The 922,746-nt window shown below is 40.7% G+C and carries 783 protein-coding genes, 13 tRNA genes, 3 rRNA genes, 2 other RNA genes, 8 pseudogenes, 2 CRISPR repeat arrays, 8 riboswitches and 1 other annotated feature (2 of these 820 running past the window's edge); of the genes and pseudogenes, 382 read left to right on the forward strand and 427 right to left on the reverse strand.

All coding sequences use genetic code 11. From position 1 onward, the window contains the following. Window positions 1-2,250, reverse strand: partial view of a bifunctional aspartate kinase/homoserine dehydrogenase I gene (gene thrA, locus F542_RS03365; RefSeq protein ID WP_025266898.1) — the 5' portion only. It extends 207 nt beyond the left edge of the window; the window shows 2,250 of its 2,457 coding nt (coding positions 1-2,250); it begins with the start codon at window positions 2,248-2,250; its stop codon lies off the left edge, out of view. A gap of 517 nt (window positions 2,251-2,767) precedes the next feature. On the opposite strand from thrA, the gene F542_RS03370 reads away from it, so the two are divergent. Beyond that, window positions 2,768-11,938: a YadA-like family protein gene (locus F542_RS03370; RefSeq protein ID WP_025266899.1), complete on the forward strand. Its 9,171-nt coding sequence runs from the start codon at window positions 2,768-2,770 to the stop codon at window positions 11,936-11,938. A 290-nt stretch (window positions 11,939-12,228) separates the two neighbouring features. After that, window positions 12,229-12,870, forward strand: a complete 642-nt coding sequence (gene sodA, locus F542_RS03375; RefSeq protein WP_015432932.1) for a superoxide dismutase [Mn] — start codon at window positions 12,229-12,231, stop codon at window positions 12,868-12,870. Between the two features lie 57 nt (window positions 12,871-12,927). Here sodA and upp read toward each other — a convergent pair whose 3' ends face one another. From upp to rpmE, 3 genes are all read right to left on the reverse strand, one after another. After that, on the reverse strand, window positions 12,928-13,554 hold the full coding sequence (gene upp, locus F542_RS03380) for a uracil phosphoribosyltransferase (RefSeq protein ID WP_015432931.1): 627 nt from the start codon (window positions 13,552-13,554) through the stop codon (window positions 12,928-12,930). Between the two features lie 61 nt (window positions 13,555-13,615). Further along, window positions 13,616-14,503, reverse strand: a complete 888-nt coding sequence (gene ilvY, locus F542_RS03385) for an HTH-type transcriptional activator IlvY (protein ID WP_015432930.1) — start codon at window positions 14,501-14,503, stop codon at window positions 13,616-13,618. A 47-nt stretch (window positions 14,504-14,550) separates the two neighbouring features. Beyond that, complete coding sequence (gene rpmE, locus F542_RS03390) at window positions 14,551-14,763, reverse strand: 50S ribosomal protein L31 (RefSeq protein ID WP_015432929.1); 213 nt, start codon at window positions 14,761-14,763, stop codon at window positions 14,551-14,553. A gap of 255 nt (window positions 14,764-15,018) precedes the next feature. Here rpmE and tkt point away from each other — a divergent pair, with 255 nt between their 5' ends. Continuing rightward, a complete protein-coding gene (tkt, locus tag F542_RS03395) occupies window positions 15,019-17,016 on the forward strand; it encodes a transketolase (RefSeq protein ID WP_025266900.1) in 1,998 nt (665 codons plus the stop codon). 47 nt (window positions 17,017-17,063) lie between these two features. Here tkt and ruvX read toward each other — a convergent pair whose 3' ends face one another. The 4 genes from ruvX to F542_RS03415 are packed head-to-tail and all read right to left on the reverse strand — an operon-like array spanning window position 17,064 to window position 19,413. Next, window positions 17,064-17,480, reverse strand: coding sequence for a Holliday junction resolvase RuvX (gene ruvX / locus F542_RS03400; protein WP_015432927.1), 417 nt, complete (start codon window positions 17,478-17,480; stop codon window positions 17,064-17,066). Continuing rightward, window positions 17,480-18,040, reverse strand: coding sequence for a YqgE/AlgH family protein (locus F542_RS03405; RefSeq protein ID WP_144084227.1), 561 nt, complete (start codon window positions 18,038-18,040; stop codon window positions 17,480-17,482). The genes ruvX and F542_RS03405 overlap by 1 nt, the downstream gene beginning before the upstream one ends. Next, complete coding sequence (rsmE, locus tag F542_RS03410; RefSeq protein WP_025266902.1) at window positions 18,031-18,768, reverse strand: 16S rRNA (uracil(1498)-N(3))-methyltransferase; 738 nt, start codon at window positions 18,766-18,768, stop codon at window positions 18,031-18,033. The genes F542_RS03405 and rsmE overlap by 10 nt, the downstream gene beginning before the upstream one ends. A gap of 57 nt (window positions 18,769-18,825) precedes the next feature. Continuing rightward, window positions 18,826-19,413, reverse strand: a complete 588-nt coding sequence (locus F542_RS03415) for a YajG family lipoprotein (RefSeq protein ID WP_025266903.1) — start codon at window positions 19,411-19,413, stop codon at window positions 18,826-18,828. 86 nt (window positions 19,414-19,499) lie between these two features. On the opposite strand from F542_RS03415, the gene F542_RS03420 reads away from it, so the two are divergent. Both F542_RS03420 and F542_RS03425 read left to right on the forward strand, forming a co-directional pair. After that, window positions 19,500-19,811 (forward strand): BolA family protein, encoded by a 312-nt coding sequence (locus F542_RS03420; protein WP_025266904.1) that lies wholly within the window; start codon window positions 19,500-19,502, stop codon window positions 19,809-19,811. A 105-nt stretch (window positions 19,812-19,916) separates the two neighbouring features. Continuing rightward, window positions 19,917-20,006: transfer RNA gene (locus tag F542_RS03425), tRNA-Ser, on the forward strand. Window positions 20,007-20,177: 171 nt separating this feature from the next. Here the strand turns inward: F542_RS03425 and F542_RS03430 are convergent. Together F542_RS03430 and F542_RS03435 are read right to left on the reverse strand one after the other, a co-directional pair. Continuing rightward, complete coding sequence (locus tag F542_RS03430) at window positions 20,178-20,552, reverse strand: copper resistance protein NlpE (protein WP_025266905.1); 375 nt, start codon at window positions 20,550-20,552, stop codon at window positions 20,178-20,180. A 1-nt stretch (window position 20,553) separates the two neighbouring features. Next, window positions 20,554-20,895 (reverse strand): DciA family protein, encoded by a 342-nt coding sequence (locus tag F542_RS03435; RefSeq protein WP_015432921.1) that lies wholly within the window; start codon window positions 20,893-20,895, stop codon window positions 20,554-20,556. 108 nt (window positions 20,896-21,003) lie between these two features. Here F542_RS03435 and secM point away from each other — a divergent pair, with 108 nt between their 5' ends. From secM to F542_RS03500, 13 genes are all read left to right on the forward strand, one after another. Next, a complete protein-coding gene (gene secM, locus F542_RS03440) occupies window positions 21,004-21,315 on the forward strand; it encodes a secA translation cis-regulator SecM (RefSeq protein ID WP_025266906.1) in 312 nt (103 codons plus the stop codon). A 103-nt stretch (window positions 21,316-21,418) separates the two neighbouring features. After that, complete coding sequence (secA, locus tag F542_RS03445; protein WP_025266907.1) at window positions 21,419-24,139, forward strand: preprotein translocase subunit SecA; 2,721 nt, start codon at window positions 21,419-21,421, stop codon at window positions 24,137-24,139. A gap of 69 nt (window positions 24,140-24,208) precedes the next feature. Then, entirely contained in the window at window positions 24,209-24,616 is a 408-nt protein-coding gene (gene mutT, locus F542_RS03450; RefSeq protein ID WP_025266908.1) for an 8-oxo-dGTP diphosphatase MutT, read from the forward strand. A 114-nt stretch (window positions 24,617-24,730) separates the two neighbouring features. Next, window positions 24,731-26,281, forward strand: coding sequence for an anthranilate synthase component I (gene trpE / locus F542_RS03455; RefSeq protein WP_042365584.1), 1,551 nt, complete (start codon window positions 24,731-24,733; stop codon window positions 26,279-26,281). Window positions 26,282-26,378: 97 nt separating this feature from the next. Continuing rightward, entirely contained in the window at window positions 26,379-26,969 is a 591-nt protein-coding gene (locus tag F542_RS03460; RefSeq protein ID WP_025266910.1) for an aminodeoxychorismate/anthranilate synthase component II, read from the forward strand. After that, window positions 26,962-27,348 carry a tautomerase family protein gene (locus F542_RS03465; RefSeq protein ID WP_025266911.1) on the forward strand — a complete coding sequence of 129 codons (387 nt, stop codon included), beginning with the start codon at window positions 26,962-26,964 and terminating at the stop codon, window positions 27,346-27,348. Before F542_RS03460 ends, F542_RS03465 begins: the two co-directional genes overlap by 8 nt. Before the next feature lie 18 nt (window positions 27,349-27,366). Then, complete coding sequence (gene trpD / locus F542_RS03470) at window positions 27,367-28,371, forward strand: anthranilate phosphoribosyltransferase (protein ID WP_025266912.1); 1,005 nt, start codon at window positions 27,367-27,369, stop codon at window positions 28,369-28,371. Window positions 28,372-28,428: 57 nt separating this feature from the next. After that, window positions 28,429-29,295, forward strand: coding sequence for a DUF808 domain-containing protein (locus F542_RS03475; RefSeq protein WP_025266913.1), 867 nt, complete (start codon window positions 28,429-28,431; stop codon window positions 29,293-29,295). Then, window positions 29,288-30,046, forward strand: a complete 759-nt coding sequence (locus F542_RS03480; RefSeq protein WP_025266914.1) for a class I SAM-dependent methyltransferase — start codon at window positions 29,288-29,290, stop codon at window positions 30,044-30,046. The genes F542_RS03475 and F542_RS03480 overlap by 8 nt, the downstream gene beginning before the upstream one ends. A 236-nt stretch (window positions 30,047-30,282) precedes the next feature. Further along, window positions 30,283-31,920, forward strand: coding sequence for an ABC transporter substrate-binding protein (locus F542_RS03485; protein WP_025266915.1), 1,638 nt, complete (start codon window positions 30,283-30,285; stop codon window positions 31,918-31,920). Window positions 31,921-32,260: 340 nt separating this feature from the next. After that, entirely contained in the window at window positions 32,261-33,184 is a 924-nt protein-coding gene (gene oppB, locus F542_RS03490) for an oligopeptide ABC transporter permease OppB (protein ID WP_025266916.1), read from the forward strand. Window positions 33,185-33,193: 9 nt separating this feature from the next. Continuing rightward, the gene (oppC, locus tag F542_RS03495) at window positions 33,194-34,111 is read left to right on the forward strand and encodes an oligopeptide ABC transporter permease OppC (RefSeq protein WP_025266917.1); all 918 of its coding nucleotides are present in this window, start codon (window positions 33,194-33,196) and stop codon (window positions 34,109-34,111) included. Window positions 34,112-34,120: 9 nt separating this feature from the next. Then, window positions 34,121-35,716 (forward strand): ABC transporter ATP-binding protein, encoded by a 1,596-nt coding sequence (locus F542_RS03500; protein WP_025266918.1) that lies wholly within the window; start codon window positions 34,121-34,123, stop codon window positions 35,714-35,716. A gap of 120 nt (window positions 35,717-35,836) precedes the next feature. Here the strand turns inward: F542_RS03500 and plsB are convergent, their stop codons facing one another. Continuing rightward, window positions 35,837-38,281 carry a glycerol-3-phosphate 1-O-acyltransferase PlsB gene (gene plsB / locus F542_RS03505; RefSeq protein WP_015432907.1) on the reverse strand — a complete coding sequence of 815 codons (2,445 nt, stop codon included), beginning with the start codon at window positions 38,279-38,281 and terminating at the stop codon, window positions 35,837-35,839. Window positions 38,282-38,494: 213 nt separating this feature from the next. Between plsB and lexA the strand changes: the two genes are divergently transcribed. From lexA to F542_RS03525, 4 genes are all read left to right on the forward strand, one after another. Continuing rightward, window positions 38,495-39,127: a transcriptional repressor LexA gene (lexA, locus tag F542_RS03510; protein WP_015432906.1), complete on the forward strand. Its 633-nt coding sequence runs from the start codon at window positions 38,495-38,497 to the stop codon at window positions 39,125-39,127. A gap of 193 nt (window positions 39,128-39,320) precedes the next feature. Beyond that, window positions 39,321-39,629 (forward strand): iron donor protein CyaY, encoded by a 309-nt coding sequence (gene cyaY / locus F542_RS03515; protein WP_025266919.1) that lies wholly within the window; start codon window positions 39,321-39,323, stop codon window positions 39,627-39,629. Further along, window positions 39,629-41,452, forward strand: a complete 1,824-nt coding sequence (gene recQ / locus F542_RS03520; protein ID WP_025266920.1) for an ATP-dependent DNA helicase RecQ — start codon at window positions 39,629-39,631, stop codon at window positions 41,450-41,452. The genes cyaY and recQ overlap by 1 nt, the downstream gene beginning before the upstream one ends. A gap of 9 nt (window positions 41,453-41,461) precedes the next feature. Beyond that, a complete protein-coding gene (locus tag F542_RS03525) occupies window positions 41,462-42,307 on the forward strand; it encodes a glycosyltransferase family 2 protein (protein WP_015432903.1) in 846 nt (281 codons plus the stop codon). 81 nt (window positions 42,308-42,388) lie between these two features. Here F542_RS03525 and F542_RS03530 read toward each other — a convergent pair whose 3' ends face one another. Both F542_RS03530 and eno read right to left on the reverse strand, forming a co-directional pair. Then, window positions 42,389-42,799 (reverse strand): DUF2251 domain-containing protein, encoded by a 411-nt coding sequence (locus F542_RS03530; protein WP_025266921.1) that lies wholly within the window; start codon window positions 42,797-42,799, stop codon window positions 42,389-42,391. A gap of 63 nt (window positions 42,800-42,862) precedes the next feature. Next, window positions 42,863-44,173 (reverse strand): phosphopyruvate hydratase, encoded by a 1,311-nt coding sequence (eno, locus tag F542_RS03535; protein WP_025266922.1) that lies wholly within the window; start codon window positions 44,171-44,173, stop codon window positions 42,863-42,865. A 201-nt stretch (window positions 44,174-44,374) separates the two neighbouring features. Here eno and lolD point away from each other — a divergent pair, with 201 nt between their 5' ends. Both lolD and lolE read left to right on the forward strand, forming a co-directional pair. After that, the gene (gene lolD, locus F542_RS03540) at window positions 44,375-45,064 is read left to right on the forward strand and encodes a lipoprotein-releasing ABC transporter ATP-binding protein LolD (RefSeq protein WP_025266923.1); all 690 of its coding nucleotides are present in this window, start codon (window positions 44,375-44,377) and stop codon (window positions 45,062-45,064) included. Beyond that, on the forward strand, window positions 45,061-46,305 hold the full coding sequence (lolE, locus tag F542_RS03545; RefSeq protein WP_015432899.1) for a lipoprotein-releasing ABC transporter permease subunit LolE: 1,245 nt from the start codon (window positions 45,061-45,063) through the stop codon (window positions 46,303-46,305). The genes lolD and lolE overlap by 4 nt, the downstream gene beginning before the upstream one ends. Window positions 46,306-46,355: 50 nt before the next feature. On the opposite strand, the gene F542_RS03550 is transcribed toward lolE, so the two are convergent. Both F542_RS03550 and htpG read right to left on the reverse strand, forming a co-directional pair. After that, the gene (locus tag F542_RS03550) at window positions 46,356-48,656 is read right to left on the reverse strand and encodes a Tex family protein (RefSeq protein WP_025266924.1); all 2,301 of its coding nucleotides are present in this window, start codon (window positions 48,654-48,656) and stop codon (window positions 46,356-46,358) included. A gap of 162 nt (window positions 48,657-48,818) precedes the next feature. After that, complete coding sequence (htpG, locus tag F542_RS03555) at window positions 48,819-50,699, reverse strand: molecular chaperone HtpG (protein WP_015432897.1); 1,881 nt, start codon at window positions 50,697-50,699, stop codon at window positions 48,819-48,821. A gap of 241 nt (window positions 50,700-50,940) precedes the next feature. Between htpG and F542_RS03560 the strand changes: the two genes are divergently transcribed. Genes F542_RS03560 through F542_RS03570 form a run of 3 tightly spaced genes read left to right on the forward strand, consistent with a single transcriptional unit; the run spans window position 50,941 to window position 52,799 of the window. Next, on the forward strand, window positions 50,941-51,351 hold the full coding sequence (locus F542_RS03560) for a nucleotidyltransferase substrate binding protein (RefSeq protein ID WP_015432896.1): 411 nt from the start codon (window positions 50,941-50,943) through the stop codon (window positions 51,349-51,351). Next, a complete protein-coding gene (locus F542_RS03565) occupies window positions 51,344-51,670 on the forward strand; it encodes a nucleotidyltransferase family protein (RefSeq protein ID WP_015432895.1) in 327 nt (108 codons plus the stop codon). The genes F542_RS03560 and F542_RS03565 overlap by 8 nt, the downstream gene beginning before the upstream one ends. Before the next feature lie 52 nt (window positions 51,671-51,722). After that, window positions 51,723-52,799 carry a metallophosphoesterase gene (locus F542_RS03570; protein WP_015432894.1) on the forward strand — a complete coding sequence of 359 codons (1,077 nt, stop codon included), beginning with the start codon at window positions 51,723-51,725 and terminating at the stop codon, window positions 52,797-52,799. Between the two features lie 25 nt (window positions 52,800-52,824). Here F542_RS03570 and folK read toward each other — a convergent pair whose 3' ends face one another. The 3 genes from folK to dksA all read right to left on the reverse strand — a co-directional run bounded on the left by folK (window position 52,825) and on the right by dksA (window position 55,331). Then, window positions 52,825-53,298 carry a 2-amino-4-hydroxy-6-hydroxymethyldihydropteridine diphosphokinase gene (gene folK / locus F542_RS03575; RefSeq protein ID WP_015432893.1) on the reverse strand — a complete coding sequence of 158 codons (474 nt, stop codon included), beginning with the start codon at window positions 53,296-53,298 and terminating at the stop codon, window positions 52,825-52,827. Beyond that, entirely contained in the window at window positions 53,295-54,821 is a 1,527-nt protein-coding gene (gene pcnB, locus F542_RS03580) for a polynucleotide adenylyltransferase PcnB (RefSeq protein WP_172635302.1), read from the reverse strand. The genes folK and pcnB overlap by 4 nt, the downstream gene beginning before the upstream one ends. Window positions 54,822-54,884: 63 nt before the next feature. Then, on the reverse strand, window positions 54,885-55,331 hold the full coding sequence (gene dksA / locus F542_RS03590; protein WP_025266926.1) for an RNA polymerase-binding protein DksA: 447 nt from the start codon (window positions 55,329-55,331) through the stop codon (window positions 54,885-54,887). A 358-nt stretch (window positions 55,332-55,689) separates the two neighbouring features. On the opposite strand from dksA, the gene aspA reads away from it, so the two are divergent. Next, window positions 55,690-57,114, forward strand: a complete 1,425-nt coding sequence (gene aspA / locus F542_RS03595; protein ID WP_015432890.1) for an aspartate ammonia-lyase — start codon at window positions 55,690-55,692, stop codon at window positions 57,112-57,114. A gap of 48 nt (window positions 57,115-57,162) precedes the next feature. On the opposite strand, the gene F542_RS03600 is transcribed toward aspA, so the two are convergent. The 6 genes from F542_RS03600 to argG form a co-directional block, all read right to left on the reverse strand. Continuing rightward, a complete protein-coding gene (locus tag F542_RS03600) occupies window positions 57,163-58,086 on the reverse strand; it encodes a glycosyltransferase (RefSeq protein ID WP_015432889.1) in 924 nt (307 codons plus the stop codon). 77 nt (window positions 58,087-58,163) lie between these two features. Beyond that, complete coding sequence (locus F542_RS03605; protein ID WP_015432888.1) at window positions 58,164-58,982, reverse strand: MetQ/NlpA family ABC transporter substrate-binding protein; 819 nt, start codon at window positions 58,980-58,982, stop codon at window positions 58,164-58,166. A gap of 101 nt (window positions 58,983-59,083) precedes the next feature. Further along, window positions 59,084-59,911 carry a MetQ/NlpA family lipoprotein gene (locus F542_RS03610; RefSeq protein WP_015432887.1) on the reverse strand — a complete coding sequence of 276 codons (828 nt, stop codon included), beginning with the start codon at window positions 59,909-59,911 and terminating at the stop codon, window positions 59,084-59,086. A 28-nt stretch (window positions 59,912-59,939) separates the two neighbouring features. Then, window positions 59,940-60,629 carry a methionine ABC transporter permease gene (locus tag F542_RS03615; protein WP_015432886.1) on the reverse strand — a complete coding sequence of 230 codons (690 nt, stop codon included), beginning with the start codon at window positions 60,627-60,629 and terminating at the stop codon, window positions 59,940-59,942. Continuing rightward, window positions 60,619-61,653: a methionine ABC transporter ATP-binding protein MetN gene (gene metN / locus F542_RS03620; RefSeq protein ID WP_015432885.1), complete on the reverse strand. Its 1,035-nt coding sequence runs from the start codon at window positions 61,651-61,653 to the stop codon at window positions 60,619-60,621. The genes F542_RS03615 and metN overlap by 11 nt, the downstream gene beginning before the upstream one ends. Before the next feature lie 267 nt (window positions 61,654-61,920). Next, the gene (gene argG / locus F542_RS03625; protein WP_015432884.1) at window positions 61,921-63,252 is read right to left on the reverse strand and encodes an argininosuccinate synthase; all 1,332 of its coding nucleotides are present in this window, start codon (window positions 63,250-63,252) and stop codon (window positions 61,921-61,923) included. Between the two features lie 166 nt (window positions 63,253-63,418). Here argG and F542_RS03630 point away from each other — a divergent pair, with 166 nt between their 5' ends. Continuing rightward, window positions 63,419-64,435 carry a glycosyltransferase family 9 protein gene (locus tag F542_RS03630; RefSeq protein ID WP_015432883.1) on the forward strand — a complete coding sequence of 339 codons (1,017 nt, stop codon included), beginning with the start codon at window positions 63,419-63,421 and terminating at the stop codon, window positions 64,433-64,435. On the opposite strand, the gene F542_RS03635 is transcribed toward F542_RS03630, so the two are convergent. Beyond that, window positions 64,432-65,187 carry a glycosyltransferase family 2 protein gene (locus F542_RS03635; RefSeq protein WP_025266927.1) on the reverse strand — a complete coding sequence of 252 codons (756 nt, stop codon included), beginning with the start codon at window positions 65,185-65,187 and terminating at the stop codon, window positions 64,432-64,434. The two genes, F542_RS03630 and F542_RS03635, sit on opposite strands and share 4 nt — an antisense overlap. 123 nt (window positions 65,188-65,310) lie before the next feature. On the opposite strand from F542_RS03635, the gene yhbY reads away from it, so the two are divergent. The 12 genes from yhbY to lpxA all read left to right on the forward strand — a co-directional run bounded on the left by yhbY (window position 65,311) and on the right by lpxA (window position 76,882). Further along, on the forward strand, window positions 65,311-65,625 hold the full coding sequence (gene yhbY / locus F542_RS03640; RefSeq protein WP_081601339.1) for a ribosome assembly RNA-binding protein YhbY: 315 nt from the start codon (window positions 65,311-65,313) through the stop codon (window positions 65,623-65,625). 61 nt (window positions 65,626-65,686) lie between these two features. Further along, window positions 65,687-66,412 carry a phosphatase PAP2 family protein gene (locus tag F542_RS03645; protein WP_025266928.1) on the forward strand — a complete coding sequence of 242 codons (726 nt, stop codon included), beginning with the start codon at window positions 65,687-65,689 and terminating at the stop codon, window positions 66,410-66,412. A 4-nt stretch (window positions 66,413-66,416) separates the two neighbouring features. Further along, the gene (gene nagK / locus F542_RS03650) at window positions 66,417-67,334 is read left to right on the forward strand and encodes an N-acetylglucosamine kinase (protein WP_015432879.1); all 918 of its coding nucleotides are present in this window, start codon (window positions 66,417-66,419) and stop codon (window positions 67,332-67,334) included. Between the two features lie 13 nt (window positions 67,335-67,347). Next, the gene (gloB, locus tag F542_RS03655; RefSeq protein WP_025266929.1) at window positions 67,348-68,055 is read left to right on the forward strand and encodes a hydroxyacylglutathione hydrolase; all 708 of its coding nucleotides are present in this window, start codon (window positions 67,348-67,350) and stop codon (window positions 68,053-68,055) included. Between the two features lie 209 nt (window positions 68,056-68,264). Then, window positions 68,265-68,957 (forward strand): polyprenyl diphosphate synthase, encoded by a 693-nt coding sequence (gene uppS / locus F542_RS03660; protein WP_231504957.1) that lies wholly within the window; start codon window positions 68,265-68,267, stop codon window positions 68,955-68,957. A 14-nt stretch (window positions 68,958-68,971) separates the two neighbouring features. Then, window positions 68,972-69,841 (forward strand): phosphatidate cytidylyltransferase, encoded by an 870-nt coding sequence (locus F542_RS03665; protein WP_015432875.1) that lies wholly within the window; start codon window positions 68,972-68,974, stop codon window positions 69,839-69,841. 9 nt (window positions 69,842-69,850) lie between these two features. Then, window positions 69,851-71,170, forward strand: coding sequence for an RIP metalloprotease RseP (gene rseP / locus F542_RS03670; protein ID WP_025266930.1), 1,320 nt, complete (start codon window positions 69,851-69,853; stop codon window positions 71,168-71,170). A 51-nt stretch (window positions 71,171-71,221) separates the two neighbouring features. After that, window positions 71,222-73,603 (forward strand): outer membrane protein assembly factor BamA, encoded by a 2,382-nt coding sequence (gene bamA / locus F542_RS03675; RefSeq protein ID WP_025266931.1) that lies wholly within the window; start codon window positions 71,222-71,224, stop codon window positions 73,601-73,603. An 86-nt stretch (window positions 73,604-73,689) separates the two neighbouring features. Further along, the gene (locus F542_RS03680) at window positions 73,690-74,541 is read left to right on the forward strand and encodes an OmpH family outer membrane protein (RefSeq protein WP_015432872.1); all 852 of its coding nucleotides are present in this window, start codon (window positions 73,690-73,692) and stop codon (window positions 74,539-74,541) included. Beyond that, window positions 74,541-75,566 carry a UDP-3-O-(3-hydroxymyristoyl)glucosamine N-acyltransferase gene (lpxD, locus tag F542_RS03685; protein ID WP_015432871.1) on the forward strand — a complete coding sequence of 342 codons (1,026 nt, stop codon included), beginning with the start codon at window positions 74,541-74,543 and terminating at the stop codon, window positions 75,564-75,566. Before F542_RS03680 ends, lpxD begins: the two co-directional genes overlap by 1 nt. Before the next feature lie 88 nt (window positions 75,567-75,654). Further along, complete coding sequence (gene fabZ, locus F542_RS03690) at window positions 75,655-76,062, forward strand: 3-hydroxyacyl-ACP dehydratase FabZ (protein ID WP_231495171.1); 408 nt, start codon at window positions 75,655-75,657, stop codon at window positions 76,060-76,062. Between the two features lie 25 nt (window positions 76,063-76,087). Next, complete coding sequence (gene lpxA, locus F542_RS03695) at window positions 76,088-76,882, forward strand: acyl-ACP--UDP-N-acetylglucosamine O-acyltransferase (protein WP_015432869.1); 795 nt, start codon at window positions 76,088-76,090, stop codon at window positions 76,880-76,882. Window positions 76,883-76,987: 105 nt separating this feature from the next. Here lpxA and pntB read toward each other — a convergent pair whose 3' ends face one another. After that, on the reverse strand, window positions 76,988-78,391 hold the full coding sequence (pntB, locus tag F542_RS03700; RefSeq protein WP_015432868.1) for a Re/Si-specific NAD(P)(+) transhydrogenase subunit beta: 1,404 nt from the start codon (window positions 78,389-78,391) through the stop codon (window positions 76,988-76,990). A gap of 10 nt (window positions 78,392-78,401) precedes the next feature. Continuing rightward, the gene (gene pntA, locus F542_RS03705; RefSeq protein ID WP_025266932.1) at window positions 78,402-79,943 is read right to left on the reverse strand and encodes a Re/Si-specific NAD(P)(+) transhydrogenase subunit alpha; all 1,542 of its coding nucleotides are present in this window, start codon (window positions 79,941-79,943) and stop codon (window positions 78,402-78,404) included. A gap of 251 nt (window positions 79,944-80,194) precedes the next feature. On the opposite strand from pntA, the gene F542_RS03710 reads away from it, so the two are divergent. The 8 genes from F542_RS03710 (at window position 80,195) to msbA (ending at window position 89,147) form a co-directional block, all read left to right on the forward strand. Then, complete coding sequence (locus F542_RS03710; protein ID WP_015432866.1) at window positions 80,195-81,247, forward strand: rod shape-determining protein; 1,053 nt, start codon at window positions 80,195-80,197, stop codon at window positions 81,245-81,247. Window positions 81,248-81,337: 90 nt separating this feature from the next. Continuing rightward, window positions 81,338-82,369 carry a rod shape-determining protein MreC gene (mreC, locus tag F542_RS03715; protein WP_025266933.1) on the forward strand — a complete coding sequence of 344 codons (1,032 nt, stop codon included), beginning with the start codon at window positions 81,338-81,340 and terminating at the stop codon, window positions 82,367-82,369. After that, window positions 82,369-82,857, forward strand: coding sequence for a rod shape-determining protein MreD (gene mreD / locus F542_RS03720; RefSeq protein WP_015432864.1), 489 nt, complete (start codon window positions 82,369-82,371; stop codon window positions 82,855-82,857). Before mreC ends, mreD begins: the two co-directional genes overlap by 1 nt. A 5-nt stretch (window positions 82,858-82,862) precedes the next feature. Continuing rightward, window positions 82,863-84,200 carry a replication-associated recombination protein A gene (locus F542_RS03725; RefSeq protein ID WP_015432863.1) on the forward strand — a complete coding sequence of 446 codons (1,338 nt, stop codon included), beginning with the start codon at window positions 82,863-82,865 and terminating at the stop codon, window positions 84,198-84,200. 94 nt (window positions 84,201-84,294) lie between these two features. Further along, the gene (locus F542_RS03730; RefSeq protein WP_025266934.1) at window positions 84,295-86,214 is read left to right on the forward strand and encodes an ATP-dependent DNA helicase; all 1,920 of its coding nucleotides are present in this window, start codon (window positions 84,295-84,297) and stop codon (window positions 86,212-86,214) included. Between the two features lie 4 nt (window positions 86,215-86,218). Next, a complete protein-coding gene (locus tag F542_RS03735; RefSeq protein ID WP_042365595.1) occupies window positions 86,219-86,599 on the forward strand; it encodes a CidA/LrgA family protein in 381 nt (126 codons plus the stop codon). Beyond that, complete coding sequence (locus F542_RS03740) at window positions 86,596-87,270, forward strand: LrgB family protein (RefSeq protein WP_025266936.1); 675 nt, start codon at window positions 86,596-86,598, stop codon at window positions 87,268-87,270. The genes F542_RS03735 and F542_RS03740 overlap by 4 nt, the downstream gene beginning before the upstream one ends. A gap of 95 nt (window positions 87,271-87,365) precedes the next feature. Next, on the forward strand, window positions 87,366-89,147 hold the full coding sequence (msbA, locus tag F542_RS03745) for a lipid A ABC transporter ATP-binding protein/permease MsbA (protein WP_025266937.1): 1,782 nt from the start codon (window positions 87,366-87,368) through the stop codon (window positions 89,145-89,147). 129 nt (window positions 89,148-89,276) lie between these two features. On the opposite strand, the gene gyrA is transcribed toward msbA, so the two are convergent. After that, window positions 89,277-91,952: a DNA topoisomerase (ATP-hydrolyzing) subunit A gene (gyrA, locus tag F542_RS03750; protein ID WP_025266938.1), complete on the reverse strand. Its 2,676-nt coding sequence runs from the start codon at window positions 91,950-91,952 to the stop codon at window positions 89,277-89,279. Window positions 91,953-92,127: 175 nt separating this feature from the next. On the opposite strand from gyrA, the gene F542_RS03755 reads away from it, so the two are divergent. The 5 genes from F542_RS03755 to tyrA all read left to right on the forward strand — a co-directional run bounded on the left by F542_RS03755 (window position 92,128) and on the right by tyrA (window position 96,591). After that, window positions 92,128-92,790 carry a Bax inhibitor-1 family protein gene (locus F542_RS03755; protein ID WP_015432857.1) on the forward strand — a complete coding sequence of 221 codons (663 nt, stop codon included), beginning with the start codon at window positions 92,128-92,130 and terminating at the stop codon, window positions 92,788-92,790. An 86-nt stretch (window positions 92,791-92,876) separates the two neighbouring features. Next, the gene (locus tag F542_RS03760) at window positions 92,877-93,212 is read left to right on the forward strand and encodes a TusE/DsrC/DsvC family sulfur relay protein (RefSeq protein WP_015432856.1); all 336 of its coding nucleotides are present in this window, start codon (window positions 92,877-92,879) and stop codon (window positions 93,210-93,212) included. Between the two features lie 13 nt (window positions 93,213-93,225). Further along, a complete protein-coding gene (locus F542_RS03765; RefSeq protein WP_015432855.1) occupies window positions 93,226-94,260 on the forward strand; it encodes a glycosyltransferase family 9 protein in 1,035 nt (344 codons plus the stop codon). Between the two features lie 41 nt (window positions 94,261-94,301). Then, a complete protein-coding gene (locus F542_RS03770) occupies window positions 94,302-95,366 on the forward strand; it encodes a 3-deoxy-7-phosphoheptulonate synthase (RefSeq protein WP_015432854.1) in 1,065 nt (354 codons plus the stop codon). A 100-nt stretch (window positions 95,367-95,466) separates the two neighbouring features. Beyond that, entirely contained in the window at window positions 95,467-96,591 is a 1,125-nt protein-coding gene (gene tyrA / locus F542_RS03775; RefSeq protein ID WP_015432853.1) for a bifunctional chorismate mutase/prephenate dehydrogenase, read from the forward strand. Window positions 96,592-96,651: 60 nt separating this feature from the next. On the opposite strand, the gene bamE is transcribed toward tyrA, so the two are convergent. After that, the gene (bamE, locus tag F542_RS03780; RefSeq protein WP_015432852.1) at window positions 96,652-96,984 is read right to left on the reverse strand and encodes an outer membrane protein assembly factor BamE; all 333 of its coding nucleotides are present in this window, start codon (window positions 96,982-96,984) and stop codon (window positions 96,652-96,654) included. Window positions 96,985-97,025: 41 nt separating this feature from the next. Beyond that, window positions 97,026-98,030, reverse strand: coding sequence for a nucleoid-associated protein YejK (yejK, locus tag F542_RS03785; protein ID WP_015432851.1), 1,005 nt, complete (start codon window positions 98,028-98,030; stop codon window positions 97,026-97,028). Window positions 98,031-98,149: 119 nt separating this feature from the next. Here yejK and F542_RS03790 point away from each other — a divergent pair, with 119 nt between their 5' ends. The 6 genes from F542_RS03790 (at window position 98,150) to lptD (ending at window position 104,214) form a co-directional block, all read left to right on the forward strand. After that, the gene (locus tag F542_RS03790; protein WP_015432850.1) at window positions 98,150-98,539 is read left to right on the forward strand and encodes a RidA family protein; all 390 of its coding nucleotides are present in this window, start codon (window positions 98,150-98,152) and stop codon (window positions 98,537-98,539) included. Window positions 98,540-98,581: 42 nt separating this feature from the next. Then, window positions 98,582-99,322, forward strand: coding sequence for a peptidoglycan editing factor PgeF (gene pgeF / locus F542_RS03795; RefSeq protein WP_015432849.1), 741 nt, complete (start codon window positions 98,582-98,584; stop codon window positions 99,320-99,322). An 85-nt stretch (window positions 99,323-99,407) separates the two neighbouring features. Further along, on the forward strand, window positions 99,408-99,980 hold the full coding sequence (gene yihI, locus F542_RS03800; protein WP_025266940.1) for a Der GTPase-activating protein YihI: 573 nt from the start codon (window positions 99,408-99,410) through the stop codon (window positions 99,978-99,980). A gap of 10 nt (window positions 99,981-99,990) precedes the next feature. Then, entirely contained in the window at window positions 99,991-100,452 is a 462-nt protein-coding gene (locus F542_RS03805) for a DUF2489 domain-containing protein (protein WP_015432847.1), read from the forward strand. A gap of 6 nt (window positions 100,453-100,458) precedes the next feature. Next, window positions 100,459-101,826: an oxygen-independent coproporphyrinogen III oxidase gene (gene hemN, locus F542_RS03810; protein ID WP_015432846.1), complete on the forward strand. Its 1,368-nt coding sequence runs from the start codon at window positions 100,459-100,461 to the stop codon at window positions 101,824-101,826. Between the two features lie 51 nt (window positions 101,827-101,877). Then, a complete protein-coding gene (gene lptD / locus F542_RS03815; protein WP_025266941.1) occupies window positions 101,878-104,214 on the forward strand; it encodes an LPS assembly protein LptD in 2,337 nt (778 codons plus the stop codon). Between the two features lie 97 nt (window positions 104,215-104,311). Here lptD and yfbV read toward each other — a convergent pair whose 3' ends face one another. Continuing rightward, entirely contained in the window at window positions 104,312-104,749 is a 438-nt protein-coding gene (gene yfbV, locus F542_RS03820) for a terminus macrodomain insulation protein YfbV (protein ID WP_015432844.1), read from the reverse strand. 120 nt (window positions 104,750-104,869) lie between these two features. Here yfbV and F542_RS03825 point away from each other — a divergent pair, with 120 nt between their 5' ends. From F542_RS03825 to fadD, 9 genes are all read left to right on the forward strand, one after another. Further along, window positions 104,870-105,610, forward strand: coding sequence for a hypothetical protein (locus tag F542_RS03825; RefSeq protein ID WP_025266942.1), 741 nt, complete (start codon window positions 104,870-104,872; stop codon window positions 105,608-105,610). Window positions 105,611-105,617: 7 nt separating this feature from the next. Then, a complete protein-coding gene (locus tag F542_RS03830) occupies window positions 105,618-106,181 on the forward strand; it encodes a septation protein A (RefSeq protein ID WP_025266943.1) in 564 nt (187 codons plus the stop codon). Next, the gene (yciA, locus tag F542_RS03835) at window positions 106,168-106,614 is read left to right on the forward strand and encodes an acyl-CoA thioester hydrolase YciA (protein ID WP_025266944.1); all 447 of its coding nucleotides are present in this window, start codon (window positions 106,168-106,170) and stop codon (window positions 106,612-106,614) included. The genes F542_RS03830 and yciA overlap by 14 nt, the downstream gene beginning before the upstream one ends. A 20-nt stretch (window positions 106,615-106,634) precedes the next feature. Continuing rightward, complete coding sequence (locus F542_RS03840) at window positions 106,635-106,931, forward strand: YciI family protein (protein ID WP_025266945.1); 297 nt, start codon at window positions 106,635-106,637, stop codon at window positions 106,929-106,931. A 46-nt stretch (window positions 106,932-106,977) separates the two neighbouring features. Then, window positions 106,978-109,881, forward strand: coding sequence for a bifunctional [glutamate--ammonia ligase]-adenylyl-L-tyrosine phosphorylase/[glutamate--ammonia-ligase] adenylyltransferase (gene glnE, locus F542_RS03845; protein ID WP_025266946.1), 2,904 nt, complete (start codon window positions 106,978-106,980; stop codon window positions 109,879-109,881). Window positions 109,882-109,884: 3 nt separating this feature from the next. Beyond that, window positions 109,885-110,274 (forward strand): hypothetical protein, encoded by a 390-nt coding sequence (locus F542_RS03850; protein ID WP_025266947.1) that lies wholly within the window; start codon window positions 109,885-109,887, stop codon window positions 110,272-110,274. Between the two features lie 133 nt (window positions 110,275-110,407). Next, complete coding sequence (locus tag F542_RS03855) at window positions 110,408-111,367, forward strand: MucB/RseB C-terminal domain-containing protein (RefSeq protein ID WP_042365600.1); 960 nt, start codon at window positions 110,408-110,410, stop codon at window positions 111,365-111,367. An 11-nt stretch (window positions 111,368-111,378) separates the two neighbouring features. Then, on the forward strand, window positions 111,379-111,804 hold the full coding sequence (locus F542_RS03860) for a SoxR reducing system RseC family protein (RefSeq protein ID WP_025266949.1): 426 nt from the start codon (window positions 111,379-111,381) through the stop codon (window positions 111,802-111,804). 9 nt (window positions 111,805-111,813) lie between these two features. Continuing rightward, window positions 111,814-113,499 carry a long-chain-fatty-acid--CoA ligase FadD gene (gene fadD, locus F542_RS03865; protein WP_025266950.1) on the forward strand — a complete coding sequence of 562 codons (1,686 nt, stop codon included), beginning with the start codon at window positions 111,814-111,816 and terminating at the stop codon, window positions 113,497-113,499. A gap of 90 nt (window positions 113,500-113,589) precedes the next feature. Here the strand turns inward: fadD and rsmA are convergent, their stop codons facing one another. From rsmA to hemA, 12 genes and pseudogenes are all read right to left on the reverse strand, one after another. After that, window positions 113,590-114,456 carry a 16S rRNA (adenine(1518)-N(6)/adenine(1519)-N(6))-dimethyltransferase RsmA gene (rsmA, locus tag F542_RS03870; RefSeq protein ID WP_025266951.1) on the reverse strand — a complete coding sequence of 289 codons (867 nt, stop codon included), beginning with the start codon at window positions 114,454-114,456 and terminating at the stop codon, window positions 113,590-113,592. 99 nt (window positions 114,457-114,555) lie between these two features. After that, window positions 114,556-115,497 carry a peptidylprolyl isomerase gene (locus F542_RS03875; protein WP_025266952.1) on the reverse strand — a complete coding sequence of 314 codons (942 nt, stop codon included), beginning with the start codon at window positions 115,495-115,497 and terminating at the stop codon, window positions 114,556-114,558. Between the two features lie 61 nt (window positions 115,498-115,558). Then, on the reverse strand, window positions 115,559-116,986 hold the full coding sequence (gene hldE, locus F542_RS03880; RefSeq protein ID WP_025266953.1) for a bifunctional D-glycero-beta-D-manno-heptose-7-phosphate kinase/D-glycero-beta-D-manno-heptose 1-phosphate adenylyltransferase HldE: 1,428 nt from the start codon (window positions 116,984-116,986) through the stop codon (window positions 115,559-115,561). A gap of 534 nt (window positions 116,987-117,520) precedes the next feature. Next, window positions 117,521-117,814, reverse strand: a complete 294-nt coding sequence (gene cas2 / locus F542_RS03885; RefSeq protein ID WP_015432829.1) for a CRISPR-associated endonuclease Cas2 — start codon at window positions 117,812-117,814, stop codon at window positions 117,521-117,523. A 44-nt stretch (window positions 117,815-117,858) separates the two neighbouring features. Beyond that, window positions 117,859-118,872 carry a type I-C CRISPR-associated endonuclease Cas1c gene (gene cas1c, locus F542_RS03890; protein WP_015432828.1) on the reverse strand — a complete coding sequence of 338 codons (1,014 nt, stop codon included), beginning with the start codon at window positions 118,870-118,872 and terminating at the stop codon, window positions 117,859-117,861. A gap of 452 nt (window positions 118,873-119,324) precedes the next feature. Then, a pseudogene (locus F542_RS03900) lies at window positions 119,325-119,588 on the reverse strand (CRISPR-associated protein Cas4); the annotation flags it as partial. After that, a complete protein-coding gene (cas7c, locus tag F542_RS03905; protein ID WP_025266956.1) occupies window positions 119,589-120,431 on the reverse strand; it encodes a type I-C CRISPR-associated protein Cas7/Csd2 in 843 nt (280 codons plus the stop codon). It lies immediately after the preceding pseudogene. 27 nt (window positions 120,432-120,458) lie between these two features. Next, window positions 120,459-122,465, reverse strand: coding sequence for a type I-C CRISPR-associated protein Cas8c/Csd1 (gene cas8c, locus F542_RS03910; protein WP_025266957.1), 2,007 nt, complete (start codon window positions 122,463-122,465; stop codon window positions 120,459-120,461). Next, window positions 122,462-123,202, reverse strand: a complete 741-nt coding sequence (gene cas5c / locus F542_RS03915; RefSeq protein WP_025266958.1) for a type I-C CRISPR-associated protein Cas5c — start codon at window positions 123,200-123,202, stop codon at window positions 122,462-122,464. The genes cas8c and cas5c overlap by 4 nt, the downstream gene beginning before the upstream one ends. 11 nt (window positions 123,203-123,213) lie before the next feature. Then, complete coding sequence (locus F542_RS03920; RefSeq protein ID WP_025266959.1) at window positions 123,214-125,676, reverse strand: CRISPR-associated helicase/endonuclease Cas3; 2,463 nt, start codon at window positions 125,674-125,676, stop codon at window positions 123,214-123,216. Window positions 125,677-125,923: 247 nt separating this feature from the next. Beyond that, a CRISPR array of direct repeats spans window positions 125,924-127,489; the repeat unit is 32 nt; unit sequence GTTTCAACTCACAGCTACGCGTACGTAGCTGG. Between the two features lie 269 nt (window positions 127,490-127,758). Further along, window positions 127,759-129,276, reverse strand: a complete 1,518-nt coding sequence (gene der / locus F542_RS03925) for a ribosome biogenesis GTPase Der (protein WP_025266960.1) — start codon at window positions 129,274-129,276, stop codon at window positions 127,759-127,761. Between the two features lie 319 nt (window positions 129,277-129,595). Further along, window positions 129,596-130,909 carry a glutamyl-tRNA reductase gene (gene hemA, locus F542_RS03930; RefSeq protein ID WP_015432820.1) on the reverse strand — a complete coding sequence of 438 codons (1,314 nt, stop codon included), beginning with the start codon at window positions 130,907-130,909 and terminating at the stop codon, window positions 129,596-129,598. Between the two features lie 298 nt (window positions 130,910-131,207). Here hemA and relA point away from each other — a divergent pair, with 298 nt between their 5' ends. From relA to ispC, 3 genes are all read left to right on the forward strand, one after another. After that, on the forward strand, window positions 131,208-133,418 hold the full coding sequence (gene relA, locus F542_RS03935) for a GTP diphosphokinase (RefSeq protein ID WP_015432819.1): 2,211 nt from the start codon (window positions 131,208-131,210) through the stop codon (window positions 133,416-133,418). A gap of 8 nt (window positions 133,419-133,426) precedes the next feature. Next, a complete protein-coding gene (locus F542_RS03940; protein WP_015432818.1) occupies window positions 133,427-134,347 on the forward strand; it encodes a glycosyltransferase family 2 protein in 921 nt (306 codons plus the stop codon). 82 nt (window positions 134,348-134,429) lie between these two features. Further along, the gene (ispC, locus tag F542_RS03945) at window positions 134,430-135,620 is read left to right on the forward strand and encodes a 1-deoxy-D-xylulose-5-phosphate reductoisomerase (protein WP_015432817.1); all 1,191 of its coding nucleotides are present in this window, start codon (window positions 134,430-134,432) and stop codon (window positions 135,618-135,620) included. A gap of 73 nt (window positions 135,621-135,693) precedes the next feature. Here the strand turns inward: ispC and F542_RS03950 are convergent, their stop codons facing one another. The 3 genes from F542_RS03950 to F542_RS03960 all read right to left on the reverse strand — a co-directional run bounded on the left by F542_RS03950 (window position 135,694) and on the right by F542_RS03960 (window position 138,963). Then, on the reverse strand, window positions 135,694-136,467 hold the full coding sequence (locus F542_RS03950) for a hypothetical protein (RefSeq protein WP_025266961.1): 774 nt from the start codon (window positions 136,465-136,467) through the stop codon (window positions 135,694-135,696). Window positions 136,468-136,626: 159 nt separating this feature from the next. Beyond that, window positions 136,627-138,036 carry a basic amino acid/polyamine antiporter gene (locus tag F542_RS03955; protein WP_015432815.1) on the reverse strand — a complete coding sequence of 470 codons (1,410 nt, stop codon included), beginning with the start codon at window positions 138,034-138,036 and terminating at the stop codon, window positions 136,627-136,629. 12 nt (window positions 138,037-138,048) lie between these two features. Next, entirely contained in the window at window positions 138,049-138,963 is a 915-nt protein-coding gene (locus tag F542_RS03960; protein WP_015432814.1) for a homocysteine S-methyltransferase family protein, read from the reverse strand. Between the two features lie 279 nt (window positions 138,964-139,242). Here F542_RS03960 and metK point away from each other — a divergent pair, with 279 nt between their 5' ends. Further along, window positions 139,243-140,397: a methionine adenosyltransferase gene (gene metK / locus F542_RS03965; protein WP_025266962.1), complete on the forward strand. Its 1,155-nt coding sequence runs from the start codon at window positions 139,243-139,245 to the stop codon at window positions 140,395-140,397. A 247-nt stretch (window positions 140,398-140,644) separates the two neighbouring features. Here the strand turns inward: metK and F542_RS03970 are convergent, their stop codons facing one another. Further along, entirely contained in the window at window positions 140,645-141,799 is a 1,155-nt protein-coding gene (locus F542_RS03970; protein WP_015432812.1) for a hypothetical protein, read from the reverse strand. 145 nt (window positions 141,800-141,944) lie between these two features. On the opposite strand from F542_RS03970, the gene F542_RS03975 reads away from it, so the two are divergent. Continuing rightward, window positions 141,945-144,077: a TonB-dependent receptor gene (locus F542_RS03975; RefSeq protein ID WP_025266963.1), complete on the forward strand. Its 2,133-nt coding sequence runs from the start codon at window positions 141,945-141,947 to the stop codon at window positions 144,075-144,077. Window positions 144,078-144,143: 66 nt separating this feature from the next. Beyond that, window positions 144,144-145,934 carry an ABC transporter ATP-binding protein/permease gene (locus tag F542_RS03980; RefSeq protein ID WP_015432810.1) on the forward strand — a complete coding sequence of 597 codons (1,791 nt, stop codon included), beginning with the start codon at window positions 144,144-144,146 and terminating at the stop codon, window positions 145,932-145,934. A 109-nt stretch (window positions 145,935-146,043) separates the two neighbouring features. Here F542_RS03980 and frr read toward each other — a convergent pair whose 3' ends face one another. Further along, window positions 146,044-146,601, reverse strand: coding sequence for a ribosome recycling factor (gene frr / locus F542_RS03985; RefSeq protein WP_015432808.1), 558 nt, complete (start codon window positions 146,599-146,601; stop codon window positions 146,044-146,046). A 144-nt stretch (window positions 146,602-146,745) separates the two neighbouring features. Here frr and lpcA point away from each other — a divergent pair, with 144 nt between their 5' ends. Beyond that, the gene (lpcA, locus tag F542_RS03990; RefSeq protein ID WP_015432807.1) at window positions 146,746-147,330 is read left to right on the forward strand and encodes a D-sedoheptulose 7-phosphate isomerase; all 585 of its coding nucleotides are present in this window, start codon (window positions 146,746-146,748) and stop codon (window positions 147,328-147,330) included. 40 nt (window positions 147,331-147,370) lie between these two features. Here the strand turns inward: lpcA and F542_RS03995 are convergent, their stop codons facing one another. Together F542_RS03995 and purR are read right to left on the reverse strand one after the other, a co-directional pair. Next, window positions 147,371-147,970, reverse strand: coding sequence for a DedA family protein (locus F542_RS03995; RefSeq protein WP_015432806.1), 600 nt, complete (start codon window positions 147,968-147,970; stop codon window positions 147,371-147,373). 9 nt (window positions 147,971-147,979) lie between these two features. Next, entirely contained in the window at window positions 147,980-148,990 is a 1,011-nt protein-coding gene (gene purR / locus F542_RS04000; protein WP_015432805.1) for an HTH-type transcriptional repressor PurR, read from the reverse strand. Window positions 148,991-149,267: 277 nt separating this feature from the next. On the opposite strand from purR, the gene mnmC reads away from it, so the two are divergent. Then, window positions 149,268-151,271, forward strand: a complete 2,004-nt coding sequence (gene mnmC / locus F542_RS04005) for a bifunctional tRNA (5-methylaminomethyl-2-thiouridine)(34)-methyltransferase MnmD/FAD-dependent 5-carboxymethylaminomethyl-2-thiouridine(34) oxidoreductase MnmC (RefSeq protein ID WP_015432804.1) — start codon at window positions 149,268-149,270, stop codon at window positions 151,269-151,271. Window positions 151,272-151,357: 86 nt separating this feature from the next. Here mnmC and F542_RS04010 read toward each other — a convergent pair whose 3' ends face one another. From F542_RS04010 to prfB, 4 genes are all read right to left on the reverse strand, one after another. After that, window positions 151,358-152,422, reverse strand: a complete 1,065-nt coding sequence (locus F542_RS04010; RefSeq protein WP_015432803.1) for an acyl-CoA dehydrogenase family protein — start codon at window positions 152,420-152,422, stop codon at window positions 151,358-151,360. Window positions 152,423-152,592: 170 nt separating this feature from the next. Then, window positions 152,593-153,906 (reverse strand): NCS2 family permease, encoded by a 1,314-nt coding sequence (locus tag F542_RS04015; RefSeq protein ID WP_015432802.1) that lies wholly within the window; start codon window positions 153,904-153,906, stop codon window positions 152,593-152,595. 179 nt (window positions 153,907-154,085) lie between these two features. Beyond that, window positions 154,086-155,273, reverse strand: a complete 1,188-nt coding sequence (gene metC / locus F542_RS04020) for a cystathionine beta-lyase (RefSeq protein ID WP_015432801.1) — start codon at window positions 155,271-155,273, stop codon at window positions 154,086-154,088. Between the two features lie 13 nt (window positions 155,274-155,286). Further along, a protein-coding gene (prfB, locus tag F542_RS04025; protein WP_131928121.1) for a peptide chain release factor 2 occupies window positions 155,287-156,385 on the reverse strand; the annotation gives its coding sequence in 2 pieces (ribosomal slippage) (window positions 155,287-156,309 and window positions 156,311-156,385; 1,098 coding nt in all). Window positions 156,386-156,662: 277 nt separating this feature from the next. On the opposite strand from prfB, the gene F542_RS04030 reads away from it, so the two are divergent. Then, complete coding sequence (locus F542_RS04030) at window positions 156,663-156,908, forward strand: DNA translocase FtsK (RefSeq protein WP_015432799.1); 246 nt, start codon at window positions 156,663-156,665, stop codon at window positions 156,906-156,908. A gap of 53 nt (window positions 156,909-156,961) precedes the next feature. On the opposite strand, the gene F542_RS04035 is transcribed toward F542_RS04030, so the two are convergent. Beyond that, the gene (locus F542_RS04035; RefSeq protein WP_015432798.1) at window positions 156,962-157,660 is read right to left on the reverse strand and encodes a virulence RhuM family protein; all 699 of its coding nucleotides are present in this window, start codon (window positions 157,658-157,660) and stop codon (window positions 156,962-156,964) included. A 155-nt stretch (window positions 157,661-157,815) separates the two neighbouring features. Between F542_RS04035 and F542_RS04040 the strand changes: the two genes are divergently transcribed. The 6 genes from F542_RS04040 to cobB all read left to right on the forward strand — a co-directional run bounded on the left by F542_RS04040 (window position 157,816) and on the right by cobB (window position 164,391). Continuing rightward, window positions 157,816-158,562: a PP2C family protein-serine/threonine phosphatase gene (locus F542_RS04040; protein ID WP_015432797.1), complete on the forward strand. Its 747-nt coding sequence runs from the start codon at window positions 157,816-157,818 to the stop codon at window positions 158,560-158,562. Window positions 158,563-158,624: 62 nt separating this feature from the next. After that, window positions 158,625-159,455 (forward strand): SIR2 family NAD-dependent protein deacylase, encoded by an 831-nt coding sequence (locus F542_RS04045; RefSeq protein ID WP_015432796.1) that lies wholly within the window; start codon window positions 158,625-158,627, stop codon window positions 159,453-159,455. A gap of 66 nt (window positions 159,456-159,521) precedes the next feature. Further along, the gene (locus F542_RS04050; RefSeq protein ID WP_015432795.1) at window positions 159,522-160,883 is read left to right on the forward strand and encodes a DUF262 domain-containing protein; all 1,362 of its coding nucleotides are present in this window, start codon (window positions 159,522-159,524) and stop codon (window positions 160,881-160,883) included. Between the two features lies 1 nt (window position 160,884). Continuing rightward, window positions 160,885-162,801: a DUF262 domain-containing protein gene (locus tag F542_RS04055; protein WP_015432794.1), complete on the forward strand. Its 1,917-nt coding sequence runs from the start codon at window positions 160,885-160,887 to the stop codon at window positions 162,799-162,801. Between the two features lie 214 nt (window positions 162,802-163,015). Then, complete coding sequence (locus F542_RS04060) at window positions 163,016-163,567, forward strand: LbetaH domain-containing protein (RefSeq protein WP_015432793.1); 552 nt, start codon at window positions 163,016-163,018, stop codon at window positions 163,565-163,567. Window positions 163,568-163,668: 101 nt separating this feature from the next. Then, window positions 163,669-164,391 (forward strand): Sir2 family NAD+-dependent deacetylase, encoded by a 723-nt coding sequence (cobB, locus tag F542_RS04065; protein ID WP_015432791.1) that lies wholly within the window; start codon window positions 163,669-163,671, stop codon window positions 164,389-164,391. A gap of 56 nt (window positions 164,392-164,447) precedes the next feature. On the opposite strand, the gene F542_RS04070 is transcribed toward cobB, so the two are convergent. Further along, a complete protein-coding gene (locus F542_RS04070) occupies window positions 164,448-165,089 on the reverse strand; it encodes a curli polymerization inhibitor CsgI-related protein (protein WP_015432790.1) in 642 nt (213 codons plus the stop codon). 140 nt (window positions 165,090-165,229) lie between these two features. Here F542_RS04070 and corC point away from each other — a divergent pair, with 140 nt between their 5' ends. The 4 genes from corC (at window position 165,230) to F542_RS04090 (ending at window position 168,968) form a co-directional block, all read left to right on the forward strand. Then, a complete protein-coding gene (gene corC / locus F542_RS04075) occupies window positions 165,230-166,120 on the forward strand; it encodes a CNNM family magnesium/cobalt transport protein CorC (RefSeq protein ID WP_015432789.1) in 891 nt (296 codons plus the stop codon). Further along, window positions 166,117-167,637 carry an apolipoprotein N-acyltransferase gene (gene lnt, locus F542_RS04080; RefSeq protein WP_015432788.1) on the forward strand — a complete coding sequence of 507 codons (1,521 nt, stop codon included), beginning with the start codon at window positions 166,117-166,119 and terminating at the stop codon, window positions 167,635-167,637. The genes corC and lnt overlap by 4 nt, the downstream gene beginning before the upstream one ends. A 129-nt stretch (window positions 167,638-167,766) precedes the next feature. Further along, a complete protein-coding gene (gene rpoE / locus F542_RS04085) occupies window positions 167,767-168,342 on the forward strand; it encodes an RNA polymerase sigma factor RpoE (protein ID WP_015432787.1) in 576 nt (191 codons plus the stop codon). A gap of 26 nt (window positions 168,343-168,368) precedes the next feature. Continuing rightward, the gene (locus tag F542_RS04090; RefSeq protein WP_015432786.1) at window positions 168,369-168,968 is read left to right on the forward strand and encodes a sigma-E factor negative regulatory protein; all 600 of its coding nucleotides are present in this window, start codon (window positions 168,369-168,371) and stop codon (window positions 168,966-168,968) included. A gap of 45 nt (window positions 168,969-169,013) precedes the next feature. Here F542_RS04090 and F542_RS04095 read toward each other — a convergent pair whose 3' ends face one another. After that, the gene (locus F542_RS04095; RefSeq protein WP_015432785.1) at window positions 169,014-169,715 is read right to left on the reverse strand and encodes a 3-deoxy-D-manno-octulosonic acid kinase; all 702 of its coding nucleotides are present in this window, start codon (window positions 169,713-169,715) and stop codon (window positions 169,014-169,016) included. 114 nt (window positions 169,716-169,829) lie between these two features. Between F542_RS04095 and folE the strand changes: the two genes are divergently transcribed. From folE to ruvC, 5 genes are all read left to right on the forward strand, one after another. Then, window positions 169,830-170,486: a GTP cyclohydrolase I FolE gene (folE, locus tag F542_RS04100; RefSeq protein ID WP_015432784.1), complete on the forward strand. Its 657-nt coding sequence runs from the start codon at window positions 169,830-169,832 to the stop codon at window positions 170,484-170,486. Next, on the forward strand, window positions 170,486-171,271 hold the full coding sequence (truA, locus tag F542_RS04105) for a tRNA pseudouridine(38-40) synthase TruA (RefSeq protein WP_025266964.1): 786 nt from the start codon (window positions 170,486-170,488) through the stop codon (window positions 171,269-171,271). The genes folE and truA overlap by 1 nt, the downstream gene beginning before the upstream one ends. A 1-nt stretch (window position 171,272) precedes the next feature. Next, window positions 171,273-171,710: a dihydroneopterin triphosphate diphosphatase gene (gene nudB / locus F542_RS04110; RefSeq protein WP_015432782.1), complete on the forward strand. Its 438-nt coding sequence runs from the start codon at window positions 171,273-171,275 to the stop codon at window positions 171,708-171,710. A gap of 42 nt (window positions 171,711-171,752) precedes the next feature. Next, window positions 171,753-172,493 (forward strand): YebC/PmpR family DNA-binding transcriptional regulator, encoded by a 741-nt coding sequence (locus F542_RS04115; RefSeq protein WP_015432781.1) that lies wholly within the window; start codon window positions 171,753-171,755, stop codon window positions 172,491-172,493. 77 nt (window positions 172,494-172,570) lie between these two features. After that, window positions 172,571-173,149, forward strand: a complete 579-nt coding sequence (gene ruvC / locus F542_RS04120) for a crossover junction endodeoxyribonuclease RuvC (RefSeq protein WP_025266965.1) — start codon at window positions 172,571-172,573, stop codon at window positions 173,147-173,149. A 34-nt stretch (window positions 173,150-173,183) separates the two neighbouring features. Here ruvC and ubiH read toward each other — a convergent pair whose 3' ends face one another. Both ubiH and selD read right to left on the reverse strand, forming a co-directional pair. Continuing rightward, window positions 173,184-174,377: a 2-octaprenyl-6-methoxyphenyl hydroxylase gene (gene ubiH / locus F542_RS04125; RefSeq protein ID WP_015432779.1), complete on the reverse strand. Its 1,194-nt coding sequence runs from the start codon at window positions 174,375-174,377 to the stop codon at window positions 173,184-173,186. Window positions 174,378-174,394: 17 nt separating this feature from the next. Beyond that, window positions 174,395-175,438 carry a selenide, water dikinase SelD gene (selD, locus tag F542_RS04130; protein ID WP_081601338.1) on the reverse strand — a complete coding sequence of 348 codons (1,044 nt, stop codon included), beginning with the start codon at window positions 175,436-175,438 and terminating at the stop codon, window positions 174,395-174,397. 113 nt (window positions 175,439-175,551) lie between these two features. Between selD and F542_RS04135 the strand changes: the two genes are divergently transcribed. Next, the gene (locus tag F542_RS04135; protein ID WP_015432776.1) at window positions 175,552-175,986 is read left to right on the forward strand and encodes a type II toxin-antitoxin system RatA family toxin; all 435 of its coding nucleotides are present in this window, start codon (window positions 175,552-175,554) and stop codon (window positions 175,984-175,986) included. Continuing rightward, the gene (locus F542_RS04140; protein ID WP_025266967.1) at window positions 175,976-176,263 is read left to right on the forward strand and encodes an RnfH family protein; all 288 of its coding nucleotides are present in this window, start codon (window positions 175,976-175,978) and stop codon (window positions 176,261-176,263) included. The genes F542_RS04135 and F542_RS04140 overlap by 11 nt, the downstream gene beginning before the upstream one ends. Here F542_RS04140 and F542_RS04145 read toward each other — a convergent pair whose 3' ends face one another. Continuing rightward, complete coding sequence (locus tag F542_RS04145; protein ID WP_015432774.1) at window positions 176,264-176,815, reverse strand: methylated-DNA--[protein]-cysteine S-methyltransferase; 552 nt, start codon at window positions 176,813-176,815, stop codon at window positions 176,264-176,266. It abuts the gene before it with no gap. 59 nt (window positions 176,816-176,874) lie between these two features. Beyond that, window positions 176,875-178,149 (reverse strand): porin, encoded by a 1,275-nt coding sequence (locus F542_RS04150; protein WP_015432773.1) that lies wholly within the window; start codon window positions 178,147-178,149, stop codon window positions 176,875-176,877. A gap of 235 nt (window positions 178,150-178,384) precedes the next feature. Between F542_RS04150 and F542_RS04155 the strand changes: the two genes are divergently transcribed. The 12 genes from F542_RS04155 to F542_RS04210 all read left to right on the forward strand — a co-directional run bounded on the left by F542_RS04155 (window position 178,385) and on the right by F542_RS04210 (window position 186,670). Continuing rightward, window positions 178,385-178,669: a YfcZ/YiiS family protein gene (locus F542_RS04155; RefSeq protein WP_015432772.1), complete on the forward strand. Its 285-nt coding sequence runs from the start codon at window positions 178,385-178,387 to the stop codon at window positions 178,667-178,669. A gap of 124 nt (window positions 178,670-178,793) precedes the next feature. Beyond that, window positions 178,794-179,240 (forward strand): Fe-S cluster assembly transcriptional regulator IscR, encoded by a 447-nt coding sequence (gene iscR, locus F542_RS04160; RefSeq protein WP_015432771.1) that lies wholly within the window; start codon window positions 178,794-178,796, stop codon window positions 179,238-179,240. 22 nt (window positions 179,241-179,262) lie between these two features. Beyond that, window positions 179,263-180,483, forward strand: a complete 1,221-nt coding sequence (locus F542_RS04165) for an IscS subfamily cysteine desulfurase (RefSeq protein WP_015432770.1) — start codon at window positions 179,263-179,265, stop codon at window positions 180,481-180,483. Between the two features lie 116 nt (window positions 180,484-180,599). Beyond that, window positions 180,600-180,983 (forward strand): Fe-S cluster assembly scaffold IscU, encoded by a 384-nt coding sequence (gene iscU / locus F542_RS04170; RefSeq protein ID WP_025266968.1) that lies wholly within the window; start codon window positions 180,600-180,602, stop codon window positions 180,981-180,983. Between the two features lie 109 nt (window positions 180,984-181,092). Continuing rightward, window positions 181,093-181,416: an iron-sulfur cluster assembly protein IscA gene (gene iscA / locus F542_RS04175; protein ID WP_015432768.1), complete on the forward strand. Its 324-nt coding sequence runs from the start codon at window positions 181,093-181,095 to the stop codon at window positions 181,414-181,416. A 9-nt stretch (window positions 181,417-181,425) separates the two neighbouring features. Beyond that, on the forward strand, window positions 181,426-181,947 hold the full coding sequence (gene hscB / locus F542_RS04180; protein ID WP_015432767.1) for a Fe-S protein assembly co-chaperone HscB: 522 nt from the start codon (window positions 181,426-181,428) through the stop codon (window positions 181,945-181,947). A gap of 131 nt (window positions 181,948-182,078) precedes the next feature. Further along, on the forward strand, window positions 182,079-182,714 hold the full coding sequence (locus F542_RS04185) for a DUF2625 family protein (RefSeq protein WP_015432766.1): 636 nt from the start codon (window positions 182,079-182,081) through the stop codon (window positions 182,712-182,714). A gap of 76 nt (window positions 182,715-182,790) precedes the next feature. Next, complete coding sequence (gene hscA, locus F542_RS04190; RefSeq protein ID WP_025266969.1) at window positions 182,791-184,644, forward strand: Fe-S protein assembly chaperone HscA; 1,854 nt, start codon at window positions 182,791-182,793, stop codon at window positions 184,642-184,644. A gap of 131 nt (window positions 184,645-184,775) precedes the next feature. Continuing rightward, entirely contained in the window at window positions 184,776-185,141 is a 366-nt protein-coding gene (locus F542_RS04195; RefSeq protein ID WP_025266970.1) for an Imm51 family immunity protein, read from the forward strand. Between the two features lie 17 nt (window positions 185,142-185,158). Further along, entirely contained in the window at window positions 185,159-185,500 is a 342-nt protein-coding gene (gene fdx, locus F542_RS04200; protein ID WP_015432763.1) for an ISC system 2Fe-2S type ferredoxin, read from the forward strand. Beyond that, window positions 185,500-185,694, forward strand: coding sequence for a Fe-S cluster assembly protein IscX (gene iscX / locus F542_RS04205; RefSeq protein WP_005711410.1), 195 nt, complete (start codon window positions 185,500-185,502; stop codon window positions 185,692-185,694). The genes fdx and iscX overlap by 1 nt, the downstream gene beginning before the upstream one ends. Before the next feature lie 94 nt (window positions 185,695-185,788). Next, window positions 185,789-186,670, forward strand: a complete 882-nt coding sequence (locus F542_RS04210; protein ID WP_025266971.1) for a D-alanyl-D-alanine carboxypeptidase family protein — start codon at window positions 185,789-185,791, stop codon at window positions 186,668-186,670. A 51-nt stretch (window positions 186,671-186,721) separates the two neighbouring features. Here the strand turns inward: F542_RS04210 and efp are convergent, their stop codons facing one another. Next, entirely contained in the window at window positions 186,722-187,288 is a 567-nt protein-coding gene (gene efp, locus F542_RS04215) for an elongation factor P (protein ID WP_015432760.1), read from the reverse strand. 167 nt (window positions 187,289-187,455) lie between these two features. On the opposite strand from efp, the gene F542_RS04220 reads away from it, so the two are divergent. Beyond that, a complete protein-coding gene (locus F542_RS04220; protein ID WP_025266972.1) occupies window positions 187,456-188,052 on the forward strand; it encodes a hypothetical protein in 597 nt (198 codons plus the stop codon). 60 nt (window positions 188,053-188,112) lie between these two features. Here F542_RS04220 and F542_RS04225 read toward each other — a convergent pair whose 3' ends face one another. From F542_RS04225 to msrB, 3 genes are read right to left on the reverse strand one after another with little or no spacing between them, the layout of a single operon-like run. Beyond that, window positions 188,113-188,541 carry a PNPOx family protein gene (locus F542_RS04225; protein WP_025266973.1) on the reverse strand — a complete coding sequence of 143 codons (429 nt, stop codon included), beginning with the start codon at window positions 188,539-188,541 and terminating at the stop codon, window positions 188,113-188,115. Beyond that, window positions 188,542-189,105 (reverse strand): UbiX family flavin prenyltransferase, encoded by a 564-nt coding sequence (locus F542_RS04230; protein WP_038443141.1) that lies wholly within the window; start codon window positions 189,103-189,105, stop codon window positions 188,542-188,544. Between the two features lie 4 nt (window positions 189,106-189,109). After that, window positions 189,110-189,502, reverse strand: a complete 393-nt coding sequence (gene msrB / locus F542_RS04235) for a peptide-methionine (R)-S-oxide reductase MsrB (RefSeq protein WP_015432756.1) — start codon at window positions 189,500-189,502, stop codon at window positions 189,110-189,112. Window positions 189,503-189,735: 233 nt separating this feature from the next. On the opposite strand from msrB, the gene gapA reads away from it, so the two are divergent. Then, entirely contained in the window at window positions 189,736-190,755 is a 1,020-nt protein-coding gene (gene gapA, locus F542_RS04240; protein WP_015432755.1) for a glyceraldehyde-3-phosphate dehydrogenase, read from the forward strand. Between the two features lie 60 nt (window positions 190,756-190,815). Here gapA and ispA read toward each other — a convergent pair whose 3' ends face one another. Then, window positions 190,816-191,709, reverse strand: a complete 894-nt coding sequence (gene ispA, locus F542_RS04245) for a (2E,6E)-farnesyl diphosphate synthase (RefSeq protein WP_025266975.1) — start codon at window positions 191,707-191,709, stop codon at window positions 190,816-190,818. Beyond that, the gene (gene xseB, locus F542_RS04250) at window positions 191,709-191,933 is read right to left on the reverse strand and encodes an exodeoxyribonuclease VII small subunit (protein WP_015432753.1); all 225 of its coding nucleotides are present in this window, start codon (window positions 191,931-191,933) and stop codon (window positions 191,709-191,711) included. The genes ispA and xseB overlap by 1 nt, the downstream gene beginning before the upstream one ends. Before the next feature lie 81 nt (window positions 191,934-192,014). On the opposite strand from xseB, the gene F542_RS04255 reads away from it, so the two are divergent. Further along, window positions 192,015-192,809 (forward strand): MOSC domain-containing protein, encoded by a 795-nt coding sequence (locus F542_RS04255; RefSeq protein ID WP_025266976.1) that lies wholly within the window; start codon window positions 192,015-192,017, stop codon window positions 192,807-192,809. Window positions 192,810-192,816: 7 nt separating this feature from the next. On the opposite strand, the gene ffs is transcribed toward F542_RS04255, so the two are convergent. Further along, window positions 192,817-192,915: signal recognition particle sRNA small type (gene ffs / locus F542_RS10880), an RNA gene on the reverse strand. 184 nt (window positions 192,916-193,099) lie between these two features. Between ffs and F542_RS04260 the strand changes: the two genes are divergently transcribed. The 3 genes from F542_RS04260 (at window position 193,100) to F542_RS04270 (ending at window position 195,977) form a co-directional block, all read left to right on the forward strand. Then, window positions 193,100-193,954 carry an acyl-CoA thioesterase gene (locus F542_RS04260; RefSeq protein ID WP_025266977.1) on the forward strand — a complete coding sequence of 285 codons (855 nt, stop codon included), beginning with the start codon at window positions 193,100-193,102 and terminating at the stop codon, window positions 193,952-193,954. A 54-nt stretch (window positions 193,955-194,008) separates the two neighbouring features. Next, window positions 194,009-194,974: a tRNA 5-methoxyuridine(34)/uridine 5-oxyacetic acid(34) synthase CmoB gene (cmoB, locus tag F542_RS04265; protein ID WP_015432750.1), complete on the forward strand. Its 966-nt coding sequence runs from the start codon at window positions 194,009-194,011 to the stop codon at window positions 194,972-194,974. A 268-nt stretch (window positions 194,975-195,242) separates the two neighbouring features. Then, the gene (locus tag F542_RS04270; RefSeq protein ID WP_015432749.1) at window positions 195,243-195,977 is read left to right on the forward strand and encodes a glutathione peroxidase; all 735 of its coding nucleotides are present in this window, start codon (window positions 195,243-195,245) and stop codon (window positions 195,975-195,977) included. An 81-nt stretch (window positions 195,978-196,058) separates the two neighbouring features. On the opposite strand, the gene ppc is transcribed toward F542_RS04270, so the two are convergent. Together ppc and prmB are read right to left on the reverse strand one after the other, a co-directional pair. Next, on the reverse strand, window positions 196,059-198,692 hold the full coding sequence (ppc, locus tag F542_RS04275) for a phosphoenolpyruvate carboxylase (protein ID WP_015432748.1): 2,634 nt from the start codon (window positions 198,690-198,692) through the stop codon (window positions 196,059-196,061). A 207-nt stretch (window positions 198,693-198,899) separates the two neighbouring features. After that, entirely contained in the window at window positions 198,900-199,847 is a 948-nt protein-coding gene (gene prmB / locus F542_RS04280; protein ID WP_015432747.1) for a 50S ribosomal protein L3 N(5)-glutamine methyltransferase, read from the reverse strand. Window positions 199,848-199,935: 88 nt separating this feature from the next. On the opposite strand from prmB, the gene smrB reads away from it, so the two are divergent. The 8 genes from smrB to F542_RS04320 all read left to right on the forward strand — a co-directional run bounded on the left by smrB (window position 199,936) and on the right by F542_RS04320 (window position 210,193). Continuing rightward, window positions 199,936-200,463, forward strand: a complete 528-nt coding sequence (gene smrB / locus F542_RS04285) for an endonuclease SmrB (protein ID WP_015432746.1) — start codon at window positions 199,936-199,938, stop codon at window positions 200,461-200,463. A 74-nt stretch (window positions 200,464-200,537) separates the two neighbouring features. After that, the gene (locus F542_RS04290; RefSeq protein WP_015432745.1) at window positions 200,538-201,401 is read left to right on the forward strand and encodes an EamA family transporter; all 864 of its coding nucleotides are present in this window, start codon (window positions 200,538-200,540) and stop codon (window positions 201,399-201,401) included. Window positions 201,402-201,412: 11 nt separating this feature from the next. Next, entirely contained in the window at window positions 201,413-203,641 is a 2,229-nt protein-coding gene (locus F542_RS04295; protein ID WP_015432744.1) for an ATP-binding protein, read from the forward strand. Between the two features lie 182 nt (window positions 203,642-203,823). After that, on the forward strand, window positions 203,824-205,962 hold the full coding sequence (pnp, locus tag F542_RS04300) for a polyribonucleotide nucleotidyltransferase (RefSeq protein ID WP_015432743.1): 2,139 nt from the start codon (window positions 203,824-203,826) through the stop codon (window positions 205,960-205,962). A gap of 64 nt (window positions 205,963-206,026) precedes the next feature. Beyond that, window positions 206,027-206,944, forward strand: coding sequence for a lipoprotein NlpI (nlpI, locus tag F542_RS04305; RefSeq protein WP_025266979.1), 918 nt, complete (start codon window positions 206,027-206,029; stop codon window positions 206,942-206,944). Between the two features lie 245 nt (window positions 206,945-207,189). Further along, the gene (locus F542_RS04310) at window positions 207,190-208,971 is read left to right on the forward strand and encodes a DEAD/DEAH box helicase (protein ID WP_015432741.1); all 1,782 of its coding nucleotides are present in this window, start codon (window positions 207,190-207,192) and stop codon (window positions 208,969-208,971) included. Window positions 208,972-209,024: 53 nt separating this feature from the next. Next, window positions 209,025-209,552: a tRNA adenosine(34) deaminase TadA gene (tadA, locus tag F542_RS04315; protein ID WP_015432740.1), complete on the forward strand. Its 528-nt coding sequence runs from the start codon at window positions 209,025-209,027 to the stop codon at window positions 209,550-209,552. A gap of 95 nt (window positions 209,553-209,647) precedes the next feature. Next, window positions 209,648-210,193 carry a carboxymuconolactone decarboxylase family protein gene (locus tag F542_RS04320; protein WP_025266980.1) on the forward strand — a complete coding sequence of 182 codons (546 nt, stop codon included), beginning with the start codon at window positions 209,648-209,650 and terminating at the stop codon, window positions 210,191-210,193. Window positions 210,194-210,241: 48 nt separating this feature from the next. Here the strand turns inward: F542_RS04320 and odhB are convergent, their stop codons facing one another. Then, window positions 210,242-211,468 (reverse strand): 2-oxoglutarate dehydrogenase complex dihydrolipoyllysine-residue succinyltransferase, encoded by a 1,227-nt coding sequence (gene odhB / locus F542_RS04325; RefSeq protein ID WP_015432738.1) that lies wholly within the window; start codon window positions 211,466-211,468, stop codon window positions 210,242-210,244. An 88-nt stretch (window positions 211,469-211,556) separates the two neighbouring features. Continuing rightward, window positions 211,557-214,364 (reverse strand): 2-oxoglutarate dehydrogenase E1 component, encoded by a 2,808-nt coding sequence (sucA, locus tag F542_RS04330; protein ID WP_015432737.1) that lies wholly within the window; start codon window positions 214,362-214,364, stop codon window positions 211,557-211,559. 358 nt (window positions 214,365-214,722) lie between these two features. Between sucA and F542_RS04335 the strand changes: the two genes are divergently transcribed. The 6 genes from F542_RS04335 (at window position 214,723) to queF (ending at window position 220,806) form a co-directional block, all read left to right on the forward strand. Further along, on the forward strand, window positions 214,723-215,955 hold the full coding sequence (locus F542_RS04335) for an aromatic amino acid transport family protein (protein WP_015432736.1): 1,233 nt from the start codon (window positions 214,723-214,725) through the stop codon (window positions 215,953-215,955). 121 nt (window positions 215,956-216,076) lie between these two features. Then, on the forward strand, window positions 216,077-217,456 hold the full coding sequence (locus F542_RS04340; protein ID WP_015432735.1) for an L-serine ammonia-lyase: 1,380 nt from the start codon (window positions 216,077-216,079) through the stop codon (window positions 217,454-217,456). 117 nt (window positions 217,457-217,573) lie between these two features. Next, window positions 217,574-218,731, forward strand: coding sequence for a radical SAM family heme chaperone HemW (gene hemW / locus F542_RS04345; RefSeq protein ID WP_015432734.1), 1,158 nt, complete (start codon window positions 217,574-217,576; stop codon window positions 218,729-218,731). 130 nt (window positions 218,732-218,861) lie between these two features. Then, window positions 218,862-219,335 (forward strand): thioredoxin-dependent thiol peroxidase, encoded by a 474-nt coding sequence (bcp, locus tag F542_RS04350; protein WP_025266981.1) that lies wholly within the window; start codon window positions 218,862-218,864, stop codon window positions 219,333-219,335. Beyond that, window positions 219,328-219,873 (forward strand): D-glycero-beta-D-manno-heptose 1,7-bisphosphate 7-phosphatase, encoded by a 546-nt coding sequence (gene gmhB, locus F542_RS04355; RefSeq protein WP_015432732.1) that lies wholly within the window; start codon window positions 219,328-219,330, stop codon window positions 219,871-219,873. The genes bcp and gmhB overlap by 8 nt, the downstream gene beginning before the upstream one ends. A 90-nt stretch (window positions 219,874-219,963) precedes the next feature. Further along, window positions 219,964-220,806 carry an NADPH-dependent 7-cyano-7-deazaguanine reductase QueF gene (gene queF / locus F542_RS04360; protein ID WP_015432731.1) on the forward strand — a complete coding sequence of 281 codons (843 nt, stop codon included), beginning with the start codon at window positions 219,964-219,966 and terminating at the stop codon, window positions 220,804-220,806. Here queF and F542_RS04365 read toward each other — a convergent pair. Beyond that, a complete protein-coding gene (locus tag F542_RS04365) occupies window positions 220,781-221,836 on the reverse strand; it encodes a glycosyltransferase family 9 protein (RefSeq protein ID WP_015432730.1) in 1,056 nt (351 codons plus the stop codon). The genes queF and F542_RS04365 overlap by 26 nt on opposite strands. A gap of 68 nt (window positions 221,837-221,904) precedes the next feature. Here F542_RS04365 and F542_RS04370 point away from each other — a divergent pair, with 68 nt between their 5' ends. Genes F542_RS04370 through murQ form a run of 4 tightly spaced genes read left to right on the forward strand, consistent with a single transcriptional unit; the run spans window position 221,905 to window position 226,006 of the window. Next, complete coding sequence (locus F542_RS04370; RefSeq protein WP_015432729.1) at window positions 221,905-222,948, forward strand: hypothetical protein; 1,044 nt, start codon at window positions 221,905-221,907, stop codon at window positions 222,946-222,948. Next, on the forward strand, window positions 222,938-223,969 hold the full coding sequence (locus F542_RS04375) for a glycosyltransferase family 9 protein (RefSeq protein WP_015432728.1): 1,032 nt from the start codon (window positions 222,938-222,940) through the stop codon (window positions 223,967-223,969). Before F542_RS04370 ends, F542_RS04375 begins: the two co-directional genes overlap by 11 nt. After that, a complete protein-coding gene (locus F542_RS04380) occupies window positions 223,969-225,084 on the forward strand; it encodes an anhydro-N-acetylmuramic acid kinase (RefSeq protein ID WP_015432727.1) in 1,116 nt (371 codons plus the stop codon). Before F542_RS04375 ends, F542_RS04380 begins: the two co-directional genes overlap by 1 nt. Before the next feature lie 4 nt (window positions 225,085-225,088). Further along, a complete protein-coding gene (gene murQ / locus F542_RS04385) occupies window positions 225,089-226,006 on the forward strand; it encodes an N-acetylmuramic acid 6-phosphate etherase (protein ID WP_015432726.1) in 918 nt (305 codons plus the stop codon). On the opposite strand, the gene F542_RS04390 is transcribed toward murQ, so the two are convergent. Both F542_RS04390 and glnD read right to left on the reverse strand, forming a co-directional pair. After that, window positions 225,990-227,228 (reverse strand): hypothetical protein, encoded by a 1,239-nt coding sequence (locus F542_RS04390; RefSeq protein WP_015432725.1) that lies wholly within the window; start codon window positions 227,226-227,228, stop codon window positions 225,990-225,992. The two genes, murQ and F542_RS04390, sit on opposite strands and share 17 nt — an antisense overlap. Beyond that, window positions 227,225-229,816 (reverse strand): bifunctional uridylyltransferase/uridylyl-removing protein GlnD, encoded by a 2,592-nt coding sequence (gene glnD / locus F542_RS04395; protein ID WP_025266983.1) that lies wholly within the window; start codon window positions 229,814-229,816, stop codon window positions 227,225-227,227. Before glnD ends, F542_RS04390 begins: the two co-directional genes overlap by 4 nt. A gap of 170 nt (window positions 229,817-229,986) precedes the next feature. Between glnD and dnaB the strand changes: the two genes are divergently transcribed. From dnaB to F542_RS04435, 8 genes are all read left to right on the forward strand, one after another. Further along, a complete protein-coding gene (gene dnaB / locus F542_RS04400; RefSeq protein ID WP_025266984.1) occupies window positions 229,987-231,441 on the forward strand; it encodes a replicative DNA helicase in 1,455 nt (484 codons plus the stop codon). Between the two features lies 1 nt (window position 231,442). After that, window positions 231,443-231,733 (forward strand): YcgL domain-containing protein, encoded by a 291-nt coding sequence (locus F542_RS04405; protein WP_025266985.1) that lies wholly within the window; start codon window positions 231,443-231,445, stop codon window positions 231,731-231,733. After that, window positions 231,723-232,217, forward strand: a complete 495-nt coding sequence (locus F542_RS04410; RefSeq protein ID WP_025266986.1) for a dihydrofolate reductase — start codon at window positions 231,723-231,725, stop codon at window positions 232,215-232,217. The genes F542_RS04405 and F542_RS04410 overlap by 11 nt, the downstream gene beginning before the upstream one ends. A gap of 175 nt (window positions 232,218-232,392) precedes the next feature. After that, window positions 232,393-233,997: an L-lactate permease gene (locus F542_RS04415; RefSeq protein ID WP_015432720.1), complete on the forward strand. Its 1,605-nt coding sequence runs from the start codon at window positions 232,393-232,395 to the stop codon at window positions 233,995-233,997. Window positions 233,998-234,101: 104 nt separating this feature from the next. Then, on the forward strand, window positions 234,102-234,833 hold the full coding sequence (locus tag F542_RS04420; protein WP_015432719.1) for a (Fe-S)-binding protein: 732 nt from the start codon (window positions 234,102-234,104) through the stop codon (window positions 234,831-234,833). A gap of 1 nt (window position 234,834) precedes the next feature. Then, a complete protein-coding gene (locus F542_RS04425; RefSeq protein WP_015432718.1) occupies window positions 234,835-236,244 on the forward strand; it encodes a LutB/LldF family L-lactate oxidation iron-sulfur protein in 1,410 nt (469 codons plus the stop codon). A 13-nt stretch (window positions 236,245-236,257) separates the two neighbouring features. Further along, a complete protein-coding gene (locus tag F542_RS04430; RefSeq protein ID WP_015432717.1) occupies window positions 236,258-236,962 on the forward strand; it encodes a LutC/YkgG family protein in 705 nt (234 codons plus the stop codon). 208 nt (window positions 236,963-237,170) lie between these two features. Then, entirely contained in the window at window positions 237,171-239,531 is a 2,361-nt protein-coding gene (locus F542_RS04435; protein WP_025266987.1) for a molybdopterin guanine dinucleotide-containing S/N-oxide reductase, read from the forward strand. Between the two features lie 81 nt (window positions 239,532-239,612). Here F542_RS04435 and queA read toward each other — a convergent pair whose 3' ends face one another. The 4 genes from queA to F542_RS04455 form a co-directional block, all read right to left on the reverse strand. Next, entirely contained in the window at window positions 239,613-240,701 is a 1,089-nt protein-coding gene (gene queA / locus F542_RS04440) for a tRNA preQ1(34) S-adenosylmethionine ribosyltransferase-isomerase QueA (protein ID WP_025266988.1), read from the reverse strand. 73 nt (window positions 240,702-240,774) lie between these two features. Continuing rightward, window positions 240,775-241,689, reverse strand: coding sequence for a gluconeogenesis factor YvcK family protein (locus F542_RS04445; RefSeq protein WP_015432714.1), 915 nt, complete (start codon window positions 241,687-241,689; stop codon window positions 240,775-240,777). Further along, complete coding sequence (locus tag F542_RS04450) at window positions 241,686-242,753, reverse strand: AI-2E family transporter (RefSeq protein ID WP_015432713.1); 1,068 nt, start codon at window positions 242,751-242,753, stop codon at window positions 241,686-241,688. Before F542_RS04450 ends, F542_RS04445 begins: the two co-directional genes overlap by 4 nt. A gap of 58 nt (window positions 242,754-242,811) precedes the next feature. Further along, entirely contained in the window at window positions 242,812-243,567 is a 756-nt protein-coding gene (locus F542_RS04455; RefSeq protein WP_025266989.1) for a class I SAM-dependent methyltransferase, read from the reverse strand. Window positions 243,568-243,712: 145 nt separating this feature from the next. On the opposite strand from F542_RS04455, the gene F542_RS04460 reads away from it, so the two are divergent. Then, window positions 243,713-243,925, forward strand: coding sequence for an alternative ribosome-rescue factor A (locus tag F542_RS04460; protein ID WP_015432711.1), 213 nt, complete (start codon window positions 243,713-243,715; stop codon window positions 243,923-243,925). Between the two features lie 36 nt (window positions 243,926-243,961). Here F542_RS04460 and metF read toward each other — a convergent pair whose 3' ends face one another. From metF to F542_RS04475, 3 genes are all read right to left on the reverse strand, one after another. After that, a complete protein-coding gene (gene metF, locus F542_RS04465) occupies window positions 243,962-244,846 on the reverse strand; it encodes a methylenetetrahydrofolate reductase (protein WP_015432710.1) in 885 nt (294 codons plus the stop codon). A gap of 191 nt (window positions 244,847-245,037) precedes the next feature. Next, the gene (locus F542_RS04470; protein ID WP_015432709.1) at window positions 245,038-246,591 is read right to left on the reverse strand and encodes a diflavin oxidoreductase; all 1,554 of its coding nucleotides are present in this window, start codon (window positions 246,589-246,591) and stop codon (window positions 245,038-245,040) included. A 75-nt stretch (window positions 246,592-246,666) separates the two neighbouring features. Then, entirely contained in the window at window positions 246,667-247,095 is a 429-nt protein-coding gene (locus F542_RS04475) for a PAS domain-containing protein (RefSeq protein ID WP_015432708.1), read from the reverse strand. A gap of 272 nt (window positions 247,096-247,367) precedes the next feature. Here F542_RS04475 and citC point away from each other — a divergent pair, with 272 nt between their 5' ends. The 9 genes from citC to F542_RS04520 all read left to right on the forward strand — a co-directional run bounded on the left by citC (window position 247,368) and on the right by F542_RS04520 (window position 259,489). Beyond that, window positions 247,368-248,375 carry a [citrate (pro-3S)-lyase] ligase gene (gene citC / locus F542_RS04480; protein ID WP_015432706.1) on the forward strand — a complete coding sequence of 336 codons (1,008 nt, stop codon included), beginning with the start codon at window positions 247,368-247,370 and terminating at the stop codon, window positions 248,373-248,375. A gap of 10 nt (window positions 248,376-248,385) precedes the next feature. After that, the gene (gene citD / locus F542_RS04485) at window positions 248,386-248,673 is read left to right on the forward strand and encodes a citrate lyase acyl carrier protein (protein WP_015432705.1); all 288 of its coding nucleotides are present in this window, start codon (window positions 248,386-248,388) and stop codon (window positions 248,671-248,673) included. Between the two features lie 8 nt (window positions 248,674-248,681). Beyond that, entirely contained in the window at window positions 248,682-249,557 is an 876-nt protein-coding gene (citE, locus tag F542_RS04490) for a citrate (pro-3S)-lyase subunit beta (protein ID WP_025266990.1), read from the forward strand. A gap of 1 nt (window position 249,558) precedes the next feature. After that, entirely contained in the window at window positions 249,559-251,067 is a 1,509-nt protein-coding gene (gene citF, locus F542_RS04495; RefSeq protein ID WP_015432703.1) for a citrate lyase subunit alpha, read from the forward strand. Between the two features lie 100 nt (window positions 251,068-251,167). Then, window positions 251,168-252,532, forward strand: a complete 1,365-nt coding sequence (gene citG, locus F542_RS04500) for a triphosphoribosyl-dephospho-CoA synthase CitG (RefSeq protein WP_025266991.1) — start codon at window positions 251,168-251,170, stop codon at window positions 252,530-252,532. Between the two features lie 10 nt (window positions 252,533-252,542). Continuing rightward, complete coding sequence (locus F542_RS04505) at window positions 252,543-253,982, forward strand: anion permease (protein WP_015432701.1); 1,440 nt, start codon at window positions 252,543-252,545, stop codon at window positions 253,980-253,982. Between the two features lie 171 nt (window positions 253,983-254,153). Beyond that, on the forward strand, window positions 254,154-255,401 hold the full coding sequence (gene icd / locus F542_RS04510) for an NADP-dependent isocitrate dehydrogenase (RefSeq protein ID WP_015432700.1): 1,248 nt from the start codon (window positions 254,154-254,156) through the stop codon (window positions 255,399-255,401). 111 nt (window positions 255,402-255,512) lie between these two features. Then, window positions 255,513-258,116: a bifunctional aconitate hydratase 2/2-methylisocitrate dehydratase gene (gene acnB, locus F542_RS04515; RefSeq protein ID WP_025266992.1), complete on the forward strand. Its 2,604-nt coding sequence runs from the start codon at window positions 255,513-255,515 to the stop codon at window positions 258,114-258,116. Between the two features lie 92 nt (window positions 258,117-258,208). After that, window positions 258,209-259,489: a citrate synthase gene (locus F542_RS04520; protein WP_015432698.1), complete on the forward strand. Its 1,281-nt coding sequence runs from the start codon at window positions 258,209-258,211 to the stop codon at window positions 259,487-259,489. An 82-nt stretch (window positions 259,490-259,571) separates the two neighbouring features. Here F542_RS04520 and F542_RS04525 read toward each other — a convergent pair whose 3' ends face one another. From F542_RS04525 to mazG, 5 genes are all read right to left on the reverse strand, one after another. After that, on the reverse strand, window positions 259,572-260,342 hold the full coding sequence (locus F542_RS04525; protein ID WP_025266993.1) for a Nif3-like dinuclear metal center hexameric protein: 771 nt from the start codon (window positions 260,340-260,342) through the stop codon (window positions 259,572-259,574). A gap of 9 nt (window positions 260,343-260,351) precedes the next feature. After that, the gene (locus F542_RS04530) at window positions 260,352-262,271 is read right to left on the reverse strand and encodes a MacB family efflux pump subunit (RefSeq protein WP_025266994.1); all 1,920 of its coding nucleotides are present in this window, start codon (window positions 262,269-262,271) and stop codon (window positions 260,352-260,354) included. Window positions 262,272-262,354: 83 nt separating this feature from the next. Beyond that, complete coding sequence (gene cpxA, locus F542_RS04535) at window positions 262,355-263,740, reverse strand: envelope stress sensor histidine kinase CpxA (protein WP_025266995.1); 1,386 nt, start codon at window positions 263,738-263,740, stop codon at window positions 262,355-262,357. An 88-nt stretch (window positions 263,741-263,828) separates the two neighbouring features. Then, entirely contained in the window at window positions 263,829-264,545 is a 717-nt protein-coding gene (locus F542_RS04540; protein WP_015432694.1) for a response regulator, read from the reverse strand. 226 nt (window positions 264,546-264,771) lie between these two features. After that, window positions 264,772-265,563 carry a nucleoside triphosphate pyrophosphohydrolase gene (gene mazG, locus F542_RS04545; RefSeq protein WP_025266996.1) on the reverse strand — a complete coding sequence of 264 codons (792 nt, stop codon included), beginning with the start codon at window positions 265,561-265,563 and terminating at the stop codon, window positions 264,772-264,774. A 176-nt stretch (window positions 265,564-265,739) separates the two neighbouring features. Between mazG and ppx the strand changes: the two genes are divergently transcribed. The 5 genes from ppx to F542_RS04570 are packed head-to-tail and all read left to right on the forward strand — an operon-like array spanning window position 265,740 to window position 270,277. Continuing rightward, entirely contained in the window at window positions 265,740-267,245 is a 1,506-nt protein-coding gene (gene ppx, locus F542_RS04550; RefSeq protein WP_025266997.1) for an exopolyphosphatase, read from the forward strand. A 9-nt stretch (window positions 267,246-267,254) separates the two neighbouring features. Continuing rightward, a complete protein-coding gene (gene yaaA / locus F542_RS04555; protein WP_015432691.1) occupies window positions 267,255-268,034 on the forward strand; it encodes a peroxide stress protein YaaA in 780 nt (259 codons plus the stop codon). Further along, window positions 268,027-268,605 (forward strand): ABC transporter ATPase, encoded by a 579-nt coding sequence (locus tag F542_RS04560; protein WP_231504950.1) that lies wholly within the window; start codon window positions 268,027-268,029, stop codon window positions 268,603-268,605. The genes yaaA and F542_RS04560 overlap by 8 nt, the downstream gene beginning before the upstream one ends. 5 nt (window positions 268,606-268,610) lie before the next feature. Next, a complete protein-coding gene (locus F542_RS04565) occupies window positions 268,611-269,522 on the forward strand; it encodes a cation diffusion facilitator family transporter (RefSeq protein WP_015432689.1) in 912 nt (303 codons plus the stop codon). Beyond that, complete coding sequence (locus tag F542_RS04570; RefSeq protein ID WP_015432688.1) at window positions 269,507-270,277, forward strand: Zn-ribbon-containing protein; 771 nt, start codon at window positions 269,507-269,509, stop codon at window positions 270,275-270,277. The genes F542_RS04565 and F542_RS04570 overlap by 16 nt, the downstream gene beginning before the upstream one ends. A 279-nt stretch (window positions 270,278-270,556) precedes the next feature. On the opposite strand, the gene F542_RS11000 is transcribed toward F542_RS04570, so the two are convergent. The 6 genes from F542_RS11000 to rplY form a co-directional block, all read right to left on the reverse strand. After that, window positions 270,557-270,724, reverse strand: a complete 168-nt coding sequence (locus tag F542_RS11000; protein ID WP_155800246.1) for a hypothetical protein — start codon at window positions 270,722-270,724, stop codon at window positions 270,557-270,559. A gap of 10 nt (window positions 270,725-270,734) precedes the next feature. Continuing rightward, window positions 270,735-271,214 (reverse strand): hypothetical protein, encoded by a 480-nt coding sequence (locus tag F542_RS04575; protein WP_015432687.1) that lies wholly within the window; start codon window positions 271,212-271,214, stop codon window positions 270,735-270,737. A 15-nt stretch (window positions 271,215-271,229) separates the two neighbouring features. Next, entirely contained in the window at window positions 271,230-271,712 is a 483-nt protein-coding gene (locus F542_RS04580; protein WP_015432686.1) for a hypothetical protein, read from the reverse strand. Window positions 271,713-271,727: 15 nt separating this feature from the next. Beyond that, entirely contained in the window at window positions 271,728-272,231 is a 504-nt protein-coding gene (locus F542_RS04585; RefSeq protein WP_025266998.1) for a hypothetical protein, read from the reverse strand. 15 nt (window positions 272,232-272,246) lie between these two features. Beyond that, the gene (locus F542_RS04590; protein WP_015432684.1) at window positions 272,247-272,729 is read right to left on the reverse strand and encodes a hypothetical protein; all 483 of its coding nucleotides are present in this window, start codon (window positions 272,727-272,729) and stop codon (window positions 272,247-272,249) included. A 335-nt stretch (window positions 272,730-273,064) separates the two neighbouring features. Further along, on the reverse strand, window positions 273,065-273,352 hold the full coding sequence (rplY, locus tag F542_RS04595) for a 50S ribosomal protein L25 (RefSeq protein ID WP_015432683.1): 288 nt from the start codon (window positions 273,350-273,352) through the stop codon (window positions 273,065-273,067). 280 nt (window positions 273,353-273,632) lie between these two features. Between rplY and F542_RS04600 the strand changes: the two genes are divergently transcribed. Further along, a complete protein-coding gene (locus F542_RS04600) occupies window positions 273,633-276,146 on the forward strand; it encodes a glycogen/starch/alpha-glucan phosphorylase (protein ID WP_015432681.1) in 2,514 nt (837 codons plus the stop codon). Window positions 276,147-276,246: 100 nt separating this feature from the next. Here the strand turns inward: F542_RS04600 and F542_RS04605 are convergent, their stop codons facing one another. The 3 genes from F542_RS04605 to zapB form a co-directional block, all read right to left on the reverse strand. Next, window positions 276,247-277,011: an FNR family transcription factor gene (locus F542_RS04605; RefSeq protein WP_025266999.1), complete on the reverse strand. Its 765-nt coding sequence runs from the start codon at window positions 277,009-277,011 to the stop codon at window positions 276,247-276,249. Window positions 277,012-277,226: 215 nt separating this feature from the next. Continuing rightward, window positions 277,227-277,805 (reverse strand): thymidine kinase, encoded by a 579-nt coding sequence (locus tag F542_RS04610; RefSeq protein WP_015432679.1) that lies wholly within the window; start codon window positions 277,803-277,805, stop codon window positions 277,227-277,229. A 62-nt stretch (window positions 277,806-277,867) separates the two neighbouring features. After that, window positions 277,868-278,086, reverse strand: a complete 219-nt coding sequence (gene zapB, locus F542_RS04615) for a cell division protein ZapB (RefSeq protein ID WP_015432678.1) — start codon at window positions 278,084-278,086, stop codon at window positions 277,868-277,870. A 221-nt stretch (window positions 278,087-278,307) separates the two neighbouring features. Between zapB and F542_RS04620 the strand changes: the two genes are divergently transcribed. The 4 genes from F542_RS04620 (at window position 278,308) to F542_RS04635 (ending at window position 281,881) form a co-directional block, all read left to right on the forward strand. Continuing rightward, window positions 278,308-278,712 (forward strand): DUF423 domain-containing protein, encoded by a 405-nt coding sequence (locus F542_RS04620; protein ID WP_015432677.1) that lies wholly within the window; start codon window positions 278,308-278,310, stop codon window positions 278,710-278,712. Continuing rightward, the gene (rlmM, locus tag F542_RS04625; RefSeq protein ID WP_015432676.1) at window positions 278,702-279,781 is read left to right on the forward strand and encodes a 23S rRNA (cytidine(2498)-2'-O)-methyltransferase RlmM; all 1,080 of its coding nucleotides are present in this window, start codon (window positions 278,702-278,704) and stop codon (window positions 279,779-279,781) included. The genes F542_RS04620 and rlmM overlap by 11 nt, the downstream gene beginning before the upstream one ends. A gap of 91 nt (window positions 279,782-279,872) precedes the next feature. Further along, a complete protein-coding gene (gene dapB, locus F542_RS04630) occupies window positions 279,873-280,685 on the forward strand; it encodes a 4-hydroxy-tetrahydrodipicolinate reductase (RefSeq protein ID WP_015432675.1) in 813 nt (270 codons plus the stop codon). An 89-nt stretch (window positions 280,686-280,774) separates the two neighbouring features. Continuing rightward, on the forward strand, window positions 280,775-281,881 hold the full coding sequence (locus F542_RS04635) for a methionine biosynthesis PLP-dependent protein (RefSeq protein WP_025267000.1): 1,107 nt from the start codon (window positions 280,775-280,777) through the stop codon (window positions 281,879-281,881). A 55-nt stretch (window positions 281,882-281,936) separates the two neighbouring features. On the opposite strand, the gene cmoA is transcribed toward F542_RS04635, so the two are convergent. Genes cmoA through yjgA form a run of 3 tightly spaced genes read right to left on the reverse strand, consistent with a single transcriptional unit; the run spans window position 281,937 to window position 283,552 of the window. Beyond that, window positions 281,937-282,659 (reverse strand): carboxy-S-adenosyl-L-methionine synthase CmoA, encoded by a 723-nt coding sequence (gene cmoA, locus F542_RS04640; protein ID WP_015432673.1) that lies wholly within the window; start codon window positions 282,657-282,659, stop codon window positions 281,937-281,939. Next, the gene (locus F542_RS04645; RefSeq protein WP_015432672.1) at window positions 282,660-283,004 is read right to left on the reverse strand and encodes a SirB2 family protein; all 345 of its coding nucleotides are present in this window, start codon (window positions 283,002-283,004) and stop codon (window positions 282,660-282,662) included. A 17-nt stretch (window positions 283,005-283,021) separates the two neighbouring features. Then, entirely contained in the window at window positions 283,022-283,552 is a 531-nt protein-coding gene (yjgA, locus tag F542_RS04650; protein ID WP_015432671.1) for a ribosome biogenesis factor YjgA, read from the reverse strand. Between the two features lie 161 nt (window positions 283,553-283,713). On the opposite strand from yjgA, the gene pmbA reads away from it, so the two are divergent. Continuing rightward, complete coding sequence (gene pmbA, locus F542_RS04655; RefSeq protein WP_025267001.1) at window positions 283,714-285,063, forward strand: metalloprotease PmbA; 1,350 nt, start codon at window positions 283,714-283,716, stop codon at window positions 285,061-285,063. Window positions 285,064-285,130: 67 nt separating this feature from the next. Here the strand turns inward: pmbA and F542_RS04660 are convergent, their stop codons facing one another. The 4 genes from F542_RS04660 to F542_RS04675 form a co-directional block, all read right to left on the reverse strand. Then, window positions 285,131-286,780: a putative transporter gene (locus F542_RS04660; protein ID WP_015432669.1), complete on the reverse strand. Its 1,650-nt coding sequence runs from the start codon at window positions 286,778-286,780 to the stop codon at window positions 285,131-285,133. Between the two features lie 115 nt (window positions 286,781-286,895). Beyond that, a complete protein-coding gene (locus tag F542_RS04665; protein ID WP_025267002.1) occupies window positions 286,896-287,276 on the reverse strand; it encodes a YacL family protein in 381 nt (126 codons plus the stop codon). Between the two features lie 77 nt (window positions 287,277-287,353). Next, window positions 287,354-289,003, reverse strand: coding sequence for a bifunctional UDP-sugar hydrolase/5'-nucleotidase UshA (gene ushA / locus F542_RS04670; RefSeq protein WP_015432667.1), 1,650 nt, complete (start codon window positions 289,001-289,003; stop codon window positions 287,354-287,356). 34 nt (window positions 289,004-289,037) lie between these two features. After that, window positions 289,038-289,400 carry a diacylglycerol kinase gene (locus tag F542_RS04675; protein WP_015432666.1) on the reverse strand — a complete coding sequence of 121 codons (363 nt, stop codon included), beginning with the start codon at window positions 289,398-289,400 and terminating at the stop codon, window positions 289,038-289,040. 209 nt (window positions 289,401-289,609) lie between these two features. On the opposite strand from F542_RS04675, the gene sstT reads away from it, so the two are divergent. The 3 genes from sstT (at window position 289,610) to polA (ending at window position 296,238) form a co-directional block, all read left to right on the forward strand. Further along, on the forward strand, window positions 289,610-290,821 hold the full coding sequence (sstT, locus tag F542_RS04680) for a serine/threonine transporter SstT (RefSeq protein WP_015432665.1): 1,212 nt from the start codon (window positions 289,610-289,612) through the stop codon (window positions 290,819-290,821). Window positions 290,822-291,099: 278 nt separating this feature from the next. Next, entirely contained in the window at window positions 291,100-293,325 is a 2,226-nt protein-coding gene (locus F542_RS04685) for a DNA internalization-related competence protein ComEC/Rec2 (protein WP_015432664.1), read from the forward strand. Between the two features lie 75 nt (window positions 293,326-293,400). Then, window positions 293,401-296,238 (forward strand): DNA polymerase I, encoded by a 2,838-nt coding sequence (gene polA, locus F542_RS04690; protein WP_015432663.1) that lies wholly within the window; start codon window positions 293,401-293,403, stop codon window positions 296,236-296,238. 60 nt (window positions 296,239-296,298) lie between these two features. On the opposite strand, the gene F542_RS04695 is transcribed toward polA, so the two are convergent. Continuing rightward, window positions 296,299-297,489, reverse strand: a complete 1,191-nt coding sequence (locus tag F542_RS04695; protein ID WP_172635301.1) for an amino acid aminotransferase — start codon at window positions 297,487-297,489, stop codon at window positions 296,299-296,301. A 209-nt stretch (window positions 297,490-297,698) separates the two neighbouring features. Between F542_RS04695 and F542_RS04700 the strand changes: the two genes are divergently transcribed. After that, the gene (locus F542_RS04700; protein ID WP_015432661.1) at window positions 297,699-297,971 is read left to right on the forward strand and encodes a GNAT family N-acetyltransferase; all 273 of its coding nucleotides are present in this window, start codon (window positions 297,699-297,701) and stop codon (window positions 297,969-297,971) included. A 59-nt stretch (window positions 297,972-298,030) separates the two neighbouring features. Here F542_RS04700 and F542_RS04705 read toward each other — a convergent pair whose 3' ends face one another. Genes F542_RS04705 through rhlB form a run of 3 tightly spaced genes read right to left on the reverse strand, consistent with a single transcriptional unit; the run spans window position 298,031 to window position 301,212 of the window. Further along, window positions 298,031-299,518: a helicase HerA-like C-terminal domain-containing protein gene (locus F542_RS04705; RefSeq protein WP_015432660.1), complete on the reverse strand. Its 1,488-nt coding sequence runs from the start codon at window positions 299,516-299,518 to the stop codon at window positions 298,031-298,033. Window positions 299,519-299,572: 54 nt separating this feature from the next. Next, window positions 299,573-299,980: a hypothetical protein gene (locus F542_RS11110; RefSeq protein ID WP_015432659.1), complete on the reverse strand. Its 408-nt coding sequence runs from the start codon at window positions 299,978-299,980 to the stop codon at window positions 299,573-299,575. A 5-nt stretch (window positions 299,981-299,985) separates the two neighbouring features. Continuing rightward, a complete protein-coding gene (gene rhlB / locus F542_RS04715; protein ID WP_015432658.1) occupies window positions 299,986-301,212 on the reverse strand; it encodes an ATP-dependent RNA helicase RhlB in 1,227 nt (408 codons plus the stop codon). A gap of 261 nt (window positions 301,213-301,473) precedes the next feature. On the opposite strand from rhlB, the gene argF reads away from it, so the two are divergent. The 3 genes from argF (at window position 301,474) to F542_RS04730 (ending at window position 304,223) form a co-directional block, all read left to right on the forward strand. After that, window positions 301,474-302,499: an ornithine carbamoyltransferase gene (gene argF / locus F542_RS04720; RefSeq protein WP_015432657.1), complete on the forward strand. Its 1,026-nt coding sequence runs from the start codon at window positions 301,474-301,476 to the stop codon at window positions 302,497-302,499. Window positions 302,500-302,611: 112 nt separating this feature from the next. Further along, window positions 302,612-303,877, forward strand: coding sequence for a serine hydroxymethyltransferase (glyA, locus tag F542_RS04725; RefSeq protein WP_015432656.1), 1,266 nt, complete (start codon window positions 302,612-302,614; stop codon window positions 303,875-303,877). Window positions 303,878-303,947: 70 nt separating this feature from the next. Next, window positions 303,948-304,223: a DUF1294 domain-containing protein gene (locus F542_RS04730; protein ID WP_015432655.1), complete on the forward strand. Its 276-nt coding sequence runs from the start codon at window positions 303,948-303,950 to the stop codon at window positions 304,221-304,223. On the opposite strand, the gene F542_RS04735 is transcribed toward F542_RS04730, so the two are convergent. Further along, a complete protein-coding gene (locus tag F542_RS04735; RefSeq protein ID WP_015432654.1) occupies window positions 304,212-304,838 on the reverse strand; it encodes a histidine phosphatase family protein in 627 nt (208 codons plus the stop codon). The two genes, F542_RS04730 and F542_RS04735, sit on opposite strands and share 12 nt — an antisense overlap. 88 nt (window positions 304,839-304,926) lie before the next feature. On the opposite strand from F542_RS04735, the gene F542_RS04740 reads away from it, so the two are divergent. Then, the gene (locus F542_RS04740) at window positions 304,927-305,571 is read left to right on the forward strand and encodes a TIGR01621 family pseudouridine synthase (protein WP_015432653.1); all 645 of its coding nucleotides are present in this window, start codon (window positions 304,927-304,929) and stop codon (window positions 305,569-305,571) included. On the opposite strand, the gene F542_RS04745 is transcribed toward F542_RS04740, so the two are convergent. Beyond that, window positions 305,572-305,832 (reverse strand): DinI-like family protein, encoded by a 261-nt coding sequence (locus F542_RS04745; protein ID WP_015432652.1) that lies wholly within the window; start codon window positions 305,830-305,832, stop codon window positions 305,572-305,574. It abuts the gene before it with no gap. A gap of 251 nt (window positions 305,833-306,083) precedes the next feature. Between F542_RS04745 and F542_RS04750 the strand changes: the two genes are divergently transcribed. Beyond that, on the forward strand, window positions 306,084-306,752 hold the full coding sequence (locus tag F542_RS04750; RefSeq protein ID WP_025267004.1) for an OmpW/AlkL family protein: 669 nt from the start codon (window positions 306,084-306,086) through the stop codon (window positions 306,750-306,752). 50 nt (window positions 306,753-306,802) lie between these two features. Here F542_RS04750 and guaA read toward each other — a convergent pair whose 3' ends face one another. The 10 genes from guaA to efeO all read right to left on the reverse strand — a co-directional run bounded on the left by guaA (window position 306,803) and on the right by efeO (window position 321,701). After that, the gene (gene guaA / locus F542_RS04755) at window positions 306,803-308,371 is read right to left on the reverse strand and encodes a glutamine-hydrolyzing GMP synthase (protein WP_015432650.1); all 1,569 of its coding nucleotides are present in this window, start codon (window positions 308,369-308,371) and stop codon (window positions 306,803-306,805) included. Between the two features lie 61 nt (window positions 308,372-308,432). Beyond that, on the reverse strand, window positions 308,433-308,858 hold the full coding sequence (locus F542_RS04760; RefSeq protein ID WP_015432649.1) for a hypothetical protein: 426 nt from the start codon (window positions 308,856-308,858) through the stop codon (window positions 308,433-308,435). Between the two features lie 82 nt (window positions 308,859-308,940). Beyond that, window positions 308,941-310,404 carry an IMP dehydrogenase gene (gene guaB / locus F542_RS04765; RefSeq protein ID WP_015432648.1) on the reverse strand — a complete coding sequence of 488 codons (1,464 nt, stop codon included), beginning with the start codon at window positions 310,402-310,404 and terminating at the stop codon, window positions 308,941-308,943. Between the two features lie 214 nt (window positions 310,405-310,618). Then, window positions 310,619-312,052, reverse strand: a complete 1,434-nt coding sequence (gene glgA / locus F542_RS04770; RefSeq protein ID WP_025267005.1) for a glycogen synthase GlgA — start codon at window positions 312,050-312,052, stop codon at window positions 310,619-310,621. 91 nt (window positions 312,053-312,143) lie between these two features. Next, window positions 312,144-313,424, reverse strand: a complete 1,281-nt coding sequence (glgC, locus tag F542_RS04775) for a glucose-1-phosphate adenylyltransferase (protein ID WP_015432646.1) — start codon at window positions 313,422-313,424, stop codon at window positions 312,144-312,146. Between the two features lie 31 nt (window positions 313,425-313,455). After that, the gene (glgX, locus tag F542_RS04780) at window positions 313,456-315,444 is read right to left on the reverse strand and encodes a glycogen debranching protein GlgX (protein ID WP_025267006.1); all 1,989 of its coding nucleotides are present in this window, start codon (window positions 315,442-315,444) and stop codon (window positions 313,456-313,458) included. Window positions 315,445-315,450: 6 nt separating this feature from the next. Further along, window positions 315,451-317,742 carry a 1,4-alpha-glucan branching protein GlgB gene (gene glgB, locus F542_RS04785; RefSeq protein WP_015432644.1) on the reverse strand — a complete coding sequence of 764 codons (2,292 nt, stop codon included), beginning with the start codon at window positions 317,740-317,742 and terminating at the stop codon, window positions 315,451-315,453. Window positions 317,743-317,927: 185 nt separating this feature from the next. After that, window positions 317,928-319,628 carry an FTR1 family iron permease gene (locus tag F542_RS04790; protein WP_025267007.1) on the reverse strand — a complete coding sequence of 567 codons (1,701 nt, stop codon included), beginning with the start codon at window positions 319,626-319,628 and terminating at the stop codon, window positions 317,928-317,930. Window positions 319,629-319,670: 42 nt separating this feature from the next. Beyond that, a complete protein-coding gene (efeB, locus tag F542_RS04795; protein ID WP_025267008.1) occupies window positions 319,671-320,882 on the reverse strand; it encodes an iron uptake transporter deferrochelatase/peroxidase subunit in 1,212 nt (403 codons plus the stop codon). 6 nt (window positions 320,883-320,888) lie between these two features. Then, the gene (gene efeO, locus F542_RS04800; RefSeq protein WP_015432641.1) at window positions 320,889-321,701 is read right to left on the reverse strand and encodes an iron uptake system protein EfeO; all 813 of its coding nucleotides are present in this window, start codon (window positions 321,699-321,701) and stop codon (window positions 320,889-320,891) included. 212 nt (window positions 321,702-321,913) lie between these two features. Here efeO and F542_RS04805 point away from each other — a divergent pair. Then, window positions 321,914-321,989: transfer RNA gene (locus F542_RS04805), tRNA-Gly, on the forward strand. Between the two features lie 16 nt (window positions 321,990-322,005). Further along, window positions 322,006-322,079 (forward strand) — tRNA-Cys (locus F542_RS04810). 131 nt (window positions 322,080-322,210) lie between these two features. On the opposite strand, the gene glnS is transcribed toward F542_RS04810, so the two are convergent. Beyond that, entirely contained in the window at window positions 322,211-323,884 is a 1,674-nt protein-coding gene (glnS, locus tag F542_RS04815; protein ID WP_015432640.1) for a glutamine--tRNA ligase, read from the reverse strand. A gap of 190 nt (window positions 323,885-324,074) precedes the next feature. Between glnS and glpX the strand changes: the two genes are divergently transcribed. The 5 genes from glpX to infB all read left to right on the forward strand — a co-directional run bounded on the left by glpX (window position 324,075) and on the right by infB (window position 330,100). Further along, window positions 324,075-325,094, forward strand: coding sequence for a class II fructose-bisphosphatase (gene glpX / locus F542_RS04820; RefSeq protein WP_025267009.1), 1,020 nt, complete (start codon window positions 324,075-324,077; stop codon window positions 325,092-325,094). Window positions 325,095-325,188: 94 nt separating this feature from the next. Then, window positions 325,189-325,265 (forward strand) — tRNA-Met (locus F542_RS04825). A 294-nt stretch (window positions 325,266-325,559) separates the two neighbouring features. Continuing rightward, complete coding sequence (gene rimP / locus F542_RS04830; protein WP_025267010.1) at window positions 325,560-326,021, forward strand: ribosome maturation factor RimP; 462 nt, start codon at window positions 325,560-325,562, stop codon at window positions 326,019-326,021. Between the two features lie 75 nt (window positions 326,022-326,096). Then, the gene (gene nusA, locus F542_RS04835) at window positions 326,097-327,629 is read left to right on the forward strand and encodes a transcription termination factor NusA (RefSeq protein ID WP_015432637.1); all 1,533 of its coding nucleotides are present in this window, start codon (window positions 326,097-326,099) and stop codon (window positions 327,627-327,629) included. 11 nt (window positions 327,630-327,640) lie between these two features. Further along, the gene (gene infB, locus F542_RS04840) at window positions 327,641-330,100 is read left to right on the forward strand and encodes a translation initiation factor IF-2 (RefSeq protein ID WP_125134842.1); all 2,460 of its coding nucleotides are present in this window, start codon (window positions 327,641-327,643) and stop codon (window positions 330,098-330,100) included. 141 nt (window positions 330,101-330,241) lie between these two features. Here the strand turns inward: infB and F542_RS04845 are convergent, their stop codons facing one another. After that, complete coding sequence (locus tag F542_RS04845) at window positions 330,242-330,871, reverse strand: LysE/ArgO family amino acid transporter (protein WP_015432635.1); 630 nt, start codon at window positions 330,869-330,871, stop codon at window positions 330,242-330,244. 83 nt (window positions 330,872-330,954) lie between these two features. Here F542_RS04845 and udk point away from each other — a divergent pair, with 83 nt between their 5' ends. The 3 genes from udk to clpB all read left to right on the forward strand — a co-directional run bounded on the left by udk (window position 330,955) and on the right by clpB (window position 335,171). Then, entirely contained in the window at window positions 330,955-331,605 is a 651-nt protein-coding gene (gene udk / locus F542_RS04850; RefSeq protein WP_015432634.1) for a uridine kinase, read from the forward strand. Window positions 331,606-331,613: 8 nt separating this feature from the next. Beyond that, the gene (dcd, locus tag F542_RS04855) at window positions 331,614-332,198 is read left to right on the forward strand and encodes a dCTP deaminase (RefSeq protein WP_015432633.1); all 585 of its coding nucleotides are present in this window, start codon (window positions 331,614-331,616) and stop codon (window positions 332,196-332,198) included. A 405-nt stretch (window positions 332,199-332,603) separates the two neighbouring features. Then, window positions 332,604-335,171, forward strand: coding sequence for an ATP-dependent chaperone ClpB (clpB, locus tag F542_RS04860; RefSeq protein WP_025267012.1), 2,568 nt, complete (start codon window positions 332,604-332,606; stop codon window positions 335,169-335,171). A gap of 102 nt (window positions 335,172-335,273) precedes the next feature. On the opposite strand, the gene F542_RS04865 is transcribed toward clpB, so the two are convergent. Together F542_RS04865 and rdgC are read right to left on the reverse strand one after the other, a co-directional pair. Then, window positions 335,274-336,512: a multifunctional CCA addition/repair protein gene (locus tag F542_RS04865; RefSeq protein ID WP_015432630.1), complete on the reverse strand. Its 1,239-nt coding sequence runs from the start codon at window positions 336,510-336,512 to the stop codon at window positions 335,274-335,276. After that, the gene (gene rdgC / locus F542_RS04870; protein ID WP_015432629.1) at window positions 336,513-337,415 is read right to left on the reverse strand and encodes a recombination-associated protein RdgC; all 903 of its coding nucleotides are present in this window, start codon (window positions 337,413-337,415) and stop codon (window positions 336,513-336,515) included. A gap of 75 nt (window positions 337,416-337,490) precedes the next feature. Here rdgC and proC point away from each other — a divergent pair, with 75 nt between their 5' ends. The 6 genes from proC to F542_RS04900 all read left to right on the forward strand — a co-directional run bounded on the left by proC (window position 337,491) and on the right by F542_RS04900 (window position 344,017). Further along, window positions 337,491-338,309 carry a pyrroline-5-carboxylate reductase gene (gene proC / locus F542_RS04875; protein ID WP_015432628.1) on the forward strand — a complete coding sequence of 273 codons (819 nt, stop codon included), beginning with the start codon at window positions 337,491-337,493 and terminating at the stop codon, window positions 338,307-338,309. After that, a complete protein-coding gene (locus F542_RS04880; protein WP_015432627.1) occupies window positions 338,306-339,478 on the forward strand; it encodes a 3-phenylpropionate MFS transporter in 1,173 nt (390 codons plus the stop codon). Before proC ends, F542_RS04880 begins: the two co-directional genes overlap by 4 nt. 89 nt (window positions 339,479-339,567) lie before the next feature. After that, window positions 339,568-340,107 (forward strand): adenine phosphoribosyltransferase, encoded by a 540-nt coding sequence (gene apt / locus F542_RS04885; RefSeq protein ID WP_025267013.1) that lies wholly within the window; start codon window positions 339,568-339,570, stop codon window positions 340,105-340,107. A gap of 143 nt (window positions 340,108-340,250) precedes the next feature. Next, a complete protein-coding gene (gene dnaX / locus F542_RS04890; protein ID WP_015432625.1) occupies window positions 340,251-342,290 on the forward strand; it encodes a DNA polymerase III subunit gamma/tau in 2,040 nt (679 codons plus the stop codon). Window positions 342,291-342,346: 56 nt separating this feature from the next. After that, the gene (locus F542_RS04895) at window positions 342,347-343,249 is read left to right on the forward strand and encodes an ABC transporter ATP-binding protein (RefSeq protein WP_015432624.1); all 903 of its coding nucleotides are present in this window, start codon (window positions 342,347-342,349) and stop codon (window positions 343,247-343,249) included. Window positions 343,250-343,252: 3 nt separating this feature from the next. Further along, window positions 343,253-344,017 (forward strand): ABC transporter permease, encoded by a 765-nt coding sequence (locus F542_RS04900; protein ID WP_015432623.1) that lies wholly within the window; start codon window positions 343,253-343,255, stop codon window positions 344,015-344,017. 67 nt (window positions 344,018-344,084) lie between these two features. On the opposite strand, the gene cpdB is transcribed toward F542_RS04900, so the two are convergent. Both cpdB and F542_RS04910 read right to left on the reverse strand, forming a co-directional pair. Further along, complete coding sequence (cpdB, locus tag F542_RS04905; RefSeq protein WP_015432622.1) at window positions 344,085-346,058, reverse strand: 2',3'-cyclic-nucleotide 2'-phosphodiesterase; 1,974 nt, start codon at window positions 346,056-346,058, stop codon at window positions 344,085-344,087. Between the two features lie 65 nt (window positions 346,059-346,123). Continuing rightward, complete coding sequence (locus tag F542_RS04910; protein WP_015432621.1) at window positions 346,124-346,633, reverse strand: peptidylprolyl isomerase; 510 nt, start codon at window positions 346,631-346,633, stop codon at window positions 346,124-346,126. Between the two features lie 146 nt (window positions 346,634-346,779). Between F542_RS04910 and cysS the strand changes: the two genes are divergently transcribed. Both cysS and F542_RS04920 read left to right on the forward strand, forming a co-directional pair. After that, window positions 346,780-348,165, forward strand: a complete 1,386-nt coding sequence (gene cysS / locus F542_RS04915) for a cysteine--tRNA ligase (protein ID WP_015432620.1) — start codon at window positions 346,780-346,782, stop codon at window positions 348,163-348,165. A 10-nt stretch (window positions 348,166-348,175) separates the two neighbouring features. Then, window positions 348,176-349,090 carry a DUF5672 family protein gene (locus tag F542_RS04920; protein ID WP_144084229.1) on the forward strand — a complete coding sequence of 305 codons (915 nt, stop codon included), beginning with the start codon at window positions 348,176-348,178 and terminating at the stop codon, window positions 349,088-349,090. Window positions 349,091-349,290: 200 nt separating this feature from the next. Here F542_RS04920 and ilvN read toward each other — a convergent pair whose 3' ends face one another. Next, a complete protein-coding gene (ilvN, locus tag F542_RS04925; protein ID WP_015432618.1) occupies window positions 349,291-349,782 on the reverse strand; it encodes an acetolactate synthase small subunit in 492 nt (163 codons plus the stop codon). Next, window positions 349,775-351,496, reverse strand: a complete 1,722-nt coding sequence (locus tag F542_RS04930; RefSeq protein WP_015432617.1) for an acetolactate synthase 3 large subunit — start codon at window positions 351,494-351,496, stop codon at window positions 349,775-349,777. The genes ilvN and F542_RS04930 overlap by 8 nt, the downstream gene beginning before the upstream one ends. A gap of 378 nt (window positions 351,497-351,874) precedes the next feature. Between F542_RS04930 and F542_RS04935 the strand changes: the two genes are divergently transcribed. From F542_RS04935 to F542_RS04960, 6 genes are all read left to right on the forward strand, one after another. Next, a complete protein-coding gene (locus tag F542_RS04935; protein ID WP_025267015.1) occupies window positions 351,875-354,148 on the forward strand; it encodes an NADP-dependent malic enzyme in 2,274 nt (757 codons plus the stop codon). A 209-nt stretch (window positions 354,149-354,357) separates the two neighbouring features. Next, window positions 354,358-356,112, forward strand: a complete 1,755-nt coding sequence (locus tag F542_RS04940) for a ShlB/FhaC/HecB family hemolysin secretion/activation protein (protein WP_025267016.1) — start codon at window positions 354,358-354,360, stop codon at window positions 356,110-356,112. Between the two features lie 50 nt (window positions 356,113-356,162). Continuing rightward, the gene (locus tag F542_RS04945; protein ID WP_025267017.1) at window positions 356,163-367,739 is read left to right on the forward strand and encodes a two-partner secretion domain-containing protein; all 11,577 of its coding nucleotides are present in this window, start codon (window positions 356,163-356,165) and stop codon (window positions 367,737-367,739) included. 8 nt (window positions 367,740-367,747) lie between these two features. After that, complete coding sequence (locus F542_RS04950; protein WP_025267018.1) at window positions 367,748-368,209, forward strand: hypothetical protein; 462 nt, start codon at window positions 367,748-367,750, stop codon at window positions 368,207-368,209. A 165-nt stretch (window positions 368,210-368,374) separates the two neighbouring features. Beyond that, on the forward strand, window positions 368,375-368,602 hold the full coding sequence (locus F542_RS04955; RefSeq protein WP_015432613.1) for a hypothetical protein: 228 nt from the start codon (window positions 368,375-368,377) through the stop codon (window positions 368,600-368,602). Between the two features lie 478 nt (window positions 368,603-369,080). Continuing rightward, window positions 369,081-370,289, forward strand: a complete 1,209-nt coding sequence (locus tag F542_RS04960; protein ID WP_025267019.1) for an aromatic amino acid transport family protein — start codon at window positions 369,081-369,083, stop codon at window positions 370,287-370,289. A 93-nt stretch (window positions 370,290-370,382) separates the two neighbouring features. Here the strand turns inward: F542_RS04960 and F542_RS04965 are convergent, their stop codons facing one another. Together F542_RS04965 and hpt are read right to left on the reverse strand one after the other, a co-directional pair. Continuing rightward, entirely contained in the window at window positions 370,383-372,446 is a 2,064-nt protein-coding gene (locus F542_RS04965; RefSeq protein WP_015432611.1) for a transglycosylase SLT domain-containing protein, read from the reverse strand. A gap of 94 nt (window positions 372,447-372,540) precedes the next feature. Then, on the reverse strand, window positions 372,541-373,080 hold the full coding sequence (gene hpt, locus F542_RS04970; protein ID WP_025267020.1) for a hypoxanthine phosphoribosyltransferase: 540 nt from the start codon (window positions 373,078-373,080) through the stop codon (window positions 372,541-372,543). Between the two features lie 149 nt (window positions 373,081-373,229). Here hpt and asnS point away from each other — a divergent pair, with 149 nt between their 5' ends. After that, complete coding sequence (gene asnS / locus F542_RS04975; protein ID WP_025267021.1) at window positions 373,230-374,633, forward strand: asparagine--tRNA ligase; 1,404 nt, start codon at window positions 373,230-373,232, stop codon at window positions 374,631-374,633. A 63-nt stretch (window positions 374,634-374,696) separates the two neighbouring features. Here asnS and F542_RS04980 read toward each other — a convergent pair whose 3' ends face one another. Continuing rightward, entirely contained in the window at window positions 374,697-377,849 is a 3,153-nt protein-coding gene (locus F542_RS04980; protein ID WP_015432608.1) for a type I restriction endonuclease subunit R, read from the reverse strand. Between the two features lie 516 nt (window positions 377,850-378,365). Between F542_RS04980 and F542_RS04985 the strand changes: the two genes are divergently transcribed. Continuing rightward, window positions 378,366-378,875 (forward strand): transposase, encoded by a 510-nt coding sequence (locus F542_RS04985; protein WP_015432607.1) that lies wholly within the window; start codon window positions 378,366-378,368, stop codon window positions 378,873-378,875. Window positions 378,876-379,050: 175 nt separating this feature from the next. Here F542_RS04985 and F542_RS10885 read toward each other — a convergent pair whose 3' ends face one another. The 3 genes from F542_RS10885 to F542_RS05000 form a co-directional block, all read right to left on the reverse strand. Next, window positions 379,051-379,692: an abortive infection family protein gene (locus tag F542_RS10885; RefSeq protein ID WP_015432606.1), complete on the reverse strand. Its 642-nt coding sequence runs from the start codon at window positions 379,690-379,692 to the stop codon at window positions 379,051-379,053. Next, window positions 379,689-381,014 (reverse strand): restriction endonuclease subunit S, encoded by a 1,326-nt coding sequence (locus F542_RS04995; RefSeq protein ID WP_025267023.1) that lies wholly within the window; start codon window positions 381,012-381,014, stop codon window positions 379,689-379,691. The genes F542_RS10885 and F542_RS04995 overlap by 4 nt, the downstream gene beginning before the upstream one ends. 167 nt (window positions 381,015-381,181) lie before the next feature. Continuing rightward, complete coding sequence (locus F542_RS05000) at window positions 381,182-382,975, reverse strand: class I SAM-dependent DNA methyltransferase (RefSeq protein WP_144084230.1); 1,794 nt, start codon at window positions 382,973-382,975, stop codon at window positions 381,182-381,184. A gap of 129 nt (window positions 382,976-383,104) precedes the next feature. Here F542_RS05000 and glmU point away from each other — a divergent pair, with 129 nt between their 5' ends. The 11 genes and pseudogenes from glmU to topA all read left to right on the forward strand — a co-directional run bounded on the left by glmU (window position 383,105) and on the right by topA (window position 396,300). Then, the gene (gene glmU / locus F542_RS05005) at window positions 383,105-384,469 is read left to right on the forward strand and encodes a bifunctional UDP-N-acetylglucosamine diphosphorylase/glucosamine-1-phosphate N-acetyltransferase GlmU (RefSeq protein ID WP_025267024.1); all 1,365 of its coding nucleotides are present in this window, start codon (window positions 383,105-383,107) and stop codon (window positions 384,467-384,469) included. 263 nt (window positions 384,470-384,732) lie between these two features. Continuing rightward, window positions 384,733-385,449: a 30S ribosomal protein S2 gene (rpsB, locus tag F542_RS05010; RefSeq protein WP_015432602.1), complete on the forward strand. Its 717-nt coding sequence runs from the start codon at window positions 384,733-384,735 to the stop codon at window positions 385,447-385,449. A gap of 99 nt (window positions 385,450-385,548) precedes the next feature. Then, on the forward strand, window positions 385,549-386,400 hold the full coding sequence (gene tsf, locus F542_RS05015; RefSeq protein WP_015432601.1) for a translation elongation factor Ts: 852 nt from the start codon (window positions 385,549-385,551) through the stop codon (window positions 386,398-386,400). Window positions 386,401-386,530: 130 nt separating this feature from the next. Continuing rightward, complete coding sequence (gene pyrH, locus F542_RS05020; protein ID WP_015432600.1) at window positions 386,531-387,244, forward strand: UMP kinase; 714 nt, start codon at window positions 386,531-386,533, stop codon at window positions 387,242-387,244. A 304-nt stretch (window positions 387,245-387,548) separates the two neighbouring features. Beyond that, window positions 387,549-387,692: pseudogene (locus tag F542_RS11160) on the forward strand (hypothetical protein); the annotation flags it as partial. Window positions 387,693-388,043: 351 nt separating this feature from the next. Continuing rightward, entirely contained in the window at window positions 388,044-388,988 is a 945-nt protein-coding gene (locus F542_RS11115) for a sigma 54-interacting transcriptional regulator (RefSeq protein WP_231504958.1), read from the forward strand. Beyond that, on the forward strand, window positions 388,985-390,649 hold the full coding sequence (locus tag F542_RS05030) for an ABC transporter substrate-binding protein (RefSeq protein ID WP_015432598.1): 1,665 nt from the start codon (window positions 388,985-388,987) through the stop codon (window positions 390,647-390,649). The genes F542_RS11115 and F542_RS05030 overlap by 4 nt, the downstream gene beginning before the upstream one ends. After that, window positions 390,649-391,611 (forward strand): ABC transporter permease, encoded by a 963-nt coding sequence (locus F542_RS05035; RefSeq protein ID WP_015432597.1) that lies wholly within the window; start codon window positions 390,649-390,651, stop codon window positions 391,609-391,611. Before F542_RS05030 ends, F542_RS05035 begins: the two co-directional genes overlap by 1 nt. Further along, window positions 391,601-392,491, forward strand: a complete 891-nt coding sequence (locus F542_RS05040; RefSeq protein WP_015432596.1) for an ABC transporter permease subunit — start codon at window positions 391,601-391,603, stop codon at window positions 392,489-392,491. The genes F542_RS05035 and F542_RS05040 overlap by 11 nt, the downstream gene beginning before the upstream one ends. A 9-nt stretch (window positions 392,492-392,500) precedes the next feature. Then, window positions 392,501-393,538, forward strand: a complete 1,038-nt coding sequence (locus F542_RS05045) for a peptide ABC transporter ATP-binding protein (protein WP_015432595.1) — start codon at window positions 392,501-392,503, stop codon at window positions 393,536-393,538. 146 nt (window positions 393,539-393,684) lie between these two features. Further along, window positions 393,685-396,300, forward strand: coding sequence for a type I DNA topoisomerase (gene topA / locus F542_RS05050; RefSeq protein WP_015432594.1), 2,616 nt, complete (start codon window positions 393,685-393,687; stop codon window positions 396,298-396,300). 50 nt (window positions 396,301-396,350) lie between these two features. Here the strand turns inward: topA and F542_RS11245 are convergent, their stop codons facing one another. The 7 genes from F542_RS11245 to hflD form a co-directional block, all read right to left on the reverse strand. Beyond that, window positions 396,351-396,764: a hypothetical protein gene (locus tag F542_RS11245; RefSeq protein WP_231504952.1), complete on the reverse strand. Its 414-nt coding sequence runs from the start codon at window positions 396,762-396,764 to the stop codon at window positions 396,351-396,353. After that, window positions 396,715-397,125: a transposase-like zinc-binding domain-containing protein gene (locus F542_RS11250; protein ID WP_015432592.1), complete on the reverse strand. Its 411-nt coding sequence runs from the start codon at window positions 397,123-397,125 to the stop codon at window positions 396,715-396,717. Before F542_RS11250 ends, F542_RS11245 begins: the two co-directional genes overlap by 50 nt. 76 nt (window positions 397,126-397,201) lie before the next feature. Beyond that, window positions 397,202-397,287 (reverse strand) — tRNA-Leu (locus F542_RS05060). A 117-nt stretch (window positions 397,288-397,404) separates the two neighbouring features. Continuing rightward, window positions 397,405-398,289 (reverse strand): 4-hydroxybenzoate octaprenyltransferase, encoded by an 885-nt coding sequence (ubiA, locus tag F542_RS05065; protein WP_025267026.1) that lies wholly within the window; start codon window positions 398,287-398,289, stop codon window positions 397,405-397,407. Then, entirely contained in the window at window positions 398,290-399,051 is a 762-nt protein-coding gene (locus tag F542_RS05070) for a DeoR/GlpR family transcriptional regulator (protein ID WP_015432590.1), read from the reverse strand. It lies immediately after the preceding gene. Window positions 399,052-399,128: 77 nt separating this feature from the next. Continuing rightward, entirely contained in the window at window positions 399,129-400,499 is a 1,371-nt protein-coding gene (gene purB / locus F542_RS05075; RefSeq protein WP_015432589.1) for an adenylosuccinate lyase, read from the reverse strand. 19 nt (window positions 400,500-400,518) lie between these two features. Further along, complete coding sequence (gene hflD, locus F542_RS05080) at window positions 400,519-401,148, reverse strand: high frequency lysogenization protein HflD (RefSeq protein ID WP_015432588.1); 630 nt, start codon at window positions 401,146-401,148, stop codon at window positions 400,519-400,521. Window positions 401,149-401,316: 168 nt separating this feature from the next. Here hflD and lon point away from each other — a divergent pair, with 168 nt between their 5' ends. The 3 genes from lon (at window position 401,317) to serS (ending at window position 405,710) form a co-directional block, all read left to right on the forward strand. Further along, window positions 401,317-403,731, forward strand: coding sequence for an endopeptidase La (lon, locus tag F542_RS05085; protein WP_025267027.1), 2,415 nt, complete (start codon window positions 401,317-401,319; stop codon window positions 403,729-403,731). Window positions 403,732-403,874: 143 nt separating this feature from the next. Then, window positions 403,875-404,351, forward strand: a complete 477-nt coding sequence (smpB, locus tag F542_RS05090; RefSeq protein WP_025267028.1) for an SsrA-binding protein SmpB — start codon at window positions 403,875-403,877, stop codon at window positions 404,349-404,351. Between the two features lie 54 nt (window positions 404,352-404,405). Then, entirely contained in the window at window positions 404,406-405,710 is a 1,305-nt protein-coding gene (gene serS / locus F542_RS05095) for a serine--tRNA ligase (RefSeq protein WP_025267029.1), read from the forward strand. 40 nt (window positions 405,711-405,750) lie between these two features. On the opposite strand, the gene fdhE is transcribed toward serS, so the two are convergent. Next, window positions 405,751-406,674: a formate dehydrogenase accessory protein FdhE gene (fdhE, locus tag F542_RS05100; protein ID WP_025267030.1), complete on the reverse strand. Its 924-nt coding sequence runs from the start codon at window positions 406,672-406,674 to the stop codon at window positions 405,751-405,753. 379 nt (window positions 406,675-407,053) lie between these two features. Between fdhE and F542_RS05105 the strand changes: the two genes are divergently transcribed. The 5 genes from F542_RS05105 to torA all read left to right on the forward strand — a co-directional run bounded on the left by F542_RS05105 (window position 407,054) and on the right by torA (window position 415,375). Beyond that, entirely contained in the window at window positions 407,054-408,775 is a 1,722-nt protein-coding gene (locus F542_RS05105; protein WP_081733478.1) for an ABC transporter substrate-binding protein, read from the forward strand. Between the two features lie 258 nt (window positions 408,776-409,033). After that, window positions 409,034-410,149, forward strand: coding sequence for a NapC/NirT family cytochrome c (locus F542_RS05110; protein ID WP_025267032.1), 1,116 nt, complete (start codon window positions 409,034-409,036; stop codon window positions 410,147-410,149). A 209-nt stretch (window positions 410,150-410,358) separates the two neighbouring features. After that, complete coding sequence (locus F542_RS05115) at window positions 410,359-411,336, forward strand: putative oxygenase MesX (protein ID WP_015432579.1); 978 nt, start codon at window positions 410,359-410,361, stop codon at window positions 411,334-411,336. A gap of 67 nt (window positions 411,337-411,403) precedes the next feature. Then, the gene (locus F542_RS05120) at window positions 411,404-412,435 is read left to right on the forward strand and encodes a methionine synthase (protein WP_015432578.1); all 1,032 of its coding nucleotides are present in this window, start codon (window positions 411,404-411,406) and stop codon (window positions 412,433-412,435) included. Window positions 412,436-412,623: 188 nt separating this feature from the next. Then, a riboswitch (molybdenum cofactor riboswitch) is annotated at window positions 412,624-412,756 on the forward strand. A 147-nt stretch (window positions 412,757-412,903) separates the two neighbouring features. Then, window positions 412,904-415,375, forward strand: coding sequence for a trimethylamine-N-oxide reductase TorA (gene torA / locus F542_RS05125; RefSeq protein ID WP_025267033.1), 2,472 nt, complete (start codon window positions 412,904-412,906; stop codon window positions 415,373-415,375). A 79-nt stretch (window positions 415,376-415,454) separates the two neighbouring features. Here the strand turns inward: torA and nth are convergent, their stop codons facing one another. From nth to proB, 3 genes are all read right to left on the reverse strand, one after another. After that, the gene (gene nth / locus F542_RS05130; RefSeq protein ID WP_015432576.1) at window positions 415,455-416,090 is read right to left on the reverse strand and encodes an endonuclease III; all 636 of its coding nucleotides are present in this window, start codon (window positions 416,088-416,090) and stop codon (window positions 415,455-415,457) included. Window positions 416,091-416,164: 74 nt separating this feature from the next. Continuing rightward, on the reverse strand, window positions 416,165-416,929 hold the full coding sequence (locus tag F542_RS05135) for a TSUP family transporter (protein ID WP_025267034.1): 765 nt from the start codon (window positions 416,927-416,929) through the stop codon (window positions 416,165-416,167). 10 nt (window positions 416,930-416,939) lie between these two features. Then, window positions 416,940-418,037, reverse strand: a complete 1,098-nt coding sequence (gene proB, locus F542_RS05140; RefSeq protein WP_025267035.1) for a glutamate 5-kinase — start codon at window positions 418,035-418,037, stop codon at window positions 416,940-416,942. A 324-nt stretch (window positions 418,038-418,361) separates the two neighbouring features. On the opposite strand from proB, the gene F542_RS05145 reads away from it, so the two are divergent. The 5 genes from F542_RS05145 (at window position 418,362) to F542_RS05165 (ending at window position 428,521) form a co-directional block, all read left to right on the forward strand. Further along, window positions 418,362-418,943 carry a TetR/AcrR family transcriptional regulator gene (locus F542_RS05145; RefSeq protein WP_025267036.1) on the forward strand — a complete coding sequence of 194 codons (582 nt, stop codon included), beginning with the start codon at window positions 418,362-418,364 and terminating at the stop codon, window positions 418,941-418,943. A 25-nt stretch (window positions 418,944-418,968) separates the two neighbouring features. Continuing rightward, the gene (locus tag F542_RS05150) at window positions 418,969-420,186 is read left to right on the forward strand and encodes an efflux RND transporter periplasmic adaptor subunit (protein ID WP_025267037.1); all 1,218 of its coding nucleotides are present in this window, start codon (window positions 418,969-418,971) and stop codon (window positions 420,184-420,186) included. A 12-nt stretch (window positions 420,187-420,198) separates the two neighbouring features. Continuing rightward, window positions 420,199-423,312 carry an efflux RND transporter permease subunit gene (locus F542_RS05155; protein ID WP_015432569.1) on the forward strand — a complete coding sequence of 1,038 codons (3,114 nt, stop codon included), beginning with the start codon at window positions 420,199-420,201 and terminating at the stop codon, window positions 423,310-423,312. A 252-nt stretch (window positions 423,313-423,564) separates the two neighbouring features. After that, a complete protein-coding gene (locus F542_RS05160) occupies window positions 423,565-425,415 on the forward strand; it encodes a site-specific DNA-methyltransferase (RefSeq protein WP_015432567.1) in 1,851 nt (616 codons plus the stop codon). A gap of 121 nt (window positions 425,416-425,536) precedes the next feature. Further along, a complete protein-coding gene (locus F542_RS05165; RefSeq protein WP_015432566.1) occupies window positions 425,537-428,521 on the forward strand; it encodes a type III restriction-modification system endonuclease in 2,985 nt (994 codons plus the stop codon). A gap of 55 nt (window positions 428,522-428,576) precedes the next feature. On the opposite strand, the gene F542_RS05170 is transcribed toward F542_RS05165, so the two are convergent. Beyond that, complete coding sequence (locus F542_RS05170; RefSeq protein WP_015432565.1) at window positions 428,577-429,359, reverse strand: alpha/beta fold hydrolase; 783 nt, start codon at window positions 429,357-429,359, stop codon at window positions 428,577-428,579. A 107-nt stretch (window positions 429,360-429,466) separates the two neighbouring features. Here F542_RS05170 and seqA point away from each other — a divergent pair, with 107 nt between their 5' ends. The 4 genes from seqA to aroC all read left to right on the forward strand — a co-directional run bounded on the left by seqA (window position 429,467) and on the right by aroC (window position 435,974). Beyond that, the gene (gene seqA, locus F542_RS05175; protein WP_025267038.1) at window positions 429,467-430,027 is read left to right on the forward strand and encodes a replication initiation negative regulator SeqA; all 561 of its coding nucleotides are present in this window, start codon (window positions 429,467-429,469) and stop codon (window positions 430,025-430,027) included. Between the two features lie 9 nt (window positions 430,028-430,036). Continuing rightward, window positions 430,037-431,449 carry an o-succinylbenzoate--CoA ligase gene (gene menE / locus F542_RS05180; protein WP_025267039.1) on the forward strand — a complete coding sequence of 471 codons (1,413 nt, stop codon included), beginning with the start codon at window positions 430,037-430,039 and terminating at the stop codon, window positions 431,447-431,449. 61 nt (window positions 431,450-431,510) lie between these two features. Next, complete coding sequence (mscK, locus tag F542_RS05185) at window positions 431,511-434,747, forward strand: mechanosensitive channel MscK (RefSeq protein WP_015432562.1); 3,237 nt, start codon at window positions 431,511-431,513, stop codon at window positions 434,745-434,747. A gap of 144 nt (window positions 434,748-434,891) precedes the next feature. Continuing rightward, a complete protein-coding gene (aroC, locus tag F542_RS05190) occupies window positions 434,892-435,974 on the forward strand; it encodes a chorismate synthase (RefSeq protein ID WP_015432561.1) in 1,083 nt (360 codons plus the stop codon). A gap of 68 nt (window positions 435,975-436,042) precedes the next feature. On the opposite strand, the gene priC is transcribed toward aroC, so the two are convergent. Beyond that, window positions 436,043-436,552: a primosomal replication protein PriC gene (gene priC / locus F542_RS05195; RefSeq protein WP_038445745.1), complete on the reverse strand. Its 510-nt coding sequence runs from the start codon at window positions 436,550-436,552 to the stop codon at window positions 436,043-436,045. Between the two features lie 497 nt (window positions 436,553-437,049). Here priC and F542_RS05200 point away from each other — a divergent pair, with 497 nt between their 5' ends. Continuing rightward, window positions 437,050-438,093, forward strand: coding sequence for a porin (locus F542_RS05200; protein WP_025267042.1), 1,044 nt, complete (start codon window positions 437,050-437,052; stop codon window positions 438,091-438,093). A gap of 68 nt (window positions 438,094-438,161) precedes the next feature. On the opposite strand, the gene ispF is transcribed toward F542_RS05200, so the two are convergent. Genes ispF through ftsB form a run of 3 tightly spaced genes read right to left on the reverse strand, consistent with a single transcriptional unit; the run spans window position 438,162 to window position 439,611 of the window. After that, the gene (gene ispF / locus F542_RS05205; RefSeq protein ID WP_015432558.1) at window positions 438,162-438,638 is read right to left on the reverse strand and encodes a 2-C-methyl-D-erythritol 2,4-cyclodiphosphate synthase; all 477 of its coding nucleotides are present in this window, start codon (window positions 438,636-438,638) and stop codon (window positions 438,162-438,164) included. Then, window positions 438,631-439,326, reverse strand: a complete 696-nt coding sequence (gene ispD, locus F542_RS05210; RefSeq protein ID WP_025267043.1) for a 2-C-methyl-D-erythritol 4-phosphate cytidylyltransferase — start codon at window positions 439,324-439,326, stop codon at window positions 438,631-438,633. The genes ispF and ispD overlap by 8 nt, the downstream gene beginning before the upstream one ends. A 9-nt stretch (window positions 439,327-439,335) precedes the next feature. After that, the gene (gene ftsB / locus F542_RS05215; protein WP_015432556.1) at window positions 439,336-439,611 is read right to left on the reverse strand and encodes a cell division protein FtsB; all 276 of its coding nucleotides are present in this window, start codon (window positions 439,609-439,611) and stop codon (window positions 439,336-439,338) included. A 163-nt stretch (window positions 439,612-439,774) separates the two neighbouring features. Here ftsB and pckA point away from each other — a divergent pair, with 163 nt between their 5' ends. Continuing rightward, window positions 439,775-441,385 (forward strand): phosphoenolpyruvate carboxykinase (ATP), encoded by a 1,611-nt coding sequence (pckA, locus tag F542_RS05220; protein ID WP_025267044.1) that lies wholly within the window; start codon window positions 439,775-439,777, stop codon window positions 441,383-441,385. A gap of 120 nt (window positions 441,386-441,505) precedes the next feature. Here the strand turns inward: pckA and F542_RS05225 are convergent, their stop codons facing one another. After that, window positions 441,506-442,471 (reverse strand): asparaginase, encoded by a 966-nt coding sequence (locus tag F542_RS05225; RefSeq protein WP_015432554.1) that lies wholly within the window; start codon window positions 442,469-442,471, stop codon window positions 441,506-441,508. A gap of 369 nt (window positions 442,472-442,840) precedes the next feature. On the opposite strand from F542_RS05225, the gene aceE reads away from it, so the two are divergent. From aceE to yciH, 15 genes are all read left to right on the forward strand, one after another. Further along, on the forward strand, window positions 442,841-445,504 hold the full coding sequence (aceE, locus tag F542_RS05230) for a pyruvate dehydrogenase (acetyl-transferring), homodimeric type (RefSeq protein WP_025267045.1): 2,664 nt from the start codon (window positions 442,841-442,843) through the stop codon (window positions 445,502-445,504). 77 nt (window positions 445,505-445,581) lie between these two features. Then, window positions 445,582-447,486: a pyruvate dehydrogenase complex dihydrolipoyllysine-residue acetyltransferase gene (gene aceF, locus F542_RS05235; RefSeq protein ID WP_025267046.1), complete on the forward strand. Its 1,905-nt coding sequence runs from the start codon at window positions 445,582-445,584 to the stop codon at window positions 447,484-447,486. Window positions 447,487-447,609: 123 nt separating this feature from the next. Continuing rightward, complete coding sequence (lpdA, locus tag F542_RS05240; protein WP_025267047.1) at window positions 447,610-449,034, forward strand: dihydrolipoyl dehydrogenase; 1,425 nt, start codon at window positions 447,610-447,612, stop codon at window positions 449,032-449,034. A gap of 181 nt (window positions 449,035-449,215) precedes the next feature. Next, the gene (locus F542_RS05245; protein WP_015432550.1) at window positions 449,216-449,641 is read left to right on the forward strand and encodes a universal stress protein; all 426 of its coding nucleotides are present in this window, start codon (window positions 449,216-449,218) and stop codon (window positions 449,639-449,641) included. 203 nt (window positions 449,642-449,844) lie between these two features. After that, window positions 449,845-452,472, forward strand: a complete 2,628-nt coding sequence (alaS, locus tag F542_RS05250; RefSeq protein ID WP_025267049.1) for an alanine--tRNA ligase — start codon at window positions 449,845-449,847, stop codon at window positions 452,470-452,472. 51 nt (window positions 452,473-452,523) lie between these two features. Beyond that, a complete protein-coding gene (gene csrA, locus F542_RS05255) occupies window positions 452,524-452,706 on the forward strand; it encodes a carbon storage regulator CsrA (protein WP_015432547.1) in 183 nt (60 codons plus the stop codon). 43 nt (window positions 452,707-452,749) lie between these two features. Continuing rightward, on the forward strand, window positions 452,750-453,637 hold the full coding sequence (galU, locus tag F542_RS05260) for a UTP--glucose-1-phosphate uridylyltransferase GalU (RefSeq protein ID WP_015432546.1): 888 nt from the start codon (window positions 452,750-452,752) through the stop codon (window positions 453,635-453,637). 44 nt (window positions 453,638-453,681) lie between these two features. Next, window positions 453,682-454,716: an outer membrane-stress sensor serine endopeptidase DegS gene (gene degS / locus F542_RS05265; RefSeq protein WP_025267050.1), complete on the forward strand. Its 1,035-nt coding sequence runs from the start codon at window positions 453,682-453,684 to the stop codon at window positions 454,714-454,716. 8 nt (window positions 454,717-454,724) lie between these two features. After that, the gene (cmk, locus tag F542_RS05270; protein WP_025267051.1) at window positions 454,725-455,393 is read left to right on the forward strand and encodes a (d)CMP kinase; all 669 of its coding nucleotides are present in this window, start codon (window positions 454,725-454,727) and stop codon (window positions 455,391-455,393) included. Window positions 455,394-455,486: 93 nt separating this feature from the next. Further along, window positions 455,487-457,133 carry a 30S ribosomal protein S1 gene (rpsA, locus tag F542_RS05275; protein ID WP_015432543.1) on the forward strand — a complete coding sequence of 549 codons (1,647 nt, stop codon included), beginning with the start codon at window positions 455,487-455,489 and terminating at the stop codon, window positions 457,131-457,133. Window positions 457,134-457,196: 63 nt separating this feature from the next. Beyond that, window positions 457,197-457,478, forward strand: a complete 282-nt coding sequence (locus tag F542_RS05280) for an integration host factor subunit beta (RefSeq protein ID WP_015432542.1) — start codon at window positions 457,197-457,199, stop codon at window positions 457,476-457,478. Between the two features lie 37 nt (window positions 457,479-457,515). Beyond that, window positions 457,516-457,803: a LapA family protein gene (locus F542_RS05285; protein ID WP_200867167.1), complete on the forward strand. Its 288-nt coding sequence runs from the start codon at window positions 457,516-457,518 to the stop codon at window positions 457,801-457,803. Then, window positions 457,804-458,988, forward strand: coding sequence for a lipopolysaccharide assembly protein LapB (gene lapB / locus F542_RS05290; RefSeq protein ID WP_015432540.1), 1,185 nt, complete (start codon window positions 457,804-457,806; stop codon window positions 458,986-458,988). A gap of 14 nt (window positions 458,989-459,002) precedes the next feature. Further along, complete coding sequence (gene pyrF, locus F542_RS05295; protein ID WP_025267053.1) at window positions 459,003-459,695, forward strand: orotidine-5'-phosphate decarboxylase; 693 nt, start codon at window positions 459,003-459,005, stop codon at window positions 459,693-459,695. 31 nt (window positions 459,696-459,726) lie between these two features. After that, window positions 459,727-460,038 carry a stress response translation initiation inhibitor YciH gene (yciH, locus tag F542_RS05300; RefSeq protein ID WP_015432538.1) on the forward strand — a complete coding sequence of 104 codons (312 nt, stop codon included), beginning with the start codon at window positions 459,727-459,729 and terminating at the stop codon, window positions 460,036-460,038. A 27-nt stretch (window positions 460,039-460,065) separates the two neighbouring features. On the opposite strand, the gene bioD is transcribed toward yciH, so the two are convergent. Together bioD and F542_RS05310 are read right to left on the reverse strand one after the other, a co-directional pair. Further along, window positions 460,066-460,785: a dethiobiotin synthase gene (bioD, locus tag F542_RS05305; RefSeq protein ID WP_015432537.1), complete on the reverse strand. Its 720-nt coding sequence runs from the start codon at window positions 460,783-460,785 to the stop codon at window positions 460,066-460,068. Between the two features lie 141 nt (window positions 460,786-460,926). Then, window positions 460,927-462,129 (reverse strand): ROK family protein, encoded by a 1,203-nt coding sequence (locus F542_RS05310; protein ID WP_025267054.1) that lies wholly within the window; start codon window positions 462,127-462,129, stop codon window positions 460,927-460,929. Between the two features lie 203 nt (window positions 462,130-462,332). Here F542_RS05310 and rnd point away from each other — a divergent pair, with 203 nt between their 5' ends. The 4 genes from rnd to dld all read left to right on the forward strand — a co-directional run bounded on the left by rnd (window position 462,333) and on the right by dld (window position 469,065). Continuing rightward, window positions 462,333-463,463 carry a ribonuclease D gene (gene rnd, locus F542_RS05315; protein ID WP_025267055.1) on the forward strand — a complete coding sequence of 377 codons (1,131 nt, stop codon included), beginning with the start codon at window positions 462,333-462,335 and terminating at the stop codon, window positions 463,461-463,463. A gap of 271 nt (window positions 463,464-463,734) precedes the next feature. Beyond that, window positions 463,735-464,934, forward strand: coding sequence for an acetate kinase (locus F542_RS05320; RefSeq protein WP_015432534.1), 1,200 nt, complete (start codon window positions 463,735-463,737; stop codon window positions 464,932-464,934). Between the two features lie 124 nt (window positions 464,935-465,058). Further along, a complete protein-coding gene (gene pta / locus F542_RS05325; RefSeq protein WP_015432533.1) occupies window positions 465,059-467,194 on the forward strand; it encodes a phosphate acetyltransferase in 2,136 nt (711 codons plus the stop codon). 176 nt (window positions 467,195-467,370) lie between these two features. Further along, entirely contained in the window at window positions 467,371-469,065 is a 1,695-nt protein-coding gene (dld, locus tag F542_RS05330; protein WP_025267056.1) for a D-lactate dehydrogenase, read from the forward strand. A gap of 36 nt (window positions 469,066-469,101) precedes the next feature. Here dld and aroA read toward each other — a convergent pair whose 3' ends face one another. Together aroA and hisC are read right to left on the reverse strand one after the other, a co-directional pair. Further along, on the reverse strand, window positions 469,102-470,397 hold the full coding sequence (gene aroA, locus F542_RS05335; RefSeq protein ID WP_015432531.1) for a 3-phosphoshikimate 1-carboxyvinyltransferase: 1,296 nt from the start codon (window positions 470,395-470,397) through the stop codon (window positions 469,102-469,104). 44 nt (window positions 470,398-470,441) lie between these two features. Further along, a complete protein-coding gene (hisC, locus tag F542_RS05340) occupies window positions 470,442-471,539 on the reverse strand; it encodes a histidinol-phosphate transaminase (RefSeq protein WP_015432530.1) in 1,098 nt (365 codons plus the stop codon). 187 nt (window positions 471,540-471,726) lie between these two features. Between hisC and purC the strand changes: the two genes are divergently transcribed. The 9 genes from purC to purK all read left to right on the forward strand — a co-directional run bounded on the left by purC (window position 471,727) and on the right by purK (window position 481,379). Next, window positions 471,727-472,437 (forward strand): phosphoribosylaminoimidazolesuccinocarboxamide synthase, encoded by a 711-nt coding sequence (gene purC / locus F542_RS05345; protein WP_015432529.1) that lies wholly within the window; start codon window positions 471,727-471,729, stop codon window positions 472,435-472,437. Between the two features lie 89 nt (window positions 472,438-472,526). Next, entirely contained in the window at window positions 472,527-474,008 is a 1,482-nt protein-coding gene (purF, locus tag F542_RS05350; protein WP_015432528.1) for an amidophosphoribosyltransferase, read from the forward strand. After that, window positions 474,001-475,020: a phosphoribosylformylglycinamidine cyclo-ligase gene (purM, locus tag F542_RS05355; protein WP_015432527.1), complete on the forward strand. Its 1,020-nt coding sequence runs from the start codon at window positions 474,001-474,003 to the stop codon at window positions 475,018-475,020. Before purF ends, purM begins: the two co-directional genes overlap by 8 nt. Before the next feature lie 156 nt (window positions 475,021-475,176). Then, a complete protein-coding gene (gene purN / locus F542_RS05360) occupies window positions 475,177-475,743 on the forward strand; it encodes a phosphoribosylglycinamide formyltransferase (protein ID WP_015432526.1) in 567 nt (188 codons plus the stop codon). A gap of 57 nt (window positions 475,744-475,800) precedes the next feature. After that, window positions 475,801-477,399 carry a bifunctional phosphoribosylaminoimidazolecarboxamide formyltransferase/IMP cyclohydrolase gene (gene purH, locus F542_RS05365; protein WP_015432525.1) on the forward strand — a complete coding sequence of 533 codons (1,599 nt, stop codon included), beginning with the start codon at window positions 475,801-475,803 and terminating at the stop codon, window positions 477,397-477,399. 186 nt (window positions 477,400-477,585) lie between these two features. Continuing rightward, window positions 477,586-478,845, forward strand: a complete 1,260-nt coding sequence (gene purD, locus F542_RS05370; RefSeq protein WP_015432524.1) for a phosphoribosylamine--glycine ligase — start codon at window positions 477,586-477,588, stop codon at window positions 478,843-478,845. Between the two features lie 314 nt (window positions 478,846-479,159). After that, window positions 479,160-479,744, forward strand: coding sequence for a hypothetical protein (locus tag F542_RS05375; protein WP_015432523.1), 585 nt, complete (start codon window positions 479,160-479,162; stop codon window positions 479,742-479,744). An 11-nt stretch (window positions 479,745-479,755) separates the two neighbouring features. Further along, a complete protein-coding gene (purE, locus tag F542_RS05380; protein WP_015432522.1) occupies window positions 479,756-480,250 on the forward strand; it encodes a 5-(carboxyamino)imidazole ribonucleotide mutase in 495 nt (164 codons plus the stop codon). Next, complete coding sequence (purK, locus tag F542_RS05385) at window positions 480,243-481,379, forward strand: 5-(carboxyamino)imidazole ribonucleotide synthase (RefSeq protein WP_015432521.1); 1,137 nt, start codon at window positions 480,243-480,245, stop codon at window positions 481,377-481,379. The genes purE and purK overlap by 8 nt, the downstream gene beginning before the upstream one ends. Window positions 481,380-481,431: 52 nt before the next feature. Here the strand turns inward: purK and F542_RS05390 are convergent, their stop codons facing one another. From F542_RS05390 to mepA, 5 genes are all read right to left on the reverse strand, one after another. Beyond that, a complete protein-coding gene (locus tag F542_RS05390; protein ID WP_015432520.1) occupies window positions 481,432-482,649 on the reverse strand; it encodes a DUF711 family protein in 1,218 nt (405 codons plus the stop codon). 57 nt (window positions 482,650-482,706) lie between these two features. Beyond that, a complete protein-coding gene (gene serC / locus F542_RS05395) occupies window positions 482,707-483,789 on the reverse strand; it encodes a 3-phosphoserine/phosphohydroxythreonine transaminase (RefSeq protein ID WP_015432519.1) in 1,083 nt (360 codons plus the stop codon). Between the two features lie 508 nt (window positions 483,790-484,297). After that, on the reverse strand, window positions 484,298-485,614 hold the full coding sequence (pepP, locus tag F542_RS05405; protein WP_015432517.1) for a Xaa-Pro aminopeptidase: 1,317 nt from the start codon (window positions 485,612-485,614) through the stop codon (window positions 484,298-484,300). Between the two features lie 42 nt (window positions 485,615-485,656). Continuing rightward, complete coding sequence (locus F542_RS05410) at window positions 485,657-487,564, reverse strand: DNA topoisomerase III (protein ID WP_015432516.1); 1,908 nt, start codon at window positions 487,562-487,564, stop codon at window positions 485,657-485,659. 89 nt (window positions 487,565-487,653) lie between these two features. Then, window positions 487,654-488,478, reverse strand: a complete 825-nt coding sequence (gene mepA, locus F542_RS05415) for a penicillin-insensitive murein endopeptidase (protein ID WP_015432515.1) — start codon at window positions 488,476-488,478, stop codon at window positions 487,654-487,656. A gap of 200 nt (window positions 488,479-488,678) precedes the next feature. Then, window positions 488,679-488,868, forward strand: a riboswitch (Lysine riboswitch). Between the two features lie 96 nt (window positions 488,869-488,964). Here mepA and lysC point away from each other — a divergent pair. Continuing rightward, the gene (gene lysC / locus F542_RS05420) at window positions 488,965-490,317 is read left to right on the forward strand and encodes a lysine-sensitive aspartokinase 3 (RefSeq protein WP_015432514.1); all 1,353 of its coding nucleotides are present in this window, start codon (window positions 488,965-488,967) and stop codon (window positions 490,315-490,317) included. Between the two features lie 64 nt (window positions 490,318-490,381). Here the strand turns inward: lysC and tsaB are convergent, their stop codons facing one another. The 8 genes from tsaB to rlmE form a co-directional block, all read right to left on the reverse strand. Beyond that, on the reverse strand, window positions 490,382-491,074 hold the full coding sequence (gene tsaB, locus F542_RS05425) for a tRNA (adenosine(37)-N6)-threonylcarbamoyltransferase complex dimerization subunit type 1 TsaB (RefSeq protein WP_015432513.1): 693 nt from the start codon (window positions 491,072-491,074) through the stop codon (window positions 490,382-490,384). Between the two features lie 141 nt (window positions 491,075-491,215). Beyond that, window positions 491,216-492,289: a 3-deoxy-7-phosphoheptulonate synthase AroG gene (gene aroG, locus F542_RS05430; protein ID WP_025267058.1), complete on the reverse strand. Its 1,074-nt coding sequence runs from the start codon at window positions 492,287-492,289 to the stop codon at window positions 491,216-491,218. Window positions 492,290-492,405: 116 nt separating this feature from the next. After that, a complete protein-coding gene (ypfJ, locus tag F542_RS05435) occupies window positions 492,406-493,263 on the reverse strand; it encodes a KPN_02809 family neutral zinc metallopeptidase (RefSeq protein WP_015432511.1) in 858 nt (285 codons plus the stop codon). Window positions 493,264-493,501: 238 nt separating this feature from the next. Further along, the gene (locus F542_RS05445) at window positions 493,502-496,333 is read right to left on the reverse strand and encodes a DNA translocase FtsK (RefSeq protein WP_015432510.1); all 2,832 of its coding nucleotides are present in this window, start codon (window positions 496,331-496,333) and stop codon (window positions 493,502-493,504) included. A 9-nt stretch (window positions 496,334-496,342) separates the two neighbouring features. After that, entirely contained in the window at window positions 496,343-496,825 is a 483-nt protein-coding gene (lrp, locus tag F542_RS05450) for a leucine-responsive transcriptional regulator Lrp (RefSeq protein WP_015432509.1), read from the reverse strand. A gap of 155 nt (window positions 496,826-496,980) precedes the next feature. After that, window positions 496,981-498,189 carry an aromatic amino acid transporter gene (locus F542_RS05455; protein WP_015432508.1) on the reverse strand — a complete coding sequence of 403 codons (1,209 nt, stop codon included), beginning with the start codon at window positions 498,187-498,189 and terminating at the stop codon, window positions 496,981-496,983. A 166-nt stretch (window positions 498,190-498,355) separates the two neighbouring features. Beyond that, the gene (ftsH, locus tag F542_RS05460) at window positions 498,356-500,215 is read right to left on the reverse strand and encodes an ATP-dependent zinc metalloprotease FtsH (RefSeq protein WP_231882699.1); all 1,860 of its coding nucleotides are present in this window, start codon (window positions 500,213-500,215) and stop codon (window positions 498,356-498,358) included. 145 nt (window positions 500,216-500,360) lie between these two features. After that, window positions 500,361-500,987 (reverse strand): 23S rRNA (uridine(2552)-2'-O)-methyltransferase RlmE, encoded by a 627-nt coding sequence (gene rlmE / locus F542_RS05465; RefSeq protein ID WP_015432506.1) that lies wholly within the window; start codon window positions 500,985-500,987, stop codon window positions 500,361-500,363. A gap of 209 nt (window positions 500,988-501,196) precedes the next feature. Between rlmE and F542_RS05470 the strand changes: the two genes are divergently transcribed. Next, entirely contained in the window at window positions 501,197-501,979 is a 783-nt protein-coding gene (locus tag F542_RS05470) for an SDR family oxidoreductase (RefSeq protein WP_015432505.1), read from the forward strand. Window positions 501,980-502,146: 167 nt separating this feature from the next. Continuing rightward, window positions 502,147-504,123, forward strand: a complete 1,977-nt coding sequence (locus F542_RS05475; protein WP_025267061.1) for an exoribonuclease II — start codon at window positions 502,147-502,149, stop codon at window positions 504,121-504,123. A 47-nt stretch (window positions 504,124-504,170) separates the two neighbouring features. Here F542_RS05475 and F542_RS05480 read toward each other — a convergent pair whose 3' ends face one another. Next, window positions 504,171-506,543: a TonB-dependent receptor gene (locus tag F542_RS05480; protein ID WP_025267062.1), complete on the reverse strand. Its 2,373-nt coding sequence runs from the start codon at window positions 506,541-506,543 to the stop codon at window positions 504,171-504,173. Between the two features lie 161 nt (window positions 506,544-506,704). Between F542_RS05480 and F542_RS05485 the strand changes: the two genes are divergently transcribed. From F542_RS05485 to greA, 6 genes are all read left to right on the forward strand, one after another. Continuing rightward, window positions 506,705-507,973, forward strand: coding sequence for a hypothetical protein (locus tag F542_RS05485; RefSeq protein ID WP_015432502.1), 1,269 nt, complete (start codon window positions 506,705-506,707; stop codon window positions 507,971-507,973). 56 nt (window positions 507,974-508,029) lie between these two features. Then, on the forward strand, window positions 508,030-509,445 hold the full coding sequence (locus F542_RS05490; RefSeq protein WP_015432501.1) for a surface lipoprotein assembly modifier: 1,416 nt from the start codon (window positions 508,030-508,032) through the stop codon (window positions 509,443-509,445). Window positions 509,446-509,517: 72 nt separating this feature from the next. After that, window positions 509,518-510,333, forward strand: coding sequence for a bis(5'-nucleosyl)-tetraphosphatase (symmetrical) ApaH (gene apaH, locus F542_RS05495; RefSeq protein WP_015432500.1), 816 nt, complete (start codon window positions 509,518-509,520; stop codon window positions 510,331-510,333). 87 nt (window positions 510,334-510,420) lie between these two features. Continuing rightward, window positions 510,421-510,497 (forward strand) — tRNA-Val (locus F542_RS05500). Between the two features lie 132 nt (window positions 510,498-510,629). Further along, window positions 510,630-512,141: a nicotinate phosphoribosyltransferase gene (locus F542_RS05505; RefSeq protein ID WP_025267063.1), complete on the forward strand. Its 1,512-nt coding sequence runs from the start codon at window positions 510,630-510,632 to the stop codon at window positions 512,139-512,141. A 109-nt stretch (window positions 512,142-512,250) separates the two neighbouring features. Beyond that, on the forward strand, window positions 512,251-512,727 hold the full coding sequence (gene greA, locus F542_RS05510) for a transcription elongation factor GreA (protein ID WP_015432498.1): 477 nt from the start codon (window positions 512,251-512,253) through the stop codon (window positions 512,725-512,727). Window positions 512,728-512,755: 28 nt separating this feature from the next. On the opposite strand, the gene xseA is transcribed toward greA, so the two are convergent. Beyond that, window positions 512,756-514,219, reverse strand: a complete 1,464-nt coding sequence (xseA, locus tag F542_RS05515) for an exodeoxyribonuclease VII large subunit (protein WP_025267064.1) — start codon at window positions 514,217-514,219, stop codon at window positions 512,756-512,758. A 124-nt stretch (window positions 514,220-514,343) separates the two neighbouring features. Here xseA and dmsD point away from each other — a divergent pair, with 124 nt between their 5' ends. The 5 genes from dmsD to F542_RS05540 all read left to right on the forward strand — a co-directional run bounded on the left by dmsD (window position 514,344) and on the right by F542_RS05540 (window position 519,735). Next, a complete protein-coding gene (gene dmsD, locus F542_RS05520) occupies window positions 514,344-514,949 on the forward strand; it encodes a Tat proofreading chaperone DmsD (protein ID WP_015432496.1) in 606 nt (201 codons plus the stop codon). A 1-nt stretch (window position 514,950) separates the two neighbouring features. Continuing rightward, a complete protein-coding gene (napF, locus tag F542_RS05525) occupies window positions 514,951-515,496 on the forward strand; it encodes a ferredoxin-type protein NapF (RefSeq protein WP_015432495.1) in 546 nt (181 codons plus the stop codon). A 250-nt stretch (window positions 515,497-515,746) separates the two neighbouring features. After that, window positions 515,747-518,182 (forward strand): DmsA/YnfE/YnfF family dimethyl sulfoxide reductase, encoded by a 2,436-nt coding sequence (locus F542_RS05530; protein WP_025267065.1) that lies wholly within the window; start codon window positions 515,747-515,749, stop codon window positions 518,180-518,182. A 10-nt stretch (window positions 518,183-518,192) separates the two neighbouring features. Beyond that, window positions 518,193-518,813: a DMSO/selenate family reductase complex B subunit gene (locus F542_RS05535; protein WP_015432493.1), complete on the forward strand. Its 621-nt coding sequence runs from the start codon at window positions 518,193-518,195 to the stop codon at window positions 518,811-518,813. A gap of 1 nt (window position 518,814) precedes the next feature. Next, a complete protein-coding gene (locus F542_RS05540) occupies window positions 518,815-519,735 on the forward strand; it encodes a DmsC/YnfH family molybdoenzyme membrane anchor subunit (RefSeq protein WP_025267066.1) in 921 nt (306 codons plus the stop codon). Between the two features lie 71 nt (window positions 519,736-519,806). Here F542_RS05540 and F542_RS05545 read toward each other — a convergent pair whose 3' ends face one another. From F542_RS05545 to F542_RS05555, 3 genes and pseudogenes are all read right to left on the reverse strand, one after another. Then, window positions 519,807-521,726: an ATP-dependent nuclease gene (locus F542_RS05545; RefSeq protein ID WP_025267067.1), complete on the reverse strand. Its 1,920-nt coding sequence runs from the start codon at window positions 521,724-521,726 to the stop codon at window positions 519,807-519,809. Window positions 521,727-521,788: 62 nt separating this feature from the next. After that, window positions 521,789-522,991: pseudogene (locus tag F542_RS05550) on the reverse strand (ATP-binding protein). A 113-nt stretch (window positions 522,992-523,104) separates the two neighbouring features. Further along, window positions 523,105-524,007 (reverse strand): helix-turn-helix domain-containing protein, encoded by a 903-nt coding sequence (locus F542_RS05555; protein WP_015432488.1) that lies wholly within the window; start codon window positions 524,005-524,007, stop codon window positions 523,105-523,107. Between the two features lie 159 nt (window positions 524,008-524,166). After that, window positions 524,167-524,296: riboswitch (molybdenum cofactor riboswitch) on the forward strand. Here F542_RS05555 and moaA point away from each other — a divergent pair. From moaA to trmJ, 3 genes are all read left to right on the forward strand, one after another. Continuing rightward, entirely contained in the window at window positions 524,285-525,301 is a 1,017-nt protein-coding gene (gene moaA / locus F542_RS05560; RefSeq protein ID WP_015432487.1) for a GTP 3',8-cyclase MoaA, read from the forward strand. Its footprint overlaps the riboswitch before it by 12 nt. Window positions 525,302-525,661: 360 nt before the next feature. After that, entirely contained in the window at window positions 525,662-526,138 is a 477-nt protein-coding gene (gene moaC / locus F542_RS05565) for a cyclic pyranopterin monophosphate synthase MoaC (protein WP_015432486.1), read from the forward strand. After that, window positions 526,138-526,860, forward strand: a complete 723-nt coding sequence (gene trmJ / locus F542_RS05570) for a tRNA (cytosine(32)/uridine(32)-2'-O)-methyltransferase TrmJ (RefSeq protein ID WP_015432485.1) — start codon at window positions 526,138-526,140, stop codon at window positions 526,858-526,860. The genes moaC and trmJ overlap by 1 nt, the downstream gene beginning before the upstream one ends. Before the next feature lie 35 nt (window positions 526,861-526,895). On the opposite strand, the gene F542_RS05575 is transcribed toward trmJ, so the two are convergent. From F542_RS05575 to F542_RS05585, 3 genes are all read right to left on the reverse strand, one after another. Beyond that, window positions 526,896-527,855: an ABC transporter substrate-binding protein gene (locus F542_RS05575; protein WP_025267068.1), complete on the reverse strand. Its 960-nt coding sequence runs from the start codon at window positions 527,853-527,855 to the stop codon at window positions 526,896-526,898. A gap of 170 nt (window positions 527,856-528,025) precedes the next feature. Then, window positions 528,026-528,442 (reverse strand): ClpXP protease specificity-enhancing factor, encoded by a 417-nt coding sequence (locus F542_RS05580; protein ID WP_015432483.1) that lies wholly within the window; start codon window positions 528,440-528,442, stop codon window positions 528,026-528,028. Then, window positions 528,442-529,083: a glutathione S-transferase N-terminal domain-containing protein gene (locus F542_RS05585; RefSeq protein ID WP_015432482.1), complete on the reverse strand. Its 642-nt coding sequence runs from the start codon at window positions 529,081-529,083 to the stop codon at window positions 528,442-528,444. Before F542_RS05585 ends, F542_RS05580 begins: the two co-directional genes overlap by 1 nt. A gap of 215 nt (window positions 529,084-529,298) precedes the next feature. Here F542_RS05585 and F542_RS05590 point away from each other — a divergent pair, with 215 nt between their 5' ends. Next, window positions 529,299-529,589, forward strand: coding sequence for a DUF496 family protein (locus F542_RS05590; RefSeq protein WP_015432481.1), 291 nt, complete (start codon window positions 529,299-529,301; stop codon window positions 529,587-529,589). A 66-nt stretch (window positions 529,590-529,655) separates the two neighbouring features. Here F542_RS05590 and F542_RS05595 read toward each other — a convergent pair whose 3' ends face one another. From F542_RS05595 to rbfA, 3 genes are read right to left on the reverse strand one after another with little or no spacing between them, the layout of a single operon-like run. Further along, on the reverse strand, window positions 529,656-530,747 hold the full coding sequence (locus F542_RS05595; RefSeq protein WP_015432480.1) for a lytic murein transglycosylase: 1,092 nt from the start codon (window positions 530,745-530,747) through the stop codon (window positions 529,656-529,658). Beyond that, window positions 530,740-531,678 carry a tRNA pseudouridine(55) synthase TruB gene (truB, locus tag F542_RS05600; RefSeq protein ID WP_025267070.1) on the reverse strand — a complete coding sequence of 313 codons (939 nt, stop codon included), beginning with the start codon at window positions 531,676-531,678 and terminating at the stop codon, window positions 530,740-530,742. Before truB ends, F542_RS05595 begins: the two co-directional genes overlap by 8 nt. Continuing rightward, window positions 531,678-532,076, reverse strand: coding sequence for a 30S ribosome-binding factor RbfA (gene rbfA, locus F542_RS05605; protein ID WP_015432478.1), 399 nt, complete (start codon window positions 532,074-532,076; stop codon window positions 531,678-531,680). Before rbfA ends, truB begins: the two co-directional genes overlap by 1 nt. Before the next feature lie 170 nt (window positions 532,077-532,246). Beyond that, window positions 532,247-532,337, forward strand: a riboswitch (TPP riboswitch). Window positions 532,338-532,408: 71 nt separating this feature from the next. Here rbfA and F542_RS05610 point away from each other — a divergent pair. The 7 genes from F542_RS05610 to F542_RS05640 all read left to right on the forward strand — a co-directional run bounded on the left by F542_RS05610 (window position 532,409) and on the right by F542_RS05640 (window position 538,498). Next, the gene (locus tag F542_RS05610) at window positions 532,409-533,146 is read left to right on the forward strand and encodes an ABC transporter ATP-binding protein (RefSeq protein WP_025267071.1); all 738 of its coding nucleotides are present in this window, start codon (window positions 532,409-532,411) and stop codon (window positions 533,144-533,146) included. Beyond that, entirely contained in the window at window positions 533,143-533,904 is a 762-nt protein-coding gene (locus F542_RS05615) for an ABC transporter permease (protein WP_038445750.1), read from the forward strand. The genes F542_RS05610 and F542_RS05615 overlap by 4 nt, the downstream gene beginning before the upstream one ends. 13 nt (window positions 533,905-533,917) lie before the next feature. Further along, window positions 533,918-534,859, forward strand: coding sequence for an ABC transporter substrate-binding protein (locus tag F542_RS05620; protein ID WP_025267073.1), 942 nt, complete (start codon window positions 533,918-533,920; stop codon window positions 534,857-534,859). A gap of 61 nt (window positions 534,860-534,920) precedes the next feature. After that, window positions 534,921-535,715: a hydroxyethylthiazole kinase gene (thiM, locus tag F542_RS05625; RefSeq protein ID WP_015432474.1), complete on the forward strand. Its 795-nt coding sequence runs from the start codon at window positions 534,921-534,923 to the stop codon at window positions 535,713-535,715. After that, a complete protein-coding gene (thiD, locus tag F542_RS05630; protein ID WP_015432473.1) occupies window positions 535,708-536,511 on the forward strand; it encodes a bifunctional hydroxymethylpyrimidine kinase/phosphomethylpyrimidine kinase in 804 nt (267 codons plus the stop codon). Before thiM ends, thiD begins: the two co-directional genes overlap by 8 nt. Window positions 536,512-536,535: 24 nt before the next feature. Beyond that, window positions 536,536-537,213, forward strand: coding sequence for a thiamine phosphate synthase (gene thiE / locus F542_RS05635; protein ID WP_015432472.1), 678 nt, complete (start codon window positions 536,536-536,538; stop codon window positions 537,211-537,213). Further along, window positions 537,200-538,498 (forward strand): MFS transporter, encoded by a 1,299-nt coding sequence (locus F542_RS05640; RefSeq protein ID WP_015432471.1) that lies wholly within the window; start codon window positions 537,200-537,202, stop codon window positions 538,496-538,498. The genes thiE and F542_RS05640 overlap by 14 nt, the downstream gene beginning before the upstream one ends. Before the next feature lie 114 nt (window positions 538,499-538,612). Here the strand turns inward: F542_RS05640 and lysS are convergent, their stop codons facing one another. The 3 genes from lysS to fdhD form a co-directional block, all read right to left on the reverse strand. Next, window positions 538,613-540,115, reverse strand: a complete 1,503-nt coding sequence (gene lysS, locus F542_RS05645) for a lysine--tRNA ligase (protein ID WP_015432470.1) — start codon at window positions 540,113-540,115, stop codon at window positions 538,613-538,615. A 124-nt stretch (window positions 540,116-540,239) separates the two neighbouring features. Beyond that, complete coding sequence (locus F542_RS05650) at window positions 540,240-542,786, reverse strand: DNA gyrase subunit B (RefSeq protein WP_025267074.1); 2,547 nt, start codon at window positions 542,784-542,786, stop codon at window positions 540,240-540,242. An 86-nt stretch (window positions 542,787-542,872) separates the two neighbouring features. Further along, a complete protein-coding gene (gene fdhD, locus F542_RS05655; protein ID WP_025267075.1) occupies window positions 542,873-543,685 on the reverse strand; it encodes a formate dehydrogenase accessory sulfurtransferase FdhD in 813 nt (270 codons plus the stop codon). Between the two features lie 175 nt (window positions 543,686-543,860). On the opposite strand from fdhD, the gene fdnG reads away from it, so the two are divergent. Genes fdnG through F542_RS05675 form a run of 3 tightly spaced genes read left to right on the forward strand, consistent with a single transcriptional unit; the run spans window position 543,861 to window position 548,510 of the window. Next, window positions 543,861-546,935: a formate dehydrogenase-N subunit alpha gene (gene fdnG, locus F542_RS05665; protein WP_144084232.1), complete on the forward strand. Its 3,075-nt coding sequence runs from the start codon at window positions 543,861-543,863 to the stop codon at window positions 546,933-546,935. Between the two features lie 2 nt (window positions 546,936-546,937). Further along, window positions 546,938-547,837, forward strand: a complete 900-nt coding sequence (fdxH, locus tag F542_RS05670) for a formate dehydrogenase subunit beta (protein WP_015432465.1) — start codon at window positions 546,938-546,940, stop codon at window positions 547,835-547,837. Then, window positions 547,830-548,510 carry a formate dehydrogenase subunit gamma gene (locus F542_RS05675; protein WP_015432464.1) on the forward strand — a complete coding sequence of 227 codons (681 nt, stop codon included), beginning with the start codon at window positions 547,830-547,832 and terminating at the stop codon, window positions 548,508-548,510. Before fdxH ends, F542_RS05675 begins: the two co-directional genes overlap by 8 nt. 51 nt (window positions 548,511-548,561) lie before the next feature. On the opposite strand, the gene cydC is transcribed toward F542_RS05675, so the two are convergent. The 7 genes from cydC to rplM form a co-directional block, all read right to left on the reverse strand. Beyond that, complete coding sequence (cydC, locus tag F542_RS05680; RefSeq protein ID WP_015432463.1) at window positions 548,562-550,226, reverse strand: heme ABC transporter ATP-binding protein/permease CydC; 1,665 nt, start codon at window positions 550,224-550,226, stop codon at window positions 548,562-548,564. After that, window positions 550,227-551,966: a heme ABC transporter permease/ATP-binding protein CydD gene (cydD, locus tag F542_RS05685; protein ID WP_015432462.1), complete on the reverse strand. Its 1,740-nt coding sequence runs from the start codon at window positions 551,964-551,966 to the stop codon at window positions 550,227-550,229. It lies immediately after the preceding gene. Between the two features lie 58 nt (window positions 551,967-552,024). Beyond that, complete coding sequence (tamB, locus tag F542_RS05690) at window positions 552,025-555,996, reverse strand: autotransporter assembly complex protein TamB (RefSeq protein WP_015432461.1); 3,972 nt, start codon at window positions 555,994-555,996, stop codon at window positions 552,025-552,027. A gap of 22 nt (window positions 555,997-556,018) precedes the next feature. Further along, window positions 556,019-557,758, reverse strand: coding sequence for an autotransporter assembly complex protein TamA (gene tamA, locus F542_RS05695; protein WP_025267077.1), 1,740 nt, complete (start codon window positions 557,756-557,758; stop codon window positions 556,019-556,021). 82 nt (window positions 557,759-557,840) lie between these two features. Beyond that, window positions 557,841-559,109, reverse strand: a complete 1,269-nt coding sequence (gene envC, locus F542_RS05700) for a murein hydrolase activator EnvC (protein WP_025267078.1) — start codon at window positions 559,107-559,109, stop codon at window positions 557,841-557,843. Between the two features lie 128 nt (window positions 559,110-559,237). Next, window positions 559,238-559,633 (reverse strand): 30S ribosomal protein S9, encoded by a 396-nt coding sequence (gene rpsI, locus F542_RS05705; protein ID WP_015432457.1) that lies wholly within the window; start codon window positions 559,631-559,633, stop codon window positions 559,238-559,240. Between the two features lie 16 nt (window positions 559,634-559,649). Beyond that, complete coding sequence (rplM, locus tag F542_RS05710; RefSeq protein WP_015432456.1) at window positions 559,650-560,078, reverse strand: 50S ribosomal protein L13; 429 nt, start codon at window positions 560,076-560,078, stop codon at window positions 559,650-559,652. 298 nt (window positions 560,079-560,376) lie between these two features. Here rplM and F542_RS05720 point away from each other — a divergent pair, with 298 nt between their 5' ends. Further along, window positions 560,377-560,862, forward strand: a complete 486-nt coding sequence (locus tag F542_RS05720; protein WP_038442900.1) for a YhcB family protein — start codon at window positions 560,377-560,379, stop codon at window positions 560,860-560,862. A 94-nt stretch (window positions 560,863-560,956) separates the two neighbouring features. Here the strand turns inward: F542_RS05720 and F542_RS05725 are convergent, their stop codons facing one another. Further along, window positions 560,957-561,475 carry a single-stranded DNA-binding protein gene (locus F542_RS05725; protein WP_015432453.1) on the reverse strand — a complete coding sequence of 173 codons (519 nt, stop codon included), beginning with the start codon at window positions 561,473-561,475 and terminating at the stop codon, window positions 560,957-560,959. Window positions 561,476-561,723: 248 nt separating this feature from the next. Between F542_RS05725 and uvrA the strand changes: the two genes are divergently transcribed. After that, window positions 561,724-564,552, forward strand: a complete 2,829-nt coding sequence (gene uvrA / locus F542_RS05730) for an excinuclease ABC subunit UvrA (RefSeq protein ID WP_015432452.1) — start codon at window positions 561,724-561,726, stop codon at window positions 564,550-564,552. Window positions 564,553-565,035: 483 nt separating this feature from the next. On the opposite strand, the gene nrdB is transcribed toward uvrA, so the two are convergent. The 4 genes and pseudogenes from nrdB to F542_RS05750 all read right to left on the reverse strand — a co-directional run. Continuing rightward, complete coding sequence (gene nrdB / locus F542_RS05735) at window positions 565,036-566,166, reverse strand: class Ia ribonucleoside-diphosphate reductase subunit beta (protein ID WP_025267081.1); 1,131 nt, start codon at window positions 566,164-566,166, stop codon at window positions 565,036-565,038. 26 nt (window positions 566,167-566,192) lie between these two features. Then, window positions 566,193-568,463: a class 1a ribonucleoside-diphosphate reductase subunit alpha gene (gene nrdA, locus F542_RS05740; RefSeq protein WP_025267082.1), complete on the reverse strand. Its 2,271-nt coding sequence runs from the start codon at window positions 568,461-568,463 to the stop codon at window positions 566,193-566,195. A 368-nt stretch (window positions 568,464-568,831) separates the two neighbouring features. Further along, window positions 568,832-569,392: a hypothetical protein gene (locus F542_RS10765; protein WP_025267083.1), complete on the reverse strand. Its 561-nt coding sequence runs from the start codon at window positions 569,390-569,392 to the stop codon at window positions 568,832-568,834. 342 nt (window positions 569,393-569,734) lie between these two features. Continuing rightward, a pseudogene (locus tag F542_RS05750) lies at window positions 569,735-570,063 on the reverse strand (UvrB/UvrC motif-containing protein); the annotation flags it as partial. Window positions 570,064-570,155: 92 nt separating this feature from the next. On the opposite strand from F542_RS05750, the gene F542_RS05755 reads away from it, so the two are divergent. Then, on the forward strand, window positions 570,156-570,383 hold the full coding sequence (locus F542_RS05755; protein WP_015432447.1) for a hypothetical protein: 228 nt from the start codon (window positions 570,156-570,158) through the stop codon (window positions 570,381-570,383). A 128-nt stretch (window positions 570,384-570,511) separates the two neighbouring features. On the opposite strand, the gene F542_RS05760 is transcribed toward F542_RS05755, so the two are convergent. From F542_RS05760 to gdhA, 4 genes are all read right to left on the reverse strand, one after another. Continuing rightward, entirely contained in the window at window positions 570,512-570,817 is a 306-nt protein-coding gene (locus tag F542_RS05760; protein WP_025267084.1) for a hypothetical protein, read from the reverse strand. Beyond that, the gene (locus F542_RS05765; protein ID WP_025267085.1) at window positions 570,810-571,166 is read right to left on the reverse strand and encodes a hypothetical protein; all 357 of its coding nucleotides are present in this window, start codon (window positions 571,164-571,166) and stop codon (window positions 570,810-570,812) included. Before F542_RS05765 ends, F542_RS05760 begins: the two co-directional genes overlap by 8 nt. 13 nt (window positions 571,167-571,179) lie before the next feature. Then, window positions 571,180-573,198 (reverse strand): excinuclease ABC subunit UvrB, encoded by a 2,019-nt coding sequence (gene uvrB, locus F542_RS05770; RefSeq protein WP_015432445.1) that lies wholly within the window; start codon window positions 573,196-573,198, stop codon window positions 571,180-571,182. A 124-nt stretch (window positions 573,199-573,322) separates the two neighbouring features. Next, window positions 573,323-574,672 (reverse strand): NADP-specific glutamate dehydrogenase, encoded by a 1,350-nt coding sequence (gdhA, locus tag F542_RS05775; RefSeq protein WP_015432444.1) that lies wholly within the window; start codon window positions 574,670-574,672, stop codon window positions 573,323-573,325. A 280-nt stretch (window positions 574,673-574,952) separates the two neighbouring features. On the opposite strand from gdhA, the gene ubiG reads away from it, so the two are divergent. Further along, on the forward strand, window positions 574,953-575,675 hold the full coding sequence (gene ubiG / locus F542_RS05780; RefSeq protein WP_015432442.1) for a bifunctional 2-polyprenyl-6-hydroxyphenol methylase/3-demethylubiquinol 3-O-methyltransferase UbiG: 723 nt from the start codon (window positions 574,953-574,955) through the stop codon (window positions 575,673-575,675). Between the two features lies 1 nt (window position 575,676). On the opposite strand, the gene F542_RS05785 is transcribed toward ubiG, so the two are convergent. Continuing rightward, the gene (locus F542_RS05785) at window positions 575,677-575,907 is read right to left on the reverse strand and encodes a YceK/YidQ family lipoprotein (RefSeq protein WP_025267086.1); all 231 of its coding nucleotides are present in this window, start codon (window positions 575,905-575,907) and stop codon (window positions 575,677-575,679) included. Window positions 575,908-576,033: 126 nt separating this feature from the next. Between F542_RS05785 and leuB the strand changes: the two genes are divergently transcribed. Then, window positions 576,034-577,110, forward strand: coding sequence for a 3-isopropylmalate dehydrogenase (leuB, locus tag F542_RS05790; protein ID WP_025267087.1), 1,077 nt, complete (start codon window positions 576,034-576,036; stop codon window positions 577,108-577,110). A 185-nt stretch (window positions 577,111-577,295) separates the two neighbouring features. On the opposite strand, the gene F542_RS05795 is transcribed toward leuB, so the two are convergent. Then, on the reverse strand, window positions 577,296-578,375 hold the full coding sequence (locus tag F542_RS05795; protein WP_015432439.1) for a zinc-dependent alcohol dehydrogenase family protein: 1,080 nt from the start codon (window positions 578,373-578,375) through the stop codon (window positions 577,296-577,298). Window positions 578,376-578,734: 359 nt separating this feature from the next. Between F542_RS05795 and F542_RS05800 the strand changes: the two genes are divergently transcribed. The 3 genes from F542_RS05800 to F542_RS05810 are packed head-to-tail and all read left to right on the forward strand — an operon-like array spanning window position 578,735 to window position 582,182. Next, the gene (locus tag F542_RS05800; RefSeq protein ID WP_015432438.1) at window positions 578,735-579,742 is read left to right on the forward strand and encodes a TAXI family TRAP transporter solute-binding subunit; all 1,008 of its coding nucleotides are present in this window, start codon (window positions 578,735-578,737) and stop codon (window positions 579,740-579,742) included. 3 nt (window positions 579,743-579,745) lie between these two features. Continuing rightward, window positions 579,746-580,252 (forward strand): DUF1850 domain-containing protein, encoded by a 507-nt coding sequence (locus F542_RS05805; RefSeq protein WP_025267088.1) that lies wholly within the window; start codon window positions 579,746-579,748, stop codon window positions 580,250-580,252. Beyond that, window positions 580,218-582,182: a TRAP transporter permease gene (locus F542_RS05810; protein ID WP_015432437.1), complete on the forward strand. Its 1,965-nt coding sequence runs from the start codon at window positions 580,218-580,220 to the stop codon at window positions 582,180-582,182. The genes F542_RS05805 and F542_RS05810 overlap by 35 nt, the downstream gene beginning before the upstream one ends. Before the next feature lie 66 nt (window positions 582,183-582,248). Here F542_RS05810 and F542_RS05815 read toward each other — a convergent pair whose 3' ends face one another. The 5 genes from F542_RS05815 to F542_RS05835 form a co-directional block, all read right to left on the reverse strand. Then, window positions 582,249-582,479: a sulfurtransferase TusA family protein gene (locus F542_RS05815; RefSeq protein ID WP_015432436.1), complete on the reverse strand. Its 231-nt coding sequence runs from the start codon at window positions 582,477-582,479 to the stop codon at window positions 582,249-582,251. After that, window positions 582,479-582,991, reverse strand: a complete 513-nt coding sequence (locus tag F542_RS05820) for a hemerythrin domain-containing protein (RefSeq protein WP_015432435.1) — start codon at window positions 582,989-582,991, stop codon at window positions 582,479-582,481. Before F542_RS05820 ends, F542_RS05815 begins: the two co-directional genes overlap by 1 nt. Then, window positions 582,984-584,135 (reverse strand): tRNA guanosine(34) transglycosylase Tgt, encoded by a 1,152-nt coding sequence (tgt, locus tag F542_RS05825; RefSeq protein ID WP_015432434.1) that lies wholly within the window; start codon window positions 584,133-584,135, stop codon window positions 582,984-582,986. Before tgt ends, F542_RS05820 begins: the two co-directional genes overlap by 8 nt. Window positions 584,136-584,374: 239 nt before the next feature. Then, a tRNA-Arg gene (locus F542_RS05830) sits at window positions 584,375-584,451 on the reverse strand. Window positions 584,452-584,491: 40 nt separating this feature from the next. Beyond that, a tRNA-Pro gene (locus F542_RS05835) sits at window positions 584,492-584,568 on the reverse strand. Window positions 584,569-584,792: 224 nt separating this feature from the next. On the opposite strand from F542_RS05835, the gene folD reads away from it, so the two are divergent. Beyond that, the gene (folD, locus tag F542_RS05840; RefSeq protein WP_015432433.1) at window positions 584,793-585,644 is read left to right on the forward strand and encodes a bifunctional methylenetetrahydrofolate dehydrogenase/methenyltetrahydrofolate cyclohydrolase FolD; all 852 of its coding nucleotides are present in this window, start codon (window positions 584,793-584,795) and stop codon (window positions 585,642-585,644) included. A 43-nt stretch (window positions 585,645-585,687) separates the two neighbouring features. On the opposite strand, the gene dapA is transcribed toward folD, so the two are convergent. The 6 genes from dapA to mepM form a co-directional block, all read right to left on the reverse strand. Further along, the gene (gene dapA, locus F542_RS05845; protein ID WP_025267089.1) at window positions 585,688-586,575 is read right to left on the reverse strand and encodes a 4-hydroxy-tetrahydrodipicolinate synthase; all 888 of its coding nucleotides are present in this window, start codon (window positions 586,573-586,575) and stop codon (window positions 585,688-585,690) included. Window positions 586,576-586,691: 116 nt separating this feature from the next. Next, window positions 586,692-587,507: a pyridoxal phosphatase gene (locus F542_RS05850; protein ID WP_025267090.1), complete on the reverse strand. Its 816-nt coding sequence runs from the start codon at window positions 587,505-587,507 to the stop codon at window positions 586,692-586,694. A gap of 62 nt (window positions 587,508-587,569) precedes the next feature. Continuing rightward, window positions 587,570-588,424: an OmpA family protein gene (locus tag F542_RS05855; protein ID WP_025267091.1), complete on the reverse strand. Its 855-nt coding sequence runs from the start codon at window positions 588,422-588,424 to the stop codon at window positions 587,570-587,572. Window positions 588,425-588,552: 128 nt separating this feature from the next. Then, window positions 588,553-590,271 (reverse strand): single-stranded-DNA-specific exonuclease RecJ, encoded by a 1,719-nt coding sequence (gene recJ, locus F542_RS05860; RefSeq protein WP_025267092.1) that lies wholly within the window; start codon window positions 590,269-590,271, stop codon window positions 588,553-588,555. A 111-nt stretch (window positions 590,272-590,382) separates the two neighbouring features. Further along, window positions 590,383-591,066 carry a bifunctional protein-disulfide isomerase/oxidoreductase DsbC gene (gene dsbC / locus F542_RS05865; RefSeq protein WP_015432428.1) on the reverse strand — a complete coding sequence of 228 codons (684 nt, stop codon included), beginning with the start codon at window positions 591,064-591,066 and terminating at the stop codon, window positions 590,383-590,385. A 16-nt stretch (window positions 591,067-591,082) separates the two neighbouring features. Continuing rightward, entirely contained in the window at window positions 591,083-592,654 is a 1,572-nt protein-coding gene (gene mepM / locus F542_RS05870; RefSeq protein ID WP_015432427.1) for a murein DD-endopeptidase MepM, read from the reverse strand. A 137-nt stretch (window positions 592,655-592,791) separates the two neighbouring features. On the opposite strand from mepM, the gene znuC reads away from it, so the two are divergent. From znuC to F542_RS05885, 3 genes are all read left to right on the forward strand, one after another. Continuing rightward, window positions 592,792-593,592, forward strand: coding sequence for a zinc ABC transporter ATP-binding protein ZnuC (gene znuC / locus F542_RS05875; RefSeq protein WP_025267093.1), 801 nt, complete (start codon window positions 592,792-592,794; stop codon window positions 593,590-593,592). An 8-nt stretch (window positions 593,593-593,600) separates the two neighbouring features. Continuing rightward, complete coding sequence (znuB, locus tag F542_RS05880) at window positions 593,601-594,386, forward strand: zinc ABC transporter permease subunit ZnuB (RefSeq protein WP_015432425.1); 786 nt, start codon at window positions 593,601-593,603, stop codon at window positions 594,384-594,386. Between the two features lie 113 nt (window positions 594,387-594,499). Then, the gene (locus F542_RS05885; protein ID WP_025267094.1) at window positions 594,500-595,300 is read left to right on the forward strand and encodes a class II glutamine amidotransferase; all 801 of its coding nucleotides are present in this window, start codon (window positions 594,500-594,502) and stop codon (window positions 595,298-595,300) included. Between the two features lie 106 nt (window positions 595,301-595,406). Here F542_RS05885 and mltA read toward each other — a convergent pair whose 3' ends face one another. The 7 genes from mltA to parC all read right to left on the reverse strand — a co-directional run bounded on the left by mltA (window position 595,407) and on the right by parC (window position 603,128). After that, on the reverse strand, window positions 595,407-596,513 hold the full coding sequence (gene mltA / locus F542_RS05890) for a murein transglycosylase A (protein WP_015432423.1): 1,107 nt from the start codon (window positions 596,511-596,513) through the stop codon (window positions 595,407-595,409). A gap of 185 nt (window positions 596,514-596,698) precedes the next feature. Continuing rightward, window positions 596,699-597,679, reverse strand: coding sequence for a galactose/glucose ABC transporter substrate-binding protein MglB (gene mglB, locus F542_RS05895; RefSeq protein WP_015432422.1), 981 nt, complete (start codon window positions 597,677-597,679; stop codon window positions 596,699-596,701). Between the two features lie 73 nt (window positions 597,680-597,752). Next, complete coding sequence (locus F542_RS05900) at window positions 597,753-599,657, reverse strand: GNAT family N-acetyltransferase (RefSeq protein ID WP_025267095.1); 1,905 nt, start codon at window positions 599,655-599,657, stop codon at window positions 597,753-597,755. Then, window positions 599,657-600,148: an rRNA maturation RNase YbeY gene (ybeY, locus tag F542_RS05905; protein ID WP_025267096.1), complete on the reverse strand. Its 492-nt coding sequence runs from the start codon at window positions 600,146-600,148 to the stop codon at window positions 599,657-599,659. The genes F542_RS05900 and ybeY overlap by 1 nt, the downstream gene beginning before the upstream one ends. 16 nt (window positions 600,149-600,164) lie before the next feature. Next, window positions 600,165-600,617, reverse strand: a complete 453-nt coding sequence (gene moaE, locus F542_RS05910; RefSeq protein ID WP_025267097.1) for a molybdopterin synthase catalytic subunit MoaE — start codon at window positions 600,615-600,617, stop codon at window positions 600,165-600,167. Next, a complete protein-coding gene (gene moaD / locus F542_RS05915) occupies window positions 600,618-600,863 on the reverse strand; it encodes a molybdopterin synthase sulfur carrier subunit (RefSeq protein ID WP_025267098.1) in 246 nt (81 codons plus the stop codon). It abuts the gene before it with no gap. A gap of 18 nt (window positions 600,864-600,881) precedes the next feature. Then, window positions 600,882-603,128, reverse strand: coding sequence for a DNA topoisomerase IV subunit A (gene parC / locus F542_RS05920; protein WP_025267099.1), 2,247 nt, complete (start codon window positions 603,126-603,128; stop codon window positions 600,882-600,884). Between the two features lie 180 nt (window positions 603,129-603,308). Here parC and accD point away from each other — a divergent pair, with 180 nt between their 5' ends. Both accD and folC read left to right on the forward strand, forming a co-directional pair. Continuing rightward, window positions 603,309-604,205 carry an acetyl-CoA carboxylase, carboxyltransferase subunit beta gene (gene accD / locus F542_RS05925; protein ID WP_015432416.1) on the forward strand — a complete coding sequence of 299 codons (897 nt, stop codon included), beginning with the start codon at window positions 603,309-603,311 and terminating at the stop codon, window positions 604,203-604,205. Continuing rightward, window positions 604,205-605,503, forward strand: a complete 1,299-nt coding sequence (folC, locus tag F542_RS05930; RefSeq protein ID WP_025267100.1) for a bifunctional tetrahydrofolate synthase/dihydrofolate synthase — start codon at window positions 604,205-604,207, stop codon at window positions 605,501-605,503. The genes accD and folC overlap by 1 nt, the downstream gene beginning before the upstream one ends. 47 nt (window positions 605,504-605,550) lie before the next feature. On the opposite strand, the gene F542_RS05935 is transcribed toward folC, so the two are convergent. From F542_RS05935 to sbcB, 4 genes are all read right to left on the reverse strand, one after another. Continuing rightward, window positions 605,551-606,369 (reverse strand): PHP domain-containing protein, encoded by an 819-nt coding sequence (locus F542_RS05935; RefSeq protein ID WP_025267101.1) that lies wholly within the window; start codon window positions 606,367-606,369, stop codon window positions 605,551-605,553. Beyond that, complete coding sequence (locus F542_RS05940) at window positions 606,366-606,959, reverse strand: DNA glycosylase (protein WP_025267102.1); 594 nt, start codon at window positions 606,957-606,959, stop codon at window positions 606,366-606,368. Before F542_RS05940 ends, F542_RS05935 begins: the two co-directional genes overlap by 4 nt. A gap of 31 nt (window positions 606,960-606,990) precedes the next feature. Continuing rightward, window positions 606,991-607,986, reverse strand: coding sequence for an SAM hydrolase/SAM-dependent halogenase family protein (locus F542_RS05945; protein WP_025267103.1), 996 nt, complete (start codon window positions 607,984-607,986; stop codon window positions 606,991-606,993). Window positions 607,987-608,108: 122 nt separating this feature from the next. Continuing rightward, window positions 608,109-609,665: an exodeoxyribonuclease I gene (sbcB, locus tag F542_RS05950; protein ID WP_015432411.1), complete on the reverse strand. Its 1,557-nt coding sequence runs from the start codon at window positions 609,663-609,665 to the stop codon at window positions 608,109-608,111. Window positions 609,666-609,793: 128 nt separating this feature from the next. Between sbcB and lolB the strand changes: the two genes are divergently transcribed. The 8 genes and pseudogenes from lolB to F542_RS05985 all read left to right on the forward strand — a co-directional run bounded on the left by lolB (window position 609,794) and on the right by F542_RS05985 (window position 615,326). Continuing rightward, window positions 609,794-610,426: a lipoprotein insertase outer membrane protein LolB gene (gene lolB / locus F542_RS05955; RefSeq protein ID WP_025267104.1), complete on the forward strand. Its 633-nt coding sequence runs from the start codon at window positions 609,794-609,796 to the stop codon at window positions 610,424-610,426. Next, a complete protein-coding gene (gene ispE / locus F542_RS05960) occupies window positions 610,426-611,268 on the forward strand; it encodes a 4-(cytidine 5'-diphospho)-2-C-methyl-D-erythritol kinase (RefSeq protein WP_015432409.1) in 843 nt (280 codons plus the stop codon). Before lolB ends, ispE begins: the two co-directional genes overlap by 1 nt. Before the next feature lie 18 nt (window positions 611,269-611,286). Further along, window positions 611,287-612,237 carry a ribose-phosphate pyrophosphokinase gene (locus tag F542_RS05965; protein ID WP_025267105.1) on the forward strand — a complete coding sequence of 317 codons (951 nt, stop codon included), beginning with the start codon at window positions 611,287-611,289 and terminating at the stop codon, window positions 612,235-612,237. Between the two features lie 114 nt (window positions 612,238-612,351). After that, entirely contained in the window at window positions 612,352-613,380 is a 1,029-nt protein-coding gene (gene pyrD / locus F542_RS05970) for a quinone-dependent dihydroorotate dehydrogenase (RefSeq protein WP_015432407.1), read from the forward strand. A gap of 6 nt (window positions 613,381-613,386) precedes the next feature. Next, window positions 613,387-613,707 (forward strand): annotated as a pseudogene (locus F542_RS10890) (IS1595 family transposase); the annotation flags it as partial. 102 nt (window positions 613,708-613,809) lie between these two features. Further along, on the forward strand, window positions 613,810-614,496 hold the full coding sequence (locus F542_RS05980; protein ID WP_231504922.1) for a hypothetical protein: 687 nt from the start codon (window positions 613,810-613,812) through the stop codon (window positions 614,494-614,496). A gap of 13 nt (window positions 614,497-614,509) precedes the next feature. Next, window positions 614,510-614,626: pseudogene (locus F542_RS10895) on the forward strand (HI_0552 family protein); the annotation flags it as partial. Window positions 614,627-614,674: 48 nt separating this feature from the next. Beyond that, window positions 614,675-615,326 (forward strand): annotated as a pseudogene (locus tag F542_RS05985) (IS1595 family transposase). Between the two features lie 93 nt (window positions 615,327-615,419). Here the strand turns inward: F542_RS05985 and mukB are convergent. The 8 genes from mukB to F542_RS11150 all read right to left on the reverse strand — a co-directional run bounded on the left by mukB (window position 615,420) and on the right by F542_RS11150 (window position 625,063). Continuing rightward, the gene (gene mukB, locus F542_RS05990) at window positions 615,420-619,880 is read right to left on the reverse strand and encodes a chromosome partition protein MukB (protein WP_015432403.1); all 4,461 of its coding nucleotides are present in this window, start codon (window positions 619,878-619,880) and stop codon (window positions 615,420-615,422) included. Continuing rightward, a complete protein-coding gene (gene mukE, locus F542_RS05995) occupies window positions 619,880-620,611 on the reverse strand; it encodes a chromosome partition protein MukE (protein ID WP_025267108.1) in 732 nt (243 codons plus the stop codon). Before mukE ends, mukB begins: the two co-directional genes overlap by 1 nt. 73 nt (window positions 620,612-620,684) lie before the next feature. After that, the gene (gene mukF / locus F542_RS06000) at window positions 620,685-622,019 is read right to left on the reverse strand and encodes a chromosome partition protein MukF (protein WP_025267109.1); all 1,335 of its coding nucleotides are present in this window, start codon (window positions 622,017-622,019) and stop codon (window positions 620,685-620,687) included. 115 nt (window positions 622,020-622,134) lie between these two features. Then, on the reverse strand, window positions 622,135-623,040 hold the full coding sequence (locus tag F542_RS06005; protein ID WP_015432400.1) for an ATP-grasp domain-containing protein: 906 nt from the start codon (window positions 623,038-623,040) through the stop codon (window positions 622,135-622,137). 7 nt (window positions 623,041-623,047) lie between these two features. Further along, entirely contained in the window at window positions 623,048-623,833 is a 786-nt protein-coding gene (gene mtgA / locus F542_RS06010; protein WP_015432399.1) for a monofunctional biosynthetic peptidoglycan transglycosylase, read from the reverse strand. Further along, window positions 623,820-624,128, reverse strand: a complete 309-nt coding sequence (gene trpR / locus F542_RS06015; RefSeq protein WP_015432398.1) for a trp operon repressor — start codon at window positions 624,126-624,128, stop codon at window positions 623,820-623,822. Before trpR ends, mtgA begins: the two co-directional genes overlap by 14 nt. 91 nt (window positions 624,129-624,219) lie before the next feature. Then, on the reverse strand, window positions 624,220-624,867 hold the full coding sequence (gene lolA / locus F542_RS06020; RefSeq protein WP_015432397.1) for an outer membrane lipoprotein chaperone LolA: 648 nt from the start codon (window positions 624,865-624,867) through the stop codon (window positions 624,220-624,222). Between the two features lie 64 nt (window positions 624,868-624,931). Beyond that, complete coding sequence (locus F542_RS11150) at window positions 624,932-625,063, reverse strand: hypothetical protein (RefSeq protein ID WP_015432396.1); 132 nt, start codon at window positions 625,061-625,063, stop codon at window positions 624,932-624,934. A gap of 73 nt (window positions 625,064-625,136) precedes the next feature. On the opposite strand from F542_RS11150, the gene F542_RS06025 reads away from it, so the two are divergent. From F542_RS06025 to F542_RS06045, 5 genes are all read left to right on the forward strand, one after another. Further along, entirely contained in the window at window positions 625,137-625,706 is a 570-nt protein-coding gene (locus F542_RS06025) for a DUF1439 domain-containing protein (RefSeq protein WP_015432395.1), read from the forward strand. A 98-nt stretch (window positions 625,707-625,804) separates the two neighbouring features. After that, window positions 625,805-626,014: a cold shock domain-containing protein gene (locus F542_RS06030; protein ID WP_015432394.1), complete on the forward strand. Its 210-nt coding sequence runs from the start codon at window positions 625,805-625,807 to the stop codon at window positions 626,012-626,014. A gap of 84 nt (window positions 626,015-626,098) precedes the next feature. Beyond that, window positions 626,099-626,794 (forward strand): carbonate dehydratase, encoded by a 696-nt coding sequence (gene can / locus F542_RS06035; protein ID WP_015432393.1) that lies wholly within the window; start codon window positions 626,099-626,101, stop codon window positions 626,792-626,794. 100 nt (window positions 626,795-626,894) lie between these two features. Next, on the forward strand, window positions 626,895-627,110 hold the full coding sequence (locus tag F542_RS06040) for a YejL family protein (protein ID WP_015432392.1): 216 nt from the start codon (window positions 626,895-626,897) through the stop codon (window positions 627,108-627,110). 7 nt (window positions 627,111-627,117) lie between these two features. Next, the gene (locus tag F542_RS06045; RefSeq protein WP_015432391.1) at window positions 627,118-628,833 is read left to right on the forward strand and encodes a DUF3413 domain-containing protein; all 1,716 of its coding nucleotides are present in this window, start codon (window positions 627,118-627,120) and stop codon (window positions 628,831-628,833) included. A 211-nt stretch (window positions 628,834-629,044) separates the two neighbouring features. Here the strand turns inward: F542_RS06045 and F542_RS06050 are convergent, their stop codons facing one another. The 4 genes from F542_RS06050 to pheS all read right to left on the reverse strand — a co-directional run bounded on the left by F542_RS06050 (window position 629,045) and on the right by pheS (window position 633,509). Next, the gene (locus tag F542_RS06050) at window positions 629,045-629,587 is read right to left on the reverse strand and encodes an NlpC/P60 family protein (RefSeq protein ID WP_015432390.1); all 543 of its coding nucleotides are present in this window, start codon (window positions 629,585-629,587) and stop codon (window positions 629,045-629,047) included. Window positions 629,588-629,641: 54 nt separating this feature from the next. After that, complete coding sequence (locus tag F542_RS06055) at window positions 629,642-629,938, reverse strand: integration host factor subunit alpha (RefSeq protein WP_015432389.1); 297 nt, start codon at window positions 629,936-629,938, stop codon at window positions 629,642-629,644. A gap of 10 nt (window positions 629,939-629,948) precedes the next feature. Further along, complete coding sequence (gene pheT, locus F542_RS06060) at window positions 629,949-632,336, reverse strand: phenylalanine--tRNA ligase subunit beta (RefSeq protein WP_015432388.1); 2,388 nt, start codon at window positions 632,334-632,336, stop codon at window positions 629,949-629,951. A gap of 189 nt (window positions 632,337-632,525) precedes the next feature. After that, window positions 632,526-633,509 (reverse strand): phenylalanine--tRNA ligase subunit alpha, encoded by a 984-nt coding sequence (gene pheS, locus F542_RS06065; RefSeq protein ID WP_025267110.1) that lies wholly within the window; start codon window positions 633,507-633,509, stop codon window positions 632,526-632,528. A gap of 254 nt (window positions 633,510-633,763) precedes the next feature. Here pheS and F542_RS06070 point away from each other — a divergent pair, with 254 nt between their 5' ends. The 3 genes from F542_RS06070 (at window position 633,764) to F542_RS06080 (ending at window position 636,404) form a co-directional block, all read left to right on the forward strand. Beyond that, window positions 633,764-634,444 (forward strand): TIGR00153 family protein, encoded by a 681-nt coding sequence (locus tag F542_RS06070; protein WP_015432386.1) that lies wholly within the window; start codon window positions 633,764-633,766, stop codon window positions 634,442-634,444. 11 nt (window positions 634,445-634,455) lie between these two features. After that, the gene (locus F542_RS06075) at window positions 634,456-635,718 is read left to right on the forward strand and encodes an inorganic phosphate transporter (protein WP_025267111.1); all 1,263 of its coding nucleotides are present in this window, start codon (window positions 634,456-634,458) and stop codon (window positions 635,716-635,718) included. Window positions 635,719-635,798: 80 nt separating this feature from the next. Further along, a complete protein-coding gene (locus tag F542_RS06080; protein WP_015432384.1) occupies window positions 635,799-636,404 on the forward strand; it encodes a TIGR04211 family SH3 domain-containing protein in 606 nt (201 codons plus the stop codon). Between the two features lie 288 nt (window positions 636,405-636,692). Here the strand turns inward: F542_RS06080 and F542_RS06085 are convergent, their stop codons facing one another. The 4 genes from F542_RS06085 to nrdD form a co-directional block, all read right to left on the reverse strand. Continuing rightward, window positions 636,693-637,730: an extracellular solute-binding protein gene (locus tag F542_RS06085; protein WP_025267112.1), complete on the reverse strand. Its 1,038-nt coding sequence runs from the start codon at window positions 637,728-637,730 to the stop codon at window positions 636,693-636,695. A 185-nt stretch (window positions 637,731-637,915) separates the two neighbouring features. Continuing rightward, entirely contained in the window at window positions 637,916-639,391 is a 1,476-nt protein-coding gene (gene rng, locus F542_RS06090; RefSeq protein ID WP_015432382.1) for a ribonuclease G, read from the reverse strand. Between the two features lie 94 nt (window positions 639,392-639,485). Then, on the reverse strand, window positions 639,486-639,965 hold the full coding sequence (gene nrdG / locus F542_RS06095; protein WP_015432381.1) for an anaerobic ribonucleoside-triphosphate reductase-activating protein: 480 nt from the start codon (window positions 639,963-639,965) through the stop codon (window positions 639,486-639,488). 12 nt (window positions 639,966-639,977) lie between these two features. Further along, entirely contained in the window at window positions 639,978-642,104 is a 2,127-nt protein-coding gene (gene nrdD / locus F542_RS06100; RefSeq protein WP_015432380.1) for an anaerobic ribonucleoside-triphosphate reductase, read from the reverse strand. A gap of 292 nt (window positions 642,105-642,396) precedes the next feature. On the opposite strand from nrdD, the gene ycaO reads away from it, so the two are divergent. Next, window positions 642,397-644,160, forward strand: a complete 1,764-nt coding sequence (gene ycaO, locus F542_RS06105; protein ID WP_015432379.1) for a 30S ribosomal protein S12 methylthiotransferase accessory factor YcaO — start codon at window positions 642,397-642,399, stop codon at window positions 644,158-644,160. Between the two features lie 36 nt (window positions 644,161-644,196). On the opposite strand, the gene epmB is transcribed toward ycaO, so the two are convergent. The 25 genes from epmB to F542_RS06230 form a co-directional block, all read right to left on the reverse strand. Continuing rightward, entirely contained in the window at window positions 644,197-645,207 is a 1,011-nt protein-coding gene (gene epmB, locus F542_RS06110; RefSeq protein WP_025267113.1) for an EF-P beta-lysylation protein EpmB, read from the reverse strand. Between the two features lie 51 nt (window positions 645,208-645,258). Further along, window positions 645,259-645,343 (reverse strand) — tRNA-Leu (locus tag F542_RS06115). Window positions 645,344-645,357: 14 nt separating this feature from the next. Continuing rightward, window positions 645,358-645,681: a preprotein translocase subunit SecG gene (gene secG, locus F542_RS06120; protein WP_025267114.1), complete on the reverse strand. Its 324-nt coding sequence runs from the start codon at window positions 645,679-645,681 to the stop codon at window positions 645,358-645,360. A 188-nt stretch (window positions 645,682-645,869) separates the two neighbouring features. Further along, window positions 645,870-646,751, reverse strand: a complete 882-nt coding sequence (nanA, locus tag F542_RS06125) for an N-acetylneuraminate lyase (protein WP_015432375.1) — start codon at window positions 646,749-646,751, stop codon at window positions 645,870-645,872. A gap of 77 nt (window positions 646,752-646,828) precedes the next feature. Continuing rightward, complete coding sequence (locus F542_RS06130; protein ID WP_025267115.1) at window positions 646,829-647,695, reverse strand: MurR/RpiR family transcriptional regulator; 867 nt, start codon at window positions 647,693-647,695, stop codon at window positions 646,829-646,831. Beyond that, the gene (gene nanQ / locus F542_RS06135) at window positions 647,696-648,169 is read right to left on the reverse strand and encodes an N-acetylneuraminate anomerase (protein ID WP_025267116.1); all 474 of its coding nucleotides are present in this window, start codon (window positions 648,167-648,169) and stop codon (window positions 647,696-647,698) included. Window positions 648,170-648,339: 170 nt separating this feature from the next. Next, window positions 648,340-649,143 carry an exodeoxyribonuclease III gene (gene xthA, locus F542_RS06140; protein WP_025267117.1) on the reverse strand — a complete coding sequence of 268 codons (804 nt, stop codon included), beginning with the start codon at window positions 649,141-649,143 and terminating at the stop codon, window positions 648,340-648,342. Between the two features lie 64 nt (window positions 649,144-649,207). Beyond that, a complete protein-coding gene (locus F542_RS06145; protein WP_025267118.1) occupies window positions 649,208-650,578 on the reverse strand; it encodes a Na+/H+ antiporter family protein in 1,371 nt (456 codons plus the stop codon). Between the two features lie 50 nt (window positions 650,579-650,628). Then, window positions 650,629-650,765 (reverse strand) — a sequence feature (His leader region). Window positions 650,766-650,865: 100 nt separating this feature from the next. Continuing rightward, window positions 650,866-651,789: a tRNA 2-thiocytidine(32) synthetase TtcA gene (ttcA, locus tag F542_RS06150; protein ID WP_025267119.1), complete on the reverse strand. Its 924-nt coding sequence runs from the start codon at window positions 651,787-651,789 to the stop codon at window positions 650,866-650,868. Window positions 651,790-651,808: 19 nt separating this feature from the next. Beyond that, window positions 651,809-653,176 carry a YdgA family protein gene (locus F542_RS06155; RefSeq protein WP_025267120.1) on the reverse strand — a complete coding sequence of 456 codons (1,368 nt, stop codon included), beginning with the start codon at window positions 653,174-653,176 and terminating at the stop codon, window positions 651,809-651,811. Between the two features lie 26 nt (window positions 653,177-653,202). Further along, a complete protein-coding gene (locus F542_RS06160) occupies window positions 653,203-655,347 on the reverse strand; it encodes a 3-hydroxyacyl-CoA dehydrogenase NAD-binding domain-containing protein (protein ID WP_015432367.1) in 2,145 nt (714 codons plus the stop codon). An 8-nt stretch (window positions 655,348-655,355) separates the two neighbouring features. After that, window positions 655,356-656,660 carry an acetyl-CoA C-acyltransferase gene (locus tag F542_RS06165; RefSeq protein WP_015432366.1) on the reverse strand — a complete coding sequence of 435 codons (1,305 nt, stop codon included), beginning with the start codon at window positions 656,658-656,660 and terminating at the stop codon, window positions 655,356-655,358. 452 nt (window positions 656,661-657,112) lie between these two features. Further along, window positions 657,113-657,487, reverse strand: a complete 375-nt coding sequence (locus F542_RS06170; RefSeq protein WP_025267121.1) for a hypothetical protein — start codon at window positions 657,485-657,487, stop codon at window positions 657,113-657,115. Then, entirely contained in the window at window positions 657,480-657,809 is a 330-nt protein-coding gene (locus F542_RS06175) for a hypothetical protein (protein WP_025267122.1), read from the reverse strand. Before F542_RS06175 ends, F542_RS06170 begins: the two co-directional genes overlap by 8 nt. After that, the gene (locus F542_RS06180; protein WP_025267123.1) at window positions 657,794-658,333 is read right to left on the reverse strand and encodes a hypothetical protein; all 540 of its coding nucleotides are present in this window, start codon (window positions 658,331-658,333) and stop codon (window positions 657,794-657,796) included. The genes F542_RS06175 and F542_RS06180 overlap by 16 nt, the downstream gene beginning before the upstream one ends. Continuing rightward, window positions 658,317-658,667: a hypothetical protein gene (locus F542_RS06185; RefSeq protein ID WP_025267124.1), complete on the reverse strand. Its 351-nt coding sequence runs from the start codon at window positions 658,665-658,667 to the stop codon at window positions 658,317-658,319. Before F542_RS06185 ends, F542_RS06180 begins: the two co-directional genes overlap by 17 nt. Continuing rightward, window positions 658,667-667,900, reverse strand: a complete 9,234-nt coding sequence (locus tag F542_RS11125) for a two-partner secretion domain-containing protein (protein WP_025267125.1) — start codon at window positions 667,898-667,900, stop codon at window positions 658,667-658,669. The genes F542_RS06185 and F542_RS11125 overlap by 1 nt, the downstream gene beginning before the upstream one ends. 227 nt (window positions 667,901-668,127) lie before the next feature. Further along, window positions 668,128-668,622 (reverse strand): CvpA family protein, encoded by a 495-nt coding sequence (locus F542_RS10965; RefSeq protein ID WP_015432362.1) that lies wholly within the window; start codon window positions 668,620-668,622, stop codon window positions 668,128-668,130. 9 nt (window positions 668,623-668,631) lie between these two features. Beyond that, entirely contained in the window at window positions 668,632-670,218 is a 1,587-nt protein-coding gene (locus F542_RS06200; RefSeq protein ID WP_015432361.1) for an FAD-binding protein, read from the reverse strand. 38 nt (window positions 670,219-670,256) lie between these two features. Continuing rightward, window positions 670,257-671,063, reverse strand: a complete 807-nt coding sequence (locus F542_RS06205; protein ID WP_015432360.1) for an ABC transporter ATP-binding protein — start codon at window positions 671,061-671,063, stop codon at window positions 670,257-670,259. Continuing rightward, entirely contained in the window at window positions 671,060-673,024 is a 1,965-nt protein-coding gene (locus tag F542_RS06210) for a dipeptide/oligopeptide/nickel ABC transporter permease/ATP-binding protein (RefSeq protein ID WP_015432359.1), read from the reverse strand. Before F542_RS06210 ends, F542_RS06205 begins: the two co-directional genes overlap by 4 nt. Further along, window positions 673,024-673,977: an ABC transporter permease gene (locus F542_RS06215; protein ID WP_015432358.1), complete on the reverse strand. Its 954-nt coding sequence runs from the start codon at window positions 673,975-673,977 to the stop codon at window positions 673,024-673,026. The genes F542_RS06210 and F542_RS06215 overlap by 1 nt, the downstream gene beginning before the upstream one ends. Before the next feature lie 139 nt (window positions 673,978-674,116). Then, on the reverse strand, window positions 674,117-675,706 hold the full coding sequence (locus tag F542_RS06220) for an ABC transporter substrate-binding protein (protein WP_025267126.1): 1,590 nt from the start codon (window positions 675,704-675,706) through the stop codon (window positions 674,117-674,119). A 193-nt stretch (window positions 675,707-675,899) separates the two neighbouring features. Then, the gene (rnhA, locus tag F542_RS06225) at window positions 675,900-676,358 is read right to left on the reverse strand and encodes a ribonuclease HI (protein ID WP_015432356.1); all 459 of its coding nucleotides are present in this window, start codon (window positions 676,356-676,358) and stop codon (window positions 675,900-675,902) included. Between the two features lie 342 nt (window positions 676,359-676,700). Then, entirely contained in the window at window positions 676,701-677,102 is a 402-nt protein-coding gene (locus F542_RS06230; protein ID WP_015432355.1) for an H-NS family histone-like protein, read from the reverse strand. A gap of 220 nt (window positions 677,103-677,322) precedes the next feature. Beyond that, a riboswitch (Lysine riboswitch) is annotated at window positions 677,323-677,491 on the forward strand. A 115-nt stretch (window positions 677,492-677,606) separates the two neighbouring features. Between F542_RS06230 and F542_RS06235 the strand changes: the two genes are divergently transcribed. Beyond that, entirely contained in the window at window positions 677,607-679,151 is a 1,545-nt protein-coding gene (locus F542_RS06235) for a Na+/H+ antiporter NhaC family protein (RefSeq protein ID WP_015432353.1), read from the forward strand. Between the two features lie 90 nt (window positions 679,152-679,241). Here the strand turns inward: F542_RS06235 and radA are convergent, their stop codons facing one another. Continuing rightward, complete coding sequence (gene radA, locus F542_RS06240) at window positions 679,242-680,621, reverse strand: DNA repair protein RadA (protein WP_015432352.1); 1,380 nt, start codon at window positions 680,619-680,621, stop codon at window positions 679,242-679,244. Window positions 680,622-680,795: 174 nt separating this feature from the next. Between radA and ppdD the strand changes: the two genes are divergently transcribed. From ppdD to yacG, 6 genes are read left to right on the forward strand one after another with little or no spacing between them, the layout of a single operon-like run. Beyond that, entirely contained in the window at window positions 680,796-681,242 is a 447-nt protein-coding gene (ppdD, locus tag F542_RS06245; protein ID WP_025267127.1) for a prepilin peptidase-dependent pilin, read from the forward strand. 57 nt (window positions 681,243-681,299) lie between these two features. After that, window positions 681,300-682,697 carry a GspE/PulE family protein gene (locus tag F542_RS06250; protein ID WP_015432350.1) on the forward strand — a complete coding sequence of 466 codons (1,398 nt, stop codon included), beginning with the start codon at window positions 681,300-681,302 and terminating at the stop codon, window positions 682,695-682,697. Next, on the forward strand, window positions 682,690-683,886 hold the full coding sequence (locus F542_RS06255; RefSeq protein ID WP_025267128.1) for a type II secretion system F family protein: 1,197 nt from the start codon (window positions 682,690-682,692) through the stop codon (window positions 683,884-683,886). Before F542_RS06250 ends, F542_RS06255 begins: the two co-directional genes overlap by 8 nt. Beyond that, window positions 683,883-684,548: a prepilin peptidase gene (locus F542_RS06260; protein WP_025267129.1), complete on the forward strand. Its 666-nt coding sequence runs from the start codon at window positions 683,883-683,885 to the stop codon at window positions 684,546-684,548. The genes F542_RS06255 and F542_RS06260 overlap by 4 nt, the downstream gene beginning before the upstream one ends. Before the next feature lie 29 nt (window positions 684,549-684,577). Then, window positions 684,578-685,195: a dephospho-CoA kinase gene (gene coaE, locus F542_RS06265; RefSeq protein ID WP_042365646.1), complete on the forward strand. Its 618-nt coding sequence runs from the start codon at window positions 684,578-684,580 to the stop codon at window positions 685,193-685,195. Between the two features lie 2 nt (window positions 685,196-685,197). Next, complete coding sequence (yacG, locus tag F542_RS06270) at window positions 685,198-685,404, forward strand: DNA gyrase inhibitor YacG (RefSeq protein ID WP_015432346.1); 207 nt, start codon at window positions 685,198-685,200, stop codon at window positions 685,402-685,404. 59 nt (window positions 685,405-685,463) lie between these two features. Here the strand turns inward: yacG and F542_RS06275 are convergent, their stop codons facing one another. The 8 genes from F542_RS06275 to F542_RS06310 form a co-directional block, all read right to left on the reverse strand. Beyond that, the gene (locus F542_RS06275) at window positions 685,464-686,018 is read right to left on the reverse strand and encodes a hypothetical protein (protein WP_025267130.1); all 555 of its coding nucleotides are present in this window, start codon (window positions 686,016-686,018) and stop codon (window positions 685,464-685,466) included. A 134-nt stretch (window positions 686,019-686,152) separates the two neighbouring features. Further along, window positions 686,153-687,337, reverse strand: a complete 1,185-nt coding sequence (locus F542_RS06280) for an FAD-dependent monooxygenase (protein WP_025267131.1) — start codon at window positions 687,335-687,337, stop codon at window positions 686,153-686,155. A gap of 1 nt (window position 687,338) precedes the next feature. Further along, complete coding sequence (rapZ, locus tag F542_RS06285; RefSeq protein ID WP_025267132.1) at window positions 687,339-688,202, reverse strand: RNase adapter RapZ; 864 nt, start codon at window positions 688,200-688,202, stop codon at window positions 687,339-687,341. Then, window positions 688,202-688,720 (reverse strand): PTS sugar transporter subunit IIA, encoded by a 519-nt coding sequence (locus F542_RS06290; protein WP_015432342.1) that lies wholly within the window; start codon window positions 688,718-688,720, stop codon window positions 688,202-688,204. Before F542_RS06290 ends, rapZ begins: the two co-directional genes overlap by 1 nt. A gap of 54 nt (window positions 688,721-688,774) precedes the next feature. After that, window positions 688,775-689,500 (reverse strand): LPS export ABC transporter ATP-binding protein, encoded by a 726-nt coding sequence (gene lptB, locus F542_RS06295; RefSeq protein WP_015432341.1) that lies wholly within the window; start codon window positions 689,498-689,500, stop codon window positions 688,775-688,777. A gap of 9 nt (window positions 689,501-689,509) precedes the next feature. Beyond that, entirely contained in the window at window positions 689,510-690,022 is a 513-nt protein-coding gene (lptA, locus tag F542_RS06300; RefSeq protein WP_015432340.1) for a lipopolysaccharide transport periplasmic protein LptA, read from the reverse strand. Window positions 690,023-690,035: 13 nt separating this feature from the next. Next, entirely contained in the window at window positions 690,036-690,641 is a 606-nt protein-coding gene (lptC, locus tag F542_RS06305; protein ID WP_015432339.1) for an LPS export ABC transporter periplasmic protein LptC, read from the reverse strand. Between the two features lie 77 nt (window positions 690,642-690,718). Then, on the reverse strand, window positions 690,719-691,330 hold the full coding sequence (locus F542_RS06310) for a SanA/YdcF family protein (protein WP_025289231.1): 612 nt from the start codon (window positions 691,328-691,330) through the stop codon (window positions 690,719-690,721). Window positions 691,331-691,631: 301 nt separating this feature from the next. Here F542_RS06310 and metX point away from each other — a divergent pair, with 301 nt between their 5' ends. Next, window positions 691,632-692,720 carry a homoserine O-acetyltransferase MetX gene (metX, locus tag F542_RS06315; RefSeq protein WP_015432337.1) on the forward strand — a complete coding sequence of 363 codons (1,089 nt, stop codon included), beginning with the start codon at window positions 691,632-691,634 and terminating at the stop codon, window positions 692,718-692,720. Between the two features lie 17 nt (window positions 692,721-692,737). On the opposite strand, the gene recO is transcribed toward metX, so the two are convergent. The 16 genes and pseudogenes from recO to F542_RS11210 form a co-directional block, all read right to left on the reverse strand. After that, entirely contained in the window at window positions 692,738-693,460 is a 723-nt protein-coding gene (gene recO, locus F542_RS06320) for a DNA repair protein RecO (protein WP_015432336.1), read from the reverse strand. Between the two features lie 51 nt (window positions 693,461-693,511). Next, the gene (era, locus tag F542_RS06325; protein ID WP_015432335.1) at window positions 693,512-694,411 is read right to left on the reverse strand and encodes a GTPase Era; all 900 of its coding nucleotides are present in this window, start codon (window positions 694,409-694,411) and stop codon (window positions 693,512-693,514) included. Window positions 694,412-694,607: 196 nt separating this feature from the next. Next, on the reverse strand, window positions 694,608-695,279 hold the full coding sequence (gene rnc / locus F542_RS06330; RefSeq protein ID WP_015432334.1) for a ribonuclease III: 672 nt from the start codon (window positions 695,277-695,279) through the stop codon (window positions 694,608-694,610). 48 nt (window positions 695,280-695,327) lie between these two features. Further along, window positions 695,328-696,290 (reverse strand): signal peptidase I, encoded by a 963-nt coding sequence (gene lepB, locus F542_RS06335; protein ID WP_025267134.1) that lies wholly within the window; start codon window positions 696,288-696,290, stop codon window positions 695,328-695,330. A gap of 140 nt (window positions 696,291-696,430) precedes the next feature. Continuing rightward, the gene (gene lepA, locus F542_RS06340) at window positions 696,431-698,224 is read right to left on the reverse strand and encodes a translation elongation factor 4 (protein WP_015432332.1); all 1,794 of its coding nucleotides are present in this window, start codon (window positions 698,222-698,224) and stop codon (window positions 696,431-696,433) included. A 172-nt stretch (window positions 698,225-698,396) separates the two neighbouring features. After that, window positions 698,397-699,845: an alanine/glycine:cation symporter family protein gene (locus F542_RS06345; RefSeq protein WP_015432331.1), complete on the reverse strand. Its 1,449-nt coding sequence runs from the start codon at window positions 699,843-699,845 to the stop codon at window positions 698,397-698,399. 187 nt (window positions 699,846-700,032) lie between these two features. Beyond that, window positions 700,033-701,025 carry a nickel/cobalt transporter gene (locus F542_RS06350; protein ID WP_015432330.1) on the reverse strand — a complete coding sequence of 331 codons (993 nt, stop codon included), beginning with the start codon at window positions 701,023-701,025 and terminating at the stop codon, window positions 700,033-700,035. Then, complete coding sequence (locus tag F542_RS06355; RefSeq protein ID WP_081601335.1) at window positions 701,022-701,657, reverse strand: DUF1007 family protein; 636 nt, start codon at window positions 701,655-701,657, stop codon at window positions 701,022-701,024. The genes F542_RS06350 and F542_RS06355 overlap by 4 nt, the downstream gene beginning before the upstream one ends. A 54-nt stretch (window positions 701,658-701,711) precedes the next feature. Beyond that, window positions 701,712-702,101: RNase P RNA component class A (rnpB, locus tag F542_RS10830), an RNA gene on the reverse strand. A 99-nt stretch (window positions 702,102-702,200) separates the two neighbouring features. Next, entirely contained in the window at window positions 702,201-702,884 is a 684-nt protein-coding gene (locus tag F542_RS06360) for a 2,3-diphosphoglycerate-dependent phosphoglycerate mutase (protein WP_015432328.1), read from the reverse strand. Between the two features lie 137 nt (window positions 702,885-703,021). Further along, window positions 703,022-703,097, reverse strand: a tRNA-Ile gene (locus F542_RS06365). 85 nt (window positions 703,098-703,182) lie between these two features. Beyond that, on the reverse strand, window positions 703,183-704,238 hold the full coding sequence (modC, locus tag F542_RS06370; protein ID WP_015432327.1) for a molybdenum ABC transporter ATP-binding protein ModC: 1,056 nt from the start codon (window positions 704,236-704,238) through the stop codon (window positions 703,183-703,185). Then, a complete protein-coding gene (gene modB / locus F542_RS06375; RefSeq protein ID WP_015432326.1) occupies window positions 704,238-704,924 on the reverse strand; it encodes a molybdate ABC transporter permease subunit in 687 nt (228 codons plus the stop codon). Before modB ends, modC begins: the two co-directional genes overlap by 1 nt. An 82-nt stretch (window positions 704,925-705,006) precedes the next feature. Further along, a complete protein-coding gene (gene modA, locus F542_RS06380; protein ID WP_015432325.1) occupies window positions 705,007-705,762 on the reverse strand; it encodes a molybdate ABC transporter substrate-binding protein in 756 nt (251 codons plus the stop codon). 87 nt (window positions 705,763-705,849) lie between these two features. Beyond that, window positions 705,850-706,161: a helix-turn-helix domain-containing protein gene (locus F542_RS06385; protein ID WP_025267136.1), complete on the reverse strand. Its 312-nt coding sequence runs from the start codon at window positions 706,159-706,161 to the stop codon at window positions 705,850-705,852. 1 nt (window position 706,162) lies between these two features. Then, window positions 706,163-706,620, reverse strand: a pseudogene (locus F542_RS11210) (type II toxin-antitoxin system RelE/ParE family toxin). A gap of 201 nt (window positions 706,621-706,821) precedes the next feature. Between F542_RS11210 and F542_RS06395 the strand changes: the two are divergent. Continuing rightward, the gene (locus F542_RS06395) at window positions 706,822-707,586 is read left to right on the forward strand and encodes a TOBE domain-containing protein (protein ID WP_025267137.1); all 765 of its coding nucleotides are present in this window, start codon (window positions 706,822-706,824) and stop codon (window positions 707,584-707,586) included. A gap of 79 nt (window positions 707,587-707,665) precedes the next feature. On the opposite strand, the gene trpA is transcribed toward F542_RS06395, so the two are convergent. The 5 genes from trpA to F542_RS06420 form a co-directional block, all read right to left on the reverse strand. Further along, complete coding sequence (trpA, locus tag F542_RS06400) at window positions 707,666-708,478, reverse strand: tryptophan synthase subunit alpha (protein ID WP_015432321.1); 813 nt, start codon at window positions 708,476-708,478, stop codon at window positions 707,666-707,668. Next, window positions 708,478-709,668 carry a tryptophan synthase subunit beta gene (gene trpB, locus F542_RS06405; RefSeq protein WP_015432320.1) on the reverse strand — a complete coding sequence of 397 codons (1,191 nt, stop codon included), beginning with the start codon at window positions 709,666-709,668 and terminating at the stop codon, window positions 708,478-708,480. Before trpB ends, trpA begins: the two co-directional genes overlap by 1 nt. Before the next feature lie 126 nt (window positions 709,669-709,794). After that, window positions 709,795-710,892 carry an iron-sulfur cluster carrier protein ApbC gene (gene apbC, locus F542_RS06410; RefSeq protein ID WP_015432319.1) on the reverse strand — a complete coding sequence of 366 codons (1,098 nt, stop codon included), beginning with the start codon at window positions 710,890-710,892 and terminating at the stop codon, window positions 709,795-709,797. Then, window positions 710,892-712,445, reverse strand: coding sequence for a peptide ABC transporter substrate-binding protein (locus F542_RS06415; protein WP_015432318.1), 1,554 nt, complete (start codon window positions 712,443-712,445; stop codon window positions 710,892-710,894). The genes apbC and F542_RS06415 overlap by 1 nt, the downstream gene beginning before the upstream one ends. Further along, the gene (locus F542_RS06420; RefSeq protein ID WP_015432317.1) at window positions 712,445-713,095 is read right to left on the reverse strand and encodes a YchE family NAAT transporter; all 651 of its coding nucleotides are present in this window, start codon (window positions 713,093-713,095) and stop codon (window positions 712,445-712,447) included. Before F542_RS06420 ends, F542_RS06415 begins: the two co-directional genes overlap by 1 nt. A gap of 364 nt (window positions 713,096-713,459) precedes the next feature. On the opposite strand from F542_RS06420, the gene rsuA reads away from it, so the two are divergent. The 4 genes from rsuA (at window position 713,460) to leuD (ending at window position 717,768) form a co-directional block, all read left to right on the forward strand. Beyond that, entirely contained in the window at window positions 713,460-714,152 is a 693-nt protein-coding gene (rsuA, locus tag F542_RS06425; protein ID WP_015432316.1) for a 16S rRNA pseudouridine(516) synthase RsuA, read from the forward strand. Beyond that, window positions 714,152-715,345 (forward strand): Bcr/CflA family multidrug efflux MFS transporter, encoded by a 1,194-nt coding sequence (locus F542_RS06430; protein WP_015432315.1) that lies wholly within the window; start codon window positions 714,152-714,154, stop codon window positions 715,343-715,345. Before rsuA ends, F542_RS06430 begins: the two co-directional genes overlap by 1 nt. Window positions 715,346-715,661: 316 nt before the next feature. Next, window positions 715,662-717,068, forward strand: a complete 1,407-nt coding sequence (gene leuC, locus F542_RS06435) for a 3-isopropylmalate dehydratase large subunit (protein ID WP_015432313.1) — start codon at window positions 715,662-715,664, stop codon at window positions 717,066-717,068. A 94-nt stretch (window positions 717,069-717,162) separates the two neighbouring features. Continuing rightward, the gene (gene leuD / locus F542_RS06440; protein ID WP_025267138.1) at window positions 717,163-717,768 is read left to right on the forward strand and encodes a 3-isopropylmalate dehydratase small subunit; all 606 of its coding nucleotides are present in this window, start codon (window positions 717,163-717,165) and stop codon (window positions 717,766-717,768) included. Window positions 717,769-717,830: 62 nt separating this feature from the next. On the opposite strand, the gene F542_RS06445 is transcribed toward leuD, so the two are convergent. The 5 genes from F542_RS06445 to F542_RS06465 all read right to left on the reverse strand — a co-directional run bounded on the left by F542_RS06445 (window position 717,831) and on the right by F542_RS06465 (window position 721,010). Further along, window positions 717,831-718,583: an SDR family oxidoreductase gene (locus F542_RS06445; RefSeq protein ID WP_015432311.1), complete on the reverse strand. Its 753-nt coding sequence runs from the start codon at window positions 718,581-718,583 to the stop codon at window positions 717,831-717,833. Window positions 718,584-718,592: 9 nt separating this feature from the next. Then, on the reverse strand, window positions 718,593-719,057 hold the full coding sequence (locus F542_RS06450) for a YcgN family cysteine cluster protein (RefSeq protein WP_015432310.1): 465 nt from the start codon (window positions 719,055-719,057) through the stop codon (window positions 718,593-718,595). Continuing rightward, window positions 719,057-719,374, reverse strand: coding sequence for a YbjQ family protein (locus tag F542_RS06455; RefSeq protein ID WP_015432309.1), 318 nt, complete (start codon window positions 719,372-719,374; stop codon window positions 719,057-719,059). The genes F542_RS06450 and F542_RS06455 overlap by 1 nt, the downstream gene beginning before the upstream one ends. Window positions 719,375-719,384: 10 nt before the next feature. Then, complete coding sequence (rdgB, locus tag F542_RS06460; RefSeq protein ID WP_015432308.1) at window positions 719,385-719,981, reverse strand: RdgB/HAM1 family non-canonical purine NTP pyrophosphatase; 597 nt, start codon at window positions 719,979-719,981, stop codon at window positions 719,385-719,387. 87 nt (window positions 719,982-720,068) lie between these two features. Then, complete coding sequence (locus F542_RS06465; RefSeq protein WP_015432307.1) at window positions 720,069-721,010, reverse strand: Kdo(2)-lipid IV(A) acyltransferase; 942 nt, start codon at window positions 721,008-721,010, stop codon at window positions 720,069-720,071. Between the two features lie 176 nt (window positions 721,011-721,186). Here F542_RS06465 and hpf point away from each other — a divergent pair, with 176 nt between their 5' ends. Beyond that, complete coding sequence (gene hpf, locus F542_RS06470; RefSeq protein WP_025267140.1) at window positions 721,187-721,474, forward strand: ribosome hibernation-promoting factor, HPF/YfiA family; 288 nt, start codon at window positions 721,187-721,189, stop codon at window positions 721,472-721,474. A 51-nt stretch (window positions 721,475-721,525) separates the two neighbouring features. Here hpf and F542_RS06475 read toward each other — a convergent pair whose 3' ends face one another. Together F542_RS06475 and aspS are read right to left on the reverse strand one after the other, a co-directional pair. Further along, window positions 721,526-722,443 (reverse strand): glutaminase, encoded by a 918-nt coding sequence (locus tag F542_RS06475; RefSeq protein WP_197017006.1) that lies wholly within the window; start codon window positions 722,441-722,443, stop codon window positions 721,526-721,528. 111 nt (window positions 722,444-722,554) lie between these two features. Then, window positions 722,555-724,321 (reverse strand): aspartate--tRNA ligase, encoded by a 1,767-nt coding sequence (aspS, locus tag F542_RS06480; protein ID WP_015432304.1) that lies wholly within the window; start codon window positions 724,319-724,321, stop codon window positions 722,555-722,557. A gap of 160 nt (window positions 724,322-724,481) precedes the next feature. Here aspS and grpE point away from each other — a divergent pair, with 160 nt between their 5' ends. From grpE to hrpA, 4 genes are all read left to right on the forward strand, one after another. After that, window positions 724,482-725,057: a nucleotide exchange factor GrpE gene (grpE, locus tag F542_RS06485; protein WP_015432303.1), complete on the forward strand. Its 576-nt coding sequence runs from the start codon at window positions 724,482-724,484 to the stop codon at window positions 725,055-725,057. A 96-nt stretch (window positions 725,058-725,153) separates the two neighbouring features. Then, complete coding sequence (locus F542_RS06490) at window positions 725,154-725,423, forward strand: CCDC90 family protein (protein ID WP_015432302.1); 270 nt, start codon at window positions 725,154-725,156, stop codon at window positions 725,421-725,423. 60 nt (window positions 725,424-725,483) lie between these two features. After that, window positions 725,484-725,936, forward strand: coding sequence for a DUF441 domain-containing protein (locus F542_RS06495; RefSeq protein ID WP_015432301.1), 453 nt, complete (start codon window positions 725,484-725,486; stop codon window positions 725,934-725,936). Beyond that, window positions 725,936-729,928 carry an ATP-dependent RNA helicase HrpA gene (gene hrpA / locus F542_RS06500; RefSeq protein ID WP_025267141.1) on the forward strand — a complete coding sequence of 1,331 codons (3,993 nt, stop codon included), beginning with the start codon at window positions 725,936-725,938 and terminating at the stop codon, window positions 729,926-729,928. Before F542_RS06495 ends, hrpA begins: the two co-directional genes overlap by 1 nt. A 219-nt stretch (window positions 729,929-730,147) precedes the next feature. On the opposite strand, the gene F542_RS06505 is transcribed toward hrpA, so the two are convergent. Then, window positions 730,148-730,585, reverse strand: a complete 438-nt coding sequence (locus F542_RS06505) for an NfeD family protein (protein WP_015432298.1) — start codon at window positions 730,583-730,585, stop codon at window positions 730,148-730,150. A 36-nt stretch (window positions 730,586-730,621) separates the two neighbouring features. Then, entirely contained in the window at window positions 730,622-731,545 is a 924-nt protein-coding gene (locus F542_RS06510) for an SPFH domain-containing protein (RefSeq protein ID WP_015432297.1), read from the reverse strand. Between the two features lie 123 nt (window positions 731,546-731,668). Between F542_RS06510 and alr the strand changes: the two genes are divergently transcribed. Further along, window positions 731,669-732,793, forward strand: coding sequence for an alanine racemase (gene alr, locus F542_RS06515; protein WP_015432296.1), 1,125 nt, complete (start codon window positions 731,669-731,671; stop codon window positions 732,791-732,793). Between the two features lie 581 nt (window positions 732,794-733,374). Here the strand turns inward: alr and F542_RS06520 are convergent. Further along, complete coding sequence (locus tag F542_RS06520; RefSeq protein ID WP_015432295.1) at window positions 733,375-734,781, reverse strand: YcjX family GTP-binding protein; 1,407 nt, start codon at window positions 734,779-734,781, stop codon at window positions 733,375-733,377. A gap of 87 nt (window positions 734,782-734,868) precedes the next feature. On the opposite strand from F542_RS06520, the gene F542_RS06525 reads away from it, so the two are divergent. Continuing rightward, window positions 734,869-735,708, forward strand: coding sequence for a CYTH domain-containing protein (locus tag F542_RS06525; protein ID WP_015432294.1), 840 nt, complete (start codon window positions 734,869-734,871; stop codon window positions 735,706-735,708). A gap of 51 nt (window positions 735,709-735,759) precedes the next feature. On the opposite strand, the gene F542_RS06530 is transcribed toward F542_RS06525, so the two are convergent. From F542_RS06530 to F542_RS06540, 4 genes are read right to left on the reverse strand one after another with little or no spacing between them, the layout of a single operon-like run. Further along, window positions 735,760-736,224, reverse strand: a complete 465-nt coding sequence (locus F542_RS06530) for a hypothetical protein (RefSeq protein ID WP_025267142.1) — start codon at window positions 736,222-736,224, stop codon at window positions 735,760-735,762. Then, entirely contained in the window at window positions 736,225-736,380 is a 156-nt protein-coding gene (locus F542_RS10900; RefSeq protein WP_015432292.1) for a YoaH family protein, read from the reverse strand. Window positions 736,381-736,397: 17 nt separating this feature from the next. Next, window positions 736,398-737,126, reverse strand: a complete 729-nt coding sequence (truC, locus tag F542_RS06535; protein ID WP_025267143.1) for a tRNA pseudouridine(65) synthase TruC — start codon at window positions 737,124-737,126, stop codon at window positions 736,398-736,400. Between the two features lie 49 nt (window positions 737,127-737,175). Then, on the reverse strand, window positions 737,176-737,484 hold the full coding sequence (locus F542_RS06540; protein WP_025267144.1) for a YqcC family protein: 309 nt from the start codon (window positions 737,482-737,484) through the stop codon (window positions 737,176-737,178). 51 nt (window positions 737,485-737,535) lie between these two features. On the opposite strand from F542_RS06540, the gene trpCF reads away from it, so the two are divergent. Further along, window positions 737,536-738,951, forward strand: a complete 1,416-nt coding sequence (gene trpCF, locus F542_RS06545; protein ID WP_015432289.1) for a bifunctional indole-3-glycerol-phosphate synthase TrpC/phosphoribosylanthranilate isomerase TrpF — start codon at window positions 737,536-737,538, stop codon at window positions 738,949-738,951. A gap of 138 nt (window positions 738,952-739,089) precedes the next feature. On the opposite strand, the gene F542_RS06550 is transcribed toward trpCF, so the two are convergent. The 4 genes from F542_RS06550 to F542_RS06565 form a co-directional block, all read right to left on the reverse strand. Next, window positions 739,090-739,165: transfer RNA gene (locus F542_RS06550), tRNA-Asn, on the reverse strand. 69 nt (window positions 739,166-739,234) lie between these two features. Continuing rightward, window positions 739,235-739,993, reverse strand: a complete 759-nt coding sequence (moeB, locus tag F542_RS06555) for a molybdopterin-synthase adenylyltransferase MoeB (RefSeq protein ID WP_015432288.1) — start codon at window positions 739,991-739,993, stop codon at window positions 739,235-739,237. A 19-nt stretch (window positions 739,994-740,012) separates the two neighbouring features. Further along, the gene (gene moeA, locus F542_RS06560) at window positions 740,013-741,242 is read right to left on the reverse strand and encodes a molybdopterin molybdotransferase MoeA (protein WP_015432287.1); all 1,230 of its coding nucleotides are present in this window, start codon (window positions 741,240-741,242) and stop codon (window positions 740,013-740,015) included. A 15-nt stretch (window positions 741,243-741,257) separates the two neighbouring features. Then, a complete protein-coding gene (locus F542_RS06565; RefSeq protein ID WP_025267145.1) occupies window positions 741,258-741,878 on the reverse strand; it encodes a MarC family protein in 621 nt (206 codons plus the stop codon). 78 nt (window positions 741,879-741,956) lie between these two features. Between F542_RS06565 and F542_RS06570 the strand changes: the two genes are divergently transcribed. Continuing rightward, complete coding sequence (locus F542_RS06570) at window positions 741,957-743,879, forward strand: ABC transporter ATP-binding protein (RefSeq protein WP_015432285.1); 1,923 nt, start codon at window positions 741,957-741,959, stop codon at window positions 743,877-743,879. Between the two features lie 86 nt (window positions 743,880-743,965). On the opposite strand, the gene F542_RS06575 is transcribed toward F542_RS06570, so the two are convergent. From F542_RS06575 to atoD, 6 genes are all read right to left on the reverse strand, one after another. Then, a complete protein-coding gene (locus F542_RS06575) occupies window positions 743,966-745,354 on the reverse strand; it encodes a GntP family permease (RefSeq protein WP_015432284.1) in 1,389 nt (462 codons plus the stop codon). A 102-nt stretch (window positions 745,355-745,456) separates the two neighbouring features. After that, the gene (locus F542_RS06580) at window positions 745,457-746,215 is read right to left on the reverse strand and encodes a 3-hydroxybutyrate dehydrogenase (protein WP_015432283.1); all 759 of its coding nucleotides are present in this window, start codon (window positions 746,213-746,215) and stop codon (window positions 745,457-745,459) included. Between the two features lie 35 nt (window positions 746,216-746,250). Next, entirely contained in the window at window positions 746,251-747,432 is a 1,182-nt protein-coding gene (locus tag F542_RS06585) for an acetyl-CoA C-acetyltransferase (RefSeq protein ID WP_015432282.1), read from the reverse strand. A 125-nt stretch (window positions 747,433-747,557) separates the two neighbouring features. Next, window positions 747,558-748,901: a TIGR00366 family protein gene (locus F542_RS06590; protein ID WP_015432281.1), complete on the reverse strand. Its 1,344-nt coding sequence runs from the start codon at window positions 748,899-748,901 to the stop codon at window positions 747,558-747,560. Window positions 748,902-748,911: 10 nt separating this feature from the next. Beyond that, window positions 748,912-749,571, reverse strand: a complete 660-nt coding sequence (locus tag F542_RS06595; RefSeq protein WP_015432280.1) for a 3-oxoacid CoA-transferase subunit B — start codon at window positions 749,569-749,571, stop codon at window positions 748,912-748,914. 18 nt (window positions 749,572-749,589) lie between these two features. Continuing rightward, window positions 749,590-750,237 carry an acetate CoA-transferase subunit alpha gene (gene atoD, locus F542_RS06600; protein ID WP_015432279.1) on the reverse strand — a complete coding sequence of 216 codons (648 nt, stop codon included), beginning with the start codon at window positions 750,235-750,237 and terminating at the stop codon, window positions 749,590-749,592. Between the two features lie 358 nt (window positions 750,238-750,595). Here atoD and F542_RS06605 point away from each other — a divergent pair, with 358 nt between their 5' ends. Beyond that, window positions 750,596-751,504, forward strand: coding sequence for a LysR family transcriptional regulator (locus tag F542_RS06605; protein WP_025267146.1), 909 nt, complete (start codon window positions 750,596-750,598; stop codon window positions 751,502-751,504). A 1-nt stretch (window position 751,505) separates the two neighbouring features. Further along, on the forward strand, window positions 751,506-752,477 hold the full coding sequence (menC, locus tag F542_RS06610) for an o-succinylbenzoate synthase (protein ID WP_015432277.1): 972 nt from the start codon (window positions 751,506-751,508) through the stop codon (window positions 752,475-752,477). Between the two features lie 77 nt (window positions 752,478-752,554). On the opposite strand, the gene F542_RS06615 is transcribed toward menC, so the two are convergent. From F542_RS06615 to F542_RS06630, 4 genes are all read right to left on the reverse strand, one after another. Then, complete coding sequence (locus tag F542_RS06615; RefSeq protein WP_015432276.1) at window positions 752,555-753,334, reverse strand: TPM domain-containing protein; 780 nt, start codon at window positions 753,332-753,334, stop codon at window positions 752,555-752,557. Next, window positions 753,331-753,780, reverse strand: a complete 450-nt coding sequence (locus F542_RS06620) for a TPM domain-containing protein (RefSeq protein WP_015432275.1) — start codon at window positions 753,778-753,780, stop codon at window positions 753,331-753,333. Before F542_RS06620 ends, F542_RS06615 begins: the two co-directional genes overlap by 4 nt. Window positions 753,781-753,829: 49 nt before the next feature. Next, window positions 753,830-754,426 (reverse strand): LemA family protein, encoded by a 597-nt coding sequence (locus F542_RS06625; RefSeq protein WP_015432274.1) that lies wholly within the window; start codon window positions 754,424-754,426, stop codon window positions 753,830-753,832. A 77-nt stretch (window positions 754,427-754,503) separates the two neighbouring features. Continuing rightward, a complete protein-coding gene (locus F542_RS06630) occupies window positions 754,504-755,538 on the reverse strand; it encodes a YcjF family protein (protein WP_015432273.1) in 1,035 nt (344 codons plus the stop codon). A gap of 242 nt (window positions 755,539-755,780) precedes the next feature. Between F542_RS06630 and F542_RS11215 the strand changes: the two genes are divergently transcribed. Beyond that, window positions 755,781-755,912: an SEL1-like repeat protein gene (locus F542_RS11215; protein WP_081601351.1), complete on the forward strand. Its 132-nt coding sequence runs from the start codon at window positions 755,781-755,783 to the stop codon at window positions 755,910-755,912. Between the two features lie 141 nt (window positions 755,913-756,053). Here F542_RS11215 and F542_RS06640 read toward each other — a convergent pair whose 3' ends face one another. From F542_RS06640 to hemC, 18 genes are all read right to left on the reverse strand, one after another. Further along, entirely contained in the window at window positions 756,054-756,353 is a 300-nt protein-coding gene (locus F542_RS06640; RefSeq protein ID WP_015432272.1) for a nucleotidyltransferase family protein, read from the reverse strand. Beyond that, window positions 756,334-756,774 carry a nucleotidyltransferase substrate binding protein gene (locus tag F542_RS06645; protein ID WP_015432271.1) on the reverse strand — a complete coding sequence of 147 codons (441 nt, stop codon included), beginning with the start codon at window positions 756,772-756,774 and terminating at the stop codon, window positions 756,334-756,336. The genes F542_RS06640 and F542_RS06645 overlap by 20 nt, the downstream gene beginning before the upstream one ends. Before the next feature lies 1 nt (window position 756,775). Then, window positions 756,776-757,744: a tRNA dihydrouridine(16) synthase DusC gene (dusC, locus tag F542_RS06650; RefSeq protein WP_015432270.1), complete on the reverse strand. Its 969-nt coding sequence runs from the start codon at window positions 757,742-757,744 to the stop codon at window positions 756,776-756,778. 13 nt (window positions 757,745-757,757) lie between these two features. Beyond that, window positions 757,758-758,603: a co-chaperone DjlA gene (djlA, locus tag F542_RS06655; protein WP_015432269.1), complete on the reverse strand. Its 846-nt coding sequence runs from the start codon at window positions 758,601-758,603 to the stop codon at window positions 757,758-757,760. A gap of 125 nt (window positions 758,604-758,728) precedes the next feature. Beyond that, window positions 758,729-759,208, reverse strand: coding sequence for a peptidoglycan-associated lipoprotein Pal (pal, locus tag F542_RS06660; RefSeq protein ID WP_015432268.1), 480 nt, complete (start codon window positions 759,206-759,208; stop codon window positions 758,729-758,731). A 21-nt stretch (window positions 759,209-759,229) separates the two neighbouring features. Next, the gene (tolB, locus tag F542_RS06665; protein ID WP_025267148.1) at window positions 759,230-760,516 is read right to left on the reverse strand and encodes a Tol-Pal system beta propeller repeat protein TolB; all 1,287 of its coding nucleotides are present in this window, start codon (window positions 760,514-760,516) and stop codon (window positions 759,230-759,232) included. A gap of 18 nt (window positions 760,517-760,534) precedes the next feature. Then, window positions 760,535-761,803, reverse strand: a complete 1,269-nt coding sequence (tolA, locus tag F542_RS06670) for a cell envelope integrity protein TolA (RefSeq protein WP_025267149.1) — start codon at window positions 761,801-761,803, stop codon at window positions 760,535-760,537. A gap of 17 nt (window positions 761,804-761,820) precedes the next feature. Further along, entirely contained in the window at window positions 761,821-762,261 is a 441-nt protein-coding gene (tolR, locus tag F542_RS06675; RefSeq protein ID WP_015432265.1) for a colicin uptake protein TolR, read from the reverse strand. Window positions 762,262-762,321: 60 nt separating this feature from the next. Further along, window positions 762,322-763,002, reverse strand: coding sequence for a protein TolQ (gene tolQ, locus F542_RS06680; protein ID WP_015432264.1), 681 nt, complete (start codon window positions 763,000-763,002; stop codon window positions 762,322-762,324). A gap of 33 nt (window positions 763,003-763,035) precedes the next feature. Beyond that, on the reverse strand, window positions 763,036-763,425 hold the full coding sequence (gene ybgC, locus F542_RS06685; RefSeq protein ID WP_015432263.1) for a tol-pal system-associated acyl-CoA thioesterase: 390 nt from the start codon (window positions 763,423-763,425) through the stop codon (window positions 763,036-763,038). Window positions 763,426-763,566: 141 nt separating this feature from the next. Further along, the gene (gene ybgE, locus F542_RS06690) at window positions 763,567-763,854 is read right to left on the reverse strand and encodes a cyd operon protein YbgE (protein WP_025267150.1); all 288 of its coding nucleotides are present in this window, start codon (window positions 763,852-763,854) and stop codon (window positions 763,567-763,569) included. 13 nt (window positions 763,855-763,867) lie between these two features. After that, a complete protein-coding gene (locus tag F542_RS10910; RefSeq protein WP_081601334.1) occupies window positions 763,868-763,966 on the reverse strand; it encodes a cytochrome bd oxidase small subunit, CydX/CbdX family in 99 nt (32 codons plus the stop codon). Window positions 763,967-763,977: 11 nt separating this feature from the next. Continuing rightward, window positions 763,978-765,114: a cytochrome d ubiquinol oxidase subunit II gene (gene cydB, locus F542_RS06695; protein ID WP_015432261.1), complete on the reverse strand. Its 1,137-nt coding sequence runs from the start codon at window positions 765,112-765,114 to the stop codon at window positions 763,978-763,980. A gap of 12 nt (window positions 765,115-765,126) precedes the next feature. Next, complete coding sequence (locus F542_RS06700) at window positions 765,127-766,677, reverse strand: cytochrome ubiquinol oxidase subunit I (protein WP_015432260.1); 1,551 nt, start codon at window positions 766,675-766,677, stop codon at window positions 765,127-765,129. A gap of 379 nt (window positions 766,678-767,056) precedes the next feature. After that, entirely contained in the window at window positions 767,057-768,322 is a 1,266-nt protein-coding gene (locus tag F542_RS06705) for a heme biosynthesis protein HemY (RefSeq protein WP_038445773.1), read from the reverse strand. 13 nt (window positions 768,323-768,335) lie between these two features. After that, the gene (locus tag F542_RS06710) at window positions 768,336-769,730 is read right to left on the reverse strand and encodes a uroporphyrinogen-III C-methyltransferase (RefSeq protein ID WP_015432258.1); all 1,395 of its coding nucleotides are present in this window, start codon (window positions 769,728-769,730) and stop codon (window positions 768,336-768,338) included. Window positions 769,731-769,748: 18 nt separating this feature from the next. Further along, a complete protein-coding gene (locus F542_RS06715) occupies window positions 769,749-770,507 on the reverse strand; it encodes a uroporphyrinogen-III synthase (protein WP_015432257.1) in 759 nt (252 codons plus the stop codon). 5 nt (window positions 770,508-770,512) lie between these two features. Next, window positions 770,513-771,436: a hydroxymethylbilane synthase gene (gene hemC, locus F542_RS06720; protein WP_015432256.1), complete on the reverse strand. Its 924-nt coding sequence runs from the start codon at window positions 771,434-771,436 to the stop codon at window positions 770,513-770,515. A gap of 155 nt (window positions 771,437-771,591) precedes the next feature. Continuing rightward, window positions 771,592-771,677, forward strand: a riboswitch (glycine riboswitch). Window positions 771,678-771,679: 2 nt separating this feature from the next. Beyond that, a riboswitch (glycine riboswitch) is annotated at window positions 771,680-771,797 on the forward strand. A 103-nt stretch (window positions 771,798-771,900) separates the two neighbouring features. On the opposite strand from hemC, the gene F542_RS06725 reads away from it, so the two are divergent. After that, entirely contained in the window at window positions 771,901-773,268 is a 1,368-nt protein-coding gene (locus tag F542_RS06725; RefSeq protein ID WP_015432254.1) for an alanine/glycine:cation symporter family protein, read from the forward strand. Between the two features lie 63 nt (window positions 773,269-773,331). Here the strand turns inward: F542_RS06725 and rlmC are convergent, their stop codons facing one another. From rlmC to F542_RS06750, 5 genes are all read right to left on the reverse strand, one after another. Next, window positions 773,332-774,507 (reverse strand): 23S rRNA (uracil(747)-C(5))-methyltransferase RlmC, encoded by a 1,176-nt coding sequence (gene rlmC / locus F542_RS06730; RefSeq protein ID WP_025267151.1) that lies wholly within the window; start codon window positions 774,505-774,507, stop codon window positions 773,332-773,334. After that, complete coding sequence (gene nagZ / locus F542_RS06735; RefSeq protein WP_025267152.1) at window positions 774,500-775,537, reverse strand: beta-N-acetylhexosaminidase; 1,038 nt, start codon at window positions 775,535-775,537, stop codon at window positions 774,500-774,502. The genes rlmC and nagZ overlap by 8 nt, the downstream gene beginning before the upstream one ends. Window positions 775,538-775,602: 65 nt before the next feature. After that, window positions 775,603-776,274: a DNA mismatch repair endonuclease MutH gene (gene mutH / locus F542_RS06740; RefSeq protein ID WP_025267153.1), complete on the reverse strand. Its 672-nt coding sequence runs from the start codon at window positions 776,272-776,274 to the stop codon at window positions 775,603-775,605. A gap of 95 nt (window positions 776,275-776,369) precedes the next feature. After that, window positions 776,370-778,043: a DNA repair protein RecN gene (recN, locus tag F542_RS06745; protein WP_025267154.1), complete on the reverse strand. Its 1,674-nt coding sequence runs from the start codon at window positions 778,041-778,043 to the stop codon at window positions 776,370-776,372. Window positions 778,044-778,131: 88 nt separating this feature from the next. Continuing rightward, a complete protein-coding gene (locus F542_RS06750; protein WP_025267155.1) occupies window positions 778,132-779,322 on the reverse strand; it encodes a BaiN/RdsA family NAD(P)/FAD-dependent oxidoreductase in 1,191 nt (396 codons plus the stop codon). Window positions 779,323-779,371: 49 nt separating this feature from the next. Here F542_RS06750 and F542_RS06755 point away from each other — a divergent pair, with 49 nt between their 5' ends. The 4 genes from F542_RS06755 (at window position 779,372) to groL (ending at window position 783,433) form a co-directional block, all read left to right on the forward strand. Beyond that, a complete protein-coding gene (locus tag F542_RS06755) occupies window positions 779,372-780,310 on the forward strand; it encodes a DMT family transporter (RefSeq protein WP_025267156.1) in 939 nt (312 codons plus the stop codon). A gap of 33 nt (window positions 780,311-780,343) precedes the next feature. Further along, a complete protein-coding gene (locus tag F542_RS06760; protein WP_015432247.1) occupies window positions 780,344-781,228 on the forward strand; it encodes an NAD(+) kinase in 885 nt (294 codons plus the stop codon). Between the two features lie 133 nt (window positions 781,229-781,361). Next, window positions 781,362-781,649: a co-chaperone GroES gene (locus F542_RS06765; protein ID WP_025267157.1), complete on the forward strand. Its 288-nt coding sequence runs from the start codon at window positions 781,362-781,364 to the stop codon at window positions 781,647-781,649. 140 nt (window positions 781,650-781,789) lie between these two features. Next, complete coding sequence (gene groL / locus F542_RS06770; protein WP_025267158.1) at window positions 781,790-783,433, forward strand: chaperonin GroEL; 1,644 nt, start codon at window positions 781,790-781,792, stop codon at window positions 783,431-783,433. Between the two features lie 53 nt (window positions 783,434-783,486). Here the strand turns inward: groL and F542_RS06775 are convergent, their stop codons facing one another. Both F542_RS06775 and F542_RS11220 read right to left on the reverse strand, forming a co-directional pair. After that, the gene (locus tag F542_RS06775) at window positions 783,487-784,425 is read right to left on the reverse strand and encodes a substrate-binding domain-containing protein (protein WP_015432244.1); all 939 of its coding nucleotides are present in this window, start codon (window positions 784,423-784,425) and stop codon (window positions 783,487-783,489) included. Beyond that, the gene (locus tag F542_RS11220; RefSeq protein ID WP_015432243.1) at window positions 784,422-785,120 is read right to left on the reverse strand and encodes a hypothetical protein; all 699 of its coding nucleotides are present in this window, start codon (window positions 785,118-785,120) and stop codon (window positions 784,422-784,424) included. Before F542_RS11220 ends, F542_RS06775 begins: the two co-directional genes overlap by 4 nt. Window positions 785,121-785,291: 171 nt before the next feature. Here F542_RS11220 and F542_RS06785 point away from each other — a divergent pair, with 171 nt between their 5' ends. Continuing rightward, complete coding sequence (locus F542_RS06785) at window positions 785,292-785,507, forward strand: YdcH family protein (RefSeq protein ID WP_015432242.1); 216 nt, start codon at window positions 785,292-785,294, stop codon at window positions 785,505-785,507. A 43-nt stretch (window positions 785,508-785,550) separates the two neighbouring features. On the opposite strand, the gene rplI is transcribed toward F542_RS06785, so the two are convergent. The 19 genes from rplI to F542_RS06875 form a co-directional block, all read right to left on the reverse strand. Then, complete coding sequence (gene rplI, locus F542_RS06790; RefSeq protein ID WP_015432241.1) at window positions 785,551-786,000, reverse strand: 50S ribosomal protein L9; 450 nt, start codon at window positions 785,998-786,000, stop codon at window positions 785,551-785,553. A 15-nt stretch (window positions 786,001-786,015) separates the two neighbouring features. Then, window positions 786,016-786,243, reverse strand: coding sequence for a 30S ribosomal protein S18 (rpsR, locus tag F542_RS06795; protein WP_005598105.1), 228 nt, complete (start codon window positions 786,241-786,243; stop codon window positions 786,016-786,018). Window positions 786,244-786,253: 10 nt separating this feature from the next. After that, window positions 786,254-786,592 carry a primosomal replication protein N gene (gene priB, locus F542_RS06800; RefSeq protein WP_038443097.1) on the reverse strand — a complete coding sequence of 113 codons (339 nt, stop codon included), beginning with the start codon at window positions 786,590-786,592 and terminating at the stop codon, window positions 786,254-786,256. After that, on the reverse strand, window positions 786,567-786,944 hold the full coding sequence (gene rpsF / locus F542_RS06805) for a 30S ribosomal protein S6 (RefSeq protein WP_025267160.1): 378 nt from the start codon (window positions 786,942-786,944) through the stop codon (window positions 786,567-786,569). Before rpsF ends, priB begins: the two co-directional genes overlap by 26 nt. 187 nt (window positions 786,945-787,131) lie before the next feature. Further along, window positions 787,132-788,388 (reverse strand): NRAMP family divalent metal transporter, encoded by a 1,257-nt coding sequence (locus F542_RS06810; protein ID WP_015432237.1) that lies wholly within the window; start codon window positions 788,386-788,388, stop codon window positions 787,132-787,134. 281 nt (window positions 788,389-788,669) lie between these two features. Next, window positions 788,670-788,939, reverse strand: coding sequence for a sulfurtransferase-like selenium metabolism protein YedF (gene yedF / locus F542_RS06815; RefSeq protein ID WP_015432236.1), 270 nt, complete (start codon window positions 788,937-788,939; stop codon window positions 788,670-788,672). 33 nt (window positions 788,940-788,972) lie between these two features. Continuing rightward, window positions 788,973-790,190 (reverse strand): selenium metabolism membrane protein YedE/FdhT, encoded by a 1,218-nt coding sequence (yedE, locus tag F542_RS06820; protein WP_015432235.1) that lies wholly within the window; start codon window positions 790,188-790,190, stop codon window positions 788,973-788,975. A 350-nt stretch (window positions 790,191-790,540) separates the two neighbouring features. Continuing rightward, complete coding sequence (locus tag F542_RS06825) at window positions 790,541-790,765, reverse strand: hypothetical protein (RefSeq protein WP_038445952.1); 225 nt, start codon at window positions 790,763-790,765, stop codon at window positions 790,541-790,543. Between the two features lie 16 nt (window positions 790,766-790,781). Further along, window positions 790,782-791,078 carry a hypothetical protein gene (locus F542_RS06830; protein ID WP_025267161.1) on the reverse strand — a complete coding sequence of 99 codons (297 nt, stop codon included), beginning with the start codon at window positions 791,076-791,078 and terminating at the stop codon, window positions 790,782-790,784. Then, window positions 791,056-791,409: a DUF596 domain-containing protein gene (locus tag F542_RS06835; protein ID WP_025267162.1), complete on the reverse strand. Its 354-nt coding sequence runs from the start codon at window positions 791,407-791,409 to the stop codon at window positions 791,056-791,058. Before F542_RS06835 ends, F542_RS06830 begins: the two co-directional genes overlap by 23 nt. 10 nt (window positions 791,410-791,419) lie before the next feature. After that, window positions 791,420-792,217: a hypothetical protein gene (locus F542_RS10770; RefSeq protein ID WP_025267163.1), complete on the reverse strand. Its 798-nt coding sequence runs from the start codon at window positions 792,215-792,217 to the stop codon at window positions 791,420-791,422. A 26-nt stretch (window positions 792,218-792,243) separates the two neighbouring features. Further along, window positions 792,244-792,399 (reverse strand): VENN motif pre-toxin domain-containing protein, encoded by a 156-nt coding sequence (locus F542_RS11225; RefSeq protein WP_407636805.1) that lies wholly within the window; start codon window positions 792,397-792,399, stop codon window positions 792,244-792,246. A gap of 251 nt (window positions 792,400-792,650) precedes the next feature. Next, window positions 792,651-793,016: a hypothetical protein gene (locus F542_RS06845; RefSeq protein ID WP_025267164.1), complete on the reverse strand. Its 366-nt coding sequence runs from the start codon at window positions 793,014-793,016 to the stop codon at window positions 792,651-792,653. An 11-nt stretch (window positions 793,017-793,027) separates the two neighbouring features. Beyond that, window positions 793,028-794,110 carry a DUF637 domain-containing protein gene (locus F542_RS11060; RefSeq protein WP_197017015.1) on the reverse strand — a complete coding sequence of 361 codons (1,083 nt, stop codon included), beginning with the start codon at window positions 794,108-794,110 and terminating at the stop codon, window positions 793,028-793,030. 105 nt (window positions 794,111-794,215) lie between these two features. Continuing rightward, the gene (locus F542_RS06855; RefSeq protein ID WP_025267166.1) at window positions 794,216-794,425 is read right to left on the reverse strand and encodes a hypothetical protein; all 210 of its coding nucleotides are present in this window, start codon (window positions 794,423-794,425) and stop codon (window positions 794,216-794,218) included. Between the two features lie 26 nt (window positions 794,426-794,451). Next, on the reverse strand, window positions 794,452-794,655 hold the full coding sequence (locus tag F542_RS06860) for a DUF637 domain-containing protein (RefSeq protein WP_015432230.1): 204 nt from the start codon (window positions 794,653-794,655) through the stop codon (window positions 794,452-794,454). Between the two features lie 51 nt (window positions 794,656-794,706). Further along, window positions 794,707-795,069, reverse strand: coding sequence for a hypothetical protein (locus F542_RS06865; protein ID WP_025267167.1), 363 nt, complete (start codon window positions 795,067-795,069; stop codon window positions 794,707-794,709). A gap of 10 nt (window positions 795,070-795,079) precedes the next feature. After that, complete coding sequence (locus F542_RS10775; protein WP_015432229.1) at window positions 795,080-799,054, reverse strand: two-partner secretion domain-containing protein; 3,975 nt, start codon at window positions 799,052-799,054, stop codon at window positions 795,080-795,082. 11 nt (window positions 799,055-799,065) lie between these two features. Further along, complete coding sequence (locus F542_RS06875) at window positions 799,066-800,781, reverse strand: ShlB/FhaC/HecB family hemolysin secretion/activation protein (RefSeq protein ID WP_015432228.1); 1,716 nt, start codon at window positions 800,779-800,781, stop codon at window positions 799,066-799,068. 163 nt (window positions 800,782-800,944) lie between these two features. On the opposite strand from F542_RS06875, the gene F542_RS06880 reads away from it, so the two are divergent. The 5 genes from F542_RS06880 to pfkA all read left to right on the forward strand — a co-directional run bounded on the left by F542_RS06880 (window position 800,945) and on the right by pfkA (window position 805,011). Beyond that, entirely contained in the window at window positions 800,945-801,295 is a 351-nt protein-coding gene (locus F542_RS06880) for a DsrE/DsrF/TusD sulfur relay family protein (RefSeq protein ID WP_015432227.1), read from the forward strand. Beyond that, entirely contained in the window at window positions 801,295-801,966 is a 672-nt protein-coding gene (locus tag F542_RS06885) for a thermonuclease family protein (RefSeq protein ID WP_015432226.1), read from the forward strand. Before F542_RS06880 ends, F542_RS06885 begins: the two co-directional genes overlap by 1 nt. Next, window positions 801,963-803,159 carry an aminotransferase class V-fold PLP-dependent enzyme gene (locus F542_RS06890; protein ID WP_015432225.1) on the forward strand — a complete coding sequence of 399 codons (1,197 nt, stop codon included), beginning with the start codon at window positions 801,963-801,965 and terminating at the stop codon, window positions 803,157-803,159. The genes F542_RS06885 and F542_RS06890 overlap by 4 nt, the downstream gene beginning before the upstream one ends. After that, the gene (locus tag F542_RS06895; RefSeq protein WP_015432224.1) at window positions 803,147-803,950 is read left to right on the forward strand and encodes a Rossmann-fold NAD(P)-binding domain-containing protein; all 804 of its coding nucleotides are present in this window, start codon (window positions 803,147-803,149) and stop codon (window positions 803,948-803,950) included. The genes F542_RS06890 and F542_RS06895 overlap by 13 nt, the downstream gene beginning before the upstream one ends. Window positions 803,951-804,045: 95 nt before the next feature. Next, window positions 804,046-805,011 (forward strand): 6-phosphofructokinase, encoded by a 966-nt coding sequence (gene pfkA, locus F542_RS06900; RefSeq protein WP_015432223.1) that lies wholly within the window; start codon window positions 804,046-804,048, stop codon window positions 805,009-805,011. 85 nt (window positions 805,012-805,096) lie between these two features. Here the strand turns inward: pfkA and thiI are convergent, their stop codons facing one another. The 4 genes from thiI to gpt form a co-directional block, all read right to left on the reverse strand. After that, a complete protein-coding gene (gene thiI / locus F542_RS06905) occupies window positions 805,097-806,545 on the reverse strand; it encodes a tRNA uracil 4-sulfurtransferase ThiI (RefSeq protein WP_025267169.1) in 1,449 nt (482 codons plus the stop codon). Between the two features lie 93 nt (window positions 806,546-806,638). Then, window positions 806,639-808,036 carry a toxin/drug exporter TdeA gene (tdeA, locus tag F542_RS06910; RefSeq protein ID WP_015432221.1) on the reverse strand — a complete coding sequence of 466 codons (1,398 nt, stop codon included), beginning with the start codon at window positions 808,034-808,036 and terminating at the stop codon, window positions 806,639-806,641. Window positions 808,037-808,153: 117 nt separating this feature from the next. Beyond that, window positions 808,154-808,777, reverse strand: a complete 624-nt coding sequence (gene gmk, locus F542_RS06915) for a guanylate kinase (protein ID WP_015432220.1) — start codon at window positions 808,775-808,777, stop codon at window positions 808,154-808,156. 102 nt (window positions 808,778-808,879) lie between these two features. Next, complete coding sequence (gene gpt / locus F542_RS06920; RefSeq protein ID WP_015432219.1) at window positions 808,880-809,359, reverse strand: xanthine phosphoribosyltransferase; 480 nt, start codon at window positions 809,357-809,359, stop codon at window positions 808,880-808,882. Between the two features lie 167 nt (window positions 809,360-809,526). On the opposite strand from gpt, the gene F542_RS06925 reads away from it, so the two are divergent. The 3 genes from F542_RS06925 (at window position 809,527) to F542_RS10920 (ending at window position 812,381) form a co-directional block, all read left to right on the forward strand. Then, window positions 809,527-810,981: an aminoacyl-histidine dipeptidase gene (locus F542_RS06925; protein ID WP_015432218.1), complete on the forward strand. Its 1,455-nt coding sequence runs from the start codon at window positions 809,527-809,529 to the stop codon at window positions 810,979-810,981. 279 nt (window positions 810,982-811,260) lie between these two features. After that, on the forward strand, window positions 811,261-811,485 hold the full coding sequence (locus F542_RS11230) for a helix-turn-helix domain-containing protein (protein ID WP_407636806.1): 225 nt from the start codon (window positions 811,261-811,263) through the stop codon (window positions 811,483-811,485). Next, a complete protein-coding gene (locus F542_RS10920; RefSeq protein WP_407636813.1) occupies window positions 811,479-812,381 on the forward strand; it encodes an IS3 family transposase in 903 nt (300 codons plus the stop codon). The genes F542_RS11230 and F542_RS10920 overlap by 7 nt, the downstream gene beginning before the upstream one ends. 46 nt (window positions 812,382-812,427) lie before the next feature. Here F542_RS10920 and F542_RS06935 read toward each other — a convergent pair whose 3' ends face one another. From F542_RS06935 to F542_RS07005, 14 genes are all read right to left on the reverse strand, one after another. Then, window positions 812,428-812,607 carry a YegP family protein gene (locus tag F542_RS06935; protein ID WP_015432215.1) on the reverse strand — a complete coding sequence of 60 codons (180 nt, stop codon included), beginning with the start codon at window positions 812,605-812,607 and terminating at the stop codon, window positions 812,428-812,430. A 446-nt stretch (window positions 812,608-813,053) separates the two neighbouring features. Beyond that, window positions 813,054-813,458, reverse strand: a complete 405-nt coding sequence (locus F542_RS06945; RefSeq protein ID WP_025267171.1) for a hypothetical protein — start codon at window positions 813,456-813,458, stop codon at window positions 813,054-813,056. 35 nt (window positions 813,459-813,493) lie between these two features. Then, window positions 813,494-813,898 carry a hypothetical protein gene (locus F542_RS06950; RefSeq protein ID WP_015432212.1) on the reverse strand — a complete coding sequence of 135 codons (405 nt, stop codon included), beginning with the start codon at window positions 813,896-813,898 and terminating at the stop codon, window positions 813,494-813,496. A gap of 433 nt (window positions 813,899-814,331) precedes the next feature. Further along, window positions 814,332-814,447, reverse strand: a 5S ribosomal RNA gene (gene rrf, locus F542_RS06955). Between the two features lie 163 nt (window positions 814,448-814,610). Then, window positions 814,611-817,505 (reverse strand): 23S ribosomal RNA (locus F542_RS06960). A gap of 280 nt (window positions 817,506-817,785) precedes the next feature. Next, window positions 817,786-817,861, reverse strand: a tRNA-Ala gene (locus F542_RS06965). Window positions 817,862-817,901: 40 nt separating this feature from the next. After that, window positions 817,902-817,978, reverse strand: a tRNA-Ile gene (locus F542_RS06970). Between the two features lie 74 nt (window positions 817,979-818,052). Further along, window positions 818,053-819,592 (reverse strand): 16S ribosomal RNA (locus F542_RS06975). Together the 16S, 23S and 5S rRNA genes with 2 tRNA genes alongside form the textbook arrangement of a ribosomal RNA operon. Before the next feature lie 336 nt (window positions 819,593-819,928). Further along, a complete protein-coding gene (locus F542_RS06980; protein ID WP_025267172.1) occupies window positions 819,929-823,021 on the reverse strand; it encodes a molybdopterin-dependent oxidoreductase in 3,093 nt (1,030 codons plus the stop codon). Window positions 823,022-823,202: 181 nt separating this feature from the next. Next, complete coding sequence (locus F542_RS06985) at window positions 823,203-827,198, reverse strand: NACHT domain-containing protein (RefSeq protein ID WP_015432209.1); 3,996 nt, start codon at window positions 827,196-827,198, stop codon at window positions 823,203-823,205. After that, window positions 827,195-828,412: an ATP-binding protein gene (locus F542_RS06990; protein ID WP_015432208.1), complete on the reverse strand. Its 1,218-nt coding sequence runs from the start codon at window positions 828,410-828,412 to the stop codon at window positions 827,195-827,197. The genes F542_RS06985 and F542_RS06990 overlap by 4 nt, the downstream gene beginning before the upstream one ends. Window positions 828,413-828,590: 178 nt before the next feature. Continuing rightward, window positions 828,591-829,688 (reverse strand): NrfD/PsrC family molybdoenzyme membrane anchor subunit, encoded by a 1,098-nt coding sequence (nrfD, locus tag F542_RS06995; protein ID WP_015432207.1) that lies wholly within the window; start codon window positions 829,686-829,688, stop codon window positions 828,591-828,593. A gap of 1 nt (window position 829,689) precedes the next feature. Beyond that, the gene (gene ttrB, locus F542_RS07000) at window positions 829,690-830,415 is read right to left on the reverse strand and encodes a tetrathionate reductase subunit TtrB (protein ID WP_015432206.1); all 726 of its coding nucleotides are present in this window, start codon (window positions 830,413-830,415) and stop codon (window positions 829,690-829,692) included. Between the two features lie 172 nt (window positions 830,416-830,587). Beyond that, window positions 830,588-831,544 (reverse strand): helix-turn-helix domain-containing protein, encoded by a 957-nt coding sequence (locus tag F542_RS07005; protein ID WP_025267173.1) that lies wholly within the window; start codon window positions 831,542-831,544, stop codon window positions 830,588-830,590. Window positions 831,545-831,676: 132 nt separating this feature from the next. On the opposite strand from F542_RS07005, the gene F542_RS07010 reads away from it, so the two are divergent. The 5 genes from F542_RS07010 to cas2 (F542_RS07030) all read left to right on the forward strand — a co-directional run bounded on the left by F542_RS07010 (window position 831,677) and on the right by cas2 (F542_RS07030) (window position 838,658). Next, a complete protein-coding gene (locus tag F542_RS07010) occupies window positions 831,677-833,332 on the forward strand; it encodes a sensor histidine kinase (protein WP_015432204.1) in 1,656 nt (551 codons plus the stop codon). A gap of 125 nt (window positions 833,333-833,457) precedes the next feature. Continuing rightward, entirely contained in the window at window positions 833,458-834,045 is a 588-nt protein-coding gene (locus F542_RS07015) for a response regulator (protein WP_025267174.1), read from the forward strand. A gap of 189 nt (window positions 834,046-834,234) precedes the next feature. Next, complete coding sequence (cas9, locus tag F542_RS07020; protein WP_015432202.1) at window positions 834,235-837,372, forward strand: type II CRISPR RNA-guided endonuclease Cas9; 3,138 nt, start codon at window positions 834,235-834,237, stop codon at window positions 837,370-837,372. Window positions 837,373-837,424: 52 nt separating this feature from the next. Beyond that, window positions 837,425-838,339 (forward strand): type II CRISPR-associated endonuclease Cas1, encoded by a 915-nt coding sequence (gene cas1 / locus F542_RS07025; RefSeq protein WP_015432201.1) that lies wholly within the window; start codon window positions 837,425-837,427, stop codon window positions 838,337-838,339. Next, complete coding sequence (gene cas2, locus F542_RS07030; RefSeq protein ID WP_015432200.1) at window positions 838,332-838,658, forward strand: CRISPR-associated endonuclease Cas2; 327 nt, start codon at window positions 838,332-838,334, stop codon at window positions 838,656-838,658. Before cas1 ends, cas2 (F542_RS07030) begins: the two co-directional genes overlap by 8 nt. A 258-nt stretch (window positions 838,659-838,916) precedes the next feature. Then, window positions 838,917-839,744: direct repeats of the CRISPR family, unit length 36 nt; unit sequence ATTGTAGCACTGCGAAATGAGAAAGGGAGCTACAAC. An 11-nt stretch (window positions 839,745-839,755) separates the two neighbouring features. Here the strand turns inward: cas2 (F542_RS07030) and pdxR are convergent. Continuing rightward, window positions 839,756-841,156, reverse strand: coding sequence for a MocR-like pyridoxine biosynthesis transcription factor PdxR (pdxR, locus tag F542_RS07035; RefSeq protein WP_025267176.1), 1,401 nt, complete (start codon window positions 841,154-841,156; stop codon window positions 839,756-839,758). A gap of 97 nt (window positions 841,157-841,253) precedes the next feature. On the opposite strand from pdxR, the gene pdxS reads away from it, so the two are divergent. After that, a complete protein-coding gene (gene pdxS / locus F542_RS07040; RefSeq protein ID WP_025267177.1) occupies window positions 841,254-842,126 on the forward strand; it encodes a pyridoxal 5'-phosphate synthase lyase subunit PdxS in 873 nt (290 codons plus the stop codon). Beyond that, window positions 842,126-842,692: a pyridoxal 5'-phosphate synthase glutaminase subunit PdxT gene (gene pdxT, locus F542_RS07045; RefSeq protein ID WP_025267178.1), complete on the forward strand. Its 567-nt coding sequence runs from the start codon at window positions 842,126-842,128 to the stop codon at window positions 842,690-842,692. The genes pdxS and pdxT overlap by 1 nt, the downstream gene beginning before the upstream one ends. 42 nt (window positions 842,693-842,734) lie before the next feature. Here the strand turns inward: pdxT and srlR are convergent, their stop codons facing one another. The 7 genes from srlR to srlA form a co-directional block, all read right to left on the reverse strand. Beyond that, complete coding sequence (gene srlR / locus F542_RS07050; protein WP_015432196.1) at window positions 842,735-843,496, reverse strand: glucitol operon DNA-binding transcriptional repressor SrlR; 762 nt, start codon at window positions 843,494-843,496, stop codon at window positions 842,735-842,737. Between the two features lie 26 nt (window positions 843,497-843,522). Continuing rightward, the gene (hxpB, locus tag F542_RS07055; protein ID WP_025267179.1) at window positions 843,523-844,167 is read right to left on the reverse strand and encodes a hexitol phosphatase HxpB; all 645 of its coding nucleotides are present in this window, start codon (window positions 844,165-844,167) and stop codon (window positions 843,523-843,525) included. A 61-nt stretch (window positions 844,168-844,228) separates the two neighbouring features. Beyond that, complete coding sequence (locus tag F542_RS07060; RefSeq protein WP_025267180.1) at window positions 844,229-844,585, reverse strand: transcriptional regulator GutM; 357 nt, start codon at window positions 844,583-844,585, stop codon at window positions 844,229-844,231. 48 nt (window positions 844,586-844,633) lie between these two features. Then, window positions 844,634-845,413, reverse strand: coding sequence for a sorbitol-6-phosphate dehydrogenase (gene srlD, locus F542_RS07065; RefSeq protein ID WP_015432193.1), 780 nt, complete (start codon window positions 845,411-845,413; stop codon window positions 844,634-844,636). A gap of 13 nt (window positions 845,414-845,426) precedes the next feature. Continuing rightward, a complete protein-coding gene (gene srlB / locus F542_RS07070) occupies window positions 845,427-845,792 on the reverse strand; it encodes a PTS glucitol/sorbitol transporter subunit IIA (RefSeq protein ID WP_015432192.1) in 366 nt (121 codons plus the stop codon). A gap of 9 nt (window positions 845,793-845,801) precedes the next feature. Further along, window positions 845,802-846,800 (reverse strand): PTS glucitol/sorbitol transporter subunit IIB, encoded by a 999-nt coding sequence (gene srlE, locus F542_RS07075; protein ID WP_015432191.1) that lies wholly within the window; start codon window positions 846,798-846,800, stop codon window positions 845,802-845,804. A gap of 28 nt (window positions 846,801-846,828) precedes the next feature. Further along, the gene (gene srlA, locus F542_RS07080) at window positions 846,829-847,383 is read right to left on the reverse strand and encodes a PTS glucitol/sorbitol transporter subunit IIC (RefSeq protein WP_025267181.1); all 555 of its coding nucleotides are present in this window, start codon (window positions 847,381-847,383) and stop codon (window positions 846,829-846,831) included. Between the two features lie 200 nt (window positions 847,384-847,583). Continuing rightward, window positions 847,584-847,628, forward strand: a riboswitch (PreQ1 riboswitch). A 2-nt stretch (window positions 847,629-847,630) separates the two neighbouring features. Here srlA and queC point away from each other — a divergent pair. The 3 genes from queC to F542_RS07095 all read left to right on the forward strand — a co-directional run bounded on the left by queC (window position 847,631) and on the right by F542_RS07095 (window position 849,443). Beyond that, window positions 847,631-848,293: a 7-cyano-7-deazaguanine synthase QueC gene (gene queC, locus F542_RS07085; protein ID WP_015432189.1), complete on the forward strand. Its 663-nt coding sequence runs from the start codon at window positions 847,631-847,633 to the stop codon at window positions 848,291-848,293. Next, on the forward strand, window positions 848,286-848,708 hold the full coding sequence (queD, locus tag F542_RS07090; protein ID WP_015432188.1) for a 6-carboxytetrahydropterin synthase QueD: 423 nt from the start codon (window positions 848,286-848,288) through the stop codon (window positions 848,706-848,708). Before queC ends, queD begins: the two co-directional genes overlap by 8 nt. A gap of 120 nt (window positions 848,709-848,828) precedes the next feature. Further along, entirely contained in the window at window positions 848,829-849,443 is a 615-nt protein-coding gene (locus F542_RS07095) for a 7-carboxy-7-deazaguanine synthase QueE (protein WP_015432187.1), read from the forward strand. A 78-nt stretch (window positions 849,444-849,521) separates the two neighbouring features. Here F542_RS07095 and gorA read toward each other — a convergent pair whose 3' ends face one another. The 19 genes from gorA to F542_RS07190 form a co-directional block, all read right to left on the reverse strand. Further along, window positions 849,522-850,892 (reverse strand): glutathione-disulfide reductase, encoded by a 1,371-nt coding sequence (gene gorA / locus F542_RS07100; RefSeq protein WP_025267182.1) that lies wholly within the window; start codon window positions 850,890-850,892, stop codon window positions 849,522-849,524. 78 nt (window positions 850,893-850,970) lie between these two features. Then, the gene (locus tag F542_RS07105) at window positions 850,971-851,498 is read right to left on the reverse strand and encodes a TIGR00645 family protein (protein ID WP_015432185.1); all 528 of its coding nucleotides are present in this window, start codon (window positions 851,496-851,498) and stop codon (window positions 850,971-850,973) included. Between the two features lie 151 nt (window positions 851,499-851,649). Further along, window positions 851,650-852,288 (reverse strand): nitroreductase family protein, encoded by a 639-nt coding sequence (locus F542_RS07110; RefSeq protein WP_025267183.1) that lies wholly within the window; start codon window positions 852,286-852,288, stop codon window positions 851,650-851,652. A gap of 50 nt (window positions 852,289-852,338) precedes the next feature. Beyond that, on the reverse strand, window positions 852,339-853,133 hold the full coding sequence (locus F542_RS07115) for a peptide ABC transporter ATP-binding protein (RefSeq protein WP_015432183.1): 795 nt from the start codon (window positions 853,131-853,133) through the stop codon (window positions 852,339-852,341). 79 nt (window positions 853,134-853,212) lie between these two features. Then, entirely contained in the window at window positions 853,213-854,022 is an 810-nt protein-coding gene (locus F542_RS07120) for a 5'-nucleotidase, lipoprotein e(P4) family (protein WP_025267184.1), read from the reverse strand. A gap of 80 nt (window positions 854,023-854,102) precedes the next feature. Further along, window positions 854,103-855,182, reverse strand: coding sequence for a class II fructose-bisphosphate aldolase (fbaA, locus tag F542_RS07125; protein WP_015432181.1), 1,080 nt, complete (start codon window positions 855,180-855,182; stop codon window positions 854,103-854,105). A 195-nt stretch (window positions 855,183-855,377) separates the two neighbouring features. After that, window positions 855,378-856,550, reverse strand: a complete 1,173-nt coding sequence (locus F542_RS07130; RefSeq protein ID WP_025267185.1) for a phosphoglycerate kinase — start codon at window positions 856,548-856,550, stop codon at window positions 855,378-855,380. A 130-nt stretch (window positions 856,551-856,680) separates the two neighbouring features. After that, the gene (locus F542_RS07135; RefSeq protein ID WP_015432179.1) at window positions 856,681-858,072 is read right to left on the reverse strand and encodes a DASS family sodium-coupled anion symporter; all 1,392 of its coding nucleotides are present in this window, start codon (window positions 858,070-858,072) and stop codon (window positions 856,681-856,683) included. A gap of 75 nt (window positions 858,073-858,147) precedes the next feature. Further along, window positions 858,148-858,342 (reverse strand): heme exporter protein CcmD, encoded by a 195-nt coding sequence (gene ccmD, locus F542_RS07140; RefSeq protein WP_015432178.1) that lies wholly within the window; start codon window positions 858,340-858,342, stop codon window positions 858,148-858,150. A gap of 9 nt (window positions 858,343-858,351) precedes the next feature. Then, window positions 858,352-859,089, reverse strand: coding sequence for a heme ABC transporter permease (locus tag F542_RS07145; RefSeq protein ID WP_015432177.1), 738 nt, complete (start codon window positions 859,087-859,089; stop codon window positions 858,352-858,354). 62 nt (window positions 859,090-859,151) lie between these two features. Next, window positions 859,152-859,814 (reverse strand): heme exporter protein CcmB, encoded by a 663-nt coding sequence (gene ccmB / locus F542_RS07150; protein WP_025267186.1) that lies wholly within the window; start codon window positions 859,812-859,814, stop codon window positions 859,152-859,154. 5 nt (window positions 859,815-859,819) lie between these two features. After that, on the reverse strand, window positions 859,820-860,455 hold the full coding sequence (gene ccmA / locus F542_RS07155) for a cytochrome c biogenesis heme-transporting ATPase CcmA (RefSeq protein ID WP_015432175.1): 636 nt from the start codon (window positions 860,453-860,455) through the stop codon (window positions 859,820-859,822). Window positions 860,456-860,457: 2 nt separating this feature from the next. Further along, on the reverse strand, window positions 860,458-861,174 hold the full coding sequence (hda, locus tag F542_RS07160; RefSeq protein ID WP_015432174.1) for a DnaA regulatory inactivator Hda: 717 nt from the start codon (window positions 861,172-861,174) through the stop codon (window positions 860,458-860,460). 91 nt (window positions 861,175-861,265) lie between these two features. Next, window positions 861,266-861,973, reverse strand: coding sequence for a nicotinamide riboside transporter PnuC (gene pnuC, locus F542_RS07165; RefSeq protein ID WP_015432173.1), 708 nt, complete (start codon window positions 861,971-861,973; stop codon window positions 861,266-861,268). Window positions 861,974-862,103: 130 nt separating this feature from the next. Beyond that, window positions 862,104-862,724 (reverse strand): YfgM family protein, encoded by a 621-nt coding sequence (locus F542_RS07170; protein WP_015432172.1) that lies wholly within the window; start codon window positions 862,722-862,724, stop codon window positions 862,104-862,106. A gap of 54 nt (window positions 862,725-862,778) precedes the next feature. Next, entirely contained in the window at window positions 862,779-864,065 is a 1,287-nt protein-coding gene (gene hisS / locus F542_RS07175; protein ID WP_015432171.1) for a histidine--tRNA ligase, read from the reverse strand. A 130-nt stretch (window positions 864,066-864,195) separates the two neighbouring features. Then, a complete protein-coding gene (gene ispG / locus F542_RS07180) occupies window positions 864,196-865,305 on the reverse strand; it encodes a flavodoxin-dependent (E)-4-hydroxy-3-methylbut-2-enyl-diphosphate synthase (RefSeq protein WP_015432170.1) in 1,110 nt (369 codons plus the stop codon). A 10-nt stretch (window positions 865,306-865,315) separates the two neighbouring features. Then, complete coding sequence (locus F542_RS07185) at window positions 865,316-866,293, reverse strand: RodZ domain-containing protein (protein ID WP_025267187.1); 978 nt, start codon at window positions 866,291-866,293, stop codon at window positions 865,316-865,318. 126 nt (window positions 866,294-866,419) lie between these two features. Further along, window positions 866,420-866,959, reverse strand: a complete 540-nt coding sequence (locus F542_RS07190) for a hypothetical protein (RefSeq protein WP_015432168.1) — start codon at window positions 866,957-866,959, stop codon at window positions 866,420-866,422. 80 nt (window positions 866,960-867,039) lie between these two features. Here F542_RS07190 and F542_RS07195 point away from each other — a divergent pair, with 80 nt between their 5' ends. From F542_RS07195 to F542_RS07220, 6 genes are all read left to right on the forward strand, one after another. After that, window positions 867,040-867,894, forward strand: coding sequence for a thymidylate synthase (locus F542_RS07195; RefSeq protein WP_015432167.1), 855 nt, complete (start codon window positions 867,040-867,042; stop codon window positions 867,892-867,894). 142 nt (window positions 867,895-868,036) lie between these two features. After that, on the forward strand, window positions 868,037-869,605 hold the full coding sequence (locus tag F542_RS07200) for an ABC transporter substrate-binding protein (RefSeq protein WP_015432166.1): 1,569 nt from the start codon (window positions 868,037-868,039) through the stop codon (window positions 869,603-869,605). Between the two features lie 145 nt (window positions 869,606-869,750). Beyond that, window positions 869,751-870,695, forward strand: a complete 945-nt coding sequence (locus tag F542_RS07205; protein ID WP_025267188.1) for an ABC transporter permease — start codon at window positions 869,751-869,753, stop codon at window positions 870,693-870,695. Beyond that, on the forward strand, window positions 870,688-871,473 hold the full coding sequence (locus F542_RS07210) for an ABC transporter permease (protein WP_015432164.1): 786 nt from the start codon (window positions 870,688-870,690) through the stop codon (window positions 871,471-871,473). Before F542_RS07205 ends, F542_RS07210 begins: the two co-directional genes overlap by 8 nt. A gap of 93 nt (window positions 871,474-871,566) precedes the next feature. Then, window positions 871,567-872,970: an ABC transporter ATP-binding protein gene (locus F542_RS07215; RefSeq protein WP_025267189.1), complete on the forward strand. Its 1,404-nt coding sequence runs from the start codon at window positions 871,567-871,569 to the stop codon at window positions 872,968-872,970. 24 nt (window positions 872,971-872,994) lie between these two features. After that, window positions 872,995-873,699: a YwiC-like family protein gene (locus tag F542_RS07220; protein WP_015432162.1), complete on the forward strand. Its 705-nt coding sequence runs from the start codon at window positions 872,995-872,997 to the stop codon at window positions 873,697-873,699. Window positions 873,700-873,735: 36 nt separating this feature from the next. On the opposite strand, the gene ychF is transcribed toward F542_RS07220, so the two are convergent. The 7 genes from ychF to F542_RS07255 all read right to left on the reverse strand — a co-directional run bounded on the left by ychF (window position 873,736) and on the right by F542_RS07255 (window position 879,293). Beyond that, window positions 873,736-874,827: a redox-regulated ATPase YchF gene (ychF, locus tag F542_RS07225; protein WP_015432161.1), complete on the reverse strand. Its 1,092-nt coding sequence runs from the start codon at window positions 874,825-874,827 to the stop codon at window positions 873,736-873,738. Between the two features lie 138 nt (window positions 874,828-874,965). Further along, window positions 874,966-875,550: an aminoacyl-tRNA hydrolase gene (pth, locus tag F542_RS07230; protein WP_015432160.1), complete on the reverse strand. Its 585-nt coding sequence runs from the start codon at window positions 875,548-875,550 to the stop codon at window positions 874,966-874,968. A 64-nt stretch (window positions 875,551-875,614) separates the two neighbouring features. Continuing rightward, a complete protein-coding gene (locus F542_RS07235; protein WP_015432159.1) occupies window positions 875,615-876,547 on the reverse strand; it encodes a glycosyltransferase family 2 protein in 933 nt (310 codons plus the stop codon). A gap of 56 nt (window positions 876,548-876,603) precedes the next feature. Beyond that, a complete protein-coding gene (gene srmB, locus F542_RS07240) occupies window positions 876,604-877,926 on the reverse strand; it encodes an ATP-dependent RNA helicase SrmB (protein ID WP_015432158.1) in 1,323 nt (440 codons plus the stop codon). 55 nt (window positions 877,927-877,981) lie between these two features. Then, window positions 877,982-878,416: a ribosomal protein S18-alanine N-acetyltransferase gene (gene rimI, locus F542_RS07245; RefSeq protein ID WP_015432157.1), complete on the reverse strand. Its 435-nt coding sequence runs from the start codon at window positions 878,414-878,416 to the stop codon at window positions 877,982-877,984. A 50-nt stretch (window positions 878,417-878,466) separates the two neighbouring features. Continuing rightward, window positions 878,467-878,853 (reverse strand): hypothetical protein, encoded by a 387-nt coding sequence (locus F542_RS07250; protein WP_025267190.1) that lies wholly within the window; start codon window positions 878,851-878,853, stop codon window positions 878,467-878,469. A gap of 17 nt (window positions 878,854-878,870) precedes the next feature. Then, window positions 878,871-879,293, reverse strand: a complete 423-nt coding sequence (locus F542_RS07255) for a DNA polymerase III subunit psi (protein ID WP_015432155.1) — start codon at window positions 879,291-879,293, stop codon at window positions 878,871-878,873. Window positions 879,294-879,515: 222 nt separating this feature from the next. Between F542_RS07255 and rsmC the strand changes: the two genes are divergently transcribed. Next, complete coding sequence (gene rsmC / locus F542_RS07260) at window positions 879,516-880,502, forward strand: 16S rRNA (guanine(1207)-N(2))-methyltransferase RsmC (RefSeq protein WP_015432154.1); 987 nt, start codon at window positions 879,516-879,518, stop codon at window positions 880,500-880,502. A 40-nt stretch (window positions 880,503-880,542) separates the two neighbouring features. Here the strand turns inward: rsmC and grxD are convergent, their stop codons facing one another. The 6 genes from grxD to F542_RS07290 form a co-directional block, all read right to left on the reverse strand. Then, a complete protein-coding gene (grxD, locus tag F542_RS07265) occupies window positions 880,543-880,869 on the reverse strand; it encodes a Grx4 family monothiol glutaredoxin (RefSeq protein WP_015432153.1) in 327 nt (108 codons plus the stop codon). Between the two features lie 50 nt (window positions 880,870-880,919). Further along, window positions 880,920-882,590: an energy-dependent translational throttle protein EttA gene (ettA, locus tag F542_RS07270; protein WP_025267191.1), complete on the reverse strand. Its 1,671-nt coding sequence runs from the start codon at window positions 882,588-882,590 to the stop codon at window positions 880,920-880,922. Between the two features lie 159 nt (window positions 882,591-882,749). After that, entirely contained in the window at window positions 882,750-897,479 is a 14,730-nt protein-coding gene (locus F542_RS07275) for a YadA-like family protein (RefSeq protein ID WP_025267192.1), read from the reverse strand. Between the two features lie 344 nt (window positions 897,480-897,823). Continuing rightward, the gene (locus F542_RS07280) at window positions 897,824-898,024 is read right to left on the reverse strand and encodes a YnbE family lipoprotein (RefSeq protein WP_025267193.1); all 201 of its coding nucleotides are present in this window, start codon (window positions 898,022-898,024) and stop codon (window positions 897,824-897,826) included. After that, on the reverse strand, window positions 898,021-900,750 hold the full coding sequence (locus F542_RS07285) for a YdbH family protein (protein ID WP_081733479.1): 2,730 nt from the start codon (window positions 900,748-900,750) through the stop codon (window positions 898,021-898,023). Before F542_RS07285 ends, F542_RS07280 begins: the two co-directional genes overlap by 4 nt. Beyond that, window positions 900,750-901,574, reverse strand: a complete 825-nt coding sequence (locus F542_RS07290) for a hypothetical protein (RefSeq protein ID WP_025267195.1) — start codon at window positions 901,572-901,574, stop codon at window positions 900,750-900,752. Before F542_RS07290 ends, F542_RS07285 begins: the two co-directional genes overlap by 1 nt. Window positions 901,575-901,656: 82 nt before the next feature. Between F542_RS07290 and gloA the strand changes: the two genes are divergently transcribed. The 11 genes from gloA to F542_RS10780 all read left to right on the forward strand — a co-directional run bounded on the left by gloA (window position 901,657) and on the right by F542_RS10780 (window position 915,347). Continuing rightward, window positions 901,657-902,064, forward strand: coding sequence for a lactoylglutathione lyase (gloA, locus tag F542_RS07295; protein ID WP_025267196.1), 408 nt, complete (start codon window positions 901,657-901,659; stop codon window positions 902,062-902,064). Window positions 902,065-902,138: 74 nt separating this feature from the next. Further along, complete coding sequence (gene rnt, locus F542_RS07300) at window positions 902,139-902,786, forward strand: ribonuclease T (protein ID WP_025267197.1); 648 nt, start codon at window positions 902,139-902,141, stop codon at window positions 902,784-902,786. Between the two features lie 305 nt (window positions 902,787-903,091). After that, window positions 903,092-904,840, forward strand: coding sequence for a transferrin-binding protein-like solute binding protein (locus F542_RS07305; protein ID WP_025267198.1), 1,749 nt, complete (start codon window positions 903,092-903,094; stop codon window positions 904,838-904,840). Window positions 904,841-904,917: 77 nt separating this feature from the next. After that, the gene (locus F542_RS07310; RefSeq protein WP_025267199.1) at window positions 904,918-907,713 is read left to right on the forward strand and encodes a lactoferrin/transferrin family TonB-dependent receptor; all 2,796 of its coding nucleotides are present in this window, start codon (window positions 904,918-904,920) and stop codon (window positions 907,711-907,713) included. A 246-nt stretch (window positions 907,714-907,959) separates the two neighbouring features. Next, the gene (gene potA / locus F542_RS07315; protein ID WP_015432141.1) at window positions 907,960-909,072 is read left to right on the forward strand and encodes a spermidine/putrescine ABC transporter ATP-binding protein PotA; all 1,113 of its coding nucleotides are present in this window, start codon (window positions 907,960-907,962) and stop codon (window positions 909,070-909,072) included. Further along, window positions 909,059-909,919 (forward strand): spermidine/putrescine ABC transporter permease PotB, encoded by an 861-nt coding sequence (potB, locus tag F542_RS07320; RefSeq protein WP_025267200.1) that lies wholly within the window; start codon window positions 909,059-909,061, stop codon window positions 909,917-909,919. The genes potA and potB overlap by 14 nt, the downstream gene beginning before the upstream one ends. Beyond that, complete coding sequence (gene potC, locus F542_RS07325) at window positions 909,919-910,686, forward strand: spermidine/putrescine ABC transporter permease PotC (RefSeq protein ID WP_025267201.1); 768 nt, start codon at window positions 909,919-909,921, stop codon at window positions 910,684-910,686. Before potB ends, potC begins: the two co-directional genes overlap by 1 nt. A 130-nt stretch (window positions 910,687-910,816) precedes the next feature. Then, entirely contained in the window at window positions 910,817-911,422 is a 606-nt protein-coding gene (ruvA, locus tag F542_RS07330; protein WP_025267202.1) for a Holliday junction branch migration protein RuvA, read from the forward strand. Window positions 911,423-911,431: 9 nt separating this feature from the next. Further along, on the forward strand, window positions 911,432-912,436 hold the full coding sequence (gene ruvB / locus F542_RS07335) for a Holliday junction branch migration DNA helicase RuvB (protein ID WP_025267203.1): 1,005 nt from the start codon (window positions 911,432-911,434) through the stop codon (window positions 912,434-912,436). Window positions 912,437-912,440: 4 nt separating this feature from the next. Then, window positions 912,441-912,746, forward strand: a complete 306-nt coding sequence (locus F542_RS07340; protein WP_025267204.1) for a DUF4298 domain-containing protein — start codon at window positions 912,441-912,443, stop codon at window positions 912,744-912,746. Window positions 912,747-912,914: 168 nt separating this feature from the next. After that, the gene (locus tag F542_RS10780) at window positions 912,915-915,347 is read left to right on the forward strand and encodes an Mbeg1-like protein (RefSeq protein ID WP_025267205.1); all 2,433 of its coding nucleotides are present in this window, start codon (window positions 912,915-912,917) and stop codon (window positions 915,345-915,347) included. 61 nt (window positions 915,348-915,408) lie between these two features. Here the strand turns inward: F542_RS10780 and F542_RS07350 are convergent, their stop codons facing one another. Next, entirely contained in the window at window positions 915,409-916,395 is a 987-nt protein-coding gene (locus F542_RS07350; RefSeq protein ID WP_025267206.1) for a TrmH family RNA methyltransferase, read from the reverse strand. A gap of 214 nt (window positions 916,396-916,609) precedes the next feature. Between F542_RS07350 and suhB the strand changes: the two genes are divergently transcribed. Together suhB and dxs are read left to right on the forward strand one after the other, a co-directional pair. After that, window positions 916,610-917,419: an inositol-1-monophosphatase gene (gene suhB / locus F542_RS07355; protein ID WP_015432133.1), complete on the forward strand. Its 810-nt coding sequence runs from the start codon at window positions 916,610-916,612 to the stop codon at window positions 917,417-917,419. A 64-nt stretch (window positions 917,420-917,483) separates the two neighbouring features. Continuing rightward, a complete protein-coding gene (gene dxs, locus F542_RS07360) occupies window positions 917,484-919,352 on the forward strand; it encodes a 1-deoxy-D-xylulose-5-phosphate synthase (protein ID WP_025267207.1) in 1,869 nt (622 codons plus the stop codon). Window positions 919,353-919,486: 134 nt separating this feature from the next. Here dxs and fis read toward each other — a convergent pair whose 3' ends face one another. The 4 genes from fis to glpE all read right to left on the reverse strand — a co-directional run bounded on the left by fis (window position 919,487) and on the right by glpE (window position 922,390). After that, window positions 919,487-919,783, reverse strand: a complete 297-nt coding sequence (gene fis / locus F542_RS07365) for a DNA-binding transcriptional regulator Fis (protein ID WP_015432131.1) — start codon at window positions 919,781-919,783, stop codon at window positions 919,487-919,489. Between the two features lie 15 nt (window positions 919,784-919,798). Next, the gene (dusB, locus tag F542_RS07370) at window positions 919,799-920,755 is read right to left on the reverse strand and encodes a tRNA dihydrouridine synthase DusB (protein WP_015432130.1); all 957 of its coding nucleotides are present in this window, start codon (window positions 920,753-920,755) and stop codon (window positions 919,799-919,801) included. A 236-nt stretch (window positions 920,756-920,991) separates the two neighbouring features. Continuing rightward, entirely contained in the window at window positions 920,992-922,047 is a 1,056-nt protein-coding gene (gene sohB / locus F542_RS07375; protein ID WP_015432129.1) for a protease SohB, read from the reverse strand. 16 nt (window positions 922,048-922,063) lie between these two features. Then, entirely contained in the window at window positions 922,064-922,390 is a 327-nt protein-coding gene (gene glpE / locus F542_RS07380) for a thiosulfate sulfurtransferase GlpE (RefSeq protein WP_025267208.1), read from the reverse strand. 223 nt (window positions 922,391-922,613) lie between these two features. On the opposite strand from glpE, the gene exbB reads away from it, so the two are divergent. Continuing rightward, window positions 922,614-922,746, forward strand: the 5' portion of a protein-coding gene (gene exbB / locus F542_RS07385; RefSeq protein WP_015432127.1) for a TonB-system energizer ExbB. The gene runs 311 nt beyond the window's last position; the window shows 133 of its 444 coding nt (coding positions 1-133); it begins with the start codon at window positions 922,614-922,616; its stop codon lies off the right edge, out of view.

A 922,746-nucleotide genomic window follows, 5' to 3' on the forward strand; every position in this document is an offset into this window, starting at 1 on the left:
ATCAATTGAACCAACATAGCGTAGCACTTTGCCACAAGCGGTCGCTTTTGCCACTTTTTCTGCAAAATCAGCATCTAAACTCGGCAACATGGCTAAAAATTCTGCGGTAGATTTGCCTTCGCTAAAGCCCTGTGGCAACACACCTTCTACCTCAATATCACTTAATTCCAAGCGTAAACCACATTCACGTGCAAGAATTAACAATTTGCGAGCGACGTCTTGCCCAGATAAATCATCACGAGGATCAGGCTCGGTAAAACCTTTTTCTTTGGCGTTCAAGGTAGCTTCAGAAAGTGTTGCACCTTCTTCTAATTTACCGAAAATATAGGAGAGTGAACCAGATAAAATCCCTTCAAAACGTTGCACTTCATCGCCAGCAGCAAGCAGATTTTGTAAGTTTTCAATCACAGGTAAGCCTGCTCCAACATTCGTTTCATACAGGAATTTATGGCTACTTTGGCGAGCATTTTCACGCATTAACTGATAATACTCATAGCTACCTGTATTGGCTTTTTTGTTTGGGGTGATCACGTGGAAACCTTCTTTTAATGCTCGCGCATAAAGGTTGGCTACCGATTGGGCGGTGGTACAATCCACAAATACAGGGTTTACAACATGATGCAATTTAATGAAAGAGAGTAACACATCAAAATCAGAAGGCTGAGTAGCGTTTGCTAAATCTTCACGCCAGTTATCCAGATTTAAACCGTTTTCATTGAGCAACATTTTGTTGGAATTTGCCAAGGCACAGACACGGATTTCAATATCCTTCTTTGCAAGATATTCCTTTTGCTGTTTTACTTGCTCAATCAGTTCGCCGCCAACACCGCCAACACCAACTAAAAACATATCCACCACTTTTTTGTTGTTGAATAGCATTTTGTGGGTCGATTTTACGGCTTCGATTGCTTTATTTTGTGGCACAACGGCAGAGATTGAACGCTCGGAAGAGCCTTGTGCAATGGCAGTAATACTGATATTGGCTTGAGCCAGTGCCGAGAAGAAACGAGCGGAAATCCCTTTAGAAGTTCTCATACCATCCCCCACCACAGAAACGATAGAGAGATCTTTTTGCATCTCAATTGGATCAAGGGCTTTTTCTTTTAATTCTTGAGCAAATTCCGTATTCAGAGCAGTAAGGGCTTTCTCTGCGTGCTTAGTGAGCACACAGAAACTAACGCTGTATTCAGATGATGATTGAGTAATCAAAATGACCGACACATTTGCTTTTGCCATGGTGGAGAAAATGCGAGCTGCCATTCCCACCATACCTTGCATACCAGAACCTGACACGTTAAACATCACGACATTATCTAAGTTAGTAATGCCTTTCACTTTTAAGCCATCAGTCGCGACATTACCATCAATGATTGTGCCTTTGCCGTCTGGATTGCCTGTGTTTTTGATTAAGCACGGAATGTTAAGCGGCACAAGAGGCCCGATGGTGCGAGGATGGATCACTTTTGCGCCGAAGTAAGAAAGTTCCATCGCCTCTTGATAGCTCATTGATTCTAAGCAGATCGCATCAGGTACCAGACGTGGATCGCAGGTATAAACACCATCTACATCAGTCCAAATTTCGCAAACATCCGCTTTTAAGCAAGCAGCTAAACAAGCGGCAGAGTAATCAGAACCGTTACGTCCTAAAAGCACTAATTCTCCATTCTCATTTCCTGCGGTAAAGCCTGCCATTAACACTACATTCTGTTTTGGAATTGAGCCTGCATCAACACGTTTGGTAGATTCTTCAATATCCACCGATGATTCTAAATAGCTGCCGTGAGCTAATAATTTTTCAACAGGATTAATACGAGTAACTTGATAACCTTTGGCTTCAAACCAACCCTGCATCATCGCAATTGAAAGTTTTTCACCACGACTATGCACTGTTGCACTGATATTATCTGGGCAGAATTTATCCGTTGCGGCTTGTTCTGCAATCTTGAGAATATCGGCAAGTTCCGTTTGAATAAAAGTGTGCAGACCATCTCGATCAAATTGAGGATTGGCTTGATGTAACCCATTGATAATGTTGTTAAAAATGGTGTTTGCGTCGTCTAAATGGGCTTGGAAATCGTCACCGCTTTGGGCTTTTTCCACAATGGCGACTAAGTGATTGGTAATTTTGGCGGGGGCAGAAAGCACAGCTGCTGCTTGGTCGCTTAGATGGGCTTGTTCGATGATGCTTGCTGCTTGCATAAAGCGTTCGGCATTGGCAAGCGATGTGCCGCCAAATTTGAGTACTCGCATAGGTTGCTCCTGTAAATTGTGATTTTGCAAATTTTTATACAAAAAAACCCGCTTGTATCAGCGGGTTTTCAGTTATTCCTTTCGTTTTACAGCCAACGCTTACCCGCACTATGTTGGCACATAATGGTAGTAATCATCGTGGTGGTCATCATTGTAAAACGGTTCATAGAGATTTTTTGTGTTTGATAGTAAAACGGCTTAGAGCATGCGCGAAAATAGATTTTTTGTCAATCATTTTTTGCCTAAATCATTTGTAGCTAAAAAAACTTACAGATATAAATATTTTGGTTTTTGGTATGAAATTTACATATCTTTACAATTAATTTGTTGCGTTTTTTTTTTTTTTTTTATGATAGGTAAGATTTAGTAAAAGTCTGAGCTGTTTTACTGATTTTTACTAAATCACAAAAATAATCAAAGTCTTATTCATTAATACCCTTTGGGCAATCTATTGATTGCCTATTTTTTTAGGGTTTAAGAATGAGGTTGGAATGTTACATATATAGGTATGTCGGCTATGAACAAAATTTTTAAAGTTATTTGGAATTCAGCAACTCAAACATGGGTGGTGGTTTCTGAATTAGGCAAAGCCAAAGGGAAAAAATCCAAATTAAATAAGCAGATACCATCTTTAAAGTTAACGATGGTATTGAGCTCAGTGGGTTTTTCTTTAATGTCAATAGATGCGCTAGCGGCTGCTGCGGTTTATATTGGTGATGGTGCAGTATTAGGTAAAGATACACAAGCACAAGCACAAGCACAAGCACAAGCATCAATAGTGATAGGTAAAGATTCTTCAGCTAAATCTCCAGAGGGGAATAGTGCCAATGGAGCTTTAAATGCGATAGTTATCGGTAATAATGCTACGGCTAAATCAAATGCAAATATAGTAATTGGGGACAGTGCTAATGTAGATGGAGCCTATAGTATTGTTATTGGAAGAGGGGCAACAATAACACCAGTAAATGGAAAAATAGTAAATAATGCTCTTGTAATAGGGAAAGATGCTAAAGCAAAAGCACAAGGCGCAATTAGCTTAGGATTAGAATCAGAGGCAAATGGTGAAAGGGCTATAGCAATAGGAGGAAAAGTTGGTAGTGTAGCTGGGACTGTTGCAAATGGGAGTGATTCTATTGCTTTTGGTATTAGAGCTTCTACTTCAGAGAAGGGGCAACATGCAATTGCTTTTGGAGTAAATTCAACAGCAAAAGAGGTTAATGCGATGGCATTAGGAACAAATTCCTCATCTGCAGGTTTACAAAGTTTGGCTGTTGGTGCTTTTGCTAATGCATCAGAACTGAATTCAATTGCTATAGGGACTTCTGCCATTTCTAGCGCAATTGCAGCTAATGCGTTAGGCTACAATTCAAAAGCAGCTGGTGCTTATAGTACATCATTAGGATCTTTGTCTAAAGCTTTAGGTGAAAATGCCACTGCTTTAGGGACGAATGCAACAGCGAAAGAAAAAGGGGGGGTTGCAATTGCAACTAACGCTACTTCTACAGGAAAAGAGACTATTGCTATTGGATTTGCAGCAACAGCAACACACATTACAAATCTCAAAGATCCTGAGGGTGATTATATTACCGATTCAATAGGAGTAGAGACTGGTAATATGTTAGTACCATCAATTGCAATTGGTTCTCGCTCTAATGCGACATCGGCAAATGCAATATCTATCGGTACAAACTCTAATGCGACAGGTAATCGTGCTATTGGGTTAGGTTCTGGTACTAATGCAACGGGTAATCGTTCGGTTGCTTTGGGGTGGTTATCAAGAACAGAGGGTAATCGTAGTAGTGCTGTGGGCGCAGGCACTAATGTGACAGGTAATTATTCTAGTGCTGTTGGTACAGGTTCGATTGTTAATGGAACAAGCTCTGGAGCATTTGGGGCATATTCTAACGTAACTGGTAATAACACTTATGTATTAGGTTCCAATGTGAGTGTGGCAACAGATGGTTCTGTTATTTTAGGTAATAGCTCTGCTGCTTCTCAAGCTATGGCTGTTAATACTGCAACAATAAATGGCATTACCTATAATAAGTTTGCAGGAAATACTAATATTGCGGTTGGTGACTATGTAAGTATTGGCTCATCTGGTCAAGAGCGACAAATTAAGAATGTTGCTCCGGGAAATATTTCACTAACGTCAACGGATGCTATTAATGGTTCGCAACTGTATTTAATTGCAGTTGAAGCAGCAAAAAACAACACAGTGACTTCAGCTGATGGTTCAGTCATTATTACAACCTCTCCTCATGCGAACGGTTCTATTAATTATGATTTAAAAGTTGTCGGAAGTAGTGTAGTTGTTCCTAGTGTGCAGGCTGGAAATCATACTAAAGTAAGTACTACAGTCAATTCAAATGGATCTACAAATTATATTGTAGATGCAGATAATACTATTGTGACCTCAAGTGATAGGAGCGTCTCTGTTACAGCGACATCCAAATCTAACACCGATGGTTCGCTAACTTATACTTACGATTTGGCAGTTCCAGACTCAGGTACAGGTCGGTTAAATAATAACCCAGATGGTAAGGTTCAATCGGACGATTCCACTGGAAAACTTGCAAATGTGGCAGATGTCGCCAATGCAATTAACAAAAGTGGTTGGAATACCACTTTAAGTAATGGTAATCAGGCTCAAATCAATCCTGGTGATACTCTAAATTATGTAAATGGTAACGGTACGAAAGCTGTTGTCACACAGGATTCGTCTTCCCCAAATATATTTAATGTTAGCTTTGATGTGAGCAACGCAAATCCAACTAGTGTAAATGCGAATGGAAGTCTTGCTGTTCCAGAAGATGGTTCAAGTTTTGTGAACGCGACAACTTTAGTGAATTCGATTAACAAAGTTGGATGGAACGTATTTGAAGAAAACGACCAAAGCACTAACTTAAAAGATCGAGTAACAGCAGGTGATAATATTGTATTCGCGAATGGTACTAATACATTAGTAAATGTCTCGAATATAGGAAATACTACAACCATTACATATAGCGTAAAAGCAGGTAAATTAACTCACAATGCAGATGGTACCGTAAGTTCAGAGAATACTGATGGTACTGTTGCAACAGTAGAGGATGTTGCAACAGCAATTAACAGCAGTGGCTGGAATACTACATTAAGCAATGGCGATCAAGCTCAGATCAACCCAGGTGATAGCTTAAACTATGTTAATGGTAACGGTACAACTGCAGTTATAAAACGAGATCCTCATAGTTTAAATATATTTAATGTGAGTTTTGATGTAAATAATGCAGGAGAAACTAGGGTAACTGGTGGCAAAATTGAGCTGCCGAATGAAATAGATGGTGCGAAGTATGTTAATGCAACAACTTTAGTGAATGCTATCAATAAAGCAGGCTTTACCTTAAAACACTCTGCTACTGATGGGGGTGAAAATTTAGGTGGTGATTCTGAGTTAATCAATGCAGGTGATACGGTTGAAATGATCGCAGGTAAAAACTTATCTGTGAAACAAGGTGCGAACGGTACAATCACTTACGCAACCAAAGAGAATGTGAGCTTTAGCAACGCACAAGTAAACAGCACATTCAGCATTGGGAACAATACCACTGATAACCCGACAGTAAACTTTAATACGACTGCCGGCAGCCCAACCAATGTGACCAACAATGGTGGCGAGAGCACAAGCCCTACTGCCTTAAACTTAACAGATAGCGAAGGCAACCCAGTACAAATCAAGGGTGTAGAATCTTCATTAACTGTAAACCAATTACCAACTAATGATGGTAACGGTACTACAGACTCAACAAACTTACTAAACCTCACCAATGCAGATCCAAATTCTGCTGTAACTGTAGGTGATTTACAAAACTATGGTTGGGTGGTTTCAACGCCTGATAACCAATTCACACAAGCGGTGAAAAACGCGAATGAAGTTAAATTCACTGGCTCTGATGGCATTAAAGTCGCGGGTGCAGTAGATAGCACAGGCGTTTACAACATTACTTTTGAAGTGAATGCAGGTGAACTAAAACCAAATGCTAACGGCACTATTTCGACTTTAACTACAAACGGCACTGTAGCAACCGTGGGCGATGTGGCAAACGCAATTAACAACAGCGGTTGGAACACCACATTAAGCAATGGCGATCAGGCTCAAATCAACCCAGGTGATACCTTAAACTATGTTGATGGTAACGGTACGACTGCAACTGTAAAACAAGATCCAAACAATCCTAATGTGTTTAACGTCAGCTTTGATGTTAACAATGCTAACCCAACTACCGTAAATAATAATGGTAGCCTTGCAACACCTGCTGGCAATGAGGGCGCAAACTTTGTCAATGCAACCACGTTAGTTGATGCAATCAATAAAGCCGGCTTTACGTTGAAACACTCAGCGGTAGATGGTGGCGAAGATTTAGAAGGTGATGCAGAACTGATCAACCCAGGTGATGTGATTGAAATGATCGCAGGTAAAAACTTATCTGTGAAACAAGGTGCGAACGGTACAATCACTTACGCAACCAAAGAGAATGTGAGCTTTGACAATGTGCAAGTAAACAGCACATTAACCGTAGGTAACAATACTGCGGATAACCCAAGTGTTACCTTCAATACTGAAGCAGGTAGCCCTACCAATGTCACTAATAATGGTGGTGATACAACAAATCCTACTGCCTTAAACTTAACGGATAGCGAAGGTAAACCGGTACAAATCAAGGGGGTAGAATCTTCATTAACTTTACGACAAGTGCCAACAGCGGATAAAGATGGTTCGAATGCAAGCAATGTAAACTTAATTGATCTTGCTAATGCAACTGATCCAAATTCTGCAGTCACAGTAGGTGATTTACAAAACTATGGTTGGGTAGTTTCAACACCGGATAATGCATTTAAACAAGCCGTTAAAAATGCAAATCAAGTGAACTTTGTTGGTTCTGAAGGTGTAAATGTTGAAGGCTCTGTTTCTGAAGAAGGCGTATATAACGTTACATTTGGCGTTAAGGCCGGTGAGTTTACTTCTAATCCAAACGGCACTGTTTCAGCACAAACAAATAACGGCACTGTAGCAACCGTGGGTGATGTGGCAAACGCAATTAACAACAGCGGCTGGAACACCACATTAAGCGATGGCTCTTCAGCACAAATCAACCCAGGTGACACCTTAAACTATGTTGATGGTAACGGTACAACTGCAGTAGTAAAACAAGATCCAAGCAATCCAAACGTGTTTAACGTTAGCTTTGATGTTAATAATGCCACCCCAACAACTGTAGATAACTCAGGTAAACTCAACACGCCTGATGCAGAAGAAGGTAAAAACTTTGTCAATGCAACCACGTTAGTTGATGCAATCAACAAAGCCGGCTTTACGTTGAAACACTCTGCAACATCAGAGGGTAAAGATGAAGGCGGTGCGGAAGAGTTAATCAACCCAGGTGATGTGATTGAAATGATCGCAGGTAAAAACTTATCTGTGAAACAAGGTGCGAACGGCACAATCACTTATGCAACCAAAGATGATGTGGTATTTGAGAATACCGTTGTAAACAGCACATTAACCGTGGGCAACAATGCAAATGGTAATCCAAGCGTAAACTTTAATACCGAAGAAGGAACAGCAACGAATGTAACTAGCAACGGTACAGAAAACTTAACACCAGCAGCATTGAATTTAACCGATGTTAATGGTGAACCTGTACAGTTGAAAGGTATTGAGTCTTCATTAACCTTACAACAAATCCCAACAGCAGATAAAGATGGCAGCAACCCAAGCAACGTCAATTTAATCAACCTGACGAATGCTAACCCGAATGCGGCTGTCACTGTGGCAGATTTACAAAACTATGGCTGGGTAGTAGCAACACCGGATAACCAATTCCAACAAGCGGTACGCAATGCAAACCACGTTAATTTCGTGGCAGGCACAGGCGTAAGCGTTGAAGGTGCAGTAAGCAGCGATGGCGTATATAACATCACCATTGCAACCAACGTATCTGATATTACCGGCAGCGTTACACCAAACAACAACGGTACTGTCACCGCGAATAACAGCACAGGCAATGTAGCAACTGTGGGTGATGTGGCAAACGCAATTAACAATAGCGGCTGGAACACCACATTAAGCGATGGCTCTTCAGCGCAAATCAACCCAGGTGATACCTTAAACTATGTTGATGGTAACGGTACGACTGCGGTGGTAAAACAAGATCCAAGCAATCCAAACGTATTTAACGTCAGCTTTGATGTTAATAATGCGAACCTAACTACTGCAGATGATTCAGGCAAACTGAAAACGCCAGATGCAGAAGAAGGTAAAAACTTTGTAAATGCAACCACATTAGTGGATGCTGTAAACAAAGCAGCTTGGAATGTTGCTTCTAAAGCGGTAGATGGAACAAATGGTGAAAATGAATACTCTGTGGATGCTAACTCAAGCATTCATGCTGGGGATACTGTAAATATTGATGCAGGTAAAAATATCAAAATTACCGGTCAAGGCGATACGATTGAAATTCATACTACAGATGACGTGGTATTTAACACAGCCCAAGTAAACAGCACTTTGAATGTAGGGGGCGCAGATGGCGTAACCATTTACGGTAACGGCACGATTGGCATTAACGGTAAAGACGGTATTCCGGGTAAAGATGGCCAACCAGGCATGAATGGTTCTAATGCAACCGTAACAGTAGTTGAAGGCACCCCAGGTATCAACGGCAAAGACGGCGAAACGCTAACACGTGTGGTTTATACCGATGCCAACGGCACAACGCATGAAATTGCTACCTTAGACGACGGATTGAAATTCAAAGGCGACACAGGTGAAGTGATTGCGAAGAAACTGGGTGAAACGTTAGAAATTATCGGTCGTACAGACGTGAATGCGAATGTGACAGATAAAAACTTACGTGTTGATAATGAAGAAGGTAAGTTAGTGCTGAAAATGGCGAAAGAGTTACAAGAAATTAACTCAATTAGCAACAATAACGGCACAACCATCACCTTAGGTGATGCCAATAACAACAACACCGTGAATATCAACAACGCGACAATCAGCAATGTTGCACCGGGTGTAAATGGCACCGATGCAGTGAATGTTGATCAGCTAGAGAAAGTCAATGCCACAGCAAATGCGGGCTGGACGATTACCACAAACGAAGGTAACGCGACTTACAATGTGAAACCAAATGCAACAGTGGATTTACGTAATGCAGATGGCAACATTGTGATTAGCCAAGACAACGGCAACATCACCTTTGACTTAAACAGCACCTTAACCATTGGTGGAAAAGATGGTAAAGATGGTCAAATGGGCGTAGCCGGTAAAGATGGCGCAGATGGCGTAACCATCTATGGCAACGGCACAATTGGCATTAACGGTCGTGATGGAGTCGATGGCAAACCAGGTGCGAACGCTTCAGTCACAGTGATTGAAGGCACCCCAGGTATCAACGGAAAAGACGGCGAAACGCTAACCCGTGTGGTTTATACCGATGCCAACGGCACAACGCATGAAATTGCTACCTTAGATGACGGCTTGAAATTCAAAGGCGACACAGGTGAAGTGATTGCGAAGAAACTGGGTGAAACGTTAGAGATTATCGGTCGTACAGCAGAAACTGCGAATGTGACAGATAAAAACTTACGTGTTGATAATGAAGAAGGTAAGTTAGTGCTGAAAATGGCGAAAGAGTTACAAGAAATTAACTCAATTAGCAACAATAACGGCACAACCATCACCTTAGGTGATGCCAATAACAACAACACCGTGAATATCAACAACGCGACAATCAGCAATGTTGCACCGGGCGTAAATGGCACCGATGCAGTGAATGTTGATCAGCTAGAGAAAGTCAATGCCACAGCAAATGCGGGCTGGTTTATGACGACAAATCATGGTGACAAATCCTTTAATGTGAAACCGAACGCAAGCGTAGACTTGAGAACGGCAAATAACAATCTTGTTATCACCCAAGAGGATGGCAATATCACCTTTGGCTTGAGCAATAACCTGAACCTAACATCAAACGGCTCAGTCACTGTTGGTAATACAACGATTGATAATAGTGGTTTAACCATTAAAGATGGTCCAAGTATTACCGAAAATGGTGTAGATGCCGGTGATAAGAAAGTGACGAATGTTAGCAACGGCACAATCAGCGCAGAGAGCAAAGACGCCATCAACGGCAGCCAGCTCTATGCAGTGAAACAAATCGCAGAAGCCGGCTGGAACTTATCGGTAAATGAGGGAGAAGACGCAGGCAATGTGGCACCGGGTGCGAATGTTGATTTGCGTAATAGTGACGGCAATATCGTGATTAGCAAAGACGCGAATAACGTCACCTTCAATTTAGCGAAAGACATCAAGGTAGATACCTTAAAAGCGAACACAAGCGTCACCGTGGGCAATGGCACCGTTCATACTTCAATCATGAACAATGGCATCACAGTGAAAGGTGAAAATAGTACCGTAATCCTAACCGATAAAGGTTTAGATAATGGCGGCAACAAAATCACCAATGTTGCAGCAGGAACGAATGCAACAGACGCAGTGAATGTCAGCCAATTGAACAGCACGATTGCAGGCGTTCAATGGAAACTGACCGGTAACAATGACAATGCAAACGCAACAACCGTAGGCAGCCAAACCGTCAGCTTCAACGACAGCGAATCGGTGAAAGCTAATGTGGATGGCGTGAATGTCAGCTTCAGCGTAAAAGCCGGTGAGCTTGGCAATGAAGCAGGTAAAGTCACCAGCAACAGTACAAATGGTACCGTTGCGACAGTGAAAAACGTTGCCGATGCGATTAACAACTCAGGCTGGAACATCGCCTTAACAGATGGCAGCAATGAGTTAGTGAAACCAGGCGATATCGTTAAGTTTGTCAATGGCTCAGGCACAACGGCAAATGTGGCGAAGAACGCAAACGGCGGTGTTGAAGTGAGCTTCAATGTAAACAACGCAGAAGCACCAAAAGTCAACGAAGATGGCTCAATTAACGTGCCAAGTTCGGAAAACGGCGGTAGCCACTACGTGAATGCAACGACTCTTGCTACCACGGTGAACAATGCAGCTTGGAATGTTGATTCTAAAGCCGCAGGGGGCACGGTAATCAACGTCGTCAATGAAAAACGCGTAGATAGCCAAGCGGCAACCAAAGTGAAGGCAGGTAACACAGTCAATATCAATGCAGGTAATAATATAGAAATTACCCGCAGTGGCGCAGACATCACAGTTGCCACCTCAATGACCCCAACGTTCAACACAGTTCAAGTGGGCGGTAAAGAAGGTGTAACCCTTGGAAGCTCAACCGCGAAAGACGGCGTGAAAGAATTAAGCGTCGGCGCTCGTGGAGCGGAAGCACGTATCACAAACGTTGCACCAGGCATTGCAGATACAGATGCAGTGAATGTAGGGCAGTTAAAACAAGGCTTCGGCAATGTTCAGAGTCACATTAACAAAGTGGACAGAAACCTCCGTGCAGGTATCGCCGGTGCCAATGCAGCAGCAGGCTTACCACAGGTTTATATCCCGGGTAAATCAATGGTTGCAGCATCAGCAGGTACCTTCAAAGGTCAAAGTGCAGTTGCCGTGGGTTATTCACGTGCAAGCGACAACGGTAAAGTTATCTTGAAACTACAAGGTAATGCGAATACCCGTGGAGACTTTGGTGGTTCTGTTGGTGTAGGTTATCAATGGTAATCTCGCCAAAAGAAGATAAATAAGCGAAAACGGAGAGCCTTGGCTCTCCGTTTTTTATGGGCGGTATAATCGATATTCATGCCAGTATGGCTGTACAAGCGGTCTAAAAATGAAAAAATTTTGCAAATGGTGTTAAGAGAAAGGGCAGGAGCGGGAGAGGGAGGTTAAATATGAAAACCTTATAAGTTTTTGAGCGAGATCAAAAAAATATGCTTTTAACGAAATTTCTTGTTAGAATATCCGCTGAGTTTTTACTCATATTTAACCTATTATTTTTTGAGGATTTAACTATGGCATATACATTACCTGAATTAGGCTACGCTTATGATGCGTTGGAGCCGCATTTCGATGCAAGAACAATGGAAATTCACCATTCTAAACACCACCAAACCTATGTAAATAATGCAAACGCAGCATTAGAAGCTCATCCTGAGTTATTAGAAAAATGTCCAGGTGCATTAATTAAAGATTTAAGCCAAGTGCCTGCGGATAAACGTGTTGCTGTGCGTAACAATGTTGGTGGTCATGTAAACCATACACTATTTTGGAAAGGTTTAAAAACAGGCACTACATTACAAGGTGCATTAAAAGAGGCGATCATTCGTGATTTTGGTTCTGTTGAAAATTTCCAAGCAGAATTTGAAAAAGCTGCAACTACTCGTTTTGGCTCAGGCTGGGCGTGGTTAGTTTTAAATGAAGGAAAATTAGCGGTAGTTTCAACTGCGAACCAAGATAACCCATTAATGGGGGTGGAAGTCGCAGGCTGTGAGGGATACCCTATTTTAGCGTTAGATGTTTGGGAACACGCTTACTATTTACATTATCAAAACCGTCGTCCAGATTACATTAAGGCATTCTGGAATGTAGTAAACTGGGATGAGGCTGCCCGTCGTTTTGAAGATAAAGTGGCAACTTGTGGTTGTGCAAAATAAGCATATTGTAGCAAGCTAAACGAAAGGCGGAATTAAATTCCGCCTTTTTTGTTAGAACTATTTGGTTCCGAAAATTTTATCACCTGCATCGCCTAAGCCAGGAATGATGTAGCCGTTTTCATTTAAGTGGCTGTCGATTGATGCGGTATAAAGCTCAATATCTGGGTGTGCCGCTTCTAATGCCTTAATCCCTTCTGGTGCAGCAACTAGAACTAATACCTTAATATGTTTGCACCCCGCTTCTTTTAACAGATCGATAGTTGCGATCATTGAGCCACCAGTTGCCAACATTGGATCAACCACAATCGCTAAACGCTCGCCAACATCGTTCGCTAATTTTTTGAAGTATGGAACAGGTTCTAACGTTTCTTCGTTACGGTAGATCCCCACTACACTAATTCTTGCGCTTGGGATGTGTTCTAGAACTCCGTCCATCATACCTAAACCCGCACGTAAAATTGGCACAACGGTTACTTTTTTCCCTTTAATTTGTTCAACTTGTACTGGGCCATTCCAACCATCAATGGTAATTTGTTCTGTTTCTAAATCTTTGGTGGATTCATAGGTGAGTAGGCTACCTATTTCAGTAGCTAATTGACGGAAATCTTTAGTGCTGATATCACCCGCTCTCATTAAACCAATTTTATGTTTAACCAGAGGATGTTTAACTTCAATAACTTTCATTTTTATCTCCTATTGGGGCTGGGAATATCGTATTATTTTATCAGAAATTCAGGCTGAGAGTTTAATCCAGATCAGACAAAATTGACCAAAATGCATTAATAATTGGCTCTTGCAAGCGACGTTGTTGTAGCAAAATGCCGAGTTCAAAAGATTCGATAGGCTGCTCAAGATGGAAAAAAGAAACTTGGTTATTTACAGGGCTATGCTGCGCAACGACATCAGGTAATAAAGCAACGCCACAACCAACAGCCACCATGGGTAGAATTGCTTCGTGTCCTTCCACGCTTGCATAAATTTTGGGCTGTTTAATTTTTTGCATTTTAAACCAAGCATCGATCCGCTTACGAGCAGGGCCATCAACTGGTAGGATAAATGGTACTTCGTTCCAATTAATCTCTTTTTGTTGCAGTAATTGTGTGGCAGGGCAGGCAATCCTAGGCACAATAAGAGAAAGGTGAATATCATCAATATAGTGAAATTCAATATTACTAGGTAAATGCTCCGGCTTGCCGGCGAGAGAAATATCAACTGACAGTGATTGGACATTATGTAATGCCTTTGCTGGATCACCAGTGCTAAGTTGAATATCAATTCTGGGGTATTTGCGCCGGAACTTATCCAAAATTCTGGGCAAATGGCTGTAAGAAGCGGTGACAGAACAAAATAGTTTCAGCTCACCCTCTAATTCGGTCGTTTTGGGGGATAGTCGATGTTGTAGTTCTAACCATTCTGCCCATGATTTTTCAGCAAAATGGCGAAATTTAGTACCAGCCTCAGTTAAATGTACTTGACGATTATCACGTAAAAAAAGCGGCTGGCCCAGCTCGTCTTCCATTCGTTGGATATGGCGAGAAAGGGCAGATGGACTAAGATGGTTTTTCTCTGCAGTTCGGGCAAAATTGCGATTTTGCACAATATCAAGAAAAAGCTTAAGGCTTTGAAATTCCATAAAGATACAAGATAAACAAAACCCCACAAAATTGTGGGGTTCGTAAATTATTTGATGCCTGGAATGCTGAAGCGTTTGTTGAAACGTTCTACACGACCACCAGTATCAACAACACGTTGTTTACCAGTGTAGAATGGGTGGCAGTTACCACACACATCAAGGTTTAAGTTTTTACCTACTGTAGAACGAGTTTTGATTACATTACCACAAGAACAAGTTGCAGTAATTTCAGTATATTCTGGGTGAATACCTTGTTTCATTATAGAGAACCTCATAAGAGACCATATCGCCACTAGCCGAGCGAGATAAGCAGTTCCGACTAGTACCATATGTATTAAAAAACACCAGGCCGTAGCCTAGCACCAAAAGAGCGCGTATTCTACGCTAATTTAAATTTGATTTCAACAATTCAATTCTGTGATTGAGATCACATTTTCTACTGATATTTTCCATTTGAAAGTGGAAAAATAGTGTAAAATCAGCGTACTTTTCACTTTGTTTTTTTAGGAGAAAATATGACAGAACGTAAAGTGTTAGCCAATGCGATCCGTTTTTTAAGCATGGACGCGGTGCAAAAAGCAAATTCAGGGCATCCCGGTGCACCAATGGGAATGGCTGATATTGCAGAAGTATTATGGCGTGATTTTTTATCGCATAATCCAACTAACCCTGCATGGGCAAACCGCGACCGTTTTGTGTTATCAAACGGACATGGCTCAATGCTGATTTATAGCCTATTACATCTTTCTGGCTATGACCTTTCTATCGATGATCTCAAACAATTCCGTCAGCTACATTCAAAAACGCCTGGCCACCCTGAATATGGCTATACTCCTGGTGTAGAAACGACCACCGGCCCGTTAGGTCAAGGGATTACCAATGCAGTTGGCATGGCAATTGCAGAAAAAACTTTAGCAGCACAATTTAACCGAGAAGGTCATGAAATTGTAAATCACTACACTTATGCATTTTTAGGTGATGGTTGTTTAATGGAAGGTATCTCACATGAGGCTTGTTCATTAGCAGGTACTTTAGGCTTGGGTAAATTAATCGCATTTTACGATGATAATAATATTTCAATTGATGGGCATGTTGATGGTTGGTTCTCTGACGATACTGCTCAACGTTTTGAAGCTTATGGATGGCATGTTATCCGCAATGTTGATGGTCATAATCCAGAACAGATCCAAGCTGCAATTGAATACGCTCAAGAAGAGAAACACCGTCCGACCTTAATTATCTGTAAAACCATTATTGGCTATGGTTCACCAAACAAATCAAATTCACATGATTGTCACGGGGCTCCATTAGGTGATGCGGAAATTCAAGCTGCACGTGAATTTTTAAATTGGGATTACGCGCCATTTGAAATCCCTACAGAAGTTTACGCGGCTTGGGATGCTAAAGTACGTGGTCAGCAAGCTGAAGCAGAATGGAATGCTAAATTTGCGGCGTATCAAGCTGCTTACCCAGATCTCGCGGCAGAATTTACACGTCGTGTAAATGGTGATTTACCAGAAAACTGGGCGAAAGATAGCCAAGCGTTCATTGAACAGTTACAAGCAAATCCAGCTACTATTGCTAGCCGTAAGGCGTCACAAAATGCGATTGAAGCTTATGCTAAATTATTACCAGAGTTTTTAGGTGGTTCTGCCGATCTTGCAAGTTCAAACTTAACCTTATGGTCTGGCTCTCGCCCAATTCGTGCAACCGAAAACCAAGATGGCAACTATATCAACTACGGTGTACGTGAGTTCGGTATGTCTGCGATTATGAATGGTATTGCCCTACACGGTGGTTTCATTCCTTACGGTGCAACCTTCTTAATGTTTATGGAATATGCGCATAATGCAGTGCGTATGGCAGCATTAATGAAACAGCGTGCATTATTTGTTTATACTCACGATTCTATTGGCTTAGGTGAAGACGGCCCAACTCACCAGCCTGTAGAGCAAACTTCAGCGCTACGTTTAATTCCAAATCTTCAAACTTGGCGTCCGTGCGACCAAGTGGAATCTGCGGTAGCATGGAAAGCCGCAGTTGAGCGTAAAGATGGTCCATCAGCATTAATTTTCACTCGCCAAAATCTTGTGCAAATGGAACGTACAGCAGAACAATTAGCTAATGTGGCTCGCGGTGGTTATGTCTTAAAAGATTGTGCAGGTACACCTGATTTAATCTTTATAGCGACAGGTTCTGAAGTAGAATTAGCTGTAAAAGCTGCCGAACAATTAACTGCAGAAGGCAAAGCTGTACGTGTGGTTTCAATGCCAAGCACTAATTTATTTGATGCGCAAGACGAAGATTACCGTGAAAGCGTATTACCAAGTTCTGTAACCAAACGTGTTGCAATTGAAGCAGGTATTGCAGATTTCTGGTATAAATATGTTGGCTTTGGCGGACGTATTGTGGGTATGAATAGCTTTGGTGAGTCAGCACCAGCGGGAGAACTATTCAAACTCTTCGGCTTTAGCGTTGAAAATGTAGTTGCGAAGGCAAAAGAGATTTTATAATCATAACGCTTAAAAAAAACAACCGCTTGTAAACAAGCGGTTGTTTTTTATAGATTATTTTCAAACCAACTTTCTAAAATTAGGCAAGCAGAGATAGAATCTACTTTACTTTTTTTCAACGCACGGAATCCTCCTCGCTCAAAAATTTCACTGCGTGCTTCGACAGTGGTTAGACGTTCATCTTGCAGCGCGATCGGAATATTAAAGCGTCCGTTTAAGCGATTAGCGAATTTTTTAGCACGTTGAGTTAAAGGTTGTTCCGTTCCATCCATATTCAGAGGTAAACCAACAACTAATAAATCTGGTTGCCATTCTTGAATCACATTACCAATTATTTCCCAATTGGGGATGCCATCTTGAGCTTTAAATGCTGGTAAGCCTTGAGCAGTGCCGGTAATACTTTGTCCTACTGCACAGCCAATGCTATTGGTGCCAAAATCAAAGGCTAAAATTGTTTGACTCATTATGCGCGACCTGCCTTTGCGGGGATAGTGTTAAAACCTAGTAAATCATAGGCTTTAGCCCAACGATCAAGATAGCCGGTTTCAAAAAGAATTTGTTCATCAGCTTCCCCGACTAGCCATAAATTACGTGCTATTTCTTGCTCTAATTGCCCAGATTTCCAAGTGCAGCACCCTAAGCATACTATAAAATGCTCTGGTGAATTATCTTGTCCAAAGGTATCTAAAATATCGCCTGAAGTAGTTAATACGATATGTTCTGTAACAGGGTAACTGTGTAAAAATGCATTTGTTGTTGGGGTATGTAGAATAAAGCCTCGTTCTTGTGCAACAGGCCCTCCACTAAGCACTAGCTGATCCTTGCTATAACTTCGTTCATTTGCCATTAAAAAATCCATTTTAGCAAGTAACTCCATCACGGAAAGATCCGTGGGTGAGTTAATCATTAGTCCCATTGCACCTTGCTCGTTATGGTCGCAGATATAGATGACAGCACGATCAAAATAATTATCGTCCATATCTTGAGTGGCGATTAATAGTTGCCCCTGTAAATTCATTCGCAGAGATCTCCGTATAATGTTTGCAAAGCGCTAATTGTTGCGAGCGAAGCCGTTTCTGTACGTAATATTCGCTTACCAAGGAGCACTTCGGTAAAGCCTTGTTGTTCTGTCATGATGATTTCTTCTGCGGATAATCCGCCCTCTGAGCCAATAAGTAAACGCACGCCTTCTTTTGGCATATTTGGTAAGGATTTCAAGGTATATTTAGCGCGCGGATGAAGATTTAATTTTAGCATCGCATCTTGCTCTTTACACCAATCACTGAGTTTCATGATTGGGCGAATTTCTGGTACAACATTGCGTCCGCATTGTTCACAAGCTGAAATAGCAATTTTCTGCCACTGTTGTAATTTTTTATCTTGGCGCTCACTATCAAGTTTTACGCCACAGCGCTCAGACCATAATGGTGTGATAGTTGTTACACCGAGTTCAACCGATTTTTGAATGGTAAATTCCATACGATCGCCACGAGAAATCACTTGCCCTAGATGGATTGGTAGTGGACTTTCACGATCATCAAACTGTGAATGGTGGATGATAACTTCAATGTATTTTTTGCTGATAGTTTGAATAGTGGCATTAAAAATGTGGTTTGAGCCATCAAATAGAATTAACTCTGCGCCTTCACCCATACGTAAGACGCGCCCAACATGGTTGGCAGCATCATCGCTTAAAATACAGTGGCTTTGGTTGGCGAGGGGAGTTGGATGATAAATTCTTGGTATTCTCATAGTGAATGTTAAGCGGTCGATTTTGCAAAAATTCTGCAAAATTAACCGCTTGTTTGATTATTTTAAGTAGTGGATTGCTTGGGTTAATTCATTATCGTTGTAGATCGATTGAATTATTTCGCTATAGGTTTGATTTAATACCTTACGGATACCATTATTATCTGCGCCAAATGCGCCTTCATAAGCACGAGTAGTATTAAAGTTTTTGGTAAAGTTGCCTTTTGCTCCTTGCACTTGTACTTCCAAAGCAATTTCAGAAGAAATTTTGTGACGTAAATTGCCTTGTTCGACATTAGCAAAGAATTTTTTTACATTTACCACTAAATTCACATTGCCATTCGCAGGTACGACACCAAAACCTTTACTATTAAGATTCTGTTGCATGGCTTGCTGAAATAACTGACGTACATCAGGCACAGCAGTGAGTTTTTTCACATTACCGGCAGTGGTATAGCTCGCGACTTCAGCAGAGTTACGCAAATCATATGTCGTGACATTAACTGCAGCCGTTTGATTTTGAGTATTAAAACTGGCTGTTGGAACAGGAGTCGTGAACAAAATTGTATTTGACTGGCTTTGGCAGCCGGCTAATAGCGCTGCTCCAAATAGCGTTAAAACACAAAAGGATTTTTTTGAAAACAACATAGGCTTTCCTTAATCTGTTAGGGTAAAATTTTGTGACAAAGTATAGTATTATTCACGCCAAATTGCCAAAAATTCAAGGAGAAATTATGTCTGTTGAACAAACGATTGTAAGCAAACTGCATGAGCGCTTTAGCCCAACAGTGTTACATATCGAAAACGAAAGTCATCGCCATAGTGCTGGGCGAGGCGCAGAATCCCATTTTAAAGTAGTACTCGTTTCTGACGTTTTTAATGCTATGCGGGCAGTTGCTCGTCATCGTGCGGTGTATGAATGCTTAGCCCAAGAGCTGGAAAATGGAGTACATGCCCTAGCTTTGCACCTTTATACTTTAGCTGAGTGGGAAGAAGATGGTGAAGCAATTCCAGCTTCGACCAATTGTGTTGGACATGGCAAATAGATTTATTTTATTTTCTAAAAAAATTGCTTGCCTTGACAACGAAAAGTCAGTATAGTTCGCCGTATCTTTCAAATGTGCATTTAAATGCACATTTTTTATTGATTCGGTGAGATGTCCGAGTGGTTGAAGGAGCACGCCTGGAAAGCGTGTATATGCGAAAGTGTATCGGGGGTTCGAATCCCCCTCTCACCGCCATTCAGTAGAGTGAAAGAATCTCCTTACTGTTTTCATAGATATTTCCTTGGTTAAGTTAAAGTAGTTAATACTTTATTTCTTAAAGTAGCCCAAACTTTTTGTTTGGGCTTTTTTTTTATCCTGTTTTAAACAAAAAGCTACAGAGCAATGTCGCTGTAGCTTTTTCGGTTATTATTTAGCAATTTTCTGTAATCGGTAATCTGATTTCCCTTGTACGGGCTTACCATCAGGGCCACATAATTCGGCATGGGTTTCGCTGATTAAAACGGCTAAATTCTCCGAGTTTTCTAAACGAACCACATTAGGATTTTGTTTGTCCCAGCTATATTTTCCTTTGTCGGTGAATGGATATTCTTGTCCGCGTTTATAATAAACTGTGTGATATTCATAGCTATTATCTTGGTTTAAAGTTAATTCTGCTTCAATTTTTTCGCAGTCGGCGCAAGGTAAGGTGCCTTTGAATACGCCTGAAACGCCTTTTTGTGGGGCGAAGCTTGAACAGGCGCTCAATAGTGTTGCTAACGCAAGAAATGCCATTTTTTTCATATTAAAAGTCTCCTCGTTGAGTAAAATGAATGGATTCAGTTAGTTTAAAATTAGGATCCACACGAATATTTAATGCATGTACCTGTGGCAAATCCTGTTGAATAAGTTTTAATAATACCCCTTGTTGTAGCAGTAAACCTTGACGTATAGTCGCATTTGGCACTTCCAACACAAGTTGATTATCAGCTAAATTACGAATACGGTAGAGTCCACGGTAAATACTAGGCAATGATTGTTGTATTTTATCATTTAAGCTATTTAACTCAGTGGCACGTTGGACTATGCGATGCAACGCAGAGTTCTGCAAAATTTCACTAATATTTTTAGTTGTTGAATTTTTCATCGTGTTAGCTCATTTTCCCTTGTTTTTGGCGTCAATCACCCCAATAAACCGACCTATTCTATAAAAATTATCGTATAATCAACACAATTTTTTTGAATTAAACCACGAATGACTCTCTTTTCTCGTTTCACAAAACCGACTTTTTGGACGCAATTCTTCTTTGGGATCGTTGCGATTTTGGCGTTACCTGAAGTTTCACATAGCGAAAGCCATAACACAGATAACGTGGCTGAGCAGCAAGTGTTGAATGTTGTTCCGACAATCAAACAAGCTGATAGCGAGCAGATTTTTCTACAGCAAGCACGTACGAGTGTGCAGCAGCCGATAAAACAAGCGGTTGAAATTTGTATTTTTTCTGCAAAATACTACCGCTTGGAATGTCATCCTAATCCACCGATTCGGGCGGGGCCTGTTGCTTAAATTTTTCAATTTTTATGGGATAAGGTTAAACGTATTCCAATTCTGTCAGAAATGAGCAAATGCTCATTGCACATAGTGATTTTATCTTTTTAATGGAATTTTTATGTTTTCAAAATTAGCCACAGCGATCTTTGGCTCAAGCAATGATCGCACTTTAAAGCGTTTAAATAAACGAGTTGCACAAATTAATAAATTAGAACCTGAGTTTGAAAAATTAAGTGACGAAGCATTAAAAGCGAAAACCGCGGAATTTAAGCAACGCCTTGCCGATGGTGCAAGTCTGGATAGTTTATTGCACGAAGCGTTTGCGACAGTGCGGGAAGCAAGTAAGCGTGTATTAGGTATGCGTCATTTCGATGTGCAATTAATTGGCGGTATGGTGCTGACTAACCGTAATATCGCAGAAATGCGGACAGGAGAAGGCAAAACCTTAACCGCAACCTTACCTTGCTATCTTAATGCGCTTACCGGTAAAGGCGTACACGTAGTAACAGTCAATGATTACCTTGCTCGTCGTGATGCAGAAACCAATCGTCCACTATTTGAATTCTTAGGTATGACTGTTGCGGTAAATATCCCAGGCTTATCAGGCGAAGCTAAACGAGCTGCATATGCTGCTGATATTACTTATGCGACTAATAGCGAATTAGGCTTTGACTATTTACGTGATAATCTTGCTCATAGCAAAGAGGAACGTTTTCAACGCCAATTACACTATGCGTTAGTCGATGAAGTAGATTCGATCTTAATTGATGAAGCACGCACACCGCTAATTATTTCAGGTCCATCAGAAAATGCCACGGAAGTTTATCAAGCGATTAATACGATTATTCCGCATTTGATTGCTCAAGATAAAGAAGATACTGAAGAGTATACTGGTGATGGCGACTTTACGTTAGACCTTAAAAATAAACAGGCAAGTTTAACCGAACGTGGTCAGGTTAAAGTGGAGCAATTATTGGTACAACTTGGTTTGATGCACGAAAATGAAAGTTTATACCAACCTTCTCGTATCGCCTTATTACATCATGTTTATGCCGCCTTGCGTGCACATAAATTATTCGAAGTGAATGTAGATTACATTATCAAAGACGGTGAAGTGGTGATCATTGATGAACATACGGGGCGTACAATGGCGGGACGTCGTTGGTCAGACGGTTTACATCAAGCGATTGAAGCAAAAGAAGGGGTAACGATTCAAGGTGAAAACCAAACAGTAGCCTCTATTACCTATCAAAACTATTTCCGCCTTTATGAGAAATTAGCGGGAATGACGGGCACAGCGGATACTGAAGCTTTTGAATTCCAACAAATTTATGGTTTAGATACCGTTGTTATCCCAACTAATCGCCCAATGATTCGTGATGATCGTACTGACTTAATGTTCAAAAGTGAGCCTGAAAAATTTGCAGCGATTATCAAAGATATTCAAGATTGTATGGCTCGCCAACAACCTGTGTTGGTCGGGACAATATCCATTGAAAAATCAGAGGCACTTTCTGCGGCGCTGAATAAAGCAGGTATTGCTCATAATGTATTAAATGCAAAATTCCACGCCCAAGAAGCAGAAATTGTCGCCGAAGCAGGTCGCCCTGGTGCGGTAACCATTGCCACGAATATGGCTGGTCGAGGCACGGATATTGTACTTGGTGGAAACTGGAAAGCGGAAGTGGCGAAATTAGAAAATCCAACTGATGAGCAAGTTGAAGCAATCAAAGCAGAATGGCAAAAAAATCACGATATTGTGATGCAGGCAGGTGGTTTGCATATTATCGGCACGGAACGTCATGAATCTCGCCGCATTGACAACCAGTTGCGAGGTCGTTCAGGTCGTCAAGGTGACCCAGGTTCATCTCGTTTCTACCTTTCATTAGATGATGCCCTAATGCGTATTTATCTGAATGAAGGCAAGCTCAATATGATGCGTAAGGCCTTTACCGAAGAAGGCGAAGCGATGGAATCGAAACTTTTAACTAAAGTAATCGCTTCAGCACAAGCCAAGGTAGAAGCGCATAACTTTGATGGTCGTAAGCATTTGTTACAGTATGATGATGTGGCAAATGAACAACGTAAAGCGATTTATGAGCAACGTAACTATCTACTTGAAACCGATGATATTTCAGCGATGATCGAAACTATCCGTAGTGATGTTTATAATGCGGTTATCGATCAATATATTCCACCGCAATCTATCGAAGAAATGTGGGATGTGCCGGCGTTGGAAACTCGTTTAAAACATGAGTTTGGTTTGGATTTACCGCTAGTAAAATGGCTTGAAGAAGATAACAATCTGCACGAAGAAACTTTGCGTGAACGTATTATTGCCATTGCAACAGAGCAATATCAAGCTAAAGAGGCAGTTGTTGGTGCGGAAGTCATGCGCAGCTTTGAAAAAGGCGTAATGCTACAAAACTTAGACGAACTTTGGAAAGAGCATCTTTCTGCAATGGATTACTTGCGCAAAGGGATTCATTTGCGTGGTTATGCTCAGAAAGATCCAAAACAAGAGTACAAAAAAGAGTCATTTGCAATGTTTACCGAATTGCTTGACCGCTTAAAAATGAATGTGATCAGCATCTTAAGCCGCATTCAAGTTAAAAGCCAAGAGGAAATTGAACGCGAACAACGCTTAATGACAGAAGCACAACAAGCGGCAGAAAATGGTGAACAGGGTGGATTTGTCGCTGGCGATGTTAATGAAAATAAAACAGTGCTAAGTGATGAAGATTTTAAAAATCTGAATATCAGCCGTAATGACCCTTGCCCTTGTGGTTCAGGTAAGAAATATAAGCATTGCCACGGCAATAAAGCAAAATATGCGTAATTAAAACAAGCGGTGCGTTTTTGCAAAAAATCGGCAAAAACACACCGCTTGCCTTTAAGAGAGAATGCTATGACTAAACCGATAATCCAAGTTGCTGCAGGCATTATTCGTAATGAATTTGGGCAACTTTATTTGACTCGTCGTCAAGATGGGCAAGATTTTGCGGAATCTTTAGAATTTCCTGGTGGGAAAATTTCACAAAATGAAACGCCAGAGCAAGCGCTTAGCCGAGAACTTGAAGAAGAGATCGGTATTCATATTCTTGGCGCATTTCCTTACGAAAATTTCCGTTTTGAATATCCGACAAAAATCATCGAATTTTTCTTTTACTTGGTTGAAGAGTGGGTCGGTGAACCTTTCGGGCGAGAAGGGCAAGAAGGATTCTGGATTGCCCAATCCGAACTCGAAGAAGGATTATTTCCGCCGGCAAATTTGGAGCTGATTCGTAAATTAAAAGCGGAAGTAAATGCAGGATAATGAAAGGCTGATACATTAGTATCAGCCTAATTTTTATCCATAAAATAGAATAATACTTGACGAATTACTTTTGTACTAGTTTAATAGTGCAAAATTTCTTTCAAGGCATTGAATATGGTTCAAGTTCATCAAACACAGCTTCCTTATTATCAAGATACTACCGCACTGTTTCACTATCTTTGTGGTGCTTGTCCGCATACGCTGTTATTAGATAGTGCGGAAATTCAAAGTAAAAATAGCACGAAAAGTTTATTATTTGCAGTTTCTGCGGTGCAGATAAATTGTGATGGGAATACCGTAACCTTTAGTGCATTAACGGAAAATGGGCAAGCCATTTTGCCGAACATTCAAACCGCATTAAATCAATTAAATCCTACCCCAATTTGCACTTTTTCGGCGGAAAATCACCACTTGCAGGCGGTTTTTCCTGAAATTTCCGCAGAGCTTGATGAAGACAGTAAACTTAAAACCACCACAATTTTTGATGGTTTGCGTTGTGTGCAACGTCTGTTTGCAGGCAGTGAAAGCCCTGTCTATGTAGGTGGTTTGTTTAGCTATGATTTAGTCGCGCAATTTATGCCAATGCAGGGGATTGAATTAAAAGATGATGGATTAACTTGCCCTGATTTTAGTTTTTATCTTGCCGAGCAGTTGATTTTTATTGATCACCAAACGGAAACAGCAACCTTGCATTCGTTCTGTTTTAGTCCTGAACAAGCGGAAAATATCCAACAACAAGCGGTGCAAATTAGCGAAAAATTGGCAAAACAGCAACATCAACCATTAGCGCTTGAAACCCAATCAGTGCAAGGTGAAGCGGTGGCAAATTTAGATGATGATCAATTCAAAGCGATTATTCGTCAGCTAAAACATCATATTCATATTGGCGATGTGTTCCAAATTGTGCCATCTCGCCGTTTTAGCTTGCCTTGCCCGAATACGCTCGCGACTTATCGTCAGCTAAAAATCAACAACCCAAGCCCGTATATGTTCTTTATGCAGGGGGAAAATTTCACCTTGTTTGGGGCATCGCCTGAAAGTGCGTTGAAGTATTGCCATCAATCTCGCCAGTTAGAAATTTACCCAATTGCCGGTTCTCGCCCTCGTGGCTTTGATGAGCAAGGCAACATTGATCCCGAATTAGATAGCCGTTTGGAATTAGAATTGCGTTTAGATCAAAAAGAGTTAGCCGAGCATTTGATGTTGGTGGATCTTGCTCGTAACGATGTGGCTCGTGTGTGTGAAAGTGGTTCTCGCCGTGTCGCCGATTTAATGCAGATTGATCGCTATTCTCACATTATGCACTTGGTTTCCCGAGTGGTGGGGACACTTCGCACCGATTTAGACGCATTACACGCCTACCAAGCTTGTATGAATATGGGGACACTTACGGGGGCACCGAAAATTAAAGCTATGCAGTTGATTTATCAATTTGAGCAACAAAAACGCCATAGTTACGGTGGCGCAGTGGGCTATTTAACTTCCGATGGCAGCTTGGATACTTGTATTGTGATTCGCTCCGCCTTTGTGCAAAATGGTATGGCTTATGTCCAAGCAGGTTGTGGCGAAGTGCTGGATTCCGACCCGCAAATGGAAGCCGATGAAACACGCCATAAAGCAAGGGCGGTATTGAAGGCGATTGAGCAGGTTAATTGTTCGCAATAATAAGGTAGGGGCGAACCGATGTGTTCGCCCGAATATCCCACGAAATCAATGGGCGGACACATCGGTCCGCCCCTACACAAATAAAACAAGGCAACATATGGCAAACATTCTTTTCGTTGATAATTTTGATTCTTTTACTTACAACTTGGTTGATCAATTTCGCCAATTAGGGCATTCGGTTACGATTTTCCGCAACGATTATCCTTTACAGGCTTTTTTAGACAAAGCTCGCAGTACGCCAGATTGCATTGTGGCGTTATCTCCCGGCCCCGGTAATCCAAGTGAAGCGGGTAACCTTTTGGCGATTATTCGTGAATTGCAAAATGACGTGCCATTGATAGGCATCTGTTTAGGGCATCAAGCCATTATTGAAGCCTTAGGTGGGGAAGTGGTGCATACTGGCACGGTGCTACACGGTAAAGTCTCTAAAATTGAACACGATAATCAGGCAATGTTTGCAGGCATCAACAACCCAATGCCAGTGGCTCGTTACCATTCGTTAATGGGTGATAAATTGCCCGAAGCATTAACGGTCAATGCCAAATTTGGTGAGATTATTATGGCAGTGCGTCATAAAACCTTACCGATTTGCGGTTTTCAATTTCACCCAGAATCTATTTTAACGGTGGAAGGGAGTAAGCTATTGAAACAGTCAGTTCAATGGCTATTGGAGGCAAAAAATGATTAGTGTTTACGGATTAAAACACACACTTGCACCACGCCGAGCTCTCATTGCAGACATTATTTTTAGCTGCCTTGAGGTCAATTTAGGCATTCCTAAGCAACGGCACGCTTTACGGTTTGAGTTACTTGATGATGAGAATTTTTATTTGCCTGTAAATCGTAGTGACAATTTTTTAGTGATTGAAATTAATTTAATGCAAGGGCGTTCAGAGCAACTCAAAAAACGTTTAATTAAAGGCTTATTTAGTGCGTTGCATTCAAAAGCTGGCATTATGCCGATGGATGTCGAGATTACGATTAAAGAACAACCCGAACATTGCTGGGGATTTCGTGGAATGACAGGTAATGAAGCCACAGATTTAGAATATCAAGTGCATCGATAAGACAATAAGGAAGAAAATATGCAACACGAACAAATTTTAGAAAAACTCTTTAGTCATTGTTTGCTATCTCAAGCCGAAAGCCATTATTTATTCAGCCAAATTATGCAAGGACAATTATTACCAGAACAGCTTGCGGCAGCATTAATTGCCTTGAAATTACGGGGGGAAACCATTGAGGAAATTAGTGGTGCAGTGGTTGCAACGCTCGAAAATGCTCAGGCTTTTCCACGTCCTGATTATGCCTTTGCGGATATTGTCGGCACTGGGGGAGATGGGCAAAATACGATTAATATCTCAACCGCAAGCAGTATTGTTGCGGCAACGATGGGTTTTCCGATTGCGAAACACGGTAGCCGTGGGGTATCAAGCCCAACGGGGGCGAGCGATGTATTATCAGCATTAGGTATTAATGTCGCAGTTTCGCCTGAAACCGCTCGCCAAGCATTAGACGAGATCGGTTTATGTTTTCTGTTTGCGCCAAATTACCACACGGGCTTTAAACATGCTATTCCTGTACGTCAAGCATTAAAAACGCGCACACTTTTCAATATTCTCGGACCGCTCGTAAATCCTGCTCGCCCAAGACATCAGCTATTAGGTGTTTATTCTCCAGAGTTGTTAAAAATCTATGCCGAAACGGTAGCTAACTTGGGACATAAACATACAATCGTTGTGTATGGTGCAGGGCTAGATGAAGTGGCGGTACACGGTGAAACGCAAGTGGCAGAGATTGAAAATGGCAAGATTCGCTATTACCGCTTAAGCCCTGAAGATTTTGGCATTACTCGTCATTCTATTGAGTCGCTAAAAGGCGGTGAGCCTGCTGAAAATGCAGCAAAAATTACCGCTTTATTACAAGGTAAAGGCGAGATAGCGCATATTGATGCGGTAGCGGTGAATGTTGCACTACTCATGAAATTATTTGGCAAAACGGATTTAAAAGCCAATGTTATGCAGGTAAAAAATGTGCTTGAAAGTGGAAAAGCATTTGAAACTTTGCAGAAATTAGCGCAATATAGCTAACCGAACTCTTCTCAACCTAAAGCCCACTTTGTGTGGGCTTTCTTTATTGGATAAATTATGGCTGGAGCATCTCTTTTTACACTTTTAGATGATATTGTCGCAGTGTTAGACGACATTGCATTAATGACCAAACTTTCTGCCAAGAAAACCGCTGGGGTAATTGGTGATGATTTGGCATTAAACGCCAATCAAGTAAGTGGCAAAGATATTCGTGCAGAACGAGAATTACCTATCGTTTGGGCGGTGGCGAAAGGTTCATTACTAAATAAAGTGATTTTAATCCCCCTTGCTTTGCTGCTCTCAATTTATCTGCCGTGGTTAATTAATCCGCTATTAATGATTGGCGGGGCTTACCTCTGCTTTGAAGGGGTAGAGAAATTACTGCACAAATTTTTGCATAAAAATCATGAAAATGCACCGCTTGTTGAACGTTCCGAAAATGAAAAAATCAAAGGGGCGATTCGTACCGATTTTATTCTTTCGGCAGAAATTGTGATTATCGCGTTAGGCGTGGTTCAAGGTGCGGAAATGATGACGCAAATTATTTCACTGTCATTAGTTGGTATCGGTATTACTATTTTTGTTTATGGGCTGGTCGGCTTAATTGTTAAGCTAGATGATATTGGTTTATGGCTGATGAAAAAGCACAATGTGACAGCACAAGCCCTTGGAAAATCATTATTATTTGCTATGCCAAATTTAATGAAAGCGCTATCAGTGATAGGCATGGTGGCGATGTTTTTTGTTGGGGGCGGTATTTTTAGCCATAATTTACCGATATTACACCATTTCATCGAGAGCCTTGCGCTACCAAGTTCGTTAGCCTTTTTGGTTGATCCGATTGTCGGTGTGATTGTGGGGATTATTGCTTGTGTGATTATCCTGCCACTCATGAAGATTTTTGCAAGTGGTAAGCATGACTAAGCAGAGTATTTACGATAACCCCATTTTCTTTGAACGCTACAAACAGTTGCGAGGTAACCCAGTTAGCTTAAATGAAGTGGTAGAAAAGCCTACTATGTTTTCGCTTTTACCCGATATTAACGGCAAAAAAGTCTTAGATTTAGGCTGTGGTGCTGGTGGACATTTATTGCATTATTTAGACCGAGGAGCAGTAAAAGTCGTTGGGCTGGATTTATCGCAAAATATGCTTAATCAGGCACAAGTTGATTTTGATACCTTGGGAATAGACAGTGAAAAATACGCATTTTACTGTTTGCCAATGGAGCAGATTGAGCAAATTCCTGATGCCAGTTTCGATTTAGTCACCAGCTCTTTTGCCTTTCACTATGTGGATAATTTCCCTGAACTTTTGGCAAAAATTTCCGCTAAATTGACCGCTTGTGGCACGCTGATTTTCTCACAAGAACACCCGATTACCACCTGCTATAAATCGGGCTATCGTTGGGAAAAGAACGAACAGAAACAGCAAGTTGCTTATCGTTTGAATTATTATCGAGATGAGGGCGAGCGAGAGCGGAATTGGTTTCAACAAGCCTTTAAAACTTATCATCGCACAACAGCAACGATTTTAAATAATTTAATTCAGGCAGGGTTTGACATTGAGCAAGTTGAAGAGCCGATGCTTGCTGAAAAGCCCGAATGGCACGATGAATTTAAAGATCTGCAACATCGTCCTCCACTGCTATTTGTGAAAGCGAAAAAAAGGGTTTAAGTTATTCACATTGGCTGTGGATAATGTTGTGAATTAGCTTAGAGTAACAAGGGTAAAAAATCCAGAAAGCCTGTATTGTCAAGCTTGGGCTATTCTCATTACTTGATTGATTAGAAAATAGCGGCTTGAGTTTGTCGAATAAGCCACAAATTTAAAATTTCTCCTGCTGACTCTCTTTACAAATCTATACTTTTGTTGATTAATAACGGTATTCGTTACGTAAGTAGGAGTAAATTATGCAATTGAAATTATCTTATACCCTCGTGGCAACCCTCGTTGCGTCTGGATTGTCTAGTCAAACTTGGGCGGCGAAAGTACCTGAAGGTACATTGTTAGCTGAAAAGCAGCAAATTGTGATCAACAATGGTGCAGAGCCCTCCAGTTTTGATCCACACAAAACCGATGGCTTACCTGAAGCTCAAATTTCATATCAATTACTTGAAGGGTTAGTCACCAAAGATAGTGATGGCAATGAACAACCAGGTATGGCGGTGTCGTGGGAAAGTTCGTCAGATTTCAAACAATGGACGTTTAAACTTCGCCCTGATGCCAAATGGTCGAATGGTGAACTTGTCACTGCCCACGATTTTGTCTTCTCTTGGCAACGCTTAGCCACTCCAACTACTGCCTCTCCTTATGCCAGCTATCTAGATTATCTCAAAGTTGAAAATGCCCAAGATGTGATTGAAGGTAAAAAACAACCGAGTGAACTTGGGGTAAAAGCCCTTGATGATTTGACTTTCCAAGTAACGTTAAGCGAACCTGTGCCTTATTTAGTGGGAATGACAACGCATCAATCAATGCTTCCTGTGCCTAAATCAGTAGTAGAAAAATATGGTGATGCGTGGGTGAAAGTTGAAAATTATGTGGGCAATGGTGCCTATAAATTAGCAAAACACGTTATTAACGAAAAAATCGAATTTGAGCGTAATCCAAATTATTGGAACGATAAAGAAACAGTAATTGAAAAAGCGACTTTCCTTGCGATTCCGAGTACCAATACGGATGTACAACGCTATCGCGCGGGAGAGATCGACATTACTAACTATGGATTATCACCAGAAATTTTCCCAAAACTGAAAGCGGAAATTCCAGATGAGCTGTTTGTGGTGAAAACCCTCAGCACCTATCTTTATGAAATTAATAACCAGAAAAAACCATTTGATGATATTCGTGTGCGTAAAGCACTGAATTTATCGTTAGATCGCACGATTATTACCGATAAAGTATTAGCACAGGGACAAACTCCAACTTATGTCTTCACTCCGCCTTATATTGATGAAGGTGAGCAAATTCAACAGCCAGCTTATTCCAACCAGCCGATGGCAGAACGTAATGCACAAGCGATTAAATTGCTTGAAGAAGTGGGTTTTAGCAAAGCTAATCCGCTCAAATTTACGATTTTATATAACACTAATGAAAACCATAAAAAAGTGGCGATAGCTGCTGCCAGTATTTGGAAAACAAATACCAAAGGTTTAATTGATGTGAAGTTGGAAAATCAAGAATGGAAAACTTTCTTAGATACTCGTCGCCAAGGTAAATCAGAAGTGGCTCGTGCAGGTTGGGCAGCAGACTACAACCAAGCAACAAGCTTTATTAATTACTTCTTATCAAATTCTAGCAACAATACGGCTTTTTATAAGAGCAAAGCCTACGATGCTGCTGTGGCGGAATCTTACCAAGCTAAAGATGCCGCAGGACGGGCGAGTGCTTATGCAAAAGCAGAGGCTATTCTTGCTGAAGATGCTGCAGTTGTGCCAGTCTATAATTACGTAAATACACGTTTGGTAAAACCTTATGTGAAAGGCTATACCGGTAAAGATCCGCAAGATGATATTTTGCTGAAAAATCTTTATTTAATTAAACATTAGTATTGCAAGCGGTTGAATTTCCAAAATTTTTTGCAAAATTTTGTAGCAATTTGACCGCTTGTTTTGTTCTTTTTAAATGTTAATTGGCTGGATATGTTGAAATTCCAATAATCTAGCTCCCTCTTTTAGAGGCACTATCAGGTTCTGTGAATGCTTGTATGTAGGGGCGTACTGCGTACGCCCTAACCTTGTATTTTCTACATTTAAATGTTGGAATTGACATCATTACGGGCGTACGTAGTACGCCCCTACACGAGTATTATCTTCGTTAAACTTAATTTTTCAGAACTTGCTCCCTCAATCCTCAACGAGGGGAACTATCTTCGATAGGACTTAGCATATGTTGAAATTTATTATCAAACGGCTGTTGGAAGCAATTCCGATCCTGTTTATTTTGATTACCTTCTCTTTCTTTTTAATGCGCCTTGCGCCGGGTAGCCCGTTTACCTCTGAAAAAGCCTATCCACCAGAGGTCATGGCGAACATTGAAGCCAAATACCACTTAAACGAACCGCTGTATAAACAGTACGGTATCTACTTAAAAGATCTCTCACAGGGCAATTTCGGGCCATCATTTAAATATAAAGACCAAACGGTAAATGATCTGGTTGCCTCTGCGTTCCCTGTCTCACTTAAACTCGGGATTATTTCATTTATTTTTGCGGTGATTATCGGTGTGTCTGCCGGTGTGATCGCAGCACTCAAACAGAACAGTAAATGGGATTATCTGATAATGAGTTTTGCAATGACGGGGGTGATTATGCCGAGCTTTGTGTTTGCGCCGTTGCTCGTCCTCTTCTTTGCGATTTATCTGAAATGGCTGCCGGCAGGTGGCTGGAATGGTGGGCAACTCTACTATATGGTGTTGCCGGTGCTATCGCTTACCATCGGTTATGTGGCGGGGATTGCCCGTATCACTCGTGGCTCAATGATTGAAATTTTCCACTCCAACTTTATTCGTACCGCAAAAGCAAAAGGTTTGCCGGTGCGTAAAATTATCTTCAAACACGCTTTACGCCCTGCGTTAGTGCCGGTGATTACTTATCTTGCGCCCGCTTTTGTGGGGATCATTACCGGTTCAATGGTGATCGAAAGTGTCTTCGGTTTACCGGGGCTAGGGCAACTGTTCGTAAACGGTGCATTAAACCGTGACTACTCGCTGGTGCTGAGTTTGACTATTCTAGTCGGCACACTCACCATTTTGTTTAATGCGATTGTCGATATTTTATATGCGGTTATCGACCCGAAAATTCGTTATTCATAGGAGTGTGAGATGTTAGCAAACAATAAAACCCAACAATTGGCGGAGAATTTAGCCGACAGCGCCGAGCAAATGGCGGTGGAGGGACGTAGCCTGTGGCAAGATGCACGCCGCCGTTTCTTTCGCAATAAAGCGGCAGTAGCAAGCCTGATTACACTCTGTCTGATTATTCTGTTTATTACCTTTGCCCCAATGCTAATGCCGTTTAGCTTTGATGATACCGACTGGAATATGATGGGGATTGCGCCGGATTTTGAGAGCGGTCACTACTTCGGCACCGACACTGCAGGGCGTGATCTGCTTGTGCGTGTAGCAATGGGCGGCCGAATTTCCCTAATGGTTGGAATTGCGGGGGCGATCATTGCCGTGATTATCGGCACACTCTACGGCACAATTTCCGGCTATTTGGGCGGTGCAACCGACAGCATTATGATGCGTATTGTTGAAATTCTCGGTTCGTTCCCGTTTATGTTCTTCGTGATTTTATTGGTGACATTCTTTGGGCAGAACATTCTGCTGATTTTTGCGGCTATCGGTATGGTGGCGTGGTTGAGTCTTGCCCGTATTGTGCGTGGGCAGACGTTAAGCCTAAAAAATAAAGAGTTTGTTGAGGCCGCGTTAGTTATCGGTGTGCCTCGCCGTCAGATTATCTGGAAGCATATTGTGCCAAATGTGTTAGGTATTGTGGTTGTGTATGCCTCACTGGAAGTACCATCGCTGATTTTATTTGAATCTTTCCTCAGCTTCTTGGGATTAGGTACGCAAGAGCCGATGAGTAGCTGGGGCGCACTGTTAAGTGATGGTGCAGCCAATATGGAAACCCACCCGTGGTTGCTTGCCTTCCCTGCATTTTTCCTCTGCTTAACCCTGTTCTGTTTTAACTTTATCGGTGATGGCTTGCGTGATGCGCTCGATCCAAAAGATAAATAGGTGGTCAAAATGAAGTTATTAGAAGTTAAAAACCTTGATGTTTATCTGAAAACCGATGAAGAGTTGGTTCACGCTGTGAAAAACAGTTCGTTTACGGTGGAAAAAGGACAAACATTGGCGATTGTGGGCGAATCTGGTTCGGGAAAATCGGTCACGTCAATGGCAATTATGCAGTTACTGCCAAAAAACATTGTCAGCTATGGCAAAAATTCCTCGATTTTGTTTGAAGGTCACGAAATTTTAAGCTTAACAGAACGTGAATTACGCGCAATTCGAGGCGATCGGATTGCGATGATCTTCCAAGAGCCGATGACCTCGCTCAATCCTTATCTGCCGATTGGCGATCAAGTTGCAGAGGCAATGAGTACCCATAATTCGCAAATGAGTGAAAAAGAAGCTCTGCAACACGCCCTTGAAATGTTGCAGAAAGTGAAAATTCCTGATGCCGAGAAAAAACTGAAATGCTATCCGCACGAATTTTCCGGCGGCCAGTTACAGCGGATTATGATTGCGATGGCGATCATCAATAAACCGGATCTGCTGATTGCCGATGAGCCGACCACCGCATTAGACGTGACGACCCAAGCGGAAATTCTGGATTTAATGCTGGAACTGCAACAGGATATGGGAATGGCGATCATCTTGATTTCACACGACCTACGCCTCGTGAAAAAATACAGCGATGAGGTGTGTGTGATGCAATACGGTGAAATTATCGAACGGGGTAAAACCGATTATGTGTTTAATAACCCGCAACACCCTTACACCGTAGAACTGCTCACTCCAATTCCAAATAATCATAAAGTGGAGTTGAGTGACAATACTCCAACCCTGATTAATGGTGAAAAACTTTGTGTGGATTATGTGCTGAAACGCTCATTGTTTGGCAAGCCGACCAAAGTCTTCAATGCAGTAAAAGAAATTTCACTTCATTTGAAGCAGGGCGAAACGCTCGGGATTGTGGGGGAGTCCGGTTCGGGAAAATCCACGCTCGGGCGGGCGATTATGCAAATCCTCGATTATCGGGGCAAACTTACCTTTAACGATAAAGAGATTGCTAACCTTTCCAAAGCCGAACGCCAATTACTGAAAAAAGATATGCAGATGGTGTTCCAAGATCCGTTTAACTCACTCTCACCACGTTTGACGGTGGGGGAAATTATCGGTGAAGGCTTGGCAGTGCATTATCCGCAAATGAGCAAAGCGGAGCGCCGCCAAAAAGTGGCGAAAATGTTGGAAGAAGTCAATTTATCGCCTGCGATGATCAACCGTTATCCGCACGAATTTTCCGGCGGACAACGCCAGCGGATTGCGATTGCCCGTGCAATGATCTTAGAGCCGAAGTTTGTGTTACTCGATGAACCGACCTCAGCGCTCGACCGCTCAACCCAGATCACGGTAGTCGAACTGCTGAACAATCTGCAACGTAAATACGGGCTAAGCTATATTTTCATTAGCCACGATTTAGCAGTGGTACGGGCATTAAGTGACCGTGTGATCGTAATGAGTCAAGGCGATGTGGTGGAAAGCGGTAGCGTAGAGAGTGTGTTTCAAGCCCCTCAGCATGTTTATACCCAACGTTTAGTTGCAGCTTCGAATCTCTAAGTGGCTTCTGAGCGCATTTGTAGATTTTTGATAAAAATCGACCGCTTGCATACTCATTTAGCAATATAAAATGGGGTAAAGCTTTTCTGGCTTTACCCCATTGTGATTTAACTAACTGATTTAAACAGAGTGTTCTTCTGCTTTTTCTAGCTTGGTCATTGCCCCTTGAATGGTATGCTGCACCTCTAGTGAGATTAGCGCTCGTAGCAGTGCTTGGCAATCTTGGACTTTTTCTGCAACCGCTTTACCTTCATGGTCGAAGTAGCCTTCTGCTTTTAAGGTATTACTGAATGTTGAGAAGAGCGCTTTATCAAAGAATTCTGGTGCATTAATGCCATGTAACACTGAAAGGCGTTGAGCGATAGAACGGCTCTCTTGCTCTAATTCCGCACGGCTACACTCAGGCTGTTCTAATAAAATGCTTAAGCTAATGTAATAACGTTGTAGCAATTCACGTACTCCAGCAGAGTAAAGCTGCAATGAGCGAATTTGGCTACGGTTGATCATAAGCATCTCGCTTTCATCTTTAATTAAAGTTTGGCGGCTAAACTCATGAATAATCGCTTCAATTGTTTGGCGGAGTTCGCTCTCATCAAAATGCATAAACAGTTCCGCTTTTAAGAACGGATATAGACGTTGTACACTTTGAATCACTAAGTCTTTGGAAATCGCTTCATGGTGTAAGACAATATTGGCAACCAGCGAAGGTAAGACAAATAAATGTTGAATATTATTGCGGTAATAGGTCATTAATACCGCAGATTCACGATCTAAGCGAATCAACTCACCAAAATTATCTTTTTCCGAAATTACACCGGAGCGCGGTAGCGTAATGACATGATTTAACATTGTCTCAACATCATCGCTTGGTAATGTGATATCTGCAGTATAAGGCACATTTTTAAATAATTGCATCATACTGCTCATTTGCTCAAGTAATTGCTCACGACTTAACGCACGTTGGCGTGAAGCTAATAAAATTGAGCCAATTAAGTTTTTTGCATTAACTGCTGCAGCATTATTGATATTCACCATTACTTGCTTCGAAACAGCTTCCACTGCTTCATTAAACCATTTTGGACGGCTATTTCCATCTTCAATCGGCTCTTTCCATTCAGGATAATGTTGATTGAGGTAGTGGTTTAGCGCAATTGGCTCGCCAAAGTTTACATAGCCTTGTCCAAGGTTTTTCAATTTTTTGATCACTCGTAATACTAAGCCCGCGTTCTCTTTCTCTTTTTCTGCTCCACGCAATTCTTTGGCATAGGTATCTACTTCTAAGACATGCTCATAGCCAATATAAACAGGCACAATGCTAATTTGGCGAGTTAAACCACGTTGTAGAGCTTGTAGTGTCATCGACATCATACCTGTTTTAGGTTCAAGTAAGCGTCCTGTGCGAGAACGGCCACCTTCAATAAAGTATTCCACGGAATAGCCACGATAGAAAAGTTCTGCAAGATATTCACGGAAAATTGTAGAATAAAGACGGTTACCTTTAAAGGTACGGCGAATAAAGAACGCCCCCCAGCTACGGAAAATCGGACCAGCAGGGAAGAAATTCAGATTAATGCCTGCCGCAATATGTGGGGGCACTAAACCTTGATGGTATAAAATATAAGATAATAATAAATAGTCCATATGGCTACGGTGACAAGGCACATAGACAATTTCTTGTCCTTCTAGAGCAAGTTTACGCACTCGATCGGCGTATTGCACATTGATACCTTGATAAAGCTTATTCCATAGCCAACTCAATACTCTGTCGGCTGCACGCAAGCTTTCATGGCTCACTTTAGCAGCAATTTCATCCATAATTTTTTCTGCTTCTTTACGCGCTTTTTCTGGTGAGCTTTTTGGTTTTTTCGCTTCGTCTTCAATCGCTGCTAGAATGGCTGGTGATTGTAGTAATTTATTAAACATGGCTTGGCGATCAGGGAGGCGAGGGCCTGTTGCCGAATAGCGCTGTTTTGCAAAGTGCATTTTGGCGACACGTGCGAGTTTTTGTGCAATATTCGTTTCCGCGCCATGAGTTTCTACCATATAACGTAATGAAACAGCTTGTGAGAAACGTATAAAGTTGTCTCGTCCAAACCAGAGCATAGTCATAATACGTTGAAAATAGCCAAGTAGCTTTAATACCGGTAAACCACCTTTTTCTTTACCAGGCGCACGCCCCCATAGTACGGAAACCGGAACCACTTGAACATCAAGATCTGAGTTGTTTTTATGCAGGTCTAAATAGCGATAGAAGAGATTTTCAGTTTCGCTTTTTGCACCTTTCGATTTAAAGAAACGGCGACCTTCATCTAAGAAAACAAAGCGTGGTAATGTTTGGCCATCGATCTCATTATGCCCAAGAGGATCAGGCAAATTTAGGGCAAGGCAGTTTTTTTGCAGAATTAAGAGATCGGTTTGAGAGGTGTAAGGAAGAACATAAATAATAGGCTGCTCAATTTTAAGTGATAATTCATTAATTGGATCTGTTGGAATTGAGCGAGATTTGACTAACAAAGAAAGTGGTAGGTTTAGTACCTGACGATAAACATTAAGCAATGCAGACATTTTTCTATCCCTTTTAGTAATTATACTTTGGACTAAAACGGAGCAAGTTTAGCATAAAATATGAATTTTCGCGGCAGATTATCGCTAAATCGCGCAACAAGCGCTGGGTTTTGGTAATAAATTTGCATAAAAAGTAAAAAATCAGGTTACAAATTTAGATTAACTGTATATAATGCCAAAGTTTTCTGTATATAAAGACAGTGGGGTTATTTTATGGCAAGACAGCAACATTTAACCGCTCGCCAACAAGAAATTTTTGATTTCGTTAAACAACATATTGAAACGACAGGTATGCCTCCAACGCGTGTTGAAATTGCACGTGAAATTGGTTTTAAATCGCCTAATGCTGCAGAAGAACATTTGAAAGCACTTGCGCGTAAAGGCTATATTGAAATGCTTTCTGGGACTTCGCGTGGTATTCGAATCTTGGTTGAAGATGAGGCAGCAAATGATGATGAGGGGCTACCTTTAGTTGGTAAAGTTGCTGCAGGTATTCCAATTGAGGCGATTGAGCATATTGAAACTCATTATCCAATTAAAGGAGATATGTTTTCACCTGCTGCGGATTACTTATTACGCGTAGATGGTAACTCAATGGAAAAAATTGGTATTTTAGATGGTGATTTGCTCGCAGTACATAAAACAAAATCGGTGCGTAATGGACAAGTAGTTGTTGCCCGTGTTGATGACGAAGTAACGGTTAAACGCTTTGAACGTAGTGGCGATTTAATTTACCTTTTACCAGAGAATGATGATTTAAAACCGATTGTTGTTGATCCAAAGGTTTCTTATATTGAAATTGAAGGATTAGCGGTCGGAGTGATTCGCAGTAACTCTTGGATGTAATTATTTGAATTAAATTCAAATTACGCGAATAAATATAAGTAGTGAAACCGGAAGGCTTTAGCTATTTTCTTTGCTCAAGGAAGGAAAGTAATAAATTTGATGCTTTAAAGAATATTTAGATAAAAAAATATTGAAAAGCGGAGAATAACCTTTCAGAATATGTAATTTTTATTACAGAATTTAAAGAGAAATTATGAATATTGCGGAATTTCACCAAGAAATTGAACAAGTGTGGGAAAAAATTGAAGAGCGACTTGATGAACAAGGTTGTGATATAGATTGTGAGATTCAAGGTGCGGTAATGACGCTCACTTTTGATGATGATTCACAAATTGTGATTAATAAGCAAGAAGCCATGCTTGAACTTTGGTTGGCAAGTAAATTAGGTGGTTTCCATTTCGCTTTTCGTGATGGGGAATGGCTAAGCAATGAAAATCGTTCCTTCTGGTTACATCTTGAAGAAGCGGTAGCTCGTCATGGAGAAACAGTATCGTTTAGCTAATGGCAATCTCTACCCCTTCTCCTCTTGCAAAAGCCAAAGAGGTTCTACATAACGTTTTTGGTTATCAGTCTTTCCGACAAGGTCAGGAAGAAGTGATTCAGGCAATTCTGTCAGGACAGGATTGCCTTGTCATTATGACTACTGGTGGTGGAAAATCGTTGTGTTATCAAGTGCCCGCCTTATGTCTTTCTGGCTTAACTATCGTGATTTCGCCTTTGATCTCGTTGATGAAAGATCAAGTTGATCAGCTATTGACGAATGGAGTTGAGGCAGGTTATCTCAATTCTACGCAAACCTTAGAAGAGCAGCAGCACGTTGAACAGAAAGCTATCGCAGGACAGCTCAAACTGCTTTATCTCTCTCCTGAAAAAGTGATGGGCAGTAGCTTTTATCACTTTATCTCATTATGTAAGATTAGCCTTATCGCTGTTGATGAAGCGCACTGTGTGTCTCAGTGGGGGCATGACTTTCGCCCTGAATATACTTTACTTGGTGGTTTGCGAAAAACTTTCCCAAATATACCGCTTGTTGCGCTTACAGCAACTGCAGATCCTACTACCCGAGCGGATATTATTCAGCATTTAGCTCTCAATCAGCCACATACTTATTTGGGTAGCTTTGACCGTCCAAATATTCGCTATACGGTGCAAGAAAAATTTAAACCGTTTGATCAGTTGCTTAAATTCATTCAGACACAGCAAGGTAAAAGTGGCATTGTGTACTGCAATAGTCGTAAAAAAGTGGAAGATATCACTGCTAAACTCGCTGCACGTAGAATTTCTGTGATGGGCTATCATGCTGGGATGAGTATGCAAGAACGAGAGACGGTACAAAATGCTTTTCAACGTGACAATATTCAAATTGTGGTCGCAACCGTTGCTTTCGGTATGGGGATTAATAAATCGAATGTGCGATTTGTGGTGCATTTTGATTTGCCAAGAAGCATTGAATCTTACTATCAGGAAACGGGTAGAGCAGGACGTGATGATTTACCTTCAGAGGCGATGCTACTTTATGATCCTGCTGATTATGGCTGGCTACATAAGGTATTATTGGAAAAACCAGAGAGTGAACAACGTCAAATTGAGCAGCATAAATTACAAGCAATAGGCGCATTTGCAGAGTCTCAAACTTGTCGCCGATTAGTGCTGCTTAACTATTTTGGGGAATCGCGTCAGAAAAATTGTGGCAATTGCGATATTTGCCTTTCGCCACCTAAAAAGTATGATGGTCTAGTTGATGCACAGAAAGTGATGTCGGTGATTTATCGAACAGGGCAACGCTTCGGTTTACATCATGTTATTGCTGTCTTGCGAGGTTTAAATAATCAGAAAGTAAGGGATTTCCAGCATGAGACGCTTTCGGTTTTCGGCATTGGCAAAGAGAAATCGCAAGAGCATTGGATAAGTGTTACTCGTCAGCTTATCCATTTAGGATTTGTTCGGCAAAATATCACGAACCACTCAGCATTACAGCTCACAGAACAGGCCCGCCCTATATTACGTGCAGAGCAGGGGCTGGAATTGGCGATGCCAAGATTAGGTTTTTCTGCAACTGCATATGTGCAAAAACAGGTTAGTCGACGTAATTATGATAAGGATCTATTTGCTCGTTTGCGTTTTTTGCGCAAGCAAATTGCAGATAAAGAGAATATTCCACCATTCGTGGTATTTAATGATGCAACTTTACAAGAAATGGCAGAGTTTTTACCAACGGATGAAAACGCACTGTTGAATATTAACGGGGTGGGAGAACGTAAATTGGATCGTTTTGGTGAGCTATTTTTAAATTTAATTCGAGAACACTTACATAATCGAACGTAAGGATATTGTATGCAAAATATGGAAAAACTAACAAAAAGTGTTGCAGTCATCACTTCAACTATTGGGCGAGCAGAGTTAGAAAGAGCAATTCAAAGTGTGCAAAATCAGACTTATCCTGCCAAGCATTATATTTTTGTCGATGGTGATAAATACCATGATAAAGCGCGGGAAATTTTGGTGAAGTATCCTGAAGTGATAGTGACTTATTTACCTATGAATACCGGTGCAGGCGGCTGGACAAATAGTGCAATTAATGCGATAGCACCTTATTTGATCAAAGAAGATATTTTCTGTTATTTGGATGATGATAACTGGTATGAGCCTAATCATATTGAAAGCTGTGTTAATACATTAATTGAAACGGGGGCTCCTTATGTTTATGCATTACGTAATTTATATACACAGAAAAATGAGTTCATTTGCCAAGATATTGTAGAATCAATAGGTTTTTATCGTAACCTTGTACAATATCCAATTACGGTACCAATTAATGAGACAGTAAATGCAGACTACTCTAAAAACAAATCCTTCCATATTGATACTAACTGTTATGCTATGTTGCGAGATGTCGCGCTTCAAGTTGCACCGAGTTGGTATAGTGGCAAAAATAATGATACCAATGTTTTTCATCGCTTAGTTCGTTTGAAATTAGAAGGTAAATGTACTCATTATTTTAGTGTGAATTATGTGATTGAACCTGCGAAGCAAAGTAACTTGCCACCAATTTTATTAGAGATGGATCCCGATGAACTAGTTGAATTTTATAGTGATATTTTTAAATTAGAAAATCGGCTACAAAAACAGGCTTATGAAGATAATGGCGGTGGTAATAAATTTTGGGAGTTTAAAGCTTAATTAGTAGCTGAGTATTAGCGTTTACAGATGTAATAGAGATTTCCTTTTATGTAAAGGACGCACTATAGTGCGTCCTTTCATTTATCTTAACCATTTCTCCACTAATTCATTAGTCGTTTCTTTATGCACCCATATACTGCCAAGTTCTGGCATTGGGAATTTGGTGTGGTTGTAGCCGACAAATTGACGGAAATCGAATACTGCGTGTGGATAGCCGTTGATCAGTAAAAAGGCTTGATAACCATCTTCACTCCAACAAATTTCTAAACGGCGGGGTTCTTTTAATGAATGTTGCTCAATATCACTCACCCGAAACACAAATAAACTATCCACCACTGGTTGTTCGGTTTGATGTAAGTCCATTGCATAAAAATAGCCGCTTTCTTCATCAATCTCAAACATCACCACTAAATGTTCGTGTTGGGTAGAATGCGCTCCATTGCGGTAAGGTTCGTTTAATAAAATATGATCAGTTAAAACAGAATAGAGCATTGAAGTATCCTTATAAGCAAAATGCCACTGATTTCTCAGTGGCATTTCAAGATTTTCGAGCGATTATGCTTGACCTTTAATCTCTTTACGACCGTTGAATGGAGCAGGTGTTCCCGCTGCTGCCAAACGTTCTTCGATACGGATTAATTGGTTGTATTTAGCAACACGGTCTGAACGGCTCATTGAACCGGTTTTGATTTGACCTGCTGCGGTACCTACTGCTAAATCTGCAATGGTTGCATCTTCAGTTTCACCGCTGCGGTGAGAGATAACAGCTGTGTAACCTGCATCTTTCGCCATTTTGATTGCAGCTAAGGTTTCAGTTAAAGAACCAATTTGGTTGAATTTGATTAAGATTGAGTTTGCAATACCGTTTTCGATACCACGAGCTAAAATTTTGGTGTTGGTTACGAATAAGTCATCGCCTACTAATTGTACTTTATCGCCCAATACTTTAGTTTGGTATGCAAAACCTTCCCAGTCAGATTCATCTTGACCGTCTTCGATAGACACGATTGGGTACTCTTTGCATAAGCCTTCTAAGTAGTGAGTGAACTCTTGTGAAGTAAAGGTTTTGCCTTCGCCTTTCATATCGTACACATTGCGTTCTTTATCAAAGAACTCAGATGATGCACAGTCCATCGCTAAAGTTACGTCTTTACCTAACACATAGCCTGCTTTTTCAACTGCTTCTTTGATACATGCTAAAGCGTCTGCATTTGAAGCTAAGTTTGGTGCGAAACCACCTTCATCACCTACCGCAGTATTTAAGCCTTTTGCTTTTAATACTTTCGCAAGATTGTGGAACACTTCAGCACCGATACGGAGAGCTTCTTTTAAGGTTGAAGCGCCAACCGGTTGAATCATAAACTCTTGAATATCTACGTTGTTGTCTGCGTGCTCACCGCCATTGATGATGTTCATCATTGGTAATGGCATAGAGTATTGACCTTCAGTACCGTTTAAGATTGAGATCCACTCATATAATGCTTTACCTTTAGATGCTGCAGCTGCTTTTGCATTTGCTAATGATACGGCTAAGATTGCGTTTGCACCGAAGTTAGATTTATTTTCAGTACCGTCTAAGTCGATCATAATTTGGTCGATCTCAGCCTGTGCAGTTGCATCCTTACCCACTAATGCGTTAGCAATCGGGCCATTTACCGCTTCAACTGCTTTTAATACACCTTTACCTAAGAAACGACCTTTGTCACCGTCACGTAATTCTAATGCTTCGCGAGAACCGGTAGATGCACCAGATGGCGCAGCCGCCATACCCACAAAGCCACCTTCTAAGTGAACTTCTGCTTCTACAGTTGGGTTACCACGAGAGTCGATAATTTCACGACCAAGCACTTTAACGATTTTTGCCATTTTAAAGTTCTCCATTAAGAGTTAAGTTGAAATAAAACTGGACGGGATTTTAAAGGGATTTTGCCTTTTTGTCTTGTAAAAAAGTGATCTGCTTCACAAAATCTAAAAGGAATTTGATCGAAAGGGGTTATTCAAGCAAAATAGTATTTGGATTTGCCGACAAGCGGTCGGTTTTGGCAAAAAAATGCAAAATAGATGACAATGAAAACAACAGAACTCTTACGCTGTGAAAATATCAGCAAATTTTATCAAGAAGGTGAAAATCAGGTTCAAATCCTGAAAAATGTTAATTTCTCAATGAAGAACGGTGAATTAGTGGCGATAGTTGGTAGTTCTGGTTCGGGAAAAAGCACATTGTTGCACACCTTAGGGGGGCTAGATCAAGCCAGTACCGGTGAAGTGTTCATAAAAGGGCAATCATTACAACGATTAAGCAATAATGCCCTAGCCAAACTGCGTAATGAGCATTTAGGTTTTGTTTATCAATTTCATCATCTGATGGCAGATTTTTCTGCGTTAGAAAATGTGATGATGCCAATGTTGATTGGTAAGCAAAATAAAAATGAAGCAAAAGATCGCGCAGAGGATATGTTACGCTCAGTTGGTTTAAGTCATCGCATTACGCATCGTCCTTCAGCACTTTCTGGTGGTGAAAGACAACGTGTGGCGATTGCCCGTGCTTTAGTGAATAATCCTGCTTTGGTACTTGCTGATGAACCAACGGGAAATCTCGATCAAAAAACCACTGAAAGCATTTTTGACTTAATTAAGCAATTAAATGCTGAACAAGGCATTGCTTTCTTGCTAGTCACTCATGACTTAAATTTAGCCGCTAAACTCAATCGTACGCTAACAATGCGTGATGGCGTGTTAATGGAGAATCACAAATGAATACCCCGTTTTTTATTAGTTGGCGTTATCAAAAAGGTAAGCAGAAAAATCGGTTGGTTTCTTTGATCTCTCTTTTTTCTAGTATTGGTATTGCGTTAGGTGTTGCGGTACTCATTATCGGTTTAAGTGCAATGAATGGCTTTGAGCGCGAGTTGAATCAGCGTGTTCTTTCGGTGGTACCGCATGCCGAAATTCAAGGCTATGGCAATGAGAACATTATTCAAGCGGGGCAAAATTTAGAAAAAATTGCAAAAAAAATTGAAGGAGTTCAAGCTGTATCGCCTTTTATTACGTTTACTGGACTAATTGAAAATGGCACGCAGCTTAAAATTGCTCAGGTGCGCGGCATTGATGCAGAGAAGCAAGAGCAGGTTAGCCAACTGGCACAATTTGTTCCTAGCGAACAATGGCAAGCTTTTAAACAGCATGGCGGGTTAATTTTAGGTGCAGGGATTGCGCGTGATTTAGCAATTGAGGTGGGAGATGAAGTCACACTACTTCTTCCAGAACCAACAGAAGACGGCAAGTTAGCACAGCCATTGCGTTTTAGTCTTGAGGTCACAGGTATTTTGCGTTTAGATGGACAGCTTGATCACAGCTATGCGCTACTGCCGTTGCAAACGGCGCAAGAATTGCTTGAGTTGGATAAAAATCACTATTCTGGTATTGAGCTTTCTGTCGCAAAACCGTTTGAAGTACGACAGCTCCGTTTTGATGCCCTACAGCATTTTCCGCAGCCACTTTATTTGCAAACGTGGATCGACAAATTTGGTTATATGTATAACGACATTCAGTTGATTCGGACTGTAATGTATATCGCGATGGTTTTGGTAATCGGTGTGGCTTGTTTCAATATCATTTCAACACTTGTAATGGCGGTAAAAGATAAACAAGGTGATATTGCGATTCAGCGAACATTAGGTGCGAATGATCGTTTTATTAAGCAAATTTTCCTCTGGTATGGCTTACTTTCAGGAATGAAGGGAGCGGTTATTGGCGTGTTGATAGGGGTAATACTCTCTCTAAATTTAACGCATATTATCAAATTCGCTGAGAATCTGTTTGGCGTAAAATTATTATCTGGTGGTATCTATTTTATTGATTTTTTACCAAGTGAAATTCATTGGCTGGATATTGTCTGGGTACTGCTTGCGACTATTATTTTAAGTCTTGCCGCGAGCCTTTACCCCGCGATGCGAGCCGCAAAATTAGAGCCGGCAAAAGTGTTAAGCGGGCATTAAAAACTGGGCGGAAGATTCCGCCCAAATTATTTGTCACTTTCACTATAGTGTTATTTCTTCCAACCTTTTAGTGCATCGGCAAAAGCATTATTCACGAAAGATTGATTTTGGCGAGGTTTTTGCTCTGTACGATCCGTTTTGCGATTTTTTTCACGATTTTGACCGCTTGTACTCTCCGTCGGTTTATCTTCTAAACGCATCGTTAAAGCAATCCGCTTACGAGCTACATCTACTTCCAGCACTTTCACTTTGACTACATCACCTGTTTTCACCACTTGATGCGGATCTTCCACAAAGCTGTTAGACAGCATAGAAATATGCACTAAGCCATCTTGGTGTACGCCAATATCCACAAATGCGCCGAAGTTTGTCACATTCGTTACTGTGCCTTCTAAAATCATACCGACTTTGAGATCAGAAATTTCTTCCACACCGTCCATAAAGGTCGCCGTTTTAAATTCCCCACGTGGATCTCGTCCCGGTTTTTCTAACTCTTTAAAAATGTCGTTTACCGTTGGTAAACCAAATTGGTCGTCCACAAAATCTACGGCGTGTAGGCGATGAATTTTGCTCTCATTGCCCATTAACTCCGCAAGGGTTGATTGCGTGGCTTGCAAGATTTTCTCTACCACAGGATAAGCTTCTGGGTGAACCCCTGAGGCATCGAGCGGATTTTTGCCGTTGGAAATTCGCATAAAGCCAGCACACTGTTCAAAGGCCTTCGGCCCTAGACGAGGCACTTTTTTCAATGCTGCGCGAGATTCAAAACGCCCATTTTCATCACGATAGGCAACAATGTTTTGCGCTAATGTTTTGGTCATACCCGCAACTCGAGCAAGCAATGGTGCAGAAGCGGTATTTAAATCTACCCCCACCGCATTCACACAATCTTCCACCACCGCATCTAATTTACGTGCCAATTGGCTTTGATTGACATCATGTTGATATTGCCCTACGCCAATGGCTTTCGGCTCAATTTTTACCAATTCCGCAAGCGGATCTTGCAAACGGCGAGCAATAGAAATCGCCCCGCGCAAGGAGACATCTAATTCAGGAAATTCAGCCGCTGCCAGTTCAGAAGCGGAATAGACCGAAGCCCCAGCCTCACTCACCACGACCGTTTGCGGTTTCCAATCGGTTTGTTTAATCAGATCTTTGGCAAAACGTTCGGTTTCTCGAGACGCGGTACCGTTACCAATCGCAATTAAATCCACATTATGCTTTTTGCCCAACGTATAGAGCGTTTGCATTGCCTGAGCGGTTTGCCCTGTGTGGGGATAAATGGTGGCAGTATCCAGTAATTTTCCTGTGTTATCTACGACGGCGACTTTTACCCCTGTACGCAAACCAGGGTCTAGCCCAATGGTATTTCTTGCACCAGCGGGAGCAGCCATTAACAAGGCGGATAAATTACGTGCGAATACGTCAATCGCTTCATCTTCGGCTTTTTCACGCAATGCCGACATCAATTCCGTTTCTAAATGCAAAGCGGCTTTAATTTTCCACGTCCAGCTAATCACTTGTGCACGCCAGCTATCCGCAGGTTGGTTATTTAAAATAATGCCCAAATGCTCACGAATAATCTCTTCACAATAGGATTTTGCCCCTTCTTCATTATTAGGATCGGCATTTAAAGAGAGAGACAAAATTCCCTCATTTCGCCCACGAAACATCGCTAAGGCTCGGTGTGAAGGCACGTTTTTCAGCGGCTCGCTATGGGCAAAATAGTCGCTAAACTTCACGCCCTCTTCTTCCTTGCCGTCCATCACTTTACTTTCTAAGGTTGCGTAAGCGGTCAAATGTTGGCGTAATTTTGCAAGCAGTTCGGCATCTTCTGCAAAACGCTCCATCAAAATATATCTCGCCCCATCTAAGGCACTTTTCACATCAGCCACATTTTCATTTAAATAGCCAAGTGCTGCCGTTTCTGGCGTTTGACTTGGATCGTTCCAAAGCAATTCTGCCAATGGCTCAAGCCCATTTTCAATCGCAATTTGCCCACGAGTACGGCGTTTGGGTTTATAAGGCAAATAGAGATCTTCTAATTCAGTTTTGCTTTCCGTTTGCTCGATTTTTAGGCGTAGCTCATCGGTCAGTTTGCCTTGCTCATCAATGGATTTCAAAATGGTTTGACGGCGATCATTAAGCTCACGCAGATAAATTAGCCGTGTTTCAAAATGGCGTAATTGGGTATCGTCTAATCCCCCCGTTACTTCTTTACGATAACGAGCGATAAATGGAATGGTATTGCCTTCGTCTAAAAGTGTCAGTGCGGCAAGAATTTGTTTTGGCTGTACGCTCAGTTCAGCGGCAATGATTTGGGAAATTTGGGAATTGAGAGAGTCACTCATTTTCTATCCTGTCTGTATATGAGAATGTAGGAGAAGTTGTCCTATATTGGTTAAAAATCTGCAAAATCTTACCATAAATCCTGTTGTCACGCTGTAAGCGGTCTGTTTTTCCTGAAAGTTTGCAAAAAGAAAGGCGAAATCTAAAGATTCCGCCTTTCATCATTAGCCTAGTAATTTATTCATTCGTTTAATAAACGCGGTTGGGTTTTCTAAGGTGCCTCGTTCAGCCAGTAATGCTTGTTCAAACAACAGTTCAATCCAGTCGTTAAACTCATCATCACCTGCAATATCCGCCACTTTTTTCACCATTGCGTGATCAGGGTTTAACTCAAAGGTATATTTCACTTCTGGTGCGGTTTGCCCCATTGCGGCAAAAAGTTTCGCCATTTGCGTGGTCATTTCATCGCTCCCCGTAGAAACTACCGCAGGCGTGTCGGTTAAGCGATGGGTGAGTACCACATCTTTCACACGTTCGCCAAAATAACCTTTGGCACGTTCTAAGAATGAACCAAATTCTTCCGTTTGAGCTTTTTTGCTCTCTTCATCTTCTTTATCTGCCAGATCGCCTAAATCTAAATCTGATTTTGTGATGCTTTGCAGTGGCTTGCCGTCAAACTCGGTGAGATAGCTCAACATCCATTCGTCCACACGATCAGAAAGTAGCAACACCTCAATGCCTTTTTTGTTAAACAGCTCTAAATGTGGGCTATTTTTAGCCGCTGTGTAGCTATCCGCAGTGAGATAATAAATCGCTTTCTGCCCCTCTTTCATTCTTGCAATATAATCGGCAAAACTCACCGCTTGTTCGCTGGAATCCGTATGAGTTGAGGCAAAGCGGAATAATTTTGCAATTTGCTCTTTATTGGCAAAATCTTCGCCCACGCCCTCTTTTAACACCAAGCCGAATTCTTTCCAGAATTGTGCATATTTTTCACTGTCGTCTTTTGCCAATTTTTCCAATAGCTGCAAGGCACGTTTAGTTAATGCGGTGCGAAGAGATTGGGTAACACGATTTTCTTGTAAAATTTCACGGCTCACGTTAAGCGGTAAGTCGTTTGTGTCTAACAAACCACGCATAAAACGCAGATAATTCGGCATAAACACTTCGGCATCGTCCATAATAAACACACGTTGCACATAAAGTTTTAAACCGTGTTTTTGTTCACGTTGGAACAGATCCCAAGGGGCTTTGCTTGGCACATAAAGTAAGCTGGTATATTCCTGTTTACCTTCCACTTTATTGTGCGACCAAATCATCGGATCGGCAAAATCGTGGCTGATATGTTTATAGAACTCTTTATATTCGTCATCAGAAATTTCATTTTTTGAACGAGTCCACAACGCTTGAGCTTTATTGATTTTCTCCCATTTTGTGCCCGTTTCTTTCCCCTCATCATCGTACTCTTTGCTTTGAATTTCCACGCTCAGTGCGATGTGGTCGGAGTATTTTGCGATAATTTCACGCAAACGCCATTCACTTAAAAAGCCTTTTTCATCTTCACGCAAATGAAGCGTAATTTCTGTACCACGATCTTTTTTCTCAATATCGGAAACAACGTATTCCCCTTCACCTGCGGATTCCCACAGCACACCGTTTTCTGCACTCTCGCCAGCGGCACGGCTTTTCACCGTTACCTTATCCGCCACGATAAACGCAGAATAGAAACCGACCCCAAATTGCCCGATAAGTTGGCTATCTTTTGCCTGATCTTGCCCGAGATTGGCGAGAAATTCTTTTGTGCCTGATTTTGCAATCGTGCCTAAATTATCAATAATCTGCTCACGGTTCATACCGATACCGTTATCCGAAATGGTAATCGTACCTAGCGTTTCATCTACCGACACACGCACACGCAATTCCCCATCGCCTTCATATAAAGCAGGTTCGGAAAGGGCTTTAAAACGCAACTTATCCGCCGCATCAGAGGCATTAGAAATCAACTCACGCAGGAAAATTTCTTTGTTGGAATAGAGAGAGTGGATCATCAGTTGTAATAACTGTTTGACTTCTGACTGAAAGCCACGAGTTTCTTGATTTGACATTCTTTTTCCTTATTAACATAAAAAAACGCCCCCTAGATGGGGGAAGTTTGGAAAATTTCAAGTAAACAAGCGCTGTATTTAGCGTATAATTTTGCAAAATTTCAAACGCTTAAAAATGACCTTAGAGACAGGGTTTATCTCGTCTATAAAAACGGACAAACTATGATAATGAGCCGGTATAAAGCCTCTCTCTACAAAAAATTATGCGTATAATTTAACAAAATAAAAAAGGAATAATGCCATGAATCCCCCTGATATTTCACCACTACAAAATGCCGTCAATCGCTTACAAGAAGGGCTGGCTCGTTATGAAAGGGACATTAGTGATGATCAAATTAGAGATGGTTTAATTCAACGCTTTGAATTTACTTATGAATTAAGCCATAAAATGCTTAAACGCTATTTAGAATGGACATTGCCAAACCCTGCTGAATTGGATGAGATGACTTTTCAACAGCTAATTCGTACTGGCAATGAACAAAATCTATTAAAAGGGAACTGGGACATGTGGCGGAAATATCGGGATATGCTTTCACGCACCAGTCATACCTATGATGAACAAACAGCATTATTGGTTGTTGCCGGTATTCCTGAATTTTTAAGCGAGGCACAATTTTTATTACAGCAATTATCGGGGCGGCTAAATGGTTAAACTTGCCTTAACAGAACAAGAGAAAAGTATCGTTTTAGCCATTTTACAGCAACATATTCCAAGCCGAGAAGTGTGGGCATTTGGCTCAAGAGTGAAAGGCACTCATAAGCCTTTTTCAGATTTAGATTTAGCCATTATAGGTAATCAGCCGCTTTCATTAGATGAACACGCAATACTTGCCGAAGCCTTTGATGACGCACCGCTGAATTTTAAAACCGATATTTTAGACTGGGCGATAACCAGCGAGTCTTTTCGCCAAATAGTGCAACAAAAGTATGTTGTCTTACAAAAACCAAATGCTGAATTAGATAAACAATGAAATTCTCATTTACCGTATAATTTAACAACCTTAAAAAAACATTAGAGAAATCATGGAATTCCGCTATATCATCATCAACATCGTTGCGATTACTTCACTACAACTGCTGATTTTTTGCTTTGTTCGTACACTAAGTTGGCTATTTGGTTGGCAGAAAAGCACTCGTAAAAAAGTCGGCTGGACACTTTATTTAGGCATTAACAGCATTTTGCTTGTGCCGTTTTTAACGCCTTATAAAATCTTCCGCCCAATGGCGTTTATTTTGGTGTTTTTATGGTTTGCTTTTTTAATTAGCCTTGCCACACTCACATTAAATAAATTGAGTGGTTGGCGATTAAACGCTCTGCTGAGAAAGGTGTATCCCGTTGCTTATTTGGGTTTAATTGGTTTTGCCTTATTTAATGCTTATGTGCCACAAGCGGTACATTTTTCGGTAAAAATTGATAAACCGTTGAAAGAGCCAATCCGTATTGGTGTCGCAAGTGATACCCATCTAGGCATATTGTTTGGGGCAAAGCAGTTAGATAAATTGGCTGAGATTTTCCAACAAGAAAAGGTGGATCTGATTTTAATGCCGGGGGATATTATGGACGATGATACCCTTGCCTATGAAGCAGAAAATATGCAATCCTCGCTGTCAAAACTGGCAGCTCCACTTGGGGTGTATGCCACACTGGGCAATCACGATTTCTTTGGGCAACAACAAGCCATTTATCAATCGATTGAGCAAGCAGGGATTAAGGTGTTGTGGGATCAAGCGGTAGAAATTGACGGAAAATTTGTCATTATTGGTCGTAATGATGATTTATACCGAAACCGTCCAACCGCAGAGCAGATTTTGCATAATGTGAATACCGCATTACCCGTTTTTTTAATGGATCATCGTCCAACGGATATTGTCGCTCATAGCCAATTGCCGATTGATATTCAGGTCTCAGGGCATACCCATAATGGGCAAATTTTCCCTGCAAACTTTATTGTAAAAATGCTTAATCGTTTAAGTTATGGTTATGAAAAAATTGGCTTGGGACACTATTTTGTGACATCAGGTTACGGTTTTTGGGGCGTACCAATGCGTTTAGGCTCTCGTTCGGAAGTGTTTATTATTGATGTGGAAGGGCAGAGATAATATAAGGGGCGTCAGCCCCTTTCTATTAGTTAAAAATGTGCATCTGATGCTCTTTAAATACTTGATAAAGTGTATAGAGTTGTTCGCCATTCGGTAATACCAAATCCGGATTTAATTCATACAATGGCACAATCACAAATTCACGATTTTGCATGTCATAGTGCGGTATGGTTAAACGCTCGTTTTGAATTATTTCATTGCCGTAGAGCAGAATGTCCAAATCAAGCGTTCTTTCTCCCCAACGGCGTAGGCGGACACGCCCTTGTTCATTTTCGATACTTTGTAGCCAATTGAGTAGTTCAAGTGGAGCAAGGTCAGTATCAAATTTTACCACTGCATTGACATAATCGGGCTGATCTTGTGGACCGAGAGGTTTTGAACCATAAAAAGAGCTCACTTGTAGATTTTTTGCCGATTTTTGTAAAGTTTCGACCGCTTGCTTCAGTTGAGCAAGCGGATTTTCTAAATTCGAGCCGAGAGCCACATAAACGGTTGTCATGCGATTTCTCCTGTTAGTGCTTTTTTCTTACGATAAACACGGCGGCGTGGTTTACGTTTTTTCTTTGGTTGCTCGTCTTTAAAAGAGGGAATATGTTTCACGTTTTTGAGCTGTTCAGCACGCTGGGCTTCGTTGCTGAATTGGAACTCATGCCACCACGCACTTAATTCCACTAAATCGCCTCCTTCAATTTCCGCACGCATCACCAATAAATCAAAGCCTGCACGGAATTTGATATGTTCTAGCGTTTGCATTGGACGTTTACCTGTGCGTTTTGGGAATTGAAACTGCAACTGCCAAATATCACGAATAACTGCTGTATGACGGCGATGCAACGCTACGGCTTTACAACTTTCAGCGAGAATATCATTTGCCGCAAGTTGCATGGCATCATAAGGGTTTAAGCCACCTTCATTTTTGAGTTCGTCAATTTTTTCTCGCAGTGGATACCAAAGCAGTGCAGCAAATAAAAAGGCAGGATTGACTCGCAAATTATCGCGAATACGATCATCGGTAGATTGTAGCGCTTTGCTAATCATTCTCTCTGCATTGCTATCTTGATGCTCAGTGAAAAATGGCGTTAAAACAGGGAAAAGCTGTTCAAATAGACCATATTGGCGTAATAATTCATAAGTTTTGAAGCCCGCGCCTGATTGTAATAATTTAAGCGATTCTTCAAATAAGCGGGCAGCAGGGATGTTCCCCAGTAAATATGCCATTTTTTTGATGGGGGTATCACTTGCTTTATCCAAGAACATATCCAATTTTGCCATAAAACGGATCGCACGTAGCATACGGACAGGGTCTTCTTGGTAACGTTGTACAGGATCACCAATTAAACGCAGATGTCCTGCTCGAATATCGTCGATACCATTAAAAAAATCAAAAATCAGATTATGCTGTAGATCGTAATAGAGTGAATTTACGGTAAAATCTCGACGTTCAGCATCTTCGCGTAGAGTGCCGTAAACGTTATCACGTAGAAGCATTCCTTCTTCGCTTGTTTTAGAAATTTTGTCGTTCGAGCTTGACTGATGGTTGCCGCGGAAAGTGGCAACTTCATAAATTTCACGACCGAACACAATATGCGCTAAGCGGAAACGTCGGCCGATGAGGCGGCACTGTCTACCAAAAATTTTTTGGATTTCTTCAGGGCGAGCATTAGTGGCAATATCAAAATCTTTGGCTTTATGTTCAAGTAACATATCGCGTATGCAACCGCCGACTAAGTACGCTTGGTAGCCGTTTTGTGTCAATTTATTTACAATGGCTACGGCATTTTTAGGGAAATCTTTAGGACTAATATCATAATAACTCGCATCTTTGGCAAATTTTTTGTATTGGATATGCGGGCTATTAGAATCTTTATTATTTTTCTTTTTAGGCGCCCCTTTGCTAGCACTTTGTCGTTTTTCTGAAAATGCTGGAGCAGTGCGGTGCTTTTTGCCGTCTGGAGACTTAAGTGCTGTCGTATTTTTCTTAGCTGACTTTTTAGTAAACAGCGATTTAATATAATTAAAAATAACTCACCTCGTTCAATAGAAAGGGCAATGAATTTCATTGCCCATTTTTTATATGTATGTTGGTTATCTGCCCATTTGTTTTTCGCGGATTTCAGCAAGAGTCTTGCAATCTACGCAAAGTTCTGCTGTTGGGCGAGCTTCTAGGCGTTTTAAGCCAATCTCAATCCCACAGGTATCGCAATAGCCATAATCGCCAGAATCTAACTTAATTAATGTTTGTTCAATGCGTTTTAGTAATTTACGTTCACGATCTCGGTTACGTAACTCTAAACTGAATTCTTCTTCTTGGGTTGCTCGGTCAGCAGGGTCGGCAAAGTTGGTTACATCATCTTGCATTTGTGCTTTAGTGCGCTGTGCTTCTTCCATAATTTGCGCATGCCACGCTTTTAGAATTTTACGGAAATGCTCAATTTGAGCATCGCTCATATAATCTTCATCTTTACTTGGTTGATAAGGTGTGACACCTGCAATTGCTAATAAACTGAGAGAAGTAGGCTGTGCCGCAGACATTTTTGCTCCTGTTGTTTTCATCGTATTTCTAGCCTGTAAGAATAAAGGCTCTATTTTTAGGGGTAATTCAAAAGCGCGTATAAATAGCAGAAGTTTTATGATTTGGCAAATAAAATTTAGTAAGCTACTGATTTTTTGCTGGTGAAATCAGCAGTTTTTTCTATAGGCTTGATGCTTTTTAACACAATCAAACCATTCTCTTGCTGTTACAGCGCATATTTGCATAAAAAAAACTAATCTGAACCGATAATTTATATCGGTTATTTACGTTTGAAAATATGAGCCAGATCACATTTTTCTTTGTTTTTCCTCGCTATCATATAAATAGATTTTAAATCTCTACTTAGGAGGACATGTTATGCAAGACTATCGTATTGAAGTTGATTTATTAGGTGAACGTAAAGTACCAAACGATGTTTATTGGGGCATCCACACATTACGTGCGATTGAGAATTTTAACATTTCTAAGAATGTCATTTCAGATGTGCCTGAGTTTGTCCGTGGTATGGTTATGGTTAAAAAAGCGACCGCGTTAGCAAATGGTGAACTTGGGGCAATTCCGAAAAAAATTGCTAAAGCAATTGTACAGGCATGTGATGAAGTATTGGTAAATGGACGCTGTATGGATCAGTTCCCATCAGATATTTATCAAGGCGGAGCAGGAACATCTGTCAATATGAATACTAACGAGGTTATTGCTAACCTAGCATTAGAAATTCTAGGCCATAAAAAAGGTGAATACAGCGTTCTTGATCCTATGGATCACGTCAATGCAAGCCAATCTACTAACGATGCTTACCCAACAGGATTTCGCATTGCCGTATACAATAGTGTGATGCACTTAATTTCAAAAATTTTATATTTGCAACAAAGTTTTGAAAATAAAGCAAATGAATTTGCTAATGTGCTGAAAATGGGGCGTACCCAATTGCAAGATGCGGTACCTATGACTGTTGGGCAAGAGTTTAAAGCTTTTTCAGTTCTATTAGATGAAGAAGTACGTAATTTAAAACGCACAGCAGAGTTGCTGCTTGAAGTAAACTTAGGCGCTACTGCAATTGGTACTGGGCTAAATACGCCTGAAGGCTATGCCCCTTTAGCGGTAAAATACCTTTCTGAAGTGACTCAATTACCTTGTACTCTAGCTGGCAACTTAATTGAAGCAACCTCCGACTGTGGCGCTTATGTTATGGTGCATGGTGCATTAAAACGCACAGCGGTTAAGTTATCTAAGGTGTGTAACGATTTACGTTTACTCTCTTCTGGGCCACGAGCAGGCTTAAATGAGATTAACCTACCAGAATTACAAGCGGGTTCTTCAATTATGCCAGCAAAAGTAAACCCTGTAGTTCCAGAAGTTGTGAACCAAGTATGCTTTAAAGTAATGGGGAATGATATTACTGTCACAATGGCAGCAGAAGCGGGGCAATTACAATTAAATGTGATGGAGCCTGTGATAGGGCAAGCAATGTTTGAAAGTATTGATATTCTTGCCAATGCATGTGTGAACTTACGAGATAAATGTATTGATGGCATTACCGTAAATAAAGAGATTTGTGAAAACTTTGTCTTCAACTCTATTGGTATTGTGACCTACCTCAATCCATTTATTGGTCACCATGAAGGTGATATCGTTGGTAAAATCTGTGCAACAACAGGCAAGGGCGTGCGTGAAGTTGTGTTAGAACGAGGTTTATTAACAAAAGAGCAGCTAGATGATATTCTTTCCGTTGAAAACCTAATGCACCCAACTTATAAAGCCAAACGTTTTGAAGAGGAATAAAAGCCTTGGAGTTAAAAGCCAGATCTATGATCTGGCTTTTGTTTTACGTTATTCTTGCGGTATGGCGACATTATGTTCTTGGAATAGTGCTTTTGCCGCCAATTTAAGCTGAAGATTTAAATTGAGATAGAATTTTTCATAAGCATAGCGATAAGTGCTATTAATCATTTTTTCGATCATCTCCGCTTTATCAGGAGAGGCTGCTAGTCGTTGTTGTTTTTGCTTCATGATCTTACAAGCGGTCAAAATGTCTTGAAATCCTGCAAAATTATCTTTTTTCAAGGTGCTACTTTGCGCGTTTCTACGGTAAAGATAAATATAGTTTGGAAAATACAGCACTTTTACTTCATACATCAGGAAACAGTCGATCATAAAAAGGTTATCTTCAGAAATACTGACTCTTTCATCAAAATAGATCTGATGTTGGCGCAGAAACTCAGTACGGTAAAAACCAAGCCAACAACAAGTAAAGCCACAGCTTTCCTGCATTGCTCTAAAATATTGTGCTCCATTAATAGAGGCTGCAGGGTAAGTCGTGTTGAGCGATTCTGGCTTTCGTTGATATCCTATCGTGTTGTCTAACTCTTGTTCAACGACCAAGCCTCTTAAAATATCACAAGCATTCATGTCACAAAAGCGAATCAAACCATAATAGTGTGTATAGATAATGCGATCATCTGCATCGACAAATTGGATATAACGACCTTTAGCCTGTTTGATACCCTGATTTCGCGCACTTGAAACACCTTGATGAGCTTGCCGGATAATTCGTATTTCGGCGTGTAGCTTTGCGTAAGCTTCTGCAATCTCGAGTGAATTATCACTAGAGCCATCATCAATAATGATAATTTCTTTGTCCACGTCAGTTGCTAAAATACTATTTAAACAAGAAGTGAGAAAAGGTTCTGCATTATAAACAGGAATAATAAAGGAGATATCGCAATTGTTTGCGATTAGAGTTGCTTCAGCCATTTTGAGAAAATAAGAAAAATATATATTGATTATACCAATTGAGGGAAATATAAAATCCCCCTTGCGGGGGATATATTTTACCAACCTTTTACAATTCCACCTGGGAAGTGTTTTAATGCTTCTTGGTAAACTTCGTCTGTTTGGAAAGCTTTTACGTAATCTTGGATTAACGGATTGTCTTTATTGTCTTCGCGAGAAACAATTAAGTTTACGTAAGGAGAATCTTTGGCTTCCACGATAATGCCATCTTTTTCTGGATTTAAACCCGCTTGCCCTGCATAGTTATTATTGATAATAGCAAGATCCACATCATCTAATGCTCGGGTGAGTAGTGCGGTATCAATTTGAGTTATCGACACATTTTTCGGATTTTCAACAATATCTAATTCAGTTGAATAAAGATTTGTTGGATCTTTTAATTTGATTACGCCATTAGCCTGTAACAACAAAAGAGAACGACCTACAGTGCTTAACTCATTTGAAATAGCGATTTTAGCATTTTCAGGTAGAGCAGCGATATTTTGAATTTTCTTGGAGTAAGCTGCGATTGGAAAGACAAAGGTATTGCCTTGAATCACAAATTTGTAGCCACGTTCTTGCATTTCACGGGTTAAAAATGGACCTGATTGGAAAGCATTAATGTCCAAATCACCTGCATTGAGCGCAATATTAGGCTGAGTATATTCGTTAAACTCGACCAATTTTACTTCGAGATTGTATTTTTCTTTCGCAATACGGGCTGCCACTTCATTTACTTGTGCTTCAGGGCCTTGCATTACGCCAACAACTAATTTGCGTACGTCTTGCTGAGTTGCATTTGCTTTTTGTTCTTCTTTACAGCCGGTTAATGCTAAGGCTGAAAGTAAAGCGATGCTGAGAATTTTTTTGAAGTTCATTTCACGTTCCTTGTTTTTTTGTATTAAAAATAGCGGTCTTTTTTTCAAAAATTTTGCAAAATTCTAAAAAAACTAGACCGCTTGATACTCGATAAATGTGATTACCAGCCTTTCACTACACCATCTTTAAAGTGTTTTTGCGCTTCTTGGAACACTTCTTCAGTTTGGTAGGCTTTGACAAAGTTTTGTACGGCTTTGCTATCTTTATTGTTATCACGAGCTACAATGATGTTCACATATGGAGAATCTTTATCTTCTACAAAAACACCATCATTAGCACTTAAACCGACTTGACCTGCATAAGTATTGTTTACCACTGCTAAATCCACATCATCTAATGCACGAGCGGCAACAGAGGTATCCACTTCTTGGATTTTGATGTTTTTTGGATTTTCAACAATATCTAATGAAGTAGAGAAGAGGTTAGTATTGTCTTTTAATTTGATTAAACCTTGTTTTTCTAACAAGATTAATGCACGCGCAAGATTGCTTGGGTCATTTGGTACTGCAACTGTTGCGCCATCCGCTAATTCACTGACGTTTTTGATTTTTTTCGAATAACCCGCTAATGGATAAACGAAAGTATTGCCCACGATTACAAGATTTTTTAAGCCTTTAGCATCGCTATCTTTATCTAAATACGGCTTGTGTTGGAATGCATTCGCATCTAAATCACCATTGCTGGTGGCGGTGTTTGGCAATGCGTAGTCATTGAATAAAACAAATTCAACGTCTAAACCATATTTTTCTTTAGCAATAATGGCCGCAACTTCAGCCACGCTATGTTCAGGCCCTGCCATTACCCCTACTTTGATTTTTTGTGTTACTGCTGGTGCAGCAGGTGCTGCTTCTGCTTTTTTCTCTTCTTTGCAGCCTGTTAAAGCAAGCGCTGAAACAATGGCTAAGCCTAGTAATTTTTTGAAACTCATAAACAGTCCTCTTAAGAGTGGATTTATATTAACGGTGATCATTGCGATCGGCGATTTTGTTACCGTATTTTTCCGATAACATCACGAGTGCAACAATAATAATCGTTGCCACCCATTTTACGGCTTCCATATTACGATGGACACCGTAAGAAATTGCAGTATTTCCTAAGCCGCCTCCGCCTTGTGTACCAGCCATAGCTGAATAGCCAATTACACCGACTAAGGTTAGTGTGATTGCTTTAATGAGCGCGGTTTTAGCCTCTGGTAAGTAGAATTTGGTAATGACTTGCCAATTTGTTGCGCCCATAGCTTTAGCAGCTTCAGTCAGCCCTTTTGGCGTTTCTGATAGCGCATTGGCTGTTAAACGTGCAAAAAATGGCAATGCGGATGCGCTTAATGGAATAATTGATGCGGTTGTACCAATAGTTGTGCCAACCAGTGCACGGGTAGTATCCATTAATAACAATAAGAGAATAATAAATGGAATAGAGCGCCCTACATTAATGAAAATATTCAAAGTGCGGTTGAGAAATTTATTTTCTAAAATCTCCCCCTTTTCGGTAATAAAGGTCAATACGCCTAGGGGCAGACCAAATAATACCGCGAAAGCCGTAGCGACAAGGCTCATATAGATGGTTTCGTAAGTTGAACGCCCAAGCAATTCCCAAATTGTTGGGGTTAGCTGGGTATTAATTGCGTTGATGATACTATCCAACATAGCCAAGTACCTCCACTTTGACATTATTATCAATTAAGTAAAAACGAGCTTCATCGATTTTTTCTGCTTCGCCCTCAACTTCTGCAACCACAAAACCGAATTTTACGCCACCAGCGTAGTCAATTTGTGACATCAAAATACTGAAATCAATACCAAATTTTTTAGAGGCATGTGACAGTAATGGCGCATCAACTGAGTTGCCGGTAAACTCAAATTTGATGATCGGTTTACTGTTTGCTGTTGGCGAATTTGAAAGTTGCTCGGTATATTCTTCAGGTAATTCAAAATGGAAAGTTGATTGAATAAATTCTTGAGCCAATTCAGTTTTTGGATTAGCAAAAATTTCACTTACGGTGCCTGTTTCGACTAAACGACCTTTATCAATGACAGCAACGCGATCGCAGATTTTTTTTACCACATCCATTTCATGGGTAATCAACAAAATGGTTAAACCAAGACGCTTATTGATCTCTTTGAGCAATTGTAAAATAGATTTAGTCGTTGCAGGATCCAATGCACTGGTAGCTTCATCGCATAATAATACTTGTGGATCGCTTGCTAACGCGCGGGCGATTGCCACACGCTGCTTTTGTCCGCCAGAAAGGTTACTTGGATAAGCAAGATGTTTATCAGCAAGACCGACCAATTCCAATAGCTCAGTAACCTTCTTCTTGATTTTATCTTTGGGCTCATTGCTGAGCTCTAATGGCAATGCGACATTGTCAAAGACAGTGCGTGAAGAGAGTAAATTAAAATGCTGGAAAATCATTGCGATTTGGCGGCGAGCGACAATTAATTCTTTTTCGCTGAGCGTAGTTAAATCCTGCCCATTAACAATCACTTGCCCAATAGTTGGACGCTCTAGCAGATTTACACAGCGAATAAGGGTGCTCTTACCTGCACCAGATGAACCGATAACCCCATAAATTGTGCCTTGGGGAACGGTTAAATTAACATTATCTAGGGCTGTGATTTTTTGCCCTTTGACCTCAAATTGTTTGCTGATCTGTTTCAGCTCAATCATAAATTATTATCCGTACTATTTTAGAAAATTAGCATAGCATTCTAGACGTCTAGAACTCTATGTCAAGTGTAGGTAAAAACTTTTTTATGCAGAAAAGGAATACGGAATAAATTTTTGATGATAAGAAAGCAAGCGGTAGCTTTTTGCCGATTTTTTACAAAAATAAAAAGGACTAAGTCCTGTGGCGTACAGAACTCAGTCCTTGAATTAAATGAGTCTAACTTTTTGGGGTCAGATCATTATGCGTCCTTAAGATAGCAAGATAAATTATTTACTTCCGAGTTGCGGCACAACACCATTGGTTGCGGAAATTAAGCCAGTGCTGGTATAAACCCCTAATTTCTCACGAGTATCTTTGATGTCTAAGTTACGCATAGTGAGCTGGCCAATACGATCTGCTGGGGTAAATGGCGCATCTTCCACTTTTTCCATACTTAAACGTTCCGCTTCGTAGGTTAAGTTTGGTGATTCAGTGTTGATGATGGAATAATCGTTACCACGGCGTAATTCAAGGGTTACAATACCCGTGATCGCTTTTGCCACCCAGCGTTGAGCGGTTTCACGTAACATTAACGCTTGTGGGTCAAACCAACGACCTTGATAGAGTAAACGACCTAAACGTAAGCCGTTGATGCGGTATTGTTCAATGGTATCTTCGTTGTGAATGCCAGTTACTAAACGTTCGTAAGCGATATGTAATAACGCCATTCCCGGTGCTTCATAAATCCCACGAGATTTTGCTTCAATGATACGGTTTTCAATTTGGTCGGTCATACCTAAACCGTGTCTGCCGCCAATACGGTTCGCTTCTAAAATCAGCTCAACGGCATCATCAAAGCGCTTACCATTTAACGCAACAGGCACACCTTCTTCAAAGGTTACCGTAACGGTTTCAGGTTTGATTTCAATAGATTGATCCCAGAATGCCACGCCCATAATTGGTTTAACGATGTGCATCGTGGTGCTTAATTCTTCTAAATCTTTGGCTTCGTGAGTTGCACCAAGCATATTTGAATCGGTTGAGTACGCTTTTTCTACTGACATTTTGTAGTCAAAACCGTTTTCAATTAAGAATTGCGACATTTCAAAACGTCCGCCAAGCTCGTCAATAAAGACTTGGTCTAACCACGGTTTGTAGATTTTTAATTTTGGATTGGTTAATAAGCCGTAGCGGTAGAAACGTTCAATATCATTACCTTTGAAGGTTGAACCATCGCCCCAAATGTTTACATCATCTTCTTTCATTGCAGCCACAAGCATGGTGCCAGTTACTGCACGACCGAGCGGGGTGGTGTTGAAATATGGCATACCGCCAGTGGTAATGTGGAATGCACCACATTGAATGGCTGCGATCCCTTCGTGAGCTAATTGCTGGCGACAATCAATTAAACGGGCATTTTCTGCACCATATTGCATCGCTTTTTTAGGAATTGCATTGTAATCATCTTCATCTGGCTGACCTAAATTAGCCGTATAAGCATAAGGTACCGCACCTTTTTTACGCATCCATAATAACGCAGCGGAAGTATCTAAACCGCCAGAGAATGCAATACCGACTTTTTGACCTTGTGGGAGAGTTTCAAGAATTGTGGCTGACATATTTTTTCCTATTATTGAATAATCATTGCAGAGACATAACGCGATAGGCGTACAAGCTAGGCATTCTAGCTTAAATCAAGCAACTTTTCATCTGAAAAATAATGGAATGCTTGGGCTTTAATGATTAGAATGCTGATCATTTTGCGACTAAATAGGAATTTCTATAATGACCAAAAAATTGCTTGTTATTCGAAATGATAAAATCGGCGATTTTATGCTCTGTTTCCCCGCCTTCGCGATGCTTAAGCAATCCGCGCCAGACTTAGAAATTACGGCACTTGTCCCCCAATATACGGCTGAACTTGCTAAACTTTGCCCTTCAATTGATCATATTATCATTGATAATAAAGATGAGCAGACTTTACAAGCGGTTAAAAACGGTGGATTTTCTGCAAGTATCACTTTTGTCTCTGATTGGTATAACGCTAAACTCACTTGGCAAAGTGGAATTAAATATCGCTTAGCCCCTGCAACAAAACTATTTCAGTTTCTCTACAATCAACGTCTAACTCAGCGCCGTTCTCGTTCTGAAAAGGCGGAATTTGAATACAATTTAGAATTGGCACGTCGTTTCTTATTCGATCACGCTTATGCAGTGGTTGAGCCGAAAGAGCCTTATCTTGCCTTTTCGTCTGAGCAAATCGCAAAAAAACGGACGGAATTGAGCGCTTGTTTAGGGCTTGATGAATGCAAGAAATGGCTATTTGTGCATAGTGGTACAGGTGGATCAGCGACTAATTTATCGTTAGCGCAATATGCGCAATTAGTGCAAGGTATTCGGGCAGAAGTGGATTGCCAAGTAATTTTGACGGCAGGAAGCTTAAATGAGGCAGAGAATGCAACAAAGCTTGCAGAAATGATAGCCTTACCTAATGTAGCTATTTATGCTAAAAATAATGGCTTAGGGGATTTTGCTCTGGCTTTAGCCTGTGCGGATCTTTTTATTGCAGGCTCAACAGGACCGTTGCATATTTCTGGGGCATTAAATGTGCCAACCGTAGGTTTTTACCCAAGCCGCCTATCGGCAATACCTCGCCGCTGGCGACCGATCAATCAGGCAGACAAACATATTGCCTTTTGTCCGCCAACGGGTAAAGCAACGGAAAAGAATCTAACCCTGATTGATATTAGCCTTGCTTTGCGTGAGATTGTGCCATTTGTCGAAAAAATGTGGCGAGCTTAACGGGTTCTATCCCATAAATCGGCATATTTCACGAAAGTGGAGTGTGCCGATAAAATAGCGAGTAACAAGCCTTGTTTTCCATCTAAAAAACCCGCCTTTAAAATATACATTTTGAAAAAACAGCTAAGTGCATGGCTGATACCTTGCCCAATTGATGCTTTTTTTCCTTGAGATGCACGTTGCATTGCCCATGCTTTGGCATAACTTGCTGATTTCACCAAATAATGGTGAATATCTTTATAAGTGAAATGCAGTAAATCGCCACTTAATTTTATTACTTTTGTGCCAGCAGGATAATGCACTTTCTCATGCACTAATTCATCGCCATATTTTGCTAATTTCTTTGGGTAAAGGCGCACAACATAATCTGGATACCAACCAGAATGGCGAATTTGTCGCCCAAAAATTTCACTTAAGCGGGCAAGCTGATACACGCTATCTGCTTTATTTTCCTGTACAGCACGTAAAATAGACTGTTTCAATTCTGGCGTTACTCGCTCATCTGCATCCAACCATAGTACATAGTCACTCGTAACATATTGCTGAGCCAATTGGCGTTGTTTGCCAAATCCTTGCCAATTGAGGTTCTCGTAAAATTTTGCCCCATATTCTAGGGCAATTTGTTTGGTGCTATCCGTGCTTCCACTGTCTAAAATGACGATTTCATCTACCCAGTCTTTGACGGTTTCTAAACAGGCTGCGAGATCTTGCGATTCATTTTTGACGATCATCGCTACACTTAAGCTTGGCATAGGCTTTCCTTTGAGTTGAAAATCAAATTTCGGCATTTTAGCACAACCAATTCCGACTTTAAAAACTTTGCAGTTTGTGCTATTTTGAACACGTTTTTTACTTATTTTTGGAAAGGCAATTCAATGTCCATGACTTTAACCACGAAACAAAGACAATTTTTAAAAGGTTTAGCGCACCACCTGAGTCCTGTTGTGATGCTTGGCGGCAATGGCTTAACGGAAGGCGTGCTAGCTGAAATAGAGAATGCGCTAAATCATCATGAATTAATTAAAGTGAAAATTGCAGGTGCAGATCGCGAGACCAAACAGCTTATTATTCAGGCGATTGTGCGTGAAACCAAAGCCACCGAAGTTCAAACTATCGGGCATATTTTGGTGCTATATCGTCAAAGTGAAGAGAAAAAAATCAGCTTACCTAAAGCGACGAAAACTGTTTAATTTGCATTTTTTTTATTAAAAATAACCGCTTGTTTTGCAAGCGGTTTTTTATAGGATTTCTATGTTTCAGCGACTGACTTTTTACACTTTTTTAATGTTACTTGTTCCACTTGCCGCTTGGCTAACAGGTTGGTATTGGGCAGGAGATGCTCATTTTATTCCAACTCTAGATTATCCTCTTTGGTTTATCACTGAAACAGGCTCTGCACCCTACGCGCTAATTCCTTGTGTATTATTAATGCTTTGGCTAATGAAACTTGCCCATAAACGCTATTCTTGGCTTTTGATTGGTGCGGTTTGTGCAGGTTCCGTGATAGGAACTCAAGCGATAAAAAGCGTAGCAAAATTTGGCTTTGCAGAGCCTCGCCCTTATGTGGTGCAAATGATGGGCGAGCAGAACGAGCAATTTTATGAACTTAAACGCCCCCAGCGTGCGGAGCTGGTTTCTGAATATTATAAAGATAGTGCATATCCGTTGATTGTGCAGCACCGTATGAATGAAACGGGCTATTCTTTTCCATCTGGGCATACAATTTTTGCAGTTTCATGGTTATTGGTTTTTGTGGGCATATTGCATGGTATGCATGGTCAAGCGGTTGTATTTGCCAAATATTTTGCAATGGTGTGGGCGTTGTTAATGCTGATTAGTCGCTTACGTTTAGGAATGCATTATCCCATTGATTTATTTGCAAGCACACTAATTGCATGGTTTTTTCATTTGGTACTATTTATTTGGATTGTGCCGATCTTAGAAAATTGGCAGTTTTTTAGGTTAAAAAAGGAATGATGAGATGGCTTACTACTACGGACTAGATATTGGCGGCACCAAAATGGAGCTAGCGGTATTTAATGAAAAATTGGAAAAATTACATACTGAACGAGTGCCAACCCCTCAGACAAGTTATGAGGATTGGTTACAAGCAGTGGAAAATTTAGTGAAAAATGCCGATCAAAAATTTGCAGCAAAAGGTACAGTCGGAATTGGCGTTCCTGGCTTTGTGAATCGTGATAATGGTATTGCTGAAATTACGAATATTCGAGTTGCGGATGGTAAACCGATTGGTAAAGATCTGGAAATGCGTTTAGGGCGAGAAGTGCGGATTGAAAATGATGCCAATTGTTTTGCGCTATCTGAAGCATGGAATAATGAAAATCAGCAGTTTCCGATGGTTTTAGGTTTAATCATTGGCACCGGATTTGGTGGTGGTTTAGTGTTTAATGGCAAAGTCCACTCTGGGCAAATTGGTATGGCGGGCGAAGTTGGCCATATGAAATTAAATTATCACGCACTGAATATACTTGGCTGGGATAAAGCGCCAATCTACGACTGTGGTTGTGGCAATCGAGCTTGTTTAGATACTTATATTTCTGGGCGTGGTTTCGAGTTGCTATATCGTGATTTGGTTGGAGAAAGCCTATCAGCAAAAATGGTGATTGAACGCTTTTACCAACAAGATCCTAAAACAGTGACTTTTGTTGAGAAATACATTGAGCTGATGGCCGTGAGTATTGCTGATCTGGTCACGGTGCTTGATCCTGATATGATTGTCTTTGGCGGTGGGTTATCCAATTTTGATTATATTTACCACGCATTACCTAAAGCGCTACCTCCTTATTTGATGCGCAGTGCAAAAGTACCAGTAATTAAAAAAGCCGTTCATGGTGATTCAGGCGGAGTACGAGGTGCGGCTGCACTCTTTTTGAAATAAGATCGAGGTTTTCATGGTTCAAATAACACCCATATCAGCGTTAAGTGATAATTATATTTGGTTCATTCAAGAACATAACCAAGTGATTATTGTTGATCCCGCTGAAGATCAAAAAGTGCTTGAGGTTCTTAAACAGGCAAATTTAACCCCTGTGGCAATTTTACTGACCCATAATCACAGTGATCACACTGCAGGTGTGGCAGGGATAAAACAGCGCTATCCAGAATTGATAGTATATGGATCTTGTGAAGTCAGCGAGTTTGCCGATCGAATTGTATATGATGGCGATCGCATTGAATTGTTAGGGCATCAATTTGAAGTGTTTGAAACTGCCGGACATACTGCTCATCATATTAGCTATTTAATGGATCTGGAGCATTTATTCTGTGGCGATAGTTTATTTTCTGCCGGTTGTGGCAGAGTATTTACAGGGGATTATCAAGCACAGTTTGCAGCGTTACAACGCTTTAAAAGCTTGCCGGATATTGTGAAAGTTTATGCGGCACATGAATATACGCTAACTAACCTTAAATTTGCCGAAACGGTACTGCCTATCAGCTGTAGTTTTGTGGAATACCAAGAATTAGCGCAAATAAAAAGAGCGCAGGGTAAGCCAACGTTACCGAGCACAATTGGCATTGAAATGCAGATTAACCCATTCTTAAAATCGGAAAATTTGCAAGAATTTATTCGATTAAGAAAACTACGAGATAATTTCTAGGAGCTGTTAAAACCAATGGGGTATAAATTGAGTTAAATAGTAGCAGCTTGCAAGCGGTGCAAATTTGTAAAATTTTTGCAAAATAGCACCGCTTGGTTTTTTATTGTAACTTTCGTAAAAGCTGCCCTTATGGTATAGTTGCGACTATTTTTATTGAGCATCAACCCCTTATTGAAAGAGAGTTTAACGTGAAGTTTGATCCTGAAAATATGCCGCGACACGTTGCGATTATTATGGACGGCAACGGTAGATGGGCGAAACAGCAAGGCAAATTGCGAGTTTTCGGGCATCAAAATGCGGTGAAAGCGGTTCGTCGAGCGGTAAATTTTGCCGCTAAGCAGGGCATTGAGGTATTAACCTTATACGCTTTTAGCAGCGAAAATTGGCGTCGTCCGGAAAGCGAAGTGTCTGCTTTAATGACACTATTTATGAAGGTGCTAAATTCTGAAGTGAAAAAACTGCACCAAAATAATATTCGTTTGAAAATTTTAGGCGATATTTCTAAATTCAGCCCAAGTTTACAAGAAAAAATTCAAGCTTCAGAAGCATTGACAGCAGAAAATCGTGGTTTGACTTTGAATATTGCTGCGAATTACGGCGGTTACTGGGATATTACTCAAGCAGCACAAAAATTAGCCATGAGTGTGCAGGCGGGAGAATTAGTCGTAAATGAAATTACACCAGAGCGATTGCAAAATGCATTAGTGACAGGCTCGCAGCCACAAGTTGATTTGCTAATTCGCACCAGTGGAGAACAGCGGATTAGTAATTTTCTACTTTGGCAAATTGCTTATGCAGAACTGTTTTTTACCCCTGTATTGTGGCCAGATTTTGATGAAGAAACCTTTAGCGAGGCAATTGCTGCATTTCAAGGGCGTGAACGTCGTTTCGGTGGTTGCTAATTAAGGAAAAGAATATGCTAAAAGAACGAATTTTATCTGCTATCGTGATGATTTTAGTGGTCGTTGGGGCGCTATTTTTACTCTCTCCATTGCCTTTTACGATAGCACTTGCAACATTGATTGTTATTGCAGTGTGGGAATGGGCACAATTTGCTGGTTTTAAACGAGCGATTGCGCGGGCGATAGTGGCCTTTGTTGCGACATGTTTGTTTATTTTTCCTATTATGGCGGCAACTAATCAGATTCAGGCTAGCCGTTTTTTAACCGATGAAACTGCGCCTTTGCTATTTATTGGTGTGATTTGGTGGGTTGTTGCACTTTTTTTGGTGATAGGTTATCCAAATTCTGCGCGTTTTTGGGCAAAATCGGTAAGTGCTAAATTTATTTTTGCTTTTTGTACCCTAGTGCCTTTCTTTATTGGTACGCTAGCGCTGCGTTTCTATCAATATAATACAGACCAATACCAAGGGCTATATGTCTTGCTATATGTCTTTTTGCTTGTCTGGGGAGCGGATTCAGGGGCTTATTTTGTTGGTAGAGCGTTGGGTACACACAAATTAGCGCCTAATGTTTCTCCAGGAAAATCAATTGAGGGCGCGATAGGTGGTATTTTCTCATCAGCAGTGATCGCTTTACTTTTCTTAAAATTAACCCCTGAAAATGTATTTGGACGCGAACTTGAAATGATTCCGTTTTTAGTCTTATCCGTTTTAACCGTTGCTGTGTCAATTTTAGGTGATTTGACAGAAAGCATGTTCAAGCGCCAAGCAGGAATTAAAGATAGCAGTAATCTTATTCCTGGGCATGGTGGGATTTTAGATCGTATTGATAGCCTAACGGCTGCAGTTCCTGTTTTTGCTACAGGTTTTTTCTTCTTTCTATAAGGAATAATAGTGACTTCATTCCTCGCATTTTTCATTCTCATCTGTGTATTGGTATTTGTCCACGAGTACGGACATTTTTGGGCAGCACGGCGTTGTGGGGTAAAAGTTCTGCGTTTTTCTATTGGTTTTGGTAAAGTACTGTGGCGTAAAACCGATAAGCATGGTACGGAATTTGCTTTTTCTCTGATTCCGCTCGGTGGTTATGTACAGATGTACAATGGGGAACCAGAGTTCCATGCGGCTTCTTCGCAAGCACTTAAAAATAAAAGTCTGTTACAGCGTACTTTTGTGGTGATCGCAGGGCCAGCAGCTAATTTTATTTTCGCTATTTTGGCTTACTGGGCTGTCTTTGTTATTGGGATGCCAACGGTAAAACCAGTGGTTGGAGAGGTATTACCAGAAACAATTGCAGCGAGTGCGGGCTTAACGCCAGAGCTAGAAATTAAGAAAATTGATGGGCAATCTGTGCAAGATTGGGAAGAGGTCACTTTAAGCTTAATTGGCAAAGCAGGGAAGTCTTCAGTAATACTAGAAGCTAACCATGTTGATGAAAATATCACCCAGCAATTTTCGCTTAATTTGAGTCATTGGAATATTGATGGGACGAAAGAAAACCCATTAACTACTTTAGGGGTTCGCCCAAAACGTGCAAGCGTGGAACCTATTATCCATGCTGTAGTCGAACAGTCCGCTGCAGAAAAAGCAGGTTTACAACCCAATGATAAAATTATTACGGTAAATCATCAGCCTATGGATTGGCAATCGTTGGTTGAAACGGTGCAGACAGGTAAGACATTGGAATTAGAATTAGAACGTGACGGACAGCGTTTGAATGTGATGCTACAGCCAATTTTTTCAGCGAAAAATCAGCAGTATCTTATCGGTATTCAACCGACAGTTCAGCCCTTAGCTGCAAAGTATCGAACTGAATTAAAGTATGATATTCTTAGTGCTTTTTGCAAAGCTCTTGAGAAAGTTGCCAGTCTGGTAAAAAACATTATACAGTTTGTGTTTAGCCTAATTACAGGTGATATCTCTTTTAAAAATGTCGGTGGGCCAATTGCGATAGCAAAAGGTGCGGGATTAACCGCAGAAATTGGCTTGATTTACTATCTGAGCTTTATGGCATTAATCAGTGTTAATTTAGGGGTTATGAATTTGTTCCCTATTTTACCATTGGATGGAGGACAGCTCGTTTTATTGGCTGTTGAGGCTATTCAACGTAAGCCATTATCTGAGAAAATTCAGTTAAGGTTTCAGCAAATCGGTGTAGCTTTTGTACTGACTCTGATGGTTTTTGTCTTATTTAATGACTTAATTCATTTCTGATAACAAGCGGTCAGAAATTCAAATAATTTTACAAACTAATAGGATCTTTCAATGAAAAAACTATTACTTTCTACGTTATTAGCAGCGAATGGAGTAGCTTTCGCTGCGCCTTTTGTTGTTCAAGATATTCGTGTTGATGGGGTGCAACCTGCAACAGGCGAAGCAATAATTGCTAATATTCCTGTTAAAGTTGGACAACGTGCTACCGATAATGATGTTGCCAATGTGGTACGCCAATTATTTGTACAGAATTTATTTGATGATGTGCGAGCAACTCGTGAAGGCAATACTTTAGTGATCAAAATTACGGAGCGCCCGATTATCAATAAAGTGGATATCGTCGGTAATTCCGCTATTCCCAAAGATCCTTTAGAGCAAAACTTAAAAGCAAACTTAATTAATAAAGGTGAAGTGTTTGATGCTCAACGCTTATCTGCATTTAAAGAAGCATTATTAGAGCATTATCACTCTATGGGGCGCTACTCTGCGCAAATTGATACTCAAACTGTGCGTAATGAAAATGGTGGAGTTGATATTAAATTAGATATTAAAGAAGGTGATGTTGCTTACGTAAAACGGATTAATATTGAAGGAAATCAAGCGTTTAGCAGCAAAGAATTGATCAAAAGGCTTGATATTCAACCGGATGTTTCTTGGTGGAACATTTTCCAGAGTAGTAAATTTGAGCAACCTGCGTATAACCGTGATTTAGAAAATCTACGTGATTTTTATTTAAATCAAGGCTATGCGAAATTTGCTTTAACTGGAACAGATGTGCAGTTTAGCGATGATAAAAAAGAGGTGGATTTAACCTATAAAATTAGCGAAGGTCTTCCGTATCATATCAGCGCAATGCAAGTGGTTGGTAATACTGGGAAATTAGATAAAGAATTGAGTGGCGCATTGAAGGGCTTTGAAGCAGGACAATTATTCCGTAAAAGTGATTTAGTGAAGATAGAAGAAGAACTCAAAGAGATTTTAGGCAGAAATGGCTACGGCGCGGCAAAAGTTGATCTTTACCCAGTATTTGATGATGAAAATAAAACCGTTCGGATTAATTTCGTCGTGGATGCCGGAACACGTATGTACGTGCGTAAAATTCGCTTTGAAGGCAATGATGTCACTGCAGATTCAACGTTACGCCGTGAAATGCGTCAGCAAGAAGGTGCATGGCTATCGACTTCAGCAGCAGCTTTAGGTAAATCTCGTCTAGAGCGTACTGGCTTCTATGAAAGCGTTGATTTAAGCTACCCTGTGGTAGAAGGTACGGATGATCAAGTGGATTTGGTATATAAAATCCGTGAGCGCAATACAGGTAGTATCAGCTTTGGTATTGGTTATGGAACAGAAAGTGGTATTAGCTATCAAGCTGGGATCAAGCAAGATAACTTCTTAGGTATGGGGTCAACGATTAGTCTGAATGGTACACGCAATGACTATGGTACAAGCGTGAGTTTAGGCTATACCGAACCATACTTTACTAAAGATGGCGTAAGCCTTGGTGGAAACGTATTCTATGAAGATTACGACAACTCAAAAAATGACAATGTAGCGAGCTATAAACGTCGTACTTATGGGGTAAATGGGACTTTAGGTTTCCCTGTTGATGAAAATAACTCTTACTACTTAGGGTTGGGTTATACGCACGATACGATTAAAAATGCACGTCGTGAATATAACCGTGAGTTATATGTACGTTCAATGAATTATCCGATTGATGACAATTCGGATTATTACCCAAGAATTAAGGCAAATGACTTCGATTTTTCATTTGGTTGGAACTATAACAGTCTTAACCGTGGTTACTTCCCAACAGAGGGTAGCGTAGCATCCATTGGTGGTCGTGTTACAATTCCTGGCTCTGATAATAAATTCTATAAAATCAGTGCAGATTTCCGTAACTACTATCCATTAAACCGCGAACATAAATGGGTACTGTCCACAAAAGCAGGGGTATCTTATGCAAATGGCTTTGGCGGTAAATTATTACCGTTTTATCAAAATTATAGCTTAGGTGGTATCGGCTCTTTACGAGGCTTTGCTTACGGCGGGGTTGGGCCATTAGCAATTTATCGTGGTGATAATGGTGAATTCACCCATGTAAATGGCGATGTTGTTGGCGGAAATGCGATTGCAACAGCAAGTGTAGAACTTATTGTGCCAACGCCATTTGTGAGTGAAAAATTCCAACATAATGTAAGAACTTCGTTCTTTGTTGATGCTGGTAGCATCTGGAATACGAAATGGAAAAAAGATGTTTACCCAGGTTTAGATAATTACAAAGATTATAAACGTGTGCGAGCATCAGCAGGGATTGCGTTCCAATGGAACTCTCCAATCGGCCCATTGGTATTTTCTTATGCGAAACCGTTTAAGAAATATGAACGAGATGAGCTAGAACAATTCCAGTTTAGCATTGGTGGCTCATTCTAATTCTTGCAAGCGGTGTAATATTCAGGATATTTTGCAAGAATATTTCAAACTCACCGCTTATCTCTTTTATTTATTAAGGATGTTTTATGAAGAAATTATTTAAATTAGCAGCAATTAGCAGTGCATTAGCATTCGGTGCAAATATCGCTCAAGCAAGCGATAAAATTGGTTTTGTTAATAGTGGTTTTTTAGTGCAAAATCACCCTATTGCGGTGGAAGCAGAGCAAAAATTTGCTGCTTTTATGCAAGAAAATCAATCAAAATTTGAAGCGGAAAGCAAAGCTTTAGCAGAGGAAGAGCAAAGCCTGATTGCAGAGCGCGATAAAATTAATGCAAAAGATCGAGCGTTAGCTGAAGAAGGGCAAAAATTTGAAGCTGAGGTGCAAAAATTCCAAAAAGATCAAACTGCGTTAGAAAGTGCAATCAAATCTAAAATGGCAGAATTAGATAAAAATACGCGTTTATCAACCAAGCAAAAAAATGCAGAGTTAGAAAAAGCGTTAGGCAAGCGCATGAAAGATATCGAAAATCGCGGTAAAGCATTGCAAAAACGCCAAGCAGATTTTGCTAAAAAAGCAGAGCCTTTCCAAAAAGAAGCGGCAGATTTCCAAAAGAAAGGTGAAGCTTTTGAACAAAAAGCTCGAGCTTTCCAAGAGCGTATTGAACAAGCAAATAAAGATGCAGGAGGTTTATCACCTGTAGAAGTACGTCAAAATGTTGCTAAAAGCATTGATAATGCAATTAAAAAAATTGCTAAAGATAAAGGTTATACCATCGTACTTCCATTAGAGGCGTCTGCACCAATTTACCTAGCTGATGAAAAGGCAGATTTAACCGAAGCTGTATTTTTAGAAGTGGGGGGAAAATTACCTTTGGAACAACCGAAAGCTGAAGAGAGTAAAGCAGAAGAAACTAAACCTGAAGAAGCGAAAAAATAATGAAGATATTCCGTTTAGCAGAGCTGGCGGAGCAGATCGGCGGTACTCTTAAGGGTAACGCCGATTTGGCTATTCAAAGCATTAGCGCATTGTCTAATGCAACAGCCCAGCAGATAACTTTTATTTCTAATATTAAATATCGTTCACAGTTGTTTGAAAGCCAAGCTGGGGCGATTATTGTCACTCAAGGCGATGTTGAGTTTTGTCGAGCAGATCAAAATCTCATTATTGTAGATAATCCTTATCTTGCTTATGCTCAATTGGCACAATATATGGATAATACGCCCAAAGCTGCGCATGGCATTGCATCTAGTGCTGTCGTATCTCCTGATGCCAAATTAGGGCAAAACGTTTCGATTGGGGCAAATGCTGTGATTGAAAGCGGTGTGGAAATTGGCGATGATGCAGTAATTGGTGCCGGTTGTTTTATTGGCAAAAACAGTAAAATTGGGGCGAGAACTCAACTTTGGGCAAATGTATCCATTTATCATCACGTACAGATAGGTACTGATTGCTTAATTCAATCATCAGCTGTGATTGGTAGCGACGGTTTTGGTTATGCTAACGATAAAGGTCAGTGGATTAAAATTCCGCAAACAGGTGGTGTTATCATTGGTAATCGAGTTGAAATTGGTGCTTGTACCTGTATTGACCGAGGTGCTTTAGATCCAACGGTGATTGAAGATAATGTCATTATTGATAACCTTTGCCAAATTGCTCACAATGTACATATCGGTTACGGCACAGCAGTAGCTGGTGGGGTGATTATGGCTGGTAGCTTGAAAGTAGGGCGTTTCTGCCAAATTGGGGGCGCAAGTGTGATCAACGGTCATATGGAAATTTGCGATGGTGCAATTATTACCGGTATGGGTATGGTAATGCGTCCAATTACTGAAAAAGGTATCTACTCATCAGGTATCCCATTGCAGCCTAATAAAGAATGGCGCAAAACTGCAGCATTAGTAATGAATATTGATGAAATGAATAAGCGTTTAAAGATGCTTGAAAAACGTTTAAGTGAATAATTTTTCTTAATTTTGAAGAGGTTTTACAGTGACAACGGAACTACAAACAGAAAATCGTGAGCCGAGAATTATCGAAGTAACCGAGATTATGGAAATGCTACCGCACCGCTATCCATTCTTATTAGTGGATCGAGTGGTGGATTTTGAAGAAGGACAGTGGTTACGAGCCGTAAAAAATGTGAGTGTTAATGAGCCATGTTTTACAGGTCATTTCCCGAATACACCGATTTTCCCAGGCGTATTAATTTTAGAAGCTATGGCACAAGCCACTGGTGTACTAGCGATCAAAAGCTATGGAAAATTAAAGGAGAATGAGCTTTACTATTTTGCTTCTATTGATAATGCCAAGTTTAAACAACCCGTTGTACCAGGCGATCAAATGGTTATCGAGGTAAACTTTGTGAAAGAAAAACGCGGCATTACATTATTTACAGGCAAAGCATTAGTGAATGGCAAAGTTGCCTGTGAGGCAGAATTGAAATGTGCTCGCAGATAATAGACCTTAGGTTCCGGGAGGTAATATGCAATTAATTGATCCTACAGCCAAAATTAGCCCGCTTGCCGTGATTGAAGAAGGTGCGGTTATTGGAGCTAATGTTGAAATTGGCGCTTTTTGTGTGATTGGTAAAGACGTTAAAATTGGCAAGGGTACAAAAATCCATTCGCATGTTGTTATTCAAGGCGATACTGAAATTGGTGAATACAACCAGATTTTCCAATTTGCCAGCATTGGTGAAATTAACCAAGATTTGAAATATAACAATGAGCCAACAAAAACCATTATTGGTCATCGAAACCGTATTCGAGAGAGTGTAACTATTCACCGTGGTACAGCACAAGGCGGTGGTGTAACTCAAGTAGGCGACGATAATTTATTTATGATTAACTGCCATATTGCACACGATTGTAAAATTGGTAATCGCTGTATTATTGCTAATAATGGTACGCTGGCAGGGCACGTGACACTTGATGATTTTGTGATTGTTGGTGGAATGTCTGCTATTCACCAATTTGTGGTCATAGGTTCGCATGTGATGCTTGGTGGAGGCTCGATGGTAAGTCAAGATGTCCCACCTTATGTGATGGCGCAAGGCAACCATGCCAGACCGTTTGGTGTAAACTTAGAAGGGTTAAAACGTCGTGGGTTTGAAAAAGCGACTATGCACGCCATTCGCAATATCTATAAATTGATTTATCGCAGCGGTAAAACAATCGAAGAAGTGCTTCCTGATATTGAACAGTTTGCTAAAACAGAAGCCGCTGCTAGCTTGTTCCTTGATTTCTTTAAACGTTCAACTCGAGGCATTATTCGTTAATAGCAAGCGGATAGTTTTTAACTAAATTTTGCAAAAATTTATTAAACTCAGTGTTTGTAAATCTTAAAAAGCCGCATCTTGATGCGGCTTTTGCATTTAAGTAATTTACAGCGCTTTCAAAATATCGTCCACACGTTCTTTGGCATCACCAAATAACATTTGGGTATTTTCTTTAAAGAACAGTGGATTTTGAACACCTGCATAGCCTACTGCCATTGAGCGTTTAAACACGATAACGTTTTGTGCTTTCCACACTTCTAACACTGGCATACCTGCAATTGGGCTTGATGGATCGTCCATTGCCGCTGGGTTTACCGTATCATTTGCCCCGATAACCAATACTACGTCAGTGTCCGCAAAATCGTCGTTGATTTCGTCCATTTCAAGCACCACATCGTAAGGTACTTTTGCTTCTGCCAGTAACACGTTCATATGCCCTGGTAAGCGACCAGCCACTGGGTGGATGCCAAAACGCACATTTACCCCACGTTCACGCAATTTCGCTGTGATTTCTGCGACTGGATATTGTGCTTGAGCCACAGCCATACCATATCCTGGTGTGATAATCACAGAGCTTGCATTTTTGAGCATTTCAGCCACTTCTTCTGCGGTGGTTTCACGGTGTTCGCCGTAGTCTTGCTCTGAGCCTGAAGCTTGAACTTCTGTGCCGAAACCGCCAGCAATCACGCTGATAAATGAGCGGTTCATCGCTTTACACATAATGTATGAAAGAATTGCACCAGATGAACCCACTAATGCACCAGTTACGATAAGCAAATCATTACTTAACATAAAGCCAGCCGCTGCTGCTGCCCAACCTGAATAAGAGTTCAACATTGACACCACTACTGGCATATCCGCACCACCGATAGAAGCCACTAAATGCCAACCGAATAGCAGTGCGATCGCTGTCATCACTAATACAGGGAAAAGATTTTCAGGTTTGTTGATAAAGACGATCATCAACAAGGCAGAAACCACTAATGCCGCTAAATTCCATTTATGTTTGTGTGGAATGTTTAATGCTGCAGAGGAGACTTTTTTTCCTAAGAATTTACCGCTTAATTTACCGTATGCGACTAATGAGCCTGAGAAGGTTACCGCACCGATAAAGATACCTAAGTAAACTTCCACATTGTGGATGGTTTGCATTGCGGGTTCTAAATCGTGAGCAAGTCCATAGCTATTAAAGCCAACCAGCACTGCGGCTAAACCTACAAAGCTGTGCAGGATTGCCACAAGCTCTGGCATTTCGGTCATTTCCACTTTTAACGCTTGGCGGATACCGAGATAGCCCCCAATCGCCATTGCGATTAAGATAAATAAAATGCCTGAAAAGCTTGATGTGGATTCTGGCCCGAAAATCGTTGCGACTAAGGCAATGCCCATACCGACAATACCATACCACGCCCCAGCTTTGGCGGTTTCGTGTTTGGAAAGCCCTGCAAGGCTCATAATGAAAAGAATTGCTGCGATGATGTAGGCAGCTTGTACTAAACCAAATGACATTGTTGCCCCCTTAACCTTTTCTGAACATCGCTAACATTCTTTGGGTCACTTTAAAGCCACCAAAGATATTGATACTTGCCACTAAAATCGCAATAAAGGCAAGAATACTGATAAAGAAATTACCGCCTTGTGCAATTTGTAGTAAAGCCCCCACGATGATAATGCCCGAAATCGCATTCGTTACCGCCATTAATGGGGTGTGTAAGGCGTGGCTAACATTCCAAACTACATAATAACCGACCACGCAAGAAAGGACGAAAACGGTAAAGTGAGAAAGGAATGCCGCAGGTGCGACTGACATAATGAGTAAGAAGGTTAAAACCCCCGCACCTAATAAGCCATATTTCACTTTTGGATTTGCAGGTTTTTCTGCTTTTTCAACCGCTTGTTCAACAGGTTTTGCTTGTTGTTGCGGTTGAGCAGAGACTTGAATTGGTGGGGCAGGCCAGGTAACTTCACCATCACGGATCACGGTTACACCACGTTGAACCACATCTTCAAAATCAATGAAGATATTGCCATCTTTCTCTTTGCAGAGCAGTTTAAGCAAGTTCACTAAGTTTGTGCCGTAAAGTTGTGAAGATTGAGTTGGTAAACGGCTTGGGAAATCGGTATAACCAATCACTTTCACTTGATTTTCAGTGGTGACTACTTTACCTGCTTCGGTATAGTCGCAGTTACCGCCCGTTGCTGCCGCTAAGTCCACAATTACCGAACCTGGTTTCATTGAATCTACCATCTCTTTGGTAATTAAGCGTGGTGCTTGTTTACCCGGAATAGCTGCAGTGGTGATAATAATGTCAACCTCTTTGGCTTGTTCTGCATAAAGTGCCATCGCACGTTTATTGAACTCTTCCGACATCACTTTGGCATAGCCATCGCCACTACCGCCTTCTTCTTGGAAATCAATTTCCAAAAACTCAGCACCCATGGATTGCACTTGCTCTTTCACTTCTGGGCGAGAGTCAAAGGCACGCACAATCGCACCTAAGCTATTTGCCGCCCCGATAGCTGCAAGACCTGCCACACCAGCACCAATCACAAGCACTTTTGCAGGTGGTACTTTACCTGCGGCGGTAATTTGCCCAGTGAAGAAACTACCAAATTCGTGAGCGGCTTCAATGACGGCACGATAGCCTGAAATGTTTGCCATTGAACTGAGTGCATCAAGAGATTGAGCACGAGAAATACGAGGGACAGCATCCATCGCTAACACGTTAATTTTTTTCGCAGAGAGTTTTTCCATTAACTGCGGATTTTGTGCAGGATAGATGAAAGAGATAAGGGTGGCCCCTTCTTTGATAAGCGCAATTTCATTATCGTTGGGTGCATTCACTTTTAAAAGAATGTCCGCAGCCCACACTTCTTCTGCTTTGCCGATTTTAGCACCTGCTTGTGCAAAAGCACTATCTTCAAAGCTGGCTTTAAAGCCGGCATCGTGTTCTACGATTACCTCAAAGCCCAATTTTAAGAGCTGTTGAACCGTCTTTGGCGTTGCCGCTACGCGACTTTCGCCATTCAACAATTCTCTTGGTACACCTATAAGAAGCATAAAAACTCCTATTGGTTAAAATGAGAACGGGTTGTAAAAAGAGCTTAACTGTACCATTTATTTTTATGGTTGGGTAAAATTTTTCTAATCAATTCAGGAAATCTGTCGTGAGTGGGCGAAATAAAAAAATTCTCACTGATTTTCAATTTAATGTTTGGTGTTATAAACGCTTTTTTGTTATATTTACGCCAATTTTTGCCCCTGTTTAACAGGGGATAATTTTATAGCAAGTTTGATTTACGGATTTCTTTATGTTTAAAAAATTTTTAGGACTTTTCTCTAATGACCTTTCTATCGACTTGGGTACAGCTAATACGCTTATTTATGTAAAAGGACAGGGTATCGTGCTTGATGAACCTTCTGTCGTAGCAGTGCGCCAAGATCGTATTGGTTCAGCTAAAAGTATCGCAGCCGTTGGCTCTAATGCAAAGTCAATGTTAGGTCGCACACCGAAAAGTATCGTGGCTATTCGCCCAATGAAAGATGGTGTAATTGCTGATTTCCATGTGACTGAGAAAATGTTGCAGCACTTTATTAAGCAAGTTCATAGCAACAATTTTATGAAACCTAGCCCACGTGTTCTTATTTGTGTTCCAGCAGGTGCTACCCAAGTAGAGCGTAAGGCAATTAAAGAATCGGCAATGGGAGCAGGAGCGCGAGAAGTTTATCTAATTGAAGAGCCAATGGCTGCCGCTATTGGTGCAGGTTTGCCAGTAACAGAAGCTGCGGGATCTATGGTGATTGATATCGGTGGTGGTACAACAGAGGTTGCGGTGCTTTCTTTAAATGGTATTGTGCATTCTTCTTCTGTGCGTATTGGTGGTGATAAGTTTGACGAGGCGATTATTGCTTATGTGCGCCGTCACTATGGTTCTGCAATTGGTGAAACAACGGCTGAGCGCATTAAGAAAGAGATTGCTACAGCAGTTATCCAAAGCGAAGATGAAATTAAAACGACAGAAGTACATGGCCATAACTTGGCAGAAGGTGCGCCACGTACCTTTGAATTAAATTCAAAAGACGTGTTAGAAGCGATTGAGCAACCATTATCAGGCATTGTTGAAGCGGTTAAAGGAGTATTAGAGCAATGTCCTCCAGAGCTAGCAGCAGATATCTTTGAGCGAGGCATGGTTTTGACAGGTGGTGGTGCATTATTGCAAAACTTAGATGTATTGCTTTCTAATGCAACAGGTGTTCCGGTGATTGTTGCTGAAGATCCATTAACTTGTGTAGCACGTGGTGGTGGTAAAGCATTAGAGATGATCGATACTCATGGTGGCGATCTATTTAGTGACGATAACTAAATTTATTTGAGATAGATAGCGCCAAATGGACAATAAGTTTTTATTGTCCATTTCATTTTTTCCTTCCATTACGATTTTAGTGAAATTCAGATGAAGCCTATGTTTGCAAAGACTCCTTCGCTGGGGGTTAGATTTTTTTTAGCAGTTACTATGTCTATTGCATTGATTTTGCTTGATGGAAGAAGCAATGCAATGATTCAGATGCGTAACGTGCTAGAAAGCGCGGTGAGCGGGCTTTATTATTTTTCAAATACACCAAGAACGGTTTTGGATGGGGTGAGTAATAATTTCATTGGTAGCCAAAAACTACAGTTAGAGAATCAAGCCTTAAAGCAACAACTTTTAGAAAAAAATAGTGATTTATTATTGCTTGATCAACTCAAGGTTGAAAATAATCGTTTACGCTTATTGTTGAGCTCTCCACTACGTCAAGACGAATATAAAAAAATTGTTGAGGTGCTGACGGCAGAAATGGATGCTTATCGACAACAAATTATCATCAACCAAGGTAGTCATGATGGCGCATTTGTTGGGCAACCAGTAATTGATGAACGAGGGGTGGTTGGGCAAGTTATCTCTGTAGGAGAGACGAGTAGCCGAGTATTGCTTGTTACTGATGTAACTCATGGTATTCCAGTCCAAGTTTTACGTAATGATGTGCGCGCTGTAGCAAATGGCACGGGACATAACGATGAGCTAATTTTAGAAAATATGCCACGAGGAGTGGATATTGAAACAGGTGATGTTCTTGTCACCTCTGGCTTAGGGGGGCGATTTCCAGAAGGTTATCCAGTTGCCATTGTGGAAACAGTTCAAAATGATGGTTCAAGTCATTTTGCGCGAGCCACCGCACGTCCGCTTGCTTCATTAGAGCGCTTGCGTTATCTCTTGTTATTATGGCCGATGGGTGAAGACCGTCATAAATCACTTTCTCCTCAGGGCGTACGAGACGTTGTTGAAGAACGTCGTAATAGTTTAAACCCGATTGAGCGAATGAATAAAAAAGAAAAACTTAATCCGGATGTTAAGCCTGAACCGAAAGAGAATAATGAAATGCTAGAGAATTCAGAAATTGAGCTGGATGACGGTGTTGATCACAGCACTGAAGAAGGGGCTGAGTAATGCGGCATAATATCATTTTCAAATTACTCATCATTGCCTTTCTTTTTACCGTTGCGTTTGTGCTTGAAATAATGCCATGGCCGGTTGGTTTTCAAGGTCTACGTCCAGCTTGGATTGCGTTAGTACTCATTTACTGGGCATTGGCATTACCGAATAAAATTAGTGTAGGCACAGCCTTTGCTGCTGGCATTGTGTGGGATCTGATCCTTGGCTCCATTTTGGGGATTCATGCCTTAGTTTTATCAGTAGCGATCTATTTTGTGGCGAAACATCACTTAATTTTACGTAATCTGTCACTCTGGTTGCAAGGTATATTAGTGATGGCATATGTTGTCTTAATTCGCCTTTTTATTTTCTTGGTAGAATTAGTGCTACACGGAGCAGAATTTAATAGCCAAGAATTACTTGGTGCGGTCATTAGCGGTGTACTCTGGCCGTGGATTTTCTTGCTAATGCGTCAAATTCGACGAGGTTTACATTTACGCTAAATGCTATGAATAGCCTATATTTTGATTTTTCTGACGATTTTCGACCGCTTGCGGCAAGAATGCGTCCTCGAAATTTAAGTGAATATATTGGGCAATCCCATCTGATCGGCGAAGGCAAACCCCTTCGCCGTGCTATTTTGTCTAAACATAGCCACTCAATGATTTTTTGGGGGCCTTCCGGCACAGGAAAAACCACATTGGCAGAAATTATCGCTGCTGAATTAGATGCGGAAGTGGAACGCATTTCGGCGGTAACCAGTGGTGTAAAAGAGATCCGAGAAGCGATAGAGCGAGCGAAATTGAATAAACAAACTGGACGGAGAACGCTCTTATTTGTTGATGAAGTCCATCGTTTTAATAAAAGCCAGCAAGATGCCTTTTTACCCCATATTGAAGACGGCACCATTATTTTTATCGGGGCGACGACGGAAAATCCATCGTTTGAATTGAATAACGCGCTACTTTCCCGAGCAAGAATTTATATTCTCAAGCCGTTACAAGCGGTTGAAATTGAAAAAATTTTGCAAAATGCACTGAATGACAGTGAACGAGGCTTAGGCTCGGAAAAATTAGTGCTTGAAGATAATGTGCTTTCGTTGCTCGCTGATTATGTCAATGGCGATGGGCGCTTTGCTCTGAATTGTCTTGAATTAATGGCAGATATGGCAGAAGTGACAGCACAGGGAAAAGTGCTGAATAAAACACTTTTAGCCGAAGTGCTAGGCGAACGCCAAGCTCGCTTTGATAAGGGCGGCGACCGTTATTATGATCTGATTTCTGCTTTGCATAAATCGGTGAGGGGATCATCGCCAGATGGGGCATTATATTGGTATGCTCGTATTCTGACAGCAGGCGGTGATCCGCTTTATGTGGCTCGCCGTTTGCTTGCAATAGCCAGCGAAGATATCGGCAATGCCGACCCTCGTGCGATGCAGGTTGCCCTTGCTGCTTGGGATTGCTATACCCGAGTGGGGGCTTATGAAGGGGAAAGAGCGATTGCACAAGCGGTCATCTATCTTGCCGTCGCCCCAAAAAGTAATGCGGTCTACAACGCTTTTAATGCCGCTAAAAAACTCGCCAAAGAAGGCAAAGATTATGATGTGCCAGAACATCTACGCAACGCCCCAACCAATCTAATGAAATCACTTGGTTATGGCGAAGAATATCGCTATGCCCACAATGAGCCAAATGCCTACGCCGCAGGGGAAAACTACTTCCCACCAGAACTAAAAGATACCCAATTTTACTTCCCGAATGACAGGGGAATGGAAAAACAGATTAAAGAGAAAATGGCGTGGTTAGCGAGTTTAGATGAGCAGAGTAATCAGAAAAGATACCGATAATTTGTAGGGGCGGACCGATGTATCCGCCCGATTATACCAACGATTTTTAGGGCGGACACATCGGTCCGCCCCTACGAATTTTGTGAAAACATCAATGAAATTAAAAGATAAAATCTCCCAAGCTTTTAGCAAAGACGGCACGCTCAGTCAAAACATCAACGGTTTTCGTCCCCGTGATGCCCAATTACAGATGTCGCAAGCGGTTGGAAAGGCAATAAATTCTGCAAATTCTGTGGTGATTGAAGCGGGAACTGGCACGGGAAAAACCTTTGCTTACCTAGTTCCCGCTTTGCTTTCAGGTAAAAAAACGATCATTTCAACAGGCTCTAAAAATCTACAAGATCAGCTATTTAAGCGAGATCTGCCAACCATTCAAAAAGCACTCAAGTATTCAGGCAAAATTGCTTTACTCAAAGGGCGAGCGAACTATCTCTGTTTAGAGCGTTTGGATCAAGTGACTGCGATGGGGGTATTGGGCGATAAAACGGTACTTGCGGATCTCGGCAAAGTTCGCCGTTGGCAAACGGGAACAAAAACAGGGGATTTAAGTGAATGTATTGAAATTGCCGAGGATAGCCCGATTCTACCGCAGTTGGTTTCAACGACAGAAAGCTGTTTAGGCTCGGATTGCCCAAATTATAAAGATTGCTATGTGGTACAAGCTCGCCGAAAAGCGATGGAAGCAGATCTGGTGGTCGTTAATCATCATCTGTTTTGTGCCGATATGGCAGTGAAAGAGACGGGGTTTGGCGAGCTAATTCCTGATGCCGAATTAGTGGTTTTTGATGAAGCTCACCAGCTTCCCGATATTGCCAGTCAGTATTTTGGTTTATCGCTCACTTCTCGCCAACTTTTTGATATTTGTAAGGATACCAACATTGTTTATCGCACGGAATTAAAAGACGCTAAACAGCTTGGTACAGCCGCCGATCATCTGCAAAAAGTGATTCAAGATTTCCGTTTATTGCTTGGCGATGGCTCAGTTCGGGGCAACCTGCGAGAAATTTTTAATGATCGCAAAGTGGTCGAGGGTATCAATAAGTTGAGCGAAAATATCGATTTTTTAAGCGAAGTGGCGAAAAAATCACTTGGTCGTTCTGAAACTCTCGATAAAATTTTTGAACGCCTTGCGGAAGTGAAAGTGTTGCTCAAAAAATTAACCGATACCACAGTGACAGGCTACTGTTATTGGTATGAAGCGAATGGGCGATCTTTTGGGCTACATATCACGCCATTAACCGTTTCCGATAAATTTGGCGAACAGCTCAAGGCACAGAAAACCGCGTGGGTCTTTACTTCTGCAACACTTGAAGTGGGTGGAAATTTCGATCACTTTTGCAACCGCTTGGGCATTGAAAATGCTGAGCAGATGGTGTTACAAAGCCCCTTTGACTATCAAAATCAGTCGTTGCTGTGCGTGCCACGTTTCTTGCCTGATACCAATAAATCTCACACCCTAACTGCTTTGGGGCAGATGTTAAAACCTGTGATTGAAGCCAATCATGGGCGTTGTTTCTTACTTTGCACATCCTATTTTATGATGCGTGGCTTGGCGGATTTTTTACGAGAACATAGCGACTTGAACGTGTTATTACAGGGTGAAACCAGCAAAAGCCGTTTGTTGGAAAAATTTGTAAAAGAGAAAAACAGCGTGTTAGTGGCAACCCAAAGTTTCTGGGAAGGGATTGATGTACGAGGTGATGCGTTATCACTGGTGATTATCGACAAATTACCTTTTACGGCTCCTGACGAACCGTTACTTAAAGCCCGTATGGAAGATTGCCAGTTGCAAGGGGGAAACCCGTTTAATGATATTCAAATCCCCGAAGCAGTAATTACCCTTAAACAGGGGGTAGGGCGATTAATTCGAGATGTGAGCGATAAAGGGGTAGTGATTATTTGTGATAGTCGTTTGGTGATGCGAAATTATGGGGCAACCTTCTTAAAAAGTTTACCGCCATCAGCACGTACACGAGATCTAACAAAGGTTATTCAGTTTCTTAAAAATGGATAAATCAATGCAAAACTTATTGAAAACAGTCGGGCAATTTGCCCGCTCCTTAGCGATTTTACTCTTTATGCTCTGGATTGGAAAAATACTGAATCGGCTAATTCCTGCCATTCCTGAAGGTATTTGGGGATTATTGTTACTCTTTTTCTGCTTAGTGACAGGGATTATTCAAAAAGCGTGGATTTTACCTATCGCTCGTATTTTTAACCGTTATATGCCTATCTGCTTTTTACCAATTTGTGTTGGGATTATGCAATACGGCGATGTGCTACAAACTCATTTTATCGATTTGGTACTGGCAAATATATTAAGTAGCGCTTTATCGCTCCTCATCATTGCTTTTATTGCAGAAAAATTATCTCACGAAGAAGAGGAAAATGAAAAATGACTTATCTCTTTTCTGGGCTCACAATCATGGCTTTTCTCATTGCAATTCGTTTAAGTCGTTTATTGAAGTCAAGTATTTTTAATCCTTTTATCCTCGCGTTACTCTTAATTATTGCTGTGTTATTGCTGGGGGATTTTTCGTATCAAGAGTATTATGCAGGTAACCAACCGCTTAATAGTTTATTGAATTTATCCATTGTTGCATTAGCGTTGCCATTTTATGAACAATTGCATCAAGTTAAGCGAAAATGGAAACAAATTTTAGCACTTTGTTTCATAAGTGCTGTGCTTACTATGCTAAGTGGAATGTATCTAGCAAAACTGTTTGGCGGAAGTGAAGAGATTATTGCTTCTATTGCTGGTAAGTCAGTAACCATGCCTATCGCACTATTAATTAGCCAAGAGCTAGGTGGTAACAACGCACTTACAGGTATAGGGGTTATGATTGCTGGTTTAACCGGTGCAGTATTTGGAACAATGCTACTCGGCATACTTAAAGTGAAACGCTTGTTTGCCATTGGTTTAAGTATGGGAGCAGTATCGCACGCGCTTGGTACGGCACGTAGTATGGAAATTGGTAACGAGGCAGCCAGTTTCGCAGCGATTGCTTTTGTGCTATGTGGTGTATTTTCTTCTTTTATCGCTCCTTTGCTATTGCGTTTAATTTTGTAAATTTTTCCTAAAAATTACCGCTTGTCAGGTGCAAATTTGGTGTAAAGCGGCTTTCGGCTTAAAATAGCTAAGATTTTTTAATGATTACCGAGATTATGAAACAAAAAAATATTTACTCGTTAGACGAGATGACTCAAGATCAAACCACTTGGCAGACTTTTAAACGTCTGTACCCGATGATTCATCCTTTCTTAGGCGGATTAATTGTTGCGGCGATTGCCATGATCTTAAATGCTGGTGCAGATGCTTACCTGATCACCATGCTCAAACCACTCATTGATGAAGGTTTTGGACAGGGGGCGGATCGTAATTTCTTAAAATATATGGCGTTTATCGTTGTAGGCTTAATTTTTGCACGCGGGCTAACCAGTTTTGTATCGAATTATTGTCTGGCTTGGGTGTCGGGCAAAGTCGTTATGACTATGCGTCAAAAAGTATTTAAACACCTGATGTTTATGCCAGTAGCCTTCTTTGACCAAAACTCATCAGGTAAACTTCTTTCACGTATCACTTACGATTCAGAACAAATTGCTAACTCGTCTGCATCGGCACTGCAAAGCGTAGTGCGTGAAGGGATTTATATTGTCTTCCTTGTCGCAACAATGTTCTATTACAGTTGGCGTTTATCCTTAGTGCTGTTTTTAATTGGGCCTGTGATTGCGATTTTAATTCGTTTAGTTTCGAAACGTTTTCGAGCTCTAAGTCGTAATATGCAAGAATCCATGGGGAGTATGACTGAATCTGCTGAGCAGATGCTACGAGGACATAAAGTCGTGCTTTCATTTGGTGGGCAAAAGGTAGAAGAAGAGCGTTTTAATCATTCAAGTAATGATATGCGCAGAAAAGGGATGAAAATGATGGCGGCAACCGCTATCTCAGACCCTATTATTCAAGTGATTGCTTCGCTTGCATTGGCTGTGGTGCTGTTTTTAGCAGGATCGCCTGAAATTATGGGGGATACGCTTACTGCTGGAGAATTTGCGGCAGTGATTGGGGCGTTAATGGGGATTTTGCGTCCACTTAAAACCTTAACCAATGTGAATGCCCAATTCCAACGGGGGATGGCTGCATGCCAAACACTCTTTACCCTATTTGATTTACCAACGGAAAAAGACACTGGCACACACAAAACCGAACGAGCCAAAGGTGATATTCGCTTTGATGATGTGACTTTCACTTACTACGGCAAAGATAAGCCAGCTTTGAAACAGATTTCATTTGAATTACCTGCTGGTAAGACCCTTGCATTAGTGGGGCGCTCTGGCTCGGGTAAATCAACAATTGCTAATCTCATTACTCGTTTCTATGAAATTGAGAGTGGTAAAATTTCACTTGATGGCGTAGATATTCAAGATTATGAGTTGAATAATTTACGTGCTCAATGTGCGATTGTTTCGCAACAGGTTCACTTATTTAACGATACGATAGCCAATAATATCGCTTACGCAGCACAAGATAAATTTAGCCGTGAGCAAATTGAACAAGCAGCACGGGCAGCCTATGCGATGGAGTTTATCGAAAATCTACCACAAGGATTGGATACAGTGATCGGTGAAAATGGCGTAAGCTTATCAGGCGGACAGCGTCAGCGTCTGGCAATTGCCCGTGCTTTATTGCGTAATTCACCCGTTTTAGTGCTTGATGAAGCAACCTCTGCATTGGATACGGAATCAGAACGAGCGATTCAAGCCGCCCTTGATGAGTTACAAAAAGATCGTACAGTGCTGGTGATTGCACACCGCTTATCAACGATAGAAAATGCGGATGAAATTTTAGTGGTAGATCACGGTGAAATTATTGAGCGAGGCTCGCATTCTGAGTTGTTGGCAAAAGGAGGGGCTTACAAGCAGCTACATAAAATGCAATTTAGTGAATAAGTTTAAATGTGCCGCTTTACATGCTGGGTTTTATTACAGACAAGCGGTTGTTTTAGCCACTAATTTTACAAAGTAACCCCAAAAATAAAGGGAGCATTCGCTCCCTTTGCTCTTACTGAATTTTGCAGATTATTCTTGCGTTTCTACCGCTTGTTCGGTATCCACTTCATCATCAGTGCTATTATCGTCCTCAATTTCGGCAATACGCTCTAAACCAACAACGCTTTCACCTTCAATGGTGCGGATAATGCGTACACCTTGCGTGTTACGTCCGACTAAGCTCACTTCACCTACTCGGGTACGAACCAGTGTGCCGCCATCGGTAATCAACATAATTTGGTCGCTGTCAATCACTTGAACCGCCGCAACCACTTTACCGTTACGCACGTTTACTTTGATGGATACCACCCCTTTGGTGTTACGAGACTTAGTTGGATATTCCGCTAATTTAGTTCGTTTACCATAGCCGTTTTGGGTCACGGTGAGAATTTCGCCTTCATTTTTTGGAATAACCAATGAAACGACCTTATCTTTATTGAGATCAACATCTGTTTCATCGTTTTCCTCAACCTCAACGAGTTCTACTTCGGTTTCTTCTGCATCATCAGCAAGTTCGGTGAGGGCTAATTTCATTCCTCGTACCCCCGTTGCGGTACGACCCATTGCACGCACCGCTGATTCTTTAAAGCGAACCACACGACCTTGTGCGGAGAAAAGCATAATTTCACTTTCGCCATCGGTAATATCTACCCCGATTAACTCATCGCCATCACGTAAATTTAACGCAATCAAGCCATTTGATCGGATATTGCTAAACGCATCAAGGGTCACTTTTTTCACGATACCGCTTGCCGTTGCCATTAGCACAAATTTATCTTCACTAAATCCATCTTTTTGAATTGGTAGGATAGAGGTAATGCGTTCGCCCGATTCTAATGGCAGAATGTTGATAATTGGTGTACCACGAGCTGCACGGCTGGCTTGTGGTAGCTGATATACTTTGAGTTGATAGACTCGTCCACGACTAGAGAAGCAGAGAATGACATCGTGGGTATTCGCAACCAATAATTTCTCAATGAAATCATCTTCTTTCATTTTGGTTGCTGATTTCCCTTTACCGCCACGACGTTGTGCTTCGTAATCGGAAAGTGGCTGATATTTTACATAGCCTGCGTGAGAGAGGGTAACAACCACATCTTCTGGGGCAATTAAATCTTCAAGATTAATATCACCAGAAGCTGAAGTGATCTCTGTACGGCGAGCATCGCCATATTCAGCACGTACTGCTTCTAATTCTTCACGAATCACTTCCATTAAGCGAGCAGGGCTATTTAAAATCAGTAAAAATTCGGCAATTTTAAGGAGTAATTCACCATATTCTTCCACGATTTTATCAAATTCTAAGCCAACTAAACGGCTTAAACGCATTTCTAAAATCGCACGGACTTGATCTTCCGATAAGCGATATTGGTCTCCGTGTCTGCCGTAATGATCTGCTAAATCTTCTAAACGGGCATCTGCTGAACCAGCTACTTCTAGTAATGCAGAGGCTAAGCCAATCCCCCAACTACGCTCTAATAATTTTTGGCTCGCTTCTTGGGTGGTTTTAGAGGTGCGGATCAGTTCAATGATCTCATCAATGTTAGCAAGGGCAATACCTAAGCCTTCTAAAATATGTGAACGTTCACGTGCTTTACGCAAATTGTAGATCGTACGACGAGTTACCACTTCACGGCGGTGATTGATAAAGGCGGCAATGATCTCTTTTAAGTTAAAAAGTCTTGGCTGACCGTGATCTAATGCCACCATATTGATCCCAAATGTTACCTGCATTTGGGTGAGGGCATAGAGCTGGTTTAATACCACTTCGCCAACAGCATCACGCTTGATATAGATTTCAATGCGAATACCGACTTTTTCACTGGATAAATCTTTGATATTACTAATACCATCAATTTTCTTATCACGCACTAATTCGGCAATTTTTTCCACTAATTTGGCTTTATTGACTTGGTACGGTAGTTCAGTAACGACAATTTGTTCTTTGCCATTGATATTTTCAACTTCGGCTTTGGCTCGCACATAAACTTTGCCTCGTCCTGTTTTGTAGGCATCTTCAATGCCTTTTCTGCCGTTAATTAACGCTGCTGTCGGGAAATCTGGGCCTGGAATATATTGAATAAGTTCATCAATACTGATAGCTTCATTTTCCATATAGGCAAGACAACCATCTAACACTTCATTTAGGTTGTGCGGTGGAATGTTGGTTGCCATACCGACCGCAATACCACTTGAGCCATTGACTAATAACGCAGGAATTTTGGTTGGTAACACATCAGGAATCATTTCTTGCCCATCGTAGTTAGGCGAGAAATCAACGGTTTCTTTGTCTAAATCGGTCAGCAATTCCTGTGTGATTTTTTGCATTTTCACTTCGGTATAACGCATTGCAGCTGCACTGTCGCCATCAATTGAACCAAAGTTACCTTGACCTTCTACCAGCATATAGCGTAGTGAGAATGGCTGTGCCATACGTACGATAGTATCGTACACTGCACTATCACCGTGTGGGTGATATTTACCGATAACATCGCCGACCACACGAGCCGATTTCACGAATTTTTTATTGTGGGTAATGCCATTTTGGTGCATAGAGAATAGCACACGGCGGTGAACTGGTTTTAAACCATCACGCACGTCTGGCAACGCACGTCCAACAATCACCGACATTGCATAATCAAGATAGGACGTTTTTAATTCGTCCTCAATACCGATGGGGGTAATGTCTTTGGATACTTCGCTCATTGAAAATTCCTGATCAAATGAAAAGAAAAAGCCCCAAGGTTTTTCCCTGTAGGCAAAATTATGCGGAGTATAGCATAAATCGGGGCTGATTTGGCGATTTTGTGAATTGACTTTCCGCTGTTTTCTGCTACTTTAGCCGCCATTTCCTGCATACAATTTAGATTAAGGAGCGAATATGCAAGAACGTTTAGTAACCTCGGCTCGTTCGGAGTCGTTGCTTAGCACGCACAAAGTGTTGCGTAATACCTATTTCTTACTTGGTTTAACCTTAGCTTTTTCCGCAATTGTTGCCACAATCACAATGCAACTTAATTTGCCAAGAATGCACTGGGGGATTATGCTTGCAGGCTTTTATGGTTTGTTATTTTTAACCAACGCTACAGCGAATAGTGCCGCAGGTATTGCCAGCGTATTTGCTTTAACTGGTTTTTTAGGCTATAGCGTAGGGACTATCTTAAATGTCTATTTAGGACATGGCATGGGGGATGCAGCAGCATTGGCTTTTGGTGCAACCGCATTAACTTTCTTTGCTTGCTCAGCCTATGTTTTAACCACTAAGAAAGATATGTCGTTTTTATCAGGAATGATGATTGCACTATTTGTGGTGTTATTAGTTGGCATTATCGCTAACATCTTCCTACAAATGCCAGCTTTAGCGTTAGCTTTAAGTGCATTATTTGTCGTATTTGCTACTGGCGGTATTTTATATTCCACCAGCAATATCATTCATGGGGGCGAAACGAACTATATTCGTGCAACGGTTGATTTATATGTTTCGCTTTACAACTTGTTCGTCAGTTTCTTACAAATTTTTGGCGTTTTAGGTCGCGATGACTAAGCTAGAATAAATTTGAAAAATGCCACAGTCTGTGGCATTTTTTGTTGCTATATACAAGCGGTCATTTTTGATGGATTTTTTGCAAAATGAATATGATTGAATTAAATGGACAACAATATCCTACCGATGAGTTTGGGTATTTAAAAAATTTAGATGATTGGAGCGAAGATTTAGCGATTGCCATTGCACATAAAGAGGGGATTGAGCTGAGCGAAGCCCATTGGGAAATCGTATTATTTGTGCGAGAGTTTTATCAAGAGTATAAAACTTCTCCAGCAATTCGTATGCTGGTTAAAGCGTTGGCACAAAAATTTGGCGAAGAAAAGGGTAATAGCCGTTATTTACAACGTTTATTCCCTGAAGGCCCAGCAAAGCAAGCCACCAAAATTGCAGGATTGCCAAAACCTGCAAAATGTTTATAAAAGAGATGAAATAATGAATAAACCGTTATCAATTTGTATTCTTCGCCTCTCTGCAATTGGGGATGTCTGTCATACGCTTGCGGTTGTTCAAGCAATTCAGCGACATTATCCAGATGCAGAAATTACGTGGATTATCGGCAAAACAGAAGCAAACCTGATGCAAGGTATTCCAAATGTAGCACTTGTTCCCTTTGATAAAAAAGCAGGCTGGAAAGGTATTTTTACACTTTGGAAACAGCTTTCAAACAAGCGGTTTGATTTTTTACTGAATATGCAAACAGCTTTTCGATCCTCAATTTTATCACTAGGCATTAAAGCGGATAAAAAAATCGGGTTTAACCGTGATCGAGCAAGAGAAGGGCAGTGGTTGTTTACTAATCAGAAAGTAGAAATGACAAGCTCGCCCCACGTGCTAGATGGGCAGATGATGTTTGCTAAAGCGATAGGGGTGCAAGATCTTTCAGTGCATTGGAATTTGCCAGTAAGTGAGCAAGCGCTAAATGATGCCGCACAGTTTATTGATTCTTCATGCAAGAATGTATTGATTGCGCCTTGTTCCAGTAAAAAAGAGAAAGATTGGTTGCCCGAACGCTATGGTGAAATTGCCCGTTTTCTGGAACAGCAGAATATTCATGTCTTAATTGCGGGGTCGCCTTCCGCATATGAGATGCAAACAGCCGCAGATATAGCAGCGCTTGCACCAAATTGTTGCAACATCGCTGGCAAAACCAACTTAAAACAGTTAACTGCATTAATTAAGCAAGTTGATTTGGTGATTTCCTCTGATTCTGGCCCAGCACACATTGCGACAACACAAAAGACACCGGTGATTGGGCTCTATGCATTGCATAATCCACGGCGTACAGGGCCTTACCAAGATTTAGATAAAGTTGTTTCGGTGTATGATCAAGCAATTCTTGAAAGTTATGGTAAACCTTGGCAGGAATTACCATGGGCGACGAAAGCGAAAGGCGAAAAATTGATGGATCGTATAACTGTTGAGCAAGTAATTGAAAAAGTGGTTGAAACCTTAAAGATAAACAGGTAGATTGTTTCTGTAATTTTTAATTTACAAGACAGGAAATAAAAATGAACAAGGTCGTTAATCAAGACAGTATTCACAATGTCAATATTGAAGAGGAATCAGTATTACTTACTCCTAAGGCACTAAAAGCAGAATTTCCACTTTCTGAAAAATTGCGTAAACAAATCGAAACATCACGCAAAGAAATTTCCGATATTATTCACAAACGTGACTCTCGTAAATTAATCGTGATAGGCCCTTGTTCTATCCATGATCCTAATGCAGCGCTTGAGTATGCAAAAAAATTAAAAGTACTTGCAGATAAATTATCAGATAAACTTTACATTGTAATGCGCGTTTATTTTGAAAAACCGCGTACGACTGTAGGCTGGAAAGGGCTCATTAATGATCCTAATTTAGATGGTAGCTTTGATGTGGAAAAAGGATTGAGAGTGGCTCGTAAATTGCTGTTAGACTTAGCTGAAATGGGATTACCGCTGGCAACTGAAGCACTTGATCCGATTAGTCCACAATATCTTGCTGATCTGTTCAGTTGGTCTGCGATTGGTGCAAGAACCACCGAATCTCAAACACACCGTGAAATGGCTTCGGGCTTATCAATGGCTGTTGGCTTTAAAAATGGTACAGATGGCAACTTAGGTGTCGCAATTAATGCAATGCAAGCTTCCGCCCAAGGGCATAGTTTTATTGGCATTAACCAGCAAGGGCAGGTAACGGTTCTAACCACCAAAGGCAATCCAGATGGACATGTGATTTTGCGTGGCGGTAAAACGCCAAATTTTGAAGCGAAATATGTGCAAGCATGTGAAGAAGCTCTACGTAAAGCAGGTTTACCCGAAGCGATTATGATTGATTGTAGCCATGGTAATTCCAATAAAGATTATCGCCGTCAGCCAATAGTAGCAGAAGATGCATTGCAACAATTATTGGCAGGAAATCACTCGATTATTGGTTTGATGATTGAGAGCCACCTATTCGAAGGTAATCAATCTTCCGAACAACCCTTTGAGCAGATGCAATATGGCGTATCAATTACAGATGCTTGCATTAGTTGGGAGACAACGGAAACGTTATTAGAGAACTTTGCGGCTAAATTAAGAAATGCATAATTAATGATGAATGGTAGGGCAGGGATTATGATGATCTCTGCCCATTTAAATATCAATTTTAGGGCAAGGATAGGCTTTGCTCTTTACGAAAGAATAAGAAATGAATAATCCTTTAACACCAATCCGAAATGAAATAGACCAAGTTGATCAACAACTTATCCAATTACTCGCAAAACGTCTTGAGCTGGTTGCAGAAGTTGGCAAAATCAAGCTTGAACATGGTTTGCCCTTATATGCTCCAGATAGGGAGGCTGCAATGATTGCAGCTCGCCGTGATGAAGCCGAAAAACAGGGGATTCCTGCGGATTTAATTGAAGATGTTTTACGTCGAGTGATGCGGGAGTCGTATATCAGTGAAAATCAGCATGGTTTTAAAGCGACAAATCCCGATATTCAGAAAATTGTTGTAGTGGGGGGACGAGGCAAACTTGGTGGACTGTTTGTACGCTATTTTGCACGTTCTGGTTATTACGTTGAGGTGCTTGGTGGACAAGATTGGCAGAACGCAGAATCTATTTTAAATAATGCAGATGTTGTTATTGTGTGTGTGCCAATAGATAAAACAGTGCAAGTGATTGAGCAGCTTCAACCTTATTTAACCGAAAATATGATTTTAGCGGATCTCACTTCGGTAAAAGCTCAACCATTAGCGAAAATGTTAGAGGTTCATGGCGGTGCAGTAGTCGGGCTGCACCCAATGTTCGGCCCTGATATTGCAAGCATGGCAAAGCAGGTGGTTGCATGCTGTAACGGGCGTTTTGCCGATCGCTATCAATGGTTATTAGATCAGATCCGCTTATGGGGGGCGAAGATCGAGCAGATTGATGCAACAGAACACGATCATTCTATGACTTATATCCAAGCGCTTCGCCATTTCTCAACCTTTGCCTATGGCTTGCATCTTTCCCGCCAACCAGTGAAGTTATCGCAATTATTGGCTCTTTCTTCGCCGATTTATCGCTTAGAGTTGGCGATGATTGGGCGGTTGTTTGCACAAGATGGGGCACTTTATGCGGATATTATTGCAGATAAGCCAGAGAATTTAAGTGTCATAGAGGCTTTGCAGCAAAGCTTTTCAGATAGTTTAAATTTCTTTAAACAAGGTGATAAACAAGGTTTTATCGAAACCTTTGAGCAAGTTCATCGCTGGTTTGGGGATTATTCCGAGCAATTTTTAAAAGAGAGCCGGAATTTATTGCAACAAGCCAATGATCTCCGAGTATAAATACAAAAACGGTGCAATTTGTAAAATTCATCGCAAATTGCACCGCTTGCTTTAGTGTGGTTAGTTTAGAGGTTTATCAAGCTGGATATCACTGACTAAACCTTTTTCATTGAAATAAACGAATAAGGTACGCTGGATAGGTTCTTCGTGCCCTTTTCTTTTGATGAAGACATAATCCCAGCGATCTTGCGCAAAATAGTCTTTTAATACCGGACTGCCAAGCAGGTAATGGACTTGCTCTTTATTCATACCCACTTTTAATTGATCGATATTCTCTTGTTCTAAATAGTTACCTTGTGGTACATCAATACGATACACAACTTTTTTTACTGTAGAACAAGCACTTACGCCAAGCGCAAGTAAAATCACCGCAATGAGAGACTTCATTTTCATAATCATACCTTTTATCAAAAAATTGTTGAAATAATACCTTGCTACTTGTTGCGTTGCAACTGATCACGCAAGTTGGCAGGTAAGCCTTTGATTGTGAGTGTGTCGTTTAGTTCGTCCCAAATAATGCGTTGGCTTAATAATTCGGCATCAAAACTAATGGTTACCCCTTTACCTGAACCAGAATATTTTGTGAGCGTTTTTAATGCATTGCGCACAGGTGGAATACTTTCTTCTAAATCGTACGCCTGATTTTGTGTAAAAGTAGCAAAATCTTGTTCATTTAAGTTTGGTAGGTTGGCCGACAGCTCTTGCAACGCGATTTCTTCACCGCTGTTCATTTGCCCTTTGCAGTAGTCGAATACCTGTTTTTTTACAGCTTGAGTTTGATTGCCATCTAATTCGCCTTGTTCGCAGTAGTCATGCACGGCTTGTAGTAATGTTTGGTTTTGTACTTGTGGATTTAGTCCTTCCTCCGCAGAGAGAAAGTCCATAAAGAAATCAGCCACTTTGCGTCCAACACGTCCTTTAATAAAGGTCAGATAGCGATTCGATTGTGCATTTAGTTTTAATTCTGTCAAATTGATACGGCAAGCAATGTCATATTGTGCAATTTCAAGATATTCGGTACGTTTTACATCTAATTGTTCATCGACCAGCATCGAGGCGCGGCTATCTAACAGAGCGATGAAGAGATATTCGGTCGCAAGGAAGGTATAACGGCATAAAATAAAAGTACCGCCTGATGCAAAGGAATATTTTGCCAATTCGCTCGCAAGCATTTTGGCACTACTATGGCTAAATGGTAGAAAGTCATGTTCACCTTCTAATAAGCGATTTAACTGCTGGGCAAAAATAGATTCGTCTTTAAATACACCATAGGCTTTTGCTTTACCTTGATAGGCTTGATGTAGTTGTAGCATCATTTGTTCAACTTCAGGACTAATTGCCAGTAGTTCATTACGAAGCACGGTATCTAGTTGAGGCGTTTCGCTCTCAGCATTTTGCTGAAGTTGATGTAGGACAATTTCGGTAACAGTAATACTCATAGAGATCCTTGCAAGCGGGTTAAAAGAGAGAAAATTTTGCAAAGTATTATAAGCTATTTACAAATCTGGAAAAACCTTTCAAACTGCACGAATTAATTACACTTTTAAAGGAAATACACATGACAAAAATTATTCATACCGAAAATGCACCAAAAGCGATTGGCCCTTATGTCCAAGCAGTTGATTTAGGCAACTTAGTTTTAACGTCTGGGCAGATCCCTGTTAATCCTCAAACAGGTGAAGTGCCTAGTGATATTGTTAAGCAAGCACGTCAATCTCTAGAAAATATCAAAGCAATAATTGAACAAGCAGGATTGGCGGTGGCGGATATTGTTAAAACAACCGTGTTTGTGAAAGATTTAAATGACTTTGCTGCGGTAAATGCGGAATATGAAGCCTTTTTCCGTGAAAATAATCATCCAAATTTTCCTGCACGTTCTTGCGTAGAAGTCGCGCGTTTGCCCAAAGATGTTGGCATTGAAATTGAAGCAATTGCAGTAAGAAAATGATAATTTCGGCACGCGCTGCGTGCCTTTTTTCTAGGATTTACAATGAAATTTATCTATCCCACTTGGCAAGTGCCAAATAATATTCAAGCGTTGAGTACCACTCGTATTGGTGGAGTAAGTCAAGTCCCTTTTGACAGTTTAAATTTAGGCAATCATGTCGGCGATGAGCCACTTGCCGTGCAGCAAAATCGCAAATTATTGCACGAAGTTGCTAAGTTGCCACAAGCGCCGATTTACCTTAATCAAATTCATAGTACTAACGTTGTGCGTTTGCCGCTTTCTGAGCATAGCGATCTGAATGCCGATGCTGTTTATACCAATCAACCAAATCAGGTTTGCCTTGTGATGACAGCAGATTGTTTGCCCGTGCTTTTTTGTAGTCAAGATGGCACAGAAATAGCAGCGGCTCATGCTGGTTGGAAGGGGTTATGCCATGGGATACTTGAGGCAACTGTTGCAGAATTTAAATGCCCTGCAAATGAGATTAGTGTTTGGTTAGCACCGGCAATAAGCCAAGCTGCATTCCAAGTGGGGGAAGAAGTTGTTGAACAATTTTGTGCGGTGGATAGCCAAGCAAGAGCAGCATTTGTTCCCGATCCCACAACAAGCGGTAAGTTTTTTGGCAATCTTTACCAAATTGCAAATCAACGACTGAGTAAGCTTGGTATAAGCAACATATCAGGAGGAGAATATTGTACTTATACGGATAAGGAAAACTTCTTTTCTTACCGAAGAGAGCAACAAACAGGAAGAATGGCAACATTAATTTGGCGGGAGGCATAAATGAAGGGTGGAAATCCACCTTTTTCGATTTCAAGCAGTTGTGTTACAATCGCGCACTATTTTATAAGTTTAATTAAAGAAAATCATGAGCAGAAAAAAGAAAACTCGCCGTATTACCGATATTATGCCTACTCGTAAGGCTGATAAACCTGTAGTGATGCCGAAAGTTGGGAAAAGCAAAAATCGTAAACCGACACGTTATGAGTTAGATTTGTTGGCAAAAGAAGCCAAGAAAAAGCGTAAACATAAAGGTTTACCTTCGGGGTCACGCACAATTGATCCTGCCGAGCAGAAAAAAGCGGAAGAGAAGGTGATAAAAGATAGCCGCATTGGTAGTAAGAAAAAAGTGCCATTAGTGGTGGAATTTATCAATCGTCCAGAGAAAAATGAATTTATTAAGCCTGTACCAGTGGAAGAAAAAGCGCGTCTTACACCGGAGCAAGAATTAGCGCAGTTAGAAAATAACGAATGCTTAAATCAGTTGCTTGATGATATTGAAGCAGGCAAAAAACTTTCTGTTGAAGATCAAAAATTTGTAGATGACTGTTTAGACAGAGTGCATGAATTGATGGAACAACTGGGTATTGTAGACGAAGACGAAAGTGAGGACGATTTATTACGCCAGTTTGAAACGATGGATGTTAATAAATTCCGTTAGATAGTATGTTATGTTACGATTTTTTCTATTAATTTTAGCGGTATTAGTCTTGCTATCGATGCTAGGTTATGCCGTTTATCTCTTTTCAAAATTGCGAAAGCAGAAGCAATTTTTTCAGCAAGCACAATATGCTAGAGGCTTGAATATTTGTGAAAGTGTGGAAATTATTGCAAAAGCAATGCAAAGTGGGCAGTGTGATTTATCTGAAGGTGTGTTACGCCTAAAGTCACTGTTAGATGTGTTGGGGCATAAATTGAGTTTGTATCCTGCAATGTGGGCGTTGTATCAGACGGTTGAAAATATGCCGATTCTGGAAGCTCGCAAACACTTAAAACGTAATGAACGAATGAAGCTAGATTTAGAACGCGAAGCGAAAGAAATTGAACTTGAAGAGTCGATCAACGCGGAATTAGTTACATTACTTGCTGAAAATGGCAAACGTAAACAAGAATATGAAAAGTTAGTGAAGTAGGTAGCAATGTCAGAGATTATCTGGGATATTGATCTCATTCAAAAATACAACCAGTCAGGTCCTCGCTATACGTCTTATCCGACAGCGTTGGAATTTAACGAATCTTATAACGATGATGATTTCAAAGCGGCAGCAGCTCGTTATCCAGATAAGCCGCTTTCGCTTTATGTGCATATTCCATTTTGCCATAAGCTTTGTTATTTCTGCGCATGTAATAAAATTATTACCCGTCATCAGCATAAAGTAGATATTTATCTCGATTATTTGGAAAAAGAGATCATCTATCGCTCTGCGTTATTCAAAAATCGCCAAGTAAGTCAAATTCACTGGGGGGGCGGTACGCCGACCTATTTAGACGAAGCCCAATCTGAGCGTTTAATGACAATGCTGAAAACGCATTTTAATGTGCGTGATGATGCTGAAATTAGTATTGAAATGGATCCGCGGGAAATTGAACTAGATATGCTGGATCACTTACGCAAAATCGGCTTTAACCGTATCAGTATGGGGATACAGGATTTCAATAAAGAAGTGCAGAAATTAGTAAACCGTGAACAAGATGAAGAGTTTATTTTCGCTTTAATGAAACGGGCGAAAGAGTTAGGTTTTGATTCGACGAATATTGATTTAATTTACGGCTTACCAAAACAGACGGTTGATAGTTTTATGTTTACTTTGGAGAAAGTGGTGGAGCTTAATCCTGATCGCATGAGTGTATTTAACTATGCCCACTTACCAAGCCGTTTTGCCGCACAGATCAAAATTAAAGATGAGATGCTGCCAGCACCTTCGACTAAACTTGATATTCTACAGCAGACGATCGAAAAGCTGGGAAATTCAGGTTACCAATTCATTGGTATGGATCACTTTGCCAAACCTGATGATGAATTAGCTATTGCACAAGCAAAAGGTGAGCTGCACCGCAATTTCCAAGGTTATACTACCCAAGAAGATGCCGATTTACTTGGTATGGGGGTGTCTGCAATCAGTATTCTTGGCGATAGCTATGCGCAAAACCACAAAGAGTTGAAACAGTACTATACTGAAGTGGAAATGCGGGGCATTGCGCTACATAAAGGCTTGATGCTGACGAAAGACGATTGTATTCGCCGTGATGTAATTAAAGGCTTAATTTGTAATTTCAAATTAGATTATGCGCTGGTTGAAAAACAGTATTCAATCGAATTTAAACACTATTTTGCTGAGGATTTGGCTTTACTTCAACCGCTTGTAAAAGATGGTTTATTAGATATCAATGATAATGATATTGTCGTTTCTCCTCGTGGGCGTTTGCTTATTCGCAATATCTGTATGTGTTTTGATATTTATTCAAGACAACAAGCGAAAAGGCAGCAGTTTTCTCGAATTATTTAACGCAAAACAAGCGCTCAATTTTGAGCGTTTTTCTGCAAAATGGAAAGAAGAATGAAAAGATACCCATATAGTTTGCTTTCTATCGCTGTTGCAGCGGCTTGTTATAGTAGCCAGGCAGCAGCTGATTTACGCAGCCAATGTTTAATCGGCGTGCCACATTTTAGTGGTGAAGTGGTGCAGGGTGAGCAAACCCAAATGCCAATCTATATTGAAGCGGATCGGGCGGTGATTAACCAACCTCATGATGCAACTTATAGTGGAGAAGTGAGTATTCAGCAAGGGAATCGCAGTATTTTTGCTGATGAGGTACGCGTAGAACAGCATGGTGAAATGGCGCGAATGGCATATTTGCGAGGTAATTTTGATTACCGAGATAATCTTATCAATGCAAAAGGGCAAGATGCAAGTTTTGATTTAACCTCCAAGAATGCAGATTTAAGTCACGCGGAATACCAGTTAGTTGGTAGACAAGGCCGAGGTCATGCACAAAGTGTTTCTGTAAGTGAAGAAACGCGAGTGCTGAAAAATGCAACTTATACTGCCTGCTTGCCAGATGATAACGCTTGGTCACTCGAAGCAAAAGAGATGGTACAACATGTGAAGGAAGAGTATGCTGAACTTTGGCACGCTAAATTCCGAGTGCTGGATGTGCCTGTTTTCTATTCGCCATATTTGCAATTTCCTATCGGTGATCGTCGCCGCTCAGGTCTGCTTTTACCTACCAATGTTGGGCATTCAAGTCGCGATGGATATTCTTATGGGCAGCCTATTTATTGGAATATTGCGCCAAATATGGATGCCACCTTTACTCCGACTTACTACAGTAAGCGCGGTTGGCAACTGAGTCCTGAATTTCGCTACTTAACCGTTTTGGGTGAAGGTAAAGTTGCTGCTGAATATATGAATAAAGATCGCTTAGATGAGTGGACGGATAAAGGCCGTTCACGGCATTTACTTTTTTGGCAGCATAAAATTAATTTCTTAAGTAACTGGCGTTTTTCAGCCGATTATACACGGGTAAGTGATCGACGTTATTTTTCAGATTTCGATTCTGAATATGGTAATAGTACAGATGGTTATGCGACACAGAATTTTAAATTAGGTTATTATCAGCCAAATTATAATGTGTCGATTGCGGCTAAAAAATTCCAGACGTTTGATGAGTCTGGTGTGAAGCCGTATCATGTTTTTCCGCAGATTGAATTTAACTATTATCAGAATGATTTGGTCAAACACGGTGATTTCCGTTTCTTTAGCCAACTTTCACATTTTGCAAATGATAGCAAAGAGATGCCTACTGCATGGCGTTTGCATGCCGAGCCAATGTTGAATTTTCCGTTTGCTAATCGTTATGGCAGTATTAATTTGGAAACCAAATTGTATGCCACCCATTATTGGCAAAAAAGTGGTGAGGGGGATAATGCCGAGCAAGTTGAACGTCGGGTGAGTCGCGTGCTACCGCAAGTGAAGGTTGATTTTAAAACGACCTTAGAGGCAGAGAAGCAGATTTTTAATGGCTTTACGCAAATATTAGAACCGCGAGTGCAATATTTATATCGTCCCTATAAAGATCAGCAAAATATAGGTTCTAAACGTCAAGATCATTTAGGATTAGGCTATGATTCTGCTTTATTGCAACAAGATTATTATTCGTTGTTTAATGATCGTCGCTATAGTGGTTTAGATCGTATTGCCTCGGCAAATCAAACTACCGTTGGCGCAACAACACGCTTTTTCAGTGATAAAACCGGTGCTGAGGTATTTAACTTTAGTGCGGGACAGATTTACTATTTTAATCCATCGAAAATTGATGACATTAGTGAAAATAGTACAGCTAAGCGTTCATCCTCTTGGTCGTTGGAAGCGAACTGGAAGTTCCATCCAAAATGGAACTGGCACGGTAGTTACCAATATGATACGCGTTTAAATGAAAGCTCATTGGCAAATATGTCGTTACAATTTAAGCCAAAAGAAAATAACTTAATTCAGTTAAATTACCGTTTTGCGAGTAAAAATTATATCAACCAAAACCTAAGTACAAATCGTTATGATCAAGATATTAAACAACTTGGTGGTGTTGTTGGTTGGGAATTAACTGATAAAGTTTCCATGATGGTGAGTCATTATCACGATATTGCCTTGAAAAAACCAGTGGAAAGCCAGCTATCTCTGACTTATAACACTTGTTGTTGGAGTGCAAATTTATATGCTGCGCGCCGTTTGACTGCGACCCCAACCGGTCGAAGCGATACCATCAACGATTTTTATTATGATAATCGCTTTGGTGTGAACTTTGAGTTACGCTTTGGCGGTAATTATAGTAGTGGTGTGCCGAGAATGCTAAAACGAGGTATGATTCCTTATACACAGGCATTTAATATTAATTAATAAAAACGTGTCATTCATAACATGAATGGCACGTTTTTCTCTATAACCCAAAGTAATGGGAATCGGCTCTCACAAGCGGTCAGTTTTACGCCCTTTTTTACAATTCATCAAAATAGTTATCGCCCCAAGTTTGTTCTGCAAGATTGAGTAAGTTAGCAAAATCTTGGTAGCTGGGCATGGTTTGATCTGCAATTTGCTGTTTGATTTCACTATTTAATTTTTGCCGTAACGTTTCATACCATTCTAGCAATGGTAACGGTAGTGGGGATTTTGCCCGTTTTCCCAGCCAATATAAACCTTGAAATGGAATACTTAATGCAAATAACGCTGTTAAGAAGGCGCTAGCGAAAGTAGATTGCTCTGGATCCGGGAAAAAATATTGCCAACAAATGGCAAAACAAGCAAACGCAGGCATTGCTTTTCCGGCAAATTTAACTAGGCGGATTAGACGATAATCAGGCATAAACAGATTAAGTTTTTTCTGATTGGGAAACGTATTCATATAACGTTGCCCCGCTTGAATGGTTGTTAGCATAAGTGCGATTCCGTCAAAATGATGGCGTATTGTAACGAAGTCGTAGAAATCTACAATAGAAATCACCACTAACAGTTGCTATACTTCGCAACATTTTTAACAAACCCGTTGAGAATTTCAATGCCGATTAATTTTCAATCTCTATTCCAAGATACTTGGAATTTCGTTCGTAACCGAGCACAATTTACTTTATCTGCTGTTGTGCTATTAGCCGCGTTACAACTTGGAATTAGCTTAATTATTCCTCGTTCTACATTCTTAGAGGCGGCTGAAGGAAGCGCTATTCATGAACAGATGAGTGCTATTGATCTGTTGATACCTTCAATGCTTTCCATGCTCGTTATTGTTTTTGTAAATGTATTACTGATCTTAAATATTAAATCAATTAATAACGGTGATTATCGAACCTTTCTGCATAATGCAGCTAGCGCTTTTAGTTTATTTCTGCAAGCAATTTTATTAACTGTAGTACAAGTCTTTCCAATCTCTTTAGGGCTTGCTTTTGCGTTGTTTCCTACACTTGGCGATAGCGCGCCTTTACTTGCAATGCCTGTCATGTTAATGGGATTATTTGTATTCATTAAATTAAATTTGGTGATTTATGCATATTTAATTGAAGAACCAAGAAAAACCTTGGGCGCAACGTTAAAATTTACTTGGGGACTCAGTTATGGACGTATGTTGCCATTAATTATGTTTACTGCCATTATCTATTTTATTCCTACTGCATTGAGCTCTGTAGTAGGGGCATTTAGTGCATTTGGTACATTTGGCGTAATTCTCGCTCAAGCATTGAATGCCTTTGTGAATTTAGTGATGGTAATTTTTAGTTTCCGTTTTTATCAGAGTTATCGCCAATAGAGGAAAAATGAAACAACTACTTGATTTTATTCCACTGATTTTGTGGTTTATCGTTTATAAAAGCCATGGCGTGCAAGAGGCAGCTCTTGTTCTTGTTATTGCGACGCTTATTCAGCTGATTTTACTTAAAGTGCTATATAAGAAAATAGAAAAAAACCAATGGATCATGGGAATTGCCGTTGTTTTCTTTGGCCTGCTGACAGCTTATTTTAATGATCTTGCCTTCTTGAAATGGAAGGTGACGATTGTCAATTTAATCTTTGCCTCAATTTTATTAATTAGCCAGTTTGGTTTTAACAAGCCATTAGTACAGATGCTCCTCGGTAAAGAGTTAAAACTGCCTCTAGCCATATGGAAAAAACTCAATCTTGGCTGGGCTAGCTTTTTTATTCTGTGTGCGGGGCTAAATATTGTAATCAGCGAATTTTTCTCAGATGATGCATGGGCAAGTTTTAAAGTGTTTGGCCTAACTGGGCTGAGCTTACTTGCCGTCGTTGCAACAGGGATTTTTCTCTACCCACATTTGAAACAACTAGAACAAAATAAGGAAGAAAGTAATGACAGAATCTAACGAAAGACCACACGGTAGCCTAGTATTGAGAACCTTAGCAATGCCTGCAGATACCAACGCCAATGGCGATATTTTTGGTGGCTGGTTGATGTCACAAATGGACTTAGGAGGCGCTATTCTTGCTAAAGAAATAGCGAAAGGGCGAGTCGTGACAGTATGTGTTGATAAAATGGTTTTTCTCACTCCCGTTTCGATTGGTGATGTAGTTTGCTGTTATGGCAGTTGCACTCGCGTTGGTCGTTCATCAATGGATGTGAAGGTTGAGATTTGGATTAAAAAAGTTTATGACGGCACAGGCAGACGTACGAAAGTAACAGAAGCACATTTTACCTATGTTGCGGTGGGAGAAGATAAAAAGCCACGACCAATTCCGCGCGAAAATAATCCTGAATTAGATCAAGCATTAGCGCTAATTGAACGCCATTCAAACTAAGTAAGGAGAAAACAATGATGATGTATTACGTAATTTTTGCCCAAGATTTACCAAACAGCTTAGAAAAGCGCTTAAGTGTGCGCGATAAACATTTAGCACGTTTACAAGCATTACAAGCGGAAGAGCGTTTATTAACTGCAGGGCCGAATCCCGCGGTTGATAGCCCAACACCAGGGGAAGCCGGTTTTAGTGGCTCAACAGTAATTGCTAAATTCCCTTCGCTAGAGGCGGCTAAAGAATGGGCGAGCCAAGATCCCTATGTTGAAGCAGGGGTTTATGGCGATGTTATTGTAAAACCATTTATCAAAGTATTTTAATTTTCCTAGGGGCAAGTCAAATTGCCCCTATTTCGATTTTGGCGCTATGGAATCTCTACTTTTTCAATCAGCAGAACAAAAGTTACAAACATTGTTTTCCTCTCAACGCATTCCTGACATTTTGCAAAATTCTGCGCAAATTGCACCGCTTGTAAAGGCAATTGCTATGTCAGATTTTGTCTATACCACTTTGCAAAACCAACCTGAATTGCTAACAAAATGGTTAGAGATGCCGCCTACTGAGCAACATTGTGAACATTATTCTACTCGTTTACATCAGCTGCTAGATTCTGTTGAAACAGAAGAGGAATTACATTCTACGCTGCGCCATTTTCGTCATCGAGAACTGGCAGCACTCAGCTATTTGCAATCCAACAACCCTCATTTAGTTCAAGTTGTTTTTGAAAAATTATCTGAATTGGCAGAAGCATTGATTATTAATGCTCGGGACTGGTTATTCACTCGTCTCTGTCAAGATTATGGCACACCAATGAATGAACAGGGCGAAGTGCAGGAACTCATCATTATTGGCATGGGAAAATTGGGAGGTCGCGAGCTGAATTTTTCCTCGGATATTGATTTGATTTTTGCTTACCCAGATATGGGTGAAACCATTGGTGGGCGTAAGCCAATGGAAAATAGCAAATTTTTTACTCGCTTAGGGCAGCGTCTTATCCAAGCTCTTGATCAGATAACAGAGGATGGTTTTGTGTATCGTACGGATATGCGTTTGCGTCCATTTGGAGAGAGTGGCGCTTTAGTGTTGAGCTTTACCGCGATGGAAGATTATTACCAAGAACAGGGTCGAGATTGGGAGCGCTATGCGATGATCAAGGGGCGGATTTTGGGTGAAAATTTGCAAAATCATAATCATCGCTATTTATCACAAATGTTACGTCCCTTTGTTTATCGCCGTTATTTAGACTTTAGCGCGATTCAATCACTGCGTGAGATGAAATTAAAAATTAGCCGAGAGGTTGCTCGCCGAGGATTGACCGAGAATATCAAACTTGGTGCAGGTGGTATCCGAGAAATTGAGTTTATCGTACAAGCATTCCAGATGATGCGAGGAGGCAGGGATAAGATCTTACAACAACGCAGTTTACTCAAGGTATTGCCGCATCTAGCCGAATTAAAATTGCTTTCAAACGAGCAAGTCGCACAATTGCAGCAAGCTTATCTCTTTTTACGATTAGTGGAAAATAGTTTGCAGGCAATTGAAGATAAGCAAACACAAACATTGCCCCATGATGAAAAAGAACGTGAAATTTTAATTTATCTTACTAAGCAATATCTTGCTTCAACAGCAAAAGAAAATGTGCACTCTTGGCAAGATTTTCTGGCTGTACTTGCCCAGCATCAGAAAAATGTGCGAGCCATCTTTAATGAATTGGTAGGGGAAGAAGATGAAAGCGAAAAGAGTGACGAAAAACAAACATATGCCGCTTGGCGGGATATACTGCATTACCAAATTACTTTAGAAGAACTTGTCGTAAATTTACGTGCTTACACAGTGCAAGAAAAAGATTATGCAGAGATCTTTCAGCATCTTTCAACAATCTTACAAGAATGGGTTAAGCGTCCAATTGGCGTAAGGGGGCGAGATGTTTTACGTCAATTAATGCCGAGAGTTGTTGATCAGATTTTTAGTCAGCAGGATTATTTGGTATTACTCCCACGTATTTTGAAAATTATCGATCAAATTGTGACTCGCACGACCTATTTGGAACTTCTCCTTGAAAAAGAGCAAATTCTGCCACAGCTCCTTAGTTTGTGTGGTAAATCGGTGATGATAGCTGAACAGATTGCGCGTTTCCCAATTCTACTTGATGAACTGATTGTTCAAAAAAGTTTAACGTGTGTGATAGGTTTAGATGAATATCCTGCCGCATTACAAGAATACCTAATGCGTATTCCCGAAGAAGATGAAGAAGCTTTAATGGATGGCTTACGTCAATTCAAGCAGAGCCAAATTCTGCGCATTGCGGCTGCCGACATTCTAGGGGTATTACCGGTGATGAAAATTAGCGATCATTTAACCTATCTTGCGGAAGCCATTATAGCCGTAGTGGTTAAATTAGCATGGCAATCGGTAGCTCGTCGATTTGGAGTTCCCGAACATTTGCAAGATGCGGCACAAGATTTTGTGGTGGTTGGCTATGGCAAATTAGGGGGGATTGAACTCGGCTATAACTCCGATTTGGATCTGGTATTTTTGCATAATGCACCAGAAAATAGCGAAACCCAAGGGGGGAAAAAATCTATTTCCGCACATCAATTTTATTTAAAGTTGGCGCAGAAGATTAACGGCATTTTTAATTTAAATACTGCGGCAGGCGTGTTGTATGAAGTGGATATGCGCTTGCGCCCGTCTGGAGAAGCAGGACTGTTAGTTAGCACCTTTGAGGCGTATGATTTTTATCAGAAAAATGAGGCATGGACATGGGAAAACCAAGCATTAGTGCGTGCTAGAGCGGTTTATGGTTCGCCTGAATTGCGTCAAAAATTTGCACGAATTCGCCGAGAAACGTTATGCCAAAAGCGTGCAAGCGGTCAATTAAGTGAGGAAATTTGCAAAATGCGGAGCAAAATGCATATGCATTTTGCGAAAAATCAGTCGGATGTTTTCCATTTAAAAAATGACCGAGGTGGCATTACAGATATTGAATTTATCGCCCAGTTTTTAGTATTAAATTATGCCGCATATTATCCAGATATGGCGGTTTGGTCAGATAATGTGCGGATTTTTGACAGTGCGATTGCATGTGGCATTTTAAGTGCCGAACAAGGCGAGCTGCTCAAGCAGTGTTACATCTGTTTACGTAATAGGGTGCATCAGCTTAATTTACTTAATCAAGAAAGTTATGTCGTTAAGACAGAGTTTGCAACAGAACGTGAAATTGTCTGTCAGATATGGAACAATCTCTTTTCTTCTCTTAAACAGGAGTAAGTTATGAAATTTCCCTCAAAATTAGCTTTAATCAGTAGTGTATTACTACTTTCTGCTTGTGCTTTAACCCCAGAACAAAAAGCGGCGCAAGAAGCGAAACGCTTACGGGCAGAGCAGGCTTTACAAGTTAAACTGGCAAGACAATGTGATACTGAAGCTGCACAGTTATTACACCAGCAATTTAACCCACCCTTAAGCCAAACAGAACAGCAAAAACAAGAATTTGAACAACGTTATGCAGAAAAAATAGGTCAGCCAATGTTTCAAGCATGTTATAAGTTGGCACTTGAAAATTACAAAGCTCAAGAAGAGCTAGAGTATATGCGCCAACGTTATTATTGGGATGATTATCCTCGTTGGGGATGGCGTCGTTTCTGCTATAGTTGCTGGTAATTTTAGGTAACTACACAAAAGTTTGGTAAAATTCTGACTGGCTTAAGTGAGGGGCTGCTAATAGCCAGTCTGAATGCTCAGTAGTCCCTAAATCAAACGAAAGTTTGATAGTTAATTTCCTCAATATACATATATGATCAAAAAATCCTCTTTGTTAGCCTTGTTGAGTGTATGGTGCTTTTCGCTAGTCGTGAGAGCAGAAACAATAGCAACGCCGTTAAGTTATTTAGTCGCGATGTCACAAGCTCAGCAACAGGCAAATTACGAACAATTTTATCTTTTCCAAGAAGGGCGTTCTCCTGAGTCATGGCGGTATCGCCATGTGCATTGGGATAATCAGCAATATGCCCAGTTGCTCAGTTTAGATGGTTCACGTGAAGAATTTTTACAGCAAGATAATTTAGTTGGCTATTTTGGCGATTTTCAACCCTTTAGCTTACAAACAAATAAAATTTTAGATAACCGTCCAATGGTGCTGTATGGTGATTTTAACCGTTTGGAAGGGTATAGTTTTATTGACATGGGTAAAGATCGTATAGCTAATCGAGTGGCCCGCCAAATTCGTATCGTACCGAAAGATGAGTTTCGCTATCAATATCATCTTTGGATCGATGAAGAGAGCAAATTACTGCTAAAAAGTGAATTGCTCGATCGTGAACATAATGTGTTGGAGCTTTTCCGTGTGATTAATTTGCGTCTAGATGATCAGCTGTTGGATATGGTTGATGCTATTCGTCCGCTGATTTTACCTCCAATGATTCCAAGTAAAGCCCCAATGAATAGTGATAACTTAAGCTGGCAGCCTAAGTGGTTACCGAGAGGTTTTAGATTGCAATCGGTAGCGCGGGAACAGTTGCCTGATGGAGAAGAAGTTGATAGCCAGTTGTATAGTGACGGATTATTTTCTTTTACTATCTATTTGTCAGATAGCAAAGAATTGCCATTAAATGAGCATACTTGGCAAGATGGAAAAACAACCGTTTATACACTGAGTCTTGCGCAAAAAGATTTAGTACTTGTCGGTGAAATACCGCTTACAACGGCACAGCATATTTTGCAAAATATTAAAATAAAACAACCGCTTGAAAAATAAGGATAAATAAAATGATGCTTGAACAAGCTTTAGTCTTGCGCTACCAAAATGGCATTGCTACAATCCAAACCTTTGCCAAAAGTGGCTGTGGAGGTTGCGCAGCAGAAGGTTGTGGGACGAAATCATTATCCGCGTTAGTGGGCGAAAAACGTGCGCCACAATTTGATATTGTCGTGAGCCAACATTTAAACAGTGGTGATCAGATTGAAATTGGGATCACTGAAAATCATTTACTGCTTTCAGTTTTTTGGCTATATGCAGTGCCATTATTTGTGTTAATTGCAAGCACATTGCTCTTTTCAATGTGGTTTGCTAATGAACTTGTGATTGCTGGATTAATTTTATGTAGCACTCTTGTTGCATTTATCAGCATCAAAAAAATAATAAAACGCCAAATAATCAACGGCTTAAACCCGATATTTGTGCGTAAACTTTAGGGGAAACTAATGGAAAAAATTTGGTTTGAAAATTATCCGCCGAATGCAGAACGAATTATTGATGTTGAACCATATGAATCTTTGGTGGAAATGTTTGAGAAAGCAGTACAGCGTCATCCAGATTTAGCCGCCTACATTAATATGGGGCAGGTTTTAACTTATCGTAAATTAGAAGAACGTAGCCGAGCTTTTGCTGCGTATTTACAAAATGAGTTACGCTTAGAAAAAGGTGATCGAATAGCATTGATGATGCCAAATTTATTGCAATACCCGATCGCCTTATTTGGTGCATTACGTGCTGGACTGGTTGTAGTGAATGTGAATCCACTTTATACGCCCAGAGAACTAGAACATCAGCTTAATGATAGTGGTGCCAAGGCTATTGTTGTTGTGTCTAATTTTGCGGCAACGCTTGAGAAAATCGTATTTAATACGGCGGTTAAACACGTTATTTTAACCCGGATGGGTGACCAACTCTCTTTTGGTAAACGTACATTGGTTAATTTTGTGGTGAAATATGTCAAGAAATTAGTACCAAAATATAAATTACCGCATGCAGTGAGTTTTCGCGAAGCCTTGAGTATTGGTAAACAACGTCAGTATGTTCGCCCAACAATTTATCAAGACGATCTTGCTTTTTTACAATATACAGGGGGAACAACAGGCGTAGCAAAAGGTGCGATGCTTTCACACCGTAATATGGTAGCAAATATCATGCAGGCAAAATGGGTAGCATATCCCCTTACACAAGCTCGTCAAAATCGACTTGCAGTGATCGCCTTACCGCTTTATCACGTTTTTGCGCTAAGTGCGAATTGCTTACTCTTTATTGAACTTGGTGTAACTGGCTTGCTAATTACTAACCCTCGAGATATTCCTGGGTTTGTTAAAGAGCTTAAAAAATATCCTGTGATGGCAATTACCGGGGTGAATACGCTATTTAATGCCTTATTAAATAACGAACATTTTTCTGAAGCCGATTTCTCAAATCTGAAACTTTCAATTGGCGGAGGAGCTGCAATTCAACGTTCTGTTGCGGATCGTTGGCATAAAGCAACCGGTTGTCACATTATTGAAGGTTATGGTATGACCGAATGTTCACCATTGATTTCCGCCACTCGAAATGATTCTATTGAGTATTCAGGCTCTATTGGTGTACCTGTACCAAATACTGATATTCGTGTGGTTGATGATGCGGGCAATGATGTGCCAGCTGGAGAGCGAGGTGAACTTTGGGTAAAAGGGCCGCAAGTAATGCGAGGATACTGGCAACGCCCTGATGAAACGGCAGAAGTCCTGAAAGATGGTTGGATGGCAACAGGTGATATAGTCACCTTTGGTGAAGATCTGAATTTACGTATTGTTGATCGCAAAAAGGATATGATCATTGTCTCAGGCTTTAATGTTTATCCAAATGAGATCGAAGATGTCGTTGCATTGCACCCAAAAGTGAATGAAGTCGTTGCAGTGGGTATTCCAAGTGAAAAATCAGGTGAGAGTATTAAAGTGTATGTCACTAAAAAAGATGAAAGCTTAACCCGCGAAGAATTGCGTAATCACTGCCGCCAGCATCTGACGGGTTATAAGATCCCTCGTGATATTGAATTCCGTGATGACTTACCAAAAAGTAATGTTGGTAAGATTCTTCGCCGTGTGTTGCGAGATGAAGAGATTGCAAGAATGGAGAAGTCTTAATCTTTTGTTAGTAAGGCATGCTAGAATATTTTCGAAGATGCAGTTGTTAGAAAAAACCGTTGGAAATTATTTTCCAACGGTTTTTCGTCTCTATTCTACATCATTTTCAATAATCTCAATTTTTCCTGCTGCGGGGGGATTATCACATAACCAGTTAGCAAGGCGGGTGTAGTCGGCAATAGCGAGATTTTCCGCCCGTGCATTAAGATCGATATTTAATGCTTCTAGTTGCTCTGGTGTAAATAGCGTAGAAAGGGCATTACGTAAGATTTTACGGCGTTGATTAAATGCTTGCGTAGTAACACGATTGAGCCAATAAATATCTTTTACTGGATACGGTAAGGTCTTGTAGGGCACTAAACGTACCACAGCAGAATCTACTTTAGGAGCAGGCTTAAATGCGTTTGGTGGTACTTCTAACACGGGCATCACTTGACAGTAGTATTGTGCCATAATAGTTAAACGTCCGTAAGCTTTGCTATTTGGTGCTGCGCATAAACGTTTTACCACCTCTTTTTGCAACATAAAATGCATATCTTGTACTAAATCGTGAAATTTAAATAGATGGAACATAAGAGGAGTAGAGATATTGTATGGCAAGTTTCCAAACACACGTACACCTTGTCCTTCTGGCAGATTTAAACTTTCAAAATATTCGCGGAAATTAAAACGCAATGCGTCTTGCTCAATAATTGTGAGCTTGTGATGTAAAAAAGGGTGATGGCGTAAACGCTCAGCGAGATCTCTATCTAACTCAACCACGGTCAATTGCTCAACTTGTTCTGCAACTGGCTCAGTTAAAGCGCCTAGCCCGGGGCCGATTTCGAGTAAGAATTGATCTTTTTTCGGATTAATTGCAGCGACAATATTATGAATAACATTCATATCGTGCAAAAAGTTTTGCCCAAAACGTTTACGGGCAGTATGTCCTAGATGTTTTTTTGAATTTGAACTCATTTTTATTCCTTACAAGCGGTAGATTTTTACCACTTTTTTGCAAATTTAATAAAGCAAAGAACCCCGCTTACGGCGAGGTTCTGCTATGTTAAGAAAAGATTAGTAGTATTTTATTTCTGCTCTATTTTTAAGCGCTTTTACCCAGTCTTTAGATGCATCTTGAGCTTGCTTATCAAATAACTGCTCATAAGCGCGTTGGAAATAAGCATCCTCAGTACGATCGCTTTGGCGAGTATCGGTGACTTTTAATACGTGCCAGCCAAATTGTGATTTAAAAGGCGCTGAGATAACTCCTAATTTGCTTTTTTGGGCAGTTTGCGCAAAGGTTTTATCATAAGCATCTAAGAAATTCCAGCCTAAATCACCGCCTTCTGCGCCTGAAGCATAATCAACAGAATTCGCTCTGGCTGCATCTTCAAAGCTGATTTTACCAGCTTTAATATCTGCCACAATGCTATTTAATTTTGCTTTGGCTTGAGCATCATTCAAAATCGGGTTGGTTTTGATTAAAATATGGCTCACACGATGTTGTAATGCCGTGATAGTTTTTAATTTGCCATTCGTTTTTGCTTCTTCAAGCATTTTAGTTGCAAGGCTTTGTACATCTTGTGGCTCAACGCGGATAGACTGCCCAATCGCTTGCTGTTTTACATTATCCATCAAAATTTGATGAGCAATTTGTTGGCGGTATTGGTTAAGGCTGATATTGTTATAATCTAAATAATCTAAAAATTGCCCATAAGTGATCCCATTTTGTACCACCATATTTTCAATAACCTGATCAACATAAGCGGTATTCACTTTAATGCCAGATTGCTGAATTGCACGCTGAACGAGAAAGTCATTAATTAAATCATCGGTTGCTGCTTTACGGTTTGCTTCTGTATTTTTACGTTTACCCAGCATTTTTAGTACTTGGCTTTGCATGATAGGATGACCATCTACAGAAGCTACAACACGTTCTTCCACCGCATGAATTTGTGAAACGGCAAATAGTGCAAAAGTAGCAACAAATAATGATTTTAATGAGATAAATTTCATTTTTATTCCTGTTAAGTTGGTTGAAATGAATGCTGCTTAGAATAGCATTTATCTAAAAGGTTCACAAAGATTGAATTTTCTTAATGACATTGGTGGTAGAACAGCCATTTTCAAAGTTTAATACTCGAACTTCGCCACCATTCGCTAAAACTTCTTGATGTCCAGCAATTTCTTCCACTTTATAGTCACCACCTTTAACTAATAAGTTTGGTAAAATTTCACCAATCAGACGCTGTGGCGTATCTTCATCAAATGGTACAACCCAATCAACCGAAGCCAACCCTGCAAGCACTGCCATGCGGCTTGCTAAATCATTAATTGGACGATTTTCGCCTTTTAAACGTTTAACCGAATTATCGGTATTAACTGCAACAATCAAACGATCCCCTAATTTACGAGCATTTTCTAAGTAAGAAACATGTCCTGGATGTAAGATATCAAAGCAGCCGTTAGTCATCACAATTTTTTCACCACGCGCTTTTGATTGTTGCACAATCTGCTTTAGTTCTGCTTCTGAAACTACGCCAAAACCTGTTTCGGTGCGTTGGTGAATAGCTTGTTCTAGCTCACTTGGTGAAACAGTTGAAGTGCCAAGTTTACCCACTACAACCCCAGCAGCAGCATTGGCAATGTAACAAGCTTCTTCTAAATTTCTGCCATCAGCAATTGCCGTTGCAAGCACGCTAATTACAGTATCGCCTGCGCCTGTCACATCGTAAACTTCACGAGCTTGAGTTGGAAGATGGAATGGTTCGAAATTAGGGCGGAGCAGAGTCATGCCTTTCTCAGAACGAGTGACTAATAAGGCAGAAAGATCAAAATCAGCAATCATTTTTAAGCCTTTATGTACAATATCATCCTCTGTAGCACAATGCCCAACTACAGCTTCAAATTCACTCATATTTGGTGTTAAAAGCGTTGCACCACGGTAACGTTCAAAATCCGTACCTTTAGGATCGATTAATACGGGGACATTTGCTTGGCGTGCGATCTGAATCATTTTTTGCACATCATTTAACGTTCCTTTACCATAATCAGATAAAATTAATGCGCCGTAAGCGGTAATTTCTGAGGATAATTTTGCAAGCAACTCACTACTATCAACATTATGAAAACCTTCTTCAAAGTCTAAACGCAATAGCTGTTGATGGCGGGAAAGAATGCGTAATTTAGTGATAGTTGGATGGCTATCCAACGCTACGCAGTGGTTTTGAATTTGGTGAGAGTTTAATAATTTATCTAATGCTGAACCTGCATCATCTTGCCCAACTAAGCCATGTAAGGTGACAGGCACATTAAGCGCAGCAATATTCATCGCGACATTCGCCGCACCACCTGCACGTTCTTCATTTTCCTGCACTTTGACAACAGGAACCGGTGCCTCAGGGGAAATTCGATTTGTGGATCCAAACCAATAACGATCTAGCATCACATCACCAAGCACTAATACTTTTGCATGGTTAAATTGAGAGGAGTAGTGCATCATCATAATTTTTTTACTCTAAGATAAGATGAAAAATGGCGACATTATAACGGATATTTAGCTACTTCAGCAGAAAATATAGATTGTTTTGTGTTTTCTTATGCAACATTTCAAGCGACAACCACGTGGTGGAGGCTGCAAGGCTGGAGACGCTATCCAGATATACTTCAAGATGTTTCAACTCACAGCCACTCGCAGGTGGCTGCTTTTAAACACGATTTAAGGAGCGTTTAAATGGCAGAGTTTCAACTCACAGCTACCCGGAGGTGGCTGCTAGGATCAGTAGCGTGTTATAACTCGCCAAAACTGTTTCAACTCACAGCCACCCGGAGGTGGCTGCTCCCTATATTTCAACGCATTGCGCCACAAGGCTTAACGCTCTGTGATTCGCTAACTTGAAATAAAAGGAGTGATTTAAGTGTAACATAAGATGTGCAGTACTCGGAGAAATTTCTAACTGATTGATTATTAAAGGACAAATTAAAATCGCTAACCTCCTCGTATTTTGATGAGAACCAGACGTTAGCGATGTTCCCAATATTACAAAATCAATGTATCTTTAAAAATATCTACCGCTTTCTTGGTGCCGTGGTGTTCCACTTTATTACGCCATTTGCTACCGAGATGGTAAAAGCGTAAGCTGTCTGTTTCAGGATTGTAAGTATCGAGGAGTTTTTGTTTGAGTTTAACCCATTGATCGGGTGTGACATCGCATTCAAAAACCGAATATTGAGCGCGAATACCATAGTCTAGGCAATGTTTGGCGATACGGCGTAGGCGTTTCTGCCCTTCGGCATCATCAAAAGAAATATCGTAAGTAATCAGCATCATCATCGTTGAGTTCTCACAAGCGGTCGATTTGGGGGGATATTTTGCAATTAGCGCATTAAAAATGGAGGATACTCGGCTAAATCACCTCGTAAATAGCGAGCCAATAACATTGCTTGAATATAAGGCAATAGGCCTATTTCTACCTCTTCACCCAAAAAAGGGTGGATAATTTTTTCTTGCTTTTTGGCTTGCAGTGTTTGGAAGAGCAGTTTGCGTACTTCTGGTTTAAGCATAACTGCACCACCAGATTCAGTAATGAAATCATTCGGTTTTATCTGCCCTCGGTTAATCAGCGACAATACCATTCTATCCACCCACCACGCACGAAACTCTTCCAAAATATCCTGTGCCAAACTGTCTCGCCCCGGACGGTCGGCGTGTAGAAAACCAATTTGCGGATCAAGCCCCACACCTTGCAACGCGCCACTAATATCTTTCCCTACAATACTATAAAGAAATGAAAGCAAGGCATTCACACCGTCACGAGGCGGGCGGCGATTTCGTCCGTCAAAGTGAAATTCGCACTGTTCGCTCAGCAAATGTTGGAATACACCAAAATAGCGGGAAGCCGCATCACCTTCAATCCCTCTAATGAGATCTAAATTATCGGCTTTTTGTAATTGTTTCAGGCTCATATTTAACGCTGTAACCGCCTGCTCTACCGGCTCACACTCGCCGTGATTACGCAAACGGCGTTGTAATACACGCTTAGATGCCTGAATTTTGGCAGCAATAATGTTGCGAGCAACAGGCTCAGGGTTAGTCTCCGACTTTTTATACTGGGCTCTGCGTAACAACACATTACCGTTTTGCCGCCCTTGCAATCGTCCAAGATAACGCCCATTTTCTGTAAAAAACGCCAAATTGACATTATTTTCGCCGCAAAACCCCATCAAAAACGGTGACACTAATACATTCCCAAAACAGAAAATATGCCCAATTGAATGTACTGGCAACTGAGCAACTTTTTTCCTATCTTGCTCCACGACCAAAGTTTCACGTTCTTTGTGGAGATAACTGCCTTGGGTAGTAATGTAGAGGGTGTTTTGGAGTTTTCTCATTAGGCATTTTAAAACTGCGCCACGTTAAATACGTGGCACCATAGTAGTTACTTCATAGTAACTGTAATTTATATTTCAACTCACAGTTCCATAATAAGAACTGACAATAAAACTATTTTATCACTCCTACTAAAAGAGTAACAGCTTTCCTCACTTCGGGAAATTGAAACACCAATAAAATAACTATAAGTAAGAAAACTCCGAACAGTATTTTTAGATTACTTACCCCCTTACAACGTAAGTAAAATTCATCATTTTCATTTTTTTCCACATGAAAAAACCAACTTTTTTGGGGGTTGTTACGCATACATATATCCTCTTAGATTTTAGATATGCGCTAATACTAAATGATCGTAGGATTACTTTCAAGAATTTTGTTCATAAACTACAGATACAATATGCATTGTAAAGATGAAAATAATCTCCCCATATGCCCCATAGACCTATCCCTTTCCAACAACTTCAGCTGAAACATGAACCGTTCGCTCAAAGTGAACACCTTTTCGGGTTTCTGGCTCACCACTATCCACCCGTTTATGCAGCGCTTGACCTTGTGCAGTGAGATAGTTTTCTGCCCATGCCTGTTCGTTGTGTATCAACGCATATTGACGTGGGCAGAAGGCGTAGTGTTGCAAAGCGGAAAGCTGCACAATAAGTTGCTCACTTCCTGTAACAAGCTGTTGGTTTTGCTCTGTTTTTTGCAAAACACTCAGCATTTAGAATCCGTCAATTTCTTGCGGTGTTAAACCATCAAGCACGCTTAATTCATAGCTGCCATCTGCATTTACTTTCAAACTACTATGCACTTTCGCCGAAGAATACTGCCCTGATTTGCAGTTATGCTCCCACCAAATCAGTTTCACCACCTGCATTGAGCCTTCTGGGCGTGCAGAAGAGGCATCACCTTCAAACAGTTTAGTTAAAACGGATTTGATTTTTTTCGCATCACTATCTGAAAAACCAGTACGTTCGGCAAGCTGTGGTGACATTGCGCCATAAGCCACATAAACACCACCATCCACACGATGCTTCATCCCCATAGTGTCAGAAGATTTTTTGCTACCATCACCTTCTCCACTAACACTTTTAGTGATTTGAGTACTGGTAATATTTACGGGCGCTACGCTGAATGCCGAATGAATGGTTACTGGTCCGCGCACAGCAATGGATACGCCTGCGCCATCATTACTTTTACCAAATGCAAAAACTTGCCCAAAACTACGAACATCCAGCCATTTTCCACAGGCTTTTTTTGCGGTTTCATCACGGCTGGATTTTTTAGCATTAAACGCATCGCTGCCCAAACCGACATCTTTATCTTTCGCACGGTTGGCAAGGCTAGTCATACCATCGATTTTCTTTTCGTCAGATTGGACAAAAATGCTTTCGCCAGCATCTTGCAAACGGTCTCGAATTTTGCGTTTTAAGCAAACATCAGTGATTTCACCAAAACCGTAAAAGTCAGTACGAGGACGATTGCCATTTAATGGATCACCATTAGGATTAGCATTCTTAACGCTGATGATCAAAGCGAAGTCAATTTTTTTGCTCAAACTCATGTTATTTTTCCTTTCTATGTTAGGTTATTAATCAGTTTCAGTTGTCTTTTGCTTAGCTGCTTTACGTGCAGCAATTTGGCGGTCAATTTCCATTTTTTGACAATAATAGCCAAGTAGGAATTCTCCGCTTAATTTATCGTCACAAGTAAAGTCATTGTTCTGGAACAGTTCTATAATTTCACCGATAGCTTGTTTATAAAAATCTTTTCCCAAGCTGGTTAAGTAATTTTTATAAGGAACTAATCTTTCTCTTTCAAAATTTAGCCATGTGCTATATGGAAGTTGTGCAAATCGCTGAAAATAGCGTTCTGCATTAGTTGCACGGCTTGGTGTTTTCTTGCCATTTTGCAAATATAAGGCGTACCACTCCAAACGTTCCGCTTGTGCGAGCAATCGACCGTATAAATAATCACGCGAGCGATTTTCTTTATCTAAACTCATATCGTAAGTTCTCCTTTCTGATTCATTATGATGACGGGCTCGCCAGCCTTTATATAAAGCACAAGCCACATCGATATTCCGTTGCCATTCCCAGTTTTCACAACCATGTGGATTACAGGCTACTTGGAAACTCTGTTGCACTAAGTCATAGGGAATAGGGATATTTTTTCCGCCAGCAATCACTGGTAACAAGCGGGCATAAAGTTGTTTTTTTAGGGAATCACTAAGCGATTTGCCATACACCGCATTGCCGATTGCAAATGGCGAAGGTGGAACCACAGCCCAAATCGGGCGTTTCTCGTTTTTCTTGCCATTTTTGGTTTCAATACTATGGCGTTGATACCAAGAAAAATCATCAATCCACGCATCTAAATTGGCAAAATAATCTGCAGGTAAAAATTCTTGATAATAGGTCAAAGCCATTCGCCCTGGGGTTGCTGAATCTAACATCAATAAAGAAATTTGCTCGTGTGCTTTGAGCTTGGCTTTATAGCCTTGATATTTCTTTTTGAGCATTTCAGCTGCATTTTTACCCAAATCTACTGAGTGATCGATTTTCCCTTCAATTTCAGAAGGCACTTCACTTTCTACGTCACTTTCAACTACACTTATCTCTTCGAACTCATAGTCGTAGCACTCATCAAAAGGATCTTGTAACGGTGAAGGTACTTTTTCTCCGCTTATTGCCCAAGCAGCAGTAACTTGTTCACCGTTACGAATACCTTGACGAGAAATTAGCCAGCGTAAAGCACCGTGAGCCTTAGCAGAAACTTCCGTAGAAATACTTGCAGCTTCTTCTGCCGTTTCAAAACGCCCACGGAAGGTATAACCAGCGGTATCATTCGAAGAAATCAGTTTAGCTTTATCTCCTGTGTGACGTAATTTAGCAGGGTGCATATTAGAAACGGGGCTTTCTTTGCCTTGTATAAAGCAAAACCCTGTTTGGCTGTCTGCTAAAGCCAAGTAGTCAATCCATGATTGTTGAACGGTAACATCCGTCCAAGTATCACTTTGTGGATCGCCTTTGATTTCTACGCGCCAACAAACCAATGCCGAGCCAAATTCAATCTCGCCTTTTGTTTTAGGCAATGTTGAAAAAATTGCAGGCGCATCTCCCTTTTCTACCCACTTACTGAGCACCTTTCCGTCAGCTCCAAGCTGAAATACGCCAGCTGTAATTAAATCCTCAACGACTTTCCCTTTTTTCACATAATGCAGAACAGCAGACACTTTAGGATGAGAAACAGCAGAATCGCACCAAGCCTGTAGTTGGTTCAAATAGCCTTCAAAATAGGCTTTTTTCTCACCTCCATAAGCAGAATAGTCTCTAGCTACATACTGAATTTTATCTGCCAACGGATGCGGCGCTTCTCCGCTTGTTCGGTTTTCTGAAGATTCGGTAGCAGGTAGCATAATTGCCGTTTTAGGAGGCATAACCTGAGCGGTTCGAAATTCACCATCGCCATTTAAAACAATGACAATATGGGCGTTTTGCTGGGTATGTCCAATAGGCGTTAGAGGCTCTTCACTCAGATTTGATGCTTTTTGCAAAGCTGCTTCATAAGTACGATATAATTTTTGCATCCAACTCATAGCTCAAGCTCCTTTGCTTCCTCTTCCACAGCTTTTACATTTTCACCACGTTTAAAGGGTTTAAACGGTGTCATTTTGCGAATAAAACGGATTTTTAACTCACTATCACTGACCGCTGGAAAGGCTACCACTCCCTTTTGCATACTTGCTTGCCAAAAGCGACTGACTAATTCGTGGTTTCCAGTTTCTTCAGGATAACCAAAGCTATGGAACATCAAGCCAAAATCAACAGGCTCATCGACATTATCATAAAAGCCTTCGCCTTCGCCAAATTCGCAAGGTGCAACATAGCCTTGGCAATCTCGCGTACCTAAGAAAATATCTTGTCGCCCACCACGTTCAAGCATTCTTTCCATAATTGCGGTATGCTTGCCGACATTACGATCACCGGCAAGCTCTTCCCAGTGCATATTCCAAGTAAAATAGGCTTCAACTTGATATTCAACATTATGCAGAAAAGTATAAATGGCCAAGGTATTTCCACCATTCCAATCTAAGGGCTTGGTTGATTTGGCTTGAGTTTGAATAGGATTTATTACCCGAACACGGGAAATATGCCAAATCAGGGTCGGTTTCCAATAGATACTCCTCAATATGCCTTTTAAGGCTTCATACGTTGGAACAGGATAGGTAAATTTCTCACCGCCAATTTTGGTGATAGGGTCGGTAAATAATGCCTGCCGCCCCCATACACGAAAACTAAATAATCGACTACGGAATGTATTTTCGTTACTCATATCGCTCCTTTCTATAAATCATAAAAAGTCAGATTACCTGTCTCTTCGATAGATAATCCATATTCTTCTGTATAATGACGATCTTTTAAATAAAAGATCCCCGAACCTAATTGTGTTTCTTGAATAGCCTTCTTTTCTTGTAATTTTCGCCAAACATTAGGGAATACATTCACACTATAACGTTGAGCTTGTGACAATGCCTTATATTTTTTCTCATTGTCATCTGTTCCACATAATGTTGCAATAAGTTCTTTTGCATTTTCATAAGGTACAATAACCGCTTGTGTTGGCGCATCAATCGTTTGGAATAATTTCCCTGCACTTTTAAAGGATTGCATTAATAGCGGAAATACTGTTTTACGCTGATTATTTTTAGGCACATAAGTATTTTGTGCATTATCTGATAACCAATCTAGCAAAGTACCGGAATAATTATTGGGCAGAGAATATCCCATTTCATTACTACGGTTATAAAAATAATAATCAAAATATTGGCTCATTGCATTAGGCTGTAAAATATCTTGTCCTTCAAAATCATTAAATACTCTCTCCGATTGTTGCTGGCCAATATAAATATCCGGTAATACACTTTCTAAATTTGGCTCTTGAAGATTTAATACATAGACCTGCCCTTTACCCTTATTTTCGCCATGACGGTTACAGCGACCAGCGGCTTGTGCAATACTATCTAATCCGCCTAATGCCCGAATAACACAAGCCATCGAAATATCAACACCAGCTTCTATAAGCTGAGTACTGATACAAATCACAGGCTCTTTATTTTTTAATCGAGCTTTAATCTTATCAAAAATCGTTTTACGATGTGCAGAGCATTGATTAGTACTTAAATGGAAAAGAGCCTCTTGCGGAAGATTTCTATTTTGGCAATACCGATATAAATCCTGCGCCCATTTCTTAGTATTAACGATAAATAAGCAACTAGAATATTGTCCAAATTGCTCTAATAAAAACTCACCTGCATTTTCTAACGAATAGCCACCCGTTTGTGGGCAATAATTAACTTCAACCCGAGAGAGTTTGTCAAATAGCTCCCGTATTTTGAACTGATTTCCTATTAATTCAGCATTATCTGCTAATTGAATTTGACCTAAATGAGGGTTTTTAAGTGAATTTAGTAATGGCTGAGTTGCTGTACATAATACTGCACTGGATTTTCCAAAGTGAGTCAGCCAATTTAAAACATTACAAAATAGATGGACACATTTAATCGGAAGAGTTTGAATTTCATCAAAAATCAGCACACTTTTGGTCATTGCATGGATATGACGAACACCGCGCGTACCACTACCGAACCAAGCATCTAAAAATTGAACCATTGTAGTAAAAATTATCGGTTTATCCCAGTTTTTAGATAAAAGTTTATTTTGCCAAGTTTGCTGGTCAGGTTCGATATTAGAATGATGTTCCAGAACCCATTCTTCACCTAAAATTTTACGAACAGCTTGAGCATTTTGGTCAATAATTGAAGTGTAAGGAATAATATAAATGATACGATCAAGATTATGCAGCTTAGCGTGATGGAGTGCGTAACGGAGGCTCGATAATGTTTTTCCACCACCAGTTGGGACAGTTAAAGTATAAATTCCTTGTTGATCTGTTGAGCGTTCTAGACAGGATTCAGAAATCTCTCGACGAATTCCGTCAATTGGATATTTAATTGAAAAACCAGATAAATGAGATTCTAATTTATCAATCGCTTTTTGCCAATTTGGTGTGTTTGTAAGGTTACGAATTTCTTTTTGTCTTTCATTTTCAAAATCAGAGGTATTAATTCGATCCGCATCAATCAAACAACTAAATAAAAATCGAGTTAAGCAGCCTAAGTAAAATTCTTTGAGCTTAAAAGGAATTTCTTTTTGATTTAAAATTGCCCGAATAGGTTTATCTACTAATCTTACTAAATCTATGCCCACTAATTCTTCTGCCCGATTTATGATGACTGCATCAGCATTTTTCTCACATTCCGATAAATGTGTTAGCTTATCATCTTTATCAAAGCGCTCTCGCCATTTTGGTTTCTCACTACCTTCAGGGCTTAAACAGTCAATTAGCCCCGCTCCGTGGTGTGAAGCAATACATAATCCTAAAATTTGCCCGACAAGCTCGCCTATACCAATAATTTTCCCATCTGCATTTTTAGCTGCGCCCAATTTTCTTAAACGACCATAAATCCATTGAGCGCCTGCAGTTGAATGATCCCCTCCATTATTTTCATCTTCGCTATCTAAATCTGCGTAAGTTAAAATACCGGTTACGTGGCGAATATATGTTTGGAACTTCTTAGAATATTTACCAAAATCATGCATTAAACCGAGTAATTCCCCAGCATCAGCTAAATCTAATTTAGCAGCCAAAGTTCTTGCGATTGAGGCAGTTTCTAAAAGATGGTTTGAAACGGACTGTAACTGTTTGTTAGATTTTCGAACATGGGCGATAAATTCGGTCTTACTCATTAAAGCTCGTAAATTTATGCAGAGAATGGATGATGTATACTACAATTATATACAAGAACTTACAATGCCTATTCCTAAGATCGCATGCTATCTAGATTAATCAAAGGGGACGTTGTGATATACATATTATTTTGCAATATAGAGTAAGCATTAAATAGACTCTTGTTTGTGGAAAAAGTATTTTAGCTCACCAGCTACGCGTACGTAGCTGGTTAGTGGATAATGCCTTGACCTTAAAGCCCGATGAGTTTCAACTCACAGCTACGCGTACGTAGCTGGTTGCTAATACGATCTCTATAACGTGAAAAATAGTGTTTCAACTCACAGCTACGCGTACGTAGCTGGAATCGTGCCAAGCCTGACAAGGTTATCTAAACGGCGTTTCAACTCACAGCTACGCGTACGTAGCTGGGATTTTCTAACGCACGCTGAGCGGTATATTCACTGTTTCAACTCACAGCTACGCGTACGTAGCTGGAACATCGCTGCAAAGTGGAGTTATGCGACCCTGAGTTTCAACTCACAGCTACGCGTACGTAGCTGGTGAGCAAGGTTTTAATGCCTGGAAAGCTCAGAAGAGTTTCAACTCACAGCTACGCGTACGTAGCTGGTTTTAAAAACTTAAAGTATTATTAAGGCATAATTTGTTTCAACTCACAGCTACGCGTACGTAGCTGGATGTCGCTGGATAAGATTAAGGAGCTGGGCGGCTATGTTTCAACTCACAGCTACGCGTACGTAGCTGGGTTTAGCTGTGACCGATACACCGGCAAGTCTCGGCACGTTTCAACTCACAGCTACGCGTACGTAGCTGGTCTCCACGTTTCAATGGAGCAATTACTAAATCTCGTTTCAACTCACAGCTACGCGTACGTAGCTGGCACAGACTATTGCCAAAGGTGCTTGGGGGCTAGGGTTTCAACTCACAGCTACGCGTACGTAGCTGGAAGAGCCAAGAGCCACTCGTAAAGCCACTTATGATGTTTCAACTCACAGCTACGCGTACGTAGCTGGGCGGTACAGAAGAAACACAGCGGGCGGAAGAATATGTTTCAACTCACAGCTACGCGTACGTAGCTGGGTGCAATGACCGATATTTTGCTCGATGTTCACAAGTTTCAACTCACAGCTACGCGTACGTAGCTGGTCTCCACGTTTCAATGGAGCAATTACTAAATCTCGTTTCAACTCACAGCTACGCGTACGTAGCTGGCACAGACTATTGCCAAAGGTGCTTGGGGGCTAGGGTTTCAACTCACAGCTACGCGTACGTAGCTGGAAGAGCCAAGAGCCACTCGTAAAGCCACTTATGATGTTTCAACTCACAGCTACGCGTACGTAGCTGGGCGGTACAGAAGAAACACAGCGGGCGGAAGAATATGTTTCAACTCACAGCTACGCGTACGTAGCTGGGTGCAATGACCGATATTTTGCTCGATGTTCACAAGTTTCAACTCACAGCTACGCGTACGTAGCTGGTGCTTGAAATTCTGCTTGGCTTATTACTCGGCAGGTTTCAACTCACAGCTACGCGTACGTAGCTGGCACGGCAAAGTGGAATTTATGCAAGGGCATATTAGTTTCAACTCACAGCTACGCGTACGTAGCTGGCTCACAAGCATTCAACAAAGGTAAGTTGGACGGTGATGTTTCAACTCACAGCTACGCGTACGTAGCTGGGCAACGTCTTTTATTCTTTCTTTATAATTGCTTAGTTTCAACTCACAGCTACGCGTACGTAGCTGGGAATTGACTTGCTACTAAGTACAATAGCACCTTTGGTTTCAACTCACAGCTACGCGTACGTAGCTGGTGCCTATGGTAAAAAGCATTACAAATCAAGGCTCGAAAACCTCTTTTTCGCTAATATCCTAAAATAGGCTGATTCAGTATAGCATAAGGTTAAAGATAAAATAGCGTGAATAGGCTAACATATTGAATTATTGAGGAAAAATGAAATTCGCTAACCTAATACGATTTTGGAGAGAACTCCGAGATAGCGAATTATACATCGGTAGGATATATTGAGAAAATCAATAGAAAATAGCACCTCAATACTAAGGATATTGAGGTGCAAATAAGTTACTTCCGATTTTTCTTAATAAACTTCATCAAGCGTTTACGTTTTCGAAGCTGGCTTGGTGTGAGTTTATTGCGCTTGCCGGCAAAGGGGTTGTTACCTTCTTGGAATAGCACTCGAATCGGTGAGCCGATAATTTTTAGGCTCTTGCGATAATAATTTGATAAATAACGTTTATAGCTATCTGGTAAACGCTCAATTTGGTTACCGTGAATCACAATAATTGGAGGATTATAGCCACCAGGGTGAGCATATTTCAATTTCACTCGGCGACCATTTACCAATGGTGGTTGATGTTCATCGGTAGCCATTTGCAGAATGCGGGTTAGCATTGCTGTGGTCATTTTTTTGGTAGCACAGGCATAGGCTTCTTGAATGGAATCAAAGAGGTTGCCGACACCACTGCCGTGTAGCGCAGAAATAAAATGTACCCGAGCGAAGTCGATAAAGTCTAAACGGCGATCAAGTTCTGATTTTACGTTGTCTTTAATATCTTGCGATAGACCATCCCATTTATTTACCACGATTACCAGTGATTTGCCAGCGTTAAGAATAAAGCCGAGCAGGGAGAGATCTTGGTCGGATACGCCATCTCGGGCATCAATCGTGAGCAATACTACATTGGCATCTTGAATTGCTTGTAAGGTCTTGATTACTGAGAATTTTTCTACTGCTAAATGTACTTTACCACGTTTACGTACGCCAGCAGTATCAATAATAGTGTATTGCTGTCCATCCCGTTCCATCGGAATATAGATGCTATCACGGGTTGTTCCAGGCATGTCATAAACTACCACGCGATCTTCACCAAGAATGCGGTTAGTGAGAGTGGATTTACCAACATTAGGGCGACCAACAATCGCAATTTTGATATTTTTATCACTCTCTTCTTCGCTTTCTTCAAGCGCTTCGTCAAGTAGAGCTGTATCTTCTTCATTTTCAAAATCGAAGTTGTTCTCCCACTCATCTTGTTCTTCTGTGGTATTTGCAGAGTTTTCCGCATTTTCGACCGCTTGTTCTTCGATTTTTTCCGCCAATGGGGCAAGCACCTGTTCAATAAGCTGTGTAACACCACGCCCTTGTGCAGCTGCGATAGGTTCTACGTCTCCTAACCCTAATTGATAGAACTCAGCAATATGGGAATCCGCATCAATGCCATCAGTTTTATTGGCTACCACCACGGTAGTTTTATCACGTTGGCGTAGGTATTGTGCAATGCCAATATCCGCAGGGACTAAACCTGCCCTTGCATCCACTAAAAACAGCACCACATCAGCCTCTTCAATTGCCAGTAGTGATTGTTCCGCCATTTTTTCTTCTACGCCTTCTTCCGTGCCGTCAATCCCGCCAGTATCGATCACAATAAAATCGTGGCCGGCGATATTGGCTTGCCCGTATTTACGGTCACGGGTTAAGCCCGGAAAGTCTGCCACTAGTGCATCACGAGTACGGGTTAAGCGGTTGAATAATGTCGATTTACCGACATTCGGTCTGCCAACAAGGGCAACTACAGGGGTCATAAATATTATTCCTTTATTTTTTATTTGGTATGCTTTATGCAAAACATTTTCCATTATACAGAAAATTACAGCGCTTAGCGAATTTGAGCGCCCAGCTGAAACTACTGAACATAACTGAATTGAGAAGAAAATTCAGCTTATAAGCACAGGTAAGTAGTGAAGCTCGAGATAGGTTTATTAGGTGAGTTTTACTCAGCTCGCTTTTGGGGCTATTGCCCTATTGCCTATAGTAACATTCGATGGCTAGAATTTATCTTGATACAGGCAAAAATAGTATAGAGCTGAGTTTAGATGAGGCTTTTAAAATATCAATATGCCTTTAATTTATATCATCTAATTTTAATGCTTGTGAAAACCGTTGTAATCCTTTTACATTGCCATCTTTAGCAAGGTTTTGTAGCGCAGAAGTTGGTGCGTGGAGGAGTTGGTTCATCAGTTTATAGCTGAGTTCCTGTAAAATCTTTTCGCTATCTTGCCCTTGTTCTAGAGCATTGCGGGCTTTTTCTAATAAATCTAAACGAATTTCTTCGGCATTTTGACGATAGTGTTTAATTAGTTGGCTTGATTGCTGTTGTTTCAGCCAAGCGAAGAAGTCTTTGCATTCTTGCTCAACAATCTCTTTTGCTTGTTCTGCTGCTTGTTGGCGTTGGGCAAGGTTTTGCTGAATGATATGTTGTAAATCATCAACGCTATAAGCATAAACACTATCTAGTTCGCCTGCTTTTTCATCAATATCGCGTGGCACAGCAATATCAATGAGTAGCATTGGATCAAAGCGGCGCTGTTTCTGTGCGGTTTCTACCATTTCTTTACTGATAAGCAGATCTGGACTTCCTGTTGAACTAATGACGACATCAGCTTGATTTAAACCAACTTGTAATGCGCTGAGTGATAAAATTTGCATTGGTGTTTCGAGTTTTTCAGCGAGCATTTCTGCACGGATATGCGTGCGGTTTGCGACCATCAAATTTTGAGCGCCGTGTTGAATGAGGTAACGAGCAACAAGTTCAATGGTTTCTCCTGCGCCAACGAGCAAAAAACGTAGCTTAGCGAAATCATCAAAGATTTGGCGAGCTAAACCACAGGCAGCATAGGCAACGGATACTGCACTGGCACCAATTTCTGTTTCTGAACGCACTCGTTTGGCGGTAGAAAAGGTTTTTTGAAACAGGCGAGAAAGGTTGGTTGATATAGATTTTCCTTGTTGGTGATAAAAATATTCACTATCTTGATAAGCCTGTTTTACCTGCCCAAGGATTTGCGGCTCGCCTAAAATTAATGAATCTAAACCACAAGCGACTTCCATTAAATGGCGAGCAGTATCCATATTTTGCTTAAAATAGATACATTGGCGTAATTCATTATGATCGAGTTGATGAATTTCAGCAAACCATTGGAAGCAACGTTCACGCCATGCTATGTTTTCTGGGTGATCTTCTTGCGGAGGAATATCTGCCTGATGGAAATAGAGTTCCGTGCGATTACAGGTAGAAAGGATCACAGCGCTTTCCGCTAAATTTTGCTGGCTAATCTGCTCAAAAGCAAGTTGGCGTTTGCTTTCAACAAATGCCACTTTTTCGCGCAGGCTTACACTGGCGGTTTTGTGATTGATACCAAGAGCTAAAATTGTCATTCCTACCTACTCATTTGATTGAGAACTGTTTTCAACACGAACACTCAAAATGCAAAACGGCTGGATACCAGCCGTTCATAAAAGTTGCAAGCATTTTAATGAATTGTAAAAGTTGGTGCAAATAATTGTGTTGATAGGTTTGATTTATGGCAAATAATGCTATGGCATCTAGATGATATAAATAGATAGAATCTGCGCTTTAAAAGCAAAAATATAGAGAAAATCACTGAACAATCAGAGGGGATTTACGCTATAATCCGCACAATTTTTTGATTTACATTCTCAGCTTGGAGGCAGTATGGTTGCAATTCGTCATTCTCATCAGCTAGACCCAAATAATTTTGAATTAGCGAGTTGGAGTGCAGGCTTAAAGATGTCGCCTGTCACTTTTGATGAATTGCAAACAGCTTGGCGTTATGCAGAAGAAAAATTGGATACCGAACAGCTACATCTTATGTGGGTAGGCTTGGAAATGGTTGAAATTCTGCATGGACTGAATATGGATGATGATAGTTTGGTCGCAGCGATGCTGTTTCCGCTAGTTAAGCACAATATAGCAGACCTTGCTCAAATCAAAGAGCAGTTTGGTAATGGGGTCAAGAACCTCGTTAAAGGTGTACTGGAAATGGAGAATATTCGCCAGCTAAATGCCAATAACGCCTCTGATCTGCAAATTGATAATATTCGCCGTATGCTCTTGGCGATGGTTGATGATTTCCGCTGTGTGGTGATAAAACTGGCTGAACGGATTGTTTACCTACGAGATACGGAGCATCATAGTGAAGAAGATCTCGTGCTAGCCGCTAAAGAGTGTTCGCATATTTACGCGCCACTTGCGAATCGTTTAGGGATTGGTCAGCTTAAATGGGAGCTGGAGGATTACAGTTTCCGTGCATTACATCCGCAAGATTATCGCCAAATTGCCAAATTTGATCTTGCTGAACGTCGTTTGGATCGTGAGCAGTTTATTGCAGATTTTGTCGCACATTTGACCGCTTGTATTGGTGAAGAAATAGATAATGTACAGGTTTATGGTCGCCCAAAACATATCTATAGCATTTGGAAAAAAATGCAGAAGAAAAATTTGCGCTTTGATCAGCTTTTTGATATCCGTGCTGTACGGATTATTGTGCAAAACTTAGAAGAATGTTATACCGCTTTAAGTATCGTACATAGTCATTACAAGCATTTGCCTGAACATTTTGATGATTATATTGCCGATCCAAAACCGAATGGCTATCAATCCTTGCATACCGTTGTGCTGGGTAAAGGTGATAAACCTATTGAAGTACAAATTCGTACGCAAAAAATGCACGATGATGCTGAACTTGGCGTGGCTGCGCACTGGAAATACAAAGAGGGAGCAGGCGCTGGACGTTCTGGCTATGAAGAGAAAATCGTTTGGTTACGTAAACTCTTGGCATGGCAGAATGATATCGCAGACTCTGGCGAGATGGTTGATGATCTGCGTTCACAAGTCTTTGATGATCGGGTTTACGTTTTTACGCCAAAAGGAGAGGTGATTGATTTACCAAGCAATGCGACTCCACTAGATTTCGCTTATTCCATTCACAGTGAAATCGGGCATCGTTGTATTGGTGCAAAAGTTGCAGGCAAAATTGTGCCATTTACCTATATTCTGCAAATGGGGGATCAGGTTGAAATTATTACCCAGAAAAACCCAAATCCTAGCCGCGATTGGCTGAATCCAAGCCAAGGATTCGTCAATACCCCGCGCGCGCGCTCGAAAATTATTGCTTGGTTTAAAAAACTGGATCGTGAAAAAAATCTTCCAATTGGCAAAGAGATGCTAGAGAGCGAAATGGTAAAACACCAATTCAGCTTAAAGCAAATTGAAGATTATGCTTTGCCTCGTTATAACTTAAAACAGCTTGATGATCTATATGCGGCAATCGGTGGCGGTGATATTAAGTTAAATAACTTAATGAATTATCTGCAAGGTAAATTGGTAAAAACGAGTGCCGAACAAGCCGATGAAGCAATTTTGAAACACATGGCACACAAAGCTCAGCATACCCAAACTAAAACGGGCAGGGCAGGGGCGATTATTGTCGATGGGGTTGGGAATTTAATGCACCATATTGCGCGTTGTTGCCAGCCAATTCCGGGGGATAAAATTGTAGGATACATTACTCAAGGGCGAGGTATTTCTATTCACCGAGCAGATTGTGAGCAGCTTTTTGATTTACAAAGCTCTAGTCCTGAGAGAGTTGTTGATGCTGAATGGGGGGGGAATTTCACTAGCGGTTTTAGCTTAGTGATTCGAGTGATTGCCAATGATCGCAATGGTCTATTGCGAGATGTTAGCGCGATTATGGCAAATGAAAAAGTGAATGTGATTGGCGTTGCTAGCCGCACAGATATTAAACGTAGTATTGCTACTATTGATATTGAAGTAGAACTCAATAATATTGAATTATTAGATAAGCTACTTAAGCGTATTATGCAGCTTGATGATGTGATTGAAGCTAAGCGGCTATCAAATTAGGAATAGCAATGACATCACCGAAAATCAGTTTTATTATTCCTATCTATAATACTGCCATTTATTTATCTGAATGCATTGAGAGTATTCTGACTCAGCGAGTGGAGTTAGAAATTATTCTAGTTGATGATGGTTCAACAGACGATAGTTTAACTATTTGTTTAAATTATGTGAAAAAGTACTCGTTTATTACATTAGTTCATAGTCAGAATAAAGGGCAATCTGCAGCAAGAAATAAAGCGATTAACTTAGCTCAAGGAAAATATATCTATTTCATTGATTCAGATGATTATATTACTGGCGACCATTTTCCTGAAATTATTCGGGTTGCAGATCAATATGGGGTTGACATGATCCGCCTGCAAGCTGAAAAAGTTGCACAATTAACAGGTAAACGCTTAGCCATACCAACATTAAAAGCTAATAATAATGTTAATCAAGGCTATCTGCTTTCTGGTAAAGAGACGTTATCTTTAATGGTACAACAAACGTGGATCCCTGCAATTTGTTGGACATTGATACGGCGTGAATTTTTATTAAAACATCAGCTCAATTTTATTGAAGGAATAAAGGCTGAAGATCAGCTTTTTTATTTGCAATTACTCACAATAGATCCTAATGCCACATTAATTGAATTACCATTTTGGGTTTATTGCTATAGGATTCGCCCAAATAGCATAACGACTACTATAAATCCAGCTTACTTTTATGATCATTTTAGAATGATTGAACTGATCAATCAGTATTTTGAGCAACATAATTTATTAAGTGATGAGAGTATTTATCACGATGGTAAACATATAGTGCTGAATTTATGTCGCACAGCTTTTAATATGCTAAATAAATTCCCTCCAGAAGTAAGACATGAGTGCGAAAATTATTTAACTCAAAACTGGCAAAATTTAACCAACATATGGAATTATTTTAAATAATATTTAAGCACTACGGGCAGTTGTAATTTAATTGAAAAGCAACTTAGCTTAGGTTTAAAAGTGATTTATAAAAGGAAAATAAATGAAAAAACTCGTTATTTTAGGTTCAACTGGTTCTATCGGTAAGAGTACGTTATCGGTGGTTAAGCATAATCCTGAAAAATATGCTGTTTTTGCACTGGTTGGCGGAAAAAATGTTGCTTTAATGACTGAACAAGCGGTGCAATTTCGTCCAGAATTTGTTGCAATGGACGATGAAAATGCAGCGAAACAGCTTGCACAAAATCTTAAGCAAGCCAATGTAAATTGTGAAGTTGTTGCAGGACAGAAAGCTATTTGTGAGCTTGCAGCTCATCCAGAGGTTGATCAAGTGATGGCTGCTATTGTTGGTGCAGCAGGATTATTACCAACGCTTTCTGCAGTGCAAGCTGGCAAAACGGTGCTTCTTGCTAATAAAGAAAGTTTAGTTACCTGTGGGCAGCTTTTTATTGATGAAGCTAAAAAATCTGGTGCAAAATTGCTGCCTGTTGATAGCGAACATAATGCGATTTTTCAATCGCTGCCACCTGAGGCACAAGAGAAAGTTGGTTTTTGTCCACTTGCCGAGTTAGGCGTGAGCAAAATTATTCTAACGGGGTCGGGAGGGCCTTTCCGCATTAAGCCGTTAGCAGAGTTCAGTGCAATTACACCAGAACAAGCAGTTGCACACCCTAATTGGTCGATGGGGAAAAAAATCTCTGTTGATTCTGCAACCATGATGAATAAAGGTTTGGAATATATTGAGGCACGCTGGCTATTTAATGCAAGTGCTGATGAGATGGAAATTATTATTCATCCACAATCTATTATCCATTCCATGGTGCGTTATATTGATGGCTCTGTCATTGCGCAAATGGGGAATCCAGATATGCGCACTCCAATTGCCCATACAATGGCTTACCCAGATCGTATTCATGCGGGTGTTGCTCCGTTAGATTTCTTCCAATTAAAAGAGCTGACGTTTATTGAGCCTGATTTTGTTCGTTATCCGAATTTAAAACTCGCCATGGATGCTTTTACAGAAGGGCAATATGCAACAACAGCAATGAATGCTGCAAATGAAGTGGCTGTTGATGCCTTTTTGAATGGGCGAATTCGTTTTACTGATATTGTTGCCGTGAATCGAGCAACTGTCGAAAATATTACACCAATAGCAGTGCGAGAGATTGCAGATGTGCTGCATATTGACAAATTGGCGCGCGAAGTTGCGCAACAGCAAATTTTCCAATGCTAGAGGTGATTAATTCGCAGCCTTAAAAACAAGCGGTGCTTTTGCAGAAGAAATTTACAAAAGCACCGCTTGTTTTTTATTTTGATTCCATTGCTTTTAATACGGCAAAGCCAAGAGAGATTTCCCAAATCATTAAGCTATAAATGCTTATTCGTTCTAACCAAGGTGTGTATGCGGTGGTGATAAATACCGTACTTATTATGCAACTTAGCCCGATTAATCCTGCAATAATACTATAATATTTAAAACGCTTAATGTGATTGTTATCGATTGCGAAACCAATGGCAACCATGGCTAAATTACCTATCAAAAACGTCACTTCAAAGCCCAAGTTTTGTAGATAACCGAAAGTACTATAATGGCCACCTTGTGAAGCGGAAATAATTGAGCTACCAATACTAAAGAGTAATGAAAACAGCACACCAAGTAAGCGCAGCTTTTGTCCTGTAATATAAGTAACACAAATGATATAGCCGAGAATAAAGTTCCATGCTTGTAGCTGAAAAGCAAGTTGCATTGTATAGAACAGCGGAGTAAGCGAGCCGCTTTTTTCGTTCACGACAAAGTCTTTAGGTAATAACAGCTCAATAGTTGTATGCTTGGTGTATGATGAGAGTCCTACATCACTAAATAAAATGCTAATTAGCTCACCAAAGAAGTAGTATAGCCCAGTAAAGATAAGTACCACAGAAAACACTTTAATCGTAAAGCTACGGGTATTACGCACGCAAGGATGCATTAAGAAAGGGTAGAATTTAATAGCAAATGATCCGCTCGTGAAATAGTGTTCTAGGCGTTGATAGCATTCAGCTATTTTGCGTATAAGTAATCTCAGTTGTTCAAGTAACATAAAAAATAATCAAAAGTCTGATAGGGTTTACCCTAGGTTATGGACTCATAACCCTAGAAAGTGAATACAAGCGCTCAGATTTTAGCATATTTTTACAAATAAAACGGCAGGTTTTGATCTGTGATTGATCTGCTTCCCACCGCTTTATAAAGAGAATAATTATTCCCAATTTACCTGTGTAAAGCTGTGATACACCGCCCAAATAAACAGCAATGCAATGATGGTTAAAATCACTTTTTCCACCGTAGTTAAAGGTGCCTTTTGTTGTTGTCGGCGAGAATAGAGAAATAAACCAATCCCCGGCACATAGAGCAATACGGAAAGTAGCAGATAATCAATCCCTGCAGCATAGACAATCCATAGACCGTAGAGCGAAGCGATAAAACCAGTGAGTTGAATGTACCATTTTGCTTTTTGTTGAATAGCTAATTTCAGCAGATAGGCACCAATTAAGAAATATGGGACTAAAATCATTGAAGTTGAAATTAACAACAACGCATTATAGCTTTTGCCGGTTAGCAACACTAAAAAGAGACAGAATTGCACGACAAAACCGGTGAACCAGAGTGAGTTAATCGGCACATCATTAGCGTTGAGTTTATCCAGAATTTTGGGGAATGCACCATTTTTTGCACCACGGTAAGGCACTTCAGCGGAATACATTGTCCAGCTTACATAAGAGGCAAGTACCGAAACAATTAAGCAAAGTGTGATGATAATCTTACCGCTTGAACCAATCATTGCTTCTAATAACCCTGCCATTGAAGGATTAGACATATTGGCAATTGTTTCACGAGGCAAGATACCGAGCGATAATACCGTAATCGCGACATACAACACTAAGGCTATGATAATCCCTAACACGGTTGCCAAGCCAACATCGCTTTTCTTTCTGGCATGAGCAGATAAAACGGATGCGCCTTCTACCCCAGTGAAAACCCAAAGTGTAATCAGCATAGTATTTTTTACTTGGTCGCTAACACCATTATTAAGCGAGGTCGCCTGAATATCTTGTGTAAATGTATTTGGGCTAAAATACCAAATGGCCAAGCCGATAAATAGTACAAGAGGGAAGACTTTCACAATCGTTGCAACCAAATTAACTGATGCAGCTTCTTTTACGCCGCTTGCTACTAAAATATGCACTAGCCAAACGATGATTGAAGCTCCGATAAAGGCGGCAAGTGTGTTACCCTGCCCAAAAATGATATTGGTTTCGCTATCGGTAAAGGTACCAATGCCCTCAAAAGCCACGACTAAATAGCCCACAATTCCAATGGTTGCACATAGCCAATATCCCCAAGCAGACATAAACCCCACCAATTCACCAAAACCTTCACGGGCATAAGTGTAGATACCGCCGTCTAAATCAGGACGTAGGCGGGAGATAAAGAAAAATGAAAGCCCAAGAAAGATAATCCCGACACCGGTAATCCCCCAGCCGATGAGCAAAGCTTCAGCGCCTGCAACTTCCGCCATATTTTGTGGCAAACTGAAGATGCCTGAGCCAATCATAGAACTTAAGACTAACGCGGTGAGCGAAATAAGCCCAATTTTTTTATTTGACATAGTGGTGTTTCCTTAATTTGAATTGAGATGTTGGGCTAAAACTTGAATATGCGCCGGTGTAATGCCACAGCAGCCGCCAATAATTGTTGCGCCTGCATTGCGCCATTTTTGCGCCCAGGCCAAATAAGCATTCGGATCTAAATCTGTACGAATTTCATCTAAGCCGTCATTTGCGGTTGCCTCTTTAGATTGTGGCGGGAAAGCATTGGCATAGGCGCCCAGTTGCACGGCTTTTTTGCCAATCACTTGTTTGGCGGCGATAATCGCTTGCTCAATCACTTCCGGTTGGCAACAATTAAATAATACCGCTTGCACACCTTGTTCTAACACGGCTTTTACTGCATCAACAACCCTTTCTCCAGAGCGTAAATAGGGTGTATCAGTTAAGCATTCATCTTGCAGCGTAAATGACACCCAAATAGGGCGGTTATCGTGTGGCAGAAAAGGAATGACTGAAAGCACCTCTTGGCTATGGCTTTGTGTTTCAAATAGCCAAAAATCGGCATAAGCGGATAGACCATCAATTAAGGGGCGAGCAACGCGTTCAACTTGATCTGCTTGAAATAAGTCGAAACGGTAAGAGCCAAAAAGCGGAGGAAGCGAGCCTGCGATTTTTACTTTTTTACTATCGGTTGCAGAATTTGTCGAAGTATCGACCGCTTGTTTTGCTAATTGTCCCGATAGCTTCGCCAGTGTAAATCCATCGGCTTGGAAACGCTTTTCACCGATATGAAAGGGAACAACGGCATAACTGTTCGTTGTAATTACTTCGGCACCGGCGTGAATAAAATCTTGGTGAACCCGAATAACTGCAGGAGGGGCTTCATAAAGGGCTAAGGCCGACCATTCCGGCTGTTTGAATGGGGCGCCAACACGCGCAAGCTCTCGTCCCATACCGCCATCTAAAATAGTAATGTGTGTCGTCATATTGCTTTCCTATGTCATATTGAGAAATATATTAATTAGCCGTTTAGACGGCTAGATAGCTATAATCTAGCACAGAAAAAGAAAAACGCAATGTTTGAAAGATGAAATGATTTGGCATAGGCAATTAGAAAAATTTATTTGCATTCTTTGCTAAAGTCGGTATCATTTAGACGTCTAGATGGAAATACTTCCAAAAAATTAGTGCAAGCGGTGTTTTTTGCAGATTTTTTATCAAAACACACCGCTTGCTTTCTTTATTCATTAATAGGATATAACACGATGGCAATTAATCTTTTTACTTCTGAATCCGTGTCTGAAGGGCATCCAGATAAAATCGCAGACCAGATTTCTGATGCGGTATTAGACGAAATTTTACGTCAAGATCCCAAAGCACGTGTGGCATGTGAAACCTATGTGAAAACAGGTATGGCATTAGTGGGGGGGGAAATCACCACTTCTGCATGGGTTGATGTAGAAAACCTCACTCGCCAAGTTATTTGTGATATTGGCTATACACACTCAGAGATGGGCTTTGATGGGCATTCTTGTGCAGTATTAAATGCGATTGGCAAGCAATCTTCAGATATTAATCAAGGCGTTGATCGTGAAAATCCGTTAGACCAAGGTGCTGGTGACCAAGGAATTATGTTTGGCTATGCCACTAACGAAACCGAAGTATTAATGCCTGCGCCAATTACTTATGCACACCGTTTGATGGAGCAACAAGCAAAAGTGCGTAAATCCGGTAAATTAAACTGGTTACGTCCGGATGCGAAAAGCCAATTAACCTTTGCTTACGAAAATAACAAAATTGTCGGAATTGATGCCGTAGTACTTTCTACTCAACATGCAGAAGATGTGGATCAAAAAACGGTGTATGAAGGTGTGATGGAAGAGATTATCAAACCTATCCTGCCAAGCGAATGGTTAAGTCAAAATACTAAATTTTTTATTAACCCAACAGGACGTTTTGTGATTGGCGGGCCAATGGGGGACTGCGGTCTAACCGGACGTAAAATCATCGTAGATACTTATGGCGGTGCAGCGCGTCACGGTGGAGGTGCATTCTCTGGTAAAGACCCATCAAAAGTGGACCGTTCAGCGGCTTATGCTGCGCGTTATGTTGCGAAAAATATTGTTGCTGCTGGTCTTGCTGACCGCTGTGAAATTCAGCTTTCTTACGCAATTGGGGTGGCTGAGCCAACCTCAATTATGGTGGAAACCTTTGGCACGGGTAAGGTGGCAAATGACGTGTTAGTGAAATTAATCTATCAATTCTTTGATTTACGCCCGTACGGCTTAATTAAAATGTTAGATTTAATTCGCCCAATTTACCGTGAAACAGCAGCTTATGGGCACTTTGGTCGTGAACACTTCCCTTGGGAAAAAACCGACAAAGCCGCAGAATTGCGTGAAGCAGCAGGATTAAAATAAAGTGAGTATGAAAAAAATTGTTGACAACCGTTTTTTTTTTTTACAATGGGGAAGTTTTATTGGTAGCAAGTAGCAACTGATAAACAGTCGACAACAAAAGAAAACTTTATTCATCAGTTTCCCCCAAGTAGCAATACTTGGGGATTTTTTTATTTGTTTTGCAGAATTTTAGGGAAATAAGAGCGCTTGCGGCATACTTTAGGCTGAATTAAAACTTGATTTAGCTTTTTTATATTTCCGTGCATGGCTATTGCGCTAGCCAAATTTGACCATTCTCTAAGAGTAAATATACGCTGTCTTTGCTTGCTCTGGTTTTTTGAATCTCGGCAGGTAATGTTTGCGCCAATGTTTGGAGCTGACCTTGAGAGTCGAGTATTGCTATGTGGCGATAATCCCGTAATGGCAAAACTGCAAAATGTGATGCGCTGGCGGCGAGATTTGTTTCATATTCGCCGTAGCGATGGTTGCTAAAACCGTCTTGCATGGAATGTTCAGCTAATTTTGCACCCTGTGGGGTATATTCTACTAATTTCCCGCGCAGATGAGGCATTTGCACCGCATAAAGTTTACGATTAAACACAAATGGTGATTGCCAACGATTGTTTGGCAGAGAAGAGCTACTTTGTTCTAGCACTAATTTGCCATTTTGCTCGCCAATTAATACCGTTCTGCCTCCTTCTCCATTCCCAGACATGACGGATACCAATTTCGCACCATTGTTTGTGGCGAAATGTTCGAAACGATTAGCTTCAAAGACTAAACCTTTCATACTAAGTCCTTCGGCTAAAGGCTCAAGTGTATGACGCTCTAAATATTGCACTTCGGCAGCTTCTATCGCATCGCCTAATACGCCATGTAAATAAGTTGAATTATCAGGTTTTGCCAATATCGCAATGTGTCCTTGATTTGGCGCTGAATGCTTAAAATCAATTTGCATTGGTTGAGCATCAGGTAGCACTTCTGTACTTGCCATTGCGGTAATTTCTGCTTGCGTGCCTTTGGTTTTAATTCGCACCAGTTTATGCTGTTTTCCTTGTTTGCTAACGGCAATGGTCGCAAAGGCAAGGGGATACATACCCGCCTGTTTAGCTAAAGGAATGGTGGAGGTATAAAGTTGCTTTGCTGTCCATAGCATGAAATTACCTTGTTTATCTGCTCCTGCCACACGGTTATACGCCACGCTTGGTGCAATTTGGGTTGAGAAACCATCGCTTAATTTATTCATTATTGGCGTTGCTTGCCAGAGTTCTCCTTGAGTATTGATAATAAAAAGCTCATCTTTATCAGAAACAGCTAGCTGCGCTGCTTTTCCAATGGCTTGCATAGGAAAAGGGCTAAGTTGTATTTGAGCAAATAACGAGGTTGATAATAAGCTAACTAGCGTAAGAGATAATTTTTTCATGGTAATTAAGAAATGTAATGTGTGTTGAAAATACAATAGTAGCTGAAATTCTTAGGGTTTGTAACTAAAACGGTTTAGCTTGTGTTTAAATATTAAATATATATAATACTAACTATTCTCAATATTAATGGTTAAGGCTAAATTTATGATATTCAAACACAGCATTCTCTATTCCGCGATTTTCCTCCCTTCTTTTCTCCTTGCTGAAACACAAATTGAATCATTAGATGAAGTAAATGTCGTCGCAGAGCTAGAAAAATTTAAAGCCACCGATAATTTAAAAGCCATCGTGGATTTAAGTTTGCTTGGCAAACAGCTTGCTTTTACCTCGCCCATTACGGTGGTGAATTACGATGAGCAGGCATTTGCTGATAAAGCGCCACGTAATGTGGTTGATGCGTTGGCAAAAACCGATGCCTCTATTATGAACTTTGGTGGAGAAACCAATACGCTTGGTGGCATTTATGTACGAGGTTTACAGCTTGATGCGCGTCAGTTTAGCGTAAATGGCTTGGCGGGTTTATATGGTGCTTATAACACGGCAACTTCTGCAGTCGGTTCAGCACAGCTGATTAAAGGCGCATCAACTGCAACGGTTGGAATGGATCCTGAAGGTGCGGCAGGTGCGGCGGTGAATATTGAAACCAAACGTGCAACAGATGAGCCGATTAACAAAGTGGGATTGGCGTGGTTTTCCAATAGCCGTTTACAAGAGAGCTTTGACTTTGGCAGACGCTTTGGCGCAAATAATGAATGGGGCGTACGTGTCAGTGGGCTATATCGTGATGGTAATACCGCTCGCACAAATTATAGTGAACTTGCCAAAGAGATTGCGATTGGTGCCGATTATCGTGGTGAAAAATTGCGTGTAGGTGTGGATTATTTCCAAACTAAACGAGCTACCAAAGGTGGACGAGCAAGAGTGCAAGATATGCAAAATTTAACCTTTGCTATGCCAGAAGCACCGAATGGTAAAACGAACTTAGTGCCGAGTTGGTCTCGCCAAACGACAGATGATGAAACTGCATTACTCACATTTGAATACGATTTACCGTTTAATATGATGCTATCCGGTGGTATTGGGCATATGGAATCTAAATACGACGGTAACTTCACGCAATTAACGATGTTAAATAGCGATGGCAATTATCGTGCCGCTAATGCGACCGCCATTGATTTCCGCTCTCGTACCACCAGTGGAAATTTGAAATTGCAGGGCGAAATTGAAACAGGTTCTGTCCATCACAGTTGGAGCTTAGCTTATGACGCAGTGCAACGAAGCCGTGATCACGATAATAACCCAACAGGTCAGCGTGGTGGACGTTATACTACCAACATTTATTCGCCTGAATTTATTGATGAGCCTGAGCATGGTAGCCTAAGCCAAGCGGCAGATAATAAATTTACGGCACAAAGTATCGCTGCATCAGATACCTTAGGCTTTATGGATAACCAAATTCGTTTAACGCTTGGTGGGCGTTTCCAATGGATTGAACAGCTTAATCGCACAACAGACGTACGTTTAAAAGCGGATCGTTTCAGCCCAATGGTCGCGCTGGCTTATGTGCCTAATGCGGATTTAGTCTATTACGCTAACTATTTAGAAGATTTAGAACCCGGTAATGCTGATCCTGATACCGGTGAAATGAATAGTCCTCGTGTAACCAAGCAAATTGAAGTCGGTGTGCGTAAAAACTGGCATGAAATGCTCAGTACCAGTTTGAGTGTATATGAACTTAGCCGTCCGGGCATTATTCGAGGCAATACCGAAGCGATGGCTGCTCGTGCAGGGAAAGAGCAAGGAAAAGAACGCAATCGTGGGGTAGAATTTAATCTCTATGCGAATTTGTTCAACAAAACGCTCCGCCCAAGTTTAGGTATTAGCTACAATCAAGGTAAAGTTATTGATTACCCTACTTATGCAGATACGATTGTAACTGGTGTGCAAGTTACCAGCCCACGCTGGATAGCCAAAGCGGCTGTGGAATGGGATACGCCATTCATTGCCAATTTAACCTTGAATGCAGGGTTACAGCACTATGGAAAATCTTATCAAGATACTCAAGCGAACTACCGCTTGCCGTCTTATACTACGGTGGATTTGGGTGGAAAATATCGCCTAAAATTGGGGAATAAACAGGAAATCACCTTACGAGCAGGGGTAGAAAATCTGTTTAATAAACATTATTGGCAAGTACAACGAGGCCAATATGATCGCAGCTTTGCAGTCGTTGGATTGCCAAGAACTTATTGGAGTAAAGTAGAGTATTCATTCTAATTAGCAAGCGGTTGATTTTGCAAAAAAATCTGCAAAATCAGCCGCTTGTTTTATTTTTATTACATTATGAATTGGCAAACAGAATTACAGAATAGTTTCTCGTGGCTGATGAGCGCACTTTTTTGCACCGCACTGGGCTTATACCTGTGCGGTTTATTGCTTGGAAAAACGGAGTTTGGACGGCGATTTTGGCATATTAGCCGTGATATTTGGCGTAAATCAAATAAAGTCAAAACAATCGGATTAGTGCTATTGTTATTGCTGATGGTACTGATGGAAGTACGAATCAGTGTACTCAATACGTTTTTTTATAATGGGCTGTACAGCTCAATGCAAAAACTCGATGTAGATGCATTTTGGTTTTTTGCCTTGATCAATCTGATGTTGGTAGTTGTTAAAATTATTCATTCGGTGATTAACTATTTTTTACAACAAGTCTTTGAAATCCGTTGGTTAGAAAAACTGAATCGTGAAATGCTGGATCGTTGGCTTGCGAATAAAAACTACTATTTGGTGAAATACGAAAAAGAGTTGCCAGATAACATTGACCAGCGAATTGAACAAGATGCCTCAGAGTTTATTCACGGCACATTAGATGCTGTGCGAGGTGTGCTCAATGCGATTGTTTCTACCATCGAATTTACTATTATTTTATGGGGACTTTCTGGCATTCTGGTGCTGTTAGGTTTTGAGGTACCAAAAGGCGTTGTCTTTTTTATCTATATTTTTATTTTGCTAGCCACTTTATTGTCGGTAGCGATCGGCAGACCTTTGATCAAACTGAATTTTAATAAAGAACGTTATCAAGGTGATTACCGTTATTCGCTGATTCGAGTGCGAGATAATGCGGAGAGTATTGCTTTTTATTCTGGTGAAGCCAAAGAGCAAGCCAATTTGCAAGCAAAATTCCAAACTGTTATCCATAACCGCTGGCAAATTGTGCGAAAAATGCTGGGCTTAGATGGCTTTAATACGGGGGTGACACAAATTGCGATGATTTTGCCGTTAATGCTACAAGCGCCTCGTTTTTTCACTGGTCAGCTCACCTTAGGTGATATGCACCAAACCGTGCAATCATTTAACCGCTTAATGCGAGCCTTGTCATTTTTTCGCCTCTTTTATGATGATTTTACGCTCTATCAGGCTCGCTTAAATCGTCTCTATGGCTTTTTTACCACGCTCGATAAATTAGATGCAATGCCTGTACATCAGCCACTTGCTTGTGCCAAAGGCTTTTACTTAAAAAATTTTGGGGTAAAAGATCAATATGGTCAAATACTCTTTGCTCAGATCAACATTGAATTAAAAGCAGGCGATGCATTGCTGATTCAAGGCGATTCAGGCTCGGGTAAAACTACGTTACTGAAAGCGTTGGCAGGGATTTATCCTTTTGAAACAGTGGGTATTGCTGAGCGTGCTTGTGTTGAGCAACCGCTTTTTTTACCCCAACGCCCTTATATGCCGCAAGGTACATTAAAACAAGCGATTTGCTATCCGCATATTCAAGCAAATGATGCGGAATTAAAAGCCGCAATGGCGCTATGTCGTTTAGAAAAATATCATCACGCTTTGGAGCAAGATAATGATTGGCAAGTTATTTTCTCTCCAGGGGAATTACAGCGAGTAGCTTTTGTGCGCATTTTGCTGAGTAAACCAGAATTGATTTTCTTAGATGAAACCACCTCTGCATTAGATGAGCCAACAGAAGCATTACTTTATTGCACGATTAGAAAAGCGCTCCCACAAAGTATTATTATCAGCGTGGGACATCGTTGTACGTTACAGCAATTTCATAACAAAATGATTTCATTGTCAGAACGTGCGAATTGTGGGCTTGATGATTGTTGCGTTAAATAAAAAACAAGCGGTTATTTTTAGCAGAAAAATCGCAAAAAATAACCGCTTGTTTAAACTCGCATTACAGCCTAACTATGGTGTAATAGCCGTTAGATGAAATCAATAGAGATTAGAAATCCATCAACTCTTTTTCTTTATCCGCTAAAATCTCATCAACTTTCTTGATGTAAGTATCCGTGATTTTTTGGATATCTTCTTGTGCTTTACGCTCTTCGTTTTCGCTGATTGCTTTCTCTTTTTCTAATGCTTTGATTTTGTCATTCGCATCACGGCGTACATTACGGATAGCTACTTTACCTTGCTCCCCTTCGCCTTTTACGATTTTAATTAAATCACGGCGACGTTCTTCAGTTAATGGCGGAAGTGGTACACGGATTGTTGTACCCGCAGAAGAAGGGTTTAAACCTAAATCAGAGGTTAAGATCGCTTTTTCAACCGCTTGGATTAATGAACGGTCGAATACCGTTACTGCGAGCGTGCGTGCATCTTCTGCTACCACGTTAGCTAACTGACGAAGTGGCGTTGCTGCACCGTAGTAATCTACTTGGATTGCATCTAATAAGCTGGGCTGCGCGCGACCTGTACGGATTTTCGCAATGTGCCCTTTTAAGGCTTCAAGGCTTTTTTCCATGCGCTCTTGGGTGTCTTTTTTAATTTCGTTAATCATCGTATATCCTTTATGGGTAAACAAAACGTGCGGATTTTACGATATTTCTGCTGTTTTTCCTAGCATTAAGTGTGATAGACTCTCATCGCTTTGACGTGATCAAGCGGTCACTAAATTCAATTTTTTTACAAAAGGACACATACTATGTATCAACAACAAATTCTCGCAGAACTTGAAGAAGCACGTACCGTGCTAGATAACTTTATTAACGATAAAAATAACCTAAAATTAATTCAAGATGCAGCGTTAATTATTGCGGAAAGCTTTAAAAATGGAGGTAAAGTGCTTTCTTGTGGTAATGGGGGCTCGCATTGTGATGCGATGCATTTTGCTGAAGAATTAACAGGGCGTTACCGCGAAAATCGTCCGGCTTATCCTGCCATTGCGATTTCTGATGTGAGCCATTTAAGCTGTGTGAGTAATGATTTTGGCTACGATTATGTTTTCTCGCGTTATATTGAAGGTGTTGGTCAGAAAGGTGACGTATTATTTGGGCTATCGACTTCAGGCAATTCTAAAAATGTGCTAAATGCAATTCAGGCAGCGAAAGAAAAAGGCATGAAGGTGATTGCGATGACAGGCAAAGATGGTGGTCAGATGGCTGGTTTAGCGGATGTAGAAATTCGCGTACCGCATTTCCGTTATGCAGATCGCATTCAAGAAGTGCATATCAAAGTGATTCATATTTTGATGATGTTAGTTGAATTTGAAATGGCGAAAATGAAGTAATAAAAATAAAGAGGGGCAGAATAATGATCTGCCCCTAATTTTATGCATTATTTTTGCGGTTTTTCTTCCATTTCCAATAAACCACAATCCCGATAATAATTAAGCCAATCCAGATAATCATCTGCCCTTTATGGATTTGCTCTTCCAGCCAATCTAAGTTCTTGGCACCGAAATCACCAAGATAAACCCAAATCGGCACTGAGATAATCGCCGCACAGAAATCAACCAGTAAGAAGCGGACAAAACTGACTTTACGGGTAATACCCGAGACCAAATAGACTACCGCCCGCAACCCAGGTAAAAAGCGAGCAATAAATAAGAGTTTCCATCCTTGGGTTTGAAAGCGCTTTTGTACTTGGGCAAAACGTTCAGGCGTTGCGACATTGCGAATAAGTGGAAAATTTAAAATTTTCTTCCCATAAATTCTGCCAAGCCAATACATTGTACTATCTCCAACAAGTACACCGAGCATACTCACTACTAACATCCAGTGCACGTTGGTATAACCTAATCCAGAGATAACACCACCTGAAACAAGGGTAATATCTTCAGGAATAGGAACGCCAAATCCACAAGCAAGTAGAACTAAGAAAACAGCCCAGTAGCCGTAACTACTGAAAAAACTAATTAAAAATTCCATTCGTATTCCTTACTTATTTAAATTGCGTACTGATTTACGAATGACTAATTCTGGGTAAAATTCCAAAACTTTTGGCGGGTGCTCGCTTTCACTATTTTGAATACGTTCAAACAGTAGATCAAGCGCCATCTTACCTAGACGAATTTTAGACTGATTGACTGTAGTCAGCGGTGGTGCAAAAAAACGTGAACTATGGATATTATCATAACCGATCACCGAAATATCTTGTGGAACATGCAGTCCTTGTTCGGTAATCGCTGAAATTGCTCCAAGCGCCATCATGTCGCAGCCACAGAAAACCGCCGTTGGGCGTTCAGACTGTTTTAAAAGGTAGTTCATACTTTCGTAACCGCCCTCAGGCTGGAAGTCATTTTCAAAGACCCATTCTTGACGGACTGGCAAGCCAGCTTCTTCCATTGCTTTTACAAAACCATCATAACGTGCTTTAGCTGTGGTTTTATATAGATAACCTGCAATAATAGCGATATCTTTATGCCCATTTTCAATGAGGTGTTTAGTGGCAAGGTAACCGCCATCAAAACAGTGGTCGATAATGCGGTCACTTTTATCTTCATTTGGCCCCCAATCCATAACAACCATTGGCACTTTGGTTGATTTAAACAGCGCAAATGCATCTTCACGATATTCTGAACACATCACCAAAATGCCATCGACGCGTTTTTTCAATAGCATATCAAAATGATTTTTAATTTTTTCAGGTTCATTTTGCGTATTGCATAAAAACAATGAATATCCTTGTTGATAACAGTATTCTTCCACTGCCTGTACGATTTCGGCAAAGTAAGGTGCTTCGCTGGTGGTGATGATCATGCCAATAGATTTCGTGGTGCTCACTTTTAAACTGCGAGCAATGGCACTTGGGGAATAATTTAATTGTTCAACAGCATCTAATACCGCTTTTGTGGTATCCTCCGCAACAAATCGAGTCTTATTAATCACGTGAGATACCGTTGTGGTCGAAACACCAGCGAGTTTCGCCACATCTTTAATCGTTGCCATGTTTTCTCCTTACTGTCAAAAAATGTCGATATTATACCTAATTTGGTAAAATTTTTGGAAAAAATGACCGCTTGCATTTGCATTTTGTTTAAATCGTCTTAGAATAGAGAAGTTTTTTGACTTAATAATGGGAGAAATTATGGGTACTTTTGGTTATTCAATGTTAGCGGTGGTCGGTGCTTTAGGAATGATTGTTGCATTTGGATACTTCATTTTCTAATGAATTTTCATTGATAAGGGCGAGTAATCGCCCTTTTGTTTTTTTGTGAGCTGAATAATGAATAAACTTACATTTGCTTCCCTATCCTTTAATGCAGATAACACCCCTGTTTCCGAACAGTTTGACGATATCTATTTTTCCACCCAAGACGGACTTGCTGAAAGCTACTATGTCTTCCAAGAGGGCAACCAGCTTTGGCAGAAATGGCAAAACCATTCACGAGCGCATTTTGTGATTGCGGAGACTGGATTTGGTACAGGGCTGAATTTCTTTGCTGTAGCAGATAAATTTCGCCAATTTCGCGCAGCATTCCCTCAAAGCCCTCTTCAACGGCTCTATTTTATTTCTTTTGAAAAATATCCACTAACCGCTGAACAGTTAGCGACTATTCAGCAAAATTACCCACAATTTGCGGAATTTTCACAAAAACTGACCGCTTGTTGGCAGCCGCGTCAAACTGGATGTGAACGTTATCATTTTGATGCAATTTACCTCGATCTTTGGTTTGGTGAAATGGCAGAAAGTTTGTTGCAATTAGGCGATTACCATAATGGCAAAGTCGATTGCTGGTTTTTAGATGGCTTTTCACCGGATAAAAATCCCGATATGTGGAACGAACATTTATACCGCCAAATGTTTCGTTTAACCCGAAAAGGGGGCAGCTTTGCTACTTTTACCGCATCAAGTAATGTGCGCCGAGGGCTACAAGCGGTCGGTTTTGAGGTAAAAAAACGCAAAGGTTTTGGCAAAAAACGAGAGATGCTGTGGGGCGAAAAAACATCAGAAAGTGAGATGAATGTATTGCGCTTTCCTTATTACAAGCAACCTGAGGCAAGTGAACATAATGAGGTGGCAATTATTGGAGGGGGAGTAGCAAGCCTCTTTTTGGCGTGGTCGCTGTTAGAACGGGGGATAAAGGTGACGCTTTATTGCAAAGATGCTGAACCAGCGCGCAATGCATCGGGTAATTTGCAAGGTGCTTTGTACCCTCAATTAAGCGATGACGACTCACGAAATGTGCGTTTTTATGTGCATAGCTTTGATTATGCCTTACGCCGTTTGGCGCAAATCACGTCACTAGTGCCGTTTGAACAGGGGCTAACGGGGGTCGCGTTATGTGCTTATAATGATAAGGCAGCAAAGAAACTGCAAAAAATTGCCGAGCAAGGTTGGAGCCCTTCGCTGTTTGCTCTAGTTTCAGCCGCTCAGCTAAGCGAAAAAATTGGCTTGCCTGTCACAGATAATGGCGCGTTTATCGCACAGGGGGGCTGGCTCTCACCTCGTCAGTTGGTACAAAATGGGTTTGCGTATTTGCAAAAGTTGGGCTTGAACATTGTATTTAATCATCACGTTGAGAAACTGGAATACCAAAATTGCCGTTGGCAATGGCTGCATAATGGACAATATTTTTCGCATCAAAATGTGGTGTTGGCTAATGGACATTTACTCAAACAATTTGAACAAACTGAAGGTATTCCTCTGTATTCTGTGCGTGGGCAAGTAAGTCATATTCCAACTAACCGCATGCTGACAAAGCTGAAGTGTGTGGTGTGCTATGACGGCTATCTTACGCCCAAATCCGCAGGCGACAGCCACTGTGTAGGGGCGAGCCATATTCGAGATAATCAAGAAACGCATTTTTCGCTAGAAGAACATCAGCAGAATTTTGCAAAGTTATCGCAAAATTTAACCGCTTGTGACTGGGCAAAAAGCGCAGATTTTTCGCAAAATCAAGCGAAGGTAGGCATTCGTTCAGCCTTCCGAGACCGTATGCCAATGTTTGGGAGCATGCCTAATTTTGCACAGCAGAAGCAACAATATGCCAATTTATATAACCAACTTCGGCGAAAAGAGCCAATTGAGATGGCGGCTTTTTATCCGCATTTATATTTAGTTGCAGGGCTTGGCTCACGAGGTTTAACCACCGCACCACTTTTAGGTGAAATGCTGGCAAGCCAAATTTGTGGTGAGCCTTTGCCATTAGCTGAAGAGCTTCATCAGGTATTGATGCCAAATCGTAGCTGGGTAAGAAATTGGTTGAAAGGAAGGTGTGTTGAATAATGGCTTTCTCTTAAATACAACAAGCGGTTTATTTTGCAGAAAATGTTGCAAAATAAACCGCTTGCTACTTTATGTGTGCGTTGAAGTTATCCCGCTAATACTAAACGTAATTGTACGGCACTTGGGGTGACCACAGGTAAGAAGGCTGCTTCACGCCATCGGCGGATAAAATCAGAGCCCGCGTTGCGCAAATAGCCTCGGCCTCCACCCGCTTGTAATTCTAGTAGTACACTTTGCGCAACTGCATCTACAATATCAATGCGTAATTTGAATAAAGATTTAGGGTTTTGAATAAAACTATCTTTTGCAACTAGTCCTGTTGCTAATTGCTGTTTGATTTTAGTCAGTGCCTGTTTTTGCTTCTCCCATTCAGGCTGAAGGATCACACGGTTACTTGCTAATGTATTTTCTACTTCATTTAGGCTGCGTTCCGCCAAACCAAATGCCATACCGAATTGGAAACCTAAGAAATGAGGGCGAATTTGACTTAAAAAGAGAGGAGCATTATGAGAGAGTATCCAAGCATCGTTGAGTTTTACCTTATCAAAGATTAAGGCTGCCGTATTGCTACCTTGTAAGGCAATAAGATCTAGTTCTTCAGTACGAGTTAATCCTTGTGCATCAGATGGGATTGCTATCACGATAGGTTCACGCCCATTTGGGGTTTCATAGCCTGCAATAAAAACGGCAGCAAAATGATCTGCGCGTAAATTTGTGACCCAAGGTAGCCGCCCATTCAAGTAGCATTCCCCTTTTTCTTCACAAATTGTGACATTTAATTCTTCAATTCCTGCAAGAAATTTCATAGCATTAGAGAGCGCTGTTCCGCCAGCTAGTTTGCCATTGAGTAAATCGGGTAACCATTGTGTGCGAGGAAAGGGATTCTCACTTTGCAGGATATTTTCAATGAAAGTTCTATGCCCCCACGTAATGAAACCTGCGGTTAAGGAATATTGTGATATTTCACTAATGGCTTCAATCACTTGTTGCGCTGAACTATTATTGCCTCCAAGTTTGCTTGGTATGCCTAATTTAAACACACCTTCATCGGCAATTCGTTGTAGCAATTCATCGGCGAATTGATTTGATTGATCCAGTGAATCAGCATGTGCTGCGAGCCAATCTCGGAAAGATTGAGATAAGTATGACATTGTGGTTTTCTCCTATATTTATTTATGTAATCGCAGGAAATTCTAGGAGAATTTATTATTCCTTAAAAATAGAATAATATAATCTTATATTCTTTTTTGGAATATATTGTTTGAGAGAAAAAGAAAGCCCTGCTGCTCAGCAGGGCTCTAAATAAAGAGAGTAAGATAGATTATAAGGCAAAGCCTAACGCGTAGAATGCGACTAAAATAACAGCAATAATTACCGTGCCAATATTTAATTTATTAAATTCACCAGCAAGTACTCGGCCTACAACTAAAGTGGCAAAACCTAACATAATCCCTGTTACGATATTAGCAGTTAGCACAATAAATACGGCACAAACCAGCCCTGCCATCGCACCAATGAAATCATCAAAATCTAATTTAGACACATTGCTTAACATTAATAGACCTACATACATTAATGCAGGTGCTGTTGCATAGCCTGGTACTAGAAATGCCAATGGCTGGAAGAAAAGCATTAATAAGAATAACGCCCCAACAACCACAGCAGTTAAACCTGTCTTACCACCAACGGCTGTTCCTGCTGCAGATTCAATATAAACGGCAGCCGGTGCAGTACCGAATAAACCAGAAAGAATGCTACCCATTGAGTCAGAGGTTAAAGCTCGACCTCCATTGATGATTTGCCCGTCTTTATCTAGTAAATTGGCTTGCCCAGCAACCGCTCGAATTGTGCCTGTAGCATCAAAAATAGCGGTCATAACTAAAGCAAAAATCACAGGCAATACGGCGGCATTTAAAGCACCCATTACATCTAATTCAAGGAAAAGTGATTGTTCACCGAAGCTTGGCATTTTGAAAACTTCACCACCGAATTTGACATTTGGATCGAAAATTAAACCGATTGCTGTAATGGCAATGATGACCCATAAAATAGAGCCTTTGACTTTCAACCGTTCTAAACCAATGATTGCCGCTAAACCAAATAACGACATAATGACAGGGAATGAGGTGAATTCTCCCATTTTTACTGGTAAACCAGCATCATTGCCTACGACTAAACCTACGCCATTTGCTGCGATCAACAGCAGAAATAAGCCAATTCCTATTCCTGCGCCATGAGCAATACTTGATGGTAGGTTTTTTAAGATCCAAGAACGGATGCCTGTCACAGAAACAATCGTGAAGATTACCCCCATTAAGAAAATTGCACCTAAGGCAACAGGAATACTAATTCCTTGACCTAATACCAAGCTAAAAGCTGTGAATGCAGTAAGAGAGATAGCACAGCCAATTGCCATTGGCGCATTTGCCCATAAACCAATTAACATAGAGCCAAGTCCGGCTACCAAGCAGGTGGCGATAAACACAGATTCAGCAGGGAAACCCGCAGCACTGAGCATATTTGGTACAACAATTACCGAGTACACCATTGCAAGGAAGGTGGTTAAACCAGCAATAATTTCTTGACGGACGTTAGAGCCGCGTTCAGACAATTGAAAAATAGCATTTAAGGACATAGTAGTAAGCGCCTTTAGTTTTGAAGGGATTAAAAATGGCGCGGATTTTACAGTAACGCAAACGATTACGCAAATGTTTGTTGTCGTTGTTTTAGGCAAAAACAGAGAGAGAAGGGCGATTGGAGGTTCTCTCGCCTATATTGGATATTTTTACGAACAATCGGCGAGAGATAGACAATCTAAGCGATACGCTCAAAGCCTTTTTCTAAATCAGCAATTAAATCTTCCACCGCTTCCAAACCGATATGCACTCGAATTAATGTGCCTTCCAATTTCCGCTCAATTGTAGGGCGGATTTTGGCGATTTCGTTTGGTTGATTAGCGAGAATTAAAGATTCATAGCCACCCCAAGAGTATGCCATTGAAAATAGTTCAAAATGATCTAAGAAATTCGCAAGCTCTTCATCGCTTAATTTTTTGCAAAGTTCAAAGGAAAATAGACCGCTTGATCCTTTGAAATCACGGCTGAAGAAGGAATGTCCAAAACAACTTGGCAGTGCTGGATGGTAAACGGCTTTTACTTCTGGACGAGTAGCAAGCCAGCGCGCAATTTGGATACTGCTTTCGTGATGCTGCTGTAAGCGTACACCTAAAGTACGTAATCCACGAGCAGTCATATAAGCGGTATCCGCATCGATCATTTGCCCCATTAGGTAAGAGTGTTCACGTAGCTGATCCCAGCAACGTGCATTAGAAACAGCCGTTCCAATCATTGCGTCAGAATGTCCAACCAAGTATTTGGTGCCGGCTTGAATCGAAATATCAATACCGTATTCTAAAGCTGGAAAGAGCACGCCTGCCGACCAAGTATTATCGATCATAATTACGATCTCGGGATTTTTTGCGCGAGCAGCTTGTACAATTGATGGCACATCTGGCACTTCCATCGTTAGCGAGCTTGGACTTTCTAAAAAAAGCACTTTCGTATTCGGTTGAATGAGATCGGCAATACGACTTCCGAGCATCGGATCGTAATAAGAGGTGCTTATCCCCATTTTTTTCAGAATAATATTGCAAAAATCTTGCGTAGGCTCATAAGCCGCCCCTGTCATTAACACATGATCGCCCTGTGCCACAAAAGCAAGAATACTGTGGCTAACTGCTGCTGCTCCGCAAGGATAGAGATAACAGCCTGCTCCGCCTTCCAGCTCACACATAGCATCTTGAAGAGCAAAATGGGTTAGCGTGCCACGTCTACCATAAAATAATGCACCTTTATAACGGTTACGAGTGGCTTCTTTTTTATGCGCAACACTCTCAAAGACGAGTGATGAGGCACGTTGAATAACGCTATTTACAGCACCTTGTGTGTAGCGAGCCTTACGCCCAGCATGGATTAAGGCTGTTGAAAGGTTGTGTTTGCTCATTTTTCTTCCTCTTTTACAGTCCTGCCTTGAGGCTGGCTTCGACAAATTTATCCAAATCACCGTCTAACACTTGTTGGGTGGTACGATGTTCCACGCCGGTGCGGTGGTCTTTAATGCGTGAGTCGTCCAACACATAAGAACGGATCTGGCTACCCCAACCGATGTCAGATTTATTGTCTTCCATCGCCTGTTTTTCCGCATTTTTCTTGCTCATTTCCAGCTCGTAAAGTTTCGCTTTGAGTTGTTTCATCGCCTGATCTTTATTTTGATGTTGCGAACGACCGTTCTGGCACTGCACCACAATGCCACTCGGCATATGGGTAATTCGCACTGCCGATTCGGTTTTATTGACGTGCTGACCACCCGCCCCTGAGGCTCTATACACATCAATCCGCAAATCCGCAGGGTTGATTTCAATATCAATATCGTCATCGACTTCCGGATAAACGAAAGCCGCAGAGAATGAGGTATGGCGACCGTTATTGGCATCAAACGGGCTTTTGCGCACCAAGCGGTGAATGCCAGTTTCGGTTCTAAACCAACCGTAAGCATAGTCACCGGAAATTTTCACGGTGGCGGATTTAATCCCTGCCACATCACCGTCTGAGGCCTCCATCAGCTCGGCTTTGAACCCTTTGCTCTCTGCCCAACGCAAATACATACGCAATAACATTTCCGTCCAGTCTTGAGCTTCCGTTCCGCCTGAGCCGGCTTGCAAATCCAAATAGCAATCGGCACTGTCGTGTGGGCCGCTGAACATACGCTTAAATTCTAAATCGGCAAGTTTTTTCTCTAATTCGTCCGCTTCCACTTGGGCTTCATTGAAAGTATCTTCATCTTCGGCTTCCACCGCTAATTCAATCAAGCCTTCAACATCTTCAACACCTTGTTCTAGAGCCTTGATAGTATTCACAATTTGCTCTAACATTGCCCGCTCTTTGCCAAGTGCCTGCGCCTTTTCCGGCTTATTCCACACATCAGGTTGCTCCAGCTCGGCATTCACCTCTTCTAAGCGTTCGACTTTACTATCAAAGTCAAAGATACCCCCTGATCACCGCGGTACGCTCGCTTAAATCAGCCAGTTGGTTTTTAATTGGATTTAATTCAAACATTTTCTTTCCTTATTTTATGACTAAAGAGCGAGGATTATAGCGGAACTCAAGCAAGCGGTCGAATTTTCACAAATTTTTGCAAAAGGAGTTGTTTGCGAAACAAAATGTCGGGGCTTTAAATACAGTCTATTAAATTTAATCACGACAAGGAGCTAACAATGTTAAACCAAGTTAAACAATGCCTACAACAGACTGCAAATTCGTTTAAATTAACGATGCAAGGAGATCAAACAATTAAATCTAAGCTATCTGCAAATGAGAAAGCCTGTATCTTATTATGCAAAAATTGGAAAAAAACGCTAATCCTGAGGCACAGCTTATATTCGGTGGTAGTTTAACAGCAGAAAAATTACAACTGCTCGTACTATTTGGTTTTGATTATACTGATGAACGGTTGGTACAACTTTTTATTGAAGAGCTAAAACAAAATCCGCAAATATCAATTTCCTCACTTCAGCGTAAGTATTCGCTAGGTTTTAATCGTGCAGCACGAAATTTAGAGCTTGCAAAACAACATCTTTAAAAACAAGCGGTCGGTTTTGCGGGGATTTTGGCAAAATATGACCGTTTGTTTTGTTAAGATTGGATTTTCTCCGCCTCTTCCAAGAAACGGTTAAAATCGCTTTTAAAAGTACGATCTTGAATAACACGGAATTTATCATATTCACTTTCGGCTTTAATTTTTGCCATTTCTGCACTGATTTTGCCGTGATCTTGCAAAATAGGGTAATTCGACAACATTAAGAAATTGTTTAAGAAAGTTTCCCATTCTGCCATATTCATCAGAATTTGCCGCTTCGCTCGATTTTCAGCTAAATCCAAATAAGCCGAAACCAGTTGCTCAAAATAATCTTGCCCGAAGTGCTTACCTTGTTTGAGGCGTTTATCATCAAGCACAAAGCCTTTAATAATAAACTCTCGCAATGTATTGGTTGCCCAAATCCGAAATTGGGTTGCCTCACGGCTATTTACACGATAACCCACCGCAATAATGGCATCGAGGTTGTAGAAATCGACTTTTCGTTTCACCATTCGGGAACCTTCTTGGCGAACTATTTCCATTTTGGAAACGGTTAAAGATTGTTCAAGTTCTTCCGATTGATAAATGTTATCTAAATGCTTAGAAATGGCAGGAACTTCAACACCAAACAACTCCGCCATATTCTTTTGCGTAAGCCAAAAGGTTTCATCAAGGTATTGCACTTCAATTTCAACATCTTGTTGAGCGGAATAAAACAAAATGTTGGCACTGGTTGGGGGGGGTAAATTAGACATAACGTTCTCCTTTATTTGTGCATACTTTACTACAAAATCCACTTCACATTTTGAGGAATTTTGTGACACTCGTCCCAAATTTTTTATTTCTCCGACTTTTAATTCTCGCCATTAGCCTGTTTTTTTACGCTCTTTTTCATAAACAGGAATAACCAATGCCTTTTCAACTAACTTTCTGCCAGCAAGCCGGCAATCAGCACAAGAAAAATCAAGATGCCCTGTATAACGGCAAAGCGGTGTACCAATGGCAACTTAAAAATGCCGAAAGTTATCTGCTGGATAACGACAAAGTGATTTTCGGGATTGCAGATGGTGTTTCCAGCCACCCTCGAAATCATCTTGCCTCACATTATTTAATGGCGTTACTCAGCCAATGCCAATCCCTTGATAGCCAATGGTTGCGACAGGCTCACGGCGATTTTTGCGTGAAATTAGCGAAAGATTATTTTGGCATTTCTTGCACTTTTGTTGCTTGTGAATTACACCACAACGGCAGAGGACGGGTGGTTAATGTGGGCGACAGTCGAGCCTATAAAATTACGGCAAACGGGGAGTGGCAACAACTGAGTTTTGATCACACCATACTGGCTGAAATGAAACAGCAAGGCTTGGTTAAGGAAGGGAGCGATTATGCCTCAATGTATAACGGCTTAACCGATTGTATTGTTGCCGATTTTGACGCCGATGATTTCCGCATTCATATAGCCGAATTTCAACTGGAAAAAGGCGAGAGCATTTTGCTCTGTTCTGACGGCTTGCACGATCAACTCGCCCCGAAAGCTATTCAGGCGATTTGGGACGGATACGAAAGCCCATCTCATCGTCTGCAAATTTGCAGAAAAATGGTAAAAATGCACCGCTTGTATGACGATTTTTCTGCGGTGATTTGTGAAATTGTGTAATTAAAACGACATTATTTGTCGCATTGGTGCTTAAAATCCGCATAAAACAGAGGAGAAAAAAGATGAAAAACGATTTCCATTATGCCGCTGAATTAATCCGCAATGCAGACGGCATTTTAATCACCGCAGGGGCTGGAATGTCGGTGGACAGTGGCCTGCCCGATTTTCGTAGCGTGGGCGGATTGTGGAATGCCTACCCACCGCTCAAAAAATTTAATTTGCAATTTATGCAGATTGCCACACCGCTTGCCTATCAGGAACGCCCCGAGTTGGCAAAATGGTTCTACGCCCATCGCCTAAACCAATACCGCCAAGCCGAACCGCACCAAGGCTATGCCATTCTCAAACGCTGGGCGGAAAGCAAACCACACGGCTATTTCGTCTTCACCAGCAATGTGGACGGGCATTTTCGCAAAGCCGGTTTTTCGGAGGATCGGATTTACGAATGCCACGGCACGCTAGACCGCTTGCAATGTTTGGCAAATTGCAAAAATAAATCGTGGTGGGCGTACGACTATCAACCTGTAACTGACGATGAACATTGCCTTGTATTGAGCGAACCACCAACTTGCCCCGACTGCGGAGGACTAGCCCGCCAAAATGTACTGATGTTTAATGATTGGAGTTATGCTGAAGGCTACCAACTTACTAAAGAGCCACTGTTAGACGAATGGCTACGCAAAGCCCAACGCCCTGTGGTGATTGAAATTGGTGCAGGCAAAGTCGTACCAACTGTGCGTAATTTTTCCGAACGCACCGCCAAGCAGAAAAAAGGTGGTTTAATCCGCATCAACCCAATAGATGCCGGCGTACCAAAAATGCACTTTTTAAGTTTGGAAATGGGCGGATTAGAGGGGGTGAGAGGGATTGGTGAATGCTTACAAGCGGTCTAAATTCACCAAGACTTTGCAAATTTTGCTACAATAAAAACATTGAAATATTGTAATAAAGGATCTGAAATGAGCCAAAATAATACAGAAAAAGAAATTGCGGAAATTAGAAAAATTGAAGATGTTGTAAGAACGAAATTATCTATTCCTGATTATCAGCGCCCTTATAAGTGGTCGGTAAAACATATTGCCCAATTATTAAACGATCTCTATTTTCATTTTGAAAATGGCAAGAAAGTTTATCGAGTAGGTTCGGTTGTTATCCATACATATACAGGTAAAGATGAGAATGGTGAGTCTAAAACAAAATTCGATATAGTTGATGGGCAACAACGTTTAATTAGCCTTTCTTTAATTTTATTTTTATTGAGCAATGATAACACTTTTCCACTTTTATCTGAAAAGCTCTCACATAGTATTAGTGCGGATAATCTTATAAAAAATAAGGTTGCAGTAGAACAATTTATTCGAGATAGAGTACAAGATAAACAGGAATTTGCTACCTATATTTTAGAAACTTGCGAGTTTGTTTATATTGAATTAGGGGATATTGACGAAGCTTTCCAATTTTTTGATGCTCAAAATGCAAGAGGAAAATCGCTTGCACCTTACGATCTATTAAAAGCGTATCATTTAAGAGAACTTAAAGCAGATAAAGAGACGATTTATCAATGTGTAGAGAATTGGGAGCAAGCAGTAGAAGCTGAGATTGCTGATTTAAAAGAAATCATCAGTGAGACTTTATTTAGATTACGCCGTTGGAGTAAATATCAATCAGCTGAGCTTTTCACAAATAAAGAATTAGATACCTTTAAAGGTGCAAATCCTGATCAAAATTATCCTTATATTAGCTATCAATTAGCTAGTTTTAATTTATACAAAATGTATCAAGCATTTCCTATGTTAATAGACAGGCGTTTCAGTGAAATGAGCTTTCAATCTACTCAGCCGATTGTTAATGGAGAACTGTTTTTCCGTTATATAGAACACTATAGGAAATGTTACCTCTTTTTATTTGATAAACGTAATGGTTATCTTAATGAAAACGGTGTTATAAATGGTTTATCTGGTGGATTATTAGACTTCATTGATAGTTATCCAGGGGCATATCGGGTTGGGGATCGTTATATAAAAAATCTTTTCAAATGTCTGGTAATACTGTATTACGATAAATTTGGTAAAGATAAATTAATACAAGCTACGGAAAAGATTTTTAAATGGTGCTATAGAATCCGTTTGATGCAAGGAAGAGTTTACTATAGAACAGTAGAGAATGAGGTGTATAGCCCAAATAGTCTTTTCTCTCACTTAATACGATCTGATAACTCAAGAGAATTTTTGGAATTTATTATTGATGAATACAATATTGAATTTGATGGAGATAATAAAACAGGATTGGTTTCTCTGCTTAAAGGTAGCGAGGTAAAATAAAATGATAAATACTCAAGTAAGAACATTATGTGTAAAAGATTTATGTAATAATGATAAATATATTGTACCAATATATCAGCGCAACTATGCTTGGGGTAAAGATGAAATTGAATTACTTATTCAAGATATTTTAGAAGCTCTAAATAAAAATGAAAGTAAAAACTATTATATCGGTAGCTTAGTAGTGTCAAAACGTAAAGATGGATATGAAGTGATTGATGGGCAACAACGCTTAACTACACTAAAACTACTATTAAGTTATTATAATAAAAAAGAAAATGTCCATTTAGATTTTGAGCATCGTAATGAATCAAATGATAGTTTTAAAAACTTGCATTCTAAGCAATCTCAGAAAAATGCTATAGAGCAAGGATTTCAGATTATTAAGAACTATAATGAATTAGCTGAGAATGATAAAAAACAAAAATTCTTTGATTTTTTACTTGAAAGGGTCGTTATTCTTAGAACTGAAGTGCCGGAAGATACGGATCTTAACCATTATTTTGAAATAATGAATAATCGGGGAGAGCAATTAGAAAAGCACGAGGTATTAAAAGCAAGATTGATGGACAAGCTCCAAGAAAATGAAAGAGCTTTATTTTCCTTAATTTGGGATGCTTGTTCGGATATGAATGTTTATGCTATTAAGCGTTTCCCATATTCGAATGATGATAGCAAGAGTATTAGAACAAACGAGAATTTTTTTGGAGAATTTTGTCATTTGATACCATCAGACTTTGAAAAGATGCTCAGTAATTTCAATGTAGATTCTGATACCAGTGCTTCTGGTAGTATTTTAGACTTGTTATCAAGTTATAAGATTGAAAATAAAAAAGAGGTTAGTAATCAGAATTATGATGAAATTAGAGATGGTAGTTTTAATTCCATTATAGATTTTCCTAATTTTTTGATGATTGTGTTGAGGATTTTTACTTCAATTACAGAGACTAAAAAAGACATTCCATTAAATGATAAATTTCTTCTTGGGGCATTTAATAGTTATCTTGCTGAAGAGAAAATAAAAGAGTTTATTGTATGTTTATTGAAATGTAGATTGATTTTTGATAGATACATTATTAAATCTCGAGATGAAGAAGATAGTTGGTCTTTAAATGGTTTAAAAAAATATAGAAATGGTAAATATTTTTATTTCAAAGAGGTTAATACATTTGGTACAGCTTTTGAAAATAAAGAAAGAGAGCTAAAAGTTGTTGATGAAGGTGTTAATTATGATACAACTGATAGCCATACTAAAATAGTACAATTACTTTCTATGTTTCATACTGCATTTAGACAAAAAATATATAAAGAATGGTTGTATGATGTGTTATGTAGTCTTTATAAAAACGATTCTCTTAAAGATGAATATGGATTATCCCCTAGTTCGTATATAATAATATTAGAGGAATTGGCTTATAATTATTATATGGATGATGATAGACAGAAGTTATTTAATCAAAAAGGTCAATGTATACCCAGCTATATATTTAACTATTTAGATTATCTTCTATGGCGAGATTGGAATGATAAAGTAGGTAAGGATAATAAATTCGTACAGAAAGATAGCTTTGTTTTTTCTTTATCTAGAAATTCTATTGAACATTATTTACCCCAAAGTAGGAGAGATAGCTTATTGGATGATGTTGAGGACTCAGGTAATAAAAGAGATGATATTTTAAATAGTTTTGGCAATTTATGCTTGATTTCTCATTATCAAAATTCATCATTAAATGATGAAATTCCATCAGAGAAAGTAAAAAGATATGAATCAGGTAGCTTAAGATGTATTAGCCCAAAGCAAGCATTAATGCTAACTTATGACAAGTGGGATTCTATAAATATCAATAAACATAATGATGAAATGATGAAAATCTTTGATGAAGAACGTGATAGACTCTCCGAGTTAAAAAATAACTAATCTTATACAAACGGTGCAACTTTGCAAAAACTCTGCAAAATTGCACCGCTCTTTTTTTTCCTTTCTCCGACTTTTAATTCCCCTAATTAGCCTGTTTTAAGTGAGATATTTTTGTTTATTTCTGCAAAAGAATATCGAAAAAATTTCTTTTATGCGACATAAAATATCGTACATCTACATAAAATAGAAGTATCCAATAAAACAGGAGTCACAAATGAAAAAATACAGCTTAATTGAAAGTGATCGTAGCAATGAGAAGCAAAAACTGTATCAAATCAAATCCTTAAAGACTTTTACAACCAGTAATGGTACAAAAGTTAAAGCAGGGGATTTAGGCGGTTTTATCAGTGGTGAGCATAATTTGTCGCACGAGGGAAATTGCTGGGTGGCGAATAATGCGGAAGTGTGGGATCAGGCTTGTGTTTCTGAAAATGCTTATTTAGGTGGGTTTTCTTCATTAAGTGATCAAGTGCAGTTATATGGAAATGCTCAGGTCATCAGAGGGGAGATAAGTGGCAATGTCAAAATTTATGATAATGCCAAAGTCTCAGTTAAAGGGAGTATTGAAGATGAGGTGGAAATTTTTGGAAATGCCGCAGTAGTCGGAAAAGATACTTGGATTCGTGGTTCAGTAAAAATTTTTGACAATGCCCAAATTGGCGGAAATTCGTTTGGCAGTATTCGAATTTCTGATAATGTACAGATTTATGGTAATGCCAAAATTGAAGCAACGTGTGATATTAATGGAAATGTGGAAATTCAATGAAATTGCCCCTAATCTGACAATGGTAGCATTCTTTTCCATTCAACAACAACCTTATGCGTATTTTTTAGAACATAGCAATCTAGTAAAAGAAGGATAATAAAATGAAAAAAGATCTAAAAATCGTGGTTTTAACCGGTGCGGGAATTTCTGCCGAATCAGGCATTCGTACTTTCCGAGCCGAGGACGGTTTGTGGGAAAATCATCGGGTGGAAGATGTGGCAACGCCCGAGGGCTATAAACGGGATCCGGAGTTGGTGCAACGTTTTTATAATGAACGCCGGCGTAAGCTGTTTGACCCTGAGGTTCAGCCGAATGCCGCCCATTTAGCCTTAGCGAAATTAGAGGAAAAATTGGGCGAAAATCTGCTGATTGTGACGCAAAATGTGGATAATTTACACGAACGTGCAGGAAGTCGTAACGTCATTCATATGCACGGTGAACTATTGAAAGTCCGTTGTCCGAACAAAGGCACGGTGTATGATTGGCAAGGTGATGTGAAAGATGAAGATCGTTGTACTTGTTGCCAAATTCCACGCAAATTGCGTCCGCATATTGTCTGGTTTGAGGAAATGCCATTGGAGATGGACAGGATTTATTCCGCTTTAATGGAATGCGATATTTTTATCTCTATTGGTACATCAGGCAATGTTTATCCGGCTGCTGGTTTTGTGCAAGAAGCGAATAATTGGGGTGCCAAAACCATTGAGTTGAATTTAGAACCTAGTCTTGTTAAAAATGCGTTTCAAGAGGCGAGATATGGTAAAGCGAGTGAAATTGTGCCTGCATTTGTGACAGAAGTTTTAGAGGCAATTACTCAAGAATAAGCAAGCGGTCGATTTTGCAACATTTCCTGCAAAATCGACCGCTTGTTATGGAAAGATTATTGTTTCTTTGCCCAATCTAGGAAACGTTTTTGCGTTTCTTTGTCGGCTTGTTGGAACCAGTATTGTAGCTGTTGTTCAGCGATATTTTCGCCTTGTACCATCACTTTCCCTTTGGCTGCTTTGCCATTGCTTGCAATAGCGATTGGCATTGCCGTTGCGGCTAGTCCTTTAATCGCTGCTTTATTTTCAGCAGCATTATAAGCAGCGATGTTATCCACAATGTTGGCATTTGGCATAAAGCCCTCGCCTTTTAAAATATCTTGCTGAGATTCAATTTGCTTACCTGAGGCAGTACTTACTTTTAATACGGGGGATTGTTGGAATTTTGCGACATCATTTTTAGTCGTGAGATTTGGGGCTGCGATCACAATATTTTCATTGCTCCCTTTAAAGGTGACTATAATCGGAGAAGATTCATAGAAACTTTCATCTGAACCTGAGCTATAAATGCTCGTGACTTCAACTACCGCTTGATGTGTTTGGTTTTCGTTTACTTGCAGTGTGGGGGTGTTTTTTTTCACTTTTTGCCCATCAAAAGCAAGAAAACTAATATTTGAAGAAGATGTTAAGGTAGCAGTTAAACCGAGCGTGCTAGCACTTAATGCAGCAATCGCAATCGCGATTCGACCTAATTTCATAAATAGCTCCTATGAGTTGTGTCAAAAACCTGTGTATCCTATGCTAATTTCAATGAAATAGAAAGTAACAAAAGGTCGCTTGTCGATTTTTTTATAAAATTGTGATACTTTTCGCAAGTTTTGTTTTTTTGAGTAATGTTATGAGTGATGATCAGCAGGGAATCGTTTCCCAAGAAAAGAAATCTTTAATTAAATCGCTATTTGGCGGTTTATTCCAACAAGAGCCGAAAAATCGTGAAGATTTGGTAGAGGTGATTCGGAACTCAGAAGAAAATGAGCTTATTGATAGTGACACCAAAGAGATGATAGAAGGTGTGATGGAAATTTCAGAATTGCGTGTGCGCGATATTATGATTCCACGTCCACAAATCGTCTTTATTGATGCAGAACAGTCACTTGATTCTTGTCTTGATGTGATTATTGAATCAGCCCACTCTCGCTTCCCCGTAATTCGTGATGGCAAAGATACCATTGAAGGTATTTTATTAGCAAAAGATTTGCTGAAATTTTTACGTTCTGATTCAGAAGCCTTTGAAATGGATGGAATTTTGCGCCCTGCGGTTATTGTGCCGGAAAGTAAGCGGGTGGACAGAATGCTTAAAGAATTTCGCTCTGAACGTTTTCATATGGCTATTGTTGTTGATGAATTTGGTGCGGTATCAGGCTTGGTAACGATTGAAGATATTTTAGAGCAAATTGTTGGCGATATTGAAGATGAGTTTGATGAAGACGAAATTGAGCCGATTCGTCAGCTTTCGCAACATACTTATGCTGTATTAGCTTTAACTAATATTGAGAAATTTAACGAACTGTTTGCGGTAGAATTCAATGATGAAGAAGTAGATACTGTTGGTGGTTTGGTCATGCAAGCTTTTGGGCATTTACCAAAACGTGGCGAAGAAATTGAATTGGGGGGAATGGTGTTTAAAGTTACCTCGGCAGACAGTCGCCGTTTAATTCAATTACGAGTAACCGTGAGCGATGAACAACTTGCTCGAATGGAACAACAAGATAAGCCGAGCGAAGAATGAATTTTGCAAAAAAATCGATGAAAGCAACCGCTTGTTTAAGCGGTTTCCTTTTTGGGGGGATAGGCTTATTTGCTTATTCCCCGTTTGACTATTGGATAGTCAGCTTTATTTCAGCAATTGCGTTAATTTGGATCGCAACTTTGCCACAAAAAGCGGCAGCACTACTTGGCGTATTGACTTGGGCAGTGAGCTATTTTGCTATTGGTGTGAATTGGGTGCATGTTAGTATGATTCAATTCGGTGGCGTACCTGAGATTGTCAGTTATTTAGCAGTGTTACTATTGGCTATTTATCTTGCATTTTATCCGCTTTTATTTGCGTATGTTATCCAACGCTTTAAATTGATAAATCCTTGGAGTATTGCTGCAATTTGGACGTTTAGTGAATATTTACGCGGTGTGATTTTTACTGGCTTCCCGTGGTTACAGTTTGGCTATAGTCTAATTGATAGCCCATTTTCTGGTATTGCGCCTATTCTTGGGGTAGAAGGGCTAACTTTTTTGGTTATGCTAATTAGTGGTTATATGGTGCAGTGCCAGCGACTTTTTGCAAATAAAGCCTCAAATTTCACCGCTTGGTTAGCCATGTGTGGCGTTATATTCATGGCTATTTTGAGCCAATTTATCATATGGGTAGCTCCAGATGAAAGCAAAGAAAGCAAACTGATTAGCTTAGTGCAAGGTAATATTGAACAGCGGATGAAATGGAATCCTGAACATTTTGATCACACCATTAGAACCTATGAGAGCTTAATTGGTGAAGTAATGGGGAAAAGTGATGTGATTATTCTGCCAGAATCGGCAATTCCCGTGTCTGAAGCTCAGATTTCGCCATTGCTTGAACAATTGCATTGGGTTGGAATGAAAGCTGGCAGTGAGCTAATTATGGGCACTTTGTATCAAAATTCGCATGGTTTATTTAATAGTGCCGTGGTGCTTGGTAATAGTGAATATCCCTACTCATTAGATACCTCTTTACGTTTTAACAAGCATCATCTTGTCCCTTTTGGTGAGTATGTCCCCTTTGGCAATTTACTTAATTGGATGCGCGAGGTTTTTGTATTGCCGGTAAATCTTGCGCAAGGTGATTTTATTCAGAAACCATTATTTGCAGGGCAACGTCAATTTAATACAGCCATCTGCTATGAAATTATTTTTGGTGATCAAGTACAGCAAAATCAAAAAGCTTACGCAGCTGATTATCTATTAACGATCACCAATGATGCGTGGTTTGGTGAGAGTATTGGGCCTTGGCAACATTTTCAAATGGCGCGAATGCGGGCATTGGAGCTGGGCAAGCCTTTATTACGTGCTGCAAATACAGGGATCACTGCTTTTGTTGGCGCAAATGGGCAAATAGAACAACAAGCACCACAATTTGAGACTTTGGTATTAAGCCAAGAGGTTAAAAGTTATCAGGGACAAACACCATTTGCATTTTGGGGCAATTGGGCGATTTATGGTTTGAGTTTATTGGTTATACTGTTTGAAATAGCTTATAGACGTAAATTTAGGTAAATTTTTTGTTTGTTTTTTAGGCATTTGAAACGTGTTAATGAACTTTCTTGACAATCAACACACTAAGCAAGCGTGCGTTAAGATAGTTAAGATGCGTTAAAACGTAGTAAGTTAGGAGAACGCAAGATAATGAGCGAGCAAATCGCCGATCAGGAATTAGTAGAACGTGCGCAAAAAGGGGATAAAAAAGCGTTTAACTTGTTGGTAGTACGTTACCAAAACCGAGTAGCAGGGCTGCTAACCCGCTATGTTGCACGAGATGATATTCCTGATATTGTGCAAGAATCTTTTATTAAAGCCTACCGTTCATTAGAGTCTTTTCGAGGGGAAAGTGCTTTTTATACATGGCTTTATCGAATTGCAGTAAATACTGCAAAGAATCATTTGACAGCAATGGGACGACGTCCACCTAAAGAAGATATTCTTGCGGAAGATGCAGAAAGCTACGAAAGCGGCGTGCATTTACGTGAAGCAGATACACCAGAGAATTTGGTTTTATCTGAAGAATTAAAACGGGTGGTGTTCGAGACGATTGAAAATTTACCCCCAGAATTAAAAACAGCCATTACCTTGCGTGAGCTGGAAGGTTTAAGTTACGAAGAAATTGCTGAAACGATGCAGTGTCCTGTTGGCACTGTTCGTTCGAGAATTTTCCGTGCCAGAGAAGCAATTGATGCTAAAGTCAATCCACTAATGCAGGGTTAATAAATTTAAAACTATTGGAGTTATCTATGCAACAACGTGAAACTTTGTCTGCCTATATGGATGGACATGATGTTAACGGAGAATTTACAGACACTTTGTGTGCCAGTTCAGAATTACAGCAGAAATGGGCAGACTACCACGCAATTCGTAGCATCATGCGTGGAGAAGAACAGTTGCTTGGTGCAGATTTTTCGGCAAAAATGGCAGCACTAATTGAAAAAGAAGAAATCGAAATCGCAGTGGCAGGTGATATTAATGCTACAACTGAGAAACCACGAGGTTTATTGCTGCAATTAAAACGTTGGAGCACGCCACTAATGCAAGCAGGTATTGCCGCGTCTGTTTGTTTTGCTGCAGTTGTAGGCGTAAACCTAATGAATGCAGAAAACGAGGTCGCTCAAGTGGAACAGCCTGTGTTACAAACGCTCCCATTTAGTAATTCAGTTCAGCCGGTTAGCTACAATTCACCTGCTTCAGAGCAACCAACTGTAGAGCAAATCGAGGCTCAGCAACGCCGAGTAAATGCATTATTACAAAATCATGAGTTGCAACGTCGTACGCATTTAAATAACGATAATTCCAAAGAACAAACTGCTGAAGTAGATAAAGTGAAATTACAGCAGTAATGTGAGAAATCCCCTAATTACTCAAATGGTAATTAGGGGTTATTTTTAGCGGTAATAGCCTTGTTCTAAGGCTTGCCAGTTTTCTGAATTAAAATAAATATGCAATCGTTCCTGTTCTTTATTAAATGAACGTAATAAGCGCGCTAAATTAGCTTGTTTCCACTCTTGCCCTGCTTGAATTTGGCATTTATCAAAATCAATCAACCAAAATTTCCCGCTTTCTTTCTCCCGCAAAATATTATGAATGTTAAGATCAGAATGATGCACTTGGTGATCGTGTAATTGGCGGATCAGCTGCCCTATCTGTTGATAGTCTTCATTTGTTAAAGGTTGTAATTGCAATAGTTGGCTAAGATCCTGTGTGTCAGCAATTTTCTCCAGTAAAATATCAGCTTGATAGCACAGTGGTGAGCGTTGAATTTTTACTGCAATGGGTCTAGGTACAGGTAAATTCCATGCTCGCATCTGTGTGAGTAAGTCAAATTCCTGTAACGCTCGTGTCTTATTTAGTGTTTTAAACAGATAACGATCTTTGACAAATTTACCAAATAAGCCCCCACGGTAGTAGTGACGTAAAACTACATCAACCCCGAGTTTATCTTGTGTATACAGAAACCAAGTTGTACCACGCCCTTTTGAAAGGCCTAACAAGCGGTCGGAATTGTCAAAATTTTTGCAATTTAGCAGTTCTTTGATAAAGACCTGTTGCGAATCAGGAACAATATCTGAATTAAATTGATAATACATAGTAAAATTTTTTGGCAGAAATATGCGTGAAATTCTACACTATTTTTTCTTGCTTCGTTGTGTTTTCAAGCTAATTTGATACAATCCAACGCTTTAATTTTTAGGGAATAGCAAATGAACGAAATCTCACTGGAAGCCAAACAGGTTCGGCAAGCATTGGTTGCCAAAGGTATTGAAACACCAACGGTTGCTCTTACTCAGTCTAAAGCCGTACGTCGCGATAAAATTGAACAAAAAATGCGTGACGTATTAGAATTATTAGGCTTAGATTTAAATGACGACAGTTTGGAAGAAACGCCAAAGCGCTTAGCCAAAATGTATGTCGATGAAATTTTCAGTGGGCTAGATTATACGACCTTCCCAAAAATCACCAAAATCCAAAACCGTATGAAAGTCAGCGAAATGGTGTTGGTCGATGATATAACTTTGACTAGCACTTGCGAGCACCACTTTGTCACTATTGATGGTAAAGTTGCCGTTGCATATTATCCTAAAGATTGGGTGATTGGCTTATCTAAGATCAACCGTGTGGTGCAATTTTTTGCTCAACGTCCACAAGTGCAAGAGCGTTTTACGGAGCAGATTTTAACAGCATTTCAAACCATTTTAGAGACGGAAGACGTGGCGGTTTATGTTAAAGCAACCCATTTCTGCGTAAAATGTCGTGGTGTGCGCGATACCAATAGTCAAACGATTACTTCAGCTTATGGTGGAGTCTTTTTGCAAGATCGTGAAACTCGCAAAGAATTTCTTGCCCAAATCCAAAAATGATGAAAATTGCACTCGGAATTGAATATGATGGTAGCCGCTATTTTGGTTGGCAACGCCAGCAAGAAGTGGCTTCAATACAGCAATGTTTGGAAGAAGCGTTAAGCAAAATTGCTAATGCACCTTGCGAAGTTTTTTGTGCAGGGCGAACTGATGCAGGCGTTCACGGCACGGGGCAAGTGGTGCATTTTGAAACGAATATAGAACGTCCACTCAAAAGTTGGTGCTTTGGCACAAATGCACATTTGCCTGAGGATATTGCGGTAAAATGGGCAGTGGAAGTACCTGAGGATTTTCATGCTCGCTTTAGTGCGACAGCTCGTCGTTATCGCTATATTATTTTTAATCACCGCTTGCGTAGTGCTATTTTACCTAAAGGAATTTCACATTATTATCATGACTTAGATGCAGAGAAAATGCACCAAGCCGGACAATTTTTACTCGGGGAAAATGATTTCTCTAGTTTTCGTGCAGCGCAATGTCAATCACATACACCATGGCGTAATGTGCACCATCTTAATGTTTGGCGACAAGGACATTATATTATTGTGGATATTCAAGCGAATGCTTTTGTGCATCATATGGTGCGTAATATTGTTGGCAGTTTGATTGAAGTTGGGCAGGGACGACAACCAATAGAATGGATTAAATGGCTGCTTGAGCAAAAAGATCGTACATTGGCTGCCCCAACTGCCAAGGCAGAAGGATTATATCTAGTGGATGTGAGTTATCCTGAACAATTTTCCATACCTAAAAAAACTTTAGGGCCTTTATTTTTAGCCGATTAAGATGAAATATAAAAATCCCCATTCTGTGTTAGTCGTGATTTATGCCAAAAATAGTGGACGAGTATTGATGCTACAACGCCAAGATGATCCTGATTTTTGGCAATCTGTCACAGGTTCGATTGAAGAAGGGGAACTGCCGTATCAAACGGCCATAAGAGAAGTGGCTGAAGAAACGGGAATTGATATTATCGCTCAAAATTTGAGCCTTTATGATTGTAAACAGAGCGTGGAATTTGAGATTTTCCCGCAATTCCGCTATAAATACGCCCCTGAAATTACACATAATACAGAGCATTGGTTTTTATTAGGCTTGCCTAATGAAATTGAACCACAATTAAGTGAACATTTAGCCTATCAATGGCTATCCGTTGAGGCGGCAATTGTTCTTACCAAATCTCCGAATAACGCACAAGCGATGGCAAAATATTTGCCAATATAGGCCGCTTGTCTGAAATTTCAAACAACAAATTAAGGAAACAAAATGGCAGGTCATAGTAAGTGGGCTAACATTAAACACCGCAAGGCGGCACAAGATGCACAACGCGGTAAAATTTTTACTAAATTAATCCGTGAATTAGTTACCGCTGCAAAATTGGGCGGTGGAGATGTTTCTTCTAATCCACGCTTACGTGCGGCAGTGGATAAAGCGCTTTCAAGCAATATGACACGTGATACCATCAACCGTGCAATTGAGCGTGGTGTGGGTGGTGGTGATGACACCAATATGGAGACCAAAATCTATGAAGGTTATGGTCCTGGTGGCACAGCAGTCATGGTGGAATGTTTAAGTGACAATGCAAATCGTACCATTTCACAAGTGCGCCCAAGTTTTACCAAGTGTGGCGGTAACCTTGGAACAGAGGGCTCAGTTGGTTATCTCTTTAGCAAAAAAGGTTTAATTTTGATTCTTTCTGCGGATGAAGATGCACTTACTGAAGCCGCAATCGAAGCGGGTGCTGACGATATCCAACCTCAAGAAGATGGTAGCTTTGAAATCTATACCGCTTGGGAAGATTTAGGCTCAGTGAAAGATGGCATTGAAGCAGCTGGTTTCAAGATTGAAAACGCTGAAGTAACAATGATTCCATCCACTACCGTTGATTTAGATGCAGAAACTGCACCGAAATTATTAAAACTGATCGATATGCTGGAAGATTGTGATGATGTGCAAAATGTCTATCACAATGGTGAGATCAGCGATGAAGTTGCAGCGTTGCTGTAAGTATCAAAATAGATAGGGAATTAAGCGGTCGATTTGGTAAATTTTTTTACAAAATCGACCGCTTGTTTATTAAAAATATGGCAATTATTTTAGGCATTGATCCTGGTTCTCGTGTGACCGGCTATGGTGTTATTCGGAAAAATGGGCGACAACTGGAATACTTAGGCAGTGGCGCAATTCGTACTGCTGCAGATGATTTACCGACACGTCTAAAGCGGATTTATGCTGGCGTAACAGAGATTATCACCCAGTTTCAGCCAGAGATGTTCGCCATTGAACAAGTATTTATGGCAAAAAATGCAGATTCTGCTCTCAAGCTTGGGCAAGCTCGAGGTACGGCGATTGTGGCGGCGGTGAATCATGATTTGCCGGTATTTGAATATGCTGCACGTTTAGTAAAACAAACGGTAGTGGGGATTGGCTCAGCGGATAAAATACAGGTACAAGATATGGTTACTCGTATTTTACAACTCTCCGCTACACCACAAGCTGATGCGGCAGATGCACTTGCTATTGCGATTACACATGCGCACTCAATACAACATTCGCTCACGGTCGCGAAAAGCAGTAGGCAAAAAATAAGCTCCGAGAAAGAGCAAGTCCTCGCTTTGATGAAAACTCGCTATAGCCGTGGTCGCTTTCGTTTAAAGGGTTAGCATCATATTATTTAGATGAAAAGCCCTTATTGATTTACCAACCTAATGCTTGATGTGCCGCCTGCTTTCTCAGTGTGGCGCAGTGTGATAAGCCCACCAAACCTAGGTTGCGCAAAATTTGCACAGGTAAACAATCGCTACAAAAGAGTGAAATTAAACCATTTGTGTTTTGCATAATACGAGTTTGATCTTGATTTCTGGCTTGTTCATACTGATTGAGCAACGTAAATTCGCCAATATCTTGTCCTTGGCTAAAAGCCTTTCCGACTAATGTTGCCAATTCAAAGAGATCTCGCATTCCCAGATTAAAACCTTGCCCAGCAACAGGGTGGATCTGCTGTGAGGCATTACCGACAATAGCTAAGCGGTGGTGCACATGCGTTTCAGCTTTTTGCAAAGTAAGTGGGTAAATAAAGCGTTGGCTCACTTTTTCAAATCGCCCTAGCTTCCAGCCAAATTGCTGTTGGAGTGCCGATAAAAATTGTTCATCATTCATTGTCATTTGTACAGAAGGATCTTTCACACACCATACTAATGACATTGTTCTAGCGGTTAAAGGCAGCAGGGCGAAAGGGCCTTGCGCAGTAAAACGTTCAAAAGCTTGTCCATTATGTGGGGTGCTTAATTGTACATTAGCAATAATTGCGGATTGTTGATAATCCTGTAGCTGTTTCGTTTCAACGCCACACAGTTTAGCGAGTTGTGATTGAATGCCATCAGCAGCTACCAGCAGCTGGCAGCGAAGTTGTTCACCAGAGATTAAGTCTAAATAGCACTCCTGTGCATTGCGTGTGACATTTTGTACAGTATCTGGGCAAAAATATTGAATATTGGGCTGTTGAGCAATAATCTCGGAGAGCTTCTCGCCCAATTTAGCAAGTTCGACTACTACCCCCAGTTTAGTTAATTTCAGTTCGGTAGCAGAGAGCATCGTTTTGCCAAAATGCCCTTGATCGGAAACGTGGATTTGTTGAATATCGGTGGCAATCTTACTGAGTTCTGCATTTAAATTCTCGCTCGCAAGCGGTTGAATTTGCGCTAATTTTTGCAAAGAACCGTAGGCAAGCGCGATCGAACGCGCATCAAATCCTCCTTGTTCGGCATAGTTGGGTAAGGATTTTTCAATAATTGCAATGCACAATTTGTGCTTGGTTGCAGAGCTGAGTGCTAAGGCGAGAATAGAGCCTGTAGTCGCGCCGCCGACAATAGCAATATCAAATGATTGCATAATATATTCCCGTAACGTTATTTCACGACAATTAGCGGTGAATGATTATTTGGCGCTAATAATTTTCCAACATGATATAGTGGCACCTTATGTAATTTTGCAAGATTTTGCACATTTTCTACCGCTTGAGGACGTACGGCAATCAGCAGCCCACCGCTTGTTTGGGGATCACATAAAATCGCTTTTTGCTCATCATGCATGGGGGAAATTAAATGCCCATAGCTATCGAAATTACGATTTGTTCCACCAGGAACTGCACCTAATTCAATATATTCTTTTACGCCATCAAGCGTTTGAATTGCAGCAAAATTGATTTCAGCATGTAAATTTGAGCCTAGGCAAATTTCACTTAAATGCCCAAGTAAGCCAAAGCCTGTTACGTCTGTCATCGCAGTGATTTCATCCACTTTAGCAAATTCTGCACCAATGACATTCATCTCACACATTGCATCTCGGGCAAGGTTTTTATGCTCAGGCTTAAGTTTGCCTTGTTTTTCTGCGGTAGTTAGAATGCCAATACCAAGAGGCTTAGTCAAAAATAGTTCACAACCAGCCTCGGCAGATGCATTACGTTTAACTTGCTTGGTGGAAATCATACCCGTAACGGCTAAGCCAAAAATAGGTTCTGGATTATCAATCGAATGGCCACCAGCCAATGCAATCCCTGCTTGGCGGCAAGCAAAACGCCCACCTTCAACAATTTGTTGCGCCACTTCGGCAGGCAATTTATTGATCGGGAATCCTAGAATAGCAATCGCCATTAGCGGTCTCCCACCCATCGCAAAAATATCACTAATTGCGTTGGTTGCGGCAATTCGCCCAAAATCAAACGGGTCATCGACAATCGGCATAAAGAAATCAGTGGTGCTTACGATGGCTTGTCCGTTGCCGATATCATACACTGCTGCATCATCAGCGGTGTCATTTCCGACTAATAAATTGGGGTCAAAAAAAGGTTCAAGTTGGCTGTGTAAAATAGTCCCTAACGCCTTAGGAGATATTTTACAGCCTCAACCTGCGCCATGGCTGTATTGGGTAAGCTTAATCGGTTGTTCTAACATGATGAAATAAAGCAGAAAAAATTGCTGAGATTATACCCGATTTGTAAAAAATTGGCAGTTTTTACCCGCTTGTAATGCTAAACTAACGCTATTTATTCACCCATTAAAAAATTATGCCTAGTGTTAATCAATCCGCCTTAGTGGGCTATAGCGCCGAGCAGATGTACCAGCTCGTCAATGATTATGAAAAATATCCACAGTTCTTATCTGGCTGCATTGGAGCAAAAACCTTAAGTTTAGGGGAAAACGAGCTCAATGCGGAATTAGTCATTCAAAAATTGGGTATTAGTCAGCGTTTTAGTACACACAATACGATGATACCGAATGAAAGAATTACAATGCAGCTATTGGAGGGCCCGTTTAAGCAATTGAGTGGTGCTTGGACATTTGAGCCATTTGATGAGCAGAGCTGCAAAATTAACTTAATGTTAGAGTTTGAATTTGAAAGCCCTTTGGTGGCAATGGTGTTTGGCAAAGTATTTAATGAGCTGACACTTAAAATGGTGAATGCATTTAAACAGCGTGCGAAAGAGGTGTATGGTGTCTAAGAAAATTAATGTCGAGGTAGTATTTGCTTATCCGGAAAAATTTTTTTTAAAAAAATTGGTTCTAGAGCAGGCTGTTAGTGTTCAAAATGTGATTTTACAATCGGGAGTATTAGAAAAATATACAGAGATCGACTTACGCGAAAATAAGGTAGGTATTTTTAGCCGAACAGTAAAATTAACCGATTTGGTTGAAGATGGCGATCGGATCGAGATCTACCGCCCATTAATTGCTGATCCTAAAGAGATGCGACGTAAACGGGCGGAAGGTAAAAAGTAGTTACCACTTTTTATGTTTTGGCTTCACAAACTCAATACCTTTATCTTGATATTGAATGCCTTCTAATTGTAGTAGGTAGCGTTTATTTGGTAAGCCACCGCCGAAGCCAGTTAAGCTATGATTTTTACCCAGTACGCGATGGCAGGGAATTAAAATTGAGATAGGATTTCTGCCAACCGCTCCTCCAACTGCACGCATGGCATTGGGCTTACCCAGTTTTTGGGCAATTTCACCATAAGTTATGGTGTTGCCGTAAGGAATTTGGCGGAGCTGCTGCCACACAGCTTGTTGAAAGTTTGTACCCTGTGGAGCAAGAAAATCAAGTTGGCTGAAATCTAAAGTTTCTCCGGCAAAATAGCGGTCTAAAACCGCACCAGTTTTGCAAAAAACTTGCCAAATTTCACCGCTTGTTGAGCTTGCCGGCAGAAAACTTTCTAATGAGGTTGTTTGTTGTTCTTGCTCAAATTCGATATAAATGAGTTTATCGTGCTTGGCAAGGAGCAATAATCTGCCAACGGGCGAGGTGTAGTAGTGGTAATAAATCGTGTTCATCGTGTTTAAAAGATAAAATAAAGGCGTGTAGTGTACACGCCTTTTGCTTTATGATGAAATTAGAAGCTGTAGTTTAGGTTTAAACCATAAACGTTAGCAACAGATTTTGAAGTATATTTGCCGCTATAAGTCGAGCTAGCTACGCGGTGTGATTCGGTAAATGATACTCGGCTACCACGAACATGCGCGTATGCTGCATCAATAGATAAATCTGGCGTGAAACGGTAAGTTGCACCTACAGCATACCAAGTACGATCTGCATCAGGGATTGAAATTGATGGCGCATTGACACTTGCGCTCTCATCAAAGGCAATACCTGCACGTAGTGTTAATGCATTGGTTAAATCATAAGATGCCCCTAATGCAATACGTGATGCATCGCTGAAGTTTTCTTCTTTGTGGAAACGATCCACGTCATTTGCTGTCGCGCGTAATTCTTTGAATGAACTCCAATCGGTACGTTTGTAGCTATATTGTACGGCAAATTTATCCGTTAATTTGTGATAACCTGAAATTTCCCAGAATGCGGGTAATTCAAGATTTAAGCGAGCATCAATTTCTGCGCCACCAGTTCCACCTAAAGCGGTAAATACACTTGGAATTTGGTTTGAGTATTTGCCGTTGAATTTGATTTTAACTGGCGAATGGTAAGCGAAACCTAAGCGGTTATTTTCATTGATTTCATACATTAAGCCTGCATTCCAACCAAATTCCCATTCCTCACCTTTCATATGGCTTAAGACAGTGTTACGTTGAATACCGTATTGAGCGTAGAGTGCTGAAACATCGCCGGCATAACGGTTAAGTTTTGCTTTAGCATGAACTACATTGGCACCAGCACCAATGCTAAGACCGTAACCCAGCTTATAAGCTGCACTTAAGTTGTAGTTTGTAGCCGTTAATTCAGTGTTACCACCAAAGATACCTGCGCTATATTGATCATTAAAGTCTGATTTCAGACCATAATTCACATTTAAACCACCACCGATAACAAAACGATCAGTAACTGGTGCAACAAAATAAACAGTTGGAATTGTTGCAACCGGAATGACGTTTTTATGATCGGAATTATTGCCGAAAACAGTTGTACCTTCTACGTCAGAATCCACGTTTACATAGATAGCACCAGCAGAAACTTGCGCTTGTTTGAATAATGTCATTAAGGCTGGATTAGTCGCAACAACAGAGGCATTATCAGCTACTGCTGCATTACCTGCATAAGCTAAACCTAAACCTGAAGTAGATACTTCTGCTAATTGGAATGCTGCCGCATTCGCGCCAGCCGCGGTGAATGTTACAAGAGATGCAAACACTGTTTTGGTAAATTTTGTCATTTAATCTATCCTTAAAAAAGCGAAGCAGTAAAAATTACCGCCTTCTTACAATAAAAAACGGGCGGATTGTAAAGAGCAAGCGCTTGGCAATCAATGAAATTTTGCAAAAAAATAAAGTGTTCCGACCAGTTAAAGGGAACTTTTATTTTTTGGATATAAGAATTGTGAAAAATTGAATTTCAAGCATGATAAGAGTAAAATGGCGCGATCGATTTAATTTTATGGAGAGCGCAAAATGAGTGAATGTAAACTTAGCGAAACCCCAGCTTGTTGTTGTGTTGATGTGGGCACTGTGATCGATAATAGTGATCGAACTGTTGATTTTTCTCAAGTCTATTCGAGTGAATCTGAAGCACGAGATGCGTTAGATTATTTAATTAGTAAAGCTCGAGCCGCTGAATCCGAACCTTGTCGAATTGAAAGCGATGTTCAGCCTGTTGAAAATGGTTATTTAGCAACAGCGCATTTTGAATTTGCTTACCAAGTTGAGGCTATGATTTTCCAACTTTCAACACGTTAAATAATTTCTTAGGAAATTTCCTATTTTATTTATTTGTGAAACCTTTCAAAATACCCCACTAAATTCTTGACTAATTTAGTGGGGTATATCAGAATTTCCATCGTTTTTTATGTAGGTCTGTATTATGAAATTAACTTCTCGGGGTCGTTATGCCGTGACGGCAATTTTAGATATTGCACTACACGGTAAGACCTTACCTGTAAGCCTGGCAGACATATCCGAACGCCAATCTATCTCTTTATCTTATTTAGAGCAGCTTTTTGCTCAATTACGCCGTGATGGTATCGTGCATAGCGTGCGGGGACCTGGTGGCGGATACCAACTAGGTAAAACGCCAGAAGAGATTAATGTCGGTATGATTATTCAAGCAGTGAATGAAAGTGTTGATGTTTCTAAGTGTAAAGGAAATGGTAATTGCACTAATAATAGCCGTTGTTTAACACATTCGCTGTGGGAGCGTTTGGAAAACCAAATTGAACAATATCTACATACCATTACTCTTGCAGAGCTGGTAGAGGAGAATCGTGATCACGATTGTGAAAAATCACATTGCCATGATCACCATCACTAAGATTTTTTAGTTAGGAGCAACAATGAAATTACCTATTTATTTGGACTATGCTGCAACTTGCCCAGTGGATGAGCGTGTAGCAAAAAAAATGATGGACTATATGACCAAAGAGGGCGTGTTTGGTAACCCTGCATCACGCTCGCACAAATTTGGTTGGGAAGCAGAAGAAGCAGTAGATATCGCTCGTAACCAAATTGCTGATTTAATTGGTGCAGATAGCCGTGAAATTGTGTTCACTTCTGGCGCAACTGAGTCTGATAACCTTGCAATCAAAGGGGCGGCGCATTTCTATCAAACCAAAGGTAAACACATCATTACCGTGAAAACCGAACATAAAGCGGTATTAGATACTTGCCGTCAATTAGAGCGTGAAGGTTTTGAAGTGACTTATCTTGAACCAGAAGCAGACGGCATTATTGATTTAGCAAAATTTGAAGCGGCAATTCGTCCAGATACGATTTTAGTCTCTGTCATGCACGTGAATAACGAAATCGGTGTTATCCAACCAATCAAAGAAATCGGTGCAATCTGCCGTGCGAAAAAAATCATTTTCCACGTGGATGCAACGCAATCAGTGGGTAAAGTGCCGGTAAATGTACAAGAATTAAATGTAGATTTAATGTCTTTCTCAAGCCACAAATTATACGGGCCAAAAGGTATCGGCGGTTTATATGTTTGCCGTAAGCCACGTGTACGCTTAGAAGCGATTATTCACGGTGGTGGTCACGAGCGTGGTATGCGCTCAGGGACATTGCCTGTTCACCAAATCGTGGGTATGGGCGAAGCATATCGCATTGCAAAAGAAGAGATGGCAACCGAAATGCCACGCATCAAAGCATTGCGTGATCGTTTATTAAACGGCTTCAAAGATATGGAAGAAGTTTATATCAACGGTTCTATTGAAGAAGGCAAGCGTGTTGATTCTAACCTTAACATCAGCTTCAACTTCGTAGAAGGTGAATCAATGATGATGTCATTAAAAGACATCGCAGTATCATCAGGTTCTGCTTGTACGTCTGCGAGCTTAGAGCCATCTTATGTACTTCGTGCGTTAGGTTTAGATGATGAATTAGCACACAGCTCAATCCGTTTCTCTCTTGGCCGTTGGACAACCGAAGAAGAAATAGATCACACCATTGAAATCGTGAAAAAAGCAGTAAACAAACTGCGTGAACTTTCCCCACTTTGGGAAATGTTTAAAGACGGTGTAGATCTATCAAAAATTGAGTGGAATCACCATTAATTTGTGCGGGCGTACCAACGCCCCTACAAAATAAATCTTAATGGAACGTATATATTTACGTTCGTAATATAATGTAGGGGCGTATGTCATACGCCCGATAAAAAAGGAATATCAAAATGGCATACAGCGACAAAGTAATCGATCACTATGAAAACCCACGCAACGTAGGTACAATGGACAAGGATGCTCTAGATGTAGGTACGGGGATGGTGGGCGCTCCTGCTTGTGGTGATATCTTACGTTTACAAATTAAAGTAAACGATAGCGGCATTATTGAAGATGCGCGTTTTAAAGCATATGGCTGCGGCTCTGCTATCGCATCAAGCTCATTGATTACTGAATGGGTAAAAGGGAAATCGCTTGATGAAGCAGCGGCAATTAAAAACAGCGATATCGCAGAAGAGTTAGAACTACCGCCTGTGAAAGTGCACTGTTCAATCCTTGCCGAAGATGCAATCAAAGCAGCAATTGCTGATTACAAAGAAAAACAAGGCAAATAATCGTAGGGGCGGACCGATGTGTCCGCCCGAATGCGTTATTTTTTATGGGCGAACACATTGGTTCGCCCCTACTATTTTCTTCATTTAATTCATTTCAAAAGGACGACTTATGGCAGTAACATTAACCGAAGCAGCAGCAAATCGTGTAAGAACCTATCTAGATAATCGTGGCAAAGGCATTGGCTTACGCTTAGGCGTAAAAACCTCTGGTTGTTCAGGTTTAGCCTATGTGCTTGAGTTTGTTGATGTGTTAAATGAAGACGATAAAGTATTTGAACAACACGGTGTGAAAGTGATCATTGATGAAAAAAGTTTAGTTTATCTTGATGGCACAGAATTGGATTTTGTTAAAGAAGGTTTAAACGAAGGCTTTAAATACAACAACCCAAATGTGAAAAACGAATGTGGTTGTGGCGAAAGTTTCAACGTATAAGGCGGTAAAATGAGTAATCCATTTGCATTATTTGATTTACCTGTGCAATTTCAATTAGATAACGCTCAACTTTCAGAGCGTTATCTTGCCTTACAAAAACAGCTTCACCCAGATAATTTCTCTGCTGCAACCGCCCAAGAGCAACGTTTAGCAATGCAGAAATCCGCAGAAATTAATGATGCCTTGCATATTTTGAAAGATCCCATTTTGCGAGCGGAAGCGATCATTGAGTTAAACACAGGTGAGCAAAAAGATCTGGAAAAACAAAGCACTAAGGATATGGCATTCTTAATGCAACAATTAGAATGGCGTGAGACATTGGAAAGCATTGAATCTGCAAAAAATGAAGCAAAATTGACCGCTTTCCAACAAGAAATTGAACGCACTCACAAACAAATTCTTGGGCAATTAGCGCAATCCCTTGAAAATCAAGAATGGCAAGTTGCTTTTGGCATTTGTGATAAGCTTCGTTTTACCAAGAAATTACTTGCAGAAATTGAAAGAGTAGAAGAGCAGATTTTAGGCTTTTAATTTAGTGTAATTATCGTAGGGGCGGATTTTCTATCAGCCCACAAGCGGTGAATTTTCTCTGTTTATTTGCAAAATTATGATACGGGCGAATATAAAGTCTGCCTCTATGAAATTAAGAATGGTGATAATAAATGAAATCTCTTGAAGAACTCAACGACAAAGCCAATTCTGCTTGGCTGATTATGCAAGACTGGTTTAAAGCTGCGCGTAATCACTATGAAATTCTACCTAAAAATGTTGAAGAAGCAGCAAAACAGTTAATTGGAATGCAACTTTCCACCAAAACGCCTATTGGTGCGGTGATTTACGAAACGGGCGGCATTTTAATTGATCATGGCTGGTTACGTATTTTAGGTTCTGGCAATGAAAAATTACCTCGTGGTTTGTTTGATTGGAATTTTGGCAAAACCTTTGAAGAAAGTGGCGAACGCCCGTTTCATTTATTGATTGCTGATGATGCGGTCGGTGGATACTTTGCGGTAAATGGTGGTGGATTAAGCGAAAAAATCGGTATGGTGCATTATTTCCACCCGAAAAAACAGAAATGGGAAAGTATCGGCTTAAATTATTCGCAATTTATCGGTTGGGCATTAACGGCGGATATTGGGGGTTTTTACCACGATTTACGCCCTGAAAACTGGCAAGAATTAGTCAAAGATCTTAATGGCAGTGAAGTACTGAAATTAGATAGCAACGAAAAGCAATCTATTGAACGCCACTATCAAGCGACTTTTGCTCCTGATGAAATGGGGTATGCAGTCAATTAAGTAGGGTGCAACTTGTTGCACCGAAAAGGGTATAAATTAAATGGTGCAACAAGTTGCACCCTATAAAAGGAACAAAATGGCACTTTTACAAATCTCCGAACCAGGTCAAACTAGCTCCCCACACCAACATAAATTGGCGGTGGGCATTGACTTGGGAACAACAAACTCACTGGTGGCAAGTGTTCGCAGTGGGCAAGCACAGGTTTTATTAGATGATAAAGAGCGTTCGCTGGTGCCGTCTGTGGTGCATTATGGCGAAGCAGAAAAAACATTGGGTTACGAAGCCTTTGCTAAGGCAAGTGGTGATCCGAAAAATACCGTGATTTCAGCAAAACGCTTGATTGGGCGTAGCCTTTCCGATATTCAAACGCGTTACCCGAATTTACCTTATCAATTTGTGGCAAGCGATAATGGCTTACCTTTGATTCACACTGCACAAGGCACGAAAAGCCCGATTGAAGTTTCTGCCGATATTTTGTCTCATTTGAACCAATTTGCTGAGCTACGTTTAGGCGGTGAATTATCGGGCGTGGTGATTACCGTACCCGCCTATTTTGACGATGCCCAACGCCAAAGCACCAAAGATGCGGCACGGCTTGCAGGGTTAAATGTGTTACGTTTGCTGAATGAGCCAACAGCAGCAGCCATCGCTTATGGTTTAGATAGCGGACAAGAAGGTGTGATCGCCGTTTATGACTTAGGTGGTGGTACATTTGATTTATCTATCTTGCGTTTAAGTCGTGGTGTGTTTGAAGTGCTTGCAACCGCAGGCGATACCGCTCTCGGTGGTGATGATTTTGACCATTTGACTGCGGATTGGATTGCCGAGCAAGCAGGCTATAAACCGCAAACCGCAAGTGAACAGCGTGAGCTTTTAACCCTTGCAACTCAAACCAAAGTTGCTCTTTCGCAAGCGGATCAAGTTAGCGTAAATTTTGCAAATCAAACGATTGAAATTAGCCGTTTGCAATTTAATACGCTAATTCAACCGCTTGTTAAGCGTTCATTGATGACTTGTCGCCGTGCATTAAAAGATGCAGGCGTGGAAGCAACCGATGTGCAGGAAGTTGTAATGGTTGGTGGTTCAACCCGTGTGCCATTGGTGCGTGAACAGGTAGGTGAATTTTTTGGTAAAACGCCATTAACCAGCATTGACCCTGATAAAGTGGTGGCACTGGGTGCGGCTATTCAGGCGGATATTTTAGTCGGCAATAAGCCAGACAGCGATATGTTATTACTTGATGTTGTACCGCTTTCACTTGGGATTGAAACGATGGGCGGATTGGTGGAAAAAATCATTCCACGCAATACGACCATTCCAGTGGCGAAAGCACAAGAATTCACGACTTTCAAAGATGGGCAAACCGCAATGACCGTGCACGTGGTGCAGGGCGAGCGTGAATTAGTGGACGATTGCCGTTCGCTCGGGCGTTTTACCTTGCGTGGTATTCCGCCAATGGTCGCAGGTGCAGCACATATTCGGGTCACCTACCAAGTGGACGCAGATGGTTTATTAAGCGTAACCGCAATGGAAAAATCCACCAAAGTGCAGGCATCAATCCAAATCAAGCCATCTTATGGTTTAACTGATGAAGAAGTGACACAAATGATCAAATCTTCAATGGAAAATGCAGGAGCAGATATGGAAGCTCGTTTGCTTGCTGAGCAACGAGTAGAAGCCGATCGTGTGATTGACAGTGTGATTATCGCCTTGCAAGAAGATGGGGCAGAAGTGCTTTCTGTTGAAGAGTTTAAAACGATTGAAGCAGAACTTGCTAAATTGATTGAACTGAAAAAAGGCACAGATCGCTTGGCGATCCAACAAGGTATCAAAGAGTTAGATCACGCCACTCAAGAATTTGCTGCCAGACGTATGAATTTATCTATTCAAAAAGCGTTGGCGGGTAAAAAGGTTGATGAGATTGTGTAAATAATATTTCCCTCTCCCTCCGAAAATCCTACGGATTTTCTCCACCCTCTCCCTAATGGGGAGAGGGGCAGATTTTAGCCTCGTTCAGAGGCTAAAATCAGGGAGAGGGGGGAGGGATAAAGGGGAACAAAATGTCAGACTACATCAAAACCCAACTTTCCGAAAAATTCCGCACCATTGCGGTGGAATTTAATTTGGAAGATAACCGTATTTTTGCGTTAAATGAGCGAATCAATGCGGAGTATGACGAAGCTTATATGAACGGCTATAACTGGGCGGCGTTTTTGCGTGCGTATTTAAGTATTTATCGTCCAAGCCTATTAGAGTTATTAGAAGAAGATCCTGAGCCAGGCTGTTATTATGTAACCTATCCGCTTTCGGAAAAGAGTAAAGAGAAAGCGCAGGAATTGAAAAAAATCATCGTTTATCTAGTGGAACACGAAGAAGAAATTTTAAATTTCATCGGTGAGCATTTAGATAACATTGAATGGGATTAACCAAAAGGAAAACTAAAATGCCAAAAGTTGTATTTTTACCACATCATGAATTTTGTCCAGAAGGTATGGTGATTGAAGCCAATCCTGGGGATAATTTATTAGAGATTGCACATAAAGCAGGGGTGGAAATCCATCATGCTTGTGACTGTTCTTGTGCTTGTACTACTTGTCACGTTGTAATCCGTGAAGGTTTTGATTCGATGAATGAGGCAAGCGAGCAAGAAGAAGATATGCTCAGCAAAGCTTGGGGATTAGAGATGGACAGTCGTCTGTCTTGCCAATGTATTGTTGGTGAAGAAGATTTAGTGGTTGAAATTCCAAAATATAACTTAAATCACGCAAATGAGGCGGCGCACTAATGAAATGGACTGATGTGAGAATGATTGCGGAAAATCTTTACGATATGAATCCCGATCTAGACCCAACCACCGTACGTTTTACTGATATGCACAAATGGATCTGCGAAATGGAAGATTTTGATGATGATCCCGAAGCGTCTAATGAACATATTTTAGAAGCGATTTTGACCATTTGGTTGGAAGAATACGAGTAATATATGATACCGCAAACAAAAGTTTGCGGTTTTTCTTTAGGCTTTTCCTCGGAGATGCTAGAATTCTCACTTTCGTAATTTTCTTTTAACCCGAATGAAAAAATTTTTCCTTCCTTTTCTTGTTGCTTCGTTATTAGCAGGTTGTTCTTCCCAGCCGAGTAAAAATACCAAAAAAACAGCGCCACGTATTAAAGCGACGGCCGCTTATTTGCCTGCAGATAACTCTGCTTATGTTGTATTTGATCTGAACCAAAAAAAATTCTTAGAAGGTAAAGGATTAAATCTTGTGCGGCCAATTGCTTCAGTGACGAAAATTATGACTGCGGTGGTATTTTTAGAAGAGAATAAGCGAGGTCATGCATGCCAAACTCAGATTCTGCCGTCAGATGCCGATTTTATCAAAGGTACAACTAGCCCACTGCCTAAAAATGTCAATATCAGTTGTAATGAGTTATTAAAAGCGATGTTTGTTCGCTCAGATAATTACGCTGCGCATGCCCTTGCTCATGCGACACACTTAAGTAAAGCGCAATTTATTGCACGTATGAACAGTAAAGCTCGTGAGTTGGGAATGATGCAAACCTATTTTGAAGATAGCTCTGGTTTGTCCGCAAATAATGTTTCGACGGTGTCTGATTTAGCCAAGCTATCTGGCTATGCGGCAAGTAAACCACAGATTCAGCAGTTATCAAATTCCCCAGCAGTAAGTGTATATGCGGCAGGACAAAACTTAGCAATGCGTAATACTAATAGTATGGTGCGAGAGCAGAGTTATCCGGCTTTAGTAAGTAAAACGGGGTTTACGCGAGAAGCTGGTTATAATCTTGCTTTTATTGCTCGCAATAGCTGTAATGGCAAGCGCATTGGTGTAGTTAGCTTAAATAATAGTAGTACTTCGGCAAGAACTAGTTTTACAGAATCAATGTTGGCAAAATATCAGTGTCAAGCAAATCCATACCGTAGCTATGAAGGATAAAAAAACGCCCTGTTCAAGCTAGTTGAACAGGGCGTTTTTGTTGAGGATGAATTATTTCACGCGCTCTTTATATTCACCCGTACGAGTATCTACACGGATAACTTCACCAATTTGTACGAATAATGGTACACGAACAACAGCACCAGTGCTTAATGTTGCAGGTTTACCACCTGTACCAGCAGTATCACCTTTTAAACCTGGATCGGTTTCAACTACTTCTAATTCTACGAAGTTTGGTGGAGTAACAGAAATCGCTGAACCGTTCCATAAGGTAATGATACATTCTGCGTTATCTACTAACCATTTTACGTTATCACCTAATGCTTTTTCATCGACAGAGATTTGTTCGAAGGTTTCTGGGTGCATAAAGTACCAGAAATCACCATCGGTGTAAGAGTAGTTGTAGTTATAATCTACAACATCAGCTGCTTCAACAGTAGAGCCTGATTTAAAGTTGATTTCTAATACTTTACCAGAGATAAGTTTACGGATTTTAGTACGGGTAAACGCTTGACCTTTACCTGGTTTTACAAATTCGTTTTCCACGATGACGCAAGGTTCACCATCTTGGATAAATTTCAAACCCGGTTTGAAATCTGTAGTGCTGTAATTAGCCATAATTTTCCTTAAAAATAGAATGCCTGAGCGGCGGTTTCAAAAAGGTGTATATGATACATCAAAATCAGCCAAGATTTAAAATTTTTCGGGTATAATGCTAAACCTTTTATTTGCAAGCGGTCAAAAAGCCATAAATTTTTGCAAAATTGATTTAATTAGGAGTGAAAATGAACAAAATCATGACGTTAGCGGCGGTTTTCGCTTTGTCATTCTCTGCATTAACTGTATCAAAAGATGTCGAAGCAAAACGTGGTTTCAGTAGCCCTGTACGTAGTATGCCAGCAGTAAGAAAACCTGCTTCCACACAAAAAACACAACAACAGAAAACTGCGCAAGATCAGCAACAAAAAGCCGATGCCGATTTTAATAATACGCCACCGAAACAGGCTATGCCAAATAATAACGCGCAGATTCAGCCACAAGGTAATCGTTTAGCCGGTTTTGCTACAGGGGCGATAGCAGGTTATTTATTAAGTGATATGCTTTCGCCAAGTGAAGCTCAAGCTCAGCAACAAAATCAAACCGAGCCTATGCAACAGCTGACCGAACAGGTACAACAGGCCACGATGAATACTTCGCAAGTGCCAGCGTTTAAGGCAATTGACCCACAAAATGATCCTTTCTTAATTGAAAAAACTCAGGGGTATTTACGTTATTGTTTAAATGGAGTGCAATATCTTGTTAGCGCTGCACATACACAACTTCCTCCAACATTAATGGTAGATAGAACTAATGCGCCAGCGCAATGCATTATTACTCAATAAGTTGAATGCCTAATAGTCCTAGCAACAAAAGCCGTCTTTAATAAGGCGGTTTTTTCTTTATCAAGATAGCCATTCCAATTTTTCAGCAAAGCTGATTTTATTAGAAGTATATTTGATGCGGGTAAAGCGGATTTGCCAGACGTCACTTGTCATGTTTTGCGCGTAAGCATGTCGGCGATAATAAATAGCTAATGCTTCTTCTTGTTCATTTTTCGGTAATATCTGTGCAATGGCCTGGAATTGCACACCTTCTATATCTGATATTAGGCAGGGTTGTCCAGCAATCGTCCCCGCGATTTTGGGATGTTTTTGCATTAATGAACCATGCTGCGTATTTTGACTAGTCAGAATAATAAGACGATTATTTACTGCATCAAATGCGTAGAAGCAACTTGCGCTCCAAAGTTGTTCATCTGCTTGGCAAGCAATACTAACAACATGGTTGTTTTGGATAAAGGTGCAAATCTCTTGGGGAATGGTATTTTTCATTTATTTGCCTTGCCAGCGTGGCATATTGATATCAAGCCCGAATAGATCCAATGCTCTTACAACACTATGTGTCACAACTTCATCAATATTTTTAGGTTGTTGATAGAATGCAGGCACTGGGGGAAAAATAATGCCTCCCATTTCTGTGACTTTACGCATATTGTCTAGATGCGCTAAATTGAGCGGGGCTTCTCGCACCATTAAAACTAAGCGGCGGCGTTCTTTGAGTGTGACATCGGCAGCACGTGTGAGTAAATTATCACTTAACGCATTTGCGACCGAAGCGAGCGTGCGCATAGAACAAGGTGCAATTAGCATGCCTAGTGTTTTAAATGAACCGCTTGCAATGCTAGCAGCTAAATTATGAATAGGGTGGACGACATCCGCGAGAGAGAGCAGCTCTTCTTTACGGTAGTTTGTTTCATACTCTCGGGTTAAGCTTGCTCCCTTCGACATGACTAAATGTGTTTCAATATGATCAAATGGCTTTAATAACTCTAATGCTTTATAACCATATTGAAAACCGCTTGCACCACTGATTCCAATGATAATCCTATTTTTCATTAGCTTATCCATCAATCTCTTCACCTGTTGCATCGACTTTAAAGTTTAATGCCGCAGAATTAAGGCAAAAACGTAAGCCTGTTGGTGCTGGCCCATCAGGAAAAACATGCCCCATGTGTGCATCACATTTACCGCATCGGATTTCAACACGGTGAACCCCTAAACTATAATCATCTAAGTAGCGTAGCGAATCTTCGGCAACTGTTTGATAAAAACTTGGCCAGCCACAGCCTGCGTCAAATTTAGTATCAGAATAGAACAAAGGATTGTGACAACGTACGCAACGATAGATTCCTAGGCGGTTTTCATGTAGAAATTTGCCGCTAAATGGTTTTTCTGTGCCATGTTTAATACAGATCTCAAATTGTTTTTCTGTCAGCTGACTAAGTGCTTTCATAATAAATTGCTATGTTTTTTATTCGGTTTGATTATTTTCTACTGTTTTAGCTTGGCTATAAAGTGATTTTTTAAATTTGATATAAATCAGAACATTTTTCATTCCCTTACGGTTTTGTCTTGTCAGGTATAGGGAACATTGTGCTATAATCCGAATCGTTTTCTGTTTGGGATTCGTTCCCAATTGTATCCAGAAAAAGTTTTTTGTTTAACTTTAAAATAGGAAAAATGCTTATGGCAATTAAAATTGGTATTAACGGCTTCGGTCGTATCGGTCGTATCGTATTCCGTGCAGCACAAAACCGTGATGACATCGAAGTAGTTGGTATTAACGACTTAATCGATGTTGATTACATGGCGTATATGCTGAAATACGATTCAACTCACGGCCGTTTCGATGGTACTGTTGAAGTACGTGATGGCAAATTAGTTGTAAACGGTAAAGAAATTCGTGTAACTGCTGAAAAAGATCCTGCAAATTTAAAATGGGATGAAATTGGTGTTGATGTTGCAGTTGAAGCAACGGGTATCTTCTTAACTGATGAAACTGCGCGTAAGCACATCACCGCAGGTGCGAAAAAAGTTGTTTTAACTGGTCCATCTAAAGACAACACTCCTATGTTTGTAAACGGTGTAAACTTCAACACCTATGCAGGTCAAGATATCGTATCTAACGCATCTTGCACTACAAACTGTTTAGCGCCACTTGCACGTGTTATTCACGAAACTTTTGGTATCAAAGAAGGTTTAATGACAACTGTTCACGCAACTACAGCAACGCAAAAAACTGTAGATGGTCCGTCTGCTAAAGACTGGCGTGGTGGTCGTGGTGCATCACAAAATATCATCCCATCTTCAACTGGTGCAGCGAAAGCAGTAGGTAAAGTATTACCAGCATTAAACGGTAAATTAACTGGTATGGCATTCCGTGTTCCGACTGCAAACGTATCTGTAGTTGACTTAACTGTAAACTTAGAAAAACCTGCAACTTACGAACAAATCAAACAAGCAATTAAAGATGCAGCAGAAGGTAAAACTTTCAACGGCGAATTAAAAGGCGTTTTAGGTTATACAGAAGATGCAGTAGTATCTACAGACTTCAATGGCGCAGTAGAAACTTCTGTATTTGATGCAGATGCGGGTATTGCATTAACAGATACTTTCGTGAAATTAGTTTCTTGGTATGATAACGAAACTGGTTACTCTAACAAAGTATTAGACTTAGTTGCGCACGTTCACAACTACAAAGGCTAATCAAGCTACTAGAAACAAAATAAATAAAGGCTGGGATTTCCCAGCCTTTTTCCTATTCAATTAATTATCTCGTTTAACAATAAATTCAGCTAATGCACTTAAAGCAGTTGTGTCAAAAGGCATATCGGCTAAAGCGTGCAAGGCTATTTGGTAGAGCTTTTCTGCTTTCTGCTGAGCGCCCTCTAGTCCTAATAATTTTGGATAGGTACTTTTATCTAAGGCTTGATCGCTTCCCACAACTTTACCAATCTTCTCGCTTTCACCAATAACATCAAGAATATCATCTTGCACTTGAAAGGCTAAACCTATTGCTTGCGCATATTGCATTAATTTATCTCTCAGTTGAGTATTATTTGCATGCGAGGAAAGATTAAAGCCCATGATCACAGAAGCAACAATTAATGCCCCTGTTTTATTTCTATGGATAAGTTCTAATTCAGCTAAAGAGATAGATTTATGTTCTGATTGCAAATCTAGACTTTGCCCTAGACACATTCCTGCCGCGCCTGCTGCTTTGGCAAGACACTGAATTTGAGCGACTTTCTCTGTGGGAGATAGCAAGGAATCAGTTGAGAGCATTTCAAAAGCAAAAGTTTGGAGTGCATCGCCCGCTAAAATCGCAGTAGCTTCATCGAATGCAATATGGCAGGTTGGTTTACCACGGCGGAGGTTATCGTTATCCATTGCTGGTAGATCATCATGTACCAAAGAATAGGCGTGGATAGCTTCCATTGCTGCAGCAGAGCAGTCTAATTTTGCAAGTGGAACATTCAGCATTTTACCTGTTGCATAGATAAGAAAAGGGCGAATTCGCTTGCCACCAAGCAGCACCGCGTATGACATCGCTTCAATTAAAGGGGTGTTACAAGCGGTATAATTTTGTAATTTTTTTGCCAATACTTCATTTACGCGATTCTGACAATTGCTCAAATCATAAGAAAGTTGATAGTTCATTATTGATAATCCACTAATGCTGCATTTTCATCTTTTTGTAATAAAATTTGGATACGCTGTTCGGCTTTTTGTAAGCGTTCTTGCCCTTGTTGGACTAATTTTATTGCGCTTTCAAACTCACTCAATGCCTCTTCTAACGGTAGATCGCCACTTTCTAGACGCGCGACAATTTCTTCTAATTCTTTTAATGTGCTTTCAAAATCTTGAGTTGGTTTCTTAGCCATAATGTATCCTTATATTTTGATAGAATTTAGCGTAAATAATAGCATAAAATAGAAACTATCCAGCTACCAATTTTTTGTGTTATGCAAGTTACCCAATTAAATTTATTTCCTTTAAAATCTGCGCAGGCATATTCTGTTCAACAAGTTTTTGTGCAAGCACAAGGCTTGAGTTTTGACCGTGAATTTATGATTACGGAATTAGATGGCACTTTTGTGACTGCCCGTAAAGATAAGATACTTTATCAATTTTCTGTATTGCCTATTCCTCAGGGGATAGTGCTTTGCTATCAACAAACTCAGTATGTTGTGCGTTATGAGGATTTCAAGCAAATGCAGCCGTGTGAAGTTTGGGGGGAGGTTTTTCTGTCTTATATTGCTGATACCCCAGTTAATCATTGGCTTAGTAGCATTTTTCAACGTGAGGTACAATTACGTTGGTTAGGTGTAGAATCACAACGTCAGCTTACTGCAATGGCTAAGCCGATGAGTTTTGCGGATAGTAACCCTATTTTACTTTGCTCACAGAAATCATTGCATCAAATTCAGCAATGGGCACCAGTAGAGGTGACAATGGCACAGTTTAGAGCAAATATTGTGATTGATGGACAGACAGCTTTTGCAGAAGAACTATGGCGAGTAATTCAGATAGGCGAAGTGATGTTTGAATTTGTACAACATTGTACTCGTTGCGTGATGATCACCCGTGATTTACAAACCCATGAACTGAATCCGCATGTAGAGCCTTTTAGAACATTGAAAACGCATCATACGAATGCGCGAGGTAAACCAATTTTTGGGATTCATCTTATTCCCCAGAATAGTGGTATTGTACGTGTTGGTGATAGGCTTCAAGTTATCCGTAGCGAGGAGATATAAGGTGGGGGCGTTTCCAGCTAACCTTCGGCACACGACAATTTCGATTCTGGCTGCTTCCTTCCGGACCTGACCAAGTAAACCGAACGCCATTGCGAAGAACCAAAAACGCCCCCATTGGATTGCATAAGAATGCAAGACCTTGAATTATAGTGATTTATTCTAATAAAACAAGTTAAAAAATAGCAAGCGCTTAAATTTACACTAAAATTTGCAAAAAATTTGACAGATCCGACCGCTTGTTATGTTTACTTGCTCTAAAATGACATTTTTAGTTTTTTCAGGAAAGCAATATGTCTCAAGCACTTACACAACTCATTCAACTTCTCAGTTTAAAGCCTTTAGGCAATGGTATTTTTCAGGGCGAAAGCCAAGACTTAGGGCTACCACAAGTTTTTGGTGGGCAAGTATTGGCTCAATCGTTAGCTGCGGCAATGGCAGTGGTTAGCGAAGAGCGTTGGTTACATAGTTGCCATGCCTATTTTCTGCGAGCAGGTTCTGCCAAATTGCCGATAGCGTATGAAACAGAATTATTGCATGAGGGAAATAGTTTTACAGCTGCCTCTGTGACGGCAAAACAAGAGGGTGAGACACTACTTAGAGTTACTGCTTCATTCCATATTGATGAACAAGGCTTTGAGCATCAAGTAGCGGTGCCAGAGATGGAGGCACCGGAACAATTTTATTCTGAAGCTGATTTACTTGCACAAATGGCAACGATGTTGCCAGAGCATTTACGTCCTCTATTTAATTCAGAACGAGCATTTAATGTGCGCTTAAAATATCCAAATAATCCATTCCAAGGACATCAATTACCGGCAGAGCAACAATTGTGGGTAAAAACGAATGGTGTGCTTAGTCATCGCCGTTTACAGCAGTGTTTACTGGCTTATTTTTCAGATTTTCATTGTATTACAACCATGTTGCATCCGCATGAATGTGGTGTCTTTGAGCAAAAAGTTCGTTTTGCTACACTTGATCACAGTATTCGTTTTCATCGTGAATTTGATTTTAGCCAATGGTTATTTTTTGATATTCAAAGTCTCAATGCGAGTGGAGCAAGAGGATTAGCAAGTGCTCAAGTATTTAGCCAAGACGGTAAATTGGTAGCGACTTATAGCCAAGAGGGGTTAATCCGCCCTATCTAAATTGGCAGATTTCCGATAAAATTCGCTATTTGTTATTTTAAGAAAAGAAAAACTATGATCGATTTCCGTCCTTTTTATCAGCAAATTGCGACAACAAATTTGTCTGCGTGGCTAGAAACTTTACCTTTGCAGTTAAAGCAATGGGAAAAACAGACACATGGTGATTATACAAAATGGGCAAAAGTCGTAGAGTTTTTACCAGATGCTAAAGTAGAAATTAACTTGAGCAATAAAGTAGAAGCCAAATTGGCTGAGCCATTAAGTCATGGTGAAATGCAACGTTTGGTATTCCATTTAAAGCAATTAATGCCATGGAGAAAAGGCCCCTACCACTTACATGGGGTGCATCTGGATACAGAGTGGCGTTCTGATTTTAAATGGGATCGCGTTCTGCCGCATTTATCACCATTAAAAGATCGCACGGTGTTAGATGTAGGTTGTGGCAGTGGCTATCATATGTGGCGTATGGTTGGAGAAGGGGCTAAGATGGTTGTGGGGATTGATCCCACCGAGTTATTTTTATGCCAATTTGAAGCTGTGCGCAAATTATTAGGTAATGATCGCCGAGCAAATTTAATCCCTTTAGGAATTGAGCAAATGCAGCCGCTACATGCATTCGATACCGTATTTTCCATGGGCGTGCTTTATCATCGTAAATCGCCGTTAGATCATCTTGTACAATTGAAAAATCAGTTGGTAAGAGGCGGTGAATTAGTGCTGGAGACGCTAGTGATCGATGGGGATGTTCATGATGTTTTAGTGCCAGCAGATCGTTATGCGAAAATGAAAAATGTTTATTTTATTCCATCGGTGCCGGCGTTAATTAATTGGCTTGAGAAAGTGGGTTTTAAAAATGTGCGTTGTGTTGATGAAGCGATGACAACATTAGAAGAACAACGTAAAACCGAATGGTTGGAAAACGAGAGTTTGGTGGATTTCTTAGATCCAGCTGATCACAGCAAAACGATAGAAGGTTATCCTGCGCCGAAGCGTGCGGTGATTATTGCTGAAAATCGTTAAAGCGTACTAGACAAGCGAATTTTTGTTCGTGACAGCAAAAATCGGCTGTTGTTGCTAATGAATTTACATTATCAATCGCTGCTAGACTTTACAAGACGTTCAAAAATAGTACAATAGTCCTTAAGTTAAAACTTGCCGTTCTGTATTTATACATGAACGGCAAGTTTTTGCTTTTCATTTTGAGTGGCTAACGCATAGTAGTGTAAAAAATCGTTACCTGTGTTATTCACTTCTCTCACATTTTTATTTTAATTTAGGAGAAAGAAATATGTCTTTAAAAGATATGACTGGTCAAAAAGTCCCTAATGTCACTTTCCATACTCGCCAAGGTGATGCGTGGGTTGATGTCACTACTGATGAATTATTTAAAGGCAAAACGATGATCGTTTTCTCTCTGCCGGGGGCATTCACGCCAACTTGTTCTTCAACGCATTTACCACGTTATAATGAATTAGCATGCGAATTTAAAGCTGTTGGTGTTGATGGCATTATCTGTATGTCAGTAAATGATACTTTTGTCATGAACGCCTGGAAAGCGGATCAAGAAGCTGAGAATGTGATTGTAATTCCAGACGGTAATGGTGAATTTACCGAAGGCATGGGCATGCTTGTAGGCAAAGAAGATTTAGGCTTTGGTAAGCGTTCTTGGCGTTATTCTATGCTGGTGAAAGATGGTGTAGTGGAAAAAATGTTTATTGAGCCACAGGAGCCAGGCGATCCATTCAAAGTGTCTGATGCCGACACGATGATGAAATACTTAAATCCAACTTGGGTGGAAAAACCATCAGTGTCTATCTTCACCAAACCAGGTTGCCAATTCTGTGCTAAAGCGAAAGCCTTATTAAAAGAGAAAGGTTTTACTTTTGAAGAAATCGTATTAGGTAAAGATGCGAGCTCTATCTCTGTACGAGCAATCACAGGCAGAGGCACTGCACCACAAGTCTTTATCGGTGGTGAGCATATTGGTGGTTACGATGATTTAGTTGCGCATTTTGCCAAGTAATCTGATTTTGTAAAAAATCGCATAATTTAGCCCGCTTGTAATTAATCAAGCGGGCTTTTTACATTTTTGCAAAATAGTATGCTAGCCTGTATTTCTCATACCTGCAGCAATCCCTGTAATAGTGATCATCAAGGCTTGCTCAAGAGCTGGGTCAGCACTGTCACCTTGGCTACGTAAGCGATGAAGTAACTCAACTTGAAGAAGGTTAAGTGGATCAGTATATACATTACGTAAAGCGATCGAATCTGCCACCCAAGGGAGATCCGCCATCAATTGACCATCGTGCGAGAGTGATAATACCGTTTGTAGATCTGCTTGCAATTGGCTACGTAATTCTTTACCTAAACGGTGTAAATGGCTTGGTACTAGACGTTGATCATAATGTTCAGCAAGCCATAAATCAACTTTGCTAAATACCATCTCAAGCATACCAATACGAGTTGAGAAGAATGGCCATTGAGCGCACATCTCTTTGAGCAAAGTCTCATTACCTTGCTCAATTAATTGTTGCAGTGCTTTACCTGCCCCCAGCCATGCTGGCAACATTAAGCGGTTTTGCATCCATGCAAAGATCCATGGAATAGCACGTAAGCTTTCTACCCCGCCATTAGGATTACGCTTAGCCGGTCGAGATCCCAGCGGTAGCTTAGAGAGCTCCTGCTCAGGTGTAGCCGCGCGGAAGTATGGTACAAAATCAGGCTCGCCTCGTACAATACCACGATAGATTTCGCAAGAGGTTGTTGCGCTTTGTTCCATGACATTGCGCCAACTCTGTTTTGGTTCTGGTGGAGGGCAGAGATTTGCCTCAAGAATCGCACTAGCATAAAGATCTAAGCTGACAATAGCCACGCCTGGTAAGCCAAGTTTAAAGCGAATCATTTCGCCTTGCTCGGTCACACGTAAACCATTTTTGAGTGATCTTGGAGGTTGAGAGAGAAGAGCCGCATGTGCTGGAGCGCCACCACGACCAATAGTGCCACCACGTCCGTGGAAGAGGGTGAGCTCAATATGATATTTCTCGCATAAATTTACGAGAGCTTCTTGTGCTTTATATTGTGCCCAAGAGGCAGCTAGCATTCCCGCATCTTTGGCAGAATCGGAGTAGCCAATCATCACCATTTGGTAGTTATTGATAACACCACGATACCAACCAATTGAGAATAAGGTCTCCATCACACTTTCACAACGTTCTAGATCGTCTAAGGTTTCAAACAATGGTGCGACAGGGATATTGGCTTTACAACCGGCTTCTTTGAGTAACAAGTGCACAGCTAATACATCGCTGGCTTCTTGAGCCATAGAGATAACATAAGCAGAAATCGTGCCTTGTGCTTGCTCAGCAACTACTTTGCAGGTATCTAGCACTTCTTGTGTTTCAGCGGATGGGGTCCAATCGGTTGGAATCAATGGGCGACGAGAACTGAGCTCACGCACTAAAAAGGCCTGTTTATCTTCTTCTGTCCACTGTGTATAGTCGCCCAAGCCAATATAACGTGTAATTTCGCCAATAGCATTAGCATGACGTGTGCTTTCTTGACGAATATCCAAACGCGACAGCCCTAAACCAAAGCAACGGATACGGCGCAGACAATCGAGCAAAGCCCCGTTAGCAATAATGCGCATACCACACTGATGCAGTGATTGGTAGCAATCATAGAGTGGCTCCCAAAGCTGATTATCATCGGTCAAAATTTCATCTTGACGAATAGTTAGCGGGCGGTCTTCCAACAATTCAGCATAATAGGCAACGGTTTTTATTAATTTAGTACGTAATGCTTTAATTACCACGCGATAGGGTTCTAAATGATCACCATATTTTGCGCGGAACTCATGCGTACATTGCACCACAGAAAGTTCATCGGATAGCCCACGAATATCTTCTAAGAATAGTTCAGCCGCTTTCCAGCGTTGCATTTGTAGCACACGACGAGTCGTTTGCGCAGTAACGAATGGGTTTCCATCGCGGTCTCCACCCATCCAAGAAGAGAAACGGACGGGCGCGAGTTCTACAGAATATTGCACTCCAAAGTGTTTTTCGAGTTGAAGATTGATTTGGCGACAAAAATCAGGTACGGCTTTCCATAAACTATTTTCAATAACGGCCATTCCCCATTTGGCTTCATCAACTGGGGTTGGACGTTGAGTGCGAATTTCATTAGTATGCCAAGCCAGAGCAATTAATTGCAAGAGACGGCGTTTAAGTTTTGTCGTTTCTGCTTCAGTTAAGTCATTATGCTCCAAACGGCTTAAGCAGCGGTTTATTTCTACGTGTTTATTCACTAATGAACGGCGGGTCACTTCTGTTGGGTGAGCAGTGAGAACCAAATCAATGAGTAATTTATTGACCGTTGCAATCACTTTTTCGGCTGGAACATTTTGTGCTTTTAAACGAGTAAAGAGTGCACCGAGTGAACGTCCTAGAGTATCTACTTTTTGTTGATTACTACGCGAAATAGAGTGGTATTGTTCAGCAATATTGGTGAGGTTAAGGAATTGGCTAAAGGCTCGGGCTACGGGAATGACGTTATCATCTGCAATGTTTGCCAGCATATCAAGGAGCTTTTCCCTAGCTTGCTCATCTCCATGGCGAGAATCGCGCGAGAGAATGCGGATATTTTCTATCAGCTCTAAAATGTCATTGCCTTGCGAATCACGGATAGTCTCTCCTAAAAAATCGCCAAGCATTTGAATATTACTGCGAATGGATTGGTCCATAATCAAGTTCCTTTAAAAATTAACAAACTGTGACAAGCGGTCCTTTTTAGCAAAAAATTTACCAAAAATAACCGCTTGTTTTATAGGAACAAGATATAACGAAAACCTTGTACTCGCAACGCCATTTAATTTATTTTATGAAATAAATTAGCTATTTTTATCACAAGTCAAATTTATCTCTGCCTTGCTGAAAAACGTACAGTAACATTATGCTTGGAATAAAGCTCGATGAGCAATTAATTGCTCTCTGGTTAGGCTAAATACCCCCAAACCGCCGTTTTTAAATTCCAACCAATGGAAGGGAACGCTTGGGAATTGTTCAACTAAATGCACCATACTATTGCCGACTTCACATACTAACACGCCATTTTCAGAGAGATAATCTGCTGCTTGCGCAAGAATGCGCTTGGTAATATCTAAACCATCAAAACCAGAGCCTAGTGCTAATTCGGGTTCATGGTGAAACTCTTCGGGCATGTCATCAAGATCTTCTTGATCTACATAGGGCGGATTGGTCACAATTAAATCGTAGCGATCCTGAGGTAAATTCTGGAAAAGATCGGATTGTAGTGGGAAAACGCGGTGAGTACAGTTGTGGCGTTCGATATTGATTTCGGCAACATTTAGCGCATCAAAAGAGAGATCAACTGCATCGACTTCTGCATGAGGAAAGCGCTCCGCACAAGCAATGGCAATACAACCACTGCCGGTACACATATCTAAAATGCGTTTTGGCTCGGCAGGTAAAATGCCAGTAAAGCCTTGTTGAATCAGTTCACCAATCGGCGAGCGAGGAATGATCACTCGCTCATCAACATAAAATTCTAAACCGCAGAACCACGCAGAATTAGTCAGATATGCTACGGGTTTACGTAAACCCAAGCGAGCCTCAACCATTGCAACAATACGTTCTTTTTCTACTCGCGTTAAGCGAGCTTGATATAAACTTTCGGGCACATCAATAGGTAGTGCGAGTGCAGTTAAAACTAATTGGTTTGCTTCGTCCCAAGCATTATCATGCCCATGACCATAATAGAGATCCGATGAGTTAAAATAACTATATGCCCAGCGCATCATATCAAGTACGGAGCTAAGATCATCGGCTACCGGTGATTGCTGTATTTCATCTAACAGCTCAAGATTGTGTGTAAACATAAAATGAATTCCAAATGATAAATTTGCGGATTTATATCATATTTTGAGTTGTGATAGAATGCCGCCCTTGAATTTAAGAGGAAAGAATATGCAAGAAGATGATTTTTCACTGTTTCGTGACGCAGTGAAAGGAACAAAACAGATTAAGCAAGATACCTTTGTGCCTAAAAACGAAATTAAGGGGAAGGTAAGTGAAATTCGTCAGTTAAAAGAGCAGGCAGATACATTATTTTATTTTTCTGATGAATATGAGCCATTGTTACACGAGGTTGATGAGAAGGTTCGCTATCTACGTGAAGATATTGATCCTTATATTTTAAAGCAACTCCGTCGTGGGGATTTTTCGCCGGAGTTATTTTTAGATTTACATGGTTTAACCCGTGAGCAAGCCAAAAAAGAGCTGGCAAGTTTAATTATGACATGTGAGCGAGAACAGATTTATTGCGCCAGCATTATGACAGGCTACGGTACTCGAGCTTTAAAAAATCAAATTCCACGTTGGCTAGTTCAGCACCCTAAAGTGATTGCTTTACATCAAGCACCGAGAGAGTGGGGCGGTGATGCAGCAATTTTGATTTTAGTTGAACAACCGGAAACCCCAGAGACACGTAGATAAGCGGTCAATTTTTTGCCTTTTTTGCAAAATTCCGTGTTCAGGAAATCTTAATATACCTTTATAAAGGAGAATCAATGTTAGAACTTATTTTAGCTATTTTATGTAGCGTTACTGTTGGTGTATTAATTAAAGTTGCACGACAGAAAGGGGTTGCAATCGATCAAAGTATTGCGGTTAATTATCTGGTTGCTATTAGTTTGACTTTTGCCTTACTTAAGCCTGATTTCAATGGGCAGAGCATTATGGAAATTGTGCAGACAAATCCTTCGTCTTATATCTTTTTTGCTTTAGGCTTTTTATTACCGAGTGTTTTTTTAATTCAAGCTAAAGCGTTGGAATATGCAGGGATTATTCGTACCGATGCCGCTCAGCGCTTATCGCTATTTCTACCGATTTTAGCGGCATTTACGCTATTTGGTGAAGCTGTAACCAGCAATAAATTAGTTGCACTTGTGCTTGCCTTTATTGCTCTGGGCTGTTTACTATGGCGTAGTCAGCAAGGAATGGAAAAAGGAGGAATGATTGCCGTTATTAGCTTAGCGTTAGTATGGGTTGGCTATGGCGTGAATGATATTTTATTTAAGCAGATGGCGAAAACGGGGTCAGCATTTCCGCTTACTTTAGTGATTTCTTTTATCTTTGCAGCATGTTTAATGTTTATTTACCTCTTATTAAAACGCACACAATGGCATATTCCTAGTGTAGCGGTAGGCTTGCTGTTAGGGACATTAAATTTCGGCAATATCCTTTTCTATATTAAAGCCCATCAAGCAATGAAAGATGATCCAACGTTGGTATTTACTGGCATGAACCTTGGTGTAATTTGTTTAGGCACATTGATTGGTGCATTAATTTTCAAAGAAAAAATCAATAAAATTAATTATACGGGTGTTGTGGTCGCAATAGTTGCAATTGTGTGCCTATTCTATTGGCGCTAAGGAATAAAAAAATGAAAAGCATCAAACAGTATGCTCAAGATTATGTGAATTGGGTGTTAAGGTTGGGGAAAGTCCGCTCAGCGATGTGGGGCTTTGTCTTTATTTCTTCCTTTGCCATTATTTTACAATGTTGTTTGAGCTTTTTATTTACAGGGCATATTCCAGCTAAAGACATTATTCGCTCAATGGTCTTTGGTTTATGTTCTGCACCTTTTGTGATCTACTTTTTTAATTTAATTGTGGAAAAACTCGAGCGTTCTAGGGCGCGTTTAGAAAAATCGCTTGATGAGCTTTCTATTCTACGAGAAGCAGATGCGCGTTTGAATGTAGAATTGGAGCAGCAAGCCGAGTTTTTACGCTCATTTTTTGATGCCTCGCCCGATTTAATTTTCTACCGAGACGGAGAAGGGCGTTATTTAGGCTGCAATCACGCAATGGAAATTCTAACGGGTAAATCAAAGCAGGAAATCCTTTGTTGTACACCCCAAGAGCTATTTACGCCAGAAAATGCGAAATTAATGACGGATACGGATCGCGATACATTAAAAACAAATACGGTATTAACGTATGAGCAGTGGATTCGTTTTCCTAATGATAAACTAGCTTGCTTTGAAATTCGTAAAGTGCCTTACTACGATCGTATTACAGATCGCCATTGTATTATGGGATTTGGTCGCGATATTACCGAGCGTAAACGGTATCAGGAAGTGATTGAAAAAAACAGCCGCGATAAGACTCGCCTTATGGCAACGATTAGCCATGAATTACGTACTCCGCTTAACGGTATCATTGGCTTAAGCCGCATTTTGCTTGAAGGTGAACTTTCTAATCAGCAGCGTGAATACTTAAAAACAATTAATGTCAGTGCTGTGTCTCTTGGGCATATCTTTAGCGATATTATCGACTTAGAGAAAATTGATAGTCGCCGTATTGAGCTATTTAAAACGGAAGTGGAATTTTCACAAATTATCAGCAATATCAGCCACTTTGCGAATTTAATGGCAGAACAGAAAAAATTGAAATTTCATATTGCTTGTGCTGATGATCTACCTGAATTTATTGTGGTCGATAATGCACGCTTAAGCCAAATTTTATGGAATTTAGTGAGTAATGCAGTCAAATTTACCCCAGCTGGTGGTTCTGTCTTTTTAAATGTTGTGCGTTATGATCAAGACCACTTTGGCTTTATTTTACACGATACGGGGATTGGTATTGCCAAGCATGAACAACGTAAAATTTTTGCGATGTTTTATCAAGCTGAAAGCGCTGACCAGCGCAAGGCTGCAGGGAGCGGTATTGGATTGGCAATTTCAAAACGTATTGCAAGGCTAATGGGGGGAGATATCACAGTGGAAAGTGAGCTAGGCAAAGGTTCAACCTTTACCTTGACGATTCAGGCAAATATTGCAGATGGCACACAAAATGTGAAGATTAAACCTCATTCACTGAAAGTGCTACTGGTTGAAGATATTGAAGTAAATGTTGTGGTAGCAAAAGCAATGCTGGACAAATTTGGCTGCGAAGTCGATGTCGCGATGACAGGCGCGGAAGCCTATGAAAAATTTGCTCAGAATAGTTATGACTTAATCTTGCTAGATATCCAATTGCCAGATACGACAGGATTTGAAATTGCCCAGAATTTACGCCAACGTTATGAGCAAGGTGAAGTTGATTATTTACCACTATTAGTCTCATTAACTGCAAATATTATTCAAACAAAAGAAGAGTATCAACAACAGGGTATGGATGATGTATTGCGTAAACCATTATCTATTGAAGCACTTTCGGAATGTTTGAATTACTATTTCGGTGAAGAATTTTGGGAAAATACTGCAGAAAAAGCACCGCTTGCTAGCGAACAATTATCCTTAGATGCAATCTTTGATGAGCGTTTATTAGGTGAACTAATTGAAGTGATGGGCAAGGAAGGGGTATTAGCGAATTTCCAATTATTTTCTAAATTAATGCCTGATTATGTGAATAGTTTGGAACATAATCTAAAAGTTTGGCAAGAAACAGGCGATGAAAAACGGCGTAAACAAACCGCTGACGAAGCGCATAAAATTAAAGGGGCATTGGCCTCGGTCGGATTAACGAAATTGCAAGCTATTGCACAGTTAGCGCAAACAGATAATGGTGAAAATTGGCAGCAAGGCATTAATGATTGGGTGACTCAGATCGTTACGCAATGGCGTACAGATTTAGAGTCGGCGATTCAGTGGGTAACAAAAATGGAATAAAGTCTCAACAAAATTCAAATAAATTGCGATTTTTAGCCGATTATTCTGTATAATGTGCCAGTTTTGTTTCCTAGCATTAGAAGGCGGCTATCAAAAGTATTTTTATTAAGGATATTTTTGCTAGTCGCAATTTTTAGGAAGATAAAACGATATAACTTATAGCAATTTAACAGGAATTTATTATGCTTAATCCTATTGTAAGACAATTTAAATACGGTCAGCATACCGTAACCTTGGAAACGGGGGCTATTGGTCGTCAAGCAACTGCTGCCGTCATGGCAAGTATGGACGACACCACGGTTTTCGTGACTGTGGTTGCGAAAAAAGACGTAAAAGAAGGTCAAGATTTCTTTCCTTTAACGGTTGATTATCAAGAACGTACCTATGCAGCAGGTCGTATCCCTGGTGGTTTCTTTAAACGTGAAGGCAGACCATCAGAAGGTGAAACCTTAGTTGCTCGTTTGATTGACCGTCCTGTTCGCCCACTTTTCCCTGAAGGTTTCTTTAACGAAATCCAAGTCATCGCAACCGTAATGTCAGTGAATCCACAAATTAGCCCAGATTTAGTGGCAATGATCGGTGCATCGGCAGCGCTTTCTTTATCAGGTGTACCATTTAATGGCCCAATCGGTGCAGCTCGTGTTGGTTTTATTAACGATCAATTAGTATTAAACCCAACGACTAGCGAACAAAAAATCAGCCGCTTAGATTTAGTGGTTGCTGGTACAGATAAAGCCGTATTGATGGTGGAATCAGAAGCAGATATTTTAACTGAAGAACAAATGCTTGCAGCGGTAGTGTTTGGTCATGAACAGCAACAAGTGGTGATTGAAAATATCAAAGAGTTCGTGAAAGAAGCAGGCAAACCACGTTGGGATTGGGTTGCACCAGAACCAAATACCGATTTAATTAATAAAGTGAAAGCATTAGCTGAAACTCGTTTAGGTGATGCGTACCGTATCGTTGAAAAGCAAGTGCGTTATGAACAAATTGATGCAATTAAAGCAGAAACAATTGCAGCAATCATTGGCGAAGATGAAACCATTTCAGAAGGCGCTATCGTTGATATTTTCACGGCATTAGAAAGCCAAATCGTGCGTAGCCGTATTATTGCGGGCGAACCACGCATTGACGGTCGTACGGTAGATACCGTGCGTGCCTTAGATATTTGTACTGGCGTATTACCACGCACTCACGGTTCTGCACTTTTCACTCGTGGCGAAACCCAAGCATTAGCTGTAGCAACATTAGGTACAGAACGTGATGCACAAATCATTGATGAATTAACCGGCGAAAAATCCGATCGTTTCTTATTCCACTACAACTTCCCTCCATTCTCAGTCGGTGAAACCGGCCGTATCGGCTCACCAAAACGCCGTGAAATTGGTCATGGTCGTTTAGCAAAACGTGGTGTGTTAGCGGTGATGCCAACTGCGGAAGAGTTCCCGTATGTAGTGCGAGTGGTGTCTGAAATCACCGAATCTAACGGTTCTTCTTCAATGGCATCTGTATGTGGTGCTTCTCTTGCGTTAATGGATGCAGGTGTGCCAATCAAAGCAGCGGTTGCGGGTATCGCAATGGGACTCGTGAAAGAAGACGAGAAATTCGTAGTACTTTCCGATATTTTAGGTGATGAAGACCACTTAGGCGATATGGACTTTAAAGTGGCAGGAACTCGCACTGGTGTAACAGCACTGCAAATGGATATTAAAATTGAAGGGATCACCCCTGAAATTATGCGTATTGCTTTAAACCAAGCGAAAGGTGCAAGAATGCACATTTTAGGTGTGATGGAACAAGCCATTCCGGCACCTCGTGCAGATATTTCTGACTATGCGCCACGCATTCACACCATGAAGATCGATCCAAAGAAAATCAAAGATGTGATTGGTAAAGGCGGTGCAACAATTCGTGCTTTAACCGAAGAGACCAATACTTCTATTGACATTGATGATGACGGTACCGTGAAAATTGCGGCAACTGACGGCAATGCAGCGAAAGCGGTAATGGCTCGCATTGAAGAGATTGTTGCCGAAGTGGAAGTAAACCAAATCTACAACGGTAAAGTGACCCGTGTGGTGGACTTCGGTGCATTCGTTTCAATTTTAGGTGGCAAAGAAGGCTTGGTACACATTTCGCAAATCACAGATACTCGTGTAGAACGTGTGTCTGATTACCTCAGTGTCGGTCAAGAGGTGCAAGTGAAAGTAGTGGAAATTGACCGTCAAGGCAGAATCCGTTTAACGATGAAAGATTTAAATGCCGCAGCAGAAACAGAAACTGTTGAGCAAGAAAATTCTCAATCAGATATCGTTGAATAATATAATAAATTCAATCCCCCCGATTTAGGGGGGATTTAAATTTAATCACAACCTAAGGTTTTTTATGCAGCTTGCTAAGTTGTTCAATTTCCACTTTTGGTTATTTAATTTATTTACATTGCTCTTGCTAAGTGGCTGTGTAAATCGAAATACGGATTTAATTGCTCCGAATCGCTTACCACTATCAGAAGTCAGCCCACAGCTCCGTTTTGAGCAAGAGGTGATGCTGGTGCGACTCAGCCAAGTATTACAAGAAGCTGAACTGCGCAACAGTGAGCGTGCAGAATTGCATTTTGAACGAGGCGTTATTTACGACAGTCTAGGATTATGGTCATTAGCAAGAAATGATTTTAGTTTGGCGGTTGAGTATAACCCTAAAATGGCTGCCGCTTATAACTATTTAGGGCTTTATTTACTGCTAGATGACGACTACGATAGCTCTGTTGATGCGTTTAATGCCGTACTGGATTTAGACCAAAATTATGATTATGCTCGCTTAAATCGCGGGTTGCTGTTTTATTACAGTGGACGCTATGCGCAAGCACAGCGTGATTTTGAACGATTTTATGCAGCAGATAAAACCGATCCTTATCGGGTTTTATGGCTGTATTTTAATGAACTTGAATTAAGTCCAAGAACAGCAAAAGAGAATTTAATTGCGCGTTCTTACGGGCTTTCGAAGGAGTTTTGGGGGAGTAATATCGTTGATTATATTTTGGGTAAATTTACCTTAGATCAACTCCGTTACAAAATGGAAGCACAAGCAGAAGCAAATACTGCACAATATGCTGAAATTTTAACTGAAACATACTTCTATCTTGCAAAACAAACACTCAAAATGGGGCTAATCAGTGACGCTAAGAGTTTCTTTCGTTTAGCTGCCGCAAACCAGGTTTATAACTTTGTTGAGTATCGTTTTGCCTTGTTTGAGCTTGCTCAATTACGAGCAACTCAAATTGATCCCGTTGTTGAGAAAAATTAGCGGGAATGACTAGGACAAACAAGCGGTCGTTTTTTGCAGATTTTTTACAAAATTGTACCGCTTGGATACTAAACAGGTTTTTATTTCTTGTGGGATTATCCCCAGTATTTTTATTCCTACCGAACTCAACAATTTATTTTTTTATTAGGCATTAGCTTTAATTGTAGTGCATATCGCATACCGAGAGTGTATGTCGCATATTCCCAGATTATTGCGGATAATGCCAAATCTCTATTTGGAATTTTATGACAACCGAAACTATGACTTTCGCCGACTTAGGCTTACCCCAAACCATTCTTGATGCTGTAAATGACATGGGCTTTGTTAATCCATCTCCCATTCAACAAGCCTGTATTCCACACTTACTTGCAGGTCGTGATGTATTAGGTATGGCACAAACAGGCAGTGGTAAAACCGCCGCATTCTCTTTACCGATTCTTGCACAAATTCAAGTTTCTGAACGCCACCCACAAATGTTAGTGATGGCTCCAACCCGTGAATTAGCGATTCAAGTTGCTGATGCCTGTGAGCAATTTACCAAAAATATGAAAGGCATTCGTATTGCGACTATCTATGGTGGGCAATCTTACGGCCTACAGATTCGTGATTTAAAAGCAGGCGCACAAGTGGTGGTCGGGACACCGGGACGTATCTTAGACCATATCCGTAAAGGTACGCTAAACCTTTCTGCATTAAAAGCGATTGTGCTCGATGAGGCAGACGAAATGTTGCGTATGGGCTTTATTGAAGATGTGGAAACCGTGATGGCAGAATTACCAGAAGATCACCAAACAGCTCTCTTCTCTGCCACAATGCCTGAGCCTATTCGCCGTATTACACGCCGTTTTATGAAAGATCCGCAAGAAGTTAAAATTCAGGCAACTCAACGTTCAGCACCTGACATCACCCAAAGTTTTTGGCGTGTAGAAGGTTTCCGTAAAAATGATGCCTTATTGCGTTTCTTAGAAGTTGAAGAATTTGACGCTGCAATTATCTTTACTCGTACCAAAACAGGCACGGTAGATATTACCGAATTGTTAGAACGCAATGGCTACCGTGCGGCAGCATTGAATGGTGATATGACCCAGCAAGCTCGTGAGCACGCCTTAGAACGTTTAAGATCAGGCCGATTAGATATTGTCGTGGCAACCGATGTCGCCGCTCGTGGTATTGATATTGAGAGAATCAGTTTAGTGGTAAACTACGACATTACTCTTGATGCAGAAAGCTATGTACACCGTATTGGGCGTACAGGGCGTGCAGGTCGCTCTGGTCGTGCCTTATTATTTGTTGAACCTCGTGAACGCCGTTTGCTGAAAAACATTGAACATCTCATCAAAAAACCGATTGATGAAGTCTCCATTCCAAACCACGAAATGTTGATGGCAAAACGTCGTGAGAAATTTAAAGCCCGTATTTCTCAGCAATTAGAGCATCACGATTTAGAGCAATATCGTGAATTATTGGAAGATTTATTCACAGCTGACCAAGATCACGAAGAGTTAGCTGCCGCAATGATGATGATGCTAACCGAAAAACAAAAATTGATTTTACCACCTGATCCTGAAATCAAACGCAGTCGTGAACGTGGTGGGCGTGAAAATCCTCGTTCATTAGAACGTCGTGGCGGTCGTGAACATCGTGAAAACAATGGCGTAGCGATGGATTTATACCGCATTGAATTAGGGCGTGAAGATGGCGTAGAAGTTCGCCACATTGTCGGTGCAATTGCCAACGAAGGCGACATCAGTAGTCGTTACATTGGGCATATCAAACTGCACGACACCTATTCAACCATTGAATTGCCGCAAGGTATGCCAAAACATTTAGTCCAACACTTTGCTAATAAAGCTCGTTTATTAAGCAAACCAATGCAAATGAGCTTAATCGGTGCAGTAGAAAATGGCGGCGGCGAACGTCGTGGTAATCCTCGCAAAGGCAGTCGCAATGATCGTCAAGAGCGAGGCTTTAAAGAACGTAAAGGCGGTTTTAAAGAGAAGCGTTTTAACGAACGTGGTCGCCGTTAATTTTATTTGAGAAGATGGGCGTACTTGTGTACGCCCTTAATTTTTTGTGAAATATGTTTATTCAATCTAAGCAAACCTTTTGCAATCTCACACTTGCTGAGCAAGATCACTATTTTATGCAACAGGCTTTAAATCTTGCAGATAAAGCTGAAGAAATGGGCGAAATTCCAGTGGGTGCGGTGTTGGTGACGAAAGCAGGGGAAATTATCGGAGAAGGGTTTAATTTGACTATCTCTTCAAATGATCCGACTGCTCATGCAGAAATTCAAGCGATCCGAATGGCAGCGGCGAAAATTCAGAACTATCGCCTGATGGATTGTACGCTTTATGTGACGCTTGAGCCTTGCCCAATGTGCGCAGGCGCGATTTTGCATTCTCGCATTGGTCGATTAGTGTTTGGTGCAATGGATTACAAGACAGGCGCAGTCGGCTCTCGTTATCATCTGTTTGAAGATTATAAAATGAATCATGCGCTTGAAATTAGAGGCGGTGTTATGGCAGAGCATTGTCGAGAAAAAATCAGTGCTTTTTTTAAGAAGAGAAGAGCGGAAAAGAAACAGAAAAGGCAGCAAAGCTTATAATAAAAAGTCATATTAAAGTAAATTTTGCTATTTTCTGTAATAAGTAATTTCCTTTAGACTGCTTACAATTTCTTAATATTATTTTTGAGGTAATCATGTCTAAATTCCAAATTCACACGATTGAAAGCGCACCAGAAGCATCACAAGAGGCATTAAAAGCGGTACAGCAAGCGAATGGTTTTATTCCTAACTTAATTGGTGTGCTGGCGAATGCACCAACTGCATTAGAAACCTATCGTACTGTAGGTGGCATTAATGGTCGCAATAGCTTAACCGCAGAAGAGCGCGAAGTCGTACAAATTACAGCAGCAGTCGTCAATGGCTGTGGTTTTTGTGTGGCAGGCCATACTAAAATTTCACTAAAATTATTAAAAATGCCACAAGATATTGTTGATGCGATTCGTGCCACTGCACGCATTGAGGCGAATCCAAAATATGACACACTGGCGCGTTTTACGATGGCAATGATGCTTCAAAAAGCAAAATTAACCCCAGCGCAATTACAGGAATTTTTTGATGCGGGTTATAACCAACAAAATGCGTTAGATGTGATTTTAGGTGTCAGCTTGGCAACCCTATGTAACTATGCAAATAACATTGCAGAGACCCCAATCAACCCAGAATTGCAAGATTTTGCATAAAAAAGTAAAAAATAACCCGCTTGTATAGCGGGTTATCCGTTTTTAAGATTAGATTTCAAGCAATAGGCGGGTAGGATCTTCTAATAAATCGCGTACTGCAACTAAGAAGCCAACAGACTCTCGCCCATCAATTAAACGGTGATCATAACTGAGAGCCAGATACATCATTGGGCGAATGACCACTTCACCGTTTACCGCTACAGGACGATCTTTGATGGCGTGCATACCTAGAATTGCACTTTGTGGTGGATTAATGATAGGCGTGGACATTAATGAACCAAATACACCACCATTGGTAATGGTAAAGTTACCACCTGTTAGATCTTCAACGGTTAATTTGCCATCACGACCTTTTTCTGCGAGTTCTTTGATTTTTTTCTCAATTTCCGCCATAGATAGTTTGTCACAATCACGTAATACCGGTGTAACTAAACCACGAGGCGTGGAGACGGCAATACTGACATCAAAGTAGTTATGGTAAACCACATCATCACCATCAATAGAAGCATTTACTTCTGGGTAGCGTTTTAGCGCTTCTACAACGGCTTTAATATAGAATGACATAAAGCCTAAACGCACGCCATGCTGTTTCTCAAATTTTTCACCGTATTGTTTGCGCAAATCCATAATCGGTTTCATATCTACTTCGTTGAATGTGGTGAGCATTGCGGTAGTATTCTTCGCTTCCAGCAAGCGTTCTGCAATGCGTTTACGCAGACGAGTCATTGGTACGCGTTTTTCGCTACGTGCTGAGTAGGCAACGGTGCTGACAGTATTATTTGCATTTTCTGCTGCATTTTGTACCGCTTGTGATTGACGTTTAGCAACAGCTGCTTCGATATCTTCGCGGGTAATTCTGCCTCCTACGCCTGTACCGTGGATATCTTCAGCTTTGAGATCGTGTTCTGCTAATAAGCGGCGAATAGCAGGACCTTGTGCATCTGCGTCGTTATGTGAATGTTCAATTGCTGCTTCTTTACGATCGGCTGGTGTTGGCTCATTCTGGGCAATAGTGGCAGTAGAAATGTCACCAGCTTGAATAGCTGAAAGTTTACCTAGTAGCTGTTTGCTTACCACTGTAGCACCGGTTGCTTCCATAATTTCGGTTAAGATGCCATCTTGGGTTGCGGGCACTTCAAGTACCACTTTATCGGTTTCAATTTCAACGAGGACTTCATCACGCTTTACCACATCGCCTACATTTTTATGCCAAGTGGCAACAGTTGCATCGGCAACAGATTCGGGAAGGTCTGGAGTAATAATTTCGATAGTCATAAGTCTTTTCCTTTTATTTTTATTCGCGCGTATAACAATGATGTTACGGCAATATTGTGTTTACTGCAGGCGTTGCTTGCCCGCGAACTTAAAATGTTAAAGCATCATTGACGAGAGCTTTTTGTTGTTGAGTATGTAGCGACATATAGCCTACCGCAGGCGATGCGGAGGCTTCACGTCCTGCATAGCGTAATTTTGCTGTTTCAGGCAGAGATGCCTCAAAATTGTGTTTACTTGAGTACCAAGCACCTTGATTAAGCGGTTCTTCTTGACACCAAACAAAATCAGTCACATGAGCATAATCTGCTAGTACACGCTGCACATCTTCGTGCGGGTAAGGGTAGAGCTGTTCAATGCGGATAATGGCTATATCATGTTGATTATTCGCACGGCGTTGTTCAAGTAAGTCGTAATAGACTTTGCCTGAACACATCACTACACGTTTTACTTGTTTAGGATCAAGCGCATCAACTTCTCCAATCACGGTTTTAAATTCACCATTAATTAGTTCATCAAGCGATGAGACTGCAAGTGGATGGCGAAGTAGTGATTTCGGCGAAATCGCAATTAATGGGCGACGCATTTTACGTAATGCTTGGCGACGTAACATGTGATATACCTGTGCCGGGGTTGAAGGAATACAGACTTGCATATTTTGCTGGGCACAAAGCTGTAAATAGCGTTCTAAGCGTGCAGATGAGTGCTCAGGGCCTTGTCCTTCATAGCCATGAGGTAATAACATCACTAAACCACACATTCTGCCCCATTTCTGTTCACCAGAGCTGATAAATTGGTCGATCACAATTTGTGCCCCATTAGCAAAATCACCAAATTGTGCTTCCCAGATGGTTAGCGTTTTCGGATTAGTGGTGGCATAGCCATATTCAAAGGCAAGCACGGCTTCTTCTGAAAGTACAGAGTCCCATACCTCAAATCTACCTTGATTTGCGTGTAGCTGGGTTAATGGCACATAGCCTGTGCCGTCATTTTGGTTATGTACAACAGCATGACGGTGGAAGAATGTACCGCGCCCTGCATCTTCGCCAGATAAGCGAACGTGCGTGCCTTCATCTAATAATGTGGCATATGCCATAGTTTCAGCCATTCCCCAGTCGAATAATTTTTCTTCTTGAGCCATGGCTTTACGGTCTCTGTAGATTTTTTCAACACGTGGGTGTGGGCGTACACTTTCTGGATAATCGCAAACACGTTTAGCTAAGGTTAAAAAACGCTCTTTCGGGAAGGTGTTTTCATAACCTTCTGTCCAATCGTAATTCAGATATTGTAACCAGTCCATTTTGGCAGTATCCATTTCACGCCATTCTTCAACTACACGCTCACCATTATCTAATGCATCTCGATAAGCATTGAGCATCTCAATTTCTTGCTCGGCAGTGATAATGCCTTCTGCAATTAAGCGATCGGCATATACTTTACGAGGGGTAGGGTGTTTTTTGATAATGCTATACATCATCGGCTGAGTGGCTAATGGCTCATCCGCTTCATTATGTCCATGGCGGCGATAAGAAATTAAATCAATAAAAATATCTCGTTTGAATTTTGCACGATATTCTACTGCCATTCTAGCGGCAAAAGCCACGGCTTCTGGGTCATCGCCATTAACGTGAATAATCGGCGCTTGAATCATTTTGGCAATATCGGTGCAGTATTCTGTTGAACGGGTATCATTAGGGTTAGAGGTGGTAAAGCCAATTTGGTTATTGATCACAATACGGATGGTACCACCGACAGTATAGCCGCGAGCATTTGACATATTTAAGGTTTCTTGCACTACCCCTTGACCAGCAACTGCTGAATCACCGTGTACTGTTACGGCTAATACTTTTTCTCGTGCTGTATCGTTAAGGCGGGTTTGTCTTGCTCGAACCGAACCAATGACAACAGGGCTTACAATTTCTAAATGAGAAGGGTTAAATGCAAGTGCTAAGTGAATAGCACGATCATCGACTGCAAAGTCAGCAGAAGCACCTTGGTGATATTTCACATCGCCTGTACGGTGATCATCTGCATGCTTGCCTGCAAATTCATCAAAGAGGCTAGATGGTTTTTTGCCTAGCACATTAACCAGCATATTTAAACGTCCGCGGTGAGCCATTCCCATCACGACATCGGTCATGCCTTGACGACTCGCATGGCGGATGATCTCTTTCATCATTGGAATGAATGCATCAGAGCCCTCTAATGAGAAACGTTTTGCACCAGGGAATTTTGCTCCCAGATAACGCTCTAGACCATCAGCGGCTGTCAATTCTTTTAAGAGATTAATTCTCTCTTCTTTGCTGAATAAAGGTTTATTGAGAACGCTTTCAAGTTTAGATTGGAGCCACATTTTCTGCTCCATATCTTGTACGTGCATAAATTCTAAACCAATGCTCCCGCAATAAGTTTCTTTTAAATTTTTTGCAAGCTCGCCCAGCGTAATAGTGTCTTTGTTATAAACGTAACGCCCAATATTAAAGGTTTCATTTAAATCCTGTTCGTTAAACCCGTGATGGCGATAGTCTAATTCAGGCACGCTAGACGTTTTCCAGCGATAATAATTGAGTGGGTCGAGGTTAGCTTCTAAGTGACCACGGAAACGGTAGGCATTAATAAATTGGAGAACTTTGACTAATTTCGCACTGGCTTCAGGGTCGATAACAGTAATCGCATCATTACGTTGCTCCCGTGCTAAACGGCGGAAGTAATCACGTACACCAGAGTGAGCTTGTTCAACCTCTGCAACTATGGGTAATTGTGCAAAAATTTTTTGCCAGCTTTCATCTACGCTGTTTGGATCTGCAAGATATTGTTCGTAAATATCTTCAACATAGGACTGATTGCTGCCTCCTAATGCAGTGGAGGCAAGTAATTCATCAAAGTTTTTGTACTGCATACAGACAACCTTAATCGTAAGAAAAGAATACATACAGAGTAACTCTGTACAGTCCGCTATATTATGCCTGAAATAAAACAAGAAAACTGTGAACTAGCTCTTGTTTTTACAAAATTTTAACAAAAAAGGCTTTGTTTTTAAGCAAGCGGTTGCGTATTTGAAATAGCAAGCTTTTTTATATGAAATATAGTGTTTAGCGAAAAATATAGAAAATATCGCCAACTTTGAATAAGTTGTTCTGTTTATCGCCAAGTAAATAGATAAATATTTGTCTAAATCAAACTTTTACCTAATTAATATTGTTTTAAGAAAATAGATTTCTAGAATATCGCCGATTTTACTTTCAAGGAGATATTCTATGAATGCGTCAGCAAAACGCTTTTCACTCACGTGGATGATTAATCTATTTGGTACCGCTGTTGGTGCAGGTGTGTTATTTTTGCCGATTAATGCAGGGCAAGGTGGTTTCTACCCGCTGATTATTATGGCATTGCTAGTTGGGCCTATGACCTATTTAGCACACTTAGGTTTGGCTCGTTTTGTTTTATCGTCTAAAAATGCTGGTAGCGATATTACTAACGTAGCACGAGAACATTTCGGTGGCGAAGCTGGTAAGTTAATTACTCTGCTCTATTTCTTCGCTATTTTCCCTATTCTGCTTGCCTATGGTGTTGGGATTACAAATGTAATCAGCTCATTTATGGTTAATCAGCTAGGCATGGCAGAACCATCTCGTTTCTTACTTTCAGGTCTTGCTGTTTTTGTGTTAGTCGGCGTTATGTTGCTAAATGAAAAATTGGTATTACGTATCACTGAATTATTAATTTACCCTCTCGTGGCAATTTTATTCGGGTTATCGTTATACCTTATTCCTCAATGGAACACAGCTATGCTTTCTGCAGATTTACCAAGTGCAGGAGATTTTTTCAAAACACTTTGGATCACCATTCCGGTATTAGTGTTTGCTTTTAACCATTCACCAGCTATTTCTAGCAGTGCGTTATCTCACTCGAAATTTTGTGATAACGATCCTGAAGCAACGGATAAACTTATGGTGCGTTCTTTACGTGGCACGGCAGGAATTTTAGTCGGTTTTGTTATGTTCTTTGTGTTTAGTTGCGTGCTGACATTAAGCCCAGAAGAATTACTGGCCGCGAAACAGCAAAATATCCCAATTTTATCGTTTTTGGCTAATAAATTTGATAATCCAATTATCTCTTATTTCGGGCCGGCAGTTGCTTTCTTTGCGATTACCAGTTCATTCTTTGGGCATTATTTAGGTGCACGGGAAGGTATGGAAGGCTTTGTTAACCAAATGCGTGAAACGCCAATTGAGCCAAGTAAATTCCGTTTAATTACCGCAGGGCTGTTTTTTGTCACTATCTGGCTGGTTGCTTATCTCAATCCTAGTATCTTAGGCTTTATTGAAAGTTTAGGTGGCCCGATTATTGCAATGATCTTATTCTTAATGCCGATGTATGCTATTCATACAGTGCCTGCACTGGCTCGTTTTAAAGGCAGATTTTCAAATGTCTTTGTTGTGGTAATGGGGTTAATTGCTATTTCTGCGATTGTGATTGACCTCTTCTAATTGCAGTTTGATAAGGCTATAATAGCTACGTTTTTATTATTGTTGTGTGTAAGCGGTCAATTTGAGCGAATTTTTTGCAAACTCAGATTGACCGCGTTTTCATTTTTTGGGGTAAATTTCAATGATTAGTGTATTTGATATGTTTAAGGTGGGCATTGGGCCATCTAGCTCACATACTGTCGGACCGATGAAAGCAGCAAAAAACTTTGTTGATGATTTAATCGCTGGCAATTTTTTAGCAAAAACCGACCGCTTGCGGGTAGATGTGTATGGTTCACTGTCGCTCACTGGGCGTGGGCATAGCACGGATATTGCGATTATCATGGGGTTAATGGGGTATTTGCCAGATAATGTTGATATTGAGATGATTGAACCGACTATCAACAAACTGAAAGCCGAGAAAAAATTACTGCTTGCTGAATCAGAGCCACATCATTGCAAAGAAATTAGCTTTGATTTCTATCAAGATATGCCTTTTCACTCAGAATTCCTGCCGCGACATGAAAACGCAGTAACTTTTCGAGCTTTTAATGGTGAAGAAAATTTGTTTGAAAAAACCTTTTACTCTATCGGTGGTGGTTTTATTGTTGATGAAGCCCATTTTGGATTGGAAGAAAAAGATGAAATTAGCGTACCGTTTCCATATAAAAATGCAGAAACGCTCTTAAAACATTGTGCCGATAATGGCTTACATCTTTCTACGCTGGTATGGCGCAATGAGTTAGCGTTACGTTCTAAACAGGAAATTAGTGACTACTTAGCTAAAATTTGGCAGGCAATGGACGCTTGTATTGAACGGGGCTTGCACACAGAAGGCTTATTACCAGGGCCATTGAAAGTTGTGCGTCGTGCTGCGGCATTGCGTCGAACATTGGAAGCAAACAATAAACTGACCAATGACCCAATGCAAATTATTGATTGGGTAAATATGTATGCCTTAGCCGTAAATGAAGAGAATGCCGCTGGCGGAAGAGTAGTCACCGCGCCAACTAATGGAGCCTGTGGTATTGTACCAGCCGTACTCGCGTATTATCGCCAGTTTATTGGAGAATTAAATCAAGAAACCATTGAACGTTATCTGCTTACTTGTAGCGTGATTGGAACACTGTATAAAATGAATGCGTCTATTTCTGGTGCAGAAGTTGGCTGCCAAGGTGAGGTGGGTGTTGCATGTTCTATGGCTGCGGCAGGGTTAACTGAAATTATGGGTGGTAGTCCAACCCAAGTTTGTATTGCGGCAGAAATTGCAATGGAACACAATTTAGGGCTAACCTGTGACCCAGTAGGCGGACAAGTGCAAGTACCTTGTATTGAACGGAATGCCATTGCATCGGTTAAGGCAATTAATGCTTGTCGAATGGCATTACGTCTAACCTCGCAGCCTCGGGTTACCTTAGATAAGGTTATTGAGACTATGTATGAAACAGGCAAAGATATGAATGCAAAATATCGTGAAACTTCGACGGGAGGATTAGCGATAAAAATAGTACCGTGTGATTAGTCGGTTACTTTTTTGAGCCAACAGTGTATGTTTTCTTTCCCTGATTTTGCCTCATTATTCGGTAAAAATCAGGGAAAGGGGCAATAAATATTTTTCAGATGAAATAAGCAAACCCCTATGAAGTTTTCTCTTCCTCCCCTAAGCCTTTATATTCACATTCCTTGGTGTGTACAGAAATGCCCTTACTGTGATTTCAATTCTCACGCACAAAAAGGCATTATTCCTGAACGCGATTACATTCAACATCTTTTAATAGATTTAGAACAGGATCTTGCACGCCATAAGCAGGCAATTCAGGGGAGAAGTATCCATTCCGTGTTTATTGGCGGAGGAACACCCAGTCTATTTTCGGCAGAAAGTATCGCCTATTTGTTAGCCGAAGTGCAAAAGCGTATTGCTTTTGAAGCGAATGCAGAGATCACGTTAGAAGCAAATCCTGGTACAGCGGAAGCGGAAAAGTTTACAGGTTATGCAGAGGGAGGTGTGAATCGCATTTCAATGGGCATTCAGAGTTTTGAGCCTGAAAAGTTACTGAAGCTAGGACGTATTCACGATAGCATAGAAGCAAAACAAGCGGTCAAATTTGCGCAAAATGCTGCAAAATTTGGCTTGAACAGCTTTAATATCGACCTGATGCATGGTTTACCCAATCAATCGGTTCAGCAGGCGTTGAGTGATTTAGCACAGGGAATTGCGCTTAACCCACCACATTTATCATGGTACCAATTGACGATTGAGCCGAATACGATGTTCTACTATCGCCAGCCGACATTGCCTGATGACGATGAGCTGTGGGATATTTTTGAGCAAGGGCATCAACTTCTTACAAATGCTGGCTATGAGCAGTATGAAACCTCTGCTTACGCCAAAAAAGGTTATCAATGTCAGCATAATCTGAACTATTGGCGGTTTGGGGACTATCTAGCCATTGGTTGCGGGGCGCACGGCAAAATATCCTATCCAAGCGGAGAAATTTATCGTTTTTCTAAAACGAAACATCCAAAAGGCTATATGCGTGGAGAATATCTGTATGAACAGCATGAAATAATCCTAGAGGATCGCCCGTTTGAGTTTTTTATGAACCGTTTTCGCTTATTAGAAGCAACCCCAAAAGCCGAATTTGAAGCCTATACGGGATTAAATCGTGAAGTTGTTCGTGCGATCATGGATACTGCGCTGGGGAAAAATTTTATAACAGAAACCACTGATGCCTGGCAAATTACACAACACGGCAAATTATTTTTGAATGAGTTGTTGGAAAGCTTTTTAGTATGAGCAGCCTTAGAAACATTTGCTCATGTTATTGAAAGTTCAACGGTCTAGCGCATTTTTGCAAAATTTTCCTGAAATTCAACCGCTTGCTGTGTATAATCGCAAGCGGTTTTTTTTGATGGAAATTCTGCAAATGAATACACTGAAAGCAGGCGTTCGTGCGCCGGAGTTTAGGCTGCAAAATCAGGCTGATGAGCCTGTTTCCCTTTCGCAATTTTTAGGCAAAAAAGTGCTGGTTTATTTTTATCCGAAAGCATTAACACCGGGGTGCACCACACAAGCATGCGGTTTGCGCGATAGTAAAAGTGAGCTTGATGAATTAAATGTGATTGTACTTGGCATTAGCCCAGATTTACCGAAAAAATTGGCTCAATTTGCAGAGAAAAAAGCACTTAATTTTACCTTGCTTTCCGATCCTGAGCACCAAGTTGCTGAAAGCTTTGGCGTATGGGGGGAGAAAAAATTTATGGGACGCACTTATGATGGTATTCATCGTATTAGCTTTTTAGTTGATGAAAATGGTGTAATTGAACAAGTCTTTGATAAATTTAAAACAGGTGAACATCATCAAATGATCGTGGACTATATACGAGGCAAAAATGGGTAAAAAAGCGATTTTTTTAGACCGAGATGGCACAATTAATGTTGATCACGGTTATGTGCATCAAATTGATGATTTTCAATTTATTGAAGGGGTAGGAAAGGCGTTAAAGCAGCTGCAAGATCAAGGTTGGCTCTTGGTGTTGGTCACTAATCAATCGGGAATTGCACGAGGTTATTTTAGTGAAGATCAGTTTTTGCAATTAACCGAATGGTTTGATTGGTCGCTTGATGAAGATTATGGTGTGGTGTTTGATGGCATTTATTACTGCCCTCATCACCCAGAAGGCAAAGGTGAATATCGGCAAGATTGCGATTGTCGCAAACCAAAAGCAGGTATGTTTACCCAAGCGATTAACGATTTAGGCATTGATCCACAACAGTCGGTGATGGTTGGCGACAAGTTAGAAGATATGCAAGCGGCGTTTAATGCTGGAGTGAAAACGAAAATTTTAGTTCGTACGGGGAAACCGGTTAGCCCAGAAGCAGAACAAGCCGCTGATCTCGTGATTGAGAGTCTAGCAGAGTTGCCAAAACATTTATAATTGTGGCGGCAGACCGATGTGTCTGCCGAAATGTCTTAATAAATTTAACGGGCGAACGCATCGGTTCGCTCCTACATTGTTTAATTGAAAATGAATTACAACGACAAATCTCTTTCCGCCTTAAAATTAGGGCAAAAAACAGAATATAAAAATCAATATGATGCAACTTTATTGCAACCTGTACCACGCCGCTTGAATCGTGATGGATTAGGCATTACCGAGCAGCAACCTTTCACGCAAGGGGCGGATATTTGGACGGCTTATGAACTCTCTTGGTTAAATCATAAAGGTGTACCACAAGTTGCGATTGCGGATATTTGGCTAGATTGTCAGAGTGAAAACTTAATTGAATCAAAAAGTTTTAAACTTTATTTGAATAGCTTTAATCAAACTAAATTTTCTGATTGGGACAGTGTACAACGCACAATTCAATCAGATCTATCTGCTTGTGCAAGCGGTCAGGTTTTAGTAAAAATTCGCAAACTAAGCGAGTTTAGCGCGCAACCGATTAGCGATTTTCAAGGTGAATTGCTTGATGAGTTGGATATTGAAATTGACAGTTATGCATTTTCTAACTGCTATTTAGAGAATGTGAGTGAAGGTGAACGAGTAGAAGAAACATTGGTGAGTCATTTGCTCAAATCGAACTGTCTGATTACCTCTCAACCCGATTGGGGTAGTGTACAAATTCACTATGTAGGCAAAAAGCTCAATAGAGAAAAAGTCTTACGTTACTTAATTTCATTCCGTGAACACAATGAATTCCACGAACAGTGTGTAGAACGCATTTTTTGTGATTTAATGCAGTTTGGTGAAATTGAAAAATTAACGGTTTATGCACGTTACACAAGACGAGGCGGATTAGACATTAATCCATTCCGCTCTAATTTTGAAAACGTTCCTCAATTTAATTATCGCATGGCTCGGCAGTAAGCTGTTTGGCAATTTGCATGTTTAACCATTCGGCACAAGCCGATATTTCAAAATTAGCCGTTGCATTATTATCCATATTAGGTATTTGGCGGCTAATAGCAATAAAAGTATCGGCATAATTTATTGGTTGCCAGCGTTGAATATTATGTGGGCAGTTGGCATAGAACGCGAGTAATGGCTTGCTATATGCACAAGCAATATGCACACTTGCGCTATCTACACTTATAATGATATCGGCAGAATGAGCCAGCGCAAAATATTCTAAAATAGTCGTTTTAGGGGATAACGCAATGATATCGGTCAACCCTAGTTGCTGGGCGTAATCTTGATAAGTTGGTGTTGCCGAAAGTACAAAAGAAACTTGTTCTTTTGCGATAACAGCCTGAATTAGTGCTCGGAGTTCTTGGGGGGGAAGCTGTCTGCCGCTGCCTTGCGGAGCAAGTAGAACCCGAATTTTTCCAGTCTGCCAACATTGTTGTAATGTGTTAGAAAGTTGTTGTGGTGTTAAGCTATAATGGATAGGCGCTGGAGATAGATATTTTCCCAATATAGAATGATATAGATATTGGCTAATATGTACATTTTTTAGGTTTGGTGTCGTAAAATCATAATTTTTAGTTTTATCTAAATTATAATATTTTTTCTTATTTTTCCCAAAATTAATCACAAATTTAGGAGAAAGAATAGAATCAAGGAAAATCGCGCGACTCGTATAAGTTGGCTGAAAATCAAGATAGAGATCCCATTTTTTTCTTTGTTGGAAATAGTTTTTAGCTGAATCCAGCATTAAAAAATCAATAAAATCTTCAGCAGCATATACGGAATAACAGCGTTCTGTAACGATAATGCCTAATTTGATATGTGGATAGTTCGTCTTTAACTGTTTTAAATGGGTAATATGCAAAATAGCATCTCCCAGAGCATAACCAATAGGCTTAAGTAATATAGAATTGATTTGCTTTAAATGAAAACTGGTTTCGGTGTAACGTGGTCTTTTCGTGCCAAACAGGTAGTTAATCAGTTGTTTCATGATGCTCAAAAAATAGTATTGTTTAGAAAATTATAGCACTATTTTATGAAAATTAATAAGGAGAAATTGTGAGCAAAAAAACAATATTATTGTGTATTTCAACCAATTTAGGGATTTCTAGGCTTTTAGAAAGAAATCTTATTGCTTGTGGTTTCAATGTTATTTTACTTTGCCCCTATAATGAAAAAGGAGAAGGATTTAAATATCCTACATTATGGGATCGAATCAAAGTTAATTTTCGTAAAAATATCTTAAAAGAGAAAGAAGCTAAGCGGAAGTTTGAGTGCGAGGTCTATTTCCGTAATTTGCAGGGAAAGATTAATCAGAAAATAGATTATTCTCTTTTTTTTCTTATGCAGGGGTTTTCTCCAGAAATAATTCTTAAAATTAAGGAAATAACAAAGGATAACGGTATGATAAATTATCAATGGGACGGTTTGGCTCGTTATCCTAAAGCAATGGAAAACTTAAAATATTTTGACCGCTGTTATGTATTTGATTCTAATGATCTTAAATATAATGAGTTGTTTTATAACCTCTATCCAACAACGAATTTTTATTTTGATTATGAAGATGAAATACAAATACAAGATAATGGTAAATTATATTTTATTGGTGGACATAATACTTCTCGGCAAAATGAAATAGTCAATTTTGCTCTATATGCTCAAGAACATAAAATTAATCTAGATATTCAAATAGTTTGTCAGGATATACATAAATGCCGTGATATTTATCCAAGCAATGTCACTTTGTTGCCGTTATCTGAAATTAAGCCTTTTCCAGAAAATATAGCATTAGCAAAACAATGTCATTGCATTTTAGATTTTGTGATTGCACAACATTCAGGCTGCTCTTTTCGGGTGTTTGAAGCATTAGGTTACGGCAAGAAATTAATTACAATGAATAAAAATGTTAAATATTATGACTTTTATCACCCAAATAATATGTTTGTTTTAGACAATAACTTTGATGAACTAGAAGCATTTTTAACAAAACCTTATGTAGAACTTGATCCTAGTATAAAGAAAAAATACAGTTTTTCTAATTGGATTAATTATGTATTAAATATTGAACCTTATCAGCCAATTTTATTACCAAATGAAAATTAAACAAATACTCCAAAAAATTCGTCTTGCTCTCGGCAAAATGCTGCTAGATAAGCAAACACAGAATGTAAATGGGCAGATTATACCTAAAAAAATACTGTTTTTGCGTAAAGATGGCAAAATTGGTGATTTTGTGGTTAGCTCTTTTGTATATCGAGAGATTAAACGATTTAATCCTCATATCGAAATTGGGGTAGTATGTACGCCTAAAAACCAAATGTTGTTTATGGACAACCCCTATATTGATAATATCCATCTATTACCTTCTAGAGGGTTTAAAGATCATTGGTTATTAAGTAGAGAATTAATGAATTTTCACTACGACACAGTTATAGATCCTACGGTTTTATTGCGTAATCGAGATCTCTTTTTATTACGTTGTATTAATGCCAAATATTATATTGGCTATAAGAAAGAGAATTATCAGTTGTTTAATTTAAATATTACAGATAATTTACATTTCTCAGAAATTTATCATAAAGCATTAAATTTATGTGGTATTAATAATGTTAATGTAATGTATGAACTACCTTTTAATCCTGAGCGTGCAGAGAAAGTACAGAGATATATCTTAGAGAAAAAACTAGAGAATTATATTGCAATTAACTTTTTTGGTGCAGCAAATTCACGTAAATTTTCGTTAGAAAATATACGCCGTTTTATTACAGAGTTTCGAGTAAAACAGCCCCAAAAACAGTTGGTATTATTAACTTATCCAGAAATAACCCCAATGCTGCAACCATTACTATCAGATAGTTATGGTATTTTTATGTATGAAGATACCCAAACAATATTTGATACGGTTGAATTAATTAAATATGCAGATTGGGTTATTTCACCAGATACAGCAATTGTACATATTGCTTCTGGGCTTAATAAAAAACTGGTTGCCTTTTATCAAAAAAATGATGAGAACTGGTATAACTGGCAACCGACAACACAGGCAGAATGTCACGTCCTCTTTTTTGAGAAAAATATTAATGAAATCCAAGCTAATCAGCTAGATTTTGAATGGTTTAACTAATGGAAAAACATTATTACATTGGGATTATGTCTGGCACAAGTTTAGATGGGGTTGATCTCGCACTAATGGATTTTGCAAAAAATCCCCCTAAATTAACCGCTTGTGATTTTGTGCCTATGCCAGAAGCCTTACGCCAAGCTATTTCCACTTTGGTTAAAAATGGTGAAACCAGTTTGCAACAGTTGGGGGAGCTAGATCACCGATTAGGGCACTTATACGCAGATTGCGTAAATCAATTTCTAGCTAAACATCATTTGCAAGCTGAGCAGATTATGGCGATTGGTTGCCATGGTCAGACGGTTTGGCATTCACCAGTAGGGAAATATCCGTTTACTACCCAAATTGGTGATATGCATGTGTTGGCAGCGCAAACTCGCATTGATGTTGTGGGCGATTTCCGGCGGAAAGATATGGCATATGGCGGGCAAGGGGCGCCATTAGTGCCGGCATTTCATCAAGCTTTATTTGCTCAGCCAAATAAGATTATTGGGGTGCTGAATATCGGTGGAATTAGTAATATTTCACAACTTGTGCCGGATTCTCCGACTATTGGCTATGATATTGGCGCAGGCAATACATTGATGGACGTTTGGATCGAGCAGCATCAGGGCATGCGTTATGATAAAGATGGTGCTTGGGCGAAGAGTGGTAAAGTAGATAAAGCGTTACTTGCTGATTTGCTTGATGAGGCTTTTTTCCAACAGCCTCCACCGAAAAGCACTGGGCGAGAGCTATTTAATTTAGACTGGCTTGCAAAAAAATTATCAAAACATACCGCTTGTCAGCCTTGTGATGTGCAAGCAACGCTTGCTGAGTTCACAGCCCAGAGCATTGCCGATTCGCTTGCTCAAATTGATAATTCGCAAGGATTAGATTGTGAGTTGTTAGTTTGTGGGGGCGGTGCAAGAAATGGCTTTTTAATGGAGCGTCTCACCGCCCTTTGTGATGGCTGGCGCGTAACGACTACTAACGAATATGGGCTAGATATTGATTTTGTTGAAGCGGCCGCCTTTGCATGGCTAGCCTATCAGCGGATACACAATTTAGCCTCGAATTTACCGAGTGTGACTGGTGCAAAACAAGCGGTCAGTTTAGGGGTAATTTATACAAAATAAGATTATGAACGAGAATTTATTAAACACGCTTTCACAGCTGATAACAGAACAGCGTAATCCAAACACAATGAATATTGATACCTTATCTGCATTAGGTATTGTGCAGAAAATGAATGATGAAGATCAAAAGGTGGCATTTGCAGTAAAAGAAAATCTGCCACAAATTGCGCAGGCGGTAGAGCAAATTGTTCAAGCATTCCAGAAGGGGGGACGCTTAGTTTATATCGGTGCGGGGACAAGTGGGCGATTAGGCGTACTTGATGCCTCTGAATGCCCACCGACTTTTGGTGTGCCTGCGGAAATGGTTGTCGGTATTATTGCAGGAGGCGAGCGTGCATTACGTCATCCTATCGAAGGGGCAGAGGATAATAAACAAACCGGTATGGATGATTTAAAAGCCGTTAATTTTAGTTCAAACGATGTGTTAGTTGGGATTGCAGCGAGTGGGCGTACACCTTATGTGATAGGCGCGTTGGAATATGCGAATAGCTTAGGAGCAACGACTGTCTCTATTGCGAGTAATCCAAATTCTGCAATGAGCCAGGTAGCACAGATAGCGATTGAAACAGTGGTTGGGGCGGAGGTTTTAACGGGCTCAAGCCGATTGAAATCGGGCACAGCTCAGAAATTGGTACTGAATATGCTTACTACAGCAAGTATGATTTTAATTGGTAAGTGCTATCAAAATTTAATGGTCGATGTGCAGGCAAGTAATGAAAAACTCAAAGCGAGAGCAATTCGAATTGTGATGCAAGCAACAGAATGTTCGAAAGAACAGGCCGAGAAAACGTTATTCGATACCAATGGCAATGCAAAATTAGCGATTATGATGCTTTTATCTGGTTTGGATAAAAGCAATGCTGAGCAGCTATTATTGAAGAATCAAGGTAAATTACATTTAGGCACTACTCACAGAGTGTAATGCCGTCAAGAATCCACGTAATTTGAGCACTTGTGTCAATATCATAAGAAACTAAAATGCATTCTTCATTGGGTTTCAAGTTGATCGTATACCATTTTCCCAATGTATAAATGGTAGGTGTTTTATTTCTATGGTAAATAAAACGCCCCTTTGTTATTCGTTTACCTAATACTGGCTGTACTGCAAATCGGAGATTTATTGCTGTTGAATGGTTATTTGCTAGAATAATATGTGTTTTTGAACCTGTGTTAATAAAACAATTATTCTCAATAGTTTGTATGTTTATAGTTTGTTCTGAGTAAATCTGTTTTACTTTTAATAAAATGGTATCATGACTTGATTTCTTATCAGTACGGAATATAAATGCCTTGAATTGGGGGTGTTCAAGCCGGAAATTTTGCCCTTGTTCGAAATAAATGTTGCCATGGTGTGAAATATAATCGTAGAAATTTCTTTCATATAATCTAAATGGCCCCGTTACATGTAAGCCTTGAACTTCTTCTTGATTAACAGTAAATATTTCTTTTTCTAATAACTGCCCAGTTTCAGTAATATTGCTATATTTTAAGTTTCCACTGGTTGGAAGGCTGTTATATTTTTCTGGTAATGGTGCTATAGCCCCTATTTCTAATGAATAAAGCACCACTAATAAGCTATCAATGCCAAATTTATGGGTGAATATTGCCTGCTGTGCTAATTTGTTACATATATATTGTTGATATTTTAGCCATGCTTGGCGGTGCCCTGCAATTAATCCTACTTGCCAGAGTTTATAGCCTGTATTTAAGTAGTTTTTAATTAATTCCCTTATTGCTGTTTTATATGTATCTGTGACACAGTCATCAATAAATGAGCCGTAATTAAGATCATAGCAGCAATAGAGTTTTTCCTTTTCTTTAATTTCTGAGAACAAAGTCATTAAGTAACTAGGAAACCAAATGTCACCATCATACAATGCAATATAATCATAGTTAAATTTTTCTGCAATGAGAGTCGTGGTGAATTGTCGGTCAATATAGACAGTGTTATATTTATTTTCAGCTTCAAAAACTAAAATATTATTTTTTAATAAGACCTGCTTTTTTATCTCAGATAAATGATATGCAATAACGCCAATATCACCTACGTAATTAGTATTTTTTAAGCTTAATAAAAATGGAATAAGATGGTTGAAGTAAAACTCATCGTCATCGTTAATTGCAGTTAAAATCAGTGTTTTCATTCTGTTATATCCCCACCCAGTTCTTGTAATAAATGCTGTTTTAATTTTTCTTTTTCTTCATTTGATAATGTTTGTTTAGCATGATTATTGATCACAAAAAAATCTTCTACGCGTTCTCCGATTGTCGTAATTTTGGCATTGAGTAAATTTAAGGAAAGTTGGTTAAAAATAGAGCTAATGCTAGCTAATAACCCATCTCTATCTAATGTAAATAGCTCAAATGTGGTTTGGTTGGGCTGGCTTGATTCTAAAAAACGAACTCGTGTTTTAGTTTTAAATGAACGGTATTTGACCGGTTTTTTTAATGCCTTAAATGGTTTAGTTGGCTGACTTAAAGTCTGAATAAGCGCTAAATGTATTTGTTGGCAACGGAGTTCATTTAATGGTTTTCCATCACTTTCCGTAACGATAAAGCTATCTAATACTAAGCCTGTGTTGCTGGTGATGATTTGTGCATCGTGGATGCTGATTTTTTTCTGGCTGAGAATATGAGCTATACGAGCAAAAAGCTGCGGTTGATCTTCGCAATAAATGAAAATCTCCGTAGCTCCGCGGGCATATTGATTACTGACCAGTACCATCAATTTGGGCAGTTCAAATTTTGCTTGTGTTACTAAACTCAGGGCATGCCAGACTAATTGAGTAGGGTTATGGCGAATAAAATAACTTTTAGGGCAATGTTGCCAGAACTGTTCTAGTAGTTGGTGTTGCTGCGGAGAAAGGACCAATTTAAGTTGTTCGAGTGCCTCTTGGCGATGCTGTTGCACCAATTGTTGTTGATCGAGTAATGTTTCACCTTGAGCCAGTTGGCTGGTAGTAAGCTGATGTAGTTTCGCAAAGAGAGTGCGTTTCCAATCATTCCATAAGCTTTCATTGGTCGCATAAATATCTGCAACAGTTAAGCAGGTTAAAGCATCTAAAGCGGTCTGATTTTTTACTAATTTTGCAAATTGTTGAATCACTTCGGGGTCGTGAATATCACGTCGTTGAGCAGTAATTGACATGGTTAAATGCTGCTCAACCAGCCATGCCATATAATCAATTTCTATTTGGTTAAAGCCATGTAACGCGGCAAACTCTCGCATATCTATTGCCCCATTTTCGGCATGATCTCCTTTGCGCCCCTTGGCGATATCATGGAAAAGCGCGGCAAGGTAGAGCAGAGGCTTATTAGGTAAGCGAGGAAACAGTTTGTAACACAATGGGAATTTCTCATGATTTTCTGTTAACAGAAATTGTTCTAAATTTAGCATCACACGAACACTATGTTCATCTACGGTGTAAATATGGAATAGGTCAAACTGCATTAACCCTTCAATTGCAGACCATTGTGGTAGATAAGCGGTAAGCATGCCAAATTGGTGCATCGGTATAATTGCGCGACTGATAACATTTGCTTGTGAAAATAGCCGAATAAATGCTGTACGCGCCTGTGCGTGATAACAAAGCGGTGTTGTTTGTTTTTTCAGTGCAAGCCTCAACTGGCGAAGGGTGTTTATTTCTATTTTTGCTTGCGGATACTGGGTTAGATAGAAAAAGAGATCGAGTGCTTTATGTGGTTGTGTGATAAAACAATGGGGGTGATAGGTAGAAATACGGTCATTGTGTAGGAAAAACAGTTCATCAAGCGGTTGTTTTTCACCTTCTTTCTGCAAAGGCGCAATGATTTTATGCTTAAACGCAACCAGAATGAGGCGACTAATTTGTGAAATAGATTGGGTTGCTTGGAAAAACTGTTTCATCATGTGTTCCACGGCAACATTTCCTTCACCTTCAAACCCTAGCTGTTCACTGAGCTGTAATTGGCGATCGAAACGTAAGCGGTTATCGTAACGCTTTAATTGTAAATGCAACGCAAACCGCATACGAAACAGTGTTTTTTGTGCTCGTTGCAATTCTTGAAATTCTTCAGGATAAAAAATACCTTTTTGCATTAATGTGGCAAAATTATTAGTGCCATAGTGGCGCAGCATAATCCACGAAATGAGGTGCAGGTCACGTAAGCCACCAGGACTGTGTTTGAGATCAGGCTCAAGATTGTAGCTAGTATTGTGGTAACGGGCATAGCGTGTATCTCGTTCTACCATTTTGGCATAGAAAAAGGGTTGAATTGCCCAAAAATCATCTTGAAAAATTCGAGCCATTAAAGCTTGCCATAAACATTTATTACCTAAAATAAATCGGCTTTCAAACATATTACTTGCGACTGAGAGCTCTTGTCGTCCAATTTCTATGCATTCTTCAATAGTTCGCACCGCACTCCCAAGCTGCAGTTTACTGTCCCAAAGTAGATTAAATAGCGCATTTAAATGCTGTTGAGCAATTTCATCTAACGGTTTTTCTGTGAGTACCAAAATATCAAGATCGGATAAAGGGAACATTTCTTGCCGCCCATAACCACCAACGGCAACTAAGGCGAGATCTTGTCGCTTATCTAGTGCAAATTGTTGCCATAATTGTGAAAGTAATGCATCGTAAAAGTGGCTACGTTCAGTTAATAAGGTGAAGATATCCTGCTTTGCAAAGGCGTTCTTTTGTTGTTGATTAAAGGCGGTTAAAGCCGTCTTAAGCGTTGGGCTGTCAAGCATAGTAAAACGAAATAAGCGATAAATTCATCGTATTCTACCCTATGGTTGGCGAAAATTTGTAAAAAATCATGAAAATTTTACCGCTTGTAGAAAGTATTGATTTCGTACTGAAAGTTTTAGCGATTTCCGCTAAACTAGCGTACTTTTCAAATCGTGTTTAGGGCAAGTCAATGGCACAAACAAATCAGCAAAAAGAGCGAAGCGAGGCAGACAAAAAGTTCGAGCAAATCAATATTGCACCACATTCAATTGAAGCAGAACAGGCGATTCTCGGCGGAATCATGCTTAATAGTGAAACCTTAGATAGTGTTTCTGAGCGTATTCAACCCTCTGATTTTTATAATAAAACACATGAATTTATCTTTTTGCAAATGTTACAACTTGCCAAAGAAGGTCAGCCGATAGATTTACTCACCATTGATCAAGCGCTAAAAGATAAAGGCATTTTGGAAGATGCAGGGCGTTTTGCTTATTTAGCCGAACTATCGAAAAACACGCCGAGTGTGGCAAATATTCTTGCCTATGCGGATATTGTCAGTGAATGTGCAATTCGTCGTGAGTTAATTTCGGCAAGTAATAAAATTGCCGAGATTAGCTATAGTCCTAAAGGCATGACGGTAAAAGACGTTTTAGATGAAGCCGAGCGAACAGTGTTCCATATTGCAGAAAAACGAACCTCAAGCGATGAAGGCCCGAAAAAAATTGATAGCATTTTAATGGAAACATTAAGCCGTATTGAAATGTTATCTAATAGTAAAAATAACGGTGGGGTAACTGGGGTTTCAACAGGTTTTATTGATTTGGACAAACGCACGGCAGGGTTGCAACCTTCCGATCTGATTATTGTCGCGGCACGTCCATCAATGGGTAAAACCACTTTTGCAATGAATTTATGTGAAAATGCCTCCATGTTGGATATCGAGGTAACGGATGAAAACGGTAATGTGAAAAAAGTACCGAATAAGCCTGTACTTATTTTCAGCCTTGAGATGCCTGCCGAGCAAATCATGATGCGTATGTTTGCCTCGCTTTCTCGAGTAAATCAAACCAAAATTCGAACGGGGCAATTAGAAGACGAAGAGGATATGGCTCGCATTGCCTCAACGGTTGCTATGTTACAAGAACGGGCCAATATCTATATTGATGACAGCTCAGGATTAACTCCAACAGAATTACGCTCTCGTGCTAGACGAGTCTATAAAGATAATGGTGGCTTAAGCTTAATTATGGTGGACTATCTGCAATTAATGCGGGCACCGGGGTTTGCTGATAATCGTACACTTGAAATTGCTGAAATTTCTCGTTCGCTTAAAGCATTAGCGAAAGAATTAGAAGTGCCAGTGGTTGCCCTTTCGCAGCTTAACCGTAGTTTGGAGCAGCGAGCAGATAAACGCCCAGTAAACTCTGATTTGAGGGAATCAGGTTCTATTGAGCAAGATGCAGACTTAATTATGTTTATTTATCGTGATGAGGTGTATCACGAAAACTCAGAGAAAAAAGGCATTGCCGAAATTATTATTGGTAAACAACGTAATGGCCCGATTGGACGTGTGCCATTAACATTTAACGGGCAGTGGTCTCGATTTGATAACTATACGGGTAATGCCTATAACGAGGAAGATTAAGATGTTATGTGCAATTTATAAAAGTCCTAAAAAAGCCGGAATGTATCTTTATGTGGCAAAGCGAGATCACTTTGATGATGTTCCTCAGTCATTACGTGAGATGTTTGGTAAACCACAATTTGTCATGTTGTTCAATTTGGCTGGTGATAAACCCTTAATCAGAGCTGATAAGCAAGAAGTGCAACAAAAAATCGCGCGAGAGGGGTTTTATCTACAAATGCCCCCACCATCAGAAAATTTATTGGAAGGTTTTCTTGCACAGCAAAAAAAGGAGGTGAGTGGTGAACCTTAGCATAATTGTTGCAAGAACCCAAAATCATGTAATTGGTAAAGATAATGCAATGCCGTGGCATTTGCCTGTTGATCTTGCTTGGTTTCGTCAAAATACACTGGGTAAACCGGTAATCATGGGGAGAAAAACCTATGAATCTATAGGGCGTTTATTGCCTAAGCGTCCGAATATCATTGTTTCACGCTCAGGCATTTTGGTAGAAGGTGCACATGTTGCAACTTCCTTGCAACAAGCGCTTGAAATTGCGGGAAATTATGCAAAAGGTGATGAAATTATGCTAATTGGTGGTGGTGAGTTGTTTAAGCAAGCCATGCCATTGGCAGAGAAACTCTACTTAACCGAAATTCAAGCTAGGCTTGAGGGGGATACTTTCTTTGAATTCGCTGAAAATGAATGGCAGGTGGTTAGTGAGCAATTGAGTGAAATTGATGAGAAAAACCCGTACCGTTGCCGTTTTCTTTGTTTAGAAAGAAAAAGCGTATAAAGACGTAACTAAGAGTATAAAAAGTTTAATAAAATGTCTCTTTTTTAAACTTTTTGAATAAAAAATTTGAACTGAGTCACAAAAAAATAACAATCTGGTTACATTTTGCTGGTTTCTCTGTAGAATGTAACCTTGTCCGACCACTCTCGGTCATATTTTATTTGTGAGGTGTTCTATGGCTCTTTTCTTGAGCGTATTTCCAATCGTTTTACTCATTTTCTTAATGGTAAAACGTAATGCGTTACCGTCTTATGTGGCGTTACCTTTAACTGCCGCATTGATCTTTGTATTGCAGTTAACCTATTTTGGCAGCGATTTTACTTTAGTAGCGGCAAACATTGTTGCAGGTTTAGGTGATGTATTAACGCCAATTACTATTATCTTCGGCGCAATTTTATTTAACCGTTTCTCAGAAGTATCTGGCGCGACCAATACCATGCGCAAATGGTTAGGTAATATCAACCCTAATCCTGTGGCACAATTGATGATTATCGGTTGGGCATTTGCGTTTATGATTGAAGGGGCATCAGGGTTTGGTACACCAGCAGCTATTGCTGCACCAATCTTGGTTGGCTTAGGCTTTAATCCGATTAAAGTGGCTATGTTGGCATTAGTGATGAACTCAGTACCTGTTTCTTTCGGTGCTGTGGGTACACCTACATGGTTTGGGATGGATCCATTGCTGAAAAACGGTGCATTAAGTGCTGAGCAGGTGCTTGAAATTGGGTCTATGACGGCATTAATTCACGCATTTGCCGCTGTGGTGATCCCTGTAATGGCGCTACGCTTAATTGTATCTTGGAAAGAGATTCGTCAAAACATCGTATTTATTTACATTAGTGTATTTGCTTGTGTGGTGCCTTATTTCTTAATCGCACAATTCAACTATGAATTCCCATCATTGGTTGCTGGTGCAATCGGTTTATTAGTATCTGTATTTGTTGCTAATAAAGGTATTGGCTTAGCGAAAACAGAAAATAACCTTGATGACAATGCAGTAACAACCGGTGAAGTAGCAAAAGCATTATTACCTACCGCATTAGTGATCGGTTTATTAGTGATCACTCGTATTCAACAAATTCCATTCAAAGGCTGGATGAATGATGCAACTACATGGTTAGCAAGTTCAATCGGTTTTGCAAAATTTGATCTAAGTTATGGCTTGATTTTCTCCTTAAAAGAGATTTTTGGCACTTCTGTTGGTACTGGTTATAAACTCCTTTATGTACCATCATTGATTCCATTTATCGTAACTGTGTTACTTTGTGTTCCAGTATTCAAGGTATCTGGTAAAAATGTCGCAAGCGTATTTGGTTCAAGTTTAAGCCAAGTGAAAAAACCATTCTTAGCCTTACTTGGTGCAATCATTATGGTGAAATTGATGCTAATTGGTGGTGCCGATTCTATGGTGCAAACTATTGGTAGAAGCTTTGCGGAATTCACAGGGCAATCGTGGACTATTTTTGCCTCATTCCTAGGTGCAATTGGCGCATTCTTCTCTGGTTCTAATACGGTATCTAACTTAACCTTTGGTGGCGTACAATATGCAACAGCGCAACAAGTGGGCTTATCTGTTACCTTAATTCTTGCGTTGCAATCTGTAGGTGGTGCAATGGGTAACATGGTGTGTTTGAATAATATTGTTGCAGTATGTTCAGTGACTGGTATCGAAAAACAAGAAGGTAATATTATTAAGAAAACAGCAGTGCCAATGTTTGTTTATGGCGTTATTGCTGCATTGGTTGCCTACTTGATTATCCCTATCTTCTATAATGTATAATAGACGAATATTGGTAAATAAAAAAGGAAGCGGAAAACGCTTCCTTTTGCCGTTTTAGGGCGTAAGTATTTGATTTTAATTCTTATTATTGTTGGAGTATTCCTATGAACGTGAATTTTTATGTCACCTGTATTGCAGATGTAATGAAAGCAGGAGTGGCGAAAAATACCGTATTATTACTCGAAAAACTCGGTTGCCAAATTACTTTTCTTGAAAAACAGGGGTGTTGTGGTCAGCCTGCTATTAATAGCGGCTATACCAAACAAGCTTTGCCAGGGATGAAAAACTTGGTGGAGACTTTTGAGGCAAATGATTACCCAATCGTTGCCCCAGCAGGTTCTTGTGTTTATGCAATTAAAACTTACCCACAACATTTTGAGCGTTTTGGTGAAAAAGAGTGGGCAGAGCGTGCACAAAAAGTGGCAGATCGTTTTCACGATCTCACAGATTTTATCGTAAATAAACTCGGTGTTAGCGATGTCGGGGCATACTTGCCGGGTAAAGCAGTTTATCACCCTTCTTGTAGTTTATTCCGCAAATTAGGTATTGTCGATGAACCAATCACCTTACTAAAACACGTGAAAGGTTTAGAGTTATTACCAATTAAAAACCAACAAACTTGCTGTGGTTTTGGTGGCACATTCTCAGTCAAAATGGCTGAAATTTCGGGCGAGATGGTAAAAGAGAAAGTGGAGCACATTGATGAAGAGCAACCAGATTATTTAATTGGTGCGGACGTGAGCTGCTTAATGAACATTGGTGGACGTTTAAGCCGTGAAGGCAAAGATATAAAAGTGATGCATATCGCTGAAGTTTTAATGCAAGGGGAGAAATAATATGTCTTATTTACAAACAAACACCCTGCCATTTAAAGCGCGTATTGAGAAACAAGTCAATAATGCTGGCGTACGTAAGGCATTGGTTAAAGCACAAGAGACTATCGGAGCAAACCGTCAGCGTATGGTTGATGAATTGGGTAACTGGGAAGAGTGGCGTGATGATGCAAAAGCAATTCGTAACCACGTTTTAGCCAATCTTGATGCATATCTTTACCAATTAAGTGAAAAAGTGACCCAAAATGGCGGGAAAGTATTCTTTGCAGAAACCGCAGAAGATGCGACTAACTATATCAAACAAGTAGCAAAAGAGAAAAATGCCAAGAAAATTGTAAAATCGAAATCCATGGTGACCGAAGAGATCGGGATGAACCACGTGTTAGAAGCGGAAGGCATTAAAGTTGTGGAAACTGATTTGGGTGAATACTTGCTACAAATTGTGGGAGATAAACCATCACATATTGTTGTGCCAGCAATTCATAAAGATCGCTATAAGATTCGTCAAGAAATGCACGATGTGTTGGGTTATGAGGGTTCAGAAACACCAGAAGAGATGACGGCTTTCGTTCGTCAAAAAATCCGTGAAGATTTTTTAGAAGCAGATATTGGTGTTTCTGGCTGTAACTTCGCTGTGCCAGAAACAGGTTCTGTCTGTTTAGTGACTAACGAAGGTAACTTACGTATGGCAACCACCGTGCCAAAAACGCATATTGCAGTGATGGGAATGGAGCGTATTGCGCCCACTTTCCAAGAGGTTGATGTGTTAATCACAATGTTGGCGCGTAGTGCTGTAGGGGCAAAATTAACCGCTTACAATACCTGGCTAACAGGGCCTCGTTTAGAAGGCGAAACAGATGGCCCAGAGGAGTTCCATTTAGTCATCGTGGATAATGGTCGCTCTAAAATTTTAGAAAGCGAGTTCCAAGAAGTTTTACGTTGTATTCGTTGTGGTGCATGTTTGAACACTTGTCCTGCTTACCGCCAAATTGGTGGGCACGGCTATGGTTCAATCTATCCAGGGCCGATTGGTTCGGTGATCTCTCCATTATTAGGTGGTTACGATGAGTTTAAAGAATTGCCATATGCATGTTCGTTATGTACCGCTTGTAATAGCGTGTGCCCAGTGAAAATACCACTGGCTCAATTAATCTTAAAACACCGTGAACACATTGCTCAAGCGGGTATGACACCTGCGGCAGAACGTTTGTCCATCTTTGGTTTCAACTTTGCCAACTCTCATCCAACCATATGGAAAGTGGGTATGAAGCTCGGTGCGAAAGTAGCAGGTAAATTTATCAAAAATGGTAAAGCACCAGTGAATTTCGGTGCGCTTGGTGAGTGGACAAAAGCGCGTGATTTGCCGGCAGCGGAAGGGCAAAGTTTCCGTGAATGGTTTGAGAACAGAAACTAAAAGGGACTGAAATATGGATTTCCAACAAAATCGTGAAAATTTCTTAAATAAATTAGCCGAGCGTATGGGCAGACCACGTCAAAACGTGCCAGAGCCAATGCCGGCATTAGAAAACAACCATGCTATTAGCCGTTTAACCGATCGCAGCCAAGAACAATTAGTGAAAGAGTTTATTGACTTTGCTCGTGTAATGGTAGTGGATGTGGTTGAAGCGAAAGAAGAGAATTTAGCTCAAGCGATCATCGATATTTGTGAAAAATATGGCGGGGGTAACATTGTGGTAAATAATGATCAACGCTTAGTGGATTTAGGTATTACCCCTGCATTACAGCGCAAATATAGCGAGTGCCATTTGTGGGATTTTGAACAAGGTGATACTAATATCCAGAAATCGCAAGCAGCAAATATTGGTGTGGTGTATGGAGAATATGGTTTAACCGAATCTGGCGGTATTGTTTTGTTCTCAAACAAAAATAACGGGCGCTCAGTTAGTTTACTGCCGGAGAGCTCTGTTGTTGTACTACGTAAAAGCAACGTCTTGCCAAGGGTGGCACAGCTGGCAAAAATTCTCCACGACAAAGCTCAAAATGGTGAACGTATGCCATCTTGTGTGAATATCATTTCTGGTCCGTCTGCAACAGCGGATATTGAATTGATCAAAGTTGTTGGAGTGCACGGGCCAGTGCATAAGATCTATTTATTAATTGATGATCTATAAATAGGCTAATATTTATTTGAAGAAAAGCTATCCTGAGTTTAAGCTCAAGGTAGCTTTTTTATTATGCAAAGATATTTCGTTGTTTTGAGATGAATTGATGTTTACAATGGGGTGTAATTAGCGCAGCTATAAGGCTAGGTATAAAATATAGACTGATACAAGCGCGCTAAAATAGCCAAAAATTTACAAATTTGATTTCTAAACCAATATGAACCAACAGACTATTCTTACTGCTGCCCACTGGGGGGCAATTAATGTGACTGTCGAAAATGGTGTCGCAGTCTCCTCTGAATCAGCTATTGCTAGCGAAATTCCTAATCCCTTAACAACAGTTGTGCCCGATCAAATTTATAGTGATGCTCGAGTCCGTTATCCCATGGTACGCAAAAACTATTTAGCAGGTAATCCTGATACCAGTCTGCGCGGGCGTGATGAATGGGTCAGAATTTCTTGGGATGATGCTCTTGATTTAGTTCATCGCAAATTGATGGAAAATCGCCAACAGTATGGCGATAGTGCTATTTTTGCCGGATCTTATGGCTGGTATAGCTGTGGTTCACTGCATGCATCTCGAACCCTGTTACAGCGCTATATGAATTTAACTGGTGGTTTTACTGGCACAACGGGTGATTATTCTACGGGGGCAGTGCAAGTTATCATGCCACACGTATTAGGTGGGATAGAGGTTTATGAACCTCAAACTTCATGGCAGCAAGTATTGGAGCATACTGAGATTTTGGTGTTGTGGGGGGCAAATCCCCTGACGACTTTGCAAATTTCATGGACGGCAGCAGAACCACAGGGCAGAGATTATCTAAGCAAACTTAAAAACAGTGGTAAACGAGTGATTTGTCTCGATCCTATTCGTAACGAAACGGCTAAGCTACTTAATGCGGAATGGATTCCCCTCCACACCGCAACTGACGTACCTCTTATGCTAGGTATTGCCTATTCTCTCATTCAGTATGATCTGCATGATCGTGATTTTCTGACTAAATATACAGTGGGCTTTGAAAAATTTAAAGATTACCTACTTGGCAAAGAAGATGGAATCGCTAAAAGTGCTGAATGGGCAAGCCATATTTGTGGTGTACCCGCGCAGACTATAGAACAACTGGCTCATGATTTTAGCGCACACCGTACCATGATTATCGGTAGTTGGGGGATTCAGCGCCAGCGTCACGGTGAACAAGCACACTGGGCGCTTGCTGCACTGTGTGCAATGCTTGGGCAGATTGGGCAAGATGGGGGCGGTTTTGTCTTTAATTACCGTTTAATGTCTGGTGGATTATCGGGCTTGCAAGCGGTACGTTTAGGGGCAATTTCTGCAAAAGTAGGGGAAAGCCTTGGTCAAAAAGAGGGGCAAAGTGCGTGGTTGGTTCAGTCAAGCCAAATTAATTTCCCTGTAGCCCGTATCGCGGATGCTTTGCTTAACCCCCATAAAACGATTGATTTTAATGGACGCAAAATCACGTATCCTGAGTTGAAAGTGGTTTATTGGGCAGGCGGGAATCCCTTTGCTCATCATCAAGATACGAATCTGTTAGTCAAAGCATGGCACAAGCCAGATACCATTATTGTTAATGAAATTAACTGGACACCTACAGCGAGAATGGCGGATATAGTACTACCTGTTACCACTAGTTATGAGCGTAATGATTTAACCATGATTGGGGACTATGCTACCAAGCATATTGTGCCTATGAAACAGGTGGTTGAGCCACAATTTGAGGCGAAAAGTGACTATTGGATTTTCCAGCAGCTAGCAAAACGCGCAGGCGTGGAAAGCGAATTTACCGAAAACAAAAATGAAATGCAGTGGCTGGCACAGTTTTATGAAACTGCTCGGCAAAATGCTGAAAAAGCTGGTATTAGCATGCCAGCATTTGAACAGTTTTGGACTGATAACAAATTGGTGAGCTTTGAGAATCAGGCTGAGACCCAAACTTTCCAGCGTTTTCGTCAGTTTAGAAGCGATCCCATGAAAAATCCACTCAAAACACCAAGTGGCAAGATTGAAATTTTCTCAGAAACCGTTGCTGCAATGAACTATGATGACTGTCTAGGGCATCCAACTTGGTTTGAACCAGAAGAGTATAAAGGCAATACGAATGCAGATTATCCGTTGGCGTTGGTGACTCCGCATTTACCATACCGCCTACATAGCCAATTGGCCGCAACTTCACTACGTCATCAATACGCGGTAAATGATCGCGAACCAGTGCTCATTCACCCTGAGGATGCTGCACAGCGGGGCATTAAAAGTGGTGATATAGTGCGGCTTTTTAATCCACGTGGGCAGATTTTATGTGGGGCAGTTGTCAGTGATAATATCGTTAAAGGTACTGTTGCAGTACATGAAGGTGCGTGGTTTGACCCACAAGATCTCAATACTGCACAGGTGCTTTGCAAAAATGGCAATCCGAATGTGCTCACCAGAGATGAAGGCACTTCTAAATTGGCACAAGGCAATTCATCGAATACCACGATTTTGCAACTTGAAAAATACCAAGCTGAAGCCCCGGAAATTCGGGTACTTAAAGCACCTTGCTTCATTGAACGTGGTTAAAACGTAGAATTTGCGTAAATGGACGAGGGCAAACTTTAGTTTGCCCTCGCTTTTACATATTATGTGTCGAGCCAGAGTAGATTATGCTGGTATATCCTTTTCAGCATGTGGATTTTGGGTAATAAACATGGCATCACCATAACTGAAGAAACGATATTGTGCTTTTACTGCATGGGCATAAGCATTCATGCAATTTTTATAGCCAGCAAAGGCAGATACCAACATAATTAAGGTAGACTCTGGCAAATGGAAATTGGTCACCAAGGCGTCCACAATGCGGAATTTCTTACCTGGATGGATAAAAATGGCTGTATCGGAATAAAATGGTGCGATTAATTTCCCTTCTTTTTCTGCAGCTTGAGCGGCGCTTTCAATTGAGCGTACCGAAGTCGTGCCCACACAGATCACACGTTTACCTGCAGCTTTGGTTTTTAAAATAAGATCAACCACTTCTTGCGAAACTTCTGCATATTCTGAATGCATTTTATGGTCAGCTAATTTTTCTACTCTTACTGGCTGAAATGTTCCTGCGCCAACATGTAGGGTAACAAATGCGGTATTCACGCCTTTCTCGCGTAATTTTTCCAGCATAGCATTATCAAAATGTAGTCCGGCTGTTGGTGCGGCTACAGCACCTAATACTTTGCTATAAACGGTTTGGTAACGCTCTTGGTCGGTGTCTTCATCTGGACGATCGATATAAGGCGGTAGAGGCATATGCCCTGCCTGTTGTAATAAGTCGAAGAGAGGCGCATTTGCGTTAAAATGTAATTCGAATAAAGCATCGTGACGAGCTGTCATGACAGCATGTAAACCATTGCCTTCCCCTAATTTGTCTTCACCTAAAATAATTTCGCTGCCTTCCTTAGGCGCTTTTGAAGCACGAATATGTGCTAAACAACGATGCTCATCTAGCACACGTTCTACTAGAACTTCTAATTTTCCACCACTGGCTTTTTTGCCATATAAACGAGCAGGGATGACACGAGTATTGTTAAAAATAAGTAGATCGCCTTGTTGAATATGTTGGAGAAGATCGGCAAATTGCTGATCTTGATATTCTCCCGTTTCGCCATTTAAATAGAGCAAGCGACTAGCCGTGCGCTCTTGGGTTGGATAACGGGCAATCAAATTGTCAGGGAGATCAAAATGAAAATCTGAGACAAGCACAATAAGTTCCTTTGTAAAAAAATAGAGAAAAAACACCGCTTGTTATAGCAGGGATAGCTAGGACTGTTGCTAATTAATTTGAATTATCAGCAGCTCCTAAAAGTTGTTCAATCGCTTGAGTAAGTTTGTGGCGATCATGGCGGTAATAGACATCGTCTGAGCTGAGTGGTTGGCGTAGCACTTGGATAGTATCGGGCAAACTTGATTGCTCTTCGAGTGTGGTGATAACAGCATTTAAACGTCCTTGCCCGATGCACCGCTCAAGCCATTTGATGCGATCGTTAAGTGATAGCTGACCCGCAATGCCATGTTCTCTACCAATATTATCAATAAAGATAATTTTAGCATTACTAGCGCTTAATATTTCTGCTAATTCTTTAATCAGCAGGCTAGGCATTACACTGGTCAGAAAGCTGCCAGGTCCGAGTAATACCAGCTCAGCATTTTTAAGAGTATTCAGTGCCTCAGGGGTTGCAGGCACATTAGGGGACAGCCGTAGTTGTTGTGGCAATTGTTTGAGCTGATCGATCTCCACTTCGCCGAGAATTTGCTTCCCATTGGCAAGTATAGCTAGGAGATCAACGGGTTCTTCAGACATTGGCAGTAATCCTACACGGACATAAAGCAAATTACGCACTAGCTCAATAGCTTGCGTTGGACGAATTTGCATATCCTCCAGCGCTTTTAAGATCAAGTTGCCAAGATTATGCCCAGCCAATTCGCCATTACCACTAAAACGATACTCAAATAGCGCAGAGGCGACAGTAGGCTTAATCGTAATTTGAGTTAAACAATTACGTAAATCTCCCCAAGCAATGCCACCATGTTGGCTACGGATTCTACCGGTTGATCCTCCGTTATCGCTAGTAGCCACAATGCCAGTCAGGCGCTCTTTTAAAAAAGATAAAGAAGAGAGAACGCGACCTAAACCGTGTCCACCACCGATAGCAACGACGCTATTCAAGCGGTTTAGCTGCGGATAATTCATAAACCTTCACTCTCCTTAGGTGTTGGGAGCGCATTAAGTACAGCCTTAACCAAAGTGGCAAGCGGGATCGCAAAAAAGACACCCCAAAATCCCCATAATCCGCCAAAAATGAGAACTGCAACGATGATCGTTAAAGGGTGTAAATTTACCGCTTCAGAAAAGAGTAGTGGTACAAGTAAATTACCATCAAGCAGCTGGCTGATGATATATGCAAGTAAAACATAGTAGAAGTCAGGCGATAAGCCGAATTGAAACAACGCTACTAAGGCAACAGGAATGGTTACCAGCACTGCGCCAATGTAGGGGATTAGCACAGATAATCCAACGGCAACAGAGAGCAGAAGTGGGTAACGAAGATCAAAAAAGAGAAAAATGATGTAAGTGATGCCACCGACAATGAGAATTTCAAGAAATTTACCACGGATATAATTCGCAATCTGCTGTTGCATTTCATTCCATACTTTGCCAGCTAGATGGCGATTGCGTGGTAGAAATTTAATAGTTGAGCGGATAAATAAGGTCTTATCTTTGAGAAGAAAGAACACCATTAGTGGCACTAAGAAGGCATAAATGCCAATAGCGACTAAATTGACAATAGAGTTCCAAGAGAAAGCCAATAAAGAGTTACCAAATTCAAGAATACGGCTATGTAATGAAGATAGCAAACTATCTAAAGTTGCATAGTCGATTAACTCTGGATAATGTTCAGGTAATTCAGATAACCAGACGTTCAGTAATGTGAACATTGATGGCAAATCTTTTAAAAACGTTACAGCTTGATTCCAAAGGCTAGGCAACAGCACAACAAAGAGAAAAATAGACAGCGAGATGAAACCGCCTAATACTAGAGTAAGGCTTAATACCCGAGGTAGTTTAAGGTTGGTACTTAAAAAGCGGATTGGCCATTCTAATAGATAGGCAAGAACAATTGCAACTAACAGAGGCATTAGTAAACCGCTAAAAAAATAGATAATGCCAAAACCGATAAACAGGATGGTTAGCAGCGCAACAGTTTGTGGGTCATCAAATTTCTGCCGATACCAATTTTGGAACATTTCTAACATATCATATCCTCATTTTCTCTTTCTACTAAATGCCAAAATCCCCCAGAGGGGGGATTTATTATTTCTGGCTACACACGGCAATAAAACCGAGTTTTTTTTCAGGGCTATTAAACGTTCTAAACATTTTTTTGAAAGTCTCGCGATTCTGGGTTTTCAGCGCGTTACGAATAATTTTTATCGCCCCCATAACGCCTTCATCATAAATTAACCCTTTAGGTGAGAGAAGGGTCATTTCGCCTGAGAAGGTATCAACATTACGAAAACCGCATTCAGCAAAAGTCGATTTCCAACCTTCTTTACTGAGTGGTGTAACGGTAATATTAATCGCATCGCGCAATTCGGCAATAACCGCCTCGGCATCTTCTGTATTGAGCATCACATCATGAGTGAGTAAGAATCCATTCGGTTTGAGTACCCGCAAATATTCGCGAATTGCTTTCTTTTTTGCTTCCAGAGGTAGCATAGTAAGCATGGCTTCATTGATCACAATATCAAAACTATTATCTTCGAATGGTAGTTTGGTTGCATTGGCACGCTGCACTTGTACTAATTCTTCTAGCTGATTTTCTTTGATATTTTGACGTGCTTTTTCTAATGCTTCTTCATCAAGATCGACCCCGACTACTTGGCAACCAAATTGCTTTGCGACCTCAATAGCGGTTGTACCCATATTACAAGCAACTTCTAATACTTTTTTATCTTGGCGAAAATCGCCATTAGCGAGTAACCAATCGGTTGCGAGTTTACCACCTGGGCGTAACCGTGTTTTACCAAGACGAGCTAAAAAATGGTGACCAACTTCTTCTTTTTTCATATAGAACCCCATTTTGTAAAAATTTCATTCAAACTAACCGCTTGTTACGCGTAAAGTTACGCAGGATTATACTGTTTTTTATATACAAAATCATAGCTTTTGCTAAAATGTTGCTGATTTTTTAACAGAGCATTTAAGGATAATTATGGCAAAACAAATACAAGCAAATAGTTATGCCCACGGACGAGGTGAAATTAAAGAAAGTGCAGTAAAAGCCTTAGTGACGGATCGCTTATTTCATAGCCGAGCAGAACGCAAACGTAAAGGAAAGGGCAGTTACCAACGTAATGCAAAACATCGTAAAGCAGAAGGGCAAAATGAAACCCCATTTAAAAATGCACAAATTGCGTATTTTTAAATGGGGTTTTAGTTATCCTTGCAGGGTTAGACGGGGTTAGTCGGCTCGTACCCCTAATGAATGGCACAATGCATAAGAAAGATCTGCTCGGTTTAAAGTATAGAAGTGGAAATCTTTAACCCCTTCTTTTGCCAACACTTTAACCATCTCCATAGCAATATTAGCACCAACAATTTGCGCTGTGTTTTTATCCTCTTCACGAATGCCTTGATAAGCGTGGTGTAACCAAGCTGGGATTTTCACATTGGTGATTTTTGCCATTTTTTCTAATTGTCTATAGTTCAGGATTGGCAGAATACCTGGCACAATCTCGACATCAATTCCCGTTGTTACACAGCGATCACGGAAGCGCAGGTAGCTTTCAATATCAAAGAAAAACTGAGTAATTGCACGGTTTGCTCCCGCATCCACTTTCTGCTTTAAGTAAATTAAATCTGATTGTGCAGATTTAGCTTCAGGGTGTACTTCAGGATAAGCTGCTACAGAAATATCAAAATCAGCAACTTCTTTTAGTAATTTGACTAAATCAGAAGCATAAAAAGGCGCTTTGTTATAACCAGCGGGCAAATCGCCACGTAAAGCCACAATGCTACGAATTCCATTTTCCCAATAATCTTTTGCAATTTGGCGTAATTCATCTGGCGTGGCATCAATACCAGTTAAATGGGGAGCAGAAATAATGCCCGTATCTTGCTGAATCTTTTTCACAAGTGATGCCGTGCGATCACGTTCTCCTGAGTTTGCGCCATAAGTCACAGAAATAAACTTTGGTTTTAGAGTTGCTAAGCGTTGAATTGAATCCCAAAACAGGCTTTCCATTTTTTCCGTTTTAGGTGGGAAGAATTCAAACGAGACATTTACTTTGCCATTTAATTCAGCAAGATTTTGATTGAGTAAATCAGTTGTGCGGGCATAGCTCATAAGCTTTTCCTTTTTGTTATATATGATGTTTAGTTTGCATACTGTGTCTGCATTTAGACGTTTAGACGGCTAGAATTCTATTCGGATAGCAACATAATGTCAATTTGATCATTTTCATTATGTCAATGAAAAGAATTCATCAGCTCAAGCGTCCCAATTTTGCATTTTTTTAGCAAAATTTAGCCGCTTGCTTAATAGATATCGCGTAGTAAACGTCCTTCAGCAACTAAATGTGCCACAATATTATTAAAATCATCAATATAAGGTTGATGACCAATACGTTCTGCAATTTCAAGTAGGCTTTCATCAATTGCTTTGCTCATCTTTTTACTGCCGCATACGTAAAAATAGGCACCTTGCTGGATTAATTGCCAAATCAACTCTGCCTGTTGCTTGAGAAGATCTTGAATATAAACTTTTTCTGCTTGGTCGCGAGAAAAGGCGGTGAAAAGTTTCGTTAAAGTTCCGTTGTGCAGATATTGTTCAAGCTCATTTTGGTAGAGAAAATCATGTAAGCGGTGGCGCTCACCAAAAAAGAGATAATGCGAAGAAGCGCGTTGCTCGCGTTGTAGGGCTTGTAAAAAACCGATATAGGGGGCAATACCGGTGCCTGCGCCAATCATGACGATTGGTATCTGCTTATTTGTTAGATGAAAAGTCGGGTTTGATTTTGCAAAAATTGGTAAAAAATCGCCCGCTTGGCATTGAGCAATATAGTGGCTTGCCGTGCCGTAGTAGTGACGCTCACCGAGTTGATAGCTTACCTCACGGACACATAGATCAACATATTCGGGATGTGTTTGCCCACAAGAGCTGATGGAATATGCACGAGCAGTAAGATTAGGTAACAGAGCATGTAAATCTTGTAGGCTCACGCGATGTTCTGGGTCGAAATCGCGTAGGAGATCGAGCAGATCGTGTCCATAAAGATAGTCTTCAAGCGCTTTTTTATTGGCGATTTTTGTTAGCGCTTTAAGCTCAGTGCTATCGCAAATTTTTGCGACATCACGCAGAATATTTTTATTCAATAAGCGTAGCTCTTTTTGCTGTAATACCTCTTTTGCTGAAGAGTCATTAAACCAATGGCAGAATTCGGCAAGGAGTGAGTCCGCGTTCGGTGCTTGAAGATAAATGAGATCGCCGGCTTGGTAGAAGATACCACTCTCTTTTAATGATAAGCGCAGATGAAATACTGCGGGAGCTGATTGTGCCAGCTGTTGAATGTCTAAAACTTGTGCCGCATAGGTTTGGTTAGCAGCATACACTTTCACTGAGAGGGAATGGGAAAGAGGTGGTGTAATTGGATTCGCTAATGCTTGAATTAAAAGGTTTAGCCATTGTTGGAAAATCGCTTGGTAGTTTAAATCTGCATCTACACGTTCAATAATGGCTGTCGCGTGTTTACATTGTAAAAGATGATCTAGATGTTTGCTGTAGCCACAAAATTTGTCATAGCTGGTATCCCCTAAGCCAAAAATCGCATAGGAAATATGACAAGCGGGGAGATTTTCTAAGTAATTTGCAAATTGATCCGCATTAGCTGGTGCTTCGCCATCGCCAAAAGAGCTGGTTACGATAAGGAGTAAGGTGTGAGGGGGGAGTTGCTCTAAATGTGTGTTATTCAGGCTGGCAATAGAGTGTGGATGAGCGGCTAAACAAGGTTGTTGTTGTAGTTGCTGAGCAAGTTGTTCCGCACGACCTGATTCTGAGCCGTAAGCAATGTGGATATGAGAAAAGAACGGCATAGCAATTCCTTATTTCTAGAATAAATACTGAAAAAGGGCGAATTATTCGCCCTTGTTACTAAGTTCTTGTTTAATTTAACCGTGGAAATCATCAAAAATTTCTTTTGAAAATTCAACAGCATCAAAGTTTTGCATTAGATCGTTAATTACGCGACGTACACTGATATAACCTGTGATCTGTCCTGCTTCATCAAACATAGGCTGAACGGTAGTATCAACGACATACACCACCCCACCTTTACCGCAGTTAGGCACGATACCTGTCCAAATTTTGCCAGCTTGGATTGTATCCCACATCTCTTTATACACTTCTTTTGGTACCGCAGGATGGCGTACGATGTTGTGCGGTTGCCCGATTAACTCTTCACGCGAGAAGCCAGTTAATTTACAGAAAAGATCATTTGCATAGGTGATCACGCCTTGTAAGTCTGTAGTGGAAATCACCAAAGTATCTTGTACGGCTTTCAGGATAGTTTCGTTAGACGGCACGATTTGTTGTGTCATGTTAAAGTCTCCATAGAGTAATGAATGGGTAATACCCGACTAAAATACTAGGAATAAGATAACGCATAATGAGGAATTTTTCTCAAGCTTTTTGTATGAAATCTGATTTAGATCAAATAGCACGGATTTTATTATTGGGTATGTGTGTACAAAAGCTCACCGATACCAAAATCAGATTGATTCTTATCAAAAAGGAAAACGTTTAAACAGCCAACAAGCCTTGGATTTGTTACAATGCAGATGTTTTTTTTATTATGTAAATAAATTGTCAAATGTATTTCACTCGTGTTGCAAAAAATTCATCAAAATTAACCGCTATACGCATTTTTTTAGAGGAAAATGGATTACGGTTAGATGAGTGTATAGCACAATTTGTTGTCGTCTTAGATGAACATGAGCGTATTCTGGCTTGTGGCGGTATTTCCGGTAATATTATTAAATGCATTGCGATAAAACCTGATATGCGGGGTTCGGGCATTGTGCTACAGCTTGCTACTGAGCTGGTTAATTTGGCTTATGAACTTGGTCAGCACGAACTTTTTATTTATACCAAACCTGAATATGAAAAGCTGTTTCAGCATTGCGGCTTTTATCTGATAGCGGAAGCGAAACCGAATGTAGTTTTATTGGAAAATAGCCGAACTCGGTTAGCAAAGCAGCGTGACCGTTGGGCACAAATGCGAGTTGCCGGTGAGAAAATCGGCGCAATTGTGATGAATGCCAACCCATTTACTTTAGGGCATCGCTACTTAGTTGAACAAGCGCTGTCACAATGCGAGCATCTACATCTTTTTGTAGTAGGAGAAGATGCCTCCCAATTTTCCTACCATGATCGTTTCCAACTTATCCAACAAGGCTTAGCCGACCTTTCTCATCTTACTATTCATCCTGGTTCAAATTACATTATTTCTCGAGCAACCTTCCCTGATTATTTTCTTAAAGATCGGGGGTTAGCGAACTCACTCCATTTGGAGTTTGATCTCAAGCTATTTCGTCAGCAAATTGCCCCAAGTTTGGGTATTACGCATCGTTTTGTTGGGACAGAACCACATTGTGCTGTAACACGAGAATACAATCGCCAAATGCACTATTGGCTAACAGAAGCAGACATGAGCGCAGATAAAATTACCGTGGTAGAAATTGAACGTAAAAGTTGTGATGGCGAGCCTATTTCGGCAAGTCGGGTTCGTGCATTGTTGTCACAGCACGATTGGCAAGCAATAGAGAAGCTTGTACCAGCCTCTACCTTCGCATTTTTAAAACAAATTGAAACAAAATAAGGAAATCGTTATGCAAATTACGAAAGCAGCCCTCGCGGGGACGCTGGAATCAAGTGATGCTCTGATTCGAGTTGCACCTGCACAAGGTTTAGATATTGAAATTAACAGTTCGGTTGGTAAGCAGTTTGGTGATCAAATTGAGGCAACAGTAAAGTCAGTGCTAGCACAACTCAATGTTACTCATGCACAGGTGATTGTAGAAGATAAAGGTGCACTAGATTGTGTGTTACAGGCGCGTTTAAAAGCAGCATTGCAACGTGCCACCGATGAACCGATCAACTGGGAGAAAATGCTATGAGCCAAAAGATCAAATTACGCCGCAGCATGCTGTTTGTACCGGGCTCTAATGCCGCAATGCTGAGTAATTCTTTTATTTATAAACCTGATTCAATCATGTTTGACTTAGAAGATGCCGTGGCTTTAAAAGAAAAAGACAGTGCGCGCTTATTAGTGGCACACGCGTTACGTCACCCGCTCTATCAAGAAATGGAAACCGTAGTGCGAGTGAATCCATTAGACAGTGAATTTGGTTTAGCCGATTTAAACGCGGTAGTACGCGCAGGTGTCGATGTGGTACGCATGCCGAAAACAGAAACAGCCCAAGATGTGCTTGATATGGATCACGCGATTAGCGAGATTGAAAAAAATTGTGGACGAGAAATAGGTTCAACCAAAATGTTAGCGGCAATTGAATCCCCGCTGGGGATTACTCAAGCGAATCAAATTGCATTTGCTTCAAAACGTTTAATTGGTATCGCCTTGGGGGCAGAAGATTATGTTCGTAATTTGAAGACAGAACGCTCACCGGAAGGCATTGAATTACTTTTCGCACGTTGTTCTATTTTACAAGCGGCGCGTGCAGCGGGTATTCAAGCTTTCGACACAGTTTATTCCGATGCAAATAATGAAGATGGTTTTTTAAAAGAAGCAGCGCTGATTAAGCAACTGGGCTTTGATGGCAAATCCCTCGTCAATCCTCGTCAAATTGAATTATTGCACAACTTATTTGCACCAACGCAAAAAGATGTTGATCACGCTCGGAAAGTCATTGAAGCTGCGAATGAAGCAGAGCAACATGGCTTAGGGGTTGTATCGCTAAATGGCAAGATGATCGATGCACCGATTATTGAACGAGCAAGATTAGTCTTAGAGCGCGCCAAATCAGGCATTCGGGAGGAATAATATGCGTACTAGAGAAGAACGTTTAGCAAAATTAAGCACAAATTTGACCGCTTACCAAGCTGCGCCAAAAGCGGAATCATTACAACGAACAGCAAAAGATCGCAAAGTATGTGACAGTCTGGAAGAGGCGATTCGTCGTTCAGGGTTACAAAATGGTATGACGATTTCATTCCATCATGCTTTTCGTGGTGGGGATTTTATCGTCAATATGGTTATGGCAAAAATTGCCGAAATGGGCTTTAAAAATTTAACATTGGCTTCGAGTTCCTTAATTGATAGCCATTTTCCACTTATTGAACATATCAAGCATGGCGTAGTGCGTAAAATTTACTCTTCGGGTTTACGTGGCAAGCTGGCTGATGCCATTTCATGTGGGGATATTCAATTAGCAGAACCGGTGAACATTCATTCACATGGTGGTCGTGCGCATTTAGTTAGAACGGGAGAGATTAAAATTGATGTCGCCTTTTTAGGCGTACCGTGTTGCGATAAATTTGGTAATGCTAATGGTTTTAGCGGTGAAAGTAAATGCGGTTCATTGGGATATGCCAAAGTCGATGCGGAATATGCCGATAAAGTAGTGTTATTAACCGAACAATTTGCCCCTTATCCACATCATCCTGCCAGCATTGCACAAGATCAGGTGGATTTCATTGTGAAAGTGGATGCTGTAGGCGACCCGAAAAAAATTGGTGGTGGTGCAACCCGTATGACGACCAATCCCCGCGAATTACTGATTGCGCGCAAAGCGGCGGAGGTGATCTTTGCTTCAGGCTATTTCAAGGATGGATTCTCAATGCAAACAGGCTCTGGTGGAGCAGCATTAGCGGTTACACGTTTTCTTGAAGACAAAATGCGTCGTCAAAATATTACGGCAGATTTTGCCCTAGGAGGGATCACTTCTTCAATGGTTAAACTACATGAAGCGGGTTTAATCAAAAAACTCATTGATGTGCAAAGTTTTGATAAAGATGCCGCAGAATCATTGGCGCGTAATCCGAACCACATTGAAGTTTCAGCAAATCAATATGCAAACTTTAGTTCTAAAGGGGCAAGTGTTGAACGGCTCGATGTGGTGATTTTAAGTGCCTTAGAGATTGACCGCCATTTCAATGTCAATGTACTAACGGGCTCTGATGGTGTGATTCGAGGGGCTTCAGGAGGGCATAGCGATACCGCTGCATCTGCACAGGTTGCCATAATTGTTGCGCCTCTTGTCCGTGGGCGAATTCCTACGGTGGTAGAAGAGGTGATCACCTGTGTTACGCCTGGGGAAAATATCGATATTTTAGTGACCGATCATGGCATAGCAGTTAATCCAACGCGCGTTGATCTCATTGAGAATTTAACGCAAGCGGGGATTGAGCTTTTTAGCATTGAGCAATTGATGGAGAAAGCTTACGCCCTAACGGGTAAACCGAAGCCGATTGAGTTTACTGAGCGTCCTGTGGCGGTAGTTCGTTATCGTGATGGTTCAGTGATTGATACTGTGTATCAGGTAAAAAGCTAGATTGTCGGGCGCACAGTGTGCGTCCATTAAAGTACGCGTTTTGAATATTTAAACATACTATAAAGGCGAACGTATATCGTTCGCCTAATATGAAAAGCCAATGTTATCGCTTACATTTTCTACTACCGGTCGTCCCATTGATTTAGACGAACTACTAATGGCACGAGAAACACGTTTCGCCATTCAACAAGCGCTGCTGAGTAAATATCGGCAGAGTGTGCTTTCTGTGACTCTAACTGCGGTGGGGGCGGTGAAGAAAAATGCCTTATTGGATTTTGTCTTTGCAAAATGTTTAGCGAAATTAACCGCTTGTTTTAATCGTTTGGGCATTACCCCGACAGAACAACTTATCCGTGAATTAGAAACAGGGCACGAAGCATTGTTTGCCTTACCGATTGACGCCGAATTATTAAAACAAGCGATGATTGCTTTAGAGGATGAGAGCCCTCTAGCGCGTTTATGGGATCTCGATGTAATCAGCCCTACAGGCGAGTTACTCAGTCGGACAAAAATGGGATTGGCAAACCGCCCCTGCTTAGTTTGCCACGGTGTAGCCAAAATTTGTGCCAGAGAAAGACGGCACAGTACAACGGAAATTATTGCAGAAATGCAGCAACGGGCAATGGCTGAGAATTTTGCAGACCAGATTAGTGAGCGAGTGCAGCAAGCGTTATTACATGAAGTGCAACTTACCCCTAAGCCCGGCTTGGTGGATAGCGCAAATAATGGCGCACACCATGATATGGATTTTACCACCTTTATGGCGAGTTGTGAGGCTTTAGCGCCATTTTGGTCTGCCTTTGTTCATAAAGGAATGGCGACAGTAAATCAGCCTGTTTCGCAAATTTTAGCGCAAATTCGACCGCTTGGGTTACAAGCTGAGCAAGCAATGTTACAGGCTACAAATGGTGTAAATACCCATAAAGGCGCAATTTTTGCTTTTGGCTTAGTTTGCACGGCGTTAGGGCGTTTATTTGCTTCACAACATTTTCAGATTGAACATAGCGTGGAACAAGTGTGCGAAATAGTCGCACAAATCTGTTATGGCGTGACGGCGGAGTTGCAAAATTATCCTGAGAATGCACCGCTTACTCATGGGGTAAAACTTTTCCAACAATATGGTTTAACTGGGGCAAGGGGAGAAGCAGAGGCCGGATTTCCACAGGTGAGAAACACATTACAAATGCTTGGGGAAAAACCTAATTGGCATATCGCCTTATTATATTTGATGCAAAGTAACCCTGATACCAATGTGGTGCATCGAGGAGGGATGGCAGGGTTAGCGTTTATACAGCAGCAAGCGGCACAGCTATTGAATGGCTTACAGCATTTGCATAACCAAGCTGACTTTATTAAGCAACTTAATGCGTTTGACCATCAGTGTATTCAACGTAACCTGAGCCCAGGAGGCAGCGCAGATCTGCTTGCATTAACCATTTTCTTTCATTTTTTATTAACTTTATGAGGTAACAACTATGGCTTTATCTAAAAATGCCAAACTTGCAATTATGGCGGCGATTCCGATTGTTGTCTTTTTGCTCCCTGCGCCAGAGGGTTTATCCTTAATTGCGTGGCGTTTATTTGGGATCTATCTTGCCACCATTTTAGGACTCATCTTAAAGCCTTATGGTGAGCCAGTTATTTTGCTCACTGCGGTAGCACTTTCTATGGCAACTATTGGTAATACCAGTGGAGCTGGGGAATTTGTTAAAGCTGGACAGGCGCTAAGTGGCTATCAATCACCTACTACTTGGCTAATTTTCACGGCTTTTACCATGAGCTCGGCATTTGTGATCACAGGATTAGGTAAGCGAATTGCCTATCATTTAATTGGAATGTTTGGTCATACAACATTACGTTTAGGTTATGTGACCATGTTTTTAGATCTACTTTTATCGCCGGCAACGCCATCGAACACTGCGCGAGCAGGGGGGATTGTCTTCCCGATCATTAACAGCGTGGCTGTAACACTTGGCTCTGATCCTGAGAAAAGTCCGAAAAAGGCAGGGCGCTATCTGTTAATGAATGTTTATATGGTGGTAAAAACAACGAGCTATATTTTCTTAACGGCAATGGCTCCGAATGCACTAGCACTTTCTATTATGGCGCCAATTTTAGGTTTTGAACTTGACTGGGTAAAATGGTTTTTAGCAGCCAGTGTACCAGGGCTACTGTGCTTATTCTTAATTCCATTGGTTTGTTATTTTGTTGCGCCACCAGAATTAAAAGAGGTGGATAATAAAACCATTGCTCAAGAAGGTTTAGCGGGATTAGGCCCAATGAGCTTACGTGAAAAATTCTTGTCTGTACTCTTCTTTGGCGCACTGTTTGCTTGGATCTTTGCAAAAGAATTAGGTGTGAGTGCAACGACTGTTGCATTAATCACCATGGTGTTATGTGTGTTCTTAAATATTGTTAGCTGGGATGATGTCCGTAAAAACAAGGCTGGTTGGGATACCTTAATCTGGTACGGTGGCATTATTGGGATGTCTTCTATCTTGGATAAAGCGGGTTTCTTTAAATGGCTTGCAGATACCATGCAAGCAAGCATCAATTTTGGTGACCATGGCATTATTGCTTTACTTGTGATTTTAACCTTAAGTGTGGCGGTTCGTTATTTATTTGCTTCCGGTGGTGCTTATGTTGCGGCAATGGTACCAGTATTTGCAACAGTAGGTAAAGTTGCTGGTGCACCAGTAGAACTACTGACGATCGGGCTGTTATTTGCTAACTCCTATGGTGGTTCTGTCACTCACTATGGTGGCGGTCCAGGTCCAATCACTTTTGGTGCGGGGTATAATGATATTAAATCGTGGTGGATCGCAGGAGCAATTATTGCATTTGGTAGCTTAATTATTCACTGTACAGTGGGTATTGCATGGTGGGAATTACTGCTTGGCATGGGCTGGTTGTAAATTATATTTCAAATAGAAAAGCAGGGTGCAGATTAAAGCACCCTGCTTTTTTTATGGCAATCGCAATAAATTGTTTTTAAAAATGCTTATTTGTTATTTTTGTGTTAAAAATATGTTGCAAATTATTGTTTGTTGGATTATAAATAGACAAATTTCCGACAGGAGGATGCTATGCAATATGTGAAACAACCTTTATCTGGCGAAGCGATTAAGTTGAACATAGATGGTTCTTTAAATGTGCCAACTCATCCGATTATTCCTTTTATTGAGGGAGATGGTATAGGGGTTGATGTGACCCCCGCAATGCAAACAGTCATTAATGCCGCGGTAGAAAAAGCATACGGAGGTAGTCGAAAAATTGAATGGCTGGAAATTTATGCGGGTGAAAAAGCCAATCAAAAATATGGTGAAGGTACATGGTTACCAGCAGAAACCCTGGAGCTCATTCAAAAATATCACGTTGCGATTAAAGGTCCGCTAATGACACCGGTAGGCGGAGGTATCCGTTCATTAAATGTGGCGATGCGTCAAAGCTTGGATTTATATAACTGCCTACGTCCAATTCGTTATTATGAAGGTACGCCAAGTCCAGTAAAACAACCGGAATTGGTTGATATGGTCATTTTTCGTGAGAATTCTGAAGATATCTATGCCGGCATAGAGTGGCAGGCAGGGTCTGCTGAAGTGCAGAAGATCATTACGTTTTTACAGCAGGAAATGGGTGTCACCAAAATCCGCTTTAGTCAAGAATGTGGGATCGGGATTAAACCTGTTTCTAAGCAAGGCACGCAACGCTTAGTACGGGCTGCATTGCAATATGTGATCGACAATGATCGTGACTCTTTAACTTTGGTACATAAAGGCAACATTATGAAATTTACCGAAGGCGCATTTAAAGAGTGGGGCTACCAAGTTGCAAAAGAATTTGGTGCGGAGCCGTTAGAAGGAGGCAGTTGGCATCGTCTAATTCACCCAAGAACAGGCAAACAAATTATTATCAAAGATTGCATTGCTGATGCGTTTTTGCAAGAGGCGTTATTACATCCTGCTGATTATGATGTTATCGCTACACTTAATCTCAATGGCGACTATATTTCCGACGCGCTGGCGGCGCAAGTAGGTGGAATTGGTATTTCACCAGGCGCAAATATCGGCGCAGAGGCCGCAATTTTTGAGGCGACCCATGGTACTGCACCTAAAATTGCAGGGCACAATAAGGCTAACCCCGGTTCTCTTATTTTAAGCGGTGAAATGATGTTACGCCACCTAGGATGGGTAGAAGCCGCTGATTTGGTGGTGAATGCGGTGTCAAAAACAATTGCAGCGAAAACAGTGACATTTGATTTTGCTGAAACATTAGCTAACGCAACACTTCGTTCAACGTCTGAATTTGCCGCAGATATTGTGGCAAATATGTAAGGTTTTGCAAATTATGGGAGGAAAAAGACCGCTTGTTAATCTGAATTTAACCTGCGGTTTTTTTGCTTTTTAGCGAATATTATTTGTTAATTATTGATTGGGGGAGTAAGTATGTCATTTTTAAAAGATTACCACTTACAAGTTGCAGAACGGGCTAAGCAAGGCATTGTGCCGCTACCACTAAATGCTGAGCAGGTTGCCCAACTGGTTGAATTATTAAAAGCACCACCGCTAGGGGAAGAAGCAATTTTAATCGAGCTCTTGGAAAATCGCATTCCTGCAGGTGTGGATGAAGCCGCTTATGTTAAAGCCTCTTTTTTGGCATCCGTTGCGAAAGGCGAAGTCCTCTCTCCATTGATTAGCCCACAACGTGCGGTAGAATTGCTTGGCACAATGCAAGGTGGCTACAATATTGAGCCTTTAATTCAGGCTTTGGATAATCCTGAACTTGCTCCCATCGCTGTGCATGCCCTCTCTTTTACCCTTTTGATGTTCGATAATTTCCACGATGTGGTGGAAAAAGCTCGTAATGGCAATTCATATGCGCAACAAGTTTTACAATCTTGGGCAGATGCCGAATGGTTTTTATCGCGTCCAAAATTGGCAGAAAAAATCACTTTAACGGTATTTAAAGTCAGCGGAGAAACCAATACTGATGATCTCTCACCTGCTCAAGATGCGTGGTCTCGTCCGGATATTCCTCTGCATGCCCTTGCTATGCTGAAAAATCCGCGTGAGGGGATTGAGCCAGATGAAGCCGGTGCAATTGGGCCGATGAAACAGATTGCGCGTTTAAAAGAGAAAGGCTTTCCATTGGTTTATGTAGGCGATGTGGTAGGAACGGGCTCTTCGCGCAAATCGGCAACAAACTCCGTGTTATGGCTGATGGGGGAGGATATTCCTTATATTCCTAACAAACGCGCTGGTGGCGTGGTGTTAGGTGGCAAAATTGCGCCGATTTTCTTTAATACGATGGAAGATGCGGGTTCACTCCCTATTGAGGTGGATGTTTCTAAACTCAATATGGGCGATATTATCGATCTTTATCCTTATGAAGGCAAAATCTGTGCGCATACAAGCGGTCAGGTTTTAGCAGAATTTTGCTTAAAAACGGAAGTGTTGTTAGATGAAGTGCGAGCGGGAGGACGTATTCCTCTTATTATCGGACGCGGTTTAACACATAAAGCTCGTGTTGAATTAGGGCTGCCTGAAAGCGAAGTGTTCGTGAAGCCACAAACTGCAGGAGAGAATACCCGGGGTTATACGCTTGCTCAAAAAATGGTAGGGAGCGCTTGTGGTGTAGAGGGGATTCGTGCAGGGCAGTACTGTGAGCCGAGAATGACTAGTGTGGGTTCGCAAGATACTACTGGCCCGATGACCCGTGACGAATTGAAAGATTTAGCGTGCTTAGGCTTTTCCGCAGATCTTGTTATGCAATCCTTTTGCCATACAGCAGCCTATCCAAAACCCGTTGATGTAGTGACACATCACACCTTACCTGATTTTATTATGAATCGTGGTGGGGTTTCACTTCGCCCAGGAGATGGTGTTATCCATTCGTGGCTGAATCGCATGTTGCTACCTGATACGGTAGGCACAGGTGGTGACTCCCATACGCGTTTTCCCATCGGGATTTCATTCCCTGCCGGTTCTGGCCTAGTGGCTTTCGCCGCGGCAACCGGTGTGATGCCGTTGGATATGCCGGAGTCAGTATTGGTTCGCTTTAAAGGTGAGATGCAACCAGGGATTACGCTGCGCGATCTTGTACATGCGATTCCTTACTATGCTATCCAACAAGGTTTGTTGACGGTAGAAAAAGCCGGCAAGAAAAATATTTTTTCAGGGCGTATCCTTGAAATTGAAGGTTTGGAACATTTGAAAGTGGAACAAGCTTTTGAGCTTTCTGATGCTTCGGCAGAACGCTCTGCTGCGGCTTGCACCATTAAATTGGATAAGGCGCCGATTATTGAGTATCTCAATTCCAATATTGTTTTGCTGAAATGGATGATTGCTGAAGGTTACGGCGATGTGAGAACACTGATGCGCCGTATTCAGGCAATGGAAGCGTGGCTTGCCAATCCTCAATTGCTGGAAGCGGATGCAGATGCCGAGTATGCGGCGGTGATCGACATTGATTTGAATGAAATTAAACAACCGATAGTTTGTGCACCGAACGATCCTGATGATGCCCGCTTACTCTCAGACGTACAAGGTAATAAAGTTGATGAGGTATTTATCGGCTCTTGTATGACCAATATCGGTCATTTCCGTGCAGCGGGTAAATTATTGAGTCAGCACCAAGGTGCGATCCCAACGCGCTTATGGGTTGTACCACCGACAAAAATGGATGCAAGCCTGCTTTCAGATGAGGGCTATTACAGCATTTTTGGTAAGAGTGGTGCGAGAATCGAAGTACCGGGATGCTCACTCTGCATGGGGAATCAAGCCCGTGTTGCCGATGGTGCAACAGTCATTTCTACCTCTACCCGTAATTTCCCAAACCGTATGGGTAAAGATGCCTTTGTGTATCTTGCTTCTGCAGAGCTTTCGGCTGTGTGTGCATTACTTGGTCGCATACCAACACCGGAGGAATATTTGGATTATGTGCAGCGTTTAGATAATGATAAAGAAGATACTTATCGTTATATGAATTTTGACCAAATTAATCGCTACACCCAAAAAGCAGGAAATGTGATTTTCCAAACAGCGGCGTAATGTGGCAAAAAATTGCCGAAATGCCACCGCTTGTCGGGCGTAAATAGCCCGACATCTACTTTCAAAATAAAATATCAATAAGGAGTAATCCTATGCCAAAACTACATCCTACTTTAAAAGCTGAACTGCATATTAATGATGGACGTGTGATTGAACTGCCAGTTTATGAAAGTAACTTAGGCTATCATGCGATAGGTGTTGATATGCTGCAAAAAAATCAATTGTTTACTTACGATCAAGGTTTAACCTCTACGGCATTATGTGAATCCAGCATTACCTATATTGATGGTGAGCAAGGCATTTTATTGCATCGAGGCTATCCGATTGATGAGTTAGCCACGAAAAAGAATTATCTTGAAGTGGCTTATTTATTATTGAATGGAGAATTGCCGAATGCAGCAGAATTTGCGGCGTTTAAAAAAGAAATTGCTTCGCACTATATGGTTAATGAGCAATTTACCAAAATGTTCCAAGGCTTCCGCCGAGATTCGCATCCGATGGCGATGCTGTGTGGCGCGGCGAGTACTTTAGCGGCATTTTATAACGATTTGGTCGATACCAGTTGTGATAAATCCCGTGAGCTAACAGCCATTCGCTTGTTGGCAAAAATGCCGACTTTAGCCGCGATGTGCTACAAATATAGCGTGGGTCGTCCGTTTATGTATCCGCAAAATCACCTATCTTATGCAGGCAATTTTTTATATATGATGTTTGCTACCCCGTGTGAACCTTATGTAGTCAATCCGGTATTAGAACGGGCAATGGACAGAATTTTCACCTTGCATGCCGACCATGAACAGAATGCTTCTACTTCTTCAGTGCGCAGTGTGGCATCTTCAGGACCAAATCCGTTTGCTTGTATTGCTGCCGGTATTGCCTCACTTTGGGGAGCGGCGCACGGTGGCGCGAATGAAGCGTGCATCAAAATGCTACAAGAAATTGGCACGGTAGATCGCATTCCAGAATTTATTGCTCGTGCGAAAGATAAAAATGATCCTTTCCGTTTAATGGGATTTGGGCATCGAGTGTATAAAAATTACGATCCGCGTGCGAAGGTGATGCGAGAAACATGCCATGAGGTGTTGAAAGAATTAGGGGTAAATACCCCGTTGCTAGAAGTGGCAATGGAATTAGAGCGCATTGCGTTAAGTGATCCTTATTTTATTGAGCGCAAGCTCTATCCAAATGTCGATTTCTATTCTGGCATAATTTTACAAGCTATCGGTATTCCGACATCTATGTTTACGGTGATTTTTGCTTTAGCAAGAACGGTCGGCTGGATTGCCAATTGGCGTGAAATGTATGAAGAGAGCCTGAAGATTGTTCGCCCAAGACAGATTTACACAGGGCATAAAGAACGACATATCGAGTAATATTTTGTAAAAAAATGGGCAAAAACAGCCGCTTGTCCCTAATTAGAGTCAAGCGGCTGTTTTTGGCTGAAAAAATGCAAAATTAGGCAGGATTATCTATATCAATAAATTCAACATCTAATGTATAGGTTTCTGCTAGCCATTTTCCAAGCGCTTTAATGCCGTCCCTTTCCGTTGCATGATGCCCGCACGCGAAATAGTAAATGCCTTGTTCTCGCGCAGAGTGGGTAGTTTGTTCAGAAATCTCACCGCTGATAAAAGCATCACAGCCCTTTTCAAAGGCGAGATCGATATAACCTTGCCCACCGCCAGAGCAAATGCCCACTTTTTTTATTGGCTTATGCCAGCTTTCACACACAAACTCATCACATAAAATCACAGGGCGTTGTAGCGCTTGTTCTAGGCGCTGTTTTAATTTTTGCGCAGAAATAGCTGTGTCGAATTCTGCGATAATGGGAATTGAATTGGGTTTATCCTCCATACCTTGTAAATTTATGGCACCGATATGTTTGGCAAGCTGAGCATTGTTACCCAGTTCTAAATGGATATCTAGGGGTAAGTGGTAGCCAAATAGGTTGATCTCATTTTGTAATAACGCTTTGATTCGTTTACCTTTCATACCACGAATGCACGGATTTTCACTTTTCCAGAAATAACCGTGGTGGACTAAAATGGCATCAGCATTTTTCTCAATCGCTTTTTCAATTAGCGGCAATGTAGCGGTTACTCCGGTAATAATTTTGCGGATTTCTGCTTTCCCTTCTACTTGTAAGCCGTTCGGTGCATAATCCGAAATTTCACGACTATTGAGTTTGGCATCTAAGATTTTTTCTAATTCAAGATTGTTTAACATGAAAAGTTCCTATTCTTGTGCTAAAGCGGTAATTGGATTTAAACGGGATGCGTTACGTGCGGGAATATAACCAAATATGACCCCGATAAGGGTAGAGCAAACAACAGCAACAACGACTGATTCAGGGGATAAAATCATTTTGAAATCGCTTCCCCAGTAGTTAAAGCCGACAATAATCATTGCCGCCAGCAAAATACCAATTATCCCACCGAGTAAACAGATTAAAATCGCTTCAATTAAAAACTGTTGCAGAATATTGCCTTGTTTGGCGCCAATAGCCATACGCACACCAATCTCTTTAGTGCGCTCAGTAACAGAAACAAGCATGATATTCATCACCCCAATACCGCCTACTACCAGTGAGATTAATGCAATAGAAGAAATAAGTAGTGTCATTGTGCCAGTTGTTGCTTCTATTGTTTGTTTGATTGTGTCGGTATTCATCACAAAGAAATCTTTTTTGCCATGACGTGCAGTTAAAAGCTCTGTTAAGCTTTTTTCTGCCGTTTGGCTTTCAACATTATCTTTAATTTTAACTGTGATAGAGTCAATCTGTTTCGCACCAGAAATACGTTGCATAAGCGTAGTATAAGGTGTCCATAGGCTCAAATTGCTGGACTGACGCATTTCGTTGTCGGCAACACCAATAATTTGTAACGGCTTTTTATCTACCAGAACAATTTCGCCAAGAGGATTTTCAAACGGCAGGCTATTTTTGGTATTGGAATCAATAACCACAACTTGGGCAGACTGTACCACCTCTTCGGCAGAAAAAAATCTGCCCGATTTAAGAGTAATGCCTTGTACATCAAAATATTGTTCGCCCACACCACTGATTTGCCCAGATACTGCGACATTGCCAGAGACAATGGTGCCGCTGTGTGAGCTTGTTGGCGTAGCACTTTCTACATAGTTTTGCCGAGCCAATGCCGAGACATCGCTGATAGTGAGATTCCGAGTTAAATTTGCTCGCCGGTCACCAAAGCCTGTACCGTTATACACACTCATCGTGTTTGTGCCTAAGTTATTGATATTAGAGAGAATTTGTTCTTGAGAACCTTTGCCAAGCGCTACGACAGAAATCACCGAGGTAATCCCAATAATAATACCGAGCATAGTCAGTAATGCGCGCATTTTATGGGCAAGAATAGCACTGACTGCCATGTTAAAAGATTCGATGAGCTGATCGATAAAACGGGGTTTTTTCGCTGGGCGTTTATGATCTTCTCGTTTTCTTGAAAGCACTTTTTGCCGCTCATCGCGGATAATGGCACCGTCTTTTATCTCAATAATACGCTCAGCGTGAGTGGCAATCTGCGGATCGTGGGTAACTAAAATGAGTGTATGCCCTTCTTGGTGTAGCGCTTGCAAAATTTCCATCACGGTTTCGCCACTTTTGGAATCCAACGCCCCTGTTGGCTCATCGGCAAGAATAATTTCACCGCCGTTCATTAATGCACGAGCAATACTCACTCGTTGCTGTTGCCCGCCCGAGAGCTGGTTAGGGCGATGCTGTGCTTTATCACCTAAACCTAATTTGTCTAATAATTCCTTGCCGCGTTTTAGGCGTGCGTTATTTTCTAAGCCGGCATAAATGGCAGGGAGAGCGACATTTTCCACAGCATTGAGGCTTGAAAGTAAGTTATAACGTTGGAAAATGAAGCCAAATTTACGCTGACGTAGATCAGAAAGTTGATTACTCGAAAGGCGTTGTGTTTCTACGCCTTCAATTTTGTAAGAACCCGAACTGGCGGTATCTAGGCAACCAAGGATATTCATAAGGGTGGATTTACCTGAGCCAGAAGCGCCAATAATTGCCACAAAGTCGCCTTGTTCAATAGTTAAATTAATATTTTTTAAAATGTGTGCAGGATTTTCAGCACTGCCCACGTATTTATTTAGCGCCGAGATTTCAATTAATTTTGTCATAACAAGCGGTCTGTTTTGGAGAAAAATTTGCAAATATAGATAAGCATGCTGTTTGGCATGGATAAATCAATATTGGCATTCGTTTATTCTAACCATAAAGGCAGTTGAATTTTAACGCGCAACCCTCCCAGTGGGCTTTTTTCCGCAACAGCACTGCCTTGGTGGTTTTCAACTGCATTCGCAACAATTGCTAATCCTAAGCCTGTGCCGCCTGTTTGGCGCGCACGGTCGTCATCAACTCGGTAGAAAGGACGGAAGATCTCTTTATATTGGTCTGCTGGCACGCCATCGCCATCGTCATCAATGACAATATTTAAGCGCTGTTCTGCATCAATATAGGTTGCTAATTTTACCTGACTGTGTGCATATTTTTTAGCATTGCGTAGCACATTTTCTACCGCGCTAGATAACAGAGTTTGGTTACCATTAATAAAGTAGTGAGCAGGGTTATCAATTTGCTGTTCAAGGGTTAATTTTAATCCCGCGCTTTCCAACTCAAATGTTACATCTTCGAGAACTTCTGCCCAAATATGATTTACGGCAAAAATATCTCGATGCATATGTTGGTTTAAGTTCTGTCGTGAAAGTTGTAGTAAATCTTGAATCATGCTATCCAGCTTGCCAATTTCACTTTCTAAACGGCAGATCTCTTTGCTTTCGCCATTTCTTCTTCTCAGCAATGATATTGCAAGCTGCATACGGGTAAGTGGCGTTTTTAATTCATGTGAAACATCAGAGATTAACCGCTGCTGATAGTTTTGTAAGCGTTGTAACGCTTGAATCATTTGGTTAAAGCTGGTACCTACTTCACGGATTTCTGTCACGCCGTCAATTTCAAGCTGAGGATTTTCATTTAAATCGCCTGTTGCAACGGCATTGGCAGCAAGGCGTAACTGTTTAACGGGCTTAGCAATTCGGTGTGATTGCCATAACACAATAGGAATACTGACCAATAACATAATTGCCAGCATTGCCCATGGTGAGTCAAACATCCTGTTGAGAAATTCTTGCTGAGGGCCGACTTGTTGAATGAAATATTGGTAATAGCTATGGTTGTCAGAATGAATTTCAAATGGCCCATAGAAAGCGAGATTACCAAACATACATTTTAGTGGGGTAATGGGATTATTCGCTTTAAGAATAAACACTTGTAGCAAATTCAGCTGTTTTTCTGTGACACCGCTAATTTCCCCTGTGTCTTTTTCAAATAAAATAATGTCAAAACCACTAGCAGAAGAGAGAGAGAGTCTGCGGTCGAAGATCTCATCCAGATTATATTCGTTTTGAGTGTGTAAACTTTCTAAACGAAAATATTCTCGTGTTTCCTCCTCGATTGGATTGTAAGTGCGCGGATCAAGATTAGGGAAAATTAGCGCGAACCCTAAAATCAGCGCAATAGTTACTATAAAGGAGGAAAATATTTGGTAAGCGAGATAATTTCGTAGAATGTGAAGTTTTTTAAAAATCATAGTGCAAAAATAGATGTCTCCCAATAGTTATGGCCAATTTAAAATGAGTTGGCGATAGAATCTAAGTTGGGAGACGTTTTAATCATTGTTATTCTGTGACTAAAAGATAACCTCTGCCTCGCAGAGTTTTAAACCAAGGCAAATTGTCCGTTCTATGCGGAAGTTTTTTGCGTAAATTCGACATATGCATATCAATAGAACGATCATAGGGGGTGAGATTCTTGCCTAAAATCTCCATACTGAGCAACTCTCGAGAGAGAATATGTCCAGCATTCCGCACTAAGATTTCCAGTAACGCATATTCTGTACCAGTTAATTCAATCTCTTTACCCGCGAATATTGCTTGTTGGCGTCCTGGATAGAGTTCTACGCCACCAAATAAAATGCGATGGCTACTATCGTCTGGTTCGGATTCTGTTTCACGCCGTTTCAATGTAGCTGAGGTCACGGTTCTGCGTAAGATTGCTTTAATTCGAGCCACCAGCTCACGATCATTGAACGGCTTAGGTAGATAATCATCTGCCCCCAACTCTAGCCCCAGAATGCGATCGATTTCATCGTCACGTGCGCTTAACATTAAGACGGGTAGTTCGTATTTTAAGCGGATTTGCTTTAATGTTTCGATACCATTTAATACTGGCATCATGACATCAAGCAACACAATATCAAATTCTTGCTGAGCCAATACATCTAAAGCTTCTTTGCCATTATGTACAATGTGCGAGTCGAATCCTTCAAATGAAAGCAATTCTGCAAGTAATTCCGTCAGTTCAATATCGTCATCAACAAGTAAAATTTTAGGCATAATGATTCATCCCTAATAGGGCGTGTTGATGTTTCAAATGGGGTAGCAGCTTTGGCAGATTTTTGCCGTAACAAGGCAAAAAATGTGAAGTCTAGTGGGCTAAACAAACATTCTTTAAGCGACAACGCACTTCATTTGAAACATCAATACACCCTATTTAAATTAATAAAAAAACAGTCGTAAATTTTCTTTACATTTCATCGATAGTCAAGCAGTTTATCGGTTTTTATTGCGTAGAACGGTGTTTTTTGATTTTTTCCCAAATAGCATCCAATTCACTTAAACTGCAATCTTGCACCGTTTTGCCTTGCGTTTTAACTTCATTTTCAACTAAACGGAAACGTTTCTCAAATTTTAAGTTAGCATTTCTCAACGCGCTTTCCGCTTCAATATTATAGTGGCGACATAAATTTACACTCGCAAAAAGTAAATCACCTAATTCTTCTGCGGTTTTTTCCGCGCTATATTGTTCGGCATTTAATTCATCTTTTACTTCCTGTAGCTCTTCTTCTACTTTTGCCAACACATCTATTGGGTTATCCCAATCAAACCCGACTTTAGCACAACGTTTTTGTAGTTTTTCTGCACGTGTTAGTGCAGGAAGAGCAAAGGGGAGATCGTCTAAGATCGATGTTTGTGCTTGGTGTTTGTGGTCTTTGGCTTTTTGCGCTTCCCAATGGGCTAATGCCTCTTCACTATTAGAGGCTTTTACCTCACCAAATACATGTGGGTGACGATAGATCAGTTTTTGATAGATATCATTGAGTACATCTTGAAAACTAAAGCTACCTTCTTCTTTCGCAAGTTGGCTAAGAAAAACCACTTGGAGCAGTAAATCGCCTAATTCTTCTCGCAGTGCATTGCGATCATTCGTTTGAATTGCTTCTGCAACTTCATAACTTTCTTCCAGCATATGTGGTAGCATAGAATTGAAATCTTGCTTTAAATCCCAAGGGCAGCCGCCATTTGGGTCACGCAGTTTTGCAACAACTTCTAAAAATTGTTCAATTGTGATCATATTTTCTCCCTTCTATAACGTTGAGTGTGTGGATATTTCAAAGGATGTGGCAGCATGTCCTATAATTTTGCATATTTTAACGGAAAAATGACCGCTTGCTGAAGAGATTGCCCCCATTTTGGAGTAAAAAATGCTAAACTCTCTCCGTTTTCTTTTGTTGCTAGGATTTGTCAAATATGCCTTCTCGCTCCGCCCCTCGTGAATTTGCCGCGATCGATCTCGGCTCGAATAGCTTTCATATGATTGTTGCTCGCATTGTAAATGGCTCAATCCAAGTTTTATCTCGGATTAAACGCCGAGTGCGCTTGGCGGAAGGTTTAGATGAAAATCGTATTTTAAGTCAAGAGGCTATTGAACGAGGGGTTGCGTGCCTAAATTTGTTTGCTAAACGCTTACAAGGTTTCTCACCGGAAAATGTGAAAGTGGTTGGTACTTATACTTTACGTCGTGCACTAAATAATCAAGACTTTCTCACACAGGCCGCTAAGGTTTTTCCTTATCCGATTAATATTATTAGTGGGCAAGAAGAAGCTCGTTTAATCTATTCCGGTGTTAGCCATACTCAAGCTGAATATGGTAGAAAGCTGGTGGTTGATATTGGGGGCGGCTCAACAGAAATGAGTATTGGTGATGGCTTTTTCCCTTTACGGGCTGAAAGTCGGCATATGGGCTGTGTGAGTTTTGCTCAGCGTTTTTTTGCTGAAGGTAAGCTAGATAAACGCCGTTTTGAACAGGCTTATCAAACTGCAATGGCAAAAATTGAGGATCTGGGGTGTGAATATCGTGAGCTTGGGTGGCAAAATGTGTTTGGCTCATCAGGCACTGTCAAAACGGTGAGCAAAGTGTTGAGTGTAAACGGTTATCGAGATGGCATTATCACTGAAGCGCGTTTAAAGAGCTTGATTGAGCGTTGTTTGCAATTTGATAATCTGCAACATATTCAATTAAAAGGGTTATTGGCTGAGCGAGCAGATGTATTGCTCCCCGGATTGGCAATTTTATTAGCGTTATTTCATACATTCCAGATTCAAACCATGCGCTATTCAGATGGTGCATTGCGCGAAGGTGTTATGTATGGCTTGGACGATGTTTTTCAGGTAAGCAATATTCGCCAGCGTACCGCGGAGGCATTAGCAGAGCAATTTAATATTGATAATCGCCAAGCGACTCGGGTGCGTGATACCGCATTACAGTTGTTCGAGCAAGTGAAAGAGTGGAAAAATCGTAAGCAGAATAAAGAATTGCGCTCAATGCTAAAATGGGCTAGCCTGCTACACGAGGTGGGTATTAGCATTAACCACAATAATGTACATCGCCATTCGGCTTATATCATCGCTCATCGTGATTTACCGGGCTTTGATAATGAGCAACAACATCTGCTTGCATTGCTTATGCGTTATCATTTGAAGGGCTTTAAACGAAGTGATATTAAAAGCACAAGCCGTTATCAGTATCGAGATATTTTAACTCTGTTGCGCTTATTCCGTTTGGCAGTTTTACTCAATAAGGCTCGCCAAGCAGCGCCATGCATTGAGCAATTAACGTTGCAAATAGACAAAAACCATTGGCAGTTAATTTTTAGCCAAAGCTTTTTAAGCCAAAATCCACTGGTTCAGGCAGATTTAGAAGAAGAGCATCACTATTTATCTGCATTAGAACTAAGTTTAACGTTTAATGATTAAAGGATAATTATGTTAGCCATTATTTCCCCTGCGAAAACATTGGATTTTGAGAAAAAAATGACCAATTTTGCATTTTCTCAGCCAGAATTGACCGCTTACAGCCAAGAATTAATTGAAATTTGCAAGCAGCTTTCGCCCGCAGAGGTGGGGAGTTTAATGTCGATTAGTGACAAGCTCGCAGCACTGAATGTCGCACGTTTTGCACAGTGGCAATTAGCCCATAATGAGCAAAATGCAAAAGCCGCGATTTTTGCATTTAAAGGAGATGTATATACGGGGCTAGATGCAGAAAGTTTAACGAGCGAACAAATCTATTATGCTCAAACGCACTTAAGAATGCTTTCGGGGCTATACGGTTTACTTAAGCCACTGGATTTAATGCAACCATATCGCTTGGAAATGGGGACGAAGCTGGCGAATTTGAAGGGTAAGGATCTTTATGCATTTTGGGGCAATGTGATTACTGAACATTTGCAACAAGCTATTGATGCACAAGGCGATAATATTTTAGTCAATCTAGCCTCTGATGAATATTATGGGGCGATTAAGGCGAAAAACCTCAATGCCACAATAATCAAACCTGTATTTTTAGACGAAAAAAATGGTAAATTTAAAGTGATTAGTTTTTATGCGAAAAAAGCGCGTGGCATGATGGTGCGTTTTATGCTGGAAAATCAGCCAACCTCAGTTGAGCAACTTAAAGCATTTAACTATGGGGGCTATTGGTTTGATGCAGATAGTTCTAGCGAAAATGAGTTAGTCTTTAAGCGGGAAGAACGGCATGACTAATGTTAACATTGTGGGGGCGTACAGCGTACGCCCGTTCTCATTTTTAGCCTTTGTGTTTTTACTGGCTGGCTGTATTTCTCACCCCGCTCAATTTTCAACACCAGAGAAAATTGTATTTCAGAATCAGATCTTTGAACGCATTACTCACAATCAGCTAGATGAAATGCAGCAAATGCTCTATTTACCGAAGGATAGTGGTCAAACTCCGGAAAACTGGCAACAAGGGGTATTACTATTTCTAGATAAAAATACACAAGCGAGAAGTTTATCTGCTCGTGCTAAATTGCGCCAACAGCGTTTTGCGGATCAAGTGAATACTCAAGCAACTGTTGCCATTAACCAGCAAGAGCTGCAAAGCCAAGTGATCTACCCACCAACTGAGCGTTGGCAAAATGTGCAGCTAGAAGTCACTCGAGGGCGCGATTTAGATTGCGGCTACGGGCAGATGCAATTTGCGGACAAGCGGTCGATTTCAGACAAAAATTTGCAAAATTTAGCGGAATTTCAACCGCTACTCATGCAACTTGCTGCACAATTTGCTCAATTAGCATGGCAGATTGGGTGTAGGTAATCATTATGGCACAAGAATATAATCAACAGGTTAAACGAGCTGCCCATTTTGCAGTGTTTGTGGCAGGTATTCTCATTATTGTGAAAGCCTTTGCTTGGTGGCAAACAGGCTCAATGACAATTTTAGCGGCAATGACCGACTCTTTGGTGGATTTGTTTGCTTCTGTGACGAATATGTTGGTATTACGCTTTGCATTGCAACCCGCTGACGATGAGCATACTTTTGGACATGGTAAAGCAGAATCACTCGCGGCATTGGTACAAAGTGCGTTTATTACAGGTTCGGCAGTATTCTTACTGTTACAAGGTATTCAACGCTTAAGCGAACCACAATGGATTATGGGGAGTGAATTAGGGATTTGTATCGGTATTTTTTCAATGTTATTAACTGGGGTTTTGGTGTTATATCAGCGTCAAGTGGTGCGACAAACGGGTAGTCCTGCAATTGCTGCAGACTCACTTCACTATCAAACTGATTTATATATGAATGGCGCGATTTTAGTTGCAATGGGATTAAATTTAGCAGGTGTCATCTATGCTGATGCGCTATTTGCGATCGGAATCGCACTTTATATTTTATATAATGCGGGAAAAATGTTGTGGGATGCGGTGCAAGCCCTATTAGATAAGGCTTTACCGAAAGAAGAAATTGAACAAATCTGGCAAATTGTACATAAACAAGATGATATTATCAGTATTCACGACCTTAAAACACGTCGCGCAGGTGCGGTGCGTTTTATCCAATTGCATTTGGAGATGGCTGATGATTTAACCCTAATGAAAGCCCATGAAATTGCAGATTGTCTAGAGCATAAAATTTTAGCGACTTTTCCGCATTCAGAAGTGATTATCCATCAAGAACCAACTTCTATTGTACAGCAAGAAGAACGAGAGAAACGACAATGTATCAAGCCATAGCACATTTCAGCTACCAAAATTTTGAGCAAGATCCTGTTAATTTAATCAACCAAATTCTTGAGCAATGGCGTTTTAATGGGCAAATTTTAGGCAGAGAATTTGGCGTAACTCATCACAAGTTAGGTGAACAGTTTGAATTTCAAGTTCGCTTATCGTTACCAGAACAAGATAGTTTGTTAGATAAATATAATAATGATTGGGTAAGGCAAGCGATTGAATATGCCGAGCAGGCTGGAGTAGCATTGATCTTTTTTGAGATTGTGGGGCGAGATTATAACGAAAATGATACCGCAAACTGCGAGCCTGCTAGTTTTCAGCTGCTCTATACTAGCTATGTTGATAGTGCCTCACCGTTATACCATGGGGATGTATTGCAAACGATACCACTTTATCGTTTAGGCGATCAGCCTGAATTAACTGAGCAAATATTAAAATGGCAAGAAAATTGGCAGGCTTGTGATCAACTACAAATGAATGGTGGCGTATTAGAGCAGGAAGCATTAGCACAGATTTCTGAACTTGAAAGCCCATTAAGCCAGCAAGGTCGAGCATTATGCGCGGCCATTGAACAGGTGAGCCAAATCCCAACCTATTATTATCTCTACCGTTTAGGCAGCGATATTAATCTAGAGAATGAACGAAAATGTCCTAGCTGCCATGGCGAATGGAAGCTAACTGAACCTTTACATGAGATTTTTCATTTTAAATGTGATAAATGCCGTTTGCTCTCAAATTTAAGTTGGGAATTGCTGTAAGCGGTTGAAAAATCAAGAAAATTTACAAAAGAAACGCCCGAGTAATGATCTATACCAAAAAGTTGGACGAGAGAGAATCATTTATTAGAGATACTTCTTCGAATAACAAAGTTAGCTTGCAGCGCATTTTCTATCACTAACAACTGGAGTTGGATAAAGGCGAGGAACTAAAAGCTTAGATTCGGGGCATTAGCAGACATTATTTCACTATCATTGCTGCAAAACTAGGTAGTGTTAATCACAAACGGGTTTAAGTTTGATTCTCCTTTCTTGTTTTTATCATCTTGAGCTGGTTTTTAGGAATATATAAGAATGCGCTAATAATCTTTTTCTACCCTCTAAAATGAATTTATCAATATTAGCCTCAAACCATCTATCTCTTTTAGCGTTATGTACGAACTCGATATTAGTATGACCAACAACAGTATCTTTATTATTTCTTGCCATAATTTTCTCCTTAATATTTGATTACGAATGAATTCTCATCAATTTTTTCTAATTTATAGTATCCTTTTCTACAGCGGATAATATTTTTCATCCTAATAAAAGGAAATGCGATACTTTTGGGTTGACTATTTTCCCTATTGTTATGATTCATAATATTGGCCTTGCAAGGAGAGGATAATAACTCAAATAAGAAAGATTCATTATGAATTAAATCGGGATCGTTTATTTGAAACAAGAAATATTCTTTTTTGTAAGAGTCATATTTTTTATCATTAGAATAAATGCCAACAATATAATCAGGGACATACGTCTCTTTTGTACCATATTGATATGGATCTACACCTGTTTGATGAAAATGCCATTCAGCTCTAATAAGATCATCCAATGCTATGTGGTGATCTATATAACTAAACTCACCTCTTAAAAAATTAACACTACAAGCACTAAAAGGTATAATACAAGCTAAGCATGTAAGTAGTTTTTTCAACATGATTTTCTCCTTATATTAATATTTAATTGCAAATGAGTTATCATCAATTTTTTCTAATTTATAGTATCCTTTTCTACAGCGAATAATATTTTTCATACTAATAAAAGAAAATGCGATACCTTTAGGTTGGCTATTTTCCCTATTGTTATGATTTATAACATTAGCCTTCTTGCAAGGGGAGGATAATAATTCATATAAAAATGATTTATTGCGGATTAAATCTGGATCTTTTATCTCAAATAGAAAATTCTTTTCTTTATAAGAAGAGTATCTTTTATCATCAGGGTAAATACTAATAATATAATCTGGAACATAATTATCTTCTGTATTATATTGATATGGGTCAATTCCAGTTTTATGAAAATGCCACTCAGTCTTAATAAAATCAAGCAAGGCTATGTGGTGATCGATATAACTAAACTCACCTCTTAAAAAATTAACGCTACAAGCACTAAAAGGTATAATACAAACTAAGCATGTAAGTAGTTTTTTTAACATGATTTTCTCCTTATATTAATATTTAATTGCAAATGAGTTATCATTAATCTTTTCTAATTTATAGTATCCTTTTCTACAACGGATAATATTTTTCATCCTTCCAAAAGGAAATGCTAATCCTGACGGTTGAATATGACTCATCTTATCATTATCCATAATTTTGGCATTACAGGGAAATGTGAGTAAATTAGACAAAAAATCTTTATGATTTAATAAATCATGGTCATTTATTTCAAACAGATAATGTTCTCTGGAATAGTTTTTGTGTCTTGTATCATCAAAGTAAATGGTTTCAATATAGTTTGGAATATATTTCATATTTTCTGAGAAATAGTCAGAGTGTGTTCTTTTTATTTTGTAGGGGTCTATCCCTGTTTTGTATAAATGCCATTCAGCTCTAATAAGATCATCCAATGCTATGTGGTGATCGATATAACTAAACTCACCTCTTAAAAAATTAACGCTACAAGCACTAAAAGGTATAATACAAGCGAAGCATGTAAGTAGTTTTTTAAACATAATTTTCTCCTTATATTAATATTTAATTGCAAATGAGTTATCATTAATTTTTTCTAATTTATAGTATCCTTTTCTACAGCGAATAATATTTTTCATCCTAATAAAAGAAAATGCGATACCTTTGGGTTGGCTATTTTCCCTATTGTTATGATTTATAACATTAGCTTTCTTGCAAGGGGAGGATAATAATTCATATAAAAATGATTTGTTGCGGATTAAATCTGGATCTTTTATTTCAAATAAAAAATCTTTTTCCTTATAAGAGATATACCTTTCATCATCAAGATAAATTCTAACAATATATTTAGGTACGTAATCCTCTTCTGTATCATATTGATATGGATCAACCCCAGTCTTGTAAAAATGCCACTCAGTCTTAATAAAATCAAGCAAGGCTATGTGGTGATCGATATAACTAAACTCACCTCTTAAAAAATTAACACTACAAGCACTAAAAGGTATAATACAAACTAAGCATGTAAGTAGTTTTTTAAACATAAATTTCTCCTAACTGTTTAAAAATAAATTAAATTTTGTTTAGCATTTATTATTTTATTATGGGTAAAATTTAAGAATGCTATATGATTAAGAGAAGAAAGAGGTTTTTATAAGAATAGTTACTAATGATATTGATTTTAAATATCACAGCAAGAAGAAGGGTGAGAAAATGCGATCTGATTCACAAAAATTTAGCTAAAGCATAGAACTTAAGTAATATTGAAGTAGCTACGTATGAAGTTAATCTAAGTTGAGAATTGCTCTAAGCGGTTGAAAAATCAAGAAAATTTGCAAAAAAGAAACGCCCGAATGATCGGGCGTTTGAGTGTTCATAATTAAACACGTTTGAAGTCTAAGTGAACAAGTTTTGGCTTGGTCGGGTGACGTTGCATTGCTTGCACTTTCACTTTTTCTTCTTTACCTGCAACAACGATAGTTAATACTTCGTTGTAGAACGCATCGTGAGCTTGTGCGTTGTTTACTTTATCGTGGTCTAGGATGATTGATACAGGTTCTGCGTTACCACCGTAGATGATTGCAGGAACTTGACCATTGTGACGCAGGCGGCGGCTCGCACCCTTACCTTGCGCCGAACGAACTTCAGCTTCAAATGTAAATGACATTTTAATTTCTCATAAAAAAGGGAACTTGCGTTCCGTGAAAACAAAAATCGCAGGCGACCCAGCGATTCCCTATAAATTTGCGGCAAAAAGCCGAGTGCGAATTCTAATTAAATTTGCAAAAAAAGCAAATTATTTTGCAAAAAATCGCCAATTTTTACCCGCTTGTTGGTTTGTTAAAAATAATTAGCTTAATTTGCAAGCAAAGTGATGTAATTTCGGCTAAAATAGCAAACGTTTTGTATCATTTATTTTTCATTTTTATTTTTACAGGAGCAGTCCAATGGCGCAACATCAGCCAACTAATCAACTTAGCCCCGAGAATATTCAAAGTGTCAAAAATGCAATTTTGCATAAACTTGTATTTGCTTTAGGGGTTGAGCCGCGTGATGCAACTCGTCGTAACTGGCTTAATGCCGCTTTACGTGTCGTGCGTGATCTTTCTACTGAATCATGGTTACAAACTCGTCGTAGCCAAGCAGCAAATACAAGCCGTCGAGTTTACTATCTTTCCATGGAATTTTTGATGGGGCGAACCTTTAGTAATGCGATGATTTCAGAAGGTGTGTACGAATTAATGCGTGCAGCTTTTAAGGAACTGGGGCAAGATTTGGAAGATATTATTAACGAAGAAGGTGACCCAGGTTTAGGTAATGGCGGTTTAGGTCGTTTGGCGGCTTGTTATATGGATAGCCTTGCCGCGATGAAAATTCCTGCTATTGGTTATGGTATTCGCTATGAATATGGAATGTTCCGCCAAGAAATTAAAAATGGCGAGCAAGTAGAACATCCTGATGATTGGCTAGAAAAAGAGTTTGTTTGGCCGTATTTACGTGCTAGTAAGCGTTTCCCTGTGCGTTTTGGTGGCAGAACATGGCAGGAAGGCAAAAAAACGGTATGGCAAGCAGACGATGAAATTATTGCTCAAGCGCATGATCAATTGATTCCAGGCTTTGAAACAGCATCAACCAACAGCTTGCGTCTATGGTCTGCACATGCAGGAGATAAAGTATTTGGTTTATCTGATTTTAATCGAGGTGATTATTTTGCTGCAATGAGTAAGCAAAATAGTTCAGAAAATGTCTCTCGGGTGCTTTATCCAGATGATTCTACCTACAATGGTCGGGAACTACGTTTACGTCAAGAATATTTCCTCTGTTCGGCATCAGTGCAAGATATTGTTCGCCGTCACGAAGTGGAGTCTGGTTCTTGTTTAAACTTGGCTGAAAAGGTAGCGATTCATCTGAATGATACGCACCCAACTTTAGCTATTCCTGAATTAATGCGGATTTTAATTGATGAAAAAGGTTATAGTTGGGAACAAGCGTGGAATACGACACGTAAAACATTCTTCTATACTAACCATACCTTAATGAGTGAAGCACTGGAAACTTGGCCGGTTGAAATGGTTGCTCGTGTATTGCCACGCCATTTACAGATTATTTTTGAAATCAATGAATGGTTCTTGCAGCAAGTGCGTGAACAATTCCCTGGTGATGAAGAATTAATCCAACGGGTATCGATTATTGATGAACATGGAGATCGCCGTGTGCGTATGGCATGGTTAGCCGTCATTGCATCAGGCAAGGTGAATGGTGTGGCCAAAATCCACTCAGATTTAATGGTTGATTCGATCTTTGCAGACTTTGCCAAAATCTATCCTGAGCGTTTTACAAATGTCACAAATGGCGTAACTCCTCGTCGCTGGATCCAAATTGCTAACCCTGGTTTAGCAAATATCTTAGATAAATATATCGGGCGTGATTGGCGGACAGAATTAACCCAATTAGAGCAATTAAATGCATTTGCCGATGATGCTGATGTGCAAGCTCAAATTGCTGCAGTGAAAGTGGAAAATAAACGTAAATTGGCAGAGTATGTAGCGCAAACGCAAGGGATTAAATTAAACCCTGAAGCGATTTTTGATGTACAAATCAAGCGTATCCATAAATATAAACGCCAACAGTTGAATGTGTTACATATTATTGCACTCTATAACCGCATTTTACGTAATCCAAGTGCTGATTGGCAGCCTCGTGTGTTTATTTTTGCAGGTAAAGCGGCAAGTGCTTACTATGCGGCGAAAAAAGTGATCCGCTTAATCAACGATGTGGCAAATGTGATCAATAATGACAGCCGAATCAATGATTTGATTAAAGTAGTGTTTATTCCTAATTACAGCGTCACGCTTGCTCAGTTAATTATTCCTGCTGCAGATGTTTCTGAACAGATTTCATTAGCAGGAACAGAAGCATCTGGCACTTCAAATATGAAATTTGCATTAAACGGGGCATTAACCATTGGTACGCTTGATGGTGCAAATGTAGAGATCTTAGAGCGCGTTGGTAATGAGCATATCTTTATTTTTGGTAATACGGTTGAGCAAGTGGAAGAGTTGCGTCGCCGTGGGTATTCGCCATACCACTATTTTGAGAGAGATGCGGAGCTAAATGAAGCAATTTCACAAATCTTAAACGGTAAATTTTCGCCAGAAGATCCGTATCGTTATCAAGATTTAATCTTAAATTCAGGGGATTATTATCAAGCTTGTGCAGATTTCCGTGCTTATGTGGATATGCAAGAGCAGGTTGCAAAAGCATTCCGTAACAAACAGGCGTGGAATAAGTCTGCAATTATCAATATTGCCAATATGGGATACTTTTCATCAGATCGTTCTGTATTGGATTATGCTCGTGATATTTGGCATATTGAGCCAATGGATGAAAAGCAGCTCGCTGAACAGCCAAGTGTTGCGGAGTTGATGTCAGACGCTTCAAAACTATTAATCATTAAATAGCGACTCCCCCCGAAGGGGGAGTATTATTGCGAAGGGATATCTCTACTTAAATAAACAAAAGGCATAGTGGTGTATCACTATGCCTTTGTTTTAGGATTGGTTAGACAGCGGTCACTGGAATTTGTGATTTTGTTCCACCGGCTAACTCTGCGAGTTCTTCCATCCGATTGATGGTAATATATTTACCTTGTACGCTAATCATACCACTTTTCTGGAAACGACCTAATAAACGGCTAATGGTTTCAATGGTAAGCCCAAGATAGTTACCAATATCGCCACGAGTCATAGTTAAACGAAACTCTCTGGCTGAGAAACCTCGTTCTGCATAACGTTGTGACAGGTTATAGATAAATGCGGCAAGCTTTTCTTCAGCACTCATTTTTGATAAGAATAAAATCATTGCTTGATCACTTTTGATTTCATTGCTCATTAAACGCATTAGCTGATGTCGAATTTTGGGCATTTTACCCGCTAAATCATCCAGAATATCAAATGGGATTTCACAAATCATTGATGTTTCAAGTGCTTGTGCGAAACCGACATGTTTCATATCTGCAATGGCATCAAAGCCTACTAAGTCGCCAGGGAGATGGAAAGCAGTAATTTGTTCTTCGCCATCTTCGCTAATTGTATAGCTTTTTAGCGTTCCTGAACGGATTGCATAAATTGAACGTAATTCATCGCCAGATTTAAAGATTACCTGTGATTTCTGTATCGGTTTTTTTCGCTCAATAATATTATCAAGCTGAGTCAATTCATGTTCGTTAAGAGTAAAGGGCAAGCAAAGCTGGCTAATGCTGCAATTTTGACAGTGAATTGTGCAGGTATGTCTTCCATTTGATTTAAAATCCGATACAATTTTCATATTTAATACTCTTAAATTTGATTTAGAACAAATTCTAACATTGAATAGCAAAATAGTGAAATATTATCGGAAAAATTGGAGAATTTATGGCTGCTGAGAAGCTAACGAAAAAGCGTTTAATACAGATCGTAGTTATGCTGATTATTTTAATTGTTGCATTTATCTACCGAACTTATCATTATTCATAGCCAAAGGCGAGGGGGCTCGCCTTTATGTTATTTAGCTAACTTTTCCTTATAGTGTCGGCGACAAACAGACAGGTAGCTATCATTGCCGCCAATTTGAATTTGTTCACCATCTTTAACCACTTCGCCATGTTGATTTAAACGTATCACAAAATTTGCTTTGCGCCCACAATAACAGATAGTTTTCAGCTCTTCTAATTGATCTGCCCAAGCTAAGAGATAACGGCTTCCTTCAAAAAGCTCTGCTTGGAAATCAGTGCGTAGTCCATAGCAAAGAACAGGGATACCTAATTTATCTACAACTTCACTTAATTGATATACCTGTTGTTTGGTGAGAAATTGAGCCTCATCCACCAAGATACAATGCAATGTTTGTTTGTGGTGTTCTTGGCTAATTTCAGCGAAGAGGTCTGAATTTTTATCAAAAAGATTTGCCTGTTGGGATATACCAATCCGTGAGGCAACTTTGCCTACGCCGTAGCGATCATCAATTGCTGCTGTATATACCAACGGGCGCATGCCACGTTCTTGATAGTTATAAGCAGATTGAAGTAGGGTTGTGGATTTCCCTGCATTCATTGAGGAATAGTAGAAGTATAATTTTGCCATATGTAGGATATAAAAAGAAAAACGGCTAAACGAATTAGCCGCTTTTAGTCTTTGTGTATAAATTAAACGTTGTCGATTTGACCTAATAAAGAACGTAAACGTTCTTGGAAATTTTGATGTTCCGCTTTAAGTTGCTCATGTTCTTGGCGTAAAGCATCATTTGCACGTTGCGCTTCATCATTTTTTCCTTTTAACTCTTCAACTTCTAATTGCAATAATTGAATCGTTTCTACAGCTTGTTTAATTTTGTCTTCAAGTTGGTCAAGAATAGTTACAGACATAATGTTCCCCTTATATGGACGTTGTCAAAGTGTTCAAAAGTGTAAAGATTTTACCCCAATCCGACAGCTTTTTCATTATAAAGTTTGCAATAAAATTATGATTTATCGTTAAATTTCCGTAATTTGCTGAAATTTTATCTTCAATGATTGCAAGCGCTTAAAATTCCCTTAAAATCTACAAAACGTATCACTATTTAAGTTATGCATTTTTGAGAAATTACATGAAAAATAAATTTTTAACTTTGGCTGCTGCCAGCGGATTTTTCTGTGTCGCATTTGGTGCTTTTACCGCACATGCCTTAGAAAAAACACTTTCTCCACACGCGTTGATTTGGATCGACAAGGGCTTGAAATATCAAATGTTTCATACGCTAGCTTTGCTTGCCCTAGGCTTGTTTCAAATTGTTGATGGCAGACAAAATCCGCCGGCTTGCCGTGCTAAGGCTTTTAACCTGATCGGTGGCAGCTGGGCATTAGGTATTTTATTGTTTAGCGGAAGTTTATATGCCCTAGCATTAGGTATGAGTAAAACTTTTGTGTGGACAACGCCGATTGGTGGTACGCTCTTTTTAGTGGGTTGGGCAGGATTAATTTTTATCAGTGTGAGAAGTAGAAATGTTCAATAAATTAGCGTTATATTGCCGTGCTGGTTTCGAAAAAGAAGTGGCAGGGGAGATCACTGAGCGAGCAGCAGAGCTAGGTATATTCGGCTTTGCTAATGTAAAAGCGGATTCAGGCTATGTCATTTTTGAATGTTATCAGCAAGGGGAAGCGGATCGACTTGCCCGAGAGCTAAAATTAGTCAGCCTTATTTTTGTGCGACAAATGATGGTGGTCAGTGATTTGTTGCAAAATTTAGCAGAAAATGACCGAATTTCGCCGATCTTGGCAAAATATGCTGAACTTAATCCTAAAAATAGCACAGAAATTGTGATCGATACGCCAGACACCAATGAATCCAAAGCGCTTTCGGTTTTTTGTCGAAAATTTACCGTACCATTGCGTGCTGCGTTGAAAAAGCAGGGCTGGTTACAGGCAAAGGCGAATGCTAAAAATACGATCACGTTACATATCATGTTTGTCGGCTCGGGAAAATGTTTTGTTGGTTATGGTTATAATGAAAACCGATCATCAAATCCAATGGGGATTATGCGTTTAAAATTTCCAAACGATGCTCCTAGCCGTTCTACTTTAAAATTAGAAGAAGCTATTTTAACCTTTGTACCAAAAGCAGAAGAACCCAAACGCTTTACTGAGCAAATGATCGGTGTGGATCTTGGCGCTTGTCCGGGCGGTTGGACTTATCAGCTCGTTAAACGTGGTTTATTTGTTTACGCAGTCGATCACGGTAAAATGGCCGCAAGCCTGCACGATACTGGACGAATTGAGCATTGTCCGGAAGACGGTTTTAAATTCCAACCGCCTAAACGCAAAAAAATAGATTGGTTGGTGTGTGATATGGTAGAGCAACCGATGAAAGTCGCAAAGTTAATGGCGAAATGGCTGACAAGTGGTTGGTGTCGGGAAACTATTTTTAACTTAAAATTACCGATGAAAAAACGTTATCAAGAAGTGAAATTATGCTTAGATTTTTTAGCAGACACGCTTGATAAACAAGGGCTGAATTTTCGTATTCAAGCGAAACATCTCTATCATGATAGAGAAGAAATTACCGTGCATATTCAGTTGAAATAAATTTGCAGCAAGCGGGGCTTTTTTTACAAAGTTTTGCAAAATTCCTGTAAAATCGACCCGCTTGTAATTCACAACATGAAGGATAAAAACAATGACATTAAAAATTGGGATCGTGGGTAGCAGCGGTCGTATGGGAAGACAATTAATTCAAGCCGTACACAACATAGAGGGTGTGGAATTAGGTGCTGCTTTTGAGCGTAAAGGTTCATCTCTTGTGGGCAGTGATGCTGGCGAATTGGCAGGTATTGGTGCAAATGGGATTATTGTTTCAGATAATTTAGAAAGCCAAAAAGCAAATTTTGATCTCCTCATTGATTTTACTCGCCCAGAAGGCACACTAGCTCATCTTGATTTCTGTGTGGCAAATAATAAAGCGATGGTGATTGGGACAACAGGGTTTGATGATGCGGGTAAAGCCGCCATTCAAGCGGCGAGTGAAAAAATTGCGATTGTGTTTGCCTCAAATTACAGCGTGGGTGTGAATTTAGTGTTCAAACTTTTAGAAAAAGCTGCAAAAGTGATGGGCGATTACTGTGATATTGAAGTGATTGAAGCACATCATCGCCATAAAGTAGATGCCCCATCAGGCACAGCACTTTCAATGGGTGAACATATTGCGAAAACACTAGGGCGTGATTTAAAAACGCACGGCGTATTTGCACGAGAAGGTATTACAGGCGAACGTAAGCGTGATGAAATCGGCTTTGCGACTATCCGTGCTGGCGATGTGGTGGGTGAGCATAGTGTTTGGTTTGCCGATGAAGGTGAACGTGTAGAAATTGCGCATAAAGCGTCAAGCCGTATGACGTTTGCTAACGGTGCAGTGCGTGCAGCAAAATGGTTAGCAAATAAACAAAATGGTCTGTTTGATATGACAGATGTTTTGGATTTAAACAATCTATAAATTTTCGTAGGGGGGACCGATGTGTCCGCCCTAAATATCGTTTGAATATCGGGCGAACACATCGGTTCGCCCCTACAATGGATCATAATATGAATTTTAACAACATTGAAACCAAACTTGTCCAATTAGGCAACCGCACCGATGAACGCACAGGGGCGGTGGCAACACCAATTTTCCTTTCAACTGCTTATGGCCACGCAGGTATTGGTGAATCCACAGGCTTTGATTATACTCGTACTAAAAATCCAACTCGTACTGTGCTAGAAGAGGGCGTAGCTCGTTTAGAAAATGGTGATGCAGGTTTTGCGATGTCGTCTGGCATGGCAGCGATTCAGCTTTTAATGCAACTTTTCAAAGGTGGCGATGAGTGGATTATCTCAAGCGATGTGTATGGTGGTACTTACCGCTTGCTGGATTTCAGCTATAAAAATAACAACACTGTGAAACCAGTGTATGTAAACACTGCCGATTTAACGGCGATTGAAAATGCGATCAATCCTAATACCAAAGCGATTTTTGTGGAAACCCCATCAAATCCATTAATGGAAGAGTGTGATGTGGCCGAGATTGCGAAAATTGCTAAAAAACACAATTTAATGCTGATTGTGGATAACACTTTCTTAACCCCAGTTTTATTCCGTCCGTTAGATTTAGGGGCGGATATTGTGATCCACAGTGCAACCAAATATCTTTCAGGGCATAACGATGTATTAGCTGGCATTATCGTGGCAAAAGGTCAGGAACTTTGTGAACGCTTGTTCTATCTACAAAATGGGGCAGGGGCGGTGCTTTCGCCATTTGATAGCTACTTAATCATTCGTGGCTTAAAAACCCTTGCATTGCGTATGGAACGCCATCAAGCAAACGCCACTGAAATCGCTAAATTTTTAAGCGAACAGCCACAAGTTCACAGTGTGCTGTATTCGGGCAAAAGCGGTATGCTTTCATTCCGTTTACAAGATGAAAATTGGGTCAATCCATTTTTAAAATCAATCAAAATGATTACCTTTGCAGAGAGTCTTGGCGGCACAGAGAGTTTCATCACTTATCCAGCCACCCAAACCCATATGGACATTCCAGAAGCAGAGCGTATTGCTCGTGGCGTGTGTAATCGTCTATTGCGTTTCTCAGTAGGGTTAGAACACGTTGATGATATTAAGGCAGATTTATTACAAGCTTTTGCACAACTGAAATAACGTAATAAAAAACGGTGGGGCAGATCAATCAATTTTCCCACCGTTTTTGTTTAGATTACTTAATGGCAATCATTGAACCAAAATTAAAACACTGAAACCAGAGTTCAACTTGGCTAAAGCCTGCTTGTTGTAAGCGTTGTTTGTGTGTATCGATGCTATCTGTTCGCATCACGTTTTCTAATGCGGTGCGTTTTTGGCTTACTTCTAATTCGCTGTAGCCATTGGCTCGTTTGAAGGTGTGATGTAAATCAATTAACAGTTCATTCATCGCTTGATTTGCAAACGTGAATTTTTCAGAAAGCACCAATACGCCATTCGGTTTTAAGCCTTGATAGATTTTTTTGAGCAAAGCCAAGCGGTCATGTGGCGGTAAAAATTGCAACGTAAAATTGAGAATGACCATAGAGGCATTTTCAATTTCCACATTACGAATATCGCCCAAATGAATGTCTACAGGAATAGATGATTGATAGGCATTGATATGGCTACGACAGCGTTCAACCATCGGCTCGGAATTATCAATACCGATGATTTTGACATTTTGGGCTTTGACATTGCGGCGAACTGATAAAATCCCTGCCCCGCGGGAACAGCCGAGATCGTAAACTTGCGAGTTGTCTGTCACAAAACGTTCGGCAAGCATACCGATCGCGGTAATGATATTGGAATAGCCCGGCACAGAGCGCTGAATCATATCGGGGAAAACCTCAGCAACCGACTCATCAAAAGTAAAGTCGCCGAGTTTTTCAATTGGGGCGGCAAAAATAGTATCTTTCATTTATCGAACCGTTGCGACTACTAAAATCATCATAAAGCTGATAACTGCTAAGATGAAATGTTTAAGTGAAAATGGTTGAGTTTTCTTAAAGGCTTTAGCCGCAAAGATGATATATAACACGAGGAAAACGAGTTTTGCTGCAAGCCAAGTAGAAAATTCATAACCGACTATAAAAAAGAAGGCTCCCCCCGAGATAAGTAGTAAAGTATCAACTAAATGAGGGGCGATTTTTAAGAGTTTGTATTGTCTCCAATCGACCACTCTGGCAGAGAGAATACCGCGAACTAGCAACAGCGCTAAACTCAAATAAGCTAAAGCAATATGAGAAAAATATAAAGTTTGCATGGATCACTCCGTAAATATTATTGTTCCACAATCACAGATTTTAAATATTGAAAAATTTCACGATAATTTTTGGGTGGCTTATTAGCTTGCTTTTCTTTTTGTGCTGCGCGGATTAAATTACGCAGATGTTGGCGATCTAAGGCTGGGTATTCTTCAACAAGCGTATTTAATACTGTATCGCCCTGCGCTATTAGCTGATCTCGGGTCTGTTCTAATTTATGTAATAGTGCAAGCTGCTGGTTATGGCGATTTTCGACTTTATCTAAAGCTTCTTGAATTGGCTCTGGATCAACATTGCGTAGCAGTTTACCAATATATTGAATTTGACGACGGCGAGCTTCCATTTTTAGTTTTTGTGCCAATTCAATGGCATCTCGTAAGCTATCATCTAACGGCATTTTGGCTAGATTAGCACTATTGAGCTCAACCAAGCTTGTACCTAATTTTTTTAGATGCTCGGCATCACGTTTAATTTCACTTTTGCTGACCCAGATAATCTCTTCTTCATCATCCGTCCAGTCGATTTCATTATGTTTTTTCTTTGCCATATTAATTTTCTCTTGAAAAGGGAAAAGCCTATTGCAGGAATAGGCTTTAAATTAGCGTGTATTCTATGCTTAAAGGAAAAGAGGGTCAAATGAATAAGCACTTATCGGTACGTTAAATTACAGGTATAATCTCACCATTTTTGAAATTGAAAGGCAATAAAATGAGCTTAACGAGCAAATCAGAATTACAACACCAAGAGCAAGAATTAAAACAAGCGGTTGAAATCGCCTTAAATTTTGCCAAAAAAGCAGGGGCGAGTGCGGAAGTGGCGGTAACAAAAGTGGCAGGCTTATCCGTTTCTACCCGTTTAGAGCAAATTGAAAATATTGAATTTAATAATGATGGGGCGTTAGGGATTTCCGTCTATTTGGGCAATCGCAAAGGCAATGCTTCAACATCTGATCTTAGCCCAAAATCGATTCAGCAAGCGGTGGAATCGGCTCTTGCGATTGCAAAATATACATCGGAAGACCCTTGTGCAGGGTTGGGCGAAAAAGCGTTGATGGCATTTGATGCTCCTGATTTAGAACTTTATCATCAAGCGGAAATCGATGTCGATCAAGCAGTACGAATGGCAATAGAAGCCGAGCATTTTGCCTTAAACAGCGATGAACGCATTGTTAATAGCGAAGGGGCAAGTTTTAATTCGCACAGTGGTGTGCGTGTTTATGGCAATACGCACGGAATGCTGCAAAGCTACCTTTCTAGCCGTTATTCGCTCTCTTGTTGCGTAATTTCCGCCTTTGACGAACAATTAGAGCGAGATTATGAATACACGATTTCTCGCGAATTTGATAAATTGGCTACCTCTAAATGGGTGGGTGAACAAGCAGCTATGAAAGCGGTTGAACGATTAAATCCTCGACAAATTCCCACCAGTGAGGTGCCTGTGATTTTTTATAACGATGTTGCTACAGGCTTAATCGGACATTTGGCAGGAGCAATTAGTGGCGGAGCTTTATATCGTAAGGCAAGTTTTATGCAGGATAAGCTGGGTTGTCAGATTTTACCTGAATGGTTTGAGATTGCTGAACGTCCGCATCTGTTACGCCAACTTGCGTCATCACCTTTTGACAGTGAAGGAATTAAAACAAGTGATCATCAAATTATTCAAAACGGGGTATTGCAAACCTATCTGCTGACGAACTACAGCGCAAGAAAATTGGGAATGCAAACCACAGGACATGCAGGTGGCATTCACAACTGGTTGGTTAAACCAAACCGCACTGGTGGTTTAGATACATTGCTTAAAGAGATGGGAACAGGGCTGTTAGTGACAGAAATGCTTGGTAGTGCGATTAATGGTGTAACAGGCGAATATTCACGTGGGGCAGCAGGTTTCTGGGTGGAAAATGGCGAAATCCAGTATCCCGTTGCTGAGATTACTATTGCAGGGCAGTTGCAAGACATGTATCAAAATCTTGTTGCAGTTGGTGATGACATTGAGCAGCGTTCTAATATTCAGACGGGTTCGATTTTATTAGATAAAATGAAAATTTCAGGCAACTAGAAATAAGAAACCCTGATGATAAATCAGGGTTCTTTTTTGCAATATGATGAACAAATAAAACCGCTTGTTAACCTACCCAAAGTAAAATCGCTAAAATTTGTGGTAGTACAATTCGGCAGAACATGACTAGCGGATAAACCGTTGCATAAGCAAGAGCTGCTGCACCATTAGTTTCTTTAAGTGCATTTGCAAAAGCAAGCGCAGGAGGGTCTGTCATTGAGCCTGCGAGTAGGCCACATAGGGTAAGGTAATTGAGTTTGCCATAGAGGCGAGCTACGATAGCTGTAATGAGTAGAGGAATTGCGGTAATGACTGCGCCTGCGGCAATCCAAATCATCCCGTCTTTGCTTAGCAAAGTTGATAAGAAATTGCCTCCAGCTTTCCAACCCACTACGGCCAAAAATAGTACAATTCCAATTTCTCGTAGCGCTAGGTTGGCACTAGGGGGCATAAACCAATATAGTTTTCCAATGCTGCCAATGCGAGCGAGTAGTAGCGCGACTACCAAAGGGCCTCCGGCTAAGCCCAGTTTGAGTGCAACGGGGAAACCCGGTAAATAAAGCGGAATGGATCCTAATAATACGCCAAGTCCAATCCCGATAAAAATCGGTAACATTTGCACCTGTTGTAATTTCTGTTGAGCGTTACCGATAATTGCCATAACCGTGTCGATATCTTCTTTCCGACCAACTAACGTAAGCACATCTCCAAACTGTAAGTGCATTTCACCGTTTGCGACTAATTCAACGCCTGCGCGATTTAAGCGTGAAATAACGACATCATATTTGCCTTTGAGCATTAATTGGCGGATCTGTTTGCCAAAGACTTTCTCGTTTGTGACTACCGCACGTTCAGAACGAAACATAGTACCTTTGGTGGAAAGTGATGTTTCGACATTTTCGCCTAGAATAAGCTGCATTTTGCGTAAAGTACTAGGTTCGCCCACTAAATGTAAAATATCACCAATTTGCAGTTGAGTATCGACTTTTGGTACAAAGAGTTCGCCATTGCGTTTTAAGCGAGAGTAAACTACATCATGCAGTTCAAAATCAGGAAGTTCCTTTAAAGTTAAGCCATTTAAGTTAGGATTCGTAATTTTTACATTCTGGGTGCTTAAGCCGATTTTATCTGCATTATGATGGCGTTCAAATTCTGTGGCTTCTTGCTCAATATTTATATGCAGTAATACACGAATGAGCCACATAGAAAGCAAAATGCCAATGATGCCAAATGGGTAAGCAATCGCATAACCCATGCCCATCACGGCAGTATCCGCGCCGAGTTCATTGAGAATTTGTTGCCCTGCACCAAGCGATGGTGTGTTAGTTACAGCGCCAGAAAATACACCTAAAATGGCTGGTAATGGAATGGCGAAAAGTTTATGTAGTATGATCACCAATAAACCACTTAAGGCGACAATCAGTAAGGCAAAGCCGTTAAGTTTTAAGCCTGATTGGCGGAGAGAGGAGAAGAATGCTGGCCCGACTTGAATCCCAATGGTATAGACAAAGAGGATAAGACCGAATTCTTGAATAAAGTGTAGTGTATGAGGGTCAAGTTGAATACCCCACTGGGCAGCAAAGTGGGCAACAAGAATTCCACCGAAGAGAACCCCTCCGATACCTAAGCCGACCCCCCGAATTTTGATTTGCCCTAGCCATAACCCAATAACTGAAACAAGAGATATTAAACTAACTGTTAATGCAATATCGCTCATAATTTAAACGCAAAAATGAAAGGTGGCGATATTCTAGCAAAGAGCCAGTATGAAATATGCGATCTGGCTCAAATTTCAGCGAATAAATCAAAGTTAAGATGAAATATCAACACGCTTAATGGTAAGTATTAACAAAACGTTGGTAAGCGGTCAAAAATGCTTCAAAATCTTCCAAGCCACAGAAGGCAATACTTTCTTCATCATAATAGTTTAAGCCTTCTGCGATTGCGTCTAAATCGTCCAACTCCATTTCTAGGTTATTGGCTTTGGCAACAACTTCTTCATAACTGATATAAAGTGAATATTCGTGCCCTTCAAATAGCGCCTCGTAATGGTTAGGGAACGCTTTGCGACAGCGGTCGATTTCTTGCAAAATTTTATCAAGATCTTTTGGGTTGGGGGCAAGTTCGGTGTTTAACCAACGAGCAAAAGCTTCGTGATCCATTGAACATTTTGCTACAACGCCATGCATTGTATGAGTAAATTGGTATTCCATAAGCACTCCTAAAAAATAAGCGGTCTTTTTGCAAAAAATTCTGCAAAAATGACCGCTTGCTATTTTAGCAGATTAATCTATTTGAAGATAATATCGTTTTTCGGATCGAATTTGCTTGGATCAATCGGGGAGTTTTCTTCAAAATATTTTTTCAACATTTCTGCATCAACAAAACCTGTGCTGACATAGCTTGGATGTTTTTTCATCACAGGATAGCCATCACCGCCTGCTGCGCAATAGTCTGGAATAGACACTTTATAACGTTTATTCAGATCTAATGGCGCTCCAGCAATTTTTACCTCAGACACTTGTTTCGCTTGGCGATCAACTACCATTGAAATCCCTGCAAATTGAGGATATGCTCCCATATCAACTTCTTTTAATGCGACAACATTGAGATAATCCAGCAATTCTTGACCGGTGAGATCAACTGTTGAAATAATATTTCCAAAAGGCTGTACAGTAAGGATATCTTTATAAGTGACATCACCTTCATGAATTGAAGTACGAATACCACCTGAATTCATAATCCCTACATCTGCTTTTACTCGCTCCATTTGTGATTGCGCGATGAGGCGACCTAAATTTGTTTGGTGGAATCGAATGACATCGCGATTTCCTTCTAATACACCACCTTGCACTGTCCCTACTTTAATACCAAGTAGTTTATCACCCTCATCTTGGTATTTTTTCAGATGCTCAAAGACAGCTTGATCTTCGGCAATTTCATCTTGGTAGAGTTGATATTCGGTTTTGCCGTCTTCTAACTTCACTTTTTGTTTTAGGTTAATTGGGATTAACTCATATTTCACTAATTTGGTTTCACCGTTTTTAAATTCAAAATCAGCACGACCTAGATATTTACCCCATTCACCAGCTTGTACAATCCAAGTACCATTTTGATAATCTGGTTTACACTCATCACCTGGTTTATACGGTGCTTTTAGACCTGTACCTTCATCATTTACGCATACGGTGTCGTGCGTATGTCCCCCCACAATTAAATCTAATGCATTATGATCTAAACGGCGTGCTAATGACACGTCACCAGGCGCATTCATGCCATGTTGTTCATCAAAATAGTAGCCCATATGGGTTAAGGCAATACGAACATCAGGTTTTTCCTTTTCATTAATTTCTTTTAATGTCGTGCGAGCGGTTTCAATTGGGTCTTGGAACACAACATTTTCAGTAACATCAGGATTACCTAGTTTAGCCGTATCTTCAGTAGTTAAGCCAAGTACAGCGATTTTTAACCCACCTTTGTCAAATGTCACATAAGGTTTAACTAATGGTTTTTGCGTTTTTTTATTGACAACGTTGGCAGAAATAAATGGAAAAGTTGCCCATTTTTCTTGCATATCAAGTACTTGTAAAGGATGGTCAAATTCGTGGTTACCTAAAACTAGAGTATCTACACCTAACATGTTTAGGCCTTCAATATCCGGCTTAGCATTTTGCATATCAGATTCAGGCACCCCAGTATTGTAGTCACCCGCATGAATAAAGAGTAGCTCGCCACCTTTTTCTGCCACTTCTTTACGAACCGCATCAATTGCTGTTTTTTGAGCGGCAAAACCGTATTCACTTTTATCATTTTTCCAGAAGTGCCCGTGGGTATCATTTAAATGGAGTACGGTAAATTGATAAGTTTTATCTGTTTCATAAGCCATAGCAGTTGATGCAGCCAGCATTGCAACAGAAAGCAGAGTTTTTTTAAATTTCATGGATATCTCCTTATTTGCTGAGGGAAAAGTCAATTTAATTGCATAAAATTAATAGCCAAGTAAGGCAAAATAGTACTATTGAGGTAAATACTGCGGCAGAACCGATATCTTTTGCCTTGCCAGAAAGCTCGTGAAATTCACTACTAATGCGATCTACAACCGCTTCAATGGCGCTATTGAGTAATTCGGTAATCAGTACGATGAAGACTGATGCACATAACAGCACTTTTTCACTGGCACCTTCCCCTAGATATAAGCCAGCGGGGAGTAGAAAAAAAGAAAGCCACATCTCTTGACGAAATGCAGCTTCAGATTGGTAGGCTTTTTTTAAACCTTGTAAAGAATAGCGGGTTGCATTGAACACGCGTTGTAAATTTACGCTATTTTGAGGTTTCATGACAGTGTTGCTAAAAAAATTTTGGCACATTTTACCGAAAATAGTGTTTGTAAGCAAAAATCGATTTGAAATTAATGCGTTAAATTAAATCGAAAGCATATTTTAGTTACAAATTTCAAAAAATTGTACATGAACTATTCCAAAAAGCAGGCTTTTCCGTTAATCTTCAAAACTTCATTTTTATATATTTTGTCTTATAAGGAAGCTTTATGAGTAATCAATCTTTATCAGCCAGAATCCTTGGTGGTAATTTAGTATTACGTATCGCCATTGGTTTGGTGCTTGGGATAATCTTAGCAGTCATTAGTAAAGAGGGCGCGGAGAGCGTAGGCGTTTTAGGTCAATTCTTTGTAAAATCTTTACGCGCAATTGCGCCAATTTTGGTGTTCTCCTTAGTACTATCTGCTATTGCAAATAAAGAAGTAGGTAGCGACAGTCGCTTGAAACCTATTATTGTACTTTATCTATTAGGTACATTTACCGCGGCATTAACCGCAGTTGTTTTAAGTTTTGCATTCCCAACAACCTTAGAATTAGCGAAAGATCCAGGTAACTTAGCACCGCCACAAGGTGTTGGTGAAGTATTGAAAACAGTGATTTTCAATTTAGTGGATAACCCGATTGGTGCAATTTCAAATGGTAACTTTATTGGTATCTTAGCGTGGTCTATCGGTTTAGGCATTGCTTTCCGCCACGGTTCTGCAAGTAGCAAAGCGTTCTTAAATGATTTTGCAAATGCGGTGTCATTTGTGGTGAAAGTTGTGATTGCCTTTGCGCCAATTGGGGTTTTTGGCTTAGTTGCAGAAACAGTTGCAACCAACGGTATTGAAGCTTTCGTTGGCTATGCGCAATTATTAGCCGTATTATTAGGGGCAATGTTAATTGTTGCATTAGTGATCAACCCGTTGTTGGTTTATTGGAAAATCCGACGTAACCCATATCCATTAACTTTAAGTTGTTTACGCGAAAGTGGTACAACTGCATTTTTCACGCGTAGTTCTGCAGCTAATATCCCTGTGAATATGAATCTGGCAAAACGTTTAGGTTTAAAAGAAGAAATCTATTCTGTTTCTATTCCATTGGGTGCAAACATTAATATGGCAGGTGCAGCGATTACCATCACTGTATTAACTTTAGCAGCAGCTTATACTCAAGGTATTCAGCCAGATTTCTTTACCGCATTATTATTAAGTGTTGTGGCTTCTGTATGTGCTTGTGGAGCATCGGGTGTTGCTGGTGGTTCATTATTATTAATTCCATTAGCGTGTAGCTTATTTAATATTCCAAATGATATTGCAGCACAAGTTATTGGGGTTGGCTTTATTATTGGGGTATTACAAGACTCCGCTGAAACCGCACTGAATTCTTCTACTGACGTATTATTTACCGCAGCAGTAAGTATGGAAGCGGACAATAAATAAGCGAGAAATGAATGAATAAAAAGGTGTGGTCTGATTTGCGCTAAAAAGTTAGACTCATTTAAATCTAGGACTGAGTTTGGTATTCCATCGAACTCAGTCTTTTTTATTGTCAAGAGAGTATGTTTATTTTTGGGATCGTGATCGAAAAAGTTTGTTTCTACACTGTTCTTTTCCTGAGAGCTATTCATAATCAATCGTTGTGAATTTTAATGATACTTTAGATGAACGTAGAGCGTTGCTGTTATTGCTTCTTGATAAGTATATTGCCCATACTTTACTTGCCTTCACTTTATTTATGGCTAGGTTTTATTTGGGGAACATTGCTATTGTGCTATGCAGGCATAAGACAAGATAGACTATTAGGTTTAACGGCGATATTTATCCTACAGTGCTATATCAGAGTCAGTGATTTTGCAGAAAATTTACATAAACAGACCGCTTACACAAGTCAAGAACAGATCCATATTCAACGTATTTTAAAGCAAGACGGTATGCCGAGTGCGATTGCACAACGAGAAGATGGTAGCCTTGTATATTTATGGTGGCAGGCGGAAACAGCGCTATTTTTGGATCAAAAGTATTTTGCCGAATTACGTTTACGTCCTATCTCTGCCAGATTGAATGAGGGCAATTTTAATCGACAACGCTGGTATATCGCCCAGCACATTTCGGCAACCGCAACCGTCAAAACAGCACAGAAGCTTACTCAACCATCGCAAGGATTTCGGGCATCTTGGCTTACAAAAATAGCTCAACAGACTCAAGAATTTACCTCTCAAGGGGTGATTTTAGCGCTTGCTTTTGGTGAACGAGCATGGCTTAACCCACAACATTGGCAATATTTTCAGCACACAGCGACGGCACATCTAGTGGCGATTTCTGGTTTGCATATTGCGCTTGTTTTTGCATTGGGGTTTGGGGTTACAAAAGGTGGGCTCTATATTTTAGGGAGCATTTGCTACCGGTTTCAGCTAAAACAAGCGGTGAAAAATCCATATTTTTTTGCAATTTTGGGTGGGTTCTTAACCGCTTGGGGCTATAGTTTTTTAGCTGGATTTAGCATACCAACCGTACGCGCAGTGATAGCAATAAGCCTTATATTAGGCTGCCGTTTGAGTAGACGTTATTACACTGCAGGGCAATTATGGTTACGGTGTGTCACTTTATTGATCGTGTTAGATCCATTCTGTTTGCTTTCCGATAGTTTTTGGCTTTCGATTTTAGCGGTGGCAGGGTTAATCTGTTGGTATCGTTATTTTCCATTATCACATTTTTCAGTTTTTGAACGACTGCAGAAAATTTGGGGTGTACGGTATTTGGTGCAATTAATTCATTTGCAAATTGGCATTGCATTTTGTTTTTTACCTGTACAGCTCTATTTTTTCGATGGGCTTTCTGCTTGGGCATTTGTTGCAAATTTATTGGTTGTGCCACTATTTAGTTTACTTGTTGTACCATTAATTTTATTCAGTTTACTGAGTAATAACTTGCTACAGAGTTGGGCATGGGTAGATTGGCTATTACAAATTAATTTAGATGTACTGGAATATTTATCAACAGCATGGTTACCGATTAGTCAGATTATGCAATGGCGTTTAGTCTGTCTTGCCTTATTTTTCTTACTCATTACTTATTATAGGGAGCTGCTTAGAAGTAGGTTAAGTTTAATTATTGTTACCACATTGGCATTATATCAATGTGGTAGTTGGTGGCTGAATGTAGCTAAATCTGAAGTGGCATGGATACATTTTGATGTTGGACAAGGGTTGGCAATGGCATTTGTTTATACCGATGAAAATGGCAAACGTAAAGTGGTGTTGTATGATACTGGAGCGGGTTGGCAAGGTGGTTCAATGGCAGAGATAGAAATTCTCCCCTATCTGCGCAGAAATGGGCTAACGCTAGAAGCCATTATAGTCAGCCATGATGATAATGATCATGCAGGCGGAGTTAGGCCATTATTGCAATATTACCCTCATAGTCGTTTAATTTTATCTGCTAAAAATCGCTATTCGCCAGATTTAGCCGAGGCCTGTGTGGCAGGAAAACAGTGGCAATTTGGACAATTACGTTTTACAGCTGTTTATCCCTATCAAGTGGTTGAGAGAGCAAAAAATGCAGATTCTTGTGTTTTAGTGGGGGAAATAGGTCAGTATCGTATTTTGCTCACTGGGGATAGCGGTACAGCTCAAGAGCGAGAATTTGCCATGCGAGTAGGGAAAATAGATTTTCTTCAAGTTGGGCATCATGGCAGTAAAACCAGTACAAGTTACACGTTACTTGCAGCGACACAGCCACAAGCTGCTTTTATTTCTGCAAGTCGTTTTAATCCTTGGAAAATGCCAAGTTTATCTGTAACAACACGTTTAGATAAACTTGGTATTCAGCATTTTAATACTGCGGATAAAGGGATGATAACGGTATTATTTGAACGGGAGAACTATCGGATTAAAACCGCTAGAAATCATTATAGCCCTTGGTATTCTGACTATTTTGCGAGATAGCCATCACTAAAAACGGCAATACCTTTTTAGAATTTTGTTATAATAAGCACTTTTTAGTAGCAAAGAGATTTCCCTATGGCAACAATTGCAGCAAACCCACTCGTTCTCGTTGATGGTTCATCTTATCTTTATCGTGCTTTTCATGCTTTCCCTCCTTTAACGAATAAACAAGGTGAACCTACCGGTGCAATGTACGGTGTATTGAATATGTTAAAAAGTCTGATTGCACAGGTTGCGCCAAGCCATATTGCGGTAGTGTTTGATGCTAAAGGAAAGACCTTTCGCGATGAGCTGTACGAACAGTATAAATCGCACCGACCGCCTATGCCAGATGAACTGCGTGCCCAAATTCAGCCATTACACGCTATGATTAAAGCGTTGGGTATCCCTCTCATTTCTATTGAAGGCGTGGAAGCAGATGATGTGATTGGGACGCTAGCGGTACAAGCGGCAAAAGATGGTAAGGATGTACTAATCAGCACCGGCGATAAAGATATGGCGCAGTTGGTGAATGAACATATTATGCTGATTAACACCATGAATAATACATTGCTCGATCGTGATGGCGTGGTTGAAAAATATGGCATTCCGCCGGAGCTTATTATTGATTATCTCGCTCTGCTAGGCGATAGCTCAGATAATATCCCTGGGGTAAAAGGTGTAGGCGAGAAAACAGCCATTGCGTTATTGCAAGGTATTGGCTCAATGCAAGAAATTTATGCGAACCTAGATAAAGTGGCAACGCTTAGCTTTCGTGGGGCAAAAACATTTGCGCCTAAATTAGCGGCAGAAAAGGCGATGGCAGATCTCTCTTATACCCTTGCAACCATTAAAACCGATGTTGAATTAGCACTTAGCCATGATCAGCTCATTCCCCAACCACAAAATCGCGATGTACTAATGGAACTATTCGGACGTTACGAATTTAAACGTTGGCTCAATGAAGTGATGGGAGACAGTAATCCTGTTACTCAAGGCAGCAAGGAGAAAATAGCGAACAAGTATTCCGTAACGCAAGTGGTGGTTTCTGAAGAAAAATTTGCAAAAATAACATTAGATCGTAGCGCTTACCAATGTGTTAATAATGCAGAATTATTTGAACAATGGTTAGGAAAACTACAGCGTGCGAAATTAATTGCCGTAGATACTGAAACCGATAGCTTAGAAGCCGTATCTGCCAATTTAGTGGGTATTTCTTTTGCGCTTGAAAATGGTGAGGCGTGTTATATTCCTTTGCAACATCAGGGCATACAAGCGACCCAGAGTGATTTATTTGCAGATGATGAGCCACAAATAGGACTATTACCTAATCAGCTTGATTTAAACGAGACGCTCGTCCAATTAAAAGCTATTCTAGAAAACCCTCAGATCCAAAAAATTGGTCAGAATATTAAATATGATTTGACCATTTTTGCCCAGCACGGTATTGAACTACAAGACGTTGCTTTTGATACTATGCTTGAATCTTATACGCTTAATAGTACTGGGCGACACAATATGGATGATCTTGCTGATCGTTATTTAGGGCATAAAACGATTTCATTTGAAGAGTTAGCTGGTAAAGGCAAAAATCAGCTCACATTTGACCAAATTGAACTGGATAAAGCAACAGAATATGCGGCTGAAGATGCGGATATTACGATGAAGTTGCATCAAGTTCTCTCAAGCGAGTTGGCAAAAGAACCAAGTCTGAAAAAGTTGTTCTCAGAAATAGAAATGCCTCTAGTTTCTGTGTTATCACGAGTAGAACGTAATGGCGTATTAATTGATCCACAACGTTTACTTACCCAATCCAGAGAAATTGAACAGCGTCTTTCGGCGCTGGAAATGGCAGTGCATCGTGAGGCAGATGAGGTATTTAATCTCGCTTCAACTAAGCAGTTACAAGAGGTTTTATTTGATAAACTGGGATTGCCGGTGATTAAGAAAACGCCAAAAGGAGCACCATCAACGAATGAGGAAGTGTTAGAAGAACTTGCTCAAATGGGGCATGCTGTGCCGAAATTGATTATTGAACATCGAGGTTTAAGTAAGTTGAAATCAACTTATACTGATAAATTGCCACAGATGATTAATCAAAAAACAGGTAGAGTTCATACCTCTTATCATCAAGCGGTAACTGCAACAGGGCGGCTTTCTTCAAGTGATCCAAACTTGCAAAATATTCCTATCCGTAATGAAGAGGGCAGACGTATTCGCCAAGCTTTTATTCCTCGTGAAGGTTACGTCATACTTGCGGCCGACTATTCGCAAATTGAATTACGGATTATGGCACATCTTGCTAATGACCAAATGATGATTCAAGCCTTTGCTCAAGGGCAAGATATTCACCGAGCGACAGCTTCTGAAATTTTTGGTGTCTCTTTGGCTGAAGTGAGCAGTGAACAGCGCCGTAGTGCTAAGGCGATTAACTTTGGCTTGATTTATGGCATGTCTGCTTTTGGCTTGTCTAACCAGCTTGGCATTGGGCGTAAAGAGGCTCAAGAATATATAGACAAATATTTCCTGCGTTATCCTGCAGTTCAACAATTTATGCTTGATATTCGAGAAAAAGCAGCAGAGAAAGGTTATGTGGAAACACTGTTTGGGCGTCGTTTATATTTGCCAGAGATTAATTCCAGTAATCAAATTCGCCGTAAAGCGGCAGAACGTTTAGCGATTAACGCACCAATGCAGGGAACGGCAGCAGATATTATTAAAGTCGCAATGATTGGTATTGATAAAGCAATTCAAGGTTGTGATGATATTTTTATGATCATGCAAGTGCATGATGAATTGGTTTTTGAAGTCAGAGCGGATCGAGTAGAGCACTATACGGCTTTAATTAAAGCAGAAATGGAAAAAGCGATTGTGCTGAAAGTGCCACTTATTGCAGAGGTAGGGATTGGGCTGAATTGGGATGAGGCTCATTAATTATGCGTTGATACACGGCGGGGAGACCCCGCCGTTTGCATTTTTATAAAAGTTTTTAGGTTACAGAACTTTGACAATAGCTGAACAGAGCGCATCAATATTTTCATCTGTGATGCCTGCAACATTGATTCGGCCAGATCGAACCGCATAAATTGCAAACTCTTCGCGAAGTCTATCAACTTGCTCAGGGCTTAAGCCACTAAATGAGAACATACCATTCTGGGCAATAATAAAATCAAAATTTTGTGTTGCACCTTTTTCCTTTAATAGCTGTACAAATTTGGTACGCATTGCTTTAATGCGATTACGCATTTCAGCTAATTCAGCAACCCAATCTGCTTTTAACTGTGGATCAGCGAGTACGGTTGCAACCGCGCTTGCACCATGTGATGAAGGGTTAGAGTAGAGTACACGGATAATTGATTTCACTTGGCTGAAGGCATTATTGGCAATCTCTGCGTTATCTGCAACTAAAGTAAAAGCACCTACGCGCTCATTGTATAAGCCAAAGTTTTTTGAGTAAGAACTTGAAATAAGCACTTCTCGATGATTTTTCACAAAGGTGCGTAAGCCAAACGCATCTTCTTCTAAGCCATTTGCAAAGCCTTGGTAAGCAAAATCAAACAATGGTAGCCAGCCTTTTTCTGCTGACATCTCGGCTAAGGTTTGCCATTGCTCTGGGGTTGGGTCGATACCTGTTGGGTTATGGCAGCAACCGTGGAATAGCACCACATCACCGTGTCCAGCCTGAGAAAGATCCGCAATTAAGTTATCCCAGTCAAGCGCCTTGGTTTCTTTATTATAATAGCGGTATTCTTTGATATTCATGCCTACTGCATTGAAAATCGCATTATGATTTGGCCATGTTGGCGTAGAAATCCATATATTCTGTGCAGAAGTCTGGCGTTTGATAAATTCCGCGGCAATGCGTAGTGCACCTGTACCACCAAGGCTTTGCGCTGTTTTCGCTCTGCCTTCTTTAATGACATCAGCATTTTCACCGAATAATAGTGCTTGAGTTTGAGCATTAAAATCTGCGATGCCATCAATAGTTAAATAATTTTTGGTATTTTCTTGAGCAAGTAAGCGTGTTTCCGCTTCTTTTACTGCTTTTACAATCGGGGTTTGACCATTAGCATCTTTATAGACCCCAATACCTAAATTGATTTTTTCGGCACGGGTTTCAGCTTTAAAGGCTTCGCCTAAACCTAAAATAGGATCGGCAGGAGCGGCTTGGATATGACTGAACATTGACATTGTGTTTCCTTATTAATTTTTTGAGTGAAAAAACCCAGAATTTATACGACTAAATGCTTGGTTTTGCAAGTCACAAGCGCTGTTTTTCTGCAGATTTTTTGCAAAATTTACCGTGCTTACTAATTAATTTGAATTATGGTTAGACTATTGTATCCTGTGTTTAACAACCATGTCATAAAACGGAGTTTTAAAAAGAGGAAGTTATGCCAATTAGACATAATCATGCTGAGCAACAATTTATATATATAACTGAAGAGGATATTCCAGCGGGTAAGCTTAGCTATCGTTATTTATCGGATGATACGATTGATGCTTATCACACTCGTGTTTTTGATGAATTTCAAGGGAAAGGGATAGCAGGGGAGTTATATAACGCATTGATTACATTTGCACTGGCGCAAAATTTGCGAATTAAACCAAGTTGTAGTTATATTGAGCTGCGTATGCGAAGAAGTCACCCAGAATTAATTGCTTAAGCGTTGGCATAGCAGTATGCAAAAATTAAGGGGACACTGCTAAATTGTCCCCTATGTAGCTATTTTTTACTTATTGCCCCTAAAATACCCCGCATAATTTGCTTGGTCACTTGATTACGCAAATTACGACCAACAGATTTGGCGACATTGCCCACTAGCTGTTCTGCCACGGTTTGGTCTTTTTTCTTCTTCGTGCCAAAAATAGCGCCTAAGAACCCACCAAGAATACTTTCTTCTTCCTGTTTGGCAGCTTCTGTAGCCTGTTGCACTGCTTGAGTTTGGGCATTTAATACTTCATAAGCAGATTCATTATCAACATATTGGCTATAGTGTAGATAGAGATCATCTTGCTTAACTAAACTTAAACGCTCATTTTCGCTTAATGGCGAGAGCTGGCTTTGTGGCGGATAAATATACGCAATTTCAACTGGCGTTGGCATACCTTTTTCATCTAAGACCGAAATTAATGCCTCTCCTACGCCTAATTGCGTGATGGCTTCAACCACATTGACATTTGGATTAGCCCGGAAGGTTTCTGCTGCGGCTTTTACTGCTTTTTGATCTTTAGGAGTAAAGGCACGTAAGGCATGTTGAATACGGTTACCAAGCTGACCAAGCACACTTTCGGGCAAATCGAGCGGATTTTGAGTGACAAAATAAACCCCAACACCTTTAGAGCGGATTAATCGCACGACTTGCTCAATTTTATCGACTAGCACTTTGGGCGCACCATCAAAGAGTAAATGCGCTTCGTCAAAAAATAGCACAAATTTCGGTTTCTCAGGGTCGCCTACTTCAGGTAGTTGCTCAAACATTTTTGCCATAAACCAGAGCAAGAATGCGCCATACATTTTTGGTGAGTTGATCAGTTTTTCTGAATTTAACACATTGATCACGCCTCGCCCATCTCGGGTTTGAAACCAGTCTTGTAAATCTAGCGCTGGCTCACCAAATAGGCTGGTTGCACCTTCATTTTCTAGTGCGAGCAAGGCGCGTTGAATTGCACCAACACTAGCCGCTGAGACGTTGCCGTATTCTACTTGGAAGGTTTTTGCATTTTCAGCGACAAATTTCAGCATCGCTCGCAGATCTTTAAGATCAATTAATAACAAACCTTTATCGTCAGCAACACGGAAGACCAAATTGAGCAGCCCCTCTTGGGTATCATTCAAATTAAGTAAACGAGCCAGCAGCATCGGGCCCATTTCAGAAATTGTGGTGCGCAGCGGAATACCCGTTTCACCGAATACGTCCCAATAAGAGACCGGGAAACCATTGAGGTAACTTTCTCCGCCTAAATCAAATTGCTCAATACGTTCTGCAATTTTTCCGGAAAAATTGCCCGCTTGCACTAAGCCAGAAAGATCCCCTTTTACATCGACTAAAAAAACGGGAACACCATCATTACTAAAGGTTTCCGCAAGTTTACGTAAAGTAACCGTTTTTCCTGTACCGGTCGCACCGGCAATTAAGCCATGACGGTTTGCCATTTTGGCAGTGAGAGAAATAGGTGTGCCCGTTTTGCCATGGGCGATAGCGTAGTTCATAGTTAATCCTTATTAAACCGAACAAGCGGTTAAGTTTATGCAAAATTTTGCAAATTAGCGTATGCCTTGATTAAAACCTCGTTGCCAATTCTGTTTGAAATGTGTTGGCAGGCTTGCAGCTGTGTAGCCACAATAATTTAAGCGTTGTTGGTACATCTGTTGCTGTTGATTTGCAAAAGATTTTCCCACACGATAACCATCAATATACCAGTCATCACTATCACGACATTGTGTCGTATTTATCCGCTTCGTTGTTGGTTTTGCCGCTTGTTTATTGTGAACAGTAGCGACTGTTTGCGGTTGTGTTCTGAGGTATCGTTCGTAATCTGCGCTATGTGTTTTGACAACAGCCACAGGCTTATTTTCTGGTTGTTTAAAATTTTCTGCTAAAAAGGTTTCAAGAGATTGGCAGCCCGTCAGTAGGGCTGCAGAATAAATTAAGCTTAATTTCAAGTATTGCATTGCTATTAGCGTTTACGGTTATTGATTGGTAAGCGACGTGTTCTGTTTTTAGCCTTCACTTTGGGTAACGGGAATAAGGCTTCACTATCATACTGGCTAACTGGAATTGCATGTCCAATGTAGGCTTCAATTGCAGGCAAATTAACAGCATAGCGTTCACAAGCAAAGCTTATGGATTTGCCACTTTCGCCAGCTCGTCCTGTGCGACCAATACGGTGAACATAATCTTCACGATCATCTGGGAGATCGTAATTGAACACGTGAGTAACATCAGGAATATGCAGACCACGAGCCGCCACGTCGGTTGCCACTAGAATATCTAATTCGCCACGGGTGAAACTTTCGAGTAAAGCAAGACGTTTCTTTTGTGCAATATCGCCAGTTAAAATGCCAACACGATGCCCATCTGCGAGTAAATATTGCCATACTTCTTCACATTTGTGTTTGGTGTTGGCGAACACAATGCAACGTTCAGGCCATTCTTCTTCCATTAAGGTGAGTAATAATGCCATTTTATCTTCGTTAGAAGGATAGAAGAGTTCTTCCTGAATACGGTGTCCTGTGCGTTGTTGAGGCTCAATTTCAACATATTCAGCGTTATGCATGTCTTCATAGGCAAGCTCACGTACTCGGGGAGAAAGTGTTGCTGAAAACAGCATTGTTAAGCGTTGAGCCGGTTCAGGGCATTTACGCATTAAATAACGAATATCTTTGATAAAACCAAGATCAAACATTCGATCTGCCTCATCTAATACAATCACTTGTATTGCGTTTAGATTTATTACCCCTTGTTTGACATAATCAATTACACGCCCAGTCGTGCCAACCAAAATATCGACACCTTTTTCAATTGCCTGTAGCTGTTTATCATAACCATCACCACCATAGGCAAGCGCAAGCTTAAAGCCAGAGTGTTTGATGAGCAGCGATGCATCTGAGGCAATTTGTACTGCTAGTTCACGAGTTGGGGCAAGAATTAAGGCTCTTGGCTGGTTTTTTTCTGTTTGAATATCGTTATTGAGTAAGTGGTGAACGGTTGCGACTAAAAAAGCAAGTGTTTTGCCAGTACCCGTTTGTGCCTGTCCTGCAATATCTTGTCCTGCAAGGGTATGAGGTAAGGTTTTAGCTTGAATTGGAGTACAAAATTCAAAGCCTTTGCTATCTAATGCAGCCAGCACTCGCTCATGAATAGGAAAATCGCTAAAACGTTGTTCTGTAAGGTGTTTTGACATAATTTTGTTCTTTTGCAAAAAATTGTGAAGTTTTAACCGCTTGTTTGGCGGAAAATTATGGGAAAGATAGCATAAAAGGGGAACCTTGAGTAGAGCTCAATAAAGCAGATATTGCAGTTTAGCGCTTTTGTGATTTCAACAGCGCTGAATAACATAGTTCTCTTTGTTTTTATTTTTGAGTAGAATCTTAGCAACTGTATCTCCCCAAAATTTTTGGCAAGATACAGTTGCTAAGTATTCTTTTTAATATAGGAAAATGCCATGACAACATCAATTACCCTTAAAAACCGCCATTTCTTGCGTTTAATGGATTTTACTCCTGCCGAAATTCAATTCTTATTAGCGCTTTCCGCTAAACTTAAAGCGGATAAAAAAGCGGGCAAGGAAGCAAAAACCTTGCAAGGCAAAAATATTGCACTGATTTTTGAAAAATCTTCTACTCGCACTCGTTGCGCCTTTGAAGTAAGCGCATTTGATCAAGGCGCAAATGTCAGTTATATCGGGCCTTCTGGTTCGCAAATAGGGCATAAGGAGTCAATGAAAGATACCGCGCGCGTGTTGGGTAGAATGTATGACGGCATTCAATATCGTGGTTATGGGCAAGCATTGGTACAAACATTGGCAGATTTCTCGGGTGTACCAGTGTGGAATGGTTTAACAGATGAGTTTCATCCAACGCAAATTTTGGCGGACTTTTTAACAATGCTGGAGCATTGCAACAAGCCGCTAAATCAAATCAAAATGGCATATCTTGGTGATGCGCGCAATAATATGGGTAACTCTTTTGTGGAAGGCGCAGCACTAATGGGGGTAGATTTACGCTTAGTTGCACCGAAACAGTTTTTTCCTGAACAGGCATTATTAGATGAAGTTGCTGAGCAAGCGGTTAAAAGTGGGGCAAAAATTACTTGCACCGAGGATGTGGCTGAAGGGGTTAAAGATGTGGATTTTATCTATACAGATGTATGGGTTTCCATGGGCGAGCCTGAATCAGCTTGGGTGGAACGTATTGCATTGATGAAACCTTACCAAGTAAATGCAGAATTAATGGCAAAAACGGGTAATCCTAATACGAAATTTATGCATTGCTTACCCGCATTCCATGATGATCAAACAGTGCTGGGTAAAGAGATTGCCGAGAAATATGGTATGAATGGCTTGGAAGTGAGTGATGAAGTGTTTGAAAGTGAAGCATCAATCGTGTTTGATGAAGCTGAAAACCGTATGCACACCATTAAAGCGGTTATGGTGGCAACATTAGGCAATTTTGAATACCCGATGAGTTAATTTCATATAAAAAGCACTACCGCAAAAATAGAAAAATGCGTAAAATATGCAGGAATCTTGCTTACGCAAACGATTACTTAATTAAATTATCAACAAATCAGGAGTATGCCCAATGTTAAATCGTTCAATGAACATTAAAGATTTTGACCCTGTTTTATGGCAGGCAATCCAAGATGAAAATACCCGTCAAGAAGAGCATATCGAACTGATTGCTTCTGAAAACTACGCCAGCCCACGAGTGATGGAAGCGCAAGGCTCACAATTTACGAATAAATACGCAGAGGGCTACCCAGGTAAACGCTATTATGGTGGATGCGAGTATGCTGATATTGTCGAGCAATTAGCGATTGACCGAGCAAAAGAGCTATTTGATTGTGATTATGCTAACGTTCAGCCACATTCTGGTTCGCAAGCAAATGCGGCAGTTTATGGCGCGTTATTACAACCATTAGATACTATTTTAGGTATGAGTCTTGCCCATGGTGGACACTTAACGCACGGCGCAAGCGTCAGTTTCTCAGGCAAAATTTACAAAGCGTTTCAATATGGGATTACCGATGAAGGCGTGATTGATTACGAAGCGTTACGTCAACAAGCGTTAGAAGTGAAGCCTAAAATGATCGTAGGCGGTTTTTCAGCATATTCGCAAGTAGTAGATTGGGCAAAAATGCGTGAAATTGCGGATGAAGTTGGCGCTTATTTATTTGTGGATATGGCGCATGTTGCAGGTTTAATTGCCGCAGGTGTTTACCCAAGCCCATTGCCACATGCTCATGTGGTGACGACTACAACGCATAAAACGTTGGGAGGACCGCGTGGTGGTTTAATTCTTTCAAATGCAAAAGATGAAGAACTTTATAAAAAGCTACAAAGCTCCGTGTTTCCTGCTAATCAAGGTGGGCCATTAGTTCATGTGATAGCAGCAAAAGCAGTCTGTTTCAAAGAAGCCTTAGAGCCTGAATACAAAGTGTATCAACAGCAAGTAGTGAAAAATGCAAAAGCAATGGTGGAGGTGTTTAAGCAGCGTGGCTATAACGTTGTCTCAAACGGTACAGAAAACCACCTATTCTTAGTTGATTTAGTCAGTCATAATTTAACCGGTAAGGCTGCAGATGCGGCTCTCGGTAAGGCGAACATTACTGTAAACAAGAATGCAGTACCAAATGATCCACAAAAACCATTTGTGACTTCGGGTATTCGTGTAGGAACTCCGGCGGTGACTCGTCGTGGTTTTAAAGAAGCTGAAGTGGCGGAATTAGCCGGCTGGATGTGTGATGTGTTAGATGCTTGTGGTAAAGAAAATGAAGCGCAGGTGATCGACGCAACCAAGGCGAAAGTGCTGGAAATTTGTCAGCGTTTACCTGTTTATCCTGCATAAGCAAGCGGCTGTTTTTACGAAAAATTTTACAAAAGCCCCGAGGATTCGGGGCTTGCTTTTTGAGAGAATAATGGGCTATTTCTTATTTGGTTATTTTATTTGGATTAATAGCTTGGCGTGGTATTTGATGTATACCGATAAGCGAAAAGCGATGAAAAACGCATGGCGTGTTCCAGAAAGTCATTTACTGGTTTTTGCCCTTGTTGGTGGTTTTATTGGTATATACCTCGGGATGAAATATAACCGACATAAAACGAAACATTGGCAGTTTCATGTTGCTGTAATTTTCTCGGCTTTTCTGTGGCTGCTTGCGATTCCTGCATTCTATCTTTATTTACAGGTTTAGATGTGATACATCATTAAATTGTACTAACGAGGCTTTGCCCTGTTCAACCTGTACGACATTAATCGCAGTATTCATTACAAATTCATGTTTTTCAAGATTACGGAATTCTCGCCAAGGTAAGCCTTTTAGCACAGCGGTAAGCAGGGTCAATGTCATTCCATGGGAAACAATCAAAACGTTATCGCCATCTTGATGGCGTTGTACAATTTGCTCAAATGCTTGGGTCGCACGCTGATAAAGTTGTTCAATAATTTCGCCTTGGCTTTCAATTGCTTGATATTCGGCTGGTTTAGTACGCAGTAGTTTATATTCAGGGTGTTCTGCAAGATCAACGGATTTCTTGCCTTCCCATAAGCCGAAATCGAATTCATTTAAGCCACGATGATGAAAATGTGGAATCGTGCGATCGCCAATAATGTAATCTGCGGTATCTTGAGCGCGTTTTTGCAAACTAGAATAGCACGCTGAAAATGGAATATGGCTAAGGGCTTGCCCTGTCGTTTTTGCACCAAGAATGCCTTCCTCCACTAAATTTGAATTTTGAGAACCTTGTAGTCTGCCCTCTAAATTCCATTCGGTTTTACCGTGGCGGATTAAATAAATATTAATGGACATTTTGTTTTCCTTCGTATTTTTATTAAAATGTGCTAAAAATCAAGCATGCTAGGTATATCTAGCACAACCTTTATTAGTATAACAAAGTATGTGCAATTCTCAATTTCCTGTCATTTTCCAACATTCTGATTTTGTGATAATTAACAAACCTGCGGGTATCAGTGTGCATCGTGATGAGCAAGCGATAGGATTATGCGAAAATCTTGCAAAGCAGCTTAATGTGCCACAAGTCTGGCTTGTTCATCGTTTAGATAAAGTTACTTCTGGCTTGTTGATTTTTGCTTTAAATAAAGAAGCTGCCGCTTATTTTTATCAGCTGTTTGAACATCAACAGATTCAGAAGACTTATTGGGCATTAGCAACGGATAAGCCAAAGAAAAAACAAGGCACAATTATTGGTGACATGCAAAAGAGCCGTAATGGGGCTTGGAAATTATGCCATAGTAAAGAAAACCCCGCGATCACTCGCTTTTGTTCACGGAGCCTTGAGCCGAATCTTCGCCATTTTATTTTACAACCTAAAACAGGCAAAACCCACCAGCTACGGGTAGCAATGAAAAGCCTTGGTAGTCCAATTCTAGGCGATACGCTATATGCAGGAACGGTTTCGGATCGCGTTTATCTGCATGCCTATCAATTAGATTTTCTATATCAAGGCGAACAGATTACTGTTTCTACATTGCCCGATATGGCAAGCGGTCAATTTTGGCAAAAAATCTGCAAAGAGGGATGATCAATAGTATTCATCATTTAATTCATCAAATGCTGAGCCTTCTTCAAATAGGCTTTCCATAAATTCGGCAACAGTTTTCTTTCCCTCTTTGCCTAAGCCAAAAACATTAATATCGCTGATTGAGGAGGATTTCCGTACGCGGACAATCGCTTGTGGAAATTCTTCCCCCACACGCTGTTCAACAATTTCCATCATTCTGGCAAATTTGTTTTCTTCCATCTTCTGCATATTCGCAATACGGATATCAATAGTTGCGGTCATACTATTCCTCTGGTTATTTATATACTGAATTAATAAACAGTATAACCGAAAAATAAAACCTGTCAATAAATACAGTAGGTTGTTTTAGATCAATATTTATAGAAAGAGGCTAAGTATTTAAGCTGAAAAGTTTCTGACAAATCTTAATTTTTTTGACATTTGTCAAATAAAAATCGGATTCCACTCTTTAGAATGGCAACAACTTTAACAAAGGTTACAACTTAGTAACCATAATCATAAGGATGGTAAAAATGAAAAAAACAACATTAGCACTTATGTTAGGTTCTGCTTTAGTAGCAGGTTCAGCAATGGCTCACGAGGCAGGTTCAACACACTTCCGTGTAGGTGGTGTTTTTGTCAATGCAAATTCTCATTCTAAAACAACAACATCCACTGAGGTAAAATTAGATGTACGTGACAACCAACAATTAGGTTTAACGGCAACCTATATGTTTACTGACAATATCGGTGTGGAATTATTAGGTGCAACACCATTCTCTCACAGTATTGATGCAACAGTACCGGCAGTTAATGCAGTATTGAATAAAGCAGTAAAAGTAAAACACTTACCACCAAGTCTTTATATGCAATACTATTTCTTAGATAAAGATGCAGCTGCTCGTCCGTATTTAGGTGCAGGTGTAAATTATACTCGTTTCTTTAATGCAAAAGCACAATATGATGCGATTAGTAATTTAGATGTGAAAAAACATTCGTTTGGTCCAGTAGTAAACGGTGGTATTGATATTAAAGTTGCTGATAATGTATATTTGAATGCAGCGATGTGGTATACCCATATTCGTACAAAAGCAAAATTTACTACAACAGGCATTCCAGCAGAAGGTGTAGTGTTAGATCACGAAGTAAAAATCAAGCTTGATCCAGTTATCTACTTTGCAGGTTTAACTTACAAATTCTAAATTTATTAGAAAGCAAAACGCCAGCGTTAAGCTGGCGTTTTGCTTTGGCGTTATTCCCACTCAATGGTCGCAGGTGGTTTACCTGAGACATCATAAACAACACGAGAAACACCGTGTACTTCGTTGATAATACGATTAGAGATTTTGCCGAGTAAATCATATGGCAGATGCGCCCAGTGAGCGGTCATAAAGTCAATGGTTTGCACTGCACGTAGTGAAAGCACCCAATCATATTTACGCCCATCGCCCATCACACCGACAGATTTTACAGGTAGGAATACGGTAAACGCTTGGCTGACTTGGTAGTACCAATCTGCATTGTGTAATTCTTCCATAAAAATTGCATCGGCTTGGCGTAGAATATCGCAGTATTCTTTTTTCACTTCGCCTAATACACGCACGCCTAAGCCCGGTCCAGGGAATGGGTGGCGGTTGAGCATTTCTGCAGGTAAGCCGAGCGCTAAGCCAATTTTACGCACTTCATCTTTAAAGAGTTCACGCAGCGGTTCCACTAAGCCTAATTTCATATAATCAGGTAAGCCGCCGACATTGTGGTGCGATTTGATCACGTGGGCTTTACCGGTTTTGCTGGCAGCAGATTCAATCACATCAGGATAAATTGTGCCTTGTGCTAACCATTTCACAGACGGCAGTTTTTTAGATTCATCATCAAATACATCAACGAAAACTTTACCAATAATTTTGCGTTTCGCTTCTGGCTCATCAACGCCTGCTAATTCATTCAGGAAACGATCCTCGGCATTCACACGCACAATGTTTAAGCCAAATTTATCGCCAAACATTTCCATCACTTGATCGCCTTCATTTAAGCGGAGCAAGCCGTTATCCACAAATACGCAGTGTAGGTTTCGGCCGATGGCACGGTGTAGGAGGAGGGCTGTAACAGAGGAATCCACCCCGCCAGATAATCCTAAGATCACTTCATCATTGCCCACTTGTTCACGAATGCGTTTTACTGCATCTTCAATAATGTTTTCTGCAGTCCAGTTTGTTTCACAACCGCAAATGTTTACCACAAAGTTTTGTAATAATTCCAAGCCTTTTTTGGTGTGGGTTACTTCTGGGTGGAATTGCACGCCATAGAATTTACGGCTTTCATCAGACATCGCCGCAATCGGGCAGGTTGGTGTTTTGGCCGTCACGTGGAAATTGGTTGGTAATTGTGTCACTTTATCGCCGTGGCTCATCCAAACATCGAGCTGTTTGCAAGCGGTTGGATTTTCCAATAAATCTGCAAAAAGGCTATCTTGATTTGCCACTTCAACCGCCGCATAGCCAAATTCACGGTGATCGGAATTTTCGGTTAAACCGCCTAATTGCATTGCCATGGTTTGCATACCGTAGCAAATCCCTAATACAGGCACGCCAGCGTTAAACACATATTCAGGCGCACGAGGACTGTTTGCCTCAGTGGTACTTTCAGGGCCGCCTGAAAGGATAATCCCTGTCGGGTTAAATTCACGAATTTGCGCTTCGGTTACGTCCCAAGCCCAAAGCTCGCAATACACTCCAATTTCCCGCACTCGGCGAGCGATCAACTGGGTGTATTGTGAACCGAAGTCTAAGATTAAAATTTTGTGATGGTGGATGTTTGTCATGATGGTTTCTCTTTGTTTAAATAAAGCGGTAGGGGGGATTGAATAATCCTTAAAAAGCTTGTTAGTAGCAGAGCGGCTTAGCGCCTTTAAGATTGGTATAGGTTAAAATCAGTGGGTGAGCTTGTTCGAAGCTCTGTTTTGCTTGAAATCTTTGGGCATTGAGTTGCAGAATTTCGTATTTAGCAAAGGGTTTTTTCTCTGCATCAAGCAGTGTAAATAGATTTTCCTTTATCGGGCTAAGATAGACGGTTTCAGTTTCATTTAATGAATAAGAGCCATCTTGAAAATTGCAGCTATAATCGTAGATTTTAACCAAGCCGTTAGGATGGAATTTTAAAACACGATACTGATTTTCTACAGGTTGCATCGCCCAATAGCCTTGATAAATTTCAGCTTTCAGGTCTTTAGCGTTAAAGGATGAAGTGCTACTACAAGCGGTTAAAATTAAGCTAGATAATGCAAAGCTTACAATAGATGAATATTTCATTTGGGAAACAGGGTGAAAATAAAAGTATATTGTACCTGATAATCAGCAAATAGGGCGGAGTAGTACACTCCGCCGATATTTTTTAATTTGAACGATAGTTCGGTGCTTCTTTGGTAATGGTTACATCGTGAACGTGGCTCTCCTTAATGCCTGCACCGCTGATGCGTACAAATTGTGCTTTGGTACGGAGTTCTTCAATGGTGGCACAGCCCGTTAAGCCCATACAAGAACGCAAGCCCCCCATTTGTTGGTGGATAATCTCTTTTAAGTAGCCTTTGTAAGGGATACGCCCTTCAATGCCTTCAGGCACTAATTTATCAGCAGCATTGTCCGATTGGAAATAGCGATCTGATGAGCCTTTCGCCATAGCGCCGAGCGAGCCCATACCACGATATGATTTAAATGCACGACCTTGGTATAGTTCAATTTCCCCAGGGGCTTCTTCTGTACCTGCAAACATTGAACCGACCATCACGCAGCTTGCTCCCGCCGCAATGGCTTTAGCGATGTCACCAGAGTAGCGGATACCGCCATCGGCAATCACAGGAATGCCACGCTCTTTTAATGCTGCTGCAGCATCAGCAATCGCGGTAATTTGTGGCACGCCCACACCGGTTACGATACGAGTAGTACAGATTGAGCCTGGTCCAATCCCCACTTTTACTGCACTTGCACCTGCATCAGCCAGAGCAAGTGCCCCTTCGGCAGTGGCAATGTTACCTGCAATAATTGGTAAATTAGGATATTTCGCACGGGTTTCACGTACACGTTGTAAAACGCCTTCAGAGTGACCGTGTGAGCTATCGATGAGTAATACGTCCACACCAGCTTCGACTAATGCCGCAATACGTTCTTCGTTACCAGGGCCTGCGCCAACTGCAGCACCAACACGTAAGCGACCAAATTCATCTTTACATGCATTTGGTTTACTTTCCGCTTTTTGGAAATCTTTCACCGTGATCATGCCTTTGAGTTTGAAATTATCGTCTACCATTAACACTTTTTCGATACGATTTTCGTGCATCAATTCCAAAATATCTTCACGGCTGGTACCTTCTTTCACGGTAACAAGGCGATCTTTCGGTGTCATCATTTCAGCAACAGTTTTATTAAGATCTTTCACAAAGCGGGTATCTCGTCCGGTCACAATGCCGACTAAATCACCATGACTATCCACAACTGGATAACCTTGCCAACCGTTTTTCTTGGCTAACTCAGAAAGTTCACGCAAAGTTAATTCTGGGCTAACGGTTACTGGCTCGGTGATAATGCCATTTTCAAATTTTTTCACACGGCGAACACGATCCGCTTGGCGCTCAATCGACATATTTTTATGGATAAATCCAATACCGCCTTCTTGAGCGAGGGAAATTGCAAGTTTAGCTTCAGTTACCGTATCCATTGCGGCTGAAAGCATTGGGATATTGAGCGTAATGTCTTTGGTGAGTTGAGTAGAGAGGTTGGCTGTATTGGGAAGCACAGTAGAATGTGCAGGGACAAGAAGTACATCATCAAAGGTAAGTGCTTCTTTTGCGATTCTAAGCATTGCAATAGTTCCTTAAATTTAAAAGTTTGAAAAGTAAATTGGGAAAAATTGCGGGCGGATTATACAGATTGGAATTAAGCTTGTAAAATAAAAAATGAGCAAATGCAAACGTTTTCGTTGCTTTTTAAGCTGTAAAAGAATGAAAAAAACGCAAGCGGATCGTTTTTGCAAAAATTTTACAAGAAACGAGCGCTTGCGTTGCGTTAATAAGGCACTAAACAATTTCGTGATATAACTCTTGATATTGCTGTGCCACCTTTGCCCAACCAAAATCTTGTGCCAGTGCATTTTGACGCACACTGGACCAGAGTTTATTTTTCTTCCATAAATTAATTGCCCGATAAACAGCATCAGCAAAGGCATCGGCGCTTGGGTAATCAAAGACAAAACCTGTTGCGCTGCGGTTTTCGATGGTTTCTTTATGGCTATCGACAACGGTATCGGCTAATCCACCGGTGCGGCGAACTAATGGCAATGTTCCGTATTTTAAGCCGTAAAGCTGAGTTAAACCGCAAGGCTCGAAACGGCTTGGTACTAAAATCACATCACCGCCGGCAATAATTTGGTGTGAAAGTGCTTCATCATAGCCAATTTTGATGCCAATTTTGTCTGGATAGCGGGATTGTGCTTCACGCAATGCCCATTCTAAATCAGGGGAACCACTGCCAAGAACGATGATTTGTACATCTTGTTGCATAATTTCATCAATTTTGGCAAGCAGGAAATCTGCGCCTTTTTGTTCGGTTAGACGTGTAACCATAACAAAGAGCAGTGCATCTTTATTTTCAGGTAAACTAAAGTAACGCTGTAATTCAGCTTTGTTTTTCGCTTTGCCATGCATATAGTTTGGGCGATAGTTTGCGACGATATTGGCATCACTTTCTGGGTTCCATACTTCTTCATCAACACCATTTAAAATCCCGCGTAATCTGCCTTCAGCTTGGCGTGTTTGTAATAATCCATGCAAGCCAGCACCGGCGATGGGTTCGGTAATTTCACGGGCATAAGTTGGGCTAACAGTGGTGATTTTATCTGAGAAGTATAAACCTGATTTTAGGTAGGACATTTCACCATAAAATTCTAAGCCATTTGGGTGGAAAAATTCCCAAGGCAAGCCAAGCTCTCCAATATGATAGGCTTGGAATCGTCCAAGATAGGCAATGTTATGAATAGTAAAGACGCTTTTAACGGGACTATTCCAACTTTTTAAGTAAGCACAAGCTAAACCTGCTTGCCAATCATGAGCGTGTAACACATCCGCTCGTCCCCACCAGTGGTCTAAGCCTGAAGCAAGCTGTGCGCCAACTAAGCCAAGGAGTGCAAAACGTTTGTAGTTATCCCAGTAATCGTTATAGTTATCATCGTAATAAGGCAAACGGCGGGCGAAGAGGTGTGGCGCATCAATCAAATAAACGCCTAAGCCGTTAAATTCGGTATAGCGAATGGAGATCATTCCTGCAAAAGTGCCAATGTTTGCAACCTCAACACTGTCTCCCATTTTTTCTGCAACTTGTGGATAAAGTGGGAGCAACACCCGCACATCATTGCCTAATTTTTGCTGTGCGTAAGGAAGAGCCCCCATTACATCTGCTAATCCGCCAGTTTTGATAAGCGGATACATTTCCGAGCAAACATGTAAAATTTTCATTGAACTTAAACCTACGTTGATTTGTAAAATTTCTAGCCAAAAGAACCGCTTGTTTAGGGCAGGTTTGCACCCGCCCAAGAAGGAATGTTGTTTAAGCCTTATCTTTTGCCATTTTATCTAACATTTTTTGCGAGACAAGCACAATCCCGCCTTTGCTAATGCGGAAGTATTTCGCATCTTGTACGGCATCAACACCGATTTGTAAACCATCAGGAATAGTACAGTGGCGATCGATAACAGCACGTTTAATCACACAATTTTTACCAATATCGACTTGTGGCATAATCACCGCTTCTTCAATAACGGTTTCTTCTGCGACTGTTACACGGTTGAACAGTACTGATTTACTGATTTCGGCATCCGTGATTACACAGCCACCCGCAATAAGAGAATTATCAAGGGTTCTAGCGCGAGGTTTGTTATAGAAGAAACGAGCAGGTGCAGTTTGTTGTGGGCGTCCGTGGATTGGCCAAGACTCATCATATAAATCTAGCTGTGGTTTTTCACTCACAAGATCCATATGTGCAGCCCAATAGCTATCAATAGTGCCGACATCGCGCCAGTAAATTGCGCCTGTTGTATTACGACCTTCGCAAGAACGTTCGAATGGGTGGGCATAAATAACACCTTGCTCTACTGCTTTTGGAATAATGTCTTTACCAAAATCGTGTGAAGTGTTTGGATCGCTCACCTCATTTTCGAGCATTTCATAGAGATAATCTGCATCAAATACATAAATCCCCATAGACGCAAGTGATGAGTTTGGTTTGTCTGGCATCGCTGGTGGATCAGCTGGTTTTTCAACGAATGCTTGGACTTTCAGTTTTTCATTAACAGCCATTACACCAAATTCGGTTGCTTGTTCACGAGGGACTTCAATACAACCTACGGTACATTTTGCGCCAGAATCGACATGATCTTCTAACATTTTGTTGTAATTCATCTTATAGATATGGTCACCTGCGAGGATAATGACGTATTTTGGACGGTAGTGCGATTTCATCATTTCCATATTTTGATATACCGCATCGGCAGTGCCACGATACCACGTGTTCTCATCAATTTGCTGACGAGCAGGTAACATGTCGATATATTGATTACGCTCGTAAGGTAAGAAGGACCAACCACGTTGTAAATGGCGGAGAAGTGAGTGAGCAGCGTACTGAGTAATCACACCAACTTTAAGTAGATTAGAGTTGATACAGTTAGAGAGTGCGAAGTCGATAATACGGCGGCTACCTCCGAAATAAACGGCCGGTTTGGCACGTTTATCGGTGAGTTCATATAAGCGAGAGCCGCGTCCGCCGGCGAGAATTAACACTAGCGTTTGTCCTGTTAGGTTACGGCGTGAAGTAGTTTCTTGTGTGAGCATATTATGTCCTCCATCATTTGAAGAGTTTAATTTAATTCTTTTGCAGTACGCATACTCCAATATCCTTTAGAGCAACCGCAAGCGTATCCGTCAGCAGAGTCGTATTTTCTTTACCCAAAAGAATTTGCCATTTTCCCTTAGGCAGTAAGAACTGTTGCATGCTTTGTTTAGCATTGATCAAGAGCAACCATTTGTCTTCCAGCAGAATTTGTATGGCTTTTATTTGATTGTTATTCCAATCTGCTTGTTGTAGGGGAGTGCCATTTGTACTAAGCCAAGAGACGAGTTCGTTATCCCACCATTTGTGATAGCGCGATAACAATGGAATTTGTTTACGCAAAGCAATTAAGTTTGCCGTGTAATCTATCAATGAATGATCAGCGTTTTGCCAATCTAGCCAAGAAATCTCATTATCTTGACAATAACTATTGTTATTACCCTGCTGGCTATTACCCATTTCATCACCTGCAAGCAGCATTGGTGTGCCTGCAGACAGCAGGAGAGTTGCCAATAATGCACGGCGAGCATGGTTGCGTTTATCTAAAATAATAGGGTTATTACTCGCACCTTCTTCGCCAAAGTTATAGCTAAAATTGTGGTTATGTCCGTCCTGATTTTGTTCACCGTTTGCTGCATTATGTTTGTCGTTGTAACTCACTAAATCTTGCAGGGTGAAGCCATCGTGTGCGGTGATAAAATTAATACTGTTATAAGGTTTTTTTTGCTCACCGAATATGTCGTCGCTACCTGCAAAACGACGGGCAAAAACATCTAAACGCCCGCTTTGGTGTAAGAAAAAAGCTCGCATATCATCACGATAGCGATCATTCCATTCGGCAAAAGGCTTAGGGAAAGAACCGAGTTGGTAGCCATTAATGCCAATATCCCAAGGCTCAACAATCAGTTTTACGTGATCCAGCGTTGAGTTACTCATAATTGCGGTGAAAAATGCCGAACGATCTGAAAATGTTGGCGTTCTACCGAGTACGCCACCTAAATCAAAACGGAAACCATCGACATGGCACTCTTTAACCCAGTAGCAGAGGCAGTCAATGACCCAGCGTAATACGATTAAATCAGAAGAAACATTCAAGGTGTTACCACAACCGCTCCAGTTGTGATAATTACCATCTTCAGTTAGCCAGTAGTAGGCTTGATTATCAATTCCGCGTTGCGACAGCATCGGACCATCTTTGCCACCTTCCGCAGTATGGTTAAACACTACATCCATGATCACTTCAATTCCTTCCGCATGAAGCGTTTTAACGAGTTGTTTAAATTCCGTGAGTGGATCTTGTTTATTCGCGGCAAGTTTTGGATCAACGGCAAAATGACCAAGCACGTTATAGCCCCAGTAATTAGATAGCCCTAAGCGCTGTAAATGAGGCTCATCAATGTGGTAGGTGATTGGTAGAAGCTCAACTGCGGTAATTCCTAGTTTTTTTAAATAATTCACGGAAGCGGGGTGAGCCAAGCCAGCAAAAGTGCCTCGCAAATGTGGTGGCACAGCAGGATTCATTTGACTAAATCCTTTGACATGTGTTTCATAAATCACTGTTTCTTGCCAAGGCACAAAAGGCTTATAATCTCCCCCCCATTCAAAGCCCTCTCGATTAATCACTATAGATTTTGGTGCCAAATGCGCATTATCTCGCCCGTCATTCCAGATAAACCATTTTGCGGTTTGTTCGCTAGATAAATCAGGCGAACCGCTAATCGCGTTAGCATAAGGGTCAATAAGTAATTTCTCTGGGTTAAACAGATGACCGATTGCCTCATCGCTCTTGCCAGCAACGCGAAAGCCATACTCTGTTCCTGCGTTAAGCTCTTCAACAAAGAGATGCCAAATGTCGCCAGTTTTGCTCATGGGTAGGCGTATTTCCCCCCTAGTTTTGCAAAAAATACATAATTCTACACCGCTTGCATGTTGCGAAAAGAGCGCAAAATTGACCCCATTTACACCGTTAATTTCAGTTAAACGGCTGCCAAGAGGAAAAGGTCTACCAGCTTGATATTTCATCATATCTTATTTTTTCTTCGCTTTTTTCTTATTTTTTAGTGCAGTTTTGGGCGTATGTTTTATGTTACGGGAGAGGTTGTTTATATTGCCTGAGTACTCTTTACGCAAAAAAATGGTTGAAAGTGGCGGTAATGTCACACTGATCGAGTAGTTTTTACCGTGGGAGGCTATTTCTTCTGTCGTGATAAGAGCGTGGTTTTCAACGCCACTTCCCATATATTGTTCTTTATCTGAGTTTAGAATTTCACGGTATTTTGCCGGTGCATGTACGCCAAAGCGATAATTTTCGCGTACTACAGCAGTAAAGTTACTGATTACAATAATGCTTGAACCATCTTTTGCTTTACGCTCAAATACAAAGACGGATTGCTCTGCATCATCGACAACTAACCATTCAAAACCTTCTGGAGAATAATCAAGTTCGTAAAGCGCAGGGGTTTGTTGATAGAGGTGATTAAGTGCTTTGACCCAATCTTGCATACCGATATGCCAGCCACCGTAGCCCTTATCTAGCAAGAACCAATCTAAGCTTTCTTGGAAATTCCATTCACGCCCTTGGGCAAATTCATTGCCCATAAAGAGTAATTTTTTACCAGGATAACCCCACATATAGCCATAGTAAGCCCGTAGGTTGGCAAATTGTTGCCAGCAGTCCCCAGGCATTTTCCCTAAAAGAGAATATTTGCCATGCACCACTTCATCGTGTGAGAGTGGTAACATAAATTGCTCACTATATTGGTACACCATGCCAAAGGTCATTAAATCGTGGTGATATTTACGATGAATCGGATCTTTTTGCATATAGCGTAAAGTGTCATTCATCCAACCCATATTCCATTTATAGTTAAAGCCTAAACCATGGTTTTGAGTTGCGTGAGTGACACCTGCAAAAGAAGTGGATTCTTCAGCGATCGTGATACCGCCATGTCCTTCTTGTTTTAGCAGATCATTGGTTTGGCGCAAAAAATCAATGGCTTCTAGATTTTCACGCCCGCCATATTGGTTAGGAATCCATTGACCATCTGCGCGAGAATAGTCGCGGTAGATCATCGAAGCTACAGCATCAACGCGTAAGGCATCAATACCAAAACGTTCAATCCAATAAAGCGCATTAGCCGTGAGATAATTGCGCACTTCGTATCTGCCATAGTTAAAAATAAGAGTATTCCAATCTTGGTGGTAGCCTTCTTTCGGGTCTGCATGTTCATAAAGGTGTGTGCCATCAAAGTAGGCTAAACCGTGTTCATCGGTTGGAAAGTGTCCTACCACCCAGTCTAGAATGACATTAATACCTGCATCATGGGCTTTTTGAATTAAATAACGTAAGCCTTCAGGCGTACCAAAGCGGCTGGTGGGTGCATAAATGCCAGTTGGTTGGTAGCCCCAAGAGCCATCGAATGGAAACTCAGAAATAGGTAATAATTCAATATGCGTAAACCCCATTTCTTTTACATATGGGATCAGTTCTTCAGCAAGCTCTTCATAGCTTAGCCAGTAATTGTTTTCGAGATTGCGGCGCCATGAACCGAGATGAACTTCATAAACCGAAATAGGTTTATCTGGATTATTTGCAGCTCGTCGTTTTGAATCCACTTCGACGATTGCGGGTAAACCTGTTGCTACGGAAGCGGTGTCTGGTCGAAATTGTGCAGCAAAGGCATAAGGGTCTGATTTTAAACGTAACGTCCCGTTTTTATCTAAAATTTCGAATTTATATAGTGTGCCAGCTTTCGCATTTGGAATAAAAATATCCCAAATACCACTTGTTGGGTGGAAACGCATTGGGTGGCGTCTACCATCCCATAAGTTAAAATCGCCAACAACTGAAACACGCTGAGCGTTGGGAGCCCATAAACTAAAATGAATACCGCCCACGTCATTTTGGGTAACCAAATGCGCACCTAGTTTTTCATATGGACGAATTTGTGTGCCTTCAGAAAGTAGCCAATTATCAAGGTCAGAAAGGTGGGATTGGAAACGATAGGGATCTTCAATATCAATTTGAGTATGGGCATAGGAAACCAACAAGCGGTAGGAAAAATCAATTTTTTTACCAATTAATTCCGTGGCAAAGAACCCTCGTTCATCAATTCGTTGCATTTCAGCTAGTGGGTTTGCATTTTTATCAATAATTTTAACCGCTTGAGCTTCGGGTAAATAAGCCCGAATAATCACCCCATGTGTAGAAGGATGAATACCTAAATAGGCAAAGGGATCGCGACATATTCCTGCAGAAAGTTGTGTAATAAAATGCGTATCTTGTTCAGAAAGGAGAGGAGAAAGGCTTTTATCGGTCATTTTACGCTCCTGTAGGAATAGTGATGAAAACGTTTTCGTGGAATGTATCAAAAAACACTTTTCAAAACAACGATAAAGTTTGACCTAGATCAGTTTTCTCTCCGAGTCTTATTTTCTTTTTGATATTCAATAAGTTAAACCAATTTTTTATTGACACTCGCTGCTTATGTGAAGTGCTCATAAGATTATTCTTTGACGTATTTTAGCGAACAGAGAATCAAGAGGATATACAGCAGTTGCGCACTCAGACCTTCCCATGAACTATAAAGTCCGATAGATGGTAGGTTCGTGAGTTCATCAATAATATGTCTAGGCAAGATTTGGGTTAGTTGTAATGTGTGGATGCTTACACCTAAAATTTTAAATCCCAAGGCATAAATAAGCCATGTCATCAGCTTAAATAGCTGAGGTAGCGGTAATTTGCTTGCAGAACGTTGCATTAGCCAAGCAATACCTGCTAAGCAGAGTAAAGCAAAGACAATGCCGAGTAGAAAATCTTGCAGGCTAATTTGCGGTAAAATGCCAGCGTAAAACAACATCGTTTCTGCACCTTCGCGAAAGACAGCAAGGAAGCTGAGTGAAAGCATAGAAAACAGGCTTCCTGTTGCAAGTGCATTCCCCACTTGCTGCTCAATAAAATGTTTCCAACCCTGTTGTGACGATTTGTTGTGTAGCCATGCTCCGACAAATAGCATAGCTATTACGGCGGTAATACCGACTAAACCCTCCAAGATCTCACGATGAATGCCTGCTGTTATTGTTGGGAAAAGCTGTTGTAGGGCGAGTGCGCCAACAATACTGGCTAAAATGCCTAGCCCTGCACCAGCATATACCCAATGTTTTGCGTTAGGCTGTTTGGTGGCATTCAGTGTGGTTAGCAATGCCATGATAATTAGTAATGCTTCCAAGCCTTCCCGCAATAAAATAAACATTGCATCAAACGCGTTATAGCGGCTGCCTAAATTTAGTAATTTTAAATTAGTAATCAGTTCGGCTAATTTGGCTTGGTTGGCGATTTCATGGCTTTTCGCCATAATAATGGGTAAATCGTTTTCTAGGCGTGTGTAGAGATGGCTATCACGGGTACGTACCTCACCTTCAAAAACAGGCCAGTGCTGAATAAACAGGTAAATTGCTGATTGTGCTTGTGTATGTTGCTGTGCCAGTAATGCAGAATAGGCATCCTCCAATAAGACGATACCTTCAAGTAAGGTTTGTGGTGCGTTTGTATTTGTAGTTTGGAGCTGTAATAGATTTCCAGCATTAAAATCATCTAATGCTATCCCTAATTGCTGTACTTGTTGATGCATTTCCTTAAAATTTGCCGGCTCTGCGAGCATTGCTACACGTAGTAGTGCCATTGCTGTTTCAATCTGCCCATAATGCCCGAGGCTGATTTCTCGGACAATTTTTTCATTGACTGTCCAAGTATTATTAAAGCGCTTATAAGCGTTTTGAATCTCATCTAGTTGCTTTTGCTCAATCGCGTGAACTAGTTTTTGATAAATCGGTTTAATACGTTTAGCAAACTGTTCCTGCCTTGCTGTGTAATCAATAGGATTTTGTTCTTTCTCAAAGGCAAGTAACGCTCTTGCTAGCAACTCAAGGGTATCTGAATTCGGTGAGTTTTTTGCAGAATATAACGCAGAAAGTACCACTTGTCCTGCTGTGGATTTATGTGTTGGAATGGTTTGGAAATGATGTTCTAATTGAACTAGATGAGGTAGGGCGGTATCTGGGCTACCTTGTTTGATTTCTGCCATTGCATCAGAAAGCCGCACAAATAATAAGGAAGTTTCTACTTTTGCCCATACAGGGAAGGATAAGCAGAGAAATAGGAGCAAGGAGAATTTTTTGAGCAGCTGAAACATGTAATGCATTTCCATTGTTGGTTTATAAATTCTTCCCCCAAAAAGGAGGAAGAAAGATTAGCATTGGTCAAAAAGCGCCTTACCTAAGTAATCATTTTCATCTGTTACTCCCGCAAAGCATGCAAATAATCCACTGCCGATATGAGTAATATATTCATTCATTTTGTCAATATTGCCCAAGCTGTTTTGAATATCAATAAATTGTTGTGGGTGTTTTTGGAAGGAAATAAACAGTAAGCCTGCATCAAATTGCCCAGTTTTCGGATCAATTCCGCTGGCATAAGAAAATGAGCGACGTAGTATATTATGTCCTACCTTTTTGGCTAAATGCAGATGCGAAATCTCAGGGATAATTTTTTCACCATTTGCATTTTTTTGCTCTAAATCGACCGCTTGGAATTCTTCCTGTTGGCCAAGAGGTGCACCGCTATCTCGATGTCTACCAAAGGTTTCTTCCTGCCCATTAAGATGTGTTCTATCCCAAGTTTCCAAATGCATCTGAATGCGACGAACAGTAAGGAACGAGCCATTTTTGAGCCAGTTGTCACCTTGATACCATACAGCATCTTCAAGTGCTTCTCCTTGAGGATTACCTGTGCCATCTTTAAAACCAAATAGATTGCGGGGCGTTTCGTTCCCTTCAAAAGAATTAAACCCCGATTGACTCCAACGCATGCTGATATTAGCGCGAGCGGCTCGAACGAGATTGCGCACCGCATGGAATGCAACCTGTGGGTCATCAGCACAAGCTTGGATACAAATATCACCATCGATATAAGGCTGACGTAGTTGATCGCGTGGAAAGTGCGGTAGGGGATTTAACTCTGCGGGTTTGAGATGTTCGATCTTCAATTTTTCAAAAAAACTTGGGCTCACACCGAATGTGAGTGTGAGATGGTATGGGTTTAAACTATCAGACTCGCCAGTATCAGCCGGAGGTAGATAGGCATTTTGCTGATAGGGGCGGACATTTTTACCCGCTGTAAGGTTAGCACTGTAAGCCGTCCAAAGCTGGAACATTGCCTTAATTTTTTGTATGTCATCAGTATGGAGGTCTAGCACCATAAAGTAAGTATGATGCTGAGCTGGCGTTGCAATTCCTTGTTGGTGCTTGCCATAAAATGGGTAGATATTTGTGATAGTTGGTGTTGCACGTGGTTCTAATGCAATAACTGAGCCAGCAAACATACTGGCTCCGAGACTTGTACCCCAAAAAGCGGATTGCTTTAAGAAATCACGGCGTGGGAGTAATATATTTTTGCTCATCATTGTACCTTACTCTTCGAGTAATACACCCATTTGTGCAAGAGGTTCACCCAGTTTATTTACCGCTTCGGCAAGAGCTTTAATATCTGCAACGCTTAATTTATCGTAACCTACATAATCGTAGCCTTGTTTAGCTTGGTTATGTTTCGCTAACAGCGCATTCACTTCGGCAAAGCGCTCCATGATTTCTGTGACGAGTTTGCTGTCTTTTTTAGCTAGATGAGGCTGGAATAAAGTAAAAATTTTTTCAGCACCTTCTATATTCGCTTTGAAATCGTAGAGATCCGTTTTGGAGTAGATTTCTTCTTCCCCCGTCACTTTTGTGGTGGAAACCTCGTTAAGTAAATCAACAGCTCCGGTAATCATGAGTTCAGCAGTAACATCAGCAGTTGGAATTTTTGCTCTTAACTCTTTGACATCATTCATAAGTTGAGTAGCAATAGCTTCCGTTCCTTGAGTAGTGTTCTGTTCCCATAAGATTCGTTCAATTTTGTGGAAACCTGACCAATCATCTTCATTCTTGCCTTCTTCAGTAAGATCAGCTAAACGGGCATCGATCCGCGGGTCTAAATCACCAAAACTTTCTGCGATAGGTTCAGAACGTTCAAAATACATGCGTGCAAGTGGGTAGATTTTTTTAGCATTGTCAAGATCCCCAGCTTTTAAGTAGTTCACAAATTTTTCAGTGTCGAGCACGAGTTGATCAATTTGTTCTATCACAAAGGCTTTGTAATCTTGAGTTTCTTTAGAGAGATCAAGCGCATGGACATGAGAGGCAAATAAAAGACTGGAGAGTAAGACAGAGAGAGAAGTTAAACGCATAGGACATGCTCCTTTAGTTAAGAAAACTAAATGCGAGTTATTCGCACACGCATAAAATACATGGTTCTTTGCCGTTATGCAAATAGAATTTGTTAAAAAAACAACATTGTGGGCTTTTTTTCGGCAATTGAAAAAAATATGTTATTTGTTAATTGACAGTACCTGAGAAATCTATAGAATACGCCTCGTTGTTTACAGCAACGTATTCAAATGCGGGAATAGCTCAGTTGGTAGAGCACGACCTTGCCAAGGTCGGGGTCGCGAGTTCGAGCCTCGTTTCCCGCTCCATTATTTCTTATCTCATGGCGTGTTAGCAAAGCGGTTATGCACTGGATTGCAAATCCATGTAGCTCGGTTCGACTCCGGGACACGCCTCCATATTTCATTAACAGTTTATATTAATTTTGAATTGGATCTATATTTTACATTTCTTATGGCAATGTAAATTTGTTGCCGTTTTATGGCTATAAAAAAGCTCCCATAAGGGAGCTTACGATGTCGTAGGCAGATTAAAATGCGACACTTTCTTTTAAGCTGACGGTTAAGTTAAACACTAAGTTTTCTTTTGAGCCATCTTTGCTATCTAGACAGTAGTAGCCTTCTCGCTCAAATTGATAACCTTGACCCGCTACCGCATTTTCTAAACTTGGTTCAACAAAACCGTGTTTCACCACGAGTGAATTTGGATTCACTGCGGCATTGATGTCTTCTTCTGCCCCCGGATTTGGTACGGTGAATAAGCGATCATAGACACGGAACTCTGCTGGACGGTTGTTGGTTGCAGATACCCAATGAATTACGCCTTTGACTTTACGTCCGTCTGCTGGATTTTTACCTAAGGTTTCCGGATCGTAGGTACAGAAAATCGTGGTAATTTTACCGCTTGCATCTTTTTCTACACGCTCGGCTTTAATTACATAAGCATTACGCAGACGCACTTCTTTCCCTAGCACTAAGCGTTTATATTGTTTATTCGCTTCTTCACGGAAATCCGCTTCATCAATATAAAGCTCTTTGGTAAATGGCAGTTGGCGAGTGCCTAATTCTTCGCGATTTGGGTGATTTGGTGCGGTGAGAATTTCTTCACCTTCAAAATTTTCAATCACCACTTTCACAGGGTTTAATACTGCCATTGCACGAGGTGCATTGGTGTTTAAATCATCACGAATGCAGGCTTCTAATGCACTGTATTCCACCACGTTATCTTGTTTTGTTACCCCGATACGGTGGCAAAATTCACGCAGTGATGCAGGGGTATAACCACGACGACGTAAACCTGAAATGGTCGGCATACGAGGATCGTTCCAGCCATCGACCACTTTATCTTCAACCAGTTTGAGGAGCTTACGTTTAGACGTGAGAGTCCCTTCTAAATTTAAACGAGAAAACTCATATTGGTGTGGCAATGGGCGTTCAATGCTGATGTTTTCTAATACCCAGTCATACAAACGGCGGTTATCTTGGAACTCTAAGGTACAGAGCGAGTGGGTAATACGCTCAATCGCATCGGAAATACAGTGAGTAAAATCGTACATTGGATAAATGCACCATTTATCGCCTGTTTGGTGGTGAGTGGCAAATTTGATACGGTAGATCACAGGATCACGCATCACCATAAACGGCGATGCCATATCAATTTTGGCACGCAGGCTCATTTTGCCTTCTTCCACTTCGCCATTTTTCATTTTTTCAAATAGGGCTAAGTTTTCTTCCACACTGCGATCACGGTATGGGCTGTTTTTACCTAGTTCCGTTAGCGTGCCACGATATTCACGCATTTCATCAGGGCTGAGTTCACACACATATGCCAAACCTTTTTGGATTAACTCAATGGCATAGCCGTAGAGTTGATCAAAATAGTCGGAAGCATAACGAGGTTCACCCTCCCATTTAAAGCCGAGCCATTCCACGTCTTCTTTAATAGAATCCACATATTCTACGTCTTCTTTGGTTGGATTAGTGTCATCAAAACGCAGGTTACATTTGCCTTGATAATCTTGGGCAATACCGAAGTTTAGGCAGATAGATTTTGCATGACCGATATGTAAATAGCCATTTGGTTCAGGTGGGAAACGGGTGTAAACATTACTATGTTTACCGTTTTTTAAATCTTCATCAATAATATGGGTAATAAAGTTGGCACGAAAATCAGGATTTTCGGCACTTGAAATAGTTTCGCTCATAGTCTTCTCTTTTTAAAAAATAACAGGGTATTCTACACATTTTGCGTTGCAACTCAACGGCTTTAAAAAATTGACGGAATAAAAGTTACTCAATACAATATCGTCCCGCCTAAATCAGACTGTGCAAGCGGTCTGAAATCAGCAATTTTCTGCAAAATCATTCAATTCATACAATATCAAGGACAACATAATGAAAAGATCCCTTTCTATCGAATTTTCTCGTGTCACTGAAGCTGCCGCTTTGGCTGCTTATGCTTGGTTAGGTCGTGGTAATAAAAATGCAGCCGACGATGCTGCAGTAAAAGCGATGCGTTATTTGTTAAATCAGCTTGATATACGGGGTGAGGTTGTCATTGGTGAGGGGGAGATAGATCAAGCGCCAATGCTCTATATTGGTGAAAAAATTGGTAAACATGGGGCAAATGATGAAGAGATTACCATTGCAGTTGATCCGATTGATGGCACTCGAATGACCGCAATGGGGCAAAGTAATGCATTATCAGTACTTGCGGCAGGCGGAAAAGGTACTTTATTACAAGCGCCCGATATGTATATGGAAAAATTAGTTGTAGGCAGTGATTGTAAAGGGATGATCGATTTAAATTTGTCGATTGAACAAAATTTGCGCCGTATTGCTTCTAAAAAAGGGAAACTACTTTCACAATTAACCGTTGCTGTATTGGATAAACCGCGCCATCAAGCTGTAATTAGTGAAATGCAAGATTTAGGTATCCGTGTGATGGCTATTCCTGATGGCGATGTGGTGGCAGCAATTCAATGTTGTTTACCAGAGGCGGATTTAGATGCACTTTATGGGATTGGTGGTGCACCAGAAGGGGTTATTGCAGCAGCAGGCGTGAGAGCCTTAGGTGGTGATATGCAAGCTCGTCTTGTACCTCGCCATCAAGTTAAGGGCAGTACGCCTGAAAATTTTGCTGCAGCAGAAAAAGAGATTGCACGTTGCAATGAATTAAATGTACCCGTCAATGAAGTATTGAAATTAGAAGAGCTTGTGCGTGATGATAATCTAGTTTTTTCAGCAACGGGGATTACTTCAGGAACATTATTAAGCGGTGTTCAACGTAAAGGTAATTTGGCGACAACGGAAACATTATTAATTCGTGGACGTTCCCGCACGATTCGTAAAATCCAATCTTCACACTATATTGATCGTAAAGATGATGATTTATTGCGCTTAATGAATGTATAATCGCCATTTTGATTAAAAAAATCACACTTAATAAACTTTTTTAAAAAAGTGCTTGCAAGAATTTTTTATCGCCCTATAATGGCAACCATTCAGACGCGGGGTGGAGCAGCTTGGTAGCTCGTCGGGCTCATAACCCGAAGGTCGTCGGTTCAAATCCGGCCCCCGCAACCAGTTTTCGGCTCATTGTTCTAACGGACAATGAGCTTTGTTTCATATAGCGTTTGTAAAAAAATGTAGAAAAATTTTTTTAAAAAAGAATATGAAACAAACCGCTTGTAAGCCCCACTGATGTTTGGGGCTTTTTTGCGGCGATGGATTATTGTAGGGCATATATTATACGCCCACTTCGACGAGATAATTTGGGTTGAGTATTATACGTCTCTACAATAATCCCAGAGTCAACTTTGTTTTTTAAGAGGACTTAATTAAGTCCTTTTTTTATATCTAAAAAATGGGAGGAATGCTTTGGCAACCTTGGAACAAAAATTACAAGAACTCGTGCAAGGCACGATTGAATCAATGGGATTCGAACTCGTTGGGGTAGAATGCCAGCGAGCGGGCCGTTTCTCAACAGTGCGTTTATATATTGATAAAGAAGGTGGCGTAACTATTGATGATTGTAGTGATGTTAGCCGTCAAGTAAGTGCGATTTTAGATGTAGAAGATCCAATTAGTGATAAATATAATTTGGAGGTCTCTTCACCAGGACTTGATCGCCCGCTTTTTACGCTAGCGCATTATGAGCGTTTTATTGGAAGAGAAGTGGTGGTTCATCTACGTATTCCAATGTCTGATCGTCGTAAATGGCAAGGTGAGATTGTAAGTGTCAATGGTGATACAGTAACCTTAAAAGTAGAAGGTAACGAACAGGCGTTTGCATTCGGTAATATCCAGAAAGCTAACCTTGTGCCGGTATTTAATTTTTAATTGTAAAAAATCATGAAAAATGCCCCGCTTGCCATAAGCAGGGTGAAGAATATTATCAAAAGGAAATTTTCTCAAATGAGCAAAGAGATTTTACTTGCCGCTGAAGCGGTATCCAATGAAAAACTGCTACCAAAAGATGCAATTTTCGAAGCCTTAGAAACGGCATTAGCAATTTCAACCAAGAAAAAAGCAGCCAATGAGCGTGAAGATGTAAAAACAGCGAAAGGTATTGATATTGACGTGCGAGTCGTTATTGATCGTAAAACAGGTGAATTTACCACTTTTCGTCGTTGGCTAGTGGTAGAAAATGTTCACAATCAAACACGTGAAATTAGCTTGGAAGCCGCACAGTATGAAGATCCAAGCATTCAGTTAGGTGATTTTATTGAAGATGAAATTGAATCGATCGCCTTCGATCGTATCACTATGCAAACCGCTCGTCAGGTGATTAGTACTAAAATCCGTGAGGCAGAGCGTAATAAAGTCATTGATGAATTCCGTAGTGAAGAAGGTAATATTGTGCTTGGTACGGTAAAAAAAGTAAGCCGTGATAGCATTATTTTAGAATTGCCGGGTAAAAAAGATGCTACGATCAAAGCGGAAGCTATCATTGTGCGTGAAGATATGCTTCCGCGCGAAAACTTCCGCCCAGGAGACCGTATTCGTGGGGTGTTGTATGCGATTAAGCCTGAGTCAAAAGGGCCACAGCTTTTCATCACTCGTGCAAAACCGATCATGTTACAAAAATTATTTGAGTTAGAAGTACCAGAAATTGGCGAAGGCGTGATTGAAATAAAAGGTGCTGCTCGTGATCCAGGAAGCCGCGCTAAACTGGCAGTGAAAACCCATGATAAACGTATTGATCCTGTTGGTGCTTGCGTAGGTATGCGCGGAGCACGAGTGCAAGCGATCAGCAATGAATTAGGTGGTGAGCGAGTTGATATCGTACTTTGGGATGATAATCCTGCACAATTCGTAATCAATGCGATGGCTCCAGCAGATGTAAGTTCTATTGTGGTAGATGAAGATAATCATTCTATGGATATTGCAGTTGAGCCATCAGCGTTAGCCCAAGCAATCGGTCGTAATGGTCAAAACGTACGTCTTGCAACTCAATTAACTGGTTGGACATTAAATGTGATGACGACCACTGATTTAGATCAGAAGCATCAAGAAGAAGACAATAAAGTGATCAATCTTTTTGTTTCGAGCTTAGAGATCGATGAAGAATTTGCGCAAATCTTAATTGAAGAAGGCTTTAGTAGTCTAGAAGAGTTAGCTTATGTTCCAATGGCTGAACTTACTGCGATTGATGGTTTAGAAGATGAAGATTTGGTGGAAGAGTTACAAACCCGCGCGAAAAATGTATTAACGCAACAACTGTTAGCCGAAGAAGAAGCGTTAAAACAGGCGCATATTGAGGAGCGCTTGCTCAATTTAGAGGGGATGGAACGCCACATCGCGCTAAAACTTGCAGAAAAACAGATTACCACCCTTGAAGCATTGGCAGAACAAGGTGTTGATGATCTTGCAGACATTGAAGAATTAACAGCTGAACAAGCGGGCGAATTAATTATGGCCGCACGTCAAATTTGCTGGTTCAGTTAAATAGGGGAAGAATTATGAGTGAAGAGATTAAAACAGAAGCACCAAAGAAACTGAGTTTACAGCGTCGTACTAAAACGACAGTAAGCGGCACGACCGCGGGCGGTAAGTCAAAAGAAGTACAGGTAGAAGTACGTAAATCACGTAAAGTGGATACTGAAGCAGCCAAAAAAGCAGCGCTTGAAGCAAAATTGAAAGCGGAAGCTGAGGCAAAAGCGCAAGCAGAAAAAGCCGCAGCAGAGGCTCAAGCTAAGAAAGCAGCAGAAGAAAAAGCGAAAGCAGCCGCTATGAAAGCTGAAAAAGCAGTTGATGCAGAGAAAGAAGCAAAAAGAAAAGAAGAAGCTGAATTACGCCGTAAGCAAGAAGAATTAGCTCGTGAAAAAGCCGAGATGGAAGCAAAACGAGCGGCTGAAAATGCTCGCCTTTTAGCAGAACAAGAGCGTGAAGAAACCATTATCGAAGATAATGATGATTTTGAAGATGAGCGTTTTAGTTCTAGTTATGCACGTGAAGCGGATCGTGATTCAGATCGCCGTAGTGAAAATAACCGTAACCGTGGCGGTAATAAAGCGAATGCGAAAGGCAAAAAAGGCGGACGAGATGAAGAGCGTAATGAGCGTAATGACCGTCGTAATAGTAAAGATGCCAAAGGTAAAGGTAAGCAGGGCAAAAAAGGTTCTGCATTACAGCAAGCGTTCACAAAACCGGTACAAGTTGCAAAATCTGATGTAGTCATTGGTGAAACTATCAGCGTAAAAGATCTTGCGGAAAAAATGGCTGTGAAAGCCACCGAAGTGATCAAAACAATGATGAAAATGGGAGAAATGGTCACCATCAACCAAGTGATTGACCAAGAAACCGCACAGCTTGTTGCAGAAGAGATGGGGTACACTGTCATCTTACGCAAAGAAAATGAGTTGGAAGAAGCGGTATTAGGTGATCGTGATACTGCGGCAGAAAAAGTGACTCGTGCGCCAGTAGTTACTATTATGGGACACGTTGACCATGGTAAAACTTCATTGCTTGACTATATCCGTAAAGCGAAAGTGGCGGCTGGTGAAGCAGGCGGCATTACTCAGCACATCGGTGCATACCATGTGGAAACTGATGATGGTAAGATGATTACCTTCTTAGATACACCGGGACACGCAGCCTTTACTTCTATGCGTGCGCGTGGTGCGAAAGCAACGGATATTGTAGTACTTGTGGTTGCAGCGGACGATGGTGTGATGCCACAAACTATTGAAGCGATTCAGCACGCAAAAGCGGCAGGGGCGCCATTAGTGGTTGCAGTAAACAAAATTGATAAGCCAGAAGCTAATCCAGAGCGTGTAGAACAAGAGTTATTACAACACGATGTCATTTCGGAGAAATTTGGTGGTGATGTGCAATTTGTTCCTGTTTCTGCGAAAAAGGGGATGGGGATTGATGACTTATTAGAAGCGATTATCCTGCAATCTGAAGTGCTTGAATTAACCGCAGTGAAAGATGGTATGGCAAGTGGTGTCGTGATTGAATCTTACTTAGATAAAGGTCGTGGTCCTGTAGCAACTATCTTGGTTCAATCAGGTACGCTAAACAAAGGCGACATCGTGCTTTGTGGCTTTGAATATGGTCGTGTGCGTGCGATGCGTGATGAAAATGGTAAAGACATTGAATCAGCAGGCCCTTCTATCCCTGTGGAAGTATTAGGTCTATCAGGTGTGCCAGCGGCAGGTGATGAAGCAACTGTGGTACGTGATGAGAAGAAAGCTCGTGAAGTTGCATTGTATCGTCAAGGTAAATTCCGTGAAGTGAAATTAGCTCGTCAGCAAAAAGCGAAACTGGAAAATATGTTTAGCAATATGGCTGAAGGCGATGTAGCGGAATTGAATGTTATTGTGAAAGCAGACGTACAAGGCTCGGTGGAAGCGATTGTTCAATCATTACACGAACTTTCAACCGATGAAGTGAAAGTGAAAGTAGTGGGTTCTGGTGTAGGTGGTATCACCGAAACTGATGCAACCCTTGCAGCTGCATCAAGTGCAATTATTCTTGGCTTTAACGTGCGTGCCGATGCAACCGCTCGCCGTGTGATTGAAACAGAAAACATTGATTTACGTTACTATTCAATCATCTACGAATTGCTCAATGAAATTAAAGCGGCAATGAGCGGTATGCTACAACCTGAGTTTAAACAAGAAATTATTGGCTTGGCAGAAGTACGTGATGTATTCCGCCATCCGAAATTTGGCGCGATAGCAGGTTGTATGGTAACAGAAGGGGTGGTTAAACGTAATAATCCAATCCGTGTATTACGTGATAACGTGGTTATCTTTGAAGGGGAATTAGAATCGCTGCGCCGTTTCAAAGATGACGTATCAGAGGTACGTAATGGTATGGAATGTGGTATTGGCGTGAAAAACTATAACGATGTAAAAGTCGGCGACCAAATTGAGGTCTTTGAAGTGGTTGAAGTTAAGCGTACAATCTAACCACATCGCTAACTTTAGTAAACCTTTTTAAAAGAGTTCCCTGCTCACGGTAAGTAGGGAACTCTTTTTTAGTAATGACATTTAATTAGAATTGAACATCCGGAAAAATTTCTGTTTATTTAGCGTATTCCGATAGCTTAATTATGATAATTTATACCCAAGATCTATGGCATAGAGTAATAAACTCAATGCAATGGCATACATAATTAAGCCTGTAATAGCATCTAAAATTTGCCATGTGCGTCGTTGTGCAAAATAGCCAGATAATAGTCCTGCGCCATAACCTACACCAAAAAACCAGAGAAAAGAGCAGATCAGAGCACCACTTAAAAATTGGATTTTTTGCTCTAAAGTTAAAGTTCCTCCAATTCCACCGACAATAACAACAGTATCAATATATACATGTGGATTAAGTAGTGTAATTGCGAGAGTAATAGCTATTGCTCGTTTCAAACTAACTTTTCTGCCTTGTTCAGCTTGGAGTGCGCCAATCCCTCGATAGGCGGCAATAAATGAACGACTGCCATAAGTAAAAAGAAAAATAGCGCCAACTAGAGCGAGTATTAAGCTAGATAATGGTGACTGTGCAATGATAGAACCAAGCCCTAAAACCCCCAATGTCATCAGCACTACATCGCAGAAAAAACAGATAAATGCAACCCAAAATACGTGCTGCTTGAGGATACCTTGTTTGAGTAAAAAAGCATTTTGTGCGCCAATTGAAACAATCAGCCCAAAGCAGACCACAAAACCGTGTAAGAATGAATGCATAAATTGCTCCGAGAACGTTAAAAGGATGAAAAATTTGAGTATTTTACGTTATAATATAGCATTCTAGTCAGCTTGGGGTAAATATGTCTAATCCAACAGAAAAATCCTGCATTGTTATTGCGATTGCAGGTGCATCCGCATCCGGTAAGAGTTTAATTGCATCGACAATCTATAAGGAATTAAAAGCAGAATTAGGTCAGGAAGATATAGGGATTATTTCTGAGGATGCTTATTATAAAGATCAATCCCACATGGTGATGGAAGAACGGATAAAAACCAATTACGATCACCCTAATTCTATGGATCACGCATTATTAGTCCAACATTTAAAGCAGTTAAAGCAGGGGCAGTCGGTTGAGATTCCAGAATATGATTACGCTGAGCATAATCGCAAAGCAACAGTCACTTACTTTTCTCCGAAAAAAGTGATTATTCTGGAAGGGATTTTGTTGCTTACAGATGAACATATTCGTAATGAAATTGATATGTCTATTTTTGTTGATGCGCCATTAGATATCTGTTTTATTCGTCGTTTACAACGGGATATGGAAGAGCGTGGACGTACATTAGAATCAGTGCTTAATCAGTATCGAACTACCGTTCGCCCAATGTTTTTACAGTTTGTGCAGCCTTCGAAACAGTACGCGGATATTGTGGTGCCACGAGGTGGTAAAAATCGTGTAGCCATTAATATTCTTAAAGCACAAATTAAAGAGTTACTTGGTAAAAAATAGGAATAGTTATGCGTTTATGTGATAGCGATATTGAGCGTTACTTAGATAAAGGCATTATCAGCTTAACGCCTCGTCCTTCAAATGAAAAAATTAATGGCGCAACTATTGATGTGCGTTTAGGCAACTCTTTTAGAGTGTTTCGCGAGCACTCAACGCCATATATTGATTTAAGTGGTCCTAGAGAAGAAATGTCTGCACAGCTTGAGCGCGTGATGAGTGAAGAAATTATTATCGCAGAAGGTGACGCGTTTTTCTTACACCCAGGGGAACTTGCTTTAGCTACTACTTTAGAAAGTGTTAAATTACCTGCCAACATTGTAGGCTGGTTAGATGGGCGTTCTTCTTTAGCCCGTCTTGGCTTAATGGTGCATGTTACGGCACACCGCATTGATCCCGGTTGGGAAGGCAAAATTGTACTGGAATTTTTTAATGCAGGTAAGTTACCTTTGGCATTACGGCCTAATATGGCGATTGGTGCATTAAGTTTTGAAATTTTAAGTGGCTATGCTGAACGTCCATATAATGCTCGTAAAGACGCAAAATATAAAAATCAGCAGAATGCGGTTTCGAGTCGGATTGATCATGACTCATAGGGATACGTTCTCTAAACTTATGCCGAGTTTAGAGCTCGGCGTGTGAAACTGTTTTCTGAAGCAGAGATGCTAGTTTTCGTATTTTAGAGATTCTTATTTTCTACTTGCCTCTAAGGGCTTTCTATAAATCATCTATTCAAAGGATAATTGGCATAAAGTTGCCAATTATCGATTCATTTTCACTTCTTTTTGTTTATTTTTAAGCTTAATTTTTTGCTGATAATCTATTAGCTCAACTTGTTAGATTTGCATTGGAAATATTAGCGATCTGAACCCTCAATGGGTCGAGGTTTTTAGGCTGTAAAGAAATTTTTACAAAAAATGCTTGAAATTTCCTCTCTAAACTCCATTTATGTTCTCGTTGAAATTCAGCATAAGGCTGAATAACGATTTTAGGAGTAAATGATGAACATTGATAAATTCACTTCCAAATTTCAAGAAGCCATTGCTAGCGCCCAATCTTTGGCAGTAGGGCGTGATCACAATTACATCGAGCCAGTGCATTTGATGCAAAGTTTACTTTTGCAAAATGATGGTTCAATTTCACCGCTTGTTACCACACTTGGTGTATCGCCTGCGCAATTACAAAATGAGTTGGAAAACCTTATCAACCGTTTACCGAAAGTACAAGGGGCAACCACGCAGCCCTCTCAAGCCTTAATTCGTCTATTAAATCAATGCGATAAACTGGCACAACAGATGGGCGATAGTTTTATTTCCTCTGAATTGTTTGTACTTGCGGCATTGGACGATAGTGGCGATTTAGGCAAATTATTGAAAAATTTAGGGCTAAGTAAAGCCAACGTTGAACAAGCGATTAACCAAATTCGGGGAGGAGAAAAAGTGAATAGCCAAAATGCAGAAGAGACTCGTCAAGCGTTAAGTAAATATACGATTGATTTAACCGAACGAGCAAGAAATGGCAAATTAGATCCTGTTATTGGTCGTGATGAAGAGATTCGCCGTACCATTCAAGTGTTACAACGCCGTACCAAAAACAATCCCGTGTTAATTGGTGAACCGGGTGTGGGGAAAACGGCGATTGTGGAAGGTTTGGCACAACGCATTGTGAATGGTGAAGTGCCGGAAGGGTTGAAACATAAAAAAGTGCTTTCTTTGGATATGGGGGCATTGATTGCTGGGGCGAAATATCGTGGCGAGTTTGAAGAGCGTTTGAAAGCGGTATTGAATGAAATCAGCAAAGAAGAAGGCTCAATCATTCTGTTTATTGATGAAATTCACACAATGGTGGGGGCAGGTAAAACCGATGGAGCGATGGACGCAGGTAACTTGCTCAAACCAAGCCTTGCGCGTGGCGAATTACACTGTGTGGGGGCAACTACGTTAGATGAATATCGCCAATATATTGAAAAAGATGCGGCATTAGAACGCCGTTTCCAAAAAGTGTTGGTGGATGAGCCGAGTGTGGAAGATACTATTGCGATTTTGCGTGGTTTGAAAGAGCGTTATGAAATCCATCACCACGTACAAATTACCGACCCTGCTATCGTAGCAGCGGCAACCCTTTCACACCGCTATATTTCAGACCGCCAGTTGCCGGATAAAGCGATTGATTTAATTGATGAAGCGGCAAGTAGTTTACGTATGGAAATTGATTCTAAACCAGAACCGCTAGACAGATTAGATCGCCGTATTATTCAGCTTAAATTAGAGCAACAAGCACTGCAAAAAGAAGATGATGAGGCAAGCCGTCAGCGTTTAGAGAAACTTAATACCGAGCTTGCCGAAAAAGAGCGTGAATACGCGGAATTAGAAGAGGTTTGGAAAGCAGAGAAATCCGCAGTGCACGGCACGCAGCATATCAAAGAAGAGCTGGAAAATGCGCGTATTAAAATGGAGCAAGCACGCCGTGAAGGCGATTTGGCAAAAATGTCGGAATTGCAATACGGTGTGATTCCAAACTTGGAAAAACAGCTGCAAGCGGTAGAAAATGGCGAAAAAAATGCAGAAAACCAACTGCTACGCACCAAAGTAACCGATGAAGAAATTGCCGAAGTGCTTTCTCGTGCAACGGGTATTCCTGTTGCCAAAATGATGGAAGGCGAAAAAGAGAAATTGCTACAAATGGAAACGGTGTTACACGCACGTGTCATTGGGCAAAATGAAGCGGTAGATGCGGTGGCAAATGCCATTCGCCGTAGCCGAGCAGGGCTTTCAGATCCAAATCGCCCGATTGGTTCATTCCTCTTTTTAGGGCCGACTGGTGTGGGGAAAACCGAGCTTTCTAAAACGCTCGCCAATTTCTTGTTTGATAGTGAAGATGCGATGGTTCGCATTGATATGTCGGAATTTATGGAAAAACACAGCGTTTCTCGCTTGGTAGGTGCGCCTCCGGGTTATGTGGGCTATGAAGAAGGGGGCTATCTCACCGAAGCGGTTCGCCGCCGTCCATATTCGGTGATTCTGCTTGATGAAGTGGAAAAAGCTCACCCTGATGTGTTCAACATTCTGTTACAAGTGCTTGATGATGGGCGTTTAACCGATGGGCAGGGTAGAACGGTGGATTTCCGCAACACGGTGGTGATTATGACCTCTAACTTAGGCTCACATCTTATTCAAGAAAACGCCCATAAAGGCTATGATGCGGTGAAAGAGATGGTGATGGAAGTGGTTGGACAACATTTCCGCCCAGAATTTATCAACCGTATTGATGAAACCGTGATGTTCCACAGTTTAGGCAAAGAGCATATCCGTTCAATCGCGCGTATTCAATTGGCGCGTTTAATTAAACGCTTAGCGGAGCGAGGCTACGAAGTGAGTGTGAGCGATGCAGCACTGGATCATATTGGTGAAGCAGGCTTTGATCCACTCTTTGGCGCAAGACCGCTTAAACGAGCGATTCAGCAAGAACTGGAAAATCCATTGGCAAGCCAAATTCTCAGCGGAAAACTACTGCCGAATAAAGCGGTGGTGATTGACGTAGAAAATGGCGAGATTGTGGCGAAGCAGTAACGAGTATCTGGCATGAAACAAAGCCGAGTAAGGTTGCTTACTCGGCTTTTGCATATTTTCTTAGTAAATCAACCGCTTGTTAGTGGTTGTGAAGCATACAAATTATTCATTCTCTGCTTTAGTTTGCCTAATGGCTAACATTCGGCGACGATCTAATTCTTGTCGGATAGCCTGTTTTTCAAAACCATCTTGAATGACCTGTTGTACATCAACTTGCATTGCAGCATGATAATAGGATTTGGCTCGCTCAGCTTGTGGGTATGGACGATCTTCAAAACCTAAACGCCCTTTACTATCAGCCTCACAAACTAAGAGGTAGTCAAAAAAACGTTCGGGTTTACGCCATACATCCAATTTATTGAACAGTTTAATCACCGTTTCAGGTCGAAGCTCTGTCATTTTGTGGCAGTGGGAGTGAAATTCTGTGACCAATAGAGCAAATTCTTTGCAATGATTCGGAATTTTTAGGCGATTGGCAAGGTTCACTGTGGGGGTGATGCCATTCACCTCATGCCCATAATGGTGAGGCAGATTATCCTTAGGACTAAGTGCTTTACCGAGATCGTGGCAGAGGGCTGCAAATAAAACACTTTCAGAATCTGTCGCTTTAGCAGAGAGCTTTTTTGCTTGAGCTAGAACCATTAATGTATGTAAGCCACTGTCAATTTCAGGATGGTGTTTTTCTGGCTGTGGTACACCAAATAATGCATCGATCTCGGGGAATAATACTTTTAATGCGCCAACTAAGCGTAAAATATGGAAATAAACTTGCGGATTATCACAATTAAAGGCTTTTTGTGTTTCTAGCCAAACTCGTTCCGGTGTGAGATTTTCTAATTCGCCAGATGCGCTGATTTGCCGCATAAGCTTGAGTGTCTCTGGTGCAATCTTAAACCCAAAGGTATGTAGCCGAGCAGCAAAACGCGCGACACGTAGAACCCGTAGTGGGTCTTCACTAAATGCGGCAGAGACGTGGCGTAATATACGCTGTTTTAAATCTGCGACGCCCTGATATGGATCATAGAGTGTACCATGTTCATCTTGAGCAATAGCATTGATGGTTAGATCACGGCGTAGTAAATCCTGCTCTAAAGTAATCTCAGGAGAAAAATCACAAATGAAGCCATTATAGCCTTTGCCATTCTTTCGCTCAGTGCGAGCGAGAGCATATTCTTCTTTTGTTTTAGGGTGTAGAAAAACAGGGAAGTCATTGCCGACTTGCTGATAGCCGAGAGCAAGCAGTTCGGTAGGGGTTGCGCCTACTACCAGCCAATCACGATCTTTAATTGGTAAACCAAGCAGTTGGTCTCGTACCGCCCCGCCGACAAGGTAGATTTGCATTTACTGTTTCACTCCACCAAATTCGTTACTTAATTTTGCGCTAAATAGGCGTAACTCTTCTGTCATTAACAAGAAATCAGCATCAAAGCGTTGAGCTTTGTCCTCTTTGAGAATGTCATCATTTTTCTCCCGCACTTCGTCGGCAAATTTAAGGCGAGTAAGGGTCGCATCTTCATTGAGCACGCAGGAAAAATGGGTTTCCCAATCAATAGCCAGTTTAGTGATAAATTTACCCGCTTGTAAATGGTTGGCGATCTCCTCGCTTTCTAAATCTTGTCGTTTACAGCGGATAATACTGTCATTCTCGAAATCTTTTAATTCCGCTTCTTCAAGTAGGGTGAGCCAACTAGGTGTATGGCCTTTGGCGACCCAATTTGTCATCACTTCGCTTGGGCTTAATACAAATGACAACGGCACTACAGGTAATGAACCGAGTGATTTGCGCAGTAGAGCTAAAGTAGCTTCTGCACGTTTAGCTGAGCCCGCATCGACATAAATAAGCTGGTTGTCCAAATCAAGCCAAATTGCGGTTGATTGATGTTTACTAAAAGCGCGCGGCAGTAGGGTAGCTATCACATCATCTTTAATTGCCTGTTTTTCCGTTTTCTTTAATTTACGTTGTTCTTTTTCTTCTAACACGGCAATGCGCTCTTCACAGGTTTTTTTTATCACATTAGCCGGCAATATTTTTTCTTCTTTATGTGAAATAAGTAGAAATTGGTTGCCTTGCGAAAAATGCAGCATTTCACTGCCTACAAGCGGTGCAAACCAACCAAATTTTTGCAAATCGTGTTGCGAGCAAGGGCTAAATTTTTGCGGTACAAGTTGAGCTTCTAATTCGCTATGATTTAAATTTAACGCGCTGGTTAAGCGATAGATCATAATATTTTTGAACCAGAACATTTGGGTAATCCTTAAGTGTGGCGTAGAATAACGACTATTCTACCGTAAAACCCATTTCACCAAAAGGAACAGACTATGCTGAGTAAAAAAATCGCCTTTATCGGGGCTGGTAATATGGCGTTTGCGATCATTAAAGGGCTTATTCGCAGTGGCTATCCTGCAGACTTGATCGCGGCTTGTAATAAGAGTAATCAGGCGAGATTGGCTGAATTACAGCAACTGGGGGTGCAGATCGCTTTTTCGAATTGTCAAGCCGTCAAATGGGCAGATTGTGTGGTTTTAGCCATAAAGCCGCAGGTGATGGCGGAGGTCTGTGAAGAATTAGCTAAGATTGATTTTACTGAAAAATGGCTCTTGTCAATTGCAGCTGGCATTTCGGTAGCACGCTTAACCCAATTGTTACCAACAGCAAACCAGATTATTCGTGCAATGCCAAATACGCCAGCGTTAGTTGGCGAAGGGATGACGGGGCTTTTTGCAGAAAAAACGGTTAATTCAAGCGCTTGCCAGTTTGTTGAAAGCCTGCTGAATGCTGTGGGGAAATGTTATTGGGTGACACAAGAGAGCCAAATTAACCAAATCATTGCCATTACAGGATCGAGCCCTGCCTATTTTTTTCGTTTTATGGAAGCGATGCAAAAATCTGCCGTGGCGATGGGGTTTAGCCAGCAAGATGCGAGAGAATTGATTCAATCGGTTGCATTAGGCGCCGCAAAGATGGTGCAAGAAAATCCTGAGCTACCATTATCTCAGTTACGGGAAAATGTAACCTCAAAAGGCGGAACAACAGCACAAGCTCTAGCCGTATTTGAACAGTATCAGTTAGATAAGCTTGTGGAGGAAGCAATGAATGCCGCAATTTTGCGTGCAGAGGAAATGGAAAAATCGCTATGAAATTAACACCTTTTCAGTGGTCATCATTTAACTTTTTTGGCTTTTATGCGGCATTTGGTGTACTCGTGCCATTTTTGCCGGTTTGGTTAAATCATCATCAATATAATGTGGATACCATAGGAACCTTGATCGCGCTGGGGTATCTCTTTCGTTTAGTTGGTGCGATGTTTTTTTCTAAAAAAATTAAAGAACCTAATCAGCTTTTACCGTTGAGCCGTTTTTTAACATGGGGTGCTGTGGTGCTTGTGATAGGAATGGCATGGGGTGTTTCATCTATTTGGTTTTTTGTCCCTCTGCTCGCGTTCTTCCATATTGTAAACGGAGGTGCTATGCCAATTGCAGATACGATTGCAGCAAATTGGCAACAGCAAAATATGTTGGATTATGGTAAAAGTCGATTATTTGGTTCACTTGCATTTGTGGTAAGCTCGGTTTCAACGGGCTTTTTGCTGGAATGGACGGGGCAGGATGCGATTATCACCATTTTAGCATTGTGGCTGATTTTACTTGGGATTGGCATCTCTTTTCAGCCAAGTCAAACATTTAAAAGTGTGAGGGAGAATCAGACTCACCAAGAAATTAGTTATCGGCAATTGCTCTCTAATCGTACTACAGTGCGGATGATTATTGCGGTTTCATTAGTACAGGCATCACACGCTGCTTATTATGCCTACAGCACAATGCATTGGACGAGCAATGGCATTTCTACCCAACAGGCGAGTTTGCTTTGGGGGCTCTCAGTTTTAGCAGAAGTATTATTTTTCTATTTCTCAAAACGTTTATTTGGCAATATGGGGATTCGTACATTAGTGCTGGTTGCAATTGCTGGTGCAATGATTCGTTGGGGGCTATTAGCAAGTACAGTTGAGTTTTCTTGCTTAGTTTTAGTTCAATTATTGCATACGGCGACATTTGGGATTTCACACTATGCGATGATCCGTTACATCGCTACTCAACCGATGGCTCATTCAGCAAAATTGCAAGCGCTCTATTTTAGTGTAGCAAACTGTGGGGCAATGGCCGCATTGACCTTTATTGCGGGTAAACTTTATCTGGTTTCACCACAGGTAAGTTTTGGATTAATGGCAGCCACTGTTATTCCCGCATTATTTATTCTGCCCAAAAAGTTTATTGTGAAAATGCAGACAACAAGCGGTGAAAAACCATAAATTTTTTGCAAAACAGCGATTTTTACTTGTAATTTTTGGGAATTTTGCTAAATTCTTTCGGTTTTTTACTAATAAAAATAGGTCAATTTATGAGCCAATTAGATTTGATTAAATCTTCAATTAAATCCATTCCTGATTATCCGCAAGCAGGAATTATTTTCCGTGATATTACTTCATTATTAGAAGTTCCGGCGGCTTTCCAAGCATCTATTGATGCGATTGTGGCTGAATTTAAAGATAAAGGCATTACCAAAATCGTGGGTACAGAATCTCGCGGCTTTATTTTTGGGGCACCTGTTGCGCTTGCCTTGGGATTACCCTTTGAATTAGTGCGTAAGCCAAGAAAATTACCCCGTGAAACGATTGCACAGTCTTATGAATTAGAATACGGTCAAGATACCTTAGAAATGCACATTGATGCGGTTCAAGCAGGTGATAAAGTATTGGTTATTGATGATCTACTTGCCACTGGCGGCACAGTAGAAGCGACAGTAAATTTAATTCGCCGTTTGGGCGGTACAGTAGAAGATGCTGCTTTTGTAATTGAACTGCCTGAGTTAGGTGGTGCAGCACGTTTAGAAAAACAGGGTGTGAAATCATTCAGTTTAGTGACATTTGAAGGACACTAAGTGAATTGAGGATTGGGTAAGAATTGAAAGTGGGCACTTAAGAACATTTTCAATTCTTTTTTATCGTAGAACGTTGTTTATTTCGATTTTTCAATTCTCCGCCAGTAACTATCAATTCTTCATTATCAATTTTATTTATCATTATGTCTTATCAGGTTCTTGCCCGTAAATGGCGACCACAGCGTTTTAGTCAAGTAGTTGGTCAGCAACATGTTTTATCAGCCCTTGAAAATAGTTTGCGAGAAAACCGTTTACATCATGCTTATCTTTTTTCAGGCACCCGTGGTGTGGGCAAAACCTCAATTGCTCGTTTATTTGCCAAAGGACTAAATTGCGAACAAGGGATTAGTGCCGATCCTTGTGGTGAATGTGCCAATTGCAAAGCGATTGAAGAAGGACGTTTCATTGATTTAATTGAAATTGATGCTGCCTCTCGTACTAAAGTGGAAGATACGCGAGAGCTATTAGATAATGTGCAATATAAGCCAACTGTTGGGCGTTTTAAGGTTTACCTGATCGATGAAGTGCATATGCTATCTCGTAGTAGTTTTAATGCTCTACTGAAAACCTTAGAAGAACCGCCAGAGTACGTCAAATTTTTATTAGCAACCACTGATCCGCAAAAACTACCGATCACAATTCTTTCTCGTTGTATGCAGTTTCATCTGCGTGCTTTAGACCAAAGTCAGATTCGTAAACATCTGGAATTTGTGCTAGGTGAAGAGCAAATTCCTTTTGAATTTCCAGCGTTAGAGCGTTTAGCGAAAGCGGCACAGGGTAGTATTCGAGATAGTTTGAGTTTAACTGATCAGGCTATAGCGCTAAGCAATGCGAATATTACCTTAGCGATTGTTAGCCAAATGCTAGGGTTGCTTGACGAAAATCAGCCATTAGAATTAGTGCAAGCACTTGCTCTTGCGGATGGTGAGAAAACAATGCAAATTGTGCAAGATGTAGCGGAAAGGGGAGTTGATTGGCAGCAATTACTTAGTGATGTTGCTGAAACATTACACCAAATTGCGATGTTGCAGCTACTGCCAAATAAAGATGGAGAGGAAACACCACTGCATTTTCTTGCTCGTAGCATATCACCTGAAGATGTACAATTTTTCTATCAAGTGATGCTAAGCGGCAAAAAAGAGTTGCCATATGCACCTGAACCTCGCCGTGGCATTGAAATGACAATGTTACGAGCCTTAGCATTTCATCCTAAAAATGCGGATAAAAGTCCGATTGTTGCTACTGGCACAGTGCCAGTCACTTCAGCAGCAGTAAATAGTGGGCAGCAAATCGCACAGTTACGTGATAAGTTAGTGGCTCAGCAAGCTAGTGTGACTTCGCAAGCGGTACAAAATGACCGAAATTCTGCAAATAGTGCTTCCAATATGAGTTCTACGCCTACTGTGCAGACAGCAGTAAGTGGTGGTGTCAGCGCTGCTATGCAAGCATTGCAAGCGAGCCGCCAGCTTAAAGCACAGCAACAGGAAAGTGAAAAAAAAAAGTCTGAGCAAGCGGTAAAAATATCCACACCTAATTTAGTCAAAGCAAGTTCTGCTAAGCAAGCAATGAAAAATGTGGAACAAAGCTTTGCTAAGCTGCTTTCTAGCCAAGATAAAAAACGTCAAATCGATCTTCCCCGAGCCCCAACTCAAGAACAAGTAACCAGCGATGAAGAATATCGTTGGCAATGGTTAAATCCTGAATTGGAAAACCAGCAGGAAACAGCAAATCCTTCGGAAATTAAACAAGCGATTTTGCAAGAACGTACACCAGAATTAGTCAAAAAAACCATTGAACTCTCTTGCCAACAAGATGCATGGGCAAAATTGGCTAATGAACTGAATTTAGGTGGTTTTTCTCGTCAGCTTGCTTTAAATAGTTACATGGCAGAAAAACGAGATGATTACATTAAATTAGTGTTAAAGCCTGCAATGTCTCGCTTGAATAATGATGAATCGCGTAAAAATCTGGCTGATGCTCTCAAAGCGAAAGGGTTGGATTTAGAACTGATTATTGGCGAAGATGACCGGTATAAAACACCTTTAGAAATTCGGCGTGCTATTTTTGAGGAGCTAACTCAAGCTGCTAGAGTGTCACTTTTTGCTGATGATAAATTAAAGCTGTTACAACAGGCTTTTGAAGCAGAAATTGATGAATCGACAATCCGTGCTGTGGCAGAATGAACCTGCTCTATTGATATAAAAAAGAACAATGAATTTTATTTTTAATACCTTATAAGATGAAAGCACTTGAAATTACTAATCTAATTAAACAATACCCTACTGGTGTACAAGCGGTTAAAGGGATCAATCTCACCGTAGAGCAAGGTGATTTCTATGCCTTGCTTGGGCATAATGGCGCGGGGAAATCAACTACTATTGGGATTATTAGTTCACTTGTGAATAAGACCTCTGGTAGCGTGAAAGTCTTTGGCTTTGATTTGGATAGACAAAAAATCCAGCTTAAACAGCAGATTGGCTTAGTGCCTCAGGAGTTCAACTTCAATCAGTTTGAGAAAGTGATTGATGTATTACTCAATCAAGCTGGATTTTATGGTGTATCTAGAAAAGCGGCTTTAGAACGCGCGGAATATTGGCTGAAAAAACTCGAATTATGGGAAAAACGAGAGCACTTTACTCGCGAGCTCTCAGGGGGGATGAAACGTCGAGTGATGATTGCCCGTGCTTTAATGCATAACCCTAAATTACTGATTTTAGATGAGCCTACCGCGGGGGTAGATATTGAATTACGTCGCAGTATGTGGGATTTTCTGCGCGAGTTAAATCAAAATGGTACGACTATTATTCTTACTACGCACTATTTGGAAGAGGCTGAGACACTTTGCCGTCATATTGGGATTATTCAACAGGGGGAGCTTATTGAAAATACGACAATGAAAGCGTTATTGGCGAAGTTAGAAACGGAAACTTTTTTGCTAGATTTGAGTAAAAATCGACCGCTTGTTATTGATGATTATCCTTTTAAATGGCTTGATGACGATACTATTGAAGTAGAAGTGAAACGGCAACAAGGCTTAAATAAACTGTTCCAACAACTTAGTGAACAAGGTGTTGAAGTGTTAAGTATGCGAAATAAATCTAACCGCTTAGAAGAGTTATTTTTAAAGATGGCGGAGAAATAATCTATGCAAAACCTAATTGGATTTTATACCCTTGCGACTAAGGAAACGAAACGCGTATTACGAATTTGGCGCCAAACATTAGTTCCTCCTATCATTACAACAACCCTCTATTTTTTGATTTTTGGAACCTTGATCGGGCATCGTATTGGTCAAATGAATGGCGTGAGCTATATGCAATTTATTGCACCTGGTTTGATTATGATGTCAGCAATTACGGCTTCTTATACCAACACCGCTTCTTCGTTTTTCCTCAGTAAATTTGTGCGTAATATAGAAGAATTATTAGTATCCCCCCTTTCTAGTCATACGATTATCTGGGGATATGTAACAGGGAGTATTGTGCGAGGAGGCTTAGTCGGCATGCTTGTGATGGTGGTAGCGTTATGCTTTGTTCGCTATGAGATCCATTCGTGGCTAGTGATTATCCTAACCATGTTCCTCACTACCACCGCATTTGCTTTAGGTGGCTTGATCAATGCTGTTTTTGCACGCACCTTTGACGATATTGGTATTATCCCTACATTTGTGCTAACACCTTTAACTTATTTGGGAGGTGTGTTCTATTCGCTTTCATTATTACCTGAATTTTGGCAGATGGTGTCTAAATTCAACCCGATAATGTATATGATTAGTGGCTTCCGCTACGGCTTTTTAGGCATCAGTGATACCCCTTTATTTGCAACCTTTGGTGTGTTGGGACTCTTGGTTATTGGGTTATATTCTTGGGCGTACTATTTAGTTGAAAAAGGCATTGGACTACGAACTTAGTCAATCTTGAGCAATTAGGCATAAAAATGGCGGGCTCTCCCGCCATTTTCAATTTAGACAATTGACATTATTTGCTTAAATCGACTTTATATACAGCAAAGCCAACTTCATCGGTAGCAACTTGAGTCATTGGGTATTGTGCTTTTTCTTTGATAAATTCAGCCGCTTTGTCACTCGGAGAAGTTTCAAAGCGAACATCTAATTTATCATTACCTGTAATTGGAGCAATACGCCAGTTACGATCTGCTGTTGGTACAACGTGCCCATGTGCTTTACTTTCATCACGGATATAATCTGCAAGGATTTGGCGGTTTTCATCTGGTGAAGCGTAAACAATATGTTTATCACCTGTACCAGGGAATTTATCACCATAAGCACGATAGTTATTTGTAGCAATCAAAAATTCTGCTTTCTCATCAACTGGTTTGCCTTGATAGGTTAAGCTTACTACACGGTGAGAATTTGGGTTGATTAGTTTACATTCACCATCATAACGTGCAGGTTGAGTAATATCATATTGATACTCAACACCATCAATGACATCAAAGTTATAAGTACGGAAGCCTTCCCAATCAAGGAGTGATTGTGGTTCAGTACTTTTCGGATCGATTTGTTTAAACATACCTGCACTGCATTCCAACCACTCTTTTAATTGTTCCCCAGTGACTTTTACAACAACTAATGTATTTGGATAAAGATAAAGATCCGCTGCATTACGGAAAGTTAAATCACCTTTATCAACCTCTGTATAGCCTGTTGGATCATTTTTACGACCGCCCGCTTTAAATGGCGCACCTGCACTTAAAATTGGTAGACCTGCAAGATCTGGTAATGCTTTTACAGCATTTTCTACATAAGCTTTTTGTGCAGCATTGACAATTTGAATTGTTGGATCATCTTGTACTAAGGCTAAATAACTAAACATATTGTCTGTTGCTTTACCGATAGGCTGTGCGACATATTTACGTGTTTCTTCATGCGTTTCTTTCAGTAATGTGGCAATTTCAGGGTGATTTTCTGCATTAGCTTTTTTGGCTTCTGCATCATAAATTGGACGTAACTCAGCACGTCCGTCAATGACATCCCATTTGCCATTATTTTCTGCCAGTACTAAATCAATTACACTGATATTATTCGCCCAATAACCAGCCATACTTTCAGGTGTTTTCTTCACTAAGCCTTTTTCAATATTCACATTTGGCGATTTAGCAAACTCTTTATTTGGGAAGAGACGGTGAGAATGTCCGAAAATTACTGCATCAATACCTTCCACATCAGCCAGATAGAACGCTTGGTTCTCACTCATTTCTTTATAAGGTTCATCTGATGGACCAGTATGCGCGAGAGCGACAATGATATCAGCACCTTCTGCTTTTACGATAGGCACATATTTTTGAGCAGTTTTCACGATATCACGGGCTTCAACTTTGCCATCTAAATTCGCTTTATCCCATACCATGACTTGTGGCGGCACAAAACCGATATAACCGATTTTTACACTATGCTGATTACCGTCTTGATCGATGATCTCTTTAGTTTGAATAAAATAAGGTTGGAAGAACGGTTCATCGCTACCCACTTTTACGATATTAGCGTTAATGATCGGAAATTTTGCTTGTTTGATGGCATTATCTAAGTATGGTAAGCCATAGTTAAATTCGTGGTTACCGAGTGTGCCGACGTCATATTGCATCGCATTTAACACTGCAACAGCTGGATCAGGCTTACCCTCTTTTGAACCTTTTGCTGCTTGATAATCAGAAATTGGATTACCTTGAATTAAATCGCCATTATCTACCAAGACGCTATTTTTTACTTGCTCACGAGCTTGTTTAATCAAGCTTGCAGCACGCGTAAAACCGAATTTATCGGTTGGCGCATCTTTATAATAGTCAAAATCGGTTAAAAAACCGTGAATATCGGTGGTACCGATAATACGTAAATCGGCTTTTTTCACTCCATCTGCAAATGCAAATTTATTTGTGCCAAGCACTAACATTGCTGTTGCACTAAGTTGGATAAAACGTCTTCTGTTAAGCATAGCATGCTCCTTGTTAGCTTTATATGAGAAAAAAGGCTGAAATATATTCAGCCTTAGGAAAAAATTTAGTCTATAGTGACATTATTAATAATGACATCTTCATTTGGTACATCCGCATGAAAACCGTGATTACCTGTTTTTACACCTTTAATTTTGTCTACGACATCCATGCCTTCAACAACTTTACCAAATACCGCATAGCCCCATTCCTGCACAATCTCTTTACCATACATTTCTTTTGAACGGTAATCGAGGAATGTATTATCTGCGACATTGATAAAAAATTGTGAAGAGGCAGAGTGAGGCTCCATTGTCCGAGCCATAGCAAGTGTTCCACGTAAGTTGCTTAAACGGTTATTTGCTTCATTTTGAATAGGCGCTTTGGTTGGTTTTTCTTTCATACCTGGTTCCATTCCACCACCTTGAATCATAAAACCATCAATGACGCGATGGAAAATTGTGCCGTTATAAAAACCTTCTTTACAATAATCCTCAAAGTTTTTTGCCGTAATAGGTGCTTTGTCAAAATCTAATTCGATTTTAATATCGCCATAATTGGTATGTAATGTAATCATTTTATTGTCCTTTATATCCAGATAGGAAAGTTAGGCGCATATTATTAAAAAGTTTTGCTGAAATTGCAAAATTTTCTCAAAAATAAACCGCTTGTCGGCTATACTTAATATGTGTATTTGAATGAAGAGTTAATAAGGTTTCTATTATGTTAAAAATTTATAATTCTTTAAAAAGAGAAAAAGAAGTATTTAAACCGATTAATCCCAATCAAGTGGGAATGTATGTTTGTGGTGTGACAGTTTACGATCTTTGCCATTTTGGACATGGTAGAACTTTTGTCTCTTTTGATGTCATTGCGCGCTATTTGCGATATAGCGGTTATAACTTGCGCTATGTGCGAAATATTACCGATGTGGACGATAAAATTATTAAACGTGCCGCAGAAAATAATGAAACCTGCGATCAGCTTGTAGCACGAATGATCGCAGAAATGCATAAAGATTTTGATGCATTAAATATTCTTCGCCCTGATGTTGAGCCTCGAGCTACCCAACATATAGCTGAAATTATTGCAATGGTGCAACGCTTGATTGATAACGGTAACGCTTATGTGGCGGATGATGGTGATGTTATGTTTAGTGTGCCATCTTTTCCTAAATATGGTGCACTATCCCGACAAGATTTGGATCAATTGCAAGCAGGAGCAAGGGTTGAGATTAAATCAGTAAAACGCAATCCGATGGATTTTGTGTTGTGGAAAATGTCTAAACCGAACGAGCCAAGCTGGGATAGTCCGTGGGGCAAAGGTCGCCCTGGTTGGCATATTGAATGTTCAGCAATGAACAGCAAAGAACTTGGCAATCATTTTGATATTCACGGTGGTGGCTCGGATTTAATGTTCCCACACCATGAAAATGAAATCGCACAATCATGCTGTGCGAATCATGGCGATTATGTTAATTATTGGCTACATACCGGTATGCTGACGATTGATGAAGAGAAAATGTCAAAATCGCTCAATAATTTCTTCACTATCCGTGATATTTTGAATAAATATGATAGCGAAAGCGTGCGTTATTTCTTCTTAACGGCACAATACCGTAGCTTATTAGATTACAGTGAAGAGAATATCGGTTTAGCACGTAAAGCATTAGAACGTTTATACACTGCCTTGCGTGGTTGCGAACCCGTGGAACAAGCGGTCGGTTTTGAGCAATATATTGCAAATTTCAAAGATGCAATGGACGATGATTTTAACACCCCAGGCGCATTAGCGGTGTTATTTGAAATGGCTCGAGAACTGAATAAATTGAAAACTGAGAATCCATTGCACGCCAATCAACTTGCTGCTCGCTTAAAAGAATTAGCTGGAGTATTAGGCTTGTTGGAGCAAGATCCTGAAACCTTCTTACAAGGTGGCTCAAACAGCAACGATGATGAAATAGCGGAAATAGAAGCTTTAATTAAACAGCGTAATGATGCTCGAGCGACAAAAAATTGGGCGGTAGCGGATGAAGCACGTAATAAACTCACTGCAATGGGAATAGTGCTAGAAGATGGTGCAAATGGCACAACGTGGCGTAGAGCATAAAGGAGCAAATATGTTGAATAGCATTACGATTGTAGCGGTTACTGGTATGCAAGCCTATGCTCAAAACTCTGTGTATGCTATTCAACGTAGCTATTTAGAATTACAAAAGCAACTTCCTGCGAAACGGTTGCGTTGTTTGTTAATTAGCCCAGAAAAGCCAGAACACTTTTTTGATAATATTCAACATATTGCTTGCAAGCCATTTAGCTATTTAGAATATAGTCTGTTTATGGTTTATTCTTTGGCGCAATTTATTGAAACTAGCCATGTGCTTATTGTGCAAGAAGATGGTTGGGTATTAAATGGCAATAATTGGCGTGATGAGTTTTTTCAATATGATTATATTGGTTCCCCTTTAATGATTCTTGTTGATGAAAAAGGGAAAACATATCGTGATGCATTTTGGGAAAAACATAAATTTGATATTCCTGATGGCATGATTGGACACCAAAATGGTGGTTTTTCATTGCGTAGCAAAAAACTCTTGGAAGCCGCGCGGAAATATCAATTAGGCTTTAATGTGCAGCCACCGGAATATATTCAATCTTTACCATTTGAATTTAAATGGACGGAAAGTACTCATCAGCATTATGAAGATGTTTATTTTTTACAACGACATAAGCAATTAAGCGAATTAGGCTTTAAATTTGCGCCCCCTCATTTGGCTGCCTTATTCGGTTTCCAGCATCTTATGCTTCAAGTATTGGAAAAAACGAATGTAATGCGAATTTTGGGCTGCCATTTTTCGTCGTCCTTGAAAATAACAGGGTTAAATCAAGTCACGGTTTTACATCATCAATTTTCTTCAATGGAAGAATTAATCAGAAACGGTCGTATTTTTATTCTTGTTGAACAGGGAATGGAAGTCTATATACCGTCAGAAGTCTCTTTTAATGGGCAAAGCTGTTATCTTAAAAAGAGATGAAATCATACAAGATAGAGAATTAGACTAGGCTTATTTTGCGGATGTGTTGATGAAATAAAAAACCGCTGAAAGTGGTCTCTTAATTTTGTCTACTATACCCAAATGCAAAAAAATAGGCAAATCCGACCGCTTGTATATAATAAAATCTGCACTTTATAGAAATAGCTTAAAGTGCAGATTTTTCTCTTTATGTGCCAGAATTAGAGATTATTTTTTTCACCGCGGGATAGACTGATTACGCCTGAGCGCACCATTTCAATAATCGTGGTTTCTTGTGTGACGGCTTCAATGAAAGCATTGATTTTCTCACTTGAGCCGGAAAGCTGAATCGTATATTGCTTTGGCGTAATATCCACAATTTGACCGCGAAAAATATCAGCCATACGTTTAAGCTCGTCACGAGAGCCGCCTACTGCGCGCACTTTAATTAACAATACCTCTCGCTCAACATGTTCAAATTCACTTAAGTTAATCACTTTAAACACATCAATAAGCTTGTGTAACTGCTTTTCAATTTGCTCTAGTACTTGGCTATCACCTTGCGCAACAATCGTCATGCGTGAAAGGCTTGGATCTTCCGTTGGTGCAACAGTTAAACTCTCAATATTAAAGCCACGTTGAGAAAAAAGCCCGATCACACGGGATAATGCCCCTGATTCATTTTCTAATAATACTGATAATGTTCTACGCATCTGTTCGCTCCGTTTTGCTTAACATCATATCTTTCATTGCTCCACCACGTACTTGCATTGGGTAAACGTGCTCGGTTTCATCTACTCGAATATCAACAAATACTAATTTGTCTTTGATTGCAAATGCTTGCTGTAATTTTTCTTCTAGCTCCGAAGGGTGGTCTATTTGAATTCCAACATGCCCATAAGCTTCCGCAAGTTTAACGAAATCAGGTAACGAATTCATGTAAGACTGAGAGTGTCGCCCTTGGTAAATCAGATCTTGCCATTGTTTTACCATTCCCAAGAAGCGGTTATTTAAACTGACGATCACAACAGGCGTATCATATTGGCTTGCAGTAGAAAGTTCTTGGATATTCATTTGGATACTGCCATCGCCAGTAATACAAACAACAGTCGCATCAGGATGAGCTAGTTTTACCCCGATTGCCGCAGGTAAGCCAAAGCCCATCGTCCCAGCGCCCCCAGAATTGATCCAACGGCGAGGTTTATCAAAAGGATAGTGTAACGCAGCAAACATTTGGTGCTGACCAACATCAGAAGCAACATAAGCATCGCCTTGAGTTAATTTATAAACCGTACGAATAACATCTTGTGGTTTTATCACATCACCTTGTTCAAAATCCAAACATTTTTTCGCTTTCCAGCTATTAATTTGCTCCCACCAAGCGCTTAAATCACTTTGACTTTTTGCTAAATTTTCATCATCAAGTAGGCTTAAAAACTCTTCTAAGACATTTTTTGCATTGCCAACAATAGGAATATAAGCCGGTACAGTTTTAGAAATTGATGCTGGATCGATATCAATATGAATCACTTTCGCGTTTGGACAGTATTTTGCAAGATTATTAGTAGTACGATCATCAAAACGGACACCAATACCTAAAATTAAATCACTCTCATGCATTGCATTATTGGCTTCATAAGTACCATGCATGCCTAGCATGCCTAAAAACTGTCTATCTGTACTTGGATATGCGCCTAAACCCATGAGCGAGCTTGTGACAGGAAGGTTTAATTTTTGAGCGAAAGCGGTTACTTCTTCGGCTGCTTCAGAGATGATGACACCCCCACCAACAAAGAGAACCGGTTTTTTGGCAACAGTAATCGCTTTTAATGCGCGTTTGATTTGCCCTTTATGCCCTTCAGTTGTTGGATTATAAGAGCGCATTGCCACAGATGCGGGATATTCATAAGGAAATTTATTTGCAGGATTAACCATATCTTTTGGCACATCAATAACAACAGGGCCGGGTCTCCCTGTCGAAGCAATATAAAATGCCTTTTTGATAATTTCTGGAATCTCTGCGGGGTTTTTAATGAGAAAGCTATGCTTTACCACAGGACGAGAAATACCAATCATATCGCATTCTTGGAATGCATCAGTACCGATTAAATTTGATGGTACTTGACCGGAAAAAATGACTAGCGGAATTGAATCGGCATAAGCGGTAGCTATACCTGTAATAGCATTGGTCGCACCAGGGCCTGAAGTTACAAGCACACAACCCACTTTACCTGTAGAACGAGCATAGCCATCAGCCATATGTACAGCAGCCTGTTCATGGCGTGTAAGCACATGTTCAATACCTCCAAGGGTATGAATGGCATCATAAATATCTAGAACTGAGCCACCAGGATAACCAAAAAGATACTCTACGCCCTCATCGCGCAGGGATTGTACGATCATTTCTGCACCAGAAAGTTTTTTCATAAATTCTCCAACAACTAGATAGGGAGGCCCCTAATAAAAATGAATGTTTTGGATTCTGCGCTTAAAAATAGCACTTGTCTAGTCTATTTTTGTAACAATTTGATAACATGCATATAGTTTGAAAATCTAAAAATCTTTAAATTTTAGATTTTTATAAAATAAAATTGGTAAATAATAGCTTTTGCAGAGTTAAAAACCAAATTTTATAAAATATGTAAAATTAAATAAAAAATACACAAACGTTGTTTTTTTATACAAATGGGAACGATAACAACTTTTTTAAAAAATTGTTAAAAAATTAGATCAAAGTCATATTCTTTCCGAATAAATTTGAGTAGAATGCCTCAAGATTTTTCACTTACAAAGAAGGATATACCTATGGACGAGACTCTTCGCCAAGCCGCTCTGGATTTTCATGAATTTCCGAAACCAGGCAAAATTGAAGTTACCCCAACCAAATCTCTTGCGACACAACGAGACCTTGCCTTAGCTTATTCTCCAGGTGTTGCTGAACCTTGCTTAGAAATTGAAAAAGATCCTTCAGCAGCTTACCGTTATACAGCAAAAGGCAACTTGGTCGCCGTTATTTCTAACGGTACAGCCGTATTAGGCTTAGGCAATATTGGTGCATTGGCAGGTAAACCTGTTATGGAAGGAAAAGGCGTTCTATTTAAGAAATTTGCAGGTATTGATGTATTTGATATCGAAATTAATGAACGTGATCCAGAAAAATTGGTGGAGATTATTGCCTCATTAGAGCCTACTTTTGGCGGAATTAATCTGGAAGATATTAAAGCACCAGAATGTTTTTATATTGAACAAAAATTACGTGAGCGTATGAATATTCCTGTATTCCATGATGATCAACATGGAACAGCAATTATCAGTGCTGCTGCAGTCATTAATGCATTACGTATTGTTGATAAAAAAATCGAAGATGTACGCTTAGTCGCATCTGGTGCAGGAGCTGCATCTATCGCATGTTTGAATTTGCTTGTGTCACTTGGTATGAAACGTGAAAATATCGTTGTATGTGACTCAAAAGGTGTGATTTATAAAGATCGTGATGATCGCATGGACGATACCAAAAAACTTTATGCGATTGAAGATAATGGCTGGCGTACCCTTGCTGATGCTATGCCAAATGCAGATATTTTCCTTGGCTGTTCAGCCGCAGGAGCATTAACACAAGATATGGTGCGCTCGATGGCTGCTCACCCAATAATTCTTGCTCTTGCGAACCCAAATCCTGAAATTACCCCACCAGAAGCAAAAGCTGCTCGTCCTGATGCGATTGTGTGTACAGGTCGTTCAGATTATCCAAACCAAGTTAATAACGTACTCTGTTTCCCATTCATTTTCCGTGGTGCACTAGATGTTGGTGCAACAACAATTAACGAAGAAATGAAAATGGCTGCGGTATATGCGATTGCTGATTTGGCATTGGCAGAGCAAAATGAGGTCGTAACTTCTGCTTACGGTGGTGAAGGGGCGACCTTTGGAGCAGACTACATTATTCCTCGTCCATTTGATCCGCGTTTGATTGTTCGCATTGCGCCAGCCGTTGCTAAAGCTGCAATGGAATCAGGGGTTGCGACTCGTCCAATTACAGATTGGGATGCTTATATCGAAAAACTCTCTCAATTTGTTTATAAGACTAATCTGTTTATGAAACCAATCTTCAGCCAAGCGAAAGCGGATAAAAAACGCATTGTCTTAGCAGAAGGGGAAGAAACAAAAGTATTACATGCAACACAAGAAATTGTGTCAATGGAATTAGCTTATCCAATTCTGATCGGTCGTCCTGCGATTATTGAAGCAAAAATTAAAAAACTGGGCTTACATATTCAAGCAGGCAAAGACTTTGAGATCGTCAATAACGAAAGTGATGAACGTCATGAACAACTCTGGAAACGCTATCATGCATTAATGAGTCGTCGAGGTATTACTGAAGCAATTGCTAAACGTGTTACAACGTCAAATACCAGTGTAATCGGTTCATTATTGGTTGAGATGGGGTATGCAGACGGCATGGTATGTGGTTTGTTTGGTTCATATAGTCGCCATTTAGAAGCAATTAAAGATGTGATTGGTGTAAAAGCAGGTGTGAAAGTACCAGCGGCGTTAAATAGTTTGGTTTTACCAACCGGTAACGTTTTTATGACGGATACCTACGTGAATGCTGAACCTAATGCAGACGAGTTAGCTGAGATCACTTTAATGGCAGCAGAAGAGATGAAGCGTTTTGGTATTGAACCTCGTGTAGCATACGTTTCTCACTCAAACTTTGGTTCTAACAACCAATTGGGTGCGCCAAAAATGCGTGAAGCCTTAGCAATTGTGAGAGAGCGCGATCCTGCTTTAATGATTGATGGTGAAATGCATGGTGACTTAGCTTTAAATGAAGAGCTACGTTTGGCGCATATGCCAGAAACAACCTTAAAAGGCACGGCAAATTTATTAGTGATGCCAAATGTAGAATCTGCCCGCATCAGCTATAACTTACTGAGAGCGACAACTACAGCAGTAACGGTTGGTCCTATCTTAATGGGGGTGAATAAATCTGCACATATCTTAACGCCAGCAGCATCGGTTCGCCGCATTATCAATATGGTGGCATTTGCCGCAGTAAAAGCTCAAACTGAAGCTTAATCAGCTCAATGCTGGGGTTTTATAAATTATCAATAAACCCCAGCATAGTTTCAAAATATTGATGTAATAAAAAACATATTAATTATCTTAATTAATATGTTTTTGTTATGTATATTGGAAATATATTTTTAATTAATTAAAAAGCTATTTGATAATAATTCTCTTATAACGTAGAATCGAAATATCTGCTAACTTAATTAAGTAAAAATATGCTACTTCGTCCAAAAAGCCTTTATACAACAATTGTATTTGCAATTACCTCTACTTACTCACAAGCTAATCAAGTGCCAAATTTACCCGAGCTGAATCGGCTTGATGCGAATCAACAACAACGGCAAACGCTGCATCAACAGGCTCAACATGCGCAACTGCAACATCAAGCTGAGGTAAGGTTAGAGACTTCTCATCAGCAATTATCCCTTTCAAATAACGAATCACCTTGTTATCCCATTCATAACATCTCTCTCATCGATTACGATTCAAACACTCAAAAAAGCCAATTTCAATGGGCATTAGATAAAGCCGTGCGAGATTTAAAATTAACGCTACCGCACTGTTTTGGTGGTGAAGGTTTAGGTATTTTAATGAAGCAAGTCCAAAATAATATTATTGAGAAAGGTTATGTCACTACTCGGGTTGTTACCGAGGAGCAAGATTTACGCGGTGGAAAATTAGTTTTAACGGTAATTATAGGCAAAGTGCGGAATACCATTGTGGCAGATAGTGGCAATACGCCGCGTTTTACTAAATTAAATGCACTCACTGCATTTACCTTTGCTAAGGGCGATATTCTCAATGTGCGTGATATTGAACAGTCGCTAGAAAATTTAAAACGAGTCCCGACAGTAGAAGCAAATATTGAGATTTTACCGAGTGATGATGAAACGGCTTCAGTGGGTGAAAGCGATTTAAAAATCAGTTATGCCCAAGCCTTTCCATTTCGCCTAAATGTAGGTTTAGATGATTCAGGTTCAAAATCCACAGGAAAATGGCAAGGTTCGGCAACACTTTCAGTTGATAATCTGTTGTCGGCAAATGATCTTTTTTACGCCTCATTTACACATAGCATCAAACAAAAGGGAGATGATAAGGGTAAGCGAGCGAGTAAAAATCTCACGCTTTATTACGCAATTCCATTTGGCTATTGGAATTTAGCTTTTTCCCATAATCAGAGCCGTTATCATCAAGAAGTTTTTGGTGCTTTTGAAAACAGCTATATCTATGCCGGTGAAAGTGCCAACGATAAGCTAACGCTTTCTTATTTGCTTTATCGTGATAGCGTACGTAAAACAACAATCTCTGCTTCGGCTTGGTCTCGCCAATCACAGAACTATATTGATGGAGCTGAAATTGATGTACAAAAACGTCGTATGGCGGGTTGGGAAGCTGGATTTTCACATAAAGAATACTGGGGAAACAGCACACTAGAATTCTCGGCAAATTATAAACGAGGTACAGGTGCGAGAGGGCAGCTACAAGCGCCAGAGGAATTATGGGGAGAAGGTACATCTCGCCCACAAATTATTAGTGCGTCAATGAGCTTTAACAAACCATTTATGTGGGGGAGTCAGCCATGGCAATTTAATTCCAGTTGGAATGCACAATGGAATAAAACACCACTGATCCCACAAGATAGATTGAGTATTGGTGGACGTTATACCGTGCGTGGTTTTGATGGTGAATTAACGCTTTCTGGCGAGCGTGGTTGGCTATGGCGAAATGAACTCGCTTGGAATTTAAACGGCTTAGGACAACAGATCTACTTCGCATTAGACGGCGGACGAGTAACCGGCTGGGCAACGAAAAATCAGCTAGGTCATCATTTAATGGGCACTGCATTAGGTTTACGGGGTTATTTTAAAGGTATCTCCTACGATGTTTTTGGGGGCAGACCAATACGTAAACCAGAGGGATTTAAAACATCTGATGCTGTCGCAGGCTTTAATTTAAATTACCATTTTTAATGTTGCGCTGGATAGCGCTTTAATAGACAAACATAACAGGATATAAAACTATGAACAAGCAATGTTTCCGCGTTATTTTCAGTAAAACACGCCAACGTTTAGTGGTGGTCTCTGAACTCGCAAAATCAGAAGGTAAATCTAGCGAACCATCCTCTTTTTCTGTTTTGCCACTTTTTGCCAAAATTCGACCGCTTACCTTTAGCTTATTTTGTGCGCTAGGTTTTGTCACGTTTTCGGATGCAGCATTGGGCGAGACATTAATTATTCGTGCCGATAAATCCGCCCCGAAAAACCAGCAACCCATTATCCTTTCGACCGCCAACGGCATTCCGCAAGTCAATATCCAAACCCCAAACGATAAGGGGCTTTCCCATAATAAGTATTCGCAATTTGATGTCGCTGAAAAAGGGGCAATTCTAAATAATAGCCGAACAAATACCCAAACTCAGCTTGCGGGGCAGGTTGCGGGCAATCCTTATCTGGCACGCGGTGAGGCGAAGGTGATTTTAAACGAAGTCAATTCTAGCAAGCCTTCGGTCATGAAAGGCTATGTGGAAGTGGCAGGCAAAAAGGCGGAGGTGATTATTGCTAACCCAAGCGGTTTATATTGTGAAGGCTGTGGGATTATCAATTCAGACCGTGCGACATTAACCACGGGCAAACCGCAAATTAAACACGGTCATTTAGACAGTTTTGTGGTGGAAAAAGGCAAGGTGAAGGTCTCGGGCAAGGGGCTGGATAATAGCCGTGTGGATTATACGGAGATTATCAGCCGTCATGTGGAAGCCAATGCGGGCATTTGGTCGAAAAAAGAGACCAAGGTCATTACAGGGAAGAATACCGTCAAGCGGTCAGATTCCGATAAAACTTTGCAAATTATTCACACAAACCAACCGCTTGCAGGGGAGTCAAAACCGCAGGTAGCCATTGATGTGGGCGAGCTGGGCGGTATGTACTCGGGCAAAATCCATTTGATTGGCACGGAACAGGGCGTGGGCGTGCGTAACGCAGGGCATATTGGGGCAAGCGCTGAGACGCTCACCATCGACAGCCAAGGGCGAATTGTCAATACAGGCACATTCAATGCCGCCGCACCTGTTAGCTTAACTGCAAGCAAAGGCATTGACAACCAAGGTAAAATTGAAAATAAACAGGGCGATATTCAGCTTAACTCGAAAGCCGATATTCAAAATAGCGGTTCAATTGTGGCGAGAGGCGGCAATATTCAGCAACAAGCCAAAAGCGATATTAAACAACGCGGTGAAACGGTGGCAAAAGGCAATATTCGCTACACCGCCCACCAAATCCACGCAGACAAAAACTCATTGATTGCTGCTGGAGTGGACGTAACCGACACCGCACAGGGCGAAGTGCGGAAGCTGGAAACCCAATCTGCGGCAGGAAAAACCATTCAGCTCACTGCCACCGAAAAAGCCACGGTGCAGGGCAAAAATCTTGCCACGAGTAAAATAGAGATTAAGGCTAAGCAGGCAAATCTGGATAACAGCCATACGGCTGCCCAGCGTATCGCAGTCACGGCGACAGAAGGCAACATTCAAGCTAATCAAGCCATACTCATTGCGGATAAAGACTTAAATCTCAGCACGCCAACATTATTAGAAACCCAAGGTAGCCACTTAAAAGCAGAAAATATCGCAACAAAGCAGCGCTCGCTGAATACACAACATGCTGTGTGGGAGCAAACAGGGCGTGATGAATTAAATATCGCTGTAGTGGATAGGTTGCTCAATCAGGGCGGGACGTTCAAAACGCAGGGTGATTTAAGCATTAACGCCAAGGGCATGGACAACCGGCAAGGGCGCTTATTGGCAAAGGGGAAATTAACCGTGGATGCCCAAAAAGGGCAGGTTGATTCCAGTGAAGGGGTGATGCTCTCAAACCAACATTTGCAGCTTACCTCTGGCGAGTTGATTAATGATGGCGGTTTAATTCAATCTCAGCAAAATGTCACGATAAATACCCAAGGTGCGGCGCTATCGAATAAAAATACATTCAGCGAAAGCAACGATAAAGGGATTGTGGCATTAGGTGAGCTGAATATTGAGACAGGCAATGTCGATAATCAACAAGGGCGAATAGCAAGTGCAGGCAAGCAAACACTGGCAGCGGTGGATATCAACAACCAACAAGGTTTGGTATATGCGCAAGCTGATTTACACTTGGAGGCGAAAAATCTTCGCAATGATAAGGGTAAAGTTAGCGCCTTGAAACATGCCGAAATGGTACTTTCGGGCAATTTAAGTCAGCAGGGTGGGCAGATTGAGGCGGAGAAAATAAGCTTGTCGGCACAGAATATGAGAAACACCGATAAAAGCCGTATTATTGCCAATCATATTACGATGACGATTGCTGACCAAGTGGCAAACTTAGACAGTTTGATTCAAGCTGAGCGGGATAATTTGACTATCTCAAGTCAAGCGCTGGATAACCGTAAAGGGGAAATCAGCAGTCTGCAAAATGGCGTGATGATTAACACTCATCAGCAAAAACTGGACAATCAAGCGGGTAAAATTCACGCAAAATCTGCAATATCGATTAGCAGTGGAGAATTAGATAATCGCGAGGGAGCCATTCACAGTGCAAGTGATATTGTGCTTAACGCTCAAGATCAAAAATTGATTAATGACAATACCCTCGCTACTGATAAAGGCATCGTTGCCTTAGGCAATATTACGCTTAATAGTACCGATTTAGATAATCAGCAAGGTTATATTGCCAGCCAAGCGAACCTAACCCTGAATGTTGCTGAGACGAATAATACCGCAGGCTTAATCAAATCCAATCGAGATATTCACCTAGATGCTCAATCTCTTCGAAATGATGAAGGGATGATTTCTGGCGTTCTTCAGGTTGCGCTTAATATCACAGATGGGGTACAACAGCAAACCGGCAATATAGTTGCAGGTGAATTAAGCATTAATGCGGGCAGCTTAAATTCAACCCAAGATAGCGTGATTAGTGCGAACAATGTTGCGGTGGCAGTTAAACATCATTTAACCAATATCCAAAGTGAGATTTCGGCAACTCAGCACCTCAATATCACCAGCCAAGCAGTAGAAAACCAGCAAGGTTTATTATTTGCAGAAATGGGCAACTTGAGTGTGAACACTCAGCAACACCGCGTGAATAACCAACAAGGCAAAATAGTTGCAGGGCAGGCAGTAAGCTTAGCGAGTGGTGCATTAGAAAACCAACGTGGGTTAATACAAGGAAAAACAGGCGTTAAGTTAAATACGCATGGACAAAATTTAGATAACGCCCTCGCAACAATTATTAGTCAGCAAGCATTATCAATTCGCGCTGGTGAGTTAAATAACCAACAGGGCTATATCCAAGCGACAGCACAAGCGGATATTCAGCTTGGTCATTCGGCATTATCTAATCAAGAAGGGGTGATTTCTGCTGGTACTGATTTGCGCTTAAATGCTGGTCATGTTAAGAATCATCGTGGCGCGATTGTTGCAAGTCGTCATCTTAACGCCAGCATGACGAGCCTGACACAACAAAACGGTACGGTTAAGGCGGGCGAGTTATTAAATATTCAAGCAAATGGCGACATAACCTCTAATCAACAGAGCCAATTAAGCGCCCAAAATATCCATATCACCACTACAGGGCGAATCAATAATCAAGATGCAGAAATTGTTGCAAGCGATAGTGTTGTGATTGACGGTGGGGAGGTTACCAATACTAATGGGGTGATTGTTGCACAATCAGGCAGTCTCAAGATGGATACTCATCAGCAAGGGTTAATAAATCAGCAAGGAAAATTAAGTGCCGGTGCAGATTTAGCCATCAATAGCGGTAAGCTTGATAATCAAGCAGGGTTGATCCAAAGTCGCCAAAATATGCAAATTAACACACACCAAGGCGATTTAGACAACCAACATACCAAAGCCACTGCTGAAAATGAAGGACAAGTAAAAGGGATTATTGCATTAGGCACATTGGCATTAAATACTCAGCATTTGTTGAATAACAATGGTTATGTATTAAGCAATGAGGCACAAACGGTTAATGCTCAATCCCTGCAAAATAACGCGGCGGTACTCTCTTCGCTTACCTCACAAAAAGTGACAGTGCGCCAAGCTATTCATAACGAACAAGGCAGAATAAGTGCAGGCTCAACAACACTGAACGCACAATCGTTAGATAACCAATCCGGTTTATTGCAAGGGGATTCATTCCTCCATCTTCAAGTTGATGAAAGCTTAAATAACCAAAAAGGCCAAATTAAAGCGAATGAAAATATGGCAATTAGTGCGCAGAGTGTGAATAACCAAGCGGGTGTACTTAGTGCGATAAGAGGCAATTTATCTGTCGTGAGTGCAACGCATTTGAATAACGCACAAGGCAATATCACTGCACAAAAAGCAGTAAGCATCAATGCGGCCGGACTAGATAATACACAAGGCGTTATCTATAACGAACAAGATTTACTCACGCTGAATTTAACGCAACATACTTTAGAAAACCAGCAAGGAAAAGTGATCGCCAAAGAGAGCCTTACTCTTGAAAGTGGTGCAATAAACAATCAGCAAGGTGTTATTTATGCCGAAAAATACGCTAACCTTCACGTAACTGGGAAAATTGATAACCAACAAAACGGCAAAATTTACGGTTTGGGCGAAATCGCACTTCAAGCGGATACGGTGGATAACCGTGGGGGTGAAATTCGCACGCAAGATAAGCTCACTTTAAATGTGACGGCAGACATCAACAACCAAAAAGTCGGCGAGAACGGTTCATTTATTGAAAGTGGCAATGTGCTCACGATTAACACCGCAACATTAAATAACCGTCATACCAAATCATCATCTGAAAATATGACACAAGGCATACTGGCAACGGTATTAAGTGTGTCAGCCAATGTGCTAGATAATCAGCAAGGCAAGTTGCATAGCCGCACGCAAAGCAATATAACCCTACAACAACACTTGGATAATCGCCAAGGGGAAGTGACCGGTCGCCAAAATGTATCCATTCACGGTGCTGCACTAGATATTAATAACCAAGACGGGCATTTGCAAGCGGGCAATTCTTTGTCTATTTTTGCAAATGCGGTTTCCACCAATGGGCATATTGAAGGGGCAGATATTGACATTACCCAGCAAAAAGATTTTGTGACCAGCAATCATATCAATGCAAATAACACGCTTTCGATTAGCACCTCGGGCAATCTCACCAACTCGCACCATCTCTATGCGGATGAACGCGTTACCCTTAACGCCAATCATATCACCAATAATGTCGTAGGCAGAATCAGTAGCGCAAATACCACAGTGGCTGCAAAAGGGAATGTAAGTAATGAAGGATTGATAAATGGCATAAGCCCAGATGACAATGCCAAAACGGTGGTAAAAGCGGGAGGAAAACTACTTAATACCGGCAAAGGACGGATTTATGGCGATGATATCGCGCTACAAGCAGACCAACTTGAAAATCGCGATAAAGATTATGGCAATGGCGAGATTAAATCTGCCGTCATTGCAGCACGAGGTAATTTAGATATTGCCGCGCGTGAAATAGACAATAACACCGAGCATTATTTAGCGGATAATCAGGTTGGCGCAACGCTGTTTAGCGTGGGCAATATGACCTTTGGTCGTGTGCTGAATGCGAATAATCAAGCAGAGGGCAAGGCAGAGATACTACGTAATAACAGTAGTGTGATTGAGTCTGAGCGGAATATTCAATTTAATGCTAAGCAAGTTGAAAATCATAATATTCATTTACAAGTACATCATGTTGTCAGTGGACAAGACAACGATGATATTACCTTGATTCATGGTAGCCAGAAAACCTTGAATGAAGAGTATATTGTGCCAAATCAGGGGCAAGGATTGCCGCATATCTTTACGAATCATAAGGAAGATCAAAAAGGAAGCTTAAACATTGATTCAGATACTTATATTCCCATGGAGAAACTGACTTGGGCGGGCTGGAGTCGAGCAGGGCAACTTGTTTATAATTTAAAAGACATGGAACCTGCATTGTTAAAAGCAGGGGATACTATCACAGAAGATATGTTACTTGCCAGCCGCAACCAAATGAGCTGCGATACTTATACGGGGAATAATAAACAGTGTCATTATATCCCTGCTGGTCAATATGATATCGATAGCCCGATTTGGCAATATGCAAATGTGACAGCACCAACCACACCACCACCAGCCTTTTCATTTGAAGAATTGGAAACGAAGCCTTGGTATAAAGAACAGGAGTGGTTTGCCCTCGATCCTAAAACAAACGAACGCGATCTATTTATTGTACCGAATGAACCTGTTGAGCCAACAAAACCAGAACGCCTAGCGACAGAATCTGATGCAGCGTTTCAAACGCGGACTAAAAATTATCAGCAAGAACTTGTAGAGTATCGTCAAGCAAAAGAAAAATGGGATTTTTATCAAACCAAAATAAAACCTTACAATGATTGGATGAAGGAGAATGAAATTGCCATTGAGCAAGTTGATAAGAAAATAGAATCGCATAACCAAGCCTTACGCCAAGAATTAGGTCAGGCATACTTCCGTAATTTCTGGGTGATCAAACTGAATAATAGCCGAGAAGATGAAAGCAAAGTGAAGCAATCTTTACCTGGGCAAATTTTAGCGGGAGGTGATCTTAATTTTGCAGGCTCATCATTTTTAAACAATCGTAGCCATACGATTGCAGGTGGAGAGTTGAAGTTAATTGGGAATGTGACGAATGAAGATCAAGAAGGGTTACATCGTTTAACAGAAAGCGGCACAAGCCAATATACCAACGACAGATGGCGTGGTGGATTTAAGAAGTATTTCCAACGAGATTGGAATGCGATACAGGATTACAAACGCATTATCGAAACTCCATTTGATATGGACGTGGTGAAAGTGGAAGAACATGCGGATTATCACACTCACAAACGCACTGCGGCGGAATTAAAATCTGAGACCGCGCATACCCTGTCTTTAACCTCGATTGAAGCTGGAAGTAGCACCACACTTACAGCGGCTGGGTTGCAAACTTTAGATGGGCTTGTGGGGGGCGATATCGCGGCATTTACACTATTAAACGGCACAAGCCGAGAAGTGAGTGGCATAGAAGCATGGCAGGGAAATAAGCCAGCCATTAGCGAGCAGCCTCATTTGCAAGGCATGACAGAAGCGGACGTGAGCCCATTACAAGGGGAGGCTCGCCCGCGCCAGTTAGAACGCGTAGTATTAGCAGATGAGGTTGAAGTGCGTAGCATTCAACCGAATTTAGTGGTGCCACAAAACGTACTTTATCGTATTAATCCTGAGCCAAGTAGCAAAGTGTTAGTAGAAACCGATCCAGATTTTACCAACCAAAAACGTTGGCTAAGCAGTGATTATATGTTTAACGCCCTGCGCTATGAGCCAAATCTTGTGCAAAAACGCTTAGGTGATGGTTTTTACGAGCAGCGTTTAGTACGAGAGCAGATCAACCGTTTAACCGGCAGACAATTTTTAGGCAACTATACGGATTTTGACAGCCAATATAAAGCCCTGATGAACGCGGGGGTAACCTTTGCTGAGAAGTTTAACCTTCGCCTAGGTGTTGCACTTAGCCCAAGCTTGGTAGCACAGCTCACGACAGATATTGTCTGGTTTGAAAGTGAATCTGTTACCTTACCGAACGGCAAGCAAGAGCAAGTGCTGGTGCCCAAAGTGTATGCATTTGCCCAAAAAGGTGATATCACAGGCAAAGGTACGTTGCTTTCGGGCAACAAGGTTATCCACCGAAGTGGCGAATTGATAAACAACGGCACGGTATCGGGTCGGGAATTGGTGCAATTTGACAGCGACAGCATTCGTAACAGCGGCACGATTAATGGCGGAGTGATACTGGGGAATGTGAGTGGAGATATGGAAAATATCGGCGGCACAATTGAAGCTGACCGCGCGATTTTGCTCAATATCAGCAATAATTTTACCCACAGTAGCAGCACGCACGAGAGCGAAGTGAAGGTAAATGGCTACCAACGTACAGAAAGCACAATAGCGCGTAAAGGTCTACTCCATGTAAAAGGCGAAGAGGGAGTGTTGCGGATTAACGCCAATAATATCGCGGTATCAGGAGCAGATATCCTGAATGACGGGCAGGGGCAAACCTATCTTTCGGCGAAAAATAACCTTAACTTAAGCACAGTGGCGATAGGTTTTGCTGAGCAGATGGGAGGAGGCAATCACTACCGAAACGAATCATCCCAAACAGCGGTAATAAGCCGCGTATCAGGCAATGGCGATGTCACACTTTCGGCGAAGAATATTTATAGTGAAGGAGCAGATTTAGATGCGAAGGGTAAGCTGATAGCCAAAGCGGAGAATGATATTGTGCTAGGGAGTGCAAGCAATCGTTCTTCGTTGGAAGAATATCACAAAATAAAAAGTGGTAGTGCGCTGGCGAAGAAAACCCAGAGTAGCTATGACCAAGTGACTGAAGTACGACATAAAGGTACAGAGCTGACAGGCGAAAGTATTGAAATTAAAGCGGGTAATGATATTCAAGGCGAAAGCATTCTAGCCGTCTCACGCAGTGGCGATATTGATTTTATTGGTGGGAATAATGTGACGCTTAATTCAGCGACTAATCTGCTTTCAGAACGTCATATTCGTGAGACGAAACGCAGTGGTTTCCTGAACGGCGGGGAGCTGGGTTTTACTATTGGCAGTCAAAAAATACGCCAAGAGAATACCTTAGATGGTGCTATTCAAAGCACAGCACGTAACACACTGGGCAGTGAAGGGGGCAATATTCGGATTCAAGCCGGCAATAAAGCGAGCGTGAGCAATGTAGATGTGCTGATTTCCAACGCAAAAAACGCCGTGATTTCAGGCAAAAACGGGGTACGGGTTGAAGCTGGGAAAGATGTTATCAACAGCACCGATAATTATGAATTTAGCCAGTCGGGGTTAAGTATCGCTCTTAGCACCCCGGTAACGGATGCGGTGCAATCAGCACAGCAATCGGTGCAGAAAGCCAAAGCAACGCAAAATGAGAAACTCAAAGGAGTGTATGCGATGAAAGCGGCGGAGGATGCCGTGATTGCAGCACAAAATGCACAAAAGGTCGCCGATACCTTGAGCAATTTGGGTAATACGTTAAGTGAAAATACCGCAGCGGCAGAAAATCCGGCGGTGAAAATCTCAGTCAGTCTCGGCACGCAAAAACAGGAAAGAGAAAGTCACAGCCAAAGCGTGACTCACAGCAAAAGCCACCTGAATGGTGGCAATATTGCCTTGATTTCGGAAGAGGGCAAAGTTGAGCTGGAAGGTGTGGATACCCGAGTAAAAGACTCGTTGGTGCTTGATGGCAAGCTGGGTATTGAATCCAAAGGTGTTGCGGATACTTATCAAAACAACACCAAGAATAAGAATCACAGTGCGAGTGTGGGTGTGTTTGTGGGCTTTAATGGCGATAGCTACGGCATAGGGTTGGAAGCCTCGGCGAGCGTGGGCAAAGGCAAAGAAAACAGCGAAAGCGAGACGTGGCAAAACAACCAATTACAAGTGGGTAATTTAGTCACAAATTCTGCAAACGGCAAGCTCTTGCTGGATGCCACGAATGTCAAAGCCCATCGCTGGGAAGGTGAAGTACAAGATTTTGAAGCGAAAAGCCGACAAGATGTAACGAAGTATAGTAGCGAACAGGTGCAAACCGGTGGTAGTGTCTCTGTGACTTATGGCTCGGGCGGTGGGGCAACGGCAAATGCTGCTTACAACTCAGCCAAGTTAAACACTGCACAGGTGGAAAACCAAACTGCAATCGACATCGGCAAGGGCGGAATGGACGTTAAAGTGAAAAAGAACGCCCATTTTGACGGTGCAGTGATGACCAGCCAAGCAGAGAAAGAAAACAACCGCTTCCAAGCCGGCACGCTGACCACCGGCGATATTGAAAACCACAGTGAATTGAAAACAAGAAGTGCAGCCATTAGCGGTGGTTCGGGCGGAGTGAACCCGATGTCGGCACTGAGCTTACTGGGCAATAAAAACGAAAGCGAGCGAAGCACGACAAGGGCGGCGATTGGGGAGAATATAGCAATCAACCTAACGCAAGACCCAAATGCGGAAACTACACTTAATAATCTTAACCGAGATACGCAAAATGCCAATCAAAAAGTGACGAAACACGATATCAGTGAGGTGAAAGAAACGCAGGAGCTGGTGAAAGGCATTGGTGAGATTGCGGAAAAGGCTTATCAGATTTACACGCACTCGGAGCGTGAAAAAGTGACGGAAGCGGAGCTGGAATTGGGCAAAGCACAAGCTCAAAAAGCGAGCAAGGAAGAGATTGGTAAATTAGAAGCCAATTTAGACCGCTTGCAAAAAGAGTTTGATAAAAACTACGGCACGGGCAGTAAAACCAAACGAGCGGTAGAAGCGGTGACGGCAGCCTTGCAAGGATTAGCGGCGAAAGACGTGGGACAAGCGGCAGTGGGTTTAGCCTCACCATACTTAAATGCAGAAATCAAAAAGTACACCGAAGGCGATACCCAAGCTAACTTGATTGCTCACGCATTGCTAGGTGCGGTGGAAGCAGCTGCGACAGGGAACAATGTACTGGCAGGGGCTGCGGCAGGCGCAGGGAGCGAAGCGGCGGCAGATGTGATTGTTAAAACCCTCTACAAGGGCAAATCTACGCAAGACTTAACCGAAGCAGAGAAACAGAATGTGACATTGCTCAGCCAGCTTGCAAGCGGACTGGCTTCGGGCTTGATAGGAGATAGTACACAATCGGCAGCGGTTGGGGCGGATATTGGGAAACGGGCGGTGGAGAATAATGCCTTAGGCTTGAAAGATATTGCTCTTTATGAAAGATATTTAATGCGTGCAATTGCTAATGGAGAAAGTACAGAAGCAGTACATGAGGCATTTAAAGCATTGAGTGAAAAACAAAGAGCTGAATTATTAGCGGATTGTGATGCAACTTGTCGGATTCCCGTGATAAGTGAATTAGGTGCCGCCACTAATAGAGCTGATGAACTAACAGGAGGTTTAGAGGGAGCATTAAAAGACTGGTTTGGAAAATTATCAGGGGAAGAGCAAACCAAATTTTATAAAATTGTTGAAGAGGAAAATCAGAAAACGATAGCTGTATTGGAAGCAAAACAAAATGGCTTTGAAAAAGCTGTGGATGTGGCGTTGGTTTCGGCTTCTGTGTTCTCGAAAGAGAATGCTTTGGAAAGTAAAGGGCAGTCAATACAGAGTAATTTAGCTAAGAAAGTTCACAAGACTAGTGGAAATGAGAAAGGTTCTGCTTTACCTGTACCGAGTCCTAAAAAATCAAATAAGAATGGGGAGACTTATACATCTAATACGAAACATACTTTAGGTCAATCTGGTAGAAGTGATCCTAATGCGGGTATTGAACCTAGAAATTCATTTCAATTATTTGAAGAATCTAAGGTACTGGGTAAACAAAGATTTACTATTGATGGTCAAGGTAATATACATCGTTTTATGAATAGTAATACTTCTGAAGGATGGCATTGGGCTGGTTCAACATCAGATATTAATAACCCACTTAAACTAAATAACAAGCAAAAATCAGAACTTCAGAAAATTTTTCCAGAACATAAGAAAAATCCATATTTAAAATAGGGGGTGCAATGAATATTGTAAGTAATAAGGCTCGTACATTTGGAATTGCATGGGATGAAGAATGTCAAATAGGAAGTTATAAATATGGTAAAGTGAAAATTATCATAGGACATAATATCTTTCCTAAAGAAGATGGGGGTAATTATACTTTGCAAACAGTTTTTTCAAATATGAAGGATTCGTTTTTAGAAAGATATTATCCCTCAGGGAAAACTAATGGTGAGTTCGGGGAGAAAGAGTTTGTTTTGGATAAGTGGAATAAATTAGAACTCAAAGATATATTTGTTATAGAGGTCTCAGAGCTTGGTGGATATTCACATGTTAATACATTGGAGCTGTGTATGGCTTATTCAGGAGACGAAGAACGACTATTTTATAGTTTTGATAATGGGGAAAGTTTTAATGAAATAAGATATCCTAAAGGAACTATAGAAGGAGTAATAAATTTATTGCCAGATTATTCCCCCTGATAGCACTAGCGTCCACGCTAGTACTATTTAATATGAATTACAAGCGGTTAATTATGCTAAGTATTTTGCAAATTTTGGTACGAGAGAGGACGCTAGTACCATCGGGGCATAGGCGAGATTGCGGAAAAGGCTTATCAGATTTACACGCATAGTGAACGTGAAAAAGTGACGGAAGCGAAGCTGGAGTTGGGCAAAGTGGAAACCCGTTTGAAAAATGAGGGTAAAACGAAAGAAGAAATCGCTCAACATCCTGAATATCAGCGATTAACACTTGACTTGAGTGATAAACAACAGGCTTATGATAAAAAGTTTGGAACAGGTAGCGATATTAAACGTGGTGTTGATGCACTGACGGCAGCCTTGCAAGGTTTAGCAGCGAAAGACGTAGGATAAGTCAGCCACTGGTAATAAATTACTTACTGGTGATGAAAACGCTCAGTTCTGTAACCATTGTTGCAGAATTGAGCGTTTTCTTTTTATATGCTGAGTTAAAGTGTTGAAATTATCTGCAAAAAGATAGGAAAGATATTTGGGACAGGTGTAGATATTATTTGCTTGGAAAGAATGCGTTACGTTAATACGAGAAATTTGAAAGTAGAGAGTTGTATAGTAAATGATAGTGTTTGGTCTTTAATATTAAAAAATACGTTTATTTATCAAATTGTTAGTTTTTAATTATGCTAATTTTTGGTGGAAATGAGGCAAGCGGATAGTTTTGCTCCTTTTTTGCAAAACCATTTTGAGGTGTTTTTTACCTAAGCTTTGCAAGAAAATTTACATCTTTGTATAAGAAAATTTCCAATGAAAATAATTGGTTACATTTATTTTTGTGCTGACTATAATGCCCGCCTTATACATTAAGGAGGCAGAAATGCGAAATAAATTATTAGGCAGTGCATTGATGATTGCAGGCACAACAATTGGCGCGGGTATGTTGGCAATGCCATTAACTTCAGCGGGTATTGGTTTTTCAATGACAGTTCTTTTATTAGTAGGGTTATGGCTTTTATTAACGTATACCGGCTTGCTTTTTATGGAGGTTTACCAAACAGCAAAGGTGCGTAATGTCGGTATAGCGACATTAGCTGAGCAGTATTTTGGGGTAATAGGGCGTATATTAGCTACATTCAGTTTGCTTGTTTTGTTATATGCGCTGCTCGCAGCATATATTACAGGAGGTGGTTCGTTACTATCTGGTGTATTGCCGTTTTCGGCGGATAGTCAAACAAACTTAACTTTAGGAATTTTATGTTTTACCTTGGTATTAGGTGCTGTTGTTGCGATAGGCATTAAAAGTGTTGATGGGCTCACTCGGATACTCTTTATTGGTAAAGTTGTCGCTTTTTTTGTTGTATTGCTGATGATGTTACCTAAAGCTAAGTTGGCCAATTTAAGCGCTATTCCGTTAGATAATTTATTAGTGATTTCGGCAGTGCCTATTTTCTTTACCTCTTTCGGTTTTCACGTGATTATGGGATCAATCAATGAATATCTTGAGGCAGATATTCGTAAAATCAGATTAGCGATTATTATTGGTACACTCATTCCCCTTAGCGCCTATTTATTGTGGCAGTTAGCAACACATGGCGTGCTTAGCCAAAATGAATTTGTTGCAGTGTTAAAACAAGATCCGACATTAAATGGATTGGTTAGCGCAACGGCACAAATTACAGGGAGTAATATGCTCGGCGAATTAGTACGCCTGTTTTCTGCTTTAGCGTTGATTACCTCATTTTTAGGGGTAGCAATGGGAATTTTTGAAGGTGTGGGTGATCTATTTAAGCGGCTTAATCTCTCTACAAATCGTATTTTCTTGACAATTTGTACTTTTATTCCACCTTTAGGTTTCGCACTATTTTATCCAAATGGATTTATTGCAGCGCTTGGTTATGCGGGGCTTCTATTTGCTTTTTATGGTTTGATTTTACCTATTGGCTTAGCTTGGAAAGCGCGTCAGCAACATCCGAATTTGCCCTATCGTGTTGCGGGGGGCAATATTGCGCTATTTTTAGCGCTAATTTTTGGGATTTTTATTATGTTGATCCCATTCTTACCGAATTTACCTTCAGTGGTTGGTTAGCATTCGCGTCATAACTTAACAAGCGGGTGGTTTTGCAAATTTTTCTGCAAAACCACCCGCTTGTTATTTTTTATTGTGCTTATTGGGATTAAGCTAATAGCGTTGTTGTTCGGCTTTAGTAAACATCTGCAATGGTTGTAAACCCTGTAACATTTGATAGTAATAATCATAAGCGAGCACATTTTGTACATAGCCTCGGGTTTCAAAGAATGGGATAGAGGCAATAAATTCATCCATTGCCAATTTTCCATTCGCTCTTGCTAACCAACGTTCAACTCGATGACTTCCTGCGTTATAAGCTGCTGCGATTAGAATGCGATTGTTGGGGTATTTCTCATTTAATTCAGCAAGATGAGTAGTGCCAAGCATAATATTGCGAAATGGCTGTAATAGATCTTGCTCTCCGCTAAATGGTAAACCATTATTTTTCGCCGTTTGCTTTGCAGTTGTGGGCAGCATTTGCATTAGCCCTAGAGCATTGGCATGCGATTTAGCTTGGAAATTCCAAGCACTTTCTTGGCGTGCAATTGCCATAGCAAAGCTTTTGCTGATTTTTTTATTCTTTAAATTGAGATCAAACCATTCGCTATAAGCATTTGGCAGGCGTAAATCAATATAATCCCATGCTTTGGCGATAATTGTGCCTTCTACGCTCAAATCAAACCAGTTTTGTTGTTGCGCATAGTGTGTTAAGGCAAGTTTTTCTGTAAAACTGACGGATTGTAGCAGATCTTGCCATGCCAATTTCGCTCGGTCGAAACGTTGTAACGCTCGGAGTTCTGCAACTCTGGCTAATTGGGATCGAAAGGCGATTAGCTGATTCTCATTGAGCATTGGCGCTTTTGGAAAATCAAATTGATAAGGTTTTCCCAGAGCATTTGCGGCAAGCATCGGATAAAAACCACGCTCTTGGCTTAATTTAGTTAGGCGCGTTGCTTTCTCAGGGCTGGTTTTGGCTATCCAATATTGCCATTCTTGCTTATTTTGTGCTTCCGGTGAGAGGAGAGCCAACCAAGGTTTTAAATCTGTTTTCTGCCAAATTGCCATACGAAGACGCCGCTCAAGCAGATTATCTGCTTTTAATTCAGCAAGTTGTGCATCGCGCCATTGCTGAAATGCTACGTTATCATTATCAAATGCACGACTGAGAAAAGCGATTTTCCATTGGCGAATATCATCAGCAGAGAGTTGGAATTTTTCTGCCCAAGTTTGGTAAATAGCCCAGTGATCCTGATTGATCTCTTCAGGCTGGCTTTTCACAAATGATGTAAATGCTTTGGTGATGATGGCTTGATTCCATGGGTCAAGCGCCTGATTTTCGGCAAAAGTTTGCAAACTGTTTGCATTGGTTCGTAGAAATTCAAGTTCTGTTAGCCATTGCTGCACATTTTCATCGGATGAGGGGATATCCGCCAGTGTTTGATTATGTTGAAAGTGAATAACAGCTTTATTTTTTATTTTTTCTACATTAAGAAAGCCTTGCTTTAGCCACTCTTGGGTTAATGAATTGCATTCTGGGGGTAATGTGGTATGAGTGTTTTGCCAAAAAAGATCAAACTCTTGCAACAGCTTTTTTTGTTCATATTTGAAGGATTCAGTATGCTCTGAATTGAATTGCTGATATTTGCTCTCGAATACAAGGCATTGATTTTTTAACCCTTCAGCAGGTGTGTTACCTGCATATTGCAATAATTCCTCTCGCTTTTGGTGTTCTGCATAAAGTGAGATAGGAAGTTGTGCTAATTTATTGCGTTTGGCTGTATTTGGATACTGTTTGCTGAAGGTCTGTATTTCTTGTACACGTGTTGCGAGGTTTTCAGGAGTAACCATAGCCAGTTTGGCGCGTAACAGAAGCCATTGTGTCTCTTCTTGCAAAGGATACTCTTCAGAAATTAATTGCGAAGCAAGCTTTATTAAGGGCTCGGAAACCATTTTTTGCTTAATTGCTGTATTTATTAGATTTTCTAACTGCAAGAAATTTTCACGTTGCAGCAAAAGAGTTTGTTGCTCATTCAACCATTGCTGTTTTAAGGCTAGAGGTTGCAGTTCGACATCTGCTGTTGTGCTCTCTGTGGGTGGCATGGTTGGTATGGTTGCTGGTGTAGCAAGTGCGAATGGAGAGAGAATAAATAAAGCGGGTAACGTTTTTTTCCACATATTGAGTCTTCTTGGTTACATTGAACGCGATTTAGTACATAAAAACCGCTTAGCGTTCCCACTAAGCGGTTCATTTTATACAAAATTTTGCTAATTATTCTTCAATAATAACTTGAGCGATATAGTCTAAATTACGGTAGCGTTGTGCATAATCGATGCCGTAACCCACTACAAATTCATCAGGAATTGCAAAGCCTGCCCATTGTACTGGTACATCAACTTCACGGCGAGAAGGTTTATCGAGCAAAGTACAAATAGAGACAGATTTTGCCCCCTTGAGGATTAACAACTCACGCACTTTATTTAAGGTAAAGCCGGTATCAATAATATCTTCAACCAGTAAGACATCTTTACCAAAGACTTCACCATCAAGATCTTTTAAGATCTTAACATCGCGACTAGATTCTATACCGCTGCCGTAACTAGAAGCTGTCATAAAATCGACTTCTAATGGCATATCAATTAAACGAACTAAATCTGCCATAAACATAAAAGAACCGCGTAATAATCCCACAACGACTAAATTTTCACACTGCAAATGCTGATAGTGTGCGTTAATTTGACTGGCAAGTTCTTGAGTACGAGAAAGGATGTCTTCACGAGAGATAAGCGTTTCTAAATGATGTTTTTTCATAGTGACCATTTTTAGGGAGGAACAAGGCTAAGATTTTAATTTATCCGTTAATTTTTGTAAATCTGCATTATCCGCTTATCAGCAAGGGCTTTTTCTTGTAGAATGCTTGGGTTTTTTGTTTGCAAAAATTCTAAATATCAGAGGTTTATATGTCTAAATTCCCATCAGTTTCGGAAATTCTTAGCGGTAAAATTGCCGTAGGAACCGAAGTCTCTGTGCGTGGTTGGGTGCGTACCCGCCGTGATTCAAAAGCGGGTCTTTCTTTCCTTGCCGTGTATGACGGTTCTTGTTTTGACCCAATCCAAGCAATTGTTAATAACGATATTGAAAACTACCAAAATGAAGTTTTACGTTTAACCGTAGGTTGCTCTGTTGTTGTTACTGGGGTGATTGTTGAATCGCCAGCAGAAGGACAAGTGGTTGAATTACAAGCAAAAAATGTCGAAGTAGTCGGTTGGGTAGAAGATCCAGATACTTACCCAATGGCAGCAAAACGCCACAGCATTGAATACTTACGTGAAGTGGCACACTTACGCCCACGCACGAACTTAATTGGTGCGGTTGCGCGTGTTCGCCACTGTTTAGCCCAAGCAATTCACCGCTTCTTCCACGAACAAGGCTTCTACTGGGTCGCAACCCCATTAATCACTGCGTCTGATACCGAAGGTGCAGGCGAAATGTTCCGTGTTTCAACATTGGATTTAGAAAATTTACCACGTGGTGAAAACGGTAAAGTGGATTTCAGCCAAGATTTCTTCGGACGAGAATCTTTCTTAACCGTATCAGGTCAGTTAAATGGCGAAACTTACGCTTGTGCATTAAGCAAAGTTTATACTTTTGGCCCAACATTCCGTGCAGAAAATTCAAACACTACTCGCCACTTAGCCGAGTTCTGGATGGTTGAGCCTGAATTTGCTTTCGCCGATTTAGCTGATAACGCTAAATTAGCCGAAGATATGCTCAAATATGTCTTTAAAGCGGTACTCGCAGAACGCCCAGATGATATGGCATTCTTTGCAAAACACATTGATAAAGACGTGATCAACCGCCTTGAAAACTTCATCAATTCGCCATTTGCCCAAGTGGATTACACCGATGCGATTGAGATTTTGCTCAAATCAGGCAAAAACTTTGAATTCCCAGTAGAGTGGGGTATTGATTTATCTTCTGAACATGAACGTTATTTAGCGGAAGAATACTTCAAATCACCAGTGGTGGTAAAAAACTATCCGAAAGATATTAAAGCGTTCTATATGCGTTTAAATGATGACGGCAAAACCGTTGCCGCAATGGACGTGTTAGCACCGGGAATTGGTGAAATCATCGGCGGTTCACAACGTGAAGAACGTTTAGATGTGCTGGATAAACGTATGGTTGAAATGGGCTTAAATCCAGAAGATTACTGGTGGTATCGTGATTTACGTAAATACGGCACTGTGCCACACTCGGGCTTCGGTTTAGGTTTTGAACGCTTGATCGTGTATGTCACTGGCTTACAAAACATTCGTGAAGTGATCCCATTCCCACGTTCGCCTCGTAATGCGAATTTCTAATTAACGATTGACAGGCGGTTATTTTTGCAATTTTTCTGACAAAAATAACCGCTTGTTTTTTTGTTATATGTCGTTTTCGCTCAATTCTCCGGCGATCTCTTCCGCTTGTTGCAACACAAACTCAATCGCTTCTGCCTGTAAATCGGGCGGGTATTTATAGCTACGCAGGGCAATGCGGATTAAGGTTCGCATTTTGGCACGCACCGAGTCTTTATATTGCCAATCTACGGTGACGGATTTGCGTAATTTATCGGTGATGTCTTTGGCAAGGTTCATCAATACCTCATCGCCCATTTCCCGCACCGCACTTTCATTGCGTGCCAAAGCATCATAAAACGCCATTTCCGCCGGGTTTAGTCCCAACGCTTCCCCTCGTTTTTGGCGAGCTTCAAACTCTTTGGCAAGTGCGATCAGCTCTTCTAAAATTTCCAATACGCTTAAATTGTGGTTGTGGTATTGGTTCATTGCCTCTTTGAGTTTCTGTTCAAATGCTTTTTTGGTGGCAAGATTGGCACCGCTTTGTTCACGCAGTTGTGCGGCAAGATAACGTTCCATTGCCGACAGCCACAAATCTTTGGTTGGGCTGTTTTTCACTGTTTCCAAAAACTCATCAGAAAGCAGGTTGATGTTTGGGCGGTCTTTTTTCAGCAAATCAAATAAATCCACCACACCGTCCGACTGTACCGCACGATTCATCAAGGCGGTAAGCTGCAACAAGCGGTCATTTTCGCTCGAAGAATTGCGAGGAGCGGTGCTGTTTTTGATAATGGTGGCACGCACTGCATCATAAAACGCCAATTCCTGTTTATAGGGTTCAACCGCTTTTAATGCTCCACACAAAGCATAGCCTTTTTTCGCCAAGCGTACCGACTGTAAAAAAGCGTTTTTGCGTGGGGTTTTGTCTTTGGCAGTGTTATCAGCCGGTTGAATGCGGTCTAGGGCAAGAATATGGTTGGCAGCCTGCAAAATCGTATTGAGTAGTTTAGGCGGTTCGCTGATTTGCAACATTTTGGCAATATCAACTGCTTGTCCGTCAATCGGCGTGGCAAATTGCCCACGAATGACCGTGATATGTTCCACCATTTTTTCCAGCACCGCTGAAATGTCCCGCACCGGCTTTTCTTTGCCGCCTGCGTTGGTGTACTGCTTCATCGCTTTTTCCAGCTCATCGGTCAAGCCCACATAATCCACAATCAAGCCGCCATTTTCACGGCTTTTATTGCGAAATACCCGATTTACCCGAGCGATTGCCTGCATCAGGTTGTGTCCGCTCATTGGTTTATCAATGTACATTGTGTTACAGCAGGGGGCATCAAACCCTGTCAGCCACATATCTCGCACAATCACGATTTTGAGCGGATCGTCTGGGTCTTTAAAGCGTTTTTCTAAGGTTTTTTTGTCCTGATTGTGTACTTGCCACTCGGCAGGGTCGCTGGCATTGCTTGTCATCACAATTTTAATGCTGCCTTGATGCACATCGTTTGAGTGCCATTCGGGGCGAAGGACGGTGATTTTGTCATAGAGTTTGACGCAAATGGCACGGCTCATCACCACAATCATCGCCTTGCCGTCTTGCTGTTTGGTACGCTCATCGTAATGGGCAATAATATCTTCCGCCATTTTTTGCAAACGGCTATCCACGCTGTGCAGTTTTTCACGCAGGCGGAAGTTATCGCTGTTTTCATCGTCATCAATAAGCTGCTGTGCCTCTTCCATCACTTTGGCAAATTCACGGCTTTCACCTAAGCTGATTTGGCGTGGCTCATAAATAATTGGCACAGTCGCCCCATCTTCCACCGCATCTTCAAAATCGTAAATTGAGACATATTTACCGAAGACTTCTTGGGTGTCTCTATCATCTAGGGCAATTGGCGTTCCTGTAAAGCCAATAAAAGAGGCATGAGGCAAAGCGCTTCTCAAATGCTTTGCATAGCCTTCTTTATATTGCCCCTTGTGGTCGATTTTTTGATTGAAGCCATATTGCGAACGGTGGGCTTCATCGGTAATCACAATGATGTTTTCCCGCTCGTTTAGCACAGGGTGGGCAAGCTCACCCTCCATTAAGCCGAATTTTTGAATGGTGGTAAAAATCACACCGCCTGCTGAACGACTGGCAAGGGCAGAGCGGAGTTCGTCTCGCCCATCGGCTTGGATTGGCGTTTGTTTGAGCAATGCCTCACCACCGCAAAAAGTGGCGTAAAGCTGACCGTCCAAATCGTTGCGGTCGGTTACCAACACCAAAGTTGGATTTTTCAGGCTGCTTTGGCTTAATACTTTACCTGCATAAAACAGCATCGAAAGCGATTTGCCCGAACCTTGCGTATGCCAAAACACACCGATTTTGCGGTTGCCTGTGGCGGCAAGCAAGGTGCAATCCACCGCTTCATTCACGCCATAAAACTGATGATACGCCCCGATTTTCTTAATTAAGCGGTTTTTGCCGTCTCGTTCAAACACCACAAAATTCTGCACATAATCCAGCAGATTTTGCGGTGTCATTACGCCTTGCAGCAGGGCAGTGAGTTCATCTTCAAACACAATGCGTTTGCTCTGATTTTTTTCATCAACCACACGCCAAGGGGTAAAACGGTCTAAATCGGCGGTCAGCGAACCGATACGAGCGACAATGCCGTCTGAAATCACAAGTGCCTGATTAAACACAAACAAATCAGAAATTTCATCTTTATAGGTTTGCAGTTGGGCAAACGCCTTGCCAATGTCGGCATTTTCTTTGAGCGGATTTTTCAGCTCAAATACCACCAGCGGCAAGCCATTAACAAAGCCAATCAAATCAGGAATGCGTTTGCCTTTTTTACCGCCAATATCCAGCTGATTGACAATACGAAAATCGTTGTTTTCCGGACGCTGAAAATCAATCAGCTGCACCACCTCAGACACCTGCTCACCGTCCAACTGATAAGTGATTTTCACCCCATTTCTCAGCCAATCATAAGCCTGACGGTTACGCTCCGCCAAATCGCCACTTTCCGCACGGCACACCTGTGCCACCACATTTTCCACCTCATAAGCGGGCAAATTCGGGTTGAATTTTGCAATCGCTTGTGCCAAAAGCGGCTTTAAAATCACCTCAGCGGCTCGCTCCCGCCATTCGTGTTCTAAACCTGCCAAAATCGTTTTGCCGTAGGTGTAGTCCCAGCCCAAAGATTGCAAAGTCGCAATGGCGGATTGTTCAATGGTGTTTTCGTTGATCAGCATAGTGTGTCCTTGTTTTTTATTTTTGCGATCTGGATCGAAAAAATAACAACCCAGTCGGATTTTGTATCTGTAATTTGTTAAATTTAAAATGGCACATCATTCTCGTTATGATGTTAGGATTTATATTATTATGGGGGTATGACATACGCTCCTACGCACTAGCGTTATTATTGCTCAAATATAAATTAAAATTCCGATTGTAGGGGCGTACGTCGTACACCCAAGCGGAACATTATTTACGTTTATCCGTTGGGATTTATGTTATTGAGGGCGTATGCAATACGCCCCTACGTACGAGCATTATTCTTGCTTAAATATAAATTAAAACTCCAATTGTAGGCGTACGTCGTACGCCCAAACGGAACATTATTCACATTTTTCTATTGGGATTTATATTGTTATGGGCGTATGCAATACGCCCCTACGCACTAGCGTTATTATTGCTCAAATATAAATTAAAATCCCGATTGTAGGGGCGTACTGCGTACGCCCATCACAATATCAATGTGAGAAAATATGAAATCAAATAGGAAATCTATTCGTGTAAAATGGGATAATTACCAAAATGGGTCATATTTCATTACTATTTGCACCTATCATAAACGACATTATTTTGGTGAAATTTCTAATGCTGAAATGATGCTGTCATTACTAGGCAATAAATTAAATGATATTATTGCTGACACTATTCATATCCGAAAATCCCAATTTATCGAAATCCCCATTTACACCATAATGCCAAACCACCTTCATTTGATTATCACATTAAATACTGATTTTGATATTTCCCAGCATTATTTCCAATCCAATACCCACAATATCGGTTCGATTGTTCGTGGTATAAAATCCGCATTAACCTCATTTGCCAGACAACATAATTTGGATTTTGCGTGGCAACGTGGTTATCACGACCGCATAATCCGTAACCAAAAAGAATTTGAACATATTTACCAATATATTGAAAACAATGTCATAAATTGGCAACAGGATTGTTTTTATCCTGATAATCCCAATCCGAAATTTTAATTTATATTTTTGCGGGCGTATGATATACGCCACTACGTACGAGCATTATTTTGGTTTAGATGTAAATTAAAATACCGAAGGAACATTATTTTTGCTCAAATATAAATCAAAACATCGATTGTAGGGGCGTACGTCGTACGCCCATGTGTAAATTTCAAAGTTTTTTATTTTTTACTCACAATGTTTCAAGCAATCTATCTTGTTTTGAAGAAATATATTCATTATGTAATTCTTTATATGCTTCAATATCTTGGTCAAACAAGGCCCTTGAATAGGAAATTTTATATCCTGTATTAAATTCACTATATTCCTCATCTATTTCTTCATTAAATTCTGCATAATCATCATATCTAATTCTTTGTCCTTTCCTATAATCATCAGTAACAATATAAAAATGTAAAATAAATCCAAGGATTGCATTGGTTGTATGAATGACAAATAAAGCTAAATCAGACGAAGGGTTACAATGCTCAATATCTTGTCCGTGGCTGGCGAAGCCGCATTGATTTCTAATTTCGGCAATATAATGTAAAACGCTGTTCAATCTTTTTGATAATTCCTTGATATGCTTGGCATCAGGGTGTAAATCTACATTTAAATTATTTAGTGTGCTAGAAACTAAATTGGGAAAATTATCTGTAATTTTATTTCCTTTATCTTTGAGAATAGTTTTACATACTCCTTCTATAAGTGTCTTACACAGCTCAATGCTAAAAACAGGGTTTGAATAAACATTAGAAATAATATTTTCAACATGCCTATTATAAGCACCAAAACTGGGTGCTTTATCTATGGAGCTTAAAATCCATTTCATCATAAGTGGATTTCTCCACTTAATAATTTGGGTAAGAGCAGGTCTCGGGTTTGGGCTAGGATTTGATTTTCTTCAATATTGTTTCTAAATTTTAAATAAATTGATTTTAAAAAACAGTCAAAAATAATATTAATTTTATTGTTGGCTTTTAGGAATGGTATTCTATTCATATTTGCTTGATTTAATTTCATTTGAACTGCACCAGTTACATAAGCAGATATATTTTCTGTTCTAATGAATGTCATTAAATGTTCAGTTGATATACCATTTTTACCTTGTAAAACATGAGCATGATTATTTACCCAAGATTTACCCCAAATATATTGGATAAATGGGGTGCCATCTTCTCTTAGAACAGAACCATCTTCACCAACTAACAAATAAATATCATCAAAAATGGCTTCATTAACATAATCCATTATTGATGTTGCTCCATAGTAGGGAATTGTTCCCTTTTTTTCTTCTCTCTGTTTTTTGGATAAAGGAATACGTTTTCTATCAAAGCATTCTGAAACCTCTCCAAATGTTGTTATTTCCCACCCCTTCGGAACTTCGCCAAATTGTTCATTTTCCACAAGCTCACTTGGGAAGGCTTCGGCGATTTGCCAAAGCGCTTTGTATTCGGTGTCGTTTAACTCGCTGGTGTCTTTGCCACAAATCACCGACATTGCCGCAAGGTTGGCTTCGTGTTCGCTTTTGCCTTCGCTTAGGGCGGCTGCTTTGGCACGCACAGGGTCAAAATTCACAAACCAGCTTTTGAATATCGCCTGTGCAATGGCTTCTAGGGTTTGGTTGGTTTGGGTGTTGAGGTGGATTTTGTCGTCATATTTACCTAAAATATAGGCAATTTTCTTTTGATTTTCTAAACTTGGTAAGTGGAATTCATATTTTTCTAAATCTCCAATTTTCATATTCAACTGAACAGACGTACCACGAGATATACCATCGATATAGTCTGTAAAATGCTTTGATTTAAAAACATAATACATAAATTGTGGATATGCTTTTTCTTTATCTAATCTAATTCTAGCTAATCCATTATTGAAAACGGCAGGGATGTTTTCTTTTACTAAATAGCAAATTCCTGTAGAACAAGTTCTTGCCATAATAATATCATCAGTAATTAGTTGAAACTTTTCGAAATCTTTTTTTATAACTTCGGTATATCCCCATTTTTCAAAAGACTTGCATTGTGAAATATCTTGTATTCTTAAACATCTAATATCTGTTTTCTTTTCAATAATAGGGGCTCTGCGAATAGCATCCAATCCAGTGTTTATACTTATTGTTAATTCTTGTAATGTACATTTATTTCTATCAGCCATTTTCCTCTCCAAATTTGCAATTTTCTGTTAATTTTCCACCGCTTGTGATTTGATGATGAATGTAGGGGCGTACGTCGTACGCCCGAATGGAACATTATTCATATCAAATCTAGGCATTTATATCGTTGTGGGCGTATGACATACGCCCCTACGCACGAGCATTATTTTTATTCTGTTGCTAACTCAAACCCCAATTCCGCTAAATTCTTGCGGATTTGCTGTTCCAATTCCCGCCCCTGTTTAAATTGTTCATTTAAACAAGCGGTCAATTCCTGCATTTTTTCTGCAAATGGCACGCCGTCATCTTCTTCTTGTACCGCACCGACATATCGCCCTGCGGTCAGCACAAAATCGTTTTTGGCGATTTCGTCCAGCGTGGCGGAATAACAAAATGCAGGGATATTTTCGTAGCTGTTCTGTTTTTGCCAGTTGTGGTAGGTATCGCTGATTTTGGCGATGTCATCAACGGTGAAATCACGCAAGACACGGTCTTTCATATAGCCGATTTGGGTGGCGTTGATAAACAGTACTTCGCCTTTGCGTGCTTTGGCTTTGTTGATAATCCAAATGCAGGCAGGGATTTGGGTGTTGGTGAATAGCTGATTGGGCAGGGCAATCATCGCTTCGACAAGGTCGGCTTGCACGATGTTTTTGCGAATGTCGCCTTCGCCTGAGGTCTGGCTGCTCATTGAGCCGTTGGCGAGCAGGAGTGCCATTTTGCCTTTGGGGGAGAGGTGGTAAATCATATGTTGCAGCCACGCAAAGTTGGCATTGCCTTGCGGCGGTGTGCCGTATGCCCAGCGTGGGTCATTTGCAAGGCTTTCATTCCACCACTCTTTTTGGTTAAAGGGCGGATTTGCCATCACAACATCCATTTTTTTGTCGATGTGCAAAGGGGTTAGCAGGGTATCTTCGGGCTTGTCGCCAAAGTCAAAGGGAATACCACGAATCGCCATATTCATCACCGCCAGTTTGCGAGTGGTGGAGTTGGATTCTTGCCCATAAACGGAAATGGCGTTGCGGTTGCCGGCGTGAGCCTGAATAAAGCGGTCGGCTTGGACAAAAAATCCGCCGCTGCCCATTGCCGGATCGTAAATCCGCCCTGAATAGGGTTCGAGCATTTCAACAATTAAGGTAACAATAGATTTGGGTGTGAAGTATTGACCGCCTTTTTTGCCTTCGGCAAGGGCAAATTGTCCAAGAAAGTATTCGTAGACGTGTCCCAAAATGTCTTTGGCTTGCAGATGCACGGGTTCGCCATTGTGCATCGGCTGGGTGAAATTGGTGCGTGAAAACAGGTCAATTAAGCCGGTGAGCATTTCATCAGGCACGCCAAAGCCGGCAATGCGTTGGAGTACGCCTTTGAGTTTTGGATTTTCTCGTTCTATGGCTTCAAAGGCATCATCAATCAAGCGGCTGACACCTTTAAATTTGTCTCCCCAAGGCAGCTCATCGCCAAGATTAAGTTTGCTTAATGATTTGATGTTGTCCCAGCGAGCTTGCTCTGGCACCCAGAAGATGTTTTCGGCGGCGTAGTAATCCCTCTGTTCCAGCTCTTCGGCGAGAATTTGGCTAAATTCTTGTTCGTCAAATAGTGCAGGGTCAAGATAGAGTTCGTTTTCGGGCGTGGTGAGTTGGGTTCTTAGCTTATCTTGAAAATCGGTAAAGCTGTCGGAGATGTATTTTAAGAAGATAAAGCCGAGAACGATGTGTTTGTAATTGGCGGCATCTAGGTTTTTACGCAGTTTGTCGGCGGCTGTCCAGAGGGTTTGGTCAAGATCGTTTAAAAAGGCTTGACTTGTGGCAGCGTTGAGATCAGGCTGTGCTGTGCTGTGCTGTGCTGTGCTGTGCTGTGCTGTGCTGTGCTGTGCTGTGCTGTGCTGTGCTGTGCTGTGCTGTGCTGTGCTGTGCTGTGCTGTGCTGTGCTGTGCTGTGCTGTGCTGTGCTGTGCTGTTTGGCATTTTAGACTCCTTAGATTGAAAGGGCAGAGTATAGCAATTTTAGATTATTTAAGGAATGTTGGCGTTTAATCCTCAACAAAAATCGGTTAAAATACGCCGATTTTTTATGTGATAAAACAAGGATTTTCTATGACTCAACTGAGTGTGGTAATTTTAGCTGCGGGTAAAGGCACGCGTATGTATTCTGATTTGCCAAAGGTGTTGCACCCTGTAGCAGGTAAACCGATGGTAAAACACGTGATTGATACGGCTAAACAGCTTTCGGCAAAACAAATTCATTTAATTTATGGACATTGTGCGGAATTATTACAAACTCGTCTTGCTGATGAGCCAGTAAATTGGGTTCATCAAGCAGAGCAATTAGGCACAGGTCATGCAATGCAACAAGCAGCACCGTTTTTTGCAGATGATGAAAATATCTTAATGCTATATGGCGATGCACCGTTGATTACCCCTGAAACCTTAGAAAAATTAATTGCGGCAAAACCTGAAAATGGTATTGGTTTATTAACCGTTGTGTTAGATAACCCAACAGGTTATGGACGTATTATTCGTGAAAATGGCTCTGTAGTCGGGATTGTGGAACAGAAAGATGCCAATCCTGAACAGCTTAAAATTCAAGAAGTGAACACGGGCGTGATGGTCGCAAGCGGGGCGAGCTTTAAAAAATGGCTTGCTCAATTAGACAATAACAATGCACAGGGTGAATACTACATCACCGATGTCATTGCAATGGCAAACCGTGATGGCTTTAAAGTTCAAGCGGTGCAAGCAACCGATTTAATGGAAGTAGAGGGGGCGAATAACCGTCTGCAACTTTCGGCACTTGAACGTTACTACCAGAAAAAACAAGCAGAAAGATTGATGCTGGCAGGGGTAACGATTATTGATCCTAGCCGTTTTGATTTGCGTGGTACGGTTTCACACGGCAAAGATGTGGAAATTGATGTGAACGTGATTTTAGAAGGTTCGGTCAAACTCGGTAACAATGTGAAAATTGGGGCAGGTTCTGTGCTGAAAAATTGTGAAATTGGTGATGGTGTGGAGATCAAACCTTACTCGGTGATTGAAGATACCGTGATTGGTAAAGCCGCAAAAATCGGGCCGTTCTCACGCCTTCGTCCAGGGACAAACCTTGCAGCACATACTCATGTTGGCAACTTTGTAGAAATCAAAAATGCTACAGTAGGCGATGGCTCGAAAGTAAACCATTTAACTTATATTGGTGATGCGGAAATTGGTAAAAATACCAATATTGGGGCAGGGACAATAACCTGTAACTATGATGGTGCTAACAAATTTAAAACCATTATCGGGGATAATGTGTTTGTTGGGTCTGACAGTCAATTAGTTGCTCCTGTAAAAATCGCAGATGGTGCAACTATCGGTGCAGGTGCAACCATTACGAAAGATGTGGCGGAAAATGAATTGGTGATTACCCGTGTGCCACAGCGTCATATCGCAGGTTGGCAACGTCCGGTGAAGAAAAAATAACATGAGCGGGGGACTTGCAGAAAATTAGCCAAAACAGACCGCTTGTAATAAAAAAATGTTTGTGATTTGGCTATTTTCTGATAGAATCCGCCCGTTTTTGTGCACCTTAAGTTCGCAAAAACATTTTTTATGTTATTAACCCAAAATCACACACATATCAGCCACTTTTAATCAGGGTGCTAGCGATAGTCGATTAAAAGGATATGTGGAGGCAAAACCCATCTAAGCGTTAGCTTAGAAAACAACAGAAAGGAAAATTTCTTATGGCACAAGTATCTATGCGCGATATGCTTAATGCAGGCGTTCACTTCGGTCACCAAACTCGTTATTGGAATCCAAAAATGAAACCATTCATTTTCGGTGCGCGTAACGGTGTTCATATCATCAACTTAGAAAAAACTTTACCATTATTCAATGAAGCATTAGCAGAATTAACTCGTATCGCTGCTAACAATGGTAAAATTCTTTTCGTTGGTACTAAACGTGCCGCAGGTGATGCCGTTAAAGCAGCTGCTGTAGAGAGCCAACAATTCTACGTGAACCACCGTTGGTTAGGTGGTATGCTGACTAACTGGAAAACAGTTCGTCAATCAATCAAACGCTTAAAAGACTTAGAAGCTCAAACTCAAGACGGTACTTTCGATAAAATTACTAAGAAAGAAGCATTAATGCGTACCCGTGAGTTAGAAAAATTAGAGTTAAGCTTAGGCGGTATCAAAGATATGAACGGTTTGCCAGATGCGATCTTCGTTATCGGTGCAGACTACGAGCATATCGCTGTTAAAGAAGCGAACAACTTAGGTATTCCTGTATTTGCTATCGTGGATACTAACGCAAGCCCAGATGGCGTAAACTACGTTATTCCAGGTAACGATGATGCAGCTCGTGCGATCCAACTTTACTTAGATGCAGCGGTTGCAGCAATCAAAGAAGGTCGTGGTCAAGAAGCTGAAGTTGCAGCAGAAGCGGCAGCTGAATAATCATTAATTTAAGGCACGCCCTTAAAACACATCCTAAACGGTGAAGCAGGGGCGAAATTCCCCTGCTTTTCTTTATCTATACTTAAGAGGAATTTTAAAATGGCTGAAATCACAGCATCATTAGTGAAAGAACTGCGTGAACGTACTGGCGCAGGTATGATGGAATGTAAAAAAGCGTTAGTAGAAGCAAATGGTGATATCGAATTAGCAATCGATAACATGCGTAAATCTGGTCAAGCAAAAGCAGCGAAAAAAGCAGGTAATGTGGCAGCTGAAGGTGTCATTCTTGCGCGTATTGCAAACGGTTTTGGTGTATTAGTTGAAATGAACTGCCAAACTGACTTCGTTGCAAAAGATGCTGGTTTCGTTGGTCTTGCAAATGAAGTTGCAGACTATGCTGCTGCAAATAAAGACATCTCTATCGAAGCATTAGCAGCACAATTTGAAGAAAAACGTGTTGCATTAGTAGCAAAAATCGGTGAGAACATGAACATTCGCCGTGTTCAATACTTAGAAGGTAACGTAATTGCACAATACTTACACGGTGCGAAAATCGGTGTATTAGTAGCAGGTGAAGGTTCTGAAGAAGAGCTGAAAAAAGTTGCAATGCACGTTGCTGCAAGCAAACCAGAATTCGTAAACCCAGAAGATGTTTCTGCTGAAGTGGTTGAGAAAGAGCGTCAAATCCAAATTGATATTGCAATGAACTCTGGTAAACCAAAAGAAATCGCAGAGAAAATGGTTGAAGGTCGTATGAAGAAATTCACTGGCGAAGTTTCATTAACTGGTCAGCCATTCGTAATGGATCCATCTGTTTCTGTAGGTGATTTCTTAAAATCAGTAAACACTTCTGTTTCTAACTTCATTCGTTTAGAAGTCGGTGAAGGTATCGAGAAGAAAGAAGAAGATTTCGCAGCAGAAGTTGCAAAAATCACTGGCGGTAACGCTTAATTCTTCTAAAAAGGCGGAGATTTCCGCCTTTTTTATGGTTAGAAATTTAATCACAAGCGGTGTGTTTTCAAGGAAATTTTGCAAACCGCTTTTTATTAGGTTTCCATGTGATAATAAAAGAGGTATTCAGATGTCAGCTCCAATCTATAAACGTATTTTATTAAAACTTAGTGGTGAGGCACTGCAAGGTGAAGAGGGTTTCGGTATTGATCCATCTATTTTGGATCGTATGGCGTTAGAAATTAAAGAATTGATTGAAATGGGCGTAGAGGTCGGTGTTGTGCTTGGTGGCGGTAACTTATTCCGTGGTGCAAAATTAGCAAAAGCAGGTATGAATCGTGTTGTTGGTGACCACATGGGGATGCTTGCAACGGTAATGAACGGCTTAGCAATGCGTGACTCTTTATTCCGTGCTGATGTCAATGCAAAATTAATGTCTGCTTTCCAATTAAATGGTATTTGTGATACCTACAACTGGTCTGAAGCGATCAAAATGTTGCGTGAAAAACGTGTGGTAATTTTCTCTGCGGGTACTGGTAGCCCATTCTTTACGACTGATTCTGCAGCTTGTTTACGTGGTATTGAAATTGAAGCCGATGTGGTATTAAAAGCGACTAAAGTGGATGGTGTATATGATAAAGATCCAGCGAAAAATCCAGATGCGGTATTATACAAAGCATTGAGCTATGAGGAAGTTATTGATAAAGAGCTTCAAGTGATGGATTTAGCAGCCTTTACTCTTGCACGTGACCATGGTATGCCGATTCGCGTATTTAATATGGGAAAAGCTGGGGCATTAAAACAGGTGATTACCGGTACGGAAGAAGGTACGACTATTTCTTAATGGTTAGTTATAACTACCAAGGCGGTTTTTTAACCGCCTTTTGTTTTTTGTAAACAAAAGTTTCCAATTTGGTTGTTTACAGGGTATGATATGCGCCATTATCAAGCGGTTTAGATTGTGGCAAATTTTACCAAAGGGAATAATTATGCGTTTAGTGATCGAATGTATTGAACGAGTCGGTATCGCTCAAGACTTGCTTAAATTATTAGCAGAACAGAATATTAACTTAGAAGCCATTGAACTCGAGAAACTTGCAGAGAAGGGGCTGATTTATTTACGTACGGAGAAAGTTGCAGAGCATGCTATGCAACAATTGATTACTGAAATTCAGCAGATTGCTAGTGTTTTAACTGTGCATACAATTCCCCACCTTCCTCAAGAGCGTAAGCAGCTCGAATTGCAAGCTTTATTAGAAGCGTTACCTAATCCTGTGCTCTCTTTGGATATTCACGGCAAAATTACATTTGCTAATTCCCAAGCATGTAAACTTTTATTACCAATTTATCGTTTGAACTTACCTAAGCGTAAGCAAGATAGCATTCAGCATCTGGAACAATTGCCACTAAATGAGGTGATGCCAAATTTAAATCGAACCAAATGGTATGGGGCGTATTTAGAAAAAGGGCGCAATGCACAGATTGCACATCTACAGCCTATTTCCCATGCCACACAATTTAATGAGCAGTTGTGGCAGCTAGATTTGTTGCCACTCCTATTACGAGAAGAGCAGCAAAATCAAATTGTAGGCTATGTGGTTAATTTACAGCCACAAAGAATGCAGTTGGATTTACGTCATTTCATGGCCAGCCAATACAGTGAATTTGATCAAGTTGTGGCTCAGAGTCATAAAATGCAAGCGGTGATTGAACAAGCAAAAAAATTTGCTTTATTAGATGCACCATTATTAATCCAAGGGGAAACCGGTACGGGTAAAGATCTCTTAGCAAAAGCTTGTCATCAATTTAGCTTCCGGCGTGAGCAAAAATTTATTGCAGTAAATTGTGCCGGTTTGCCTGCTGAAGATGCAGAAAGTGAAATGTTTGGGCATCGCGGTAACGGCATAGATAGTATCGGCTTCTTCGAATACGCAAATGGCGGAACAGTCTTGCTTGATGCGGTTGCCGAGCTCTCATTAGAGATGCAGGCAAAACTCTTACGTTTTTTAAATGATGGCTCTTTCCGTCGAGTGGGAGAGGATCGTGAAATTCAAGTGGATGTTAGAGTGATCTGTACATCGCAAAAATCTCTGGCTTCGCTAGTTGCAGAGGGTAAATTGCGTGAAGATCTTTATTATCGTTTAAATGTCTTAACGCTAAATTTACCGCCATTGCGGGAACGACAAGGCGATTTACCGCTATTAACGGAACATTTTGTTACACAAATTAGCCAACAACTGGCAATTGAAAAGCCAACTTATCCACCAGAATTTGTACAAGCATTGCAAAATTACTATTGGCCGGGCAATTTACGAGAATTATATAACGCGATTTTCCGTGCTTGCAGCTTAGCTAATGGGCAATTGAGTTTAGCGGATTTAAATCTGCCAGACGATGTGCCAAATGACTTTGATCTGGATAGTCTAGCAAATCATAGTTTAGAAGAGTTAGTCGATCGCTTTGAAGCTTCGCTTTTACGCAAGTTTTACGCAGAGTATCCAAGTACACGTAAACTCGCTCAACGTTTAGGGCTTTCGCATACCGCGGTGGCGAATAAATTGCGTCTTTATGGGATTGGCAAGCAATGAAATTGAAGTTACAAGCGCTTATTTTTTCGCTGTTTTGTGCAAAATCAGCTTTGTCTGCACCGAGTATTCCCGCGAATCTCTTGCAAGATAGCTTGGTTTATTGTACCAGTGTATCTGGTTTTTCATTTAATCCACAAAAAGCCGATCTTGGCACTAATATGAATGTGGTAACGGAACAGATATATGATAAGTTGCTTAGTTTTGATGCTGAAAGCAATACGTTAAAGCCTGCTTTAGCTAAACGTTTTGAGGTGAGTGACGATGGCTTGGAAATTACATTTTATCTGCGTGAAAATGTTGCATTTCATCAAACCAGCTGGTTCACGCCTACACGCTTTTTTAACGCAGAAGATGTATTATTTTCTTTAAATCGAGTGATCGGTCAGGAAAATGCAGATTTGTCCATGACACATAAAGAAGAACAAAGTGAAATACAGCGCAATCAAAGTGATTTGGCTCGTGTTTTGGCATCTCGTACGCATTTTCCTTTTTTTGAGAGTATTGATCTTAAAAGTAAAATTGCAAAAATATCTGCACCGAGCAGCCATGTTGTTAAAATTTATTTAACGAAACCAGATAATTCGTTGCTCTCGCATTTAGCTAGTCAGTTTGCGGTAATTTTGTCGAAAGAATATGCTTTGCAATTAAATGCAGATGAAAATTTAGTGATGCTAGATTTATTACCTGTGGGCACAGGTGTGTATCAGCTCGAAAGTTATATTCAAAATGACTCTGTGCGCCTGAAAGCGAACCCTCATTATTGGGGAGAAAAAGCACATATTAGCCATATGATTGTGGATTTTTCGACTAGCGGCACGGGGCGCATGGCAAAATTCTTAAATGGTGAATGTGATGTAGCTGCATTTCCTGAGCCAAGTCAATTACAGATTTTAAAAGATGAGAAGGGCTATTTGGTAGAGCGCTCAGGGGCAAATCTTGCCTACTTGGCGTTTAATTTTGACCGAGCGATTGCACATGATATTACACTGCGTAAGCGTATTACTCAGGCAATTAATCGTCAGAGAATTGTACAGATGCTATTTTATGGCAGAGCAGAAGTGCCACAAAATGTTGTGCCTCAGGTATTAGCCGCGGTAGAGAATCTCACTAGTTATCCTTACCAAGAAATACAGCATCGACAAGAGCCTCAGTTTGATAATAAGCCGTTGATACTGTGGGTGGTGGATGAAAAGCGAGTATATAACGCAAATCCAATGAAAATGGCAGAGATGATCCGCTTTGATCTTGCTCAGGCGGGTATTCCTATTAAAGTAAAAGCGGTTAGTCGAGCTTATTTAACGCAGCGTCTGGAAGAAGAAAATGCTGACTACGATATGATTTTAAGTGGTTGGCTTGCGAATGATTTTGACCCAGATAGTTTTTTATCGTCTATGCTTGCCTGTCAAGCGAAAAACTCAGTGACAAATTTAGCAAACTGGTGTAACGATGAATTTGATCATGTGCTGAATTACGCCCGATTAACGCAAGACAATGCTTTACGTCAGCTACTTTATCTGCAAGCGCAGCGTATGCTTGAAGAGCAATTACCGCTTTTCCCATTAGTAAATGTAAAACGTTTGTTGGTCGCGAATAATGATGTGGAGAAAGTGGATATTACCCCTTTCGGACAGGTAAATTTATCTAAAATGAGATTGAAATAATGCTGATTCGCTTTATTCAGAAGCTATTATTGACCTTAATCACATTAGGAATTCTATCAATAATTAGTTATAACATTCTGCTGCGAGATCCGATTTATCAGTTTGATAGCTATGCTATTACAAACTATTTCGGCTATTTACAGGATTTTTTACGAGGTGATCTGGGGATTAGTCATAGCACAGGTGAGCCGCTATTAAAGCAGATTTTGCAAGTATTCCCCGCTACTATCTCATTAACGGTAGCTGCCATAGTATTGTCTCTACTGCTCGGTATTCCGCTTGGTTTTTTAGGTATTACACAACGTAAAAACATATTTGGCAAGTTATTGCTGTCCTTGGGTTCATTAAGTCTTGCAGTACCTGTATTTTGGTTAGCCATTGTTTTACAGGCGTATGCATCAATGAATAGCTGGGAAATTGCGGCTATGGGTGAAATCCACCCAATTTATGCTGTGCAGAGTATTACAGGAGTTAAACTGATTGATATTTTTTTATCAGATAGCCCATATAAGCTGAAGATGATGCAAAGTGCCTTACAGCATTTAGCGTTACCTACGCTCATATTAGCAGTACCGGCGACATTGGAAACAATGCGATTCACAGCAGAACGCGCAGAATATGTATTAAGACAGAATTACGTCAAAGTGGCGCGTACACGAGGGTGGTCTCCACTAAAAGTATGGTATCGGCACGTTTTACGCAATACTTTGCCACCACTAATCCCGATGATTGCACGGAATGTCACTTTAGTATTCGCATTTAGTATGTTGGTCGAGAATGTTGTGAGCTGGGGGGGGATTGGTCGCTGGCTAATTAATGCGCTTGCACTACAAGATTATCAAGCGATTTCAGCCGGTGTAATGGCAATTGGGGTCTTTGTCTTAGGCGTTGATCTTTTAGCCAGCTTGGTCACGACATTGTGTGACCCTTCGCATAAAAAGGATTGGTTTAATGCTAAATAATCAAGAGCCAGAACAATTTCGTCAGCAGGATTATTTTCGTCAGTTTTGGCAGCAACTCCGTAAAGATCGGCTAGCACTCATTAGTTTAGTGCTATTCATCGCGTTGTTGATATTAGTTTTTGCGGGTTATTTATTAGCACCTTACAGTTCAGATCAGCAATTTGTAGGGTTTGAGCTTATGCCCCCTTCATGGAGCAATGAGGGACAAATTAGTCATTTTTTTGGCACAGATAATTTAGGGCGAGATGTCTTTAGCCGTATTTTATACGGTTTTTATTACACCGTAGGCTCGGCACTCTTGATTAGTGCCTCAGTAGCTATTATTGGTGGAATTATAGGGATTCTGACTGGAATCCAAAAAGGAAGCCCTATATTGTTGCTTAGCCATCTATTTGATACTTTTTTATTTACGCCGGTGTTACTGATAGCAATTATTATTGCTACGCTAATGACGCCGAATTTGATCAATGCGATGCTTGCGGTATTTTTAGCACTACTACCGCATTTTATTCACCGAATCTATCAAACAACAAGACGTGAATTAAAACGCGAGTATGTGGTGACATTAATTTTAGATGGTGCAGATAAATGGACACTGATCAAAAAGGTAGTTTTGCCAAATGTGAGTATTGTGGCGATTAAAGAGCTCTGTCAGATTTTTACGATCGCGGTAATTGACATTAGTGCGCTTAGCTTCATTTCATTGGGCGCAGAAAGCCAAACAGCAGAATGGGGAGCAATGATTCGTGATGCAATCGACCTAATTTATATTGCGCCTTGGACAGTCGTATTGCCTGGCTTAGCCATCGTGTTTAGCGTGCTTATCATTGCATTGCTTGGTAACAGCATCGTACGTGTGTTACGTCAATATCGTCATTAACGAGGAAATATGGCTTTATTAGATATTCGGCATTTAAGTATTGAAATTGATACGCCTAATGGGCGGATTAAAATGGTAGATAATATCAATTTAACGCTTGATAGTGGTGATGTATGTGGCTTAGTTGGAGAGAGTGGCTCTGGTAAAAGTTTGATTGCAAAAGTTATCTGCGGCTTAGTTAAAGATGAATGGATTGTTAGTGCAGATCGCTTTCGGTTCAATGACGTAGAACTTTTAAAGTTGTCGCCACACCAGCGGCGCCAATTAGTGGGAGGAGATATTTCTATGATTTTTCAAGACCCACTATCCTGTTTGGACCCTAGCCAGCCTATTGGGAAACAACTTATTCAAACCATTCTATTTAAAGGTAAGTGGTGGCAATTTTTTACTTGGCGTAAGCGTAAAGCAATAGAATTGTTGCATAAAGTTGGCATTAAAGATCATCAAGATATTATGCAAAGTTATCCCTGTGATATTACAGAAGGTGAGGCGCAGAAAGTCATGATTGCGATGGCAGTAGCAAATCAGCCAAGGTTGTTAGTGGCGGATGAACCAACTAATACCATGGAGCCGAGTACACGCTTGCAAATATATCGCTTGTTATCCAGCATGAACAAAAACCTCGGTACTTCTATTATTCTGGTGAGTAATGAGATTCAAAGTATCTATAAATGGGTCGATCATTTTAATGTGCTATATTGCGGACAGACCGTGGAGATTGCTGATAAAGAAACATTGATGAAAAGCCCTTATCACCCTTATACATCAGTGTTGCTCAATAGCGTGCCGGATTTTTCGAATCCATTGCCGTTTAAAAGCCATTTAAATAGTTTAAAAGGCGCTGTACCAATGTTGCAAAATATGCCAATAGGTTGCCGCCTTGGACCTCGTTGTCCCTTTGCGCAACGGAAATGTGGGCAAAAGCCACCATTACGTAAACTTAAACAGCATGAATTTGCTTGTCATTTCCCAATTAATTTTCGTGAGCAAAACTTATTGCGCAAAGAAGAAAATATACCGATTGTGGTAAATGAAAAAGAAGCATAGCCATTTAATTGTATTATTAAGCTATAAGGCAATGAAAAATTGCCTTTAGTTTATTCGTTTGATGAGTGTGAACTTGTTTTTTTTGTGTGAGCTTGTTAGAGTTCGCGCATTTTGAGCCGAATAGCAGAAATTAATTAGGAATAGGTATGGGAAAATCATTAGTGATCGTTGAGTCGCCAGCCAAAGCGAAAACGATTAATAAGTATTTAGGCAGTGATTTCGTAGTGAAATCCAGTGTAGGGCATATCCGTGATTTGCCAACAAGCGGTGCAGAAAAGACAGAAAAGAGCGAGAAAGCCAAGCCTATTTCTACGAAAGGGCTATCAGCGGAAGAAAAAGCAAAAATTAAAGCAGAAAAAGATCGCAATGCGTTAATTAAGCGTATGGGGATCGACCCCTACCATGATTGGAAGGCGAACTATCAAATTCTCGCCGGTAAAGAAAAAGTCGTCTCTGAACTCAAATCACTCGCTAAAAAAGCTGACCATATCTATCTCGCAACCGACTTGGATAGAGAAGGGGAAGCAATTGCGTGGCACTTACGCGAGGTGATTGGCGGAGATGACAGCCGTTTTTCTCGAGTAGTGTTTAACGAAATTACTAAAAATGCGATTAAAGCGGCTTTTGAAAAGCCAGAACAGTTGAATCTAGACCGAGTAAACGCACAGCAAACCCGCCGTTTCTTAGATCGTGTGGTGGGTTTTATGGTGTCGCCATTGCTTTGGAAAAAAGTGGCACGAGGCTTATCAGCTGGTCGTGTACAATCGGTAGCAGTGAAATTATTAGTTGAGCGGGAACGTGAAATTAAGGCATTCCAACCTGAAGAGTTTTGGGAAATCGCCGCAACAGCACAAGCACAAAAAGGCGGGTTAAATCTTGATTTAACGCACTTTAAAGGCAAAAAGTTCTCGGCAAAAAATCAAAATGAAGCAGAGCAAGCGGTTAAAAATCTGCAAAATTCTGCATTTATTGTCAGTGAAATTGAGCAAAAACCGACTTCGTCAAAAGCCAAACCGCCATTTATTACTTCAACCTTACAACAAGCCGCCAGCACTCGTTTAGGTTTCAGTGTAAAGAAAACGATGATGTTAGCTCAACGTCTATATGAAGCAGGCTATATCACTTATATGCGTACTGATAGTACGAATTTAAGCCAAGATGCTTTAGCAATGGCACGCAGTTACATTGAAGCACAATTTGGTGAGAAATATCTGCCAGGCAAACCAAATTTCTTTGCAAGTAAAGAGAAAGCTCAAGAAGCCCACGAAGCGATTCGTCCTTCTGATGTAAAAACCAAAATGGCTGATTTAAAAGGCATGGAAAAAGATGCTGAACGCCTTTACGACTTAATTTGGCGACAATTCCTCGCTTGTCAAATGCCTCCAGCGGAATATGACAGTACAAGCGTGACTGTGCAAGCTGGCGATTATGAATTGAAGACGAAAGGGCGAGTATTACGCTTTGACGGCTGGACAAAAGTTTTACCTATTCAAGGGAAAACGGCTGAAGATCAAGAATTGCCTGTTTTAACATTGAATGAGACACTCGCATTACAAGCGGTGAGTCCAAGCCAACATTTTACCAAGCCACCAGCTCGTTATTCTGAAGCCGCATTGGTAAAAGAGCTTGAAAAAAGGGGTATCGGTCGCCCATCAACCTATGCTGCGATTATTTCAACCATTCAAGAGCGTGGGTATGTACGTGTGGAAAACCGCCGTTTCTATGCAGAAAAAATGGGCGAGATCGTCACCGATCGTCTAAATGAATCTTTTAGCGATTTAATGAACTACGATTTTACCGCCAATATGGAAGATACACTCGACCAAATTGCGAATGGTAATAGCAACTGGAAAGAAGAGCTTAACCGCTTCTTTGCAGATTTTTCAGAAAAATTAACCACCGCAGAACTCAATGAGTTAGAAGGTGGAATGCGTCCGAATAACTTGGTGGAAACCGATATTCTTTGCCCAACATGCAACCGCCCAATGGCAATTCGCACTGCAAGTACAGGGGTCTTTTTAGGTTGCTCTGGCTATGCGTTACCGCCTAAAGAACGTTGTAAAACGACGATCAACTTAATTCCCGAAGCAGAATTATTGAACGTATTAGACGAAGAAGCGGAAACCAATGCACTTCGCCAACGCAAACGTTGCCCGAAATGTGATACAGCGATGGATAGCTATGTGATTGATCCAGAGCGTAAAATTCATATCTGTGGTAATAATCCAAACTGTGATGGTTATGTGATTGAGCAAGGTTCCTTTAAAATCAAAGGCTATGACGGCCCTGTAGTAGAATGTGATAAGTGTGGTGCGGATATGCACTTAAAACTGGGGCGTTTTGGCAAATATATGGGTTGTACTGCTTGCGAGAATACGCGTAAAGTGTTAAAAAGCGGTGAAGTTGCACCACCAAAAGAAGATCCAATTCCATTCCCAGAGTTAAAATGTGAAAAATCAGATGCGTATTTTGTATTGCGAGATGGGGCTAGTGGGGTATTTATGTCGGCACATAATTTCCCTAAATCACGAGAAAGTCGCCCTGCTAAAGTGGCAGAATTAGCCCAATATCGAGAACGTTTACCTGAAAAATTACGTTATTTAGCTAATGCTCCAACACAGGATCCTGAAGGTAACGAAGCCGTGATTCGCTTTAGCCGTAAAGAAAAACGTCAATACGTGAATTCAGAAAAAAACGGTAAAGCAACAAAATGGATTGTGGATTATATTGATGGAAAATGGGTAGAGCGTAAAAAGGCATAGTAGGCAAAGTGGTTGCTAATAATTATTTCATTGAATTGTTAGCAACTTTTTTATGCAAAAATCCTGTATAAACAATATCTTACTAAACTGGCATAGGCACTTCTTACCGCGCGATGTTTATAAGGATATTTCCCTTTTTCATTCGGTTTATCAGACCGTTCATTTAAAAACGCCTTGTGTTTTTCAAAGCAATAATATAAACGTAGATAAAATTCATTTTTTGAACTTTCTTTTAAAGTTTTGACGATAGTTTTTAATTCTCTCCCTGCGTCTGATTGATGTTTTTTTCTTAATGCTCTCATCACGATTGCAACCATATGATATTGACAGATTTGTGTAGGAGTATCGAAAAAATCTTTCAGCAGCCCTCGCCTAGCATCACAGGTAACCGATTTAAGATATAGCCTTTTTCTCTCAGCTTGTTGGGTGCTTTCTTGTAAAAATATATTTTTCTGTTTTGACAATTTGATGGTAAATCACTTTCTTAGATAATGTCCCCATAAAAACCATTACACCAAATTCTCTATGAAAAAAGCTCGTATCAATAAGTAGATTTGAATATTTGCTTTGTGGGAAAGATAATGCTTTTTTAGGGGATTTATCAATATACCTTTGAATAGTTCTTATCGAACAATGATATTTTTCAGATAATTGAAGGTAAGTTTGTTTACCCTCTGTAAACTCAAGCCATATTTTCAGTGGGGCTAATTTTTTCTTAAAGGTAAATGTTTTTAGACAGGCATTGCACTTATAGCGTTGAATATTATTTCTTACGCCATATTTACGGATATGTGGATTTTGGCAAAAAGGACAGTTTTTTTGCAACCATTTTTCTATTATGTCTTATTTTGCGGATGTGTTAATGAAATAAAAAAACCGCTGAAAGCGGCCTCTTAAAATTTGGTGCCTAGGGTCGGACTCGAACCGACACGGTTATTCACCGGCGGATTTTGAATCCGCTGCGTCTACCAATTTCGCCACCCAGGCAAGGTGATTCTGTTTTAAACTCGTTTTGTTACTGACAAGAGCAACAAAACGAGCGTTATTCTAAGGGAGATGCTGAGATGATGCAAGTAGAAATAAGGGTAGGCTGATTCGTTTGCTTTAAATTTCAACGGCATTGCCTAAAATACCGAATAATATCGCAATAAATATGCCTATTCCCACATAGTTATTATTTAAAAATGCCTTGAAACAAGCCTCGCGTTCTCTTAGTTTAGTTAATTTGCATTGGTAACTAAACAGGCTTGCTGTTAGGGCTAAAGCCAAATAGTAAGCGCTAGAAAAACTTTTTAAATATGCAAAACTTACCAATAACATTAGCGCAATAAACTGTAACAAAGCGATAATTTTATTATCGTATTGTGCAAACAGAATGGCGGTTGATTTTACGCCAATTCTTAAGTCATCATCGCGATCAACCATCGCATATTGTGTGTCATAGGCAACTGTCCACGCTAAATTAGCAAAAAAGAGTAGCCAACATTCTAATGGTAATGCCTCTTGTATTGCACCATATGCCATTGGAATTGACCAGCCGAAAGCCATGCCAAGCACAAACTGTGGTAAATGGGTATAACGTTTCATAAAAGGGTATACAAAAGCTAATGCAACAGCAATAAATGAAAGTGCGATCGTATATCGATTTAAATGAAGCACTAAGAAAAATGAAACTGCTACCAATAGAGCAAATAATGCTTTGGCTTCATTTTCAGTTACTTTCCCTGTCGCTAAAGGGCGTTGTGCGGTGCGTTTAACACTACCATCAATATGACGGTCGGCATAATCATTGATCACGCAACCAGCAGAGCGCATAAGCAAAACGCCAAAGAGAAAAATTAGCAGGATTTTTATATCAGGCACGCCATTTTGTGCTGAAAATAATGCCCACAGTGTCGGCCAAAGTAATAGCAGTGTACCAATAGGTTTATCTAATCGCATCAGCTGGATATAACCTTGGCATTTTTCTCGGGTAAAATGCGATTTCATCTATTCTCCACAAACACAAACAACAACATCACTATGACTAAGATGGTGGCTTAATTCTAAAGGTAGCGGATTATCTGTAACGATATAGTCCACATCTCGAATATTGCCTAAACGTACAATAGCATTACGGCTAAATTTGGAATGATCGGTCACAAGTATTACTTGGCGAGCGTTACGCATTAAGGCTTTTTTTACTTGTACTTCGTGATAATCATAATCCATCATAGAACCATCGGCTTCTACCGCACTAATGCCTAAAATGCAATAATCTAAGCGGAATTGGTTAATAAATTCCACCGTTGCCTCACCGATAATCCCTCCATCGGTACGTAGTACACCGCCAGCAAGGGTAATCTTAAAATCTTCTTTTTGCATCAATAAATATGCTGCATTGAGATTATTGGTGACGACTCTTAAATTCTGGTGAGCTAAAAGTGCATGGGCAACGGCTTCTGGCGTTGTGCCTATATCAATAAATAATGATGAACCATGGGGAATCAGCTTGGCAACTTCTTGACCAATACAGCTTTTCTGCTGAGAAAAGAATTGTTTACGGTCAATATAATCACTGTTTTCCGTTGTTGATGGTGTTGCTGCACCGCCATGGTGACGACGGATCAGATGATTTTCTGCCAATTCATTTAAATCACGTCGAATTGTTTGAGAACTCACTTTGAGCTCTTCGACTAACTGTTCTGTACTAACATAACCTTGTTGTTTGACTAACTCCAAGATCTTATTGTGGCGTAAAGTTTGTTTCATGCTTTTCTCTATTTTGTATTTTTTGAATGGAAAAAGACCGCTTGCAAGCGGTCTCTTCCTGAGAAAATTTTACCAAATTAAAGTTTTTCAACGAGATCTACCGCATAGCCGATATAGCTTGCTGGTGTCATCTGTTTTAAACGCTCTTTTTCCGCTTGTGGTAAATTAAGCCCATCAATAAACTGACGCATTGCTTCGCCGGTTACCCGTTTACCGCGGGTAAGCTCTTTCAATTTCTCGTATGGTTTTTCGATACCATAACGGCGCATCACAGTTTGAATTGGCTCTGCCAATACTTCCCAGTTTTGATCTAGTTCATCAAGTAAATTCTGTTGATTGACTTCTAATTTGCTAATACCTTTTAAGGTTGAGGCGTAAGCAATTAACGCATAACCTAAACCAACACCTAAATTACGCAATACTGTAGAATCTGTTAAATCCCGTTGCCAACGAGAGACTGGGAGTTTGCTAGCTAAGTGGGCTAATACTGCATTAGCTAAACCTAAGTTACCCTCAGAATTTTCAAAATCAATCGGGTTTACTTTATGTGGCATTGTGCTTGAGCCAATTTCGCCTGCAATCGTACGCTGTTTGAAGTGATTTAATGCAATATAACCCCACATATCGCGGTCAAAATCTAACAAAATAGTGTTAAAACGAGCAACACAATCGAAAAATTCAGCGATATAGTCGTGTGGTTCAATTTGCGTGGTATATGGATTCCACGTTACACCTAAAGATTGTTCGATAAACTCTTGGCTAAATTGATGCCAATCTACTTCAGGATAAGCAGAAAGGTGGGCATTATAGTTGCCTACAGCTCCGTTGATTTTAGCAAGAATTTCAATTTGTTGTAGCTGTTGTAACTGGCGCTCTAAGCGATAAGCGACATTTGCAAATTCTTTGCCAATTGTACTTGGTGTAGCAGGCTGTCCGTGAGTGCGGGACAGTAAAGGAATATCTTTATATTGCACAGCAAGCGTTTTTACCGCATTAATTAATTTTTCCCATTCAGGTAATAATACTTCTTCGCGTACCGTTTTTAACATTAAGGCATGAGAGGTATTATTAATATCTTCAGAAGTACAAGCAAAGTGGATAAACTCACTAACTTTCGCTAATTCAGGCACGGCTTCACTTTTTTCTTTTAGAAAATATTCCACCGCTTTTACATCATGGTTAGTTGTGCGTTCAATAGTTTTAATTCGCTCTGCATCTGCCAGTGAAAATTCACTGACAATTTTATTCAAATATGCATTAGCTTCGGCGGAGAAAGAGGGAACTTCCTGAATTTGAGGGTGGGAAGCGAGTTTTTGTAGCCAGCGCACTTCAACCGTCACACGGTATTTCAATAAACCAAATTCACTAAAGATAGGACGTAATGCCGAGACTTTATCTTGGTAACGTCCATCAATTGGCGAAAGTGCGGTTAAGGCGGTAAATTGCATAGAATAAGCTCCTGTAAGTCTAGCGAGATGAATACAACGATTGCGTTGTGTTAATTAATTTTTTGCGCGCGAGAAAGAATTGCCAACGGCTACCTCCAACTTGTTGCCATAAAATACCTGCTCGTACACCGGCTAATAGACTGGCGCGAACTTTATTTTGAATATCAGCTCGAGAAAGTAGCTCTTGCAAACCAAAAACCTGAATTCGAGTCCCCATTGGGCTGATAATATCGCTGTAAATAGCAGCAATATTACTCAGGATTTGGGCGTGTAGAATATCGTTATCGTAGAGGGGCAATTGGCGCTCAAGTTGTTGCAAACGGCGAGCGAGCTCTGCTTTAGCTTGTGGGTTTTTATTTAATTTACGGCTTAGGGCAAGTATGCCAATCCAGTAGCGACTAACTTCAGCATCAATTTTTCCAGGTTTACCACCAAGTTGTGCAAGCGCTGTTTCGAAGCCTATCGAAAGGTTGGCAAGATTATCGCCAAACACATGAAGCGTAGAATCAGGCTGGGTAATCAACAGGCTCTGTAGTGAAGTTTTAAAATATGTTTGCTCTACATTACCGGTATGGGCAAACTGATAAACCAATTCTGCACATTGGCAAACACCAGCAAAAGCGATAGAAATGTCTTGATAATTGCTCATTTGTAGCCGTAATTAACAAAAATTGATGCAGAATATAGCATTTTTTCCACCATTTTTGAATGCCGATTCTTGTTATCTTCACAATATTATGCTTTTTCACAAAATCCCCTTGTATTTCCCTATATCGCCCCCATAATGTGCGAATTGTTTTTATGGAGAGCAAATCGAATGGCAAGAAAAAAGAAATTATCTATTGACCTTCCATTACTACCACTGCGTGATGTCGTGGTTTTTCCGTTTATGGTTATGCCACTTTTTGTGGGGCGAGATAAGTCGGTAAAAGCCTTGCAAACGGCAATGGAAAGCAACAAACAGCTTTTCTTGGTCACCCAAAAAGATCCCAATAATGAAGATCCTACCTCTGAGGATATTTATCATTTTGGGGTCATTGCGAATATTATTCAAATGTTGAATTTGCCTGATGGCACGGTAAAAGTGCTCGTTGAAGGGCAAGTACGGGCAAAAGCTGAAAAGGTTTTTGACGACGAAAATGGTTTTTGGGCATCTGTCACCCCACAAGTTTCAGAATTTGATGATGAGAATGAAGAACTTAAAGCAATTGCGAAAACTGCGCTGAGTGAATTTGAAAATTACGTTAAAACAAACAAAAAAGTACCATCAGAAATTCTACCGAAGCTACAAAAAATCGCTTTTGAAGACCGTCTAGCTGATACCATGGCTGCCAACCTTATTGCTCCTGTTGCAAAAAAACAAGCGTTGCTTGAAGAGTTAAATCTGGTGGCACGTTTCGAGGCTTTATTAGTCGCAATGGCAACTGAAATTGACACGATGGAAACTGAAAGTCGTATCCGTAATCGTGTTAAACAGCAGATGGAAAAAAATCAACGTGATTACTACTTAAACGAGCAAATTAAAGCGATTCGTAAAGAACTTGGCGGGGAAGACGAAAGTGAAGCGAGTGAGCTAGATAAGCTCAAAGAGAAAATTACCGCAGCAAAATTGCCAAAAGAGGTGCAAGAAAAAGTTGATAGCGAATTTAATAAATTAAAAGCGATGCCACAAAGCTCTTCGGAAGCAACAGTGGTACGTAGCTATATTGATTGGATTTTGCAAATGCCGTGGCACAAGCGGTCTGCCGTGAAGAAAGATTTGCAAAAAGCGCAAGAAATTTTGGATAAAGATCATTACGGTTTAGAGCGTGTTAAAGAGCGTATTTTAGAATATCTTGCTGTGCAAAGTCGTTTGAACAAACTGAAAGGGCCTATTCTCTGTTTAGTGGGGCCACCGGGTGTAGGGAAAACCTCTCTTGGGCAATCTATTGCGAATGCTACGGGGCGTAAATATACTCGTATGGCTTTAGGTGGTGTGCGTGATGAAGCGGAAATTCGTGGTCATCGCCGTACTTATATTGGCTCAATGCCGGGTAGCCTAATGATGAAAATGGCGAAAGTCGGTGTGAAAAACCCGCTCTTCTTGCTTGATGAAATTGACAAAATGGCACAAGATATGCGAGGTGACCCTGCATCAGCCTTACTTGAAGTGCTAGATCCAGAGCAAAATAAAGCGTTTAATGATCACTATTTGGAAGTGGATTTTGATTTATCCGACGTGATGTTTGTGGCAACCTCAAATTCAATGAACATTCCACCTGCATTACTTGACCGTATGGAAGTGATTCGCTTATCAGGCTACACCGAAGATGAAAAAATGCACATAGCCAAAGAGCATCTAATTGCGAAACAGATGGAAAATAACGGCTTAAAAGAAGGCGAATTGACCATTGATGACAGTGCCGTGATGGGCATTATTCGTTATTACACTCGTGAAGCTGGTGTGCGTAGCTTAGAACGTGAAATTGCAAAAATTTGTCGTAAAGCGGTGAAAGCGTTAGTGTTAGATAAAAAATTAAAATCTATCACGGTGAATGACAGCAATTTGCACGATTATTTAGGTGTTCGCCGTTTTGATTATGGCAAAATGGATAGTCAAAATCGCATTGGTGAAGTAACAGGTTTGGCGTGGACAGAAGTGGGTGGTGATCTACTGACAATTGAAACTGCCTCAGTACCGGGTAAAGGCAAATTCTCTTACACGGGATCACTCGGTGATGTGATGAAAGAGTCTATCCAAGCGGCAATGGTGGTAGTGCGTTCTCGTGCAGAAAAATTGGGCATTGCCGAAGATTTCTATGAAAAACGAGATATCCACGTGCATGTGCCAGAAGGGGCAACGCCAAAAGATGGTCCGAGTGCTGGTATTGCAATGTGTACCGCACTTGTATCTAGTTTAACGGGCAACCCTGTGCGCAAAGAAGTGGCGATGACCGGTGAAATTACCTTGCGTGGTAAAGTGTTGCCAATTGGTGGTTTGAAAGAGAAATTACTCGCGGCGCATCGTGGTGGGATTACAACGGTGATTATTCCAAAAGAGAATGAAAAAGATTTGGAAGAGATCCCAGAAAATGCCAAAGCAGCACTTTCTATTCACCCTGTGGAAACCATTGATGAAGTGTTAGCGATTGCATTAGAAAATCCGCCAGAAGGGGTAGAAATTTTACCTACTCTTGCGAAAGGCAAAGGGATTAAAGTGAAAAAATCGAAGGCAACCAGCGCCTTACAATAACCATTCACAAACTAAGCACCGTGCAAGCGGTGCTTTTTTCTTACTATTTTGCAAAATCTTCCTGAAAATTCACCGCTTGTCCGTTCAAACATAGCTCAGTTTAAGGTAGAATTAACGCCAAATTTTTCTAGATAATTCAAACTATGGCAAAAAAACCTAAAGTGTCGGATAACACTATTGCTCTGAATAAACGAGCAAGACACGACTATTTTATTGAAGATGAGATTGAAGCTGGTCTTGAATTACAAGGCTGGGAAGTGAAAGCTCTACGTGCAGGAAAGGGCAATATTAGCGATAGCTATGTGATTTTCCGTGATGGCGAAGCCTTTTTGTTTGGGGCAATGATTACCCCTTTAACTGCGACTTCAACCCATATCGTTGCCGATCCGACTCGTACTCGTAAGTTACTGCTGAAAAAACGTGAACTTGATAGCCTATTTGGCAAAGTAAACCGTGATGGTTTTACTATTGTTGCTACGGCAATGTACTGGAAAAAAGCATGGGTGAAAGTCAAAATAGGCTTAGCAAAAGGTAAGAAACAGCACGATAAACGAGATGATATCAAAGACCGAGAATGGCAACGTGATAAAGCTCGAATTATGAAAAATACGAATAGATAATTCGTAAAATAAGCGGTTACAAATTAACAAAATTTTGCAAAATAAGGAAACAACATGATCGATCAAAATTTACTGCGTACTAATCTTGCGGAGGTCGCAGACGCACTCAAAACCAAACGTAATTTCACTTTGGACGTAGAAAAAGTTCAAACTCTTGAAGAACAACGTAAAAATTTACAAGTGAAAACCGAAACTTTGCAAGCCGAACGCAACGCGCGTTCTAAATCTATCGGTCAAGCCAAAGCCCGTGGCGAAGATATTTCTGCATTACTTGCCGAAGTAGATAATATGGGTAATGAACTTGCTGATGCCAAAGTAGCATTAGATAAAGTACAAGCTGAAATTCGTGATTTACTTTTGACTATTCCAAACTTACCCGCAGATGAAGTGCCACTTGGTCAAGATGACACGGAAAATAAAGAAATTTTACGCTGGGGCGAACCACGTCAATTTGATTTTGAACCAAAAGATCACGTAACTCTTGGTGAAAGTTTTGGCGGTTTAGACTTTGCCGCAGGTGCAAAATTAACTGCCAGTCGTTTTGTGGTGATGAAGGGGCAAATTGCACGCTTGCACCGCGCTATCTCACAATTTATGTTGGATTTACATACAGAACAACACGGCTATATCGAAACCTATGTGCCTTATTTAGTTAATCATGATACGTTATATGGCACAGGACAATTACCAAAATTCGGTGAAGATTTATTCCATACCCAACCACTTACAGGACAAGATCCAAACGAGGTACAACGTGCTTTTGGTTTAATCCCAACAGCAGAAGTACCAGTAACCAACCTTGTGCGTGATGAAATTATCGATGAAGCCGATTTGCCAATTAAAATGACTGCTCATACACCTTGTTTCCGTTCAGAAGCGGGATCTTATGGGCGTGATACTCGTGGCTTAATTCGTATGCATCAATTTGATAAAGTGGAATTAGTACAAATCGTTGCGCCTGAAAAATCAATGGAAGCTTTAGAAGAGCTAACAGGACACGCTGAGAAAGTATTACAGCTGCTTAATTTGCCATACCGTAAAGTGATGCTTTGCACGGGTGATATGGGTTTTGGCTCTTGCAAAACCTATGATTTAGAAGTGTGGGTGCCTGCTCAAAATACCTATCGTGAAATCTCTTCTTGCTCAAATATGTGGGATTTCCAAGCACGTCGTATGCAAGCACGTTGCAAGGCAAAAGGTGAAAAGAAAACTCGCTTGGTTCATACCCTAAACGGTTCAGGCTTAGCGGTGGGACGTACGCTTGTCGCCGTGCTAGAAAACTACCAAAATGCTGATGGCTCAATTACTGTGCCAGAGGTATTAAGATCTTATATGAATGGCCAAGAAGTCATTAAATAATACAGTCAAAAGCCAGAACCTCAGTTCTGGCTTTTTTATATTATTCAGCAGGGAATAGGAATGGATTAATTGCACTACGTGCGAATGATTTTTCTTCCATCTCTGCATCAAGAAATAGGCTTGCTAAATCATCCGCTGCCGCTTCGACATAAGGATCTTTATCTTGATAGAGAATTTTCAGGTAACTACCACAATCACCACAGCTTTCTGCTTTAATTGGTGCATCAGCTTTATCTAAGCTCCAATAATCTAATTTCCCCGATTGTTCACAGTTAGAACATTTTGCGCGTACGACATGCCATTCACTTTCACACAGTGCACAATGTAAATAGCGTAAGCCCTGCGTTTCACCGAAATGTACCACGCCGGCAACAGGCGCTGAACCACATACTGGACAATGACAACGTTCGCCAGTTTCTGTCTGCATATTACGAGGTAATTGCTGCGCTAATTGTAACCAATAAAGTGATAATGCCGCCCATAAGAAAACAGCTTTATCCGCACCAACTTCATGTAAATGGCCATTCAGTAACCGTTTAGCTAGTATGTCTAGCTCAGTCTCAGAAGCTTTTTTCAGCCAATCTAAGGTTGCGTTTACTGTTTCATTAGCATGAAAATGGGGGCTAAGTTCATCAATGAGCAAGCTAAGCAATTTACGCCATTCGGCATCTGGTTGGAACTGTTGTATATCAAGCGGTACAATTCCATGATTTTTTTGCAAAATATTTTCAAGCTCAGCATGGTGATCAGCAATTGGATGATGCTCTAGTACTTTAGCTTGCGCCGCAACAATTTGTGCAGCAAACATAAGATAATCTTTAAAGGGGTGTTTTTCGGCCAATTGCTGAAGGCGCTTTTCACGTCTGGCATATAAATTTTTCGGATTAGCATAAAGCAACGCTGGCGTGTGCAATGAACTGGCTGCTTGTTTGATATCATGTTCAGGAAGAATTCGGATCGACATGGCTTTCCCCTAGTAAAATAAAATGGCATTTTAGCTAGGGTCTGTGGATAATTCAATGAAGCAGCGTTATCGTTTACAAACAATTTTTTCAAAATCGTTAAAATTTTTGAATTTTTTTGAACTTTACTTTCAGAGCTTAGTCTGATAGAGCGCTAGATGCTTAAATGGATATAGCGAAGTTTTTTTCATTTCCTTAGGTAAGACCTCCGCCCGCTTTCGATTGTTGATTGCGGGCTTTTTTTATTGTTCTCTCTTTAGCAGACAAACTTCTGTTAAATAAAAATGCAATCAAATCAAATAGTTCCATAGTTTGATTTGAGTCATTTGTTGAAATGCCTATTTTATTTATAATAAGAAAAATTATTTTATGGATATAGATATGCAGCGAGAACAATGGTCCTGTTTAGTTGATATAAAAGGAGAACTGTCGGAATGGGAGGATGGCGAGGGCAAAGTATTTTTGTCTCGTTTTAGACAGGTTATCGACTATGCGCGGGCGTTATTCCATTCTAGGCATCAGAATCTTTGTTTCTACTATCAGCATGAACAAAATTGGTATCGCTTTACTCTGAGTTTGCATCAGCCTTATTTGGCGTTAGTCCGTTGCAGCTGGATTAAACAGATTCCTTATCAATTGAGTGAGCGAGAGTTACAAATTCTAACTTTGCTGAGCCATGGGTTAAGCAATAGTGAAATTGCAGAAAGCCTTTTTATTAGCAATCGAACTGTGGCGAAACACGTGGAACATATTTTTGATAAAGTTGGGATCAATAATCGTACATTGTTGGCGATTTTTGCTACACAGCATTATTTATATTGTTTGCCTACGCCTGCACAACTAGAACATTCTATTTTGCCGACATTTGAAATTGAGCAATTAGTGGCACAATTAGCAGACAGACACCAAGTAGAAAAGAGTCCTAGCACAAGCACATTCTTGGCAAATTGTGCAGATAAGCCGATTACTATAGGGATTCCGTTTGTCGAAAGTGGCTTAGGGCAAATTGATACAGAAGAATTATTGAATGGTTCACAACTGGCGGTAGAGCAGATCAATCGCCAAGGTGGTATTCATGGACGGAAAGTTCAATTAGTGAAATCTGCTTATCAAGTGGAAGAAAAACAGAGTATTATCAATGCCTATCAACAGCTTTTTGATCAGGAAGTTGAGGCAATATGTACTAATTATGCTTGTTATTTACCTGAAGTGCATGATTTGGTTGCAAGCGAGGGTATTCCTTACTTACATGATGCGAGCCATAGTGGATCACAAAAATCGGGAAGAATTGGTAATATTTTCCAAGTCTGTGCCAGCAGCATTAACTATGGGCTAGGCGTGGTGCGCTTTTTGCAGGCATATCAAGCCAGCTATCCGATGTTATTGAAAAATCGCCGCGTAGCGATAGTGACTGTAAAATGGCAATGCATTGATATTGGGATGGATGAACTGGTTGCCTCTTTGCGCAAACTTAATTGGCAAGTTGAGGTAGTTGAGTTAGAAAAAACAACAAATGTTTTTCAGCAAGCAATGGTGCAACTGCATAATATTGATCCGACTTTAATTGTCTTTGCCTCTTATTTTACGGAGGATATTCTTAATTTCTATGCGGCGTTCATTGCGCAACCACTCAATGCTGTATTATATGCCATCTATTCACCAAGTACGTTACAACCGCATCAGCAGTTGTGTGAAGGCGTTGTTTGGGCAACGACAACGGGGCTTGCTTCTACTTATGCGGGTAAACAATTTAACCAGCTTTATCAAAATACTTTTGGTAAAGCACCGAGTTTTTCACAGGCCAGCCTTGCGTTTGACCAAGTCAATATTTTAGCGAATGTTTGGCGTAAGAGCGATTATCCCCGCCACTTTAAACAAGTGACACAAGGTATTCGTACGCTAGTGAATCATGGCATCAATGGCTCATATTTTTTTGGTAATGAACACCAAATTGGGCTAACGTATCCAGATAGTACGACCGATCTCTCAATTAGTCAGCCGCATTTGATCTATCAAATTCAGCAGGGGCGTAATACCGTTATTGCACCAAGCTTATTTGCTGAAAGCCATTTCAAATTACCTAACTGGTTTGAACTGAAATAACTTTTTGCAAATTTTGGCTGAAAATAGCCCGCTTGCAACCACACAAATTTGATTTTTATCAAATCTCTTTAGAACAACTGCCACCAATACGCAAGTTTGCGTATTGAGGCAGTTATATCGCCTAAATAAAATAATACCGTAGTTCCTTTCAGGTTGTAGGTCTCCTTTCCTTATCGGTAATGATATTCCCCACACAACTCCTCATTGCCGATTTTAGGATAAAACCTATCTTAGTATTTTATTTGGAGTGATTATTCGATGAGTAAATTGAAAAAGTCCCTAGCAATTCTTGGCTTAGTGGGGCTAGGTGCTGCATTATTTGGTGGCACACAATATGCTATGCATAAAACCAGTACAACAGAATTTTGTGTCAGTTGCCACTCTATGAGCCACCCGAAAGAAGAATGGGAAGGTAGCGTACACTTTGCCAATCGTAAAGGGATTCGAGCTGAATGCCAAGACTGTCATATTCCACATGAAGGTATTGATTACCTTAAAACTAAAGTATTTGCGGTAAAAGATTTATGGCATACCTATGTCACCAATAAACTTCCTGATCAGGAAGCTTTTGAAGCACATCGCTTAGAAATGGCGCAAAAAGTTTGGGATGATATGAAGGCCAACGATTCTGCAACTTGTCGTTCTTGTCATAGTTTTGATGCGATGGTGCTCTCTGAGCAAAAAGAAGCTGCCCAGAAAATGCATAAACTTGCAATGGAAACCAATCAAACCTGTATTGATTGCCACAAAGGGATTGCGCATTTTATGCCTGAGGTTGAAGTTGATAGTGCTGCTGCATTAGGTGAGCTCGCAAAGCATGGTGCAGAATTTGGCACAAATGATAAAACTTTATTCTCGTTGGCAATGAACAGTGTTCAGCTGCAACAAGGTGGAGAAGTCCGTTTATTGCCATTTGCAGAAATGAGTAACTGGAAAGAAGAAAATGGCAAGGTAACCGCAACCGTGAAAGGCTGGCAACAAGCTGGTGCTGAAAGCGTAGTGTATGCGGGGCTTGGTCAGCGAATTATGGTTGCGCTGCTTGGTGCAGAAGAACAAGCTAAAGTAACGGTATTAAATACCGTTCACGATAGCGTAACAGATTCTGATTGGAAAGAAATTAGCTTTGAGATTATTGCCGATAAAAACAGCGTTACTGCAAATATTAATGCCTTAAATGCTTTTGGTAATAATCTGAATGAAACCCATTGTAGTGGTTGCCATGCTGCGATCAGTGCTGATCATTACACAGCAAATCAGTGGATTGGTGTGGTGAACTCAATGAAAGACAGAACATCAATGTCTGCCGACGATGTACGTGCAGTAACAATCTATCTGCAACGTAATGCAAAAGATATTAAAGGCAGCTCACACTAGATTGTCAGTTAAGTTATAAAAGCGAAAACAGCCATGTTTTCGCTTTTTTGTAAGCGGTTCTTTTTGCAAAAAATTCTGCAAAAAGAACCGCTTGTTATTTATACTATTATGAAAAGTTTTCATAAAGATATGCGAAATATCTCATTTTTCTTCACATAAAATTTATGATTGAATAGGCGTTATTCCAGAACACAATACAGGGAAGTAATATGACAGCCTATTTTAAATGCCGAGTGCAAACCCTTGAATTTAATGAAAACTATCAACCCGATCAAAGCACTCGTTTAACCACCAATTTTGCCAATTTAGCGCGTGGTGAAAACCGTAAACAAAATCTGCAAAATGCGATTGCGATGATTAACAAACGTTTCAATGATTTGGCCAATTGGGATAATCCAACCGCTGACCGCTATTCGGTAAAATTAGAAATCGTTTCTATGGATATTGATGTGGAAGGGAACGGTGAATTCTTTCCGGGTGTAGAATGGTTAAAAACGTATGTCGTTGATCATAAAACAGGTAAAACCATTGATGGTATTATCGGCAATAACTTCTCCTCTTTTGTGCGTGATTACGATTTTAGCGTGCTATTGCGTGATTTTAACAAAGATAAGCCAAGTTTTACTGTGCCTGACAACTATGGTGAACTACACGGTAAATTATTTAAACACCTGCTTGATTCACCAGAATACAAAGTGAAAAATAACAAACCTCCCGTGCTTTGTTTAAGTGTAGCAACGACTCGTACTTACCAAAAAACCACCAATGTACACCCAATTTTGGGCGTAGAATATCGCCAAGATGATTATTCTTTAACGGACGACTATTTTGCCAAAATGGGCTTAACGGTTCGCTATTTTATGCCACCAAAATCCGTTGCACCTTATGCGTTCTATTTTGATCAAAATGCAGATCTGCTTAATGATTACACCAATTTAGAATTGATCAGCACGATTGCAACAATGGAAGCCTTCCAAAAAATTTACCGCCCTGAGGTGTATAACGCCAACTCAGTGGCAGGGCAGGTATATAAAGCCAGCCTCAATTATGAAGATTATTCGGTAACCAAAGTAGAATATGACCGTGTAGAGCGTACCGAGCTTGCGATTAAACAAGGTGAATATGCCCAAACACATTTTATTCAGCCGTTTAAAGCCATTTTAGATGCTTGGGTGAATGAAAAATAAAAACTAATTTAATAGGGCGGACACATTGGTTCGCTCCTACCCGTTTTCAATAATAGGAAAATAACGAATGAGTAAAATTCTTCTTCCCACTTCTACTGCAGGCAGTTTGCCAAAACCTGCTTGGCTTGCTGAGCCTGAAAAATTATGGTCAGAATGGAAATTAAGTGGCAGTGAACTGTTACAAGCAAAAAGAGATGCGCTTTTAGTCTCTTTGATGGAACAAACTGCGGCAGGCATTGATATTGTCAGTGATGGTGAACAAACACGTCAGCATTTTGTGACAACCTTTATTGAGCATTTAGAAGGCGTGGATTTTACTAAACGTGAAATTGTACGAATCCGTAATCGCTATGAAGCGAGTGTGCCGAGTGTTGTTGGGGCGGTACATCGCCCAAAATCGGTGTTTGTTGAAGATGCTAAATTCTTACGCCAACATACCGATAAACCGATTAAATGGGCGTTACCCGGCCCAATGACAATGATTGATACCTTGTTTGATGGGCATTATAAAAGCCGTGAAAAATTAGCGTGGGAATTTGCCAAAATTCTTAACGAAGAAGCCAAAGAATTGGAAGCGGCGGGGGTAGATATTATTCAATTTGACGAACCTGCATTTAATGTTTTCTTTGATGAATTAAATGATTGGGGAATTGCCGCCTTAGAGCGTGCTGCTGAAGGGCTAAAATGCGAAACCGCAGTACATATCTGCTACGGTTATGGCATTAAAGCGAATACTGACTGGAAACAGACGCTAGGCAATGAATGGCGACAATATGAAGAAAGCTTTCCTAAACTGCAACAATCCAAAATTGATATTATTTCACTGGAGTGCCAAAACTCAAAAGTCCCAATGGATCTACTTGAATTGATTCGTGGCAAAAAAGTGATGCTGGGAGCGATCGATGTGGCAACAAATGTGATTGAAACCCCAGAACAGGTTGCCGATACATTGCGAAAAGCGTTGCAATTTGTGGATGTGGAAAATCTTTATCCTTGCACCAATTGCGGAATGGCGCCGCTTTCACGCTCCGTTGCACGAGGCAAACTCAACGCACTTAGCCGAGGGGCTGAGCTTTTAAGAGCAGAGCTAGCAGGTTAATTAAGATTGAAGATGAAAGACGAAAACCGCAATGTTTTCGTCTTTTTGTTATACAAGCGGTCTATTTTGCATATTTTTTTGCCACATTGACTGCATGGCATAAACTTTGATCTTGCTCAAATTTGCTTCGGAATGCGTATTTTTACGTATTATGCTTTATTAGAGAGAAAACTATAATGCGACCAGTTCTTATTTCCCGACTCCGAGCCTGTTTACCTAAGTCGTTCGATATGGTAGCAGTGCCAGTGAAATTTCACTCAATGGTTAATTTGGAAACGGATTGGCCACTCCTGTTTAGAAAGGTGTCGTATTTTCAACTTCACAATGATTTGTGGAATTTGTGATACTGTAGGGGCGTACTGCGTACGTCCGTGGGCGTGAGCATCATGCCCCTACGTTTGTATGACAAGCGGCAACTTTTCCCGTCTTTTTTGCAAATCTTGTGAACTCTCTCAAATGAGGTGTTTTATGAAAAAACAAGACCAAATCAATCTCAAACGTCGTGATTTCTTAAAAAATACAACACTTGGTGCAGCTGGTGTATCGCTGGGCGGTGGTGTTGTGGGTTCTGTGGTGTCTGCACCAGCGGCAGCTGCTGAAAGCAAAACGGTAATGACTGCGGCTCACTGGGGGCCTATCGGGGTTGTTGTGGAAGATGGTAAAGCGGTGAAATCGGGGCCGGCAATGCCAATGAGCATTGAAAACGAATTACAAACCGTTGTTCCTGATCAGCTTTATAGTGAAGCCCGTGTGAAATATCCAATGGTGCGTAAAGGCTACTTGGAAGGCAATAAAGATACCACCTTGCGTGGTCGTGATGAATGGGTGCGTGTCTCTTGGGATAAAGCATTAGATTTAGTGGCTGGCGAAGTGAAGCGTGTTACTGAACAACACGGTGCAAGCGGTATTTTCGCAGGTTCATACGGCTGGTATAGTTCTGGTGCATTACATGCGGCACGTACATTATTACACCGCTACTTAAACTTAACAGGCGGTTTCGTGGGGGTAAAAGGCGACCTTTCCACTGGGGCAGCTCAGGTGATTATGCCACACGTGTTAGGTACGATTGAAGTGTATGAACAGCAAACGAGCTGGGAAGTGGTGTTAGAAAACAGTGAAATCGTGGTATTTTGGGCGGCAAATCCGCTTTTAACCTTGCGTAATGCGTGGACATCAACCGACCAACACGGGATTGAATACCTGAAAAAACTCAAAGAGAGTGGTAAACGTGTGATCTGTATTGATCCAGTGAAAAGTGAAACCTGCCAATTCTTAAATGCAGAGTGGATTCCAACCCGTGCGGCAACAGACGTTGCATTAATGATGGGGATTGCCCATACGCTTGTTACCACAGATAAACACGACAAAGCCTTCTTACAAAAATACACCAAAGGCTTTGAACAATTTGAAAGTTACTTATTAGGTAAAGAAGATAATCAGCCAAAAGATGCTGATTGGGCGGCAAACATTACAGGTGTACCAGCAGAAACCATTAAACAATTAGCTGCAGATTTCTCTGCTAAACGCACAATGTTAATGGGCGGTTGGGGTATGCAACGCCAACGTCATGGTGAACAAACTCACTGGATGTTAGTGACCCTTGCTTCAATGCTCGGTCAAATTGGTTTACCGGGTGGTGGTTTTGGTTTCAGTTATCACTATGCAAATGGCGGTGTACCAAGTGCGACAGGTGGTATTGTGGGTGCAATTACCGCAACGGCAGCCGAAGCAGGTGAAAAATCTTGGTTAGATGATGCGTCTAAATTCTCTTTCCCAGTTGCACGTGTGGCGGATGCGTTGCTTTATCCTGGTAAAACTATTCAATATAACGGTACAGAAATTACTTACCCAGAAATTAAACTGATCTACTGGGCCGGCGGTAACCCATTCACTCACTTGCAAGATACCAACAAACAAGTGAAAGCGTGGCAAAAACCAGATACTATCATTGTAAATGAAGTGAACTGGACACCAACAGCTCGTATGGCGGACATTGTATTGCCAGTTACAACTAGCTATGAACGTAACGACATTACCATGTCAGGCGACTACTCAATGATGTATATCTTCCCAATGAAACAGGTTGTTGAGCCACAATTTGAAGCGAAAAGTGATTACGATATTTTCACAGAATTAGCCAAACGTGCAGGTGTGGCTGATAAATTCACCGAAGGTAAAACGGAAATGCAGTGGTTACAAGGTTTCTACCAAACTGCCTTTGATGCTGCTCGTAAAAATCGTGTGAATATGCCACGCTTTGAAAAATTCTGGGAAGAAAATAAACCTGTCACCTTCCCAGTAAAAGAGGCTGCGAAAAAATGGGTGCGCTATGAAGAGTTCCGCAATGATCCGCTACTCAACCCATTAGGCACACCATCAGGTAAAATTGAGATCTTCTCTGATGTCGTCGCTAAAATGAATTATGATGACTGTAAAGGTCACCCAACTTGGTTTGTACCAGATGAGTATGCAGGTAATGTGACAGCCGAAGCACCGCTTGCGTTAGTGACTCCACACCCGTACTACCGCTTACACAGCCAGCTTTGCCATACTTCATTGCGTGATAAATACACTGTAGCTGGTCGTGAGCCAGTCTTAATCCATAAAGAAGATGCGGCAGCTCGTGGTATCGCAGATGGTGATGTGGTACGTATCTTTAACAGTCGTGGACAAGTGCTTGCTGGTGCAGTGGTAACAGATGGCATTATCAAAGGTACGGTTTGTTTACATGAGGGGGCATGGTACGACCCTGCAGATTTAGGGCAATCTGAGCAACCGTTATGTAAATTTGGTAACCCGAATGTGCTGACCCGTGATGAAGGAACATCAAAATTGGCTCAGGGCAATTCACCAAATACTGCCATTGTACAGGTAGAAAAATTCCAAGGTGAAGTACCAGAAGTAACGGTATTTACCGCGCCGAAGTTTATTGAAGGTTAGGCTACTTCGCTTAGTTTTAAATGAATAGTCGATCTTAATGTATATGAAGAGGCTGAACACATAAATGTTCAGCCTCTTTTTACATATCGGTTTTTTGTTTATATTCACATAAATCTTCGATAATACAAGAATTACAGCGAGGTTTTCGTGCAATGCAAGTATAGCGCCCATGCAGAATTAGCCAGTGATGCACATCGACTTTAAATTCATCGGGTACAACTTTAAGTAGTTTCTCTTCAACTTTTACGACATCCTTACCTGGCGCAAAATTAGTCCGATTCGAAACACGAAAGATATGTGTATCTACGGCAATAGTTGGTTGCCCAAATGCCGTGTTAAGAACCACATTTGCCGTTTTCCTGCCTACACCAGCGAGAGCTTCTAATTCTTCACGTGTTTGAGGTACTTCACCATTGTGTTTTTCAATTAGATCACGGCAAGTTTTGATAATATTCTCTGCCTTACTATTAAATAAACCGATAGTCTTGATATATTCTTTTAAACCCTCTACGCCTAGCGCTAAAATCGCTTGGGGAGTATTGGCGATAGGAAAAAGTTTTGCCGTTGCTTTGTTCACACCAACATCGGTAGCTTGGGCAGAGAGAATCACGGCAATCAATAGTTCGAATGGAGAATGATAGATTAATTCTGTCGTTGGGTGTGGATTTTGAGCACGCAAACGGGTAAGAATTTCGATACGTTTTTGTTTGTTCATAATTTTGTAAAATTTTAGATTAAAGAGACCGCTTGCTATGGGCTGCAGTAATGCAAATTAAAGGGTGATTATCGCTAAGCAAAATATCCTTGTTCCCATAACATTTTTGCCACCATAAGGAATGACATAGTAACAATAAGCGGTTTGATCAGCTGTTTGCCCTTTGTGATCGCCATTTTTGCACCAAGGTTACCACCGATAAATTGACCAACGAGCATAATCAAACCGATCTTCCATAGCACAACACCACCTAATATAAAAAAGACAAGTGCGGCAAAGTTTGAGGTAAAGTTTAATACTTTTGTGTGTGCAACTGCCTTAGTCAGGTTGAAACCTAACAATAAAACAAAAGCAAGAGTGAAAAATGACCCTGTTGCAGGCCCTAATAAACCATCGTAGAAACCAATGCCTATTGCGGCAGTGAAGGCAAATAGTGTGTAGCTGATCCGCTGTTTGCTGTCTTGATCACTAATGGATGGACTAAATAAGAAATAAACTGCCAAAATTAAAATTAAAAAGGGGAGTGCAGATTTTAGCAGACTAATATCGATGAGCTGGACGGTAATTGCCCCGAGTGCAGCCCCCACAAATGTCAAAGCAATTAATTTCCCTAAATGCTTAATTTCGACTTGTCGATGGCGTATAAAGTACAGTGCAGCAGAAAAAGAACCACCACAGGCTTGCAACTTATTTGTCCCCAATGCCATCGCGGGAGGAATGCCGACTGAGAGTAAGGCAGGAATAGTAATTAAGCCTCCACCACCGGCAATTGCATCAATAAAACCTGAAACAAAAGCAGCGATGAACAAAAGCGCAATAATGTCGAAACTAAACTCCATCTTATTTCTCCTAGTAAAGAATCATTTCATCACGGTGTAGTACAACTGCACCAAACTCATAGCCCAAGAGCGTTTCAATCTCACTTGATTTTTTCCCTTTGATTTGATTAAGCGCTTCACTATTGTAGCGGGAAATGCCCAAACCAAGAATTCGCCCGTCACTGCTTTGAATTTTTAATACCTCCCCGCGCGCAAATTGACCTTGTACCGCGCTAATTCCAGCAGGCAAGAGGGATTTATGCTGTGCTAATAACGCATTTTCTGCGCCTAAATCAATGGTAATGCTTCCCGCCGGTGGAGCACCAAATAACCATTGCTTACGCCCTTCAATTTTATCGCTTTGCGCAAGGAAACGGGTACCAATTGCTGCTCCGTTTACAATTTCAAAGATCACATTTTCATGTTCGCCTGAAGCAATAATTGTTTCAACACCCGAACGGGTTGCAATTTCTGCGGCAACGACTTTGGTAAACATGCCGCCAGTGCCAAGCGTTGAACCACTTCCCCCAGCAATTTGACGAATTTCAGGGGTGATTTTTTCAATCACACTAAGTAATTTTGCCGCAGGATTTTTACGAGGATCGCTATCAAATAAACCTTGTTGGTCGGTGAGTAATATTAGCTGCTCTGCTTGAGAGAGCATAGCCACTAAGGCGGAGAGGTTATCGTTATCGCCGATACGAAATTCTGCGGTGGCAACAGCATCATTCTCATTAATTACAGGAATAATGCCTTGTTCTAGTAGTGCAAACAATGTATCACGAGCGTTCAAGAAATGGTCTTTATTTTCAATATCTGCACGGGTGAGGAGCATTTGCCCAATTTTTATCCCATAAATTGAAAACAGACTTTCCCATACTTGAATTAATTGGCTTTGTCCGACTGCAGCGAGAAGCTGTTTGCTTGCCAATGTTGGTGGTAGTTCGCGATGCCCTAAATAGTCTCGCCCTGCCGCGACAGCTCCAGAAGTAACTAAAATTAAGCGATGTCCTTGCTGGTGTAAATTGGCCATCTGTTTAACAATTTCTAGCATGTGAGGACGGCTTAAACTTTTCGTACCGTGGGTGAGGGTGCTAGTCCCCAGTTTGATCACAATGGTTTTATGCATAGTATTTGTGGAGGTTAAAAAGTAGAGTCGCTATTATTCATGAAATCCAATGAAATTACAAAGAGAACAAGCGGTTGCTTTTGTGGAATTTTTTGCAAATTGTCCTGGCGCTGTTGCTCATGCTAATTCATCATTGAGCTCAACTTGTTTGAGCACAACGGACTAAAGCACCTAGGATAACCACGCATACTTTATTGACGCCATTTGTTCTATTTTTTAGCGTTAATATCGCTGAATTTAAACGAGCATACCCTAAGGAATATTTGCGAAAAATTGAAAAATCAGTAAAATGAACAATCGTTCAGTTACGAAAAGGTCTTAACTATGTTTGATGATGTTTTGCCACATAATGATGTGGCAATTCGCATTTTAAGAGCGGCTGATTCGTTAATGGCACGGAAAGGTATCCAATATCTTTCAACACATAAAATCGCAAAGGAAGCTGGGGTTTCAGTGGGGACAATTTATCTCTATTTTAAAGATAAAGAGGAATTGTTGAATCAACTGGTTAGGCATCTATTTAATGAATTTCATCATTTTGTGAAAACGCATTACGACCCAACGTTAGCGTTTTTTGAGCAATATCGGCAACTTTGGTTAGCTACGTGGGAATTTATGCAAAGCAATCCAAATGTCGTTGCCAATATGCACCAATATGAGTCATTGCCAACGTTCCAAACGATGATATTGTCTTGTATTGATAATCAAGAATTGGCTTGGTGTCAATTTATTGAAAATGGTAAGCGAGAAGGTGTGATTGCGCCGTTGCCATCTTATGTTTTGATGGCGATGAGCATGAAAGTAACGTGGGAGTTGATGTATATGCAACTGCTACGTAAGGAAACTTTGTCCGATGCGGTTATTGAAGAGGTGATAGTCCGCACTTGGAAAACGATTATGGTTTAAATTGTAATTTAATTATGGAGAAATTATGACAGAGCAAGTCACATACGAGCAGAACAAGCCTAGCAAAGGGCGGAAGTTCTTAATCGTGATTACTTTGATTGTTGTCCTGCTTGCCTTTGCTGGGGTAGTTGGCATGCAACAGTTTATTGCAGGGAAGAAAGCAGAAGCAGCGGCAAATATGCCTGAGACGGTGAGTGAAGTCACGGTAATGCAGGTGGATTCGCGTGAATGGACACCAATGATTGGTGCGACCGGCTCTATTCGTCCAAATCAAGGCGCAATGTTAAGCGCTCAAGCTGCTGGCACCGTTACCCGTGTGGCGGTAAGCTCAGGTGATCGTGTACGTAAAGGACAATTATTAGTTGAAATTGATAGTAGTGCAGAGCGTGCAAGCTTAAAAGCGAGTGAAGCGCAACTTCCAAACGCTTTGGCAAACTACAATCGCTATAAAAATTTAGTGGCGAGCAACAGTGCATCGCGTATGGAGTTTGATAACGCCAAAGCAACTTACGAAGCATTGGTTGCAAATATTGAAGCGTTAAAAGAACAAATTGTTCGCCGCCAAATCTATGCACCGTTTGATGGTATGGCGGGTATTGTGAACGTCAATGTAGGGCAATTCGTAACAGCAGGTACAGAAATTGTGCGAGTGGAAGACCAAAGCTCAATGAAAATTCGCTTTACGTTGCCGCAAACTGATCTTGAGCGAATTGAAATTGGGCAGAAAGTAACAGCAACGATTGATGCATTACCAGGGCAAACATTTCCTGCTCGTATTTCCGCGATGGATCCTGCGGTTGATCGTACAACGGGCTTAATTAATCTTGAAGCAGTAGTTACAGAAGGGCAAAACAAATTATTATCGGGCATGTTTGCTCGTTTAAATATTGCCATGCCAACCCAGTATAACCAAGTGGTGGTACCGCAGATTGCCGTTGCTTATACGATGTACGGCGAAAGTGTGTATGTTTTGCAGGATTTATCGGACGAAGATAAAAGCTTAGTAAGCAAAATGGCAGAGCAGAATCCAAGCTTGCAAGTAGATAAAATTTACCGAGTAAAACAAGCTGAAGTCAAAACGCTGGAGCGTCGAGGAATCTATTCTCAGCTTGCTAAAGGTGTTAATGTGGGTGATGTGATTGTCACTGGTGGTATGCAACGCATTAGCAATGGCTCGTTGGTTATGGTATCCGAGCGTGAAGCGGTAGGTGTGACAGCACCGGCACAAAACAACAAACTGTAATGGGAGTTTGTCGTGAAATTTACCGATATATTTATTAAACGCCCTGTACTCGCGGTCTGTATCAGCCTTTTAATTACGATTTTAGGTTTGCAGTCCATCAGCAAATTACAGGTACGAGAATACCCTGAAATGACAATTTCAGTGGTAACTGTAAGCGTAAACTACTCAGGTGCAGATGCAAGCTTAATGCAAGCATTGGTAACCTCGCAGCTAGAAGAAGCGGTAGCTCAAGCGGATAATATTGACTATATGACCTCAAGTAGTTCGCCGAGTACCACTACGATTACGGTAAAAATGAAATTAAATACCGACCCTAATGCCGCGTTATCGGATATTTCATCAAAAGTAAATGCCGTACGTGCAAATTTACCAAGTGGTATTGATGATCCGTCAATTCGAGTTTCAACTGGGGGCGATGATGCCTTGATGTATATTCGCTTTGTTTCAGATGAACTCAATACTTCACAGGTCACAGATTATCTAAATCGTGTGGTGAAGCCACAATTCTTTACGGTAAATGGAGTGTCGTCTGTAAATATTTTTGGTGGTTCGGTATTTGGATTAAGAATCTGGCTTGACCCTGACAAAATGGCAGCGAAAAATCTTTCGGGTGCTGCAATTTTACAAGCATTAAGTGCGAACAACTTACAAACTGCCGCAGGTAATGCGAATGGTTATTACACGGTGTATAAAAACAAAGTGGAATCTACTACACCATCGGTTGAAGAGCTAGAAAATGTGACTATTTCCACGACTGCGAAAGGGGATCAAATCAAGCTGAAAGATGTTGCAACGGTTGAATTAGATAAATCATCCGATGCTGCTCGTGCAACAGCTAATGGTAAAGATGCAGTTGTGTTTGCCGTTTCAGCGGCTACGACAGCAAATTCACTTACGGTGGCAAAAGATATTTACCCAATGTTTGAACAGGTGCAACGTAACTTGCCTCCTTCCATCAGCGGTGAAATTCTCTATGATAAAACGATAGCAATTAATAGCTCAATTAATGAGGTAATCAAAACGATTGGGGAAGCAACTTTAATTGTATTAGTTGTTATTGTGCTATTCCTAGGCTCGTTAAGAGCGATGATTGTACCGATCATTACGATTCCGATTTCACTTATTGGAGTACTGTTCTTTTTACAAATGTTCGGTTTTTCCATTAACTTGCTCACTTTATTGGCATTAATTCTTGCTATCGGTCTAGTAGTAGATGATGCAATCGTTGTATTAGAAAACGTTGAACGCCATGTAAAAGAGGGGAAACCACCATTTGATGCTGCAATCATTGGTACGCGTGAAATTGCAATTCCTGTTATTTCAATGACGATTACCCTTGGTGCCGTGTATTCGCCAATGGCGTTAATGGAAGGCGTGACAGGCTCACTCTTTAAAGAGTTCGCTTTAACTCTTGCTGGCGCTGTATTTATTTCAGGTATTGCGGCTTTAACTCTTTCACCAATGATGTCGGGTAAGGTATTAAAAGCACATGATGAAGAAAACGAAAGTAAATTCACGAAATGCATTAACAATATTCTTGATCGCGTAACCAAATGCTATACCAATATGTTGGCTGGTGTCATGGCAGTGCGTGGTTTTATGCTTGTATTTGCTGTCGCAATCTTTGCTAGCCTACCGTTTTTATTAACCTCACTTTCAAGCGAAGTTGCACCAACTGAAGACCGTGGTTTCGTTGTTGGTATTGGTAATGGGCCATCAAATACCAACTTAGACTATACGCAAGAAGCAATGAAGTCGTTTGAAGAAGAAGTGCTACAGATTCCGGAAGTAAACTCAATGATGAGCATTGCCGGATTTAATGGTAGCAATAGTGGTTTGGCAATTATTAGTTTGAAAGATTGGAACGACCGTGAGCGTGAACGAGCGGCTATTTCAAATGATGTAGCGGCAATTGCGAAAAAAGTCGTTGCAATGGATTTAAACGCGATTTCCTTCCCTGAAATCTCAACAGGAGAAAGCGGTTTACCATTCTCATTGGTTATCACTACGTCAGATAGTTATGAGAAACTTGCTGATGTGGCAGCAGAATTTCTTGGTAAAGCGAGAGCATCAGGGCAATTCTTCTTTAATAACTTAGACTTAAAATTTGACACCGTTACGATGAATATGAAATTCGACCGTGAAAAAATGGGAGCGTACGGTGTAACGATGCAACAAGTGAGTGGTACATTAGGTTCATTCTTATCTGGAGCGATTATTACGCGTGTGGATATTGATTCACGGGCTTATCCAATTGTATCGCAAGCCGTACGCCAAGATCGTTTAAATCCAGAAGATTTAATGAGCTACTATGTTACTACGGCAAGTGGCGAGTCTATTCCTCTCGGTTCATTCGTTACGATGGAATTAACAACTTCACCGTCTAGCTTAAACCGTATGAATCAGTTGAATTCCGCAACCATTGGCGGCGTTGTCTCTGGCTCAATTGGTGATGCAGTAAAATGGGCACAAGCTGAATTGGATCGCAGTTTACCGAAAGGCTATCAGTACGACTTCAAATCGGAAGCTCGTCAATATATCCAAGAAGGTAATGCAATGGTTATGACTTTCGCATTAGCAGTAATCATTATTTATCTCGTGTTAGCGATTCAATTTGAATCTTGGCGTGACCCAATGGTCATTTTGGTTTCCGTACCGCTTGCCGTTTCTGGCGCATTGATTGTGATGAATGTGCTTGGTATTGCAGGGAAAGCGGGTGCAACCTTAAATATCTACTCACAAGTAGGCTTAGTAACCTTAGTTGGTTTGATCACTAAACACGGTATCTTAATGTGCGAGGTGGCAAAAGAAGAGCAGTTACATCATGGCAAATCACGTTTTGATGCAATTATGCATGCAGCAACAATCCGTCTGCGTCCAATTCTCATGACTACAGCGGCAATGATTGCGGGCTTAATCCCACTTCTCTTTGCAACTGGTGCAGGGGCAATTGCTCGTTTCAGTATCGGTATGGTCATTGTTGCGGGTCTAGCAATTGGTACAATGTTTACCTTATTCGTATTGCCGGTGATTTATACCTTCTTAGGTAGCGAACATAAACCACTGCGAGAATTTGATGAAGACAAATATGCACGTAAAGCGGTGGAACGTGTAGCCCACGGCTAAAGCTTAATCTTAACACTTAGCAAGCGGTCGATTTTGCAAAAAATTCTGCAAAATCGACCGCTTTTTTATATAATTCACAAGTTTTTTTGAATTTTGCTTGAATAGGAAAACAAAATGAATAAACTCGCAACGCAACGCAACGCAACGCAACGCAACGCAACGCAACGCAACGCAACGCAACGCAACGCAACGCAACGCAACGCAATGCAACCGCCTAAATTCTGCCTTTAATCTTTTCTCTGCGGAGGCACTATGCAACAACTAAAAATGCACAGTGCTGATCAAACCGCGCAAAATATTTCTCAACTTCAACACCTTTTCCCACATTGCTTTTCAGAGGGCAAAATTGATTTTGAACTATTGCAACAAGAGCTTTCCGAGCATCTTATTGAAGGCAATCAAGAACGCTATCAGCTCAACTGGGTTGGTAAACGAGAGGCAATTCTTGCTGCTAATGCGCCAATTGCCAAGACCCTGCGCCCAGCGCGCGCTGAAAGTGTAAATTTTGACACCACCGGAAACCTTTTTATTGAAGGTGATAACCTTGATGCTCTGAAACTATTGCAAGAAACCTACCTTGGCAAAGTGAAGATGATCTATATTGATCCCCCTTATAACACTGGGAATGACTTCGTGTATCGTGATGATTTTGCCGAGGATAAAGCCGATTTTCTTGTGCGTTCCAACCAAACCGATAAGCAAGGCAATCGTCTTGTCAGCAATCCTGAAAGCAACGGGCGCTTTCATTCCGACTGGCTTTCAATGATTTACCCTCGATTAAAACTCGCACGTAATCTGCTTGCCGATGACGGCGTAATTTTTATCTCGATTGATGATAATGAACAAGCAAATTTGAAAAGGGTCTGTGATGAGATTTTTGGGGAGCAGAATTTTGTAGCTGACATTATTTGGAATTCAACTAAATCAGTCACAAATACAGCTTTAATCTCGGTTTCTCATACTCATAATTTAGTTTATTTCAGAGATATTGATTATTTTGTGAAAAATAGAGATCTATTTAGATTGGCTGATAATGGTGACGGGTTTTCTAATCCAGATAACGATCCAAGAGGGGCATGGAAAGCAGATCCATTCCAGGTTGGGGGGTGGAGGCCGAATCAACAATATGTGATTGTTAATCCTAACACAGGAGTTGAATATCGACCTAATGAAGGATGCAGCTGGAAAAATGATTATGAAAAATATCAAGAGCTATTAAAAGATAATCGTATTGTTTTTGGACGAAATGGTACTTCTGCTCCCCAAAGAAAGCGATTTATTTGGGAAGCTCAGGAGAGAGGTAAAGTTGCAAAAACATTGTGGGATGATGTAGAAACAACAACAAATGGAACTCAATTGCTGAAGAAAATTTTTGATGGCAGAAGTGTATTTGATAATCCTAAACCCATATCTTTAATTAAAAGAATGTTGGAATTAGGTGCAAATAAAGATTGCATAGTGTTAGATTTTTTTGCTGGTTCAGCCACAACTGCTCATGCAGTGATGCAACTTAATTCAGAGGATCAAGGTAATAGAAAATTTATAATGATTCAATTGCCAGCGGCTTTAGAGTCAGCAAATAATGAGCAAAAAATTGCTCATGAATTTTGTAAATTGATTAATCTTCCAACAAATATAGCCGAAATTTCCAAAGAACGCATTCGCCGTGCAGGTAAACAGATTGCCGAGCAGAGTAGTGGAGTAGATGTTGGTTTTCGTGTGTTGAAAGTTGATAGTAGTAATATGGCGGACATTTTCTATACACCACAACAATTAAGTCAAGATGATTTGTTTACCAATGCGATAAAAAACGACCGTACAGCAGAAGATTTGCTATTCCAAGCCATGTTGGATCTGGGGATTGCATTAAGTAGCCCGATTGAAAACCGAGAAATTCAGGGAAGAACGGTATTTAACGTAGCGGATAAACAGTTGATCGCCTGTTTTGATGAGATTGACGAAAATCTGATTACCGAACTTGCGGAAATGAAACCACAACAAGCGGTCTTTTTAGATGCAAAATTTGCAAGTGACAGTGTGAAAATCAATGCCGTGCAGATTTTTAAACAGATTTGCCCAAATACAGGATTGAATGTGATTTAATTTTTCCCCTCTCCCTCCAAAAATCCTTCGGGTTTTCTCCACCCTCTCCCCAAGGGGAGAGGGGCAGATTTTGTTTCGTTCAGAAACAAAAGCAGGGAGAGGGGCAACGCAGGAATAACCAATGAAACTCCAATTCAAACACCAACAATACCAACTCGATGCGGTGAATGCGGTGGTAGATTGCTTTAAAGGCGAACCATACCGTTCAATGAAAAATTATCCTGCTAATCGAGCAGAACGGAAAGGTCAGCAGGATATGTATGAAGCCTTTGCCAACCCTGAACTATTACTTCTCAATGCCGAGCTGCTGAGCAATGTGCAACAAATCCAGCTTAGCAAAAATTTGCCGAAATCCGACCGCTTGATTGGCACGGGTAGCTTGCCTATCAACCTTGATATTGAAATGGAAACGGGCACAGGCAAAACCTATTGTTATATTCGCACTATTTTTGAGCTTAATCGCAAGTATGGATGGAGTAAGTTTATTATTGTTGTGCCAAGCATTGCGATTCGTGAAGGGGTGAAAAAATCTTTTGAGGTGATGGCGACACATTTTCAGCAAGATTACGGCAAAAAAGCACGGCACTTTATTTACAATTCTAAGCGTTTGCATGAGTTAGAAAGTTTTGCAGCGGATAGTAATATCAATGTGATGATTATCAATATTCAGGCGTTTAATGCCGGAGGTAAAGATAATCGTCGAATTTATGAAGTGTTGGATAGTTTTCAATCTCGCCAGCCGATAGAGGTGATTGCACAAACGCGTCCGATATTGATTTTAGACGAGCCGCAGAAAATGGAAGGTAAGAAAACACAGGATGCTTTGGCAAAATTCAAGCCGCTATTTATTCTGCGTTATTCTGCAACGCATAAAACTGAGCACAATAAAATTTATCGCCTTGATGCGGTAGATGCCTTTCATCAAAAATTGGTGAAGAAAATTGCGGTAAAAGGCATTCAAATTCAGGGGTTGAATGGCTTGGGTGGATATTTGTATCTGCAAGGGATTGAGATTTCTAAACGCGATCCTGTTGCGGTGGTGGAAATAGAACAACAGCTGGCAAGCGGTGAGATTAAACGTAAAATTTGCAAAATCAAAAAAGGTGATAGTTTACACACATTAAGTAATGGTTTGGCACAATATCAGGGCTGGAGTGTTAGCGATATTGATGCTCGTACAGATCAACTACATTTTCTTAATGGCATCGTACTCGCAGTGGGGGATGCCGTAGGTGATCTTAGCGAAGAAGCGTTACGCCGTATCCAAATCCGTGAAACGATTAAAGCACACCTCCTCAAAGAACGGATATTGTTTACGCAAGGGATTAAAACTTTGTCGCTATTTTTCATAGATGAAGTCGCGAAATATCGGGATTACACTCAGGCAGATGAAAAGGGTGAATATGCCCGAATGTTTGAACAGGAGTATGCTACCCAAGTTGCCGAGCTGCTCGCTGAACCATATTTAAACCGTGATTATGCCGACTATTTGCAACAAATTCAGGTGGGGGCAACCCACAATGGCTATTTTGCTATCGATAAGAAAACCAAGCGTTTAACTGATCCAAGCGTGAAAACACGCGGTGAGGAAGCCGGGCTTTCGGATGATACAGACGCTTATGACCTGATTTTGAAAGATAAGGAAAAACTGCTTTCCTTTGAAGAGCCTACCCGCTTTATTTTTTCGCATTCCGCATTACGTGAAGGTTGGGATAATCCTAATGTGTTTACGATTTGCTTACTGAAACACAGTGATAATAATGTGTCAAGAAGGCAAGAAGTAGGGCGGGGATTGCGTTTAGCGGTGAATAAAAAAGGGGAACGCCAAGATAATCTGAATACCGTTCACCAAATTAATGAATTAACCGTTGTAGCAAATGAAAGCTATACGGATTTTGTTAAAGGATTACAATCAGAAATTAGCGAAACGTTGTCACGATTATCAGTTTTTAATGAGGCGTTTTTTGTGGGGAAAGTGTTGTGTGGGCATGATAAAAAGCTCGAAATTAACGAAAAACAAGCACGTCTTCTGTATAAATATCTCCTAAAAAATGATTTTGTTGATGATGACGATCAGCTTACTCCTGAGTTTCACTCTGCAGTAGAAAATGGGGCTTTAGCACTACCAGCAGAATTTGTTGAGTATCAAGCAGCGCTTGTGGCTTTAATTTGTCGCTCAGCGCAAAGCCATGTGCCAATTGAAAATACCAATAGAGCGAAAAGTAATCCGCTTAATGCTAATTTTCACCGTAAAGAGTTTCAAGCACTATGGCAGAAAATTCATCATAAAGCGGTATATCAGGTGAATTTTGATAGTCAAGAACTTATTAGCAATGCCGTGCGAGCATTAGAGCGGGAACTAAACGTTATGCCTTTAACTTATAGGCTAGAAAGTGGTGAACAGATTGGTATTGATCAATTCAAGGTAAGAGAAGCAGTAACAAATCAATACAATGTCACGCTAAATAGCAAGGTGAAATACGATTTAGTAGGTACGCTGGTAAAAAATGTTGGCTTAACTCGCAAGACAATTGCGGTAATTTTAAAGCAGATTAGTTCTCAGAGTTTCGCAAAATTTGCACTAAATCCAGAGCAATTTATCAGTGAAGCGAGTCGTTTGATTAAAGAACAGCTTGCCACGATCTTTATCGATCGGCTGAGTTATCACCGAACCAATGAAGTGTTTGATACAACCTTGTTCACCGCAGAACAAACCATTCGGGATTTTAGTAAAGCCGTCATTGGGCTGAAAAAGCATATTTATGATTATGCGGTGGTGGATTCGCAGGGTATTGAGAGAAACTTTGTTGAAGCGTTAGATAAAGATCGCGATGTAGTGGTTTATGCGAAGTTACCGCGCGGTTTTGCTATTCCAACTCCAGTGGGTGATTACAATCCAGATTGGGCAATTTCCTTTATGAGTGGAGAGGTTAAACATACCTATTTTATTGCTGAAACCAAAGGCTCTATTTCTTCAATGGATCTACGGGGAACAGAAAAAGCAAAAATTGAATGTGCAAGAAAATTCTTCCAGAAAATGAGCGCTGATACTGTTCATTACGATGTGGTGAAAGATTTTGAAGGATTGATAAGTCTGGTGAAATAGGTTTATTTCCCCTCCTAGCAAAGCACGGGGAGGGGGAATATTTGTAAGAAAAGGCTTAAATGAATTCCTTAATTGCTCGAATAACGGCTTCCGGTTTTTCTGCATGTACCCAGTGATCCGTATTGGCAATCACCTTTACTTTTGCATTTGGGAATTGGGCGACAGTTTGAGCCGTATAGGCGGGCAACATGTAGTCTGAATTTGCCCCCTTGATAAACAGCGTTGGTTTTTCTACGAACACATCTTGCCAATCCATCACGTTAGCATAATTTTTATATAATCCAGAAAGATTGAATTTAAAACGTTCAGGGCTATTAGCATCAAAGGATTTCAGCATAAATTGCACGACACCTTCGTTAGCAATATGCTTAAGAAAAACCTGCTTGGCTTGTTGGCGATTTTCAGGCTGTGCATCACGAACAGCAAATAGCCCAGCAAAATTGGCATCATGACGGTTGCTAGTATAGCGAACAGGGGCAATATCAATGATGACTAACTTTTGTACAAGTTTGGGGAAGAGGTGGGCAAACATCATTGCAGTTTTGCCGCCAAGCGAATGCCCAATAACGATCAAATTATTTAAATTTAAATGTTCAACCACTTGATAAAGATCCTCTGCCATTTGAGATAGGCGCATTTCTTCATGGTGGAATGATTGCCCGTGGTTACGTAGGTCAATGCGTAAAATATTGTGATCTGTGGCAAAGGCACGAGAGATCATGCCTAAATTATTGAGATCGCCAAATAAGCCATGAATGAAAACAAGCGTGCTTGGTTTATCAGTTTTGGGTGTTTCAGCCAGCTGAAAATGAAAATTTAATAAAGGATTTTTGTTCATAATTTGTCTAGTGTTATGCAATATCTGCGAAAGGATCTATAAAAAACATCATGAAATGCGTATAATGCCAATAATTTTTCGTAAGCAAAAGAAACAAGGATATGCCAATGAAAACGATCGAAGTAGATGACGAATTATATCATTATATTGCCAGCCGTACACAAGTGATCGGTGAGAGTTCCTCTGATATCCTGCGTCGATTGTTACGCTTGCCGGCGTCTCCGCAACCTTTTGTTTTAGTTCAGGAAAATATGTTAAATGAACTAAAAGATCTGGCGCAAATTCCAAAGAAAAAGCAGAATTTAAATCAGCAAGAAAAGATCGTCAAGAAAGTAGAATTCGTGCTTGCCTCAAATAGTTTTGTGAATGAAACAAAAGGGGTAAACCGGTTTTTGCAGCTACTTTCTGCGCTTTATACTGCTTATCCAAAAGGCTTTGCACATGCCACTGAAAATATTCAAGGTAGTGAACGTATCTACTTTGCTCGTGATGCAGAGACGATCTTAACTAACGGAAGTGGCGCTAAAGCAAAACAGATTCCAGATTCGCCATTTTGGGTCATTACCAATAATAATACCGAACGAAAAGGGATTATTTTGTGTGCCTTAATGGAATCAATGGAATTACCAAAACCGCTGATTGAGCGTGTCAAAGCATTATTCGCATAACTTTTATCTATGACAGAATTTCCCGTTTTTCCGCCTGTTTATTGGGCAAATCAAATTCCCCAACAAACAGCCATCGTCTGGAAGAAGGGAAATTCTGCACTTTTCTCACAGCTTCCATCTTCACTTTCTTGGCGGCAATTCTATCAACTGTTAGCCCAAACAAGCCATTGGCTACAGCGCAGGCATATTCCATTTAAAGACAAGATTATTGCCTATAGCGGCGCACATCGGTTAGCAGGCTTACTCTGTTATCTTTCTGTTATTGCAGAAGGTGGGCGGATTTTAGTCTTGAATCCTAACTTGCCAAGCATACAACAAAAAGCTATTTTGGCAGATAATCACGTTGATTTATTGCTTCAAGATAATGATTTTGTAGAATTTTCGCCAAATTTAACCGCTTGTAACAAGCAATGGCAGATCGATTGGGATCTGAAACGTCCTGCCACTTTTACCCTAACCTCTGGTTCTTCTGGTAAGCCAAAGGCGGTGGTACACTCCATTTTCTCCCATTTGCTTAATGCCGAGGGCGTATGTCGTTTAATGCAGTTTGAGCAACAGCATAGTTGGCTATTAAGCTTGCCGTTATTTCATGTCTCAGGACAGGGGATTGTTTGGCGCTGGTTACTACGTGGCGCGAGTTTAAGTTTATGTGAAGAGAAAGCAGATTTTTATCCACTATTGGCAAAGACGAGTCATGCTTCACTGGTACCAACTCAGCTACAGCGCTATTTATATGCAGATCTTGCAAAGAAATATGGGCAAAAAATCTTACTGGGAGGCAGTTATATCCCTGCGGAGTTAATCTCGGTTGCACAGCAAGTTGGTATTACCACTTTCGCAGGCTATGGTATGACTGAAATGGCATCAACAATCTGTGCAGTGGAACAAGAGACAGATAATGTGGGTAAGCCACTGCTTGGGCGTTTAGTCAAGATCATACAAGATCAGATTTATCTGCAAAGTGATTGTCTTGCTTTAGGCTATTGGCAGGCTGGGCGAATTGAGCCATTGCCTAAAGTAGAGGATTGGTTTGCAACCAAAGATAAAGGCGCGTGGACGGCTGATGGTAAGCTGATCATAAATGGTCGATTAGATAATATGTTTATCTCTGGTGGGGAAAATATTCAGCCAGAGCAGATTGAGCAAGTGTTATATGCTTCCATGCTCGTACAAAATGTGTTGGTTATCCCTCAAGATGATGCAGAATTTGGGCAACGTCCTGTGGCGTTTGTACAATTTATCGAAGATTTCAGTTCACAAGCGGTCGAAAAATTGCAAAATTTTGCCAAACAATATTTAGAGAAATTTAAACAGCCTATTGCCTATTTTTCATTGGACGACTATCTCACTTCTACAAACACAGGGATTAAAATCTCCCGAAAAGGGCTTCAAGACTATCTTCAGCAGATTTCGAACAGGTAGCAGCATGATTAAAAGATATATTTGGATAATTTGTTTATTTAGCTTTTTTACTGCTTATACAATGAGCGCTGAGCTCACACTTGATGATGCAGTGGATTTGCGAACGCAAATTGAAGATCTAAAAGCGGAAAATAATGAAGCAAATATCCAGCTAATTAAAAACTTGGAAGGCTCACTCCAGCTGTTAGATAAAATTAAGAAACAGCAAACAGAAATTGCTTTATTAGAGACCAAAGTAAAAGAGTCTCCAAAAACGTTAGCAGCCTTACAGAGTGCTATTCAAAGTTTGCAGCAAAAACTGGAACACTTTGATAATCAACAGTTTGAGCCATTGTCTATTGAGGCATTAGAACAAAAGCAGATAGCATTGCAACAAGAAACAGATAGCCAAAAGTTGCTAAATAGTGAATTAAATTCCAGTGTGGCGAATTATCGTTCGGCATTAGAGCAAACACGTAAACAGATTACCGAGAATGGTGTAAAAGCCGAGCAGTTGCGCCGTTGGAAATTCAATAGCCAAGCAAGTCGTTCGTTAATTGATAAATACGATACCGAGCTGAAATATTTAGATATTAATAATAAATATAACAATCTGTTAGCACAAAATATTGATGTGCTCATTTCACTTGATGAATCACAAAAAACAGAAGCAAGCTTAAAACAGCAATGGCTACAATTGCAGTTGTCAGCGGTGCAAGAAACCTTGAATAACAAGCGCTTGGAAGAACATGAAGCACAAGCCAAGCAAACAGAACAACTGAAAGCGAGTGATAAGGCAGAAAACCCGCTTATCCAAGAAGAATTGGGTATCAACACGGATTTGAGCCAGTATCTTGTGGAACAAACACAGCGTTCTAATGTGTTATTTCAAGATAATCAGCGAATTAAGAGCATTCTTGATAATTTAACCAAAACTCAGCGTGAGGTTGAGGAACAGATTAATGCACTACAAGGCACTTTAGTGCTGTCTCGCATTATTAATCAACAGAAATTGTCGTTGCCGACCGAGCGTGTAAACAAAGGATTAGCGAAAGATATTGCGAAATTGCGGGTAGAGATTTTTGATCTTTCACAGCGCAGAGATGAACTCTATAACTTACCCAATGTGCTTAGCCGCATTGAAAGCGAACATAATAGTGTGTTGGATAGCGCGGAGCGGGATACGTTAGCACTGGTATTGAAAGACAGAGAGAAAATTCTGGTTGAGTTGATTAAAACACTCAATGCGCAGCTGACACTTTCAAGTGAAATGGATATTTCACAAAAACAGATTATTGAGATTAGTGATGCGCTACAAGATAAATTGCAACAGCAGAGCTTCTGGGTACAGAGTAATAACCCGCTTGATCTCTCTTGGCTAAAAGAATTTCCGAGCTTAGCAGTAGATGAAATTGCTATTTTAGCGAAATATTTGGGCTTTGATAATTTAGGCAAAAACCTGCCTTCAACGTTGGCATTTATTCTCTTTTTATTTGCCATTTATGGCTTAATTGCTTGGAAGAAAGCCGCGATTAAGGCTCGACTCTCGACGCTGGCAAGCCAAGTGAATACGCTAACTAGCGATAGTCATTGGCATTCGCCAGAAGCAATGTTTTGGACAATTATTTTGGCACTGCCAAGCGGGTTGCTATTTTTAGCTGTTGCGATTATCAGCTTATATCTTTTTGTGCCTAATCCTTTAGCCAGCTGGGAATGGGTAACTCGGGCATTCTACTATTGGATTTTCTTTGCCACGGTACTGGCATTATTGCGCCCGAATGGCATGGCATATCGCCACTTTGGTATGCCACAAGCGAGCAATGAGATTTTCCAACGCATTATTCGTCAGTCAGTTTGGATTGTTGTGTTATTACTTGTGTCATCTATTTTTTCACAAGTTGATCTGATTGGCTTTAGCAATGATGTTATTGGACAAGTAATGACAATTGTTGCGCTTGCACTTTGTACCTTTGTTTTGCGTCCATTGCTCGATCGCGGTATTCAAGAGTATGAGAACGCTAAGACAGAAGATGGTACAAAGCGTAATGTGAGTTTATTTAAACTGCTGAGATTGGTGTTATTTGTTGCCCCGATTAGTTTAATTGTATTAATTGTATTGGGTTACTATTATACCGCGGTTTATCTGATCGAACATCTGATTAAAAGTTACTTAATTGCATTAGTCTGGGTGTTTGGGCGCTATTTTGCTTACCGCTCTTTGACAATCTCTTCACGCCGTATGGCATATCGCCGTTTACAAAGCAAACGTGAGAAGATCCGTGAACAGGCACTGCAACATTTAGAACAAGGGGTAGAGCCAAGTAAAGAAAAACCGGAAGAAAAAATTAAGATCTCAACGGTAAACCAACAAATTTTCCGTGTGGCCGATTTGGTTGGTTGGGTTGTGCTTTTTGCATGGCTATATGCGATTTGGTCTGACCTTATTAGTGTCGCAAACTATTTAAATACCGTTATACTCTGGGAGCAGATTGAAAACACTGCGCAGGGTAGTGTGGTTGAATCCATCACATTGCTGAATTTATTGCGTTCGGTGCTTTATATTGCGATTACCTACTTCTTAGTTAAGAATATTGCAGGGATTTTAGAGGTCACCGTTTTCTCTCGGAGTAAATTCTCTAAAGGCACGCCTCATACCATCATTGCAGTGCTTACTTACTTAATTGTGACAATCGGCAGTATCTCCGCCTTTCTTGCTTTAGGGATATCTTGGGGTAAAGTGCAGTGGATTTTTACCGCATTGTCAGTGGGTCTTGGCTTTGGGGTTCGTGAGATTTTTGGTAGCTTTGTCTCGGGGACGATATTGTTGGTGGAGCGTCCAATACGTGTTGGTGATAAAGTAACAGTAGGTAATTTTACTGGGGTGATTACTCGTATTCGTTTGCGTTCAACCACTTTAATTGATGACGAAAACATGGAAGTTGTTCTGCCGAATCAGGCATTTGTGACCGATCGCTTTATTAACTGGACACTGAATAACACCGTGACGAGAGTACAATTAAAAATGAAGATTAATTCTGGTGAAAACCTGCCACTGGTGCGTCAGCTCTTACTGCAAGCAGCAGAGGAAGCTGAAAAAGTGATGCATGAACCTTCCCCAAGTGTTAATCTCACGCACTTTGGTGATGGCTGGATTGAGCATGAGCTGAATGTTTTTGTGGCGGAAATTGATGATCGCTCTGCCACACGCAATTTTCTCTATCAGCGTATTGATCAGCTCTTTAAACAGCATCAAATTCAAATTGCCTTTAATCAACTTGATGTCCATGTGCATCAAGCAGAGAGAAAAAGCTCAAATTAGGGATAATTTCGTATCTTTTAGCACTAGCAGAAGTGCTTGGCTATAGGCAAGCGCAAGTAGTTGTTAAACATAGAGTAATATCCCTAGACAAGCGCTAATCAAGCGGTTATTTTTAGTTAATTTTTTGCAAACACAGGAAAATTTATGGCAGGAAACAGTATTGGACAGCTTTTTAAAGTAACGACTTTTGGCGAATCACACGGTATTGCGTTAGGGTGTATTGTTGATGGCATACCACCGAATATGACACTCAGTGAGGCAGATATTCAACCTGACCTCGACCGGCGTAAACCGGGGACATCTCGTTATACCACCCCCCGCCGTGAAGATGATGAGGTGCAAATTTTATCGGGCGTATTTGAAGGAAAAACCACCGGAACAAGCATAGGTTTAATGATCAAAAATGGTGATCAACGCTCAAAAGATTATGGCGATATTATGGATAAATTCCGCCCAGGGCATGCTGATTACACTTATCAACAAAAATATGGTATTCGCGATTATCGCGGCGGTGGGCGCTCTTCTGCGCGAGAAACTGCAATGCGTGTCGCCGCAGGTGCTATTGCGAAAAAGTATTTAAAAGAGCAGTTTGGCATTCAAATACGTGGTTATTTATCACAGATTGGCAATGTGAAAATCAATCCGAAAAGCGTTGAAAATCTAGCCAATATTGATTGGGACAAAGTAAACAGTAATCCGTTTTTCTGCCCAGATGAGCATGCCTTTGAGCAATTTGATGCGCTTATTCGGGAGCTAAAAAAAGAGGGTAACTCGATTGGCGCAAAATTGACTGTGATTGCAGAGAATGTGCCAGTTGGTTTAGGTGAGCCTGTTTTTGACCGCTTAGATGCTGATCTTGCACATGCGTTAATGTCAATTAATGCAGTAAAAGGGGTAGAAATTGGTGATGGTTTTGCCGTGGTCGAGCAGAAAGGGACAGATCACCGTGATGAAATGACCCCAGAAGGGTTTATTTCTAATCATGCAGGGGGGATTTTAGGTGGTATCAGTTCGGGACAACCTATTATTGCCCATATTGCTCTTAAACCAACCTCAAGTATTACTATTCCTGGGAAAAGTGTAAATCTCAATAATGAGGCAGTGGAATTAATCACTAAAGGGCGACATGATCCTTGTGTTGGCATTCGCGCAGTGCCAATTGCTGAAGCCATGATGGCAATTGTATTACTCGATCATCTATTGCGTTTTAAAGCACAGTGTCGTTAGTTTCAGCGGGTGATTTTATAAATGGTGGGCGAGCCCACCATTTACATTTAATATGTGTAAATGTCATTTTACCCTTTCTTTATGCTTTCTAGCTCATCAATCGCTTTCAAACATTTCATCTTGCGATATTCTGTTTCATTTATTTGATCGATATAGCTAATACGTTGCATTTTATCAGCAGTTTGTGCTTGCGTTGTGAGCCACGTCAGTTTTTCATTGAGTAAACGCAGGGCTTTACGGTATTCAGCCAAGCGCTTTTCTGGTGGCAGATTATGAATATTTTTAGGGAAGCGGTATGTTTGGTGAAATCGATGAGTTTGAGTGCACGTCTTTTTTTGTTGTGTAATCGCACGTTGTAGTAAATCAAATTGTTGTACTAATTTTTGTGCATAGAATTCTGCATAATGGCTATCTGTTTGTCGGCTTAGGTGTTTACCAGTCTGTTCTATTTCTTGCACAAATTGTGCAACCGCCCCCTGTTTTATCGTAAATAGCGGATGGTTTAAGCGAATTTCTAAGTGGGCAAAAGGCGAAAGTGCTTGCAATTTTTGTTGAAGAGCAGAGTAAAACATCGACATGATACCGTTTAATATAGTAATAGCTTCGAAGAGAAGTTTCACAATTCTAGCTTAAAGCCTTATATAGAACAATGAGACAAGCGCTTAAAAAATAAGAATATTTTGCAAAAGCTGTTCATTTAATCGCCTTCAAAATAGGATTTATTCTAAAAATGTGAAATAGTTCACAGAATTTTGATTTTTTTAAAAATTTATATAAAACCACTTTAAAATCAATGCGTTAGCTCTGATTGTCGTTTTATTCTGAAATGGAATAAATCATAACTTAGCATAAATTTAAATTATAACCTATTGATATTTAAGGATTTGTTTGAATTTGGTGTTGCTAAGCTATTGATTTGACAGTTATACGCTCTTTCGGCATTATTCACCCGCAACAAAGATTGCCTTTACTTACAGTCTTTTCTGTGTACAGGCAAAATGCAGTTCGATGGATTACTCTTATACCTTACGAGGGTAATTTTTAAATTAAACTAAAACTATTTAAGGTGAACACTATGAAAAAAACTCTTGTCGCATTAGCAGTTACCGCTTTCGCAGCATCAGCATCAGCAGTTACCGTTTATGAAAATGAAGGTACTAAAGTTGATTTTGAAGGTTCTTTACGTCTTGTGTTAGAGAAAAGCCACTCTAAAGTAGATGGTCAATCAAGCAAAAAAGGTCACTCAGCATTACGCAATGCTGGTTCTCGTATGGCAATTAAAGCGAAACACGAGTTAGATAGTGGTTTATATGCTTTAAGCCGCTTAGAGTTACGTTTTGATGGTCATACTAGTTCATCAGACAAATTTGGTGATATCTATGCAAAACGTGCATATGTGGGTTTAGGACATAAAGATTTTGGTGAAGTTACATTCGGTCGTCAATTAACTATTGGTGACGATATCGGTGAAACTGGTTTTGACTATGTTTATGGTATCTCTCCAGATCTATTAACCGATGCAGGCAACGCAGTAGTTCGTTATGACTACTTTGGTATTGAAGGTTTACAATTAGGTGTAAACTATAATTTCGGTACAGAACGTGATGATAACAATGAAGTTCTCGTAAATAAAGTTAAAAATGGCTACGGTGCAGGTGCAGTTTATACATTCCCTGTTGCTGAAGGTCAAAAAGTAACTTTAGAAGCTGGTTATACTCGTGATAACTATGCAACTGGCACAAAACAAAAACACTATAAAGATGCATGGGAAGTGGCAGCATCTTACACCATTGATAACGTAAAATTAGCAATTGATGGTTCACAAGCTTATGAAAAAGATCAAGGTGCTAAGATTCGTACCTCTATGATCAATGTAGCAGCGAAATACACCTTCTCTGATATCGGTGTGGGTATCTACGGTGGTTATGGTTACGAACACGAGAAAGTACGTGGTGACAGCGATAAAACTCGTAAACACAAATACTTAATCGGTACAGATTACCGTTTACACAAACAAGTGGTTACTTTTGCTGAAGCACGTATCGTTAGCAACCGTTCAGATAATGAGACCAAACGTACAGATAGTAATTTTGGTGTAGGTATGCGTGTATACTGGTAATTAATTTACCAATAGCATAAATTAAGAAAAGGCTAATCGAGTAATCGGTTAGCCTTTTTAGATCTGAATTAAGCTTTTGTTAATAGCGCTACTGCTTCGCAAGCGATACCTTCACTGCGTCCGGTAAAGCCTAATTTTTCGGTGGTAGTGGCTTTAACATTAATTTGTGAAATATCGCAATTTAGATCTTGTGCAATGGTCGCTCGCATTTGATCGATATAAGGGCGCATTTTAGGTGCTTGAGCAATAATGGTGACATCTACATTACCTACTTTATAGCCGGTAGCTTGTACTTGACGGTAAGCTTCAATCAGAAGTTTTCGGCTGTCGGCGTTTTTAAACTGCATATCAGTATCAGGGAATAGCTTGCCAATATCACCAAGCGCTACGGCACCGAGTAGCGCATCGGTTAATGCGTGTAGCGCAACATCGCCATCGGAATGGGCGATAAAGCCGGTATGATAAGGCACTTCAACACCACAAATCATTAGCGGGCGAGCCTGCCCAAAGGCGTGAACATCAAATCCGTGTCCAATTCTAATCATGTTCTTCGTTTCCTCTAGTTAAATAAAATTCAGCAAGAGCCAAGTCTTCAGGGCGAGTCACTTTTAGATTATCGCTTCGCCCGGCAATTAAGCGCGGTGAATAGCCTGCAAATTCCATTGCCGAGGCTTCATCTGTGATTATAGCTTGTTGGCAAAATGCAGACTGTAACGCTCTCTTGAGTAAACCCGCTTGAAAAAACTGAGGGGTTAATGCATGCCAGAGCGTTGAGCGATCTTCTGTACGTACAATTTTTTCACCACTTGCACGTTTTATGGTATCAACCGCAGGAATGGCAAGGATCGCACCGTGTTCATCATTAATTTGCAAAATTTTGTCGAGATCTGAGCGCTTGAGACAAGGTCTTGCAGCATCATGAACCAATGCCCAATCGCTGTCCTCTACTACTTGTAAGGCATTAAAGACGGAATCTGCCCGTGTTTCTCCACCAAAAACAATCTGAATTTTAGGATGTTTTAATAGTTCAAGTTGAGAGTAATAGGGATCCGTCGGTGAGACCGCGACGACAATTTTGCTAATACCAGAATGTTCAAGAAATGCCTTAAGTGTGTGTTCTAAGATAGTTTGCCCTTGAATTTTGAGGTACTGCTTAGGCAGAGGAACATTCATTCGACTACCTACGCCAGATGCAGGGATCACTGCAACAATATTGCGTTGAGCATGTAGCATATTGATTCCTTAGTTTTTAGGGATAATTCGGTAAAAGCGTTCATCGGGTTTTACCATCTCAAGTTGCATTCTAGCGCGTTCTTCTAACGCTTCTAAGCCTCGTTGCAGGTTGTCGATTTCTGCTTCAATCATTTTATTGCGCGCTTCTAATTTATCATGACGCTCATTCAGTTCTTTGACCGCAGTTTCTGCTTTTTGGTAATCTAGCCACCCATTTTCGCCAAACCAAAAGAGATATTGGAAATAGACAAGGGTGACCGCTAAAAATACAATCAATAGTCGCATATATCTTCCTTTTTTAAACAATTGCTATTGTACATTGCCCGTCGAAGCTTTGGAAATTTTTTCATGTAATGTGTAAAAATTTGAAGTAGGTAACATTTTTTTCTAAAGAAAAATTTTATAATTCGCATATCTTTTTTTTATCGTTATCTAACAGAGGTAATTTATGTTAAATCGTGTAGAACAAGAGCTTGCTCAATTAGGTATTACAAATGTGTCTGAAATTGTTTATAACCCAAGTTATGAGCAACTGTTTGAAGAGGAGATGAAACCAGAGTTAGAAGGCTTTGAGAAAGGTCGTTTAACCACAAGTGGTGCGGTTGCCGTAGATACAGGGATTTTCACAGGTCGTTCACCAAAAGATAAATATATTGTGTTAGACGACACTAGCCGTGAAAACGTATGGTGGACAACGGATGCAGTTAAAAATGATAATAAGCCAATGACCCAAGAAACTTGGACTCACTTAAAAGGTTTGGTAACAAATCAACTTTCTAATAAACGTTTATTCGTCATTGATGCCTTCTGTGGTGCAAACCCTGATAGCCGTTTGGCGGTGCGTATTATTACTGAAGTTGCGTGGCAAGCCCACTTCGTGAAAAATATGTTCATCCGTCCAAGTGAGGCAGAGTTAGCCACATTTAAACCAGACTTTGTTGTCATGAATGGTTCTAAAGTGACTAACCCAAATTGGAAAGAGCAAGGCTTAAACTCTGAAAACTTTATTGCATTTAACTTAACTGAAGCGGTTCAATTAATTGGTGGTAGTTGGTACGGTGGTGAGATGAAAAAAGGGATGTTCTCAATGATGAACTACCTATTACCACTGAAAGGTATTGCATCAATGCACTGCTCTGCAAACGTTGGTGAAGATGGCGATGTTGCAATATTCTTCGGTTTATCTGGTACAGGTAAAACGACACTTTCAACCGATCCTAAACGTAAATTAATCGGTGATGATGAACACGGTTGGGACGATGATGGCGTATTCAACTTTGAAGGTGGTTGTTATGCGAAAACTATCAATTTATCTGCGGAAAATGAGCCAGATATTTATGCGGCAATTAAACGCGATGCGTTATTAGAAAATGTAGTTGTGCGTGAAGATGGTTCAGTTGATTTTGCAGATGGTTCAAAAACTGAAAATACCCGTGTTTCTTACCCAATTTATCATATTAAAAACATCGTTGAGCCAGTATCAAAAGCAGGGCATGCGAAGAAAGTAATTTTCTTAACGGCGGATGCATTTGGCGTATTACCTCCAGTATCTAAATTAACCCCTGAGCAAACCAAATATTACTTCTTATCTGGTTTTACAGCAAAATTGGCAGGTACAGAGCGCGGTATTACTGAGCCAACCCCAACATTCTCTGCGTGTTTTGGTGCGGCATTCTTATCATTACATCCAACAAAATATGCAGAAGTATTAGTAAAACGTATGGAAGCATCAGGTGCGGAAGCATACTTGGTTAATACGGGCTGGAATGGTTCAGGTAAACGTATTTCAATTAAAGACACCCGTGGTATTATTGATGCAATTTTAGATGGTTCTATCGAAAATGCAGAGATGAAAACATTGCCAATCTTTAATTTAGCAGTGCCAACCGCGTTACCTGGCGTTGATCCTGCTATTCTAGATCCTCGTGATACCTATGCTGATAAAGCACAATGGCAAGCAAAAGCGGAAGATCTAGCGGGTCGTTTTGTGAAAAACTTTACCAAATACACCACCAATGATGAAGGTAAAGCATTAGTAGTGGCAGGCCCACAGCTCTAATATTGCATTCTAAAAGAATAAAAGGCAGCTTAGGCTGCCTTTTTTATGTATGCTTATGCAAGCGGTGTGTTTTTATGGACATTTTGCAAAAAATTGTTCTTTTTTACCCGCTTGCTAAGATTAAAAATATTCCGCTAATGGTTTTTCTAGTTGCTGGTTAAGCAAAACCATCAATTTGATACGCGCCTTTTGCCCGCTTAAACCCGTTGTAAAGATAACGCCTTGCTGCTTTAATTGTTTGCCACCACCAAGATAATCATAAACATCTTGAGTGACACCATTAAATGAACGAGAAACTAACACAACTGGAATACCTGCATTCATCAGTGCGGCTACACCAGCTAGACAAGATGGCGGTAAATTACCTGCACCTAAACCTTCAATGACGACACCATCACATTGGCTTAGGGCTAGTTGCTCTAATAAGAAGCTGTCCATGCCAACATAGGCTTTAATGAGCTGAACGTTGGTTTTTTCTACTTTTTTAATAGGAAAACGCTCATAGTGTTCTAAACTTTGGAAATAGATCACCCGATTTTTAGCAATTAGACCACAAGGGCCAAACGTAGGTGTTTGGAATGTTGCCACATTTGTCGTGTGTGTTTTGGTGACAAATTTGGCATTATGAATTTCATCGTTCATCACGACCAACACGCCCTTACCTTTACTTTCGTCACTTAACGCAACCAAAATCGCACTTTGTAAATTAATTAAACCGTCTGCCCCCAATTCATTGCTTGAACGCATCGCTCCCGTAATTGCTACAGGAACATTGATATCTAGGGCCAAATCGAGAAAGTAAGCGGTTTCTTCTAGTGTGTCTGTGCCATGGGTGATAATGACACCATCAAATCCTTCTTCGTTTACCCCTTTTTCAATGCGAGATTTTAAAACTAACCAATGGCTAAGTGTTATATGGGGTGATGGTACATTCAAGATCGCCTCTTGGTGTAGTGTGGCTGGATGATTGAGTTTAGCTAATGAGGCTAATAAGGGGTTTTTTGTGCTTGGAGAGACTTTGCCATCTTCTCCTTCACTCATTGAAATAGTGCCACCAGTATGTAGAATGAGTAGTTTTTTATGCATTTGTGATTCCTTTTACAACATTTCTTTAAAGCATAGCATAACTCTAGCAAATCGTCTGTCACTAAGTGATAAGGCTATTATTTAAATTCTTCTCATACCTTAGCGAACCTAAGAAATTAGACAAAATAAGCCATTTTTGGTAACCTTTACGCAACTTTTTATCAATCTTTTTTAGCATTTTTATAATGTCATAAAAAGTTCTTATAAATCAATTGGATAAGTTTGAACTTGGCAATTGAGCGCTGCCTATTGCCTGAATGTCGATAAAATAAATGTGAAGAAAGATAAAAGTTTTTGTTTAAAAATTTTACAAGTAAACAAAGTATTGAGTACTTTGTCTGTTTATTCACTCACAAAAAGGAAAAGACTATGTCAGAAATTATTCGAAATGACGTAGATCCAATCGAAACGAACGATTGGTTAGAAGCTGTTGATTCATTAGTTCGCGAAGAAGGCGTAGAGCGTGCACAATTTATTATCGATCAGGTAATGCAACAAGCACGCGGTAAAGGTGTGGCAATTCAATCAGGGGTAACAACTGATTATGTGAATACTATTTCGGTGGCAGAGCAGCCAGCATATCCAGGCGATCACGCCATTGAGCGTCGTATCCGTTCTGCAATTCGTTGGAATGCGATTGCAATGGTGTTACGTAGCCAGAAAAAAGATTTAGATTTAGGTGGCCATATTTCTACATTCCAATCTGCAGCGACAATGTATGAAGTTTGCTTTAACCATTTCTTCAAAGCTGCAACTGAAAAAGATGGCGGCGATTTAGTTTTCTTCCAAGGTCATGCAGCACCGGGTATTTATGCACGTGCATTTGTTGAAGGCCGTATTACTGAAGCACAAATGGATAATTTCCGTCAAGAAGCATTTGCTGATGGTCTTTCTTCTTACCCTCACCCGAAATTAATGCCAGAGTTTTGGCAGTTCTCTACAGTTTCTATGGGTTTAGGCCCTGTGAATGCGATTTATCAAGCGCGTTTCTTAAAATATCTTGAAAACCGTGGTTTAAAAGATACCTCTGAACAAAAAGTGTATGCGTTCTTAGGTGATGGTGAAATGGATGAAATCGAATCTAAAGGTGCATTAACCATTGCTGGACGTGAAAAATTAAACAACTTAATCTTCACTATTAGCTGTAACTTACAACGTCTAGATGGTCCAGTTCATGGTAACGGTAAGATTGTGCAAGAGTTAGAAGGCCTATTTACCGGTGCGGGCTGGGAAGTAATCAAAGTATTGTGGGGCAGTGAGTGGGATAAGCTCTTTGCTAAAGATACAAGTGGTAAATTAGCACAGTTAATGATGGAAGTTGTTGATGGTGACTACTTAACCTTCAAATCTAAAAACGGTGCTTATATTCGTGAACACTTCTTCGGTCGTTACCCAGAAACTGCAGCATTAGTGGCAGATATGACAGATGATGAAATCTGGGCATTACGCCGTGGTGCACACGATAGCGAAAAACTTTATGCTGCATATGCAAGAGCACAAAAATCAGACAAACCTGTTGTGATCTTAGCACATCAAGTAAAAGGGTATAAAATTCCAGAAGCGGAAAGTAAAAATACCGCTCACCAATCTAAAAAAATGTCATTAGAGAGCTTAAAAGGCTTCCGTGACTATTTTGAATTGCCATTAACAGATGAACAAGTTGAGAATCTGGAATATATTAAATTTGCTGAAGGCAGTGCAGAGTACAATTACTTACATGCACAACGTAAAGCATTGAAAGGCTACTTACCTGCACGTAATCCAAAATTTACGGGCGAATATCAAGTTCCTAGCTTAGATACACCTGATTTCCAAAAATTATTAGAAGCGCAACCGCGTGGTATTTCTACCACAATGGCATTTAGCCGTGTATTAAACGCGTTATTAAAAGATAAAAACATCGGTAAAACTATCGTTCCTATTATTGCGGACGAAGCTCGTACTTTTGGTATGGAAGGTTTATTCCGTCAAATCGGTATTTACTCACCAGCGGGTCAAAACTATGTGCCTTCTGACCGTGATTTAGTGGCTTATTATCGTGAAGCAACTGATGGTCAAGTGTTACAAGAAGGTATCAACGAGTTAGGTGCAACCGCATCTTGGGTAGCGGCAGCAACTTCTTACTCTGTTAGCAACCAACCAATGATTCCATTCTTCATCTACTACTCAATGTTTGGTTTCCAACGTGTGGGCGATATGATGTGGCTTGCTGGTGACCAATTAGCACGTGGTTTTATGATTGGTGGTACATCAGGTCGTACAACTTTAAATGGTGAAGGTTTACAACACGAAGATGGTCATAGCCATATTCAAGCAGGCGTTATTCCAAACTGTGTAACCTACGATCCATCATTTGCATTTGAAGTAGCTGTTATTGTACAAGACGGTATTAACCGTATGTACGGTGAGAAACAAGAAGATGTGTTCTACTACATCACCACTTTAAATGAAATCACTGAGCAACCAGCAATGCCAGCAGGTGCAGAAGAAGGTATCCGTAAAGGTTTATATAAATTTGAAAGCGTTGAAGCAAAAGGCAAAGGTCGCGTTCAATTATTAGGTTCTGGTGCGATTATGCGTCACGTACGTGAAGCTGCACAAATCCTTGCAAACGACTATGGTATCTCTTCTGATGTATTCTCAGCCCCATCATTTAACGAATTAGGCCGTGATGGAGCAGATGTAGCACGTTGGAATTTATTACACCCAACTGAAACACCTCGTGTTCCTTATGTTGCACAAGTGTTACAAGATTTACCAACCGTTGCTTCAACCGACTATATGAAACTTTATGCAGAACAAATTCGTGCATACGTACCAAGCAAACACTATCACGTATTAGGTACTGACGGTTTCGGTCGTTCTGATAGCCGTGCAAACTTACGTGAACACTTCGAGGTTGATGCACGTTACGTTGTTGTTGCTGCGCTTTCTCAATTAGCGAAAGAAGGCACAGTGGAAACTAAATTGGTTGCAGAAGCGATTGCGAAATTTGGTTTGAATGTAGATCGTATCAATCCGTTATATGCGTAATAAACTGTAGGGACGCAATGTTTGCGTCCGCGGGCGTACGTCGTACGCCCCTACATTTTTCATAAAGGAAAAACAAAATGTCAAAAGTAATTCAAATTCCTGATATCGGTGGCGATGAAGTTACCGTAACCGAAGTAATGGTAAACGTAGGTGATACCATTTCAGCTGATCAATCTGTGATTAATGTAGAAGGTGATAAAGCTTCTATGGAAGTCCCAGCGCCTGAAGCAGGTGTGGTTAAAGCAGTATTAGTGAAAGTGGGTGACAAAGTAACCACGGGCACACCAATGTTAGAATTAGAAAGTGCAGATGCTGCACCAACTCCACAAGCAGCAGCCCCAGCGGTTGAAGCTGCACCAGCACCAGTACAAGCGGCTGCTATCGTTGAAGTAAACGTCCCTGATATTGGTGGCGATGAAGTTAATGTTACCGAAATTATGGTAAAAGTGGGCGATAGTGTTGAAGCCGATCAATCTATCATCAACGTAGAAGGTGATAAAGCCTCTATGGAAGTGCCAGCGCCATTTGCAGGTACAGTAACTGAAATTTTAATCAATGTAGGTGATAAAGTTTCAACCGGCTCATTGATTATGAAATTCTCAACAGGTGCAGCGGCTCCTGTTGCAGAGGCTGCACCAGCTCAAGCAGCAGCGCCAGTTGCAGCATCTGTGCAAGATGTGAATGTACCAGATATCGGTGGCGATGAAGTAAACGTAACTGAAATTATGGTGAAAGTGGGCGATACTGTTGAAGTGGATCAATCTATCATCAACGTTGAAGGTGATAAAGCGTCAATGGAAGTCCCTGCACCAGTTGCTGGCGTGGTGAAAGAAATTTTAATCAACGTGGGCGATAAAGTGAAAACTGGCTCATTGATTATGCGTTTTGAAGTCGCAGGCGCAGCTCCAGCAGCAGCTCCTGCACCGGTTGCACAAGCTGCTGCACCAGCTGCAGCTTCTTCAGTGAGTGCTGCACAACCTGCAAGCGGTAACGTAGCAGGCTTAAGCCAAGAAACTGTAGCAGCAAGTGCAAATTATGCACACGCAACCCCAGTAATTCGCCGTTTAGCGCGTGAATTTGGCGTAAACTTAGACAAGGTACAAGGTACGGGTCGTAAAGGTCGTATCGTAAAAGAAGACTTGCAAGCTTATGTGAAAACAGCAGTGCAAGTCTTTGAAGATGTGAAAGCAGGTAAAGCGCCAGCAGCGGCAGGTACTGGTGTCGCAAATGGTGCAGGTTTAGGTTTATTACCTTGGCCAAAAGTCGATTTCAGCAAATTTGGTGAAATTGAAGAAGTTGAATTAAGCCGTATCAATAAAATTTCAGGTGCAAACTTACACCGTAACTGGGTGATGATTCCACATGTAACGCACTTTGACCGTACAGATATCACTGAATTAGAAGCATTCCGTAAAGAGCAAAATAAAGTTGCGGAAAAACAAAAATTAGATGTGAAAATCACGCCTGTGGTCTTCATTATGAAAGCAGCAGCGAAAGCATTAGAAGCTTTCCCTCGCTTCAACAGTTCTATTTCTGAAGATGGTCAAAAACTCACGCTGAAAAAATACATCAACATCGGTGTTGCCGTAGATACACCAAATGGTTTAGTTGTACCAGTATTCAAAAATGTGAACAAAAAAGGCATTATTGAACTTTCTCGTGAATTAATGGAAGTATCTAAGAAAGCGCGTGAAGGTAAATTAACCGCAGCAGATATGCAGGGTGGCTGTTTCACCATTTCAAGTCTTGGTGGTTTAGGCACAACTCACTTTACCCCAATCGTGAATGCACCAGAAGTGGCTATTTTAGGCGTGTCTCGTTCTGATATGAGCCCAGTTTGGAACGGTAAAGAGTTTGAGCCACGCTTAATGTTACCTCTCTCATTATCATTTGACCACCGTGTCATTGATGGTGCAGATGGTGCAAGATTCTTAACCTACTTAGGTCAAGTATTAGCGGATATTCGCCGTTTAGTAATGTAATCAATACAAGCGGTCAGATTTGCTGAAAATTTTGCAAAACCGACCGCTTGTTGTAGGATGGGCTTTAGCCCATTATTCTTTCCCTACGATGGGCTAAAGCCCATCCTACAAAAGGAAAAAACTATGAGCAAAGAAATTAAAACACAGGTAGTGGTACTCGGTGCAGGCCCTGCAGGTTATTCAGCGGCATTCCGCTGTGCAGACTTAGGTTTAGAAACCGTCATTGTTGAACGTTATTCAACTCTTGGTGGTGTTTGTTTAAATGTAGGTTGTATTCCATCAAAAGCATTATTACATGTTGCTAAGGTATTAGAAGAAGCGAAACATGCAGAAAAAAATGGAATCACCTTTGGTGAGCCGACCATTGATTTAGACAAAGTTCGTGCAGGTAAAGAGGCTGTTGTTGCTAAATTAACTGGCGGTCTTGCGGGTATGGCAAAAGCACGTAAAGTCACTGTGGTTGAAGGTCAAGCTACATTTGCAGACTCAAATACTTTAGTTGCTCGTGATCGTGATGGTAATCCAACAACGATTAAATTTGATAATGCCATTATTGCAGCGGGTTCTCGCCCAATTCAATTGCCATTTATCCCACATGAAGACCCTCGTATTTGGGATTCTACCGATGCACTAAAACTCAAAGAAATTCCGAAAAAATTACTCATTATGGGTGGTGGTATTATCGGTTTAGAGATGGGGACTGTATATGAAGCGTTAGGCTCTGAAGTTGAAGTGGTAGAGATGTTCGATCAGGTTATTCCTGCTGCGGATAAAGATATTGTACAAATCTTCACTAAACGTATTGAGAAAAAATTCAAACTCATGCTGGAAACCAAAGTCACTGCGGTAGAAGCAAAAGATGATGGTATCTATGTTTCTATGGAAGGCAAAGCGTGTAATGATACTAAGCGTTATGATGCTGTGTTAGTGGCTATTGGTCGCGCACCGAACGGCAAATTAATTGATGCTGGTAAAGCAGGTGTGAATGTGGATGAACGTGGTTTTATTCCTGTGGATAAACAAATGCGTACTAATGTCCCACACATTTTTGCTATCGGTGATATTGTTGGTCAGCCAATGTTAGCACATAAAGGTGTTCACGAAGGTCATGTGGCAGCAGAAGTGATTGCTGGTATGAAACACTATTTCGATCCAAAAGTGATTCCTTCTATTGCCTATACTGAGCCAGAAGTGGCATGGGTAGGTAAAACAGAGAAAGAGTGTAAGCAAGAAGGCTTAAACTATGAAGTGGCAAAATTCCCTTGGGCGGCATCTGGTCGTGCAATTGCTTCTGAATGTTCAGACGGTATGACTAAGCTAATCTTCGATAAAGATACACATCGTATCCTTGGTGGTGCTATCGTGGGAACGAATGGTGGTGAATTGCTAGGTGAGATTGGTTTAGCGATTGAAATGGGTTGTGATGCTGAAGATATTGCATTAACTATCCATGCTCACCCAACTTTACATGAGTCTATTGGTTTATCCGCTGAAGTATTCGAAGGTTCAGTAACAGATTTACCAAATCCTAAAGCGAAGAAAAAATAATTGCTTGGCGATTAATGTACTCTTCAAGCGGTTGGAATTTGCAGAAATTTTGCAAAATTCAACCGCTTGTTTTTTTATCTAGCAAGAAATTTTCTAAATTTGAGATCTAGTTCAAATTTTCTTTTTGTAAAGTTTGTTATTATCCGATGCAACAAATCATCCATAAGCAAAGGAGTTTATTATGTATAAACATGTTTTAGTTGCTGTCGATCTTTCCGAAGAGAGTTTGATTTTAGTCCGTAAAGGGGCTGATATTGCGAAACGGCACGGCGCAAAATTGTCGATTATCCATGTGGATGTAAATTTTTCAGATCTATATACTGGGTTGATTGATATTAATATGCAGTCAGTGCAAAATTCAGTGTCTGAAGATACTGTGAAGGCGTTAGACGAACTTGCTAGTAAGAGTGATTATCCTGTTACGGAACGTCTTAATGGCAGTGGTGATTTCAGTCAGGTATTGGAAGAAGCTGTCGATAAATATCAAGTAGATCTTTTAGTAACAGGGCATCATCAAGACTTTTGGAGTAAATTTATGTCTTCAACTCGTCAAGTGATGAACAGTATTAGTATTGATATGTTGGTTGTTCCTTTGGCAGATGAGTAAGAGCTGTTGATAATTTAGTTCAATGCGTTATTGCTTAAACGCTCTAGGATTAAGCTAGTACCGCTTGTAGCAGTAGGAATTTATTGCTACAAGCGGTATATTTTTGCCTGAAATTTTGCATTGCCTCAATACAGCTAATTAAAAAACGTGTAGAATATCGCCCGTTAAGCATAACGATGTAAAACGTATTAAAGGTAATTTTAATGAAAACCACTTCTGAAATTAGACAAAGTTTCTTAGATTTTTTCCATTCTAAAGGGCATACTGTTGTAGAAAGTAGCTCACTTGTTCCAGAAAATGATCCAACTTTACTCTTTACTAATGCGGGGATGAACCAGTTCAAAGATGTATTTCTTGGTTTAGAAAAACGCCCTTATACTCGTGCAACTACGGCTCAGCGTTGTGTACGTGCGGGTGGTAAGCATAATGATTTAGAGAATGTGGGTTATACTGCGCGCCATCATACCTTTTTTGAAATGATGGGTAACTTCAGTTTTGGAGACTATTTCAAACAGGATGCGATCAAATTTGGTTGGGAGTTTTTAACTTCACCACAATGGTTAGGTTTGCCTAAAGAAAAGCTCTATGTCACGGTATATGAAACGGATGATGAAGCCTATGATATCTGGCATAAAGAAGTTGGTGTACCTGAAAATCATATTATTCGAATTGGTGATAATAAGGGTGCACCATATGCTTCGGATAACTTCTGGGCAATGGGAGATACTGGACCTTGTGGGCCTTGCACAGAGATCTTCTACGATCATGGTGATAAATATTGGGGCGGCTTACCCGGTACACCAGAAGAAGATGGTGATCGCTATATTGAAGTGTGGAATATTGTTTTCATGCAATTTAATCGCTTAGCGGATGGCACAATGGAGAAATTGCCAAAACCATCAGTGGATACTGGGATGGGATTAGAGCGTATTACGGCGGTAATGCAACATGTGAATTCCAACTATGAAACTGATATTTTCCAAACGCTTATTAAGGCGGTGGCAGAATTATTGAATGTTAGTGATTTAGATAATAAATCATTGCGTGTTGTAGCTGATCATATTCGTGCATGTTCTTACTTAATTGCAGATGGTGTTGTGCCTTCAAATGAAGGGCGAGGCTATGTATTGCGCCGTATTATTCGCCGCGCTGTACGCCATGGTAATTTGCTTGGTGCGAAGGCAGCATTTTTCTATCAATTAGTGCCTGTGTTGGCAAAAGTGATGGGAAAAGCGGGTGAGATTTTGACAGCGAAGCAAGCTCATATTCAGAAAACCTTAAAAGCGGAAGAAGAGCAATTTGCACGTACGCTTGAGCGTGGTTTAGCATTATTAGAAGAGGCATTAGCAAAAGTTGAAAGCAAAACCTTATCAGGTGAGGTAGCATTTAAACTTTATGATACTTACGGTTTCCCTCTTGATTTAACAGCTGATGTGTGTCGTGAGCGTGATATTGTCATTGATGAAGCTGGCTTTGAAGCCGAAATGACCGCACAGCGCGAGCGTGCAAAAGCAAGCAGTAATTTTGGTGTAGATTACAATAATGTCATTAAAGTTGAAGGCTCAACAGTATTTAAAGGTTATGAAACGGCAGAACTTAGTGCTATAAAAGTAGTTGGCTTATTTAGTAATGGGGTCGCCGTAGAACATATCCAGTCGGGTGAAAATGCTGTTGTTATCCTAGATAGTACGCCATTCTATGGTGAATCAGGGGGACAAGTCGGGGATAGCGGTTTAATTTCAAATGAATTTTGCCATTTTGCAGTCAGTGACACACAGAAATATGGTCAAGTATTTGGACATATTGGTCAATTAACTTCAGGATCATTGCGTGTGGGTGATACGGTTTCTGCTCAAGTTGATGCGCAACGTCGTCACGCTATTACGTTAAACCACAGTGCAACTCACTTGTTGCATGCGGCTTTACGCCAAGTTCTCGGTGATCATGTTGCACAAAAAGGTTCACTGGTGTCAGAACAGAGCTTGCGCTTTGACTTCTCTCAACCTGAAGCGATTGCTAAATCAGATTTAGAAGAAGTTGAACGTATTGTAAACCAGAAAATTCGTGAAAACTTGAATGTCTCTATTTCGACAATGGATATTGAAGAAGCAAAAGCGAAAGGGGCTATGGCTCTGTTTGGTGAAAAATATGGTGATGTCGTACGTGTTGTAGACATGGGACCATTCTCTATTGAATTATGTGGCGGTATTCATGTAAAACAAACGGGTGATATTGGCTTATTTAAATTTGTGTCTGAAGGTGCAGTTGCAGCCGGTGTGCGTCGTGTGGAAGCGGTAACTGGCGAAAATGCGATTGCATTGTTACATCAACAGCAACAAGTGCTTAACCAAGCTAGCGAGTTATTAAAAGCAGATAGCACATCATTAGTTGAGAAGATCCAGCAGCTACAAGAAAAAGCCAAAAAAGCAGAAAAAGAGTTACAGCAATTAAAAGAGAAACAAGCTGCGCAAGCGGGTGGAGAATTGGCAAAATCTGCAAAACAAATTAATGGTGTTAATGTTGTTGTACAGAAGCTTGAAGGGGTAGATAGTAAAGCATTAAGAACAATGGTTGATGATTTGAAAAACCAATTAGGTTCTGCTGTGATTGCATTTGCTACAGAAAGTGAAGGTAAAGTAAGTTTAATTGTGGGTGTCACCAACGATTTGACTGCAAAAGTAAATGCGGGAGAATTGGTGGGTTTAATGGCACAAGCAGTAGGCGGAAAGGGTGGTGGTCGCCCAGATATGGCAATGGCAGGTGGCGCCCAAGTGGAAAATATTCCACAAGCGCTAGCTATCGCTGAACAATGTATTTCGACAAAACTATAATAAATCAATCTAGAGGGGGCATTTCCCCTCATACACATAAAAGGAGAATATATGCTGATATTAACCCGAAAAGTAGGTGAAAAACTATTAATCGGTGATAATGTTGAAATTACCGTGTTAAATACTCGTGGTGGACAAGTCAAATTAGGGGTTAATGCCCCAAAAGATGTGAGTGTTCACCGTGAGGAAATTTATCAAAAGATAAAATCAACGTCAGAATGTAAACAATCTTAGAAATTTAATGTCTATCTGAATTTCTTATATAAAAGGAACTTATATGAAAGTGATTATTCCTGTAGCTGGTTTAGGTACTCGTATGTTGCCTGCGACCAAAGCTATTCCAAAAGAGATGCTCACCATTGCAGATAAACCGCTTATTCAATATATTGTAAATGAATGTGTTGCAGCGGGTATTAAGGATATTGTGTTAGTCACACATTCATCTAAAAATGCTATCGAAAACCACTTTGATACATCATTTGAATTGGAAACCATGCTAGAAAAACGCGTGAAACGCCAATTGCTTGAAGAAGTGCGTTCTATTGTGCCAAAAGATGTGACTATTATGCATGTACGTCAAGGTCAAGCAAAAGGTTTAGGACATGCTGTCTTATGTGGTCGTGCATTAGTAGGGAATGAGGCATTTGCTGTAGTGCTCCCAGACGTGCTATTGGCGGATTTTACTGCGGATCAGTCGAGAGAAAATTTAGCAGCAATGATTCAGCGTTTTAAAGAGACAGGAAATAGCCAAATCATGGTAGCGCCTGTGGCTCAAGAAGATGTAAGTAGCTACGGCGTGGTTGATTGTGCGGGTTCTGAGTTAAATGCTGGTGAGACTGCTGCCATTGTGCGTATTGTCGAGAAACCACCAGTTCATGAAGCGCCATCTAATCTTGCTGTGGTTGGTCGTTATGTTTTCTCTGCTGATATTTGGGATTTATTGGCAAAAACGCCTGTTGGCGTAGGTGATGAGATTCAATTAACGGATGCGATTGATATGTTGATTGATCAGCAGTGCGTAGAAGCTTTTCATATGTCAGGAAAAACCTTTGACTGTGGAGACAAACTGGGATATATGGAAGCATTCGTTGAATATAGCCTAAATCATGATAAATTTGGTCAAGATTTCAAAGACTATCTGAAACGTTTAGCTGAAACATTATAATTTATTGAAAATAAGGGATAGCTATAGTTATCCCTTGTGTTTTTATGAAATTGAAAAAAATTATACAAGCGGTCGGTTTTGGACTTTTTTCTGCAATACTCATTCTATATGTAGCGCCTTTAGTGAATAAGAATAGTGGTCGATTCCCATCACTATCTAAAATTGAAAGTTATAATGGTGCAGTAAAAGTAGCCTCTCCTGCGGTTGTCAATGTTTATAGCCAAGCTTTTGAAACAGCTCAAACGCAGAATAATGATGAAGATCTCGAAATCAATAATCTTGGCTCTGGTGTCATTATGACTTCATCTGGGTATATTTTAACTAACAAGCATGTAATTGAAAACGCAGATAAAATTATTGTCGCGCTGCAATCTGGTGCCATCTATAGTGCCGCGGTTGTCGGGACTGACCAATTAACGGATCTTGCTGTATTAAAAATTCAAGCGGATAATTTGCCGACTATTCCTCAAAATGAGAAAAGAAAGCCTCAAATTGGTGATGTCGTACTGGCAATTGGTAATCCATTGAACTTAGGGCAAAGTATTACTCAGGGGATTGTGAGTGCGATTGGACGCAATGCATTATCTGATAGTATGCGACAGAATTTTATTCAAACTGATGCGTCCATTAACAAAGGGAATTCTGGCGGCGCATTGATTAATACTGCAGGAGAACTCATAGGTATTAATACCTTAAGTTTAGGCAAAAATAGTGCAGAATTAGCTGAAGGGTTGAATTTTTCAATACCGATCAATATTGCAAATAAGGTATTAAAACAAATTATTCAAAACGGTCGTGTAATTCGGGGTTATATTGGTGTCAGTTCCAGTACCTTCCAACTCTCCAACAGTGGTGTATTAATTACAGGAACAGCGGCAAATGGCCCTGCAGCAAAGGCAGGCTTAAGAACAGCAGATTTAATTATTAGTATTAATGATGTAGAGGCAGAGAGCCCAGAGAAAATGATGAATATGATTGCAGACATGAAGCCAGGGGATCTTGCGAAGATAGTTGTGCTTCGCCAAGGTATTTTACTAGAGTTTGATGTAGTAATCGACGAATTTCCAGAAACGAATTAGGAATTAAAATGAAACATGTAGTCATTACAGTAGATGGACCAAGCGGTGCAGGTAAAGGAACATTATGCCATGCATTAGCAGAAAAATTAAATTTTGAGTTTTTAGACTCTGGTGCTATTTATCGAATTTTAGCGCTTGCTGCGCTTAAACAAGCAGTTTCTTTAGATGATGAGAATGCGCTTGCAACATTAGCACTTCACCTTAATGTCAAATTTGTGCCTGAACAGGGTGAAATTAAGGTGATTTTGAATGGTGAAAATGTCGGAGACCAAATTCGCACTGCGGAGGCTGGACAAAATGCCTCTAAAGTTGCCGTATTCCCTAAAGTGCGAGAAGCATTATTGCAACGACAACGAGATTTTAGTACAGAAAGAGGGCTAATTGCAGATGGACGAGATATGGGCACAATCGTGTTTCCGGATGCTCAAATTAAATTCTTTTTAGATGCAAGTGCTGAAGAACGCACAAAAAGACGCGTAAAACAGTTGCAAGAAAAGGGATTTAATGCTAACTTTGACGAGATTTTAGCCGAGATAAAAGAGCGCGATTATCGAGATAGAAATCGTCCAGTTGCGCCCCTTGTTCCGGCTGATGATGCGTTAATTTTAGATTCAACGTATTTATCTATCGAGGAAGTTATCCAACAAGCGTTAGCGTATATCGATAAAAATTTGTAAATCCGTTTGTCTGCTAATGGAATAGCAGACTGTTATTATCAACCCCACTTAAATGGATGCTAAGTGGACGTTCTATTTTTAAGAAGATTAATTATGTCTGAATTATCATTTGCTGAACTGTTTGAAGAATCACTAAAAGGCCAAGAGACCCGTTTAGGTTCTATCGTTAAAGGTACTGTTGTTAAGATCCAAAAAGGTCTTGTATTCGTTGATGCAGGTTTAAAATCTGAATCAGCTATTCCAGCGGAAGAATTCTTCAATGCACAAGGCGAACTTGAGGTTCAAGTTGGTGATGTTGTTGATGTTGCGCTTGATGCAGTAGAAGATGGTTTCGGTGAAACCAAACTTTCTCGTGAAAAAGCAAAACGCAACGAATCTTGGGCTGCTTTAGAGAAAGCATTCGAAGAGCAAGCTACTGTAACTGGTTATGTTAACGGTAAAGTGAAAGGTGGTTTCACTGTTGAATTAAACGGTGTTCGCGCATTCTTACCAGGTTCTTTAGTTGATACTCGTCCAGTTCGCAGCGAAGTGAACCTAGAAGGTCAAACTTTAGAACTTAAAGTAATCAAATTAGACCAAAAACGTAACAACGTCGTTGTTTCTCGTCGTGCAGTAATTGAATCAACCAGCAGTGCAGATCGTGAAGAAGTATTAGCGAACTTAGTTGAAGGTTCTGAAGTTAAAGGTACTGTTAAAAACTTAACTGAGTACGGTGCATTCGTTGATTTAGGCGGTGTAGATGGCTTATTACACATTACCGATATGGCTTGGAAACGTGTTAAACATCCAAGTGAAGTGGTTAATGTAGGTGACGAATTAACAGTTAAAGTATTGAAATTCGACAAAGAGAAAACTCGTGTATCACTAGGTTTAAAACAATTAGGCCAAGATCCTTGGGTTGCAATTGCTCAAAATCACCCAGTAAACAGCAAATTAACTGGTAAAGTAACTAACTTAACAGATTACGGCTGTTTCGTTGAGATTTTAGATGGAGTTGAAGGCTTAGTTCACGTTTCAGAAATGGATTGGACTAACAAAAATATCCACCCATCTAAAGTGGTTAATGTAGGTGATGTAGTTGAAGTGATGGTGTTAGAAGTTGATGAAGAGCGTCGTCGTATCTCTTTAGGCTTAAAACAATGCAAAGCAAACCCTTGGGAACACTTCGCAGAAACTCACAACAAAAACGATAAAGTGAAAGGTAAAATCAAATCTATCACTGATTTCGGTATCTTTATCGGCTTAGAAGGTGGTATTGATGGTCTTGTTCACTTATCTGACATTTCTTGGAATGTTGCAGGTGAAGAAGCTGTACGTAACTACAAAAAAGGTGATGAAGTAGAAGCGGTTGTTTTACAAGTAGATGCAGTTAAAGAGCGTATCTCTTTAGGTATCAAACAATTAGAGTCTGATCCTTTCACAAACTTTGTTGATAGCACCAAAAAAGGTGAAATCGTTTCAGCTAAAGTTGTAGAAGTTGATGCAAAAGGTGCTAAAGTTGAATTAATCGAAGGCGTTGAAGGATTTATCCGTGCTGCTGATTTAACTGAAGAAGTTGCAGTAAACGATACAGTTGAAGCGAAATACACTGGTGTTGATCGCAAATCTCGCATTGTTCACTTATCTGTACGCGCAAAAGATCAAGCAGAAGAGTCAGCTGCGATTGCTCAAGTGAATAAAGAAGAAGTGGTTATGCCAAACGCATTTGCAGAAGCTTTCAAAGCAGCAAAAGGCGAATAATTAACCTTTCTAAAGCGGATACACAAAAGTGTATCCGCTTTTTATAAGTTTTAAGGAGAAATAATGACTAAATCAGAATTGATTGAGAATTTAGTAGCTAAAAATCCTTCTATTCAATCCAAATCTGTTGATGAATGCGTTAAAGAAATTTTAGAGCAAATGATTGCTGCTCTAGAAAAGGGTTCTCGCATTGAAGTAAGAGGATTTGGTAGCTTTTCACTGCACTACCGTCAGTCGCGAGTGGGACGTAATCCTAAAACAGGTGATAGTGTAAAATTATCTTCAAAATATGTTCCTCACTTTAAAGCAGGGAAAGAACTTAAAGAACGTGTAGATTTGTCGTAACATTTCTATATATTTGAGTAATGTAATAACGGAGTACATGATGAAATATATACTTGGTATCGTTATCATTTTAGCTATAGCGCTCGTTGCGGTGACTATCGGTGTTAATAACGATCAAATTATTACATTTAATTATCTTATCGCAAAAAACGAGTTAAGGCTCTCAACGCTTGTTGCAATTTTATTTGGTTTTGGTTTAATTCTAGGTTGGATTATTACCGGTTTCTTTTACCTTAAAGTTAAATTACAGAACGTAGCATTAAACCGTCGAGTAAAACGTCAAGCACAGCAGATTAGTGAGTTAAGTTTACCAAAGGCTGAATAAATGCTTGAGCTGTTGTTCCTTTTATTGCCTGTTGCCGCACTTTATGGTTGGTATATGGGGCAGAGAAGCGCGAAAAAGGATCAAGAATCGATTAATAATCAATTTTCCCGTGACTATGTTGCAGGGTTAAATTTTCTGTTATCAAATCAACAGGATAAAGCTGTTGATTTATTTCTCTCTATGCTCCAAAAGCAGGAAACGGAGCATCAAATCAGTTCTCAATCCCAATTTGAAGCAGAGCTTACGCTTGGTAATTTATTTCGTTCACGTGGCGAAGTTGATAGGGCTTTACGTATCCATCAAGGCTTAGAAAACAATCCTAATTATTCTTTTGAACAGAAATTACTGGCTAAACAGCAATTAGCAAAGGATTTTATGGCGGTCGGTTTTTACGATAGGGCTGAGAATTATTATATAGCTTTACTGGATGAGCCTGAGTTTGCGGTGAATTCTTTGGAACAACTTTCGGTTATTTATCAAAAGACTAGAGAATGGCGTAAAGCGATTAATGTCTCTGAGAAATTATTAAAAATATCACCTGATACTGATAAAACACCACTAGCTCATTTTTATTGTGAATATGCTTTATTACAACACTCTGAAAAAGAGTTTGTCCAAATATTAAGCCAAGCGCTTGATTGCCAGCCAAATTGTGCTCGAGCTTCTATTTTATTAGGTGATTTTTATCTGGCTCGCGAAGAATATCATGCAGCACTAAACAATTATCAACGTATTTTAGCACAAGATATTTCTTATATTAGTGAAATTCTAGATAAAGTAAAAACATGTTATATACAAACAGATGATTTAGAAAGTTTTGAGCTATTTCTTATTAAAGCGAATCAGATTCAGCATAATAGCAGTGTTGATCTTGCACTGGCTGCGTTGATTGAACAAAAAGATGGTGTAGAGGCTGCGCAAACTGCGTTATATCAACAAGTCAAACAATATCCTAATTTAACCACATTTCATCGCTTTATCTTTTATCAAATACATGAAACGGAAGAGGGAAGAGGCAAAGAGCATCTTTCTTTGCTATATAAGATGGTGGGAAGTCGTATTCAAAAAGGCTTTCATTATCGTTGTCTCAATTGTGGTTATCAAAGTTATCGTTTGATGTGGCATTGCCCCTCTTGTCGTCGTTGGGAAAGTATTAAACCATTACAGAGCATTGATGAAATCTAGAAACAGGAGTTTTTATGCAAAACAAAATTATTGTAGCGCTTGATTATGAAACAGAGAAAGAAGCTTTAGCTTTTGTTGATCAGGTTGATCCTTCTCTCTGCCGTTTAAAAGTCGGCAAAGAGATGTTTACTACATTAGGTACAAATTTCATCAAGCAATTACAAGAACGTAAATTTGATGTTTTTTTAGATTTAAAATACCACGATATTCCTAATACCGTAGCGAGAGCAGTACGTTCTGCCGCTGATTTAGGAGTATGGATGGTCGATTTACATGCCTCAGGTGGTTTAAGAATGATGGAAACTGCAAAGCAAATTCTTGAGCCTTACGGCAAAGATGCGCCATTATTGATAGGCGTGACTGTTTTAACTAGCATGGAAGATCTTGATTTGCTTCAAATTGGTATTAATGCCTCTCCCATGGAACAAGTTATTCGGTTAGCGCATTTGTGCCAACGTGCAGGCTTGGATGGGGTAGTTTGTTCTCCTCAAGAAGTGGAAGTGTTACGCACACATTGTGGTAAAGATTTCAAACTAGTCACCCCTGGTATCCGACCTGCAGGTAGCGACATAGGAGATCAACGACGCGTTATGACACCAAAACAAGCGATTGATATTGGTGCAGATTATCTTGTAATTGGTCGTCCAATTACTCAAGCAACAGATCCCCTTGTGGTCTTAAAATCAATTAATCAATCTATCGTTTAACAAGCGGTAGATTTTAGTGAGAATTTTACAAATGAGTTTAGTGTATTCAACAGAAATAGGCAGAATTAAACCAGAGGTTGTGAAAACCACTCGTCCGAAAGGCGATGGTATTGTACGAATTCAGCGACAAACTAGTGGTAGAAAAGGAAAAGGGGTTTGTGTCATCACTGGCTTGGATTTAGCGGATAAAGCATTAATGTCCTTAGCTTCAGAATTAAAACGTCGTAGTGGTTGTGGTGGATCAGTGAAAGATGGCATTATTGAGATTCAAGGCGATAACCGGGATCAGCTCAAGCAAATGCTAGAGCAGAAAGGTTTCACAGTAAAGTTTGCTGGTGGCTAGAGAATAAAAAAGGGCAAAACGCCCTTTTTATTTATGGAAATAATGCAATAGCGGCTCTGGATTTTCAATGAAATGCGCTAACTCCTTTTGTTCAGGATGCCAAATATAGGGTAGTTGGCCTAACAGCGGAGCATCTATTTTTTGACTTAGTAATTCAATTAATTCTGCATAATGGCGTAATCCTGGATTTACCCGATTAGCGACCCATCCGACCAAATTCAACCCTTTTTGTTTAATGGCTTCTGCGGTAAGCAGTGCATGATTTACACAACCTTCTTTGATGCCAACAACCAATACTACCGGCATTTGGTTCTCTTTCACCCAGTCTGCAAAGCTCACATCCTTATTAATAGGCGTAAGCCAACCATAAGTGCCTTCTACTAATACATTTTGATAGCGCTTACTCAAACGCTTGAGATCGGTATTTAGTTTATCGACTGCAATGCTATGTACTGCATCTAATGCTGCAAAGATGGGAGTACTCGAATGAATAAAGGAGTAGCTATTGATTTCTTTATATTGCACATTGTGTGGACAACTATTTTGAATGACTAACACATCACTATTATCTTCGCAGGCATAATCAGCAGGATGAGGTTCATTGGGCAAAGAGTCATCGCCCCCGCAGGCAATAGGTTTGTATCCTACAATAGGGATATTATAGAGAGAAAGTAATTGCAATAGTGCTCGCGTGACAACGGTTTTACCAACGTTAGTGTCTGTTCCAGTAATAAATAAACAAGCCATACTTCAACCTTGTTACAAAAAAGTTACAAATTACTATAAGTGTAGCGAATAAGGAGAGAAAGGCTTTGTTTTCGATCAATAAATGGAGAAGTAGTTTAAATAAATGGGATTTTATAAGCAAAATCCCAGTTCAGATAGGTATCAAAAGCGGATATAGTGTTTTAAGAGAGTACCTTCATATAATCCAAGTTTAATCGCAACAGCAGGAATATATGCACTATCCCAATCATATTGGCTAGTAACGAGATCAACATTGATATTACCAAGTAGCCTTTGGCTATGTAGTTTTTGGTGTAGTAGAGTAAATAAAAACGGTTTAATCCTTAGCAGAGGTGAATTGATCATCACTTTTGGAGTTGAGAACAGGTTGATAAGATTCATTAACATATAAGCAAGATTATCCGTAATATGTTCAAGAATTTTGATGGCATTAGGTGTTTGTTGCTCAACATGTTCACAAAACCAATCTATTTTTTCTTGGCTTGTATTAAAAGCATTAGGGAGATAGCGATCAATTAAAGGTAGAAGAGCAGGGAATGTCACTTGATTTTTGAGTTGATAGCGATCCGGCAGCGGCAATTCCGCACCAATTTCATCACTTAATGGGAACTGAGGCATGAGCATTTTATCTACATTCATGCGCTTATGTTCATCTTGATGTAATAAAGCTCCTTTTAGTAATACACTTAAATTGACATCATTATCTAATTGTAAATAGATCACATCATCGTCGCTAATAAGATTGCCTAGTGTAGATTCGGCCAAAAACCAAAGTTGGAAATGTTCATTAATAAATATTGGCTGGCTAAATAGAGAACTTAAAGTACTTTTTAGTTCGCAAGTGAGAGCTTTGTGTCCGAGTTGTACAATGGTGTCTTTAGTTGCATTAATTTTCCCAACTACACTTACAGATACCGCAAAAAGTTTATCGGTTTCAACAGCATTGTGCTGTATAAAGTGTTGCAAACTTTGCAAAATAAACAAGGAAAGTTGTTCATAATCTTGCTCACTAAAAGAATATGTTTCTTGAGCAATAGGTGAGCCATTTAATTGGCATAATGCAACTGTTACCTTATCGCTTGAAACGGTTAAACAAAGTAAAGCCCAATGGAAAGGGGAGAGTGATAATCCTACTGCTGGACGTCCCCGCGATGCTAAATTTTGAGATGTGCGTTCTATAATAAATTGATTCTCAATCAACAACTTGGTTAGCATTGTCATAGAGGCTGGTGCAAATCCAGATAGCTTGGCTAAATCTGTTCGGGAAATCAGCTCAAATTGTTCAATTAATCGATAAACGCGACCTAAATGTTGATAACGATATTCTGGTGATGCAATTTTCATTGATAATACTCCTATAAGGAACGTGTTTAGCGCTCCAGAAGATAATTTCTTTATTTTGAAGGTAAAATTGCTAATCGCAACTGTTTTACATCAATTATGAGAATAAGCTCACAAAATTATTTTATTTATTGAATTAAATGCGTAAATTTTTTGCAGATTTTCATTAAATTTCGACCGCTTGCTATATTGAGGAGAGTATAAAAATGCATCCTATACCATATCAATGGATTGAAACGGATCAACAACTTGCTGAAATTTGTCATAACGCACGCATGCAGCCGGTTGTGACTCTAGATACAGAATTCATTCGTATTCGTACTTATTATGCAAAATTAGGGCTTATTCAGCTTTTCGATGGAAATCATGTTGCGCTTATTGACCCGCTAGCAATTAATGATTTCACGCCATTTGTTCAGCTACTTGCTGACACAAAAGTCTTAAAAGTACTTCATGCTTGTAGTGAAGATCTTGAGGTTTTTCACCATTATTTTCAGCAAATGCCTGTGCCAATGCTAGATACGCAAATAATGGCTGGGTTTGCAGGCCTCGGGACGTCAGTAGGATTTGCTAAATTAGTGCAACATTATCTAAATACTGAATTAGATAAAGGCGCCTCTCGTACGGATTGGTTGGCTCGACCATTAAGCGAGAAACAACTTCAGTATGCAGCTGCAGATGTTTGGTATTTATTGCCCATTTATCATCAACTCGCAACAGCGCTTGCACAAACCCCTTGGGAAAATGCGGTTCAAGAAGAATGCCGTAGTGTTTGTACTAAAGTGAGTCTGCCGGTAGATTTGGATAAAGCCTATAAGGATATTAGCAATGCTTGGCAACTCAATGCTCAGCAACTCTCAGTGTTACACTTATTAGCAAAATGGCGTATTGAAGAGGCAATTAAGCGAGATTTAGCTCTCAATTTTATTGTGAAAGAACAGAGTTTATGGCGTATAGCCAAAGAGCAACCAAAACATACATCGGCATTACTGGAATTTATGCATCCAAATGAAGTGCGAATTCACGGCAAGAAGCTATTACGCATTGTTGAGCAAAGTAAACATTTAGCACAAGAAGATTATCCTGATGAAATTATGCGCATTGTGGATTTTGTTGGATATAAACCGAGTCTCCAGGCGCTACAACGTCGCTTATCCGAAATTTTGCCTGAAAATTTACCGATAGAATTACTTGCCAGCAAACGACAATTGAATCAACTTTTTGGCTGGCAACGGAAAGGAGAAAATACAGAAAAATTACCGGAATTATTAATTGGTTGGCGGCGAGCATTTGGACTACAATTGTTAGAAACATTGAGAAAGATTGTTGTTAATTGATAAGCAAGCGGTTAAAAAAATGCAAAAAACTGCAAAGGATTAACCGCTAATTTTATATCGCATAACGTAGATTATGTTAAATTAATTTGGGCAATAATGAAAGTGTCGCTATTTATTTTTATATGTATATCACTCTGATTTATACTTATTTTTCAGATATTTATTCCCCTTTTCGATTAATTTCAATTTATTTTTTAATTTGAAAAGCGTATCATAGTGCAGTATTCACGTGTTAACGTGGTTCTTTGTATATCACAATAAGGTAATTCGTATGTCAAAAAACATTCTTATTTTGAACTGTGGTAGCTCTTCATTAAAATTTGCTATCTTAGATCCTATCTCTGGCGATGAAAAATTATCTGGCCTAGCGGAAAACTTTAATCTTGAAAATGCCCGTATTAAGTGGAAATTAAATGGTGAGAAAGGTGAAGCACAATTAGGTGCAGGTGCAGCACATAGCGAAGCCTTAACTTATTTAGCATCGAATATTTTAAGTGCAGAATTAAAAGACAGTATCGGCGCAATTGGTCACCGTATCGTGCACGGTGGAGAGAAATTTACTTCTTCTGCAATTGTGACTGATGAAGTTATTCAAGGCATCAAAGATGCAACACAATTTGCACCACTCCACAACCCTGCTCACTTAATTGGTATTGAAGAAGCATTCAAAATCTTCCCTGCATTAAAAGAAAAAAATGTTGTGGTATTCGATACCGCCTTCCATCAAACCATGCCTGAAAAAGCATACCTTTATGCTCTTCCATACTCTCTTTATAAAGAACATGGCGTACGTCGTTACGGTTTCCACGGTACTAGCCACTACTTTGTTAGCCAAGAGGCTGCAAAAGCAGTTGGTGTTGCGCCAGAAAAAGCAAATATCATTACTTGCCACTTAGGTAATGGTGCATCGGTTGCTGCTATCCGTGAAGGCAAATGTGTAGATACCTCAATGGGTTTAACACCGCTTGAAGGTTTAGTGATGGGAACACGTTCTGGTGATTTAGACCCTGCTATCGTATTCTATCTACACAATACGTTAGGTATGTCAGTGCAAGAAGTTGAAGATACACTTGTGAAAAAATCAGGTTTATTAGGCTTAACAGAAGTAACTAGCGACTGCCGTTATGCAGAAGATAACTATGGCAAAGAAGAGCCGGCCACTCGTGCAATGGATGTGTTCTGCTATCGTTTAGCAAAATATATCGGTTCATATATGGCGAGTTTAGATGCCGACCACTTAGATGCGATTGTATTTACTGGTGGTATTGGTGAAAACTCCTCATTAGTGCGTGAATTAACCTTAAAACAACTTAAATTATTCGGCATTAAAGTAGATGAAGAACGTAATTTAGCTGCTCGTTTTGGTAAAGAAGGTGTTATCACAACTGACGATTCTGCAATCAAAGCAATCGTTATCCCAACTAATGAAGAATTAGTTATCGCACAAGATACTGCACGTTTAGTGTTATAATACTCCCAAACCTGCCGAGAGGCAGGTTTTTTCTCTTTTTAACTACCCGACCAAGCGCTCGTTTTTTTATGAAAATTTGCAAAAATTTCTGTAAAAATACCGCTTGTTAATATGGAATAAAAAAATGTCTAGAACAATTATTTTAATCCCTATCAGTGCTGGCGTAGGCGTAACCAGTGTTAGTCTAGGTTTAGTACATTCGCTTGAACAAAAAGGCGCTAAAGTTGGTTTCTTAAAACCAATTTCACAACCTTCTAGTGGTGAAGATATTATTGACCGCTCTACTGCCATCATTCGTACCTCACAAACAACCGAAGTTGGCGAACCATTTATGCTGAGTGCGGCAGAAGCCTTGATTGGTCAAAATCAAACCGATGTATTACTTGAGAAAATTGTTGAGCGCCATCAGCAGCTAGCAAAAAACAATGAAATCATCGTGATCGAAGGTTTAATTCCAACGCGTACTAGTGCATATGCTCATAAAGTTAATTATGAAATTGCACAAACGTTAGATGCGGAAATTGTGCTAGTTGCTGCACCGCTTGCAGACAATCCAGCGCAATTAAAAGAACGTGTTGATACTGCCGTTGCACAGTTTGGTGGTCGTAACAATCCTAACCTGTTAGGTGTTGTGATTAACAAATTTAATGCGCCAGTTGATGAATCGGGGCGCACCCGTCCTGATCTTGCAGAAATGTTTGACTCTTTCAAACACAGTGCGAATAACGTGGCAGAAGTAGAAAAACTTTTCAGTAAAGATAGTGTGAAACTGCTTGCATGTATCGAATGGAATGCAGAATTAAGTGCGCCACGTGCGGTGGATTTGGCAAAACATCTCGGTGCTTCAATCATTAAAGAAGGTGAAATTCAAAAACGCCGCATCCGCAGTGTAACTTTCTGTGCAAGAAGTCTACCAAATATGGTTGAGCATATTAAAGCTGGCTGCTTATTAGTTGCTTCAGCCGATCGACCAGATGTCATTGTTGCAGCAGCCCTTGCTGCAATGAATGGTGTGGAAATTGGTGCACTTCTTTTAACAGGTGGTTACAAAATTGATAGCCAGATCGCAAAATTATGCGAACCAGCATTTGAAAAAGGCTTGCCAATTTTCCGAGTAGAAGGCACAACATGGCAAACGGGATTAAACCTGCACAGTTTTAGTTTAGAAGTTCCAGTTGATGATAAAGAACGTATCAATGCGATCAAGCAATTTGTTTCAGAGAAGTTTGATGCAAGTTTTATTGATAGCGTTTCAAATGGCGTTGTTCGCGCACGCCGCCTCTCCCCTGCTGCATTCCGTTATCAATTAACAGAATTAGCACGCGAAGCGAAAAAACGCATTGTGCTACCAGAAGGTGATGAGCCACGTACAGTTAAAGCTGCTGTGCTTTGTGCAGAACGCGGTATCGCAGAGTGTGTTCTCTTAGCAAAACCAAGCGATGTTGAACGTGTGGCAGAAGCGCAAGGTGTAACATTAGGCAAAGGCATTACAGTGATTGATCCTGAAAGCATTGCAGAAAATTATGTTGAGCGCTTAGTTGAATTACGTAAAGCCAAAGGTATGACGGAAATGCTTGCGCGTGAACAGTTAAAAGATACCGTAGTGTTAGGTACTATGATGCTTGAAGCAAACGAAGTAGATGGCTTAGTATCAGGGGCAGTTCACACTACCGCAAATACCATTCGTCCACCAATGCAGATCATTAAAACTGCACCAGGTAGCTCAATTGTTTCTTCTATCTTCTTTATGCTCTTACCAGACCAAGTGCTTGTGTATGGTGACTGTGCAGTAAATCCAGATCCAACCGCAGAACAGCTGGCAGAAATCGCTATTCAATCGGCTGAATCAGCAAAAGCATTCGGTATTGATCCTCGTGTTGCTATGCTCTCTTACTCTACCGGTACATCAGGCTCCGGTGCCGATGTGGAGAAAGTGAAAGAAGCAACACGTATTGCGAAAGAAAAACGTCCAGATCTCGTGATTGATGGTCCATTACAATATGATGCTGCAATAATGGAAGATGTGGCTCGTTCCAAAGCGCCGGATTCGCCGGTTGCAGGTAAAGCAACGGTATTTGTCTTCCCAGATTTGAATACAGGTAACACTACTTATAAAGCAGTACAACGCTCTGCCGATCTTGTTTCTATCGGTCCGATGTTACAAGGTATGCGTAAGCCAGTAAATGATTTATCTCGTGGTGCATTAGTTGATGATATTGTGTACACCATTGCATTAACTGCAATTCAAGCAACACAATAATAACTTTCTCCCCTACCCCCGGCTTTTGCGGGGGTATTTTTTTGCAAAAAAATACCTATTTTTTACCGCTTGCAATGAAATTCTGCTAACTACTTCACAAAATAGCACTCAATGACTTCTTAAATGTTATCAAGTTGTTATAATTTTGCTCATTGAGATTGTTCAAGGAGTATGCTATGACAAAAACACAACTTATTTCTCAACTGACAAACATTGTCGGATCAAACTATGTGATTACCGAACCAAGTAAAACAGAATCTTATCGTAGCGGCTATCGATTTGGTAGTGGCAGTGCGATTGCAGTAGTAAAACCCTCCACGCTACTCGAATTTTGGCAAGTGCTACAAGCCTGTGTAGCAGCAGACGTGATTGTGATTACTCAAGCTGCAAATACTGGATTAACAGGTGGTTCAACGCCAAATGGCGAGGATTACGATCGTGATGTTGTTATCATTAACGCTATGCGGATTAATGGTATTCAGCTTATCAACAATGCTGAACAAGTAGTCTGCTTACCCGGCTCAACCTTAAACGAACTTGAATTACAGCTTAAAGAACACGGGCGAGAACCTCACTCTGTTATTGGCTCATCATGTATTGGTGCTTCGGTCATTGGTGGGATTTGTAATAATTCAGGTGGTGCATTGGTACAACGAGGGCCGGCTTATACCGAAATGGCACTCTTTGCCCAATTAAATGAAGATGGTTCACTTGAGTTAAAAAATCATCTCGGCATTGATTTAGGCGAAACCCCCGAAGAAATTCTTGAAAATCTACAAGGGCAACGCTACCAACGTAAAGATATTACGAAAGATTGTGGTAAAGGACACGACCACGCTTACTGTAATCACGTTCGCCAAGTGGATGAAGACTCCCCTGCTCGTTTTAATGCGGATCCAGCACGCCACTATGAGGCATCAGGTAGTGCAGGAAAGTTGGCGATTTTTGCAGTGCGTCTAGACACATTCCCACTTGAAAAAGAGACTGCGGTATTCTATCTCGGTACGAATGATACCAATGTATTTAACGATATTCGCCGTAATATGTTGGCAAATTTTGAATCTTTACCTATTTCAGGTGAATACATTCATCGAGATGCTTTTGATGTTGCGGCTGATTACGGTAAAGATACATTTTGGGTGATTAAAAAGCTGGGAACACACCGCTTACCTGCCCTATTTGCCTTGAAAGCGAAAGTCGATCGTATCGCTAAAAAAATGAATTTCTTACCCGCTCATTTAAGCGATAAGTTGTTACAAGCGGTTTCCAAAGTTTTACCACAACACTTGCCAGAGAGCCTACGCAATTATCGTGATCAATATGAACATCATCTTATTGTAAAAATGGGCGGAAAAGGTGTGCAAGAGGCTCGAAACTACCTTTCTCAATACTTTTCAGATAAATCCAGAGGCGGTTATTTTGAATGTAATCCTGAAGAGAGCCAAGCTGCGATGCTTCACCGTTTTGCGGTAGCGTCAGCGGCCGTCCGCTATCGTGCGATTCACGATAAAGAAGTCGAGGATATTGTGGCATTAGATATTGCGTTACGTCGTAATGATAGAGAATGGTTTGAAGTGTTACCCGAAGAAATTGATAACAAAATTAGCCATAAACTTTACTACGGCCACTTTATGTGTCACGTTTTCCATCAAGATTATATTGTCAAGAAAGGCAATGATTGTATGGAGCTAGAACATCAAATGTTAGCATTGCTAGATAAACGAGGTGCACAATATCCTGCAGAACATAATGTAGGGCATTTATATGAAGCGAAACCTGAATTACGCAAATTCTATAAAGCACTTGATCCAACGAATAGTTTCAACCCAGGCATTGGGCATACTTCGAAGAAAAAATTCTGGCAAGAGTAAAGACAATAAAGGGCGTTTAATACGCCCTTTGTTACATTACAGACTTACTTTAGCAAACTCATCAAAGAAAGTTGGGAATGTTTTTGCGGTACATTTCGGATCTAAAATTGTCACGGGTGTATTACTCAAGGCGACGAGTGCAAAACACATCGCCATACGGTGATCGTTATAGGTTTCAATCTCAGCATGTTTAAACTCGCTTAACTTCAGCGGCTGAACACGGATAAAATCTTCTCCTTCTTCTACTGTTGCCCCGATTTTACGCAATTCGGTCGCCATTGCTGTTAAACGATCGGTTTCTTTTACACGCCAGTTATAGATATTACGAATGACCGTTTCACCTTCCGCAAATAAAGCCGTTGTGGCAATCGTCATTGCAGCATCTGGAATATGGTTCATATCCATATCTACCCCACGTAACTCACCACGCTCTGCTTGCACAAAATCATCGCCCCAAGTGATTTTTGCGCCCATTTTCTCCAGTACATCGGCAAACAAGCGGTCACCTTGGATAGAATTTTTACCAATCCCCGTTACTTTTACCTTGCCTTTAATTGCTCCTGCGGCTAAGAAATAGCTTGCTGAAGACGCATCGCCTTCCACCAAGTATTTCCCTTGCGGTGCAACGTAATGCTGATTACCCTGCACAAAAAAGGTTTTATAATCGTTATTCTGCACACTTACACCGAAATCCTGCATCATTGCAAGCGTAATATCAATATAAGGTTTAGAAACCAGATCGCCTTTGATCTCAATTTCCATATCGCCTTCCGCAAGTGGTGCCGCCATCAACAATGCGGTTAAAAACTGTGAAGAAATTGAGCCGTCAATCTGAATTTTACCGCCTTTTAAGCCAGTGTTACGAATGGCAATCGGCGGATAGCCTTCATTTTCCAAATACTGCACACTCGCCCCTGCTTGGCGTAAAGCATCCACCAAATGCAAAATTGGGCGTTCTTTCATTCTAGGCTCGCCCGTTAGAATGACTTCAGCCTCACTCTGCCCTTTTAAACAAAGCGCAGCAGTCAATGGGCGCATTGCAGTGCCCGCATTGCCCAAAAAGAGCGAAAGCCCATCATTCCACGTAAATGCACCACCAACGCCTTGTACTGTACAAACTGTTTTGTCTTCGGAGAGGTCATATTGCACTCCTAGGGCTTTCAATGCATTGAGCATATGACGAATATCATCGCTATCTAAAAGATTGGTTACCGTTGTTGTGCCGTGTGCGAGAGCCGCCAAAAGTAATGCACGGTTAGAGAGGCTTTTAGAACCTGGTAAATTAATTTCTCCCAAAACTAAAGAAATAGGTTGTAATGTTAGTTTTTCCATTAATGTTGTGTTTCCTTATGTAAAAATTTTGCGACTTGTCGGGATTATTTATTCAATACTTTCAACAAAGCACTAAAAAACCGATCGTTTTCTTCTGGTAATCCAATACTTACCCGAAGCTGATTTGGCATTCCGTAACCTGCAATTGGACGAACAATAACCCCTTCTCGCAGAAGATCTTCATAGATCGCTTGAGCGGGACGCTTAAAATCAATTGTGATGAAATTGCCTTTTGATGGAATAAATTCTAATCCTTGAGCTGTGCAAAATGCCTCATAGCGAGCCATTTCCAAGCGGTTATTTTCTGCCACTTTTTTGACAAATTCATCGTCATTTAAGACCGCTTGCGCTGCTGCTAATGCAAGGCTGTTGCAGTTAAATGGCTGACGAACACGGTTGAGGAGATCGGCAATTTCAGGATTCGAGACCGCATAGCCAATTCTTAGTCCAGCCAAACCATAAGCTTTTGAGAGCGAGCGAGAAATGATTAAATTTGGATATTTTGCACTTAATGCGAAAGAGTCCACCCGCTCTTGTTCTGCGGTAAATTCTGTGTAAGCTTCATCAAGCACTACCAAGACCTTTCCAGGTACTTTTGCCAAGAAAGCATCAAGTTCATTATGGGTCAAGAAATTGCCTGTTGGATTATTTGGGTTAGCGATAAAAATTAATTTGGTTTTTTCATTAATTGCCGCCAAAAAAGCCTCCAAATCATGCCCCCAATTTTTAGCAGGAATTTCACGAGCTGTGGCATTGATTGCTTTGGTTACCAGTGGATACACCACAAACGCATATTGCGAATAAATAATTTCATCGTCTTGATCTGCAAAAGTGTGGGCAAAAAGCTCAAGGAGGTCATTTGAACCATTACCGAGAGTAATCTGCTCTGCTTTCACACCAAATTTTTTGGCAATTGTTGCTTTCAATTCAAAGCCGTTGGCATCAGGATAACGAGTTAACTCGTTGAGTTGATTGATGATTGCTTGCTTAGCAGATTCAGGGAAACCAAATGGATTTTCGTTTGAGGCAAGTTTGATAATATTTGAAATACCTAACTCTCGTTCTAATTCTTCAATAGGCTTGCCTGCTTGGTAAGGAGAAAGGGTTTTTACGCCGTCATTAGCGATGTTGATATATTGCATTATGTCTTCCTTTAGTAAATTTGGGGTATTTTTATACCGCTTGTTAAAGAATTGTGCTCACTGTACGGCTATTCTTCCATAAACGTCTTTATTGCTCAATGAAAAAATAAGGCAAACGATTGCTTGAATGCGCAACCGTTTGCGTGATAGAATCACGTCAGACATTTCACTACTGGAGTAACTTCTTATGCAAAAACTCTACGAAGGGAAAGCAAAAGCCCTTTACACTACCGATAATCCTGACGAACTGCTCGTCGTCTATTCTAACCAAGCGACCGCCTTTAACGGCGAAAAAAAAGCACAGATTGAAGGCAAAGGTGTACTAAACAACAAAATCTCTTCACTTATCTTCCAATGGCTCAACGCCCAACAGATTCCCACCCAATTCGTTAAACAAGTTGATGAAACCTCCCAAATTGTACGCAAATTAACTATTGTGCCAGTTGAAGCCATTGTGCGTAACCGTGTGGCGGGTTCATTTGCAAAGCGCATGGGGTTGGAAGAGGGGAAAACACTTAACCACCCTATCGTAGAATTTTGTTATAAAGATGATGCTTTAGGCGACCCAATGGTAAATAACAGCCAACTTTCAGCACTCGGCATTGCGACAATGGACGAACTGCAAGAAATTGAAAAACTCTCTCTCCAAGTGAATGAGAAATTGGTTGAATTGTTTGATGCGATTGGCATTATCCTCGTGGATATTAAATTTGAATTTGGTAAAACCAGTGACGGGCAGATTATTTTAGGCGATGAAATCTCGCCAGATACCAGCCGCTTATGGGATAAAACCACCCAAGCAAAATTAGATAAAGACAACTTCCGCCGTGATTTGGGCGATATTATTCCTGTTTATCAAGAAGTATATGAGCGTTTAGCTAAACATATTTCTCTTTAATTATTGTAGGGGCGGCCTAATGTTCCCGCCCAAATAAACATCAGTAAAATATCTGGGCGAACATATCGGTTCGCCCCTACGGAAACTTTATGTTTGAATACGAATATGAACACTCTCGCTCATTAAATGAAGAATGCGGTATCTTCGGTGTTTGGGGACACGAAGATGCTAACCAAATTGTCTATTATGGCTTACATTCACTACAACACCGTGGGCAAGAAGGCGCCGGGATTGTTACTTCGCAAAAAGCAGACTTTCATCAATATCGTGGTATTGGTTTACTCAGCCAGGTATTTGAAGATCCCAATGTCCTTGGCACATTAAAGGGCAATAATGGCATTGGTCATGTTCGATATGCGACTTGTGGCGGTTCAGATGATTTAGTGAATGTGCAACCATTTTTATTTCGCTTTCATGATCAAAACATAGCAATTGCGCATAATGGTAATATCACTAATGCTAAAACGTTACGTAAGCAATTAGAACAAAACGGTGCAGTCTTTCATGCTACCAGTGATAGCGAGGTGTTAATCCATTTAATCCGTCAAAGTCAAGCGGTTGGTTTTGAGCAAAAACTTGCAGAATCGCTTGCTCAGCTGCGTGGTGGTTTTAACTATGTCATTTTAACCAATGATGGCTTAATGGGCGCTGTAGATAGAAATGCATTCCGCCCTCTTGCTATTGGGCAGTTATCTAATGGTGCATATGTGCTAGCAAGTGAAACCTGCGCACTTGATACTATCGGGGCAAAATTTGTGGGTAACGTCCATGCTGGTCAATATGTCGTCATTAACAATGATGGTATTCGGCTTGAGCAATATACCCATGAAACGCAAGTAGCAATTGAAGCCATGGAATATATCTATTTTGCTCGCCCTGATTCTGATATTGCCGGTATTAATGTCCATTCTGTACGTAAAGAAACTGGTAAGGTATTAGCGCGGGAGTGCCCTGCTCCGCTTGCGGACATGGTCGTTGGAGTGCCGAACTCTTCACTTTCTGCCGCAAGTGGCTATGCAGAAGAATCAGGTTTGCCTTATGAAATGGGGTTGATCAAAAACCAATACGTCGCACGAACCTTTATTGCGCCTACTCAAGCCTTACGAGAACAAGGAGTACGTAAAAAACTTTCTGCCGTAAACAGTGTGGTGCGTGGAAAATCTATCGTTTTAGTAGATGATTCTATCGTACGCGGTACAACTTGTAAGCGCATTGTACAGTTACTGCGTGAAGCAGGGGCAAAAGAGATTCATCTACGCATTGCTAGTCCGCCATTTCGTTTCCCCAATTTCTATGGGATTGATATGAGTACCAGTGGCGAATTGCTCGCCGCGAATAAAACACATAGTGAAATGGTGGAATATCTCGGCTGTGATAGCTTAGGTTTCCTTTCTGTGCAAGGTCTAATTGAAGGAATTGGTACAAAATTTGATGCACCAAATAACGGCCTATGTGTTGCCGCCTTCACCGGAGAATACCCCGCTGAATTATGCGATTATCAAGCTCAATTAGAGAGCCAATTAACCCTAGTCCAACGCCAAATATTAAACGGAGAAAATGTCGATGAGTAACGCATACAGTGCTTCTGGTGTGAACATTGAACAAGGCTACGAAGCCGTTAAACGAATGAAACGCCATATTGAACGCACCAACCGCCCCGAAGTGCTTTCCCAAATCGGTGGTTTTGGAGGCTTATTTTCCCTTGCAGGGCACAAATTTGAAGAGCCTGTTTTAGTCAGTGGCACAGACGGTGTCGGTACAAAAATTTTGCTTGCCCAACAATCAGGTATTTTAAATACCGTTGGGATTGATTGTGTGGCAATGTGCGTAAACGATGTGTTAGCACAAGGTGCAGAGCCTCTCTTTTTCTTAGATTACTTAGCCGTAGGCAAAAATGATCCTGCTAAGATTGAGCAAATGGTGGCTGGCGTTGCCGAAGGTTGTGTACAAGCAGGTGCTGCGTTAATTGGTGGCGAAACCGCTGAAATGCCTGATCTCTATAAAGAAGATGAATTTGATCTTGCAGGTTTCTGTGTGGGGATTGGCGATAAAGCGAAACTTTTTGACCGTAACCAAGTGATTGCAGGCGATGTACTCATCGGTTTGCCAAGTTCAGGTGTGCATTCAAATGGTTTTTCACTGGTGCGTAAAGTCTTCTTCAAAGACCATAACTGGCAATTTGACGATAAACTTGCAGATGGAAGAACACTCATTGACACGCTACTCACCCCTACCAAAATTTATGTAAAAGAGGTATTACCTCTGGTGCAACAAGGCTTAATTCACGGCATTTCTCATATCACTGGCGGTGGTTTTTATGAAAATGTGCCAAGAATGTTCGCAGACGGCTTATGTGCCGAAATTAAACTTGGCTCGTGGGATATTCCATTAGTGTTCCAAACCATTCAAGAACTCGGCAACATCGCAGAAGATGAAATGTATCAAGTGTTCAATATGGGCTTAGGTATGGTGATTGCTGTGCCTGCGGAAAATGTGGATAGCGTGCTAAAACAAGTGCCGACTGCGAAAGTGGTGGGTAAAGTCGTTGCAGATGAAACTGCGACGGTGCGTTTAATTAAATAATATTTATACTCTCTCCCTTCTAGGGAGAGAGACAGGCAAAATTGCGTTTAGCAATTTTGGCAGAGAGAGGGTTATCCCCTCTCCCTCCGCAAATTCTACGAATTTGCTCCACCCTCTCCCCAAAGGGAGAGGGAATAACAGGAGATAATACCCCAAATGAACCTAGCCCTTTTCGCCTCTGGTAACGGCTCAAATGTACAAGCGATTATTCAAGCGGTACAAAATGGTGAAATTTCTGCAAAAGTTGCCTGCATTGTTTGCGACCAACCGCAAGCCTATGTGATTGAGCGTGCCAAACTTGCCAATATTGATTGTTTCGTACTTGCTCGTAAAGGTATGAGCCGCACTGAATGGGAACAACAAGTCGTTGCCTATTTACAACCCAAACAGATCAATTTGGTGGTTTTAGCAGGATTTATGCGGATCTTAGGCAATACGATGCTTGATGCCTATCCTAACCAAATTATCAACATTCACCCTTCTCTCCTTCCTGCTTTTGGTGGGACAGTAGATGCTATTGGTGAAGCTTACCGTGCTGGTGTTTCTCAAACAGGCGTAACTATTCACTGGGTAGATAGCGGTGTAGATACTGGCGAAATCATTGCGCAACAAGCCTTAGCCATCGATCCAAATTGGACGCAAGATCAACTTGCCAATGAAATCCATAAAATTGAACATCAGCTTTATCCGAAAACGATTCAGCAGATTGTTTCACAACGATAAATTGTAGGGGCGTATTGCATACGCCCATTCATTCAAATTGATACACAGGAATTTTTAATGACTCAACAATACGCACTTCTTAGCCTTTCTGACAAAACTGGCGTGTTAGATGTAGCCAATGCACTTGTTAAACAAGGCATTATCTTACTTTCCACTGGCGGGACTTTCCAAACAATTAAAGATGCAGGTATTCCTGTGCAAAGTGTAGATAGCTATACCGGATTTCCTGAAATGATGGACGGTAGAGTAAAAACACTTCACCCTAAAATTCACGGTGGTTTGCTTGGCGTGCGAGACAATGCCGAACACCAGAAAGCGATGACCGAACATCAAATTGCCCATATTGATTATGTGATTGTCAATCTCTACCCTTTCCGTCAGACCATTGAACGCCCTGATTGTACCTTTGATTTAGCCATTGAAAACATTGATATTGGTGGCCCTTCAATGCTACGCAGTGCGGCAAAAAATCATCGTTCTGTTACGGTGGTAACCGATCCTGCGGACTACCCAACCTTAATCGCTCAATTAGAACAAAATGGCGAAACCAGTCTTGCTTTCCGTCAATACTTAGCTCGTAAGGTGTATCAATTAACCGCCCATTACGATAGCTTAATTGGCGAATACCTTGCACGTGAACAGGCTAACAACGAAGTGGACTTCCCGAAAAATGAATGGGATCACTTAACCCTTGCTTATTCTAACAAACAGACTTTACGCTATGGCGAAAATAGCCATCAACAAGCGAATTTCTACACGAGTGTGTTCGCCCCTCAATTTTCATTAGCAAATGCGACCCAATTACACGGCAAAGCGCTTTCTTACAACAATATCAAAGATGCCGATGCCGCAATCAAAATTGCCCGAGAATTTGATGAACCTTGTGCAGTTGCCGTTAAGCATATGAACCCTTGTGGCGTGGCAATTGGCGATGAGATCAATACAGCCTTTGACCGTTGCTATGCAGCCGATCCTGTGTCTATCTTCGGTGGTATTATCGTATTAAACCGCCCTGTTACTCTTACGCTTGCAGAGAAATTGCACAACATTTTCTTAGAAATCATCATCGCACCACATTTTGATGATGAAGCTTTTGCACTACTTTCGCAAAAGAAAAATATCCGCTTAATGACGTTGGATTTCTCGGCAAAAGATCGCTCTTACGAGCGTGAATTTGTGTCTGTAAACGGCGGCATTTTAGAGCAAAGTGCAGACCACTCAAACGACTTACATAAAGACACCCCAAACAGCCTACCAGCAGAATGGGAATTGATGACCGAACGCACACCAAATACCGCAGAACTTCACGCACTTAACTTCACCATGCGTGTGTGCAAACACGTGAAAAGTAATGCGATTGTCGTGGGTAATAGTTATATGACACTTGGTATCGGTGCTGGGCAAATGAATCGTGTGGGTGCGGCGCATATCGCCCTTGAACAAGCCAAAGCGCATCCATTATTTAACGAACAACTGTTAGTGCTTGCTAGCGATGCGTTTTTCCCAATGGGCGATACGATGGAAATGGCAAAAGACTATGGTGTAACCGCTGTTATTCAACCAGGTGGCTCAATTAAAGATGCGGATTCGGTTGCCGTGTGTAACGCACACAATATCGCTATGGTGAAAACAGGGATTCGTCATTTTAGACACTAATCATTTACTCTCTCCCTTTTAGGGAGAGAGACAGGCAAAATTGCATTCAGCAATTTTGGCAGAGAGAGGGTAACAAGCGGTAGTTTTCCGCAAAAATTTTGCAAATCCCTCTCCCTCCGCAAATTCTACGAATTTGCTCCACCCTCTCCCTTAAAAGGGAGAGGGATTTTTAGGAGAATTTATAATATGAACAATGTGCTCATTATCGGCTCAGGTGGCCGTGAACACGCCCTAGCCAAAGCATTTGAACGTAGCCCGAAAGTGGCAAACGTTTTTGTTGCACCGGGCAACGCTGGTATGCCATCAAGTAAAATTAAATGTGTCAATATCGGCATCACTGACTTCCCTGCACTCCGTCAATTTGTCGCAGAAAACCATATCGCACTCACTTTCGTTGGGCCAGAAGTGCCTCTCTCAGAAGGCATTGTGGACGATTTTAACGCTCACAATTTACCCATCGTAGGGCCGACCAAATATGCGGCACAAATGGAGTCTTCAAAAGCCTTTGCCAAAGGTGTAATGGACAGAGCCAATGTACCAACCGCAAGCTATCAATCTTTTTCTGCAAAAGAGTTAGAAAAAGCGACCGCTTACCTTGAAACCCAATCAATGCCTATCGTAATCAAGCAAGACGGTTTAGCCGCAGGTAAAGGCGTGGTTATCGCTCAAACCTTAGAAGAAGCCAAAGATACCGTACGTGAAATGATGGTAGATCTGAATAGCTCGGTGGTGATTGAAGAATTTATGACAGGGGAAGAACTCTCGTTTTTCACATTGGTAAACGGCGAACACATTATCCCGATTGGTTTTGCTCGTGATTACAAGCGTGCTTATGACAATGACGAAGGCTTAAATACAGGCGGAATGGGGGCTTATTCACCGTTAATGTGGGTAGATCAAGCGATTGAGCAAGAAATTATGAATAAGGTACTACGTCCATTGCTCGCCCAATTAGTGAAAGAAGGAACGCCTTACACAGGTGTCCTTTATGCTGGCCTAATGCAAACACCAAATGGCATTAAAGTGATTGAATTTAACGCTCGCTTTGGCGATCCTGAAACCCAAATTTTACTGCCGTTAATTGAAACGGATTTCTTTGATCTTGTCTCTGCTCACTTTGCTAAAAAACAGATTGAGGTTAAATTGTCTAACAAAACCTCATTAGGTGTGATTGTTGCAGCAGAAGGCTATCCGCAAGACTATGCAAAAGGTATGGAAATTTCATTCGCAGACGACTTCCCAATGGATAACGTCTGCTTTGCAGGTGTCGCTGAAAAAGACGGCAAACTGACCGCAAACGGCGGACGGATTTTAATGGTCACCACCCAACAAGATGATCTCATTTCAGCACGCAAAGCGGTGTATGAATTGCTTGAAAAAGTGAAGATTGAGAAATCGTTTTATCGGAGAGATATTGGATACGGTAAAGATTTGCCACGTTCATAATTAAAAACGAAATCTCACTTTAATATACTCTGTTACTTTTCTTTGCTTCGCCAAAGAAAAGTAACCAAAAGAAAGGCGACCCGAGCAAAATTGCAGCCGCCCTTTGTTGCGGTTTGCTTAACGGAAAATTTGTAAACTCGCTACGCTCGGACAGTACAAATTTTCCTACAAACCGCAAGTCGTGCGGGCAATTTTGACGGGAATACTCTAAGCTCATCAAGACGGTTATTTTTAATAAGTTCTGCAAAACTACAATTATTGATAATTGTGATTATTTGTTTATATACGCATTATTCTTACAAAGGAGACGTTATATGAAAAAAATATTGGTTTTAGTGGTTTTATCAACAAATTTACTTACAGCCTGTTCTTCAACCATTCCAGTATATAAAGCAGAAGAAGGGAAACCTACCGTAAAAATAGAATATGATATTCCACATTCATCTTTTATTGACCCTAACATACTCTCTCAACAAGCTCTTAATGAGTTTATACGGCTTGAAACAACTATCCCTTTTTCATTTAAGGCACTTAAAGGATCAGAAATTATCTATTTAGAATCTCAAGAGAATTCTGAATTTAATAAAAAAGTGGAAGAAAAACAGTTAGAAGCTGGAGTGCATATATTGAAGTATGTAAATCAAACTTATGGACGATCTCTATCAGATATGATTACTATCTGCGAAACAGATTTAAAAGTAAAGTTCGAGTCCAATGGAGAATATATTGTTCAAGGGAATACTACTCATCAATGGCAAAAAGTATCTAGATTCCCTTTTGGGGGAGATGCTAATAGTTTAAGTGCTAAATGCCAATTGAAAATTATTGACAAAAAAACAGGTAAAGTTTTTGCGGAAACAGACTATTATCGTTCCCCAAGACATAGTATTTTATATTAAAGGAAAACCAAATGAACACCCCAAAAATCGCCATCGTAATGGGCAGTCAATCCGACTGGGCTCAAATGAAATTTTGTTGTGAATTGCTTGATCAACTCGGCATCGCTTACAGCAAAGCTGTGGTGTCTGCACACCGTATGCCTGATGAAATGTTCCGTTTTGCGGAAACTTCTGCGGATAATGGTGTGGAAATTATTATCGCTGCTGCTGGTGGAGCGGCTCATCTACCGGGTATGATTGCGGCAAAAACCTTACTTCCTGTGATTGGTGTACCGATTAAATCCAGTACATTAAGTGGCGTGGATTCCCTGCTTTCTATTGTGCAAATGCCAGCAGGTGTGCCTGTCGCAACAATGGCTATTGGCGTAGCAGGGGCGAGAAATGCTGCGTTGCAAGCCGCCCGAATGCTTGCCGTTAATGATGAAAAAATCCGCCAAGCTCTTGTGAATTACCGTGAAGAGCAATATCAACTCGCCCTTTCTAGTAGTGAGAATTTAAATGATTAAAACACTCCTTCCAACCGCAACTATCGGCATTATTGGAGCGGGGCAGCTCGGTAAAATGCTGGCGCAATCCGCTCAAAAAATGGGTTATCGTGTGGCAATGTTTGATCCAAACGCTACATCTTGCGGTTTTGCCGTTGCTGATTGGCACACCGTTGCCGATTTTAACGATGCCGATGCCCTACTCGCTTTTGCGAAAAAAGTTGATGTACTCACTTATGAATTTGAAAATATCAACGGCGAAATTTTGCAAACGCTGCATAGCCAGACAAATCTACCGCAAGGCACAAAACTGCTTTTAACCTCGCAAGATCGCATTAAAGAAAAAACGTGGCTCGCTTCTCTTGGTGTGCCTGTGGTGAATTTTGCCGAAGTGCAAGCGGTGCAAGATATTGAAAATTTTGCAAAATCACACGGCTACCCCGTGATTATCAAAACCGCGCGTTTTGGCTATGACGGCAAAGGGCAAATGAAAATTGACAGTCAGGCTGAATTACTCGCTCAACAAGCCGAAGTAGAAAAACTGTTACAACAGCCCTGTATTGCCGAAGCATTCTGCCCATTTGAGTTTGAAGTGTCGGTAATGGTAGCAAGAGATCAGCACGGATCGGTGGACTTTTTCCCTGTTAGCCAAAATGAACACTGCAAAGGTATTCTCTTTACCAGTTCCGCACCTGCGCAACTTTCAGCGGAACAAGTGGCAAACGTGCAAGAATACGCACGTAAAATTGCCGAAAATGGGGAATTAGTAGGGGTTTGTGGGATTGAATTTTTTGTGAAAAAAGATGGCGGTTTAGTGGTAAACGAACTCGCGCCACGCCCCCACAACAGCGGACATTACACAATGGAATCATGCAATGTTTCACAATACGATCAGCATATTCTAGCGATTACAGGCAGAGCCTTACAACCCATTTACCAACACCGCCCTGCATTGATGGTGAATTTGCTCGGTCAGCACATTGCCGATCTCCCCGAACTTTTCAACCGCTACCCACAAGCAATGTTCCACCTTTACAATAAAGGTGATGCGAAACCACAACGCAAAATGGGGCATTTCACTTTGTTAGGTTCAGAACAAGATAAAGCGGAATGGTTAGTCAGTCTTGCAGACGTAAAAGAAAAATTCTAATCCGTTACGTTATAACGAAAAGCAGAGAAAATTCTCTGCTTTTTATTTTGATCTACTTTACTGCCAGAACTTGCCCGTTACATAAATCATCACTTTCAAAATAAGTCATTTCGCCAGAATGCCGATTGGGAATAGGAAATAAACGTACAGTTAAAGGTTTATTTAAACGGAATGCCATTGTTCCCGTATCTCGCATTAAAGCTGCAATTTGACTAATTGTCGTATTTTCAGGAATAGGGACAGTATCTAATCCAATGCCACAAACAGCACTATTAGTTAGCAATGACCGAATATCATATTCAGTATTTGCTCCTGCTGCTAAACCTGTATCTTCTACAACTGCAAGCATTAAGCCAGAAAAACCCACTAAAGGCACATTTTTGACTGATTTGAACACAGATGTGAGCAATGATGAAATTTCTACTGTTCCTGCTGCCCCAAAATAAGGCACTCCAAGCTGTTGATAAAGCTCACACATTGAAGCACAATTTTTTGACGGAGCCGCTGAACTATCAATGCCAGCAAAGTGTAAATTTGCAGAAAATTCGGCAGAATTTACCGCTTGTAGCACTTCATCAACATGATATTGCAGAGCTTGTGACATTGCTTGACGAGCTTGATATAAGAAGTCATTGTGATTTTCTTTTGGGATATTTTTTATGACATCCAAAAGTAAATCAGGTGTTTCAAAGCCAATCACAAGACTATCAGGTAAATCTGATGAATGATAGCCTGCTGGGAAATAAGGAATAAATGGCTGGCAATTAAAATTAACGGTAAAGTTGAAGTTACCTTCACCCCTTGGTGTTATTTTTGCAATTTTTTGCACAATTTCAGCCGCTTGTATAATACACTCATTATCTAAAATCCCATTTTGATCTTGGGCTACATTCACACAAGCATTAGCTAAATCCCCATACTCTGCAATTAGATCAGGTAAGATCGCCATTTCTTCCTTGGTTTTTGCTTCACCAATGGCAAAGCGAATACGCAGTCCAGTATCATTTAATTCATTCAACAACTGTTTTAGGTAAGCTAAATCGACTTTTGCAGTTTCTAATGAAGCTAAATTGAGGTATTCCCCAAAGGCATTAGTTACAATACGAATAGATTGCACGGTATAACCTTTAGCTTGAATAGCTGGTACAAGCTTATCAAATTGTTGCTTAGCGAAGTTTAAACGCCCCGCCCATGTTGAACGATCCGAACTAAGTGATAAAAATAACGTTACGGTCCGAACACGGCATAAAGATTTATCGGTATAAGACATTATATAAATTTCTCAAATAAATAAGGCGGAAATAATCCGCCCAAACAAAATAACTAATTAGCTATTCTCTTTCTCAAACTTCTGCATAAATTCAATCAAGGCTTGTACGCCTTCAACAGGCATTGCGTTGTAGATTGATGCACGCATTCCACCTAACACTTTATGTCCTTTTAAGGCTTGTAAACCATTTTCTAGAGCTTGTGCTACAAATTTTGCGTTGAGTTCATCATCGCCTGTTGTGAAAGTCACATTCATCAATGAACGGTTCTCTTTTGCTACAACATTGCGGTAAAGTTTGCTGTTATCAATATAGCGATACAGCAACTCTGCTTTTTCTGCATTGCGTTTTTCAATTTCTGCAATGCCACCTTCACTTAACCAATGTTTGAACACTAATGAGCAGAGATACCACGCAAAAGTCGGTGGGGTGTTGATCATGGAATCGCTATTCGCTTGCGTTTGATAGTTCCAGATACTTGGAGTTTCTTTGCGCGCTTTACCAATTAAATCTTCACGTACAATCACAATCGTAATCCCAGATGGGCCGAGATTTTTTTGTGCTCCCGCATAAATAATGCCAAATTTAGCAATGTCGATTGGACGAGAGATGATATTTGACGACATATCTGCCACAAGTACTGCATTACCTACATTTGGCACATCAAAAATTTCCACACCGCTGATGGTTTCATTTGGGCAATAGTGAACATAGTCGTACTGTTCGGCAAGATTGCTAAAATCTAAATTTTTCACTTTTAGCGTTTCGCCATCTTCCAAGATATTTACTTCATCAATTTCACAGAAATTGCGAGCTTCCTTCGCTGCGGTTGCCGACCAGTGTCCGCTGGTTAAATAAAGTGCTTTGCCTTTTTCACCGATTAAATTCATCGGAATTGCTGCAAACTGCCCCCTTGCACCACCTTGTAAGAATAAGATTTTGTAGTTGCTAGGAATATTATACAGCTTACGGAAATCCGCTTCCGCTTCGCCAATCAATTCCATAAATGGCTTACCACGATGGCTTACTTCCATGACCGAAGTGCCTAAACCTTGCCAGTTTAATAGTTCATTTTGAGCTTGTTCTAACACAGCTTTTGGCATCATTGCTGGGCCTGCACTAAAGTTGTAAATTTGCGTCATTGTGTTTGTTCCTTTTGGTTGTATTTGTTAAGTTAAAAAATCTATATTCAATACTTATTCTACTTTTCTTTGCTTGTGCAAAGAAAAGTAGCAAAAGAAAGCACACCCTGCTGAACCGCTTTTCTTCGCTTGGTTTGAATTTGCTTAACGGAAAAAATCCAAACTCGCCTGACGGCTCAAACAAGGATTTTTTCCTACAAATTCAAAGTCGCTCAGGCGGTTCAGAAGGGAACCCGATCGGTCGCTACAAGCGGTAATTTTTAAGAAAAGTTTTGCAAAAAATCTTGAATAACGCACCGCTTGTCCCGTCAAAATTGCCCGACCGACTTGCGATTTGTAGGAAAATTTGTCGTGTTTGAGCCGCCCTGCGGCGAGTTACAAATTTTCCGTTAAACAAATCGCAACAAAGTGCGGATAAGCAATTTTGTTCGGGTCGCCTTTCTTTTGGTTACTTTTCTTTGGCGAAGCAAAGAAAAGTAACAGATAAATGGGCGAAGTGAGATAGTGATTATACCGCCATTAACGTTTCTATATCATCAATCTCTTTTGGTACCCCACTCGTCAAATTCTTATTCCCATATTCCGTAATCAGCACATTATCTTCAATTCGCACGCCAATTCCCCGATATGTTTGAGGAATATCTTCTTCATTTGGGATATATAAGCCCGGTTCAACAGTAAGTACCATGCCAATTTCAAGAGATCGACTACGATCTTCACCATAATCCCCCACATCGTGAACATCTAGCCCGAGCCAATGCCCCAAACCGTGCATATAGAAACGGCGGTAGGCTTTTTCTTGGATAAGCGTGACAACATCACCTTTTAAAATCCCCAATTCTACTAAGCCTGTGGTCATAATCTCCACCACTTTATCATTAGCCACTTTAATTGACGAATTTGGGGCGAGTAATTTCATCGCCTCTTTTTGAGCATTGAGTACAAGCTGATAAATCTCTCGCTGGGCTGGGCTGAATTTGCCGTTAATTGGGAATGTTCGGGTAATATCACCTGCATACATCGCAAACTCCGCCCCAGCATCAATCAACAATAAATCGCCATCTTTTAGCACTTGATCATTCTCAGTGTAATGAAGAATACAAGCATTGCTACCGCTTGCAACAATCGTATTGTAGGCAGGAAATCTTGCCCCGAAACGAGTAAATTCATACTGAATTTCGCCTTCAATTTCCATTTCATAGCGATTAGGGCGAGTCTGTTTCATTGCTCGGATATGGGCGAGTGCAGAAATTTCGCAGGCTTTTTGAATTAATGCGACTTCTAATTCTGATTTAATTAAGCGCATTTCGCTCAACATCGGCTGCCAATCAATCAAGTTTATTGGCGTTTTCTGACGGGCTGTTTTAATCTGTTCCAAACCATCAAAAATAAGTTTATCGCCCCATTCCTGTATGCCAAAAGCATAGTAACAAGCGGTAAGATTTGCGACTTTTTCTGCAAATTTTGCAGAAAATTGCTCAATTTCGACCGCTTGCTCCACGTCCAAAACGGCTGGGGCTTGAGCCGTGCCTAATCGTTTACCGTTCCACGTTTCCATTAGTGGGTCTTTTTCTCGCAAGAAAATAATACTCTCGCACTGCTCTGCTTTTTTTATGAGTAACAGTGCAGATTGTGGTTCGGCAAAACCTGTGAGATACCAGAAATAACTATCAGGGCGAAAAAGATAATCGCAATCGTGGTTACGACGTTTTTCACTCTCAGTAAAAATTACCAACGCAGAATTATCCTGCATTTGAGCAAATACACGTTCACGGCGAGTGGTAAATTCAGATTGAGGAAGTTTAGCGAGATAAGCAAGATCCATAGTAAAACCCAAGCATCAAAAAATGCTTGGATTCTAGCACAATCAACTTTTTTGCGGAGATTTTTTTGTTTTTGACCACGTTTTTTTCGGCGGACTTAACTTCGCCAACTGTTGCAACACCTGACTATTAGGCGATCTGAGTAGATCGGGTAATCTGCCTGTCAGCTGAGCCATAAATTGCTGATAGCTCACCTGTTTTTTGCTCATATCCGTTAGTTGCATTTCCCAGTGTGCTGTCATATCTGGTTGAGTGGCAATTTCAGGTAGTGCTTGAATTAAGGTTCTACCCGTTTCTGTACTGTGAATGCTCCGCCCTTTTTTAATCAGAAATCCTCGTTTAAACAGCAGTTCAATAATGCCTGAACGAGTAGCTTCTGTGCCTAAGCCGTCAGTTTCTCTGAGAATTTTTTTGAGCTGTTTATCTTGCACAAAGCGGGCAATACCTGTCATAGCTGACATTAAACTCGCATCGGTAAAATGGCGTGGTGGCTGGGTTTTCTTCTCTACGATTTCACCCTTTTCGCAATGCAACGTTTGCCCTTTTTGCACTTTGGGTAAAAGTGGTTCAAAAATTTCATCGCTATCTTCTTTGCCGAGTAGCGATTTCCAGCCTGCCACAATTAAATTTCGAGCTGACGCTGTAAATACTCCCCCTGCAATATTCAGCTCGATTTTGCCTTTGCGATACTCTGCATCGGGGCAAAATTGCAAGAGATATTGGCGAGCAATCAGGCGGTAAACATTGCGTTCACTTTCGGTTAAATTTACATTACCTTGTCGTGCCGTGGGGATAATCGCGTGGTGAGCTTCAACTTTGCTGTCATTCCAACAGCGATTTTTACGGTTTGAATCAATTGCTTCTGGCTTTTCGGTATATTCGGTTAAATGATGCGAAATAGCCGCCATCACTTTATGCCGATCCGCATAATGCTCATTCGGCAAATAGCGATTATCTGAACGGGGATAAGTGATCAGTTTATGTGTTTCGTACAGTTTTTGACAAATATCCAGTACGGCTTGAGCTGACAAACCGTGACGACGTGCCGCATCAATTTGTAACGCAGAGAGCGAATAAGGCAAGGGCGCTGTTTCATTTTCCATTTTATCTTGATAATCCACCACCTTTGCAGGCTGATTGGTAATGCGTTTGACCACATTTTCAGCCAGCGGACGAGAAAGCACACGCCCTTCTTCATCTTGATAATCTTCGCACGCTTTACTTGGTTGCCATTGAGCTTTAAATTGTTCTTGCGTTTCTGGCACGACGACATGGGCAAGCACTTCAAAATAGTCTTTTGGCACAAAATGCTCAATTTCTAAATCACGGCGAACGATTAAGCCTAACACGGGTGTTTGTACCCTGCCTACCGATAACACGCCGCTATAACCTGCCCAACGCCCTTGCAAGGTATAGGCTCGAGTCATATTAATTCCATACAGCCAATCGGCTCTCGCACGAGCCAAAGCTGACGTTGCAAGCGGGATAAAATCTCGATTATTTTGCAATTTTTCAATCGCTTTTTTCACCGCATTAGGGTTCAGATCGCTGATTAAACAGCGTTGGATTTGGTTGCGTTTTTCGCTTTCCAAATTGAGATAGCCGAATACTTCGTCCACCAAAAGCTGCCCTTCTCTATCAGGGTCGCCAGCGTGGATAATTTGGTCTGCTTGTTTGATGAGTTTTTCAACCACTTTAAACTGTTTAAGCGTTTCTTTTTTGGGAATGAGCTTCCATTGGCTTGGCACAATCGGCAAATGCTCCATTCGCCACAGTTTAAAGCGTTCATCGTAGGCATCTGGCTCGGCTTGTTCAAGTAAATGGCCGATACACCAAGTTACCGTATCCCCTTCGCCACACTGAATAAAGCCATCACCTCTGGTGTGTGGTTTCGGTAAAACATCGGCAATCGCCCGCCCAAGACTAGGTTTTTCAGCAATAAATAGACGCATAGGTAATTTCAATAAACATAAATTTGCAAATTTTAAGCGAATTTTGACCGCTTGTATTTAAGAAAGGGGGCAATGCCCCACATTATGGATTAATTTAGCCCACGTTCAGAAAGCAACATTTGGCATTGTGCAGGTGGTTGAGGTAGTGTTTTAGATTTTGGTGTGCTGCTTGGTTTAGCTGGTTCAAACCAAGAATAAAGTTCTGCGCCACAACCATCACCAGTTGGCACTGGCGCTTGGTTTTCACAATGTGGTGCATCTGCTGGGCAGCGTAAACGAACGTGGAAGTGAGAATCGTGATAATACCAAGGGCGGATTTTGCGTAGCCATTCACGATCTTGCCCTGCGGTTGAGCAAAGCTGCACTTTAATTGCGGGGTTTACGAAGATACGATCAACTTGCGGATCTTGCGCAGCTATTTTAATTAATTTGGCGTGCTCTGGCTTCCAATTTGAATTAATCACTTGCTTTTCACGATCAACAACAAGCAAACCTAATCCATCTGGTTTTGCGGCGGTTTTATCGTCCATAGGCCCGAAACGTAACCAAACATCTGCATCAAGCCCTGTTTGGTGACTGGCGTGTCCTGATGAGAAACGTCCGCCTGCGGCCATACCCATATCCCCAATTAAAATAGGCGGTAACCCCGCTTGTTTTGCTTTTTTTCCGAGGTTTTGTAGGTACGCTAATAAATTGGGATGACCATAATAGCGGTTACGTTGATAACGAATAACTTGATAGCCTTCGCCTTTTAATTCGAGTGGTTGAGCGCCAATAATACAGCCATTGCTGTAGCCACCGATAGATTGTGCTTTACCCGCTACTGGAGTGTTAATACTTTCCCACGGGGTGGCAAAACTAGAAAAAGAATATATTGCAAGCGAAGAAGCTAAGGCAAGTTTGAGTAATTTCATTGAAAGTCCTTTTTAAAACCGTGACTGTTAATAGACTACATTCTAGTAAAAGGGTTCACTAAAAGCAAAAAGCCTATTATTTAGGCAGGCATATCTTTTTTATAAAATGTTGTTTGACAGAATAGCAATAAAACGTTATTTCTATGCACGTTTTTTATTTTGGGAAGTATCCCAAAGTGAAAAAAAGTTATAATGCGAATTATAGCGGGAGAGGCGCAACACTCAGGCAACTTATTTTAGGTAACTAGGCCGTTTGAGAATAAGTGATGGGAGTGATTGCCGAGGTGTGAATTCACTAGATCAGGAATGAACATCGGCTAAGCAGGTTGAATCCTATTAGCTGTCGTTTAAATCGGTTTCAAGCCGTTTGAATGGAGTGCTCTTAAAGTTCTCAACAAACCCAAAAGTAACTCATCACAATTTCCTATCTCAAATTTCGACCTCTAATTTTGTAAACACATTTTATTTTTATAGGAAATTCTTATTATGTCTCATCTTTCTGTTGCAAAATTTGGTGGTACTAGCGTTGCAAACTTTGATGCAATGACTCTTTGTGCAAATATTGTTACTCAAGATCCCAATACCAAAGTTGTGGTACTCTCGGCATCTGCTGGTGTAACCAATTATTTAGTTGAATTGGCAAACGGTTGCGAATTGGCTCGTCGTGAAGAAATTCTTGATGCAGTTCGCACAATTCAATACAACATTATTGAACAATTACAGCAAAAAGACGCTATTTCTGCAGAAATTGATGCGCTTTTAGAACATGTTGCCGCATTAGCAGAATCTGCCAGTCTTGCAACATCCGCTGCATTAACGGATGAGTTAATTTGCCATGGTGAAATGATGTCCACCAAAATTTTTACACAATTATTAAATGAACGTCATTTCCCTGCAGTTTGGGTGGATGTGCGTGACGTTGTTGCGACAAATAACCACTATGGCAAGGCTGCTCCAAATGATGCTAAAACCCAACAGCAATCTGATGCGGTGATTAAGCCATTAATTGAGAGCGGTAAAATTGTGATCACTCAAGGGTTTATCGGGCGCGATGATGAAGGTAAAACAACGACATTAGGTCGTGGCGGTAGCGACTATTCAGCCGCACTATTAGCAGAAGTATTGAATGCCAACGATGTGTTAATTTGGACAGACGTGCCAGGTATTTACACCACTGACCCTCGCGTTGTGCCACAAGCAAAACGTATTGATACGATGGCATTTAATGAGGCGGCAGAAATGGCAACGTTTGGTGCGAAAGTATTACACCCATCAACATTACTCCCAGCAGTGCGTAGCAATATCCCTGTTTATGTGGGCTCAAGCAAAGCACCAGAGCAAGGCGGTACTTGGGTAACCCGTGATCCGCAACCACGCCCAACATTCCGTGCATTAGCGTTACGCCGTAATCAAGTATTACTCACGCTTTCAAGCCTAAGTATGTTGCACGCACAAGGTTTCTTAGCAAAAGTCTTTGCTATTTTAGCAAACCATAAAATTTCAGTTGATGTGGTTACCACTTCTGAAGTAAGTGTTGCATTAACATTAGATAAAACAGGCTCTGCTTCTTCAGGTGCAGACATGCTTTCACCTGAATTATTGGAAGAATTGCGTCAATATTGCCATGTACAAGTTGAAAGTGATTTAGCTTTAGTCGCCATTATTGGCAATAACTTACACACACAATCAGGTATTGCTAAACAGTTATTTGAAACATTAGCTCCGTATAATGTGCGTTTAATTAGCTACGGTGCAAGCACCAACAACGTTTGTACCCTTGTAAAAATGGAAGAAGCAGATGATGTGATTCGTGCATTACACGCTGCGCTATTTGAATAATCTATAAAAGATGAAAAGGACAGCTTTATGCTGTCCTTTCTTTTTGCACTTTTTCCAGTAAATTCTACCGCTTGTGTGGTAATTTCTGCCAAGTAACTTCATTGCGCAGGTAAATAGGCTCAATATCTAACGCTGACTGCGTATTGCCTACTTTGATTGCTAATTCTGCCAGTGGCAACATAAAACGAGCGGATGGCAAAGTGATTTCACTCACTGAAACAGCTAGATTCGCTTGGGCAAATTGCGGATAAGCCGCCCAACCTGTACCGACAATAGTCGGTTTGCGATCTTGTTGGATCTGTTCAATCGCTTTTTCTGGAGAGCAAACTTGCTCTGTGATAATTTCATGCCAGCCATTATCATCTCTTGAAAATTGAGCAAAATAGACCTCATTCATTCTTGCATCAATCAGCGCAACAACTTCCTTTACCCCTAATTGTTGATAAGCCTGCTCTGCCATGGTCATAAGATTAGAGACCGCAACAACAGGTAATTCCGCCCCGAGTGCCAAACCTTGTGCAATGCCCACGCCAACACGCACGCCAGTGAAACTACCTGGTCCACGTCCAAAAGCAAGATAATCTACATTTTTCAGGCTGATATGTTGAGTTTTGAGTAGCTCATCAACCATCGGTAAAATACGTTGCGTGTGGGTTCTTGGGCTGAGTTCGTCTGTGTGAGTAATTTGGTTTTGATATTGTAATGCAACAGAACAGGCTTCAGTTGCAGTGTCTAGAGCGAGAATGGTTGGTTTCATCTTTCATCTTCTAATTTAAATAAACTAAGGGCGAATATGATTCGCCCCTACGGTTTCGTTAATCGTTTTATAGGGCAAATTACCTCCGCCTTTGATACGATTTTTGTTTTAGGGAAAATGCAATCCCAATATTTTAACACTTTATTTTGCAGAATTTCTGCGTTTTTCCACCGCTTCAGCGAGTTCAAATAGCACTTTTTCACTGTCTTCCCAACCGATACAGCTGTCGGTAATACTTTGCCCGTAGGTTAGGATTTTACCTTCTTCTAAATCTTGTCTGCCTTCAACTAAGTGGCTTTCAATCATTACCCCCGAGATCAAGTGTGATCCGTTTGCAATTTGAGCAGCAACATCGTGGCATACGTCTAATTGACGCTTGTATTGTTTTTGGCTATTGGCGTGGCTGAAGTCAATCGTCACGTGTGGGCGACGACCTGATTTTTCGATGTCCGCACATACTTTTTTCACACTTTCTTCATCATAGTTTGTACCGTTGTCACCACCACGTAAAATAATGTGGCAGTCTGGATTTCCTGCGGTTGATACAATCGCAGAATGTCCAAATTTAGTTACAGATAAGAAATGGTGTGGCGCTTCTGCTGCACCAATGGCATCTAACGCAATTTTTACGCCACCATTAGTAGCATTTTTAAAGCCTACCGCACAAGATAAGCCAGAAGCTAATTCACGGTGAACTTGTGATTCTGTCGTTCTTGCTCCAATCGCTCCCCAACTCATAAAATCTGCCATATATTGTGGGGTAATCATATCTAAAAACTCACCGGCAGCAGGAACGCCTAAATCATTAATATCTGAAAGCACTTTGCGAGCAATACGTAAACCATCATTTAAAGCATAGGTTTCGTTTAAATAAGGATCGTTGATTAACCCTTTCCAACCAACGGTAGTACGCGGCTTTTCAAAATAAACACGCATCACTACTTCTAAGTTTTGATTGATTTTAGACAGGTTACGCATCGCTTTAATTTTATGTGCATATTCTAAAGCTGCTTTAGGATCATGAATAGAACAAGGTCCAATTACGACCAATAAACGCTCATCTTTGCCGTGTAAGATATTGTGAATAGCATTGCGTGTATCTGCGACAGTTTGTGCCGCAATGTCGCTCACGGGGAAGCGCTCTAATAACGCGACAGGAGGAAGTAATTCTTCAATCTTGCTAATGCGTAAATCATCATTTTTGCTTTTGTACATTGTGTTGCTCTCTTATTGTTAGGTAATCTAAATAGTGCTAGTTAAGCTATAAGAATTTCTAATGGATGTCAAACCGTTTGCACTACTAAAGTAGTACAAACGGTTTGAGTGAAGTTTTAGTAAGCAGCAAAGGTATTGCAGACGCTCGGGTTACCAGAATATAAGCCTTTTCTGAACCATTCTAATCGTTGTTTGGATGAGCCGTGCGTAAAGCTATCAGGAATAATTCTCCCTGTACTTTGTTGCTGTAAACGGTCATCGCCAACGGCTTGAGCCGCAACGAAGGCTTCTTCTACATCACCTTCATCTAATCTGCCCTCTTTCTGAATCTGATGCCCCCATACGCCGGCAAAGCAGTCTGCTTGCAGCTCTACCATCACGGATATTTTGTTCGCCTCTGCTTTGCTTCTGGCGTTACGTTGTGCTTGTTGAGTTTGTTGTGAAATCCCTAATTGATTTTGGATATGGTGCCCCACTTCATGAGCAATCACATATGAAAACGCAAAATCACCACCGGCACGCATTTTTGAACGCATATCATCATAGAAGGAAAGATCGATATAGATCCGTTCATCTGCAGGACAGTAAAATGGCCCCATTGCAGCTTGCCCTGTTCCACAAGCTGTTGCCTCAACCCCAGTATAAAGAACCAGCTTAGGCTGACGATAACTCATTCCATTTTGACGGAAATAATTCCCCCAAGTATCTTCCATATTACCTAATACTTGACGTGATAATTTCTCTAAATGCTCCTCTTCAGCTTGTGATAGACGAGAATTTGACGTCTGCTGATAACTTACATCATTACCCAATCCAACAATCCCCGATAAGTCTACCCCATAATAAGCCCCTACCAATACAATTAAAAGGCTAAGAATACCACCTTTCTTCCGTCCTGAAACAAATGAACCACCACTACGGCTCTTACGGCGATCTATCACATTATTACTTTCTCTTTGTCCATCTAAACGCATAATCTGCTCCTATTATTCTAAAATATGAAGACCGAATAGTTCATCAATGGCAAAAATGATGAACAATACAACTATTACAACTAATTTGAACAACATCAGAAGCTGATAGCCTTGAAATAATTTTTGAGTAGTAGCTCTAATTATTGAGCATATTTTCTTTATATATACTACCCAAAGATTTTCGTAGGTTTTAACAAGTTTCCCCTTGTTCTCTTTTTTGTTCAAAGAACATTTTCCCCTATCTTGCAAGCACTTCTCGCTTACCTCGGCTATCAGGTGCAGAGAGAATGCCCTGCTCTTCAAGCTGGTCGATAATGCGTGCCGCACGGTTAAAGCCTAGTGAGAAACGACGTTGGATACCGCTAATTGAGGTTGCTCCTCCGTCAATCATAAACTGAGCGATCTCATCAAATAGTGGATCGACCTCATCATTTTCGTTTCGTTCTCCGCTACTCTCGCCCTCATCTCTAGAGGCAACAATGCTTTCGATATAATCAGGTTTACCTCTTGCTCGCCAGTTATCCGCCACACGTTGCACTTCATCATCGGTCATAAATGCCCCGTGAACACGCATAATTTCAGGGCTACCTGAGGCAGAATAAAGCATATCGCCCCGTCCGAGTAAACTTTCCGCACCTCCTGCATCGAGGATTGTACGGGAGTCAATTTGGCTTGCCACCGTAAAAGCAATACGGCTTGGAATGTTTGCTTTAATCACACCTGTAATGACATCGGTTGATGGTCGTTGAGTCGCGAGGATTAAATGAATCCCCACTGCACGGGCTTTTTGGGCAATACGCATAATATGATCTTCAACTTGCTTGCCCGCGGACATCATTAAATCGGCAAACTCATCAACAACTAGCACAATATAGCTCATTTTCTCAAGCGGTGGTGGTAGCGCATCCATGGTATCACCAGGTTTCCATAATGGATTTGGAATAGGATAACCATACTCTTCATCCGCTTGGCGAATCTTCTCATTATAGCCTTCAATATTACGTACACTTAAACTGCTTAAAAGTAGATAACGGCGTTCCATTTCTTCCACTGCCCAGCGCAACGCATTCTCGGCTTTTTTCATATCTGTTACAACAGGCGTAAGCAAGTGTGGAATATCGTTATAAATAGAAAGTTCAACCACTTTTGGATCTATCATAATGAAACGTACTTGATCAGGAGAGAGTTTAAACAATAAACTCAAGATCATTGTATTTACGCCTACAGATTTACCACCACCTGTTTGCCCTGCTACGAGCAAGTGTGGCATTTTTGCCATATCAACAACCACAGGTTTACCACTAATATCTTTACCCAATGCCATTGGTAAGGTAAAACGGCTATTGCGGAATTCTTCACTATCTAAGACTTCGCGTAACCAGACTGTTTCACGATGACGGTTTGGCGCTTCAATGCCCATATAAGGCTTACCTGCAACCTTTTCGGTAATGCGGATAGCACTAAACATTAAGGCTCGGGCAAGATCATTTTCTAAACGTGTGATTTTTGCCGCAATCGTGCCTGCCGCTGGTTGAATTTCATAGCGAGTAACAACAGGGCCTACTAGCACATCTTCTACTGTGGCTTTGACTCGGAAATTTGCTAATTCTTGTTCAATGCGTTGCGACATTTCACGAATTTCTTGTTCGGTAATCTGCTGTTTTTCTGCAGGGTGTGCTGTGAGCAAATCTAATGTCGGTAATGGTGTGGTGGGTTTTTGCGTATTCTGTTTTTTCTGCAATAATGGGTGTACTAAACTTGTCCCGTATCCTCCATTTGGATAGCTGGATTTGTTAGCTGTTTCAATCGATTTCTCAGCTTCTGCAGCAAATGGCTTTACTTGGGGTAATTTCTCTTGCCATTCTTCTTCATCGTTTTGCGCAACTTCGCGTAAAATTGCAATGCGTTCATCTGCCGTTTGTTCTTCTAATGGGCGAACATGCACTTTGGGGATTGGCTGCATGAATTCGGGTTCTTCCACAACTTCAGGTGTTGCAAACATCTCTACAGGAACATTCACCTGCAGGTTTGCTTCTTCTAGTGATTGTGGTTTTGTTATCTTTTCCACCTCTTCTGCCGCTGCTACTGGCTGATTTTGCTGTGAATTTAGGCGAATTGTTGGCATGATGACCGATTCGAATGCGAGATCTGCATCTATTTCATCATTCCTATTTTCTACACTGTGTGTGAAAATTGCATCATCTTCTCCCATTTCTACATTTACTTTTGGTAAATCTTGCGCACGGCTTGTATCAAACTGGGTAATATCTGTTAGGCTATCATCGTTGATTTGTGCGGGGACTACTGATGATTTTAAGCCGCTAATTTTAGGGCGCACGAAGTGAGAGATATCTGTCAGTTGCTGGTTTTCTACGTTATTCGTTGCATTTTCTTCTCTTTCTTTATCAATATTAGAGGCTGCTAACTCTGCGACTGACTCTGATGGCTTTGCAAGATTTTCGCCATTTTCAACCGCTTGTTCAGAGGAAGATGAAACCGTTTCCTCGGTTTTACTCTCTTTGTCATTTAAGATCCATTCGTATAAGCGGCTAGCAAGTTGTAATAGCACCTGCCCAGAGCAAAAATAAAAGCCGATAGAGGTAAAAAGCATACCTAGAAATAGCACGGCAAATTGACCAAAGCCATTGCCAAGTCCTTGCTCGAATAGACCTCCAATAAAACCACCAGATAAATAATAGGCTGAATTAGGTAAAATAACATGTGCTAAAGCGCTTAACCCAATCATTAGTAAACTAAAACTGGCAAGCCATAAGCTAATAGATTTCCAAGTTAATTGTGGGCTTAACCCTAAAACAAGCGCATAAGCAGCGCTAAAACTGAGTACCAGTGGCGCAATAACGGCGACTTTACCAAACATTGCCAATAGCAAATCGGTCAGCCAAGCCCCTAAGATACCGGTTTTATTTAACACAGTATGTGTGGCACTGCTGGCAACCGACCATGCATTATCAAGTGGACTATAGCTCGCCCATGCGATAATTAAATAGATGCCAAATGCAATGGTTAGAAAAAGGGCGAGTTTGATTAAATTTTCTTGTCCTTTTAACACGACTTATCCTTATTTTAATAGCAAATAGTTGGTCTGTTTTACTTCTTCCATTACCACATAGGTACGGGTGTCATTTACTCCCGGCAAGCGTAGCAGTGTTGTTCCTAGTAGCTTCCGATATGCAGACATATCGGCTACACGTGTTTTAAGTAAATAGTCGAAATCCCCTGAAACAAGATGGCATTCTTGAATTTCATCGAGTTGTTGTACTGCACGGTTGAACTCTTCAAATACATCGGGTTTGCCTCTGACCAACGTAATTTCAACAATAACAAGTAATGGCGCATCTAGTAACTCTGGATTTAATAACGCCCGATACCCCATGATGACATTTTGTTTTTCTAAGCGCTTCACTCTTTCTAAGCAAGGTGTTGGCGATAATCCCACACGTTTAGAAAGTTCGATATTTGAGATTTTACCGTTACGTTGTAATTCACTTAGGATTTTGAGATCGATAGCATCTAATGCTTTCGGTAGTTTTTTATTTTCCATAACAACACCTTTTCAGAGATTTGTACTAATACTATTGTAGCTTGTTCCAGCAACTTGGTCTAAGGCTTTATTTGAATTATTAGCAGATGCTAAAGCAAAGCGGTCGATTTTGCAGATTTTTTTGCAAATTCGACCGCTTGCTATCTTTACGACTATTAACCCACGACTTTAGGTAATAATCCCGCCTCAATTAAGAATGGTACATTGATAATAATTAAGCCTAAGACGAGCGCAAGAATCAGTGCAATTGAGCCTCCTGCAACACGGTATGGCATATCCGGATAACGTTTTCTTGCTACCCATACCATTGCGACAGGCAATACTAATCCGTAGAAAGTAAACATTTGACCAGCATAGCTTAATACAGCTAAGAAATCGCGATAGAACAAGGCAAATGCAAGTACCGGCACGAATGTTAATAGACCTAATACAATGCGATTTGCTTTCACATTTACGCGTTTTAATAAATCATCTAAGCAATCAAAAAGCGAAAGCGAAACCCCTAAGAATGAGGTAATTAACGCAAGTGCAGAGAAAATACGTACGGAACCACTAATAAAACTGCTGCCCGTTGCTTGGAATGTTGCTTCTACTAAGCCATTTAGTGTTGGATCTTTGCGGATAATTTCAACAAATTGCATTTGGCTAAAGACTCCGTGAGTTGCCATTTGCCATAAAATATAAGCAACTAATGGAATGGCTGTACCTGCAATGATTGCAAAGCGTAAGCGGCGAACATCGCCATCTAAATATTTATTGATGCTTGGAATCGCGACATGGAAGCCGAAAGAGGTAAAGAAAACAGGGCTAGCCGAAATAATTAAAAAATGATGTAACGGCATTGCACCTAAATTTTCAAGGGTGACTTTTGGCAGCATCGTGAATAATACTAGAGCAAATGCAATTAACTTACCGATAAAGAGTAAACGTGTAACACCATCTACTGCGCCAGTGCCGACTGTCACTGCAATAGCAAAGACGGTTACAAAGCCAATAATTGCAATTTTTTCGGCATTTTCACCAGCAAACTCAAGGAATGGTGCAAGTAGATTTCCACCGCCAAGAGAATAGACGGTTAAAATTGCGTACATAAAAATAACCAGCGACAAGGTAGCCAGTACGCGCCCTGCGATACCAAAATATTCTTCTGCGAGTGTTGCAATACCCGAATCAGTAGCGGGAGCACGTTGATAAAGCTCAACAAATAATAATGCGCTATATGAAAGCAATAACCAAAGAACAATCAATAATGTTAATGTCATACCAAAGCCCATTTCAGCAGAGGTAAGTGGCATAGCTAACATTCCTGCCCCAATCGTAGTCCCTGCAACAATTAAGGTACTACCCAACGTTTTATTTTGCATGGTGAAATTTCCTAATTAAAAAACAGTGGAAGCATTCTATCAGAACTGCAAATTAAGTTGTAATTTATTTTTTACAATGTAAAGTCGATTGCACAATTATTGTATAGCGCTTAAATAAAAAAACCGAGAATGTGTTTACACTCTCGGCTTTTAACTACGTTATATGTTAATGGCCAGGATTGGTCAGATTGTCGAAATCATCAGCTGTTTTCGGTTCATCTTCCATTTTAGTTGTATCTGATGGTGGTGGATTATTATCACCTTTATCATTCCAACCCGCTGGATCACCAACAGGTCGGCGGGCCATCAAATCATCAATTTGTTTACGATCAAGAGTTTCATACTTGATTAACGCAGCCTTCATTGCGTGCAAAATATCAATATTATCCTCTAAAGTTTGTTTTGCACGAGCATAATTACGGTCAATAATTTTTCGCATTTCTTGGTCGATTAATTTTTGGCTATCTTCAGATACGCCTTTAATTGCGCCCATGCCATCTTCATTTTGATAAAATAATGGTCCAAGCTCTTTCGAGAAGCCCCACTGAGTAACCATTGCGCGTGCAATTTGAGTTGCTCGGTGAATATCAGATGACGCTCCTGTCGTGATTTTATCTTCGCCAAAAATAAGCCCTTCCGCGATACGCCCTGCAAATAAGGTGGAAAGTTGGCTTTCCAGCTTAGTAAAGGTTTCGCTAACACGGTCACCTTCCGGTAAGAATTGAGCGAAGCCTAATGCTTGACCACGCGGAACAATCGTTACTTTATTAAGAGGATCGTGTTCAGGCATCAAATAACCCACAATTACGTGTCCTGCTTCGTGGTATGCCGTATTTTCAATCTCGCGTTCGGTCATGGTATTAGAACGGCGTTCTGGCCCCATATTGATTTTATCGCGAGCCTTTTCAAAATCATTCATGGTAACGACTTTCTGATTCGCTCTTGCTGCGAATAACGCCGCTTCATTCACTAAGTTAGCTAGCTGTGCACCAGAGTATCCTGGTGTTCCACGAGCAACCAGCATAGGATCAACATCAGGTGCAAGCGGTACTTTTTTCATGTGAACTTGCAAAATTTGTTCACGTCCTTTTACATTTGGTAAATCAACTGTGACTTGACGGTCAAAACGCCCTGGGCGAGTTAAAGCGTTATCCAAAACATCTGCACGGTTAGTCGCAGCAATGATGATAATCCCCTCTGAGCCTTCAAAACCATCCATTTCAACTAGCATCTGATTGAGGGTTTGTTCACGTTCATCGTGTCCTCCGCTAAAACCAGCGCCACCACGCTTGCGACCAACGGCATCAATTTCATCAATAAAAATGATACAAGGGGCATTTTTCTTAGCTTGGTCAAAGAGATCTCGTACACGCGATGCACCAACGCCGACAAACATTTCTACAAAATCTGAACCTGCCATTGTAAAGAATGGTACTTTCGCTTCCCCTGCGATCGCTTTTGCTAATAATGTTTTCCCTGTTCCTGGTGGACCTACCATTAACACACCTTTGGGAATTTTACCGCCCAGTTTTTGGAATTTGCTTGGATCCCGCAAAAATTCCACAATTTCAGCAACTTCCTCTTTAGCCTCATCGCAACCGGCAACATCTGCAAAGCTTGTTTTAACTTGATCTGGTGCAAGCATTTTAGCTTTACTTTTACCAAAACCCATGGCACCACCACGCCCTCCACCTTGCATTTGACGCATATAAAACATCCAAAAGCCGATTAGCATCAGCATTGGAAACCATGAAATCAAAATTTGTGAGAGTAAGCTACGGCGCTCAGCGGGTTCTCCAACAACAGTGACATTTTTATTAAGGAGATCATTAAGTAAATCACGATCATAAATTGGCATCACTGTTTGGTATTCTGAGCCATTATTGCGGGTGACAGAAATCACTTCGTCATTATTTTTGAAATTGACGGCTTTAACACGATTCTCTTTTACATCGTTAATAAATGCTGAATATTCAACTTTATTAGTATTGGAGAAAGTGTCGTTAAATCCTTGGAAAGAAGTCATCAGCACGACGCCGATCACTACCCACAGCAGGATATTTTTGAATAAGTCGTTCAAGGGTTTTCCTCTTTTTTAATAAAAATCTATGCAAGGGTACTATAAATTGCCATCGTTTGCCATATTCATAGCATTCGGCAAAAACTATCAACTAGCCTTTATAGCCTGTCGCCACAATATAAACTTCACGTGAGCGATCGCGTGAAGCTTCAGGTTTACGCACTTTTACACTACTAAATAGAGAGCGAATTTCCCGCAAATATTCATCAAAGCCTTCACCTTGGAATACCTTTACGACAAAACTCCCTTTAGGGGCGAGTACTTGACGACACATATCTAGTGCTAATTCAACTAAATACATTGCACGCGGGATATCTACTGATGGCATACCACTAAAGTTGGGTGCCATATCTGACATGACAACATCGACTTTTTCTTCACCCACTCGTTCTAAAAGCGCATTTAATACACTCTCTTCACGGAAATCGCCCTGAAGAAAATCAACACCAACAATAGGATTCATGTCTAGAATATCACAAGCAATCACACGTCCTTTACTACCAATCTGGGTCACTACGTATTGTGACCACCCACCCGGTGCTGCACCAAGATCGACCACTGTCATTCCATGTTTAAACAAACGGTCGGTTTGCTGGATTTCATCTAATTTAAAATAAGCACGAGAACGCAATTTCTGCTTATGTGCCTTTTGTACAAACTGATCTTTAAAATGTTCTGCAAGCCAACGAGAGGAACTTGCACTGCGTTTTCTACCCATTTCTTTATTCCGTTACCCAAAATGTTGCTTATGATAAGGCTGAAATCCTTAATTTCAAGTTAAAGCCGATAAAAAAGCTTGTGTAGTGCGATTTTTGCAAAAAACTCGTCCGATCACACCGCTTGTATTTGCTCGAATAGACGAGTTTTCGCTATAATCCCACCGTTTTGCCTTTGGGCATTGATTTATTTTTATAGAAGGAATTAATTATGAGCTTTTTAGCAGGTAAACGTATTTTAATCACTGGCTTAGCCAGCAACCGTTCTATTGCTTACGGCATTGCCAAAGCAATGAAAGCACAAGGTGCAGAGCTGGCTTTCACCTACTTAAATGATAAATTGAAAGCTCGCGTGGAAGAATTTGCAACTGAATTTGGTTCAGACATTGTTTTACCAATGGATGTGGCATTTGATGATAGCATCACGAATTGTTTTGCTGAACTTAGCAAAAAATGGGAAAAATTTGATGGTTTTGTGCATTCTATCGGCTTTGCTCCTGGCGATCAGCTCGATGGCGATTATGTAAACGCTGCAACCCGCGAAGGTTTCCGTATTGCGCACGATATTAGTGCATATAGTTTTGTAGCAATGGCACAAGCTGCTCGCCCATACTTAAATCCAAATTCGGCACTTTTAACGCTGTCTTATTTAGGTGCAGAACGTGCAATTCCAAACTACAATGTAATGTGCTTGGCAAAAGCGTCTCTTGAAGCAGCAACTCGTGTGATGGCTGCCGATATGGGGAAAGATGGTATTCGTGTCAATGCGATTTCCGCAGGCCCAATCCGCACTCTTGCTGCAAGTGGTATCAAAGACTTCAAGAAAATGTTGTCTAGCTTTGAAAAAACTGCTCCATTACGCCGTTGTGTAACCATTGATGATGTGGGTAATTCTGCGGCATTCCTATGTTCTGATTTAGCAGGCGGTATCACTGGCGAAGTCGTACACGTTGATGCTGGTTATAGCACAGTAGCGATGGGTGATATTGAATAATCCATAAAAAATGGTCGTTTTAACAAGCTCAACGACCATTTTTATTTCTACGATAGCAGAGCCTATCTGAGCTACATTTTTTATATTCGCGGTGGCTGAGCTTGTCGAAGCCACACTTCCCCATTTTAAATAACTTGGGGAATTTTTATTTTATCACTGATGAAACTATGTTCCAAAATAATCCCCTTTTAGCCCAGCTAAAACAACAAATTGAAGCGTCCAAAGAGTATGTGGAAGGCGTAGTAAAAGCATCTGACAAAGCTTATGGCTTTTTAGAGTGCGATAAAGAAAGCTTTTTTATCCCGCCTCCAGAAATGAAAAAGGTCATGCATGGCGATAGAGTAAAAGCTGTCGTTAAGCGTGAAGGCGATAAAGCACAGGTTGAAATTGACAGCCTTATTGAGCCTATGCTTGAGCGTTTTATTGCACAGGTGAAATTTAACAAAGACGGTAAATTACAACTTGCCGTAGATCATCCTAGCATTAACAATCGTATTGGGGCGAATGTGAATAAAAAAGTCAGCCAAGAACTCAAAGAAAATGATTGGGTGGTGGCACAACTTCGCACGCACCCTCTGCGTGATGATCGTTTTTTCTTTGCACAGATTACGCAATTTATTTGTGAAGCAAATGATAACTATGCCCCCTGGTGGGTAACACTAGCTCGCCACGAACAGCCTCGTGAACCGGTAAAAGGCGAAGCAAGTTATGAATTGCACGATGAATTAGATCGTGAGGATTTGACGCATCTTTATTTCACCACAATTGATAGCCCAAGTACGCAGGATATGGACGATGCACTCTATATTGAGCCAACCGATAACGGCTGGAAATTAGTCGTCGCCATTGCTGATCCAACAGCGTATATTCCTGAAAATTCTCGTTTAGAAAAAGATGCTCGGCAGCGTTGTTTTACTAATTACTTGCCGGGATTTAACATTCCGATGTTACCTCGTGAGCTTTCAGATGAACTTTGCTCGCTTGTGCCAAATGAAAAACGTCCTGCTCTCGTTGCTTTTATTGAAACGAATAAAGCAGGCGAGATTGTGGGTGAAACACGTTTTGTGTCTGCGTGGGTAAAATCGCATGATCGTTTGGCTTACAACGATGTATCGGATTTTATTGAGCAGCTAGAAAATAGTTGGCAGCCAGAAAGTCACGAAACTCGTCAACAAATTGAATGGTTACATCAATTTACCCTTGCCCGCATTGAATGGCGTAAACAAAATGCCTTACTTTTCAAAGAAAGTGGTGATTATTCGTTTGAATTAAATGAAGACGGTTCCGTGCGTGATATTCACGTAGATTTTCGCCGTATTGCCAATCAAATGATTGAAGAATCGATGATTCTTGCCAACATTTGCTGTGCGAAATATCTTGAACAATACGCTGGTACAGGGGTATTCAATACGCATAGTGGTTTTGATAGTAAAAATTTAGAGCCTGCTCGCAAATTCTTATTAGAGACACTGGCAGATGATGAAAATCGTGAAGCATTAAGTGAACGTTATGCCCCAGAGCGTTTAACTACACTTGATGGTTATTGCGAAATGCGTCGTGATATAGATGCGTATAGTGAACAGACTCAAACGAACTTTTTGGAGTTGCGTTTACGCCGTTATCTCACCTTTGCAGAGTTTAAAAACAGCGTAGCACCACATTTAGGCTTAGGGATCTCTCATTATGCGACTTGGACATCGCCAATTCGTAAATATGGTGATATGGTAAATCACCGCATCATTAAGCAAATTTTGGCGCAAAAATCACCGCTTGCAGTAGAAGAGAGCGTACTCGTTCGCTTACAAGAAGCACGTAAACAGAATCGTCTCGTTGAGCGTGATATTGCCGACTGGCTTTATGCTCGCTATCTTGAACCGATGGTAGAGAAAAATGTAGAGTTTGAGGGCGAAATTCACGACGTCTCTCGTGGCGGCTTGCGTGTGCGTGTGATTGAAAATGGTGCGTCTATTTTCGTTCCATTTTCTACCATTCATCCAAATAAAGATGAAGTACAATTTAGCCCAGAAGCCTTAGCTTTATTGATTAACGGTGAAAAAGCGTATCAAATTGGGCAAATGGTTAAGCTGAGATTAACCGAAGTACGATTGGAAACTCGCAGTATTGTCGGCGAATTATTGCTTTAGCTAATATAAACAAAGAAGGCTTTCATCTCTGAAAGCCTTCGTTTTCTTTAAAATTTCATTTCCATTCCTAAGATAAAGTTACGCCCCATTTGCGGCACAAATTGGTGGTAGGAGGTATGAATATAAACTGGCTGATTCAGCAGATTCGTACCGTTTAGGCTGATTTTGTAATCCAAATCTTTCCACTTATTACTATATGCCACACCGATATTTAACATCGTATTACCTTCCGTGATATATTCCAACTGGCTGGTACGGCGTTGAGTAAAGGTACGGATCAATTCTAAATCTCCTGACCAATTTGGGGTAAACTCCGCATTAAAACGAAAACCTAGTCGTACAGGAGGGGTTCGAGGCGTATTTTGATCAGCACGATAAATCAAATAATCTTCACCTGGTTTAGCATCTTTTGGTAAATAATCTTTAAATACGCTGTAATCGCTGTTTACCGTCAGTGGAGGTAAATTGGTCAGCCAGCCTCTTACCATATCACCAAAAATCGTGGCTTGGTATTTGTTGTTAAAGCGGTAGCTTGCCTCAGCTTCTATGCCGTAAAAACGGGCTTTTGCCTGGTTATAACGACGCATAAATAACTGATTTTCACGGAATAAATTTTCATTGTAAATGTAGTTTTTAAAGTGGTTGTAATAAACATTCACTTTGTACCCAACTCGCTCAGTTTGATAACCTAAGCCTAGTTCTACATTGTTAGATTGCTCTTTTTTCAAATCTTTATTGCCGTATTCAAACGAGTTAGTCGCAATATGCTGTCCATGATAATACAGCTCCATCGGCGTTGGGAAACGTTCGTTATGCGATGCAGTAAACGAAAGCTGATAATCTGGGTGGAAAAACCAATTTAGCGTACCGGAATAGGCATAAGCATTTTGGTTATAAGGAGACAGATCTGGCTCAACCTGTTTACCACCACTAATGCGATAATGATCCTGCAAGCGTTTGATTTCATTGCGATCGTATTCAATTTCAATCTTCTGCTTTTCTACTCGTCCAGCAAATTCAAGAGCAAAATTATCCCACATATATTGCTCAATACCGAACAGGCTCATCTGTTTATTCGTGTTTTCAACCAGCGGGAATTTCACTTCACGATCTTTCGGTGCATGCATGCTGCTCTTCTGAGTTTGGTACTGCACGCCCCATACACCGGTTAAACCATCTAGTGGTGCATGATAGATTTCCAAGCGGGCATTTTTGCCTCGATTTTTGAAAATATTGACCGGTTTGCCATAATCCTGATCTTTTTTCAGCTGTTTATGGTAGCGTGTTGCTAACACACCGGCATCTTTTTCGTCATGGTAATAATCGGCATCGGCGTAGCTTACTTTAATTTTATCAATACCTTTGAATGGCTGACGCAACTCGGCTTTTACATCAAATCGTTTGGATTCTAAATCAACCCATGGACCAGGGTGTGTATGGTCGTGATCGTGTCCGAATGGATTATCGTGACTGTGTGTACCATCTTCTGCATGATTAGTTCCACAGTGGAAATGCGGATTGCTCCCAATGTTTTCCTCGCCAATCAAATGCGGATAGAGATAGGTATAGGCGTATTTGTCCCGTTTATTGCCGTAAATATGACCAGTACAGAAATCGAATTTATGGTTATGCCCTGGTAAGCCATAGTTATCCCGCCGTTTACTGTATGACGCACCGATATAACCTTGCTCACCAACAAAGGACAATCCTAACGTACCGACTTTGGATTTATTATAAGTATCCGGTACATAGTTTAACCGTTCGCCTAAATTAATCCCTGGAACACGGTAGTTATCGCTGTGGCGGGTCAGCCCTTCGGCTCGCACCGCAATATGTTTGCCGATACCAAAGGTTGCTCCTAATGCACCGACTTTCTCTTTGGCAGCGGTATCAAAACGGCTATTGAGTTCCACTTCATAGCCCTTTTCTGGGATCTCAGTTGGAATGCGTTTATCTACCACATTCACAATCCCAGCCGGTGAACTGCTAGCATAAAGCAAGGTACTGGAACCACGCAAAATTTCTACCTGTTTAGCAAGCAATGAATCGGCAACCACCGCATGATCTGGCGATAGGTTTGACATATCAATCACATCCGAACCGTTTTGCAGAATACGAATTCTCGCGCCTTCTTGGCCACGGATAATTGGCTTACTCGCGCCACCGCCAAACGGGTTACTGTGTACACCTAACTCCGCTGCAAGCGCATTGCCCAGCGTTGCTGAGCGCTTTTTAAATTCCTTACCTGCAATAATTTTATCACTGACTTTCAGTAAGGTAACTTCACTTCCTTGCGAAATACTCGGTGTACTACCAACTACTGAAACTTCGTCTAACACTGCAACATCGTTATTGTTTGCCCAAACAAGCGGGCTAAATTGGGCTGAAATCAACACAGCTAGTAATTTTTTATTAAACAATTTTATTCTCCATAAAATAATTATGGTTAATAAGTTACTGCAAAATATGAGGCTTGACAATAATAACCATAAAAAAATTATATATTTTTATCTTTCCCCTCTTGCCAAGCAGGAAATATATCCATTAAAATTTTATGGATTTAACCTAACGGAGATAAAACATGCGTTCTACATTTAAACTTACTCTTGCCGCAATTGCGGTTTCTTTTGTGATTACTGGCTGTAAATCTAGCCATGGTCTATCTGTGGTAGCAAAAAATTCAGAGCCTCAACCAATTCAAATCACAAAGGAAAAGGATAAAAAGGAAGAATCGAATAAAGCCAATAACATTCCTGCTAAACCTGAGCAACCAAAACCGGTTACTCCAGCCGAAACACCAAAACAGCCAGAGCCCGTTGTTCCTACACCAGAAAAACCTGCTCAACCAGAAAAACCTGCTCAACCAGAACAACCCGCACAACCTGATATACCAAAGAATAAACCGTACGCTTCTGGTATTAATGAGGATAGCAAAGGCCAGGCATGGCGAGTTGTTGCATTAAGTCAGACAGGAAGTTTAGTTAATGTAAGTAGCGCAAGAGCAGATCATACGGATTACCACCTAAAAAGTGATAAATCACCACTTGGAGCCAGCCAAGAGTTTGGAGATACAGAATATAACTATTCTCTTGGTTTTGAATTAGGTCAAAATACTCAAGACAGTCGTTTTATTAAATCTCTTAACAATCGAGGCGATAACTACCTTGGCCTGCATCAAGGCAGCTATAAAGACTCTAGATTGGTTGGTAATAGCCAAGAAATTAGCTACCTCTACATCAATCAACCGTATTCTAGCTATGGTGCTCTTTTTACTGATGCCGAAAATAGTAATCTGTTCCACGTGCAACTAAAAACCGGTCGCGACAGTGATGGTATTTCTGAAGATAGCGGGGCTGGTAGTAATACTAATAGTGCCGAATATACGGTTTACACTTTACAAGGTAAAAATGGTAAATGGAATAATGAGCTACTGGGTGATGCTGAATATAAAGGTAATGTAATTGCCCGTGTGGAAAAACAGATCAATGGACAATCGGTAGTTGAGACACCTAAAATTGATGGTGATGTTACCCTTAGTCTGCATTTAGATAGTAAATGGGAAAACAGCACATTAACCGGTACAGTAAATAGTAACAGTGTAGGTAAAATTACTCTTGAACAAAGCAAGCTTGCACCAGCAGCTTTCCAGCCAACCTATGAAATTGGTTTCTACGGTACAGCTACCGCAGATAAACAAGATGATTTAGAAGGAGACTATTCAGTAAAATTAGTTGGACCAACTTTAAACGATGCTGTAGGGTCTATACAATTAGAAAAAGAAGATAATATAAAAGATAACGGCATAACTAAATATAACGCTGTATTTGGTGCAGTGAAAACTGAAAAATAGGCTCGCCATAGCTAAAAGGGCTGGTAACAGCCCTTTTCTTTTTCTAAGGATAAGAAATGAAGAAATTTCCATTACTGTTTTTTTTTCCGACATTACTCTTTGCTCAAGATCCCAATAGTACACCTAGCCAAATAGAACATATTGCTAAACCAACATCGGCACCCTTACAGCTTGCAGTGGAACAATCGTCTCGCCACATTTTTAACGAAGCTGAATTACGTGCTAATCAGGCATTAACCGAAAAATTACTCAGCCAAGCTATCTATACTCGCCAGCTCACTAATATGGAAAAACTGGTCACAATTTATCAAGATTTTGCCCATATTGACCCAATTTTATTGCGCTATGCTCAAGGTAAAATCGCGCTACTTAAAGGAAATTATTCACAAGCTATTCGAGAGTTTCGCACTATTCTTGCTAAACAACCTGAACTAAATACCGTACGAATTGAACTGGCAATTGCATTACTACATGATCAACAAACGAATGCGGCAAGTGAACAATTCGATAAAGCTAAAAGTGCCGAAAATCTACCTTATAAAGTGCAGCAACTGATTGAACAGTATCAGCAATATCTGGAGAAAAAACAAGCTTGGAAGTTCAATTTCTCTGCCCACTATGTACGGGATGGTAATATCAATAACACATCCAAACAAACTGAAATTGAGCATACCGGCTATGTGAAACAGCCTAACCTGTTACCACAAACTGCGCACGGAATTCACTATTCTTTTGGACTACAAAGAGATTTTAACCTACTTGGCTCGCATTACCTTAGTTTCGATAATCAAACGCAGGGGGAACTTTATTGGGATAATCATGACTACGATGAAATTACCAATCGCGCTTTGTTTGGCTATGCTTACAAAAAGTCACACCAAGCCACCCGCGTATTGCCATTTTATGAAAAACGCTGGAAACATCATCAATCAGAACGCTGGACAAACGGATTAAGGCTAGAACATGCGCATTGGCTTTCTTCTCGCTGGCAACTTGCTACTGCATTCGAGTATGGTAAAAAACGCTATTTCGACCAACACATTTACAATGGCAACTATAAACTTGCTTCAGCCACCCTACTCTGGCTACGTAATCCGCAACAATTTTTCTTTATTGGCACGGATTTCAACCGAGATAAAACCGTATTGAAACAACATAGTTCTGATACCAAAAGCTTACGTTTCGGCTGGCAGCAGGAATGGCAAACACTTGGATTATCAAGCCGCCTGACCCTTGCTTACACCGACAGACATTATAAAGACACTGCGGTGCTGGGTGGCAAACTTAATCTGGGTAAAATTCGCCATGATCGTGTGAACAGCATTAATCTTACCCTTTGGAAACGAGATTGGCATTGGTTCGGGTTTACACCCAAACTGCAACTTGGCTATGCTAAACATCATAGCAACTTACCAAGCCTATATGCTTACACGGATAAAAATGCGAATCTGATCATCGAAAGTCGCTTTTAACGCTTGCAAAGCCCTGTGCAAGCGGTCTAAGATCGCAAAAAATTTGCAAAATCGATCTCTTTAGGAAAATCTATGGCAACTTATATTATCGGTGACCTACATGGCTGCTTTGATGAATTTCAGGCAATTTTAGCTCAAGCTAAATTTAACCCAGAAGAAGATGAACTGTGGTTAACGGGTGATTTAGTTGCTCGAGGTGATAAATCACTCGAATGCTTACGTTTTGTTAAGAGCCTTGGTAAACAAGTCACCGTTGTATTAGGAAACCATGATCTACATCTCCTTGCAACACTTGAAGGCATCAAAAGAGTAAAACCCAAGGACAAAGTTGATCCGATTTTCCATGCACCAGACCGCACTGATTTGCAAAATTGGTTGCGAAATCAACCGCTTGTAGCACTGCACCCCATTCATCAATTTGTGTTAGTTCATGCGGGTATTAGTCCTGAATGGGATTTGGATACCGCGCTAAACTGTGCTAAGGAAGTAGAACATGTATTACAAAGCAATGATTATCCTGCATTACTTCAGCAAATGTACAGCAATAGCCCTGATCGTTGGTCACCAGAATTAACAGGGATAGAACGCTTGCGTTACACAATCAATGTTTGTACTCGAATGCGGTTTTGCTATGCCGACAAACGCTTAGACTTTGAATGCAAATTGCCAGTCGAACAAGCGCCTCAAGAATTAAAAGCATGGTTTGAGTTGGATAACCCTAAATTTCATCATCCTATCATATTTGGTCATTGGGCAAGTCTTATCGGCTATACAACGCCTAAACATATCTATGCGCTTGATACAGGTTGTGTATGGGGCAACTATTTAACAATGATTCGTTGGGAGGATAAGCAAATTTTTACACAAAAAAGACTCAATATGATTTAAAAACAAGCACTTAAAGCAAAAAACGAATCTGAATCTTGCTAATCTTAGTTTCATTCTCTATAATGCGCTTGTTTTCACTTCTTCAGTGCGACTATAGCTCAGTTGGTTAGAGCACCACCTTGACATGGTGGGGGTCACTGGTTCGAGTCCAGCTAGTCGCACCATTATCTTCTTATCTCTTCTAATGCATCCCTAAATTTATTTAGAAAATCATTAATTATATTTCGCTGTTCCTGTATTATTTTCTTTTCATTTGCTATACTTGCCAATATACATATGCAATAAAGAGAATCTATATGCTACATTTTTGTAATAAAACGGCAAAAACTACTGCAATTCCGATCTTGCTTTGCGACTTTTATAAAATTTCACACCGCTTGCAGTATCCTGTCGGCTCTCAATTTATCTATAGTACGCTAACACCTCGCAGTAATAAACTCGCGCCACATTTAGATCGTGTAGTACCCTTTGGTTTCCAAGCTTTCATCGAAAAGTATCTTATCCACTACTTTAATGAGAACTTTTTCTCACGCCAAGAGGCTGATGTTGTTCAGGAATATAGCGCATTTATTAAGCGTACACTAGGATTCATTGATGATGGTGCACATATTGCTGCACTCCACCGTTTAGGTTATTTGCCATTAAAAATTAAAGCGATTGCCGAAGGTTTAAGTGTCGGACTCAAAGTGCCTGTAATGACGATTGAAAATACTCATCCAGATTTTTTCTGGCTCACGAATTATTTAGAAACATTAATTAATGTTTCTTTATGGCAACCTATGGTTTCAGCTTCTATTGCTCGGCGTTATCGCTTAACATTAACTGAATTTGCACGCCAGACATGTGATGAGACAAACCATGTAGCATATCAATCACATGATTTCTCAATGCGTGGCATGAGTAGTTTAGAAAGTGCTGAAACGTCTGGAGCGGGGCATCTTACAGCCTTTGTCGGAACAGACACAATTCCAGCAATTTCCTATATTGAGCATTATTATGGTTGTAATCAACTCATCGGCACTTCTATTCCAGCTACGGAGCATTCTGTCATGAGTGCACACGGTCTTGATGAACTGCCGACATTTCGCTACTTAATGGCGCAGCATCCAGATTCTATGTTGTCGATTGTTGCTGATACCACTGATTTCTGGCACAACATTACGGTGAATCTGCCTATTTTAAAAGCTGAAATTCTAGCCCGCCCAGCACAGGCTAAAATTATTATTCGCCCAGATAGTGGAGACTCTTTCAAAATTATCTGTGGTGATCCTAATGCGGCCACAGAACACGAACGTAAAGGACTCATTGAGTGCTTATGGGATATTTTTGATGGGCATGTTAATCATAAAGGATATAAAGTACTTGATTCACATATCGGCGCTATCTATGGCGATGGGGTAAATTTTGCCAAGATGGTGCGTATTCTTGAAGGTTTAAAAGCCAAAGGCTTTGCCTCAGAAAATTTAGTTTTTGGCGTAGGCTCACTAACTTATCAAAACAATACGCGTGATACATTAGGCTTCGCGACGAAGGCAACCGCAATTACTATCAATGGACAAGAAAAAGCGATCTTTAAAGATCCAAAAACAGATAATGGGTTAAAAAAATCGCAAAAAGGTCGTGTAAAAGTGCTATCGCGTGATAGTTATATTGATGGATTAAATGCAAATAGCGATTTTAGTGATGATTTACTTGAAACCATCTTTGAGAATGGCAAATTACTAAAAAGAGTTACCTTCGAGCAGGTCCGAGCCAATTTGGCATTAGATTTTGCAGAAAAAATGGAAAACTTAAGCGCTTGTGAATAAAAATTTCATTGAAATTTCAGCAAAAAAATGAATAATAAGTTCTATTTAAACGCTGTCGCCAAAATACCTTATGTTATTTTGGCGATAATTTTTGCTATTAAGGACAGATATGAAACAAATCCCAATGACTGTGCGCGGTGCGCAGCAATTACGTGAAGAACTTGAATTTTTAAAAAATGTACGTCGCCCAGAGATTATTAAATCAATTGCAGAAGCTCGTGAACACGGCGATCTAAAAGAAAATGCCGAATACCATGCAGCTCGTGAGCAACAAGGTTTCTGTGAAGGACGAATTCAAGAAATTGAAGGTAAACTTGGCAACGCACAAATTATTGATGTCACCACTATGGCAAATACCGGCAAAATCATTTTTGGTGCAACCGTAACATTGATAAACAATGACACAGACGAAGAAGTTACCTATCGTATTGTTGGCGACGATGAAGCAAATATCAAAGAAGGGCTGATTTCAGTCAATTCTCCTATTGCGCGTGGTTTAGTTGGAAAAGAAATTGACGATACGGTCAATATTAAAACCCCTGGTGGTAATGTTGAACTGGATGTCATTGACGTACAATATATCTAAATAAGAAATCAGCCCGAGGGCTGATTTTTCATTTTATCGCAATCACTTCACTGATAATCTGCCCCTCAGCAAGCTTGCTGGTAATTTTCTCACCAATTTTAACCGCTTGTGTCGAAAGTAATGCCTTACCATGTTGATCTTGCGTTACCGAATAGCCTCTCGCTAAGATTTTTAATGGGCTCAATCCTTCCAATTTCACACATAGAGCTTGAAAAGCTTGCGCTCGTTGGCTGAAATGTCTTTGCATTGCAAAATCTAAACGTTGTTGCAGCTGGTTTGTTTGATGGTGATAGCCTGCTAATTGATAAGGCAATGGATTATTTTCCAAACGCTGTTGCAGGTTTTGCCAACATTGTTGCTTAGCTTGCCACACTTGCAGCAATCGCTTTTCTAATTGCTGATTTAATTGCACTAAACGCATTTGTTGGCTCGCTAAACGACGCTGAGGATGCTGATTCACCAATCGTTGAGTGAGGTTTTCTAACTGCCGTTTTCCTTGAGTGCTTTGCTGATAAATTGTTCGGACAGCTTGTTGCCGCATTTGCAATAAATACTGCTGATAAGCACTAATTTGACGTGTTGGATGCTGAGCGTTTAAGCGAAGCTGCAAGCGCTCAAATTGGGCTATTTTTTCTCCCCAGAGACAATCAAAAGCAAAGCTGGCTTTATCTAGTTGCTGCTGTAAACGACGAGCAAGCTCCATTTGATCACGACTAACGAGCTCCGCAGCGGCAGAAGGTGTAGGCGCTCTTAAATCGGCAACAAAATCGCAAATTGTCACATCGGTTTCGTGCCCTACTGCACTAATAATAGGAAGAGATGAGTGATAAACCGCATAAGCAACAACCTCTTCATTAAAACACCACAAATCTTCTAATGAACCGCCACCTCGCCCAACAATTAACACATCACACTCTTGACGTAGATTAGCAAGCTGAATCATCTCGGCTATTTCTTGAGCAGCTTCTTTACCTTGCACTAATGTGGGATAAATGACTACCTGCAAACTTGGATCACGCCGATTTAATACATTTAAAATATCCTGCAGGGCTGCCCCACTTGAGGAGGTTATAACCCCTACTCGTTTCACAAAATCAGGCAAAGGTTTTTTGTGTTCCTGAGCAAATAGCCCCTCCCCTGCCAATTTCATTTTAAGTTGTTCAAATTGCTGTTGGAGTAGCCCATCTCCCGCGGGTTGCATACTATCAATAATCACTTGATAATCCCCTCTTGGCTCATACAAGCTTACACTTGCACGCACAAGCACCTGCATACCATTTTGTACAGGGAAATTTACTCGCATATTTTTCATACGAAACATTGCACAGCGAACCTGAGCTTGTTCATCTTTCAAAGTTAAATACCAATGCCCAGAAACAGGCTTACTTAAATTGGAAACCTCGCCCATTAACCAAATTTGCCCAAGCTCCGATTCTAATAAATGACGAGCGGTATAGTTGAGTTGTGAAACCGTGAGAATAGTATTTTGCATAGCAGATAGGCGTGAAAAATAAAGCATGATAATACACGAATTCAGTAGAGCCGACAAAAGAGAATACTTAACCCCTAAGCACTTTTCAGGTAGTATGTTGCCAAATTTTCTCAATAAATGAATTATGCAACAATCTATCTCCCAATTTACCCATTTTGCCCGTATTTTAGGTTCACTCTTTTTCTATGAACCAAATGTGCCTCAGAATCAACCGCTTGTTATGCTATTTCAAAATAGCTCGTGGCAAGCAGATTGCGACTTTCTCCCCGAAAACAAGCGGGCAGAAATTCAACAAAATTTGCAAATGCAAAGCCTTGAACAACTTGATGAAGATTATCAAAAATTATTCATCGGCCCGAACCATTTGCCCGCACCACTTTGGGGATCGGTCTATTTAGATAAAGAAAGTGTAATTTTTGGCGATAGCTTGCTCGCATTGCGTGCCTTTCTGCAAGCACATCAAATCCATTTTTCGCTTAGCCAAAATGAACCTGAAGATCATATCGGTTTGATGTTTATGTTCACCGCTTATCTTGCCGAACAGCAACCTGAATTGCTCAAACCGTTTTTGCGTGACCATTTTCTCACGTGGGCATATCGCTTTTTTGAACTGTTTAATGCGGAAAACGTACCGTTTTATCGTGGATTGGGAATGCTTGGCGAAGCCTTATTGAAAGATTGGCAAAAAAAGCTAGAAATTGAACCGCTTGCCGTCAAACTTTATCGTTAAAATGAAAGACGAACGCTATTACAACGCCTATCTCACCCACAACCACATTTCACGGCGTGGCTTATTCCGTGCGTTGCTTGGCGGTGGACAAAAAGCCCATCTGCAAAACCAAGCGGATCTGCTAAAAAGATCCGCTCCACGCCCGCCTTTTGCCGTTGCCGAACCGTTATTTCTCAAACAGTGCAACGGCTGTGGCGACTGTGTCAAAGCCTGCCCATATGGCTTAATCCTATTAAAAGACAATCAAGCCAGCATTGAAATCGATTTTTCAGCTTGTGATCTGTGTGGAGAATGTGCCAATGTTTGCCAAACAGGCGCCTTAGCATTAAACACCAAGCCCGATACCGGGCTTCGCCCCGACTTTGATTTCGCCTGCCTTCGCCAGCACAATCAACCTTGTCAATTCTGCGAAACCGCTTGCCCACAACGAGCAATTTCATTTAATTCCAGCACAAAAAAAATGCAATTAGACAATGAAAAATGCAACGGCTGTGGGGAATGTAAAGTGGCTTGTCCGCAGAATTATGTGAGTTTACAGCTGGCTTAAATAAATCCTACTAACAAAGCCAGCAAATTTTGTACCAGCCATAATTTTTACAAATACAGAGAAAAGTCAGTTTAATTTAAGTAAATTAAACTGACTTTTGTGAAGCTCTGTATCTTCTATGCTTTTCACAATAGTCCAAACCTCTTGCGATTTAGTCCAACTCTTGTCAGAAATTGACTAGGGTCAATAATTCCCACATTCTCCCCTTTTATAGTTAGCCCGCTTTTTTATGTTTAATTTGTGGGGAACTATGCAGAATAAACCTGAAAATCCGATTTCAACGGAAAGACGACAATTTCTAAAAGGCACAGCAGCGGTCGGCAGTGTAGCACTGACGGCTAGTAGCGTGCAGATTCCAATTGCGAAAGCAGAAACGCAATCAACCCCAACAAACAAAGGCGAAGAAAAACTGGTGTGGAGTGCTTGTACGGTAAACTGCCACAGCCGTTGTCCTTTACGTATGCACGTGCAAGATGGGGTGATTAAATATGTGGAAACCGATAATTTAGGCACGGATGTCTATGGCGATTTCCACCAAGTGCGTGCTTGTGCAAGGGGACGTTCAATGCGTCGTCGTGTGTATAATCCTGATCGGTTGAAATACCCGATGAAACGTGTCGGCAAACGTGGCGAAGGCAAATTTAAGCGAATTTCGTGGGACGAAGCCTTTGAAGAGATTGCGTCCAACTTAAAACGTATTATCGCCCAATATGGCAATGAATCGCTCTATCTGCCATTTACTACTGGCACAATTGGGGCAACAGTTGCGGCAAGTTATCCGCCACCACGCAGTATTTCCAACCGTTTTATGAACAGCATTGGCGGTTGTTTAGGCTCGCACGGGACATATAGCTATGCACAAATTTTTGAAGCGATTCCCTATATGTATGGGAGCAATGCCGCCAACAGCCCAACCGATATTGAAAATTCTAAATTAGTGGTCTATTTCGGTAACAATCCTGCGGAAACTCGTATGAGTGGTGGTGGCGTGACCTATCTCTATCAACAAGCCCAAGAACGCTCACAAGCCAAAACCATTATGATTGACCCTCGCTATAACGACACCATTGCAGGGCGTGGCGAATGGGTGCCAATTCGCCCAGGTACAGATGCGGCGTTGGTAGAAGGTATGGCGTATGTGATGATTACCGAAAACTTGGTGGATCAAGCTTTCCTTGATACTTACTGTATCGGCTACGATGAAAAAACCTTGCCTGAATCTGCCCCGAAAAACGGACATTATAAAGCCTATATTCTAGGCGAAGGCGACGACAAAACCGCCAAAACCCCAGAATGGGCAGAGAAAATTACAGGCATTCCACAAGCACGAATTATTGAATTAGCACGTGAAATTGCAACCACCAAACCGGCTTACATCTGTCAAGGTTGGGGGCCACAACGCCACGCGAATGGTGAACAGGCGGCTCGTGCCATTGCGATGTTGGCTTGTTTAACGGGTAATGTGGGAATTAGTGGCGGTAACAGCGGTTCTCGTGAAGGTTTCTACACCATTCCATTTGTGCGTTTGCCCGCTGGTAAAAACCCAATTGAGGCAAAAATCCCAATCTTTATGTGGACGGATGCGGTAACTCGTGGCTCAGAAATGACGGCGTTGAAAGATGGCTTGAAAGGGGCGGAAAAGCTCAATCAAAATATCAAATTTATTATGAACTATGCGGGCAACTGCATTATCAATCAGCATTCCGACATCAATCGCACCCACGAAATTTTGCAAGATGAAAGCAAATTAGAAATGCTGGTGGTGATTGATAACCATATGACTTCAACGGCTAAATATGCGGATATTCTACTGCCTGATTGCACCACGTCTGAACAAGCAGACTTCTGTATGGACGGCTCAGCGGGCAATATGGGCTATGTAATTTTTGCGGATAAAGCGATTGAACCGCAATTTGAGTGTAAGCCAATTTATGAAATCTACGCGGGCATTGCGGAGAAAATGGGCGTGAAAGAAGCCTTCACCGAAGGCAGAACCCAAGAAGAGTGGCTACGCCATCTCTATGCCCAAACCCAAGAGAAAAATCCGTTCTTCCAAGAGATTAGTTTTGAAGAGTTTCGTGAGCGTGGCATTATCAAACAGAAAGATCCTGCTGGGCATATGGTGGCTTATAAAGCCTTCCGTCAAGATCCTGTGGCAAATCCATTGAACACGCCATCGGGCAAAATTGAGATCTACTCTGAACGCTTAGCAAAAATTGCTGCTACGTGGGAGCTTGCCGAAGATGACATCATCAGCCCATTACCTATTTATGCACGCCAATTTGAAGGCTGGGACGATCCGAAACGTGAGCAATTCCCACTACAATTAGTAGGCTTCCACTATAAATCTCGTGTGCATTCTACTTATGGCAACGTGGACGTATTACAGCAAGCCTCTTTACAATCGGTGTGGATCAATCCTCTTGATGCAGAAAAACGTGGGATTAAAAACGGCGATATGGTGCGGATTTTCAATGATCGTGGCGAAACTCGTGTGATGGCAAATGTGACGCCTCGTATTATGCCGGGCGTGACCGCAATGGGCGAAGGGGCGTGGTACACCCCAGATGGCAACCGTATTGACCAAAACGGTAGCTTTAACGTGCTCACCACACAGCGACCATCGCCTTTATCAAAAGGTAATCCACAGCACACCAACTTAGTGCAAATTGAATTAGTGAAATAAGGGGTAGAAAATGAGTAAAAAACAGTATGGCTTTTATATTGACTCGCAACGTTGTACAGGGTGTAAAACCTGCGAGCTAGCCTGTAAAGATTACAAAGATCTTACCCCTGATGTCAGTTTCCGCCGTATTTATGAATACTGCGGCGGCGGTTGGAAACAAGAGGGCGAAGCGTGGACACAAGATGTCTTCTCTTACTATCTCTCGATTTCTTGTAACCATTGCGACAACCCTGCTTGTGCCAATGTTTGCCCAAGTGGTGCAATGCACAAGCGTGAAGATGGCTTTGTGGTGGTCAATCAAGACGTGTGTATTGGTTGCCAATACTGCTCAATGGCTTGCCCATATGGTGCACCACAATTTAACCAACGCACAGGGCGAATGACCAAATGCGATGGCTGTTTTGAACGTGTAGAACAAGGCAAAAAACCAATGTGTGTAGAATCTTGCCCACTGCGTGCCTTAGATCTATTACCCGTGGACGAACTGCGTGAAAAGTATGGCGAAATCAAAGATGTTGCGCCACTTCCGCCATCAAGCTACACCAATCCAAACATTGCGTTACGCTTAAATACCAACGCCAAACCGACCGATTTTGAAGGCGGTTTCTTAGCCAATCCGAAGGAGGTTTAAAATGGGGGCAGGATTACACGAATTACCGTTAGTTTTCTTCACCGTCTTTGCACAGGCGGTCGTGGGCGCTTTTATCGGCTTAACCTTTATCCTTGCTACATCGCAAGGCAAGCAAGCAGAAAACCGCTTACACTATGTGATGACTATTTTATGGGGCTTAATGGCATTAGGTTTTATTGCGTCCACGACCCACTTAGGCTCGCCTGAGCGTGCTTTTAATGCACTAAACCGTGTCGGGGCGTCAGATTTGAGTAATGAAATTTTCACTGGCTCAACCTTCTTTGCCTTAGGCGGTGCATACTGGGCGTTGGCAACAGCGGTATTTTTGCAAAAAGATCAGGTAAAATTACCGCTTGTAGATAAACTCGCTGGCATTATTGCCCCAATTAGCCACAAATTGCCAAAAGGCTGGGCAACTCTTGGTAGAATAATTGTCGCCATTAGTGGGGTAATTTTCGTTGGAGCAATGGCAAAACTTTATCTCATTCCAACCGTACCAACGTGGAATAGCATTTTCACGCCACTCTCTTTCGGCTTAACCGCATTATTAGCAGGTTCAGCCCTAACGGTGGTGCTATTACAGTTAGCAAAAGTGGAAACAGGGCAAGCCTTATTTGCCAAACTTTCCGCACTCTTTGCGCTTATCGCAGTGGTGGTCACCATTTTCCACTATCAACATTTAGCCCAAACGAAAAATGCAATATTCCACGCTTTGGATTTAGTGCCAAATTATCTCGGCTACACCATCTTACGCTTTGGTTTCATCGCTGTTGGCTTAGCTGCCCTTTTCACTAGCGTGAAAAAGCAAGCATTGGCGTTAAGCATTGCTGGTACTGTGTTCATCATCGTAGGTGAATTAGTCGCAAGAACTCTGTTCTACGGCACGCATATGACCGTGGGCTTGAAAGCACTAGGGGGCTAACAAGCGGTCAGATTTGATAGGAAATTGGCAAAATAAACGCCGTTTGGGAAAACCGAACGGCGTTTTTGTTTCTAAAATAATGAATTTATTTTTTTAAACATCCCTTCAAAACGTTCAAGAGTTTCTTGACTAAAATCATTTTTAGATAACCCCAACTTATTTGCAGACATTGATGGTCTGTAATGGTTATATCTAGTTCTTTGAATAATCTTATTTATTTGTTGGATAATTGGCTTGTTAATATCGATTTCCGATTCAGCTATATCTGTATATTCATCAAATGCATTATTAAAGAAATTCAGATATTCTTTAACATCGAACATATCTTCTAAATCAGCAACATCACCAACATGTCTAGAAAATTCATTGAAGAAAAGCACATTTTTTTCTTTTATAATTTTTTGTTCAATAAGACTGTTCAGCCTAGCCTTACCTTTTTGATCTGTAAATGTATCTAATGCACAAACAATATTTAGATTTTGTCCTTTCAATAATGAAATAAAGGATGTCACCTTATCTAACCCACCCACAGGAACAATCGTTATATCATCTCTTATACCTTGTAACCCTGACTCTTCTAAAATAGAAGACATCATAGTTAAGTAGACTAAATCCGATACTCCTTCAACTAACAAGTTATTTTTATTAATAAAAAGATTTTGAGCAATATCGTATCCAAGAGCCGCTTGCAATGGGAATAGTGTGTCTGAATCTTTTTCTTCAATAGCATCTTTTATGGTTGTCCCATCTTTTGATTCATACACGGTTCGAACCCTTTCTAGACTATTGTGAGGAACCATAAATGGTGAATGTGTTGTATAAATAATCTGATACTCTGCGGATAGATCATCTAAGAATCTCAATAAATCTGCTTGTGCAGCAGCATGAAGATTTAGTCCCGGTTCATCTAACAATAAAATATATTGATTAGATTTATCTTCTTGAATTCGGCTAAACCAAACAATAAATGAGAAGAACCAATTAAATCCCTTACTTCGATTAGAAAGCGGCAAACTAATATGGTGTTTATCACTCCAAACACGAATATTTAAATGTTTTTCAATATTATTTGAATAACTTCGGTTTTCTTTACTTTCTATATCAAATTGAACTCTTAGTCCTGTGTTATTTTTCCAATATTTAAAAATATGTTGAGTAATCTCACTTGATGTTGCTTCAAGTTCTGCTTTAAAGTCCTCATAAGAATCAGGGTTCTGTAAATCTTCTAAATCAACATCAGCTAATTCCAATAAGGCTTTTGCCGTTTTAGCATCTTGAGTAGTAGATTTATTGATATTAGCTAAATCTATTTTTGATGGTAATTCATAATATTCATCAAAATACATAAATTTAGGCATAGCTGGAGAAAAATGTTTGTCCCAAATATATGCTGCTAACCAATTATCCCAATTTAAATTCACAAAATAGTTACTTTTTATATAACTTAATGTGCTTAATAACTTGCCTTCTTCAGATGCAGTATCTGCATCTTTATATTCATTGATAGAATTAAGAATTTCATTTTTACCTATTAACTCTTTTAGGTTTTTTAAATTTTCAGCACTTAAATTATGTTTTTTACCAATGCATTCTAAGAAGTTAGAAGTGTTGGTTTCTGGATAGGTTATAGTTATTGAGTTGTTATAGTCAGTTGTAACAGTAAATTCCCATTTACTCACAACGTTCGAGCCAATAAATTTTTCAATTTCATTAATTTCTTCTTGATCAAGTTGATATGTGCAAGAAATAGCTTTACCTATTTCCCCTGATTTATCGTATTTCTTTTTCTCTTTTCTAGGGTAATCATGAGTTGGATCAAATTTAAAGTCACTATCATCAGAAAAGTAGTTCGTTTTAGCTATCGCTTCTAGGATTGCTGTTTTTCCAGACTCATTCTTTCCTACGATGATAGTAATATCATCATCCACAGGAAAAGACTGCTGTTGATCGTATGATTTATATTTGTGAACAGTAACATTAGTAAGTTTCATTTTTTGCTCCTATAGGTAGTACTTAATTTTATCAATATGGTTGTCTAAAAATATATTTCAAATCAAGTTAGACGAAATAATCCCATGAAATTTACTCCAAAATCCCCTTCAAAAATTCCCTTAAACTCATCCATTTTCACTACATATTTCGGGTAGTTGTCCTGAATTTTGAGCAAATTGCCAAACTCTCGTTCGAGCGTTTTTTCTTCGTTGATAGTCAGTGTGGCTTGCACATAAATGCGTTCGCCGTTTTTTTCTGCGACAAAATCAATTTCTTAGCTGTTTAAACCGCCGATTTTGACATCGTAACCGGCTATTTTCAGATGATTGAAAATAGTGTTTTTCCAGCAATTTCCCCCGATCTTGCACACAATAGCCGATTAGTGCATTTCGCAAACCGAGATCTTCAAAATAGTATTTTTCACCAATTTCAAAAATCCGTTTTTCTTCAATATCATAGCGTGGTACTTTGTGGATTAAAAACGCATTGGCAAGGTATTCGGCATAATTTTGTACTTGTGTGGTTGAGCTATTGATTTTCTGTGATTTCAGAAAATCCGAAATTTTTTTTGCTGAGAATAGATTGCCGATATTGCTCGCTAAAAATCGCGTGAGCTGTTCCAGAAATTGTACATTTCGCAAGGCATAGCGGTTTACAATATCTCGAATGGCGATAGTGGAATAGATATTTCGCAAGTATTCAAACACGATATTGTCTTGCAATGGTAAGTCTTTCAAATAAGGCAAGCCACCATATTTAAAAAAGAGCGACATCGCCTTATCACTCTCTTCTAACTGCATAAATTCAAGAAATTCAAAATAGGAAAGGGGGTGGACATTGATTTCAATTGCCCGACCACTGAGCGCACCTGAAATATCCCGAGAAAGTAAATGGGCGCTGTTGCCAGTGCAGTATAAATCTAATTCATCGTCTAATAAAAGCGAACGCAAAGCCTGTTCAAAATCAGCGATTTCTTGAATTTCATCGATAAAAACGTAATTATTTTGACTGCTCTTTTTCTGTTCTTTGATAAATTCATTGAGATTTTCAGCGGTGGCAATGTAACTAAACGCTAAATCTTCTTTATTGATATAGATAATATGTGCATTTCTATCTGTCGCTTGAATTTCCTGCATAATCTGAAAAAGCAGGTAGCTTTTCCTTACTCGGCGTTGTCCGGTAAAGACTTTAATCAAGCGTTTACCAATGAATGGACGTACTGTTTCAAGGTATATCGTTGTCGGTAAACTAAATCTTTCTTCATTGCACACTCCTTATTTTATACCTGACACTTTACCCACAAAAGAAAAAGTTTCAACTATACCTGAAACTTTTTCTGATTTTTTTTAAAACTTAATCTATACCATAAACTTTATTCTATGGCTTACTACTACGCAGTTCGGTCGGCGACTTGCCCTGATGGACTTTGAATAATTTGCTGAAATGGGCTTCGGATTGGTAACCGACTTGCTGAGCGATCTCTTGAATGGAAAGTGCACTATTTTGTAATAATAATTCGGCTTTTTGTAGGCGAATTTCGGTTAAAAATTTGCCTGCGGACATACCGCTTTTTTCTTTGAACAAGCGGATAAAATTAGAGCGAGACATTGCACAAAGTTCGGCAAGTTTATCCATTGACCAATCGTTTTCAGGCTGTTCTAACATTGTTTGAATGGCGATATTTAGGCGTTTATCTTGAAGGGCGGCTAAAATACCGCTTTGAATTTGATGGTGTGCTAAATAATCCCGAATGAGATAGGTAAAAAGCACATTAGCCAACGCATTGATCACCGTTTGATTACCCAAATTTTCTGCTTTTTCATCACGCAATAAGGCGAGCAATGCCAGCACCGAGTGATTATTTTCGGCTAAATGCCACTTGGGTAATTCAAATAATGCGGAGGGATAACGATAATGAAAAAAACCGCAGAACATTTCAAAATCATCATTGTCAGTTTGATGGTTACGACACACGGTAAAATGGTTGTTCGTTTGCCGTTGGATAGGAATTAGCTTGTCTGGGGAAATATCAAACAGTGTTGGACAGCTTGCTAATTCGTGTTCTGTACCGTAAGGAAAAAAGACCACATCGCCTGCCTTTAAATGGCGGCACTGCCCGTCTAATTTAATGCAACACTGACCTTTGGAAATAATATGAAAAACGCCAAGCGGTGTTTCACTTGCGGGGTGATCAATATGCCAATCACCGTGAAAACGGCAAAGCACTTTAATTTCACCTTCAATTTGGTGCAGTTTAATAAAAGAATCTAAATAATCCATCGTGATATACCAAGCGTGAATAAGTGCTAATCATACTCTAACAAGCGGTAAAAATCGCCTAGAAATCTACCAAGAACATAAATACGCACATCTGCGTATTTTCTCGGCGATAAAGCCGCATATAATCATTCTTTCTAGTGCTTACTTTCGCTATAATAACCGTAATTTTGACCCCGAGCCTGTTTGCCTAAGTCATTGATATGGCGGCAGTGCCTGCGAAATTCGCACAAGGTATCGCTGGAAACGGCTATGCCTCTCGTATTTAGAAAGGTGTTCAATGCAAACTATTCCGATCAAAAATATCGGCAACGATTCTACCCTAGTGGATCGTTTTCAACGCCAATATACCTATTTGAGATTATCTGTGACTGATGTTTGCAACTTTCGTTGTAACTACTGTTTACCACACGGCTATCACCCACCTACTCATAGACAAACGTTTTTAACCCTTGATGAAATTCGTCGTATTGCAAGGGCATTTGCCGATCTTGGTACGGAAAAAATCCGGATTACAGGGGGAGAACCTACACTTCGTAAAGATTTTTTAGACATCGCTCAGGCAATTTCTCAAACACAAGGGATCCGCAAAGTCGCCCTGACGACAAATGGCTACCGTATGGAACGAGATGTGGCACTTTGGAAAGAAAGTGGTATTACCGATATTAATGTGAGTGTAGATAGCCTAGATCCTCGTCAATTCCAACTCATCACTGGCGAGAATAAGCTCCAATCCATTCTCAACGGCATTGATCACGCTTTTGCCGTAGGTTATAAAAAAATCAAAGTCAATGCGGTATTGATGAAACAATACACCGCCAAAGAGCTAGACAAATTTTTGGCTTGGATTAAACATCAACCTATTCAAATGCGTTTTATTGAGCTAATGGAAACGGGCGAAATGGATAGCTTTTTCAAAGCCCAACATCTTTCAGGGCAAAGCATTCTAACTCGTTTATTAAATGAAGGTTGGCAATTACAACAACGGGCAATCTCAGACGGCCCTGCCAAAGTGCTTTCCCACCCTGATTATGTGGGGGAAATTGGCTTGATTATGCCCTATGAAAAAAATTTCTGCGCCAGTTGCAACCGTTTACGCATTTCTGCCTTAGGAAAATTGCATTTATGTTTATTTGGCGAAGAAGGGATAGAAATACGAGATCTATTACAATCTGATGACCAATGTTTACAATTGGAAGCTCGTCTAAAATCTGCACTACAAGGCAAAAGAGAACATCATTATTTGCATATTGGGGATAGTGGTGTGCGGAATAATTTGGCGAGTATCGGGGGATAGCAAGCGCTGTTTTTTAGCGATTTTTTTGCAAAATGAAATATCATTACGGACACCAGCGTGGCGTCCCTACAATTTCATCACCTTGTATGTAGGGGCGTGATGCTCACGCCCGCAGGCGTACGCAGTACGCCTTACAAAAGACAATAATTGTTCAATAACAAAACGCTGTTGTAGGGGCGTACTGCGTACGCCCAAACAGAGCATTATTTACATTTATTCGTTGGGATTTATATTGTTACGGGCGTATGCAATACGCCCCTACATATGTGCATTATTCTTGCTCAATATAAATTTAAAATTCCGCTTGCAGGGGTGACCGATGTGTCCGCCCGATACATTTAATACAAAAAAGGACAAATAATGACTCAATTTACCCACATCAACCAAAACGGCGAGGCTAATATGGTTGATGTTTCAGAAAAAAATGACACCGTTCGCATTGCGCGAGCGGAAGCCTTTGTGACCATGAATCCCGAAACCTTACAGATGATCGTCTCGGGCAATCACCATAAAGGCGATGTGTTTGCCACTGCTCGTATCGCAGGGATTCAAGCCGCAAAACGCACTTGGGAACTGATCCCGCTTTGCCACCCGCTACTTCTTTCCAAAGTGGAAGTTCAGCTTGAAGCCTTGCCAGAAACCAATCAAGTTCGCATTGAATCACTTTGCAAATTAAGCGGTAAAACAGGCGTGGAGATGGAAGCTTTAACAGCGGCAAGTGTGGCGGCTTTGACTATTTACGATATGTGCAAAGCGGTGCAAAAAGATATGGTCATTGAAAAAGTCCGCCTGCTTTCAAAAAGTGGCGGCAAATCGGGTGATTTTGTGGCGGAATGATGGATTTATTAAATCAAATTCAAGTTGTATTGGTCGAAACGTCTCATTCGGGCAATATAGGCTCGGCAGCCCGTGCAATGAAGACGATGGGCTTTCATCATCTTAGACTTGTATCCCCTAAACAAGCCATTGATGAGCAAGCAACAGCCCTTGCAGCGGGTGCAAAAGATGTGCTAGAACAAACTCAAATCTACGATAGTTTTGATGAGGCCATTGCTGATTGCCAATTAGTTATTGGTACGAGTGCTCGATTACGCCATTTACAAAGTAGTTTGATTGAGCCTAAAGCCTGCGGTGAGTTGGTAATGCAACGTGCCGAGCAAGGCAAAATTGCACTGGTTTTTGGGCGTGAACGGGTGGGATTAACCAATGAAGAACTGCTCAAATGTCAATACCATTTGAATTTTCCAACAAACCCTGATTACGGCTCACTTAATTTAGCGATGGCAGTACAGCTTGCCTGTTATGAAATTCGCATGGCGTGGTTAGCACAACAAAATTTGCAAAAAAAATCAGAAAATCGACCGCTTGCCGACTACCCTAGTGCTGAAAATTTAGAACATTTTTTCGCCCATACTGAACGGCTTTATCGAAAACTGGGCTTTATCCGTAACGATGCTGTTATGCTAAAATTACGCCGACTTTACCAGCGTGCGGAATTGGAAACTACCGAATTAAATCTATTACGCGGTATGCTAACCGCAGTAGAAAAACGGCTATAGTAAAAGAGCCTTGATTTCTCAAGGCTCTTATTCATTTAAAACTGCTCTTTCGCTTCGTTTAAGATATTTTCTGGAATGAGGATACCAAGCTCTTTGGCGGTTTGAGTGTTTACCGATAATTCCATTTTATTCACGCCATGCGTTGCAATATCACCTGCTTTTTCGCCATTTAAAATGCGTGCGGCAATTTTACCTGTTTCTGCACCAATATCATATTGGCTTACCGCATAAGCCGCTAATGCACCACGTTTTACTGTGTCTCTATCCGCCGCAATCACAGGCACTTTTGCTTCCAATGCTGCTTTATGTAACGCTTCATAAGCCGAGACAACCGCATTATCTTCTGAAATATAGATAGCTTGCACTTTACCATTTAAGCTACGAGCGGCTGTACCAATATCTGCACTGCGTTGTACTGCAACTGGCACAACTTTCACATTGGCTTTAGCAGCCGCATTTTGTAACTCTTCTAAGACAATCGCAGAGTTTACCTCCCCTGCACTATACACATAACCTACAGCTTTTAATTCCGGTACAAGGGTTTGAATCAGCTGAAGTTGTGGTTCGATTGGTTTGTGATCAGAAATACCAGTTACATTTGTGCCACTTGGCTCCCACGATTTCACTAATTTTGCCGCAACAGGATCTGTTACCCCAGAGAAAACTATCGGAATTGAGCGTGTTGCCGCCACAACCGGCAGAGCACTCGGTGTGGTAATCGGAATAATAATATCGGCTTTATCGCCCACAAATTTACGTGCAATTTGTGCCGCCGTTGCGGTGCTCCCCTGTGCAGATTGGAAATCAATCTTGATATTTTTACCTTCTTCAAAGCCTTGGCGTGCAAGTTCTTCAATCACGCCTTGACGAATAGTATCCAATGCAGGGTGTTCAACAATAGCGGTAATTGCTACATTATGTACTTTTTCGCTGGCAAAGGCATTCAAAGCCAAAGCAGAAAGAGCGGTAAAAAGAATAGTTTTACTAAATTTCATAAGAGTATCCTTGTTTATTACATTTGCTTGTCTTGTTGTACTATTAAAGTAGTGCGCTGCATATAAGATAAAGTATTGATATAAACAATGCAAGTAAATTTTCAGAAAGTTGTAAACAATTGATAGAAAGCAACGCAAAAAAAAACCTATCAATAGATAGGCTTATACATTTATTTAACCAGCTTTAAATGACCCGACTTTTTAGGTTTTTTGGGTGTTATCTTCTCACTTTCTTTAACATCCGCTGTACGCATAAGATAATTTTCCGCATCATAATACGGTTCATCTTGGAACATAACACCATCCCCTGTTTCTTGAGCATAGATAGCCTCGGCTGCACCTAAAGGTACATATACATCACGTAGCATGCCTTGAAATCTAGCGCTAAAACTAATGCCTTCATCATCAACAATATATTGCCCAATTGAGCGTGGGGAAATATTTAAGATGATCTTACCATCACGCACAAATTCCTGCGGCACATCTGTACCAGGATATTCGCTATTTACCAATAGATAAGGGGTATTATCATTATCCAAAATCCATTGGTAATAAGCGTGGTAAAGATAAGGTCGTAACGGTTTCATTAATCTTTATCATCCATGAGGTTTTTCGGCGCACTACCACCTACTGATTGTAAAAAGCTATCGCGTTTAAATACTCGGCTCATATAACCTTTAACGGCTGCACTTCCCTTACCGCTAAATTCTACGCCTAAATTGTGCATACGCCATAATAACGGAGCAATATAGCAATCTACTAAGCTGAAATCTTCACTCAAAAAGTATTCAGTATCAGAAAATACTGGCGCTAGCGCTAAAATCTCTTCACGCAATTGCTTTAAAGCTTTTTGCGCATCTGGCGTGTTAGGATCGCGATCAATAAAATCCATTAATGAATACCAATCTTGTTGAATACGATGCATATTTAAACGACATTGCGCACGTAAGACAGGATAAACAGGCATTAGCGGTGGATGTGGGAAACGCTCATCTAAATATTCCATAATGATACGAGCATTAGAGAGTACTAAATCACGATCAACTAGGGTTGGTGTTGTGCCACGCGGGTTAACTTCCATTAAATCTTCTGAAATCGTACCGCGTTGTACGTTTTCAATTTCATAAGCAACGCCCTTTTCCGCTAATACAATACGTACTTGGTGGCTATAAATATCCGTTTTTTCAGAGAAAAGCGTTGGCACAGAACGCTTGTTTGCACTCGTCATTGCATACTCCCAATAGAAATGTAATATTGTCAAATAACGGCGAATTCTACCATAACTTGCAACTTGATTTACAGCAGTTTATTTGTGATTTTTTACAGAAAATTTGATCAAATGCTTTGACGATAACACATAAAAGCTCTAGCATTTGCAACGGATGAATTTATTAACTTAAGGAGTAACTCGTGGAAACAACTAATCCAAAATCTGTTCAAGACATGTTGGACTATATTCACCTCTATCGTTTAAAAAATAAACTGCTACGTGAAACTGCAGATAACGACAAAAAAATCCGCGATAATCAAAAGCGAATCTTATTATTGGATAACTTAAACCAATATATTAGTAATGACATGACCGTAGAGCAAATTCGCACAATTATTATGGATATGCGTGATGACTATGAAAATCGTGTAGATGATTACATTATTCGGAATGCAGAACTTTCCAAAGAACGTCGTGAAATTCGTAAAAAAATGGCCGACTGCTCAGCGAAGAAAACAAAATAAATACCCATAATACAAGCGGTGCAAATCTTGCAAAATTTTGCAAAAATTGCACCGCTTGTTTCATGGTTACCTTACTGCCTGTTCAATCCGATCTGCAAATTTACCAATGCTAATAGCAAAATTATTCGAGCGGTTCCAGTCCATAATCGTGCGATAGTTATTTGAGACCAAAAACGCACGCCCTACTTCTTTATCTGGACGCACTAACCATAATTTTGCACTGCGTAACGCATTTAATTTACGATTTTCCTGCTCGCTAGGATAAGCTAAATAAAGCCCCATAGATTGCCATTCAGAAAGTGATTTTGCCTGATGCTTTTCAATACCAGCAAATGAGAGATCCATTGGCTGTGCTAATTTCACTTCAACCCCCCAAGGCAGATTTTGTTCCCATCCTACTGTAGCAAGATAAGAGGCTATTGAAGCAAAAGCATCATACTGGTTTCGCCAAATGTCTTTTTTGCCATCGCCATCACCATCTGCTGCATATTTCAAATATGAGGTTGGCATAAATTGAGTTTGTCCCATTGCACCAGCCCACGATCCTTTCATTTCAGCACGATAAATCGTTCCGTTTTGTAACATTTTCATCGCATTGACAAATTCTTGAGTAAACAACGCCTCTCGTCTTCCGTCAAAAGCTAAAGTTGCCAGCACTGAGAGCACATCAAAATTACCTTGATAGCGTCCAAAGCTACTTTCCATTCCCCAAAGAGCCATTAAATATTCTTTAGGGACACCATATTTTTGGCTTGCTTTATGTAGATGAGGTTGATATTGCCACCAGCGATCTACCGCAGCATCCACCTTAGCTTGGGTTAAAACTTTATTTAAATAATTGGTTACACCGTTAGGATTAGGTGCAGGCGGAGGGGTATTTGGATCACGACGACGCGCAGCTTGTTCCTGATCTAACTCCACAGCCCGAGCCACATAATTAATATTAAACTGAGAGTTTAAAACCTTGGCAGATACGCCTTGTCCAGCGGCCTTTTGTTTTAAAAAAACAACATAATCCGTAAAATTTTGGAATGTGCGCGGTTTAGCATATTGCGCATCCAGCGCTAATGGCTTAATCTGCGACTTATCGCTAGAACAAGCAACTGCCAATAAAGTTGCAGCACTTATTAATGCAACATTACGTAATTTTTTATACATCATTATCCTTGTCTATCACTACCATTCGGCTTGGTCGAATCACATTATCTTCGCGAATTTCAGCTACACCTAAAAAGGTTCCATCTGCTGAAAATAAGCGCGCTGCACCCAGAATATGCTGCTCATTAGCAAACTTCAGCCTTTGACCAAAGCCAACAGCCTTAGTTTGCAACTCATCTAAATTTATTCTCGGCAAACGGCTCACCGCGCTATCTATCGGCAAAAGCAGCTTATCTAACGTGGCAAGCGCTTGATTTTCGGCTAAATTTTGCAAATTCTCAATGGTCATCATTCTCTCAAATGGATAATCTGCAACCGCAATACGGCGTAACATCGTCACGTGTGCCCCACAGCCTAAAGCCTCACCTAAATCATCAATTAAGGTGCGAATATAAGTTCCTTTTGAACAATGTACTTCAAGGGTCAAAAATGGTGCTTGATATTCAATAAATTTCAGCTCAAAAATGGTAATAGGACGTGCTTCACGCACTACATTAATCCCCGCACGAGCGTATTCATATAAGGGTTTACCATTATGTTTTAAAGCAGAAAACATCGTTGGTACTTGCAGAATATCACCACGAAATGCATCTAAATTCGCTAAAATATCATGCTCAGAGACATTAACGCTCCGCGTTTGCACAACTTGCCCATCTGCATCACTCGTATCTGTACGCTCCCCGAGTTTTGCGCAAACTAAATAACGTTTATCCGAATCTAATAAGAACTGCGAAAACTTAGTGGCTTCTCCTAAGCAGATAGGCAACATCCCTGTTGCTAAAGGGTCAAGCGCGCCTGTATGCCCAGCTTTATTGGCATTAAATAGCCGTTTGACCTTTTGCATAATATCGTTAGAACTAACACCCTGCGGTTTATCTAACAAAAAAATGCCATGAATATCTCTGCCTCTTTTTTTTGGTCTTCTCCCCATTATGCTTCGTTTTCCGCCTCTTCATCAACATGGCGAGCTTGGTCTTGGCGTACAACATTGGTAACCAAATTCGACATTCTCATGCCTTCAACCAACGATTTATCATAGAAGAATTTAAGCTCAGGCACGATACGCAAACGCATCGCTTTACCCACTAAGGTGCGGATATAACCTGAGGCATTATTCAAACCTGCTAGACCACGTGTAATCGCATCTTGATCATTATCGAATAAGAAGGTAACGTAAATTTTCGCATATGCCAGATCACGACTAATCTCAACATCAGATACGGTCACCATACCAATGCGCGGATCTTTTACCTCACGCTGTAAAATAACCGCAATTTCTTTTTGTAATTCTTGAGCGACACGGTCGCTACGTTTAAATTCTCTAGACATGTTCTTTTCCTAAATCATTAAGCCCAAGTGAGGGCGCAAATCGGTTGATGATAGTCTAAAAGCTAAAAATAGACAAGGTACAAACAGGCAATGCCTTTACAAAAATACATACTTGTTCACATTTTTGTAAATTCTTACTTGTTTCTTCAAGCAAACTCCCGTATAGTCTTCGCCATTAGTCGGGGTGCCGTTAAAGGCTGAGATGATACCCGTGAACCTGATTCAGTTAATGCTGCCGTAGGAAACTAATGATGCCAAGATCCCATTCTATCTCTCTCATTTATTCTATCCTGCACGCTTTGGCTTTCCGAATCCTGTAATTCGGAGGGAAAATGTGCGTTGCAATTAAGCACCTTTGCCTTGCTTTTGGCTCATGCAAGCTATTTCAGCACTTTAATTTTGAGCTTCCAAAAGGCAAGTGGACAACACTCCTCGGAAGCAGTGGCGTAGGGAAATCAACGCTGCTACGCGCCATTGCTGGGCTTGAAGATCGCGCTGTCCAAGCAGGTGAAATCTGCTTTGCCGCCAATACCCGTCTTGCTTGGCTGGCACAAACCGATGCGCTCTATCCGTGGCTGTCACTGGTTGATAACGTTCAACTTCACGCGCATTTAAGCGGTCAAAAATCAGCAGAAACTTACCAAAAAGCGGTTTATCTCCTCGAACAAGTAGGCTTATCCGATCATCTTCATAAGCCTTGCTACCAGCTTTCTGGTGGACAACGGCAACGTGTTGCCCTTGCCCGCACACTGATGCAAGAGGCTAATTTAATTTTAATGGATGAACCCTTCTCTGCCCTTGATGCTGTTACTCGCCATCAACTGCAATCCTTAGCAGTCGAGCTGTTGCGTGGTAAAACGGTACTACTGATCACACACGATCCACAAGAAGCCATTCGGGTCAGTGATGAGATTCGTATTCTTCGCGGCCTGCCTGCTGAACTTTCTACCGTTTATCCGCTAACCGGACTCACACCAAGAACACTGGAGAATCAAGCTCTTTGGCAATTACAGCAGCAATTGTTTGAGGCATTAATTAGTGAAGGAAAAACAAGCGGGGAACATCTATGAAAATTTTGCAAAAAATACCGCTTTTTCGACCGCTTGTTATCGCACTTTGTTTGCTATTTTTATGGCAAAGTGCGGTCATTTTAGGCGAAATTCCGCCCTATTTGCTGCCCTCGCCCTTTGCCGTTTGGCACAAACTCAGCGAAAACATACCGCTCTTATGGAGTCATGCGCAAATTACCCTGCTTGAAATTCTGCTTGGCTTATTACTCGGCAGTGTATTTGGCTTAGGCTCGGCATTACTGCTCACACGTTATCAACGCCTTTCCGGTTTGTTATTGCCTATTTTGGTCATTTCACAAGCCATACCGGTATTTGCAATTGCGCCGTTATTGGTTCTGTGGTTCGGCTATGGGCTGGCTTCCAAAATTATGATGACGGTGTTGATTATCTATTTCCCTGTCACCACTGCTTGTTTTGACGGCTTACGTAACACACCAAACACTTGGTTGGATTTGGCAAAAACACTACAAATTTCACCGCTTGCTATATTGTTTAAAGTCCGTCTGCCTGCGGCATTACCCTCACTGGCTTCAGGCTTACGCATCGCCGTATCCGTTGCGCCAATTGGAGCGATTGTCGGTGAATGGGTCGGTTCGTCACAAGGCTTGGGCTACCTCATGCTACATGCCAACGCCCGAATGCATACCGATCTCATGTTCGCTGCCCTATTTATCCTCATCATACAGGCTCTTGCCCTCTATTTTTTTACCGACCGGCTGCTCAGACGCCTTGTGCCTTGGGCGGCATATTTACATTAAACGGAGAAACACAATGACATTACACCGCACTTTTCTTGCCGTCGCCACATTGATGGCTGCTCAAACCCTCGTCGCGAAAGAAAAAATCAGCTTGATGCTGGATTGGTTCGTCAATCCTGATCACGCTGCCATTATTGTGGCACAGCAAAAAGGCTATTTTGCGGAACAAGGGTTAGAGGTAGAAATTATCGAACCCGCTGATCCCAGTATGCCGCCTAAATTAGTCGCTGCCGGCAAAGCAGATTTAGCGATAAATTACCAACCACAACTTCAGCAACAAGTGGCTCAAGGCTTACCCTTAGCTCGGATCGGCTCATTGATTGCGACGCCACTCAATAGCCTTGTAGTGCTGGATAACGGCAAGATCAACAGCCTTGCTGATTTAAAAGGTAAAAAAATCGGTTATTCAGTGAGTGGATTTGAAGATGCTTTATTGAAAGCCATGCTCTCGTCTGTAAACGTTTCCAAGCAAGATATTGAGCTTGTCAATGTCAATTGGTCACTCTCGCCTGCTTTACTCTCAGGGCAAGTGGATGCAGTGATTGGCGCATTCCGTAACTTTGAACTCAATCAATTAGCATTGGAAAAACATAAAGGCAAGGCATTTTTTCCCGAAGAACACGGCGTACCGGCTTATGATGAGCTGATCGTTGTCGCTCATAAAGAAAAAGCAAATCAACCCAAATTCTCGGCATTTTTAACCTCACTTGAACAAGCAACAGTTTACACCCTAAATCACCCTCACGCCGCATGGGAAGCCTTTGTGAGTTACAAACCGCAAGAGCTAAACAACGAGCTTAACCGCAGAGCTTGGACAGACACTCTACCTCGCCTTGCCCATCGCCCAAGAGCCTTAGATAGCCATCGCTATCACCGAATGGCAGAATTCTTAAACGCCCAAGGCTTAGTCAAAGAGATGCCACCATTGGAAAATTATGCCGTGGAATTAAAGTAACTTGACCTTTCCCCACACCTATAAACAGGAGAGGGGAAAATCTCTTAGTAAGGAAAGTTTTATGTGCTATTTAACTCAAATCCGCCAACAGAATCCATTGATTCACAATATCACCAATATTGTCGCCGCCAATTTTTCCGCCAACGGTCTATTAGCATTAGGTGCTTCGCCTTTGATGTCTGCCAATATCGAAGAAATGGAAGAGGTGCCCCAAATCAGCAACGGCTTGGTGATCAATATCGGTACTTTGATTGGCAAAGAATTAGAGGCAATGTTGCTTGCTGGTAAAACCGCCAATCAAATCGGCATTCCTGTTTTACTCGACCCTGTAGGGGTAGGCGCAACAAACTATCGTAAACGCGTTGTACAACGCTTGCTGAGCGAGGTTCAATTTGCCGCTATTCGCGGCAATGCTGGCGAATTGGCAACGATTGCCGGCATTGAATGGCAAGCTAAAGGGGTAGATGCCGGAAATGGGCGCGGCAACCTGATCGAAATCGCTAAAATTGTTGCCAACACATATCGCACTATTGCGGTTATCAGTGGTGAAACGGATGTGATCAGCGACGGCACACGCACAGCATTGCTTACCAATGGTACGCCTATGCTCCCCAAAATCACCGCATCAGGCTGTTTGTTAAGTGCTGTTTGCACCGCTTTTTTAAGCGTTGCCGAACCAACAGGCTATTTCGATGCACTGTGTGAGGCCTGTTCCACCTACGCAATTGCCGGTGAATTAGCTGCAGAGAAATTACAACCAAGCCAATTGGGACAATTCCAAACAAGCTTACTTGATGAATTGGGCGTGATGAGCCCACAAGCGGTCAAATTACGGGAGAAAATTGCAAATGTCTAATATTTATCAAGCCTTAACTATTGCAGGCTCAGACAGCGGTGGAGGGGCAGGCATTCAAGCCGATTTAAAAACCTTTCAAATGCGTAAGGTATTCGGCACTTCCGTTATTACTGCCGTTACTGCCCAAAATACCTTAGGAGTGTTTGATATTCACACTATTCCTCTCCCTTCAATTGAGGCTCAAATAAAGGCGGTTGCAGAGGATTTTAATATTCAAGCATTTAAAGTCGGCATGCTTGGCACAGCAGAGGTTATTGAATGCGTTGCTGAGCAAATTAAGCTGTTCGATTTGGGTACATTTGTGTTAGATCCCGTGATGATTGCTAAAGGTGGCGCGCCCTTGTTGCAACAAAATGCTATCCAAGCGCTACGAGAAACGCTGTTGCCATTGGCTGATGTTATCACGCCTAATATTCCGGAGGCAGAAGCATTAACGGGGCTCACTATTGCGAGTGAGAATAGCTTGATTAACGCTGCAGCTAAACTACAAGAGATGGGAGCAAGTACGGTAATCATCAAAGGTGGACACCGTTTTAATGCGCAAAATGAAGCTTGTGTGGATTGGGTCTTTACTCCTGAAGAACAATTTACCCTTTTTTCCCCTCGCTTTCACACGCCCCATACACACGGCACAGGCTGTACTTTTTCTGCCTGTTTGACGGCTGAACTTGCTAAGGGCAATCCATTAAAGGTAGCAATAAAAATTGCTAAAGCCTTTATTACAGAAGCAATTCGCCAGCCACTCAATATCGGACATGGACAAGGGCCAACTAATCATTGGGCATATGGACAGTGATATACAACCAACTTAAGGAGTCTTATGTTAATTAAATCTTATCTTCCACTCTACTTTATTGCTGGCACTCAAGATTGCCGAATTCACGCAGGCAATCCCGCTGAAAATTTATTATGTATTTTACGTCAAGCCCTTGAAAGCGGTATTACCTGTTTTCAATTTCGAGATAAAGGCGCATTTTCACTCGAAAATCAGCCGGAAAAACAGCATGCACTAGCTCTAGCCTGCCGCGATCTTTGCCGAACATATAATGTACCCTTTATTGTCAATGATAACGTCAAACTTGCATTTGAACTTGAGGCAGATGGCATTCATGTGGGGCAAAGCGATACTCCAGTTACCGAAATTCGGCAAAAAGCCAAACAGCCATTCATTATCGGGTTATCAGTTAATACACTTGAACAAGCAAAATTTAGCAATATGGATCCGGCAATTGATTACTTTGGCATTGGCCCCGTATTTCCTACACAATCCAAAACAGATCCCAAGCCGGTAGTCGGCATGGAATTTATCCATACATTGAGAAAACATGGTATCACTAAACCACTCGTTGCTATTGGAGGCATAAAGCCCGAGAATGTACAACCACTCCGAGACTCTGGTGCAGATGGTGTAGCAGTGATTAGTGCTATTAGTCATGCTGAAAATGTGCCACAAGCGGTCAATTTTTTGCTAAAAGGTGCAAACCATGCAAAAAAATAACCCAACTAGAGTCGCAACTGCCGCAATGATCGGTACGACAATTGAGTATTTTGATAATTATATTTACACCATGGCTGCAGTGCTAATTTTTAATCACCAGTTTTTTAATAGTCATGACCCAATGTCAAACCAAATTGCCTCACTCGCCACCCTTGCTCTCGCCATTTTTGCCCGACCACTCGGTGCCGTGCTATTCGGGCATGTTGGCGATAAATTTGGACGAAAGCGAGCATTAGTTGCTTCATTGCTACTTATGGGGTTATCGACCATGATGATCGGCTTACTACCAAACTATGCTGCACTGGGTATTTGGGCTACGCTACTACTCTGTCTTTGCCGTATTGGACAAGGCATAGCTCTCGGTGGTGAATGGGCTGGTGCCGCATTAGTTGCCACTGAAAATGCACCTAATCACCAGCGCGGCTGGTTTGGCATTTTTCCACAACTTGGTGCCCCAATAGGCTTGTTGCTCGCCAATGGTGCCTTTTTCTTAACCACGGCACTATTTGGGCAACAAGCCTTTTTAGATTGGGCTTGGCGTATTCCTTTTCTTGCTTCGTTAATACTGGTTGCTATTGGTTTGTATATTCGTGTGAATTTGCATGAAAGTAGAGTATTTTTAAAAGCCGAGCAGCAGGGTAAAACGGTACACTTACCCGCCAAAGCTGTCTTTACCCTGCATTTCCGCCCGTTTATACTTGGCGTATTACTCGCTACAGCAGGTTACGTACTGTTCTATATTTTAATTGCTTTTGCTCAACTCTATGCCAAAAACCCAACAGCCCTTTCGCCACAAGGACATCCACTAGGCTTAGGATTAGATAGTGCGCTGTTTACCCGCTTGCTACTGATTAACTCTGTGGTTTTTGCCATTAGTATTGCGCTGTCTGGTTTGGGGATTCAGCTAATTGGACGCAGAATATGGATGTTGCTTTTTACCGCATTAACCGCAGTGTTCGGTTTAGCCCTGCCAGTGTTTTTGCAAAATGGCTCAGAACTATCATTATTTTGGTTCTTAGCCGTGGGAATGATCTTAATCGGTGCAACATTTGGCCCGCTTTCAATCTTATTGCCTGAATTATTCCCAACAGAAGCTCGCTATTCTGGTGCCGCCCTTGCTTATACTATTGCAGGTATTTTAGGTGGAAGTGTAGCAACTATCATCGCGATTCAGTTGAACAACCACTATGGTATCTTCGGTGTTGGGTTGTATTTAGCATTCAATTCATTGATTTCTTGCTTTGCGTTGTGGAAGATTAAAGAGACGAAAAATATAACGTGGTAAAAGAGAGACAAGCGCTTGTTTTTTGCATTTTTTCTGCAATTTACCAGCGCTTGAGCAACAAAAAACGCCATATCAAACCCGAGTCTGTTGATATGGCGTTATCTTATCGTAACATTATTTTTGACGCATTGCAGGGAATAAGATCACATCACGGATTGATGGTGCGTTAGCAAAAATCATCGCTAAGCGGTCAATACCTAAACCCTCACCTGCTGTTGGTGGCAAGCCGTGTTCAAGTGCGACAACGAAATCATCATCGTAGAACATCGCTTCATCATCGCCCGCTTCTTTCGCAGCAACTTGAGCGTGGAAACGTTCAGCTTGGTCTTCCGCATCGTTTAATTCTGAGAAGCCATTACCAATTTCACGTCCGCCAATAAATAGCTCAAAACGGTCGGTCACTTCTGGATTCTCATCGTTGCGGCGAGCCAGTGGCGAAATCTCCGCAGGGTGTGCCATTAAGAAAGTTGGTTGGATCAATTGATGCTCTGCCACTTCTTCAAAAATGGCATTCACCACTGAGCCTAATCCCCACGATTTTTGGATTTCAATACCTAAACCTTTGGCAATTTCAACGGATTTCTCGAAGCTATCTAAGTCTTCACGAGTGATGCCGTTACCATATTTTACAATCGCATCGTGCATAGTAATACGCTCGAATGGTTTGCCAAAATCAAACACATATTCACCATATGGCACATCGGTTGTACCTAGAATATCTAATGCCAGTTTGCGTAATAGCTCTTCAGTGTTATCCATTAAATCGTGGTAATCCGCATAGGCTTGGTAGTATTCAATCATGGTAAATTCTGGATTATGGCGAACAGATACCCCTTCATTACGGAAATTGCGGTTTAATTCAAATACCCGCTCAAAACCACCTACCACTAAGCGTTTGAGATAAAGTTCTGGTGCAATACGCAGATACATATCTACATCTAACGCATTATGGTGTGTAATAAATGGTTTTGCCGCTGCTCCACCCGGAATAACTTGCAACATCGGCGTTTCTACTTCAATAAAGCCACGCTCTAAGAAGAATTGGCGAATACCCGAAACCACTTGCGAGCGAATCATAAAAGTACGACGAGATTGCTCGTTTGAAATTAAATCTAAATAACGCTGGCGATAGCGGGTTTCCATATCCGTCAAGCCTTTGTGTTTTTCAGGCAATGGACGCAACGCTTTCGTTAATAATTTAAATTGATGGGCTTTAACTGTCAGTTCACCCGTCTTTGTTTTAAACAGGCTACCGCTTGCCCAAACAATATCGCCTAAATCAAGCATTGCGATAAGCTCCGCATATTCACCTTCTGGTAAATTATCACGGGCAATATAGAGCTGAATGTCACCACTGACATCATGAATCGTCGCAAATGCAGCTTTACCCATCACACGGCGTAACATTACACGTCCTGCAACTACCGCAGGAATATTTTGCTCTTTTAACGCTTCGCCATCAGTTTCATCATATTGTTTGTGTAAATCGGCCGCTAAATGTTCACGGCGATAAGTATTTGGAAAGGGGTTGCCTTTGGCTCGAAGTTGGGCTAGTTTTTCACGGCGAGCAAGCATTTCGCCATTAAGATCTAATTCTTGATTTTCTTGTTCTGACATTGTATTACCTTAAATGAAAAGAATTCGTTTCAAAAATGGGGAATTATACGGGATTTAACCACTTTTGGCTAAACAAGCGGGCAGATTTTGCAAATTTTCTGCAAAGCCAACCCGCTTGCCAATACTAAATATCTAATGTTGCATTTAATGCATTATCTTCAATAAATTCACGGCGTGGTTCAACCTCATCGCCCATTAACGTGCTAAACAGCTGATCTGCCAAGATCGCATCGGTGATTTTCACCTGCAACATCTTACGTGCATCTGGGTTCATTGTAGTTTCACGCAGCTCTTTCGGGTTCATTTCACCTAACCCTTTATAGCGTTGGATAGAAAGTCCACGGCGAGATTCATTAATTAGCCATTCTATCGCTTCTTTAAAGCTACTCACCTCTTTACGACGCTCCCCACGCATCACATAAGCGCTTGGTTCTAGTAAACCTTGCAGTTGTAAACCTAATTTACTGATTTTGGCATACTCTGCACCGCTGATGAAATTGTAATCTAAGCGATATTTAGTGGTAACACCGTGCGTCGTGATAGCGATTTCTGGTTCATAAATTTGGCGTTCATTATTCAATACAACCTCACCCTGATAAAGGCTACCATGCGTCTCTTCTGCAATCAGTTTTTCTACCAAGTTTGCTAACCAAGCGGTCGCTTTTTCCTGATTTTTTGCAACATCATCGTTAAACAATGGCTGATAAACGAGCTGATTAAGTAAATTGGTCGGATAACGGCGGCTCAATCGTTCAAACATTTTTTGCACTTCGTTGTATTCGCTAATTAAACTTTCCAACGCCACACTGCTCATCGCAGGCGCATCCGCACTGGCATATAGTGCCGCATTTTCCAACGCTAAACTTAATTCATAGGTTTGCATTTCTTCATCGTCTAAGATGTAGTGTTTATTTTTACCTTTCTCCACGGAATACAGTGGCGGTTGGGCGATATAAACATAACCACGTTCAATAAGCTCCGGCATTTGACGATAGAAGAACGTTAAAAGCAATGTACGAATATGCGCACCGTCCACGTCCGCATCGGTCATAATCACGATTTTGTGATAGCGTAATTTTTCAGGGTTAAATTCATCACGCCCAATACCTGCACCAAAAGTGGTAATCAATGCCGTAATTTCTTGTGATGAAAGCATTTTGTCAAAACGGGCTTTTTCTACGTTGAGAATTTTCCCTTTAAGTGGCAAGACCGCTTGATAGTTACTATCACGCCCTTGTTTTGCCGAGCCCCCCGCAGAATCCCCCTCCACAAGGAAAAGCTCGCATTGACTTGGATCGCTTTCGTGGCAATCTGCTAACTTACCTGGTAATCCCCCCAGTGAGAATACCCCTTTCCGCGCAATCGTTTCACGAGCTTTGGCAGCTGCCGCTCGTCCACGAGCTGCAAGTAAGACTTTTCTTACAATGGCTTTGGCATCTTCTGGGTGTTCATTCAGATATTCTTGCAACGCTTCGTTCATTGTGGTTTCTACCACCGTTCGCACTTCGCTAGATACCAGTTTATCTTTGGTTTGTGATGAGAATTTTGGATCTGGTACTTTTACCGATACCACAGCCACCAATCCTTCACGAGCGTCATCACCTTTGACTTTGATTTTTTTCTCGTCTTTGGTCAGTTTTGCGACATCGCTATCCATATATTTGGTGATCGAGTTACTTAATGCACCACGAAAACCGGTTAAATGCGTACCACCATCACGTTGTGGAATGTTGTTAGTAAAACAATAGACGGCTTCATTCAATGCATTTCGCCATTGAATCGCAATTTCTACACCTACTCCCTCTTTTTCAGCGGAATAATAGAATGGCGTACTGTGAATTGCACCGTTTTTATTTTCTACTTCGCCTTCTTTTTTCTTGGATTTTTTCTTGTTCTCTTCTTCGTCATCTTCTGAGACAAGATCTTCATCGTATTCTGCTTGCTTATCGTCTTTTTTATTGTTAATCAAATAATCCACGAAAGCTTGAATACCGCCTTGATAATGGAAATGATCTTGTGTGCCGTCACGCTCATCGACTAGTTTAATAGACACACCAGAATTTAGGAATGAAAGTTCACGCAAGCGATTTTTCAAAATCGCATATTCAAATTCGGTTTTATTTTTGAAAATATCAAGACTTGGCCAGAAACGTACGCAAGTGCCGGTTTTATCCGTATCACCAATCACCGCCAGTGGTGCTTCTGGCTCACCTAAATGATAAATTTGTTCGTGAATATGCCCTTCACGGCGAATAGTAAGCTGTAATTTGGAAGAAAGTGCATTTACCACCGATACCCCCACGCCGTGTAAACCACCTGACACTTTATAAGAGTTATCATCAAATTTACCACCAGCGTGTAATACCGTCATAATCACTTCGGCGGCTGAAACACCTTCTTCAGGGTGAATCCCAACAGGAATACCACGTCCATCATCTTGTACTGACACAGAATTATCGGAATAAATAGTAACAATGATATCGTTACAATGCCCAGCAAGGGCTTCGTCAATAGAGTTATCTACGACTTCAAACACCATATGGTGCAAACCAGTACCATCATCGGTGTCACCAATATACATACCAGGGCGTTTACGTACGGCATCTAAGCCACGCAAAACTTTAATGCTGGAAGAATCGTAGTTGCTTTGATTTTGCTCTTGCTCTGACATTCTGTCGTTCCTTAAATAATGTAAGCGGTCAAAAGACCGCTAAAAAATGCAAAAAATTGGGTGGGATTATAGCAGAAAAAACAAGGTTAATCTAATGCCAATCTATCACTTCCTGAATAGATTGTGGCTCTCCCTTTGCGGGTAAATGCTAATAGGGTAAACCCATTTTCCTCTGCCATTTGCTGCGCCATTTCGGTAGTAGCAGAAATCGCACAGAGCATTTCAATTCCGCAGGCTAGGCACTTTTGTACCATTTCAAAACTGGCTCGGCTGGTCACAAAGACAAAACCTAATGGGCTATCCGCTTTAGCATACCAACCGAGTAATTTATCCAGTGCAACGTGTCTTCCAACATCTTCTCGAATCGCTAACATTTTACCTTCGGGGGTAAAAAATGCCGCGGCGTGGCTTGCCCCAGTCTCTTTTGCGAGTGTTTGCGCATTTTCAAGCTGGGCTAAGCAATGATTAAAAATAAGCGGAGACACCGCCTGCAAGCGGTCAGTTTGTACAAAATTTCTGCCATCTTGTTGCACTTGCTCTAATTGCTCTACCCCACAAATACCGCAACCTGTTCTCCCTGCCATTGAGCGGCGTTTTGCTTTTAATTCGGTAAAACGGCGAGTGCTGATTTCCATTTGAATTTCAATGCCATTGCAGTGCGATATAATATCTAGCCCATAAAGCTCTTTTTTATTGAGCAGAATGCCTTCAGCAAGTGAAAATCCCAATGCAAAATCAGCCAAATCTTGTGGTGTACACATCATTACCGTGTGAGAAATGCCATTGTAAACGAGTGCAACGGGTACTTCTGAAATTAAATTATCCTGTTGATTTTTAATGGAAAAAGAACCATTCTCAATAACCAATCGTTTTGCTGGGATTTTTTTGATCGAACTCACATTATTTCCTAAAAATTGGGGTAAAAAGTAGTTTAATTTGTTAAAAAAATGTATCATTTATGCCATTGATAAAGTCGTAGTAAGTGTTCATCACCCTTCGACTAACTCATCGGTTTAGCACTCGCTAATTTTATTGTAAGTAAGACATGACCGCAAATGCGGTTTTGGAGTGATTATGTTACAGGTCAATAGAAGAAAATTCTTTAAGATCTGTGCAGGTGGTATGGCAGGCACATCTGCGGCTATGTTGGGGTTTGCCCCAGCACAAGCCTTAGCTGCGCCTCGTGAATACAAATTGCTACGGGCAAAAGAAACCCGTCAAACCTGTACATACTGTGCAGTCGGCTGCGGTATGCTGATGTACAGCTTAGGTGGCGATGCCACAATGAATAGTAAAGGGAAGCTGATTCATATTGAAGGCGACCCTGACCACCCAGTCAGTCGTGGCGCATTGTGCCCGAAAGGCGCAGGCGCATTAGACTATGTCAATAGTGATCGCCGTGTGAAATATCCAGAAGTGCGTGAACCGGGTTCAACAGAGTGGAAACGCATTTCTTGGCATGAGGCAATTGAGCGTATTGCACGCCATATGAAAGATGATCGTGATGCGAATTTCATTGAGAAGAATGCCGAAGGCACCCCTGTCAATCACTGGCTTACTGCTGGTTTCTTAGCTGGCTCTGCATGCAGTAACGAAACAGGTTTGCTCACACAAAAATTTGTACGTGCACTCGGTATTACCTTCACTGATAACCAAGCGAGTATCTGACACGGACCAACGGTAGCAAGTCTTGCTCCATCATTTGGTCGCGGTGCGATGACCAATCACTGGGTTGATATTAAAAACTCTGACCTCGTTATTGTAATGGGCGGTAATGCTGCCGAAGCTCACCCTGTCGGTTTCCGCTGGGCGATTGAGGCAAAAAAACAAAACGGTGCGAAGTTAATGGTGGTTGATCCACGCTTTAACCGCTCTGCTGCTGTTGCCGATATTTATATGCCATTACGTTCAGGCACGGATATTGCCTTCCTTTCTGGTGTGATTAACTATTTGTTACAAAACGATAAAATTCAGCACGAATACGTTAAGCACTATACTAATGCAACATTCTTAATCAATGATGGTTTTAAATTTGAAGATGGGCTTTTCACAGGCTACGATGAAGCCACTCGAACTTACAAAGACAAATCTACTTGGGCATACCAATTTGATGAGAATGGTGAACCGTTACGAGACATGACAATGCAGCACCCTCGCTGTGTAATCAATGTCTTAAAAGAACACGTTTCTCGCTACACTCCTGAAATGGTAGAACGCATTACAGGTACCTCACAAAAAGATTTCCACATCTTCTGTGAAGAAATCGCTAAAACAGCCGCGCCTGACAAAGCAGCCACATTCTTGTATGCTCTTGGCTGGACTCAACACACAGTGGGTTCACAAAACATTCGTACAATGGCAATGATTCAGTTGCTTTGCGGAAATATCGGTGTTGCCGGCGGTGGGGTAAATGCGTTGCGTGGACACTCCAATGTGCAAGGTATTACCGATTTAGGGCTATTCCCAAATCGTTTACCAGCTTATTTACCATTGCCAACCGAAAGCGATACCAGCTTAGAATCATTCTTAAATCGTATTACCCCTAAAAAAATGGGTAAAGATCAAACTAACTACTGGGGTAATACGCCAAAATTCTTCATCAGTATGATGAAATCATTCTTTGGCGATAAAGCAACTGCTGAAAATGAATTTGGTTTCCACTACCTGCCGAAATTAGAAAAAGGTGGTATGGATCATATGCGTTTCATTGAAAAAATGTATGAAGGCAAGGTAAACGGCTATTTCTGCCAAGGCATGAATCCTGTTGCTTCTTATCCAAATTCGGGCAAAATTATCAAGGCACTGAGTAATTTAAAATACTTAGTAATCTTTGATCCACTCATTACTGATACCTCCGAATTCTGGATGAATCATGGGGAATTTAACGATGTAGATCCTGCACAGATTCAAACCGAGGTATTCCGCTTGCCAACCACCTGCTTCGCAGAAGAAGATGGCTCAATCGCTAACTCTGGGCGTTGGTTGCAATGGCACTGGAAAGCTGCTGATGCTCCATTTGAGGCAAAACCTGATGTGGAGATTCTCTCAGAACTTCGTGCGGAATTGTTAGCTCTTTATGCAAAAGAGGGCGGAAAAGCACCACTTGCAGGTTTAGAAGCAATGAGTTGGAACTATGCAAACCCTCGTGATCCAAAAGCAGAGGAACTAGCGAAAGAGAACAATGGTTATGCATTAGTCGATCTCAAAGATGCTAACGGTAATCTTGTCGTGAAAAAAGGTGAATTACTACCAAGTTTTGCTTTTATGCGTGATGATGGAACAACCTCTGGTGCATGCTGGATCTACACCGGACAATGGACGCAAAAAGGTAACCAAATGGCAAACCGTGATAACTCTGACCCGTCAGGTTTAGGTAACACACTAGGTTGGGCATTTGCATGGCCAGTGAATCGCCGTATCCTCTATAACCGTGCTTCTGCGGATTTAGCAGGCAACCCATGGAATCCAAAACGTCAGCTCGTGAAATGGAATGGTACAAACTGGAACTATATTGATGTTGCCGACTTTGGTACAGCCCCTCCAAATAGTCCGACAATGCCGTTTATTATGCAGCCTGAGGGGGTAAGTGGCTTATTTGTGCGTGAACGTATGGTGGACGGACCTTTCCCTGAACACTACGAGCCAATGGAAACACCAATTGGCACAAATCCATTACACCCAAATGTGGTACAAAGTCCTGTGGCTCGCATTTTACCGTCTGATAAAGCAGATCTTGGTACAAGCGATGAGTTTCCATATGTGGGTACCACTTACCGCTTAACCGAGCATTTCCACTACTGGACAAAGAACTCGCTGATTAACGTTGTCGCTCAACCTGAGCAATTTGTTGAAATTAGCGAAGCCTTAGCGGTGGGAAAAGGCATTAGCAATGGCGACCGAGTGCGTGTTTGGTCTAAACGTGGCGAAATTAAATGTGTTGCCTTAGTTACCAAACGGATCCGTCCGCTTGTTTCTGACGGTAAACCGATTCATACGGTAGGGATTCCTATTCACTGGGGCTTTGCTGCGACCACCAAAGCAAAAAAAGGTTATTTTGCTAATAACTTAACTGTCCGTTCTGGTGATGCAAATACACAAACCCCTGAGTCAAAATGTATGTTAGTAAACATTGAGAAAATCGGAGGCTAAAAATGGGTGTAGTTCAATCTCAAAACATTATTAAAGCCTCTGCAACTTCGGCTTTAACGCCTGCTCCACAAGCAAGAAACCATCAAGTTGAAGTAGCAAAACTGATTGATGTTTCTGCTTGTATCGGCTGTAAAGCTTGTCAGGTTGGTTGTTCTGAATGGAATGATATTCGGGCAGAACCGCAAAACTGTGTTGGGGTTTACGATAACCCCGCCGATCTCAACGCTAAAGCATGGACAGTAATGCGATTTAATGAGGTGGAAGAAAATGAACGTTTGGAATGGCTTATCCGCAAAGATGGTTGTATGCACTGCTCCGAACCAGGCTGTTTGAAATCTTGCCCAGCACCGGGGGCGATCATTCAATATGCCAATGGCATTGTGGATTTCCAATCGGACAAATGTATCGGCTGCGGATACTGTATCGCAGGTTGTCCGTTTAACATTCCAAGAATGAATCCAGAAGATAACCGTGTGTATAAATGTACTCTCTGTGTAGATCGTGTAACCGTCGGTCAAGAACCTGCTTGCGTGAAAACTTGCCCAACTGGTGCAATCCAATTTGGTAGCAAAGAAGAGATGAAACACTATGCGGAAAAACGCATTGCAGATCTGAAATCTCGTGGCTATGAGAATGCAGGACTTTATGACCCAGAAGGGGTCGGCGGTACGCACGTGATGTATGTATTACACCACGCTGACAAGCCAGAACTTTATTCAGGCTTACCAAAAGATCCGCAAATTGACCCAACAATTACGCTCTGGAAAGACGTGCTCAAACCAGTCGCTGCGGTATCAATGGCAGGCTTGGCGTTAAGTGCGGCTGCACACTATATTGCTATTGGCCCAAATAACGAAGAAGACGTGGAAGAGCACCACGAGCAAGGAGGAAAACATGAGTAAGGTTCAGATCAGTAACGATCACAAAATCATACGCCATAAAACGCCTGCTCGTTTGAGTCACTGGCTATTAGTGATCTGCTTCTTTGTAACGGGCTTATCCGGCTTAGCATTTTTCTTCCCTGATTTTGCTTGGCTCACGGAGATCCTTGGCACACCACAAATTGCCCGTTTCATTCATCCATTCACTGGTATTATTATGTTTGTTGCCTTTGTAAATATGGTACGTATCTACTGGCACCATAATATCCCAGAAAAAAATGACTGGGTATGGCTTAAAAACATTGTGGAAGTACTAAAAGGCAATGAACACGCAGTTTCAGACAATGGCAAGTATAATCTTGGGCAGAAATTGTTATTCTGGACGCTTATTCTTGCTATGTTTACCTTGCTTACAACAGGTATCATTATGTGGCGACAATACTTCTCACATAATTTCTCAATTCCTGTAATCCGCATTGCAATCTTCCTGCACTCATTCAGTGCCTTTATGCTCTTTACCGGTATTATGGTGCACATGTATATGGCATTTTGGGTGAAAGGCTCTATTCGAGGAATGGTGGAAGGCTGGGTAACGGTGCGTTGGGCGAAAAAACATCACCCACGTTGGTATCGAGAAGAGGTTTTGCCTGAGCTTGAAAAAGAATTAAAAGCTCAGCAAGACTCAATAAAATAATAGCAAAATGCGGTCAAGAAATTGACCGCATTTTTATTTATGCCCTTGTTATCAAACTAACTGCCCATTATCCAATTGATAGATTCTATCAAACTGCTGTAAGCCATTTAATCGATGTGTAATCATGAATAATGTACGTTGCTGACAGTATTGAAAAATGAGTGACAAAATCTGTTGTTCCGTTTCTCTGTCTAGGCTTTCTGTTGGCTCATCAAGCAACACAATTTCTGCCTCACTTAACAATAACCTAGCTAACCCTAAACGACGCTGCTCTCCGCCTGAAAGATGACGACCGCCCTCGCCCAGCCATAATGCTAATCCATGTTCTTCCAACAAATAATCTAAACCAACTTGCTGCATAACCTTCATTAACTGTTCATCTGTAGCCTCTGGATTACCCATTTTCAGATTTTCTCGCAAACTATTGCTAAAAATATGTACTCGTTGGCTTAAGGTAACAATATGCTGACGTAAAGTCTGTTCAGGATAATCACTAATTTTGCAATTATTTAGCCAAATTTGACCGCTTGTTGGCTCATAATTACGTGTAAGCAGTTGGAAAATTGTGGATTTGCCACTCCCTGTTTTGCCTAGAAGAGCAACTTTTTCACCAGATCGGACATCAAAAGAGACTTGCCTTAACACCTGCTGGTCACGCTGTGGATAGCAAAAATCAACGTTCTCAAAGCAAACAAGCGGCTGATTTTTGCTAGTTTTTTGCCAAATTGCCGATCCGTGGAACTCAACCAATGGCTGCTGTTCGGTAAGTTCACTGATCCGCTGTGCCGCGCTTACCACCTGACCTAAATGTAAGAAAGCAATGCCTATTGGTGACAGAATTTCTAACGATGCCAACACACAGAAAACAACCAGTGCAATTAACGCTTCTGGATTTTCCGCATTTGGCGCAGAAATGGTTGTTGCCGAAAGGTAGATGACCACGCATACCAGTATCCCATTTACCGCTAATAACAATGCATTAGAAAATCCGGATAAACGGCTCTCTTTGCTCTGTGCAGCAAGCCACTTGCTTTCTGTCTGCTGTAATTTCTGCGCAGTCTGCTCTTGAATACCAAAGAGTAAAAATTCTGCATTTAATTGGATCCATTCAATAAATTGTGAACGATAATCAGCTCTCGCTTGTACAGCCTCTCTCCCTAAATTCTGTCCTAATCGGTAAAACAAAACAGGTAATAGAATCAGTAAAGCTGTAAGTGTGCCACAAATAACCCATACTAACGTAACAGAAATAAAAGATAGACCAATACCCATAAATAAAATCACCATCACCGCACTAATAAAAGGTGAAAGCAAATTTAAATAAAGCGTATCAAGCGTATCAACATCCGCCACTAAGCGATTCAGCAATTCACTATTGCGATAACGGTTTAGCCCTGCAGGGCTAAGTGGAATTAATTTACGGAAAACCGATACCCGTAGGTTTGCCAGCACACGAAAAGTTGCATCATGCGTGACTAAACGTTCAAAATAGCGAGAAAGTGTTCGTCCAATTGCTAAACCACGCACTCCAGAGGAAGGATAAAAAAAGTTAAATAGAATACTGGAGCCAACCAAGGCAGTTGCGGCTAAAAACCATCCCGATAAACTCAGCAACCCAATGCTCGCACTGAGGCTAGTGATCGCAAGAATAACGCCTAACAATAAACGCCCCAAATGCGTGCGATAGAGGGCAAGAAAAGGAAAAAGTGTGCGCATTTAATGTCCTAATAATTCAGCAAAAAAACCTTGTTGTTCCAATTTATCAAATGTGCCTTGCTGGACAATCTGTCCCTGCTTCATCACCCAAATTTCATCAGATTGTTTTAAATCTTCAACGCGATGCGTAATCATTAAGGTGGTATGCATTTGGCTTAAATTGTGTAATGCTTGCAAAACTTGCTGTTCTGATTGCATATCTAAACTTGCTGTTGGTTCATCAAGTAAAAGTAGCTGATATGGTCGAAGTAACGCTCGTGCAATTGCAATCCGTTGCGCCTGCCCGCCAGAAAGTCCCGCATTTGCATCTTGTACTCGGCTATCTAACCCAATCCGATAAACAAACTCATCTGCCCTTGATTGCGCTAACGCGTCCGCTATTTCTGCCTCACTTGCATTTGGATTACCCAGTAAAATATTTTCTCGCAACGATGCATTCATCAATTGAGGATTTTGTCCGACCCAAGCAAGCACCGCACGCCATTGTGTTATTTCGAGTTCCTTTAGTTCTACACCATTCACTTTCACACTACCTTGATAGGCAAGGAAACCCAGTAACATATTCATTAGCGAACTTTTACCCGCGCCACTTTGCCCAACTAGAGCGATCTTTTGCTGTGCATTTATACGAAAATTCAGTGGCTGTGTAAGCGCTTTACCCTGTGGAGACAGGATAACACAGTCTTTGGCTTCAATCACAAGCGGTTGTTTTGGCAAATTTTTTTGCCCAGCCGTTTGAGTAATCACATTTTCACTTAAAAACTGCTCAATGCTATCTGCAGCCCCAATTGCGGCCGCTTTATCATGATAGTAAACGCCTAATTCTCTCAGTGGTTGATAAAATTCTGGTGCTAACATTAAACAGAAAAAACCGATGAAGAGGGTCACAGCCGTATCGTAATAACCAAAATTAAGATCGCCTAAGTAAATAAAACCAAAATAGACTGCCATTACTGCAATAGAAATCGCTGCAAAAAACTCAAGTACCGCCGAGGATAGAAATGCCATTTTTAAAACATCCATCGTGCTGAGGCGAAATTCTTCGGTACGTTGATAAATGAGATCTGTTTGACTTTGTGATTGACCAAATAAACGAATGGTTTCCAATCCTTTTAAACTGTCTAGAAATTGCCCACTCAGACGTGAAAGAATACCAATATTCTTCTGGTTCGCTTCAGCTGCTTTTATCCCCGCTAGCGCCATAAAAATAGGTAATAACGGCAAGGTTAAAAACAGAATAAGCCCTGCTGCCCAGTTTAATGGAAAAACAGCACAGAGAATAATCATTGGCACAAGCAAGGATAAAAATTGTTGCGGCAGATAACGCGCATAAAAATTATGGATGCTTTCTACCTGCTCCAGCATAATTGTTGCCCAGCTTCCAGCGGGGCGCTGTCCAATAGCCATCGGTCCAATTTGCGATAATTTCGCCATGATTTCGCGGCGTAAATGTAAACGGAGAGTCTGCCCTGCTTGAAATCCTGCTCGCTCACGTAACCAAACTAATACTGATCTGCCGAAGAAACACACCAGCAATAAACCAAGCTCAGCCCATAGCATGCTAGGCATTTGATGCTGGATTATCATTTTGTGGAGCATTGAGGCTAATAACCACATCTGCCCAACCATTAGTAGCGAGCTTATTGCACCGAGTAATACATTAAGATAGAGCCATTTTCTGACAATTTTTTGTTGTTGGCGTAGCCATTTTTGTAGTTGTTTTTGTCGTTGTTTATCCATATTAATTTTGCAAAATTTTAAAGAAAAAAGACCGCTTGTTGCCTATTAATACCAAGGGTTAAAATTCAAAGTGATAGAGTAAATCCACGGCCTGATTCAAACTTGATACCCACTGTAAATATAAACTTGGTGCAAGACGATAGCGTAAAGTTAATTCCGTTAGCGGTGCAAAAATACCAACACCATATTTTACTCTGAATTTTGGCGTTAAGCTGCCACTGACTACCACTTTAGTATTATCACCTATTCCCGCTGTCGTAACTCTTAAATCGTTAATCCCAAAGGCACTGCCAACACTTCCGACCGTTTTACTCCCTTTCGATAGACTCAATCCAATTAATGCGGCAGCAATAGAATTACCTGAACCCGCATCACCACTACTTTCTAAGCCTCTTCCTGTCAGGATATAAGAAAGAATTTCATCTTGCGACATTGACGGGCTAGAAAACAGTTTTACGTCTAAATTATCTGCAATCCCCGTTACTTTTACACCAGCGGTGACATGCTGATCTTCTATCGCCTCTGGATTACGAATCGCTTCAATTTCAACACTCGGCTGAGAAGGTAAGCCTGCAAAAGAAATTAGCCCTTTACGGATAACAAGATCTTGCCCGAAAGAGGCAAATGTCCCATTTTTCAAATTCACTTGCCCATATAGTCCTAAACCTCGATTACCTTGGCGAACTTTTACTGTACCATTTAGATGTGTTTTTAAGCCATAGGCCTCTAAGCGAACATCGTTGCCAATATTAATGGCAACATCGCCTTTAATTGCCATACCTTGTCCGTTTTGTGGTGCATTTTTACTAGACATAGGTAATTTGAAGCTTCTTTTATGTTTGGCTGAGCCATCCATAATCACTTCATCACTACTAACACTTACGGCGCTTTCCGGCAACTCTTGGACTTCAATGCGTGCCCAAGGGATGTCAATTTTTCCGCCCAATACTAATTCTTTAGGTGAAGCTTTCACCTCAATATTTGGACTAATATCCACTTTAGCGATACCTGGCAGATCCACACGGAATTTGTTTGCATTTGCTCGAATACGCGTATACCAAGCTTCTACTTTTTGCCAGTTCGCATCACCATCTAACACCAAATTGCTTTGTGGCGTTTGTACATTTCCTTTCAATGTTGAGCTTGCCCCATTAAAATTCAGTGTTAGCCCCCCGCCAGTAACATCAAACGGCATAGCATTCGATTGTGCTTTTAAACCCGTCAAATTAAGATTGCCATATAACAACGGTGAAAGCGCTGTTCCTCCAACTGTTAAATGTGCATTAATATCACCATGAACGCTCTCCCCATTACTTAATAATGGCTTTAATAAACTTAACTGAACACGATCAATGTGAATACTGCCAGATAAGGCACGTTTATTTGCAATATCTTTCATTTGCATATCACTTGTGATACGTCCATTATTTTCAATGCGAATATCCGTATTCACATTTAAATTATTCTCCGCCATTTTTGCAGTAACTTTTACTGGTGCAAAAGCTAATGGGAACGCCCCAGAATCCAATTTTTGGCTTAATTTCAGGCTATTTGAACTAAGTTCAAGATTCACTTGAGGTGCTTTATTTTTAAACCATGCTGCATCACCTTTTGCGTTTACTATGCCTGTCAATTGTGTATTGTTATCCAAAAATTCTTGTACGCTTACCAGATCAAATTGGCGAATTTCAAAAGGCACTTTACCTTCTTCTCCCGCTTGGAATGTTTGAGGGAAACAAAGGTGAAGTTTTGGATTATGCCAGCAGTGCGCAGAAATATTCGCCAAAATTTGCTTATTGTTATAGTTAATTTGTACAGCTTTATCATTTTGGAATATCCCTACCGGCGATTGAATTGAAACGTTACTTAACGCTCCCTGCCAGATTTGCTGACTACGGTCAAATTTACCTGCTAACTGTAAATTTCCAGCAACTGGTTCACCCTTCGAGGTAAATTTTAGATTATGATTTGTTTCTGTGCCTTGCAAAGTTAAATTGGCATGATCAATTTTAATTTCACCACGACTAAATTGGTTTAACACTAAATTAAGATCAACGTTAATCTGCTTTTCAGTGTGCACTTTGCCTTTTGCACTAAGGTGATGTAATTTTAGCGTGTCGTAGGCAACATCATTCGCCGTTAAATCAAGCTCTAAAATTGGTTCAACCAATTTGCCTTGCATTTTAACTTTCCCTTTGACCCCCGCTGCCAAATGCGGAACTAAGCCTTTTAAATTTGGCGCATTTATATCAGCAGAAAAATCTGATTTATCACCGAGCACACCTTTTAAAGCGATTACATTTTCACCATATACTAGTTCCGCTTGTGGCACACTCAGTAATGTCTGGCTACCTGCACTTAAATCGCCTTTTAACTCCAGTTTTTTCTGAAATAAATTGCCATAGATCGCCATATCATTTACGTTTACCGCCCAAGTATTCTGCTCACCTCGTGCAGCATAGCCATTAGAAGTTAGTTTGCCAGAAAGTACAGCGGCCCATTCAGGCAAGAGCGATTTAGTATTCACTTTATCAAGTTCAACACTACTCTCCCATTCAACACCATCCGTCCAATCTACTTTACCCACTAAATTAGCTTTGCCTTCAAGCGCTTGTAAGACGAAATCTTTCAAAGAAAAATACGTGATATCACCATGCCCATCAAACTGCAAGCTCCCCGCAGGCAAATTCATGCCTCGACTATCTAAACTACCTTGTAAACGGTAATCCAATAAATCACCCGTTAAATTCAAGTTAATTTTCTGTAGTTGTAATGGTTTTTCGCCTTTTTCTGGCATAAATGGATATTGCACTTGAGCACTATTTAAATGCAGATTAAACGGCGTTTTTGCCTCAGATAAGGCTATATCCCCCGTTAAATGAAATTCTGCCGCACCACGACTTTGTATTGTCAGAGTCGTTGTACCAAACAGTTCTCCTTGAATATCAACATCGGCAGTACTCGCTGGAATTTTTAGTGTTGCTATCTCTGGGTGCCAACCTTTTAAATGCCAATGTAGCGGATAATTTCCAGATAAGGTTAATTCTCCTTGCCCGCTAACATTGCCCTTATCCGTCTGGAGATCAATATGCCGCAATACCACTTTTTGCTCATTTGAGTTTCCCTGAATACCTAAAAACGGCACCTTAAGAATAGAAACTGGCTCAATGAGTTGTCCTTCATCATCGCGTTTTTTCTGCTCAATCTGAATATGCGTTGCCTCAAATTTAGGTAAATCAAAATATAGTGGCAATTTAATTGGCTCTAATTTATTGAGTAACGGTTCAGCAAGTTGGCGTTTAAGTGCAGTCCAATCTGTACTTTTAACTTTCTCTTTAGCTTTTTCTTTTACCTGTTCACGCGTATTTTCTACCACCTCGGGCGCCAATGAAAGAGTCAAACCATCTAGCACAGTGGGAGCAATACGAATATTTTTACTGACTCCTAATGCGCTGGTTTTAAACTGTGCCAAAGTAATATCCATTTCATCAACGCGTACCTGAATATTGTTTAGCTCAAGATTTTTGACGGCAACTTCTAACGGCAACGAAATCTTCCCAATGGGTGTTGATTCTTTTTCTGCTGGCGATGAAGATAATTTTGCCGTTTCAACGATGACTTCAGTATCATTGAGTACCAGATTTTCGATACAAGCTTTGCGACTAAGCAGGCAATCAAAACCAAGATGTAAATTTGCTTGCCCAACTTTAATGCCCACGCCTTCCATTTGATAAATGGCGTTTCTTAAATGCAATCCCTCTTGTAAACTACCCTCAACACTTTCAATACTAAGTTCATCTAACCATCTTGTCACAAAATGCAATGCTGTACGCTGTCCTTTACCCGTCACAAGAAAGGCTAAAATGCCAAGACTCAATCCAAGCAACAATAGCAAAAAGCACCATAGCCCACGCCATTTTGATTTTGCGCGAACAGGCGGTATTGCTTTTTGCTGTTCATGATTGATGGATTCAGCATGTTGTGCTTGAGATAGCACAACAGGATTATCATTATTCTGTTCTTTTTGCATAATTTTTCACTTTTTTGACCACTCACAACTCAGAGCCAATACCAATATAGAATTTCACACCTTTATCGTTACTTGGAGAACGGACAGGTGTGGCAATATCAAATTTTATTGTGCCGATAGGCGATGCCCATCGTACTCCAGCGCCTGCGCCGGCATGCAAGTTTTTACCACTATAACTCTTTGCTGCCATACCCGTATCGTAAAATAGCGCTCCCCACCAATTAGGATAGACTTGATATTGATATTCCGCTGTCGCGGTAAACAAATGCGAACCACCAATAAGATTGCCCTCTAGATCAACGGGTGAAATCGTTTTATAGCCAAAGCCACGCACACTGAGATCTCCCCCGGCAAAATAGCGTAGTGATGGCGGAATGCGGGGAAATTCGTCTGCCTCTAGATAGCCTATTTCTGCGCGTAAATAAACACGGTGCTTATCTGCAAAGGTGCGTAACCACGCGGAACTCGCCTTTACACTATAAAAGTTCACATCAGAACCCCAAATTTTACTCCCCACGTTTACCGTTAGTTTTTGAGAATCCCCCCAGAGTGGAAAACGATTTCCGTCAGTGCGCGTACGATTAATTGAAGCGGTAGGATAAAGCAGCAAAGTTCTAAATTTATCGCTGCCTTGTTCAAAAGAATCAAAGCGTGCTTTTAAGCCCAATGAAAATGCCCAGCCTGTTTCATGATTCCAAAAGCGTTGGAAACCTAAATGCGCAGCGGTAGTTTTGGTATCATTTTGGTCTTCATGTTCAAGCCCGCCAGAAAATTGGTAATAATATTGTAAAGGATGCGCTTTAACTGGAATATTATAGCCAAATTCAAAGGTTTGCTCTGGTTTAGAAATGTACGTATTTGTTTCTAGACTATGTCCACGACTATTAATCCATGGTTTTTTCCAATTAAGCTGCAAACGGGGACCGACATCACTGGCATAGCCTACCCCAATCTCCATTTCATTTTTTTTTCTTGGCTGTAGCAATATATTTAAATCCACTGTTTTGCGTTGTTCTTGGATTTCAGGCTCAATAAGAACCGAGCTAAACCAACCACTAGAGGAAAACTCACTGGAAAGCTTGGTGAGATCGTTAAGATGATAGTGATCACTGCTTTGAATACGTAAAATATTACGCAAATAATCTTCACGAATTTGACTATTAGTAAACGTAATCTCGCCATAACGATAACGCTCACCACTATCATAGCCTAAACGCCAATCTGCACTATGATCACGAGGATAGACTTCTAAACGGTGATAACGCCAGTTTGCATCTAAATAACCTTTGCTCTGTGCTAATTTTTCCACACTGCTTTTAAAATCATCATAGACTTCATGATTTAGCACATCCCCTTTACTAGCGGTTTCTGTGAGGAGTAATTTCTGAAAATCCTCATCTTGTGCTAATTCACCTTGTACTTGAATATCGGTCTCATCAACTAATACAGGCTGTTTGTCTAATGTAATGAATAGATGCAAAAGATCTTTTTGTGGGCGAGGTCTTGGAGTTAAAGAGAAATGATATTGAGTGTTGTAATAACCTAAAGCACGCAATGCTTTATCCACGGTTTGTTGCACACGCTCTTGATAACGTTCTGAGCCATCTGCTTCATCATTACTAACTTGAGAGAGATAAATACGAACATTGTTATACAGCTCGCTACCCTTATCTAGACCTTCCATTTTTAATAATACGGTCTGTTCTGCCACTGACACACTAGAGAGTAGCAATAAGGTGAAAAAATGTAGTTTAGTTTTCATCATCTTAAAAAAATACAAGCGGTTGAAATTATGACATTTTCTGCAAAATTATCCGACCGCTTGAAAGTTGATTTGTTCAGGATTATTTTAGCCAGCGCATCGGGTTTACCGCAGCGCCTTTACGACGAATCTCAAAATAAAGTGCAGCTCTACTTTGTCCTCCTGAGTTCCCCACATTAGCAATAGTTTGCCCAGCAGAAACTCGCGCACCTTTTCGCACTGCTAACGATTGGTTATAGCCATACAGCGACATATCGCCATTACCATGGTCAATAACAACAACTTGCCCATAACCTTGTAACCAATCTGACAAAATCACGCGCCCAGCCGCAATTGCTCTCACTGGTGTACCCGCGCCCGCTTGAATAACGATACCACTCCATTTCAGTTCACCCATCTGAGTTGATCCGAAAGTGTTAATAATTTTTCCCGAAACTGGCATCGCATACTTACCGCTGCCTAAGCCATTACCACTGCGTGTTTCTGCTTGAACTTGTTCACGCACCCTTGCGCGAACCTCTTGTTTCTCTTTTTCAGTCGCTTTGCCTTTTTGTTCCGATGCTTTACGTTGCTCTAATCTCGCGAGTTCTTGTTTTTCTCGTTCTTGCGCTTGTCTTTTAGCTTGTTGGGCAGCTTCGTTCTCCGCTCTTGCCAATTGATTGCGTAATGCAGCTTCGTTCGCTTTTAATGCATCTAAACGGCTCTGTTCTTGGTCAAGCGTTTTATCAATCGCTTTGATAGTATTCTCTCTATCACGCTTTACTTTCTGTAACTCTTGCTCTTGCTTTTTTTGAGCATTTAACTGGGTTTGTTGCCCTGATTGCTGCCCCTTTAATTCGTCACGACGCACCTTCAACTCTGCCTGCGTACGTCTTAAATCATAAATCGCATCAATACGTACTTGATTGATATGCTCATAATAGGCTTCCATTCGATCGGCATCTTTGGCGCTCTCTGACAATAAGCGTTCTAAAACAGAGGGGTGAATACCAGAACGATAGGCAGAATCAAGCTGTTGCTTCAATTTCTCTTTTTGCTCTTTTTCTTGTTTTTCTAACCGCTTGATCTCTTGCTCTGTACGGCTAATAGTTTGACGAATTTCACTTAGGGTCATTTCTGTTTTTTTTAAGTTTTTCGACACATTGCCTAACTCAATTTCTTGTGACTTTAGAGTAGATTGCAAACTATTGCGCTTTTTCTTTTGCTCAGCAATTTTATTCGCTTGCTGTTTAATCTCTTGCTGTAATTTAGCTTGCTGCTGAGAAAGGTTATTTGCTGTAGCAAAAGGGACAAATAATACAGTGATGCAAAACAACACCATAAAAGAAACAAATTTTTTCACTATCGCCAACTTTGAATCATAAACCCATAAAATTTCAGCATTTTAATGATTTATACATAAAATGACTATAAAAAATCGTGTTATAAAACGAAAAAAGGCAGGATAATTCCTGCCTTTTTGAAAACGAAAATAAAAAATTAACGTTTTGAGTATTGTGGACGACGACGTGCTTTGTGTAAACCCACTTTTTTACGTTCAACGCGACGAGCGTCACGAGTAACGAAGCCTGCTGCACGAAGTGCTGGGCGAAGTGATTCGTCGTATTCGATCAATGCACGAGTAATACCGTGACGGATTGCACCTGCTTGACCAGAGATACCACCACCTTTAACTGTGATGTATAAGTCTAATTTGTCAGTTAATTCAACCAATTCTAACGGCTGACGTACAATCATACGCGCTGTCTCACGACCGAAGTAAACTTCTAAAGAACGTTGGTTGATAGTGATGTTACCAGAACCCGGTTTGATAAATACACGGGCTGAAGAGCTTTTGCGGCGACCTGTGCCGTAGTTTTGATTTGCTGCTGTCATTGTTATGCTCCGTGAATTAGATATCTAAAACTTGTGGTTGTTGTGCTTGGTGGTTGTGCTCTGCACCTGCGTAAACTTTTAATTTACGGAACATTTCACGACCAAGTGGACCTTTCGGTAACATACCTTTCACTGCGATTTCAATTACAGCTTCTGGACGACGAGCAATCATTTCTTTGAAGGTTGCATCTTTGATACCACCTACATAGCCAGTGTGCCAGTAGTAGATTTTATCTTCTGCTTTTTTACCTGTTACAGCAACTTTGTCTGCGTTGATCACGATGATGTAATCACCGGTATCTACGTGCGGAGTGTACTCAGGTTTGTGTTTACCACGAAGACGGCGTGCTAACTCAGTCGCTAAACGACCTAAAGTTTTACCCGTCGCATCTACTACGTACCAGTCACGTTGTACTGTTTCTGGTTTTGCTACAAAAGTTTTCATTAATTAAATACCAAAATTTAAAGTTTAAACCCAATATCCTTTGAGGATATTACCTTTGCGGTTGAATTTGACCCCTTCGAGTCTGATTCAGACCAAACTTGTATGGCGGGAAAACCACACAAAAACAGGGTGGCGGAATTATACAGATTTAAAGGAAAAATGCTAATCTTTTTTATGACTTTTTGTATTTTTGAGAAACATATCAAATTTTACCCGCTTGTTCTGATAATTTTCTTCTCATTAAAATCAGAAAATGGTAAAAAAAGCTATTTTTCACTGACTACAACAAGGAGTGCTTATGCAATGGTCAAATGAAATGTGGACAGCTGTTATTGTCGCTTTTTTTGTCGGCGCTGTCGTGGGGTATTTAATTCTGCTAACTACTAATGCTAACGCCAAAAAGCAGCAAAAATTAGAAGTTGATTTGAAAGCTGCTACACAGCAAATTAATGAACAGAAACAACATCTTGAAAAACATTTTGAACAATCTGCCCAGCTGCTGGCAACCATCGCTGAAGACTATAAGAAGTTGTATAGCCACTTAGCACAAAGTTCACAAGCATTATTACCAGAAGCTGCAGATAAGTTAGAATTTTTCCAACAAGCCCAGCTTGAAAATACACAAGCTGAAGCGGTAACTACAGCACAACAAACAGCATCCGAAACACTCAGTGATGATACTGCTACTGAAACAGAAGCAACCGAGAAAACTAGTCACACATCAAATGAGCAAGCCCCACCAAAAGATTATACTGAAGGCTCTTCTGGTATTTTAAAATCCTAATGGCTAAGGCGACTTAATAAAGCAAATAGTGGATAAAACACACAATGTTTTACCCACTATTTTTTGTCTATATATCTAAAAGATACTATCTATTTTAGAATGGAATATCATCATCAAAATTATTCATTGCAGGCTCTGCTTGTGGCGCAGGTTTTGCTGTTTGGCGTTGTGGTGCTGTTTGTGCATAATCGCCATTATAGCCGCCTTGGTTATAATTCGTCTGAGCTGGGGCTTGATTCCAACCGCCCTGGCTGCCACCAAAATCCCCACCTTGACTATTACGACTATCCAGCATCTGCATCACATCGCCTTGGATTTCTGTGGTATAGCGGTCTTGACCATTTTGATCCTGCCATTTACGGGTTCTTAAACGCCCTTCTACATAGACTTTTGAACCTTTACGCAGATATTGCCCGCAAATTTCTGCTTGACGACGATAAAACACGATACGATGCCATTCTGTGATTTCACGACGTTCGCCTGTATTTTTATCTGTCCAACTTTCTGATGTTGCTACACTAATATTCGCCACTGCTTCGCCATTTGGCATTGTGCGCATTTCAGGATCATTACCTAAATTGCCAACAATGATGACTTTATTTACACCTGCCATAAAAATTCCTCTTAAATAGGTTACAAAAAATTGTCGCGGATTATGCCTTAATTTCCCCAAAATGTCATCTACTCAACTGAAATTTTGTACAGCGTTTCTTTATTTTGGGATGCAGTTCAAAAAATCGTAATATTTCGCTTTATTTTTGCAAAATTTCAGCTAAAACGGGGCGCTTACTTAAACTGATATTTTGTACAGTGAATAAATTGTGCGATAATAGCAAAATTTATTTCAACTAAACAATAACTATGCAAACTATCGATGTACGTGGGGCACGAACCCACAATTTAAAAAATATCAACGTTATTCTTCCGCGTGATAAATTTATTGTGATCACAGGGCTTTCTGGTTCGGGTAAATCCTCTTTGGCGTTTGATACCCTCTATGCCGAAGGGCAACGCCGTTATGTAGAATCGCTCTCCCCTTATGCTCGCCAATTTTTATCGCTCATGGAAAAGCCCGATGTGGATCATATTGAAGGGCTTTCACCTGCTATTTCTATTGAACAGAAATCCACTTCGCATAACCCTCGTTCAACGGTAGGAACAGTGACAGAAATTCACGATTATTTACGTCTGTTATTTGCTCGTGTAGGTGAGCCTCGCTGTCCTGATCATGATTTACCGCTTGCAGCACAAACCATTTCACAGATGGTGGACAGAGTATTAGAAGAGCCTGAAGGTAAACGCTTAATGTTGCTTGCACCTGTTGTTAAAGAGCGTAAAGGTGAACACGTTAAATTATTAGAAAATCTGCAAGCGAACGGCTATTTAAGAGCCAGAATTGACGGTGAAATTTGCGACTTATCTGACCCTCCAGCCTTAGAATTACAGAAAAAGCATACTATTGAAGTGGTCGTAGATCGTTTTAAAGTTCGTACGGATATTGCCACCCGTTTAGCGGAATCCTTTGAAACGGCATTAGATTTATCTGGTTCAACAGCCATCATTGCCGATATGGACGACAATCAAGCCGAAGAGTTAGTTTTTTCTTCTAGTTTTGCTTGTGCTGAGTGCGGTTATTCACTCAGTGAATTGGAACCTCGTCTCTTCTCTTTTAACAATCCAGCAGGGGCATGCCCAAGCTGCGATGGCTTAGGTGTAGAGCAATTTTTTGATGAGCGTAAAGTGGTACAAAATCCTGATATCTCCTTGCCAAATGGTGCAATTAAAGGCTGGGACAAACGTAGTTTCTACTATTTTGGACAACTTAAAGCCCTTGCGGCACATTATGATTTTGATATTGAGCAACCCTTTGCTAAATTGCCGAGAAAAATTCAGCAAATTATTCTCCATGGCTCAAAAGAAGAGATTGAGTTTACCTATGTCAATGACCGTGGCGATAAAGTCGTACGTAAACACCCTTTTGAAGGCGTACTCAACAATATGGCTCGTCGCTATCGGGAAACCAATTCACAATCGGCACAAGAAGAGCTAGCAAAATATATCAATACTCGTCCTTGTTTAAGCTGTGAAGGTTCACGCCTACGCCGTGAAGCTCGCCACGTCTTTATTGAACAAACCAACTTACCCGCCATCGCCGAGAAAAGCATTGGTGAGGCGATGACGTTTTTTGAAAATCTGCAATTAAGCGGACAACGTGCACAAATTGCAGAAAAAATCTTAAAAGAAATTCGTGAACGTTTGTCGTTCTTAGTGAATGTAGGCTTAAATTATCTCTCTCTTTCTCGCTCAGCTGAAACGCTTTCGGGCGGTGAAGCACAGCGCATTCGCCTTGCCAGCCAAATCGGAGCTGGGCTTGTGGGCGTGATGTATGTATTAGATGAACCCTCTATCGGCTTACACCAAAGAGACAACGAGCGCTTGCTTAAAACATTGGAGCATCTGCGTAATTTAGGGAATACCGTTATTGTGGTAGAACACGATGAAGATGCGATTCGTGCGGCTGATCATATCGTAGATATCGGGCCGGGTGCTGGGGTACACGGCGGACAAATCATTGCCGAAGGGACTGCCGAGCAAATTATGCAAAATCCAAATTCTATTACTGGGAAATTCCTATCAGGTGCAGAAAAAATTGAGATCCCGACCGCTCGCACGCCACGAGATCCGAAAAAAATGCTCACCCTTAAAGGAGCGACAGGTAACAACCTCAAAAATGTGGATCTAGAAATCCCAGTAGGTTTGTTTACCTGTATCACTGGCGTATCTGGCTCAGGCAAATCTACCCTCATCAATGATACCCTTTTCCCTATCGCTCAAAATGCCCTAAACCGTGCAGAAAACAAAGATTTTGCACCTTATAAATCGATTGATGGTTTAGCACATTTTGACAAAGTGATTGATATTGACCAAAGCCCTATTGGGCGTACGCCTCGCTCTAATCCAGCCACTTACACAGGCTTATTCACCCCAATTCGTGAGTTGTTTGCTGGCACACAAGAATCAAGAGCAAGAGGCTACAACGTGGGGCGATTTAGCTTTAATGTGCGTGGTGGTCGTTGTGAAGCCTGTCAAGGTGATGGCGTGTTAAAAGTAGAAATGCACTTTTTACCCGATGTGTATGTCCCTTGTGATCAATGTAAAGGCAAACGCTACAATCGTGAAACCTTAGAAATTCGCTACAAAGGCAAAACCATTCACCAAGTATTAGAAATGACAGTGGAAGAAGCTCGAGAGTTTTTTGATGCAATTCCTGCCCTTGCTCGTAAATTACAAACCTTAATGGACGTAGGGCTGTCTTATATTCGCTTGGGGCAATCCTCTACCACTCTTTCTGGCGGTGAAGCACAACGGGTTAAACTGGCTGCAGAACTTTCTAAACGAGATACAGGCAAAACACTCTATATTTTAGATGAACCGACCACAGGTTTACATTTTGCAGATATTAAACAACTTTTAAGCGTATTACACCGCTTGCGTGATCAAGGTAATACTATCGTAGTGATTGAGCATAATTTAGATGTCATCAAAACCGCAGACTGGATTGTGGACTTAGGCCCCGAAGGCGGTGCTGGTGGTGGACAAATTATTGCAACGGGTACGCCAGAAGACGTTGCCAAAAGCAAAGTGTCGCATACCGCGAGATTTTTGGAAGCCATTTTGGCTAAAGGATAAAAACAAGCGGTCAATTTTGCATAAAAATTTCGATATTATGTAGCGGTTACGCAAAGATTTTCTTTTTGTTTCTGCTACTTTTTTCTTATCTGTAATAACGAAAGTATCGTAGTATCAAAAAGTACAACAAGCATCTATAGCGTACTTTTGATAGCGGTATCAGGTATGTCAATCAAAGTATTCTCTGAAAAAACAAAGGTACGCTATTGTTCTATTTGGGTAGGGATATGGAGATAAGCATTTAGTACCCCTCCTCTCCCATCACAGGTAATAGATTGAATTTCAATGCCTTTTTCGATTAATACCGTTAATTTTACCGTATTTTTTGAGATTAGAAGATGAACAGAAAATGCAATTTTTTAGGCATTTTTATAAAAAGTAGGTTAAAGCCTTATATTACAAGGTTTTAACCCACTTTGCAGACTCAATTTTGTCTATTATGCAAAAAATTGCTAAAAATCAACCGCTTGTTTACTTCATAGTTTAGAGTTCAAAATCGCCAAAATCACTGCTATCTACTTTTGCATCAATCTGACCGACCAAATAAGAACTAACTTCCACTTCTTGTGGTGCTACCTGTACATTATCGGAAACCAGCCATGCATTGATCCACGGAATGGGGTTGGAACGTGCCTTAAATGGTAATGGTAGTCCAACAGCTTGCATTCGAATATTAGTGATATATTCAATATATTGCACCAAAATATCCCGATTTAGCCCAATCATCGAACCGTCTTTAAACAGGTATTCCGCCCACGCTTTTTCTTGTTCAGCTGCACTTAAAAAAAGCTCGTAGGCCTCTTGGCGACATTCACGTGCAATTTCTACCATTTCAGGATCATCATTGCCATAAGCCATAATATTCAATATATGCTGAGTGCCGGTAAGATGTAATGCTTCATCACGTGCAATAAATTTGATGATTTTGGCATTTCCTTCCATAAGCTGCCGTTCCGCAAAGGCAAATGAGCAAGCAAAAGAGACATAAAAACGAATTGCTTCAAGTGCATTCACACTCATCATACAGAGATAAAGTTGTCTTTTTAGACTACGCAAACTGACCTCACAGGTTTTTCCATCAACCTGATAACTGCCTTCACCATACAAATTATAGAGTTGGCTGTCGCGAATCAAATCATCATAATAGGCGGAAATATCTTTGGCACGCTTAATAATTTCTTCGTTTGTGACAATATCATCAAATACTATTGATGGATCATTGACAATATTACGGATGATATGTGTGTAAGAACGACTGTGAATTGTTTCGCTAAATGTCCAAGTTTCAATCCAGGTTTCAAGCTCGGGGATAGACACTAATGGCAAAAGCGCCACATTCGGGCTACGCCCTTGAATGGAATCCAACAAGGTTTGGTATTTTAAATTGCTGATAAAAATGTGCTTTTCATGTTCAGGCAGTTGGGCATAATCAATGCGGTCTTGCGACACATCCACTTCTTCCGGTCGCCAGAAAAATGAGAGTTGTTTTTCAATCAGTTTTTCAAAAATTTCGTATTTTTGTTGATCATAACGCGCCACATTCACATTTTGTCCAAAAAACATGGGTTCTTTTAGTTGATCATTTTTATGTTGTGAAAACGTAGTATATGCCATCTTATTCTCCTTTATTTCTGTTCTTATTAAATTTTACAAGCACCACCAGCACAGCCTTCATCTAAGTCGTCTTGCGCATCTTCTGCTCCATCACGGGTATTTTGGTAGTAAAGGGTTTTTAACCCGTATTTATACGCCGTTAATAGATCTTTTAATAATACTTTCATCGGTACTTTAGCTTCTGCAAAGCGGTTTGGGTCGTAATTTGTATTCGCCGAAATCGCTTGGTCAACAAATTTCTGCATAATCCCCACCAAATGCAAATAGCCGTCCATATTAGGAATATCCCAAAGCAGTTCATAGTATGCTTTTAAGCGTTCATACTCCGGCACAACCTGCTTTAAAATGCCGTCTTTTGATGCTTTAACACTAATATAGCCACGCGGAGGTTCAATTCCGTTGGTGGCATTCGAAATTTGCGACGAAGTCTCCGATGGCATTAAGGCAGTTAAAGTGGAATTGCGCAAGCCAAACTGCAGAATATCCTGACGTAATTGCTCCCAATCATAATGAAGCGGTTCTTGAGTTAATTCATCAATTTCTTTTTTATAAGTATCGATAGGGAGTAACCCTTTGGCATAAGTGGTTTGATCAAAATAAGCACAAGCCCCTTGTTCTTTGGCTAAATTCATCGATGCTTTTAATAAATAATACTGAATCGCTTCAAAGGTACGGTGCGTTAAATTATTAGCACTGCCATCGGAATAACGCACTTGGTTTTTAGCTAAATAGTAAGCATAGTTAATCACGCCTACACCTAATGCGCGACGATTTACTGAGCTGTTACGTGCAGCTAATACCGGATAATCTTGATAATCTAATAGGGCATCCAGCGCACGAACCACTAAATCAGCCAATTCTTCTAACTCATCTAAATTGCTGAGTGTGCCTAAATTAAATGCCGATAATGTACATAATGCAATTTCCCCTTGTTCATCATAAAAATGTGCCAGTGGCTTAGTTGGCAAAGCAATTTCTAAGCAGAGGTTCGATTGGCGTATCGGTGCGACACGAGGATCAAATGGGCTATGAGTATTACAATGATCGACATTCTGAATATAAATTCGCCCTGTTGAAGCCCGTTCTTGCATCAGTAATGAAAACAATTCCACAGCCTTAACTTTACGTTGCCGAATGCTCGGATCTTGCTCATATTGCAAATAAAGTTGCTCAAATTTAGCTTGATCAGCAAAAAACGCTTCATATAACCCCGGCACATCTGATGGGCTAAATAAACTAATCTCACCGCCTTTAATTAAACGTTGATACATCATTTTATTAATCTGTACCCCGTAATCCATATGGCGAGCACGGTTTTCCTCCACACCACGGTTATTTTTTAATACCATTAAGCTTTCTGCTTCCAAATGCCAAATCGGGAAATATACGGTAGCCGCTCCACCGCGAACGCCACCTTGAGAGCAAGACTTTACTGCCGTTTGAAAATGTTTATAAAAGGGGATACAGCCGGTATGAAATGCTTCTCCACCACGAATAGGGCTACCTAATGCCCGAATTGCGCCGGCATTAATACCGATCCCAGCACGCTGTGAAACATATTTAACGATTGCAGCAGAGGTTGCATTGATGGAATCTAAGCTATCATCACACTCAATTAACACACAGGAACTAAATTGACGAGTAGGTGTACGCACTCCTGCCATAATTGGTGTTGGCAAAGAAATTTTGAAAGTGGAAGTCGCATCATAAAAACGGCGAATATAATCTAAGCGGCTTTCTGCTGGATACTTAGAAAATAAGCAGGCAGCTACGAGTAAATACAAGAATTGAGCCGATTCATAAATCTCCCCGCTAACACGATTCTGCACTAAATATTTTCCTTCCAACTGCTTTACTGCTGCATAGGAAAATGTCATATCTCGCCAGTGATCAATAAATCCATTCATTGTCTCCCATTCTTCGGGCGTGTAATCGCTCAGCAAATCCGCATCATACTTACCTAGCGCAACTAATTTTTTAACGTGCTCATATAAATGCGGTGGCTCAAACTGTCCATAAGCTTTTTTGCGTAAGTGGAAAATCGCCAAGCGTGCTGCCAAATATTGATAATCGGGCGTATCCTTACTAATGAGATCAGCTGCAGCCTTAATAATAGTTTCATGAATATCTGCAGTACGAATACCTTCATAAAATTGAATGTGAGAACGGAGTTCTACTTGTGAAACAGAGACATTCTCTAACCCCTCTGCCGCCCAAGTAATCACACGATGAATTTTATCTAGATTGAGTTGCTCGCGCGTGCCATCACGCTTTGTTACCATTAAACTTTTATTCATAATTAGTCCTATCTCGTAATACCTTACTAAACACCCTATACGGATGTCTTACCTAAAGTAAAACCAAGATATAGCGTTTAACCATGAAGTTCAATCGGTAAATCTCCCTCTCTACCCTTGACAGGCGATAACCCCTTTATAAATAACCGTATTTTTATAATGGGATAAAATCTACCGCCTGATTTAGCAACAGATTGCATAAATTTCATCAATGGCATTTATCTGTGAAGAGACAGAAACTCGAAGTACTGAGAATAGAAAAGATAGCCCACCTGCTAACTGATTGTCCAATTTTTAGTATCTGTCAGAGATGGGCGCTATCGGGGGACAAATGACTGTTGGCCCTAGCATTTTATAGAATATTATGATTAAAAGGGGATGTCGTCATCAAAAGTTTTTTGAAACTGTACACTCAAGCCTGATAATTTTTGAAGACATTCATTAAAAATTGGATCAAATATATATTGCGGAATTTTTGCATATCCATTTCTTTCAGAATTGAGCTTCAAGAAAGATTTTCCTTTATCAAGGAATTCACTACGATCTAAATTATTCTTCTTCGCATATTGTAAAAACATATTGATATTGTCGTTTAAAAATTTCCTAAAACTTTCTTTATCTGGCAATGAATTAATTTCTGATTGATTTTTCATTAAAAAATCAAGCTTAATTTGAATATCTTCCAAAATTGAACGTTCCTGCCTGTCAATATCAGCGACTTCTGTTACATTAACTTCAGTGAAAAATGGCGCATATGCAACCTTTTGAGTATCTTTATACGTTTTATAAACATCTATTACGGTTTTCCTAAGTTCTTTCTGTTTTTCTTCTAATTCATAACGATGAAAAGAACTAGGATATTGAATATATCTAATAGGAGCAACATCAAACGGAGCAGAAGTTTTGTCATCCAATATAATAAAACACATGGTTTTCTATATGCCATTCTAATTCCCAACTCAAAAAAACATTTGGATTTAATGAACTTAAATCACAAACAATTACGTCAGAATGATATAGATTTTTAATTATAGTACTCTGAATAACATCCGATTTCGTATTCTCACTAGCTAAGGCTATATCAAAAGCATATTCAGAATCAGAAACTAAAGACTCCTCTATAGCCCTTTGAATATAATCCCAATGTCATGGTTTATATGGTTCTTTTATTGAAATAGGTCTAACAATCCCAACTTTTATAATATTTTTTGCATCTTTTGACATTACACCGCTCCCTAAAGATTTACTATCTATCCTATGATATGACAAACTTACCGAATTTCAAGCAGTACTTCCTTCAACTGCTGCAACTTATCCCTTAGCGCAGCCGCTTTTTCAAATTCTAAGTCTTTCGCAAAATCACGCATCTGTTGTTCCAGCGTTTTAAGCTCTTTTTCCAGTTCTTTGCGGGATTTTGTTTTGTAATCACTTGCAGAATTTTCGGCTTTTTTGACCGCTTGTTTGCCCCGTTTTGGCTTGTCGGATTGTCCGATGTCGAGCAGTTCGCCGACTTTTTTGTTGAGAGCTTGTGGCACAATGCCTCGCTCTTCATTGTATTTCTGCTGTTTTTCACGGCGACTTCGGTCTCACTTATCGCTTTTTACGCCGATAGCGCCCGTCTCTGACGGGTGCTAAAAAATGGTATGAGACAATCACTGCCATAGTAACAAGCGAATAAAAACATCGAAAAATTTGCAAAAACTTCCACAAAAAAGACCGCTTGTGGAATGGAAGATTAAGTATTTTCCAGCACCCGTCAGAGACGGGCGCTATCGGGGTAATGACTTCCCAAAACCGGTTTATGGTGTTGCAAGCGGCTCAGCTTTATATTCTTGGAAAGAAGTGGCAAATTGGCTTTATCAACGAAATAAAATCTCAAAAATGCAGTGGGAAGTGGCGGAGTTTGGTGCGGTAAATTAATGTGCAAAAAATTGGGAGAATTTAACCACTTGCTAAATTAAAAAATAAATATTGATAGTACCCGTCTCCTGACGGGTACTAAAACTATGAAAGGTACTCGTCAGGAGACGAGCACCATCTGAGGGAAATTATGTCTTGCCATTATTCCAGTTGTGTCTTAGCCACTCACTTTTTCTAGAATTACCAAAAGTTGCCCAACCTTGTGAATGGCTAGAATTTAATACGACTAATAAACCATCATTCGAAATAAATTGTTTGATTTCATCTCTCAGCTTTTTAGATGTCCATTCTTCATTAACAGTAATTAGCCAAACATTACCAATCCAATGCCAGTACCCAAACCCTTTTTGTTTTATAAAGGATGTAATATTATTCCTAACTTCGCTAGGAAAATTCTCATCAATTAGGATAATATATCTTTTTTTTCTAGTCATTATCACCCTCACTATCTGAATGCTGAGATGCCATATCTTGGTTTAGGGTGTTCTCATCCCCTAATATACCTTTATCAATTAAAGATTTTCGGATTAAATACATTTCTGAACGTAATAAATCAGGATATTTAAAAATTAGAACAACAAACATGATAATGACGGTTAGTATTAATCCAGATAAAAAAATCAATAGCCAAACAATAATTAATTGATTTGGGTTTTTAGAAAAACTACTGTAAGAGATAAAACTCACCAATGTTGAAAAATATATCCATAGAACAGGAGATATCACATTAGATTTAGATTTCATACCTTTAACATTTTCTAATGCTTTAAATATTTCTTTCATCTCTTTCTCCAACTCATATTTCAAGAAGATGTGCATTTAATATTCTTATATTATCCCTCACCGCAGCCGCTTTTTCAAATTCCAGATCTTTCGCAAAATCACGCATCTGTTGTTCCAGCGTTTTAAGCTCTTTTTCCAATTCTTTGCGGGATTTCGGCTTGTAGTCGCTTGCAGAATTTTCGGCTTTTTTGACCGCTTGTTTGCCCCGTTTTGGCTTGTCGGATTGTCCGATATCGAGCAATTCGCCGACTTTTTTGTTCAATGCTTGCGGGGTGATGCCGTGTTCTTCGTTATATTTCATCTGCTTTTCACGGCGGCGTTCGGTCTCAGTAATCGCTTTTTGCATTGAGTTGGTAATGCGGTCGCCGTATAAAATCGCTTTACCGTTGAGATTTCGAGCGGCACGTCCGATAGTCTGAATTAACGAGCGTTCGGAACGCAAAAAGCCCTCTTTATCGGCATCGAGAATTGCCACGAGCGACACTTCGGGCATATCTAAGCCTTCTCGCAACAAGTTAATGCCAACCAACACGTCAAACATACCCATTCGCAAATCGTGGATAATTTCCACCCGTTCTACCGTGTCAATGTCGCTATGTAGATAGCGAACTCGAACGCCGTGTTCGTCCAAATAATCAGTGAGATCTTCCGCCATTTTTTTGGTAAGCGTGGTCACCAGCACCCGTTCGTCCACCGCCACTCGTTTGTGAATTTCAGATAGCAAATCATCCACCTGCGTGGCAACGGGGCGAACCTCGATAATCGGGTCAAGCAAGCCGGTTGGGCGAACCACTTGATCCACCACATCAGGGTTTTTCTCCAATTCATACGCCCCCGGTGTGGCAGAAACGTAAATCGTCTGCGGTGAAAGGCGTTCAAACTCTTCAAATCTCAACGGACGGTTATCCAGTGCCGATGGCAAGCGGAAACCGTACTGCACCAGCGTCTCTTTTCTGGCTCGGTCGCCTCGATACATTCCGCCAATTTGTGGCACGGTAACGTGGCTTTCATCAATCACCAAAATACCGTCCGCCGGCATATAATCAAACAGGGTCGGTGGGGCTTCACCCTCTTTTCTGCCCGAGAGATAGCGGGAGTAGTTTTCAATGCCCGAACAGTAGCCTAGCTCATTCATCATCTCGATATCAAACTGTGTACGTTGGGCGATCCGCTGCTCTTCCAGCAATTTATTCTCTTTGATGAAATAGGTGCGGCGCTCGGCAAGCTCGACCTTAATTTGCTCGATTGCCTCCAAAATCCGCTCTCGTGGGGTCACATAGTGGGTTTTCGGGTAAATGGTATAGCGTGGCACTTTGCCCAAGCTATGCCCTGTAAGCGGGTCAAATAGCGACAGATTTTCGATTTCATCGTCAAACAGCTCTACCCTTAACGCCACTTCATCGCTCTCCGCTGGGTAAATATCAATCACATCGCCCCGCACTCGGAAAGTCGAACGCTGAAACGCCTGATCGTTGCGGGTGTATTGCAATTCGGCAAGGCGAGAGAGAATTTCACGCTGCCCAATCATCGCCCCCACTTGTAAATGCAACATCATCTGCATATAAGCGTCCACATCACCCAAGCCGTAAATGGCAGAAACGGAGGCAACCACAATCGTATCTCGGCGCTCCAAAAAGGATTTGGTTGCCGAAAGTCGCATCTGCTCGATCTGCTCATTGATAGAGGCATCTTTCTCGATAAAGGTATCGCTTGCCGGCACATAGGCTTCGGGCTGGTAGTAGTCGTAGTAAGAGACGAAATACTCCACCGCATTTTCCGGAAAAAACGCTTTCATCTCGGCATAAAGCTGAGCGGCAAGGGTTTTATTCGGGGCAAGCACCATCGCAGGGCGGTTAAGCTGGGCGATCACATTCGCAATGGTAAAGGTTTTGCCCGAGCCGGTTACGCCAAGTAAGGTTTGATGGGCCAAGCCGTCATTTAAGCCTTCGGTCAGTTTAGCGATGGCAGTCGGCTGATCACCGGAGGGTTTGAAAGGAGAATGGAGAATAAAGGGTTTGCTGTTTTTACTCATTTGTATGCAATCTTAGAAAAATTAGTAAGATTCTAGCATAAGCAAGCGGTGATTTTTTCATAATTTTCTGCAAAAAAAAGCAGGCTTTATAGCCTGCTCTTCATTCACTCACAAGAAATTAGCCTTAGATTACACCCTGCTCTAGCATAGCAGTCGCAACCTTTTTGAATCCTGCAATATTCGCGCCATTCACATAGTTTACATAGCCACCTGCTTCTGAGCCATTTTCAACACAGTTTTGGTGAATATTCGCCATAATATCAAATAAACGTTGATCAACTTCTTCACGCGTCCAAGACAAGCGAATAGCATTTTGGCTCATTTCTAAACCAGAGGTTGCAACACCACCTGCGTTCGATGCTTTACCCGGTGCATAAAGAATTTTCGCATCGGTAAACACTTCAACAGCAGCAAGAGTTGAAGGCATATTTGCCCCTTCTGCAACACAGATACAGCCATTTTTGAGTAGGGTTTTCGCATCTTCCCCGTCTAATTCGTTTTGGGTTGCACAAGGTAATGCCACTTCACACGGTACACCCCACGGTCTTTGATCTGCAAAGTATTGTAATCCTTGCTCTTTTGCGTAAACTGATAAACGCTCACGGCGTTCATTTTTGAGTTCAAATAATGCTTGTAATTGTGCTTCTGTCATACCGCTTGCTGGGAACTGAACGAAACCGTTAGAATCTGAAACAGTCAATACACGACCACCTTTTTGAATTACTTTTTCCGCTGCATATTGTGCGACATTACCAGAACCAGAAATTACTACGCCTTTGCCTTCAATGCTTTGACCTTTAGTATTTAACATTGATTCTGCGAAGTAAACTGTACCATAACCAGTCGCTTCTGGACGAATTAAACTGCCACCCCAAGTTAATGATTTACCCGTTAAAACAGAAGTAAATTCATTGCGTAATTTTTTGTATTGACCGTATAAATAGCCAATTTCACGCCCACCTACGCCAATATCACCTGCTGGCACATCGGTATCTGCACCAATGTGACGATATAACTCGCTCATAAAGGCTTGGCAGAAGCGCATTACTTCAGCATCAGATTTACCTTTTGGATCGAAGTCTGAACCACCTTTACCACCGCCCATCGGCAATGTGGTTAAGGCATTTTTAAATACTTGTTCAAAGGCTAAGAATTTTAAAACACCTAAATCGACAGTTGGATGGAAACGTAAACCACCTTTATAAGGTCCGATTGCCGAGTTCATCTGCACACGATAGCCACGGTTTACTTGCACTTGACCTTGATCATCAACCCAAGTCACACGGAAAGTGATCACACGCTCTGGCTCAACAATACGCTCTAACAAACCATATTTAGTATATTGTGGATTTTTTTCTAAGAATGGAGCAAGGCTACCAAAAACTTCTTCTACGGCTTGGTGAAATGGTGCTTGGTTTGGATCACGTTGTTTGATTTTTTGAAAAAGGGAATTGAGGGCGTGTAAATCGCTCATAGTGTTACTCCTGTATATTTAAAATTTTTGTGAATGTTGTGTTAAATCAAAACGCTGTGCAGTCTAGCAGTGATTTTAAACTTTGCAATAACAATTAGAAAAATTTATCCAATAAATTAAAAAAAGTATGTTTAAATGCTGTTTTTTTGTGCAATTTTGTGAAACAGATCACATTTTATGGTCTTTCAATCCACTTTTTATCCCATTCAGCAGCAAAATCCCGTTTTATTCGGTAAAATAACGCTGCTTATCATTAGAAAAATTTATCTGAAGAAAATTTATGCAACAATCTACTCCAAATATTGATCCTCAAGAGCTGGCTAAATTTGAAAAAATGGCAAAAACTTGGTGGGATCCACAAGGTGATTTCAAGCCCATTCATCTGCTCAACCCGTTGCGTACCGCCTACATTAACGAAAAATCTCAAGGGCTTTTTGGAAAAAGAGTGCTTGATGTTGGTTGCGGTGGCGGTATTTTAAGTGAAGCGATGGCAAAACTGGGCGCAACCGTTACCGGCATTGATATGACTGATAAACCGCTTGAAATCGCACGTTTGCACGCAGAACAAAGTGGGCTAAACATTGATTATCAACAAACGACCATTGAAGATTTTTTGCAAAAACAGACCGCTTGCCATGCTGAAAAATTTGATGTAATCACCTGTATGGAAATGTTGGAACATGTCCCTGAGCCATTGTCGATTATCCAAAGCTGTCAAGCCTTATTAAAACCAAACGGTACGTTATTCTTCTCAACCATTAACCGCACGTTTAAAGCCTATATGCTAGTTGTGATCGGGGCGGAATATGTGCTCAAAATGTTACCCAAAGGCACGCATGAATTTGAAAAATTTATTAAACCGGCTGAATTGCTGAACTGGAGTGATCAGGTTGGATTAAGATGCAGTGAAATGGTGGGTTATCATTTTAATCCGCTTACCGAAAAATTTTGGCTTAACCAAGATGTGAGTTGTAACTATATTGCCGTAATGCAACACGCATAGCCTACTGCGAAAGCGTAACGGGTAGCATTAATGTATCTAAGACAAAACTCAGTGGCAGATCGATAACTGCCACTATACTAAACAAACCACCCTGCTGAATGGCTGAGAAATCACGTCCTACGCCTGCATAAACGCTGTAATCTTGCTCAATCAAGCTAATAATCGTACCGCACCCCGATAATAAACAGGCGCAGCAAGCCAAAAAAATCCATCTACAAGCGGTTTGTTTCATATAAAAATCCTCAAAATCTAGCACATTCTAATCAACGTAATGAATTTCTGCAAAAAAGTCGCCATTTCTGACTAAAAATGTTTTATAGTACGTTTTTCAATGCAAACTCAAATAAAAGGAAATTGTATGCAAAGCTACAACATTGCAGTATTAAGCGGTGACGGAATTGGCCCAGAAATTATGGCTCAAGCGGTTAAAGTACTTGATAAAGTCCAACAAAAATTCGGTTTCACGCTCAATTATAACTATTATGATATCGGCGGGATCGCGATTGATAACCATGGTACAGCATTTCCAGAAAGCACTAAGCTGGGGTGTGAACAAGCTGATGCTATTCTATTTGGTTCCGTAGGCGGACCAAAATGGGAACATCTACCAGCAAATGAACAACCTGAGCGTGGCGCATTATTACCACTTCGTAAGCATTTTGCGCTATTCTGCAACTTGCGCCCAGCCACACTTTATAAAGGCTTGGAACAATTCTGTCCTTTGCGTGCTGATATTGCAGCTAAAGGGTTTGATATGGTAACTGTACGTGAATTGACTGGTGGAATCTATTTTGGTCAGCCTAAAGGTCGTGAAGGTGAAGGGGCGAATGAAAAAGCCTTTGACACTGAGGTATATCATCGCTATGAAATTGAGCGTATTGCTCGTGTCGCGTTCGAAACGGCAATGAAACGTAAAAAACACGTAACCTCGGTAGATAAAGCGAATGTATTAATGAGCTCAATTTTATGGCGTGAAGTCGTTAATGAAATGGCAAAAGAATATCCTGAAGTCAAGCTCGATCATATCTATATTGATAACGCGACGATGCAATTGATTAAACAGCCAGAGTTCTTTGATGTGTTACTCTGTTCTAATATTTTCGGTGATATTATTTCTGATGAATGCGCCATGATTACAGGATCAATGGGAATGCTGCCGTCTGCCAGCTTAAATGAAAAAGGTTTTGGCTTGTATGAACCGGCAGGCGGTTCTGCGCCAGACATTGCAGGCAAAAATATTGCTAACCCTATTGCCCAAATTCTGTCTGCGGCAATGATGTTACGTTATAGTTTTAATCTTGAAGATGCCGCCGTTGCCATTGAAAATGCCGTGAAAAAAGTATTAGCCGAAGGCTACCGCACCGCTGATTTAGCCGATCAATCCACGCCAGTTTCAACCAGCGAAATGGGCGATTTAATTGCTAATAATATCTAAATAGCAAATAAAAAACCCAACAAGCGGTTAAAAAATACGAACTTTTTGCAAACGCCAAAATGCTTCGAAAGCCCCAAAATAAACCCATCTAAATTGGCACATGTGAAAAAGATGGGTTTGTCTGTAAGGTGTGTTGATGCTTAAAATCCTCGACCAAGTCGAGGATTTTTAGAACGATCAAATAGCTAGAAATCAATCATTACTTTCATCGCTTTCTCTTCTGCGGCATGCTTGAATACATTATAAGCTTTTTCCATTTCGCTAAATTTGAAATGATGGCTTGCTAAACGATGCAGAGGCAATTTTCCACACTGACAGGTTTTCAATAACATTCCTGTCGTATTTGCATTCACTAAACCGGTAGTGATATTGAGGTTTTTAATCCAAAGCTTATCAATATTAAATTGTACGGGCTGACCATGAACCCCTACGTTAGCGAGGTGTCCTCCCTCTTTCACTACATTTTGACAAATATCCCATGTCGCGGGATAACCCACGGCCTCAATCGCACAATCTACACCTCGTCCATCAGTTAAAGCCAATATTCTTGCTACTGCATCTTCTTTTTTGGAATTGATCACATGACTTGCACCGAGCTCTTTAGCCAGCCCAAGACGGTTATCATCCATATCTACCATAATAATTTCAGCAGGTGAATAAAATTGTGCGGTAAGTAACGCTGACATGCCTATTGGCCCTGCACCAACAATTGCTACGCTGTCTCCAGGTTTTACGTCGCCATATTGCACACCAATTTCATGGCTTGTCGGTAAAATATCCGAGAGTAACACTGCCACATCTTCATTAATATCATCTGGTAGGTGATAAAGAGAGTTATCCGCAAAAGGTGTGCGAACATATTCTGCATGTGTGCCATCAATCATGTAACCCATAATCCAACCTCCGCCATTACGACAATGCGCATATAGCTGTTTCTGGCAGTTCTCACAGGTGCCACAACGACTAACACAAGAAATAATCACTTTATCCCCTCGTTTAAAGTTTTTTACACCCTCCCCCACTTCCTCTACAACGCCAATTCCTTCATGCCCGAGAATTCGTCCATTCCATGTGCCAGTTTGAGCCAACGCAGTTTGTTCAATTTCAGGATTTTTGCCTTTCCAAATTCCTAAATCCGTACCACAAATAGTTGATTTAGTTAAGCGAATAATTGCATCAGTAGCAGACTGAATAGTCGGAATAGGGCGCTCCTCAAAACGAATGTCATTTTCGCCGTAATAGGTCATTGCTTTCATTGTCGCCATAATTTTCTCCTTAATTAGTGGATAAAAGTAAGATTCCAATGTTATTTGGTGGGATTGAATACTAATAGTACTCATATTCACTATAGATCAGGCAATAGTTAAATTGCAACCATTTTCTAACTTATTTAACATAAAATTAACTAAAAATAATGCTGAATAAGGGATGCACATGAGTGCCCATCAAGTAGAATTCCAGCTAAATCACGATATTTTTACTTTTTCTTGATTAAAGCAACCGTTTGCGGTATTTATACAGAACGATAACGTTATAAACAGATTTTTATGTATTCAAAAATTCTGCAATGAATATTTCAAATTTGTTAAACCTTTTCTCTTCACTATCCTTACTTGGAGTTATTATGAAAATACGACAATTTGTACTCACAACACTAACACTGGGATTATTAACTTTCTCTCTAACAGCATGTGATGATAAAACACAAGCAAACGGAACCAGCACTGGGCAGGGGGCTATAGATGCTATAGATAAAGTACAGAGCAAATTTGTTACAATCGCAACCGGTGGCGCTTCCGGCCCTTACAATATTATCGCAACAACACTTGCCGATATTTATGCGAAACAATTGGCAACCAATTCTAAAACACAAACCACGGGCGCATCAGTTGAAAATCTTAACTTATTGGCTCAAAAAAAAGTTGAGATGGCATTTGTGATGAGTGATGCACTCAGTGATGCTTTAAATGGTGTAGGGAGCTTTCCGACTAAATTAGAAAATATTGAACAAATTGCTGCGCTTTATCCTAACTATGTTCAAATTGTAACCTCTAAGCGTTCTGGCATTAAAACCATTACAGATTTAAAAGGCAAACGTGTTGCAACTGGTGCACAAAATTCAGGTGTTGAAGTCAATGCTCGTAATCTCTTAGCCGGATTTGGTATTAGTTATAATGATATTAAAGTGGATTACTTAGGTTATGCAGAAGCTGCTGATGCGTTGAAATCTGGCAGCCTAGATGCAGCATTCTTAACAAGTGGTCTACCCAACTCATCATTAATGGAATTACAGCAAGGCTTTGATTTGCAAGTCGTCGCTATTCCTGCTGATGGGGTAGAAAAGATTGCCCAAGATAAAGCGTATTTCACCGCATTAACCATTCCTGCACACACTTATGGTAACGAAGCACCTATTCCGACCGCTGCGATTAAAAATGCGTTGGTTGTCCGCAAGGATTTAAGCGAGAATGATGTTTATCTACTCACTAAAACATTCTTTGAGAGTTTGCCACAATTACAAACTGCTCACCAAGCGGCAAAGGATATTAATATTCAAGATGCACAACAAGGTTTGGTTGCCCCATTACATGCGGGTGCCAAAAAATATTTTGATGAAATCAATGCCAAATAAGCTATGTTAAAGAAAAAATTCAGCCGGTATTTTGGGCTATTTAATGCTGTGATTTTACTGGCTGGATTTTTTCCGGTTTCTTATCTTTCTATTTCTAGTGGGGCACTTCATTGCAATATACGTAGTAAATATTTTAGTTTGCGTTGGCGACATTCTGTCGAAAAGCAATTATGGTATGAACACTACCGCCATCAAGCAAACCAATTTGAGCTATTTGAAAGCTGGTTACAAACCTTCGGTGCAGGAACACCCTCATATACAACGGCAATTACCAATGCACCTCAAGGTTATATCGGCTATAAGCATCAAATAAGAGTAAATGAACTGAATTGGGTAGTTTCACCCAATATGGAAGGAACATTTCTGATAGAACACAAAGAAATACCCTTATATCAATATTTACCTGAGTATAGCGTCGTTCATATTCAATCAAAACGTGCCCCATTTTGGTTTTATCTGTTAAGGAGTTCTTGCAATGTCTCAAGCAAAAACGCAAAGTCCGCTAACTGAGCAGGAGATTTTGGAAAAATACGATCGTGAATCGCTCACGCGACAAGCGGGTCATTCTGTCCAAAAATTTGCAATCACTATAATTGCGGTGCTTTATTCACTCTTCCACCTCTATATTACTTTCTACCCAATGCCTACCCTTTTGCAACGCGCTATTCACGTTGGCGTGGGGACGTTATTAATTTTTTTGATTTATCCTGCTTCATCTAAAAGCCGCCAAAGCAATATGGCATGGTTTGATTGGGTATGGATTTTAGGTAGCATAGGGAGCGTAGGATATTTACTGCATCAATACCAAGCATTAATGACGGTACGAGGCGGGATTCCGAATACGCTTGATATTATTTTTGCGATTATCACTACCTTAGTGGTACTTGAAGCAACTCGGCGTGTAACCGGTTGGATCTTAATTTTGTTTGCATTGATTTTTTTGCTTTATCCATTTATTAGCTCCATGGATTTTATGCCGGATAAACTCCTAACTCGCCCTTATGATCTCGGGGATATTTTCGGGCAACTTTATCTAAAAACTGAAGGCATTTTCTCCTCTGCAATTGGTGCTTCCGTCACGTTCATTTTCTTGTTTATTCTCTTCGGGGCATTTCTTGCTAAATCGGGCATGGGGCAGCTATTCAATGATATTGCTCTTGCGCTAGCTGGTGATAAACAAGGAGGCCCAGCTAAAGTTGCTGTGATTTCCAGTGGTTTTATGGGCAGTATTAATGGCGCGGCAGTCGCAAATGTGGTCAGCACAGGGGCGTTTACCATTCCGTTAATGAAGAAAATTGGTTACCACAAAAACTTCGCTGGTGCAGTGGAAGCCAGTGCTTCTGTCGGTGGACAAATCTTACCGCCCATTATGGGCGCAAGTGCATTTATTATGGCGGAAACAACTGGGGTAAGCTATGCAACTATTGCATTAGCGGCTCTACTGCCAGCACTACTCTACTATCTAGGGGTGATCGCTCAAGTGCATTTCCGAGCAGGTAAGCAAAATCTCAAAGGGCTGCCTAAAGAGCAATTGCCAAAATTTAAAGCAATCATGCAAACCCGTGGACACATGCTGTTGCCTATTGTGGCATTAATTTGGTTATTAATTGAGTCTGTCCCTATTGGCTATGCCGCCGCTTATACGATTGGTATTACCGTGCTTGTTAGCCAAATTCGCAAAGAAACCCGTATGGGCATAAAAGAAATTATTGAAGCGTTAGAAGACGGGGCAAAACAATCATTATCTGTGATGGCAGCTTGTGCCGTAGTAGGAATCGTCATTGGCGTGGTCAATCTCACAAGCTTTGGTAGTGTCATTACCTCTTCAATTGTGACCTTAGGTGCAGGTTCATTATTCTTAACGTTGCTCTTAACGATGATCGCATCCATTATTCTTGGCATGGGCTTACCATCGATCCCCGCTTATATCATCACGGCCACCATGGCTGCCCCAGCCTTAGCCACCTTTGGGATCCCAGTATTAGTCGCTCATATGTTTGTATTCTACTTTGGTATTTTTGCCAATATTACTCCACCTGTTGCTCTTGCTTCATTTGCAGGGGCTGGAATTGCACAGGGAGATCCAATGAAAACGGGTTGGCAATCGCTAAAATTAGCACTTGCTGGTTTTATTGTGCCGTTTATGTTTGTTTATAATCCGCATATGCTAATGATTGAAACGGCTAATGTTGCAGTCATGACAAAAACTTTCCCATTACCAAACGCCACGGAGATAGCTGTTGTCATTATATCATCAGTAATTGGTGTATTAGGGCTTTCCGCGGCAGTGGAAGGCTATTTTAAAAATCCAATGGCACTTTGGCAAAGAATTATACTTGCTGCTGGTTCATTAATGCTGATCATTCCTGAATTAATAACTGATTTGGCAGGTATTGCAATTGTGACAGCAATAATTTTGCTAAATTATCGCCAAAAATAACCGCTTGTAAAAGCCGTTTCACGGCCAATAATGGTAATCCAACTTTAAGAAAGTTTATGCTTATCTTTATTGTAAAAAAATAGCAAAAACCAAGCGCTTGTCTGTTTGATTAACTGGCTGTTTTGATTGAAACTCATAACCCAATTCATCACAGAGTAAGCGAATATCCTCCACACTGCTATGCGCTGCAAGTGTGACCCATAAAACATCGCCCTTTGCGAGCGTCGCTAAGGCTTTTTTAATCATTAGCAACGGCAAAGGGCAACGATAGGCAGTTAAATCAAGCTGGTATTCCATTAGATTTTACGGCGTTCTGCCATTATTTTTCCCATTGTTTCCAACTCACTTTCCGCTAAATGCACTCGTCCCAATTCAAACAACGGTTCTTCAATTGAAATATGCAAATCATAGCCAGACACAAACCGCTTGATCAATTCAGGTTCGATATTCTCTAGCTTATCTGCCAGTAAATCCTGTAATTTCTCTCGCAGTTCATACCAGTTTTGGTGTAAAGCCTCGTGCTGGCTTTCCAGCTCATGAATGGCTTGCTGTGTTTCTGGTAACTTCTGAGCTAACGCAGGGAAAAAATCCTTTTCTTCATCATCATGGTGTAACGGTGCAGCTTGATTAAAGTAATTCAAAATCTGCTGTACATCGTTTTTTACCGCCTGATTTACGCCATTCTGAGCAATATAATCAGGCAGTATTAATAACTGACGACAAAACTGTTTAACCCGACTGTGGCAAGCATAAAGCATTTCAATCGGTTCATCCCAAGTGACGAATTTCTGAGGCTCTAAATTAAGCATTGTCTTGCCCTAATTGTAATGGGGGGACTTCTTTACCCATACGTTGGTAAAATTCCACCACAAAATCATCAAAACGATCATCTTCAATTGCCTGACGAATTTCAGCCATTAAGCGTTGATAATAACGCAGATTATGAATGGTGTTTAATCTCGCGCCTAAAATTTCATTACATTTATCTAAGTGATAAAGGTAGGCTTTTGTGTAGTTTTTACAAGTGTAGCAATCACACTCTGGGTCAAGCGGTGTGGTGTCCGTTTTGTATTTGGCATTACGGATTTTTACCACGCCATTAGTCACAAATAAATGACCATTCCGCGCATTACGAGTTGGCATGACACAATCGAACATATCAATTCCACGACGTACACCTTCCACCAAATCTTCAGGCTTACCTACACCCATTAAATAGCGAGGTTTATCTGCAGGGATTTGTGGGCAAACATATTCTAGTATACGGTGCATATCCTCTTTTGGCTCACCTACGGCTAAACCGCCCACCGCATAGCCATCAAAGCCGATTTCAACTAATTTTTCCACCGAGATTTTACGCAACTCTTCGTAAACACCACCTTGGATAATGCCAAATAACGCATTTGGATTTTGCAGTTCATCAAAGCGATCACGACTACGTTTTGCCCAACGTAGTGACATTTCCATAGACTGTTTTGCATAATCAAAAGTGGCAGGATATGGCGTACATTCATCAAAGATCATCACGATATCAGAACCGAGATCGTATTGAATCTCCATTGACTTTTCAGGAGATAAGAAAATTTTCTCCCCGCTGATTGGATTTTGGAAATGAACACCTTCTTCTTTAATTTTACGTAATTTACCCAAACTAAACACTTGGAAACCACCCGAATCGGTTAGAATCGGTCCGTGCCATTGCATAAAATCGTGCAAATCACCATGCATTTTCATCACTTCTTGCCCAGGACGTAACCAAAGGTGGAAAGTATTGCCAAGTAAGATTTGGGCTCCCGTTGCTGCAACTTCCTCAGGGGTCATTCCTTTAACAGTGCCATAAGTCCCAACAGGCATAAAAGCCGGTGTTTCAACGTGAAACTCGCCTTTCGGGCGCGAGAAGGTTAAGCGGCCACGACGCGCGTTACCACTTGTTTTTTTCAGTTCATATTTCATAAATTTCTCGAATAAACAGTTCAAGCTAAAAGGGGAGGTATTCTAACTGTTTTTAGGATAAAAAGTAAGGAAGAATAGAAAGTGTTGATAGGTTTTAAGGCAAAAGTTATACGTTCAAACCACAGAGACTGCATCAGTAAATTTTTGAAAAGAAAAACTCTATTCGGTACATTTTCTTCAATTGTGCCATTTTCAAGCGGATAAGCACACTATTTTAAATATCAACACAGGGAATAAAATGGCACGCCCTAAAGGATTCGAACCTTTGACCCACGCCTTAGAAGGGCGTTGCTCTATCCAGCTGAGCTAAGGGCGCGTAGTATTGGAAATTTACTTAGAGGGGGTTCTAGAAAAAGTGGTCGGCGAGATAGGATTTGAACCTACGACCCACTGGTCCCAAACCAGTTGCGCTACCAAGCTGCGCTACTCGCCGACGTAAAGTGCTGTGCATTATAGGTGATAATTTCTTCTCGTCAATGCTTTTTGGAAAAATTGTGGTTGAATGGTGGTTATTTATGCATATTGCTAATTTTACTTATCAATCAAACATTTTTTTGCGAAAATAAGGCAAAATTAAAATTTTGTCTTATTATATAAGCAAACGTTTGCGCATGTGATATAATAAGCAAATCATAACTTTATGAGGAATTTTTATTTATGACTGCAACGATTATTTCAGGCACCGCTATTGCTAAGCAAATTAAATCTAACATTGCGCAGCAAATTCAATACTATAAAGGGGAAGGAAAACGAGCACCTGGCTTAGCCGTTATTTTAGTAGGCGCAGATCCTGCATCGCAAATTTATGTTGCGAATAAACGTAAAAGTTGTGAAGAAATGGGGATTTTATCAAAATCTTTCGATTTACCTGCTAATACCACTGAAACAGATCTACTGGCGCTAATTTCTCAGCTTAATCAAGATGACACAATAGATGGGATTCTAGTTCAGCTACCTCTTCCTGAACAAATTGACAGTAGTAAAGTTATAGAGGCGATTCGCCCAGATAAAGATGTCGATGGTTTTCATCCTTACAATGTGGGACGCCTCTGCCAGCGTATTCCGACATTGCGCTCTTGTACTCCCTATGGCATCGTAGAATTACTAGCAAGTACTAACGTAAATGTTCGCGGTAAGCATGCAGTAATTGTTGGCGCATCAAATATTGTTGGGCGACCAATGGCAATGGAACTATTAATTTTAGGCTGTACCACTACTATTACACACCGTTTCACTGAAAATCTTGAGCAACATATCCGCCAAGCAGATCTAGTGATTGTTGCGGTAGGTAAGCCACACTTAATCAAAGGCGAATGGATTAAAGAAGGCGCGATCGTGATCGATGTTGGCATTAATCGTGTCGAAGGAAAGATTATTGGTGATGTAGAATTCGAGACGGCCAAACAGAAAGCATCATTCATTACACCTGTCCCAGGTGGAGTTGGCCCGATGACGGTTGCAATGCTAATGAAAAATACCTTACAAGCTTATCAACAGCATACTGCTTAAAAAACAAAACCCCGCGCACCGCGCGGGGTTAGTTTTAGTAAAATTACAGTAAGCCGGCTTGTTTTAGCGCGTCTTCAATTACTGAATGGTATTGTTCAGAAAGTACCGTTAATGGTAGGCGTAAGCTTGGCTCACTAATTAAGCCTATACGGTGTGCTGCCCATTTAACAGGGATTGGATTACCCTCCACAAATAAGTTGTGATGTAAGGCATCTAAGCGTTTATTAATCACTTCAGCTTCATCAAATTTTCCTGCCAGTGTCAATTCACACATTTTTGCCATATCTGCTGCAGCAAGGTTATTGGTAACTGAAATAACCCCTTGCCCCCCCTGTTTCATTGACTCAAATCCTGTTGCATCATCGCCACTTAAGAAAATAAAATCGTCTCCTGCTAGCTCTTTAATTAATGGCAAACGACTTAAATCTCCTGTTGCCTCTTTTACCGCAACAATATTTGGAATTTCAGCTAGACGACCAATGGTTTCAGGTTTTAAATCACACCCTGTACGTCCTGGAACGTTATATAAAATTTGAGGTAAATCAGTACACTCAGCAATGGCTTTATAGTGCTGATATAAACCTTCCTGAGTTGGTTTATTATAGTAAGGTACCACGCTTAAACAGCCAGCTACCCCACTGTCTGCAACTAATTTAGTCATCGTAATGGCTTCGCTAGTCGCATTTGAACCAGTCCCGGCAATAACAGGAATTCGCCCTGCTGCAAATTCCACGGTTTTGCGAATCACTTTCACATTTTCATCAATACTCAATGTGCTACATTCACCTGTTGTACCCACAGAAACAATACCATGGGTGCCTGCTTTAATGTGAAATTCGACTAGGCTTTTTAAGCCATCAAAATCGACTTCTCCATGTCGCATTGGAGTTATAAGGGCAACGATACTACCTGAGAAAAGCGGTTTAGACATAAAATTCACTCCTGTTTATAAGAAAAATTATGTTCGCTAGATTGCAAAAAACTTGAGAAATATGCAAGCAAAATTTTACACTTTGCAAAAAATCTCAAGAAATATACCGCTTGCTATTATTTCAACAAATCCGCTAATGTTTGCGCAATGCTATCTTCGTTATTTGAGCCTATTACACGTTTTGCATTTTGTTGCACTTCCAGCTCTGAGCCCCCCATTGCAATGCCCATTCCCACTAGAGAGAGCATACTGATATCATTAAAATTATCACCGAAAGCAATTACCTGTTTAGGATCGATCTGTTCTCGTTTTAATAGTTCTGCTAAGCAGTTTCCTTTACTATTACCTGTACGAGTAATATCTGCGCGATCAACCCAAGACCACTCGGGACTAAATTGATCAAGCGGTAGCTTTTCAACAAAATTTTGCATTTTATTTAAATCAGGATCACTAATCAGCACTTTCCAAATCGTGTTACCACTATCAACTAATGACAGGAAATCCTCTATTTGATGCACATTTGGGCGTACATCTTCTGGACAGCTTGCCACCCATTGCTGCAATTTTTCGAAATGGGGATTTAACACCTCATACACCATCGCATCACGTGTATAAACTGCCGTATGAATTCCTTGTTGTTTAGCTTGTGTAATCAAGAAAGTCGCCTGTTCTGCACTCAAGGGATTAGATGCCAACACCTGATCATTTTTAAAATCATACAGATAAGTCCCATTACAACATACCACTGGCGTATCTAAACCCAATTCAGCATAGTATGGGCGGACTGCTGTATGGTGACGGCCTGTCACAATGAAGATCTTTAACCCCTTTGCTTGCGCTACTTTAATTGCTTGTTTACTTGAATCTAAAATAGTGGCTTGGCTAGATAATAATGTGCCATCGAGATCGAAGGCAATCGCTTTATAAGACATAGAGAACTCCATATAGACAAAAAAGGACGATTACTCGTCCTTTTTCATTTAATATTAAAAATTTATTTACCAGTGTTGTATGCTGGAGTTTGGTAAAGTGGTGCTGGGCCAGTAGGACCTGCAACATTACCACCCTCGCTCTGTTTCAACACGCCGCCATTTGCAGAAATCACCACACGACGGTTAGGGCGCAAGCAATCTTTTTCAGCTTGACTTGCATGTGCATAGCCTTCACAAGCTTTAACTTGGTGTGCTTTACCTAAACCTACCGCTGTCATATCTGCAGTAACGCCTTGTTGTTGTAAACGTGCTTTCACCATATTCGCACGACGTTGTGAAAGATCCAAGTTATAAGCAACAGAACCTAAACGGTCAGTATGACCTTCAATTTTCACTTGTTGAGCACCTGAAGATTTTAATTGTGCTGCAACATTATCAACAACCTCTTTACCTTTAGCTGTTAAAGTGTCTTTATCGAAATCAAATAAGAAGTCACCTTCTAAGTTATAGCTTGCGTTACCATTACAGCCATTTGGATACCAGAAGAAGCTCTGAGCGTTCATATTTTTGTCGAATAAAATTTTAAATTGGCAAATTTTGTGAACGCCGTTTTCACGGTAGTTGAATGCATAGTCCCATTCACGAACGGCATATAAACCTTCTTCAAAGTGTGGACGACCGATTAAGTAGTACAATTGATCTTTATTCATACCGCGTTCAATTTGACGTACATTTTCCCAGTTTGGCCAAGAACCAAATTGAGAACCGTCATGGTTGAACTCAGACTCAGAAATTTTTGGGAAAACAGGATTATCTGTTGTACCTGCATCAGATACTTCGCTTAGGTTACCGCAAGCAGCTACAGCCAACGCAACGCTTGACAGTAATAAACCGCGAAAAACAGTCGTTTTTTTCATATTAGTAGTTCCTTTATAGAAAAGTATATTTAAGCTTATCAATAAGCTATTTTGCCTGTTAAGAGACAAAAACGTTTGCGATTTTACAATACTAATCTAGATTATTCTAGTTGGCTGATGAAATTTATTCAATTTATCGTAGAAAAATACTCAACTAATAGTTGTAAATTACGGCTACCACGAAACTCATTAATATCCAACTTATAACAAATTCTAGCGTATTTAATTGATAAATCTGGGTAATAACGTAAATCTGTATTAAACCAAATCCCATCTAAAAGCATGCCTTGTTCGTTTTCTAATAATAATTTTAGGTGCTTTCCTGCTAGCAAACGTTGTTGTAATACTTTGAAATTGCCTTCAAAAATCGGCTCAGGAAAATTTTGTCCCCAAGGCCCTGCTTGGCGTAATAATTCAACGGTATGTAAATTAAATTCCCCTTTTTGTAATTCTCCATCTGTATATACAATACCTTGTAACATTGCTGGCTCGGCAAATTCATTTACCGTCTGATTAAACACCATTTTAAATTGCTCTAATTGACTCTGATGAATCGTTAAACCAGCCGCCATAGCATGCCCACCAAATTTCACAATCAATTCAGGATAATTACTGTCAATTCGTTCTAAAATATCTCGAATATGTAATCCTGCAATCGATCTTGCCGAACCTTTTAATAATTCGCTTTCATCACTTTCTTGGGCAAAAGCAATAACTGGACGATGAAATTGATCTTTAATTCTTGAGGCTAATATACCAATCACACCCTGATGCCAATCTGCTTGATATAACACTATGCCATGTGCCTGATCTTTTTGCTCTAACTCTGGTAACTTAGCACAAATAGCAAGTGCTTCCGTTTTCATTTCTTGCTCAAATTCTTTACGTGTTTGGTTTAAGCTATCAAGCTCCAAGGCCAATTGCCGTGCTAATGCGAGATTATCGCAGATCAATAACTCTACGCCTAACGACATATTTTCTAAACGTCCTGCCGCATTCAACCTCGGTGCAACCGCAAAACCAAGATCTGCCGCTTGCAATGTTGCCGCTTCCCTTTTGGCAATTTCAATTAATGCTTGAATACCCACTCGGCATTGCCCCGCTTGAATACGCAATAACCCTTGATTCACCAAAATCCGATTATTATGATCTAGCGGAACAACATCAGCAACCGTACCTAGTGCAACCAAATCTAATAATTCCGCTATATTAGGTTCTTTTGCTGAGAATAGCCCTAATGCTCGGAATTTTGCCCGCAATGCAATCATGACATAAAAAATAACACCAACCCCAGCAAGGTTCTTCGATGGAAAAGTACATTGCGGTAAATTCGGATTTACCATTGCATCAGCAACCGGCAAGTGGTCTGAAGGTAAATGGTGATCGGTAACCAATACCTGAATTCCCTGCTGTTTTAACAGCGCGATACCCTCAAAAGAAGAAATACCATTATCAACCGTTAAAACCAGATCAACGCCTTTAGCAATCACCATTTCAGCCACACTTTCACTCAGCCCATAGCCTTGTGAAAAACGATCTGGAATTAAATAATCCACTTGTTGGAAACCAAACTGCCGTAAGCCAATAACAGCTAAAGCAGTACTTGTTGCCCCATCGGCATCAAAATCCCCCACAACGATAATTTTCGCCTGTCGCAAAAACATTGATACCAGTAGATCTGTAGCTTGATCGATATTCGCTAATAAACTCGGAGAATGAATGTGCTGCAACGTTAGCGCTAATTCATCAGGTGATTGAACCCCGCGATTTTGGTAAATTCGATTAAGGAGTGGATGCTCAGAAAGATGTGCCGTGGTTTGTGGCTGGCGTTGTTTGATCAGTTTCACGTAATTCTTTAAAAATTAAGAGTAAAAATAAACATTAACAAGCGGTAGTGTTTCGCAAATTTTTTGCAAAAATTTGTATGAAATATACCGCTTGCTAGGAGCTATTGATAATTATTCGTTTAGCATAGCCGCTAATTCTTTCGGCTCAACATAGCCACGAATTAATTCTCCTTCTTTGGTTACCATATTTGGTGTACCGTTTACCCCAAATTTTAAGCCTAATTCATAGTGTTTTTTCACAATTTTAGGTGTTTTTTGCTCTTTTGGTAGGTTGCCCTTTTCTGCTTCGTTTAAAGCGAATACCTTATCATCTGCTGTCCAAATTGCTTCCATTTGTTTTGCTGTTTTCGTATTCATGCCACCACGAGGAAAAGCCAAATAACGGATAGTAATACCCAATTCATTATATTCTTTAAGTTTGCTATGCAGAATATGGCAATAATGGCAAGTAATATCCATAAATACAGTCACAACATGTTTTTCATTTTTAGCTGGATAAATAATCATCTCGTTCTCCAAGGTGTTTAATTCAGCTAATAGTGCATTATTGGTAATATCAATCGCCTTGCCCTCTTTGAGTTCAAACACCTGTCCTTGAATTACAAAGCGACCATTTTCACTAATTTGCAACACGCCTTGATCTGTCACTGCCGTTTTGAAATTTGGCAATGCTGATGGGCTAATCACCACATTTGTTGCCCCCATTTTTTCTAATTGTTTTTTTAGGCTTGCATCATCAGCAAATGCCGAGCAGGCAAGTGAAAATCCGAGTAATGTAATTAGACTGTTTTTCATAAAAGTTCCTTAAAAGTTAGAGTTTCAATTTCGTTTCTACACCTTTGGCTTTAGCCAAAAATGCTTTACGTTCTTTATCTGGCATTCCTGAGCCCGTCCCAGGCAGTTTAACCGTCATCGGATTAACTGGGTTACCATTAATATGAAATTCATAATGCAAATGTGCTCCTGTTGAACCGCCCGTATTTCCTGAAAGGGCTATCCGTTCGCCTTTTTTAACGCTCTGTCCGATTTTTACCAACGGTTTACTTAAATGCATATAGACTGTGGTATATTGCCCACCATGACGGATTTTAATATAACGCCCTGCGCCTTTTGCCTGATAGGCAACATGCTCAACTACACCATCTGCTGGAGCGATAATCGGTGTTCCTGTCGGCACGGCAAAATCGACCCCTTTATGTGGTCTTAATCGCTTTGAAATAGGATGAATTCGTCTTGGGTTAAACGACGACGAAATTCTTGGGGTAAATTGTAATGGATAACGCGCAAAGCCTTTACCTAAAGTTTCACCGTGACGGCTATAATAGCGTCCGTTCTCAGCTTGAATTGCATAATAACTTTTGTTACCACTAATAATATGCAAGGCCTCCACATTACCTAAATCCGTTACCTTGCCATTGATATACTCCCGCTTGACTAAAATTGCAAACCTATCGCCTTTTTTCAGCTTATTAGTTGAAATTTGCCATTGCAAACCACTAGCAAGTTGTTGGATTTGACGAGCCGACAACCCTACATTTTTCATACTGGCAACAAAATTACCATCAATTGTGCCTTTCACTACATCCTGTTTCCAGACGCCTTTTTTCTCGATTTTACGCACTGTAAATCGATTTTTTTCTTTGCGCTCAAACCGCTGCTCTTCCTTTTCTGAGACTAACCAATGCATGTATTCTAAATCACCATCAGCATCTAATCCCCATTGGAATTGTTGCCCTGTTTGTAAACTAGCCAGCTGCGGAAATTTGCGTTCTAATGCCTTTGAGAAACTCGCCGAAATACCAGACTGTTCTAACACGTCACGCAATTTATCCCCGCGGGTCACCGTATAGCTATAATGACGTGCTTTTCGTGGCTTTTCCGGTGTGCCATCAGGTTGTTCAGAGGGCGCTTTATCATCCAGCTTGATATCACCTTGTGCAAGCGCGATGCTAAGATCTTCAAAAATTTCAGCATTACTGATCAGCATTTCACCCATGTTTGGCATTTCGCTATCAATATCATCATGCTCACTTAATTCATCTTCATAAGAAGTCGCATTTATATCTTCTTCTACTTGTCCAATAGTGTCTTCACCACTATCCGCCTCATTGATCTCAATATCAATATAGGTTGGTTCTCCACTTAAAATATTCGCGTGCGCATCTGTGCCTAAAATGTCTCGTTCATTTTCAGAATCAAATTCTTTTCCCAAAAGAGTATGCTCTTCGAAAACTACAAGGCTATTTTTAGGTAAACGCGTATCTTCATTTTTTAGTGCTAATCCAATCCCAATCGCAATACAGATCAACGCCATAAAAAACAGCAGCCCTCTTAGGCGAAGTTTTTTACGGCGTCGTTCTCTAGCAAAAACAACATGCTGCAAAATTTATTCCTAATCTCTATCTTTAGTTACCGTAAAATTTCTACAAAACTCAAGCGCTTGATACAAGCTAAATCTTGTCAAAGGCTTAAAAATCCGCTAAGTTTAACATGTTTTATATCCATAAAAAATTTATTGCTATGAAAATTCAACGGATTCGGGCGGAAATTTCACCAACAAAGGTAGAAAAAGCCGAACCTTTACTGCGTTTAGAGCAGATTAACGTCACATTTGGGGAACAATCTATTCTGGAAAATATTAATCTTTCCATCTACCCTAACTCTATTACAACCATCGTGGGACCTAACGGTGGCGGCAAGTCAACCTTGCTTAAAGTATTACTTAAACTACAACGTGCCAACAGTGGCAATATATGGCATAGCAAGGGGTTAAAAATCGGCTATGTACCACAAAAATTGCATTTAGATTATTCTATCCCAATTACTGTTGCCAAATTTCTTGCTCTTAAGCCCAATAGCTCAAAAAGTGATATCCAGCAGGCTTTGGCGTTATTTAATATCACTCATCTTAGCCAAAATAGTATGCAAAAACTGTCCGGTGGAGAACTACAACGCGTACTACTCGCCCGAGCAATTTTGGATCGCCCACAATTACTAGTACTCGATGAACCGATGCAGGGTGTGGATATTACAGGGCAAACCGAACTCTATCAACTGCTAAATAAAACACGTGAATGGCTTAATTGCGCGATTTTAATGGTTTCTCACGATTTGAATATAGTGATGGCAAATACTGATGAAGTACTCTGCATTAATCGACATATCTGTTGTGCCGGCTCACCAGAAACCGTTACTGGTGACCCAAGTTTTATCCACTTTTTTGGTGATCAATTTGCTAATAATGTTGCTTTTTATAGCCACCATCACAACCATCATCACGATCTACATGGTGATGTATGTCATGGTCAATGCCGTCATTAAGGAAAATTATGCTTGATATTTTATTGCCTGCATGGATTGCTGGCTCATTACTGATTTTGATTACTGCCCCGCTGGGTGCTTTTGTAGTTTGGCGGAAAATGGCATATTTCGGCGATACGTTATCGCACTCTGCATTATTAGGGGTATCACTAGGCATTTTCCTGCAAACCGATCCCTATATCGCTGTGATTTTGATGGTTGTGCTACTCGCTTTCGCATTAGTCTGGTTAGAACGACGTTCTAATCACTCAGTCGATACCTTATTGGGAATTATTGCTCATACCAGTCTTTCGTTAGGCGTACTCACTATTGCCTTATTAGACAATGTACGAGTCGATCTTATGGGCTACCTATTTGGTGATTTGCTCGCCATTCATACTGATGATGTTTTCTTTATCGCAATTGGCGTTGCCATTATTGGTGTTATTACCCTGATTTTTTGGCAAAAATTCCTTGCCATTACGGTCAGCCCTGAGCTTGCTCAAATTGAAGGGTTAAATGTTGAGCGTCTACGTTTATTGCTGATGTTACTCACCGCTATGACCATCGCTTTAAGTATGAAATTTGTTGGCGCACTGATCATTACATCACTGTTGATTATTCCTGCCGCAACTGCCCGCCGTTTTGCCCGCACGCCAGAACAGATGGTTTGTTATGCGATGTTATTTGGTTGGCTTGCTGTGTGTGGTGGTTTACTACTCTCCGCTCTGAAAGACACGCCAGCGGGACCATCGGTCGTGGTCTGTTCTGGTTTACTGTTTATTTTGGCGTTAATCAAAAAAACAGAAAATTAATCACAGAAAATATCCAAAAACATATTGAATTTTTTGCAGATTTTCGGTTAAATCACACCCCTTGTATCCCCTGTTTTAGGGGATTTTTTTGAAATAAATTTTTGGATGTGATTATGTGTCAATTATTAGGGATGAACTGTAATACTCCTACGGATATTACATTTTCTTTTGAAGGATTTCGACGGCGTGCAGGCTTAACTGACTGCCATACAGACGGTTTTGGCATTGCATTTTTTGAAGGTAAAGGTATTCGCATTTTTCGCGATAATAAGGCAGCTTCATCATCACCTATCGGTGATCTTGTCTCCCAATATCGTATAAAATCCTATAACGTGATTGCTCATATCCGTAAAGCAACCAAAGGCGGCGTAGTACTCGAAAACACTCATCCCTTTATCCGTGAAATTTGGGGAGAGAACTGGGTCTTTGCACATAACGGTACCGTGGAAAATCTCCAACATTGTCCAAAGAGCCACTACCAGCCGATTGGTTCAACGGATTCAGAGCTGGCATTTTGTTGTATCGCAGATAAATTAAAACAGCGTTTTGCCCAAAAACCATCAGAAAAAGAAATTTTTGATGCGGTAGTTGATATCACCACGGAACTGGCAAATTATGGTGTATTTAATTTTATTTTGTCCAATGGGCATTGGATGATCGCACGTTGCTCTACTCACCTGCATTATGTTACGCGTAAAGCCCCGTTTGGCAAAGCACTGCGTGATGATGATGTAATGATTGATTTCCGCGAATATACCACAGAAGCTGACAAGGTTACTATCATTACCACCAAGCCCCTCACTAAAAACGAAAATTGGGTCAAAATGAAAAATGGTGGTTATGTCTTCTTTAAAGATGGTGATCTTTTATATGAAATAGAAGGCTCATTACCCGATAATTTAGATCATGTCTAATCATAAACGCACAAGCGGTAAATATTGAGCAATTTTTTGCAAAACTCAGCCATATAAAAAATGCACCGTTCGCAATTTTGCCAACGGTGCATTTGTTAATCTAGCCTTAATTTAGCACCCACACTCGACCATAATGCTTCAGATGACCAGCAGTATGTCCCGCTTTATCACCAATACCTTGATATAAATCGAAATGCTGGCCTTTTACTGCGCCTCCTCGATCCAAAGCCACCATTAAACGTAACTCATGTTTACCTGTCCAGTTACCTTTACTATCAATTAATGGCATTTCAACTAACAAAACCGAACCCGATGGCACAAGATTCGTATCAGAAGCAACAGATGCTAAAGCGACTAATGGCACCCCTGCTGAGCCTTTGACATCAAAAGTTGGATCAGGACGGAAATAAACGTAAGATTGATTACGTTCTAACAAATTTTGCAAACGATATGGATTTCTCGCCGCCCATTCTTTAATGGCTTGAGTAGACATTTTTTCCTTAGCAATTTCGCCATCTTCAACGAGTAAACGTCCAATACTCGTATAGCTATAACCATTTTTATTACCATATGCAAAATGACGTAATTGCCCATCAACACGCATAAAGCCTGAACCTTGCACTTCCATCAAAAAATTATCTAGCATGGAATTAGAATAAGCTAATTCTAAGCCTTTGCCATTTAATGCCCCTGCATAGATTTCTGCACGTGAATATTTACGATTACCCTGAGGCACAGCATGCACAGGATGACGGAATTCACCTTGCGGACGGCTGCGTGCTTCTATAACAGGAATAAAATAACCCGTCATCAGCACATTTTGATAACCATCCATGCCTCGCATTTGGCGGGTATAAATACCATATTTAGCAAGGTCGGCAACATTTCCACCTGAAGCCAACCAGCGAGACATTTTGTTATATGTTGAACCATAAGTTTCAGCAATGCTGTTTGAATATGCATTTACATAACGTAGCTGATTGATGAAATCTTTAGTATTAATTACTTTCCCACTCATATTCACGCCTTTACTTAGCGCCAGTGGCGTCGAGTGAGAAATGAATTGTCTGCCTTTAAATACCGCACCAAATTTTGCGGTTTCTGGATCAAAGTTAGTTCCTACTGATGATTTTTGTTTATCACCACTACAGCTTGCAACTAATAGTGCTACAGCGGTTAAAAAAGTGAATTTTTTATATGCTTTCCAAGCCATGTCATATCCTTAAAAATAACAAAAGTAAGGTGAGAAATGCTGAACGTTTGAGTCTGGTGCGATTGTTAAACTTCAACACACCTTAATTAGAGTAGCAAAAAAAGCCGAAAAAGGATACACAAAACCCTTATTATGGGTTGCTATTTTCGGCTAAAGTTACGGCTTAATAAGCGATAAATGGCCACCTAAAATTTAGGTAAATTATCCTTATCAACGCCAATATAAGGAATACGCAAATTGCGTGCTTGCATCTGCCAAACTAAGCCCTCTGTTGCGGGTTTACCGGTTGCTAAATTTTGAGCAACCTGCACCAGCGCTTTACTTTGACTCATCCCGTCATTTAACACAGTCGCGGTTAAATCGCCACTCTTCACTAAAGCTAAAGCTTCAGGCAAAGCATCAATACCAAAAAGCGGCAATTTTTTACCTGCTGTTTTCAGCGCATTTAACGCACCCATTGCCATTGCATCATTATTTGCAATGACCACTTCAATTTCATCCGCTTTAGGGCTTGCTAGCCAAGTGGTTACTTTTTGTTGAGCCAATTCACTCTTCCATAATGCGCTATCGACAAAAATAGCTTCTGTTGCAATACCTTGTCTATTAAGTTCGGCAATCACAGCTTGGCTACGCGCCGCAGTATCGGGATGACCTAATTCGCCCTGCAATAGCGCATATTGAATTTTGCCATCTTTATTCAAATCAAAATGCACATTTGCCTGCCAATGTTTGGCAATTAATTCACCTTGAATCTTACCCGCTTCTGAAGGTGGATTTGCCCCAACATAGTAGGCTTGTTCATAGCTTTGAATAGCTTTTTCACCAGGATCTTTATTAAAAAAGACCACTGGCATATTACGCAATTTAGCTTTACCAATTATGGTTTCAGCTGCCATCGGATCAACTAAATTTACCGCCAAAACATCCACTCTAGGAACTAACACATCAACCTGATTATTTTGAATAGACTGAGCATTTTGAGAATCATTTAGCAGCAAATTAACTTCTTTCATACGTGCGGCTTCTTGTACTATCTCCTTACGCATTAATGACATAAAATTGTCATCATAATTATAGATAGCCACTCCAATACGTGTTTGCGCTGCCACAGACGAGATAGCAGCAAAACCAACAGCCAAAGCTAATGTATTTAACACAATTTTCATTGTTTGCTCCTTATCATGAAACTTCCATGTGGTTAAAAAAATTCTAGCGAAAAAAAACGTTTGCGTATGTGATCTAGTTCAAAAAATATAAAGAATGACATAATGTCGTTTTGAACTGCTGAAGGCGTGGTTTATCCAGTTTTTCCTGCGCCAAATAATCTCGCACAAAAGTAAATTTATCTATTTGAGCAAGGCGCAATAAACTTGGCAAACAAGCCGTAAATGTCCGAGAAGCGCGGATAAATCCCTTAATATTCTGCCAATCCCACTCAGTAAGCGGTTGAAATTCTACATTTTTTTGCAAAATTTGGTTGCGTTGGAATTGTACGCTTGTTTGATCAACAAACGCTTTTCCTTGTAGCGAGACAGGATAAATCATCATCGCGCTGTATAAACCACTGCTGGCTTCAGGATTCTGGCTAATTGCTACCTGCTGAAAACCGCATTGTTGCCAGAAATTCAGTAATTCATCATTCATTCCAAAGCTCACGGAAAGAAAATCAAGCGGTGGATTTTGCACTGAAATTTGCAAAATCATCTCAGAAATCAACCGCTTGCCGTAGCCTTTTCCTTGCATTTCAGGGGCTACTGCAATACGAGAGATCCGAAGAGATCGCAATTGGCAAGCCTGCGGAAAATTGCCCTGAAAACAAAGATATTGTGCAACGAGATTCCCCTTTGGACGGCGTTCACCTCGCCAAATTGCCTGAGTCAGCTCTCTATCTAGCCCCCCTTCAAAAATCCCCCAAGCCCCAGCGATTAGTTGCTGATTTTCCCGAATTTCAAATAGCTTCTGATTTTCGCCATCAAATAAGCGGCGAAGATCGGTTGGGGTGGTTTTGTAGTGGGCTGTGGTGAGTAAGTGGTAGAAAGTTATTTTTTCCACAATACTGCTCCCCCTCTTTAGCAAAGAGGGGTTAGGGGAGATTTGGCAGTCGTTATAGCCGAAGTGAGAGAGTAATTTCTCCGTTAATGTATTCTGCCAAATCTCCCCCTGCCCCTCTTTGCTAAAGAGGGGAGTTTGTTCATCGGTAAGAAGGAGTAAGTCATTGATAAACCCTTCCAACGGGTCATTCTCCCCCCAGCGCAACGGCGTGTGCAACGTCCAATGTTGAAAAGGTTTATTCAACATTTTCGGCAATTTCAACTCAAATCCACGCCCAGTGCCTTCGTAATTTTGCGTGGTGGTCGTCATCACCACTTTTTCAAACGCATTTGTTAAGGCTTTTAACATAGGCAACGGTAAGCTTGCCGCTTCATCAATAAATAACCACGTTTTTGCAAAATTTTCGCCATTTTTCACCGCTTGCAATAAATAATCGGGCGCAAAAAATTGCACTTTTTCACTTTCAATCTGTTGCCAAAAACTTGGTAAAGCCGCTTTTGAACGTGCGGTAATGATAACGCTGTATTGCTGTGAAAGCTGTTCGGCAAGTTTCCCAGCCAGTGTAGATTTTCCCCGACCACGAGGGGCGGTGATTAAATGAATATCGGCGTCATCAAGCGGTAGTTTTTTAAGAATAAATTGCTGATCTGCATTGAATTGTAGGGGCGTACTGCGTACGCCCACGATATCGCCCATTTTTTCGGGTGTATGACATACGCCCCTACATTCAAAACCATATTTCTGTACCAACGCCTTAAAAAACGCCCAGAATCTCGGTGTAGAAATCGCATTATCTTCATTCCAACGCAGGCTATCCAAATCGAGCGTATTTTCTACGTTGTCCCAATCCTTGCAACACAAATAGAGTGTGCCACCACGTTGAATTGTCCCCGCCACAATTGCAAAGGCTTCTAAATTAAAATGGATACCATTTTCTGCACTCATATCATAAATCGCAAAAGGGTATTCATTCCCGAGCAGAGATTTGGCATTGGAAAAAGGAATAGGCTCAAAATGTGGGGGAATTTGGATAGAAGGTTGTGAGGGCGTACTGCGTACGCCCGTTTGGTTAATGATGACCAGTTTTCGCATTATTCAGGCAATTTCTCACTTAAATAAGGATCACCATACCCCAGTGCGATCATAATTTCCGTTTCTAGACTTTCCATCTCTACCGCCTCATCTTCTTCAATATGATCGTAACCAAGCAAATGCAGTGTGCCGTGTACGGATAAATGCGCCCAGTGGCTTTCTTCGGAAATTTGTTGCTCTTTGGCTTCGTTTTCCATTACTTGACGGCAGATAACCAGATCGCCGAGTAGTGGCAAATCCTCAACGCCCTCAGGCATTTCAAACGGAAAGGAAAGCACATTGGTCGGTTTGTCTTTACCACGATAGGTCAGATTGAGTTCGTGGCTTTCCGCTTCATCTACAATGCGAATAGTGATTTCTGTTTCGGGGAAATCTTCGGTTTTTGCTTGCATTGCAAGGGCTTTGTGTACCCAAGTATAGAATTGTTGTTCAGTGGGTAAGTTTTCGCTGTTTTCACAGGCGATTTGTAGATCAATATATAAATTTTCCATTTTTATCTTTTGCAAATTATTGCCACTTTTCTGCCGCTTGTAGATCGCTTTCACGCTCTTCAACCCAGCGGTCGCCTTGTGCAGTGGTTTCTCGTTTCCAAAATGGGGCTTTGGTTTTGAGATAATCCATAATAAATTCATTAGCGGCATAAGCATTACCACGATGGGCTGAACTCACACCAACGAGCACGATTTCATCACCTGTATAAAGCTGCCCAACACGGTGGATTACAGCCACACGCTCTAACTCCCAACGTTGTCGTGCTTCAGCTACGATTTCATTTAGGGCTTTTTCGGTCATCGCTGGATAGTGCTCTAAATATAAACCTGAAACGCTATCACCTAAATTCATTTCTCGCACCTTGCCCACAAAAACCGTTGTTGCACCAACTCGATGATTTTCTGCAAGCCAGCGATAAACGGCATTTTGGTCAAAATTTTCCGTTTGTACTTTGATTAAATTTTCCATTTAGCCCCCTGTGACTGGCGGGAAAAAGGCAACTTCATCGCCATCTTTAATTTCAGTAGAAAGCGGTGAAATCGTTTGGTTAATTGCCACTAATAATTTACCGCTTTGTAGCGCTAACTCCCACTTCCCTCCTTGATTAGCAAGATGTTGGCGCAGTTCGTCTGCGGTGTGGAATATCGCCTCAATTTCTAGGCTATCTTGCCCCACTAATTCACGAGTTTGGGCGAAAAATAAAACGTTAATCATTGCTTTTCCTTAATTATTCTACTCAATAATCTCAACTTCTGTATTGGCATTTAATCCACGCACCAGTGGTGAGCCTTTTCTCGCTCGTTCGCCACGGTAGTGTTCAATATCGCTTGGTTTGAGCGTAATTTTTCGTTTACCAGAAATAAAGACGAGTGAGTTACTTGGCTTAATCACAAACAGTCGTGCTAATAATTCTGTGCCGTCTTTGGCTGCGGCAGCAGAGATGTTGATAATCTTATTACCCTTACCTTTTGCTAGTGTTGGTAATTCCGACACTGGGAATACCAACATTCTACCGACACTACTCATCGCCACAAGTAGATTTTCTTCGCTCTCATCAATCAGTTGTGGCGGTAACACTTTTGCATTTTCTGGCAGAGAAATGACCGCTTTACCCGCTTTGTTGCGAGAAATTAAATCGCCAATCGTACAGATAAAACCGTAGCCCGAATCCGATGCCATGAGCACTTTTTGGCTTTCATCGCCAATGAGTACAGTTTCAATAGTTGCACCTGCTGGTAAATTAATGCGTCCGCTAATAGGCTCTCCCTGCGTTCTTGCTGATGGCAGAGAATTTGGGTCAAGTGCATAAGCCCGTCCCGTGCTATCAATAAATACTGCAGCTTGATTACTCTTACCGCAAGCATGAGCTAAATAACGGTCGCCAGCTTTATAACTGGCATTCTGTGCATCAAAATCATGGCTTTTAGCACAACGAATCCAGCCTTTTTCAGAAAGAATAATGGTCACAGCTTCCACTGGGGTTATATCACTTTCACTAAAGGCTTTTGCTTCTGCTCGTTCTACTAGTGGCGACATTCTTTGACTAGCGAATGTTTTCGCATCGGCTTGAATTTCTTTCTTAATTAAATTGTTGAGCTTGCGTTCTGAACCTAGAATCGCTTGTAGATAGCTTTTCTCTTCCTCTAATTTGGCTTGTTCAGCTTGTAATTCGTGCTCTTCCAATTTAGCAAGATGGCGTAAACGCAAGTTTAAAATGGCTTCTGCTTGCGTATCGCTTAAATTAAAACGCGCCATCAATACCATTTTCGGTTCATCTTCGTTGCGGATAATTTCGATCACTTCATCAATGTTGAGATAAGCAATCATCAAGCCTTCAAGAATATGCAGACGGCTTAAAATTTTATCTAAGCGGAAATTTAAGCGACGAGTAACAGTTTGGCGGCGGAAGGTAAGCCATTCGCTTAAAATTTGCACCAAGCCTTTTACTGCAGGTTTGCCATCAAGTCCGATCATATTCATATTGACTCGATAGTTTTTCTGAAGATCCGTCGTGGCAAACAGGTGACTCATCACTTCTTCGGCATCTACTCGGTTTGAGCGTGGAATAATCACTAAACGAGTAGCGTTATCCTTACCGCTTTCATCACGCACGTCTTCGATTTGTGGCAATTTTTTATCCGTCATCTGTTTCGCAATTTGACTGATAATTTCCGATGGCGAAACTTGATAAGGCAGGGCAGTTACAACAATATCGCTTTTCTCTTTTGTCCAAACCGCACGTTGGGTCACAGAGCCTTTGCCACTTTCATACATTTTTGCCAGTTCAGATTTTGGCGTGATAATTTCTGCTTCTGTCGGGTAGTCGGGGGCTTGTACTACGGTAAACAGATCATTTAAGTTTGCATTTGGATTATCCAGCAACATCACGCAAGCATCGGCAAGCTCATTGATATTGTGCGATGGAATGTTGGTGGAAAGCCCAACCGCAATCCCCATTGTGCCGTTGAGCAAAATATGTGGTAGGCGAGCAGGGAAAGATTTTGGCTCTTCAAGCGTTGCATCAAAGTTAGGTTGATACTCTGCGGCACCTTGATTAAGTTCTTCAAGCAGTAATTCAGCAAATTTTGCTAAGCGAGATTTGGTGTATCGCATTGCAGCAAAAGATTTCGGCTCATCAGGCGAACCAAAGTTACCGTGCCCATCAACGAGCGGATAGCGGTAAGAGAATGGTTGAGCCATCAGCACCATCGCCCCATAACTAGCTGCATCGCCGTGAGGGTGATATTTACCGATCACTTCCCCGATAGTACGAGCGGATTTTGCATAAGCCGCACTGGCTTTTAGCCCGATTTCTGACATCGCATAAATAATGCGGCGTTGCACTGGCTTTAAACCATCACCAATAAATGGTAAGGCTCTGTCCATAATCACATACATGGAATAGTTAAGATAAGCACTTTCGGTAAATTGCTTGAGCGGCATCTGCTCTACGCCGTCATAGTTGATTTCGCTGGTCATTGGTTTACAAATCTGTTTGGCAAAAGGTAAAAAAACGAAAGGGCGAATTTTCGCTTATTTAGGGCAATTTGTCCAATTCTCCCCAAATCAATAAGTGGTTAAACCTTTGATTATGGCAATCTGTGCGATTTTATGCTTTAATGCACGCCAATTTTTCAGTGAATAAAGAAGGAATTCCCAATGAGTTGGATTGAACGCATTTTAGGTAAAAGTTCGACATCCTCTAGCCACGCCAAATCAAAAATTCCAGAAGGCGTATGGACAAAATGCACTAGCTGTGAACAGGTGTTATATAGCGAAGAATTAAAACGCAATATGCAAGTTTGCCCAAAATGTGGCCACCATATGCGTATCAATGCTCGTACTCGCTTATTAAACTTGCTGGATCAAGATAGTGCCCAAGAACTTGGTTTAGATTTAGAGCCGCAAGACGTTTTAAAATTTAAAGATCTGAAAAAATATAAAGATCGTCTTTCAAGCGCACAAAAACAGACTGGCGAAAAAGATGCCATGATTGTAATGTCTGGTAAATTGTTTGATATGCCTGTCGTTGTTGCGGCTTTTAATTTTGAATTTATGGGCGGCTCAATGGGCTCTGTAGTCGGTGCAAAATTTGTGCGAGCTGCCGAAAAAGCTTTATCAGAAAATATTCCTTTTATCTGTTTCTCCGCATCAGGCGGGGCACGTATGCAAGAAGCACTGCTCTCATTAATGCAAATGGCAAAGACCAGTGCAATTTTAGCGCGTATGCGTGAAATGGGCGTGCCATTTATTTCTGTCTTAACTGACCCAACTTTAGGTGGTGTCTCAGCAAGTTTAGCGATGTTAGGCGATATCAATATCGCAGAGCCAAAAGCGTTAATCGGTTTTGCTGGGCCTCGAGTGATTGAACAAACCGTCCGCGAAAAACTACCGGAAGGTTTCCAACGCAGTGAGTTTCTATTAGAAAAAGGCGCGATTGATATGATCGTAGAACGTAAAGAAATGCGTGATACGCTTGCCCGCCTTGTTGCTAAACTCACTAATCAACCAAGCCCGTTTAAAGCAGGCGAATTGCTTGAAGAAGTTGTTGAATAATGAACAATACGATGAAACCAAAAGCCACGGATTCTTTGGAAACGTGGCTTTCCTATTTAGAAAAAAGTCACTTTAAACCCATTGATATGGGATTAGAGCGTGTTAAAACCGTTGCTAGCGGCTTAGATTTATTAACTCCCACCTCTTATGTAATTACCGTTGCCGGCACAAATGGCAAAGGCTCAACTTGTCGATTACTTGAGCAAATTTTGCTAAATAGCGGTTTGAAAGTTGGCGTTTATTCTTCACCGCATCTCATCCACTATAATGAGCGAGTGCGCCTTAATGGTATGCCCGTTGATGATAGCACCTTAATCGCAAGTTTTAATTATATTGAACAGCATAAATCTCAATCCTTAACCTATTTTGAATTCGGCACTTTAGCTGCATTGGATATATTTCGCCAAGCTCAAGTTGATGTCGCGATTTTAGAAGTCGGACTAGGGGGGCGCTTAGATGCAACCAACATTGTAGATCCCAATTTAGCCGTAATCACCTCTATTGATATTGACCACGTTGAATTTCTTGGCGACAACCGTGAAGCGATCGGGCGAGAAAAAGCTGGGGTTTTCCGTGAAAATATCCCCGTAGTGATTGGCGAGCCAGACTGTCCGATATCCGTATTAGAATATGCCAAACAGTTAAACTGCCACATTTCACAACGTGATCACGATTGGCAATTCCAGATCTCAGGCGATCAATTTATCTGGCAAGGAAAGCAATACAAATGCCAATTACCTTTACCACAAATTCCTCAACCTAATTGTGCGACAGCACTTGCTGTTGTCGATTTACTGCCATTTGAAATCAGCGAACAAGCGGTAGAAAATGCGGTAAAAAATACCAAAATGGTGGGGCGCTTCCAAACCTTAGATGCTCAAGATTTTGCACAATTTTCGCAAAAACGACCGCTTGCAAAAGTGATTGTTGATGTCGGGCATAATCCCCACGCAGCACGCTATTTGGCAACAAGGTTACAAGCCTTAAAAACACCAGAAACACAAGTTTATGCTGTATTTAGCGCTTTGGTGGATAAAGATTTAAATGGTATTGTGCAACCACTTACTGGGATTATTGATCATTGGTATTGCGCTGGCTTAGCTGGCTATCGAGGACAAAGTGGCACAGATGTTGCCAATAAGCTTCAACGACAGTTACCTCATGCAGATTGCCATATCTTTGCCCAGGTAAATCAAGCTGCATTGGCCGCCTTTGAACATGCTAACGCCCAAGATATCATTTTAATCTTTGGCTCCTTCTTTACTGTTGCTGATTTTATGCAATGGCTAGCACAATAATGCTCAACAGCCGCTCAAGGCTGTGGGCATCCCAATTTATCTTGTCCTTAAAATAACTGCCAGATCGGTTTACAATTTTGGGGGAGCGTAAGCCCCTTACCTAATTCAATCCAGCCTGTCGGATAATGGAAATCAGAACCGCCTGAAGCATAGAGATCAAACTCTTCAGCCCAACGTGCTAAAAGGTGACGCTGATCTGGCGTTTGTGCCGCACCAGCCACCTCAATGCCGTCTCCGCCAGCCTGCTTAAATTCTGCAATTAAACGACGTACCCAACGCGCAGTGAGTTTATAGCGTAATGGATGAGCGACACAAATTACTCCCCCCGCTTGATGAGTAATATCTACCGCCTCTTGTAATGAACACCACACAGGTTTTACATAAGCCGGTTTTCCTATGCCTAAATAACGTTTAAATGCCTGTTCAATATTTTTAACATGGCCTTGTTCAAGCAGAAAACGACCATAATGGGCACGGGTCACTTCACCGCTGGCTAATTTCTTTGCCCCTTCATATGCATTTGGAATACCCGCTTTAGCCAGTTTTTCGCCAATTTGTATTGCGCGAGCTTCTCGCCAAATTTTTTGTTGTTCTAAAAGCTGATTTAGCGCAGCATGATGCTCATCAATATTCAATGCAGCAAGGTGAATACTTTTATTTTCCCATAAAATAGAGATCTCTACCCCACTGATAAAGCGAATAGCCTTATCTGCTGCAAAAGCTTTTGCTTCTGCAATTCCTCCCAGCGTATCGTGATCCGTTAATGCCAACATTTCAACTTGGTTATCCAACGCACGTTGTACTAACTCTGTCGGCGTAAGCATGCCGTCAGATGCAGTGCTATGGCTGTGTAAATCATAAATCATGCTAAAATTCCGCTTATTTCAAAAAAACGACGATATGCTTCGCATTTCTTCGCAAAACTTAGTGGATAAGCCCGAGAAGTAGAAGGCAAACGATATAAAAAGAGCTCTCGCTCAGCACAATAGGGAAAAGTAATAAATTCATTTGTTTTAGGCATTTTAATTTTATTTGGTAATAGCGATAACAGGGTATCAGTCGCTTTTTCGCCGGTGGTGAAAATCCATCGACAAGCAGGCAGCTTGGCTAAAACAGCCGTTAAATCAACAGGCTCAACAATACGTAAATGCTTATCTGCAGCATTTCCTTGCTCACGGATTGCGCTTTGCACTGTAGAACACAATGCAATCCCCTGAGAACGTAGAAATTGTTCGATTCTCAGAGGATCAAAGCGTTTCTCTCCTGGCACACAAAAATATGCCGGATCATTAAAAAAGAGTGCGCCGTAAATACGCCACATATCATTCTGAAAATTAGGATAGTGAAATTCCATACAACGCTTTTCGACCGTTGGCGGAAATGTTCCCATCATCATGACAGTCGCATGCTGTGGCAAAATAGCTGGAAATGGATGTTTTTCAATCAGTTTCATCATAATGAATCGGGGGCAATTATTGCCCCCTAAATTATTTAATTTCTGTCTTTTCGTTACTTTTCTCACTGTTTTTCTTTTCGCAGGATTTAATCGCAACCGACCATTCTGCTCCCGAGCCAATTTTGTATTTCTCGGAAAAGCTATCCATATTCAATGCAAAAGAGACATTCAGTAAGCTATTCAAATAGATAAGAGGTCTCCCCTCTTCTACATCGCCAAAACTATTTTTATACGGCATTGCGCCACTATAGCGAATACGTATACCATCATCGGTTTGCTCTCTAATTTCAACACACAACCGCTGATCTTTCTCAATACCAGCTTGAGTCAATAGTGTATCGCTAATATTTGTCCAAATATTGCCATATTGAATATCTAATACTGGAATATTCCCTTTTAACACACCTTCTTCTAAGGTTGGACGTTGATAATCAATCTCTACCACCTTTGGCTCAAGCTCTGCCCCAACTTCCTCAAAGCTAATCTGCCCTGAGGCTAATCTTGCTCCTGTGTAGGCATATACATCACGCCCATGGAAGGTATAGGATTTCTCAGAACCTTCAAGGCGGTTTTTGCTTTCGTCAATCTGGCGTACCGCCTCAATGCCTAAATGCTCAGCAACTAAAGTTAGCGTACCATTATCCGGTGTCACAAAATAATGTCCCGTTTTCGTTTTCAATACCACAGATTGACGATCTGTACCTACTCCGGGATCAACCACACTAACAAAGACTGTTCCTGGTTTCCAGTAGGTTGCCGTTTGATAGAGACGATAAGCGGCTTCCCAAATATTATATGGCGGAATTTCATGGGTAAGATCGAACATATTCAAATGACTATCTACCCCAAATGCAACGCCTTTCATCGCTGAAACGGCACCATCACGCAAACTAAAATCAGTTTGCATCACCAATGCCTGTTTTGCAGAATTTTCTGAAATTTCGACCGCTTGTGTTGTGTTTGCGATGGCATTCTCACCACCTAAAAAAGAAACGGCAACCAGTGCCGCTAAAATGGTTTTTCTCATATAAAACTCTTGTTAATTAATCTAACCAGCTTTCCCATATTATAAGCTTGGCAAACGATTGTCTATATGATTGAAGATTTTATTTCGGCCTAACTTTACTGATTGAACATTTTTAACTTAGCCTATGCTTTCACAGCTAATAGCTGATTCAGCATTTTAAGTTTAGCCGATTTATCTAACGCCTGCTCAGCAAGTGAATTCAATGCATTCACGATAGCTTGATTCTCATGACTTTCTTGCGAGGGAATGAGTTGCCCTTCCTGTGTAATTTGCACAGCATATTGCTCCAACTGTTCAAGTAACTGCAATTTTTCTGGGTTATCATGAAACGCTATCGCCAAGCGATGTAAAGCTTCGCTAAATGGTTTCGCTCGCAGCTCAAGCTGCTGATCGCAATATTTTTGCCAACGAACTTGTTCAGCACGATTTAAAGTATGTGGATAGTGTCTGGCACGATAGTGAAACAGCAATTTTTCCACACGAGGATCATTAAATTTCAATCCGTGATTTGCTAACTCTTCTGGCTTAAGTTGGCGCAAAATTGCCATATTGTTCTTATCTGCCGGTTCAAAAAAACCATCATACAATGAAGTTTCTACATTATCGCTTTCAGCAAAAACTCGCTCTTCATTAAAAATATCCAGTACCTTTTCTCGCACTAACCCTTTTTGTGCCTTAAGTTTTTGTAGATTTTCCAAGCACATTTGGCGATCGATACCTAAACGTGTTGCATTTTCTGGTAATAACGTTTTTGCAGGAGCAATAATGGGACATTTATTAATGTGCACTAATTTTAGTGGTACTGCTGTAAGCCCCTGCTCTTCTAACTCACTTTTTTTAGTATAGAGTCGTTGTTTTAATACTTCTGCCGGTTCATTTAACAAATCATCTATTTGGCCTGCAAGATCACACACAATAACAGCGTTTTGGTTAGTCGGATGCCAAGCCAAAGGCACTACCCACGCCGTATTGCCGCGATAATTCCCCAGCATTCCGGAAACATGAACTAAAGGCGTGAGTTCTGCAGTATCAATCATCGCTTCTATAGCTTTTTTACCGCGGTTTTTAAAAAAGAACTCAAATAATTTCGGTTGTTTTTGTTTGATTAATTTCGCCATCGCAATCGTGGCATACACATCTGCCATTGCATCATGTGCATTTTCATGTTCAATACCATTCGCTTTAGTTAAATTTTCTAGTTTAAAGCTCGGCATGCCCTCGTCATCATATGCCCATTCAATCCCCTCTGGGCGTAAGGCATAACACGCGCGTACCACATCTAATAGATCCCAACGCGAATTACCACTTTTCCAACTATATTCATAGGGGTCAAAAAAATTACGGAAGAAAGTATAACGCGTCATTTCATCGTCATAGCGAATATTGTTATACCCCATTATACAAGTATTTGGCTGACTAAATTCAGCGTGAATTTGCGCAGCAAATTCTGGCTCAGAGACCCCTTTTTCATTGCATATTTGGGGGGTAATGCCTGTCACCATCATGGCCTCAGGAGAAGGCAAATAATCTGCTGTTTGCTTGCAATAGATCATCATTGGCTCACCGATAATATTAAAATCCATATCGGTACGAATGCCGGCAAATTGTGCAGGGCGATCACTAGCAGGGTTTACCCCAAAACTTTCAAAATCATAGATAAAAAATGTCGCTTGGCTCATACTATTTATTCCAAAGAAAATCGCCAAGATTCTAACACATGCGGTCGAATTTGCAGGATTTTTTGCAAAATTGCTGAAAATAGTAATTTTCGCTATACTTTCACCACTTTCATTTTTTTCTTTTCATTATGAAAAAACTTCGTTTTTATTTATCTCTCTCGGCATTACTTATTTTAACTGGTTGTCAATCTGTGTTAGATGCTCCTACGCAAATTAAGCAGCCCTCAGTACAAATCCCGCATAATGATCTGCAATGGCAGCAACATTTAGCACAACTGCAAAAAATCAATAGCTACCAAGCACAAGGGCAATTGGGCTATATCTCGCCAGAAGAGCGATTTTCTTCTCACTTCAAGTGGCAGTACAAAACACCAACTAATTTTAGCCTGACGATGTCATCGAATCTTTCAAGTAAATCATTAACCTTTCAGCGTACTGCACAGGGAATGACGATCTCCGATGAAAAAGGGCGCTCCCGCACCGAACGCAATGTGAATGCGCTAATGGAAGAGATTATTGGAGTTTCATTTCCCATCGACCAATTTGCTTACTGGGTGAAGGGGCAACCTGAAGCCCACAGCCACTATGTAGTAAACGAAAAACGTCAATTGGCACAATTTGACTACCCTGTAAACGGTACAGTGTGGCAAGTTTCATTTGTGGAATATCATGAAGATAGCCAACCAAACTTGCCAAAACTGATCAATCTTATTAATGGTAAACAAACCTTGAAAATTCGTATTGATAATTGGGTGTACTAATGCGTAAATACTGTTTCCCCAGTCCAGCAAAATTAAATCTCTTTTTGTATATTACAGGCAAACTGCCTAATGGTTATCACGAATTGCAAACCCTTTTTCAATTTTTAGATTTTGGCGATGAAATCGAAATTGAAATCACAGCACAGTCTGAGATCAAACTACTCAATGCTGTTGAGGGAGTCGCAACCGAAGAAAACTTAATTTATCGCGCAGCAAAACTATTGCAAAAACAGACCGCTTGTTCGCAAGGAGCCAAAATTGCAGTAAACAAAAAATTGCCAATGGGAGCGGGTTTAGGTGGTGGTTCATCAAACGCAGCTACGGTTTTAGTCGCGTTAAACCATTTATGGCAAACCCAGTTATCCTTGGAACAATTAGCGGAACTAGGCTTAAGCTTAGGTGCAGATGTGCCTATCTTTGTGCACGGTTTCGCTGCTTTTGCCGAAGGTGTTGGTGAAAAATTAACCCCCTGCAAAATTCCGGAAAAATGGTATTTGGTACTCAAACCCGATGTTGCAATTTCTACCGCTGCTATTTTTTCCCATCCGGATCTACCACGTAATACACCCAAGCGCACTTTAACGGTGCTTTTACAGTCACCTTGGTTAAACGATTGCGAAAAAATTGTAAAAGATCTTTATCCAGAGGTTGATGAATGTCTATCTTGGTTGATAAAATATGCCCCAGCCCGATTGACAGGCACAGGTGCCTGTGTTTTCGCCGAATTCGACTGTAAAGATGATGCTCTTGCTGCGTTCCAAGCAATGCCTTCTGATTACCAAGGTTTTGTTGCCCAAGGACAAAACATTTCGCCTTTACATCAAACTCTCAATTTCTATTAATTTACGAGGTCCCTTCCAATGCCAGATATTAAACTTTTCGCCGGCAATGCGACGCCAGAATTAGCTAAACGTATTGCTGAACGTCTTTACATTTCTTTAAGTGATGCCACTGTGGGACGTTTTAGTGATGGCGAAATTCAAGTCCAAATGAATGAAAACGTGCGTGGTTCTGATGTATTTATCGTGCAATCTACCTGCGCCCCAACTAATGATAATTTAATGGAGTTAGTTGTGATGGTAGATGCATTACGCCGAGCTTCTGCAGGTCGTATCACCGCTGTTATCCCTTACTTCGGTTATGCTCGCCAAGATCGTCGTGTACGTTCTGCTCGTGTGCCTATTACTGCAAAAGTGGTAGCAGACTTCCTCTCTAGTGTTGGTGTAGATCGTGTATTGACTTGTGATTTACACGCAGAACAAATTCAAGGTTTCTTTGACGTACCAGTAGATAACGTCTTCGGTTCGCCAGTTTTACTTGATGATATTTTGAAAAAAACCGATTTAGTGAACCCTATCGTTGTTTCACCTGATATCGGCGGTGTAGTACGTGCACGAGCAATTGCGAAATTATTAAATGATGCCGACATGGCAATTATTGATAAACGCCGTCCGAAAGCAAATGTCGCGCAAGTGATGCATATTATTGGTGATGTTGCAGATCGTGATTGTATCTTAGTTGATGATATGATCGATACTGGTGGCACGTTAGTCAAAGCGGCTGAAGCATTAAAAGAACGTGGTGCACGCCGTGTATTTGCTTATGCAACTCACGCGGTATTCTCTGGCTCTGCCGCAAAAAACTTAGCAAATGAAGCCTTAGATGAGGTGATCATCACCGACACTATTCCACTTTCTGCGGAAATCCGCGCATTAAATAAAGTGCGCCAATTAACTTTATCTGGCATGCTAGCGGAAGCGATTCGCCGTATCAGTAACGAAGAATCCATTTCAGCCATGTTTAGCCACTAACATTCATTTAGCCCAATCTATTGATTGGGCTTTTTATTGTTTTAAAAGTCTATGATCATGCAGATTAGATGACGAAATCTAACAAGCGGTGATTTTTCTCGGAAAATTTACAACATGTACTGTTTAATTCGTAAAGCCCTATTCTCAATGGATGCAGAAAACGCTCACCATTTCAGCATTCGAGCCCTCAGCTTACTTGGTAAGCTGCCTTTATCCCCTCTGCCTAACCTACCCGACCATCCTGTTGAAGTGATGGGATTAACATTTAAAAATCCTATCGGTTTAGCCGCAGGTGCGGATAAAAATGGCGAAGCGATTGATGGCTTTGCCAAGCTCGGTTTTGGTTTTATTGAAGTAGGTACGGTAACACCCAAAGCCCAAGATGGCAATCCACGCCCACGCCAATTTCGCCTTTTAGATGCAGAAGGAATTATTAACCGCAACGGCTTTAATAATTTAGGTGTAGATGTACTGGTTGAAAACGTTAAAAAAGCCAAATTTGATGGCATTTTAGGGATCAATATCGGCAAAAATGCCGTGACACCGATTGAAAACAGCTTTGATGATTACCAAACCTGTTTACGCAAAGTTTATCCCTATGCAAGTTATATTACGGTAAATATCTCATCGCCAAACACAAAAAACTTACGAACCTTACAATATGGCGAAGCATTAGATGATCTCCTTGCTCGGCTTAAAACAGAACAAAAAAATCTTGCTGAGACCTACCAAACCTATAAACCTCTTGTACTAAAGATCGCCCCTGATCTAACAGAAAGTGAAATCATTGCTGTCGCAGATAGCCTTATACGGCATCAGATTGATGGCGTTATTGCTGGCAATACCACACTAGCCAGAGATATGGTAAAAGGGCAACCTTGTGCACAGGAACAAGGTGGACTAAGCGGTAAGCCATTACACCAATTAAGCACGCAAACCTTAGCTCGCCTTAATATGGAGTTAAAAGGGCGTATCCCTATTATTGGTAGCGGCGGGATCCATTCCGTACAATCCGGACAAGAGAAAATTGCCGCCGGCGCAAGTTTATTACAACTCTACTCTGCCATGGTTTACCAAGGCCCTAAATTAATTCATGATTTAGTGCGAAACATTAAGCTTGGGGCTGTCCTAGATAACGACTAAAACTTCCTTTTGCCGATTATTCGGGAAAAAGTGAAGCCGGACAGCATTGTTTACACCGATTTTTATCGAAGCTATGATGTGCTTGATGTGAGCGAATTTAATCATTTTCGCATCAACCACAGCACGCACTTCGTTGAAAATCAAAATCACATTAACGGAATTGAGAATTTTCGGAGCCAAGCAAAACGTCATTTGCGTAAATTTAACGGCATTCCCAAAGCCCATTTTGAGCTGTATTTGAAGGAATGCGAATGGCGTTTTAATCACAGTGACTTGAAATCTCAAATTTCCTTTTTAAAACAATTAGTTAAGAGAAGTTTAGGTTAGTTATCTAGGACAGCCCCAAAAATTTTTACAAATTCAACCGCTTGCTATTTCGCAAATATAATGCTTAACTAACTCAAGTTACACGATAAACAAGAGGAATTTATGATGAAATTGCTTCATAAAATACTGTTATTAGTCAGTTTGTTTCTTGTTGCCTGTACATCAACGAAAGATCATAGAACTGTGCGATTTTATGATGAAAAAATTCTTGCCGCAGGTGTGGTGGAGAATAAGTTAATTGTTATTGGGCAAACGTATTCTTATGCGTTTGAAGGGAAAGAGAATATTGATGCTTTTTCAACTATTGTGAGTTTTGAGAAAGTTTATAGAAAAAGGCTTACAGATCACTATCCTGAAATTTGGCTAAAGAAGAAAGATAAGCACGCAAAACCTGTGGTGACTTTTGTTTATCGGGGTATCATGCCTGCAAATAAACTATCGAACACAGAAAGACAGCAATTACTCTCGGCAGAGAAAATTCAAGATCAAGCACCATTTCGTATCGGGCGTGAAAACAATGAACCTTCAGATGCGTTATATGCTTGGGGAATATTAGATGGCGGGCAAGTAATTTCGATCAGTAATCGAGAGGAAATCTTGCAGAAATTCAAATTTAGCCAACCGTTTAAAATTGCTCAAGCCAAGCAAGATATGTGGTTTCAGACTAAGTCATCCACGAGCGTAGGGGATGCTATGGATATTGTTGTAGAAGAACCTGCTTCAATTATTTTTCTTCCGTTTGTCGCAATAGGTCAATTACCATTATTGCTGTGGGCATTGGGGAATTAAATAAGGAGATTTTATGCTTACCTCGCAATCTTGCAGCCCGTTTGATATACCATTTTTCCAATTTTCTCAAATGAAAAAATATTGCCCTGAGGATATTCCTCGTATTAAGGCTGAGTATAAAAAAACATGGGGCTGTCCTAGATAACGACTAAAACTCCATTTAGGTTAAGATAACCTAATGAGAAAAAGTCGTCTAAGTCAGTACAAACAACATAAGCTCATCGAGCTGTTTGTCGCAGGCGTAACTGCTCTAACAGCGTCTGAGTTGGTGAATGTAAACAAAACCACCGTAGCCTATTACTTTCACCGTTTGCGATTACTCATCTATCAACATAGCTCCCATTTGGAAATGCTTGAGGGCCAAATTGAAGCGGACGAAAGCTATTTCGGCGGTGCTCGCAAAGGTAAACGAAGGTCGTGGTGCAGCAGGTAAAACCTCCGTGTTTGGGCTTTTAAAGCGTGACGGCAAGGTTTATACCGTTGTCGTACCGAACATGCAATCTGCCACACTTTTGCCGATAATTCGAGAGAAAGTGAAACCGGACAGCATTGTTTACACAGATTTCTATCGAAGCTATGATGTGCTTGATGTGAGCGAATTTAATCATTTTCGCATCAACCACAGCACGCACTTCGTTGAAAATCAAAATCACATTAACGGAATTGAGAATTTTCGGAGCCAAGCAAAACGTCATTTGCGTAAATTTAACGGCATTCCCAAAGCCCATTTTGAGCTGTATTTGAAGGAATGTGAATGGCGTTTTAATCACAGTGACTTAAAATCTCAAATTTCCTTTTTAAAACAATTAGTTAAGAGGAGTTTGAGCTAGTTATCTAGGACAGCCCCTTAAGCTTTAATGTACTTTGCCGGCAGTATGCCAATCATCAAAAAAAGAGAGAATTTTCATTCTCTCTTTTAGCGATTACTGACCAAAGCCTTTCAATCCAACTACATGTACGTACTCTTGATTATGGCTAATCTTACGTACCAATTTGTAAGTTGTGCCTCGTTCTGGGCTAATATTTTCTGGTGCGGCAATTAACAATTGCATATCTAAACGTTCACAGAGTTCAAATAACGTGTTAATTGAAGTAGCATCTAAACGGGCGGCTTCATCAAGGAATAATAGACGAGCAGGTAGAAGATCTTTAGCACGTAAACGGCGAGATTCTTCCTCCCAACTTTGTACGACCATCAATAAGATAGACATCCCCGTACCAATCGCCTCACCAGTGGAAAGTGCACTACTCTCTGCTCGCATCCAACCATCAGCCCCTCTAAACGTTTCCACTTCTAGATCTAAATAATTACGATAATCCAGTAACTCTTCACCGATAGTTTGTGGTGTACGTTGTCCCATCTCAATATGTGGATTTACACGTTTATATAGCATGGCAAGCGCTTCCGAGAAGCTAAGTTTTTGGTTTTCAAACAGATCAGTATGTTGCTCTCGTTCGCTCGATAATGCATTCAATAAAATCGCGTGGGTTTCACGAATATTTACGACCAAACGTACACCTTTTACCTGACCAAAAGCAATATTTTGCAAGCCTTGGTTCAATTGCAGAATACGATTTTGCTCACGCTGAATGGTTTTACGCAAAATGTTTGCCACACTTTCACTGCTGATCGCCAATTTTTTCTCACGGCTAGTCAGCTCATTGGTTAAACGAGAGAGTTCAATCTCCATCTGCTCAATCGCATCAATCGGATCATCAGTTTTGATAATGTCTTGGCGAATACGTTCACGTAAATGCTGATAAACCGAAATAAAGAATGCGACTTTATTTTCAGGCTTACGGCTGTCTTCTGACGCTCGCAAGCTATCACGCAGGTATTCATTATCCGCCACCGCTTGGCGCAACGCCCCCAATGCTTTATCCGAAATAGAACGCAACTCATCACTTGATTGATAAGCGAGTTCACGGCGATTTAAGCGTTTTTCCACATCGCTGTTGCGAGAGAGTTTTTGCACTAAACACCAGCTTGCTTTTGCCTGCACCACAATCTCACGTTGGGTATGATAATCTCGTTCTGCTTTACGTACTGTACGATTGAGGTTATCCATTTCTGCTTCAATCACCGCAAGTTGTTTATCTAAATAACCTTTGCGAGTACGTAATTGGCTTAAACGTTGATAGCTTTCTTCTTTTCGATTTTCTGCTCGTTCAAGCGCAGAGGTATCATTATTACGAATGCCATATTCGTCCATTTCACGCAACAACTCTTGCCACATCTGATTTTTTGCATCAAATGCACTTTTTAATGAGGTCAACACCTGCATATATTGGCTATATTGTGTTTGCGCTTGGCGAAGCTGTTCACGGCTTTGTTCACGTTCTCGTTGAGCATTTTCTAAACGTTGGCGAAGTTGTTCTGTAAGCGCAGAACCTTCTGTCCCAAGCGTTTCCTGGTAACTGAAATGTAAACGGCGATTGTTCACATCAGCTAAAGCGAATACTTTCTGATTGAGTAATTTTTGGTGTTCAACCGAGCGTTTGTAATCATTTTCAAGCTGTTCAAATTGCGTTGGATCACTCTTTAACGCTACTGCAATCGGCTCTAGCTGGCTTAAATAGTTGCCAAATTGGCGGATATATTGCTCATCTTCTTGAGCTTCCAATAATTGCTCACGACAAGCTTCTACCCGTTCAACTAAACTATCGTCCGCTAATAATCCAATTTGCGGAATAATTTTATTTAAAAGCTGTAACAGACCTTTAGTGTTCTCTAATTGATGACGAAGTTGGCTTTCTTGCCCTTGTGCTTGATTTAATTCTCGATCCAATTCAACCCGTTTTTGTGCAATTTCTTGCATAGCACTTTCCGGATCAGGCTGGAAGGCAAGAGCCAAATGCGTCCCCACAAATTGGCTTAAATGTTGGTGTAACCGTTGGCATTTTTGTACCTCAAAGGCTCGTTCTGCGTGCTGCTCCGCGGTTTCATCACGCTCAATTTTCAGTTTTTCCAACTGTTTCTCACGAGAAGCGCGACCAAATACCGCAAATTCAGCGAATTTAGAATAACGCCATTGACGATCAGAAAGCTGCACAACCACCCCGTCACCCAGTTCTTCGCTGGCAAATACATTATCATCAAAGGCATTTGGATCACCTTCGATCAAATAGAGATTATCAGGGCAATCATCAAGCTGTGAAAGCTGAGCTTTAACCGCTTCTAAATCTCGCACCACAATAGCTTGACGAGCTTCGGCATACAGTGCAGAGAAATAAGGCGCATCTTCAAGCGATACATCATCATACAATTCAGATAGCAACACACCGCCAAATTTTTCAGCAATATGATTTAAACGCACATCTTCTGAACCGTCTGGCTGGCTCAAACGCGAAATTTGTTCCTCTAACAGCTGTTCACGGCGAGCTAATTCATCTCGTTCAAGTGTCATTTCCCTTTCACGGCTAAGCGTATTCTGCATAAATTGCATCACAGCTTGACTATTTTCGAAGGTTTCATGACATTGCTCTTGTAAACGGTTTAATGCAGACTGTGCGGTATGCCACGCAGGCGCATTGCTCGCAAGCTGCTGATATTGTTGGTTAAGTTGTTCTCGTTGTTGGCGCTGGCTTGAACGATGCTCGACTAGCTCCGCCAATTCACTTTCTAAATCTTCAAGGCGTGCTTGCTGCTCATCAAAGAAGTTTTCTAGCTCATCAGTTGTCTCAAGCTGCATTTGCGCTTTTTGATTGAATTCAGCTAATAAACGTTCTGCACTCTGTTGCAATTGCAAGCGTTGCTCTAATTCAGCAAGTTTTTGGCGAAGCCCTACCGCTTGTTGCGCTTGTGCTTTTTGGTTGGAGAATTCAGCCAGTAAATCTCGAGCCATTTCCCATGCGTGCAAGCGGTCAATTTCTCCCGAAATTTTGCAAACTAATTCATACGCTTTATCAAACTGCGTTTTCGACATTTCCGATACGGATAGACGCTGCTCTAAATCAAACACCTGATCGGTAATTTCATCAAGTTGCGCACTAAATTCAGCGTGGTAATCTTCAATATTATTCAGATCCAAATTCGGCAAACCACAAAGCTGTTTTGCTTTTTCCAATGCCGCAACCGCCTGCTGATATTGCAAGCCTCGAGTTTGTTGCGCATCCAAAGCTTGTTGATAATCTGCCATTTGGCTCCGCAACTCTTCCACAACATCTTCTGCTTCATCCGCTCGTCCTTGCAATGTTTCCACTTTTCCGGCAATCTCTTCCACTGCCATCTGTTGCTCTTCAATTTTGCCTTGCAATTCTTCAACTTCATCTTGATAACGTTCCACTTTTTCTTGATGACGAACCGCATTTTGCACCAAATTGAGATGATCGGACGCACTATTATATTCCGTCTCTAAGCCGCCTTCTGCTTCACTTAATTCCGCTACTTCACGACTAAATTCAACCAAGCGTTGCTGCTCAAGAGTTAATTTAGATTGCGCCTGATACCACTCTTGGCGTTTTTCTAGCGCATTTTGTACATTGCCACGGCGTTCGTTGGCATGTCGCATATAGTCAGCAGAAACATAGTTCGTGGATTCGGTAATCAACTTTTTAAACATATCACGATCGGACTGCGTAACCTTAATCGCCTCCAGAGTCATTCGGTTTTCACGCAGTGCCGATTCCATATCTTGGAATGCTTGGCGAACGCCTGTATTTTCCGGCAATAAGTAATCACGTAGCGATTTCGTAATCACGCTGGATATGCCGCCGTAAAGAGAGGCTTCAATCAGTTTGTAGAATTTGGCGCGATCTGACGATGAACGCAACCGTTTCGGGATCACCCCCAGATCAAACATAAATGAGTGGTAATCGGTGATAGAGTGATATTGTTTAAACAGTACTTCACTCTCATCAAATTTTTCTTTCAACTCATTTAGAGGAAGCACACGAGCCTTTTCCCCCAGCTGTTCTGTAAATACGCTGATAACACTTTGATTTTGCTCAATGTTTTGTAAAGAGAATGAACGAATATCAACTTTTTTATCTCTCCCTGCAATTTGCTGTAAACGCACACCGGTCAAAATACGCTGAGCACGGGAGTTTTCGCTCTCTAACACCGCATAACAAACACCTGCTTTCAGCTTACCGTATAAGCCTTTATCTCGACTGCTCGAGGTTGAACCCGCTTCTGTTGTATTACGGAAATTGAGCAAAGTTAAATCAGGAATAAGCGCGGTAACAAAGCCTGCCATTGTGGTTGATTTACCTGCGCCGTTACCACCAGAAAGCGTGGTAACTAATTCATCTAAATCAAAAGTACGAGCAAAAAAGCCGTTCCAGTTAATCAATGTCAGAGAACGGAATTTACCTCGCACAACACTGTCTTGACGGACAAGCGGTGCGATTATTTCATTATTTTGCAAAGTTTGACTTTCCATTAGGCTTCCTCATTCTCCAATTCATCTTGTTCATTTTCTTCACTGTTTGCAGAATTTTCTGCTAATTCAAGCGCTTGTTGGCTTAATAATTCTGGCGTGGTCGCTTCCCCATCGCGGATTAAACGCAATTGCGCCTCTCGAGGATCATCACCTGTACGTACGTCCGCGCCAAAGCGAAATACCGATTCTGAAATAATAAACTTCTTACTGTTTTGCTCTCCAACACGAGTGACAATACCAATACGTGCTAAACGGCGTAATGCCCCGCCCACTCTTTCCTGTAATTTGGCTTTATCCAAATCCGAACCAGTTGAACGAGGATTAATCGCTTTGAGCAGTTTGCTTTCATCAGCAAGATTAAGCAGTTCATCATAAACATCGTCATAGCTGAAAATCCCTTGTTGAGCAAGGCGTTCTGGGCTGAGATAGAGATAGCACAATACTTTGCCCACTAACATTTCCATTTCCGACATTGCGCTGCGTGCAATCAGTGTTGTAGCTTTCGGACGCAAATAAAAGAAACCTTCTGGAGCACGAATGAGTTCCACGTGATAACGACGGTAAAACTGCTCTAGTTCAGCTTGAAAATCCATTAAAAAGGCGTGTTCGTCCAAATGCTCGAGGCTAATATGCCGACCTGCACGCAATTGACTATCTAGGCTAGGAAAAATCGGATTGGCAATCGCTTGTGCCAATTTGGTTGAAATAAAATCTTGGATACTTTCTGTCATTTTATTTTCTCGAGTAAGGTGCAACATATTGCCCCGTGCTTAAAGATGATGGCGCAACAATAGCACCCTATAATTATTTATATTGGTCAATTACATTGGCCTGCACTTCTGCGCCAGTTTGGTTAATTGTCTGCCATTCTGGATAAACTGCTTGGCTATCAAGACTTGCCATACCTAACTTAACCGCTTGATCAACAATAATTCTTGCCACATCAAAATGACGACTCTCAGGGTAAAGCGCCAGTTGCTCACGCAAAATCAAACCTAAATCAATCGGTTTACCCTGCTCTCGGAATGGGGCTAAATGCGCCTGCATAATTGCCTCGATCTGCTCTTGTACTTGGCTCATTGATTCATATTCCAGTTCACTTGGCAGTTCACCCACTGCTTCCGCCTCGTTTAACTCGCTTTCATCATCGCGCAAATCTAATAAGCTTTCCGCTTTCGCCATATAAAGCAGCCATGGATTATCAAAATAACCTTGAATCGATTGACGCAAGCGTTGCCCAAATACCCGATTTTTGTCCATATCAATCGCGGTACGAATAAATTTATGCACATGACGATCGTAGCCGATCCAAAGGTCAATCGCTTGCTGCCCCCAACTGATAATACGGTCAAGTTTATTCTGCAAATTAACCACTAGCTGATCGACAAAATCCAAATCTAAATTTTGCTCTGCAATTAAGCAGCTTTGAATACGAAGTAACTGCGCTTGAAGTTTATCTCCTGCAGCATTGAGCGTATCTTGTAACTCTCGCAGATTGCCTGACGTTTCATCTAACAGTTGCTGGCAGGTTTCAATTGCTTCAAACCAATTTTGACTAAGGAGTGCGGCGATTCTTTCTCTAATTTGTTGCTGGTTTTCATCCATCATTCGTTGGGAAAGATCAATGCTGTCGAAAATTTCAGCCACCGAGTATTTCAAGGGCGCAAAAACCTGATTGCGCCAGAAACGTTCATCTCCACCTTCTTCTGCTGAAGTCGATGCACGCTGAATTTCATCTGCAACAATAGAAAGTTGAATAGAGAGGCGTAAAGAAGAAAATTCACGTTGGCGAATATAGTAATCAGATACGCCCACACCAAGTGGTGTTAGACGGTAAATGGCTAGACCTTCGGTAAATTCACTGGAAAAGCGGTTAAGAAAACGCTGTTTGACTAAATCATTGATCGCATTATTAGCGCGTTGAGCAAGAGTTGCTTCAGATTGTTCAAAGGCTTTAGAGATATGCCGAAATAGATCCTGCAGATCACTTTCGAGCAATTCACCATCCGTTCTTTCATTATTATATAGCGAAATTGCTAATAAAAATGCTAAACGTTCTGTGCTCAGCGAAAGGGAAAATTCACGTTCTTTCGTCCAATCAATTAATTCTGGCAACGTTTGTGCCAATTCGTTATACATCATGCAATCTATCTTAGGCGTTTCAAAAATAGGGCGTATTGTAACCTAGGCTCTGCCGACAATTCAAATGAATTGGTACTATCGCTTAAAAATGGCATAAGCAAGCGCTTGATTTTCAGGATTTTTTTGCCAGTAGAGAGGCTATCATTTTACCTGCTATATCTACCCCACTCACTTTTTCAATCATCTCCAATCCTGGTGAAGCATTCACCTCAAGCACCATTACACCATGTTTCGCGCGAATTAAATCAACCCCAGCAACATCTAGCCCTATGACATTCGCAGCCTTGATCGCGAGAGCTTGTTCCTCCACAGATAATTTTATTGCTCTAGCACGACCACCTTGGTGAATATTAGCGCGAAAATCACCATTCTGTCCTATACGTTGCATTGCAGCTACCACCTCTCCACCTACCACAAAAGCCCGAATATCATGTCCTTGAGCCTCATGAATAAATGCTTGAGCGAGACTAGCCACTTTGCTTGCAATTAACGTATCGAATAAACTCTGAGCAGATTTTTCGCCTTCAGCCAACATTACACCTACACCTTGAGAGCCGATAAGCGTTTTAATCACCATTGGTGCTGGTAATTGTACGCTAAGATCCGCGCCTTTTAATAAATCTCCCGCAATCAAACTATCTGGTACAGCAATGCCTGCACTGGCCAAGGTTTGCAGACTCAGCCATTTATCCCGTGCCATAGCAAACGCATTTGCGCGATTGAGGCAAGCAATCTGCTGTCGCTCAAAATGTAATAAAACGCGGCAACCTTGCTCGGTACTTGAGCTGCCAAAACGCCCTATAACCCCTACATATTCAGCAATTGGCTGCGGTACTTCACGTATTTTTTGAAAAGGTTCACAAGTTTGATAGTAGGCTTGCAGACGCCCTTGGGTAATTTTTAGCAGAAAACGATTCGGATCAAGAATATCCATCGCATATCCCGCTTTTTCAGCCGCTTGTGTTAATCGCTGACAACTATACAGGCGAGGTTCTCGGCAAAGTTGTAATAATCGCATTATCTTCCTACAATTTATTTAAATACTGCCTTCCACCAAGATTTTGCACTTGGCGTATAATCCATTGCTGTCGGTGAGTCATCGTTTTACTCGGTGTTTTCACGCGATAAATCAACGGATTTGGCAATGAAGCGGCTAGCAAAGCACTTTCTTGCAGTGTTAATTTACTCGCCGATTTTTTAAAGTAGTGCTGTGCTGCAGCCTCTACACCAAAAATACCCGTCCCAAATTCTGCAATATTGAGGTAAATTTCAAGTACCCGTTTTTTACTCCAGATGCTTTCCGCTAGTAAGGTTAATGGCACTTCTAGCCCTTTACGCACCCAGCTTGTACCATGCCATAAATAGAGATTTTTTACCGTTTGCTGACTAATAGTAGAAGCGCCCATCGCTTTTTTATCCGTTCTGGCATTGCGTTTTAGCGCTTGCTGGATCGCATAAAGATCGAGGCCAAAATGACTATCAAATTTCTGGTCTTCCGCTGCAATTGCTGCCATTTGCATCTGCCACGAGATTTTATCTAAACTTACCCACTGATAGTGAAGGTGGTATGGCTGTGCTTGCCAGAGACTTTCTATTTTTTTCTGTGCCATATAGGCTGAAAACGGCACAGGAACGACTGAAAAAATCAGCGTGAGAGAAAGATAAAAAGCCGCAATCGGTAACCCGACTCGGCTAAAGAAAAACCAGATCCATTCTTTCAAGGAAGATAAGGGTTCCGGTAAGAAAAAACGTAGCATCGTTCCCAACCAAGAACGGCGTTTTGCCTTTCTTTTTGTTTTACGCTTTGCCATTCAATTTATCGCTTACCCAGCTTAAAATTTCTGGTTCAACTGTTTTCAGCATATTTGAACCACGTGTTATCGTTGCAGCACTGGTGTTTAGCCTCTGTTGAATTTCTCGCTGTGAATGTTGGTTATTCAACAATTCACGCGTAATTTGCACCCGAAGCCCGAGAGAAGTGCGTTCATCAGCGGTTAATAACATGGCAAGTAACGCTTCCGTTTTATTTTCATGTACCGCTTGGGTGAGCAAACTAATAAATTGTTGCCACTCTTGCGGATCACGTTGATTAAAAAGTGCTTTCATAGTGATTTATGCTTAAAATCCTAAAAGCACAAGCGGTCAAAAACACAACATAATTTACAAAATTATGTAAAAATGAGACCGCTTGTTGCTGTTATTTCTTGGCTTTCTTACTTTTGCCATTACGTTGGTCGTCTAGCTCTGCCCCTTTTGGCAGATTAAATTTAAATAGATCATTTGCCACATTTGCAGTTGAAATATTACGCAACACATATAAATTACTTTGTCCATCCCGTTCAATCGTGCTAAACCCTTTTAACAAGCCATTATTGTCGATTCGTATATCAAATTGTTTGATACTACTCTTTTTCGATTTCGGTTTAAGCACAAAGCTGTCCATACTCTGTGTCACATCATATTGATCCCAATGATTTTTTTCATTACTGGTGAGCAACACAAAAGGCGTATCGTTTACCGCATCTTTCACCCAACTCGCAGTTGCTTGTGACACAAAAGGGTCAAAGAACCATAGTGTTTGACCATCAGAGACAATCAAATTTTCCTGTGGGCTTTGGGTATCCATACGGAATAAATTTGGGCGTTTTACATAAAATTTGCCTTTCCCCTTCTGAATCTCTTTCCCTTTATTTGAGCGCACAGTTTGGTCAAAATCTGCACTGTATTGACTGGCAAGTTCTAAACGTTTTTGTAGCTCAGCTACCGCGGCTGCATCAGCAAAAGCCAATTGCGTTGCACAAAGCAAACTAACCCCAAGCAGTGATTTTTTCATTAACTGTTTCATCTTGTTATGCATTCCTATGTATAAATGAGATACTCGCCTTTGACAGCACTTAACTTAAAAGTTCTTAAAAACGGAATCCCGTACCAATACCAAAGCCCATTCCAACTCCATTTGAGCCGCCACCTGCACTCACATTACCGCCAACGCTACAAGCCACTAACGATAATGCGAGCACACAAAAAATCAGTTTTTTCATTTCTAATTCCTTAAAATCAAACTATTATTGTGCCATCGTATGATTTAGCCATTTTACTGAAAAGGAGATATTTATGAAAGCGTTATCCCGCATAACCTTGTTCTGCTTACTGCTACTTGCACCCAATTTACATGCTTCACTGCTCAGTATTAGTGAAAAAGAAATTAATCAATATCTCGCTACCCATCTTACTGAAAAAGTGCCATTGCAAGATAAAGTCGGTGTACCCGGCTTGTTTCAGTTAAATTATCATTTACATAATTTGAGCACTCAAATTGGACAAAATGCTGCTCAACGTGTAGAACTGACAGGCATCATTGACAGCCAACTGACTGCTCGTGGCAAAAAATATGCGATTCAACTACAGCTAAATCTTGATACTGTGCCTTATTATCAAGCAGAAGAAGGGGCGATTTACTTAAAGGATGTGCGCCTATTAAGTTGGCATGCAGATCACGATAAATATCGTCATGAATTGCAAATGTTTCTACCTTTTCTTGCCGATGGTATTGCCCATGTTTTAAATAACACGCCTGTTTATACTCTTGATGAAAACAAAACCAAAGAAGCATTAATCAAAAAATTCGGTAAAGCGATTGTGGTGGAAAAAGGAGCATTACGTTTAGAAACACAAATCTTCTAAATTTTGTGATCTGCTTCGAAATTTTTGATTTTGCTAGTTGAGCCAATTTTGTTTTACTCTAAGATATGGTGACTTACATAGCAAATCAGGAGAAGAGAATGGAGCAAGCGTGTGTCAAATGGTTTAATAATGCTAAAGGCTTTGGTTTTGTAACCTGTGACAGTTTTGATGGTGATATTTTTGTTCATTTTAGTGCGATAGAAGGTGAAGGCTACCGTACACTGAAAATGGGGCAAAAAGTACAAATTGAGTTTGTAGATAGTGATAAAGGAGCAAGCGTAACCAAACTTATTATCCTTCCTGAATAAACAATGCCCCGTAAGGGGCATCATTTTTCATCCTCATCTATTTCTGTTAGAATCCCCCGCCGTTGAAATTCAGAGAAATAATAAATGAAAAAAATTGAACGTTTGTTTGCCAATAATCATGCCTGGGCAACCCAGATGAAAGATGAGCAATCCGATTTTTTCAAGCAGCTCGCTGAACACCAGAACCCTACTTATTTATGGATTGGCTGTTCCGATAGTCGTGTACCTGCAGAAAAGCTAACAGGCCTAGAGCCGGGGGAATTATTTGTCCATCGTAATGTTGCGAATTTGGTTATTCATACTGATCTTAATTGCTTATCCGTTGTGCAATATGCGGTCGATGTACTAGATATTGAACATATTATTATTTGCGGACATACCAATTGCGGCGGAATTAAAGCTGCAATTGGCACAAAAGATCACGGGTTAATTAGTAACTGGCTATTACACATTCGGGATCTGCTATTTAAACATAGCCATCTTATCGGTAAAATACCAAGTGAACGTCGTGCCGATATGTTGGCACGATTAAATGTCGCAGAACAAGTCTATAACCTCGGACGTTCGTCCATCGTAAAATCAGCTTGGGAGCGAGGGAAAACGCTCTCTCTACATGGTTGGGTTTATGATGTAAATGATGGTTTCTTACATGATCAGGGTGTTATCGCCACTAGCCGAGAAAGCCTTGAAATAACATACCGCAATGCCATTGCAAAACTGATGACAGAAGCCGATGAAATTGCTACTCAAATCGAACAAGCAAAAAACGAGCAACTTTAACCACCATACTTTCACTATTTTGCAAATTTTTGTGCAAAAACCACCGCTTGCATGGTGGTTTTGTGCTAGTATGACGACTCAATTTTTATGGAAAATACATATGGCTATCAAATCAAAATACCAAGACGTACAACTAGATGCGCTAGTGAATGATCTCATTATCGCCTTAGAAAAACACAAAGCTCCTGCGGATCTCTCTTTAATGGCACTGGGTAACCTTGTCACTAATATTTTAAAAAACAATTTTCAAACCGAGGCTCAACGTCACGTAGTTGCGGACAGTTTTGCCTCTGCATTAAAAAATTCATTGAAATAAAGCATCTATGTTAAACCGCCTGCACCAGCTATTGCCAGAAAACTCACGCCAATACCGCGAGGAAATCTCACAACGCATTACTTGGGGGCATTGGTTTGCGCTGTTTAACATTATCATTGCTTTAATTATTGCCAGTCGTTATGCATTCAATAGTGACTGGCCAAATACTTTAGCGGGTAAACTCTACTTTTTTGTAAGCTTATTTGGCCACTTCAGCTTTGTAGTCTTTGCAATCTATCTTTTATTGCTTTTTCCACTCAGTTTTGTGATTAAAAATAGCAAAACTTATCGTTCTATTTCGGTATTAATCGCAACAGTAGGAATGGCATTTTTGTTGTTAGACACTGAGGTTTTCAAGCGTTTCTTTTTGCATTTATCGCCATTAGTTTGGGATTTATTAATTAACCCAGATGAAGCCGAGCTTTCTCGCAAATGGCAATTGCTTTTCGTGCCAATGCCTCTCATTTTTTTGGCTGAAATGTTATTCTCCCGCTGGTCTTGGCAAAAATTGCGTAGCTTAAGTCGCCAACGTTGGGGCAAATATGTTGCGCTATTTTTCTTAAGCTGTTTCAGTGCTACTCACCTGTTATACGCTAGTGCAGATTTGATGCTTTATCGCCCTATTACGGCACAAAAAGCGAATTATCCGCTTTCCTATCCAATGACTGCGCGTAGTTTTCTTGAACGACACAACTTACTTGATCGTGTCAGCTTTGAACAGAAACTCGAAGAGCAAGGTCGTCCAGATACGTTCTACCTCAACTATCCGCGCCATACATTACGCTACCAAAATGTACCTGCGCCAATAAATCTCTTATTTATTAATCTCTCTGGTCTGTCGAATGAGGCTATTCAAACAGCGCAAATGCCTCATCTGTCAAATATTGCAGCAAAATCACGTCGTTTTATGCAACATTACAGCAGCGGTGATAATATTACTGCGAGTATTGCTGGCCTATTTTATGGTATTAGCGGGCGATATGTTGATGCTATTTTGAATGAACAGGAGCCTTCTGCGCTAGTGACAAGCTTAGAAAAAGCGCATTATCAATTTGGTTTATTTTCACACAATGGTTTTGCTGAGCCTATCTATCAACGTGCTTTATTTAAAGATTTTTCTCTCCCTCAAACCCAAGGTAATCAGCAAAGTATTGCGCAGTGGCAACAGTGGCTAGAAAATCGCGCTGAGCAGCCTTTCTTTAGCTATTTAGAATTAGATGCGCTGGTGCCATTACCAACATTAGATAATCAAATTGCACAAATTTGGCAAGCATTAGAGCAACACTCTCTGCTCTCTCGTACTTTAGTAGTCATTACCGCGGATCTCGCGAGCTTTGAAAGCTTACCGAATATGTTTGATAAAAAACGTATCCAAGTTCCTATGCTCATGTATTGGCAAGGCGAAGCGAGCCGCTATACGGCAATGACTAGCCATTTAGATATCCTTCCAACCATTCTCAGACAATTCTTTGGCGTGAGCTCACCAATCAGTGACTATTCACAAGGGATTGATCTCACTCAGCCGAATGAGCGTAAATGGCTACTTAGCTCAAACTATAAACGGAATGTGGCAATTATGCCGGATGGCGAACAATTCCATGTTGATGCAAAAGGTGATTTTGAGCATTACGATCAAAATGGTGAGAAACTTCAAGGATCACGACCACCATTAGCGCTATTCTTGCAATTAATTCAACACAGTAATCAATTCATCGAAAAATAATTTGTAAATTTTATTGCGAAATGGAGCGCTTGTATCAAGCAGAAAAAAAGCCACTGTATCAGTGGCTACTCGGAAAGCAAATTTATGAAACGGTTGTTTGATACAACACTTGTTTTGTTGGGCACAAGATTACGTTAAATTACCTTGATTATCAAACCATTTCATTGAAATCTAACGATTTTTTATTAACTTTGTGATCTAGTTCTCAAAATTACAACCGACGAGCCTGCCAGAAAGCTTTTGACCAATAAGGTGAATTCAAGCTAGAGTAAATAACCCCCCCTTTGGTGGAGGCATGTAAAAATTGATCTCCTTTCACGTAAATCCCTACATGCTTGCCATTTGGGCCTCTTCCTGTGTTAAAAAAGACCAAATCGCCTGTACGTAATTGGCTTTTAGCGATTTTTCTACCCGCTTTAGCCTGATCAACCGTCATTCTTGGCAGATTAATACCAAACAATTCCCGATAAGTCAGCTGCGTAAAACCGGAACAATCAACACCTCGTTTTGTTGTCCCACCTAAACGATAGCGTGTTCCTTTCCATTCTTGTTGATGTTCACTCAAACGGCTAATTGCCATAATCGGGTCGGAAAGGCTCGCCTTATATTGTGATTTAGCCTGCCGTGCTTCGCTGCTAAAAGGTGCATTCTTATGCTTTGAATAAGATGTCGATGAGCCTGCACAAGCCGTTAAAATGAGTGTACAACCAAGTAATGAGGCAATACCAATGCTTTTTTTAGTTAATTTCCACATACAATCTCACAAAAAAGGCATTCCGAGCAACGGAATGCCATATCTATTTGTTAATTAAGCTGTTACTTTCGCATTTTCAACGCGATCACGCATTTTCTGTCCAGCTTTAAACACAACAACTCGACGAGCTGAAACAGCTACACTTTCACCAGTTTTCGGGTTTCTACCCGGCCTTGCTTTTTTATCACGGACAGAAAAATTACCAAAACCAGAGAGTTTGACCTCTTCGCCACGCTCTAGACATAAACGAATTTCTTCAAAAAAAAGCTCAACAAACTGCTTTGCTTCACGCTTATCCAATCCGCATTTTTCCATCAGATTGTCTGCCATCTCAATTTTGGTAAGTGCCATAGTAACCGCCTTAATCTCTTAATGTTGCTTGGAATTTTTCCCCTAATGCGCTAATCACATTTTGCATTACCGCATTAATTTCTTCTTCTTCCAACGTTTTTTCCGTATCTTGAATTGTTAAGCTTATCGCTAAACTTTTCTTACCTTCCGGTAAATTAGCGCCTTGATACACATCAAACAGGGTCACATTAACCAGTTTATTACCTCCTGCTTGCTGGCATGCCGCTAACACCTCACCCGCCGGCACATTTTGCTCAACCACAACGGCAATATCACGCTTATTCGCAGGGAAGCGAGAAATCTCTTTTGCTGCTGGAATTGGGCGTTCAGCAATCGCTTCAGCAAGCAATTCAAAAGCAACGGGTTTACCTGATAAGCCTAATTGTTGTACTACTTTCGGGTGAATTGTACCGATAAAGCCGATCTCTTTACCATCAAGCATAATTGCCGCAGATTGCCCAGGGTGTAATGCAGGGAATTGTTTCGCCACAAATTGCACATCATTGCGTGCTTTGGTGAGTGAAAGAATACGTTCTAAATCCCCTTTCAAATCAAAGAAATCAACATTTTCACCTTTATTTTCCCAATGGGTTGGACGTTTATCACCGACAATCACAGCTCCAAAGACCATTTCTTGGCGAACACCACTTTCTGCATTGGCATCAGGGATAAAGCGTAAACCTGTTTCAAAAATACGAATGCGATTTTGTTGGCGATTTTGGTTATAAGCAACGGTATTTAATAAACCTGTTAAAAGCGAAACACGCATTGCCGACATTTCGCTAGAAATTGGATTTGGCAGAATCAATGCTTCTTGCTCAGGGTGCAATAATTGTTGCACTTTTGGATCAACGAAACTATACGTAATCACTTCTTGATAATCGCTATCCACTAATGCGGTACGTACACGCAGTGCTTCCAAAATTTTCTCTGGCACACCTTTCATTTGCAAGTGAGCAAGCGGTGCCTTATTTGGAATGCTGTTATAGCCATAAATACGCGCCGCTTCTTCAATCAAGTCTTCTTCAATCTCAATATCAAAACGCCAGCTTGGAGATTGCACCGTCCACACACCATCAGCATATTCTGGTTGGAAACCAAGACGAGTGAAAATGTCTGTTACCGTATTGGTTGGAATATGATGACCGAGTAAGTTATCTAATTTTTCACGGCGTAATTGCAAGCGGTGTGATTTTGGTAAAAATTCGCTATTGACCGCTTCTACAATTTCCCCTGCTTCACCGCCACAAATTTCTAAGAGCAACGCCGTTGCTCGTTCCATTGCATTGCGAGCTAGTTCAGGATCAACACCACGCTCAAAACGGTGCGATGCGTCTGTATGCAAACCATATTGTCTTGCACGGCCTGCAATCGCAAGCGGCGCAAAGAATGCACTTTCAAAAATCACATCGGTTGTTGTTTCAGATACACCGCTATGCTCACCGCCGAAAATTCCTGCCATGGCTAATGCACCTTTCTCATCAGCAATGACTAATGTATTTTCTTTTAATTTTGCGGTTGTGCCATCAAGTAATACTAACTCTTCATCTTGACGAGCCATACGCACTTGAATTGCACCACTAATTTTCGCCGCATCAAAAGCGTGCATTGGCTGACCAAGTTCTAATAAAGAAAGATTGGTAATATCCACGATAGGATCAATAGAACGGATACCACAACGGCGCAGTTTTTCTTGTAACCACAATGGTGATTGTGCTTTCACGTTTACATTTTTAATCACACGTGCCAAATAGCGAGGGCAAGCTTCCGGTGCGTCTAATTTCACCGCCACTTTATCGCTAATGGTTGCAGGCACTGGTTGAATTTCAGGTGCTTTCACTTCCGCTTGGTTAATTACCCCCACCTCACGAGCAATCCCTGCAATGCTTAAACAGTCCGCACGGTTTGGCGTTAAACTGATTTCAATCGTTTGATCATTTAAATTTAAATAATCACGAAAATCTTTACCAATTGGAGCATCAGCTGGCAATTCAATAATACCGCTATGATCTTCTTTAATGCCTAATTCAGAATAAGAACAAAGCATACCTTCTGATGGCTGACCACGTAATTTCGTTTTCTTAATTTTAAAATTACCCGGTAATACTGCTCCATCAACCGCACAAGCGACTTTTAACCCTTGACGGCAATTTGGTGCACCGCACACAATGTCTAATAAGCGATCACCGCCAACATTGACTTTGGTCACACGCAATTTATCCGCATCGGGGTGTTGGGCACATTCCACCACTTCACCCACAACTACACCACTAAACTCACCAGCAACTGGCTCAACACCGTCTACTTCTAAACCTAACATCGTAATTTGGTCGCAGAGTTGCTCTGTGCTAATTGCAGGATTTACCCACTCACGCAACCAAGATTCATTGAATTTCATTGTTTATTTTCCTTCTTATATTGTTCCCCTCTTTAGCAAAGAGGGGTTAAGGGAGATTTGACAGGAGAAATTTGCGAAGTGAGAGTGTGAATAATGTTCATATTCTTTTGCCTTATTCACTTATTTTCTCCGTTTATCACTTCTGCCAAATCTCCCCCAGCCCCTCTTTGCTAAAGAGGGGAGCTTACATTACTTAAACTGTTTTAAGAAACGCAGATCATTCTCAAAGAATGAACGCAAGTCAGTCACGTTATAGCGAAGCATGGTTAAACGCTCAACGCCCATACCCACCGCAAAACCGCTGTATTCATTTGGATCAATGCCCACATTGCGTAACACATTTGGGTGAACCATACCGCAACCTAACACTTCTAACCATTTGCCATTTTTGCCCATCACGTCTACTTCAGCACTCGGCTCAGTGAATGGGAAATAAGACGGGCGGAAACGCACTTGTAAATCTTCTTCAAAGAACGCACGCAAGAAATCGTGGAGTAAACCTTTCAACTCAGTGAAATTCGCTTTTTTATCCACATAAAGAAGCTCAATTTGATGGAACATTGGCGTATGGGTCTGATCATAATCGTTACGATATACACGACCTGGTGCCATAATACGGATAGGCGGTTGCATTTTTTCCATTGTACGGATTTGCACACCAGAGGTTTGTGTGCGCAATAAACGTTCCGCATCAAACCAGAAAGTATCGTGATCCGCACGAGCTGGGTGATGTGCTGGAATGTTAAGTGCATCAAAATTATAGTAATCGGTTTCTACTTCTGGACCTTTTTCTACGGTAAAACCTAATTCAGAAAAGAATTTTACCACACGCTCAATCGTAATAGACACTGGGTGTAAACCACCTAATTCGGTTTTACGCCCTGGTAAAGACACATCAATGCTTTCTGATGCCAATTTTGCATTTAATTCAGCCGTTTCAAGCTGCTCTTTTTTCGCATTAAACGCATCTTGTGCTTGTTGTTTGGCTTCATTGATTTTTGCGCCAACCACTGGACGTTCGTCCGCAGGTACATCGCGCAAGCCTTGCATTAACGCAGTGAAATGTCCTTTCTTACCAAAATACTCCACACGCAACGCTTCAATCGCTGCAATATCATTTGCACTTGCCACAGCTTCTAATGCCTGTGAAACAAGATTTTCTAGGTTTTGCATACCTACCCTCTAATAAAAATAACCGTTGTAGAATAAAAATGTTTTGAATGATAATACTTCTCCGCCCCATTGTAAATTTAAAATCGCGCTAACGTATTGATTTATAATAGCCCTCACGAGATTTTGTAAATTTCTTTCAGTTTTTAACCGCTTGTAAATTTTAATCCGTGATCTTCCCTAAAACATAAAGTAAAATGTGGGGCGTTTTGTCTAGAGCAAACATGAATATTTAAAAACTTACGGAGAACATTGCGATGGCAATGAATAATATTTTGGGTTTATTCGCCCAATCCCCTTTGAAACCGTTACAGAAACATGCCAAAAAAGTTACGGAGTGTTGTGGGCTATTAGTGCCTTTTTTTCAAGCTAGCTTTGAGCAAGACTGGGAAAAGGCAGAGGAAATTCGTCGCCAAATTACTGATTTAGAACACCGTGCCGACTTACTCAAACGTGAAATCCGTCTAAAATCACCTCGCGGCTTATTTATGCCCGTTGATCGTTCAGATCTCTTAGAGCTGGTTACTCAACTCGACAAACTTGCCAACTTTTCTAAAGATATTTCTGGCCGAATTATCGGCCGCCAACTCATTATTCCTACTGAAACCCAAGCAACTTTTATGCATTTCCTTTCTCGTAGCTTAGATGCGACTGTTCAAGTCGGGAAGGTGATTAGTGAAATGGATCACTTACTTGAAACAGGTTTCCGTGGTCGCGAGTTAAATTTTGTAAATACAATGATTACCGAACTCGATACTATCGAGGACGATACCGATCAGTTACAAATTATGCTACGTAAAGCAATTTTCAGTATTGAAGATCAGCATAATCCTATTGATATTATGATTTTATACAAAATTATTGAATGGGTTGGTGTTTTAGCTGATCAAGCGCAACGCATTGGCTCTCGCATTGAATTAATGTTAGCTCGTTCATAATAGGGGGACTTATGGACTTGATTCATAATTACGGATTTATTCTGGTAATTATTACGGCAATTTTCGGCTTTATCATGGCATTTGGTATTGGTGCTAACGATGTTGCAAATGCTATGGGAACTTCTGTGGGTTCTGGCACAATTACAGCGAAACAAGCCGTGTATATTGCCTTAGTATTTGAATTTTGTGGGGCTTATCTCGCTGGTGGAGAGGTTGCAGAAACAATTAAAAGTGGTGTGATTGCCTCTGATGCGTTTTTAGGGCATCCAGAAATACTTACTTTGGGCATGATGTCAGCATTATTTGCTGCGGGCGTATGGCTGGTTCTCGCTTCACAAATGGGCTGGCCGGTATCCACTACACATACGATTATTGGTGCAATCGTAGGCTTTGCTTGTATCACGGTAGGTATGGAAGCTGTTCGTTGGTCTGAGTTCAGTGGCATTGTAGGAAGCTGGTTTATTACGCCATTTATTGCTGGCATCATTGCTTTTGGTATTTTTATCTCTACCCAGAAGTTAATTTTTGATACCGATAAACCACTTAAAAATGCGAAAAAATATGCCCCCTACTATACAGCTTTAACTGTCTTTATTATTTGTATTGTTACTTTAGATAAAGGATTAAAGCATGTTGGCCTAAACCTCTCAGGCAAAGAAACCGCATTACTTGCAGCGCTATTAGCTTTGGTTTCGGCAATTGCTTGTGTCTTTTATTTAAAAACAAAATCATTCCAAGCTAATCTGCAATCAAAAGGATTTAGTGGTGTTGAACGGGTATTTAGCATTTTGATGATCATTACCGCCTGTGCTATGGCTTTTGCGCATGGCTCAAATGATGTTGCAAATGCTATTGGGCCTTTAGCTGCCGTAGTATCTATTGTTGATAATGGCGGTGTGATTGAAGGAAAAACCATTATGGCACCTTGGGTGCTTCCATTAGGTGCTATCGGGATTGCAACAGGACTTGCGATTATGGGGCATAAAGTAATGGGAACGATTGGCACAGGGATTACGGATCTCACCCCTAGCCGTGGTTTTGCTGCTCAGTTTGCTTGTTCAATTACAGTGGTTTTGGCATCCGGTACCGGCTTGCCAATTTCTACGACACAAACGCTTGTTGGAGCTGTGCTAGGCGTTGGTTTTGCCCGAGGGATTGCAGCATTAAATTTAGGCGTAATCCGTAATATTGTTGCTTCTTGGGTGATCACTCTACCTGCTGGTGCTATTCTCGCTATTATTATTTACTATATTCTTAAACTTATTTTTCTTTAATTAAATCTACTAGGAAGCTCTAAGGTTTGATAATAAATCAAGTCTTAGGCCTTCCCTTCGCTTTACAGGATTATGTCAGTATGCAGAAAATCTCTACAGCCATAGCAACATTACTATTCAGCCTCTCTTTCTCAGCAAATGCACAAACTCAATATGTCACAGAAAACTTAAATACTTACCTACGTAAAGGGCCTGGTGATCAATTTAAAATTGCAGGTACAATTGCTGCTGGCGATAAAGTAACAGTATTAGATCGAAAAGAGCGTTACACATTAATAAGAGATAGTCGTAATCGCGAAGGCTGGATATTAACTGCTGAAATCAGTAATACACCCAGTTCTAAAATATTAACACCACAGCTGCAGCAGCAAGTGCAAGAATTAACCTTAAAATTAAACAATATTGATAAAGAGTGGCAACAACGTACCGTTGAAATGCAACGCCGCGCACAACAAGCTGATCAACAAAGTAGCGAACTGCTTGAACAAAATGCTCTGCTTAAACGGGAGCTTGATATTCTGAAAAACAAAAACCGAGATCTCGAAGCATTACAAAATGCGGAAGCACGAGAAATTATGATCCAATATTTTATTTATGGTGGTTCTGTTCTCGGTATTGGATTAATACTTGGGTTAATTCTTCCTTCCATTCTGCCTCGTCGTAAACGACATAATGGCTGGCATTGATCCTAAAAAAGAAAAGCGATTATAAGTAAACGAATTTAAGGACTGAGCTCTGTATATATAGGGCTGAGTCCTTTATTTCAACTGAATAGATTCATTCAGACTATACAAAGGTTTCAAGCTCTGTAGAGTTCTCTTTCTTTTCATCTCTCCGCCTCCTAAATATTTTGAATAGAGGAAAATAGACTATTTGTATTAGCCATAAAAAATCTGCACCTTAATCTGTTGGTTGTTTCGTCCAACTTTTGGGGTGCAGATCAATAAGAGTCTTTTTATTTATTCAGCATGAAATTATTGTGCTGCTTTTAACTCTTGATAGTATTTTTCATAGAGCTCAATTGCATCACCAACATCATCTTGCCATTGGCTATTTTGTAATACTTCTGAGGTTGGGTAAATTGCTGGATCTTTAGTGATCTCTTCTGGCAATACTTCTAATGCTTTGACGTTAGAAGTTGGATAACCAATCTCAAGAGTTAATTTCTCTGCAACTGGCGCACTTAATAAGTAGTTAATTAACTTATGAGCTGCTTCAGGATTTTTTGCATTTGATGGAATCGCTAAGTTATCCACCCATAACACAGGACCTTCTTTTGGAAACACCATATCTACTGCTGCCTGCTCTTTCTTCGCAATACGAACAGAACCATTCCACAGTTGTCCCACTTCAACTTCACCTGCAATAAACGAGCTAGCAGGATTATCGGAGTTAAATGATAATACGTTTGGACGTAATTTTAACAATTCTTCATAAGCCGCTTTGATTTCTGCTGGATCTTGAGTATTTGGGCTTTTACCTAATTTTAATAGAGCGATATTAAATACTTCGCGAGCATCATCTAATAATTGTACTTTACCCTTAAAGTCTTCTTTCCAAAGATCACCCCAAGCGGTAAATTGCTCCCCTTTATAGGAATCCGTATTAAATGCAATACCCGGCGCGCCTAACAATTGCGGTAAGGAGTATTTATTGCCTTTGTCATAATCCTTGTCTAACCAATCTTTATCAAGTTCAGCAATCACTGGTAATTTACTATGATCAAGCTCCATTAACATACCTTCACGCGCCATTTTAGACACGAAGTAGTTGGTTGGTGCAATCACATCATAACCACCATCTTTCCCTTGGATTTTTAACTTAGCATACATTGTTTCATTTGATTCAAGTGTTGAAACCTCAACCTTGATACCTGTATCTTTAGTAAATTGCTCTAATAAGCCTTCTGGCACATATTCTGTCCAAGTGTAAAGGTGAACAGTCTCATTTGCTAACGCATTTGTTGCACCAAACATTGCTACGCTTGATAAAGCTACAGCCCATTTTTTCATTTCAGTTTCTCCTAAATGATGAAAGAAAGGGTTGGAGGATTCCAACATGGTTAAATCTTTCTAAACAATGAAAGACGGGGGGCATTCTAAGCCCCCCCCTATATTTTGCAAGAAATTTATCATCATTTTGATGTTTTTTTATGCTGTTATTTATATTTTGCAAACTTTTGATAAAAAACAACCGCTTACATTACAACAACATCAAATTGATCCTGATGATAATAAGGTTCCGTTTTAATCTCTACTTTGCGCCCAATGAAGACCTCTAATTCTGCAAGCCGAGCATGGGATTCTTCATTAATCAAGTAATCAGCGACTAAATGCGAAGCATACACAACGTAACGATCTGCTTTATATAAATGGTGTACACGTACAATTTCTCGCAAAATTTCATAACAGACTGTTTCTACTGTTTTTATCGTACCTCTACCTTTACATGATTCACAGTCACAGCACAAAACACGTTCTAAACTTTCCCGCGTACGCTTACGCGTCATTTCAACTAGTCCTAACTGTGTAAATCCATTCACATTCGTTTTTACACGATCACCTTTTAGTGCTTGCTGCAAGGACTCTAATACCCTTTGGCGATGTTCTTCTTCTTGCATATCAATAAAATCAATAATGATAATGCCACCTAAATTCCGTAATTGGAGTTGCTGAGCAATTGCCTGTGTTGCTTCAATATTGGTATTAAAAATGGTATGAGCAAGATTTCGATGCCCAACAAACGCCCCTGTATTGATATCGATGGTCGTCATGGCTTCAGTTTGTTCAATAATCAAATATCCACCTGATTTCAAATCAACACGTTTATCAAGCGCCTTTTGAATCCCTTCTTCAATTCGATAAGCATCAAAAAGTGGTTGAGCCCCCGTATAGTGATTAACACTTTCCGTTAATTCGGGCATAAATTCAGCCAGAAACTCTTTTACTTTTTCACAAGTATTTTTCGAGTCAATCTGTACAGCATTAATCCTTGTGCCGACAAAATCACGCAAAATCCGTTGTGCCAATGCTAATTCCCCGTATAGCATAGATTTTGCGGGATATTTCTCTTTGCGCTCTAATACCTTACGCCATAGTCGTTTCAGAAAATTGGCATCCTGTTGTAAACTCTCTTCACTAACGTCCTCAGCTGCAGTACGTACAATAAAACCACCTAGTTCATCACAATATGGCTCAACTAGGCTTTTTAAGCGTACCCGCTCATCTTCACTTTCAATACGCTGAGAAACGCCAACATGGCTATTTTCTGGCATAAAAACTAAATAACGAGAAGGCAATGTAATATCAGTAGTTAATCTCGCACCTTTTGTCCCTAATGGATCTTTAACCACTTGTACAACTATATCCTGCCCTTCCCGTACTAATTCACTGATGTTTTTTACAATGAATTGTTTTTTCTCATTTTCATCGACACATTCAGTATGCGAAACAATATCTGAGGCATGTAAAAAGGCAGCTTTATCTAACCCTATATCCACAAATGCCGACTGCATACCTGGCAATACTCGGGTAACACGGCCTTTATAAATATTACCTACAATCCCTCTTTTTGCTTCTCGCTCAATATGTAATTCTTTTAACAAACCATTTTCTAATAATGCTACGCGTGTTTCACTTGGCGTTACATTCACTAATAACTCTGTACAATCCATTTTTTATCGCTTTACTTAAACTTGTCGGACATGTTCTAATTTTAGCACTACAAGCGCTTGTTTTTAGTAAAATTTTTACAAAACCTGAATTTAATCAAGAAATCTCATCCGCTGAAAAACGATAAATTACTTGATTTGCTGAGCCTCGCCAAAGTAAAGCGGGATCAGCTTGCGCTTGAATAAATTTGCCATCAATCAGCACATCAATATAAGGTAACATTGCCCGTTGCACATTATTTAACTCGGCAAGCGTATACCCTGTCCACAGCCAAATATCTTTATCTGGGCACTCTCGCTTAATCCGCTGTACCAATGGCAGCAAAGTTTCTACATTACGCGGGTGAAGAGGATCTCCACCACTTAAACTCAGCCCTTGCCGCTTTATGCGGGTATCTTTTAAATCTGCTAGAATTTGTTCTTCCATTGCTTTATCAAAAGGAACACCAGCATCAAATGACCAACTTTTTTGATTGTAACAACCTTTACAATAATGGGTACAGCCGCTAACAAACAAGGTACAGCGAGTACCTTCACCATTTACCACATCGACAGGATAGTATTGAAGATAATTCATATTACTAGACGGTTATAAATGTTTTACTCGCCGCTTCACTTCTTCTTGCTTACCTGCATTAAATGGACGTGCATCTGGGCTACCAAGATAACCACAAACACGGCGAGTTACCGAAACTTTCTCACTATCGTGATTACCACATTTAGGGCAACTAAAGCCCTTACTGGTACACTCAAATTCACCGGTAAAACCGCATTCATAGCATTCATCAATCGGAGTATTCGTACCATAATAAGGAACCCGTTCATAGCTATAGTCCCAAACATCTTCCAATGCTTTAAGATTATGTTGAATATTCGGATATTCACCGTAACAGATAAATCCCCCACTAGCTAACGGTGGATAAGGCATTTCAAAATCAATTTTATCGTAAGGATTTACCTTTTTCTCTACATCAAGATGATAACTATTCGTATAATAGCCTTTATCCGTAACACCATCAATCACGCCAAAAGCTTTGGTATCTAAGCGACAAAAACGATCACATAAATTTTCGCTCGGCGTAGAATAAAGGCTGAATGCATATCCTGTTTCAGCTTTCCATTGTTGCACAGCCTGCGCGAGATACATCACAATATCAATACCTTTTTGGCGTAATTCTGCGCTATCATAAATGTGTCCTTGCTGATAAAGCGCATTCACTGTTTCATAAATACCAATATAACCTAAGGAGATAGAAGCTCGCCCATTTTTAAAGATTTCCGCAATATTATCATCTGATTTTAAGCGAACCCCACAAGCGCCTTCCATATATAAAATCGGCGCAACTCGTGCTTTTGTGTTTTCTAATCGAGCAATGCGGGTCATTAACGCTTTTTTAGCTATTGCTAAACGCTCATCTAAAAGACGATAAAATTCACTTTCAGAACCTTTAGCTTCAAGAGCTATTCGCGGTAGATTTAAACTAACCACACCTAAATTATTACGTCCGTCATGCTGTAGCTCTCCGTTATATTCATACGCACCTAAGAAACTACGACAGCCCATTGGTGCTTTAAAAGAACCTGTCACCTTCACTACTTGATCGTAATTCAAAATATCTGGGTACATCCGTTTAGAAGCACATTCTAACGCCAGCTGTTTAATGTCGTAATTGGGGTCACCTTTCGCTTGATTAACGCCCTTTTTAATTGTAAATACTAATTTCGGGAAAACAGGGGTTTTATGGTTTTTGCCCAAACCTCGGATACGATTTCTTAAAATAGACTGCTGGATAAGACGCTCTTGCCAGCTCGTACCTAAACCAAAGCCAAAGGTGACAAATGGAGTTTGCCCATTAGCGGTATGTAATGTATTTACTTCATATTCAAGTGATTGAAAGGCATCAAAACACTCTTTTTCAATCAAGGCCTGAGCATATTGTAACGGGTTAGGAATGTGCCATTGCTCTGCCGTTTTTAAATGTTTTTCATAGCTTAGCTGAACATAAGGCGCGAGGATTTCATCAATTCGATTAATCGTTGTGCCTCCATAAATATGGCTTGCTACCTGTGCAATAATTTGTGCTGTTACTGCGGTGGCGGTACCAATGGATTTTGGCGGTTCAATTTCCGCATTCCCCATTTTAAACCCCTGAGTTAGCATGCCGTTGAGATCGACTAGCATACAATTAAACATTGGGAAAAATGGCGCGTAGTCTAAATCATGATAGTGGATTTCTCCCCTTTCATGTGCAGCTACAACATCCGCTGGCAGCAAATAATTTTTGGCATAATGTTTTGCCACAATGCCAGCTAATAGATCTCGCTGTGTTGGTATAACCTTTGCGTCTTTATTCGCATTCTCATTCAGTAGTTCTACATTGCTCTGTTCAATTAAACCTTCAATTTCTCTTGTTAAACGACTACGTTTTTCACGTGCTAAATCACGATCATGCCGATACTCAATATAGGCACGAGCAACTTGCGGATACGCGCTTGCCATTAGGCGGTCTTCAACAATACGCTGAATTTGACTAATATCTACTTCGTGCTCATACTGGCTAAAAATGTCGTTACACACTTGCTGCCCAACTTGATGATAATAACGCTCATCTTGAATATCCACGGACTGCGCAGCTCTTTTTATTGCATTAACAATACGCTGAATTTCAAACGTTGCTCGCGCCCCATCTCGTTTGATTACAAAAAATGTACTCATTTACCTTCCTATTTATCATCGGTGAGTTAAACGTATTAGTTACTATATCGGGTTCTGCCTTAAGATCAATTGTTGAAAATCGATTAAAAATACGTTAAAAAGTTAGCAATTAATTGCTTTTGCAGTAGAATTTTTTTGTCAATAAGCAATTCTCAAAAATAATCGGCTTATTTTTATGATTTAGATCAAATCTAAATGCAAAAAATTTCCGCTTAATTTTCTCATCGGCAGGCTTTGATTTCCTGCAATAATTTGATAGTCTGCACGCCGTTTTTATTCACGGAGAACAACCATGTTCGAACAAACCTTTATTACGGGCAAGGATGCAGCCCTTGAAGTGAGCATCGAAAAATTTCAAACTAAACTTAAACAACTCGGCTTTGAGATTGAAGAAGCCTCTTGGCTAAACCCTGTACCTCATGTTTGGTCAGTGCATATCCGTGATAAGGATTGCCCTCAATGCTTTACTAATGGGAAAGGTGCAACCAAGAAAGCGGCATTAGCTTCAGCACTAGGTGAGTATTTTGAGCGTCTTTCTACCAACTATTTCTGGGCTGATTTCTACCTTGGCAAAGAGATGGCAGACAGTGATTTTGTTCACTATCCGAATGAAAAATGGTTCGAAATTAAAGACGATGAAAATTTACCTGAAGGCATATTAGATTCACATCTGCTCTCTTATTTTGACCCGTATGGCGATTTAACCCCAGAGTTGCTGATTGATCTCCAATCTGGTAATCCTGACCGCGGCATAGTAGCGCTACCTTACACTCGTCAGTCAGATGGTGAAACGGTATATATCCCACAAAGTATCATCGCAAATCTATTTGTATCAAATGGAATGTCGGCTGGTAACACTAAAAATGAAGCTCGAGTACAAGCTTTGTCCGAAATCTTTGAACGAGCGATTAAACATCGCATTGTTACCGAAGCAATCAGCCTTCCTGAAATCCCACAAGCCGTGATTGATGGTTACCCTAGCATTAAAGAGGCAATTGAGACGCTAGAAAAAGAAGGATTCCCTATTCTTTGTTATGATGCATCTCTTGGCGGTAAATATCCTGTTATCTGCGTAATCTTGCTAAATCCAAGTAATGGTACTTGTTTTGCTTCATTTGGTGCTCATCCAAATTTCCAAGTCGCATTTGAGCGCACAGTGACTGAATTATTGCAAGGTCGAGGTCTAAAAGATTTAGATGTCTTCGCACCACCATCATTTAACAATGATGAAGTGGCCGATCACGCAAATATTGAAACTCACTTCATTGATTCAAGCGGTCTAATTTCATGGGATTTATTCAAAAAAGATGCTGATTATCCTTTCGTTCACTGGGATTTCTCTGGCACAACAGAGCAAGAATTTGCCAAATTAATGGCAATTTTCAATGAGCTAGAGCAAGAGATCTATATTATGGATTACGAACATCTCGGCGTATATGCTTGCCGTATTCTTGCACCTGGCATGTCAAATATCTACCCATCAGATGACTTAATTTACGCTAATAATAATATGGGAATGGGTTGGCGTGAAATTTTGCTTGATTTACCTTATTTCCATCATGACAAAGAAACTTACCAAGAGCTGCTTGACGAATTAGATGAACAGAGCATTGATGATATGACGCGTGTACGCGAATTTCTTGGTATTGTGGCAGAAAAAGGTTCTGCGCTGCAAACACTACGTATTGGTGAATTAAAATCTATGTTGCATCTTGCTTCTGGTAATTTAGAAGAGGCGCTTGATTGGGCAACATGGACCGCCAATATGAACGCAAGTGTCTTTACACCTGAACGAAATAACTACTACCGTTGTTTAATCAACAGTATCGAGTTATTCCTTGACGACACCAGAGAACCAGCACAATATCGCGCAGTATTTGAGAAAATGTATGGCAAAGAAGCCGTGGAATTTGCTTGGAATGCTGTACAAGGCGGAAATCCATTCCACGGTTTACAAGGTTCGGATGAAAGTCTAAATAATATGCCTGCCCACCAAAAATTGCTTAATGCTTATCGTAAAGTGCAAAAAGCGAAGGTGACTCCAATCCAGCGTTAAATATTCACCACCCCTGATTTAAATCAGGGGTATTTTTTAACGTCCCAACAATGTCTTATTTGGCTCATGTGCGATTTCTCGCACCAATTTAGGGACTAGGTATCCTGAACTAATTCGCTGTAATTCAGTGTAAATCTCCTGCGCGGTTTTATCATCCAGATAAAAATGTGCAGCCCCTTCTACTTTATCAAGTAAATGCAAATAATAGGGTAAAATTCCGCAATCAAATAGCCTATCACTTAACAGCTTTAAGCTTTGAGCGCTATCATTAACCCCTTTTAATAACACCGACTGATTCAGTAAAATCACACCTGATTGTTTCAACTTCTGCATTTTTTCTGCGAAAAAAGCATCTATTTCATTTGCATGGTTAATGTGATTAACAAGTACAATTTTTAAATGGCTACGTTGGAGACGCTCACACAATTGCTCAGTAATTCGATTTGGAATCACGACTGGTAAACGGCTATGAATACGCAAAGTTCGAATATGCGGAATTTGCTCTAACTCAGTTAAAAGCCAATCCATTTCATGGTCTTTCGCCATTAATGGATCTCCCCCCGATAAGATCACTTCGTCCACTTCAGTATGCGCAGAAATATAGGCCAAGCTCTGTTGCCAGCTCACCTTACCGCTTTTCACTTCATGGTAAGGAAAATGGCGTCGGAAACAGTAACGGCAGTTAATTGCGCAACTATTTTTCAGCATAAATAGCAATCGATTATGATATTTATGCAAAATATTAGGCGCAGGAGAATGCTGTTCTTCAAGAGGATCTTTGCAAAAACCTTCAACGGCTAAAAATTCATTTTCCTGTGACATCGCCTGTAAAAAAAGCGGATCATTGCGATTGCCTTTTTGCATTTTTGCCGCAAAAGGGCGTGGCACGCGTAAAGCAAATAGTTTACGAGCTTGAATAGCTTGTTCAAATTCAGCAACAGGCAATTCTAAATAATGAAGTAATGAGACGGGATCATTAAAAGCGAGAGCAAGATCGGCAAGCCAATCCGCTTTTTGAGGCTCAGCAAGCGGTTGATTTTCTTTCATTTTTTACAAACTTGTAACAAAAACCCGACATAATGTCGGGTTCTGCTTATTTGGTGCTCTGGGCGAGACTCGAACTCGCACATCCGAAGACACTGCCACCTGAAGACAGCGTGTCTACCAATTCCACCACCAGAGCGCAAAAATATTAACTTATTGTGGGATATCGCTATTCTCGTTAGGAAGAACTTCTTGCTTCTGCTCTACACCACTTAGATCTTCAAATTGGCTGGTCGGCGCTTCATTATTCGAAGTTAAGTTACCAATCACTAGGCTAATAGCAAAGAAAATGACAGCCAAGATAGCAGTCGTTCTTGATAAGAAATTCGCAGAACCTGCTGAACCAAACACTGTGCCTGCTGCGCCAGCACCAAAAGATGCTCCAGCATCTGCGCCTTTGCCTTGCTGCATTAATACAAACCATACAAGAATGATGGCAACAAAGAGATAAATTCCAGTAAGTAAATTAATTAACATTATTCTCTCTTAATTCTATATTCTGTCCAAAATAAAATTCCGCATTGATGCGGAATTTGCTCTAATAGTAAGCATACTAACGATTTCATTTTTTAGTTGCAAGTAGATTTTTGATATTTACCTACAGCCGCTTTATTTTTCAGCAAAATAAAGGAGGAAATCGCCAAGCAATTCAGTAATTTTCTACCTTATGAAAGGTATTTCGCTTTTAACTCTTTCACTACAGCTTTTTGTGTCTCGCTTAATGCTTTTGTCATCGGCTCTCGACAATAACCAGCCTGAATACCTTCCTCTTCTAATAATCCTTTGATAGTTTGGTATAAACCATTACCAAGAATGCCTTCAATTAAATCATTGGTAACATTTTGAATAGCCAGAGCTTCTTTAATTTTACCCTGCTGCGCTAGCTCAAAAATCTGTCTCGCACGAATACCATTCACATTAAAAGTCGAACCAATTGCACCATCAACGCCTAATACTGCAGCAGGTAACATCATTTCGTCAAAGCCTGCATAAATTAAATGCGTTGGGAAAGCTTTACGTAATCTTTCTAATAAATAGAAATCGCCTGCCGTAAATTTCACGCCAATAATATTCGGATTTTCAAATAATTCCGCAAATTGACTCACGCCAATATTTACACCTGTTAAAAATGGAATAGAGTAAACAATCATTTTATTGCCAGTTTCACGAATGATTGTCTCATAGAAGTTTTTAATTTCCGGAAAGCTAAATTTGTAATAGAAGGGCGTCACCGCCGACAAACTATCATAGCCCAATTCTGTGGCATATTTACCTAATTCAACCGCCTCTTTTAAATTGACACTACCTACTTGAGCAATAAGGGCGATTTGATCTTTCGCTTCATCTTTGGCAATACGGAAAATCGCCTTTTTCTCTTCAGTCGAGAGCATAAAATTTTCGCCAGTAGAGCCACCAACATACAAACCATCGACTTTCATTTTATCAATATTGTAACGAATAATTTGACGCAACCCTTGCTCATTTATTGAACCATCTTCATTAAAAGAAACCAATAAAGCACTGAAGATACCTTTTAAATTTTTCATTTTTATTCCCTTTTATAGAGAAGCGATAAACTGACATTACTTTGCAAAAGTTTTGCCAAAAATTACCGCTTGTGACACTATTTCGCTCGATGTTCCATAATCACATCTAGCGTTTTCTGTTTATGGCGCACAGCCTGTTCCGGTTCCGCTTTAACTAACAAGGCATAAATTAACTCAACCACAAATAATTGAGCAATTTTTGTGCCAATCGATCCTCCTTGCATCTGTCCTTGTCGATTACCGTTAATTAATACATAATCTGCGACTTCTGTAATGGGCGAACGCAGGTTATGCGTAATCGCAATAGTTTTAGCTTGATTTTCACGCGCAATTCGCATGGCTTTAATTGTTTCTTCTGAATAGCCTGAATGACTGATACCAATCACCACATCCCCTTCTCTTAAGAGAGAAGCTTGCATATACATAAAGTGGTTATTGGTTGCTGCGTCTATTTGTAAACCAATTCGCATTAACTTGTGCTTGGCATCCTCTGCCATCAAGCCAGAGGAACCTACACCAAATAAAAAGATCCGTTTAGCCACACGAATTTCATTTACTACTTGCTCTAACGCTGCATAATCTAATAAATTAACCGTTTCACTCATAACATTACTCAAAACCGTCTGTAGCTTTATTGCAATTTCTTTCGGTGTATCCTGCTCAGAAATATCGGTATCAAGTAATGCATTACTATTTTTTTCTTGGGTTGCCAATTCAATCGCTAAATCTAATTTGAAATCGGTATATCCCTTAAAACCTAAAGTACGACAAAAACGGATAAAAGTTGCTTCACCTACATCTAGCTGGCGAGCAACTTCAGATAACGAGCACTGACTCAATAATTCAGGATGAGACAGTATCGACTGTGCAATTTTTTTTTCTGTTTTAGTTAAACTATTTTGTAATGAACCGATAGTATCTAGAATTCTTCCTCTAGCCGACATTTATCCCTCCAGTAAATTTACAGGCACCTTCACAACAAGTTTTTTCAGCATTTTAGGCTGTCCTGCGACCCAATTTCCAGGAGTATGTGGTTCATAAGGCATAAAAATCGCAAACATATTAGGCTGCAATACCACACTATTTTTATATTCGATCTTTTCAGTCAATTGATAATCGTCTTCTTCATGATATGTATCGAATAAAGCTAAATTTGGTTGTGCCAAACCATAATCAATGGATTCTTCACCACTAATTAATAGCTGAATATCAATAAATTTGCGATGCAATTCTGCCTTTTTACCTGTAGCATCACTCGTTTCAAATGCCATGACATTCATACGAACACCAGGGGATAGCTCTTGCCAACCAAGAGGCAAATTGACTAAATCTAACTGTTTTAATTTATGACATAGGTCTGAAAATACCGGCGGTAATGCTTTTGCAAAATCATCACGGGATAAATCACCTAATAACATCATCAACTCCTTTGAATACTTTGATTATTTTGCTCCACTCTTACATTACATGAGCAAAAATATGCTCCATAGCATAGGCTTTTGTATGAGGAATAACAAGAGGGAAAAAGAAAAAATGAGAAATAGATCAAAAAAATAACGGCCTAGAATTACTTCTAAGCCGTTAGCAATTATTTAAATACCGCCCAGACTGGCGCATGATCAGATGGTTTTTCCATTGCTCGAATTTCTAAATCAATTCCTGTTTCCACACAGCGGTCAGCCAGTGAGTGAGATGCTAAAACTAAGTCAATGCGTAAACCACGATTATCATCAAACCCTTTTGAGCGATAATCAAACCATGAAAATTTATCTTCAGTAGCTGGATGCATTGCTCGGAAAGTATCCACCAAGCCATAACCGTGCAGCTTTGCTAACCATGCTCTTTCTTCTGGTAAAAAAGAACATTTGCCATCACGTAACCAACGTTTACGGTTTGGCTCGCCTATGCCAATATCTAAATCTGTTGGGCTAATATTCATATCGCCCATAATCACGATTGGATTTTCAGGTTTCAATTCACTTTCTAAATAGTGCTGTAAATCCGCATAGAATTTCTCTTTTGCAGGGAATTTTGTTTCGTGACTACGGTTTTCCCCTTGAGGAAAATAGCCATTTAATACAGTAAGTATGCCAAATGGTGTTTCGATATCTGCCATAATCATTCGTTTTTGTGCATCAACGGCATCCGTAGGGAACCCCTTACGTACTGCTAATGGCTTTTGCTTAGTTAATAATGCAACGCCATAATGCCCTTTCTGCCCATGATGGAAAACGTGATAGCCCAAATGACTAACTAAATCATAGGGAAAATCTTCATCTGCCACTTTGATTTCTTGCAAACCCAGCACATCTGGTTGGTGTTTTTCAATAATCGCTTCAAGCTGATGAGGTCTAGCGCGTAAGCCATTAATATTAAAAGAGATAAATTTCATTTTGCAAATTTCCTGTAAAAACAAACCGCTTGCAAAGCAAGCGGTCTATTAAAAAACAATTGGATTATAACACCATTGCCGCAATCCAACCAAACACTAAAAGCGGAATATTATAGTGCAAGAAAGTCGGCACAACAGAATCCCAAATGTGATCGTGCTTACCATCTGCATTTAAGCCTGATGTTGGGCCTAAGGTAGAATCGGAAGCCGGTGACCCTGCATCGCCAAGTGCTGCTGCAACACCAACAATGGCAATAGTGGCAAGCGGTGAAAAACCGAAAGAAACACACAAAGGCACATAGATTGAAGCCAAAATCGGCACCGTTGAGAAGGAAGAACCAATCCCCATTGTCACCAATAAGCCGACTAATAACATTAGAAATGCAGCGGTTTCCTTGCTACTAATTGCACTGCTTAGGCTCTCAACTAATGCTGACACACCACCTGTAGAATTCACTACACTAGCATACCCAGAGGCTGCAATCATGACAAAGCCAATCATCGCCATTAAGCGTAAACCATCTTGGAAAATGTCATTACTCTGTTTAAGCTTAAATACGCCACCTGCTGCAAAAATAATTAAACCTACTAAGCCCCCTAAAATGGTAGAATTACAACTCAACTGTACCACACAGGTTGCAACAATTGCAGCAATACTTACTGCAATATGAAATTGAGAAACCTTTGCCACTCTATTTGCTAAATCATCTTGTGTTACTTCAACACGAGCAATATAGCTTCTTGGCTTACGATAACTTACAAATAAAGCAAATAATAAGCCCAATACCATTCCCATGACAGGAATACTCATCGCTTTGGCAACACTGGCTAAATCCGCAGAAAGCTGAAAAGCCTCGCCGGCTTGATTAATATTTTTCACCAAAATATTTTCAATAAAGATCTGACCAAAGCCTGCAGGAATAAACATATAGGTTGCTGTTAGACCAAATGTGATGGCACAAGCTACCGCTCGACGATCAATATTTAACTGATTCATTACACCCAATAAAGGTGGCACAACGATTGGAATAAAAGCAATATGAACAGGGATAACATTTTGTGAGGAAATTGAAAACGCAACTAACGTAAATAACACCGTGTATTTAAACCAAAAGACTGAGCGCCCTGACGGCCGTTTGCCAAAAGCTTTAATTACTTTATAGGCGAGTAAATCCGTTACGCCTGATTTTGATAAAGCAACAGCAAATGCCCCTAACACCGCATAATTCATTGCAGTTTCAGCGCCACCACCTAAACCACCAGTAAAGCTCTTCACGGTCGCATTTAGCGCTTCGCCTAATGCCATACCATTGCCAGCATTGCCAATAATGCCGCAAGTTAAAGCAGCAATGATCAACGCAATTACCACGTTGATCCGCATTAAGCTTAATGCGAGCAACACGATAATCGAGATAACGACTTCGTTCGATAACATGTATTTGTCCTCTTTATTAAATTAAACGCAAAATATTCAATCCAGAGATAAAAAATAACCCCTCGAAAGTAAACTTCCAAGGGGTGAAATCAGTATTTGCTAGCTAATTCTAACACTCTCGCTCGGAAGTTATCTTCCGAACATACCAAAACGCCCGAAAGACTATTCAGGGAAATGGTGATGATGCAGAGTGTTCAATGTGTTCATAATTAGCTCCAAAATTGAATGAATGAGAATATAACTTAGCCCATATGGAAAAGCAACGGTTTTGCAAAATTTTTTCAATTTTATACCGCTTTAAAGCTAATCACTCCATTTCCTCGATAATCTCGAATTTCATCATCTTCATCTTGTACCACTGGCACGGCTGGAATTTCTGCTTTATCAAAGGCAATATCTCCTTCAATACCTTCTGGCAATCGCCCACGCTTGACATTTTTGAAATCAAAGAGATTTGGATCACACAAATGCGATGGTGCCACATTTTGTAATGCCGAGAACATCGTTTCAATACGTCCTGGATATTGACGATCCCACGCTTGTAACATCTCTTTTACCACTTGACGCTGCAAATTCGGCTGTGAACCACACAAATTACATGGAATAATCGGAAACGCTTTTGCCTCAGCATAACGCTCAATATCTTTCTCTTTACAATACGCAAGAGGACGAATCACAATCTGCTTACCATCATCACTAATTAACTTAGGTGGCATTGATTTTAATTTACCACCGTAGAACATATTTAAAAAGAGCGTTTCCAGCATATCATCACGATGGTGGCCAAGCGCGATTTTAGTTGCCCCGAGTTCAGTTGCGGTACGATATAAAATGCCCCGACGTAAGCGCGAACAGAGCGAACAAGTCGTTTTTCCTTCTGGAATTTTCTCTTTCACAATGCCGTAAGTATTCTCTTCCACGATTTTGTACTCTACCCCAATGCTTTCAAGATATTCTGGCAAAACGTGTTCAGGAAACCCTGGTTGTTTTTGGTCTAAATTAACTGCCACAATATCAAAATGAATTGGAGCATTTAGGCGAAGATTAAGCAGAATATCCAATAAAGTATAGCTATCTTTCCCGCCTGAAAGACACACCATCACTTTATCGCCATTCTCAATCATATTGAAATCTGCAATCGCATTGCCAACATTACGGCGTAAGCGTTTGTGAAGTTTATTTAAGTTGTATTGTTCTTTTTTTTCAGTCATAAAAATTTTTACTTTCCGTTTAAAAAGCAGCCATCATTGCTAACATAAATAATAATCCTTGCAAATCATCATCTGATAGCGCTTTGCCATTCAATGTTATTTTGCCATTATCAATGGCTAATGCTAATTTTGCTCTATTTTCTTCTTGCGATACAAGGGAAAACATTTTCAATGTCGCAAAGAATTCTTCAGCCGCTTTTTGGGCATCTTCTTTTGAATCCCCCCCCGCTTGCATAAGATGAGCGACATAATCTCTATCTAAAGCAACATCTAAAGAAGATTGTCTTAATGCTTTTAACACATTCGTTAAGTCAGTATTAGCGAATTTTTCTGGAGAAAATGTATTAAAATTCAATGAGAGTGCTGAATTTGCTTTACCGCCTTTATTCTCTAATTTAAGTGCTTTAATGTTGAAACTTGCTTGTTTAGCCAATAATTTCAGCATCACATCGCCAATGATTTCTGTCTCAACTTCACCAGAAGCACTTAAATCTAAAAATTGCTGATAAAGTGCGGCATCCACATTCCAATCACTTTTTAAGTGCATTGAACCGAAATTATTTGTGCCATTAACCATTAACGACTTAAAGCTTAGTAAAACATCCGATAAAGCTCGCTCTCCTTCCACTTTGCCGTCAAAGTCTAATTCAAAATCTTTTATTTCAATACTATCTCCTTTACCACCTTTGATCTGCTTAACGTTGACTTTAGCATTACTATCGCCCAGCAAAGCATAATTTGAATTTGGCTTATAATCAAAATGGTAAGTCACCCCTGAAATCTCAGTATGACTACCGTAATCATCAGAAAGCTTCACGAGATCAGTCGAGATCTCCCCTTGTCCCCCGTTCAAATTCTGGTGATAGCTATATTTCATCGTAACATCGGCAAGCTCAAGCTTATCGCCCATATCTTCTTGATAACTCAATGCGGGAACAGTAAATACACCATCAATCGCACCACTATAAGCAAAATCAGCAACACCTTCTCCTAATTCCGTACGTTGCAATTTTTGCTGCCATTGCTCTGGTAAAATGAATTTTGATTGTAAACTGGCAACAACAGGGAATAATTTAAATTGGCTTAATCGATTTAATGGGAATGGCCCGTGATAGAGCTTATCTTGCCCATCTACGACAAATTTCTCACCATCAACTTTAGCTTCTAAACGATAAGCCACATCCGAACTAAAAAAATGACGCTCTAATTTTACATCTTTAATTTCAGCGAAAATGCCATGACTTTCTAGCCCTTTAAGTTGCTTATTCGAAAGCTCTACCAACTGTTGATAACGGCTTTCGGCTTGTTTTCCTGTGTACCAGCTTCCGCCTACTGCAATAACACTAACAATAGCAGCAACTGATAAGGCAATTTTAGAAAATTTCATAATGTTTCCTTTTATTTTGTAAAAAATTATTGATTTTGTACCGCTTGTTCAGCCTGTTTGATTAGCCATTCACATGGCTCAAAACGGCTACCGTAAATCTGAACATGTTTACGAAGCTGATTTACGATCTCACTTGCCCCAATTTTTTCGATATAAGCATAAATGCCGCCACGAAAATCAGGGAACGCCACCCCAAATACCGAAGCAACATTGCCTTCATCGGTACTACGAATCACCTTATCTTGCAAACACCAGCACGCCTCATTAATCATACGCAACAAACAACGACGGGCAATCTGCTCCGCTTCAAGATCATTGGTCGTGATGGTTTCCATCACATGATAAATACTTTTATCTTCTTGGCTACGTTTACCTTTGCTGTCGTAAAGATAAAAACCACGACGGTTTTTGCGCCCTTTACGATCGTTATCGATCAAATACGTTACTTTTTCTGGCAAACTAAATCGTTCGCCCAGCTTTTCTACCATCGCAGGGGTAGATTTTGCCAATACGTCTAAGCCGATTTCATCGATCATTGCCAAAGGCCCAATTTTAAAACCAAATTCCAGCAGTGAACGATCGATAAATTCAATTGCCTCCCCTTCCACCACACATTCAATCGCCTCTAATAGGTAGGGCGTTAAAATACGATTTATAAAAAAGCCTTCACTATCAGAAACTAGTAGCGGAATTTTACCTTGCTGAATAGCAAAATGAATCGCGGTTGCAACGGTGTTCTCACAAGTTTTTTCATGAGGGACTATCTCAACCATTTTCCGTTTAGTCACAGGGCTAAAATAGTGCAAACCAATCACATTTTCTGGACGCTTTGCCACTGATGCAATATCACGAATTGCAAAGGTTGAAGTATTCGTGGCAAAAATCGTATTTTCGCTATAATACGCTTCACTCTCTCGCACCATTTGCTGTTTTAGTTCCAAATTTTCATAGACGGCTTCGATAATAAAATCAGTCGATTTAGCCGCTAATAAACGCTCTCCGCCTGTGATTAAATTCATTCGCTGAATCATATTTCCATGCGAAATACGTTTTTGATTCACCGCTTTTTGCATTAGCAAATAGCAAGAACGCAAAGCCTTTTGAATGCCTAGTGGATGAATATCTTTAATCCGCACAGGAATTTGGGCATAGTTTGCCGTAATATACGCAATCCCAGCCCCCATATAGCCACTACCAAGAATACTTACCTGCTTTACATCTTGCACTTGTGCCAAATTGACATATTGCGATTTCATTTCCCGCTCTGTGACTTTTAGATTGATCAACACTCTTGCTTGCTCAGTAGCCTGCAATTCAGCCAGAGCCTGCTGCTCCAATGCCAATCCTTGCTTAAAATGAGGTTCTTTTAACAGCTCTAATAATTTTGTTACCGCAGGATAATTACCAAAAGTTTTATACCACACCCGATTCTCGACCATGGCAAGATATTTATTACGAATCAATGGAATAGACTCAATCTGTTTACGCCAGTGCTTAAAACGGACAAGCGGTCGTTTATGGTCAATTTTTTGCACTTGGTTGTTGAGCAAGAGAGAATACGCCGTTTCAAATAAATTAGAAGCGGGAATTAATTTATCGACCAGCCCCAAACTTAATGCTTTCTCAGCCCCAATTTTCTGCCCTGAAAGCAACATTGTCATGGCATTTGGCAAACCAATTAAACGCGTTAAACGTTGTGTACCGCCAGCAAAAGGCAAAATGCCCGAACGCACTTGCGGCATAGAAAAACGAGTATGCACTGATTCACTGGCAATACGATAATCACACGCAAGAGCGAGCTCCAAACCTAAGCCATAGCATTCACCATCAATCACTGCAATCACTGGCATTTTTAACGTATTAATTTCTCGCATCACCAGTTGAGCATTATTTGAAAATGCAATGAGTTGTTCTCGGCTCAATGACAATAAATGGCTTGGTCGATAGCCTTGAATAAAATGATTTGGCTTACCTGAGACTAAAATAACCCCACGCGCTTGCTGATAAATCACGGTACCAATCACTTCTCTCAGTGCATCCACAAAATTATCTGGCAACCAATTCAATATACTATTTGGGGCATCAATGGTCACAATCGCAATCCTATTACGGTCAATTTCCACTTGGAAAGCAGATTGCGTTTGTTCAATTTGCGTTTGATTTAATTCCATACACTATCCTATTCGCTCTCCAGTACCATTGCCGCACCTAATCCACCCAATCCACTAGAAGCCACTAATGATAAGCCTCCACCTCGTCGTTTTAAGCCATACAATGATTGGATTAAAATACGTAAGCTAGTTGCTGCTCTCGGGTTACCAAAAGCAATTGAGCCACCATTTATATTTAACTTGCTCATATCAATTCGTCCCAAACAAGCGGTACGATTTAGCTGATCTTTTGCAAATTTTTCACTCTCGAACAATTGCATATTCGCCAAAATTTGACTGGCTGAAGTTTCATGAATATCAATTAAATCCATATCTTGCAGAGCTAAGTTTGCTCGTTTCAACGCTTCATTACTTGAGATGACCGCGCCCATAAACATGTTTTGCCAAATATCGTTACCAGTAACCGCATAGCTACGAATATACCCCAAAGGCTGTAATCCCAAATCCTTTGCTTTATTCTCACGCATTAACAGCACAGCCGCCGCCCCATCTTTTACTTTTGGAATATTAGCTTCTGTTACAGTGGCATAGCTTTTATTTAGCATTGTCGGTGCACGCTCATAAAAACGCATACGGCAGGCTTGTGAAGACAGAGTATCTGATACCACAAAATCAGTATAAGGACGAGGGAATGCCTGGATGACTTCTTCTTTAAACAGCCCAATTTTCCAAGCATCTTGAGCCTTAATATTGGACTGGCGCGCAAACGCATCTTGATCTGCACGACTAATATGAAACTGTTGAGCCATCTGTTCCGAAATTTCAGCAACAGAAAGCCGAGTCATATAGTCTTTCAAATCCACTGAATGCGGCTTTAAATCTCGCCAAGAAAAGGCTCTAAACCGACGATATTTTTCTTCTAAAGTCGGTGCTTTCAAAATATTCTTCAGCTGATAAACCACTCGCGGACTAATACTAAATGGTGCATTAGAAATTGAGTCTGCCCCCCCTGCAATACCAACCGAAATCGACCCACTTACAATACTTCCAGTAACATTAACCAAAGCTTGCAACCCTGAAAGACAAGAACTACTCAGCGTATAAGATTGGGTCGTGGGCATATTCAATGCCAAAGCGATTTCCCGCGCAGGATTGGGAATATCAGGTTGCTGAATCACCTGCCCAAAGACTAATTGCTCAATTTGCTGATGGGCTAAAGCACTACGACTTAAAAGTTCATTAGTGACCATAGTACCAAGATCTGTCGCATAAGAAGATTTAAATCCCCCATCACGATCGACAAATGGCGTACGCACGCCGCTGACAACTGCCACACGCTCGCCACCCACAGTTAAAAGATGCTGTTTTGCCATAGAAAAGTAAGCTGCCTACCGAAAAATGGCGCTAATTCTAGCATGCCTGTAAAAGAAAGCGGTACGATTTGCAAAATTTTTCACAAATCGCACCGCTTGCTAAAACGTAAACACCACTGCTTATTCTGCTGTGCTTAAATTTTTAGTCAACTAACCAGAGGCTTTTCTGTAATAACTCTCGTTCTAATACTCCACTGCTACCGTAATTGCATCGACACCAATTTGGCACTCAAATGTAATCCTCCTTTCAGATAAACATCCTCCGCCGTTTGATAAATAGTTGGATGTTATTTCTCGATATACTCTCTAATGGCTTTCTCCATTTCTTGCTTCGCTGCCTGACCTTTTGCCCCCCGATGGTGCGAGCATCCTCACTCTTACCAAACAAGCGGTTGATTTACTGCTAAAATTTGAAAAATATTTAACATAATTAATCACTTGTAATTTAACTACTAATTCCTATATTTCATATTTTCTATACAAACCTTTGTGTTATCCCCATCTTGAGCCAAACACCAAGATAACGGTGCTTTAAAGCGATAACCAAGATCATAATAACATTGTCTGACTATTAGAGTAGCTTTTGGGATATACTTGGATAATTCCTTATATTCTTCATTAGACAAACTCTCTTTATTCCTAAATTTGTTATATAAGAATAGACTTCTTTCTCCTAGGGAAGCATAAGCTTTTTGCTCACAGTTCCAAATTTCTCTAACAGATATTATTTGTCCATCTTTCATCCAAAACTTTATATCAGACGGAGAACCGTTTGCTAAATAACATCCGGAAAGTAATAATACAAGGCAAGTTAAATATTTATTCACCTTTTGCCTCCTTATTTTCTTTTATAATCTCCTTACTTCTAAAATAAATTGTTTCAGTTTTTGGTCCAACTTTACCCCATGTTTTTTCCTGATAATTTTTGACTTCATCAAACTTATCTGTATTTGGCATTAGGAATCTAATTACATCCTCATCTTTATAATAAGCCGTATTATGATCCCCAGTTAAAATCCTACCCGGTATTCTTGGAAAATTATCTCCCGTTGTATTGGTATTACCAATTCCAATACTCCAACTTCCCGGTAAATATGGTAATCCTAGTCCTATACCAACTATATCGCCCGGTGCTACCGCATATTCCACTTTTCCATCTCTAAATAAAGAGGAGGCTTTTCTGTATAACCTTGATCATACAAACCAAAAGATAATCTGCCTCCAATGGTATTATTGGTTATCGGATAAGACGTACCCACTGTATTAGCATTTAATGTCGTATTATCAAACTGCATTCCTTTATAATTCGCCCAGTTCATCGCATTTTTACTGCTTGATACGCCTAAACTGTGTGATAGATGTTTTAAATCTACCTGTGCATTTGGATTATTGCAGTTATATTCTTCCAATAATCCCCAAACTTTTGCTTGTTCTCGGCTAGCATTTGAAGCACCAAAAATACTTGGCATATCTAAGCCTGCTCTTAAACGTTCAAATACGGTGTAGGTCAATTCGGATTGAAGTGTGGTATAAGGTTTTCTTACCACTAAAACATCATTCTCTAAATAATCTTTTCCGCCGTATTGAATTGCACCTTGCAAGCGTTCACCATCTTTCTTATTCATAATGCCGTGTGCGTATATTCTTGCTAATTGTTCATTTTCTATATTCATTATATCGATCACAAATTTCTCTAAATTTATAGCAGTATTTATAACTGGCATTAAATACAAACCCTTTATTTCTTAAACAAATGGCATATTTCCTACTTGATTGTTTTTTATTTTCTACGCCTATAACTTCAGGAAAGCCCGAAATATCTCTTATTTCAAACCCTTGAAGAGATTCACGAAAACAGGACACATGAATGTGATCAGGTAAAGGTTCCTTTGTATCTATGTGTATCCATACATCTTCATTCCAATAAGATGAATAAGTCGGCATTAGATCCCAAACTAAACAACTAGTTATAAAGAACGGGGCAAATAAATAAATGATAATTCTCATTATTTTCCCTCATTAACTTTATTAAACTCCCTAATACCACCATTAGGATAAATTTTATTTAAAGTATCTCTAACTTGCTCCCGTTTTCTTTCATCTTCTTGATTATCAATTTTATAAACATACTTCAAGTTATTTATATTCTGATTAGCATCCGAATGAGCTTTACCAAACCCTAGTCCTCCCACTTGCTTAGCATTCGGATTATTCCCTATAAACAGCCCCCCTATTCCGGAATAAACAAAATCTCCTTTCACTCCATGATATTCGGTATTCACACTGCCAAACCTTTCTTTCGCCTGTTTATCTATTTCTGCTGACGGATAAGAACCACCTAAATGCAAGAAATTAATCTTCGTGTTCTTATATTCATTTCCAATATACTCCGACCAATTCAACATATTTTTATTTCCAGAAACACCCAAACTATGAGCTACATTATTTGCATTTATCGTTTTTTTACCTTGAGCAATTTGGTGAGCATTATATTCTTCCAATTTTTTGTTGATTTGGGCGTGATCTCGTGTAGCATTAGAAGCACCAAATACACTTGGCAAATTTGCCCAAGCCCGGAAACGCTCGAAGCCTGTAAAAATGAATTCGTTAGCAATGCCGGCACTGCCTCGATTTAAAATTACCGCTGTTTCATCAATTGAAGATAAATCCTTATCGTATAAAATTGCACTGGATACTTTGTCTTCTCGTTTCAGATTCAGCATTCCTGCAGTGGCAACTTTACTCAGTAATTGAGCTTGCTCATCTGTTAGAATTTTATCGCCATAAATAATACTTTTTAATGCTTGTGAATTATCTGCTTTGAAATCTAAGCAACTTATATGATTACAATCTTCTGTTTTCTTTTGAATAGAAAACACGGAATCTTCATTTTTTTCCATTCTATAGTAAATTTCATCTCCTCTCTCGTGAATATTTTTCACAAAATCCGTTGCCGTTGTTAAATCTCGCTCTACATCACTTTTTATTTTTTCAATATCCACTTTATTCACCTCCTGATGAATATTGGTTTTATTGATTTCTTTTACAGTTTCTTCTACTGTTTTGCCTGTTAATTGCTGTTGAGCTTGCTCATCTCGAATTATGATGTTTTTCGTATTAATTGAAGCCGTTGTGATACCGCTTTCACTGCCTTTATCACTCACTTGCCCTAAGAATGCCGTTGCCAGTTTTGCTACTCCCCAGTTACCTTGTGAACCGGCTCCTGCAACTCCGCTCATCTCAACTTTTGAAGAACCATCTTTGTGATTTTCTCCGATTTGTTGCAACGCTACTCCGGCAATTTCTTTCGGGGCTTCACCGCCACTTACACTAAAACCGCCATTCAAACCGAAGCCTTTTGCGGAATAATCTGAATGATTGTAAATATCCTGATAAGTCAGCGTATTTGTTGCAAATCGATTTTTTCCGCCTTGTTCCGCTTGTTCTGTAGATGTGAGCGTTCCACCATTTAAATCAGTATGGTTACGAATATCTACATCATACCCCTCGTCTCCTGCAAAAATCCCCGCTTGCGTTTTTACACCAGCATAATTTGAGTTAGCTTTCGATTTACTGTAACTACCACTCGCCGAAAAACCATAGCCTACCGTCACTTGTCCGCTGGCACTTTCTTGTTTACCCTCATACTTCATTGTGTCTTGTAAGCTTTGAATGTTGAGATTTTCCGCATTCACTTTGACAGATTTGCCTTTGACTTGTGAGCTGATAATGTTCACATCACCTCCATTTTCAATCGTGGTTTGGCTGGATAGACTGCCCACTTGGCTGCCGACCCACGCTTGGCTTTCGCCATTACCATAACCTTTTGCCACGTTGCCGCCTGCCGTCACCCCAAACGCAAAACCACTTGAGCCGTAGCTAATCGCCACGCCGGCATTAAAGCCACTTGATTTGTTTTTACTCCGTTCAAGGTGGTTTTCATCCACTGCTAACATATTTACCCCACCTTCAGCTTTTAAGTGCGTGCCGCCTTTGCCCGATACATCGCTACCTGCAATCGTCAAGGTTGAGTTTTTGCTGTCTCCTTCGGTTCTAATGTTTACTTTTCCACCCGCATTCACTTGGCTTTTCTCTACCTTGTTGCCTTCGCTATGTTGGGTTTCTACGCTTTTTTGCTCGCCATAGGTAATCGACACACTCACATCTTGGCCTAAGGCTTGCGTTGGGTTTTGGCTTAACGCTTCGGCTAATTTACCCACTTGCTCCGCTGTCCGCATTGCCTCAAAACCGGCATTCACCACACCCAACGCATTAATACGGTCATTTTTACTGCTGCCTACCGCTTTTGCAGAATTTACGGTTTTTTCGACCGCTTGTATCGCATTCGTTATCGGTGTGCTAATCGCCACCGTTACCCCTTTTTGCTCTGTGGTGCGTTTGTAGTTGCTTTCATAATCTGAACGGACGGCAGTAATGTTGGCAGATTTTGCCGTGATGTCCACATCACCGTCTCTTGAGGTCACAATACTGCCGGTTTGTTGGTAATGGTTGCCTGCTTGAATGGTGGTATTCCCCGATAAGCTCCCCACTTGGCTACGTGCCGCACTTTGTTGCGTGCGGTCTTGTTCGATTTGTTCTTTTTTCGAGCCGATGGTAAAACCAAAACCGCTGCCCATTAAGCCCGATTTTTTGCTCATACTCAGCTCGTCTTGGTAGAGGGTGTTTATATCCGACACAATAGACACATTGTTCTTACCATAAATAGCCAATGCTTCATCGCCCACCACCGAGGAGCCTTTCACTAACACATCGCCAGATTGTGCAATTACATTCACTTTGCGTCCGTCTATATTGCTACCGATGGCTTCACTGATGTCGTGTGTGTAACGGTAAGTTGACGTGGTTTTATTGAAAATACCTCGGCTGGTCGATTTTCTGGCGGTTTCCAATCGCTCTTCCGCTCTGCCTGCCTCAATCCGCACATCTCCTTGGCGTGAGCCGAGCAACACTTTGCCCGATTCACTGCTGATGTCGGATTGGCGAACCACCATATCGCCACCACTAACTGCACGGATATTGCCTTTTGCCGAAATCGTATTGCCAACCTCTTGTGTTTGGTCTAAGCGGTAGTAGTTATCCGCATTGCCGTTGTAATGCTCTCGGTTTTGCGTTTTTAGGGTCGTGATATTGAGGGATTTTTCGGCACCAATATTTATTGAGCCGGCACTATTCAGCGAAGCGGCTTTTACCGTCACATCATTTTCGCTTTGAATGTTTAACCTGCCTTTATCACCAGTGACCTTCACACTGGCAAGCCGGTCTAATTGCGTACGGATAAAGCTGTTCTCTGTATTTTCTGAATGACTTAGGGTGCTGGCAATCTCTACCCCTTTACCACCATAAAGGGAAAGAAAATCCACCGCTTCTATCGTACCGCCTAAGTTAATTAAGGTTTGTTGTGCCGATAAATCCACATTCTTACCTAGCACTGCCCCTCGATTCTCTAGCTGGTTGCTGTGTAAACGGGTTAAATCTAACCCTGCTATCACCCCGCTGTTCTCTATCTTATCCGCACTGCCGATGATTTGATTTGCCGAAATCACCGCTCCTCGAGAGGTGATATCACTATTACGAGCCACTAAATAAACTTGTGGCACAAGGGCGGTTACTTTTCGCCCGTCAGCAAGGGTAATTTCTTTATTGACCAGCCAAACCATATCGGTAGTCAGTTCCGACATCTGTTTTGCCGTTAAACCTACGCCAACGGCAAGATTAAACTGTTTGGCATATTTTATCCCGCTGTTCATCAAGGCTTGGTATTGCGCTAAATCGCTCGTATAGCCCTCAATAAAGCGTCTGCCGGTGAGTTGATTGATTTGTTCGTTAATCAAACGCTGTTCATAAAAACCATCGCCCAAGCGTTTATGCACATTGTCGTGGTTATAACGAAGCTGTTCAAACATATAGTCTGAACTGAGCCATTGTTTGCGGTCGGTAAATTTCGGGTCGGTTTCCACGATGTAGCCGTTGGTCGCCTCGGGGTTGATTTTGTATAAACTCGCCTGCGGTAAATTGATGTCGGCTAAATGGGTTTTGATGGTTGGCATTTCTAACTCGCCGAGCTTATTCGCATCAAAATTCTCCACCGTCGTGTCTAATTTGCCCACAACCTGCCCTGAATCAACGATTTTGTTTTTATCTTGCTCGCTAATCGTTGGCGTAAGTTTGATATTTACCGTACCGCTGTTTGGGTTGGTATCAGACCCTGTAATACTGACGGTTTCTAGGGACACGTTTTTGGCTTTGGTTTGAGGCTCTAAATCTTTACCCAATACAATCTTCTCATTTTTATTCGGACTGTATTCCCAAAGGTCAAATGTTTTAGTTGAATTAGTTTCATGGTTATAAATGAAAGTATCGCTTTTAGTTGTTCTATAATGGTCTACACACTTCCCAAAAATTTTCTTAGCACAGGCTTTACCATTATAGAACTGAGTCATTTTTCCTTTTTCAGTCGTAATAAGGACTCCGAGAGTAGAATTATTATCTATTTTTGCGCCTTGATGATATTCAATGCCTGTATTCGCAATAATTTTACTGTCAGCATTTTTTACATCACTAGAGTAAAAATCAATTTTATCGCCACTGATAATCTTCGCTTCATCATAAACGGCAGGAATAATCATAGATTCATTAATGGTTCTAATGTAATCATATTCTCTCCACTCTTCGCTCTCTCTCCCATCAGGCAAGCGTAGAGCATATAAGTTTTTAACATTCCTATTGGTTCCCCAATGTGATGAGTCATTATCACGCTTAATTTTCGTTAAGCCTTCCGTATCTTTAGCATACCGCTGCGGCTCATTCCCAAAGCTATATTCAAAAATAGGGATTCTAGAGGTTTCCTGCATCTCCAATTTTAATAATTTATGTTGATTTTCTACTCCTTTTACATTAAAAGAGATACGACCAAGTGCTTCAATCACTGCATTATGATTTTGAACAGAATCTGCCAACCCAACCGCTTGATGATTTTCATCTAACTCTTTACCAAAATGCATTGTGCCTAAGCTAATAATCATACTGCCATTACTGTTTAGAATGTTATTCACACCTAAGTCAAGACGCTTTCTTGCTCCAATTGTTGCAGAAGAGCCATTTTCTTCACGATTAATCAACTGAGTTGATCCTAAAGATAAATGATCGCCATAAATCCGCCCCGTACCAATATTGTTAATTCTGGTAGCATTCAGTAGGGTTTGCTCGCCGTCAATTAAGCCTCTATTGGTTATCTCATTGGCGGTTAATTTGCTGTTTTTTGAAGAAATTTCACCGCTTGCAGTATTGATAATTTGATTGGCAGAAAGGGTTGCACTATTCCCAATTAATAACGCAACATTATTGGTAAAATTGCCTTGCGTACTAAAATCGAGATCATTCCCAACCTCAAAGGCATTATTTAAAGTAAAGCTATCTTTTAAACGAACAGTTAAATCCCCTTGCGTTTTAATTGAGCCTTCCTGTTCCAATGTTTTTGCCGTTAAGTTAAGGCGATTTTTCGCTTGAATTAAGCCCTCTTGGTTGTTAAGGCTTAAATTGCCATTATCTTTGATGGTAAGTGTATTCTCTGAAAGTACTTCTCCCTGAAAATTATCTAGGGTTTGATTAACCGTTATCGCAGCAGCATCAGTAACATAAACACCACCTCGTTGATTAGAGAACATATTGCTGTTTAGCGTTAATTCCCCTGCTTGAATACCTTGTGTTGGGGCTTTGTCTGCCGTTTTTCTTTTGGTATTTTGGTTATTGAGCTGTTCTGCATTTAACACCAGCTGAGTTGTCCCTAAAATCAACGAACCAACCTTACTAACGGCATTATTATCAATCACTTTTGCATTCACTTCTGCCGTTTTGGCACTGATTGTGCCGGCTTGATTGTCAATTTTAGTGGCATTAAGTGTTAAATTTTCCGAACTATTTAAAATCCCTTGTTGGTTATTAATATTTGAAGTCACAGAAGCTGTGAATTGTTGATTTGAATGGATAAATCCTTTTTCGTTATTAAGCGATGAAAGGTTATCAAGAGAGAGTTTCTCTAAACCAATAATCCCTTGATTTTCAGCTTGCGTATTGCTGTTATCAATTTGGTGTTGCTGCGTATTAATTTCCGTCTGTTTGGCAGAAATTAACCCGGCTCGGTTATCTATCTTACCGCTCTGAATATTTAAAGATTGGTTGGCAAACAATGTGCCATTGGCATTATCCAACGTTGATTGGTGGGTATTAATAGCAAGAGAAGCTGTTTTACTGGCAATAATGCCATTATGGTTAATAATGCCTTGTTTAACATTTAGAGTGAATGCCTTATTGGCTTGTAAACGGCTATGTTCATTCGTAACCTTATCGGCATTTAGTACGATTTCATTCGCACTAATTTCACTATTTTGGCTTGAATTAAGCTCTGATAAAGCAAGCGTTGCTTTACCTGCGGTAATCAATCCATTTTGTTGTGATAAATTTTTCGCTTGAATATCAAGATCACCGCTGATACGAATTTGCCCGCTATCATTGGTTATTTCGGCTGTATTGAGTTGAGCATTATTAAAGCTGATAATATTACCCCTCTGGTTATCTAGCACTTTTGTATTTAATGCTAAATTTTGCTGAGCGATAATGCCTTTATCTTTTTTGCTCGTCAGCGTATTTTGATTATTTAATGTTCCGTTACCCGTATCTAGGCTAATATTATTTGCTGTGATAAGACCCTGCTCATTAGATAATGAGCCACTTTTTACATTCAATTGTTGAGCGGCAACAATTTTACCTTCTGTATTATTTAATTGCTGCTGATTCGTATTGAAATATAAATCCGCCGTTTGGCTACCTATAGTGCCATTAGTATTATTGACATTTCCGTTTGTCGTTAAATAAGCCCCTTTTTTCGCAACAATACGGCTGTCTTGATTATTCAGTTCGCCTTTAGTCGTAATATTAAGCTGTTCTGCAAAAATAAGACTATTTTCTGTTGAAGCAAGACGATTTGAATTTAACTGTAATACTTGAGCCTCAATAGTCCCATTTTGCTGACTAATTTCACTCACCGTTAAATTCGCTTTTTGAGCCGAAGAAATAATGCCTTTATTATTTAACAATATATCGGCATTAATCTCTGCATTATGTTCAGAACGAATAACCCCTTCCTGATTATTTATTTGAGAAGTGGTGAAACGACTATTTTTACTGATAATTTTCCCGTTTGTATTGTCCAGCGTTTGGCTATCTAATAACACTTCCTCACCGGCAATAATACCTTTATCTTCTGCGTTAGTATTTTTATTACTTACCAAGCCATTGTTAACCGTAATGCCAGCTTTTTGTTTCGCATAAATTAAACCATTGTCATTATTTAAGTGTTGGCTATTAAGTGTGAGATTTTCACCTGCAAATAATGTTCCATCAGCCGAATTTAAATTGCCGTTTAAATTCAAATAAAGTGATTTTCCACTGCTTAGCGTGCCTTGTTTATTGTCTAATTGCCGAGCATTTACGAAAAAATCACCCTGTGTGCTAAATTCGCCATTTTGTGTATTTATTCTCTCTCCGTTTAACTGCAAATCTTGCTCACCCGTTTGTTTCCAGACGGCATTTTGTGCATTTAAGACTGTTTGTGAGGTATTTATTGCTTTTGCCGTTAAAAAACTACCTTGTGTAGAAAGTAAGTTTGGCGTGGTTAGAGTGAGTTGTTCTGCCGTGAAATAGGCACTATTCGCCTGAATATCGCCCGATTTGGCGGTGTATTCAATGGTATGGGCATTATTTTGGCTCTGATTAGCATCAATCTCAGCCGCCGAAACCTTTAGTTTACCCGAAGCCAGATTTTTGCCCTGCACCGTGGCTTTTTCGGTGGCAGTGAGCTGAATGGTTTTTCCTGCCGCAGATTGGGTTTCCAGCTTCCGCACTTCGCCTTGTGCAGTGTCGGTTACCTCTACCCCCGCGGCAATCAGTGAATTTTTATCGGCGTGGATTTGGCGGGCGGTGTAGGTGATATTGCCTTTTGCCACCGTTTCACCGCTTTGCTGAATTTGCATTTTGACGGTTTTTTGAATATTGCCACCACGCGCCACAATTGAACCGCTATTTTGAATATCGGCTTTCGAGTTAAGCTGAATATCGCCCTGTTTATTTTCAATTTTACCTTGGTTATCAATGCCGTTTTGCGCCGTCAGTTGCACGGGCTTTTGCGCATTGAGCGTGCCGCGATTCACAATCCGCCCTTGACTGTCGATGGTGAGCGTCTCAGCGCTTGCCCCAATATGCCCCGCATTACGCACGCCCACGCCCTGTTCCGTGCCAATCAGGTGGATTTTGCCCGAGTACATACCGCCCAGCTCGCCCACATCAATTGCCACCTGCGGTTTTGACTCCCCTGCAAGCGCTTGCTTTGTGTGAATAATTTGCAAATTTTTGTCAGAATCTGACCGCTTGACGGTATTCTTCCCTGTAATGACCTTGGTCTCTTTTTTCGACCAAATGCCCGCATTGGCTTCCACATGACGGCTGATAATCTCCGTATAATCCACACGGCTATTATCCAGCCCCTTGCCCGAGACCTTCACCTTGCCTTTTTCCACCACAAAACTATCCAGATTTCCCTGCTTAATTTGCGGTTTGCCCGTGGTCAAGGTGGTGCGGTCTGAATTGATAATCCCACAGCCTTCACAATGTAAACCGCTTGGGTTAGCAATAATCACCTCTGCCTTTTTGCCCGCCACTTCCACATAGCCTTTCATGACCGAAGGCTTGCTAGAATTGACTTCGTTTAAAATCACCTTCGCCTCACCGCGTGCCAGATAAGGATTACCCGCCACCTGCCCCGCAAGCTGAGTTTGGGTATTTGTTCGGCTATTATTTAAAATTGCCCCTTTTTCCGCGACATCAAATTGCGAATACTTATTATGGGAAAGTCCTTTATCGTTTGGGGTTTGAATATTGATTTGCGGAATGCCGTTGGCGGTCGAAAGGATAATGGGTTGCTGGTTTTTCGGGGCGGATTTATCGGCTCGAATAATTAATGTCTCGCCCAATGCTGCATCCGAAAACGTGACAAAACCTAGCGCACAAAATAAGCTAAAGGTAAGCGGTCGAATTTTGGCAAAAAGTGGCAAAACAGAAAAAGAGGATGGTTCGCTAGATTTACCTTCTGATTTTGCGAGTTCAGAGACCACCACTAAACGTTGGCGTGTTTTACTGAAAATAACGCGGAAACATTGCTTGTTCATAGTTAATCCTGCCTAAAAACTATTACAACCCCTACGATGGAATCGAAACAGCTAAAGTCGTCTAACTAATACATGGCGCAATGCTATCAAGGCGAAAAGACTCACCTCACGTTTCCCGAAGGGAATGAATCGGGCAAAGATTATAATCACTCTCAAATAAAGATAACGATAAAAACGGCACAATTTGCAAAAATTTACAAAATTTGTGCCGCTTGTTGAACTTGAAATTAGGATTGGATGAGATGTTTATTGGCTTCCAGCTGTTCAAAAAACCATGCCACAATAAAATCAAAATGAGGGATCAGCTGTGATTCTTTCCATAAATCGCTTTGATCAAATGAGGTAAATCGCCCAATAAAGAAGAGCAAACCGGCTACAATAAATACACCACGCAGTACACCAAATGCCGCGCCTAATACTCGATCTGTACCTGTTAAGCCTGTTTTATCCGCTAATTGAGAAAGCAAGGTATTCACAATCCCGCTCATAATTAACACCGCAATAAATAAAATTGCAGCCGCAATACCATTGCGTAAGTATTCATTCTGTAAATATGGGGAATCTAACCCAAGTAATACAGCACTTAAATTCGGATAAAATTTACTGGCGATAAAAAAGGCAACAACCCAACCCGCAAGCGAAAGGACTTCGCGGATAAAACCTCGCCATAAACTGACCATCAGCGAAAAAACAATAATGCCAATAATGATTGCATCAACCATAAAAACCTCTTAATTTGCACGATAATGTGCACCTAAACTCTGTTGCCGTTGTAGCATTGCTTGCACAATAAGTTGTGCGGATTTCAATGCGTGATAAATTTCAATGCCGTGAAATTCTGCTTGTTTAATCGGGCAAAAATCTTGTTCAATTTGTACTAACGTTTTTGCTAATGCCTGCAAATTTGCACGAGTGCGATAGACATTTGCATAATTTGCCATCTGTGAGCGAATTGCCGTGAGGATATCGCTCGGACGGAGCATTATTCTATCACTGTTTTGATTTTGTAACGAACGGAAATAATCTTCTGCCTGTTTTATACTCTGTTCACTCGTCACAAGCGGTGGCTTTTCAGCTAAATTTCGCAAAATCTGTTGTATGGCACGCTGAGCAAAAACCAAACTGCCCCCCACCGAATTACCGCCTAAACGATTTGCGCCTTCAATACAAGATGCCACTTCCCCTACGGCAAACAGCCCTTTTACTCGAGTTTGAGCAAATTCATCGATCACGACACCGCCATTACAACTATGTGCAAAAGGGGCGATAGCTATCGGCTGCTTGAGCAAATCAATACCAACTTCTTGTTTGAGCCAATGGAGATAAACCGTATAAAATGCCTCTTTATCTTGATAAAGTTTGGGAGAATAGTGCAGATAAATGCCTTTTGCTCGTGGATTTTCAAGCAAATGCTGCATCATCACCAAATCAAATTCAACACAATTAAAATCAATGCTGAATGGTGCATAGCGACTTCGCTCTGTCATCATCTGTTTAAATTCTGTCTGATTTAAATGTGCGAAAAGGTTTTTCCCTTGGCTATCCGTGATTTTTTCCACATATTTCAGCGTATGCTCACCAAATAACACTTTATATTTTGGTTCAACAAAAGCTGGGATAAATTGAATAAATTCTAAATTAATCAATTCTGCACCAGCAAGCTGTGCCAGATAATGACTAGAAGCAATCACATCGGCTGGATAAAGGTTGTCTTTATATAAGCCAGCAATGCCACCAGTAGCTAAAATTATTTGTGATGTTTTGCAAAAAATGTAGTAAATTTTACCGCTTGCTCGGAAAGAAAATACCGCCCCTTGCACTTGCTGGTTTACAGTTGCAATGTAAAGTAGTGTTGCATTTTCATAAACAGGCGTTTGTTGGGCTGCGATAATTTCTCTTGCTTTTTGTGCTGCACGTTGCCAGTTGTTAATCAGATAAATAGGGCGTGAATGTTGAGCAAAACAGGCAGGACGATTGTCATCACGCCGCCAAGCCTGAAAGCCAATGCGAGAGAGTAAGTTAATCGCTTGTGGTGAATCTTCAATATAGGCTTGAACAATTTTCGGGTTATTCTGCCCCTGAGCGACTCGTTCGATATCTTGTCTAAATTTATCCTCATCTTGTTCACCAGTAATCTGAATACCCAATGTCGCTTTCAAGGGAAAATAACTCGCACCACTCCCTATCACTGTTTTGGTTATTAGCGTAGGATTTAAGCCTTTCGAGTAGGCTTCAACACAGGCAGATAAGCCTGCAATGCCTGAACCGACAATCAAGAGATCGGCGGAGATAGTTTGGGTAATTTGAATCGCATTCATAGATCAATAAGCAAACAAGGGGAATCCCCCTTGCTTTATTAGAGTAGAGATGGGGCTGCATTAAGCAGAATGCGGGTATATTCCTGAGTCGGATGTTCAAAAACATCGCTTGCTCTACCTTGCTCTACGATTTGCCCGGCATTCATCACGACAATGCGATCAGAAACTTGGCGGACAGTTTGTAAATCGTGGGAGATAAACACCATGGATAAATTTAACTCTTTTTTCAGATCCGCAAGCAAATTAAGCACTTGAGCCCGAACAGATACATCGAGCGCAGAAGTTGGTTCATCCGCCACAATTAATTTGGGATTGAGTGCTAATGCTCGAGCAATTGCTACGCGCTGTTTTTGCCCACCTGATAAACGAGTGGGTTCAACCAATGCTGCCGAACGCGGTAAGCCAACCCGATTAAGCAGTTCATAGACGCGTTTTTCCCTTTCTTGAGGTTCAAGGATATTATGAATATCCATCGGATCTTTCAAAATATCCAACACTCGCATTCTTGGATTCAGTGCAGTAGCGGGATCTTGGAAAATCACCGAGACCTGCCGTCCAAACTGTTTGCGTGCTTCGGTACTGCCATATTTCATTTGTAAGCCGTTAAATTTAACCGAACCTGCTGTCGGTTTTTGCAAGCCTATGATCACATTAGCGAGAGTGGATTTGCCACACCCCGACTGCCCCACAAGCCCTACGGTTTCTCCTGCATTAATTTTTAGGCTCACGCCCCCTACCGCGGTAAATTTTTTGCGGTTAAAACAGTTGCCATCACGGGAGGGGAACTGCACCACGATATTTTCCAACTCGATAATCGGCTGGGGCTCAATATGTTTCATACTCATACTCTATCCTCCAAATGTGATGCCCAAATATGCTGTGGATGATCGCCTGTTGGTACAAGTTTAAGACGTTGTTCTGGGTTGGCATCTGGACGTAATGAACGGCTGGCAAAACGGTCACCTTTCGCAAAATCAAATGGGGATGGCACACTGCCTGGAATTTGATATAAGCGCTCTGCTCGACATTCTGTTGAGAGTACCGAACCAAGCAAACCACGCGTATATTCGTGCATTGGATTCGCTAATAGTGGCGTGGTTGGTGCTGCTTCCACCACTTGCCCTGCATACATGACTGTAATATGGTGAGCAATCTGTGCAACAAGGGCTAAATCGTGGCTGACAAAGACCATCGCAAACCCGAGTTTCTCACGCAATTCATTGAGTAGTTTGATCACTTCAGCTTGAACAGTTACATCAAGTGCTGTTGTTGGCTCATCGGCAATTAATAATTTAGGCTCTCGAGCTAATGCCATTGCAATGAGAACACGTTGGCGTTGTCCACCTGATAATTCGTGTGGATAGCGGTTTAATGTTTTCTCTGGATCAAGTTTTACCCATTGTAATAAGGTTTCGGCAGACTGTTTTCCACCCCGAGAAATGAGCTGTGCCATTTGATCTTTAATTCGCATTGATGGGTTTAATGCACTCAATGCATCTTGGTAGATCATTGCAATCTCGTGTCCTCGTAACTCATTGAGCTTATCTGTTTTTAATAAGTCGTACTGGTTGCCTGCTCTATCCGTAAATAAAATTTCCCCTGTGATTTGAGCAGTTTTTGGTAACAGCCCCATGATAGAGAATGCTGAGATCGATTTACCGCAGCCAGATTCACCTACCAATCCCATCGTTTCTCCCTCGTGAACGGTAAAGCTGATGTTATCCACAAGTGGAATATCGCCATAGCGATTGGGGAAACGGATAGAGAGATTTTTGACTTGCAAAATCGGCTTCGCATGCGGGTTTAATACCATTCTATCAGTACGAGTTGTCTCTTTTTCCTGTAATTTAAGCAAATAGCGTTTTAAAGCAAGGCTTTCCGCCATTGCTTCTTGTACATCGGTTGAAAGCGGTTTAGAGACATCATCTTTCGCTTTATTGGTTGGAGAACGTTTGAGTTTCGGATTCACCAGTGCATCGGTTAACCCTTCTGCAAGAATGTTTAAGGCAAGTACAGTGAGTAAAATACACATACCAGCAAAAGTTGTCGCCCACCAAAATCCACTTAATACGAGATTACGGCCTTCAGACAGAATATTCCCCCAAGATGGGAAAGGGGGTTGAACCCCTGCACCTAAGAAAGAGAGTGAGGCTTCTAAAACGATTGCATCAGCAACCATCACTGTCGCAAACACTAATACTGGCGCAGCGGTATTACGCACGACATGTTTGAGTAAAATATAAGTTCGACTTCCGCCGATGACTCGCTCTGCACGCACATAATCTTCTTCCCATTGAGAAACGACATTGGCACGCACAACACGAGCAAGCTGTGGCGTGTAAACAATGGCAATGGTAATGATAATAACAGGGGCTGAATTACCAAAAGTAGCCAGTAATACTGCTGCCAGTGCAATGCCGGGGAATGCCATTAATACGTCCATAGAACGCATAATCACTTCATTACCCAATTTTTGGGCTGTTGCCGCTGTTGCCCCTAAAATACTCCCGAAAACAATCGCACAGCCTACCGCACCGAGACCAATAAATAGTGAAGTTCTTGCCCCATAAACAATCCGAGAAAAGACATCTCGCCCTAAACGATCTGTCCCAAACCAATAATCCGCTTGTGGTGCTTGTATTGGGCGTAGTGTTTGTAATGGATCATAAGGTGCGACCAATGGGGCAAAAATCGCTACTAGCGCAACAAAGACTAAAAAAATTAAGGCGATTTTTGAACTTGTCGGTAAGGCTTTAAATCTTGCTCCGCCAGCAGCAAGACGTTCTGCTAATTCTTGACGAAACATTATAGACTCCGAATTTTAGGGTTAATCAAAACATAGAGAATATCCACAATGATATTCACCACGACAAAGGTAAAGGCAATAGTGAGCACCACCCCTTGTACTAAATTTAAATCATGGTTCACAATGCCATTAAAAATCAGTTTTCCCATACCTGGTAAGTCGAAAATTTGCTCGATTACCACTGCACCACCTAATAAATAGCCTACTCGTAAACCTAATACAGTAACTGGTGTAATTAAGGCATTACGCAATACATTGTGGCGAATCACGGTTGCATAAGGCACGCCGTTACCTATCGCTGTGCGAACATAGTCTTTATCCATCTCTTCCACCATAGTGGTACGTACGACACGAATTAAGGACGCACACACAGGAATTGCTAAGGCAAGAGAAGGTAATACCATTGAACGAAAATAACCATTTGGGCTTTCACTAAATGGAATAAAACCACCAGAAGGGAGCCAGTCCAGCTCTAAAGAGAACCATTGAATTAATAAAATACCTAGCCAAAAAGAGGGCGTTGCAACGGCTGCAACCGAGAGAAAACGAATAATTTGATCTGCTATTCGATCTCGATAAAGTGCAGCCGTTACACCTAAACTAAACGAGATCACCGCCGCAAGCAATACGCCAATAAAAGTCAGCTGTAAAGTGAGAGGGAATGCTTTGCCAATCATATCTACAATCGGTTGAGCGGGGGGCGTGGTCATACCAAAATCAAATTGCAATAAGTTGCCGATAAAACGAAAATACTGCACGATAATCGGATCATTTAAGCCGTGTTGTTCACGGTACAACGCTTTTGCCGCTTCACTGGCACTTTCGCCCAGAGCAATCGTGGCGGGATCTCCAGGGGTAAACTGCAATACGATAAATACAAGGGCGGTAACCCCTAACATCATCACCGGCAACGCCATTAAACGGCGCAATAATAAACGTAAGATAATTTCCATAAGTACTCCAGAAATCAACAAGCGGTCAGATTAGCGCAAAATTTTGCAAAATTTTGTTACGATCTGACCGCTTGAACTTCTCCTTATCGCGCAGAGATGATGCATTATTATCCTCTGCTGAATTATTCCCCTTTGCGGGTTATTTGCGGCTCACGCCTAAGAATGACATACCTGTGGTTGGTAAAGATTGGAAACCATCCAATACTTTATCATTCCAAGCTGTAGGTAGTTTACGATGAACAATTGGGTAAAGCGGAACTTCACGTGCAATGATATTAATCACTTTCGTCCAAGCTTCTTTAGCTTCCTCTTTCGATTCAGCACGCACTGCTGCATCAAGTAATTCTTGAACTTCAGCATATTCTGCAGTTTCTGCCCAGCCAAAGCGTTTTTTCGGCCATACATCACCACGATACCACCAGCTTAATAGTAAGTCTAAGTCGTTACCGAATACTGATGGATCCCCCGGTGCTATCACTACTTCATATGCGCCTTTATCTACGTGCGCACCATATAATGCCCCTGATTGCAGATGTTTAAGGGTCACTTTAACTCCAGGGATTGCATTCCAAGACTCAAGAATGAGCGGCGCACATTCTTTGATCCAAGAGTGATCGGTTGCCAATAACTCAAACTCTAATTTTTCAATACCAGCTTCTTTTAATAAGGCTGCCGCTTTTTCTTTGTCGTAATCGTATTGGCTTTCTGCTTTGACATAATCAGGGTGAGTATCTTGCACATAAGAACTTGCCGCTTTTGCATTACCAAGAAAAACGATATCAATCAGCTTCTGTGTATCCATACCATAATGTAAAGCTTGACGTACCTTAACATTATCAAATGGCGCTTTTTGACAATTAAACATTAAGAACATTAAACCAAAAGATTGAACCGAATCTACTACACCTTTACGTTTTAGGCGTTCCGCATCAAGATATGGCACACTTTCAATCGCTTGTACACGACCTGACTCCTGAGCCGTGACTCGGGCTGCATCATCAGAAAGTAAGAACCATGTCATTTTTTCTACGGTTGCAGGATAAATGCCATTATATTTATCAAATGCTTCAAAGACGATACGGTCATCTTTCACTGCAGAAATAAATTTATATGGACCTGTGCCGACTGGATGAGCGTCAAACGCTTGCTGACCTTTTGCCTCAATGAGTGCTTTTGGCACAATTTTGACGATAGTTAAGCGTTCTTTAAATAAAGCAAATGGATATTTGAGTTTAAACTCAACAACTTTGTCATCAATTGCTTTAACGCTTTCAATAAATGGAATAAATTGTGCAAAAAGCGAAGCCTGTGCAGGATCGAGTACACGCTCAAAAGAATAAACAACATCTTCCGTTGTTACCGCATTACCATTATGGAATATCGCCCCTTCACGCAGTTCAATACGCCAAGTAGTATCATCAATTTGTTCTGGCTCTTTTGCTGCCAGAGCAAGATATGGTTGACGTGTTGCTGGGTGTAAATCAACTAAACCTTCAAAAATATGTAAGTTAGCTGCTAAAGAGGAAGCGCCACTTGAAGTCAGAGGGTCAAACCCCGTAGAGATTGGGTAAGCAATCCCTGCTTCTATCGTTAAGCCTGCAACTGGTGCTGCAAAGGCATTTGGAGAAAATGTGCCTAATGTACCGCTAAAAGCGAAACCAGCACTAACCCCCGCCATTAGTTTCATAAAATGACGGCGAGATTCATTATGTTCGAAATGTTTAGTCATCATAGACTCCTTTGAGGTGTTGTAGTTTATTGTTCAATACAACTCAAACTGAACAATCGAATTTGAAGTGATTTAATCAAAAAGAAAACCCAAAATGGATTGAAATTATCATAGCACTAAGCAATACCAAGTCAATGATTTATCTCAATAACAAATTACATTTGTGATCTAGTTCACGAAATCAGAAAACGCCCTAAGTTTCATAGCCAGTATCATCTAAAGTAGGGCTATTTGCCCCTACTTTAGCCAATTCATCACAAATCTCATTTTCTCTATGTCCAGAATGCCCTTTCACCCATCGCCACTCAATTTGGTGGCGCTGAATTTCATTATCTAGCGCTATCCACAAATCCTGATTCTTCACTGGTGTTTTATTACTTGTTTTCCAATTGTTCTTTTTCCAATTAAAAATCCACTTTTGGATGCCATTTTGCATATATTGGCTATCACTATGCAAAATCACATTACAAGGCTCTTTTAACAATGAAAGAGCTTCAATTACTGCCCGTAGTTCCATTCGATTGTTTGTGGTCAAATAATAGCCTTTGCTTAAGGTTTTTTCAGTCTGTTTATAACGTAATAAAATACCTATACCACCTTTACCAGGATTACCTAAACAAGAACCATCTGTAAAAATTTCAACTGTCTTCATACTTCTAAAAAACAAACGTGAGTATGTTTACCCACGTTTTGTAAAATCTCTCTATTCTAGAGCACGCTCTAAGCTACGCTGTCCGTATAGTACCACAATTTTATTCCAAGCCACAAAGACATCTAGATTTCTCCTTAACACCTTGTTACAGATAGTAATAAGCACTACATTTATAATCTCGTTTAACACAAATGTCTATAAACATCATTAGAATAATGTGGATTATTAAAAGAAAAATTCACGTAATGAGAAAAGAAAAATAGTATTTAAATATAATGAATAAAGATATATTCTTTTGATATAAAAAAGAGAACTCATCGGAGCTCTCTTTTTAAACTAGAATTAGATTTCAAAATCTGATAAGGATTTACCTGCATCTAATGCGGCTTGTAATGCTTTGGGTGTACGACCTTGACCAGTCCAAGTTTTTTCATTGCCATTTTCATCAATGAATTTATATTTTGCTGGACGAGATTCGCGTTTTTTAGTGCTCATCTCTCCCCCGCCTAATAAGAAAGCTAATTCTTCAATAGAAAGACCGTCTTGAGCAAGTAATTCTTTATATTTATTTAAGCCTTCTAAACGTTTTGCATTCTCAAGCTCCTGCGCTTTCAATGCTTCACGTTTTTCTTCAATTACAATCGCTAATTTCTCAGCAATACCTTCTAATGTCTCCAACGTATTATCTCGAGCAAAAACACGTAAGCTACGAATATTGTTAAGTACTTTTAACATATCTGACATCTTAGTAATCTCCTATTATAAATTTAAAAGTCTATTTCAGTTATTCTGAAACACTAAATATATTAGCTTAATTATTTTCTGTGGTAAATAATTTAATTTTAAAATTTATCCTCTATTTTAATTTTCTTTCCAGAAAAATGCCATATTGCCAAATAGCCAAACATAATTTACAAGTTTCTATTGCAAAAATACCTATTTCAGGTAAGCTATCTACCGTCCTACAAATTGTAGAGGTGCGAATGCCATAAGTATTCCTTTAGAGCGGAAAGCGATGAAAAAGGCGGAAAGGGGTATTTGCCGAAATCGATTAAGCGTCATCTTAATCGGTTGGGGTCGTTACCGAAAGGAACGACACTGTCACAGCAACGCTGTGGAGTGCTACTGTTTAGGCTGGGTTTATTCATACCTCCCTTCCTTTTATACTCTTCTATTCGTATAAATTTATTCAGTAGATCTCTTTCTTTGTTTGACAAATCAATAACAAAAAACAATCTTAGAGGTTTTATGGAATTAGTAAATTATTCCACATCATTGTGGTCGGTTGTGCCTGCGTTACTTGCATTATTATTAGCAATTGTCACACGCAAGGTGCTTATCTCGCTGAGTCTCGGCATTCTTGCTGGTGCATTTATGCTCAATGCAGGCAATCCATTAGATGCGATAAGTTATCTCATCAAGAAAGTCATTGGCTTAGTTTATGATGATGGTATTGATTTTGATAACGTCAATATCGTTCTTTTCTTAATCTTACTCGGCATTTTAACAGCTTTATTGAGTATTTCGGGCAGTAATCAAGCCTTTGCGAATTGGGCAAGAAAACGAATTAAAGATAGACGAGGCGCAAAGCTAATGGCAGCATGTTTGGTATTCGTTACTTTTATTGACGATTACTTCCACAGCCTTGCTGTCGGTGCTATTGCGCGTCCTGTGACCGATAAATTTCACGTTTCTCGAGCGAAACTGGCTTATATTCTAGACTCAACTGCTGCGCCAATGTGTGTGATGATGCCTGTTTCTAGTTGGGGAGCTTATATTATTACTCTCATCGCAGGATTACTCACTACTTATGGCATTACAGGCTATACACCACTGGGCGCATTTATTGAAATGAGTTTAATGAATTTCTATGCGATCTTCTCTATCGTAATGGTATTCTTTGTCGCTTATTTTTCATTTGATTTAGGTTCAATGGCACGATTTGAGCAACAAGCATTACAGCAAGCACATCATGAAAATACTCAAAATGACGAAGTGCCTATCGGACGCATGCGTAATCTCGTATTACCTATGCTAACATTAATTGCCGCAACCGTTGCCATGATGCTCTATACTGGAGGACAAGCTTTAGCTTCTGATGACAAAGCTTTCTCTATTCTAGGTGCCTTTGAAAATACTACTGTTGGGATCTCATTAGTCGTTGGTGGGATAAGTGCTATTGTTGTAGCAACACTTTGCATTCTCTTAAGCATTGGCCCTAAAATCAGTGTTGTGGATTACTTCAAGTCTTACGTAATTGGCGTAAAATCTATGCTTGGCGCAATCACAATTCTCTTCTTTGCTTGGACTATCAATGGCATTGTAAAAGATATGCAGACAGGAACTTACCTTTCTACCTTAGTAGCTGGTACATTAAACCCTGCTTTCTTACCTGCAATCTTATTTGTGCTTGGGGCATTTATGGCATTCTCAACTGGCACAAGTTGGGGAACCTTTGGCATTATGTTACCAATTGCAGCAGCAATGGCAGCCAATGCAGAACCCGCACTACTGTTACCAAGCCTTTCGGCAGTAATGGCTGGAGCTGTATGCGGCGACCACTGTTCTCCAATTTCGGATACAACGATTCTGTCCTCAACGGGGGCTCAATGTAACCATATGGACCATGTTACTTCACAACTACCTTATGCATTGACTATCGCAACGGCAACTGTTGTTGGTTATCTAGTCCTTGGATTTACCCTTTCAGCGCCGCTTGCCTTTGTAGTAACAGCAGTGGTTTTAGCAGGATTAATCCTCATTTTTAAAGCTCGCAAAAAAGCAAGCGCTTAATTTTCTACTAAAAAATACAAAGCCAGATTAAGAAAACAATCTGGCTTTTAGCTTGGGTTATTAGTCATTCAAATTTGTTACTGACAGCCCCTAAAGATTCGCAACAATGTCCAACGCATCACTTAGCTTTTTCACACCAAGCACTTCCATCCCCTTAATTGATTTCTTTGGTATGTTTCCAGCAGGGACAATCGCGCGCTTAAATCCATGTTTTGCGGCTTCACTAATACGCTCTTGTCCACTTGGTACTGGGCGGATTTCACCTGCTAGCCCTACTTCACCAAAAACCACCAGATCATGAGGCAATGGTCGGTTACGAAAACTAGAAAGCAAGGCTAACAGCAGGGCTAAATCTGCACTAGTTTCAGTCACTTTTACTCCGCCAACGACATTGACAAACACATCTTGATCGGACATTTGTAAGCCACCATGGCGATGCAAAACAGCTAGTAATAGAGATAAACGGTTCTGCTCTAATCCCACTGCAACTCGGCGAGGATTGGCAAGCATAGAGTGATCAACTAATGCCTGAATTTCCACTAATAATGGACGTGTTCCTTCCCAAAGCACCATAACTGAACTGCCAGAAGTTTGCTCTTCACTTCGACTTAAGAAAATCGCTGAGGGATTTTTCACTTCACGTAAACCTTGCTCAGTCATAGCAAACACACCGAGTTCATTCACTGCACCAAAACGGTTCTTATGGCTACGCAAGGTTCTAAAGCGACTATCTGCCTCCCCTTCTAACAATAATGATGCATCAATGGCATGCTCTAACACTTTTGGACCAGCTAATGTGCCATCTTTCGTCACATGTCCAACCATAATAATCGCTACTTGACGGGTTTTCGCATAACGAGTTAAAAAAGAAGCACATTCTCGCACCTGTGCTACACTCCCTGGAGAAGATTGAATATCAGCAAGATGCATGACCTGAATAGAATCAATAACCATCAATTTGGGTTTTTCCTGATCTGCAAGATTACAAATATGCTCAACAGAGGTTTCTGAAAGCATCTTCAAATGCTCGGTTGGCAACCCCAAACGATTTGCTCGCATGGCAACCTGTTGTAATGATTCTTCACCTGTTACATAGAGTGTTGGCAATCTTGATGACAACCCACACATAACTTGGAGTAATAAAGTGCTTTTTCCTGCCCCGGGATGCCCGCCAATTAAAATTGCACTTCCAGGTACAATCCCTCCGCCTAATACTCGATCTAGTTCATTAAAGCCACTGCTAAACCTTGGTACTTCCTGCAAGCTGATCTCTGAAAGCGTTTGTACCTTACCAGAAGTTTGCCCCGCGTAGCCACTAAAGCGAGCACCTTTGCTTTCTTGTTTTGACGAAATTAACCGTACTTCACTAATCGTATTCCATGCTAAACAAGCACGACATTGCCCCATCCATTTTGAATACTCTTCGCCACAATCACTACATACATAAGCGGTTTTCGGTGCTTTTGCCATTCCTTTACTCCATCAAAAAATTTCGCAAATATTAACAAAATACTGTGTAAATGAACAGGGAACTTTCTATTTTTGGGATGGCGATCCCAAAAAGCATTTTTACTGTTCGCAATTTTTTGCCAATTTTGCAAACTATTAGTGCGTAAATTGTACGTTCAGCCAAAAGGATATGCTATGAAAATTTCTAACTTTCGCCCACTTCAAAAGGGCTTTACTTTAATTGAACTCATGATCGTGATTGCGATCATTGCAATTCTCGCTACTATCGCGATTCCATCTTATACCAACTATACTCAAAAAGCGGCTCTCTCTGAAATGTTACGTGCTTCTGCCTCTTACAAATCAGATGTGGAAATTTGTATTTATAACACAGGGGCTACTACCAACTGCTCCGCAGGATCAAATGGAATTCAAGCTGCGAAAACAGAGAGTAGTGATACAAAATATTTGAAATCAGTCTCTGTCACTAATGGCATTATTAATGTTGAAGGTAAAGGCAGCCTTGATGGATATAGCTATACCATGACACCTAAATTTGCTAACAACAATATTACTTGGTCAGTCAATTGCACTGGGGCAGACACAGGCTTATTCCCTGCTAATTTCTGTAGTTCGGAATAACACGACTTGAATCATACAAACAAGGGGGACTCCCCTTGTTATCACCAAGGAAAACCTATGTCTAAATACACCATCTGCGCACTCAACTCATCAACCCAGTTTGAAATCAGTGAACGACAATGGCAAAAAAACTGCGATGAAAAGCAACTACTACGCCGTTATCTTGCTATGCCTCTGCAGGAAAATGAGCAAAAAATCTGGCTGGCGCTTGATGATGAAAATAATCTAAATGCTTGTGAAATTTTTACTTTTCTCACGCATAAACAGGTTGAACCTGTATTAGTTGAAAGCGAGGAATTGAAATTTTTACTTAATCAGTTATCCCCTGAAAATGAGGTAGCAATAGACTTTGATGAATTTCAAACTCTACATATCGATGAGCAAACATTCTCTGACGGACTTGATTTTAATGATCCGATTATTCGCACTCTAGATAATCTATTTAAATTCTGTTTACAGAAAAATGCTTCTGATATTCACATTGAGCCCCATAAACAGCATTTAATGATTCGTCTGCGTATTGATGGTGTACTCCAACTTTATAAAACCTTACCCACCCATTTTTCAAGTCGTTTACTTTCTCGTCTGAAACTATTAGCCAAACTAGATATCAGTGAAAATCGTTTACCACAAGATGGACAGTTTAGCTTTACTACCGAACTGAATGAAATCTTAGATTTTCGTGTTTCTACCCTACCTGTGCAATATGGTGAAAAAATGGTTCTGCGCTTACAAAAAAATAAACCTACTCACTTGGATTTTCTCTCGCTCGGTTTTACCCAAGCGCAACAAGAGAAACTGCTCAATGCTTTAAAACAACCTCAAGGAATGATTCTAGTAACAGGTCCAACTGGGAGTGGAAAAAGTATTACGCTCTATAGTGCATTGAATTATTTAAACCAAAGCGATAAGCATATTCTTACTGCTGAAGATCCTATTGAAATTGAGATTGAAGGCTTAATTCAAACGCAAGTAAACCACGCTATTCAACTTGATTTTAGCCGGCTATTACGTACATTTCTCCGCCAAGATCCAGATATTATTATGCTGGGAGAAATTCGAGATGAAGAGAGCGCCGAAATTGCATTACGAGCAGCACAAACAGGCCATCTAGTGCTTTCTACTTTACATACAAATGATGCACCCTCAGCGATTGAACGCCTAAATCAACTCGGTATTAAAGACTATGAAATAAAAAATTCACTGTTATTAGTGATTGCTCAACGTTTGGTTCGCCTTATTTGCCCTAAATGCAAGGGCGAAGGTTGCCAAGAATGTTATCAAGGCTACAAAGGACGAATAGGCGTATTTCAACTTTTCTCTCGTGTTGCAGAACAGTTTGAAAAATCAACCGCTTGCTTAGACTATCCCACATTACAGGAAAGCGCAAAGCACAAATTAGCTGAAAATCTAACCGACTTGCATGAAATTGAACGGGTATTTGGCCATGTTTAACATTTATGAATTTCGTTGGCAAGCACGTGATCGTTTTGGGCAAAAACAATCTGGTAAACAGCTTGCTGAAAGCACGCAACAACTTGAGCAACGCTTGCAACAGCAGGGCTTCAGTCATATTCGCATTCAGCGGAATTTTGTTTTACCACAACAACCAAAATCAAGTGAAATTACACAATTCTTACAGCAATTTGCTCTGCTGACTAACGCAACTATTCCGCTAAAACTCAGCTTAACAATGCTGTTAGAAAACTGCCAAAACAGCAAAATATATTTGTGGCTAAGAGCTGTTATTCAGCAACTTGAAAATGGGTTCTCTCTTGCTCAATCCTTTGAAAATATGGGGAAATTTCTTACACAGCAAGAAATACAGCTCATTAAAATTGGCGAACAAAGTGGCGAGCTCAATAAGATTTTAAGCAATATCACACAAAATCGTCAACGTAGTGAACAACTCAATAAAAAACTCAAAAAAATTTTATTTTATCCCATCATGATCTTGTTCATTTCCATTAGCTTATCTGTACTTCTTCTATTATTTATCGTTCCTAAATTCGCAGAGCTTTATGATGCTAAAAACAGAGAGCTACCGTTAATGACAAAGATTCTCTTCTACTTGTCAGATTTTTTACAACACCACTTTATTGCACTACTCATTTCCATTATAAGTTTAAGCTTATTACTGTATTTTATTAGTAAAAAAACTCAAATTCTTACCCGCTTGAAAGCTCAGATTCTTTCTATTCTACCACTGTTTAAGCAAATCCATTTACAGGCTCGTTTAGTCTTTTTCTGCTACAATTGTGGATTAATGCTGCAAGCACACTTACGTCTTGACAGCGTACTTGATAGTTTTATCTCAGCCAAAAGCAACGATCCTATTTTATCCCCCGAACTTTCTAAAACATTAGCTCGCTTAAAGCAAGGCTATAGGCTCTCTGACTGCTTACCTGCCCATTTATTTCCAAATGAAGTATTACAAATGATAAAGGTAGGTGAACAAAGTGGGAAACTGGCCGAGATGTTATTACAAGTGAGTGAAATTTATCGCCAAAAATTAGAATATCAAATTGACTTACTTTCACAAATGCTAGAGCCGCTGTTAATGCTCGTGATAGGATTCATTGTCGGTACTATTTTAATCGGTTTATATCTACCTATTTTTGATATGGGAGCAATGATTGAATGATAATTCCCTTGAGTTTGCTTGCTGCATTCTGGTTTCAACGGGCGCTACACAGGTTCTATCGTCATTTAAATTACCAGATCTATAGCGATTTAAGTCAGCTATACCCACTGACTCTTAGCTTTGATAAATTTTTACAGCAGTCAAAAATTCAGCCGCTGCACCACTCAGCGGGGCACCTATTTTTCTTGCTCTGCCCTATTGCTTCACTCTGCTTATTCCACGCCCCAATACCATTACAGATCATTACACTATTATTGATCTATCTTGCTTTGCTTGACTATCATTATTCCCTCACTGATAGCCGCTATATCGGGTTAATTTTTTGGCTTGCATTCATTTATTTGCTCTTTTATACCCCTGAAAATTTACAGGAAAGCATACTCAATTTATTGATTACCTCTGCCTTTTTTATTGGATTTGCTGTGGTTACTCAGCTCATCTACCAAAAAGAAATGTTTGGCTTTGGCGATGTCATGTTATTGATTGCGATCGCACCATTGTTTAATTTTGAGCAAATGATTACGCTCATTTTAGGCGCATCTGTCGCAGGTTTAGGTTTTGCACTTGCCTATTTTTGCAAATTTAAATGCAAAATCGACCGCTTGCCCTTTATTCCATTTATCAGCCTTTCGACATTTTTCCTCTTTATTGTTAAACTCTAGAGTCTGTTGATAAGAAAACGGAACGTGCCATGACATACATTGTAGGTTTAACCGGTGGTATCGGCAGTGGTAAATCAACCATTGCTGACTATTTTGCCCAATTAGGCGTACCAATTATTGATGCAGATATTGTCGCGCGAGAAGTCGTAGAAAAAGGCTCGCCTCTTTTAACACAAATTGTCGAACATTTTGGCTCTCAGATCCTAACCACGCAGGGGGAGCTCGATCGCACAAAGTTACGACAAATTGTATTTCATAATGAAACTGAGAAACAATGGCTCAATAATCTGCTCCACCCCGCAATTCGCACTGAAATGCTACATCAGCTAGCACAGGTTCATTTCCCTTATGCAATTTGGGTTGTACCACTATTAATAGAAAATAATTTAACCGCGTACTGTGATCGTATTTTAGTGATCGATGTTCAGCCTGATATTCAACTAAAACGAGCGGTACAACGCGATAATAACCGCACCGAAACAATCAAAAATATCATTAAAGCACAAGTCAGCCGAGAAGAGCGTCTTGAACATGCCCATGATATTATTGAAAATAATCTGCCGATTGCGGATAACGCTAAAAAGCTGAAAGAACAAGTGAATGCACTGCACCAATATTATTTAGCGAAAGCTCAACATAAGGAATAACAATGAAAGTAAACTGCCCGACTTGTAAAGCCGAAGTAATTTGGTCTGAAGAGAGTAAATACCGTCCATTTTGCAGCGATCGCTGTCGTTTAATTGATTTAGGCGAATGGGCAAGCGAAAGCCGCAGTATCGCTGGTAGCTCTGATGATTTAATGACGGAAGATTTAGAATTCCAAATAAAATTGAAAGAGATGGAAAATCACAATTAAGCTGAAGAGCAGATAAAACAAATAAAGCCAAGAGAAAATCTTGGCTTTATATTTATTGCTTATTTTGCATCCGCAGCCGGTGCTGTTGGCATCAAACGTTGTTGTAACTGTAATTGAAGCTGTTGTAATTCTTGACCAGCTTTAATCAACACTTGGCTTTTTTCTTGAATCACCTGTTGTGCTTCAGCAGTTGGATTTGCCATCACTTTTACCGATTCAGTAATTAAATCATTAGATAGCGTTAAAGTTTCTTTCGTTTTTGCTTTGAATTGAGAAACTGCTTCACTTTTCACTTCTACAGCATCTAAGCTACTTAATACTTCTGCTACTTTAGTGGTAAATACTTTTAATGACTCTTCAATTTTGGCTTTGTCGCCTGTTGCAATAGTTTCTTGTAACGCGGCTTGCGACTCTGCTAAAGCGGCCTCTTGTGCTTGATTCCATTCCACGATTTTTTGAAAATCAGCAACTTCTTGTTGATCAACTGCTTGAGTAACTTGAGCTTGCGCTGCTTCAGCTTTTGGTGCTTCCGCAGTTTTTTCAGCTGGTTTATCACAAGCGGTTAAGAAAAGAGCAAATAATGCAGCTGCACTAATTTTGGTAAATTTGTTCATTTGAACAGTCCTTTATGAAGATAAATAAAAATAAGCCTTATTTTATCGCATAAGGCTCGCTAATTACTTCGCCTAAGACAGAGATTTAGACAATTTGTTCAACCTCTATACTTAAACGAGCAAAAAACACTCGGTTAAACACCAATAGCTTGTTCAATCAAGAATTTTTTCAACAAACTATTCTGATTTGTTGCAGACATGCCTATGCCTCGAACCAATTTTTTTAATGGATTATCACCACTGAATAACTGTTTAATTCCTTCCATTGCGGTAAGTAATTTTACTGCCTCAACCTTTCGCATTCGTTCAAATTGGCGTAAATGGCGATATTCACCGATATCATGACTAAGCTGCAAATGCACTTGAATTTCTTTCGCTAATAACATTGCATCCGCAAAACCCAAATTTACCCCTAAACCAGCCAATGGGTGAATAGTGTGTGCGGCATCGCCAACTAAAGCCACTCGAGAACGTGCAAAATCCCGCGCATAACGCGCTACAAGCGGATAAATTGCACGAGAACTTTGCAAAGAACAAAGTCCAAGACGATTATCAAAAGCAATACTTAACGCTTGATTAAATTGCATTTCATCACATTCTACAAGCTGTTTCGCTTTATTTGGTGGTAATGACCAAACAATAGAGCAGAGATTTTGATCGGGTAGTGGTAAAAAAGCCAAAATACTGTCTGGTGCAAAAATTTGTCGTGCTGTTTTTTCGTGTCTTTCAGCCGTTTGTACATTACATACCAAAGCAGAATGCTGATAATCGCGGCTGACTAGCGGAATTTTAGCTTGCTGGCGCACCCAAGAAGTTGCCCCATCCGCGCCAATCACTAATTTGGTCGATAACATTTCGCCATTTTCTAAAGTAAGAAAAGCGCCATTTTCACTAATCCCTAATGTTTTAGGTTGAGTTAAAATGATCTCAACATTGGCTTGCTGACTCACTTTTTGCCATAAAGCTGCTTGAATTTGATTATTCTCAATAATAAAACCGAGCTGATCCAACCCTAGCTGGCGAATTACGGGATCATGATTATCAAAACAGATTTTAGCAAAACTGTCCCTTTCCCATACCGACATTTTATCGTAAGCCGATAAACGCTCTTCAGGAATCAGTTGCCATGCGCCTATGACTTGTAACATTTGTTGGCTGGCACGATTAATGGCGCTCACACGGTTACTGATTTCTGCCTCATAAACCTGCGGTACATGCTGTTCAATAATCTTAATTTGGCAATCTGTTTTAGCCAGCAAACCTGCAACGGCAAGCCCGACCATTCCGCCACCAACAATCACAATATCTGCTGTTTTCATTTTAACTTTTCTTATTATGATGTTTCTCTAAACTGCGATGACGCACCTGTACTTTTTTATCGCGACTAGCAAAGTATTTGGCTATTTGCTCTGCAACAAAAACTGAACGATGTTTGCCACCAGTACAACCAATTGCAATCGTCAAATAACTACGATTATTTTTCTCTAAAGCAGGCAACCACATTTCTAAATAACTGCGAGTGTGGTAAATAAAATTATGCACCTCAGCATGTTGCTCAAGAAATGCGATAACAGGTTGATCAAGCCCTGTCATTGGACGTAATTCAACATCCCAATGTGGATTAGGTAAGAAACGCACATCAAATACATAATCCGCATCTGCCGGAACACCATATTTAAAGCCAAAAGATTCCACAATAATTTGGAGCACTTTTTCTGAAGAGCCTCGTAATAATTCACGCAGTTGTTCTGCCAGAGAGTGAGAAGAAAGATGTGTGGTATCAATAATATAATTTGCTTGTTGCACTAATGGTTCAAGCAAACGAGTTTCTAAATCAATCGCGCTTTCTAAAGATAAATCTTGACTAGAGAGAGGGTGTAAGCGACGAGAATCGCTATAGCGACGAATTAAGCTGTTTCGCTCACATTCTAAGAAGATAATTTTCGTTGAAATACACTGAGGTAAGCTATGTAAAATAGATTCAAACTCTCGTGCATTTTCTGGAAAATTACGAATATCTAAGCTAACCACTACCGATTTATCCGTTTTCATTGCATATTCGGTAAGCTGTGGTATTAACGGCAAAGGGATATTATCCACACAATAATATCCCACATCTTCTAATGCTCGTAAGGCAACTGATTTTCCAGATCCTGAACGGCCGCTAATAATAATGAGTTCCATCAGTTTTCACTCTCATTCTGTTGAATTTCACTACGATCTAAAATTTGCCAAATATCGTCCGCGCTTTCAGCCGCCCGTAGCTGTTTGAGCAATGCTTTATCACCGAGCAATTGCGCAATTTCTGGCAATTTATTTTTATATTCGCCACAACAATCTTCAGGAAAGAGTAACGCATAAATTAAATCAACATGTTTATTATCACTTGCCTCAAACTCTATCGGTTCTTCAAGTTTCAAAAAAACTGCCACAGGTTTTGGCAAACTCGCACAGCTATTTTCTGGTAGTTTTGCATGCGGTAAAGCAACCCCTTGATTGATCCCTGTTGAACCGAGCTTTTCCCGTTTAAATAGGTTCGTAAAGCAAGCCACTGGGCATAGATTTTGCCCTGTTTCACTATCTTGTTGCTGATTAAGATAATCCGCAACCACTTCACCCACTAGCTCTAACGCACGTTTTTTGCTGGAAACAGCCACGCCAAGCCGAATATTTTCCGGCGTTAAAAATTCCGTTAATTTCATTTGTATTAGAAGCAGTGCTTTTGCAAAAAAATTGCAAAAAATAACCGCTTGTTCTTAAAGTTTAAACTGATCGCCTAAATAAACGCGTTTTACATCAGCATTATCTAGTACCTGCTGTGGCGTACCACTCGCTATCATCTGCCCACTACCAACAATATAGGCACGCTCACACACATCTAGGGTTTCACGTACATTATGATCGGTAATCAAAACCCCTAATCCTCGTTCTTTTAGGTTCACAATAATCTTTTTAATATCGATCACAGAAATAGGATCAACCCCTGCAAAAGGCTCATCAAGCAGGATAAACTGAGGATTGGCCGCTAGTGCTCGTGCGATCTCAACGCGACGACGCTCACCGCCAGAAAGAGATTGCCCCAAGCTATCACGAATATGCTCAATATGAAATTCGCTAATCAGCTCGTCTGCCCGTGCCTTACGTTGCTGCTCATTCAGATCTTTACGGATTTGTAGCACCGCCATTAAGTTGTCATACACACTCAAACGACGAAAAATAGAGGCTTCTTGCGGTAAATAGCCGATACCTTGCTTAGCGCGATCATGCATTGGCAGGACACTAATATCTTGCTCATCAATACGAATTGTTCCGTGATCATGACGTACAAGCCCAACAACCATATAGAAAGAAGTTGTCTTCCCTGCCCCATTCGGACCAAGTAAACCGACAATTTCCCCCGCTTTGACATTAAAACTGACATCTTTAACCACTTGACGACCGCTATAACTTTTCGCCAAATGTTCTGCATAAAGCGTTGGCATACTTTCTACCTATTTTTTCTTACTTGTTTTACTATTCTGTAATTGTGTTGGATATAACACTGTTTTCACGCGTGTTTTCCCACTACTACTTGCTTTTAATTGCTGTTTTTTCACGTCATAAGTGATTTTTTCAGCTCGAATGGCACTGCTTTCTTGTCTTAACTCAGCATTACCACTCAGCACTAAAAATTCCGTCGCTAAATCATAATGCACTTTGTTACCTTTCCCACGTACCGGCTTACCATTATCCAAGGTTTGTTGGAATGTTACCGGAGAACCTGAAGCATCAATGACTTCTTTTTTGCCCTCTTGGCGTGTGATGGTTACTTTGGCGGCATTCACTTTAATTGAACCTTGTGTGATCACAACATTATCACTAAAAATAACGACATTGCTTTCCATATCAAGCGATTGACTACCAGACTCAATATTAATTGGCTGATCAGTATCCCCTTTCAACGCCAATGCAGCGCTACTCATGCCTAATAATGAGCAAAAGAGTACAGATTTCATTAATTTCATACTTTCATCTACCTTAATTTTTATGTTCAGTTCGCCCACTGTTATTTGGAATAACCGTTGGTTCAATATAGGTTTTAACATCTTGAAGTAAAGTTGCAGTCTGCTTTTTTAGGTTACCTGTCAAACCTTTCCCTGTTGAGCTAAAGCCCAATCCCGTTGATTTAACCACACTTTCTGAAAAAATATCTTGAGTCGTTAAATCAACCGTTACGGCATCAGTCTCTATTTGTTGTAAACGCGAACTTTTATCTAAGCTCTCTATTTTTACATTGCCACGCAAAAACAGCATTTTTTCTTTGGTAATTTCAGCACTATCTGCGCTAACCTTCCACTGTTTTAAGTGAGTCTCTTTACCAAAAAGCTCCAATAACGGTTTTAAAAACTCCGTACGTTCGTTACTTTCATAACGTTTGATTTCATCTGCGGATGCAAAGTACTGTGGTAAACCTTTATCATCATAAACCATGGTTTCCATTCGGTTACCAGTATATTCAGGTTCGCCATCTTTTTTAATTAACTGAGATAGCCCTGCTTGCTCATTTTCTTGATAAAGATAGTAAGCCCAACTCGCTAGCCCCAAGGTAATCAAAATTAAAAGTAAATTTAAACGTCTATTCATACTAGGGGATATCCCTAATTTGTAAGCTAAAAACAGCATGCGATCATAGCACAAATTATGCTGTGATTACGAAAATTCTAACTTTCCGCCGACTTTTTCGACGGCAATGCATTGATCTTAGAGGGTTCTAAGCTTGTTGGCTCAACACCGAACAATAAATAAAGCGCCATCCCTGCCCGCGCAAAAAATTCACGGATACGAACTTTATAATGTTCTGAAGGATATTCGGCAGCATAACAAATAGCATCAATGCCCTTTACTTTGGCAATAAATAATGCTCGTTCACAGTGGAATTGTTGCGAAATAATTGTAAAAGGTTCTAGCTCAAACACTTTAGCAGCACGAACGACAGAATCTAACGTGTTATACCCCGCATAATCTTGCTTAATATCTGCTTGCGGAATCCCCATTTTGACTAAATCCTGTGTCATCATTTTAGGCTCATTATAATATGGTGTCTTATTATCGCCACTCACTAACAAATAATGACTTTTTTGTGCTTCATATAAGTATTTTGCCGCTTGTAAGCGATATTTATAATAAAGATTGGGCGAACCGCTAAGATAAAATTTTGCCGTCCCGAGCACTACAGTATGCTCACGGTAAGGTAAATCTGTTAATTTCTTATATACCCTATCCCGCACTAAATAACTTGTTCCCACATCAATCACAATCAAGATGAGCAACATCAAGACAAGTAATAGCCCTGTTGCTTTGAGCACAAAGCTGACAAGGCTAGAACAAGATTGCTGCCTAGGATGGCATTGTGATATGTATTTCGAGTGCATAAATAAATCATAGATATAGAAAACTGGATAAGCATAACTAAGCTAAGTAAAATTGCAAGTAAAGAAATTTTAGCCGTTTATCATTCTAGACGTTTAGACTTCTAAAATTCCTTGACAAGCTACGCCATCACCGCTAAGTTACTCCGCATTATTTTAACAAGCGGTTATTTTCGCAGAAAATTTTGCAAACACAGGAACGGCAATGGCACAATCCCTGACACTTTTTCAAGACACCCCGTTGAAATTAGCTTTAGGCGGCGAGCTTTCACCTATTCAAGTAGCCTATCAGACTTACGGAACACTTAATCAGGATAAAAGTAATGTTGTACTACTCTGCCATGCATTAACAGGTGATGCCGAACCCTATTATGCACCACCTGCGGATAAAGGTTGGTGGCAGGATTTTATTGGCGCAGGTTTGGCATTCGACACCAATAAATACTTTTTTATTTGTTCAAATGTACTAGGTGGTTGTAAAGGTACTACAGGGCCCTCTTCTATTAATCCACAAACAGGCAAAGCTTATGGGAGTCAATTCCCAATTATTACAGTACAAGATATTGTTGCGGTACAAAAAGCGTTAATGGACAAACTTGGTATTCCTCATCTCCACGCAGTTGCCGGGGGATCTTTTGGCGGAATGCAAGCAACACAATGGGGCATCAGTTATCCGGAATTTGTCGATAATATTATCAACCTCTGCTCTTCTCTCACCCTCAGTGCAGAAGCTATTGGGTTTAACCATGTGATGCGTCAGGCTGTCATTAATGATCCCAATTTTAACCACGGTGATTATTATGATGGCACACCACCCAGCGATGGTTTAAAACTTGCCCGCATGCTCGGCATGCTCACCTATCGAACCAATGTTCAATTAGCCCGAGCTTTTGGTCGAGAAACAAAACAGCATGGTTTAATCTGGGGTGATCACTTCCAAGTGGAATCCTATTTAAGCTACCAAGGTGTAAAATTTTTAGATCGCTTTGATGCTAACTCCTACCTACGCTTATTAAGAGCCTTAGATTTATACGATCCTGCCTTAGGTTTTTCGAGTGAACAAGAAGCACTTTCTCGAATTAAAGCCCACTATACTTTAGTCGGAGTAACCAGTGATCAGCTCTTTAAACAGATTGATGTACAAAAAAGCTGCCAACGCTTAGAAAAGGCTGGTGTAGTTGTCGATTACTATGAATTCCATTCCGATTTCGGACATGATGCGTTCTTAGTGGATTACCCATTTTTTGAAGCTATGATTCGTAAAGGTCTAGGGAGCATTGAGGATTCAAACTAATTAGCACAGAGAAACGCCTAAGTTGCTTTTACTTTATTTGGCAAAATAGATTGAAAGAGCTCACGACTCTTTAAAGGTGTATTACCTAAAAAGCGTTTCAGCGCAATCCGTGTAAAGCGCTTAGCAGCTTGCTGCGTCTCTTTTTGAGAAAAATCCAGTTCGGAAAATGCCAATAATTCTTTCCCTAAAAAGGTGTGATTATTCTGTAAAAGCGAAGCGATAAAACCTTCATTTTCGTAGAATTGATAAGTCATTGTTGGCGAAATGGGGTCGCCCGTTGCAGCACAATTTGTAAAATTTAAGCCATAACCAACCGCTTGTAGCAGCTTAAATTCGAAGGTTCTTAAGGTAGGCTCAAGGCTGTCTGCATGACTTGCTAGATCAAGCATACATTTGAAATAGTCTTGGAAAAGTTCTGGATATGCTGTATGGTTTTCAAGAATACGAGATAAAAGCTCATTTACATAGAAACCACTATATAGTGCATGTGTATTCATTGGCAATGCTAAGGAAGCAGATTCTGCCTTGGTAAGGATCTTCAATTCCCCTTTACCTGTCCAGCGTAATAGCAAAGGCGTGAAAGGCTGTAGTACCGCCTTTAATGGCGAACGTGCTCGTCTAGCCCCTTTGGCTAACAACGTTATCCGCCCGTGCTCTTCAGTAAAAAAATCTACCAATAAGCTAGTTTCGCTATACTCTCGGCGATGTAATACGAAACCTCGCTGCCACTGTTCATGCATATGTATTCCTAGAAAAATAAACTTGTAAGCTAACTTACAAGTTTATTATCACTATTCATCAATATAACCCAAGCTTCTTAACGCCCGTTCATCATCAGCCCATCCCGCTTTGACTTTAACCCAAAGCTCTAAATGTACTTTGTTATCAAATAGACGTTCCATATCCGCACGGGCTTCAGTACCAATGGTTTTGATCTTCTGTCCTTTATTACCAATCACCATTTTTTTCTGCCCGTCACGTTCTACTAAAATCAAACCATTGATTTCATAAGTGCCACGTTCATTCACTTTGAATTGCTCAATTTCAACCGTTACTGAATATGGCAGTTCATCGCCCATAAAACGCATCAGTTTTTCACGGATAATTTCCGATGCCATAAAACGTTGTGAACGATCGGTAACGTATTCTTCAGGATAGTGGTGGATACCTTCACGTAAATTCTCACGCACTAACTTTTCCAAGATCTGCACATTATTCCCTTTTTGAGCCGAAATCGGCACAATATCTTGGAATGGGAATTTTTGGCTAAGCTCAGTGATGTGTGGCAACAATTCTTCTTTTTCTTTGATATTGTCCACTTTATTAATCGCCAACACGACAGGGGCTTTAGTAGAACGAAGTTTGTTTAATACCATTTCATCATCATCTGTCCATTTTGTGCCTTCAACCACGAAAATAACCATATCTACATCACCAATCGCGCTACTCGCAGCTCGGTTCATCAAACGGTTAATTGCACGTTTTTCTTCAATGTGTAGTCCGGGAGTATCCACATAAATTTCTTGGTATGCTCCTTCGGTTTTAATTCCTAAAATACGGTGGCGAGTAGTTTGTGCCTTACGGGAAGTGATGGAAATTTTCTGCCCTAAAATTTTATTGAGCAGGGTTGATTTGCCGACATTTGGTCTGCCGACAATGGCAATGAAGCCACAGTAGGTTTTGGTTGTCATTGTTGTTCTCTTTTTTATTCTGTTGAATTCTGTTATAAATATCTATATCGAGCGTTTTATTGTTACTTTCTTTACTCGCTACGCTCGCACTTCGTGCCATCGGCAAAGCCGATGTTCAAACGCAAAGCGTTTGTGGCGAAGCAAAGAAAAGTAACAAGGTAATATCGGAGTGAGATCTTAATTTTAGCGTTAAAACCTATTTTACCCCTAACTTCCCTATCACCTGCTCTGCCGCATTCTGTTCTGCTTTACGGCGGCTTGTCCCAACGCCCACAAATATCTCATCTAAATTCTGCACTTTACAGCTGACTTTAAACGTTTGATTGTGCGCCTCGCCTTTAATATCAATCACTTCATATTCTGGGAGTGGCATTTTTCTGCTCTGTAAAAACTCTTGCAGACGAGTTTTAGGATCTTTTTGCGCTTCGCCGGGTTGCATTTGAGCCAGCAGAGCCTTATACCATTCAATGGTTCGCTCCATCGCTTTATCCATGCCGCTATCAAGGAAAATCGCCGCAATGATCGCTTCAACGCAGTCAGAAAGAATCGATTCTCGGCGGTGTCCTCCGCTTTTCATTTCACCTGCACCTAATTTGAGATACTCGCCCAAATCAAATTGACGAGCAATGACAGCAAGCGTCTGCTCCTTCACTAATGCAGCTCGCATCCGGCTTAATTCCCCCTCATTCGATTTAGGAAATTTTTCAAATAAGGCTTTACCGATCGTAAAATTCAAAATGGAATCGCCTAGGAACTCTAAACGCTCATTATTTTTCGCAGCGGCACTACGGTGAGTTAAGGCTTGTTTTAGGTAATCCACATTGGCGAATTGATAGCCAATTTTTTTCTGTAATCGTTCTAATTGCATAAGTGTTATGTAAGGATTGGGGCGAATAATTATCCGCCCCTGTATTTATTATTTAATCATGGTAAACATTCTATTAAAGCGTAATCCCGTTGGGAATTCATTGGCTTTTTTATCTAAGCTTAACCAAATAAAAGTGGCTTTACCGACCATATTTTTCTCAGGAACAAAGCCCCAGAAACGGCTATCTTCACTATTATCACGGTTATCTCCCATCATAAAGTAATGCCCTTCAGGTACCACCCATTCACCTGCGTTCTGCCCTTCTTGTTTAAAGAAATAAGGCGCATAGTTGAATGCTTGTGGATTATTTAAAATCTGATGCGTTACGCTGCCTTGTTCAGTACGCTCTATTTGCATATCGCCATGATAGAAAAACTCAGGATTTGCTTTACCTTCACTATACTGGAAAGTAAGCACTTCGCCCGTATCACCTCGTGTCACTGTCAGTTCTTGGCTACGGAAATCATATTTCACCTTATCGCCACTTACACCTACAACTCTTTTAATGTAATCAATATGTGGTTGTTTTGGTGCTTTAAATACTGCCACATCACCGCGTTGCGGTTTGTCTATCGGAATAATGGTATTTTGAAAAATCGGATCTTTAATCCCATACGCATATTTTTCCACCACTAAAAAATCGCCCACACGCAAAGTTGGCTCCATTGAACCGCTTGGGATTTGAAATGGCTCAAAAATAAAAGAGCGAATAATCGTGATAATAAATAACACACCAAAAAGTGAAGCAAAAAATTCGCCGAGGGCTGAACGAGGTTGAATTTGAGCAATTTCTTCATCGTTTAACGCTCTGCCTAATTTTTTCTCCTCTCGGACAATTTTAGCTTTACGGCGCGGATCTGCACTAAATTTATAGAATGCCCAGAAACTACCACAAATAACGACTAAACCAACTAGAATAATCGAAATCGTATTTGGTAACTGCATGTCATCTAATACTTTCCAAATACCATAAAGCCCTGCAATAAAAATAATGGTTAAAAGATTGCCCATTTTTTCTCCTGAAATCATTGTAGGGGCGAATGACATTCACCCTATTCGTATTTAAATCTTGGGCGAATATAATTCGCCTCTACAAGCGGTTAATTTGAACGAAAAATTTGCAAAAAATTCAATTATTTTGACCGCTTGCGTTAGTCTTTCCCAACGTGCAAAATCGCTAAGAATGCTTCTTGTGGTACTTCCACGTTACCGAGCGATTTCATTCGTTTTTTACCTTCTTTCTGTTTCTGTAACAGTTTTTTCTTACGGCTTACGTCCCCACCATAACATTTCGCTAACACGTTTTTGCGAAGTTGTTTTACGGTTGAACGGGCAATGATTTGGTTGCCGATTGCCGCTTGGATTGCGATGTCAAATTGTTGGCGTGGAATTAGCTCTTTCATTTTTTCCACTAATTCACGACCACGATACATCGCATTCGCTCGGTGTACAATTAACGCAAGGGCATCTACACGATCACCGTTAATCATAATATCCACACGCACCATATCATCTGCTTGGAAACGTTTGAAACCGTAATCTAATGACGCATAACCTCGAGAGGTGGATTTCAAACGGTCAAAGAAGTCTAATACAACTTCACCCATTGGGATTTCGTAGGTTAAAGCCACTTGATTGCCGTGATACACCATATTGGTTTGCACCCCACGTTTTTCCACACAAAGGGTAATTACATTGCCCAAATACTCTTGTGGCACCAGCATATTACATTCTGCAATCGGTTCACGAATTTCCGCAATGTTACTGATTGGCGGTAATTTTGACGGGCTATCCACATAAACGATCTCGCCATTAGTTTGCACTACTTCGTAAATTACGGTTGGAGCGGTGGTAATTAAATCCAAGTCATATTCACGCTCTAAACGCTCTTGGATAATTTCCATGTGCAACAAACCTAAGAAGCCACAACGGAAACCAAAGCCGAGTGCGGTTGAGTTTTCTGGCTCATAGAAAAGTGAGGCATCGTTCAGGCTTAATTTACCTAAGGCATCACGGAAGGCTTCATAATCGTCCGATGAAATTGGGAATAATCCAGCGTAAACCTGTGGTTTAACCTTTTTAAAACCCGGTAACACTTCAGTCGCTGAATTGTGGTGATGGGTTAAGGTATCGCCCACTGGTGCACCTAAAATATCTTTAATCGCACAAACCACCCAACCTACTTCGCCTGTTTTCAGTTCAGTGGTATCCACTTGTTTCGGCGTGAAAATGCCAAGACGATCCACGTTGTAAGACTGCCCTGTGGACATCACTTTGATCTTATCGCCTTTTTTAATAACACCATTTTTCACACGCACAAGCGATACCACGCCTAAGTAGTTATCAAACCACGAGTCAATAATTAACGCTTGTAATGGTGCCTCAGGATCGCCTTCTGGTGCAGGAATTTTATGCACAATGTCTTCTAATACATCTTCAATCCCCACGCCTGTTTTTGCTGAACAACGCACCGCATCAATCGCATCAATCCCAACAATATCTTCAATCTCTTCGGCAACACGCTCAGGTTCTGCCGCTGGCAAGTCAATTTTGTTTAAAATTGGCACAACCTCTAAATCCATCTCAATAGCGGTATAGCAGTTGGCGAGTGTTTGAGCTTCTACGCCTTGCCCTGCGTCCACTACCAATAATGCTCCTTCACAAGCTGCCAAAGAACGGGAAACTTCGTAAGAGAAGTCCACGTGTCCCGGTGTGTCAATGAAATTAAGTTGATAGGTTTCACCATCTTTGGCTTTATAGTTAAGTGTTACACTTTGCGCTTTGATCGTAATCCCACGCTCTTTTTCCAAATCCATTGAATCTAGCACCTGCTCTTGCATTTCACGGTCGGATAAACCGCCACAGGTTTGAATTAAACGGTCAGAAAGGGTGGATTTGCCGTGGTCAATGTGGGCAATAATCGAAAAGTTACGAATGTTCTTCATGTTCATCGGGCAGAAATTGTCCTGTTTCAGTCGTTGTCGTTGTAAGAAAAAATAATCGGCGGATTTTACCTGAAATTGAGCCAAAAAGAAAAAGAAAGCGGTCTGTTTTCCGTAGAATTTTGCAAAAAATTCAAGAAAACAGACCGCTTACTCGCTATTTATCCGTTAGTGCTTAATCTCTACTTTTCCAAATTTCAGGATCAACACCACGTTTGATTAACTCTGGATGTACCGTCACATCAAATACAGGCTGTTCAACACCAGCTCGAACTTGTTTCATATAATCTTTTAAGATGACCCAAACAATTGGCGCAAGAATAATAATTGCCACCAAATTAATCATCGCCATCGATGCCATTACTGTATCCGCAAAATCCCACACAATACCGCCACTACGCACAGCACCGAAATATACAAAGAAAAGTACAACTAATCGGAATGCTAACACAAAACCTGGTTTATTGCGGATATAGCGGATATTGGTCTCTGCATAAGCATAGTTACCGATAATAGAGCTATAGCAGAAAAGCAATAATACAAACGCTAAGAAATGTAAGCCAAACTCACCTAAGTGGAATTCTAATGCTTTTTGCGTTAATGATACACCACGTAAGCTTTCGCCACCGTAATCATTTGACATTAAAATAATAATCGCAGTACAAGTACAGACTACGATAGTATCTACAAATACCCCAAGCATTTGGATTAAACCTTGGCTTGCTGGGTGTTTTGCATCCGAGGCTGCTGCAGAGTTTGGCGCCGACCCCATACCGGCTTCATTTGAGAATAAGCCTCGTTTAACACCAAGTAGCATTGCTTTAGAGAAAATTGCCCCAAACATACCGCCAGCCATCGCTGAGAAATCAAATGCATCGCGTACAATTAAGCTTAAAATTTCAGGCACTCGACCAATGTTCATCCCTAAAATTATTACCGCAATAATAAGGTAGAAAGACGCCATCGTTGGTACAATTTTTGAAGCAACTTGGCCGATACGTTTTACCCCACCAAAAATAATTAATGCGGTTAAAGCAACGAGTACGATACCAACATAATTCGCATTCCATCCCCAAGCATTGCTTGATGCTTCAACAATAGAATTTGCCTGCACAGCATTGAATGCAAAGCCAAAAGTAAAAATAAGTGTAGTCGCAAATGCCACAGCTAACCAGTGCGCTTTCAAACCTTTAGTAATATAGTAAGCTGGACCACCACGGAACATACCATCGGGATCTCGAATTTTAAATGCTTGGGCAAGAGAAGATTCAGCAAAAGCACTGCTCATTCCAATTAATGCAGTAATCCACATCCAGAAGACAGCACCCGGCCCACCAAGCGCGATTGCTGTGGCAACCCCACCGATATTACCAACCCCAACACGACTGGCAAGTCCCGTTGCAAAGGCTTGGAAAGGCGTCAATGCGCTACCATCCGAAGAACGGCCAGACCACATTTCACGCAAACTACGTGGAAGCAAACGCAGTTGCACTAAGCCCGTAGTCACCGTAAAAAATAAGCCTACGCCTAAAAGCGTAATAACGGTAATATCCCAAAGTGGACCATCTAGGGTGTTTACAACCCAAGTGAGGATGCTTTCAAAGAATGTAACAATACTCTCCATAAAAATCCTTATTAAAAATTAAACGAAGGCTGCCATTGTAATGATTTTTTAACATTTGAGAAGTTTTTTTAATTGTCTTTATAAAAAAAAATAATTGGGCGATTCGTGTATAAAAGTCTGGTAACACTCTCTTTCAAACATTTTTGCCCAAAATATCCTTTCCAAGCTATGTCATAAGCAACCCATCTTAGCGCTTGAATAATATACTGCTACTGCTATCTAATAAACTGCTATGGAATAATACGACACCTAACAAAATCAAGATCAGAGCTGCCAATAGTTTTAGCCCTAAAGCAAGATACTCACTTTCTGCAAACGACAAATACCACTTCCCAGCTTGGATCGCACGATTTCGTGCAAATAAAACTAAGCAAGCAAATAAGCTTAGTGTGAGCCCAGTCCCTAGCGCCATCGCTAATGCCGATAATACTCCCCAAGCGTAAAGATCAAGTGTATATGCCAGAAATAGCACCAAAATTGCGCCAGAACAAGGGCGCAAGCCAATACTCAAAATTAGCATGAATAACGATTTCCAATCTCTCGCTTGCTCAATTTCAGTGTGAGAAGGCAAATGGCGATGCCCACAACTACAATGTGCGGCATCCTGATGGCGACAACCTGAAACTTGAGTAGCAAGCGGGCGATTCTGCCCAGAAATTTGCAAAATTTTCGTAATTTTTAAGCGCTTGTTGCGTTTATCTTTAAGCAGTTTTCGCCCAACTTGATAAAGCCAGTATCCTCCAAAAGCGATCATCAGCAAAAAGCTACCACGTTCTATCCATTTTAAAGTGAGGTTAAGATATTGACGCGACAGCGTAAATAGCACCACCACAACTGTCACTAATGAAATCGCAACAATGCCTTGTGCTAACGCTGATAACAAGGTAATTTTAATTGCTTGTGGGAGCTTAGTTTGTTCAAAAGAGAGGTAGCCCGTTAAAATAAATTTACCGTGCCCTGGTCCAACGGCATGGAACACGCCATAAAGAAAGCTCACAACAATCAGGCTAAAACCTGCCTGAGTACTATTTGCCTGCAAACTTTTTAATGAGGAGGAAAGCTCGGAGTTAAATAATCGTTGCCATTCTGTCACCTTAAATAAAATTACCGGATAGAAATACCAAATAGTGCCAATTATGCCAAATAAGACAACGCCCCCTAATTGTTGCTTTATCTTCATTTGCATACAATACTCACTTTTTGAGCAAATTGCGCTCCCAACGATAAACTCTCTGATGGCAAATCTGGCATATCCTCTTTATCTAACTGCGAAGCATATAAACGCAGATCTTGATTAACTTTTGGCTCTTCCATGCTTACTTTACATAGATGTTGCTCGCTTGCGGTTACGTCTTTTGCACTTTCATAGGCCATGGAAAGGTAATAACTCGGTTCAAAAGTATAAAAACGGAAAGATTGCCCTTTCACCATTGGGGGGTCAGATAATGCCAACGTGAAACGGTAAACAATGCGGTTATCTTTGATTTCCATTGAAGACTTTTGTGGCTTTGCCTTGAATTTAATCGGCTGATTTTCTGCATTATAGAGCTCACTGAAATAGTGATTTTCAACCGCAGAAATATCCATTTCACGCGTGATTTTCTGTATTGCTTCTGCCTGATTTGCCGCCGATTTAATCTCATAAATCAATTCAGCAGAGGTAATTTCATCTAGCCACCATGTCAATTCAAAACCTTCTAATTTATCTTGATTAATCAACACCTTATTCTGCATGTCAAGAAAAGAATGCGGGTGAGCAACTAGTGAGGTAGAACACAAAAGGCCAAACAGAGAAAGGAATAATTTCTTCATCGTCATCTCCTGCAAGATACAAAAAAGCGAACAGAATTCTGTTCGCTGAAGAATAAGGTGAGTTGGTCGATAAGCCGGGTTCTGTCGTGGACAATCATTCCTCTAGGCTTGCATTTACACACAAGCTCAAGCAACCTACCCGAACTCTCGGCGGGCCACCGATTGAGTTCCTATTTGGTCTTGCTACGAGTGGAGTTTACCTAGCTGCCAAATGTTACCACTGGCACGGTGCGCTCTTACCGCACCCTTTCACCCTTACCAGCCAAAGCTGGCGGTCTGCTCTCTGTTGCACTAGTCGTAGGCTCGCGCCCCCCGGACGTTATCCGGCACTCTGCCCTATGTAGCCCGGACTTTCCTCTCGTCTATTTGTCCCACTAGGTCGCAAACTGTTTCGCAACAGGCGGTTTAGGGCTTCAATAGACCAGCGATTGTCTGACCAACTCAGGCGGGCGAGTATAAAGAGATTTGCAGATTTTTGCAAATTTTTGACCGCTTGAAACAAAAAATGCCCGATACAATCAGGCATTTTTCACAGAAATCGATTTACAGATAGAATTTCTCAACAAAATTTAATTTGTCATCCAGTTTTAACACTAACGGCTGACCTGTCGGAATTTCAAAATCCATAATATCCGCATCAGAAATACCGATAATGTGTTTTGCTAAAGCACGAAGTGAGTTGCCGTGTGCTGTAATTAAAACACGTTTACCTGACAATAGTGCTGGTGCAATTTGATCTTCCCAGAATGGTAAAACACGCTCAAGAGTAATTTTTAGGTTTTCTGCATTTGGAATTAAATCTTTTGGTAAATGCGCATAACGGCGATCATTATGAGCAGAATTTGGATCTTGTGGGTCTAAATCTGGTGGAGAAATATCATAAGAACGACGCCAAATATGCACTTGCTCATCGCCATATTGTTCTGCCGTCGCTTTTTTATCTAGGCCTTGTAACGCACCATAGTGACGCTCATTTAAACGCCAGTTTTTCACTTGCGGAATCCAAAGTTGGTTAGATTCTTCTAACACAATGTTACAAGTTTTAATTGCACGAGTTAATACTGAAGTAAATGCGATATCAAACTCATAACCAGCTTCCAACAATTTTTTACCCGCAGCTTTTGCTTCTTCCACACCGCGCTCAGTTAAATTGACATCACGCCAGCCAGTGAACAAATTTTTAGCATTCCATTCACTAAAACCATGACGGATAAGCACTAATTCCATAAGTTTCTCCTATAAGATAAAAGTTGATTTGAAAACTCGCCATTTATAGCAAATTTTTTTACGTAAAGAAATAAATAGCACCAAAAAGTTTGATGGAATTTGATTAAGTTAAAACTAACAGGAAATTTCTACTTGATTGGTCCCCCCTGCCGGACTTGAACCAGCGACCAAGCGATTATGAGTCGCCTGCTCTAACCACTGAGCTAAGGGGGGATTGGGAAATGAAAACGTGCTGATTATACTAGAAATCCATAAAAAAGCGAGTTTTTAAGATTTATCCGCTGAAATTTAATGCAAATCAAAGAGATACTGCTTTAATCTGCAAATAAACTGCCTGATTTTCAGCTAATCCTAATTCATCAAACGCCCATTGGCTAATACTTGCCCAAATTTCATATTCACCAACTTGGATAGCAAGATCTAAGCGGTCTATTTCTGCGGAAATTTTGCAAATTTTGCCGTATAAGATGTTACGAATAGAGGTTTGTTCAGGCTTTGTGAGTGTAAGAGAAATATCTCGACTATTCAGTGTAACACGCAATTTCTCGCCAGTCTGGTAATGTTGTGTCGCATTTAGCCAAAGACACTGCTCACCTAAACCAAGCCCCACAAGCTGATAATGTGCATTCTTTGCCACAATCGGTAATTCAAGCAGGTTTACGCGTTGCTTTTCTGGTTGCCACGAACTAAACACATCACTGCGCCAAACTTGCTCCGTGCGATCAAAAGCCACCATTTTTCCCTGTTCCAATAACAGTAAATAATCGGCTAGCCTTACCACTTCATCAAGACTATGGCTAACATATAAAATCGGGATCGCCACTTGACGAGCCAATATGCTTAAGTAGTCTAGCAACTCTTTCTTGCGAGGAAGATCGAGTGCCGATAACGGTTCATCCATCAGCAAAATATCCGGCTCACTTAATAATGCCCGTCCAATTGCCACACGCTGTTTTTCCCCTCCCGACAAGCTATTTGGAAAACGATCGAGCAAATGAGTAATGCCAAGCAGCTGTACAATTTGCAAAAATTTTGCAGAATTCGCCCGCTTGCAACCATATTTGAGATTTTTCTCCACCGAATAATGCGGAAATAAGCGATGTTCTTGAAATACATAACCGACATTGCGTTTTTCAGGCGGCAAGTTTATATTTTGCTTGCAATCAAACAAGGCTTGTCCATTCAAATAGATGCACCCAGAATCTGGTTTCGACAACCCTGCTACCAAATTAATTAAACTGGACTTCCCTGCACCGGAACGTCCAAAAATAGCAGTAACACCTTTGGGAGGTATTTGTACATTAATCTCTAAGCGAAGATCGCTCAGTTGCTGCTTTACATTGATACTTAACATTATTGATACTTCTTCTGCCGACTTGCCAACATTTCTGAGATAAACAATGCACCGAGTGAAATAAGAATCGCCACCGCGCAGAGTCTTGCGGCTGCGAGTTCGCCATCAGGGGTTTCAATAAAGGTATAGAGTGCGGCTGGAATGGTCTGTGTTTCATTAGGAATGTTGGAAACAAAGGTAATAGTTGCGCCAAATTCACCCAAAGAGCGGGCAAAGCCTAATACAGCACCTGCGATAATGCCTGAAAAAGAGAGGGGTAACGTAAGTGTAAAAAAGACTTTGAGTGGATTTGCACCAAGTGTGCGAGCCGCCTGTTCTAATTTGGGATCAACTGCTTCAAAAGCTTGACGAATGGAACGCACCATCAAAGGAAATGCCATTACCATTGAAGCGAGTACTGCTCCACGCCACGAAAAGCTAAACGAGAAACTAAACCACTGCCAAAGATATTGCCCAATTACGCCCTTTTTCGCCATGGAAATCAGCAATAAATAACCAATCACCACAGGGGGAAGCACCAGCGGTAAATGCACAATGCCATTCAGCAGATTTTTGCCCCAAAAATTTTTACGAGCTAAAATCCAAGCGACAAAAATCGCAAGGGGTAACGCAAATAATATCGCAACACTGGCGATTTTTAGGCTTAAATAGATTGCATTAAGTTCTTGAAATGAAAAATTAAACATTTTAAGTAGGGACGAACCGATGTATCCGCCCTGATATTCCAACATTTATTTGGGCAGACACATCGGTCTGCCCCTACATTTATTATTCTACCGTCTTAAACCCTGCTTTTTCAAACGTTTGTTTTGCCGTATCAGACGACAAATAATCTAAGAAACGTTTCGCTTCGGCTTTTTCACTGATTGTTGCCGCAGGATAGACCACTTTGCCATAACTTTCTTGTGGGAAAACAGCGACGGTTTTCACTTTATCTGATACTTTTGCATCAGTAGAATAAACAATACCTAATGGCAATTCACCTCGCTCAATATAGGCAAGCACTGCACGCACATCTTTTGCCTTAGATAAACGGCTTTCCACTTTATCCCACAGTTGCAAATGCTCTAATGCTTTTTTAGCATAACGCCCCACTGGCACATTATCATCACCCACTGCTAAATAAGTGCCTTTTAACACCTTGTCAAAATCAATATCAGCAATGCTCTCTGCTTGAAGCTGACTCTCACTTGGCGCAATCAACACCAATTCATTTTCCACTAAAATCTGAATGTTCTTGGTTTTTTCAGGCTGTTTTTCTGCAACATAATCCATCCATTTCTGATCGGCAGAAATAAAGAGATCCGCTGGCGCATCTTGTTCAATCTGTTTAGCAAGCGTGCTAGACCCTGCAAAAGAGAAAGTTAATTTATCTTCGGGATACGCTTTTTCATACTCTGCCCCAATTTGCTGTAATACATTGGTCATTGAAGCGGCAGCAAACACGGTGATATTTTCCGCTGATGCAGTTTGAGAAAAAGCAAAAAGTGAGCTAAGCACAAGGGCTGATAAAGTGTTTTTCATTGTATTTCTCCTTGATAATGAAATGTTATATAAAAAATTATATAACGATTACATTCAAAAAAGCGAGAATAATTTTCTCGCTTTTCATCACGCTATCGCATCTAGCCCTTTTTGTTGTATCAATGTCAATAATTTCAACGCTGTACCACTTGGTTTTTTCACGCCTCTTTTCCATTCTGAGACCAAATTTTTGCTGATATTTAAATAATTTGCAAAGACGGCTTGTGACGTTTGGCTATTTTTACGAATCGCTTTGATTTCATCGGGTGAAAGCGGTTTGACTTCGGTTAAACAAGATTTATCAAAGTATTGCATTGTTGCTTTATCCATTAAACCTGCTTCAAATAAATCCACAGCTGTGGAATGTATTGCTTCTGCAATTTCGCTTCTATATTTCATTTTAAATCTCCTCTAATTTTCCCATTTTAACGGAATAATTAAGTTTTTCTAAACTATACTCTGAAAAAGTCATCGCCAACTGTTTCAAATCTGCCAAATCCCTAGATGATACATTTTCCTGCTGATTTTTAGCAAAACCATACACAAAAAGTGATTACCATTGATTTTATATAAAATCAGTGTCCGATAACCACTCCCTTTTCGTGCAACTCGCTGTTTGATGACGTTACCACCCAAATTTGCGTCGATCAATCCTTGCTCAGCTCGCTCAACCGCTTCAATCAACATTTCATCATCAATATCATTTTTCTCAGCAAATTTCGCAAAATACTTTGTCTTAAAAATCCTCATGCTATACTCCTTAGCATTACAACTCACTTTGATATAAGGCATAACAGGCGAGTAAGCAAATACAATCATCAGCATCGATTTTTGCGATCTTGATCGAGAAAATAACATTTCACTTTTGCTTTTTTTAAATTTGCAAATTTTAGGTAAAAAATAACCGCTTGGGAAAGCGGTTATGATTAATAATAGTTTCCCTTAGCTGTCAAGCTAAGGGAACAGCATAGTACTATGCTGAAACCTGCTCATTTTTTATTCTTATCAAATCCTACTGTTATGCTACAATTTCACAAGTTAAAACTATCAAAAAATACGATGTCCACTGAAATTTTACTCACCATTAAACTCAACCAAGCCCTCTTTGCTGACCCAAAACGTATTGCGTTGCTAAACGAAATCAAACAGTGCGGTTCTATCAATCAAGCAGCAAAAAATTGCCAAATCAGCTATAAAAGTGCGTGGGATCATTTATCTTTGATGAATGAAATTAGCCCAAAACCGTTATTTGAACGCACAGCAGGGGGAAAAAATGGCGGAGGGACAGTATTAACTCGCTACGCTGAGCGGTTATTACAACTTTATGCTTTGTTAGAAGAGACTCAACAACGAGCCTTTGACATTCTGCAAGATGAACATATTCCGCTGGATAACTCACTTTTCGCCACTGCTAAATTTGCCTTAAAAAGCAGTGCTAGAAATCAGTTTTTTGGTACAGTTGAAACACTATATTCTCAAGAAAATAAATGTAATGTATTGGTAAAACTTGCAGAGTTTCCACAATATTTAACCGCTTGTATTACTGTTCAAAGTGCCGAACGGCTAGCGTTGGAAAGGGGGAAACCAGTAATGTTGATGATTAAAGCCCCTTGGTTAAAATTACATAGTAAACAACCAAAAGGTGAAAATGTGTTTCAAGTAAAAGTTATCTCAGTGGTAGATAAAGAGAAAAATCAAGATATTGCGCTAGATTGGGCCGGCATAACCTGTTTTGCAAGCGGGTCTCGTGAGCAGCTTTGGCAGCAAGGACAAGAAGTTTGGATCACCATTGATCCAGAACAGATTGTGCTATTAACGATTTAACAGGCTTTCCCTTATTTATACCATACAAAACAAGCAGTTGATTTGCATATTTCCTGAAAAATCAACCGCTTGCAGATTATTAACCATGCAAACTAGCCGCTTTCATCGTTTTCACAAATACGCCTAATTCGTTCAACAAATTCGCTTGGTTATCCAAATTTCGCTCAATAATTTTGACAATCGCCGAACCTGAAATTGCACCATCTGCACCTAACGCTAATGCCTGTTTTACTTGTTCGGGCTTGGCAATCCCAAAACCTTGCAAAATTGGAGCAGAATTTGACCGCTTGAGAGCCTCCACTAAATGATCTAAATTGGCAGAATGGCTTTGATTTTCCGCACTAGTTACACCCGCTCGAGAAACTAAGTAAGTATAGCCTTCGGTTAAATGTGCTACTTTTTCAATGGTCGCTTGATCAGCATTCGGTGGGCAGATAAACACCGGCGCAATACCGTATTTTTTCGCTATTGGTGCAAATTCATCAGCCAGTTCCACTGGTAGATCAGCGATTAACACTGCATCCACGCCATTTTCCGCACAACGTTGATAAAAGCGCTCTACGCCTGCGACAAAGACGAGATTTGCACAAAGCAGCAAGCTAATCGGGATTGCGGGATATTTCGCACGGATTTTGCCCAACATTTCAAAACAGCTGTCAGTGCTATATCCACCATCTAAGGCTCGTTTATTTGCCGCTTGGATGACAGGGCCGTCTAATAAGGGATCGGAAAATGGAAAACCAAGCTCTAACGCATCAGCCCCATTTTCCACTAGCGTATCAATAATTTGCAACGAGCGATCAAAATCAGGATCACAAAGAGTAACAAAGGGAACAAAAGCACCTTGATTTTGCGCTTTCAAATTGGCAAAACAGTGTTCAAAACGATTCATCATTCATTCCCCCCATTCAAAATTCTATCTACCGTAAAAATATCTTTATCGCCACGTCCTGAAAGATTCACCACTAACAGTTGCTCTTTCTCTGGGTGTTGAGCGATTAATTTCAATGCGTAAGCTAGTGCGTGTGAGCTTTCTAATGCAGGAATAATCCCTTCGTTTTTCGCTAACGCTTGGAAAGCGTCTAAGGCTTCTTGATCGGTAATCGAGACATAATCTGCTCGTCCGATTGCATTAAGATGAGCGTGTTGTGGCCCAACCGATGGGAAATCTAACCCTGCTGAAACGGAGTAAGATTCTTCAATTTGCCCATCTTTATCTTGCATAATTGGCGATTTCATACCGAAATAGATACCCGTCGTACCGTGTTTAAGCGGTGCACCGTGTTCACCTGTTTCAATGCCTTTGCCTGCTGGCTCAACACCAATCAACTTCACGCTTTCTTCTGCAATAAAATCGGCAAACATACCAATGGCATTAGAACCACCGCCCACCGCAGCAATGACCGCATCAGGCAAACGTCCTTCACGCTCTAACACTTGGCGTTTGGTCTCTTGCCCAATCATTTTTTGAAATTCTCGCACAATGGTTGGGAATGGGTGCGGGCCTGCGGCGGTGCCAAGCAAATAGTGGGTGGTCTCATAATTTGCCGCCCAATCACGCATCGCTTCACAACAAGCATCTTTCAGCGAGCAAGAGCCTTTTTCTACAGGAATGACTTCCGCCCCCATCAAACGCATACGAAATACATTTGGCGATTGACGTTCCACATCTTTCGCCCCCATATATACCACGCAAGGCATATCCAACATGGCACACGCTAATGCAGTTGCCACACCGTGTTGCCCTGCCCCCGTTTCCGCAATAATGCGGGTTTTGCCCATACGTTTTGCCAACAAAATCTGCCCTAAAACTTGATTGGTTTTATGCGCACCACCGTGCAACAAATCTTCACGCTTTAAATAGAGCTTGGTATTACTGCCTTTGGTAAGATTGCGACAAAGGGTGAGTGCTGTTGGACGACCTGCATAGTTTTTCAAAAGATCGGCAAATTCCGCCTGAAAATCCGGATCGTTTTGTGCTTCCACAAAAGCTTTTTCTAGCTCTTTTAGCACAGGGACAAGAATTTCGGGAACGTACATTCCACCAAATTCACCAAAATAAGGGTTGAGAAGTGTGTTCATAGTCGCTTCCTGTTAGAAATGAGTAATGAGAGTGTACTACTAAACTAGTACAAAAGCAAAGGGGAATTTTTAAGGAAAACACGAAACAAAAAACTGGAAGCTAGCTTCCAGTTTTTCGCTTATTCTCTATTTTACTTCCCGAATCATAATTTCAGACGGGATAACGCTGCCTTGCCAATAAAGTTCTGCTGCGACTTTAGCACCTAACTCAAGATAAGCTTGGCTGATTTCGTGATCTGGTGCTGCTACCATTGTTGGCATACCATTATCTAAATCTTCACGCAAACGAATATGCAACGGCATTTGCCCTAGCACTTGTGTGCCATAACGCTGTGCGACTTTTTCTGCTCCGCCTGTACCAAAAATATGTTCGTGATGACCGCAGTTTGCACAGATATGCACGCTCATATTCTCAATAATACCTAATACTGGCACTGACACTTTTTGGAACATAGAGATGCCTTTAATTGCATCAAGTAGAGCGATATCCTGTGGTGTGGTAACAACAACGGCACCGGTGACAGGAATTTGCTGTGAGAGAGTAAGTTGAATATCACCCGTGCCAGGAGGCATATCGATCACTAAATAATCGAGCTCATTCCACCATGTTTCTTGTAATAACTGACTTAACGCACTGCTTGCCATCGGCCCTCGCCAAATGGTGGCATTATCTGGCTCCATTAGATAACCAATTGAATTAGATTGTAAGCCATGCGCAATAATTGGCGTAATATGTTGATTATCTGGCGAAGTTGGACGTTGATCTGCAGCGCCTAACATATGTGGAATTGATGGGCCATAAATATCTGCATCTAAAATCCCCACTTTTGCTCCTTGAGCTTGCAAGGCAAGAGCAAGATTGACAGACGTTGTTGACTTCCCTACCCCACCTTTGCCAGAGGTGACCGCAATGATATTTTTTACGCCATTTACGGCCGGATGATTATTAGCACGTTTTAAAGTCGCGATTTGGTAATTTAATACCCATTTTACACCGCTTGCACCACAGCTTGCTTTCAACTTCTCTTCCGTTGCAGCTTTTAATGCGGCAAACCCACTATTCCATGCAAATGGCATGGTTAATTCAATTCGTAAAGTCTCCCCACCTAATTCAGCCTTTTTAAATGCGTTTAAGGTAATTAAATCTTTGTGTAATGTTGGGTGGCTAAATGCTTGTAAAATCCCTTTGATTTCAACAATATGTTGTTCTGTCAGTAAGTTCATTACTCGTCCTTTGTTTGTCTAGATAAATCTTTGCTATAGACCACACCACTATCGTTATTTTTATGAATGCCGATAATGCTTGGATTTAGCGCTATTTTACGTTGATATTGGAAAAGTGGCAAAATCGCCACATCCTCGTTAATCTGCTGAACAATTTTCATTATTCTTTCATCACGCTGTTCTTGTGTCAAAGGGCGTGACTGTAATTCATCTAGCCATGAATCCACTTTTTCATTGCCATAACCACTATGATTATCCATGCTTTGAGAATGAAATTGCGCTAAGAAAACCAATGGGTCTGTATAAGCTGCACAAATTTCCCTTGGCATAATCTGGAAATTCTGCTGCTGGTGCAGCTCCTCTAATTCGGCAAAATCCATGGCTTGTAAGCGAATGCGAAAGAGATCTGACTGGGTCAACTGGCGCACAAAACGATTCGCAACCAATTGCTGTAACTCATCTTTTCCAAAAGTGAGTGTAAAAGGTGGGAGGTTAGTATAATCTAACTCCGTTTGCGCCAAAATAGATTCTGCACTGCCAGTAAAAGGCAGATGATCCTGTCCTTCCAACATTGTCGTAGGCAAAATCGAATGTAGCGGAATACCAAGCCCCTTGCCAATTTCAGGTGTAACAAGCATTGAGCGAATTGCTTGTCTGACACTTTTCTGCCCAATGACTGGATCACTAAAGTTAAATTCATAAAAATAGCTACACAGTCTTGGTAGTCTAAATGCCTCATTCGGATAATCTATGGGCGGGTTTTCAACTAAATCAAATCCTTGCAAACTCTGCTTTTCACCTACTCGTTGATAGATCACATGCTGAAATGCCGTATGTGTTTCTCTCGCTTGCAATGTAACACGCTGTTTTTCAATACCTTCCAACACATAAGCGCCATTTGAAATGAGCTCGTTTTCTGGCTTTTGCCCTTTATAACTTGGCAATAGTGCCACATGAGCCAACATAGCTGGCAATTGAAAATTAGGCTCTTCCAGCTCAATTTGTAATGTATTATAGCTTAATGCTCTCACACCTAATTCAAAAAGTGGCATTTCTTTGGTAAGAATTTCCTTAGCATTATCAATGTGCATATCAACCAGATAATTAGCCCAAGGCGATGCAGATTGTGGATCTAATAAGCGCTGCCAACTCGCCACGAAATCATCTGCACTGACTACTTCACCATTTGACCAAACGGCATTATCATCTAGTATAAACAGCCATGTTTTCCCATCTTCGCTAAAACTATGTCGAGCTACGGCGGGAATAACATTGCCATATTGATCAAAGGCAGTCAGTCCGACAAATAAATCTCGAACTAACGCACTTTCTGCTACATTGGTCACAAAATGCGGATCAAGCTGTAACGTACTATTCAATAATGCACGACTTAGTAATGTATCGCTTCTTTCTGGAGGTGGAATAAGTTCTAACGGTTCTGGCTTTTCACAGCTTGCTAATAACCCCACAGTTAAGCAGAGGCAAGCGCTCCGTTTTGCACAATATTTTGCAAAATGGAGCGCTTGTAGCCCAAAAGCCTTCCCAATGTTCATTAACTTACCGCCGTTAATCCCGGAAAAAGATTGCTTAAACCGGCAACAATAATTTCAATACCGAGTGACATCAAAATCAACCCCATAATACGAGTAACAACATTTGAACCTGTCCGCCCTAATTTTTTCACCAAAGGCGCAGAAAAACGAAACAGCACATAACAGATTAACGCAAATAGCACAATTGCCACACTAAAGCCGACAAAATCGACCCAATTATGGTAGAGGGTTCCCCACACAATCGTTGAACCAATCGCCCCTGGCCCCGCCATAATTGGCATAGCCAATGGCACAACCGCAATATTTTCATATTCAGTCAGATCTGCTTTCTGCTCTTCTTTATTTTGCTTATGCTCACCCAGCTTACCGCTGATCATCGTCATCGCAATACTCACAATCAAAATCCCGCCTGCCACACGGAAAGAATCAAGTGAAATACTAAAAGCATCCAGAATGATTTTGCCGAAATAAAGGCTAACTAAAAGAATGACCGCAATTGAAATAGAAGTAATTAAATTGGTACGGTTGCGCTCAGTCTCATATTGATGAGCCGTCATACTAAAGAAGATCGGCAATGTCCCAAAAGGATTAACAATTGCAAACAATCCGATAAAAAATTGTAAATAGATAGCGAAGTTTAAAATATCCACAGCGTGATCTCGTTGAGAAATTTGGGAGCATTATAATTCAGGAAAGTAAATTTTTTTACTGTAAAAACCAAAATAAGCGTATAATCCCAAACATTTCGTTCCGCTTGTGCGCATTTGAATTTACAAAGAGATTTATTCTTAGCCTAAAATGAAGATTCTTCGCTCTAAAAATTCAAATCAAGCAAAGAAAAGCCGCAAAGTCGGGACGCCTTTCTTTTGGTTACTTTCTTTATTCACTACGCCCATACTGCGTGCTCTCGGTAAAACTAATTTCAAACGCAAGCATTTGTGACGAAGCTAAGTACAGTAACAACTCTTAATCAACTATCGATTCTCTGTTTTTCAAAACATAAAAAGGACACTAATGCGTTTAGATAAATTTATTGCAGAAAATACCGGCTTAACTCGCTCACAAGCGGCCAAAGAGCTTAAAGCAGGTTTAATCACCGTAAACGGTGAAATCGTTAAAGCTGGTGCGATTAAAATTAGCCAACAGGATGAAATTTACTACGATGGCGAGCGCCTAGAATGGGTTGAAACCGGACAGTATTTTATGCTGAATAAGCCACAAGGCTGCGTTTGTTCCCACGATGATGGCGATTATCCGACTGTCTTCCAATTCTTTGATTACCCTCTCAGCAGCCGTTTGCACACCGCAGGACGCTTAGATGTAGATACCACAGGTTTAGTACTTTTAACTGATGATGGTAAATGGTCGCACCGGATCACTTCCCCAAAACACCATTGTGAAAAAACCTATTTAGTCACTCTTGCTGATCCTATCGAAGATTTTTATGCCCCAAAATTACGTGAGGGTATTCTCTTGCGCGGCGAAAAAACGCCAACACTACCAGCAGAAATGGAAATTTTAGACGACTATAATCTCAATCTCACGATTTCTGAAGGACGTTATCATCAAGTAAAACGCATGTTTGCCGCATTAGGCAATAAAGTTGTGGCTCTACACCGCTGGCGGATTGGTGAGATTATTTTAGATGAAACACTCGAAGAAGGTGAATTTCGTGCATTGAATAAACAAGAAATCGGAGGTTTTTAATGAATGTAGCTAAACGAGAACATCTCTGTTTTGTGATCATTATGGGAATGCTAGCAATGCTCCCTCCCCTTGCGATCGATATGTATCTTCCTTCCTTTATTGATATTGCTCAAGACCTGAAGGTTTCACAAGAAAGCGTACAAGCCACTCTTGCCGTATTTACCATTGGTTTTGCAGGCGGACAACTGTTCTGGGGACCAGTAGCTGATAGTTTTGGGCGTAAACCGATTATTTTACTCGGTTTAGTTGGTTCAGCCATTGCAGCCCTGTTTCTCACCCATGTTGAAAATATCCAAAATTTCTATCTGTGGCGTTTGATCCAAGGTTTATGTGGTGCAGCACCTGCTGTAGTATTAGGCGCATTAGTGCGTGACTTATTTGAGCGCAATCGCTTTGCACAGATGATGTCTGTCATCATGATTATTTCAATGATCGCCCCACTGCTTGCCCCCATTCTTGGCGGCTACCTAGCAAAATGGTTTCACTGGCACTCAATTTTTTATGCTTTAATGCTGATGGGGGGGCTTTGTGCACTCTTGATCGGTTTTAAAATCCCTGAAACCTTAGTAAAAGAAAAACGCCAACCACTAAATTTCAGTAATATCATCAAAAATTTTGTTGCCTTAATTTCCCACAAACCAACTCTAGGCTATGTACTAGTTGGCGGTTTATCCTTTGCTGGCATGTTCTGCTTTTTAACCTCAGGCTCACTGGTTTACATCGGTATTTATGGGGTTTCACCTGAACATTTCGGTTACTTCTTTATTATGAATATTGCAGTAATGATGGTGATGACAGTGATCAACGGCAAACTCGTGGTCAAAGTTGGCTCAGAGAAAATGCTACGAGTTGGTTTGGTGATTCAATTTACTGCAGGCCTCTGGCTTGCTATTTCAGCGACATTTCAATTTGGCTTCTGGTCAATGGCATTCGGCGTTCCTTTCTTTGTCGGGGTGCTTTCTACCATTGGTAGTAATGCTACTGCCGCGATTTTAGATCGCTATCCACAAATGGCTGGCACTGCAAATGCCGTCGCAGGCACGGCACGTTTTGGGCTTGGCTCAATTATTGGTGGTTTGCTTTCTATGGTTACTCTCACCTCTGAACGCCCAATGCTTTATGCGATGGCTCTCTGTACCTTTAGTTGTTTTGCGGCATACTATTTCTTATGTTGTCGAAATAAAGCACAGTAATTTGATAGGATTTACCTTTTAATTCAAACATAATCAATTTGCCGTAAATATAGAAAAGCTCTGTAAATCAGAATATTCACTGAATATCACGCTAAAAAAGCAAACAGCTACCATATTTTTCACTGCACAATACTCAAAATCGGCTATTTATTGCTTTTCAAACAGAATAAAAATCCTATTTTTGCCCTAAAAATAGCGTTTTACATTCATATTGATAGACGTTATATTCCAAACCATTCACAAGCGGTTGAATTTTGCAAAAAATTTGCAAATTTTCACCGCTTGCCATTTTTAGATTAGAGTTGGAAGCGTGACTATGAAAAAGACCTTATACGAAAAATTGTTTGATGCCCATATTGTCCATGAGGCTGCGGGTGAAACACCATTGCTTTATATTAACCGCCATTTGGTGCACGAAGTGACTTCTCCACAGGCTTTTGATGGCTTACGTGCAATGAATCGTGAAGTACGCCAACCAAGCAAAACCGTTGCAACGATGGATCATAACGTGCCTACAGATAGCCGTGATATTGGCGGTTCGGGTGAAATGGGGCGTATTCAGATGGTGGAACTTGCCAAAAATACCGACCAATTCGGGGTAAAACTGTTCGATATTAATAATATCAATCAAGGTATCGTACATGTAATGGGGCCAGAGCAAGGCTTAACGTTACCGGGTATGACCATTGTTTGTGGCGACTCTCACACCGCAACGCACGGGGCTTTTGGTGCATTGGCATTTGGTATCGGTACATCAGAAGTTGAACACGTGCTTGCCACTCAAACTGTAAAACAAGCCCGTGCGAAAAAAATGAAAATTGAAGTGCGCGGTAAAGTACGTGAAGGTATCACCGCAAAAGACATTGTATTAGCCATTATCGGTAAAACGACAATGGCTGGTGGTACGGGACACGTTGTTGAATTCTGTGGTGAAGCGATTCGTGATCTTTCTATGGAAGGTCGTATGACCGTGTGTAATATGGCAATTGAATTAGGGGCGAAATCTGGTTTAATTGCACCTGATGAAACCACTTTTGCTTACTTAAAAGACAAGCCAAGTGCCCCTAAAGGCAAAGATTGGGACGATGCGGTTGCCTATTGGAAAACCCTTCACACCGATGAAGGTGCGGAATTTGATACAGTAGTAACCTTAGAAGCGGCAGAAATTGAACCTCAAGTGACATGGGGAACCAATCCAGGGCAAGTGATCGGTGTCAATGAAAACATTCCAAACCCAGCAGAAATGAGTGATCCAATCACTCGCCAAGCAGCAGAAAAAGCGCTAGCTTACATGGGATTAGAACAGGGTATTAAATTAACCGATGTTTCTGTAGATAAAGTCTTCATCGGCTCTTGTACCAACTCTCGTATCGAAGACTTACGAGCTGCTGCGGCGGTGGCCAAAGGGCGTAAAGTAGCAGCAAATGTTCAAGCGCTTGTCGTTCCGGGGTCAGGACTTGTACGTGAACAAGCTGAAAAAGAAGGCTTAGATAAAATCTTTATTGAAGCAGGCTTTGAGTGGCGCCAGCCTGGATGTTCAATGTGTTTGGCAATGAATAATGACCGCCTCCAACCTGGAGAACGTTGTGCATCAACCTCTAACCGTAACTTTGAAGGTCGCCAAGGTCGTGGTGGTCGCACTCACTTAGTCAGCCCAGCGATGGCGGCAGCAGCGGCAGTATTCGGCAAATTCGTTGATATTCGAGATGTAGAATTACACTAAATGCTACGTTCCCACATGTAGGGACGCAATCGTTGTGTTCGTGGGCGTATGTAATACGCCCCGAGCAATCCGTACCAAATTAAGGAAAAATAACATGGCAAGAGAATTTAAACAACACACTGGCTTAGCCGTACCACTTGATGTATCGCATGTAGATACTGATGCAATTATTCCAAAACAATTCTTACAAAAAGTGACTCGAGTTGGTTTTGGGGCTCATCTATTCCACGACTGGCGTTTTTTAGATGATGAAGGCACACAGCCCGATCCCTCATTTGTACTCAACTTTCCACGTTACCAAGGTGCGAGTATTTTACTGGCTCGTGAGAATTTTGGCTGTGGCTCTTCCCGTGAACATGCACCTTGGGCATTAGATGATTATGGTATTCGTGTCATTATTGCCCCAAGTTTTGCCGATATTTTCTACGGCAATGCCCTAAATAATCAAATGCTTCCTGTGCGTTTGACAGAAGAAGAGGTGGATGAACTTTTCAAATATGTTAGTGCAAATGAAGGAGCAAAAATTACTGTTGATTTAGAAAAACAAACGGTGGAAGCCAATGGCAAATCCTACTCATTTGATATTGATGAATTCCGCCGCCACTGTTTATTAAATGGTTTGGATAATATCGGCTTAACGCTTCAACATGAAGCCAAGATTGCTGATTATGAAAGTAGAATCCCTGCATTCTTACGCTAACAAGCGGTCAAAATAAAACAGAAAAATGCAAAATGCCTATCAAATGATAGGCATTTTTGATACTACACGCCTTTGGCAACCGCAAGTGGTGAGAAAGTTTGAGCCACTGGCATCACTTCAATCCGATTGATATTGACGTGTGACGGTTGTTGGTTAAGCCACAATACAATATCGGCAATATCCTGCGGCTGTACCGATTGCACGTTTTCATAAACTTTAGCGGCTTTTTCGTCATCGCCTTTAAAACGTACATTTGAAAATTCTGTACCGCCACATAACCCCGGCTCAACATTCGTTACTCGCACTTTTGTCCCTGCCAAATCTGCACGCAAATTCAGGCTAAACTGTTTTACAAAGGCTTTAGTACCACCATAAACATTACCACCAGGGTAAGCATAACTCCCTGCGATAGAGCCTAAATTGATAATATGCCCGCTGTTGGCAGCAACCATTTCAGGTAAAACTAAACGCGTAACAGTAACTAACCCTTTGATATTGGTATCGATCATCTGATACCAATCAGCAAGATTGGTTTTATGTGCAGGTTCTAGGCCCAGCGCCAATCCTGCATTATTAACAAGCAAATCAATTTGCTGCCAACCTGCTGGGCGATTATTTAACGCTTTTTCTGTTTGTTCAACATTCGACACATCAAACGCCAATGGCAAGAATTGCTCACCAAATTCAGCCTGCAATTTGGCTAAGCGCTCCGCCCTTCTGCCTGTACCGATTACTTTATAACCAGCTTGGATTAAGGTTTTACAAATTGCCAAGCCAAAACCAGCAGTTGCCCCTGTTACTAATGCGGTTTTCATACTTTTCTCCTATATTTCATCAATCACAAACTCAAACCAATCGATCACATCTTTTTCGTGAATGCCATTCGGAATGAGCATACCTGCTGTTTTTACTGAATGAGCATCTTTTGAGATCAGTGGATGCCAATCAGGTAAGGGTTTGCCTTCATAGAGTAAGCGATAAGCACAGGTTTGTGGCAACCAGCCGAAATCAGGCAAATTCTTTTTGGTTAATTTCGTACAATCACATTCAATTTTGAAGCGATTAGGATAATTAGTACATTTGCCTGTTTCTACATCTAAAAGATTGCAAGCTACCCGAGTGTAATACAACCGCTCTCGTTTGCCTCGACCTTGAATATATTTGCGATAGCAACATTTTCCGCAGCCATCACATAAGGCTTCCCACTCCGTTTCATTCATTTCAAGCAACGATTTTTTCTGCCAGAAATTGGGCTCAAGCGGTAGATTTTGTGAATTTTTTTGCAACATTATTGCACCACAACTGCTGTGCCTGTTGCTGCCACCACAAACATATCTTTTGTCCCTAAGGTTTGATAATCAAACGAAACGCCAACTACGGCATTTGCCCCAGCCTTGCGAGCTTCAAATTCCAGCTCTTTCAACGCTTCTTTGCGAGCGGCATTGAGTTTGCTTTCATATGCCCCTGAACGTCCACCAATAATGTCGGTAATGCCTGCAAAAAAATCACGAATAATATTTGCCCCTACCACGACTTCGCCAAAAACAAGTCCTTTGTATTCGCTAATTTGTTTGCCCTCGATAGTCGGTGTTGTGGTAATAATCATTTAGCTCTCCTTATTTTTGTAACTGTTGTTTTAGGGATTGTAATGCGATAGCGCGATGTGAAATCTTTTTCTTCTCAACAGTTTCTAATTCAGCAAAACTGCAATTTTTGGGCGGATAGAAAAATAAGCTATCGTAGCCAAAGCCATTCTCACCACGTTCTTCATTTAAAATTGTGCCAAAACATTCGCCAATAGCGATTTTTGGCGTGGGATCGGTGGCGTGTTGTAACATCACGATACAGCTGACAAATTTAGCCGTACGATTTTCATCAGCAACATTTGCCATTTCAGTTAATAATTTCTGACGATTTGCCGCATCATCACCATCGACTCCAGCATAGCGTGCGGAATATAACCCTGGTTCACCACCTAATGCATCAACCGCTAAACCTGAGTCATCAGCAATTGCCGGTAATCCTGTCATTTGAGCCGCATAACGTGCTTTAATCAGTGCATTTTCCACAAAAGTTAAGCCTGTTTCTTCAGGACTTTCAATGCCAAACTCACTTTGTGCCACCACTTCAAATCCGAAATCAGCAAGCACGTCTGCCATCTCTTTTACTTTGCCTTTGTTGCCGGTGGCGAGTACGATTTTTTGTTTTGTCATCTTAATTTCTCTTCGTTATTGTAACCTTATGAATATGTAGGGGCGTGATGCTCACGCCCGTGGGCGTACGCAGTACGCCCCTACATTTTAGGAATAAAGTTTACCATCTGTCCCATCAGGCAAATGCTTAAAGCGGCGATGCAGCCACATATACTGACTTTGAGCTTGCATAATTTCTTGCTCAACCACTTTGTTCATTTTGGTTGCTGTGCTGATCTCATCATCACAATCACCAAAATCCACCATTGGGCTGATTTTTACCGTATAGCCTGAAAAATCCTCGTTTCGCATTGGGGTAAAGGGTACAACGATACTATTTGGGGCGGAACGCAAAAGCATTCTTGTTCCAGCGGTAGTGCAAGCGGTTGGGAAGGCAAAAAATGGCACATAAACACTATTTTTACGCCCATAATCGTGATCGGGGGCGTACCAAATCGTTTCGCCGGCTCGTAGCACCTTAATCATTCCACGTAGATCTTTACGGTCTAACATCGCTTTGTTTGAACGCACTCGCCCACGGAACTGAATCCAATCAAGCAATGGATTATCATTCGGGCGGTAAACGCCAATACCTTGATGATGAAGACCGACAATTCTCGCCCCCAATTCTAAGGTAAGAAAATGCACACCAACAAAAATAATCCCTGTGCCTTGTGGTGGATTTTTAAGGTGTTCTAAGCCTTCAATTTTCGACCATTTAAGAATGCGTTTATCCGACCAAAACCATGCCATACCTGTTTCGATAATCGCCATGCCAACCGATTGTATGTTTTTCGCTAAAATTTGTTGAATTTGGGCTTCACTGTATTCAGGAAAACATAATTCAAGATTTTTTTTCGCAATACGAATCCGTTTTTTGCCAAAACCAAGCGAGCCAAACAGCTTGCCCAACCCTAATCCAATTTTGACTAACACCGGATATGGTAAACATAACATTAACCGAAATAGCCCTAAGCCGAGCCATAGTCCCCAAAATTTCGGGTGCAAAAATGTCATCTGAAACGGCGGAAGTGATTTCTCTGCTGCCATTATTCTTCCTTGTGAGAAATACGTTAGAAAAATAAGCCGAGATTATAATCAATTAAACGGAAAAAGTGTTAAGTAGATCAAATTTTTCAGTTTATTGTGACTTTCGGGGTTGAAATCTACAAATGAAAGGCATACCTTAAAGCCATCCCAATTCAACAACAAAAGAGGACAATGCTATGACAATCAACATTTCCAGCAAACAAATGGATGTAACTCCTGCAATCCGCAGCCATATCGAAGACCGCTTGGCGAAATTGAATAAATGGCATACTCAATTAATCAATCCGCACTTTATGATTCACAAATTGCCGAATGAATACGAAGTTGAAGCCTCTATCGGCACGCCAATCGGTGATTTATTCGCCAAGGCGAAACATGAAGATCTTTATCAAGCTATCAATGAAGTTGAAGTGAAATTAGAGGGACAATTAGTAAAATTAAAAGAGAAAAAAGAACATCGTTAAATCTTATTAAAAACTAACTTTACCCCCGAAAAATCGGGGGTATTTTTTGCCTTAAAACACCGAGATTTTCGTTTGTGTAGTAAATTCTTCTAAAAACTTCATTCCACGATAGGAATTTCCTTTCTCATTTAATTTCGGGCTCCACACCGTAATACAATGATGATTTGGCATAATCGCCACAATACCACCACCGACACCGCTTTTACCCGGTAAGCCCACACGAAAAGCAAATTCACCCGATTCATCATAAAACCCGCAAGTTTGCATTAATGCATTGGTACGTTTTATTTGGCTTTTATTTAACACCTGCTGGTTATCGTGCAATTTCACGCCATCATTCGCTAAAAAACTAAATGCATAAGCAATCTCTTCACAGCTCATTTCAATTGAGCAGATATGAAAATAAAAATCCAACACCTCATTCGGATCATTTTGAATATTGCCAAAAGATTTAATGTAATAGCATAAAGCAAAATTACGATAGCCAACTGCTTTTTCTGATTCTGCTACTTTTTCGCTATAATGAATATTTGAATTATTAGCCAGATCGCGTACAAAATCTAAAAAGGCCTGCTTAGGATTTTCAAATAGCGAAAGCAAAATATCGCAAATCACTATTGCACCGGCATTGATAAAGGGATTACGTGGAATGCCACAATCTGTTTCTAACTGCAAAAGGGAATTAAACGACGTGCCTGAAGGCTCCACATTTACTCGCTTCCAAATGCTATCACCTAGATGTTTGTAAGCAAACACCAGCGACAGTACTTTTACGATACTCTGAATGGAAAATTTTTCTTGATAATCGCCCACACCAATAGTGCTATCTTTTAAATCAAAATAGGCAACACCAAATTTATCGGGGCTAATATTAGCAAGCTCTGGAATATACATTGCTAATTCCCCACCATTTTCTTCAGCGCGAATACGTTGATAAATAGTTGAAATAATCGTTTGGTAATTCATCATTAAACACACAAAACAAAATAACAAGCGGTAAACTTTTGCAAAAAAAGTGCAAATTTAAACCGCTTGCAAAAGAAATGAAAGGGGCGATATTTCGCCCCTCGTTGATATGGATTATTCCTGTGGAATGGTTCTAATCGCTAACTCTTCTAACGCTTGTGGATTCGCAAAACTTGGCGCTTCGGTCATCAAACACGCTGCTGCGGTCGTTTTCGGGAAAGCGATGACATCACGGATATTTTCTGTACCGGTGATGAGCATGGTTAAGCGGTCTAAACCAAAAGCAAGACCTGCGTGTGGTGGTGTACCGAATTTTAACGCATCTAATAAGAAACCAAATTTTTCACGTTGCTCTTCTTCGTTAATGCCTAAAATGTTGAACACCGTTTGTTGCATTTTCGGATCGTAAATACGCACAGAACCACCGCCCACTTCATAGCCGTTGATCACCATATCGTAAGCATTTGCGACTGCATTGGTTGGATCAGCGGCAAGTTGCTCTGGGGTAAAATCTTTCGGGCTGGTGAATGGGTGGTGCATGGCAGAAAGATTGCCTTCTTCATCTCGCTCAAACATTGGGAAATCTACTACCCAAAGCGGTTTCCACGCAGTCAGGTCAGTTAATTCCAAATCACGTCCCACTTTTAAACGTAATGCACCCATTGAGTCGGTAACGGTTTGCCATTTATCTGCGCCAAAGAAAAGAATGTCGCCTGTTTGGGCTTGGGTACGTTCAATCAAGGCGTTAATCACCTCTTCATTTAAGAATTTCGCCACTGGGCTTTGCACGCCCTCTAAGCCTGCATTCACATCATTGATTTTCGCCCACGCTAAACCTTTCGCACCGTAAATCCCCACAAATTGAGTATATTCATCAATCTGTTTACGAGTGAGGCTCGCACCGTTTGGCACACGCAACACTGTTACACGGCCATCAGGGCTATTTGCAGGTTCGGCAAACACTTTAAATTCAACGTTTTTGAGAATATCAGCAACATCCACCAATTCTAATGGGTTGCGTAAATCAGGCTTATCTGAACCAAAACGAGTCATCGCTTCCTGCCACGTCATCATCGGGAATTTGCCTAAATCCACGTTTAAGCGATCTAACCATAAACCGTGAATCATCTCTTCCATTGTGCTACGCACTTCTTCGGCAGTCATAAAGCTGGTTTCCACATCAATTTGGGTAAACTCTGGCTGACGATCAGCACGCAAATCTTCATCACGGAAACATTTTACGATTTGATAGTAGCGGTCAAAACCTGACATCATCAGAAGCTGTTTGAAAAGCTGAGGAGACTGTGGTAGTGCATAGAATTTACCTTTATGCACACGGCTTGGCACAAGATAATCACGTGCACCTTCTGGGGTTGCTTTGGTTAGCATTGGGGTTTCAATATCAAGGAAACCGTGATCGTCCATAAAGCGACGTACAAAGCTAGTGATTTTTGCACGAGTTTTGAGTTTTTCCGCCATTTCAGGACGACGTAAATCTAAATAACGGTATTTTAAGCGTTGTTCTTCGGTATTATTTTGATTGAAATCTAATGGTAAAACCTCAGCATTGTTATATACTTTTAGCTCACGCACTAACACCTCAATTTCACCCGTTGCCATATCAGGGTTGATCTGGCTTTCATCACGGGCAATCACCTCGCCTTTAATCTGTACACAAGCTTCATTACGCAATGCACTCGCCGCTTTAAATAACGCTTCATCTTTCTCATCAAAGAAAACTTGCACGATCCCTTCTCGGTCACGAATTTGCATAAAAATAAAACGACCTAAGTTACGTACACGGTGAACCCAACCGCTTAATGTCACTTGCTCGCCAACATTGCTACGGTTTAAAGCACCGCAATAGTGAGAACGCATCATAATTCTGTCCTTAAATTTAAATTGGAAAAAACTTGTGAAGTTTAGCAGAAAAAGAAGCAATTGCGTAGATTAGGGAATAAAATCAGATAGGGCTTGAAATCTCGTAATTTACCGCTATATTAGCCAGCGTTTTTATATTTCATCGTAATAAGGATAAACAATGACCAACCAGACTGAAAAAGAGCCAGTTGAGCAAGAGATCGTTGAAGAAACCGTAGAACAAGCGGTAGAAACTGAACAAGAAAATGCAAATGTTGAAATCGATCCGCTTGATGCTGCAAATGCTCGTATTGCCGAATTAGAAGCTTATATTGCAGAAGCCGATGCTCGTGAGCAGGATATTGCATTGCGTGCCAGAGCAGAAATTGAGAACGTTCGCCGCCGTGCGGAACAAGATGTAGAGAAAGCTCACAAATTCGCTTTAGAAAAATTCTCAAAAGAGTTATTGAATGTAGTAGATAACTTAGAACGTGGTTTACAAGCGCTTGAAGGGGCGGAAGAAAGTGTAAAATCGGGCGTGGAATTAACCCACAAAGGTTTAGTTTCAACCCTTGCTCAATTTGGCGTAGAAGCTGTTGGCGTTGTGGGCGAAGCCTTTAATCCGGATTTACACCAAGCGATTTCAATGCAACCTGCCGAAGGTATTGAAGCAAATCATATTAGTGTAGTGCTCCAAAAAGGTTATACATTGCAAGGTCGTGTTATTCGCCCAGCGATGGTAATGGTGGCAGGCTAACTCGTATTTTTGGGATTTCGATCCCAGAAATCGAAAAATTTTCCGATTGTAATTGTGTTAGATTACGCTATATTTCAATTGCAATGGAAGAACAAAATGGATAGCACAATGAGCCTACGATTTGATAAATTACGTTTTGTAAAACGCTTGCAAGAAGCCAATCAAACACCTGAAATGGCTGAAGCATTTGCTGATGCACTGGATGGAGCCTTAGAACAAAGTCAAAGTCCGTTAGCTACAAAAGCTGATTTGCAACTCGAGCTTGAAAAGCTAAAAAATGAAATCAATACCACGATATTTAAAGCAATTACCTTAAATATCACAATTCTTGGCTTTTTAATGGCGATGATGAAATTTATTAACTAGCTCAATGTTTAATTACTCACCCTTACCTTAATTAGGTAAGGGTTTTTACGTTTTAATCCTATGACTTTACAATTTAATGCAGTAGCACTTCTACTTGTCGTGCTGATTATTTTAGGGTTCATCAGCCAAAACAGTGCTGTTACTATTTCGGCAGCGGTGTTGCTGATTATGCAACAAACCTTACTTTCTAAATTTATCCCCTTTGTCGATCAATACGGCTTAAAAATCGGGATTATTATTTTAACCATCGGCGTACTTAGCCCCTTAGTTTCAGGGCGTATCACTTTGCCTGAATTATCTCAGTTACTGAACTGGAAAATGGCACTTTCGATAGTGGCCGGTGTGTTGGTAGCATGGCTAGGTGGCAGAGGCGTAAACTTAATGGGCAGCCAACCAGTGCTGGTGACTGGGCTTTTAATCGGCACAGTAATCGGCGTAGCGTTCTTAAAAGGTGTACCAGTCGGGCCGTTGATTGCGGCAGGGATTTTGTCGTTGGTGCTAGGGAAATCGTGATGACAGATAAATTGCAAAAAAATCATAAAAAACCACCACTTGTGAAGCTGGAAAATATCACCATCGCCGATTTCCGCCGTCTATTGGCTCGGCTAAAAGGGGCGGAAAACATTAAAAACGAGGAAAACAAGCGGTCGGTTTTGGCAGAAATTTCGCAAGATTTAGCCGCTTGTCAGGCACGTTTTTTCGCACGAACTCAGCACGCTCAAAACCTGAAAATTGACTACCCTGATCTGCCCGTCTCCGCTCGCCGTGAGGAAATTTTAAAACTGATTAGCGAAAATCAGGTGGTGGTGATCGCAGGGGAAACCGGTTCGGGCAAAACCACCCAGTTACCGAAAATGTGCTTGGAACTCGGGCGTGGCGTGAAGGGCTTAATTGGACATACCCAGCCCCGCCGCATTGCAGCACGTTCCGTTGCCACTCGCATTGCCGAAGAACTGAAATCGGAACTGGGCGAGACGGTCGGTTACAAAGTCCGCTTTAACGACCAAGTCAGCGAAAACAGCCTTGTCAAACTAATGACGGACGGTATTCTGCTGGCGGAAATCCAGCACGACCGCTATTTAAATCAGTACGACACGCTGATTATTGACGAAGCCCACGAACGTTCGTTGAATAACGATTTTATTTTGGGCTATCTGAAACAAATTCTGCATAAACGTCCCGATCTGAAAGTGATCATCACCTCGGCAACCATTGATGTAGAACGTTTTTCTAAACATTTTAACAACGCCCCGATTATTGAAGTGTCTGGGCGGACGTTCCCTGTGGAAGTGCGTTATCGTCCGATTGTTGAAGATGAAGATCAAGATCAGCTACAAGGTATTCTGAATGCGGTGGACGAACTGCAAGCCGAAGGGCGTGGCGATATTCTGATTTTTATGAACGGTGAACGGGAAATTCGTGACACTGCCGAAGCCTTGCAAAAGCAGAAACTGCGACATAGCGAAATTTTACCCCTTTACGCCCGCTTATCGGCTGCCGAACAACAACGGATTTTCCAGCCAAGCGGTGGGCTAAACCGAATTATTCTGGCGACCAACGTGGCAGAAACCTCCCTCACTATTCCGAATATTAAATATGTGATCGACACCGGCACGGCTCGTATTTCTCGTTATAGCTACCGCACCAAAGTGCAACGCCTGCCGATTGAGCCGATTTCACAAGCCTCTGCCAACCAACGGAAAGGGCGTTGTGGACGAACCTCGGAAGGGATCTGTATCCGCCTCTATTCTGAAGAGGATTTCAACAGTCGCCCGCAATTTACCGATCCGGAAATTCTGCGTACTAACCTTGCCGCCGTTATTTTACAAATGACTTCGCTTGGATTGAGCGATATTGCCAATTTCCCGTTTGTTGATGCCCCTGACAGCCGACAAATTCAGGACGGGATTCGGTTGTTGGAGGAATTACAGGCGATTATTCCAAATGAAAAAATCCCCTCCACCGCTTGCGGGGGAGGGCTAGGGAGGGGGGAAAACCATTCTAATGATGGCACTGCCCCCCTCCCAACCTCCCCCCGTAAACGGGGAGAGGGGTTTAGATTAACCCCTATCGGTCGCCAGCTCGCCCAACTGCCGGTCGATCCTCGCTTAGGCAGAATGGTGATCGAGGCGGCGAAAAACGGCTCGTTGCACGAAGTGATGATGATTGTATCAGCTCTCTCAATCCAAGACCCTCGTGAGCGTCCGCAAGAAAAACAGCAGTCGGCAGACGACAAACACCGCCGTTTTGCCGATAAAGAGAGCGATTTTTTGGCATTTGTGAATTTGTGGCACTTTATCCAAACTCAGCAAAAAGAGCTATCAAAAAACCAGTTTCGTAACCTCTGCCGTAAGGATTATTTGAACTACAACCGTGTGCGGGAGTGGCAGGATATCTATCATCAGCTCCGCCTTGCAGTGAGAGAAATGGGCTTAAAAATTAACAGTGAGCCGGCAAGTTACCAGCCAATTCACACCGCCCTGCTCGCCGGCTTGTTGTCGCATATCGGCTTGAAAGATAATGAAAAAATGCACTATTTAGGAGCAAGAAATGCCCACTTTTTCATTTTCCCGAACTCGGCACTTTTCAAAAAACAACCGAAATGGGTAATGGCCGCAGAGCTGGTGGAAACCACCAAACTTTGGGGGCGAATGGTTGCTCGTATTGAGCCGGAGTGGGTGGAGCCGTTGGCGGTACACCTCACTAAATCCAGTTACAGCGAACCGCACTGGGCGAAGTCCAAAGGGGCGGTAATGGCATCGGAAAAAGTATCGCTCTACGGCATTCCGATTGTGGCACAACGCTCGGTCAATTATGGCTCGATAGATCCAACTGTCAGCCGTGAGATTTTTATCCGCTCGGCATTGGTGGAGGGCGAATGGCACAACAATTACAAATTTTTCAAAGAAAATCACCGCTTGATCCGTGAAGTTGAAGCATTGGAACACAAATCCCGCCGCCGTGATATTTTGGTGGACGAACAAGTGCTGTTTGAGTTCTACGATCAGCGAATTGGCACCGAAGTTGTGTCGAGCAAGCATTTTGATACTTGGTGGAAACAGGCAAGTAAAAAAGATCCTGAACTGCTGAACTTTGAAAAATCGTTCCTGATCAACGACAACGCCAACCTTGCCAGCGAGCTGGATTTCCCGAATTTCTGGCATCAAGGCGATTTAAAACTCAAATTGAGCTATCAGTTTGAAGTCGGTAAAGATCACGATGGCGTAACGGTGCATATTCCGCTGCCGCTGCTCAACCAAGTGGAACCCGAAGGTTTCGATTGGCAAATTCCGGGGCTACGCCACGAGTTAGTGGTATCGCTGATTAAATCTTTACCAAAGTCGCTACGGCGAAATTTTGTGCCGGCACCGAATTATGCGGACGCCTTTTTAGGGCGAGCCGAGCCATTTAAAAAGCCGTTGCTGGACAGTCTAAGCCACGAACTACGCCGAATGACGGGTGTATTGGTCGAGCCTGAGCAGTGGGATTTGAGCCAACTACCGCCACATTTGCGAATGACTTTCCGTGTGATTGACGATAAAGGCAAGAAACTGCAAGAGAGCGAAAACCTTGATGAGCTGAAATTTGACTTGAAAGATGAGGTACAGAACACCCTTTCCAACATTGCCGATGACGGTATTGAGCAAAGTGGCGTGCATATTTGGAATTTTGCCGAATTACCACAGTGCTATGAGCAGAAAAAAGCCCATTTCAGCGTGAAAGCCTACCCTGCGATTGTCGATGAACAAACGGCTGTGGGGGTGAAACTGTTTGAAACCGAGTTTGAACAAGCAAGAGCAATGCAAGCGGGACTTCGCCGTCTGCTGTTACTGAATGTGCCATCGCCAATTAAATATCTACACGAAAAACTGCCGAACAAAGCCAAGTTGGGCTTATATTTTGCCCCATTCGGCAAAGTGTTGGAGCTGATTGACGACTGCATTGCCTGTGCGGTAGATAAGCTGGTAGAAGAGTTCGGCGGGTTTGTCTGGACGGAGGAAAAATTCACTCAACTGCACGAATTTGTGCGGACAAATTTAAACGACAAAACCGTAGAAATTGCCAAACAGGTTGAAAAGTGCCTCACACTGGCATACGAGCTAAACAAGCGGTTAAAAGGCAAGCTCGATTTTACGATGGCGTTTGCCCTAAGCGACATTAAAGCCCAAATCGAAGGGCTGATTTACCCCGATTTTGTCACCAAAACCGGTTACGCCCGCCTTGCAGATTTATACCGTTATTTGACTGCTATCGAACGCCGTTTGGACAAACTGTTGGTGGACAGTAACACCGACCGAGCCAAAATGCTCCGAGTGGAAGCGGTGCAAGCGGCATATAAACAGCTCCTTGCCAAACTGCCAAAATCCAAAGCGGTGCCAGACGAGGTGCTGGAAATTCGCTATATGATCGAAGAACTTAGGGTTAGCCTGTTCGCCCAACAGCTCGGCACCAAATACCCGATTTCGGATAAGCGGATTTTAAATGTAATTGCGGAAGTAAAATAGCAATATTAAGGCGGTCAGATTTCTTTTAGTTTTGGCTAGGGTAAAATCTGCCTAAGCTAATTCACTACTTTAAACCTCAGCATACGCTAATCAATTTGTAAAGTTTTGAAGAAAATCGACCGCTTGTAAACTTACGTTGAAATACTCTAGGCTTCTTTAGTCTTTTTCCAGAAATCTGTTGGAGATGGGTTAAATAAGCTTAGATATTTCAAAGAGTGCCTATTTCTTTACAAATAATGTAATACCTTCAACTCGGAACACTTGCACCGAATCACCAATACGTAGATTCTCCCCAATCACGCGCCATGTGGTATCATCAAATTTGCCTCGCGCAATACCGTTCTCCAGTATCTCGACAATCACCCCTCTTGCTCCTATCATTGCGTGTTCTCTTGAGTTCAGAGAACTATGTTCATCATCTTGTTGATCTTTACCATGCTGGTATTTCCACCAAACTAGGCTGAAAGTAATCGCTAGCACAGCAAAAATTGTGACTTGGTAGGCAGGCTCTAAATTCGGTAAGAGTGCAGAAACTGCGGCTAAAATGAGAGCCGCAAGTCCCCACCACATAATAAACACGCCTGGCACAATTAATTCTAGTGCCAGTAGTAAAAAGCCTAAACTTAACCAACCAGCCCAATTCAATAACCAATCCATTTTTCCTCCTGATGAGACAAGGGAAGAGACGCCCTATTATGATGAGCTTTTATTTGATTTTAGTAGCTCAGCAATACCAGCTACTGAACCAATTAAATTACCTGCTTCTAACGGCATTAACACTACTTTACTATTATCTGCCGAGCCAATATCTTTGAGGGCTTCAGTGTATTTTTGTGCAATAAAATAGTTAATTGCAGTAGTATCGCCTTTTGCAATTGCCTCTGAAACCATTTGAGTTGCTTTAGCTTCCGCCTCAGCTGCGCGTTCACGTGCTTCCGCTTGCAAGAAAGCTTCTTGGCGTTCCCCTTCTGCTTTGAGAATACGGGATTGTTTTTCACCTTCTGCGCGTAAAATTTCAGCTTGTCGAATCCCTTCAGCCTCTAGAATATCCGCTCGCTTATTACGCTCTGCCTTCATCTGAGCATTCATGGCTTCCACAAGTTCACGCGGTGGACGCACATCACGAATTTCGATACGAGTAACTTTCACTCCCCAGATATTGGTGGCTTCATCAACAATAGTGAGCAATTTACCGTTAATTAAATCTCGTTGAGAAAGCATGTCGTCCAGATCCATTGAACCAAGCACGGTACGCATATTAGTCATAGTGAGATTAACAATCGCATCTTCTAGGTTATTGACCTCATAAGCTGCTCGCCGAGCTTCAACAACCTGCACAAAACATACAGCATCAATCGCAACACTTGCATTATCTTTAGAAATGACTTCTTGCGATGGAATATCTAGCACTTGCTCCATCATATTGATTTTACGGCCAATTCGCTCAATAAACGGCACGACAATATTCAACCCCGGAGTGAGTGTTTTGGTATAGCGACCAAAACGCTCCACCGTCCAGTGATAACCCTGCGGTACAATTTTAATTGTTGAAGAAAGCGTAAAAACGATGAGTAAAACGAACAAAATAGGCAATAGAGAAAAATCCAAACCAAACATTTTATGCTCCTTTACTTTGGAAGAATTGGAGTTGATATAGTAATCTCTTTTCTCGGAATTACTAGTAAATTTTATAATTTCAAGCGTATAATTCTGCCATTATCAAGTTGTTACTCAAAGAAAATGAAACCAGCAACAGCAACACTAAGCGGAAAAAATCTCCGCCATAATATGCAATTAATCAAAACACTCGCCCCTCATAGTAAACACTGTGCTGTAGCAAAAGCAAATGCTTATGGGCAAGGTTTACATCATCTTGTTAGAAATTTAAACGATCTCGTTGATGGCTTTTGTGTCGCCCGCATCAAAGAAGCGCTTGCAATTCAAGAAAGTGGCTATGAAGGAAAAATCCTTTTATTAGAAGGCTTTTTTGACCGCGAAGAGCTACTTAAAACGGTTTCTCGGCGCTTTGATACCGTTGTGCATTGTATTGAACAGCTTGAATTACTTGAACAAGTTTCTGCTGAATGGCAAACTGAACAGGCAAAAGGCTTTTGGAAACGAAAAGCAAAAATTTATTTCCCAATTACCGTTTGGCTCAAAATTGATACAGGTATGCACCGTTTAGGTATCCATCCAGAGCAAATTGCAGAATTTCACCAAAGATTGACCGCTTGTGCCTTGGTTGAGAAGGTCAATTTTGTCAGCCACTTTAGCCGCGCAGATGAGCCTGATTGTGGCTACACTGAAAAACAAATTGCGATCTTTGAACAGGCAACAAAAGGCTACGAAGGCGAACGCAGTATCTCCGCTTCTAATGGCATTCTTTACTGGCAACAAGCTCATTATGATTGGGTTCGTCCAGGAATTATTATGCACGGTATTTCTCCTCACACTCACCCCATTACCTCGCTAGGCTTCAAACCGGTGATGAAATTTGCTTCATCGCTTATTGCTATTCGCTCCCATAAAGCTGGTGAACCTGTTGGTTATGGCGGTGCTTGGGTAGCTGAGCAGGATACCAAAATCGGTGTTATTGCCGTTGGTTATGGCGATGGCTATCCACGTAATGCACCACCTGGTACGCCGGTGTTTATCAATGGGCGAAGAGTACCTATCGTAGGACGAGTATCAATGGATATGATGACTGTCGATCTTGGTATTAATAGTAATGATAAAGTGGGGGATGAAGCTGAGCTTTGGGGGGAAAATTTGTTAATTGAAGAAGTCGCTAATGCCATGGGGGTAATCAATTATGAATTAATTACCAAATTAACCCCAAGAGTGCTTTTTGAATATCTTGATTAACGCTAGCACATTTAAATAATCTTGTAACATCATTCAAAAAAAGGATATTACACAGCGTTGAATAGTTTGCAAAAAATTCCCTGAAATAGACCGCTTACATAAGATAAAGCAACATTACCTCCTAATGTTTCATGTTTATTTCTCTTCTCGCTAACCCTCGGTTCTCAGCAAAATACCAAGAGGTTAGCGATTTATTATTTCCCTTACGAATCAAGTTGTTACAAACTTCCATCATATAACAGATATTATGCTACACTATAAATCAATCCCCATATTTTAAGCTAGCGAATTGTTAGGGTTTAATCCTTGTGACGTAATGCTTTGAGATATAGGGAGCAGCTACCTGTAGGTGGCTGAGAGTTGAAACGCTGCTTTTGGCATAGTCCAACGCCTGCTTAAAAGCAGCTACCTGTAGGTGGCTGAGAGTTGAAACGGCAAAGGTTGGGTAAATCGTGTAGCAGGTAATCGCAGCTACCTGTAGGTGGCTGAGAGTTGAAACTTAATGGTTTTGCATACCGTTACCCCCTCAAGTAGCAGCTACCTACGGGTAGCTGCCATTCTATTTCTAGCAAAGATGAATGTTACTCAAACAAATCTCCAAGCAAGAATTGCAATACCGAATCCATTCTTAAGTGAGGAAGAGCTTGGTCAAAGTCGATTTTTCTAGGTTCAAACTGATCGAAATCGAAGGTATGATTTTGCCAAAAATCCGAATTCGGTAGCCGATTGGGGACGCTCCCTGCAAACTGGGTTACCTGTCGCTTATCCTTTGTCCGTACCCCTCGAATAGCTTTAAAGCTCTGCCCATTTTCACTCACCGTCACGGCTTCGGTCGCTCGAATTGCAGAAATGGCTTGATAAGCTGTTTCAATCCCGTCAAATTCAGCATGTCTGCCACCTTCCTGCACTAACTGTCGCATAAGACTTTCTAAATTTGGAAGCTGATCACTTGTGATGTGATCGGCTTTAGTTGCGGCAAATAGAAGTTTATCAATATTAGATGAAAATAAGCGATGAAACAGTGAACGGTTACCATAGTGAAAATGCTTAAATAATTGCTGTAAGCCAATTTTCATCTCAATAAAAGCTTGCTGACTATGATTTAATGGCGTTAAGCAGTCTGCTAAGATCACCTGTCGGTCAAATTGTGAGAAATAATCTTTATAAAACGGTTTCACAATTTTATCTTGATATTGGCGATAACGCTTTTTCAGAGTATGAAAAACGCTATTCACCGCGCTATTTTCAAGCGATTGCCATTCTTGTTCGCTTAAATCTAATAAAGGAAAAAATTGATAAACAGGTGCGCCTCGTTCTGCATTTGGCAAGACGAAGCGGCCTGGTTGAATATATTGCATGCCAGCTTGCTTGCATTGCAGTAAGTAAGCGGTATAAATATCGCTTAAATCTGCAAGGCGATTTTCGTCCGCAACAGCACTTAGATCTAATTTCTTCACTTCATTTAACCAAGCTTGAGCCAATTTTGCCCGTTCGCCGGTGTGCACCACTTGCTGTGCTTGCGACCATTCTTTAAAAGATTGCGACATTAATGGTAAATCTAGCAACCACTCTCCTGGATAATCAAAAATATCGAGATAAAGTGTGGAAGTTTCTTTAAAAATACGGCTGAAACTACTGCGGTTACGGTAACGGATTGCTAACCGGATTTCACTAATTCCCGTGGTCGAGGGACACCATTTCGGTTCTTCTTGCTCAAAGCAAGCTCGGTTACGATCATACTCAAAACGAGGTACTGTAGGATCACCTTGCGCTATGCGCTTCACTGATAAAATTTGTCCATTTCTGGCTGCGGCAAACAGATTAAGATGCGCATTCTTTTCAGGCTGAATATGCAATAGTTGATCAACAAAGCTAGTAATAAAAGCTGTTTTGCCACTGCGACTTAAGCCTGTCACAGCAAGACGAATATGGTTATCGAAACCGCGTTGCACAAAATGGGTTACTTTATTTTGAATTCGGTTAAACATTTTCTGATAATATGTTGAAAAAACTGGGGCGAAATATAGCAAAAAATGGGGTATGATTCATCTCCTTAAAAAACCAAGAGAAATAGCATGCAAGACGAAATCGAAATTAAAATTATGCTGTTGCCAGAGAATATTGCTTTAATAAAGCAGTGGCTTACCCAGCAGCCAATACAAAAATATCAGCGACAAACATTAGGTAATACCTATTTTGACACGCCTGAGCTTTTTTTTGCAAAAGCACAGATGGGCTTACGAGTACGCACTAAAAACAATCAGCATGAAATCACGTTAAAAATGAAAGGCGATATTGTTGGCGGTTTGCATATTCGTCCTGAATATAATCTTGATTTGCCAAACAGCCAGCCCGATTTCAAGCGGTTAGTTTCACACTATAATTTGCAAATTGCCAATAGCGATGCGATTGCCGAAAATCTTCAGGCGACATTTAGTACCGATTTTGAGCGAGAAAGTTGGTTATTAAATTATCAGCACAGCCAAATTGAAATTGCGCTTGATATGGGGATTATCAAAAACCGTTTTGGTGAAGAGCCAATTTGTGAAGTGGAGTTTGAATTAAAACAAGGGAATCTAGCCGATTTATTTGCTTTAATTCAAAATATGCCTAAACGAGACGGGATGTGGCTCAGTAGTTTGAGTAAAGCGCAACGAGGCTATTTCGTTGGAAGAATGGACAAAATTGCAAAAGAAATCGAAAAACTGAGCGCTTGCCATTTAGATAATATGGCAGAAGTCGAGCGCTATCAAGTCCAGCAGCAAATGGCAGATTTTTTACGCTTATCTCCAGAAGCAACAATATTACGCTCACAATTAGGCCTTGAACATATCCCTTTGGGGGATATTTTTGATTACCTCACTTCCGCACGTTATCTAGATCAGCAACTCTCGCACATGCAACAAAGGTGTTAGATGCTATCGCAAAAAGAAAGGCAGAAAATCTAATTTCTGCCTTTAAGTACCTTATTTGACAAGCTCAAATACGAGATCATCAAACTGTATGTCATTGACATTCAATCGCAATGTATATTTGCCAAGCGGATCATTTTGATCAAAACGCCAACAAGTTTGAATCATTTTACCATCAGCACTACCCATCATACTGGTGATGGCTGAACGTTCATTCTCAACCTTAATTGTGGCCCCCGGTTTTACAAATTTTGCTTTTACACTTGGGGCAATAAAAAGTTCTGTTACTTTATTCAGATTTGCCGGTTCAAGCGGAATACCTGAAGCAGCCCAACAAAGCTGCAAATTGCTATTGCTAACGGAATAGATCTGATTCCCAGTATTTTTAGCTACCTTGCCGGACATATCCATCACAGATAAATATGCTCTAGGTATCTCTGCTGTTTGTGCTACAGCCTGTACTGAAACAGTTAGCGCTCCCACAGTGGCAATGCTTGCCAACGCTAATAATTTTTTCATTTAATTCTCCGAGTTTTTGCTATAAGTATGACGCAACTCTTGGGCAACGATAGCGATGGCTTCACCACTACTAACCCCCTGTTGCATTAATTGTTGAATTTTCTCTACAGCTTGTTGCTGCTGCTCATGAGTTAAATTCAAAAGTAAATTATCCATAAAAAGCCTATCATCGTCTAAAAAAATTGCGGAAAGTTCCAGCCAAATTGCAAAAAAAGTTGCTGCCATTGGTGATCAAGCGGAGCATTTATCATGATTTTTTGCAAAGTGTCTGGATGGGTAAACTGCAAACTATTGGCATGTAGAAATAGTCTATCACAGCCAGTATTTTCTGTTAAAGCCCGATTTTGATGCAAATCGCCGTAATTGGTATCCCCCATAATCGGATGAAATAAGTGTTTCATATGCCGACGAAGTTGGTGTTTACGCCCTGTTTGCGGCCAAAGTTGCACCAAGCTATAGCGAGCCGTTTGATATTTACCTGCCGGATATGGCATTTCAATGCCGGCAAGATGTTTATAGTCCGTGACTGCTTGCTGTGCTTCTTTTGCTGTAGAAAATTTATCGGCAATTTTATCCAGTTTCACCTTAAGTGGATAATCAATACGAGCTTCTCCATTCAAATAACCTCGTACCACAGCAAGATAACTTTTCATTAATTGATGCTGTTCAAACTGTTCACTCATTTGTCGTGCCATTTCCGCATTCAAGGCAAATAACAAAACACCTGAGGTTGGGCGGTCTAGGCGGTGAATCGGAAAAACATGTTGTCCAATTTGGTCACGCAAGGTTTGCATTGCAAATACCGTTTCGTGTTTATCCAGCCAAGAGCGATGCACCAACATACCTGCCGGCTTGTTGATTGCAATGAGACTTTCATCTCGGTATAAAATATCCAATGTTATCATGTTGAGTACTTAACTTATTCCTGAGTAAGAAAACCTAAAAACCCCATTATTTAAGCAATTTTTCTATTTCTACTATCGGCTGTACTAACTCTGCCAAATAGCGCTCATTTTTCAAACTCTCTTCCAAATATGGGCTTACTGCAAAATTTGTTGGCAACTCTGCATTAGCATCAAGTAGTGCATGCATCCTTGGAATAAAAATCCATTGTAACCATTGGGTTGCTGTTAGTGTATCCAGCGCAAAAGGTTGCGTACTGGCTAACTTTTCGGTGCTAGGCGCTTCGGTTTCCCAAAGTTGATACCTATGTAACACAACTTGCAGCCGATCTAACTGTACGCGAACTTGTGTTTTCATGATGAATCCTTTATAAAGATGAAAAATAGTCGCACACTATAAGGGATCAAAATGCAAAATCAACCTACTATTCTACAAAAAATCGTCAAAGATAAAGCCCTTTGGGTAGCAAATGCCGAACAACAATTTCCACTTTCACTATTTCAAGCGCAACTACAGCCAAGTGATCGCGATTTTTATGCTGCGCTTGCAAAAGGCTCTCACCAACAACCTGTGTATATTTTAGAATGCAAAAAAGCTTCACCATCAAAGGGATTAATTCGTGCAGAATTTGATTTAGATGCTATTGCGCAAGTCTATAAACACTATGCTAGCGTCATTTCTGTACTCACTGATGAACAATATTTTCAAGGCAATTTTCATTTTATCTCGCAAGTCCGAAATCAGGTTAGCCAACCTATTTTGTGTAAAGACTTCATGATCTCTTCTTATCAAGTTTATCTTGCCCGCTATCACCACGCTGATGCAATTTTATTGATGCTTTCGGTTGTAGATGACCCCACCTATCGTCAATTAAGCGATTTAGCACACAGTTTGGGGATGGGTGTTCTCACAGAAACCAGCAATGAGCAAGAATTTGAACGAGCCTTAGCACTGGGGGCAAAAGTGATCGGGGTGAATAACCGCAACTTGCATGATTTAAGCATAGATATGAACCGCATTATCGCGTTGGTAGCAAAATATCGTGACCAAATTCCCGCTGATGTGCGTTTAATCAGCGAATCTGGCATTTACGATCATAGCCAAGTGAAAAGTATCTCGCAAAGCGCTCATGGTTTCTTAATTGGTAGCAGCTTAATGGGAAGCCATGATCTGAATAATGCAGTGCGCGCAGTCATTTTTGGTGAAAACAAAATCTGCGGCTTAACTCGCCCACAAGATGTGCAAGCAGCCTATGCCAATGGTGCACTATATGGTGGGCTGATTTTTGCAGAAAAATCTGTGCGAGCCTTATCTCTGCGTCAAGCACAAGAATTAGTCGTACAGGCTCTTTTACGCTTTGTTGGTGTTTTCCAAAATCAAGCGGTCGAGTTTGTCGTAAAAATTGCAAAACAGCTTGAGCTTTATGCTGTGCAACTACATGGTAACGAAGATGAACTTTATATTGCCCAGCTTGCAGAGCAGCTTGAGGGAAATGTTCAAATTTGGAAAGCAATTTCAATTGATGTCGATGCACAACGATTTGATTTTGCTGATAATCCTCTTATTCAACGTTATATTTTAGATAGTAAAACGACAAATCAACAAGGAGGCACAGGGAAAACATTTAATTGGGCATTGATTCCTGAAAAGCTAAAATCAAAAGCTATCTTAGCTGGCGGGATTAATTTAGAAAATCTCGAACAGGCTTTACAGGTAGGCTGTTTAGGCGTTGATCTTAATTCGGGGTTAGAAACAGCCAAAGGAATCAAGCATGCAGACAAAATTGCACAAGCCTTCCAGCTTATCCGTTTACATGCAAAATAACGCGTTAGATAAAAAAAATGCCCGCAATTGGCGGGCAATTCTTTTGACCTAATTCTAGGAGGTATGAATCACTGTTTTATAAAAGGAGACAAATAAAACAAGGTCAAAAGTAAAAACTAACTAAAGGAGGAAATGAATTGGCTCCTCCTGCTGGACTTGAACCAGCGACATACGGATTAACAGTCCGCCGTTCTACCGACTGAACTAAGGAGGAACAAAACAAAGGAAATGTTAATGATAACGTTCCCAATAGTCAAGGGTAAAATAAAATCTTTGCATTTCTTTAACTTTCTAGAAAATTCTTACAGATCTGACAGTGCGGCTGTTTCGGCAATTTCATCTCTCGTACCGAAAAATTTAAACCATCGATCATCAATAATTTCCCAGATAAGGTTTTCCCAATACCTAATAATACCTTAATACATTCCAATGCTTGTAGGCTACCAACTACGCCAACGATAGGCGCAATTACCCCAGCCTCGACACAACTGAGTATATTTTCCCCAAACAATGTACTTAAACACTGGTAGCAAGGCTCATTATCTGTATAACGAAATACACTGAGTTGCCCTTCAAATCGAATAGCGGAGCCGGACACCAACGGAATTTTATGCTGAAAACAGATTTGATTAAGTAAATTTCGAATATTCACATTATCAGTACAATCTAACACAACATCATATTCAGGGATCAATGTTTGCCACTGCAATTCACTCAATTCGGCATGAATCGGCTTAATTTCAATATGTGGATTAAGTTGCTGCAACCGTTGTTGGGCAGAAAATACTTTAGGTTCGCCAATTGTTGCATCTGTATGCAAAATTTGGCGTTGAAGATTAGAAAGAGAGACACTATCAAAATCCACTAAGGTTAAGTGCCCTATTCCGCCACTGGCAAGATATTGGCTAGCAGCACAGCCCAAGCCTCCAACCCCAACCACTAACACTCGACTAGCTTTTAATTTTTCCTGCCCATCAAAATCAACATTTTTTAAAACAATTTGACGGTTATATCGCAACATTTCTTGATCGGAAAGTTCCATATTATCGCTGCCTTAGGTTTTAAGATAAAAGTAAATTAAACGGCTGAATAACTACGCGTTCGCCGACCTCAACATTTCCTCGTTCCTGTTCTAGCACAATAAAACAGTTGCTCTCATTAAAGGCGCTGAAAATATGTGAACCTTGTGTTCCAACCGTCTTCACAACCAGCTGCCCATTTTCATCGGCATAGAAAAAGCCCCGTTGGAAATCTTGCCGTCCCACTGCTTTTTTCATTGAAACAGCCGCGCAAGCGGTCAATTTAGGCGAAAAATTTGCAATTTTTTCAGCTGAAAAACCGGCAAGTTTCATGAGCGCAGGCTGAGCCAACTGATAAAAGGTTACTAATGCCGAAACAGGGTTACCAGGAAGCCCAAAGAACCATGCTTTTTCCAATTTTCCGAAAGCAAATGGCTTACCTGGTTTCATAGCAATTTTCCAAAAATCAATTTTGCCCAATTTTTCAATGACAGTTTTGGTGAAATCGGCTTCCCCCACAGAAACCCCGCCACTGGTGATCAACACATCTGCTTGGCGTTGCGCTTGCACAAAGGTTCGCTCAAAAATTTCAGGGTTATCAGGTAATGTGCCAAAATCTAAAATCTCACAATTTAATTTTTCTAACATTAACCGCACCGTAAAGCGATTGGTATCATAAATCTGTCCTTCATTTAAAGGCTCACCAACCGAAACCAATTCATCGCCGGTTGAAAGTATTGCCACTTTAACTTTAGGGAAAACTTTTACCTCTGCAATACCGAGTGATGCCAATAACGGCAAGCTGCTCACATTTAATTGACTACCTTTTGCCAACACTAAACTGCCTTGCGCAACATCTTCTCCCACTCTGCGAATATTTGCCCCAAGCTTAACCGGTTTAGTTATCATCATCGTACCATCATCACGAATAATGGTATCTTCTTGCATCACAACTGCATCCGTATTTTCGGGAATTTTTGCTCCCGTCATAATCCGAACACATTGTCCGGATTGAATTTTACCGCTAAAAGGATTACCAGCAAATGCTTTGCCAATCACAGCAAGCGGTTGATTTTCTACAAAATTTTGCAAAGAAATCGCGTAGCCATCCATTGCGGAATTATCAAAATTTGGGACATTAATCGGTGAGAAAACATCCTCTGCCAACACACGGTTTGCAGCCTCATGCAATGCAATCGTTTCAAATTGATTCGGCATTGGCAAACAAGTTAAAAGATTTTCTAAAGCAGAAGAAAGAGATAAAAGAGACATAGCATTTCCTTAAATTTATAGCGCAGCTTGCTGCACAAAATCACGCAGCCCAACGAGAATATTATTGACGGCAACGGCAGACAAAATAAGCCCCATCACACGACTAATAATAGCGGCACCTGCATTGCCAATATATTTTTGAATATGGTTTGCAAGCAGTAAAAGTACATAAGTAATCGCTACAACTGCCAGCATAATTCCGCCAGTGATCGCCTGTTCCAGTAAGTTATAGCGATGGTTGTCTGTCAATAACACGACAGCCATCATCGCCCCAGGGGAAGCAATTGATGGTACAGCCAGTGGATACACCGCCAGTTCACTTAAACTGCTCTTCATTTTAATTTCTTGATCAGGCTTACTTTGCCCAAAAATCATGGTTAAGGCGAACAGCAGCAACACTAACCCACCCGCAATTTGGAAGGCTGACAGCGGTATTTGCATTGCCTCTAATAGCCATTGTCCTAACACCAAGAAAAAGAGTAAAATCCCCGCTGCAATCAATGTGGCATTGCGCGCGATTTTACGGCGATCATCTGGTGATAAGCCGATAGTTTTTGCCAAATAGACTGGAATTGACCCCACAGGATCAATGACTGCCCAAAGCACCACAAATTGCACAACTAATGAATCAAACATCATTCACTCCGTAAGCTAAAAACGAGCAATATTGTGCAATAAAAGCTAAACAAAACCAACTAACTTATTCAAATTTAAATGATTTTTCTCAATAATTTAACGCTTAAACGCGGGCAAACACTCTTGCTCGAAAATGCAAATGCAACCATTCATACCGGACAAAAAATCGGATTAGTCGGTAAAAATGGTTGTGGTAAATCTTCTCTACTTGCCTTATTAAAAAACGAGCTGCATGCTGAGGGTGGTGAAATCAAATACCCTACTAATTGGGCAATATCTTGGGTAAACCAAGAAACACCAGCACTAGACATTTCTGCAATAGATTACGTGATTCAAGGTGATCGTGAATATACCACCTTGCAATACCAGCTAGAGCAAGCAAATGCTGCGAATGACGGGCATCTCATTGCCACTTTACATAGCCGCTTGGAAACGATCGATGCTTGGAGCATTCAATCGCGTGCAGCAACATTGCTTGATGGCTTGGGTTTTAACCAAGAACAGTTACAACTTCCGGTCAAATCCTTTTCCGGTGGATGGCGTATGCGTCTAAATCTTGCTCAAGCGCTACTCTGTCGATCTGATTTATTATTGCTTGATGAGCCAACCAACCACTTAGACTTAGATGCAGTGATTTGGCTTGAACGTTGGTTAAGCCAATATCGTGGTACGTTGATCTTAATCTCACACGACCGTGATTTTCTTGATCCTATTATTGATCGCGTATTTCACATTGAGCAGCAGAAAATTTTTGACTACACCGGTAACTATTCTTCGTTCGAAATTCAACGAGCAACGAAGCTAGCTCAGCAAAACGCGGCTTATCAGCAACAACAACATAAAATCGCGCATCTGCAAAAATTTATCGACCGCTTTAAGGCAAAAGCAACAAAGGCGAAACAAGCGCAAAGCCGAGTGAAGGCATTAGAAAAGATGGAGCTCATTGCACCAGCTTATGCCGATAGCCCGTTCTCCTTTGAATTTCGCGAACCGCTTTCCTTACCCAGCCCGCTGTTAATGATGGAAAAGGTGAGTGCAGGCTATGGTGAAAAAACAATTTTAAACTCAGTAAAACTCAATCTTGTTCCAGGTTCTCGTATTGGTTTATTGGGGAAAAATGGCGCGGGAAAATCTACGCTAATCAAATTATTAGCAGGGGAAATTGCGGCGCAATCTGGTACGGTGCAATTAGCCAAAGGTGTACAGCTTGGCTATTTTGCTCAACATCAGCTTGACACGCTACGTGCAGAAGAAAGCCCAATTTGGCATTTAAGCCGCCTTGCTCCTGAAAAAACCGAACAAGAGCTACGAAACTATTTGGGCGGTTTTGCCTTTCACGGAGATAAAGTAAAACAAGCAGTGAAATCGTTCTCTGGTGGCGAGAAAGCCCGACTTGTTTTAGCATTAATCGTTTGGCAACGCCCGAATCTATTGCTGCTAGATGAGCCTACTAACCATCTTGATTTAGATATGCGTCAAGCTCTCACTGAGGCTTTAACCCAATATGAAGGCTCGCTGGTGATAGTCTCGCACGATCGTCATTTGCTCCGTTCTACTGTAAACGAATTTTACTTAGTACACGATGGCAAAGCTGAAGAGTTTCACGGTGATCTAGACGACTATCAAAAATGGCTAAATGCACTTAACAGCCAACCCGATTTTGCAAAAAAAGCGGAAAATACGACCGCTTGTAACGAAGAACTGAAAGAACACTCAGCGCAAAATCGCAAAGAGCAAAAACGCGTAGAAGCAGAACGCCGCCAGCAAGCGGCTCCGATTCGTAAGAAACTCACTCAACTTGAAAAAGAGCTTGAGAAACTCACTGCTCAGCTAAATCATTTAGAACAAACTCTCGCTGCCCCTGAAATCTATGAAACTGCCAATAAAGCCAAATTAACCGACACACTTACCGAACAGGTGAAAGTGAAAAAAGCCCTCGAAGAAGTGGAAATACAGTGGCTAGAATTGCAAGATGAATTAGATACCATCATGAGCGAATAATATGAAAAAGACCGCTTGTAGCTGTTTGTCCACCCCACATTGGACACTACAAGCGGTCTTTTTTTACTCAAAATCTACTAAATAGATTAGAACGATCCGAACATAGTACCTAAGGTAATCACCGTAATAACCGCCAAAACAGGGATAGCAATTGTCACCATGGCAATATTGAGGTATGACTGTTTATGATTTAAATGGCAAATTGAAAGTAAAGTAATGATTGCACCGCAATGTGGTAAGGTATCAAAACCACCAGCTGCCATTACAGCAACACGGTGTAATAGTTCTGGATCAATACCGGCTTCCATCGCCATGCGGAGATAATCTTCACCTAATGCTTTTAATGCAATACTCAAGCCACCAGATGATGAGCCAGTGATACCAGCAAGGGTACTCATTGCCACTGCTTCTGACACTAACGGGTTAGAAGACACATTTAATACAGAATCACGAATAATAGCAAAGCCCGCTAATGATGCCACGACCGCACCATAACCTACTTCTGAAGCCGTATTAAAGATTGGCAACATCGAACCATATACCCCTTTGTTTACCGTACCTTGCAGCGACTTCCATTTACCTAATCGTAAAGCGATTAATACTGCACATGCCACCGCAAGTGAAGTAATGATTGCCCACAAGCCTAAACGTCCTTTAATCGCAAGGTTTGGGAAAGCCTCAGTAATTGAGCTAAAATCTACATTTGGGAAAATGCCGTAAGTCAATAAAGCATTCACTGCAATTACTAATATCAATGGTAAAATTGCAAGCCCAAATGGCATGACATTGCTGTCTAACGCAGACATATCTTCATCTTTTTCGCTTGTATGTTCACCGTAACCTTCACCATTTGCCGCGGCTTTTCTTGCACGGCTTTGTAGCCATAACCAGCCACCAACAAACATCACTGCAGCACCGATTAAGCCTAAACCTGGAGCGGCGAAAGCATTAGTATTAAAAAATGGCATTGGGATAGCGTTGGTTGCCGCAGGTGTACCGGGTAATGCGGTCATTGAAAAGGTAAATGAACCTAAAGCAATGGTTGCGGGAATTAAACGTTTAGGAATATTTGCTTCACGGAATAATACTTTCGAAATCGGATAAATAGCGAAAGCCACCACGAAAAGCGATACACCACCATAGGTTAATAAACCACAGGCAATAATCACAGTTAAAATTGCTTGACGGCTACCTAGCATTTTTACAATGCCTTTAGCAATACCCGCAGCAGCGCCTGAATCTGCCATAAGCTGTCCAAATAGTGCGCCGAATAAGAATACAGGAAAGAAATTAAGTAAATAACCGCTTAACGCCGTCATAAAGGTTTCGGTATATTTGGGCATCATCATTATACCGTCACCACTTAATACTACCGCAAAAATAGCAAGTAGCGGAGCAAGTAGTAAAACAGTCATTCCGCGATAAGCGAAATACATCAGCATCAATAATGAGAGAATAATTGCAATAGTACTCATAGCGATGTTTCCTTGTTTAGTAAGTAAAACTTTAAAAAATATAAAAATAAAAAATATAAAAATAGGCGGCACTGCACAGGAGAAACAGTACCGCCCTAAAATTTAGCCGGCAGTCCAGCCTCCATCCATGGTGAGCGTTGCGCCAGAAATAGAAGCTGCAGCATCAGAGCATAAGAATTTAACGAAAGCGCCCAGCTCTTCTGGCTCAATCATGCGTTTAACGGCTGCTTTTGAAAGCATGATTTTGCTGATCACTTCCTCTTCAGAAATACCATGATTACGTGCTTGATCTGCAATTTGTTTATCCACTAACGGAGTACGGACATAAGCTGGGCAAATAGAATTTACAGTGATGCCAAATTCACCGCCTTCCAAAGCTGCAACTTTTGTTAAGCCCGATAAACCGTGTTTTGCTGAAACATAAGCAGATTTGTAATCTGAAGCGACTAAGCCATGAATGGAATTCAAGTTAATGATGCGTCCCCATTTATTGGCTTTCATGTATTTCCAGCTATATTTAGTAAGCAAGAATGGCGCGGTAAGCATTAAATTGATCATAAAATCCCATTTATCTTCTGGGAATTCATCAATCGCACAGACGTTCTGAATCCCTGCCACATTCACGAGGATATCCACGCTACCAAACTTTTGAGCCGCAAATTCCACTGCTGCTTGGCAACCTTCTCGCTGCGAAAGATCTGCTTTAATGTAGGCCGCTTGTAAACGCGTTGCGTGTTCTTTTAACGCATCTTCGTTTACATCGACCATAACGATATTCAGATCTTCCGTCGCTAAACTTTCGCATACAGCTAAGCCAATACCACTTGCAGCACCTGTTACTAATGCAACTTTTTTAGTCATAAGATTTTCCTTCTGTTTTCATTTTTTGGTTGTTATTAAATACGTTCAACGATCATGGCAATGCCTTGTCCACCACCGATACAAAGCGTTGCTAAACCGAATTGTTTATCACGGGCATGCATTGCGTGTAATAAAGTGACTAAGATGCGCGCACCACTTGCACCGATAGGGTGACCTAGAGCTACTGCACCACCGTTTACATTGACTTTTTCAGGGTTAAAACCTAACTCTTTACCCACCGCTAAGAACTGTGCCGCAAATGCTTCATTAGCTTCAATGAGATCAATGTCGTTTAAGGTTAAGCCTGCTTTTTTCAGCGCATTTTGTGTTGCAGGAACAGGCCCCATGCCCATAATATCTGGCGCAACCCCACCACTTGCATAGCCTTTAATACGCGCAAGAATGTTTAATCCCAATGCTTTTGCTGTTTCTTCTTCGACCACCACTAATGCAGCAGCGCCATCGTTAATACCTGAAGCATTCCCTGCGGTAACTGTTCCTTCTTTATCAAACGCAGTACGAAGTGAAGATAAACCTTCAAGAGTTGAATCTTGTTTTACAAACTCATCGGTATCAAAAACCACTTCCTTGCGTTTAATTTTTACATTCATTGGTATGATTTCATTTTTGAATGCACCTGATTGAATGGCAGCAGTGGCTTTTTGCTGAGAGGAAAGTGCCAATTCATCCTGCATTTGGCGGGTAATACCATATTTTTTGGCAACATTTTCTGCCGTAATCCCCATATGGTAGTGATTTTCTGCACACATTAAGCCATCGGATAAAATCACATCTTGTACTTTGCCATCGCCTAAACGATAGCCCCAGCGTGACTTAGAATCTAACAAGTACGGTGCTTGGCTCATATTTTCCATACCGCCAGCGATGATGATATTTGCATCACCGGCTTTAATTGCTTGAGCAGCAAGTGCCACAGCCTTTAAACCTGAACCACATACTTTGTTTACTGTATAAGCGGGGACTTCTTGGGCAATACCTGCGCGTAATAACGCTTGGCGGGCAGGGTTTTGCCCAAGTCCGGCCTGAAGCACATTCCCCATAATCACTTCATCTACTTTAGTCATGTCTAAACCGGCTCTCTCAATCGCAGATTTGATTACTGTTGTGCCGAGTTCCACTGCCGAAACCCCTGCTAAAGAACCACCGAAACTGCCGATTGCGGTGCGCACCGCACTTGCAATAACTATATTTTTCATACTGTTTTCCTTCTGTAGAGTGCAACTTGTTGCACCATTAAAAATTATTTGGTGCAGTAAATTGCACCTTGTAAGCGCTCTTTTTTTGCAGATTTTTTGCTAAAAACGACCGCTTGGTTTTATCTTTATAGAAAATAGAGCCCTATCACGAAAATTGGTGTGGTAAAGATCAGAGCAGTCATACAGTAGCCCATAATGTCCCGCACTCCTAAACCAGCAATACCGAGCGCAGGCAATGCCCAGAACGGTTGAGCCATGTTTGCCCACATATCGCCATAAGCAATCCCCATTACCGCTTTACCCAAATCAGCACCTAATTCTTGCGCAGCTGGGATAACGAATGGTCCTTGCACGACCCAGTGACCACCACCGGACGGCACAGCAAAATTCACTAATGCTGAGCTAAAGAAAGTGAGAAGTGGGAAGGTATCTTTATTTGAAATATCCACAAAGAATTGAGTGATCATTCCGCCTAAGCCAGAATGCTCCATCATTAATTGCATCCCCGCATAGAATGGGAATTGAATTAAGATCCCTGCGGTACTACGCGCAGCATTGGTAATTGCTCGTACATAAGCGGCTGGGGAGCCATGTAAGGCAAGGCCTACCATTAAGAAAATGAAGTTCACGATGTTAATAGTGAGGTTAAAGCCTTTATCTACGAAATACATGCCAAGATAAACAAAACCAGTGCCCGAAATTAAGTAAGCAAGCCAACGGTTTTCTTCAATTTTTTCGGCAATAGTTGAATCCGCGGTGAGCTTTTTGCTGAAATCAGGATCTTCTTGCAATAAGCGCGGATCTACTGCTTTTACTTCATCTGCTTTTGGATGCATCATCTTGGTAAGGAATGGCAGACAAATAATCAGCATCCCTACAATAAAGATGTTGTAACCTGTGAGTAGAGTTTGGGTGACAGGAATAATGCCATCTGCGTAGTTTGAATCTGTGATAAAGCGAGCGATAGGGTTATTTGGTGTTGCCGCTTGTAGTGGCATAGAACCAGAAAAACCGCCTCCCCATGTCATAAATCCAATATAAGCACAGGCAATTAACAATGCGTAATCCACACCTTTAATGCGGCGAGCGACTTCTTTGGCAAACATAGCACCAACGACTAAACCAAATCCCCAGTTAATCGCACAGGCCACACAGCTCATAAAAGTAACAAGCATGACTCCCTGTGTTGGTGTTTTTGCCACAGAAGCCGCGGTTGAAAGGAAACGGCGAATTTGTGGTGCAGAGGCAAGCGCATTACCTGTTACTACCACCATTGCCATTTGCATTGAGAAAGCCAGCAGATTCCAGAAACCATTCCCCCACATTTCTACTAATGCGCCGGCGCTATGTTCTGTTACTCCAAATGCCCAAAAGAAGATGACGATACTCAGCAATACCGCCAAAACCAGTGGTTCTGGCATATATTTGCTGACGATGGTCGTCATAAATCGGGAAATACGGCTAATCATAAGCGCTTCCTTACACACCTGCTAATGGCATGGTTTTGAGGTTTGGCGAAACAGTAAATTCTGCTTCCGTTTTGCCTTTAACTGTGGCTAAATCACAGCCTTCAGCAATTTCTGTTAGGGTTAATTGACCATCAATAAACTCAAATACAGCAAGCTCAGTGACCACCATTTTCACTTTATTACGCGCGGTTAATGGCAAGGTGCATTTTTTCAAGATTTTTGAGCTACCTGTTTTAGCACAATGTTCCATACCGATGATGACACGGCGTGCACCTGTGACTAAGTCCATTGCTCCTCCCATACCAGGAACCATTTTGCCGGGTACCATCCAATTAGCTAAGTTACCTTCTTGATCAACTTCTAAGCCACCCAATACACAGGCATCAACATGACCACCACGAATTAAGGCAAATGAAAAAGCACTATCAAAAAACATACCACCAGGCTGAATACCACAAGGTTGACCGCCGGCATTCACAATATTTTCATCCGGATTTTCAGGATCAAAAGCCGCTAAACCTAAGAAACCATTTTCTGATTGAAGGGTAATTGAAATATCACTTGGCACATAATTTGCCACCATTGTAGGTAAGCCAATACCCAAGTTAACAATGTCGCCATCGTTAAATTCAAGTGCAATACGGCGGGCAATAATTTCTTTTGCATTCATTTTCTGTTCTCCTTCCCATTAAGCTTTTACAATGTAATCCACTACAGCAGCAGGAATCATCACCATATTTGGATCAATTTCGCCCACTTTAACTACCTTTGTTGCTTGCACGATGACAGTTTTACCCGCGAGTGCCATTAAAGGATTAAAATTGCGAGCTGAACCAGCAAACACTAAATTTCCACTCTCATCGGCTATATCCGCTTTGATGATTGCAACATCCGCAGTCAGTGGTCGCTCAAGCAGATACTCGACACCATCGAGCGTAAGTTTCTGCTTACCTTCTTCTACTACGGTACCAACACCTGTTGGCGTCAAAATACCGCCTAAACCAGCACCACCTGCACGGATACGTTCAGCCAAAGTACCTTGTGGACACAGCTCAACTTCTAGCTCTCCTGAAATCATGCGTTTGCCTGTTTCTGGATTAGTACCAATATGAGAGGCATAAAGTTTTTTTACTCGCCCATTAACAATTAAAGGACCTACCCCTGTATCAACCATAGCGGTATCAGTACTAATTAGGGTAATGTCCTTAATGCCTGCATCGAGAATTTCTTTAATAATCAGCTCAGGGGCGCCACAGCCCATAAAGCCACCTGACATTAATGTCATACCGTCAGAGAAATGCGCTCTAACTTCACCAATAGAAATAAGTTTAGACATAGTCTTCTCCAGTCATTAAGATAAAGTAAATTTATATAAGAAAGTCTCTGCGGATGAGATGGTTACAATATATTAACGAGAAAAAAATGCATCGAAGGCATTCTTGCAGGCAAGAAACAAAACACAACCATTTGTTTTGCAAGAAATTTATTAAAAAATACCGCTTGAAAACTTTCTTTTACAAAATTATAACAGTACAATTTGGCAAAACGGCAATACAGATTTTTTACAAAAATATAAGAAAAATTTATAGATTGACTAGAATCAACTAAAGCGGTATTAAAGGAGACAATTTAGGAAAAAAGTGTGAAACTGTTCACATTTTGAAGAAAAAGTCGTCTTTTTGATTGGAGAAAAAATGGACATTAAACATTTGCGCTATTTTATCGGTATTGTTGAAAATGACTTCAATCTTAGCCGAGCTTCACAGAATTTGTATATTTCTCAGCCGGCGCTCAGCATGATGGTGAACGAATTTGAAAATCGGGAAAATATTCAGCTCTTCAATCGTGCTAACGGTAAAATTACAGGGCTTACCTACGTAGGAGAAAACTACTACCGTGATGCCAAAGAATTGATTGAAAAATATAATCAAATGAACAGGGATTTGCACACGAAAAAACGGCAGATCAATGGCAATATCACGATAGGCATTCCACCATTAATTTTATCGGTTGTCTTTCCAAAAGTGATTCCAAACTTGATACAAAACAACCCGAATATCAAGTTTCTATTTAAAGAACAAGGCGCATTTTCCTTAAAAAATGAGTTACTGCTAGGCAATATTAATTTTGCGACCTTGCTCTATCCCGAACAAATTCCTCACCATATTATGGATTCTTTTGAGATCTACCGCTCAGAACTTGCGGTGTTTTGTTCCCCAAGTCACCACCTTGCTGGTCAGGAGATGATTAGCTGGCAAACGTTACATCAAGAGAAAATGGTAAGCTTCGATAAAACGTTTATGATCTATCAGCATTTGAATGAGCGTTTTGAGCGATATGGCATCTATCCTGATATTCTATGTGAATCCAGTTCATGGGATTTTCTCTATTACACGGCTAAAACAAACCCCGATATTCTCACTATTTTACCCTTAGCAACTGCCGAGCTTTATCCTGATAAAGATTTAGTTTGCGTTCGTATAAAAGATCCTATTTTATGGCGAGTGACACTATGTCGTTTGAAAAAAGATCGATATTCAAATGCTGAAAATTACATCTTTGACGAGCTTCTGAGTATGTTCCAAGCAACCCAAAAGGAATGATATGCGCAAATTTTCACTCTATCGATACCAAATTCCGCTACAAAGCGGCCTGATTTTGCGCGCTCAAACTCAACGCTTTCGTACAGGCTTGATTTGCTACTTAGCGGAAAAACATCATGAAGGATGGGGGGAAATAGCCCCACTAAGTGGATTTAGCCAAGAATCACTAGCACAAGCTGAAAATCAAGCATTAGCTTGGCTTACCTGCTGGCAAAATGGTGGAACTCAAACTTTAGAAGCGCTCTTTCCATCGGTTGCCTTTGGCTTAAGTATGGCATTGTATGAACTACGCCACGGCTTGTGCGAAGCAAAATCAGTCTTGACCGTCCCACTTTGTAGCGATAGCTCGCTGAAAACTATTGAACGCTTAAAACAGCAGAATATAACCATAGCAAAATTAAAAGTTGGCAGATATTCTCCCGAGCAAGATGCGAAAACTGTTCAGCAATTACTTAATGCCATGCCTCATCTTTCATTAAGGTTAGATGCTAATCGAGCTTGGGATCTCAATACGGCATCACAATTTGCATTACGGCTTTCTCCAGCCGAAAAACGGCAAATTGTATTTATTGAAGAACCCTGCCAAACAGTAGAACAATCATTACAATTTGCAAAAAATCAGCAAATTGCTATCGCTTGGGACGAAAGTTTACAATTAAAAGAAGTTCAGCTACAAATACAAGAAGGGCTTGCTGCTATTGTTATCAAGCCAATGCTTATCGGCTCTAGAGAAAAATGTTTAGCAATGATTAAACAAGCTCACCTGCTCGGACTGCAAGCAGTACTTAGTTCAAGTATTGAAAGCAGTTTGGGACTAAGCCAATTGGCTCATTTTGCAGAACAAGTTACTCCACAAACAGCAGCTGGTTTAGATACACTATCACTTATGCAACAGCAGCTCATCAGAGCATTCCCTCTATCCTCCCTGCCACTTTATGGCATAGAAAGCTCTTTTCTACAAAAAATTGCTTAAAAGAAAAAGACGAAATTGCCCAATTTCGTCTTTCTTTAGATTTACAAGCGGTGATTTTCCACTAAAAATCGGCAAAATTACCAACTTCCGCCAGCGCCTCCACCACCGAAGCTACCACCACCAAAACCGCCGTAACCGCCACCAGAACGCCCCGAACGTCCACTTCCAAAACTTCCTCCACCAAATCCACCATTGCGATGAATGGTTGAAGTAGTACGAATAATACGATCAGCCGCTTGTGGGCTAATATAAACATTTCCCCCTCGTGGGAAGAAAATTAACGCAATAATTAAGCCAAAAAGTAAAAAGAACATAAAATCCATTTCTGAATCATCATCGTTCTCTTCAACCGCTAAAGCAGCATATTCACCTTGGGTTGCGGCGATAATCGAAGATAGCCCTTTTGCAATGCCTTGGGCATATTGTTCTTGCCTAAAATAGGGCAAAATATCATGACGAATAATTGATGATATAATGGCATCGGGTAAAGCCCCTTCTAAGCCATATCCCGTTGCAATAAACACTTTATGATCATTCTTAGCAATTAAGAATAATATGCCATTCTTTTCGCCTTTTCGCCCTATCCCCCACTTATTGCCTAAATTGAACGTATAATTAGAAATATCTTCACCACCTGTCGTTGGTACAATCACCACCTCAATCTGTGAACTTGTTTTATTACCATACTCAATTAAAGCATTTTCAAGTGTTTGCCACTCTTGAGCATTTAAGGTCTTGGTGTAATCCACTACATAGCGAAAAGGGTTTGGAGGAGCAGGATAATTTACCGCAACACTTGCTAAACTAAATAATAGCAATCCTAATGCTAAGAGGCTTTTATAAACGTGTTTCATCATTTTATGATCACCTCATTCGGCAGTTCATTGACATCATTCGATTGAACGGGAAAATGTCTTGCTAGTTGTTGTTCTACTTGCAGAATGCCCTGACAAATAGCCTGAGTATAATCCCCTTGTCGGCACAAAAGTTTCATCATCGCGTAAACCGATTGCCAAAAATCATCACCTACTTTCGCATGAATACCCTTATCTCCAACTACCGCCACATAATGCGGCTTAAATGAAAGATAAATTAACACTGCATTGCGTTGCACCGTATTTTGCATTTCTAATTCAGCAAATAGTTGTTCTGCCCGCGCAATAGCTGACTGACCTTTTTTCGCTTTACGCTCAACAACCACACGCAATTCTGCCGAAGTTTGCTGCTCCAAATGCGAAATTGCCTGCTCGATTTGTTGCGTATCGACAGGCAATTTGCGCTGGAAAACCGAGAGAAATTTCATCTTTACTTTCCTTGCGATAAAAAATTCCCCCTTACGGGGGAAGTAAATCCTAGTCAAAGCTAACTACTGGCGCTTTTTCTGAACCGGCTTCGGCTTTAAATTGTGGTTTTGCTTTAAAGCCAAAAATCCATGCAGCTAATTTAGTTGGGAATTGGCGTACTTGTTTATTGTACTCTTTTACCGCAGCGTTGAAATTGTTACGCTCAACGTTAATACGATTTTCCGTGCCTTCAATTTGTGCTTGTAAATTTAAAAAGCCTTCATGAGCTTTTAATTCTGGATATTTCTCCACACTCACTAATAAACGAGACAGAGCCGAATTTAAACCCTGTTGAGCTTGTTGGAACTGTGCCATTTGCTCTTCGGTCGCATTGCTCGGATCAATTTTAGTCTGGGTTGCTTTTGCACGTGCTTCAATAACGTTCGTCAGCGTCTCTTTCTCAAAATTTGCTTGACCTTTTACTGTATTCACTAAGTTTGGAATAAGATCTGCGCGGCGTTGATAAGAAGATTCGACATTCGCCCATACCGAATTAATATCCTCTTCTGCTTTCACTAAGTTATTGTAACTATTTGAAATCGTGCTACCAAATAACACCGCACAGCCAATAATTGCTACTAAAATAATAATGAGCCACTTTTTCATGGTTTATCCTTAAAAAATTAAACGAAAAATTCATTATAGACCGATGTCCATAACGGCTAGATGCCTATTATAAGCGATTAATGTGCTTTCTCACCTGATTTTTCAGCCGATTTTGTGAAAATCACATTTTTTACTACGCTCAATAGCTCCTGTCTGACCATAGAAAGCCTCGGTCGTTCCCCATTTTTAAACACAATTGGACGGCAAAACTCCATGGCTTTAATCCCTAAACGAGCAGTCAGAAGCCCAACCCCAATTCCTTGTGCAGCTCGCATCGAAAGTTTTGCGGTAAGATTTTGTGCGAAAAATTCCGAACCAAGCTCTGTCGCGATTTCTGTTGTGCCTGCAAAAACCATATTCGTTAGCACCAATTTAAACAGTTTTAAACGGCTAAAATAGCCTAACTCCATGCCATAAGCACGCGTGATTTTATTTACTAATGCAATATTTCGCCATGCAACCATCAGTACATCTGCAATCGCTAATGGACTGATTGCAACAATCACCGCATTTTCCGCAGCATGCTTACTAATCAGTTGTTTAACTTGTTTATCAATAGGCATGAGCACATTTTCTCCAAATAGATACAACACCTCTTGACTATTGTACGCCTCATCAAGCTGAGCTTGCCAACGCTGTGCGCCCAACATGGCTTGCTGGTTTTGCATATTAGCTAAAATGTCTTTGCAAAATTTTACCGCTTTTTCACCGCTTGCTTGATTGTCTAATAACAACTGTTCACTTTGCTGCTGTTGGTAGTGGTGCTTTCTGAGCTTCACGAGCTTACGCCATTCATTTATTAATGCCCCAACTCCCGCTAAACTGATTCCCAAAAAACCGATAGCAAACGCAAAATAAATCCATTGCTTTGCCTGCCAAGTATCAATCAGCCATTGAATAGATTGAGCAAACACCGCCACACTGAGTAACGCCAAGCAACCTAAAAAGACTCGTAGCCAAAAACGGGGCGGACGCAAACTGTTTTCTGCAATCAGCTCGGCTTCCACTTCTTGCGGTTCATCAAGTACAACCACATCTTGCTCAAACTCTTTTTTTGCCTGAAAAGGTTGAGCTGTATCCAAAGGCTGTTCGTCAAAAATTCGTTTTTCCATAAGGTTCTCTCAAATAAGGAAAAGTCGGCGTTATTATAAGACGAAAAAGGCGATCACAAAACAGACGGTTTTTGGTGGCGAAATAATATGTAGTAGGAAAGCCTAGATCGAGCAAAGGATTTAGCAGTCCTTTATAGGACAGGCAGTATACTGTCTTAGCCGAAAACGACAAACAAACCGTTTACTGGTTCAAAAAAGCTGCTGAGCAAGGGTATGCAAAAGCACAATTCACTCTAGGCAGAATATATGACAATGGAAAAGGTGTACGAAGAGATGTATACAAAGCAAAAGAATTCTATGGGTATGCTTGTGATAATGACTATCCAGGTGGCTGTGAGGGCGATGCAGAACTCAATAAGCAAGGTATTCGTTAATTTTCTAAGGTTAATAAAAATCCCGATAGTCCACGTTTCTAAACGTGGACTTTTTATTTGCCATCAACAAGCAGTAGATTTTCCAACATTATCAAATGATTAACATTACGGACACAATACACCGTGTCCCTACGTTGAAAACTATTGAATCACGACATAATTTTCCGCTACGATTTTTTTGAAACTCTCGCTTGTCGCAGCCCAATCTAATAGATCCACTTTCCAAACTAAATCGGAATCGGAAAATGCTTGTTCAATTTTGGCGAGTTGCACAAAGTCCAGAGGGGTTTCGGTCATTAAAGCAAGATCAAGATCAGAATAACGTCCATTATTGCCTTTTACCCGAGAGCCGAAAGCCCAAACAGGCGTATTTGGTAAATGTTCTGTCAAAATATCTTGCACAATTTTTAATTCTTGCTCACTAATCTGTAATTGTGGCATTGTATTTTTCCAATTGTTGTAATAAAAAACCGCTGCGTTGCATAAATGCGGAAATCTGATTATAAACCGCCATCGCTTTTTCATAATCATAAGTATGGGAAGTGATATTCCGCATTTTGCGATAACCAATCCAATCATCAATATCTTCAATTAAGCCTTTTTTAACCGCTTCTCGCAAAACATCACGAAAATCGTTTAACTCAGCATTCTCATCAGAAATTGCCATCAATTTTAGCTGGCGAGTCATCATTTTAAGGCTAAGTTCATACACAAATTCAAATTTTTGGATAGCACCTGCGATTAAGGTGTCTTGAATTACGGGTTTTTGTTGGTTAAACCAAGCAATGTCTTCCAATTCTACAAGGGTTTCAGTGAGTGATGTGAACGCATCTCGTAAGGGTTGTAATTCTAATTTTTCCATTTTATTTCCTTTCTAAATCCACCGCTTTTTCAATATGCTTTTTCAAGCCATCATAACCGTGTTCGGTTTTTAAAATCTCAAATAATTCAATAGCTTGCGGATATTCTTTATCAAGATAACGTAACCACTGTTTTATACGAGCAACATGATAAAAGCCTGTATCCGCTTTGTTTTCCATTTGCACATAGCGGTAAAGAAGCTGTAATACATTTTCCCATGCCATTTTCGGCTGATTAAACTTTATTACTTGGCTTAAATTAGGCACATTCAATGCTCCGCGGCCAATCATCAAGGCAGAACAAGCGGTGATTTTTAAACATTTTTTTGCAGATTCAAAACCCCAAATCTCACCGTTGGCGATTACAGGAATCGTTAATCTTTCCCGAATTTCAGCAATTTTTTGCCAATTAATTCGCTCTGCTCGGTAACCATCCATTTTGGTTCTACCGTGCACAGTAATCTCATTTGCACCGCCTTGTTGCACTGCATCAGCGATTTCAAAGCACTGTTCCGCACTATCCCAGCCTAAACGTACTTTCACAGACACTACTTGCTCTTTTGGTACAGCTGCACGTATCGCCTTGGTTGCTTGATAAATTAGCTCAGGATCTTTAAGTAATGAAGCACCACCATTACTGCCATTAACAGTTTTCGATGGGCAACCACAATTCAGATCTACCCCATGCGAGCCAAGTTCAATTGCCAATTGAGCATTTTCAGCAAGAGGCTCTGGGTGCTGCCCAAGAAGCTGTACCCGCACAGGACTCCCTGATTCCGTATAACCATTATGATAAAGCTCTGGGCAAAGACGATAAAAGGTTTTCTTTGGCAACTTTTGATCGACGACCCGTACAAACTCAGAAATACAGAGATCATAATCATTCACTGAACTTAACAAACGGCGAACAAAAGGATCAAGAACTCCTTGCATTGGCGCAAGAATAACCCTTATATTTTGCAAGTTTTCCATAAAAAACGACCGCTTATTTCCAACCTTTCGCTTTACAAATTAAATCATAGGCAGCTTGAATTTGCTGGGCCTTCTCTTTTGCAACTTCCATCATTTCAGGTGGTAAGCCTTTTGCCACCAGCTTATCTGGGTGATGTTCATTCATTAACTTACGATAAGCCCGTTTTACCGTATTTTGCTCATCGCCTGCCGAGACACCAAGCACTTTATAAGCATCTTCCAAACTTGGTGCTGATGGAGAATAACTCTGATTACCTTGATACTGCCCTTGCTGATACCCTTCTTGCTGATAGTATCCAGAACGAAAGCGCTGAGCCGCAGCCATCATTGCCATCATCTGCTCAAATTGCAGGCGAGAAATACCTAGACCTTCTGCGATAGTATATAAAATTCGCTGCTCATTCTGATCAAGCACACCATCTTGCAATGCCGCTTGCATTTGTACTTCCACAAAAAAGCGCATTAAATCAGCTCGCTGCCCACAAGCTTCACGAAACTCTTTTAGCACTTGACGAAGAGGAAAATTACTCTCTTTACCCTGAGTAAATGCCTGTTGAGCTAGTTGCTGATGAACATGATCTAATTTCATCCTTGCCATCAGTTGACGAGCCAGATGAATATCGTCTTCGGTAACTCGCCCCTTCGATTTTGCCATATGCCCTAATACTGCGAAAGTGGTTTGCATAAACAACGACTGACGAGTCAAAGCTTTGCCAAAGACACTTGATGAAACGCTACCCATTTCATAAAGTTTTTTATCAGCAAAATGACCAAGGAATAAGCCAACTAAACCACCAAAAAAACTGCGGGTATAGTAATACCCCAGAAAGAACCCTAGAAATTTCCCAATGTATTGCATCTTCTTTCCTTACATCTAATGATAAATACGTTATTCTAGCTGAAAATTCTAAAAAAATAATGAATCATAGAAAAAAGAAAAGCTCCGATTTCTCGGAGCTTTTACAGAAACTTTGCAATTTAGAATTAGTATTCTAATACTGCGCGACGGTTTTTCGCGTAATCAGCTTCAGTGTGACCTAATACAGCTGGTTTTTCTTCACCGTAAGAAACAGTAGATACATTAGCTGCACCTTGGTTTGCTAAGTAGTTTTTCACTGCGTCTGCACGACGTTGACCTAATGCGATATTGTACTCAGGGGTACCACGCTCATCAGCATGACCAGCAACAGTTACGCTACCTTTAGCAGCATTTAAGTACGCAGCGTGAGCGTCTAATAAGTTGCGGTATTCTCCTTCGATGTCGTAACGGTCAAAACCGAAATATACGGTGTTGTAACGAGTTTGTAAATCCTGAACAGATAAGCCACCAAAAGTTTGGCCGCTTACATCTGCACCTGCTGCGTTAGCATTTACAGTTGCGCTGTCATCGTTTTTTGAGCTGCTGCACGCTGCTAATACAAAAGCTGGTGCCGCAATCATTAAAACTTTAGCAAGTTTTTTCATTTTTTATTCTCCAAAAGAAAATTATTGTTTACTCAGATAAGGTGACCAAGCAGGGAATTTATACTGCCCACCTGCTCCCGGCAAATTAGCTTTGAAACGGCCATCTGCGGACACCAATTGTAGCACTTTGCTCACACCTTTGGTAGAGCTATAAATAACCATGGTACCATTTGGTGAAATACTCGGACTTTCGTCTAAGAAAGTAGAACTCAGAACTTCTGTGCTACCTGAAGCGAGATCTTTTTTCACGATTTTATCGCCTGCAACCATGATTAAATTCTTGCCATCTGCGGACATTTTACCGCTACCATTACCTCCAATTAGGCTTGCACCGCCGCCGGCAGAGCTCATACGGTAAACTTGTGGCGTTCCCGCACGGTCGGAAGTGAAGAAAATTGATCCCCCATCTGGTGACCAACTTGGCTCGGTATTATTACCTGCATTACTGGTTAATTGACGAGGAGTCCCGCCATTTACCCCCGTTACATAGATATTTAATAAGCCATCTTGATTCGAAGCAAAGGCAATACGAGAACCATCTGGCGAGAATGACGGCGCGCCATTATGCCCTTTCAATGCCCCCACAACTTTACGTGCACCAGAACGTAAATCATGTACTACAACTTGTGGACGCTTATTTTCAAAGGTAACATAGGCTAGTTTTGAACCATCTGGCGACCATTCTGGCGACATCAAAGGCTCTTTGCTATTTACCACGGTGAAAGCATTAAAACCATCATAATCCGAAACCCGAATTTCATAAGCGTTCGTACCACGTTGCACCACATAAGCAATTTTTGTTCTGAATGCACCTCGAATTTGTGTTAATGCCTCAAATACCTGATCACTCACAGTATGCGCACCTAAACGAATTTGAGCCGCCGATACTGTAAATGAGCCTTGGGCGATAACATTACCAGCGTTTCCGCTAGTACCTAAAGTATCAATCAATTGGTAAGCAATGTTATAGCCATTCCCCCCTGCTGAAACCTGTCCTACGACAATATTATCGATTCCAATATTCGTCCATTGCTCGGCATTCACTTCTGCCGCAGAACCGGGTTGTGCCGGTAAACGACTACGATCAAGCGGTGTAAATTTGCCAGAATTTCGCAAATCATCAGAGATAATTTGCGCTACATCCGCAGGTACTCCCCCTACAGTTTTAAAAGGAACAACTGCTATTGGCTGTGCCATGCTAACCCCTGAATCAATGCTGATACGCACATCTGATTCAGCTTTGGCTGTAGCCGTAAACAACGCAGCCACTACACTAATCAAGCCCGCCATACGGGATAATAACTTCATAACTTACCTCAAAATAGGCTATTTAATTTTTAAACTAAAATCCAATGTTGGCGATTTAAATTGGTTATAAATCGCATCAGTGGGTGCTGGTGGAACTTTACGAGTTGCGACAATCGCACTGACTGCGGCATCACAGACCTCTTTATTTCCTCGACCAACCTGATAATTTTTAATTGTGCCGTCGCGCTCTAGGAAGATCTTAACATCACAACTTTTTCCCGCAAAACTTGGATCAACACGATATTTAGACTGAATTAATTTCTTAATCCGCTGAGCATAAGCTGCGCCATCAGCATTTGTTCCTGAACCTTGTCCAGTTGTGCCTCCAGCTCCCGCAGAACCTGCATTATTACGGTTGCCCCCTTTACTTGAGCCACCGCCAATATCGCCACCACTTAAGAAATCATCCAATGCTTTATTTTTCTTCGCTTGTTCCGCTTTTGCTTTAGCTTCTGCCGCTGCTTTTGCTTTAGCCTCTGCAGCAGCTTTCGCTTTTGCCTCTTTTTCGGCTTTTTCTTTCGCTTCTTTTTCTGCTTTGACTTTCGCTTCTTTCTCTGCTTTTAATTTTGCTTCTTTTTCTGCTTTAGCCTTTGCTTCCTTCTCAGCTTTTTCCTTCGCCTCTTTCTCTGCTTTAGCCTTTGCTTCAGCCGCTGCTTTTTCAGCTTGCTCTTTGGCTACTTTCTCTCTAGCAGCCCGCTCTTGAGCCGCTTTTGCTTTACGCTCTTCCTCAGCCAGTTTGGCTGCAGCTTCTAGACGTTTTGCTTCTGCTTCTGCCTTTAAACGAGCCGCCTCTGCTGCTTTTTTACGTGCAGCCTCTTCTGCTTGCTGTTTCTTTTCTTGCTCTAATTTTAGTTGCTCTTGACGTTGTTTTTCGCGTTTTGCTAACTCTTGTTTACGTAGCTCTTCTGCCTCTTGTTGCTGAGCAAATCGCAAAGCACGCTCTTGTTCTTGCTGTTGAGCAGCTTCAACAACATTATTAACAGATTCTGTCTGAGACTCGTCAACCGGTGCTTCAACAATAACTTCTTTTTTCGGTTCTTCTCTAACAGGTTCAGCTTTCTCTTTAGTTCCTTGCTTCTCTGCTTTCAAACGCCCATATTCTGCCGCAACTTGTCCTGTATCAACCATTACCGCATCAAATGCATCGCTATCACCACCGCTACCACCAGCAGCAGGTAATACTATTTTAGTAAACAATGAACCTAAAAATAGTAAGCCGATCAATACCAAGTGCAATAAGATCGAAACAATAACTGCTAGTTCTAACCGATCATTTTGATATTTCACACGCTATCCTTGAATCTTTATTTGCCTTCAGTCATTAAACCAACAGATTTAATGCCCGCATCTTTTAATAATGAAATACCTTTCATCACCTCTTCATAAGGTACATCTTTACCACCTGCAACCAAAAATAACGTATTGTTATCTTTTTGAAAGGCATCCGCGGCATAAGCAACCACTTCATCATCACTGATATTTTCTGCCCCATTACTCTGGGCATAATTACCTTCAATTTTTAACTTATATAAGCCAACCCCTGCAATCTCTAAAATTACAGGTGTTTTATCTTCATTTGACACCGATTGACTGTGACGATCTTCTGGCAATTCAACTTCTACGCTTTGACTAATAATTGGTGCTGTGGCCATAAAAATCAGTAATAACACCAATAACACATCCAAAAATGGAACAATGTTGATCTCTGATTTAATGTCATTGCGTTTACGACGACGATCAGACATACTTTCCTCTTTCTCAAACCTTTATAACAAGCGGTTTATTCCCCCTTGTTTTTTACAAAATTACTTTTTTGCGAATGCCTGACGATGCAAAATCGTTGTAAATTCATCAATAAAATTCACATAGTTTTGCTCTAATTTATTTACTTTCAAGTTTAAACGGTTGTATGCCATTACCGCAGGAATTGCTGCAAATAAACCTATTGCCGTTGCAATGAGCGCTTCTGCAATACCTGGTGCAACGGATTGTAATGTGGCTTGTTTAACCGCACTTAACCCCATAAATGAATGCATAATACCCCAAACCGTACCAAACAAACCAATATATGGGCTAATTGAGCCAACCGTGCCTAAAAACGGAATATAATTTTCAGCTTGCTCCATTTCACGATTTAAAGCTAAATTCATCGCGCGACTTGATCCTTGAATAATAGCTTCAGGCGAATCTGGATTTGCTTGTTGTAAACGGTTAAATTCCTTAAAGCCGACATAGAAAATTTGCTCAGAGCCATTTAACCCATCACGACGATTCTCTAACCCTTCGTGTAAGCGATGAAGATCTTCACCAGACCAAAAACGATCTTCAAAAGTTTCCGATTCTTTTTTCGCACGGTTCAATACTCGACTGCGTTGAATAATCACCGCCCAAGAAAGCACTGAGAATGTAATTAAAACTAAAATCACGAGTTTTACTACAATACTCGCTTCCATAAACAATGAAACTAAATTAAATTCAGTTGCCATTAAAAACTCCAAATGGGTAAATTTTTGAATAAATTAGACCGCTTGTAATACCTGTTTTATTTCACTAGGTATTGCCACTGCTTTCATTTTTGCTAAATCAACACTTGCAACGACGACTGTTGCTTCACTTAAACATACATCTTCTCGCCAAAGGCGCTGCGAAAAGACTATTTTCGCACCTTTTAGTTCCAAAATTTGGCTTTCAACTACCAGAAAATCATCAAGTTTAGCTGGGATTTTATAATCTATTTCCATTTTTTTAACAACAAAAGCCAAATTTTCTGCTAACAATTGCTGCTGTGAAAAACCTTTTTCTCGCAAAAACTCTGTTCTTGCCCGTTCAAAAAAATGCAGATAGCGCGCATGATAAACAACACCACCGGCATCTGTATCTTCATAATAAACGCGAATAGGAAATTTCATACGTACCCTGTTTGAATGCAAAAGAAAAACGCCCAAAAACTAGGCGCTGAGGTTCATCATTTTAGAGAGAGATAATTGCTTATGCAAGCCCTTTTCAATTCAAAATACAAAAATAATCAGGGCTTGTAAAATAAGACTTGACTAAAGCCAAATAAGATAGGAAAGACAAGGAATTAGGATGAAATAACCCACAACAGGAAGGAAAATTACTCTCCATAAGGTTGCTTTTATTTCAAAACCACTACCATGAATCCAGAGTATCGCCATTGCATAGAAAACGATAATTACCAACAGCGGAGACACTTCACCAAAATAGTGAGCAAAAAGCGATGATTTCAACAAGATCATCACAAACATTGCTGAAGCTAGGATAAAAGAAAGGGCCTTTAGCCAGCCCTTTCTTGTCATATTATAAAGAGAATGAATCATTTTTCCTTCTCAATTACTCGTCAAACTTACCTGTTTTCTCAATGCTGATCGTAACCACAGTTGCGAATAACACAGCAAGTAAGATACCTAAAAACCAACTAACATAAAGCATTGTGTTTCTCCTTAGTATAAGCTTGCTTTGTTATCTTCAATAAATTTCGAATCTAAACGACCGAACATTTTGAAGTATGACCAAACCGTATAAGAGAGCACTAATGGTACGAAAATCAATGCTACAATTAACATCACGGTGAGAGTATTCTGGCTTGCAGTTGCATCCCATACAGTTAAGCTCATTTCTGGATGAGAAATAGAAGGCATAATGAATGGGAACATCGATACTGCAGCGGTTAAAATAACACCAACAATAGTGATTGATGATGAGAAGAATGCAAAACCAGAACGGTTAGCTTTTGAACTAGCAACAGTTAATAATCCACCGATCACAACTAACGCAGGAACGATCCAAAGAATCGGCATTTCTGCATAGTTTTTAAACCACGCCGCACTTTCCAACTCAACTGATTTGTTAGTTAGCAATGACGGCGCATTGTGGTCTAGCTGACTAGTAATCACAAAACCATCTTTGAAATATAACCATGCGCCAGCAGCTAAAAATGCAACCACCGTGACAGCTGCGGTAATTTGTGCAATACCACGAACGCGATTGCGTAATTCACCTGTAGTTTTCATTTGTAACCAGGTTGCGCCTTGGGTAGTTAGCATCATTAAGCTCACGACACCACAAAGTAATGCAAATGGATTTAGCAAGCCAAAGAATGAACCTGTGTATTGAACTTGGTTGATATTGTTAAATTCAAATGGTACACCTTGCAATAAGTTACCAAATGCAACACCGAAAATGAGTGATGGAACAAATCCACCAACAAATAAGCCCCAATCCCAAGCACTACGCCATCTTTGATCATCAATTTTTGCACGATACTCAAAGCCTACTGGACGGAAGAATAGCGCAGCAAGCACTAAAATCATCGCGATGTAGAAACCTGAGAATGAAGTCGCATAGACTGTAGGCCATGCAGCAAAAATTGCACCACCTGCGGTTAATAACCATACTTGGTTACCATCCCAGTGAGGTGCTACTGAGTTAATCATAATACGGCGCTCAACATTACTCTTACCCGCAATTGGTAACAGGGTTAATACGCCCATATCAAAGCCATCAGTAATCGCAAAACCAATGAGTAGAACAGCAATTAGCACCCACCAAATAAAGCGTAGAATTTCATAATCTAACATTTCTAACTCCTATTATTTCGCAGATTGCTCAAAGTGATAACGACCTGTTTTTAATGCACTTGGGCCAAGTTTGCCATATTTAAACATTAAATACATTTCTACAATTAGGAATAAGGTGTATAAACCACAGAGTAAACCAATAGATAACCATAGTTCACCCGTTGTTAATGCAGAGTTTGCGACGCCCGTTGGCAACATTTCATAGATTGCCCATGGCTGACGCCCATATTCTGCCAAGAACCAACCACTTTCAATTGCAATCCATGGTAGTGGGATAGCCCATAACATCACGCGCAAGAACATTGGATGTTTTGCCACAGTATTACGCATATTTTTAACAAATGCTGTTGCAATTAATAATAGCATCAAGCCACCAGCTGCTAACATAATACGGAATGCCCAGAAAGTTGGCCCTACATTAGGTACAGTTGCATCAGCTGCTTTTTGGATTTGCTCTTCTGTTGCATCAATTACATTAGGTGCATATTGTTTGAGTAATAAACCAAAAGCTAAATCTTTTTGTACTAATTTAAATGCCGCTTTTTCTTCTTCTGTATAGCTGCCTGTACGTAATTTTTCAAGCAATGCATAAGCAACCATACCATTACGAACACGTTGTACGTTCTCATTACGAATGTCTTTAACGCCTTTAATTTCCTTATCCAAAGAACGAGTTGCAATGATACCTGCCGCGTAAGGTACAGCAATTGCCATTTCATGACGCATTTCTTTTGTATTCGGAATCACAAATGCATTCCATGCTGCTGGCGCTGGGTGTGTGTCAAATTCACCCTCCATTGCAGCTAATTTCATTGGCTGAGTTTGACCGATTTCATAACCAGCTTCATCACCAGCTAACACCACTGCAATAATCGCTAATAGACCAAAGCTTGCCCCCACAGAAAATGAACGACGCGCAAACGGTAAATCACGACCTTTTAAAATATAGTAAGCGCTAATGCTTAAAACGAAGATAGCACCGCAAACATAACCGGCACTGACAGTATGAACAAATTTAGTTTGCGCAACAGGATTTAACCATAAATCCATAAAGCTCACTAATTCCATTCGCATTGTTTCGAAGTTAAACTCTGCTGCTGTAGGGAATTGCATCCAACCATTAGCAACCAAGATCCACATTGCTGAAAAGTTAGAACCAAAAGCAACCATATATGTTGTAAATAAGTGTTTAGCTTTTGACAAGCGATCCCAACCAAAGAAGAAAAGACCAATGAAGGTTGATTCTAGGAAGAACGCCATTAAGCCTTCAATGGCTAATGGAGCACCAAAGATATCACCAACATAGTGAGAATAATAAGACCAGTTAGTACCAAATTGGAACTCCATTGTGATACCGGTTGTCACACCTAGGGCAAAGTTAATACCAAATAATTTACCCCAGAACTTGGTCATATCTTTATACACTTCTTTACCTGTGGTTACATAAAGTGTTTCCATCACGACAAGCACGAAAGAAAGACCTAATGTAAGCGGTACAAATAAGAAGTGGTAGAGTGCAGTTAAAGCAAACTGCAAGCGCGAGAGTTCAACAACGTCCAACATCTCAAACCTCTTTATATTTCAAGCCTGATTAAACGGTTACAAACAATTTGCAACCACCCCAAAAACCGATAAGTGTCTATTTTATTGAAAAAAATTACACTTATAGTCGGTTGCATATTTTACTCATAAATACACAAAGAAAAAATAGTAAAAGAATATTATTAACAAGATTTTTAAATTTAATTTAATAAAATTTAGCAATCTTACTAACATCGTTTTGATATAAATCAAATAGCTAAAATAGTACGAGAATGTATATTCTGAGTACGATTTATTTAATTTGTAAAATTAAATCCAAAATTGACCGCTTGCGAAAAGTAAAAACCCCTCCGAGAAGGAGGGGCTTACTTAACACTAAATGTACTTAGCAAAATATTTGCTATTTCTGCGCAATCTGCTCTGGTAATGCGAGTATTTCTGATGAAATATCTTGTTGCTCAATTGCTTCAACATTCACGGATTTCAAATTCTCTGCTTTTAAACGCGCAACCAATTCTAAATCGTGAGTTTGCTCCGCAACATATAATGCCATAATACGATCATTGGCTTCACATTCATGATGTTCAAGCAATTGAACAAAGTAAGGTTTTGCTTTATCAAATAAGCCATCTCGAGTGTAAATATATCCCAATGCTCGCGCATAATCGTCCGAGTAATTTTCTCGCGCTTTTTCAGCCCGTTTAGCTAACAGTTTAACGAGTTTACTCTCTTGATCTACTTGTAAACGTGTCAATTGGACAAAGAACAAATCTAATTGCTCGTCCTCAAATTTCTTCAAGGTTTCCAAGGCAATCTCACCGGCAGAATCATGATCATCACTATCGATCAAACGCTTAATCACCGCAGAGCGAGTATAAATTGAACGACGGCGACGGCTTGGTTGCTCTTCCCACCATTTCAGTAAGCCTTCTTGCCCTTCCTCATTAAGAATTTCATCCAGTAGGCCATCATCAGCTTCTCGTACTAATGCTTCATATTCCTCAGCCTCTAAGAAACTACGTTGTCCAATGGTTTCCAAAATAGCATCTAATGCTTTATACGCTTTTGATTTCTGATAGATCTCAATCGCTAGTCGTTGCGCATCAACATTATTTGGTGCTAACTCCAATAAGCTATCTACAGCGCTGCGTGCTGCTGGCAATTTTTCTTGTTGTAACAACAAACGCGTACGAGCCAATTCAACAGCAACAGAATTAGGGCCGGCTAATTTTGCAGCTTCCATTAAATACTGATTCGCTGAAAAAGCATCACCTTGCAACTGTGCGGCTTCTGCTGCCTTAATAAAGTTCAATACTGGCTCTTCAGAATGTTTCGCATTCTTGCTGATTAATTTCTCTGCCTTAGAATAATTCCCTTCGGTCATTTTCATTAAACCTTCAAGGGTCTGCTTTTGTGCTTTCTTACGTTTACGATTACCAAACCAGTGATAAGAATCACGGCTTAAACGTAAAAATCGACTAATAATCCATTCAACTAAGTAAACAATAGCCATTGCTAATGCAAAGAAAACAACCAACATTACCAAGCTCATTTCAATAACTTTAGTGTCGGTTTCAATCCGCACATAGCCTTGGTGCCCAGCAATATAAGGACCTGCAATTAAACCTGCTAATACAAGCAACATTAAAAAGAGAACTCGAAACATAATACTATCCTCCTTATTGTTCTGTTGCTGGTGCTAGTGTAGGCTCCGCCGCGTCAACTCTTGGTTCTACAGGCATTTGAGCGTCTTCGGCCTTTAGCTGTTCTAAAGCTTTTGTCTCATCCAACTGTACCTTAACAATTGGCTTAGATGCTTTATTCAAATTTCTCTCTAGCAATTCTAGGCTTTGCAATTTATGTGGCGCATCAACATAAATTGACTGCTCTCCCACGCTATCTAGCTCTTTTAAGAATGTCTGCACATCTGCATTTTGCAAATCAAAATAGCTTCTGACCCAAGTAGATACGGCTTCCAAGGATTGTTTGTATAGCTCATTTTGCTGGCGCGGTACTGCCAGAATAGCGATTTGTAGGCGTAAACGAATATTTTCACGCAGATAAATTTCCTGATTAGGTGCAATAAATGCCTTGTCGTTTACTACGCGACCTTTATCATTAATGCGGATAAAATGGCTTAAGAATGAATCTGCACTTTTCTCAATATTTTTCTGCCAATCATCTATAGAATCACTCACTTCCCCATTATCTGCTTTTTCGCTCTCGCCACTATCTGCCATTGGCAGGTTATCGACTAAATTTGCCAATCTCGCCAAACGCTGCATCAGTGTATTCTGATCGATTTCATTCACGCTATCTAAAGTATTAAGATCTGTTTTAATTGCATTACGAATTGCTAATGCTTTTGGATCTGAAACTTGGCTCAGAACATTATCCGCCTCAATCAATAGACTTCTTGCGGTATCAATATCATTGTCTAGCGCCATTTTGCGTAGCGCATTATTGAGTAAAAAATCCGCATCAGAGAACAACCATGCTGTAGGTTCAGCCACAGGATTTGCACCTAAACGCTGAACTTGTTGCTGTAATGCATTAATCTGCTGTGTATATGCATTTTGTTCTTTCTCTAATTGCTCAACTCGGCTATTTGCTTGCTGATACGCATGTGCCAATTGGGCAATTTGTGTTTTTTCTGCCTCAAAACTTGGTATCTCAATTTCCGGCGATTGCATCACGGTTTGGGGCATTTGCGCAACTTTTTGGCCTAATGTTTTAATTTGCCCATCAAGCTCAACAAATTTTTGGTTTCCTAAGAAATAACCTGCGCCGCCTACTCCAAGAGCAACTAATAACGCTAATAAGGCAATACCTGTGCCACCAGATCTTGCCTTTTCTTGTTTAGGTGCTTTATCTGTCATACTCTCATCCTCTTTCTCTGCTTTATCCCTCGCAGAAGCGGTCTCTTTCACTGATTTTTTTGCAAAATCTTCTGTTTTTTCTACCGCTTGCCCCACTTCAGCTGTTTCTGTAACAACTGTTTCGACTTCAACTGACTCAACCGCATGAGTATCCACGTTTTCAACCGTTTTAGGCTTTCTATTTTGTTTGCTCATTTACAGCACCTCTTTCCTTTAAGATTTCATACCTTGCAACACCGATTCCAGCAAGCTGTAGTTGTCTGCTTTTTCTGAAATCGTAATTAAATCACTTTGCCAACCTAATTTTATTGCTAAATTCGCCACTCTACGTCCAACCACAATTAAACGAGATGCCAATAACCAGTCTCGATCGGTCTCTAACGTTTGCGTAAATAGTGTTGATAAAATCTCACCACTAGTGATAACTAAAGTGTCAATACCAGAACGTTTTGCCAAGCTCATTTTTTCAGGCAAATCCTCTGCCCACAATAAACGACGATAGCATTCAACCGTTTCTACCTTTGCCCCTCGTAGCTGAACCTGCTCACTAAAATACTCTCGTCCCGTATTCGCACGTAAAATCACTACTTGCTTATCCGCAAGATTCTGCATACCGGCTAAATTGAGTAAACCTTCGCTATTTTCGCTCTCAATTGGATAGCGAACCGACAACTCTGCTTGACTACAGAAATAATTTGCAGTCCCCTGCCCTACCGCTAAATAAGTTAAATCACTTCGCCATCTAAAACCCGTTTCTTTTAATGCTTTTACCGCAAAATCTACCGCATTTTTAGAAACGGCAAAGACATAATCACCCGCATTTAAACGCGCAAGAACAGAAGGCAGCTGTGGCAACGCATTCCCAGCCTCAATACGCAAAATAGGCTGATGAATCGCAAAAATTTGCCGTTCTGCTAACATATTAACCAGCTGTTGCCCTCGTTCATCAGGGCGAGTAACTAATACATTCATATTAATTAAGCATACACTTCGGCAAGAATTTTATCAGCCCCTTGCGCTAAGAGTTGCTCCGCTATTTTAACGCCCAGCAATTCTGCCTGCGACACAGAAGCTGCGCCAGATGCTCGAATAATTTGCGAACCATCTAAAGCCCCTACCAATGCATTCATCGCAATTGTGTCGCCATGCAGTGTCGCATAAGCGCCAATAGGAACTTGACAACCACCCTGCAAACGCGCATTCATAGCACGTTCGGCTTTCACGCAATAAGCCGTTTCTGGGTGATTTAAGCTATTAATATATTTTAACACCCGCTCATCATTAACACGTGTTTCAATCCCTACTGCACCTTGCCCACTGGCAGGCAAAGAATCCTCAACCTCAATAAAACAACGAATACGTTCTTGCAATCCCAAGCGGATTAACCCTGCAGAGGCAAGAATAATTGCATCATACTCGCCATTGTCTAATTTACTTAAACGAGTACCAACATTACCACGCAATGATTTTACTGTTAAATGTGGATAACGAGCCATGAGCTGACATTGACGGCGTAAGCTAGAAGTTCCAACAACAGCCCCCTTAGGCAGCGCATTTAAACTTGCATATTGATTAGAGACGAAAGCATCGCGTGGATCTTCTCGCTGGCAAATCACAGCTAAACCTAAACCTTCAGGAAACTCCATCGGCACATCTTTCATAGAATGCACCGCAAGATCGGCCCGATTTTCTAACAATGCGAGTTCTAATTCTTTAACAAAGAGACCTTTGCCGCCAATTTTAGCTAAGGGGGTATCAAGGATAATATCGCCTTTGGTCACCATCGTAACCAGCTCCACCGATAATTCAGGAAAGCGTTGTTCCAAAGCCTGTTTCACAAAATTCGCCTGCCATAATGCAAGCGGGCTTTGGCGAGTTGCAATTCGAAGTGTTTCTTTCATTATTTTCTCTACATTAAATGTAACGTGGTTATGCTATCACTTTTTGCTAGTTCTGCCAAAAGATCTGCATAGCGAGCAAATAATTTTGTCGATAAGCTCACATTTCTCATTGACAGCCAAAACAAAAGTATTAGAATCCTATTCCTACAGTTCGGATGAAGATAGCTGGAGAGCGGGGGATTGACCCCACACCGACGAGGTAAACTCTTTCAGGTGCGATGGCGAGGACAGCTATTGGACGAACCCTTGGAGAGATCCAATCCGTCATTGTTACCCCAATGGGTAAATAGGAAAATGGACGCCGAAGGCGCAAGCGTTAGCTGTTTAGGCAATGTGAAACGCTCAGGCAAAAGGACAGGGGAGAAAAGCTTATCTTAAGCGGTTAATTTTGCGGATTTTTTGCAAAATACCCGCTTGTCTTTCGTCTTTTCTTTCCTTGTAAGCAGTTTTACGAGGAACCAACAATGTCAATCGACACTATTCTTAATACTATCAACAATATTGTTTGGGGTGCTCCACTTCTGATACTTATTTCAGGTGTAGGTATCTATTTCACTTTCAAACTTAAATTACTCCAACTCTTCCAACTACCTCGCGCATTTAGCTACATTTTCAAAAAAGAAAAAGGCAATGAGCAACAAGGTGATATTTCGGCTTTCGGCGCACTTGCAACCGCACTTGCCGCAACCATCGGTACAGGAAATATTGTCGGTGTTGCCACCGCAATTCAAACTGGTGGCCCTGGTGCGCTATTCTGGATGTGGTTAATAGCTCTATTTGGCATGACAACAAAATATGCCGAATGCTTGCTTGCTATTAAATTCCGCGGCAAAGATAAAGATGGCTATATTGCAGGTGGCCCGATGTACTATATTGAAATGGGAATGGGGCAAAAATGGAAATGGCTTGCTAAATTATTCGCTTTCTTTGGTGTACTTGTGGCACTCTTTGGTATTGGAACATTTCCGCAAGTAAACGGAATTACAACGGCATTACAAGATACTTTTAGCCTCCCGATTAGCCTGACAGCAACCATTCTTACTGTTGCGGTAGCAGCAATCATCTTAGGTGGGGTCAAACGCATCTCAAAAATAGCTACAGTGATTGTGCCATTTATGGCGCTCGCTTATGTCGGCGCGTCCATTTTAATTTTGGTACTGAATGCCGAAAAATTACCAGCTACTATCGCCTTTATCGTGGAATCAGCTTTTAATCCTAGCGCGGCATTTGGAGGAGCTATCGGTTTTACAGTGATGCAGGCAATTCAGTCAGGTGTCGCACGTGGGATCTTCTCTAACGAATCTGGCTTAGGTTCTGCACCTATTGCAGCCGCAGCCGCCCACACTAAAGAACCCGTGCGTCAGGGGCTGATTTCCATGACCGGTACTTTCTTAGATACTATCATTGTGTGTACGATGACCGGCCTAGTCATTGTACTCACCGGAGCATGGCAAGGGTCTGCCCAAGGCGCAGCCATTACTAATCTCGCATTCAATCAAGGGCTATTCAGCAATATCGGCTCAATTATTGTCAGTGTAGGCTTAATTTTCTTTGCTTTCACGACGATTTTAGGCTGGTGCTACTATGGAGAGCGCTGTTTTGTCTATTTAACAGGCGGGCGCACCAAAGGGATTAAATTCTATCGCTTAGCCTTTATTGCGTTAATTGCCTCAGCACCTTTTATTCAGCTCAATACTATCTGGACTCTCGCTGACATCGTGAATGGTTTAATGGCATTCCCAAACTTAATTGCTTTAGTCGCATTACGTCATGTCGTGTTGGATGAAACCAGAAGCTATTTTGAACGCTTGAAAAAAGGCTTAATTGAATAGTTTAAGTGACTAAAAAACAAGCGATGCAAATTTGCATTTTTTCTGCCAAATTGCACCGCTTGCTTATTTAAGTGTTAAGAAAGTTAAAACTTCATAATGCGAGGTGTGCGGAAACATATCAAATAATTGTACTTTTTCCAGCTGATAGTTGGTTAAACTAGCAAAGTCTTTTGCCATCGTTTGAGCATTACAGCTGGAATAAATCAAATAAGGCGCAGCAAGCTGATTCAGATAGTCCGCTAAGGATTTACCAATCCCCCGGCGAGGCGGATTAACAATGATTAAATCAGGATGCTCCCCTTGTTTATTTAAGGCAAAATTTGCAGAATCCAAGCTAGCAAACTGTACATTTTTCAACCCTAATTGTTCAGCTGATTGAGTAGCACTGGCAATTGCTGAAGCAGAAATCTCAATGCCAGTTAATGCAACCTCAGGATTTTTCTGTTGCAAACTGGCCGCACAATGTAAGCCAAAACCACCGACGCCACAAAAAAGATCCCATAAACGTTGTATTGGTAACTGCGCAACCCAATTTTGAGCAGTTCGATATAACTCACTCGCCACCATTGGGTTTGTTTGGAAAAAACCCTGCGGGCGAATAAAAAGTGGAATACCGTTAAAATTCTCCGCTAATACTCGTCTCTCTGTTAAAAAAATCTCTTTCTCACCTTCCAAAATCGCTGCGTGTTGTGGCTGAATATTTACGCTAACAACAGAATTCATCGGCAGTTTTGCCCAAAAGTCAGCAAACTCTCGCTCAATCAATGGCAATTTCAATTCACTACGCAACACAAAACGGATCATAACCGCTTTATCTAGCTGACTTTGGGTAAGTAAAATATACTTAAGCTCCCCTTTTTTCTTCGCTACGTTATACGGCACCAGCCCTGCTCTCGCGATAAAATCTTTCAAGACAGGAAAAAGTGCGACAAATTCGCTTGGATATAAAGGGCAATCGGTTAAATCCACTGCACTAGATGGAGCAGTCTGTTCTCGTAAGATCCCTAAAAGAGGTCTCTCTACACTTCCTGATACCACCATTTTAGCTTTATTACGAAAAGCAGAGGCTGATGAAACAAGCGGTGGAAAAACCTGTGTTTTTTGCAAAATAAAAGGCGAAATCAAGCGCTTGAGATCTGCAACTTTGTCATTGATTTGCGCGGGATAACTTTTATCCAACCACTGACAAGATTGACAATCTTTTCGATCAAAATGGTGGCAACGCAAAAAATTAAGCATGCTGTGCTTTCCACTCCAACCAATCATCTTGCAGTTTTGCCAACGATTGGGTTGCTTCACGCCAACGTGTTGTTGCGGTTAATTCGTGCCAAGAAAATTGTTTACGCTTCATCAAACTTAAATGACGCGCTTGTTGTTCTGCTGTTGGTTGATACTTTAAGCCATCAAGTACTTGCACAACCCCTTTCGGTTCATTACAAAGTAACAATAAGTCGCAGCCTGCCTGTAAAGCTTTCTCACTACGCTCTACAAAATTGCCCATAAAGCCCGCTCCTTTCATACCAAGATCATCTGAGAAAATCACACCATTAAAATTAAGCTGCTGGCGTAAAACGTCTTTCAGCCAATATGCCGAACCACTCGCGGGCTGGCTATCACATTGAGTATAAACAACATGGGCAGGCATAACTGCTGAGAGTTTATTTTTACTGATAAGCTGTTTAAACGGCTGAATATCATAGCTAAAAATCGTCTCTTTCGAGCGATCATCAAATGGCGTTTCAAGATGGGAATCTGCTAAAACATGCCCATGTCCAGGAAAATGCTTGCCAGTGGTCGCCATTCCTATTTCTAACATGCCATCAATAAAGCTTTCAGCTACTGGTAAAACCCTATGTAGATCTGAGCCGAAAGAACGATCACCAATTGCTTTACAGTCATGTCCAAGATCAAGCACAGGGGCAAAACTCAGGTCAATATCTAATGCAAACATTTCCGCAGCCATTAACCAACCGGCTTCCTTCGCCACTTTTTGCTGTTGAATTGGTTCGGCATATATTGTCTGAAATGATTGCATTGCAGGTAATTTGGTAAACCCTTCACGAAAACGCTGTACTCTTCCCCCCTCTTGATCTACAGTCACAAGTAATGGCTTTTTTACCCGCTGACGGAGAGATTTAATCAATGCTTGAATTTGTTCTCTATCATAAAAATTACGTGTAAATAAAATTAAGCCGGAAACTAGCGGATGTGCTAAAATTTCTTGCTCTTCTTGGGTTAATTCTTGTCCTGCTATATCAATTAATAACATTATTTGCTCATCGGTAAAAAATTAGGAAGGGCGTTATTCTACAACGAAATCACTACTCAAGTCGCCTATCGTAGAAAATCACGCAAAATTTGTGCCGTGAATTCCTTACGTAAGTAAAATCCTAATGGCAATGAGCGAATTTTTTCACCTTGTGCATTAAATGCCCCCGCTCGTGCTTTGCTATTCTGCCCTTTAGGGCGCAGCTGCATCACCTCCCCCAACTTAGCATTAATTTCATTCAGCTTACCAAGCACAATCAGCTCCATTAGCTCTTCCCAGTCGCGTTGTAGCTGCCACTCTTGCTCAGGACTTGGTGACCATAGAATTGGCTGACCTATTCGGCGTTCTGCCAATGGAATTTCTCTCTCACCTTGCACTGGGAGCCAAAGCACTTTTTGCAATTTATGACGCACATGTGAGGTTTGCCAGAGTATGCCATGATTATCCGTTAAAGGGGCAAGGCTGACAAAAGTTGTCTCAAGAGGAAACCCTTGTTGATTCACAGGAATTGTTTTAAGCTCAATCCCTAGATGAGCAAAATCTTGCTCTGGTTTGCTTCCAGCTCTTGCTCCTAATGCAGTCTCAATCAGCATCCCCACCCAGCCCTTATCTCGCTTTAAATCTGGTGGTACGGGTATATTTAGTAAGGAGGCAATTTCACCAAGGCTAAATCCCGCTAGCCATTGAGCCTTTTCAAGTAATTCTTGTTCTGAAGCAGAAAAAGTCGCAAGTTTCATAAAGATTCCTTTTGCAAAATTTTCTGTTATTTTACCCGCTTGCTCTCTCTGCGCCAAACGCGAGAAGAGGAAAGCCATTCAAAACTTGACCGATACTACTTTGCTAGCGCCAACATCTCTTGAGCATTAGCCAATACAGCATCAGTAATACAACTGCCACCAAGCAAACGCGCTAGTGCATTCACGCGTTCAACCTCTGTAAGGAGTGTCATTTGTGTTTCAGTTTGGTTATTTTCTACAAATTTCTGGACATTAAAATGATGGTGGCCATGGCTGGCAACTTGCGGTAAGTGCGTTACACAAAGTACTTGGCACTTTTTACCCAGCTGACGCAGCAATTGTCCAACCACTGTTGCTGTTGGTCCACTAATGCCAACATCCACTTCATCAAAAATAATAGTTGGAGTAGAAAGCTTGTTTGCAGTTAAAACTTGCACGGCAAGTGAGATTCGAGAAAGCTCACCACCCGATGCAATTTTTGCCAGCGGCTGTGCGCTTTGCCCCAAATTACTGCGTAGGTTAAATTCCACACAATCTGCGCCATTTGGCGAAAGTTTTTCTAGATTATGCTGAATATCAATAAAAAATTCTCCGTTTTCCATCGCCAGTTGCTTAATTTGCTCTGTGACTTTTTTCGCAAGTTTTTGCCCCGCCGCTTGGCGTTTTTGATAAATATCATCTGCAAGTTCAACACAACGTTGGTGAGCTGCTTTTTCATCTAAGATCAGTTGCTCTTCGTTTCCTTCAAAATCAAGTAGTTGTTGTAGCTCAACTTTCAGCGTTTTATGCTGTTTCCATAATTCCTGTGGCTGAACATGATGCTTACGTGCCAGTTGCATTGTTGTGCTAATCCGCTCATCTAGCTCATTCAACAATTCAGGATCTTGCTCAATATTTGTTGCAATTTGTGCAATTTCCGAACTTGCTTCCTGTATTTGAATAAGTGCATCATTGAGCATATCTAATGCAGATTGATAACTTGTATCTAGCTCAACCAGCTCTTCTAACTCTCGAATGGTACGATAAAGCATGGAATCAATATTCAAATCATTATCGCTCAAACTGCCAATCACAGATTGCGATAATGCCGTTAGCTGTTCTGAATTTGCTAATCGACTTTGGTCTTCTTCTAGCTGTTCAAACTCGCCTGCTTTAATCGCAAACTCATCCAATTCATCAACCTGATATTGCAATAGCTGTTTACGCGCTTCATTCTCTTTGCATTGTTGATGAAAATTTTTAACCTGCTTGTTTAGCTTTTTCCACACGTGATATTGTTCTGCCATTTGAGTAAGCAAGGTATGGATATCTGCATAATTATCCAATACTTCTAGCTGATATTCACTTTTAAGTAAGAGTTGGGGGGCATGCTGACCATTCAGGTGAATCAAATATTGTCCAAGTTCTCTTAATTGTGAAGCAGGAATTGGGCGATTATTCACAAAAGCTTTTGAACGTCCTTCAAGATTAATCATACGCCGTAAAATACATTCAGATGGATTATCTTCATCAAGCAATTCATGCTCAGCTAGCCAGAGATAAGCGGGGCTAGTTGGCTGCATCGAGAAAGTAGCCGTGATATCCGCTTTGTCTGCACCGTTACGAATCATTGAACTTTCTGAACGGTAACCAAGACATAAGCCGAGTGCATCAATTGCAATAGATTTCCCTGCACCAGTTTCACCGGTAATCACCGACATTCCTTCATTGAGCTCAAGGATAAGATGGCGAACAATCGCAAAATTATTGATAGTAAGTTGAGTAAGCATAAAAACTGGATAATAAAACACTGATTAAACATATAGTATAACTGTTTTATTATCCAGTAAAGCACTTTTGCAAAATTTTTATTATTTTCTAGCGCTTGTTTAAAATCCCTTCAGCACAAGCAAATGCTGACGACCATGCCCATTGAAAATTATACCCACCAAGCCAACCGGTGACATCAAGCACTTCACCAATGAAATAAAGCCCTTGTACATTTTTTGCTTCCATCGTTTTTGATGAAATAAAATCCGTATCTACACCTCCTTTCGTTACTTCTGCAGTACGATAGCCTTCTGTACCATTTGGTAAAAATTGCCAGCGATGAATTAATTGCTCAAGGTATTGCAGATCGGCATTAGAAAGCTGTGCGATTACTTGATCGTTTAGCATTTTTTGCGCTAACCACAATTCCACTAATTTTTTCGGTAAATAGCGTGACAAGACTGTTTTTAGCTGTAATTTCGGCGAAGATTGACGAAGTTCTTGCAAAATATCAATAATATTTTCATTCGGTAATAGATCTATTTCAACCATATCTCCCATTTCCCAATAATTGGAAATCTGCAAAATGGCAGGCCCTGAAAGCCCTCGGTGAGTAAAGAGCATCTGGTTACTAAAACTTTTGTGCCTAGTACTGGCTGTAATAGGTAAGGAAACCCCTGATAAATTCGAAAATACTTTATCACTCTCTTTCCACGTAAAAGGCACTAGACTGGCTCTTGGCGGGATAACCGAGATACCAAATTGTTCGGCAATTTTATAACCAAAAGGGCTTGCACCTAATGCCGGCATTGAAAGCCCGCCTGTGGCAATAACAAGATTCTCCGTTTGAAATTGCTCACAAGCGGTTTGAATTTCAAAAAATTTTGCATTTTTTTGGATATTTCCAACCGCTTGGCGCAATAAAATCTCTACGCCACCTTTTTCACATTCCGCCTCTAGCATCTCAACAATCTGTTGCGCACCTTCATCACAAAATAGCTGGCCAAGTTCTTTTTCGTGATAGGTAATGCCATAACTGACCACCAGCGAAATAAAATCCCAGTTGGTATAACGAGAGAGTGCTGATTTTACAAAATGGCGGTTTTGGCTCAAATAATGATTAGAACCTACCTCTAGATTAGTAAAATTACAAAAACCTCCACCCGACATCAAAATTTTACGACCGATCTTTTTGCCATTATCCAACACTAGTACTGATTTACCGCCCTGCCCGAGTTGGGCTGCACAAAATAAGCCTGCTGCCCCTGCTCCGATAACCACTGCATCGTATTGTTTCATATTGTTCCTTTCGATAAAATTCAAATTTTCTGTCTATTTTATACTGATTATGCTCTCACGCCGTTATTTAATTTTAATCAACCTGTTTTATGTGTTGGGCATAGGCTTAAATATCGTGCTATTACGTTTTTTAAGTCAACATATTGAGCCACTTAATAATAATGGAATCCGTTTTTTAGCCGGCGGTATCGTATTGAGCCTGTTTGCTATTTGGCAGTATCCCACACAATTGCGGCTATTGCTTACTCAGCCGAAAAATATACTAATGAGCATACTCGTTGGTCTCATGCTGGCAGCTAATATGTATTTTTGGCTCAAAGGCACTCAATTAACCAATGCCGTAACTGCATCACTATTTGGTGTGCTAGCAATGCCATTTGGCGTATTAATTGCCGCGCTTTTTTATCCAGATGAAAGACAAAAAACCCGCTACAAAGGTTTCTGGTTGGGTTCTGCTTTAACTATTCTCGGGGCTTTAGGCTTTATCTGGTATGGCAACTCCTTAACTATTAGTGAGGGATTCATGCTGGGGGCGCTATTTTTATTTCTCTCAATTTGTATTCGCAACACACAAAACTTAATCGTAAAATCAGCAAGAGCAGTAAGTATGTTTGCCTTTAGCTGCTTTACCTCACTCTCTGCCTCATTTTCAAGTCTATTTTTAAGTATGCAAAATTCGACATTAAGCGAACTCCATTCGCTGCCTGTTTGGCTTATTGTATTACTGATTGCGGCGGGTATTTACGCTGTTTTTGCAGCAATGGCGCTAGCTTTTAATATTATTCAACAACAGGGCTTAATTACCTACCAAGTGCTAGAACTGCTTATCCCCGTCACCACCGCAATTGCGGCGTATTTTATTTTAGGTGAAGCGATTCATTTTATTCAGCTTGTTTTTGCAATCATTGTGATCATTGGAGCAAGTTGTGCCTTAGGTATAATAAAAGTAAGCCGTCATAAAGTAGCGGCCTCAGCAAAATCAGCGTAAAATAACGACATTTTTACTCTCAGAAACAGAATTATGGCATTCACTTCTCCTTTTAATACCATTGCAATTGTGGGTAAACCGCGCCACAACGCGGCTTTTGAAACCCATCTGTCGGTTTATAATTGGCTAAAAGACCATCGTTATAATGTGATGCTTGATGCTCAAGTGGCAAAGATTTGCGATATTCCCCATGGCTACAGTATTGAACAAATTGGAGAGCAAGCAGATTTGGTCATAGTGATTGGGGGCGATGGAAATATGCTTGGCATGGCTCGCCGTCTTGCCAAATATAATGTGCCATTGATCGGGATCAATCGCGGCAATCTAGGTTTTTTAACCGATATTGCTCCGCAAACCGCCTTCGAACAGCTACACAGTTGCCTAAGACGGCAAGAGTTCTTTATTGAAGAACGTTTCTTACTGCAAGCGAAAATTGAACGTAACGGCAAAATTATTGAATCCAACAATGCCTTAAATGAAATTGTGGTACATTCTAGCCAAATCGCCAAAACCATTGATTTTGAAGTCAGTATTGATGGTAAGTTTGCTTTTTCTCAGCGTTCTGATGGTTTAATTATCGCAACACCAACTGGCTCAACCGCATATTCGCTTTCTGCTGGCGGCCCTATTTTAACCCCGAATTTAAATGCGATTGCGCTGGTGCCAATGAATCCACACAGTTTAGCTTCTCGCCCGTTAGTCGTGAGCGGAGACAGTCTGATTTCTCTGCGTTTTGCTCGCTATAATCAGCCTAATTTGATGCTCTCTTGCGATAGCCAAGAACTTTTTCCCTTTGATGTAGATGACCGCATTATTGTGAAAAAAAGCCCTGCTCCGCTGAAATTATTACACTTAAAAGACTATAACTATTTTACAGTGTTAGGTTCCAAGCTTGGCTGGTTAAGCAAATTATTTTAACAAGCGCACGTTTTTGCAAATTTTTTTGCAAATTTTACCGCTTGCCCCTTGAAATCATTTTACACGCCCTTAAATACTCGCTCGTTGCGCCATTTAAAGGGCGTAAAATTTTTAATTATTTAGGAGAAACACAATGAATATTCGTCCTTTACACGACAAAGTGATCTTAAAACGTGAAGAAATTGAAACTAAATCTGCAGGCGGTATCGTTTTAACCGGCTCAGCAGCGCAAAAATCTAACCGTGGTAAAGTATTAGCGGTGGGTAATGGCCGCACATTGGATAATGGCACTGTATTACCATTAAATGTAAAAGTGGGTGATGTGGTAATCTTCAATGATTTCGCTGCCAAAGAAGAAAAAATTGATGGCGAAACCGTGTTGATTATTTCAGAAGATAACATTTTAGCGATTGTAGAATAATAAGCATTCATCCCCTCTCCCTGATTTTCGTTTCTGAACGAAACAAAAATCTATCCCTCCCCCCATTGGGGGGAGGGGGAGAAAGCCAAAGGATTTCGGAGGGAGAGGGGAAAATTAAATTCAAAATAAGGAACAAAAAAATGGCAGCAAAAGACGTTAAATTTGGCAATGATGCTCGTGTAAAAATGTTAAACGGCGTGAACATTCTTGCAGACGCAGTAAAAGTGACACTTGGTCCAAAAGGCCGTAACGTGGTATTAGATAAATCTTTCGGCGCACCAACTATCACCAAAGACGGTGTATCTGTGGCTCGTGAAATTGAGTTAGAAGATAAATTTGAAAATATGGGCGCACAAATGGTGAAAGAAGTTGCCAGCAAAGCAAACGATGCAGCTGGCGATGGTACCACCACTGCAACTGTGCTTGCACAAGCTATCGTAAACGAAGGCTTAAAAGCAGTTGCCGCAGGTATGAATCCAATGGATTTAAAACGTGGGATTGATAAAGCAGTATCAGCGGTTGTGGAAGAGTTAAAAGCGATTTCTAAACCATGCGAAAGCTCAAAAGAGATTGAGCAAGTCGGTACAATTTCCGCAAACTCTGATGAAACTGTGGGTAAATTGATTGCTCAAGCGATGGAGAAAGTGGGCAAAGAAGGTGTGATTACCGTTGAAGATGGTACAGGCTTAGAAGATGCATTAGATGTGGTTGAAGGTATGCAATTTGACCGTGGTTATCTTTCTCCGTATTTCATCAACAAACCTGAAAATGGCACAGTGGAATTAGAAAATCCATATATTTTATTAGTAGATAAAAAAATCTCTAACATTCGTGAAGTATTAGCGGTGTTAGAAGCGGTAGCAAAAGCAGGTAAACCATTACTTATTATCGCAGAAGATATTGAAGGCGAAGCATTAGCAACCTTAGTGGTGAATACGATGCGTGGTATCGTGAAAGTGGCTGCGGTGAAAGCACCAGGCTTTGGTGATCGCCGTAAAGCAATGTTACAAGATATTGCGATTTTAACCGCAGGTACCGTAATTTCTGAAGAGATCGGTATGGAGCTTGAAAAAGCAACCCTTGAAGAGCTAGGTCAAGCAAAACGTGTAGTGATCAGCAAAGACAATACCACTATCATTGATGGTATCGGTGATGAAGCACAAATTAAAGGTCGTATTGCCCAAATTCGCCAACAAATTGAAGATTCAACCTCTGACTACGACAAAGAGAAATTGCAAGAGCGTGTAGCAAAACTTGCTGGCGGTGTGGCGGTAATCAAAGTTGGTGCTGCAACCGAAGTGGAAATGAAAGAGAAAAAAGACCGTGTTGATGATGCCCTTCACGCAACTCGTGCCGCAGTAGAAGAAGGTATCGTCCCTGGTGGTGGTGTGGCATTAGTGCGTGCAGCAACCAAAGTCGCTCAAACATTAAAAGGCGACAACGAAGAGCAAAATGTGGGGATCAAATTAGCCCTTCGTGCAATGGAAGCTCCACTTCGTCAAATCGTGACCAATGCGGGTGAAGAAGCGTCAGTTGTGGCTCGCAACGTCAAAGACGGTAGCGGTAACTACGGCTATAATGCAGGTACAGAGCAATATGGCGATATGTTAGAAATGGGTATCTTAGATCCAACCAAAGTAACTCGTTCTGCATTACAGTTCGCCGCTTCTATCGCAGGCTTGATGATCACCACTGAATGTATGATCACCGACCTACCAAAAGATGAAAAAGCAGACCTTGCTGCTGGTATGGGCGGTATGGGTGGAATGGGTGGAATGATGTAATTCCCTTTTACCCTCTAAACAAAATGCCACGAGATTAAATCTCGTGGCATTTTTTAGCTCAATTTAAATGGAACAATACGTTGCTCAATATGCCTATCGCCATTAATTTGTTTCATTAACATTTCAACCGCCCAGTGACCAGCGGTCTGATAACCAAAGTCTAAACAAATCATATCAGGTATAAGATATTGCAGCAGCTCATTTTTGCCAATACAAGCAAGCGGGACTTTTTGTTCATTTTTTTGCAAAAATTTTAATGCCCCTATAGCTAAGCTACTACTCGCACATACAATGGCATCCACTTCTTGCTCAAATAATTTTGTAATATTCTGATAGCCACTTTCTGCGCTTAACTCACCTAGGACGGAATTGCTCTCCATACAATGCTTTTGACAAAAACGTTGATAGCTTGCATTACGCAATTTTCCAGTTGTTTCATCATTCGCATTGACACCAAGGTAACCGATATGACGATACCCCTTTTGATAAAATTCAGTAAGTAAATAACTTACCGCATTCTCATCGTCATATAAAATTGCCGAGTAACCAGGATACTGCCTTGCAATTGTTACAAGACTCGATTTCCACAATTTTAACGCATCCTGGTTTAGCCCTGAAAAACCAAATAATATTACACCATCCACTTGTCTTTGCCGAAATACTTGTAAATGACGCTTAACTAACTCTTCTTGAAACTGGCTCTCGACAATCAGGGGGGTAATATTCTGTAAATGTAACTCTTGTAGAATCTTACTCAACGTTTGAGATTCAGAAGTTGAATTCAAGCGAGTCACAATAATACCCACCACGCGTTCTGAAATACCACGCATAGCGCGTGCACTACGGTTAGGCTGAAATCCTAGTCGATCAATAGTTTCTTGCACGCGTAGGCGAGTTTCCTCTTTCACATTTGGATCTTTATTCAAAACTCGTGAAACTGTTGATTTCCCAACTTTACAAATCTGGGCTATATCGTTAATGGTATATTTCATTTGTCATTAATATTCAAAGGCGCATCAAATGGTGGCAATATCTCAATCTCAGGATTAGGATACTTTGTATCTGAATGTTGCTCGCTCCCTTTCGTATCCTGATTATTTTCAATTAGACTATGGTGAATCATTTCTGATGACACAACATTTGTCTCCAAAACCAGACTCTCTGGCACAATTGCGTTTTCCTTCGTTTCAACCGGAGCTGAAACTAACGTTTTTGGCACATCTTTTAATAAAGTACGTCCAATTTCAACTCGCGGATCTAGCCAAACAGATACCACCGCATTATTAAAGTCTTGATTAAACTCTTCTGGAATAACTTGATCATTTAAAATGAAATAACCACGATCTTCCAAGGCTATGTAGCTTAGCCGGTCATCAGTACGAATATTCGGCATAATTTTTCTTAAACGTTCAACAACACTGTCTTGTTCAGGCAATGTAATACCAAGGTTTGACCAAGAACGTGCCAGAGAAATTGCAAAATCACGTCCTTCCACAGGCTTAGCATATTTTAACGTCAGCATAAGTGGGCGAGAGCCCTCTACATATCCCCCATCCTCTGAAAAAAGGGCGATATTATAGATCTTAAAAGGCCCCCAGATATAATCTGCATCACTTATCTTTAGCCATTGTGCAACCGACTGTGCTGAAAGAAAAACAGAGAGCAAAATAAAAAAACGACGTATCATTCTATTCACATAATACAAAGCAAAATATGTACATTATAGCGCTAAAACAAAATAATCCCCATGCAATAAAGAATAAATTGTGATCGAGTTCAAAAATTTAATATTTTATACTTATGCAATGAAGTGAAAATGTTAATATTATTAACGGAATTTAACCATGAAGGAGTAACTATGTTTCCTGAATATCGTGATTTAATCACACAATTAAAAACTAAAGACGCTCATTTCGCCAAACTGTTTGATAAACACAACGAACTCGATCAACAGATTAAGAATATGGAAGCACAGATTGAACTTGCAACAGCAGCTGAGATTGAGGTTCTCAAGAAAGAGAAGTTGCAATTAAAAGATGAACTGTATGCTATTTTGAAGAAAAAATCTGACTAGCTGACAAACAAAAAACCCGACATAACGTCGGGTTTTCTATGAATTATTCAGCAGTAACGTTAATTGTTACAACTGCATTCACTTCTGGGTGTAAGTGTAATTTCACTTCGTGTTCACCGATAGTACGTAACGCACCTTCGCCTAAACGAACTTCAGATTTAACCACTTCAACACCTGCTGCTGATACTGCATCTGCAATATCACGAGCACCAACAGAACCGAATAAACGACCGTCATCACCTGCTTTTGAAGTGATAACAACTGCTGCTAAGTTAGCAATTGCTGCTGCACGAGCTGACGCAGCTGCTAATGCTTCTGCGGCTTTCGCTTCTAATTCTGCACGACGAGCTTCAAAGTGAGCAATGTTTGCTGCAGTTGCCATAACTGCTTTACCTTGTGGGATTAAGAAGTTACGAGCAAAACCTGCTTTAACAGTTACTTGATCGCCCACAGTACCTAAGTGAGCTACTTTATCTAATAAAATTACTTGCATTGTACTCTCTCCTGATTATTGGTGGTTATCAGTGTATGGAAGTAACGCAAGGTAGCGTGCACGTTTGATTGCACGAGCTAATTGACGTTGATACTTCGCACGAGTACCAGTGATACGGCTTGGAACAATTTTGCCGCTCTCAGAAATGTAGTTCTTTAATGTCGCGATGTCTTTGTAATCGATTTCAACAACATTTTCCGCTGTGAAACGGCAGAACTTACGACGACGGAAATAACGTGCCATTTGGCTTCTCCTAATCTATAAATTCAATCTGTTCGGTGTGTAACACTAATTGGTTTAAACCATTAAAATCTTTGTGAGTGTGGATAAATCCTTTCACTCGTACTTTCACACCGACTGTTAATTGTTGGGTTATACCACTAAATTGATTGCCTGCCAAAACCACTTGGATTTTGCACCACGCTTGGCGTTCTAAATTCACTTCTTGCTGTTTAGAACGATGTTCTAAATAAAACGAATAAGTGGGAATACCAATCGGGCTTCGGCTCTGTTTAATACTTGTAGCAACTGTGCCACTTAGGATTAAACAGTTATCAATCGGCGAATTATTCGCCTGCTTCTTCTGTTGCAACTTCTGCAACCACTTCTGCTGCTTTACGCTCTTCTTTAGCTTTTGCCATTGGAGATGCTTCGGTTACTGCAGCTTTAGTGTGAACGATTAAGTTACGAAGAACCGCATCGTTATAACGGAAGTTAGTTTCTAACTCATCGATTACGCTTTGTGGCGCTTCTACATTCATTAACACATAGTGTGCTTTGTGAAGTTTGTTGATTGGGTATGCTAATTGACGACGACCCCAATCTTCTAAACGGTGTACCTGACCGCCTGCTTCTTTAACCGCAGCAGTATAACGTTCGATCATACCTGGTACTTGTTCGCTTTGGTCCGGGTGAACCATAAAAACGATTTCGTAGTGACGCATTATTGATCCTTACGGGTTAATAGCCCCCAACATGCCAGTCACCAGCTTTGGAAGCAAGGATTAAAAGGAAAAATGTGACTGAAGGCACGCATTATACGCAGCCAAAAACTTTTTGCAATCAAAAAATAAACAAGCGGGTAATTTTGCAAAATTTTTTACAAAACTAACCGCTTGCTAGAAGTATTTATTAGCTAAGCAAACCTAACTGCCACAAGATAAACAACAGGGTGAAGCCTGTGAGATAAATCAAACCTATAATCGCTAACCAGAATAGCCCACCTTGTACTTTATGCTCGCCTTTTAAAACCAACGATAAGTTCAACCATGCAAAAATTGGTGTGGAAACAAATGAAGCAATCATGGCAAATTTAAGCATTGCAGCAACATCACTCATAAAAAAAGCAATCACAATTAAGCCTGAGGCCGCTGCAAAAGTGTACCAAATGTTTAATTGACGAACGGGGGTTTCTGCTTTATTGCTTAATAAACGTAATGCCTCTGCATTAGCACGAGAATAGCCATCGATGACAGTAATTGTTGTACCAAACATACACATAAAGGCAATTAATGCAATCAATAAACGAGACCAATCCCCAATTGCATAAGCATACATATTAATCAGTTGAGCAATATATTTTACGCCAGCTTGCTCCACCTGCTCGCCTGTGCCATATTGAATCAATGCTCCTAATGCTAAGAACACCAATGCTAATAATGCTGTGCCAATAAAACCTACATTAAAATCAAATAAGCCATCTTGATAGCTCACTTTTTGAATACGGCGTTTTGCCACCGACCACATCGAAGTAATTGCGGAAATCTCAATTGGCGCAGGCATCCACCCCATTAGCGCAACAATAAAACCTAGCGAAGCTAAATTCCACGGCGATGGATCAATAAAATCAGGCGCCCGAACTGAACCTTTAAAGGCCGCAATGATCACGGCTGTTACGGTAGAAATGGTCAATGCGATCATGATCCATTTTGAAAGGCGATCTAAAAAACGGTATTGCCCAAGCAAAATCATTCCCCAAGTAAGCGCGATAATCACCGTGCTTGCCACAGGAATACTCAAACCGAGATCAGGCATCAAGAAACTTAAAATCGCGGCAGTAACAATTCCTACTCCTGCGGTATTGACAACTGTTGCAAATACATTGAGAAAAAAGAAAACCAGTAAATAAAATGTCCCTTTTTCTTTATAACCTTCTAATAATGTTTTATTGGTGGCGAGAGTATACTGCACACCAAAACGGAAAAATGGATATTTGAAAAGATTGGCTAGAATAATGATGATAGCCAACTGCCACCCATAAATTGCACCAGATTGGGTTGAAGCAATAATGTGTGATCCTCCAACTGCGGCAGATGCCATTAAAATCCCTGGCCCCACCGCGGCAAATTTGCTTGCCCATGAAGAAGCTGATTCTACTTGTTGTGTCATATCTATTCCTGTTTATTTGTTAAAAATCTGTATAAGTTTACTCATAAATAGAAAATAATCTCAACCCCAAGATAAAAATAAAATAAAGAAAAACACTAAAAACAGCCTATATTTTCACCTTGAGAAAAAATAAAATTTCAATAAAAACACATAATAAAGGATTTAAAACCAAACAAATGACAATTATCACTTTAAAGTAGGGAGAAAGGAGAAAAAAATGGTAGATTGATTTTTTGTAAACAACAGGCGATAAAATAATCTTATCGCCTGCAATTAAGCGCTTATTTTTGAATTAAATAACGCAAAGTTGCGCCATCTTGCTCAATACTTAACATGGTATAGCCGTGATTTTTGGCATCAACGGGAATGTTATTGATAGATTGTGCGCAGTCACTTAACACCTCTAAAATTTCCCCTTCTTTTAAAGTAGGCATAATTTCAAGGGTTGCAATTGCAGGATAGGGGCAAGGTTCACCTAGCATATCTAGCGTATAATCTGGGGTGATTTCAGAAGGGTGTTTATCTAATTGTTGAACAACAGTCATCACCATAATCTTTTCCTCTTTATGTTATGTAAATATGAATTAGCAACCGCAAGATGGGGTATTACGATTCTGTTTCGCTTTGGCAATAAAGCGTTTTTCCCACCAAATGATAAAAATTAAGCAAGCAATCATTAAGCCATAGTTAATCAACAGCCCACCAATATCGCCAAAGGATTTTAGTAGATTGATTTTGTCATAATCTAAGGCGAGTGTTGGTGCTAGCTTGTCCCACCAGGCTGCCAGTATTGTTGAGCCAATAACATTACCTAATCCCACCCACCAAAAATGGACTTGACCTTCCATTGCTCGGTACATCCAGCCAGTTTCACAGCCTCCTGCCAACACAATTCCAAAACCAAAAAGTAAACCACCTAAAATGGCATTCGGGCCTGCCCACATAATTTTCGGATTAGCACCCATTTGAATGTAGCTAAATACGCAGATTGTGCCGATAAGCATACCGTAGATAATCACTTTGCCCATATAAGCACGTCCAGTTGCCCAGAGATCACGAAATGCGGAAGTAAAACAAATTTGTGCACGTTCAATTAACAAGCCAAAGCCCAAGCCAAATAACATGGCAAAACCCAGCTTGATACTCACCGCTTGCATCACATAAATTGAAGCAACTGCCCAAAGCACAAAAATTAACATACCAAACCAAAAACGGCGTTGAGCTTGCTTAGGATCGGTTTTTTCCACTTTCCCTGCCCCTTTTTTTAATTTAAGCGGTGGACGGAAAATAGGAAGTAACGTAACTTTTACGCCGATATAAGAGCCAATTGCAGTGGTAACGGTAAAAAACCAAGCGTGCATTGAGAATTGAGGAATGCCGGTAAATAGCGAAGCAAGATTACAGCCCATTGCGAGTCTTGCACCAAAGCCAGCAAGAATACCGCCAATCACCGCTTGCACAATACGGATTTTATTTTGGGGCAGACGAATTTTCATATTGTTTGCCCAAAGTGCGGCGGCAATACAGCCTGCAAGCATTCCTAAAATCATCAAGCCGTCAATGCGAGTAAAGATATTTCCTTCTAAGCCGATAATTTTAAAATAACCCCAGTCAGAAATATCCACGCCAATGGCTTGCAAAAAATGCCCGCCCCAACGCGTAAATTCCCCCGTTACCGCCCAATATGTGCCGGTTAATCCAAAATAATATGCTGATAGAATCCCCGCGGCTATTACAGCAGCAGTTGGATTCCAGAATTTGATAAGATAGTCTTGTTTAAATTGAAGCCAAATCTCTTTCATAAAAATGCCTTATAAACCTTATAAAGGAGGATGAAAAGAAATTTGCAAGAGAGGTATAACAATGAAAATTAGAAATTTGTTCATTTCCTATACACAAAACTTGCGATATAACGAAATGCAAAAATGCGGTAAAGATTTTACTGCGAGATATTCATTTTGTAAAATTTTTGTGAAATTGGCTAACTTAGCTAACTAAAGTTAAATATTACTTTCTAGAATCTTAATTCTAATTGCTAATCTCTTGTCTATCAGAGAACTAAAAATAGGCAATTTACCTACAAAAAATGGGGGAAAGTGAGTTTTTCAAGCCGTATGCTTAATACTCGTTAATACTACATCATGCCTACTCTTCATAAATTTATTTGTTCTTCTGGAGTTCCTTTTAAAAAATGATCTGATCTAGCAAGCTTAAGCTCTCCTTTTTTAATAAACTCAAGCATAAAATCTAGAAACATTTCTTTTACATCAGGGTTTTCATATATGCTTCCAACATAATATTGAAAGATAGAAAAAAAACCTGATAAAGTCATTCCCTTACCCTCATCTAAAATAATACTTTTTAATTTATTATTCATAAAAACAACTCCATAATCATTGAAATTTTAACTCAATAGTTCTTTTTCCTTTAGACTGTATATCTATATTCCATATAGAACCACTTTTCACAGAACTTTCAGAAAAATTTCTTAATATTATTTGTTCTCCATTAGAAGTTATAACCGTATAGCGTAGTGCTTTTTTCCCATTTAATTTAGTATATTTTTCATTCTCTACTGAGGTTAGTAATTTATTCACCCCTCCCAATCTCATAAACAATGCTTTAACCTCTTTTTCCGATACGCCTTTATAAACCCCTACTACTCGATTAAGTCCATTCTTCATACCCATCAGGATAAATCCATACTGCTCCAGCTGGAGCTTTAATAATCCACCATAAACTATCGATATCTTTTTCTGCTACTTCAGGATCATATTCTGTAGGCCAAGCATTCTTTAAAACATCTGCTTGCTCTTCAGGTGTTCCTTCTAAAAATTTACCACCAGAAGCTAATTTCAACTCTCCATCACTAATTAACTCAACTAAGAATGAAAAAAATTTTTCCTTGACATTCGGGTTTTCATATATACTTCCAAAGTATCTCTGAAATTCGAGAAATAAAGCTCCTAAAACTAAACCTCTTGAATACTCTAATATTTGTTCTTTTATTTCTTTGTTCATATCATTATCCTCATTGGAATTTAATCTCAATATTATGTGTAGATTTTGAATCTATTTGTATAGTCCACTTCGCTTTTGTTTCTTTTTCACTAGAAGAAAAATTTCTAAGTGTGATACTATCCCCATCTTTTGTTTTGATGTTATAAAACGCACCTTTCTTGCCTGATTTCAATTCTTTATATTTTACTTCAGGCAATTTATTAACCCCACTCAATCTCATAAACAATGCTTTAACCTCTTTTTCCGATACGCCTTTATAAACAGCTGCTCCTCGACTGAGTTCTTCTATCGGATTAACAACCCTATTCGATAGTGGCAAAACTAAGTTTTTCATTCGTCTATCATCATTTAATTGCTCTCTTATATTTTTTAATACATCAATGTCGTAATAACTTTTCGTTATTCTTTCCATTTCTCGTGGAGAAAGTTTTTTAGAATTCCCTGCAATATTTCTTAAATTTGCAACACCTGTTCCAGCCATTGTCACATTCACAATTTTCATTGTGCCAATCAGCTGTTTTTGGGTATTGTCGTCTAACTTATTCCATTGCTGGCTTACAATATTTCCTGTTTTATCATCTACATAACGGATAACTGCATCAACTTTATTCCCTGCAACACTTAAAGCATTAAGAATAGATTTGGTGGTTTCAGGAGCAGTATCCATTGCAAAACCGACAACAACATCTCCAGCTTTTGCTGCTGTCTGGCTAATAGGATCGTTTCCGTTTCCGATTAAATACAAACCTTCGCTTAAATCGCCATCGCCAACATAATAAGCATAGCCACCACCTGCTAATGCAATCATTACTGGCACAAAAAGCAAATTATTCTTTATCGCCGTTTCCGCTGCGCTGCACTATCTACATCTCCACCCGTAACAGCCGAAACACTACCTACGATCAATTTGGATTTATTAGTGAGGTCTTCTTTCTCTTTCGGCGGTAAAAATGCAGGATCTCTGCCATTCAGCAGCCATTCTCCAACCACTTCCCCAAGTGCCGCCCCTAAAGCTCCGTCTGTACATTTTCCACCTCTGCCAGCAGCTGCACCACAGCTTACTACTGCGTGAACAATCTTGTGTGCACAGTCGATATTAGTTATTGAATTCCATTTGACTTTTAATGCCTGTGATATGTTGAGCGAGCTTAGATGAGTATGATGTTTGCAAGAACGTTGTAAATACTTTATTTCAATAAGTGCAATAGATAAAAAATGAAAGCTGTATAACTATAATGGTTTTAATCATTAAAATAATCAGAATTAATCTCTTTCTTTTTTATTTTAGGGAAATAAATAACATTTGGTGGATTGTATCCCCCAACAACTAATATATCTCCATATTCATTTCTATCAGCAGAATTATATAATATAATAAAATAACCTTTACCTGGTATTTTATTAGAGTTATACATCATATACTTATTTACTAACTCAACATCTAATATTTTCTCTATTCTATTAGGGTAATAACCTTCATTTCTGTAATGTTTCTCCATTAAAGATATAATATAATCTGCTCGTATCTCTATATCTCTCATCTCTTTATGAGAATATAATTTATAAGCAACAACTATGATTAATAAAAAAACAATAAACTTTTTCATAAAAAACAATCCTATTTAGTAAATAATGGTGATGTTGTGTAATTCTTTATCCCTGAATGCTTACCAATATCCTTAGCAGGTAACTGGTGATAATTTGGTGCTTTCTTTGGTTGGGTTGCCTTTAACTCTTTATCAAAATACAATTTAACCTGCTGACCAAGATTTAGACTTGATTTAGGATCAAAGTATTTTGCACCAAAGATAGCACCCTGCTTGTCGCTCACTAAATCTTCGTATTCAAATGCAGAATGTTTAGCCCTTACCATATCTGCGATTTCTTGTACATATCCGTGTGATACTGCTCTATTTATAGCTTTATTCTCAATAGTACTCATTGAAGAATACCGATTAAATGCTACTAACTCTTTCTTTGTATCGTAGGAAACTCCTGCATAAAATAAAAAATGCACCATATCTATCCAACCTGCTTTTTCTGTATAAATATATCTTGCATCTCTAGTATTGAAATACCTAACAAAATCAGGGGATAGCGTTCTATCTACACTTGAAAATTTAATTAAAGTGTCTTCTGCATTTTTTCCTGTTTGCATTCCAACCTTACTTGGAGAATCATTCATTTCCTTAAGAAATTGCTCTATTGTTCCTGCATTTTCCTTATTTACAGTATTAAACTTTACTGCAATATGTGCTGCAGCAACTGACATATTGACATCTTTCCCTAATGCCGCAGCCACACAGCCGACAATCAGCTTCGTTTTATTTATCACTTCGATTTCATCTATCTCATTGCATGTTTTATTCTTAGTGAGTAATTCACCAACTACTTCCCCAAGTGCCGCCCCTAACGCACCATCACTACACTTACCACCCTTACCAACCGCAGCTCCACAACCTGCGACTGCATGGGCAATTTTATGTGCCGCTTCTCTGTACCATTTGTTCGCATCGGCTTGGTTTTTTATGCCTTTGATATTTTTAGCAAGTGTCGCATGAGCAGTGTCGACGAGGGCGTTGTAAATCGCATTCTCTAATGCTTTGGTAAATTTTCCGCCATTGATACCCGCTTGCACGGCAGCGGTGCTGCCCGCTTGAATCAGGTTTTGACTGAATTTATCTGAATAAAGATTTACTATTCATAACTAAGAATTTTAATTACATCACTACGCAAATAACTAAAATAATCGCTCAAACGCTGAAGATTTATAGTTAATAAAACAAGCTCATTATCCACACTCTCATTATTTATTATTTTCAATCTCATTTAATATACTCAAAGTTTCTGACTCAAATTTATCAAATTCCATTTGAAGATCATCACATTGATAATCTGTAACAAAATTTAAAAAGCCATTATCGTTCCTACTTTCATCTAAAAACGACTTGCTTAGATTTTTACTATTAGCAATTTTCAACACTAGATTTCTAGTTTTATTTAAAACAGTGTTCATTTAAACCCTCCTATTTTTTTAGCACTCTATTTTCTGATAAAGCTTTTCTTGTTTTTTATATATTTAATAAAGGTTTGGTTGAGATTTCCACGGTTATTGACTAATGCAGTGGTAGCTTGAGTTGCCAGTGACGTGAATGCCGCATTTGCCATCGTGGCGTAAGAGGTGTTTGTCAGCTGCATAATGCTTGCCCCTGTGCCACTGGTTGCCACTGCCATCGCAAGTGCCACCAGTGCTGCTCCTGCTTCGGTTAAGCCTTGTTGTTTGTAATCCTAATTTCATCAGAACTTGCTCGAAAAATATGTCGAATTAATCTCTTTCTTCTTTATTTTTGGAAAATATATAACATTCGGAGGGTTCCATCCTCCCACAACTAATATATTTCCATACTCATCTTTATCAACCCCATCATATATAATAAAAAAACCTTTTCCTGGAATATCTTTAGAATCCACCATCATATAATCAGCATAATATGTAGCCAATATATCATCTACATCTGTTGGATATCCACCAGTGGAACTCTTATATTCCTCCATCAATTCAATAATATAATCAGCTCGAGTTTCAATATCTATCATTACTTTATGATAATACAGCTTATAAGAAATTATTATTAATAAAAAGACAATAAATTTTTTCATAAAAATAATCCTATTTAGTAAATAATGGTGATGTTGTGTAATTCTTTATCCCTGAATGCTTACCAGTATCTTTTGCTGGTAATTGATGATAATTTGGTGCTTTCTTTGGCTGAGCTGCTTTTAACTCTTTCTCAAAATACAATTTAACCTGCTGACCAAGATTTAGATTTGATTTAGGATCAAAATATTTTGCTCCAAAAATAGCACCTTGCTTATCACTTACAAGATCTTCATACTCAAAGGCAGAATGTTTCGATATAACCATATCTGATATTTCTTGAACATAACCATGTGCTACTGCTCTATTTATAGCAGTATTCTCAATAACTCTCTTTGAAGATAAGTTATTTGCAGCTAAGTCTTTTTTATGTAAATATGAAATCCCTGCGTAAAATAGAAAATGCACCATATCTATCCAACCAGCTTTCTCGGTATAAATATATCTTGCATTTTTATTATTAAAATATGCAACACCATTAGGCTGTAATTTCTTTAAATCAAAACCAGATAATTTTATAAGTGCATCTTCAGCATCTAGGCCTTTTTTAAGACCAATTTTATTACGCGAATTATTCATCTCATCTAGAAATTCTACAATTGTCCCTGCTTGTTTCTCGTTTACAGTATTAAACTTTACTGCAATATGTGCTGCAGCAACTGACATATTGACATCTTTCCCTAATGCCGCAGCCACACTGCCGACAATCAGCTTCGTTTTATTTATCACTTCGATTTCATCTATCTCATTGCGTGTTTTATTCTTAGTGAGTAATTCACCAACTACTTCCCCAAGTGCCGCCCCTAAAGCTCCATCTGTACATTTTCCGCCTCTGCCAGCAGCTGCGCCACAACCTGCTACGGCGTGGGCGATTTTATGTGCCGCTTCTCGATACCATTTATTTGCATCCGCTTGATTCTTTATACCTTTGATGTTTTTTGCCAGCTCTGCATGGGCAGTGTCTATTAAAGCTGTGTAAATCGCATTTTCTAACGCTTTAGTAAATTTTCCGCCATTGATACCCGCTTGCACGGCAGCGGTGCTGCCCGCTTGAATCAGATTTTGGCTGAATTTATCTAAATAAAGATTGCCACTGTTTACATTAACCGTATTGGCTAATTTATCTGCAACCCCTGCTGAAACTACCGCCGTTACAAACTGTTTGGCTTGTTGGCTTGAGCCTAAATCTTTAAAGGTTTGGTTGAGGTTACCTCGGTTATTCACTAGTGATGTGGTGGCTTGAGTGGTTAGGGCTGTGAATGCCGCATTGGCTATCGGGGCATAAGCTGAACTTGCCGCAAGCCCAACAGCCGTCGCCCCTGCTCCTGCAGTAACTACCGCCATGGCAAGAGCAATAATTGCCGCCCCCGCTCCTGTTAGCCCTTGTTGTTTGTAATCCCACTGTTGATAAGCAAGCGAAACTTCTTTCCACTGCACGTTATCGTTCAGCTTTAAGTTTTTCAGATAGGCATATTCCGGCTTTTTCAGTAGGGCTTCCAGTTCATTGCGGAGTTTGCCTTTCGGCATATCCACCACGATACCACCGCTTGCATTAAACACGGGTTTACCGCCTGTGAAAGTCGGCAGGGTAAGGTATTCTTCAATCGAGCCTTTATTTTGGAAAGATTGCCATACCGTGCCTGTTTTGCGTTTGCTTTCTTCATATTGAATCGTGGTCTTAATACCCTGTAGCAAAATTTTGGCATCACCTCGGGCTTTTTCACCCACGCCTGCTTCGATTTTAGCTCCTGCTATAGTTTGGAATTGTGTGCCTTGCAAAAGAGTATCCCAGCCAGATTTTAAGTGAGCTGAGTGAGCCACTAGTTTTACTGGTAGTTGCTCATTTAAAATTTGGTTTCTTTCTTGATGATTTGAATTAGTTTTTATGCCCAAGAAGCGTTTTTTGGTATGACTTTCCGAATGCTCTTTATGCTGCTCATCAACCGCATAGAAGTTCATTTTTTTACCTGTCGCAAGGTAAATTTTGCTTTTAGGGGTGTTTAATTCTGTTGCATACATATCTAAATTATCACCTGCAACAATATGGATTCCATTTTGGGCAGAAATTACCGTCGGCACGGCATAAGCGTGTTGTTGCTCTTTTATAACCGTTGTGGTTTTCCTATTAAGTTTACCGCCGTGTTTGTAGGAATACTTATGGTAGCGATAATATTCATCCTTACCATAATCCAATACCACATCACCATAGCCCATTATATTCACCATACCATTACCAGCATTCAGCCGGCTTCCTTTAATCAAAATACTATTATTGCTGTTTGGTTGCAGTGCATTAAATGTAATGCCATTTCTTGCACTTAGCACTGAGGGTTGATAAATTGAGACATAACTATAGTCATCACCACTGCCTGATTCTGCTAAGATATGTTTACCCTGAATAGAAATTGTTTTGCCATTAGTTGAACCATAGCTATTAAAAGTAATACCTTGATTAGATTGCATTTTAACCCCTTGCATATCCAAACCGCCGGCAAGGTTAAAGGTAATATTGCCAGCATTGACTTCGCTAAATACGGGAGATTGAATATGACCACCACGATTTAATATTGCAATCATTGTAGCTAACTTAGATTTTTCTGTTTCTAAGTTTTTAATTTTTTCCTCAAAAGGTTTTATCATTTTGTACAATTGAGACATTTTTTGCAATTGGGACTCTTTTTCAGAATGCACAGGCTTTTTCCTTCCGAAATGTTTTTGTATCAATACGTTCATTTCATTTCTTACATTAATATAATCTTTATTTTTCTTAATTTTATTTATCTCATTTTCTAATACGTTATATCTGTTCTGCTTCTCATTTAAAATATAAGAAACTTTTCCTGTGCTGTTTGTATAAACAGTTTCAAATTTTAATGCACCGCCATTTGTGGTTGTAAGCACTAATGGGTTTGGCGTATTTATTTTAGCAGAATTAAATGTAATGCCATTTCCCACTAAGGTGAATTTTGCATTAGGATTCTGATTATTTTTAATTTGGGAGAGAACGGCACGATCAACTAAAATTCTACCACCTGCACTAATAAGCGTATCGGCACTGCCTGAAACTTTACTGTTAGGCTGTAATAATATTTCCCCATTCACACCACTATTTTTTGTACGTATTATTTGTTTTTCTTTTGCTTGAAAAGTACCTTTATTTTCAATTTTGCCCGATGAGTCAATTAATAATGTGGCATTACCACTTATTACCCCAGAATTTCTGACACCTACACCAAATTCATTTGTAACTAAGTGAATATGGTTAGCATACATTCCACCTAACGCTGCAGTATCAATGCCAATTTGTGGTTTGGATTTTGCCTCACCATTTTTTCCCTGTACGGTTAGAGTTTTATAATTCGCTAATTGTCCACCTGCAGAAACCAGTAATTTATCCGCTGAAATTTTGCCTTGAATTTCTATAGCACGCCCGAGCAATTGGGTATAGCTGCTATTACTGTTTAATCCTTGTTTACCGACAGTAATTTTGCCTTTCTCAACATTAATATTGCTAATCTCATTGTTTTTAAATTGCGGCGAGCCTGTAGTAAAAACTAGATGACCAATATTCTGGCTATTAGCACCGTTAATAGAAATACCAGTTGGATTTGCTATAATCACATCTGCTTGATTTCCTGCCACCTGAATTTTTCCATTAATTTGGCTTTCTTTATTGGAACGTACTTCATTTAAAATTACTTTCGCCGTACCTTTTGCTAAATGAGGATTACTGCGTTGATTATTTAAAACCACCCCTTTACTATCAACATCAAATTGTGAATATCTATTATGACTAACACCTTTATTATTCGGTGTTTGAATGTTTACAACAGGCTGATTATTATTCCCTTTTAATATCGCAGGACGTTGGGAAGGCGGAGCAGAATAATCTGCGACTATTTGAGCCATCGCGGTATTGAGATAACAGCTAGAAATAAAAAGATGAAGTGCCGTTTTCTTAAAATTACCTATAGAATGCTTTTTCATTTTTCCTCCAATTAGAAATAATAATGCGTGCTAAATCCTAATAAGGACTTATGCCTTCTTGGCTTAAGTGGTTGTGAAATAAACAGATGGTAATCAAATTGATTCGAATGAATTTTCAGATTACCACTAATGCCGACAACCCCTCCGCTTATCTTTTGTTTATTTTGTAATTTCCCAGTTTTGCCTGAAATATGTCCATAATCTAGACCTAAATATATTTGATGATTAGGAAAATAGTGCCAATGTAAATTATTTTGGCTATACCAACCACGCTCCCCCTGTATTACAGAATCACCATCAAATCCCCTTACTGTATAATAATCTCCTAAATTAAGTTTATCTTGTGGCACAAGCGGTGTTTTATTCCACTGAGAATAAAACAGGTGAGAAACAGAGAATGCCTGATTAAATAAATTAAATGATTTTTTTAGATTTAATTCGGCTGAAATAATTTTCATTCTTGCAGTACCTGTTAGAATATCATTTTCTTCATTAAATTCTTCTGGTGCTGGAATGCTGTGAAACCCCACGCCTCGTTTATAATTTAATTTTCCTTCAATACGATAATCCGCTTGTTGAATTAAATGTGACAAACTGATTTCCCATCCAGACATTTTTCTGCGTTGTACTTCAATTTCATATCTATCTAAAAATTTCTGTATCTTTGTATGCCATAATTTCCCTGATAAATTAGTTTTATGTTTACCAGTTCTAAAAATGGTTCGATTTAACAAAGTATTAAACTGGTATGTTTTACCGTTGTAATTATAATTTCTGTATAATCCTTCCGTAGCATCCGCATAGCGATTTAGGCTGTAATTAGTTTGCCATATCCAGTATCCTATAGGTAAAGAATAATGTAATGAATATCCTTTTGAGCTACTGTCAGTACGATTTCCCTGTGAATCAATTAATTTTGTTTTATGATGTCCGAGATCTTGATGATATTGAGTATAAAACAAATCATTAAACCCAAATAAACTATAAACACTCAAACTGGTCTCAGCTTGGTATCTCCCTGAATTTTTACTTCCTAAAGAATCTATTCCTATTCCAAGTTCAAACTGTTTATTTTGAATTCTATTTACAATTAAATCACTATAATTATCTGTATACGATGGTTCAATATTGATACTCGTTTCTGTATAACTCAATCTTTGAATATTTTCTAATCCTTGTTCTATATCGAATAAATTCAAAATTCTCCCTTCTTGAAGTGGAAATGCTGTTTTTCTACCCAATACTGTTAATTTATGGTTTTGGTCAATAAATTTTATTTGATTAAGATATCCGACTTGTACAGAAATATATAGTATTTTGCTATTAAGATCTTGATCATCAAAGTAAATATGAGAAGTAATAAATCCCTCTTCAATTAATATATTTTGTGCAATATCTTGAATAATTTTCAGATTTTTTTCGCCAACACAGAGAGAAGAACGAATAGAAAGTCGTTTATATAATTTAGGGATAAGAAATGAAAAAGTTTTATCGTTTGAATGATGCAACTTAATTTGATTAATTGGAAAACAAGGTGTTTCTTCAATAAGAAAATCAGAAATAGGTAAAGTAGAAGAGGAAGAATACAGCTCAGGCTCAGCGGTAAATATTTTTTCTCGTTGTTGCTGAGCTTGCATTAAACGTATGCTTTCTTGCTCTAAGCTGTCACTACTCAGTGAGTCAGGTACCAATAAGCATAATGAAAAAAGAAAGAGCAACCAACGCATATTTTATCCTCAGAATTCATTTTTGGAAAACTATAACAACCCAGCCAAATAAAATCAAATAAAAATCACTTGCAATAACGCCATTCAATGTTTGTGTCTTCTACAAAATTTGCTACTGGATTATGCTAAACTACAGCTATTTCTTCTTCATATAGGAAATACAATGCAAAAATTACTCTTTATCATCCATTCAGCCCCATACGGCAACGAATCTTTCTTTAGTGGCTTACGTTTAGCCTTGCAAATTCAGGAAACCAAACAAGCCGAAATCAAAATTTTCTTAATGTCTGATGCAGTCAGCGGCGGACTGGCAAAACAAAACCCTGCGGAGGGTTATCATCTACAGCAAATGTTAGAAATTCTTACCGCTCAAGGAGCAGGTATTAAACTGTGTAAAACCTGTACCAACGCACGCGGTATAACGGAATTACCCCTTGCAGAAGGCGTGGAAATCGGCACGTTAGTCGAGCTTGCTGATTGGACACTTTGGGCAGATAAGGTGCTAAATTTCTAATGCTGCGTTTCCTTATTATTTTGCACATTTTGCTCGCTTTTCTACCGCTTGCCCAAGCGGCTGAACGCCAACTTCAGTGCCGAGTCGTTGCTATCGCTGATGGCGATACGCTTACTTGTTTACATGAGCGTAATCAATTAAAAATACGCCTACAATATATTGATGCACCTGAAAGTGGGCAAGCCTATGGTCAAAAATCCAAACAGGCACTTGCCAGCATGGTGTTTAAAAAGCAAGTTCGTTTGCAAATTTCAGGCTATGATCGCTATAACCGTTTACTTGCAGTGGTATGGGACGGCAAGCGAAATATTAACCTTGCACTTGTCGAGCAAGGAATGGCGTGGGCATATCGCCAGACCAGAGACGAATACCGTTATGCCCAACAGACTGCACAGCAAAAACGTTTAGGGCTTTGGCAAGATAAACATCCGATCGAGCCTATCGAATGGCGGGCTAACCAGAAATCAAGCGGTCAAATTTTGCCGAAAAATCGCCAAACTGCACCGCTTGTCATCAATAACGTAAATTGTCATGTAAAAAAAAGCTGCTCACAGTTTAATGATTACGCCACTGCACTTCTCCATTTTCGGCAATGTGGCTGGCAAGAGCTCGATGGTAATAACGATGGTATTCCGTGTAATAAACTCTATCGTAAGGCACAACAACGATGATCCAACAATTTCGCCAACATTTTCCCTTTTTTACAGAACACCAAGAGTGGACTTATCTTGATTCTGCGGCAACTACGCTCAAGCCACAAGTATTGATTGATAGCACTGGCGAGTTTTATCGTTCAGCAGGCTCGGTGCATCGTAGCCAGTACGATTTGCCACAAACACAGGCTTTTGAGCAAGCTCGCCAATTAGTCGCAACACGTTTTCAGCTTGCTGATCCTCGTTGCGTGATTTGGACGAGTGGCACAACCCATTCGCTAAATTTAGTGGCACACGGTTTGGCATCTCAACTCAATACGAACGATGAAATTATTATTTCTGTTGCCGAACATCACGCCAATTTTATTCCGTGGCAACAGCTTGCCCTGCAAACAGGGGCAAAATTAATTGTGCTGCCGTTAGATGAGCAATATCAGATCGCGCCACAGACACTACGTCAGGCACTTTCTGAGCGTACAAAAATTGTAGCGTTTAATTTGGTTTCAAATGTAACCGGTATTCGCCAGCCTGCCGAAACATTGATCCCAATCATTCGGCAGCATAGTTCAGCCAAAATAGTCTTGGATCTCGCTCAAGCAGTTTGTACGGAACAAGTCGATGTGCAACAGCTTGATGCGGATTTTTACGCTTTCTCAGCACATAAAATCTATGGTCCAACAGGGGTTGGGGTATTGATGGGTAAAAAAGAAAGTTTAAATGAGCTTCGCCCACTCTTTTTCGGTGGAAAAATGTTGCAAGATATCAGTGAAAGCCATTTAAGCCTTGAAGAACTCCCCTATCGTTTAGAAGCAGGCACCCCCAACATTGCTGGCATTATTGGCTTTGGCGAGGTATTGAAATGGCTGGAAAACTGGGATTTTAGATCGCTCAATCATAGGCTCTATCAACTTGGCGAACAGCTCTACAAGCGGTTAAATAGCATCGAAAATTTGCAAATTTTAGGGGATAATCCGAAACGCACAACCTTCAGTTTTCAGATTAAAGGGCAACACCATGCCGATATTGCCGCGCTGTTAAATGAACAAAAAGTCGCCATTCGTGTAGGTGAGCATTGTGCAAAGCCCTATTTACGTTATCTCAACAAAAGTGGCACATTACGCGTTTCTTTAGCCCACTATAATACGGCAGAAGATGTTGAGCATTTGATCACCGCACTAAATACGGCTTTGGCTATCTTATGCGAAGTATAAAAAACGTTTCAATTTGGGGGTTAGGCTGGCTTGGCTTACCCCTTGCTGAACATCTACAACAACAGGGCTGGCAAGTTAAAGGCACAAAACGCAAAGTTGAACATTGCTCAATTGAAAATTATTCTTTCGATCTTAACCAATTTGCCCTCAGTGATGAGCTCTATGCAGTATTGCAAAGTGAAGCGATGATTATCACTTTACCGCCGAATACCACCACGCCCGAAAAATATCAAGAAGGTATTCAACGTTTAGTGAGAAAAGCACAACAGCACGGGCTAGTGCATTTAATTTTTATTAGTTCTACTTCTGTGTTACCGATGCAAACAGGGCGATTTGATGAAAATACGCCAACAGCACCTTCATTATTAGCTGATTTAGAACAGTGGCTACTTTCACAACCGATACATTGTGATATTTTACGTTTGGCTGGATTAGTCGGAAAACAACGCCACCCTGTTTACTATTTGGCTGGCAAACAGCAGTTGAGTGGGGCAAATCAGCCAGTGAATTTAGTGCATTTAGACGATGCCATTCACGCGATTACGTTGTTACTAGAAAAGCCGAATGGGGCGAGAATTTTTCATCTTTGTGCACCAGAGCACCCAACCCGACAAGCGTATTACTGTGATATGGCTCAGCAACTTCAGCTACCTACTTTGCATTTTTTACCAGAAAAAGACCCGCTTGAGCGCATTATCCTTGCAGATAAAATTTGTTATACGCTTGGTTTTCAGTATCGCTACCGCTCGCCTTATGATTTCAAACATGAAAACAGATCAAAAAAAGCGTGATTTACCACATTTTTTGCTAGAACAAAAAACACTTATGCGTTAATCTTCGCACCGTTTTCGATTTATTTTAAACTTTAAAATTAATAGGTAAATTTATGATTAAAAAAATTGCTGTGCTAACCAGTGGTGGTGATGCGCCAGGTATGAATGCCGCGATCCGCGGTGTGGTTCGTGCTGCATTAAGCGAAGGCTTAGATGTATGTGGTGTACAAGATGGCTATTTTGGCTTATTTCACAATAAAATTATCCCTCTTGAACGCCGTTCTGTATCAGAAATTATCAACCGCGGAGGAACATTCTTGGGCTCCGCGCGTTTCCCACAGTTCCGCGATCCTGAAGTACGCAAACAGTGTGTAGCAAATTTGAAATCACATGGCATTGATGCTTTAGTCGTTATCGGTGGTGATGGTTCTTATATGGGAGCGAAATTACTCACTGAAGAACATGGCATTGCCTGTATCGGTTTACCAGGAACAATTGATAACGATGTGGCTGGTACCGATTACACCATTGGTTACCAAACTGCACTAGAGACTGCGCTAGATGCCATTGACCGTTTACGTGATACTTCAACTTCACACCAACGCATTTCAATTGTAGAAATTATGGGGCGTCACTGTGGCGATCTCACTATTAGCGCGGCATTAGCTGGTGGCTGTGAATACATCATTGTGCCTGAAAATGGCTTAGATAAAGAATCACTCATGCGCCATATTGATGAAGGATTCCAAAAAGGCAAACGCCATGCCATTATTGCGATCACTGAATTAATGACCGATGTACACGCACTAGCAAAAGAAATTGAAGCACGTTTTGGACACGAGACCCGAGCAACAGTGTTAGGACATATCCAACGTGGCGGAGCACCTTGTGCATTTGACCGCATTTTAGCTTCTCGCATGGGGGTTTACGCTGTAGAACTCTTAATGCAAGGACATAAAGGTCGCTGTGTGGGGATCCAAAAAGAACAATTGGTTCATCACGATATTATTGATGCAATTAATAATATGCGCCGTCCCTTCAAAAAAGAAATTTTCGAAACCGCAAGAAAATTATTCTAATCAAGCTCACAAAAAATGCAGACTTATGTCTGCATTTTTTATCTGTTCAAACAAGCATTCCCTTGCTAAAACATATTGCTCTCAATTATTGACGAAACACCTTCACATTCGCAAAGCCCTGCTCTTTTAAATACAAGGCTTGTAATTTACTCATTACCCCTCGTTGGCAATAAAGCAAATAATTTTTGCTTTGATCTAACGAACCGAAATTATTTGAGAGTTTGTAGAATGGCATTATTTGCACATTCACACCGTCTAATTCAAATGGATTTTCATCGGTCTCTTCTGGGCTACGAATATCCAAAATCACATCGTTTTCACCAATTTCTGAGGTGGTATCGACTGAAATGACTTCTTGCTCGGTTTGTTGGGCAATATCACGAATATCAAGATATTGGGCATTTTGTACCGCTTGATCCAAAATTTCAAAATTGAAATTGCCTTCTTCTTGCAAAATTTTGCTTTCTACCGCTTTTACCGTTGGATTTTTAGAAATCACGCCACAAAATTCTGGCATAGATTTCGCAATATCGTCCGTCCCAATTTCTTTGGCAATGTTGATAATTTGCTCTTTATCGTGAGTAATCAATGGACGCAACACTAAGGCATCTGCTGCCTTATCAATTAAGCGTAAATTAGTCAGCGTTTGGCTGGAAACTTGTCCGAGTGCTTCACCTGTTACAATCGCTTGAATATCAAAACGTTCGGCAACTTTGCTGGCAGCACGCACCATCATTCGTTTAAGCACGACGCCCATTTGACCGTTATCCACTTTCTCTAAAATTTCGCCGACCACGCCTTCAAAATTGATCGCCACAAAACGGACTTTGTGTGATGAGCTATAACGCTGCCAGATATGATATGCCATCTGTTTCACACCAATTTCGTGTGCTGCACCGCCAAGATTAAAGAAACAGTAATGCGTACGAGAACCACGACGAATCAGCATATAACTGGATACGCCCGAATCAAAACCACCAGAAATCAGCGAAAGCACATCTTCTTGCGTACCGATTGGATAACCGCCTAGCCCTTCGTGGCGAGCTTTGATCAATAACATTTTGTCATGATCAATTTCAATCCGCACCGTCACATCGGGATCTTTGAGCTTCACACTGGCTGTTTCTACACGCTGATTTAAACCACCACCTACATAGCGTTCAATATCAAGAGAGCGAAACTCATGTTTTCCCTTACGTTTAGCACGCACGCTAAATGTTTTGCCTGCGATCTCATCTTTCACTGCCGCATAAGTTTGCTCAAAAATATCGTGCAAATCCGTAAATGGCGTTTCTTCCACTTCTAAAATATGGTGAATACCCGGTGTGCGTTTAAGCAGATCCAACACAAGCGGTGCTTCATCAGGATTTTTCGCACGCACTTCAATGCAATCCCAAAAACGGACGACTGAAACCTCTTCAGTTTCACGCAGCAACACATTACGGATATTCGAGGTCAGAATTTTAATAAAGCGTTTCTTCACCGAATCGCTTTTAATCATAATTTCAGGGAAAAGTTTAATGATAAATTTCATAATAAAAATCAAAAAATCAAAATAACAAGCGGTGCGATTTTACCAAATTTTTGCAAAAAATCGGGAAAATCGCACCGCTTGATTTAACAGAAATTAACGGCGGTATTTACCTGCCATTGCTTGATATACTGCATTTTCATTTCTTAAAATACTGTATTTCGCATCTAATAATGAAAGCAGTGAAGAGCGTTCAGTATTAATCGCATCTACCCATTCACGGAATTCTGATACACCTTGGTCATAACGGTTTTTATAGTAGCCAGTGATTTTCTTGTCATACTCATATTTTTTCTGCAAGTTACTATAACCGTGACGAGATTGTTGGTAAGCGTAATAGTAGTTGTCTATCTCATTTAGGGCTGATGTGATAGTTTGCTCATAGTTAAGTTTCACAAGCTTATAGCTTTCTTCCGAAAGATGAATATTATTTTGCACACGGTTCCAATCTAAAAACGGTAGGCTAAATGAAATGCTTCCTCCCGCTAATGGATTTTCACCGATGTTGCCAATATTACGCGCTGCACTGGTTAAACTACCACCAAGGGTAATCGTTGGAAACCAGCTATTTTCCATGGCTCTTAAGCTTTTAAACGAACCTTGCAATCGTTGCAATGCAGCAATAACATCGGGACGATTCGCGATCGCAGAGACTGGCACATTTGTATTTACCCCCTGTAATTTCACGCCTAGGATACTTGGATAGCGCACATTCAGTGGTTCATTGGGTTTTGCATTCAACAAATTCCGTAACGTTTGTTCGGTCGCCTTTTGTGCTGTCTGTAAGCTAATAAGCGTGCTTCTTGCACCTAGAGTAGCTTGAGTAGCTTGATCAACACTTAAACGATCAATTGCGCCAGCATTCAATTTATTATTCATAATTTTGCTGATCTGCTCGTAGTTTTTGATCGTCTGCTGAGTCACATTGATGGCATCTTTATAGTACGCCAAATTATAGTAGCTACTGATTACACCATTGATTATAGATAAGCGTGCAGCCTGCAAGTCTTCCTGAGTCGCTTTATGCTCCCATTCAGCTGCACTCGCCGCATCTTTTAAACGCCCCCAGAGATCAATAGTATAACTTAAATTAAATCCAAGATTATTACCGATGTTTGACGCGCCTGTTGAATTAACATTATGGCTTGCTGGACCAACACCTTTAGAGACCGAAGAAGATGCTGAACCACTAAAAGTTGGAACTAAATCTGCACCAACTAAATTGGCATTATAGTAAGCTCGGTTTACTGCGATTGCAGCTTTAGCCAAATCAATATTATTGGCTAATGCGCGTTCAATTAAACGATTAAGTTGCTGATCGTTATAGCCTAGCCACCACTGCTCTGTAACATGATATTGTCGTGTAATATCTTCATACTGCTGATAAGTTGCCTGCGCATGTTCAAGAGTTCCATCTTGTGTCATTTTTCCAGAACTACAAGCGGCAAGCGCAACAGCTAAAGCAATAGCAGAAAGCGATTTAGATAATTGCATTTTAAAATATCCTTATAAAAAACGATGGCGCGTATTTTAGCCAAATACGCTCCGTTAGACTAGCGAAAAATGAACGAACGTTCATTTTGCAAAAAATTGCCAACTTACGACCGCTTGTTAATCTGCTAATAACTGCTCAATCAACACCTTATGGCGTATAGCCTGACTAGTTTGCTTTAACCGCTCCGCAGCTAAAATACATTTTAATTCGCTTAATGCGCTTTTAAAATTATCATTAATAATCACGTAATCAAATTCATTATAGTGACTCATTTCTGATACTGCTTTTTCCATTCTAGCTGCGATGATTTCTATAGAATCCTGCCCGCGCCCGATAAGCCGCTTTTCTAATTCTGCTCGGCTTGGCGGTAAAATAAAAATGGTTTTTACATTGGGCAACTTTTCGCGAATTTGGCGCGCACCTTGCCAATCAATATCAAGAAAAACATCAATCCCTTGTTCCAAACTACGCTCAATCATCGGGAGTGAGGTACCGTAATAATTACCAAATACTTCCGCCCATTCTAAAAAATGCCCTTTTTCAATTAACGCTTTAAATTCTGCGTGATCGGTAAAGTAATAATGTACGCCATTCTCTTCACCAGGACGAGGATTGCGCGTGGTATGTGAAATAGAAAGTTGTACTTCACTACGCGGTAAATCCGCAAGCAATGCATTGATTAAAGAAGATTTTCCGGCACCACTTGGTGCAGAAATAATATAAAGATTACCTAAATTCATAATAACAATATCGTAGGAACGTATATTATACGTCCGTTTACACATAGGGCGTATGGCATACGCCCTACAATGAAGAAAGGACACCATTGTGTCCTTCAAAAATTACTGTTTCGCTAATGGTGGCACAAAAGTGATGCCTAAATCCCAAGGCTGTTCAATCCACGTTTCTTGTGGAATATCCACGACATAATCATCAACCAAGTCAGCACCTAATGGCTTAGCAAATACAGTAACAAATTTTGCATTTGGGTACATTTCACGAATTGCACGAGCCGTATTCCCTGTATCCACTAAATCATCCACGACAATAAAGCCTTCACCGCCATTAGCTGGCTGACTAGCGTGTAACACATTCAGCTCACCTTGATTATCGTGATCGTAACTAGCAATACAAACTGTTTCTACATGGCGAATGCTTAATTCACGAGCCAATACTGCAGCAGGGAATAAACCACCACGGCTAACTGCAATAATGCCTTTCCATTGTGTTGCTGGTAACAAACGCTCCGCTAATTTACGGGCATGCATATGGAACATATCCCACGTTACCACATATTTTTCATTTGTATATTTTTCGCTCATAACATTCACCTAAAAGAATAATAAAATTGCTGAATAAAAAAATTGCCGAATGATAACCTAAAAATGGCTTTCGTGCTATGATTTAACCCTTAATTTTTCATACAAGCGGTCGATTTTGCAGATTTTTCTGCCAATTTAACCGCTTGCTACTCATAAGGAAAAAAACAATGTCAGAAATTCAAACACTACAACCTCACCTGCTTTGGAAATGGTTTGATCAAATTTGCGCGATCCCTCACCCCTCTTACCATGAACAACAATTGGCTGAATTTATTCTTGATTGGGCAAAAAGCAAAGGTCTTTTTGCTGAAAGAGATAATGCCGGTAATATTTTAATTCGCAAACCGGCAACAAAAGGCATGGAAAATCGCAAAACTGTTGCACTGCAAGCTCATTTAGATATGGTACCACAAGCCAATGAGGGCACAATTCACGATTTCACCAAAGATCCGATTCTGCCTTATATTGACGGCGAATGGGTGAAAGCAAAAGGCACAACTCTTGGGGCTGATAATGGCATCGGACTAGCGTCTTGCCTTGCGGTATTAGATAGTGATGATTTAGCCCATCCAGAAATTGAAGCATTGCTTACCATGACCGAAGAAGCAGGAATGGAAGGCGTTCTTGCCTTGAAACCAAATTGGTTGAAAGCAGAAATGTTGATCAACACCGATACCGAAGATAATGGTGAAATCTATATCGGCTGTGCAGGGGGAGAAGATGCGGATCTACAACTTCCGATCCAAACTCAACCAAATCTATTTGATTGCACATTACAGATCAATCTCAAAGGCTTAAATGGCGGACATTCTGGCTGTGATATTCATACTAGCCGTGTAAATGCAATCAAACTCTTAGCACGTTTTCTAGCCGCATTAAATGCCGAAGTGCCGTTCCAAATTACTCATATCAGAGGAGGCACAGTTCGCAATGCGATTCCAAGAGAAGCAAGCGTAACGCTAAGTTATTTTGCAGAAAATCAGGCAAAACTCACCGCTTGTATTGAGCGAATTAGCCAAGAATTAAAAACAGAATTGCAATATGCCGAACCAAATATGCAATTTGAACTAAATGAATGCGAAACCCCAACTCAAATTTTTGATCAAGCCACCAGCCAAAATGTGATCCGCTTCTTAAACGTGTTACCAAACGGCATTATTCGTAATAGTGATGTGGTAAAAAATGTAGTAGAAACATCATTGAGCATCGGGATTTTAGAAACAAAAGCCGACTGCGTACGAGCAAATATCTTAATTCGCTCATTAGTGGAAAGTGGCAAAGCAGATGTGCGTGGAAAATTAACCTCACTTTCCGAACTTGTCGGGGCAAAAGCCACATTCTCTGGCAACTATCCTGGTTGGGAACCCGATCCAAACTCAGCCATTACCCCGCTCACGAAAAAAATCTACGATGAAGTGCTAGGCTATGAATCTAAAATTAAAGTGATTCACGCAGGCTTAGAATGCGGATTGATTAAAAAGGTTTACCCTGATTTAGATGTGGTTTCTATTGGACCAACCATCCGAAATGCCCACTCACCAGATGAAAAGGTGCATATTCCAGCTGTGCAAATTTACTGGGAATTGCTAACAAAATTGTTAGAACAAGTACCGAATAAATAATTTAAAAGGCTAGAGGATTGATCTGCACCCCAAAAGTTGGACTAAACAACCAACAGATTAAGGTGCAGATTTTTATGACTAAATACAACCAATCTTTTCAAACAACAAGTCATCGAGTTTTATCTTCAAAATGGTAAAAATCGGCCACTGACTCGTCAGCATTTTCAGCTTACAGATACGACATTACGACGTTGGATTCAGCAATATAATCATAATGGCATCAATGGGTTAGCTGTTTGTCAGACTAAACAGGTTTACTCACCTGAATTCAAATTATCCGTGATACAAGCGGTCAAAAATGGGCAATTTTCTGCAAAATCTGCTAGCCTCTATTTTGGTATTCCCCATTCGGGTATCATCAGCCGATGGTTACAAGTCTTTGATAAACAAGGTATAAACGCGCTATTACCTAAACCCAAAGGGCATCCACCAATGAAACCAAAATACCCCAAAATGCCTCCGCCGCCTAAACCGAAGAAGAACGTTTACGTTATCGTATTTTAGAGTTAGAAGCGGAGGTTGCTGTCCTAAAAAAGTTGCAGGAACTCAACCAAGCAAAATGCGGAAAAGCAGGTCTCGTAAAAGCCTTACGAATGCCAATTTCCTTTGGAAATTTTGTTATCGCTTATCGGCTTAAACGTAGCACGTTCTTTTATCATCTTGCTGAGAAAAGTGATAAAAATGCGGAGATTGAGCAGAAAATTGCCGAGATTTATCACGAACATCGTGGAAATTATGGCTATCATCGTATCACTTTTGTATTGAAAAAAATCTGGACAATCAATCACAAAAAAGTCCAAGCGATAATGCCAAAATTGAGATTAAAAGGGAAATGCAAACGCAGGAAATACCGTTCATATCAAGGCGAAGTCGGCAAGATTACGGCTAATCTCTTAAAACAACATTTCTTTGCAACTCAGCCAAATGAGAAATGGGTGACAGGTGTGACTGAGTTCAAATGTGCAGAAGGTAAGCACTATCTCTCGCCGATTAAGGGTTTATTTAATGGTGAAATTATCGCCTATGATTTAGCAGAAAGCCCTAATTTTGAACAGGTTACTCGAGTGATGAATCAAGCAATAGCAAGGCTGAACGGCGAAAAACCGATGTTACATTCCGCTCAAGGCTGGCAGTATCAGATGCCGGGTTTTCAAGCAATTTGCAAACAGAATGGCATAATTCAAAGTATGTCAAGAAAGGGAAATTGTTTGGATAATGGGGCAATGGAGAGTTTTTTCGGACGGCTGAAAACGGAATGTTACTTTGACAAGCGGTTTGAAACGCTGGCTGAACTTAAGCAAACTATTCACGATTACATTCACTACTACAATAATGAGCGTATTCAAGTGAAACTAAAAGGACTAAGTCCTGTGGCGTACAGAACTCAGTCCTTGAATTAAATGAGTCTAACTTTTTGGGGCAGATCAGATAATCTAGCCTTACTTTTTATAGTGATAAATCTTTAACTTCTGTTTCAGTTGTCACTTTCTTCACAGCCTCAATGCCTTTTTGACAAGACTGCTTACTTGAATATCCTTCACCACCAGTTGCGATCACTTGATGATTACCCGCTTTTAAGCGCCAACGAAATTCGCCTCGTACATCTTTGTAAATTTCAAAATACATTTTAGTACCCTCTTGTATAAAGACTAAGCAAAAGTGCTTAGAGCTACTAGCTTATAAACAAGGGAGGAAAAAAGCAAGAGTTGCGTAATCTTTATTTGTAACCCTTTTAAATTCCTGAATGCTCCTTTTTCCTAGCAAAGTAAAGCTTTTGCTGTTCAGAAAGATAAATTACAAAAGTTAAAATTTGGCTTCTACACAATTATCTTTTTAACTGTTTGACATATGTTTCAATTAAATCGCCTGTTTTCACTTGCAGCATAGATGCACAACGGGATTTTACCTGCTTAATTACAGCATTAACTTGATCTAGATTTCGTTTGCCATATTGTTTAACTAAATTTTCCTGTAATTGTTCATAGTTTATATAGGGACATTCTGCGGCATCCTCCAAACTAACATCTGCTACTCGATATATAGGAAATGAATATATAAACCCATTTCCAAATTCAGCAATCTAAAATTGCTTCCATTGAATTAAAAGCAAATTGATTCCCATAAAAATAATTCTTTTGTAATATGTTAGCAAAATCAGAAATAGGCAGCTTTACAATATCTTCATAACTAGAAATAGGATTTTTAGCCGCACAATATTCCTCTTCTTTCTTTTGGAACATTTCTCTTATTCGCTCAGCCTCTTGGCGATATGCGATAACTTCGGGTTTATTGCTACTCCCCTTACGGGAAGAAGGCTCGGGAAATGGGTTAAGGGTTTTCCTATACTCTGCTAAAATAGCCATTGCTTCTGAAGCCTGCAAACTATTCTCTCTACCACAGCCCAAAAACTTCATCAACTCAGGTGGATAAGGTGTATCTACATTAGCAAATACAGCAGGATTTAAAAAAAAGAACATTGAAAAGAAAAAATTAATTTCTTCATAATAAGCTCCTAAATAAAATTACGTTTTAGATAATCAACAAGGCATTTAGCCTCACATTTATTCAATTCATCATAATAATCTTTAAGATATTCTGATAACTCTGATTTTTTAATCCAAATAGGTGCTATTTTATATTGCTGCGCAAATTCTTTAACCACATCAACCGTTTTATCCCTTACATGAGATGGCGTAACAATAAGATCACATTTCGCTTTTCTAAATGCCCCTAAATTATTGCTTACTGTTTGTTCATCATCACCATCTAAAGCAATTCCTATCTGAACGCCATTAACAGAAATAACAACAGAACGACATTCGCCCAAAATAAGTTCAGGCTGAAGAAAATGAATAACATTTTCTAACATCGTAGTTTTACCACGATTCGCAGCAGCATAAATAACAACAAGCTCCATAACTCTCATTCTCCTATATTTCTGTTATATTTTGATAGGCATTGATTTGTTCTAGTTGTATAGCAAGTAGAATAATAGGATTATCCTATTTTCTGATTATTATTTATTCACTTGCATAAAAACCAACTTTTGCAAATTTCAGGCATAAAAAAACTGCTTGTATTCTCTTCTTGAATACAAACTGTAGGCTAAAATTTTGCGGACGCATCGCATCCCTACACTTGGAATTTTTACACTCCGGCTAGAATTGCTCATTTGTAGGGGAATACATCGTACGCCCAAATGGAACATTATTAAACAAGCGGTTTGTTTCTTCTAAAAATCTGCAAAAGTGTAGCGGATATGTAGCAGATACAATAAAACATTTCGGATAACCCAAAACATCCATAAGCAAAAACCCCAAGCCTTGCGACTTGGGGTCCCTTAAATAATACCCTGATGTTGCCCTACTCTCACATGGGGAAACCCCACACTACCATCGGCGTTACTGCGTTTCACTTCTGAGTTCGGTATGGGGTCAGGTGGTACCACAGCACTATGGACATCAGGAAAATCTTCGATGATTTCTGTCCGTTATATTGTTTGTTCTTTCTTCGTTAAATTTGAAACAAGCTAAATTCTGATTCTTCGTTCTTGTGCTTTCTTTTCGCACACTCTGTTAATTCCTCAACCGTTCCGATGTTTTTGTTTTATCTAAAACGCTTGAGGTTGTATAGTTAAGCCTCTCGGGCAATTAGTACTGGTTAGCTCAATGTCTCGCAACACTTACACACCCAGCCTATCTACGTCGTAGTCTCCAACAACCCTTACTAGCTTATAGCTAGGGAGAACTCATCTCTTGGCAAGTTTCGTGCTTAGATGCTTTCAGCACTTATCTCTTCCGCACTTAGCTACCCGGCAATGCGTCTGGCGACACAACCGGAACACCAGTGGTGCGTCCACTCCGGTCCTCTCGTACTAGGAGCAGCCCCAACCAATTCTCCAACGCCCACGGCAGATAGGGACCGAACTGTCTCACGACGTTCTAAACCCAGCTCGCGTACCACTTTAAATGGCGAACAGCCATACCCTTGGGACCTACTTCAGCCCCAGGATGTGATGAGCCGACATCGAGGTGCCAAACACCGCCGTCGATATGAACTCTTGGGCGGTATCAGCCTGTTATCCCCGGAGTACCTTTTATCCGTTGAGCGATGGCCCTTCCATTCAGAACCACCGGATCACTATGACCTGCTTTCGCACCTGCTCGACTTGTCTGTCTCGCAGTTAAGCTTGCTTATACCATTGCACTAACCTCACGATGTCCGACCGTGATTAGCAAACCTTCGTGCTCCTCCGTTACGCTTTGGGAGGAGACCGCCCCAGTCAAACTACCCACCAGACACTGTCCGAGACCACGTTTCGTAATCTTCGTTAGAACATCAAACGTTAAAGGGTGGTATTTCAAGGACGACTCCAACAATACTGGCGTATCATCTTCATAGTCTCCCACCTATCCTACACATCAAAATTCAATGTTCAGTGTCAAGCTATAGTAAAGGTTCACGGGGTCTTTCCGTCTAGCCGCGGGTACACCGCATCTTCACGGCGATTTCAATTTCACTGAGTCTCGGGTGGAGACAGCCTGGCCATCATTATGCCATTCGTGCAGGTCGGAACTTACCCGACAAGGAATTTCGCTACCTTAGGACCGTTATAGTTACGGCCGCCGTTTACTGGGGCTTCGATCAGGAGCTTCTCTTTCGATAACACCATCAATTAACCTTCCAGCACCGGGCAGGCATCACACCCTATACGTCCACTTTCGTGTTTGCAGAGTGCTGTGTTTTTAATAAACAGTTGCAGCCAGCTGGTATCTTCGACCGGTTCAACCTTCATCCGCTAGGGACTACAATCTACGCCGGCGCACCTTCTCCCGAAGTTACGGTGCTATTTTGCCTAGTTCCTTCACCCGAGTTCTCTCAAGCGCCTGAGTATTCTCTACCTGACCACCTGTGTCGGTTTATAGTACGGTTTATAATAACCTGAAGCTTAGTGGCTTTTCCTGGAAGCGTGGTATCAGTTACTTCATCTCCTTAGAAACTCGTCATCACTTCTCGGTGTTAAGAAGACCCGGATTTGCCTAAGTCTTCCACCTACCAGCTTAAACAGACATCCAACAGTCTGCTAACCTAACCTTCTCCGTCCCCACATCGCAGTTATTACAAGTACGGGAATATTAACCCGTTTCCCATCGACTACGCTTTTCAGCCTCGCCTTAGGGGCCGACTCACCCTGCCCCGATTAACGTTGGACAGGAACCCTTAGTCTTCCGGCGAACGAGTTTTTCACTCGTTTTATCGTTACTTATGTCAGCATTCGCACTCGTGATACGTCCAGCAAACCTCTCGATTCACCTTCTTCCGCTTACACGACGCTCCCCTACCCAACAGACTTTCGTCTGATGCCGCAGCTTCGGTGCTATATTTTAGCCCCGTTACATCTTCCGCGCAGGCCGACTCGACTAGTGAGCTATTACGCTTTCTTTAAATGGTGGCTGCTTCTAAGCCAACATCCTAGCTGTCTAAGCCTTCCCACTTCGTTTCCCACTTAATATAGACTTTGGGACCTTAGCTGGCGGTCTGGGTTGTTTCCCTCTCCACGATGGACGTTAGCACCCACCGTGTGTCTCCTGAGTATCACTCTTCGGTATTCGCAGTTTGCATCGGGTTGGTAATCCGGGATGGACCCCTAGCCGAAACAGTGCTCTACCCCCGAAGGTGTCCGCTCAAGGCTCTACCTAAATAGATTTCGGGGAGAACCAGCTATCTCCCGGTTTGATTGGCCTTTCACCCCCAGCCACAAGTCATCCGCTAATTTTTCAACATTAGTCGGTTCGGTCCTCCAGTTAGTGTTACCCAACCTTCAACCTGCCCATGGCTAGATCACCGGGTTTCGGGTCTATACCTTGCAACTATTCGCCCAGTTAAGACTCGGTTTCCCTACGGCTCCCTTATTCAGTTAACCTTGCTACAAAATATAAGTCGCTGACCCATTATACAAAAGGTACGCAGTCACCCCGAAGGGCTCCCACTGCTTGTACGCACAAGGTTTCAGGTTCTATTTCACTCCCCTCGCCGGGGTTCTTTTCGCCTTTCCTTCACAGTACTGGTTCACTATCGGTCAATCAGGAGTATTTAGCCTTGGAGGATGGTCCCCCCATCTTCAAACAGGATATCACGTGTCCCGCCCTACTTGTCGTTAGCCTAGTACCACCAGAATGTTTTTAGATACGGGGCTATCACCCTGTGCCGCTGAGCTTCCCAACTCATTCTCCTAACATTCAAGCTATCACTAACTGGCTCTTTCGCGTTCGCTCGCCGCTACTAACGAAATCTCGGTTGATTTCTTTTCCTCGGGGTACTTAGATGTTTCAGTTCTCCCGGTTTGCCTCATTATCCTATGTATTCAGATAATGATAGTAGGTTCTTCACCTACTGGGTTTCCCCATTCGGATATCTTGGATTAAACGCTTCTTATCAACTCATCCAAGCTTTTCGCAGATTAGCACGTCCTTCTTCGCCTCTGATTGCCAAGGCATCCACCTTGTGCGCTTAGTCACTTAACTATACAACCTCAAACATTTTAAGAATCTTAAACGGTTTAAGATTAAATAACATTAACAACTACACTTGATTGCTTTTGTTCAATCAAGATTTTGAACTACTCAGACTTTCAATTTATTCGTCATTTACTCTCGTAAACTTAACGAACTTGAAAAATCTCTCAGTTTTCAGCTTGTTTCCAATTTTTTAAAGAACATCAGACAATGGCTTTCGCCTATCATCATACCTAAAATTGCAAAAATCTTGGCATTTTCTACCGCTTGCAACCTTAGGTATGATGATTGGTGGAGATAAGCGGGATCGAACCGCTGACCTCCTGCGTGCAAGGCAGGCGCTCTCCCAGCTGAGCTATATCCCCAATTTCATCTTTCCGTTGTGTTCACTCATATGGTAATGAGTGGTGGGTCTGAGTGGACTTGAACCACCGACCTCACCCTTATCAGGGGTGCGCTCTAACCACCTGAGCTACAGACCCAACGGATGACCTTCGGTTTGTCTTTCATATCAAACAATCTGTGTGAACACTTGCAGTCGTTTTAGTTATCTTGGTAAGGAGGTGATCCAACCGCAGGTTCCCCTACGGTTACCTTGTTACGACTTCACCCCAGTCATGAATCATACCGTGGTAAACGCCCCCCTTGCGGTTAAGCTATCTACTTCTGGTACAACCCACTCCCATGGTGTGACGGGCGGTGTGTACAAGGCCCGGGAACGTATTCACCGCAACATTCTGATTTGCGATTACTAGCGATTCCGACTTCATGGAGTCGAGTTGCAGACTCCAATCCGGACTTAGATGCACTTTCTGAGATTGGCTCACCATCGCTGGCTCGCTACCCTCTGTATGCACCATTGTAGCACGTGTGTAGCCCTACTCGTAAGGGCCATGATGACTTGACGTCATCCCCACCTTCCTCCAGTTTATCACTGGCAGTCTCCTTTGAGTTCCCGACCAAATCGCTGGCAACAAAGGATAAGGGTTGCGCTCGTTGCGGGACTTAACCCAACATTTCACAACACGAGCTGACGACAGCCATGCAGCACCTGTCTCATGGTTCCCGAAGGCACTCTCATATCTCTACAAGATTCCATGGATGTCAAGAGTAGGTAAGGTTCTTCGCGTTGCATCGAATTAAACCACATGCTCCACCGCTTGTGCGGGCCCCCGTCAATTCATTTGAGTTTTAACCTTGCGGCCGTACTCCCCAGGCGGTTGATTTATCACGTTAGCTACGGGCACCAAGCTTAAAGCCCAATCCCCAAATCAACATCGTTTACAGCGTGGACTACCAGGGTATCTAATCCTGTTTGCTCCCCACGCTTTCGCACATGAGCGTCAGTATATTCCCAAGGGGCTGCCTTCGCCTTCGGTATTCCTCCACATCTCTACGCATTTCACCGCTACACGTGGAATTCTACCCCTCCCTAAAATACTCTAGATAGCCAGTCTGAAATGCAATTCCCAGGTTAAGCCCGGGGCTTTCACATCTCACTTAACTATCCGCCTGCGTGCCCTTTACGCCCAGTTATTCCGATTAACGCTCGCACCCTCCGTATTACCGCGGCTGCTGGCACGGAGTTAGCCGGTGCTTCTTCTGTGACTAACGTCAATTGCTTTGTCTATTAAACAAAACACCTTCCTCATCACCGAAAGAACTTTACAACCCGAAGGCCTTCTTCATTCACGCGGCATGGCTGCATCAGGGTTCCCCCCATTGTGCAATATTCCCCACTGCTGCCTCCCGTAGGAGTCTGGACCGTGTCTCAGTTCCAGTGTGGCTGGCCATCCTCTCAGACCAGCTAGAGATCGCAGGCTTGGTAGGCCTTTACCCCACCAACTACCTAATCCCACTTGGGCTCATCTTATGGCAGGTGGCCCGAAAGTCCCACCCTTTAATCTCTCGATATTACGCGGTATTAGCTACCGTTTCCAGTAGTTATCCCCCTCCATAAGCCAGATTCCCAAGCATTACTCACCCGTCCGCCACTCGTCAGCAAAGAAGCAAGCTTCTTCCTGCTACCGTTCGACTTGCATGTGTTAAGCCTGCCGCCAGCGTTCAATCTGAGCCATGATCAAACTCTTCAATTCAAAAAGTTTAATCGCTCAATAACTGCTAGCTATAAATCGCTTTATTTCTATTAAATAGAAGTAATGAATTTCTAGTTTAAGCACCTATTAAGACTTCAAAATTAAAAAATATTTTTAACTAATCAATCAACAAGTGCCCACACAGATTGTCTGATATATTGTTAAAGAACAAAAAAGAACGACGCACTGGAAAATTTATCTTTGCAACAGTGCGTCGTTGCGATGGCGTGCATTATAGAGATTTCAAAATCCTTTGCAAGCGCTTTTTTGCAAAAAATCTAAAAAAAATGACCGCTTGTTGAATTTACCAACACACAAACTATTTTATATTCGTTTTTAGTCTATTTTCTCCACTTTCGCAGGAATCCCAGTTCTCACTACCGAGCCACAAACCCAGTCTTGTAATGGTGAGCGAATTTTCTTAGTGGGATCAATAATACCAAGATCATTTAAGTTAATGCCTTTCGCTATTGCTGGATTGCCTTTTATCTCTTTGCCATCTATCACATAGCTCCCTGCGCCAAGTTGCTTATGCCCAAAGCCATGTTCAATCGCAATCGTCCCTTGAGCGATACCATCAAGCAACATCATTTGAACCTGTAAGGTTCCACTTGGTGTGCTCAGTTTAACCAGATCACCGTGTGAGATACCTTGTTCTTTTGCATCTTGGCTATTCATCGCCACAATCCCTTCGGGCTTAATACTCAATAGACGTGGCAATGGCGCAATACTGCTAATCAAATTGGATTTAAACGAGATAAGTTTAAACGGCCACTCCGATTGTGAATAATGCTGTTCTAAGCTCGTGCCATCGGCAAAACGTGGTGCCATATAATGCGGACAACCCCAATAATGTTCGCCATTACTATGATGTCGTGCCTTATATACCGTTTCATTCCAAATTTGCAGACAATTTCGCCACTGTGCCGCCATATTTTCACCTTTCCAAGCAGAATCGTGCGGTGCAAAACATCCTCCTTTGCAATAGATATGTGCCACTTTCAATACTTCTTCCGCTTTTAGCGTTTGTGCTATTTTCGGCAGAATCCGTTGTACGCCTGTTAAAAGCAGATCTTGCTCACTGGCATCTGGCACAGGTTTTTCACCTACAAAAGCAATATTTGCCGCTGCTCGTAAAAAATAATCTTCGCTACGATTCAGCGAATAGTGGTTTCCTTCCAAATCGCTAATTGCATTTTCGCCAAAACTCGGTAGGCCCATTCTCTTCGCCACTGCAATCACGAAATTTTCCATACAAATTGTTTCGCCCTCTGTGGTTTTCGCATTTTTAGACGGAACAATCGGATGACGTGCGGTACTCGCTCGTGTCGGTACACCACCCCACGGCGTTGAAAATCCCCAACTCTCAAAATTATGTGTATCTGGCACAATATAATCCGCCAATGCCGTGGTTTCGTTCATAAATGCATCTACGGCAATAAAAAGTGGCAAAATTTTCGGATCTTTCAATTTCTCTAACGCAATCGGATTTAACGCCGTTAAAGCATAGATCGGATTCATCATATGGCTGATCCACGCCTTAGCATAATAAGGATAGCCCTGCACCATAGAAACCAACATTTCAGAAGTTTGCCCACCAGTAAACGGATACCAAGCCCCATCAGCAGGGTAAGGATTTTCTCCTCGTGCAACTTTCTGCTTATATTCACTTGAATTTTCATAGGCTTTTTTACTGCGAGCGAGATTCGTTCCTTTCGGCTGTACACGATTTGGGAATTTAGCTAAATCATAACGAGGCCCATCGCCAAAATCTTTGAATTTGCCCGCATTGATCGCCATTCCCCCTTTTTTATTCATATTCCCCACCATCGCATTCAGCAATAAAATCGCCCAACTGGTGTAGAATCCCGTACTGTGCATTGTGCCGCCGTGCGTAATCGCACTCGCTTTATGTCCGTGTGACGTAAATTCTTTTGCCAAGTTCTCAATTACTTGCACTGGCACACCGCAAATGTCGCTATATTCAGCAAGGGTTTTCTCTTGTGCTGCCTCTTTAAGCAATTGCATTGACGATTTGACCAACACCTCCGTTCCATCTAACAATTTTGCAGTTTGTTCCACAAAAATAACCGCTTGCTCGCAATTTTTTGCTTGAACCAATTCTCTACTCGCGAGAGCTTTTACTACAATCAGGTTCTCCTCTACTTTTTCATCAGGATCAAGCTCTACCGCTTGCAGATCATTAATTCGCAACGCCTGTCCGAATTTAGAGTGATTCGGTTCGCAAATGATCAAATGTGATGCATTGGCATAACTCACATTATTGGCTTTTTCCATTGCAAACAAACTCGGACGGGAAAGATAATCGACATTAAAGCGATCATTTTCAATAATCCAACGCAACATTCCCATCACCAACGCCAAATCCCCCTCAGGCTTAATCGGTACCCAGTGATTTTTCTGCGTGGCAAGGGTTGAAGTCATCTCCAAACGAGGAGAAACCACCACATAACTAAAATTACCATCAGCACGGCGTTTTGCCAATTGACGAGCTTGGCGTTTAAACGGGCTACCCGACTGTGCGGGTGAAGTACCGATGAACAAAATAAATTCAGCGTGATCCCAATCTGGCTTCGCGTGTTGCTGATCGTCAAAATCTTTCATAAATACACCCGATCCCGCACGATAAGAAGCCCCACAATAAGAGCCATGATTAGAAAAGTTGATACTGCCAAAACTGAACTGAGCAAAACGGCGTAATAGCGGTTGTCGCCCTTCTGGGCCTGCAAAGGTTACCAAAAGCTGATTTGCTTTACTGCCTAAATCAGGGCGTTTTTTGTCAATCAACGTCTCCAAATCACGAATGGCATTTAACCCTTCTACTTCTCCTTCACCAAACAGATTTCCGCCATTCACCACTTCATCTACTAATTGCTCAAAACTGATGGTCTGCCGTTTCCCTTCACCTCGTTTCCCCACTCGCTTTAACGGTTGAGTAATCCGATATGGGCTATTCACACTGTCCATCAATGCCGCACCTCTTGCACACGCCGTTGAACGGTTTTCAATGCCACTTTCGCCCGCCAATAACAATTCCGCCTTTGCAATCGGCATACCGAACGGCAGGTTTTTGTCGGAAGAGAGCGGGTGATACGGATTGCCCGAAATGCGAATGACTTGATTGGTGTTCAAATCCACCCTCGCCCGAATGCCACACTGTGTCCAACAGCCCATACACTGCGTATTGCACACAATTTGTTCAGGATTGCTGAGTAATTTGCCCTCTTTCACCTGATACTCCGGCACTAATGAATTACCGTGAATCGGATCACGGGTTTTCTCGCCCGACGTGCCGTGCATTATACCTTTGGTAATTTCCGACACCTTCGGCGCATACCCCGCCCCAAACGCCGCCGCTCCACCAAGTGCCAGCCCGCCTTTCAACAGATTTCTGCGTTTATTGTTCATCTTTTCTTCCCCCACAAATGCGTAAAATTTAACGAGACTATTGTAGATTTTCGACAGGGCAACAAGGTATTGTGGTTTTCCACATATCAGGGGGAAAATTGATTGAGATCAAGCGGTCAAAGTGCGGTGGGGATTTGCAAAGTTTTTGGGGGATTTGGCCGCTTGTATGTGCCCTCTACGTTTAGCTAGACAAATCAAGCACAAATAGATCTATTCTATTTCTTAACTCTTCAGATATCTTTTCATATACTTTCCAATATAATTCCTGAGCACTATTGATGCCATGGCGTTTAACACCAGCAATTTTTTCATCTGAACCAAACCATAATACTAAATAAATACCTTGCCCATCAGAATCAGGATGAATGGAATATAACCTATTTAATTGATTCTCAAATGCTGAGTAAACCTCAGAATGCCATTGACCTTTAACTTCGATAGGAACAATTTTTCTATTACCTTCAATAAGTTTAGATAGAACAATATCACATCGTTTATCATCCTTCATATAATGTTCACGTGAAACTATAATTTGTCTATTCTCTAGTCTTCTCAGCCTCTCAGCAATATATTGTGTAGCTGTATTTTCATCTACGCGATTGGTAAGTTCCATATTACCATTATAAAAGATAGATTTAGTAGTTATGTCATGCCCATTTAAATCATCTTGGTAAGACTGAAGCTCTTCAATAATAACTGCACGTAAATTTTCTACACTAATAATTTCATCTCGTTCAATTAATTTTACTATTTGCTCCGGTTTGGGAGCTTGAAAACTTTGCATTACCGTTTTCTTTAAATAATTATATCTAATACTTTTTAAATCTGAATGAAGGTTTATAAATTCAGGGGTATTTAGCAATCTATCAATGACAGTAATTGTATTATCTGATTCATTTTTTCCTAAGAAAAAAATCACATTCGTTAAAAAACGATAAGCTTTTTCATCATCAGGACTTTCAGAACCATAAATATCTGATAATTCAACTTCTGGATATTCTTGCCAAAATGTGTCTAAAATTAACTCAATTTTTTCAGGGGATAGTGCCAACCAATCTTTATAATCGCCAAATATACCTAAATCCTTTTCTAAAATAAAAATAGAATTTGGATCTTTAGTCAATTCTTTCCAATAGGATTCATAATCTTTATCTAATAAATAGAAAGCATGAATATACCAAAAGTCTCTTTGTGTTTTTTGACCTCCATTTTGTTGATTGTTTGCACCTGACACTAATTCGTCACAACGTTTTTTAACTAATAACTTTAAACTCTCTCTATTACCAGATTGAATAGCCATAGACATTAATTTTTCTATCTCTGGTAGCTTTAAGTGAGGGTATTTTATTAACCATTCTAGAGCGTACTTTTTCTGAAATTGTTTGAATAAGTCCTTTTCTAACCAACAAACAGGAGAGTTCTTGTAATTGGCATTGGAAAGTTGGGGTTCAATATAATCATTTATGAATTTTTCTATTGCTTCGATATTATTAAATAAACTCTTTTCTGTCTCATTTTTTAATTGCCTTCTAATATTGTGTTCCATCCCAATCAAATAAACAGAGAAATTAGTGTATAATGCTTCTAGAATATCCTTCGGTAAAGATTTTAATGTTCCTTCTCTTGTGAAAATTTCTATACAAGAAGCATAAAGAATAATTTCAATATTTAACACTGAAGAGTCAGAATGCAGTTTAGCCAAATCAGTTAAATTTGGTATGTTCGACTGAATGTAGTTAATACAGTTATATAATGCATTTCTAACTAATTGTTCATCACCAAATTTCTCTGCTATTTTTTCTGGCTCTTGTAGAAAAGTATAAGAAAAGCTTAATAAACTATCCCAATGACTACCATTTTCTATTAATTCTCTATTTTGTTGAATGTATTTAATATTTCTTGCAAGAGATTTACGCTGTTTTCTATTGATATTTCTAATACTCTTTTTACAGTTATATTTAAGTGTATTTCTTTGATAGAATTCCTTACTTTCTTGATTTATTCTATACCAAGCCATTAAGAAAGCTGGTTTTTGTAAAGCCTGATTTCGCATATACCTTCTCAGTAAATTGGGCTTTTTCTCTTTGTTGTAAAAATCATGACGAGCTATGAAATATTTCCATAGTTCAATATTGTTAGTTTCGAAGCTGAGATCTATAATAAATCTTAGGTCTTGATATTGGAAATTTAATCCTGAATGAGAATGCCATTCAAAGTGATAGAATTTCATATTATGGATTTCTTCTCTAACCCATAGATTTTCAAATGCTAACTTAATGATTCCCTGCCTTAATTCGTCATTCTCTGATAAAGTTTTTACAGATAAACTTTGTTCTTTTGATATTCCATTCTGAAAGTATAAATTTTTAATCCATTCCCAAATCTTAGACATATTGAATTTTGAAGATAATTCAAAATAACGATCTAATAACATACCAATGATTTTGCTAATACCTACTCGGCACTCACAATCATATTTTTTTTGACAAGTACAAGCTAGATTATTAGATAGTGAATCTAGCAATTTTATTGTTAAATCTAGTTCTAGTTCTTGAATAAATAATCTAATAAAATAACGTTTTCCAAAAACTCGTTCTATTTCATAATTGGTTGGGTATAGTTCAGAGCATATGTTAAGAAAAGTAATGTAATCGTTTATATCAAAATAACTTCTGTCAGATAAATTCATTATTTCACTAGCAATAGATAGTGAAACACTATTTTTTTCAGAGATTAGTTGTGCCCAAACATCTTTAATTGGATAATCTTTCACTTTAAGCAGACATTCTCCTGCTAGTCTACGAATAGATAATTCTTTATATTTTGGATTAGTATCACAAATGATTGTTCTTAACTCATCAACTACTTTAGAAACTACTGACGATTCAAGTAATAGTTTTAATAATACCCGTTGTAAATTCCCGCTTCTATATTTTTCCGATAGTAATTCTTTTAATTCATCAATCATATCATCAGAAAAAAAATCAGAAATACTAAAGTTTCTCCATATATCATGACGAGTAAAATATGGATCCTTTTGATTTACGTCTTTTAATCTTGATAGTAGTATTCTTTTTGATCTTGGAAGAAGTAAGGATGGATCTCCATTCGCTAAAATAGCATAAGGATCTAAATTTATTAGCTTTTCCTGAATTTGTTGATTCTCTGATAATACAGCTATCCACGAAAATAAACCGCGCAATTCATCTCTAACAATATTATTAGGTGCAATGATAGATAATATTTTATTTAGAGATAATGGAGTTGATGATGTAAGTTTGTTTGCAAGGTAACGGCCTGCACAATATTCCACAACAATTTTATGAATTGGACGATGCTGTCCTTGATTTTCACCAGGGGTAAAGAACTGTGTCGATAGTATTTGAAATATATTAGTATCAGAATTGAGGTTTTTTATATTAGGAAAAAGATGCTTAGAAGAAAAATCACTAGTGCTAATGCCCTCTGAACCTGATAATATTAATTTGCAAAAAACGTCCTCAACTAATTCAACTTTTTTATTTCCCGGTAATGAAGATGAATGGGAAGGATTGCTTTCTCTCGCTAGCCCTTCAATTGCAATTTTAAATGCGGAATATCTATTTTCAAATATTTTATTGTTTTCAATATAGGATTTGGAAAATAGTCTTAAAAATAAAGGATTAGATAATAAAGGTGCTAATTCTATTTTACCAGCCTCTTGCAAGAAAATTTCAGCGTTTTCTTCTGGATAATATGAATTGAAAATTTCTTTCTGTTCTTGTTGATTAAATGGCTTTAAATATAATAATAAAGGGGCTTCACGAAAAAGCTCCTTACAGGTTTGTGAATAGCTTTCAGACCACTCACTAGAACGGCTAGAGAGTATAATTTTTTCAGCAGATGTTTTTTCTGCCATAACCAATGACTTAGTTACAGAAGAAGAGTCTATTCTTACTAATTCATCAAATGCGTCAATTATAAGTAACTTTGTTTTTTCTACTGGTAAATGGATAAAGATATTAGCTGTCTTCTTTTGAACTCCCAACTGTTGTGAAATATTATTTAATAAGTAACTTTTCCCTGCACCTGGCTCAGCCAAGATAATAATAACTTTTGGGATTAATGATATTAATTCAGACTCTTTAATTTCTTGATTATCAGAATTATATAATGTTCTATCAATATAAAAACTCATAATGCATCTCTCATAAAGAAATCAGTTGTATAAATATGCTCCACCCCACCCAAATTCTCTTTCCATAATTCATCCATTGTAATCACATATTTCGGGTAATTATCCGCAATTTCCTGTAACGGAGAAAATTCTCTTTTTACAGTCTCTTCACTTTCTAATTTATAGGCAACTTGAATATAGATTTTTTCATTCTGTTTTTGGGCGATAAAATCGATTTCTTGTTTATCTAATTTACCAATATAAACCTGATAGCCTCGGCGTTTTAGCTCTAAATAGACCAAATTTTCTAAAATGCCTGAAATTAAACTGGTACGGAATCCCATTGTGGCATACAGCAGAGAAACATCACCCAAGTAGAATTTTTCTTGGGTTTTTAAAATCTCTTTGCCCTTAATATCAAAACGTTCGACACGGTGCAAAATAAAAGCGGACTCTAAGGCTTTTAAATAGTTATAAACCGTATTTAAATCGATTTTGCGTTGCTGACTTTTAAAATAATCGGCAACATTTTTACCCGAAAACGTATTGCCAATATTATCAAAGGCATATTTTACAATGCGCTCCAGTAACTCGACATCACGAATTTTATGGCGTTGAACAGTATCCCGTAAAATAACGGAAGCGTATATATCCTGCACAATTTTATAGACCGTCTCAGCTTCATAATTCGCGGTATGTACCATTGGGAAACCGCCTTTTCGTAAATATTCATGAAAAAGTGCGGTTGGATTTGATGAAGTTTCGGGTGAATATGCCGTTTTGAAATCCAAAAATTCCTGAAAAGAGAGGGTAAAAATCGGGATTTCCACATAACGACCGGCAAGATAAGTGGAAAGCTCGGAAGAGAGTAAGTGCGAGTTGGAGCCGGTGATATAGAGGTCAAGATTAAAATCCACCATAAACGCATTCACTGCTTTTTCCCACTCGCTCACTTCTTGAATTTCATCAAGCAGAAGATAGTATTTATCGGTAGTCAGGATTTTTTCTTTCACCAACATATAAAGCTTGTCGGCGGTTTTAAAGTCGCTAAATGCAAAACTTTCAAAATTAATATGAATAATCTGCTGTTCGGCAATGCCTTGAGAAATCAGCTCTTCCCGAAGCAGTTTCATCACGGTCGATTTACCCGAACGGCGAATGCCGGTCATTACTTTAATTAACGGTGTATTAATAAACGGTTTGAGTTGTTGAAGATAGTTTGGTCGGTTAATCATTTTTTTATGGGTATAAGCCTAAAAACATTATTATTTTAACAAGTTTTTATGGTTATAACCATAAATAATGTTGAGTTATGTTGTGTTTTTATGGCTATAACCTAAAATAGTGTAAAGTTTTTGGCTAGATTAACCGCTTGTAAACTTTTATCGTATTAGGAAAAAATCACTTCTCTTGTTAAGTCGTGAGGCTGATGATTTGCCCCACACCCACCGTCACCAACACCGCCAATCCCAAAATCGACACAATCCCCAAACCACCATCGACAGCAGTCCAATCAAAATGATACGGATTTTGCAAGGCATTGGTTTTGGCGATGGTTTGGACTTGGATCACCAGCACCCAGCGGAGTAGCCAGCCGAAAGCGATGAGGGCAAGCACGCCGAGCCATTGCAAGCGGTGGTTTTTGGCGGAAAAATTGCAAACGAGGGCAATTAGCCAGAAAATGCCGACAAGATAGGCGGTGATTGAGCCGTTGAAGAGCAGAGCAAAATCACGTTGAGCGGTTTCACTGCTGAAAGCAAGACCAATGATAGAAAGTGCGGTTAGAATGAGGCAGATTTTGCCCCCTGCCCCCGAGGGTTGCTCAGGTACTTCCCCCGCAAGCGGGAGCAGAAATTGGCTTATCACTTGGGTTAATCCCAATGCCACCGCCCACGCAGAAAAGAGCATAATCGGTAATAGCCACGCACTGTGCCATAAGATTCTTGTGCCGGTTTGGTAGGTTTCAAGCACGGTGTAGCCGATAATACCAACAGCGGTGAGTGCAGCAAACAAGCGGAATGCCCAAAGTAAGTCTTGATTTTTCAGTATAGGAAACTGTAACCAAGCTAACCATTTCGGCAGGTTCGGCTGGGTGTGATGAGCCAATGCCAGCACAAAATACCCTGCTACCGCCACGCTGAATAGAGGCAGGATCATCGCTCCCCACGCCATTGGCGACCACCACGCAAAATCGGTATAGAAATGCAGAATACGGCTCGGCTGGTGCAGGTCGGCAGTCAGTGCTACAGGGGCGACAATGGAGCCAATCAAGGCTACCGTCACCGCCGCCAGCTCGCAAGCGGTCGGTTTTACTCGTGAACATTGTTCACTCGCCCCTTTGGGGCCGTTGGCGGAGCCAACGTTCAAAACGCAAGCGTTTTGTCTCTGCTTTTTTGCAAACAGCACGGCAGTAAACACTGCTGTTGCCGCTACGCCTACGAAGAAGAAATAATGCACAATCCACGGCAACCAGACGATATGTTGCGGTTCCACTAATACTTCACGAATCATTTTACGCCTCCCCCGTCCAGAGCATTGGTTGCCCGTCAATTTTGCTCACAAAGGCCTCAATCAGCCCCACATAGAAAACGTGTGGCACGGTGCCGGCCTCCGGTTTTAGCACTTTCAGGTCATCTTTATGGGTTTGATAAAGCTGGGAAATTTGGCTTTTCGGATCGTTCAAATCGCCAATTACCCTTGCTCCGCCCACGCAACTTTCCACGCACGCCGGCAGCAGACCTGCCTCCAAACGGTGAGTGCAGAAGGTGCATTTATCGGCGGTTTTAGTTTCTTCATTGATAAAACGGGCATCGTACGGGCAGGCTTGCACGCAGTAACCACAGCCGATGCATTGCTCGTTGTTAATCACCACCACACCGTCTTTGCGTTGGAAGGTTGCCTGCACCGGGCAGACCGGCACACACGGCGGTTGGTCACAATGGTTACACAAACGAGGTAGCACCACATTGTTCGCCACCTGCGTACCGTTGGTGATTTCATATTGACGCACGGTGGTGCGGAAGCTGTGCAACGGCGTGGCGTTCTCCACCAAACAACTCACGGTACACGCTTGACAGCCGATACATTTGCGTAAATCAATCAGCATTGCATAGCGTTTGTTCTCATCGCCCTCACGCCGAGCAGGCATAAATGCCTGAGCCGATTGCAACGGCACAAAACTTGCCCCCACCGTCAAGGCGGAAAGCTCTTTCAAAAAGGAACGTTTGCTTAAATCCATATTTCCCCCACAAATTTAAAAATAACAAGGGTATTCTAAGGCGGAGAAGGAATGGCAAGGTATTGTGGTTTTCCACATATCAGGGGGAAGTTTGATTTGGGTCAAGGGCTATGGGAAAAAGATAAATCTGATCTCGTCTATCACTGGATCAGATTTATTTCATATTCTATAGTTAGAATTTTCTTAATGATTTATTATCAATGTCAAAGTCCTTAATCTCTAATTTATCTAAAATTACAGGTAATACTTGATGAAGTAATCTCATTCCAACGAGTAATTCATTCATATAGATATCAGGGTGTAATCTATTATCATTAAATCCTAAATATTCGGCTTCAGCCTCAACTCCTAAATTATCGTGCTCATCATCAATTAAATGCATTAATTCAGCCCTTAATGGAATATTAGATTTAAATGCATACAATTTAAGTTGTTGGAGCCATTCTCTATAATCCTTTTCAGTTTCTCTTTTTAATTTCTGAAATCCGGTCAGCTCAGGTAATATTGTATCAGCCTTAATAATTGCTAGGTTTAATAGGTTTGCTTCTATATCGACAATCAAATTGGAAAATTCGGGATTTTCCATTGATAGTTGGGTATCAAGCTCTGAGATATATGCCTCATAAAAACTATACACATCCGCAAAGGAGCAGAATATGCTATATATCAATGAGCAAAATTCGTTACTATAAATAGTTTCAATAAATGAGTCACTCCAATCAATATAATGATCATAGTCATTTTCTAACTCAGGAGGGAAAGATAGAGGAAATTTATACCCTATCATTCTGAGTGAGTCGACTAAATTAGATAGTATGAGATCGGTTTCATCAATCAATGGTGCTACATTAAACCCTGTCTCGCCATTATCATTAGCTGATTCAGCTAATTGGGTAATGATTTTCTGCCATTTTTGTGCATAGCTTATATGACCAAAAGCTAAAATGACATTTGGATCTAAATCTCCAATATCTAGTAATTTCCTTACCTTATTTTCCATATCAAATGACATATATTCCCCTTTCTTCCATTTTGTTATTTGGCTAGGAGAGACGGATAGCTTGTTTGCAAGCTCTTTTTGTGAGCAAGATAAGATTTGCATTGCTAATTCAATCATTGATAAACTCATAGAAACCTCTTTTTCGTAAAAATTATGAATTTACTAAATTGTATATTTATTTTACTAAAACAACAAGAGCGAATTTGGTTTTTTACTAACAACTGTTTTGTCTGTGATCATTAGGGTTTAAAAATACAGAAAATGAAACGCCTATTTCTCTTCTTCCTATTCCTTTCCCACACCGTTTTAGCCGAAACTTGGCACATCGGCATTCTCGCCCAGCGTGGGGAGACCTATACTCGCACGCATTGGCAGCCGTGGGTGGATTGGCTGAATGAGCAGTTTCCAAATGAGCGGTTTGAGCTTGTGCCGTTGGGGTTGGGTGAGGCGAATGAGCGGGCGGAGTTGGATTTTTTGCTGACCAACCAAGCCCAGTTTTTCTATTTAAGTCGGCAGAATGTCCGTTGGCTGGCGACGCTCGGCAGTCCGTTTACTGAAAACGGCGAGCAAGGGGCGGTGGGCAGTAGCATTTGGGTGCGTGCTGACAGCCATTATCGGCAGTTAAGCGATCTGAAAAATCAGACTATCAGTGCAGTGGATAACGATGCCTTTGGCGGTTTTTTGCTTGGGTTGTATCAGTTTCATCAGGCGGGAATGCAACAAAACCGGGATTTTTCGGTGCAGTTTAGCGGTTTTCCGGTGGAAAATGCGTTGGCTTTGCTGGCGGAAAAACAGGTGGAAGCGGCGATTGTGCCGGTCTGTTTGCTGGAAGAGTTGGAGAAAGAGGGCAAGTTCAAGCGGTCGGATTTCCGCTTAATTTTGCAAAACCCACAGGCGCAGGGTTGCCTTGCCAGCACGCCGTTATTGCCGAACTGGTCGCTGGCGGCGATGGAAAATGTGCCGAACGAGCTGGCGGTTCAGTTTGCCACACGCTTGCTAAACAGCCACAATCCCGACCTGCCCCGCTGGACGTTGCCGTTTTCTTCTGCTCAAGCCGATCACATTCTGCGTGAACTGTATCGCCACCCGCAACAAAAAAGCCTGTGGGCAACGGTGCTGGATTGGGTTCGGCTTAATAAATTCGGCTTGCTGGCGGTGGCGTTATTCATTTTGCTCAACCTTGTCGCCCTGCGTTATCAGGTCTATCGCAAAAGCAAGGCGTTACAGCAGGCACACCGCAAAATGCAGCAGTATCAGCAGGAGCTGACCCGAGCTGACCGCCTTGCCCTGCTGGGCGAGATGACCACCGGTTTTGCCCACGAACTGAAACAGCCGTTGTCGGCGGTGCGAATGTACGCCGAGGGGCTGAAAAGCCAAAACAGCAATCCTTATCAACAGCGGATTTTGGATAAGCTGATTGCGCAAGTAGATCGGGCGGTGAAAACGATGCAGAGCATTCGGGACTGGGTGCAAAACCGCCCGAGTGGTGAGCCGCAAGCGGTCATTTTAAACCAATTGATTGCCAATGTGATCGAGTTTGTGGCGGTGGAAAATCGCCAGAATGCACAAATCTCGCTGATTGCCGACCGCACTTTTCGGCTTAATTTACACGCCACCGTGCTGGAACAAGTGCTGACGAATTGCCTGCTCAACGCCCTGCAAGCCGGTGCAAGCGAGATTACGGTGCGGTTACAAGCGGTCGAAAACGGGCTGGAAATTGCAATCGAAGACAACGGCGGCGGTTTTTCCCCTGCCCAACTTGAATTTCCGTTTGTGCCGTTTCGCACCGACAAACCGCACGGCTTAGGGCTAGGCTTGGTGCTATGCCAACGGCTGATGCAATCGCTCAACGGACGGATTGTATTGACGAATGGGGAGAAAGGGGCGAGGGTAAGCTTGTTTATCCCAGATGATTAACTTACTGAGTACGAGCCGTACTCAGTTAAATAACCCTCGTCACTTTGTGACGATTAGATAGAGCGACAAAGTCGCTCGGATTCAATAACCCTGCACTGCTCGTGCAGGGAGAATACGGAGAAAAAATGATTATCCACATTCTTGATGACGAAGAAAGCATTTTAGACGCCATGTCTTTCCTGCTTGCCCCACTCGGGATTGAAATCCAAACGTGGCAATCCAGCGTAGATTTTTTGGCACAGGCGGATTTACACCAACAAGGCGTGCTGTTACTGGATATTCGAATGCCGCTGCCAGACGGGCAACAGGTTCACCAACAACTGCGAGAGGTGCAATCGACCCTTGCGGTAGTGATTATGACCGCCCACGGTGATGTGCCGATGGCAGTCGCTGAATTGAAAAAAGGGGCAGTGGATTTTCTGCAAAAGCCGGCTAGTTTTGAACAGCTAAAACAGGCGATTACACAAGTGAAAACGGTGAGTGAACAAGCGGTGAAAATTCGTGAAATTTCGCAAAATTACGCCAAATTGACGGAAAAAGAGCGTAATCTTGTGCCACTGATTATGCAGGGCTTTACCAATAAACAGATTGCTGATCATCTGGCTATTTCTGTTCGTACGGTGGAAGTACACCGAGCCAATGTGATGGAAAAAATGCAGGCGGAGAGTTTGGCAGAGTTGGTTCAGAAATTAGGCTTATTGCCAACACCATAAAATGATGCCCCTTAAAGCCGAAACTTCAAGGGGCAGAGCATTACGGTAATTCTTTCGAATTCCTTATTGTAGCAACGTTTCTCATTTCGCAGTACTACGGTCAGGAATTCTAACGACCCTACGATTTTTGTCAAATAAATTTTGATTTTGTGGTAAAAATAGCAACAGATTCTAATTCGGAGTGTTGATATGAAACCACGTAACTTAAATTATATTTTGGGGCTAGATTTAGGCATTGCTTCAGTCGGTTGGTCTGTAGTTGAAATTGACGAAAATGAATACCCGATCCGCTTAATTGATGTTGGCGTTCGCACCTTTGAACGAGCGGAAGTGCCGAAAACCGGTGAATCTCTTGCCCTTGCCCGCCGTCTTGCCCGTTCTACCCGCCGTTTAATCCGCCGCCGTGCTTTTCGTTTATTAAAAGCCAAACGGCTGTTAAAACATCATCAGATTGTCAATGCCGAAGAACTTACCCAATTGCCTAATCAATGTTGGGAATTACGGGTGAAGGGCTTGGATAGCCTTTTAAGCAATACAGAGTGGGCAGCGGTTCTGCTCCATTTGCTGAAACATCGTGGCTATCTCTCTCAACGCAAAAACGAGGCGCAAAATGCCGATAAAGAATTAGGTAAATTGAGAGAGGGAATGGATAATAACAGTAAATTACTCCTAGAAAATAACTATCGCACCCCTGCCGACATTGCGGTGAAAAAGTTTGCGGTGGAAGAGGGGCATATGCGTAATCAGCGTGGCGCTTATACTCACACCTTTAACCGCCTTGACATTCTGGCGGAAATGCAACTACTGTTTAAAACCCAACGAGAACTGGGTAGCACTTATGCAAACGGTGAGTTAGAACAGGCATTTTGCGAATTGTTGCTGTGGCAAAAACAAGCATTAAATCGTAGTCAAATGCTTTCATTAGTTGGAAAATGTACTTTTGAAAAAGAAGAAAAACGAGCAGCAAAAGCAAGCTACTCTGCTGAACGCTTTGTTGCAATTCAAAAATTGCAAAATTTGAGAATTTTAGAAAATGGTGAGGAACGAGGACTTTTTGATAGTGAATTTAGTCTTCTTTTAGAAAATGCTTATAATTTAAAATCAGGCTTAACCTATAAGCAGGTGAGAAAAATACTTTCTTTATCTGAAAATGCGATTTTTAAAGGCCTTCCTTATTTATCAGATGATCTAGAAAAGCCTGAAAAAACACAATTCTTAGCTTTTAAATTTTACCACCAATTAGCAGATATATTAAAAAATAATGGTTTTTCCGATGAGTGGCAGAAACTATCACAAGAACCTACATTACTTGATAAACTAGGTACTGAATTATCTTTATGTAAAGAGGAAAATGAATTTATAGCTCAGTTTAATGGGGAATTACCAGAAGCTATGCTTTCTACCTTATTTAACCATACTAATTTTGACAAATTTATCCATATTTCACTCAAAGCATTAAATAATATTCTTCCCCTAATGGAACAAGGTAATGACTATACTAAGGCTTGGCGTAAAGTATATCCAGAACCAACTAAAAAAGACGAAAAAACACTACCACCAATCCCTGCCGATGAAATCCGTAATCCGGTGGTATTGCGTTCTTTGTCTCAGGCAAGAAAAGTGATCAATGCCGTAATTCGACTTTACGGCTCACCGGCTCGCATTCATATCGAAACCGCTCGTGAGCTAGGAAAATCTTACGATGATCGTCAAAAAATCAAAAAACAGCAAGATAAAAATAGTGATGAGCGTGATCAAGCAGTAAAAAAATTTCTAGAAGAATGTCCAAATTTTGCCAATAAAGTAAAAGGCAAAGATATCCTTAAAATACGTTTGTATATAAATCAAGACGGAAAATGTTTATATAGTGGAAAACCTCTCGATCCGCATCGTTTACTAGAAATTGGCTATGTGGAAATCGACCACGCCCTGCCGTTTTCCCGCACGTGGGACGACAGCCAAAACAACAAAGTGCTGGTGCTTGCCAACGAAAACCAAAACAAAGGTAATCAAACGCCGTTTGAGTGGTTGGGCAAAGATGAACATCAATGGGCGTTATTTGTGGCTCGGGTAAACGGCTGCCGTTTCCCTTATGCGAAAAAACAGCGGATTTTGACCAAAAAATTGGATGAACAAGGATTCCTAAAAAGGAATTTAAATGATACACGGTATGTTTCTGCTTATTTAATGAAGCACATAAAGGAAAATTTACATTTGGTTGGGAAGGGAAGCGATAAAGTATTTGCATCCAACGGACAAGTTACCAATTTCTTGCGTAGATGCTGGGGATTGGAAAAAAAACGTGAGGAGGGTGATCGGCACCACGCTTTAGATGCGATAGTAGTTGCCTGTTCCACTGCGTCAATGCGACAAAAAATTACTCTCTTTAAGAAATATCAAAGATGGAACTTGAAAACAGGAAAACACATTGATCAGGAAACCGGCGAAATTATTCCGCTCCACTTCCCTGCCCCGTGGGATTTCTTCCGCCAAGAGGTGATGATCCGCATTTTCAGCGAAATGCCACAAGAAGATCTGATTATGCAACTGCCGGATCGCCCACAAGCGAACCACGAATTTGTACAACCGCTGTTTGTTTCCCGTGCGCCAAGTCGCAAAATGAGTGGGCAGGGGCATGAAGCCAAATTACGCTCAGCCAGAATGCTTGAAGCGACGGGTAAGAGTATTAAAAAAGAATTTTTAACTGATTTAACGATTAAGAACCTTGAACACATGGTAAATAAAGAACGTGAACCAGAGCTTTACCAAGCATTAGTAGAACACTTTAAAAAATATGGAGATAAGCCGAAAGAAAAATTCTTCAAAAAAGGGGGCGTAGAGGTTAAATCAATTAGAATTTCAAAAACCCAAAATAAATCTGTAAATCTAGGTAATAAAACTATTGCTGATAATGGTGATATTGTGCGTACGGATTTATTCTTAAAAAATAAAAAATATTATTTTGTTAATATATATGCTTGGCAAGTTTCCAAAGGCATTCTACCTAAAGAAACAACTACAGGTAATATATTGGATAACTCATATGAATTCCAATTTAGCCTATTTAAAAATGATTTACTAGAGATCCCTCATCCTAAAAATGAAAATGATAGTATCTTGGCATATTTTATTCGTCCAGATGACGAACGTAGATGGATTTTAAAATTTCATGATAACGCTAAAATTCCCGATATATATGGAAAAAAAGACGAGACCTCTATTCGTTTAAGTATTCAAGGGCAAAAATTTATCAAAAAATACCAAGTCGATGAACTCGGTAAAAATATTCGTCCTTGTCGTCCAACCAAACGTCAAGGCGTGCGTTAAACCCAATCCCTGCCTGCTCTGCGGTGCAGGGATTTTTTCTATCGGAGGCTTTATGAGCTGGCGAAGTATTTTAATCAGTAACGGCGGAAAATTGTCGCTCCGCCAAAATCAAATGGTAATCTGGCAGGAAGAACAAGAATTTTGCGTACCGTTGGAAGATATTGCGGTGATTGTGATTGAACACCGAGAAACCGTGATTACCACACCACTTCTCTCCGCCCTTGCCCTAAACGGCATTACTCTTTTAACCTGCGATGAGCAGTTTATTCCTTGTGGGCAATGGCTGCCATTTGGGCAGTATCACCGCCAACTAAAAACCCTCAAACTGCAACTGGAAATGAGCCAACCGCTGAAAAAACAGCTTTGGCAGGTGATTGTGCAGCAGAAAATTCGTAATCAAGCCTTTGTATTAGTACAAACCAAGCGGTTAGATATGGCGGAAAAATTGCAACATCTAGCGAAACGGGTGAAATCAGGCGATAAGGAAAATTTGGAAGCACAGGCTGCATTGATCTACTTTCAAACCGCATTCGGCAGTGATTTTCGCCGTTGGCAAGAAAATGCGATCAACGCCCACCTTAACTATGCCTATACGGTGTTACGTTCGGCAGTTGCCCGTTCGCTGGTGCTGTATGGCTGGTTGCCGACCTTAGGGCTATTTCACCATAGCGAACTCAATCCCTTTAACCTTGCCGATGATATGATCGAGCCATTCCGCCCGTTGGTGGATTTAATGGTATGGCAACTTTGGCAAGATGATAAATTGGCAGACAGTCTCACGCCACACAACAAACAAAAATTGGTCGGCTTATTGCATTATCAAATGCGGTTTCAAGATCAAACATTTAGCACCCTAGCTGCCATTGATCGCACCATTGGTTCGCTACAAAACGCCATCAGCCAAAAAGATCCCAGCTTATTAAAACTGCCCGAAATTTTACCTTTGAAGGAACATCAATATGAGTGAGGCAACCTTTATGCGTATTATCGTCTTTTTTGATCTGCCCGTTACAACCAAGGCCAAACGCAAAGCTGCCAACCAATTTCGCCAATTTTTACTTAAAGACGGTTATCAAATGTTACAGCTTTCAGTTTACACCCGCATTGTGCGAGGAAGAGATTCATTAGAAAAGCACAATAAACGACTGACGGCACATTTGCCGGAGGAAGGCTCCGTGCGTTGCTTGGAAATCACCGAAAAACAGTTCACATCAATGCTGTTGCTCGTGGGGGAACTGAAACCACAAGAAGAAAAAGTCAATGCAAACCAATTGCTACTTTTTTAATAAAATCAACCATAAGAAAATTTTTTTTACGCTACACAAAAACTTTTGTTCAATTGGCGATATTTTGTTCACACAAATAAACTAAATCGGCAATTTTCCACAAAAAACAGAGAAAAATAAGCGGTCTGTTTTCAAAAAACTCTGCAAAATCTTGCAAAAAATTTCCAAAAACAGACCGCTTGTTTGGTATTTTTTCACGTTTTTTAATCGCTTAAAAACGCAATACCCCCTTATAACATAAGGCGTTCATACCACTCTATTGTAGCACTGCGAAATGAGAAAGGGAGCTACAACAGAAACGATTGACGTAGAATTAGAACAGCAATTGTAGCACTGCGAAATGAGAAAGGGAGCTACAACCAATCATTTATCGGGGAACGTGGAGGAAATATTGTAGCACTGCGAAATGAGAAAGGGAGCTACAACTCTCCCATAATTCCTGTGTAATATTTACTTATTGTAGCACTGCGAAATGAGAAAGGGAGCTACAACTGCCCTACATAACCAATGATTTTTACTTCGATTGTAGCACTGCGAAATGAGAAAGGGAGCTACAACAAGCAAGGCAAGGTTGTGGTACAGAAAATAATTGTAGCACTGCGAAATGAGAAAGGGAGCTACAACCGTTGTGGTTCGTGGAACATCTCAAAGAGGATTGTAGCACTGCGAAATGAGAAAGGGAGCTACAACTTTAAGCGTTGATGTATAACCGAATGTACGATTGTAGCACTGCGAAATGAGAAAGGGAGCTACAACTTGAATCATCAACAATCGCTTTTGATTGTGATTGTAGCACTGCGAAATGAGAAAGGGAGCTACAACCTTGTGTTGTTACTTTTGAACAATGCGGATATTGTAGCACTGCGAAATGAGAAAGGGAGCTACAACTTTCGGTATAACTCTAAATCGTCTTGGGTTATTGTAGCACTGCGAAATGAGAAAGGGAGCTACAACAAGATTTTGATACATGTCTTGCAACTGCCCATTGTAGCACTGCGAAATGAGAAAGGGAGCTACAACGAAAAGCTTGAGATGGAATTTAAAATCGGCATTGTAGCACTGCGAAATGAAAAAGGGAGCTACAACCCTACATATAACTATAGCACTCTACGACTAAATATATTTTTCAACCATCTCACCACCTCATCAACTTGTTTATCTGCTAGGTTAGAATAACCCACTACAAATGCATTTTTCGGTGCTTGGCTTTTATCTTGATAATAACGAGCTAAACTCACCATCTTTATACCTTGCTCATTGGCAGATTGCAGAATTTTTTCATCACTTAACGCCGTGTGAAACTGCACGATAAAATGCAACCCTGCATTCTCTTCTTTTATCGTAATTTTTTCAGCAAGCGGGCTATTTTTGAGTGAAAAGAGCAAATTATCTCGTTTTTTCTGATAATAGGCTCGCATTCGGTTAATGTGTTTTTCAAAATAGCCTTGCTGAATAAATTCCGCTAGTACATATTGCTCAAAGTTTGAAACCGTAGAGGCGTAAAAGCCCAATTGTTGATGAAAACGTGTTAATAATTCAGGCGGTAATACCATATAAGCAATACGCACGGTTGAGGATAGCGTCTTGGAAAAGGTGTTCATATAAATCACCTTACCTAGCATATCAATTGATTGTAACGCTGGGATAGGCTGTCCAACAAAACGAAATTCACTGTCGTAATCATCTTCAATGATATAGCGATCTGTCTTTTCGGCAGCCCACGCTAATAATTCATAACGTTTAGCAATGGGCATTACTAATCCTGTGGGAAAATGGTGGGATGGTGAGGTGTGTAATACATTGACGTTTTTGAGTACATTTGTTGCATAATCCATTGAAATAGAAATGTGATTTAAGCCATAGCTTTGAAAAATTTTATGCAACTTGTCATAACTGGGATCGGGCAAGGCGTAACTTTTATCTAAACCAAGAAGTTGAACCAATAAGCCATAAAGATATTCTGTCCCCGCGCCGACAATAATTTGTGCAGGTGAAACATTCATTCCCCGAAAATCATGTAAATGCTTAGCAATCGCTTGACGCAACATTAGCACTCCGCCACTTTCTGCCCGCTCCATTAAGGCAGATTGATGGTGTTTTAATACTTCTCTGACTAATTTTGTCCACACTGAAAAAGGGAAATTTTCCGCAGAGGTTTGGCTGTTTGTGAGATCTGCTTGCCATTTTTTGCTATTTTCTATCGGTTTTGAACCGCTTGTTTCAGTGAAAACTGACCTGCTTGTACTTGTTTTGGGTAAATTAAGTGGATTGACAAAAAAGCCTTGCTTTGCTTTTGCACTCAAATACCCTTCTGCCACTAATTGCTGATAGGCTGTTTCTACGGTCATGACTGAAATACCTAAATGCTTAGCAAAAGCTCGTTTAGACGGTAATTTTTCACCAGCAATAATGTCGCCTTGTTCAATATCCAGTTTGATGAAGCAGTAAAGTTGTTCATAGAGGGGAATATTGTTTTTTTTGAAAGTATAGGTAACCATTCTGAACTGATTAAAAGAGTGAAAAATGGCTATTTTAATCAGTTCAGATAAATTTACAATGCCCCTAATTTTTCATTGACAATAGGAACAAATAAAAATGACTCACCGTTATGATCTCAACAAACAACTGGCACAAATGTTAAAAGGTGGCGTGATTATGGACGTTACCACACCAGAACAAGCACGTATTGCCGAAGAAGCAGGGGCTTGTGCGGTGATGGCGTTAGAGAAGATTCCTGCGGATATTCGAGCGGCAGGTGGTGTATCTCGTATGAGTGATCCTAAAATGATCAAAAGTATTCAAGAGGCGGTTTCTATTCCAGTGATGGCGAAAGTGCGTATTGGACATTTTACCGAAGCACAAATTTTGCAAGCGATTGAAATTGATTATATTGATGAAAGTGAGGTGCTTTCCCCTGCGGACGATACATTCCATATCAACAAACGTGAATTTGATGTGCCGTTTGTGTGTGGTGCAAAAGATTTGGGAGAGGCGTTGCGTCGTATCAATGAAGGGGCGGCAATGATCCGCAGTAAGGGAGAGCCGGGAACAGGCGATGTGGTACAAGCGGTGCGACACTTACGCAAAATGAAACAGGAAATTGCGCGTGTGGCATCACTTTCTACTGATGAGCTGTATCACGCTGCAAAAGAATTACAAGTGCCGTTTGATTTAATTCAATATGTGCATCAACACAAAAAATTACCAGTGGTCACTTTTGCTGCGGGTGGTGTGGCAACCCCTGCCGATGCGGCATTGATGATGCAATTAGGAGCGGAAGGGGTGTTTGTTGGTTCAGGGATTTTTAAATCAGGTGATCCAGCGAAACGTGCACGAGCGATTGTGCAAGCAGTGACTAACTATAACGATGCCAAATTGCTTGCTGAGCTTTCCGAAGATTTAGGCGAAGCAATGGTAGGGATTAACGAGCAAGAAATTGAATTGTTAATGGCGGCACGAGGTATTTAATGAAAATTGCGATTCTTGCTTTGCAAGGGGCATTTGTCGAACATGCTGATAAACTTAAACAATTAGGCGTGGAAAGTGTAGAGATTCGCCAACTTGCCGATTTAAATCAAGATTTTGATGGTTTAATCTTACCCGGAGGGGAATCTACGGTTCAGGGGAAATTACTGCGTGAATTAGGGCTATTTGAACCACTTCGGCAAAAAATCTTGAACGGCTTACCCACACTAGGGACTTGCGCAGGGTTAATTCTACTTGCAGAAAAACTTGCCAATGATGACAAGCAACATTTTGCCACTTTACCCGTCACCGTTAAGCGCAATGCGTACGGTCGTCAATTAGGCTCATTTCTCACTGAAAGTGAAGTAAAACATATCGGCAAAATTCCTCTGCCGTTTATCCGCGCCCCCTATGTGGAAAGCATCGGCGAAGGCGTGGAGATTTTGGCAGAAGTAAGCGGTAACATTGTCGGTGTAAAATGCAAAAACCAAATCGGCATCTCATTTCACCCCGAAGTGAGTGATGATCTACGTTTTCATCGTTATTTTGTGGAGATGTGTAAAAATTGATAAAAACAAGCGATAGGATGCATAACCCCTATCGCTTATTCTTTATACTATAATAACTTGAATGCCTTTCTGTTCAATTCTTTCTTTCATTTCTTCTGAAAGCTGGTTATCGCTAATCACCACATCAATTTTTTCCAAGCCACAGACGATATTTGGGCTTTTACGTCCAAATTTGGTGGAATCAGCAAGTACCACAATTTTCTTTGCTGCACGGCACATAGCGGAACTTACCCCATAGATTTCATTAAACGTGGTTAAGCCAACTTCTAGATCAAAACCATCAGTGCCAATAAATAGCGTGTCAAAGGTAGAATCATTAAAAGCCGATTCGGCAAAATAACCATGAAATGAAGCGGAGCGTTCACGATAAGTGCCACCTGAAATCATTAAATTGTAATTTTTTTTCAGTTGAGTGATTCCATTGATAATATGCAAACTATTTGTCATCACGGTTAAATTATCAAATTTAACCAAATGCGGAATCATTTGTAATACGGTGCTACCTGCATCCATAATAATGGAATCGCCATCATTAATTAGCTCACTGGCTTTTTGCCCTATCTTTTGTTTTTGAAGCAAATTGATATGATTTTTTTGATCGATGCTGGCATCAAATACTTCATCTTGCAAAATGACAACGCTTCCGTAAGTGCGTAACACTTTATTTTGCTGTTCTAGCACGGTGAGATCTTTACGAATGGTTGCCCCAGTTAATTTAAAGTATTCAGCCAATACTTCCACATCGGTTCTACCGTGCTGACTGAGGTAATCTAAAATCTGTTTTTGGCGTTCAATGGGTTTCATTGCTTTTCCTACTGTTAAAAGATTATTCAGTATGAAAATGTTGCCATTAGTTTTGATAAGGAATCTACTCGTTTATCAGCCAAACTAAAACGAGGATCGGCATAATTTGGATTAACAATCACGGTTTGTAACCCCGCTGCTTTCGCAGCAATTAAGCCGGTGACACTGTCTTCAATGACTAAACAATCATTGATATTCACATTCAGCTTTTGCACTGCCGTTAAATAAACCGCTGGGTGAGGTTTGCCATAAGCTTCATCATTTGCACTGCATTGCACACGAAAATAATCCCAAAGATTCAGTTTGTTAAATACCGCTTCAATAATCATCGGGGCTGAAGAGGTCGCCAGTGCGAGCGGAATGTTCTGTTTTTGTAATAAATCCAGTAAGGGATAAAGCCCTTCCATCGCACAACCTTGCGCTAAAATCGCCTCGTAAGCATAGCGCAAAATTTGATTAGCCACTTCTTCTGCATTGGCATTTAATTGGTAACGTTCAATCCAGATATGCGCAATTTGGTCGATACGTTTACCGCGTGTTAAATGCTCACAATCTTGTTCGGTGATTTGTTGCCCAAAAGCATGCAATGTTTTTATTTGTGCTTCAGCCCACATCGGCTCAGAATCAATAATGACGCCGTCCATATCAAAAATAACAGCTTTTATTTGCATACTATTTTCCTTGCGAATTATGACACTTTTTTAGCAAAAAAGATGTGATTTGATTCAAAATTTAGCGAATTAATGCAATTTTTAGTGCATTTTGTAGTGCTTTATTATTGGGAAAGGCTTGTTCAGGCTGAATTTCTGTTAGCGATTTACCCGTTAAAACAGTGGAAAAAGCCGGTTTGGCAAAAACAGAAAAACCCTGCATAGTTAAGCACTCTTGTACAATATTGTGATTATCCACGGCTAAGACGATCACGGCTTTGGGCGTAAAACGCCCCTCATTTCTGCCAACCACCACTTTACCCTTTTTGGCAATCTCTGCATAAGCCTGATTAAATAAACGAATTTGTCGCCAACCAAGTAAAATCTGCAATAACCACATACAGACGGCAAAGCCGATCAAGATAGCAGTAGAACTCATTTTTTCTCCTTAACCGTCAATCATAGAGGGGGGCACCCCTCTATGTCATTAGAACATTACCTGCCCACCAGTAATATTGATGGATTGTCCTGTGCAATACGCGGCTTGCTCGCTGGCATAGAAGCGAAGCACATTTAATACATCTTGGTAATCACATCCTCGTTTTAATGGGACTTTATCAATATAAACCTGCTCCACTTCGCTTTCAGGAATACCCAATTTTTTGGCGTATTGTGGAATCAATGATTGGAACATTGGCGATTTAAGTAAATTACCTAACATTAATGAATGTACGGTGATACCGTGCTCTGCTAAATCAAGGGCTAACGATTGAGTTAAGCCAACTCCGCCAAATTTTGCCGCACTATATCCCGAATTATGCTTACTCCCCACTTTACCTGATTTGGAGTTAATTTGGATAATGCGCCCTTTAATACCATCTCGGATCATTAATCGAGAAAAATGTTTGGCAGAAAGGAAATAGCCAGTTAAATTCACTTTCACAGATAAATCAAAATCTTTCAAATCAAAATCTGTGATTTTGGCTGCTTTGGCTGTCCCTGCACTATATACCACTAAATCTACACGTCCAAATGCCTCATCAGTGGCTTTTGCCATCGCTTCCACGCTGGTCTCATTGGTTGCATCGACTTGTACGCCAATCGCATTTTCTGCACCATATTTGCCATTAATAATGCCCGCAACCGCCTGTGCATTTTCACCATTTAAGTCTGCCACCACAACCCGATAACCACTGTCAGCAAGTCCTTCACTTAAAAAAGCCCCTAAGGTTTGACCACCACCAACAACAACTGCTACTTTTTTCATTTTAAAATCCCTCTTAATTATTTAAAAAGACAAACTCACTGCCTACGCTAATTTCATTTGGCACATCGCCCTGTAAGTGAATAGAACCTGGAAATTGTGCTTCGCTTGCCCCATCAAAAAACAGTGTAATATGCCCAAGTTGAGCTAAGTTTTCTGAGGCGACCTCCCCTACGGCGGTAATAGGATAACGCTTGGCGTTAATCTGTAATTCCCCCCCTACGGCAAGAGGTTGTTTTAAATCATCATGGCTATGCACAAAGCAGTAATCCACAACATCTGCTGGTGCGCCACTTTTAAACATAATCAACATATTGTCTTGCAATGCATCTTGGGCAAAATCGCCAATTTGCTCCACGACCACTTGATAAATAACGCTCATTGTTTTTCCTTATGAATAGATGAAACCAGACACTAACCACGCCACTAATACAGTCGGCGCACCTGTTAAGAAGCGGCTGACTAATACAGATGGCACCCCAACACGCACCGTATCTTGTTTGGCTTCTGCCATAGATAAACCAACGGGGATAAAATCACAGGCCGCTTGCGCATTGATGGCAAAAAGTGCTGGTAGTGCCAAATGCGGCGGAATATTACCTAACCCTATCTGTACCCCAACTAATACGCCAATCACTTGTGCAATGACAGCACCAGGGCCTAAGAATGGTGAAAGCAATGGGAAAGAACAAATTAACGCAAGAGTCACTAAACCGAGTGGATTGGTTGCTAACGGCGTTAATGCATGTGCAATTAAGTCTCCAATACCTGATGCCATAATGATCCCGATCAGGGCTGATACAAACGCCATAAATGGCAAAATGGTTTTTAATACTGTTTCAATGGTTTCACGCCCTGCTTGGTAAAACACCGCAACGACTGATCCCATACCTGTGCCGATTTTTGCCAGCAGACCGTCACTCTGTTCGGTGATTTTTTTGCTACTGTCATACTCACGGTAAGCGGTCGGATTTTCACTATTTTTTGCAGAATTTTCTGTAGATTGCACCGCTTGCACATCATCATCTTTTACATGAATATTGTTTGGTTTTACTGCAGAAACATAAATATCTTCCACAATAAACTGTGCTAACGGGCCAGATTTCCCTGTGGTATGAATGTTGATTGTGGGAATACGGCGTTTTGGATAAAGCCCACAGCGTAACACGCCGCCACAATCAATAATGGCCACCCCGATCTCTTCTTGTGGAGGTTCGCCATCTTTAAAACCGTCTACAGCTTCCCAGCCAGTGAGTTCTACTAAGCGATCAACGATTGCAGGGCGCGTTCCCCCTGTTACATATACAATTTTTTTCCCTTCAACCACAGGGATAGAAAGAGGACCGCCCCAACCGCCATTGCCTTTTTCAATATAAATTACTTTACTCATAGCTTGCTCCTATTTTTTCATTCTGCTTTTATTTTGCAAGATGAACTTCTCGTTCTAATTGAATACCCATTCGTTTCTCAAAAATCTTCGTTGTAAAATCGGTTATCCAACCACGGAAGAAGTTGGTAAATAAACCCACTAAGAAGTAGCTGACGGCTAATGGACCGAGTGGCAAGCCAAGCGTGGTTAAGCCTTGCGCAATACCTAAATAAACAAAAAGCTCACCTGGATTGATATGGGGAAATAAACCGTTCATTGAGTGGCAACTATAAGAGGCCGCCGCATAATAACTTGGTTTATAACGTTCTGGTAAAAAGCGACCTAAACTTAATGTCATTGGATTACAAAATACGAAAGTACCAATTAACGGTAATAAAAAATAACGGGAGAAGGGATTGCCTGAACTGCGTTGTGCCAAGCGTTCAATACGCTCTTGCCCTATAAAATAAATAAGTGCATTCATCACAACTAACAATGAAATCAATAATGGCAAAATGCCAGTCACCATACCGACAAACACCTCACCGCCTTTTTGGAATAGACCGATGAACCACTCGGCTCCTTTGGTAATAGATTCGATCATAACGACCTCCGATTTGATAGATTAGATAGGTTACTTAATGTAACGGTGGGCATGATAGCGTAAATAAAAAAATAAAAATGCGATCCAGATCACAAAATGAAAACAAAATAAAATATTTTTATTTCAAAATGAAACAATGTTAAGGTTATGCAAAAAATTCCCTAAATTTCACCGCTTGCTGTATAATCCACCTCTTTTTTTACTCAGTGGTTCGAAAACCTCCCACGCTAAAAAACTAAGGAACAATATGAACAAACCTAAAAAGGCTGTCGTGATTTTTTCTGGCGGCCAAGATTCAACTACCTGTCTATTTCAGGCAATCAAAGAGTTCGGCAAAGAGAATGTTGAAGTCATCACCTTTCAATATGGGCAACGCCACGTTATTGAATTGGAAAAAGCCAAGTGGATTGCCCAAGATCTTGGTGTAAAACAGACTTTAATTGATACTTCCGTGATCAAAGCTATTACAAGTAATGCGTTGATGTCTGAATCTGAAATCAAGCAAGAAGGCAATACACCAAATACGTTTGTTGATGGTCGCAATGCCTTGTTTCTACTCTACACGGCAATTTATGCCAAAGGCCAAGGCATTCAAACTATTTTTACGGGGGTATGTGAAACTGATTTTAGTGGCTACCCTGACTGCCGAGATGTATTCATCAAATCAATGAATGTGACACTCAATTTAGCGATGGATTACAACTTCAACATTCGCACGCCATTAATGTATCTCACTAAAAAAGAGACGTGGGCATTAGCCGATGAGCTTGGTGCTTTTGATTATATTCGTGAGCATACTCACACTTGCTATTTAGGCGTAGAGGGCGGCTGCCATACTTGTCCAAGTTGCATATTGCGTGAAAAAGGCTTAAACGAATATCTTGCCGAAAAGGAGCAAAACAATGCATAAAATCGCTAAAGAATTTAGTTTTGACATGGCACATATGCTTGATGGACACGATGGTAAATGCCAAAACCTTCATGGTCATACCTATAAATTACAAGTAGAAGTATGTGGCGAGCTGATTGAAAGCGGTGCTAAAAACGGTATGGTGATTGATTTTTCTGATCTCAAAGCCATTGTGAAAAGAGAAATTTTAGATCGGATGGATCATGCTTTTATCTATGATTCCACCTCTGAACGTGAATGCCAAGTGGCAAAGCTCCTTACCGATCTGAAATCCAAAAACTACGGTATTCCTATGCGCACCACTGCTGAAAATATGGCGAAGTATATGTTTGATAAATTAAGCCAAGCGGGATTGCCTGTGAGTTTGATTCGGTTGTGGGAGACGCCTACTTCTTATTGCGAGTACTCAGAATAATTTTTATCGCATTATATTTTGTGTAGGGGCGGACCGATGTGTCCGCCCCAATGCTCAATGAATTAAATGGGCGGACACACTGGTCCGCCCCTACATAAATCAACTAATTATCCTCTGACTATGAATACTCCCCAATACCGAATTGTAGAAATCTTCGAAACCCTTCAAGGCGAAGGCTTTAACACAGGCATGCCGAGCATTTTTATCCGCTTTGGCAAATGCAATCTCGCTTGTCCTTGGTGTGATACCAATTACAACCAATTTGAGATGAAAAGCCTCAATGAAATTATGCAAACCGTGCGGAATTTCACTGCTAAAAATATCATCATCACTGGTGGCGAGCCGACTATCCAGCCAGACTTGGAAATTCTGCTTAATCAGCTCAAAGCCGAAGGCTATTTTATTGCAATTGAAACCAACGGCTTAAAACCTGTGCCGTTGCAAATTGATTACATCGCCACTAGCCCCAAACGACTGTATCAGAAAAACTATCTTAAACACCATATTCCCTATGCGAATGAAGTGCGAATTGTAGTGGACGATGATGTACTCGATTTTTGTGAGCAAATTGAAAACACCATAAAAGCCGAACGCTACTATCTTTCCCCTTGTGAAAAAGATGGTGTGATGAATATGCTTGAAACTATTACCCAGCTAGGCTTATTAAATCAACGCCTAAATAAACCGAAATGGCAGTTGAGTATTCAAACGCACAAGATTGCTGGGATTGAGTAATTTTGTAGATTTTTGGCAAAAATAAACCGCTTGCAACATAACATTACAAGCGGTTTATTTTTATCAAAAATTTGCAAATTAACGCATTGTCACAAACTCTTCCGAGCCGGTTGGGTGGATTGCCACAGTATTATCAAAATCAGCTTTGGTTGCGCCCATTTTGATTGCCACAGCAAAGCCTTGGATCATTTCGTCTACGCCAAAGCCAATTCCGTGTAATCCAACAACTTTTTCATCTTCACCGACGCAGACTAATTTCATTTTGCACGGTTGACGGTGTTGGGTTACCGCGGTGTACATTGCGGTGAATGATGATTTATACACTTTCACATTCTCTGCACCGTATTGCTCAATCGCCTGTGGTTCCGTTAAGCCGACTGTGCCAATAGGAGGGTGGCTGAAAATCACGGTTGGTACAAGATTGTAATCTAAATGCTCGTTCGGTTTATTGTTGAATAAACGTTCAGATAAGCGTCTGCCTGCGGCAACGGCAACAGGGGTGAGTTCAATACCGCCTTCAATAATATCACCTACCGCATAGATATTTGGCACATTGGTGTTTTGGAATTTATCTACTTTAATATAACCTCGAGCATTGGTTTCTACACCTGTAACGTCCAAGTTGATCACATCAGTCGCAGGTTCACGTCCAATTGCCCAAATTAAGGTTTCAACGGTTTGGCTGCGCCCATCTTCTAATTTCACCGTGACGCTACCATCTGCATTTTTCTCGATTTCTTGCGGAATGGCGTGAGTATGTAAGGTGATGCCATCTTGTGCTAACACTTCTAATAAAGTTTCTACAATTAACGGATCTTGATTACGCAATGGTGCATGCTGGCGCACAAATAAATGGGTTTCTACCCCAAAACTATTGAGCACCCCTGCAAGTTCAACGGCAATATAACCCGCCCCGACAATGGCAACGCTTTTCGGTAAGGTATTTAGGGCAAAGACACCATCGGAATCAATACCATACTCTGCTCCTTTGATTGCTGGACGACTTGGTCTGCCCCCTGTGGCAATCAAAATATGATCTGCAGTAACCAGTTCTTTTTTACCGTCTGCATATTCTACTTCAATGGTTTTCGCATCTTTAAAACGAGCGAAGCCGTTTAAAACTTCAACATTATTTTTACCTAACACATTGCCGTAAGAGGTATGAATACGCCCGATATAAGCTTGGCGGCTCTCTACAAGTTTCTCGAAATCAAAGTTTTTCACCTCTAGATCAAAGCCGTAATCAGGTGAATAGCGATGGATTGCTTCGCTAATTTGTGCGCCGTAGAACATCACTTTTTTCGGCACACAGCCAACGTTCACACAAGTGCCCCCTAAATGTTTTGCTTCAATAATCGCACATTTTTTACCATAGCTTGCTGCACGGTTGATTGAGGCGATACCGCCACTGCCGCCACCGATGGCGATGTAGTCATAATGTTTCATAATTTGTTCCTTTGTAATCAAACAAGCGGGCAGATTTTAACGTTTTTTTGCAAAATCTGCCGTTAATTAATCTGATAGCCATCAATGATGGTTAGCAACACTGTTAAGCATTTTATCAATATACGCCATTGCAATCGCAGAAATGACAAATGCCATGTGAATGATCACTTCCCACATCATTTGCGTTTGCGAAAGCTTGTTTGCGTTAATAAATGTCTGTAATAAATGAATTGAAGAAATACTGATAATTGCCATTGAAAGTTTCACCTTCAAAATTGTCGCATTAACGTGGTCTAGCCATTCTGGCTGGTCTGGGTGGTTATCCACATTCAATTTAGACACAAAGGTTTCATACCCGCCTACCACAACCATTACGAGCAAGTTAGCAATCATAACAACATCAATCAAATTCAATACGGCTAACATGATGGTGTCAGAATCCATTTGATTCAAATTGACAATCAGGTGCCAAAGCGATTTAACAAATTTATAAGCATAAACGCCTTGCACCACAATCAAACCAAGGTAAATAGGTAATTGTAGCCAACGGCTGGCAAAGATAATTTTGCTAAAGAGATTTTGATTAAGTTGAGTTTCTGATTGGGACATAGCTTTCCGATAACAATAAATAACAGAGGGCAAATTTTAGCATAAAACATAACGCATTTTGAACATGGGCGTTGTTTGTAATGCAGAAAGAGCAAATGATTATTTGTGCAAAATTAACTCACTATTTACCCGCTTGTTATCATTTCTAAAACTATTTTTTAAAGCCTTTACCATCATTCCACGAAACCGTGTAGGCCAACGGTAATCTAGCACTTGGAATTGCTGGCACTGCGGCTTTCCCCATAGCAATGAGCATCACAGGGGCATAGCGCTTGCTATCAATGTCTAAAGTGGTTAGCACAGCTTGTTTATCGTAAATACCGATAGCGTGAGTATCATAGCCCTTCTCTTTGGCTACCAGCATGAGTTGCATAGCGGCAAGTGAGGTATCTGTAAATACTTGGTCTCGAATGTCTTGCTCACTTAATTGCTGATGCATACTGAGCAGGAAATTATAAGAATTTTGTTTAAAATTCTCGTGCAAACAGCCCTGTTGAATGGAATTATCTAAAATATCCTCCAGCAATAGCTCATAGTGTAAATCAGCTAATACCATAATTAACGCAGCAGCACTTTCACAAGGTGGCCCATTAAAGGCGACTTTATCCAGTAATTTCGCTTTTTGTTCACTATCATCCACCACGACAAATCGCCATGGCTGTAAATTCGCTTTACTTGGCGCTAATTGAGCAAGCGTGAGCATTTCTTCTAATTCCTTACGCGGAATTTTAACGCGATTATTAAACATTTTGATCGTTTTGCGTTGTGAAATCGCCTCAATTAGTTTCATTTTTCTCTCCATCGTAAAATAATCATGGCCGTTCAGTCTATGTCAAACGTTTAACTTGCCCAAGCCTCTTCCGTTAAGCTTTTACCAAAATGGCTTTCAATCAATCTCATTGTCAATGGGTGCTGCGGATTAAGTAAAATATCCTTAGTTTTGCCATACTCTACAACTTCCCCACGATCCATCACCATTAATTTATCCGACAAATGTTTAATTAAGCCAAGATTTTGACCGACATAAAGGTAGGAAAGCCCCAACCGTTCCTGTAATGATAACAGTAGATTAGTCAATTGGCTTTTTACAGAAAAATCTAATGCCGTTAAAGTGTCATCTACAATAATGATATCGGGATGTAAAATAAGCGCTCTCGCCAATGCAACGCGCTGTTTTTGACTATTTGATGCATCAAAAATAGGAATAAGTGAATGTTCAGGATACAGCCCAACCAATTTTAATGTCTGAAAAATACGTTGATTACGTTCTTCTTCATTCAACTGGGTTGCCAGCTTTAGAGGGAGTTCTAGAATTTGTCCTATATTTAAGTTTGGATCAAAAGCGTCATTGGGATCTTGAAAAATCATGCGAATATGCTTAGCACGCGTTTTATAATCACCGTATGTCAATGCCATATTCTTCAATAACATCTCGCCTGCTGTTGGTTCAACAATCCCAGCTATCATCTTTACTAAAGTTGATTTCCCTGCACCATTATCGCCAATAACAGCAAGCGTCTCTTGGTAATTTAGGCTAAAAGAGACATTTTTGACTGCATAAAAATCTTGTTTACGAAAAAGGGAGATACGGTCAGTAAAACGTTTATTGAGATTGCGAACTTCAAGTAGTGGCATATTTTATGAAGATAAATAAGTTTAAGTCTATTATAAGTTAAAAGCCCCATCTGGCGATAGGGCTTTGTCTGCTTAACGATTATTTGCCATCCCAAGCACGAATAATACGGTGACGTGCTTCAGATTTACCTTTGGCATCTAATCCCCAGTAATTTTCTGCGATGCCGCCTTCCCAGCCACCATAGTTAGGGTTTGGTAATACAATGAATTTTGTACCGAATAATTTGCTATTTTTATCTGCGAACGCTCTACGCTCTGCATTTACTTTACCATACACTTCATTACCAAAATCATCTAAGTTATCGCCCACATAAAGTACGATTTCGTAGCCTTGTTTCTCAATTTCATCAAAACGTGCCTGCTTAGCAGATTTATCTTTTTTCAGATATAAGGTTTCTTCACTAACCCCCTTGAAACCTAGTTTATTCATATCATCAATCGTTCCCGCTTTTTCAGTACTATCTTTGCGGTTAGAGACATAGAATACTTTTCCACCATGGCTATTTACGTAGTTATTAAACTCTACCGCACCAGCAATTGCTAACGTTTGACGGGCATTAACCCATTGCGTCCAAGTTTCTGAACCAAATGGTTGGTTATTTTTAATTTGCCACCCCGCATAAGCGCTGTTATCTACCATTGTTTCATCTAAATCTACGGCTACCGCTTTTTTCTTGCCTTTTTTCACTTTAGCATTATCAAAAGCAACTTTTGCAGTATTAAATGCTTGATAAGCAAGTGCTTGATACTCGCCTGAATCCTGCATCCAGTTAACACCTAATACAGCATGCTGTTGCAAACGTGCATCATCCGTCATATTTGACGATGAACAGCCTGCTAAAGCTAAAGCAGAAATGATGGCAAGAGAAGTTATTTTTAGTGTTTTCATAGTGTTGTCCTCTGTGATTTCAGATGATAAAAGACCGCTTTTACAAGCGGTCAGTTTGTGGCAGAAATCTGCCAAATCGGTTATAGCACATCAATACAGTTTAGATCTTCAAAAGATTGTTCTAAACGTTTAGACATGGACTCTTCCATTTTGCGTAACCATACACGTGGATCGTAGTATTTTTTGTTCGGTGAATCAGGGCCTTCTGGGTTACCTAATTGACCTTGTAAATAGTCTTTATTCGCATTGTAGAAGTCTAAAATACCTTTCCAAGATGCCCATTGAGTATCAGTATCAATGTTCATTTTGATTGCACCGTAGCTGATTGCTTCACGGATCTCTTCACGGCTAGAGCCTGAACCACCGTGGAATACAAAATCTAACGCGTTGTGCGGTAAGCCACGTTCAGCGGATACGAATTTTTGTGAATCACCTAAAATAGATGGTTTTAATTTCACATTACCTGGTTTGTAAACGCCGTGTACGTTACCAAATGCTGCTGCGATAGTGAAACGTTTACTGATTGGGCTTAAGCTGTCATAAACGAATAAAACTTCGCTTGGCTGGGTATATAGGCGTGCTTCATCAACATCTGAGTTATCTACGCCATCTTCTTCACCACCGGTGATCCCGATTTCAATTTCCAAAGTCATACCCATTTTTTCCATGCGAGCAAGGTAACCTTTACAGATTTCCATATTCTCTTCGATTGGTTCTTCTGAAAGGTCAATCATATGTGAAGAGAAGAGTGGACGACCAGTTGCGGCAAATTCCGCTTCGCTCGCATCTAATAAACCATCGATCCAAGGAAGTAATTTTTTCGCTGCGTGGTCAGTATGAAGAATTACAGGCACGCCATACTCTTTAGCAAGAGTGTGAACATGACGAGCACCTGCGATTGCCCCTAATACATCTGGACGAGCACCGCTAGTTGGCTTAATACCTTTACCTGCATAGAATTGTGCACCACCATTTGAGAATTGGATAATCACAGGTGCTTTAACACGTGCTGCAGTTTCTAACACTGCGTTTACAGAATCCGTACCCACACAGTTTACTGCTGGGATTGCAAAGTTGTGTTCTTTTGCATAAGCGAAAACTTTCTGTACATCATCGCCTACTAATACGCCTGCTGGCACTAAGTCTAATAATTTAGCCATTTTAATTTTCCTTTTTATGTTTTAAATTTGGATCGTAGGGGCGTACTACGTACGCCCTCTTTAAATCTCCCCTCTTATCCCCTCTTTTTCAAAGAGGGGACGATCAGCCATCTGTTTGGAAATGCACTGAACGACATACTCATTTGTCCGGTCCCCTCCTCTCTGAGCAAGAGGGGGAGGGGGAGATTTTAAAAACTACCCATTTGCACGTTTTTCTAAAATTTCCACCGCTGGTAACACTTTGCCTTCTACAAATTCTAAGAATGCACCGCCACCTGTTGAGATGTAGGAAATTTTATCTTTGATACCAAACATATCAATTGCTGCAAGAGTATCACCGCCACCTGCGATAGAGAATGCACCATTTGCCGTTGCATCAACAATCGCCTGTGCTACCACTTCTGTTCCTTTGCGGAAGTTCGGGAACTCAAATACGCCCACAGGACCATTCCAAAGAATGGTTTTTGCATTGCGAATAATTTCAGCGAGTTGCTCAGCAGATTGATCGCCAATATCAAAAATAGAATCATCTTCGGCGACAGCATTAACTGCTTTGTGTTCAGCTGGTGCCGTTTCAGAAAATTCTTTACCCACACGCACATCAACTGGCACTGGAATGTTGGTTGCTTTTGATAAACGCTGTGCTTCTGGGATTAAATCTGCTTCGTATAAAGATTTACCTACATTATGGCCTTCAGCTGCAATGAAGGTATTTGCGATACCACCGCCCACGATAAGTTGGTCAGCGATTTTTGAAAGGCTGTCTAAAACCGTTAATTTAGTAGAAACTTTTGAACCACCTACAATCGCAAGCATTGGGCGTTGTGGCTCTTTTAATGCTTTGCCAAGCGCGTCTAATTCTGCTGCTAATAAGGGACCAGCACAAGCAACTGGTGCATATTCTGCAACACCGTAAGTTGATGCTTGCGCACGGTGTGCGGTACCAAATGCGTCCATCACAAATACATCACAAAGTGCTGCGTATTTTTTACCTAACTCAGGGTCGTTTTTCTTCTCGCCTTTGTTAATACGCACATTTTCTAATACGACGATTTCATTTTCGTTGACTTCTACGCCGTCTAAGTAATCACGCACTAAACGTACTGGTACATCTAATGCTTTGTTTAAATAATCCACCACTGGTTGTAATGAGTCTTTCTCTTCAAACACGCCTTCAGTTGGACGACCTAAGTGAGAAGTAACCATCACTTTCGCACCTTTTTGAAGAGCCAGCTTTAAGGTAGGAATAGTTGCACGGATACGCGCATCAGATGTGACTACACCATCTTTTACCGGTACGTTAAGATCTGCACGGATAAAAAGACGCTTGCCTGCGAGGTCAAGATCAGCCATTTTGATTACGGACATAGTATGTTCCTCATTAAGATTGAAAATAAAACGGGCGGATTATAACAGTTTCTGCCCGTTCTGAATGAAACTAGATCAAATTATTGCGTTTTTTTCCAATTTTTTTATTAGAAAAAATAAATCCAGAAATTTAAATCCAGAATAGATAGCCATAAGTCGCAATAACCAAAATGCAAATTAAGTTCAGCCAAATACCAGCCTTAATCATTTCACGCTGTTTTACCTGACCAGTACCAAAAACAATTGCATTTGGCGGAGTTGCAACAGGCAACATAAAGGCACAAGAAGCACCTAAACCAATAATTAAAGCAAGCCCAATTGGTGGCATACCTAAAGCTTCTGCAATTGAAATAAAAATAGGAACAAGCAATGCAGCACTAGCCGTATTTGAAGTAAATTCCGTCAAGAACACAATAAATGCTGCAACCAATAAACCAATAATATAGTAATGGCCACCTTCAATCACGGCAACTAAACCATCTGCCATGACTTTGCTTGCCCCCGTTTTACCTAATACAGCACTGAGAGTTAAGCCACCACCAAAGAGAAAAAGAACGCCCCATTCAGTATTTCTTTGAATTTGTTCCCAATCTACGACACGCGCAATACAGAGTAATACCGCAGCAAGAATTGCAACAATACTATCAAATGCACCAATACTCTTTACGCCAAATACAGCTGATAAAATGGGGTTTATTTTTGAACTAAACACCCAGCACACAGCAATAAACAAGAAAATAGCGAGAGTGATGACGCGTTGAGTATTAAACTCAATCTGCTCAAATTCAAAACTAAAGCGGCTATTAAGATTTGGCTTAAATACAATGTATATAGTACCAAATACAATAGGTAACAAAATGAGCATAACAGGTAAGCCATAGCCTAACCAGTCGGAAAAGGTTAAATGTAAATTCGAGGCAACAATTGCATTTGGTGGACTTCCAACCAATGTGCCCATTCCCCCAATACTGGCACTATAAGCAATACCAAGTAGCACAAACACATAAGTATTATGCTCTTTTTCTTGATCCATTTTGCTTAAAATTCCCATTGCTAATGGCAACATCATTGCTGCAGTCGCAGTATTACTAATCCACATAGACAAAATAGCTGTCACTGCCATCAAATATAAAACCGCTAAAGAAAGCTTACCCATTGCTAAACGCATAATGGCATTTGCAATCATTCTGTCGAGTTTTTGTACATGCAATGCCGTTGCTAACGCAAAACCACCAAAAAATAAAAAGATTGTAGGATCGGCAAAACTTGCTAGAGCATCTTTAGAACTTACAAGACCTAAGCAAACAGCTAATAGAGGGATAATTAGTGCAGTGATTGTGACGTGTATAGCCTCGGTTAACCACAATACAGCAACGAATGCTAATAATGCTAAGCCTTTATTTGCTTCTGGAGCAAAAGGCAATGTATTAAGCAACACAAAAAACAGAATAATATCAGCAACAAGTATTAGCCCATTTCTGATAGGAGCATTCCACTCTTGTAATGGATTGGTCGATGACATAACGCCTCCTAAATAATTAACGTTCTAATTACAAAAACGGCACAATCCGCACATTGGCAGATTGCACCGTATCTTTTACGATTGCTGTTTAGCAATCTTCTCTCTCGCCAACGATTTCTTGGCAATTTTTAATGTTTGTTGCAATTCACGTTTACTTTGCCAAATTAATAAGCCCATTGCAGCAAAAGTAATACCATAGGCAAGCCATACATAAAAGCCATAGCCCCCCATTGCGAAAAAATCACTGATTGAATCAAACTGAAATTTCATTCTTGCTCCTTATGCTACTTGAGCTAACGCTTTTACCCAAGGACGTTTATGCTCATCTTTTAATAATGCGACACGATAACGCAAAATACTAAACCAAAGCATAAAAATCATTGAGCCCAAAATGGCTAATAGTAATGGAATTAGCATCTCAACCGCCATAGACGGTTTATCAAATTTGGTAATGGTCGCACCTTGATGTAATGTATTCCACCACTCAACCGAGAAATGAATAATCGGGAGATTAATAACGCCTACGATAGACAAAATCCCTGCCGCTTTTGCTCCAATATTACGATCTTGAAACGCTGAATACAAAGCCATCACACCTAGATACAGGAAGAAAAGCACCAAAGCCGAAGTTAAACGAGCATCCCATACCCACCATGTTCCCCACATTGGTTTACCCCAAATCGCCCCTGTGGCAAGCGAAATAAACGCAAAGGTAGCACCAATCGGAGCCATAGAAATCATGGCCAAACTTGCTTGGCGAATTTGCCAAACTAATGCAACAAGTGCAGCAACTGCCATAGAGCCATAAACTCCCATAGACCAAATTGCTGCCGGTACATGGATAAAAATAATTCGATAGCTATCGCCCTGCTGATAATCTTTTGGCGCAAAAGCCAAGCCCCAAAGAAAGGCAATACTCAGCATCAACAATGCAATCACGCCTAATACTGGTTGGATTTTCCCTAGCAATTGATACTGGGTTTCCGACTTGGCATAAGGGTGTAACCACTTCCACATAAGAACCTCATTAAACTATAAAAAATCTATTTTGTAAATTTTTTGTTAAAAATAACCGCTTGCTATTGCATACTCACACGGAGTGCGCCTGCAATAGCAAATGGTGAAAAAGTGAGAGACAAAGCAAGTATGGCTCCCATAATTGCTAATTGCCCACTGTAACCTAAATTTAAACTCGCTGCTTCTAACACACTAGCAGCAAAAATTAACACAGGTAAAAATAGCGGCAAAATTAATAAACTTAATAGTGTTCCACCTTTACGTAGTCCCACAGTTAATGCCACACCAATAGCACCTAAACAACTTAAAATTGGCGTACCAACCAATAAAGTCAAAACTAACGCGAACCATACTTCAATCTCAAGTGAAAGCAAGATGGCTGTAATTGGCGATAACAAGATTAAAGGTAGCCCCGTCAGTAGCCAATGTGCAATTACTTTTGCTAACGCGACTTGTGGTAAGCCCGTAGGTAATAACATGAGCTGCTCAAGCGAGCCATCTAAATAATCATCACGAAATAATCTTTCAAAAGAAAGCAATGCAGACAATACCGCAGCTACCCATGCAGTACCCGAAGCAATTTTGCTCAATAATTCTGGATTAGGCCCCATCAATAACGGAAACATCGTAATCACAATAAGAAAGAACCATAGCGGATTTAAAATTTCCGCAGGCTTACGAAACGCAACTGTCAGTTCTCTTTGAATTATAGTTAGTAAAATCATGCGTTTTATACCTTAAATAGGTCAAGCGATAGTAATTGAACTTTTTGGCTCTGCGCAGTTTGGTGGCTAGTAAAAATGCACATTCCTCCTTGCTCACAATGCTGTTCGATATGTGAAATCAACTCTACGACCCCTTTTTTATCGATAGCAGTAAATGGCTCATCTAAAATCCATAATGTAGCATCAGTTAGCCATAATTTTGCCAATGCAACACGTCTATGTTGCCCTGCTGAAAGGTAAGAGCAAGGTAAATCTTCACGACCAACTAACCCTACTTTTGCTAAGGCATGCCAGAGCATATCATCATCTTGCGGCAAACCTTGAATTTTTTGGTAGTAACGTAAATTTTCCCAAGCGGTCAATTCCGGCTTAATTCCTGCAAAATGTCCTAAATAGAATAGGTGAGCATAATACTCGTCTCGCTGTTGTAAAATTGGCGCTCCATTCCATAGCACTTCGCCTTCTGCCGCAGTTGCTAACCCAGCCAAAATGCGCAATAAACTTGTTTTGCCAATACCATTATGCCCTTCGATTTGCCACCATTGCCCACTTTCCACGGTTAAATGACAACCTTCAAACAGACGCGTTTCACCTCGTTCACAGGCAATATTCACTAAGGATAATTGATTATTACTGCTCATTGTTATAATCCTAATACATCTTTGACGAAAGGCAGGGTTAATTTTCGCTGTGCCTGTAATGAAGCTTGATCTAAACGTTCTAGTTTTTCTTTTAATACAGAAAGATCTCGATCTAGGCGTTTCAGTAAAAAATTCGCTACTTCATCCGTTAATTCTAAGCCTTTATCGTAAGCGGTTCGCCGCAAAATTTCGCATTTTTGTTCATCTTTAAGATCGCCTAGATGGTGAACCTCCCCCCAACTTAAACGCGAACGTAGATCTTCTCGATCACGACTTAATTTAAGCTGTTGGGGTGAGCAGTCTGCACTAATGAGTAGCAAGGTTTTTTTCGTTTGGCTAAATAACCCATGTTGCTCACGTAATTGATTAATTAAATTAAAAATCGCCTGTTCCCACTCTGGATCGCCTACAACATATTGAATATCATCCAAGCAAATTACATCTAATTTATCTGCATTATCTAAGACCGCTGGTGAAAAATAGGCTAGCTTTTCTAACGGGATATAACTAGCTAGGCGATCATTTAGCAAATAATAGTGCGTAAGCGCTTTTAGCAGATGGCTTTTACCACTACTTTTAGCACCCCAAACATAGAAAAACGGCTGGCGTACTACATCAAAATTTTGACGCAGCGAATCCAGCAATGCAGCACCATTCTCTGCACAGAAGTTTTCTAGGGTTTCATCATCAATTTGGTGGATCGGTAGTGAGAGTTGCAAAATGATCTATTCAGCTAAAAAAATTGCAGGGAAGCATAACGGAAAAATCAATGGTTGAGAACCCTCAACCATTGATTTATAAGTAAAATTATTAATTGACTTTTAATTTTGTCCAGTTGTAATAACCATAAATTGAGTTAAGTAGGAATGCAGCATACATTGTATAAACAGCCGGACTATCCGCCCATAGCGCAATTGAAATGATATTAAGGGCAATCCAGAGTAACCATTGTTCACGGTAGCGCAATACCATTAAAGCTTGGGCGGCAACCACAATAATAGTTGTTAATCCATCTAAGCCAGTTGAGCTACCACCAAAATGATTAAGTAATTGCACAAAGGAGAGTGTCCCTAGCAACAAAAATGTAATGAGTGCAATCCAACCTTTAAGATCTAACGCCTTTGCTATAACCGCCTCAGCACCATTATCATTTTGCATATTTTGAGTCCACAAAAAGTAGCCTATAAACTGCGCGGGAATATACACATAGAGTGTCGTATTCATTTCCCCTAAAAAATTATTCGCTAAGGCTAAATAGAAGTAGCTATAAGCAAAGATCAAACCGAAAAAATAGTTACTAATTTTCCCTTTACTGATAAAGACATTACAAATGATGCCCGATACACCAGAAATCATGCCAATAACAGGCGCTTTGGCGTTCATGCCGTTGGTTTGAATATCATATATACCGCCCCAAATAATGGCAACGATACAGAAAATCAAGAAAGTTGCTTCCCACCATTTCCATCCACCAAACAGCTCTTGTATTGTTTTTTCAGCTAACTTTGAAAAATCCATATTGCCTCCCAAAGGATTAAAAATAAGCCTATTCTAATTAAATTTAAATCCATATTCTGTGATACATATCACATTTATAACCTGCAAAAAATTTAAATGAATTAGCAATAGACTCAGCTCATCTAATGCACTATAAATTATTCAAGCGAATATCAATTAACATATGCTCATTTTCTGGTGCATTTGCTTTTGCTTGTTCATAAGCACTCTTTGCCGCTTCTTTATCCCCTTTGGCTGCTAAAATGTCTCCAACAAACACCTGTTTACGCAAATCCCACGCTTTATCTTGAATTTTAGCTAATGTCGCTAACGCTGCATCAAATTGCTGAAGCTGGAATTCAACCGCAGCCAAACGAAAACGAATAACATTTTGCAATGTTGCATCGTCTGTATTACCAAGAGCTTGGTTTAATACATTTTTCGCTACAGTAAAATCTTGCTTATCCACTAATTGTTTAGCTTGTTCTAATTGAGCAAAAACGGCATAGTTTGTAGCTTGATTATCTGCAATAAATTTCTCAACAAGCGGTGTATTTTTCTCTGGATTTTGCAAATAACTTTCCATTACTTGCTGATAGCTTGCAGAGGTTTTTTGCGCCACTTCAACTTGATGATTTTTCCAAAAATTCCAACCAGCTGAAGCAGCTAAAGCTAAAATTATTGCCATTAAAATAGGCATACCATTTTGTTTCAACCAGCTTTTCGCCTCTTCAAATTGCTGTTCTTCTGTTTTATTTAAATAATCGCTCATTGAATGATCCTTATTTGAAAGAGAATAAGGGCAAATTGCATTTGCCCTTACAAATTAAAAATACTTCTGTAACTCTGCAACCAAATCTGTCTGTGCAATAACAATTTGCTCAGCCCCCGCCAATAAATCTTTCACAACCACTTGGTTTGCTTGCACTTCGCTTTCACCTAACACCAATGCAATTTTTGCGCCTGATTTATCCGCTCGCTTAAATTGCTTTTTGAAATTACCACCGCTCGCATGCATCATCACTCGCAGTTGCGGCAAAGCAGAACGTAGCATTTCTGCTAAGCGGAAAGCAGCAGCGGTCGTTCCCTCGCCCATATGCACGAGATAAACATCAACGGTACGTGCAAGCTCAATCGCTGGATTCACTTCTTGCACCAGTAACACTAAGCGCTCTAAGCCCATAGCAAAACCAACCCCTTCTGTGGCATGCCCGCCAAGTTGAGCGACTAAACCATCATAACGACCACCACCACAAACTGTGCCTTGTGCACCTAATGCGCTAGTTACCCATTCAAAAACGGTTTTGTTGTAATAATCTAAACCACGTACTAATTTTTGGTTTACTTCGTAAGCAATTCCCATTTGATCTAGGATCATACAAAGCTCTGTAAAGTGCGCTTTTGATTCTTCATCTAAGAAATCATGTAATTTCGGTGCGTTATTTAACACTTCTTGTAGCGCTTGGTTTTTAGTATCTAAAATGCGTAGCGGGTTAGAAATTAAACGGCGCTCACTATCGGGATCTTGTCTTAACACCTCGCGGTGATTTTCAAGGAATGCGACTAAAGCATCACGATATTTCTGACGAACCTCTTGCCCTCCAATTGAGTTAATTTGCAGAGTCACATGTTCGCGAATCCCTAGTTTTTCCCATAAACGGGCAGTGAGCAAAATTAATTCCGCATCGGCTTGAGCTGATGCGATACCAAAGATCTCTACTCCAGCTTGATGGAATTGACGATAACGTCCTTTCTGCGGACGCTCATAACGAAACATCGGGCCAATATACCATAAACGTTGTTCCTGATTGTAAATCCAGCCATGTTCAATCGCTGCACGTACACAACCTGCCGTTCCTTCTGGGCGTAAGGTCATTTTCCCTTCATTATTGTCATCACGCGAGAAAGTAAACATCTCTTTTTCAACAATATCCGTTGCTTCCCCCACGCCACGTTCAAACAATGACGTACTTTCTAAAATTGGAGTGCGAACTTCCGAATAGCCGTAACTAGAAAAAGTTTCACGAATGGTATTTTCTACCCATTGCCATAATGGAGTTTCGCTTGGAGAAAAGTCATTCATTCCTCGAATAGCTTGAATAGTTTTTGACATTAAATTTATCCTGATTTTGTAAAAATTTTAATGAATTTGATCGCTTGATCCAATATGAATGTAGTTAATGGGCGAATTACATTCGCCCATTAATAATTTTTTGGGGACGAATGTAATTCGCCCCTACAGTTTAAACCTGTGCAATATCAATACGTTGTGTCTGTTGTGCTACTTTCGCCCGAATTTTTGCCTCAAGTTGGTCAATAAGCTGGTCATTATCAAAGCGCTCTTTCTGGCGTACACCATCTAGATAAAAGCCGCTCATTTTGTTTGAACCAGTTACCCCTAAATCAGACACTAATGCCTCACCTGGGCCATTTACGACACAGCCAATAATTGAAACATCCATTGGCGTAATAATATCTTCTAAGCGTTGCTCTAAGGCATTTACAGTGCCGATAACATCGAACTCTTGGCGTGAGCAAGTTGGACATGCGATAAAGTTAATCCCACGCGAACGAATGCGCAGTGATTTCAAAATATCAAAGCCCACTTTGATCTCTTCCACAGGATCTGCTGCTAATGAGATCCGCAACGTATCTCCAATCCCTTCGGATAATAATAGACCTAAGCCAATTGCAGATTTAACCGCTCCTGCTCTTGCTCCGCCAGCTTCTGTAATCCCTAAATGTAAAGGTTGTTTGATCGCTTTGGCTAATAATCGGTAACTTTCCACCGCTAAAAAAACATCAGATGCCTTTACACTCACTTTAAATTGATCGAAATTCAATCTATCTAAGATCTCAACATGGCGCAAAGCACTTTCAAGTAAAGCTTCTGGCGTTGGTTCTCCATATTTTTCTTGAATATCTCGCTCAAGCGAACCCGCATTAACGCCAATACGGATTGGAATATTTTTATCCCGAGCACAATCTACCACTGCTCGAATTCGTTCTTCCTTACCGATATTACCAGGGTTAATTCGCAAGCAATCTACCCCATATTCCGCTACTTTTAAGGCTATACGATAATCGAAATGGATATCGGCAACCAACGGCACACTCACTTGCTGTTTGATCAACTTGAACGCTTCAGCGGCATCCATTGTCGGCACCGAAACACGAACAATATCTGCACCAACACGTTCAAGAGATTTAATTTGTGCCACAGTGGCTTCAACATCCGTAGTGCGTGTATTAGTCATGGATTGTACTGCGATCGGAGCATCTCCTCCCACTGGCACATTGCCTACCCAAATTTTTGTCGATTCACGACGTTTAATCGGCGCTTCTTTTAACATGTTTAATCCATTATTGTGGTAGTTTAATTCGTGCAACACGACCATCTACTTTTAACGGTACCTGCTCACCCTTGTAGTAGATTTTCACATTTGCTGGCGCGCCAATAGTCAAACGATATTGTTCATTGTTATTAAACGCCAGCACATCGCCTGAATTATAAAGCTTCTCGGCTAGGCTTTTTTTACTTTTCGGGGTACGTACCGTAATCCAGCTTTGCCCACCTGTAATTTCAATGCGTAATTCATCGTTACTCACAGCAGGCACAGGCTCTTCAGCCACGGTTTCTTGCTGCGGCTCGGCTAAAATAGCCGCGGCTGTTTCAAGAGGCATTGAATTTGCATTTTCTTGACGATTATCTACCGCTTGCGACATTTCTTGCACAGTTTGATCTAGTGTTGGTGTTTCACTGCTATGTTCTAGCTCTACACCCTCCTGCGTATTTTCAGCTGGTGCGGCTAATGCCAACTCCTCATGATTACTTGCCAAGTGGATTTCTGTACCACTATTTGACGTTGTTTCAGGTGCCGGTAGTGTTTGATTTACTGCCACTTCACTTGAACTAACTAATGAATCACGGCTTAGCTCATCTTTTTTATGCTCTTGCCACCACCAAGCGAGTGTCATACCAATAGCACATAATAAGATCAAACCCGTAAGCCATTTGACCCAACGGCTTTGCGACTTATGGTTGTTCGAAACCTTAATCGGCGCTGCTTTTTTCACCTCTTTAGGGATTGTCACTTCACCGTAATTTGCTTGCTGAATCAAACTTTCTGGCAAACGTAGAAAGCTAACATATTTACGTACATAGCCTCTCACAAAAGCAGGAGGCACATTAGCCAAAATAAAAATATCGTTTTCTAACGACTCAATATGGCTCTTTTTCAGGTTTGTTTTGTGTGCCACATCATCAATTGAAAGATTAAGGGCTTCACGGGCATTTTTAAGCTGCAGCCCCAAAGAAAGCGTGTCTAACGTTTCACTCATATTAAAAGTACTTTTTGAAAAAAATTGGTCGGAAAGTTTAAAGAGATAGTTGCCTTTTTGCAATCCCAAGCAGCAAAAAATGGCTATTCAACAATAGCCAATAAAAAGCTTGGATACGAATTTGCTCTATTTTGCTTTTTGCTGCACTGCAGCTTTATTTTCTTCTTCAACTTTTTCAACGCATTCATGCAAAATTAAATCAGCACCTTGCTTAATATAATTATCATTCCGCACGCTGCCTTTTTGTAGATCAAGCATCGCATCATGAATACCTTGAGTAGCGCTTTGCGTATCAATCAATTTCCAGCATTTTGGGCTCAGATAATTTGCTTTTGATTGAAAAGAATTTGCATCAATGATACCACTATAATATGCATAGATATTATGATCTAAAAAACGGTTCATTAAACTACCGCGAATTTGCTCAATTGGCAGACTATTACGATTATTAAAATAATCATCCACACCACGAATGTACGAATCAATATCGTAACTACCATTTACTCTATCTTCATAAGCTTGCGCTGTACCTGCATATGCAATTGCATAAGATTTCTGGTCAATCTGCTGCGGATCCATACGATTCCAGCTATTCGATGATGAATAGCAGCCCGCCAGCCAGATACCAACCCCGACTAAAAAACAAGATTTCATCACTCTTTTCATTTGATACTCCTCATCCTCAATGAAAATTTGTTACAATTCTAGCAAATGTTCCCTATTACGCAAAATTTTAAGGAAAGCGCATGAAACAGTATCTCTCTCTCTGCCAACGCATCGTTGAACAAGGTAAATGGGTTGAAAACGAACGCACCGGTAAACGTTGTTTAACCGTTATTAATGCGGATTTAACCTACGATGTTGCCAACGGTGAATTCCCATTAGTGACCACCCGAAAAAGCTATTGGAAAGCCGCAATTGCCGAATTGCTCGGTTATATTCGCGGTTACGATAATGCGGCAGATTTCCGCGCGCTTGGTACAAAATCGTGGGATGCCAATGCAAACGAAAACCACGCTTGGCTTGCAAATCCACATCGTAAAGGCGAAGACGATATGGGCTTAGTTTATGGTGCAGTAGGGAGAAATTTCCCTAAAGCAGATGGTAGCGGCAATATTGATTTACTTCGTCAAATTGTCGATGATCTTAAGCGTGGCGTGGATAACCGTGGCGAAATTTATACCTTCTATCACCCAGGTGCATTTCATATGGGGTGTTTACGTCCTTGCTTACATAGCCATCACTTTTCATTATTAGACGGTACACTCTACCTAAATAGCACACAACGTTCTGCTGATGTACCACTTGGCTTAAACTGGAATATGATTCAATGCTACACTTTCCTCGCATTAATGGCACAAATCACTGGACATAAAGCAGGCTTGGCTTTCCACAAAATTGTTAACGCACACATTTATGAGGATCAATTAGACTTGATGCGTGATGTACAGCTAAAACGCGAGCCGTTTGTTGCACCAAAATTAACGATCAACCCCGACATCAAAAGTTTAGAAGATCTTGAAACTTGGGTCACTCTCGATGACTTTGAAGTGGAAGGTTATCAAAGCCACCCAGCGATCAAATATCCCTTCTCGGTATAATTATTTAGGTGGGCTATCCCACCTAATTTAGTTAAATCCCATAAATTTTTTATATTTATTATTTCTACCCACTATTTTTTTATGGATTTTGTGGCACAATACGCACTTTTCCAATAACCCACTTTTTGACTAGGGATTTATTATGCAAAAAATTCTATTCCCCTTTGTATTTTCTAGCCTACTTTTAAGCGCTTGCGATCAACAAACGGCACAAACTGCCATCGTGCAAGCAGAATCACAAACCGCTTCACCAACACAAAATAATGAGCTTACACTTGCAACTATTGTCGCCCCTTGGGAAATCGGCAACCTTGAGCCGAACCAGTCGGGCGTCATTTTTCAGCGTATGAACTTAGCGGAAACATTGGTAGAGGCGGATCAACAAGGTAACCTTATTCCAGCGCTTGCCACCGAATGGCACAGCGATGAGTCAGGCAAAATCTGGACATTTACCTTGCGTGAAAATGTGTCATTCCACAATGGCAAACCGCTTGATGTGCAAGCGGTGGTAAATAGCCTAAACATTGCAAAATCTAAACCCGGTGTGCTAGCGAATGCTTTCATCAACGAAATTCGTGCCAACAATGACAAGCTAGAAATTGAGCTAAGCAAAGCCTTCGAGCCATTTCCATCATTTTTAACCCACTACTCTACGATTATTCTTGCCCCAGAAAGCTATAACAATGGAGGCAATGTCGTTGAACTTATCGGCACAGGTGCATTTAAACCCGTGCAAATTCAAGCACCACAAAAACTCTCTGCTCAACGTTTTGATGCCTATTGGGGAGAAAAACCACAGTTATTACAAGCCAACTATTTAGCCAGCAGCCGTAGTGAAACTCGTTCACTGATGGCACAAAGCGATGCTTCATCATTAGTGTTTAATCTTGATACGGCAAGTGTGGAACGTTTAAAAAACGATCCGAATCTGCAAGTCATTAGTGGCTCTATTGCGCGTACCATTCAATTAAAAATGGACGTGGCAAAGCCCTTTTTTAACGATATTGCGATTCGCCAAGCCCTATCACAAGCGATTAACCGTAAAGCGATTGCCGAGCAAGTGTTAAAAATTGAAGATGGCATTGCCGATCAGCTTCTGCCGAAAGGCTTTGAGGAATGGCGAGTTCAGGGCGAAATCCCAGCAGTAGATATTGCAAAAATTAAGCAAAATCTCACCGCTTACGGGTATGAATTTGATGCACAAGGCAATCTCACCAAAGATGGCAAGCCGTTTAGCTTTACCCTACGTACCTTTTCTGACCGCCCAGAACTGCCGATTATCGCTACCATTTTGCAAGCACAATGGAAACAAATTGGGGTGAATGTGAATGTTTCCGTTGGGAATTTCAGCGAAATCCCCGCAGGCCATCAAGATGGTAGCCTAGAAATGGCACTCTATGCCTTTAACTACGGTAAAACCTTAGATCCCTTTGCCATCATTGCCCAAGATATTGCCAATGGCGGTAGCGATTGGGGCGTAATGAACTGGCAAAATAGTGAGTTGGATAACGCAGTAAAAGCATTAGAAACTGAACGCAGTCCTGAAAAAGCCAAAGCGTTAAAACAGCAAATCAGCCAAATTATCAATGATGAATTGCCGATTATTCCTGTGGTCTATTATCAGCAAAATGTGGTGGCACATAAAGGTGTACAAAACATCACGCTTGATCCGTTTGAAAGACGTTTCTTTTTAGAAAAATTGGCGAAATAGAGGACGATGATTTAAATCATCGTAGGAACAGGGTTTATCCCTGTCCTGAATAAAAAGAGAAAAAATCTAACGTAGGGGCGAACCGATGTGTTCGCCCAAAAAATCATTAAAATCAATACAACGATAAATCATCAGGAGCATTATTTTGTTTCACATTCTCTTGCGCCGTCTTACCCAAATCCTGCTAGTGATTTGGTCGGTCGGCACATTAACCTTTATGCTCACTCGCCAGCTCTCGGGGGATATGGCATATCGCATAGCTGCCAGCCGCTATGGTTACGATCAAGCGGATTCTGCGGCTGCGGAAGCCGTGCGTGCTGAGCTGGGTTTAGATCTACCTTGGTGGCAAACCTATTTCTCTTGGCTGGGTGATTTAGCGCAATTTAATTTAGGTAAATCATTGGTGAGCGGCGATCCCGTTTGGGAAGAGTTACAGCATCAATTTGGGCATACACTGGGGCTGGCAATTGTCGCATTAGTCCTTGCCGTGTTGATTGGCCCAACACTCGGCGTGCTGGCAGCTCGTAAACCCAACGGCATTTTTGACCGCTTGACACTGGTATTTAGCAGCCTCTTTCGCTCCGTTCCTGCTTTTATTATCGCTATTGGGCTAATTGCACTTTTTTCCGTGCAGCTACGTTGGCTTCCCTCTGGCGGATATGGCAGTTGGCAACACTTTATTTTGCCTGCCCTAACGTTAGCAATTGGGCTCAGTGCCGTTTCAGTGCGAGTCACTCGCCAAGCAATGGTACAGGTTATGCAATCGGAATATTACCAATTTGCACGCTTAAAAGGATTAAGCCGTTGGCAAACCTTTGTGCGACACGGTATTCGCAATATCGCCGTGCCAGTGATTGCTTATCATAGCGTGCAGTTGATCTACTTAATTGAGGGAGTCGTGATCGTAGAAAGTCTCTTTGCTTGGCCGGGAAGCGGACACGCTCTCGTGCACGCCATTATTGCCCGTGATGTGCCCGTCATTCAAGGCACGGCACTGGTAATGGGGGGATTATTTGTCGTGCTGAATATGATTGCCGATCTCCTATCCGCTTGGATTGACCCACGCATTCGGGAGGGAAATCGTGAATAAATTCACCATCGGACAATGGGTAGGGGCATTTATCTTAGCGTTATTACTCTGCTTTGCTTTTTTACAGCCTTATTTTTACCCTGCTGATATTGGTTTTCAAGATCTCAGCAACATTCTCGCACAACCAGACAGCGAAAGCTGGTTTGGCACCGATCATTTAGGACGAGATATGCTCGCACGCCTTGCCTCTGCGATTCGTCTCTCATTTGGTTTATCGCTATTTAGTGTTGCCTGTGCATTGCTCGCTGGGCTTGCAACGGGGATTTTGGCTGGCTTATTTGGCTCTTGGATTGATCGAGTATTCAGTTTTTTATGCGATTTAATTATGGCATTACCAGGATTACTGTTAATTTTATTGTTTGCCGCGCTTTCACCCGGATCATTCTGGACGCTTTATCTCGGTATTTCGTTGGTAATGTGGGTAGAATTTTTCCGTGTGATTCGTGCGATCACCGCCACCATTGCCAGCAGTGCTGAGTTAGAATCTTCTCGCTTAATGGGTATGCCGTTATGGTATTGCATAAAACGCCATCTTTTACCCCGCTTGCTCCCATTGGTGGCAACCTTAACCGCTTTTTCTATCGGTAATGCGATTTTAGCCCTTGCAACACTTGGCTTTGTCAGTGTCGGATTACGCCCACCAACAGCAGAACTCGGGCTAATGATGACGGAACTTTTCCCTTACTACTATCAAGCGCCTTTGATTTTCTTGCAGCCTGTTGCCGTCGTATTTTTATTGGTACTCAGTCTGCAATTGTTGGCAGGGAAGATTAAATAAAATCCGTATAGGCGGACTGATGTGCCCGCCCGAGTATCAAATAAAAATCAGGGCGGACACATCGGTCCGCCTCTACAAAAGAAAATAAATAAAATGACCCTACTCAATATCAAAAATCTCTCTGTTCAAACCACACAAGGCTTAGAACTTGTTGAACCCATCAGTTTGCAATTGAACGCGGGGCAAAATATCACCATTTTAGGCGAAACAGGTTCAGGTAAAAGTTTGCTTATTCAAGCCATTATGGGCGCCTTGCCCGATGGCTTAAAAGCAAGCGGTGAAATTTCGGTAGAAAATTGCAATATCACTACCCAAAGCGACCGCTTGCAACTGCTTTGGGGTAAAACGCTGGTGATGCTTCCCCAAGAACCACGCCGTTCGCTCGATCCGCTAATGGCAATCAATCAACAGCTATGGGAAAGTTATCATTTTGTGGCACAGCAAGATAATGCGTCTGCCAAACAATCCAGTATTCAATATCTGACTCAACTAGGCTTGAAAGAAGCACAAACTCGCTATCCACATCAACTGTCTGGCGGTATGGCACAACGAGCGAGCTTTGCGATAGCAACCGCCGCTGGAGGGAAAATTCTGCTTGCCGATGAGCCAACCAAAGGGCTTGATCCAAACAGCAAAGCCGACGTGATTGCGCTACTCAAACAGGCTTATCAGCAAGGCGGTGGCTTACTCACCATCACACACGATATTGATGTTGCCAGTGAGCTTGGCGGCTATATTTTTGTGATGAAAAAGGGCAAATTAGTGGAAGAAGGGCGTGCAGAACAGTTACTTTCTCGCCCCCAACACCCTTACACCCAAGCCTTAATTAATGCCGATCCAAAACATTGGCAAGATAGGCAAAAAAATCGCCCAACGGAACCGCTTGTTTCAGTTCAAAATCTCAGTGTGGCACGGGGCGAACGCACGCTATTTAGCCGTCTTTCCTTTACGCTACATAAAGGCGAAGTGCTGGGGATTGTCGGACGCAGTGGTATTGGCAAAAGCACGCTTGCTGATGTGCTGTGTGGCTTACTCAAACCACAATCGGGAGAGGTGATTTGGCATTCGCAAACCCACAAAAAACACCAAGTGCTAAAACTCTACCAAGATCCACCTGAGGCGTTTGCCCCTAATGTGAGCTTGCAACAACTGCTAGACGATGTGATTGATTACCACCAATTAGATCGCAGCCAAACACCAAGTTTATTAACGCAACTTTCGCTCAACCCTGAGATTCTAAACCGCACGGCGGAGAATGTTTCGGGCGGGGAATTGCAACGTGTGGCAATTTTGCGTGCGTTGTTGCTCAACCCTGTTTTACTGTTTGCCGATGAAGTCACTTCTCGTTTAGATCCGATTACACAGCAAGAGGTAATCTCACTTTTAATTGAGCAGTGCCGAGCACGACATTGTGGGCTGATTTTAGTTAGCCACGATCCTTATTTAATTGAGAAAAGTTGCGATCAAGTGGTAGATTTGGAACAATATATCACCTAATTCCACTTACTGAAGGTAATACCAATGAAAGACAAACCGATTATATCTAATCAACATGGCGCATTAGTGATGGCATTTGTGCCATATCTCTATGCGATTTTTGAGAGCCGGTTTGTCTTAGCACATTTTTGGCTAGGCGCAAGCTGGCTGTTTTTATACCTATTTTCCTATCCATTTTTTGGGATTTTTAGCAAGAAAAATAATGAACGGCAGAAAAAATGGGCAAAAATCTACTTTGCGATCAGCTTAGTATTTGCTTTTCCGCTGTTGTTAAACGACTTATCCATTTTGCAATTTTCTTTGCCGATTTTACCGCTTGCATTCATTCAAATTCACTATGCGAAGCAGAAAGACGAACGCAATTTGTTCAATGATATTGCAGGCATTTTAACCTTTGGGGTGATCGGTATGGCAGCCTTTTACCTTGCCACAGCACAATATCATTTTGCAATACTACTCCACCCTACTCTGTTTTTTATTGCAACGACATTTTATGTAAAAAGTGTCGCACGTGAGAGAAAAAATCCGCTATATACAAAGTTAAGCTACACCTCACATCTTATATTAGGGTTGATTTATGCTTTTTATGGCGCATACAGTATTGCTTTTGCTTATTTAATCGGGCTTATCCGAGCCATTATTGTGCCTAAGAAAAAATTGAATATTAAGCAGGTGGGAATATTAGAATTTGCTATCGTGTTGATTTTCTTTATTGCTTTAATTGTATAAAAAATGGATTAGCCAACTGGCTAATCCATTTTTTCTTTAAACATTAAAACGGAAGTGCATGACATCGCCATCTTGGACGATGTAGTCTTTCCCTTCTAAACGCCATTTACCTGCTTCTTTTGCCCCGTTTTCGCCTTTGAATTGAATGAAATCATCATAAGCAATCACTTCGGCACGGATAAAGCCTTTTTCAAAATCGGTGTGGATCACCGCTGCTGCTTTTGGTGCGGTTGCCCCCACAGAGACTGTCCACGCACGCACTTCTTTTACCCCTGCGGTGAAATAGGTTTGCAGATTTAATAACGCATAACCTGCACGAATTACACGGTTTAAGCCCGGTTCTTCAATGCCTAAATCTTGTAAAAACTCGGTTTTCTCGTCATCGTCTAATTCCGCAATTTCCGCTTCAATCGCGGCACACACTGGCACAACGACCGAGCCTTCTTTTGCCGCAAATTCACGCACTTGATCCAAATAAGGGTTATTTTCAAAACCGTCTTCGTTTACGTTTGCGATGTACATGGTTGGTTTTAAGGTCAAGAAGTTATAACCTTTGATCGCGTGCAACTCTTCTTTATCTAACGCCACAGAGCGAATCATTCCGCCATTTTCAAGGATTGGCAGAATTTTTTCCATAATCGCTAATTCAAATTTCGCTTCTTTATCGCCGCCTTTCGCACGTTTTTGCAAACGCTGAATGGCACGTTCACAGCTTTCCAAGTCTGCCAGTGCCAGCTCGGTATTGATCGTTTCAATATCATCAAGCGGAGAAATTTTGCCCGCAACGTGCACAATATCATCATTCTCAAAGCAGCGTACAACGTGTCCAATTGCATCGGTTTCACGAATGTTGCCTAAGAATTTATTACCTAAGCCTTCGCCTTTACTTGCTCCAGCCACTAAACCTGCAATATCCACAAATTCCATCGTGGTTGGCAACACACGCTCAGGTTTGACAATTTCCGCCAACGCATCTAAACGTGGATCAGGCATTGGCACGACACCTGTATTCGGTTCAATCGTACAGAACGGATAGTTCGCCGCTTCAATCCCTGCCTTAGTTAACGCATTAAAAAGCGTAGATTTCCCGACATTAGGTAAACCTACGATACCGCATTTAAATCCCATATAATGTTCCTTTTATTAAAAATCTTTGCAAAAAATTTATCAAAATTCACCGCTTGTAGGGGCGTACTGCGTACGCCCTAATTGTCCGATGATATTTTTTAGGGCGGACACGTCGGTCCGCCCCTACAATAATAGGTGCTACGCCTTAAACGCATTCAAGCGATTTGTCGCTTTCACCATACCATCTTTAAACAGAATCTCCACACAGCGTGCGGCTTCGTCAATCACGCTATCTAGTAGGCGTTGATCTTCTGGTGATGGCTTACCCAAGACATATCCCGAAACCAGATCTTTTGAACCGGGATGCCCGATGCCAATACGTACACGATAAAAGGTATTTTTATTGCCTAAACACGCCACAATATCTTTCAAGCCGTTGTGCCCACCGTGTCCGCCACCTTGTTTGATTTTCACTGCCCCAGCAGGTAAATCGAGTTCATCGTGTGCCACTAAAATTTCTTCAGGTTGAATACGGAAAAAGTTTGCCAATGCCCCAACCGCTTTACCGCTTAAATTCATAAAAGTCGTTGGCACAAGCAAACGCACCTCGCCCTGTGGCGTGCTAATTTTGGCTGTTTTGCCAAAGTATTTTGGCTCTTCTTTAAGGCTGACGTTATACATTCGGGCGATTTCATTAATCAGCCATTCGCCCGCATTGTGGCGAGTGCCTTCATATTTCGCACCGGGATTCCCCAGCCCAACAATTAACTTAATTTGCGACATTGAGATGTCCTTGAACAAAAGCTGATATTGTAGAGAATTTAGCAGTTTTTCTCAAGAAGAAGCCTTACAACTTCACGCCTGCACGTTCTAAACTCTGGCGAATTAACCCCCTTCGCTCTTTCATGTATTCTATGATTTTAGTCCGATTTTCGCCTAAAACAGGCGTGCTAAATTGAATAGCCTTGGTAAGCAAATTAAGCGCATCAAGATATTGAGGAATCGTTAGCATAACTGAGCTGCCATTAAAAATACTGGTTAAAAGCTGAATTTCCTGTGCTGTTAATGTGGGATAAAGTGCTCTGAAATAACGGCTTAAGCTCTGCTGAACAGATTTCTTCACTTTTTCTAACTTGTGGCTTTCTTGGTTATCGTGCAAACGATATTTCACTAATGGTTCAGGCAAATTCGCGAAGCGTTTACCACATATTGCCAAATGTACCCACATACCATAATCACAAGCTGTTTCAGTGGTATTATAACGCCAATTTAATGGTTTAATCGTGGCATGTCGCCACATTGCTGTTGGGTTAAAGATATTGGCTCTCGCTAAAACTAAGTTTGCCTTAATATCTGAATCTGTTAATGGTGCATCCGTTTTATCTAAACCAATCCCTGATTGATCTATTGTTAGCATGTTTGCCCCAACCACATCAATATCTGGGTGTTCATCTAAATAACGAACTTGTGCTTCAAAGCGATATGCCAAGCAAATATCATCAGCATCCATTCTTGCTACATACTTCACCTGCATATAATTAAGTAAATTAAAAGCAAGTTGGGTTGCTATAGGATCACCACTATTTTTCTCTAAATGGTACACTCGCAAACGCGGATCTTGTTGAGCAAAGGCTTCTAAAATTTCACCACTGCGATCGGTAGAGGCATCATTAATCGCAAGAATACAAAAATCTGTCAGACTTTGAGCTAACAAGGACTGTAAACATTCCGCTAAATATGCTTCGGCATTGTAAACAGGTATAATCACAGCTAATTTCACTTATTTCTCCCAAATGAATAAACCAGTATTAATCAAATACTGGTTTACTTACGATATTAAGCCGATTTTTCCGAGCTTGGTTTTCTACGTTTACCGATATTTTTAGTATCTTTATGCCGAGCTTTCACTTTTTTCTTATCAAGTGCTTTTTTCTCTTCTTTTTTCTTTTTCACCCGCGCTTTTTCTTTTTTGCTCACGGTCGGCATTTCACCATCTTTCGGGGCTTTGGTGCGTGGTTCAAGCCCTTCAATAGTGCGTGGTTTTAATGGCTCTTCGGTATAGCGTTTAATTTTGCCAAGTAGCTTATAATCGTGGGCTTCCACTAAACTGACCGCCGAGCCTTTTTTACCCGCTCGAGCGGTACGCCCAATGCGGTGCAGATAGGTATCCGCACTGTATGGCAAATCAAAATTGATGACAAAATCCACATCATCAATATCAATACCACGAGCGGCAACATCGGTTGCCACTAGCACATTCACGACACCCGATTTTAACCGCTCAATCGCTTGATTACGTTGTGTTTGTGCCATTTCGCCTTCTAGGTAAGTGGAACGAATACCACGTTTACGCAATGTTTCGCTCAACTCTCGTACGGTTTCACGTTTACGCACAAACACGACCGCTTTTTCAATCTCAAAATTGCTGACTAAACGAGCCAGTAACTTAGTTTTATGTTCAAGGTTATCTGCGTGGTAATACCATTGATTAATTTTTTTACGTTCACGACGACTTGGTTCTGCATCAATTTGCACAGGGTTTTCTAAAATACGCTCGGAAAAATCAGTGAGTAATTCGCCTTCAAGGGTCGCTGAAAATAACCAAGTATGTTTACGCCAACGTGTTTCAGCGGCAATGGTTTCTGCATCTTGCCCATAGCCCATTTGCAACATTCGGTCTGCTTCATCAAAAATCAGTACTTCTACTGAACGGCAGTCAAAATTTTCTTCCTTGATGTATTGTAATAATCTACCCGGTGTTGCGACTACCAGATCTTGATTAGTATTAAAGACTTCACCGTGATTTTGATAGGCAACGCCACCTGTAATGGTTGCAATACTCAAATTGGTGAATTTGGCGAGTTCTTCTGCTTGCTCTGCCACTTGCATCGCCAGCTCACGAGTGGGCGTTAAAACCAAAATGCGTGGCGGGCCTGGTTTGCGGCGAGGGAAATCCAATAGGTGTTGCAATGCCGGCAATAAAAACGCAGCGGTTTTGCCTGTACCTGTTGGGGCTGAGCCCAAAATATCGGTGCCATCTAAGGCATTTGGGATCACATCAGCTTGAATGGCAGTGGGGCGTTTATAGCCTTTTTCTTTAATTGCTCTGAGCAATTCGGGAGAAAGATCTAATTCTTCAAAAATTAAAATTGGGTTCATAAAGTTATTTTTCCTAAAAAATCTAGGGGCGTATGCGATACGCCCCTACGTTCAATTACAGATACAGAGCCATTACCACGGCATTTTCACGCCCACCATCAGGCGTTGGATAGTAATTTTTGCGAATATCCACTTCATTAAAGCCAAGAGAATCATAAAGTTGGCGGGCTGGATTGCTTTCTCGCACCTCCAACCATAGCGTTGCCACGCCTTTGTCTTTTAATTGCAAAATAAGCTCAGAAAGCAACCGCTTGCCATAGCCTTTTCCCTGATAATTAGGATCTATTGCAATATTAAATAAGGTTGCTTCATCTAAAATAATTTGGCTAATCGCAAAGCCGATGATTTCGTTATGTTCGCTCAATTTTAAATTGAGATATTTATCACCTTGGCTATTTAACAAAGTACCTTTTGTCCATGGCACTAGGTGAGCCGCCTGCTCAATTGCAAACAGGCGCTCTAAATCACAGGGTTGAAAAGGTTCAATCATTCAATCACTCTTGGGTTAAGCGGGAAAATCTAAAATTGCTTTCAAGTGAGTCAATTTCGTAAGCAAGTAGGGCGTGTTGATGTTTCAAATGGAGTCGCGGCTTCAGCAGATTTTTGCCGTAACAAGGCAAAAAATGTGAAGTCTAGTGGGCTAAACAAACATTTTTTAACGCAGTGACGGAAAAAATCCGCCAAGGCCCACAGGGTTGTACTTAAAAATAACACTCTCAGCGTCAGAAAATTTGTAAAGGGGACACCATTCACTACATTTTCTTCCTTGATTGTGTCATTTTTACGCGACAACGCTACTTCATTTGAAACATCAACACGCCCTAGTATGATCGCAAAATAAATCAGACCATTCAAGCAAAGAGTCATATTTAACTGCCCACTTTGTAGTACATAGGCAGGTATTTCCTTGCTTACCAATTCCATCATAATGGAGTTTGGTCAGTTCAAACCTCTACATCCTCTATATCTGGAAAGTGTTGCAACATTTGTTGCCATAATTGACGTTTAGTTTGAGCTTGGCTAAGCATCTGCCAACTCGAATGTCGCCAAGCAGTTGAATTTGCAAATTTTTTGACAAATTCATCCGCTTGCTCTTGAGGTGAGATTAACCAAATAAGAGGTGAGTGGGAAATAGTCAAACGTAAAGCTTGCTCTAAACTTAACCACTGATACTCATTGTTATTCAAATTCAGGGCAAGCAAAATATCTGAAAATAATTGGCTTTGGCGGTAATCTTCATCACACACTACCACAAGCTTAATCTGTTGCTCTAAACGAATTTGTGCATCGCCTTTTAAGACTTGTGGCTTGCGCAATACCCATTGAGGAATTTGCATTTGATGTAAGAGTAAATCTCGGCGGTTCATTAGTAGTTATTTATCGTTATATCAACAAGTGCAAGCTTTAATGAAAAATAGGTGTGAGATAGTAGCAAAATTCGCTAAAATGCGGAAACGTTTTGTTATCGTCTATTAACACAAAAGTGAGAGGTGACGTAGCCAGTGTTTCTCTTTACTCTTTTCAAAAGAGGCAAGCGCTGTCAAATCTCCAATCTCAAACAAACTCTTATTATATCAATCGAGAAAATAATGTTATCCCTAGAAAGTGAAGTATTAGAGCGCCATCTAGCGCTCTTTAAAAACAAATCGGTCTTGCTCTTTGGTGGCGTATATGATGATTTTGCCTCGCAGCTCAAACACACCCTAAACGTGTCTGTATTTAGTAGCTACTTTGATTTTACCCGTTCTCGCGCCAATGTACATTTTGGCTTGGACTGCGAAATATCCGCAGATTTAGCCGTTTTTTATTGGACAAAAAACAAACAAGAATGCCAATATCAATTATTACAATGGCTTTCTCGCGCAGCTGTTGGGCAAGAGATGTTAATTGTCGGTGAAAATCGTGCAGGTGTACGTTCAGTAGAAAAAATGCTTGAGTCATTTGGTGAGATTGCCAAAATTGATTCAGCTCGTCGTTGTGGGCTATACCATTTTAAATTGGCAAACGTACCTACTTTTGATTGCAAAAAATTCTGGAAATCTTACCGCTTACAGGATTTAACCGTGTTTGCACTGCCTGCAGTGTTTAGCTCTGCGGAGTTGGATAGCGGCACAAAATTATTGCTTTCTACTTTTCATAAAGCAGATGGTTTAAAAGGCAAAGTGCTCGATCTTGGCTGTGGAGCAGGTGTGATTGGGGCAAGCCTCAAACAACAATTTCCCAAAATCAAGCTCACCATGAGCGATATTCACGCAATGGCATTAACGTCTTCACAACGCACATTAAACGAAAATAGTCTAGCCGGCGAAGTATTAGCCAGCGATGTTTTTTCACATATTGAAGAACGTTTTGATCTTATCGTTTCTAACCCACCATTCCACGACGGCATTGATACTGCCTATCAAGCGGTGGAAAATCTGATAAAAAATGCAAAATCACACTTAAATAAAGGTGGAGAATTACGCATTGTTGCAAATGCATTTTTACCTTATCCCGATTTGCTCGAACAGGCATTCGGCAAATTTGAAGTATTAGCCAAAACAGGTAAATTTAAAGTCTATTCAGTAAAAGCTTAAAACAAAAAACGGTGCATTCGCACCGTTTTTTATTGCATGATTATGCAGGATGACGTTCTGCTACTTCTTTTAGCAACGCCTGTAATTCACCTTTCTGTGCCATTTCTAACACGATATCACAACCACCAATTAATTCGCCTTCCACCCATAATTGTGGGAATGTTGGCCAGTTTGCGAATTTTGGTAATTCTGCACGAATATCAGGGTTAGTTAAAATATCCACATAGCCGAAAGGCACTTGGCAGTTAATTACCGCTTCCACTGCACGAGCAGAGAATCCGCAAGATGGGAATTTTGGCGAACCTTTCATATAAAGCAGAATTGGATTTTCGCTAATTTGTTTTTTGATTTTGTCGATAGTTTCCATTTTGTTTCCTTATTGAGATGTGGGCGTATGTTGTACGCCCAAAAGATAATTTACTTCGCAATACGTTTATATTTCATACGATGAGGTTGAGTGGCTTCTGCACCAAAGGTTTTCTTTTTCCACTCTTCGTAATCGGAGAAGTTACCTTCGTAGAACGTGACTTTGCCTTCATCGCCGTAATCTAAAATATGGGTAGCGATACGGTCTAAGAACCAGCGGTCGTGCGAGATCACCATTGCACAACCAGGGAATTCTAAAATCGCATTTTCCAATGCACGCAGAGTTTCCACGTCTAGATCATTGGTCGGTTCGTCCAATAACAGCACATTACCACCACGTTGTAAAAGTTTCGCTAAGTGTAAACGACCACGTTCACCACCAGACAATTCCCCTACTCGTTTTTGCTGATCTACACCTTTAAAATTGAAACGCCCTACATAAGCACGGCTTGGGATCTCAAAGTTACCAATCGCCAACATATCCTGCCCATTAGACACTTCTTCCCATACGGTTTTCTTATCATCCATCGAATCACGGAACTGATCCACAGACGCAAGCACTACCGTTTCTCCCATCGTGATTGAACCGCTATCTGGCTGTTCTTGCCCTGAAAGCATACGGAAGAGCGTAGATTTACCTGCACCATTCGCTCCGATAATCCCAACAATCGCCCCTTTCGGAATACTGAACGAGAGATTATCAATTAATGTGCGATCACCGTAAGATTTAGTCAGATTTTGCACTTCAATTACTTTATCGCCTAAGCGTGGACCTGGTGGAATAAAGAGTTCGTTGGTTTCGTTACGTTTTTGGTATTCGCCACTGTTAAGCTCTTCAAAACGTGCCATACGCGCTTTACTTTTCGCTTGGCGACCTTTTGGATTTTGGCGAACCCATTCCAACTCTTTCTCAATCGATTTTTGACGAGCCGATTCCGCCGCTTGCTCTTGTGCCAAGCGTTTTTCTTTCTGCTCTAACCAAGAAGAGTAGTTGCCTTCCCAAGGAATACCCTCACCACGGTCAAGCTCTAAGATCCAGCCAGCCACGTTATCCAAGAAATAACGGTCGTGGGTAATCGCCACTACCGTGCCTTCATAGTCGTGTAAGAAACGCTCCAACCACGCCACGGATTCCGCATCTAAGTGGTTGGTTGGTTCGTCTAACAATAACATATCCGGTTTTTCCAGCAACAGACGGCAAAGTGCCACTCGGCGGCGTTCACCCCCTGATAAATGCTCGATTTTTGCATCCCAATCTGGTAAACGCAGTGCATCTGCTGCACGTTCTAATTGGTTTTGTAAATTATGCCCATCATGCGCTTGAATAATCGCTTCTAATTCAGCTTGTTTTGAGGCGAGTTTATCAAAATCCGCATCCGGATCTGCATAAAGTGCATAAACTTCATCTAACTGGGTTAAGGCGTTTTTTACTTCTGCCACGGCTTCTTCCACCGCTTCACGCACGGTTTGTTGCGGTTCTAATTTCGGCTCTTGTGGCAAATAGCCAATTTTAATCCCTGGTTGTGGGCGAGCTTCACCTTCAAACTCTTTATCCACGCCCGCCATAATGCGGAGCAAAGTAGATTTACCCGCACCATTTAAGCCTAACACCCCGATTTTTGCACCAGGGAAAAAGCTCAGGGAAATATCTTTAAGAATATGACGCTTCGGTGGCACAACTTTGCCGACACGGTGCATCGTATATACAAATTGAGTGGACATTATCATTCCTTCTTCATAAAAAATTGAGTCTATTCTACTTGAATTCGCACTAGAAATATAGGGCAAACAAGCGCCACGTTTTCAACAAAAAAATGCAAAACCCTATGCAGAGACTACATAGGGTTTTAGTTCAAAATTTGCGATTACGCTTAAGTTAGATTACCACTGATAACCCACGCTTGCCGCAGCACCAGTATCGCCTCGGGTGTTTGTATTCAGTGAGAATTTCACACCAATCTTACCATTATCAGATAGGCGAGAATAACCCACCGCTAGTGCACTTTCGCCTTTGAAAGTACCAGCCCCCGCAGACACCATAGACTTACCAGGTAAAGTTGCATGATATAAACCTGCTGTTGCGGTTGCTCCTGCAATACCCGCACGTAAGTTTTTATCTACTTTGTTAATATGATTATTAACATTGCCTATCGCACCTTTTAACTGGTTCACGTTCACTGCATCTGTGCCATTTTGTCCCGGCGCCACATTAGTAATGCGGGTTGGAGCATCTGTTGTGCCAACACTTAGCTCTTTAACCCCATCTTCTGCGGTATTCACAGACAATTTAACACCATTATTACCACCAATTTGAACCGTATTAAATACAGGATCCATAGAGGTTGCAATTGCAATATTATTGCCATTACGGGTGATTTCGATATTGTTACCTGCATTCACATTAACGGTATTACCCGCTTTTACTTGACTTGCAGTCGTATCGCTACCTTCTGTCACTTTACCTGTTGAGCCTTCAACCACAGTAGAATTTACATTCCATGCAATGCTATTAACGGTTTGGGCTAAAGTCGTTGCATTCACGTAACCACTACCATCTGCCGGCATTGCAACAGAGCCATTTTGATTGATGGTTGGTGCATTTGCAGTATTCACGTTAAAGCTGATGTCCACACCTCCACGGTTATTTTTGTTTACAGTAGCAGTTGTACCTGAACCATTCACAAAATTCACCATATCGCCTGGATTAATCAACTCACTGCTACCATCAGTTAATGCAATATTCCAACCGGAGTTGTTAATTGCATTAGCAATATCGCCAACTGTAGCGATATTACCATTAGTGGTATTCGCTATCACTGAACCATTAGTAGTAGGAGAAATATCCCCCGTTGTTACACCAACAGTATAAGTGGTTAAGCCTTTCGCAGTTGTGGTACTCGTTATTGCAATATTATTGCCAGCTTCAACAACTGTTTTCTCTGCATTCACGGTATAGACCGTTGAACCATCTGCATTGGTTGTGCTTGTCACTGTAGTGTAGTTACCCGCTTCAACGCCAGATCTACTCGCTTTTAACTGGGAGAGGTTCACCGCATCTGATGCATTGGTACCATTTGCTACATTGCTGATAGTTGCGTTATTTACGCTAATATCGCCATCATTCAAGCTAATATTAGTGCCGTTACCATTGCCAATATTAGAAATATTAGTCAAATTAGATGCGAGATCAAATGTGATGTTACCCGCATTTTGAGTAATAACAATATTGCCATCACCATTGTTTAAATCAACAGCGGCATTTGGTTTCACATTATAACTATCAGTTGCATTATTAGTCGTGATATTCCAACCTGCATTAGCAGTAGCATTTACTTTTTCTAGCTGATCAACATTCACAGCATCAGTGCCATTTACGCCTGCTTTCACATTTGTAATCGTTGCATTATTAACATTGATAGTCCCGTCATTTAATGAAATGCTGGTATTGCCATTGCTAATTGAGCTGATATTGCTTAAATCACCTTCTACACTTACTTTGTAAGTTGTTAAGCCATCACCACTAGTTGTCGTTGCCACATTAACGTTTGTACCTGCTTCTACTACAGATTTCTCAGCATTTACCGTGTAAGTTGTTGAGCCGTCTGTATTAGTTGTCGAAGTCACACTCGTATAATTGCCCGCTTGGACATAACTTCTACTTGCATTTAATTGGTTCAGATTTACAGCATCTGTACCGTTGGTTGCATTAGATACATTGGTAATAGTAGCGCCACCAACATCAACAGAGTTATTGCCTAAGCTAATTGTCGTATTAGCATTGCTAATAGAAGTAATATTGGTTAAATCGCCTTCTACACTTACATTGTAAGTCGTTAAGCCATTACCATCTGTACTACTTGCTAAATTTACATTGTTTCCTGCTTCAACTGCGGTATGGTTTGCATTCACAATATAGTTAGTTGAGCCATCTGCATTAGTTGTAGTGCTCACACGAACATGGTTACCATTTTCCACTGCAGTTCTGCTCGCATTTAGTTGTTGTAAATTCACAGCGTCTGTTGCGTTAGTCGCATTCGCAACATTTGTTACAGTCGCATTATTAACATTCACAACATTGCGATTATCTGCATCCCCTAAGGTAATCGTTGTGCCGTTATTATTAGAAATTGAGTTAATTTCTTGTAACTCTCTTGCCATTTTAACGACCAATACACCATTTTCATTGTCAATACGCAGGTTTTTATCTGTCACTGCCGCATTTACCGATGCTCTACCAAGAATTTCTAAGGTTTCGCCCAGTTTTTTCGCAATTTCATTGCCAGTATCACCTTTGAATTTCAAGCCATCATCTAAGGTAGCAATTTCATGCGTTGTGCCGTTGGCATCGGTATAAACCACACGAGTCATTGTCTCGCCGTCTTTACCATCTAAGCCATGTTTACCTTCTGCAACGGTCATTGAGGCATTCACACCATCTTTGCCGTTGATACCAATAGTGCCGTTACCGTAAATGCTTACGCCATCTTTGCCATCTGCACCTTTCGCGCTGATTTGACCATCTTTGCCATCTTTGCCACCAACAGAAATGGTGCTATTCAAACCAAAGGTGATGTTACCGTTTTCTTGGCTGATCACAATGTTGCCATCTGTATTACGCAGATCAACCGTTGCATTTGGTTTCACCACGTAAGATTTATCACCAGTATTGGTGCTGATTGTCCAGCCCGCATTTGCTGTTGCATTCACTTTTTCCAGCTGATCAACATTTACCGCATCCGTGCCGTTCACACCTGGTGCAACATGAGAAATCGTACTGTTGTTTACATTTACCGTACCATTGCCCAAATTCACTGTGGTGTTGCCACCGGTTAAAGTTGTAACGTTATCGCCAAAACGAATACTTGAGCTACCGTTATTTGTGATGCTGGTGATATTAGTTAAATCACCTTCTACATGGTAAGTCACTTCTGTTGCGTTAGTTGTGCCATTCACTTTTACTGCCGCTACTGTGTTATTACCATTAATAAAGTTCACCACATCGCCAGCTTTGATTTTACTTACGTTTTCGTGATTACCCGCTACCGTCCAAGACACATTGTTCAGCGTATTAATAATATCGCCTACTGTTGCGACATCTGTCACATTTGTGCCATTTACCAGCTCTGCTTTACCACTTGTGGTATTAATCGTGGTATTCCCTTCCCCAAAGGTGAAGGTTGTGCCATTGCTGATAATGCTGCTGATATTGTTGTTGTCTCCTAAATGGATACTGTTGTTCGTGCCGTTGCTAATAGTGCTGATATTATTCAACGCATTCGCTAAACCAAAGGTGATGTTACCGTTTTCTTGGCTGATCACAATGTTGCCATCTGCATTACGCAGATCAACCGTTGCATTTGGTTTCACCACATAAGATTTATCACCGGTATTGGTGCTGATTGTCCAGCCCGCATTTGCTGTTGCATTCACTTTTTCCAGCTGATCAACATTTACCGCATCCGTGCCGTTTACACCTGGTGCAACATGAGAAATCGTACTGTTGTTTACATTTACCGTACCATTACCCAAATTCACTGTGGTGTTGCCACCGGTTAAAGTTGTAGCGTTATCGCCAAAACGAATACTTGAGCTACCGTTATTTGTGATGCTGGTGATATTGGTTAAATCACCTTCTACATGGTAAGTCACCTCTGTTGCGTTAGTTGTGCTATTCACCTTCACTGCCGCTACCGTGTTATTACCATTAATAAAGTTCACCACATCGCCAGCTTTGATTTTACTTACGTTTTCGTGATTACCCGCTACCGTCCAAGACACATTGTTCAGCGTATTAATAATATCGCCTACTGTTGCAACATCTGTCACATTTGTGCCATTTACCAGCTCTGCTTTACCGCTTGTGGTATTAATCGTGGTATTCCCTTCGCCAAAGGTGAAGGTTGTGCCATTACTGATAATGCTGCTGATATTGTTGTTGTCTCCTAAACGGATACTGTTGTTCGTGCCGTTGCTAATAGTGCTGATATTATTCAACGCATTCGCTAAACCAAAGGTGATGTTACCGTTTTCTTGGCTGATCACAATGTTGCCATCTGCATTGCGCAGATCAACCGTTGCATTTGGTTTCACCACGTAAGATTTATCACCGGTATTGGTGCTGATTGTCCAGCCCGCATTTGCTGTTGCATTCACTTTTTCCAGCTGATCAACATTTACCGCATCCGTGCCGTTTACCCCTGCAGATACATTGCTGATAGTCGCATTATTCAGATTAACAGTATTGTTACCTAAGCTAATCGTTGTGCCATTATTGTTGGTAATTGAGTTGATTTCTTGCAACTCTTTTGCCATTTTAAGCACTAACTTACCATCTTCACTATCTACACGTAAGTTCTTATCTGTTACCGCTGCATCCTCTGCTGCTTTACCAAGAATTTCTAAGGTTTCGCCCAGTTTTTTCGCAATTTCATTGCCGGTATCACCTTTGAATTTCAAGCCATCATCTAGGGTGGCAATCTCATGGGTTGTGCCGTTGGCATCGGTATAAACCACACGAGTCATTGTCTCGCCGTCTTTACCATCTAAGCCATGTTTACCTTCTGCAACGGTCATTGAGGCATTCACACCATCCTTGCCGTTGATACCAATAGTGCCGTTACCGTAAATGCTTACACCATCTTTGCCATCTGCACCTTTCGCGCTGATTTGACCATCTTTGCCATCTTTGCCACCAACAGAAATGGTGCTATTCAAACCAAAGGTGATGTTACCGTTTTCTTGGCTGATCACAATATTGCCATCTGCATTGCGCAGATCAACCGTTGCATTTGGTTTCACCACATAAGATTCATTGCCTGTATTGGTGCTGATTGTCCAGCCCGCATTTGCTGTTGCATTCACTTTTTCTAGCTGATCAACATTTACCGCATCCGTGCCGTTTACCCCTGGTGCAACATGAGAAATCGTACTGTTGTTTACATTTACCGTACCATTACCCAAATTCACTGTGGTATTACCACCGGTTAAGGTCGTGGCGTTATCACCAAAACGAATGCTTGAGCTACCGTTATTTGTGATGCTGGTAATATTGGTTAAATCACCTTCTACATGGTAAGTCACCTCTGTTGCGTTAGTTGTGCTATTCACTTTTACTGCCGCTACTGTGTTATTACCATTAATAAAGTTCACCACATCGCCAGCTTTGATTTTACTTACGTTTTCGTGATTACCCGCTACCGTCCAAGACACATTGTTCAGCGTATTAATAATATCGCCTACTGTTGCGACATCTGTCACATTTGTGCCATTTACCAGCTCTGCTTTACCACTTGTGGTATTAATCGTGGTATTCCCTTCCCCAAAGGTGAAGGTTGTGCCATTGCTGATAATGCTGCTGATATTGTTGTTGTCTCCTAAATGGATACTGTTGTTCGTGCCGTTGCTAATAGTGCTGATATTATTCAACGCATTCGCTAAACCAAAGGTGATGTTACCGTTTTCTTGGCTGATCACAATGTTGCCATCTGTATTACGCAGATCAACCGTTGCATTTGGTTTCACATTGTAGCTATCTTTACCTTTATTCGTTGTAATATTCCAACCAGCATTAGCAGTACTATTCACTTTTTCTAGCTGATCAACATTAACAGCATCTGTACCATTAACGCCTGTAGCTACATTGCTGATAGTTGCATTGTTAATGTTTACCGTATTGTTGCCATTTTCATCACCTAATTTAATCGACGTATTGCCATTAGTGATGCTTGTGATATTAGTTAGCTCACCCTCAACGCTTACATTGTAAGTAGTTAAGCCTTTGCCATCTGTCGTACTTGTCAGGTTCACGTTATTACCTGCGGTAACTACAGTATGGTTTGCATTCACAACATACTTCGTTGAACCATCAGTATTTGTGCTACTTGTAACAACCGTATGATTGCCTTGCTCTACGGATACTTTTGTTGCATTTAACTGTTGCATATTTACCGCATCAGTTGCATTCGTACCATTTGCCACATTGCTAATAGTAGAATTATTCACATTCACCGTATTGTTGCCAAGGCTAACTTTGGTTGAACCATTACTAATGCTGGTGATATTGGTTAAATCACCTTCTACATTATAAGTAACGTTTGCACCACCTGCTGCGGTAGAAGTAACCACTGCAACCGTATTATTGCCGTTAATAAAATTAACTTGATCTCCCGCAGTAATGTTCTCTTTAACATCGCCATTACCTGCCACAGACCAGCTTACGTTATTAATGGTATTGACAATATCACCAACGGTTGCAATATCTGTTACCGTAGAGTTGCTATCTACTTTTGCTTTACCATTTTCAACGCTTGTTGTGCCATTACCAATAGTTAAAGTTTTACCCTCATTATTCGTAATAGTCGTAATATTATTTAACGCACCTTCAACATTCACATTGTAAGTAGTTAAGCCTTTGCCATCTGTCGTACTTGTCAGGTTCACATTGTTACCTGCGGTAACTACAGTATGGTTTGCATTCACAACATACTTCGTTGAACCATCTGTATTTGTACTACTTGTAACAACCGTATGATTGCCTTGCTCTACGGATACTTTTGTTGCATTTAACTGTTGCATATTTACCGCATCAGTTGCATTCGTACCATTTGCCACATTGCTAATAGTAGAATTATTCACATTCACCGTATTGTTGCCAAGGCTAACTTTGGTTGAACCATTGCTAATGCTGGTGATATTGGTTAAATCACCTTCTACATTATAAGTAATGTTTGCACCACCATTCGCAGCAGCAGTTACAACAGCAACCGTATTATTACCATCAACAAAGTTTACAACTTCACTCGCAGTAATATTCTCTTTAACATCGCCATTACCTGCTACAGCCCAGCTCACGTTATTAATGGTATTAACAATATCCCCAACAGTTGCAATATCTGTCACGTTAGAGTTTTCAGTGACTTTTGCTTTGCCATTTGGCTGAACTTCTGTTGTACCATTACCAATGGTTAAGGTTTTTCCTTGATTATTAGTAATAGTTGTAATATTGCTTAGCTCACCTTCCACACTAATGTTATAGGTGGTTAAACCTTTACCATCCGTGCTACTCGTTAAGCCTACATTTTTACCTGCTTCCACTACCGTGTGGTTCGCATTTACTGTGTAATTTAACGCACCATCACTGTTGGTTGTACTGGTAACTGTGGTGTAGTTGCCTTGTGTCACATAGGTTTTGCTTGCGTTTAACTGTTGTAAATTCACCGCATCTGTTGCATTTGTACCGTTCGCTACATTGCTGATGGTTGAATTATTCACATTAACCGTTTTATCGCCTAAATTGATCACGGTATCGCCGTTGCGAATACTTGTAATATTGCTTAGCTCACCTTCCACACTAATGTTATAGGTAGTTAAGCCTTTACCATCCGTGCTACTCGTTAAGCCCACATTTTTACCTGCTTCCACTACCGTGTGGTTCGCATTTACTGTGTAATTTAACGCACCATCACTGTTGGTTGTGCTGGTAACTGTGGTGTAGTTGCCTTGTGTCACATAGGTTTTACTTGCGTTTAACTGTTGTAAATTCACCGCATCTGTTGCATTTGTACCATTCGCTACATTACTGATGGTTGAATTATTCACATTAACCGTTTTATCGCCTAAATTGATCACGGTATCGCCGTTGCGAATACTTGTAATATTGCTTAGCTCACCTTCCACACTAATGTTATAGGTAGTTAAGCCTTTACCATCCGTGCTACTCGTTAAGCCTACATTTTTACCTGCTTCCACTACCGTGCGGTTCGCATTTACTGTGTAATTTAACGCACCATCACTGTTGGTTGTACTGGTAACTGTGGTGTAGTTGCCTTGTGTCACATAGGTTTTGCTTGCGTTTAACTGTTGTAAATTCACCGCATCTGTTGCATTTGTACCGTTCGCTACATTGCTGATGGTTGAATTATTCACATTAACCGTTTTGTCACCTAAATTAATCACGGTATCGCCGTTGCTAATGCTGCTAATATTCGTTAAAGCGCCTTCAACGCTTACATTGTAAGTAGTTAAACCTTCGCCATCTGTCGTACTTGTCAGGTTCACGTTATTACCTGCTGTAACTGCAGTGTGGTTTGCATTCACAACATACTTCGTTGAACCATCAGTATTTGTGCTACTTGTAACAACCGTATGATTGCCTTGCTCTACGGATACTTTTGTTGCATTTAACTGTTGCATATTTACCGCATCAGTTGCATTCGTACCATTTGCCACATTGCTAATAGTAGCGTTATTCACATTCACCGTATTGTTGCCAAGGCTAACTTTGGTTGAACCATTACTAATGCTGGTGATATTGGTTAAATCACCTTCTACATTATAAGTAACGTTTGCACCGCCTGCTGCGGTAGAAGTAACCACTGCAACCGTATTATTGCCATTAATAAAATTAACTTGATCTCCCGCGGTAATGTTCTCTTTTACTGCACCATTACCTGCAATAGCCCAACTCACATTATTAATGGTATTAACAATATCACCAACGGTTGCAATATCCGTTACATTAGATCCACTTGCAACTTTTGCTTTACCTGCATCAACGCCAGTTGTGCCATTACCAATAGTTAAGGTTTTACCCTCATTATTAGTGATGCTAGTAATATTATTAAGTGCACCTTCCACACTTACATTGTAAGTAGTTAAGCCATTACCATCTGTCTCACTCGTTAATTTAACATTGTTGCCCGCTTCCACTACCGTATGGTTCGCATTGACGGTGTAATTCATTGAACCATCTTGATTTGTTGTGCTAGTAACGGTGGTGTGGTTGCCTTGTGTCACATAGGTTTTGCTTGCGTTTAACTGTTGTAAGTTCACCGCATCTGTTGCATTGGTACCATTCGCCACATTACTGATGGTTGAATTGTTTACATTAACAGTGTTGTCACCAAGTTTAATCTCTGTGCCATTATTGCTAATGCTGGTGATATTACTTAACGCACCTTCCACACTTACATTGTAAGTGGTTAAGCCATTACCATCTGTCTCACTCGTTAATTTAACATTGTTGCCCGCTTCCACTACCGTATGGTTCGCGTTGACGGTGTAATTCATTGAACCATCTTGATTTGTTGTGCTGGTAACGGTGGTATGGTTGCCTTTTTGAACGTACGTTTTGCTTGCATTTAACTGTTGTAAGTTCACCGCATCTGTTGCATTGGTACCATTCGCCACATTACTGATGGTTGAATTGTTTACATTAACAGTGTTGTCACCAAGTTTAATCTCTGTGCCATTATTGCTAATGCTGGTGATATTACTTAACGCACCTTCCACACTTACATTGTAAGTAGTTAAGCCATTACCATCTGTCTCACTCGTTAATTTAACATTGTTGCCCGCTTCCACTACCGTATGGTTCGCATTGACGGTGTAATTCATTGAACCATCTTTATTTGTTGTGCTGGTAACGGTGGTATGGTTGCCTTTTTGAACGTACGTTTTGCTTGCATTTAACTGTTGTAAGTTCACTGCATCTGTTGCATTGGTACCATTCGCCACATTACTGATGGTTGAATTGTTTACATTAACCGTATTGTCACCAAGTTTAATCTCTGTGCCATTATTGCTAATGCTGGTGATATTACTTAACGCACCTTCCACACTTACATTGTAAGTAGTTAAGCCATTACCATCTGTCTTGCTTGTTAAGCTGACATTTTTACCCGCTTCCACTACCGTATGGTTCGCATTGACGGTGTAATTCATTGAACCATCTTTATTTGTTGTGCTAGTAACGGTGGTGTGGTTGCCTTGTGTCACATAGGTTTTGCTTGCGTTTAACTGTTGTAAGTTCACCGCATCTGTTGCATTGGTACCATTCGCCACATTACTGATGGTTGAATTGTTTACATTAACCGTATTGCCGCCCAGATTAATTACTGTGCTGCCGTTGCTAATGCTACTAATATTATTTAATTCGCTTGCTAGGCTAACATTATAGGTTGTTAAACCATTCGCCTCTGTTGTGCTGCTTAAATTAATATTCTTACCAGCTTCCACTGCAGTATGATTTGCATTGATAACATACTTAGTTGAACCATCATCATTGGTAGTACTGCTTACTGTTGTATGGTTACCTTTCTCAACAGAGACTTTACTTGCATTTAACTGTTGCATATTCACAGCATCAGTTGCATTGGTACCATTTGAGACATTGCTAATAGTAGAACCATTAACATTTACCGTGCCATTATCTAGGCTAACTTTGGTGCTACCATTGCTGATACTCGTGATATTGGTTAAGTCACCTTCAACGTTAAAGGTCACCTCTGCGCCACCATCTTTCGCTGTCACTAACGCAACGGTATTTGAACCATTAACAAAATTAACCTTATCGCCCGCGCTGATATTCTCTTTAACATCACCGTTACCTGCGATAGCCCAACTTACATTGTTGATGGTCTTCACAATATCGCCAACAGTCGCAATATCACTATCTTTTGAATTGCTATTCACCTTCGCTTTACCATTTTCAACACTGGTTGTACCGTTGCCAATGGTTAAAGTATTACCGTTATTATTAGTAATTGTTGTGATATTGCTTAATTCGCCTTCAACACTCACGTTATAAGTTGTTAGCCCATTACCACTTGTGCTGGAATTCACTTTTACATTTGTGCCAGCGGTGACTTCTGCTTTCGTTGCATCAACTTTGTAAGTAACAGAACCGTTTGCATGAGTTTCTGAGGTTACCGTTGTGTAATTACCTTCTTTAACAAAGGTTTTCTTACCGGCTTCCATCGCTACCATATACAGTTGTGAGCCATTGATCGCATCGGTTGAGTTTGCCTCAACTCTACCTGCTGCCACATTTTGAATTTGGCGCTCATTGCCTTGAGAGCCCACGCTCACCACACTACTTGGCGTGCTACCGGCAAAATCACCATACGATACACCGTTTACAGTAGCCGAAGAAGTACCAACTGCCGCCGTAGTAGTAGAGCCATTACCCAATGCCACTGCGCCAGCAATATTTGCTACCGCAGTATCACCAATCGCCACTGCATTGGTTTGAGTTGCCGAAGAACTAGTACCTAATGCAATAGCACTTAGCCCAGAAGCTGTTGAATTTGCACCAATTGCACTAGCTTCTTTTGCTTCTGCTTTTGCATGGAAACCAATTGCCATAGAACGGTTATTGTTCGAAATTGAAGAATCACCAATAGCAATTGCAGATTCGCCAGTTGCATTCGCATCAACACCTAATGCTGCAGAACGCACACCACTCGCTGTTGAAGAATCCCCCACAGCGGTTGAGAAATTAGCGGTTGCATTTGTGCTTTCACCAATTGCCACGGCACTTTGTGCAGTTGCATTCGCATCATTACCAATAGCCACAGCACTATCTGCCGTAGCCATAGAGCCAGTCCCCACCGCTAATGAGCTATTGCCTGAAGCAACGGTATCCGAACCAAATGCCGAGGCATTTTGCGCTGAAGCAGTTGAGTTATAGCCCACAGCACTTGCCTCTGCTCCACTTGCTTTTGCTAAGCTACCTATAGCAATAGTGTTATTATTGCTAGCAGTTGCGTTATAACCCATTGCACTTGCTGCGTAAGCTGTCGCTGTCGCATTAATACCAGCAGCTAAAGCATTTAACATTGTTGCGCCAGCGCTATCGCCCACACCACCTAAATTTGTTTTCTCATCGCCACCTTTATTTGAGCCATTATTCACATGGAAATAATTCTCTGGTGCGGCAACATTAGCTTTTAAATCGTAAGTGTAGGTTACAGTGCCATCTGAGGTGGTTTGAGAGCTAGTATTTACCGTGATAGAACCATCATTAGAAGTAACCACCGTATTATCTGCACTTACCACATAATTAATTGAGCCATTTGCATTAGTGCTAGAGCTTACAGCCGTGTGATTACCTTTTTGTACAAAGGTTTTGCTGGCATTTAACTGTTGTAAGTTCACCGCATCTGTCGCATTTGTAGCGTTTGCGACATTGCTAATGGTTGAATTGCTTACATTAACCGTATTGCCTTCAAGATTAATCACGGTATTGCCATTACTAATACTACTAATATTAGTAAGAGCACCTTCCACACTCACATTGTAAGTAGTTAAACCACGTCCATCGGTTTGGCTGGTTAAATTAACATTCTTACCCGCTACCACTGCTGTATGATTTGCATTCACCACATAAACCGTTGAGCCATTTGTATTTGTGCTGGAGCTTACTGTAGTGTGGTTGCCTTGCTGAACATAGGTTTTGCTAGCATTAAGCTGGTCAAGATTAACAGCATCTGTGCCATTTACCCCTGCTTTTAGATTGGTTACATGGGTATTATTCATATTAATCCCCGCCGCACTGCTTGACTGCGTAGGATCAATCGTAATGTTATTTAGCACAACATCCGGGTTTAAAGAGTAAGTGATCTGGCGATCTGCTGTTTGGTTAATTACCAAATTTTTACCGGCTAAGAAGGTAACATTATCCCCTGGGGTCACAAGTGTGCTTTGCGCGGTTCCCTCTTGTTTGCCACCATTTACACCGGTTGTTAATTTCCAGCCTGAATCATTAATCGCTTGCGAAATTTGGCTGGCAGTCATTAATTGTTGATCGCGCCCACTTGGCACAACGGTAGAACCATTATCAGCAATATTTAATGGTGTAGTATGCACATTAACCGCATAGCTATTATTCGTTTTATTTTCAATGCTAACCGGTACATTATTGCCGGTGGTGTTTAACGTTGCATTATAAGTAATGGTTGTTGGAGTAACCGTTAAATCGTAATTGGTTGAGCCATTCGAATTGGTTGAAGTAGTAATATTTACCGACTTATCTTTTGAGCTTACCGTGGTATGTTTTGCTGCCTCAACAGCCACATAATAGAGCTGTGAGCCATTAATCGCATCGGTTGAGTTAGCATCCACTCTACCCGCTGCCACATTTTGAATTTGGCGGTTATAAGTTGAAGTTCCCACAGAAACCACGCTGCTTGCAGTTGCGCCAGCAAAATTGCCATAATTTACGCCATTAATTGAAGCGCTTGAGGTATTTACCCCAGCAGTTGTTGAAGAGGCATTGCCCAACGCCACTGAGCCTGCCACGCTAGCTTTAGCTGAATCACCCAATGCTGTGCTGTTTGCTGCTGTAGCAGAGGCATTATTACCTAATGCCGTTGAATTGGCAGCGCTTGCATTTGCCAAGCTACCCACCGCGGTGGCACGGCTTGCTGTGGCATTAGCAGAATGACCTAAGGCAACCGCATCATAGCCTGAAGCTTTAGAAGCATTACCGAGAGCTAGCGCAGAATCATTGGAAGCATTCGCTTTCGTACCAATTGCCGTTGCATTAGGCGAAGAAGCATTACTGTCTAAACCTATGGCAATAGAAGAATTGCCTGAGGTTTTTGAATTTCTACCTAATGCTAATGAGTTAATTGCGCCTGCAGTTGCATTTTCGCCAAGAGCCACAGAATAACCTGCGCTACTGCCAGAAATCGATGCATTGCCACCAATAACAATTGAATTGCCTGAGTTTGTAGCATTAATATGCGCTTTTGTACCAATCACAACAGAATTAGCGCTATTCGCACTTGAGTTTGCCCCAATCACGGTAGTGTTTGCAGCATTAGTTGTGGCATTTGCACCGGTACCAAATACAATCGCATTTTGACCAGAAGCAGTTGCATTAGTACCAATTGCTGTACTATCAGAACTACCGTTTGCCATCGTATTCGCACCAATTGCAATACTATGGTTGGTTAAAGCATCTGCTGCCGTACCCATTGCAAGTGAACCGCTGCCAGAAGCAATAGAAGCAATACCGATTGCCGCAGCGGCTGTACCATTTGCCACAGTTTTAGTACCAATTGCTAAACCTAATGCACCGCTGGCAACCGTGTGTGTACCAATCGCTACAGAACCTGCACCAGAAGAAGTGGTAGCTTGATATTGTTTTCCAGGAGTAGTATCTACTAAATCATAGCCAGAAATACCTTTAAATACTGTATTAACCCCGCCTGCATTTAAATTATTTACTGTAGAGCCATCTAAATTCGTTTTAGATACCACATCTAAATCATCGCCACCAATAGAAATTGATGAAGCACCGCTTGCAACAGCATTACCACCGAGTGCTGTCGATTGGTCTCCGCTTGCAACAGTTTTATAACCAATAGCTACCGCCTGATTCGAAGAAGCATTAGAATGAGCCCCCACTGCGATACCCATATAACCACTAGCACTAGCGTTATAACCAAATGCTGAAGCTTCGCCAGCAGCCTTAGTGTTATAACCAAATACAGAACCACCAGAATTCACCGCAGCTGCATTACCACCAACCGCGGTTGCATAAGTTGCATTACTCGCATTAGCAGTATAAGTATTGCCTGTGGCAGAACCAATTGCTATCGAAGTTGCATGACTCGCTGTACCATTAATTGCTGTTGCCGCCTCAGCATCCGCTGAATATGCCCCTAAAACGCCCAACCCCACACTACTTAAGATATATGCTGCATGTATAGGTGAAACACGTTCATCGGTTGATGATGATGCTTTGCCTCTATTATGGGCAAGCTCAGAGACCACCACCATTTGTTGTGTCACCTGATTCCAAATTACCTTAAATACTTTATTCATAACCAATCATCCGTTAATTAATATTTACAAATCCATAAAATAAAAAAAAACTATATGAAAATTGTATAACTACAAATTATTCTCATATAGTTGCTAAAATTCAGCTACTTATAAAAGCCTCCTTACTTTTATAACTTTTGATATTATACTGTTTAATATTCGTTAAAACAAAATACCTTTTCTAATATCTGCATCAAAATTTATTATCTTTACACAAATTTACTTAATCTATTTTTTTAATTCCTCTTTTATTAACTATATTCACTATTTATCAATAAGTTATTTAATTTATTATTAAAAATAAATCATTCTTAATAACATCCCCGCATTTTATTTACAATAATTTACTTTTGTGGTTCATTTTGATCTGTTATTTGAATCACCGCCCGCGATTTCTCGTCCACTTGTACCGCAATACGGTGATCCACCACTACATGCATATTAATCGTAATCCCCTCTTCGGGCGTTTCCAGCTGAATCTTTGGAGTGCAAGCGCTTAAAAATAGGCAAAAATTTGCAAAAAGTAAGGTTGCTAAGTGTTTCATTTGTTTCCGTCCAATTTTTTGTACAGTTCATGTTCCAGCCGTTGTTCCAGCTGCGTGCCAGCGTTAATCAACCGCCATAAAGCAAACATATTTTCCTGATGATGGTAATGAATATTTATTTTCGTGTTTTGGTGCTCTACCAATTGGCTGCGTACTTTTGCGTTTAGCTGCATATCACCATTGGTGGCTAAATTTAGAGTTGCCGAAAATTCATTCAGCAGGCTGTCATTCACGGTGTAAGACAAAATCCGCTCGGTATAGCCCGCTTTTTGAATGGCTTGCATTAATTCTGGGGTAAATTTTAAATGTGATTTGCCACTTTGGCTTATGCTGCCATTGCAAATATAACAAGGTTTACCACTTAGCCAGAAAGGAAATTTGCCGTTTATACGCCCAGTTAAGTTAATCTGCTGATATTGTGCAAACTCAAGAATTTTTGCCAAATTAATTTGCGACAAATTAAGCTGCGCCACCTGAGTTTGTGGCAGAGCAAAACGTTCGACATTGAGGCTTCCGTCAAGCAGCTGCATACTAAGTTCGCGCAGTTGTAGCGGTTTACGTGGCGTGTAAGGATAATAGCCCTGCACTTTTGCCGATACATTTGTAATCGGCAAGCCAAGGTTTATCTCAGCAATTTTTACCGCCACAGGCTGTTTTAACCCCAGCGCAAACGCCCCCTGCTTAAATTGATAAGGAAGGGAAAATTCAATGCCTTTTAGCTCACCACTGGGCAAAGAAACCGCGCCTTGGCGAATGGCAAAATGTCCCCCAGCAATCAGCCCGCGTTTGGCATTCGCACTGAACGCTGTTTCGCCTTTAATACTGCCTTGAGTAATCACCCAATGATGGCGAAATGGAAAAAGCGATTGGAATACATTCGCCGGCTGTTCAGCCCAATAGAGCCGTCCAATCAAATCACTGGCATTTTCCGTTAAATGACGGCGCGCAAACAGACGAATCGGCCCGAGCTTACCAGCATGCAATATACCTTTAAGCTTAAGATTTTCCGTTTCGCCGTTAAAACTGAGATCTGCTGTGGGTTGTTCTAATTCGCCGCCGTAATCAAAGGCAATTTTTGGGGCGGTTAGGCGCACGATGCCGTCTAGCTCAAAGCGTTCATACCAAAATTTAATGGGCTTTTGCAGTGTGAGCTCGGTTTTGGGAATCGTAATACCATTTTGTTTGATTTGCGCCAGCTCGCCTTTAAACTCATTTAATCGAATTAAATTTTTATGCCAGTTACCACGCCCTGCTACATTAAGCCGGCTTTTCAGCGTATTAAATTGTGTGTTGCCCCAAAAGCGCCAATTCCACTGATCTTTTACTGCATTTTTTTCATTCGGGGTTTGAAAAAAGCTTAGCGCACCAGCTTTGAAATTTTTTGCATAGCCATCTAAGTGAATTTCAATATTTTTAAAATCCGGGCTTTCTCCACGAAAAATCGACTGCAAACGCCCGCTAATACCATATTTATCCACCCGAATCCCCGCTAATGGAAAGCGTAGATCGTGAATGGTTAAAAAGCGCTCTGTCCCTGTTAAACGCAATAATGCTTTGGGCAAAAATTTCAGCTGGAGATCTTGCCAACTGCCTTGGATATCCAACGGGATAGTGCTGTAGAGAATATAGTCATCGTATTTGATATTGCCGGTTATTTGCAAAGGTAGCGAAAGCTTATCTGCTTCAATCCTTCCTGCGAGATTGTTGATCACCACATTACCTTTCCCTTTAGCATTTTGCGAAAGTAAGCTAATACGAACGGCGGTTTCAATGGGTAATAAATCATCTACGCGAAAACTTTTGGGTGTGAATGTGGCGTTTATAAAAGCACGTAACGGAAATTCAGGAATGAGATCCCAATCAATTCTTGCTTGTTCAATTTGCAGGTGCTGCGCATTTAGCTTAAAAGGTAAGTGCAGCTGATTTTGTGTGTTGCTTGCCGATTGCAACACTAAATTGCCCTGTAGCGTATCATCTTCTGTTTGCCAGACTAATTGGGCATTGCCCTGCTGCAAATCCGGCAAGGCAATCCGTGTTTCGGGCAATTGCCAGCGATATGTCGCGTTTAAATTTAACGGCAGCTGTGTTAAGGAGTCTGCTAGTGTGGCTTGTGCGCTAAGGTGGTGCTGCTCGCTATCGGCTAACTGATAATGCGCCTGCAAGCCAAGCTGGTTATGCTGTAATTCAGCCGTTAAATTCAACAAAGCTTGCCCAATGTAAGCGGTCAGTTTTTGCTGGAAAAATGCAAAACGAATTTCACTCGGGCTTGCCAGCAACCCGTGCAAATGTGGGGATAAATCATCAGGTAAGTTTTTCCAATGTAGTTGTTTTATCGCGGCTTCCCCTTCTGGCAACAAAGCCAGTAGAGAACTTAATGTGGTAGAGGCGTTCTCGCTACTGCTCTGCGCATTACGGCTAAGCAACATGCTTAAACAGTAGTAATCAATTTCGGCACTTTGTAGCTGAATCTGCTGAGTTTGCCACCATTGCACCTTCAGCTGTGTTGCACTTAACAACGGGCAATGTTGATAATGTAAAGTAAATGAGGGTAATTGCGCTTTTTCTAAATCAGCTTCTAAACCAAGCGGTGTTTCAATGCGCCATTCTTCGGGCAAAACCAGATTCAGCGCACTGGAGAGTTGGCTACCGGTCATTAACGCCGCACCACTTGCGAGTAAAACCGCAAGCAGTGCCGCCAAAATGAGCAAGGTACGCCGAATAATCATTAGAAAATATTAGTGAGAGGATAAAGCATAGATAAGAAGGTGGCGGCTGTCCACGCCACAGGATTCTTAATATTTTTGCCCTGTTTGCCAATAAGCAGCCAAGCCAACATGGCTAACACGACAAATTGCAGCGCAAAGAAAGCAAAATAAGGCAAGGTCGCCAATTCTGGCATAATATTGAGTTCTTGGTATAAGACAAAAATCACCCAAATGTAGTTAAAAATCAGCACAATAAGGCTTAGTTGCACCAATAACTTAAAAAAGCCATCTAAGCGACTTTTCGCTAACATCATATACCAACCAAGCAGCAATAAGCCAAGCTGAATCTGAGCAAAATAGTTGCCTCTTACCCAGTTTAATAGCGAGGGTAATTCAACCCAGTAGCAAATACTGTAAGCCAGTATACCAATCGCGCCTAATGCAAAACCAAGATAACTAAAGATTTTTTGCATTGGTTCATCATCTGGAAAGCGCCAATATAATAAAGGAATAAATAAGGCAGCTAAATTTGCCAGCGATAACAAAATATGTTTTGGGGTAAAAAATACAGTATAGAGAAAATTCCCCAAGGCAAAAGCGGCTAAAAATGGCAAGACAAATGCTAAGCGCCCTTTTTGCCCTGGACAGATTTGCCCTTTCCACAGCACCACCAATGCCAGCAATGCCGCAACAAAAAAGGCAATTAAATAAGGAGAAAGGAAAATACTATTCGCGGGCGAACCAATATAATGGGCAAGCATTTGAATAAAGAGCATTAACACTACCGGCAATGCCGCGTGGCTCGAAATTTCCCATTTTGAAGGGGTATCATGATCGTGAGACATAGTTTTATTTGAGAAAAAATGATTTTAGAGGCGGATTATGCCATAATACCCGCTCCTTTTTCTATTTTTGGGAAGTTAATTTATGCGAATTTTACATACAATGCTACGAGTGGGGAATTTAGAACGCTCTGTCAAATTCTATACCGAGGTATTAGGTATGCGCTTATTACGTCAAAGCGAGAATACCGAATACAAATACACCCTTGCTTTCTTAGGCTATGGCGATGAAAGCGAAACCGCCGTATTAGAATTGACTTACAACTGGGGCGTTGAAAGCTATGAACTTGGTAATGCTTATGGGCATATTGCGATTGGCGTAGATGATATTTATGCAACCGTAGAAGCAGTGCGCCAAGCAGGCGGTAAGGTTACACGTGAAGCCGGCCCGGTGCTAGGCGGCACAACCGTCATCGCATTTGTTGAAGACCCAGATGGTTACAAAATTGAATTTATCGCAAATAAAGATGCTGATAAAGCATTAGGCAACTAATTTTCTTTTTCTGGTAACGGTTTTGCAAGCGGTAAGATTTTTGCCAAATTTTGCAAAACCGTTCTTTTTTTGTTATGACCGAACAAACTGAAACTATTGACTACAATTTACTGAAAAACCGTTTCCGTGGCTATTTGCCCGTGGTGATCGATGTGGAAACTGCGGGGTTAAATGCCGAAACGGACGCGCTACTCGAGCTTGCCGCAATTACACTCAAAATGGATGAAAACGGCTATCTCGTGCAAGACCAACAATATCATAGCCATATCCAGCCATTTGCCGGCGCAAACATTAATCCTGAAGCGTTAAAAATTAATGGGATTAATATTGAAGATCCAACGCGTAATGCTCAGCCTGAAGAGATCGCCATTATTGAAATGTTTAAAATGGTACGTAAAGCGGTGAAAGCCAATGGCTGCCAGCGCGCAGTGATCGTGGCGCATAATGCTGCCTTTGATCAAGGCTTTTTACACGCGGCTGTCAAACGTATCAATGCTAAGCGCGATCCCTTCCACCCTTTTGCTATGTTTGATACCGCAACTCTCGCGGGCTTTATGTATGGACAAACGGTGCTGGTGAAAGCCTGCCAAATGGCAAAAATTCCATTTGACGGTAAACAAGCACATTCTGCTTTATATGACACCGAACGCACTGCCGAACTTTTTTGTGCGATGGTAAACCGTTTAAAAGATTTAGGCGGTTTTCCGCTCTCCGTTGAATAACAACAAACTATTTTTTCCATGATAGGCACTCCTCAAAGACGAGTGCCATCAATACTTGTTCGCGATTTCCCCTTTACAATATCACCCCAAAAGCAAGCCTTCGTTTCTAAATAGGCGCTTGCAATTTCATCTAAATACAGCCATTTCATATCCCTGATAGCCGCTTGCGAAAGCTATACCATCGATGCACTACGCGCAAAGGTTTAATTTTCATCTAAAGAACGAAGTCCCCCCTTTACATAAGTTTACACAACCAATAGAATAAGAATGATTTTTATTTATTATTTTTTTATAAGGGAGACACTATGTTTAAACTCAAAAGCCGTTTTGTGCTATTGAATATTGCACTACTCAGCGCCTGCACTTCAAATGGTGGTAGTTTTGATGTGCAATCGGTAAAAGTCGAATCGAATAAACCAGACTCACCAAAACCCAGCTTACAAGATGACAATAGTAGCGCAAGACGTACCATAAATAACACCGAAGCCGCTGCTTTATTACAACCTGGCTTTGGTTTTTCAGCCAAAATTCCACGCCGTAATCAGCTACCACAAGCTAATGAGAATACTGCTCCGATAGGGGAAATAACGCCAATTGCCGGAGATCTGACCAAAATTCCGTATGAAGAAGAAGTAAAAGCATACGGTTATGACGATGAGGGGTTTAGCCATACCCATGATGGGCATAATGGACACAATACTCGAGACTTCAAATTTGTTCGTTCTGGTTATGTATTACATTCCGGTGCAAAACCAGAGATTAAGCATAAAGAAGTGCTACGGACAGGTGCTCATGGTTATGTGTACTATTTAGGTACACATCCAGCCAAAGCAATGCCAGCTCAAAAAGCCATTTATAAGGGATATTGGGATTTTACGACCGATGCAAGAAAAGATAGAGATTCTCAATATTTCTCCAATTCAGCAGGGGTAAATATTGGTGCCACACCGGAAAACAGTCGAGACGTGAATCTTGATGATGCTGAAAAACCGATGGGGCATACCGGTGAATTTACCGCTGATTTCTCTAATAAAACGCTAACTGGCACATTGGTGCGCAATGGATACGTTAAACCTCGTACCAACGAACAAAAAATCACACCTCTTTACGATATTAATGCCACTATCCAAGGTAACCGATTTAGTGGTAAAGCCAATGCTAGAAACACTGAAGATCCTTACTTTGGAAAAGATTCTTCTACGCTTGAAGGTGGTTTTTTTGGTGATAATGCTCAAGAGCTTGCTGGTAAATTCTTAGCTGATGATAAATCAATATTCGTGGTATTCGCTGGTAAACGCGATGCGCAAGAAAATGACAGCGAGCGCGCCTTCGATGCCTTAAAAGTGAGTTTAAAAGATTTAAGTAAATCAGAAATGGATACTTTCGGCAATGCAACCCATCTGCTGATTAACAATACACAAATTCCTCTGATTGCAGAAGGTAAAAAAAGCTTTGCTGAAATGAAATTTGATGATTTGGTTATGCCCACCGTTGGTGGCAAAACCTATCGCATTTCTGTCTGCTGTAATAATTTAGACTATGTCAAATTTGGTACTTACAGTGAAGAGAATGATAAAGACAGTTCCCATCTTTATTTAGTGGGGGAACGTACTGCAGTAGCAGATCTACCTTCAGGCAAAGCGCAATACCGAGGCACTTGGAATGGTATTATGCGTAGCGAAGCCGGCTCTGCCGGAGCTGAGTCACCAAGCAATAGCGAAAGCGGCACTCGCTCGCTGTTTGATGTAGATTTTGCCAATAAGAAAATCAACGGCAAGTTGATAGCTAATGATGGTGTTGAAGAGCGTCCAATGCTCACCCTTGAAGGCGAAATTAAAGCCAATGGTTTTGCTGGCACAGCTAAAACCAGTGATTCAGGTTTTAATCTTGATCCAAAAAGTACTTGGGGAGGCACCGTCATACATGTTGATAGCCAATTCGAGGGAGCATTCTACGGTAAAAATGCTTTAGAGCTTGGTGGAATTGTGCATGATAGTAACAGCAAGGATAAAGTTAGCATCACCTTTGCTGGCAAACGACAAATTGAAAAATAATAGCGAAAAATGACTGCTTGTTCGTAAGCGGTCTATTTATGCAATAAAAATACAGAATATTTAAGGAGACAATGAGAATGAAAAAAAACTTTGCTTATCACCCATTGAGTGCTGCCATTTTTGCTGCACTTATCTCACCTACGGTGTCTGCCAATACGCAAACAAATACGAATACAGAACGACTTGAACTAGACGAAGTCATTGTAACTGAAAGCCGTTACGCTCACGAACGTCAAAACGAAGTAACTGGCTTGGGGAAAGTAGTGAAAAATTATCACGAAATGAGTAAAAATCAAATTCTTGGTATTCGTGATTTAACTCGCTATGACCCCGGTATTTCGGTGGTGGAACAAGGTCGCGGTGCAAGTAGTGGCTATGCCATTCGAGGTGTAGATAAAAACCGTGTCAGCTTGCTCGTTGATGGGCTACCACAAGCGCAGCATTATCATACGCTAGGTTCAGATGCTAATGGTGGTGCAATTAATGAGATTGAGTATGAAAACATTCGTTCAATTGAGTTAAGCAAAGGAGCAAGTTCTGCGGAATATGGCTCTGGTGCGCTAGGTGGTGCTATTGGTTTTCGTACTAAAGATGCGCAGGATATTATTAAAGAGGGGCAGCATTGGGGCTTAGATAGTAAGACCTCTTATGCCAGCAAAAATAGCCATTTTTTACAGTCTATCGCAGCGGCTGGTGAGGCGGGTGGTTTTGAAGCACTTGTTATTGCAACTCACCGACACGGTAAAGAGACCAAAATTCATTCCGAGGCAAATAAATTAAAACATAATATTCGGCGTATAACCGGCTTTGAAAATCGCTACGATCTTTACCCAGGTTCCGCACAGAATGCTCCTGGAGGATCTTTTTTTATTGTGGAAGATACTTGCCCAACATTAGATTGTACTCCTCGTGCAAGGCCTAAGTTGAACCGCGATAATTTCCCAGTGAGAACATTTCCGGAATATACGCCTGAAGAGCGTAAACAGCTTGAGCAGATTCCTTATCGCACTGAGCAGCTCTCAGCCCAAGAATATACCGGTAAAGATCGCATTGCACCAAACCCTTTAGATTACAAGAGTAATTCTGTTTTTATGAAGTTTGGCTATCACTTTAACTCGTCTCATTATCTTGGCGCAATCTTAGAAGATACAAAACAACGCTACGATATCCGTGATATGCAAACGCCAGCTTACTATACAAAAGACGATATTAATATCAGGGTAGACAACTTATCACGTAAGAACTCTTCTGTTTATGAAGGGGATAATATTTTAGATGGCTTAGTGTTCGATAGAAGGATCCCTTATGGGTTGCGCTATAGCCATGTGAAGTTTTTTGATGAACGTCACCACAAACGTCGTTTAGGATTTAACTATCAATATACACCAGAGAATAATCGCTGGTTGGATAACATTAAACTCAGTGCGGATAAACAAGATATTGAACTATATAGCCGGCTACATCGCTTACATTGTAGCGATTACCCTGTAGTAGATAAAAACTGTCGTCCGACTTTGGATAAATCTTGGTCGATGTATCGAACTGAGCGTAATAATTACCAAGAAAAGCATCGTGTCATTCATTTAGAATTTGATAAAGCGCTAAATGCTGGTCAAGGCGTATTTAAGCAAACCCACAAACTGAATTTAGGGTTGGGCTTTGATCGATTTAATTCGCTTATGGATCATGGGGATATGACTGCCCAATATACCAAAGGCGGTTATACCAGCTACCGCGGTAGAGGGCGTTTAGATAATCCATATATTTATCGTCGCAATCCACGCAGTATTGAAACGGTATCTTTGTGTAATAATACACACGGCGACATCATAAACTGTGAACCGCGTAAAATTAAAGGCGATAGCCATTTTGTTAGCTTCCGCGATCTAGTGATAAGCGAGTATGTGGATTTGGGATTAGGGGTGCGTTTTGATCAACATCGATTTAAATCTGATGATCCGTGGACACTTAGCCGAACTTATCGAAATTGGTCTTGGAATGGCGGGATTACGCTTAAACCAACAGAGTTTGTATCGCTTTCTTATCGCATTTCAAACGGTTTTAGAGTGCCTGCATTCTATGAACTTTATGGTAAACGTGATCATATTGGGCTTAAAGATAACGAATATGTGCAACGCGAGCAACGTAGCCACCAGTTAGAGCCAGAAAAATCGACTAATCATGAGATTGGAGTTAGCTTTAAAGGTCAATTTGGTTACCTTGATGTGAGCTATTTCCGTAATAACTATAAAAATATGATTGCGACAGCATGTAAAAGAATAATACAAAAATCACACTGTTTCTCTAACTACCATAATATTCAAGATGTAGCACTAAACGGGATAAATTTAGTCGCTAAATTTGACTTACACGGTATTTTATCTATGCTGCCAGATGGTTTTTATTCATCAGTTGCTTATAACCGTGTAAAAGTAAAAGAGCGGAAACTAACCGACTCAAGACTCGATAGCGTAAACGATCCTATTCTAGATGCGATTCAGCCAGCACGCTATGTGCTTGGATTCGGCTACGATCACCCAGAAGAAAAATGGGGAATTGGTATTACCACCACCTATTCCAAAGCTAAAAAAGCCGATGAGGTGGCAGGCACACGTCATCACGGCATATATCGCGTTGATTTAGGTGGCAAACTTACCGGTTCTTGGTACACCCATGATATTACCGGCTACATCAATTATAAAAACTACACCTTACGTGGAGGAATTTATAATGTGACTAATCGTAAATATTCTACTTGGGAATCAGTGCGCCAATCCGGTGTGAATGCAGTAAACCAAGACCGAGGTAGCAATTACACTCGATTTGCCGCCCCAGGGCGGAATTTCAGTTTGGCATTTGAAATGAAATTCTGATTAAACACAAATAGGCGGGTCATTCACCCGCCAATATTATTTTAGGAATTGGTAAAATACCGATTAAAAATGACCGCTTGCTTAAGCATTGTGATATTCAATAACGGAAAATGCTTAAATTTTACTTTCATTAAATAGCTATTCGCTATATCATTAGCCACTATTTAAAAACACCTCAAACTGACGTCTTTTACGTCAGTTTTTTTACATTTTCTCAACATTGCCCTAGGGGGAAAACAAAAATAAATGGAAAAGTTAGAGCAGAAACCGATTATTGAGCTTCGTTCTATTACCAAGCGTTATGGCGAAAAAACGATTATCGATGGCTTAGATCTCACGATTAATGATGGTGAATTTCTTACCATTCTTGGCCCTTCTGGTTGTGGTAAAACAACCGTACTCCGCCTAATTGCCGGCTTTGAAGAATTAACCGATGGTGCGATTATTCTTGATGGACAAGATGTTTCTGATATTCCAGCAGAACAACGCCCAGTAAATACCGTTTTCCAAAGCTATGCGCTTTTCCCTCATATGACCATTTTTGAAAACGTGGCATTTGGCTTGCGTATGCAAAAAGTACCGAATGATCAAATTAAACCTCGCGTTATGGAAGCATTACGCATGGTACGTTTGGAAGAAATGGCAAACCGTAAACCTTCACAACTTTCTGGTGGTCAGCAGCAACGTATTGCTATTGCCCGAGCCGTGGTTAATCAGCCAAAAGTGTTGTTATTAGATGAATCCCTTTCTGCATTAGATTATAAATTGCGTAAAGAGATGCAACACGAGCTGAAACAACTGCAACGCCAGTTAGGCATTACCTTTATCTTTGTTACCCACGATCAGGAAGAGGCATTAACTATGTCTGATCGGATTATCGTGATGAATAAAGGTAAAGTGCAGCAAGATGGCAGCCCGAAAGAGATTTATGAAGATCCAACCAACTTGTTCGTGGCTCGTTTTATCGGTGAAATCAACGTCTTTGATGCAACCGTGATTGAACGTATCGATGAAAAACGTGTAAAAGCGAATGTGGAAGGACGCATCTGCGAAATCTATACCAAACTTGATGTTCAACCAAGCCAAAAAGTGAAAGTATTGCTTCGTCCAGAAGATATTGTGATTGAAGAATTAGACGAAAACGAAAGTTCAAAAGCGATTATCGGACATGTTAGCGACCGTACTTACAAAGGTATGACACTTGAATCTAATATCGTGTTAGATCACAACCAAATGAAAGTACTGGTCAGCGAGTTCTTCAATGAAGATGATCCGCATATTGATCACTCAGTTGGACAAAAAGTTGCCTTAACATGGCACGAAGGTTGGGAGGTTGTACTCAACGATGAAAATGAGTAGTAACAAATTCCAAAATGTTACTGTCGCCGTGATTTTTGGCTGGTTAATCTTCTTTGTATTAGTACCGAATTTATTGGTCTTTTTTACCAGCTTTATGACCAAAGACAGTAGCAATCTGATTGAATTTACATTCTCGCTAGATAGTTATAAGCGTTTAATTGATCCTCTTTACTCCAAAGTATTGTGGAACTCGCTTTATATGTCGGGGATTGCAACGGTGATTTGCTTGATTATTGGCTATCCATTTGCCTTTATGATTGCCAAAATCCCCGCAAAATATCGCCCGTTCTTGCTCTTTTTGGTGGTATTGCCATTCTGGACCAACTCGTTAATCCGTATTTACGGTATGAAGATTTTCCTTGGGGTAAAAGGGCTGCTAAACGAAGCGTTATTGTGGCTTGGGGTAATTGATACACCAATTCGTATTTTAAATACGGAAGTCGCTGTTGTCATTGGCTTAGTCTATATTTTATTACCATTTATGATTTTGCCACTCTACTCTTCAATTGAAAAAATTGACGGACGCTTATTAGAAGCGGCAAAAGATTTAGGGGCAAATGCCTTTCAGCGTTTTATTAAAGTGATTATTCCTTTAACTATGCCGGGGATCGTTGCTGGCTGCTTGCTCGTATTGCTACCTGCAATGGGAATGTTCTATGTCGCCGACCTTTTAGGTGGCGCGAAAGTATTGCTAGTGGGTAATATTATTAAGAGTGAATTTTTAGTGACCCGCAACTGGCCATTTGGCTCAGCAATTAGTATTGCTTTAACCATTCTCATGGCATTGATGTTATACATTTACTACCGTGCAAATAAATTGATGAATAAAAAGGTGGAGCTAGAGTAATGAGACGTGTATTTAAAAGCCTTTTTATGTTTTTGGTGTACGCTTATTTGTACATTCCAATTATTATCTTGGTAGTAAACTCCTTTAATGCAGACCGTTACGGTTTAAGTTGGAAAGGATTTAGCTGGAACTGGTATGAACGTTTATTTAATAACGCAACGTTAATACAAGCCGCAACGAACTCCATTACCATTGCATTTTTCTCGGCAACGGTAGCAACCATTATCGGGGCATTAACTTCGATTGCACTATACCGCTACCGTTTCCGTGGGAAACAATTTGTCGGTGGTATGTTGTTTATCGTCATGATGTCGCCTGATATTGTAATGGCAGTATCGCTATTAGCGCTATTTATGCTGGTTGGCGTATCGCTTGGTTTCTGGTCATTATTATTGGCACACGTCACGTTCTGTTTGCCATATGTAGTGATAACCGTTTCATCACGTTTAAGCGATTTCGATAGCAAAATGCTTGAAGCGGCAAAAGATTTAGGCGCAAGTGAAACCACGATTTTGCGTAAGATCTTATTACCATTGCTATTACCAGCTATTATTTCTGGTTGGTTACTAAGCTTTACGATTTCTCTTGATGATGTGGTGGTCTCCTCATTTGTAACGAGTGCAAGTTATGAAGTTTTACCGCTGAAGATTTTCTCATTGGTAAAAACAGGGGTGACACCTGAAGTGAATGCACTTGCTACGATTATGATCATCTTCTCGCTTGCTTTGGTGGTATTAAGCCAGCTCGTACTGCGTAAGAAAGATTAATTAGAACTCAATAACCCGCTCAACAAGCGGGTTATTTTTTGCATTTTTTTGCAAAAATCCTACCGCTTGCTCTGTTCATTTATACAGTTTTCCGCTATCCTTAGCACTTTTCTACTCAACAAAACGAATAATGATTGGACGACTACACGGTAAAATTCTCGAAAAATCCCCACCTGAGATGGTGCTAGATGTTAATGGCGTAGGCTATGAAGTTTTACTGCCAATGACCAGTTTCTATAATCTTCCCTCACTTAATGAAGAAGTGACCATTTTTACTCATCTTGTTGTGCGCGAAGATGCCCATCTACTCTTTGGCTTTGCACAAAAACAGGATAGAACTCTTTTCCGTGAATTAATAAAAACCAACGGTGTAGGCCCTAAACTGGCACTGGCTATTTTATCTGCAATGTCTGTGTCTCAATTTGCTACAGCAATTGAACAAGAAGAGCTGGCAAAACTCACCAAAATCCCAGGGGTGGGTAAAAAAACCGCAGAGCGTTTGCTGGTTGAACTGAAAGGCAAATTCAAAGGAGTATCTCAAAATGATTTCTTTATTGAACAATCAAGCGATCATCTTGTTGCTCAGACAGCCAATAGCCCTGCTGATGAAGCTTGTGACGCCTTAATTGCACTGGGCTATAAACCAAATGACGCCGAAAAAATGATTAAGAAAGTCAATAAAGCTGGCGCGACTGCGGAACAATTAATCCGCGAAGCATTAAAAAATTCGTTATAAATATAAATCATGATTGAAGCCGACCGTATTATTTCCGCCAGTCCGCGAGCGGAAGAAGAAGCTATAGACCGCGCAATTCGTCCAAAGATGCTCAGCGACTACGTTGGACAACCTTCTGTATGCGAGCAAATGGAGATCTTTATCAAAGCAGCCAAACTCCGAAATGATGCTCTTGATCATCTCTTGATCTTTGGCCCGCCAGGTTTAGGTAAAACCACATTAGCTAATATTGTTGCGAATGAGATGGGCGTAAATATTCGTACCACCTCAGGGCCTGTGCTTGAAAAAGCGGGCGATTTAGCTGCAATGCTGACCAATCTCGAACCTTATGATGTGCTGTTTATCGATGAAATTCACCGCCTATCACCAGCAATTGAAGAGGTACTTTACCCTGCAATGGAAGATTATCAGCTTGATATTATGATTGGTGAAGGCCCTGCAGCACGCTCTATTAAACTTGATCTGCCTCCATTTACCTTGGTTGGGGCAACAACTCGCGCAGGCTCACTCACATCGCCTTTGAGAGACCGCTTTGGCATTGTGCAACGATTAGAATTTTATTCTGTAGACGATCTCAGTTCTATTGTTAGTCGTTCTGCAAGCTGTTTAAATCTTAATCTTTCTCCGGAGGGCGCCTACGAAATTGCGCGCCGTTCTCGAGGCACGCCGCGTATTGCAAACCGCTTACTCCGCCGTGTACGAGATTTTGCTGATGTACGTAACAACAGCATCATTTCATCAGATATTGCAAAGCAAGCCCTAGAAATGCTCGATGTCGATAAAGAAGGCTTTGATTTTATGGATAGAAAACTGCTTTCAGCCGTTATTGAACGCTTTGATGGTGGGCCGGTCGGTTTAGACAATCTGGCAGCGGCAATCGGTGAAGAACGCGATACCATTGAAGATGTGCTAGAGCCCTATTTAATCCAACAGGGTTTTTTGCAGCGTACTCCACGGGGAAGAATTGCAACTAACCGTACTTATGCTCATTTTGGTTTAACACGAGTTGAATAATGCAATGAAAAAAGAAGAAATACAAAAGCTACAAGATCTTTATAATCAATGGGTTAAGCTGGTACCCGAATTAGAAAAAAGCATAGCGCAATGGCAACAAGCAGAAAGGCTCCTGAAACCACTGTCAGCCTTTTATGCCAGCCCTGCTTGGCGAGAGCTACATGAACATTTTGATGAAATACTCGATACGCAAGGGAATTACAGCATTTTATCAGAAGATGCGTTATGGAATGCCTTAAGTGATCATAAAGCACTCTATGATGAATTAGATGAAATATTGCAAACTAGCTTTTCAAAATACCCAGAATAACCTTCCGCGAAGGCATGTTGATGTTCCTAGAGCATTAGCTTAGGCAAATTTTGTAAAATATTATGAGAAAACAACCGCTTAGCTGCCATAATAAACGGCGGTTAAGCCTTGTTTTCTTGATGATTCCTGTTACTATTTTGTCATTTTTTTAATAAAGGAAGCAACACAATGGAAAACCAATCTGACACGTTTAGCCAAAATATAATAGAATCCAAAGAAAACGACTCTGAAGCGGGGATTAATTTTAATCCCTCACAGGTAAAATACATTTCCCATTCCACCCACAATGAACCAGCCGTGGTTGAAGCGGTTACACCAGAACCTATCGAAGCAGAAGAGATCATACATGTAGAAGGGGCAGAATCGGAGAGCTCTACCTTTACTTGGCTAGCAGGCACCTTAGTCGCCGCAGGAGGAACAGCATTTGCGGTCAGTACTGCTCAAAGTAGTAAACCCTCCTCCTCGCCTAAAGAGAATAGCGTAAAACCAAATAATTCAGAAACTGTAAAGTCTGCTACCGAACCTACTCCTTCTTCCTCTCCCAATAATCCTCCCGATACTCAGGATACCCTCCCCCCCCAAAACGAGCACAGCTCCAATAAACCTGCTCAACCCGATGGGCAGAGAGAACCTGAAGTACCAAACGAAGTAATGCAGCCTAGCATCATTACCACAAAAATTTATTATCCTAATGGTGATGTTTTAACGCATAAGGGAGAAACGGCGCTGGATCTAGCTAATATTCAATATAAAACCTATAACGCACAAGAATTAGATTCTGCCAATAACGAACAAATTATCTATATTGATAAATCCCATCCAGCCTTTGCCGGTTTACTCGCTGGCGCTGAAGCCTATATTAAGGATTTATCCGATGAGCAAGTTCAGCAGGCAATTGCAGACGCTTATCAAATTGATAGCGATGGTGATGGTATCATCGATCTACTTGATCGCTCTCCTAGCATGTGGAATGTCTCTGATCGTGATTTACGCATTTTTTCAACCTTGGCGTATGAATCTAAAAACTCACTCACTGCGGCTTTTAATCAAAATGACACCACATTGATCAAAAAAGAATTAGCTGACGGCTCAATTAAAGTAGGCGATACTGATGTGGCAAACGTTGATTTAGATTTATTAACTCAGCATTGGACACTGTTAAACTTTGGCTCACCGGGTTCTGGCTTACAATATGCCGTATTCGGCAATGGTGCAAAACCAGACGGCAGCTACCAAAATATTATTGTAGCGTTCCGCGGCACAAGCGCATTAAACGATTTAACTGCGGATATAAAAATTTATAACGGCAATGTTCCGACCCAAGCTACATATTTAGATCAACTTGCCGATAGCCTTGCACAGTACCGTGCAGAGAATATTTATGCGACAGGTCATTCTTTAGGTGGTTATTTAGCACAATATTTTTCCACTAAATCGGTGGTAAACAGTCAAGCATTACAAGATAGTTTCAAGCATAGTGCCCTGTTTAATCCTGTCCCTTTACCGAATGAAAAAGCCACGATAGAACTACGCCAATTAAGCGATGATTGGTCAAGAACTGGGGTTGATGGTGAACGCTATAACATTACTAGCTCTTATATTATTAAAGGTGAAATGGTCTATGATGGCGCAGCTGATCTTGCTGCTAAAATCTCTAACACTGGGCTATTTGCAACAATTGGTAGCTTAATCGCGGGCTTATTTACCGGCGGTTTGGCTTGGGTTACCGCCGCGGGCTTGATAGGAGGACTAACCGCCGCAAATAAAGATGCTTTAAGCGCATTAGCAAAAGGCTTAGGTGGTTATGAAAACAGTGAAGTAATTGATTTAAATGACGCAAATTCAGATCCGATGACAAGACACAAAATGGTACGCTTTTATGATCAGCACGGAGAACTTAAAGCTGCATTTACACAAGGTTATCGTATGGATAATCACTATTTACATGATGATAGCGATACCGATGGTTTAAGCGATTACCAAGAAGCACGAATCGGCACTGATATCCATTTAAAAGATACCGATGGCGACGGCATTGCTGATGCAATTGAAATTAAAGTGAATGCCAATGCCCTAAATAGCGCCGAAACACCTTGGGCAGTAGATTCAGGCGAAACGCACTTCGACACTACCCCAATGTTAGTCACGGCAGAAGTCATTGAAGCAGATGTTAGTACGATCAAAGGGCTGGTATTCACCCCAAGCCAACAAGCTGATGGTGTACTTTATACGGTATCAGAAGTTATTGAATCTCTTCCAAGCATTTTAATCGATGAAGATATTACACATGAGAATAATCTTGCTTGGATTAATGCCACCGAGCATAATGATCTTATTGAGGTCGGCAGTGGCTCTGTCTTAATTAATACTCTTGCTGGCAACGATAGTATCCAGTTTAACTCTCTAAATAATGGCGCGATTGCTTATCTAAACGACTTTGATCCTAGCCAAGATAAGCTACTCTTTGCACAAGATATTTTTGCTGACAGTAGCCAGTTCCAATACGATCAAAATTCTGGGAAATTAAGCTATAGCAATATACACTTTGCGACCTTTGAACAAGGATTGGCGTTAGACATACAACAATTTGAATTAATCTAATTTGCAAATTATTGCCCACAATGCACCGCTTGCATACAAGCGGTGCATTTTTTTCTGGAAATTACAAAATATGTTGTTGATACCAACTGGCAAGTAACACACCTGCATTTACTGCCACATTTAACCCGCTATGCAATGGGTTGGCAAAAGAGAGCTGCACATTTGTATCTTCACTATATTCAATATCATTTGATACATGCTCAGCCAACACAAACACAGCTTTAGCCGCTAATGTTGTTTTTGCCAATGCTGTTGCCTGTTTTTGTTGAGTTAAATGTACAACCTGATAGCCTGCATTACGTAACTGTGTTAAGGCAATTTGCTTATGCTTGGTTTCTAGTGCATGTACAAACTCTAACCCGCCTTCCGCAACACGTGCCGCTGCACTAGAATTCAGCAGATCATTATTTTCAACCACGATACCTTTCACACCATAAAACGCACAGGTACGAATAATACCGCCAATATTTTGAGCATTATTCACACCATCTAGTAACACAAGGCAATCACGCTGACGAGGAATTTGTAAATAACCCTCTAATGAAAATGGTGTGGCCTTTTTCACTAATAAGCAGATGCCACCATGATGCTCGGTTCCCGTTACTCTTGCCATCTCTTCATTATCAACAACATGATAAGCTTTTTTTTGTTCGGCGAGATAGCTCAACAGTGCTCCAGATTTTTTCGCCATCTCCACCGTTGCCCATAGACGAACAATGGCTTCTGGGCGCTGTTGGAACAGCATCAAACATGCGTTTTCACCAAATACTTTCATCTCAGTTGCACGATTATTACGGATTTTTTCTGGCGCTCGTGGTGAAAGAGGGCCTGTTTTTTTCTCCTTAGCTTGCCCACCTTTTACCGAGATTTGAACCGTGCCATTCCTGCCTACTTTTTGCGCTTGTGCCGGATAAATAGTCGTGGCTTTTTCACGTTTTTCTGGCATTCGCGCAGTTTGTGGGCGTGCTTCAGATTTAAATTTCGGGGTGCGTTTTTCTTCTAGCGTTTTAAAACGGGGGGTATTATTTGAGTTAAATTTATTCATAATTGGATCTTTGTGGAAGGTTAAAGTATCAAACGTAAGTGCCTTTTTTACAAAGCTGCTTGATGCTAGCTGGCTTGGGAGTATAGCAGAAAGAGGGCATTTACTGATAGCTGCTTTTGTAAATTTCTCTGCAAATTTCACTGCTTGTTATTCCCTTATTCTTAAACTTTCTCTATAATTCAGCCCTTTATATCGTTCTTTAAAATCTGGTGGAAATATGAATCCAATGTTAAATATCGCTATTCGTGCAGCACGAAAAGCAGGCAATATTATTGCCAAAGGTTATGAACAAGCCCCGCAAGAAACACAAGTTGTTCAAAAAGGTAAAAATGATTATGTGACTGCGGTTGATAAGGCTGCAGAAGAAGCAATTATTGAAGTGATCCGCAAATCTTATCCTGATCACTCAATCATTGCGGAAGAATCGGGCTTAAATGCTGGTGATAATACTGATGTACAATGGATTATCGATCCACTAGATGGTACAACTAACTTTGTAAAACGCCTGCCTCATTTCTGTGTCTCTATTGCTGTACGTGTGAATGGGCGTACAGAAGTAGGTGTTGTCTATGATCCTATCCGTAACGAGCTCTTTACCGCAGTACGTGGAGAAGGGGCTAAACTCAATGAATTCCGTCTGCGTATTGACACTGAACGCCGTGATTTAAATGGCGCAATTCTAGCAACTGGTTTTCCTTTTAAAGCAACACAATACCGTGCTACGCATTTAAATATGGTTGAGGCACTAATGAATAATGGTGTTGCGGATTTCCGCCGTACTGGCTCTGCTGCCTTAGATTTAGCTTATGTGGCAAGTAATCGTGTCGATGGCTATTTTGAAATTGGCATCAAGCCTTGGGATTGTGCCGCAGGCGATCTCATTGCGCGTGAAGCAGGTGCGCTAGTGACCAATTTTGTTGGTGGCACTGACTATTTAACTTCAGGTAACTTAGTAGCTGGTAGCGGCAGAGTTGTAAAAGAAGTCTTAACCAGCATTCAGCCCGTGCTGACAGAAGATCTAAAATAATTCAACATTGATAATGGGCAACATGCCTATTATCAATTGTCCATTTTCAATTAAAGATAAACCTATGCAAAATACCTACCCAATTCTCAGCCAAATTAATTCGCCAGAAGAGTTGCGTTTACTCAGTAAGGATAAACTTAAACCGCTGTGTGATGAATTACGATCTTACTTGCTTGAATCGGTCAGCCAAACAAGTGGGCATTTAGCTTCAGGGCTAGGTGTAGTGGAATTAACTGTTGCCTTGCATTACGTTTATCAAACACCATTTGATCAGCTCATTTGGGACGTTGGGCACCAAGCCTATCCGCATAAAATTTTAACTGGTCGCCGTGAACAAATGCATACCATTCGCCAAAAAAATGGTTTGCACCCTTTCCCATGGCGTGAAGAAAGCCCTTTTGATGTGCTGAGCGTTGGGCATTCCTCCACGTCAATTAGCGCAGGGCTCGGTATTGCTGTTGGTGCAGAAAAAGAAAATGCAGGGCGTAAAACAGTTTGCGTGATTGGCGATGGTGCTATTACCGCGGGTATGGCATTTGAAGCAATCAACCATGCTGGCTCTTTGCATACCGATATGTTAGTCATTTTAAACGACAATGAAATGTCTATTTCGGAAAATGTTGGCGCACTGAATAATCAGCTTTCTCGCTTATTTACAAGCTCTTTATATAACAATTTAAAAGAAAGTGGCAAAAAACTTCTTTCTGGCTTACCCCCGATCAAAGAGTTTGTCTCGCGTACAGAAGAGCAAGTAAAAGGCTTTGTCTCACCAAGCGCCACAATGTTTGAAACTTTGGGCTTTAACTATATTGGGCCAATTGATGGGCATGATTTAGATGAGCTTGTACATACACTCACCAAAATGCGTAACATGCCAGGCCCACAATTTTTGCATATCAAAACTAAAAAAGGCAAAGGTTATCAGCCTGCAGAGCAAGATCCAATTGGTTTCCACGGCGTGCCTAAGTTTGATCATACTAGCGGTAAACTACCACAATCTAAATCGGCACCAACATACTCAAATATTTTTGGTGATTGGCTGTGTGAAGTAGCATTACATGATGAAAAACTAATTGGTATAACACCAGCCATGCGCGAAGGCTCAGGTATGGTAGAGTTTTCTAAGCGTTTTCCACAGCAATACTTTGATGTAGCCATTGCTGAACAGCATGCGGTTACCTTTGCGGCAGGCTTAGCTATCGCAGGTTATAAACCTGTGGTCGCCATCTATTCAAGTTTCTTACAACGCGCTTATGATCAACTTATTCACGATGTTGCGATTCAAAATCTGCCTGTGATTTTTGCTATTGACCGCGCCGGCATTGTCGGTGCTGATGGACAAACTCACCAAGGCGCATTTGATCTCAGCTTTATGCGCTGTATTCCTAACATGACGATTATGGCACCTAGCGATGAAAATGAAATGCGTCAAATGCTCTATACCGCATATCAAATGAACACCCCTGTTGCAGTACGTTACCCTCGAGGCAATGCTAAAGGCGTAACATTAGAACCTATGCAGTCACTTGCTATCGGTAAAGGGAGAATCGTCCACCAAGGTCAAAAAGTGGCTGTATTGAATTTTGGAGCGCTCTTAGAGAATGCTCAAAGCGTTGCAGAACAATACAATTATACATTGGTGGATATGCGCTTTGTTAAGCCGCTTGATGAAAGCCTTATCTCTGAGCTTGCTGCAAGCCATGAGCTGTTAGTTACGTTGGAAGAAAATGCAATTCAAGGTGGGGCAGGCTCTGCAGTAAATGAATATTTGCAAAAAATTGGTAAAATTAAACCGCTTGTTATGCTGGGTATTCCTGACTATTTTATTCCACAGGCGACCCAAGCAGAAAGTTATGCTGATTTAGGATTAGATGCCGCAGGCATTGCTCAAAAAATTCAAACAGCACTAGAAGCAGTCAATAATGCAAATTAAATGACATGATCTTTAAAACAAATACTCAAGAAAGTGCGATGAAATACTATTCTTTCTCCATTCATTTTCCGACTTTTAAATAGCAATAAAGCCCTTGTAATTTACATTACAAGGGCTTTGTATTTCTAGGTTAATTAACCCATACCATATTTTTTCAATTTTTTGCGTAATGTACCGCGGTTAATACCAAGCATTGCTGCTGCACGGGTTTGGTTACCACGAGTATATTGCATTACCATATCCAACATTGGATGCTCAATTTCACAAAGCACCAACTCATATAACTCAGTTGGATCTTCACCACTTAATTGGGCTAAATAGTTTTTTAATGCTTGTTTTACATTATCACGCAGAGGCTTATTTACTTGTTGAGCCTGTGCGTTCAACATTGATACTGTCAATGGGTTTTGTGTAGGTTGTTGTTCTAACATTGTTTTCTATCCAACTTAAGATTTTATAAAATCTTCCAATGCATTTAGCTGTTCTTTCGTCGAGTCTAAGGCATTAAAAGTACGTTTAAAATTTGAGTTCGGTTTAAGTTGTTCCGTATACCAACCAACGTGCTTACGCGCGATTCTAAATCCCTTCTCTTCACCATAAAACAGATGAAGATCTTGAATATGTTTTATCATCAGCTGGCATTTTTCTGCAAATGAGAAAGGAACATACTCTCCTTGTGCAAAATAGTCTGCTATTTCTGAAAATAGCCAAGGACGACCATAGCTACCCCGCCCAATCATTACTGCATCTGCACCTGTATAATCTAATACAAAGCGCGCTTTTTCTGGGCTGTCGATATCGCCATTAGCAATAATCGGGATAGATACGGCTTGCTTAACCATGCGAATACTTTCATATTCAGCTTCACCATTAAACAAGCACGCTTTTGTCCGTCCATGAATAGTGAGCGCTTTTACCCCTGCTTGCTCTGCAATTTTTGCAATTTCTAAGCAATTTCGATGCGCTTGATCCCAACCTGTTCGGATTTTTAATGTGACAGGCACATCAACGGCATCTACAACAGCTTCTAAAATCTGTCTAACTAATTCAGGTTCACGCAAAAGGGCAGAGCCTGCCATTTTTTTGTTTACCTTTTTTGCTGGGCAGCCCATATTGATATCAATAATGTCTGCGCCATAGCCCACATTTACTTTAGCTGCCTGTGCCATTTCAGCTGGATCCGAACCGGCAATCTGTACAGCATTAATACCAATTTCATCGTGGTGCGCTAAGCGTAAGCGCGATTTTTCGGTATGCCATACATCAGGATTAGTGGACATCATTTCAGAAAAAGTTAAACCTGCGCCAAGCTGACTACACAGCCGCCGAAATGGCTGATCAGTAATGCCTGCCATTGGCGCAAGGCAAATACGGTTTTTTATTTCATACTGCCCGATACGCATACAGCTCCATTGGCGATTTTTAATACAAATTTAACTCATCGAAGTCCCAAATAAAAAGTACGGCTAAAAACCGTACTTCTTCACTATTCCGCCTCATCAGAAAGCGCGAAAATGATTATTCTGCGTTCTGAATCAAGGGCGCGTATAATACGCATTTTTTCACTGTTTGAAAAGTCTATTTTTCAAGCAATTTCTATTTTTTGTAAAAATTTTCTCAAATTAGACCGCTTGTTAGCTTATAAATGCGTCTCTCGGCTTTTATACCATAATTTGCTTAGTACATTTTCAACGCTACTCTCGACCTGTTCACCAACTCGCTGAGCAAGCTTTTTCTTGCGTTGATATTTAATTTCAATAACATCATACGTTGCTATCGCATTGAGAATAAAATCATCGCTCGTATTGATTTCATCAACTAAATTTAGTGCCAAGGCTTGTTGTCCAAACCAATGTTCACCTGTTGCAATTTTTTCAATCTCAAGTTGTGGCCGATGTTCAATAACAAACGTCTTAAACAGAGCGTGAGTCTCTTCCAATTCTTGTTGAAACTTCTGTTTACCTTTCTCTGTATTTTCGCCAACCAAGGTCACCGTGCGTTTATATTCCCCTGCAGTCATCACATCAACATCAATATCATGTTTTTTCAGCAAACGATGAATATTCGGCACTTGGGCGACAACCCCAACAGACCCAATAATTGCAAATGGTGCAGCTACAATTTTATCTGCAACACATGCCATCATGTAGCCGCCACTGGCAGCCACTTTATCTACAGCAATAGTCAAAGGAATTTGTTTTTTCTTCAAACGCTGTAATTGTGATGCCGCTAAGCCATAACCATGCACCACGCCACCAGGGCTTTCTAATTTGAGTAATACACTGTCTTTGGCTGGATTTGCCACACTAAGCACCGCATCAATCTCTTTACGTAAGCTTGCAACATTGCTGGCATGTAGATCCCCATGAAAATTAAGTACAAACAGACGCGATTTTGTATCTTCTGCCAGCTCTAGCCCCTCTTTTAAGCGTTTTTTCTCGGCCTTAGCTTTTTCTTTAGCCGCTTTTTTCTCCAATTTTTCTTGGTGTTTTAATTCAGCTTCACTTAAAAAACTGTGTTTTAACGCTTTTTCTTGCTCAGCAAATTTTTCCGTCAAATTTGTTAATGTAATGGTGCCGTTTTCAGGCTGTTTGCGAGCGTCTAAAATCATCATAACAACAACGGCAATCACACCAAACACCGTTAATAACTCAAGCAAAAAAATGCCATAATTAAGCAAAATTTCTTTCCACATTTACGTGCTCCTTTAATCAATATCCCATTTCAATTGGCAATTCAGCCCGAACCCAACCCTCAAAGCCACCTTTTACGCTATAGACTTGCTCATACCCTTGCTCAATTAAAAATTGAGCAGTTCCACGACTACTTACACCATGATAACAAAGCACAATCACTGGTTCTTCATAATCGTATTCATCCATAAAGGCACCATAGCTATGATTAGTTAGATGAAAAGCACCTTGAGGTCGGCTATGACTAAATCGAATTGCATCACGAATATCGGCAAGCACCGTATTATCACGTTGCATCATTTCCCATGCCTGCTGAGGTGTAATTTCAATAAATGTTTCTTCCATAAATAATTTCTTTTAACGATTTCTTAACTCTAAGGTGGCGAAATATAGCATTTCAAACAGAATTGTAAACACTCGTTTCCATTAAGAATGGTTGAAATTTTTACACATCCCTATATAATGCGAACAATTTTCAAATGCGCACATGGGCGTGCTGAAACACCAAACTACGGTGCTTTCAACACGTCCATGATTTGCTTTTCTATTTTTCAATAAGGAACAATTTATGGATCAACTCTTTCAATTTTTACAAAGCTACATTGACTATATTATTCTTGGATTACTCGCCATCATGAGCATTATTTTGTTTGCCAAAGTGATCGAACGCGTGCTGTTTTATAAAAAAGTGGACGCTAAAC

The sequence above is a fragment of the Bibersteinia trehalosi USDA-ARS-USMARC-188 genome, assembly GCF_000521725.1.
Classification (GTDB): Bacteria; Pseudomonadota; Gammaproteobacteria; order Enterobacterales; family Pasteurellaceae; genus Bibersteinia; species Bibersteinia trehalosi.

What these genes read in the sequence shown, in the direction of transcription:
- F542_RS03370 (WP_025266899.1), top strand. Translation starts at nt 2,768, where the DNA reads ATGAACAAAATTTTTAAAGTTATTTGGAATTCAGCAACTCAAACATGG.
- sodA (WP_015432932.1), top strand. Translation starts at nt 12,229, where the DNA reads ATGGCATATACATTACCTGAATTAGGCTACGCTTATGATGCGTTGGAG.
- upp (WP_015432931.1), bottom strand. Translation starts at nt 13,554, where the DNA reads ATGAAAGTTATTGAAGTTAAACATCCTCTGGTTAAACATAAAATTGGT.
- ilvY (WP_015432930.1), bottom strand. Translation starts at nt 14,503, where the DNA reads ATGGAATTTCAAAGCCTTAAGCTTTTTCTTGATATTGTGCAAAATCGC.
- rpmE (WP_015432929.1), bottom strand. Translation starts at nt 14,763, where the DNA reads ATGAAACAAGGTATTCACCCAGAATATACTGAAATTACTGCAACTTGT.
- tkt (WP_025266900.1), top strand. Translation starts at nt 15,019, where the DNA reads ATGACAGAACGTAAAGTGTTAGCCAATGCGATCCGTTTTTTAAGCATG.
- ruvX (WP_015432927.1), bottom strand. Translation starts at nt 17,480, where the DNA reads ATGAGTCAAACAATTTTAGCCTTTGATTTTGGCACCAATAGCATTGGC.
- rsmE (WP_025266902.1), bottom strand. Translation starts at nt 18,768, where the DNA reads ATGAGAATACCAAGAATTTATCATCCAACTCCCCTCGCCAACCAAAGC.
- F542_RS03415 (WP_025266903.1), bottom strand. Translation starts at nt 19,413, where the DNA reads ATGTTGTTTTCAAAAAAATCCTTTTGTGTTTTAACGCTATTTGGAGCA.
- F542_RS03420 (WP_025266904.1), top strand. Translation starts at nt 19,500, where the DNA reads ATGTCTGTTGAACAAACGATTGTAAGCAAACTGCATGAGCGCTTTAGC.
- F542_RS03430 (WP_025266905.1), bottom strand. Translation starts at nt 20,552, where the DNA reads ATGAAAAAAATGGCATTTCTTGCGTTAGCAACACTATTGAGCGCCTGT.
- F542_RS03435 (WP_015432921.1), bottom strand. Translation starts at nt 20,895, where the DNA reads ATGAAAAATTCAACAACTAAAAATATTAGTGAAATTTTGCAGAACTCT.
- secM (WP_025266906.1), top strand. Translation starts at nt 21,004, where the DNA reads ATGACTCTCTTTTCTCGTTTCACAAAACCGACTTTTTGGACGCAATTC.
- secA (WP_025266907.1), top strand. Translation starts at nt 21,419, where the DNA reads ATGTTTTCAAAATTAGCCACAGCGATCTTTGGCTCAAGCAATGATCGC.
- mutT (WP_025266908.1), top strand. Translation starts at nt 24,209, where the DNA reads ATGACTAAACCGATAATCCAAGTTGCTGCAGGCATTATTCGTAATGAA.
- trpE (WP_042365584.1), top strand. Translation starts at nt 24,731, where the DNA reads ATGGTTCAAGTTCATCAAACACAGCTTCCTTATTATCAAGATACTACC.
- F542_RS03460 (WP_025266910.1), top strand. Translation starts at nt 26,379, where the DNA reads ATGGCAAACATTCTTTTCGTTGATAATTTTGATTCTTTTACTTACAAC.
- F542_RS03465 (WP_025266911.1), top strand. Translation starts at nt 26,962, where the DNA reads ATGATTAGTGTTTACGGATTAAAACACACACTTGCACCACGCCGAGCT.
- trpD (WP_025266912.1), top strand. Translation starts at nt 27,367, where the DNA reads ATGCAACACGAACAAATTTTAGAAAAACTCTTTAGTCATTGTTTGCTA.
- F542_RS03475 (WP_025266913.1), top strand. Translation starts at nt 28,429, where the DNA reads ATGGCTGGAGCATCTCTTTTTACACTTTTAGATGATATTGTCGCAGTG.
- F542_RS03480 (WP_025266914.1), top strand. Translation starts at nt 29,288, where the DNA reads ATGACTAAGCAGAGTATTTACGATAACCCCATTTTCTTTGAACGCTAC.
- F542_RS03485 (WP_025266915.1), top strand. Translation starts at nt 30,283, where the DNA reads ATGCAATTGAAATTATCTTATACCCTCGTGGCAACCCTCGTTGCGTCT.
- oppB (WP_025266916.1), top strand. Translation starts at nt 32,261, where the DNA reads ATGTTGAAATTTATTATCAAACGGCTGTTGGAAGCAATTCCGATCCTG.
- oppC (WP_025266917.1), top strand. Translation starts at nt 33,194, where the DNA reads ATGTTAGCAAACAATAAAACCCAACAATTGGCGGAGAATTTAGCCGAC.
- F542_RS03500 (WP_025266918.1), top strand. Translation starts at nt 34,121, where the DNA reads ATGAAGTTATTAGAAGTTAAAAACCTTGATGTTTATCTGAAAACCGAT.
- plsB (WP_015432907.1), bottom strand. Translation starts at nt 38,281, where the DNA reads ATGTCTGCATTGCTTAATGTTTATCGTCAGGTACTAAACCTACCACTT.
- lexA (WP_015432906.1), top strand. Translation starts at nt 38,495, where the DNA reads ATGGCAAGACAGCAACATTTAACCGCTCGCCAACAAGAAATTTTTGAT.
- cyaY (WP_025266919.1), top strand. Translation starts at nt 39,321, where the DNA reads ATGAATATTGCGGAATTTCACCAAGAAATTGAACAAGTGTGGGAAAAA.
- recQ (WP_025266920.1), top strand. Translation starts at nt 39,629, where the DNA reads ATGGCAATCTCTACCCCTTCTCCTCTTGCAAAAGCCAAAGAGGTTCTA.
- F542_RS03525 (WP_015432903.1), top strand. Translation starts at nt 41,462, where the DNA reads ATGCAAAATATGGAAAAACTAACAAAAAGTGTTGCAGTCATCACTTCA.
- F542_RS03530 (WP_025266921.1), bottom strand. Translation starts at nt 42,799, where the DNA reads ATGCTCTATTCTGTTTTAACTGATCATATTTTATTAAACGAACCTTAC.
- eno (WP_025266922.1), bottom strand. Translation starts at nt 44,173, where the DNA reads ATGGCAAAAATCGTTAAAGTGCTTGGTCGTGAAATTATCGACTCTCGT.
- lolD (WP_025266923.1), top strand. Translation starts at nt 44,375, where the DNA reads ATGAAAACAACAGAACTCTTACGCTGTGAAAATATCAGCAAATTTTAT.
- lolE (WP_015432899.1), top strand. Translation starts at nt 45,061, where the DNA reads ATGAATACCCCGTTTTTTATTAGTTGGCGTTATCAAAAAGGTAAGCAG.
- F542_RS03550 (WP_025266924.1), bottom strand. Translation starts at nt 48,656, where the DNA reads ATGAGTGACTCTCTCAATTCCCAAATTTCCCAAATCATTGCCGCTGAA.
- htpG (WP_015432897.1), bottom strand. Translation starts at nt 50,699, where the DNA reads ATGTCAAATCAAGAAACTCGTGGCTTTCAGTCAGAAGTCAAACAGTTA.
- F542_RS03560 (WP_015432896.1), top strand. Translation starts at nt 50,941, where the DNA reads ATGAATCCCCCTGATATTTCACCACTACAAAATGCCGTCAATCGCTTA.
- F542_RS03565 (WP_015432895.1), top strand. Translation starts at nt 51,344, where the DNA reads ATGGTTAAACTTGCCTTAACAGAACAAGAGAAAAGTATCGTTTTAGCC.
- F542_RS03570 (WP_015432894.1), top strand. Translation starts at nt 51,723, where the DNA reads ATGGAATTCCGCTATATCATCATCAACATCGTTGCGATTACTTCACTA.
- folK (WP_015432893.1), bottom strand. Translation starts at nt 53,298, where the DNA reads ATGACAACCGTTTATGTGGCTCTCGGCTCGAATTTAGAAAATCCGCTT.
- dksA (WP_025266926.1), bottom strand. Translation starts at nt 55,331, where the DNA reads ATGTCTGCGGCACAGCCTACTTCTCTCAGTTTATTAGCAATTGCAGGT.
- aspA (WP_015432890.1), top strand. Translation starts at nt 55,690, where the DNA reads ATGCAAGACTATCGTATTGAAGTTGATTTATTAGGTGAACGTAAAGTA.
- F542_RS03600 (WP_015432889.1), bottom strand. Translation starts at nt 58,086, where the DNA reads ATGGCTGAAGCAACTCTAATCGCAAACAATTGCGATATCTCCTTTATT.
- F542_RS03605 (WP_015432888.1), bottom strand. Translation starts at nt 58,982, where the DNA reads ATGAACTTCAAAAAAATTCTCAGCATCGCTTTACTTTCAGCCTTAGCA.
- F542_RS03610 (WP_015432887.1), bottom strand. Translation starts at nt 59,911, where the DNA reads ATGAGTTTCAAAAAATTACTAGGCTTAGCCATTGTTTCAGCGCTTGCT.
- F542_RS03615 (WP_015432886.1), bottom strand. Translation starts at nt 60,629, where the DNA reads ATGTTGGATAGTATCATCAACGCAATTAATACCCAGCTAACCCCAACA.
- metN (WP_015432885.1), bottom strand. Translation starts at nt 61,653, where the DNA reads ATGATTGAGCTGAAACAGATCAGCAAACAATTTGAGGTCAAAGGGCAA.
- argG (WP_015432884.1), bottom strand. Translation starts at nt 63,252, where the DNA reads ATGTCAGCCACAATTCTTGAAACTCTCCCACAAGGTCAAAAAGTCGGT.
- F542_RS03630 (WP_015432883.1), top strand. Translation starts at nt 63,419, where the DNA reads ATGACCAAAAAATTGCTTGTTATTCGAAATGATAAAATCGGCGATTTT.
- F542_RS03635 (WP_025266927.1), bottom strand. Translation starts at nt 65,187, where the DNA reads ATGCCAAGCTTAAGTGTAGCGATGATCGTCAAAAATGAATCGCAAGAT.
- yhbY (WP_081601339.1), top strand. Translation starts at nt 65,311, where the DNA reads ATGTCCATGACTTTAACCACGAAACAAAGACAATTTTTAAAAGGTTTA.
- F542_RS03645 (WP_025266928.1), top strand. Translation starts at nt 65,687, where the DNA reads ATGTTTCAGCGACTGACTTTTTACACTTTTTTAATGTTACTTGTTCCA.
- nagK (WP_015432879.1), top strand. Translation starts at nt 66,417, where the DNA reads ATGGCTTACTACTACGGACTAGATATTGGCGGCACCAAAATGGAGCTA.
- gloB (WP_025266929.1), top strand. Translation starts at nt 67,348, where the DNA reads ATGGTTCAAATAACACCCATATCAGCGTTAAGTGATAATTATATTTGG.
- uppS (WP_231504957.1), top strand. Translation starts at nt 68,265, where the DNA reads ATGCCGCGACACGTTGCGATTATTATGGACGGCAACGGTAGATGGGCG.
- F542_RS03665 (WP_015432875.1), top strand. Translation starts at nt 68,972, where the DNA reads ATGCTAAAAGAACGAATTTTATCTGCTATCGTGATGATTTTAGTGGTC.
- bamA (WP_025266931.1), top strand. Translation starts at nt 71,222, where the DNA reads ATGAAAAAACTATTACTTTCTACGTTATTAGCAGCGAATGGAGTAGCT.
- F542_RS03680 (WP_015432872.1), top strand. Translation starts at nt 73,690, where the DNA reads ATGAAGAAATTATTTAAATTAGCAGCAATTAGCAGTGCATTAGCATTC.
- lpxD (WP_015432871.1), top strand. Translation starts at nt 74,541, where the DNA reads ATGAAGATATTCCGTTTAGCAGAGCTGGCGGAGCAGATCGGCGGTACT.
- fabZ (WP_231495171.1), top strand. Translation starts at nt 75,655, where the DNA reads ATGGAAATGCTACCGCACCGCTATCCATTCTTATTAGTGGATCGAGTG.
- lpxA (WP_015432869.1), top strand. Translation starts at nt 76,088, where the DNA reads ATGCAATTAATTGATCCTACAGCCAAAATTAGCCCGCTTGCCGTGATT.
- pntB (WP_015432868.1), bottom strand. Translation starts at nt 78,391, where the DNA reads ATGTCATTTGGTTTAGTACAAGCTGCCTACATCATCGCAGCAATTCTT.
- pntA (WP_025266932.1), bottom strand. Translation starts at nt 79,943, where the DNA reads ATGCTTCTTATAGGTGTACCAAGAGAATTGTTGAATGGCGAAAGTCGC.
- F542_RS03710 (WP_015432866.1), top strand. Translation starts at nt 80,195, where the DNA reads ATGTTTAAAAAATTTTTAGGACTTTTCTCTAATGACCTTTCTATCGAC.
- mreC (WP_025266933.1), top strand. Translation starts at nt 81,338, where the DNA reads ATGAAGCCTATGTTTGCAAAGACTCCTTCGCTGGGGGTTAGATTTTTT.
- mreD (WP_015432864.1), top strand. Translation starts at nt 82,369, where the DNA reads ATGCGGCATAATATCATTTTCAAATTACTCATCATTGCCTTTCTTTTT.
- F542_RS03725 (WP_015432863.1), top strand. Translation starts at nt 82,863, where the DNA reads ATGAATAGCCTATATTTTGATTTTTCTGACGATTTTCGACCGCTTGCG.
- F542_RS03730 (WP_025266934.1), top strand. Translation starts at nt 84,295, where the DNA reads ATGAAATTAAAAGATAAAATCTCCCAAGCTTTTAGCAAAGACGGCACG.
- F542_RS03735 (WP_042365595.1), top strand. Translation starts at nt 86,219, where the DNA reads ATGCAAAACTTATTGAAAACAGTCGGGCAATTTGCCCGCTCCTTAGCG.
- F542_RS03740 (WP_025266936.1), top strand. Translation starts at nt 86,596, where the DNA reads ATGACTTATCTCTTTTCTGGGCTCACAATCATGGCTTTTCTCATTGCA.
- msbA (WP_025266937.1), top strand. Translation starts at nt 87,366, where the DNA reads ATGAAACAAAAAAATATTTACTCGTTAGACGAGATGACTCAAGATCAA.
- gyrA (WP_025266938.1), bottom strand. Translation starts at nt 91,952, where the DNA reads ATGAGCGAAGTATCCAAAGACATTACCCCCATCGGTATTGAGGACGAA.
- F542_RS03755 (WP_015432857.1), top strand. Translation starts at nt 92,128, where the DNA reads ATGCAAGAACGTTTAGTAACCTCGGCTCGTTCGGAGTCGTTGCTTAGC.
- F542_RS03760 (WP_015432856.1), top strand. Translation starts at nt 92,877, where the DNA reads ATGAATATGATTGAATTAAATGGACAACAATATCCTACCGATGAGTTT.
- F542_RS03765 (WP_015432855.1), top strand. Translation starts at nt 93,226, where the DNA reads ATGAATAAACCGTTATCAATTTGTATTCTTCGCCTCTCTGCAATTGGG.
- F542_RS03770 (WP_015432854.1), top strand. Translation starts at nt 94,302, where the DNA reads ATGAACAAGGTCGTTAATCAAGACAGTATTCACAATGTCAATATTGAA.
- tyrA (WP_015432853.1), top strand. Translation starts at nt 95,467, where the DNA reads ATGAATAATCCTTTAACACCAATCCGAAATGAAATAGACCAAGTTGAT.
- bamE (WP_015432852.1), bottom strand. Translation starts at nt 96,984, where the DNA reads ATGAAAATGAAGTCTCTCATTGCGGTGATTTTACTTGCGCTTGGCGTA.
- yejK (WP_015432851.1), bottom strand. Translation starts at nt 98,030, where the DNA reads ATGAGTATTACTGTTACCGAAATTGTCCTACATCAACTTCAGCAAAAT.
- F542_RS03790 (WP_015432850.1), top strand. Translation starts at nt 98,150, where the DNA reads ATGACAAAAATTATTCATACCGAAAATGCACCAAAAGCGATTGGCCCT.
- pgeF (WP_015432849.1), top strand. Translation starts at nt 98,582, where the DNA reads ATGAAATTTATCTATCCCACTTGGCAAGTGCCAAATAATATTCAAGCG.
- yihI (WP_025266940.1), top strand. Translation starts at nt 99,408, where the DNA reads ATGAGCAGAAAAAAGAAAACTCGCCGTATTACCGATATTATGCCTACT.
- F542_RS03805 (WP_015432847.1), top strand. Translation starts at nt 99,991, where the DNA reads ATGTTACGATTTTTTCTATTAATTTTAGCGGTATTAGTCTTGCTATCG.
- hemN (WP_015432846.1), top strand. Translation starts at nt 100,459, where the DNA reads ATGTCAGAGATTATCTGGGATATTGATCTCATTCAAAAATACAACCAG.
- lptD (WP_025266941.1), top strand. Translation starts at nt 101,878, where the DNA reads ATGAAAAGATACCCATATAGTTTGCTTTCTATCGCTGTTGCAGCGGCT.
- yfbV (WP_015432844.1), bottom strand. Translation starts at nt 104,749, where the DNA reads ATGCTAACAACCATTCAAGCGGGGCAACGTTATATGAATACGTTTCCC.
- F542_RS03825 (WP_025266942.1), top strand. Translation starts at nt 104,870, where the DNA reads ATGCCGATTAATTTTCAATCTCTATTCCAAGATACTTGGAATTTCGTT.
- F542_RS03830 (WP_025266943.1), top strand. Translation starts at nt 105,618, where the DNA reads ATGAAACAACTACTTGATTTTATTCCACTGATTTTGTGGTTTATCGTT.
- yciA (WP_025266944.1), top strand. Translation starts at nt 106,168, where the DNA reads ATGACAGAATCTAACGAAAGACCACACGGTAGCCTAGTATTGAGAACC.
- F542_RS03840 (WP_025266945.1), top strand. Translation starts at nt 106,635, where the DNA reads ATGTATTACGTAATTTTTGCCCAAGATTTACCAAACAGCTTAGAAAAG.
- glnE (WP_025266946.1), top strand. Translation starts at nt 106,978, where the DNA reads ATGGAATCTCTACTTTTTCAATCAGCAGAACAAAAGTTACAAACATTG.
- F542_RS03850 (WP_025266947.1), top strand. Translation starts at nt 109,885, where the DNA reads ATGAAATTTCCCTCAAAATTAGCTTTAATCAGTAGTGTATTACTACTT.
- F542_RS03855 (WP_042365600.1), top strand. Translation starts at nt 110,408, where the DNA reads ATGATCAAAAAATCCTCTTTGTTAGCCTTGTTGAGTGTATGGTGCTTT.
- F542_RS03860 (WP_025266949.1), top strand. Translation starts at nt 111,379, where the DNA reads ATGATGCTTGAACAAGCTTTAGTCTTGCGCTACCAAAATGGCATTGCT.
- fadD (WP_025266950.1), top strand. Translation starts at nt 111,814, where the DNA reads ATGGAAAAAATTTGGTTTGAAAATTATCCGCCGAATGCAGAACGAATT.
- rsmA (WP_025266951.1), bottom strand. Translation starts at nt 114,456, where the DNA reads ATGAGTTCAAATTCAAAAAAACATCTAGGACATACTGCCCGTAAACGT.
- F542_RS03875 (WP_025266952.1), bottom strand. Translation starts at nt 115,497, where the DNA reads ATGAAATTTATCTCATTAAAATCATTATTTGTTGCTACTTTTGCACTA.
- hldE (WP_025266953.1), bottom strand. Translation starts at nt 116,986, where the DNA reads ATGATGATGCACTACTCCTCTCAATTTAACCATGCAAAAGTATTAGTG.
- cas2 (WP_015432829.1), bottom strand. Translation starts at nt 117,814, where the DNA reads ATGATGATGCTGATTACTTACGATATTTCTTTTGATGATGCCGAAGGG.
- cas1c (WP_015432828.1), bottom strand. Translation starts at nt 118,872, where the DNA reads ATGAGAAAACTCCAAAACACCCTCTACATTACTACCCAAGGCAGTTAT.
- cas7c (WP_025266956.1), bottom strand. Translation starts at nt 120,431, where the DNA reads ATGAGTTTGAGCAAAAAAATTGACTTCGCTTTGATCATCAGCGTTAAG.
- cas8c (WP_025266957.1), bottom strand. Translation starts at nt 122,465, where the DNA reads ATGAGTTGGATGCAAAAATTATATCGTACTTATGAAGCAGCTTTGCAA.
- cas5c (WP_025266958.1), bottom strand. Translation starts at nt 123,202, where the DNA reads ATGAGTAACGAAAATACATTCCGTAGTCGATTATTTAGTTTTCGTGTA.
- F542_RS03920 (WP_025266959.1), bottom strand. Translation starts at nt 125,676, where the DNA reads ATGAGTAAGACCGAATTTATCGCCCATGTTCGAAAATCTAACAAACAG.
- der (WP_025266960.1), bottom strand. Translation starts at nt 129,276, where the DNA reads ATGACCCCTGTAGTTGCCCTTGTTGGCAGACCGAATGTCGGTAAATCG.
- hemA (WP_015432820.1), bottom strand. Translation starts at nt 130,909, where the DNA reads ATGACAATTTTAGCTCTTGGTATCAATCACAAAACCGCCAGTGTAAGC.
- relA (WP_015432819.1), top strand. Translation starts at nt 131,208, where the DNA reads ATGGTTGCAATTCGTCATTCTCATCAGCTAGACCCAAATAATTTTGAA.
- F542_RS03940 (WP_015432818.1), top strand. Translation starts at nt 133,427, where the DNA reads ATGACATCACCGAAAATCAGTTTTATTATTCCTATCTATAATACTGCC.
- ispC (WP_015432817.1), top strand. Translation starts at nt 134,430, where the DNA reads ATGAAAAAACTCGTTATTTTAGGTTCAACTGGTTCTATCGGTAAGAGT.
- F542_RS03950 (WP_025266961.1), bottom strand. Translation starts at nt 136,467, where the DNA reads ATGTTACTTGAACAACTGAGATTACTTATACGCAAAATAGCTGAATGC.
- F542_RS03955 (WP_015432815.1), bottom strand. Translation starts at nt 138,036, where the DNA reads ATGTCAAATAAAAAAATTGGGCTTATTTCGCTCACCGCGTTAGTCTTA.
- F542_RS03960 (WP_015432814.1), bottom strand. Translation starts at nt 138,963, where the DNA reads ATGACGACACACATTACTATTTTAGATGGCGGTATGGGACGAGAGCTT.
- metK (WP_025266962.1), top strand. Translation starts at nt 139,243, where the DNA reads ATGGCAATTAATCTTTTTACTTCTGAATCCGTGTCTGAAGGGCATCCA.
- F542_RS03970 (WP_015432812.1), bottom strand. Translation starts at nt 141,799, where the DNA reads ATGAAAAAATTATCTCTTACGCTAGTTAGCTTATTATCAACCTCGTTA.
- F542_RS03975 (WP_025266963.1), top strand. Translation starts at nt 141,945, where the DNA reads ATGATATTCAAACACAGCATTCTCTATTCCGCGATTTTCCTCCCTTCT.
- F542_RS03980 (WP_015432810.1), top strand. Translation starts at nt 144,144, where the DNA reads ATGAATTGGCAAACAGAATTACAGAATAGTTTCTCGTGGCTGATGAGC.
- frr (WP_015432808.1), bottom strand. Translation starts at nt 146,601, where the DNA reads ATGATTAACGAAATTAAAAAAGACACCCAAGAGCGCATGGAAAAAAGC.
- lpcA (WP_015432807.1), top strand. Translation starts at nt 146,746, where the DNA reads ATGTATCAACAACAAATTCTCGCAGAACTTGAAGAAGCACGTACCGTG.
- F542_RS03995 (WP_015432806.1), bottom strand. Translation starts at nt 147,970, where the DNA reads ATGGAATTTTTAATTAGTTTTTTCAGTAGTTACGGCTACTGGGCTGTT.
- purR (WP_015432805.1), bottom strand. Translation starts at nt 148,990, where the DNA reads ATGGCAACGATTAAAGATGTGGCGAAACTCGCTGGTGTTTCGACCACA.
- mnmC (WP_015432804.1), top strand. Translation starts at nt 149,268, where the DNA reads ATGAATAAACTTACATTTGCTTCCCTATCCTTTAATGCAGATAACACC.
- F542_RS04010 (WP_015432803.1), bottom strand. Translation starts at nt 152,422, where the DNA reads ATGTCATACTTATCTCAATCTTTCCGAGATTGGCTCGCAGCACATGCT.
- F542_RS04015 (WP_015432802.1), bottom strand. Translation starts at nt 153,906, where the DNA reads ATGTCCTTAAATGCTATTTTTCAATTGTCTGAACGCGGCTCTAACGTC.
- metC (WP_015432801.1), bottom strand. Translation starts at nt 155,273, where the DNA reads ATGAGCAAACACAACCTTTCAACAGCCTTAATCCATGCTGGGCGTAAG.
- F542_RS04030 (WP_015432799.1), top strand. Translation starts at nt 156,663, where the DNA reads ATGCAAAAATTGGAAAAAAACGCTAATCCTGAGGCACAGCTTATATTC.
- F542_RS04035 (WP_015432798.1), bottom strand. Translation starts at nt 157,660, where the DNA reads ATGTCTAATTTACCCCCCCCAACCAGTGCCAACATTTTGTTTTATTCC.
- F542_RS04040 (WP_015432797.1), top strand. Translation starts at nt 157,816, where the DNA reads ATGCCTTTTCAACTAACTTTCTGCCAGCAAGCCGGCAATCAGCACAAG.
- F542_RS04045 (WP_015432796.1), top strand. Translation starts at nt 158,625, where the DNA reads ATGAAAAACGATTTCCATTATGCCGCTGAATTAATCCGCAATGCAGAC.
- F542_RS04050 (WP_015432795.1), top strand. Translation starts at nt 159,522, where the DNA reads ATGAGCCAAAATAATACAGAAAAAGAAATTGCGGAAATTAGAAAAATT.
- F542_RS04055 (WP_015432794.1), top strand. Translation starts at nt 160,885, where the DNA reads ATGATAAATACTCAAGTAAGAACATTATGTGTAAAAGATTTATGTAAT.
- F542_RS04060 (WP_015432793.1), top strand. Translation starts at nt 163,016, where the DNA reads ATGAAAAAATACAGCTTAATTGAAAGTGATCGTAGCAATGAGAAGCAA.
- cobB (WP_015432791.1), top strand. Translation starts at nt 163,669, where the DNA reads ATGAAAAAAGATCTAAAAATCGTGGTTTTAACCGGTGCGGGAATTTCT.
- F542_RS04070 (WP_015432790.1), bottom strand. Translation starts at nt 165,089, where the DNA reads ATGAAATTAGGTCGAATCGCGATTGCGATTGCTGCATTAAGTGCTAGC.
- corC (WP_015432789.1), top strand. Translation starts at nt 165,230, where the DNA reads ATGAGTGATGATCAGCAGGGAATCGTTTCCCAAGAAAAGAAATCTTTA.
- lnt (WP_015432788.1), top strand. Translation starts at nt 166,117, where the DNA reads ATGAATTTTGCAAAAAAATCGATGAAAGCAACCGCTTGTTTAAGCGGT.
- rpoE (WP_015432787.1), top strand. Translation starts at nt 167,767, where the DNA reads ATGAGCGAGCAAATCGCCGATCAGGAATTAGTAGAACGTGCGCAAAAA.
- F542_RS04090 (WP_015432786.1), top strand. Translation starts at nt 168,369, where the DNA reads ATGCAACAACGTGAAACTTTGTCTGCCTATATGGATGGACATGATGTT.
- F542_RS04095 (WP_015432785.1), bottom strand. Translation starts at nt 169,715, where the DNA reads ATGTATTATCAATTTAATTCAGATATTGTTCCTGATTCGCAACAGGTC.
- folE (WP_015432784.1), top strand. Translation starts at nt 169,830, where the DNA reads ATGAACGAAATCTCACTGGAAGCCAAACAGGTTCGGCAAGCATTGGTT.
- truA (WP_025266964.1), top strand. Translation starts at nt 170,486, where the DNA reads ATGAAAATTGCACTCGGAATTGAATATGATGGTAGCCGCTATTTTGGT.
- nudB (WP_015432782.1), top strand. Translation starts at nt 171,273, where the DNA reads ATGAAATATAAAAATCCCCATTCTGTGTTAGTCGTGATTTATGCCAAA.
- F542_RS04115 (WP_015432781.1), top strand. Translation starts at nt 171,753, where the DNA reads ATGGCAGGTCATAGTAAGTGGGCTAACATTAAACACCGCAAGGCGGCA.
- ruvC (WP_025266965.1), top strand. Translation starts at nt 172,571, where the DNA reads ATGGCAATTATTTTAGGCATTGATCCTGGTTCTCGTGTGACCGGCTAT.
- ubiH (WP_015432779.1), bottom strand. Translation starts at nt 174,377, where the DNA reads ATGCAATCATTTGATATTGCTATTGTCGGCGGCGCGACTACAGGCTCT.
- F542_RS04135 (WP_015432776.1), top strand. Translation starts at nt 175,552, where the DNA reads ATGCCTAGTGTTAATCAATCCGCCTTAGTGGGCTATAGCGCCGAGCAG.
- F542_RS04140 (WP_025266967.1), top strand. Translation starts at nt 175,976, where the DNA reads ATGGTGTCTAAGAAAATTAATGTCGAGGTAGTATTTGCTTATCCGGAA.
- F542_RS04145 (WP_015432774.1), bottom strand. Translation starts at nt 176,815, where the DNA reads ATGAACACGATTTATTACCACTACTACACCTCGCCCGTTGGCAGATTA.
- F542_RS04150 (WP_015432773.1), bottom strand. Translation starts at nt 178,149, where the DNA reads ATGACAAAATTTACCAAAACAGTGTTTGCATCTCTTGTAACATTCACC.
- F542_RS04155 (WP_015432772.1), top strand. Translation starts at nt 178,385, where the DNA reads ATGAGTGAATGTAAACTTAGCGAAACCCCAGCTTGTTGTTGTGTTGAT.
- iscR (WP_015432771.1), top strand. Translation starts at nt 178,794, where the DNA reads ATGAAATTAACTTCTCGGGGTCGTTATGCCGTGACGGCAATTTTAGAT.
- F542_RS04165 (WP_015432770.1), top strand. Translation starts at nt 179,263, where the DNA reads ATGAAATTACCTATTTATTTGGACTATGCTGCAACTTGCCCAGTGGAT.
- iscU (WP_025266968.1), top strand. Translation starts at nt 180,600, where the DNA reads ATGGCATACAGCGACAAAGTAATCGATCACTATGAAAACCCACGCAAC.
- iscA (WP_015432768.1), top strand. Translation starts at nt 181,093, where the DNA reads ATGGCAGTAACATTAACCGAAGCAGCAGCAAATCGTGTAAGAACCTAT.
- hscB (WP_015432767.1), top strand. Translation starts at nt 181,426, where the DNA reads ATGAGTAATCCATTTGCATTATTTGATTTACCTGTGCAATTTCAATTA.
- F542_RS04185 (WP_015432766.1), top strand. Translation starts at nt 182,079, where the DNA reads ATGAAATCTCTTGAAGAACTCAACGACAAAGCCAATTCTGCTTGGCTG.
- hscA (WP_025266969.1), top strand. Translation starts at nt 182,791, where the DNA reads ATGGCACTTTTACAAATCTCCGAACCAGGTCAAACTAGCTCCCCACAC.
- F542_RS04195 (WP_025266970.1), top strand. Translation starts at nt 184,776, where the DNA reads ATGTCAGACTACATCAAAACCCAACTTTCCGAAAAATTCCGCACCATT.
- fdx (WP_015432763.1), top strand. Translation starts at nt 185,159, where the DNA reads ATGCCAAAAGTTGTATTTTTACCACATCATGAATTTTGTCCAGAAGGT.
- iscX (WP_005711410.1), top strand. Translation starts at nt 185,500, where the DNA reads ATGAAATGGACTGATGTGAGAATGATTGCGGAAAATCTTTACGATATG.
- F542_RS04210 (WP_025266971.1), top strand. Translation starts at nt 185,789, where the DNA reads ATGAAAAAATTTTTCCTTCCTTTTCTTGTTGCTTCGTTATTAGCAGGT.
- efp (WP_015432760.1), bottom strand. Translation starts at nt 187,288, where the DNA reads ATGGCTAATTACAGCACTACAGATTTCAAACCGGGTTTGAAATTTATC.
- F542_RS04220 (WP_025266972.1), top strand. Translation starts at nt 187,456, where the DNA reads ATGAACAAAATCATGACGTTAGCGGCGGTTTTCGCTTTGTCATTCTCT.
- F542_RS04225 (WP_025266973.1), bottom strand. Translation starts at nt 188,541, where the DNA reads ATGAAAAATACCATTCCCCAAGAGATTTGCACCTTTATCCAAAACAAC.
- F542_RS04230 (WP_038443141.1), bottom strand. Translation starts at nt 189,105, where the DNA reads ATGAAAAATAGGATTATCATTGGAATCAGTGGTGCAAGCGGTTTTCAA.
- msrB (WP_015432756.1), bottom strand. Translation starts at nt 189,502, where the DNA reads ATGAAAGCACTTAGTCAGCTGACAGAAAAACAATTTGAGATCTGTATT.
- gapA (WP_015432755.1), top strand. Translation starts at nt 189,736, where the DNA reads ATGGCAATTAAAATTGGTATTAACGGCTTCGGTCGTATCGGTCGTATC.
- ispA (WP_025266975.1), bottom strand. Translation starts at nt 191,709, where the DNA reads ATGAACTATCAACTTTCTTATGATTTGAGCAATTGTCAGAATCGCGTA.
- xseB (WP_015432753.1), bottom strand. Translation starts at nt 191,933, where the DNA reads ATGGCTAAGAAACCAACTCAAGATTTTGAAAGCACATTAAAAGAATTA.
- F542_RS04255 (WP_025266976.1), top strand. Translation starts at nt 192,015, where the DNA reads ATGCAAGTTACCCAATTAAATTTATTTCCTTTAAAATCTGCGCAGGCA.
- F542_RS04260 (WP_025266977.1), top strand. Translation starts at nt 193,100, where the DNA reads ATGTCTCAAGCACTTACACAACTCATTCAACTTCTCAGTTTAAAGCCT.
- cmoB (WP_015432750.1), top strand. Translation starts at nt 194,009, where the DNA reads ATGATCGATTTCCGTCCTTTTTATCAGCAAATTGCGACAACAAATTTG.
- F542_RS04270 (WP_015432749.1), top strand. Translation starts at nt 195,243, where the DNA reads ATGTCTTTAAAAGATATGACTGGTCAAAAAGTCCCTAATGTCACTTTC.
- ppc (WP_015432748.1), bottom strand. Translation starts at nt 198,692, where the DNA reads ATGGACCAATCCATTCGCAGTAATATTCAAATGCTTGGCGATTTTTTA.
- prmB (WP_015432747.1), bottom strand. Translation starts at nt 199,847, where the DNA reads ATGTTTACACACAATCTTGAGCTGTTAGATGAAATACAGCAATCACCG.
- smrB (WP_015432746.1), top strand. Translation starts at nt 199,936, where the DNA reads ATGCAAGAAGATGATTTTTCACTGTTTCGTGACGCAGTGAAAGGAACA.
- F542_RS04290 (WP_015432745.1), top strand. Translation starts at nt 200,538, where the DNA reads ATGTTAGAACTTATTTTAGCTATTTTATGTAGCGTTACTGTTGGTGTA.
- F542_RS04295 (WP_015432744.1), top strand. Translation starts at nt 201,413, where the DNA reads ATGAAAAGCATCAAACAGTATGCTCAAGATTATGTGAATTGGGTGTTA.
- pnp (WP_015432743.1), top strand. Translation starts at nt 203,824, where the DNA reads ATGCTTAATCCTATTGTAAGACAATTTAAATACGGTCAGCATACCGTA.
- nlpI (WP_025266979.1), top strand. Translation starts at nt 206,027, where the DNA reads ATGCAGCTTGCTAAGTTGTTCAATTTCCACTTTTGGTTATTTAATTTA.
- F542_RS04310 (WP_015432741.1), top strand. Translation starts at nt 207,190, where the DNA reads ATGACAACCGAAACTATGACTTTCGCCGACTTAGGCTTACCCCAAACC.
- tadA (WP_015432740.1), top strand. Translation starts at nt 209,025, where the DNA reads ATGTTTATTCAATCTAAGCAAACCTTTTGCAATCTCACACTTGCTGAG.
- F542_RS04320 (WP_025266980.1), top strand. Translation starts at nt 209,648, where the DNA reads ATGTCTAAATTCCAAATTCACACGATTGAAAGCGCACCAGAAGCATCA.
- odhB (WP_015432738.1), bottom strand. Translation starts at nt 211,468, where the DNA reads ATGACTATCGAAATTATTACTCCAGACCTTCCCGAATCTGTTGCCGAT.
- sucA (WP_015432737.1), bottom strand. Translation starts at nt 214,364, where the DNA reads ATGCAGTACAAAAACTTTGATGAATTACTTGCCTCCACTGCATTAGGA.
- F542_RS04335 (WP_015432736.1), top strand. Translation starts at nt 214,723, where the DNA reads ATGAATGCGTCAGCAAAACGCTTTTCACTCACGTGGATGATTAATCTA.
- F542_RS04340 (WP_015432735.1), top strand. Translation starts at nt 216,077, where the DNA reads ATGATTAGTGTATTTGATATGTTTAAGGTGGGCATTGGGCCATCTAGC.
- hemW (WP_015432734.1), top strand. Translation starts at nt 217,574, where the DNA reads ATGAAGTTTTCTCTTCCTCCCCTAAGCCTTTATATTCACATTCCTTGG.
- bcp (WP_025266981.1), top strand. Translation starts at nt 218,862, where the DNA reads ATGAATACACTGAAAGCAGGCGTTCGTGCGCCGGAGTTTAGGCTGCAA.
- gmhB (WP_015432732.1), top strand. Translation starts at nt 219,328, where the DNA reads ATGGGTAAAAAAGCGATTTTTTTAGACCGAGATGGCACAATTAATGTT.
- queF (WP_015432731.1), top strand. Translation starts at nt 219,964, where the DNA reads ATGAATTACAACGACAAATCTCTTTCCGCCTTAAAATTAGGGCAAAAA.
- F542_RS04365 (WP_015432730.1), bottom strand. Translation starts at nt 221,836, where the DNA reads ATGAAACAACTGATTAACTACCTGTTTGGCACGAAAAGACCACGTTAC.
- F542_RS04375 (WP_015432728.1), top strand. Translation starts at nt 222,938, where the DNA reads ATGAAAATTAAACAAATACTCCAAAAAATTCGTCTTGCTCTCGGCAAA.
- F542_RS04380 (WP_015432727.1), top strand. Translation starts at nt 223,969, where the DNA reads ATGGAAAAACATTATTACATTGGGATTATGTCTGGCACAAGTTTAGAT.
- murQ (WP_015432726.1), top strand. Translation starts at nt 225,089, where the DNA reads ATGAACGAGAATTTATTAAACACGCTTTCACAGCTGATAACAGAACAG.
- F542_RS04390 (WP_015432725.1), bottom strand. Translation starts at nt 227,228, where the DNA reads ATGAAAACACTGATTTTAACTGCAATTAACGATGACGATGAGTTTTAC.
- glnD (WP_025266983.1), bottom strand. Translation starts at nt 229,816, where the DNA reads ATGCTTGACAGCCCAACGCTTAAGACGGCTTTAACCGCCTTTAATCAA.
- dnaB (WP_025266984.1), top strand. Translation starts at nt 229,987, where the DNA reads ATGGCACAAACAAATCAGCAAAAAGAGCGAAGCGAGGCAGACAAAAAG.
- F542_RS04405 (WP_025266985.1), top strand. Translation starts at nt 231,443, where the DNA reads ATGTTATGTGCAATTTATAAAAGTCCTAAAAAAGCCGGAATGTATCTT.
- F542_RS04415 (WP_015432720.1), top strand. Translation starts at nt 232,393, where the DNA reads ATGGCTCTTTTCTTGAGCGTATTTCCAATCGTTTTACTCATTTTCTTA.
- F542_RS04420 (WP_015432719.1), top strand. Translation starts at nt 234,102, where the DNA reads ATGAACGTGAATTTTTATGTCACCTGTATTGCAGATGTAATGAAAGCA.
- F542_RS04425 (WP_015432718.1), top strand. Translation starts at nt 234,835, where the DNA reads ATGTCTTATTTACAAACAAACACCCTGCCATTTAAAGCGCGTATTGAG.
- F542_RS04430 (WP_015432717.1), top strand. Translation starts at nt 236,258, where the DNA reads ATGGATTTCCAACAAAATCGTGAAAATTTCTTAAATAAATTAGCCGAG.
- F542_RS04435 (WP_025266987.1), top strand. Translation starts at nt 237,171, where the DNA reads ATGAACCAACAGACTATTCTTACTGCTGCCCACTGGGGGGCAATTAAT.
- F542_RS04445 (WP_015432714.1), bottom strand. Translation starts at nt 241,689, where the DNA reads ATGAATTATCCGCAGCTAAACCGCTTGAATAGCGTCGTTGCTATCGGT.
- F542_RS04450 (WP_015432713.1), bottom strand. Translation starts at nt 242,753, where the DNA reads ATGTTAGAAATGTTCCAAAATTGGTATCGGCAGAAATTTGATGACCCA.
- F542_RS04455 (WP_025266989.1), bottom strand. Translation starts at nt 243,567, where the DNA reads ATGAAAAAAGAAGAAGTTGGTCACCATTTTTTAGCTCGTCTTGGTAAA.
- F542_RS04460 (WP_015432711.1), top strand. Translation starts at nt 243,713, where the DNA reads ATGGCAAAACAAATACAAGCAAATAGTTATGCCCACGGACGAGGTGAA.
- metF (WP_015432710.1), bottom strand. Translation starts at nt 244,846, where the DNA reads ATGAGCTATGCCCGCACAACTGATTTACTCAATCAAAATCTTGCTGAA.
- F542_RS04470 (WP_015432709.1), bottom strand. Translation starts at nt 246,591, where the DNA reads ATGCCGTTCTTTTCTCATATCCACATTGCTTACGGCTCAGAATCAGGT.
- F542_RS04475 (WP_015432708.1), bottom strand. Translation starts at nt 247,095, where the DNA reads ATGACACAACAAATCGTGCCGTCTAACGAAACTATCCTGAAAGCCGTA.
- citC (WP_015432706.1), top strand. Translation starts at nt 247,368, where the DNA reads ATGTATTTCACTCGTGTTGCAAAAAATTCATCAAAATTAACCGCTATA.
- citD (WP_015432705.1), top strand. Translation starts at nt 248,386, where the DNA reads ATGCAAATTACGAAAGCAGCCCTCGCGGGGACGCTGGAATCAAGTGAT.
- citF (WP_015432703.1), top strand. Translation starts at nt 249,559, where the DNA reads ATGCGTACTAGAGAAGAACGTTTAGCAAAATTAAGCACAAATTTGACC.
- citG (WP_025266991.1), top strand. Translation starts at nt 251,168, where the DNA reads ATGTTATCGCTTACATTTTCTACTACCGGTCGTCCCATTGATTTAGAC.
- F542_RS04505 (WP_015432701.1), top strand. Translation starts at nt 252,543, where the DNA reads ATGGCTTTATCTAAAAATGCCAAACTTGCAATTATGGCGGCGATTCCG.
- icd (WP_015432700.1), top strand. Translation starts at nt 254,154, where the DNA reads ATGCAATATGTGAAACAACCTTTATCTGGCGAAGCGATTAAGTTGAAC.
- acnB (WP_025266992.1), top strand. Translation starts at nt 255,513, where the DNA reads ATGTCATTTTTAAAAGATTACCACTTACAAGTTGCAGAACGGGCTAAG.
- F542_RS04520 (WP_015432698.1), top strand. Translation starts at nt 258,209, where the DNA reads ATGCCAAAACTACATCCTACTTTAAAAGCTGAACTGCATATTAATGAT.
- F542_RS04525 (WP_025266993.1), bottom strand. Translation starts at nt 260,342, where the DNA reads ATGTTAAACAATCTTGAATTAGAAAAAATCTTAGATGCCAAACTCAAT.
- F542_RS04530 (WP_025266994.1), bottom strand. Translation starts at nt 262,271, where the DNA reads ATGACAAAATTAATTGAAATCTCGGCGCTAAATAAATACGTGGGCAGT.
- cpxA (WP_025266995.1), bottom strand. Translation starts at nt 263,740, where the DNA reads ATGATTTTTAAAAAACTTCACATTCTACGAAATTATCTCGCTTACCAA.
- F542_RS04540 (WP_015432694.1), bottom strand. Translation starts at nt 264,545, where the DNA reads ATGCCTAAAATTTTACTTGTTGATGACGATATTGAACTGACGGAATTA.
- mazG (WP_025266996.1), bottom strand. Translation starts at nt 265,563, where the DNA reads ATGATCACAATTGAACAATTTTTAGAAGTTGTTGCAAAACTGCGTGAC.
- ppx (WP_025266997.1), top strand. Translation starts at nt 265,740, where the DNA reads ATGCCTTCTCGCTCCGCCCCTCGTGAATTTGCCGCGATCGATCTCGGC.
- yaaA (WP_015432691.1), top strand. Translation starts at nt 267,255, where the DNA reads ATGTTAGCCATTATTTCCCCTGCGAAAACATTGGATTTTGAGAAAAAA.
- F542_RS04560 (WP_231504950.1), top strand. Translation starts at nt 268,027, where the DNA reads ATGACTAATGTTAACATTGTGGGGGCGTACAGCGTACGCCCGTTCTCA.
- F542_RS04565 (WP_015432689.1), top strand. Translation starts at nt 268,611, where the DNA reads ATGGCACAAGAATATAATCAACAGGTTAAACGAGCTGCCCATTTTGCA.
- F542_RS04570 (WP_015432688.1), top strand. Translation starts at nt 269,507, where the DNA reads ATGTATCAAGCCATAGCACATTTCAGCTACCAAAATTTTGAGCAAGAT.
- F542_RS11000 (WP_155800246.1), bottom strand. Translation starts at nt 270,724, where the DNA reads ATGGCAAGAAATAATAAAGATACTGTTGTTGGTCATACTAATATCGAG.
- F542_RS04575 (WP_015432687.1), bottom strand. Translation starts at nt 271,214, where the DNA reads ATGTTGAAAAAACTACTTACATGCTTAGCTTGTATTATACCTTTTAGT.
- F542_RS04580 (WP_015432686.1), bottom strand. Translation starts at nt 271,712, where the DNA reads ATGTTAAAAAAACTACTTACATGCTTAGTTTGTATTATACCTTTTAGT.
- F542_RS04585 (WP_025266998.1), bottom strand. Translation starts at nt 272,231, where the DNA reads ATGTTTAAAAAACTACTTACATGCTTCGCTTGTATTATACCTTTTAGT.
- F542_RS04590 (WP_015432684.1), bottom strand. Translation starts at nt 272,729, where the DNA reads ATGTTTAAAAAACTACTTACATGCTTAGTTTGTATTATACCTTTTAGT.
- rplY (WP_015432683.1), bottom strand. Translation starts at nt 273,352, where the DNA reads ATGTCATTTACATTTGAAGCTGAAGTTCGTTCGGCGCAAGGTAAGGGT.
- F542_RS04600 (WP_015432681.1), top strand. Translation starts at nt 273,633, where the DNA reads ATGGCGCAACATCAGCCAACTAATCAACTTAGCCCCGAGAATATTCAA.
- F542_RS04605 (WP_025266999.1), bottom strand. Translation starts at nt 277,011, where the DNA reads ATGAAAATTGTATCGGATTTTAAATCAAATGGAAGACATACCTGCACA.
- F542_RS04610 (WP_015432679.1), bottom strand. Translation starts at nt 277,805, where the DNA reads ATGGCAAAATTATACTTCTACTATTCCTCAATGAATGCAGGGAAATCC.
- zapB (WP_015432678.1), bottom strand. Translation starts at nt 278,086, where the DNA reads ATGTCTGTAACTATTCTTGACCAACTTGAAGACAAAATTAAACAAGCT.
- F542_RS04620 (WP_015432677.1), top strand. Translation starts at nt 278,308, where the DNA reads ATGAAAAATAAATTTTTAACTTTGGCTGCTGCCAGCGGATTTTTCTGT.
- rlmM (WP_015432676.1), top strand. Translation starts at nt 278,702, where the DNA reads ATGTTCAATAAATTAGCGTTATATTGCCGTGCTGGTTTCGAAAAAGAA.
- dapB (WP_015432675.1), top strand. Translation starts at nt 279,873, where the DNA reads ATGACATTAAAAATTGGGATCGTGGGTAGCAGCGGTCGTATGGGAAGA.
- F542_RS04635 (WP_025267000.1), top strand. Translation starts at nt 280,775, where the DNA reads ATGAATTTTAACAACATTGAAACCAAACTTGTCCAATTAGGCAACCGC.
- cmoA (WP_015432673.1), bottom strand. Translation starts at nt 282,659, where the DNA reads ATGAAAGATACTATTTTTGCCGCCCCAATTGAAAAACTCGGCGACTTT.
- F542_RS04645 (WP_015432672.1), bottom strand. Translation starts at nt 283,004, where the DNA reads ATGCAAACTTTATATTTTTCTCATATTGCTTTAGCTTATTTGAGTTTA.
- yjgA (WP_015432671.1), bottom strand. Translation starts at nt 283,552, where the DNA reads ATGGCAAAGAAAAAACATAATGAAATCGACTGGACGGATGATGAAGAA.
- pmbA (WP_025267001.1), top strand. Translation starts at nt 283,714, where the DNA reads ATGAGCTTAACGAGCAAATCAGAATTACAACACCAAGAGCAAGAATTA.
- F542_RS04660 (WP_015432669.1), bottom strand. Translation starts at nt 286,780, where the DNA reads ATGAGCGATATTGCATTAACAGTTAGTTTAATATCTCTTGTTTCAGTT.
- F542_RS04665 (WP_025267002.1), bottom strand. Translation starts at nt 287,276, where the DNA reads ATGGAATACCAATTTACTCATACAATGCATGGCGTTGTAGCAAAATGT.
- ushA (WP_015432667.1), bottom strand. Translation starts at nt 289,003, where the DNA reads ATGAAATTTAAAAAAACTCTGCTTTCTGTTGCAATGCTGGCTGCATCA.
- F542_RS04675 (WP_015432666.1), bottom strand. Translation starts at nt 289,400, where the DNA reads ATGAAACCTCAAAATAGCGTAAATTTACAACGCGTGTTCAATGCAACC.
- sstT (WP_015432665.1), top strand. Translation starts at nt 289,610, where the DNA reads ATGAGTAATCAATCTTTATCAGCCAGAATCCTTGGTGGTAATTTAGTA.
- polA (WP_015432663.1), top strand. Translation starts at nt 293,401, where the DNA reads ATGGCAACAATTGCAGCAAACCCACTCGTTCTCGTTGATGGTTCATCT.
- F542_RS04695 (WP_172635301.1), bottom strand. Translation starts at nt 297,489, where the DNA reads ATGTTCAGTCATATCCAAGCCGCTCCTGCCGATCCTATTTTAGGTTTA.
- F542_RS04700 (WP_015432661.1), top strand. Translation starts at nt 297,699, where the DNA reads ATGCCAATTAGACATAATCATGCTGAGCAACAATTTATATATATAACT.
- F542_RS04705 (WP_015432660.1), bottom strand. Translation starts at nt 299,518, where the DNA reads ATGAACTACGCTATCGCCCATGGCAAAACGGGCACACCTATTTCTCTC.
- F542_RS11110 (WP_015432659.1), bottom strand. Translation starts at nt 299,980, where the DNA reads ATGCAATACTTGAAATTAAGCTTAATTTATTCTGCAGCCCTACTGACG.
- rhlB (WP_015432658.1), bottom strand. Translation starts at nt 301,212, where the DNA reads ATGTCAAAACACCTTACAGAACAACGTTTTAGCGATTTTCCTATTCAT.
- argF (WP_015432657.1), top strand. Translation starts at nt 301,474, where the DNA reads ATGACAACATCAATTACCCTTAAAAACCGCCATTTCTTGCGTTTAATG.
- glyA (WP_015432656.1), top strand. Translation starts at nt 302,612, where the DNA reads ATGTTAAATCGTTCAATGAACATTAAAGATTTTGACCCTGTTTTATGG.
- F542_RS04730 (WP_015432655.1), top strand. Translation starts at nt 303,948, where the DNA reads ATGGGCTATTTCTTATTTGGTTATTTTATTTGGATTAATAGCTTGGCG.
- F542_RS04735 (WP_015432654.1), bottom strand. Translation starts at nt 304,838, where the DNA reads ATGTCCATTAATATTTATTTAATCCGCCACGGTAAAACCGAATGGAAT.
- F542_RS04740 (WP_015432653.1), top strand. Translation starts at nt 304,927, where the DNA reads ATGTGCAATTCTCAATTTCCTGTCATTTTCCAACATTCTGATTTTGTG.
- F542_RS04745 (WP_015432652.1), bottom strand. Translation starts at nt 305,832, where the DNA reads ATGACCGCAACTATTGATATCCGTATTGCGAATATGCAGAAGATGGAA.
- F542_RS04750 (WP_025267004.1), top strand. Translation starts at nt 306,084, where the DNA reads ATGAAAAAAACAACATTAGCACTTATGTTAGGTTCTGCTTTAGTAGCA.
- guaA (WP_015432650.1), bottom strand. Translation starts at nt 308,371, where the DNA reads ATGACAAACATCCACCATCACAAAATTTTAATCTTAGACTTCGGTTCA.
- F542_RS04760 (WP_015432649.1), bottom strand. Translation starts at nt 308,858, where the DNA reads ATGAAATATTCATCTATTGTAAGCTTTGCATTATCTAGCTTAATTTTA.
- guaB (WP_015432648.1), bottom strand. Translation starts at nt 310,404, where the DNA reads ATGCTTAGAATCGCAAAAGAAGCACTTACCTTTGATGATGTACTTCTT.
- glgA (WP_025267005.1), bottom strand. Translation starts at nt 312,052, where the DNA reads ATGAAAATTTTACATGTTTGCTCGGAAATGTATCCGCTTATCAAAACT.
- glgC (WP_015432646.1), bottom strand. Translation starts at nt 313,424, where the DNA reads ATGCTCACACAAGAAACTACTTCACGCCGTAACCTAACAGGACAAACG.
- glgX (WP_025267006.1), bottom strand. Translation starts at nt 315,444, where the DNA reads ATGAAATATCAAGCTGGTAGACCTTTTCCTCTTGGCAGCCGTTTAACT.
- glgB (WP_015432644.1), bottom strand. Translation starts at nt 317,742, where the DNA reads ATGACCGATAAAAGCCTTTCTCCTCTCCTTTCTGAACAAGATACGCAT.
- F542_RS04790 (WP_025267007.1), bottom strand. Translation starts at nt 319,628, where the DNA reads ATGGAAATGCATTACATGTTTCAGCTGCTCAAAAAATTCTCCTTGCTC.
- efeB (WP_025267008.1), bottom strand. Translation starts at nt 320,882, where the DNA reads ATGATGAGCAAAAATATATTACTCCCACGCCGTGATTTCTTAAAGCAA.
- efeO (WP_015432641.1), bottom strand. Translation starts at nt 321,701, where the DNA reads ATGCGTTTAACTTCTCTCTCTGTCTTACTCTCCAGTCTTTTATTTGCC.
- glnS (WP_015432640.1), bottom strand. Translation starts at nt 323,884, where the DNA reads ATGAGCGAAACTATTTCAAGTGCCGAAAATCCTGATTTTCGTGCCAAC.
- glpX (WP_025267009.1), top strand. Translation starts at nt 324,075, where the DNA reads ATGAAAAGATCCCTTTCTATCGAATTTTCTCGTGTCACTGAAGCTGCC.
- nusA (WP_015432637.1), top strand. Translation starts at nt 326,097, where the DNA reads ATGAGCAAAGAGATTTTACTTGCCGCTGAAGCGGTATCCAATGAAAAA.
- F542_RS04845 (WP_015432635.1), bottom strand. Translation starts at nt 330,871, where the DNA reads ATGCATTCATTCTTACACGGTTTTGTGGTCTGCTTTGGGCTGATTGTT.
- udk (WP_015432634.1), top strand. Translation starts at nt 330,955, where the DNA reads ATGTCTAATCCAACAGAAAAATCCTGCATTGTTATTGCGATTGCAGGT.
- dcd (WP_015432633.1), top strand. Translation starts at nt 331,614, where the DNA reads ATGCGTTTATGTGATAGCGATATTGAGCGTTACTTAGATAAAGGCATT.
- clpB (WP_025267012.1), top strand. Translation starts at nt 332,604, where the DNA reads ATGAACATTGATAAATTCACTTCCAAATTTCAAGAAGCCATTGCTAGC.
- F542_RS04865 (WP_015432630.1), bottom strand. Translation starts at nt 336,512, where the DNA reads ATGCAAATCTACCTTGTCGGCGGGGCGGTACGAGACCAACTGCTTGGT.
- rdgC (WP_015432629.1), bottom strand. Translation starts at nt 337,415, where the DNA reads ATGTTCTGGTTCAAAAATATTATGATCTATCGCTTAACCAGCGCGTTA.
- proC (WP_015432628.1), top strand. Translation starts at nt 337,491, where the DNA reads ATGCTGAGTAAAAAAATCGCCTTTATCGGGGCTGGTAATATGGCGTTT.
- F542_RS04880 (WP_015432627.1), top strand. Translation starts at nt 338,306, where the DNA reads ATGAAATTAACACCTTTTCAGTGGTCATCATTTAACTTTTTTGGCTTT.
- apt (WP_025267013.1), top strand. Translation starts at nt 339,568, where the DNA reads ATGAGCCAATTAGATTTGATTAAATCTTCAATTAAATCCATTCCTGAT.
- dnaX (WP_015432625.1), top strand. Translation starts at nt 340,251, where the DNA reads ATGTCTTATCAGGTTCTTGCCCGTAAATGGCGACCACAGCGTTTTAGT.
- F542_RS04895 (WP_015432624.1), top strand. Translation starts at nt 342,347, where the DNA reads ATGAAAGCACTTGAAATTACTAATCTAATTAAACAATACCCTACTGGT.
- F542_RS04900 (WP_015432623.1), top strand. Translation starts at nt 343,253, where the DNA reads ATGCAAAACCTAATTGGATTTTATACCCTTGCGACTAAGGAAACGAAA.
- cpdB (WP_015432622.1), bottom strand. Translation starts at nt 346,058, where the DNA reads ATGCTTAACAGAAGACGTTTTATCCAACTTAGTGCAACAGCAATGTTA.
- F542_RS04910 (WP_015432621.1), bottom strand. Translation starts at nt 346,633, where the DNA reads ATGATTACATTACATACCAATTATGGCGATATTAAAATCGAATTAGAT.
- cysS (WP_015432620.1), top strand. Translation starts at nt 346,780, where the DNA reads ATGTTAAAAATTTATAATTCTTTAAAAAGAGAAAAAGAAGTATTTAAA.
- F542_RS04920 (WP_144084229.1), top strand. Translation starts at nt 348,176, where the DNA reads ATGTTGAATAGCATTACGATTGTAGCGGTTACTGGTATGCAAGCCTAT.
- ilvN (WP_015432618.1), bottom strand. Translation starts at nt 349,782, where the DNA reads ATGCGTAGAACATTATCAGTATTATTAGAAAATGAATCAGGGGCATTA.
- F542_RS04930 (WP_015432617.1), bottom strand. Translation starts at nt 351,496, where the DNA reads ATGAAAAAACTTTCTGGTGCAGAAATGATCGTACAATCCCTGCGCGAT.
- F542_RS04935 (WP_025267015.1), top strand. Translation starts at nt 351,875, where the DNA reads ATGGACGAGACTCTTCGCCAAGCCGCTCTGGATTTTCATGAATTTCCG.
- F542_RS04940 (WP_025267016.1), top strand. Translation starts at nt 354,358, where the DNA reads ATGCTACTTCGTCCAAAAAGCCTTTATACAACAATTGTATTTGCAATT.
- F542_RS04945 (WP_025267017.1), top strand. Translation starts at nt 356,163, where the DNA reads ATGAACAAGCAATGTTTCCGCGTTATTTTCAGTAAAACACGCCAACGT.
- F542_RS04950 (WP_025267018.1), top strand. Translation starts at nt 367,748, where the DNA reads ATGAATATTGTAAGTAATAAGGCTCGTACATTTGGAATTGCATGGGAT.
- F542_RS04960 (WP_025267019.1), top strand. Translation starts at nt 369,081, where the DNA reads ATGCGAAATAAATTATTAGGCAGTGCATTGATGATTGCAGGCACAACA.
- F542_RS04965 (WP_015432611.1), bottom strand. Translation starts at nt 372,446, where the DNA reads ATGTGGAAAAAAACGTTACCCGCTTTATTTATTCTCTCTCCATTCGCA.
- hpt (WP_025267020.1), bottom strand. Translation starts at nt 373,080, where the DNA reads ATGAAAAAACATCATTTAGAAACGCTTATCTCTCGTGAAGACATCCTT.
- asnS (WP_025267021.1), top strand. Translation starts at nt 373,230, where the DNA reads ATGTCTAAATTCCCATCAGTTTCGGAAATTCTTAGCGGTAAAATTGCC.
- F542_RS04980 (WP_015432608.1), bottom strand. Translation starts at nt 377,849, where the DNA reads ATGCTGATCAACGAAAACACCATTGAACAATCCGCCATTGCGACTTTG.
- F542_RS04985 (WP_015432607.1), top strand. Translation starts at nt 378,366, where the DNA reads ATGAAATCAAATAGGAAATCTATTCGTGTAAAATGGGATAATTACCAA.
- F542_RS10885 (WP_015432606.1), bottom strand. Translation starts at nt 379,692, where the DNA reads ATGATGAAATGGATTTTAAGCTCCATAGATAAAGCACCCAGTTTTGGT.
- F542_RS04995 (WP_025267023.1), bottom strand. Translation starts at nt 381,014, where the DNA reads ATGGCTGATAGAAATAAATGTACATTACAAGAATTAACAATAAGTATA.
- F542_RS05000 (WP_144084230.1), bottom strand. Translation starts at nt 382,975, where the DNA reads ATGCCAAACAGCACAGCACAGCACAGCACAGCACAGCACAGCACAGCA.
- glmU (WP_025267024.1), top strand. Translation starts at nt 383,105, where the DNA reads ATGACTCAACTGAGTGTGGTAATTTTAGCTGCGGGTAAAGGCACGCGT.
- rpsB (WP_015432602.1), top strand. Translation starts at nt 384,733, where the DNA reads ATGGCACAAGTATCTATGCGCGATATGCTTAATGCAGGCGTTCACTTC.
- tsf (WP_015432601.1), top strand. Translation starts at nt 385,549, where the DNA reads ATGGCTGAAATCACAGCATCATTAGTGAAAGAACTGCGTGAACGTACT.
- pyrH (WP_015432600.1), top strand. Translation starts at nt 386,531, where the DNA reads ATGTCAGCTCCAATCTATAAACGTATTTTATTAAAACTTAGTGGTGAG.
- F542_RS11115 (WP_231504958.1), top strand. Translation starts at nt 388,044, where the DNA reads ATGGCCAGCCAATACAGTGAATTTGATCAAGTTGTGGCTCAGAGTCAT.
- F542_RS05030 (WP_015432598.1), top strand. Translation starts at nt 388,985, where the DNA reads ATGAAATTGAAGTTACAAGCGCTTATTTTTTCGCTGTTTTGTGCAAAA.
- F542_RS05035 (WP_015432597.1), top strand. Translation starts at nt 390,649, where the DNA reads ATGCTGATTCGCTTTATTCAGAAGCTATTATTGACCTTAATCACATTA.
- F542_RS05040 (WP_015432596.1), top strand. Translation starts at nt 391,601, where the DNA reads ATGCTAAATAATCAAGAGCCAGAACAATTTCGTCAGCAGGATTATTTT.
- F542_RS05045 (WP_015432595.1), top strand. Translation starts at nt 392,501, where the DNA reads ATGGCTTTATTAGATATTCGGCATTTAAGTATTGAAATTGATACGCCT.
- topA (WP_015432594.1), top strand. Translation starts at nt 393,685, where the DNA reads ATGGGAAAATCATTAGTGATCGTTGAGTCGCCAGCCAAAGCGAAAACG.
- ubiA (WP_025267026.1), bottom strand. Translation starts at nt 398,289, where the DNA reads ATGAAATCGCATTTTACCCGAGAAAAATGCCAAGGTTATATCCAGCTG.
- F542_RS05070 (WP_015432590.1), bottom strand. Translation starts at nt 399,051, where the DNA reads ATGAAACAAACTTTACGCCACAATAAGATCTTGGAGTTAGTCAAACAA.
- purB (WP_015432589.1), bottom strand. Translation starts at nt 400,499, where the DNA reads ATGCAATTTACCGCCTTAACCGCACTTTCGCCAATTGATGGACGTTAC.
- hflD (WP_015432588.1), bottom strand. Translation starts at nt 401,148, where the DNA reads ATGAGCAATTATCAAGACATTTCTATCGCTTTTGCTGGTGTTTGCCAA.
- lon (WP_025267027.1), top strand. Translation starts at nt 401,317, where the DNA reads ATGGCAAGAAAAAAGAAATTATCTATTGACCTTCCATTACTACCACTG.
- smpB (WP_025267028.1), top strand. Translation starts at nt 403,875, where the DNA reads ATGGCAAAAAAACCTAAAGTGTCGGATAACACTATTGCTCTGAATAAA.
- serS (WP_025267029.1), top strand. Translation starts at nt 404,406, where the DNA reads ATGATCGATCAAAATTTACTGCGTACTAATCTTGCGGAGGTCGCAGAC.
- fdhE (WP_025267030.1), bottom strand. Translation starts at nt 406,674, where the DNA reads ATGTCGATCCGAATTCTTCCTGAACATGATATCAAACAAGCAGCCAGT.
- F542_RS05105 (WP_081733478.1), top strand. Translation starts at nt 407,054, where the DNA reads ATGCAGCGAGAACAATGGTCCTGTTTAGTTGATATAAAAGGAGAACTG.
- F542_RS05110 (WP_025267032.1), top strand. Translation starts at nt 409,034, where the DNA reads ATGAGTAAATTGAAAAAGTCCCTAGCAATTCTTGGCTTAGTGGGGCTA.
- F542_RS05115 (WP_015432579.1), top strand. Translation starts at nt 410,359, where the DNA reads ATGACAGCCTATTTTAAATGCCGAGTGCAAACCCTTGAATTTAATGAA.
- F542_RS05120 (WP_015432578.1), top strand. Translation starts at nt 411,404, where the DNA reads ATGAGTAAAATTCTTCTTCCCACTTCTACTGCAGGCAGTTTGCCAAAA.
- torA (WP_025267033.1), top strand. Translation starts at nt 412,904, where the DNA reads ATGAAAAAACAAGACCAAATCAATCTCAAACGTCGTGATTTCTTAAAA.
- nth (WP_015432576.1), bottom strand. Translation starts at nt 416,090, where the DNA reads ATGAACAAACAAAAACGTATCGAAATTCTTACCCGTTTGCGTGCTCAA.
- F542_RS05135 (WP_025267034.1), bottom strand. Translation starts at nt 416,929, where the DNA reads ATGGAGTTTAGTTTCGACATTATTGCGCTTTTGTTCATCGCTGCTTTT.
- proB (WP_025267035.1), bottom strand. Translation starts at nt 418,037, where the DNA reads ATGCATAAAACCATTGTGATCAAACTGGGGACTAGCACCCTCACCCAC.
- F542_RS05145 (WP_025267036.1), top strand. Translation starts at nt 418,362, where the DNA reads ATGTTTGATGATGTTTTGCCACATAATGATGTGGCAATTCGCATTTTA.
- F542_RS05150 (WP_025267037.1), top strand. Translation starts at nt 418,969, where the DNA reads ATGACAGAGCAAGTCACATACGAGCAGAACAAGCCTAGCAAAGGGCGG.
- F542_RS05160 (WP_015432567.1), top strand. Translation starts at nt 423,565, where the DNA reads ATGCAACAACTAAAAATGCACAGTGCTGATCAAACCGCGCAAAATATT.
- F542_RS05165 (WP_015432566.1), top strand. Translation starts at nt 425,537, where the DNA reads ATGAAACTCCAATTCAAACACCAACAATACCAACTCGATGCGGTGAAT.
- F542_RS05170 (WP_015432565.1), bottom strand. Translation starts at nt 429,359, where the DNA reads ATGAACAAAAATCCTTTATTAAATTTTCATTTTCAGCTGGCTGAAACA.
- seqA (WP_025267038.1), top strand. Translation starts at nt 429,467, where the DNA reads ATGAAAACGATCGAAGTAGATGACGAATTATATCATTATATTGCCAGC.
- menE (WP_025267039.1), top strand. Translation starts at nt 430,037, where the DNA reads ATGACAGAATTTCCCGTTTTTCCGCCTGTTTATTGGGCAAATCAAATT.
- mscK (WP_015432562.1), top strand. Translation starts at nt 431,511, where the DNA reads ATGAGCGCTGAGCTCACACTTGATGATGCAGTGGATTTGCGAACGCAA.
- aroC (WP_015432561.1), top strand. Translation starts at nt 434,892, where the DNA reads ATGGCAGGAAACAGTATTGGACAGCTTTTTAAAGTAACGACTTTTGGC.
- priC (WP_038445745.1), bottom strand. Translation starts at nt 436,552, where the DNA reads ATGTCGATGTTTTACTCTGCTCTTCAACAAAAATTGCAAGCACTTTCG.
- F542_RS05200 (WP_025267042.1), top strand. Translation starts at nt 437,050, where the DNA reads ATGAAAAAAACTCTTGTCGCATTAGCAGTTACCGCTTTCGCAGCATCA.
- ispF (WP_015432558.1), bottom strand. Translation starts at nt 438,638, where the DNA reads ATGATTAGAATTGGACACGGATTTGATGTTCACGCCTTTGGGCAGGCT.
- ispD (WP_025267043.1), bottom strand. Translation starts at nt 439,326, where the DNA reads ATGCTACATGCTCAACGCAATATTGTTGCAGTGATCCCTGCATCTGGC.
- ftsB (WP_015432556.1), bottom strand. Translation starts at nt 439,611, where the DNA reads ATGCGACTATTGATTGTATTTTTAGCGGTCACCCTTGTCTATTTCCAA.
- pckA (WP_025267044.1), top strand. Translation starts at nt 439,775, where the DNA reads ATGTTAAATCGTGTAGAACAAGAGCTTGCTCAATTAGGTATTACAAAT.
- F542_RS05225 (WP_015432554.1), bottom strand. Translation starts at nt 442,471, where the DNA reads ATGCATAAAAAACTACTCATTCTACATACTGGTGGCACTATTTCAATG.
- aceE (WP_025267045.1), top strand. Translation starts at nt 442,841, where the DNA reads ATGTCAGAAATTATTCGAAATGACGTAGATCCAATCGAAACGAACGAT.
- aceF (WP_025267046.1), top strand. Translation starts at nt 445,582, where the DNA reads ATGTCAAAAGTAATTCAAATTCCTGATATCGGTGGCGATGAAGTTACC.
- lpdA (WP_025267047.1), top strand. Translation starts at nt 447,610, where the DNA reads ATGAGCAAAGAAATTAAAACACAGGTAGTGGTACTCGGTGCAGGCCCT.
- F542_RS05245 (WP_015432550.1), top strand. Translation starts at nt 449,216, where the DNA reads ATGTATAAACATGTTTTAGTTGCTGTCGATCTTTCCGAAGAGAGTTTG.
- alaS (WP_025267049.1), top strand. Translation starts at nt 449,845, where the DNA reads ATGAAAACCACTTCTGAAATTAGACAAAGTTTCTTAGATTTTTTCCAT.
- csrA (WP_015432547.1), top strand. Translation starts at nt 452,524, where the DNA reads ATGCTGATATTAACCCGAAAAGTAGGTGAAAAACTATTAATCGGTGAT.
- galU (WP_015432546.1), top strand. Translation starts at nt 452,750, where the DNA reads ATGAAAGTGATTATTCCTGTAGCTGGTTTAGGTACTCGTATGTTGCCT.
- degS (WP_025267050.1), top strand. Translation starts at nt 453,682, where the DNA reads ATGAAATTGAAAAAAATTATACAAGCGGTCGGTTTTGGACTTTTTTCT.
- cmk (WP_025267051.1), top strand. Translation starts at nt 454,725, where the DNA reads ATGAAACATGTAGTCATTACAGTAGATGGACCAAGCGGTGCAGGTAAA.
- rpsA (WP_015432543.1), top strand. Translation starts at nt 455,487, where the DNA reads ATGTCTGAATTATCATTTGCTGAACTGTTTGAAGAATCACTAAAAGGC.
- F542_RS05280 (WP_015432542.1), top strand. Translation starts at nt 457,197, where the DNA reads ATGACTAAATCAGAATTGATTGAGAATTTAGTAGCTAAAAATCCTTCT.
- F542_RS05285 (WP_200867167.1), top strand. Translation starts at nt 457,516, where the DNA reads ATGATGAAATATATACTTGGTATCGTTATCATTTTAGCTATAGCGCTC.
- lapB (WP_015432540.1), top strand. Translation starts at nt 457,804, where the DNA reads ATGCTTGAGCTGTTGTTCCTTTTATTGCCTGTTGCCGCACTTTATGGT.
- pyrF (WP_025267053.1), top strand. Translation starts at nt 459,003, where the DNA reads ATGCAAAACAAAATTATTGTAGCGCTTGATTATGAAACAGAGAAAGAA.
- yciH (WP_015432538.1), top strand. Translation starts at nt 459,727, where the DNA reads ATGAGTTTAGTGTATTCAACAGAAATAGGCAGAATTAAACCAGAGGTT.
- bioD (WP_015432537.1), bottom strand. Translation starts at nt 460,785, where the DNA reads ATGGCTTGTTTATTTATTACTGGAACAGACACTAACGTTGGTAAAACC.
- F542_RS05310 (WP_025267054.1), bottom strand. Translation starts at nt 462,129, where the DNA reads ATGAAAATTGCATCACCAGAATATCGTTATCAACATTTAGGTCGCGTT.
- rnd (WP_025267055.1), top strand. Translation starts at nt 462,333, where the DNA reads ATGCATCCTATACCATATCAATGGATTGAAACGGATCAACAACTTGCT.
- F542_RS05320 (WP_015432534.1), top strand. Translation starts at nt 463,735, where the DNA reads ATGTCAAAAAACATTCTTATTTTGAACTGTGGTAGCTCTTCATTAAAA.
- pta (WP_015432533.1), top strand. Translation starts at nt 465,059, where the DNA reads ATGTCTAGAACAATTATTTTAATCCCTATCAGTGCTGGCGTAGGCGTA.
- dld (WP_025267056.1), top strand. Translation starts at nt 467,371, where the DNA reads ATGACAAAAACACAACTTATTTCTCAACTGACAAACATTGTCGGATCA.
- aroA (WP_015432531.1), bottom strand. Translation starts at nt 470,397, where the DNA reads ATGGAAAAACTAACATTACAACCTATTTCTTTAGTTTTGGGAGAAATT.
- hisC (WP_015432530.1), bottom strand. Translation starts at nt 471,539, where the DNA reads ATGCAATATATCAACATCGCTAATGACGGCGTAAAAACCCTTTCTCCT.
- purC (WP_015432529.1), top strand. Translation starts at nt 471,727, where the DNA reads ATGCAAAAACTCTACGAAGGGAAAGCAAAAGCCCTTTACACTACCGAT.
- purF (WP_015432528.1), top strand. Translation starts at nt 472,527, where the DNA reads ATGTTTGAATACGAATATGAACACTCTCGCTCATTAAATGAAGAATGC.
- purM (WP_015432527.1), top strand. Translation starts at nt 474,001, where the DNA reads ATGAGTAACGCATACAGTGCTTCTGGTGTGAACATTGAACAAGGCTAC.
- purN (WP_015432526.1), top strand. Translation starts at nt 475,177, where the DNA reads ATGAACCTAGCCCTTTTCGCCTCTGGTAACGGCTCAAATGTACAAGCG.
- purH (WP_015432525.1), top strand. Translation starts at nt 475,801, where the DNA reads ATGACTCAACAATACGCACTTCTTAGCCTTTCTGACAAAACTGGCGTG.
- purD (WP_015432524.1), top strand. Translation starts at nt 477,586, where the DNA reads ATGAACAATGTGCTCATTATCGGCTCAGGTGGCCGTGAACACGCCCTA.
- F542_RS05375 (WP_015432523.1), top strand. Translation starts at nt 479,160, where the DNA reads ATGAAAAAAATATTGGTTTTAGTGGTTTTATCAACAAATTTACTTACA.
- purE (WP_015432522.1), top strand. Translation starts at nt 479,756, where the DNA reads ATGAACACCCCAAAAATCGCCATCGTAATGGGCAGTCAATCCGACTGG.
- purK (WP_015432521.1), top strand. Translation starts at nt 480,243, where the DNA reads ATGATTAAAACACTCCTTCCAACCGCAACTATCGGCATTATTGGAGCG.
- F542_RS05390 (WP_015432520.1), bottom strand. Translation starts at nt 482,649, where the DNA reads ATGTCTTATACCGATAAATCTTTATGCCGTGTTCGGACCGTAACGTTA.
- serC (WP_015432519.1), bottom strand. Translation starts at nt 483,789, where the DNA reads ATGACGCAAATTTACAACTTTAGTGCAGGCCCAGCAATGATGCCAAAA.
- pepP (WP_015432517.1), bottom strand. Translation starts at nt 485,614, where the DNA reads ATGGATCTTGCTTATCTCGCTAAACTTCCTCAATCTGAATTTACCACT.
- F542_RS05410 (WP_015432516.1), bottom strand. Translation starts at nt 487,564, where the DNA reads ATGCGTCTATTTATTGCTGAAAAACCTAGTCTTGGGCGGGCGATTGCC.
- mepA (WP_015432515.1), bottom strand. Translation starts at nt 488,478, where the DNA reads ATGAAATTACTCAAACTTGCCTTAGCTTCTTCGCTTGCAATATATTCT.
- lysC (WP_015432514.1), top strand. Translation starts at nt 488,965, where the DNA reads ATGTCTCATCTTTCTGTTGCAAAATTTGGTGGTACTAGCGTTGCAAAC.
- tsaB (WP_015432513.1), bottom strand. Translation starts at nt 491,074, where the DNA reads ATGAAACCAACCATTCTCGCTCTAGACACTGCAACTGAAGCCTGTTCT.
- aroG (WP_025267058.1), bottom strand. Translation starts at nt 492,289, where the DNA reads ATGTACAAAAGCAAAAATGATGATTTACGCATTAGCAAGATTGAAGAA.
- ypfJ (WP_015432511.1), bottom strand. Translation starts at nt 493,263, where the DNA reads ATGCGTTTAGATGGACAAAGAGAAAGTAATAATGTGATAGATCGCCGT.
- lrp (WP_015432509.1), bottom strand. Translation starts at nt 496,825, where the DNA reads ATGGAAAATAAAAAACTACCGAAAGCATTAGATGCTATCGATCTCAAA.
- F542_RS05455 (WP_015432508.1), bottom strand. Translation starts at nt 498,189, where the DNA reads ATGCAAAATAAAACGTTGGGTAGTACCTTAATTGTTGCAGGGACTACG.
- ftsH (WP_231882699.1), bottom strand. Translation starts at nt 500,215, where the DNA reads ATGACTTCTTTCCAAGGATTTAACGACACTTTCTCCAATACTAATAAA.
- rlmE (WP_015432506.1), bottom strand. Translation starts at nt 500,987, where the DNA reads ATGGGTAGAAAACGCAGTGCAAGTTCCTCTCGTTGGCTTGCAGAACAT.
- F542_RS05470 (WP_015432505.1), top strand. Translation starts at nt 501,197, where the DNA reads ATGAGCTTTTTAGCAGGTAAACGTATTTTAATCACTGGCTTAGCCAGC.
- F542_RS05475 (WP_025267061.1), top strand. Translation starts at nt 502,147, where the DNA reads ATGTTCCAAAATAATCCCCTTTTAGCCCAGCTAAAACAACAAATTGAA.
- F542_RS05485 (WP_015432502.1), top strand. Translation starts at nt 506,705, where the DNA reads ATGCGTTCTACATTTAAACTTACTCTTGCCGCAATTGCGGTTTCTTTT.
- F542_RS05490 (WP_015432501.1), top strand. Translation starts at nt 508,030, where the DNA reads ATGAAGAAATTTCCATTACTGTTTTTTTTTCCGACATTACTCTTTGCT.
- apaH (WP_015432500.1), top strand. Translation starts at nt 509,518, where the DNA reads ATGGCAACTTATATTATCGGTGACCTACATGGCTGCTTTGATGAATTT.
- F542_RS05505 (WP_025267063.1), top strand. Translation starts at nt 510,630, where the DNA reads ATGCTACATTTTTGTAATAAAACGGCAAAAACTACTGCAATTCCGATC.
- greA (WP_015432498.1), top strand. Translation starts at nt 512,251, where the DNA reads ATGAAACAAATCCCAATGACTGTGCGCGGTGCGCAGCAATTACGTGAA.
- xseA (WP_025267064.1), bottom strand. Translation starts at nt 514,219, where the DNA reads ATGCAAAATACTATTCTCACGGTTTCACAACTCAACTATACCGCTCGT.
- dmsD (WP_015432496.1), top strand. Translation starts at nt 514,344, where the DNA reads ATGCAACAATCTATCTCCCAATTTACCCATTTTGCCCGTATTTTAGGT.
- napF (WP_015432495.1), top strand. Translation starts at nt 514,951, where the DNA reads ATGAAAGACGAACGCTATTACAACGCCTATCTCACCCACAACCACATT.
- F542_RS05530 (WP_025267065.1), top strand. Translation starts at nt 515,747, where the DNA reads ATGCAGAATAAACCTGAAAATCCGATTTCAACGGAAAGACGACAATTT.
- F542_RS05535 (WP_015432493.1), top strand. Translation starts at nt 518,193, where the DNA reads ATGAGTAAAAAACAGTATGGCTTTTATATTGACTCGCAACGTTGTACA.
- F542_RS05540 (WP_025267066.1), top strand. Translation starts at nt 518,815, where the DNA reads ATGGGGGCAGGATTACACGAATTACCGTTAGTTTTCTTCACCGTCTTT.
- F542_RS05545 (WP_025267067.1), bottom strand. Translation starts at nt 521,726, where the DNA reads ATGAAACTTACTAATGTTACTGTTCACAAATATAAATCATACGATCAA.
- F542_RS05555 (WP_015432488.1), bottom strand. Translation starts at nt 524,007, where the DNA reads ATGGATTATTTAGATTCTTTTATTAAACTGCACCAAATTGAAGGTGAA.
- moaA (WP_015432487.1), top strand. Translation starts at nt 524,285, where the DNA reads ATGCAAACTATTCCGATCAAAAATATCGGCAACGATTCTACCCTAGTG.
- moaC (WP_015432486.1), top strand. Translation starts at nt 525,662, where the DNA reads ATGACTCAATTTACCCACATCAACCAAAACGGCGAGGCTAATATGGTT.
- trmJ (WP_015432485.1), top strand. Translation starts at nt 526,138, where the DNA reads ATGGATTTATTAAATCAAATTCAAGTTGTATTGGTCGAAACGTCTCAT.
- F542_RS05575 (WP_025267068.1), bottom strand. Translation starts at nt 527,855, where the DNA reads ATGAAATTTAGTAAAACTATTCTTTTTACCGCTCTTTCTGCTTTGGCT.
- F542_RS05580 (WP_015432483.1), bottom strand. Translation starts at nt 528,442, where the DNA reads ATGAAACCGTTACGACCTTATCTTTACCACGCTTATTACCAATGGATT.
- F542_RS05585 (WP_015432482.1), bottom strand. Translation starts at nt 529,083, where the DNA reads ATGACGAGTGCAAACAAGCGTTCTGTGCCAACGCTTTTCTCTGAAAAA.
- F542_RS05590 (WP_015432481.1), top strand. Translation starts at nt 529,299, where the DNA reads ATGTTGGACTATATTCACCTCTATCGTTTAAAAAATAAACTGCTACGT.
- F542_RS05595 (WP_015432480.1), bottom strand. Translation starts at nt 530,747, where the DNA reads ATGTATAAAAAATTACGTAATGTTGCATTAATAAGTGCTGCAACTTTA.
- truB (WP_025267070.1), bottom strand. Translation starts at nt 531,678, where the DNA reads ATGGGGAGAAGACCAAAAAAAAGAGGCAGAGATATTCATGGCATTTTT.
- rbfA (WP_015432478.1), bottom strand. Translation starts at nt 532,076, where the DNA reads ATGTCTAGAGAATTTAAACGTAGCGACCGTGTCGCTCAAGAATTACAA.
- F542_RS05610 (WP_025267071.1), top strand. Translation starts at nt 532,409, where the DNA reads ATGTGCGTTGCAATTAAGCACCTTTGCCTTGCTTTTGGCTCATGCAAG.
- F542_RS05615 (WP_038445750.1), top strand. Translation starts at nt 533,143, where the DNA reads ATGAAAATTTTGCAAAAAATACCGCTTTTTCGACCGCTTGTTATCGCA.
- F542_RS05620 (WP_025267073.1), top strand. Translation starts at nt 533,918, where the DNA reads ATGACATTACACCGCACTTTTCTTGCCGTCGCCACATTGATGGCTGCT.
- thiM (WP_015432474.1), top strand. Translation starts at nt 534,921, where the DNA reads ATGTGCTATTTAACTCAAATCCGCCAACAGAATCCATTGATTCACAAT.
- thiD (WP_015432473.1), top strand. Translation starts at nt 535,708, where the DNA reads ATGTCTAATATTTATCAAGCCTTAACTATTGCAGGCTCAGACAGCGGT.
- thiE (WP_015432472.1), top strand. Translation starts at nt 536,536, where the DNA reads ATGTTAATTAAATCTTATCTTCCACTCTACTTTATTGCTGGCACTCAA.
- F542_RS05640 (WP_015432471.1), top strand. Translation starts at nt 537,200, where the DNA reads ATGCAAAAAAATAACCCAACTAGAGTCGCAACTGCCGCAATGATCGGT.
- lysS (WP_015432470.1), bottom strand. Translation starts at nt 540,115, where the DNA reads ATGTCAGAACAAGAAAATCAAGAATTAGATCTTAATGGCGAAATGCTT.
- F542_RS05650 (WP_025267074.1), bottom strand. Translation starts at nt 542,786, where the DNA reads ATGTCAGAGCAAGAGCAAAATCAAAGCAACTACGATTCTTCCAGCATT.
- fdxH (WP_015432465.1), top strand. Translation starts at nt 546,938, where the DNA reads ATGGGTGTAGTTCAATCTCAAAACATTATTAAAGCCTCTGCAACTTCG.
- F542_RS05675 (WP_015432464.1), top strand. Translation starts at nt 547,830, where the DNA reads ATGAGTAAGGTTCAGATCAGTAACGATCACAAAATCATACGCCATAAA.
- cydC (WP_015432463.1), bottom strand. Translation starts at nt 550,226, where the DNA reads ATGCGCACACTTTTTCCTTTTCTTGCCCTCTATCGCACGCATTTGGGG.
- cydD (WP_015432462.1), bottom strand. Translation starts at nt 551,966, where the DNA reads ATGGATAAACAACGACAAAAACAACTACAAAAATGGCTACGCCAACAA.
- tamB (WP_015432461.1), bottom strand. Translation starts at nt 555,996, where the DNA reads ATGCAAAAAGAACAGAATAATGATAATCCTGTTGTGCTATCTCAAGCA.
- tamA (WP_025267077.1), bottom strand. Translation starts at nt 557,758, where the DNA reads ATGAAAACTAAACTACATTTTTTCACCTTATTGCTACTCTCTAGTGTG.
- rpsI (WP_015432457.1), bottom strand. Translation starts at nt 559,633, where the DNA reads ATGACAGCAGCAAATCAAAACTACGGCACAGGTCGCCGCAAAAGCTCT.
- rplM (WP_015432456.1), bottom strand. Translation starts at nt 560,078, where the DNA reads ATGAAAACTTTTGTAGCAAAACCAGAAACAGTACAACGTGACTGGTAC.
- F542_RS05720 (WP_038442900.1), top strand. Translation starts at nt 560,377, where the DNA reads ATGCAATGGTCAAATGAAATGTGGACAGCTGTTATTGTCGCTTTTTTT.
- F542_RS05725 (WP_015432453.1), bottom strand. Translation starts at nt 561,475, where the DNA reads ATGGCAGGTGTAAATAAAGTCATCATTGTTGGCAATTTAGGTAATGAT.
- uvrA (WP_015432452.1), top strand. Translation starts at nt 561,724, where the DNA reads ATGCAAACTATCGATGTACGTGGGGCACGAACCCACAATTTAAAAAAT.
- nrdB (WP_025267081.1), bottom strand. Translation starts at nt 566,166, where the DNA reads ATGGCATATACTACGTTTTCACAACATAAAAATGATCAACTAAAAGAA.
- nrdA (WP_025267082.1), bottom strand. Translation starts at nt 568,463, where the DNA reads ATGAATAAAAGTTTAATGGTAACAAAGCGTGATGGCACGCGCGAGCAA.
- F542_RS10765 (WP_025267083.1), bottom strand. Translation starts at nt 569,392, where the DNA reads ATGTGTTTTATTATATTGGATGACAAAACTTCTGCTCCGTTTGATGTT.
- F542_RS05760 (WP_025267084.1), bottom strand. Translation starts at nt 570,817, where the DNA reads ATGACTAGAAAAAAAAGATATATTATCCTAATTGATGAGAATTTTCCT.
- F542_RS05765 (WP_025267085.1), bottom strand. Translation starts at nt 571,166, where the DNA reads ATGAAAGAAATATTTAAAGCATTAGAAAATGTTAAAGGTATGAAATCT.
- uvrB (WP_015432445.1), bottom strand. Translation starts at nt 573,198, where the DNA reads ATGAGTAAAAACAGCAAACCCTTTATTCTCCATTCTCCTTTCAAACCC.
- gdhA (WP_015432444.1), bottom strand. Translation starts at nt 574,672, where the DNA reads ATGAGCGATTTACACGCCCTCAATTCCCTTTTTCAAAAAATCAAACAA.
- ubiG (WP_015432442.1), top strand. Translation starts at nt 574,953, where the DNA reads ATGCAACAATCTACTCCAAATATTGATCCTCAAGAGCTGGCTAAATTT.
- F542_RS05785 (WP_025267086.1), bottom strand. Translation starts at nt 575,907, where the DNA reads ATGAAACAAACCGCTTGTAGATGGATTTTTTTGGCTTGCTGCGCCTGT.
- leuB (WP_025267087.1), top strand. Translation starts at nt 576,034, where the DNA reads ATGCAAAGCTACAACATTGCAGTATTAAGCGGTGACGGAATTGGCCCA.
- F542_RS05795 (WP_015432439.1), bottom strand. Translation starts at nt 578,375, where the DNA reads ATGGCGACAATGAAAGCAATGACCTATTACGGCGAAAATGACATTCGT.
- F542_RS05800 (WP_015432438.1), top strand. Translation starts at nt 578,735, where the DNA reads ATGAAAATACGACAATTTGTACTCACAACACTAACACTGGGATTATTA.
- F542_RS05805 (WP_025267088.1), top strand. Translation starts at nt 579,746, where the DNA reads ATGTTAAAGAAAAAATTCAGCCGGTATTTTGGGCTATTTAATGCTGTG.
- F542_RS05810 (WP_015432437.1), top strand. Translation starts at nt 580,218, where the DNA reads ATGTCTCAAGCAAAAACGCAAAGTCCGCTAACTGAGCAGGAGATTTTG.
- F542_RS05815 (WP_015432436.1), bottom strand. Translation starts at nt 582,479, where the DNA reads ATGGAATACCAGCTTGATTTAACTGCCTATCGTTGCCCTTTGCCGTTG.
- F542_RS05820 (WP_015432435.1), bottom strand. Translation starts at nt 582,991, where the DNA reads ATGCTTAATTTAGAGCCTCAGAAATTCGTCACTTGGGATGAACCGATT.
- tgt (WP_015432434.1), bottom strand. Translation starts at nt 584,135, where the DNA reads ATGAAATATGAACTGAAAAAAACAAGTGGTAACGCGCGTCGTGGCCGC.
- folD (WP_015432433.1), top strand. Translation starts at nt 584,793, where the DNA reads ATGACTGCAACGATTATTTCAGGCACCGCTATTGCTAAGCAAATTAAA.
- dapA (WP_025267089.1), bottom strand. Translation starts at nt 586,575, where the DNA reads ATGTCTAAACCGCTTTTCTCAGGTAGTATCGTTGCCCTTATAACTCCA.
- F542_RS05850 (WP_025267090.1), bottom strand. Translation starts at nt 587,507, where the DNA reads ATGTCTTATAAAGCGATTGCCTTCGATCTCGATGGCACATTATTATCT.
- F542_RS05855 (WP_025267091.1), bottom strand. Translation starts at nt 588,424, where the DNA reads ATGAAAAAAACGACTGTTTTTCGCGGTTTATTACTGTCAAGCGTTGCG.
- dsbC (WP_015432428.1), bottom strand. Translation starts at nt 591,066, where the DNA reads ATGAAAAACAGTCTAATTACATTACTCGGATTTTCACTTGCCTGCTCG.
- znuC (WP_025267093.1), top strand. Translation starts at nt 592,792, where the DNA reads ATGAAAATTCAACGGATTCGGGCGGAAATTTCACCAACAAAGGTAGAA.
- znuB (WP_015432425.1), top strand. Translation starts at nt 593,601, where the DNA reads ATGCTTGATATTTTATTGCCTGCATGGATTGCTGGCTCATTACTGATT.
- F542_RS05885 (WP_025267094.1), top strand. Translation starts at nt 594,500, where the DNA reads ATGTGTCAATTATTAGGGATGAACTGTAATACTCCTACGGATATTACA.
- mltA (WP_015432423.1), bottom strand. Translation starts at nt 596,513, where the DNA reads ATGGCTTGGAAAGCATATAAAAAATTCACTTTTTTAACCGCTGTAGCA.
- mglB (WP_015432422.1), bottom strand. Translation starts at nt 597,679, where the DNA reads ATGAAAATTGTGTTAAATACATTAGCTTTGGCTGTTGGTTTTGCTGCT.
- F542_RS05900 (WP_025267095.1), bottom strand. Translation starts at nt 599,657, where the DNA reads ATGCGAAAACTGGTCATCATTAACCAAACGGGCGTACGCAGTACGCCC.
- ybeY (WP_025267096.1), bottom strand. Translation starts at nt 600,148, where the DNA reads ATGGAAAATTTATATATTGATCTACAAATCGCCTGTGAAAACAGCGAA.
- moaE (WP_025267097.1), bottom strand. Translation starts at nt 600,617, where the DNA reads ATGGAAAATTTAATCAAAGTACAAACGGAAAATTTTGACCAAAATGCC.
- moaD (WP_025267098.1), bottom strand. Translation starts at nt 600,863, where the DNA reads ATGATTAACGTTTTATTTTTCGCCCAAACTCGTGAATTAGTGGGGCAA.
- parC (WP_025267099.1), bottom strand. Translation starts at nt 603,128, where the DNA reads ATGACCAGCGAAATCAACTATGACGGCGTAGAGCAGATGCCGCTCAAG.
- accD (WP_015432416.1), top strand. Translation starts at nt 603,309, where the DNA reads ATGAGTTGGATTGAACGCATTTTAGGTAAAAGTTCGACATCCTCTAGC.
- folC (WP_025267100.1), top strand. Translation starts at nt 604,205, where the DNA reads ATGAACAATACGATGAAACCAAAAGCCACGGATTCTTTGGAAACGTGG.
- F542_RS05935 (WP_025267101.1), bottom strand. Translation starts at nt 606,369, where the DNA reads ATGATTTATGATTTACACAGCCATAGCACTGCATCTGACGGCATGCTT.
- F542_RS05940 (WP_025267102.1), bottom strand. Translation starts at nt 606,959, where the DNA reads ATGATGAAACTGATTGAAAAACATCCATTTCCAGCTATTTTGCCACAG.
- F542_RS05945 (WP_025267103.1), bottom strand. Translation starts at nt 607,986, where the DNA reads ATGAGAAAAACCATTTTAGCGGCACTGGTTGCCGTTTCTTTTTTAGGT.
- sbcB (WP_015432411.1), bottom strand. Translation starts at nt 609,665, where the DNA reads ATGAGCCAAGCGACATTTTTTATCTATGATTTTGAAAGTTTTGGGGTA.
- lolB (WP_025267104.1), top strand. Translation starts at nt 609,794, where the DNA reads ATGAAAAAACTTCGTTTTTATTTATCTCTCTCGGCATTACTTATTTTA.
- ispE (WP_015432409.1), top strand. Translation starts at nt 610,426, where the DNA reads ATGCGTAAATACTGTTTCCCCAGTCCAGCAAAATTAAATCTCTTTTTG.
- F542_RS05965 (WP_025267105.1), top strand. Translation starts at nt 611,287, where the DNA reads ATGCCAGATATTAAACTTTTCGCCGGCAATGCGACGCCAGAATTAGCT.
- pyrD (WP_015432407.1), top strand. Translation starts at nt 612,352, where the DNA reads ATGTACTGTTTAATTCGTAAAGCCCTATTCTCAATGGATGCAGAAAAC.
- F542_RS05980 (WP_231504922.1), top strand. Translation starts at nt 613,810, where the DNA reads ATGATGAAATTGCTTCATAAAATACTGTTATTAGTCAGTTTGTTTCTT.
- mukB (WP_015432403.1), bottom strand. Translation starts at nt 619,880, where the DNA reads ATGGAAAGTCAAACTTTGCAAAATAATGAAATAATCGCACCGCTTGTC.
- mukE (WP_025267108.1), bottom strand. Translation starts at nt 620,611, where the DNA reads ATGACAGAAAGTATCCAAGATTTTATTTCAACCAAATTGGCACAAGCG.
- mukF (WP_025267109.1), bottom strand. Translation starts at nt 622,019, where the DNA reads ATGTATAACGAATTGGCACAAACGTTGCCAGAATTAATTGATTGGACG.
- F542_RS06005 (WP_015432400.1), bottom strand. Translation starts at nt 623,040, where the DNA reads ATGCGATTATTACAACTTTGCCGAGAACCTCGCCTGTATAGTTGTCAG.
- mtgA (WP_015432399.1), bottom strand. Translation starts at nt 623,833, where the DNA reads ATGGCAAAGCGTAAAACAAAAAGAAAGGCAAAACGCCGTTCTTGGTTG.
- trpR (WP_015432398.1), bottom strand. Translation starts at nt 624,128, where the DNA reads ATGAAAGCACTTTTTAATCAACGTGATCCGCAAGAGTGGCAACAATTT.
- lolA (WP_015432397.1), bottom strand. Translation starts at nt 624,867, where the DNA reads ATGAAACAGTTAATGAAAAAATCACTGCTTGGGGTTAGTTTGCTTTGT.
- F542_RS11150 (WP_015432396.1), bottom strand. Translation starts at nt 625,063, where the DNA reads ATGAAAAAACTGATTTTTTGTGTGCTCGCATTATCGTTAGTGGCTTGT.
- F542_RS06025 (WP_015432395.1), top strand. Translation starts at nt 625,137, where the DNA reads ATGAAAGCGTTATCCCGCATAACCTTGTTCTGCTTACTGCTACTTGCA.
- F542_RS06030 (WP_015432394.1), top strand. Translation starts at nt 625,805, where the DNA reads ATGGAGCAAGCGTGTGTCAAATGGTTTAATAATGCTAAAGGCTTTGGT.
- can (WP_015432393.1), top strand. Translation starts at nt 626,099, where the DNA reads ATGAAAAAAATTGAACGTTTGTTTGCCAATAATCATGCCTGGGCAACC.
- F542_RS06040 (WP_015432392.1), top strand. Translation starts at nt 626,895, where the DNA reads ATGGCTATCAAATCAAAATACCAAGACGTACAACTAGATGCGCTAGTG.
- F542_RS06045 (WP_015432391.1), top strand. Translation starts at nt 627,118, where the DNA reads ATGTTAAACCGCCTGCACCAGCTATTGCCAGAAAACTCACGCCAATAC.
- F542_RS06050 (WP_015432390.1), bottom strand. Translation starts at nt 629,587, where the DNA reads ATGTGGAAATTAACTAAAAAAAGCATTGGTATTGCCTCATTACTTGGT.
- F542_RS06055 (WP_015432389.1), bottom strand. Translation starts at nt 629,938, where the DNA reads ATGGCACTTACCAAAATTGAGATGGCAGACAATCTGATGGAAAAATGC.
- pheT (WP_015432388.1), bottom strand. Translation starts at nt 632,336, where the DNA reads ATGAAATTCAATGAATCTTGGTTGCGTGAGTGGGTAAATCCTGCAATT.
- pheS (WP_025267110.1), bottom strand. Translation starts at nt 633,509, where the DNA reads ATGCAAAACCTAGAAAATCTTGTTTCACAGGCATTAGAAGCTGTGGCA.
- F542_RS06070 (WP_015432386.1), top strand. Translation starts at nt 633,764, where the DNA reads ATGGCAATGAATAATATTTTGGGTTTATTCGCCCAATCCCCTTTGAAA.
- F542_RS06075 (WP_025267111.1), top strand. Translation starts at nt 634,456, where the DNA reads ATGGACTTGATTCATAATTACGGATTTATTCTGGTAATTATTACGGCA.
- F542_RS06080 (WP_015432384.1), top strand. Translation starts at nt 635,799, where the DNA reads ATGCAGAAAATCTCTACAGCCATAGCAACATTACTATTCAGCCTCTCT.
- F542_RS06085 (WP_025267112.1), bottom strand. Translation starts at nt 637,730, where the DNA reads ATGAAAAAATGGGCTGTAGCTTTATCAAGCGTAGCAATGTTTGGTGCA.
- rng (WP_015432382.1), bottom strand. Translation starts at nt 639,391, where the DNA reads ATGGATTGTACAGAGTTATTAGTGAATGTAACGCCAAGTGAAACACGC.
- nrdG (WP_015432381.1), bottom strand. Translation starts at nt 639,965, where the DNA reads ATGAATTATCTTCAATACTATCCTGTCGATGTGGTAAATGGTGAAGGT.
- nrdD (WP_015432380.1), bottom strand. Translation starts at nt 642,104, where the DNA reads ATGAGTACATTTTTTGTAATCAAACGAGATGGGGCGCGAGCAACGTTT.
- ycaO (WP_015432379.1), top strand. Translation starts at nt 642,397, where the DNA reads ATGTTCGAACAAACCTTTATTACGGGCAAGGATGCAGCCCTTGAAGTG.
- epmB (WP_025267113.1), bottom strand. Translation starts at nt 645,207, where the DNA reads ATGAAAGAAAATCAACCGCTTGCTGAGCCTCAAAAAGCGGATTGGCTT.
- secG (WP_025267114.1), bottom strand. Translation starts at nt 645,681, where the DNA reads ATGTTAATTAATTTACTTACTGGAATTTATCTCTTTGTTGCCATCATT.
- nanA (WP_015432375.1), bottom strand. Translation starts at nt 646,751, where the DNA reads ATGAAAAATTTAAAAGGTATCTTCAGTGCTTTATTGGTTTCTTTTAAT.
- F542_RS06130 (WP_025267115.1), bottom strand. Translation starts at nt 647,695, where the DNA reads ATGTCGGCTAGAGGAAGAATTCTAGATACTATCGGTTCATTACAAAAT.
- nanQ (WP_025267116.1), bottom strand. Translation starts at nt 648,169, where the DNA reads ATGTTATTAGGTGATTTATCCCGTGATGATTTTGCAAAAGCATTACCG.
- xthA (WP_025267117.1), bottom strand. Translation starts at nt 649,143, where the DNA reads ATGAAATTTATCTCTTTTAATATTAATGGCTTACGCGCTAGACCTCAT.
- F542_RS06145 (WP_025267118.1), bottom strand. Translation starts at nt 650,578, where the DNA reads ATGTTATCGAACGAAGTCGTTATCTCGATTATCGTGTTGCTCGCATTA.
- ttcA (WP_025267119.1), bottom strand. Translation starts at nt 651,789, where the DNA reads ATGACTGAAAAAAAAGAACAATACAACTTAAATAAACTTCACAAACGC.
- F542_RS06155 (WP_025267120.1), bottom strand. Translation starts at nt 653,176, where the DNA reads ATGAAATTTTCTAAAATTGCCTTATCAGTTGCTGCTATTGTTAGTGTT.
- F542_RS06160 (WP_015432367.1), bottom strand. Translation starts at nt 655,347, where the DNA reads ATGGAATTAAATCAAACGCAAATTGAACAAACGCAATCTGCTTTCCAA.
- F542_RS06165 (WP_015432366.1), bottom strand. Translation starts at nt 656,660, where the DNA reads ATGGCAAAACAGCATCTTTTAACTGTGGGTGGCGAGCGTGTGGCAGTT.
- F542_RS06180 (WP_025267123.1), bottom strand. Translation starts at nt 658,333, where the DNA reads ATGAATATAGAAAATGAACAATTAGCAAGAATATACGCACACGGCATT.
- F542_RS06185 (WP_025267124.1), bottom strand. Translation starts at nt 658,667, where the DNA reads ATGAGAATTATCATTTATTTATTTGCCCCGTTCTTTATAACTAGTTGT.
- F542_RS11125 (WP_025267125.1), bottom strand. Translation starts at nt 667,900, where the DNA reads ATGAACAAGCAATGTTTCCGCGTTATTTTCAGTAAAACACGCCAACGT.
- F542_RS10965 (WP_015432362.1), bottom strand. Translation starts at nt 668,622, where the DNA reads ATGGTTGATGCAATCATTATTGGCATTATTGTTTTTTCGCTGATGGTC.
- F542_RS06200 (WP_015432361.1), bottom strand. Translation starts at nt 670,218, where the DNA reads ATGAATGCGATTCAAATTACCCAAACTATCTCCGCCGATCTCTTGATT.
- F542_RS06205 (WP_015432360.1), bottom strand. Translation starts at nt 671,063, where the DNA reads ATGAGTATGAAACATATTGAGCCCCAGCCGATTATCGAGTTGGAAAAT.
- F542_RS06210 (WP_015432359.1), bottom strand. Translation starts at nt 673,024, where the DNA reads ATGTTTCGTCAAGAATTAGCAGAACGTCTTGCTGCTGGCGGAGCAAGA.
- F542_RS06215 (WP_015432358.1), bottom strand. Translation starts at nt 673,977, where the DNA reads ATGGAAATTATCTTACGTTTATTATTGCGCCGTTTAATGGCGTTGCCG.
- F542_RS06220 (WP_025267126.1), bottom strand. Translation starts at nt 675,706, where the DNA reads ATGACTAAACATTTCGAACATAATGAATCTCGCCGTCATTTTATGAAA.
- rnhA (WP_015432356.1), bottom strand. Translation starts at nt 676,358, where the DNA reads ATGAAGACAGTTGAAATTTTTACAGATGGTTCTTGTTTAGGTAATCCT.
- F542_RS06230 (WP_015432355.1), bottom strand. Translation starts at nt 677,102, where the DNA reads ATGTCAGATATGTTAAAAGTACTTAACAATATTCGTAGCTTACGTGTT.
- F542_RS06235 (WP_015432353.1), top strand. Translation starts at nt 677,607, where the DNA reads ATGGAATTAGTAAATTATTCCACATCATTGTGGTCGGTTGTGCCTGCG.
- radA (WP_015432352.1), bottom strand. Translation starts at nt 680,621, where the DNA reads ATGGCAAAAGCACCGAAAACCGCTTATGTATGTAGTGATTGTGGCGAA.
- ppdD (WP_025267127.1), top strand. Translation starts at nt 680,796, where the DNA reads ATGAAAATTTCTAACTTTCGCCCACTTCAAAAGGGCTTTACTTTAATT.
- F542_RS06250 (WP_015432350.1), top strand. Translation starts at nt 681,300, where the DNA reads ATGTCTAAATACACCATCTGCGCACTCAACTCATCAACCCAGTTTGAA.
- F542_RS06255 (WP_025267128.1), top strand. Translation starts at nt 682,690, where the DNA reads ATGTTTAACATTTATGAATTTCGTTGGCAAGCACGTGATCGTTTTGGG.
- F542_RS06260 (WP_025267129.1), top strand. Translation starts at nt 683,883, where the DNA reads ATGATAATTCCCTTGAGTTTGCTTGCTGCATTCTGGTTTCAACGGGCG.
- coaE (WP_042365646.1), top strand. Translation starts at nt 684,578, where the DNA reads ATGACATACATTGTAGGTTTAACCGGTGGTATCGGCAGTGGTAAATCA.
- yacG (WP_015432346.1), top strand. Translation starts at nt 685,198, where the DNA reads ATGAAAGTAAACTGCCCGACTTGTAAAGCCGAAGTAATTTGGTCTGAA.
- F542_RS06275 (WP_025267130.1), bottom strand. Translation starts at nt 686,018, where the DNA reads ATGAACAAATTTACCAAAATTAGTGCAGCTGCATTATTTGCTCTTTTC.
- F542_RS06280 (WP_025267131.1), bottom strand. Translation starts at nt 687,337, where the DNA reads ATGAAAACAGCAGATATTGTGATTGTTGGTGGCGGAATGGTCGGGCTT.
- rapZ (WP_025267132.1), bottom strand. Translation starts at nt 688,202, where the DNA reads ATGGAACTCATTATTATTAGCGGCCGTTCAGGATCTGGAAAATCAGTT.
- F542_RS06290 (WP_015432342.1), bottom strand. Translation starts at nt 688,720, where the DNA reads ATGAAATTAACGGAATTTTTAACGCCGGAAAATATTCGGCTTGGCGTG.
- lptB (WP_015432341.1), bottom strand. Translation starts at nt 689,500, where the DNA reads ATGCCAACGCTTTATGCAGAACATTTGGCGAAAAGTTATAGCGGTCGT.
- lptA (WP_015432340.1), bottom strand. Translation starts at nt 690,022, where the DNA reads ATGAAATTAATGAAATCTGTACTCTTTTGCTCATTATTAGGCATGAGT.
- lptC (WP_015432339.1), bottom strand. Translation starts at nt 690,641, where the DNA reads ATGAATAGACGTTTAAATTTACTTTTAATTTTGATTACCTTGGGGCTA.
- F542_RS06310 (WP_025289231.1), bottom strand. Translation starts at nt 691,330, where the DNA reads ATGTTGCTCATCTTGATTGTGATTGATGTGGGAACAAGTTATTTAGTG.
- metX (WP_015432337.1), top strand. Translation starts at nt 691,632, where the DNA reads ATGGCACAATCCCTGACACTTTTTCAAGACACCCCGTTGAAATTAGCT.
- recO (WP_015432336.1), bottom strand. Translation starts at nt 693,460, where the DNA reads ATGCATGAACAGTGGCAGCGAGGTTTCGTATTACATCGCCGAGAGTAT.
- era (WP_015432335.1), bottom strand. Translation starts at nt 694,411, where the DNA reads ATGACAACCAAAACCTACTGTGGCTTCATTGCCATTGTCGGCAGACCA.
- rnc (WP_015432334.1), bottom strand. Translation starts at nt 695,279, where the DNA reads ATGCAATTAGAACGATTACAGAAAAAAATTGGCTATCAATTCGCCAAT.
- lepB (WP_025267134.1), bottom strand. Translation starts at nt 696,290, where the DNA reads ATGGGCAATCTTTTAACCATTATTTTTATTGCAGGGCTTTATGGTATT.
- lepA (WP_015432332.1), bottom strand. Translation starts at nt 698,224, where the DNA reads ATGAAGAACATTCGTAACTTTTCGATTATTGCCCACATTGACCACGGC.
- F542_RS06345 (WP_015432331.1), bottom strand. Translation starts at nt 699,845, where the DNA reads ATGGAGAGTATTGTTACATTCTTTGAAAGCATCCTCACTTGGGTTGTA.
- F542_RS06350 (WP_015432330.1), bottom strand. Translation starts at nt 701,025, where the DNA reads ATGAAGATAAAGCAACAATTAGGGGGCGTTGTCTTATTTGGCATAATT.
- F542_RS06355 (WP_081601335.1), bottom strand. Translation starts at nt 701,657, where the DNA reads ATGAAGAAATTATTCCTTTCTCTGTTTGGCCTTTTGTGTTCTACCTCA.
- F542_RS06360 (WP_015432328.1), bottom strand. Translation starts at nt 702,884, where the DNA reads ATGGAATTAGTGCTTATCCGTCATGGTTTTAGTGAATGGAATGCTAAA.
- modC (WP_015432327.1), bottom strand. Translation starts at nt 704,238, where the DNA reads ATGTTAAGTATCAATGTAAAGCAGCAACTGAGCGATCTTCGCTTAGAG.
- modB (WP_015432326.1), bottom strand. Translation starts at nt 704,924, where the DNA reads ATGTTTAATTTTTCATTTCAAGAACTTAATGCAATCTATTTAAGCCTA.
- modA (WP_015432325.1), bottom strand. Translation starts at nt 705,762, where the DNA reads ATGAAAAACACTTTATCAGCCCTTGTGCTTAGCTCACTTTTTGCTTTT.
- F542_RS06385 (WP_025267136.1), bottom strand. Translation starts at nt 706,161, where the DNA reads ATGAAATATAGAAGCGAAATTGCAGAAGCAATACATTCCACAGCTGTG.
- F542_RS06395 (WP_025267137.1), top strand. Translation starts at nt 706,822, where the DNA reads ATGTCCACTGAAATTTTACTCACCATTAAACTCAACCAAGCCCTCTTT.
- trpA (WP_015432321.1), bottom strand. Translation starts at nt 708,478, where the DNA reads ATGAATCGTTTTGAACACTGTTTTGCCAATTTGAAAGCGCAAAATCAA.
- trpB (WP_015432320.1), bottom strand. Translation starts at nt 709,668, where the DNA reads ATGAACACACTTCTCAACCCTTATTTTGGTGAATTTGGTGGAATGTAC.
- apbC (WP_015432319.1), bottom strand. Translation starts at nt 710,892, where the DNA reads ATGAACTTACTGACAGAACAACATATTGTTGAAATCAAAGGGATTTTA.
- F542_RS06415 (WP_015432318.1), bottom strand. Translation starts at nt 712,445, where the DNA reads ATGAACATTGGGAAGGCTTTTGGGCTACAAGCGCTCCATTTTGCAAAA.
- rsuA (WP_015432316.1), top strand. Translation starts at nt 713,460, where the DNA reads ATGCGTTTAGATAAATTTATTGCAGAAAATACCGGCTTAACTCGCTCA.
- F542_RS06430 (WP_015432315.1), top strand. Translation starts at nt 714,152, where the DNA reads ATGAATGTAGCTAAACGAGAACATCTCTGTTTTGTGATCATTATGGGA.
- leuC (WP_015432313.1), top strand. Translation starts at nt 715,662, where the DNA reads ATGAAAAAGACCTTATACGAAAAATTGTTTGATGCCCATATTGTCCAT.
- leuD (WP_025267138.1), top strand. Translation starts at nt 717,163, where the DNA reads ATGGCAAGAGAATTTAAACAACACACTGGCTTAGCCGTACCACTTGAT.
- F542_RS06445 (WP_015432311.1), bottom strand. Translation starts at nt 718,583, where the DNA reads ATGAAAACCGCATTAGTAACAGGGGCAACTGCTGGTTTTGGCTTGGCA.
- F542_RS06450 (WP_015432310.1), bottom strand. Translation starts at nt 719,057, where the DNA reads ATGTTGCAAAAAAATTCACAAAATCTACCGCTTGAGCCCAATTTCTGG.
- F542_RS06455 (WP_015432309.1), bottom strand. Translation starts at nt 719,374, where the DNA reads ATGATTATTACCACAACACCGACTATCGAGGGCAAACAAATTAGCGAA.
- rdgB (WP_015432308.1), bottom strand. Translation starts at nt 719,981, where the DNA reads ATGACAAAACAAAAAATCGTACTCGCCACCGGCAACAAAGGCAAAGTA.
- F542_RS06465 (WP_015432307.1), bottom strand. Translation starts at nt 721,010, where the DNA reads ATGGCAGCAGAGAAATCACTTCCGCCGTTTCAGATGACATTTTTGCAC.
- hpf (WP_025267140.1), top strand. Translation starts at nt 721,187, where the DNA reads ATGACAATCAACATTTCCAGCAAACAAATGGATGTAACTCCTGCAATC.
- F542_RS06475 (WP_197017006.1), bottom strand. Translation starts at nt 722,443, where the DNA reads ATGATGAATTACCAAACGATTATTTCAACTATTTATCAACGTATTCGC.
- aspS (WP_015432304.1), bottom strand. Translation starts at nt 724,321, where the DNA reads ATGATGCGTTCTCACTATTGCGGTGCTTTAAACCGTAGCAATGTTGGC.
- grpE (WP_015432303.1), top strand. Translation starts at nt 724,482, where the DNA reads ATGACCAACCAGACTGAAAAAGAGCCAGTTGAGCAAGAGATCGTTGAA.
- F542_RS06490 (WP_015432302.1), top strand. Translation starts at nt 725,154, where the DNA reads ATGGATAGCACAATGAGCCTACGATTTGATAAATTACGTTTTGTAAAA.
- F542_RS06495 (WP_015432301.1), top strand. Translation starts at nt 725,484, where the DNA reads ATGACTTTACAATTTAATGCAGTAGCACTTCTACTTGTCGTGCTGATT.
- hrpA (WP_025267141.1), top strand. Translation starts at nt 725,936, where the DNA reads ATGACAGATAAATTGCAAAAAAATCATAAAAAACCACCACTTGTGAAG.
- F542_RS06505 (WP_015432298.1), bottom strand. Translation starts at nt 730,585, where the DNA reads ATGGATTGGTTATTGAATTGGGCTGGTTGGTTAAGTTTAGGCTTTTTA.
- F542_RS06510 (WP_015432297.1), bottom strand. Translation starts at nt 731,545, where the DNA reads ATGTTTGGTTTGGATTTTTCTCTATTGCCTATTTTGTTCGTTTTACTC.
- alr (WP_015432296.1), top strand. Translation starts at nt 731,669, where the DNA reads ATGAAACCAGCAACAGCAACACTAAGCGGAAAAAATCTCCGCCATAAT.
- F542_RS06520 (WP_015432295.1), bottom strand. Translation starts at nt 734,781, where the DNA reads ATGTTTAACCGAATTCAAAATAAAGTAACCCATTTTGTGCAACGCGGT.
- F542_RS06525 (WP_015432294.1), top strand. Translation starts at nt 734,869, where the DNA reads ATGCAAGACGAAATCGAAATTAAAATTATGCTGTTGCCAGAGAATATT.
- F542_RS06530 (WP_025267142.1), bottom strand. Translation starts at nt 736,224, where the DNA reads ATGAAAAAATTATTAGCGTTGGCAAGCATTGCCACTGTGGGAGCGCTA.
- F542_RS10900 (WP_015432292.1), bottom strand. Translation starts at nt 736,380, where the DNA reads ATGGATAATTTACTTTTGAATTTAACTCATGAGCAGCAGCAACAAGCT.
- F542_RS06540 (WP_025267144.1), bottom strand. Translation starts at nt 737,484, where the DNA reads ATGAAAACACAAGTTCGCGTACAGTTAGATCGGCTGCAAGTTGTGTTA.
- trpCF (WP_015432289.1), top strand. Translation starts at nt 737,536, where the DNA reads ATGCAAAATCAACCTACTATTCTACAAAAAATCGTCAAAGATAAAGCC.
- moeB (WP_015432288.1), bottom strand. Translation starts at nt 739,993, where the DNA reads ATGGAACTTTCCGATCAAGAAATGTTGCGATATAACCGTCAAATTGTT.
- moeA (WP_015432287.1), bottom strand. Translation starts at nt 741,242, where the DNA reads ATGTCTCTTTTATCTCTTTCTTCTGCTTTAGAAAATCTTTTAACTTGT.
- F542_RS06565 (WP_025267145.1), bottom strand. Translation starts at nt 741,878, where the DNA reads ATGTTTGATTCATTAGTTGTGCAATTTGTGGTGCTTTGGGCAGTCATT.
- F542_RS06570 (WP_015432285.1), top strand. Translation starts at nt 741,957, where the DNA reads ATGATTTTTCTCAATAATTTAACGCTTAAACGCGGGCAAACACTCTTG.
- F542_RS06575 (WP_015432284.1), bottom strand. Translation starts at nt 745,354, where the DNA reads ATGAGTACTATTGCAATTATTCTCTCATTATTGATGCTGATGTATTTC.
- F542_RS06580 (WP_015432283.1), bottom strand. Translation starts at nt 746,215, where the DNA reads ATGACTAAAAAAGTTGCATTAGTAACAGGTGCTGCAAGTGGTATTGGC.
- F542_RS06585 (WP_015432282.1), bottom strand. Translation starts at nt 747,432, where the DNA reads ATGAAAAATATAGTTATTGCAAGTGCGGTGCGCACCGCAATCGGCAGT.
- F542_RS06590 (WP_015432281.1), bottom strand. Translation starts at nt 748,901, where the DNA reads ATGATTAGCCGTATTTCCCGATTTATGACGACCATCGTCAGCAAATAT.
- F542_RS06595 (WP_015432280.1), bottom strand. Translation starts at nt 749,571, where the DNA reads ATGAATGCAAAAGAAATTATTGCCCGCCGTATTGCACTTGAATTTAAC.
- atoD (WP_015432279.1), bottom strand. Translation starts at nt 750,237, where the DNA reads ATGTCTAAACTTATTTCTATTGGTGAAGTTAGAGCGCATTTCTCTGAC.
- F542_RS06605 (WP_025267146.1), top strand. Translation starts at nt 750,596, where the DNA reads ATGGACATTAAACATTTGCGCTATTTTATCGGTATTGTTGAAAATGAC.
- menC (WP_015432277.1), top strand. Translation starts at nt 751,506, where the DNA reads ATGCGCAAATTTTCACTCTATCGATACCAAATTCCGCTACAAAGCGGC.
- F542_RS06615 (WP_015432276.1), bottom strand. Translation starts at nt 753,334, where the DNA reads ATGATGAAACACGTTTATAAAAGCCTCTTAGCATTAGGATTGCTATTA.
- F542_RS06620 (WP_015432275.1), bottom strand. Translation starts at nt 753,780, where the DNA reads ATGAAATTTCTCTCGGTTTTCCAGCGCAAATTGCCTGTCGATACGCAA.
- F542_RS06625 (WP_015432274.1), bottom strand. Translation starts at nt 754,426, where the DNA reads ATGAAAAAGTGGCTCATTATTATTTTAGTAGCAATTATTGGCTGTGCG.
- F542_RS06630 (WP_015432273.1), bottom strand. Translation starts at nt 755,538, where the DNA reads ATGGAAAAACGAATTTTTGACGAACAGCCTTTGGATACAGCTCAACCT.
- F542_RS06640 (WP_015432272.1), bottom strand. Translation starts at nt 756,353, where the DNA reads ATGCCACAATTACAGATTAGTGAGCAAGAATTAAAAATTGTGCAAGAT.
- F542_RS06645 (WP_015432271.1), bottom strand. Translation starts at nt 756,774, where the DNA reads ATGGAAAAATTAGAATTACAACCCTTACGAGATGCGTTCACATCACTC.
- dusC (WP_015432270.1), bottom strand. Translation starts at nt 757,744, where the DNA reads ATGGAAAACTTGCAAAATATAAGGGTTATTCTTGCGCCAATGCAAGGA.
- djlA (WP_015432269.1), bottom strand. Translation starts at nt 758,603, where the DNA reads ATGCAATACATTGGGAAATTTCTAGGGTTCTTTCTGGGGTATTACTAT.
- pal (WP_015432268.1), bottom strand. Translation starts at nt 759,208, where the DNA reads ATGAAAAAACTTGCTAAAGTTTTAATGATTGCGGCACCAGCTTTTGTA.
- tolB (WP_025267148.1), bottom strand. Translation starts at nt 760,516, where the DNA reads ATGAAGTTATTATCCCGTATGGCGGGCTTGATTAGTGTAGTGGCTGCG.
- tolR (WP_015432265.1), bottom strand. Translation starts at nt 762,261, where the DNA reads ATGTCTGATCGTCGTCGTAAACGCAATGACATTAAATCAGAGATCAAC.
- tolQ (WP_015432264.1), bottom strand. Translation starts at nt 763,002, where the DNA reads ATGGCAACTGAATTTAATTTAGTTTCATTGTTTATGGAAGCGAGTATT.
- ybgC (WP_015432263.1), bottom strand. Translation starts at nt 763,425, where the DNA reads ATGAAATTTCCTATTCGCGTTTATTATGAAGATACAGATGCCGGTGGT.
- ybgE (WP_025267150.1), bottom strand. Translation starts at nt 763,854, where the DNA reads ATGATTCATTCTCTTTATAATATGACAAGAAAGGGCTGGCTAAAGGCC.
- F542_RS10910 (WP_081601334.1), bottom strand. Translation starts at nt 763,966, where the DNA reads ATGCTTTATGTTAGTTGGTTTTTAGGTATCTTACTTGCTGTGTTATTC.
- cydB (WP_015432261.1), bottom strand. Translation starts at nt 765,114, where the DNA reads ATGTTAGATTATGAAATTCTACGCTTTATTTGGTGGGTGCTAATTGCT.
- F542_RS06700 (WP_015432260.1), bottom strand. Translation starts at nt 766,677, where the DNA reads ATGTTGGACGTTGTTGAACTCTCGCGCTTGCAGTTTGCTTTAACTGCA.
- F542_RS06705 (WP_038445773.1), bottom strand. Translation starts at nt 768,322, where the DNA reads ATGTTTCGAGTTCTCTTTTTAATGTTGCTTGTATTAGCAGGTTTAATT.
- F542_RS06710 (WP_015432258.1), bottom strand. Translation starts at nt 769,730, where the DNA reads ATGAGCAAACAAAATAGAAAGCCTAAAACGGTTGAAAACGTGGATACT.
- F542_RS06715 (WP_015432257.1), bottom strand. Translation starts at nt 770,507, where the DNA reads ATGAATGTATTAGTTACTCGCCCTGATGAACGAGGGCAACAGCTGGTT.
- hemC (WP_015432256.1), bottom strand. Translation starts at nt 771,436, where the DNA reads ATGAAAGAAACACTTCGAATTGCAACTCGCCAAAGCCCGCTTGCATTA.
- F542_RS06725 (WP_015432254.1), top strand. Translation starts at nt 771,901, where the DNA reads ATGTCAATCGACACTATTCTTAATACTATCAACAATATTGTTTGGGGT.
- rlmC (WP_025267151.1), bottom strand. Translation starts at nt 774,507, where the DNA reads ATGCTTAATTTTTTGCGTTGCCACCATTTTGATCGAAAAGATTGTCAA.
- nagZ (WP_025267152.1), bottom strand. Translation starts at nt 775,537, where the DNA reads ATGTTATTAATTGATATAGCAGGACAAGAATTAACCCAAGAAGAGCAA.
- mutH (WP_025267153.1), bottom strand. Translation starts at nt 776,274, where the DNA reads ATGAAACTTGCGACTTTTTCTGCTTCAGAACAAGAATTACTTGAAAAG.
- recN (WP_025267154.1), bottom strand. Translation starts at nt 778,043, where the DNA reads ATGCTTACTCAACTTACTATCAATAATTTTGCGATTGTTCGCCATCTT.
- F542_RS06750 (WP_025267155.1), bottom strand. Translation starts at nt 779,322, where the DNA reads ATGAAACAATACGATGCAGTGGTTATCGGAGCAGGGGCAGCAGGCTTA.
- F542_RS06755 (WP_025267156.1), top strand. Translation starts at nt 779,372, where the DNA reads ATGCTCTCACGCCGTTATTTAATTTTAATCAACCTGTTTTATGTGTTG.
- F542_RS06760 (WP_015432247.1), top strand. Translation starts at nt 780,344, where the DNA reads ATGGCATTCACTTCTCCTTTTAATACCATTGCAATTGTGGGTAAACCG.
- F542_RS06765 (WP_025267157.1), top strand. Translation starts at nt 781,362, where the DNA reads ATGAATATTCGTCCTTTACACGACAAAGTGATCTTAAAACGTGAAGAA.
- groL (WP_025267158.1), top strand. Translation starts at nt 781,790, where the DNA reads ATGGCAGCAAAAGACGTTAAATTTGGCAATGATGCTCGTGTAAAAATG.
- F542_RS06775 (WP_015432244.1), bottom strand. Translation starts at nt 784,425, where the DNA reads ATGAAATATACCATTAACGATATAGCCCAGATTTGTAAAGTTGGGAAA.
- F542_RS11220 (WP_015432243.1), bottom strand. Translation starts at nt 785,120, where the DNA reads ATGATACGTCGTTTTTTTATTTTGCTCTCTGTTTTTCTTTCAGCACAG.
- F542_RS06785 (WP_015432242.1), top strand. Translation starts at nt 785,292, where the DNA reads ATGTTTCCTGAATATCGTGATTTAATCACACAATTAAAAACTAAAGAC.
- rplI (WP_015432241.1), bottom strand. Translation starts at nt 786,000, where the DNA reads ATGCAAGTAATTTTATTAGATAAAGTAGCTCACTTAGGTACTGTGGGC.
- rpsR (WP_005598105.1), bottom strand. Translation starts at nt 786,243, where the DNA reads ATGGCACGTTATTTCCGTCGTCGTAAGTTCTGCCGTTTCACAGCGGAA.
- rpsF (WP_025267160.1), bottom strand. Translation starts at nt 786,944, where the DNA reads ATGCGTCACTACGAAATCGTTTTTATGGTTCACCCGGACCAAAGCGAA.
- F542_RS06810 (WP_015432237.1), bottom strand. Translation starts at nt 788,388, where the DNA reads ATGACACAACAAGTAGAATCAGCTTCTTCATGGGCAAGCAAATTTGCC.
- yedF (WP_015432236.1), bottom strand. Translation starts at nt 788,939, where the DNA reads ATGGTGATGACTGTTGTTCAACAATTAGATAAACACCCTTCTGAAATC.
- yedE (WP_015432235.1), bottom strand. Translation starts at nt 790,190, where the DNA reads ATGAAAGAGATTTGGCTTCAATTTAAACAAGACTATCTTATCAAATTC.
- F542_RS06825 (WP_038445952.1), bottom strand. Translation starts at nt 790,765, where the DNA reads ATGAATAATAAATTAAAAAGTATTATTTTAGATGAGGGTAAGGGAATG.
- F542_RS06830 (WP_025267161.1), bottom strand. Translation starts at nt 791,078, where the DNA reads ATGGGTATGAAGAATGGACTTAATCGAGTAGTAGGGGTTTATAAAGGC.
- F542_RS06835 (WP_025267162.1), bottom strand. Translation starts at nt 791,409, where the DNA reads ATGAACAAAGAAATAAAAGAACAAATATTAGAGTATTCAAGAGGTTTA.
- F542_RS10770 (WP_025267163.1), bottom strand. Translation starts at nt 792,217, where the DNA reads ATGATTGCATTAGCAGGTGGTGGCTATGCTTATTATGTTGGCGATGGC.
- F542_RS06845 (WP_025267164.1), bottom strand. Translation starts at nt 793,016, where the DNA reads ATGAAAAAGTTTATTGTTTTTTTATTAATCATAGTTGTTGCTTATAAA.
- F542_RS06855 (WP_025267166.1), bottom strand. Translation starts at nt 794,425, where the DNA reads ATGAACACTGTTTTAAATAAAACTAGAAATCTAGTGTTGAAAATTGCT.
- F542_RS06865 (WP_025267167.1), bottom strand. Translation starts at nt 795,069, where the DNA reads ATGAAAAAATTTATTGTCTTTTTATTAATAATAATTTCTTATAAGCTG.
- F542_RS10775 (WP_015432229.1), bottom strand. Translation starts at nt 799,054, where the DNA reads ATGAAAAAGCATTCTATAGGTAATTTTAAGAAAACGGCACTTCATCTT.
- F542_RS06875 (WP_015432228.1), bottom strand. Translation starts at nt 800,781, where the DNA reads ATGCGTTGGTTGCTCTTTCTTTTTTCATTATGCTTATTGGTACCTGAC.
- F542_RS06880 (WP_015432227.1), top strand. Translation starts at nt 800,945, where the DNA reads ATGCAAAAATTACTCTTTATCATCCATTCAGCCCCATACGGCAACGAA.
- F542_RS06885 (WP_015432226.1), top strand. Translation starts at nt 801,295, where the DNA reads ATGCTGCGTTTCCTTATTATTTTGCACATTTTGCTCGCTTTTCTACCG.
- F542_RS06890 (WP_015432225.1), top strand. Translation starts at nt 801,963, where the DNA reads ATGATCCAACAATTTCGCCAACATTTTCCCTTTTTTACAGAACACCAA.
- F542_RS06895 (WP_015432224.1), top strand. Translation starts at nt 803,147, where the DNA reads ATGCGAAGTATAAAAAACGTTTCAATTTGGGGGTTAGGCTGGCTTGGC.
- pfkA (WP_015432223.1), top strand. Translation starts at nt 804,046, where the DNA reads ATGATTAAAAAAATTGCTGTGCTAACCAGTGGTGGTGATGCGCCAGGT.
- thiI (WP_025267169.1), bottom strand. Translation starts at nt 806,545, where the DNA reads ATGAAATTTATCATTAAACTTTTCCCTGAAATTATGATTAAAAGCGAT.
- tdeA (WP_015432221.1), bottom strand. Translation starts at nt 808,036, where the DNA reads ATGCAATTATCTAAATCGCTTTCTGCTATTGCTTTAGCTGTTGCGCTT.
- gmk (WP_015432220.1), bottom strand. Translation starts at nt 808,777, where the DNA reads ATGAATTTAGGTAATCTTTATATTATTTCTGCACCAAGTGGTGCCGGA.
- gpt (WP_015432219.1), bottom strand. Translation starts at nt 809,359, where the DNA reads ATGAGCGAAAAATATACAAATGAAAAATATGTGGTAACGTGGGATATG.
- F542_RS06925 (WP_015432218.1), top strand. Translation starts at nt 809,527, where the DNA reads ATGTCAGAAATTCAAACACTACAACCTCACCTGCTTTGGAAATGGTTT.
- F542_RS06935 (WP_015432215.1), bottom strand. Translation starts at nt 812,607, where the DNA reads ATGTATTTTGAAATTTACAAAGATGTACGAGGCGAATTTCGTTGGCGC.
- F542_RS06945 (WP_025267171.1), bottom strand. Translation starts at nt 813,458, where the DNA reads ATGTTCTTTTTTTTAAATCCTGCTGTATTTGCTAATGTAGATACACCT.
- F542_RS06950 (WP_015432212.1), bottom strand. Translation starts at nt 813,898, where the DNA reads ATGGAGCTTGTTGTTATTTATGCTGCTGCGAATCGTGGTAAAACTACG.
- F542_RS06980 (WP_025267172.1), bottom strand. Translation starts at nt 823,021, where the DNA reads ATGAACAATAAACGCAGAAATCTGTTGAAAGGCGGGCTGGCACTTGGT.
- F542_RS06985 (WP_015432209.1), bottom strand. Translation starts at nt 827,198, where the DNA reads ATGAGTTTTTATATTGATAGAACATTATATAATTCTGATAATCAAGAA.
- F542_RS06990 (WP_015432208.1), bottom strand. Translation starts at nt 828,412, where the DNA reads ATGATTAACCGACCAAACTATCTTCAACAACTCAAACCGTTTATTAAT.
- nrfD (WP_015432207.1), bottom strand. Translation starts at nt 829,688, where the DNA reads ATGATTCGTGAAGTATTAGTGGAACCGCAACATATCGTCTGGTTGCCG.
- ttrB (WP_015432206.1), bottom strand. Translation starts at nt 830,415, where the DNA reads ATGGATTTAAGCAAACGTTCCTTTTTGAAAGAGCTTTCCGCCTTGACG.
- F542_RS07005 (WP_025267173.1), bottom strand. Translation starts at nt 831,544, where the DNA reads ATGAGTTTATCAATGATTGAATTAGCAATGCAAATCTTATCTTGCTCA.
- F542_RS07010 (WP_015432204.1), top strand. Translation starts at nt 831,677, where the DNA reads ATGAAACGCCTATTTCTCTTCTTCCTATTCCTTTCCCACACCGTTTTA.
- F542_RS07015 (WP_025267174.1), top strand. Translation starts at nt 833,458, where the DNA reads ATGATTATCCACATTCTTGATGACGAAGAAAGCATTTTAGACGCCATG.
- cas9 (WP_015432202.1), top strand. Translation starts at nt 834,235, where the DNA reads ATGAAACCACGTAACTTAAATTATATTTTGGGGCTAGATTTAGGCATT.
- cas1 (WP_015432201.1), top strand. Translation starts at nt 837,425, where the DNA reads ATGAGCTGGCGAAGTATTTTAATCAGTAACGGCGGAAAATTGTCGCTC.
- cas2 (WP_015432200.1), top strand. Translation starts at nt 838,332, where the DNA reads ATGAGTGAGGCAACCTTTATGCGTATTATCGTCTTTTTTGATCTGCCC.
- pdxR (WP_025267176.1), bottom strand. Translation starts at nt 841,156, where the DNA reads ATGGTTACCTATACTTTCAAAAAAAACAATATTCCCCTCTATGAACAA.
- pdxS (WP_025267177.1), top strand. Translation starts at nt 841,254, where the DNA reads ATGACTCACCGTTATGATCTCAACAAACAACTGGCACAAATGTTAAAA.
- pdxT (WP_025267178.1), top strand. Translation starts at nt 842,126, where the DNA reads ATGAAAATTGCGATTCTTGCTTTGCAAGGGGCATTTGTCGAACATGCT.
- srlR (WP_015432196.1), bottom strand. Translation starts at nt 843,496, where the DNA reads ATGAAACCCATTGAACGCCAAAAACAGATTTTAGATTACCTCAGTCAG.
- hxpB (WP_025267179.1), bottom strand. Translation starts at nt 844,167, where the DNA reads ATGCAAATAAAAGCTGTTATTTTTGATATGGACGGCGTCATTATTGAT.
- F542_RS07060 (WP_025267180.1), bottom strand. Translation starts at nt 844,585, where the DNA reads ATGAGTTCTACTGCTATCTTGATCGGCTTTGCCGTCTGTATGTGGTTA.
- srlD (WP_015432193.1), bottom strand. Translation starts at nt 845,413, where the DNA reads ATGAAAAAAGTAGCAGTTGTTGTTGGTGGTGGTCAAACCTTAGGGGCT.
- srlB (WP_015432192.1), bottom strand. Translation starts at nt 845,792, where the DNA reads ATGAGCGTTATTTATCAAGTGGTCGTGGAGCAAATTGGCGATTTTGCC.
- srlE (WP_015432191.1), bottom strand. Translation starts at nt 846,800, where the DNA reads ATGAGTAAAGTAATTTATATTGAAAAAGGCAATGGCGGTTGGGGCGGT.
- srlA (WP_025267181.1), bottom strand. Translation starts at nt 847,383, where the DNA reads ATGATCGAATCTATTACCAAAGGAGCCGAGTGGTTCATCGGTCTATTC.
- queC (WP_015432189.1), top strand. Translation starts at nt 847,631, where the DNA reads ATGAACAAACCTAAAAAGGCTGTCGTGATTTTTTCTGGCGGCCAAGAT.
- queD (WP_015432188.1), top strand. Translation starts at nt 848,286, where the DNA reads ATGCATAAAATCGCTAAAGAATTTAGTTTTGACATGGCACATATGCTT.
- F542_RS07095 (WP_015432187.1), top strand. Translation starts at nt 848,829, where the DNA reads ATGAATACTCCCCAATACCGAATTGTAGAAATCTTCGAAACCCTTCAA.
- F542_RS07105 (WP_015432185.1), bottom strand. Translation starts at nt 851,498, where the DNA reads ATGTCCCAATCAGAAACTCAACTTAATCAAAATCTCTTTAGCAAAATT.
- F542_RS07110 (WP_025267183.1), bottom strand. Translation starts at nt 852,288, where the DNA reads ATGAAACTAATTGAGGCGATTTCACAACGCAAAACGATCAAAATGTTT.
- F542_RS07115 (WP_015432183.1), bottom strand. Translation starts at nt 853,133, where the DNA reads ATGCCACTACTTGAAGTTCGCAATCTCAATAAACGTTTTACTGACCGT.
- F542_RS07120 (WP_025267184.1), bottom strand. Translation starts at nt 854,022, where the DNA reads ATGAAAACACTAAAAATAACTTCTCTTGCCATCATTTCTGCTTTAGCT.
- fbaA (WP_015432181.1), bottom strand. Translation starts at nt 855,182, where the DNA reads ATGGCTAAATTATTAGACTTAGTGCCAGCAGGCGTATTAGTAGGCGAT.
- F542_RS07130 (WP_025267185.1), bottom strand. Translation starts at nt 856,550, where the DNA reads ATGTCCGTAATCAAAATGGCTGATCTTGACCTCGCAGGCAAGCGTCTT.
- F542_RS07135 (WP_015432179.1), bottom strand. Translation starts at nt 858,072, where the DNA reads ATGTCATCGACCAATCCATTACAAGAGTGGAATGCTCCTATCAGAAAT.
- ccmD (WP_015432178.1), bottom strand. Translation starts at nt 858,342, where the DNA reads ATGAAATTTCAGTTTGATTCAATCAGTGATTTTTTCGCAATGGGGGGC.
- F542_RS07145 (WP_015432177.1), bottom strand. Translation starts at nt 859,089, where the DNA reads ATGTGGAAGTGGTTACACCCTTATGCCAAGTCGGAAACCCAGTATCAA.
- ccmB (WP_025267186.1), bottom strand. Translation starts at nt 859,814, where the DNA reads ATGATTTTACTAACTATAATTCAAAGAGAACTGACAGTTGCGTTTCGT.
- ccmA (WP_015432175.1), bottom strand. Translation starts at nt 860,455, where the DNA reads ATGAGCAGTAATAATCAATTATCCTTAGTGAATATTGCCTGTGAACGA.
- pnuC (WP_015432173.1), bottom strand. Translation starts at nt 861,973, where the DNA reads ATGGATTTTTCAAAGTTAGCTGAAAAAACAATACAAGAGCTGTTTGGT.
- F542_RS07170 (WP_015432172.1), bottom strand. Translation starts at nt 862,724, where the DNA reads ATGAGCGATTATTTAAATAAAACAGAAGAACAGCAATTTGAAGAGGCG.
- hisS (WP_015432171.1), bottom strand. Translation starts at nt 864,065, where the DNA reads ATGTCAAAAACTATTCAAGCTATTCGAGGAATGAATGACTTTTCTCCA.
- ispG (WP_015432170.1), bottom strand. Translation starts at nt 865,305, where the DNA reads ATGTTAAAAGAAGCGCCGATTAAACGTCGTGAATCGACAAAAATTTGG.
- F542_RS07185 (WP_025267187.1), bottom strand. Translation starts at nt 866,293, where the DNA reads ATGAGTGAAACGTTAGACACGCTTTCTTTGGGGCTGCAGCTTAAAAAT.
- F542_RS07190 (WP_015432168.1), bottom strand. Translation starts at nt 866,959, where the DNA reads ATGAAAAGAGTGATGAAATCTTGTTTTTTAGTCGGGGTTGGTATCTGG.
- F542_RS07195 (WP_015432167.1), top strand. Translation starts at nt 867,040, where the DNA reads ATGAAACAGTATCTCTCTCTCTGCCAACGCATCGTTGAACAAGGTAAA.
- F542_RS07200 (WP_015432166.1), top strand. Translation starts at nt 868,037, where the DNA reads ATGCAAAAAATTCTATTCCCCTTTGTATTTTCTAGCCTACTTTTAAGC.
- F542_RS07215 (WP_025267189.1), top strand. Translation starts at nt 871,567, where the DNA reads ATGACCCTACTCAATATCAAAAATCTCTCTGTTCAAACCACACAAGGC.
- F542_RS07220 (WP_015432162.1), top strand. Translation starts at nt 872,995, where the DNA reads ATGAAAGACAAACCGATTATATCTAATCAACATGGCGCATTAGTGATG.
- ychF (WP_015432161.1), bottom strand. Translation starts at nt 874,827, where the DNA reads ATGGGATTTAAATGCGGTATCGTAGGTTTACCTAATGTCGGGAAATCT.
- pth (WP_015432160.1), bottom strand. Translation starts at nt 875,550, where the DNA reads ATGTCGCAAATTAAGTTAATTGTTGGGCTGGGGAATCCCGGTGCGAAA.
- srmB (WP_015432158.1), bottom strand. Translation starts at nt 877,926, where the DNA reads ATGAACCCAATTTTAATTTTTGAAGAATTAGATCTTTCTCCCGAATTG.
- rimI (WP_015432157.1), bottom strand. Translation starts at nt 878,416, where the DNA reads ATGATTGAACCTTTTCAACCCTGTGATTTAGAGCGCCTGTTTGCAATT.
- F542_RS07250 (WP_025267190.1), bottom strand. Translation starts at nt 878,853, where the DNA reads ATGATGGAATTGGTAAGCAAGGAAATACCTGCCTATGTACTACAAAGT.
- F542_RS07255 (WP_015432155.1), bottom strand. Translation starts at nt 879,293, where the DNA reads ATGAACCGCCGAGATTTACTCTTACATCAAATGCAAATTCCTCAATGG.
- rsmC (WP_015432154.1), top strand. Translation starts at nt 879,516, where the DNA reads ATGTTATCCCTAGAAAGTGAAGTATTAGAGCGCCATCTAGCGCTCTTT.
- grxD (WP_015432153.1), bottom strand. Translation starts at nt 880,869, where the DNA reads ATGGAAACTATCGACAAAATCAAAAAACAAATTAGCGAAAATCCAATT.
- ettA (WP_025267191.1), bottom strand. Translation starts at nt 882,590, where the DNA reads ATGTCCACTCAATTTGTATATACGATGCACCGTGTCGGCAAAGTTGTG.
- F542_RS07275 (WP_025267192.1), bottom strand. Translation starts at nt 897,479, where the DNA reads ATGAATAAAGTATTTAAGGTAATTTGGAATCAGGTGACACAACAAATG.
- F542_RS07280 (WP_025267193.1), bottom strand. Translation starts at nt 898,024, where the DNA reads ATGAAACACTTAGCAACCTTACTTTTTGCAAATTTTTGCCTATTTTTA.
- F542_RS07285 (WP_081733479.1), bottom strand. Translation starts at nt 900,750, where the DNA reads ATGATTATTCGGCGTACCTTGCTCATTTTGGCGGCACTGCTTGCGGTT.
- F542_RS07290 (WP_025267195.1), bottom strand. Translation starts at nt 901,574, where the DNA reads ATGTCTCACGATCATGATACCCCTTCAAAATGGGAAATTTCGAGCCAC.
- gloA (WP_025267196.1), top strand. Translation starts at nt 901,657, where the DNA reads ATGCGAATTTTACATACAATGCTACGAGTGGGGAATTTAGAACGCTCT.
- rnt (WP_025267197.1), top strand. Translation starts at nt 902,139, where the DNA reads ATGACCGAACAAACTGAAACTATTGACTACAATTTACTGAAAAACCGT.
- F542_RS07305 (WP_025267198.1), top strand. Translation starts at nt 903,092, where the DNA reads ATGTTTAAACTCAAAAGCCGTTTTGTGCTATTGAATATTGCACTACTC.
- F542_RS07310 (WP_025267199.1), top strand. Translation starts at nt 904,918, where the DNA reads ATGAAAAAAAACTTTGCTTATCACCCATTGAGTGCTGCCATTTTTGCT.
- potA (WP_015432141.1), top strand. Translation starts at nt 907,960, where the DNA reads ATGGAAAAGTTAGAGCAGAAACCGATTATTGAGCTTCGTTCTATTACC.
- potB (WP_025267200.1), top strand. Translation starts at nt 909,059, where the DNA reads ATGAAAATGAGTAGTAACAAATTCCAAAATGTTACTGTCGCCGTGATT.
- potC (WP_025267201.1), top strand. Translation starts at nt 909,919, where the DNA reads ATGAGACGTGTATTTAAAAGCCTTTTTATGTTTTTGGTGTACGCTTAT.
- ruvA (WP_025267202.1), top strand. Translation starts at nt 910,817, where the DNA reads ATGATTGGACGACTACACGGTAAAATTCTCGAAAAATCCCCACCTGAG.
- ruvB (WP_025267203.1), top strand. Translation starts at nt 911,432, where the DNA reads ATGATTGAAGCCGACCGTATTATTTCCGCCAGTCCGCGAGCGGAAGAA.
- F542_RS07340 (WP_025267204.1), top strand. Translation starts at nt 912,441, where the DNA reads ATGAAAAAAGAAGAAATACAAAAGCTACAAGATCTTTATAATCAATGG.
- F542_RS10780 (WP_025267205.1), top strand. Translation starts at nt 912,915, where the DNA reads ATGGAAAACCAATCTGACACGTTTAGCCAAAATATAATAGAATCCAAA.
- suhB (WP_015432133.1), top strand. Translation starts at nt 916,610, where the DNA reads ATGAATCCAATGTTAAATATCGCTATTCGTGCAGCACGAAAAGCAGGC.
- dxs (WP_025267207.1), top strand. Translation starts at nt 917,484, where the DNA reads ATGCAAAATACCTACCCAATTCTCAGCCAAATTAATTCGCCAGAAGAG.
- fis (WP_015432131.1), bottom strand. Translation starts at nt 919,783, where the DNA reads ATGTTAGAACAACAACCTACACAAAACCCATTGACAGTATCAATGTTG.
- dusB (WP_015432130.1), bottom strand. Translation starts at nt 920,755, where the DNA reads ATGCGTATCGGGCAGTATGAAATAAAAAACCGTATTTGCCTTGCGCCA.
- sohB (WP_015432129.1), bottom strand. Translation starts at nt 922,047, where the DNA reads ATGTGGAAAGAAATTTTGCTTAATTATGGCATTTTTTTGCTTGAGTTA.
- glpE (WP_025267208.1), bottom strand. Translation starts at nt 922,390, where the DNA reads ATGGAAGAAACATTTATTGAAATTACACCTCAGCAGGCATGGGAAATG.